Source organism: Nocardia sp. NBC_01499 (assembly GCF_045040275.1).
In the GTDB taxonomy this organism is placed as follows: Bacteria; Actinomycetota; Actinomycetes; order Mycobacteriales; family Mycobacteriaceae; genus Nocardia.
The window spans coordinates 5,628,920-6,551,665 of record NZ_CP109426.1 but is presented as its reverse complement, the minus strand read 5'-3'; the positions used below and the strand labels follow the sequence as shown (position 1 = coordinate 6,551,665).

851 protein-coding genes, 5 tRNA genes, 6 pseudogenes and 3 riboswitches (1 of these 865 running past the window's edge) are annotated in these 922,746 nt (G+C 66.7%); of the genes and pseudogenes, 407 read left to right on the top strand and 455 right to left on the bottom strand.

Annotation, left to right across the window (positions count from 1 at the left end; all coding sequences use genetic code 11):
- The first annotated feature begins 100 nt into the window (after positions 1 to 100).
- Positions 101 to 1,240, top strand: coding sequence for a GDSL-type esterase/lipase family protein (locus OG203_RS29910; RefSeq protein WP_405160579.1), 1,140 nt, complete (start codon positions 101 to 103; stop codon positions 1,238 to 1,240).
- Positions 1,241 to 1,323: 83 nt separating this feature from the next.
- On the opposite strand, the gene OG203_RS29905 is transcribed toward OG203_RS29910, so the two are convergent.
- The 6 genes from OG203_RS29905 to OG203_RS29880 form a co-directional block, all read right to left on the bottom strand.
- Complete coding sequence (locus OG203_RS29905; RefSeq protein WP_405160578.1) at positions 1,324 to 1,899, bottom strand: Uma2 family endonuclease; 576 nt, start codon at positions 1,897 to 1,899, stop codon at positions 1,324 to 1,326.
- 135 nt (positions 1,900 to 2,034) lie between these two features.
- Positions 2,035 to 45,696, bottom strand: a complete 43,662-nt coding sequence (locus OG203_RS29900) for a non-ribosomal peptide synthase/polyketide synthase (protein WP_405160577.1) — start codon at positions 45,694 to 45,696, stop codon at positions 2,035 to 2,037.
- Positions 45,697 to 46,072: 376 nt separating this feature from the next.
- Positions 46,073 to 46,822, bottom strand: a complete 750-nt coding sequence (gene cobM / locus OG203_RS29895) for a precorrin-4 C(11)-methyltransferase (protein WP_405160576.1) — start codon at positions 46,820 to 46,822, stop codon at positions 46,073 to 46,075.
- A 27-nt stretch (positions 46,823 to 46,849) separates the two neighbouring features.
- A complete protein-coding gene (locus OG203_RS29890) occupies positions 46,850 to 47,275 on the bottom strand; it encodes a PPOX class F420-dependent oxidoreductase (protein ID WP_405160575.1) in 426 nt (141 codons plus the stop codon).
- A 113-nt stretch (positions 47,276 to 47,388) separates the two neighbouring features.
- Complete coding sequence (locus OG203_RS29885; RefSeq protein WP_405160574.1) at positions 47,389 to 48,006, bottom strand: response regulator; 618 nt, start codon at positions 48,004 to 48,006, stop codon at positions 47,389 to 47,391.
- Entirely contained in the window at positions 48,003 to 49,199 is a 1,197-nt protein-coding gene (locus OG203_RS29880) for a sensor histidine kinase (RefSeq protein ID WP_405160573.1), read from the bottom strand. Before OG203_RS29880 ends, OG203_RS29885 begins: the two co-directional genes overlap by 4 nt.
- Positions 49,200 to 49,329: 130 nt before the next feature.
- Between OG203_RS29880 and OG203_RS29875 the strand changes: the two genes are divergently transcribed.
- The 3 genes from OG203_RS29875 to OG203_RS29865 all read left to right on the top strand — a co-directional run bounded on the left by OG203_RS29875 (position 49,330) and on the right by OG203_RS29865 (position 52,134).
- On the top strand, positions 49,330 to 50,388 hold the full coding sequence (locus tag OG203_RS29875; RefSeq protein ID WP_405160572.1) for an ABC transporter permease: 1,059 nt from the start codon (positions 49,330 to 49,332) through the stop codon (positions 50,386 to 50,388).
- A gap of 35 nt (positions 50,389 to 50,423) precedes the next feature.
- Entirely contained in the window at positions 50,424 to 51,164 is a 741-nt protein-coding gene (locus OG203_RS29870) for an ABC transporter ATP-binding protein (protein ID WP_405160571.1), read from the top strand.
- A 109-nt stretch (positions 51,165 to 51,273) separates the two neighbouring features.
- Positions 51,274 to 52,134: a hypothetical protein gene (locus tag OG203_RS29865; protein WP_405160570.1), complete on the top strand. Its 861-nt coding sequence runs from the start codon at positions 51,274 to 51,276 to the stop codon at positions 52,132 to 52,134.
- A gap of 21 nt (positions 52,135 to 52,155) precedes the next feature.
- Here the strand turns inward: OG203_RS29865 and OG203_RS29860 are convergent, their stop codons facing one another.
- Positions 52,156 to 53,079: a LysR family transcriptional regulator gene (locus OG203_RS29860; protein ID WP_405160569.1), complete on the bottom strand. Its 924-nt coding sequence runs from the start codon at positions 53,077 to 53,079 to the stop codon at positions 52,156 to 52,158.
- A gap of 141 nt (positions 53,080 to 53,220) precedes the next feature.
- Between OG203_RS29860 and OG203_RS29855 the strand changes: the two genes are divergently transcribed.
- Both OG203_RS29855 and OG203_RS29850 read left to right on the top strand, forming a co-directional pair.
- Positions 53,221 to 54,603, top strand: a complete 1,383-nt coding sequence (locus tag OG203_RS29855; protein WP_405160568.1) for an MFS transporter — start codon at positions 53,221 to 53,223, stop codon at positions 54,601 to 54,603.
- The gene (locus OG203_RS29850) at positions 54,600 to 55,346 is read left to right on the top strand and encodes a 3-hydroxybutyrate dehydrogenase (RefSeq protein ID WP_405160567.1); all 747 of its coding nucleotides are present in this window, start codon (positions 54,600 to 54,602) and stop codon (positions 55,344 to 55,346) included. The genes OG203_RS29855 and OG203_RS29850 overlap by 4 nt, the downstream gene beginning before the upstream one ends.
- Positions 55,347 to 55,354: 8 nt before the next feature.
- Here OG203_RS29850 and OG203_RS29845 read toward each other — a convergent pair whose 3' ends face one another.
- Complete coding sequence (locus tag OG203_RS29845; RefSeq protein WP_405160566.1) at positions 55,355 to 55,948, bottom strand: TetR/AcrR family transcriptional regulator; 594 nt, start codon at positions 55,946 to 55,948, stop codon at positions 55,355 to 55,357.
- A gap of 144 nt (positions 55,949 to 56,092) precedes the next feature.
- Between OG203_RS29845 and OG203_RS29840 the strand changes: the two genes are divergently transcribed.
- The 6 genes from OG203_RS29840 to OG203_RS29815 are packed head-to-tail and all read left to right on the top strand — an operon-like array spanning position 56,093 to position 64,227.
- Positions 56,093 to 57,691, top strand: a complete 1,599-nt coding sequence (locus tag OG203_RS29840) for a carboxyl transferase domain-containing protein (protein WP_405160565.1) — start codon at positions 56,093 to 56,095, stop codon at positions 57,689 to 57,691.
- Positions 57,692 to 57,696: 5 nt separating this feature from the next.
- On the top strand, positions 57,697 to 59,784 hold the full coding sequence (locus OG203_RS29835; protein ID WP_405160564.1) for an acetyl/propionyl/methylcrotonyl-CoA carboxylase subunit alpha: 2,088 nt from the start codon (positions 57,697 to 57,699) through the stop codon (positions 59,782 to 59,784).
- Positions 59,781 to 60,941, top strand: a complete 1,161-nt coding sequence (locus OG203_RS29830; RefSeq protein WP_405160563.1) for an acyl-CoA dehydrogenase family protein — start codon at positions 59,781 to 59,783, stop codon at positions 60,939 to 60,941. The genes OG203_RS29835 and OG203_RS29830 overlap by 4 nt, the downstream gene beginning before the upstream one ends.
- A gap of 38 nt (positions 60,942 to 60,979) precedes the next feature.
- On the top strand, positions 60,980 to 61,438 hold the full coding sequence (locus OG203_RS29825) for a MaoC family dehydratase (protein ID WP_405168051.1): 459 nt from the start codon (positions 60,980 to 60,982) through the stop codon (positions 61,436 to 61,438).
- The gene (locus tag OG203_RS29820; RefSeq protein ID WP_405160562.1) at positions 61,435 to 62,247 is read left to right on the top strand and encodes an HpcH/HpaI aldolase/citrate lyase family protein; all 813 of its coding nucleotides are present in this window, start codon (positions 61,435 to 61,437) and stop codon (positions 62,245 to 62,247) included. The genes OG203_RS29825 and OG203_RS29820 overlap by 4 nt, the downstream gene beginning before the upstream one ends.
- A 30-nt stretch (positions 62,248 to 62,277) precedes the next feature.
- Complete coding sequence (locus OG203_RS29815; protein WP_405160561.1) at positions 62,278 to 64,227, top strand: acetoacetate--CoA ligase; 1,950 nt, start codon at positions 62,278 to 62,280, stop codon at positions 64,225 to 64,227.
- A gap of 35 nt (positions 64,228 to 64,262) precedes the next feature.
- On the opposite strand, the gene OG203_RS29810 is transcribed toward OG203_RS29815, so the two are convergent.
- On the bottom strand, positions 64,263 to 64,439 hold the full coding sequence (locus OG203_RS29810; protein ID WP_405160560.1) for a hypothetical protein: 177 nt from the start codon (positions 64,437 to 64,439) through the stop codon (positions 64,263 to 64,265).
- Between the two features lie 293 nt (positions 64,440 to 64,732).
- Positions 64,733 to 64,902: riboswitch (M-box (ykoK) riboswitch) on the bottom strand.
- Positions 64,903 to 65,037: 135 nt separating this feature from the next.
- On the opposite strand from OG203_RS29810, the gene OG203_RS29805 reads away from it, so the two are divergent.
- The 3 genes from OG203_RS29805 to OG203_RS29795 all read left to right on the top strand — a co-directional run bounded on the left by OG203_RS29805 (position 65,038) and on the right by OG203_RS29795 (position 69,244).
- Positions 65,038 to 66,378 carry a cytochrome P450 gene (locus OG203_RS29805; protein ID WP_405160559.1) on the top strand — a complete coding sequence of 447 codons (1,341 nt, stop codon included), beginning with the start codon at positions 65,038 to 65,040 and terminating at the stop codon, positions 66,376 to 66,378.
- Positions 66,379 to 66,575: 197 nt separating this feature from the next.
- Complete coding sequence (locus OG203_RS29800) at positions 66,576 to 67,820, top strand: TetR/AcrR family transcriptional regulator (RefSeq protein WP_405160558.1); 1,245 nt, start codon at positions 66,576 to 66,578, stop codon at positions 67,818 to 67,820.
- Positions 67,821 to 67,999: 179 nt separating this feature from the next.
- The gene (locus OG203_RS29795) at positions 68,000 to 69,244 is read left to right on the top strand and encodes a TetR/AcrR family transcriptional regulator (protein WP_405160557.1); all 1,245 of its coding nucleotides are present in this window, start codon (positions 68,000 to 68,002) and stop codon (positions 69,242 to 69,244) included.
- Here the strand turns inward: OG203_RS29795 and OG203_RS29790 are convergent, their stop codons facing one another.
- From OG203_RS29790 to OG203_RS29740, 11 genes are all read right to left on the bottom strand, one after another.
- Complete coding sequence (locus OG203_RS29790; RefSeq protein ID WP_405160556.1) at positions 69,245 to 69,820, bottom strand: hypothetical protein; 576 nt, start codon at positions 69,818 to 69,820, stop codon at positions 69,245 to 69,247.
- 68 nt (positions 69,821 to 69,888) lie between these two features.
- Positions 69,889 to 71,067, bottom strand: a complete 1,179-nt coding sequence (locus OG203_RS29785) for an MCE family protein (protein ID WP_405160555.1) — start codon at positions 71,065 to 71,067, stop codon at positions 69,889 to 69,891.
- Entirely contained in the window at positions 71,064 to 72,191 is a 1,128-nt protein-coding gene (locus OG203_RS29780; RefSeq protein WP_405160554.1) for an MCE family protein, read from the bottom strand. Before OG203_RS29780 ends, OG203_RS29785 begins: the two co-directional genes overlap by 4 nt.
- A complete protein-coding gene (locus OG203_RS29775) occupies positions 72,188 to 73,288 on the bottom strand; it encodes an MCE family protein (protein ID WP_405160553.1) in 1,101 nt (366 codons plus the stop codon). The genes OG203_RS29780 and OG203_RS29775 overlap by 4 nt, the downstream gene beginning before the upstream one ends.
- Positions 73,288 to 74,313 carry an MCE family protein gene (locus OG203_RS29770; protein ID WP_405160552.1) on the bottom strand — a complete coding sequence of 342 codons (1,026 nt, stop codon included), beginning with the start codon at positions 74,311 to 74,313 and terminating at the stop codon, positions 73,288 to 73,290. Before OG203_RS29770 ends, OG203_RS29775 begins: the two co-directional genes overlap by 1 nt.
- A complete protein-coding gene (locus OG203_RS29765) occupies positions 74,310 to 75,332 on the bottom strand; it encodes an MCE family protein (protein WP_405160551.1) in 1,023 nt (340 codons plus the stop codon). Before OG203_RS29765 ends, OG203_RS29770 begins: the two co-directional genes overlap by 4 nt.
- 2 nt (positions 75,333 to 75,334) lie before the next feature.
- Positions 75,335 to 76,708, bottom strand: coding sequence for an MlaD family protein (locus OG203_RS29760; protein ID WP_405160550.1), 1,374 nt, complete (start codon positions 76,706 to 76,708; stop codon positions 75,335 to 75,337).
- A gap of 8 nt (positions 76,709 to 76,716) precedes the next feature.
- On the bottom strand, positions 76,717 to 77,580 hold the full coding sequence (locus tag OG203_RS29755; RefSeq protein WP_405160549.1) for an ABC transporter permease: 864 nt from the start codon (positions 77,578 to 77,580) through the stop codon (positions 76,717 to 76,719).
- Position 77,581: 1 nt separating this feature from the next.
- Entirely contained in the window at positions 77,582 to 78,436 is an 855-nt protein-coding gene (locus OG203_RS29750) for an MlaE family ABC transporter permease (protein ID WP_405160548.1), read from the bottom strand.
- A 19-nt stretch (positions 78,437 to 78,455) separates the two neighbouring features.
- Positions 78,456 to 78,656 (bottom strand): hypothetical protein, encoded by a 201-nt coding sequence (locus tag OG203_RS29745; protein ID WP_405160547.1) that lies wholly within the window; start codon positions 78,654 to 78,656, stop codon positions 78,456 to 78,458.
- Positions 78,644 to 78,868, bottom strand: a complete 225-nt coding sequence (locus OG203_RS29740) for a hypothetical protein (RefSeq protein WP_405160546.1) — start codon at positions 78,866 to 78,868, stop codon at positions 78,644 to 78,646. The genes OG203_RS29745 and OG203_RS29740 overlap by 13 nt, the downstream gene beginning before the upstream one ends.
- 279 nt (positions 78,869 to 79,147) lie before the next feature.
- Between OG203_RS29740 and OG203_RS29735 the strand changes: the two genes are divergently transcribed.
- The 4 genes from OG203_RS29735 to OG203_RS29720 all read left to right on the top strand — a co-directional run bounded on the left by OG203_RS29735 (position 79,148) and on the right by OG203_RS29720 (position 82,686).
- Positions 79,148 to 80,050 (top strand): oxygenase MpaB family protein, encoded by a 903-nt coding sequence (locus OG203_RS29735; RefSeq protein WP_405160545.1) that lies wholly within the window; start codon positions 79,148 to 79,150, stop codon positions 80,048 to 80,050.
- Between the two features lie 54 nt (positions 80,051 to 80,104).
- Complete coding sequence (locus OG203_RS29730) at positions 80,105 to 80,926, top strand: carboxymuconolactone decarboxylase family protein (protein ID WP_405160544.1); 822 nt, start codon at positions 80,105 to 80,107, stop codon at positions 80,924 to 80,926.
- Positions 80,927 to 80,977: 51 nt separating this feature from the next.
- A complete protein-coding gene (locus tag OG203_RS29725) occupies positions 80,978 to 81,673 on the top strand; it encodes a type 1 glutamine amidotransferase domain-containing protein (protein WP_405160543.1) in 696 nt (231 codons plus the stop codon).
- 140 nt (positions 81,674 to 81,813) lie between these two features.
- Positions 81,814 to 82,686 carry an aldo/keto reductase gene (locus tag OG203_RS29720; RefSeq protein WP_405160542.1) on the top strand — a complete coding sequence of 291 codons (873 nt, stop codon included), beginning with the start codon at positions 81,814 to 81,816 and terminating at the stop codon, positions 82,684 to 82,686.
- 49 nt (positions 82,687 to 82,735) lie between these two features.
- On the opposite strand, the gene OG203_RS29715 is transcribed toward OG203_RS29720, so the two are convergent.
- On the bottom strand, positions 82,736 to 82,924 hold the full coding sequence (locus OG203_RS29715) for a hypothetical protein (RefSeq protein WP_405160541.1): 189 nt from the start codon (positions 82,922 to 82,924) through the stop codon (positions 82,736 to 82,738).
- Between the two features lie 259 nt (positions 82,925 to 83,183).
- Between OG203_RS29715 and OG203_RS29710 the strand changes: the two genes are divergently transcribed.
- On the top strand, positions 83,184 to 84,530 hold the full coding sequence (locus OG203_RS29710) for a helix-turn-helix domain-containing protein (protein ID WP_405160540.1): 1,347 nt from the start codon (positions 83,184 to 83,186) through the stop codon (positions 84,528 to 84,530).
- A gap of 87 nt (positions 84,531 to 84,617) precedes the next feature.
- On the opposite strand, the gene OG203_RS29705 is transcribed toward OG203_RS29710, so the two are convergent.
- From OG203_RS29705 to mftA, 8 genes and pseudogenes are all read right to left on the bottom strand, one after another.
- The gene (locus OG203_RS29705; RefSeq protein WP_405160539.1) at positions 84,618 to 84,779 is read right to left on the bottom strand and encodes a hypothetical protein; all 162 of its coding nucleotides are present in this window, start codon (positions 84,777 to 84,779) and stop codon (positions 84,618 to 84,620) included.
- Between the two features lie 122 nt (positions 84,780 to 84,901).
- Complete coding sequence (locus OG203_RS29700; protein WP_405160538.1) at positions 84,902 to 85,120, bottom strand: MbtH family protein; 219 nt, start codon at positions 85,118 to 85,120, stop codon at positions 84,902 to 84,904.
- A gap of 42 nt (positions 85,121 to 85,162) precedes the next feature.
- Positions 85,163 to 85,828, bottom strand: coding sequence for a hypothetical protein (locus tag OG203_RS29695; RefSeq protein WP_405160537.1), 666 nt, complete (start codon positions 85,826 to 85,828; stop codon positions 85,163 to 85,165).
- A gap of 231 nt (positions 85,829 to 86,059) precedes the next feature.
- On the bottom strand, positions 86,060 to 87,526 hold the full coding sequence (mftG, locus tag OG203_RS29690) for a mycofactocin system GMC family oxidoreductase MftG (protein ID WP_405160536.1): 1,467 nt from the start codon (positions 87,524 to 87,526) through the stop codon (positions 86,060 to 86,062).
- 33 nt (positions 87,527 to 87,559) lie between these two features.
- Positions 87,560 to 88,960, bottom strand: a complete 1,401-nt coding sequence (mftF, locus tag OG203_RS29685; protein ID WP_405160535.1) for a mycofactocin biosynthesis glycosyltransferase MftF — start codon at positions 88,958 to 88,960, stop codon at positions 87,560 to 87,562.
- 230 nt (positions 88,961 to 89,190) lie between these two features.
- Entirely contained in the window at positions 89,191 to 90,498 is a 1,308-nt protein-coding gene (mftC, locus tag OG203_RS29680) for a mycofactocin radical SAM maturase (RefSeq protein ID WP_405168050.1), read from the bottom strand.
- 51 nt (positions 90,499 to 90,549) lie between these two features.
- Positions 90,550 to 90,744, bottom strand: a pseudogene (mftB, locus tag OG203_RS29675) (mycofactocin biosynthesis chaperone MftB); the annotation flags it as partial.
- A 15-nt stretch (positions 90,745 to 90,759) separates the two neighbouring features.
- Positions 90,760 to 90,906, bottom strand: a complete 147-nt coding sequence (gene mftA, locus OG203_RS29670; RefSeq protein WP_405160534.1) for a mycofactocin precursor MftA — start codon at positions 90,904 to 90,906, stop codon at positions 90,760 to 90,762.
- Between the two features lie 266 nt (positions 90,907 to 91,172).
- Here mftA and mftR2 point away from each other — a divergent pair, with 266 nt between their 5' ends.
- Positions 91,173 to 91,796, top strand: coding sequence for a mycofactocin system transcriptional regulator MftR2 (gene mftR2 / locus OG203_RS29665; RefSeq protein ID WP_405160533.1), 624 nt, complete (start codon positions 91,173 to 91,175; stop codon positions 91,794 to 91,796).
- Between the two features lie 88 nt (positions 91,797 to 91,884).
- Complete coding sequence (locus OG203_RS29660) at positions 91,885 to 92,949, top strand: 2Fe-2S iron-sulfur cluster-binding protein (RefSeq protein ID WP_405160532.1); 1,065 nt, start codon at positions 91,885 to 91,887, stop codon at positions 92,947 to 92,949.
- Between the two features lie 81 nt (positions 92,950 to 93,030).
- Here the strand turns inward: OG203_RS29660 and OG203_RS29655 are convergent, their stop codons facing one another.
- From OG203_RS29655 to OG203_RS29645, 3 genes are all read right to left on the bottom strand, one after another.
- Complete coding sequence (locus OG203_RS29655) at positions 93,031 to 93,771, bottom strand: DNA alkylation repair protein (RefSeq protein ID WP_405160531.1); 741 nt, start codon at positions 93,769 to 93,771, stop codon at positions 93,031 to 93,033.
- A gap of 28 nt (positions 93,772 to 93,799) precedes the next feature.
- Positions 93,800 to 94,561, bottom strand: a complete 762-nt coding sequence (locus tag OG203_RS29650; RefSeq protein WP_405160530.1) for a glutamate racemase — start codon at positions 94,559 to 94,561, stop codon at positions 93,800 to 93,802.
- A 117-nt stretch (positions 94,562 to 94,678) separates the two neighbouring features.
- Positions 94,679 to 95,857, bottom strand: coding sequence for an NAD(P)/FAD-dependent oxidoreductase (locus OG203_RS29645; RefSeq protein WP_405168049.1), 1,179 nt, complete (start codon positions 95,855 to 95,857; stop codon positions 94,679 to 94,681).
- 186 nt (positions 95,858 to 96,043) lie between these two features.
- Here OG203_RS29645 and OG203_RS29640 point away from each other — a divergent pair, with 186 nt between their 5' ends.
- The 3 genes from OG203_RS29640 (at position 96,044) to OG203_RS29630 (ending at position 98,193) form a co-directional block, all read left to right on the top strand.
- Entirely contained in the window at positions 96,044 to 96,403 is a 360-nt protein-coding gene (locus OG203_RS29640; protein WP_405160529.1) for an SPW repeat protein, read from the top strand.
- A gap of 5 nt (positions 96,404 to 96,408) precedes the next feature.
- Positions 96,409 to 97,068 carry a TetR/AcrR family transcriptional regulator gene (locus OG203_RS29635; protein WP_405160528.1) on the top strand — a complete coding sequence of 220 codons (660 nt, stop codon included), beginning with the start codon at positions 96,409 to 96,411 and terminating at the stop codon, positions 97,066 to 97,068.
- Positions 97,069 to 97,236: 168 nt separating this feature from the next.
- On the top strand, positions 97,237 to 98,193 hold the full coding sequence (locus tag OG203_RS29630; RefSeq protein WP_405160527.1) for a hypothetical protein: 957 nt from the start codon (positions 97,237 to 97,239) through the stop codon (positions 98,191 to 98,193).
- A 117-nt stretch (positions 98,194 to 98,310) separates the two neighbouring features.
- Here OG203_RS29630 and OG203_RS29625 read toward each other — a convergent pair whose 3' ends face one another.
- A complete protein-coding gene (locus tag OG203_RS29625) occupies positions 98,311 to 99,123 on the bottom strand; it encodes an alpha/beta fold hydrolase (protein WP_405160526.1) in 813 nt (270 codons plus the stop codon).
- 141 nt (positions 99,124 to 99,264) lie between these two features.
- Here OG203_RS29625 and OG203_RS29620 point away from each other — a divergent pair, with 141 nt between their 5' ends.
- Together OG203_RS29620 and OG203_RS29615 are read left to right on the top strand one after the other, a co-directional pair.
- Positions 99,265 to 99,933 (top strand): hypothetical protein, encoded by a 669-nt coding sequence (locus OG203_RS29620; protein ID WP_405160525.1) that lies wholly within the window; start codon positions 99,265 to 99,267, stop codon positions 99,931 to 99,933.
- A gap of 70 nt (positions 99,934 to 100,003) precedes the next feature.
- On the top strand, positions 100,004 to 100,615 hold the full coding sequence (locus tag OG203_RS29615; RefSeq protein ID WP_405160524.1) for a DUF4232 domain-containing protein: 612 nt from the start codon (positions 100,004 to 100,006) through the stop codon (positions 100,613 to 100,615).
- 144 nt (positions 100,616 to 100,759) lie between these two features.
- Here the strand turns inward: OG203_RS29615 and OG203_RS29610 are convergent, their stop codons facing one another.
- The 10 genes from OG203_RS29610 to hppD form a co-directional block, all read right to left on the bottom strand.
- Positions 100,760 to 101,113 carry a hypothetical protein gene (locus OG203_RS29610; protein ID WP_405160523.1) on the bottom strand — a complete coding sequence of 118 codons (354 nt, stop codon included), beginning with the start codon at positions 101,111 to 101,113 and terminating at the stop codon, positions 100,760 to 100,762.
- Positions 101,110 to 101,592, bottom strand: a complete 483-nt coding sequence (locus OG203_RS29605; protein ID WP_405160522.1) for a hypothetical protein — start codon at positions 101,590 to 101,592, stop codon at positions 101,110 to 101,112. Before OG203_RS29605 ends, OG203_RS29610 begins: the two co-directional genes overlap by 4 nt.
- Positions 101,593 to 101,711: 119 nt before the next feature.
- Complete coding sequence (gene tuf, locus OG203_RS29600; protein WP_107659457.1) at positions 101,712 to 102,902, bottom strand: elongation factor Tu; 1,191 nt, start codon at positions 102,900 to 102,902, stop codon at positions 101,712 to 101,714.
- A 116-nt stretch (positions 102,903 to 103,018) separates the two neighbouring features.
- A complete protein-coding gene (gene fusA / locus OG203_RS29595) occupies positions 103,019 to 105,121 on the bottom strand; it encodes an elongation factor G (protein ID WP_405160521.1) in 2,103 nt (700 codons plus the stop codon).
- Between the two features lie 136 nt (positions 105,122 to 105,257).
- Positions 105,258 to 105,728 carry a 30S ribosomal protein S7 gene (rpsG, locus tag OG203_RS29590; protein WP_150399709.1) on the bottom strand — a complete coding sequence of 157 codons (471 nt, stop codon included), beginning with the start codon at positions 105,726 to 105,728 and terminating at the stop codon, positions 105,258 to 105,260.
- A gap of 1 nt (position 105,729) precedes the next feature.
- Positions 105,730 to 106,104 carry a 30S ribosomal protein S12 gene (rpsL, locus tag OG203_RS29585; RefSeq protein WP_019049359.1) on the bottom strand — a complete coding sequence of 125 codons (375 nt, stop codon included), beginning with the start codon at positions 106,102 to 106,104 and terminating at the stop codon, positions 105,730 to 105,732.
- Between the two features lie 269 nt (positions 106,105 to 106,373).
- Positions 106,374 to 106,916, bottom strand: coding sequence for a DUF3558 domain-containing protein (locus OG203_RS29580; RefSeq protein ID WP_405160520.1), 543 nt, complete (start codon positions 106,914 to 106,916; stop codon positions 106,374 to 106,376).
- A gap of 14 nt (positions 106,917 to 106,930) precedes the next feature.
- Positions 106,931 to 107,461: a DUF3558 domain-containing protein gene (locus OG203_RS29575; RefSeq protein WP_405160519.1), complete on the bottom strand. Its 531-nt coding sequence runs from the start codon at positions 107,459 to 107,461 to the stop codon at positions 106,931 to 106,933.
- A 41-nt stretch (positions 107,462 to 107,502) separates the two neighbouring features.
- A complete protein-coding gene (locus tag OG203_RS29570; protein ID WP_405160518.1) occupies positions 107,503 to 107,709 on the bottom strand; it encodes a hypothetical protein in 207 nt (68 codons plus the stop codon).
- Positions 107,710 to 107,777: 68 nt separating this feature from the next.
- Entirely contained in the window at positions 107,778 to 108,986 is a 1,209-nt protein-coding gene (gene hppD, locus OG203_RS29565; protein WP_405168048.1) for a 4-hydroxyphenylpyruvate dioxygenase, read from the bottom strand.
- 186 nt (positions 108,987 to 109,172) lie between these two features.
- Here hppD and OG203_RS29560 point away from each other — a divergent pair, with 186 nt between their 5' ends.
- Together OG203_RS29560 and OG203_RS29555 are read left to right on the top strand one after the other, a co-directional pair.
- Entirely contained in the window at positions 109,173 to 109,697 is a 525-nt protein-coding gene (locus tag OG203_RS29560) for an Lrp/AsnC family transcriptional regulator (RefSeq protein ID WP_405160517.1), read from the top strand.
- Between the two features lie 65 nt (positions 109,698 to 109,762).
- Positions 109,763 to 110,926 (top strand): low temperature requirement protein A, encoded by a 1,164-nt coding sequence (locus tag OG203_RS29555; protein WP_405160516.1) that lies wholly within the window; start codon positions 109,763 to 109,765, stop codon positions 110,924 to 110,926.
- On the opposite strand, the gene OG203_RS29550 is transcribed toward OG203_RS29555, so the two are convergent.
- Positions 110,923 to 112,254: an amidohydrolase family protein gene (locus OG203_RS29550; protein WP_405160515.1), complete on the bottom strand. Its 1,332-nt coding sequence runs from the start codon at positions 112,252 to 112,254 to the stop codon at positions 110,923 to 110,925. The two genes, OG203_RS29555 and OG203_RS29550, sit on opposite strands and share 4 nt — an antisense overlap.
- A gap of 161 nt (positions 112,255 to 112,415) precedes the next feature.
- Complete coding sequence (locus tag OG203_RS29545; RefSeq protein WP_405160514.1) at positions 112,416 to 113,390, bottom strand: NADPH:quinone oxidoreductase family protein; 975 nt, start codon at positions 113,388 to 113,390, stop codon at positions 112,416 to 112,418.
- A gap of 234 nt (positions 113,391 to 113,624) precedes the next feature.
- Between OG203_RS29545 and OG203_RS29540 the strand changes: the two genes are divergently transcribed.
- A complete protein-coding gene (locus OG203_RS29540; protein WP_405160513.1) occupies positions 113,625 to 113,915 on the top strand; it encodes a type VII secretion target in 291 nt (96 codons plus the stop codon).
- Positions 113,912 to 115,051, top strand: coding sequence for a transglycosylase SLT domain-containing protein (locus OG203_RS29535; protein WP_405160512.1), 1,140 nt, complete (start codon positions 113,912 to 113,914; stop codon positions 115,049 to 115,051). Before OG203_RS29540 ends, OG203_RS29535 begins: the two co-directional genes overlap by 4 nt.
- Before the next feature lie 16 nt (positions 115,052 to 115,067).
- Here OG203_RS29535 and OG203_RS29530 read toward each other — a convergent pair whose 3' ends face one another.
- The 4 genes from OG203_RS29530 to OG203_RS29515 form a co-directional block, all read right to left on the bottom strand.
- Positions 115,068 to 116,282: a hypothetical protein gene (locus OG203_RS29530; RefSeq protein WP_405160511.1), complete on the bottom strand. Its 1,215-nt coding sequence runs from the start codon at positions 116,280 to 116,282 to the stop codon at positions 115,068 to 115,070.
- A complete protein-coding gene (locus OG203_RS29525) occupies positions 116,279 to 118,225 on the bottom strand; it encodes a serine/threonine-protein kinase (RefSeq protein WP_405160510.1) in 1,947 nt (648 codons plus the stop codon). The genes OG203_RS29530 and OG203_RS29525 overlap by 4 nt, the downstream gene beginning before the upstream one ends.
- Positions 118,225 to 120,078, bottom strand: coding sequence for a serine/threonine-protein kinase (locus OG203_RS29520; RefSeq protein ID WP_405160509.1), 1,854 nt, complete (start codon positions 120,076 to 120,078; stop codon positions 118,225 to 118,227). The genes OG203_RS29525 and OG203_RS29520 overlap by 1 nt, the downstream gene beginning before the upstream one ends.
- An 83-nt stretch (positions 120,079 to 120,161) precedes the next feature.
- Positions 120,162 to 120,353: a hypothetical protein gene (locus OG203_RS29515; protein WP_405160508.1), complete on the bottom strand. Its 192-nt coding sequence runs from the start codon at positions 120,351 to 120,353 to the stop codon at positions 120,162 to 120,164.
- Between the two features lie 152 nt (positions 120,354 to 120,505).
- Here OG203_RS29515 and OG203_RS29510 point away from each other — a divergent pair, with 152 nt between their 5' ends.
- Positions 120,506 to 121,285 (top strand): acyl-[acyl-carrier-protein] thioesterase, encoded by a 780-nt coding sequence (locus OG203_RS29510; protein ID WP_405160507.1) that lies wholly within the window; start codon positions 120,506 to 120,508, stop codon positions 121,283 to 121,285.
- A gap of 38 nt (positions 121,286 to 121,323) precedes the next feature.
- Here the strand turns inward: OG203_RS29510 and OG203_RS29505 are convergent, their stop codons facing one another.
- Positions 121,324 to 122,994 (bottom strand): FAD-dependent oxidoreductase, encoded by a 1,671-nt coding sequence (locus tag OG203_RS29505; RefSeq protein ID WP_405160506.1) that lies wholly within the window; start codon positions 122,992 to 122,994, stop codon positions 121,324 to 121,326.
- A 158-nt stretch (positions 122,995 to 123,152) separates the two neighbouring features.
- Here OG203_RS29505 and OG203_RS29500 point away from each other — a divergent pair, with 158 nt between their 5' ends.
- The gene (locus OG203_RS29500) at positions 123,153 to 123,644 is read left to right on the top strand and encodes a SixA phosphatase family protein (RefSeq protein ID WP_405160505.1); all 492 of its coding nucleotides are present in this window, start codon (positions 123,153 to 123,155) and stop codon (positions 123,642 to 123,644) included.
- Between the two features lie 8 nt (positions 123,645 to 123,652).
- Here the strand turns inward: OG203_RS29500 and OG203_RS29495 are convergent, their stop codons facing one another.
- Positions 123,653 to 123,856 carry a hypothetical protein gene (locus tag OG203_RS29495; RefSeq protein WP_405160504.1) on the bottom strand — a complete coding sequence of 68 codons (204 nt, stop codon included), beginning with the start codon at positions 123,854 to 123,856 and terminating at the stop codon, positions 123,653 to 123,655.
- 59 nt (positions 123,857 to 123,915) lie between these two features.
- Between OG203_RS29495 and OG203_RS29490 the strand changes: the two genes are divergently transcribed.
- The gene (locus OG203_RS29490; protein WP_405160503.1) at positions 123,916 to 124,284 is read left to right on the top strand and encodes a glyoxalase superfamily protein; all 369 of its coding nucleotides are present in this window, start codon (positions 123,916 to 123,918) and stop codon (positions 124,282 to 124,284) included.
- A gap of 75 nt (positions 124,285 to 124,359) precedes the next feature.
- On the opposite strand, the gene OG203_RS29485 is transcribed toward OG203_RS29490, so the two are convergent.
- On the bottom strand, positions 124,360 to 124,938 hold the full coding sequence (locus tag OG203_RS29485) for a Uma2 family endonuclease (RefSeq protein WP_405160502.1): 579 nt from the start codon (positions 124,936 to 124,938) through the stop codon (positions 124,360 to 124,362).
- Positions 124,939 to 125,099: 161 nt separating this feature from the next.
- Between OG203_RS29485 and OG203_RS29480 the strand changes: the two genes are divergently transcribed.
- Genes OG203_RS29480 through OG203_RS29470 form a run of 3 tightly spaced genes read left to right on the top strand, consistent with a single transcriptional unit; the run spans position 125,100 to position 126,879 of the window.
- Complete coding sequence (locus OG203_RS29480) at positions 125,100 to 125,555, top strand: MerR family transcriptional regulator (protein ID WP_405160501.1); 456 nt, start codon at positions 125,100 to 125,102, stop codon at positions 125,553 to 125,555.
- On the top strand, positions 125,552 to 126,559 hold the full coding sequence (locus OG203_RS29475; RefSeq protein ID WP_405160500.1) for an aldo/keto reductase: 1,008 nt from the start codon (positions 125,552 to 125,554) through the stop codon (positions 126,557 to 126,559). The genes OG203_RS29480 and OG203_RS29475 overlap by 4 nt, the downstream gene beginning before the upstream one ends.
- A gap of 29 nt (positions 126,560 to 126,588) precedes the next feature.
- On the top strand, positions 126,589 to 126,879 hold the full coding sequence (locus OG203_RS29470; RefSeq protein WP_405160499.1) for a putative quinol monooxygenase: 291 nt from the start codon (positions 126,589 to 126,591) through the stop codon (positions 126,877 to 126,879).
- A gap of 91 nt (positions 126,880 to 126,970) precedes the next feature.
- On the opposite strand, the gene OG203_RS29465 is transcribed toward OG203_RS29470, so the two are convergent.
- Positions 126,971 to 127,141, bottom strand: a complete 171-nt coding sequence (locus OG203_RS29465; RefSeq protein ID WP_375912535.1) for a hypothetical protein — start codon at positions 127,139 to 127,141, stop codon at positions 126,971 to 126,973.
- A 173-nt stretch (positions 127,142 to 127,314) separates the two neighbouring features.
- Here OG203_RS29465 and OG203_RS29460 point away from each other — a divergent pair.
- The 5 genes and pseudogenes from OG203_RS29460 to OG203_RS29440 all read left to right on the top strand — a co-directional run.
- Positions 127,315 to 127,776 (top strand): annotated as a pseudogene (locus OG203_RS29460) (carboxymuconolactone decarboxylase family protein); the annotation flags it as partial.
- Positions 127,777 to 127,797: 21 nt separating this feature from the next.
- Positions 127,798 to 128,109 (top strand): GNAT family N-acetyltransferase, encoded by a 312-nt coding sequence (locus OG203_RS29455; protein ID WP_405168047.1) that lies wholly within the window; start codon positions 127,798 to 127,800, stop codon positions 128,107 to 128,109.
- Positions 128,110 to 128,182: 73 nt separating this feature from the next.
- The gene (locus OG203_RS29450; RefSeq protein ID WP_405160498.1) at positions 128,183 to 129,169 is read left to right on the top strand and encodes a pirin family protein; all 987 of its coding nucleotides are present in this window, start codon (positions 128,183 to 128,185) and stop codon (positions 129,167 to 129,169) included.
- Between the two features lie 13 nt (positions 129,170 to 129,182).
- Positions 129,183 to 129,653 carry a MarR family winged helix-turn-helix transcriptional regulator gene (locus OG203_RS29445; RefSeq protein ID WP_405160497.1) on the top strand — a complete coding sequence of 157 codons (471 nt, stop codon included), beginning with the start codon at positions 129,183 to 129,185 and terminating at the stop codon, positions 129,651 to 129,653.
- A 155-nt stretch (positions 129,654 to 129,808) separates the two neighbouring features.
- Positions 129,809 to 130,441 (top strand): hypothetical protein, encoded by a 633-nt coding sequence (locus OG203_RS29440; protein ID WP_405160496.1) that lies wholly within the window; start codon positions 129,809 to 129,811, stop codon positions 130,439 to 130,441.
- A 47-nt stretch (positions 130,442 to 130,488) separates the two neighbouring features.
- Here OG203_RS29440 and OG203_RS29435 read toward each other — a convergent pair whose 3' ends face one another.
- Positions 130,489 to 131,355 carry a helix-turn-helix transcriptional regulator gene (locus tag OG203_RS29435; RefSeq protein ID WP_405160495.1) on the bottom strand — a complete coding sequence of 289 codons (867 nt, stop codon included), beginning with the start codon at positions 131,353 to 131,355 and terminating at the stop codon, positions 130,489 to 130,491.
- Positions 131,356 to 131,455: 100 nt separating this feature from the next.
- Between OG203_RS29435 and OG203_RS29430 the strand changes: the two genes are divergently transcribed.
- Positions 131,456 to 132,466 carry an aldo/keto reductase gene (locus OG203_RS29430; RefSeq protein ID WP_405160494.1) on the top strand — a complete coding sequence of 337 codons (1,011 nt, stop codon included), beginning with the start codon at positions 131,456 to 131,458 and terminating at the stop codon, positions 132,464 to 132,466.
- 43 nt (positions 132,467 to 132,509) lie between these two features.
- Here OG203_RS29430 and OG203_RS29425 read toward each other — a convergent pair whose 3' ends face one another.
- The 4 genes from OG203_RS29425 to OG203_RS29410 all read right to left on the bottom strand — a co-directional run bounded on the left by OG203_RS29425 (position 132,510) and on the right by OG203_RS29410 (position 135,369).
- Positions 132,510 to 132,989, bottom strand: a complete 480-nt coding sequence (locus OG203_RS29425; protein ID WP_405160493.1) for a PaaI family thioesterase — start codon at positions 132,987 to 132,989, stop codon at positions 132,510 to 132,512.
- An 89-nt stretch (positions 132,990 to 133,078) separates the two neighbouring features.
- Positions 133,079 to 134,086 carry a glycerophosphodiester phosphodiesterase family protein gene (locus OG203_RS29420; protein WP_405168046.1) on the bottom strand — a complete coding sequence of 336 codons (1,008 nt, stop codon included), beginning with the start codon at positions 134,084 to 134,086 and terminating at the stop codon, positions 133,079 to 133,081.
- Positions 134,087 to 134,191: 105 nt separating this feature from the next.
- A complete protein-coding gene (locus tag OG203_RS29415) occupies positions 134,192 to 134,326 on the bottom strand; it encodes a hypothetical protein (protein ID WP_405160492.1) in 135 nt (44 codons plus the stop codon).
- An 8-nt stretch (positions 134,327 to 134,334) separates the two neighbouring features.
- Positions 134,335 to 135,369, bottom strand: a complete 1,035-nt coding sequence (locus OG203_RS29410) for an alpha/beta fold hydrolase (RefSeq protein ID WP_405160491.1) — start codon at positions 135,367 to 135,369, stop codon at positions 134,335 to 134,337.
- Positions 135,370 to 135,539: 170 nt separating this feature from the next.
- On the opposite strand from OG203_RS29410, the gene OG203_RS29405 reads away from it, so the two are divergent.
- The 4 genes from OG203_RS29405 to OG203_RS29390 all read left to right on the top strand — a co-directional run bounded on the left by OG203_RS29405 (position 135,540) and on the right by OG203_RS29390 (position 137,420).
- Complete coding sequence (locus tag OG203_RS29405) at positions 135,540 to 135,914, top strand: type II toxin-antitoxin system RelE/ParE family toxin (protein WP_405160490.1); 375 nt, start codon at positions 135,540 to 135,542, stop codon at positions 135,912 to 135,914.
- The gene (locus OG203_RS29400; protein WP_405160489.1) at positions 135,911 to 136,240 is read left to right on the top strand and encodes a helix-turn-helix domain-containing protein; all 330 of its coding nucleotides are present in this window, start codon (positions 135,911 to 135,913) and stop codon (positions 136,238 to 136,240) included. Before OG203_RS29405 ends, OG203_RS29400 begins: the two co-directional genes overlap by 4 nt.
- A 197-nt stretch (positions 136,241 to 136,437) precedes the next feature.
- Positions 136,438 to 136,911: an NUDIX domain-containing protein gene (locus tag OG203_RS29395; protein ID WP_405160488.1), complete on the top strand. Its 474-nt coding sequence runs from the start codon at positions 136,438 to 136,440 to the stop codon at positions 136,909 to 136,911.
- 92 nt (positions 136,912 to 137,003) lie between these two features.
- Positions 137,004 to 137,420, top strand: coding sequence for a hypothetical protein (locus tag OG203_RS29390; protein WP_405160487.1), 417 nt, complete (start codon positions 137,004 to 137,006; stop codon positions 137,418 to 137,420).
- Between the two features lie 71 nt (positions 137,421 to 137,491).
- On the opposite strand, the gene OG203_RS29385 is transcribed toward OG203_RS29390, so the two are convergent.
- The 15 genes from OG203_RS29385 to rplJ all read right to left on the bottom strand — a co-directional run bounded on the left by OG203_RS29385 (position 137,492) and on the right by rplJ (position 158,129).
- Positions 137,492 to 141,445: a DNA-directed RNA polymerase subunit beta' gene (locus OG203_RS29385; RefSeq protein ID WP_405160486.1), complete on the bottom strand. Its 3,954-nt coding sequence runs from the start codon at positions 141,443 to 141,445 to the stop codon at positions 137,492 to 137,494.
- A gap of 105 nt (positions 141,446 to 141,550) precedes the next feature.
- The gene (locus tag OG203_RS29380; RefSeq protein WP_405160485.1) at positions 141,551 to 145,057 is read right to left on the bottom strand and encodes a DNA-directed RNA polymerase subunit beta; all 3,507 of its coding nucleotides are present in this window, start codon (positions 145,055 to 145,057) and stop codon (positions 141,551 to 141,553) included.
- A gap of 399 nt (positions 145,058 to 145,456) precedes the next feature.
- A complete protein-coding gene (locus OG203_RS29375; RefSeq protein WP_405160484.1) occupies positions 145,457 to 146,176 on the bottom strand; it encodes a hypothetical protein in 720 nt (239 codons plus the stop codon).
- Between the two features lie 11 nt (positions 146,177 to 146,187).
- Complete coding sequence (locus tag OG203_RS29370; protein ID WP_405160483.1) at positions 146,188 to 146,907, bottom strand: hypothetical protein; 720 nt, start codon at positions 146,905 to 146,907, stop codon at positions 146,188 to 146,190.
- Positions 146,908 to 146,936: 29 nt separating this feature from the next.
- Positions 146,937 to 148,178 (bottom strand): MCE family protein, encoded by a 1,242-nt coding sequence (locus tag OG203_RS29365; RefSeq protein WP_405160482.1) that lies wholly within the window; start codon positions 148,176 to 148,178, stop codon positions 146,937 to 146,939.
- On the bottom strand, positions 148,175 to 149,344 hold the full coding sequence (locus OG203_RS29360; protein ID WP_405168045.1) for an MCE family protein: 1,170 nt from the start codon (positions 149,342 to 149,344) through the stop codon (positions 148,175 to 148,177). The genes OG203_RS29365 and OG203_RS29360 overlap by 4 nt, the downstream gene beginning before the upstream one ends.
- Positions 149,345 to 149,409: 65 nt before the next feature.
- Positions 149,410 to 150,663 carry an MCE family protein gene (locus OG203_RS29355; protein WP_405160481.1) on the bottom strand — a complete coding sequence of 418 codons (1,254 nt, stop codon included), beginning with the start codon at positions 150,661 to 150,663 and terminating at the stop codon, positions 149,410 to 149,412.
- Between the two features lies 1 nt (position 150,664).
- Positions 150,665 to 151,675: an MCE family protein gene (locus OG203_RS29350; RefSeq protein ID WP_405160480.1), complete on the bottom strand. Its 1,011-nt coding sequence runs from the start codon at positions 151,673 to 151,675 to the stop codon at positions 150,665 to 150,667.
- On the bottom strand, positions 151,675 to 152,751 hold the full coding sequence (locus OG203_RS29345) for an MCE family protein (RefSeq protein ID WP_405160479.1): 1,077 nt from the start codon (positions 152,749 to 152,751) through the stop codon (positions 151,675 to 151,677). Before OG203_RS29345 ends, OG203_RS29350 begins: the two co-directional genes overlap by 1 nt.
- Positions 152,748 to 154,100: an MCE family protein gene (locus OG203_RS29340; RefSeq protein ID WP_405160478.1), complete on the bottom strand. Its 1,353-nt coding sequence runs from the start codon at positions 154,098 to 154,100 to the stop codon at positions 152,748 to 152,750. Before OG203_RS29340 ends, OG203_RS29345 begins: the two co-directional genes overlap by 4 nt.
- Before the next feature lie 40 nt (positions 154,101 to 154,140).
- On the bottom strand, positions 154,141 to 155,007 hold the full coding sequence (locus OG203_RS29335; protein WP_405160477.1) for an MlaE family ABC transporter permease: 867 nt from the start codon (positions 155,005 to 155,007) through the stop codon (positions 154,141 to 154,143).
- A gap of 3 nt (positions 155,008 to 155,010) precedes the next feature.
- The gene (locus OG203_RS29330; RefSeq protein ID WP_405160476.1) at positions 155,011 to 155,805 is read right to left on the bottom strand and encodes an MlaE family ABC transporter permease; all 795 of its coding nucleotides are present in this window, start codon (positions 155,803 to 155,805) and stop codon (positions 155,011 to 155,013) included.
- Between the two features lie 11 nt (positions 155,806 to 155,816).
- Positions 155,817 to 156,893, bottom strand: coding sequence for an ABC transporter ATP-binding protein (locus OG203_RS29325; protein ID WP_405160475.1), 1,077 nt, complete (start codon positions 156,891 to 156,893; stop codon positions 155,817 to 155,819).
- A 241-nt stretch (positions 156,894 to 157,134) separates the two neighbouring features.
- Entirely contained in the window at positions 157,135 to 157,515 is a 381-nt protein-coding gene (rplL, locus tag OG203_RS29320) for a 50S ribosomal protein L7/L12 (protein ID WP_357385573.1), read from the bottom strand.
- A 65-nt stretch (positions 157,516 to 157,580) separates the two neighbouring features.
- Complete coding sequence (gene rplJ, locus OG203_RS29315) at positions 157,581 to 158,129, bottom strand: 50S ribosomal protein L10 (RefSeq protein WP_405160474.1); 549 nt, start codon at positions 158,127 to 158,129, stop codon at positions 157,581 to 157,583.
- A 411-nt stretch (positions 158,130 to 158,540) separates the two neighbouring features.
- Here rplJ and OG203_RS29310 point away from each other — a divergent pair, with 411 nt between their 5' ends.
- On the top strand, positions 158,541 to 160,163 hold the full coding sequence (locus OG203_RS29310; RefSeq protein WP_405160473.1) for an MFS transporter: 1,623 nt from the start codon (positions 158,541 to 158,543) through the stop codon (positions 160,161 to 160,163).
- Positions 160,164 to 160,225: 62 nt separating this feature from the next.
- Here OG203_RS29310 and OG203_RS29305 read toward each other — a convergent pair whose 3' ends face one another.
- The 11 genes from OG203_RS29305 to OG203_RS29255 form a co-directional block, all read right to left on the bottom strand.
- Complete coding sequence (locus tag OG203_RS29305; protein WP_405160472.1) at positions 160,226 to 160,756, bottom strand: NADPH-dependent FMN reductase; 531 nt, start codon at positions 160,754 to 160,756, stop codon at positions 160,226 to 160,228.
- 187 nt (positions 160,757 to 160,943) lie between these two features.
- The gene (rplA, locus tag OG203_RS29300; RefSeq protein WP_405160471.1) at positions 160,944 to 161,657 is read right to left on the bottom strand and encodes a 50S ribosomal protein L1; all 714 of its coding nucleotides are present in this window, start codon (positions 161,655 to 161,657) and stop codon (positions 160,944 to 160,946) included.
- A gap of 112 nt (positions 161,658 to 161,769) precedes the next feature.
- Entirely contained in the window at positions 161,770 to 162,204 is a 435-nt protein-coding gene (rplK, locus tag OG203_RS29295; protein ID WP_150399757.1) for a 50S ribosomal protein L11, read from the bottom strand.
- Between the two features lie 96 nt (positions 162,205 to 162,300).
- Entirely contained in the window at positions 162,301 to 163,020 is a 720-nt protein-coding gene (gene nusG, locus OG203_RS29290; protein ID WP_405168044.1) for a transcription termination/antitermination protein NusG, read from the bottom strand.
- A gap of 253 nt (positions 163,021 to 163,273) precedes the next feature.
- Positions 163,274 to 163,711 (bottom strand): preprotein translocase subunit SecE, encoded by a 438-nt coding sequence (gene secE, locus OG203_RS29285; RefSeq protein WP_405160470.1) that lies wholly within the window; start codon positions 163,709 to 163,711, stop codon positions 163,274 to 163,276.
- 17 nt (positions 163,712 to 163,728) lie between these two features.
- Positions 163,729 to 163,801 (bottom strand) — tRNA-Trp (locus OG203_RS29280).
- A gap of 246 nt (positions 163,802 to 164,047) precedes the next feature.
- Positions 164,048 to 165,106, bottom strand: a complete 1,059-nt coding sequence (locus tag OG203_RS29275; protein WP_405168043.1) for a fused (3R)-hydroxyacyl-ACP dehydratase subunits HadA/HadB — start codon at positions 165,104 to 165,106, stop codon at positions 164,048 to 164,050.
- A gap of 267 nt (positions 165,107 to 165,373) precedes the next feature.
- Entirely contained in the window at positions 165,374 to 165,544 is a 171-nt protein-coding gene (rpmG, locus tag OG203_RS29270; protein ID WP_014988500.1) for a 50S ribosomal protein L33, read from the bottom strand.
- 41 nt (positions 165,545 to 165,585) lie between these two features.
- Positions 165,586 to 165,661, bottom strand: a tRNA-Met gene (locus tag OG203_RS29265).
- 89 nt (positions 165,662 to 165,750) lie between these two features.
- Positions 165,751 to 165,823, bottom strand: a tRNA-Thr gene (locus OG203_RS29260).
- 212 nt (positions 165,824 to 166,035) lie between these two features.
- Positions 166,036 to 166,118, bottom strand: a tRNA-Tyr gene (locus OG203_RS29255).
- Between the two features lie 164 nt (positions 166,119 to 166,282).
- Here OG203_RS29255 and OG203_RS29250 point away from each other — a divergent pair.
- Positions 166,283 to 166,774, top strand: a complete 492-nt coding sequence (locus OG203_RS29250; protein WP_357385561.1) for a YajQ family cyclic di-GMP-binding protein — start codon at positions 166,283 to 166,285, stop codon at positions 166,772 to 166,774.
- A gap of 104 nt (positions 166,775 to 166,878) precedes the next feature.
- On the opposite strand, the gene htpX is transcribed toward OG203_RS29250, so the two are convergent.
- Positions 166,879 to 167,754, bottom strand: coding sequence for a zinc metalloprotease HtpX (htpX, locus tag OG203_RS29245; RefSeq protein WP_405160469.1), 876 nt, complete (start codon positions 167,752 to 167,754; stop codon positions 166,879 to 166,881).
- Between the two features lie 241 nt (positions 167,755 to 167,995).
- Entirely contained in the window at positions 167,996 to 169,018 is a 1,023-nt protein-coding gene (locus OG203_RS29240) for a polyprenyl synthetase family protein (RefSeq protein ID WP_405160468.1), read from the bottom strand.
- Between the two features lie 183 nt (positions 169,019 to 169,201).
- Between OG203_RS29240 and OG203_RS29235 the strand changes: the two genes are divergently transcribed.
- Complete coding sequence (locus OG203_RS29235; RefSeq protein WP_405160467.1) at positions 169,202 to 170,467, top strand: geranylgeranyl reductase family protein; 1,266 nt, start codon at positions 169,202 to 169,204, stop codon at positions 170,465 to 170,467.
- Between the two features lie 77 nt (positions 170,468 to 170,544).
- On the opposite strand, the gene OG203_RS29230 is transcribed toward OG203_RS29235, so the two are convergent.
- On the bottom strand, positions 170,545 to 171,051 hold the full coding sequence (locus tag OG203_RS29230) for a DUF2505 domain-containing protein (protein WP_405160466.1): 507 nt from the start codon (positions 171,049 to 171,051) through the stop codon (positions 170,545 to 170,547).
- A gap of 39 nt (positions 171,052 to 171,090) precedes the next feature.
- Here OG203_RS29230 and OG203_RS29225 point away from each other — a divergent pair, with 39 nt between their 5' ends.
- Positions 171,091 to 171,543, top strand: a complete 453-nt coding sequence (locus OG203_RS29225; protein ID WP_405160465.1) for a DUF3592 domain-containing protein — start codon at positions 171,091 to 171,093, stop codon at positions 171,541 to 171,543.
- A 1-nt stretch (position 171,544) separates the two neighbouring features.
- Here OG203_RS29225 and OG203_RS29220 read toward each other — a convergent pair whose 3' ends face one another.
- Positions 171,545 to 171,910, bottom strand: a complete 366-nt coding sequence (locus tag OG203_RS29220) for a cupin domain-containing protein (RefSeq protein ID WP_405160464.1) — start codon at positions 171,908 to 171,910, stop codon at positions 171,545 to 171,547.
- Positions 171,911 to 171,966: 56 nt separating this feature from the next.
- Here OG203_RS29220 and OG203_RS29215 point away from each other — a divergent pair, with 56 nt between their 5' ends.
- The 4 genes from OG203_RS29215 to OG203_RS29200 all read left to right on the top strand — a co-directional run bounded on the left by OG203_RS29215 (position 171,967) and on the right by OG203_RS29200 (position 178,737).
- Positions 171,967 to 172,434, top strand: coding sequence for a MarR family winged helix-turn-helix transcriptional regulator (locus OG203_RS29215; protein WP_405160463.1), 468 nt, complete (start codon positions 171,967 to 171,969; stop codon positions 172,432 to 172,434).
- A gap of 87 nt (positions 172,435 to 172,521) precedes the next feature.
- A complete protein-coding gene (locus OG203_RS29210) occupies positions 172,522 to 173,661 on the top strand; it encodes a glycosyltransferase family 4 protein (RefSeq protein WP_405160462.1) in 1,140 nt (379 codons plus the stop codon).
- A gap of 85 nt (positions 173,662 to 173,746) precedes the next feature.
- Complete coding sequence (locus tag OG203_RS29205) at positions 173,747 to 174,451, top strand: demethylmenaquinone methyltransferase (protein WP_405160461.1); 705 nt, start codon at positions 173,747 to 173,749, stop codon at positions 174,449 to 174,451.
- A gap of 113 nt (positions 174,452 to 174,564) precedes the next feature.
- Positions 174,565 to 178,737: a molybdopterin-dependent oxidoreductase gene (locus tag OG203_RS29200; RefSeq protein WP_405160460.1), complete on the top strand. Its 4,173-nt coding sequence runs from the start codon at positions 174,565 to 174,567 to the stop codon at positions 178,735 to 178,737.
- 13 nt (positions 178,738 to 178,750) lie between these two features.
- Here the strand turns inward: OG203_RS29200 and OG203_RS29195 are convergent, their stop codons facing one another.
- Positions 178,751 to 179,785, bottom strand: a complete 1,035-nt coding sequence (locus OG203_RS29195) for an aldo/keto reductase (protein ID WP_405160459.1) — start codon at positions 179,783 to 179,785, stop codon at positions 178,751 to 178,753.
- 81 nt (positions 179,786 to 179,866) lie between these two features.
- Here OG203_RS29195 and OG203_RS29190 point away from each other — a divergent pair, with 81 nt between their 5' ends.
- Positions 179,867 to 180,505: a TetR-like C-terminal domain-containing protein gene (locus tag OG203_RS29190; RefSeq protein ID WP_405160458.1), complete on the top strand. Its 639-nt coding sequence runs from the start codon at positions 179,867 to 179,869 to the stop codon at positions 180,503 to 180,505.
- A 68-nt stretch (positions 180,506 to 180,573) separates the two neighbouring features.
- Here the strand turns inward: OG203_RS29190 and OG203_RS29185 are convergent, their stop codons facing one another.
- A complete protein-coding gene (locus OG203_RS29185; RefSeq protein WP_405160457.1) occupies positions 180,574 to 181,152 on the bottom strand; it encodes a TIGR03086 family metal-binding protein in 579 nt (192 codons plus the stop codon).
- Positions 181,153 to 181,362: 210 nt separating this feature from the next.
- On the opposite strand from OG203_RS29185, the gene OG203_RS29180 reads away from it, so the two are divergent.
- A complete protein-coding gene (locus OG203_RS29180) occupies positions 181,363 to 181,599 on the top strand; it encodes a hypothetical protein (RefSeq protein WP_405160456.1) in 237 nt (78 codons plus the stop codon).
- A gap of 121 nt (positions 181,600 to 181,720) precedes the next feature.
- Positions 181,721 to 181,927: a hypothetical protein gene (locus OG203_RS29175; RefSeq protein ID WP_405160455.1), complete on the top strand. Its 207-nt coding sequence runs from the start codon at positions 181,721 to 181,723 to the stop codon at positions 181,925 to 181,927.
- Positions 181,928 to 181,963: 36 nt separating this feature from the next.
- On the opposite strand, the gene menD is transcribed toward OG203_RS29175, so the two are convergent.
- The 3 genes from menD to OG203_RS29160 form a co-directional block, all read right to left on the bottom strand.
- Entirely contained in the window at positions 181,964 to 183,607 is a 1,644-nt protein-coding gene (gene menD, locus OG203_RS29170; RefSeq protein ID WP_405160454.1) for a 2-succinyl-5-enolpyruvyl-6-hydroxy-3-cyclohexene-1-carboxylic-acid synthase, read from the bottom strand.
- A 161-nt stretch (positions 183,608 to 183,768) separates the two neighbouring features.
- Positions 183,769 to 184,215 (bottom strand): DUF6918 family protein, encoded by a 447-nt coding sequence (locus tag OG203_RS29165; RefSeq protein ID WP_405160453.1) that lies wholly within the window; start codon positions 184,213 to 184,215, stop codon positions 183,769 to 183,771.
- An 85-nt stretch (positions 184,216 to 184,300) separates the two neighbouring features.
- Positions 184,301 to 184,957 (bottom strand): PaaI family thioesterase, encoded by a 657-nt coding sequence (locus OG203_RS29160; protein ID WP_405160452.1) that lies wholly within the window; start codon positions 184,955 to 184,957, stop codon positions 184,301 to 184,303.
- Positions 184,958 to 185,051: 94 nt separating this feature from the next.
- Between OG203_RS29160 and OG203_RS29155 the strand changes: the two genes are divergently transcribed.
- The 5 genes from OG203_RS29155 (at position 185,052) to OG203_RS29135 (ending at position 189,925) form a co-directional block, all read left to right on the top strand.
- Positions 185,052 to 185,945: a 1,4-dihydroxy-2-naphthoyl-CoA synthase gene (locus OG203_RS29155; RefSeq protein ID WP_405160451.1), complete on the top strand. Its 894-nt coding sequence runs from the start codon at positions 185,052 to 185,054 to the stop codon at positions 185,943 to 185,945.
- Between the two features lies 1 nt (position 185,946).
- On the top strand, positions 185,947 to 186,339 hold the full coding sequence (locus tag OG203_RS29150; protein WP_405160450.1) for a VOC family protein: 393 nt from the start codon (positions 185,947 to 185,949) through the stop codon (positions 186,337 to 186,339).
- Positions 186,340 to 186,814: 475 nt separating this feature from the next.
- On the top strand, positions 186,815 to 187,948 hold the full coding sequence (gene menE, locus OG203_RS29145; RefSeq protein WP_405168042.1) for an o-succinylbenzoate--CoA ligase: 1,134 nt from the start codon (positions 186,815 to 186,817) through the stop codon (positions 187,946 to 187,948).
- A gap of 160 nt (positions 187,949 to 188,108) precedes the next feature.
- Positions 188,109 to 189,092, top strand: coding sequence for an ATP-binding cassette domain-containing protein (locus OG203_RS29140; protein WP_405160449.1), 984 nt, complete (start codon positions 188,109 to 188,111; stop codon positions 189,090 to 189,092).
- Complete coding sequence (locus tag OG203_RS29135; protein WP_405160448.1) at positions 189,089 to 189,925, top strand: ABC transporter permease; 837 nt, start codon at positions 189,089 to 189,091, stop codon at positions 189,923 to 189,925. Before OG203_RS29140 ends, OG203_RS29135 begins: the two co-directional genes overlap by 4 nt.
- A gap of 94 nt (positions 189,926 to 190,019) precedes the next feature.
- Here OG203_RS29135 and OG203_RS29130 read toward each other — a convergent pair whose 3' ends face one another.
- Positions 190,020 to 193,349 carry an AfsR/SARP family transcriptional regulator gene (locus OG203_RS29130; RefSeq protein ID WP_405160447.1) on the bottom strand — a complete coding sequence of 1,110 codons (3,330 nt, stop codon included), beginning with the start codon at positions 193,347 to 193,349 and terminating at the stop codon, positions 190,020 to 190,022.
- Positions 193,350 to 193,504: 155 nt separating this feature from the next.
- Between OG203_RS29130 and OG203_RS29125 the strand changes: the two genes are divergently transcribed.
- Together OG203_RS29125 and OG203_RS29120 are read left to right on the top strand one after the other, a co-directional pair.
- Positions 193,505 to 193,972 (top strand): SRPBCC family protein, encoded by a 468-nt coding sequence (locus tag OG203_RS29125; RefSeq protein WP_405160446.1) that lies wholly within the window; start codon positions 193,505 to 193,507, stop codon positions 193,970 to 193,972.
- 81 nt (positions 193,973 to 194,053) lie between these two features.
- Positions 194,054 to 194,923 carry a 1,4-dihydroxy-2-naphthoate polyprenyltransferase gene (locus OG203_RS29120; RefSeq protein WP_405160445.1) on the top strand — a complete coding sequence of 290 codons (870 nt, stop codon included), beginning with the start codon at positions 194,054 to 194,056 and terminating at the stop codon, positions 194,921 to 194,923.
- Between the two features lie 158 nt (positions 194,924 to 195,081).
- Here the strand turns inward: OG203_RS29120 and OG203_RS29115 are convergent, their stop codons facing one another.
- The 5 genes from OG203_RS29115 to OG203_RS29095 all read right to left on the bottom strand — a co-directional run bounded on the left by OG203_RS29115 (position 195,082) and on the right by OG203_RS29095 (position 197,985).
- Positions 195,082 to 195,468: a phage holin family protein gene (locus OG203_RS29115; RefSeq protein WP_405160444.1), complete on the bottom strand. Its 387-nt coding sequence runs from the start codon at positions 195,466 to 195,468 to the stop codon at positions 195,082 to 195,084.
- A gap of 104 nt (positions 195,469 to 195,572) precedes the next feature.
- Positions 195,573 to 196,160 (bottom strand): Clp protease N-terminal domain-containing protein, encoded by a 588-nt coding sequence (locus OG203_RS29110; RefSeq protein ID WP_405160443.1) that lies wholly within the window; start codon positions 196,158 to 196,160, stop codon positions 195,573 to 195,575.
- The gene (locus OG203_RS29105; protein ID WP_405160442.1) at positions 196,160 to 196,381 is read right to left on the bottom strand and encodes a helix-turn-helix domain-containing protein; all 222 of its coding nucleotides are present in this window, start codon (positions 196,379 to 196,381) and stop codon (positions 196,160 to 196,162) included. The genes OG203_RS29110 and OG203_RS29105 overlap by 1 nt, the downstream gene beginning before the upstream one ends.
- Before the next feature lie 165 nt (positions 196,382 to 196,546).
- Positions 196,547 to 197,632 (bottom strand): PLP-dependent cysteine synthase family protein, encoded by a 1,086-nt coding sequence (locus OG203_RS29100; protein ID WP_405160441.1) that lies wholly within the window; start codon positions 197,630 to 197,632, stop codon positions 196,547 to 196,549.
- Positions 197,629 to 197,985: a DUF4229 domain-containing protein gene (locus OG203_RS29095; RefSeq protein WP_405160440.1), complete on the bottom strand. Its 357-nt coding sequence runs from the start codon at positions 197,983 to 197,985 to the stop codon at positions 197,629 to 197,631. The genes OG203_RS29100 and OG203_RS29095 overlap by 4 nt, the downstream gene beginning before the upstream one ends.
- Before the next feature lie 183 nt (positions 197,986 to 198,168).
- Between OG203_RS29095 and OG203_RS29090 the strand changes: the two genes are divergently transcribed.
- Both OG203_RS29090 and OG203_RS29085 read left to right on the top strand, forming a co-directional pair.
- The gene (locus tag OG203_RS29090; RefSeq protein ID WP_040739417.1) at positions 198,169 to 198,378 is read left to right on the top strand and encodes a BldC family transcriptional regulator; all 210 of its coding nucleotides are present in this window, start codon (positions 198,169 to 198,171) and stop codon (positions 198,376 to 198,378) included.
- Positions 198,379 to 198,496: 118 nt separating this feature from the next.
- Entirely contained in the window at positions 198,497 to 198,706 is a 210-nt protein-coding gene (locus OG203_RS29085; RefSeq protein ID WP_405160439.1) for a hypothetical protein, read from the top strand.
- 28 nt (positions 198,707 to 198,734) lie between these two features.
- Here OG203_RS29085 and OG203_RS29080 read toward each other — a convergent pair whose 3' ends face one another.
- The 9 genes from OG203_RS29080 to hemL form a co-directional block, all read right to left on the bottom strand.
- Positions 198,735 to 198,947, bottom strand: a complete 213-nt coding sequence (locus OG203_RS29080) for a hypothetical protein (protein WP_405160438.1) — start codon at positions 198,945 to 198,947, stop codon at positions 198,735 to 198,737.
- Positions 198,948 to 199,527: 580 nt separating this feature from the next.
- Positions 199,528 to 200,034, bottom strand: coding sequence for a hypothetical protein (locus OG203_RS29075; protein ID WP_405160437.1), 507 nt, complete (start codon positions 200,032 to 200,034; stop codon positions 199,528 to 199,530).
- A gap of 138 nt (positions 200,035 to 200,172) precedes the next feature.
- Complete coding sequence (ccsB, locus tag OG203_RS29070) at positions 200,173 to 201,141, bottom strand: c-type cytochrome biogenesis protein CcsB (RefSeq protein ID WP_405160436.1); 969 nt, start codon at positions 201,139 to 201,141, stop codon at positions 200,173 to 200,175.
- A 3-nt stretch (positions 201,142 to 201,144) separates the two neighbouring features.
- Complete coding sequence (locus OG203_RS29065) at positions 201,145 to 202,806, bottom strand: cytochrome c biogenesis protein ResB (protein WP_405160435.1); 1,662 nt, start codon at positions 202,804 to 202,806, stop codon at positions 201,145 to 201,147.
- Positions 202,803 to 203,645, bottom strand: coding sequence for a cytochrome c biogenesis CcdA family protein (locus tag OG203_RS29060; protein WP_405168041.1), 843 nt, complete (start codon positions 203,643 to 203,645; stop codon positions 202,803 to 202,805). Before OG203_RS29060 ends, OG203_RS29065 begins: the two co-directional genes overlap by 4 nt.
- Before the next feature lie 28 nt (positions 203,646 to 203,673).
- On the bottom strand, positions 203,674 to 203,922 hold the full coding sequence (locus OG203_RS29055) for a hypothetical protein (RefSeq protein WP_405160434.1): 249 nt from the start codon (positions 203,920 to 203,922) through the stop codon (positions 203,674 to 203,676).
- Positions 203,919 to 204,560: a TlpA disulfide reductase family protein gene (locus OG203_RS29050; RefSeq protein WP_405160433.1), complete on the bottom strand. Its 642-nt coding sequence runs from the start codon at positions 204,558 to 204,560 to the stop codon at positions 203,919 to 203,921. The genes OG203_RS29055 and OG203_RS29050 overlap by 4 nt, the downstream gene beginning before the upstream one ends.
- Positions 204,557 to 205,207: a histidine phosphatase family protein gene (locus tag OG203_RS29045; protein ID WP_405168040.1), complete on the bottom strand. Its 651-nt coding sequence runs from the start codon at positions 205,205 to 205,207 to the stop codon at positions 204,557 to 204,559. The genes OG203_RS29050 and OG203_RS29045 overlap by 4 nt, the downstream gene beginning before the upstream one ends.
- 194 nt (positions 205,208 to 205,401) lie before the next feature.
- Positions 205,402 to 206,739, bottom strand: a complete 1,338-nt coding sequence (gene hemL / locus OG203_RS29040; RefSeq protein WP_405160432.1) for a glutamate-1-semialdehyde 2,1-aminomutase — start codon at positions 206,737 to 206,739, stop codon at positions 205,402 to 205,404.
- 210 nt (positions 206,740 to 206,949) lie between these two features.
- Between hemL and OG203_RS29035 the strand changes: the two genes are divergently transcribed.
- Positions 206,950 to 207,321: a hypothetical protein gene (locus tag OG203_RS29035; protein WP_405160431.1), complete on the top strand. Its 372-nt coding sequence runs from the start codon at positions 206,950 to 206,952 to the stop codon at positions 207,319 to 207,321.
- A gap of 7 nt (positions 207,322 to 207,328) precedes the next feature.
- Here OG203_RS29035 and OG203_RS29030 read toward each other — a convergent pair whose 3' ends face one another.
- The 6 genes from OG203_RS29030 to hemB form a co-directional block, all read right to left on the bottom strand.
- A complete protein-coding gene (locus OG203_RS29030) occupies positions 207,329 to 207,571 on the bottom strand; it encodes a hypothetical protein (RefSeq protein ID WP_405160430.1) in 243 nt (80 codons plus the stop codon).
- Between the two features lie 164 nt (positions 207,572 to 207,735).
- Positions 207,736 to 207,975: a hypothetical protein gene (locus OG203_RS29025; protein ID WP_405160429.1), complete on the bottom strand. Its 240-nt coding sequence runs from the start codon at positions 207,973 to 207,975 to the stop codon at positions 207,736 to 207,738.
- Positions 207,976 to 208,024: 49 nt separating this feature from the next.
- On the bottom strand, positions 208,025 to 208,270 hold the full coding sequence (locus tag OG203_RS29020) for a hypothetical protein (protein ID WP_405160428.1): 246 nt from the start codon (positions 208,268 to 208,270) through the stop codon (positions 208,025 to 208,027).
- Positions 208,267 to 208,815: a hypothetical protein gene (locus OG203_RS29015; protein ID WP_405160427.1), complete on the bottom strand. Its 549-nt coding sequence runs from the start codon at positions 208,813 to 208,815 to the stop codon at positions 208,267 to 208,269. The genes OG203_RS29020 and OG203_RS29015 overlap by 4 nt, the downstream gene beginning before the upstream one ends.
- Before the next feature lie 312 nt (positions 208,816 to 209,127).
- Positions 209,128 to 209,652, bottom strand: coding sequence for a hypothetical protein (locus OG203_RS29010; protein WP_405160426.1), 525 nt, complete (start codon positions 209,650 to 209,652; stop codon positions 209,128 to 209,130).
- Positions 209,649 to 210,626 carry a porphobilinogen synthase gene (gene hemB / locus OG203_RS29005; protein WP_405160425.1) on the bottom strand — a complete coding sequence of 326 codons (978 nt, stop codon included), beginning with the start codon at positions 210,624 to 210,626 and terminating at the stop codon, positions 209,649 to 209,651. Before hemB ends, OG203_RS29010 begins: the two co-directional genes overlap by 4 nt.
- 244 nt (positions 210,627 to 210,870) lie before the next feature.
- Between hemB and OG203_RS29000 the strand changes: the two genes are divergently transcribed.
- From OG203_RS29000 to OG203_RS28990, 3 genes are all read left to right on the top strand, one after another.
- The gene (locus OG203_RS29000; RefSeq protein ID WP_405160424.1) at positions 210,871 to 211,650 is read left to right on the top strand and encodes a hypothetical protein; all 780 of its coding nucleotides are present in this window, start codon (positions 210,871 to 210,873) and stop codon (positions 211,648 to 211,650) included.
- 10 nt (positions 211,651 to 211,660) lie between these two features.
- Positions 211,661 to 212,743 (top strand): tetratricopeptide repeat protein, encoded by a 1,083-nt coding sequence (locus OG203_RS28995; protein ID WP_405160423.1) that lies wholly within the window; start codon positions 211,661 to 211,663, stop codon positions 212,741 to 212,743.
- A 116-nt stretch (positions 212,744 to 212,859) separates the two neighbouring features.
- Positions 212,860 to 213,132: a hypothetical protein gene (locus tag OG203_RS28990; RefSeq protein WP_405160422.1), complete on the top strand. Its 273-nt coding sequence runs from the start codon at positions 212,860 to 212,862 to the stop codon at positions 213,130 to 213,132.
- Between the two features lie 94 nt (positions 213,133 to 213,226).
- Here the strand turns inward: OG203_RS28990 and OG203_RS28985 are convergent, their stop codons facing one another.
- From OG203_RS28985 to OG203_RS28965, 5 genes are all read right to left on the bottom strand, one after another.
- Positions 213,227 to 214,792, bottom strand: a complete 1,566-nt coding sequence (locus tag OG203_RS28985) for a uroporphyrinogen-III synthase (RefSeq protein WP_405160421.1) — start codon at positions 214,790 to 214,792, stop codon at positions 213,227 to 213,229.
- A 153-nt stretch (positions 214,793 to 214,945) separates the two neighbouring features.
- A complete protein-coding gene (gene hemC, locus OG203_RS28980) occupies positions 214,946 to 216,025 on the bottom strand; it encodes a hydroxymethylbilane synthase (protein WP_405160420.1) in 1,080 nt (359 codons plus the stop codon).
- Positions 216,026 to 216,074: 49 nt separating this feature from the next.
- Positions 216,075 to 217,514 (bottom strand): glutamyl-tRNA reductase, encoded by a 1,440-nt coding sequence (locus tag OG203_RS28975; protein WP_405160419.1) that lies wholly within the window; start codon positions 217,512 to 217,514, stop codon positions 216,075 to 216,077.
- On the bottom strand, positions 217,511 to 218,368 hold the full coding sequence (locus OG203_RS28970) for a redox-sensing transcriptional repressor Rex (protein WP_405160418.1): 858 nt from the start codon (positions 218,366 to 218,368) through the stop codon (positions 217,511 to 217,513). Before OG203_RS28970 ends, OG203_RS28975 begins: the two co-directional genes overlap by 4 nt.
- A gap of 252 nt (positions 218,369 to 218,620) precedes the next feature.
- Entirely contained in the window at positions 218,621 to 218,881 is a 261-nt protein-coding gene (locus tag OG203_RS28965; protein WP_405160417.1) for a glutaredoxin family protein, read from the bottom strand.
- Positions 218,882 to 219,067: 186 nt separating this feature from the next.
- Here OG203_RS28965 and OG203_RS28960 point away from each other — a divergent pair, with 186 nt between their 5' ends.
- Positions 219,068 to 220,021 carry an HAD family hydrolase gene (locus tag OG203_RS28960; protein ID WP_405168039.1) on the top strand — a complete coding sequence of 318 codons (954 nt, stop codon included), beginning with the start codon at positions 219,068 to 219,070 and terminating at the stop codon, positions 220,019 to 220,021.
- 213 nt (positions 220,022 to 220,234) lie between these two features.
- Here the strand turns inward: OG203_RS28960 and OG203_RS28955 are convergent, their stop codons facing one another.
- The 9 genes from OG203_RS28955 to OG203_RS28915 form a co-directional block, all read right to left on the bottom strand.
- Complete coding sequence (locus tag OG203_RS28955; protein WP_405160416.1) at positions 220,235 to 221,260, bottom strand: lysophospholipid acyltransferase family protein; 1,026 nt, start codon at positions 221,258 to 221,260, stop codon at positions 220,235 to 220,237.
- Positions 221,257 to 222,291, bottom strand: a complete 1,035-nt coding sequence (locus OG203_RS28950) for an NAD-dependent epimerase/dehydratase family protein (protein WP_405168038.1) — start codon at positions 222,289 to 222,291, stop codon at positions 221,257 to 221,259. Before OG203_RS28950 ends, OG203_RS28955 begins: the two co-directional genes overlap by 4 nt.
- Before the next feature lie 247 nt (positions 222,292 to 222,538).
- Positions 222,539 to 222,640, bottom strand: a complete 102-nt coding sequence (locus OG203_RS28945) for a 30S ribosomal protein bS22 (RefSeq protein ID WP_003402602.1) — start codon at positions 222,638 to 222,640, stop codon at positions 222,539 to 222,541.
- A gap of 263 nt (positions 222,641 to 222,903) precedes the next feature.
- A complete protein-coding gene (locus OG203_RS28940) occupies positions 222,904 to 223,188 on the bottom strand; it encodes a helix-turn-helix domain-containing protein (RefSeq protein ID WP_370465384.1) in 285 nt (94 codons plus the stop codon).
- Positions 223,189 to 223,424: 236 nt separating this feature from the next.
- The gene (gene proC, locus OG203_RS28935; protein WP_405160415.1) at positions 223,425 to 224,282 is read right to left on the bottom strand and encodes a pyrroline-5-carboxylate reductase; all 858 of its coding nucleotides are present in this window, start codon (positions 224,280 to 224,282) and stop codon (positions 223,425 to 223,427) included.
- 183 nt (positions 224,283 to 224,465) lie between these two features.
- The gene (locus OG203_RS28930) at positions 224,466 to 225,347 is read right to left on the bottom strand and encodes a thioesterase family protein (RefSeq protein ID WP_405160414.1); all 882 of its coding nucleotides are present in this window, start codon (positions 225,345 to 225,347) and stop codon (positions 224,466 to 224,468) included.
- Between the two features lie 263 nt (positions 225,348 to 225,610).
- Entirely contained in the window at positions 225,611 to 226,531 is a 921-nt protein-coding gene (locus OG203_RS28925) for a sugar phosphate isomerase/epimerase family protein (protein WP_405160413.1), read from the bottom strand.
- A gap of 14 nt (positions 226,532 to 226,545) precedes the next feature.
- Entirely contained in the window at positions 226,546 to 228,093 is a 1,548-nt protein-coding gene (locus tag OG203_RS28920) for a hypothetical protein (RefSeq protein WP_405160412.1), read from the bottom strand.
- Between the two features lie 54 nt (positions 228,094 to 228,147).
- Positions 228,148 to 229,182 (bottom strand): hypothetical protein, encoded by a 1,035-nt coding sequence (locus tag OG203_RS28915; RefSeq protein ID WP_405160411.1) that lies wholly within the window; start codon positions 229,180 to 229,182, stop codon positions 228,148 to 228,150.
- Between the two features lie 143 nt (positions 229,183 to 229,325).
- Between OG203_RS28915 and OG203_RS28910 the strand changes: the two genes are divergently transcribed.
- Both OG203_RS28910 and OG203_RS28905 read left to right on the top strand, forming a co-directional pair.
- Positions 229,326 to 230,123, top strand: a complete 798-nt coding sequence (locus OG203_RS28910; protein WP_405168037.1) for a hypothetical protein — start codon at positions 229,326 to 229,328, stop codon at positions 230,121 to 230,123.
- Between the two features lie 79 nt (positions 230,124 to 230,202).
- Positions 230,203 to 230,535, top strand: coding sequence for a hypothetical protein (locus tag OG203_RS28905; protein ID WP_405160410.1), 333 nt, complete (start codon positions 230,203 to 230,205; stop codon positions 230,533 to 230,535).
- Positions 230,536 to 230,663: 128 nt separating this feature from the next.
- Here OG203_RS28905 and OG203_RS28900 read toward each other — a convergent pair whose 3' ends face one another.
- The 9 genes from OG203_RS28900 to OG203_RS28860 form a co-directional block, all read right to left on the bottom strand.
- Positions 230,664 to 231,353 carry a response regulator transcription factor gene (locus OG203_RS28900; RefSeq protein ID WP_069160635.1) on the bottom strand — a complete coding sequence of 230 codons (690 nt, stop codon included), beginning with the start codon at positions 231,351 to 231,353 and terminating at the stop codon, positions 230,664 to 230,666.
- The gene (locus OG203_RS28895) at positions 231,350 to 232,585 is read right to left on the bottom strand and encodes a sensor histidine kinase (protein ID WP_397140703.1); all 1,236 of its coding nucleotides are present in this window, start codon (positions 232,583 to 232,585) and stop codon (positions 231,350 to 231,352) included. The genes OG203_RS28900 and OG203_RS28895 overlap by 4 nt, the downstream gene beginning before the upstream one ends.
- 549 nt (positions 232,586 to 233,134) lie before the next feature.
- Positions 233,135 to 235,165, bottom strand: a complete 2,031-nt coding sequence (locus tag OG203_RS28890; protein WP_405160409.1) for a CocE/NonD family hydrolase — start codon at positions 235,163 to 235,165, stop codon at positions 233,135 to 233,137.
- 203 nt (positions 235,166 to 235,368) lie between these two features.
- The gene (locus OG203_RS28885) at positions 235,369 to 237,426 is read right to left on the bottom strand and encodes a CocE/NonD family hydrolase (RefSeq protein WP_405160408.1); all 2,058 of its coding nucleotides are present in this window, start codon (positions 237,424 to 237,426) and stop codon (positions 235,369 to 235,371) included.
- 655 nt (positions 237,427 to 238,081) lie between these two features.
- Complete coding sequence (locus tag OG203_RS28880; RefSeq protein ID WP_405160407.1) at positions 238,082 to 238,819, bottom strand: phosphoglyceromutase; 738 nt, start codon at positions 238,817 to 238,819, stop codon at positions 238,082 to 238,084.
- A gap of 71 nt (positions 238,820 to 238,890) precedes the next feature.
- On the bottom strand, positions 238,891 to 239,796 hold the full coding sequence (locus OG203_RS28875; protein ID WP_405160406.1) for an ROK family protein: 906 nt from the start codon (positions 239,794 to 239,796) through the stop codon (positions 238,891 to 238,893).
- 10 nt (positions 239,797 to 239,806) lie between these two features.
- Positions 239,807 to 240,310, bottom strand: coding sequence for a YbjN domain-containing protein (locus tag OG203_RS28870; RefSeq protein WP_405160405.1), 504 nt, complete (start codon positions 240,308 to 240,310; stop codon positions 239,807 to 239,809).
- Positions 240,307 to 241,737: a D-inositol-3-phosphate glycosyltransferase gene (gene mshA / locus OG203_RS28865; RefSeq protein WP_405160404.1), complete on the bottom strand. Its 1,431-nt coding sequence runs from the start codon at positions 241,735 to 241,737 to the stop codon at positions 240,307 to 240,309. The genes OG203_RS28870 and mshA overlap by 4 nt, the downstream gene beginning before the upstream one ends.
- A 223-nt stretch (positions 241,738 to 241,960) precedes the next feature.
- Positions 241,961 to 242,782, bottom strand: a complete 822-nt coding sequence (locus OG203_RS28860) for an alpha/beta fold hydrolase (RefSeq protein ID WP_405160403.1) — start codon at positions 242,780 to 242,782, stop codon at positions 241,961 to 241,963.
- A gap of 71 nt (positions 242,783 to 242,853) precedes the next feature.
- Between OG203_RS28860 and OG203_RS28855 the strand changes: the two genes are divergently transcribed.
- Positions 242,854 to 243,588 carry an SDR family NAD(P)-dependent oxidoreductase gene (locus OG203_RS28855; RefSeq protein ID WP_405160402.1) on the top strand — a complete coding sequence of 245 codons (735 nt, stop codon included), beginning with the start codon at positions 242,854 to 242,856 and terminating at the stop codon, positions 243,586 to 243,588.
- A gap of 136 nt (positions 243,589 to 243,724) precedes the next feature.
- A complete protein-coding gene (mscL, locus tag OG203_RS28850) occupies positions 243,725 to 244,180 on the top strand; it encodes a large conductance mechanosensitive channel protein MscL (RefSeq protein ID WP_405160401.1) in 456 nt (151 codons plus the stop codon).
- A 79-nt stretch (positions 244,181 to 244,259) separates the two neighbouring features.
- On the opposite strand, the gene OG203_RS28845 is transcribed toward mscL, so the two are convergent.
- Positions 244,260 to 245,492 (bottom strand): Ig-like domain-containing protein, encoded by a 1,233-nt coding sequence (locus OG203_RS28845; RefSeq protein WP_405160400.1) that lies wholly within the window; start codon positions 245,490 to 245,492, stop codon positions 244,260 to 244,262.
- Positions 245,493 to 245,560: 68 nt separating this feature from the next.
- On the bottom strand, positions 245,561 to 246,640 hold the full coding sequence (locus OG203_RS28840) for a UDP-N-acetylmuramate dehydrogenase (RefSeq protein ID WP_405168036.1): 1,080 nt from the start codon (positions 246,638 to 246,640) through the stop codon (positions 245,561 to 245,563).
- A gap of 39 nt (positions 246,641 to 246,679) precedes the next feature.
- On the opposite strand from OG203_RS28840, the gene OG203_RS28835 reads away from it, so the two are divergent.
- The 3 genes from OG203_RS28835 (at position 246,680) to OG203_RS28825 (ending at position 248,693) form a co-directional block, all read left to right on the top strand.
- Positions 246,680 to 247,165: a DUF2505 domain-containing protein gene (locus OG203_RS28835; protein ID WP_405160399.1), complete on the top strand. Its 486-nt coding sequence runs from the start codon at positions 246,680 to 246,682 to the stop codon at positions 247,163 to 247,165.
- Between the two features lie 218 nt (positions 247,166 to 247,383).
- Positions 247,384 to 247,905 (top strand): DUF2505 domain-containing protein, encoded by a 522-nt coding sequence (locus tag OG203_RS28830; RefSeq protein WP_405160398.1) that lies wholly within the window; start codon positions 247,384 to 247,386, stop codon positions 247,903 to 247,905.
- A complete protein-coding gene (locus OG203_RS28825) occupies positions 247,875 to 248,693 on the top strand; it encodes a class I SAM-dependent methyltransferase (RefSeq protein WP_405160397.1) in 819 nt (272 codons plus the stop codon). The genes OG203_RS28830 and OG203_RS28825 overlap by 31 nt, the downstream gene beginning before the upstream one ends.
- Before the next feature lie 51 nt (positions 248,694 to 248,744).
- Here OG203_RS28825 and OG203_RS28820 read toward each other — a convergent pair whose 3' ends face one another.
- Positions 248,745 to 249,353, bottom strand: a complete 609-nt coding sequence (locus OG203_RS28820) for a hypothetical protein (protein ID WP_405160396.1) — start codon at positions 249,351 to 249,353, stop codon at positions 248,745 to 248,747.
- A gap of 99 nt (positions 249,354 to 249,452) precedes the next feature.
- Here OG203_RS28820 and OG203_RS28815 point away from each other — a divergent pair, with 99 nt between their 5' ends.
- Positions 249,453 to 250,184 (top strand): DUF2993 domain-containing protein, encoded by a 732-nt coding sequence (locus OG203_RS28815; RefSeq protein WP_405160395.1) that lies wholly within the window; start codon positions 249,453 to 249,455, stop codon positions 250,182 to 250,184.
- 40 nt (positions 250,185 to 250,224) lie between these two features.
- Here the strand turns inward: OG203_RS28815 and deoC are convergent, their stop codons facing one another.
- A complete protein-coding gene (deoC, locus tag OG203_RS28810; protein ID WP_405160394.1) occupies positions 250,225 to 250,893 on the bottom strand; it encodes a deoxyribose-phosphate aldolase in 669 nt (222 codons plus the stop codon).
- A gap of 158 nt (positions 250,894 to 251,051) precedes the next feature.
- Between deoC and OG203_RS28805 the strand changes: the two genes are divergently transcribed.
- Positions 251,052 to 251,612: a GNAT family N-acetyltransferase gene (locus OG203_RS28805; RefSeq protein WP_405160393.1), complete on the top strand. Its 561-nt coding sequence runs from the start codon at positions 251,052 to 251,054 to the stop codon at positions 251,610 to 251,612.
- Positions 251,613 to 251,786: 174 nt separating this feature from the next.
- A complete protein-coding gene (gene purU / locus OG203_RS28800) occupies positions 251,787 to 252,677 on the top strand; it encodes a formyltetrahydrofolate deformylase (RefSeq protein ID WP_405160392.1) in 891 nt (296 codons plus the stop codon).
- Between the two features lie 97 nt (positions 252,678 to 252,774).
- Here purU and OG203_RS28795 read toward each other — a convergent pair whose 3' ends face one another.
- The 5 genes from OG203_RS28795 to OG203_RS28775 form a co-directional block, all read right to left on the bottom strand.
- Entirely contained in the window at positions 252,775 to 253,812 is a 1,038-nt protein-coding gene (locus tag OG203_RS28795; protein WP_405160391.1) for an alpha/beta fold hydrolase, read from the bottom strand.
- Positions 253,813 to 253,951: 139 nt separating this feature from the next.
- A complete protein-coding gene (locus tag OG203_RS28790) occupies positions 253,952 to 254,242 on the bottom strand; it encodes a DUF2516 family protein (protein WP_405168035.1) in 291 nt (96 codons plus the stop codon).
- A 128-nt stretch (positions 254,243 to 254,370) separates the two neighbouring features.
- Entirely contained in the window at positions 254,371 to 255,036 is a 666-nt protein-coding gene (locus tag OG203_RS28785) for a heparin-binding hemagglutinin (protein WP_405160390.1), read from the bottom strand.
- Positions 255,033 to 255,536, bottom strand: a complete 504-nt coding sequence (locus OG203_RS28780; RefSeq protein ID WP_405160389.1) for a helix-turn-helix domain-containing protein — start codon at positions 255,534 to 255,536, stop codon at positions 255,033 to 255,035. Before OG203_RS28780 ends, OG203_RS28785 begins: the two co-directional genes overlap by 4 nt.
- A gap of 104 nt (positions 255,537 to 255,640) precedes the next feature.
- A complete protein-coding gene (locus OG203_RS28775) occupies positions 255,641 to 256,978 on the bottom strand; it encodes a DUF445 domain-containing protein (RefSeq protein ID WP_405160388.1) in 1,338 nt (445 codons plus the stop codon).
- A gap of 202 nt (positions 256,979 to 257,180) precedes the next feature.
- On the opposite strand from OG203_RS28775, the gene OG203_RS28770 reads away from it, so the two are divergent.
- From OG203_RS28770 to OG203_RS28755, 4 genes are all read left to right on the top strand, one after another.
- Positions 257,181 to 257,864 carry a TetR/AcrR family transcriptional regulator gene (locus tag OG203_RS28770; RefSeq protein ID WP_405160387.1) on the top strand — a complete coding sequence of 228 codons (684 nt, stop codon included), beginning with the start codon at positions 257,181 to 257,183 and terminating at the stop codon, positions 257,862 to 257,864.
- Positions 257,865 to 258,017: 153 nt separating this feature from the next.
- Positions 258,018 to 259,454 carry an ABC1 kinase family protein gene (locus OG203_RS28765; RefSeq protein WP_405160386.1) on the top strand — a complete coding sequence of 479 codons (1,437 nt, stop codon included), beginning with the start codon at positions 258,018 to 258,020 and terminating at the stop codon, positions 259,452 to 259,454.
- Between the two features lie 19 nt (positions 259,455 to 259,473).
- Entirely contained in the window at positions 259,474 to 260,724 is a 1,251-nt protein-coding gene (locus tag OG203_RS28760; protein ID WP_405160385.1) for a saccharopine dehydrogenase family protein, read from the top strand.
- A gap of 197 nt (positions 260,725 to 260,921) precedes the next feature.
- On the top strand, positions 260,922 to 261,554 hold the full coding sequence (locus OG203_RS28755) for a class I SAM-dependent methyltransferase (protein ID WP_405160384.1): 633 nt from the start codon (positions 260,922 to 260,924) through the stop codon (positions 261,552 to 261,554).
- Positions 261,555 to 261,674: 120 nt separating this feature from the next.
- On the opposite strand, the gene OG203_RS28750 is transcribed toward OG203_RS28755, so the two are convergent.
- The 4 genes from OG203_RS28750 to OG203_RS28735 form a co-directional block, all read right to left on the bottom strand.
- Positions 261,675 to 262,259: a hypothetical protein gene (locus tag OG203_RS28750; protein WP_405160383.1), complete on the bottom strand. Its 585-nt coding sequence runs from the start codon at positions 262,257 to 262,259 to the stop codon at positions 261,675 to 261,677.
- 171 nt (positions 262,260 to 262,430) lie between these two features.
- Positions 262,431 to 263,684 (bottom strand): serine hydrolase, encoded by a 1,254-nt coding sequence (locus tag OG203_RS28745; RefSeq protein ID WP_405160382.1) that lies wholly within the window; start codon positions 263,682 to 263,684, stop codon positions 262,431 to 262,433.
- A 93-nt stretch (positions 263,685 to 263,777) separates the two neighbouring features.
- Positions 263,778 to 263,981 carry a hypothetical protein gene (locus OG203_RS28740; protein ID WP_405160381.1) on the bottom strand — a complete coding sequence of 68 codons (204 nt, stop codon included), beginning with the start codon at positions 263,979 to 263,981 and terminating at the stop codon, positions 263,778 to 263,780.
- Between the two features lie 86 nt (positions 263,982 to 264,067).
- Complete coding sequence (locus tag OG203_RS28735) at positions 264,068 to 264,802, bottom strand: GntR family transcriptional regulator (RefSeq protein ID WP_405160380.1); 735 nt, start codon at positions 264,800 to 264,802, stop codon at positions 264,068 to 264,070.
- 178 nt (positions 264,803 to 264,980) lie between these two features.
- On the opposite strand from OG203_RS28735, the gene OG203_RS28730 reads away from it, so the two are divergent.
- Genes OG203_RS28730 through OG203_RS28715 form a run of 4 tightly spaced genes read left to right on the top strand, consistent with a single transcriptional unit; the run spans position 264,981 to position 267,646 of the window.
- Positions 264,981 to 265,373 carry a hypothetical protein gene (locus OG203_RS28730; protein ID WP_405160379.1) on the top strand — a complete coding sequence of 131 codons (393 nt, stop codon included), beginning with the start codon at positions 264,981 to 264,983 and terminating at the stop codon, positions 265,371 to 265,373.
- Between the two features lie 30 nt (positions 265,374 to 265,403).
- Entirely contained in the window at positions 265,404 to 266,042 is a 639-nt protein-coding gene (locus OG203_RS28725) for a hypothetical protein (RefSeq protein WP_405160378.1), read from the top strand.
- A 5-nt stretch (positions 266,043 to 266,047) separates the two neighbouring features.
- Positions 266,048 to 266,767 carry an ESX secretion-associated protein EspG gene (locus OG203_RS28720; RefSeq protein WP_405160377.1) on the top strand — a complete coding sequence of 240 codons (720 nt, stop codon included), beginning with the start codon at positions 266,048 to 266,050 and terminating at the stop codon, positions 266,765 to 266,767.
- 30 nt (positions 266,768 to 266,797) lie between these two features.
- On the top strand, positions 266,798 to 267,646 hold the full coding sequence (locus OG203_RS28715; protein ID WP_405160376.1) for a polyphosphate kinase 2 family protein: 849 nt from the start codon (positions 266,798 to 266,800) through the stop codon (positions 267,644 to 267,646).
- A 54-nt stretch (positions 267,647 to 267,700) separates the two neighbouring features.
- On the opposite strand, the gene OG203_RS28710 is transcribed toward OG203_RS28715, so the two are convergent.
- Positions 267,701 to 268,561 (bottom strand): LLM class flavin-dependent oxidoreductase, encoded by an 861-nt coding sequence (locus OG203_RS28710; protein WP_405160375.1) that lies wholly within the window; start codon positions 268,559 to 268,561, stop codon positions 267,701 to 267,703.
- Positions 268,562 to 268,742: 181 nt separating this feature from the next.
- Here OG203_RS28710 and OG203_RS28705 point away from each other — a divergent pair, with 181 nt between their 5' ends.
- Positions 268,743 to 269,519: a DsbA family protein gene (locus OG203_RS28705; protein ID WP_405160374.1), complete on the top strand. Its 777-nt coding sequence runs from the start codon at positions 268,743 to 268,745 to the stop codon at positions 269,517 to 269,519.
- Positions 269,519 to 270,085: a vitamin K epoxide reductase family protein gene (locus OG203_RS28700; protein WP_405168034.1), complete on the top strand. Its 567-nt coding sequence runs from the start codon at positions 269,519 to 269,521 to the stop codon at positions 270,083 to 270,085. The genes OG203_RS28705 and OG203_RS28700 overlap by 1 nt, the downstream gene beginning before the upstream one ends.
- Before the next feature lie 3 nt (positions 270,086 to 270,088).
- Here the strand turns inward: OG203_RS28700 and OG203_RS28695 are convergent, their stop codons facing one another.
- Entirely contained in the window at positions 270,089 to 271,177 is a 1,089-nt protein-coding gene (locus tag OG203_RS28695; RefSeq protein ID WP_405160373.1) for a S1C family serine protease, read from the bottom strand.
- 166 nt (positions 271,178 to 271,343) lie between these two features.
- On the opposite strand from OG203_RS28695, the gene OG203_RS28690 reads away from it, so the two are divergent.
- Positions 271,344 to 272,396: an NAD(P)-dependent alcohol dehydrogenase gene (locus OG203_RS28690; RefSeq protein ID WP_405160372.1), complete on the top strand. Its 1,053-nt coding sequence runs from the start codon at positions 271,344 to 271,346 to the stop codon at positions 272,394 to 272,396.
- Positions 272,397 to 272,450: 54 nt separating this feature from the next.
- Entirely contained in the window at positions 272,451 to 273,671 is a 1,221-nt protein-coding gene (locus OG203_RS28685; RefSeq protein ID WP_405160371.1) for an AI-2E family transporter, read from the top strand.
- Here OG203_RS28685 and OG203_RS28680 read toward each other — a convergent pair.
- The gene (locus tag OG203_RS28680; protein ID WP_405160370.1) at positions 273,637 to 274,965 is read right to left on the bottom strand and encodes a phthiocerol/phthiodiolone dimycocerosyl transferase family protein; all 1,329 of its coding nucleotides are present in this window, start codon (positions 274,963 to 274,965) and stop codon (positions 273,637 to 273,639) included. The two genes, OG203_RS28685 and OG203_RS28680, sit on opposite strands and share 35 nt — an antisense overlap.
- A gap of 95 nt (positions 274,966 to 275,060) precedes the next feature.
- Here OG203_RS28680 and OG203_RS28675 point away from each other — a divergent pair, with 95 nt between their 5' ends.
- The gene (locus OG203_RS28675; protein WP_405160369.1) at positions 275,061 to 275,618 is read left to right on the top strand and encodes a TetR/AcrR family transcriptional regulator; all 558 of its coding nucleotides are present in this window, start codon (positions 275,061 to 275,063) and stop codon (positions 275,616 to 275,618) included.
- A gap of 79 nt (positions 275,619 to 275,697) precedes the next feature.
- Entirely contained in the window at positions 275,698 to 276,429 is a 732-nt protein-coding gene (locus tag OG203_RS28670; protein ID WP_405160368.1) for a ZIP family metal transporter, read from the top strand.
- Between the two features lie 62 nt (positions 276,430 to 276,491).
- Here OG203_RS28670 and OG203_RS28665 read toward each other — a convergent pair whose 3' ends face one another.
- The 4 genes from OG203_RS28665 to aceA all read right to left on the bottom strand — a co-directional run bounded on the left by OG203_RS28665 (position 276,492) and on the right by aceA (position 283,273).
- On the bottom strand, positions 276,492 to 278,099 hold the full coding sequence (locus OG203_RS28665) for a DEAD/DEAH box helicase (protein ID WP_405160367.1): 1,608 nt from the start codon (positions 278,097 to 278,099) through the stop codon (positions 276,492 to 276,494).
- 402 nt (positions 278,100 to 278,501) lie between these two features.
- Positions 278,502 to 280,805, bottom strand: coding sequence for a 5-methyltetrahydropteroyltriglutamate--homocysteine S-methyltransferase (metE, locus tag OG203_RS28660; protein WP_405160366.1), 2,304 nt, complete (start codon positions 280,803 to 280,805; stop codon positions 278,502 to 278,504).
- A gap of 90 nt (positions 280,806 to 280,895) precedes the next feature.
- A complete protein-coding gene (locus OG203_RS28655; RefSeq protein WP_405160365.1) occupies positions 280,896 to 281,768 on the bottom strand; it encodes a 3-hydroxybutyryl-CoA dehydrogenase in 873 nt (290 codons plus the stop codon).
- Between the two features lie 215 nt (positions 281,769 to 281,983).
- Positions 281,984 to 283,273 (bottom strand): isocitrate lyase, encoded by a 1,290-nt coding sequence (gene aceA, locus OG203_RS28650; RefSeq protein ID WP_405160364.1) that lies wholly within the window; start codon positions 283,271 to 283,273, stop codon positions 281,984 to 281,986.
- Between the two features lie 484 nt (positions 283,274 to 283,757).
- Between aceA and OG203_RS28645 the strand changes: the two genes are divergently transcribed.
- On the top strand, positions 283,758 to 284,891 hold the full coding sequence (locus tag OG203_RS28645; protein WP_405160363.1) for a lipase family protein: 1,134 nt from the start codon (positions 283,758 to 283,760) through the stop codon (positions 284,889 to 284,891).
- Between the two features lie 48 nt (positions 284,892 to 284,939).
- Here the strand turns inward: OG203_RS28645 and OG203_RS28640 are convergent, their stop codons facing one another.
- The 6 genes from OG203_RS28640 to OG203_RS28615 form a co-directional block, all read right to left on the bottom strand.
- Entirely contained in the window at positions 284,940 to 285,140 is a 201-nt protein-coding gene (locus OG203_RS28640; RefSeq protein WP_405160362.1) for a hypothetical protein, read from the bottom strand.
- A gap of 95 nt (positions 285,141 to 285,235) precedes the next feature.
- Positions 285,236 to 286,144, bottom strand: a complete 909-nt coding sequence (gene puuE / locus OG203_RS28635) for an allantoinase PuuE (RefSeq protein WP_405160361.1) — start codon at positions 286,142 to 286,144, stop codon at positions 285,236 to 285,238.
- Complete coding sequence (alc, locus tag OG203_RS28630; RefSeq protein ID WP_405160360.1) at positions 286,141 to 287,109, bottom strand: allantoicase; 969 nt, start codon at positions 287,107 to 287,109, stop codon at positions 286,141 to 286,143. The genes puuE and alc overlap by 4 nt, the downstream gene beginning before the upstream one ends.
- Entirely contained in the window at positions 287,106 to 288,296 is a 1,191-nt protein-coding gene (locus OG203_RS28625) for a DUF6986 family protein (RefSeq protein ID WP_405160359.1), read from the bottom strand. The genes alc and OG203_RS28625 overlap by 4 nt, the downstream gene beginning before the upstream one ends.
- A gap of 38 nt (positions 288,297 to 288,334) precedes the next feature.
- Positions 288,335 to 291,268: a molybdopterin-dependent oxidoreductase gene (locus OG203_RS28620; protein ID WP_405160358.1), complete on the bottom strand. Its 2,934-nt coding sequence runs from the start codon at positions 291,266 to 291,268 to the stop codon at positions 288,335 to 288,337.
- On the bottom strand, positions 291,265 to 292,122 hold the full coding sequence (locus OG203_RS28615) for an FAD binding domain-containing protein (RefSeq protein ID WP_405160357.1): 858 nt from the start codon (positions 292,120 to 292,122) through the stop codon (positions 291,265 to 291,267). Before OG203_RS28615 ends, OG203_RS28620 begins: the two co-directional genes overlap by 4 nt.
- A 639-nt stretch (positions 292,123 to 292,761) precedes the next feature.
- On the opposite strand from OG203_RS28615, the gene OG203_RS28610 reads away from it, so the two are divergent.
- The gene (locus tag OG203_RS28610; RefSeq protein ID WP_405160356.1) at positions 292,762 to 293,448 is read left to right on the top strand and encodes a 2OG-Fe dioxygenase family protein; all 687 of its coding nucleotides are present in this window, start codon (positions 292,762 to 292,764) and stop codon (positions 293,446 to 293,448) included.
- The gene (locus tag OG203_RS28605) at positions 293,441 to 294,673 is read left to right on the top strand and encodes a M20 family metallopeptidase (RefSeq protein ID WP_405160355.1); all 1,233 of its coding nucleotides are present in this window, start codon (positions 293,441 to 293,443) and stop codon (positions 294,671 to 294,673) included. The genes OG203_RS28610 and OG203_RS28605 overlap by 8 nt, the downstream gene beginning before the upstream one ends.
- A gap of 6 nt (positions 294,674 to 294,679) precedes the next feature.
- On the opposite strand, the gene OG203_RS28600 is transcribed toward OG203_RS28605, so the two are convergent.
- Positions 294,680 to 297,565, bottom strand: a complete 2,886-nt coding sequence (locus tag OG203_RS28600) for a tetratricopeptide repeat protein (RefSeq protein ID WP_405160354.1) — start codon at positions 297,563 to 297,565, stop codon at positions 294,680 to 294,682.
- Positions 297,566 to 297,803: 238 nt separating this feature from the next.
- Between OG203_RS28600 and OG203_RS28595 the strand changes: the two genes are divergently transcribed.
- On the top strand, positions 297,804 to 298,190 hold the full coding sequence (locus OG203_RS28595) for a hypothetical protein (protein ID WP_405160353.1): 387 nt from the start codon (positions 297,804 to 297,806) through the stop codon (positions 298,188 to 298,190).
- Between the two features lie 49 nt (positions 298,191 to 298,239).
- Here the strand turns inward: OG203_RS28595 and OG203_RS28590 are convergent, their stop codons facing one another.
- Genes OG203_RS28590 through uraD form a run of 4 tightly spaced genes read right to left on the bottom strand, consistent with a single transcriptional unit; the run spans position 298,240 to position 301,319 of the window.
- Positions 298,240 to 299,601, bottom strand: a complete 1,362-nt coding sequence (locus tag OG203_RS28590) for an 8-oxoguanine deaminase (RefSeq protein WP_405160352.1) — start codon at positions 299,599 to 299,601, stop codon at positions 298,240 to 298,242.
- Entirely contained in the window at positions 299,589 to 300,494 is a 906-nt protein-coding gene (pucL, locus tag OG203_RS28585) for a factor-independent urate hydroxylase (RefSeq protein WP_405160351.1), read from the bottom strand. Before pucL ends, OG203_RS28590 begins: the two co-directional genes overlap by 13 nt.
- 7 nt (positions 300,495 to 300,501) lie before the next feature.
- The gene (uraH, locus tag OG203_RS28580) at positions 300,502 to 300,819 is read right to left on the bottom strand and encodes a hydroxyisourate hydrolase (protein WP_405160350.1); all 318 of its coding nucleotides are present in this window, start codon (positions 300,817 to 300,819) and stop codon (positions 300,502 to 300,504) included.
- Positions 300,816 to 301,319 (bottom strand): 2-oxo-4-hydroxy-4-carboxy-5-ureidoimidazoline decarboxylase, encoded by a 504-nt coding sequence (uraD, locus tag OG203_RS28575; protein WP_405160349.1) that lies wholly within the window; start codon positions 301,317 to 301,319, stop codon positions 300,816 to 300,818. Before uraD ends, uraH begins: the two co-directional genes overlap by 4 nt.
- A gap of 150 nt (positions 301,320 to 301,469) precedes the next feature.
- On the opposite strand from uraD, the gene OG203_RS28570 reads away from it, so the two are divergent.
- Positions 301,470 to 302,069 (top strand): NTP transferase domain-containing protein, encoded by a 600-nt coding sequence (locus tag OG203_RS28570; protein WP_405160348.1) that lies wholly within the window; start codon positions 301,470 to 301,472, stop codon positions 302,067 to 302,069.
- A gap of 13 nt (positions 302,070 to 302,082) precedes the next feature.
- A complete protein-coding gene (locus OG203_RS28565; RefSeq protein ID WP_405160347.1) occupies positions 302,083 to 303,111 on the top strand; it encodes an XdhC family protein in 1,029 nt (342 codons plus the stop codon).
- Here OG203_RS28565 and OG203_RS28560 read toward each other — a convergent pair.
- From OG203_RS28560 to OG203_RS28545, 4 genes are all read right to left on the bottom strand, one after another.
- Positions 303,108 to 304,202, bottom strand: coding sequence for an ABC transporter substrate-binding protein (locus OG203_RS28560; protein ID WP_405160346.1), 1,095 nt, complete (start codon positions 304,200 to 304,202; stop codon positions 303,108 to 303,110). The genes OG203_RS28565 and OG203_RS28560 overlap by 4 nt on opposite strands.
- A 70-nt stretch (positions 304,203 to 304,272) precedes the next feature.
- Positions 304,273 to 305,070: an ABC transporter permease gene (locus OG203_RS28555; protein ID WP_405160345.1), complete on the bottom strand. Its 798-nt coding sequence runs from the start codon at positions 305,068 to 305,070 to the stop codon at positions 304,273 to 304,275.
- Positions 305,071 to 305,119: 49 nt separating this feature from the next.
- Positions 305,120 to 305,866, bottom strand: a complete 747-nt coding sequence (locus tag OG203_RS28550) for an ABC transporter permease (RefSeq protein ID WP_405160344.1) — start codon at positions 305,864 to 305,866, stop codon at positions 305,120 to 305,122.
- 121 nt (positions 305,867 to 305,987) lie between these two features.
- Complete coding sequence (locus OG203_RS28545) at positions 305,988 to 306,830, bottom strand: ABC transporter ATP-binding protein (RefSeq protein ID WP_405160343.1); 843 nt, start codon at positions 306,828 to 306,830, stop codon at positions 305,988 to 305,990.
- A gap of 127 nt (positions 306,831 to 306,957) precedes the next feature.
- On the opposite strand from OG203_RS28545, the gene pnuC reads away from it, so the two are divergent.
- Entirely contained in the window at positions 306,958 to 307,674 is a 717-nt protein-coding gene (pnuC, locus tag OG203_RS28540) for a nicotinamide riboside transporter PnuC (RefSeq protein WP_405160342.1), read from the top strand.
- A gap of 74 nt (positions 307,675 to 307,748) precedes the next feature.
- On the opposite strand, the gene OG203_RS28535 is transcribed toward pnuC, so the two are convergent.
- The 11 genes from OG203_RS28535 to OG203_RS28485 form a co-directional block, all read right to left on the bottom strand.
- Positions 307,749 to 308,492 carry a TetR/AcrR family transcriptional regulator gene (locus OG203_RS28535; protein WP_405160341.1) on the bottom strand — a complete coding sequence of 248 codons (744 nt, stop codon included), beginning with the start codon at positions 308,490 to 308,492 and terminating at the stop codon, positions 307,749 to 307,751.
- Between the two features lie 8 nt (positions 308,493 to 308,500).
- Complete coding sequence (locus OG203_RS28530; RefSeq protein WP_405160340.1) at positions 308,501 to 310,042, bottom strand: cytochrome P450; 1,542 nt, start codon at positions 310,040 to 310,042, stop codon at positions 308,501 to 308,503.
- Positions 310,043 to 310,208: 166 nt separating this feature from the next.
- Positions 310,209 to 310,343 (bottom strand): hypothetical protein, encoded by a 135-nt coding sequence (locus tag OG203_RS28525; protein ID WP_405160339.1) that lies wholly within the window; start codon positions 310,341 to 310,343, stop codon positions 310,209 to 310,211.
- Between the two features lie 56 nt (positions 310,344 to 310,399).
- Entirely contained in the window at positions 310,400 to 311,191 is a 792-nt protein-coding gene (locus tag OG203_RS28520; RefSeq protein ID WP_405160338.1) for a DeoR/GlpR family DNA-binding transcription regulator, read from the bottom strand.
- 114 nt (positions 311,192 to 311,305) lie between these two features.
- A complete protein-coding gene (locus OG203_RS28515; RefSeq protein WP_405160337.1) occupies positions 311,306 to 313,435 on the bottom strand; it encodes a CocE/NonD family hydrolase in 2,130 nt (709 codons plus the stop codon).
- Positions 313,436 to 313,603: 168 nt separating this feature from the next.
- On the bottom strand, positions 313,604 to 315,226 hold the full coding sequence (locus tag OG203_RS28510; protein WP_405160336.1) for an AMP-binding protein: 1,623 nt from the start codon (positions 315,224 to 315,226) through the stop codon (positions 313,604 to 313,606).
- 139 nt (positions 315,227 to 315,365) lie between these two features.
- Positions 315,366 to 316,019, bottom strand: a complete 654-nt coding sequence (locus tag OG203_RS28505) for a TetR/AcrR family transcriptional regulator (protein ID WP_405160335.1) — start codon at positions 316,017 to 316,019, stop codon at positions 315,366 to 315,368.
- 67 nt (positions 316,020 to 316,086) lie between these two features.
- On the bottom strand, positions 316,087 to 317,484 hold the full coding sequence (locus OG203_RS28500; RefSeq protein WP_405160334.1) for a lipase family protein: 1,398 nt from the start codon (positions 317,482 to 317,484) through the stop codon (positions 316,087 to 316,089).
- Between the two features lie 144 nt (positions 317,485 to 317,628).
- The gene (locus OG203_RS28495) at positions 317,629 to 318,537 is read right to left on the bottom strand and encodes a carbohydrate ABC transporter permease (protein ID WP_405160333.1); all 909 of its coding nucleotides are present in this window, start codon (positions 318,535 to 318,537) and stop codon (positions 317,629 to 317,631) included.
- The gene (locus OG203_RS28490) at positions 318,534 to 319,415 is read right to left on the bottom strand and encodes a carbohydrate ABC transporter permease (protein ID WP_405160332.1); all 882 of its coding nucleotides are present in this window, start codon (positions 319,413 to 319,415) and stop codon (positions 318,534 to 318,536) included. The genes OG203_RS28495 and OG203_RS28490 overlap by 4 nt, the downstream gene beginning before the upstream one ends.
- A gap of 1 nt (position 319,416) precedes the next feature.
- A complete protein-coding gene (locus OG203_RS28485) occupies positions 319,417 to 320,667 on the bottom strand; it encodes an extracellular solute-binding protein (protein ID WP_405160331.1) in 1,251 nt (416 codons plus the stop codon).
- 128 nt (positions 320,668 to 320,795) lie between these two features.
- Between OG203_RS28485 and OG203_RS28480 the strand changes: the two genes are divergently transcribed.
- The 6 genes from OG203_RS28480 to OG203_RS28455 all read left to right on the top strand — a co-directional run bounded on the left by OG203_RS28480 (position 320,796) and on the right by OG203_RS28455 (position 326,624).
- Entirely contained in the window at positions 320,796 to 321,740 is a 945-nt protein-coding gene (locus tag OG203_RS28480) for an SIS domain-containing protein (protein WP_405160330.1), read from the top strand.
- Positions 321,741 to 321,825: 85 nt separating this feature from the next.
- Positions 321,826 to 322,872 (top strand): ROK family protein, encoded by a 1,047-nt coding sequence (locus tag OG203_RS28475; protein ID WP_405160329.1) that lies wholly within the window; start codon positions 321,826 to 321,828, stop codon positions 322,870 to 322,872.
- A 76-nt stretch (positions 322,873 to 322,948) separates the two neighbouring features.
- Positions 322,949 to 324,103, top strand: a complete 1,155-nt coding sequence (gene nagA, locus OG203_RS28470) for an N-acetylglucosamine-6-phosphate deacetylase (protein WP_405160328.1) — start codon at positions 322,949 to 322,951, stop codon at positions 324,101 to 324,103.
- A complete protein-coding gene (locus OG203_RS28465; RefSeq protein ID WP_405160327.1) occupies positions 324,100 to 325,053 on the top strand; it encodes a 1-phosphofructokinase in 954 nt (317 codons plus the stop codon). Before nagA ends, OG203_RS28465 begins: the two co-directional genes overlap by 4 nt.
- A gap of 197 nt (positions 325,054 to 325,250) precedes the next feature.
- Positions 325,251 to 326,078, top strand: coding sequence for a class II fructose-bisphosphate aldolase (locus OG203_RS28460; RefSeq protein WP_405168033.1), 828 nt, complete (start codon positions 325,251 to 325,253; stop codon positions 326,076 to 326,078).
- A 366-nt stretch (positions 326,079 to 326,444) separates the two neighbouring features.
- On the top strand, positions 326,445 to 326,624 hold the full coding sequence (locus OG203_RS28455; RefSeq protein WP_405160326.1) for a hypothetical protein: 180 nt from the start codon (positions 326,445 to 326,447) through the stop codon (positions 326,622 to 326,624).
- Positions 326,625 to 326,770: 146 nt separating this feature from the next.
- On the opposite strand, the gene OG203_RS28450 is transcribed toward OG203_RS28455, so the two are convergent.
- A complete protein-coding gene (locus OG203_RS28450) occupies positions 326,771 to 326,971 on the bottom strand; it encodes a DUF397 domain-containing protein (RefSeq protein WP_405160325.1) in 201 nt (66 codons plus the stop codon).
- On the bottom strand, positions 326,968 to 327,849 hold the full coding sequence (locus OG203_RS28445; RefSeq protein ID WP_405160324.1) for a DUF5753 domain-containing protein: 882 nt from the start codon (positions 327,847 to 327,849) through the stop codon (positions 326,968 to 326,970). Before OG203_RS28445 ends, OG203_RS28450 begins: the two co-directional genes overlap by 4 nt.
- A gap of 142 nt (positions 327,850 to 327,991) precedes the next feature.
- Here OG203_RS28445 and OG203_RS28440 point away from each other — a divergent pair, with 142 nt between their 5' ends.
- Both OG203_RS28440 and OG203_RS28435 read left to right on the top strand, forming a co-directional pair.
- Positions 327,992 to 328,294 carry a hypothetical protein gene (locus OG203_RS28440; RefSeq protein WP_405160323.1) on the top strand — a complete coding sequence of 101 codons (303 nt, stop codon included), beginning with the start codon at positions 327,992 to 327,994 and terminating at the stop codon, positions 328,292 to 328,294.
- 63 nt (positions 328,295 to 328,357) lie between these two features.
- Positions 328,358 to 328,807 (top strand): DUF4254 domain-containing protein, encoded by a 450-nt coding sequence (locus tag OG203_RS28435; RefSeq protein ID WP_405160322.1) that lies wholly within the window; start codon positions 328,358 to 328,360, stop codon positions 328,805 to 328,807.
- Positions 328,808 to 329,415: 608 nt separating this feature from the next.
- Here the strand turns inward: OG203_RS28435 and OG203_RS28430 are convergent.
- From OG203_RS28430 to OG203_RS28405, 6 genes are all read right to left on the bottom strand, one after another.
- Positions 329,416 to 329,730: a DUF3349 domain-containing protein gene (locus tag OG203_RS28430; RefSeq protein WP_405160321.1), complete on the bottom strand. Its 315-nt coding sequence runs from the start codon at positions 329,728 to 329,730 to the stop codon at positions 329,416 to 329,418.
- 15 nt (positions 329,731 to 329,745) lie between these two features.
- Positions 329,746 to 330,081: a DUF3349 domain-containing protein gene (locus OG203_RS28425; protein WP_405160320.1), complete on the bottom strand. Its 336-nt coding sequence runs from the start codon at positions 330,079 to 330,081 to the stop codon at positions 329,746 to 329,748.
- 10 nt (positions 330,082 to 330,091) lie between these two features.
- Positions 330,092 to 330,376: a hypothetical protein gene (locus tag OG203_RS28420; RefSeq protein ID WP_405160319.1), complete on the bottom strand. Its 285-nt coding sequence runs from the start codon at positions 330,374 to 330,376 to the stop codon at positions 330,092 to 330,094.
- Positions 330,377 to 330,387: 11 nt separating this feature from the next.
- Positions 330,388 to 331,653, bottom strand: a complete 1,266-nt coding sequence (locus OG203_RS28415) for an anion permease (RefSeq protein WP_405160318.1) — start codon at positions 331,651 to 331,653, stop codon at positions 330,388 to 330,390.
- Between the two features lie 113 nt (positions 331,654 to 331,766).
- The gene (locus tag OG203_RS28410) at positions 331,767 to 333,011 is read right to left on the bottom strand and encodes a lipase family protein (RefSeq protein WP_405160317.1); all 1,245 of its coding nucleotides are present in this window, start codon (positions 333,009 to 333,011) and stop codon (positions 331,767 to 331,769) included.
- Positions 333,012 to 333,265: 254 nt separating this feature from the next.
- Complete coding sequence (locus OG203_RS28405) at positions 333,266 to 334,777, bottom strand: ATP-dependent DNA ligase (RefSeq protein ID WP_405160316.1); 1,512 nt, start codon at positions 334,775 to 334,777, stop codon at positions 333,266 to 333,268.
- A gap of 93 nt (positions 334,778 to 334,870) precedes the next feature.
- Between OG203_RS28405 and ramB the strand changes: the two genes are divergently transcribed.
- The gene (ramB, locus tag OG203_RS28400; RefSeq protein WP_357385222.1) at positions 334,871 to 336,277 is read left to right on the top strand and encodes an acetate metabolism transcriptional regulator RamB; all 1,407 of its coding nucleotides are present in this window, start codon (positions 334,871 to 334,873) and stop codon (positions 336,275 to 336,277) included.
- 10 nt (positions 336,278 to 336,287) lie between these two features.
- On the opposite strand, the gene OG203_RS28395 is transcribed toward ramB, so the two are convergent.
- Positions 336,288 to 336,812: a hypothetical protein gene (locus OG203_RS28395; protein ID WP_405160315.1), complete on the bottom strand. Its 525-nt coding sequence runs from the start codon at positions 336,810 to 336,812 to the stop codon at positions 336,288 to 336,290.
- Between the two features lie 165 nt (positions 336,813 to 336,977).
- Positions 336,978 to 338,210: an MFS transporter gene (locus OG203_RS28390; protein ID WP_405160314.1), complete on the bottom strand. Its 1,233-nt coding sequence runs from the start codon at positions 338,208 to 338,210 to the stop codon at positions 336,978 to 336,980.
- 75 nt (positions 338,211 to 338,285) lie between these two features.
- Here OG203_RS28390 and OG203_RS28385 point away from each other — a divergent pair, with 75 nt between their 5' ends.
- Positions 338,286 to 339,128: a TetR/AcrR family transcriptional regulator gene (locus tag OG203_RS28385; RefSeq protein ID WP_405160313.1), complete on the top strand. Its 843-nt coding sequence runs from the start codon at positions 338,286 to 338,288 to the stop codon at positions 339,126 to 339,128.
- Positions 339,129 to 339,202: 74 nt separating this feature from the next.
- Here the strand turns inward: OG203_RS28385 and OG203_RS28380 are convergent, their stop codons facing one another.
- Entirely contained in the window at positions 339,203 to 341,029 is a 1,827-nt protein-coding gene (locus OG203_RS28380; RefSeq protein ID WP_405160312.1) for an acyl-CoA dehydrogenase, read from the bottom strand.
- A 369-nt stretch (positions 341,030 to 341,398) separates the two neighbouring features.
- Here OG203_RS28380 and urtA point away from each other — a divergent pair, with 369 nt between their 5' ends.
- Genes urtA through OG203_RS28350 form a run of 6 tightly spaced genes read left to right on the top strand, consistent with a single transcriptional unit; the run spans position 341,399 to position 346,938 of the window.
- Positions 341,399 to 342,637, top strand: coding sequence for an urea ABC transporter substrate-binding protein (urtA, locus tag OG203_RS28375; RefSeq protein ID WP_405168032.1), 1,239 nt, complete (start codon positions 341,399 to 341,401; stop codon positions 342,635 to 342,637).
- A gap of 49 nt (positions 342,638 to 342,686) precedes the next feature.
- Complete coding sequence (gene urtB / locus OG203_RS28370; protein WP_405160311.1) at positions 342,687 to 343,571, top strand: urea ABC transporter permease subunit UrtB; 885 nt, start codon at positions 342,687 to 342,689, stop codon at positions 343,569 to 343,571.
- Positions 343,568 to 344,716: an urea ABC transporter permease subunit UrtC gene (gene urtC / locus OG203_RS28365; RefSeq protein ID WP_405160310.1), complete on the top strand. Its 1,149-nt coding sequence runs from the start codon at positions 343,568 to 343,570 to the stop codon at positions 344,714 to 344,716. Before urtB ends, urtC begins: the two co-directional genes overlap by 4 nt.
- Complete coding sequence (gene urtD / locus OG203_RS28360) at positions 344,713 to 345,540, top strand: urea ABC transporter ATP-binding protein UrtD (RefSeq protein WP_405160309.1); 828 nt, start codon at positions 344,713 to 344,715, stop codon at positions 345,538 to 345,540. Before urtC ends, urtD begins: the two co-directional genes overlap by 4 nt.
- Positions 345,540 to 346,232: an urea ABC transporter ATP-binding subunit UrtE gene (gene urtE / locus OG203_RS28355; protein ID WP_405160308.1), complete on the top strand. Its 693-nt coding sequence runs from the start codon at positions 345,540 to 345,542 to the stop codon at positions 346,230 to 346,232. The genes urtD and urtE overlap by 1 nt, the downstream gene beginning before the upstream one ends.
- Before the next feature lie 10 nt (positions 346,233 to 346,242).
- Entirely contained in the window at positions 346,243 to 346,938 is a 696-nt protein-coding gene (locus tag OG203_RS28350) for a GntR family transcriptional regulator (RefSeq protein ID WP_405160307.1), read from the top strand.
- A gap of 122 nt (positions 346,939 to 347,060) precedes the next feature.
- On the opposite strand, the gene OG203_RS28345 is transcribed toward OG203_RS28350, so the two are convergent.
- Positions 347,061 to 347,933 (bottom strand): nuclease-related domain-containing protein, encoded by an 873-nt coding sequence (locus OG203_RS28345; protein ID WP_405160306.1) that lies wholly within the window; start codon positions 347,931 to 347,933, stop codon positions 347,061 to 347,063.
- A 317-nt stretch (positions 347,934 to 348,250) separates the two neighbouring features.
- On the opposite strand from OG203_RS28345, the gene OG203_RS28340 reads away from it, so the two are divergent.
- Complete coding sequence (locus tag OG203_RS28340) at positions 348,251 to 348,784, top strand: carboxymuconolactone decarboxylase family protein (protein ID WP_405168031.1); 534 nt, start codon at positions 348,251 to 348,253, stop codon at positions 348,782 to 348,784.
- Positions 348,785 to 348,874: 90 nt separating this feature from the next.
- On the opposite strand, the gene OG203_RS28335 is transcribed toward OG203_RS28340, so the two are convergent.
- Both OG203_RS28335 and OG203_RS28330 read right to left on the bottom strand, forming a co-directional pair.
- Positions 348,875 to 349,669: a TetR/AcrR family transcriptional regulator gene (locus OG203_RS28335; protein WP_405160305.1), complete on the bottom strand. Its 795-nt coding sequence runs from the start codon at positions 349,667 to 349,669 to the stop codon at positions 348,875 to 348,877.
- Between the two features lie 184 nt (positions 349,670 to 349,853).
- Positions 349,854 to 350,702 carry an SDR family oxidoreductase gene (locus OG203_RS28330; RefSeq protein WP_405160304.1) on the bottom strand — a complete coding sequence of 283 codons (849 nt, stop codon included), beginning with the start codon at positions 350,700 to 350,702 and terminating at the stop codon, positions 349,854 to 349,856.
- A 99-nt stretch (positions 350,703 to 350,801) separates the two neighbouring features.
- Here OG203_RS28330 and OG203_RS28325 point away from each other — a divergent pair, with 99 nt between their 5' ends.
- On the top strand, positions 350,802 to 351,200 hold the full coding sequence (locus OG203_RS28325; protein ID WP_379284354.1) for a winged helix-turn-helix transcriptional regulator: 399 nt from the start codon (positions 350,802 to 350,804) through the stop codon (positions 351,198 to 351,200).
- Between the two features lie 46 nt (positions 351,201 to 351,246).
- A complete protein-coding gene (locus OG203_RS28320) occupies positions 351,247 to 351,663 on the top strand; it encodes a PPOX class F420-dependent oxidoreductase (protein WP_405160303.1) in 417 nt (138 codons plus the stop codon).
- Between the two features lie 103 nt (positions 351,664 to 351,766).
- Here the strand turns inward: OG203_RS28320 and lpdA are convergent, their stop codons facing one another.
- Both lpdA and OG203_RS28310 read right to left on the bottom strand, forming a co-directional pair.
- Positions 351,767 to 353,170 (bottom strand): dihydrolipoyl dehydrogenase, encoded by a 1,404-nt coding sequence (lpdA, locus tag OG203_RS28315; protein WP_405160302.1) that lies wholly within the window; start codon positions 353,168 to 353,170, stop codon positions 351,767 to 351,769.
- 171 nt (positions 353,171 to 353,341) lie between these two features.
- Positions 353,342 to 354,316 carry a dipeptidase gene (locus OG203_RS28310; RefSeq protein ID WP_405160301.1) on the bottom strand — a complete coding sequence of 325 codons (975 nt, stop codon included), beginning with the start codon at positions 354,314 to 354,316 and terminating at the stop codon, positions 353,342 to 353,344.
- A gap of 139 nt (positions 354,317 to 354,455) precedes the next feature.
- Here OG203_RS28310 and OG203_RS28305 point away from each other — a divergent pair, with 139 nt between their 5' ends.
- Positions 354,456 to 356,513: a prolyl oligopeptidase family protein gene (locus OG203_RS28305; RefSeq protein ID WP_405160300.1), complete on the top strand. Its 2,058-nt coding sequence runs from the start codon at positions 354,456 to 354,458 to the stop codon at positions 356,511 to 356,513.
- Positions 356,514 to 356,590: 77 nt separating this feature from the next.
- Positions 356,591 to 357,247, top strand: coding sequence for a TetR/AcrR family transcriptional regulator C-terminal domain-containing protein (locus OG203_RS28300; protein WP_405160299.1), 657 nt, complete (start codon positions 356,591 to 356,593; stop codon positions 357,245 to 357,247).
- On the opposite strand, the gene OG203_RS28295 is transcribed toward OG203_RS28300, so the two are convergent.
- The 3 genes from OG203_RS28295 to OG203_RS28285 all read right to left on the bottom strand — a co-directional run bounded on the left by OG203_RS28295 (position 357,244) and on the right by OG203_RS28285 (position 359,823).
- A complete protein-coding gene (locus OG203_RS28295) occupies positions 357,244 to 358,104 on the bottom strand; it encodes an alpha/beta fold hydrolase (RefSeq protein ID WP_405160298.1) in 861 nt (286 codons plus the stop codon). The genes OG203_RS28300 and OG203_RS28295 overlap by 4 nt on opposite strands.
- A gap of 30 nt (positions 358,105 to 358,134) precedes the next feature.
- Entirely contained in the window at positions 358,135 to 358,767 is a 633-nt protein-coding gene (locus OG203_RS28290; protein WP_357385177.1) for a TetR/AcrR family transcriptional regulator, read from the bottom strand.
- Positions 358,768 to 359,358: 591 nt separating this feature from the next.
- Positions 359,359 to 359,823, bottom strand: a complete 465-nt coding sequence (locus OG203_RS28285) for a MarR family winged helix-turn-helix transcriptional regulator (RefSeq protein ID WP_405160297.1) — start codon at positions 359,821 to 359,823, stop codon at positions 359,359 to 359,361.
- A 118-nt stretch (positions 359,824 to 359,941) separates the two neighbouring features.
- On the opposite strand from OG203_RS28285, the gene OG203_RS28280 reads away from it, so the two are divergent.
- A complete protein-coding gene (locus OG203_RS28280) occupies positions 359,942 to 360,964 on the top strand; it encodes an SMP-30/gluconolactonase/LRE family protein (RefSeq protein WP_405160296.1) in 1,023 nt (340 codons plus the stop codon).
- A 150-nt stretch (positions 360,965 to 361,114) separates the two neighbouring features.
- Here the strand turns inward: OG203_RS28280 and groL are convergent, their stop codons facing one another.
- A complete protein-coding gene (gene groL / locus OG203_RS28275; protein ID WP_357385171.1) occupies positions 361,115 to 362,740 on the bottom strand; it encodes a chaperonin GroEL in 1,626 nt (541 codons plus the stop codon).
- A 211-nt stretch (positions 362,741 to 362,951) separates the two neighbouring features.
- Complete coding sequence (locus tag OG203_RS28270) at positions 362,952 to 363,245, bottom strand: hypothetical protein (protein ID WP_107659693.1); 294 nt, start codon at positions 363,243 to 363,245, stop codon at positions 362,952 to 362,954.
- Positions 363,246 to 363,334: 89 nt separating this feature from the next.
- On the opposite strand from OG203_RS28270, the gene OG203_RS28265 reads away from it, so the two are divergent.
- Together OG203_RS28265 and OG203_RS28260 are read left to right on the top strand one after the other, a co-directional pair.
- On the top strand, positions 363,335 to 365,386 hold the full coding sequence (locus OG203_RS28265) for an NAD(+) synthase (protein WP_405160295.1): 2,052 nt from the start codon (positions 363,335 to 363,337) through the stop codon (positions 365,384 to 365,386).
- A gap of 67 nt (positions 365,387 to 365,453) precedes the next feature.
- The gene (locus OG203_RS28260) at positions 365,454 to 366,128 is read left to right on the top strand and encodes a suppressor of fused domain protein (protein WP_405160294.1); all 675 of its coding nucleotides are present in this window, start codon (positions 365,454 to 365,456) and stop codon (positions 366,126 to 366,128) included.
- Between the two features lie 164 nt (positions 366,129 to 366,292).
- Here OG203_RS28260 and OG203_RS28255 read toward each other — a convergent pair whose 3' ends face one another.
- From OG203_RS28255 to OG203_RS28220, 8 genes are all read right to left on the bottom strand, one after another.
- Entirely contained in the window at positions 366,293 to 367,021 is a 729-nt protein-coding gene (locus OG203_RS28255) for a Clp protease N-terminal domain-containing protein (protein WP_405160293.1), read from the bottom strand.
- A 122-nt stretch (positions 367,022 to 367,143) separates the two neighbouring features.
- Positions 367,144 to 368,232, bottom strand: coding sequence for an NAD(P)/FAD-dependent oxidoreductase (locus tag OG203_RS28250; protein WP_405160292.1), 1,089 nt, complete (start codon positions 368,230 to 368,232; stop codon positions 367,144 to 367,146).
- A gap of 98 nt (positions 368,233 to 368,330) precedes the next feature.
- Positions 368,331 to 369,221 carry an RNA polymerase sigma-70 factor gene (locus OG203_RS28245; RefSeq protein ID WP_405168030.1) on the bottom strand — a complete coding sequence of 297 codons (891 nt, stop codon included), beginning with the start codon at positions 369,219 to 369,221 and terminating at the stop codon, positions 368,331 to 368,333.
- A 257-nt stretch (positions 369,222 to 369,478) separates the two neighbouring features.
- Entirely contained in the window at positions 369,479 to 370,819 is a 1,341-nt protein-coding gene (locus OG203_RS28240) for a phytoene desaturase family protein (protein WP_405160291.1), read from the bottom strand.
- On the bottom strand, positions 370,803 to 373,178 hold the full coding sequence (locus OG203_RS28235; RefSeq protein WP_405160290.1) for an MMPL family transporter: 2,376 nt from the start codon (positions 373,176 to 373,178) through the stop codon (positions 370,803 to 370,805). The genes OG203_RS28240 and OG203_RS28235 overlap by 17 nt, the downstream gene beginning before the upstream one ends.
- Complete coding sequence (locus tag OG203_RS28230) at positions 373,175 to 373,453, bottom strand: acyl carrier protein (RefSeq protein ID WP_405160289.1); 279 nt, start codon at positions 373,451 to 373,453, stop codon at positions 373,175 to 373,177. The genes OG203_RS28235 and OG203_RS28230 overlap by 4 nt, the downstream gene beginning before the upstream one ends.
- 52 nt (positions 373,454 to 373,505) lie before the next feature.
- On the bottom strand, positions 373,506 to 375,974 hold the full coding sequence (locus OG203_RS28225) for an aminotransferase class III-fold pyridoxal phosphate-dependent enzyme (protein WP_405160288.1): 2,469 nt from the start codon (positions 375,972 to 375,974) through the stop codon (positions 373,506 to 373,508).
- Positions 375,974 to 378,352, bottom strand: a complete 2,379-nt coding sequence (locus tag OG203_RS28220; protein ID WP_405160287.1) for a hypothetical protein — start codon at positions 378,350 to 378,352, stop codon at positions 375,974 to 375,976. The genes OG203_RS28225 and OG203_RS28220 overlap by 1 nt, the downstream gene beginning before the upstream one ends.
- 946 nt (positions 378,353 to 379,298) lie before the next feature.
- Between OG203_RS28220 and OG203_RS28215 the strand changes: the two genes are divergently transcribed.
- The 11 genes from OG203_RS28215 to OG203_RS28165 all read left to right on the top strand — a co-directional run bounded on the left by OG203_RS28215 (position 379,299) and on the right by OG203_RS28165 (position 397,838).
- Complete coding sequence (locus OG203_RS28215) at positions 379,299 to 379,571, top strand: acyl carrier protein (protein ID WP_405160286.1); 273 nt, start codon at positions 379,299 to 379,301, stop codon at positions 379,569 to 379,571.
- A complete protein-coding gene (locus OG203_RS28210; protein WP_405160285.1) occupies positions 379,568 to 380,569 on the top strand; it encodes an acyl-CoA desaturase in 1,002 nt (333 codons plus the stop codon). Before OG203_RS28215 ends, OG203_RS28210 begins: the two co-directional genes overlap by 4 nt.
- Positions 380,566 to 382,260, top strand: a complete 1,695-nt coding sequence (locus tag OG203_RS28205; RefSeq protein WP_405160284.1) for an AMP-binding protein — start codon at positions 380,566 to 380,568, stop codon at positions 382,258 to 382,260. The genes OG203_RS28210 and OG203_RS28205 overlap by 4 nt, the downstream gene beginning before the upstream one ends.
- Positions 382,257 to 383,303: an SDR family oxidoreductase gene (locus OG203_RS28200; RefSeq protein WP_405160283.1), complete on the top strand. Its 1,047-nt coding sequence runs from the start codon at positions 382,257 to 382,259 to the stop codon at positions 383,301 to 383,303. Before OG203_RS28205 ends, OG203_RS28200 begins: the two co-directional genes overlap by 4 nt.
- 1 nt (position 383,304) lies before the next feature.
- A complete protein-coding gene (locus tag OG203_RS28195) occupies positions 383,305 to 384,246 on the top strand; it encodes an SDR family NAD(P)-dependent oxidoreductase (RefSeq protein ID WP_405160282.1) in 942 nt (313 codons plus the stop codon).
- Complete coding sequence (locus OG203_RS28190) at positions 384,243 to 385,115, top strand: class I SAM-dependent methyltransferase (RefSeq protein ID WP_405160281.1); 873 nt, start codon at positions 384,243 to 384,245, stop codon at positions 385,113 to 385,115. Before OG203_RS28195 ends, OG203_RS28190 begins: the two co-directional genes overlap by 4 nt.
- Positions 385,116 to 385,136: 21 nt before the next feature.
- Positions 385,137 to 386,150, top strand: a complete 1,014-nt coding sequence (locus tag OG203_RS28185) for a 3-oxoacyl-ACP synthase III family protein (RefSeq protein ID WP_405160280.1) — start codon at positions 385,137 to 385,139, stop codon at positions 386,148 to 386,150.
- 43 nt (positions 386,151 to 386,193) lie between these two features.
- Positions 386,194 to 387,390, top strand: coding sequence for an acyl-CoA dehydrogenase family protein (locus OG203_RS28180; protein WP_405160279.1), 1,197 nt, complete (start codon positions 386,194 to 386,196; stop codon positions 387,388 to 387,390).
- A 119-nt stretch (positions 387,391 to 387,509) separates the two neighbouring features.
- The gene (locus OG203_RS28175) at positions 387,510 to 388,805 is read left to right on the top strand and encodes an NAD(P)/FAD-dependent oxidoreductase (RefSeq protein WP_405160278.1); all 1,296 of its coding nucleotides are present in this window, start codon (positions 387,510 to 387,512) and stop codon (positions 388,803 to 388,805) included.
- Between the two features lie 38 nt (positions 388,806 to 388,843).
- Positions 388,844 to 394,543: a type I polyketide synthase gene (locus OG203_RS28170; RefSeq protein WP_405160277.1), complete on the top strand. Its 5,700-nt coding sequence runs from the start codon at positions 388,844 to 388,846 to the stop codon at positions 394,541 to 394,543.
- Positions 394,544 to 394,562: 19 nt separating this feature from the next.
- The gene (locus tag OG203_RS28165; RefSeq protein WP_405160276.1) at positions 394,563 to 397,838 is read left to right on the top strand and encodes a type I polyketide synthase; all 3,276 of its coding nucleotides are present in this window, start codon (positions 394,563 to 394,565) and stop codon (positions 397,836 to 397,838) included.
- On the opposite strand, the gene OG203_RS28160 is transcribed toward OG203_RS28165, so the two are convergent.
- The 3 genes from OG203_RS28160 to OG203_RS28150 all read right to left on the bottom strand — a co-directional run bounded on the left by OG203_RS28160 (position 397,827) and on the right by OG203_RS28150 (position 399,826).
- Positions 397,827 to 398,717, bottom strand: a complete 891-nt coding sequence (locus tag OG203_RS28160; RefSeq protein WP_405168029.1) for a CDP-alcohol phosphatidyltransferase family protein — start codon at positions 398,715 to 398,717, stop codon at positions 397,827 to 397,829. The genes OG203_RS28165 and OG203_RS28160 overlap by 12 nt on opposite strands.
- On the bottom strand, positions 398,717 to 399,451 hold the full coding sequence (locus tag OG203_RS28155; RefSeq protein ID WP_405160275.1) for a phosphatidylserine decarboxylase: 735 nt from the start codon (positions 399,449 to 399,451) through the stop codon (positions 398,717 to 398,719). Before OG203_RS28155 ends, OG203_RS28160 begins: the two co-directional genes overlap by 1 nt.
- 102 nt (positions 399,452 to 399,553) lie before the next feature.
- A complete protein-coding gene (locus OG203_RS28150) occupies positions 399,554 to 399,826 on the bottom strand; it encodes a GlsB/YeaQ/YmgE family stress response membrane protein (protein ID WP_405160274.1) in 273 nt (90 codons plus the stop codon).
- A 260-nt stretch (positions 399,827 to 400,086) separates the two neighbouring features.
- Here OG203_RS28150 and OG203_RS28145 point away from each other — a divergent pair, with 260 nt between their 5' ends.
- The 16 genes from OG203_RS28145 (at position 400,087) to OG203_RS28070 (ending at position 416,213) form a co-directional block, all read left to right on the top strand.
- On the top strand, positions 400,087 to 401,124 hold the full coding sequence (locus OG203_RS28145) for a beta-ketoacyl-ACP synthase III (RefSeq protein ID WP_405160273.1): 1,038 nt from the start codon (positions 400,087 to 400,089) through the stop codon (positions 401,122 to 401,124).
- Positions 401,125 to 401,266: 142 nt separating this feature from the next.
- Complete coding sequence (locus OG203_RS28140) at positions 401,267 to 401,431, top strand: hypothetical protein (protein WP_405160272.1); 165 nt, start codon at positions 401,267 to 401,269, stop codon at positions 401,429 to 401,431.
- Positions 401,432 to 401,499: 68 nt separating this feature from the next.
- A complete protein-coding gene (locus tag OG203_RS28135) occupies positions 401,500 to 403,167 on the top strand; it encodes an FAD-dependent oxidoreductase (protein ID WP_405160271.1) in 1,668 nt (555 codons plus the stop codon).
- Between the two features lie 15 nt (positions 403,168 to 403,182).
- Positions 403,183 to 404,694 (top strand): ATP-binding protein, encoded by a 1,512-nt coding sequence (locus tag OG203_RS28130; protein ID WP_405160270.1) that lies wholly within the window; start codon positions 403,183 to 403,185, stop codon positions 404,692 to 404,694.
- Positions 404,691 to 405,044 (top strand): UBP-type zinc finger domain-containing protein, encoded by a 354-nt coding sequence (locus OG203_RS28125; protein WP_405160269.1) that lies wholly within the window; start codon positions 404,691 to 404,693, stop codon positions 405,042 to 405,044. The genes OG203_RS28130 and OG203_RS28125 overlap by 4 nt, the downstream gene beginning before the upstream one ends.
- A gap of 85 nt (positions 405,045 to 405,129) precedes the next feature.
- Positions 405,130 to 405,570, top strand: a complete 441-nt coding sequence (locus OG203_RS28120; protein ID WP_405160268.1) for a hypothetical protein — start codon at positions 405,130 to 405,132, stop codon at positions 405,568 to 405,570.
- A gap of 38 nt (positions 405,571 to 405,608) precedes the next feature.
- Entirely contained in the window at positions 405,609 to 407,909 is a 2,301-nt protein-coding gene (locus OG203_RS28115) for an AAA family ATPase (RefSeq protein WP_405160267.1), read from the top strand.
- Positions 407,910 to 407,990: 81 nt separating this feature from the next.
- A complete protein-coding gene (locus OG203_RS28110) occupies positions 407,991 to 409,343 on the top strand; it encodes a hypothetical protein (RefSeq protein ID WP_405160266.1) in 1,353 nt (450 codons plus the stop codon).
- Between the two features lie 113 nt (positions 409,344 to 409,456).
- On the top strand, positions 409,457 to 412,390 hold the full coding sequence (locus OG203_RS28105) for a Na+/H+ antiporter subunit A (RefSeq protein WP_405160265.1): 2,934 nt from the start codon (positions 409,457 to 409,459) through the stop codon (positions 412,388 to 412,390).
- Positions 412,387 to 412,770, top strand: coding sequence for a Na(+)/H(+) antiporter subunit C (locus tag OG203_RS28100; protein WP_405160264.1), 384 nt, complete (start codon positions 412,387 to 412,389; stop codon positions 412,768 to 412,770). Before OG203_RS28105 ends, OG203_RS28100 begins: the two co-directional genes overlap by 4 nt.
- Positions 412,767 to 414,380, top strand: a complete 1,614-nt coding sequence (locus OG203_RS28095) for a Na+/H+ antiporter subunit D (protein ID WP_405160263.1) — start codon at positions 412,767 to 412,769, stop codon at positions 414,378 to 414,380. The genes OG203_RS28100 and OG203_RS28095 overlap by 4 nt, the downstream gene beginning before the upstream one ends.
- A gap of 55 nt (positions 414,381 to 414,435) precedes the next feature.
- Positions 414,436 to 414,981 carry a Na+/H+ antiporter subunit E gene (locus OG203_RS28090; RefSeq protein ID WP_405168028.1) on the top strand — a complete coding sequence of 182 codons (546 nt, stop codon included), beginning with the start codon at positions 414,436 to 414,438 and terminating at the stop codon, positions 414,979 to 414,981.
- Complete coding sequence (locus OG203_RS28085) at positions 414,978 to 415,265, top strand: monovalent cation/H+ antiporter complex subunit F (RefSeq protein WP_405160262.1); 288 nt, start codon at positions 414,978 to 414,980, stop codon at positions 415,263 to 415,265. Before OG203_RS28090 ends, OG203_RS28085 begins: the two co-directional genes overlap by 4 nt.
- A complete protein-coding gene (gene mnhG / locus OG203_RS28080) occupies positions 415,262 to 415,594 on the top strand; it encodes a monovalent cation/H(+) antiporter subunit G (protein ID WP_405160261.1) in 333 nt (110 codons plus the stop codon). The genes OG203_RS28085 and mnhG overlap by 4 nt, the downstream gene beginning before the upstream one ends.
- A gap of 89 nt (positions 415,595 to 415,683) precedes the next feature.
- A complete protein-coding gene (locus tag OG203_RS28075; protein ID WP_405160260.1) occupies positions 415,684 to 415,959 on the top strand; it encodes a type II toxin-antitoxin system Phd/YefM family antitoxin in 276 nt (91 codons plus the stop codon).
- Positions 415,956 to 416,213 carry a Txe/YoeB family addiction module toxin gene (locus tag OG203_RS28070; protein ID WP_405160259.1) on the top strand — a complete coding sequence of 86 codons (258 nt, stop codon included), beginning with the start codon at positions 415,956 to 415,958 and terminating at the stop codon, positions 416,211 to 416,213. Before OG203_RS28075 ends, OG203_RS28070 begins: the two co-directional genes overlap by 4 nt.
- An 18-nt stretch (positions 416,214 to 416,231) precedes the next feature.
- On the opposite strand, the gene OG203_RS28065 is transcribed toward OG203_RS28070, so the two are convergent.
- The 5 genes from OG203_RS28065 to OG203_RS28045 all read right to left on the bottom strand — a co-directional run bounded on the left by OG203_RS28065 (position 416,232) and on the right by OG203_RS28045 (position 420,664).
- Positions 416,232 to 417,599 carry a DUF5933 domain-containing protein gene (locus OG203_RS28065; protein ID WP_405160258.1) on the bottom strand — a complete coding sequence of 456 codons (1,368 nt, stop codon included), beginning with the start codon at positions 417,597 to 417,599 and terminating at the stop codon, positions 416,232 to 416,234.
- Between the two features lie 100 nt (positions 417,600 to 417,699).
- Complete coding sequence (locus OG203_RS28060) at positions 417,700 to 418,845, bottom strand: glutamate--cysteine ligase (protein WP_405160257.1); 1,146 nt, start codon at positions 418,843 to 418,845, stop codon at positions 417,700 to 417,702.
- Between the two features lie 13 nt (positions 418,846 to 418,858).
- On the bottom strand, positions 418,859 to 419,545 hold the full coding sequence (gene sodC, locus OG203_RS28055; protein ID WP_405160256.1) for a superoxide dismutase[Cu-Zn]: 687 nt from the start codon (positions 419,543 to 419,545) through the stop codon (positions 418,859 to 418,861).
- Between the two features lie 152 nt (positions 419,546 to 419,697).
- Positions 419,698 to 420,300 carry a LytR C-terminal domain-containing protein gene (locus tag OG203_RS28050; RefSeq protein ID WP_405160255.1) on the bottom strand — a complete coding sequence of 201 codons (603 nt, stop codon included), beginning with the start codon at positions 420,298 to 420,300 and terminating at the stop codon, positions 419,698 to 419,700.
- A gap of 19 nt (positions 420,301 to 420,319) precedes the next feature.
- On the bottom strand, positions 420,320 to 420,664 hold the full coding sequence (locus tag OG203_RS28045; protein WP_150399990.1) for a DUF3263 domain-containing protein: 345 nt from the start codon (positions 420,662 to 420,664) through the stop codon (positions 420,320 to 420,322).
- Positions 420,665 to 420,852: 188 nt separating this feature from the next.
- Between OG203_RS28045 and OG203_RS28040 the strand changes: the two genes are divergently transcribed.
- From OG203_RS28040 to OG203_RS28030, 3 genes are read left to right on the top strand one after another with little or no spacing between them, the layout of a single operon-like run.
- Positions 420,853 to 421,443, top strand: a complete 591-nt coding sequence (locus OG203_RS28040; protein ID WP_405160254.1) for a peptide deformylase — start codon at positions 420,853 to 420,855, stop codon at positions 421,441 to 421,443.
- Positions 421,433 to 422,443 (top strand): GNAT family N-acetyltransferase, encoded by a 1,011-nt coding sequence (locus tag OG203_RS28035; RefSeq protein WP_405160253.1) that lies wholly within the window; start codon positions 421,433 to 421,435, stop codon positions 422,441 to 422,443. The genes OG203_RS28040 and OG203_RS28035 overlap by 11 nt, the downstream gene beginning before the upstream one ends.
- Positions 422,444 to 422,476: 33 nt before the next feature.
- The gene (locus tag OG203_RS28030) at positions 422,477 to 423,292 is read left to right on the top strand and encodes an exodeoxyribonuclease III (RefSeq protein WP_405160252.1); all 816 of its coding nucleotides are present in this window, start codon (positions 422,477 to 422,479) and stop codon (positions 423,290 to 423,292) included.
- Between the two features lie 13 nt (positions 423,293 to 423,305).
- On the opposite strand, the gene OG203_RS28025 is transcribed toward OG203_RS28030, so the two are convergent.
- Positions 423,306 to 423,863 (bottom strand): Uma2 family endonuclease, encoded by a 558-nt coding sequence (locus OG203_RS28025; RefSeq protein WP_405160251.1) that lies wholly within the window; start codon positions 423,861 to 423,863, stop codon positions 423,306 to 423,308.
- Positions 423,864 to 423,964: 101 nt separating this feature from the next.
- A complete protein-coding gene (locus tag OG203_RS28020) occupies positions 423,965 to 425,887 on the bottom strand; it encodes an acyl-CoA dehydrogenase family protein (protein ID WP_405160250.1) in 1,923 nt (640 codons plus the stop codon).
- Between the two features lie 183 nt (positions 425,888 to 426,070).
- Between OG203_RS28020 and OG203_RS28015 the strand changes: the two genes are divergently transcribed.
- The 3 genes from OG203_RS28015 to fahA all read left to right on the top strand — a co-directional run bounded on the left by OG203_RS28015 (position 426,071) and on the right by fahA (position 429,265).
- Positions 426,071 to 426,697 carry a TetR/AcrR family transcriptional regulator gene (locus OG203_RS28015; RefSeq protein WP_405160249.1) on the top strand — a complete coding sequence of 209 codons (627 nt, stop codon included), beginning with the start codon at positions 426,071 to 426,073 and terminating at the stop codon, positions 426,695 to 426,697.
- 193 nt (positions 426,698 to 426,890) lie between these two features.
- On the top strand, positions 426,891 to 428,087 hold the full coding sequence (locus tag OG203_RS28010) for a homogentisate 1,2-dioxygenase (RefSeq protein WP_405160248.1): 1,197 nt from the start codon (positions 426,891 to 426,893) through the stop codon (positions 428,085 to 428,087).
- The gene (gene fahA / locus OG203_RS28005; protein WP_405160247.1) at positions 428,084 to 429,265 is read left to right on the top strand and encodes a fumarylacetoacetase; all 1,182 of its coding nucleotides are present in this window, start codon (positions 428,084 to 428,086) and stop codon (positions 429,263 to 429,265) included. Before OG203_RS28010 ends, fahA begins: the two co-directional genes overlap by 4 nt.
- A 58-nt stretch (positions 429,266 to 429,323) precedes the next feature.
- Here fahA and OG203_RS28000 read toward each other — a convergent pair whose 3' ends face one another.
- Positions 429,324 to 430,013, bottom strand: a complete 690-nt coding sequence (locus tag OG203_RS28000; RefSeq protein ID WP_405160246.1) for a TetR/AcrR family transcriptional regulator — start codon at positions 430,011 to 430,013, stop codon at positions 429,324 to 429,326.
- 97 nt (positions 430,014 to 430,110) lie between these two features.
- Here OG203_RS28000 and OG203_RS27995 point away from each other — a divergent pair, with 97 nt between their 5' ends.
- Together OG203_RS27995 and thiC are read left to right on the top strand one after the other, a co-directional pair.
- On the top strand, positions 430,111 to 431,523 hold the full coding sequence (locus OG203_RS27995; protein WP_405160245.1) for a lipase family protein: 1,413 nt from the start codon (positions 430,111 to 430,113) through the stop codon (positions 431,521 to 431,523).
- A 124-nt stretch (positions 431,524 to 431,647) separates the two neighbouring features.
- Positions 431,648 to 431,755: riboswitch (TPP riboswitch) on the top strand.
- Complete coding sequence (gene thiC / locus OG203_RS27990; protein ID WP_405160244.1) at positions 431,749 to 433,398, top strand: phosphomethylpyrimidine synthase ThiC; 1,650 nt, start codon at positions 431,749 to 431,751, stop codon at positions 433,396 to 433,398. It overlaps the preceding riboswitch by 7 nt.
- A 66-nt stretch (positions 433,399 to 433,464) precedes the next feature.
- Here the strand turns inward: thiC and OG203_RS27985 are convergent, their stop codons facing one another.
- Together OG203_RS27985 and OG203_RS27980 are read right to left on the bottom strand one after the other, a co-directional pair.
- Positions 433,465 to 434,331 (bottom strand): hypothetical protein, encoded by an 867-nt coding sequence (locus OG203_RS27985; RefSeq protein WP_405160243.1) that lies wholly within the window; start codon positions 434,329 to 434,331, stop codon positions 433,465 to 433,467.
- 148 nt (positions 434,332 to 434,479) lie between these two features.
- The gene (locus OG203_RS27980; RefSeq protein ID WP_405160242.1) at positions 434,480 to 435,250 is read right to left on the bottom strand and encodes an SDR family oxidoreductase; all 771 of its coding nucleotides are present in this window, start codon (positions 435,248 to 435,250) and stop codon (positions 434,480 to 434,482) included.
- Positions 435,251 to 435,329: 79 nt separating this feature from the next.
- Here OG203_RS27980 and OG203_RS27975 point away from each other — a divergent pair, with 79 nt between their 5' ends.
- Positions 435,330 to 436,208: a LysR family transcriptional regulator gene (locus tag OG203_RS27975; protein WP_405168027.1), complete on the top strand. Its 879-nt coding sequence runs from the start codon at positions 435,330 to 435,332 to the stop codon at positions 436,206 to 436,208.
- Positions 436,209 to 436,277: 69 nt separating this feature from the next.
- Here the strand turns inward: OG203_RS27975 and OG203_RS27970 are convergent, their stop codons facing one another.
- Both OG203_RS27970 and OG203_RS27965 read right to left on the bottom strand, forming a co-directional pair.
- A complete protein-coding gene (locus OG203_RS27970) occupies positions 436,278 to 436,778 on the bottom strand; it encodes a tetratricopeptide repeat protein (protein WP_405160241.1) in 501 nt (166 codons plus the stop codon).
- 51 nt (positions 436,779 to 436,829) lie between these two features.
- On the bottom strand, positions 436,830 to 437,237 hold the full coding sequence (locus tag OG203_RS27965) for a VOC family protein (protein ID WP_405160240.1): 408 nt from the start codon (positions 437,235 to 437,237) through the stop codon (positions 436,830 to 436,832).
- A 58-nt stretch (positions 437,238 to 437,295) separates the two neighbouring features.
- Here OG203_RS27965 and OG203_RS27960 point away from each other — a divergent pair, with 58 nt between their 5' ends.
- On the top strand, positions 437,296 to 437,751 hold the full coding sequence (locus OG203_RS27960; protein ID WP_405160239.1) for a MarR family winged helix-turn-helix transcriptional regulator: 456 nt from the start codon (positions 437,296 to 437,298) through the stop codon (positions 437,749 to 437,751).
- A gap of 43 nt (positions 437,752 to 437,794) precedes the next feature.
- Here the strand turns inward: OG203_RS27960 and OG203_RS27955 are convergent, their stop codons facing one another.
- Both OG203_RS27955 and OG203_RS27950 read right to left on the bottom strand, forming a co-directional pair.
- Entirely contained in the window at positions 437,795 to 439,333 is a 1,539-nt protein-coding gene (locus OG203_RS27955; protein WP_405160238.1) for an MFS transporter, read from the bottom strand.
- A 116-nt stretch (positions 439,334 to 439,449) separates the two neighbouring features.
- The gene (locus tag OG203_RS27950; protein ID WP_405160237.1) at positions 439,450 to 440,007 is read right to left on the bottom strand and encodes a TetR/AcrR family transcriptional regulator; all 558 of its coding nucleotides are present in this window, start codon (positions 440,005 to 440,007) and stop codon (positions 439,450 to 439,452) included.
- Positions 440,008 to 440,046: 39 nt separating this feature from the next.
- Here OG203_RS27950 and OG203_RS27945 point away from each other — a divergent pair, with 39 nt between their 5' ends.
- Positions 440,047 to 441,291, top strand: a complete 1,245-nt coding sequence (locus OG203_RS27945; protein ID WP_405160236.1) for a KasA/KasB family beta-ketoacyl-ACP synthase — start codon at positions 440,047 to 440,049, stop codon at positions 441,289 to 441,291.
- 60 nt (positions 441,292 to 441,351) lie between these two features.
- On the opposite strand, the gene OG203_RS27940 is transcribed toward OG203_RS27945, so the two are convergent.
- Positions 441,352 to 441,999, bottom strand: a complete 648-nt coding sequence (locus OG203_RS27940) for a TetR/AcrR family transcriptional regulator (RefSeq protein ID WP_405160235.1) — start codon at positions 441,997 to 441,999, stop codon at positions 441,352 to 441,354.
- Between the two features lie 86 nt (positions 442,000 to 442,085).
- Between OG203_RS27940 and OG203_RS27935 the strand changes: the two genes are divergently transcribed.
- A complete protein-coding gene (locus OG203_RS27935; RefSeq protein WP_405160234.1) occupies positions 442,086 to 443,222 on the top strand; it encodes an epoxide hydrolase family protein in 1,137 nt (378 codons plus the stop codon).
- Between the two features lie 101 nt (positions 443,223 to 443,323).
- Here OG203_RS27935 and OG203_RS27930 read toward each other — a convergent pair whose 3' ends face one another.
- Complete coding sequence (locus OG203_RS27930) at positions 443,324 to 444,472, bottom strand: GTP-binding protein (RefSeq protein ID WP_405160233.1); 1,149 nt, start codon at positions 444,470 to 444,472, stop codon at positions 443,324 to 443,326.
- Between the two features lie 91 nt (positions 444,473 to 444,563).
- On the opposite strand from OG203_RS27930, the gene thiD reads away from it, so the two are divergent.
- Positions 444,564 to 445,409: a bifunctional hydroxymethylpyrimidine kinase/phosphomethylpyrimidine kinase gene (gene thiD / locus OG203_RS27925; RefSeq protein ID WP_405160232.1), complete on the top strand. Its 846-nt coding sequence runs from the start codon at positions 444,564 to 444,566 to the stop codon at positions 445,407 to 445,409.
- A 197-nt stretch (positions 445,410 to 445,606) separates the two neighbouring features.
- On the opposite strand, the gene OG203_RS27920 is transcribed toward thiD, so the two are convergent.
- Positions 445,607 to 446,329 (bottom strand): TetR/AcrR family transcriptional regulator, encoded by a 723-nt coding sequence (locus OG203_RS27920; RefSeq protein WP_405160231.1) that lies wholly within the window; start codon positions 446,327 to 446,329, stop codon positions 445,607 to 445,609.
- A gap of 141 nt (positions 446,330 to 446,470) precedes the next feature.
- Here OG203_RS27920 and OG203_RS27915 point away from each other — a divergent pair, with 141 nt between their 5' ends.
- Positions 446,471 to 448,045 carry a flavin-containing monooxygenase gene (locus OG203_RS27915; RefSeq protein ID WP_405160230.1) on the top strand — a complete coding sequence of 525 codons (1,575 nt, stop codon included), beginning with the start codon at positions 446,471 to 446,473 and terminating at the stop codon, positions 448,043 to 448,045.
- 16 nt (positions 448,046 to 448,061) lie between these two features.
- A complete protein-coding gene (locus OG203_RS27910; protein ID WP_405160229.1) occupies positions 448,062 to 448,910 on the top strand; it encodes an SDR family NAD(P)-dependent oxidoreductase in 849 nt (282 codons plus the stop codon).
- A 4-nt stretch (positions 448,911 to 448,914) separates the two neighbouring features.
- Here the strand turns inward: OG203_RS27910 and OG203_RS27905 are convergent, their stop codons facing one another.
- Entirely contained in the window at positions 448,915 to 449,952 is a 1,038-nt protein-coding gene (locus OG203_RS27905; protein WP_405160228.1) for an Lrp/AsnC family transcriptional regulator, read from the bottom strand.
- A gap of 106 nt (positions 449,953 to 450,058) precedes the next feature.
- Between OG203_RS27905 and OG203_RS27900 the strand changes: the two genes are divergently transcribed.
- Positions 450,059 to 451,576, top strand: a complete 1,518-nt coding sequence (locus OG203_RS27900; RefSeq protein WP_405160227.1) for an MFS transporter — start codon at positions 450,059 to 450,061, stop codon at positions 451,574 to 451,576.
- Positions 451,577 to 451,661: 85 nt separating this feature from the next.
- Here the strand turns inward: OG203_RS27900 and OG203_RS27895 are convergent, their stop codons facing one another.
- Positions 451,662 to 451,787: a hypothetical protein gene (locus tag OG203_RS27895; RefSeq protein ID WP_405160226.1), complete on the bottom strand. Its 126-nt coding sequence runs from the start codon at positions 451,785 to 451,787 to the stop codon at positions 451,662 to 451,664.
- Between the two features lie 159 nt (positions 451,788 to 451,946).
- Here OG203_RS27895 and OG203_RS27890 point away from each other — a divergent pair, with 159 nt between their 5' ends.
- Together OG203_RS27890 and OG203_RS27885 are read left to right on the top strand one after the other, a co-directional pair.
- Positions 451,947 to 453,269 (top strand): glycosyltransferase, encoded by a 1,323-nt coding sequence (locus tag OG203_RS27890; protein WP_405160225.1) that lies wholly within the window; start codon positions 451,947 to 451,949, stop codon positions 453,267 to 453,269.
- Positions 453,266 to 455,323 carry a glycosyltransferase family 39 protein gene (locus tag OG203_RS27885; protein WP_405160224.1) on the top strand — a complete coding sequence of 686 codons (2,058 nt, stop codon included), beginning with the start codon at positions 453,266 to 453,268 and terminating at the stop codon, positions 455,321 to 455,323. The genes OG203_RS27890 and OG203_RS27885 overlap by 4 nt, the downstream gene beginning before the upstream one ends.
- 55 nt (positions 455,324 to 455,378) lie before the next feature.
- On the opposite strand, the gene OG203_RS27880 is transcribed toward OG203_RS27885, so the two are convergent.
- The 9 genes from OG203_RS27880 to OG203_RS27840 all read right to left on the bottom strand — a co-directional run bounded on the left by OG203_RS27880 (position 455,379) and on the right by OG203_RS27840 (position 466,584).
- Complete coding sequence (locus OG203_RS27880; RefSeq protein WP_405160223.1) at positions 455,379 to 456,161, bottom strand: SDR family oxidoreductase; 783 nt, start codon at positions 456,159 to 456,161, stop codon at positions 455,379 to 455,381.
- Positions 456,162 to 456,263: 102 nt separating this feature from the next.
- Complete coding sequence (locus tag OG203_RS27875) at positions 456,264 to 457,142, bottom strand: phosphotransferase family protein (RefSeq protein ID WP_405160222.1); 879 nt, start codon at positions 457,140 to 457,142, stop codon at positions 456,264 to 456,266.
- Positions 457,143 to 457,426: 284 nt separating this feature from the next.
- Complete coding sequence (locus tag OG203_RS27870; RefSeq protein WP_405160221.1) at positions 457,427 to 458,071, bottom strand: TetR/AcrR family transcriptional regulator; 645 nt, start codon at positions 458,069 to 458,071, stop codon at positions 457,427 to 457,429.
- A 4-nt stretch (positions 458,072 to 458,075) separates the two neighbouring features.
- On the bottom strand, positions 458,076 to 458,858 hold the full coding sequence (locus tag OG203_RS27865; RefSeq protein WP_405160220.1) for an enoyl-CoA hydratase family protein: 783 nt from the start codon (positions 458,856 to 458,858) through the stop codon (positions 458,076 to 458,078).
- Positions 458,859 to 458,870: 12 nt separating this feature from the next.
- Positions 458,871 to 460,031, bottom strand: a complete 1,161-nt coding sequence (locus OG203_RS27860) for an acyl-CoA dehydrogenase family protein (protein WP_405160219.1) — start codon at positions 460,029 to 460,031, stop codon at positions 458,871 to 458,873.
- Positions 460,032 to 460,104: 73 nt separating this feature from the next.
- Complete coding sequence (locus tag OG203_RS27855) at positions 460,105 to 462,111, bottom strand: acetyl/propionyl/methylcrotonyl-CoA carboxylase subunit alpha (protein WP_405160218.1); 2,007 nt, start codon at positions 462,109 to 462,111, stop codon at positions 460,105 to 460,107.
- Between the two features lie 8 nt (positions 462,112 to 462,119).
- Positions 462,120 to 463,718, bottom strand: coding sequence for an acyl-CoA carboxylase subunit beta (locus OG203_RS27850; RefSeq protein WP_405160217.1), 1,599 nt, complete (start codon positions 463,716 to 463,718; stop codon positions 462,120 to 462,122).
- Complete coding sequence (locus tag OG203_RS27845) at positions 463,715 to 464,872, bottom strand: acyl-CoA dehydrogenase family protein (RefSeq protein WP_405160216.1); 1,158 nt, start codon at positions 464,870 to 464,872, stop codon at positions 463,715 to 463,717. The genes OG203_RS27850 and OG203_RS27845 overlap by 4 nt, the downstream gene beginning before the upstream one ends.
- A complete protein-coding gene (locus OG203_RS27840; RefSeq protein WP_405160215.1) occupies positions 464,869 to 466,584 on the bottom strand; it encodes an acyclic terpene utilization AtuA family protein in 1,716 nt (571 codons plus the stop codon). The genes OG203_RS27845 and OG203_RS27840 overlap by 4 nt, the downstream gene beginning before the upstream one ends.
- Positions 466,585 to 466,782: 198 nt before the next feature.
- On the opposite strand from OG203_RS27840, the gene OG203_RS27835 reads away from it, so the two are divergent.
- Positions 466,783 to 466,941 carry a hypothetical protein gene (locus OG203_RS27835; RefSeq protein ID WP_405160214.1) on the top strand — a complete coding sequence of 53 codons (159 nt, stop codon included), beginning with the start codon at positions 466,783 to 466,785 and terminating at the stop codon, positions 466,939 to 466,941.
- 1 nt (position 466,942) lies between these two features.
- On the opposite strand, the gene OG203_RS27830 is transcribed toward OG203_RS27835, so the two are convergent.
- From OG203_RS27830 to thiO, 6 genes are all read right to left on the bottom strand, one after another.
- Positions 466,943 to 467,866: an adenylate/guanylate cyclase domain-containing protein gene (locus OG203_RS27830; protein ID WP_405160213.1), complete on the bottom strand. Its 924-nt coding sequence runs from the start codon at positions 467,864 to 467,866 to the stop codon at positions 466,943 to 466,945.
- 398 nt (positions 467,867 to 468,264) lie between these two features.
- Entirely contained in the window at positions 468,265 to 469,026 is a 762-nt protein-coding gene (locus OG203_RS27825) for an ABC transporter permease (RefSeq protein ID WP_405160212.1), read from the bottom strand.
- Positions 469,026 to 469,970, bottom strand: coding sequence for an ABC transporter ATP-binding protein (locus tag OG203_RS27820; RefSeq protein WP_405160211.1), 945 nt, complete (start codon positions 469,968 to 469,970; stop codon positions 469,026 to 469,028). Before OG203_RS27820 ends, OG203_RS27825 begins: the two co-directional genes overlap by 1 nt.
- Before the next feature lie 147 nt (positions 469,971 to 470,117).
- The gene (locus tag OG203_RS27815; protein WP_405160210.1) at positions 470,118 to 470,903 is read right to left on the bottom strand and encodes a thiazole synthase; all 786 of its coding nucleotides are present in this window, start codon (positions 470,901 to 470,903) and stop codon (positions 470,118 to 470,120) included.
- Positions 470,896 to 471,114 carry a sulfur carrier protein ThiS gene (gene thiS / locus OG203_RS27810; RefSeq protein ID WP_405160209.1) on the bottom strand — a complete coding sequence of 73 codons (219 nt, stop codon included), beginning with the start codon at positions 471,112 to 471,114 and terminating at the stop codon, positions 470,896 to 470,898. The genes OG203_RS27815 and thiS overlap by 8 nt, the downstream gene beginning before the upstream one ends.
- The gene (thiO, locus tag OG203_RS27805; protein ID WP_405160208.1) at positions 471,111 to 472,208 is read right to left on the bottom strand and encodes a glycine oxidase ThiO; all 1,098 of its coding nucleotides are present in this window, start codon (positions 472,206 to 472,208) and stop codon (positions 471,111 to 471,113) included. The genes thiS and thiO overlap by 4 nt, the downstream gene beginning before the upstream one ends.
- Positions 472,209 to 472,412: 204 nt before the next feature.
- On the opposite strand from thiO, the gene thiE reads away from it, so the two are divergent.
- Positions 472,413 to 473,111 carry a thiamine phosphate synthase gene (thiE, locus tag OG203_RS27800; RefSeq protein ID WP_405160207.1) on the top strand — a complete coding sequence of 233 codons (699 nt, stop codon included), beginning with the start codon at positions 472,413 to 472,415 and terminating at the stop codon, positions 473,109 to 473,111.
- A 24-nt stretch (positions 473,112 to 473,135) separates the two neighbouring features.
- On the opposite strand, the gene OG203_RS27795 is transcribed toward thiE, so the two are convergent.
- Complete coding sequence (locus OG203_RS27795; protein ID WP_405160206.1) at positions 473,136 to 473,831, bottom strand: NUDIX hydrolase; 696 nt, start codon at positions 473,829 to 473,831, stop codon at positions 473,136 to 473,138.
- A 180-nt stretch (positions 473,832 to 474,011) separates the two neighbouring features.
- Here OG203_RS27795 and OG203_RS27790 point away from each other — a divergent pair, with 180 nt between their 5' ends.
- The 3 genes from OG203_RS27790 to OG203_RS27780 are packed head-to-tail and all read left to right on the top strand — an operon-like array spanning position 474,012 to position 478,729.
- Positions 474,012 to 475,400 (top strand): hypothetical protein, encoded by a 1,389-nt coding sequence (locus OG203_RS27790; protein ID WP_405160205.1) that lies wholly within the window; start codon positions 474,012 to 474,014, stop codon positions 475,398 to 475,400.
- On the top strand, positions 475,397 to 476,377 hold the full coding sequence (locus OG203_RS27785; RefSeq protein ID WP_405160204.1) for a glutamate ABC transporter substrate-binding protein: 981 nt from the start codon (positions 475,397 to 475,399) through the stop codon (positions 476,375 to 476,377). Before OG203_RS27790 ends, OG203_RS27785 begins: the two co-directional genes overlap by 4 nt.
- A gap of 6 nt (positions 476,378 to 476,383) precedes the next feature.
- A complete protein-coding gene (locus tag OG203_RS27780; RefSeq protein WP_405160203.1) occupies positions 476,384 to 478,729 on the top strand; it encodes a serine/threonine-protein kinase PknG in 2,346 nt (781 codons plus the stop codon).
- 361 nt (positions 478,730 to 479,090) lie between these two features.
- Here the strand turns inward: OG203_RS27780 and OG203_RS27775 are convergent, their stop codons facing one another.
- Entirely contained in the window at positions 479,091 to 480,299 is a 1,209-nt protein-coding gene (locus tag OG203_RS27775; RefSeq protein ID WP_405160202.1) for an acetate kinase, read from the bottom strand.
- A 101-nt stretch (positions 480,300 to 480,400) separates the two neighbouring features.
- Positions 480,401 to 482,473, bottom strand: coding sequence for a phosphate acetyltransferase (gene pta / locus OG203_RS27770; protein ID WP_405160201.1), 2,073 nt, complete (start codon positions 482,471 to 482,473; stop codon positions 480,401 to 480,403).
- Positions 482,474 to 482,689: 216 nt separating this feature from the next.
- Here pta and OG203_RS27765 point away from each other — a divergent pair, with 216 nt between their 5' ends.
- Entirely contained in the window at positions 482,690 to 483,196 is a 507-nt protein-coding gene (locus OG203_RS27765; RefSeq protein ID WP_405160200.1) for a nitroreductase family deazaflavin-dependent oxidoreductase, read from the top strand.
- A 1-nt stretch (position 483,197) separates the two neighbouring features.
- Here the strand turns inward: OG203_RS27765 and OG203_RS27760 are convergent, their stop codons facing one another.
- Entirely contained in the window at positions 483,198 to 483,647 is a 450-nt protein-coding gene (locus OG203_RS27760) for an RpiB/LacA/LacB family sugar-phosphate isomerase (protein ID WP_405160199.1), read from the bottom strand.
- Between the two features lie 67 nt (positions 483,648 to 483,714).
- Here OG203_RS27760 and OG203_RS27755 point away from each other — a divergent pair, with 67 nt between their 5' ends.
- Both OG203_RS27755 and OG203_RS27750 read left to right on the top strand, forming a co-directional pair.
- Positions 483,715 to 484,359, top strand: a complete 645-nt coding sequence (locus tag OG203_RS27755; protein ID WP_405160198.1) for a DJ-1/PfpI family protein — start codon at positions 483,715 to 483,717, stop codon at positions 484,357 to 484,359.
- Positions 484,360 to 484,411: 52 nt separating this feature from the next.
- Positions 484,412 to 484,873, top strand: a complete 462-nt coding sequence (locus OG203_RS27750) for a MarR family winged helix-turn-helix transcriptional regulator (RefSeq protein WP_405160197.1) — start codon at positions 484,412 to 484,414, stop codon at positions 484,871 to 484,873.
- A gap of 77 nt (positions 484,874 to 484,950) precedes the next feature.
- Here the strand turns inward: OG203_RS27750 and OG203_RS27745 are convergent, their stop codons facing one another.
- Positions 484,951 to 485,709: an HAD-IIA family hydrolase gene (locus OG203_RS27745; protein ID WP_405168026.1), complete on the bottom strand. Its 759-nt coding sequence runs from the start codon at positions 485,707 to 485,709 to the stop codon at positions 484,951 to 484,953.
- A 381-nt stretch (positions 485,710 to 486,090) separates the two neighbouring features.
- On the opposite strand from OG203_RS27745, the gene fgd reads away from it, so the two are divergent.
- Entirely contained in the window at positions 486,091 to 487,101 is a 1,011-nt protein-coding gene (gene fgd, locus OG203_RS27740) for a glucose-6-phosphate dehydrogenase (coenzyme-F420) (RefSeq protein ID WP_405160196.1), read from the top strand.
- Between the two features lie 51 nt (positions 487,102 to 487,152).
- Here the strand turns inward: fgd and OG203_RS27735 are convergent, their stop codons facing one another.
- The 3 genes from OG203_RS27735 to OG203_RS27725 all read right to left on the bottom strand — a co-directional run bounded on the left by OG203_RS27735 (position 487,153) and on the right by OG203_RS27725 (position 489,477).
- Positions 487,153 to 488,367, bottom strand: a complete 1,215-nt coding sequence (locus OG203_RS27735; protein ID WP_405160195.1) for an O-succinylhomoserine sulfhydrylase — start codon at positions 488,365 to 488,367, stop codon at positions 487,153 to 487,155.
- A gap of 52 nt (positions 488,368 to 488,419) precedes the next feature.
- Entirely contained in the window at positions 488,420 to 488,836 is a 417-nt protein-coding gene (locus OG203_RS27730; RefSeq protein ID WP_405160194.1) for a rhodanese-like domain-containing protein, read from the bottom strand.
- A 14-nt stretch (positions 488,837 to 488,850) separates the two neighbouring features.
- A riboswitch (SAM riboswitch) is annotated at positions 488,851 to 488,967 on the bottom strand.
- A gap of 63 nt (positions 488,968 to 489,030) precedes the next feature.
- Entirely contained in the window at positions 489,031 to 489,477 is a 447-nt protein-coding gene (locus OG203_RS27725; RefSeq protein ID WP_405160193.1) for a hypothetical protein, read from the bottom strand.
- A 338-nt stretch (positions 489,478 to 489,815) separates the two neighbouring features.
- Here OG203_RS27725 and OG203_RS27720 point away from each other — a divergent pair, with 338 nt between their 5' ends.
- Entirely contained in the window at positions 489,816 to 491,204 is a 1,389-nt protein-coding gene (locus OG203_RS27720; RefSeq protein WP_405160192.1) for an FAD-dependent oxidoreductase, read from the top strand.
- A 59-nt stretch (positions 491,205 to 491,263) separates the two neighbouring features.
- The gene (locus tag OG203_RS27715) at positions 491,264 to 492,136 is read left to right on the top strand and encodes an amidohydrolase family protein (RefSeq protein ID WP_405160191.1); all 873 of its coding nucleotides are present in this window, start codon (positions 491,264 to 491,266) and stop codon (positions 492,134 to 492,136) included.
- A 12-nt stretch (positions 492,137 to 492,148) separates the two neighbouring features.
- Here OG203_RS27715 and OG203_RS27710 read toward each other — a convergent pair whose 3' ends face one another.
- Positions 492,149 to 492,631, bottom strand: a complete 483-nt coding sequence (locus OG203_RS27710) for a DUF456 domain-containing protein (RefSeq protein ID WP_405160190.1) — start codon at positions 492,629 to 492,631, stop codon at positions 492,149 to 492,151.
- Between the two features lie 285 nt (positions 492,632 to 492,916).
- Here OG203_RS27710 and OG203_RS27705 point away from each other — a divergent pair, with 285 nt between their 5' ends.
- Positions 492,917 to 493,300: a hypothetical protein gene (locus OG203_RS27705; protein WP_405160189.1), complete on the top strand. Its 384-nt coding sequence runs from the start codon at positions 492,917 to 492,919 to the stop codon at positions 493,298 to 493,300.
- 3 nt (positions 493,301 to 493,303) lie between these two features.
- Here OG203_RS27705 and OG203_RS27700 read toward each other — a convergent pair whose 3' ends face one another.
- Complete coding sequence (locus OG203_RS27700) at positions 493,304 to 493,666, bottom strand: hypothetical protein (protein ID WP_405160188.1); 363 nt, start codon at positions 493,664 to 493,666, stop codon at positions 493,304 to 493,306.
- A gap of 8 nt (positions 493,667 to 493,674) precedes the next feature.
- A complete protein-coding gene (locus tag OG203_RS27695; protein ID WP_405160187.1) occupies positions 493,675 to 494,667 on the bottom strand; it encodes a WXG100 family type VII secretion target in 993 nt (330 codons plus the stop codon).
- A 450-nt stretch (positions 494,668 to 495,117) separates the two neighbouring features.
- Between OG203_RS27695 and OG203_RS27690 the strand changes: the two genes are divergently transcribed.
- Positions 495,118 to 496,215, top strand: a complete 1,098-nt coding sequence (locus OG203_RS27690) for a CaiB/BaiF CoA transferase family protein (protein WP_405160186.1) — start codon at positions 495,118 to 495,120, stop codon at positions 496,213 to 496,215.
- Between the two features lie 61 nt (positions 496,216 to 496,276).
- Here the strand turns inward: OG203_RS27690 and OG203_RS27685 are convergent, their stop codons facing one another.
- Positions 496,277 to 496,486, bottom strand: a complete 210-nt coding sequence (locus tag OG203_RS27685; protein WP_405160185.1) for a hypothetical protein — start codon at positions 496,484 to 496,486, stop codon at positions 496,277 to 496,279.
- A gap of 27 nt (positions 496,487 to 496,513) precedes the next feature.
- The gene (locus OG203_RS27680) at positions 496,514 to 496,756 is read right to left on the bottom strand and encodes an SDR family NAD(P)-dependent oxidoreductase (protein WP_405160184.1); all 243 of its coding nucleotides are present in this window, start codon (positions 496,754 to 496,756) and stop codon (positions 496,514 to 496,516) included.
- A 131-nt stretch (positions 496,757 to 496,887) separates the two neighbouring features.
- Here OG203_RS27680 and OG203_RS27675 point away from each other — a divergent pair, with 131 nt between their 5' ends.
- Positions 496,888 to 497,478, top strand: coding sequence for a TetR/AcrR family transcriptional regulator (locus tag OG203_RS27675; RefSeq protein WP_405160183.1), 591 nt, complete (start codon positions 496,888 to 496,890; stop codon positions 497,476 to 497,478).
- A 34-nt stretch (positions 497,479 to 497,512) separates the two neighbouring features.
- Here OG203_RS27675 and OG203_RS27670 read toward each other — a convergent pair whose 3' ends face one another.
- On the bottom strand, positions 497,513 to 499,015 hold the full coding sequence (locus OG203_RS27670) for a PLP-dependent aminotransferase family protein (RefSeq protein ID WP_405160182.1): 1,503 nt from the start codon (positions 499,013 to 499,015) through the stop codon (positions 497,513 to 497,515).
- A gap of 62 nt (positions 499,016 to 499,077) precedes the next feature.
- Here OG203_RS27670 and OG203_RS27665 point away from each other — a divergent pair, with 62 nt between their 5' ends.
- From OG203_RS27665 to OG203_RS27655, 3 genes are all read left to right on the top strand, one after another.
- Positions 499,078 to 499,539 (top strand): hypothetical protein, encoded by a 462-nt coding sequence (locus OG203_RS27665; RefSeq protein WP_405160181.1) that lies wholly within the window; start codon positions 499,078 to 499,080, stop codon positions 499,537 to 499,539.
- 55 nt (positions 499,540 to 499,594) lie between these two features.
- Positions 499,595 to 500,164 carry a methylated-DNA--[protein]-cysteine S-methyltransferase gene (locus OG203_RS27660; protein WP_405160180.1) on the top strand — a complete coding sequence of 190 codons (570 nt, stop codon included), beginning with the start codon at positions 499,595 to 499,597 and terminating at the stop codon, positions 500,162 to 500,164.
- A gap of 235 nt (positions 500,165 to 500,399) precedes the next feature.
- A complete protein-coding gene (locus tag OG203_RS27655) occupies positions 500,400 to 501,224 on the top strand; it encodes an alpha/beta fold hydrolase (protein ID WP_405160179.1) in 825 nt (274 codons plus the stop codon).
- Between the two features lie 371 nt (positions 501,225 to 501,595).
- Here the strand turns inward: OG203_RS27655 and OG203_RS27650 are convergent, their stop codons facing one another.
- Entirely contained in the window at positions 501,596 to 502,561 is a 966-nt protein-coding gene (locus OG203_RS27650; RefSeq protein ID WP_405160178.1) for a helix-turn-helix transcriptional regulator, read from the bottom strand.
- Between the two features lie 95 nt (positions 502,562 to 502,656).
- Here OG203_RS27650 and OG203_RS27645 point away from each other — a divergent pair, with 95 nt between their 5' ends.
- Positions 502,657 to 503,022, top strand: a complete 366-nt coding sequence (locus OG203_RS27645; RefSeq protein WP_405160177.1) for a VOC family protein — start codon at positions 502,657 to 502,659, stop codon at positions 503,020 to 503,022.
- 139 nt (positions 503,023 to 503,161) lie between these two features.
- Positions 503,162 to 503,635 (top strand): annotated as a pseudogene (locus tag OG203_RS27640) (integrase core domain-containing protein); the annotation flags it as partial.
- Between the two features lie 18 nt (positions 503,636 to 503,653).
- On the opposite strand, the gene OG203_RS27635 reads toward OG203_RS27640, so the two are convergent.
- Positions 503,654 to 504,604 (bottom strand): hypothetical protein, encoded by a 951-nt coding sequence (locus tag OG203_RS27635; RefSeq protein WP_405160176.1) that lies wholly within the window; start codon positions 504,602 to 504,604, stop codon positions 503,654 to 503,656.
- 465 nt (positions 504,605 to 505,069) lie between these two features.
- On the opposite strand from OG203_RS27635, the gene OG203_RS27630 reads away from it, so the two are divergent.
- Positions 505,070 to 506,581, top strand: coding sequence for a glycosyltransferase family 39 protein (locus OG203_RS27630; RefSeq protein WP_405160175.1), 1,512 nt, complete (start codon positions 505,070 to 505,072; stop codon positions 506,579 to 506,581).
- 75 nt (positions 506,582 to 506,656) lie between these two features.
- Here OG203_RS27630 and OG203_RS27625 read toward each other — a convergent pair whose 3' ends face one another.
- Both OG203_RS27625 and OG203_RS27620 read right to left on the bottom strand, forming a co-directional pair.
- Positions 506,657 to 509,257, bottom strand: a complete 2,601-nt coding sequence (locus OG203_RS27625; RefSeq protein ID WP_405160174.1) for a LuxR C-terminal-related transcriptional regulator — start codon at positions 509,255 to 509,257, stop codon at positions 506,657 to 506,659.
- A 156-nt stretch (positions 509,258 to 509,413) separates the two neighbouring features.
- Positions 509,414 to 510,703 carry an adenylosuccinate synthase gene (locus tag OG203_RS27620; RefSeq protein ID WP_405160173.1) on the bottom strand — a complete coding sequence of 430 codons (1,290 nt, stop codon included), beginning with the start codon at positions 510,701 to 510,703 and terminating at the stop codon, positions 509,414 to 509,416.
- Positions 510,704 to 511,073: 370 nt separating this feature from the next.
- Here OG203_RS27620 and OG203_RS27615 point away from each other — a divergent pair, with 370 nt between their 5' ends.
- From OG203_RS27615 to OG203_RS27605, 3 genes are all read left to right on the top strand, one after another.
- Positions 511,074 to 511,733, top strand: a complete 660-nt coding sequence (locus OG203_RS27615) for a hypothetical protein (protein ID WP_405160172.1) — start codon at positions 511,074 to 511,076, stop codon at positions 511,731 to 511,733.
- On the top strand, positions 511,730 to 512,512 hold the full coding sequence (locus OG203_RS27610; RefSeq protein ID WP_405160171.1) for a site-2 protease family protein: 783 nt from the start codon (positions 511,730 to 511,732) through the stop codon (positions 512,510 to 512,512). The genes OG203_RS27615 and OG203_RS27610 overlap by 4 nt, the downstream gene beginning before the upstream one ends.
- A 442-nt stretch (positions 512,513 to 512,954) precedes the next feature.
- Complete coding sequence (locus OG203_RS27605; RefSeq protein WP_405160170.1) at positions 512,955 to 513,821, top strand: glycosyltransferase; 867 nt, start codon at positions 512,955 to 512,957, stop codon at positions 513,819 to 513,821.
- A 297-nt stretch (positions 513,822 to 514,118) separates the two neighbouring features.
- Here the strand turns inward: OG203_RS27605 and OG203_RS27600 are convergent, their stop codons facing one another.
- The 3 genes from OG203_RS27600 to OG203_RS27590 all read right to left on the bottom strand — a co-directional run bounded on the left by OG203_RS27600 (position 514,119) and on the right by OG203_RS27590 (position 516,456).
- A complete protein-coding gene (locus OG203_RS27600; protein ID WP_405168025.1) occupies positions 514,119 to 515,222 on the bottom strand; it encodes an FUSC family protein in 1,104 nt (367 codons plus the stop codon).
- Between the two features lie 111 nt (positions 515,223 to 515,333).
- On the bottom strand, positions 515,334 to 515,786 hold the full coding sequence (locus OG203_RS27595; protein WP_405160169.1) for a DUF3151 domain-containing protein: 453 nt from the start codon (positions 515,784 to 515,786) through the stop codon (positions 515,334 to 515,336).
- Positions 515,787 to 515,931: 145 nt separating this feature from the next.
- Positions 515,932 to 516,456 carry a hypothetical protein gene (locus tag OG203_RS27590; RefSeq protein ID WP_405160168.1) on the bottom strand — a complete coding sequence of 175 codons (525 nt, stop codon included), beginning with the start codon at positions 516,454 to 516,456 and terminating at the stop codon, positions 515,932 to 515,934.
- Between the two features lie 265 nt (positions 516,457 to 516,721).
- Between OG203_RS27590 and OG203_RS27585 the strand changes: the two genes are divergently transcribed.
- The 3 genes from OG203_RS27585 (at position 516,722) to OG203_RS27575 (ending at position 520,131) form a co-directional block, all read left to right on the top strand.
- Positions 516,722 to 518,410 carry a hypothetical protein gene (locus OG203_RS27585; protein WP_405160167.1) on the top strand — a complete coding sequence of 563 codons (1,689 nt, stop codon included), beginning with the start codon at positions 516,722 to 516,724 and terminating at the stop codon, positions 518,408 to 518,410.
- Between the two features lie 255 nt (positions 518,411 to 518,665).
- Complete coding sequence (locus OG203_RS27580; RefSeq protein WP_405160166.1) at positions 518,666 to 519,721, top strand: fused (3R)-hydroxyacyl-ACP dehydratase subunits HadA/HadB; 1,056 nt, start codon at positions 518,666 to 518,668, stop codon at positions 519,719 to 519,721.
- A gap of 89 nt (positions 519,722 to 519,810) precedes the next feature.
- Complete coding sequence (locus tag OG203_RS27575) at positions 519,811 to 520,131, top strand: excalibur calcium-binding domain-containing protein (RefSeq protein WP_405160165.1); 321 nt, start codon at positions 519,811 to 519,813, stop codon at positions 520,129 to 520,131.
- Positions 520,132 to 520,134: 3 nt separating this feature from the next.
- Here the strand turns inward: OG203_RS27575 and OG203_RS27570 are convergent, their stop codons facing one another.
- Together OG203_RS27570 and fbaA are read right to left on the bottom strand one after the other, a co-directional pair.
- Positions 520,135 to 521,253, bottom strand: a complete 1,119-nt coding sequence (locus tag OG203_RS27570) for a BTAD domain-containing putative transcriptional regulator (protein ID WP_405160164.1) — start codon at positions 521,251 to 521,253, stop codon at positions 520,135 to 520,137.
- A gap of 34 nt (positions 521,254 to 521,287) precedes the next feature.
- The gene (fbaA, locus tag OG203_RS27565) at positions 521,288 to 522,322 is read right to left on the bottom strand and encodes a class II fructose-bisphosphate aldolase (RefSeq protein ID WP_405160163.1); all 1,035 of its coding nucleotides are present in this window, start codon (positions 522,320 to 522,322) and stop codon (positions 521,288 to 521,290) included.
- Positions 522,323 to 522,663: 341 nt separating this feature from the next.
- Between fbaA and OG203_RS27560 the strand changes: the two genes are divergently transcribed.
- On the top strand, positions 522,664 to 523,320 hold the full coding sequence (locus tag OG203_RS27560) for a DedA family protein (RefSeq protein WP_405168024.1): 657 nt from the start codon (positions 522,664 to 522,666) through the stop codon (positions 523,318 to 523,320).
- Between the two features lie 52 nt (positions 523,321 to 523,372).
- The gene (locus OG203_RS27555; protein WP_405160162.1) at positions 523,373 to 524,023 is read left to right on the top strand and encodes a DedA family protein; all 651 of its coding nucleotides are present in this window, start codon (positions 523,373 to 523,375) and stop codon (positions 524,021 to 524,023) included.
- 27 nt (positions 524,024 to 524,050) lie between these two features.
- Here the strand turns inward: OG203_RS27555 and OG203_RS27550 are convergent, their stop codons facing one another.
- The 3 genes from OG203_RS27550 to OG203_RS27540 form a co-directional block, all read right to left on the bottom strand.
- Complete coding sequence (locus OG203_RS27550) at positions 524,051 to 525,139, bottom strand: glycoside hydrolase family 76 protein (RefSeq protein ID WP_405168023.1); 1,089 nt, start codon at positions 525,137 to 525,139, stop codon at positions 524,051 to 524,053.
- Between the two features lie 409 nt (positions 525,140 to 525,548).
- Entirely contained in the window at positions 525,549 to 526,235 is a 687-nt protein-coding gene (locus OG203_RS27545; RefSeq protein ID WP_405160161.1) for a TrmH family RNA methyltransferase, read from the bottom strand.
- A gap of 47 nt (positions 526,236 to 526,282) precedes the next feature.
- A complete protein-coding gene (locus OG203_RS27540; RefSeq protein ID WP_405160160.1) occupies positions 526,283 to 526,615 on the bottom strand; it encodes a DUF4190 domain-containing protein in 333 nt (110 codons plus the stop codon).
- Between the two features lie 92 nt (positions 526,616 to 526,707).
- Between OG203_RS27540 and OG203_RS27535 the strand changes: the two genes are divergently transcribed.
- The 3 genes from OG203_RS27535 (at position 526,708) to OG203_RS27525 (ending at position 529,267) form a co-directional block, all read left to right on the top strand.
- Positions 526,708 to 528,081, top strand: a complete 1,374-nt coding sequence (locus tag OG203_RS27535) for a sensor histidine kinase (RefSeq protein WP_405160159.1) — start codon at positions 526,708 to 526,710, stop codon at positions 528,079 to 528,081.
- Positions 528,082 to 528,089: 8 nt separating this feature from the next.
- Entirely contained in the window at positions 528,090 to 528,731 is a 642-nt protein-coding gene (locus OG203_RS27530) for a LuxR C-terminal-related transcriptional regulator (RefSeq protein WP_405168022.1), read from the top strand.
- An 89-nt stretch (positions 528,732 to 528,820) separates the two neighbouring features.
- Positions 528,821 to 529,267, top strand: a complete 447-nt coding sequence (locus OG203_RS27525; protein WP_405160158.1) for a hypothetical protein — start codon at positions 528,821 to 528,823, stop codon at positions 529,265 to 529,267.
- Here the strand turns inward: OG203_RS27525 and OG203_RS27520 are convergent.
- Positions 529,251 to 530,261, bottom strand: coding sequence for a helix-turn-helix transcriptional regulator (locus OG203_RS27520; protein ID WP_405160157.1), 1,011 nt, complete (start codon positions 530,259 to 530,261; stop codon positions 529,251 to 529,253). The two genes, OG203_RS27525 and OG203_RS27520, sit on opposite strands and share 17 nt — an antisense overlap.
- A 77-nt stretch (positions 530,262 to 530,338) precedes the next feature.
- On the opposite strand from OG203_RS27520, the gene OG203_RS27515 reads away from it, so the two are divergent.
- Entirely contained in the window at positions 530,339 to 531,295 is a 957-nt protein-coding gene (locus OG203_RS27515) for an alpha/beta fold hydrolase (protein ID WP_405160156.1), read from the top strand.
- On the opposite strand, the gene OG203_RS27510 is transcribed toward OG203_RS27515, so the two are convergent.
- The 6 genes and pseudogenes from OG203_RS27510 to OG203_RS27485 form a co-directional block, all read right to left on the bottom strand.
- Positions 531,282 to 531,998 (bottom strand): lysoplasmalogenase, encoded by a 717-nt coding sequence (locus OG203_RS27510; protein ID WP_405160155.1) that lies wholly within the window; start codon positions 531,996 to 531,998, stop codon positions 531,282 to 531,284. The genes OG203_RS27515 and OG203_RS27510 overlap by 14 nt on opposite strands.
- A 4-nt stretch (positions 531,999 to 532,002) precedes the next feature.
- On the bottom strand, positions 532,003 to 533,061 hold the full coding sequence (locus OG203_RS27505) for a beta-ketoacyl-ACP synthase 3 (RefSeq protein ID WP_405160154.1): 1,059 nt from the start codon (positions 533,059 to 533,061) through the stop codon (positions 532,003 to 532,005).
- A 44-nt stretch (positions 533,062 to 533,105) separates the two neighbouring features.
- A complete protein-coding gene (gene pyrE, locus OG203_RS27500) occupies positions 533,106 to 533,687 on the bottom strand; it encodes an orotate phosphoribosyltransferase (RefSeq protein WP_405160153.1) in 582 nt (193 codons plus the stop codon).
- A 2-nt stretch (positions 533,688 to 533,689) separates the two neighbouring features.
- Positions 533,690 to 533,946: pseudogene (locus OG203_RS27495) on the bottom strand (SDR family NAD(P)-dependent oxidoreductase); the annotation flags it as partial.
- A gap of 49 nt (positions 533,947 to 533,995) precedes the next feature.
- A complete protein-coding gene (locus tag OG203_RS27490) occupies positions 533,996 to 535,282 on the bottom strand; it encodes a hypothetical protein (protein ID WP_405160152.1) in 1,287 nt (428 codons plus the stop codon).
- Positions 535,283 to 535,370: 88 nt separating this feature from the next.
- Positions 535,371 to 536,165 (bottom strand): DUF5666 domain-containing protein, encoded by a 795-nt coding sequence (locus OG203_RS27485; RefSeq protein ID WP_405160151.1) that lies wholly within the window; start codon positions 536,163 to 536,165, stop codon positions 535,371 to 535,373.
- A gap of 181 nt (positions 536,166 to 536,346) precedes the next feature.
- On the opposite strand from OG203_RS27485, the gene OG203_RS27480 reads away from it, so the two are divergent.
- From OG203_RS27480 to OG203_RS27465, 4 genes are all read left to right on the top strand, one after another.
- Positions 536,347 to 539,055 carry an AAA family ATPase gene (locus tag OG203_RS27480; protein WP_405160150.1) on the top strand — a complete coding sequence of 903 codons (2,709 nt, stop codon included), beginning with the start codon at positions 536,347 to 536,349 and terminating at the stop codon, positions 539,053 to 539,055.
- A 179-nt stretch (positions 539,056 to 539,234) separates the two neighbouring features.
- Positions 539,235 to 539,408 (top strand): hypothetical protein, encoded by a 174-nt coding sequence (locus tag OG203_RS27475; protein ID WP_405160149.1) that lies wholly within the window; start codon positions 539,235 to 539,237, stop codon positions 539,406 to 539,408.
- Positions 539,409 to 539,497: 89 nt separating this feature from the next.
- Positions 539,498 to 540,715, top strand: coding sequence for an FxsB family cyclophane-forming radical SAM/SPASM peptide maturase (locus OG203_RS27470; protein WP_405160148.1), 1,218 nt, complete (start codon positions 539,498 to 539,500; stop codon positions 540,713 to 540,715).
- Between the two features lie 2 nt (positions 540,716 to 540,717).
- A complete protein-coding gene (locus tag OG203_RS27465; RefSeq protein ID WP_405160147.1) occupies positions 540,718 to 541,977 on the top strand; it encodes an MFS transporter in 1,260 nt (419 codons plus the stop codon).
- Between the two features lie 4 nt (positions 541,978 to 541,981).
- Here the strand turns inward: OG203_RS27465 and clpB are convergent, their stop codons facing one another.
- Positions 541,982 to 544,537 carry an ATP-dependent chaperone ClpB gene (clpB, locus tag OG203_RS27460; protein ID WP_405160146.1) on the bottom strand — a complete coding sequence of 852 codons (2,556 nt, stop codon included), beginning with the start codon at positions 544,535 to 544,537 and terminating at the stop codon, positions 541,982 to 541,984.
- A gap of 301 nt (positions 544,538 to 544,838) precedes the next feature.
- Here clpB and OG203_RS27455 point away from each other — a divergent pair, with 301 nt between their 5' ends.
- The 3 genes from OG203_RS27455 (at position 544,839) to OG203_RS27445 (ending at position 548,007) form a co-directional block, all read left to right on the top strand.
- On the top strand, positions 544,839 to 545,774 hold the full coding sequence (locus OG203_RS27455; RefSeq protein WP_405160145.1) for an NADP-dependent oxidoreductase: 936 nt from the start codon (positions 544,839 to 544,841) through the stop codon (positions 545,772 to 545,774).
- Positions 545,775 to 546,012: 238 nt separating this feature from the next.
- Positions 546,013 to 547,170 carry an FAD-binding oxidoreductase gene (locus tag OG203_RS27450; protein WP_405160144.1) on the top strand — a complete coding sequence of 386 codons (1,158 nt, stop codon included), beginning with the start codon at positions 546,013 to 546,015 and terminating at the stop codon, positions 547,168 to 547,170.
- Positions 547,171 to 547,191: 21 nt separating this feature from the next.
- Positions 547,192 to 548,007, top strand: coding sequence for an FAD-binding oxidoreductase (locus OG203_RS27445; RefSeq protein ID WP_405160143.1), 816 nt, complete (start codon positions 547,192 to 547,194; stop codon positions 548,005 to 548,007).
- 91 nt (positions 548,008 to 548,098) lie between these two features.
- Here OG203_RS27445 and OG203_RS27440 read toward each other — a convergent pair whose 3' ends face one another.
- From OG203_RS27440 to dnaK, 5 genes are all read right to left on the bottom strand, one after another.
- Positions 548,099 to 549,268 carry a globin domain-containing protein gene (locus OG203_RS27440; RefSeq protein WP_405160142.1) on the bottom strand — a complete coding sequence of 390 codons (1,170 nt, stop codon included), beginning with the start codon at positions 549,266 to 549,268 and terminating at the stop codon, positions 548,099 to 548,101.
- A gap of 569 nt (positions 549,269 to 549,837) precedes the next feature.
- Positions 549,838 to 550,245: a heat shock protein transcriptional repressor HspR gene (locus tag OG203_RS27435; RefSeq protein ID WP_405160141.1), complete on the bottom strand. Its 408-nt coding sequence runs from the start codon at positions 550,243 to 550,245 to the stop codon at positions 549,838 to 549,840.
- Positions 550,245 to 551,405, bottom strand: a complete 1,161-nt coding sequence (dnaJ, locus tag OG203_RS27430; protein ID WP_405160140.1) for a molecular chaperone DnaJ — start codon at positions 551,403 to 551,405, stop codon at positions 550,245 to 550,247. The genes OG203_RS27435 and dnaJ overlap by 1 nt, the downstream gene beginning before the upstream one ends.
- Before the next feature lie 24 nt (positions 551,406 to 551,429).
- A complete protein-coding gene (grpE, locus tag OG203_RS27425; protein WP_405160139.1) occupies positions 551,430 to 552,110 on the bottom strand; it encodes a nucleotide exchange factor GrpE in 681 nt (226 codons plus the stop codon).
- Positions 552,107 to 553,954, bottom strand: coding sequence for a molecular chaperone DnaK (dnaK, locus tag OG203_RS27420; RefSeq protein WP_405160138.1), 1,848 nt, complete (start codon positions 553,952 to 553,954; stop codon positions 552,107 to 552,109). Before dnaK ends, grpE begins: the two co-directional genes overlap by 4 nt.
- Positions 553,955 to 554,297: 343 nt before the next feature.
- Here dnaK and OG203_RS27415 point away from each other — a divergent pair, with 343 nt between their 5' ends.
- Together OG203_RS27415 and OG203_RS27410 are read left to right on the top strand one after the other, a co-directional pair.
- Positions 554,298 to 555,899, top strand: a complete 1,602-nt coding sequence (locus OG203_RS27415; protein ID WP_405160137.1) for an FAD-binding oxidoreductase — start codon at positions 554,298 to 554,300, stop codon at positions 555,897 to 555,899.
- A gap of 68 nt (positions 555,900 to 555,967) precedes the next feature.
- Positions 555,968 to 557,125 carry a zinc-binding dehydrogenase gene (locus tag OG203_RS27410; protein ID WP_405160136.1) on the top strand — a complete coding sequence of 386 codons (1,158 nt, stop codon included), beginning with the start codon at positions 555,968 to 555,970 and terminating at the stop codon, positions 557,123 to 557,125.
- Positions 557,126 to 557,129: 4 nt separating this feature from the next.
- Here OG203_RS27410 and OG203_RS27405 read toward each other — a convergent pair whose 3' ends face one another.
- The 3 genes from OG203_RS27405 to OG203_RS27395 all read right to left on the bottom strand — a co-directional run bounded on the left by OG203_RS27405 (position 557,130) and on the right by OG203_RS27395 (position 563,122).
- Positions 557,130 to 558,668 carry a dynamin family protein gene (locus OG203_RS27405; RefSeq protein ID WP_405160135.1) on the bottom strand — a complete coding sequence of 513 codons (1,539 nt, stop codon included), beginning with the start codon at positions 558,666 to 558,668 and terminating at the stop codon, positions 557,130 to 557,132.
- A gap of 76 nt (positions 558,669 to 558,744) precedes the next feature.
- Positions 558,745 to 560,610, bottom strand: a complete 1,866-nt coding sequence (locus tag OG203_RS27400) for a dynamin family protein (protein ID WP_405168021.1) — start codon at positions 560,608 to 560,610, stop codon at positions 558,745 to 558,747.
- A 55-nt stretch (positions 560,611 to 560,665) separates the two neighbouring features.
- Positions 560,666 to 563,122 carry an IniB N-terminal domain-containing protein gene (locus OG203_RS27395; protein WP_405160134.1) on the bottom strand — a complete coding sequence of 819 codons (2,457 nt, stop codon included), beginning with the start codon at positions 563,120 to 563,122 and terminating at the stop codon, positions 560,666 to 560,668.
- 293 nt (positions 563,123 to 563,415) lie between these two features.
- Here OG203_RS27395 and OG203_RS27390 point away from each other — a divergent pair, with 293 nt between their 5' ends.
- The 6 genes from OG203_RS27390 to OG203_RS27365 all read left to right on the top strand — a co-directional run bounded on the left by OG203_RS27390 (position 563,416) and on the right by OG203_RS27365 (position 572,873).
- Positions 563,416 to 565,110, top strand: a complete 1,695-nt coding sequence (locus tag OG203_RS27390; protein WP_405160133.1) for an Hsp70 family protein — start codon at positions 563,416 to 563,418, stop codon at positions 565,108 to 565,110.
- Positions 565,103 to 567,727: a LuxR C-terminal-related transcriptional regulator gene (locus tag OG203_RS27385; RefSeq protein ID WP_405160132.1), complete on the top strand. Its 2,625-nt coding sequence runs from the start codon at positions 565,103 to 565,105 to the stop codon at positions 567,725 to 567,727. The genes OG203_RS27390 and OG203_RS27385 overlap by 8 nt, the downstream gene beginning before the upstream one ends.
- Before the next feature lie 48 nt (positions 567,728 to 567,775).
- Entirely contained in the window at positions 567,776 to 568,885 is a 1,110-nt protein-coding gene (locus OG203_RS27380) for a hypothetical protein (protein ID WP_405160131.1), read from the top strand.
- Positions 568,886 to 569,051: 166 nt separating this feature from the next.
- Positions 569,052 to 570,410 carry a S1 family peptidase gene (locus tag OG203_RS27375; protein WP_405160130.1) on the top strand — a complete coding sequence of 453 codons (1,359 nt, stop codon included), beginning with the start codon at positions 569,052 to 569,054 and terminating at the stop codon, positions 570,408 to 570,410.
- A 109-nt stretch (positions 570,411 to 570,519) separates the two neighbouring features.
- Positions 570,520 to 571,845, top strand: coding sequence for a S1 family peptidase (locus OG203_RS27370; RefSeq protein ID WP_405160129.1), 1,326 nt, complete (start codon positions 570,520 to 570,522; stop codon positions 571,843 to 571,845).
- 140 nt (positions 571,846 to 571,985) lie between these two features.
- Positions 571,986 to 572,873 carry an NRDE family protein gene (locus OG203_RS27365; protein WP_405160128.1) on the top strand — a complete coding sequence of 296 codons (888 nt, stop codon included), beginning with the start codon at positions 571,986 to 571,988 and terminating at the stop codon, positions 572,871 to 572,873.
- Between the two features lie 52 nt (positions 572,874 to 572,925).
- Here OG203_RS27365 and OG203_RS27360 read toward each other — a convergent pair whose 3' ends face one another.
- Positions 572,926 to 573,639: a hypothetical protein gene (locus OG203_RS27360; RefSeq protein WP_405160127.1), complete on the bottom strand. Its 714-nt coding sequence runs from the start codon at positions 573,637 to 573,639 to the stop codon at positions 572,926 to 572,928.
- A gap of 454 nt (positions 573,640 to 574,093) precedes the next feature.
- On the opposite strand from OG203_RS27360, the gene OG203_RS27355 reads away from it, so the two are divergent.
- Positions 574,094 to 577,348 (top strand): (Fe-S)-binding protein, encoded by a 3,255-nt coding sequence (locus tag OG203_RS27355; RefSeq protein WP_405160126.1) that lies wholly within the window; start codon positions 574,094 to 574,096, stop codon positions 577,346 to 577,348.
- Between the two features lie 453 nt (positions 577,349 to 577,801).
- Positions 577,802 to 578,569 carry a lytic polysaccharide monooxygenase gene (locus tag OG203_RS27350; protein WP_405160125.1) on the top strand — a complete coding sequence of 256 codons (768 nt, stop codon included), beginning with the start codon at positions 577,802 to 577,804 and terminating at the stop codon, positions 578,567 to 578,569.
- Positions 578,570 to 578,640: 71 nt separating this feature from the next.
- Here the strand turns inward: OG203_RS27350 and OG203_RS27345 are convergent, their stop codons facing one another.
- The 4 genes from OG203_RS27345 to OG203_RS27330 all read right to left on the bottom strand — a co-directional run bounded on the left by OG203_RS27345 (position 578,641) and on the right by OG203_RS27330 (position 582,091).
- Positions 578,641 to 578,898, bottom strand: coding sequence for a hypothetical protein (locus tag OG203_RS27345; protein ID WP_405160124.1), 258 nt, complete (start codon positions 578,896 to 578,898; stop codon positions 578,641 to 578,643).
- Positions 578,899 to 579,023: 125 nt separating this feature from the next.
- Positions 579,024 to 580,184: an acyl-CoA dehydrogenase family protein gene (locus tag OG203_RS27340; RefSeq protein ID WP_405160123.1), complete on the bottom strand. Its 1,161-nt coding sequence runs from the start codon at positions 580,182 to 580,184 to the stop codon at positions 579,024 to 579,026.
- A complete protein-coding gene (locus tag OG203_RS27335; RefSeq protein ID WP_405160122.1) occupies positions 580,184 to 581,413 on the bottom strand; it encodes an acyl-CoA dehydrogenase family protein in 1,230 nt (409 codons plus the stop codon). Before OG203_RS27335 ends, OG203_RS27340 begins: the two co-directional genes overlap by 1 nt.
- A 141-nt stretch (positions 581,414 to 581,554) precedes the next feature.
- Positions 581,555 to 582,091: a YdcF family protein gene (locus tag OG203_RS27330; protein ID WP_405160121.1), complete on the bottom strand. Its 537-nt coding sequence runs from the start codon at positions 582,089 to 582,091 to the stop codon at positions 581,555 to 581,557.
- 134 nt (positions 582,092 to 582,225) lie between these two features.
- Here OG203_RS27330 and OG203_RS27325 point away from each other — a divergent pair, with 134 nt between their 5' ends.
- The gene (locus tag OG203_RS27325; protein WP_405160120.1) at positions 582,226 to 583,548 is read left to right on the top strand and encodes a UDP-glucose dehydrogenase family protein; all 1,323 of its coding nucleotides are present in this window, start codon (positions 582,226 to 582,228) and stop codon (positions 583,546 to 583,548) included.
- A 128-nt stretch (positions 583,549 to 583,676) separates the two neighbouring features.
- Complete coding sequence (locus OG203_RS27320; protein WP_405160119.1) at positions 583,677 to 584,990, top strand: Hsp70 family protein; 1,314 nt, start codon at positions 583,677 to 583,679, stop codon at positions 584,988 to 584,990.
- Positions 584,991 to 585,023: 33 nt separating this feature from the next.
- Here OG203_RS27320 and OG203_RS27315 read toward each other — a convergent pair whose 3' ends face one another.
- The 3 genes from OG203_RS27315 to OG203_RS27305 all read right to left on the bottom strand — a co-directional run bounded on the left by OG203_RS27315 (position 585,024) and on the right by OG203_RS27305 (position 589,113).
- Positions 585,024 to 586,295, bottom strand: coding sequence for a YibE/F family protein (locus OG203_RS27315; RefSeq protein WP_405160118.1), 1,272 nt, complete (start codon positions 586,293 to 586,295; stop codon positions 585,024 to 585,026).
- Between the two features lie 441 nt (positions 586,296 to 586,736).
- The gene (locus OG203_RS27310) at positions 586,737 to 587,993 is read right to left on the bottom strand and encodes a pyridoxal phosphate-dependent aminotransferase (protein ID WP_405160117.1); all 1,257 of its coding nucleotides are present in this window, start codon (positions 587,991 to 587,993) and stop codon (positions 586,737 to 586,739) included.
- Between the two features lie 109 nt (positions 587,994 to 588,102).
- Positions 588,103 to 589,113, bottom strand: a complete 1,011-nt coding sequence (locus OG203_RS27305; RefSeq protein WP_405160116.1) for an XRE family transcriptional regulator — start codon at positions 589,111 to 589,113, stop codon at positions 588,103 to 588,105.
- A 590-nt stretch (positions 589,114 to 589,703) separates the two neighbouring features.
- On the opposite strand from OG203_RS27305, the gene OG203_RS27300 reads away from it, so the two are divergent.
- From OG203_RS27300 to OG203_RS27290, 3 genes are all read left to right on the top strand, one after another.
- Complete coding sequence (locus OG203_RS27300) at positions 589,704 to 590,153, top strand: hypothetical protein (RefSeq protein WP_357384834.1); 450 nt, start codon at positions 589,704 to 589,706, stop codon at positions 590,151 to 590,153.
- Positions 590,154 to 590,268: 115 nt separating this feature from the next.
- Entirely contained in the window at positions 590,269 to 590,883 is a 615-nt protein-coding gene (locus OG203_RS27295; RefSeq protein WP_405160115.1) for a TetR/AcrR family transcriptional regulator, read from the top strand.
- A 41-nt stretch (positions 590,884 to 590,924) separates the two neighbouring features.
- Positions 590,925 to 591,113 carry a hypothetical protein gene (locus tag OG203_RS27290; protein WP_405160114.1) on the top strand — a complete coding sequence of 63 codons (189 nt, stop codon included), beginning with the start codon at positions 590,925 to 590,927 and terminating at the stop codon, positions 591,111 to 591,113.
- 22 nt (positions 591,114 to 591,135) lie between these two features.
- Here the strand turns inward: OG203_RS27290 and dcd are convergent, their stop codons facing one another.
- Positions 591,136 to 591,735 carry a dCTP deaminase gene (gene dcd, locus OG203_RS27285; RefSeq protein ID WP_405160113.1) on the bottom strand — a complete coding sequence of 200 codons (600 nt, stop codon included), beginning with the start codon at positions 591,733 to 591,735 and terminating at the stop codon, positions 591,136 to 591,138.
- A 151-nt stretch (positions 591,736 to 591,886) separates the two neighbouring features.
- Here dcd and OG203_RS27280 point away from each other — a divergent pair, with 151 nt between their 5' ends.
- The 4 genes from OG203_RS27280 (at position 591,887) to OG203_RS27265 (ending at position 596,591) form a co-directional block, all read left to right on the top strand.
- Positions 591,887 to 592,660: an SDR family NAD(P)-dependent oxidoreductase gene (locus tag OG203_RS27280; protein WP_405160112.1), complete on the top strand. Its 774-nt coding sequence runs from the start codon at positions 591,887 to 591,889 to the stop codon at positions 592,658 to 592,660.
- Positions 592,661 to 592,717: 57 nt separating this feature from the next.
- Positions 592,718 to 593,398 (top strand): phosphatase PAP2 family protein, encoded by a 681-nt coding sequence (locus OG203_RS27275; RefSeq protein ID WP_405160111.1) that lies wholly within the window; start codon positions 592,718 to 592,720, stop codon positions 593,396 to 593,398.
- Between the two features lie 189 nt (positions 593,399 to 593,587).
- Positions 593,588 to 595,189: a hypothetical protein gene (locus tag OG203_RS27270; protein WP_405160110.1), complete on the top strand. Its 1,602-nt coding sequence runs from the start codon at positions 593,588 to 593,590 to the stop codon at positions 595,187 to 595,189.
- Positions 595,140 to 596,591, top strand: a complete 1,452-nt coding sequence (locus tag OG203_RS27265; RefSeq protein ID WP_405160109.1) for a GNAT family N-acetyltransferase — start codon at positions 595,140 to 595,142, stop codon at positions 596,589 to 596,591. The genes OG203_RS27270 and OG203_RS27265 overlap by 50 nt, the downstream gene beginning before the upstream one ends.
- On the opposite strand, the gene OG203_RS27260 is transcribed toward OG203_RS27265, so the two are convergent.
- Together OG203_RS27260 and OG203_RS27255 are read right to left on the bottom strand one after the other, a co-directional pair.
- A complete protein-coding gene (locus OG203_RS27260) occupies positions 596,569 to 596,937 on the bottom strand; it encodes a PAS domain-containing protein (protein ID WP_405160108.1) in 369 nt (122 codons plus the stop codon). The genes OG203_RS27265 and OG203_RS27260 overlap by 23 nt on opposite strands.
- Positions 596,938 to 597,309: 372 nt before the next feature.
- On the bottom strand, positions 597,310 to 597,921 hold the full coding sequence (locus OG203_RS27255; protein ID WP_405160107.1) for a 2'-5' RNA ligase family protein: 612 nt from the start codon (positions 597,919 to 597,921) through the stop codon (positions 597,310 to 597,312).
- A 525-nt stretch (positions 597,922 to 598,446) separates the two neighbouring features.
- Between OG203_RS27255 and OG203_RS27250 the strand changes: the two genes are divergently transcribed.
- On the top strand, positions 598,447 to 599,406 hold the full coding sequence (locus OG203_RS27250) for a hypothetical protein (RefSeq protein WP_405160106.1): 960 nt from the start codon (positions 598,447 to 598,449) through the stop codon (positions 599,404 to 599,406).
- 4 nt (positions 599,407 to 599,410) lie between these two features.
- Here OG203_RS27250 and OG203_RS27245 read toward each other — a convergent pair whose 3' ends face one another.
- Positions 599,411 to 600,121, bottom strand: a complete 711-nt coding sequence (locus OG203_RS27245) for a class I SAM-dependent methyltransferase (RefSeq protein ID WP_405160105.1) — start codon at positions 600,119 to 600,121, stop codon at positions 599,411 to 599,413.
- A gap of 228 nt (positions 600,122 to 600,349) precedes the next feature.
- Between OG203_RS27245 and OG203_RS27240 the strand changes: the two genes are divergently transcribed.
- The 3 genes from OG203_RS27240 (at position 600,350) to OG203_RS27230 (ending at position 602,563) form a co-directional block, all read left to right on the top strand.
- Complete coding sequence (locus OG203_RS27240; protein WP_405160104.1) at positions 600,350 to 600,754, top strand: VOC family protein; 405 nt, start codon at positions 600,350 to 600,352, stop codon at positions 600,752 to 600,754.
- A gap of 173 nt (positions 600,755 to 600,927) precedes the next feature.
- Positions 600,928 to 600,998 (top strand) — tRNA-Gly (locus OG203_RS27235).
- A gap of 131 nt (positions 600,999 to 601,129) precedes the next feature.
- Positions 601,130 to 602,563, top strand: a complete 1,434-nt coding sequence (locus OG203_RS27230; RefSeq protein WP_405160103.1) for an alpha/beta hydrolase — start codon at positions 601,130 to 601,132, stop codon at positions 602,561 to 602,563.
- Between the two features lie 19 nt (positions 602,564 to 602,582).
- On the opposite strand, the gene OG203_RS27225 is transcribed toward OG203_RS27230, so the two are convergent.
- The 6 genes from OG203_RS27225 to OG203_RS27200 form a co-directional block, all read right to left on the bottom strand.
- Positions 602,583 to 603,710, bottom strand: coding sequence for a methyltransferase (locus OG203_RS27225; RefSeq protein WP_405160102.1), 1,128 nt, complete (start codon positions 603,708 to 603,710; stop codon positions 602,583 to 602,585).
- A gap of 232 nt (positions 603,711 to 603,942) precedes the next feature.
- Positions 603,943 to 604,467 (bottom strand): flavin reductase family protein, encoded by a 525-nt coding sequence (locus OG203_RS27220; protein ID WP_405160101.1) that lies wholly within the window; start codon positions 604,465 to 604,467, stop codon positions 603,943 to 603,945.
- The gene (locus tag OG203_RS27215; RefSeq protein ID WP_405160100.1) at positions 604,460 to 604,975 is read right to left on the bottom strand and encodes an NADPH-dependent FMN reductase; all 516 of its coding nucleotides are present in this window, start codon (positions 604,973 to 604,975) and stop codon (positions 604,460 to 604,462) included. The genes OG203_RS27220 and OG203_RS27215 overlap by 8 nt, the downstream gene beginning before the upstream one ends.
- Before the next feature lie 47 nt (positions 604,976 to 605,022).
- Positions 605,023 to 606,246 carry an SfnB family sulfur acquisition oxidoreductase gene (locus tag OG203_RS27210; RefSeq protein WP_405160099.1) on the bottom strand — a complete coding sequence of 408 codons (1,224 nt, stop codon included), beginning with the start codon at positions 606,244 to 606,246 and terminating at the stop codon, positions 605,023 to 605,025.
- The gene (gene sfnG, locus OG203_RS27205; RefSeq protein ID WP_405160098.1) at positions 606,246 to 607,361 is read right to left on the bottom strand and encodes a dimethylsulfone monooxygenase SfnG; all 1,116 of its coding nucleotides are present in this window, start codon (positions 607,359 to 607,361) and stop codon (positions 606,246 to 606,248) included. Before sfnG ends, OG203_RS27210 begins: the two co-directional genes overlap by 1 nt.
- Before the next feature lie 120 nt (positions 607,362 to 607,481).
- Complete coding sequence (locus OG203_RS27200; RefSeq protein ID WP_405160097.1) at positions 607,482 to 608,867, bottom strand: styrene monooxygenase/indole monooxygenase family protein; 1,386 nt, start codon at positions 608,865 to 608,867, stop codon at positions 607,482 to 607,484.
- Positions 608,868 to 608,965: 98 nt separating this feature from the next.
- Here OG203_RS27200 and OG203_RS27195 point away from each other — a divergent pair, with 98 nt between their 5' ends.
- Positions 608,966 to 609,454, top strand: coding sequence for a GAF domain-containing protein (locus OG203_RS27195; protein ID WP_405160096.1), 489 nt, complete (start codon positions 608,966 to 608,968; stop codon positions 609,452 to 609,454).
- Between the two features lie 55 nt (positions 609,455 to 609,509).
- Here OG203_RS27195 and OG203_RS27190 read toward each other — a convergent pair whose 3' ends face one another.
- The 5 genes from OG203_RS27190 to OG203_RS27170 all read right to left on the bottom strand — a co-directional run bounded on the left by OG203_RS27190 (position 609,510) and on the right by OG203_RS27170 (position 613,188).
- Complete coding sequence (locus OG203_RS27190) at positions 609,510 to 610,946, bottom strand: LLM class flavin-dependent oxidoreductase (protein WP_405160095.1); 1,437 nt, start codon at positions 610,944 to 610,946, stop codon at positions 609,510 to 609,512.
- Entirely contained in the window at positions 610,943 to 612,163 is a 1,221-nt protein-coding gene (locus OG203_RS27185) for an acyl-CoA dehydrogenase family protein (RefSeq protein ID WP_405168020.1), read from the bottom strand. The genes OG203_RS27190 and OG203_RS27185 overlap by 4 nt, the downstream gene beginning before the upstream one ends.
- Positions 612,164 to 612,238: 75 nt before the next feature.
- Positions 612,239 to 612,574 carry a hypothetical protein gene (locus OG203_RS27180; RefSeq protein ID WP_405160094.1) on the bottom strand — a complete coding sequence of 112 codons (336 nt, stop codon included), beginning with the start codon at positions 612,572 to 612,574 and terminating at the stop codon, positions 612,239 to 612,241.
- A gap of 106 nt (positions 612,575 to 612,680) precedes the next feature.
- On the bottom strand, positions 612,681 to 612,977 hold the full coding sequence (locus OG203_RS27175; RefSeq protein ID WP_405160093.1) for a hypothetical protein: 297 nt from the start codon (positions 612,975 to 612,977) through the stop codon (positions 612,681 to 612,683).
- Positions 612,964 to 613,188 (bottom strand): hypothetical protein, encoded by a 225-nt coding sequence (locus OG203_RS27170; protein WP_405160092.1) that lies wholly within the window; start codon positions 613,186 to 613,188, stop codon positions 612,964 to 612,966. Before OG203_RS27170 ends, OG203_RS27175 begins: the two co-directional genes overlap by 14 nt.
- Positions 613,189 to 613,321: 133 nt before the next feature.
- Here OG203_RS27170 and OG203_RS27165 point away from each other — a divergent pair, with 133 nt between their 5' ends.
- The gene (locus OG203_RS27165) at positions 613,322 to 614,104 is read left to right on the top strand and encodes an alpha/beta fold hydrolase (protein ID WP_405160091.1); all 783 of its coding nucleotides are present in this window, start codon (positions 613,322 to 613,324) and stop codon (positions 614,102 to 614,104) included.
- Here the strand turns inward: OG203_RS27165 and OG203_RS27160 are convergent, their stop codons facing one another.
- Genes OG203_RS27160 through OG203_RS27150 form a run of 3 tightly spaced genes read right to left on the bottom strand, consistent with a single transcriptional unit; the run spans position 614,105 to position 617,162 of the window.
- Positions 614,105 to 614,704, bottom strand: coding sequence for a TetR/AcrR family transcriptional regulator (locus OG203_RS27160; protein WP_405160090.1), 600 nt, complete (start codon positions 614,702 to 614,704; stop codon positions 614,105 to 614,107).
- 50 nt (positions 614,705 to 614,754) lie between these two features.
- On the bottom strand, positions 614,755 to 615,546 hold the full coding sequence (locus OG203_RS27155) for a crotonase/enoyl-CoA hydratase family protein (RefSeq protein WP_405168019.1): 792 nt from the start codon (positions 615,544 to 615,546) through the stop codon (positions 614,755 to 614,757).
- 23 nt (positions 615,547 to 615,569) lie between these two features.
- Positions 615,570 to 617,162, bottom strand: coding sequence for a thiolase C-terminal domain-containing protein (locus OG203_RS27150; protein WP_405160089.1), 1,593 nt, complete (start codon positions 617,160 to 617,162; stop codon positions 615,570 to 615,572).
- Positions 617,163 to 617,251: 89 nt separating this feature from the next.
- Here OG203_RS27150 and OG203_RS27145 point away from each other — a divergent pair, with 89 nt between their 5' ends.
- The 4 genes from OG203_RS27145 to OG203_RS27130 all read left to right on the top strand — a co-directional run bounded on the left by OG203_RS27145 (position 617,252) and on the right by OG203_RS27130 (position 621,338).
- Complete coding sequence (locus OG203_RS27145; protein ID WP_405160088.1) at positions 617,252 to 618,013, top strand: crotonase/enoyl-CoA hydratase family protein; 762 nt, start codon at positions 617,252 to 617,254, stop codon at positions 618,011 to 618,013.
- Between the two features lie 178 nt (positions 618,014 to 618,191).
- Positions 618,192 to 619,298 carry a DUF4185 domain-containing protein gene (locus tag OG203_RS27140; protein WP_405160087.1) on the top strand — a complete coding sequence of 369 codons (1,107 nt, stop codon included), beginning with the start codon at positions 618,192 to 618,194 and terminating at the stop codon, positions 619,296 to 619,298.
- A 107-nt stretch (positions 619,299 to 619,405) separates the two neighbouring features.
- Entirely contained in the window at positions 619,406 to 620,626 is a 1,221-nt protein-coding gene (locus OG203_RS27135) for an erythromycin esterase family protein (protein WP_405160086.1), read from the top strand.
- Positions 620,627 to 620,636: 10 nt separating this feature from the next.
- Positions 620,637 to 621,338, top strand: coding sequence for a class I SAM-dependent methyltransferase (locus OG203_RS27130; RefSeq protein WP_405160085.1), 702 nt, complete (start codon positions 620,637 to 620,639; stop codon positions 621,336 to 621,338).
- Positions 621,339 to 621,368: 30 nt separating this feature from the next.
- On the opposite strand, the gene OG203_RS27125 is transcribed toward OG203_RS27130, so the two are convergent.
- A complete protein-coding gene (locus OG203_RS27125; RefSeq protein ID WP_405160084.1) occupies positions 621,369 to 621,965 on the bottom strand; it encodes an alpha/beta family hydrolase in 597 nt (198 codons plus the stop codon).
- A gap of 262 nt (positions 621,966 to 622,227) precedes the next feature.
- Between OG203_RS27125 and OG203_RS27120 the strand changes: the two genes are divergently transcribed.
- Positions 622,228 to 624,063, top strand: a complete 1,836-nt coding sequence (locus tag OG203_RS27120; RefSeq protein WP_405168018.1) for an acyl-CoA dehydrogenase — start codon at positions 622,228 to 622,230, stop codon at positions 624,061 to 624,063.
- 61 nt (positions 624,064 to 624,124) lie between these two features.
- On the opposite strand, the gene OG203_RS27115 is transcribed toward OG203_RS27120, so the two are convergent.
- The 31 genes from OG203_RS27115 to OG203_RS26965 form a co-directional block, all read right to left on the bottom strand.
- Positions 624,125 to 625,219 carry a diguanylate cyclase gene (locus OG203_RS27115; RefSeq protein ID WP_405160083.1) on the bottom strand — a complete coding sequence of 365 codons (1,095 nt, stop codon included), beginning with the start codon at positions 625,217 to 625,219 and terminating at the stop codon, positions 624,125 to 624,127.
- A 372-nt stretch (positions 625,220 to 625,591) separates the two neighbouring features.
- Complete coding sequence (locus OG203_RS27110; protein WP_405160082.1) at positions 625,592 to 625,828, bottom strand: hypothetical protein; 237 nt, start codon at positions 625,826 to 625,828, stop codon at positions 625,592 to 625,594.
- A gap of 570 nt (positions 625,829 to 626,398) precedes the next feature.
- Complete coding sequence (locus OG203_RS27105; RefSeq protein ID WP_405160081.1) at positions 626,399 to 626,752, bottom strand: hypothetical protein; 354 nt, start codon at positions 626,750 to 626,752, stop codon at positions 626,399 to 626,401.
- A 117-nt stretch (positions 626,753 to 626,869) separates the two neighbouring features.
- A complete protein-coding gene (locus OG203_RS27100) occupies positions 626,870 to 627,166 on the bottom strand; it encodes a hypothetical protein (RefSeq protein WP_405160080.1) in 297 nt (98 codons plus the stop codon).
- A 2-nt stretch (positions 627,167 to 627,168) separates the two neighbouring features.
- Positions 627,169 to 627,378: a hypothetical protein gene (locus OG203_RS27095; RefSeq protein WP_405160079.1), complete on the bottom strand. Its 210-nt coding sequence runs from the start codon at positions 627,376 to 627,378 to the stop codon at positions 627,169 to 627,171.
- On the bottom strand, positions 627,378 to 628,151 hold the full coding sequence (locus OG203_RS27090) for an N-acetylmuramoyl-L-alanine amidase (RefSeq protein WP_405160078.1): 774 nt from the start codon (positions 628,149 to 628,151) through the stop codon (positions 627,378 to 627,380). Before OG203_RS27090 ends, OG203_RS27095 begins: the two co-directional genes overlap by 1 nt.
- A 1,076-nt stretch (positions 628,152 to 629,227) precedes the next feature.
- On the bottom strand, positions 629,228 to 629,830 hold the full coding sequence (locus OG203_RS27085) for a hypothetical protein (RefSeq protein WP_405160077.1): 603 nt from the start codon (positions 629,828 to 629,830) through the stop codon (positions 629,228 to 629,230).
- Positions 629,831 to 629,917: 87 nt separating this feature from the next.
- The gene (locus tag OG203_RS27080; RefSeq protein WP_405160076.1) at positions 629,918 to 631,123 is read right to left on the bottom strand and encodes a hypothetical protein; all 1,206 of its coding nucleotides are present in this window, start codon (positions 631,121 to 631,123) and stop codon (positions 629,918 to 629,920) included.
- A 14-nt stretch (positions 631,124 to 631,137) separates the two neighbouring features.
- Positions 631,138 to 631,500 carry a hypothetical protein gene (locus tag OG203_RS27075; protein WP_405160075.1) on the bottom strand — a complete coding sequence of 121 codons (363 nt, stop codon included), beginning with the start codon at positions 631,498 to 631,500 and terminating at the stop codon, positions 631,138 to 631,140.
- A gap of 51 nt (positions 631,501 to 631,551) precedes the next feature.
- The gene (locus OG203_RS27070) at positions 631,552 to 631,881 is read right to left on the bottom strand and encodes a hypothetical protein (protein ID WP_405160074.1); all 330 of its coding nucleotides are present in this window, start codon (positions 631,879 to 631,881) and stop codon (positions 631,552 to 631,554) included.
- On the bottom strand, positions 631,878 to 632,096 hold the full coding sequence (locus OG203_RS27065) for a hypothetical protein (RefSeq protein ID WP_405160073.1): 219 nt from the start codon (positions 632,094 to 632,096) through the stop codon (positions 631,878 to 631,880). The genes OG203_RS27070 and OG203_RS27065 overlap by 4 nt, the downstream gene beginning before the upstream one ends.
- Positions 632,093 to 633,709 (bottom strand): hypothetical protein, encoded by a 1,617-nt coding sequence (locus OG203_RS27060; RefSeq protein WP_405160072.1) that lies wholly within the window; start codon positions 633,707 to 633,709, stop codon positions 632,093 to 632,095. The genes OG203_RS27065 and OG203_RS27060 overlap by 4 nt, the downstream gene beginning before the upstream one ends.
- Positions 633,706 to 634,128 carry a DUF2744 domain-containing protein gene (locus tag OG203_RS27055; RefSeq protein WP_405160071.1) on the bottom strand — a complete coding sequence of 141 codons (423 nt, stop codon included), beginning with the start codon at positions 634,126 to 634,128 and terminating at the stop codon, positions 633,706 to 633,708. Before OG203_RS27055 ends, OG203_RS27060 begins: the two co-directional genes overlap by 4 nt.
- 36 nt (positions 634,129 to 634,164) lie before the next feature.
- The gene (locus OG203_RS27050; protein WP_405160070.1) at positions 634,165 to 635,823 is read right to left on the bottom strand and encodes a phage tail protein; all 1,659 of its coding nucleotides are present in this window, start codon (positions 635,821 to 635,823) and stop codon (positions 634,165 to 634,167) included.
- Positions 635,820 to 636,698 (bottom strand): phage tail protein, encoded by an 879-nt coding sequence (locus tag OG203_RS27045; RefSeq protein WP_405160069.1) that lies wholly within the window; start codon positions 636,696 to 636,698, stop codon positions 635,820 to 635,822. Before OG203_RS27045 ends, OG203_RS27050 begins: the two co-directional genes overlap by 4 nt.
- Before the next feature lie 30 nt (positions 636,699 to 636,728).
- Positions 636,729 to 638,219: a hypothetical protein gene (locus OG203_RS27040; protein ID WP_405160068.1), complete on the bottom strand. Its 1,491-nt coding sequence runs from the start codon at positions 638,217 to 638,219 to the stop codon at positions 636,729 to 636,731.
- A gap of 1,460 nt (positions 638,220 to 639,679) precedes the next feature.
- Positions 639,680 to 640,171, bottom strand: a complete 492-nt coding sequence (locus tag OG203_RS27035; protein ID WP_405160067.1) for a hypothetical protein — start codon at positions 640,169 to 640,171, stop codon at positions 639,680 to 639,682.
- Between the two features lie 773 nt (positions 640,172 to 640,944).
- Positions 640,945 to 641,436, bottom strand: a complete 492-nt coding sequence (locus tag OG203_RS27030; RefSeq protein WP_405160066.1) for a hypothetical protein — start codon at positions 641,434 to 641,436, stop codon at positions 640,945 to 640,947.
- Positions 641,437 to 641,953: 517 nt separating this feature from the next.
- Positions 641,954 to 642,445 carry a hypothetical protein gene (locus OG203_RS27025; protein ID WP_405160065.1) on the bottom strand — a complete coding sequence of 164 codons (492 nt, stop codon included), beginning with the start codon at positions 642,443 to 642,445 and terminating at the stop codon, positions 641,954 to 641,956.
- A gap of 136 nt (positions 642,446 to 642,581) precedes the next feature.
- The gene (locus OG203_RS27020; protein ID WP_405160064.1) at positions 642,582 to 645,263 is read right to left on the bottom strand and encodes a zeta toxin family protein; all 2,682 of its coding nucleotides are present in this window, start codon (positions 645,261 to 645,263) and stop codon (positions 642,582 to 642,584) included.
- Complete coding sequence (locus OG203_RS27015) at positions 645,256 to 645,558, bottom strand: hypothetical protein (RefSeq protein ID WP_405160063.1); 303 nt, start codon at positions 645,556 to 645,558, stop codon at positions 645,256 to 645,258. The genes OG203_RS27020 and OG203_RS27015 overlap by 8 nt, the downstream gene beginning before the upstream one ends.
- A gap of 52 nt (positions 645,559 to 645,610) precedes the next feature.
- Positions 645,611 to 645,922, bottom strand: coding sequence for a hypothetical protein (locus tag OG203_RS27010; protein WP_405160062.1), 312 nt, complete (start codon positions 645,920 to 645,922; stop codon positions 645,611 to 645,613).
- Positions 645,923 to 646,089: 167 nt separating this feature from the next.
- Positions 646,090 to 646,479: a hypothetical protein gene (locus tag OG203_RS27005; RefSeq protein WP_405160061.1), complete on the bottom strand. Its 390-nt coding sequence runs from the start codon at positions 646,477 to 646,479 to the stop codon at positions 646,090 to 646,092.
- Positions 646,480 to 646,569: 90 nt separating this feature from the next.
- Positions 646,570 to 646,719 carry a hypothetical protein gene (locus OG203_RS27000; RefSeq protein WP_405160060.1) on the bottom strand — a complete coding sequence of 50 codons (150 nt, stop codon included), beginning with the start codon at positions 646,717 to 646,719 and terminating at the stop codon, positions 646,570 to 646,572.
- Between the two features lie 98 nt (positions 646,720 to 646,817).
- The gene (locus OG203_RS26995) at positions 646,818 to 647,483 is read right to left on the bottom strand and encodes a hypothetical protein (protein WP_405160059.1); all 666 of its coding nucleotides are present in this window, start codon (positions 647,481 to 647,483) and stop codon (positions 646,818 to 646,820) included.
- A gap of 38 nt (positions 647,484 to 647,521) precedes the next feature.
- The gene (locus OG203_RS26990; protein WP_405160058.1) at positions 647,522 to 647,974 is read right to left on the bottom strand and encodes a hypothetical protein; all 453 of its coding nucleotides are present in this window, start codon (positions 647,972 to 647,974) and stop codon (positions 647,522 to 647,524) included.
- A 247-nt stretch (positions 647,975 to 648,221) separates the two neighbouring features.
- Positions 648,222 to 648,419 carry a hypothetical protein gene (locus tag OG203_RS26985; RefSeq protein WP_405160057.1) on the bottom strand — a complete coding sequence of 66 codons (198 nt, stop codon included), beginning with the start codon at positions 648,417 to 648,419 and terminating at the stop codon, positions 648,222 to 648,224.
- Between the two features lie 601 nt (positions 648,420 to 649,020).
- Positions 649,021 to 649,365, bottom strand: coding sequence for a hypothetical protein (locus OG203_RS26980; protein WP_405160056.1), 345 nt, complete (start codon positions 649,363 to 649,365; stop codon positions 649,021 to 649,023).
- A 458-nt stretch (positions 649,366 to 649,823) separates the two neighbouring features.
- The gene (locus OG203_RS26975) at positions 649,824 to 650,519 is read right to left on the bottom strand and encodes a hypothetical protein (RefSeq protein WP_405160055.1); all 696 of its coding nucleotides are present in this window, start codon (positions 650,517 to 650,519) and stop codon (positions 649,824 to 649,826) included.
- Between the two features lie 40 nt (positions 650,520 to 650,559).
- A complete protein-coding gene (locus OG203_RS26970; RefSeq protein ID WP_405160054.1) occupies positions 650,560 to 651,354 on the bottom strand; it encodes a hypothetical protein in 795 nt (264 codons plus the stop codon).
- A gap of 227 nt (positions 651,355 to 651,581) precedes the next feature.
- The gene (locus tag OG203_RS26965) at positions 651,582 to 651,761 is read right to left on the bottom strand and encodes a hypothetical protein (protein ID WP_405160053.1); all 180 of its coding nucleotides are present in this window, start codon (positions 651,759 to 651,761) and stop codon (positions 651,582 to 651,584) included.
- Positions 651,762 to 651,949: 188 nt separating this feature from the next.
- On the opposite strand from OG203_RS26965, the gene OG203_RS26960 reads away from it, so the two are divergent.
- On the top strand, positions 651,950 to 652,207 hold the full coding sequence (locus OG203_RS26960; protein WP_191093744.1) for a helix-turn-helix domain-containing protein: 258 nt from the start codon (positions 651,950 to 651,952) through the stop codon (positions 652,205 to 652,207).
- A gap of 222 nt (positions 652,208 to 652,429) precedes the next feature.
- Here the strand turns inward: OG203_RS26960 and OG203_RS26955 are convergent, their stop codons facing one another.
- Both OG203_RS26955 and OG203_RS26950 read right to left on the bottom strand, forming a co-directional pair.
- Positions 652,430 to 652,690 (bottom strand): hypothetical protein, encoded by a 261-nt coding sequence (locus tag OG203_RS26955; RefSeq protein ID WP_405160052.1) that lies wholly within the window; start codon positions 652,688 to 652,690, stop codon positions 652,430 to 652,432.
- Positions 652,691 to 652,960: 270 nt separating this feature from the next.
- Complete coding sequence (locus OG203_RS26950) at positions 652,961 to 654,874, bottom strand: VanW family protein (protein ID WP_405160051.1); 1,914 nt, start codon at positions 654,872 to 654,874, stop codon at positions 652,961 to 652,963.
- A gap of 304 nt (positions 654,875 to 655,178) precedes the next feature.
- Between OG203_RS26950 and gnd the strand changes: the two genes are divergently transcribed.
- Positions 655,179 to 656,207: a phosphogluconate dehydrogenase (NAD(+)-dependent, decarboxylating) gene (gene gnd, locus OG203_RS26945; RefSeq protein ID WP_405160050.1), complete on the top strand. Its 1,029-nt coding sequence runs from the start codon at positions 655,179 to 655,181 to the stop codon at positions 656,205 to 656,207.
- Between the two features lie 151 nt (positions 656,208 to 656,358).
- On the opposite strand, the gene OG203_RS26940 is transcribed toward gnd, so the two are convergent.
- Positions 656,359 to 657,681 carry a lipase family protein gene (locus OG203_RS26940; protein WP_405160049.1) on the bottom strand — a complete coding sequence of 441 codons (1,323 nt, stop codon included), beginning with the start codon at positions 657,679 to 657,681 and terminating at the stop codon, positions 656,359 to 656,361.
- A complete protein-coding gene (locus OG203_RS26935; RefSeq protein ID WP_405160048.1) occupies positions 657,682 to 658,953 on the bottom strand; it encodes a hypothetical protein in 1,272 nt (423 codons plus the stop codon).
- A gap of 434 nt (positions 658,954 to 659,387) precedes the next feature.
- Here OG203_RS26935 and OG203_RS26930 point away from each other — a divergent pair, with 434 nt between their 5' ends.
- Positions 659,388 to 661,142, top strand: coding sequence for an SDR family oxidoreductase (locus OG203_RS26930; RefSeq protein ID WP_405160047.1), 1,755 nt, complete (start codon positions 659,388 to 659,390; stop codon positions 661,140 to 661,142).
- 52 nt (positions 661,143 to 661,194) lie between these two features.
- On the opposite strand, the gene OG203_RS26925 is transcribed toward OG203_RS26930, so the two are convergent.
- Positions 661,195 to 662,517 carry an acetyl-CoA C-acetyltransferase gene (locus tag OG203_RS26925; RefSeq protein WP_405160046.1) on the bottom strand — a complete coding sequence of 441 codons (1,323 nt, stop codon included), beginning with the start codon at positions 662,515 to 662,517 and terminating at the stop codon, positions 661,195 to 661,197.
- A 286-nt stretch (positions 662,518 to 662,803) separates the two neighbouring features.
- Here OG203_RS26925 and OG203_RS26920 point away from each other — a divergent pair, with 286 nt between their 5' ends.
- On the top strand, positions 662,804 to 664,162 hold the full coding sequence (locus tag OG203_RS26920; protein WP_405160045.1) for a 3-oxoacyl-ACP reductase: 1,359 nt from the start codon (positions 662,804 to 662,806) through the stop codon (positions 664,160 to 664,162).
- Complete coding sequence (locus OG203_RS26915) at positions 664,162 to 665,028, top strand: MaoC family dehydratase (RefSeq protein ID WP_405168017.1); 867 nt, start codon at positions 664,162 to 664,164, stop codon at positions 665,026 to 665,028. The genes OG203_RS26920 and OG203_RS26915 overlap by 1 nt, the downstream gene beginning before the upstream one ends.
- Positions 665,029 to 665,145: 117 nt before the next feature.
- Here the strand turns inward: OG203_RS26915 and OG203_RS26910 are convergent, their stop codons facing one another.
- From OG203_RS26910 to OG203_RS26900, 3 genes are all read right to left on the bottom strand, one after another.
- The gene (locus OG203_RS26910) at positions 665,146 to 666,273 is read right to left on the bottom strand and encodes a DUF5685 family protein (protein ID WP_405168016.1); all 1,128 of its coding nucleotides are present in this window, start codon (positions 666,271 to 666,273) and stop codon (positions 665,146 to 665,148) included.
- 117 nt (positions 666,274 to 666,390) lie between these two features.
- A complete protein-coding gene (locus OG203_RS26905; RefSeq protein WP_405160044.1) occupies positions 666,391 to 666,990 on the bottom strand; it encodes a TetR/AcrR family transcriptional regulator in 600 nt (199 codons plus the stop codon).
- An 89-nt stretch (positions 666,991 to 667,079) separates the two neighbouring features.
- Positions 667,080 to 668,243: a glycoside hydrolase family 3 N-terminal domain-containing protein gene (locus OG203_RS26900; protein ID WP_405160043.1), complete on the bottom strand. Its 1,164-nt coding sequence runs from the start codon at positions 668,241 to 668,243 to the stop codon at positions 667,080 to 667,082.
- Positions 668,244 to 668,410: 167 nt separating this feature from the next.
- On the opposite strand from OG203_RS26900, the gene OG203_RS26895 reads away from it, so the two are divergent.
- The 5 genes from OG203_RS26895 to OG203_RS26875 all read left to right on the top strand — a co-directional run bounded on the left by OG203_RS26895 (position 668,411) and on the right by OG203_RS26875 (position 675,366).
- A complete protein-coding gene (locus OG203_RS26895; protein WP_405160042.1) occupies positions 668,411 to 668,899 on the top strand; it encodes a universal stress protein in 489 nt (162 codons plus the stop codon).
- 60 nt (positions 668,900 to 668,959) lie between these two features.
- The gene (locus OG203_RS26890; RefSeq protein WP_405160041.1) at positions 668,960 to 670,054 is read left to right on the top strand and encodes an isochorismate synthase MenF; all 1,095 of its coding nucleotides are present in this window, start codon (positions 668,960 to 668,962) and stop codon (positions 670,052 to 670,054) included.
- Between the two features lie 159 nt (positions 670,055 to 670,213).
- Positions 670,214 to 670,384 carry a DUF2613 domain-containing protein gene (locus tag OG203_RS26885; RefSeq protein ID WP_405160040.1) on the top strand — a complete coding sequence of 57 codons (171 nt, stop codon included), beginning with the start codon at positions 670,214 to 670,216 and terminating at the stop codon, positions 670,382 to 670,384.
- Between the two features lie 55 nt (positions 670,385 to 670,439).
- Positions 670,440 to 674,771 (top strand): alpha-(1->3)-arabinofuranosyltransferase, encoded by a 4,332-nt coding sequence (locus OG203_RS26880; protein ID WP_405160039.1) that lies wholly within the window; start codon positions 670,440 to 670,442, stop codon positions 674,769 to 674,771.
- A gap of 175 nt (positions 674,772 to 674,946) precedes the next feature.
- Positions 674,947 to 675,366: a DinB family protein gene (locus OG203_RS26875; RefSeq protein ID WP_405168015.1), complete on the top strand. Its 420-nt coding sequence runs from the start codon at positions 674,947 to 674,949 to the stop codon at positions 675,364 to 675,366.
- A 9-nt stretch (positions 675,367 to 675,375) separates the two neighbouring features.
- On the opposite strand, the gene OG203_RS26870 is transcribed toward OG203_RS26875, so the two are convergent.
- Positions 675,376 to 676,584, bottom strand: coding sequence for an acyltransferase family protein (locus OG203_RS26870; RefSeq protein WP_405160038.1), 1,209 nt, complete (start codon positions 676,582 to 676,584; stop codon positions 675,376 to 675,378).
- Positions 676,585 to 676,786: 202 nt separating this feature from the next.
- Here OG203_RS26870 and OG203_RS26865 point away from each other — a divergent pair, with 202 nt between their 5' ends.
- Entirely contained in the window at positions 676,787 to 677,935 is a 1,149-nt protein-coding gene (locus tag OG203_RS26865; protein ID WP_405160037.1) for a DUF3068 domain-containing protein, read from the top strand.
- Between the two features lie 58 nt (positions 677,936 to 677,993).
- Here the strand turns inward: OG203_RS26865 and OG203_RS26860 are convergent, their stop codons facing one another.
- Both OG203_RS26860 and OG203_RS26855 read right to left on the bottom strand, forming a co-directional pair.
- Positions 677,994 to 678,353, bottom strand: a complete 360-nt coding sequence (locus OG203_RS26860) for a VOC family protein (RefSeq protein WP_405160036.1) — start codon at positions 678,351 to 678,353, stop codon at positions 677,994 to 677,996.
- A gap of 192 nt (positions 678,354 to 678,545) precedes the next feature.
- Complete coding sequence (locus OG203_RS26855) at positions 678,546 to 679,796, bottom strand: polysaccharide biosynthesis protein (protein ID WP_405160035.1); 1,251 nt, start codon at positions 679,794 to 679,796, stop codon at positions 678,546 to 678,548.
- Positions 679,797 to 680,036: 240 nt separating this feature from the next.
- Here OG203_RS26855 and OG203_RS26850 point away from each other — a divergent pair, with 240 nt between their 5' ends.
- Positions 680,037 to 681,839 carry a hypothetical protein gene (locus OG203_RS26850; protein ID WP_405160034.1) on the top strand — a complete coding sequence of 601 codons (1,803 nt, stop codon included), beginning with the start codon at positions 680,037 to 680,039 and terminating at the stop codon, positions 681,837 to 681,839.
- 21 nt (positions 681,840 to 681,860) lie between these two features.
- Here the strand turns inward: OG203_RS26850 and OG203_RS26845 are convergent, their stop codons facing one another.
- Positions 681,861 to 683,033: a glycosyltransferase family 4 protein gene (locus OG203_RS26845; protein WP_405160033.1), complete on the bottom strand. Its 1,173-nt coding sequence runs from the start codon at positions 683,031 to 683,033 to the stop codon at positions 681,861 to 681,863.
- A 147-nt stretch (positions 683,034 to 683,180) separates the two neighbouring features.
- Between OG203_RS26845 and OG203_RS26840 the strand changes: the two genes are divergently transcribed.
- Positions 683,181 to 683,975, top strand: a complete 795-nt coding sequence (locus tag OG203_RS26840) for a class I SAM-dependent methyltransferase (protein ID WP_405160032.1) — start codon at positions 683,181 to 683,183, stop codon at positions 683,973 to 683,975.
- A gap of 2 nt (positions 683,976 to 683,977) precedes the next feature.
- Here OG203_RS26840 and OG203_RS26835 read toward each other — a convergent pair whose 3' ends face one another.
- Positions 683,978 to 684,280 (bottom strand): hypothetical protein, encoded by a 303-nt coding sequence (locus OG203_RS26835; RefSeq protein WP_405160031.1) that lies wholly within the window; start codon positions 684,278 to 684,280, stop codon positions 683,978 to 683,980.
- A gap of 209 nt (positions 684,281 to 684,489) precedes the next feature.
- On the opposite strand from OG203_RS26835, the gene OG203_RS26830 reads away from it, so the two are divergent.
- Positions 684,490 to 685,932, top strand: coding sequence for an aldehyde dehydrogenase (locus tag OG203_RS26830; RefSeq protein ID WP_405160030.1), 1,443 nt, complete (start codon positions 684,490 to 684,492; stop codon positions 685,930 to 685,932).
- Here OG203_RS26830 and OG203_RS26825 read toward each other — a convergent pair whose 3' ends face one another.
- Together OG203_RS26825 and OG203_RS26820 are read right to left on the bottom strand one after the other, a co-directional pair.
- A complete protein-coding gene (locus OG203_RS26825) occupies positions 685,933 to 686,136 on the bottom strand; it encodes a hypothetical protein (RefSeq protein WP_107653296.1) in 204 nt (67 codons plus the stop codon).
- A 352-nt stretch (positions 686,137 to 686,488) separates the two neighbouring features.
- Positions 686,489 to 686,614: a hypothetical protein gene (locus OG203_RS26820; RefSeq protein WP_405160029.1), complete on the bottom strand. Its 126-nt coding sequence runs from the start codon at positions 686,612 to 686,614 to the stop codon at positions 686,489 to 686,491.
- Positions 686,615 to 686,838: 224 nt separating this feature from the next.
- On the opposite strand from OG203_RS26820, the gene OG203_RS26815 reads away from it, so the two are divergent.
- Genes OG203_RS26815 through OG203_RS26805 form a run of 3 tightly spaced genes read left to right on the top strand, consistent with a single transcriptional unit; the run spans position 686,839 to position 689,962 of the window.
- On the top strand, positions 686,839 to 687,135 hold the full coding sequence (locus tag OG203_RS26815) for a hypothetical protein (RefSeq protein WP_405160028.1): 297 nt from the start codon (positions 686,839 to 686,841) through the stop codon (positions 687,133 to 687,135).
- On the top strand, positions 687,132 to 689,048 hold the full coding sequence (locus OG203_RS26810) for a hypothetical protein (RefSeq protein WP_405160027.1): 1,917 nt from the start codon (positions 687,132 to 687,134) through the stop codon (positions 689,046 to 689,048). Before OG203_RS26815 ends, OG203_RS26810 begins: the two co-directional genes overlap by 4 nt.
- 29 nt (positions 689,049 to 689,077) lie before the next feature.
- Positions 689,078 to 689,962: a hypothetical protein gene (locus tag OG203_RS26805; RefSeq protein ID WP_405160026.1), complete on the top strand. Its 885-nt coding sequence runs from the start codon at positions 689,078 to 689,080 to the stop codon at positions 689,960 to 689,962.
- Positions 689,963 to 690,310: 348 nt separating this feature from the next.
- Here OG203_RS26805 and OG203_RS26800 read toward each other — a convergent pair whose 3' ends face one another.
- The 4 genes from OG203_RS26800 to OG203_RS26785 all read right to left on the bottom strand — a co-directional run bounded on the left by OG203_RS26800 (position 690,311) and on the right by OG203_RS26785 (position 696,295).
- Complete coding sequence (locus OG203_RS26800; RefSeq protein WP_405160025.1) at positions 690,311 to 692,143, bottom strand: phosphoenolpyruvate carboxykinase (GTP); 1,833 nt, start codon at positions 692,141 to 692,143, stop codon at positions 690,311 to 690,313.
- 285 nt (positions 692,144 to 692,428) lie between these two features.
- Positions 692,429 to 694,330 carry a hypothetical protein gene (locus OG203_RS26795; protein ID WP_405160024.1) on the bottom strand — a complete coding sequence of 634 codons (1,902 nt, stop codon included), beginning with the start codon at positions 694,328 to 694,330 and terminating at the stop codon, positions 692,429 to 692,431.
- A complete protein-coding gene (locus tag OG203_RS26790) occupies positions 694,317 to 695,450 on the bottom strand; it encodes a hypothetical protein (RefSeq protein ID WP_405160023.1) in 1,134 nt (377 codons plus the stop codon). The genes OG203_RS26795 and OG203_RS26790 overlap by 14 nt, the downstream gene beginning before the upstream one ends.
- A 62-nt stretch (positions 695,451 to 695,512) precedes the next feature.
- Entirely contained in the window at positions 695,513 to 696,295 is a 783-nt protein-coding gene (locus tag OG203_RS26785) for an SDR family oxidoreductase (RefSeq protein ID WP_405160022.1), read from the bottom strand.
- A 188-nt stretch (positions 696,296 to 696,483) separates the two neighbouring features.
- On the opposite strand from OG203_RS26785, the gene OG203_RS26780 reads away from it, so the two are divergent.
- Genes OG203_RS26780 through OG203_RS26765 form a run of 4 tightly spaced genes read left to right on the top strand, consistent with a single transcriptional unit; the run spans position 696,484 to position 702,543 of the window.
- Positions 696,484 to 697,827, top strand: a complete 1,344-nt coding sequence (locus OG203_RS26780) for a lipase family protein (RefSeq protein ID WP_405160021.1) — start codon at positions 696,484 to 696,486, stop codon at positions 697,825 to 697,827.
- 58 nt (positions 697,828 to 697,885) lie between these two features.
- Entirely contained in the window at positions 697,886 to 698,782 is an 897-nt protein-coding gene (trmB, locus tag OG203_RS26775) for a tRNA (guanosine(46)-N7)-methyltransferase TrmB (protein ID WP_405160020.1), read from the top strand.
- On the top strand, positions 698,779 to 699,507 hold the full coding sequence (locus tag OG203_RS26770) for an NYN domain-containing protein (protein WP_405160019.1): 729 nt from the start codon (positions 698,779 to 698,781) through the stop codon (positions 699,505 to 699,507). The genes trmB and OG203_RS26770 overlap by 4 nt, the downstream gene beginning before the upstream one ends.
- Positions 699,508 to 702,543 carry an MMPL family transporter gene (locus OG203_RS26765; RefSeq protein WP_405160018.1) on the top strand — a complete coding sequence of 1,012 codons (3,036 nt, stop codon included), beginning with the start codon at positions 699,508 to 699,510 and terminating at the stop codon, positions 702,541 to 702,543. It abuts the gene before it with no gap.
- A gap of 48 nt (positions 702,544 to 702,591) precedes the next feature.
- Here OG203_RS26765 and OG203_RS26760 read toward each other — a convergent pair whose 3' ends face one another.
- The 3 genes from OG203_RS26760 to OG203_RS26750 form a co-directional block, all read right to left on the bottom strand.
- A complete protein-coding gene (locus OG203_RS26760; RefSeq protein WP_405160017.1) occupies positions 702,592 to 704,667 on the bottom strand; it encodes a DUF2339 domain-containing protein in 2,076 nt (691 codons plus the stop codon).
- A gap of 114 nt (positions 704,668 to 704,781) precedes the next feature.
- Positions 704,782 to 705,231, bottom strand: coding sequence for a type II toxin-antitoxin system VapC family toxin (locus OG203_RS26755; protein ID WP_405160016.1), 450 nt, complete (start codon positions 705,229 to 705,231; stop codon positions 704,782 to 704,784).
- Positions 705,221 to 705,490 (bottom strand): type II toxin-antitoxin system Phd/YefM family antitoxin, encoded by a 270-nt coding sequence (locus OG203_RS26750; protein ID WP_405160015.1) that lies wholly within the window; start codon positions 705,488 to 705,490, stop codon positions 705,221 to 705,223. Before OG203_RS26750 ends, OG203_RS26755 begins: the two co-directional genes overlap by 11 nt.
- 67 nt (positions 705,491 to 705,557) lie before the next feature.
- Between OG203_RS26750 and OG203_RS26745 the strand changes: the two genes are divergently transcribed.
- Positions 705,558 to 705,686 carry a hypothetical protein gene (locus OG203_RS26745; protein ID WP_405160014.1) on the top strand — a complete coding sequence of 43 codons (129 nt, stop codon included), beginning with the start codon at positions 705,558 to 705,560 and terminating at the stop codon, positions 705,684 to 705,686.
- Positions 705,687 to 705,769: 83 nt separating this feature from the next.
- On the opposite strand, the gene OG203_RS26740 is transcribed toward OG203_RS26745, so the two are convergent.
- Positions 705,770 to 706,228, bottom strand: a complete 459-nt coding sequence (locus OG203_RS26740; protein WP_405160013.1) for a hypothetical protein — start codon at positions 706,226 to 706,228, stop codon at positions 705,770 to 705,772.
- Positions 706,229 to 706,621: 393 nt separating this feature from the next.
- On the opposite strand from OG203_RS26740, the gene OG203_RS26735 reads away from it, so the two are divergent.
- Positions 706,622 to 707,812, top strand: coding sequence for a helix-turn-helix domain-containing protein (locus OG203_RS26735; RefSeq protein ID WP_405160012.1), 1,191 nt, complete (start codon positions 706,622 to 706,624; stop codon positions 707,810 to 707,812).
- A 16-nt stretch (positions 707,813 to 707,828) separates the two neighbouring features.
- Here the strand turns inward: OG203_RS26735 and OG203_RS26730 are convergent, their stop codons facing one another.
- From OG203_RS26730 to OG203_RS26715, 4 genes are all read right to left on the bottom strand, one after another.
- Positions 707,829 to 708,485 carry a DUF1707 domain-containing protein gene (locus OG203_RS26730; protein ID WP_405168014.1) on the bottom strand — a complete coding sequence of 219 codons (657 nt, stop codon included), beginning with the start codon at positions 708,483 to 708,485 and terminating at the stop codon, positions 707,829 to 707,831.
- A gap of 115 nt (positions 708,486 to 708,600) precedes the next feature.
- On the bottom strand, positions 708,601 to 709,236 hold the full coding sequence (locus OG203_RS26725; RefSeq protein WP_405168013.1) for a response regulator: 636 nt from the start codon (positions 709,234 to 709,236) through the stop codon (positions 708,601 to 708,603).
- A gap of 63 nt (positions 709,237 to 709,299) precedes the next feature.
- A complete protein-coding gene (gene macS, locus OG203_RS26720) occupies positions 709,300 to 710,469 on the bottom strand; it encodes a MacS family sensor histidine kinase (protein ID WP_405160011.1) in 1,170 nt (389 codons plus the stop codon).
- A gap of 21 nt (positions 710,470 to 710,490) precedes the next feature.
- A complete protein-coding gene (locus OG203_RS26715; protein ID WP_405160010.1) occupies positions 710,491 to 711,735 on the bottom strand; it encodes an AI-2E family transporter in 1,245 nt (414 codons plus the stop codon).
- Positions 711,736 to 712,096: 361 nt separating this feature from the next.
- Between OG203_RS26715 and OG203_RS26710 the strand changes: the two genes are divergently transcribed.
- Positions 712,097 to 712,582, top strand: a complete 486-nt coding sequence (locus OG203_RS26710; RefSeq protein ID WP_405160009.1) for a cupin domain-containing protein — start codon at positions 712,097 to 712,099, stop codon at positions 712,580 to 712,582.
- A 13-nt stretch (positions 712,583 to 712,595) separates the two neighbouring features.
- Here OG203_RS26710 and OG203_RS26705 read toward each other — a convergent pair.
- Positions 712,596 to 712,718, bottom strand: a pseudogene (locus OG203_RS26705) (cold shock domain-containing protein); the annotation flags it as partial.
- On the opposite strand from OG203_RS26705, the gene OG203_RS26700 reads away from it, so the two are divergent.
- The 4 genes from OG203_RS26700 to OG203_RS26685 all read left to right on the top strand — a co-directional run bounded on the left by OG203_RS26700 (position 712,680) and on the right by OG203_RS26685 (position 716,048).
- On the top strand, positions 712,680 to 712,808 hold the full coding sequence (locus OG203_RS26700) for a hypothetical protein (RefSeq protein ID WP_405160008.1): 129 nt from the start codon (positions 712,680 to 712,682) through the stop codon (positions 712,806 to 712,808). The pseudogene OG203_RS26705 and the gene OG203_RS26700 sit on opposite strands and share 39 nt — an antisense overlap.
- 109 nt (positions 712,809 to 712,917) lie before the next feature.
- Positions 712,918 to 714,510 carry an adenylate/guanylate cyclase domain-containing protein gene (locus OG203_RS26695; RefSeq protein ID WP_405160007.1) on the top strand — a complete coding sequence of 531 codons (1,593 nt, stop codon included), beginning with the start codon at positions 712,918 to 712,920 and terminating at the stop codon, positions 714,508 to 714,510.
- 4 nt (positions 714,511 to 714,514) lie between these two features.
- Positions 714,515 to 715,603, top strand: a complete 1,089-nt coding sequence (locus tag OG203_RS26690; protein ID WP_405160006.1) for a YbhN family protein — start codon at positions 714,515 to 714,517, stop codon at positions 715,601 to 715,603.
- Between the two features lie 64 nt (positions 715,604 to 715,667).
- Positions 715,668 to 716,048, top strand: a complete 381-nt coding sequence (locus OG203_RS26685) for a DUF3054 domain-containing protein (protein ID WP_405160005.1) — start codon at positions 715,668 to 715,670, stop codon at positions 716,046 to 716,048.
- Between the two features lie 12 nt (positions 716,049 to 716,060).
- Here the strand turns inward: OG203_RS26685 and OG203_RS26680 are convergent, their stop codons facing one another.
- Entirely contained in the window at positions 716,061 to 717,740 is a 1,680-nt protein-coding gene (locus tag OG203_RS26680) for an NTF2-like N-terminal transpeptidase domain-containing protein (protein ID WP_405160004.1), read from the bottom strand.
- 397 nt (positions 717,741 to 718,137) lie between these two features.
- Between OG203_RS26680 and OG203_RS26675 the strand changes: the two genes are divergently transcribed.
- Both OG203_RS26675 and aroQ read left to right on the top strand, forming a co-directional pair.
- Positions 718,138 to 718,749 carry a hypothetical protein gene (locus OG203_RS26675; protein ID WP_405160003.1) on the top strand — a complete coding sequence of 204 codons (612 nt, stop codon included), beginning with the start codon at positions 718,138 to 718,140 and terminating at the stop codon, positions 718,747 to 718,749.
- Between the two features lie 16 nt (positions 718,750 to 718,765).
- Positions 718,766 to 719,206, top strand: a complete 441-nt coding sequence (aroQ, locus tag OG203_RS26670; RefSeq protein WP_107653312.1) for a type II 3-dehydroquinate dehydratase — start codon at positions 718,766 to 718,768, stop codon at positions 719,204 to 719,206.
- Between the two features lie 21 nt (positions 719,207 to 719,227).
- On the opposite strand, the gene OG203_RS26665 is transcribed toward aroQ, so the two are convergent.
- A complete protein-coding gene (locus OG203_RS26665; protein WP_405160002.1) occupies positions 719,228 to 719,674 on the bottom strand; it encodes a nitroreductase/quinone reductase family protein in 447 nt (148 codons plus the stop codon).
- A gap of 216 nt (positions 719,675 to 719,890) precedes the next feature.
- Between OG203_RS26665 and OG203_RS26660 the strand changes: the two genes are divergently transcribed.
- Positions 719,891 to 721,015 carry a glycerate kinase gene (locus tag OG203_RS26660; RefSeq protein ID WP_405160001.1) on the top strand — a complete coding sequence of 375 codons (1,125 nt, stop codon included), beginning with the start codon at positions 719,891 to 719,893 and terminating at the stop codon, positions 721,013 to 721,015.
- On the opposite strand, the gene OG203_RS26655 is transcribed toward OG203_RS26660, so the two are convergent.
- Positions 721,012 to 721,362 carry a winged helix-turn-helix transcriptional regulator gene (locus tag OG203_RS26655; RefSeq protein ID WP_405160000.1) on the bottom strand — a complete coding sequence of 117 codons (351 nt, stop codon included), beginning with the start codon at positions 721,360 to 721,362 and terminating at the stop codon, positions 721,012 to 721,014. The genes OG203_RS26660 and OG203_RS26655 overlap by 4 nt on opposite strands.
- Before the next feature lie 143 nt (positions 721,363 to 721,505).
- Between OG203_RS26655 and OG203_RS26650 the strand changes: the two genes are divergently transcribed.
- Positions 721,506 to 722,387 (top strand): NAD(P)-dependent oxidoreductase, encoded by an 882-nt coding sequence (locus OG203_RS26650; RefSeq protein WP_405159999.1) that lies wholly within the window; start codon positions 721,506 to 721,508, stop codon positions 722,385 to 722,387.
- On the opposite strand, the gene OG203_RS26645 is transcribed toward OG203_RS26650, so the two are convergent.
- Genes OG203_RS26645 through OG203_RS26635 form a run of 3 tightly spaced genes read right to left on the bottom strand, consistent with a single transcriptional unit; the run spans position 722,388 to position 724,397 of the window.
- On the bottom strand, positions 722,388 to 722,630 hold the full coding sequence (locus OG203_RS26645; protein ID WP_405159998.1) for a helix-turn-helix transcriptional regulator: 243 nt from the start codon (positions 722,628 to 722,630) through the stop codon (positions 722,388 to 722,390).
- Complete coding sequence (locus OG203_RS26640; protein WP_405159997.1) at positions 722,620 to 723,471, bottom strand: ABC transporter permease; 852 nt, start codon at positions 723,469 to 723,471, stop codon at positions 722,620 to 722,622. Before OG203_RS26640 ends, OG203_RS26645 begins: the two co-directional genes overlap by 11 nt.
- Positions 723,468 to 724,397: an ABC transporter ATP-binding protein gene (locus OG203_RS26635; RefSeq protein WP_405159996.1), complete on the bottom strand. Its 930-nt coding sequence runs from the start codon at positions 724,395 to 724,397 to the stop codon at positions 723,468 to 723,470. Before OG203_RS26635 ends, OG203_RS26640 begins: the two co-directional genes overlap by 4 nt.
- Before the next feature lie 159 nt (positions 724,398 to 724,556).
- On the opposite strand from OG203_RS26635, the gene OG203_RS26630 reads away from it, so the two are divergent.
- The 4 genes from OG203_RS26630 (at position 724,557) to OG203_RS26615 (ending at position 726,791) form a co-directional block, all read left to right on the top strand.
- Positions 724,557 to 725,354, top strand: a complete 798-nt coding sequence (locus OG203_RS26630; RefSeq protein ID WP_405159995.1) for an ArsR/SmtB family transcription factor — start codon at positions 724,557 to 724,559, stop codon at positions 725,352 to 725,354.
- 123 nt (positions 725,355 to 725,477) lie between these two features.
- The gene (locus tag OG203_RS26625; protein ID WP_405159994.1) at positions 725,478 to 725,960 is read left to right on the top strand and encodes a peptidylprolyl isomerase; all 483 of its coding nucleotides are present in this window, start codon (positions 725,478 to 725,480) and stop codon (positions 725,958 to 725,960) included.
- A gap of 64 nt (positions 725,961 to 726,024) precedes the next feature.
- Positions 726,025 to 726,390, top strand: coding sequence for an MmcQ/YjbR family DNA-binding protein (locus OG203_RS26620; RefSeq protein ID WP_405159993.1), 366 nt, complete (start codon positions 726,025 to 726,027; stop codon positions 726,388 to 726,390).
- A gap of 65 nt (positions 726,391 to 726,455) precedes the next feature.
- Entirely contained in the window at positions 726,456 to 726,791 is a 336-nt protein-coding gene (locus tag OG203_RS26615) for a hypothetical protein (protein ID WP_405159992.1), read from the top strand.
- A 180-nt stretch (positions 726,792 to 726,971) separates the two neighbouring features.
- Here OG203_RS26615 and OG203_RS26610 read toward each other — a convergent pair whose 3' ends face one another.
- The gene (locus OG203_RS26610; RefSeq protein ID WP_405159991.1) at positions 726,972 to 727,334 is read right to left on the bottom strand and encodes a hypothetical protein; all 363 of its coding nucleotides are present in this window, start codon (positions 727,332 to 727,334) and stop codon (positions 726,972 to 726,974) included.
- Positions 727,335 to 727,453: 119 nt separating this feature from the next.
- Positions 727,454 to 728,143 (bottom strand): nitroreductase family protein, encoded by a 690-nt coding sequence (locus OG203_RS26605; protein ID WP_405159990.1) that lies wholly within the window; start codon positions 728,141 to 728,143, stop codon positions 727,454 to 727,456.
- Positions 728,144 to 728,538: 395 nt separating this feature from the next.
- Between OG203_RS26605 and OG203_RS26600 the strand changes: the two genes are divergently transcribed.
- The 3 genes from OG203_RS26600 to OG203_RS26590 all read left to right on the top strand — a co-directional run bounded on the left by OG203_RS26600 (position 728,539) and on the right by OG203_RS26590 (position 730,641).
- Positions 728,539 to 728,877: a hypothetical protein gene (locus OG203_RS26600; RefSeq protein ID WP_405159989.1), complete on the top strand. Its 339-nt coding sequence runs from the start codon at positions 728,539 to 728,541 to the stop codon at positions 728,875 to 728,877.
- Between the two features lie 116 nt (positions 728,878 to 728,993).
- Positions 728,994 to 730,451, top strand: coding sequence for a hypothetical protein (locus tag OG203_RS26595; RefSeq protein ID WP_405159988.1), 1,458 nt, complete (start codon positions 728,994 to 728,996; stop codon positions 730,449 to 730,451).
- A 61-nt stretch (positions 730,452 to 730,512) separates the two neighbouring features.
- Positions 730,513 to 730,641: a hypothetical protein gene (locus OG203_RS26590; RefSeq protein WP_405159987.1), complete on the top strand. Its 129-nt coding sequence runs from the start codon at positions 730,513 to 730,515 to the stop codon at positions 730,639 to 730,641.
- A gap of 97 nt (positions 730,642 to 730,738) precedes the next feature.
- Here OG203_RS26590 and OG203_RS26585 read toward each other — a convergent pair whose 3' ends face one another.
- The gene (locus tag OG203_RS26585) at positions 730,739 to 732,307 is read right to left on the bottom strand and encodes an alpha/beta hydrolase (protein ID WP_405159986.1); all 1,569 of its coding nucleotides are present in this window, start codon (positions 732,305 to 732,307) and stop codon (positions 730,739 to 730,741) included.
- A gap of 194 nt (positions 732,308 to 732,501) precedes the next feature.
- On the opposite strand from OG203_RS26585, the gene OG203_RS26580 reads away from it, so the two are divergent.
- Positions 732,502 to 732,813, top strand: coding sequence for a GNAT family N-acetyltransferase (locus tag OG203_RS26580; RefSeq protein ID WP_150400259.1), 312 nt, complete (start codon positions 732,502 to 732,504; stop codon positions 732,811 to 732,813).
- Here the strand turns inward: OG203_RS26580 and OG203_RS26575 are convergent.
- Positions 732,807 to 733,568, bottom strand: coding sequence for a lysophospholipid acyltransferase family protein (locus tag OG203_RS26575; protein ID WP_405159985.1), 762 nt, complete (start codon positions 733,566 to 733,568; stop codon positions 732,807 to 732,809). The two genes, OG203_RS26580 and OG203_RS26575, sit on opposite strands and share 7 nt — an antisense overlap.
- A 114-nt stretch (positions 733,569 to 733,682) precedes the next feature.
- On the opposite strand from OG203_RS26575, the gene OG203_RS26570 reads away from it, so the two are divergent.
- From OG203_RS26570 to OG203_RS26560, 3 genes are all read left to right on the top strand, one after another.
- Positions 733,683 to 734,327, top strand: a complete 645-nt coding sequence (locus OG203_RS26570) for a YqgE/AlgH family protein (RefSeq protein ID WP_405159984.1) — start codon at positions 733,683 to 733,685, stop codon at positions 734,325 to 734,327.
- A 62-nt stretch (positions 734,328 to 734,389) separates the two neighbouring features.
- The gene (locus OG203_RS26565; protein WP_405159983.1) at positions 734,390 to 734,899 is read left to right on the top strand and encodes a sigma-70 family RNA polymerase sigma factor; all 510 of its coding nucleotides are present in this window, start codon (positions 734,390 to 734,392) and stop codon (positions 734,897 to 734,899) included.
- Positions 734,896 to 735,627, top strand: coding sequence for a zf-HC2 domain-containing protein (locus tag OG203_RS26560; protein ID WP_405159982.1), 732 nt, complete (start codon positions 734,896 to 734,898; stop codon positions 735,625 to 735,627). The genes OG203_RS26565 and OG203_RS26560 overlap by 4 nt, the downstream gene beginning before the upstream one ends.
- A 63-nt stretch (positions 735,628 to 735,690) precedes the next feature.
- Here OG203_RS26560 and OG203_RS26555 read toward each other — a convergent pair whose 3' ends face one another.
- The 3 genes from OG203_RS26555 to OG203_RS26545 form a co-directional block, all read right to left on the bottom strand.
- Positions 735,691 to 736,461 carry an ABC transporter permease gene (locus tag OG203_RS26555; RefSeq protein WP_405159981.1) on the bottom strand — a complete coding sequence of 257 codons (771 nt, stop codon included), beginning with the start codon at positions 736,459 to 736,461 and terminating at the stop codon, positions 735,691 to 735,693.
- Positions 736,461 to 737,438 (bottom strand): ATP-binding cassette domain-containing protein, encoded by a 978-nt coding sequence (locus tag OG203_RS26550; RefSeq protein WP_405159980.1) that lies wholly within the window; start codon positions 737,436 to 737,438, stop codon positions 736,461 to 736,463. Before OG203_RS26550 ends, OG203_RS26555 begins: the two co-directional genes overlap by 1 nt.
- A gap of 131 nt (positions 737,439 to 737,569) precedes the next feature.
- Positions 737,570 to 738,085 carry an EXLDI protein gene (locus OG203_RS26545; protein ID WP_405159979.1) on the bottom strand — a complete coding sequence of 172 codons (516 nt, stop codon included), beginning with the start codon at positions 738,083 to 738,085 and terminating at the stop codon, positions 737,570 to 737,572.
- A 179-nt stretch (positions 738,086 to 738,264) separates the two neighbouring features.
- On the opposite strand from OG203_RS26545, the gene OG203_RS26540 reads away from it, so the two are divergent.
- From OG203_RS26540 to OG203_RS26520, 5 genes are all read left to right on the top strand, one after another.
- Complete coding sequence (locus tag OG203_RS26540; protein ID WP_405159978.1) at positions 738,265 to 739,062, top strand: MspA family porin; 798 nt, start codon at positions 738,265 to 738,267, stop codon at positions 739,060 to 739,062.
- Between the two features lie 144 nt (positions 739,063 to 739,206).
- The gene (locus OG203_RS26535) at positions 739,207 to 740,892 is read left to right on the top strand and encodes a thiamine pyrophosphate-binding protein (protein WP_405159977.1); all 1,686 of its coding nucleotides are present in this window, start codon (positions 739,207 to 739,209) and stop codon (positions 740,890 to 740,892) included.
- A complete protein-coding gene (locus OG203_RS26530) occupies positions 740,889 to 741,602 on the top strand; it encodes an SRPBCC family protein (RefSeq protein ID WP_405159976.1) in 714 nt (237 codons plus the stop codon). The genes OG203_RS26535 and OG203_RS26530 overlap by 4 nt, the downstream gene beginning before the upstream one ends.
- Positions 741,603 to 741,609: 7 nt before the next feature.
- On the top strand, positions 741,610 to 742,653 hold the full coding sequence (locus OG203_RS26525) for a 3-oxoacyl-ACP synthase III family protein (RefSeq protein WP_405159975.1): 1,044 nt from the start codon (positions 741,610 to 741,612) through the stop codon (positions 742,651 to 742,653).
- Positions 742,650 to 743,684 (top strand): aminotransferase class I/II-fold pyridoxal phosphate-dependent enzyme, encoded by a 1,035-nt coding sequence (locus OG203_RS26520; RefSeq protein ID WP_405159974.1) that lies wholly within the window; start codon positions 742,650 to 742,652, stop codon positions 743,682 to 743,684. The genes OG203_RS26525 and OG203_RS26520 overlap by 4 nt, the downstream gene beginning before the upstream one ends.
- Before the next feature lie 18 nt (positions 743,685 to 743,702).
- Here the strand turns inward: OG203_RS26520 and OG203_RS26515 are convergent, their stop codons facing one another.
- From OG203_RS26515 to OG203_RS26500, 4 genes are all read right to left on the bottom strand, one after another.
- Entirely contained in the window at positions 743,703 to 744,707 is a 1,005-nt protein-coding gene (locus OG203_RS26515; RefSeq protein WP_405159973.1) for a bile acid:sodium symporter family protein, read from the bottom strand.
- Positions 744,708 to 744,830: 123 nt separating this feature from the next.
- The gene (locus tag OG203_RS26510) at positions 744,831 to 745,178 is read right to left on the bottom strand and encodes a hypothetical protein (protein WP_405159972.1); all 348 of its coding nucleotides are present in this window, start codon (positions 745,176 to 745,178) and stop codon (positions 744,831 to 744,833) included.
- Complete coding sequence (locus OG203_RS26505) at positions 745,175 to 746,047, bottom strand: DUF692 domain-containing protein (RefSeq protein ID WP_405159971.1); 873 nt, start codon at positions 746,045 to 746,047, stop codon at positions 745,175 to 745,177. Before OG203_RS26505 ends, OG203_RS26510 begins: the two co-directional genes overlap by 4 nt.
- Before the next feature lie 18 nt (positions 746,048 to 746,065).
- Positions 746,066 to 746,962: a TIGR04222 domain-containing membrane protein gene (locus OG203_RS26500; protein WP_405159970.1), complete on the bottom strand. Its 897-nt coding sequence runs from the start codon at positions 746,960 to 746,962 to the stop codon at positions 746,066 to 746,068.
- A gap of 171 nt (positions 746,963 to 747,133) precedes the next feature.
- On the opposite strand from OG203_RS26500, the gene OG203_RS26495 reads away from it, so the two are divergent.
- Positions 747,134 to 747,508, top strand: coding sequence for a cupin domain-containing protein (locus OG203_RS26495; protein ID WP_405159969.1), 375 nt, complete (start codon positions 747,134 to 747,136; stop codon positions 747,506 to 747,508).
- Between the two features lie 13 nt (positions 747,509 to 747,521).
- Here OG203_RS26495 and OG203_RS26490 read toward each other — a convergent pair whose 3' ends face one another.
- Positions 747,522 to 747,929, bottom strand: coding sequence for an SdpI family protein (locus tag OG203_RS26490; protein ID WP_405159968.1), 408 nt, complete (start codon positions 747,927 to 747,929; stop codon positions 747,522 to 747,524).
- A 353-nt stretch (positions 747,930 to 748,282) separates the two neighbouring features.
- Here OG203_RS26490 and leuS point away from each other — a divergent pair, with 353 nt between their 5' ends.
- Positions 748,283 to 751,129, top strand: coding sequence for a leucine--tRNA ligase (gene leuS, locus OG203_RS26485; protein WP_405159967.1), 2,847 nt, complete (start codon positions 748,283 to 748,285; stop codon positions 751,127 to 751,129).
- A 104-nt stretch (positions 751,130 to 751,233) separates the two neighbouring features.
- Here the strand turns inward: leuS and OG203_RS26480 are convergent, their stop codons facing one another.
- The gene (locus tag OG203_RS26480; protein WP_405159966.1) at positions 751,234 to 752,016 is read right to left on the bottom strand and encodes a polysaccharide deacetylase family protein; all 783 of its coding nucleotides are present in this window, start codon (positions 752,014 to 752,016) and stop codon (positions 751,234 to 751,236) included.
- Between the two features lie 143 nt (positions 752,017 to 752,159).
- On the bottom strand, positions 752,160 to 752,861 hold the full coding sequence (locus OG203_RS26475) for an SDR family oxidoreductase (protein ID WP_405159965.1): 702 nt from the start codon (positions 752,859 to 752,861) through the stop codon (positions 752,160 to 752,162).
- Positions 752,862 to 753,057: 196 nt separating this feature from the next.
- Here OG203_RS26475 and OG203_RS26470 point away from each other — a divergent pair, with 196 nt between their 5' ends.
- On the top strand, positions 753,058 to 754,395 hold the full coding sequence (locus OG203_RS26470; protein ID WP_405159964.1) for an MGH1-like glycoside hydrolase domain-containing protein: 1,338 nt from the start codon (positions 753,058 to 753,060) through the stop codon (positions 754,393 to 754,395).
- A gap of 92 nt (positions 754,396 to 754,487) precedes the next feature.
- Positions 754,488 to 755,222, top strand: coding sequence for a glycoside hydrolase family 25 protein (locus tag OG203_RS26465; protein WP_405159963.1), 735 nt, complete (start codon positions 754,488 to 754,490; stop codon positions 755,220 to 755,222).
- A 61-nt stretch (positions 755,223 to 755,283) separates the two neighbouring features.
- On the opposite strand, the gene OG203_RS26460 is transcribed toward OG203_RS26465, so the two are convergent.
- Entirely contained in the window at positions 755,284 to 756,087 is an 804-nt protein-coding gene (locus tag OG203_RS26460; RefSeq protein WP_405168012.1) for a hypothetical protein, read from the bottom strand.
- 69 nt (positions 756,088 to 756,156) lie between these two features.
- Complete coding sequence (locus OG203_RS26455) at positions 756,157 to 756,687, bottom strand: lipoprotein LpqH (RefSeq protein WP_405159962.1); 531 nt, start codon at positions 756,685 to 756,687, stop codon at positions 756,157 to 756,159.
- Between the two features lie 145 nt (positions 756,688 to 756,832).
- Between OG203_RS26455 and OG203_RS26450 the strand changes: the two genes are divergently transcribed.
- Genes OG203_RS26450 through OG203_RS26435 form a run of 4 tightly spaced genes read left to right on the top strand, consistent with a single transcriptional unit; the run spans position 756,833 to position 761,976 of the window.
- Positions 756,833 to 758,182, top strand: a complete 1,350-nt coding sequence (locus OG203_RS26450) for a hypothetical protein (protein WP_405168011.1) — start codon at positions 756,833 to 756,835, stop codon at positions 758,180 to 758,182.
- A complete protein-coding gene (locus OG203_RS26445; RefSeq protein WP_405159961.1) occupies positions 758,182 to 759,210 on the top strand; it encodes a hypothetical protein in 1,029 nt (342 codons plus the stop codon). The genes OG203_RS26450 and OG203_RS26445 overlap by 1 nt, the downstream gene beginning before the upstream one ends.
- 1 nt (position 759,211) lies before the next feature.
- Entirely contained in the window at positions 759,212 to 760,720 is a 1,509-nt protein-coding gene (locus tag OG203_RS26440) for a tetratricopeptide repeat protein (RefSeq protein WP_405159960.1), read from the top strand.
- Positions 760,717 to 761,976 carry a CHAT domain-containing protein gene (locus tag OG203_RS26435; protein WP_405159959.1) on the top strand — a complete coding sequence of 420 codons (1,260 nt, stop codon included), beginning with the start codon at positions 760,717 to 760,719 and terminating at the stop codon, positions 761,974 to 761,976. The genes OG203_RS26440 and OG203_RS26435 overlap by 4 nt, the downstream gene beginning before the upstream one ends.
- Before the next feature lies 1 nt (position 761,977).
- Here OG203_RS26435 and OG203_RS26430 read toward each other — a convergent pair whose 3' ends face one another.
- The 7 genes from OG203_RS26430 to OG203_RS26400 form a co-directional block, all read right to left on the bottom strand.
- Positions 761,978 to 762,265: a type II toxin-antitoxin system Phd/YefM family antitoxin gene (locus tag OG203_RS26430; RefSeq protein ID WP_405159958.1), complete on the bottom strand. Its 288-nt coding sequence runs from the start codon at positions 762,263 to 762,265 to the stop codon at positions 761,978 to 761,980.
- A 40-nt stretch (positions 762,266 to 762,305) separates the two neighbouring features.
- Positions 762,306 to 762,710, bottom strand: coding sequence for a nitroreductase/quinone reductase family protein (locus tag OG203_RS26425; protein WP_405159957.1), 405 nt, complete (start codon positions 762,708 to 762,710; stop codon positions 762,306 to 762,308).
- Between the two features lie 85 nt (positions 762,711 to 762,795).
- Positions 762,796 to 763,635: an alpha/beta fold hydrolase gene (locus OG203_RS26420; protein ID WP_405159956.1), complete on the bottom strand. Its 840-nt coding sequence runs from the start codon at positions 763,633 to 763,635 to the stop codon at positions 762,796 to 762,798.
- Positions 763,636 to 763,664: 29 nt separating this feature from the next.
- A complete protein-coding gene (locus OG203_RS26415) occupies positions 763,665 to 763,961 on the bottom strand; it encodes a hypothetical protein (RefSeq protein WP_405159955.1) in 297 nt (98 codons plus the stop codon).
- Positions 763,962 to 764,051: 90 nt separating this feature from the next.
- Positions 764,052 to 764,777: an amino acid ABC transporter ATP-binding protein gene (locus OG203_RS26410; RefSeq protein WP_405159954.1), complete on the bottom strand. Its 726-nt coding sequence runs from the start codon at positions 764,775 to 764,777 to the stop codon at positions 764,052 to 764,054.
- Positions 764,778 to 766,574, bottom strand: a complete 1,797-nt coding sequence (locus tag OG203_RS26405; RefSeq protein WP_405159953.1) for an ABC transporter substrate-binding protein/permease — start codon at positions 766,572 to 766,574, stop codon at positions 764,778 to 764,780.
- A gap of 252 nt (positions 766,575 to 766,826) precedes the next feature.
- Positions 766,827 to 767,621, bottom strand: a complete 795-nt coding sequence (locus tag OG203_RS26400) for an LLM class F420-dependent oxidoreductase (protein WP_405159952.1) — start codon at positions 767,619 to 767,621, stop codon at positions 766,827 to 766,829.
- Positions 767,622 to 767,817: 196 nt separating this feature from the next.
- Between OG203_RS26400 and OG203_RS26395 the strand changes: the two genes are divergently transcribed.
- Together OG203_RS26395 and OG203_RS26390 are read left to right on the top strand one after the other, a co-directional pair.
- Positions 767,818 to 768,903: an ABC transporter ATP-binding protein gene (locus OG203_RS26395; RefSeq protein WP_405159951.1), complete on the top strand. Its 1,086-nt coding sequence runs from the start codon at positions 767,818 to 767,820 to the stop codon at positions 768,901 to 768,903.
- Between the two features lie 339 nt (positions 768,904 to 769,242).
- Positions 769,243 to 769,986: a hypothetical protein gene (locus tag OG203_RS26390; RefSeq protein ID WP_405159950.1), complete on the top strand. Its 744-nt coding sequence runs from the start codon at positions 769,243 to 769,245 to the stop codon at positions 769,984 to 769,986.
- A 46-nt stretch (positions 769,987 to 770,032) separates the two neighbouring features.
- Here OG203_RS26390 and OG203_RS26385 read toward each other — a convergent pair whose 3' ends face one another.
- Complete coding sequence (locus OG203_RS26385; protein WP_405168010.1) at positions 770,033 to 770,554, bottom strand: winged helix-turn-helix transcriptional regulator; 522 nt, start codon at positions 770,552 to 770,554, stop codon at positions 770,033 to 770,035.
- Positions 770,555 to 770,653: 99 nt separating this feature from the next.
- Here OG203_RS26385 and OG203_RS26380 point away from each other — a divergent pair, with 99 nt between their 5' ends.
- Positions 770,654 to 771,823 (top strand): thiolase family protein, encoded by a 1,170-nt coding sequence (locus OG203_RS26380; RefSeq protein ID WP_405159949.1) that lies wholly within the window; start codon positions 770,654 to 770,656, stop codon positions 771,821 to 771,823.
- A gap of 40 nt (positions 771,824 to 771,863) precedes the next feature.
- Here the strand turns inward: OG203_RS26380 and OG203_RS26375 are convergent, their stop codons facing one another.
- Both OG203_RS26375 and OG203_RS26370 read right to left on the bottom strand, forming a co-directional pair.
- On the bottom strand, positions 771,864 to 772,196 hold the full coding sequence (locus OG203_RS26375; protein ID WP_405159948.1) for a hypothetical protein: 333 nt from the start codon (positions 772,194 to 772,196) through the stop codon (positions 771,864 to 771,866).
- Positions 772,197 to 772,828: 632 nt separating this feature from the next.
- A complete protein-coding gene (locus OG203_RS26370; protein WP_405159947.1) occupies positions 772,829 to 773,218 on the bottom strand; it encodes a hypothetical protein in 390 nt (129 codons plus the stop codon).
- 154 nt (positions 773,219 to 773,372) lie between these two features.
- Between OG203_RS26370 and OG203_RS26365 the strand changes: the two genes are divergently transcribed.
- Complete coding sequence (locus tag OG203_RS26365) at positions 773,373 to 774,359, top strand: o-succinylbenzoate synthase (protein ID WP_405159946.1); 987 nt, start codon at positions 773,373 to 773,375, stop codon at positions 774,357 to 774,359.
- 81 nt (positions 774,360 to 774,440) lie between these two features.
- Here the strand turns inward: OG203_RS26365 and OG203_RS26360 are convergent, their stop codons facing one another.
- The gene (locus OG203_RS26360) at positions 774,441 to 774,953 is read right to left on the bottom strand and encodes a TIGR04338 family metallohydrolase (protein ID WP_405159945.1); all 513 of its coding nucleotides are present in this window, start codon (positions 774,951 to 774,953) and stop codon (positions 774,441 to 774,443) included.
- 251 nt (positions 774,954 to 775,204) lie between these two features.
- Complete coding sequence (locus OG203_RS26355) at positions 775,205 to 776,068, bottom strand: DUF2786 domain-containing protein (protein WP_405159944.1); 864 nt, start codon at positions 776,066 to 776,068, stop codon at positions 775,205 to 775,207.
- Between the two features lie 121 nt (positions 776,069 to 776,189).
- Between OG203_RS26355 and OG203_RS26350 the strand changes: the two genes are divergently transcribed.
- The 6 genes from OG203_RS26350 to OG203_RS26325 all read left to right on the top strand — a co-directional run bounded on the left by OG203_RS26350 (position 776,190) and on the right by OG203_RS26325 (position 783,000).
- A complete protein-coding gene (locus OG203_RS26350; RefSeq protein ID WP_405159943.1) occupies positions 776,190 to 777,491 on the top strand; it encodes an ABC transporter substrate-binding protein in 1,302 nt (433 codons plus the stop codon).
- A 136-nt stretch (positions 777,492 to 777,627) separates the two neighbouring features.
- Positions 777,628 to 778,560 carry a carbohydrate ABC transporter permease gene (locus tag OG203_RS26345; protein WP_405168009.1) on the top strand — a complete coding sequence of 311 codons (933 nt, stop codon included), beginning with the start codon at positions 777,628 to 777,630 and terminating at the stop codon, positions 778,558 to 778,560.
- Positions 778,560 to 779,438, top strand: coding sequence for a carbohydrate ABC transporter permease (locus OG203_RS26340; protein ID WP_405159942.1), 879 nt, complete (start codon positions 778,560 to 778,562; stop codon positions 779,436 to 779,438). The genes OG203_RS26345 and OG203_RS26340 overlap by 1 nt, the downstream gene beginning before the upstream one ends.
- 313 nt (positions 779,439 to 779,751) lie before the next feature.
- Complete coding sequence (locus OG203_RS26335; protein WP_405168008.1) at positions 779,752 to 781,917, top strand: transglycosylase domain-containing protein; 2,166 nt, start codon at positions 779,752 to 779,754, stop codon at positions 781,915 to 781,917.
- Positions 781,918 to 782,105: 188 nt separating this feature from the next.
- Positions 782,106 to 782,564 carry a GyrI-like domain-containing protein gene (locus OG203_RS26330; protein WP_405159941.1) on the top strand — a complete coding sequence of 153 codons (459 nt, stop codon included), beginning with the start codon at positions 782,106 to 782,108 and terminating at the stop codon, positions 782,562 to 782,564.
- 10 nt (positions 782,565 to 782,574) lie between these two features.
- Positions 782,575 to 783,000 (top strand): GyrI-like domain-containing protein, encoded by a 426-nt coding sequence (locus tag OG203_RS26325; protein WP_218472361.1) that lies wholly within the window; start codon positions 782,575 to 782,577, stop codon positions 782,998 to 783,000.
- A gap of 89 nt (positions 783,001 to 783,089) precedes the next feature.
- On the opposite strand, the gene OG203_RS26320 is transcribed toward OG203_RS26325, so the two are convergent.
- Both OG203_RS26320 and OG203_RS26315 read right to left on the bottom strand, forming a co-directional pair.
- Positions 783,090 to 784,190, bottom strand: a complete 1,101-nt coding sequence (locus OG203_RS26320; protein ID WP_405159940.1) for an inositol-3-phosphate synthase — start codon at positions 784,188 to 784,190, stop codon at positions 783,090 to 783,092.
- Positions 784,183 to 784,740, bottom strand: coding sequence for a PadR family transcriptional regulator (locus OG203_RS26315; protein WP_107653374.1), 558 nt, complete (start codon positions 784,738 to 784,740; stop codon positions 784,183 to 784,185). The genes OG203_RS26320 and OG203_RS26315 overlap by 8 nt, the downstream gene beginning before the upstream one ends.
- 170 nt (positions 784,741 to 784,910) lie before the next feature.
- On the opposite strand from OG203_RS26315, the gene OG203_RS26310 reads away from it, so the two are divergent.
- From OG203_RS26310 to OG203_RS26300, 3 genes are all read left to right on the top strand, one after another.
- Positions 784,911 to 785,321, top strand: a complete 411-nt coding sequence (locus OG203_RS26310) for a DUF5318 domain-containing protein (RefSeq protein WP_191093751.1) — start codon at positions 784,911 to 784,913, stop codon at positions 785,319 to 785,321.
- Between the two features lie 97 nt (positions 785,322 to 785,418).
- On the top strand, positions 785,419 to 788,163 hold the full coding sequence (locus tag OG203_RS26305) for a transglycosylase domain-containing protein (RefSeq protein WP_405159939.1): 2,745 nt from the start codon (positions 785,419 to 785,421) through the stop codon (positions 788,161 to 788,163).
- 176 nt (positions 788,164 to 788,339) lie between these two features.
- Positions 788,340 to 790,112, top strand: a complete 1,773-nt coding sequence (locus OG203_RS26300) for a glycosyltransferase family 87 protein (protein ID WP_405159938.1) — start codon at positions 788,340 to 788,342, stop codon at positions 790,110 to 790,112.
- Here OG203_RS26300 and OG203_RS26295 read toward each other — a convergent pair.
- Together OG203_RS26295 and OG203_RS26290 are read right to left on the bottom strand one after the other, a co-directional pair.
- Positions 790,094 to 791,722, bottom strand: a complete 1,629-nt coding sequence (locus tag OG203_RS26295) for a TerD family protein (RefSeq protein ID WP_405159937.1) — start codon at positions 791,720 to 791,722, stop codon at positions 790,094 to 790,096. The two genes, OG203_RS26300 and OG203_RS26295, sit on opposite strands and share 19 nt — an antisense overlap.
- A gap of 31 nt (positions 791,723 to 791,753) precedes the next feature.
- On the bottom strand, positions 791,754 to 793,193 hold the full coding sequence (locus tag OG203_RS26290; protein ID WP_405159936.1) for a TerD family protein: 1,440 nt from the start codon (positions 793,191 to 793,193) through the stop codon (positions 791,754 to 791,756).
- Positions 793,194 to 793,376: 183 nt separating this feature from the next.
- On the opposite strand from OG203_RS26290, the gene OG203_RS26285 reads away from it, so the two are divergent.
- The 4 genes from OG203_RS26285 to OG203_RS26270 all read left to right on the top strand — a co-directional run bounded on the left by OG203_RS26285 (position 793,377) and on the right by OG203_RS26270 (position 796,314).
- On the top strand, positions 793,377 to 794,000 hold the full coding sequence (locus OG203_RS26285; protein ID WP_405168007.1) for an AIM24 family protein: 624 nt from the start codon (positions 793,377 to 793,379) through the stop codon (positions 793,998 to 794,000).
- 10 nt (positions 794,001 to 794,010) lie between these two features.
- Positions 794,011 to 794,706, top strand: a complete 696-nt coding sequence (locus OG203_RS26280) for an AIM24 family protein (RefSeq protein WP_405159935.1) — start codon at positions 794,011 to 794,013, stop codon at positions 794,704 to 794,706.
- A 3-nt stretch (positions 794,707 to 794,709) separates the two neighbouring features.
- Positions 794,710 to 795,474 (top strand): AIM24 family protein, encoded by a 765-nt coding sequence (locus OG203_RS26275; protein WP_405159934.1) that lies wholly within the window; start codon positions 794,710 to 794,712, stop codon positions 795,472 to 795,474.
- Positions 795,475 to 795,582: 108 nt separating this feature from the next.
- Positions 795,583 to 796,314 carry a hypothetical protein gene (locus tag OG203_RS26270; protein ID WP_405159933.1) on the top strand — a complete coding sequence of 244 codons (732 nt, stop codon included), beginning with the start codon at positions 795,583 to 795,585 and terminating at the stop codon, positions 796,312 to 796,314.
- Between the two features lie 97 nt (positions 796,315 to 796,411).
- On the opposite strand, the gene OG203_RS26265 is transcribed toward OG203_RS26270, so the two are convergent.
- From OG203_RS26265 to OG203_RS26245, 5 genes are all read right to left on the bottom strand, one after another.
- Positions 796,412 to 796,693: an NAD-dependent epimerase/dehydratase family protein gene (locus OG203_RS26265; protein WP_405159932.1), complete on the bottom strand. Its 282-nt coding sequence runs from the start codon at positions 796,691 to 796,693 to the stop codon at positions 796,412 to 796,414.
- Positions 796,694 to 796,770: 77 nt separating this feature from the next.
- Entirely contained in the window at positions 796,771 to 797,619 is an 849-nt protein-coding gene (locus OG203_RS26260; RefSeq protein ID WP_405159931.1) for an HAD family hydrolase, read from the bottom strand.
- Positions 797,616 to 800,117 (bottom strand): phosphoribosyltransferase, encoded by a 2,502-nt coding sequence (locus OG203_RS26255; RefSeq protein WP_405159930.1) that lies wholly within the window; start codon positions 800,115 to 800,117, stop codon positions 797,616 to 797,618. Before OG203_RS26255 ends, OG203_RS26260 begins: the two co-directional genes overlap by 4 nt.
- Positions 800,114 to 801,328 (bottom strand): HpcH/HpaI aldolase/citrate lyase family protein, encoded by a 1,215-nt coding sequence (locus OG203_RS26250; RefSeq protein ID WP_405159929.1) that lies wholly within the window; start codon positions 801,326 to 801,328, stop codon positions 800,114 to 800,116. Before OG203_RS26250 ends, OG203_RS26255 begins: the two co-directional genes overlap by 4 nt.
- A 13-nt stretch (positions 801,329 to 801,341) precedes the next feature.
- Positions 801,342 to 802,559 carry a hypothetical protein gene (locus tag OG203_RS26245; RefSeq protein ID WP_405159928.1) on the bottom strand — a complete coding sequence of 406 codons (1,218 nt, stop codon included), beginning with the start codon at positions 802,557 to 802,559 and terminating at the stop codon, positions 801,342 to 801,344.
- 145 nt (positions 802,560 to 802,704) lie between these two features.
- On the opposite strand from OG203_RS26245, the gene OG203_RS26240 reads away from it, so the two are divergent.
- The 3 genes from OG203_RS26240 (at position 802,705) to OG203_RS26230 (ending at position 805,333) form a co-directional block, all read left to right on the top strand.
- On the top strand, positions 802,705 to 803,280 hold the full coding sequence (locus OG203_RS26240) for a TerD family protein (RefSeq protein ID WP_379283348.1): 576 nt from the start codon (positions 802,705 to 802,707) through the stop codon (positions 803,278 to 803,280).
- Positions 803,281 to 803,501: 221 nt separating this feature from the next.
- Positions 803,502 to 804,602, top strand: a complete 1,101-nt coding sequence (locus tag OG203_RS26235) for a DUF475 domain-containing protein (RefSeq protein ID WP_405159927.1) — start codon at positions 803,502 to 803,504, stop codon at positions 804,600 to 804,602.
- 107 nt (positions 804,603 to 804,709) lie between these two features.
- On the top strand, positions 804,710 to 805,333 hold the full coding sequence (locus tag OG203_RS26230; protein ID WP_405159926.1) for a Tellurium resistance: 624 nt from the start codon (positions 804,710 to 804,712) through the stop codon (positions 805,331 to 805,333).
- A gap of 57 nt (positions 805,334 to 805,390) precedes the next feature.
- Here the strand turns inward: OG203_RS26230 and OG203_RS26225 are convergent, their stop codons facing one another.
- Positions 805,391 to 806,290, bottom strand: a complete 900-nt coding sequence (locus OG203_RS26225) for a DMT family transporter (protein WP_405159925.1) — start codon at positions 806,288 to 806,290, stop codon at positions 805,391 to 805,393.
- A gap of 83 nt (positions 806,291 to 806,373) precedes the next feature.
- Between OG203_RS26225 and OG203_RS26220 the strand changes: the two genes are divergently transcribed.
- Positions 806,374 to 806,907: a CGNR zinc finger domain-containing protein gene (locus tag OG203_RS26220; RefSeq protein ID WP_405159924.1), complete on the top strand. Its 534-nt coding sequence runs from the start codon at positions 806,374 to 806,376 to the stop codon at positions 806,905 to 806,907.
- A 114-nt stretch (positions 806,908 to 807,021) separates the two neighbouring features.
- Positions 807,022 to 807,741: an alpha/beta fold hydrolase gene (locus tag OG203_RS26215; RefSeq protein ID WP_405159923.1), complete on the top strand. Its 720-nt coding sequence runs from the start codon at positions 807,022 to 807,024 to the stop codon at positions 807,739 to 807,741.
- Between the two features lie 8 nt (positions 807,742 to 807,749).
- On the opposite strand, the gene OG203_RS26210 is transcribed toward OG203_RS26215, so the two are convergent.
- The 5 genes from OG203_RS26210 to OG203_RS26190 all read right to left on the bottom strand — a co-directional run bounded on the left by OG203_RS26210 (position 807,750) and on the right by OG203_RS26190 (position 815,304).
- Positions 807,750 to 811,205: a BTAD domain-containing putative transcriptional regulator gene (locus OG203_RS26210; RefSeq protein WP_405159922.1), complete on the bottom strand. Its 3,456-nt coding sequence runs from the start codon at positions 811,203 to 811,205 to the stop codon at positions 807,750 to 807,752.
- A 372-nt stretch (positions 811,206 to 811,577) separates the two neighbouring features.
- Entirely contained in the window at positions 811,578 to 812,246 is a 669-nt protein-coding gene (locus OG203_RS26205; RefSeq protein WP_405159921.1) for a response regulator, read from the bottom strand.
- Complete coding sequence (locus tag OG203_RS26200; protein ID WP_405159920.1) at positions 812,213 to 813,343, bottom strand: sensor histidine kinase; 1,131 nt, start codon at positions 813,341 to 813,343, stop codon at positions 812,213 to 812,215. Before OG203_RS26200 ends, OG203_RS26205 begins: the two co-directional genes overlap by 34 nt.
- 4 nt (positions 813,344 to 813,347) lie before the next feature.
- Entirely contained in the window at positions 813,348 to 813,845 is a 498-nt protein-coding gene (locus OG203_RS26195) for a hypothetical protein (protein ID WP_405159919.1), read from the bottom strand.
- A gap of 73 nt (positions 813,846 to 813,918) precedes the next feature.
- Entirely contained in the window at positions 813,919 to 815,304 is a 1,386-nt protein-coding gene (locus OG203_RS26190; RefSeq protein WP_405159918.1) for a hypothetical protein, read from the bottom strand.
- 170 nt (positions 815,305 to 815,474) lie between these two features.
- On the opposite strand from OG203_RS26190, the gene rpsF reads away from it, so the two are divergent.
- From rpsF to OG203_RS26165, 5 genes are all read left to right on the top strand, one after another.
- The gene (rpsF, locus tag OG203_RS26185; protein WP_150400327.1) at positions 815,475 to 815,762 is read left to right on the top strand and encodes a 30S ribosomal protein S6; all 288 of its coding nucleotides are present in this window, start codon (positions 815,475 to 815,477) and stop codon (positions 815,760 to 815,762) included.
- A gap of 88 nt (positions 815,763 to 815,850) precedes the next feature.
- The gene (locus OG203_RS26180; protein WP_405159917.1) at positions 815,851 to 816,405 is read left to right on the top strand and encodes a single-stranded DNA-binding protein; all 555 of its coding nucleotides are present in this window, start codon (positions 815,851 to 815,853) and stop codon (positions 816,403 to 816,405) included.
- Positions 816,406 to 816,464: 59 nt separating this feature from the next.
- Positions 816,465 to 816,716 (top strand): 30S ribosomal protein S18, encoded by a 252-nt coding sequence (gene rpsR / locus OG203_RS26175; protein ID WP_014989074.1) that lies wholly within the window; start codon positions 816,465 to 816,467, stop codon positions 816,714 to 816,716.
- Between the two features lie 17 nt (positions 816,717 to 816,733).
- On the top strand, positions 816,734 to 817,186 hold the full coding sequence (gene rplI / locus OG203_RS26170) for a 50S ribosomal protein L9 (RefSeq protein WP_405159916.1): 453 nt from the start codon (positions 816,734 to 816,736) through the stop codon (positions 817,184 to 817,186).
- A 655-nt stretch (positions 817,187 to 817,841) separates the two neighbouring features.
- Positions 817,842 to 820,937: a replicative DNA helicase gene (locus tag OG203_RS26165; protein ID WP_405159915.1), complete on the top strand. Its 3,096-nt coding sequence runs from the start codon at positions 817,842 to 817,844 to the stop codon at positions 820,935 to 820,937.
- On the opposite strand, the gene OG203_RS26160 is transcribed toward OG203_RS26165, so the two are convergent.
- Positions 820,934 to 821,299, bottom strand: a complete 366-nt coding sequence (locus OG203_RS26160) for a MerR family transcriptional regulator (protein WP_405159914.1) — start codon at positions 821,297 to 821,299, stop codon at positions 820,934 to 820,936. The genes OG203_RS26165 and OG203_RS26160 overlap by 4 nt on opposite strands.
- Before the next feature lie 69 nt (positions 821,300 to 821,368).
- Here OG203_RS26160 and OG203_RS26155 point away from each other — a divergent pair, with 69 nt between their 5' ends.
- The 4 genes from OG203_RS26155 (at position 821,369) to OG203_RS26140 (ending at position 824,310) form a co-directional block, all read left to right on the top strand.
- Positions 821,369 to 822,097 carry an SDR family oxidoreductase gene (locus OG203_RS26155; RefSeq protein ID WP_405168006.1) on the top strand — a complete coding sequence of 243 codons (729 nt, stop codon included), beginning with the start codon at positions 821,369 to 821,371 and terminating at the stop codon, positions 822,095 to 822,097.
- A 69-nt stretch (positions 822,098 to 822,166) separates the two neighbouring features.
- Positions 822,167 to 823,111 (top strand): ArsR/SmtB family transcription factor, encoded by a 945-nt coding sequence (locus OG203_RS26150; RefSeq protein ID WP_405159913.1) that lies wholly within the window; start codon positions 822,167 to 822,169, stop codon positions 823,109 to 823,111.
- A 114-nt stretch (positions 823,112 to 823,225) separates the two neighbouring features.
- Positions 823,226 to 823,681: a hypothetical protein gene (locus OG203_RS26145; RefSeq protein ID WP_405159912.1), complete on the top strand. Its 456-nt coding sequence runs from the start codon at positions 823,226 to 823,228 to the stop codon at positions 823,679 to 823,681.
- Positions 823,678 to 824,310: a hypothetical protein gene (locus OG203_RS26140; protein ID WP_405159911.1), complete on the top strand. Its 633-nt coding sequence runs from the start codon at positions 823,678 to 823,680 to the stop codon at positions 824,308 to 824,310. The genes OG203_RS26145 and OG203_RS26140 overlap by 4 nt, the downstream gene beginning before the upstream one ends.
- A gap of 32 nt (positions 824,311 to 824,342) precedes the next feature.
- Here OG203_RS26140 and OG203_RS26135 read toward each other — a convergent pair whose 3' ends face one another.
- On the bottom strand, positions 824,343 to 824,771 hold the full coding sequence (locus tag OG203_RS26135; protein WP_405159910.1) for a hypothetical protein: 429 nt from the start codon (positions 824,769 to 824,771) through the stop codon (positions 824,343 to 824,345).
- A gap of 49 nt (positions 824,772 to 824,820) precedes the next feature.
- Here OG203_RS26135 and OG203_RS26130 point away from each other — a divergent pair, with 49 nt between their 5' ends.
- The 4 genes from OG203_RS26130 to OG203_RS26115 are packed head-to-tail and all read left to right on the top strand — an operon-like array spanning position 824,821 to position 827,492.
- Positions 824,821 to 825,150, top strand: a complete 330-nt coding sequence (locus OG203_RS26130) for a WXG100 family type VII secretion target (protein ID WP_405159909.1) — start codon at positions 824,821 to 824,823, stop codon at positions 825,148 to 825,150.
- Positions 825,147 to 825,434, top strand: a complete 288-nt coding sequence (locus OG203_RS26125; protein WP_405159908.1) for a WXG100 family type VII secretion target — start codon at positions 825,147 to 825,149, stop codon at positions 825,432 to 825,434. Before OG203_RS26130 ends, OG203_RS26125 begins: the two co-directional genes overlap by 4 nt.
- 16 nt (positions 825,435 to 825,450) lie before the next feature.
- Complete coding sequence (locus OG203_RS26120; RefSeq protein ID WP_405159907.1) at positions 825,451 to 826,797, top strand: putative toxin; 1,347 nt, start codon at positions 825,451 to 825,453, stop codon at positions 826,795 to 826,797.
- Entirely contained in the window at positions 826,794 to 827,492 is a 699-nt protein-coding gene (locus OG203_RS26115) for a HEAT repeat domain-containing protein (RefSeq protein ID WP_405159906.1), read from the top strand. Before OG203_RS26120 ends, OG203_RS26115 begins: the two co-directional genes overlap by 4 nt.
- Before the next feature lie 6 nt (positions 827,493 to 827,498).
- On the opposite strand, the gene OG203_RS26110 is transcribed toward OG203_RS26115, so the two are convergent.
- A complete protein-coding gene (locus OG203_RS26110) occupies positions 827,499 to 828,368 on the bottom strand; it encodes a DUF2268 domain-containing protein (RefSeq protein WP_405159905.1) in 870 nt (289 codons plus the stop codon).
- A 375-nt stretch (positions 828,369 to 828,743) separates the two neighbouring features.
- Here OG203_RS26110 and OG203_RS26105 point away from each other — a divergent pair, with 375 nt between their 5' ends.
- Positions 828,744 to 830,438 (top strand): cutinase family protein, encoded by a 1,695-nt coding sequence (locus tag OG203_RS26105; protein WP_405159904.1) that lies wholly within the window; start codon positions 828,744 to 828,746, stop codon positions 830,436 to 830,438.
- Between the two features lie 64 nt (positions 830,439 to 830,502).
- On the opposite strand, the gene OG203_RS26100 is transcribed toward OG203_RS26105, so the two are convergent.
- The gene (locus tag OG203_RS26100) at positions 830,503 to 831,645 is read right to left on the bottom strand and encodes a N(5)-(carboxyethyl)ornithine synthase (RefSeq protein WP_405159903.1); all 1,143 of its coding nucleotides are present in this window, start codon (positions 831,643 to 831,645) and stop codon (positions 830,503 to 830,505) included.
- Between the two features lie 326 nt (positions 831,646 to 831,971).
- On the opposite strand from OG203_RS26100, the gene OG203_RS26095 reads away from it, so the two are divergent.
- From OG203_RS26095 to OG203_RS26075, 5 genes are all read left to right on the top strand, one after another.
- The gene (locus OG203_RS26095; protein ID WP_405159902.1) at positions 831,972 to 833,012 is read left to right on the top strand and encodes a DMT family transporter; all 1,041 of its coding nucleotides are present in this window, start codon (positions 831,972 to 831,974) and stop codon (positions 833,010 to 833,012) included.
- Positions 832,969 to 833,409 (top strand): nuclear transport factor 2 family protein, encoded by a 441-nt coding sequence (locus OG203_RS26090; RefSeq protein ID WP_405159901.1) that lies wholly within the window; start codon positions 832,969 to 832,971, stop codon positions 833,407 to 833,409. The genes OG203_RS26095 and OG203_RS26090 overlap by 44 nt, the downstream gene beginning before the upstream one ends.
- A gap of 29 nt (positions 833,410 to 833,438) precedes the next feature.
- The gene (locus OG203_RS26085; protein ID WP_405159900.1) at positions 833,439 to 834,092 is read left to right on the top strand and encodes a class I SAM-dependent DNA methyltransferase; all 654 of its coding nucleotides are present in this window, start codon (positions 833,439 to 833,441) and stop codon (positions 834,090 to 834,092) included.
- A 133-nt stretch (positions 834,093 to 834,225) separates the two neighbouring features.
- Positions 834,226 to 835,581 (top strand): WS/DGAT/MGAT family O-acyltransferase, encoded by a 1,356-nt coding sequence (locus OG203_RS26080; RefSeq protein ID WP_405159899.1) that lies wholly within the window; start codon positions 834,226 to 834,228, stop codon positions 835,579 to 835,581.
- A 230-nt stretch (positions 835,582 to 835,811) separates the two neighbouring features.
- A complete protein-coding gene (locus OG203_RS26075; RefSeq protein WP_405159898.1) occupies positions 835,812 to 836,936 on the top strand; it encodes an NAD(P)H-dependent flavin oxidoreductase in 1,125 nt (374 codons plus the stop codon).
- On the opposite strand, the gene OG203_RS26070 is transcribed toward OG203_RS26075, so the two are convergent.
- The 3 genes from OG203_RS26070 to OG203_RS26060 form a co-directional block, all read right to left on the bottom strand.
- On the bottom strand, positions 836,937 to 837,908 hold the full coding sequence (locus OG203_RS26070; protein ID WP_405159897.1) for a DUF5996 family protein: 972 nt from the start codon (positions 837,906 to 837,908) through the stop codon (positions 836,937 to 836,939).
- Between the two features lie 23 nt (positions 837,909 to 837,931).
- Positions 837,932 to 839,269 carry an ABC1 kinase family protein gene (locus OG203_RS26065; RefSeq protein WP_405159896.1) on the bottom strand — a complete coding sequence of 446 codons (1,338 nt, stop codon included), beginning with the start codon at positions 839,267 to 839,269 and terminating at the stop codon, positions 837,932 to 837,934.
- Positions 839,270 to 839,408: 139 nt separating this feature from the next.
- The gene (locus OG203_RS26060) at positions 839,409 to 840,185 is read right to left on the bottom strand and encodes a GntR family transcriptional regulator (protein WP_405159895.1); all 777 of its coding nucleotides are present in this window, start codon (positions 840,183 to 840,185) and stop codon (positions 839,409 to 839,411) included.
- A gap of 205 nt (positions 840,186 to 840,390) precedes the next feature.
- On the opposite strand from OG203_RS26060, the gene OG203_RS26055 reads away from it, so the two are divergent.
- From OG203_RS26055 to OG203_RS26035, 5 genes are all read left to right on the top strand, one after another.
- Positions 840,391 to 841,782 (top strand): ABC1 kinase family protein, encoded by a 1,392-nt coding sequence (locus OG203_RS26055; protein WP_405159894.1) that lies wholly within the window; start codon positions 840,391 to 840,393, stop codon positions 841,780 to 841,782.
- Between the two features lie 121 nt (positions 841,783 to 841,903).
- Positions 841,904 to 843,553, top strand: a complete 1,650-nt coding sequence (locus OG203_RS26050; protein ID WP_405159893.1) for a flavin-containing monooxygenase — start codon at positions 841,904 to 841,906, stop codon at positions 843,551 to 843,553.
- Between the two features lie 18 nt (positions 843,554 to 843,571).
- Entirely contained in the window at positions 843,572 to 843,949 is a 378-nt protein-coding gene (locus OG203_RS26045) for a hypothetical protein (RefSeq protein ID WP_405159892.1), read from the top strand.
- A 103-nt stretch (positions 843,950 to 844,052) separates the two neighbouring features.
- A complete protein-coding gene (locus tag OG203_RS26040; protein ID WP_405159891.1) occupies positions 844,053 to 844,850 on the top strand; it encodes a 2OG-Fe(II) oxygenase family protein in 798 nt (265 codons plus the stop codon).
- Positions 844,837 to 845,601: an SDR family NAD(P)-dependent oxidoreductase gene (locus tag OG203_RS26035; RefSeq protein ID WP_405159890.1), complete on the top strand. Its 765-nt coding sequence runs from the start codon at positions 844,837 to 844,839 to the stop codon at positions 845,599 to 845,601. The genes OG203_RS26040 and OG203_RS26035 overlap by 14 nt, the downstream gene beginning before the upstream one ends.
- A gap of 3 nt (positions 845,602 to 845,604) precedes the next feature.
- On the opposite strand, the gene OG203_RS26030 is transcribed toward OG203_RS26035, so the two are convergent.
- Positions 845,605 to 846,441, bottom strand: a complete 837-nt coding sequence (locus tag OG203_RS26030) for an SDR family NAD(P)-dependent oxidoreductase (protein ID WP_405159889.1) — start codon at positions 846,439 to 846,441, stop codon at positions 845,605 to 845,607.
- Between the two features lie 456 nt (positions 846,442 to 846,897).
- Between OG203_RS26030 and OG203_RS26025 the strand changes: the two genes are divergently transcribed.
- Together OG203_RS26025 and OG203_RS26020 are read left to right on the top strand one after the other, a co-directional pair.
- Positions 846,898 to 849,270, top strand: a complete 2,373-nt coding sequence (locus OG203_RS26025) for a lysylphosphatidylglycerol synthase domain-containing protein (RefSeq protein WP_405159888.1) — start codon at positions 846,898 to 846,900, stop codon at positions 849,268 to 849,270.
- Between the two features lie 75 nt (positions 849,271 to 849,345).
- The gene (locus OG203_RS26020; protein WP_405159887.1) at positions 849,346 to 849,936 is read left to right on the top strand and encodes a TetR/AcrR family transcriptional regulator; all 591 of its coding nucleotides are present in this window, start codon (positions 849,346 to 849,348) and stop codon (positions 849,934 to 849,936) included.
- A 21-nt stretch (positions 849,937 to 849,957) separates the two neighbouring features.
- On the opposite strand, the gene OG203_RS26015 is transcribed toward OG203_RS26020, so the two are convergent.
- Entirely contained in the window at positions 849,958 to 850,932 is a 975-nt protein-coding gene (locus tag OG203_RS26015) for an NAD(P)H-dependent flavin oxidoreductase (protein WP_405159886.1), read from the bottom strand.
- 343 nt (positions 850,933 to 851,275) lie between these two features.
- Between OG203_RS26015 and fadD5 the strand changes: the two genes are divergently transcribed.
- From fadD5 to OG203_RS26000, 3 genes are read left to right on the top strand one after another with little or no spacing between them, the layout of a single operon-like run.
- On the top strand, positions 851,276 to 852,847 hold the full coding sequence (gene fadD5 / locus OG203_RS26010; protein ID WP_405159885.1) for a fatty-acid--CoA ligase FadD5: 1,572 nt from the start codon (positions 851,276 to 851,278) through the stop codon (positions 852,845 to 852,847).
- A gap of 29 nt (positions 852,848 to 852,876) precedes the next feature.
- Positions 852,877 to 853,482 (top strand): cysteine hydrolase, encoded by a 606-nt coding sequence (locus OG203_RS26005; RefSeq protein ID WP_405159884.1) that lies wholly within the window; start codon positions 852,877 to 852,879, stop codon positions 853,480 to 853,482.
- Positions 853,483 to 853,526: 44 nt separating this feature from the next.
- The gene (locus tag OG203_RS26000) at positions 853,527 to 854,084 is read left to right on the top strand and encodes a hypothetical protein (protein ID WP_405159883.1); all 558 of its coding nucleotides are present in this window, start codon (positions 853,527 to 853,529) and stop codon (positions 854,082 to 854,084) included.
- Between the two features lie 85 nt (positions 854,085 to 854,169).
- Here the strand turns inward: OG203_RS26000 and OG203_RS25995 are convergent, their stop codons facing one another.
- On the bottom strand, positions 854,170 to 855,141 hold the full coding sequence (locus OG203_RS25995) for an MBL fold metallo-hydrolase (protein ID WP_405159882.1): 972 nt from the start codon (positions 855,139 to 855,141) through the stop codon (positions 854,170 to 854,172).
- A gap of 155 nt (positions 855,142 to 855,296) precedes the next feature.
- Here OG203_RS25995 and OG203_RS25990 point away from each other — a divergent pair, with 155 nt between their 5' ends.
- From OG203_RS25990 to OG203_RS25970, 5 genes are all read left to right on the top strand, one after another.
- Entirely contained in the window at positions 855,297 to 855,536 is a 240-nt protein-coding gene (locus OG203_RS25990) for an acyl carrier protein (RefSeq protein ID WP_405159881.1), read from the top strand.
- Entirely contained in the window at positions 855,533 to 860,230 is a 4,698-nt protein-coding gene (locus OG203_RS25985; RefSeq protein ID WP_405159880.1) for a type I polyketide synthase, read from the top strand. The genes OG203_RS25990 and OG203_RS25985 overlap by 4 nt, the downstream gene beginning before the upstream one ends.
- Complete coding sequence (locus OG203_RS25980; RefSeq protein ID WP_405159879.1) at positions 860,227 to 861,936, top strand: fatty acyl-AMP ligase; 1,710 nt, start codon at positions 860,227 to 860,229, stop codon at positions 861,934 to 861,936. The genes OG203_RS25985 and OG203_RS25980 overlap by 4 nt, the downstream gene beginning before the upstream one ends.
- A gap of 61 nt (positions 861,937 to 861,997) precedes the next feature.
- Positions 861,998 to 862,387 (top strand): hypothetical protein, encoded by a 390-nt coding sequence (locus OG203_RS25975; RefSeq protein ID WP_405159878.1) that lies wholly within the window; start codon positions 861,998 to 862,000, stop codon positions 862,385 to 862,387.
- Positions 862,384 to 863,532 (top strand): cation:proton antiporter, encoded by a 1,149-nt coding sequence (locus tag OG203_RS25970; RefSeq protein ID WP_405159877.1) that lies wholly within the window; start codon positions 862,384 to 862,386, stop codon positions 863,530 to 863,532. The genes OG203_RS25975 and OG203_RS25970 overlap by 4 nt, the downstream gene beginning before the upstream one ends.
- Positions 863,533 to 863,535: 3 nt before the next feature.
- Here OG203_RS25970 and OG203_RS25965 read toward each other — a convergent pair whose 3' ends face one another.
- From OG203_RS25965 to OG203_RS25955, 3 genes are all read right to left on the bottom strand, one after another.
- Positions 863,536 to 863,955, bottom strand: coding sequence for an RNA-binding S4 domain-containing protein (locus OG203_RS25965; RefSeq protein WP_405159876.1), 420 nt, complete (start codon positions 863,953 to 863,955; stop codon positions 863,536 to 863,538).
- Between the two features lie 3 nt (positions 863,956 to 863,958).
- Complete coding sequence (locus tag OG203_RS25960; protein WP_405168005.1) at positions 863,959 to 864,570, bottom strand: C40 family peptidase; 612 nt, start codon at positions 864,568 to 864,570, stop codon at positions 863,959 to 863,961.
- A gap of 436 nt (positions 864,571 to 865,006) precedes the next feature.
- Positions 865,007 to 865,285: a hypothetical protein gene (locus OG203_RS25955; protein WP_405159875.1), complete on the bottom strand. Its 279-nt coding sequence runs from the start codon at positions 865,283 to 865,285 to the stop codon at positions 865,007 to 865,009.
- Between the two features lie 159 nt (positions 865,286 to 865,444).
- Between OG203_RS25955 and OG203_RS25950 the strand changes: the two genes are divergently transcribed.
- The 4 genes from OG203_RS25950 to OG203_RS25935 all read left to right on the top strand — a co-directional run bounded on the left by OG203_RS25950 (position 865,445) and on the right by OG203_RS25935 (position 870,801).
- Entirely contained in the window at positions 865,445 to 866,626 is a 1,182-nt protein-coding gene (locus OG203_RS25950; protein WP_405159874.1) for an AAA family ATPase, read from the top strand.
- A 164-nt stretch (positions 866,627 to 866,790) separates the two neighbouring features.
- The gene (locus OG203_RS25945) at positions 866,791 to 868,746 is read left to right on the top strand and encodes an acyl-CoA dehydrogenase family protein (protein WP_405159873.1); all 1,956 of its coding nucleotides are present in this window, start codon (positions 866,791 to 866,793) and stop codon (positions 868,744 to 868,746) included.
- Positions 868,747 to 869,164: 418 nt separating this feature from the next.
- Positions 869,165 to 870,256 (top strand): alpha/beta fold hydrolase, encoded by a 1,092-nt coding sequence (locus OG203_RS25940; protein ID WP_405159872.1) that lies wholly within the window; start codon positions 869,165 to 869,167, stop codon positions 870,254 to 870,256.
- A 257-nt stretch (positions 870,257 to 870,513) separates the two neighbouring features.
- Positions 870,514 to 870,801, top strand: a complete 288-nt coding sequence (locus OG203_RS25935; RefSeq protein WP_379283254.1) for a hypothetical protein — start codon at positions 870,514 to 870,516, stop codon at positions 870,799 to 870,801.
- Between the two features lie 134 nt (positions 870,802 to 870,935).
- Here the strand turns inward: OG203_RS25935 and OG203_RS25930 are convergent, their stop codons facing one another.
- A complete protein-coding gene (locus OG203_RS25930) occupies positions 870,936 to 872,159 on the bottom strand; it encodes an acetyl-CoA C-acyltransferase (protein ID WP_405159871.1) in 1,224 nt (407 codons plus the stop codon).
- Positions 872,160 to 872,703: 544 nt separating this feature from the next.
- Here OG203_RS25930 and OG203_RS25925 point away from each other — a divergent pair.
- Genes OG203_RS25925 through OG203_RS25915 form a run of 3 tightly spaced genes read left to right on the top strand, consistent with a single transcriptional unit; the run spans position 872,704 to position 876,254 of the window.
- Positions 872,704 to 873,534 carry a hypothetical protein gene (locus tag OG203_RS25925; RefSeq protein WP_405159870.1) on the top strand — a complete coding sequence of 277 codons (831 nt, stop codon included), beginning with the start codon at positions 872,704 to 872,706 and terminating at the stop codon, positions 873,532 to 873,534.
- A gap of 30 nt (positions 873,535 to 873,564) precedes the next feature.
- Positions 873,565 to 875,505, top strand: coding sequence for a fumarate reductase/succinate dehydrogenase flavoprotein subunit (locus OG203_RS25920; protein WP_405159869.1), 1,941 nt, complete (start codon positions 873,565 to 873,567; stop codon positions 875,503 to 875,505).
- Between the two features lie 2 nt (positions 875,506 to 875,507).
- Entirely contained in the window at positions 875,508 to 876,254 is a 747-nt protein-coding gene (locus OG203_RS25915) for a succinate dehydrogenase/fumarate reductase iron-sulfur subunit (RefSeq protein ID WP_405159868.1), read from the top strand.
- Between the two features lie 41 nt (positions 876,255 to 876,295).
- Here OG203_RS25915 and OG203_RS25910 read toward each other — a convergent pair whose 3' ends face one another.
- From OG203_RS25910 to OG203_RS25900, 3 genes are all read right to left on the bottom strand, one after another.
- Positions 876,296 to 876,493: a hypothetical protein gene (locus OG203_RS25910; protein ID WP_405159867.1), complete on the bottom strand. Its 198-nt coding sequence runs from the start codon at positions 876,491 to 876,493 to the stop codon at positions 876,296 to 876,298.
- A 257-nt stretch (positions 876,494 to 876,750) separates the two neighbouring features.
- A complete protein-coding gene (locus OG203_RS25905) occupies positions 876,751 to 876,978 on the bottom strand; it encodes a DUF397 domain-containing protein (RefSeq protein WP_405159866.1) in 228 nt (75 codons plus the stop codon).
- A 54-nt stretch (positions 876,979 to 877,032) separates the two neighbouring features.
- Positions 877,033 to 877,986: a helix-turn-helix domain-containing protein gene (locus tag OG203_RS25900; protein ID WP_405159865.1), complete on the bottom strand. Its 954-nt coding sequence runs from the start codon at positions 877,984 to 877,986 to the stop codon at positions 877,033 to 877,035.
- 304 nt (positions 877,987 to 878,290) lie between these two features.
- On the opposite strand from OG203_RS25900, the gene OG203_RS25895 reads away from it, so the two are divergent.
- From OG203_RS25895 to OG203_RS25885, 3 genes are read left to right on the top strand one after another with little or no spacing between them, the layout of a single operon-like run.
- A complete protein-coding gene (locus OG203_RS25895) occupies positions 878,291 to 878,611 on the top strand; it encodes a hypothetical protein (RefSeq protein WP_405159864.1) in 321 nt (106 codons plus the stop codon).
- Positions 878,608 to 878,817: a hypothetical protein gene (locus OG203_RS25890; protein WP_405159863.1), complete on the top strand. Its 210-nt coding sequence runs from the start codon at positions 878,608 to 878,610 to the stop codon at positions 878,815 to 878,817. Before OG203_RS25895 ends, OG203_RS25890 begins: the two co-directional genes overlap by 4 nt.
- Positions 878,784 to 879,050: an alpha/beta hydrolase gene (locus tag OG203_RS25885; protein WP_405159862.1), complete on the top strand. Its 267-nt coding sequence runs from the start codon at positions 878,784 to 878,786 to the stop codon at positions 879,048 to 879,050. The genes OG203_RS25890 and OG203_RS25885 overlap by 34 nt, the downstream gene beginning before the upstream one ends.
- Positions 879,051 to 879,054: 4 nt before the next feature.
- Here the strand turns inward: OG203_RS25885 and OG203_RS25880 are convergent, their stop codons facing one another.
- From OG203_RS25880 to OG203_RS25870, 3 genes and pseudogenes are all read right to left on the bottom strand, one after another.
- Entirely contained in the window at positions 879,055 to 879,246 is a 192-nt protein-coding gene (locus OG203_RS25880; protein WP_405159861.1) for a hypothetical protein, read from the bottom strand.
- 76 nt (positions 879,247 to 879,322) lie between these two features.
- Complete coding sequence (locus OG203_RS25875) at positions 879,323 to 880,531, bottom strand: NAD(P)/FAD-dependent oxidoreductase (RefSeq protein WP_405159860.1); 1,209 nt, start codon at positions 880,529 to 880,531, stop codon at positions 879,323 to 879,325.
- Positions 880,532 to 880,622: 91 nt separating this feature from the next.
- A pseudogene (locus tag OG203_RS25870) lies at positions 880,623 to 881,114 on the bottom strand (ATP-binding cassette domain-containing protein); the annotation flags it as partial.
- 1,173 nt (positions 881,115 to 882,287) lie between these two features.
- Here OG203_RS25870 and OG203_RS25865 point away from each other — a divergent pair.
- From OG203_RS25865 to OG203_RS25815, 11 genes are all read left to right on the top strand, one after another.
- Positions 882,288 to 882,722, top strand: a complete 435-nt coding sequence (locus OG203_RS25865; protein ID WP_405159859.1) for a hypothetical protein — start codon at positions 882,288 to 882,290, stop codon at positions 882,720 to 882,722.
- Between the two features lie 451 nt (positions 882,723 to 883,173).
- Entirely contained in the window at positions 883,174 to 883,362 is a 189-nt protein-coding gene (locus OG203_RS25860; protein ID WP_405159858.1) for a hypothetical protein, read from the top strand.
- Positions 883,322 to 884,053 carry a WhiB family transcriptional regulator gene (locus OG203_RS25855; RefSeq protein WP_405159857.1) on the top strand — a complete coding sequence of 244 codons (732 nt, stop codon included), beginning with the start codon at positions 883,322 to 883,324 and terminating at the stop codon, positions 884,051 to 884,053. Before OG203_RS25860 ends, OG203_RS25855 begins: the two co-directional genes overlap by 41 nt.
- Positions 884,054 to 884,780: 727 nt before the next feature.
- Complete coding sequence (locus tag OG203_RS25850; protein ID WP_405159856.1) at positions 884,781 to 885,530, top strand: hypothetical protein; 750 nt, start codon at positions 884,781 to 884,783, stop codon at positions 885,528 to 885,530.
- Positions 885,527 to 886,177, top strand: a complete 651-nt coding sequence (locus OG203_RS25845; RefSeq protein ID WP_405159855.1) for a hypothetical protein — start codon at positions 885,527 to 885,529, stop codon at positions 886,175 to 886,177. Before OG203_RS25850 ends, OG203_RS25845 begins: the two co-directional genes overlap by 4 nt.
- Before the next feature lie 383 nt (positions 886,178 to 886,560).
- A complete protein-coding gene (locus OG203_RS25840; protein WP_405159854.1) occupies positions 886,561 to 886,767 on the top strand; it encodes a hypothetical protein in 207 nt (68 codons plus the stop codon).
- Positions 886,764 to 887,192: a hypothetical protein gene (locus OG203_RS25835; RefSeq protein WP_405168202.1), complete on the top strand. Its 429-nt coding sequence runs from the start codon at positions 886,764 to 886,766 to the stop codon at positions 887,190 to 887,192. The genes OG203_RS25840 and OG203_RS25835 overlap by 4 nt, the downstream gene beginning before the upstream one ends.
- The gene (locus OG203_RS25830; protein ID WP_405159853.1) at positions 887,092 to 887,376 is read left to right on the top strand and encodes an HNH endonuclease; all 285 of its coding nucleotides are present in this window, start codon (positions 887,092 to 887,094) and stop codon (positions 887,374 to 887,376) included. Before OG203_RS25835 ends, OG203_RS25830 begins: the two co-directional genes overlap by 101 nt.
- Before the next feature lie 46 nt (positions 887,377 to 887,422).
- Entirely contained in the window at positions 887,423 to 888,034 is a 612-nt protein-coding gene (locus OG203_RS25825; protein ID WP_405159852.1) for a DNA cytosine methyltransferase, read from the top strand.
- 521 nt (positions 888,035 to 888,555) lie between these two features.
- A complete protein-coding gene (locus OG203_RS25820) occupies positions 888,556 to 889,071 on the top strand; it encodes a hypothetical protein (RefSeq protein WP_405159851.1) in 516 nt (171 codons plus the stop codon).
- Positions 889,072 to 889,115: 44 nt separating this feature from the next.
- On the top strand, positions 889,116 to 890,237 hold the full coding sequence (locus tag OG203_RS25815) for a hypothetical protein (RefSeq protein ID WP_405159850.1): 1,122 nt from the start codon (positions 889,116 to 889,118) through the stop codon (positions 890,235 to 890,237).
- 157 nt (positions 890,238 to 890,394) lie between these two features.
- Here the strand turns inward: OG203_RS25815 and OG203_RS25810 are convergent, their stop codons facing one another.
- Positions 890,395 to 890,544: a hypothetical protein gene (locus tag OG203_RS25810; RefSeq protein WP_405159849.1), complete on the bottom strand. Its 150-nt coding sequence runs from the start codon at positions 890,542 to 890,544 to the stop codon at positions 890,395 to 890,397.
- Between the two features lie 345 nt (positions 890,545 to 890,889).
- Here OG203_RS25810 and OG203_RS25805 point away from each other — a divergent pair, with 345 nt between their 5' ends.
- From OG203_RS25805 to OG203_RS25695, 23 genes are all read left to right on the top strand, one after another.
- On the top strand, positions 890,890 to 891,291 hold the full coding sequence (locus OG203_RS25805) for a hypothetical protein (protein WP_405159848.1): 402 nt from the start codon (positions 890,890 to 890,892) through the stop codon (positions 891,289 to 891,291).
- A 298-nt stretch (positions 891,292 to 891,589) separates the two neighbouring features.
- A complete protein-coding gene (locus OG203_RS25800) occupies positions 891,590 to 892,915 on the top strand; it encodes a hypothetical protein (protein WP_405159847.1) in 1,326 nt (441 codons plus the stop codon).
- Positions 892,912 to 894,174: a phage portal protein gene (locus OG203_RS25795; RefSeq protein WP_405159846.1), complete on the top strand. Its 1,263-nt coding sequence runs from the start codon at positions 892,912 to 892,914 to the stop codon at positions 894,172 to 894,174. The genes OG203_RS25800 and OG203_RS25795 overlap by 4 nt, the downstream gene beginning before the upstream one ends.
- Complete coding sequence (locus OG203_RS25790; protein ID WP_405159845.1) at positions 894,171 to 895,088, top strand: hypothetical protein; 918 nt, start codon at positions 894,171 to 894,173, stop codon at positions 895,086 to 895,088. The genes OG203_RS25795 and OG203_RS25790 overlap by 4 nt, the downstream gene beginning before the upstream one ends.
- A 40-nt stretch (positions 895,089 to 895,128) precedes the next feature.
- The gene (locus tag OG203_RS25785) at positions 895,129 to 895,602 is read left to right on the top strand and encodes a hypothetical protein (protein WP_405159844.1); all 474 of its coding nucleotides are present in this window, start codon (positions 895,129 to 895,131) and stop codon (positions 895,600 to 895,602) included.
- A 126-nt stretch (positions 895,603 to 895,728) separates the two neighbouring features.
- The gene (locus OG203_RS25780; protein WP_405159843.1) at positions 895,729 to 896,667 is read left to right on the top strand and encodes a phage major capsid protein; all 939 of its coding nucleotides are present in this window, start codon (positions 895,729 to 895,731) and stop codon (positions 896,665 to 896,667) included.
- 97 nt (positions 896,668 to 896,764) lie between these two features.
- Complete coding sequence (locus OG203_RS25775) at positions 896,765 to 897,241, top strand: Gp19/Gp15/Gp42 family protein (protein ID WP_405159842.1); 477 nt, start codon at positions 896,765 to 896,767, stop codon at positions 897,239 to 897,241.
- A gap of 14 nt (positions 897,242 to 897,255) precedes the next feature.
- Positions 897,256 to 897,582, top strand: a complete 327-nt coding sequence (locus OG203_RS25770) for a hypothetical protein (RefSeq protein ID WP_405159841.1) — start codon at positions 897,256 to 897,258, stop codon at positions 897,580 to 897,582.
- The gene (locus OG203_RS25765) at positions 897,579 to 897,884 is read left to right on the top strand and encodes a hypothetical protein (RefSeq protein WP_405159840.1); all 306 of its coding nucleotides are present in this window, start codon (positions 897,579 to 897,581) and stop codon (positions 897,882 to 897,884) included. Before OG203_RS25770 ends, OG203_RS25765 begins: the two co-directional genes overlap by 4 nt.
- Positions 897,881 to 898,243 carry a hypothetical protein gene (locus OG203_RS25760; protein ID WP_405159839.1) on the top strand — a complete coding sequence of 121 codons (363 nt, stop codon included), beginning with the start codon at positions 897,881 to 897,883 and terminating at the stop codon, positions 898,241 to 898,243. The genes OG203_RS25765 and OG203_RS25760 overlap by 4 nt, the downstream gene beginning before the upstream one ends.
- Before the next feature lie 15 nt (positions 898,244 to 898,258).
- Positions 898,259 to 898,915, top strand: coding sequence for a hypothetical protein (locus OG203_RS25755; RefSeq protein ID WP_405159838.1), 657 nt, complete (start codon positions 898,259 to 898,261; stop codon positions 898,913 to 898,915).
- 154 nt (positions 898,916 to 899,069) lie between these two features.
- Positions 899,070 to 899,462, top strand: coding sequence for a hypothetical protein (locus OG203_RS25750; protein WP_405159837.1), 393 nt, complete (start codon positions 899,070 to 899,072; stop codon positions 899,460 to 899,462).
- Positions 899,463 to 899,614: 152 nt separating this feature from the next.
- On the top strand, positions 899,615 to 899,902 hold the full coding sequence (locus OG203_RS25745; RefSeq protein ID WP_405159836.1) for a hypothetical protein: 288 nt from the start codon (positions 899,615 to 899,617) through the stop codon (positions 899,900 to 899,902).
- Between the two features lie 24 nt (positions 899,903 to 899,926).
- Positions 899,927 to 904,051 carry a hypothetical protein gene (locus tag OG203_RS25740; protein ID WP_405159835.1) on the top strand — a complete coding sequence of 1,375 codons (4,125 nt, stop codon included), beginning with the start codon at positions 899,927 to 899,929 and terminating at the stop codon, positions 904,049 to 904,051.
- A 996-nt stretch (positions 904,052 to 905,047) separates the two neighbouring features.
- Positions 905,048 to 905,788, top strand: coding sequence for a hypothetical protein (locus OG203_RS25735; protein WP_405159834.1), 741 nt, complete (start codon positions 905,048 to 905,050; stop codon positions 905,786 to 905,788).
- The gene (locus OG203_RS25730) at positions 905,785 to 907,368 is read left to right on the top strand and encodes a hypothetical protein (protein ID WP_405159833.1); all 1,584 of its coding nucleotides are present in this window, start codon (positions 905,785 to 905,787) and stop codon (positions 907,366 to 907,368) included. The genes OG203_RS25735 and OG203_RS25730 overlap by 4 nt, the downstream gene beginning before the upstream one ends.
- A gap of 37 nt (positions 907,369 to 907,405) precedes the next feature.
- Positions 907,406 to 908,176: an N-acetylmuramoyl-L-alanine amidase gene (locus OG203_RS25725; protein ID WP_405159832.1), complete on the top strand. Its 771-nt coding sequence runs from the start codon at positions 907,406 to 907,408 to the stop codon at positions 908,174 to 908,176.
- A 21-nt stretch (positions 908,177 to 908,197) separates the two neighbouring features.
- On the top strand, positions 908,198 to 908,443 hold the full coding sequence (locus OG203_RS25720) for a hypothetical protein (protein WP_405159831.1): 246 nt from the start codon (positions 908,198 to 908,200) through the stop codon (positions 908,441 to 908,443).
- Positions 908,444 to 908,544: 101 nt separating this feature from the next.
- Positions 908,545 to 909,651, top strand: coding sequence for a hypothetical protein (locus tag OG203_RS25715; protein WP_405159830.1), 1,107 nt, complete (start codon positions 908,545 to 908,547; stop codon positions 909,649 to 909,651).
- A 19-nt stretch (positions 909,652 to 909,670) separates the two neighbouring features.
- Positions 909,671 to 910,036, top strand: a complete 366-nt coding sequence (locus OG203_RS25710) for a hypothetical protein (protein WP_405159829.1) — start codon at positions 909,671 to 909,673, stop codon at positions 910,034 to 910,036.
- Positions 910,026 to 910,655 carry a hypothetical protein gene (locus OG203_RS25705; protein WP_405159828.1) on the top strand — a complete coding sequence of 210 codons (630 nt, stop codon included), beginning with the start codon at positions 910,026 to 910,028 and terminating at the stop codon, positions 910,653 to 910,655. Before OG203_RS25710 ends, OG203_RS25705 begins: the two co-directional genes overlap by 11 nt.
- Positions 910,656 to 910,658: 3 nt before the next feature.
- A complete protein-coding gene (locus tag OG203_RS25700) occupies positions 910,659 to 911,906 on the top strand; it encodes a hypothetical protein (RefSeq protein WP_405159827.1) in 1,248 nt (415 codons plus the stop codon).
- A gap of 3 nt (positions 911,907 to 911,909) precedes the next feature.
- Positions 911,910 to 912,419 carry a hypothetical protein gene (locus OG203_RS25695; protein ID WP_405159826.1) on the top strand — a complete coding sequence of 170 codons (510 nt, stop codon included), beginning with the start codon at positions 911,910 to 911,912 and terminating at the stop codon, positions 912,417 to 912,419.
- A 96-nt stretch (positions 912,420 to 912,515) separates the two neighbouring features.
- Here OG203_RS25695 and OG203_RS25690 read toward each other — a convergent pair whose 3' ends face one another.
- The 4 genes from OG203_RS25690 to OG203_RS25675 all read right to left on the bottom strand — a co-directional run bounded on the left by OG203_RS25690 (position 912,516) and on the right by OG203_RS25675 (position 914,038).
- The gene (locus tag OG203_RS25690) at positions 912,516 to 912,845 is read right to left on the bottom strand and encodes a DUF2510 domain-containing protein (RefSeq protein ID WP_405159825.1); all 330 of its coding nucleotides are present in this window, start codon (positions 912,843 to 912,845) and stop codon (positions 912,516 to 912,518) included.
- Positions 912,846 to 912,970: 125 nt separating this feature from the next.
- Entirely contained in the window at positions 912,971 to 913,333 is a 363-nt protein-coding gene (locus OG203_RS25685; protein WP_405159824.1) for a hypothetical protein, read from the bottom strand.
- Positions 913,334 to 913,433: 100 nt separating this feature from the next.
- Positions 913,434 to 913,670 carry a hypothetical protein gene (locus OG203_RS25680; protein WP_405159823.1) on the bottom strand — a complete coding sequence of 79 codons (237 nt, stop codon included), beginning with the start codon at positions 913,668 to 913,670 and terminating at the stop codon, positions 913,434 to 913,436.
- Positions 913,671 to 913,798: 128 nt separating this feature from the next.
- Complete coding sequence (locus tag OG203_RS25675) at positions 913,799 to 914,038, bottom strand: hypothetical protein (protein WP_405159822.1); 240 nt, start codon at positions 914,036 to 914,038, stop codon at positions 913,799 to 913,801.
- A gap of 206 nt (positions 914,039 to 914,244) precedes the next feature.
- Between OG203_RS25675 and OG203_RS25670 the strand changes: the two genes are divergently transcribed.
- Together OG203_RS25670 and OG203_RS25665 are read left to right on the top strand one after the other, a co-directional pair.
- Positions 914,245 to 914,559, top strand: a complete 315-nt coding sequence (locus tag OG203_RS25670) for a hypothetical protein (protein WP_405159821.1) — start codon at positions 914,245 to 914,247, stop codon at positions 914,557 to 914,559.
- 100 nt (positions 914,560 to 914,659) lie between these two features.
- On the top strand, positions 914,660 to 915,352 hold the full coding sequence (locus OG203_RS25665; protein ID WP_405159820.1) for a hypothetical protein: 693 nt from the start codon (positions 914,660 to 914,662) through the stop codon (positions 915,350 to 915,352).
- Between the two features lie 58 nt (positions 915,353 to 915,410).
- Here the strand turns inward: OG203_RS25665 and OG203_RS25660 are convergent, their stop codons facing one another.
- The 3 genes from OG203_RS25660 to OG203_RS25650 form a co-directional block, all read right to left on the bottom strand.
- A complete protein-coding gene (locus tag OG203_RS25660; protein ID WP_405159819.1) occupies positions 915,411 to 915,800 on the bottom strand; it encodes a hypothetical protein in 390 nt (129 codons plus the stop codon).
- A gap of 116 nt (positions 915,801 to 915,916) precedes the next feature.
- On the bottom strand, positions 915,917 to 916,123 hold the full coding sequence (locus tag OG203_RS25655) for a DUF397 domain-containing protein (protein ID WP_405159818.1): 207 nt from the start codon (positions 916,121 to 916,123) through the stop codon (positions 915,917 to 915,919).
- Positions 916,120 to 917,001: a helix-turn-helix domain-containing protein gene (locus tag OG203_RS25650; protein ID WP_405159817.1), complete on the bottom strand. Its 882-nt coding sequence runs from the start codon at positions 916,999 to 917,001 to the stop codon at positions 916,120 to 916,122. Before OG203_RS25650 ends, OG203_RS25655 begins: the two co-directional genes overlap by 4 nt.
- Before the next feature lie 358 nt (positions 917,002 to 917,359).
- On the opposite strand from OG203_RS25650, the gene OG203_RS25645 reads away from it, so the two are divergent.
- From OG203_RS25645 to OG203_RS25620, 6 genes are all read left to right on the top strand, one after another.
- Positions 917,360 to 917,845: a DNA-directed RNA polymerase subunit beta gene (locus tag OG203_RS25645; RefSeq protein ID WP_405159816.1), complete on the top strand. Its 486-nt coding sequence runs from the start codon at positions 917,360 to 917,362 to the stop codon at positions 917,843 to 917,845.
- Positions 917,838 to 918,092, top strand: coding sequence for a hypothetical protein (locus tag OG203_RS25640; RefSeq protein ID WP_405159815.1), 255 nt, complete (start codon positions 917,838 to 917,840; stop codon positions 918,090 to 918,092). The genes OG203_RS25645 and OG203_RS25640 overlap by 8 nt, the downstream gene beginning before the upstream one ends.
- A gap of 3 nt (positions 918,093 to 918,095) precedes the next feature.
- Positions 918,096 to 918,332 (top strand): hypothetical protein, encoded by a 237-nt coding sequence (locus OG203_RS25635; RefSeq protein WP_405159814.1) that lies wholly within the window; start codon positions 918,096 to 918,098, stop codon positions 918,330 to 918,332.
- On the top strand, positions 918,329 to 918,559 hold the full coding sequence (locus OG203_RS25630) for a hypothetical protein (protein ID WP_405159813.1): 231 nt from the start codon (positions 918,329 to 918,331) through the stop codon (positions 918,557 to 918,559). Before OG203_RS25635 ends, OG203_RS25630 begins: the two co-directional genes overlap by 4 nt.
- A complete protein-coding gene (locus tag OG203_RS25625; RefSeq protein WP_405159812.1) occupies positions 918,556 to 919,401 on the top strand; it encodes an SAM-dependent methyltransferase in 846 nt (281 codons plus the stop codon). The genes OG203_RS25630 and OG203_RS25625 overlap by 4 nt, the downstream gene beginning before the upstream one ends.
- Before the next feature lie 388 nt (positions 919,402 to 919,789).
- Complete coding sequence (locus tag OG203_RS25620) at positions 919,790 to 920,236, top strand: hypothetical protein (protein ID WP_405159811.1); 447 nt, start codon at positions 919,790 to 919,792, stop codon at positions 920,234 to 920,236.
- On the opposite strand, the gene OG203_RS25615 is transcribed toward OG203_RS25620, so the two are convergent.
- Positions 920,223 to 921,581, bottom strand: coding sequence for a helix-turn-helix domain-containing protein (locus OG203_RS25615; protein WP_405159810.1), 1,359 nt, complete (start codon positions 921,579 to 921,581; stop codon positions 920,223 to 920,225). The two genes, OG203_RS25620 and OG203_RS25615, sit on opposite strands and share 14 nt — an antisense overlap.
- A 242-nt stretch (positions 921,582 to 921,823) precedes the next feature.
- On the opposite strand from OG203_RS25615, the gene OG203_RS25610 reads away from it, so the two are divergent.
- Together OG203_RS25610 and OG203_RS25605 are read left to right on the top strand one after the other, a co-directional pair.
- Positions 921,824 to 922,450: a phytanoyl-CoA dioxygenase family protein gene (locus OG203_RS25610; RefSeq protein WP_405159809.1), complete on the top strand. Its 627-nt coding sequence runs from the start codon at positions 921,824 to 921,826 to the stop codon at positions 922,448 to 922,450.
- A 25-nt stretch (positions 922,451 to 922,475) separates the two neighbouring features.
- Positions 922,476 to 922,746, top strand: the 5' portion of a protein-coding gene (locus OG203_RS25605) for a hypothetical protein (protein ID WP_405159808.1). 164 nt of this gene lie beyond the right edge of the window; the window shows 271 of its 435 coding nt (coding positions 1-271); its start codon is at positions 922,476 to 922,478; its stop codon lies beyond the right edge, outside the window.

Here is a 922,746-nt window from a genome sequence, read left to right as displayed (position 1 = left end):
CTACCCGAAGTAGTTGCCACGGGGATAGTTGACACGAGGAATAACCCATTGTAGAAATATGCCTACACATTATTCCGCACGACAACTAATGGAGTTCCCGATGTCTGACACCACCGCCTGGGTCGCCGGTTTCCGTTCCGCGGTAATCAGCCCTTATGAGCAGGTCAAGCTGGTCGAATCACGGGGTTTCGCCGACGAGACCGTGCGTCAGGTGCTGCACCTGGCCGGTGGCGGCGCCCAGTTCCGGGTCCACCTGACGAACCTCTACGGACGCACCCCACTGGTGATCGGCGCCGCACGCGTCGCGCTGGCGAAGACCGGCAGCGAGATCATCGCGGAAACCGACACCGTGCTGCGGTTCGACGGCGCGGACCAGATCACCATCCCGGCGGGCGGTGCGGCGATCAGCGACCCGGTCGAACTGGCCGTGGCCGCAGGCACCGATCTTTCCCTGAGCCTCTACCTCCCCGAACCGACCGAACTCGCGACCCTCTCCCACCAGCCGAGCGAAATCGCCTACGTAGCACCGGGAAAAGTCGCCGCGGTACCGACTCTTGCTGCCGTCGAGGAAGTTCCCGTGCGCTTCTTCGTCACCGGCGTCGATGTGCTCGCTCCCGCCGATACTCCGATCGCCGTCGCACTCGGCGACTCATGGTTCGAAGGCGTCGGCTCGACCACGAGCGCCAACCTCCGATCGGTTGACGCCCTCAACAGCCGACTCGTCCGCGGCTGGGCCGTCAACCAGGGCATCGGCGGAAACCGCCTGCTGACCAACGAAATCGGCGTCCCCGGCCTCGATCGCTTCACCCGAGACGTCCGCAGCGTCCCCGGCGCCACCACCGTCCTGATCAACTTCGGCATCAACGACCTCATCCTCGGCGGCATGTCCGGCGAACCCCCCGCCACCACCGACCAACTGATCGCCGGTTTCACCGAAATCGCCCGCCGCGCCCACGAAGCAGGCCTCACCATCCACGCCGCCACCATCGGCCCATACGCGGCCTGCGTCTACCCAGGCATGCCTATCGAAGAAACCCTGCCAACCCGCCGCCAAGTCAACGAATGGCTCCGCACCACAACCCTTTTCGACACCGTCTTCGACGTAGCCCGCGCAGTAGAAGACCCCACCCGCCCCGACTTCATCGCCCCCACCTACGACTGCGGCGACGGCATGCACCTCAACGACGCAGGCCACCGCGCCATGGCCGAAACCATCGACATCAACGCCCTCTTCGCCTGAAATCCGAGCCGAGAGCCATTGCACGTTGTGCCGCAACGACTCTCGTCGACATCTCGCCAGGCCCTGGGTATCTCGTCCGGCCGTTAAGGCAGCAGCGTCCCGGGGTCGATGGTGAATTCGAATGGACTGCGCAGGGTGACTGTGTCCCCGGCCGCCACCCGGTGGGTCAGCTCGTAGGTTTGGTCCTCACCGAGCTCGTGGGCGAAGAGGACCGGCAAGGATTCGCCGGCCAGCTGGCCGCTGAACGGGTTGATCTCGAATCGCCAGTAATTCGGGATTCCAGCCTCGCCGTAGACGACCGGCTTCATCATCCGGTCCTGCAGAGTCGTCGACCTGGAGACCACCTCGACCGCCAGCTTTACCTGCTCGGCCGGGATCCCGCGTTCGTCCAAATCAAACGGGACCGTCACCACCATGAGATCCGGGATCGGCTCGTCATCGCCGATCAACACACCGAGACCCTCGACAACGAGGTGACCAGACGGCACGACTGCGTCGAGGGCACGTTCCAACCCCTTGATCAGCAGTTGGTGCCGCGGCTTGGGTGCGGCATTCTCGACGAGCTGGCCATTCAACACCTCGTAACGCAGTCCGTCATCAGGAATGTTGTCGAGGTCCGCAGCCGTCCAATGGCCGGCGCGGGGCATCGGCATCGCCATCGGGCACCTCCAACCTCGTTGAACGGGAGCGACTGAAGCCTTGCTGATTCCTTCCGAGTCTGGCTGAATGCACTGGCCAATCCGTCTGTGAAGAACAGAGTATGTGCTCTTCACAGACGGATTGCCGTATCGGCACTACTCCGCGATCACGATCTTGACCTCGGGGGCCGCCGCGTCGGTTGCGTCGGTGGGGGTGACGAACCAGTGGGTGACTTCGCCGTCGGCTTGGTCGTCGGCTATCTCGCCGGTCGGGAGGACCGAGAGGGCGCCCGCGGTGGCGGAGGCCAGGAATTCGAGCATGGCCGCGCGGCCGGAGGGGGCCGTGGTGTACGTGGTCGACTCGTAGTCGATGCCGTACTCCTCGCGGACGTGTTCGGCTTGGGCGAGGGCCTCGGTTTGGCTGATCGCGAGGACGCCGTCGCCGGTCGGGACGACGAAGGCCGGGTCGTCTTCGCCGAGCGGGCGGACCCGGTCGGCGTAGGAGACCGGGTGCGACGGTGCCGCGGCCAGGTCGGCCTGCGTCCGCGGCTCGGACGGGACCAACCAGCGAATCGGGCTGTCCGGCACCGCGTTCGGGGTGATCCCGAATGTGGCTCCGGCGGTGACCATGGCGTCGGCGGCGAGATCACCGGCGAACAGCAGTGCCGCACCGGCCTTCTGCACCGCCCAGGCCGCGATGACCGCGTCCACCGAGCGCGGCAGCGCCACCGCGACGATGTCGCCCGGCCCCGCACCCCGATCGATGAGCACCCGCGCCAACTGCGAGGAGCGTCGATCAAGGACGTGGTAAGCGATTTCGTCGCCGCCGACGAGCAGCGCTGGCGCCTCCGGATCCTCCTCGACCACCTCGGCGAGCACCTTGGCTACCGTGTGCGCACCAACCCGGCCGGTCGGTTCCGGCGCGGAAACGGTTGCCGTGATACCGGATTCGACGAGCAGGCGGGCCCGCTCACCGGCATCGAGGATGTCGATATCGCCGACGAGTCCGTCCGGATCGCCGAGCAACGCCTCCAGCACCCGAACCAATCGCGCGGACATGATCTCGACCTCGTCGCCGGTGAACCGGCTGCCCAGGTACTTGAGCGTCAACTCGATCGTCGATTCGGCGGTCACCAGCAGCGTCAACGGGTAGTGCGTCGCGTCATTGACGCCGACACCGGTCACCGACATGCCGTCGATGGAGCTGGCGGCCGAAATGGCCTCCTTGTCCATCGGATACGACTCGAATACCAGCAGCGTGTCGAACAGTGACCCGGTGCCTGCCACCCGCTGGATGTCGGTGAGCCCGACGTAGTGGTGCTCGAGCAGATCCGCCTGATCGTGCTGCAACCGCTCCAGCAGCTTGCCGATGGTCTGGCGGTCGTCGATCCGCAACCGCACCGGCAGCGTGTTGATGAACAGACCGACCATCGATTCCACGCCGGGCAGCTCGGCGGGCCGTCCGGAGACGGTGGCGCCGAACACCACATCGCCGCGTCCGGTGAGTCGTCCGAGCAGGATGCCCCAGGCCGCCTGCACCAGTGTGTTCACCGTGACGCCCAATTCGGCGGCGTGCTTGGTGAGTTGGCGCGTCCGGTCGGCGTCGAGTTCGGTGACCTGCTTGCCGATCTCGTACTGCTCGACCGAACGCGGTTGCGGCGCAAGCTGAGTCGGCTCGTTGACCCCGTCGAGCGCGGTCGCCCACGCCCGCAGCGAGGCCTCGCGGTCCCGCCCAGCCAGCCAGCCGAGGAAGTTGCGGTAGGAGGCCACCCTCGGCAGCGCGGACTGCGCGCCGCGAACCGCGTACAGCACCAGCAGATCCCGCATGAGCAGCGGCATCGACCAACCATCCAACAGGATGTGATGGGTGGTGATCGCCAGGTGCCATTGGCTCTCGTCGGTGCGGAACAACGTGAACCGCAGCAACGGCGGCGCCGCCATGTCGAAGTGCGTCGCCTGATCGGCCGCGACCTGCCTGCGCAGTTCCGCGGTCCGCTCATCGGCGGGCAGCTCGGTGAGATCCACCTCGCGCCACGGCGCCTCGATCCGATCGAGCACGACCTGCACGGCCTGCCCGTCGGAATCGGTGACGAACGCGGTGCGCAGGTTCGGGTAGCGGTCGATGATGCCCTGCGCGGCCGCGTGCAGCCGCTCGACATCCAGCGCGCCGCCGAGATCGACCACGGCCTGCATGGTGTACACGTCGACGGTCGCCTGGGTCATCATCGCGTGGAACAGCAGACCGGACTGCAGCGGCGAGAGCGGCCACACCTCGGCCAGCGCCGGGTAGTTCCGTTCCCACAGCTCGATATCGGTCTGCGCGACCCGCACCAGCGACATGTCCGACGGCGTGAAGCCGCCGGCGTCCGGCCGCCGCGCGTGCGTGGCGAGCGCGGTGAGCGCGGCGACCCAGTGGTCGGCGAACTCCTGCACCTGTTCCCGCGTCAGCAGCCCGGTCGGGAAGGCGAACGCCGCGCCGAGCTCGGGCCCGTCCGCGCCATCGGTGACAATCGCGTTGATGTCGATCGTCGCGTTGGCGGGCATGTCGAGATCCATGTCGCCGTCGAGCTGACCGAGGTCGGCCACCGGCACCCAGCCGATTTCGGCGAGCTGCTCGGGGATCTCCCCTGCCGACATCCGGCCCAGGTAGTTGAAGCTGATCTGGCCCGAGGCACCGAGTCGCTGACCGGTCGCCGAATTCAAGTGGCGCAGCAGGCCGTAACCGAGGCCCTTGTCCGGCACCGCGAGCAGCTGCTCCTTGATCGACTTCACGATCTCGCCGAGCGCGGCACCACCGGCGAAGGCGTCGGTCAGGTCGGCGCCGCCCAGATCGAGCCGGACCGGGTAGGCCGTGGTGAACCAGCCGACGGTGCGCGAAAGATCCGCGCCGGCAACGACTTCCTCTTCACGGCCGTGACCCTCGAGTTTGACCAGCGCCGCCGCACCGGCACCACGCCAGCGCGCGACCGCCATGGCCAGCGCGGAGAGCAGCCCGTCGTTCACGCCGCCGCGGTAGAGGCCGGGGATCGCGGTGAGCACCGCGTCGGTGACCTCGGCGGGCAACGTGACCTCGACCCGTTCGACCGTGGCGAAGGTGTCGATCGCCGGGTCGAACGGCCGCGCGCCGAGCAGCGGATCCGGAGTCGTCGAAACCTGCTGCCAGAACGGCAGTTCCGCGATCCGATCGGGCGAGGTGGCCGCCTCGACCAGGCTGTGCGCCCAGCGCCGCATCGAGGTTCCGTTGGCGGGCAACGCGACCTGCTGACCGGCGGCCAGCTGTGACCACGCGACCGCGAAGTCCGGAATCAGGATGCGCCAGGACACACCGTCGACCACGAAGTGGTGCGCGACGATGAGCAGCACGTCACGACGCTCGCCCTCGAACGCGAACCAAATGAACTGCGCCATCACGGCATTCGCCGGATCCAACCGGCCGAGCGCGGCGTCGAACGCCTCGCTGCCGACCCGCTTGAGCTCGGCGTCGTCGACGTCGGCGGCCAGCTCGACCCGATGCACCATGGCATCCACGTCGACCGCACCGGTCGCCAGCGCCTCGAACGCCCACTGATCGTCGGTGCGGCGCAACCGAGTCCGCAGCACGTCGTGATGGTCGAACACCGCCGCGATGGTCCCGACCAGGGTCGCCCGATCGATACCGTCCGGCAGCCGCAGCGCCATCGTCTGCGAGAAGCGGTCGTAGGACGAGCCGCTCGCGAGGATCTGCGTCATGATCGGCGTCAGCGGTATCTCGCCGACACCGCCGCCGGGCAGCTCTTCCAGCTTCACCTGTGCCGAACCCGCACCGAGCGTGGCGATTTCGGCGAGCGAGGCGACACTGCGGCGCTCGAACACCTCACGCGGGGAGAACACGACGCCGCGTGCCTTGGCCCGCGACACCAGCTGGATGGACAGGATGCTGTCGCCGCCGAGCGCGAAGAACGAGTCGTCCAAACCGATCTGCTCGACCCCGAGCACCTCGGCGAACACCTCGGCGATGATCGCCTCGATCTCGCTGGCCGGCGCGCGGAACTCGCGCGGCGCGAGCACCGGCTCGGGCAGCGCCTTGCGGTCGAGCTTGCCGACCGGGGTCAGCGGGATCTCGTCGAGCACCACGATCGCCGACGGCACCATGTGCGGCGGCAGACTCCGCGCGGCGTGCTCGCTGAGCCGGACCGTGTCGATCTCGTGGCCGGGCACCGCGAGCACATAGGACACCAGAATCGTGGCGCCCGCCGCGGTTTCCTTGCCGAGCGTGATCGCGAACTCGACATCGTGATGGGCCGCGAGGACCGTGTCGATCTCGCCGAGCTCGATGCGGAAGCCGCGGATCTTCACCTGGAAGTCCGAGCGCCCGACGTAATCCAGCTCCCAGCGCACCTCGGGCACCGCGGCATTACCCGCGCGCTCGCCCGGTTCGGCGAACCAGCGCACCACGTCGCCGGTGCGGTACATCCGCGCGCCCTCGTTGCTCCACGGGTTGGCGACGAACCGTTCCGCGGTGAGGTCGGGGCGGTTGTGGTAGCCACGGGCCACCGCGCCACCGGCGAGGTAGAGCTCGCCGGCGACGCCGGGCGGCACCGGGTTGAGCCGCGCGTCGAGCACCAGCGCCGACATGCCGCGCACCGGAAGACCGATGGTGACGTGCCGTCCCGGGGTCAGGCTCGCGTAGGACGAGATGATCGTCGTCTCGGTCGGACCGTAGGCATTGAAGTACTTGCGGCCCGGGTACCACTTGGCCAGCAGCTCCGGCGTGGTGACATCGCCACCGACGGAAGCGACCTCGAGTGCCTCCATGCCCGCCGGATCGACCGTGCCGAGCACGGCCGGGGTGATGATCGTGTGCGTGACCCGCTCGGTGCGCAGCAGTTCGGCCAGGTCAGGGCCGCCGATGATGGTGGACGGCACGATCACCAGCGTCGCGCCGGTGTAAGCGGCACACAGCCATTCGAGCACCGACGGGTCGAAACTCGGCGAGCAGATGTGCAGGAACCGGTGGTGCGATTCGAGCTGGTACAGGTCGGTGGCGACACCGACAAGGCCGCCCATGCCCGCGTGGGTCACGGTGACGCCCTTGGGCATACCCGTCGAACCCGAGGTGTAGATGACATACACCGGGTGCCGCATGGCAAGCGACGAGAGCCGATCCGCGTCCGTCACCGATTCCGGCGACTTGGCCTCGATCAGCTCATCCAGTGCGGGATCGTCCAGCCGCAGCCATTCGACATCGCGCGGCAGCCGATCCACGTGCTCGCTCGCGGTGATACCGATGACCGCGCCGGAGTCGTTGATCATGTGCCGCATGCGGTCTTCGGGGTAGGTCGGGTCGACCGGCACATGCGCGCCACCTGCCTTTGCCACCGCCCAGAATGCCGCGACCATCTCGTAGGAGCGCGGGAAGGACAGCGCCACAATGCGTTCCGGACCGACACCGCGATCGATCAGCACCCGCGCCAGCCGCGACGAGTACTCGTCGAGCTCGCGGTAGGTGATCGAACGACCCTGGTAGCGGACCGCGATCTGGTCCGGGTTCAGCTTCGCGCCGCGCTGCAGCAGATCAGGCAGCAGCCCGGTGGCCATCACGTCTTCGCCGTGCACGTGCGTGAGCAGCTCGTACTCGGCCGCGTCGAGCAGCGGCAGGTCGCCGATCGGCAGATCGCGGTCGGTGACGATCGCGTCGAGCAGTCTGGTGAACCGCTGCGCGAAGATCTCGACCGTGGCGTCGTCGAAAAGGTCACGGGCGAAGGAGAACTCGGCGTACATGCCGGCGTCGTCCCCGGCCGCGGCCTCCCGAATCGTCAGCGACAGATCGAATTTCGCCGTCTCGACATCGAAATCGACCGCGCCGACATGCAATCCGGGCAGTTCGAAGCTGGTCTCCGGCAGGTTCTCGAACGACAGCGCCACCTGGAACAGCGGGTGCCGCGCGGTCGAACGCTCCGGGCTGAGCAGCTCGACGAGCCGCTCGAACGGCAGATCGGCGTGCGCGAACGCCTGCAGGTCCGAATCCTTCGTCCTGGCGAGCAGCTCGCCGAAGGTGAGATCGCCTTCGACGTGCGAGCGAAGCACAAGCGTGTTGACGAACATGCCGATCACGTCGTCGAGTTCGGCCTCGCCGCGACCAGCGATCGGGGTGCCGATGGCGATGTCGTCGGTGCCCGACATCCGCGCGAGGAACAGCGCGAGCGCGGCGTGCACCAGCATGAACATGGTCGCGTTCTGTTCCCGCGCGATCTCGGTGAGCTTGCGGTGCAGCTCACCCTCGATCGGGAACACCACGCGTCCACCGGCGAACGACTGCGTTGTCGGCCTCGACCGGTCGGCGGGCAGGTTGAGTTCGTCCGGCAGCCCGGCCAGCGCGGCACGCCAGTACTCGGCCTGCTGCGAGATCAGGCTGGCCGGATCGGCCTCCGAGCCGAGCACGTCGCGCTGCCACAGGCTGAAGTCCGCGTACTGCACCGGCAGCGGCGCCCAGCCGGGCGGCACGCCGTTCGAGCGGGCCGCGTAGGCGAGCATCACATCGCGGGTCAGCGGGCCCATCGACCAGCCGTCGGCGCTGATGTGGTGCACAACGAACACGAGCACGTATTCGCCGTCGGAGACCCGGAACAGCTTGGCCCGCAACGGAACTTCCGCGGTGACATCGAACCCGGCCGTGATCACGTCGAAGATCCGCAGCTGAATGTCTTCGACGGCAACGGTTTCCGGCGTCAGATCCGGCACCGACTGCTCGGCGGGCAGAATCACCTGGCTCGCGGCGCGACCCTGCTCCGGGTACACCGTGCGCAGCGTCTCGTGCCTGGCGATGACATCCGCGACGGCGTCCTGCAGCGCGACGACATCGAGGTCGCCGGTGAGCCGCACGGCGACCGGGATGTTGTTGACGGCCGAGGCGGTGTCGAACTGGTTGAGGAACCACATGCGCTGCTGAGCGAGCGACAGCGGAACCTGTTCCGGGCGCGGGCCCGCCACCAGGGCGCGACGGCCACCGGCACCGGCGTGCTGTTCGACCTTGACGGCCAAACCTGCGACGGTCGACGCCTCGAACAGCGCACGCACCGGCACCCTGGCATCGAGTGCGGCACCGATACGCGCGGCGACCTGCGTAGCCAGCAGCGAGTTACCACCCAGACCGAAGAAGTCGTCATCCGCGCCGACCTGATCGACACCGAGCACCTCGGCAAACACCGACGCCACGATCTCCTCGATCGGCGTCGACGGCGCACGGAACGCCTGAGTCTCGAACTCCGGCTCCGGCAACGCCTTACGATCCAACTTACCGTTCACATTCAACGGCAGCGCATCGAGCACCACGAACGCCGACGGCACCATGTACGACGGCAAACCAGCGGTCAACGCCGACTTCACCTGCGCGACATCGACATCACCATTCGAAGCCACCAGGTAAGCGACCAAACGATCGCCGGTCTTCGGATCGGACTTGGCGACCACCGCGGTCTGCGCGATCTCCGGCAGCGCAAGCAGCGCGGCCTCGATCTCACCGAGTTCGATACGGAAACCACGGATCTTCACCTGGAAGTCGGTGCGGCCCCGGTATTCCAGCTCACCGGCGGCGTTCCACGCCACCAGGTCACCGGTGCGGTACATCCGGGCACCGGTCTGGAACGGGTTGGCCACGAACCGATCCGCGGTCAGATCCGCACGACCGAAGTAACCGCGGGCAAGCTGGGCACCAGCGAGGTACAGCTCACCGGCGACACCGTCCGGCACCGGCCGCAGCCGCGAATCCAGCACGTAGACCTGGCTGTTCCATTCGGGAAGACCGATGGACACGGAGGTCTCGTCCGCCCTGGTCACCCGATGGCTGGTGATCGACACCGCGGCCTCGGTGGGGCCGTAGAGGTTGAACAGCTCGGTACGGGAGTGTTCGCGCACGAACCGCTGCGCCAGCGCACCCGGCAGCGCCTCACCGATCGCAAGCACCCGCCACAGCGAGTTCGGGAAATCGCCGGCGGTGAGCGCGTCGAGCATCGACGGCACCATATGCAGCGTGGTCACCCACTCACGAGCCATCAACTCGTTGAGGTACGCCGGGTCCTGGTGTCCGTCGGGCGCGGCGATGACAAGTCGGCCACCACATACCGCCGCGGACCAGAACTCCCACACCGAAAGGTCGAACGTCGCAGCGGTCTTCAGCAGAATCGCATCAGCGGCATCAAGACCGAACTCGGTAACCTTCCACTGCAACTGATTCGCGATCGCCGCATGCGAAACCGCCACACCCTTCGGACGACCCGTCGAACCCGACGTAAAGATCACATACGCCGTGTTCGCCGGACGCAACGGCGCGACACGATCAGCGTCCGTAATCGAGGTCTTGTCCACCTCGGCCAGATCCAGCTGATCGATCCGCACCAAAGGCGCGACATCAGTATCGAACTCGGCATCCGCGTTCGTCAGCACGCACACCGGCGCCGCGGTGTCGAGGATGTAGTTCGTGCGCTCAGCGGCCTGCGCCGGATCCACCGGCACATACGCACCACCGGATTTCGCGACCGCGTACATGGCCACGATCAGATCCACCGACCGCCGGAACGCCAACGCGACGCGCGCCTCCGGACCGACCCCGATCGAGATCAGATGCCGGGCAAGACGATTCACCCGAGCATCGAGACCGCCGTAGGTGATCGACGCACCGTCCTCGGTGACCAGCGCGACTTCCTTCGGCCCGGCCGCCACCGAGGCGTCGAGCAGCGAAACCAGCGTCGCCGCCGAATCCACCGCGTAGTCGGTCGCGTTGCGACCGGTCACGAGCTGAGCGCGCTCCGCGACATCGAGCAGTTCGATATCGCCGACCGAGGTGCGCGGCGCGGCGATGATCGCACCGATCAGGCGCGCGAACCGATCGACGAAGCCCTGCACCGTGCCCTGATCGAACATATCGGTGGCGTAGGTGAAGAACCCGGTGATGCCCTCGGGCTCGCCCGCGTCGCTGTAGCGGTCGGTCGCGATCAGGTGCAGATCGAACTGCGAGAGCGCGGTGTCGATATCGAGCCCGGACACCGCGAGACCCGGCAGCTCCAGCCCGGCCTGCGCCAGGTTCTGGAACGAAAGACCCACCTGGAACAGCGGATGCCGCGCGGTGGACCGGACCGGGTTGAGCACCTCGACCAGGCGCTCGAACGGCACATCGGCGTTGGCGAAGGCCTGGATATCGGTCTCACGTTGGCGGGCGAGCAGTTCGGTGAACGCCTCACCGGCATCGATCCTGGTGCGGAACACCAGCGTGTTGACGAACATGCCGATCAGGTCGTCGAGCACGGCCTCGCCACGACCGGCCATCGGCGTGCCGATCGCGATGTCGTCGGTGCCGGACAGGCGGCCGAGCAGCACCGCGAGCGCGGTGTGCACGACCATGAACAGCGTCGCGCCCTCGGTGCGCGCCAGCTCGATCAGCGCCTGATGCGTGTCGGCGTCGATGCGCAGCTCGACCTTGCCACCGGCGAAGGACTGCACCGCGGGACGCGGCCGATCCGAGGGCAGATCCAGCTGATCAGGCAGGTCGGCCAGCGCCTGGCGCCAGTACGCGACCTGCTTGGACGCCAGCGAGTCCCGGTCGTCTTCGCTGCCGAGCAGCTCACGCTGCCAGATGCTGTAGTCGGCGTACTGCACCTCGAGCGGCGCCCAGTTCGGCGCCTCCCCCGCCGAGCGCGCGGCGTAGGCGATCATCAGGTCGCGGGTCAGCGGGCCGACCGACGAGCCGTCGCCGGAGATGTGGTGCACGACCATGGCGAGGACGTATTCGACGTCCGGCGTGGCATCGGCGCTCTCCCCGGCGATCTGGAACAGCGCGACCTGCATCGGCACCTCGGTGGTGACGTCGAACATCGTCGACGTCAGTGCCACCACGGCGGATTCGATCTGCGCCGGCGCGACAACGCGCACTTCCAGGCGCGGCACGGCCTGCGCGGGCGGCAGGATCACCTGCACCGGACCGCTGTCGGTCTGCGGGTAGATGGTGCGCAGGATCTCGTGCCTGCTGACCAGGTCCGCGATCGCGGCACGCAGCGCGGCCACGTCGAGCGCACCGGTGAGCCGCACCGCGATCGGCACGTTGTAGGCCGCCGACTGGGTGTCGAATCGGTTGAGGAACCACATGCGCTGCTGCGCGAGCGACAGCGGAATGTGATCCGGGCGCGGCGCGGCGGTCAGTGCCTTGCGGCCACCGGCGTCGGCGTGCTGCTCGACCCGGACGGCCAGCGCGGCGACGGTCGAGGCCTCGAACATCAACCGGACCGGCACCCGCGTGTTCAGCGCCTCACCGAGGCGGGCCGCGACCTGCGTGGCCAGCAGCGAGTTACCGCCCCAGGCGAAGAAGTCGTCATCGAGGCCGAGGCGCTTCGACTCCGCCCCTTCCCGATCCGAGATCCGCAGCACATCGGCGAAGGTGTTGGCCACGATCTGCTCGATCGGCGTGACCGGCGCGCGGAACACCGCCTTCTCGAAGGTGGGCTCCGGCAACGCCTTTCGGTCGAGCTTGCCATTGGCGTTGAGCGGCAACGCATCCAGCTGGATGAGCACCGACGGCACCATGTACGACGGCAGCTCCGCGGCAAGCGCGGCCTGCAGCCCGCGCTTGTCGAGCTGACCCGCCCGTGGCACGACGTAGGCGACGAGCCGGTCGCCGATGCTCGGATCGGTGTGCGCGAGTACGGCGGCCGCGGTGATCGCGGGCTGGCGCAGCAGCGCGGCCTCGATCTCGCCGAGTTCGATGCGGAAGCCACGGATCTTCACCTGGAAGTCGGTGCGGCCCCGGTAATCCAGTTCTCCGGCGGCATTCCAGGCCACCAGGTCACCGGTGCGGTACATGCGCTCGCCCGCCGCACCGAACGGATCGGCGATGAACCGGTCGGCGGTCAGCTCGGCCTTGCCGAAGTATCCGCGCGCCAATTGCGCACCGGCCAAGTACAACTCGCCGGAGACCCCGACCGGAACCGGCCGCAGCCTGGTGTCGAGCACGTAGACGCGGCTGTTCCACTCCGGCGTACCGATCGACACCGAGCCCTGGTCGGCGTCGGTGACCCGGTGGCTGGTGATCGACACCGCCGCCTCGGTCGGGCCGTACAGGTTGAACAGCTCGGCCGCGTTGTTCCTGCGGAACCGCTGCGCGGTCGCGGCGGGCAGCGCCTCACCGATGGCGAGCACCTGACGCAGCGAATGCGTCAGGTGGCCAGCGGATTCGGTGAGCAGCGAGTCGAGCATCGACGGCACCACGTGCAGGGTGGTGACCCCGGTGCCGCGCATCAGCTCGTTGAGGTAGGCCGGGTCGCGGTGACCGTCGGCCGCCGAGATCACCAGACGGCCACCCGACGCGGCGGCGGTCCAGAATTCCCAGACCGACAGGTCGAACGTCGCCGCGGTCTTCAGCAGGATCGCGTCGTCCGCGCCGAGGCCGAAGGTCGTGATCTCCCACTGCAATTGGTTGACGATCGCGGCGTGCGAAACGGCGACGCCCTTGGGCTGGCCGGTCGAGCCGGACGTGAAGATCACGTACGCGGTGTTCGCCGGAACCAGCGCGCCACGGCGTTCGCCCTCGGTCACCGGGCTCGCCGCGAACGCGGTCAGGTCGAGGGTGTCGATCTGCACGATATCGGTTGCGGCGGTACGGAATCCGTCGCGACCGGTGGTCAGCACGCAGACCGGTGCCGCGGTGTCGAGGATGTAGTCGGTCCGCTCGGCAGGCTGGTCCGGATCGATGGGCACATAGGCCGCACCGGATTTCGCGACCGCGTACATGGCGACCACGAGATCGGTGGACCGGCGGATGGCGAGTGCCACCCGGTCCTCTGGGCCGACGCCACGCTGAATCAGGTAGCGGGCCAGGCGATTCACCCGGCTGTCCAGGTCTGCGTAGGACAGCTCCTGCTGGCCGGTCGGCTCGTCGGCGACGAGTGCGACCGCGTCCGGTGTCGCCGCGACCGAGGCGTCGAGCAGTGACACCAGCGTCGCGGTCGTGTCGACCTCGTGCGCGGTGTCGTTCCAGCTGGTGAGGATGCGGGTGTGCTCGTCCGCCGCGAGCAGGTCGATCTCGCCCACCGGCATGGTGGCATCGTCGAGGACGGCGTCGAGCACGCGCACGAAGCGGTCCGCGAAGCCCTGGACCGTGCCCTCGTCGAACAGGTCGATGGCGTAACCGAATTCGGTGATGATCTCGGCGGGCGTGCCGTCCTCGGTGTACCGGTCGTACAGCGTGACGTGCAGGTCGGTCTTGGCGAGCTGGGAGTCGAAGTTGACCGCGCTCACTGAGAGGCCGGGCAGTTCGAAGGTGGTCTCGGCCAGGTTCTGGAACGAAAGGCCAACCTGGAACAGCGGATTGCGCGCGGTGGAGCGCACCGGGTTGAGCACCTCGACGAGGCGCTCGAACGGCACGTCGGCGTTGGCGAATGCCTCGAGGTCGCGTTCCTTGACGTCGGCGAGCAGGTCGGCGAAACGGTCGCCGGGCGCCACCTTGGTCCGGAAGACCAGCGTGTTGACGAACATGCCGATCAGGTCGTCGAGTTCGCGTTCGCCGCGGCCCGCGATCGGTGTGCCGACCGCGATGTCGTCGGTGCCGGACAGCCGCGACAGCAGCACGGCAAGCGCCGCGTGCACGACCATGAACAGCGACGCGTTGTTGGCGCGGGCCAGTTCGTGCAGGCGGGCGTGCCGCTCCGGGGAGATCTCGAAGCGAATCGCCTTGCCGTGGAACGACTGCGCGGGCGGGCGCGGCCGGTCGGCGGGCAGCTCGAGCTGATCGGGCAGCCCGGCCAGCGCGCTCTGCCAGTAGCCGACCTGTTGGGCGGCAAGGGATTCCGGATCGTCCTCGGAACCGAGCACCGTGCGCTGCCAGAGCGCGTAGTCGGCGTACTGCACCGACAGCGGAAGCCACTGCGGCACATCGCCTTGCACGCGGGCGACGTAGGCGGCCATCACGTCGCGGGCCAGCGGGCCCATCGAGGAGCCGTCGGCGGCCACGTGGTGCACGGTGAACGCGAGCACGTGCTCGTCCGGCGCGATCCGGAACAGCGCCACGGCTAGGGGCACCTCGACGGTGACGTCGAAGGTGGTCAGCGCGAACGCGATAACGGCGCCGAGCAGATCGGCCTCGGTGACGTCGACCGGGGTGAGCGCCGCCGCGGACTGTGCGGCGGGCTGGATCACCTGGTGCGGGCCCTCGGCGGAGCGCGGGTAGGTGGTGCGCAGCACTTCGTGGCGGGCGAACACGTCGCCGATCGCCTGTTCCAGCGCGGCGACATCGAGGGTGCCCGACAGGCGCACTGCGAGCGGGATGTTGTCGACCGCCGAAGTGGTCGTGTCGAATTGGTTGAGGAACCAGTAGCGCTGCTGTGCGGGCGAGAGCGGGATCCGCGCGGGACGCTCCCCCGTCTCCAGTTTGGGCCGCTGTCTGCCGGATCCCGCGTTGCGCTCGACCTGGGTGGCCAGCGCGGACACGGTGGACGCCTCGAACAGGTCGCGCACGGCGAGCTGGGTGTCCAGTGCGGCGCCGAGGCGCGCGGTGACCTGGGTGGCGAGCAGCGAGTTGCCGCCGAGTTCGAAGAAGTCGTCGTCGAGGCCGACCCTGGCGACGCCGAGCACGTCGCCGAAGGTGCCGGCGACGATCTCCTCGATCGGGGTGGACGGTGCCCGGAATACCTTGGCCTCGAACACCGGCGCTGGCAGCGCCTTGCGGTCGAGCTTGCCGGAGGCGTTGAGCGGGAACTCATCGAGCACCACGAACGCCGACGGCACCATGTACGCGGGCAGCTCGCCGCCGAGTTCGGCGCGCACGCCGTCGATGTCGATCGAGTGACCCGTGGTCGGCACGACGTACCCGACGAGCTGGTCGCCGAGGCGGTCGTCGGAGCGCACAACCACCACGGCCTGCGCGATGGAATCCAGTGCGGTGAGCGCGGATTCGATCTCGCCGAGCTCGATCCGCAGACCACGCAGCTTCACCTGGAAGTCGGTGCGGCCCAAGTACTCCAGTTCGCCACCCGCGGTCCAGGTGACGAGGTCACCGGTGCGGTACATGCGCTCGCCGTCCGCGCCGAACGGGTTGGCCACGAACCGATCCGCGGTCAGCTCCGGTCGCGCGACGTAGCCGCGAGCCAACTGCAGACCCGCGAGGTACAGCTCACCCGCGACGCCGACCGGCACCGGATGCATGCGCGAATCCAGCACGTACACCTGGGTGTTGAACACCGGGGCGCCGATCGGCACGGACACGGTGTCGGCCTCGTCCACCTCGTGGAAGGTGACGTCGACGGCGGCCTCGGTCGGGCCGTACAGGTTGTGCAGGCGCGCGCCGGTGAGTTCCTGCATCCGCTGCGCGGTGGCGGCGGGCAGCGCCTCACCGGAGGCGAAAACATTGACCAGGCTGGTGCATTCGTCCGCGCGCTGTTCGGCGACGAACACCGAGAGCATCGACGGCACGAAGTGCGCGGTGGTGACCTCTTGCTCGAGGATCACCTTGATCAGGTAGCCGGGATCGCGATGTCCGTCCGGCTTAGCGACGACCAGGCGCGCGCCGATCTGCAAGGGCCAGAAGAACTCCCACACCGACACGTCGAAGGTGGCCGGGGTCTTCTGCAGCACCACGTCCGTTGGCTCGAGGCCGTACTCGGCCTGCATCCACACCAGGCGGTTGACGATCGCGCCGTGGCTGACGGCGACACCCTTCGGCCGACCGGTGGAACCGGAGGTGAAGATGACGTACGCGGTGTTCGACGGGCGCAGCGGCGCAAGGCGATCCGCGTCAAGTACCGGCGCATCGGAGTAGTCCGACAGCTCCAGGCGGTCGATCTCGATGGCAGGCGTCTTCCCCGCGTCGAACTCGTCCCGTGCGGTCGTCAGCACGCACACCGGCTGCGCGGTATCGAGCACATAGCGGGTGCGATCGGCCGGATGATCGGGATCCAATGGCACGTAAGCACCACCGGCGACGGTGACCGCGTACATGCCGACAACCAGATCGATCGACCGGCGCATACCGAGCGCGACCATCGAGTCCGGGCCGACGCCCAGCGAGATGAGGTGGCGGGCAAGACGATTCACCCTGGCGCCGAACTCGGCGTAGGACAGACTCGTCCCCTCGAAGGTCACTGCGGTCGCCTCAGGTGTCCGAGCCGCCTGCGCCTCGAACATCGAGACCAGCGTCGCCGAATCATCCACCGCGTGCGCGGTGTCGTTCCAGCGCGCGACCACCTGTGCGTGCTCGGCCGAGTCGAGCAGTTCGACATCGCCGATCGTCACGGACGGATCCGCGACAACGGCGGTCAACAACCGGACGAGCCGGTCAGCGACGCCCGCGATCGTGCCCGCGTCGAACATGTCGGTCGCGTAAGCGAATTCCGCGGTCATGCCGTCGGCGGCGCCTTCGCCGTCGAACCGGTCGGACAGGCTCAGGTGCAGATCGAACTTGGCGGTCACCACGTCCAGTGGGACACCGGCGACCTCGAGACCTGGCAGCTCGAACGAGGCTTCCCCGGTGTTCTGGAACGACAGCATCACCTGGAACAGCGGATGCCGCGCCTGCGAACGGGCCGGGTTGAGGATCTCGACCAGCCGCTCGAACGGCAGGTCGGCGTGCCCGAAGGCGGCGAGGTCGCGATCCTTGGTGTGCGCGACCAGATCCGCGAACGGCGCCGCGGGATCGACCGCGCTGCGCAGCACGAGCGTGTTGACGAACATGCCGATGGCGTCGTCGAGCACGGCCTCACCGCGCCCGGCCACCGCGGTACCGATGGCGATGTCGTCGCTGCCGGACAACCGCGCGAGCAGCGCGGCGAACGCGGCGTGCACCACCATGAACAGGCTCGCGCCGTGCTCCCTGGCGAGCGCGTTCAGGTCACGCAGCAGCCGCGCGTCGAGCGAGAACTCGTACACCCCACCGCGATTGGACGCGACGGCGGGCCGCGAGCGATCCGACGGCAGGTCGAGCTGGTCGGGCAGCCCGGCCAGGCTGCCGGACCAGTAGGCGACCTGCTGCGCGATCAGCGAATCCGGATCGTCTTCGGAGCCAAGGGTTTCGCGCTGCCACAGCGCGTAGTCGGCGTACTGCACCGGCAGCGGCGGCCAGGCCGGGGCGTCGCCGCGCGAGCGGGCCGCGTAGGCGATCATCACGTCGCGGGCCAGCGGCCGCACCGACCAGCCGTCGCCGGAGATGTGGTGCACCACGAAGACAAGCACGTGCGTGTCCGGCAGCGAGCCGTCCATCGAGCCGACCACCCGGAACAGCTTGGCCCGCACCGGCACCTCGGTGGTGACGTCGAAGCCGGTCAGCACCAATTCACTGACCCGGTCCTGGATCTCGGTCTCGGACACCTCGATCGGGGTCAGCTCGATCTCCTGCCCGGCGGGCAGTACGACCTGGACACCTTGACCGTCGGCGGTCTCCGGATAGACGGTGCGCAGCACCTCGTGCCGGTCGACCACGTCGGCGACGGCCTGGCGCAGCGCGTCGGTGTCGAGCGAGCCGGTGAGCCGGACCGCAAGGGGGATGTTGTTGACCGCGGTCTGGTTGTCGAACCGGTTGAGGAACCACATCCGCTGCTGGGCCAGCGACAACGGGATTCGGGCCGGACGCTGCCCTGCCACGAGTTCGCGGCGGCGCCCGCTGCCCTGGTGCGCTTCCATCCGCGCGGCCAGGGTGGCCACGGTCGGCGCCTCGAACAGCATCCGCACCGGGACGCGGGTGTCCAGCGCGGCACCGAGGCGGGCGACCACCTGGGTGGCGATGAGCGAGTTGCCGCCGAGGTCGAAGAAGTCGTCGTCGATACCGACGGCGCGTTCGCCGTCGACGCTGGTGAGTCCGAGCACCTCGGCGAAGGTGTTGGCCACGATCTCTTCGATCGGGGTGGACGGCGCGCGGAATTCCCGTGCCTCGAAGGCGGGTTCGGGCAGCGCGCGCCGATCAAGCTTGCCGTTCGGGTTGAGCGGCATGGCGTCGAGCACCACGAGCGCGGCGGGCACCATGTACGACGGCAGGCGCATGGACAGCTGCGTCCTGAGCTCGTCGACGTCGACTGTCGCACCGCTGACCGGAACGACATAGCCGACGAGCTGATCGCCGGTGTGCGCGTCCGAGCGCACCATGGCGACGGATTGGGCCACCGAATCGTGTGCGGTGAGCGCGGTTTCGATCTCGCCGAGCTCGATCCGCAAGCCGCGCAGCTTGACCTGGAAGTCGGTGCGGCCGATGTACTCGATGGCGCCGGACTCGTCGCGAGTGACGAGGTCACCGGTGCGGTACATCCTGGCGCCCTCGGCACCGAACGGGTTGGCCACGAAGCGATCCGAGGTCAGGTCGGTGCGGCCGAAGTAGCCGCGCGCCAGCTGCGCGCCCGCGAGATAGAGCTCGCCCGCGACACCCGATGGCACCGGCTTGAGCCGTGCGTCGAGCACGTAGGCCTGGGCGTTCCACACCGGAAGACCGATGGGGACCGCGCCGGTCACGTCGTCGGCGACCGGGCCGTGTGTGGCGTGCACGGTGAATTCCGTTGGGCCATAAAGGTTGTAGAGCTCGGCCGAGCTGACCCGGCGGATGGCGTCGACCGCGTCGGCGGTGAAGGCCTCACCGGCGATGAACAGCGTCCGCAGCGAGGCGAGCGCGTCGCTGGCGCCGGTGATGTCGACGTTCCCGGCGAAGACGGTGAGCATCGACGGCACGAACGAGGTCATGGTGACGCGTTCCGCGGCGATCACATCGGCGAGGTACTGCGGGTCGCGATGCCCGTCCGCGCTGGCCACCACGATGCGGCCGCCGGTGGTCATCGGGCCGAACAGCTCCCACACCGACACGTCGAAGGTGGCCGGCGTCTTGAACAGCACGATGTCGTCAGCGCCGATGCCGTATTCGCCGGTGATCCACCGGATCTGGTTGACGACGGCGGCGTGCGGCACCGCGACGCCCTTCGGGCGACCGGTCGAGCCGGACGTGAAGATCACGTACGCCGGGTGTTCCGTGCGCAGCGGCGCGAGCCGTTCGGCGTCGGTGACCGGCTCGGCCGAGTAACCGGACAGATCCAGCTCATCGATGGACAGCGTGGTCCGACCATCCGCGTCGAACGCGTCGCGGGAGGTGGTCAGCACGCACACCGGATCGGCCGAGTCGAGCACGTAGTTCACCCGGTCGGCGGGCTGGTCGAGGTCGAGCGGCACGTAGCCGCCACCGGCCTCGTGCACCGCGTACGCGGCGACCACCAGGTCAACCGAGCGCCGCAGACCAAGGGCGACCAAGGCCTCCGGGCCGACACCGGCCTCGATCAGCTTGCGCGCCAGCCGGTGCACGCGGGCACCGAATTCGGCGTAGGTCAAGGAGGTTCCGGTGGCCGGGTCGACGACAGCGACCGCGTCCGGGGTAGCCAGCGCCTGCGCGGCGAACTCGGCGACCATGGTGGTCGGCGCACCGAGATCGCGCTCGGTGTCGTTCCACCCGCGCAGTGCCTGCTCGGTCTCCCGCTCGTCCAGCAGCGCGATATCGCCGATGGGCCGATCCGGTTCGGCCGCGAGCGCGCCGAGTAGACGGTTGAACCGCTGCCCGAGCCGCGCCATCGTGTCCGCGTCGAAAAGATCTGTGGCGTAAATGAATTCGGCAACGATCCCAGCCGGGGCAGCACCCGCGCCGTTTACCGCCGGGATGGCGCTCTTCTCCGACAGCGTCAGCTGCAGGTCGAACTTCGCCGTGTCGATCGGCAGCTCGACGCCGCTGACCGTCAGGCCCGGCAGTTCGAGACTGTTCTGGCCGAGGTTCTGGAACGACAGCAGCACCTGGAACAGCGGATGCCGCGCCTGCGAGCGCGCCGGGTTCAGGATCTCGACCAGCCGCTCGAACGGCAGGTCGGCGTGTCCGAACGCGGCGATATCGGTGGCGCGCACCGTGCGAAGCAGGTCGGTGAAGGTCGCGCCGCTGTCGATCGGGGTACGCAGTACAAGCGTGTTGACGAACATGCCGATCAGGTCGTCGAGGGCGCGCTCGCCACGACCGGCGACCGGGGTGCCGATGGCGATGTCGTCCTCGCCGGACAGGCGGGCAAGCAGCACCGCGAGGGCGGTGTGGGTGACCATGAACAGCGTCGCGCCCCTGGTGCGGGCGAGTTCGGTGAGCCTGCCGTGGGTTTCGGCGTCGATCTCGAAGGCGTGTGTGGCGCCGCGACCGGAGGCGACCGCGGGCCGGGGCCGGTCGGTGGGCAGGTCGAGCTGATCGGGCAGCCCGGCCAGCGAGTTCGACCAGTACGCGATCTGTTGCGCGATCACCGATTCCGGATCGTCCTCGTCGCCGAGGACCGCGCGCTGCCACAGCGCGAAGTCGGCGTACTGGACTTCCAGTGGCCGCCAAGCGGGTTCGCCGCCCTCGACGCGAGCGCCGTAGGCCGTCATCACGTCCCTGGTCAGCGGGCCCATCGAGAAACCGTCGGCCGAGATGTGGTGCACCACCAGGGCGAGCACATGTTCGGTCGGGCTGACCTCGAACAGCCTTGCCCGGAACGGCACCTCGACGGTGACGTCGAAGGCGGTCAGTACCAGTTCGGAAAGTCGTTGCGGCAGTTCGGCTTCGGTGACCTCGAAGGGCGCGAGGTCCGGAATCACCTTGGCGGTGGGCACGGTCTGCTGATGCGCGGCGCCATCGACCTCGGGGTAGAAGGTGCGCAGCGACTCGTGCCTGGCCAGCACGTCGGCCACCGCGATCTGCAGCGCCTGCCGGTCGAGCAGACCGGACAGCCGCACCGCGGCCGGGATGTTGTCGACGGCCGAGTCCGGATCGAAGCGGTTGAGGAACCACATCCGCTGCTGGGCCAGCGACAGCGGCACCAACTCGGGTCGATGCTGCGGCACCAGAGCGGCCCGCGCACCGGCACCGGCGTGCGTCTCCGCGCGGGCCGCGAGCGCGACCACCGAGGAGGCCTCGAACAGCTCGCGGACGCCGAGATCGGTGTCAAGCGCGGCGGACAGCCGCGCGGCGACCTGGGTCGCGGTCAGCGAGTTGCCGCCGAGCGCGAAGAAGTCGTCGTCCAGGCCGACCCGCTCCAGGCCGAGCACCTCGGCGAAGGTCGCCGCGACGATCTCCTCCACCGGCGTCGTCGGCGCGCGGAACACCGCGGCCTCGAAGACCGGCGCGGGCAGCGCCTTGCGATCGAGCTTGCCGGAGGCGTTCAGCGGGAACTCGTCGAGCACGAGCACGACGGCCGGAACCATGTACGCGGGCAACCGCTCCGCAAGGTCCTCGCGCAGCAGCTCGGTGTCGACCCGAACATTCGGCGCGGGAATGACATAGGCGACGAGCTGATCGCCGGTGTGCTGGTCCCCACGGACCACGACGACCGACTGGGCGACCTCGTCCAGCGCGGTCAGCGCGGTCTCGATCTCGCCGAGCTCGATCCGCAGACCACGCAGCTTCACCTGGAAGTCGGTGCGGCCCAAGTACTCCAGCTCACCGGTCGACGTCCACGCCACCAGATCGCCGGTGCGGTACATGCGCTCGCCGGTGGCACCGTAGGGGTTGGCGACAAACCGGTCGCTGGTCAGATCCGGACGCGCGACGTATCCGCGAGCCAGCTGAGTGCCCGCCAGATACAGCTCACCCGCGACACCAACCGGAACCGGGCGCAAACGCGAATCCAGCACGTACACCTGGGTGTTGAACACCGGGGCACCGATCGGCACGGTGTCGGTGTCGGCATCGATGACCTCGTGGAAGGTGACGTCGACCGCGGCCTCGGTCGGGCCGTACAGGTTGTGCAGCGCCGCACCGGTCAGCTCACGCAGACGATGGGCGGGCTTGGGCGGCAACGCTTCACCGGAGGCGAACACCAAGCGCAGCGAATCGCACTGGGCCGCGGCCGCATCGGCGACGAACACCGCGAGCATCGACGGCACGAAGTGCGTGACGGTGATCCGCTCGGCACTGATGATCTCGGCCAGGTACGCCGGATCGCGATGCCCGTCCGGCTTCGCGACGACCAGCCGCGCGCCGATCTGCAAGGGCCAGAAGAACTCCCACACCGACACGTCGAAGGTGGCCGGCGTCTTCTGCAAGACCGCGTCCGTGGCGTCCAGCCCGTAGGCGGACTGCATCCACACCAGGCGGTTCACGATCGCCGCGTGCGAAACGCCGACGCCCTTGGGACGACCGGTGGAACCGGACGTGAAGATCACGTACGCGGTGTTCGACGGACGCAACGGCGCCCAGCGATCCGCGTCGGCGATCGGCGCCTCGGACAGTCCGCTCAGATCGAGCAGATCGATGCGCACCTGCGCGGTATCGATGTCGAGATCGCTGCCCGAGGTCAGCACACACACCGGATCGGCCGTGGCCAGAATGTATTCCGTGCGCTCGGCCGGGTGATCCGGATCGAGCGGCACGTACGCGCCACCGGCCACCGTCACCGCGTACATGCCGACGACGAGGTCGATCGAGCGCCGCATGCCAAGCGCCACATACGATTCCGCGCCGACACCGCGGGCGATCAGCCAGCGGGCCAGCTGGTTTACCCGACTCGCGAACTCGTCGTAGGACAGAGTTGTCCCCTCGAAGCTGAGCGCGATCGCGTCGGGCGTGCTCACCACCTGCTCGTAGAACTTCGAGACGAGCGTCGCGGCCGAATCCACCTCGTGCGCGGTGTCGTTCCAGCCGGACACCACGAGTTCGCGCTCCGCGATGTCGAGCAGTTCGATATCGCCAACCGGCAGCGTCGGTTCGGTGGTGATCGCGGTCAGCACGCGGATCAGGCGATCGGCGATGCGCCGCACGGTCTGCTCGTCGAACAGGTCGCGCAGGTATCCGGCGCGAACCCGCAGCCGCGAATCCAACTGGGCGATCAGGGTCAACGGGTAGTGCGTGGCATCGGCCGCGTCGAGGCCGACGACCGCCATGCCGTCGATATCGGAGGCCTGTTCCTGGAGGCCCTCGGCATCGACCGGGTAGGACTCGAACACCACCAGCGTGTCGAACAGGCCACCGATGCCAGCGGCGGACTGGATGTCCGCGAGGCCGACGTAGTGGTGATCGAGCAGATCCGCCTGCTCGCCCTGGGTCCTGGCCAGCAGCTGCTGCGCGGACTCCGCCGGGTCGAAGCGCACCCGCACCGGCACGGTGTTGATGAACAGGCCGACCATCGACTCCACGCCGGACAGGTCGGCGGGCCGCCCGGACACCGTGGTGCCGAACAGCACGTCGTCGCGGCCGGTCATGCGGCCGACCAGGATGCCCCACGCGGTCTGCAGCACGGTGTTCGGCGTGACGCCGAGCGAACCGGCCAGCGCGGTGAGCCGCGCGGTGGCCGTCTCGTCGAGCTCGAAGAAGTACTCACCGGAGAGCGAGGTGATCTCGCGTCCGGCGTCGGGACGGGCAAGCAGTGTCGGCTCGGAGACACCGCGCAGCGCGGTGGCCCACGCGGCGACCGAGGCCGAATGATCCTGCTGCGCGGTCCATTCCAGGAAGTGCCGGTAGGACCGCACGGCGGGCAGCACGCTGGTGTCCGCGTGTGCCGCGTAGAGCACGAGCAGGTCCTTCATGAGCAGCGGCATCGACCAGCCGTCGAGCAGGATGTGGTGGTTGGCCACCACGAACTGCCAGCGGTCGCGCGCCACCTGGATCAGCGTGAAGCGGATCAGCGGCGGCTCGGTCAGATCGAAGCGCTTGGTCCGGTCCGCGGCGATGAGGTCGTCGCCGTCGCCCTGCTCGATCCGGTCGTGCTCGGACCAGGCGACCCGGACGCTGTCCAGCACAACCTGCACCGGGCTGCCGTCGCGATCGGTGACGAACGCGGTGCGCAGGTTCTCGTAGCGGTCCACCAAAGCCTGTGCGGCCGAACGCAACCGGGCCGCGTCCACCCGTCCGGTGAGCGTCAGCACGGCCTGCGCGGTGTACACGTCCACCGAGGTGGCGGCGAGCCTGGCGTGGAACAGCAGACCGGCCTGCAGCGCGGACAGCGGCCAGATATCGGCCAGGTTCGGGAAGCGGCGCTCCCAGCCGTCGATATCACCCTGGGTGCTGCGCACCAGCGCGAAGTCGGACGGCGTGTGCCCACCGGCGCCGGTCGAATTGGCGTGCCGGGCAACCGCTTCCAGCGCGGTCGTCCACAGCTCGCCGAATTCGCGGACGGCCGCGGCGTCGAGCAGCGTCGACGGGTAGCCGATGTTCGCGGTCAGCTTGTCACCGACCACGATCGCGTTGACGTCCAGCGGTGCCATCGCGGGCATGTCCGCGTCGTAGGCCCCGCCGAGCGCGCCGAGTTCGGCGGCCGGGATCCAGCCGAAGCCGCGCAGCGACTCGGGCACATCGCCCTCGGCGACGCGGCCGAGGTAGTTGAAGCTCACCTGGCCCGGCAGCTCGACGGGCAGCTCGGCGGCGGTTTCCGGGTTCAGGTAGCGCAGCAGGCCGTAGCCGACGCCCTTGTCCGGCACCGCGAGCAGCTGCTCCTTGATCGCCTTGACGGCCTGGCCGAGCGCGGGCCCACCGGCCAGCGCGGCATCGATGTCGATGCCGGACAGGTCGAAGCGGACCGGGAAGATCGCGGTGAACCAGCCGACGGTGCGGGACAGGTCCGCGCCGGGCACGATGTCCTCTTCGCGGCCGTGGCCCTCCAGGCGGATCAGCAGCGACTCGTCGCCGCGGGCACCAGCCCTGCGCGCCCGCCATTTCGCGGTCGCCAGGGCAAGCGCGGTGAGCAGGCCGTCGTTCACGCCGCCGTGGAACAGCGCGGGCACCTTGGTCAGCAGCGCCTTGGTGACCTCGGCGGACACCTCGACCTGCAGCTTCTCGATGACGCCCGAGGTGTCGACCGCCGGGTCCATCGGCCGCTCGGTGAGCAGCGGATCGGCCGCGTCGACCACCGAACGCCAGTGGTCGAGTTCCGCGACCCGCTCGGCGCTGCGTGCCTCGCGTTCGAGTGCGTGCGCCCAGGCCCGCATCGAGGTGGCCGGTGCGACCAGCTCGGGCGGCTGGCCCGCGGTGCGCTGGCCCCAGGCCGCCACGAAGTCCGGCACCAGGATGCGCCAGGAGACACCGTCGACCACCAGGTGATGACCGACGACGATCAGGCGTCCGGCGCGTCCGCTGTTCGACGGCTCCAGCCAGACGAACCGAATGACAACGCCCGCAGCGGGATCCAGTCGATCGAGCGAGGAATCCAGTGCGGCGGCGGCGATCTCGATCAGCTCGGCGTCATCGACGGCGGCGTCGAAGGTGCTGTGGTCGACCAGCGCGTCCACGTCGATCGTTGCGGGAGCTGCGGTTTCGAGCAGCCACTCGCCGTCGACCTCGCGCAGGCTGGCCCGCAGCATGTCGTGGCGGTCGATGACCGCGCCGACCGTCGCGACGATGCCGGCCCGGTCGATGCCGACCGGCAGCTCGAGTGCGAGGGTCTGGTTGAACCGGCCGAACGAACCGCGCCGCTCCGCCATGAACCGCACGACCGGGGTCAGCGGCATCGAGCCGACGCCCCCACCGGGCAGCTCGGCGAGTACAACGGCCGAAGCCGCCGCGGCGTCGGCGGTGCCGGCGACCGAGGCCAGCCCGGCGACGGTGCGCTGCTCGAACACGTTGCGCGGCGTGAACACCACGCCGCGCGCCTTGGCCCGCGACACCAACTGAATGGAGACGATGCTGTCGCCACCGAGTGCGAAGAACGAATCGTCGACGCCGACCCGCTCCAGGCCGAGCACCTCGGCGAAGACCTCGGCGATGGCCTGCTCGACCGGCGTGCGCGGCGCCCGGAACACGACCTCGGTCGCGAACACCGGCTCCGGCAACGCCTTTCGGTCAAGCTTGCCGACCGGGGTGAGCGGAACACGGTCGATCACCATGATCGACGACGGCACCATGTACGCGGGCAGCCGATCCTCGACGTGCCCGGTCAGCGCCGCCACATCGATCGATTTACCCTGCGCCGCAACGACATAGGCCACCAGCGAGGTGGCACCGGCGGAACCCTTGTGGCCGACGGTGACCGCGAAGTCGACGGTCTCGTGCGCGGCGAGGGCCGCGTCGATCTCGCCCAGCTCGATGCGGAAACCGCGCACCTTGACCTGGAAGTCGGACCGGCCGACGTATTCGACCTCACCGGTACGCGTCCAGCGGACCACGTCACCGGTGCGGTACATCCGCGCACCGGCGACATACGGATTCGCCACGAACCGGTCGGCGGACAGCCCGGCGCGCGCGTGGTAGCCGCGGGCCAGCTGGATACCCGACAGATAGAGGTCACCCGCGACACCCACCGGAACGGGCCGGAGCTGGGCGTCCAGGATCAGCGACTGCATGCCGCGGGTCGGGCCACCGATGGTGACCAGATCGCCCGGCGTCAACGCGTCGCTGATGTTGGTCATGATCGTGGTCTCGGTCGGACCGTAACCGTTGTGGAAGCGCCGCCCCGAACCGTCCGGCGCGCCACCCCACTTGGTGACCAGGTCGGCCGGGACCGCCTCGCCGCCGGCCACGATCACCCGCATATCGGCCAGCGCGGCCGGGTCGAGCGAGGCGAGCACGGACGGGGTGATGAACGCGTGCGTGACCCGCTCGGCGCGGATCAGCTCGGCCAGCTCGTCGCCGCCGTACACACCGGGCGGGCAGACAACCAGGGTGCCGCCGCAGCCGATCGCCAGCAGGAACTCGAGGATCGACGCGTCGAAGCTCGGCGACGCGAAATGCAGTGCGCGCGTGCTCGAGTCGACGTCGTAGCGGGCGTTCTGCTCGTCCCGGAAGTTGGCGAGTCCGGCATGGGTGACCACGACGCCCTTGGGGACGCCGGTGGAACCGGAGGTGTAGATGACGTAGGCCGGGTGTTCCGGACGCACCGGCCGTACGCGCTCGGCGTCGGTGATCGCGGCCGCGTCGACAGCGGTCAGCTCCAGCTCGTCGAGGACGAGCCATTCGACCGAGTCCGGCAGGTCGGCCCGCACGGAGGTCACGGTCAGGCCGACCGGGGAGCCTGAGTCGGTGACCATGTGCGCGATGCGGTCGGCCGGATAGGTCGGGTCGATCGGCACGAAGGCCGCACCCGACTTGGCGACCGCCCACTCGGCGAAGTAGGAGTCGTCCGAGCGCGGCACGGCGACCGCGACCAGATCCTCGGTGCCGAGGCCACGCTCGATCAGCAAGCGGGCCAAGCGGTTCGAGCGTTCGTCCAGCTCGCCGTAGGACAGACTGCGCCCCTGGAACACGACCGCGGGTGCGGTCGGGTCGATGGCGGCGGCCTCGGCGATCAGGTCCGGCAGCGTCCGCGCGACCGTGGCCTGCGGGCCGGTGCGGGCGGTCAGGTCGGCCCGCTCCGCGGCGTCGAGGACGTCGATCTGACCGACCGCGATGGCCGGGTTCGCGGCAATGGCTTCGAGCACCCGTTGCCAGCGCTGCGCGATCTCCGCGGCGGTCGACTCGTCGAACAGCTCGGTGGCGTAGGTGAGCGCCAAAGCCATTCCGGCGGTGCCTGGTTCGCCCTGCTCCGACAGCGTGAACTGCAGGTCGAAGCGCGCGACGTTCTCCTCGAGATCGAGCGCCGACACCGAGAGCCCTGGCAGTTCGAGGGTGGTGCGGTCCAGGTTCTGGAACGCGAGCATCACCTGGAACAGCGGGTTGCGCGCCTGTGAGCGTTCCGGTGCGAGCAGTTCCACCAGTCGCTCGAACGGCACGTCGGCATTGCCGTAGGCGTCGAGGTCGGTGCGCCGCACCCGGTCGACCAGTTCGGTGAACGATTCGGCGGCGTCGATGCCGGTGCGCAGCACCAGCGTGTTGACGAACATGCCGACCAGGTCGTCGAGGGCCTGCTCGCCGCGACCTGCGATCGGCGTGCCGACCGCGATATCGTCCGCGCCGGACAGCCGCGACAGCAGCACCGTCAGTGCGCCGTGCAGCACCATGAACAGCGACGCACCGCGTTGCCGCGCAATGTCTTCCAGCGCGGCGATCAGGTCTGCGGGCAGCTCGCGGTGCAGCGTCGCGCCGCGGAACGAGGCGATCGCCGGACGCGGCCGGTCGGCGGGCAGGGTCAGCTCGTCCGGTACGCCGTCGAGGGCGTGCTGCCAGTGCGCCACCTGGCGCGCCATCAGCGAGTCCGGATCGTCTTCGGTACCAAGGACTTCGCGCTGCCAGACCGCGAAGTCGGCGTACTGCACGGCCAGCGGCGCCCAGCCGGGCGCGCTGTCCTGGGTGCGCGCCGAGTAGGCGAGCATCACGTCGCGGGTCAGCGGTCCCATCGAGAAGCCGTCGGCCGCGATGTGGTGCACGACGACGACGAGCACATGCTCGTTCGGACCCGCGCTGTAGAGCCTGGTGCGCAACGGAACCTGTTCGGCCACATCGAATCCGGTGGTGACGAAGTCGGTCACCACGGCGGTCAGTTCGGCCGGATCCACCTGCACCGGGTGCAGGTCGAGCGCGATCTGCTCGGCCGGCACGATCACCTGGACCGGGGTGCCACCGTGCTCCGGGTAGCGGGTGCGCAGCGATTCGTGCCTGCGCACCACGTCGGATACCGCGAGCCGCAGCGCGGCCACATCGAGCGCGCCGGTCAGGCGGATGGCGATCGGCAGGTTGTACGCGGCCGAGGAGGTGTCGTACTTGTTGAGGAACCACATGCGCTGCTGTGCGAACGACAGCGGCACCAGTTCGTCGGCCTTGCGCGGCCTGGCGACCAGCCTGGCCCGCGCGGCACCGTCGGCGTGCGATTCCACCCGCGCGGCAAGGGCGGCGACGGTGGGCGCCTCGAACAGCGCGCGCACCGCGACCGTGGTGCCGAGCGCGGCACCGATGCGGGAGACGACCCTGGTGGCGACGAGCGAGTTGCCGCCGAGGTCGAAGAAGTCGTCGTCGACGCCGACCCGTGGCAGGTCGAGCACCTCGGCGAACACCGCGGCCACGGTCTCCTGCACCGGGGTGACCGGTGCGCGGAAGGCGCGGGACTGCACGGCGGGCGCGGGCAGCGCGCGCCGATCGAGCTTTCCGTTGACCGTCAACGGAATCCATTCGAGCCGCACCAGCGCCGAGGGCACCATGAACGACGGCAGCCGCTCGGCGGCCCCGTCGCGGACGCGGTCGAGCACCGGGATGACGTCGGGCTCGGCGACCACGTAGGCCACGATCCGCTGATCGCCGGGCTGGTCCTCGCGCACGATGACCGCCGCCTGGGCGATGCCGGGCTGGGCCAGGATCGCGGACTCGATCTCGCCGAGTTCGATACGGAAGCCGCGGACCTTCACCTGATCGTCGGCGCGGCCGAGGTATTCGAGCTCGCCGAAGCGGTTCCAGCGCGCGAGGTCGCCGGAGCGGTACAGGCGCGAGCCCGCCGCATCGGAGCCGCCGAGCGGGTTGGCCACGAATCGGGTGGCGGACAGGTCGGGACGGCCGAGGTAGCCGCGGGCCAATTGTGGTCCGGCGACATACATTTCGCCCGCGACACCGACCGGCACCGGCCGCAGCCGGTCGTCGAGCACGTACACCCGCAGGCCCGCGATGGCCCGGCCGACCACGCTGCCGGAGGCGGCGGCGATGGTCGCGGCATCCAGCGCGCGGTAGGACACGTGCACCGTGGTCTCGGTGATGCCGTACATGTTGACCAGCAGTGGCGCCGAATCACCGTGGCGGGCAACCCAATCCGAGAGCCTGCGCAGTTCCAGGGCCTCACCGCCGAACACGACGTAGCGCAGGGCAAGCGGTGCGGCGTCGGGTGCGGCGTTGCGATCCGCTTCCGCCAGTTGGTAGAACGCGGACGGGGTCTGATTCAGGACCGTAACCCGTTCGGCACGCAGCAGTTCCAGGAACTGCTCGGGCGAACGCGAGGTGTAGTAGTCGACCACGACGAGGGTGCCGCCGAACAGCAGCGGGCCCCACAGCTCCCACACCGAGAAGTCGAAGGCGTAGGAGTGGAACAGCGTCCACACGTCGTCGGGGCCGAAGGTGAAGTCGCGATCGGTATTGGCGAACAGCCGCACCACATTCCGGTGCGCGACCGCGACACCCTTCGGGCGGCCGGTCGAACCGGAGGTGTAGATCACGTACGCGACGTGATCGGGCGAGAGCGCCGCGTTCCGGTCCGCGTCGGTGATCGGGGCGTCGTCGGCGTCCTCGATATTGCCGGTTTCCACGGCGAAGCCGTCCAGCACCACGCTCGGCAGGTCCACCGGCACCGTCACCTGGACCGTCGAATCCAGGATCACGCTGGTCGGCTGGGAATCCGCGAGCACGTAGGCGATGCGATCGGCCGGATAGGTCGGGTCGACCGGCACGTAGCCCGCACCGGTCTTCACCACCGCGACCAGCGCGACCACCAGGTCGAGCGAGCGCGGCAGGATCACCGCGACCAGCGACTCGGGCCCGGCACCGTCCGCGATCAGCCTGCGCGCCAGCACATTCGCGCGCCGGTCCAGCTCGGCGTAGGTCAGTGTTTCGACGCCGAAGCGGGCCGCGACGCGGTTCGGGTGCTCGGCGACGGCCGCGTCGAACACGGTGCCGAGGGTGGCGTCGGGCTCGCCGAAAACGCCGGCGCCGCCGTCCATTCCGGAGGACACCCAGCGCTGCGAGACATCGAGACGCTCGGACTCGCCGAGCAGGTCGATGTCGCCGACCGCGATCTCGGGATCCTCGGCGATGGTGTGCAGCACGCGCACCAGCCGGTCGGCGAACGAGGCCACCGTCTCCGGATCGAACAGCTCAGTGGCGTAGTTCCACGACATGGCCAGCGCGCCGTCGGCGGTCTCGCCGACGGTCAGCTGCACGTCGAACTTGGCGGTGCCCGGGTCGAATTCGACGACGTCGAGGTCGAGGCCGGGCAGCGCGACGGTGCCCATGTCGGCGGCCGAGGCCGCCTCGAAGGTCAGCGCGACCTGGAACAGCGGGTGATGTGCCTGCGAGCGGGCTGGGCTGAGCCTACCCACCCCGGCGGCTCCGCCACCTTGCCGCCCCCACAGGACATCGACGAGCCGCTCGAACGGCACGTCGGCATTGCCGAAGGCGGCCAGGTCGGTCCGGCGCACCTGCTCGAGCAGTTCGCTGAACCGCGCGGCGGGATCGACCTCGCTGCGCAGCACCAGCGTGTTGACGAACATGCCGACCAGGTCGTCGAGCGCGCGTTCGCCGCGTCCGGCGATCGGCGTTCCGATGGCGATATCGGTGCTGTTGGACAGCCTGCCCGCCCACGCGGCCAGCGCGGCGTGCACGACCATGAACAGCGTGACCCCGCGGCGGCGGGCCAGCTCGGCCAGCGCGGTGTGCAGTTCGGCATCGATCGAGAAGCCGTGCGTGCCACCGGCATTGGAAGCGATCTCCGGGCGCGGCCGGTCGGCGGGCAGTTCGATCTGATCGGGCAGATCGCGCAGTTGCTCGACCCAGTAGTCGAGCTGCTGAGCCGCGACCGATTCCGGATCGTGTTCGACGCCGAGCACGTCACGCTGCCACAGCGCGTAGTCGGCGTACTGCACCTCGAGCGGTGCCCAAGAAGGTGTCTCGCCGCGCGTGCGCTCGCTGTAGGCGACCACCACATCGCGCAGCAGCGGCCGCAGCGAGAAGCCGTCGGCGCTGATGTGGTGCATGACCAGCACCACGACGTGGTTGTGCTCGTCGAGGCTCAGCAGGCTGGCGCGGAACGCGATCTCGCGGGTCACGTCGAAGTGGAAGCTCGCCAATTCGACGATGCGCGCTGGCAATTCGGCCGCGGTCACCGGCTCGGCGGCTACCGCGAACGACAGCTCCGAGACGGGCAGGATGCGCTGGTAGCCGGTGCCTTCCACCTCGGGGTACACGGTGCGCAGCGCCTCGTGGCGGGCCAGCACGTCCGCGATCGCGACGTTGAGCGCCTCGATATCGAGATCGCCGGTGAGCCGGATGGCGACCGGGATGTTGTTGACCGCGGTGCGGTTGTCGAACCGGTTGAGGAACCACATCCGCTGCTGTGCCAGCGACAGCGGCACCAGGCCGGTGCGCTCCTGCGGCACCAGCGGTGCCCGGCCGCCTTGTCCGGCAGCCGATTCCACGCGCGCGGCGAGCGAGCCGACACTCGACGCCTCGAACAGCGCGCGCACCGGGATCTGCGTGTCGAGCGCCTCGCCGAGTCGGGCCGCCACCTGGGTGGCGACCAGGGAGTTACCGCCGAGTTCGAAGAAGTCGTCGTCCAGGCCGACCCGCTCGACACCGAGCACCTCGGCGAAGGTGTCGGCGACGATCTCCTGCACGGGGGTGCTCGGTGCGCGGAATGTCTTGGCCGCGAACGTCGGTTCGGGCAGCGCCCTGCGGTCGAGCTTGCCGGAGGGGTTCAGCGGGAACTCGTCGAGCTCCACGTAGGCCGAGGGCACCATGTACGCGGGCAGCTGCTCGCCGAGCGCGGCCTTGACCGACTCGACATCCAATGCCCGGTCCGGGTTTCCGACCACGTAGGCGACGAGTTGATCGCCGGTGCGCTCGTCGGTGCGCACCAGCACGACCGCCTGTGCCACGGATTCCAGTGCGGTGAGCGCGTTCTCGATCTCGCCGAGCTCGATGCGCAGACCGCGCAGCTTCACCTGGAAGTCGGTGCGGCCCAGGTATTCCAGCTCGCCGTCTTCGGTCCAGGAGACCAGGTCGCCGGTGCGGTACATGCGCTGGGCATCGCCGAACGGGTTAGCGATGAAGCGTTCGGTGGTCAGGTCAGGGCGCGCCACATACCCGTGCGCCAGCTGCGCGCCTGCCAGGTACAGCTCGCCGGGCACGCCGACCGGAACCGGCCGCAGCCGCGAATCCAGCACGTACACCTGGGTGTTGAACACCGGTGCGCCGATCGGCACCGAGCTGGTGTCGGCCTCGGTCACCTCGTGGAAGGTGACGTCGACGGCGGCCTCGGTCGGTCCGTACAGGTTGTGCAGCCTCGCTCCGGTCAGCGCGCGCAGGCGCTGCGCGGTGACGGCGGGCAGCGCCTCACCCGAGGCGAAAACATTGCGGAGACTGACGCATTCGCCCGCGCGCTCCTCGGCGACGAAGACCGAGAGCATCGACGGCACGAAATGCACTGTGCTGACGCGTTCTTCGATGATCAGTCGAGCCAGGTAGGCGGGATCGCGGTGGCCGTCCGGCTTGGCGACCACGAGACGGGCGCCGACCTGCAAGGGCCAGAAGAACTCCCACACCGACACGTCGAAGGTGGCGGGCGTCTTCTGCAGCACCACGTCGTAGGCGGCGAGGCCGTACTCCGCGTGCATCCAGACCAGGCGGTTGACGATGGCCGCGTGCGAGACCGCGACCCCCTTCGGGCGACCGGTCGAGCCGGACGTGAAGATCACGTAGGCGGTGTTGGCCGGGCGCAGCGGCTTGTGCCGGTCCGCGTCGGTCAGCGGCGCGTCCGAGAGCTCGGAGAGGTCGAGCTCGTCGATGCGCACCTGCCGTGAGGCCGTGGACGCCAGGTCGGTGCCGGAGGTCAGCACACACACCGGGCGCGCGGTCTCCAGGATGTAGTCGGTGCGCTCGGCCGGGTGATCCGGATCGAGCGGCACGTACGCGCCACCGGCGGCGTTCACCGCGTACATGCCGATGACGAGATCGATCGAGCGCCGCATACCAAGGGCGACATACGATTCCGGGCCGACGCCGTTCTTCTTCAGCCAGCGCGCCAGCCGGTGCACCCGCCCGGCGAACTCGGCGTAGGACAGACTTGTCCCCTCGAACGTCACCGCGTGCGCCTCTGGCGTCCGCGCGACCTGCGCCTCGAACAGCGACACCAGCGTCGCGGCGGCATCGCCGACCGGTGAGGTCAGCGCCGCGTCCACCGGGAATTCCGTGTCGTTCCACCGTTCGACGACCAGCTCGCGCTCGGCCACGTCCAGCAGCTCGATATCGCCGACCGCGGCGGTCGGTGCGGCGGCGACGCCACCGAGCACGCGAAGGAAGCGCTCGGCGAAGGTGTTCGCGAAGGCATTGTCGAAAAGGTCGGTGGCGTAGAGGAGTTCGGCGTCCATCGCCGCCTCGGTGCCCTGCACCTCGCTCAGCGTCAGCTGTAGGTCGAACTTCGCGGTCGGCTGGTCGATGCCGAGCTCGGACACCAGCAGACCGGGCAGCTCCAGCGACGCGCGGCCCAGGTTCTGGAACGACAGCATCACCTGGAACAGCGGATGCCGCGCCTGCGAACGGGCTGGGTTGAGCACCTCGACGAGGCGCTCGAACGGCACGTCGGCGTGCGCGAACGCCTGCAGGTCGCGCTCACGGACCTGCGCGAGCAGCTCGGTGAACGACGCGTCGGTGTCGACCTGCGCGCGCAACACCAAGGTGTTGACGAACATGCCGACCAGGTCGTCGAGGGCCTGCTCGCCACGACCCGCCACCGGGATGCCGATGGCGATGTCGTCGGAGCCGCTCAGCCGGGCAAGCAGTGCCGCGAAGGCGCTGTGCACCACCATGAACAGTGTGGTGCCGTGCTCGTGCGCGACCCGGTTCAGCGCGTCGATCAGCTCGGCGGGCACCCGGAACCGGTGTGTCCCCGCCTGATACGACGCGACGGCGGGCCGGGGACGCCCGGCCAGGCGCAGTTCGTCGGGTAGGCCGTTGAGCGCGTTGCGCCAGTAGTCGAGCTGCTCGGAGATCAGCGAGGTCGGATCGTCCTCGGAGCCGAGCGTTTTCCGCTGCCACAGCGCGAAATCCACGTACTGGACCGCGAGCGGCGGCCAGCCAGGCTCGGACGCCGAGGTGCGCGCCACGTAGGCGGTCATCAGGTCGCGGACCAGTGGCCGCATCGAGAAGCCGTCCGCCGCGATGTGATGCACCACGACAACCAGCACGTAATCCGCTGTGTTGCTCCCCGGGTCGCTGCGCTCCTGCCCGCCGGAACCGAGCTGGTAGGCGCGCAGCCGCACCGGCGGCTCGGCCGTCACGTCGAAGCCGCGCTCCACGAATTCGTAGAGGGCGCCGAGCAATTGGCCCTCGGCGACCGGGAAGACCTCCAGGTCCGGGATCGCCCTGGTCGCGGGCAGCACCCGCTGGTAGGCGACGCCGCCCTGCGACGGGTAGACGGTGCGCAGCGATTCGTGCCGCGCGACCACGTCGGCGACCGCGCCGCGCAGCGCGTCCAGGTCCAGCGCGCCCTCCAGCCGCACTGCGGCCGGAATGTTGTTGGCGGCCGAGTCGGCGTCGAAGCGGTTGAGGAACCACATCCGCTGCTGTGCCAGCGACAGCGGCGGGTGCTCGGGCCGCACCTGTGCCGTAAGCGCCTGGCGCGCACCGGTTCCCGCCCGCGACTCGACGCGGGCGGCCAGCGCGGCGACGGTCGGCGCCTCGAACAGCGCGCGCACGCCGACCTCGGTGTCCAGCGCGGCGCTGAGCCGCGCCACCACCTGGGTGGCCACCAGGGAGTTGCCGCCGAGCTCGAAGAAGTCGTCGTCGACGCCGACGCGCGGGAGCCCGAGCAGGTCGGCGAAGACCTCCGCCACGATCTCCTCGATCGGGGTGGCCGGCGCACGGAAACGCTTGGCCTCGAACACCGGAGCGGGCAGCGCCCTGCGATCGAGCTTGCCGCTGGCATTCACCGGGAAGGAGTCGAGCACGACCAGCGCGGCCGGAATCATGTAGGTGGGCAGCAGGTCGGCGAGCGCGGCCTTGACCGCGTCGGTGTCGACGACCGAATCCGATTCGGCGACAACGTAACCCACCAGCTGATCACCGGCGTGCGCGTCGGTCCGCACCACGACGACCGACTGCGCGACACCCGGCTGGGTCAGCAGCGCGGCCTCGATCTCGCCGAGCTCGATGCGCAGACCGCGCAGCTTCACCTGGAAGTCGGTGCGGCCCAAGTACTCCAGCTCACCATCGGCCGTCCAGGTGACGAGGTCACCGGTGCGGTACATCCGCGCGCCAGCGGCGTCGTACGGATTGGCGACGAATCGATCCGAGGTCAGATCCGCGCGACCGAGATAGCCGAGCGCGAGCTGATCGCCCGCGAGATAGAGCTCACCCGCGACACCCGGTGCGACGGGATGCAGCCTGGCGTCGAGCACGAAGACCCGGGTGTTCCACACCGGCCTGCCGATCGGCACCGAGACCGTATCCGCGTCCGTCACCGCGTGATACGTGACGTCGACCGCGGCCTCGGTCGGGCCGTACAGGTTGTGCAGGCTCGCGCCGGTCAGCTCACGCAGCCTGGTCGCGGTCTGTGCGGGCAACGCCTCACCGGAGGCGAACACCTGCCGCAACCGCGACGACGGGTACCCGTCCGCGTCACCGTTCTCGTTGCCGAGGGTCGACACGAACACCGACATCATCGACGGCACGAAATGCGCCGTGGTGATGCCCTGTTCGGCGATGAGCTGCGCCAGGTACACCGGGTCACGATGTCCGTCCGGCTTCGCGACGACCAGTCGCGCGCCGGTCTGCAAGGGCCAGAAGAACTCCCACACCGACACGTCGAAGGTGGCCGGTGTCTTCTGCAGCACGGCGTCGCCGGGCCCGATCGGGTACTCGTGCTGCATCCACAGCAGCCGGTTGACGATCGCGGCATGGCTGACCGCAACACCCTTCGGGCGGCCGGTCGACCCCGAGGTGAAGATGACGTAGGCGGTGTTGCCCGGCCGAAGCGGTTGCGTGCGTTCGGCATCCGTGATCGGCGCACCGCTCGAGGTGGCCATGCCTGGCACACCCTCGATACCCTCGATCGCGATGACCGAGACCTCACGCTGCAGGTCGATGCCGAACCCGTCCGCGGACCGGTACAGGATCATCCTCGGGCGCGCGGTGTCGACGATGTGGTTGATCCGGTCGGCAGGCTGATCCGGGTCGAGCGGCACGTACGCCGCACCCGTCTGCAGCACCGCGTACATCGCGATGACCAGCTCGTTGGAGCGGCGGATCGACAGTGCGACAAGCGATTCCGGTCCGACACCGGCCTTGATCAGCTGCCTGGCGATCCGGTTGGCCCGCACCTGCAGTTCACGGTAGGTGAGCCGCTCCTCGTCGAAGAGCAGCGCCACCGCGTCCGGCGTTGCCGCGGCCTGCGCGTCGAACAGCGAGACCAGCGTTTCGCCGGGCACCTGATGCCCGGTGTCGTTCCAGTCGACGAGCACCTGCGCGTGTTCTTCGGGCGCGAGCAGGTCGATATCGCCGATCGGCACGGTCGGGTCGGCGGTGACCGCCGCGAGCACGCGGTCGAATCGGCGCGCGAACGCCGCAACCGTGTCCTCGTCGAAAAGGTCCTCGGCGTAGGAGAATTCGGCCGACATACCGGCCGCGTCGCCCAGCTCGTCCTGCGTCTCCTGCAGGGTCAGCTGCAGGTCGAACTTGGCGAGGCGGGCGTCGTAGTCGACGCCGTTCACCGAGAGTCCTGGCAGCTCCAGGCTGGCCTGCCTGGTGTTCTGGAAGGTCAGCATCACCTGGAACAGCGGATGCCGCGCCTGCGAGCGGGCCGGGTTGAGCACCTCGACGAGCCGCTCGAACGGCACGTCCGCGTGCGCGAACGCGTGCAGGTCCGTCTCCCTGGCCTGCGCGAGCAGGTCCGCGAAGCTTGCCGCGCCGTCCACCTCGGTGCGCAGCACGAGCGTGTTGACGAACATGCCGATCAGGTCGTCCAGCGCGGCCTCACCGCGACCGGCCACCGGCGTGCCGATGGCGATGTCGCCGGTGCCACTGGCGCGGGCGAGCAGCACGGCCAGCGCGCTGTGCATGACCATGAACAGCGAGGCATTGTGCCTGCGGCCCAGATCGACCAGCGCGCGCTGGGTCTCGCCGGAGATCACGAACGGGTAGGTGCCGCCGCGATAGGACGCCGCCGCGGGCCGCGGCCGATCCGAGGGCAGCACCAATTCGTCGGGCAGATCGGCGAGTGCGCGGGTCCAGTACCGAATCTGGTTGGCGATCAACGAACTCGGGTCGTCCTCGGAGCCGAGTACCTCGCGCTGCCACAGCGCGTAGTCCGCGTACTGGACGGGAAGCGCCGACCAGGCCGGCGCCTCCCACGAGGTGCGGGCGGCGTAGGCCACCATCACGTCGCGGGCGAGCGGGCCCATCGACCAGCCGTCGGCGGAGATGTGGTGCACCACCATGCCGAGCACGTACTCGGTCTCGCTGATCTCGAAAAGCCTTGCGTGCAAGGGCACTTCGTTGGTCACGTCGAACGCCATCGAGGCGAGCTGGACCAGGTGGTCGATCAGGTTGTGCTCGGTCACCGGAATCGGCGTCAGGTCGGGCACGATCTGCGCCGCGTCCAGCACCACCTGCACGGGCCCGGTCTTGGTCTCCGGGAACACGGTGCGCAGCGACTCGTGCCGGTCGATCACGTCGATGACCGCGACCTGCAGCGCGGCCACGTCGAGGTCGCCGGACAGCCGGATGGCGACCGGGATGTTGTTGACCGCCGACGCGGTATCGAACCGGTTGAGGAACCACATCCGTTGCTGCGCAAGCGAAAGCGGCACTTCCTCGGGACGGACGCGAGCCACCAGCGCCTTGCGGGCACCGTCACCGGCGTGCGACTCCACCCTGGCCGCGAGCGCGGCGACGGTAGAGGCCTCGAACAGCATGCGCACCGGAACCCTGGTATCGAGCGCGATACCGAGGCGCGAGGCGACCTGGGTCGCGATCAGCGAGTTGCCGCCGAGTTCGAAGAAGTCGTCGTCGACGCCGACCCGGTTGACCCCGAGCACCTCGCCGAAGATCTGCGCGACGATCTCCTCGATCGGCGTTGTCGGCGCACGGAATTCGCGCACCTCGAACACCGGCGCGGGCAGCGCCTTGCGGTCCAGCTTGCCGGACGGGTTGAGCGGGAACGCCTCGAGCACCACGACCGCCGACGGCACCATGTAGGCGGGCAGCGTGCGATGCAGGGCGTTCTTGATGTTGTCGATGTCGACCGGGCCCGCCGGGGTCACCACATAGGAGACGAGCTGATCGCCCGCGACGGTGTCGAGGACGAGCACGACCGCCTGGGTGACGGCCGGGTGGTCGAGCAGCGCGGCCTCGATCTCGCCGAGCTCGATGCGCTGGCCACGGAACTTCACCTGGAAGTCGGTGCGGCCGATGTACTCCAGCACGCCGGCGGCGCCGACCTCGGGGTCGTGCGGCTCGACCCAGCGGACCAGGTCGCCGGTGCGGTAGAGGCGGGTGCCCGGCGCGCCGAACGGGTTGGCGACGAAACGTTCCGCGCTCAGGTCCGGGCGGCCGTGGTAACCGCGGGCGGTCTGCACGCCGCCCATGTACAGCTCGCCGGGAACGCCGACGGGGACCGGGTCGAGACCCTCGTCGAGCACGTAGGCCTGCGCGTTCCACACCGGGCGCCCGATCGGCACCGAGGTGGGTGCGACCTCGTTGAGGTGCCAGGCGGTGGCGTGCACGGTGAATTCGGTTGGCCCGTACAGGTTGTGCATCGCGGCGGTCGAGAACTGCCGGAACGCGGCGACGGTGGCCGGCGGCAGTGCCTCACCGGCGACGAGAACCGCACGCAGCGAAGCACATTCGGCGGTAGACGCGGCTCCGGCGAATACCGAGAGCATCGACGGCACGAACGAGGTCATGGTGACCTGGTGCCGTCCGATGATCTCCGAGAGGTACATCGGATCGCGGTGCCCGTCGGGCGCGGCGATGAGCATCCTGGCACCAACGGTCAAGGTGCCGAACAACTCCCACACCGACACGTCGAAGGTGACCGGCGTCTTCTGCAGCACCACATCGGCCGGGCCGATGCGGTATTCGCCGGTGATCCAGGCGACCTGGTTGAGCACGCTGGCGTGACTGACCGCCACGCCCTTCGGCCGTCCGGTGGAGCCGGAGGTGTAGAGCACGTACGCGGTGTTCGCCGGGCGCAGCGGTGCGCGGCGTTCGGCGTCGGTGACCGGCTCGTCGCCGAATTCGCTCAAATCCAGTGTGTCGACGGCGATCACGGGGCAGTCGTCGGACTTGACGTCGTCGGACAGGGTGGTCAGCACGCACACCGGCGCCGAGTTCGCCAGCACGTAATCGGTGCGTTCGGCCGGATGGTCGGGGTCGATCGGCACGTAGCCGCCGCCAGCGGTCATGGTGGCGTAGATGGCGATCAGCATGTCCACCGAGCGGCGGATGCCGACGGCGACCAACGATTCCGGGCCGACGCCCTCGGCGATCAGCTTGCGCGCCAAGCGATTCACGCGTGCCGAGAATTCGGCATAGCTCAGCTGTACCTGCGGGCCGAATTCGCCCGCGCTGCGGGTGCCGCCGTCGAACAGGACGGCGATGTCGTCGGGCCGCAGCCGCACCTGTTCCTGGAACAGGTCGAGGATGGTCGCGGCGGGCAGCTCGTGGGTGGTTTGGTTCCAGCCGGTGAGGACGAGTGTGCGTTCGTCGTCATCGAGGATGTCGATGTCGCGGATCGCGGTCTGTGGTGTGGTGACCGCGGTTTCGAGGACGCGCAGGTAGCGGCGGCCGAATTCGGCGACGGTCGCGGCGTCGAACAGATCGGTGGCGAAGGAGACCACCGCGGCCATGCCCGCTGGTTCGCCTTGGGCGCCACGCTCTTCGGTGACGGTCCACTGCAGGTCGAACTTGGCGATGTCGACGTCGAGTTCGTCGGCGGTGACCGACAGGCCCGGCAATTCCAGTGTCGCGTGCGACATTTCCTGGAACGACAGCATCACCTGGAACAGCGGGTGGCGTGCTTGGGAGCGGGTCGGGTTGAGCACCTCGACGAGACGTTCGAACGGCACGTCGGCGAAGGCGAACGCGGCCAGGTCGGTTTCCCTGGTGCGGGTGAGGAACTCGGTGAACGGCTCGCTGCCGTCGACCTCCGAGCGCAGCACCAGGGTGTTGACGAACATGCCGATCAGGTCGTCGAGTGCCTGTTCGCCACGCCCGGCGACCGGGGTGCCGATGGCGATGTCGTTGGTGCCGGACAGGCGGGCGAGCAGCACGGCCAGCGAGGCGTGCATGACCATGAACAGGCTGACGCCCTGGGCCCGCGCCAACGCCGAAAGCCGCTGGTGCAGTTCGGCATCGATGTCGAAGCTGACCCGGCCGCCGGTGAAGCTCTGCACCGGCGGGCGCGGGCGATCCGCGGGCAGGTCGAGCTGATCGGGCAGCCCGGCCAATGCCCTACGCCAGTAGGCGATTTCGCGGGCCGCCATCGAACCGGGGTCGGCTTCGGCGCCGAGCAGCTCGCGCTGCCAGACGCTGAAGTCCTGGTACTGCACCGGCAGCGGCGCCCAGCTGGGTGCCTGCCCCGCGGCACGCGCGAGGTAGGCGGCGGCGACGTCGCGGGCCAGCGGACCGAACGAGAAGCCGTCCGCGGCGATGTGATGCACGACGAACGCGACCGCGTAATCGGCGGTGCCGTTGTCGTTGCCGCCGGTCACCGCGTAGACCCGGACCCGGATCGGCAGCTCGCGCGAGACATCGAACCCGGTGGACGCGAACGCGGTCAACACAGCGTGCAGTTCGGCTTCGTCGATCGGCTCGATCGCGATACCGAGATCGACCTGGTCGACCGGGAGCACCTGCTGGTAGCCGCCGTCGCCGGACTCGGGGAAGATCGTGCGCAGCGATTGCTGGCGCGCGACCACATCGGTAAGCGCGTCCTGCAACGCGTCGAGGTCGACCTGTCCGCGCAACCGCACCACGAACGGAAGGTTGTAGGCGGGCACGGTCGAGTCGAACTGGTTGATGAACCACATCCGCTGCTGCGACAGCGACAGCGGCACCCGTTCGGGCAGCTGCTGGGCCACCAGCGGCGGCCTGGCCCCCTCGGCCGGGCTCGCGTTCTCCGCGCGCGCGGCGATTCCGGCCACGGTCGGGGACTCGAACAGCGCGCGCACCCCGATCTGGGTGCCGAACGCCACGCCGATCCGCGCGACCACCTGGGTCGCTACCAGGGAGTTACCGCCGAGGTCGAAGAAGTTGTCGTCGATACCGATGCGGTCCTGGCTCAGTACATCGGCGAAGATCCCGGCCACGATCTGCTCGGCCTGGGTACGCGGGGCACGGAAGCTCGTCGCGTCCACGCTGAACACCGGCTCCGGCAAGGCCTTTCGGTCCAGCTTGCCGGAGGTGTTGAGCGGGAAGGCGTCCAGCACCATGATCGAGGCGGGCACCATGTAGTTCGGCAGCTTCTCGGCCGCGAACCTGGTCAACTCGGTCGGATCGACCGAATGGCCCGGCGCGGGAACCACATACGCCACCAGCTGCTGACCGGTGGCGGTGTCCATCACCAGCACCACAGCCTGGCTGACCGCGGGGTGGGCGAGCAGATCGGTCTCGATCTCGCCGAGCTCGATGCGCTGACCGCGGAACTTCACCTGGAAGTCGGTGCGGCCGATGTATTCCAGCGTGCCCGCGTCGTTCCAGCGCACCAGGTCACCGGTGCGGTACATGCGTTCGCCGTTGTCCGACAACGGGTTCGCGACGAAACGATCCGCGCTCAGATCCGGGCGGCCGCGATAGCCGCGGGCCAGCTGACGGCCACCGAGGTAGAGCTCACCCGGTGCGCCGATCGCGGCCGGTCGCAGCCGCGAATCCAGCACGTAGACCGCGACATTCCACTCCGGGATACCGATCGGCACAGTCACCGTGTCGGCGGCGGTCGCCTCCCAATAGGTCACCGAGACCGCGGCCTCGGTGGGGCCGTACAGGTTGTGCAGACCGGCGGTGGTGATCGCGCGGAAACCGGCGGCGGTCTCCGGCGGCAGCGCCTCACCGATCACGAAAACGGCACGCAGCGTGGCACATTGGGCCTGGGTCGCATGCGAGACGAACACCGTCAGCATGGACGGCACGAAGTCGGTCACGGTGACCCCGTGCCGCTCGATCATGTCCGCGACATACAACGGATCACGGTGCCCGTCGGGCGCGGCGATGACCAGCTTCGCGCCGACCAGCAGCGGCAGGAAATAACCCCACAGCGACACATCGAACGTGGTCGCGGTCTTCTGCAGATACACGTCGTCCGCGGTGAGCCGGTACTCGTCGAGCATCCACAGCTGCTGGTTGACGATCGCGTGATGAGTGACCGCGACACCCTTGGGGCGTCCGGTCGAACCCGAGGTGTAGATGACGTAGGCGGTGTTGTCCGGCCGCAGCGGCGCGACCCGATCCGCGTCGGTCACCGGATCGGCGGAGTACGCCGACACGTCCAGGGTGTCGATACGCACCTGCCGCACCGACTCCGGCAGTTCCAGCTCATCGGCCGACAACGTCAACACACAGACCGGTGCCGCGCTGTCGAGGATGTAGGCGGTGCGATCGGCCGGATGATCCGGATCGATCGGCACATACGCGCCACCGGCCTTCAGCACCGCGTGCATGCCGATGACCAGCTCCAACGACCGCCGCATACCCAGCGCGACAAGCGATTCCGGGCCGACACCGTCCGCGATCAAGTACCGGGCCAGCCGGTTGACCCGCGCGTCGAACTCCGCGTAGGTAAGAGTCGCACCCTCGAAATCGAGCGCGATATTGTTCGGCGACAACGACATCTGCGCATCGAGCAGCGCCGACAGGGTGGTGTCTGGCACGTCCTGGTCGGAGTCGTTCCACTCCAGCAGCGTGCGCTCACGCTCGGCTGCCGTCGTGACGTCGAGCGCCCAGATCGCGGCGTCGTCCTCGGCCGCGAGGAACCGGTCGAAGAACTCGAGGAAGCGCGAATGATGGCGCTGCGCTTCGTCCTCGGTGTAGAGGTTCGGGTTGGTCTCGAAGTCGATGTGCGAGCGGGTGCCGGCGACCGACTGGTAGAAGTTGACGCCGAGATCCTCGATGCTGCCGGTGGACAGCACGTGCAGCTGGCCGACCATCGGGCCCATCACCAGCTCGTCGTGGAACAGCATGATGTTGACCCACGGGCCGAAGAACTCGGTGGTCACCACGCCGTCACCGGCCGCGTCGCGGCGGATGTCCTCGTGCCGGTACCGCTGGTGCCGCAGCGCGCCGGACACCTCGACCGTCACCTGCTTGAGCAGTTCGCTGACGGTCGTGCCGTGGCCGACGTGCAGCCGCAGCGGCACGATGTTCGACGAGACACCGCCCGAGCGACGCATCGCCGCGGTGGTGCGCGCGGTCACCGGCAGGCTCAGGATGACGTCCTCGACGCCGTTCCACTGCGCCAGATAACCCGCGAACGCGGCGAGCAGCAACCCGGCGGGCGACGAATCATGGCGCCGCACAGCCGTATCCAGCAGCGTGTTCTGATCGTCGGACAGTGCCGCGCTCGCGATCCCATTGATCGCGGCCGGCGGGGCGGACCGGCCGGTCAGGCTGGTGCCCTCCTCCAGCCCGGCGACCCGCTCGGCCCAGTACTCCTTGTCGGTGCCGAAGCGCTTGCTCTCGCGGTAGGAGATTTCCTGCTCGTAGAGCGTGTGCAGGTCGGTGGCCTTGGACACGGCGGGTTCGGTGCCGGTGGCGTACGAGGTGTACAGCTCGGCGATCCGGTTCAGGTTGGTCATCGCGCCGAAGCCGTCGAGCGCGATGTGGTGTGCCCGCGAGTACCAGTACCAGTGGTCGTCGGCCAGTTGCAGCGCGGCGATCGTGATCAGGCGGTCGGTCGTCAGATCGATCGGGCGGCTGTACTCGGCGCGCATCCACGCCATCGCGGCCGCGGCCGGATCGGCCTCGGCGCGCAGGTCTACATAGGTGACCTTGTCGTAGTCGGCGATGCTGTGATCGATGAACTGCAACGGCTCGCCGTCGCGTTCGATGATGCGCAGGAAGCCCGAACCGAGCTCGTGCGAGGCGTCGATGCTCGCCTGTTCCAGTACCTCGACATCGAGCTCACCGTGCAGGTCGACGTACTGCGCGATGTTGACCGGCACCTGCGGGTCGACATGCTGCGCGTACCAGATGCCCAGCTGCGCAGGAGACAGCGGGAAGTAGTCCGAACCAGCGTGCGCCCGTTCGCCACCAGCTTCGCCGTTTCCGCCGAAATCCAGCCGGTCCAACCGTAACCTCGCTTCCGGAACACCACGCAAGCGCTCCCCGACGACACCCGGACAGGACGCTCACCTATACCAGCGTGGCGCCCGCGTCTCGGGGTTCAGTTCTCTAATCAATCAGGCAAAAAAGCTCATTGGCATTATCTGTTCGCCAGGGTGACCTTGTTACATAGGCGCGACCGCGCCCACTACCCACCGACCGGCAATGCCGGGAATCTCGCTGCAGATCACCGAACCAATCTACCGTCGTCGCCCGCACCGAACCAACCACCCTCGATAGCCGACCGACATCAGCACAGGCAGTTGGGTTGCCAGCACTTTGCGGTCCTCATGTTGCAGACCTCACATCCTGCGGGATGCGCTGTGCGGGACGCGCGGCGGGTCACCGATGCCGGGCGCGAGCCGGGTCGTAGAGGTGCGATTGGGCACAGGACACCGTGCCGGACAGCGCCCGGCCGACCAGGATGATCGCGGCCTGCCGCAGCCCGGCGGCCTCGACCTGATCGGCGATATCGGCGAGGGTGCCGCGCAGGATCAGCTGGTCGGGCTGGCTTGCGCGGTACACCACGGCGGCCGGGCAGTCGTCGCCGTAGTCGTCGACGAGTTCGGTGGCGAGGGTGCGGATGCGGGTGATGGCCAGGTGCAGTACAAGTGTGGCGCCGGTGCTCGCGAAGTTGGCCAGCGACTCGGCGCTCGGCATCGCGGTCGAGCGGGCCTGGGTGCGGGTCAGCACGACCGACTGCACCACCTCCGGGACGGTGAGTTCGGTGCCGAGCAGGGCGGCCGCGGCGGCGTAGGCCGGAACGCCGGGGGTGACGTCCCACGCAATGCCGTGTGCGTCGAGCCTGCGGGTCTGTTCGGTGAGGGCCGAGTAGAGCGACGGGTCACCCGAGCACAGCCGGGCCACGTCCTTGCCGGATTCGTCGGCGCGCACCAGGTGTTCGACGATCTGGTCGAGGTCAAGGTGCTGGGTGTCGATCAGTTCGGCGTCGGGCGCGCAGTGGCCGAGCACGTCGGGATCGAGATAGGTGCCCGCGTACAGGCACACCGGCGAGGTGCCGAGCAGGGTGACCGCGCGAACGGTGAGCAGGTCGGCCGCGCCCGGCCCGGCGCCGATGAAGTGCACGGTCATGCGGGTGAGTGTAAAACGCGGTTCGGATCAGGCCGTCGCGTCGAAGTGGGCGAGCACCTTGGTCGGCCGCAGGCGAACGACGAGTTCGCCGGGCACCCCGTTGCGCTTGCCGAACTCCTCGGCCCGGTCGGCGCCCATGTAGCGGCCGCCGATCTCGGTGGCCGTGCGGACCAGTTCCTCCGGATCCTCGGACAGGGTGACGGTGCCCTGCAACTGCACCGACGGGTACGGCGCCGCCTCGACGTCAACGATCACCGCGATGCGGCCGTCCCGCGCGAACGCCTTGCCCTTGGCGGTGGTCTTGCCGGTGTTGAAAACCAGTTCGTCACCCTCGAGGACGAACCAGACCGGGGTGACCACCGGTCGGCCGTCGGCGGCGACGAAGGCCACCTTGCCTGTCCGCGTGCCTTCGGAGAGGAACTCGCGCACCTGAGGATCCGAGAGAGAGGCCATTGCCTCACCCTAGAGCCACGCAGGCGGCCGGGCGGGGCACCGACGGGCGCATGTCGCGAGATCGGGCGGCGTTGGCTTCAACCACGCACGGGCGCGGTAGCCGCCCGCCCATCTCAGATCGCACCCTGCTCGCGTGCCCTGGCGACCGCCGAAGTGCGGGATCGGACACCGAGTTTCGCGTAGATGTGCACCAGGTGGGACTTGACGGTGGTTTCGCTGAGGAACAGCACCTTGGCGATCTCGCGATTGGATCGTCCGTCGGCGACCAGCCGCAGCACCTCGATTTCGCGTGCGCTCAGGGTGGTGTCGGCGCGGCGCACGCGGGTCATCAGCTTCGAGGCCACCGCGGGCGACAGCACGCTCTCCCCCTCGGCGGCCGAGCGGACGGCGGCGAGCAGTTCGGTGGGCGGGGTGTCCTTCAAGATGTAGCCGCAGGCGCCCGCCTCGATGGCGCCGAGGATGTCGGCGTCGGTGTCGTAGTTGGTGACCACCAAGACATTCGGCGGCTGCGGGAGGGCGCGCAGCTCGGCGGTGGCGTCGGCGCCGGAGCGGCCCGGACCGAAGCTCAGGTCCATCAGCACCAGGTCCACCGGGGTGGTCGCGCAGAACGCGACGGCCGCCTCGCCGGTGGGCACGTCGCCGACGACGGTGATGTCGTCGCCGCCGTCGAGCAGCGCGCGCAGGCCCGCGCGGACGATGGCGTGGTCGTCGGCAAGCAGCAGGCGGATCATCCACGCTCCCCCGGTTGGGCCGAATCCGGTTCGGGGGCAGCGGATTCGAGCGGGAAGGAGACGGTGACCGCGGTGTGGCCCCGCTCCGATTCCACCGCCATGGTGCCGCCTTGCTGCTCCACGCGCGACCGCATGGCGGCGAGGCCGAACGAGCCGGACGGCGAGTGGTCGAGGACGTCGGGCTCGATGCCGATCCCGTCGTCCACCACGTCGAGCAGGACCTCGGCGTCGGCGTAGGTCAGTGTCAGGCGCATCCGGTCAGCTTTCGCATGTCGCACCACATTCGAGACCGCGCCCTGCGCGATCCGCACCAGCGCCGCCTCCACCGGCATCGGCAGTCGCTCGGGGGTGCCTTCGACTACCAATTGGGTAGCGAGTCCGGGAGTCTTGGCGCGCAAGCAGATTCGCTCCAGTGCCTGAGCAAGCGACTGACCGTCGAGTGCGGCCGGGGTCAATTCTGCGATGAGCCTTCGCGTTTCGGCGAGGTTCTCCGCAGCCGTCTCCCTGGCCAGCCGAATCTGTTGCAGCGCGGAATGATCCGGGGCCGACTGCTCCGCGGCGTGCAGTAGCAGTTGGATGCTGCTCAACCCTTGCGCGACGGTGTCGTGGATCTCCTGCGCCAGACGCTCACGCTCGGACAGCTTGCCCGCCGTGCGTTCCTGATCCGCGAGTATCGCTCGGGTACTGATCAATTCGTCGATCAGCCGCTGTCTTTCGGCGGACTCGCGGAACAGCGCCTGGTAGCCGAGACCGATGCCGACGGCGACGGCCGCGCCGAACATCGGTCCGATCGCGCCCGCCACCGACCAACCCCGGTGCGCCCCGAAACCAAGCACCGCGATCGCCGTGGCCGCCGCCACCGCGACCAAGTTCCAGGGGCGCGGGAGCAGATGCAGGTAGAGGAAGAAGAGGCCGAAGGCCAGGTAACCGGCGTCGGGGGCGAGCAGGACCAGGCCGAGCCACCACACCGTCAGTGCGATCAACCAGATCGCGATCCCACCGCGCCGCCCGCTCAGTACGTGACCGCCGAAGTAGGTCGCCAGGAAGGCCACCGTCAACGCCACCACCGGAATCGGATGCGGTGCGCCGGGCAGCAGCGCCCGCACCGCGATCACCACCGCCAACGCCGTCACCAGCACATGCAGGCCGAGCCGCAGCGCGGTGAAGACGGGCGTGAGCGGTGACGAGTGCACCTTGCCAGCTTATGTGCGGCTACCCGCGCGGCATCCATCGAAAGGTGTAAAACGCCACCCACCCTTCGATGGTGCGCCTTTCCTTCCCGCGCGCGATGGCCGCCGGCGCTTCGCGCGGAACAGTGAAGGCATGTTCGTCGCACTCCGAGATCTGCGCGCCGCCCGCGGCCGCTTCCTGCTCATCACCCTGGTCGTCACCCTGGTGGCGCTGCTGGTGAGTTTCCTGAGCGGGCTCACGGCCGGGCTCGCGCATCAGAACATCTCGGCTGTCGAATCGTTCCCCGGCGACACGGTCGTCTTCGCCGACACCGGCGCGGCGCCGTCGTTCGACGCCTCGACGCTGACCGCCGAACAGGTCGCGGCCTGGCAGGCCGCCGCGGGCCCGAGCGGCACCGTCGACCCGATCGGCATCAGCCACGGCAAGGTCGATCCCAGCGGCAGGGCCTCGGTGCAGGTCGCGTTCTTCGGCACCACCGGAACAGCTTTCGGCAATCGCTCCGCAACCGAGAACGGCAGCGTGGTGCTCAGCACCGGCGCGGCCAAGGACCTCGGCGCCGCCACGGGCGACTCGGTCAGCATCGGCGGTCGCGCGTTCGCCGTTGCCGCGGTGCGCGGCGACGACTGGTACAGCCACACACCGGTGGTCTGGACGACCCTGGCCGACTGGCAGGCGATGAGCCCGCGCTCGGGCGCAGCCACCGTGCTCGCGGTGTCCGGCGTCGCCGATCAGGCAGCGGTGAACGCCACCGCGCACACGCAGACCACCGATCCCGCCGGCGCGCTGTCGGCACTCAGCGCGTACCAGGCCGAGAACGGCTCACTCACCCTGATGACGGTGCTGCTGTTCGCCATCTCCGCGCTGGTGATCGGCGCTTTCTTCACCGTGTGGACCGTGCAGCGCATGCCCGACATCGCCACCCTCAAAGCCCTCGGCGCCACCTCCGGCTCCTTGGTCCGCGACGCCCTCGCCCAGGCCGCCGTCGTGCTCACCGCCGGTGTCGCGGTCGGACTCGGAATCACCGTCGCCGCAGCCGCTTTCATGGGCGAAGCCCTCCCCTTCGTCCTGAGCCCGACCACCACACTGCTACCCGCGCTAGCACTGATCGTTCTCGGCCTACTCGGCGCCGCCTTCGCCCTGCGCTTCCTGTTCACCACCGACCCGCTGACCGCACTCGGCGCGGGCCGCTGATCCATCAGCTTTGAGCCACTGGAGTTTTCGAGATCATGACCACCGCGATCCGCACCACCACCGCCCTCGACATCACCGACGTGACCCTCACCTACCCCGACGGTGCCGGCAGACTCACCGCGCTCGATAACGTGAGCCTGCGCGTCACCGGCGGCAGCATCGCCGCCATCACCGGCCCGTCCGGCTCAGGCAAATCCAGCCTCCTCGCCGTCGCCGCCACCCTCATCCACCCCGACTCCGGTCACGTCACCCTCGAAACCCCCAGCGGCAAAACCGATCTCGCCACCGTCGGCCGCCGCGAAGCAGCCACCCTCCGCCGCTCCGCCATCGGCATCGTCTTCCAACAACCCAACCTGATCCCCGCCCTCACCGCCCTCGAACAACTAGAGGTGATGACCCACCTCGGCCAACACCTGCACACCTCAGCCCACCAGCGCCGCGAAACCCGCACCAGGGCAATGGAACTCCTCGACGCCGTCGGCCTGGCCGACCAACACGCCAAACGCCCCGCTCAACTCTCCGGCGGCCAACGCCAACGCATCAACATCGCCCGAGCCCTGATGAACAACCCCGCCCTACTCGTCATCGACGAACCAACCAGCGCCCTCGACACCGAACGAGGTTCCGCCATCATCGATCTCATCCTCACCATCGTCCACGACCACGGCGCCGCCACCCTCCTCGTCACCCACGACCGCACCCACCTCCACCGCATGAACGCCGTCTACACCATGACCGACGGCCACCTCACCCAAGCCACCCCCGCAACTCCCTAGCGCTCAAGCCACAGATCACCGAAAAGTGGAACGTTCCAACATGATTCGTTCCAATACCACCGCAGATATGAGCTTGTTTTCCGTCGTTGGCAACTGATAGCTTCCCCGCATGCCCAGCAGACTGCATGAGCTACTCGTCGACCTGTTCCGGCAACGCCCGCAGCTGGCCGCCGAGCTACTAACCACCGTGCTGGACACCCAACTACCTGAATTCGACCACGCCCGTTTGGAATGCGGAGATTTCCCCGACATCAACCCCACTGAGTACCGCGCCGACGCAGTCGTTGTGCTTGCGCAGGGAACCAAACCCGCCGTAGCGGTGGTGGTCGAGGTTCAGCTGCGGCCCGACAAAGACAAGACGTGGAGCTGGCCGGTCTACCTGACGACGCTCCGTGCTCGACTGAAGTGCCCAACCATCCTGCTGGTGCTGTGCCCGGACAAACCCACCGCCGCCTATTGCCGCAGACCAATCACAATCGCCCCCGAGTTCACACTGAAACCCTTGGTGCTGAGCCCGACCGATATCCCCGTGGTCACCGATTCAGAGACCGCGGAAGCCAACCCCGAGCTTGCGGTCCTCTCCGCCATCGCGCACGGCGACGATCCCGAAAGCGAAACCATCCTGACCGTTCTGGCCACTCGCGTGCTCGCCGCGCCACACGGCAAGATGTACATTGACCAGGTAACGGGCCTCTTGCCCGAGGCCGCCCGACACTTCTTGGAGAGCCTCATGACCGCTGGCTACGAGTACCAAAATGAGCTCATCCGGACCTACTTCTTCGAAGGAAAGGCCGAGGGAGAAGTCGAAGGAGAAGCCAAGTCGCTCCTGAGAGTCCTCCGCAAACGCGGATTCGAAGTCTCCGACGCCCTCGCTGCCCGAGTTGCAGGACACACCGACACTGAACAGCTCGACGTCTGGCTCGACCGCGCCGTAGATGCGGACTCCCTCGACGAGGTATTCGGCGAATAAGTGGAAGTCTCGTCGCAGAACTCACTCGATATTGTGCTGATTGCCGAGTAGGGCGTTTCGTTCGTGGTGGACCTTTGCGCGGAGGGCGTCTACGAAGGCGGCTACTTCGGGGCGGCGGAGGGTTTCGGAGCGGGCGACCAGCCAGTAGGCGAGTTGGACGGAGACCTGGTTAGGGAGGACCCGGGTCAGGTCCGGGTGGCGGTCGGCCATGAAGCAAGGAAGCAGGCCGATGCCCGCAGCGGCTCGGGTTGCCTCCACATGCACGAAAACGTTTGTGGAGGTTACGGATTCGCGCATGGTGGGGGCGAAGCTGGAGGCTAGGTCGAGGTCGTCGACTTGGAGCATGGAGTCGATGAAGTAGACCAGGGGGTGGGCGGCAAGGTCATCGATCGTGGTCGGGGTTCCGTGTTCGCGGAGATAGTCTCGGGCGCCGTAGAGACCTAGGCAGTAGTCGGAGAGGCGGATTGCGGTGGCGCGGTGGACTTGTGGTTCGCCGACGACGACCTCGAGGTCAAGGCCTGAGCGTTGGGTGGAGGCTCGCCTTGTTGTTGCGACGATTTCGACGGTGATCTTGGGGTGTTGGCGTTGGACCTCGGCGGCGGCGGGGGCGGCCAGGTAGGCGCTGAAGCCGTCAGTTGCCGAAATGCGCACTACGCCTTCCAGGACCCGACTGCCGCCCGCGTCGGCGGCGAGTGATTTGACGGCCGATTCGACGATCTCGGCGGCGGCTAGTGCTTCGCGGCCGAGTTCGGTGAGTTCCCAGCCGCCCGCGGCGCGGGTCAGTACTCGGCCGCCGAGGGTGTGCTCCAACGCGGCGATGCGGCGGGAAATGGTGGTGTGGTTGATGCCGAGTTCTTCGGCGGCGGATACGAAGCGTCCGGATCGGCCGACTGCCAGCAGCACCAGAAGGTCGTCCGCGCTCGGCCGCCGCGCCACGCCACTCATGATCTGCATCCTCGCAGATACGTACTGCACAAATAACCATTGCGGACGAACTCATCTGCACTAATACTTCGTTGCAGCCGAGATTTGTGGGGGCCATCACATCTAGATCCTGATGTGACCCCAGGCACGAAGGAGGGTTCGATGAGCGTGCGCAGTGCTTTGTGGCCGAGTGACCCGGATGGGGTGCCCACCGGCTTGAGACGGGTGGTAGCCGCGTCGATGGCGGGCACGGTCGTCGAATGGTACGAATTCTTCCTCTACGGCACCGCCGCGACGCTGGTGTTCAGCAAGGTGTTCTTCGCCAAGGACACCAGTGATCTGGACGCGATTCTCGCCGCCTTCGTCACCTACGCGGTCGGCTTCGCGGCCCGCCCGCTCGGCGGTGTCGTTTTCGGGCATTTCGGCGACAAGTACGGGCGCAAGAAGTTGCTGCAATTCAGCCTGATCCTGGTCGGCGCCTCGACCTTCCTGATGGGCTGCCTGCCGACGTTCGGTCAGGTCGGTTACTGGGCACCCGCACTGCTGGTCGTCCTTCGCTTCATTCAGGGCTTCGCGGTCGGCGGTGAATGGGGTGGCGCGGTTCTGCTTGTGGCCGAACACAGTCCAAGTCGCAGCCGCGGTTTCTGGGCGAGTTGGCCACAGGCCGGGGTACCGATGGGGAACCTGCTTGCCACCGTGGTGCTGCTGGCGCTGACCTCGTGGCTCTCGGACGCGGCCTTCCTCAGTTGGGGTTGGCGCGTTGCCTTCTGGCTGTCCGCGGTGGTCGTGCTCATCGGCTACTACATTCGAACCAAGGTCACCGACGCGCCCATTTTCGTTGCCGCGCAACAGGAAGTGGAGCAGATCAAGGCGACCTCGCTGAGCGTCGTCGAGGTGCTCAAGCGCTACCCGCGCGGCGTGATCACCGCCATGGGCCTGCGCTTCGGCGAGAACATCCTGTACTACCTGGTTGTCACCTTCACCATCACCTATCTCAAGGTGCAGGTGCACGTCGACACCCAGGTCATCCTCTGGTGGCTGCTCGCCGCGCACGCTGTGCATTTCGTGACGATCCCGCTGGTCGGGCAGCTGTCCGACCGCTTCGGCAGGCGACCGGTGTACCTGGTCGGCGCGCTCACGGCGGGCACCTGGGGTTTCTTCGCCTTCCCGATGATGGACAGCGGGCACAACGCGATCATCCTGTTCGCCATCATCATCGGCCTGGTCTTCCACGCGTTCATGTACGCGGGCCAGCCCGCGATCATGGCGGAGATGTTCCCGACGCGGATGCGGTATTCCGGTGTGTCCCTTGGCTATCAGGTCACCTCGATCGTGGCCGGATCGCTGGCCCCGATCATCGCCGTCCGCCTGCTCAACAGCTACCACTCCGCGGTGCCCATCGCGATCTACCTGGCCATCGCCGCGGCGATCACCGCGGTCGCCGTCCTGTTCGCCCGCGAAACGAAAGGCTTGACCTTGGAAAGCGTCGACCTCGCCGATGCCGAGGGCCTGGCGGCCAAGCCCGCACCGGTGATCGTCAAATGAGTGACCTGACCGGACGTTCCGCCCTGATCACCGGTGGCGCCAGCGGCATCGGCGCGGCCTGCGCGCGGGAACTCGCCGCGCGCGGTGCGCTGGTCACCATCGCCGATATCGACGATGTGGGCGCGAAGGCGCTGGCTCGCGAACTGGGCGGAAAGTCTTGGGCGGTAGACTTTCTCGAGGTCGAGCCGCTGGAGACGCTCGACCTCGCGGTGGACATCCTGGTGAACAACGCGGGGGTGCAAAGCATCAGCCCGATCGAGGAGTTCCCGCCGCAGCAGTTCCGGACCCTGCTCACCCTGATGGTCGAGGCACCGTTCCTGCTCATCCGCGCCGCCCTGCCGCACATGTACCGAGAGGGCTTCGGCCGGATCATCAATATCTCGTCGGTGCACGGGATCCGGGCATCGGAGTACAAGGCCGCCTACGTGACGGCCAAGCACGGGCTGGAAGGCTTGTCCAAGGTTACCGCGCTGGAAGGCGGCCGCCACGGCGTCACCAGCAACTGCGTCAGCCCCGGCTATGTCCGTACCCCGTTGGTGGACAAGCAGATCGCCGACCAGGCCAAGGCGCACAACATCCCCGAGCAGGAGGTGCTGGAGAAGATCCTGCTCACCGAGAGCGCGATCAAACGCCTGGTCGAGCCGGAAGAGGTTGCCGCGCTGGTTGGTTGGCTCGCCTCGGCGGACGCGGGCATGGTGACCGGCGCCTCCTACACCATGGACGGTGGCTGGAGCGCTCGATGACCGCGCCCTCATCCCAAGGCGGACAGCGCCATTCGTCGCAGGATGGGCCTGGCCCGCGCGGCGGTCGCCGTCGGCGCGCTGTGCGGGGTGGAGTTGATCAGCCCGAAGGCGGCGTGGGCCTGCACCCGCGCCGTCTCCTCCGGTAGCCCGGGATGCAGCTCGCGCAGCACCGTGACCCAGATTTCCACGTACTGGCGCTGGGTACGGCGCAGCTCCCGCCGGGCGGTGGTCGGCACATTCTCGAGATCGCGGTCCTGGATCCGGATCAGCTCCGGATCGCCGAGCGCGAAGTCGAGGTGGAAGTCGACGAGTCCGTCCAGCGCCTCGGCCGCCGTACCGGTGCACGCGACCACCGCCTTGCCGCCGTCGAGCAGTCGCTGGCTGACGCCGACGAGCAGTTCAACCAGCAACGCTTCCTTGTTCGGGAAATGTCGATACACGGCGGGCCCGCTGATGCCGACGGCCGCGCCGAGGTCGTCCAGGCGCATGCCGAGGAAGCCACGGTCGGCGATGAGCCGGGCTCCGGCGTCGAGGAGCTGTTCGCGCCGCTGCGCCTTCAGCTGTTCACGGCGGGTGAGCGTGCTCGGGTCAGTACTGGTCACACGCGCTCCTTTCGCCCTACCTGGACATCTCGGTTAACCAAGATTAACCTGGATTCCAGTTATCGGCGACTAACTGATCTGCCCGTCGCCCGACCACCACCCTCATCGAGTCGCCGCGCGACACTGACCCCACAGGATCACGTCATGACCGTTACCGAAGAGGCCGTCGACAACCGGGTCGCCCACAAGGCGCTGGTAGACGACCTGAGCGCCCGGCTTTCCGCCGCCGCGCTCGGCGGACCCGTGAAGGCACGGGACCGTCATGTGGCGCGCGGCAAGCTGCTGCCGCGCCAGCGGGTGGACCAGCTGCTCGACCCGGGCAGCCCATTCCTCGAACTCTCCCCCCTCGCCGCGACCGGCATGTACGGCGACGAATCCCCCGGCGCCGGGATCATCACCGGCATCGGCCGGGTGTCCGGCCGCGAGTGCGTGATCGTGGCCAACGACGCCACCGTCAAGGGCGGCACCTACTACCCGATGACGGTGAAGAAGCATCTGCGCGCCCAGGAGATCGCGCTGCAGAATCAGCTGCCGTGTGTGTATCTCGTCGATTCCGGCGGCGCCTACCTGCCCGAGCAGGACGAGGTATTCCCCGACCGGGAACACTTCGGCCGCATCTTCTTCAACCAGGCGACCATGAGCGCCAAGGGAATTCCGCAGATCGCCGCAGTACTCGGCTCCTGCACCGCGGGCGGCGCGTACGTGCCAGCGATGAGCGACGAGGCCGTGATCGTGCGCAATCAGGGCACCATCTTCCTCGGCGGCCCGCCGCTGGTGAAGGCGGCGACCGGCGAGGTGGTCACCGCGGAGGAGCTCGGCGGCGGCGAACTGCATTCGCGCACTTCGGGTGTCACCGATCATCTGGCCGAGGACGACCAGGACGCGTTGCGCATCGTGCGCCGCATCGTCGCCACCCTCGGCCCGCGTCCGGCGAGTCCGTGGGCGGTGCTGCCGACGGTGGCACCGGCTGTACCGGAGTCGGAGTTGTACGACGTGGTGCCGGTCGACCTGCGCACCCCGTATGACGTCCGCGAGGTGATCCACCGCCTCGTCGATGGTGATCCGCAGGGGGACAACGCCTTCCACGAGTTCAAGGCCGAATACGGCAAGACACTGGTCACCGGTTTCGCGCATATCTACGGCCACCCGGTCGGCATCGTCGCCAACAATGGCGTGCTGTTCAGCGAATCCGCCATGAAGGGCGCGCATTTCATCGAACTGTGCGACAAGCGCAAGATTCCGCTGCTGTTCCTGCAGAACATCACCGGGTTCATGGTCGGCCGCGATTACGAGGCGGGCGGCATCGCCAAGCACGGCGCCAAGATGGTCACCGCGGTGGCCTGCGCGCGAGTGCCGAAGCTGACCGTGGTGATCGGCGGTTCGTATGGCGCGGGTAACTATTCGATGTGCGGGCGGGCGTATTCGCCGCGCTTCCTGTGGATGTGGCCCAACGCGAGAATCTCGGTGATGGGCGGCGAGCAGGCCGCCTCCGTCTTGTCGACGGTGCGCGGCGATCAGCTCGACAGCACGGGGCAGCCGTGGTCGGCCGAGGACGAGGAAGCATTCAAGGCGCCGATCCGCGACCAATACGAAAGCCAGGGCAATCCCTACTATTCGACGGCCCGGCTCTGGGACGACGGCGTGATCGACCCCGCGGACACGAGAACTGTCCTCGGGCTTGCCCTTTCGGTGTGCGCACAGGCGCCGCTCGAACCCGTTTCCTACGGCGTCTTCCGGATGTGAGCGTGATGCTGAACAAGTCTCATCCCGTCGGTTTCGACACCGTGCTTGTCGCCAATCGTGGCGAGATCGCGGTACGGGTCATTCGTACCTTGCGCGCCATGGGAATTCGCTCGGTCGCGGTCTACAGCGACGCCGACGCCGACGCCAGGCATGTGCACGAGGCCGACACCGCGGTCCGGCTCGGTCCGGCCGCCGCGCGCGAAAGTTACCTCGCCATCGACAAAGTGGTGGCGGCGGCCGTGCGGACGGGCGCGCAGGCCGTGCATCCAGGCTACGGATTCCTTTCCGAGAACGCCGCTTTCGCCGCGGCACTCGCGGACGCCGGCGTCGTCTTCCTCGGCCCGCCCGCCCGTGCGATCGAGGTCATGGGCGACAAGATCGCGGCGAAGAACACCGTCTCCGCCTTCAATGTCCCGGTCGTGCCCGGCATCGCCAGGCCGGGCCTGACCGACGCCGACCTGATCGACGCGGCGCGCGAGGTCGGCTACCCGGTGCTGGTCAAGCCCTCCGCCGGTGGTGGCGGCAAGGGCATGCGGCTGGTCGAGGATCCCGCGCGACTACCGGACGCGCTGCTCAGCGCGCGCCGCGAGGCCGCGTCCGCGTTCGGTGACGACACCCTGTTCCTGGAACGCTTCGTCACCCGTCCACGCCACATCGAGGTGCAAATCCTCGCCGACCAGTTCGGCAACGTGCTGCACCTCGGCGAACGCGAATGCAGCCTGCAACGCAGGCACCAGAAGGTGATCGAGGAGGCGCCGTCCCCGCTGCTCGACGCGGCGACCAGGGCCAGGATCGGCGCGGCCGCCTGCAATACCGCGCGCAGTGTCGACTACGTCGGCGCCGGCACCGTCGAATTCATCGTCTCCGCCGACCGGCCGGACGAATTCTTCTTCATGGAGATGAATACCCGGCTACAGGTGGAACATCCGGTCACCGAGCTGGTCACCGGCATCGACCTGGTCGAGTGCCAGGTTCGGGTGGCGGCCGGGCAGAAGCTCGCGGTGGAGCAGGCCGAGATCCGGATGATCGGGCATGCCATCGAGGCAAGGGTGTACGCCGAGGATCCCGGTCGCGGATTCCTGCCAACGGGTGGCACGGTGCTCGAGCTGTCCGAGCCGGAAGGCACCGGGGTCCGGGTGGATTCGGGCCTGCGCGTCGGGACCGTGGTCGGCAGCGACTACGACCCGATGCTGTCGAAGGTCATCGCGCACGGCGCCGACCGTACCGCCGCGATCGCGAAACTCGATCGGGCACTGGGCAATACGGTGTTACTCGGTGTGACCACCAATATCGAGTTCCTGCGTTTCCTGCTCGCCGACCCGAATGTCGCTGCGGGACACCTGGATACCGGCCTACTCGATCGCCGGGTCGCCGACTTCGACCCCGCCCCGGTCAGCGATGAGATGTTCGTGGTTGCCGCCACCTACCGCTGGCTGCGGCGCTGGCCGACAACGCGAACCGATCCCTGGTACGTCCCCTCCGGCTGGCGCATCGGCGACGCCGCGCCGACCTCGATCCGACTGGCCGGTGGCGATCGGATCGAGCACGTGTACCTGACCGGCACCCCCGCCGACGCGACGGCACGCATCGACGAGGGCGAATCGACCTCGGTCACAGCGGCTTTCGAGAACAACGTGCTGACGCTGACCCTGGACGGCATCCGCCGCGAATACCGGGTGGCCGAATACGACGGGCAACTGTGGCTGGCCGGTCCCACCGGCATCGCGATGCTGCGCGAGGTCGCCGAGGCCGGCGCGCGCGGCGCGACCGAACACGTCGGCGACGCCGAAATCACCAGCCCCATGCCGGGTTCGGTGATCGCGGTGCAGGCCGACACCGGCAGCACCGTCGCCGCTGGCGCCCCGGTCGTCATCGTTGAGGCGATGAAGATGGAGCACTCGCTCACCGCGCCGATCGCCGGAACCGTCGAAATACTGGTGACACCAGGCACTCAGGTGCGCCTCGACCAAGTCCTTGCCCGCATTATCGCGACGCCAGCCGCCGAAGCGCCGCCGTCACCACCCGATTCCGGTGTCCACCGGAACGCGGAAGAAGACTCGAATACCGCCGAGCGAGAAGGAAACCAAGCATGACCGACTTCCTGTCCACCGGCGCACTGCCGCAGGAGTACCGCGATCTCGCCATGACGGTGCGCGATTTCGCGCGGTCGGTGGTCGCCCCGGTGGCCGCCGAGCACGACGCGAAGCACACCTTCCCGTACGAGGTGGTCGCCGGCATGGCCGAGATGGGCCTGTTCGGCCTGCCGTTCCCCGAGGAGTACGGCGGCATGGGCGGCGACTACTTCGCGCTGTGCCTCGCCCTCGAGGAACTCGGCAAGATCGACCAGAGCGTGGCCATCACCCTGGAAGCCGGTGTCTCCCTCGGCGCGATGCCCATCTACCGCTACGGCAACGACAAGCAGAAGCAGGAATGGTTGCCGCAGTTGACAAGTGGGCGTTCCCTCGCCGCGTTCGGGCTCACCGAACCCGGCGCCGGCAGTGACGCGGGCGGGACCAAGACCACCGCGATCGTCGACAGCGGCGACTGGGTCATCAACGGCAGCAAGCAGTTCATCACCAACTCCGGCACCGATATCACCACGCTGGTCACGGTGACGGCGGTGACCGGCCAGCACGGCGGCAAGAAGGAGATCTCCACCATCCTCGTGCCCACCGACACCCCCGGCTTCGTCGCCGAACCGGCCTACAACAAGGTCGGCTGGAACGCCTCGGACACCCACCCGCTCAGCTTCACCGACGTCCGCGTGCCTGCGGAGAACCTGCTCGGCGAGCGCGGCCGCGGCTACGCGAACTTCCTGCGCATCCTGGACGAGGGCCGCATCGCCATCGCCGCGCTCGCGGTCGGCGCCGCGCAGGGCTGCGTCGACGAGAGCGTGCGCTACGCCAAGGAGCGCGAGGCGTTCGGCCAGGCCATCGGCCGCAATCAGGCCATCGCCTTCAAGATCGGCCGGATGGAAGCGCGGGCGCACACGGCACGCACCGCCTACTATGACGCCGCGGCACTGATGCTGGCCGGCAAGCCGTTCAAGAAGCAGGCGTCCATCGCCAAACTGGTGGCCAGCGAGGCGGCCATGGACAATTCCCGCGACGCAACCCAGATCTTCGGCGGCTACGGATTCATGAACGAATACCCGGTGGCCCGGCACTACCGGGACAGCAAGATCCTCGAAATCGGCGAGGGCACAACGGAGGTGCAGTTGATGCTGATCGGACGGGAGCTCGGGCTGTGAGCGATACCAATAGCCTGCGCCGGGTCGTGCAGACCGGCATGTGGTTCGAGGAACTCGAGACCGACGTGCTGTATGAGCACCGGCCGGGCCGCACCATGACCGAGACCGATAACGTGCTGTTCAGCACGTTGACCATGAATCCGCAAGGGCTGCATATCGATGCGGCTTACAGCGAGGCCCAGGAGCCTTTCCATCAGCGCCTGGTCAATTCGCTGTTCACCCTCGGCACCATGGTCGGCCTCGCGGTGGCGCACCTGACTCAGGGCACCACCGTTGCCAATCTCGGCTTCACCGAGGTGAAGTTCCCCGCGCCGCTGTTCCACGGCGACACTGTCTACGCCGAAACCGTCGTGCTGGACAAGCGGGTGTCGAAGAGCAGGCCGGGCGAGGGCATCGTCACCTTCCGGCACACCGCACGCAACCAGCACGGCACCGTCGTCGCGGTCGCGGTGCGCAACGCCATGATTCGCCTACGGCCCGAGTCCGAGCAGCCATGACGTGGGAGATGCCGGGGCCGGGGTGGTTGTTCTGCCCGGCGGACCGCCCGGAACGCTACGAAAAGGCCGCCGCGGCAGCGGATGTGGTGATCCTCGACCTGGAGGACGGTGTCGCCGCCGGGGACAAAGCGGCGGCGCGCAAGGCGCTGGTCGAGACGCCGCTGAATCCCGAGACCACGGTGGTCCGGGTCAATGCCGTCGGCACCGACGAGCACGCCCTCGATCTGGCCGCACTGGCCGACACCCGATATCGGCGCGTCATGCTGCCGAAAACCGAAGCGGCCGAACAGATCACCGGGCTTTCCGAGTACGAGGTGATCGCGCTGATCGAATCGCCACTCGGCGCGCTCACCGTCGGCCAAGCGATGACGGCGGACAACGCGATCGGCGTGATGTGGGGTGCCGAGGACCTCGTCGCCGGGCTCGGCGGCAAGTCGAGCAGGCACGCCGACGGCGGCTATCGCGATGTGGCGCGCCACGTTCGGTCCACCGCGCTGCTCGCGGCCAAGGCGTACGGGAAGTTCGCGCTTGACTCGGTCTATCTCGACATCCGCGATATCGACGGCCTGCGCGTCGAGGCAATGGACGCGGTCGCCGTCGGCTTCGACGCGAAGGTCGCCATCCATCCGAGCCAGGTGGCGGTCATTCGCGCGGCCTATGCGCCGTCCGCAGACGAGATCGACTGGGCCCGAAGGTTACTCGATGAAGTGCCGAAGCATCGTGGCGTGTTCGCCTTCGAGGGCCGCATGGTCGACGCCCCCGTCTTGCGGCACGCCGAGCAGATCGTGCGGCGCGCCGAGCGCGCCTGACCACCAGTTCGAACAGCCAGGAGGAACGCGGTGCAACCACAGTGGGTGCCGACCGAGCAGGATATCGCCGACGCCAGGATCACCGACTTCGCGAAGTTCGTCGAGAAGCGAACCGGCGTTGCCGCACCGGACTACCACACGCTGTGGCAGTGGTCCGTCGATGAGCTCGCCGACTTCTGGCACGCGGTGTGGGACTACTTCGAGCTCGGCGACATCGCGGGCGAGGTGCTTGCCAGTGCCGAAATGCCGGGCGCGCAATGGTTTCCCGGTACCAGACTCAACTACGTCGATCAGGTCGTTCGCCAGTTCCGCACCGACCGGCCCGCGATCATCGCGGTCGCCGAGGACGCACCGCGTCGCGAGGTGTCCTGGGTCGAATTGATCGACAATACCGCCGCATTGGCGCAGACCCTGCGGTCCATGGGGGTACAGGCGGGCGATCGGGTCGCGGGCTATCTGCCCAACATTCCGGAGGCGATCGTCGCGTTCCTGGCGACCGCGAGCATCGGCGCGGTCTGGAGTGCGTGCGGCCAGGACTACTCGCCCAAGGCCGCGCTCGATCGGCTCGGTCAGCTCGAACCCACCGTGCTGATCACCGTGGACGGCTATCGGTTCGGCGGCAAGGCGCACGACAAGCGCGACGACATCGCGGCGCTGCAAGCGGGTCTCGGCACGTTGCGCGGGACGATCGCCGTCTCCCAGCTCGGCCTCGAAGTTCCGGACGCGACACCGTGGCACGACGCGATCGCTTACGACGAGGCCGCTCCCGCCGTGATCGCCACGGAGACAGTAGATTTCGATCATCCGCTGTGGATCGTGTTCTCCTCCGGCACCACCGGGCTGCCGAAGGGCATCGTGCACGGTCACGGTGGCGTGCTGCTGGAACACCTCAAAGCCGTTGCCCTGCAATCCGATATCGGCATCGACGACACCTTCTTCTGGTACACCAGCCCGAGCTGGATGATGTGGAACTTCCAGATCTCCGGTCTGCTGGTCGGCGCGACCGTCGTCTGTTACGACGGCAGCCCCACCTACCCGGCACCGGATGGGTTGTGGCGCATCGCCGCCGAGACGCGGACGACCGTGCTCGGCACCAGTCCCGGCTACGTGCTCGCCTGTATCAAGGCCGGTGCCGTGCCGCGCGCCGAACACGACCTGTCCGCGCTGCGCACGGTCGGCATCACCGGCGCGTCGCTGCCGACCTCGTCGGCGATCTGGTTGGGCGAGAACACCGGTGACCACGTCCAGGTCAACTCGATCAGCGGCGGCACCGACGTGGTGTCGGCCTTCATGGGCGGCGCGCGCACCGTCGCGGCCTGGCCTGGCGAGCTGTCGACCCGCTTCCTCGGCGCCGCACTCGAGGCCTTCGACGGCACCGGTCAGCCGGTCCGGGACGAGGTCGGCGAGCTCGTGATCACCAAGCCGATGCCGTCGATGCCGGTCCGTTTCTGGCACGACCCCGACGGAAAGCGTTATCACGACGCCTATTTCGACATGTACCCCGGTGTGTGGCGACATGGCGACTGGATCACCATCACCGACCGCAACACGGTCGTCGTGCACGGCCGCTCCGATTCCACCCTCAATCGGCACGGCATCCGGATGGGCAGCGCCGACATCTACCAGTCCGTCGAGCGACTCCCCGAGATCGCCGAGGCGCTGGTCATCGGTGCCGAACAACCGGACGGCGGCTACTGGATGCCGCTGTTCGTCGTCCTCGCGCCTGGCACCGAACTCACCGACGACCTGAAAACCCGCATCAACAGCACCATCCGCGCGGAGGTCTCGCCGCGCCATGTCCCCGACGAGATCATCGTCGCCCCCGGTATCCCGCACACCCGCACGGGCAAGAAGCTCGAGGTCCCGATCAAGAAGCTGTTCCAGGGTGCCGAGGCGGCCCGTGTCGTCGAACGCAGCGCCGTCGACAACCCGGACCTGCTCGACTGGTACGCCGCCCGGCGTCCGAGCACCGGAAGCTAGCGGCCCGCAGAGCACGGGCCGCTAGGTACCTCGGGTCACCGGTAGTAGGGATGCCCGCCCATGGAGGCCGTGAAAATGGCCGCCTGGGCGGCACGCGCCGCGGCCAGATTGCGCTGCTCTTCGGGGGTGAGGCGGTACCGGGCCAGTACTCGGCGGGCCGAGTGGATCAGCGCGGGCCACACCGGTAGCTCACGCGGGAATGCGAACGTCATGATGGACTCCTTCGGCTGGAAAGGCCCACCACCACAACCGATTTCGGGCATAACCGGATGCCCGAGGCGAACGACATCCTGGCATGGAAATGCCCGGTGCGTCGAAAAGGCTTCGGGTTCAGTCGGTCACGCGGCAGCAGTGGGCCGGGAACGAGTGGGATGTCGGATCCGTACTCGGATACGGACTATCGCCAGACTCCATGTCCCCTCACCTCCTTACCGCCGAGACGCACGCGCGTCGCCATACCGTGTCGGACCACGCGAGGCAGGGGACACCGGCCGAAACGGCTCGGCGGGCACCCCTCTCGTCAGAGCTTCGGCACTGCACGACGTATCCCGTACCGGGAAGCCACCTGGGATCGCCCCTTAATCCGAAGCGATCTGTCCTGATCCTGGGCGTCTCTCGACGTCGTCGGATCAGTGGCCTGTGTTCGCGCAGGAGCCTCGCCTAGCGAGGTGCTGACCGACTCAGGATGGCCGCTCGGCGGCGGTCCGTCAAGAGCGGTTGATTACCGGCCACGTCATAGACCCTGCCGCCGATATCTCATAACGTTGAGTGAAACAGGTTCTTCCATAAAACCCCAGTGGAGGTGGCATCGTGGCCGCACCCGACGTCCAAGAGCGCGACGAGACAACCGCCTATCCGCCGGGGTCCCGACTGCCCGCCCTCGTGCAGAGCATCCTCTTCCAGGTCGACAGGCAGCGGTTCGTGCCAGCGCTCGCGCGCCGGTACGGTGACGTCTTCACGCTGCGCATCCCGCCGTTCGCCGACCATGTCGTGATCTTCTCCCGTCCGGAGCACATCAAGGAGATCTTCGCGAGCAACCCGCACGACCTGCACGCGGGCGAAGGCAATCAGATCCTCGGCCATGTGCTGGGCCAGCACTCCCTGCTACTCACCGACGAGGACGAACACGCGCGGGCAAGGCGGCTGCTGATGCCCGCGTTCAACGGCTCGGCGCTGCGCGCCTATCGCGATCTGGTCGCCGAGCTCGCCGTCGCCGAAATCGACCGCTGGACACCGGGTTCCACGCTGGTCACGCTCGACCGGATGAACGCGCTGACGCTTTCGGTGATCATCCGGGTGGTGTTCGGGGTCACCGACGAGCAGACCCGCGCCGAGCTCGCGCCGCGACTCAGGCAGATCGTGCACATGAATCCGCTGGTGTTCCTCGGCTTCCAGTCGAACCTGCTCGGCCGCGTCGGCCCGTGGAAGCGGTTCGCGGCGAATCTGCACGCGGTCGATGCCCTGCTCTACGCCGAGATCGCCGGTCGGCGGCGCGCGCCGGATCTGGCCGAACGCACCGATGTGCTGTCCCGGCTGCTGCACGCGGGCACCGGCGACGACGCCGACCCGCCGCTCACCGACGCCGAACTGCGCGATCAGCTCATCACGCTGCTGCTCGCTGGTCATGAGACGACCGCGTCGGCGCTGTCCTGGGCGCTGTACGAGATCGCGGCGCACCCCGATATTCAGGAAGCGGCCTTCGACGCGGCACGCGGCGGTGACGACAAGTATCTCGAAGCCGCCATGAAGGAGGCGATGCGGCTGCACGTCGTCATCAACGGCACCAATCGAAAACTGACCAGGGACATGACAATCGGCGGCCGACGACTGCCCGCCGGCACGGTGGTGAACACCTCGATCCTGCTCGCGCACCACAGCCAGGACAACTACCCGGATATCGCCGTCTTCCGGCCGGACCGTTTCCTCGCTGGCGAGGTGGCGCCGAATACCTGGCTGCCCTTCGGCGGTGGGGTCCGGCGCTGCATCGGTGCGGGTTTCTCGCTCATGGAGGGTACCGCGATACTGCGGGAAATCCTTGTGCGGCATTCCCTTTCACTGCCCGAGGGCGCGGAGCCGGAACGCGGTAAGACCCGCAACATCACGACGGTCCCCCGGGGCAAGGCACGACTGGTCATCACCCCGCGCGGCTGATCGGGCACCGCGGCCGCGGCGGATCGACTGTGGCGTCCCTCACTCACCGCGACCCGCGCTACGGGTCGAGCCGCCGCCTGCCATTTTCGGCCAGGTACTGCGGCGATTCCGCGTGACCTGCGGCACCCGGAGCCGAAGCAGGCGGACAGCGCCGAGCCGTGGACCGTCTCATCAGCCCTGATCAGTACGATGTCCGCATGAGTGTCGACAATCGCCGTACGGCGCGGAAGGCGAGCACCGGCGACTCGGCACCCCGGGAAGTCCGGCGCAGGCCGAAGAATCGACGGGCGCAGATCGCCGCGGCCTCGGCCGCCGCGTTCGGCGCACTCGGCTATCACGGCGTGAGCATGGAGGACATCGCCTCCGGCCTCGGCATCAGTTCGGCCGCGCTGTATCGCCACTACCCGAGCAAATACGCGCTGTTCCGCGAGGAATTGCTGCGGGTGGGCCGGGCGATGACCGAGTCGGTCGAGCTGCCTGCCGAAGCCGCCGCATGGTCGCCCGAGCAGCGGCTGCGGCACGTGCTCGACGCCCTCATCGCCGTCACGATCGAGAATCGGCCGACCATCACCCTGGTGCGCTGGGAGGGCCGCTACCTCGAGCCCGACGATCTCACCACGCTGAACGACCAGCAGCTCACCGTGCTCGGCGCGCTCGGCAGCCAGGTCGCCGAGCTGCGGCCGGAGCTGACCGAGGACGACACCAGGGTACTGCGCGCCGCGCTGCTGAGCACGATCACCAGCATCGCCGACCACCACGCCACCCTCCCGGCGAAATCCCTTGCCCGGCTGTTGAGTTCGGCATGCCAGCCGATCGTCGCCGCGAAACTGCCCGCGGAGCAGCCCGCCGAGCCGCTGCAGGTGGTGGAGATCCCGGACTCGTTCAAACACGAACTGCTGCTGCGCAAAGCGGTGGAGCTGTTCCATGAACGCGGGTATCCGAATGTCAGCGTGGAAGACATCGCCACCGCCGCAGGGCTTTCCGCCGCGTCGGCGGTGTACCGGTTCTATCGCGGCAAGAGCGATCTACTGGCCGCGGCCTTTCGCCGTGCGGCGGAACGGGTTTCGGGTGCGGTCGGCCCGGCGGTCGCGACCGCGGCCAGCCCGGAGGTCGCACTGACGACGCTGATCGACCAGTACGTCGCCGGGTCGTTCGCCGAGCGCGCGCTGACCTACGTGTATTTCACCGAGTTCCAGCATGTTCCGGCCGAGGAACGCACGGTGCTGCGAAACATCCAGCGGCTCAGCGTCGAAGAGTGGGCGCGGCTGCTGCGCGAAGTCCGGCCGGAGCTGTCGCCCGCCGAGGCGCGGTTCCTCATCCACGCGGCGTTCGCGTTGGTTGTCGATCTTGGCCGCGCGTTCGACAACCAGCCGATGGCTGCTCAGGGGCGGGTGCGTCTGCTGATGCAGCTGGTCCTTTTCGGCCGTCCCGCTACGGCGTAGACATCAGCGCAACCCGAGGTACCGACCGGTCGCTTATGTTACTCAGAATTCCAAATTGGTGAACCAAAAGAACTAAAGGTAGCGGGCCAAATCCTCCTCGCATTGTGATCTTCGATTCAGTTTGATTCCAGGCGAGCAAGGCCCCGATCCCGAGCGTCCGGTTCGGCTACCATCGCGGCATGGGTGCCCGGGAACGCCGTGCTGCGGACAAGGCGTCCGACGCGACATCGCCGCGCGTGGTCCGGCGGCGGCCGCGTGATCGGCGGGCCCAGATCGCGGCGGCCTCCGCGGAGGCGTTCGGGTCACTCGGCTACCACGGCGTGAGCATGGAGGACATCGCGTCCAGGCTCGACATCAGCTCGGCCGCGCTGTACCGCCACTACCCGAGCAAGTACGCGCTGTTCCGCGAGGAAGCCCTGCGGCTCGGCGCGCTCAGCGAGGCGGCGGTGCGCCTGCCGGACTCGGCGCGCAAGCTGCCGGCCGACGTACGGCTCGGACAGGTGATCGACGCACTCATCGCGTCCTCGATCGCCAATCGCCGCAGCGCCGCGCTCTTGCGTTGGCAGCGACGCTATCTCGAAAACGCCGATGCCGCGCTCCTCGGCGGCCAACTGGCGACCGTGAATTCGGTGCTCATGTCGCTGCTCGCCGAGTCGCGCTCCGAGCTGGACAAGGCGGACCGGGCCGTGCTGTCGGCCGCGGTGCTGAGTGTGCTCAGCAGCATCGGCGATCACCACGTGTCGATTCCGGTGCGCGCGTTGACCGCACTGCTCGGCGACGCCTGCCGTTCGGTCGCCGGCTGCACACTGCCTGCCGCCGCCGCGCACGCCGAAACCCTTGCGGCAACCGAGATTCCGCTGACCTTCAAGCATGAGCTGCTGCTCGCGCGCGCGATCGAACTGTTCCACGAGCGCGGCTACCCGAATGTCAGCGTCGAGGACATCGCCATCGCGGCCGGACTGCCCGCCTCGTCGGCGGTGTACCGCTTCTACCGAGGCAAGGGCGATATCCTCGCGGCCGCGTTCCGCCGTGCCGCGGACCGGGTTTCGGCCGCGATCGGCCCGGCCGTAGCGGCGGCGGACGGGCCAGCGCAGGCGCTGACCACGCTGATCGAGCTGTACGTTGCCGGTTCGTTCGCCGAACGCGAGCTGACCTTCGTCTACTACGCCGAGATCAGCAATGTGCCCGCGGACGATCGGACGGTGCTGCGCAACATCCAGCGGCTCAGCGTCGAGGAGTGGGCGAAGCTGCTCGTCGGCGTCCGGCCCGAGCTGTCCGCCGCCGACGCCAGGCTGCTGGTGCACGCGGCCCTCGCCCTGGTCGTCGACCTGGGTCAGCGCTTCGGCTCCGACGACCCGGTGTGCTCGCGGCAGCGGGTGCGCCACCTGATGCGGGTCGTCCTGTTCGGTCGCGACGGCGGGTGACTACTGCTGCGGCGGCGGGGCGAGCGGCGAGTTCACCTTGTTCACCAGCCAGTGGCCGTCGACCTTCTCGAGGCGCATCACCATCGACAGCTGGCCTGGCGCCGGCTTGCCCTGGGTGCCCATGCTGGTGATGGTCTGGCCGATCACCACGATGGCCTCGGCGGAATTCTCGTCGCCGGATTTGATCGCGCACTGGACGTCGTTCACCTTCGACACCACCTCGCCCTGGGTGAGCACGTCGCGCAATTCCTTACTGGTGCTGTCGAATTGCTTCTTCCAGTCGCCGGTCGCGCCGCCGAGGACGGCGGCGAAGTAGTCGTCCAGCTTCTTGGCGTCGTAGTCGGCCAGGATCGGGGCGTACTTACAGGCGGCGGTGCGCGCGTCCGCGTTGGCGTCGATGATGGCCCTGTTGCCCTTGTTCTGGAGGTAGAACACGACGCTCGAAGCGATTGCGGCACACAGTAGTACGGCCGCCACGAGGCGCAGCGCGATCCGTCCGGCCCGGCCGGGTACCAGTCGCCGTCGCTTGTCTGCGGTCGCCTCAGGATCCGCATCGACTGACGATTGTTCTGCCACAGCGTCACTCGATGTGTCGGACGTCGAATCCTCAGGCACTGCGTCGTTTTCGCTCATCAGATGTGCTCCTATCTACCAGGTGCCGGTCGGGACAGCTCATTGCCGGTGACGCCGGGCGGCGGGCCGGATCCGTTGTCCGGCACGTTCGGTCGCGGCGCGTTCGCCGAGCCACGAACCTGCAGCGCCGGATTGTCGGTGACGCAGTAGTTGTAGAGCCGCACCCTGGTGTCGACGGTCTTCGTGGTCGGCACCACGGGGATCGTGTCGTAGTCACAGCTCGGCCGCGGCCACGGGTCGACCAGGGTGTGGTAGGCGTTGTCATGCGCCGGAACACCGATCGCCTCCGAACCGGTACGCAGCGCGGGAAACAGCGCGGCGATGGCCGGTGCGCGCAGCTTCGCCGCCTTGGTGATCGCGACGAAGTTGGTGACCAGGTTGGTCATCGGATCCTCGGTGTCGCGCACGATGCCGCCGAGGGTGGCCAGCTGACGGGGCCCGAGGTCGAGGAACTTGCGCACCTCCTGATCCGCGGCGGTCAACTGCTGGAACAGCGCGCTGGAGCCGGTGGTCAGCGTGGTCAGGTCGGGCTGCGCGTGCGAGGTCGTCTCGGAGATCACCTGGAGGTTCTCGATGAGCTGCCTGGTCTGCGGCAGTAGGTCGGTGAGCCCGGCCATCGCCCTGCTGATGCCGGAAATCATGTTGCGCAACCGATCCGGGCCACCGGCGAGGGCCTTGTCGAGTTCGTCGACGATCACATTGAGCCGTCCCGGATTCATCCCGCCGATCAGACCGCCCATGCTGCCGAGCACCGACTGCACCGTCACCGGTGCCGTCGTCCTTGCGCGCTCGACCACCGAGCCGTCGGCGAGGAACGGGCCGCTGTCGGTGTCCGGGCGGAAGTCGAGATACTGCTCCCCGGCCGCGGAGAGTCGGCCGACGGCGACGGTACCGCCCACCGGAATCCTTGCGGTCTTGTCGATTTCGGCGATCGCCGCGACGCCGTCGCCGGATATCCGTACGTCGTCGACCTTGCCGACGCGGGTGCCGCGGAAGGTGACGTCGTTGTTCGCCGCGAGGCCCCCAGAGTTCGGTAGCTCCACCCGCACGGTGTACGTGCTCGGCAGCGGGTTGATCCGCAGCACATAGACGCCCAGGTAGGACACCCCGAGCACGAGCACAACGATCAGGCCGATATTGGCCACCGCGATCCGGCGCCGGACCAGCCAGTGCCACAGCGGAACATTCATCGCCCACCGCCCTGCAGTCGGCCGATGACCTTCTCGATGACCTGCGCCAGACTGCCGACAAAAGCTGGCACGTCACCGATTTCGGGCGGCCTGCTGCCCTTCGGGTCGGTCAGCGCGCCGACGCTCAGATAGGACACGGTGGCCGCGACCGCGAGCACCGGGCCGTCCAGGCTGGCCGAGATCGACGGGTAGATCGCGTGCAGTCCGTCCAATGTGCCCGCGAGATCGTCACCCATCTGCGCGAATCCGGACATGAGCCGCTGGATGCTGTCGAACAGGCTGAGGAAATCGGGGCCGGTGGTGTCGGTGAAGTCGCCGAGCGCGGCCATGGTCACCGAGACCTTGGTGATGAGATCGGCGATGGCCCTGTTGTTTTCGGCGACGAGTCCGATCAGCGGCGGGAAGGTGTCCGCGGCAGCGCCCAATTCGGCTTTGCGCCTGGCCAATTCACCGGTGAGCGTGTTCAGTCCGGACAGCACCCCGTCGACATCGGCGGTGCGCCGGTTCAGCGCGGCGAGCACGTCGGTCATCTCGGTGATCAGATGCGACAGCTCCGGTGCGCGCCCGGTGAACATGGAGTTCATCTCGGAGGTGATCCGCGCCGCCTGATTGAGTCCACCGCCGTTGAGCAACAGGGAGACCGACATCATCAGCTGTTCGACCGAGGCGCCGGTCGAGGTGTGGTCGGGTGCGATGGTGTCGCCCGGTCGCAGCAGTTCGGCGCTGCCCTGTTTGGCGGGCAGGGTCATCGCGACGAACATGTCGCCGAGCGGGGTCGCCTGGCGCAGTTCGGCGGTGGTGCCGCGGGGCAGCTGAATGTCTTGGCGGATAAGCATTTCCACGTCGGCAAGGAAGTTGGTGGTATCGATCGCGGAGACCGTGCCGACATCGGTGCCACCGATCTTGACGTGCGCGTTCGCTGGCAGATTGAGGGCATCCTTGAACACCGCGTGCAGCGTGTAGCCAGGGCCGCCGATGCCGGGCTTCGGCAGCGGCACGTTGTCCACCGTCACCGCGCAACCGCTCGTCGCGCCGATGGCCGCCGCGACGGCCAGCGCGAACAGCATCGCGCCGCGACTCCGTAAGGGGTGGCGGTCGGGCGACAGGTGGGCCAACGTCCTCATTTGGTCAGTCCGAGCAGCGCCGCGGTCAGCCCGAAATCCGGTCCGAAGTCCTGGATCTTGCCGGTACGGCAGCCGTCGAGGCGCATCTGCACCCGTTCGCAGAACACCGAGAGCGCCTCGCCGTCGAGGGCCGACTTGTCCAGCAGGCCGTGCAGGCGCAGCGCCTGATGTTCGCGGCTGGTCGCGTTGGCCAGGTTCTGGAAGAACAGCGGTGTGACGTCGGCGATTTCGGTGACCGCTCGCGCGTTGGCCCGCATCTGCCCGGTGAGCGCGGTGAATCGCGTCAACGCGCCGAGCAGTTGCTCCCGGTTGGTGCCGACCACGGTGGCGGTGTTGGTGACGAAGTCGTTGAGCTGGGTCAGCACGGCCTGCAACCCCGGCGCCTGATCACCCATCAGCCGCACCATGTCGGTGAGCCTGCCGCTGAAATCGCGCACCGTCTGGTCGTTATCGGCGATGATCTGGGTGATCTCGTTGAGTTTCACGATGGTGTTGGATATCTGGTCGCCGTTGGCCAGGCTCACCTCGAACGCCGAGGACATCGCGTCGAGCGTCTCGCGCAGCTTGTCGCCGTTGCCGTCCAGCAGCGGGAAAAGCACCCGGCTCGCCATCGGCCCGGTCTCGTTGCCGCCCTTCAGCGCTTTGCCGAGCTGATCGAAATTGTCCAGGATGCGGTCGAGTTCGACCGGGGTGCGGGTGTGTTCGAGCGGGATATGCGCGCCGTCGGCGAGCACCGGTCCGTTGCCCTCGTAGGCGGGCGCGAGCTCGACGTGGCGGTTGGTGATCAGTTGCGGCGAGACGAGTGCCGCGATCGCGTCCGCGGGCACCTTGACGTTCTTGTCGATGGACATGGTCACCTCGACATAGCTGCCCTTGGCCGTCACCGTGTCGACCTGACCCACCGGGACGCCGAGGATCGCGACGTCATTGCCCGCGTACAGGCCGGCGACGTTCTCGAAATCGGCGCTGATCCGCAGATGTTCGCCGAGATACTGCTCAGGCAGCCCGCTCAAGCTCGCAGGCAGCAGCGAGCAGCCGGACGCCACCGCGGCGGCCAGGCACAACACGGCGGTTTTCAGAAAAGTACCTATCTGCATCAGTTGCACCCCTGTACCGCACCGGCGAAACACAACCAGTTGTCCGGGAAGATCCACGGCGCCCACACGTCGCCGTAGGGACCGTTGCCGAGCGCATTGTTGAACTGCCGCAAGGCAACCGGCATGATCTCGTAGAGCGAATCCAGGTTGTCCTTGTTCTTCTCCAGCCCCTCGGACATGGTGTTCAGGCTCTGGATCATCGGCCCGAGCTGATCGTTGTTCTCCAGACCCATCTGCTGCAGCAGCCGGGACAGCTCGGCGACGTTGTCCAGCAACGACTTCAGCATCGTCTGGCGCTGCGCGACGGCATTCCCGATCGCCTCGCCCCTGGTCAGCAGCAGCAACACGCTGTTGCGATTGTCCGAAACCAGCTGCGAGACCTGATCCATGCTCTTCAACAGCACGTCGACCTCGTCGCGGCGATCATTGATCACCTTGGCCAGCGCGCCGACGCTGTTCAGCGCCTCGACGGTGAGCTGCGGCGAATCGCCCATCTGCGTGCTGAGCAGGTCCAACGACTGGCGCAGCTTGACCGGGTCGATCCGCTCGATCCGCTCGAACGACGACTTGTACACCGGATCCCGAATGACCTTGCCGAGGTTGTACGGCACCGACGTATTCGCCAGCACAATCCTGTTGCCCGGCAACCCTTTTCCGTCGCCGGGCACCAGCTCGACGTGCAGCTTGCCGAGGATGGTCGTCATCTTGATGGCCGCGTGCGCGTCCGGCCCGAGGCGCAGATCCTGGCGCACCCGCAGGTCGACAACGACCTTCGCCCCGTCGAGCCGCACCGCGCGCACCGAACCGACCTCGATGCCGGACACATCCACCGACGCGCCCGCCCGCAGCCCCGCCGCCTGGGCGAACTCCGCCTCGATCGTCTTGTCCCCCAGCCCGGCCTGGGACAGCACACTGGATCCGACCAGCAGCAGCACCACCGAACCCGCCGCGAGCAGGCCGAGCCACAGCACCCGATTCCGCGGCAGTCGGACGCGTCCGACCAGGGACCGCGCTCGTGTCATCATCGGCACACCTCCGATTGCGAATCGCCGCCGACCTGCGAGAACAGCCCCGGTGGCAGCAGCACACCCCACAGCGAGACATCGAGGCGGCAGATGTAGGCATTGCCGTAGGCGCCATAGCTGGTGAACCTGGCGATGCCATTGAGCAGCGTCGGCAGCTCGACGGCGGCCTGATCCAGGGATGCGCCGTTGAGCAGCAGCAGCGCCACTCCACTTGTCGCATCGTTTTGCGCCCGAGCGATATTCGGCTTCACCTGACCGATCAGCCGAGCCAGCGAGTCGGTCGAGGTCGCCACCTGATCGACCGAACCCTTCAGCGACTCGCCCTGCGCGTAGAGCGACTCGACCAGCGAACGTGCCTGAGTGATCAGCGTTTCCAGGTCGCCGCTGCGATGCGCGAGCCCGGCGATGACACTGCTCAGGTTGCTGATCACATCGCCGAGGATCTTGTCGCGCTGCCCGAAGGTGCCTGCGAGCTCGGCCGCCTGGGTGATCAGCGCACTGAGCGAGACATTGTTGCCCTGCAGTGCTTGGATCAGCGTCTCCGACAGCGAATTGATCTGATCCGGTTGCAGCACACTGAACAACGGCTCGAACCCGGACAGCAGCGCGGACACATCGAACGAGGGCTCGGTGCGCTCGAGCGGTATCGCCGAACCCGCCGCGAGCACCTGTCCGTCGCCCGCGCCCGGCACCAGCGCGATATAGCGTTGTCCGATCAGATTCTGGTAGCGCACCAGGGCTTTCGTCGTCGTGGTCAGCCGCTGCCTGCTTTGGATGCGGAAGTCGATGCGCGCGCGGTAGTCGCCGTCGAAGTCGATACCGTCCACCCGGCCGACCCGCACGCCGGCCATCCGGATGTCATCGCCGACGCGCAGGCCGAGGACGTCGGAGAATGTCGCGGAGTAGGAATCGGTGTCGCCGGTCACCGACCGTTGCAGCGTGGACCAGATCGTGTACGTCAGCACGATCGCGACGAGGGCGAAGAGGCTGAAGCCCGCCAGTGCCTTACCTGATTTCATGGTCAACGACCGCCCTTGTCCGCCGGGGTGACCGAACCGCCCGCCAGCAGCGGCGAGAGCAGCAGATACTGCGCGGCGGTCGGCTTACCGCCGACGATCGCCGCCACCGCGTCCTTTCCGCGTAAACCGTTGTCGCCTGGCACATTCGGTGCGGGATCCTGCGCGGCCGCCGGTGCGGTGATGCCGGGAATCATCGGAATACCGGGAATGGTGGGCAGGCCCGGCAGTGTCGGCGCCACGGGCGCGGGTCCGGCCGCGTCCAACCACTTCGGCGTCATCTGCTCCGGATATTCTTGCGGCGGAGCGACTTCCGGCACCGAGGCACCGCCGCAACGCGGCCCGGCCATGCTGCCGTAATGCGGGCAGTCCTTGGCCGTGTACTGCTGGAACGGTGTGAAGGACACGTCCATCTTCCAGATCATCTGGCGGCTCGGCCCGAAACCGAACACTGAGCGCAACTTCCGCAGGGACACATTGAGATTGGCCGCCGTCTGCTGCAGCGCCTGCGGATCCTCAGCCAAGCTGCCGAACAGTTCGCCGACCCCGGACACCACTTCCTTGCCCGCGTCGGGATTGCGCGCGAACAGCGAATTCACCGAGTCGACCGCCCCACCCGCGTTGGTCAGCAGCGCGACGAACTGATCGCGCCGTTCGGTGAGCGTCCTGGCGGTGGTCACCGAATCAGACAGCACACCGACCAGATCGGGTGCCGACGCGCTCAATGCCGTTGTGGCACGGCCGAGATCGCCGAGCAGGTTGCCGATCCCCGGAATGGCGTGCATCTGGGTGAGCCAGCGGTCAAGGCGTTCGATGGTGGAGCCTGGCACGCGCGCGGACGGGTCGAGCGCGTCGGCGAGCGTCGCGAGCACCCGGCCGAGCTTCTCCGGCTGGATGTGGTCGAGCACATCGCGCAGCACGCTGAGCGTGGTCTGCAGCTGGACGGTGCCCTCGCTGGTGTCCTCCGGAATCTCGGCACCGGCGCGCAGGGTCTCGCTGGTCCGCCCGTTGTCGACGAGCTCGATCGCGGTCACGCCGAAGATGTTGTTGGGGATGACCCGCGCCGTCACCGCCGCCGGAATCATCGACGCGACAGCGGGTTTCAGCACTAGCTCGGCGCGCTGGCGCTCCCCCTTGGCGACGACCTGCACCCCGGCGACCGAACCGACGATCATGCCGCGGAACTTCACGTCGGCATGTTCGGGTAGCCCGTCGCCGGTGCTGGTCAGCACCGCGACCACGCCGACGTTGTCCTCGAAACGACCGGTGTAGCGCAAACCGAGCAGGTACAACAGCAGCAGTGCCACCGTGGTGAGCGCGATGCCCGCGAGCGAGAGCTGTCGCGCGCTCGGCCCTCGGCCGCTGGGATCGATGATCATCGCCGCGCCTATCCCGAGATCCGGAAGCCGGGATCGATGCCCCAGATCGCCAGCGTGAGAAACAGATTCACGAACACCATCACGACGATCACCATCTTGATCGCGCGCCCCGCCGCCTGCCCGACCCCTTCCGGACCGCCGGTCGCGACGTAGCCGTAGTAACACTGCAGAAACGTCGAAATCAGCACGAAGACCACCACTTTGAGCACCGAGAAGAACACGTCGGTGCCGTTGAGGAACTGGAAGAAGTAGTGGTCGTAGGTGCCAGCGGAGGTACCGCCGAGGAACAGCACCGACAGCTTGGTCATCAGGTACGCGACCGCGAGACCCACGCTGTACAGCGGCACGATGGTCAGCGTTGCCGCGATCATCCTGGTGGTGATCAGGTACGGAAGTGGGCGGATGGCAATGGATTCCAGCGCGTCGATCTCCTCGGAGATCCGCATCGCGCCGAGCTGCGCGGTGAAGCGGCAGCCGGCCTGGATCGCGAAGGCCAAGGTCGCCAGGATCGGCCCGATTTCCCTTGTGGTGGCGAACCCGGAGATGGCGCCGGTCAGCGGGTTCATCGTGAGCAGGTTGAGCGCGGTGTAGGACTCCATGCCGACGGTGATGCCGCCGAATCCGCAGAGGATCACGATCACGCCGACAGTGCCGCCGCCGACGATCAGCGACCCGTTACCCCACCCGACATCCGCCGTGAGCCGCAGCACTTCCTTGCGATAGTGCTTGAGCGCGAACGGAATTGCCGCGATCGCCGCGACGAAGGTGATGGCCTGATGGCCGAGCCGCTGATTGGCCCGCACCGGTGCACGGACGACGCCGCCGACGGCACGGAAGGGCTGCAACGCCGGTGGCGTATAGCGCGAACCCATCTCAGAGCACCTTCGCCGGGAACAGTGTGTTGTACACCTGGGTGATGATGATGTTGGTGGCGAACAACATCAGCGCCGAGTTGACCACCGCCGCGTTCACCGAATTCGCGACACCGCCGGGCCCGCCCCTGGTGTGCAGGCCGATATCGCAGGCGATGATCGCGGTGAGCGCGCCGAAGATGGCGGCCTTCAGCAGCGCGACGATCAGGTCGTTCGCGACGGCGAAGGAGGCGAACGTGCTGATGAACGTGCCCGAAGTGCCGCCCTGCGCATAGACATTGAACAGATAGCCGGTGGCGAAGCCGACGAACACCACGAATCCGCACAGCAGCATGCTCACCAGCACCGCGGCCGCCAGCCGTGGCGCGACCAGCCTGCGGATCGGATCGACGCCCATCACCATCATGGCGTCGATCTCCTCCCTGATCGTGCGGGAACCGAGGTCGGCGCAGATGGCCGAACCGACCGCGCCCGCGATCATCAGCGAGGTGACCAGCGGCGCGCCTTGGCGGATGATGCCGAGGCCGCTGACCGCACCGATGAAGGTGGTCGCGCCGACCTGACTCACCAACGCGCCCAACTGGATCGAGACCACCACCGCCACCGGTATCGCGACGAACACCGTCGGCGCTGCGGACACACTGGCCATGAACGCGCACTGTTTGACGAATTCCTGGAACGGGAACCGGCGGGTGATGACCGCGCGCAACATCTCCAGCACGGCGTTGCGGCCGAGCGTCACCTGCCTGCCAAGCGTCTCGAGCGACCGCTGCGGATGCCGCCGCCACAGACCCCTCAGGTCGTCGATGGCCTGTTCCAGATCGGTCCGCCGCGGCGGTCGTTCGGTGATGGTCACTGGTTACTGCCTCTCCGAGTCACGCGGTGCCGCTCAACTGCCGCTGCAGCACGACGAGGAGGTAGCCGACGACGGCGATGGCCGCCGCGACGGTGCTGAGCACGGCAAGCCACAGCCCGAACCGCAGCACCGGATTGACCCGCGTACGCCCACCGAGGACTTTCCCGCCGATCACCAGGACGTCGATGAGCCAGACCACGATCATCATCAGGTCATGCACACATTCGAGAAGGTGAGCACGGGCCAGCACACGATGGATCCGAGGAACGAGATGATCACGTCGATGCCGTGCATGCCGCGGAGGTGACCGGTGTGTGTCAGCGACCAGACCACGCCGATCAACCCGTACGGGATGCCGAGAATGATCAGCGTCCCGAGGAACTCCGAGACCTTCATCTCGTAGCTGAATATCCGATCCAGCTTCTTGAGCATGCGCGTCCTTTCGCGTGCCGGTCGACCACGACCGGCCACCCACGGCAGGACCCGAAAGGGATCCGCCGTTGGATCCTCCCCGGACATCGCTTTGGTCCGGTATGGGCCCGTATGTTACGCACGATTCCGCACTTTGCGGAAGCCTTTCGAGTAGATTCATCGCCAGACAGCCAGCAACCTGACCCGTTGACGCACGAGGCCCGCCGGACTTAAGTTATCAATAGTTCACAGGTTGTTCACGCCCTGCGGGGCCGATTCCGGACCCGAGAGGACTCCCTCATGACCGCCGCCGCCCATTCCCCGGAGCACGCCGCCCCGCTGTCGAAGGAGCACACCCGGATCCACATTGACACCGCCCACCGACCGACCACGAAGCGGGCGATCAAGCTGACCGACGCCCTGGATTTCTGGTCCTTCGCGGGCGCGGCGGCCAATGTCGCGATGCAGATGGCTCGGCCCGGCGTCGGGTACGGCGTCGCGGAGAGCAAGGTCGCGTCCGGATCGTTGATGCGGCACCCGTGGAAGCGGGCACGCACCACGACGCAGTATCTGGCCGTCGCCATTCTGGGCACCGAGCAGGAGCGCCTCGCCTATCGGGAGGCGGTGAATGTCGCGCACCGGCAAGTACATTCGGCGCCCGAGGCACCGGTGAAGTACAACGCGTTCGACCGCGACCTCCAATTGTGGGTCGCCGCTTGCCTTTACATCGGCTTCGAGGACACTTATCAACTGCTGCAAGGCCGGATGAGCGACGAGCAGGCCGAGGCGTTCTACGTGTCATCCTCGACGCTCGGCACCACGCTGCAGGTGACCGAGCAGATGTGGCCTGCCACGCGTGCGGAATTCGACCAATACTGGAACGAAGCCTGCCAGCAGGTCGCGATCGACGACTACGTGCGCGGCTACTTGAACGACCTGCTGAACCTGCGGATGATCCACTGGTATCTGCGACTACCGTTCCGAAACCTGTTGAAATTCCTCACGATCGGCTTCCTGGCGCCGATCTTCCGCGAACAACTCCAGGTCGAATGGACCGCGACCGACCAGCGCCGCTTCGAGCACCTCTTCGTCTTCGTCGCCTTCGTCAACCGATTCATCCCGCGCTTCCTCCGGCACGCCGGAACGCACAGTCTGATGGCCGATGTGCGACGCCGAATCCGCAAGCAGAAGAACCTCATCTGAGCCATAGCCGCCAGCACTTGCGCTGGAGCGCACTCCAACTTCTACAGTCGTGCCATGACCAGCACTGAGCACACCAACGCCGACAACGATCGTTACGAGCGGGGACTCGCGCTGCTGCGGCAGATCGGTGGGCAGGAAAATCCGGCCGTGCTGGACAGCCTCGCCGATATCGCGCCCGGCCTGGGGCGGATCACCGTGGAGTTCGGTTACGGCGACATCCTGTCGCGCCCGGGGCTGACGCTGCGGGAGCGGCAGTTGGCCACGGTGGGCGCGCTGGCCGCGCTCGGCAATGCGGCGCCGCAGCTGCGGTTCCACATCGACGGCGCGCTCAATGTCGGCTGCACCCGCACCGAGATCGTCGAGGTGCTGATCCACGCGAGCGTCTACGCGGGCTTCCCGGCGGCGCTGAACGGCCTGAACGCCGCCAAGGAGGTGTTCGCGACACGGACCGACCTGCCGGTCGAGCCCGCCGCGCCCGGAACACCGGACGGCGACCGATTCGAGCGTGGTTCGGCCGCCCTGGCCGAGGTCGACGGGCAGGCGGGCGAGCAGGTCATCGCCGCGCTGCGGGACATCGCCCCTGACTTCGCCCGCCTGCTCGTCGAGTTCTCCTTCGGCGATATCTACTCCCGCCCCGGGCTCGACCTGAAGACCCGCGAGCTGGTGTCGGTGGCCATGTGCACCGCGCTCGGTGTCGCGCCGCAGCTCGGCGTGCACATCCATGGCCTGCTCAATGTCGGCGGCACCGAGACCGAGGCCGTCGAGGTGCTGATCCAGATGGCAGGGTACGCCGGATTCCCCGCCGCCCTCAACGGAATCGCGGTGGCGCGCACGGTCTTCGCCGAGCGCAAGAGCCATCAGAATTCTGATGTCTGATATCGGCGATCCCATTGGCTACTCTACGGCGACGGTCCTAGTGTCGGATTCATGGCGAAACTACTTTTTGTACTGACCGGTGCCGACACCTGGACACTTGCCGACGGAACCCCGCATCCGACCGGATTCTGGGCCGAGGAATTCGCCGTGCCGTATGAGGCGGCCAAGGCAGCGGGCCACGAGGTGGTCATCGCCACCCCCGGTGGGGTCGTGCCGCCGGTCGACCAGGGCAGCCTGTCCCCCGACTTCAACGGCGGCCAAGAGGGTGCCGACCAGCGGGCCGCGGTGCTGGCCGCCAGCACCGAATTGCAGCACCCCATCAAACTGTCCGAAGTCGACCTCGACGACTATGCGGCGGTCTTCTACCCCGGCGGCCACGGGCCGATGGAAGATCTCGCGGTGAACGCCGAGTCCGGCGAACTCCTCACCGCCGCACTGCAATCCGGCAAGCCGCTGGCCATCGTGTGCCACGGCCCCGCCGCGCTGCTCGCCGCCGTCGGCCCCGACGGGACCAACGCCTTCGCGGGCTACGCGCTCACCGGCTTCACCAACGAGGAGGAGCGGCAGGGTGGTCTGGCCGACAAGGCCAAGTGGCTGCTGCAGGATCGGCTCGTCGAGCTCGGCGCCGACTTCCGCGAGGGCGAGCCGTGGGCGCCGAAGGTCGTCGTCGACCGCAACCTGATCACCGGGCAGAACCCGGCCTCGTCCGCGCCGGTGGCCGAAGAATTGCTGCGGGCGATCGGCTGACGTTTCGCTCGTCGCGAACACAACCCTCGTGCGGGGAATCGACGGCGCGGTAGAGACGTTGCTTGCGGAAGCAACGTCGCCACGCGACGTCACCGGCTCGTCCGCTTTCGCGTAATTCCACTTCGGAAGGAACCGAACCTATGAGCACCAACCTCCACGCACGGCCCGCCGAAGCGTCCGGCACCTTCGCGCTCGGCGGTGACCTCCCCGTCCACCGGCTCGGCTACGGGGCCATGCAGCTGACCGGCCCCGGCGTCTGGGGTGAGCCGAAGGATCCCGACGAGGCCGTCCGGGTGCTGCGCCGGGCCGTCGAACTCGGCATCAACTTCATCGACACCGCCGACTCCTACGGTCCGTTCGTCAGCGAACAGCTCATTCGAAAGGCCCTGCATCCCTACGCCGATGACCTGGTGATCGCCACCAAGGCCGGGCTTACCCGCAGCGGCCCCGGCGATTGGCGGCCGGTCGGCAGGCCCGAATACCTGCGCCAGCAGGCCGAACTCAGCCTGCGCCACCTGGGCGTCGAACAGATCAGCCTCTACCAGCTGCACCGCATCGACGAGCAGGTGCCGCTGGCCGACCAGCTCGGCGAGCTGGTACTGCTGCAGCAGGAGGGCAAGATCCGTCACATCGGCGTGTCCCAGGTGAGCGTCGAGCAGCTGAAGCAGGCCCGCGAGATCGCCACCATCGTCTCGGTGCAGAACCTCTACAACCTGGCCAACCGCACCGACGAGGACGTGCTCGACTACGCCGAGCGGGAGAACATCGCGTTCATCCCGTGGTTCCCCATCGCCACCGGCGAACTCGCCAAGCCCGGCGGCCCGCTGGACGCGATCGCCAAGGAACACGGCGCGTCTCCCGCACAGCTCGCCCTGGCCTGGCTGCTGCGCCGCTCGCCGGTGGTGCTGCCCATTCCGGGTACCTCCAGCGTCGCGCATCTCGAGGAGAACACCGACGGCGCGCGGATCACGTTGACCGACAAGGAGTTCGAGGCGCTGTCCGCGGCCGCCTGAACCAACCCCCGCGACAAGGCGGGTCCGGCTTCGGCCGGGCCCGCCTTTGTCACGCGTCGGTGGCCAGGCGGAAGCAGTAGGCCGAGGCGGCCAGGTACTGGTGGCAGCGGGCGCCGTGGCCGCCGTGCACGGTGAGGATGAACCGCGCTCGGTCGTAGCTGAGGCCTACCGGATCCTGCGTGCAATCGCGGCTCTGTACCAGCCACAATTCTCGTACATCCGAGTGCAATACGTCCATTGTTCACCTCCGGGTAAAGGCCAGTGCACCCGGCGCCGAAAGGCGCCATCGGAATCCCGCTCGACACGGATGGATCGGGCCGTGTCGGGACCGTGCGTCGGATTCCGGAATGCCGGCGCCCTGGTAAGGGTTTGGGCAGAACCCCCGGCGCCGGGTGCTGATTCAGCGTGCACGTTGCGATTCGATAGATAACAGACCCGAAGGCGGTAATTGCGAGTAGTTTCCGTTTGTATCAGCCTGGTGCGAGGAGTAAGGACCTATGGTTGAGATCGACTGGACGGGCGAGGATGTCCGTGCGCTTCGCGCCGCGATGCGGCGAAGTCGGTACGAATTCGCGCGTCTGGTGGGCGTCACCCCGCGCACCGTGGTCTTGTGGGAAAACGGCCGGACAACCCGGATGCATGCCGCAAGCCAACGTCTGCTCGACCGGGTTGTCTCGGAAGCCGATCCAGTCGTCGTCGCACGATTCGAGCGGGCCGTCACCGCGGGCCGGGGACCCGGCTTCGACCCCGAAGCCACCGACTCGGCGCTCGACACGGAAACCCAGCTCGGTAGGGACATCGGGCTCGACAAGGAAGTCGAGGATGACGACGTGAGAAGGCGAGAGTTATTGGCCTGCATCGGGGTTGGCCTGACCGGAACGGCCGCGGACCTGGTCGCGGGCGAACCGGAGAAGATGCTGGCCACCCTGGATGCCGGATCGATCAGCGAGCGGCGGCTCGGGCTGCTCGAGCAATCGGTCGAGGCACTCGGCAAGCGGGTGGTGCAGGTGCCACCGCATGAGCTGCTGCACACCACACTCGAGCAATTCCGCACGGTCCGTGGCACTCTCGCGCAGCGACAGGCCACCCACCATCAGGTCCGGCTGGTGCGCACGGCGGGCAGGCTGGCCAACGTGGTCGGCGAAATCCTGTTCAACGAAGGACATTTGGGACAGGCCAGGATGTGGTACGGCACCGCGATCCATGCCGCGCAAGACATCGGTGATCGTTATTCCGAGGATATCGCGCTTGCCGGTCTCGCATATTTACCGACGTATAGTGACAAACCGAAGGAAGTCTTGAACTTGCTCGGCGGTCGGCTCGAAGAAAATCCGGCACACGGTCCCGCCGCAGCGTGGCTGTGGGGAATGGCGGCCAGGGCACATGCCAGCCTCGGAAATGCCGTCCAGTTTGCCAGGTGTATCGAAAAGTCCGGCCGTGCATTGGAAAATGTTGGCCAAGAAGAGCTTACGGTCGGCATCTTTTCCTATCGTCCGGAAAAGCTCGCCTTCTATCAGGCGATAGGCTACTCCAATCTAGGCCGCGCCGCCGAAACCGCGAAGGCCGCGGCCCGCGCGCTCACCCTGTACGACCCACAGGAAACAATGGAGCCCGCCCTCGTCCGCCTCGAACACGCCACCGCGTTGCTGAGCGCTGGCGAGATCGACGAAGCGTGTTCTGTTGCGACACAAGCGATCACAAGTGACAACACCTACATCGGGCTGACCGTCACCAAGCGCGCCGGGCAGTTCGACACCGCGCTCACCGGATTTCGCGGCCGAGCGGTCGCCGAGTGGCGCCAGCATGCCCGTCCGGTGATCGAGTCGGCGCGAACGAAGGCATAGCGGACCGTCATTCGGCGCCCGGCGCCGCGGGGTGCTCACCATTCGAATCGCTTATCGGTGAGTTCCGCGCTGGGCGCCGCTGCGGCGCTACGACTTCGCGGCGTCGGGTGCGTGCCGACGGTGCATGATCACGTCTAGCCAGCCGCTGATCTGTTGTGTTTGTGCGGGTGTCGGGCGTCCGGCGGCCCAGCGGCGGGCGGCTTCGATCAACGTCTCCGGCGGCTTTGGGGTGATCCGTTGATTCGTCATACGTCCATGATGCACTGGGGCGCAGCGAAGTACGAGTAGGGGGCGGGGCGCGCCGGTCAGCAGGGGGGATGTGGACCGACGCGCCCCGCGTATACGGGTGGTTTCAGCGGTTCTCCGGAACCTCAGGGACTTTCGTTGGACATGGCCTCGATGAGTGATTTGGGGCGCATATCGAGCCAATGGGTTTCGACGTAGCGCAGGCAGGCTTTACGGGCGGCGGCACCGTAGGCGATCGTCCAGCCGCCGGGTACGGCGGCGAAGATCGGCCAGAGGGAGTGCTCACCCTCCTCGTTGATCAACACATAGAACTGTGCGCCGTCGTCGTCGAAAGGGTTGTTCATCCGGTTTTCCTTCTTCCTGGTTGGGTCAGGTATGAGGGGGTCTCAGGTGCGGTCAGCGGGCTCCAAGAAGTGGTGTGGACGTGGCCGATCCTGGCCGGCGCGGGGTTCATGGTCAGGCACCCGCGCTCCGATCAACTCACACACGCGCGGCGCGGCCAGCGCGGGCACTGCCGCTCGAGGGGCGAATGCATTGCGGAGCGTAATGCAGCGATCAGCGCCCCGCTCGGCAATCAGCACCGCCACCGTGGAAACCACGAAATGTGCGGCGACAGCGCATTCTTCGGTGCTGATTCGAGCGATACCGGCATGGCCGCGAGGGGCGGCGGTCGAGGCGAGGCCGAGGCGGTCGGCATCGGAGCGCTCGAATAGGGCCGGGGCGTCCGGGAATTCCGGGTGAATCCCCGCCGGTGCCGGACCTTCCCTGAGTCCGGCACCGGCGAAGCTTTGCGTGCCCGCCGAGCTCGTGGTCGCCGAGGACTCGATGACCGCCAACTGAAGCTCGAACGTGGCCCCGCTGATACCCAGGGTACTGGTGAGCACCGACAAGCCGGGCCGTTCGACGACGATTGCCTCGACTTCGTCGCAGGCAAGCATTACCTGAGCAGCCGCGGCGGCGAGCTGTACCCCCGACAGATACAGCTCACCCAGCGCCCCGCTGGGCCTCGTGAGGGTATCGGTTTCGGTCGTTTCGTGACGGCTGACGTGCACCAGAGCCTCCTCGATGGCCGAAACTCCGGCCGACCGAACACCTTCGGGCAGGCCGACACCGCCCTACCGGACTGTTGAGCCCGGCGGCAGCGCACCGACCAGCACTGGCGATTCAGCGAGAGCGGGTGTGGGAGGCGAGCCGAGCACTGCGAACATTAAGCCCTCGACTAATAAAGCGGAACGCTTTCCACTAAACACTTTCGGACAGGTGCTACAGCCATCGGCAGGCCCTCAGCCGCGAGCTCGCAACTCAGCGGCGTACTCCGCGATCATCACCGTCGTAGCCTGCGGACCGCGACTCAACGGCACCGGGACGACGGCCAGATCGACCACCGACAAACCGGCGACACCGTGCACTCGGCACAACTCGTCCACCACCGCCCGCTCGTCGTCGGCGGGCCCCATTCGGCAGGTTCCGGAGAGGTGTTGCGAGGTAGCCAGATTCGCGTGCAGCCAGGCATCGGCGGTTTTCGGCTGCTGCGGCATGGGGTCGGTGTGCCATCGCGCGGACATCCGGTGCAGCACCTCCGATGCCGTCGCGACCGCGCCGCGCAGCCGGGTCCGATCGTGCTCGGCCGAGAGGTATCGGTGCTCGATCACCGGCGGCAGCGCGGGATCGGCCGAGCGCAGCCGCAGCACGCCCGCGGACTGCGGCCGCATCAGGGCGACGCCGAGGCGCCGCACGCCCGGCGTGAAAGCGACCGTGTACGGCCGGATTTCGATGTCGTCCAGTTCCAGCACGTATTCCAGGGAGACCGTCGGCCGTTCGGACGCACCGAGGTGGTACTCGATACCGATTTCGGGGTGGTCGGTGAACCAGGTGCCAACCGGCGCATGCTGTACGACCGGGATATCGAGTGCCCGAAGATGTTCGGCGTCGCCGATGCCGGAACGCAGGAGCAGCGAGGCGGATTCGATCGCGCCCGCGCTGAGCACGATACGGTCCGCCCAGATGGTCTCGGCGCGGCCATCGTGCACTACGTCAACACCGACGGCGCTGGCGCCGTGAAAACGTATACGCACCACCGCCGTAGCGCCTTGCACAGTGAGGTTCGGTCTGGACAGCGCGGGCAGCAGATAACCGGACGCGGCACTGACCCGCTTGCCGTCCTCGGTGTTACACGGCACCTGGCCCACACCGTCGGCGGAACCGGTAGCCGCGTTCAGATCGGGGATCGCCGGAAAACCCACTGCCGCACAGGCGGTGGCGAACCGCTCACTCAGCGGAACCGGATTTGTACTGCGGCGCACTGGAATCGGACCGTACCGGCCATGCCACGGATCCTCGCCGAAGTCGAGGTCACGTTCCGAACGGCAGTACGCGGGAAGTACCGAATCGAACGACCATTCCTTCGACGAACCGAGCTCGCGGTTCCATGCCGCGAAGTCCGCCGCGGTTGCCCGCACGAAGTAACTGCCATTGATCGCGCCCGATCCGCCGATCACCTTGCCGCGCACTATGTTTCCGGCGACCGCGACACCGTCGTCGGCGAGGGTTACCGGATAGTGCCACAGCCATGGCGCGTCCGCGCCGACCGGCAGCCTGGTGGCATCGAGCAGTTCCGCCGGAAATCCGTCCGGCGTGTGCCACATCGGCCCGGCTTCCAGCAGTCGGACAGTGTGGTCCGGATTCGCACTCAGCCGCGCCGCGAGCACACAGCCCGCGGTACCGCCGCCGACGATGAGCGTGTCGGTCATCCGAACCCTGTCCGATCAGTGTGACCGCGCCGATCAGTGCGACGGTGCGGTAGGTTTCAGCGATTCCGGGCTGCGCGCACGGATCGCGCCGACCCAGAGACCGGTGCCGTAGGCGATGTCGTCGAGCCGCTTGTACGCCACGTAGCGCACCGGATCGAGGCCACCGGCATCGCGATGGGTGAACCAGTCGGCAAGGCCGTCCGCGACGGCCATGGTGATCGCGATGCGCCGAATGCGCCGCGAGGCAAGCATTGCCAGCAGCGTCACCGGCCAGTAGTGCCTGCACATCGCCGAGGCCAGCCGCCACAGACCGGCGAAGAAACCGCGGGACAGGTAGATCGCGGCGATCCGCGTCGGGTTGTCCAGCTCCGCGAAGACCCGGCGTAGTCGGACCAGCGCGGTGACCAAGGTGATCACCCCGCCGATCAGCCCCCACTTCGACAGCGTGGCGAACAGGAACGCGGCGAGCATCGTCCACGAGGGCAGCGACAGTGGCGAGACCATCCCGGGATGACGTTCGCCCAGTGGCGCTGCGCCGGTGCCGTAGAACATCTTTCGACCGAACCAGGCGCGGAACGACACCCGGTGGTCGTGCGCGACATGGGCGGCGGGCTCGTAGCGCAGCCGCCAGCCCGCCTGCTCGAGCCGCCAGCACAGATCGACGTCCTCGGCGACCAGCATCGACTCGTCGAAGCCGTCCTGAGCGAGCAAGGCCCGGCGGCGCACGAGCAGCGCGGCGCTCGGCACGTACGACACCAGTCCGTGCGACTGCACGGCGGCCTCGCGCCTGCCCAGATCCAACGAGGAGCGGGTGTGCTCGTAGCGGGCGAGGGCATTGGACTCCTGGTCGAGCGCGACGATCCTCGGGGCGACCAGGGCCACCTCCGGATCGCTGAAGTGCCCGAGCATCACCTCGAGCCAGCCGCTGCGCGGCACAACATCGGAATCGAGGAACGCGACGAAGTCGGTTGTCGCGGCCTTCAATCCGGCGTTGCGCGCGGCGGCGGGGCCCTGCTTCTCGTCGTGCCGCAGCACGGTCACCCGGCAGCGGGTGCCGCGGTCGCGCGGGATCTGCACCGGCTGGTCGGAGCCGTCGTCGACCACGATGACGTTGTGCCCGCGCAGCGCCGCGAGCAACCGGACGAGTCCGTCGGCGTTGTTGTGCAGCGGCACGATGACGGTGACGTCCTCGGGGGACGGAAGCAGGCGGGGACGCGGGTTGGCGACTCCGGAGTCGAGCAGCCGTCTGGCAACGGTCGCGGACTTCGGGCCGGTCACCTCGAGGTACCCGTCGCCGATCATCTCGGCGGCCTCCGGGGCAAGTCGCAGCAACCGTGCGGGCGAGCCGCCGATCAGCACCCGCCCTCCGGAGTATGCGCGTACCCGTGGATCAATCCGCACCCCGAATCCGTCGGGCAGGCGATCATGGCGCATTCCTGGCATGCTAGGCGGAGATTCGCGCACAAGCATCATCCGTCCGGTTAAAAGGACAGAATTCCGCACGAAACCGCGTCGCTCGACCCTCTGACACGTGTTGCGGCAGACGATGAAGCGCCGAGTTTTGCTCGAATCCAGCATCCGGCAACGCGAGGGCAACCGGCCGGTCGTGACCGGGAGGCGGCCGCCGCGCGGCTGGCAGCATCCGACTGGCTACTCCCATGACATCAGGCGAGCGGGTTCTCGTCGCAGGCCCGAGCCGGGGGTCGAACAGGCGGAAATACACTCGGGCGCGTCACGGACAGCGTCAGTGGCACCGGCGCCGGTTTGCGCGCACTCGTCCGCGGCGTCACCCGCCGGGAGTGATCGACCGACGAGCGCGGGATCAACCGCGCGGTGTCGGCCAGCGCCGCCTCGCCGTAGCCCTGGACGCACTCCGGGTCCGGTCCGTCGGCGGGCAGGCCGGTGAAGAACTTGGCCGCCATGCAGCCGCCGCGGCACGAGTCGTAGTGGCTACACGACGCGCACGCGCCGCCGCCGCTCGGCTCACGCAGTTCCGCGAACAGCGCCGACTCGTGCCACACCGTGCGAAAACCACCGTCGGACACCACATTTCCGGCATGGAACCGGTCATGGATGGCGAACGGGCAGGCGTACACGTCGCCGAGCGGATCGACGAGGCAGACCACCCGGCCCGCACCGCACATGTTCAAACCGGGCAGCGCCTCGCCGAACGCGGACAGGTGGAAGAACGAGTCGCCGGTGAGCACGCCCTCGCCGTTACGCACCAGCCAGTCGTAGAGCACCCGCTGCTGTTCCTGCGTCGGATGCAGCTCGTCCCAGACGTCCGCGCCGCGACCGGACGGCCGCAGCCTGGTCAATCGCAAGGTGGCGCCGTACTTTTCGGCGATGGCCCGGAACTCGTCGAGCTGGCCGATATTGTGCCTTGTCGCCACGACGGACAGCTTCGCGTCCCGGAACCCGGCTGCCGCAAGGTTTTCCAGCGCGCGGATGGCCATGTCGTAGGAGCCGGGACCGCGCACCGCGTCGTTCACCGCCGCGTCGGCGCCGTCCAGCGAAATCTGTACGTCGACATAGTCACTCGCGGCCAACCGCGCGGCGACCTCGGGGGTGATCCGAACTCCGTTGGTGGAGAACTTCACTCCGACATGGTGTGCCGTCGCGTAATCGACCAATTCCCAGAAGTCGGGCCGCACCGTCGGTTCGCCGCCGCCGATGTTCACATAGAAGATCTGCATGCGCTCGAACTCATCGATCAGCGCCTTGCACTGTTCGGTGCTCAGCTCCCGCGGATCGCGGCGGCCGGACGAGGACAGGCAGTGCACGCAGGACAGGTTGCAGGCGTAGGTGAGTTCCCAGGTGAGGCAAATCGGTGCGGCCAAACCGGTTTCGAACCGATCGACCAGGCGCACGGCCGCGTCGGACGGCGGGACCACCCCCGCCGCCGACGGTGCCGCGGCAGCGCGCACGGCGGCGGGCGCCAGCGGCGCGTCGGCGGGCGCACCGACGATCATGTCGGAATCGACAAGCTGCGTCAGGGCTTTCACGTACTGCGCGGTATTCGCCTCGGTGACGCCCGCCGCCCGCATGGCCGTGCGGGCCGAGGCGTGCTCGGGCAACGACCGTACGATCTCGACGATCCTCGGGCTCTTCAGGAAGGAGAGCTTGCGGGTGCCGAAGTGGTAGAGCAGTGCGCCGAACGGTTCCGGCCGCAGGGCCACCCTCGGGTGCAGCTGCCATCGGGTATCGAGATCGAGCATGGTCACCACCGCCTGTCAGTAGACGCCGCACATGCCATCGATGGACACCTCTTCGATGAGGGTCTCCTCGACAAGCGGCGCGTTGTCCTCGTGTGCTTCGACCGTGCCGACCGGTCCCGAGTGGTCGGTGTCGGCGTGTCCGTTGGCTCCGTATTCCGGCATCTGTACCTCCGAGCGAGCGATCCGTGGCCGCGGCCACGGATGGTGGCCACGATCACACGATAACGTCATCCGCTGACAAAATGGAACACGTTCCACCGACCGGGACACCATCTGGACAGATCTTGCTGGTCCCCGCATCGCCCCAGTCGTACGCACACCGAACCGGCGGCAGCGGCGCCCTCTAGACTTCGGTTGGAAAGCAGCTGAACAGAACGTGACGGGCGACACGCGCCCGCGGTGGTAGAGGTGGCATGGGAGTCGGACGAATGCAGGCGAGCGGAGGCGGCAACACCCTGTCGGAGTCCGAGATCGTCGAGGCGGCGTTGCGGGTGGTCCGCGAGGACGGTGTGGAGAAGTTGTCGATGCGGCGACTCTCCCGCGAACTCGGCGTCTCGCCGATGGCGCCGTACTACTACGTCGCCGACAAGCGCGAGCTGCTCGACCTGGTCGCCACCGCCGCGCTGACCGGAGTGCGCACGCCGGCACCGGAATCCGGCCCGTGGCAGCACCGGCTGCGCGATCTGATCGACCAGATCGACGACAAGCTCCGCAAGCATCCCGGCCTCGGCGACGTGCTGATCGAGCAGATGCTCGGCAAACAGCTGGACCTGATCGCCGCGATCATGGAGATCCTGTTCGAAGCCGGCTTCTCCGATCGCAACGTGCTCGCCGCGTACGCGACGATCCACACCTACCTGTTCGGCCGCAGCCGGGTGAACCCGCGCGATCGCGCGCCGCTGTCCGACGTCGCGCTGCCCGAGGCGGTCGAGCGCGCCACCAAGTACATGGCGGACCTGCGTGGAAAGTACGCCTACGACTTCGGCATGGAGGTGTTGATCTCCGGTCTGGAGGCTCAGCTTGTCCGGCAGCCGGAGTCCGACGTACGATGAAACTGCAACACGTTCTAGTTTTGGCGGCGCGCAGCGTCCGTGCCAGGTTCGAGAGGACGAAATGGACCAAGCATCGCGTAGCGATTCGATGAGCGGTGGGCCCACAGTCGAGGTTCCGCACGGCTCGCGTTCGGTCGTGCTGCGGGTAGCCGCGGTCATTACCGAGACGACCGATACCTGTTCGCTGGTCTTCGACGTTCCCGACGAGATGACCGAACGCTTCCGCTACCAGCCTGGCCAGTTTCTCACGCTGCGCATCCCCAGCGAGCGGACCGGCTCGGTGGCGCGCTGCTATTCGCTGGCCAGTTCGCCGTACACCGACGATCGGCCGAAGGTCACCATCAAGCGGACCGAGGCGGGCTACGGCTCGAACTGGGTGTGCGACAACGTGAAAGCGGGCGACTCACTCGAAGTACTGCCGCCCTCCGGCGTTTTCACACCCAAGGATCTCGACGCGGATCTGCTGCTGTTCGGCGCGGGCAGCGGCATCACCCCGGTGATGTCGATCCTGAAGTCGGCGCTCGCGCGTGGCAACGGCCGAATCGTGTTGGTGTACGCCAATCGTGACCACGAATCGGTGATCTTCGCCGCCGAGCTCCGCGAGCTCGCGGACAAGCATCCGCAGCGGCTGACCGTGATCCACTGGCTCGAATACCTGCAGGGGCTGCCGACCGCCGACGCGCTGGCCACCCTGGTCGCCCCGTACCAGGGCTACGACGCGTTCATGTGCGGACCGAAGCCGTTCATGGATCGGGTGCACGACGCGCTCGGACAGCTCGGCGTGCCGCGCTCACGCACGCATGCCGAGGTGTTCAATTCCCTTGCGGGAGACCCGTTCGCGGATCAGGCACCGGTCGAGGTGTCGGACGAAGAAGCGGCCGGGGCGGCGACGGTCGAGGTGGAACTCGACGGCGAGGTGCACGAGCTGAAGTGGCCGCGCAAGCAGACGCTGGTCGACATCATGCTGGCCAAAGGCCTGGATGTGCCGTACTCCTGCCAGGAAGGCGAATGCGGTTCGTGCGCGTGCACGGTGCTCGAGGGCAAAGTCGAAATGGACAGTGCCGAGATCCTCGACCCGGAGGACATCGAGAACGGCTACATCCTCGGCTGCCAGGCACATCCGGTGACCGATCACGTCAAGATCCAGTTCTGATCCGCGCGCACCGAATCGCCTGCCGCGCATGACATTGCCGGCTGAACCGGGCGCGGGAACAGAGTTCGTGCGCGGGATGGGCTACTGCGCGCGGTAGTTGGCGCGGACGGCGGGGTCGAGGTGTTCGGTGGCGTAGCTGAGGGCGGTGCGACCGAGATGGGCCGCGTGCTTGTCGAGGAAGCCGGTCAGCAGTTGCTGATCGATGCGCTTGCCGACTTCGCGCAGCATCCAGCCGAGTGCCTTCTGGATGAGGTCGCGGCGGTCGTCGAGCAGGCGCTCGGACAACTCGAAAGTGGTTGTCGCGTCGCCGGATTTGATGAACGCGAAGGTGGACAGCAGCGCAACGCGGCGCTCCCACAACGATTCCGCGGCGGCCAGGTCGAAGAGCAGGTCGCGGGGTTTGTCCAATAGCCATGGGCCGATGATGTTTTCGGCGGACGCGTCGACCAGGTCCCAGTTGTTCACCCGGCCACGGCGCACGGCGGCCACGTAACGATCCACCATCGCCGCACGGGCCACGTCATCGACGCTGCCCGGCTTGGACGCCTTTGCGAACCTGGCGTTGAGGATGATCAACCCGGCGAACCGATCCTCGTGCACGGCACTGTCCAGCAGCACGTCGATCTCGTCGAGCGACAGTGCCGCAAAGCGTTTCGCGATGCCGCGCGAGGTCGGCACGCGCACGCCGATGAAGACGTCACCCTCGCCGTACTCCCCCGGCCCGGTCTTGAAGAACCGCTGCAGATGAATCGCGTCCGCCGGATTCGCGACGGCGACCAGGGCCGCCTGCACGTCCGCGGCGGTCGGCGCGACCTCGGTCATCGAACGAACTCCGTTCGGGCGCTGCACTTCACCCTTGGGCACCGAGGATGCGACCGGATTCGAAGCTGGCGGCACTGGCGGGCAGCGCGCCCGGTCGTCCGCTGTTGCGCACGATCACCGCGCCGTTGCCCGGCGTCGCGCGGCCGAGCGCGTCCATCCGCCGGATGGTCTGTGCGGCAACGGCTTGCGCGCTGTCGAAGAGGCGGACACCGTCGGGCAGCGCGGCGACGATGGAGTCGATCACCAGGGGGTAGTGGGTACAGCCGAGGACTACGCCTTCGACGTTGTCCGGCGTCTGCTCGACGGCGCGGGCGATGGATTCGCGGGCCGCGACCAGGTCACCGCGATCGATCGAGTCGGCCAGACCGTGGCAGGCGACGCCGACCACGTCCGCGTCGCCGCCGAACTTGGCGATCAGGTCCGCCTGATACCGGCTCGCGGTGGTCGCGGCGGTCGCCCAGACCGCCACCGAGCGGCAGACGGCAGCCGCGGGTTTGATCGCGGGGACGGTGCCGATGACCGGCACATCCGGCCCGACCTCGACGCGCACATGCTCCAGGGCGGTGACGCTCGCGGTGTTGCACGGAATCACGATCACCTCGGCGCCCAACTCGATCGATGTCCGGGCGGTCTCGACCACGCGGTTGATCGTCCACTGATCGGGCTTCGGTCCCCATGGCGCGCCGTCGGGGTCCAATTGCAGCAGCAGATCCACATCCGGCCGCAGCTTGCGCAGCCACGCGGATGTGGGCAGCAACCCGAGACCCGAATCGATGAGCGCGACGATCACAGAGACAACCGTATTACAGTGCCCCGACGCGACTTGCGCGGCAGCGGTTCGACCGGCTGTCGCGCGCACCGCGGCGCTGGCCGACCAGGCACGTTCCGACCGGCCTTCGCGCCGAACTCAGCTGGGCGTGAGCAGTTCCGACACCGGGGCGCCTGCGGCGATCTTGGCTCTGGCCTTCATCACCTGGGCCGTCAACCCCGCGCCGACGACGCCGGTGAGCTTGCCGTCCTGCGCGTAGTAGGCGAGGAATTTGCGGCCGTCGTCGACGACGAGGTGCACGTCGTCGGTGGCGGTCGGCGTGCCGAGGGCCTGGATCTTCACGTCGTACTGGTCGCTCCAGAAGTACGGGACCCTGGCCGCGGTCGGCGGGGCGGCGCCGAGCAGGGCGCAGGCAACCAGGCGCGCCTGTTCGCCCGCGCTGGTCCAGTGTTCGACCCGCTTGCGGTGGCCGGTCTGGTGCAGCCAGGCGGCGACGTCGCCGACCGCCCAGATATGTTCGGCCGAGGTGCGACCCACCTCGTCGGCGACTATCCCGCCGCCCGCCGCCGGGTCGGCGAGGGCGATGCCGGAATCGGTGAGCCACTCGGTCACGGGGCGCGATCCGATGCCGATCACCACCAGGTCGGCGGCGACCTCGGCGCCGTCGGAGAGCAGGGCGCCGCGCACCCGGCCGTCGGCGGCGAGCAGCGTGTCGAGGCCGGTGCCGCAGCGCAGGTCGACGCCTTCGTCGCGGTGCAGCCTGGCCACCAGCGCGCCGACCTCTTGGCCGAGGACCGAGGCGAGCGGGGTCGGCTGCGGCTCGACCAGCACCACCGCGACGCCGCGGGTGCGGAAGCTGGCCGCGAGCTCACAGCCGATGAAACCGGCGCCGACCACGAGTGCCGTTGTGGTCTCGGCCAATTCGGCGCGCAGGGCGGTGGCGTCGGTGTGGCCGCGCAGCACGTGCACGCCCTTCAGGTCGGGCAGGCCGGGCAGGCGGCGCGGGCGCAGGCCCGTCGCGATGATCAGCTGGTCGTAGTCGAGGGTCGAGTCGTCGGCCAGGCGTAGCTGCCGCGCGTCGGTGTCGACACCGACCGCCTCGATGCCGAGCCGCAGTTCGATCTGCTTCTCGGCGAAGAACTCGGCGGGACGCAATGTGGTGTCGTCGGTTTCGCCGCGCACGAACTGCTTGGACAGCGGCGGCCGGTCGTACGGCAAACGGGGCTCGTCGCCGAGCAGGATCAGCGCACCCTCGTAGCCGGCGCGGCGCAATTCCTCGGCGGTACGCAGACCGGCGAGCCCGGCGCCGACGATCACGATCGGCGCGGAATCTGTTGCTGAAGGCGACACGCAACTCACCCTAACGTCCGCTTGGTTCGGTGCCGAAGTGAGCCCGATCACTCGGCAATCGCCGTGCAATCGTAGCCGTTCCGATATTGATCGGGCGGTCAATCAGGTCTATACCGAAGAAAGGTCATATTCCTGAGCCCTAGGAGGCACACCATGTTCACCGAAAGTCGCGCACAGGACTTCCTGGCAGTCGTGCTCGGAATCTTCGCCGCGCTCTCACCCCTGTGGGTGGAGACCACCGACAAAGCGATGTGGTCGCTGGTCGTGCTCGGCGTGCTCGTCGCGCTCACCGGCCTCGCGCAGATGTATCGGCCCGCGCTCGGGGCGAACGCCGATTACGCGATGGGCCTTTTCGGCGTACTGCTGTTCATTTCCCCGTGGGTCATGGACTTCACCGATTACCGCGGCGCATCCTGGACCGCATGGGTAGTCGGGGTAGTGACGGCGGTGGTCGCGGTAGCGGCGCTGCCGACGGTGTCGGGACGTCTGCACGGCGCGGCGACACACCACTGATGCAGATGCCGAAACCCGGTCGCCGGGCCGTGGCCCAGCGACCGGGGAAGGAGCCGAGGGCAGGGCGGCGGCGGAGCGCGAAGGTGGACGGCGATGCCAGGCAACTCATTCTGGACGCCGCCGAAAACCTTTTCGCGGCACAGGGATTCGACGCCACCGCGACGGCCGCGATCGCGGGCGCTGCCGAGGTCCCGAAAGGTCTTGTCTTCTACTATTTCCCGACCAAGGATTCGATTCTTTCGGCGCTGATGGCCGAACGGGTGCCCGCGCACCCGATCGATGACATCGAGACCGTTGTCGCCCCCGGCGATCCGGCCGCCAGCCTGGTCGCGCTCGATGCCGCGCTCAATCTGCGCGATCACCATTCCTCGGTACTGCGCGTGATCATGTGGCGCGAGGCCGACACCCATCCCGACGTACGTCGCCAATTGCGCCACCTGCGTGATCAACTGCTTGATGTCACCGCGCGGGTATTGCAGGCGAGCGCGACGGTACCCGTCCGCCCCGGCACCTTGCGCGCCTGCGCCGCCGCCTGGGTCTCCGCCATGTTCGCCATCGCGAGCACCGACCGGCTGCACGCCCTAGACGGCATGCCGATACCCACCGCCGAAGACCTTCTCAATGTCGCGCAGGTGGTCGCCGCGGGCATGACCCAGCTCGGCTGACCTCGCATAGCGCAGTGTTTCGTCTCATAGCTTTTCGACAGCTAAGGCGTGTGTGAAGAACAGCTGCGGCGTGCGAAGCCGAGGCTGAAGTTATCCACAAGCTGCGTGTTATCCACAATCGGCGGGTTGGGGGTGTTGGCGGGGGTGGGGCTCGGCCACGATCGGGGGATGGAAGGAACGCAACTGATTTCGCGCCAACAGGCTCTGGCCTTCGGGATGTCGGATATGGATCTGCGTCGGTTGTGCCACGCTGGCACATGGCAACGGGTGCGGGCTGGACGTTATTTGCGAACGCCACAACCTGAGCTCACTCCGGCGGGCCACCATCTGGTGCTTGCCCTCGCGACGAGCGAGGCAATGTCCGACGCGGCGGTGGCGAGCCATTGTTCGGCGGTGGTGATCTATGGCGGGCCGACGTGGGCTCTTCCGCTCGACCGTGTGCACATGACGCGCGACAGGATCAATGGTGGACGCAAAAGCAAGCAGCTCGTCGTCCACTCGTCGCGTATAGAACCGGACGAGATCACCATCGTGAACGGAATTCGGGTCACCACCCCGGCGCGTACGGTCATCGATATCGCACGCTCGGAAAGCTTCGAGCAGTCCGTCGTCATCGCCGATGCATTCCTACGTCAAGGACTGACCACCACCGATGAACTGCGTTCGCACCTGCTAAGGGCACGGTATCGGCCGGGCTGCCGGAAGGCTGCCCAGGTTGTTGCCTTCGCGGACGGCCGCAGCGAAAGCGTTGGCGAATCCCGCAGCCGGGTAGCCCTTTACCGCGGCGGGTTACCCACAGCGGAGCTACAGGCCCGCGTGTTCACCGACGACGAAATCTGCGTCGGACGCGTCGATTTTCTGTTCGCCGACCTCGGGGTGGTCGGTGAATTCGAGGGGAAAGTCGAGTACCAGAGCGAGTTACGAGGTGCCAGCATGCCTGAACAGGTAGTGGCCGCTGAGAAAATCCGTGAGGACCGACTGCGCGCACTCGGCTGGATGGTGGTCCGCTGGACCTGGAACAACCTCGACCACCCAGACCATTTGATCCGAAGCATCCACTCGGCCACTGCGATAGCCGCACACGCCCGCCGCACCGGCCACTGGACCCCGACGCCAACCATCTGACCTCCGCGCGTCTACCGGCGGTCCGCGTGGACTTCGCATAGCTGGTTCGCTCTTCACACATCAGATATCCGTCCGATGGATGTGCGAAAGGCTAAGCGGGTCTGCGAAGTAACCGGATCAGCGGAGGAATTCGGTGACGTCGGGGGCGAAGCGGGGGTGGTGGAGGACGCCGACGTGGCTGGTGCGGGGGTAGATGAGTAGGCGGGCGTCGGGGATGCCGTTGGCGGTGTGGTGGAAGTTCTCGGGGCTGTAGCCGGCGTCGCGTTCGCCGCCTATGACGAGGGTGGGCGCGGTGATCGCATCGAGGCGGTCGGACAGGTCGAAGGCGTCTTCGGCGCGGAGGAAGGCGAGGGTGTCGGCGGGGTTCTTCGGGCGGGCCAGCGGGTCGATCAACCACATGGCGGCAGCGGCAACGCGGGCGAGTAGCGGCGACGAGATGGTGGTGGAGGCCATGTGATGCAGTGCGCGGCGACCGGCGAAGGCCGCTTCGCCGTAGCGGATCTGGCTCTCCTTGGCGAGCGGATCCAACCGGTAGCCGGACGAGGCGATGATCAAGCGGCGGACGTCGGCCGGGTGGTCGGCGGCGAGCTGCAATGCGATCGATCCGCCTGACGAGGCGCCGATGACGTCGACCGGTGCACCGAACTCGGCCCGCAACGCGTCCGCGTGCTCGGTGGCGATATCGGCCATCGTGGTGCCCTCGGCCATCCCCGGCGCCCGGCTCACCGCGTAGACACGGAAGTTCCTGGCCAACGGCGCCAGCATTTTGATCTCGGACTGCCGCATCCATCCGCGCGGATTCGCGTGGTCCGGGGTGAACCACCGCAGGAACACCAGCGGCCGCCCGGCGCCCATCGCCAAGTAGGGCATCCCGTGCCGCAGCGTGCCAGCGGTCACGTCGAGTTCGGTGGCCAAGGCGGACTTGCTCATGTGTTCTCCGAATCGTCGGGGCGGCGTCTCGTTCTCGACGCTAACGGAAAGTAGTGACGATCCGCGATAACCGCGCAGGTGATCGCGCTCCGCACGATCGGCCACCGAATACGTTGCTGGACAACGACTAGTGTTGTGATCATGCGAATCGCGGCACTCGCTGCCTTAATCCTGGCGCTGAGCGCCTGCTCCCAATCCACCTCCGGTAAGCCACAGGCCTCCCCGGACCAACCACCGACGACCTCGGTCAAACCGACGCCGACCGCGACAACGACCAGTCCGGAAAGCCAGCTGAAGGAACGCATCGCCTGGGCACAGGCGGGCAGCCCGGCCGACGCGAGCCACTATCACTCCGCGAACACGGGCACCGGGGCCGCCAGCGACCTGAAGAGCGATATCGCCTTCATCAGTCCCTCCGGAAAGATCAGCTGCATCACCGGAACCGAGTACCAGATCGACGGATTCAACTGCGTCGTCAAGCTGAAGAACCCGATCCCGAAACCGAACGAAGGCTTCGGAAACTGGGACGGCGGCTACGTCAACTATTCCGGCCAGCACCTATCGGTCGGCCAATTCCGCGGCGACCCTGGCCTTTTCATCCACGGCGACGGGCAGACGCTGCCGTACGACAGCAAGCTGACCTTCGGCAACTACATCTGCCGCATCGCGTCCAGCGGCCTCACCTGCGTCAACCCGTCCACGCGCACCGGAATGCAAGTGAGTGACGACGGCGTCGTCCCCTTCGGCTGCCTCAAAGAAGTCTCGGCGGCCGAGCGCGACACCTCCGTCGGCCGAGCCTTCAGCTGCTGAGCGACAGCGCACCGCGGAACACCCCGAGAGAAAGGCATTCACCCCCCGCCGGACGGGGCTAGGGTTGGGCATGCGCGGCACAGCATTGCTCCTCCTCGCTACGGCGCTACCCCTGACCGCATGCGGAGGTTCCTCGCCGGAACCATCGGCCACGGCCACCGCCACCCCGGCCACCACGGTGTCCGCGGCATCCCCCGGTCAACAAACGCCAACGGCCACGAGCAAGCCGACAACCCAAACCACCCCCTCCGACGGCGTACCAGCCTGCGCTGCCAGCGATCTCACCATCACCCTCGGCCAACCAGACGGCGCCGCAGGCTCGGTCTACGTACCCATCGTCTTCACCAACACCGGCACCACCCCCTGCTCCCTCTCCGGCTACCCAGGCGTCTCCCTGGCCACCGGCTCCCCACCAACCCCCCTCGGCCCGGAAGCCGAACCGGACTCCACCTCCGCCACCCCCCAGCCGGTCACCCTCGCCTCAGCCGACGCCTCCCACGCCACCCTCCGCTACTCCCAGGCCGGCAACTACGAATGCGACCGCACCCCAGCCCAATACCTACTGATCCACCCCCCGAACCAATCAACCTCGGTCACCATGCCTTTCACCGCCGAGGCCTGCGTAAAACCCGCCTACCTCCTACTCCACGTCGACTACATCAAGCCAGGCAAACAGAACTGACCCCATAACCAAGCTGGAGCAGCTCCGAGCAAGCGGGCACACCCAGCCCGCAGCCGTCCGCAAACAGCCTGCACCCGAACCCGATCCAAGGACACGAACTGATCGACGAGCAACGCGGATGGACCCCGTCGCGAGTTGTCCTGATCAGTCGGTCGCTTTGGGATGCCCGGTGCCCGCGTAGACGATCCAGACCGTGCGCTGATCGTCGTCTATGAGATACCAGATTCGGCCGCTGCCGGTCACCTCGTATTGCCAACGCTCCAGGACGATGCCCTTCCAGGTAGCCGAACTGAGCGAGCCCTTGAGCCGATGCTGCCGGTCGGGGTTCGTCTTCGCTCTCGGGTCGACTCTGATCGCCTCGAACGCACGGCGCAGATTCGTCGGTGCCTGTGCGGCCAGTTGTTCCCAGCCAACACAGGATTCGCTGGTCGCCAAGCGGATTTCGTATTCGCCGACGACTGCGGGCGGCGCGGCACGGTCGCCGCGCTTCGGGCTCACCGGTCGTACTCGGCGGGATCGGGCATCGGGGCTGGTCCGAAATCGCCCTCCGGCTCATTCGTGACCAGTTCCAGCAATACCGGGTCGGCGTACACCTCTGCGGTATGCCGCCATTGAGTGAGCAAGCCCGCCAGTGGGGCCAGATTCTCCAGCGCGGCCGCACCTTGCGCCACTGCGACGAGCTCGGTCAGGAACTTATCGACGTCCGCTGCGGGGAGGAACGTGACCCAGGGAACCGCATCGGGCAGCACCTCGCGCACGGCTTCCGAACCGATACGACGGACCAGCCCGGCAAGCAGACGCGCGGTGAAATCGACCACCGCGCCTTCGGCATCCAGCTGCTCGATCCGCATCAATGCCAGATCGCCCGCATCCCGACGACGCAGGCGGACGGCGCGCACCTGGTCGAGGAGCCCAGCGGTGACGGCAGGCCGGTGTAGCAGATCGCTGAACGGAACTACGTCATATGCTGCACTCATGACATCCACACTACCTTGGATGTCTCGGAGGGGCCGACTTTTTCTGCGGTTAGCACCCGAAATGCCAAACGGCGCCGCTCCTTTCGGAGCGACGCCGTTTGGTTCAGTGATTCAGAGAATCACTTGATGATCTTCGTGACGCGACCGGCGCCGACGGTGCGGCCACCTTCACGGATCGCGAAACGCAGGCCCTCTTCCATGGCGATCGGCTGGATCAGCACGACCGACATTTCGGTGTTGTCGCCCGGCATGACCATCTCGGTGCCCTCGGGGAGGGTCACAACGCCCGTCACGTCAGTCGTACGGAAGTAGAACTGGGGACGGTAGTTGTTGAAGAACGGCGTGTGCCGGCCGCCCTCGTCCTTGGACAGGATGTAGGCCTGGCCCTCGAACTCGGTGTGCGGGGTGGTGGTGCCCGGCTTCACGATGACCTGGCCACGCTCGACATCTTCGCGCTTGATGCCACGAACGAGCAGACCGACGTTGTCGCCGGCCTGGCCCTGGTCGAGCAGCTTGCGGAACATCTCGATACCGGTGACCGTGGTCTTGGTCGAGGTCGGCTTGATGCCGACGATCTCGACTTCCTCGTTCACGTTGACGATGCCGCGCTCGACGCGACCGGTGACGACGGTGCCACGACCGGTGATCGTGAACACGTCCTCGACCGGCATCAGGAACGGCTTCTCGGTGTCGCGGACCGGGTCCGGGATCGACTCGTCGACAGCGTTCATCAGCTCAACGATCGACTCGGTCCACTTCGGGTCGCCCTCGAGCGCCTTCAGACCGGAAACACGCACGACCGGCGCGTCCTCGTCGAACTCCTGGGCGGCCAGCAGTTCGCGGACCTCCATCTCGACGAGCTCGAGGATTTCCTCGTCGTCGACCATGTCCGACTTGTTCAGCGCGACCAGGATGTAGGGCACGCCGACCTGACGGGCGAGCAGCACGTGCTCGCGGGTCTGCGGCATCGGGCCGTCGGTCGCGGCGACCACGAGGATGGCACCGTCCATCTGCGCCGCACCGGTGATCATGTTCTTGATGTAGTCAGCGTGACCCGGAGCGTCGACGTGCGCGTAGTGGCGCTTCTCCGTCTGGTACTCGACGTGGGAGATGTTGATCGTGATACCACGAGCCTTCTCCTCCGGCGCCTTGTCGATCTGATCGAACGCGAACGCCGCGTTCAGATCCGGGTACTTGTCAGCCAGCACCTTGGTGATCGCTGCAGTCAGCGTGGTCTTGCCGTGGTCGACGTGACCGATGGTGCCGATGTTGACGTGCGGCTTCGTCCGCTCGAACTTCGCCTTCGCCACTGTGGTGTCCTCCTGGACTTGTTGGTGCGTGCAGTTGCAGCAGTGCGGTTATTACTGGGGTCGTGCTGACTCCCGGCAGATGTGGGGCAAGTCTTACACTTGCCCCGACATCGGTATTACTCGCCGGTCGCCTTGGCGATGATCTCCTTCGACACGTTGGCCGGAACCTCCGCGTACGAGTTGAACACCATGGAGTAGTTCGCCCGGCCCTGGGTCTTCGACCGCAGGTCACCGATGTAGCCGAACATCTCCGAGAGCGGAACCAGCGCCTTGACGACACGGGCACCACTGCGTTCCTCCATGGCCTGAATCTGGCCACGGCGGGAGTTCAGGTCGCCGATCACTTCGCCCATGTAGTCCTCGGGCGTGATGACCTCGACCGCCATCAGCGGCTCGAGGATCACCGGACCGGCCTTGCGAGCCGCTTCCTTCAGTGCCTGGGAGCCGGCGATCTTGAACGCCATTTCCGAGGAGTCGACGTCGTGGTAAGCACCGTCGAGCAGGATCATCTTCAGGTTCACCAGCGGGTAGCCCGCGAGCACACCGTACTGCATGGCATCCTGCGCACCGGCGTCCACCGAAGGGATGTACTCGCGCGGAACGCGACCACCCGAGACCTTGTTCTCGAACTCGTAGGTCGCGCCGTCTTCGCCGACGAACGGCTCGATGGCGATGATGACCTTCGCGAACTGGCCGGAGCCACCCGTCTGCTTCTTGTGGGTGAACTCGAGCTTCTCGACCTTCTTGGTGATCGTCTCGCGGTAGGCCACCTGCGGCTTGCCGACGTTTGCCTCGACCTTGAACTCGCGACGCATGCGGTCGACGAGGATGTCGAGGTGGAGCTCGCCCATGCCGCCGATGACGGTCTGGCCGGTCTCCTGGTCGAGCTTGACCGAGAACGTCGGGTCTTCGCGCGCCAGCTTCTGGATCGCGGTGCCGAGCTTCTCCTGGTCGGACTTGGTCTTCGGCTCGATCGAGACCTCGATGACCGGGTCAGGGAAGGTCATGGACTCGAGCACGACCTGGTTCTGCGCATCGCTGAGGGTGTCACCGGTGGTGGTGTCCTTCAGACCGATCACGGCGTAGATGTGACCGGCAGACGCGGTCGTGACCGGCATCTCCTTGTTGGAGTGCATCTGGAAGAGCTTGCCGAGACGCTCCTTCTTGCCCTTGGTCGAGTTGACGACCTGGGCGCCGGAGGCGACCTGACCCGAGTACACGCGCACGTAGGTGAGCTCACCGAAGAACGGGTGCACCGCGATCTTGAACGCCAGCGCCGAGAACGGCTCGTCGACGCTCGGCTTGCGGGTCAGCAGCTCGTCTTCCTTGCCGGGAACGTGGCCGGTGGTGGCCTCCACGTCCAGCGGCGAGGGCAGGTAGTCGATGACCGCGTCGAGCATGGGCTGAACGCCCTTGTTCTTGAACGCGGAACCACACAGCACCGGGTAGAGCTCGGAGGCGACGGTCATCTTGCGGATGGCGGCCTTGATCTCGTCGATCGTGAGCTCTTCGCCGCTGAAGTGCTTCTCCAGCAGCGCCTCGTCGGACTCCGCGACCGTCTCCAGCAGCTCCTGGCGGTAGATCTCCGCCTGGTCGGCCAGGTCGGCCGGGATCTCGACGACCTCGTACTCTTCGCCGAGCTTGGTCTCGCCCTTCCAGACCTTGGCGTTCATCTCGACCAGGTCGACGATGCCCTCGAAGTCGTTCTCGGCGCCGATCGGCAGCTGAATGACCAGCGGCTTGGCACCGAGGCGGTCCTTGATGGTCTGCACGGTGAAGTAGAAGTCCGCGCCGAGCTTGTCCATCTTGTTGACGAAGCAGATTCGCGGCACGTCGTACTTGTCGGCCTGACGCCACACCTGCTCGGACTGCGGCTCGACGCCTTCCTTGCCGTCGAACACCGCAACGGCGCCGTCGAGCACGCGCAACGACCGCTCCACCTCAACGGTGAAGTCGACGTGCCCGGGGGTGTCGATGATGTTGATCTGGTTGTCTTTCCAGAAGCACGTGGTAGCCGCGGAGGTGATGGTGATACCACGCTCCTGCTCCTGCTCCATCCAGTCCATGGTGGCCGCGCCATCGTGGACTTCACCGATCTTGTAGGTGATGCCGGTGTAGAAGAGGATGCGTTCAGTTGTGGTCGTCTTGCCCGCATCAATGTGGGCCATGATGCCGATGTTGCGGACCTTGTTCAGGTCGGTGAGCACGTCCTGTGCCACGGAAATCTTCCCCGCTCGTAGCTAGATGGGATTTTCGGGGACGACCCTGTGGTCGTCTCTGTTCAACGCCGACCGCGGCAGGTTGGTGCCGCGTTCGACTGTGCCTCCCGACCCGAAACAATGGGCCGGGCAGACGTCACCAGCGGTAGTGCGCGAAGGCCCGGTTCGACTCGGCCATCTTGTGGGTGTCCTCACGACGCTTCACCGAGGCACCGAGACCATTGCTGGCATCGAGCAGCTCGTTGGCGAGACGCTCGACCATGGTCTTCTCGCGGCGAGCGCGGGAGTAGTTGACCAGCCAGCGCAGGGCCAGCGTGTTGGAACGGCCGGGCCGAACCTCGACGGGCACCTGGTAGGTGGCGCCACCGACGCGGCGGGGCTTCACCTCGAGGGCGGGCTTGACGTTGTCCAGCGCGCGCTTGAGGGTGACAACCGGATCGGTGCCGGTCTTGTCGCGCGCCTGCTCCAGCGCGCCGTAGACGATGCGCTCGGCGGTGGACTTCTTGCCGTCCAGCAGGATCTTGTTGACCAGCTGAGTGACCAGCGGGGACCCGTAAACCGGGTCGTTGATCAGCGGACGCTTGGGTGCGGGGCCCTTGCGTGGCATATCAGCTCTTCTCCTTCTTGGCGCCGTAACGGCTGCGGGCCTGCTTGCGGTTCTTCACACCCTGGGTGTCGAGCGAGCCACGGATGATCTTGTAACGGACACCGGGAAGGTCCTTCACACGGCCGCCACGAACGAGCACCATCGAGTGCTCCTGCAGGTTGTGGCCCTCGCCGGGGATGTACGCCGTGACCTCGACCGCGCTGGTCAGGCGAACGCGCGCGACCTTACGCAGCGCGGAGTTCGGCTTCTTCGGGGTCGTGGTGTACACGCGAGTGCACACGCCACGACGCTGCGGGCTGCCCTTGAGCGCCGCGGTCTTCGTCTTGGAGACCTTGTCGCGGCGACCCTTGCGGACCAGCTGGTTGATGGTTGGCATAGACCGGCTTTCCTTATTAGTTACGCGGTGTCTGGAACTTCATGTCTTTGTCATCGAGCTTTCACTCGCACGTCCGGCCACGTTTTACGTGCCCCGAGGTCGGGCGTGTCGCGCGTGGTGTAGGGCCCGAATTGCGGGCACGCTGGAGGTGTCAGCCGCTTTCGCTGGCCTACGGTCACGCACGAACTTGCCCGTATGCTTCCGGGCACAGCGATCCACGATACTCGTGATCGCGACACAGGGTCAAAGCGGGGTGGCTGCAGACCCCGCTACCTGGCCAGGTTCAACGTCAACTCTACGAGTTTCTTCGCCCCCGCGCACGGATCCGCGTGGGCCGAGCCTGGCCGATAGTTGATCCAGAACCCGATGACGCCTTGGTCCGCCGCGCCGGCGCTGACGCCGCAGGAGTCCGGATCGTTCGGCCGATGTGTCTCCAACCCGCGTCGTCCCTGCACGGTGATGTTGTTGGTGGTGTAGCCGAGCCGGTCGTTGTTGGTCTTCTCGTTGTTCAGTCCGCCGATCTCATACCAGTTCAGCGTGACCATGGCGCCTTGCACATCCCACATGCAGACCGCACCGTAGAAGGACTGCACGGCGAGAGCGCCTTGCGCTACCGCGTCGGCGACCTCGTCGGTCGTGACGATCTCGCATTCGCGCAACAGCTTGTCGAAGTTGGTGTTCACGGTGTCCCCGGTCCCCGAACCCGCGGGATGCGCCGAGCCGCTGATGGTCTGACCGCAGCCTGCGGCGGTAGCCGCGATTATCAACACGGCGGCGGCCGTGAGTATTCCGCGAGCGCGACGAAGGTTCATTACCGTCCTGCCCCTCACTTCAGCCGCTGCACGGTCAGGTCGGCCAGCTTGTGCATCAGGTCGCACGGGTTGGCGCTCGGCTGCGCGAAGAGCCCGAAGGACATGGACCATTCGAAGAAGTCGTCGCCGAGTTGCACGGCGAGGTCGCAGATCCGGCCGTCCGGCTCGAGCGCCTGCCACCCGGCGTGCCCGCCGACGTCTATCGTCTGCGGGTTGCGTCCCTGGGTGGACACCCAGGCCTTCTCGCGGGCGATCGGGCTGCCGCGGTACGAGGCGAAAGTGACGCCGGTCGAACCGCTTCCGGCAGAGAGCCAATTGCAGCCGACCGAATTCTTCAGCACCTGGGAGATCTGACCGAGGCCGACGAGGTTACGCACCTCGTCGTCGGTGACGTTGCCGCACTCGCCGATGAAAGGGCCGAGCGCGGCGACCTTCGGCGGCGGGCGCAACGGGGTGCTCGTGTTGTCCGAACCACCGCCGGAACCGCACGCCGTCAGCAACAACGACAGCACTGCCGCGCAGCCGGCCAACGCCCCTATCCGCATGCCTGCACTCTACCCACGCGCGCCCGGTCCGCCCGTGCTCGCTAACCGTTGGGGACGCGCAGTTCGTAGGCGTGCCTCGCGTCGATGTAGGTGCACTGGGCCGGGCCGGACTTGTATTTCGACATGGCGCCAAGGCAGTCGTCGAGGGTGGGGTAATAGGTCGGGTCGGGATCGGCATCGGCCGCCGCGCTCGCACCGTAGGCGAGGGCGACGGCCAGTGCGAGGACGGCGGCAGATCTCTCTAGCACTGCGGCAGTCCCCCAAGCATCCGGCGAATCCTCGCAGCGTACTGCCAGATGCTCAGGGCCACAACCGATCACAGGTTGCCGCGGGCCTCCTGCTCGCGCTCGATCGCCTCGAAGAGCGCCTTGAAGTTGCCCTTGCCGAAGCCGAGTGAGCCGTGCCGCTCGATCAGCTCGAAGAAGACGGTAGGCCGGTCGGTGATCGGCTTGGTGAAGATCTGCAACAGGTAGCCGTCCTCGTCACGGTCGACCAGGATGCCTCGGCTCTGCAATTCCTCGACCGGGACGCGGACCTGACCGATCCGCGCGCGCAGTTCCGGGTCCTCGTAATAGGAATCGGGTGCGTCGAGGAATTCGACGCCTTCGCGGACGAGCGCGTCGACACAGGACAGGATGTCGCCGGTGGCGAGCGCGATGTGCTGCACGCCAGGACCACGATAGAACTCGAGGTACTCGTCGATCTGCGACTTCTTCTTGCTGACCGCGGGCTCGTTGAGCGGGAACTTCACCCGGTGGTTGCCGTTGGCGACGACCTTGCTCATCAGGGCGGAGTACTCGGTGGCGATATCGTCGCCGACGAACTCGGCCATGTTCGTGAAACCCATTACGCGGCGGTAGAACTCGACCCACTCGTCCATCTGACCGAGCTCGACGTTGCCGACCACGTGGTCGATCGCCTGGAACAGCCGGACGGGCGCGCCCTCGCGCGGCTGGTAGCCGGCACGACGAGTGATGTAGCCGGGCAGGTACGGGCCGTCGTAGCGGGAGCGTTCGACCAGGGTGTGCCGTGTCTCGCCGTAGGTGGCGATGGCGGCCGACCGGACGGTGCCGAATTCGTCTGTCTCGTCATGTGGTTCGACGAGGACGGTCGCGCCGTGCGTGCGCGCCCACTCGATGCAGCGGTCGACATCGGGCACCTCGAGCGCGATGTCGACGACGCCGTCGCCGTGCCGGTCGTGGTGCGCGACCAGGGGGCTTTCCGGGTCGACCGCGCCCTTGATCACGAAGCGGGCGCCGCCGCTGCGCAGCACGTACGCCTTGTGATCGCGGTTGCCGGTCTCGGGACCCGAATAGGCCTCGAGGCGCATGCCGAAGGCGGATTCCAGGAAATGGGCGGTCTGCGTCGCGTTGCCGACAACCCAGACGAGGGCGTCCCAACCGATCACAGGGAAGTTGTCGACGCTGGTGTCATGGTCGACGAGGCCGACGAGCTTGCGCAGCTCACCGTCGGTGGGGGCGGTACTGGACGGGCTGGGCGCCGTGCTGGACCGGGCATTCGGCATCTGCTCGATGGTCATGCACCAAGTAATCGTCAGGGTCGGCCGATAGGCAACAGCGGCGATTTTCGATAGACACTCTGGCGAATTCGGCTAGGAAGTGCCCCTAAATGCTGGACAATTTGAATAGCATCAGCTGGCTGGTGCTATCCACGGCTGGAAGCCCAGCCTGTGCTCGGAACGGAGGCCGCCATGTCACGAACGCCGGCGAAACTGGACGAACTCGATCTCGCGATTCTGACCGCGATGCATGAATACCAGAAAGCGGGCATCCTCGAGCTGTCTCGCCGGACACGGGTGGCCAGGGCAACGGTGCAGTCCAGGATCGGGCGGATGGAGGAATCCGGGGTCATCGCCTCCTACGACCCGCAGATCGACGTCACCGCGGCCGGTTTCGACGTGCAGGCCTTCGTCACGCTGGAGATCGCGCAGGGCGCGCTGGACGCGGTCGCGGCCGAATTGGAGGCGATCCCAGGGGTTTTGGAGGCATACGCGACCACCGGCACCGGTGATGTGTGGTGCCGGATCGGCGCGGACTCGCACGCCGGGCTGCAGTCGGTACTGCTCAGCATCGACCGGACCACATCGGTGGTGCGGTCGCACAGCGTCATCGTCTTGTCGACCGTGGTGCCGTTTCGCACGCTGCCGCTGCTGCGCACCCTCGATCCGGCGGGGACCACGAAGGCGCCCGCCTACCGCGCGGCGCACGAACGGTAGGCCGTCTACGCTCGCTGAGCGGCGGCGCGAAGGCTCGTCGCGTGTGATCGAGTGCGAGACCTGTGATGAGCGAGACGACAACCGAATCCACCACACCCCATGCCAGGGCCACCTGGGCGGAGCTGTTCTTCGACCTGGTGCTCGTCTTCGCGGTCACGCAGACCGCGCACGTGCTCGGCCAGCACACCTCGCTCGGCACGCTCGGCCACGCGCTGGTGCTGCTCGCGCCGCTGTGGTGGGGCTGGGTCGGGGTGACCATCCTGGTCAACAATGTCGAGGAGACGCACGCGCAGCGGCTCGTGCTGTTCGCCAGCGGCCTGTGCATCTTCCTGATGGCGGTGGCGGCGCCCGCTGCGCTGGACCAACCACGCGGGGCGGCACTGGTATTCGCGGGGGCGCACCTGGTGCTGCGGATCGTGTTGCTGGTCGCGGCCGCCCGTGCGCATTCGTTCGCGACGGCGATCAACCCGTTCAGCATCGGATTGGTGACCGGCATCGCGATCTTCGCGAGCGCGCCACTGCCGGAGCATATTCGGCTCTGGGTGTGGACCGGCGCGCTCATCGCGCAGCTCGGCGCACCGCTGTTCTACGCAAGAGCGCTACGCGGCAGGACAATCGGCGTCTCGCACCTGTCCGAGCGATTCGGTTTGGTCATCATCATCGCGCTGGGTGAGTCGGTGGTCGACGCGGGTGCGCAGGCCGCGGCGACCGGGTTGACGGTGGCGGTGCTGACGGCGCTGGTGCTCAGCTTCGTGATCGGCGTCGGATTGTGGTGGCTGTATTTCCAATTCACCTCGAAGGTGATCGAGCACGCGCTCGCCACACGTTCCTCGCCCGGGCTGATCGTGCGAGATGTGTTGAGCTACGGGCATTTCGCGCTGGTTGCCGCGTTGGTGGCGGTGGCGGTCGGGCTCGGGCATACGGTGGCCGATCCCGGCCACAACGCGCACGGGGTGGCGGCGGCGCTGGCGCCGGGTGGCGCGGCGCTGTTCGTCGGGACGTTCGTGTTCACCCGCTGGCGGACGGTGGGGGCGCCCGCGCTGCTGCGGGTGTACACCGCCGCGGCGCTCATCGCGGTCGCCGCGGTGTCGTCGTTGCTGCCCGCGATCGGCGTTGTCGCGTTGACCGCGGGGGTGCTCGTCGCGATCAATGTGTACGAGCACGTGTGGATGAATTCCGGACGGCCCGCGCTCGAATTGCGCTTTCGACGCGATGTGCGGGTGGACTAGTGGATGCCGCTCAGCCGCCGCGCGAGCAGTTCGGCGTCGACGCGGGTGCTGTGGCCGTCTCGGATAACGACTTCACCATCGACCCACACGGTGTCGACCACCCGGGGCGAGGCCGCGGTCAGCAACGTCGCGCCCGGGTCGAGGACCGGCAGGCAGGCGAAATCACGGTCGAAGCGCAGCAGCGTGAGGTCGCCGCGATCCCCGATCGCGACACCGGGTGCGGCGGTGCGGCGACCGAGGACGCGATCGGCGCCGCGGGTCGCCATGTGCAACATCTCGTCGAATCCCAAGAGGTCGGCGCGTTTTCGGGTGGCCCGCTGTAGATAGGAGCCAATCCGCATGGCCAGCAGCATGTCCTGGGTGTCGTTGCTCGCGGCGCCGTCCACGCCAAGACTCACGTCGATGCCCGCCGCCAGCATTTCGAGCACCGGTGCGACACCGCTGCCCAAGCGCATATTGCTGAGCGGGTTGTAGGAGACGGACACGCCGCGGTCGACGAAGACCTGGCGGCCGGGGCGGTCGAGTTGGCAGCAGTGCACCGCCAGGGTGCGATCCCAGAGGAATCCGCCCGCGTCGAGATAATCGACCGCGCCACGGCCTGCGTGCAATCGGCACATTTCCTCGTCGGTCGATGTCTCCAGTACATGTATCGACACGGTCTTGTCGGTGCGTTCGGCGTACTCCCGGACCGCGGCCATGCCGTCCGGGGTGAGGCAGCGTGGATTCGGCACGGCGAGCGCGGTGCTGATCCGCGAACCGGCCAGCCGTGCGTCGAGGTCATCGATGTGCGCGAAAACCTCTGGCAGCGGCTGCATCAGCCGAGGATCGAGACCCCAGCGGCGGGTGCGATCGGCCCGGTCGGCGACGCCGCGGCCGAGTACGACGCGGATGCCGAGTTCGTCAAGCGCGCGAATCATGGCGTCGTGCACGGCATCCGAGCGGTTCGGCCACATGTGCTCGATCACGGTGGTCACGCCGCTGCGCAACAGTTCGAGCCCGCCGGACAAGGCGGACAGATACGTCTGTTCCTGGGTGGCGGCGACGGCGCGCTCCCCCACGCAGCGCAGCCATTCCAGCAGGGGCAAGCCCTCGCCGATACCGCGCAGCACCGCCTGCTGCAGGTGGGTATGGGTGTTGACGAAGCCGGGGAGCAGATAGCCGCCGCTGCCGTCGACGAACGGGAGCCCTCGATATTCCGCGCGCGCCGCCGGGCCGAGCGCAGTGACGACGCCGTCTCGGACGACCACGTCAAGGCCGGAATGCCAGGCGCCCCTGGTGAAGACGGTGACGTCGCCGATGACGGTGGAGTGGGGTCGGTTGTCGAACACGCGGCATTCCTCCTGGGAAATGCGGCTGGTTCGCCCGCTCGATCCGGCGGTTCACGTCGTCCGTTGCAGCCGTGAGCGACGTGCCGGACAGCTTACCGAACCCGTATTTCGACTCGGCTGAACCGCGCGTACCCGAAGCCGACCATCGCGCCTCCGGCGTGTCAGCGCAGCGTGACCACGACTTTGCCGGTCGCCGTGCGGTTCTCCAGCGACGCGACGGCCTCGGCCGCGCGTTCCAGCGGGTACAGCACCGGCTTCGGCGCCTCGATCTTGCCCTCGGCCAGCAGCGGTGCCACCTCGGCCCACTGCTCGGTCAGGTAGCCGGGATGCGTCATCACCCATTCGCCCCAGGCCGCGCCGATCACCTCGACGTTCTTCAACAGCAGCCGGTTCACCTTCACGGTGGGGATCTCCCCCGCGGTGAAGCCGACCACCAGCAGGCGGCCCGCCGAAGCAAGCGAACGGACGCTGTCGGTGAATCGGTCACCGCCCACCGGATCGAGCACGATATCGACGCCACGACCGCCGGTCAGTTCCTTGACCGCCGCGAGCCAGCCGTCGGCAAGCACCACATCGGTGGCACCGTTCGCGCGGGCCACCTCGGCCTTCGCCTCGGTGCTCACCACCGCGATCACCCGGCCGGCGCCGAGCGCGACCGCCATCCGCAGCGTCGAGGTGCCGATGCCGCCCGCGGCGCCGTGCACGAGCACCGTCTCGCCCTCGGCGAGCCTGCCGCGCTTGCGCAGGCAGAAATGCACGGTCAGGTCGTTGAACAGGATGCCTGCCCCGGCCTCGAGGGAGACGTTGTCCGGCAGCAGGAACACCATCTGCGCGGGCGCGACGGCCACCTCGGCCATGGCATTGCCGAGCAGCGTCAGCGCGACCACCCGGTCGCCCGCCTTGACGTGCGCACCCTCCGGCGCTTCGCGCACAATGCCGGCCGCCTCGCCGCCGACGACGAACGGCAGCTCCGGCTTCATCTGATACAGCCCGCGCGTCATCAGTACGTCCGGGAACGCGACACCGGCCGCGTGCACGTCGATCACCACACTCCCCGGATACGACTTGGGCTCCGGAATGTCGACGACCTCGATCGACTCCGGTCCCTCCAGTTTGCTGACCTGGGCTACGCGCATCTGCCGACCTCTCTGTCGTGGCACCGGCCTGTCTGCGCGCCGGTACCGCCGTGATCAACGTAACCCGCGCCGACTCGCGGTGCTCAACCTGTCCGCGCTGTCCCGCCCACGCCCGACTTCGGCGTGCACCGAGGCCCCTGTTCAGCTGCCCCGATTTTGCTATGCTGACCGCGACCTATGGTCGGGCGTGAAGGGGGACTCATGGTCGAGCGCAATCAACCATCGTCAACAAACGTGCAAGTCGATGCGGGCGCACTGCGCTCGTTCGCGCAAACTCTCGGGACCGAGGCCGGGGAGGTGACCGGACTCAACGCGGGGGGAGCGTTATCCGCCGCGGCCACCGCGCTACCCGGTACCGAATTCGGCACCGCGGCACAGCAGGCGAACGACGTCGTCAATCGCTGCCTACAGCGGATCGGCAATCGACTCACCACCATCGCCGACAACATGCACAACGCCGCGGGCAAATACGAACTGGCCGAAGACGACTTCGCCGCGAAACTCCGCGCGATCGGACTGCCATGACCCTCAGCATCCCCGACGTAGAAAACTGGAAGCCCGAACAGCTCACCGCCGCAGGCGAACAGGCGGGAACCATCTCGCAGGGCCTCGACACCGCCGTCGGCAAGGGATCCACCGACACGAAGGCGCTGGACGACGGCAAGAAATGGTCCGGAACGGCAGGGGCTGCCGCGAACGCGCGGATGGACACCGAGAAGACCCGCTCCTCCGCGGTCAGCGCCGCACTGCTCGAGCTGAAGACGGCCTTCGCCAGCCAGACCCAGAACCTGGTCGAGGCGAAAACCAAAGTGCTGCAACTGCGCGACGACGCACTCAACCAATCCCCGCCGTTCGACGTGGAGCCCAACGGCACCGTCAACGCCACCACCCGGATCGCGGCTCTGCGTGAACATTCGGACAAGGCGAACGTCGAGGGACTCGTTTTCCAGGAGTCACTGCAGGCGGCCTCGCGCACCTGGGAGCTGACCAATGCGCTGAAGTCCGCGGAAACCGTTGCGACACAGGCGAAAACGCAGGTCGACGCGGCGGTGGGGAAGTTGGAGCAGGCGTTCAGCGGGCTCGGTGAGCCGAGCGCCAACGTCGCACCGCCCGCGAGCACGGTAGCGGCCAGCGTCAGCTCACCTGCTCCGGTGAGCAACAGCAACTCTTCGTCGTACAAGCCCAATTACGCGATGGGGAACCATCACAACAACTCCGGATCCTCTTCCGGCAGTTCGTATAGCGGGAGCTATAGCGGTTCGGGTACGCCGAGTTCATCCGCGCCGACGGGGCCGATGCCGAGCGGCGATATGGCGAAGTGGATCGCCGAGGCCAAACAAAAGCTCATCGAAATGGGTTATGACCCCAAGGATATCGATGAGAGCGCCATCGCCACGATCATCGAACACGAGTCCAGCGGAAATCCTTACGCGGAAAATGACAAGGACATCAACTGGATCAATGGGCATCCATCCAGGGGGCTGATGCAGACCATCGACAGCACCTTCAACGCCTACAAGGCACCCGGCCATGACGACATTTGGAACCCGGTGGACAACATCATTGCGGGCGTTCGCTATTCGATCGACACATATGGATCGGTCAAGAATGTCCCCGGCGTGGTGGCAGTCGCTAATGGGAACGCATACCAGGGCTACTGACTTCAGCCATGCACGATCATCCTTGACTATTGGCAAGCAAGGCGTATTGTGCGGCTGCCCGTTGCTGAGTTTCCCACAGTTGGCCGCCGAGCACTAGGGCCGCGTACCTCCGGTAGGAGACGAAGCACCTGAATTGCGCCGCCTTTGGCGCGATATAGTCCTGCACGCACGATGCGCCGGGCACATCCGCTGGCGGATCCACCGCACGGCGGTCCACCGCATCGCCGAGTTCCGCGGACTCGTTGACAAATCGTGTCGCAGCGGCGTCGTCGCGGGCACGGAAGCCGAAAGCGTTGGGCGTCACCGCAACCCGATCGACTCCCGCCCGCTGCATTACCGGTAACCGGCCCGGCTGATCCTGCACATAGTTCAGGTACCCGCGCAATGTCAGTACCACCTCACCCTGCCCATCGGGCGCCGGGACAACACCACCGTCGTGCAGAACTCGGACGAGCAGACCGTCCGGATCCTGGCGCAGCGTGCTGAACTTTCCGGTTGGTGTCGGCGTGAACTTGTCGAGTTCGCCTACTTCGGCATCGAGATACTTCTGGGTCGCCTCGACCAGCCGATTGATGTCTGTCGTCCGCGAGTCCGCCAGCACATTGATCACATAGATTCCGTGTGCGGTCGTGCTACCCAACGTCGGCACCGACGGACGCCAATGTGCCCGCGAGTCAGCGTATTTGGGCAGCTGCACGGCAACGTTTTCGGGGTTGATTGCGAAGTCTACGGCGTCGATTTCGGCTGCCGCCGACTTCGCCGCCGCCGCGTCCGGAAAGCGCAACACCGTGACGGTCAAGCCCTCACGCTGGCGACTGCCGGAATACGCTGTCCTGAGTGGCCAGACGTCGTCGGCTGAGCCGGTTGAAAACCCAAGTACAAAGCCATATTTCAGCAACACGGGGACCACCGGATCGGCCAGATACTGCGTCACCGACTGCACGTCCGTGTGCACCAGAGCCGATGCCCCAGCGGTGTACCTCGCGTCCACCTCGGATGGACTCAGGACCGCGTCGGCCATTCTCGCGGCCTCGAGCCGCGCATAACCGAGATCGTCCAGATGGGCCGAAATCTTGGGCTGCTCGGTGGGGAACACGCCCGTGTCCAGCGTTCGCACGTCGACCTCGGCAGCAAGACCGGTACCGTCCACCGTCGACCCGCATCCCCCCACCCCGACTACGACGGCGAGGGTTACACAGACGGCCATGGCCGCTCGTGGATTCCAGTTCATCGACTCACCCGTGGAAGGTTGTCCAACACATTCTGCAGTACCGTTTGTGCTGCGAGGCATCTGAATTCAGGATGCTCTGTCATCGTCGGATTATCGACCTGCACTGTCACCACCTCTGCATCACTGTTATCGATCTGGCGATACTGACCGCGACGTACGCATGTCGGCGAACTCAATTCCGCCTCATCCAAGAAGGCGATATTTCCGCCACCGAGGTCGAACGGTATGGGCTTTTCGGTCGGTACCAGGATCTTCGAGCGCTCGAGCGAAACGGTAACGGTGCCTGTCGAGATCCATTTGCAGGTGTGCAGCAGATCTGGCGTGCCTCGGACTCGATCCCCGATGTTCAGCTTGACGACAATCGAATCGACCAGCGCACAAGGGTCGTGCCGAGCAAGTGAGCTGCGGATGTCCGCGAGCAGCGGCGGCTGTTCCGTCATCCGATGCGCGAGCTGAGCGGCAGCATCGTCTGCCACGGTGCACGCTTTATCGGACTGTTCACCCTTCACTCGTATCGATATACCGAACTGCGGATCCGTCTTTGCCGGAAGCAGGGCTCGCCCGCAGCCGTCGGTTCCGCCGGTCACGTCCTCCAGTACCGGAACCCCGGTCGCACGCTTGCCGTTGTCGCGATACCCCTCTACCCGCTTGATATCGAAGTCGAACTGATAACCGCCCGCCTCGGCCGCGCAGGTGCCCCATTGCGTAGAACTCGGCGCCTTCGTCCACTCCCCCAGCGACGGGACCAGTGGATCTTTCACCGCGGCACACAGGTCGATCGATCGGAGTTTTGTAAGATTCAGGGCCGCAAGCGGATTCACCGTCGGTTCGGTTGGGTGATCGTCACTACCACCGAACAGGGCGGTGCCCGCCAGAACGCCGGCGATCAGGACAAGCACGGTCGAGACAGCGATCAGGGCGCGTTTTCGACGCCCGCGCAACGTGTTTGCGCGTTGGATCTCGACGAGCGCCTGCAATCGCCGCTCGAAGTCATCGACGCTCTGCGACCCCGCGGCGGATGACGAGTCGGCTCCGACGATGTGAGTGGCTTCCGGGTCTGCCAGCAATGCCGACATCTCCGCTTCCTGTTCGTTGATCGCCTTGTGCACCTGAGCCGACCATGGGCGATGCTGTGGCGGTAGTGGTCCGAGGAAGTCGAGGAGTTGGGCGGGTGTGGGGCGCTCCTGCGGATCTTTGCTGAGGCACGGTGACACCAATTCCCTTACCTCGGGCGGTAATCCGCTCAGGTCGGGTTCGGTGTGCACGATGTTGTAGAGCGTGTGCGGCAGTGACGAGCCGGCGAAAGGACTCGCACCGCCTGCCGCCATCGCTAGAACGGCACCGAGGGAAAACATGTCGCTGGCGGGGGTCAGCGGCAGTGATTGCGCCTGTTCCGGCGACATGAACGCGGGCGAACCGATGATCGAGCCGGTGTGGGTGAGCTCGGATTTCCCCTCGACCGCACGAGCTATACCGAAGTCGATGACCCTCGGCCCATCCTCGGCCAGAATTACGTTGGCGGGCTTGAGATCCCGATGAATCAGGCCGACACCATGGATGGCTTGCAGTGCCGAAGCGAGTCCGATCGCCAGCTTGTGCACTTCGTCCGAGGTGAGCGGCCCGTAGTCCTTGACCGCCTTGTCCAAGGGCACTCCTGGCACGAAAACTGAAGCGAGCCAAGGATACTCCGACTCGACATCGAAGTCGATCACCGCGGCGGTAAAGGCACCGGAGACCTGCGCGGAGGTCTGCACCTCGCGGCGGAACCGAGGCAGGAAGTCCTCCTCGGCCACCAGGTGCTGATGCACCTGTTTGATCGCGACCAGGCGGCCGTCGGGACCGACGCCGAGCAGCACCCGCCCCATTCCGCCGGAGCCGAGCTCGCCGAGCAGCCGATACCGGCCGATGTGTTGGGGTTCATCGCGCTCGAGGGGTGTCACCATCACAAGCTCCTCAGTCGGGCAACGACACCGTCGAGTATCGATTCAGTAGTAGCACAGGCTGTTTCGGCAGCGCCGGGTCCGTTCGGCTGTACGGTCACGGCGATCTGGTCTCCTCGATCTTCGATGGTCGGCCGCACTAGATGGTAGGTCGCGCACGTGCCGTCGGGGTCTATCCGGCGGGCCGAAGGCAAGTCACCGAGCATGCCACCATTCACCAGCAGCCTGGCGTACTTCTGGTCGAGATCGACCCGTTTGCCCTCGGCGGTGTGCACGGTGATGGTGACGGGACCGCCCGTCCAGGTGCAGGTGTGCGCGTCGACCGGGGTAGGTCCCGCGCCAGGTCCGGCATGTGCGGCGATGACCGCCTGATCTACCGACTCACACGGAATCAGCCGGACGACAGACTGTTTCGGCGGACTCACACTCGGTGGATTCGTCACCAGCCGAGTGACGACGGTCTTCAAGGTGTCGTCCGCCAGCTTGCAGGCGTCACCTTCGGCCTCGCCGATTTTCACCTCGACACCGAGTGCCGGTTGGTCACGAACCGCAACGGCCCGCCCACACGAACGCGCGGCCGCCGTGGTGTCCAGCACGGATTTCCCCGCGACCTGCTCGGTCAGCTGCTTCCCGGCAGCCACCGATATGCCAACCCCAACGGTCATCTGGGTCTGTCGCCCACCGGGCTCGATGAATTTCGTCCCACAGAGCGACGAATCCGCCAGCTCCGGTTTGACCGGCTGCCCCAGCTTTCCGACGACATCGTTGCCGAGTAGCGCGCAGGTGTCGGTGAGGCGCAACTGGTCATCTGTCAGTGCCAATGTGCGGTTGGCCAGCGGGTCAGCGGGTGCCGGAGTGTTGCGGCCGACCGCGAAGGCGGTAACCGCACCCACCACCAGCAGCGCCAGAACAGCCGCTGCGGCAACCCATCTCACGGTCCGGCGCGGCGATCGTTCCTCCGGCAGCACGCCGCCGGTGTCGACCCAGCGCTTGGCATCCGCCCGATCTCGGGTGATCTGTTGCTTGACGCCGGTGGGCCACCCGGAGCGGGCCGTAATCGCCGCCACCGAATCGATCAGCTGGCGCGGGTCCGGGCGATACGCGGGGTTCTTGTCCAGGCAGGCGTCCACGATGGGACGCAACGGCGCGGGCACTCGGCTCGTGTCCGGGCGATCGTGCACCACGTTGTACAACGTCTGTGGTGCCGATGCGCCGAGGAACGGGCTCTGCCCCGTCGCCGCCATGACCAGCATCGCGCCGACCGAGAAAACATCACTGGCGGTGGTGAGTTCGTGCCCGGACGCCTGCTCCGGCGACATGAAGGCCGGGGAGCCGACGAGGGTGCCGGTGCTGGTGAGCTGCAGATCGGCTGCCAACGCACGGGCGATGCCGAAGTCGATGACGCGCGGACCGTCCTCCGCGAGAAGGACATTCGTGGGTTTGAGGTCGCGGTGGATCATGCCAGCGCGATGGATTTCCACGAGGGCGGAACCGAGTCCAGCGGTCAGCAACCGAAGCCCGCCGATAGGCATGGGGCCGTGCTGATCGATGGCTTCGCGCAGGGAGGGACCAGGCACGAAAACCGAGGCCAGCCAGGGTTCCTGGGCTTCCGGATCGGCGTCCATGACGGCGGCGGTGTAGGCACCGGTGACGCGTTGGGAGGCTTGGACTTCCAAGCGGAACCGCGCGCGGAACTCGGGGTTCTTGGCGAGGTGACGGTGAATCATCTTGACCGCGACCAGACGGCCGTCGGGTGAACGGCCGAGCAGCACGCGCCCCATCGCGCCCTGGCCGATGACCGCGATCAACTGATGGCGTCCGGCCGTGCGCGGGTCGTGGCGGCCGAGCGGCTTCACCGTTGTCCTCCCCCTGTAGTGCCTGGCTCCGGATCGTACCGGCGCGGCACTGACACGTCTCGGCGTCTACGGCCGACGGGACTTCAGGCGAAGGTTTGATCGCGGGCGGCGAGGGCGGTGCGCAGTTTGGTGACGGCGGTCGGACCTACGCCGTGCAGTGCGGCAAGATCACGTTCGGTCCAGGAGGTGAGGTCGTCGAGCTGGCGGATTCCGGCCGCGGCCAGCGCTCGTTCGGCGGGTTTGCCGAGTTTCTCGGGCAGATCAGAGTCGCTCATGGCGCCCATGATGCCTGGTAGCGGCGTTGTTCGCGGGCATACCGTCGGTTACGGTCGCACTCGACGCGATGGTGTGACGTACGCCCCGTAAAGTCGTCTCACAACAGCACCACACGAAGAACGCGGCACACCGTGCAGCGCGAGGAGCACCAGTGTCACTCGATCAGCCACTCGCCCCGCTTCCCCAGGAGGGCATGGGCTTTGCTTCGGCGTGGCCCATCCGGGCAGGCGACGTGGACCCCTACGATCGGCTGCGGTTCGACGCCGTCGCCCGCTATCTGCAGGACATCGCCTGGGAGAATTTGCATAAGACGTTCTTTCATCGAACCGATCCGAATTGGATCGTCCGTCGCACGGTGATCGACGTCATTCGGCCGATCCTGTGGCCGGACGAGGTGCAGCTGCTGCGCTGGTGCTCGGCGCTCTCGACCCGCTGGACGAATATGCGAGTGCGGGTGACGAGCACGAACGGTGGGCTGATCGAAACAGAGGGCTTCTGGATCAATATCAGCGAGGCGACCCAGATGCCAGCGCGGATCAGCGACGAGGGCCTTGCCTATCTGGCGCAGACCACCCAGGAGCACCGGCTGCGCTGGCGGCCGTACCTGACCGATACCGCGCCGTCGGAGTCGGACACCGACATGCCATTTCCGGTGCGCGCGACCGACATCGACCAGTACAACCACGTCAACAACGCCTGCTACTGGCAGGCGGTGGAACAGTTCATGGTCGAGTACCCCAAGCTGCTCGGCGGCCCGCATCGCGCGGTCATCGAGTACGTGGCGCCGGTGCTTGCCCGCCAGCACGTTGCCGTGCGCAGCCGCTACGAGCCGGGCGATCGCACCGGGCGTCCGGTGCTCCGGCTGTGGTTCGTGGTCGGCGGGACGACAACGACCATCGTCCGCATCATGCCGCTGCCGCCCGAAAACTAGCCGACCGGAACCCTTTCGGCTCCGGTCGGCCTTCGGCGTCAGCCGCGTGCGGCCTTCAGCAGATCCTCACGCGTGGTGAACTTGACCCGCGGTCGTCCCGCGGACTTGCCGGCGGCCCGCTCGGCCTGATCGATCGCCCGCCAGCCGTCCCGATCCACCAGATCGCCCTGCCGCTGACCGAGCAACGCCTTCAGCGCCGCTCGATCCGCCTCGGGCGCGGCGAGTTTGCCGCTGGTGAAGTCGGAGATCAGGTTCTCCACAGTTTCCTCGGCATCGATCCGGTTCGAGCCGATGACGCCGCGCGCGCCGCGCTTGATCCAGCCGCTCGCGTACACACCGGACAGCGGGGTGCCGTCCGTGTCGAGCACCCGGCCGTGCTCGTTCGGCATGACCCCGCGCCGCTCGTCGAAGGGCACGTCGGCGACGGCCGCGCCGCGGTAACCGATGGAACGCAGCACCAGCGAGGCCTCGATACGCTCGGTGCGCTCGGTCGACCTGGCCACCAATTGGCCGTTCTCCTCGAACAATTCGTTGTGCACGAACTCGATCGCCTCGACGTGCTCGGTGCCGGTGAGCGCGGTCGGCGAGGCCAGGTAGCGGAAGATGATCCGCTTGTGGTTCGGGTCGCGCCGTCCGCCCGCGTACTCCTCGGCGAGGGTGTACTTGAGCTTCAGCGACGGCTCGACCTCCGGGTCGTCCAGCAGTGACTGGCTGGCGTGATCGAGCGCGAGGTCGGACTCGTCGACGATGACGTCGATGCCCTTCAGGTGAGCGAGCGCGAGGAACTCCGACGAGGTGTACGCCGCCTGCAGCGGGCCGCGACGGCCGAGCACGACCACCTCGCGAATATTGCTGTGCCGCAAGGCGTCCAGCGCGTGGTCGGCGATGTCGGTCTTGGCCAGCTCGTCCGGGTCGACGGTCAGCACGCGCGCGACATCGAGTGCGACATTGCCGTTGCCGACGATCACGGCCCGCTCGCCGGACAGGTCGAACTGCCGGTCCGCGAAGTCGGGATGGCCGTTGTACCAGGCGACGAACTCGGTGGCGGAATGACTGCCTGGCAAGTCTTCGCCCGGCACATCGAGGCGGCGATCGGTCGACGCGCCGACCGCGTAAATGACCGCGTGGTGATGCTTCAGCAACTCCTCGTGCGAGATGTGCGTGCCGATCTCGACATTGAGGTAGTACTGCAGCGTCTCGCGCCGGAACGCGGACTCGAACAAACCCGAGACCGTCTTGGTGCCTGGATGATCGGGGGCGACGCCCGCCCGGACCAGACCCCACGGGGTCGGCACCCGGTCGAACATCTCGACCTCCACGTCCGCCCTGCGCAACAGCTCGTCGGCCGCATAGCAGGCCGCGGGACCGGCACCGACGATCGCTACCCGCAGGGTGCCGAGTTCCTTCGGCGGCCGTGGCGGGGTCACGATCGGGTCGAAGTTGGATTCGAGCGGATGCCGTTCGAAGTAGGCGGCATTGATGTCGCGGTATCTGGCCAGCGATGCGGTCAGGTCGTCCTCGGAGAAGATGGCCTCCACCGGGCACGCATCGACGCACGCACCGCAGTCGATACAGGTGTCGGGGTCGATGTAGAGCATCTCGGTCGTCGCGAACTCCGGTTGGTCCGGGGTCGGACGGATGCAATCGACAGGGCACTCGGAAACGCAGCTGGCGTCGTTGCAACAACGCTGCGTGATTACGTAGGCCATATTGTGCAGATCCTCGAAGATGTACGTGGGCTGTAGGCCACCCGGTGGGCAGAGGTGGACAAAAACGGCACGCCGCGGAACCACCGCGATGTGACGCCGCTTTCAGTTTGCCTCGAGTGTGGTCGAGGCCATGCGTCCGGAGGCCTTACGGTATCTCCATGGTGCGGACTCTGATCCTCATGCGACACGGCAAGTCGGCCTATCCCGACGGTGTCGGCGACCACGAGCGCCCGCTGGCGCCGCGCGGACAGCGCGAAGCGGGTCTGGCGGGCGAGTGGTTGCGCCAGACCCAACCCGCGATCGACGCGGTGCGATGTTCCACCGCGACGCGCACCAGGGAAACGCTGGCCGCCACCGGTGTTTCGGCGCCGGTGGTCTATGAGGCGGGAATCTACGAGGCCTCCCCGCAAAGCCTCATCGAGCTGGTCCAGCTCAGCGACGACGAGGTGTCGACGCTGCTGGTGATCGGGCACGCGCCCGGAATGCCGTGGACGGCATGGGAGTTGGCGGGCAATCGGAATTCGACGCCCGCCATCGAGCTCAGCCGCAAGTTCCCGACCTCGGCGCTGGCCGTGCTCGAGTTCGACCGGCCCTGGGCGCAGGTCGATCCGGGAACCGGCGAGCTTGTGCGTTTCCACATCCCCCGCTGAGCTGGCCGTCAGCGCAGCAACTTGCCGCCGACCACCACGACAACGCCGAGGACGACCAGCAGCACGAACGCGGCGAATCCGCCGAGCAGCCACCACACAACGGCGAGCGCGAGCACGACCGGTGCCACCGCGACGGCGGTGATCATCGGGCTTTCCTTGACCGTTTCGAGGGCCGAACGGGCCCTGATCCGGTTGACGTCCTTACCAGGCATGCTCCCCAGGGTAGGCCGGAAGGGGGAACTTTGTCGGTGGCCGGTGAGATGCTCGGGCGATGGATTGGAAAATCGAGCTCATCGCGATTCCGGTGACCGACGTGGATCGCGCGAAGGACTTCTATACCAAGATCGGATTCAATGCCGATCACGATCACCGGGTTGACGAGAAGCTGCGGTTCGTCCAGCTCACGCCGCCCGGGTCGGGGTGCTCGATTTGCATCGGCGAGGGGCTCACCGAGGCGGCACCGGGGAGTGTGCGCGGGATGCAGATGGTGGTTGCCAGCGCTGAGGATGCGTACCAGCAGTTGGTGGCCGCCGGGGTGGAGGCGAAGCCGGTGGAGACTCTGGATTGGGGGAAGTTCACGTTCTTCGCTGACCCGGATGGGAATCAGTGGGCGATTCAGGAATTGCCGAAGTACAACTGAGCGCGGGCTTTTGGGCCGACGCGAGTCCGCGATCGTACTGCGGAGCTCTAACCGCGTCGGCCTACGCCGCACAGTTCAGCCCAGCTGGTCCAACCGGATAGTCAGCGGGCACGGCGAGGTGGTTGTGAAGACATCGGTCACCTCACCGTTATCGACGTAGCCGAGTTCTTCGGTCAGCCGGAAAGCCACCAAGCTGAGCGGCGGACTCATGTCGATGATCCAGTAGTGCGATATTCCGGCGTCCTCGTACTCGCTGCGCTTCATGACGTAATCCGTTCGCCGGGAGCCCGGCGATACGATTTCGACGACGAGGTGGGCGGCGGATGCGCGGAGGATCCCCTCCTCTTCACCGACTCGGTCGAATTCGGCCCGTTCGACCACAACCAGGTCCGGCCGCCGGACCGTGGCGGGCCCATCCTCGGGAACAAGTTGCAGGTCAAGGTCGACATCAGGGACCGCGACCAAGCCTGCAGGAAGCTGCGCGTCTATTTGGACGTAGAGCTTGGCACCCGCGACGTTATGTCGTGGCTTCGGCGACGGCGAAATACTGAGTACCCCCTCTTGCAGCTCCCTACGGCAGCGCTCGTCGTCTTCTCCGAGCGCCATGTAGTCGGCAATCGTCAGCAGCTGCCCCGAATCCGGAAGTGCCGTCACCCTCGCTCCTCAGCTCGTCCCGCCCCTGGTCAGCTACCAGTGTCCCACGCAAGGTACACAGCCGGCCGGAACCCGACCACTGTTTTTACGTACATTGGACTTGCTTGGAGTGCACTCCAGGTGACTAGCGTCGACGGGGTTCTACGAGAAGGGCGGGTGTCATGGGTGAAGCCGCATTGCACGAGCGAGGCAGCGACTGGGAACTTCCTCGGTTTTCGATCGGCGAGGTCGCCGAACGGTCGGGCCTCAGCCGGGACACGTTGCGCTGGTACGAGCGGATCGGGCTGATGGATTACATCGGCCGGGATCACGCCGGGAAGCGGCGGTTCAGCAATCGCGACCTGGAGTGGCTTGCGCTGATCGGCCGCTTGCGCACCACGGGGATGTCGGTGGCCGACATGGTCCGCTACGCCGAGTTGGTGCGTGCGGGCGAATCGACGTTTCCCGAGCGGCTGGCGATGTTCCGCAATACCCGCGCCGAGGTGCTCGCCAAGATCGATGAACTTCAGCAGACCGTGGCCGTACTGGACTACAAGATCGACGTCTACGAGGGCAAGGCCCAGTTCGCCCGCCCGGCCGCGATCACAGTGCAGGACACTGAAGGGATGAAGGTATGACCACCGCAGGAATGCTCCCGAAGACCACGTTGGGTGCCAGTGGCATCGAGGTGAGCGTGCAGGGGCTCGGTTGCATGGGGATCAGCGAGTTCTACGGGTCCTCCGACTTCACCGAATCGCGAGCGACGCTGGACCGGGCGCTGGAACTGGGCGTCACGTTCTTCGACACCGCGGACGTTTACGGTGCGGGCCACAACGAGGAATTCCTCAGCGAGTTCGTGCGGGTAAACCGCGACCGGGTGGTGCTCGCCACCAAGTTCGGCATCGTCCGCAAGGCCGACGACCCGACCTATCGCGGCATCGATAACTCACCCGACTACATTCGCAACGCGGTGGAGGCCAGCCTGCGCAGGCTGGGCATCGACACCATCGATCTGTACTACATGCACCGGCGCAGCCCGCAGGTGCCGATCGAAGAGACCGTCGGCGTGCTGGCGGAGCTGTTGCGGCAGGGCAAGATTCGGTCGATCGGCCTGTCCGAGGTGACCGGACCCGAGCTGCGCGCGGCGCAGGCGGTGCATCCGATCGCGGCCGTGCAGTCCGAATGGTCGATCTTCTCCAGGGATGTCGAGCGCACGGTGGTGCCCGCCGCCGCCGAGCTCGGCGTCGCCTTCGTGCCGTATTCGCCGCTCGGTCGCGGCTTCCTGACCGGCGCGGTGCGAGAACTCGCGGAAGGCGATGTGCGGCGGTCATTTCCGCGCTTCGCCGAGGACAACGCGGCCCGCAATGCCGAGCTGCTCGCTCCGCTGCGGACCATCGCCGAGGCGCGCGGCGGTACCCTGGCACAGGTCGCACTGGCCTGGCTGCACGCGCAGGCCGGGGTGCACAACCTGTCGGTGGCTCCGATTCCCGGTACCCGCAGCAGAACTCGGCTCGCCGAGAACGTTGCGGCCGCGACCATCGAGCTGACCGCCGACGAGCTGGCGACGCTGGAGCCGATCGCGGGCCAGGTGGCCGGAAACCGTTCCGGGGATCTGTCTTTCGTCTCCGCGGGCAGGGAATAGCAAGCACCACAACAGATCAGGAGTTCACCGTGTCCACGCTGACGCTCAATGTCCGCTTCACCGCCAAGCCGGGCCACGAGGCCGAGCTGCGCGAGGTGTTGCAGAACATGATCGAGCCGACCCTCGCCGAAGACGGCTGCCTCGGCTACGAGCTGTATCTGCACCCCACCGATGCGAGCCGGGTCGTGCTGCTCGAGGAATGGGTCGACGCGGAGGCCTTGGCGGCACACTTCGAGACCCCGCATTTGAAGCAGTGCGCGGCCGCCTTGGACCAGGTCCTGGTCGAGCCGTTCAACCTGCGGCGATTCGCCGAAATCTAGGAACAACAGGCGGCCCCGGCGACCCGAATTCGGATCGCCGGGGCCACACTGTCTCTACCGAGGGCGCGGTCTCTGCCGGAGTGGCGCTGCCTCAGTGGAAGGTTCGCCCGCCGAGCGAGGCGCTGATGATCGCGGGCGGGGTCCACCCGACCATCAAGTTCGCTCGCTCTTGCGGGGTGAGATCCTGCCTGGCCCAGATTCGGTGCGCGCTGCGGCGGCAGGCGGCGACCAAGGTGGGGGCGGTGCGGTTGCGGAACCTCATGACGTTTCTCCTTTGATGAACCCTCAATGTTTGTCCGGTTCACCGGCCCGCGCGAGGGCTGGCGAACGATCTCTACGAGTTCTGTACGCCGGTGTAAATGAAGCCGGACCTCGGTCCGTTTGAATGCGACCCCACCGAGTGCCCGGCCGCGCGGGCCACTAATATCCAGTGGAGTGAAGCCCGATGTATCGCATGACCGCGTCTGGATCGACAAGCAGACGCCCGCCGCGTTCCGTGCACTGAGCAAGGTCGCGAGCGAAGTACGCGCCGCGGGCGCCGAAGTCGGCTTGGACCGCAAGCTCATCGAGCTGATCAACGTGCGGGTTTCCCAGATCAACGGCTGCGCCTACTGCCTGGACACGCACCAGCGCGCCGCGCTCGCCGCCGGGAACACCGATCAGGAACTGGCCGTGCTGCCCGCGTGGCGGCGCACGGCGCTGTACTCGCCGAAGGAACAGGCCGCGCTCGCGCTGGCCGAGATCACCGCCACGCTGCCGGACGAGCATACCATCGAGCGTGAGTACGCTTTCGCTCGCGAACATTTGACCGACGACCAGCTGTCCGTCGTCGTCTGGGCAGCCACCACGATCGGCGCGTTCAATCGCGTGTCGATCCTCAGCAGACATCCGGTCCGCGCATCGAAGGAGAACTCGACCATGACCGCAGCCGCCTCGGAATCCAAGGTTGTCCGCAACGACGAGAAGCACCGGTACGAGGTGTTCTACGGCGGGGAGCTCGCCGGGTTCGCCGAGTACGAGGAGCGCGACGACGAAACGGTGTTCACGCACACCGAGATCGACGGCGCGTTCTCCGGCAAGGGACTCGGCAGCACGCTGGCCAAGCACGCCATCGAGGATGTGGTCGAGCGCGGGCGCGTGATCCGGCCGCTGTGCCCGTTCATCAAGGCTTACCTGGAGAAGCACCCGCAGTATGACGCGCATGTCATCGGTAAGGGAATCAGTCGGTGAGGGAGCGCAGCGAGCGAACCAACGACACAGCGTCCCCGCGAATGGCGGAGCCGAGCGCCAGCGAGGCGCAGCCATGAGTGACCTTGATCCGCATCCCGCGGAGGCGTTGTGCGAGCCCGCGCCCGGCCCTGGCCCGGTAGCCGAGCTGTACCCGTCGCGCGAGGTGCCACTCGGCGGCGTGCGCGGCGTCTTCGTGGAACGCGTTCTGCCGCAACGTGATCTGCCAACCGTCGGCGCGTGGTGCTTCCTGGATCACTTCGGCTCGCCGACGGTCACCGACACCGGGGCGTCGCCGGATATCGACCCGCATCCGCACATCGGCCTGCAGACGGTGACCTGGCCGTTCGACGGCCGGATCCGGCACCGCGACTCGGTCGGCTCCGATGTGCAGATCGAGCCGGGTCAGCTGAACCTGATGACCTCGGGTCGCGGCATCGCGCATTCCGAATACGGTGTCGCTGGCGCGCACGCCGGGCACGGCCTGCAGCTGTGGATCGCCTTGCCCGGCAACAAGACCGGGATCGATCCACACTTCGAGCAGCATCGCGAGCTGCCGGTCTACCAGGCACCCGGAATCCGTGCCGTCGTGCTGATCGGCGCACTGGCCGGAATCACTTCTCCCGCAACCGCGTACACGCCGATCGTCGGCGCGGACGTGCGGCTGGAACCGGGCAAGGTGACCCTCCCGCTGGAACGCGGTTTCGAGCACGCGCTGATGGTCATCGAGGGCGAGGTGACGGTCGACGGCACACCGCTGGCCGCCGGACCGCTGCTCTACCTCGGCACCGATCGCGACGAGATTTCGCTGACCAGCAGTGCCGGAGCGCATTTCGCGCTGATCGGCGGCGAGCCGTTCGGTGAGGAACTGGTGATGTGGTGGAACTTCGTGGCCCGCAGCCATGAAGACATCGTGGCGGCCCGAAACGATTGGGAGAACCGCGATCTCAGCCGCTTCGCCGATATCGCCGGCCATCCGCCGGAGCAGCGCATCCCGGCCCCACCTCTGCCCGGCCTGCACCTCAAGCCGCGCAAGCGCCGGATCGGCCCGGCCAGAACCTGATTAGGCTGACAGGATGAGCAGACGGGCGACCGCCAGGCCTGGGACCGCCGCCGACGGCGGACCCGCACTGTTTCGGCTGGTTCGATTCTGGTCACGACGCTGGATAAACCGGACGTCGGAGGATCTACCCGACGAACTGCGCCACGCCCAGCACGTCCAGGTGGTCGAGGCGGTAGCCGCCACCGTCGAGCAGGGTGGCGAGGCCACGATCACCTCGGTGGCACATCAGCTCGGACTTGACCATTCGGGGGCAAGCCGGATGGTGCGCGACGCCACGGCGGCGGGCCATCTCTCGCGCGCGGAGTCCGAGCGCGACCGGCGCCGGACCTCGCTGGCGCTGACCACCAGCGGCGAGCGCCTGCTCGCCGACGCACGCGACTGGCAGCGCCACGTCTTCACCGACCTCACCGCCGACTGGGACGAGCTCGATCGGCAGCGGTTCGCCGGATACCTGCGACGGTTGAGCAGCGAATTACAGCTCTAAGCCGACTTACGTTGCGCCGGAACCCTTCTGATGGCGCAAAGTGGCGAGGCGGCCATTCCGGCCATGCCCGGTCGAAAGACCGGTTCGGCCCGGTCGCGCCTGTTACTGTCGCCGACGAACACACTGCGCAGGGGCAGCGCTACCGAAAGAGCACGATGAGAGTTTCCAGAATCACCGCAACGGCACTGCTGGCCCTGGTGGCCACCGTGATCAGCACGGGTGCCACGCACGCGGAACCCGCAACCACCACCCCCGACGGCGCGCTCGACGTGCACGGGTCCTTCGCCGAAATCGCTTACCAGGTCGCGGCATCCGAGGATCGGCGCGCCGCGGTGACGACGATCCAGGACGGCCGCTTCGACCTGATCCATGACGGCAGGGTCGTCACGCTGACCGATCACGACGGAAGTGTGGTCGCCGCATTGCCGATGGCGCTGCGCGTCGGCGACAAACGGGTGGCGTTGAATCCGGTCATCGAGGAGGCCGGGCATCGGCTCACCCTCGTTCCGGACAATATGTCGCAGACGCCGCTGCGCGATGTGAGCAGCCAGGAAAACTTCTTCGCCGAGGTCAAGAAGGCCATGCCGATTGTGTTGGCGGGCGCGGGAATCGGCGCCGGAATCGGCTTCGTCCTCGGCTTTCCGCTTGGACTCTTCGTCATCGACTTCATCACGGTGCCGATCACCACGGTGCTCGGTGCGGCACTCGGCGCGGCGGCCGGGCTCGCGATGGCCGGCGGTCAGCCCGCGATCGACGCGGCGCTCGAATACGTGTCCGGCGCGCCCTGATCCGGCACGGGCGGCGACGCCGCAAGCACTAGGCGGCCCTCGTCGGATCAGGGCCGGTGTGCGTCGATATCGTCGGCGGAGTCCAAGGTCTGAGTTCCGATGACGCGCAACAGGTCCAGCTTCTCGGCGGCATCCGTGCCGGGGCGCGGTAAGTAGACAAGCAGGCGTTGGGCGGCGTTCGGGGTGAGCAGTGTCTCGCAGATCGTGTCGATCAGGCCGACCTGTGGGTGCTGGATACTCTTGGTGTCCGAAAGTCGCACCGCCACTTCGTGTTCGTCCCAGAGGCGGACGAATTCCGTGCTCACGGAACGCAACTTGTCGATGAATTCGGCGACGTCGGCGTCGCCGGCTCGGCGGGCGGCGGTCGCACGGAGATCCGCGACGTGCTTGCGGCCCAAACGATCCCAGTCCGCTTCGGGGAAGTTCGCGCGTCCTTCGATATCGGTGAACCAGCGGTAGGCGTAGAAGCGGTCCCAGCCGTTGCGGTTGCCGTGATCGCCGAGCAGCAGGGTGTGCATGCGGTTCTGCACGAGCACCTCGCCGAGGTCGGTGATCACGGTGGCTGCGGTGTCGTCCAGCTTGGCGAGCAGGTGCATCAGTCCTGGACCGACGTGCTTGTCGGTGAGTTCGCGTCCCGGCGCCGCGTGGTCGCACAGATGGTAAAGGTGGTCACGCTCGTCGCTGCTGAAGCGCAATGCGCGGGCCAGCGAGGCGAGCACCTGGGTGGACGGCCGCGGCCCGCGCGACTGCTCCAGCCGGGTGTAGTAGTCCGTCGACATGCCGGCCAACAGCGCCACCTCGTCCCGGCGCAGGCCGGGAGTGCGACGCCGAACACCGGGCGGCAAACCCACATCCGCGGGCGTGAGCGTCTCGCGACGGCGGCGCAGGAAGTCGGCCAGCTCGGTTCTGTCCATACCTCTACTTTCCCCCGGAACGCGCCGCTCAGCCAGGGATCGGGAATCCCCCGATCAGCGATCTCTGCCGCAATCCGTGCCGGAGGGTCAGGCTTATCTCATGACGACTTCGAAGATCCCCACTGCTCAGCTCGGCAAGACCGGGCCGACCGTCGGCCGTATCGGGCTCGGCGCGATGGGCATGTCCGGCGTGTACGGTGCCGCCGACGACGCCGAATCCACCGCTACGATCCACGCCGCGCTCGATTCCGGCGCGAACCTCATCGACACCGGCGATTTCTACGGCGCCGGGCACAACGAGCTACTGGTCGGCAAAGCGATCGCGGAACGGCCCCGCGAGGACGTGGTGCTCAGCGTGAAGTTCGGCGCGCTGCGCGGGCCCGGCGGCACCTGGGGCGGCGTGGACAACCGGCCCGAGGCCCTGCGCAACTTCCTCGTTTACAGCATGCAGCGGCTCGGCGTCGAGTACGTCGACATCTACCGTCCGGCCAGGCTCGACCCGAATGTCCCGATCGAGGACACCGTCGGCGCGATCGCCGAGCTCATCGAGGCGGGCTATGTGCGACACATCGGGTTGTCCGAGGTGGGCGCCGACACCATCCGGCGCGCTGCGGCGGTGCATCCGATCGCCGACCTGCAGATCGAGTACTCGCTGATCTCGCGCGGCATCGAGGCCGAGATCCTGCCACTGTGCCGCGAACTCGGCATCGACATCACCGCCTACGGTGTGCTGTCGCGTGGGTTGCTCAGCAGCTCGGTGCAGGCCGGAACCACGTTCGCCGCCAACGATTTCCGTGCGCACAGCCCGCGCTTCCAGGGCGAGAACCTCAGCCAGAATCTGAAGCTGGTGGACGCACTCGCCGAAATCGCCGCGGGCAAGGATGTTTCGGTCGCCCAGCTGGCCATCGCCTGGGTATTGGCCCGCGGCACGGATATCGTGCCGATCATCGGCACCCGGCGGCGCGAACGCTGGACCGAAGCCGTTGGCGCGCTGGATATCTCGCTGACCAAGGACGAGTTGGCCACCATCGAGGCCGCGGTGCCCGCCGATCAGATCGCCGGTGAACGCTACGCCACCGCGCAGATGGCGCTGCTCGACAGCGAGCGCTGAGGCGGTGGGTGCGCTCGGTCACCAAGCGCACCCACGCCGGTTACTACCTACGCGGCCGGATGACCGCGGTGAATGTCGCTGCGGCAACGGACTTTCCGGTGTTATCGGTGATATTCACCGGCACTTCCAGTTCGATCGATGTCCGCGCCGCGATATCCGCGCGCACCCGCTGCAAGACCTCGCCGGACACCTCCGATGTCGCAAGATACGGTCCCGCATCACCTTTCGCGCGCGCCCGATATTCGATCCGGCCATCCCTTGCCACGATGAAGGTCTCCCCCATCAGGTCGACGATGCCCGATACCGACGCACCCATCGCCGCGGTCTCGGCCAGCCCGAACAGCACCGCCGCATGCAGATCGCCGTTGTGGTTCAGATGCTCGGCGCGCGGCGCCATCCGCACGACGTTGCGCCCCGCATCGAACTCCACCCCTTCGATCCCGGCGAACTGGATGAACCCCAACTTCTGGAACCCCGCCATCACCAACTCGCCCATGGCCGCGCTGTCCATCGCATCTCCCACCGCAAAACTGAAACGTGTTCTATTTTCATACCGTGCGGGGTGGGCGTTGTCCACTTTCCGTGCGACCGCGATCATTTCCAGACTGCGGGTCAGGGACGGGGGTATGCCTTCGGTAGCTGGTAGCCGCGCTCGGCGAGGATGGTGCGCAACAGGTCTGGGCGGTTGGTGATGAGGCCGTCTACGCCGAGGTCTATCAGCGCGGTCATGGTGGCTCGGTCATCGACCGTCCACGGCACCACTCGCATGCCGCGCCGGTGGGCGGCCTGCACCAGAGCGGCGGTCGTGAAGGGTTGATAGCCGGGGTCGTCGACGGTACCGTCCTGCGGGCTGCCGTGCACCGGCGATACTGCTGCAGCGCCGAAAGACGCTGCGGCGCCGACGAACTTCTCCTGAAGCGAGCCGGGGAAGTCATCGATATCGATGCCGCCCAACCACGGCGACGCACCGGGCTGACCTTGCTGCAAGAAATCCTGCCCGCTGGTCAGCGCGACGAGCGGCAATTCCGGCGCAACCTCGCGCATGCGCATGAGGGAACCCCAGTCGAAACTTTGGATGGTTACCTGGTTTTCGAGATGCGCTCGCCGCACTTCGGCCGCGATCACCTGCACGAACTGCTCGCGGGGTGCGGTTTGTTCCGGTGCGCCCGCTTCGACTTTGGACTCGACGTTCAGCATTACCTCATCGGCGCGATAGGCGTGCACGAGGTCGAAAACCTCTGACAGCAGCGGCATTCGAGCGCCGGGGGCCGTTCGCTGCTCCGGGAAGTCGGCCAATCGCTTTGAGCCGCAATCGATGGTGCGGACCTGGGCCAACGTCAAGTCTCGAATGAACCTGGTACCAGGCACATACGGAAACTTCGGATCGCCGAGGAAGGCGGGGACGGTGTCGACGCACTTGTCCGGACTCGGATCACGGTCATGGGTGACCACCGCGTACCCGTCCTCGGTGATCTGCACGTCCAGCTCGAGCGTGTGCACGCCGAGTTCCAGCGCATTCGCGAACGCGGGCAGCGTGTTCTCCACCACAAGGGCCGCCCCACCACGATGCGCCTGCAGATCGAACAGCGCGGGCGGCCCGTCCGCAGCCGCGGTATCCATGTTCAGGACACCGGCCAGCAGAACCATCGCGACACCCACCGACGTTCGACGCATGGACCCAGTGTGACGGCCGCCGCCGACGCCGCGGTGACGTCCGAATGAACCTCAATGGTTGTTTATATCGATGCGCTTCTCCTCGGTTCGATCCTCGCCCCGATCACGCACGTCGTCCCAGACCGCGAGCACGACGATGCCGATGAGCAGCAGTGCGCCGAGCGCGACCACGCATATGTAGCTCACGGCCCGAATCAGGCCAGGCCACCGGGCTTGCCTAGGAGATCGGTTAGGGCGGTGTCGATGAATCGGGTGTCTTCGGGATGTTTGCCGTGACCGGCGAAGTGGCCCCAGATGCCGGGGATCACGCGGAGTTCGGCGTTGGGGATGCGGGAGACGGCCCAGGCCTCGTCCTCCGGCGGGAAGTAGAGGTCCTTCTGCGCAGGCAGGACCAGGGCGGTGGCCTTGATCGAGGCGAGCGCGGCCTCGGTGTCACCGTCGAAGCCGGGCGTCTGGCCGACGTCCGCGTTCTGCCAGGTCCAGAGCATGGTGAGCAGGTTGTTCGGGTCGCGGCCGTCGAGGAAGAAGCCCTCCCAGAAGCCGATGAGGAAGTCCTCGAGTGAGGTGTAGCCGAGCTTCTCGTACTCCTTCTCCCAGTAGAAGGCTTGCGAGTAACCCCAGCCCGCGTAAACCCTTGCCAGGGCGCGTAATCCGGTGGTCGGCCAGTTTTCGCCGTACCAGCCGCCCGCGAAGGTCGAGTCGGCGGTCAGCGCCGCCTTGACGCCCTCCAGAAAGACCTTGTTGTGCAGGCTCGTTCGCGCGGAACCGCAGAACGGGGCGATCCGCTCGACCATCTCCGGATAGCTCACCGCCCACTGGTAGGTCTGGCCGGCTCCCATGGACCAGCCGGTTACCAAGGCGAGGCGCTCGATGCCGAATTTCTCTGTCACCAAACGATATTGGGCGGCCACCTGGTCGTAGACGGTGATGTCGGGGAAGCGCGCGCGGTCGTACGGCTGCAGGGTGTTGCTCGGCGAGCTGGACAGGCCGTTGCCGATCATGTTCGGCACAATGATGAAGTACTCGGCCGGGTCCAGGGCCATCCCCGGCCCGATCAACCACTCGTTGTCCCAATGTCGCCCGGAGTACCACGTCGGATAGACGATGGCGTTGCTCTTCTCGGCATTGAGCTCGCCATAGGTGGCATACGCCAGAAAGGCGCCGCGCAACGTGGCACCATGCTGCGTGGTGAAGTCACCGAGATCGAAGATCTGGTGGTACTCGGTCATGAAGCGACTCGCTTTCGCAACGGGCGGACCAGGATTCGGCAGGTCCCAGCCGCGCTCACGCACCACCCACCAAACCCCTTCAATTGAAAATATTCTTACAGAAAATATCCCTCCAAAAAGTAAATTTCCCATCACGCTTCCTGACATAAGGCCTATGTTATATTTTCTAGGTGACCTGGGAACTCGTGCTTCTCGAACCGGTCGACCACTGGTTCATGAAGCTGTGCGAATCAGACCCTGCGACAGCCGCCCTAGTTGAACAAGCACTCGACCGACTAGCAGCGGTAGGTCCAACCCTCGGGCGGCCATTGGTCGACACACTCGAGCACAGCCGCCTACGCAACCTCAAGGAACTGAGGCCTGGCTCGCGCGGACATTCGGAGATCCGCATGCTGTTCGTCTTCGATCCCGACCGCGAGGCCATCGTCCTCGTCGCAGGCGACAAGGCCGGACGCTGGTCCCATTGGTACGACGACGCGATCCCGTTGGCCGAGCAACGCTATGCCGACTACCGCGCCGAGAAGAACGAGGAGATGAAGCAATGAGTCCTGCACGAAACTGGCGCGAAGTTAAGGCGGAAGCCCACCGTCTACACCCGGAACTGGCCGACCCCGAAACCCAGGCTGCCGCTGCCGCACAATTGGACGCTCACATCGCTGGCCACCATCTGAAGGAACTACGCAAAGCCGTAGGAAAGACCCAGGCCGAGATCGCCGCCATCCTCGGCGTTTCGCAGGCGCGTGTCTCTCAGATCGAAAATGGCGACCTTGCCGCGATGGAACTCGATACGCTCCGCGCCTATGCTCAAGCATTGGGAGGCAGCGTCAACATCACTGTCAGCGTCGGCCCGCACACCGTAAAGGTCGCCTAGCACTCAAAACGGTTATGCAACAATCGATCTGAGGCCGTCGCCGGGCGAGTTGCGCTATGCCTCGTCCGAGCCCGTGGCTACCAGCATCCCGCGCTGCACCTACGACAGCTCTCGCCACACGGGATCTTCTCTTCGTACGCCGACCAGTTCGAACAAATCTGGGAGTCCGCAACTCCGTACCCAGGTCAGGGGCAGGTATGAGCGACAGGCGCGACTACTACCGAGATCCCAACGCCCCCAGGGCAAACAGCCTGGTACCCGGCGGATCCGCGCTCATCGTCGACGAGCATGGTGCGATCCTGATGCAGCGCCGGTCCGACTCGGGTAACTGGTCGCTGCCCGGCGGGACGATGGAGATCGGCGAGACGCTGGAGCAGTGCGTGGTCCGGGAGACGAAGGAAGAAACTGGGCTCGACATCGAAATCACTGGGCTGCTCGGCATTTACACCGATCCGGACCACGTCATCGCATACACAGACGGCGAGGTGCGGCAGGAATTCAACATCACCTACTACGGGCAGGTGGTCGGTGGTGAGTTGGCGGTCAGCGACGAGTCCACGGCAGTCCGCTACCTCAATCTCGGCGAACTCGACAGGCTCCCGGTCCACGACACTGTCCGACTCCGGCTGCAACATCACGCTGAAGGCCGGGCACGGCCCTTTCTCGGCTGAGAACGCACTTGGACGCCTACATCGCTGGGGTGGCGGGTGGATTGGCTACGGTAGCTGTGCCCAATTCGACCGGCTGTGCGAAGGAGTGACCCATGAGTGGGCCGATGCTTTCTAGTGCGACTGTGCAGGAGATTCAGCTGGAGTTGGTTCGGCGGCGGCGGTTCAACGACTTCGATGGTGGTCGCGTTGTCGCGAGCCTGGAGCGGCATCGAGATCTGTGGGTTGCGGTGTGCATGGATCGGCTCGGGGTGGCCTTGGCAGCGCATCCTGACTGGCTTGCGCCGATGTCGTTGATCAAGCTGCGCGATCTGCCGGACAACACCTGGAACGTGGACACGTTGTTCGTGCTGACCGAGAGTCTGGACAAGGCGCGGGAGTTGGCTCGGGTGGCGGAGGAAGAGCGTTGGGGGGCAAGCGAAGTGATCGTGCAGGAGAACCAGGAGGAGATGGGGGATGCGCTCGGGAGCTGGCCGTATACCGAAGGTGTGTTGACGGCCTGGTGGGATTGACGACCGGCAGATAACGCAAACGGCCCCCGCTCCGAAGGGAGCGGGGGCCGGATGTGTTGCGCGGTACCGGGTTAGCGGTAGTCGCTGAAACCGTAGTCGTCGAGCGGGACTGCGGCGCCGGTGGTTTGGCCGAAGCTGTCCGGGCTGTAGTAGGTGTCGTCGTAGGACGGCACCGCGTACGCGGCGGCACGGGCTTCTTCGGTCGGCTGCACCGTGATGTTGCGGTAGCGGTTGATACCGGTACCGGCCGGGATCAGCTTGCCGATGATCACGTTCTCCTTGAGGCCGATGAGCTTGTCGGAGCGGCAGTTGATCGCCGCGTCCGTCAGGACTCGAGTGGTCTCCTGGAAGGACGCCGCCGACAGCCACGAATCCGTCGCGAGCGACGCCTTCGTGATACCCATCAGCACCGGGCGACCCGCCGCGGGCTCATTGCCCTCGGCGACGACGCGACGGTTGGAGGCCTCGAACTCGGAACGCTCGGTGAGCGAACCGGGCAGGAACTCCGTGGCACCCGAGTCGATGATCGTCACGCGACGCAGCATCTGGCGCACGATGACCTCGATGTGCTTGTCGTGGATCGACACACCCTGCGAGCGGTAGACCTCCTGGACCTCGTGGACCAGGTGGATCTGCACCTGACGGGGACCCATGATGCGCAGCACCTCGTGCGGATCCGCCGCGCCTTCCAGCAGCTGCTGGCCGACCTCGACGTGGTCACCGTCGGAGAGCAGACGCTCGGTGCCGTCGTCGTGCTTGAAGACACGCAGACGCTGACGCTTCGAGAGCTTGTCGTAGACAACCTCTTCACCACCGTCATCCGGGATGATGGTGATCTTGTAGAAGCGATCGTCGTCTTCCATCCGCACGCGACCACTGACCTCGGCGATCGGAGCCTTGCCCTTCGGCACGCGTGCCTCGAACAGCTCCTGCACCCGCGGCAGACCGCCGGTGATGTCATCGCCCGCGACACCACCCTGGTGGAAGGTACGCATGGTCAGCTGGGTACCGGGCTCACCGATGGACTGCGCGGCGACAATACCGACAGCCTCACCGATATCGACCAGCTTGCCGGTGGCCATCGAGCGGCCGTAGCAGGTGGCACAGACACCGGTACCGGTGGTGCAGGTCAGCACGGAGCGGACCCTAACCTCGGTGATGCCCGCCCCGAGCAGCGCGTCGATGGCCGGGTCGCCGAGGTCGGCGCCCTTACCGATGACGAGGTTGCCCTTGGCGTCCACCGCGTCCGAGGCGAGCGTGCGAGCGTACGCGGAGGTTTCCACGTGCGCGTCCCGGATCAGCGCGCCATCGGCCTGCTTGTCGGCGATGTGCACGATGATGCCGCGCTCGGTGGCGCAATCGTGCTCGCGCACGATCACGTCCTGCGAGACGTCCACCAGACGACGGGTCAGGTAACCCGAGTCGGCGGTACGAAGCGCGGTGTCGGCCAGACCCTTACGAGCACCGTGGGTGTTGATGAAGTACTCGAGCACGGTCAGGCCCTCACGGAACGAGGACTTGATCGGGCGCGGGATGAACTCACCCTTCGGGTTCGTCACCAGACCCTTCATACCGGCGAGGGTACGAGTCTGGGTGAAGTTACCCGTGGCGCCCGACTCGACGATCGTGATGATCGGGTTGTCCGGCGGGTAGTGCGCACGCAGTGCCGTACCGACCTCTTCGGTCGCTTCCTGCCAGATCTTGACCAGGGCGTTGTTGCGCTCCTGGTGATCGAGCGCACCACGCTGGTACTTCTTCTCGATCTGATCGGCAAGCGCCTCGTAGCGCTCCATGATCTCGGTCTTCTCCGGCGGCACGAGCACGTCGGACATGGAGACCGTCACGCCGGAACGGGTGGCCCAGTAGAAGCCAGCGTCCTTGAGCTTGTCGACGGTCTGCGCGACCACGATCATCGGGTAGCGCTCGGCCAGATCGTTGATGATCGTCGCCTGACGCTTCTTCGGCATCTGCTCGTTGATGAACGCGTAGTCCGCCGGGAGCAGCTCGTTGAACAGCACGCGACCAAGGGTGGTCTCGGCAAGCCACGCGTCGCCTCGGTTCCAGCCCTCCGGGAACAGCTTCGCCTCGATCTCCTTCGGCGGACGCTGGTGGATGAGCCGGACCTTGATCAGCGAACGCACGGTGAGCTCACCGCGGTCCACCGCCATCTGCGCCTCGGCGGGCGAGGAGTAGACGGCGAACTCGGCCTTGTCCTTGCCTGCGGCCTTGTACTCGCCCTTCGCGCCCTCTTCGAGGCGGGTCAGGTAGTACAGGCCGGTCACCATGTCCAGACGCGGCATGGCGAGCGGTCGGCCGGAGGCGGGCGACAGGATGTTGTTCGAGGACAGCATCAGGATGCGGGCCTCGGCCTGCGCCTCCGCGGACAGCGGAAGGTGCACGGCCATCTGGTCACCGTCGAAGTCGGCGTTGAACGCTTCACAGACGAGCGGGTGCAGCTGGATCGCCTTACCCTCGACGAGCTGCGGCTCGAAGGCCTGGATGCCGAGGCGGTGCAGGGTGGGCGCGCGGTTGAGCAGCACCGGGTGCTCGGCGATGACCTCTTCGAGGACATCCCACACCTGGGGACGCTGACGCTCGACCATCCGCTTGGCGGACTTGATGTTCTGCGCGTGGTTCAGGTCGACCAGACGCTTCATCACGAACGGCTTGAACAGCTCGAGCGCCATCAGCTTGGGCAGACCACACTGGTGCAGCTTGAGCTGCGGGCCGACCACGATGACCGAACGGCCCGAGTAGTCGACGCGCTTGCCGAGCAGGTTCTGACGGAACCGACCCTGCTTGCCCTTGAGCAGATCGCTCAGCGACTTCAGCGGGCGGTTACCCGGTCCGGTGACCGGACGGCCGCGACGGCCGTTGTCGAACAGTGCGTCGACGGACTCCTGCAGCATCCGCTTCTCGTTGTTGACGATGATCTCGGGCGCGCCGAGGTCGATCAGTCGCTTGAGGCGGTTGTTGCGGTTGATCACGCGGCGGTACAGGTCGTTCAGGTCGGAGGTGGCGAACCGGCCACCGTCGAGCTGAACCATCGGGCGCAGCTCCGGCGGGATCACCGGAACGGCGTCGAGCACCATGCCCATCGGCGAGTTGCCGTTGGTCTGGAAGGCCGCGACGACCTTGAGCCGCTTGAGCGCGCGCAGCTTCTTCTGGCCCTTACCGCTGCGGATGGTCTCCCGCAGGTTCTCGGCCTCGGCGTCGATGTCGAAGTTCTCCATCAGCTTCTGGATGGACTCCGCACCCATGGCGCCGGTGAAGTACTCGCCGTAGCGGTCGATCAGCTCGCGGTAGAGGATCTCGTCCACGATGAGCTGCTTGGTGGCCAGCTTGGTGAAGGTGGTCCAGATCTCGTCGAGCCGGTCCAGCTCACGCTGGGACCGGTCGCGGAGCTGACGCATCTCGCGCTCGCCGCCGTCCTTGACCTTGCGGCGGACGTCGGACTTGGCACCCTCGGCCTCGAGCTCGGCCAGGTCGGCCTCGAGCTTCTGGGCACGGGCCTCGAGGTCGGCGTCGCGCTGGTCGGCGACCGCCTTCTTCTCGACCTCCATCTCGGCTTCGAGGGTGCTGAGCTCGTTGTGGCGCAGCTCATCGTCGACCCCGACGATGACGTAGGCGGCGAAGTAGATGATCTTTTCCAGATCCTTCGGCGCCAGGTCGAGCAGGTACCCGAGGCGCGAAGGCACGCCCTTGAAGTACCAGATGTGGGTGACCGGGGCGGCCAGCTCGATGTGGCCCATCCGCTCACGACGCACCTTGGCGCGAGTCACCTCGACGCCACAGCGCTCACAGATGATGCCCTTGAAGCGGACACGCTTGTACTTGCCGCAGTAGCACTCCCAGTCCCGGGTGGGACCGAAGATCTTCTCGCAGAAGAGTCCGTCCTTCTCCGGCTTGAGGGTGCGGTAGTTGATGGTCTCCGGCTTCTTCACCTCGCCGAAGGACCACTGGCGGATGTCATCCGCGGTGGCAAGGCCGATCCGGAGTTCATCGAAGAAGTTGACGTCTAGCACGTAACTTCCTTTCCCCTATTCGGGTCGAATTCGAGCAAAAAGTTCACTAGTTGGTGGAACGCGGGGCCGGATGTCGTTGGAAATAAACGACATCCGGCCGACCGCCTAGTTCGCCAGATCGTCGACGGTGGCCGCTTCGTTCCTGGACAGGTTGATGCCCAGGTTCGCAGCGGCGCGCTCCAGATCCTCGTCATCGCCGTCGCGCATCTCGATCGCGGCGCCGTCCGAAGACAGCACCTCGACGTTGAGGCACAGCGACTGGAGTTCCTTGAGGAGCACCTTGAACGACTCCGGAATGCCCGGCTCCGGAATGTTCTCGCCCTTGACGATCGCCTCGTAAACCTTGACGCGACCGACGACATCGTCGGACTTGATCGTCAGCAGCTCCTGCAGCGTGTACGCCGCGCCGTAGGCCTGCATGGCCCAGCACTCCATTTCACCGAAGCGCTGGCCACCGAACTGGGCCTTACCGCCGAGCGGCTGCTGGGTGATCATCGAGTACGGACCGGTCGAACGGGCGTGGATCTTGTCGTCGACCAAGTGGTGCAGCTTCAGGATGTACATGTAGCCGACCGCCACCGGGTACGGGAACGGCTCGCCGGAGCGGCCGTCGAGCAGGGTGGCCTTGCCGTTGTCGTCGACCATGCGCTCACCATCGCGGTTCGGCAGGGTCGAGGCGAGCAGACCGGTCAGCTCCTCCTCGCGGGCACCGTCGAACACCGGGGTGGCGATGTTGGAGTCGGACGGTGCCGCCAGCATCTCCTCCGGCAGCGCCTTGGCCCAGTCGGGTCGGGACCCGTCCGCGCCTACGCCGACATCCCAGCCCGCCTTGCCGATCCACCCGAGGTGGGTCTCCAAGATCTGGCCGATGTTCATACGACGCGGCACACCGTGGGTGTTCAGGATGATGTCGACCGGGGTGCCGTCCGGCATGAACGGCATGTCCTCGGTCGGCAGGATCTTGCCGATAACACCCTTGTTGCCGTGCCGACCGGCGAGCTTGTCGCCGTCCTGGATCTTGCGCTTCTGCGCCACGTACACGCGCACCAGCTCGTTGACACCGGGAGGCAGATCGTCGTCGTCCTCACGCGAGAACACGCGGATGCCGATGACCTTGCCGGACTCACCGTGCGGCACCTTGAGCGAGGTGTCGCGCACTTCGCGCGCCTTCTCACCGAAGATCGCGCGCAGCAAGCGCTCTTCCGGGGTCAGCTCGGTCTCGCCCTTCGGGGTGACCTTGCCGACCAGGATGTCGCCGTCACGAACCTCGGCACCGATGCGAACGATGCCGCGCTCATCGAGGTCGGCGAGGACCTCGTCGGAGACGTTCGGGATGTCCCGGGTGATCTCCTCGGCACCGAGCTTGGTGTCGCGGGCGTCGATCTCGTGCTCTTCGATGTGGATCGAGGTGAGAACGTCCTCTTCCACGAGGCGCTGCGACAGGATGATCGCGTCCTCGTAGTTGTGGCCTTCCCACGGCATGATCGCGACCAGCAGGTTCTTGCCGAGCGCCATCTCACCGTTCTCGGTGCACGGACCGTCGGCCAGCACCTGGCCGACCTCGACCCGCTGGCTCTCGTCGACGATCGGCCGCTGGTTCGCGCAGGTGCCCTGGTTGGAGCGGGCGAACTTGCGCATCCGGTAACTCTTGCGAGTTCCGTCGTCGGCCATCACGGTGACGTAGTCGGCGGAGACCTCCTCGACCACACCCGCCTTCTCGTTCACCACGACGTCACCGGCGTCGACGGCGGCACGCAGTTCCATGCCGGTGCCGACAACAGGCGCCTCGGAACGGATCAGCGGAACCGCCTGACGCTGCATGTTCGCACCCATCAGGGCGCGGTTGGCGTCGTCGTGCTCGAGGAACGGGATCATGGCGGTCGCGACCGACACCATCTGGCGCGGCGAGACATCCATGTAGTCGACCTCGTCGGCGGCGACGAGTTCGTTCTCCTCGTTACCGCGGCGGCAGAGCACGCGATCCTCGAGGAAACGACCGTCGACGTCGACCGGCGAGTTGGCCTGGGCACGAACGTGCCTGTCCTCCTCGTCGGCGGTGAGGTACTTGACCTCGTCGGTCACCCGACCGTCGACCACCTTGCGGTACGGCGTCTCGATGAAGCCGAACGGGTTGACCCGCGCGTACACCGACAGCGAACCGATCAGGCCGATGTTCGGGCCTTCCGGGGTCTCGATCGGGCACATGCGGCCGTAGTGCGAGGTGTGCACGTCGCGGACTTCCAGACCGGCACGCTCACGGGACAGACCACCCGGGCCGAGCGCCGAAAGGCGGCGCTTGTGGGTAAGACCCGACAGCGGGTTGTTCTGGTCCATGAACTGCGACAGCTGCGAAGTTCCGAAGAACTCCTTGATCGCGGCGACGACCGGGCGGATGTTGATCAGGGTCTGCGGCGTGATCGCCTCGACGTCCTGAGTCGTCATCCGCTCGCGGACCACGCGCTCCATGCGGGACAGGCCGACCCGGATCTGGTTCTGGATCAGCTCGCCGACGGTGCGCAGGCGACGGTTACCGAAGTGGTCGATGTCGTCGACGTCGACCGGGACCTCTTCGCCGCCGGGCGCGGTCATCACGCGGTCACCCGCGTGCAGCCGGACCAGGTACTCGATCGTGCTGACGATGTCTTCCTTCGTCAGCACCGACCCGGTGACCTGCTCGCCGAGGTGGATGCCCAGCTTCTTGTTGATCTTGTAGCGACCAACGCGCGCCAGGTCGTAGCGCTTCTCCTTGAAGAACAGGTTCTCCAGCAGGGTCTGCGCGGACTCCTTGGTCGGCGGCTCGCCCGGACGCAACTTGCGGTAGATGTCCAGCAGCGCCTCGTCTTGACCGGCGGTGTTGTCCTTCTCCAGCGTCGACATCATGATCTCGGAGAAGCCGAAACGCTCGACGATCTCGTCGTTCGTCCAGCCGAGCGCCTTCAGCAGCACGGTGACCGGCTGGCGACGCTTGCGATCGATGCGGACACCAACGGTGTCGCGCTTATCGATGTCGAACTCCAGCCACGCACCACGCGACGGAATGACGCGCACGCTGTGCAGGTCCTTCTCGGTGGTCTTGTCGACGGAGTGGTCGAAGTAGACACCCGGCGAACGAACCAGCTGCGAGACGACGACGCGCTCGGTGCCGTTGATGATGAACGTGCCCTTGTCGGTCATCATCGGGAAATCTCCCATGAAGACCGTCTGGCTCTTGATCTCACCGGTGTTGTTATTGATGAACTCCGCGGTGACGAACAACGGCGCCGCGTAGGTCATGTCCTTGTCTTTACACTCGTCGATGGAGGCCTTGACCTCCTCGAACCGAGGGTCAGAGAAAGACAGGGACATCGAGCCGGAGAAGTCCTCGATCGGCGAAAGCTCCTCGAGCACCTCCTCGAGTCCCCCGACTAGCCCGACATCGCCGCGAAGGGCGACCTTTTCACGCCATGACGGCGAACCGATCAACCATGCAAATGAGTCCGTCTGTAGATCGAGAAGTCCGGGCACCTCCAAGGGTTCACGGATCTTCGCGAAAGACACCCGCAATGGGGCTCCGGGGATTCCGGCAACTGCCTTGGTCTGGGTGGAGACTGCCAAGATGCGTCCTTCCAGCACCTCACGCGCGCCGCGTGGTGGTCCGCGACCGTCGCTTGTCTGCTACGAATTCCGCTGGTTACAACCCAAACAAAACCCGAACAGGCAACAACGGAAGTAACACCGGAAGGGTGGAACTTACGTGTGCAAATCGAGGTATGGACAGGAGGCAGCCAGCGCAACGTCCAACCGTACACCAACCGTCACGGGGGTGTCAACCTACCACCCGTGCGCACATTCACGTGGCTGGCGCGCCGTGTCCGAATCGCTGGCTGCGTCGGGGACGACGGGGCGTAATGGAGCCACTGTGACAGCTGCCGCTGTTGTGAATAGCGTGACGGCTCCAGCGAAACTCGTCAAGTAGGCGGGCCCGCGCATACGCCTACCAGCGGAACTGAGATCCCCTGGGCCGCTGGACGATCACTGGTCGACGATGTCGCTGGCCAGCCAGCGATCGCCCACCTTCTGCATGTGCAACACGATCGGTCCCGCCACACTTTGCTGCGCGGCGCCGTTCTTCGTCGCGCTGACCACCAGGTTGACAAGCAGCTCGGCCCGATCATCGGTGAGCAATGTCACAGCGATGGGGTCGGCCTTGGCATCGGCGCTGGTCTGGGCCTGTTTTACGGCCGAGATGGTGGTGTCGGCGTACTTGTCCAGATCGGCCAACATCTTGCCGGTGAGCACCTGCTTGGCGGTGTCGCGGTAATGGTCGATGTCCTTCACGTCGTAGGCGTAGACGGTCTTCAACGCGTGATCGGCGGCCGCGCGCACCTCCTCGGTGGCCTTGTTGTCGACGAACGCCTTGTTCGAGTCGTCGACGCCAGGACGCGACGCGGCGACGGCCGCGAAGCCGCCGAGCAGCACCGCCGCGACGAGCATGGCGACGACGAGCGACCAGAACGAACGACCCGACTTCGAGCGGCCCGCACCGCGGGCGAGCTTCTTCCGGCCGCCCACCCTCTTCTTCTGCTCGGGACGCGTGTCTTCCCGAGCGGGACGCGTCGCCGCGGGCCGGGTTGTGCCCGTCACCCGCGGCTTACGGGCCGGGCTGGTGCGCGGCGCGGCGGCGCGGGCCTGCTGCTCACCGGACGGGCGGCGCTTGGAGGTGACCCGGTTGATCGGCTTACGAGAGGTCATGACTGGTTCTCCTACGATCCCGGCTTGGGCGCGGCGGGCGGCTGGTCGGCGGGCGGCGCCTGCGGGGGCTGACCCTGGCCACCGCTCAGCAGCACCGGCTGGCTCAGCGAGGAGATCTGCTCGGCCTTCCAGACATCCCCGGCCTTGGTCACGTCGACGTTCCAGGTGTAGCGGTAATCGGCGGGCGGCTTGTCCTTGCCCAGCTCGGTCACCTGCAGCACGACCAGGGCGGTTGCCTTGTCCTTCTCACTGTTCAGCGTGGTGAGCGCGGAGCCGAGCACCTTGGACTTCATGCCGACATTGGCCTGCTTGGCCAGCGTCTCGGCCTGGTCCTTGTTCTTATCGGCCGAATCGAGCAGCGCGCCGGTCATCGAGGAACGGGCGAGGGCGAGCGAGCCGGGCACGTCGTCGAGGTTCATCGAGGTCATATTGATCGCGGCCTGGCGGGCGGCGTCGAGCGCGGAGTCGCGGGCATCGCCGCGCGGGGCGTCGCTGACCGCCGAGCGCACCCAGCCTGCGCCGAACCAGACGGCGGCGACGAGGGCGACGACCAGTGCGGCCGCGGAAATGATCAGCGCGAACGCGCGGACGATCCCGGTGCGGCCGGCGGCGTCCTCGCGCGTCTCGGCCGTGGCCGCGGTAACCACGTCGGACTGATCCACGCCGTCGGCGGGGTCCGGTGATTCCTGCGGCTCGATCGAATCGAGCTGCTTTTTCAAATCAGCACTCACGCGAGACACCCTAACGTCGTCGGTCCTGGTCACCGCTTCGGTGTAACTCCCATCAGGGTTGCCATCTGCACGGCGATCGGATTCAGGTTCAGCCGTTCCGGATCGGTCTTGGGGGTGGAATCCCAAGGCTGCACGACATTCGGATCGGCGAGGTCGGCCCGCTCACCGCCGCGCACTGCGGTCGGATTACCTTGCGGCACAAGGCACTTCGCATCCTTGTTGAACGGGAACTCGTCGCGGGTGTCGTCGAAATCCGGATTCTGCGCCTTCATCTGCTCGAGGATCCGCTGCGTTCCCTCGTAGCCGACGGTACAGGCCGGCGGATTGTTGGCTTCCAGCACGAGACCGAAGTGCGTGGTGCCGTCGCCGGGCGCGGTGGCCGAGCCACCCACCGACAACTCCGGCAGGAACTGCAGCAGCGGGCGGATCGCGTAGAACTTGGGCGAGATGGTCAGCAGCAGTTGCCGCAGGTTGCCGAGGTCCTGGGTGAGCGCGCCACCGCTCTCGTGCAGCAGCGCGTCGATCTGGGTGCCCGCGTCGGCGCCGGTGCCGATCAGCCTGCGGATGTCCGGATCGCTGGAACGCAGCTGGGCGGTGAGCTTGTCGAGGCCGTCGCTGAACTCGCGGATGGCGCCGGACTGGTCGGCCTGGGTGCCGAGCACGACCTTGCTGTCGCGGATCAGCTGAATGGTCTGCGGCAGCGTCTCGTTGAACGTGGTGGTGAACTTGTTCAGCGAGTCGACGAAGACCTGCAGATCGTCACCCTTGCCGTCGAAGGCCTTGCCGAGCTCGCGCACGGTGGTGTTCAACGCCGTCAGGTCGACCGAGCGGGTGAAGGTGTCCACGCTGGCGACCAGCTGTTCCACCGGCACCGGTGTGGTCGCCGAGCTGATCACCGAGTTGTCGTGCAGGTAGGGCCCGGTGTTGGTGTCGGGCTGCAGATCGACGAACTGCTCGCCGATCGCGGAACGGTTGGCCACCACGGCTTTCGCGGACGCGGGAATCTTCGGCGAGTTCGAATCGACAATGAGGTGCAGCACAACGCCGTCGCCGGTGAGTTCCAGCTCGCCGACCCGGCCGACCGGCACACCGCGGTAGGTCACCTCGGCACCCTTGTAAAGGCCGCCGGTCTGCGCCGCCTGCACCTTCACCTCGTACTGATCCAAGCCGATCATGTGGTCGAGCCGAATGTATTTGGCACCGACGAAGACAACGCCGACCACCGCGATGACGACGAACGCGATCAGCTGCCAGCGGACCAACTTGCTCATCGGGTACCACCCACTCCGAGTTGCTCCAAAATCGCGCCAACCGGATTCGGCGGCACACCCGGCGCGGGCGGCTGCGCCATGTTCGGCGGCAGCGGCAGGATCGACACCGTCGGCCAGCCAGGCCGGGGGCCGTTGCCGTTGTAGTACGGGTTGGTCGGATTCACCGGCACCCCGGGACCCATCGGCGGGATGTACACCGGATCCGGTTTGCCGACACCGAGATTGCCCAGCGTGACACCGATCTGCTGGTCCACCGACAGCCAGGTGTTGACCGAGCCGCCGAAGGTGGACTCCAGCGTGGAGTCGGGGAACGGATAGGTCGGGATCAGCGGTGCCGCGGTGATCAGATCCGGCGCGGCCTTGCCGAGCTCCTGCAGCGTCGGGCGCAGCGAGGTCAGGTCGCGGATGAGGTCGTCCTTCGAGTGATCGAGCACGTCGAAACCGGCCTGCCCGACCCGATCAAGCTGGCTGAGCAGCCCGACCAACTGCGGACGCTGCTGCTCCAGGATCTTGACGCCTTGCGGCAGCTCATCGAGGATCTTGCCGATCTGATCGGTCTGCTGGCTCACCCTGGTGCTCAGCGTGTCGAGACCGTCGAGGGCCCTTGTGATGTCGTCGACCTGATCGTCGAGTCCCTTGATCAGGATGTTCGCCTGATCGAGCAGCGAGCGCACCCGATCCTCGCGCCCGCCGATGGTCTTGTTCAGCTCGGTGACGATCGGCTGCAGCTGCGCGACGCCACCGCCGTTGAGCAGCAACGACATCGCGCCGAGCACCTGCTCGATCTCGGTGGCGTGCCTGGTGTGGTCGACCGGGATCACCGAACCATCGGTCAGCTTCTTCGCGTCCGGATCGGTGGGCGGCTTGGACAGCTCGATGAACTTCTCGCCGAGCAGATTCGACTGGCGCACCTCGGCCCGCGCGTTGGTCGGCAGGTCGACCGAGGAGTTCACCACGGCCCGCACGGTCGCGGTCCACTGGTCTTTGCCGATCTTGATCTCCTCGACCCGGCCCACCGGCAGACCGTCGACCTTCACCGCGGACTGCGGCACCAGGTCGAGCACGTCGTCGAACTGGATGTCGAGGTGTATCGGGTGCTCGCCGACATCGGCGCCACCGGGCAGCGGGACGCTGTAGATGCCATCGGACGCGCACGAGGTGACCATGGCCGTGGCAAGACCGACAACCACCGCGGCACCGAAACCTCGTGTGACAGAACGGATTCGACTACTCACCGCTCACCTCCCTGCGACGGCGGAGTCCTATCCGACGGCGTACCAGGCACGGTGCCAGGCACCGGCGCGCGCTGCTCGTTCTCGCCGCTGAGCACGCCGAACGGCAGCACAAGCGTCGGCGTCTTCACCCCGGCGGTGATCTGGTCGGAGATCTCCTTGCAGTGATCGAGGATCGGGCGCATCTGCCTGCCGAGCGCATCGAACTGCGGATCACCCGGCCGCAACTTCGACACGTCGATCAGCTTGCACATGACACCGAGCGGGTCCTGTAGGTCGGTGAAGTTGGCGCGCATGTCGAGGGTGCCGGATTCGGCGTTGTGCACGTTGATCAGGTTGCTGAGCGCCAGCGGCAGCACCGGCAGCGCCGCGGCCAGATCGTCGCGCTGATCGGAGAGCGTCTTGGTGAGCGTGACCAGGCCCTCGGCATTGCTGGCGACCAGGTCGCGGTTGTTGTCGATGAACCGGGCGACGTCGCCGAGCGCGACCGAAAGCAGGTTCAGCGCGGCGCCGAGGTCGTTGCGTTCACCGGCAAGGAAGCTGGAGAGATCGGCGAGCTGGGTGTTGAACTGGCGCACCTGCGCGTCGTTCTTGGCCAGCATGGCGACGAAGCTCTGCAGGTTCTTCACGGTGTCGAAGATGTCGCCGCGCGCGTCGGACAGATACTTGGCGGCCTTGGACAGCTGAGTGAGGCTGTTGGCCAGCGCCTCGCCGTTGCCGTCCAGGTTCGCCGCGCCCGTGCGGACCAGGTCGTTGACCGCGCCGTCTTTGTTGGCGCCGTTGGGCCCGAGCGCGTCGGACAGTTCGGTGATGCTCTTGTACAGCTGGTCCACCTCGACCGGGGTGACCGTGCGGTCGCGCGGAATGGTCGCGGTGCGCGGCATTTTCGGGCCGCCGGTGTAGACCGGGGTCAGCTGGATGTAGCGGTCGGACACGATCGAGGGCGTGATCTGCGCGGCGCGCGCGTCGGCGGGCACATCGAAGGAGCGGTCGACGCTCATCACGATCTTGACCTGATCGCCTTGCGGCTCAACGGAATCCACCCTGCCGACCGGAACGCCGAGCACCCGGACGTCGGAGCCCTGGTAGATGCCGACCGAACGATCGAAGTACGCGGTGATCTTGGTGGTGGTCAGCCGATCGAACGTCCACCACAGCACCCCGGCGGCGACCAACGCCAGCACGACGACGAGCGCGATGGTGATCTTGGTGCCGCGCCCCGAATTCCGCAGCGCCTGCAGCCGGTCCGCCATGTCAGTTACCTCCCATGTTGCGGATCGGCGGACGAGCACCGGGGATATCCGGCAGCGCGGGCGGGATCAGGTTGACGATCACCGCGTCGAACCAGCGGCCGGTGCCGAGCACGTTGGCGTAGAGCCCGTAGAACGGCGCCGCCAGTTCCAATGTCTTGGAGATGTTCTGCTGGTTGGCATTCAGCAGATCGATCGAGCCGCGCAGGTTCTTCAGCGCAGGGCCGATCTGCTCCTCGTTGTCGTGCACCAGCGCGGTGAGCTCCGCGGACACCGTCTTGGCTCCGGTGAGCAGCTGCGCGATCGACTGCTGGCGAATGTTGAGTTCGGCGAGCAGCTGTCCGCCATTGGCGAGCAACCGCTCGAACTCCGCGTTGCGGTCGGCGAGCACCTGGGTGGTCTGCCTGGTCGCGGCGAACAGCTTCTTCAGCTCCTCGTCGCGCTTGGCCAGCGTCTCCGACAACCGGGCGACGCCGTCGATGGAGCCGCGCAGCTCCGGTGGCGTCGTGGCGAACGCGTCGGAGAGCACCCGCATGCTGGTGGCCAGCTGCGCGGTGTCGATCTGGTCGATGTTCTTCGCCGCGTCGGTGAACGCGTCCACCACGTCATACGGGGAAACGGTGCGCGACAACGGAATCCGGCTCGACGGGTCGGCCGCCTTGGAGCCCTTCGGGTCAAGCGCCAGGTACTTCTGGCCGAGCACGGTCTTGATCTGGATCGAGGCGGTGGTCTCGCTGCCGATCCAGGCGTCCTGGGTGCGGAAGTCGACGAGCACCTTGGGCCCGTCGAGGCGCACATCGGACACCGAACCGACCTTCACGCCCGCGATGCGGACCTCGTTGCCCTTCTTCAGGCCCGCGGCCTCGGAGAATTCGGCGGTGTACTTGGTGCCGGCGCCGATGATCGGCAACCGGTCAAGGAAGAACGCCGATACCGTCACCAGCAACACCATCGCCAGGCCGAGCACACCCATGAAGACGGGGCTGCGGCGTCCGAGCAGAATCCGGTCGTCCATCAGCGGGCCTTCCCGGAGCAGCGCGGCGCCGCGTTGGTGTACAGCGGCTGGTTGATTGTCGGCAGTCCAGCGGGCAGGTTCAGGTTCGGTGCGTCCGCCGTGCCCGGCCCGACGACGATGTCGATACCGCACAGATAGAACTGGAACCAGGAGCCGTAACTGCCGACCCTGCCGAGCTTTTCCATTTTGATCGGCAGGTTGCGCAGTACTTCGTTCACATCGGACTGGCGGTCGTTGATGGTGCCGGTGAGCTGGCTCAGTCCCGCGATCGAGCCCTGCAGCGTCGGGCGCACCGGGACGAGCAGGTCGGCGGTGGCCGAGGCCAGGTTGCCGAGCGAGGTCACCGAACGGCCGATCGTGTCTCGCTCTGCGGACAGCCCGCTGACCAGCGCCTCGGTATTGACGATGAGCTGGTTGAACTGGTCGTCACGCTGGTTGACCGTGTCGAGCACCGCGGTCAGGTTGTGCACGAGCTCACCGATCACCGCGTCCTTGTCCGCGATCTTGTTGGTCAGGCTCGCGGTGGTGGCGACCAGGTCGTGGATCGTGCCCTGCTCACCCTGGAACACCTGGATGATCTCGAAGGAAAGCTTGTTCACGTCGTCGGCGGTCAGCGTGCGGAACAGCGGACGGAAGCCGTTGAACAGGGTGGTCAGGTTGAGCGCGGGATTGGTGCGCTCGAGCGGAATGGTGCCGCCCGCGTTGAGCTTTCGACCCTGCTCGCCCGTGCCCTGCTCGAGCGAGATGTAGCGCTGGCCGACCAGGTTGCGGTAGCGGATGCTCGCGGTGGTCGAGGCGGGCAGCCAATTCCGGTCGGTGAGTTCGAATTTCACCTCGGCAAGGCGCTTGTCGACGATCGAGATGTTGGTGACCTTGCCGATCCGCACACCGGCGACGCGCACCTCGTCACCCTTGTTCAGCGAGGTGACGTCGGTGAAACGAGCCTTGAACTCGGTGCCGTTGCCGCTGTAGTTGGCGATGGACAGGCCGAGCACGGTGGTCGCGAAGATGGTCACGAGCACGAAGATGATCAGCTTGGCGAGCGGGCCGCCAAGGCCGCGCAGTTTCTGCTTCATCGAAGGCTCACCTCGCTGCCACGGAACGCGGGCGCGCCGACCCTGGTCACCCAGCTCGGCACCTGATCAGGCGAAACACCCTGGGCCGCACCGTAGATCGCGCCGAGCGACTGCTGCTCCATCGGCGAGCCTGCGATGGTCGCGACATTGCTCGCCGGGTAGACGCCGAACTGCGGCGGCGACAGCTTGCCCGACTCCAAATCGCCGGGGTTGCGGCTCGGTACGGGGTAGGAGCCGTCGTTGTTCACGCCACCGATGTACTGGCCGGAGTCGACACCGAGCGGCTTTTCCGGAACACACCATGGCCCACGGTCATCCAGCCACCGCGGCTCGTCCTGGTTCGGCAGGTACTTGCCGCGCGGGTTGGTCAACTCGATGGTCACCCGGGAACCGGGATGGTCGCTTCCCTTGCCGAGAATCTGGTCGATGCGCGGCTTGAGCTGGGCGAAGTTGGCCATCACGCACGGGAAGGTCGGCGAGTAGGTGGCCAGCTGCTCGAGCAGCGGGCGCGAATCGGCGGCAAGGTCGATGATGTTGTCGCGGTTGGCGACCAGGAAATCGGCGCTGTCCGAGGAGGCGGGGGTCAGCACGGCATACAGCGAGTCGATGTCGAAACGCCGTTGCACGATGGTCGCGTTGGTGGTCCGCAGATTGTCCAGCGCGTTGACCAGCTGCGGCGCGGCGTCGGAGTAGGTGGCGGCCACCTCGGCGAAGCTGCGCAGATCCTGCTGCAGGTCCGGCATGACGCCGTTGACCTGACGGAAGATGTTGTCCAGCTTGTCAACACTCTCGCCGAGCGCGACACCCTGCCCGGACAGCGCCTGGGACAGCGCGCCGAGGGTGGCGGCGAGATCCTGCGGCGGAATCGCCTGCAGCAGCGGCATCAGGTCGTCGAGCAGCTTGCTCAGTTCGATCGCGTTGCCGCTCTTATCCTGTTGCAGCGTCACGCCGTTGGTCAGGTGCGACGCGCTGCGGTCGGCGGGGATCATCAGATCGACGTACCGCTCGCCGAACAGCGTCTTCGGCAGCAGCCGCGCGGTCGCGTTGGCCGGGATCTGGTCGGCCTTGTCCGGCTGGATGGCCAGATGCAGTGTCACCTTGCCGTTGTCGGAGTTGCTCGACCGCACATCGCCGACGGTGATGCCGCGCACCTTCACGTCCGCGTTCTTGGTCAGCGCGTTGCCGACGCTGTCGGTGATCAGGTCGACATCGACCGTCTTCACGAACTGCTTGTTGTAGATCGCGATGGTCGTCGCGAGAAACAGCGCGACCACCACGAAGAACGCGATGCCGAGAACTCGGATGCGCAGTTTCTCGGTCGACCGCCACACCTGCACGCCGCGACTCATGACCGGACCTCGCTGGCGCTCGACTCAGTGACCCGCGCGCTCATCCCGCCACTCGCACAGTGGTCGTGGTTCCCCAAATGGCAAGGCTGAGGAAGAAATCGAGCACGTTCACCAGCACGATCGCGGCACGCACCGCGCGGCCGACCGCGACGCCGACACCGGCCGGTCCGCCGGTGGCATGGAAGCCGTAGTAGCAGTGCACCATGATGATCACGAACGCGAACACCAGCACCTTGACGAACGAATAGAGCACGTCTTCCGGTGGTAGGAACAGGCTGAAGTAGTGGTCGTAGGAACCGCTGGATTGCCCGTTGAACCAGATGCTGATCATCCGCGACGCCAGGAACGTGCCGAGCAGGCCGACGATGTAGAGCGGGATCACCGCGAGGAATCCGGCGATGACGCGGGTGGTGACCAGGAACGGCACGCCGGGCACCGCCATCACCTCGAGCGCGTCGATCTCCTCGGAGATCCGCATGGCGCCGAGCTGCGCGGTGAAACCACAGCCCACCGTCGCCGACAGCGCCAAAGCCGCGACCAGCGGCGCGATTTCGCGGGTATTGATATAGGCGGTGAGGAAGCCGGTGAGCACGGAGCTGCCGAGCGCGTCAAGCGCCTTGAAGCCCTGCAGGCCGACGACGACGCCGACCGAGCCGGACATGAACACGATGACGCCGATGGTGCCGCCGATCACCGCGAGCGCGCCGCTGCCGAAGGTCACCTCGGCGAGCAGCCGCATGACCTCCTTGCGGTAATGCACCGCGGTGCGCGGGATCCAGGCGATGGCGCGCGAGTAGAACGACATCTGCTCGCCCGCCCGGTCGATCACCTTCAGCGGTGCGCGAACGACATTGCGCGCCTGGCGCAGCGACTTGGCGAGAGCAGGGTTGCGGTACTGGGTAGCCACCGGTCAGGCGCCCTTGGCCGGGACGACCTGCAGGTACACCAGGGTGAGGATGAGGTTCACGAAAAACAGCACCAAGAACGTGATCACCACGGATTGGTTCACCGCTTCACCTACTCCCTTCGGGCCACCCTTGGGATGCAATCCCTTGTACGCGGCGATCACACCGGCTATCAAACCGAATACCAGCGCCTTGAATTCACCGATCCACAGGTCCGGCAGCTGCGCCAGCGCCGAGAACGAGGCGAGGTAGGCGCCCGGCGTTCCGCCCTGCAACAGCACGTTGAAGAAGTAGCCGCCCGCGATACCGACCACCGAGACAAGGCCGTTGAGCAGCAGCGCGACCAGCGTCATGCCCAGCACCCTCGGCACAACCAGCTTGTGCACCGGATCGACGCCGAGCACCTCCAGCGCGTCGATCTCCTCACGGATGGTGCGCGAGCCGAGGTCGGCGGCGACCGCCGAACCGGCCGCCCCCGCGATGATCAGCGCCGTGACGATCGGTGCCGCCTGCTGCACGGTGGCGAGCACACTTGTTGCGCCGGTGAAGGATTCGGCACCGAGCTGTTTGATCAACGAGCCGGTCTGCAGCGCGACGACCGCGCCGAAGGGGATAGCGACGAGTGCGCTGGGCAGAATCGAGACACTCGCGATGAACCACGACTGCTCGATGAACTCCCGCCACTCGAACGGCCGGCGAAACGTCTTGCGCAAAACATCGACGAACAGCGCAAAGATGTTGCCGGCCTGGCCAAACCCCGACTCCAGTGGAGTCCGCAATCGCGCCAGGGAGGAATTCACGATCGCAGATGTTACCCGTTAGTTGTGTTGTGTCGAGTAGTGGTCTCGTACGCGCCGCCCTGGTAACCACCCTGGTCGCTGTTGTTGTACGCGAGCACCTGCGTCTCGTCGTTCTGATCAAGTGACTCGCGAATCGCGGTCTGGGCCGCGTGCGGCAGCGTATGCATGATCTCGCGGACCCGCTCCTTGCGGCGGTTTACCGCCTGGCGCACCGGCATGCCCGGGGTCGCCTGCATCTGCGGGATGATGCCCTCGACCTCTTCGGCACCGCCGTGGTGATGGCCACCGTCGAACATCGCTTGCTCGCGCGCCATCTGGGCCTCGTCCTTCTCCTCGGACATGCCGATCGGGCCCTGCATGCGTCCGTTGAGGAACTGCTTGACCACCGGCTCGTCGGAGGTCAGCAGCACCTCGCGCGGGCCGAACATGACCAGCTGGCGACGGAACATCATGCCGATGTTGTCCGGCACGGTGCGGGCCAGGTTGATGTTGTGCGTGACGATCAGAATGGTGGCGTCGATCTGCGCGTTGATGTCGATCAGCAGCTGGCTGATGTAGGCGGTGCGCACCGGGTCGAGGCCGGAGTCCGGCTCGTCGACGAGGATGATCTGCGGGTCGAGCACGAGGGCACGGGCCAGGCCAGCGCGCTTGCGCATACCGCCGGAGATCTCACCGGGCAGCTTGCCTTCGGCCCCGAGCAGACCGGTCAGCTCCAGCTTCTCCATGACGATCTTGCGGATATCGGATTCCGACTTCTTCGTGTGTTCACGAAGCGGGAATGCGACGTTGTCGAACAGGTTCATCGAGCCGAACAGCGCGCCGTCCTGGAACAGCACACCGAAGAGCTTGCGGATCTCGTAGAGATCCTTGTTGGAGCAGGTGGTGATGTCGGTATCGCCGATGAAGATCGAGCCGCGCTCCGGGCGCAGCAGGCCGATCAGCGACTTCAGAAAGACTGACTTGCCGGTACCCGACGGGCCGAGCAAAGCGCTGACCTCGCCGGTCGGCAAGGTCAGGGAGACATCCTGCCAAATTCGCTGGGATCCGAAGGACTTGGTAATGCCTTCGGTTCTGACCTCGACGCCCACGCCTACCTCCACAATTTCTCAGCGAGCTGCCCACCAGCTAACCGCGTGCTCGGTCTCGCGGTGTGTCACGTCACAGTGGGTCGGGCCACTGTATCCCAAGAGCGAGACGGCGCACACCCCAACCTGACTGAAGAGTAACCCCGTTTCATTCTCTATTTCCGGATTGTTGGCGCAGGTCGCCACAAATAGCAAACGGGCGGCCCCCAAAGTGGGGACCGCCCGTCGGCGATTCGGTCGGGAATTACTTGACCGAGACCTTGGCGCCGGCTTCTTCCAGCTTCGCCTTGGCGGCCTCGGCGGCATCCTTGGCAACCTTCTCCAGGATGGCCTTCGGCGCGCCCTCGACGAGGTCCTTGGCTTCCTTCAGGCCCAGGCCGGAGACGATCTCGCGGACCACCTTGATGACCTGGATCTTCTTGTCGCCCGCACCCTCGAGGATGACGTCGAACTCGTCCTGCTCTTCGACGGCCTCGGCGGCCGCACCCGGGCCGGCCGGACCGGCGACGGCGACGGGAGCGGCGGCGGTGACCTCGAACTTCTCTTCGAACTTCTTGACGAAGTCCGACAGCTCGAGCAGGGTCATGTTGCCGAAGGTCTCCAGCAGTTCGTCAACGTTGGCCATGATGTTGTTCCTTTCGGTAGTTGTTGTCTATGAGGGCGAGCCGCGCGCGAATCACCCGCATGGGGTTATTCAGCGGCAGCGGCGGGTTCGCCACCGGCTTCGGCCTGCTTCTTCTCCACGAGCGCGGCGGCAAGGCGAGCCACCTGCGACGCGGGAGCGTTGAACAGACCGGCGGCCTTCGCCATGTTGCCCTTCATCGCACCGGCCAGCTTGGCCAGCAGGACCTCGCGGGACTCCAGGTCGGCGATCTTCTCGACCTCGGACACGGACAGCGGTGCGCCGTCCATGTAGCCGCCCTTGATGATGAGCGCCTTGTTGTCCTTCGCGAAGGTCTTGAGGGCCTTCGCCGCGGTGACAGGCTCGCCACTGATGAAGGTGATCGCGGTCGGTCCGACGAACAGGTCGTCGAGGCCTTCCACGCCAGCTTCGGCAGCAGCGCGCTTGACCAGGGTGTTCTTGGCGACGGAGTACGTGGCTTCGGCGCCAAGCGCACGTCGCAGTTCGGTGAGCTTGCCGACCGACAGACCACGGTATTCCGTGACCACGGTGGCAGTGGAGCTCTTGAACTGCTCCGCGATCTCCTCGACCGCAGTGACCTTCTCGGGTTTTGCCATACTTCGCCTCCTCTCTGATGGTCGGTATGAAACGGACTACCGATCATGGGGACGGCGACAAAACAAACGCCCCGGACGCAAGGCGTTCCGGGGCGCACACATAACTGACGGCCTCGGTTCTCCCTGCGTGGGCCGCCGGCAATGTCGCCGGACCTTCGACCGAACCCATGCGGGCTCGACGACCAACGGTCTTCGGTAGAACGGATTGGGTAGGAATCGAACTAGTCGATAACTGTTGTCCAATGTACCTGGACCTACCCCCATCTGCCAAAACGGGGTAGGCCCGCACGGAATAGGGACTATTCAGCAACCAATTTCATGTGCGGTGCGTCACATCAATCTCACTATGTGGCCGAGATCGCTGCTTGAAGGTGTTACCAACAGTGACAGTTACTGTTTGACTGCTGAACTATGGCAACCTCCATAGTCGATCCACCGGTGCTGCTGGAACGACGTAACCAGCGCTTTCTCGCCTTGGCCGTGATCTGCCTCGCCGAACTGCTTGTCGTCCTCGACAACACCATCGTGAACGTGGCACTGCCCTCGATCGGGGTGCAGCTGCAAACCGGTATCAGCGGCCTGCAGTGGGTCGTCGATGCGTACACCCTCACCTTCGCCGGGCTGTTGCTCGCGTTCGGCAACCTCGGCGACCGGCTCGGCCGTCGGCGGGTCATGGTCGTCGGGCTCGCCGGGGTCGGCATCATGTCGATCGCTGGCGCGCTGTCCGGTTCGATGGGCGGCGTGATCACCGCGCGTGCCGCGATGGGCGTGTTCGCCGCTGCCGTCTTCCCCGCGACGCTGGCCCTGATCATCAACATCTTCCACGACAAAGGCGAACGGGCCCTTGCCATTGCCGCGTGGACCGCCATGGCCGGCTTCGCCATCGCGATCGGCCCGATCTCGGGCGGCTGGCTGCTGGAGCACTTCACCTGGCATTCGGTCTTCTGGATCAACGTGCCGCTGGCCGTCGTCGCGATCGCCGCCACCCTGCTCTTGGTGCCCGAATCGCGCTCCTCGCAGGTCGGCCGGCTCGATGTACCCGGCATCGGGTTGTCCATCGCCGGCATCACGCTGGTGGTCTGGTCCATCATCGAGGCGCCGCGCTTCGGCTGGCTCTCCACCACGACACTGAGCACCGGTACGCTCGGCATAATCCTGGTCGTCGCGTTCGTCGTCTGGGAATTACGCACTGCGGCACCGATTCTCGATATGACACTGTTCCGCAATCGGCGATTCTCGATGCCCGCCTTGTCCATTGCGATCTGCTACTTCTCGATGTTCGGCTTCCTTTTCTTGATCACTCAGTATTTCCAAGGGGTGCGTGAATACACGCCGCTCGAATTCGGTATCGCCTCACTACCTTTCGCGTTTTCGGTGGCGATCGGCGCACCGATCGCGACACTGCTCGCGCAGCGATTCGGGCCGACACCGGTGATCGTCACCGGCCTGTTGAGCACCGGGCTCGGGTTATATCTTGGCGGTCAGGTGACGGTGGACAGTCCGTATGTCACCGACGTGCTACCCGCGATGGTGTTCATGGCGCTTGGTGTCGGCATCGTGCAGGGACCGGCCACCGAATCGATCATGGGGTCGCTACCGCTCAACGAGGCGGGCGCCGGGTCCGCGGTCAACGACACCACCCGTGAGATCGGCGGCACCCTCGGTGTCGCGGTGCTCGGCTCGATCGTCGCGTCGTACTACACGACCAGGATCTCCCCGCGGATCGACGCGGTGCCAGCCAATTTGATGAACGCGAACGAGAAGGGCTTGGTGAAGTCCAGCCCGCTCAGCGTGCTCGAGCTCCGCAAGCGCCCGCTCCCCCAGTTCTTCGAGAGCCAGCGCGAAAACCTCATCATCGCAATGAAAACGGCCGCACTCGAGGGCTCGCATACGGCATCGCTGGTCGCGGCGGCGGCGGTCGTGGTGTGCGCGATCGTCGTTGCCGTGTTCCTGCCGTGGGGTGCGCCGGAGGGCGAGTCGGTGCTGCTCGCCTGGCGCAAAGGCGCGCAACCGCAGGAGGATTCGACCAGCTGACCGACCTCGGTCGGTGCGCAGACGAAGGCCGGGACTCGGACGCGTTCCGGCCTTCGGCGTGGTCAGGCCTTCGATCGCGCTATCAGTTTGTTCAGCGTTTCGAGTGCGCCACTGCGGAATTCGGCGGTGGCCACCAGGCCGTCCGGTCCGAGGTCGTCGCGGCCGACCGGCAGCCGGGCACAGCCGTCGGGGTCTACGTCGGCGCCGACGTAACCGAGGACAAGCGCCAGGGTCGCGGCGGCTCCTTCGCCGCGGCCGGGTGCGGCCGCGTTGATCCACGCGGTCGGCTTCTCGTATAGGTCGGCGTTGCCGACGGTCCAGTCCAGCAGGTTCTTCAGGCTGCCCGGCAATGTGCCCGCGTATTCGGGGGTACAGAACAGGACCGCGTTCGCTTGCGAAAGCTGTTCGCGCAGTGCGAGAACCGATGGGTGCCCGGTGCCGTCGTCGTCCGGGTTGAAGGCGGGTAGCTCGGCGAGGCCGTCGAACCAGCGCACGTCGACGCCGTCGGGAGCGATCGCCTTGACCGTGCGCAATGCGGCGGAATTGGTCGAGGCACCACGGGTGCTCCCGGAGATGAGCAGGACAACCGTCATCTCAGGGCCAACGACGACGGGCCCGAAATTAGTTCCCGGCCAGACCCTGCCCGGGAATGCGCTAAGGGCGGGAACGCGAATCGCGTTCCCGCCCTTAGCGGATAACTCAGGTGCTACTTGCTGGCCGTTTCGAGCGACCTGCAAGCAGTCGCTACGCTGGCCGTTTCGAGCGACCTGCAAGCAGTCGCTACGCGTCCTCGTCGAGGAGGTTGCGGGTGCGGTTCGGGTCCACCGGGATGCCCGGTCCGGTGTTCGTCGAGACCGTCACCTTTTTGACGTAGCGGCCCTTGGCGGTCGACGGCTTGACACGCAGGATCTCCTCCAGCGCGGCGCCGTAGTTCTCCACGAGCGCGGCATCGGCGAAGGAGGCCTTGCCGATGACGAAGTGCAGGTTGGCCTGCTTGTCGACGCGGAAGTTGATCTTTCCGCCCTTGATCTCGTTGACGGCCTTGGTCACGTCGTTGGTGACCGTGCCCGTCTTCGGGTTCGGCATCAGGCCACGCGGTCCGAGGACGCGCGCGATCCGGCCGACCTTGGCCATCTGGTCCGGGGTGGCGATCGCGGCGTCGAAGTCGAGCCAGCCGCCCTGGATCCGCTCGATCAGGTCTTCGGCGCCGACGGCGTCCGCACCGGCGGCTTCGGCCTCAGCGGCCTTCTCGCCGGCCGCGAACACGATGACGCGGGCGGTCTTACCGGTGCCGTGCGGCAGGTTGACCGTGCCACGAACCATCTGGTCCGCCTTGCGGGGATCGACGCCGAGACGGACGGCGACCTCAACGGTCGCGTCGGTCTTGGTGGTCGCGGTCTCCTTGGCCAGCCGCGCCGCGGCGAGCGGGGAGTACAGCGCGTCGCGATCGACCTTCTCGGCCGCGGCGAGATACGCCTTGCTTCGTTTTGCCATGATTCTCTGTCCTTAGTTTCTGGTTTCAGCCGTGGTTATCGGGCCTGGCCGGCCCTCCCACCTGGAGCGGTTGGCTGGTCGTTTCGAGCGACCTGCAAGCAATCGCTACGGACTAGCCTTCGACGGTGATACCCATCGAGCGAGCGGTACCCGCGATGATCTTCGCCGCCTGGTCGATGTCCTTGGCGTTCAGATCTTCGGCCTTGGTCTTGGCGATCTCCCGGACCTGGTCCATGGTGATCTTCGCGACCTTGGTCTTGTGCGGCTCAGCCGAACCCTTCTGCACACCGGCGGCCTTGAGCAGCAGCCGAGCGGCGGGCGGGGTCTTCAGCTTGAAGTCGAACGAGCGATCTTCGTAGACCGAGATCTCGACCGGGATGACGTTGCCACGCTGCGACTCGGTCGCGGCGTTGTACGCCTTGCAGAACTCCATGATGTTCACGCCGTGCTGACCGAGCGCAGGACCCACCGGAGGGGCGGGGTTCGCCTGGCCGGCCTGGATCTGAAGCTTGATGATCCCGGCGAGCTTCTTCTTCTTGGGGGGCATCTTTCTTTCCTAGGTGTCTGTTTTCCTTGCTCTTTGCAAGTCCTGGTGAATCAACCCGTGGTCCGGGCCGATTCATTCCGTCGAGGACGGAACGTCTTAGATCTTCGCGACCTGGGTGAAGCCGAGCTCCACCGGGGTCTCGCGGCCGAAGATCGACACGAGCACCTTGAGCTTCTGCTGCTCGGCGTTGACCTCGGAGATGCTGGCGGGCAGCGTCGCGAACGGGCCGTCCATCACGGTCACCGACTCGCCGACCTCGAAGTCGACCTCGATGGTCGGCTTGGAGACCGACTCGGTGGCGGACTCGCCCGAACCCGAGGCACCAGCGGCGGCCGGAGCCTTCTTCTGCTGGGCGGCCGGGACGAGGAACTTCACCACGTCGTCGAGGGTCAGCGGCGACGGACGCGAGGTGGCACCGACGAAACCGGTGACACCGGGGGTGTTGCGCACCGCGCCCCACGACTCGTCGTTGAGTTCCATCCGGACCAGGATGTAGCCGGGCAGCACCTTGCGGTTGACGTTCTTGCGCTGGCCGTTCTTGATCTCGGTGACCTCTTCGGTCGGCACCTCGACCTGGAAGATGTACTCCTCGAGGTCGAGGTTCTGCACGCGGGTCTCGAGGTTGGCCTTCACCTTGTTCTCGTAACCGGCGTAGGAGTGGATGACGTACCAGTCACCGGGGGCGCGACGCAGCGCGGCCTTCATTTCGGCGACGGGGTCGGCAGGCTCTTCGTCGATGGGAGCGGCCTCGGCAGCGGCTTCCTCTTCGGTCTCCGTCTCGGAGTCCGAAGAGTCGGCGGAACCCTCGGAGTCCACGTCCTCGGAGTCTTCGACGGTCGTGGCGTCTTCGGTCGTGGGATCCACCACCGCGTCCTCGACCGGGAACTCTTCGTTTGTGTCGTTCTCCGGGGTGCTCACTGGGGCACTCGCTTCCTGTGTCGTCACGTACATCCTCTGCGTGCCGGGGCCGGGCGCGCGGCGGAACTAGGTCCGCCCGGGTCTGCCCCGGGATCGGCGGGCATCGGCTGACCCGTTCGAGCGACCTGCAAGCAGTCGCAAGCGCCGGTTTCTAGCCGAACAGCCAGTTGACACCCTTGATGAACGCCAGATCCAATCCGCTGATGAACGCGACCATGAAGATCACGAACACCAGAACAACGCTCGTATAGGTGACCATCTGCTTCCGGTTGGGCCAGATCACCTTTTTCAGTTCCGCGACTACTTCACGCAGGAACTTGATCAAACGCTTGAACGGGTTGAAGCTCCGTTTGCGTTCGGCCCGATCGGTCTTGTCTGCCTTGCGCGACGCAGGACGATCCAGTGTGGCGATCGAACCAGTGTCGGACGACGCGTTGCGGGTCCGCCGGGCGGAACGCTTGCCGCTCGGCCGAGCTACCCCGGCGGTGTCATCGCCGTCGTCGGCCGCATGTGCGCCCAGGCGATCTTCCCGCTCGCTCACGTCGATCCTTTCGTCGCTGGCTTGCTGGTTCTTTCGAGCGACCTGCAAGCAGTCGCTACGGAAGGCAGGGGCGACAGGACTTGAACCTGCAACCTGCGGTTTTGGAGACCGCTGCTCTGCCAGTTGAGCTACGCCCCTTCGGTTGGATCCGTGTTGGCCGTCCAACCACTGTTCGGTATTCAGTTGTTCAGTTCCGGTGTCACACAACACGCGCGCTACTCCGGCAGTTGCCGGCCCCATCGGCGAATTCTCGCGAACTCGCTTGGAACCAGCCCTACAGAGCAGCGCGCAGCGGCTGGTGACCCCAGAAACCTGAGTGTACGTTACCGTCCGCGTCGTTTGCCAATCAGGGTCAGTCGACCAGGTCAGGACCCCGGCGGGCCGTCAAGCGAGTTGAACGGTGGCCGTCGCGCGCCCGAAGATCTTGCGCCCCGCCGACTTCGCCACGATGGCGACGACCGCGGTCCGCGTCTCCGGATCCACGGACTTCACCTTACCGGTGTACTCGATCTCGGCGGCCTCGTCCGTCCCCACATAGACCGGGCTGGTGAAGCGGACGTTGTACTCCTTGACCGCGCCGGGATCGCCGAGCCAGGAGGTGACGAAGCCGCCGCCGAGGCCCATGGTGAGCATGCCGTGCGCGACAACGTCTTCCAGGTCGACGAGCTTGACGACCTCGTCGCTCCAGTGGATCGGGTTGGCGTCGCCGGAGACTCCGGCGTAGTTCACCAGGTCGCCTCGGGTCAGCCGGACGATGCGCGCGGGCAGTTCGTCGCCCGCCGCGATGTCGTCGAAGCTGATCGCGTGCTTGCTCGGCGCGACCTCGGGCACCTTGGCGATGGCAAGGGGCGCGGGCGGGTTGGCGCGCGGGCGATGATCCGGTGCGTCTTCGCCGATGCCGTGCATCAGCACGTTGCGCACCACCTCGTTGAGGTTCGGGTCGATATCGCCGCCGCTGCGGCCGATCAGCGTGGTGTAGGTGGTGAGCACCAGCTCGTCGTTCTGCGCGGTGACGATGTTCTTGGTGACGATGATGTCGCCGCCGAAGGCCTGCCGGAACGAGTGCAGGTAGACGTCGCAGACCAGCTGGTCGCCGACCTTGATCGGCCGGTGGAATTCCAGGATCTGGTCGGTCTGCAGGATCTGGCTCAGGTCGTAGCCGGTGACAATCTGCTCGAAGAGCTTGCGCTGGGCCAGAATGCCGACCAGGGAGATGAAGGTCAGCGGCGCGAGCAGGCCGTCGTGGCCGTACTCCTGCGCCAGGTCCTCGTCCCAGTGCACCGGGTGGTAGTCCTGCACGGCGCGCGCGTATTCGCGCACCTTCTCGCGGCCGACCTCGTAGTAGTCGTCGACGCGGTAGTGGTGACCAACCATCGAGGCCGCGTGTGCCGCGGGGTCGAAGGTCTCGACCGCCTGAACCGCTTCATCTGTACCGGTGTTGATTGTCACGGGTGGACTGTACCTATCTGACCCCGAAATCCGGAGTCGGCGGAGCGTCTACGGCTGCGCCTCGCTGACGCTCGGCTCCGCCGTAACCGCTGAGGCGGCTGTCTTGGTGGTTCGCTCGCTACGCTCCCTCACTACCGCACTCGACCGAGAAATGCGTCAGGGCCGGACAAACGTCCGGCCCTCGCACTGGCACGATCCGAGATTGTCCAGAGCATTCAGGCTCTGGACACCGATCCACGCGGCAGCATCACGCGTGGCGGACTAGCGGGATTCTTTATGTCCCCGGTGCGTGCCGCAGTTCGGGCAGAACTTCTTGAGTTCCAGCCGATCCGGGTCGTTGCGCCGGTTCTTCTTGGTGATGTAGTTGCGGTGCTTGCACTGCTCGCAGGCCAAGGTGATCTTTGGCCGGACATCGGTGGACTTCGCGGCCACGATATTCCTTCTTTCGGGTCAACCAGTTGGTCTGATCGGTTTGGTAGCGATGGCCGGACTTGAACCGGCGACACAACGATTATGAGTCGTTTGCTCTACCGACTGAGCTACACCGCCACGGGGTCGCATTGCTGTAGTGCCGCGCCCGGCCCCACCGGAGTGGAACTATATGCGATGCCGAGTCGGTCACCACCGGCAATCCGGCGAGCCCCCTAACGGAATCGAACCGTTGACCTTTTCCTTACCATGGAAACGCTCTACCGACTGAGCTAAGGGGGCATGACTACTTTCGCACCAGGCTCCAAATACCCGACCCCGGCGCGGCGAAGTCTTGAACGAGGTTACACACCCAACGGTCAGAGCTCCAAACCGGGTGGTCAGAAGCCTTTTTCGGCGGCCTCCGCGGCACGTCGGGGTGCGGGGAGCCGCTGACAGACCCGTACCAACGAAAAACCCCCGTAGATCAAAGTTCGATCCACGGGGGTTTCCGGTGGCAGATGTAGGATTCGAACCTACGTAGGTTTTCACCGACGGATTTACAGTCCGCTCCCATTGGCCGCTCGGGCAATCTGCCGTGCACTGAGTGCGGAGAGCAGAATACATCGCAACCGCACCCCGAATGCAAACCGGCTGGCCATCGGCCATGCGGCGGGACTACGGTCGCGCTCCGGGGTACAACTAACGGTGACCGATCAACCGGTCGAGCGAGCAGTTGGACCGCCAGGACAGGAGCGAAGTGTGGCCGATTCGTCATTCGATGTCGTCAGCAAGGTCGAACGTCAGGAGGTCGACAACGCGCTGCATCAGGCGGAGAAGGAGCTGACCACCCGCTACGACTTCCGCAACACCGGCGCGGCCATCGAGTGGTCCGGCGAGGACAAGATCGTGCTGACGGCCGAGGCCGAGGAGCGGGTCAAGGCGGCGCTTGATGTGTTCAAGGAGAAGCTGATTCGCCGCGACATCTCGCTCAAGGCGTTCGACGCGGGCGAGCCGGTCGCCTCCGGCAAGACCTACAAGATCACCGGAACGCTGGTGCAGGGCATCGACACCGAGCATGCGAAGAAGATCACCAAGAAGATCCGCGACGAGGGCCCCAAGGGCGTCAAGGCGCAGATCCAGGGCGAGGAACTGCGGGTGAGCAGCAAGAAGCGCGACGATCTGCAGGCCGTCATCTCGCTGCTGAAGGGCGAGGATTTCGGCATCGCACTGCAGTTCGTCAACTACCGATAGCTGGCTCGCGAGCCGCTCATGACACGAGTGGTGGGGCGCGCCAAGCGATTACGGCTTCCGGAATTCGCGCTCGCGCCCCGGCCACCTGTCGCTGAAGTGCTGGCTCAGTAGCGCCGCGGACCGCCCGCCATTTCCTCCAGGCGAGCAATGCGCTCAGCCATCGGCGGGTGCGTGGAGAACCAGCGCGCCGCGCGCTCACCCGTGCGAAATGGGTTGGCGATCATCAGGTGTGACTGAGCGGTCAATTGCGGCTCAGGGGGCAAGGGGGCGGCTTGCACGCCGCGCTCCAGCTTGCGCAGGGCCGAGGCGAGGGCGAGCGGGTCGCCGGTGAGTTCGGCGCCGGACTGGTCCGCCTGGAATTCGCGGGAGCGGGAGACGGCCAGTTTGATCAGGCTCGCGGCGATCGGGCCGAGCAGCGAGACGAGTAGCACGCCGAGCATATTGGGGCCATCGCCGTTGCGATTACCGCCGAACGCCGAGGCGAAGAAGGCCAGGTTGGCCAGGCCGGAGATGACCGCGGCCAGCGCGCCGGCGACCGACGAGATGAGAATGTCGCGGTTGTAAACGTGCGATAGCTCGTGACCGAGCACCGCGCGCAGCTCCCGCTCGTCGAGGATCTGCAGGATGCCGCTGGTACAGCAGACCGCGGCGTGCCGTGGGCTGCGACCGGTGGCGAAGGCGTTGGGGGCGTTGGTCGGACTGATGTAGAGCCGCGGCATCGGCTGGCGCGCGGTGGTCGCCAGCTCACGCACGATCCGGTAGATCACCGGCGCTTCCAGCTCGCTGACCGGCTGCGCGTGCATGGCCTTCAACGCGAGCTTGTCGCTGTTGAAGTACGCGTAGGCGTTCATGCCGACGGCAAGCAGGATGGCGATGATCAGGATCGTCGGGCTGCGGAACAGCGCACCCGCGACCACGATCAACGCCGACAGGCCGACCATCAATCCGAACGTCTTGAACCCGTTCGCATACCCGTGCATGTCCGCCTCTCCGCGTCTCTAGGCCAGACTCGACTGCCGCGAGATCGGCGTCGGCGCCCGGCGGTAGAAGCTCGTGTCAGTAAGCCCGTACCCGGCGAGTTACCCATGTGCTCACGAGATCAGTTGTCACTTCGAGCTCCGAAATCGCACGGGCTCTCTGACCAAGAGCATCACATGAGGTCAACGATGAGGGCCGAGCAAAGGTTCCTGATCGAAACGTAGCGAGGCTGCGTCGCCTGCCTCAGCCGACACGCTCGATCGTGTAGCGAACGAGGTGTTCGAGGGCGTCGTTGGCCGGTCCGGCGGGCAGGTTGGCGAGTTCGGCGTGCGCGATGTCGGCGTAGCCCTGCAGCTTCTCCTTGGCGAGCATCATGCCGCGCGAGCGGGAGAGCAGGTCGAGGGCCTCTGCCACCTCGGCGTCGGTCTCCAGCGGCCGGGCGAGCAGTTTGCGCAGGCGGTCGCCCTCGGTGCCCTCGTCGCGCAGCGCGTACAGCACCGGCAGCGTGTGCACGCCCTCGCGCAGGTCGGTGCCCGGGGTCTTGCCGGACTGCTCGGCGGCCGAGGAGATATCGATGATGTCGTCGGAGATCTGGAAGGCGGTGCCGACCGCGTCGCCGAGGCGGGCCAGCCGCTCGACGTGCTCGGTACCCGCACCGGAGAAGGTGCCGCCGAATCGACCGGAGGCCGCGATCAGCGAACCGGTCTTCTCCCAGACGACACGCAGGTAGTGCTCGACCGGGTCCTGTGACTCGCGGGCGCCCATGGTCTCGCGCATCTGGCCGGTGACCAGTTCGGCGAAGGTTTCGGCGATGATCCGCACGGCGTCAGGGCCGAGAGTCGAGGTAAGCCGGGACGCGTGCGCGAACAGGTAGTCGCCCGCCAGGATCGCGATGTTGTTGCCCCAGCGGGAATTCACGCTCGGGGCGCCGCGGCGCATGGTCGCCTCGTCCATCACGTCGTCGTGGTAGAGCGTCGCGAGGTGCACGAGTTCCACGACGGTGCCCGCGGTGATCAACGCGGGATCGGTCGGGCGCGGGCCGAGCTGGCCGGTGAGGATGGTGAACAGCGGACGGAACCGCTTGCCGCCCGCCCTTGCCAGGTGCAGCGCCGCCTCCTGCAAGAAGTCCGCACCGTCGGACAGCTCGGTGACCAGGAGCTTCTCGACCTCTTCCAGGCCGTTGCGCACGGTCGCCGCGAGCTCGACGTCGACGAGGTCGACCCCGGCAACCACCGTGCTCTCGTCCTTCACAGCCGATGTGCTCATTTCTTCTCCCACCGATCCGTCCGACCCCACGATAGAGAACCTAGCGTGTCCCCAGCCGATGGCCCATGAACACCATCACTATGCGGTGTATCAGACACATTCGCACACCGTTGTCGGCGGGCGCGCCGCCGGTGACGCGCCCGCCGTCGACACGAACAAGATTGCCCTGCAAGTATTGAGGTCATGGGTTCACCGGAAGTCACCCCCGCGGGCGGGGACGCGCTGCCCGCCAGGGCCGAGGTGCTTGTCGTCGGGGCAGGCCCGGCCGGCTCGGCGTCGGCTGCGTGGGCCGCGCGCGCCGGCCGGGACGTGGTGCTGCTCGACTCCGCCGTCTTTCCCAGGGACAAGACCTGCGGCGACGGGCTGACCCCGCGCGCGACGGCCGAGCTGGAACACCTCGGCCTCGGCGACTGGCTGCGCGCGCACACCGTCAACCACGGCCTCCGGATGACCGGCTTCGGCAAGGAAGCACTGCTGCCGTGGCCAGCCGGTTCCTTCCCGACGTACGGAAGTGCCGTTCCCCGAACCGAACTCGACGACAAGCTGCGCGAGACCGCGATGAAGTCCGGCGCGCGGATGATCGACGGCACCAAGGTGGTCGATGTCACGCGCGCGGGCGACCTGGTCACCGGTGTGACCGTGCGGACAGCGGCGGGCACGCACACCATCGACTGCGCGACGCTCATCGTGGCCGACGGCGTGCGCTCGCCGATCGGACGGCTGCTCGGGCGCACCTGGCATCGGCAGTACGCGTACGGCACGGCGGCCCGGGCCTACATCAAGTCCGGCCGCAGCGACGACCAGTGGATCACCTCGCATCTGGAATTGCGCGACGCCGACGATGCGCTGGTCCCCGGCTACGGCTGGGTGTTCCCGCTCGGCAACGGTGAGGTCAATATCGGGGTCGGCTCGCTGGCCACCGAGAAACGGCCCTCGCACATCGCGCTGAAGCCATTGCTCGAGCACTACACGAAGCTGCGTTTCGACGAGTGGCAGTTCGAGGGTTCGCTGCGCGCGGTTGCCTCGGCGCTGTTGCCGATGGGCGGCGCGGTGTCGAATGTGGCCGGGCGCAACTGGGTGCTGGTCGGCGACGCGGCGGGCTGTGTGAATCCGTTGAACGGCGAGGGCATCGACTACGGCCTGGAGGGCGGGCACATGCTGGCCAAGCTGCTCGATGAGCCGGACCTCACCCGCATCTGGCCCGAATTGCTGCGCGCGAAATACGGCCGCACCTTCTCGGTGGCGCGGCGGATCGCCGGGCTTGCCACCCATCCTCGGATGGTTCCGATCGGCGGGCCGCCGGTAATGCGGTCGAAGTACTTGCAGCGCACGGCGGTTCGGGTGATGGGAAATCTGGTCACCGACGAGGACGTCGACCTGACCGCGCGGGCGTGGCGGGCCGCGGGCCGGATGTCCATGCGCACCGACGAGCTTCCCCCCTTCTCCTGACAGGTTCTCGGGGATTCCCAGTAACCGAGCGGCCCGCCGTTCCGGCGAAAACCGGAACGGCGGGGGCTGGTCCTGAATCAGGCAGGCGCCTGGGCCGCGACCCACTCCTCGATGAACTTGCGCTCGCTGTTGAGCACGCGGTGGTGCAGCTGCTCGGCGAGGGGTTCGATGGCGCCGCCGACCAGCGGCACCTTCACCTGCACGGTGCCGACCACCTCGATCTCGGAACCCTCTGCGGTAGAACGCATTTCGTAGGTGCCCGACATCTCGGTGTTGATGCCGCCGGTGGCGCCCTCGAAGGTGCCCTTGGCGACCTCACCGGTGAGCGCCTGCCAGTTGTCGGTGCGCGAGAGCATGAGCTCGCTCTTGAGCACCTTGCTCACCACGCTGGGAATCTTGTCCTGCGCGGCCTTCTCGGTCATGTGGATGCGGATGGTGCCCGAACCCTCGGGGTGCGAGAGGTCCAGTGTGGCGGTCTCGGCGTCGGCGAAACGCGCCTGCCAGACCTTGTCGTCGGTAAGTGCCCGGTGAAGATCTTCGACCGGGACGGCATAAGGCACGGTGAAGCTGAATTTTCGGGACATGCGCGACACCGTATCCGAGTCGGTCGGTAGCCTGTTGCAGTGTTGGAAACCACCCAGTCTGATCGGCGCTCGATCCGCCTGCGGCGGGCCAGAATCGGCGTGCTCACGGCTGCCACGGTGGTCAGCGTGCTCGTGGTGCTTCTGGTGTTCGCCGCCTGGCGTAACGACTACCTGATCAGCTCGGACAAGGGTGTGGCCAGCGCCGAGGTGCTCTCCGCCGGTCGGCTGCGCTCGGCGGTCATGTTCGTGACACCGGACGGGGAGACACACAATCCGAAGGTCGGCGTGCTGTATCCGACCAACCTCACCGCGGGCGAGCGCATCAGGGTCGAGTACAACCGCGCGGATCCCGATCTGGTGCGGGTGGAGGGACGCGATGTGCGCGTTGCCATTCCACCCGCGTTGTCGGTGATCGTCGTGGTGTGGCTGGTCGCCTTGCCGACGCTGTGGCTGCTGCGGCGGCTCGGCAGGCGACGGCCGAAATCGAGCTGACCTACTGAGCCCACGGCGGCGCCAGCCTGCTGCCGTCGGGCATGGTGGCCGCGAAGCCCGCCGCGATCGCGACGAACGCCTCGGCCGGTTCGTCGCCAGGATTACTCACCGCGATCGGGCTGCCCGCTGGCACGACGATCGCATCCCCCGCCTCGACCAGCTGCCCGCTGACGTCGAGTTGGCCGCCGACGACCATGAAGATCTCGTCGCGATCGAGCACGTGCGACCCGTCGGCCCGGTGTTGCGGCGCGATGGTGAGCCGCCAGGTACAGACCTCGGCCGAGCCGCGACTCGGCGATGCCATGGCGGTGAATTCGGCGCCTGGCATCTCGAAGCGCGGGGCCTCTGCGGCTTTGATGACGAGCATGTCACTCCTAAATAGACAAGTAAGCTTGTTCAAGTTGGCTTGTCTATCATGACGATATGACGGCACCTTCGCAAGACCTGGATCTCGGCATCGTGCTCGGCCTCGGCTATCAGGAGTTCGTGCGCGAGCTCCGAGAAACCGTGGCGGCACAGGGTTTCGAGGACAGCGGACGCTCCGACGGATACGTGCTTCGCTCACTGGCGCGCAAGCCGATGAACATCAGCGAACTGGCCGAACGGCTAGAGATCACCAAGCAGGGCGCGGCCCAGATCGTCGACGACATGCAGCGGCGCGGCTACCTCGAGCGGCGCGACGACCCGAACGACCGACGGGCCAAACTGCTGTACCCGACCGAGCGCGGCAACGATCTGCTCAGCGCCGCGCGGAAGTTCCATCGCCGCTTCGAGCAGCGCCTGGTCCGCGCGCACGGCGCCGAAGCCGTTGCCGTGCTGCGCACCATGCTCGGCGCGATCGCCACCGAGGAGAACATGGCCGATCCACGATTCCACGCCTTCGGCATGTGAACTCCGGCCCGAGGAGTTCGCTCGATCTTTAGGTGTCCTTCACGCTTGTGTGGCGACACGGCGCGCTGCGGCGGTCACCCTGAGGTGGTGCGTGTAGCGATCGTTGCGGAGTCGTTTCTGCCGAATATGAACGGCGTCGTCAACTCCGTGCTGCGGGTGGTCGATCACCTGGACCGGCACGGCCACGACGCGTTGATCATCGCGCCGGACACCCCGCGCGGGTTGCCACCGGCCGCCCGATGGCACGAGCGGTTCCGGGTGCACCGGGTGCCTGCGGTGATGGTGCCGAAGATCAGTTCGCTGCCGGTGGGGCTGCCGCAGCCTGGCATCGTCTCGGCGATCGAGGACTTCGACGCGGACGTGGTGCATCTGGCCTCGCCGTTCCTGCTCGGCGCCGGCGGGCTCGGGGCGGCGATGCGGTTGGATCTGCCGACGGTCGCGGTGTATCAGACCGATGTCGCCGGTTTCGCCAAGAGCTACGGGCTCGCGCTGGCCAGCCGGGCGGCCTGGGCCTGGACGCGGCGCATCCACGAGGGCGCGACCAGGACGCTCGCCCCGTCCCGCGCGGCGGCCGAGGACCTGGCACAGCACGGCATTCCGCGCGTGCACCGATGGGGACGTGGCGTTGACATCGCCCGGTTCAATCCGGCCGCGCGCCGCACCGAACTGCGCGACTCCTGGCTCGACGGCGACAAGCTGGTGGTCGGCTTCGTCGGACGACTCGCGCCGGAGAAGCACGTCGAGCGGCTCGCGGTGCTCGGGAAGGACCCCGACATCCAGTTGGTGATCGTCGGGGACGGGCCGGAGCGGGACCGGCTCGCGCGGATGATGCCGACCGCGGTGTTCACCGGCGAGCTCGGCGGCGATGCCCTGGCTCAGGCGTACGCGAGCCTGGACGTGATGGTGCACGCCGGCGAGCACGAAACCTTCTGCCAGGGCGTGCAGGAGGCCCTGGCCTGCGGCATCCCGGTGATCGGTCCCGACGCGGGCGGCCCGCGCGATCTGATCGCGCACTGCCGCAACGGTTATCTGCTGCCGGTCGACCGCTTCGCCGAACTACTGCCGAGTGCGGTTGCGGCGCTGCATGATCCGGTGCTGCGGGCCCGATTCGCCGGTGCCGCACGCAAATCGGTGCTGCACCGCACCTGGCCCGCGATCTGCACCGAACTGATGGGGCACTACGCGGACGTCACCGGCACCCGAATGCGGCTTCCGCATACGGCATAACGGACGCGGGTCGCGCGGCTTCGATGTGACCGAGCAATCTCCGTACCTGCCTCGGCATGCCGCGTCGTGGACGTTAGGGTCAGGCGTGGCGAAAACAGAACCGAGTCGGGCCTCGTTGGACAAGCAGCCGCACGAGGTTGCGTCGATGTTCGATGGTGTCGCGCGACGCTACGACCTGACCAACACGGTGATCTCCGGTGGCCAGGATCGCTATTGGCGCTGGGCGGTGCGCAAGGCGCTCGCGCCACGGCCGGGCGAGCGGGTGCTCGACCTCGCCGCCGGCACCGGGGTGTCCACGCTCGATCTGGCGAAATCCGGCGCCTGGTGCCTGGCCGCCGACTTCTCCCAGGGCATGCTCGCCGCGGGTAAGCACCGCAAGGTGCCGATGGTGGCGGCCGACGCGATGGCGCTGCCGTTCGCCGACGACTCGTTCGACGCGGTGACCATTTCCTACGGGCTCCGCAACGTCGCCGATCCGGACGTCGCGCTGCGCGAGATGCTGCGGGTAACCAAGCCGGGCGGTCGGCTGGTCATCGCCGAGTTCTCCACGCCGATCGTGCCGGGTTTCCGCACGGTGTACATGGAATACCTGATGAAGGCGCTGCCGAAGGTGGCCCGCGCGGTCAGCAGCAACCCGGACGCGTATGTCTATCTCGCGGAATCGATTCGGGCCTGGCCGAACCAGCGGCAACTGGCGCTGCGGATCGCCGAGACCGGATGGTCGTCGGTGAAGTGGCGTAATCTGACCGGGGGGATCGTCGCGTTGCATCGGGCGTACAAGCTCGGCTGACCAGCGATCTACATCACACCTCACCGAGAGCTTTTCCGCTGGTGAGGGTCATTGTCACACGTCGATAACGCGCGGTAAACCGGCCGCAATCGACGATGGCCATGATCGGGAGCATGGTGGACGCAGGCACGAGAACCGCGGACGGCACCGCGCGGACGGCATGCTCATACTGTGGCGTCGGCTGCGGCATCACGGTGCGGACCCGTGCGGGCGCCGACGGGGTGCCGGTCATCACCAAGGTCAGCGGCGACAAACTGCACCCGGCCAACGCGGGCAGGCTGTGCACCAAGGGCGCCACCCATCTGGAACTCATGCGCACGCCCGGCCGGATGGAGACCGCGTACCGACGGCCGGAGCGCGGTCAGCAACCGGTGCCGGTGCCGGTCGACGACGCCGTGCGCGAGGCGGCCGACCGGCTGCGCGCGATCCTGGACGAGCACGGACCCGACGCGATCGCGTTATACGTCTCCGGGCAGATGTCGCTGGAGGCGCAGTACCTGGCGACCAAGCTGGCCAAGGGCTATCTGCGGACCGTGCACATCGAGGCCAACTCGCGGTTGTGCATGGCGAGTGCTGGCACCGGATACAAGCAGTCGCTCGGCGCGGACGGCCCGCCCGGCTCTTACGACGACTTCGAGCACGCCGACCTGTTCTTCGTGATCGGCGCGAACATGGCCGACTGCCACCCGATCCTCTACCTGCGCATGGCCGATCGGCTCAAGGCCGGCGCGAAGCTGATCGTCGTCGATCCGCGGCGCACCGACACGGCGGCCAAAGCCGATCTGTTCCTGCAGATCGCGCCGGGCACCGATCTGGCGCTGCTGAACGGTCTGCTGCATCTGCTGGTCGAAAACGGTGACATAGACCAGGATTTCATCGCCGAGCACACCGAGGGCTGGGCCGGGATGGGCGAGTTCCTCGGCGACTATCCGCCCGCGCGGGTCGCCGAGATCACCGGGCTCGCCGAGGCCGATATCCGCACGGCCGCACGATTGATCGGCGAAGCGGGCGAGTGGATGTCGCTGTGGACGATGGGGCTCAACCAGTCCACCCACGGCACCTGGAACACCAACGCGATCTGCAATCTGCACCTGGCCACCGGCGCCATCAGCCGCCCTGGCAGCGGGCCGTTCTCGCTGACCGGACAGCCGAATGCCATGGGCGGGCGGGAAATGGGGTACATGGGCCCCGGGCTACCCGGCCAGCGCAGCGTGCTCTCCCCCGCCGACCGCGCCTTCGTCGAAACCGCGTGGGGGCTGGAGTCCGGCACCGTGCGCGGGGAGGTAGGGCCGGGGACCATCGAGATGTTTCGCGAACTGGCCGCCGGAAAGATCAAGGCCGCCTGGATCATCTGCACGAATCCCGTTGCCACCGTGGCCAACCGGAAGACGGTGCTCGACGGTCTGGAGACCGCCGAGTTGGTGATCGCCCAGGACGCCTACACCGAGACCGCCACCAACGCCTATGCCGACCTGCTGCTGCCCGCCACGCTGTGGGCCGAAGCCGATGCGGTGATGGTGAATTCGGAACGCAACGTCACCCTGCTGCAGCGTTCCGTCGATCCGATCTGCGACGCAAGACCGGACTGGCTGCTGATCGCCCAGGTTGCCACCGCGATGGGTTTCGGCGGATTCGAGTTCGCCTCCAGCGCCGAGGTTTTCGCCGAGATCAAGCGGTTCGCCAATCCGGTCACCGGATATGACCTGCGCGGCATGGATTTCGAGCGGCTCAGGCAAGGGCCGATGCAGTGGCCGTGTCCCGACGGCGCCCGCTCGCGCAACCCGATCCGCTACGTCAATGATGGGGTCAGTCAGCACCTGTACGTCGACGCGGACGGTCATCAGCCGAGGCTGGCGTTCGCCACGCCGAGCCGTCGCGCCGTGTTCTGGCCGCGTCCGCACCTGCCGCCGGCGGAGATGCCCGACGACGACTTCCCGTTCCTGCTCAATACCGGTCGGCTGCAGCATCAATGGCACACCATGACCAAGACCGGCAAGATCGGCAAGCTGACCAAGTTGACCGGGCAGCCGTTCGTCGAGGTGCATCCGGCCGACGCCGAACGGCTCGGGCTGCGGGCCGACGACCAGCTCGAAATCGCGTCGCGGCGTGGGCGGGCCGTGCTGCCGGTGCAGCTCAGCGACCGGGTGCGACCGGGCGATTGCTTCGTGCCGTTCCACTGGAACGACGAGCACGGTGAGTATCTGACGATCAACGCGGTGACCAATGACGCCGTCGATCCGGCCTCGCTGCAGCCGGAGTTCAAGGCGTGCGCGGTGTCGCTGCGCCGGGTGGCCGTGCCGGCGGCGGACAAGCCGGAATCGCCTGCGGTACCGACGCCTTCGACGGCCACCGCGCATCCGTTGGCCGCCGTGTTCGGGCTGGACGCGGCCGCGACCCCGATGCTCAGCGAGACCGAGCGGCTCTATCTCAGCGGGTATCTGGCCGCGCTACAGGCGGTTCCGGTGACCGGGCTGCCCGTGCTGCCCGCCGCCGCGCCGATGTCCGCACAGAGCAGGCTGTGGATCGATGGCGTGCTGGCGGGCATGTACTCCCGCGCATCGACTGCCGCGCCCGACGCGGCGCCCGCGCACCCGGTGACCGTGCTGTGGGCATCGCAGACCGGGACGGCGGAGGAACTCGCCGCGACGGTGGCCGCGCGGCTGACCGAATGTGGTTTTGCGCCAAGGCTGCTCGACATGGACTCGTGCGCGGTGGCCGAGCTGGCCGGTGACGTGCTGGTGATCAGCAGCACCTTCGGCGACGGCGGGCCACCGGACAACGGCGCCGACTTCTGGAGCCGGCTCGACGGCAGCGCGATTCAGCTCGCCGCCGTGCGCTATGCGGTGTTCGCGCTCGGCGACTCCTCCTATGACGACTTCTGCGGGCACGGGCGCAAATTGGACGAGAAGTTCGCCGAATACGGTGCGATGCGGCTACTTACGCGGGTCGACAGCGAGCCGGACTTCCAGGAGCCCGCCGAGCGCTGGCTCGATTCGATCGTCGGCATACTCGGCGAGGCGATGGAAGGCGCTGTGCCGGAAGATGTTCCGTCGAAACCCCGCAGCCGACCGACCGACAACAGAACCATGACGACGGTGCTCGCCCGAGCCGCCGCCCCCGCACCGGGACGCACCCGACGACAGATCGCCTCGTTCACTCGTCAGGCGCCGGTGCCCGCACCCTTGGTGCGCAACGAATCACTGACCCGCGACGGCTCTTCGAAAGAGGTGCGGCAGTTCGGCTTCGATCTGCGCGGACTCGAAGCCGACTACGAGGTCGGCGATTCGCTCGGCGTCTGGCCGACCAACGACGCGGCACTGGTGAACGAGTGGCTCGCCAGCACGGGGCTCGACGGCCGCCGGATCATCGAGCTCGACGATCGGGAACTGTCGCTGGCCGAGGCATTGCGCACGCACTACGACATCAGCAAGGTGAGCAACGACCTGCTCACCTTTATCGCCGAACGCAATTCGAACGTCCGGCTGGCGAAGCTGCTACGGCGCGACAACCGCAACGAGCTCGACAACTATCTGTGGGACCGCCAGGCCGTTGACGTGCTGCGCGACTTTCCGGTGCGGGCCGATCTGGTCGACTGGCTCGGCACGCTGAAAAAGCTGCAGCCGCGCCAGTATTCGATCTCGTCGAGCCCGCTGGTGAGTCCCGACGAGGTGCAACTGACCGTCGGCATCGTGCGCTACGGCGATCCCGCAACCACCGGATCGTCGGCCCGGCGCGGCGGGGTCTGCTCGACCTTCCTCGCCGATCGGGCGGGCACCGACCCCACCGCCGTGCCGATCTTCCTGCAGCGCGCACCGCATTTCCGCCCGCCCGCCGACCCGACGGCACCGATGATCATGGTGGGCCCCGGCACCGGCATCGCGCCGTTCCGCGGCTTCCTGCACGAGCGTAGAGAACTCGGCTGCACCGGCCGCAACTGGCTGTTCTTCGGCGAACAGCACGCCGCGCGAAACTTCTACTACCGCACCGAACTCGAAGACATGTTCCGCTCCGGCTTCCTCACCCGCCTCGACCTGGCCTTCTCCCGCGACCAGCGCGAGCGAATCTACGTGCAGCACCGCATGATCGAACACGGCGCCGAACTATGGTCCTGGCTGTCCGACGGGGCCCACCTCTACGTTTGCGGCGACGCGACAAGGATGGCGAAGGACGTGGACGACGCGCTGCTACGTATCGCCCGCGTGCACGGCAACCTCGACGAGGCCGGTGCCCTCGCCTTTCGTAAACAACTGGTCGCCAAGAAGCGCTACGTCCGCGACGTCTACTGAGGTGCTACTTCGCTTACACCGCAGGCGGATTGAGGCGGGCGAAGTCGGGGAGGCGGTAGTACGGGTAGTAGGGGTACGGCGGGGTGGTGGCGCTGGTTTTGTCCAGGCGAGCGATCTGCTCGGTGGTGAGTTCCCAGCCGACCGCGCCGAGGTTCTGGCGCAGTTGATCCTCGTTGCGGGCACCGATGATGACGGTGGCGACGGTCGGACGGCGCAGGAGCCAGTTGAGGGCGATCTGGGGCACAGTCTTGCCGGTTTCGGCGGCGAGTTCGTCCAGGACGTCGACCACGTCGAAGAGTTTCTCGTCGTCGACCGGCGGGCCCGCCTCGGCGGTTCGGTGCAGGCGGCTGCCTGCCGGAAGGGGTTGGCCGCGACGGATTTTGCCGGTGAGCCTGCCCCAGCCGAGGGGACTCCAGACGACCGCGCCGACGCCCTGGTCTCGGCCGAGTGGCATGAGTTCCCACTCGTAGTCACGGCCGACAAGTGAGTAGTAAACCTGGTGCGCGACGTACCGGGTCAGGCCGTGTTCGTCCGCTGCGGCAAGGGATTTCATGAGTTGCCAACCGGCGAAGTTGGACGCGCCGAGATAGCGGATCTTGCCCGCGCGGACCAGATCGTCCAGTGCGGCAACGACTTCCTCGACCGGGGTGCCCGCGTCGAAGGCGTGCAGCTGGAACAGGTCGAGGTAATCGGTGCCGAGCCTGCGCAGCGCGGCCTCTACGGCGCCGATCAGCCTGGCGCGGCCGGAACCGGCCTGTGTCGGGCTCGGTCCGGTGGGCAGCGATGCCTTGGTGGAGATGAGCAGTTGATCGCGCCTGCCCTTGATGGCCGCGCCGAGCACCTCCTCCGAGGCGCCGTCGGAGTAGACGTCCGCGGTGTCGAACATCGTGACGCCCGCGTCCAGGCTGATGTCGATCAATCGCCGTGCCTGCGCGGCATCGGTGTCACCCCAGGCGCTGAACAATTCTCCCCGTCCGCCGAAGGTGCCCGCGCCGAAGCTGAGGGCCGGGACGAGCAGACCTGACGCGCCGAGCCGCCGATACTCCATCTCGACTCCTAAAGGGTCTATAGTTCCGTTAACACATCGAACGTACACCCGTTCGACGGCAAATGAAACTGGAGTCCCATTATGATCGACGACGATGCGGCCCCCGGCTCCGTTCGCCCTGGTGGCCGCACAGCGCGCGTCCGCGAGGCCGTGCTGCACGTCGCCGGTGACCTGCTGGCCGAGCGCGGCTTCGCCCACCTTGACCTCGCCGAGGTCGCCGCGGCGGCCGAGGTCGGCAAGACCACCGTCTATCGGCGCTGGCGCAATCCGACGGGGCTGGTCACCGACCTCCTGGTCGACATGGCTGAGCAGTCCGTGCCGCACGCTGACACCGGATCACTGCTCGGCGACCTGACCGCCAACGCCCGCCTCGTCGCCAAGACGCTGACAGATCCGCGCCAGGGCAAGCTCTTTCAGGCCGTCATCGCCGCGGCGACCTGTGACGAGTCCGCCGCCACCGCCCTGCGTCACTTCTACGACGTCCGCCTCACCGAATGGTCACCCTGTGTCGAACGGGCCATCGAACGCGGCGAGGCGCCCGAGGGCACCGATGCGCGCGCCGTGCTGTCGGCAGTGTCCGCCCCGCTGTACTACCGCCTACTGGCCAGCGGCGATCCGATCGATGACCACGCCGCGACCGCCGCGGCCCGCGCCGCCGTAAACGCCGTCACCGCAGGCATATTCGTCGCGGACGCCCCAGAAACCACGCACGCCTTCTGATTTCCCGCACCGAATTCGCATGCGATGCCAGGTGCGGGAAACCAGAAGGCGTGCGGGGCCCGGTTCGGCTACGCGGGCCAAGCGGCGCTGCGGCCGGTGAGGGCGAGCACACGGTCGAGCGCGCAGGCCTCGGCGGGGACCGGGAGCACCGGCCCGAAGAGACCGGGGGTGCCCTCGGGCGGGGTCGCGCGGAGCAGGTCGAGCAGGACGGCGAGGTCGCCCGCGGTGGCGGTGAACGGCTGGCCGGTGGCCTTGGCCAGATCCCAGCCGTGGATGACCAATTCGTCGAGGGCGATCATGGCCATCACCGCGGCCTGCTCGCTGACGCCGCCCGCCTCGGTCATGCCATCCCAGGCGTCGGGCTCGCGCCAGGCACCGACGAGCGCCTTCAGCTGCGCGGGAATGCGGCTGCGCCAATCGCCGGGCAGCGCGCGCTCACCACCCACGGTGGGCGCGATCGACCCGCCGACGGCCTCCTTCGTCGCGGCCTGCCGAAACGCCTCGGTCAGGTCGACGACGTGGACGAGCAGCTCGCGCACGGTGGTCTCGGCGCACGGTGAGTCGGCGCCGAGCTGGTCATCGGTGATCTGGCCGACCACGGTCTCGAGTGCGGTGGCGGCGGGTTCGAAATCGAATTCCGGGTTCATCGGGTTCTCCTGGGCAAGCGGGACGTCTCTGGTTGTGCAGACGATGCGGCGCCACGGGATTCATCGGTGCCCGCCCGGCGCGAGTTCCGGGGGGGCGAAGTCGCGCGGCGCCCCGCGGCCGAATTCACCCGGCTACCAAGGCCGCCCGACGCCACCCGCCGCGACCAAGTCGTGACAGCGAAAAGTGCTGGAAAAGCGGACAATTGGTAGATGAAGGGTGATCGAGTGGAGATCGTTGTCGACTTCGGTGACGGGTCTCGCAGTTATGAAGTGGTCGCCACCCGTGCGGGTCGGCGAGTCGAGGTGCGCATCGCGCGCGGCGTCGTGGAAGTGAGCGAGGTGACGCGGACCGGGACACCGGTGCGGACCGCGCGGTTCATGGCGGGCCGCACGCTGGCGCTTGTCGAATTTCCCGCCAACGGAACCGGGGCGCTCGACGGCGAATAACCGGACGCCACGGGGTTGCTAGTGACCCGAACGGGAGGCATGCTCGACAGTGTCCGCCTCGATTGTGGCGTGCCACGACGGGTACGCCCGCCGACGAGGCCACTGCGGAGAGGAGCGCACCATGACCGATCGCAGCACATCCGCCGACATCTACGCCGTTCCGGAGGCCGACCTCGCCGAGCAGTCGATCCCCGCGAATCCGAATGACCTCGATGACGCGCCCGATGGCGTCGCCCCTGACCTCGCCGACACTTGGAACGCCGACCCGGCCGACGTGATCGACCAGTCGATCACCGTCCCCTTCGACGACGAACCGGAACCCGCCTGACCGTTCCGAAAAGGAGTGCGGCACACGGGCTTGCGCTCAGGGCGCGATCTTGGCACGCACCGTCGCGTGCAGCTCGCGCAAGCTGGAACGCTCGGTCGCGACTTCGAGCACCCGGGTGCCGTGCGCGTTGCCGGCCAGTTCGACGGCCAACTGCTGGGGATCGACCTGCCGATGCGGGATGCGATAGGCCGCACACAGCGCGGCGAGATCCATCCCGTGCGGCGTGCCGAAGACGCGCTCGAAGACACCCGCGTACTGCGGATCGCCCTGCTCGAGCAGCTCGAAGATGCCGCCACCGTCGTCGTTGGCCACCACGATGGTCAGATCGGCGGGCCGTGGCTCACCGGGACCGATCAGCAGGCCGGACGCGTCGTGCAGGAAGGTCAGGTCGCCGATCAGCGCGACGGTTCGACCCTCGTGCCGCAGCGCCGCACCGACGGCCGTTGACACGGTTCCGTCGATGCCGGCGACACCGCGGTTCGACAGCACCCTGATGCCGGGCCTCGGATGCGACACCAACGCCGCGTCGCGCACCGGATTGGAGGCGCCGAGCAGTAGCTGATCGCCGTCGCGCAGCGCGTTCATCACCACGGCGGCCACGTGCAGGCCGGTCGGCTTCGGGTGGCGGTCGAGTTCCTCGCGCACCACCTGATTCGCCTTCGCGTCGAGTTCGCGGCAGTACGCGAGCCACTCCGGCCGGGGCGCGCCGGTGGTGACCGCCCTGGTTCCGGTGCCGAGCACATTGCCGGAGACATCGGGCCAGCGCGGGCCAGTGGTGAGCGCGTAGACCCGAACAGCCGGGTCGGCAAGGACTTTGGACACCTGACGATGCAGGGTCGGCCGCCCGGTGATGATGGCCTGGCGCGGCTTCAGCAGCGGCAGCGCGAGCGGATGCAGGGCGGGACCGTGCATCGGGGCGGTGGGTTCCGCGACGGTGGGCAGGTCGGCCAGTTCCGGCCGCAGCCCGGCGCCGTGCCCGGAGATGACGACGGTGTCGGGGGTGAGATCGAGATCGATCGGCACGTCGAGGGTGGCGTACTGGGTCTTGGTCCACGCCTGGTCGTCCGCGCGCCCGTCCGGCGCGAGCTCGCCCGGCGCGAGGTCGGGTACCAGCGGCTCGCGCAGCGGGATGTCGAAATGCACCGGGCCCGCGTTGCCGGAACGGGTGCCACGGGCCGCCGCGAGCACCCGGCAGACGGCCGAGCGCCACTGGCTGTTCTGATGCCCGTACTCCGCGCAGTCGGCGGTCAAGGCCTCTTTCTCGGCGAGGCCGAGGCTGATGGTGGCGCGGACCTGGCTACCGAACAGCCCGAGCTGCTCCACCGTTTGATTCGCGCCGGAACCGAGCATCTCGTACGGCCGGTTGGCGCTGAGCACGACCAGCGGAATGCGGGCGTAATTGGCCTCGAGCACGGCAGGGCCGAGATTGGCCACCGCGGTCCCCGACGTCATCACGACGGGCACCGGCAGCCGACTGGCCACCGATAAACCGATGGCGAGGAAGCCCGCGGTCCGCTCGTCGATGCGCATGTGCAGCCGCAGCCGCCCGGCGGCGTCGGCGGCCTGCAGTGCGAAGGCCAGCGGTGCGTTGCGTGAGCCGGGGCACAGGACTACATCTCGCACACCCCCGCGCGCGAGTTCGTCCACCACGACCTGCGCTTGTGCTGTAGACGGGTTCACGTCTCCAGCCTCTCAGACAGTGGGCGTCCCGTCTGCGTCGCCCTGCTCACACCAGGCCTGTCGGCCGGGCCACGCCGGACAGCAGAACGCGCCGCACATCGGAAAGCACGGCCGCGGGCGGCCGGTCGATGTGCGACGCGTTCGACGTGCACGGTGTTAATTCAGTTGGCGTGCTTCTGAATCAGGTCGCCGACACGCGGCAGCGCCTCGATGACGTTCTTCTTCGCCGACGAACGCATCGACGAGTAGACCTTCTTCAGCGCGGGCCGGGTGGACGCGTCAGCGCGGGCGTCGGTGACCGAGAGCAACGCCTCGGCGACCTGATCGGACTTGGCGACCAGCAGATCGCCGAACGTGCCCGACCCCGTAGCGGCGTATTCCTGCCAGAACGGGTCAAGCTGCGCAACGAGTTTGGGCGCCAACGACGCCAGTGCGTCAGGCACGATCGACGGGCTGATCTTCTTGACCGCCGCGTAGCCACCCTTCACAGCCAGGCCGGACGCACCACCCTTGTCCGAGACCTCGGCATCAAGAACCTCGACGGCATCGGCAAGAAAAGCCGGGCGCTTGGCGTCGTCGAGCAGGGATTCAGACAGTGCTGCAACCACTTTCAGGTCCTCCGGAATAGGTTTCGATGAACGAGCAGGCGCAACTATACGCATCATCGCGCAACTGGTCGCGGCACTCACCGGCTCAAGGCTGCCACGGCAGCAACTGCACCATCAATCCTTCGCAGTCGGCGAGCACATTGCCCTGCTCATCGAGCAATTCGGCGGTGATGAAGGTCTTGCGCCCCTCGGTGCGATCGACACGACCGCGCACCGTCAGCGGCGTCTCCAGCGGAGTGATCTTGCGATAGTTCACATGCAGATACGCGGTGCGGCTGATCGGTCGTCCGGCGTAGTGCACGATCATGCCGAGCAGATCGTCGAACAGCAGCGGCAGCACGCCGCCGTGCGCCGCGCCGTTGCCGCCGAGATGGAAACGGCGGAACTCACCGGTCATCCGGATGCCGTCCGGGCCCGCCTCGACCACACGCCACGGCAGCAGCAGAAGGCTGCCACGCCCGGGCAATTCGACGGCGCGGCCCGCGGGTCCCTGGAGTTCGGGTGCGCGGTACGGCTCGAGCAGCGCGATGAGTTGTTGGGCCTGATCGAGCGCGGCACCGAAGACCTCGTCGGGCGCGTCCACCGAAACCGCGAGATCCTGCAGCGTCCGCATCGCGTCGACGAACGGGCCGAAGTTGGGCCCGATCTTCGCGCGGGACACCTTCGGGAATCCCCCGTGCTTCTCGTACCGGGACTCGTCCACCGCACTGCGGTCGATAACCGGTTTCACTCGATCACTCATATATGCACGGTAACGCGTTGTTTTACACCGTCAAGTCGTGACTGTTTCGCATACCAGGTCAACCGACTCAGAGCCGACGGCCATAATCACTGACGTGACGTTCAATCCGAAGTTGTGGCGACCCGTCCCAGGGTTCGAGAATCTGACCGACATCACCTACCACCGGCACATCGAACAGGGCACGGTCCGTGTCGCTTTCGATCGTCCCGAGGTGCGCAATGCGTTTCGCCCGCATACGGTCGACGAACTCTATCGGGCGCTCGATCACGCTCGGATGACCTCGGATGTCGGGGCGGTGCTGCTCACCGGCAACGGACCGAGCGAGAAGGACGGCGGCTGGGCCTTCTGCTCCGGCGGCGACCAGCGCATCCGCGGCCGCAACGGCTACCAGTACGCCAGCGGCGACACCGCGGACACCGTCGACCAGGCCCGCGCTGGCCGGTTGCACATCCTCGAGGTGCAGCGGCTGATCCGGTTCATGCCGAAGGTGGTCATCGCGCTGGTGAACGGCTGGGCCGCGGGCGGCGGGCACAGCCTGCACGTGGTCTGCGACCTCACCCTGGCCAGCCGCGAGCACGCCCGCTTCAAGCAGACCGACGCCGACGTCGGCAGCTTCGACGGCGGTTACGGCAGCGCCTATCTCGCGAAGATGGTCGGCCAGAAGTTCGCCCGCGAGATCTTCTTCCTCGGCCGCCCGTACACCGCCGAGGAGATGCACCAGATGGGCGCGGTGAACAAGGTCGTCGATCACGCCGAACTGGAAGACGTCGCGCTGGAATGGACCGCCGATATCAACGGCAAATCCCCACAGGCGCAACGCATGCTGAAGTACGCGTTCAACCTGCTCGATGACGGACTGGTCGGCCAGCAGCTGTTCGCGGGCGAGGCGACGCGCATGGCCTACATGACCGACGAGGCCGTCGAGGGGCGCGACGCGTTCCTGGAGAAGCGCGCGCCCGACTGGACCCCCTACCCCTGGTATTTCTGACATGGACATTCTCAGCAGCCGGATCATTCTGCGCCCGGCCGATTACGCGCGGACGCTCGAGTTCTATCGCGACGGGCTCGGGCTTGCCATCGCGCGGGAGTATCCCGGCGGCACCGTCTTCTTCGCTGGACAGTCGCTGGTCGAGGTGGCCGCGCACGGCGGATCGGGTCGGCCGTCCTCGTTCGACGGCGCCATCTGGCTGCAGGTCCGCGACGCCTCGGGCGCGGCGGCCGAGCTCGCGTTGCGGGGCATCGCCATCGACCGGCCACCCGTTCAGGAACCGTGGGGACTGATCGAAATGTGGGTGCGCGACCCGGACGGGGTGCCGATCGTGTTCGTCGAGGTGCCGCCGGAGCATCCGATACGGAGAGATTCACGCTGGTCAGACGGCTGATATCGCATTCGTACGTTCGACAGGCCCGCCGACCGAGTTGCCAAGGCCCGTCCCGACGAGGACGATAGCGCTCGGATGGCCCCCGACCGCCGATGTCCGGCCCGGCCACCGTGCGTAACCCGTCCGACGAGTGAATCGCAGTCTCGATGCCTGGCGTACCTGAGCCCCATTTCCCGGGGGTGGCTGCGCATGTCTCGCGCCACCCCAGCAAACCGACCACCCGTTCCGCGTTCGGCGACGCGGCCATGACACGATCGCTACCGTGAGCGAGCGCAGTGGGCGAGCCGTAGGCACAGCGCCTCTGGGGACGATGGAGCCGAGTGCCGGCGAGGTGGGGTCGTGAGTGAGCCCGGTGGGTGTCAGACCGTCGAGGTCGAGTCGTGAGTGAGCGAATCATCGGCACAGCGTTCCGGCGAATGACAGAACCGAGCGCCAGCGAGGTGGAGTCGTGAGTCGTACCCTCCGCACGTTGCCGATGCCGACCGGATCCGGTGCGGGCGAGGTACTTCCCCATCTGCGAGAAGCGTTGGAGGGCAGCGGGCCCGCGTGGCTGCCGATCCCGACCAGCGACCGCCGCGAGGCCAGGCGCCTCAGCGACGCGCTCGCGCCCGGCGAGACGATCGATGACGAGGTCGCCCTCGTGGTGACCACCTCCGGCACCACCGGCGTGCCGAAGGGCGCCATGCTCAGCGCCGCCGCGCTGCGGGCCAGCGGCACCGCGACGCACGACCGGCTCGGCGGACCGGGCAGCTGGCTGCTCGCCCTGCCGACACATCACATCGCGGGCATTCAGGTCCTGCTGCGCAGCATCCTCGCCGGCACCAAGCCCACCATCCTCGACGTGTCCGGCGGGTTCCTGCCCGAGGCACTCGCCGGTGCCGTTTCCAGCATGCGCGGCGAGCGCCGCTACACCGCGCTGGTGCCGACACAGCTGATCAAGGCGCTCGACGCACCCGTCGCCGCGGCGGCGCTCGCCCAACTCGACGGCGTTCTGGTCGGCGGCGCGGCCACTCCGCTACCGGTGTACGAGCGCGCGAAAGCGGCCGGTATCAACGTCGTTCGCACCTACGGCATGAGCGAAACCTGCGGCGGCTGCGTGTACGACGGCATCCCCCTAGATGGCACGCAGGTGCGCATCGAGGACGGCCGCGTGCTGCTCGGCGGCGCGATGATCGCCTCGGGCTACCGCGGCCAACCGGACAGCCCGGCCTTCGCCGAGCCCGGCTGGTTCCGCACCGAGGACGCAGGCACCTTCGACAACGGCAGGCTGAGCATCACCGGCCGGCTCGACGAGGCCATCATGACCGGCGGGCTCCTGGTGATCCCGCAGGTCGTCGAGGCCGTGCTGATGAACCACCCGGCCATCCGCGAATGCGTCGTGCTCGGCCTCCCGGACGAGCGCCTCGGCCAACGAGTCGCCGTCGTGGTGGTACCCGCCCCCGGCGCCGTACCGACCCTCGACGAACTACGCGAACACGTAGTGGCCGAACTGGATTCGATCGCCGCCCCCCGCGAACTCACCCTGGTCGACGAAATCCCCATGCGCGGCCCCGGCAAACCCGACCGCACCAGCCTCCGCGAAAACCTGCTCGCCGACTCGGCCCGCTGACGCCGGATTCGGCCTCAGGCGCCCGCTCCGGTCCCGCCACACCCCTGTTCGCCTCGCACAATCGGTGCACAGGGCCACGACAGCGCGCGGACGGCGGACGCAAGCGATCACGTCATCGTCGTGCAAGGGCCATGCAAGAAGCCGGTCGCAGTGTTTACCCATGACTTCTTTCACACCCACTTCAGCACTCGCCGTCGAGGCGGACGGGCTGGTCAAGGTGTTCGGGGAACAGCGCGCCGTCGATGGTGTGAGCCTGGCGGTGCCGCAAGGCTCGGTGTACGGCGTGCTCGGACCGAACGGTGCTGGTAAGACCACGACCATCAAGATGCTCGCCACGCTGCTTCGCCTCGACGGCGGCAGCGCCCGCATCTTCGGCCACGACGTGGTCGCCGAACAGACGGCCGTGCGGTCGCTGGTCGGCGTCACCGGGCAGTACGCCTCGGTCGACGAGGACCTGTCCGCCACCGAAAACCTGATCCTGTTCTCCCGCCTGCTCGGCCTCAGCCGGACCGACGCCCGCCACAAGGCGGCCGACCTACTCGAGGAGTTCGACCTCGTCGAGGCGGCGACCAAGCCGCTCAAGAACTTCTCCGGCGGTATGCGGCGCAGGCTCGACCTGGCCGCAAGCCTGATCGCGACCCCGCCGCTGCTGTTCCTCGATGAGCCGACCACCGGCCTCGACCCGCGCACTCGCGCCCAGATGTGGGAGACCATCCGCAGACTGGTCCGCGAGGGCGCAACGGTGCTGCTCACCACGCAGTACCTGGACGAGGCCGATCAGCTGGCCGACCGCATCGCGGTGATCGACCACGGCAGGGTGATCGCCGACGGCACCGCCGACGAGCTCAAGGCCTCGGTCGGCGGCTCCTCGCTGCACCTGACCCTGGTCGACCGGGCTCAGCTCGGCGAGGCACGCCGCATCGTCGGCGAATTCCTCGGCGTCGACGTCGTGATCACGCCGGAGGCCGGTCGGCTCACCGCACCGCTGCAGGATGCCGGGCTGACCGCCGATCTGCTGATTCGCCTGCGCGAGTGGGAGATCGGCATCGATGAGATCACCGTCAGCAAGCCGAGCCTCGACGAGGTCTTCCTCACCATCACCGGCCGCCCGGCCGACGACGACACCGAACGGAGCGCGGCATGACAACGATCACCGCACCAGTTACGCCGCGCCGCGCGGCACCTGTCAACATTCCCGAGGTCAGCAACCACATCAGCCTGCGCCAAGCCGTGGCCACCTCGTTAACGATGGCCTATCGCGGTCTGCTGAAGATCAAGCACAACCCGGAACAGCTGTTCGACGTGACAGTCCAGCCGATCCTGTTCACCGTGTTGTTCGCCTTTATCTTCGGTGGCGCGATCGGTGGGTCCGTTGACAACTACCTGACCACCCTCGTTCCCGGCATCCTGGTGCAGACGGTGGTCATGACCTCGATCGTCACCGGAACCCAGCTGCGTGAGGACATGGACAAAGGCGTCTTCGACCGGTTCAAATCCCTGCCGATCGCGCGCATTTCGGCGCTGGCCGGCGCGTTGATCGCCGACATGGTCCGCTACACCATCGCGACGGTGCTCACCGTTGTAGTCGGCCTGTGCCTCGGCTACCGCCCCGGCGGCGGTTTCTCCGGCGTGGTTGCCGCCGGCCTGGTGATCATCGCGTGCTCGTTCGCGGTCAGCTGGATCTGGGCGCTCGTCGGCGTGACCGGCAAGAGTGCCTCCAGCGTGCAGGGCATCTCGATGATGATCATGCTTCCGCTGACCTTCATGTCCGGTGCCCTGGCGCCGGTGCGGACGATGCCGGGCTGGCTGCAAGGTCTCAACCACGCGAACCCCATCTATTACATGGTCAACGCGTGCCAGGACCTGATGACCGGCAATATCTACGGCGCCAACCTGGCCTGGTCGTTGATCGGCGCGGTCGTGGTGATCGCGATCTTCGCCCCGCTGGGTGTCAAGGCGTACATGCGCCGGGCGTGATAGCCGAAACCTGATGAGGGACAACGCAACGCCGGTCGACCATTGGTCGGTCGGCGTTGCGTTGTGCCAAGACATCATCCAACGCGGTGGTCACTCACCGCGCGTCCGACAACTCGCGCAGAATCTGCATGATCCGGTCGACCGAACCCCTCCGGCGCGTGCGCACCACCTTCGCCCTGGCGGCCGCCAACGGCTCGGCACCGAGCAGCCGGTCGATCAACTCGGCGTGCGTGGACCAGCGCATCGACGGAAAGTCCTGACGGCAGAAGATATTCGGCGCCAACGCGACCAGCTCCAGCCCGCGGAGCTGATCGCGCTCGGTGACGATCAGATACGACCCGATCGCGCAGGCGACCGCACCGACCTGCGGCAGATCCGGAAACTGCGCCGCCATCGCCGTCACGAGTTCGATCAGGTGCGGGACGAATTCGCCCCCGGTATCCGCCGCGCCATGCAGCACCCGCGCGTCCAACGCGGCAGCACCGAGCATGAGCCCGCCCGGCCCCGGACTCATCTCGTTGGGCGGCCAACCGGTCAGCTCCAAAACGCGTTGATAGCGTTCCAGACCCCCCTCGATATCGCCCTCGGCGAGCGCCAGCTCGGCCGAGCACTGCATCACCGTGCCGAGCAGATGGTTCTGCCTGCCCACCACGGTGTCGAGATCCGACGATCCGAGCGCGAGCTCCAATTCCTGCCGGGCTGCCCGCAACTGCCCACTGCCGAGCAGGGACGCGATCAACATGGCCCGGGTCTCGACGGTGTCCTCGTGGGCCCCCAACCGCTGCAGTATGTCGAGCGCGCGGCGGTAGCGCACCACCGCCTCGTCGTACTCGGCGATCTGGCCGTACACCTGGCCGAGGTGCCTGCACACCATGGCCACGCTCCAGACATTGTCCTGACCGTGGATGTCGAGCGCGCGAACCGCGTCCACCGTCGAACCGCGCACATCACCGAGGTTTTCCCTGATGTTCGCGCGCAAAAGCAAAGCGCTGGCACGAGTTTCGGGATCCGCCGACCGGATGGCGTGCGCGATCATCCTTGGCAGCCCTCGACCGTCGGACCGGATCAGCACGATGGATCCGGCGAAGCGGTTGGCCACACTGAGATCGGCTCGGCCGCGCAGCAATCGGCGGATCCGCGTGCGCAGCCGCGCGAGTGCGCGCCGGTCGCCCTGACCGAAGGCCATGTGCATGAACATCGTCTGATAGCTCATCAACACCAGGTCGCCGGGCGGCGCATCCGGTCCGGTATCGGCGGGCCGCAGTTCGGCGAGCCGGGGCGCCCAGGCGATCACCTCCATGTGCGAACCGCGCAGCACCCACAGCATGGAGACGACCGGGAACACCGTGTACGCGATACCGGCTTCCCGGCGTTCGACCGCATAACGCAGTACCGCGAGCAGATTGTCCAGTTCGGTAGCCACCGACATCGCCAGTTCCACCTGGTCGCCGATGAGGTAGCGATTCGCGGCCATGAGGCAATAGTCCTTGGCCCACACCATCATTCGATTGGTGACCAGGTCGGCTTCGCCCTGGCAGCCGGCGAGTTGTTCCTCGCCGTATTCGCGCACCGTCTCCAGCATGCGGTAGCGGGTGCCGAGGACCTCGTCGTCGAGCATGGTGAGTAGCGACTGGTTCACCAGTGCGTCGATCGCCGACGCGACATCGTCGACCGCCGGACCCTCGGCGACCGTCTCCGCGGCGGACAGCGTGAAACCCGCTGGGAAACGGCACAATCGGCGCAACGCCACCTGCTGCTGGACGTCGAGCAGGTTCCAGCTCCAGTCGATCACCGCGTGCAGGGTGCGGTGCCGCTGCGGCGAACTGCGATCGCCGTGGCGCAGCAGCGCGAACCGATCGTTGAGCCGCAGGTTGATCTCCTCGACGCTCATCACCCGCACCCTGGCCGCGGCGAGTTCGATGGCCAAGGGCAGCCCGTCCAGGGTGCGGCACAGCTGGGCGACGATCTCGGGATCGAGGCGGACACCGGGCCGCACCGATCTGGCCCGCGCCGCGAACAACTCGGTCGCGGGCGATCCGGCCGCGTCGATGGTCAAGGGCGGCAACGGATATACGGTTTCGGCGGTGGTCATCAGCGGGGCCCGGCTTGTGGTCAGCACGGTCAGCCGATCGGCGACACCGATCAGGTCGGCGACCACCACCGCGACGGCGTCGATCAGATGCTCACAGTTGTCCAGGATCAGCAGCATCGGGCGGGCCGCTACCGCTTCGCGCAGGCGCTGGCGTATGTCCATCCGAGTGCGCAGCGCCGTCATGCTGTAGGTCACGTCACTCAAGCCGAGCGCCGCGCTGATCACGCCCTCGATCTCGAGCTTGGCGTCGACCTCGTCGGCGCGGACCGACGCCAGTTCCACCAGCACGACCTGCCGGGTGTGTGCCACGCGGGCACCGACTTCGTTGGCGATGCGGGTTTTTCCGGAACCGCCGGGGCCGAGCACGGTGGTCACCCGCGAAACGTGCAGCAGCGCATCGATCGCGGCCAAATCATCCTCGCGGCCGAGCAATACGTTGGGTGCCGCCCGCAGGCCGATCGCGGCGGGCAAACCGAACTCGACGGTTGCGTCGAGTGCGGACTCACCGTTGCCGGAATGTGCTGCCGGACTGCGGATCCGCGACACGGCGTGCGAGTTCGCCGCCGCCGGTGTTCCGGATGAAACGCCAGAGCTGTTGGCGCCCACCGGTTCTCCACGCAAGATCGCTGTATTCAACTCGACGAGCGCCCGCCCCGGATCCGCGCCGAGCTGCTCGACCAGCCGGATCCGGAAGGCGGCGAACGATTCCAGCGCCTCGTTGGGGCGGCCCGCCACCGCGAGCAGCCGCATCAGGGTGAGCTGAGCGGGTTCGTCGAGCGGGTTGAGACCGGCCCGGAACCGGGCGATCCGCAGCGCGCCGTCGAGGTCGCCGGTCGACTCGCGTGCGGCAAGCTCGAGCGCGTCCAGTTCGGTCAGTCGGCTGGTCACGGCGGCGTGCAGCGCGTCGGCCACCTCGCCGGGCGGCAGATCCGCGCCGGGCTCGCCGCGCCACAACGCGCGTGCCTGCGCGATCGTGTCGAGGCAGCCCGCGTCGTCACCGCCGGTCCGGTATTCGCGGGCCTGGCGGACCAGCCCGGCGACGCGGGTCAGATCCACCTGGTCCGCACGCAACGTCAGGCGGTATCCGGCCGGGCCGATCTCCAGCGCGCCGTCCGGCAGCGCGGACCGCAGCCGGGACACCTGGGTGTGCAGCGCGTTCATCGGCGCGCGCGGCGGCTGCTCGCCCCACACGTCGTCGATCAGCGACTGTGCGCTGCGGCTGCGGCCGGGGTGCAACGCCAACGCGGCGAGCAGCAGGCGGGAACGGGCACCGGCGAGTGCGGTCAGCGCGCCGTCTCGGCGCAGCGCGATCTCGCCCAGCAGGGCAACCACGACTGGTTCGCCTGCGGGCGCCCGCAACACTTGACCGCGGCCATTCGGGCCGCTCCGATCCGACAACATCCCGCGGTAATCGTATGCGAGTTGAGCCGACTGAGCCGACATGGTTTTTACCCCATTCCCAGTGGTCGGTCGCCTACGCTGTCCGCATGGCTGAGTTCGAAGTGGTCCGGCAGGCCGTGATCTCGGCTGAGCCGTCGCGTATACATGGATTGATCGACGATCTGCACGAGTGGACCAAGTGGTCGCCGTGGGAGGACATCGATCCGCAGTTGCAGCGCACGTACTCCGGGCCGGACTCCGGCATCGGCGCCAAATACGCCTGGATCGGCGATCGTAAGGTCGGCAGCGGCAGCATGGAGATCGTCGCGAGCGCCGACCGCGAGATCGGCATCCGGCTGACCTTCGAGAAACCGTGGAAGGCCACCAACGCGGTCCTGTTCGAGCTGAATCCGACCGAGTCCGGTGCCACCGAGGTGGTCTGGCGGATGAGCGGTGAGCAGCGCGGATTGATGCGCGTGCTGTCGAAGGTGGTCCCGATGGATCGGATCGTCGGCAAGGACTTCGCGAAGGGGCTTGCCCGGTTGAAAGCGGTCGCCGAGTCCAACGGGGGCTGAGCGGGCGCGGTCACGCGGGCCGTCAGGGCCGAGTGCGGACGCTGGGCGGCTTTTGTCCGACTGCGACACTATGCTGCGGGGATGGCTACAGCAGCGCAATGGATCGAGGGCGCGCGTCCACGCACCCTGCCGAACGCAATCGCCCCTGTGCTGGCAGGCACCGGTGCCGCCGCCTCGCTCGACGGCGCGGTGTGGTGGAAAGCCGTTCTCGCGCTGCTGGTTTCGCTGGCCCTGATCATCGGTGTGAACTTCGCCAATGATTACTCCGACGGCATTCGCGGCACCGACGACGTTCGGGTCGGCCCGGTGCGGCTGGTCGGGCAGCAGCTGGCCTCGGCCGCCGCGGTGCGCAATGCGGCGATCCTGAGCCTCGGCATCGCCGCGGTGATCGGCCTGATCCTCGCCGCGACGACGGCATGGTGGCTGCTGCTCGTCGGCGTGGCCTGCCTGGCGGGCGCCTGGTTCTACACCGGCGGCAGTAAGCCCTACGGCTACAGCGGATTCGGCGAGATCGCGGTGTTCGTGTTCTTCGGCTTGGTCGGCGTGCTCGGCACCGAGTTCGTCCAGGCGGAAAAGGTCGACTGGGCTGGCGTGGTGCTCGCGGTCTCGGTGGGCGCGTTCTCCAGCGCGGTGCTCGTCGCGAACAACCTGCGCGATATCCCGACCGATTCGCAATCCGGAAAGGTCACCCTCGCGGTCAAACTCGGCGACCCGCGCACCAGGACGCTGCAGCTCGCGCTGCTCGCCGTGCCGTTCATCGGCACGCTGCTGCTGGTGGCGCGCACGCCGTTCGCGTTGGTCGGCCTGCTTGCCATTCCGCTCGCGATTCGTGCGAATGCACCGGTGCGGTCCGGTAAGGGTGGCCTGGAACTCATTCCGGCCCTGCGTGATTCCGGCCTCGCGATGCTCGCCTGGTCGGCGCTTACTGCCTTGGCGATCAGCTTTGTCTGAGGCACTCGCGAAACCGACCCGGTGAATCGGTCGGCCGAGTCGCTCGAGCGAGCATGTGGTGGCGGCTTCAGATCGCGAGATCCAACCGCCGACGACGCGACCACCGAGCCGCTGTCCGGCGTCCTGCTGTGGGACGGCCGGGCAGCGACGGTTCCGCGCTAGTCGTCGCCGTCGGGCACCAAGATGCCGAGCACCCAGTTGACGATCGAGACGATCAAGCCGCCGACGACCGCGGCCCAGAAGCCCTCGACGCGCAGGCCGTAGTCGGTGGTCTCGGTGATCTTCGCGGTCAGCCACAGCATGAGCGCGTTGATCACCAGCAGGAACAGGCCGAGCGTGACGATCACCAGCGGCAGCGACAGCAGCTTGACGATCGGCTTGACCAGCGCGTTCACCACCGTGAACACCGCTGCGACGGCAAGCACGACGAGCGCCTTGCCGACGTTGCCGTTGTCCGCCGGACTGATGATGTCGATCTTGTCGACCCAGGCGGCGGCCAGCCAGATGGCCACCCCGTTGATGATCAACCGAATCAGTAGCTGCATGCGCCCATGCTAAAGCGGAGAGGCGGACATGTGTCGTCTCAAAGCGCAATTCGCGGCGGGCGACGGGACCCGCGAACGCCGCATAACGGCACATGTCCAGCACCTCAGGCGGCGCGGTCGAGCAGGGCGAGCACCTTGGGCCGGAGGTCGTGGATCGGCCCCGAGCCGCCGAACAGGCGCACAGTGGTCTGATTGGGTGCGCGCAGGATGCCGAGCAGCACGTGCGCGGATTCGATGGTCTTGTCCTTACGGGCGACCGCTTCGCGCAGCGACAGCTCCAGCACCTTCTTCGCGTCCCTGGTGAACGGGATGTGGCCGAAGTTGCCGCCACCGCCGCGGCCCCAGCCGAACGGGCCGCGCCGCTCCTCGGGTATCGCGCGGTCGAGTGCGTCCTCGCCGAAGTTGGCTTCCAGGGTCTCGCGCACGGCGTCGAGATCGATGCCGATCGAGCGCAACGCTTCGGCGTCCTCCTCCCCCAGTGGTTCGCTCTTGCCCTGCACGTCCAGCGTGCTCATCACACCGGCGTGGGTGAGGCCGACGTCGGCAAGCAGCGCTTTCAGGTCGTCCTCGCTCTGTGACAGCAGGCCGAGCAGCACGTGCTCGACTTCGATGGTCGGCGAACGCAACTCGCGCGCGTCTTCCTGGGCCATCACGATGGCCGTCCTCGCCGATTTGGTGAACCGTTCGAACATCAGCGGTTCCTGCCTCTCCGATTGTGCTTCTGGTGGGCTGCCTGCTTGCTGACCTCGAGCGCCTCCGCGATCGCCTGCCAGGACCAGCCCTGTTCGCGGGCATTGGCCACCTGGATCGCCTCGAGACGTTCGAGCAGCCGCCGCAGTGCGAGCACCGCGCGCAGCCCGACCTTGGGGTCGGGGCTGCCCGCGGCGGCCGCCAGAGTGGTTGCTTCAGTCATGGCGTCAATTTTGATTGACACCTCGGGTGGATGTCAACAGAAATTGACGATACGGTTGTGCGCGTTCGGCGAAACACCGACTCGTCGCAGCACAAAGGCCACCTTCGACCGGGGGCTATGTCCCGGATGAAGGTGGCCTTCGGTTGGTCAGGATGACCGGCGCGGTCAGCCCGCCCAGTCGCCGGTGGCGGTGAACTTGTCGAGGATCGCGGTCGGTTCGACGAGGCTCATGCCCTGCGATTCGACCCAGGCGTCGTCGAAATACGTTCCGGCATAACGATCTCCGCCGTCACACAGCAGCGTGACCACGCTGCCGCCGCGACCGGCGGCGAGCATCTCGGCGATGATCGCGAAGACGCCCCACAGGTTGGTGCCGGTGGAACCGCCGACGCGGCGGCCGAGCACCCGGCTGGCGTAGCGCGCCGCCGCGATGGAACCCGCGTCCGGCACCTCGATCATCCGATCGACCACCTGGCCGACGAACGACGGCTCAACGCGCGGGCGACCGATTCCCTCGATGCGCGAAGACATTCCGGTCTCATAGCCCGAGTCCGCGGTTTCGTAGCCGCCGTAGAACGCGGAGTTCTCCGGGTCGACAACAGCCAATTTCGTTGCGTGCCTTCGGTATCGGATGTAGCGGCCGATGGTTGCGCTGGTGCCGCCGGTGCCAGCGCCGACCACAACCCACTCCGGCACCGGGTGCGACTCCAAAGCCATTTGCTGGAAAATGGATTCGGCGATGTTGTTGTTGCCGCGCCAGTCGGTGGCGCGCTCGGCATGGGTGAACTGGTCCATGTAGTGGCCGCCACATTCGGCGGCTAGGCGGGCCGCCTCGGTGTACATATCGGGCGGGCGCCGCACGAAATGGCAACGGCCGCCTTGCGCTTCGATCAGCGCGATCTTCTGCGGCGAGGTGCTCGCCGGCATCACCGCGACGAAATCCAGGCCGAGCAGCTTCGCGAAATACGCCTCGCTGACCGCGGTCGAGCCCGACGACGCCTCGACCACCGTGGTGCCCTCGGTAACCCAGCCGTTGCAAATCGCGTACAGGAACAGGGATCTGGCCAGCCGATGCTTGAGACTGCCGGTGATATGGGTGGATTCGTCCTTCAGGTACAGCTGGACATTCCACGCGGCGGGCAGCGGATAGCGCAGCAGGTGAGTGTCGGCGCTGCGCTGGGCGTCGGCATCGATCAGCCGCACCGCGTTGTCGACCCAGTCGCGCGGCGTGCTGCGATCGCAGGCCTTCACGAGGACGCCCCCTGATTGTCCTCGGGCGTCTCGCCGCGCAACCTGGCCCGCAGCTGGGCCTTGTCGTGGCGGCGGCGCTCGTCGACCACCGCGATGTCCTCGTTGACCCGCACACGCAGCCGTTTGAACAGCGTCAGCGACAGCGGCATCGCGATGATCAGCGCGAAGAGAGCCGCGACCACCAGCGGGATGTCCACCTTGACCAACCGGGCCAGCAGCACGATCAGCACGGTGATCACCACGACCAGGACCAGCCTGGCGGCGGTGTAGAGGCCGAGGTTGCGGGCGAGCCTGCGGCCCGCGCCAGCGGTTTGCTGTCCTGGAACACCATCTGGTGGAGTTGCGTCACTCACGTCGCTCAGCCTATGCGAAGCTGTTGCCCGCCCTCAGCGCGCGCCCGTTGCCGAGGTCGGGAGCATATCCGATTTGTCTATTACTTCCCCTTTACCAACAGTAGGTGGTTCGAGTACCTAGGGGTTTCAGTGCAACGATGACGCCATCTGATGAGGGAACTGTCGAGAACGGAGAGGTTTGCTATGAGTGCGATCACCGTCGGCGGCCAGGACACCCTGCTGACACCAGGGCAGGTTGCTGCCATGTTCCACGTCGACCCGAAGACGGTCACCCGTTGGGCCCACGCCGGGCGTCTCGGGTCGTTGCGCACACCGGGCGGACATCGCCGGTTCCGCGAATCAGAGGTAATGCAGCTGCTCAAGTCCCTCACTACCGAGGCGACCGCACGCTGACTGCGGGCCGCGCGGGCCCATCGTGCCGGGGCCCGCGCCCACCCACCGGACTGATTTCACGTCTGCGGTGTGCTGGAGCTACGCACGGGACTACCCTCGTAACCAGGAGGTGAGCGACGTGACGTACCTGTTGGCACTCATCGCGGTCGTGGCAGTCGCGGTGTTGTGCTGGAAGGCGTTCGGCCCCGAGAAGACTGCCGGACCGACCGCCACCCACTCGCGTTCACCGCAACGCAAGCGCATCGTCGGACCAGACGACGACCCCGAGTTTCTCTGGCGGCTATCCCGCCAGCACCGCAACGGAGACTCCGACTCCACCGAACGCTGAGCGCTCGGCCCGGATGCTCTCCCGCGCATCACATCTCACCATCGGCGTAGTTGCGCGCGTGCAATCCTTCGCTCGCGCGTAGTCGGTTCGCGAGCATCGCCAGGTAATGCTGCGCCTCCACGGACAGCCCCGCCGCCGTCTGCACCAGCTTGCGCAACGCGCCGTCGTTCAACTGCTCGACCAAACTCCCGTCCGCGTCGACAACCGCAGCCGGGAGATAGGTGAAGTAATCGGAATCCAAGAGCCCGTCTCCTCAACCGTCTGTGCGCCGGATCAGCGCATCGCCTGTAGACAGGACACGGCGTTTCGCGGAACGGCACGCCGAGTGTCACGTGATCTGCGCCACTCTTCACCCCCTGGCTATCACCCGAGAAGCCCAGTGACCCCCATCACTTTCCGAACCCGAACCTCCCACGGCCGCACGAATTCCGGCCGCCACGCCCCTCGCCAGCCGACCCCAGCTACGCACCCGCCGAGGGGGACATGGTGGCGGCATTTCGCGAGAAACCCTCGCCACCACGTCCCCCTCGCCGAATGCCCACCGGCAGACCACGGCGCGGACCGTACTTTTTCCGGCACCCGTCTGACACCAGCCGACTAGCCCCTACGAAGGGCACCGAAGACCTGCCCGCTACGGAACGACGGCACCAAGCTCCACCGTGCCCGCCCGGCAATCCGTTGGCGCGCCAGCCCGAACCTGTTGCAGTTCAATAGCTCCCGCCCCTGCGGTGGATCGCTGGAGCGGCGGCAACGACGGCGCCCCGCTCAGCTGGGTCGAGCGCAGCGGGACGACTACCAACGTGCGGCTGACATTTCGGATGTCACAATCCGCCCAGCAATCCCCCGCCGCTGCTGGACGAGTCGTCGTCGCTCGAGGAATCGTCGCCGTCGGCTGAGTCGCCATGGTCCGAGTCGCTGTCGTCCGAATCGGCCGAACTGCTATCCGAGTCGCTGTCGGCCTTGTCGCTGTCAGACGAGTCGCTATCAGCCGTGTCGTCGTCAGCCGTGTCGCCGTCAGCTTTGTCGGTCTTGCCAGGCTTGCCCGTCGGCTTGCCTTTGCCCCCGTCGGACTTGCCCTTCGTCGGGGGCACGACCGGCTTCTTATCCGGGTGCTGCGGCTGTGACTGTCCTCCGGCATCGTCGTCCGACTCGTCCAAGGCACCGGTTGGCCGCTGTGGCCCACTTCCGCCGTCTCCCGCGCCGTCTTGCACGAAAGACGGCGTACCGCTGATCAACGTCGGGCGAGCCGTGGCATTGCCAGCGGTCAGCGCGATAGCCGTCGCGGCAAACAGGCCGATGACAACGGCCGACGTGGTTTTCCGAATCATGCGTGACCCCTTCTCGATCGAGAGTGGTACGGCCCGGCATCACCCGGGCAGCGGTTCGACCAGTCGGCCGACCCACGCTGTATTCGATGCTGTGAACATTCCAGATGGGATAGAACAGGGCTGCGGAACTTCGTCGGGTCAGTTGAGTCCTGCGTAGGAGTGCAGGCCGCTGATCACCATGTTGATGATGAAGAGGTTGAAAAGCATTGCTATGAAGCCGGCGATGTTGATCCAGGCGGCCTTGGTGTCGCGCCAGCCGGAGGTGGCGCGGGCGTGGAGGTAGGCGGCGTAGAGGACCCAGGCGATGAAGGAGCAGGTTTCTTTGGGGTCCCAGCCCCAGAAGCGGCCCCAGGCGGCTTCGGCCCAGATGGCGCCGAGGATTACGCCCGCGCCGAAGAGGGGGAAGCCGATGATGGTGGTTTTGTAGGCGAGACGGTCCAGGGTCTGGGCGTCGGGGAGGCGGCGGGCGATGGTGCCGAGGATGTTGTTCGACTCTTGACCTTCGGGCTGGCGGAGGCGGTAGAGGAACAACATGCTGGACACGCCCGCGAACAGGAAGACGCCGCTGCCGATGCTGACGATGGTGACGTGGATGGGCAGCCAGTAGGACTTCAGCGCGGGGACGACGGGGGCGGCGTCGGCGTAGAGGATGGTGCCAGCGAGGAACAGCAGGATGAGGACCGGTATGAGCAGGAAGACCCACATCGAGCGGTACCGCTGTTCGCGCAGGAACACCGCACCCATGACGACCGCGGCGGCGGTGGCCATGGTGACGAACTCGTACATGTTGCCGAGCGGGAAACGGTGGGTCGCGAAGCCGCGCAGCACGATCGCGCCGATGTGCAGTGCGATGGCGACGACCAGAACCGAGAACGCCATGTTGCCGAGCCGCTCGGACAGCGACCGCTCCGGTGGCCCGACGACCCGGCCAGGCACCGAGGGATCGCTGGCGGGCCCGCCGACGGACACGAGTTCGCGCTCCATGACCTGACGGCTGCGCGCGGTGGCGTACTGCCAGATCAGCAGCACGAGCACCAGCGCGTAGACCACGATCGCGGTCTTGAACGAGAAATCGCTGTAGCGCGCGATGGTCTCGTTGATCGGCATCTTTTACTCTCCCGTGGTCTTCGCGTCGGCCGCCGACTCGGGCTGCGCGTCGAGCAGGCGCGTGCGTAGCCGGTCGAACTCACTGCCCCAGCCCGCCTGATCGGTCCGGGCAAGCCCGCCCATTTCTACTACGGTGCGTCGTTTGCCCAAGGTACCGGCTTCGCCCTCGGCGGGGTAGACCCGGACCCAGATACGACGCCGCTTCACCACCAGCGACACCAGTAGGCCGAGCATCATGGTCACCGCGCTCACCAGCACCCACTGCTGCGCCGGATCGTGCGACACCTGCAGGTTCGCGAATTCCTGTGCGCCGTCGAAGGTCACCTTGGTGCCGTTGGGCAGGCTGGTCGACTCGCCGGGGCGCAGGTTCACCCTGGCCTCCTTGGTCAGTCGCCCCTGCTTGACCTGCTCGGGGTCGAGCGCGAACAGCGACTGCGGCTTTCCGGTGTCGAGCCCGGTGTCGCCGCGATAGATATCGACGGCAACGGCCGGATCGTTCATCTTGGGGAACGACGAACTCATCAGGCTGCCGTGGAACAGCGCGGTCGGCGCGAACAGGCCCTCGATGGCGATCTGGTTCTTGCGCCGCTCCTCGTCGGTGGCGTACGTGCCGCCGGGCGGGTCGATGCGCAGTACACCGCTGGACAGGAAGGTCTGCATGTCGTCGGGCCGCCACTGCAGCGACTCGGTGCGGGTCTGCCCGTTCGGGAAGGTGACGGTGAAGGTCGGCGCGTAGCCGTGGCCCTGCAGATAGATTCGGTCGCCCGCGACCCGCAGCGGGTGGTTCACCTGGATCTGGGTCGAGCGCCAGGTGTTGCTCTGCAGATCCGCGCCGGACTGGTATTCGATGTCCGAGGTGAACATCTCGGCCTGACCGTTGGTCAGGTAGTCGGCCTTGAAGTCCTTGACCCGCACACAGATCGGCGTCATGCCGGTGCCGTCGTTGACGTTGCCCGCCTTGAACGAGTCGAAGATGGCGGGCGAGGTAGTGCAGAACCCGGGGCCGTTGTTCGCGATGACGATGACATTGCCCTCGTACCCGAACAGCTTGCCGACCGCGATGGCGATCAACAAGCAGACCAGGGCGAGGTGGAAGACGAGGTTGCCGAGTTCGCGGGTATATCCCTTCTCCGCGGACAGGGTGATCTCCCCGTCGCGGGTGCCGGGCCTGACCTCGGTTCGCCAGCCGCGCAACTCTTTTCGAATCCGCGCGACCACGTCATCGGGCGCCTGCTCGGCGCTGCCGGAGTAGTGGTGCGGCAATCGGCTGAGGTTGCGCGGGGCCCGCACGGGCGGGGTGCGCAGCGCGCGGTAGTGATCGAGGCAGCGCGGCAGGATGCAGCCGACCAGCGAAATGAACAGCAGCACATAGATGGCCGTGAACCAGAAGCTGCTGAACACGTCGAACAGCTCGACCCGGTCCATCCACGGACCGAGCGTCGGCCGGTTAGCGATGTACTGATCGACCTTCTGCTCGTTGAGACTTCGCTGCGGCAGCAGCGCGCCGGGAATCGCACCCAAGGCGAGCAGGAACAGCAGCACCAGCGCGGTGCGCATGCTGGTCAGCCCGCGCCAAGTGTTGCGGACGAAGGCCAAGGCGCGGCCGAGCATGGACTGCCGAGGCACCGCGACCGGTTCGGTCACTTGCTTTTCCGTCATGGTCATATCGGCAGCGTCACCTCGGAAACGAACGCGTCGCGCACCCAGCCGACGAACTGGTCCCACACCCCGGTGACCAGCGCGGCGCCGACCGCGACGAGCAGCATGCCGCCGATGACCTGGATGGTGCGCGAGTTGCGGCGCAGCCAGCCGACGCCGCGCAGCGCGCTGGCCGACCCGAACGCGAGGATCACGAACGGCAGGCCGAGGCCGAGGCAGTAGGCGACGATGAGCGCGACCCCACGCACGGCGGTGGTCCCGTCGGTGCCGGCGGCCACCGCCATCACCCCGGACAGCGTCGGGCCGAGGCACGGCGTCCAGCCGAGCGCGAAGACGCCGCCGAGCAGCGGCGCGCCCGCGATGCTTGTCAGCCTGCGCGGTTCCATCCTGGTGTCGCGCTGTAGCGCGGGGACCAGGCCGATGAAGACAAGTCCCATCAGGATCGTGACCACGCCGCCGATGCGTTGCAGCAGTTCACGATTCACGTTGAGGGTCTGGATGACGCCGAAAACCGTTGCGGTGGCGAGCACGAACACGACGGTGAACCCGGCGACGAACAGTCCCGCCGCACCGGCCACCCGCATCCGACCGGCGCGCGCGGCCTGCGCGGCCGACTGGACGGTCACCGAACTCGGTTGCGCGCCGGTGGCTTGCGCGACGGTGGCGGGCGGCGCCTCGGCGCCGACAAGCCCGGCGAGGTAGGACAGATAGCCGGGCACCAATGGCACAACACACGGCGAGGCGAAGGACACCAGCCCCGCGAGCAGGCAGGCCCCCAACGCCAGCAGCAACGGACCGGTCGCGGCCGTCTGCTGGAACGAATCCCCTACGGCGGCAAGCACCATCACGCGGCCACCGACGTCATGCGGGGATTCACACGCCCTCCCCCTCCGGCTCCTCGGCCGGTTCGGTGTCGCCGCGCAGCACAACGCGCTGCTCGGCGGTTTCCTCCGTCGCGTCGAACAGCACGCCGAAGTCGAGCAGCGAGGCGGCCGCTACGCTGCGCGGCACGGTGGCGATGCCCTTCCATCGGTCGTCCACGGCCCAGGCACCACCGATGCGGCGGGCGCCCTGCCGGTGGCGACAGGCACGCAGGGTACGGGTACGACGATCGCGATTCACTGTGCTTCCTCCGAGGCGATGTTTCGAACAATCGGTTCCAGATCGTCGGCCAACAGGGGGCGCAGGAACACCGCGGCGACGCGATGCTGACGATCCAAGATCAGGGTGGTTGGAATGACACTGGTCGGGAAATTCCCACCGAGGGCGAGCAGGGTGCGCATGGACGGGTCGTAGATGGACGGATAACCGACCTTGTTGTCGACGACGAAGTCCTGGGCCTTGTCCTGCTGCGGGTCACGGACGTTGATGCCGAGAAAGGCGACGCCGTTGTCTTTTGTTGCCGCATAGACCTTTTCGAGCGCGGGCGACTCCGCGCGGCAGGGTCCGCACCACTGGCCCCACAGGTTGAGTACCACGACCTTGCCCGCGTAATCCTCGATCGAGGTGGTTTTGCCCGCGGTCATCAGATCGGGTCCGGCCAGCTTGCCGATGGTGCCGCGCGAGCTAGGCGGGTTGTAGAGGATCTCGGTTTTGCCGCCGGGCGAGACGAATTCGAAGGTGCCGCCGGTGGCCACCGCGTCTTTGCCGCTCGAGCAACCGGCGAGCGCGGCGATCAACGCCACGCACGCGAGCAGGACCGGAACGACCCGCCGCGCCGATGCGGCGGGCGGTCGTACAAACGCGGTGCGAACGATCATGCGCCGTGTACCGAGGGATCCGAACCACCGGCGGGCTCGGAGTAAACGATGTCGACGAGCGTGTCGCCGTGATAGACCAGCGAGGTCAGCGACGCGAGCGAGCACTGCCGCTGCCTCGGGTCGTGCCAGAGCCGCTGGCCCTGCAGGAACCGGCGCAGCGTCCAGACCGGCAGCTGATGCGACACCAGCACCACCTCGCGCCCGGCCGCCTCGACCCGCGCCTTGTTCACCGCGGCCAGCATGCGGTGCGCGATCTGCAGGTACGGCTCGCCCCAGGACGGGGTGAACGGATCGCGCAGCTTCCACCAGTGCCTCGGCTTGCGCAGCGCACCGTCGCCGACGGAGACCCGAAGGCCCTCGAAGGTATTGCCGGCCTCGATCAGGTTCTCGTCGGTCCGCACGATCAGATGATGTTGCGCCGCAATGGGTTCCGCGGTTTCCTGAGCGCGCTGCAGCGGCGACGCGATGACGACCGCGATATCGTGATCGGCCAGCGACCGCGCGACGGCACCGGCTTGCGACCGACCCGTCACCGACAGGCTGAACCCGGGCAGCCTGCCGTAGAGGATCCCGTTCGGGTTGTGCACCTCGCCGTGGCGCAGCACGTGCACGATCGTCTCCACGTCCGCGGTGCCGCCGTCATGGATCCGCTGCTCCTTCGCGGCAGCAGTCGGCTTCTGCTCGGAATCCGTTGCGGCGCTGGCGTTTTCCTCGACCGAGGGGATCTGCTCGGCCGGACCCGATGCGGCGGCGAAGTGCGCGCCCGCATCGATAACGGCGGAATCGGTGGCGGAGTCGGCTAGCTCGCGCTTGTCGGCATCGGGCTGATCGTGATCGGAGCTCACGCGCGGGATCCTTCGGGAGTGGCGGCCGCGGCCGCGTGTGCGGCGGCGGGCAGGGCGGCGGCGATTCGGTCGAACGCGTCCTCGTCGAGTGCCGCGGAGACGAACCACGTCTCGAACGCGCTCGGCGGCGCGTACACGCCACCGTCGAGCAGTGCGTGGAAGAAGGCGGGGTAGCGCCAGGTCTGGCTCGCCTTGGCGGCGGCGTAGTCGGTGACCGGGCGTTCGGCGAAGAACACGCTCACCATATTGCCCGCGAACTGCACCTGATGCTCGACGCCCGCAGCGCTTAGCGATTCGCCGAACAGCGCGCCGAGCCGCTGCGCGTTGCGGTCCAGCGCGGCGTACACCGCGTCGTCGGCCGCACGCAGCGTGGCGAGGCCGGCGGCGACGGCGACGGGGTTACCGGAGAGCGTCCCGGCCTGGTAGACCGGGCCGAGCGGGGCCAGGTGGTTCATGATCTCGGTGCGGCCACCGAACGCGGCGGCGGGCAGGCCACCGCTCATCACCTTGCCGAAGGTGTAGAGGTCGGCGGCGACGCCCTCGCGGCCGAACCAGCCCGCCGGGCTCACCCGGAACCCGGTCATCACCTCGTCCATGATGAGCAGCGCGCCATTGTCGGCGGTGAGCTTGCGCAGCCCAGCGTTGAAGCCTGGCAGCGGCGCCACCGTGCCCATATTGCCCGCGGCGGCCTCGGTGATCACGCAGGCGATCGCGCCGGGGTGTGCGGCGAACGCGGCGGTGACGGCGTCGAGGTCGTTGTAGGGCAGCACGATGGTGTCGGCCGCCTGCGCGCCGGTGACGCCGGGCGAGGTCGGCAGGCCGAGGGTCGCGACGCCGGAGCCTGCGTCGGCGAGCAGCGCGTCGACGTGGCCGTGATAGCAGCCGGAGAACTTGATGATCTTGGCGCGACCGGTGTAGCCGCGGGCCAGCCGGACCGCGCTCATGGTCGCCTCGGTGCCCGAGTTCACCAGGCGCACCCGTTCGACCGGGGCGACGCGTTCGATGATGGCCTCGGCCAGCTCGATCTCGGCCTCGGTGGGCGCGCCGAAGGACAGGCCGCCGACCGCGGCTCGCCGCACCGCGTCGACGACGGCGGGGTGCGCGTGCCCGAGAATCATCGGACCCCACGAGCACACCAGGTCGACGTATTCGTTGCCGTCCGCGTCGACAAGGGTGTAGCCGTGCGCGGACGCGATGAATCGCGGTGTGCCGCCGACGGAGTTGAAGGCACGCACCGGGGAGTTGACACCCCCAGGAATCACTGAACACGCCCGGTCGAAGAGCTGAGCGGAAACCGGCACCGATGCGCTGGTCACGCGCGGAGAAGAACTCACGACCTCCAGTGTCTCAGCCCGTTCGAAACCGGTCGACGACAGGGTGTGGCCTCGCGCATTCGCGGCTCGCAAGCGCTCTGTAGTGGGCGTGACGCAGACCGCAACACGCCGGGGCACTGTTTACGCCGTATTTGATCGCGCCGAGATCGCTGATGCGTAATCTCGAGCATCACCATTCATCTGCCCCGGAGGATTTCTATGCGGTTTGCCATGTTCAGTGCTGCTGTGTCCACCGCGCTCGTCGGCGCGGCCGTCGTGTTCGGCGCCGGACCCGCCGCTGCGGTGGAACCGGTCGCGCAGCCCGACCGGATCGGCCTGCAACTGAGTCATGAGGAGACCAAGTCGATCGCCGACGGCCCCATCCCTGCCATCGTCACCATGTTCGTGCCGCTGAACCGGATCGGTGTCGGCCTGAAGGCCGACACCGGGATCTACAAGGACGAGAACGGCGGCGTGCACGCGTCGCTGCGGCAGGCGATCATGGAGGTGGCCGATCATCCCGACGGGACGATCACCCTCTTCGTCAATGCCCCTGGCACCCGCAACGGCCGCGTGCTCGACATGTACCAGAACTGGAACTGAGCGCCGCTCAGCTGTACATGCACGGCGCCTGGGCCGAAATGGTGTGCAGATAGCACATGAACGCGTTGTACGGGCCCGCGGAACCGGAATCCGGCACCAGCACCGGCGCGTCGACGGTGCCGACCGAGGTGTCGGCCGCGCCCGCGGGCTCGAGCGGAAGTCCGGGGTTCGCACCCGCTGGCGCGGCACCGATCCCGATCGCGGCGGATATCGCCAGTGCGGCACAGACTTTCACAGCAAGCCGGTTCATCAATCCCAATCCTAGGTAGTTACCGATTCGACGGCCGAAATACTAACGGCCACAGAAGTATTCCTGGCAACGCCGGAGCAGCCGCCGTCGGCCGCTCGGCGTCTCATGCACGCTAGTCGACGGCGGCGCTGACGTGCTCCGCAACAACTGATTTCGCAGTGGCGCTAGGTGATACCGATGCACCACAGGGCGAAGCCGGTGGTTACCAGGCAGGCCAGCGGGGCCGGTAGCACGTGCAGCAGAGGCGAGGGCGGGGTCTCGATGAGCACGGGCACCACCGCGGCAGGTGGGACCGGGGAAACCGCAGCGGGCGCCGCAGCCGCCGGGGCCACCGTTGCCGCGCCGATCATGCCGACCGCTGCGGCACCGAGCAGCGTCCGCCTGAGGGTGACTGTTGGCTTCATTGGCTCGATATTCCCGCGATCGACGGGCCGAAACGGTTGCGCGGAATGATCAGTGAGCGCGAGCGCGCACCACACGACTGACCGCATCGATGGCGAGCAGACCGGCGATCGCGACCAAGACCGCGGCGAGCAGCAACCACGGGGTGACATAGCGGGTCGCGACGAATTCCGGCGCCTGGCCCATGGCGGCGAACGTGGTGGTCCGGATGCTGTGATGCCAGCTGAGTACCGCGGCGACCAGCCCGAGCACCACCAAGCCGAGTTCGACGGCGGCCACCGTGCTCGATCCCCTCAACGGTCAACTCCGTTCTCGCTGTGCTCGTCATCGGTGTCGGGTGCTGAATCGTCCGACGGCTGATCGGGTTCGGGCGCCTGGCCGATGGCCGCGGTCAATTCGGTGCGCAGCGTCCGATGATCTTTCGCCCACGCTTGCACGAGGCTACCGTCGGCCAGGCGTAACCCGATACCGGTGCGGCGCCGTGGCACGCCGCTCAATTCGCCGAGGGCCCGCGCGGCCTCCCAGTCCTCGTCGTCCCATGCGTCGTCGTCGCGTTCGGGCAGCACGGCATCGATCGAGGTGAGCGGCAGCGTCTCGGTGCCGTCGCGCAGGGTGGTGCCGGTGAGTTCGACGCTGACGTGGCGCTGCCCCGCGATGACCTGCAGCACAACGAACATCGCGATCAGCGAGCCGCAGAAGACAAGGGCGAACCAGTGCACGGAACTACTGGTCGCCATTTCGATCGCGAGAATGATCAGGCACAGAATGGGCCCGTACGCCACGGTGCGCCACCGGGCACCTGGCTCGGCGAACAGTGCGGAGTGGGCGCGTTCGTCGGTCACGCGGCACCTACAGCACCGCGAATCGACAAGGCAGAACGCGGAATCAGCGAGTGAGACCGGGCAACAGCAGCACGGCGAGGGTGAGCAAACCGAACAGGATCAGCAGGCTCAACACGGCCAATTCCCGCCGAATGCTGTGCGGCTGTTGGATCACCACTCGCATTGATGCCTCCGATTCCCCGGAGCCATCTGCCGATTACCCGCATGCAATGCAAGACAACGTCTGACAAACAACTACCGGTTCCCATGTCCACTGTGACAACCCTCACGATACATGCCGACGTTGCCCCCACAAACTCGGGCGTCAACCGTTCACCGTCGGCTCATCTGGAAATAAGCCGTTGCTTCCGGGCGGTGCGACAAGTAGATCGACGCGCCGGCGAGCACCCCTTGCACGATCGCGGCGCCGCCGGCCACCAGCGAGGCCGGTCCGGTCACCGAGCTGAACGCGAACAGCGCGCCGACCCCGATCACCACGAGCCACGCGCCGACCACGGTCATGATCGTGCGCGCCCAGAGCTTGCCGCGCGCGAACTGATGCACGATCAGCAGCGCGAGCACGGCGACGCCGAGCCCGATGAACACCACGACGACATAGACCAGCGCGACCATGAGTTCGGCGCTGGCCAGGGTGACCTGCGGGTCCTTTTCCCTGGCCTGATCGAAGATCTGCTTGGCGAAGGTGTGCCGCTGCGACAGCGCGGCGACCACCGACGCGATCAGCTGGACAACGCCGAATCCGATGACGCCCCACCACAATTGCCGGGCGGTACCGACATCCACCGGCATCGGCGCTGGCGAGGGCGCCGCGCCGGCCGGTCCCGGCAGGTTCGTCACGACAACCAGTGCGCGGCCTCGGTGGCCCAGTAGGTGAGCACGATGTCCGCGCCGGCCCGCCGGATGCCCATGAGCGACTCGAGGATGGCACCGCGACGGTCGATCCAGCCGCGCTCGGCGGCGGCGGTGATCATCGCGTACTCGCCGGAGATCTGGTAGGCCGCGACCGGGACCGTCGAGTGGTCGGCGACGTCGCGCAGGATGTCGAGGTAGGACATGGCCGGTTTCACCATCACGATGTCCGCGCCCTCGGCCAGATCCAGCTCCAGTTCGCGGATCGCCTCGCGGCGGTTCGCCGGGTCCTGCTGGTAGCTGCGCCGGTCGCCCTCAAGCGAGGAGTCGACGGCCTCGCGGAACGGACCGTAGAACGCCGAGGCGTACTTGACCGCGTAGGCGAGGATGCCGGTGTCGGTGCGGCCGACCGCGTCGAGGCCGCGCCGGATCGCGCCGACCTGGCCGTCCATCATGCCGCTCGTCCCGAGCAGGTCGGCGCCGGAGGCAGCTTGGGCGAGCGCCATCTCGACGTAGCGGTGCAGGGTGGCGTCGTTGTCGACGGAGCCGTCCGCGGCGAGGACCCCGCAGTGCCCGTGATCGGTGAATTCGTCGAGACAGGTGTCGGCCATGATCACGGTCGACCCGCCCACCTCGTCGGCCAGCGCGCGCAGGCCGCGGTTGAGGATGCCGTCCGGGTCGCTGCCCTGGCTGCCGGTGGCGTCCTTGTCCTCGTGGCGCGGCACGCCGAACAGCATCAGCCCGCCGACACCCGCATTGACCGCCTCGACGGCCGCCTTGCGTAGCGAGTCCATCGAATGCTGGTAAACGCCGGGCATCGAGCTGATCTCCCGCGCCTCCTCCAGGCCGTCCGCGACGAACATCGGCAATACCAATTGCCGTGGCTCCAGCGTGGTTTCGGCCACGAGACGACGCATTGCGGGGGTACGGCGCAACCGCCGCGGGCGGTCCAATCCGGTCATAACCGCACCATACGCCCGGCGCCGGGAGCTGTCGCGAGCACCCGGCGGCTCGCACGGAGGGTGCCTCGGCACCGCCGCGTCGGAGCTGGGCGTTTCGCCACGACAGTAACTGAACGCCTTGGACAGCATGCACAAACCGACCCGACAGACCCTGGATCGAAGGTAACGGTGCGCGAAATCACACCTGTCGCGCAGGCCGATGGCGCATACTCCGACAGGAGGGCGAGACCCCCTGGGGGACAGCATGACCGAACCGCACACCGAAATCTCGCTGGCCCGAGCCGCCGACTTCGAGTCGTGGGTGGCGGTACTACTTTCGGACTGGTGGCCGGTGCTCACCGGTGGACTCACACCACCGGAGACGACACTGCGTGCGTGGCGCGCCGCCGACGGCAGTCGGCAGACTTTCCGCGTCGAGTTCATCGCACGGCAGCTGGCCGAGCCCGAGCTGATGACGGTGGCCAGGCGCGCCTTCGACGACCTGGGCATGGCACCGGACGAGCACGAGATGGCGCAGAGCCTCGGCAGGCACCTGGTCGGCCACACCGAGGACGCCACCGTGCAGCTGCGCTTCTCCGACACCGCGCACACCATTTTCCTGCGGCTGCAGAGCAGGCCGTGCCAGGTCACGGCGGCGGCAGGACGGCAGCTGAGCGCGATGCCCGACGCGACGCTGCCGTTCCCGAATACCTCGACGGGCCCGTGGGATATCCGGGTCGCGCGCAACAGCGCCCGGCATCTGCTCGCGCAGCACAGTGACCGTTTCGCCATTCCGGTCGACCCGTTCCAGCTCGGACCGCAGGGGCACGTCTCCGATGTCGGCTGGGCGTTCGTGTTCCCCTGGTCGACCACGTCCTGGTACGCCGACGGCGCCTCGCCGGTACTCGCGCCGGGCACCAAGGGGCCGATCGTGGTGGTGAAGGACACTGGAGACACCTGGTTGCTCGACAGCCTGAGCAGCTACGAATCCCAGCTCGCCGATTACGCCGATTCGCACGGCTATGACACGTCCGACACTGCCTGAAAGGTCCGTGATGACAGACCCTGCGTCGGGTGCCCGTCGGCTGGCCGACGGGCGGCTGTTGATTCCGTGGCAGGGCAAGCAGCCGGACGGGACCATCGCCAACGGGATGGTCGAGATCGGACCCGACGACGACCGGTTCGCGGAATGGAACGAATCCATCGCCAGCCGGGAGCGCGGCGAGTTACCTGACGACGATCATCCGGTGGATCCGTTCGGCCTGCAGTTGTTCCGCGATCCGCGACCCGATCCGGCGCCGACCGCACACGACCGCAGGGTCGCCACGCTGCGGACCATCGCCGAGCGCGGCGACCTCGGTGCCATGGAACAGCTCGCGCACCTGTTGCGCGACGCGAACGATCTGGCCGGAACCGAGCAGTGGTTCCGCAGGGCCGCCGAGCGCGGCAGTGCGACCGCGATGGCCGATCTCGGCCTGTTGTTCGGCACGCACGGCCGGATCGCCGAGGCGGTCCGCTGGCTGGAGTCGGCGATCGCGGCCGGCTGTGCTGGCGCGGATCTACAACTCGGCCTGCTGCATTTGGAGCGCGGCAATATCGACGAGGCCGAACGCTGGCTGCGACCCGCGGCCGAGGCGGGGTCGCCGGAGGCGTTGTGCAATATGGGCGTCGTGGCCAATCGGCGGGGAAGCAACGACGAGGCCGAGCAGTGGTACGAGCGCGCGGCCAGCGCCGGAAACCCAACGGCCATGCGGACTTTGGGCCTCTATGTGGCCAGACGCGGCGATCTCCAACGGGCCGTCGAACTGCTCACCGAGGCGGTCCGCCGTGGGCGCGCCGACGCCATGGCGATTCTCGGCTCGCTGCATCTCGATCACGGTGACACCGCGGCGGGCGAGCACTGGCTGCGCCGCGGGGCCGAGGCGGGCGATCCCGATTCGATGTTCCATCTGGCGCTGTTCCTGCGCGAACAGGATGTCTATCCGTTCACCGGCGAGCTGACCGAGCCGGGCGTGCTTCGGGCGGCCGCGGCGATCGCCACCGGGCGGACACCGGCCCAGCAGGAGGCCAGGCGCTTGCTGGAACGCGCCGCCGCGCTCGGCCACGCGCAGTCGTTGCAACTGCTGCACGACATCTGAGGATCGCGTTCGTCAAAACCCTTGCGGCCAGCGGTTTTTGTCGGTGCCCTCCGATATAATCGAAACAGTGTTCGAGGGGGCTCGCCGAGTCCCCGATCGCAACGGGAGGAAAGCCTGTGCCCGCGACGAAGACCGTCCTCATCGATCGTCCCTACACACCGCTGGAGAAGCAGCGGCTGCCCGCTGGGCGCCCGCGGTCGTGGTACGTCCGCCACAACCGCAAGCTCAAGGCGATGCGCCTGACCATCGCGCTGCTCGATTCGGGTGTCTACACCCCGAGCAACGCCAACAACAAGCGCATCCGGCACACCGCCGAGGTCGTCGGCATTCGCCCGCCGTCCGACCTCACCTGCAATATGGTGCGCGTGCTGATGCGTAAGCGGTACTAGGGCTTTCGCGCAGCGGCCGCTGAGCCGAAGCATCCACCTGACGACGGGCTTACGCGACGACCACAAGCGGCCGACGGTGTCATCGATGCTCGGTTCAGCGGCTGCGGCGGCTCTTCTTGCGCGGCGGGGGCAGCAGCCCCTCGGCGCGCAGCCGGGCCGCGTGCTCCGCGAGCGCCTCGACCAGCGGGCCGACCTGGGCGACCTCGGGCTGCACGTCGACGCGCAGACCGAATTCGATGGCCGTTTCGGCGGTCTTGGGGCCGATGCACGCGACGATGGTGCGCGCGTGCGGCTTGCCCGCGATGCCGACCAGGTTGCGGACCGTGGAGGACGAGGTGAACAGGACCGCGTCGAAACCGCCGGTCTTGATCATCTCGCGGGTCTCCGCTGGCGGCGGCGAGGCGCGCACCGTGCGGTAGGCGGTGACATCGTCGATCTCCCAACCGCGGTCGCGCAGACCCTCGGCCAGCGTCTCGGTGGCAATGTCGGCGCGCGGCAACAGGACTCGGTTCACCGGGTCGAAAACGTCGTCGTAGGGCGGGAAGTCGGCGAGCAGGCCCTCGGAGGACTGTTCACCGCTCGGCACCAGCTCGGGGTTGATGCCGAACGAGCGCACCTTGTCCGCGGTGGCCTCGCCGACGCAGGCGATCTTCACGCCGGAGAAAGCCCTTGCGTCCAAACCGAATTCGGCGAACTTCTCCCACACCGCGCGCACCGCGTTGGTGGAGGTGAACACCACCCACTGGTAGCGGCCGTCGACCAGACCCTTGACCGCGCGCTCCATCTGGGCGGGGCTGCGCGGCGGCTCGACCGCGATCGTCGGCACCTCCATCGGAATGGCGCCGTGGGTGACCAGCCGCTCGCTCATCTCGCCGGCCTGATCCTTGGTGCGCGGCACGAGCACGGTCCAGCCGTACAGCGCGCGCGACTCCCACCAGGACATCTTCGAGCGCGACGCGACCACCTTGCCGATGGTCACCACCAGCGGGCCGACCAGCTCGGAGGCGGCGCTGTTCAACGTGGCCAGGGTGGCCTCGATGGTGCGCTGCTGCCTGGTGGTGCCGCGCACGGTCACCGCGACCGGGGTCTGCGGTGCCAGGCCGTGTTCGACAAGGGCGCTCGCGGTTTCGGCCAGGTGGCCCGAGGTCGCGTGCAGCACAAGAGGTCCTGGGGCGGCGGCAAGCGCGGCCCAGTCGACCTCGCCGCGCACGTCGGCCTCGGTGTGCCCGGAGCCGAGCGCGATGCCCGCGTAGCTCGGCACGGCCGAACCGTTAGGCAGGCCGGGCAGCACCTCGAACACCATGTGCGAGCGGGTGACCGCGTTGACCTCGGCGATCACCGAGTCGGTCGTCAACGGGTCACCGGCGACGACGCGGACCACGTCGTGGCCGTTGCGCGCCTCGGCGATCAGCGTCTTGGCCACCTCGGCGGGCTCGCCGAGCGCGGGGCGCACGTCCACCGGACGCTCACCGTCCTCGCCGGGCTCGACCGCGGTGCCGATCAGGGCGAGCACGCCCTTGTCGACGTCGGGATCGGTGAACGCCAGTGTCGCGCGGCCGATCACCTCGCGGGCGCGCACGGTGAGCAACGCCGGGTCGCCGGGACCTGACCCGACGAAAAGGATCCGACCTGGCTGCTTCTTAGTAGTTCGTCCGCTCATGACTGCACCTCGCTAACGCTCGGCTCCGTCATGCGCGGAGGCGCGCTGTGTTGATGATTCGCTCGCTGTCGCTCGCTCATGCCTCCACCTCGCTGGCGCTCGGTTCCGTCATGCGCGGTGCGCACTGTGTCATGAATCGCTCGCTGCGCTCGCTCATTGGTTGTTCTCCATTGGGCTGGGTTGGGTGAAGTCTGAGGCGGGCGCATTCACCGCCTGTGTATTCGAACCGGATTCCGGTTCGGGGGCGCTTGGCCCGGGTTCGGCAACGCTGAGTAGTTCGCGCGCGCCCATGTCGAGGAGTTCGCGGGCCAGTGCCCGGCCGAGTTCGTCCGCGTTGGCGGGCGAGCCGACTACCGAGGCACGGACCGTGTCGGAACCGTCGACGGCCGCCGCGCAACCGCGCAGCGAGAGCTCGTCGAAGATCCGTCCGTCCTCATCGATGGACTCGACCACCTCGGCGAGCGCGCCGATCGGCGCGGTGCAGCCTGCCTCGAGTTCAGCGAGCAATGCCCGCTCGGCGATGATCGACGCACGGGTCGCGGCGTCGTCGAGCGCGGTGAGCACCTCGATGAGTTCGCTGTCGTCACTGCGACATTCGACAGCCAACGCACCCTGGCCCGGCGCCGGGAGCATCTGCACCGGCTCCAATGCCTCGGTCACCGCGTCGAGTCTGCCGATTCTGGCCAGGCCGGCTCTGGCGACAACGACCGCGTCGAGCTCGCCCTCGCTGACCTTGCGCAGGCGGGTGTCCAGGTTGCCGCGCAACGCGACGATGTCGAGACCGAGGCCGAGTGCACGCAGCTGCGAGGCCCGCCGCGGCGCGGAGGTGCCGACCCGCGAGCCGGCGGGCAGTTCGCCGAGCACCAGCCCGTCGCGGGCGACGAGCGCGTCGCGCGGATCCGCGCGGGGCGGGATGGCGGCGATGGTGAAGCGCGGGTCCTGCGCGGTCGGCAGGTCCTTGTAGGAGTGCACCGCGATGTCGATGTTCCCGGCGGCCAGCTCGTCGCGCAGCGCGGAGGTGAACACCCCGACACCGATCTGCTGCACCGGCTCGGACGACAGGTCACCGGCGGTCTTGACGACGATCAGCTCGGCCTCGTGGCCCGCGGCGACCAGCGCGTCGCGGATGGTGCCGGCCTGGGTGAGCGCGAGCAAGCTGCCGCGCGTGCCGATCCGCCACGGCGCGCCGATGCTGCCTGCCGTCACGTTGTCCTCTTCCTGCACCAGTGTCATGCCCGCACCGCACAGGTGCTCGGCGCGGTCATGCCGACCCTTCGTTTCGTCATGCGGGTTGCCCCTGTTCGTCGCCGCGATGGCTCGCGGTGAAGTCGTCGGCGAGGGCGATATCGGCGTCGGTGAGCAACATGCCGGCGTGGTCACCGATCGCGGAGATCTCCATCGGCGTGGCAACCGCCTGCGCCGCACCCGGTTTCAGCTCGAACAGCTCGCGCAGCGCCTCGGCGTAGCTGTCGCCGCCCGGGGTGGAGGCCAGCTGCTTGACCCGCACCGTCGGCGCGTGCAGCAGCTTGTCGACCACCCGGCGCACCGTGCGGGCCACCTCGTCGCGCTCCGGGTCGGCCAGGCTCGGCAGCCGCGAATCCAGCCGCAGCAGTTCGGCTTCGACCACCTCGGCGGCGCGCTGGCGCAGCGCGGCGACGGTCGGGGTGACCTCGGCCATCCGCTGGCCGGTCAGGTACTTGGCGAGCTCGTCGGCCACGATCGCGCGGGCCGCGGCGGTGTCGTCGGCGGCCGCGCCAGCGGCGGGGTCGCGCTGCAACGTCTCGATGTCGATGACCGTCACGCCGGGCAGCCCGGCGACGGTGTGCTCGACGTCGCGGGGCAGGCCGAGGTCGCAGAACACCAACGGCCGTTCCGTGGTGGCGAATTCGGTGCCGCGCTCACGCTCGGTCAGTGCCCGGTGCGTGTCGGCCAGCGTCACCACGTTGCCGACCGCGCCGGTACAGGTGATGACCACGTCAGCCGCGGCCATCGCCTCGGTGAGCCGGGAAAGTTCCATCGCCTCGGCGGCGACCCCGTACGTGCCAGCGGTCTCGGCCAGCCGCGCGGCCCGCGCGATGGTCCGGTTCACCACGATGATCCGGCCGATGCCTGCACGCGAAAGATGCGCCACCGCAAGGCTGCCCATCGCGCCGGCGCCGACAACGACGGCAGTCCGGCCGGCCAGCGAGCCGACGACCTGCTGCGCCCGATCCAGCGCCACCGACACGACCGACGCTCCGGCCCGGTCGATTCCGGTCTCCGAGTGCACCCGCTTGCCGACCCGCAGCGCGTGCTGGGCCAGCTCGTGCAGGGTGCGCCCGACCGCCTGCTGCGCGTCGGCGGAGGCGTAGGCGCCGCGGATCTGGCTGAGCACCTGCTGCTCGCCGATCACCATCGAGTCGAGCCCGCTGGCCACCGCGAACAGGTGCTCGGCGGCGGCCTCGCTGTAGCGAACGTAGGCGTGCTTGGTCAGGTCGGGCAGCGGCAGCCCGGAATGCTTGGTGAGTAGGTCGCCGACCTCGGCGAGACCGCCGTGGAAGGCGTCGACTACGGCGTAGACCTCGACCCGATTGCAGGTCGAGACGATCATCGCCTCGGAGACATGGCTCGAGGTGAGCATGCGGTCGATCAGCTTGGGACGGTCGGCGTCGGCGATGGCGACCTTCTCCAGCACCGAGACGGGCGCACTCCTGTGCGAAATCCCGACCAGAAGAACACTCATGGACTGACCACCGATCCCTTGCTGCTTGGCTCCGTTGCCGTGTGCGAGGACGCCGTATGCGCGGCTGCCGAATGCTTGAGGGCCTGATGTACGGCCGAGGTGTGCGCGGTGGGCGCGCGGTGGCTGATCCGGCTGGCGGGGCGCGGGGGTCCGGTGGTCGTCGCGACGGCCTCGGAGGCGTTGTCCGCGTTGCGCACTCGCTCGAACGACAGCATCTGCAGTTCGACCGCGAGATCCACCCGGCGCAGTTCGACCGTGGCGGGCGCGACCAGTTCACAGGGCGCGAAGCTGAGAATGGATTGCAGCCCGGCGGCGACCAGTCGGTCGCAGGCGTCCTGGGCCGCGTCGTCGGGCACGGTGATGACCGCGATGGTCGGCTCGAGCGCGGCGACCGCCTCGGCCAGCCCGGCGACATCGCACACCACCAAACCGGCGACCGGAAGGCCGATCACGTCGGGGTGATTGTCGAAGATGCCGACCACGGTGAAGCCACGCCGCTGGAATCCGCCGTAGCCGACCAGGGCCCGGCCGAGATTCCCGGCGCCGACGAGTACCACGCGGTGTCCCTGCGACAGGCCGAGCACATCCTCGATCCTTGTCCTCAGCCTGGCTACGTCATAGCCGACACCCCGTACGCCATTGGGTCCGAGGAAGGAAAGGTCCTTGCGCAACTTCGCCGAATTGACACCCGCCGCGACAGCGAGTTCCTCACTCGATACGATGGCAACACCCTCGTCGGCCAACGTGGCGAGGACCCGGAGATAGGTCGCCAGACGCGCGACGGTGGCCTGCGGGATGTCCTTCTGCAGAGCCCTGCCGGAGACGCCGCCCGGCGCCTCATGCTGCTCTGTCACGTCGTCGGCTCCTCGTTCCGGCCCGATCGGGGTTCCGGTTCGTCGCTGGACCTCTGGCCCGGGACGGTCCGGTGCCATGGTCGAAGTGTCGGAATGCTGGGTGTCTTTACGCGGTGGGCCCGCAGCCTCGGCAAGCGGGTCCGCGTGCCACCACCGTAACTGCTTGTGCAGCCCTTCACAAAGTCGGTGAAATTGGCCTCATTTTCCGCCGCGACCAGCGCTGCGGCGGAAACGGACAGTCATCGCTACCCCTCAGCGGCTCAGGTCGGCCCGCAATCGGGCCTCGTCCACGTCGAAATAGCTGTGCTCACGACCGTTGAGCAGCACCACCGGCAACCGGTCGCCGAACTCCGCGCGCAGGCCAGGATCGGTGGCGGCGGCCTCGTCGACATCCAGCGTGTCCGGCTCGATGCCGAAATCGGCGCAGATCACCCGCAGCTGGTCCAGCGCGGTCGCGCACATGCCACAGCCGGATCTGGTCAACAGGGTCACCGAATGTGTGGGATTGGTCATGACGGATATTAAATCCCCTCGCCACGCCCGAATCGGTCTGCCAGGTACTGCGATGACTGTCGGCCGTCCCGGTTACTGTGGACGTGGTTCGCGCGACGGGCGGAGGTATCGGTGCCGGAACGATCGAAGGTGGCAAGGGCCGGATTCATCGCGGGACGATTCGGCGAGTTTCCGGCGCGGTGGAATCTGGGCGCGATCGGTGAGGGCCTGCAGGATCAGCTCGCCCGCATCCCGCGCAGCCCCTTCGGCCCCAGCGAGGAAGAGCTGCGGGCCAATCTGGCGGGCGAGGCAAGCGCGAATGCCGCATTGTCCTTGCACGACGCGGAATTGGCACTCGCGGAGCGCGATCTCACCGGTCCCGAGGTGCCGCGCGATCTGACCGCGGCGGCCTTCTTCGACGTGGACAACACGATGGTGCAGGGCGCGTCGATCGTGCACTTCGCCCGAGGTCTGGCCGCGCGCAAGTACTTCAAGACCTCCGACCTGGTCGACGTGGCCTGGAAGCAGGTCAAGTTCCGGGTTACCGGGCGGGAGAACAGCTCCGACATGGCCAGCGGCAAGGAGAAGGCCCTGGAGTTCATCGCCGGGCGCCCCACCGCCGAGCTGGCCGCGCTCGGCGAAGAGATCTACGACGAGATCATCGCCGACAAGATCTGGCCGGGCACAAGGGCTCTCGCGCAGATGCACCTCGACGCGGGCCAGCAGGTCTGGCTGGTCACCGCGACGCCGGTCGAGCTGGCCCAGGTGATCGCCAAGCGACTCGGGCTCACCGGCGCGCTCGGCACGGTGGCCGAAAGCGTGGACGGCAAGTTCACCGGGCGACTGGTCGGCGACATCCTGCACGGGCTGGGCAAGGCGCACGCGGTGCGCACGCTGGCGATCCGAGAAGGGTTGAACCTCAAGCGTTGTACCGCGTACTCGGACAGTCACAACGATGTGCCGATGCTGTCGCTGGTCGGCACCGCGGTCGCGATCAACCCGGATTCGGATCTGCGCGAGGTGGCCAAGAATCGGGGCTGGGAGATTCGCGACTTCCGCACCGGACGCAAGGCCGCGAAGATCGGCGTGCCAACGGCTTTGGCGCTCGGCGCGGCGGGCGGTGCGGTGGCCGCGGCGGTTACCCGGCGCCGAGATCACTGAGCAGCGCACGCCGATCGCAGCCCGCTCCCCCGTTGGTTCGGCCGCTTTCCGGTCACCGACAGCGGTGATGGTCACGGCGCCCGTCGGTCCGGCGAACGCCGGAAACCAGTGCGGCCGAGGGGTTTACCGACTGGTGCCCGGCGCTCGCCGGGACGACGGATTGACTGTAGGCGCGGGCTGCTCGACTCCGTTCACTCGAATCTCAGGGGCTGGTCAGCCCGTAAAAGGATTGCGGCGCTTGGTGAGCAGCTTGTAGAGCGTCGACTGGATGGTCTCGCGGACCTGGTCGGTGACCTCGAACATGGTCATCGGATCGTCGGCCGCCTCCGGCTCGTAGCCGGTGGTCGGGATCGGGGTGCCGAATTCGATGTACCACTTCGACGGCAGCGGCAGCGCGCCGAGCGGGCCGAGCAGCGGGAACAGCGGCGTCACCGGGAAGTACGGCAGGCCGAGCAGCCGCGCGAGCGGTTGCAGGTCGGCCAGCTTCGGATAGATCTCCTCGGAGCCGACGATGGAGCACGGGATGATCGGCACGCCGGTGCGCACCGCGGCGGCCACGAAACCGCCGCGGCCGAACCGCTGCAGCTTGTAGCGGTCGGCGAACTGCTTACCGACGCCCTTGAAGCCTTCGGGGAAGACCCCGGTGAGTTCGCCGGAGCGCAGCAACCGTTCGGCGTCCTCGCGGCAGGCGAGGGTGTGTCCGGCCTTACGGGCCAGCGCGCCGAGCACTGGCGTTTCGAAGATCAGGTCGGCGGCAAGCAGGCGTAGCGCCCGCTGCTTGGGGTGCCGGTCGTGGATGGCCAGCTGCAGCATCAGCCCGTCCAGCGGAATGGTGCCCGCGTGGTTGGCCACGATCAGCGCGCCACCCACCTCCGGAATGTTCTCCATGCCGCTGACCTGCACCCGGAACCACAGCTCCGACATCGGGCGCAGCGCGGGCAGGATGACCGACTCGAGCAGGTGCTCGTCGAATCCGAACTCATCGACCTGGTAGTCGCCGGTGATCCGGCGCCGGGCGAAATCGGCGGTCTTGCCGATCTGCTTGCCGAGCGCGCCGCGCACCAGCTCCGAGAGCGACTGCGCCGCAGGCGGTTCGGTGGCCGCCAACCGATCGGTCAGCGAGGTCACCGGGCTGGGCGCTTCGCCATGCGCCTGCTCCGGCCAGCGCCGGGCGGTCGGCCGCGGACGCGCCTCGTCCTGCATGTCGTGGAGTTGAATGACCTTCGCTACATCGTTCATTGCTGTGCTCCCGTACCGGCCCCGAGCAGGCCGAGCAGTTTGTTTTCTGCGGCATCGATCCACGCGGGATCGACTACGGGCCGCAACGCTGCGCCCCCGATGAAGTCGTCGAAGGCCTGCACCGTCGTCCAGCGCGGCACGAACCCGAGTTCGGCGCGCATCCGGGTGGTGTCGAGGCCACAGCCGAAATGGAAGTAGTCGAGCTGTTCACCGGTGAATTCGCGCATCACCGGACCCATCAGCACCCGGCCCGCGGTCCGGAACAGCGCGAACGGCACCGGAAGTTCGATACGGCCGGCCCGCCGCACCGCCTGGGACAGGGCGAGCGCGCCGTCACCGGCGATGTTGTAGGTGCCTGCGCGGCCGGTGAGCGCGGCGTGCGCCAGCGCCGCGACCGCGTCCTGCTCGTGCAGCAATTGCATGCGCGCGTCGCGGCCGAACACCGTCGGGGTGATCGGCGAGCGGAGGTATTGCACGCCGCGGCTCGCCAGCCGCGGTCCGACGATCGGCGCGAAACGCAGGATGGCGGTGGCGATATCGGGACGCCGCCGCGCGAGCCCGCGCACGAAACCCTCGATGTCGATCATGTCGCGCGCGAACTCACCACGTGGCGGCGTGCGCGCGCTCATTTCCTCGGTGAATTTCGCGGGGTCCTTCGCGCTGCAGCCGTACACGGCCGAGGAGGAACGCACGACGACCCGGCGCACCGTCGGCGCCTTCTGGCAGACCGCGAACAACTGCATCGCGCCGAGCACGTTGAGATCCTTCATCACCGCGCGCCCGGCCCCGGCCGGCGGCCTGGCCAGCACCGCGGCGTGCACAACGGTGTCCACCGCGCCACCATCGATCACCTTGCGGATCAACGGATTTCGGATGTCAGCCCGGACGAATTCGGCACGGCCCATGCGCCGCTGCAACTCTCGGCTCGGGGTCATCGTGTCGACGGCGATGATGCGGTCGATGTCGGGGTCCTGTGCGAGACGCGCCACCACGTTGCCGCCGAAGAAGCGACTCGCACCGGTCACCAACACGACTTTCGGCGTGTGTCCGTCTCGAGCGTCAGAACCCACCGGCACCGCATCCCACCTTGGCAAGCCCCCATTTCACTTATTCCCCGACTCTTAGGGTAGCCGCTGCGTTCACGGGTTCTGTTGGTATTTACCAGGTTCTAACGATGACTTCAGTCACCCGAAACACGCCGTGGTTTCAAAATTCGGTATTTCAAACAAAAAGGCCCGCCACCTGACAGTGACGGGCCTTCGAGCTAACGCGCAGCGCTTACTTGCCGAGTTTGCGCCGCTGCACGCGTGTGCGGCGAAGCAGCTTGCGGTGCTTCTTCTTCGACATGCGCTTGCGGCGCTTCTTGATCACAGAACCCATAGGGTTGTTCCTCGCGTTCTCTCTACTCGGCGCGCACGCTACACACGTACGCCAACTGACCGGTCGTTCGGCAAGCCTCACGTCCACTGTCCGCGCCGCCGGGTACCACCGGGCACCACAAAGCGATGCCACCGGCGGGCGAACACGAACCGAGGGTCCATCGTACCGGCACGTCCGGCTAGCTTCGAAACCGCCTGATCCAACGCCGCCGGACCAGGTCCGTCGGCGTCCCGCGGCCCGTGGGCCTCGGCTGGATCAGGCGTTCATCCGGCGTCGAAGTAGGACGTCTCCAGATAGTCGTGCACCGCCTTGGCGTGCACCCGGAACGAACGACCCACCCGCACCGCGGGCAACTCACCGGAATGCACTAGCCGGTACACCGTCATCTTGGACACTCGCATCAGGCTCGCCACCTCGGCGACCGTGAGGAACTGAGTGCCGCCGAGCATGGGTTGACCCTGCGACCCGGAACCACCTTGCGTCCGGGAACCAGCCCGGGCGCCTGAGGGACCTGAGCCACTCGAACTTCCTGAGCTACTTGCAGACATCTTGTTAGACATCATTGCACCATTGACCTCCGGCACGTCCGCGCCGCCGGCTTCCCCACCGGCGGAACAGACACGCACGTGCTGCTTGAAGCTTAGCGGGACCAGTGGTGTTACTGCGACGGGAGTGAGAAATCAGCTTTTCCCATTGGGAACCGACCGGTTGCGTGCTTCCGAACGAGTGATGTCCGGCAGGCGCATCGGCGCCCCCGATCGACCGATCTTCGCGGCCGCGGTGGTCACATCACGCTGCCGACGCCGGGGCCCTCGCTCGTGCCGCCTTGTTCGGCGGAGCGCTGCTTCGCGGCGTACAGGGCCTCGAGGAAGGCCGAACGGACGCCGCCACGCTCGAGTTCGCGCATCGCGGCGGCCGTGGTGCCCGCGGGCGAGGTGACCGCCGCGCGCAACTCCACGGCACTCTGGTCGGACTCGTTGAGCAGTGCCGCCGAGCCGACCATGGTCTGCACCACGAGCTGGGTGGCGACCTCGCGGGTCAGGCCGAGGCCGACGCCGGCGTCAACCATGGCCTCGACGACCAGGAAGAAGTAGGCGGGCCCTGAGCCCGATACGGCGGTCACCGCGTCCATCTGCGCCTCCGCGACGGTCACCACCTTGCCGACCGCGCCGAGCACCTCGGTCACCAGCTCGAGCTGTGGCGGCCGCGCGTGCCGGCCCGGCGCGATAACGCTCATGCCCTGGCCGACCAGCATCGGGGTGTTCGGCATCACCCGGACCACCGGGAAACCGGCGGGCAACTTGGCCTCCAAACGCGCGGTCGGCACACCGGCGGCCAGCGAGACCAGGATCTGGTCGCGGTCGTTGCCGACGCTCGCGTTGTCGGCGAGCGCGGCCTTGCCGAGTGCGGTCATCACCGCGTCCACGTCAGCGGGCTTGACCGCGACGACCAACAGATCGGCCCCGACCGCGGCATCGGCCACCGAATCGGTCACCCGCACCCCGAAACGCTCGGCGATCTGCGCGCCCCGCTCCGGAAACGTCTCGACGACAACCAGGTCCTTTGCCAGCCGCCCCGAATCGAGCAAACCGACAATCAACGCCTCCCCAATGCGTCCGCCACCAATAACCGCAATCCGCATATCCGCCTCTCCGCGCCTCTTGCCGGTCGTTAGGTACCGCTCTAGTTACATCGCGGGCCGGCGGTCAGGTACTTGGCCAAGCTCCGGGGGTACCCGGTGAGTTACCCATGTACTGGCCAAATCAGATGTTACGTTCCATGAAACCGAGCCAGCGCCGCCAGTCGGTCGGGCTGTGCGAATGCCTCAGCGAACCGGAATCAGCGCCAGCTGGCGGCTCTGCGCGACGACGGCACCGGTGGAGTCGAGGACGAGTTGGTCCTCGTCGAACATGCGGCCGCCGACCTCGTGGGTGGTCGCGATGATGCGCAGCCAGCCTGGGGCGGGTTTACGGCGCAGGTAGGTGGCCATTTGGACGGTGGGGGCCCAGCCGAAGTGGCCGAGGTTGTACGGGACCGGCGGGCTCATGTCGGCGCTCATCATCGCGAAGAACATGGCGATCTCCGGGTGCTGCTGATCGGCGGCGCGCGGGCGCATCCACAGTCGAAGGCGCGGCTCGGCGGTTTCGCCGTCGATGAAGCGGGCCCACTCCCGATCGAGGTAGAGCTCGGTGGCCTGGCCGACGTGCACGACCCGGCCCATCGGGGAGTCCGGCTCGTAGCCGATCGCGTCGGCGGGTGGTTCGACGGGCATGTCGCCGTGCTCGCGCGCGAACCGGGGCTCGGCGTCGTCGAGGTGGCCGAAGGTCAGTGCGGTGCGCACCAGGGTGCGGCCGTGCTGAATCAGGTTCGCGTCGGCTAGGCAGATCTGGCGGCCGATCTTGCGGATGTGCACCTCGTATTCGACCTCGCCTGGGTCGGGCGCGCCGAGGAAGTCGGAGCTGGCGGCGATCGGCGCCATGTCGGCCAGTGCCGGATCGGCCGCGCGCAGCCACTTCAGGCCCGCCGCGGCGCTGGTCGCGACCATGGTGCCGCCGTGCACCTTCTTGCCGATCGTCCAGGTTTTGCCGATGGTGCCGAGGTAGCGACCGGTGCCGGGGGTCGTGGCCGGCAGCTCGGTCAAGTCGAGCAGGCGGGTGAAGGGGGCATCGGTCGCGGTGACCTCGGCTAGCTCCAGCTCCGTCGTCATCGTCACTCCTGTCGTCCACCGGCCGCGCGTCGGCGATCAGGGTTACTGGTACGCGGCGTTCGTACAGCGTAGAACGAAGTGGTTCCGCAGGCCCATTCCCGTCGCGGGGACGCGATAAGCGTCACATAATTCGCGGTGATGGAAGTGCGCGACAAAGTCGTCGATATTACGTCGACGACCGGTTGTGCATTTGCGAAATAATTACGGTGCGCGGCTTTTCGTGTCTCGGGTCACCAATGTGCTTGCGAGACGGGAAATTCGCGTCAGGCGTGATTGACCGAAGTAGGCGCCGGCGCGGTCTGGCCGTTGAGGTGCAGCCGGGCGAAGGCGAGGGTGCGGTGCAGCATGGCCGCGCGGTCCTGGGTGGTGCGGGCGTTCTGGGTGTTGATCTCGGCGACGGCCTGACCGGCAAAGCCGTTGCGGACCAAGGTGTCACACACCTCGACGCACGGCTGGGTGCCTTCGCCGGGCACGAGGTGCTCGTCGTGCGCTGCGCCGCGGCCGTCGGCCAGGTGCAGATGGGCAAGGCCCTTGCCCATGCGCGCGGCCAGCGCCAACGGGTCGGCACCCGCGGTCGCGGTGTGCGACAGGTCGAGGGTGTAGTGCTCGAAACCGGTGTCGGTCGGGTCGTAGGACGGGCTGAACGCGGTGACCCCGATACCGGGCCCGCCGCGACGCTCGAGCCGCTTCACCGAGCGGGCACCGCGCCCGAACAGGGTGTCGGCGCGCATCGGGAACATGTTTTCCACCGCGACGATGACCGGGCTGTGTTCCTCGAGCTCGGCGACCTGGGCCGCGAAGTTCTCCGCGTACCGGCGCTGCCAGCGGAACGGGGGATGCACGACGACGGTGCGGGCGCCGAGCGCCTCGGCGGTGCGCACGCTGCGCTCGAGTTTGGCGACCGGATCCGATCCCCAGACCCGTTGCGAGATCAGCAGACACGGCGCGTGGATCGCGATCACCGGCACGTCGTACTTGCGGACGTAGGACTGCACGGCGGCGATGCTCTGACTGGCCGGTTCGGCCCAGACCATCAATTCGATGCCGTCGTAACCGAGTTCGGCCGCGTACCGGAAGGCGGCCTCGGTGTTCTGCGGATACACCGACGCCGTGGAGAGTCCGACGAGGATCTGGCGCCGATCCGACGCACCCTCGGCCTCGTCCGCCTGCCCGATTTTCCTCACTGCCGCTCCCTGCCTCAGTTCGTACTGAGAAGAAAGGCTAGCGGCCCCAGCGTCACGAAGACGCCGACGACCACCGCGATCACCGTGCTGAGCACGTCGTCGGTCCGACGCAGAATCCGGACAAGCGCCACCAAGCCGAGAATCACGATCATCGCCAGGGCCAGCGCCACCCAGGGGAGCATCTCCCACATTCGCTCGAAACCCTTGAACAGCAACATGCCCGCGATGGCGGCGCCGGTGCTCTGACCACCGAGGATCATCCACTGGCGGCGGTTGGCGTCCTCCTCGGCCTTCTTGGCCGCGCGCGCGGAGCGACGCGGCGATACCGCGCGATCGGACTGCTCGTCCTCGTCGAGGTCATCGAAGTCGTCGTGCTCGGCGTCCAGGTCGACCGGCTCGAAGAAATCGGTCTTGCCGTCATACATTTCGAGCTCGTCGACCGCGCCGCGGCCCGAGTCGCGTTTCGAACGACCACGCTTGCCACGTCCGGCGCGGTCCGCGCGTTCGGCGTCCGCGCGTTCAGCCCGCTCGACGCCGTCTCGGAGCAGATCGCCCGCCACCGTCTGGCCGGAGACGAGTTGCTGGTCCTGGCTGGCCAGCGACCACGCGGCGGTCGAGATGCCCTCGGGTTCGGGCGGTGGGTCGTTGCGTTGTGGCGCATCGGGTTTGCGTCTTCGGGCCGACCAGGCGGGCAGGCCGCCCTCGGGGGCGCCATTACGCTGCGGGGCTCTCGTCGGCGGCTCCGGCGTCGGCGACCACGGCGCCGCGGCTGTCGACTCCGGTAGCGGTGCTGGATCGTCGTAGTCCGCGGGGGACGGCGACCATGCCGCGGTCGAGGGTGCGATCTCGTCGGCCTCCGCTTCGGCCGCGCGACGTCGGGCGGCCCGGCCGCCGGTGCCGCCGTTGCGCTCGCCCCGGCCATTCGACCCGTTGCGTCCGCCGGGCTCCGGCATCTCGCGCAGCGGCGGCCGCACCTCGGTGGTGGCGTCGTCGTGCTCGTCGTGCCTGCGTCGCCGTCCGGAACGCGGCGGGGCCTCGTCGGGTACCGGGTCGCTGGCGTACGGATTCGGCGACGGCGCGTAGGGATTGGGCGACGGCGCGTACGGGTTGGGCGAGGGGGCATACAGGTCGGCGGCGGGGGTTGGCCGCGAGCCCGGCATCTCCCGGCCCGGCATCACCCGGTTCGATCGGCCCGGCATCGGGTCGGCCTCGGGCTGGGCGTACGCGGCGAGCGGGTCGTACATCGAGATCGGGCCGGACATCGGTGAATACGACGCGGGGTCCGGCGCGGGTGGCGTGTATGCGACAGGTTCCGGTGCGGGCGGTTCGTAAGCCGGTGGTTCGTAGGCCGGTGTCTCGTAGACCGGCTCGTCGGGCACCGCATCGGGTGCGGCATGCGAGGACTGACCGCTGCCTATGGCGGGCATGTCGCCGGTGAGCTCGGCCACCGAGATGCCGCGACCGCCGCGGCGGCGTCTGCCACCACCCGCGGACGACCCGCCCTGCTGCCCGTTACGGGCCAGCAGCTCGGCTACGGACAACTGTTTGGAATCATCACTCATCACTGCACCTCGGTTCGTCCCGCGCAAGGCACGCTGGTGACACGATTCGCTCACTCATGACGACACCGTTCCCATCGGCCCCGGTAGCGCGGCAGCATCACTCGGCGCCTGGCGGCCGGTCTTGGCCGCCGGGCCCGGTAATGATGTCGCTCGGGGTCCGCCATTCATGTCGGTATCCAGTTTGCGCAGGATCAAGCCTTCCCGCAGCGCCCACGGACAAATCTCCAGGGATTCCAGCGATAGTGCCCGCATACTCGCCTCCGCGACCAATGCGCCAGCCACCAATTGCTGTGACCGATCGGAACTTACGCCTTCCAATTCTGCACGGTCTGCCGCCGTCATCCGCGAGATGAACGCAATCAGTTGGCGCAGACCTGAGCTGGTGAGTGTACGACGCACCCGGGGGCCCGCCGCCGAGGGTGCCGCTCCGGTCAGCCTGGCCAGCGAGCGGAAGGTCTTCGACGTGGCGACGGCAAGATCCGGTTTACCCGCCTCCAGCAGCTGTTTCGCGGGCAGCGTCAGCTCCGCGTCGAGCCAGTCGCGCAGCACGTTGACGCGGCGCTTGCCCGGCGGATCCTCACGCAGCCACTCGCGTGTCAACCGGCCTGCACCGAGCTGTAGCGACAGCGCGACATCGGGTTCCTCGTCGCCGCCGTTGGTCATTTCCAGCGAGCCGCCGCCGATGTCGAGGTTGAGGATGCGGCCGGCGCTCCAGCCGAACCAGCGGCGCACCGCGAGGAAGGTCAGCCTCGCCTCGTCGACACCGGACAGCACCTGCAGGTCGACGCCGGTCTGCGCGCGAACACGCCCGAGCACGTCCTCGGAATTGGTCGCCTCGCGCAGCGCAGAGGTGGCGAACGGCATCAGCTCGACGCACTTGGAAGTCTCGGCGATGCTGGCGAATTCGGCGACGGTGGCGATCAGGCGCTGCGCGCCCGACTCGGTGATCCTGCCCTCGTCATCGATGTTTTCCGACAGCCGTAAAGTGGCCTTGGTCGAGCTCATCGGCATGGGGTGACCACCCCGATGCGCGTCCACCACCAGCAGGTGGACGGTATTGCTTCCGACATCGAGTACCCCAAGCCGCACATGAACACGGTACTGGGTGATCCCGTCCAATAGGTTAAGCGACTGAACTGTTAGCGTTCCGAGGTGTGACGGTAGGCGCATCGAGCAGCGGCCAGACCCGGCCCCGACCAGCGGGGAAGATCGATCCGAGTCCCGAGGTCGATATGGATTTTCCCCGCGAATGGATCGAGTTCGTCGATCCAGCAAACGACGAGCATCTAATCGTCGCCGATCTGACCTGGCTACTGTCGAGCTGGACGTGCGTCTTCGGCACCCCGGCGTGCCAGGGCATCATCGCCGAACGCCCCGATGACGGCTGTTGCTCGCACGGCGCGTTCCTCTCCGACAAGGACGATCGCAAGCGGCTGCAGAACGCTGTGAAAATGCTCACACCCGAGGACTGGCAACTCATGGGTGAGGCGAAAGACGCGGCGGGCAAGGTCACCAAGAAGGGCTATCTCGAGCTCGACGAGCTCGAGGACGAGCAAGCGCTGCGCACCCGCCGCTTCGACGGCGCCTGCATCTTCCTCAACCGACCCGGCTTCGAAGGCGGCGTCGGCTGCTCGCTGCACTCGATGGCGTTGCGCAAGGGCATCGAGCCGCTCGAGGTGAAGCCGGATGTGTGCTGGCAGTTGCCGATCCGGCGCACCCAGGAGTGGGTGGACCGGCCCGATGGCGTGCCGATCCTGCGCACCACGGTCACCGAATACGACCGCCGCGGTTGGGGTCCCGGCGGCGAGGACCTCGACTGGTACTGCTCCGGCTCGCCGGACGCCCATGTCGGCACGCGTCCGGTGTGGCAGTCCTACGGTCCGGAACTGAAGGAACTGCTCGGCGCTCCCGCCTACGAGGAACTGGCCAGGCACTGCAAGCGCCGACAAGGGCTCGGGCTCATCGCGATTCACCCGGCGACGGTGCACGCGGACCGGATGCGCGACAGCGCGGACAGCGCAAGCGCGTGAGGCCCTCGGAATGCGAGCTTGCACCCCGTTCACCTCGAAGGCATGCGATCTTCACCCGTTTGCGGTTTGATGTGCGGTCATGTCCAAGAAAGTTCTGACCCTGGCAGCCGTCGCTCTCGGTGCCGCACTCTGTCTCCCCGCCGTCGCCAACGCCGAACCCAACGGTGATCCCGCCAAGTACGCCGACTTCACCGCGGACTTCCTGCCCGCCAACACTCCTGACGCGCTCGGCGCCGTCGCGGCGGGCAAGAACCTGATCATGAGCCCGTACGGCACCTCGCGCACCATCGCGTGCCGAGGCACCAGCGCGGCGGACGTCTACGACTGCATGCAGGAAGACGACCTCGGCTGGATCACGTTGCGCAAGATGGACGTTCCTGGCGTCGGCCCGACGTGGACCTACCTGCCCTGACAGGTAGCTCCACCAACCACGGCCGAGGGCATCGCAGCGCCCTCGGCCGTTGTTATTCCCCGACAACGGAATTCGGACGCAGACAGCACTCGACCGCCGACCAGGTCGGCAGTTTTGAAAGCGCTAGCTCACGCCTCTAGTTTGTAGCCGAGCCCGCGGACCGTGACGAGATGTTCCGGCTTGGCCGGGTCCGCCTCGATCTTGGACCGCAGCCGCTTCACGTGCACGTCAAGGGTTTTGGTGTCACCGACGTAGTCGGCGCCCCAGACGCGATCGATCAGCTGCCCGCGGGTGAGTACCCGCCCGGAGTTGCGCAGCAGGTATTCGAGCAGGTCGAATTCCTTGAGCGGCAACGTCACCGGCTTGCCGTTCACCAAAACGGTGTGGCGGTCCACGTCCATCCGGACGGGGCCCGCTTCCAGCACGCCACTCTCATTGGTGCCGTCCAACTCGTCGCCCGCGCCGCGGCGCAGCACGGCCCGAATGCGCGCGATCAGCTCGCGCGCCGAGTATGGCTTCGTCACGTAGTCGTCGGCGCCGAGCTCGAGCCCGACCACCTTGTCGATCTCGCTGTCCCTTGCCGTCACCATGATCACCGGTACGCCGCTGCGGGTGCGCAACTGCTTGCACACATCCGTGCCGCTCATGCCTGGCAGCATGAGATCGAGCAGCACGATGTCCGCACCTGACCGATCGAACTCGGCGAGCGCGGATGGCCCGTCACCGACAACGGTGACTTCGAAACCCTCCTTGCGCAGCAGGAACGCGAGCGGATCGGCCAGCGACTCCTCATCCTCGACGATCAACACACTCGTCATCTGCGTGCCTCCACACCATTGGGTCGGCCCGGCCCCGAGGGGCGCGGGCTTGTTTCTCTCATGCTCACCGTCGGGCCGGCGGAATCCTCTTCTCCGTCGGCCTCGTGGTGGGCAGGTATTCGCAGGGTGAACGTCGAACCGGTGCCCAGCTTGCTCCACAGCGTGATCTCACCGTTGTGGTTGGCAGCCACGTGCTTGACGATAGCCAGGCCGAGCCCGGTACCGCCGGTGGCGCGCGAGCGGGCCTTATCTGACCGGAAGAAACGTTCGAACACCCGCTCTTGGTCTTCCTTGGCGATGCCGATGCCTCGGTCGGTCACGGCCATCGCGACATGGTCGCCACGTAATGACCGGCTGACCGACACATGGGAGCCGGCCGGTGAGTACGCTATCGCGTTCTCCACCAGATTTGACAGGGCTGTGACCAGCAAGGTTTCGTCGCCGAGCACTTCGAGGCCGCTGGGCCGGTCGGTACTGACGGTGATTCCGGCGGCCTCGGCGGCGGTGCGCGAACGGTCCACCGCCTGCATGACGACGGTGTCGACGTCGACCACCTCGAGCTCGGGCAGCTTCTCCGCGCCCTGCAGCCGCGACAGCGCAATGAGTTCGGTCACCATTTTGCCGAGCCGCCGGGATTCGCCCAATACGCGCTGCCCGAAATGCCGGACCGCCTCGGGATCCTCCGCGGATTCGAGCATCGCCTCGGCCAGCAGGCTCATCGCGCCGACCGGAGTTTTGAGCTCGTGGCTGACGTTGGCGACGAAGTCGCGCCGGGTGGCCTCCATGCGCGCCTGCTCGGAATCGTCGTCGGCGAAGAGCACGGTGAAGTTGGTGTCCTCGCGCGATAGCTGGCGGGCTACCCCGCGCACGGCGATACGGCCGCGGCCGGGCACCGGGTTCTTGGCAGTCAGGTCGAACTCGGCCGACTCGCCGGTGGCCAACACCTTCTCCACCGCGACCCAGGCGCGCTCATCGAGCAGCCGGTTGCGGACCAGGCCGAGTTCCTCGGCGCGCGGGTTGACCAGCACCACGTCGCGGTATTCGTCGACCACCGCGATGCCGCTCTCGGAGGCGAGCACGATCAGGTCGAGCACCTGCGACATCGTCAGGCCGGAATCCGCCTGCCTGCGGGCCTGCTGCCTGGCGTTCATATAGGGGATAAGTAGCCCGCCGACTGCCAGACCTACGACAGCCGCAAGGACTGCCAGTAGGACGGCTTGCGGAACACTCACACATGAATCGTACGGTCGCGTAGGACGTATCCGACTCCGGGTACACGATGTTTCACGCAGGTCATAGCCGCTTCTGACGCTGTTAGCCGTACGTTTACGTGCCGTTGGGTATGTCTAAGCCACTTCGTTGTGTGTGCTGGTCGGGGCAAGATTTCGGTCCGCTTCGGCGGCCGGGGCCAGCTAGCCGCCGTTCGATCCGCGTCATCCGTTCGATCCGGCGCAACGCCTGCGTCGGAGGCTTCTGACCGACGCAGGCGATCGCGGCACGCGGGTCGCCGGGGCTTCGCGCGGCAGGTGGACGACAACCGGTAGCCAGGAGTTTCCGGTGGCATTGCGCGTCGGGGTGCACCGGCGAATCGGCGCCGGAGCGCCGGACGGCGACCGGATACCAGAGCCGCGCCGGCACCGGATCGGCTATCGCACAACGGGATTGGTCAGAGGCGGCCGATCGGCTGCCGGAGCACCCGGCCTGAGCATGCACTATTCGCTCATACCCCGCGAGTTCGAGCTTTGATGCGCGATAAGTGCACGCTCAGACCGGGTTACGGTTTACCAGCCCGGGTTACCTCGTAGCGGGAGATTCACGAAACTTGGCTGGTTCGGGTCAAGCAACAGGTGCTGGGGACGCAGGCCGCTGTCGACGAGTAGCGGCATCGGCGGCAGGCCCCTCGGGAAGTTGCCCGCGTACACATCGACACGCAGCCGGTGCCCCGGTTGCAGCACCGCTTCGATGCCTGGCACCGAAATGTCCAGTGCCGTCGGCTGTCCCGGCACGGTGGGCTGCCTGCTGTCCAGCGACAGGTCGGGCACCGGCTCGGTGTAGTCGCCGTTCGGCAGGCGGGTGCTTCGTGCCTCGTCGATGGCGCGCAGCGAGGAGACCAGCTGGCCGGAGGACAGCACCGACGACTGCCCATCCGGGGCAACATCATTCACCGTGACGGTCCAGTAGCCGTCGGTCGCGTCGTGAACTGTGTTGAGCCGAACCGCGATCGGGCCGGAGATGGTGGTCGGCTCGGGGACGGGTGCGCTGGTGAAGGTCAGCCCGCCGAGTTCCTGGATCCGCGAATCCTTGCTGCAGCCGTCGATGATCGAGGTCGCGCCCGCCGATTCCTGTGCCATGTCCCGCGAGCACACCCCGGTCAGGCCGGGTGCGACGGTGAGCTGATCGACGGTCGGACTCGGCGCGCTGAACAGCGAACCGTCGTGCACGCTGATCGCGGTACCGCTCGGCGCCGCGGAAAAGTACATCCGCCGGTAGTCGATGCCTGGCTGCGGGAAGGAGGGTGTGGTGATCCAGCCGCCGCCCTGCTGGCGCACCGTCACCGGGCCGTACTGATCGATGCCGTTGTCGATTCCCTTGAGCCACTTGTCGAACCAGGCGCGCTGCAGCACATCCATCCGCGGCGGCAGGCCGGGTCGGCCGGATTCATTGCCATTGCTGATGTGGTAGCCGTCGCCGACGAAAAGCTGTTTCCGCCCGGGCGGCAACGGAATCTGGCGATACACGTCGGCCTGCGAGTTGACGAACACGTCGTGCCAGCCGCCGGTGACGAAGGTGGGCACGGTGATTCGGCTCGGGTCGTTCTCCCATGACTGCCGGAACGGGCTGTTCGCCTGGAGTAGCGATTGCACCTTGGGATCGAGCTGGTCGATCTGCGGAGTGACGAGCACGTTCAGCAGGGCATCGACAAAGGTGAACGGATCGGCGAGCCGATCCTTGAGCCACTGCATGTCGAATCGACCGGCGGCCAGCGACGCGAGATCCGGCACCAGCTTGGCGCCGTTGACCGCGAGCAACCAGGCGGGCATGAAGGTGACGCCGATGGCGCCGCCCGGTGCGACCAAGTCCCGGAACGGATTACGGCTCGGCACCACGGGGAAGATCGCCTTCAGCGCCGACGGATTCTTCGCGGCGACCTGTAGCTGATTCAGTCCCGAATAGGAGACGCCGTTCATCCCGATATTCCCGGTCGACCACGACTGATGCGCGGCCCAGTCGATCACCTCGACGGTGTCCTGCTGTTCCCGTTCGCGCAGCAAGTCCCAATCACCCTGGGAGAAACCGGTTCCCCGAACATCGACGACGACCTGGGTGTACCCGCTCTTGATCAGCTGACGGTCCACCGTGAAGTTGCGCAGCAGCCCACCGCCGAGCGCCTTGGTCAGGTCGGTGATGCCGGAGAACGGCGTGCCAGACAGGTCGACATCGCGCGCCACCTGCATCACCGCGTCCGACAGCCACGGGATCGAGATCATGCTGTCCGCGATCATCGAGCCGAGTTTGGTGTAGGGCGTCATATTGACGATGGTCGGCGTCGGCGTCGAAATCGGTTGTCCCGCAGCATCGGCCGGGTGGTAGACGTTCCCCTTGAGCACGGTGCCGTCGCTCATGGTGATCGGCACGTCCCATTCGATGAAGACGTTCGGATACTGCTGCGGGCCGTCCTCGGTGGCGGCCCACGCAGCACCGCTCGCGCCGCCGTCCGGGCCGACCGGGGTCGCGGCGGCCGAGGGTGAAAGGAAAGGGGAAACGGCAACCGCCGCGACGAGCAATGCCGCGGTTCGGAGCGCATACCTCATTGGATCCACTCTCTTCGGTAACAGATGTTCTCTAACCGTAAGGAGGGAAGCATTTGCTGTACTCGAATCGCCCGAGAACAGCGAAAAGTCGTGCAGGTTCACAAGTATTCACCCGCGAAACTGACACAACGCCCGAAATGCGAAAGGGCGCCTCCGCTCGAATCTATCGAAACGAAGGCGCCCTTTCGGGTTTCACACCGAAATCACCAACCGGGATTACCCCGCACCGGCACATTCACGAAGCTCGGCCGGTTCGGATCCAGCTGAATGTGCTGTGGCTTCAATCCGGTATCGAGCAGCATCGGCAGGATCGGCAGGCCCTTCGGGAAGTTGCCCGCGTAGACATCGACGCGCAGGCGGTGGCCGGGCTGCAGGATGGCCTCGGTGGCGGGCAGCGCGATATCCAGGGTTGTCGCCTCGCCGGGGACCGTCGGCTGCCGGTGGTCCAGCGAGGTGAACGCCCGCGGGTCGGTGTAGTCGCCGTTGGCGGACTTGCTGCTGTTGGCCTCATCGATCTCGCGCAGCGACGCCATCAGCTGCCCGGAGGACAGCACCGTCGACTGCCCGTCCGGCGCGACATCGTTGACGGTGGCCACCCAGTAGCCGTCCGCGGCATCCTGAACGGTGTTGAGCCGCACCGCGATCCGACCGGAGACGGTGGTCGGCTCGGCGACCGGGTTACTGGTGAAGGTCAACCCGTTCGACTCCTCGATCCTGGAATCCTTCGCACAGCCGTCGATGATCGACAGGATGCCCGCGCTGCCCTGTGCCGCGTCGTTGGAGCACAGGCTGGTCAGGCCGGGCGCGACGGTCAACCGCGCGGTGTCGTCGTTGGCGGCCGCGGTGAGCGATCCGTCGTACACGCTGTTCGCGGTGCCACTGCGGTTGGCGGACAAGTACATTCGCCGATGCGTCGGCTCCTGCGCGCCGGAGTTCTCGGTCGGCTCGGCGAACGAGTCGGTGGTGATCCAGCCACCGCCCTGCTGCCGCAACGTGATCGGGCCGTACTGGTCGATGCCGTTGTCGATGCCCTTGAGCCACTTGTCGAACCACGCGCGCTGCAGCACATCCAGCCGCGGCGGCAGGCCGGGCTTGGCGTACTCGTTGCCGGAATTGACGTGGTAGGTGTTGCCCATCAGCAGCTGCTTCTGCCCGCTCGGCAGCGGAATCTCGTTGTAGATCTTCGATTCCGAGTAGGTGAACAGGTCGTGCCAGCCGCCGGTGACGAAGGTCGGCACGTCGATCTTGGAAGGGTCGCCAAGCCAGTCCGCGCGCGGCTTGGAGCTGCCGGTCAGCAGTTCCTTGGCGCGCGGATCGAGGTCATCGATGTGGGCGGTGGTGTAGACGTTGAGCAGAACGTCCATGAACGTCAACGGATCTCGCACGCGGTCGGCCAGCCACTTGGTGTCGAACTGCCCGTTGAGCACCGACGCCAGGTCGGGCACCAGCTTGAGCCCGTTGATGGCGGTCAGCCAGAGCGGGATGAAGTTGAAGCCGAAGCCGCCGCCGGGGGCGAGCACGTCGTTCATCAGGTCGCTGCCCGGCACCACGGGGAAGATCGCCTGCAGCGCGGCCGGATGCTTCTCGGCGGCCTGCACCTGGTTGATGCCGGAGTACGAGATGCCGTTCATGCCGATGCGGCCATTGGACCACGGTTGGGCGGCGGCCCAGTCGATCACCTCGACGGTGTCCTGCTGCTCGCGCTCGCGCAGCATGTCCCAGGTGCCCTGGGAGAAGCCGGTGCCGCGCACGTCGACGACCACCTGCGAGTAGCCGCTCTTGATGAGCTGGCGGTCGACGGTGAAGTTACGCAGCTCGCCACCCGCGAAACCCTTGGTCAGGTCGGTGATGCCGGACAGCGGGGTTCCGCTCATGTCGATCTCGCGGAGCAGGCCGAACAGCGCGTCGGACAGGCCGGGAATGGCCTGCGCGTGGTCGGCCAGGTTCGACACCAGCTTGGTGTACGGCGTGAGGTTGACGACCGTTGGCGTCGGCGCGTCGATCGGCCTGCCCGAGGCGTCCGCGGGGCGATAGACGTTGCCCTTCAAGACAGTTCCGTCGCTCATCGTGATGGGGACGTCCCACTGGATATTGATGTTCGGATACTGCTGCGGAGCGTCCTGGGTCGCTTGCCAGGCCGCGCCGGCGGCTCCGCCATCGGGACCGGTCGGCGCGGGAGCGGCGGAAGCGCCGCTGGTGAGGAAGGGGACGAGCATCGCGGCGGCAACTGCCGCGACTGTGGCCCGCAACGCGTGCTTCATCAGACGTGATCTACCTCTCGGACTGGTCGAACGCCCAAAGTGTACATACCTACTTGTCGGTAATGACAAGGGGTAACACGTACTTATTTCGAATAAAGGTTCACATACAGCAACCGCGGCCATGCTGCCACGCCCAAAGCCCTGGTAACGCGCATTTCGCTAGGAGCGTCGCACGAGAACCAACACTCACTGTGCACTCACACCAACTCGCCATCCACCACTGGCACTCAGCTCATCGGTGTGGCGAAGAACACCTCTGACCAGCGCGGATCAGCCCACAGCCCGCGCAGCTTCAGCAACCGGCCAGCGAGAACGCCCGGACTCCCGCTTCTCGCTGCGAGTGGCACAGGCGGCGAATCGCGAGAAAGGCCCGCCATCACGCGCCGCGCGCCGGGCACGGCGGGACGGCCGCATAGCGAATCACGCGACCGAACAGCGCTAGCGCTGAAATAGCAACGCGCCGCACGCAATTCAGGGCGCAGCGCGTTGTTAGTGGTCCGGGGTTACTTGCCGCCCTGGTTGGCGGTACCAGCGGCACAGGCCACACAGCGGCACAGCGAATCATGCGACCCGCTCGCGCCCCGAACTGCGCCAGCGCTGAAATACCAACGCGCCGCAGCCAATTCAGGGCGCGACGCGTTGTAGTCGTCCGGGGTTACTTGCCGCCCTGGTTGGCGACGGCGGCGGCACCAGCGGCGGCCGCCTCCGGGTCCAGGTACTCGCGGGGACGAACCGGCCGGAGGTTCTCGTCCAGCTCGTAGCGCAGCGGAATGCCGGTGGGGATGTTCAATCCGGCGATGTCCTCGTCGGAGATCTGATCGAGGTGTTTGACCAACGCGCGCAACGAGTTACCGTGCGCGGCGACCAGCACGGTCTTGCCGGTGCGTAGGTCCTTGGAGATGGTGTCCTCCCAGTACGGCACCATCCGCTGCACCACGTCGAGCAGGCATTCGGTCTTCGGCACGTCGATGCCCGCGTAGCGCGGGTCGCCCTCCTGGCTGTACTCGTCGGCCGGGTCGATCGGCGGCGGCGGGGTGTCGTAGCTGCGGCGCCACCGCATGAACTGCTCGTCGCCGTACTCGTCGCGAACCTGCGCCTTGTTCTTGCCCTGCAGCGCGCCGTAGTGGCGCTCGTTGAGCCGCCAGTCCCGGATCACCGGGATCCAGTGCCGGTCGGCGGCGTCGAGCGCGAGGTTGGCGGTGCTGATCGCGCGGCGAAGCAGCGAGGTGTAGACGACGTCGGGCGCGATGCCGTGCTCGGCCAGCAGCTCCCCCGCGCGCTTGCCCTCGGCGATGCCCTTGTCGGTCAGGTGCACGTCCACCCAGCCGGTGAACAGATTCAGGGCATTCCATTCGCTCTCGCCGTGGCGCAGCAGCACGAGGGTGTAGGTCATGCGGGTCATCCTTCCATGTGCCGAAAATGGGGTCGCACTGTTCCCCGGGAGGTCAGGGCCTTGGGTCGATCTCAGACGATGTCGCCGGCGGTGCCGTGGCCCGCGGCGAGCACGCCGGCGCCGACCAGGGTGGCGCCGTTGCTGATCCGGGACGGGATGACGCGCAGTTCACGGGTGAACTCGAGGCGAGCATGCTTTTCCAGCGCCGCCTGCATCGGCTTCCACAGTGGCTCACCGGATTGCGCGAAACCGCCGCCGATGACGCAGATGTCGACATCGAGCAGCGCCGCGGCCGAGGCGATCGCCTGACCGAGTGCGGTGCCCGCCCGGTGCAGCGCCGCGAGGGCGATCTCGTCGCCGGTCCACGCGGCCTCGGACAGCTGTATTCCGGTCGTGCCTTGCCAGCCCTGCTTGACCGCCCAGCGCACCGAGGACATGCCGCTGGCCACCGCCTCGACACAGCCGACGCCACCGCACAGACAGGGCACGTCCCAGCCGGGCACCACGATATGACCGATGTGCCCGGCATTGCCGGTGCGGCCCATGACGACCCGGCCGTCCGCGATGATCCCGCCGCCGATGCCAGAGGAGACGGTCATCGCCAACCCGTTCGGTATCCCGCGCAGCGCGCCGACGTGATGCTCTGCCAGGGCCAGGCAGGCGCCGTCGATGGCGAATCGGATTGCCGCCGTGGGAAACAGCTCCTGCACCGCGGCGACGATCGCGAAGCCGGACTTCCATTCGGGGATGTTCAGCGGGGCGGTGATGCCGGTGCGCACGTCGACCGGTCCGGCCGAGCCGATGCCGATGGCGGTGATCGCGGTGTCCCCCGCCACCTCGAGCAGGAGCCCACGGCAGGCCTCCCACACCTTCTCGGGCGGCACATCGACCCGGCGCACGTCAGGCACCTCTAGACCGTTGTGGACCAGGCCGGCCGCGAACTTTGTCGCGCCGATATCCAACGCAAGAATGGTCATCGCAGTGAACTTACGGCTTGTCGGCAGCGTCTACCAGGTGTTCGAAGGCACGCAGGTTCTTCAGCGATTCACCGCGCGAGACGCGCCACTTCCATTCCTTGCGAATGGATTCGGCGAACCCGAGTTCGAGCAGCACGTTGAAATCGGCGTCGACGGCCTCGAGGATCTGGCCGAAGACCCGGTCGAGTTCGTCGGGGGTGACGGCGTGCGTGGCGGTCTGGCCGACCAGGTAGATGTCGCCGACCCGGTCCAGCGTGTAGGCGACGCTGTAGAGCCTGCGATTGCGGCGAAGCAGGAACTTGTAGACGCCCTCGAAGTTCTCGTCCGGCTTGCGGCAGACGAACGACTCGGTGCGGACCCCGTGCTTGCCGACGGTGAGCATCACCGTGGTCTTCAGCTTGCGCTCACCGGGCAGGATGACGACGAAGGTCTCCGCGCCGGAGCGGGTGTATTCGATCTCCCGGTCGCGCAGCGTCTCATCGATCAGCTGAGCAGTAGCCTGCACTTGCGTCACCGACGTGCTCCCATCCGGCGCCGCCACAGCGCCCGCGACCTGGCCTGACTGGATTCCAGGTTAATGCGTTCACCGGGTACCCAATCGCGCACGTCGTCACGCAACGCGCCGCGGGCATCGCCGCTCGCGGAGACCCGCCCGGCGCCGATCTCGGCACGCTCGGCGCGGAAATCGGCCAGTGCGGCGGAGTAGCTGGCGAGCAATCCGTCGGCGGTGTGCTCCCAGGAGAAGTTGGCGGCGTGCTCGACCGCGCGGCCGCTCATCCGGCGCAGGCGGGCGGGGTCGTCGAGCAGATAGCCGAGGGCGCTCGCCCAATCCGGCGTCCGGTGGCCGGGTACCAGCAGCCCGGTTTCGCCGTGCCGGACGGCGGTGCCGAGCCCGCCGACATCGGCCGCGAGCACCGGGGTGCCGCTGGCCTGGGCCTCGATCGCGACCAGCCCGAAGGATTCGTTGTAACTCGGCACCGCGACCAGGTCGGCGGCGCGATAGACCAGAACAAGCCGATCCGGCGGCTGCGGCGGCAGGAAGGTGACGCGGTCGGCGATGCCGAGCGCGGCGGCCAGCTCGATCAGCGCGTCCGGCCGGTCAAGGCCGGAGCCGGACGGGCCGCCGACGATCAGGACGCGCAGCTTGTGCGCGGGGTCGGCGTGCAGTACCTCGGCGGCGGCACGGACGAGCACGTCCGGCGCCTTCAACGGTTGGATCCGCCCGACGAACGCGACAACCTGCTCGTCCGCCGCCAAGCCGAGCGCCGCGCGGGCCGCGGCCTTGTCGCCCGGCTGATACCGGGTCAGGTCCGCGCCCGGCGGCACCACGTCGATGCGCTCGGGCTCGGCGCTGTACAGCTCGACGAGCTGACGTGCTTCTTCCGCGGTGTTGGCGACCAATCGATCCGCTTCGCCGATGACCTGTTTCTCGCCGATCTCGCGGGTCATCGGCTCCGGACAGTCACCGTCGGCGAGCGCGGCGTTCTTGACGGCGGCCAGGGTGTGCGCGGTGTGCACCAGCGGCACCCGCCAGCGGTCCCTGGCCAGCCAGCCGACCTGGCCGGACAGCCAGTAGTGCGAGTGCACGAGGTCGTAGTAGCCGGGCTGGTTGCGTGCCTCTTGGCGCAGCACTTCCGCGGTGAACGGGCAGAGCTGGGTCGGCAGGTCGTGTTTGTCGAGTCCCTCGAACGGGCCGGCGACCACGTTGCGCACCAGCACGCCGGGGCCCGCTTCTTGCACGGGCGGCAGATTGGAGGCGGTGGCCCTGGTGAAGATCTCCACCTCGGTGCCGCGTCGGGCCAGCTGCAGCGCGGTTTGCAGCACATAGACGTTCATGCCGCCCGCGTCGCCGGTGCCCGGTTGAGCCAGTGGTGAGGTGTGCACCGATAGCACGGCGACACGGTTCGGCCGTAGGTCCGGGCGTTGACTCACACTATCCATAGTGCACGTTGGATTCCCGGCCTCCATACCGTCACGCCCCCAAGTGAGAGCTATCACAGGGGTTCAGTGAACTCCCTCACAGGCTGTTCGGCACCCTGTTATGGCGGCTACCACGCTATTCTCCGGAATTCTCGGGAGAATCGACGACTTTGCGCCGCCCGCGAAAGCGAACAAAGTGCCGCGCAAACGAATCCCGCCGCATGGCGATTCGGCGAACACGCGACTACAAGCTGTCGGCGAACGCACCGATCTCGCCGACAAAGCGGTCGGGATCCTCGATGAACAGCCCGTGCTGCGAGCCCTCCCAGAATGACGCGCGCGCGTCGGGGGTGGCCTCGAAGATGTAACGCCCGTTCTCGATCGGGACGACCGCATCCTCGGTGCCGTGCAGGACGAGCACCGGAATATCCAGCATGCGAAGGGTTTCCGTGTTGTCGACGGTCCGATAGAACAGCGCCTTGCGCACCGCGGGCAAGGTCGCGAGGCTGGTGCCGAACAGGCGCTGGGCATCGGCGCCCTTGTCCGCGCCTGGGCCGGTGTTGGCGTTGTCGAAGGCGCCGAACGCGCGCACCGCACGGCCCGCGCCCTCCTCGAACACGCCGGGCATCGCGGCCTGCATGGCCGAGCCGGTCGCCGCGCCGGGCACATCGCGGCCGATATTGGCCTGCGAGCCGGTGAAGACGACGCCGGCGATCGCGCCGGTGCCGTAGGCGGTCAGGTAGTCGCTGAGCACGATGCCGCCGTAGGACCAGCCGAGCAGGATCGCGTCGGTCTCGATGCCCTCCCCCGCCAGCACGGCCGCGATGTCGGCGGCCCAGTTCTTCGGATCGTCATAGCCCGCGAGGGGCGCATCGGAATAGCCGTGGCCGCGCAGATCGACGGCGATCACCCGGAAACGCGCGGCGAGGTCGTCGGCCGCCCGGCCCCAGCAGCGCAGATTCCCCGCCCAGCCGTGCAACAGCACCAGCGGGCGCGCGTCGGCCGGGCCGCTCACTCGGTAGACGATGGTCGTGCCGTCCGCGCTCGTCGCGTCCCGAATAGCCATACCGATCAGGCTAACGGTGATCCCGGCAACAGCGCTCCTGCCCGCAAACGGCAGGCACTTAGGATCGGTGCATGAGCACTCGTACCGCTGTTGTCACCGGAGCCAGCTCCGGCATCGGGGAGGCCACCGCCAGGGAGCTGGCCAAACAGGGCTATCACGTCTACGTCGGCGCCCGCAGGCTCGATCGCCTGCAGCGCGTCGCCGACGAAATCAGCGGCACCGCACTGGAACTCGACGTCACCTCGGACGACTCGGTGCGCGCCTTCGCCGACGCGATCGAGCGCGCCGACATTCTGGTCAACAACGCGGGCGGCGCCAAGGGCCTCGCCTCGGTCGCCGACGCCGACCTGGACGACTGGCGCTGGATGTGGGAGACCAACGTGCTCGGCACGCTGCGCCTCACAAAGGCGTTGCTGCCCAAGCTGATCGCCTCCGGCGACGGCCTCATCGTCACCATCACCTCGGTCGCGGCCTTCGTCGCCTACGACAACGGCGCGGGCTACACCTCGGCCAAGCACGCCCAGGCTGTGCTGCACCGCACCCTGCGCGGCGAGCTGCTCGGCCAACCCGTGCGACTCACCGAAATCGCCCCCGGCGCAGTGGAAACCGAATTCTCGCTGGTCCGCTTCGACGGCGACGAGGAGCGTGCCGCCAAGGTCTACGAGGGCATCGACCCTTTGGTCGCGCAGGACATCGCGGAGATCATCGGCTTCGTCGCGTCGCGGCCCTCGCATGTGAACCTCGACCAGATCATCGTCAAGCCGCGTGATCAGGCCGACGCCGGTCGCTTCGCACGCCGTAGCTGATCGGCCATAGCCGAAACGGATAACTCGCCAACGGCGGGTCGTTTGCTGATCGATTGCTGAGTCTTCGTCAGTTAACCGCTGCCGTTAGCATCTGATGCTTTGACGTCGTCTACATCAGATCGGAGTTGTTCAGCTCATGTTCAAGGGCTTCAAAGAGTTCCTGATGCGCGGGAACGTCATCGACCTTGCTGTTGCGGTGGTGATGGGCACCGCGTTCACCGCGGTGGTCACCTCGGTGACCAAGGGCGTCGTCAACCCCTTGCTCGCGGTTTTCGGCAACCAGAATGAGCTTGGCCTCGGTATCCAGTTGATCGCCGACAAACCGGCCACCTTCATCCAGATCGGCCCGATCGTCACCGCGTTCATCAACTTCTTCGTGGTCGCCGCGGTGCTGTACTTCGTGCTGATGCTGCCGATGAAGACGATCAAGAACCGCTTCGGCACCACCAAGGCCGCCGAGCCCACCGAGACCGAACTGCTCATCGAGATCCGCGACCTGCTCGCCGAGCGGCACGACGCGGTCCGCCACGAGCGCGCCGCGGACCGCGCCGTCGAAAACGACCCCGAACTCGATTCCTCGCTGCGCCGCTGAGGTCCAATTCGAGGCGAGTCAAATGGTTGCTGTGGAAGATCAATTAGCGACCATATGACTCGCCTCAACCAACCGCCGGCTAGCGGGGCGGGCCCGGGGCGACCGGGGTCGCGGAGATGACCGAGGTGGATCCGTCCTCTGCGGACATGGTTTTCCAGGTGGCCCAGTCGATGGTCCAGTCGTAGAGGTCGCCGTCGGCGGCGGACATCTGGATCGAGGTGCCGGTGACTTCTACCGGATCTCCGTACAACGCGGTCGGGAAGTACGCCTGGGCGTCACCGGGTGACAGGTTGATGCAGCCGTTGGTGACGTTCGAAGACCCTTGGGCGGACACCGATTCCGGGTTGGCGTGGATGAATTCGCCGTTGTTGGAGATGCGTACGGCCCAGCGTTCGCGCACGTTGGTGTAGAACGGCGGGTTCGTCATCATGAAGTCTTCGTACTTCTCGGTGACCACGTGCAGGCCGGAGCGCGTGACGTTGCGCGGTTCGTTGCCCTCGCCGTAGCTGACCGCGAAATCGAAGACGGTCTTACCGTCCCTGACCACCTGCATGCGGTGGCTCGGCGCGTTGGCCTTCACGATCTGGCTGCGGCCGATGCGGAAATCCGTTGTCAGATCGGTATATCCGTAGTTGCCACCGCCGAGGTCGAGCCCGTAGAGCTTGGCCGAGACGTGCACGGTGGTGCCCGGCACCCAGTAATCCTTGGGGCGCCAATGCAATCGGGAGCCGTTGTCGTCGGGGAACCACGCCCACGCGCCCTCGGTGGGCGGGTCGGTCGTGATGGTCAGCGCCTTCTCCACGTCGGCCTTGTTCTGCACAGAAGCCTTGAACTGCAGGATGATCGGCGCGGCGATGCCGACCTCCTGGTTGTCGGCGATATTGATGGTCGCCGGGACGGTGCTCTTCGGCGCGAGCGTGCTGAACTTGCCTTCGATCGGCACCGGCTTGCGATCGGTACCGATCGCGGTGCCGGACCAGGTGTAGGTGGCGTCGTAGCCGAGCGGCTCGGTGATCTTGTAACTTCGCTTGTCCTGGGCGAATTCGCCCGCGACCTGCTTGCCGTTGGCGTTGGTCAGCGCGACCTGATCGATGGTTCCGTCGGCGACGGTGACCGAGGCGGCGCTGGTCGGATTGACCTTCTTCGCATCGTTGTCCGGTGCCAAGGTGACCTTGGCGACGGGCCCCGGTTCGCGGGGAGGAGTGTTGTTGCCGCCGCTGCCGGTGCTACATCCGGCCACCAAGGCGACCACGACGATCAGCACGGCCGACACGGCGGCGACCGGTCTACGGATCCCTGGACGGTTGCTCACTTCATCGAATTTACGCGGGCAAACTCGTTCGGTCGGCTGTCTAAAGGTGTGGTGTCCGTTTCACCCGGTTAGAGCGTGACATCAACGGTGACGGGTTCCGGCTCCAACCGGACGCCGAATCGCTCGGCAACGCCATCGCGCACCGTCCTGGCCAGATCCACCAGATCCGCCGCCGTCGCGGTGCCGCGATTCGTCAGCGCGAGCGTGTGTTTCGTTGACAGCCGGGCCGGGGCAGCCGGCCCGGGGAAACCCTTGGCGAAACCGGCCCGCTCGATGAGCCAGCCCGCGGAGAATTTGACGCCGTCCGGCGCCGGATAGGTCGGCACCGTGACATCACCCACATGGGCCGAGATCGCGGCGCGCACCGCGGCCACCCGATCCTCGGGCACCACCGGATTGGTGAAAAACGACCCGGCACTCCAGGTGTCGTGATCGGCGGCATCGAGGACCATGCCCTTACCCGCGCGCAGCCGCAGCACAGCCTCGCGTACCTCGGCCGCCGGGCGGGATTCGCCGTCGGCGGCGCCGAGCATGGTCGCGAGCTCGCCGAAGCGCAGCGGCGCGCTCGCACCGTCGGGGTCGAGGGCGAAATCGACGGCGAGCACCAGGGCGTCGTCGCGGTGCTTGAGCACGCTGGTGCGGTAACCGAAACCGAGCTCGCCGGGCTCGACCCAGCGGAGCGCACCGCTGCGGCGATCGAACAACCGCACCCGGCGCAACAGGTTCGCCACTTCCGCGCCGTACGCGCCGACGTTCTGCACCGGCGTCGCCCCGGCCGAACCCGGAATTCCGGACAGGCATTCGAGGCCGCCGAGGCCCGCCGCGACCGTCGCCGCGACGACCGCGTCCCAGTTCGCGCCCGCCTCGGCAAGCACACCGTCCGCACTCAGCTCGACGCCATCGGTCATCACCCGAACGACCACGCCGTCGAAACCATCGTCGCTGATCAGCAGGTTGGAACCGCCCGCGATGAGCAGCACCGGAATGCCAGCGGCATCGAGCGCGCGCACCGTGTCCACCAACGTTTCGGTGGTATCGCATTCGGCGACCGTCGCGGGCCCGCCGACCCGCAGCGTGGTCAGCTCGGCCAGCGGCACCGATTCGCGGATCCGGGCGCCGGTGGCGGCCAGCACATCCGACGGCACCACACGTGAAGTTCGCACAGGCAGACGGTAGCGTGTCCGACCATGGCTACACCGCTGGCGTACACGGCCCGCTACTCGCATCCCGCTGCCGCCGTGCGCGCGGCGTTCGCGAACGACCAGTACTGGAAAGACCGCGTTGCCGAGGTCGGCGGGCCCAATGCCCGGCTCGACTCGGTAAGCGTGACCGGCGATCAGATCCGGGTCCAGCTGGTGCAGGCCATCGCCGCCGAACTGCTGCCCGCCGCGATCACCGCGGTGCGCCCCGGCGACCTGATCATCCCCCGCGTGGAGAACTGGACCGGCGACTCGGCCACCTTCCAGGCGACCGTCGAGGGCGCGCCCGCCGAGGTGCGCGGCACCATCACGCTGACCGACGAGGGCGCAGGCTCGACCGGCGCCGCCAACGGCACCATCGAGGTGAAGATCCCGCTGTTCGGCGGCAAGATCGAATCCGCGATCGCCGAGCACCTGACCGAGGTGCTGAAGAACGAGGAAGAGTTCACCAACACCTGGCTCGACACGCACTGACACGCGGAAGCCGGTATCGATTCGACCTGATCGATACCAACAGCGGCACCCACAACGCGCGAGTCTTACGAGCGCCGTTCGCGGCCCGTCTCGCGTCCGAGTGGCCGAAGCGCATGCGCCGCAGGCGCGAGACTCGGCCGCTCGGACGCGAGACTCCGGGGGCCGCGAACACGCCGCGGCCACGCGGCCCAAAACACAGCCCAGTAATCTCTCGATGCATGGCCCGTCGATTGGATTACTCCGCGCGCTACCCGCTGCATACCACTAAAGAGCTGTACGCGGCGCTGTCGAACCGCGACTACTGGGACGCGCGGATGGCCGAGATGCGGAAGTACTCACCGGGGAACGAAGTCGCCAACTTAGAGGCTGGTGACGGCGGCATCGAGGTCGAAGTGCACCACGTCCTGCCGCGCGAGATGCTGCCGGAGATCGCGCAGGCCGTGATGCGCAAGGACATGATCATCACCCGCAAGGAGAGCTACGGGCCGTTCGACGCCGAGGAGGTCACCGGCAAGTACTCGGCCGCGATCCCGGCCGGGCCTGGCAGCCTCGGCGGCACCATCCGCCTGTTCCCCACCGATACCGGTTGCACCATGCGCTTCTCCTCGGAGGCGAAGGTGTTCATCCCGATGGTCGGCCCCCGGCTGGAGCAGCTGATGCTGGTGAACCTGATCGATCTGTTCCGCGCCGAAGCGGAATTCACGGTGCAGTGGCTCGACGACCATCACCCAACCAGCTGACCAAACCGGTCGGCACCATCACCCGCGGTACCACCGGCGTCAATCGGCTACGACGCAGTGACCGCTGGTTGACGCACGACGAGTTGGTCGCCGCGCGGCTGCGGGCGGCGGCCGATCCGCTGGTCGTCGATCTCGGGTACGGGGCGAGCCCGTGGACGACGCTGGAATTGGCGGCGCGGCTGCGTACTGTGCGCCCGGATGTACGCGTTGTCGGCTTGGAGATCGATCCGGAACGGGTTGTGCCGGGCCGTGATGGGGTCACCTTCGCCCGTGGCGGGTTCGAATTGGCCGGTCTGCGACCGGTTTTGGTGCGTGCGTTCAATGTCCTGCGCCAATACCCGGAATCGACTGTGCCAGAGGCGTGGTCGACCATCCTGTCCGGTCTAGCGCCGGGCGGTGTGCTGATCGACGGCACCTGCGACGAGCTGGGCCGCCGCTGTGCCTGGGTCCTGCTTGATCGCTCCGGCCCTCGGTCGCTCACCCTGGCCTGGGATCCGTTCACGGTCGACCAGCCCTCCGATATCGCCGAGCGACTACCAAAGGCCTTGATTCACCGCAACATTCCGGGCGAGCCGATCCATGCTCTGCTCACCGCCGCCGACCGGGCATGGGCTCGTGCCGCTCCGCTTGCCCCGTTCGGCCCCCGCGTCCGCTGGCGCGCTGCCGCCGAATCCCTACGGCAAGAAGGCTTCCCGCTCCGCGCCTATCGTCGGCGGATGCGCGATTGCGTGCTGTCGGTTCCCTGGGACACCGTCGCCCCGAATCTCGTTCCAGCCCTGGCAGATTGAGCCGATTCTACGGCTTTCCCTGCGGCGCTGTGACTTTGCTGCGTCGCACCGCTATGCGCCGGTCAGTGCGCGATAGACCCTCGACGCCGCGTGCGGCGTCAGACCCGCACCGGCGGAGCGGATTTCGTCGCTCGTGCAGCGGTTGATGGCGATCGCGTCGGCGACCACCTCGTCCAGCGCGGATTGCCCGATGTCCGCCTCGGCGAGATCGAGCACCGTGCGCAGCGGCGTGGTCACCAGGAAGGGTCCGGCCGACTCGATCTCGGTGCCGATCAGCGAGCGCCGCAGCACCACCAGCCGCGGCGTGACCGGCGGACGGCCCGAACCCACCGATAGGTGCAGGAATCGGGGCCGCAACCGCCCGATGCCGTGTAGTTCCGCCGCGCTGTGATGGGAGACCGCGGCGGCGCCGTCGAACCAGGCGGCCCACATGGCGTATTCGTCGAGCGGACCGGCCGGCCACTCGGCCAATCGCAGCAGGCCGACCCCGGCCCTGGTCACCGAGCCGTCGCCGAGCGCGACGCGGACCCGTGCCTCACATCGGGTGCGCAGGACCTGCCTGGTGGTGAAGAAACCCGCGTGCCGACCGGCCAATCGCCGCAGCACCCGCCATCCGTGGTCCGCGGAACCGAGGGCGCGGCCCGCCACATCGCCAGCCATGTGCATCAGGCTACGCTCGAATCTTGTGTCACATGTCACATTCGAACCCCTCAATGGCCCCTCAGAGACGGCACAGAAAGATCGGGAAGAATCAGCCGCATGAGTACGAAGCCTCCGTCCACCATGACGATCAACCGGCGGGCCCTGCTGATCGCCCTGATCGTGGTAGCGATCCTGCTTGCCACGGCCCTGGTCGGCGGCGAGGCGTATGCCAGGCACTCCGTGTCCCGCTGCATCAGTACCCAATTCGAGAAGGAAATGGGTTCGAAGATCGACGTGAGCTTCGGCGCCAAACCGATGCTGATCACCTGGTTCGACGGCAAGGTGCCGACGGTGAAGGTGGACAGCGACGACACCAAGTTCGGCCCCGCGGTCGGCATGGTTGTGCACGCCGAGTTCCACGATGTGCAGGTCATCGACCACGGGCGCGGCGGCGGGGACATCGGCAGTTCCTCGGCCGATGTCACCTGGAACAACGACGGCATCCGGCAGACGCTCGGCGGCCTGGTCAGCGGCGTGAAGTCGGCCGCGAGCTCGAACATGCTGACGCTGAACGTGCTCGGCGGGCTGGCCCAGCTGCAGGTGCAGCCGGTCATCAAGGGCGGCGCCATCGAGGTGGAGACGATGTCGGCGCAGGCGTTCGGCATCGGCCTGCCCACCGATCTGGTGCAGGGCATCGTCGAGGTGTTCACCAAGAGCCTGCAGAGCTACCCGTACAACATGCGGCCGACCGATGTGAAGGTCACCGACGACGGCATCGCCGTCAAGCTCGCGGGTAGTCGCTCGGACCTGCCCGCCGCCGAAGGCAACGCCAGCGCCACCTGCTCGTGACCGGACGCACCGAAACGCACTGAGCCAAGGCGGCATTCGATCAGGCGGGGAACCCGTCGAGCACCTCGCGCGACTTCGACAACCCGAGCCGTGTCGCGCCCGCCGCGATCAGTTCCGCCGCGGCCTCGGCGGTGCGAATACCGCCGCTCGCCTTGACCCCGAGCCGACCGCCGACGGTCGCGGCCATCAGCTCGACCGCGTGCACGCTCGCGCCGCCAGCGGGGTGAAATCCCGTGGAGGTCTTCACAAAGTTCGCGCCTGCGCGTTCCGCGGCCCGGCAGACCTCGACGATCGCGGCGTCCGGCAGCGCGGCCGCCTCGATGATCACCTTGAGCACCGCCCGATCGCCGATCGCCTCGCGCACCGTCACGATGTCGGCGAGCACCGCGTTGTAATCGCCCGCCAACGCCGCGCCGACATCGATGACCATGTCGACCTCGGCCGCGCCCTGGTCGACCGCGAGCCGCGCTTCGGCGCCCTTGACGAGCGAATGATGTTTGCCGGACGGGAATCCGGCGACCGTCGCCACCACGAGCCCCGGCGCCCGCACGGGCAGCATCGACGGTGACACGCAGATCGCCAGCACCCCCAGTTCGCGAGCTTCGTAGATCAACGCGGCGACGTCGTCGGGGGTCGCCCCCGGCGCCAGCAGTGTGTGATCGATCATGGCGGCCACTTCGGCCCTGGTCGGTGACGCGGAACTTGCCATGAGCTGAGAGTCTGGCATACCTGTGGCGAATTCCGTTGCGCGCCTGGCAACCCTTCCCGCACACTCGTACCTGGTGACAGATCGCCGGTAGAGACGCAGCGGTCGACTGGTTAACGTGTGCGGATGTGCCCCTACTTGGTTCGGGAGGAGACGACACCGTGCTGATCCGTCGCGAACGCGCCGACGACATCGCCGCGATCGCGGCCGTGCACCGCAGCGCGTTCGGTGCGCACCAGCCCGACAGCGACCTCGCCGAGCTCACCGGCGAACCGCCCGACGACGAGGGTGCCGATCCACCCGAGGTCGATCTGGTCGCCCGGCTGCGCAGCGACCCCGGCTGGATCCCGACCCTGTCGATGGTGGCGGTGGAGTATCAGACGGTGATCGGGCACGTGTGCCTGACCAGGGCCATCATCGGCCCGTTCCCGGTGCTGGCGCTCGGCCCGATCGGTGTTCTCGGCGAACACCAGCGCACCGGCGTCGGCTCGGCGCTCATGCACGCCGTCCTCGGCGCCGCCGACGCCCTCGACGAACCCCTCGTCTGCCTGCTCGGCCACCTCGACTACTACCCGCAATTCGGCTTCGTCCCCGCTGCCCGCCTCGGCATCACCCCCGACGATCCGTCCTGGGTATCGCATTTCCAGGTCCGCCCGCTCAGCGCCTACGACTCCCGCATCACCGGCGAATTCCACTACCCCGAGCCGTTTTACGACTTGTGAATGCGCACCCGCAGACCGCTGATTTCGCAAGCACATGGGTAACTCGCCGGGGACCGGCTAACTCATGCCGCAGCGGCGCCGTCGGCCGCCAACGCTGACTATCGCGCCACACGAGTCCGGCCTGAAGGCCCGGGGAGGCGGAGGAGCCCAGCGCGACCTGGAAGTATGAGCCCCATGAGTTCCGCTCTACCCGCCCTGGACGACCGACGCTTCGTACTGACGCTCGGCTGTCCCGACCGTCCTGGCATCATCGCCAAGATCACCTCGTTCATCGCCGACTTCGGCGGATCGATCGTTGAGGCGGGTTACCACTCCGATGCCGACAGCGGCTGGTTCTTCACCCGCCAGGCGATCAAGGCGTCGACGGTCCCGTTCGGGCTGACGGAACTGCGCGACCGATTCGCGGAGGTCGCCGCCGCGTTCGGTCCGGAGACCGAATGGCAGTTGCTCGATTCCGGCGAACGCCGCAAAGCCGTGCTGCTGGTCAGCAAGGACGGACATTGCCTGCACGATCTGCTCGGACGCGCCGTCAGCGGCGAGCTGCCCGCGACCATCGAGGCGGTGATCGGCAATCATTCCGATCTGGCCGAGATGACCGAGGCGCACGGGGTGAAGTTCCATCACGTGCGGTTCCCGAAGGACCCCGCCGAGCGCGGGCCTGCCTTCGCGGAGGTCCGCGCGCTGGTCGACTCCTACCAACCGGACGCGGTGGTGCTCGCCCGGTTCATGCAGGTGCTGCCGCCAGAACTGTGCGCGCACTGGACCGGCCGGGCGATCAACATCCACCACAGCTTCCTGCCGTCGTTCGTCGGCGCCCGCCCGTATCACCAGGCGTTCGCCCGCGGCGTAAAACTGATCGGCGCCACCTGCCACTACGTCACGGCCGAACTCGACGCCGGCCCGATCATCGAACAGGACGTCAGCCGCATCGACCACGCCGACGACGTGCGCGACATGGTCCGGCAGGGCCGCGACATCGAACGCGTGGTCCTGGCCCGCGGCCTACGCTGGCACCTCGAGGGCCGAGTCCTCGTCCACGGCCGCCGCACCGTCGTCTTCTCCTGACCCCAAATCCGCACCCGGACTCGGGATCCGCACTCGGAATCAGGGCCCTAGAGCCAGTGCGGATTCGGAGTCCGGGTGCGGATTTCGCGGTCCTGGGTCAGCCTGCGATTTCGGCGCGGAGGCGGACGGATTCGAGGACGTGGCCTAGTTCCTCGTTGAACTGTTCGTGGGCCTCGGTGTTGCCTAGGTGGCCGGTTGGGAGTTTTGCGAAGCGGGCCAGACTGCCTGTCTCCCTGAGCATCTCGGCGATTCGCTCGGAATGGACGACGGGGGTCATGTCATCGAACGAGCCGGCGATCACGGTGGTCGGTACCACCAGGTTTCGCGCGGATTCGCCGACGTTCATGTCGGCGAGCAGGCGGCCGAACCTGGCTCGCACCAGCGCCGGACACGAGCGGACGATGGCCATGCTGAAGTCGAGCAGGTCGCCCGTGGCCTTGGTGGTCATGATCGAGCGTGCGAACAGCCAGCGCATCGGCGCGACGGGCGGGAAGACGAGCGGCGCGCCGAGGCCGAGGCGTCCGAACAGGAACGGCAGCGGCACCTTCAGCTCCAACAACCGCATCGGCCGATTCAGCAGCGGCACCACGGTGGTCTCGAAGACCAGCCGATCGGGCGCGGTATTGGTCAGCAGCACCGCTTGGGCCTGCTTGGTGACCCGGTCGGGATAGCGTCCGGCCCACGCCTGCAGCGTCATGCCGCCGAGGCTGTGGCCGACGAGGACGGCCCGCTGGCCCGGACGCAGGGTCGCGTCGAGCACCGCGGCCAGGTCGTCGGCGAGCAGATCCATGCTGAGCGGACTCGCGCCGGACTCACTCTCGCCGTGGCCGCGCTGGTCGTAGGCGACCACACGGTACTCACCGGCGAAGGCGTTGATCTGGGCGTTCCAGTATTCGATGCAGCAGGACCAGCCGTGCACGAGCACGATCACCGGCCGGCCGGCGGGTCCGTAGGCGTGTACGCGGAGCCTGGCACCGTCGCGGGTGGTCACCGGGATCACCTGGGGGGCGATGGCGGGCGGGTTGAACGCCGCGGTCGCATAGGTACGGGACCGCAGGTTCGCGCGGTGTGCGTCGAGCATTCCCCGAACCTGTCCGGGGATGTTCACCAACGCAGTCGGCAGCATGGCACGCATCGGACACTCCTTTGTGTTACTGCTCGATACAGTAACTCCGATACGCGTCGCTAGCTAGTGCTAGCACTCGAAAAGTTATCGAGTATTCGTCATCCGATGCCTAGCACCGGACGGCACCCTCCGATGACCGGCGCGACCTCTACCAGCGCGGACCCCGCTGAATCTCGTCCACCTTCGGCCGAACGTCGGCCAAATAGATACCGGTCGCGATGATGGCGGCGAACGAGAGCAGCCCGAGACCAGCGGGCGAGAGCAGCAGCAGGACCACCGCGACCCCGAGGATCGCCAGCCAGATCTGCTTGGTCAGCTTGTCCACCGCGGTGAACGCGTCCGAACGCTGCCGGATGGCATGGATCAGCGCGAAGATCGTCGCGCCGAGCGCCGCCAGCCACAGCACGAGCAGGATCATCCCGGTCAATCCGTGCACCATATTCACCTGTCCCATCATACGAGCAACGCCCCCGCACACCAGTGTGTGCGGGGGCGTTACCTGGTCGAACTCCAATAACCGTGTGGCCCTTAGGAGTCAGCGCTCAGGACCGGCGGAAATCGGTCGGTTCACACCTTCTTCGGGGCGGCCTTCTTGGCGGGCGCCTTCTTGGCCGGAGCCTTCTTGGCGGCGGGTGCGACGGCCTCGGCGGGCGCGCCGTTCGCCTCGGGGGCGGGGGTGGTCTCGGTGGTCACCGTGACGACCTCGGCGTCGACGACCGGCGCGGCCGACTCGTCCTCGACCTTGGCCGGACGGCCGAGCAGGCCGTTGACCCGGCCGAGCACGTCTTCGGCGCGGGTCGCCGCGTCCTTGTACAGCGTCTCGACGCGCTCGATCTGCTCCTCGACCAGGTGGTTGGCGCGCAGCCGCTCCACGGTCTCCTCGCCGCGAACGGCGAGATCGGCGTAGATGTCGAGCACCTGGTGGTAGTACTTGTCGGCCAGCGTGCGCAGTTCCTCGGGGGTGAACTTCTCGCGCAGCTCGGCGAGGTCCTCCGGCAGTTCCGAGGGCAGTCCGGCCAGCCGCTCGCGCAGCGTCTCGAACTGGGCCTGCACGTCGGCGGGGACGTTGGCGAAGCGCTCGCGGGCCTCTTCGACCCTGGCGGAGACGTCGGTCGAGGCGGCGCGCTCACGCACCTGGGTGACCACATCGGTCACGGCGGCGTAGATGGCGTCGCCCGCACCGACGGTCGCGAGGATCGGCTTGGTCACGGTCGGGGTGGTCTTCTCGGTCATGGTATTTCGTTCTCCTGGCGTGGCGGAGTTTCGGTTGTTGTGCGCGGAACGACGCTGTCCCCATCCCCCCCTGGCTCGTTCCCTCCGTTTTCCCGGCGAAACGATTCATAGATTTCGAGCAGCACCTGCTTCTGCCGTTCACTGACAGACGTATCGGCAAGCAGGGCATCCCGGACCGGGCTGTGTGGCCGCTGTTCGAGATAACCGGCCCGGACGTACAACACCTCCGACGACACCCGCAGTGCCTTGGCGATCTGCGCGAGTACCTCGGCGGATGGATTACGCAATCCGCGCTCGATCTGGCTGAGGTACGGATTACTCACTCCCGCAAGGGTGGCGAGCTGACGTAGCGAGACTTGCGCGGCCTCTCGCTGCGACCTGATGAAGCCTCCGATGTCGTGCGCCGCGTTCACCACGCGGGCCGCTTTTTCTCCGACGCCGGTCGATTGCTCGGCCGAACTATCGGTGTACTCGGCGGAAACCTCGGGTTGGTCTGCCATCACTCACCTTCTGGCGGTTGTACGAGTTCAATTCTAGGACAGGGTGCTAACTATTGCAAGCAGTCTGCTAGCACCCTCTCGGCAAACATTCGGCGGGCTATGTCTCAGCCACCGAACATCAGCTGCGAGATCGTGTAAATCACCAGGCCCGCAAGCGAACCGACGACCGTTCCATTGATGCGGATGAATTGCAGATCACGCCCAACCTGCAATTCGATCTTCTTGCTTGCCTCGTCCGCATCCCACCTGGCAACCGTATCGGTCACCAGGGTGCTGATCTCCCCGGCATAGTTCTCCACGAGATACCTTGCCCCCCGGTCGATCCAACCATCCACCTTCGCCCGCATATCGGCGTCGTCGCGCAACCGCTCACCTAGTTGCTGCACGTTCTCGCCGACCTTACGCCGCAATGTGCTGTTGGGATCGTCGGCCGATTCCAAGATCAATCGCTTGGCCGCCCGCCAGGTCGCCTCGGCCATCCCGGTGATTTCGTCACGGCCCATGATCTGCGCCTTGATCCGCTCGGCCTTCTTGATCATCGCTTCGTCGTGCTGCAGATCGTCGGCGAATTCCTCGAGAAAGCGATTCGCCGCCAGCCGCACCTCGTGCTCTGGGTTGGACCTGACCTTCCAGGTGAACTCGACCAGCTCCCGATAGATCCTTTCGGAAAGCAAAATGTTGACGAATTTCGGAGCCCATTGCGGTGCATCGCGCAAGACGATTCGGTCGATCGTCTCCTGCGAACCGAGCGCCCACTGATGCGCGCGCTCGGCGAGCAGGTCCAACAGCACGAGCTGCCGGTTGTCGGCGAGCAGCTCGGCGAGCACCCGCCCGATCGGCGGACCCCACAGCGGTTCGGCGATCCGTTTGACGATCGTCTGGTCGATGATCTGCTCGACGTCCTCGTCGCGCAGCACCCCGACCACCGCGCGCAGCAGCGTCGAACTCTCCTGCGCCACCCGCGCGGCATGACCGGGGTCGGCCATCCACCGGCCGACCCGCCAGGACACCTGCGCCGACGTCACCTTCGCCGAAACCACCTCGGGCGCAAGGAAATTCGTGCCGACGAAGGTGCCGAGACTCTCGCCGAGCTGGTCTTTCTTCTTGCGGATGATCGCGGTGTGCGGAATGGGCAGGCCGAGCGGATGCCGGAACAGCGCGGTGACGGCGAACCAGTCGGCCAACGCGCCGACCATGCCCGCCTCGGACGCCGCCCGCACATAGTCCACCCAGCCACCACCGCTGCCACGCGATTCCATCCAGCGACAGAACAGATAGATCGCCGTCGCCACCGCGAGCAGCCCGGTGGCCAGCGCCTTCATCCGCCAGAGGTCGCGGCGTTTGCTTTCCTCGTCGAGCACGGCGGCGAAACCGAAGGGCGCGGCCGCCGCGGCCGCCGGGGGCGTTTCCAGGACCGCGATGTTGCCGGGAGCTTTCTCCATGCCTCCATTCTGCTGTGCCGGGCGCTCGGCCTGCCTGAGGCGCGGAAGATGTGCAACCTGTCGCATCCCGACCCAAACGCGCATATCACCAGCGACCGGGACATAAGCTGGAGGCCCGAGGAGAAACCGACTAACAAGGGAGCCCACGCTGTCCACCGATGACCTTGTCGACGTCGGCGAGCTCGCCGACCGACCGGCGGCGGTGCGCACCGGCCGACAGGATGGCCGCAAACGCCGTTGGCGCCAGCACAAGATAGACCGCCGCGAGGAACTCGTCGACGGCACTCTTGCCGCTGTCCGAGCACGCGGCTCCAATGCCGGGATGGACGAGATCGCCGCCGAGATCGGCGTCTCCAAAACCGTCCTCTACCGGTACTTCTCCGATAAGAACGACCTGGTCCACGCGACCATGCAGCGGTTCATCGAGACCACCCTGATGCCACGGGTCTACGGCGCGATCAGCCTCGACGCCGACGAGTATCAGCTGGTCCGTTCGGCGCTCGCCGAGTACGTGGGCACCGTCGACGAGGACCCCGAGGTCTATCGCTTCATCATGGGCAACGGCTCGGCCGATCAGTCCTCGCTCGCCGAATTCGAGAAGCTGTTCGCCGAGGTCGTCGCCGCGGTCATCATCGACCGCGCGACGGAAAAGGGCATCCAGACCGACGGGGCGATGCTGTGGTCCTATGTGCTGGTCGGCGGCATTCAGCTGGCCACGCACTGGTGGACCACCAACAAGACGATGTCGCGCGAAGCGGTGATCGACTACCTGACCATGATGGCCTGGAGCGCGATCGACGGGATGGCGCGTGCTAACGGCTCCGCCGAGGTCTTCAACGCGCAGCCGCATGTGCTGCCCGCACCCGGCGCGAACTCGGCGAACTGATCATTCGCCCGACTTCCGGGTGCTAGCTGGGGTGCTAGCAAAAGTGTGACGAGGGGCTCGACTTTGCCGCGAGGTTGGCTACTCTGAACCCGAGCGGTGCGCCAAGTGGGCTGCGTCACCGCCCCGCGCACTGGCACCAATGGAGGTACCTCGATGGCGAAGCAAGTACCGACCTCCCGGCTTGCTCGTGGCACCAAGCTCGGTGCCGTCGCAGCCGGCTCCGTGATCCGCACCCAACGCGTCAGGCTGTCGATGCGCGGCCGATCCGAGGCCGTGCGCGCGAAAATGGCCGAGGAGTCCATGATTCGCACCACCGAGCAGGTGGTCATGGTGCTCGGCACCATGAAGGGCGTTGCCATGAAGCTCGGGCAGATGATGTCCGTGCTCGATATGGACCTGGTGCCGGAGGCGCATCGGGAGCGGTTCCAGAAGCGACTCGCCGTGCTGCGCAACGCGGCCCCGTCGGTGTCGTTCGAGTCGATGCGCCAGGTGATCGAGGACGATTTCGGCCAGCCGCTCGGCGCGATCTTCGCCGAGTTCGAGGCAGAGCCGATCGCGGCCGCCTCCATCGGACAGGTCTATCGGGGCACGCTGCACGACGGCAGGCAGGTCGCGGTCAAGGTGCAGTACCCGGGCATCGACGCCGCGGTGCGCGCGGATCTGAAGAACCTGGCCATGTTCCGCCGGGTGCTGCAATCAGCGATGCCGTGGGTGACCCCCGCCGTGCTCGACGAGCTGCGGCTCAATATGGAAAGCGAACTCGACTACCAGGCCGAGGCCAACACCCAGCTGCAGATCGCCGAGCTGTACGCCGGGCATCCGTTCATCGTGGTGCCACGGTCGATGCCGGAGCTCAGCACCACCCGCGTGCTGGTCAGTGAATACGTGGCAGGCAAGGGATTCGACGAGATCCGTCAGCTGCCCGACGCCGAGCGCGATCGGATCGGCGAGATCATCTACCGCTTCTACGTCGGTTCGCTGTTCACCTTCAACGAGTTCTGCGGCGACCCGCATCCGGGAAATGTGTTGCTCGCCAACGACGGCAAGGTCGGCTTCCTCGACTTCGGGCTGTTCAATCGGATGGATCCCGAGCACGTGCAGTTCGAGCTGACCTGCCTGCGCGCGGCCGCCGAGGACCGAGCAGAAGACCTGCGCGAGTTGATGATCCAGCGCGGCGTGATCGATTCGCCGGAGGAGATCGGCGCCGAGGAATGCCTGGAGTATGTGCTCGCCGCGTCCGAATGGTGTTTGATCGACGAGGATTTGACGATCACCCCGGAGCTGGCCAGCGGCGCGTTCCTACTCGCGGTGGACCCGAGGGCCAGCGAGTTCGCCGGGATGAAGCAGCAGAATCTGCCGCCCGAGCATCTGTTCTCCCGCCGCGCCGATTTCCTCACCTTCGGCATGCTCGGCCAACTCGGCTGCACCGCGAACTGGCATCAGATCTCCCGTGAATGGCTCTACGGCGATCCCCCTGTCACCGAGCTCGGCAAAACACACCACGCGTGGCTGGCCGAGCACCCGCCCGTCGCGCCGAAGAAGCCGCGCACCAGGGCAAAAAAGGCCCCGAAGCCAAGCACCGACGCATAACCGCAGAAACGGAAAGACCATGGCAGACAATCGAGAGTTCGACCTCGTCCTTTTCGGCGCAACAGGTTTCGTAGGGAAGCTCACCGCGGAGTACTTGCTCACCGCCGCACCGGAATCCGCGCGCATCGCGCTCGCGGGGCGCTCGCTGGACAAGCTCACCAAGGTTCGCGCCGAGCTCGGCCCGGCCGCCGCGGACTGGGGGCTGGTGGTGGCCGATTCCACCGACGAGGCCGCACTCGCCGCGCTGGCCGCGCGGACCAAGGTCGTGGTCACCACGGTCGGCCCGTACCTGCGCTACGGGTTGCCGCTGGTCGCCGCCTGTGCGCGGGCCGGCACGCACTATGCCGATCTCACCGGTGAGCCGCTGTTCATCCGTGACGCGATCGATCAGTATCACGAGCAGGCCGTCGCGACGGGCGCGAAGATCGTGAATTCCGCTGGGTACGACTCGATTCCGTCGGATCTGAGCGTGTACCAGCTGTACAAGCGCTCGCTCGAAGACAACACCGGCGAGCTGGAGGAGACCACGCTGATCGCCTCGCTGAAGGGTGGCGTCAGCGGCGGCACCATCGACTCGGGCCGGGCGATGATGGAGGCGATCGCCGCCGATCCGAAGAAGGGATCGGTGCTGTCGCACCCGTATTCGCTGAGCCCGGACAAGTCGATGGACCCGGACGTCGGCCGTCAGTCCGATCAGGCGTTGTCGCGCGCGAGCACCATCGACCCCAGCCTCGACGGCTGGGTGAGCACGTTCGTCATGGCGGCGCACAACACCAAGGTGGTGCGGCGGACCAACGGACTGCTCGGCTGGGTGTACGGCAAGAACTTCCGCTACCGCGAGGTGATGAGCGCGGGCAAGTCGCCCGCCGCACCGCTGGTGGCCGCGAGTATCTCGGGCGGGATCGTGGCCGGTCTCGCCGCGGGCGCGGTGCTGTCCAGGGTGGCGGTCGGGCGCAAGCTGCTCGACCGGATGCTGCCGAAGCCGGGCACCGGGCCGAGCGAAAAGGCCCGCGACAGTGGGTGGTTCACCATGAAGACGTTCACCCGCACCTCGTCGGGCGCGAAGTACGTGGCGACCTTCTCGGGCACCGGCGACCCCGGCTACAAGGCGACCGCGGTACTGCTCGGCGAGAGCGGGCTCTCACTGGCCTTCGACTCCGACAAGCAGCCCGAGCTGGCGGGCATCCTCACCCCCGGTGCGGCGATGGGTGACGCACTCACCGAGCGGTTGCGGACAGCCGGAATGACCATCGAGGTCGCGCGAGTCTGAAAGACGTTGTGGCGGGCGGGGTTCGGTGGACATCACCGAATCCGCCCGCGCATGAATTGTGAACAACGAGGAGCCCCAATGGATTTGCGCGCTGGTTCGAGTTATCGCGAGCCAACGTCGGTCCGGCGGGGCTCGGCGATGAACCCGAGAGGGTCGAAGATGAGCTCACCGAAGAGCGCGGACACCGGAGCGACCCGATGAACCTGGCGCGACGCACCATGAACCATCCGGCGCTGGCCGCGGTGTACGAGCGAGCTTGGCGGCCCGCGCTTTTCTATCTGGCCAGCGGGCGCACCACGGAGTCGGATCGCCGCGACGCGGTCACCACGCTGCGCCTCGGCGGGGCCGAGAAGGTGCTCGATATCGCTTGCGGGCCCGGCAATTTCACCCACTACCTGAGCACCGCGCTGACCGGTGACGGCTTCGCCATCGGCCTCGACTACTCCGAACCGATGCTCGCCAGAGCCGTCGCCGACAATGCGGGCCCGCGCGTCGGGTACCTGCGCGGCGACGCCCGCAAACTCCCGTTCGCGGACGGCACATTCGACGCGGTGTGCTGCTTCGGCGCGCTCTACCTGATCCCCGACCCGATCGCCGCCACCCGTGAAATGCTGCGGGTACTCGCCCCCGGCGGGCGCATCGCCATCACCACCAGCTACCGCGCGGACAATCCGTTCGGCGACGTCAGCCGGGTAGTCGGCGGGTGGAGCGGCCTACGCGTCTTCGACACCAGAACCTTCCCCGACCTCTTCGCCGCGGCAGGCCTGGTCGACATCGAACAGCACGTGCACCGCCTGCTCCAGTACGTCAGCGCCACCCGCCCCGAATAGCTCCGGCTTCCTTAGCAGACTTCTTCGCACACCTGCTTCTTCCTTCCCATATCTGGCAGTCAGCTGAGGGGTATGCGAGGGAACAGGCAGGTGTGCAGAGTTGACCTATCTGTCGCTTGGTCAGCTGCCGCTGCCGGTGGAGGGGCGGGCTCGGCGCAGGGCGCAGGCGGCGTGGTCGGCGTCGGGGCGGTCGTCACCGGTGCGGGCGCAGCCTTGGGAGGTGTAGCCCTGGGCGTCGTAGCCCCAGCGGTCGAAACCCCATTTGTTGAATCCCGAGTGGTCATAGCCAGAACGGTCGTAACCCCAGCGGTCGTAGCCCCAACGGTCGAAACCGAAGCGGTCGTAGCCGAATTGGTCGAAGCCGTCGGAGCCGTAGCCGTCATCGGGCTCTTGTGGTTTCGGGGAATCGGGGGTCGTTACGGGCGGTGGGGTGGTTACGGGTGGGGTGGTGACAGGTGGAGTTGTCACCGGCGGAGTGGTTACCGGTGGCGCCGTGGTGATCGGTGGCGCCGTGGTGATCGGTGCGGCCGTGGTGATCGGTGGAGCCGTGGTCACCGGCGCGATGGTGGCGGGCGCGGTGGGGCTCTGGTCGGGGGTGGCGAATGCCGGTATGACAATCGCGGCGGGAGCAAGCGTCAACGTCGCGGCAACGGCGGCGAGTAACACCGACTGCCGCACCGTGCGCGTTCTTCTCCACTGCGACATATTCGACCTCCATCTCGAAATGAGCGCGCTGAACCGCCCTCGAGTCCCCTATCGGTCAAATGTCCCCCATCGATACTTTTCCGACCCGCCCTACTTTCGTGGGCTTGAAAAGGACGCAGGACACGACTATTAGCGCTGCGCTCGGCAATATCCCGCAGCTGGAGATCCGGGTTATAGCCAGCTCGGCTGGTCACGGGGACCGAGCTGGTCGACGGTGTCGGAGATCTGTGCGACGAGTTGCCATGGCCGCTGCGTGTCGGTGGTCGCTTTTCCGCTGGTGAGGATCGCCCCGGACAGGCCACGGGCCGGGTCGGCCCAGCCGTACTGTGTCGTCAATCCGCTGCGGCCGAAGTGTGATTGGGTGTTGCGGCCGAATTTCGACCTGCGCCCACCCAGTTCGAACCCTGCTCGGCTGACGCGTCCGGCCAGGCCGGGTAGGCGGTTCGCCGGTTGTATCGCCTCGCGCAGCGTGCTGGCCCGGATGATCCGTACACCATCCAGTTCGCCTCCACGCGTGAGGATTTCGTAGAAGCGGGATAGTTCGGCTGCCGTGGTGACGAGGTTGCCCGACGGGAGTTCGGCGGTGAGGAAGGTGCGCGTCGCGGATTCGGAGACGGCGCCGCCCATCCCGCCGCCAAGCGCCTTGCGCGCCAGATACTTCGAGATGCGCGACGGCCCAGGCCCGGTCTTCACCCCGGCCACGACCTTGTCGACATCCTCGGGTCGAACCCCGAAGTTGTTCCAGCGGAACCCCAATGGCTCGAGCACCTGCTCGGCGAGGTGCTCGCGCATCCGTTTTCCGGTCGCCCGCTGCACCAGCAGCCGTTGTATCAGCCCACTCGTCAGCGCGTGGTAAATCCGGAACCGTCCCGGCGGCCAACTGGGCACGAGATCGGCCAACCCCTGTGCCGCCAATTCCTCGTCGACCACCAGCTCGAATCCTTTATAGGGCGGCGTGACAAAGGGCACACCCGCCGAATGCGATAGCACGTGTCCGATGGTGATCCGTTCCTTGCCATGGGCGGCGAATTCCGGAATGTATGTGCACACAGGATCATCGAGCCGAAACGCACCCTGCTCGATCAACATGAACATCAGCGTCGCCGAAATCCCTTTCGCCGTCGAGAACCCGCAGAACGGCGTCTCGGGCGTAGCGAGCACCCGCACCGCATCCGCCCCGTCTCCCGGCGCGTTCCCCCACCCGTGCCCGATGGTCCGGTTCAGCACGATCTTCCCGTTGCGCCGCAGGCACACCTGGATCGCGGGCGTCGTCCCCATCCGATACCACCCCCGCACCGACTCCCACAGCCCCTCGACGTCCGCGGCGGCCAGCCCGGCCGCCGCCGGATCGTCTTCGCTCCCGACCGTGGTCACCGAGTCCACATCCTCGGCAACGGTCACCAACATGTCAGGAGTTGTGTTCATTTGCCCAGCATATCGACCTGAATCTGAGATCGCGGTGAGAGAAAGGCCGGCCGCCGCGGTCATCCGGCGGCACCGGCATTTCGCCGCGCGGGGTCAGTCCGGTTCGTCCGGACCGGGCGCGGCGGCGCCGAGTTCGACCATGCGACGCAGCATTGCCGGCGCCAGGGCGAATTCGAATTCGTTTCCGCCGCTTTCGAAGACGAAGGTCAGGTAGTCGTCTCGTTGGAGGGGAGCGCGTCGGACCGAGCAGTGCTCGCCGACGATCACCCAGCTACCGATGGTCAACTGATCGAACATCGCACCTCCCACCCTTTGGTCTATGCCACTGTCGATAGGTGGACTATGCCACCCGTCTCACGCGGGTGTCAATGCCGAAAAAGTAGCTATGAGCTGCTGGAATGTTCCTGTTGGAACATCCATCGGTCCGGCGGGTGGACGATCTCGTCGAGCTGGATCACGGCACCGTCGGCGGCGTGCAGCGTGAGCTGATAGACCAGCACGGCGGCGGGCCTGGCCAGTGCGAGATGGCGGCGCTCGTCGGCGGTGGCGAGGCGGGCGCTGACCCGATCGCGGAGGTAGGACACTCGGCGGTCGGTCACCGATTCGAGGTAGCGCAGCGTGCCGCCGGACAGCCGTTCGGCGCGCAGCAGCCGCGGCGCGACCTCGGCGAGATCGCCCGCGAACCACGACGTCACGATCTCGGTGACGCCGGATCCGTTGCCGGTCAACCGCTTTCGCATGATCACCGCACTTCCCCGCGGCAGGCCGAGCACCTCGGCGATCTGGGCGGGACCGACGACGACCGCGGCCTCGAGCACGGTCACCGCCGCACCCTCGGCATAGCCCGAACCGTACTGCGGGACCCGCTCACCCATGACCGGACCGCCGGGCTGGTCGACCACATAGGTGCCCGAGCCGCGCCGTGACTCCACGATTCCCTGCTGGCGCAACGTATTCAGCGCCTTGGCCGCGGTCGGCCGCGCGACTTTCCATTGCGCGGCGAGCTCCCGCTCGGAGGGAACCTCGGCGCCCGGCGCGAGTTCACCGCGCTCGATCCGATCGCGGATGTGCCCCGATATCCGCAGATATTTCGGCAGCACTTCGTCGATTTCGGACACCGGCCGCCTCTCTGCGCACACCGCCTCCGACCAGCTCAGGCCACCGGCCAGTGTAACAATCGTGCCCCACATCACAGGAAAAGGGCGGGACCAAGCAGGTCCCCGCTTGCGTTACCGCCCGGTAGAGTGCCCATCCAGTACGGCGCTACGGAGTGGACCAACGGAGGGGGTTTCCCAGATGGCGGTACCGGACACCGGGCAGGGGACGGCAAGGCAACTGTACGCGGCGGCCACCGGCGCCGGGCATGGCCAGCCGTTCGAGCTGGCGCCCGACGTCGCCGAAAACCTCGCCGCCGCTTGCGACAAGCTGGTCGAGGACCTGCACCGGGCAATGGCCACCGGACATCTCGTGACCGACGTGACGGGGTTCCCGAATCTGCCGAGCGGACAAGGCCTTACCCGCGGCTTCAGCGACAAGGGCAGGCAATACCTTGACACCCTCGCCGCCTTCCAGGAGACCGCGCTGTTGTTCAAGGCCGCATATCTGGCGGCGGGCAAGATGTTCGCCGACGCCGAAGCCGCGAACAAGGCGGCCATGGATCTGGTCACCGATCACCTAGAGGCTCGATGAGCCACCGGCTAGCCGGCTGAGGGGGCGGCCATGGCAGATTCCGCGGCCCGCGCGGCCGCCGACAACATTCGTCGGCAACTGGCCGGATTACGCACCGGCGCAACCGATCCCGCCTACGCACCGGATCGGGAACGCTTCGGTTTCTATAGCCACCAGGAAATCTGGGACCTCGTCCACGAAGCGCTCGACCCGGCCGCGCTCGGCCAGGCGTCGGCCGCCTGGCAGGCGAACGCGGACGCGCTTGCCGAAGCGTTCCAAGCCTTTTCCGACGCGGCCAACCGGGAATTCGCCCGCTGGTCGGGCCGCGCCGCCGACGCCGCGTCGGGTGCCACCAGGGAGTTCGTCCTCGCCGGTGCCGAGGCACACGAGGTATGCCGCGCCATCGCGCGCTTGATGGAGTTGAATTGCGATGCCGCGCAGACGATCCGGGCCGCCATCCCGCCGCAACTACCCTATCGGCCGCTCGATGACCCGGCCGCCGAGGCGGTCTACGGCGGCAAGCGGAAGATGGCGCACGACAGTGCCGCGGCCGATATCGAAGCCGATGTCAGGGACACGATGACCTACGTCTACGTCCCGACCATGCCCGCCTCCGGCAACCATGTGCCTCGCTTCCTTCCACCTCCTGACGGACCACGGCCCGCGGGTGACGGGGGCGCCGCACAGTGAAATGGGTGCTCACTCCCGACGAGTTCTCGCACGTCTGGGAAAACGAAACCAGCCTCGACCGAAGGCCATACCCGGTCAACATGGTGCCTGCGGCCACCGTGCGCACCGAATCCGAGTACGCCGCACTGCGTTTGCCGCAGCGCTTCGCCCGCCAGGCCGACCCAGACCTGGCCGCCGCGCTCATGCTGTGCGGGCGCACCGACGCGACAACCATCACCGTCTCCGGCGACCGAGGCACGCCCCCGCGCAACGGCACCGGCGCCGATACCGAGCGCATCCTCGCCTTCGCCGCGGTGGTGCACAATCACGCGGGCATCCTGGTCGCCACCCCGGACAAGGTGACCGTGCTGATGTGCCACGCCAGGCAGGTCGGCGAGCGGCTGGTGCAGATCATCGGCCCGGCCCAGCCCGGCAAGCTCGGCACGATGCGCGAGCCACAGGACGCGGTGCTGAGCCAGGACCACGCCGAACCGTACGCCACCAACGGGCATCGCGGCGCCGCCCGGTTCCGGCAGACGCTGCGCAAGCCGGTCGACGGCCGCGGTTTCCTGACGGTCACCGTCGAACCCGACAACCCGATGTCACCGCCGACCAGGCACCGCACCTGGCTCGATTTCACCGGCGACGGGCGCTACCTGTTGACGACCTCCCAGGACCTGATCCTCACGCCGGTCTCCGACGAAGACTTCGCGGCCCAGCTGATCAGTCTGGCGCACATCCGCTGAGCGGAGTGCCCGCTGTGGTAGTTGTGGGAGATGGCGAAGAAGCGCTGGTCTGTTCCGGCCACCGAGGCCCTGAAAGCCGATGGATTGCGGATCGCTGACCTGGACACCTCCGGCACGCCCGGCTTCAAGGGCGACAAGGCGGCCGGCCAGGAACTGCTCGCCGAGCGCACCGAGGTGCTTTCGGCGCTGCAGGAACGGCTCTATGCCAATGGGCGCTCCGGTGATTCGCGCAGCGTGCTGCTGGTGTTGCAGGGCATGGATACGGCGGGCAAGGGCGGCATCGTCCGGCACGTGATCGGCTCGGTCGATCCGCAGGGTGTCGACCACCACGCGTTCGGGGTGCCGACCGAGGAGGAGAAGCGCCACCACTACCTGTGGCGCATCCGCAACGCGCTGCCACGCGGCGGCCAGCTCGGCGTCTTCGACCGTTCGCACTACGAGGACGTGCTGGTGGTGCGGGTGCACAATCTGGTGCCGAAGGACGAATGGGAACCGCGCTACGGCGAGATCAACGCGTTCGAGAAGGAACTCGTCGACGAGGGCACCACGGTGGTGAAGGCTGCCATGTTCGTCTCGCTGGAGGAGCAGAAGAAGCGGCTGATGGAGCGCCTGGAACGGCCGGACAAGTACTGGAAGTTCAACCCGGCCGACATCGATGAGCGCGCCTACTGGCCCGACTATCAAGACGCCTACCAGGCCATGCTCGACCGCACCGATACCGATCACGCTCCATGGCATGTGATTCCGACCGACCGCAAGTGGTTCTCCCGCCTCGCGATCACCGAACTCCTCATCGACGCCTTGGAGCGACTCGACCTCGATTGGCCCGCAGCGCAATTCGACGTCGAGGAACAGAAACGCCGCCTCGCCAAGGCCTGACGCGGTGGTGGCGGCTTACCCGAGCCGCCACCAATTCCCCTACGGCGCAAGCATTTACACCAGCGGGCGAACTTCCTCCGCCACGAAGCGGACAAAGGCTTCCGGGTCCGGCTCATCCCCGGTCGGCTGAATGATGACGCTGTCCGCGCCGGCCTCGGCCAATTCGAGGACCGCGGCGGCCACGGCGTGCGCGTCACCGGCGACTCCGGCACCCGGCGCATGCTTCGGTGTCCGCGCGGCGGCAAGCCGCGCCTTGGCATCCGGGCCCGTGACCGCGAGCAGATTCGCGACGACCGGGTGCGCGCCGGTGCGCCCCGCAGCGGCACGTCCCTCATCGATCAACTTCCGCGCGGCACGCACACCGTCCGCGTCGGTAATCGAATCAAGCAGCGTCCCATCGGCATGCGAACCACACAGGCGAATCGAGCGCGGCCCCCTGGCACCGGCGTAGATCTTCGGCGGCGCGAACGGCGGCCAGTCGAGTGCCACGTCATCGAGTTGCACATAGCGCCCGGAGGTGGTGACGCGCTCGCCCGCGAGCAACGCGCGCAACGCGTCCAGATACTCACCGAGCAACGTCACTGGGGATTCGACCCGCGCGCCGACCTGACCCATCCACTCCTGCACGCCGTGACCGACACCGAGCACGAGCCGATCGGGGAACAACCGGTCGAGAGTGGCGACTTCCATCGCGGTCAGCGCCACGTTCCGCAGCGGTACCGGCAGCAGCCCGATGCCGACTCGCAGCCGCTCTGTCCATGCCAAAGCCGCTGCGGCACTGGCGATTCCACTCTCCAGGAAGCAGTCCTCCCAGAGCCACAATTGCTCGAGCCCGGACTCCTCGGCAACACGAGCTACGGCACGCAGCCGCTCGGGAGGATTCTGCGGACGAAATACGGCACCGAGACCAGTCATCCGACCATTTCTACCCCCTCGGTATGACAACCGCGTACGCGTCTGTGCCCGATATTTCGGAATCTCTCAGGTTCAGCCAGGATGATGTGGCCGTGGCCCGACCACGCGGGGATGAGTTTCCGGATCTACCATCGTGGCGGCAGGTACCGGCAAGTCGAGCGAAAGGCGTGGTGAACGCACGGTGAGCAAGAAACCGGGTGGGAAGAAGAACCCGTTGCTGGCGGCGGATCGCAGCGACCGCAACCGCAAGATCTTCATCCAAGTGGCCGTGGCCGCCGTGCTGGTCGCGCTTATCGCGGCCATCGGCATCGGTGTCGCGGTGAAGAAGGCCCGCAGGGACGATCCAGGACCGAGCCCGGCCATTCCGGCGGCCGCGAACCCGGACCCGGCTGGCATCACCGGCACGATCACCGACAACGGCGCGATCCGCATCGGCAAGCCCGGCGCGAAGGTCACCGTCCGGGTGGTCGCCGACCTGCAGTGCCCCGCGTGCAAGGCGTTCGAGGCCGCGAACTCCCAGGTGCTCGACGACAACGTGAAGAACGGCACCGTCGCGGTCGAATACAACGTGATCGCGTTCCTGGACAAGTCATCGACCACGCGCTATTCGACTCGCGCGTCGGATGCCTCGTACTGCGTCGCCGAGGCCGATCCGACGAAGTACATGGCCTGGCTGACCTCGATGTTCGCCCAGCAGCCCCCCGAGGGTGGCGCCGGCCTGCCCAACGACAAGCTGGTCCAGATCGCGAAGGACGCTGGCTTCCCGGATTCGGTGGCGAGCTGCATCACGGATGTGAAGTACGACAAGTACATCCAGGCCCGCACCGATGAGGTGCTCAACAGCGGCATCAAGTCGACCCCGTCGGTCTTCGTCAACGGCAAGCAGATCCAGACGAGCCAGGAGCTGATGGGCCCCGGCGGCCTCGCACCGGTGATCGCCGCCGCCGCGGCGCAGTGATCAAGGCCGCCCCACCCCGGGCCGCTTGGATACTGCTGATCGGCGGGCTACTCGGCTGGTTGGCCGCGGTGGCGCTGACCATCGAACGGTTCAAGCTGTTCACCGATCCGGGCTACACCCCGTCGTGCAGCATCAATCCGATCCTGTCCTGCGGATCGGTGATGGTGACCAAGCAGGCCTCGGTGTTCGGGTTCCCCAACCCGATCATCGGCATCGTCGGCTTCTCCGTGCTGGTCACCCTCGCGGTGCTGTCGGTGGCCGGAGTGGGGTTCCCGCAGTGGATCTGGGGTGGGCTGTGGCTCGGGCTGCTGCTCGGTGTCGGGTTCATCGGCTGGCTGATCTTCCAGAGCCTGTACCGGATCAACGCGCTGTGCCCGTACTGCATGGTGGTGTGGGCGATCATCACCCCGCTGCTCGCGGTGGTCACCGATCAGCTCTGGGGCGACTCACGCGGCCCGCTGCGGATCCTCGCCGAGTGGCGGTGGACGATCGTAGCGCTGTTCTACGCGGTGGTGCTTGTGCTGATCTTCCTGCGGTTCCAGGATTACTGGCTGTCGCTGTTCTGAGTTCTAATTCGGCGTGCCGAGCGCGAGCACCAGGGTGACCGCGCGATGCGCGCCGCTGGCGTCGACGATGTCGAGTTGGATGGTGTCGTTGGGCTTGTGCACGTTGATGGCACCGTGCAGCGCCCGCGCCGAGGTGATCGCGTGCCCGTCGATGGACGTGATCACCTCGCCGTTGGTCAGCCCCGCCGCGTAGGCGGGTAGGCCGTAGATCGCCATATCTATCCGTGCCCCACTGGGTTTCGCGTCGGTGGTCAGCACGCCGAGCGTCGCGGTCGGCCCGATGTGCACCGTTTCGGTCGGCGTACCGGAGCGGATCTGGCTGACCACCCGCATCGCGGTGTCGATCGGCACCGCGTAGCCGTTCGGCGGTCTGTTCACCACGTGTGCCGGATCGCCGGACGCGGCGGCGATCACCCCGATCACCGCACCGGCGCGGTCGGCGAGCGCGCCGCCGGACTGCCCGGCGGTGACCGCGGCCGCGACCTCGAACATCCCGGTGAGCGATTTGCGGGACAGGTCGGCGGAGTTGAGCGCGACGATGGTGCTGTCCAGATCGGTGAGGGTGCCCTGGATCGCGGTTGGCGTGCCGCCGACCCCGCCCGCGTTGCCGATCGCAAGCACCTCGTCGCGCACCCGCGCATCGGCCGAACTGCCGACGCGGGCGGTCGGCAGACCGGCCGCACCGGACAACCCGAGCAGCGCGATATCGGCATCGGAGTCGTAGCCGAGCACCACCGCGTCGTAGTCACGCCCGTTGCCGACGTCGGTGACCGTCACGGTGTCCGCGCCCTTCACCACGTGATGGCTGGTCAGCACCTGGCCGTCCGCGGTGAGCACGATGCCGGACCCGGCCGCGCCGAGCCCGAACGGCTTGGTCGACGCGTTGATATCCACCAGCGCCGGATCCACGGCCGCGGCGACGGCCAGCGGATCGAGTGGCGGCGGCGGCGCCTCGACGATCGGCGCGGCGATCTCACTCGCCCCGCTCTGCCAGCCGGGCAACTCGCCCCGATAACCGAGAAATCCGGCCACAGCGAGCAGCGCGGCGACGATCATCGCCAGCGCGCGACCCCCGTGCCGTTGTTCGTTCATCGTTCTCCGCCTCGATGCCTGCGAATTCCATTGTGGCCGGAGATCTTCACCGTAGATCAGAAAACGGTCCGGATGGCGGCCGATCACCGCCGATGCGCGAAGTCCGGCCATGTCCGTTATGTGTCGCGTTTGGCATCTGCAGCCATGCGGCGGTAGGCATGTATGCATGACTACTGCTGCCGCGTACGCCCTATCCGCACCCGATGGCGCATTCGAGAAGGTGACGATCGAGCGCAGGGACCTCGGTCCGCGCGACGTGCTGATCGACATCAAGTACGCGGGCATCTGCCACTCCGACATCCACACCGCCCGCGACGAGTGGGGCGGCACCAAGTACCCGCTCGTGCCTGGTCACGAGATCGCGGGCCTGGTCGCCGCGGTCGGTTCCGAGGTGAGCAAGTATCAGGTCGGCGACCGCGTCGGCGTCGGCTGCATGGTCAATTCCTGCGGCAAATGCGGGCCGTGCCTGGCCAACGAGGAGCAGTACTGCACCCGAGGCGCCACCATGACCTACAACACGCCCGTCGACCCGGCCGTCCAGGCCAACGGGTACACGATCGGCGGCTACTCCACCCAGATCGTGGTGACCGAGGGCTTCGTCGTCGGCATCCCCGAGGGGATCGGGCTCGACCAGGCCGCGCCGCTGCTGTGCGCGGGCGTCACCCTGTTCTCGCCGCTGCGGCACTGGAACGCCGGGCCCGGCAAGAAGGTCGCCATCATCGGTATGGGCGGGATCGGGCACGTCGGGGTGAAGATCGCGGCCGCGCTCGGCGCCGAGGTCACCGTGCTCAGCCACTCGCTGAGCAAGCAGGAGGACGGCAAGCTCTTCGGCGCGAGCCACTACTACGCGACCAGCGACCGGCAGACCTTCCGCGAACTGCGCGGCCGGTTCGATCTCATCCTCAACACCGTCTCGGCCGACCTGCCGATCGACGACTACATGAAGATGCTGAACCTCGACGGCACCCTGGTGATCCTCGGCCTCCCGGAAAACCCGATGAGCATCAAGCCGTTCACCATCGCGGGCTACCGGCGCTCGCTGGCCGGATCGATGATCGGCGGCATCGCGCAGACCCAGGAGATGCTGAACTTCTGCGCCGAACACGGCATCGGCGCGGAGATCGAGGTCATCTCGGCCGACGAGATCGACGGCGCGTACGACCGCGTGGTGGCAAGCGACGTCCGCTACCGCTTCGTCATCGACGTCTCCACGATGTAGCGCGCGTGGCGGGTTGACCGGTTGACCCGCCCCGACCTGGGTACGTTTGGCGATGTGGCCTCCGATGATGACGACAATGCGACACGGCCCACCGCCGCACCGGCACCCACCGGCGACGCCGTGGTCACCGCGGAGGTGACGACCGGTCCGCCACCATGGCTGCTGCGGGCGTTCCTGCTCGCCGCGGCGACGGTGGCCGGGCTGTTCGCTGGCTTCTGGGCGCTGACCCGGTTGCAGGGCTTGCTCACGATTCTGTTGGTTTCACTGTTCCTTGCGTTCGCCATCGAACCCGCGGTGAACGCACTCGCGCGTCGTGGGATGAAGCGTGGACTCGCCACCGGGGTGGTCTTTCTCGTCCTGGCCGTCGTCGTCGTCGGCTTCTTCTGGGCGCTTGGGTCGTTGCTGATCGATCAGGTCACGACTCTGGTCAACAACGCGCCGCAGTACGCGGATCAGGGCATCGACTGGGTCAACCGCACGTTCAAGACGAACCTGTCCGGTACCGATATCGAGAAATACACCAGCAACTGGAGCAAGTATCTCGAGGGTGCGGCCGGAAACGCCTGGGACATCGGCACGCGGACGGTCGGTGTCGTCTTCCAGTCCCTCGGCGTGCTGCTGTTCACCTACTACTTCGCCGCCGACGGCCCGCGTTTCCGTAACGCGGTGTGCTCGCTGCTGCCGCCGCGCAAGCAGCGACATGTGTTGCGCGCCTGGGATATCGCGGTGGAGAAGACCGGCGGCTACATCTACTCGCGCGGGTTGCTCGCGCTCGCTTCGACAGTGGCGCACTATGTCGCGTTGCGCGTGCTCGATGTGCCGTCGGCCTTCGCGCTCGCACTGTGGGTCGGGGTCGTCTCGCAGTTCATCCCGACGGTCGGCACCTACCTGGCCGGCGCGCTGCCGGTCATCGTCGCGCTGGTGCAGAGCCCCTCCGACGCGCTGTGGATCCTCGGTTTCATCGTGGTCTACCAGCAGTTCGAAAACTATGTGCTGCAACCGAGAATCACCGCGACCACCCTGGACATGCACCCCGCTGTCGCGTTCGGCGCGGTGCTGGCGGGCGCGGCGCTGCTCGGCGCGACCGGTGCGCTGCTTGCCATTCCGGTCACCGCGACCGTGCAGGCCTTCAGCGGCGCCTACATCCGACGCTACGAGGTCGAGACCGATATCGACACGTCCGAGCCGGAACCGCCGCCGAAGAAGCCACGAAAGTGGTCCCGCGAGTTGACAGTTCGTTTCACCGGATCGAGGAAGCAGCCACCGGCGGAGTAGTCGTCGCCACCCGGATCTGCTCGATCAGCGCCTGCGCGACCTTGCCCATCCGCGCGCGGCTGTGTTGCGCGGTGTCGTGCTCGACCTGGATGGTGAGCCGGTCGCCGATGGTGAAGACGGTCAACTTCGGCGGCATGCCCGGCCCCATGGCGAAGACGTCGTCGCGGACGTGCCGAACACCGGTCGGCATCGAATGTGCGGGCAGGCGGCCGATATTGGAGAGGGCGAGGGTGGGCGGGGCGGCGAACGCGGCGGCCGTCACCGGATCGTCCACCCGCTGCGCAGCCAGCAGGAATCGGGCCGCCTCCTGGCGTTCCCGCGCGTCGTGCAGGCTCGCCGCCACCAGCAGTCCGAGGCCGATGGGGCTGTGGTCGTGCGCGACGAGCAACGTAGCTCCCGAGCCGGACGCGCAATTCACCATCGTGCTCGCGGGCAGTCGCGGAACCAACTCCCCGCGCACATCGACCGCGTGCCCGCACATCAGCGGCAGCGGCCCGGTGGCCGGCGCGAGGTTGGCGCGGACCGCGACCATGGCGGCGCCGCTGAGCAAGCTGTGCACCGAGATTCCATGCAGGCGCGCGGCAGTGACGAGCGCTTCGGTTTCCTTGGTGTCCAACTCGATTCGGTGCACCGCATACCGGCCGAGCGGATCGTCGCCGATACCGTCCCCGTCCACCGGCAGTGTGCGCGGCGCCGACTCCGGTCCCATCATCGCCACGTTCGCGCGGACGAGCTCCAAGAACTCGGCCACCTCGGCATCGGAAAACATCTCGGCGAGAAGGGTATCCATCGCCTCGGGCAACGATGTGTCCGAACCATCCACCGGCAGTGGACTTCCCGCGATGTGCGCGGTATAGCGCTGCCACAGCTCCGCAAGCAGCGCGAAAGCCGATCGCCCATCGGAGATTCCGTGATGGATGACAAGCACGATCCGCTGACGCTCGCCCGCGCGCAGCAGGTGGGCGCGGAACAACCCGTCGGTCCAGTCGCGCGGACCGTTCACCAGTCGCAGATAGTCGGCCTCGTCGCCGTCGGCGAGGTCGAGGCGCGGGCGATAGTCGTCGACGCGGTGGAAGTGCATGGTGCCGTCGGCCTCGGTCACCACCTTGCTGCGCAGCAAGGGATGGACGGCGGCCAGCTCGCCGAGTACCCGGCGCAGGATCTCGGGGTCGATCGCACCGTGCACGGTCGAGCCGATGTACAGCGGCATGCCACCGGTCGGCACGCTGCCGAGCTTGGTACCCGTGCCGAAGAACGTGGTTTCGAAGGGGGAAATGGGGCGCGTTGCGGTCATGTCCCGACCATACGCACGTTTCAAACAACTGTCACAAACAATTGTTTGAAACAGTCGTCACAAACACACGTATGCCCTGCTGCTATCGTGCGGAGGTGGGAACCCGAGACGACCTCCTCGCCGCGGCCAAGCAGTGCCTGGCCGAACGCGGCTACGCGCGTACCACCGTGCGCGATATCGTGGCCGCCTCCGGCACCAACCTGGCCGCGATCAACTACCACTTCGGCACCCGCGACAAGCTGCTGAGCCAGGCCATGATGGAGTCGAGCGCCACCGCGGTGCAGGCGATCCTCGACTCGCTGCCCGCCGACGACACCGCCGATCCGGCCGCTCGCCTTCGCGCGTTCCTCCAGCAACTGATCGTCTCGTTCACCGAGGAGCAGCTGCTCTGGTCGGCCAATATCGAAAGTTTCGTGCAGGCCCTGCACGCCCCCGCGTTGCGCGCCGAACTCGGCACCGCGCAGGGCCAAGCGCGCGAAGCGCTTTCGCACGTGTTCGACAGCGCGACGCCCGATCCCGCCGTCGGCGCGGTGTTGCAGACCATGATCGGCGGACTGCTCATCCAATGGCTGATAGACCCCGCCAACGCACCGTCCGCCGAGACCATTGCCGCGGGCCTGCGCGCACTGGCCGAGGGGCTCGCCGCGGCCTGACCGGCGCCGGGCGACCGCCTGGCGAACTCGCCGACCCGTGCTAACGTTCCCGCCCGTGCCGATCACCCATGCTGGAACGATGGCGATTCTGCTGGCGCTGGTCTCCATGTGCGCCACGCTGGTCGGCGGTCTCGTCGCGGTGCGCATCGGCGACCGCAAACACCTGGTACTCGGCCTGGCCGCCGGTGTGATGCTCGGCGTGGTCTTCTTCGATCTGCTGCCCGAGGCGCTGGAACAGTCCAGTCAGCGTCTGCTCGGGGTGCCTGCCGCATTGATCGCCGCGGTGGTCGGGTTTCTCACCATCCACATCATCGAGCGCGCGGTCGCCATCCACACCGGTCACGAGCAGGAATTCGGCACGCACACACACGGTTTCGAATCCGTCGGCCTGATTGCCGCGGCGGGCTTGATCTTTCACAGCGTCTTGGACGGCTTCGGCATCGGCCTCGGCTATCAGGCGGGCGCGACTGTCGGCGCCGCGGTGGCGATCGCGGTCATCTCGCACGACTTCGCCGACGGCTTCAACACTTTCACCATCTCGACCCTCTACGGCAACGCGCGCAAGCGGGCACTGACGCTGCTCGCCTTCGACGCGATCGCCCCGGTGCTCGGCGCGGTACTCGGCACCCTGATCCACGTTCCAGCGGGCGTGGTCGGCCTCTACCTCGGCTACTTCGCGGGCTTCTTGCTCTACCTGGCCACCGCCGACATCCTGCCCGAAGCGCACGCCGTACACCCGTCCCGCCTAACCCTCGCCTGCACCGTGGCGGGCGCGGCCCTCATGCTCGGCGTTGCGGCGCTGAACCACTGAGCGATCGACAAAGGCCGCCTCCCCGTAAAGGGAAGACGGCCTTGGTCTTTCAGCTACTGAACTCAGCCGCGCGCGGCAGGAGCCTGCTCGCGGGTCGCGCGAGTACGCGGTGCACCACCACGGGCGGAACGGGTCGCGGGACGGCCCGCGCCCTCGAAACCGTGTGCGGCGGCGCCGTTTCCGCTGCGACCGTTCCGGTTCCGCGACTGCCCACCGGCGGCGTGCGGCGCGGCGTCACCGGCGCCACGGCCACCGCGACCACGCGACTGCCCACCGGCACCACCGCGCGACGCGGTATCCGTGCCAGCCGCATTGCGGCTACGCGGTTGACCACCGGCAGCGGCGCCATCGCGCGGGCCACGACTGCGTGCCTGCCCGGCAGGCGCGCTGTAGCGACGGTCGCCGCCGCCACCACGACGGTTCCGGTTGCCCTGGGTATCGGCGTTCGAGGACACCGGCGCCGCGCTCGGCGCGACCCTTGGTGCGACGGTGCCGACCAGCGCCGTGACCGGTGCCGAATCAGCGGTCACCCGCTGCGGCGAAACGTTGATATTGGCCTTGCGCAGCAGTGCCGCGACGTCACGGCGCTGCTCGGGCAGCACGACGGTGACGACGTCACCGGAGCTGCCAGCGCGGGCGGTCCGCCCGGAGCGGTGCAGGTAGGCCTTGTGCTCGGCGGGCGGATCGACGTGCACGACCAGCTCGACATCGTCGACGTGCACACCACGCGCCGCGATATCGGTCGCGACGAGCACCCTGGCCGAGCCGTTGGTGAAGGCGGCCAGGTTGCGGTCGCGGGCGACCTGCGACAGGTTGCCGTGCAGGTCCGTCGCGGGAATGCCAACGGTGCTCAGCTGCTTGGCGAGCTTGCGTGCCTGATGCTTGGTGCGCATGAACAGGATCCGGCGCCCGGATCCGGCGGCCAGGGTCTCCACCAGAACGCGCTTGGCTTCGACGCCACCGACCTCGAACACGTGGTGGGTCATCGCGGGCACCGGCGAGTCGGCCGTGTCGACCGAGTGGTTGGCCGGGTTGCGCATGAACTGCTTGACCAGCTTGTTGACGCCGTTGTCCAGCGTCGCGGAGAACAGCAGCCGCTGTCCGCCGTTCGGCGTCGCGGCGAGAATGCGGGTCACCGCGGGCAGGAAGCCGAGGTCGGCCATGTGGTCGGCCTCGTCGAGCACGGTGATCTGCACGTCCTGCAGCGAAACCACGCGCTGACGCATCAGGTCTTCGAGGCGACCTGGGCAGGCGACGACGATATCGACACCGGTCGAGAAGGCCTTGGCCTGCCGGTGCTGGGAAACGCCACCCATGATGGTGGTCACCTTCAGGCCGGCGGCGGTGGCCATCGGCTCGAGTGCGGCGGCGATCTGGGTCGCCAGCTCACGCGTCGGCGCGAGGATCAGGCCGCGCGGACGACGGCCTGGCTTGCGGTCGCCACCGGCGAGGCGGTCGACCATGGGAATGGAGAAGGCGAGCGTCTTGCCGCTACCCGTCTTGCCGCGGGCGAGCACGTCGCGACCGGCCAGGGTGTCGGGCAGCGTGGCCGCCTGAATGGGGAAGGGAGCCGTGATGCCGCTCGTGGTGAGGGCGCCGACCAGCTTCGCGCCGACTCCGAGAGCGGCGAACGACGTGGTGGGGGCAGGGCTCGAAGCAGGGGTTGTCATATGTGGTGGGTGTGCCTTCCAGGCATCGGGGTGTACCCCAGCGCTGCGCAGGACGGTGGTCCGTGCGTTCGGTGTTATGACACCCAGCTGAGGCGCCGACGCGAAAGGTAAGACATCCACGACGGATCGAGAGGGAGCGTGAAGATCAACGCTTGCCTTTGGTAACTCTACCGCAACCTCGAGTATTCCTCGCCTTCGGATCGAAGCGCCCGCTAGTGGGTTACGTCACGAAGCATCGAGCAAGAAACGACCACCGTGTCACGTCGGCCACAGTCGGGACGGTCCTCGACCACAGCGCCGCCAGAAACCACCGCGCCGCCAGAAATCACAGCGCCGCCCCGAAGCCGTGGCCGGAACGAAAACCGCCCCCTGCGAAAACAGGGGGCGGCCAACGTAGTTCGCCTACTCGCCGTCGAGCGCGCGCCTGCGCACCCGGCGCGCCGCCGCGACCATATTGCGCAACGACGGCTCCAGCTGCCAGTAGTGCCGCGTCTTCAACCCACCGTCCGGATTCGCCCATAGTCGTTCCGGGGTGATGGCTTCGGCTGCGGCGGTGAGCAATTCGTCCATCTCATCGATGTCGGGGATGCGCGCCGAGCGGCTTTCGTACACGCCGGGACCGACGCCGTGGCTCAGCCCGTGATCGGTGCCGCTGTCCGCCTTGAGCGCCTTGACCACCCACTCGATCGAGCGGGTCGCCACGATCGCGGTGACGTCGCAGTCGAGTTCCTCGATCGCCTCGACCACCTCGGCGCGGCCGGAATACCCGATGTGCGTGTGGATCTGGGTTTCCGGACTGACCCCCGAGGTGGCGAGCCGGAACGCGCCGACCGCCCAGCGCAGGTACTCCGCCCTGCCCTCGGGCCGCAGCGGCAGCATCTCCCGCAGCGCGGGCTCGTCCACCTGGATGATCGAGATGCCCGCCTTCTCCAGGTCGGCCAGCTCGTCCCGGATGGCGAGAGCCACCTGGTCGGCGGTCTCGTGCAGCGGCAGATCCTGCCGGACGAACGAGCGGGCGAGCATGGTGACCGGCCCGGTGACCATGCCCTTGACCGGCTTGTCGGTCAACGACTGGGCGTAGCTGATCCACTCCACCGACATCGGCGCCGGCCTGGACACGTCGCCGTAGATGATCGGCGGTCGCACGCACCGTGATCCGTACACCTGCACCCAACCGAAGTGCGTTGTCGCGAAGCCGTCGAGCAGCTCGGCGAAGTACTGGATCATGTCGTTGCGCTCGTGCTCGCCGTGCACGAGCACGTCGAGGCCGATGTCCTCCTGCAGCCGGATGGTCGCCTCGATCTCGGCTTCGATCCGCTTCTTGTAGTCGTCGAAGGACAGCCGCCCCTGGCCGAGCTCGTAGCGCGCCTGCCGAATCTTGTTGGTCTGCGGGAAGGAACCGAGCGTGGTCGCCGGCACCGGCGGCAGATTCAGCTTGGCCTGCTGGGCCACCCGGCGCACCTCGTAGGGTTCGCGCGTACGCATGTCCGGCGTGACGGCGTAAACCCGTTGCCGCACAGCGTGCTTCTGCTTGAAGTGCACCTCCGTCGGCCGCTTGCGCCAGCTGTCGGACGGACCGTCGGTGAGCGCCTTGGCCAGCGAAACCACCTCGCCGACCTTCTGTTTCGCGAAGGCGAGCCGGTCGGCGACATTACCGAGGATGTCGTACTCGATGAGCAGGTCGTACGGCACGTGCAGCAGCGTTGTCCCGGTCGAGACGACCAGGTCCGGGCACACCTGCGCGAGCCGGTTCAGGTACTCCAGCGTGACGTGCCGGTCGGCCCGCCAGACGTTCTGACCGCTGATCACACCGGCGTACAAGCGCTTACGGCGAATGCCGGGGATCTCTGCGAGGTCCTCCGGGGCGATGCGGTAGCTGGACAGGTCGAGGCCGATCGCCTCCACATTGCTGGCCGCCAGGATCCGCAGCGCCTCACCGAAATCGCCGTACTGCCCGGTGACGAGCATCCTCGGCCGCAGCGGCGCCTTCGAAAGTCGTTGGTAGGCAGCCTCGAACGCGGCCAGCTCGGCGGGCGTGCGCTCGCTGGTGAACGCTGGCTCGTCCAGCTGCACGCAGGTCGAGCCGCGCTTGGCGAGGATCTCGAATAGCTGCTCGTACGCCGGGAGCAGTTTGTCGAGCAGCTTCAGCGTGTCGAACTCGTCCTGACCTGGGATTTGCCCCGCCTTGGAGAGCAAAAGCAGCGACAGCGGGCCGAGCACCACCGGGCGAAGCTCGATGCCGCGCTCCTTGGCCCGGTCGAATTCGTCGAGGAGCGCATCGGGATGCAGCGAGAATTCGGTGTCGGCATCCAATTCCGGCTGCCGGTAGTGATAGTTGGTGCCGAAGAACCGGACCAATTCAAGCGGCGGCACATCCGGATTGCCGCGCGCCATCAGGAAATAGAAGTCGAGCGGGTCGAGCTCGGCCCGATACGGCTCGAACCGCTTCGGCACCGCGCCGAACAGCAACGCGTTGTCGAGCACGTGGTCGTAGAACGAGAAGGTATTGCCGGGGACCTGGGTCAACCCGGTGGCGGCGAGTTCGTTGAACTGCCGTTCCTGAATGTCACGGCCCACCGCGAGCAATTCGTCGCGGGGAATCGCACCGCGCCAATAGGCCTCGAGTGCCCGCTTGAGTTCTCGATGCGGCCCGATCCGCGGATAGCCGAGGATGCTCGACCCGTAGCCGTCGGTCACGTTCACCATGAGCGCGCTGCTCCCTTCGATGGCTGTGCGGCGCCCACGAGGAACAATGGACGCCGCACGCTCTTGCGCCTGGGTTGAATCGAAACGAGCTCAGGCCCGGTTGTACTGGTAGAAACCGGCGCCGGTCTTCTTGCCGAGCAACCCAGCTTCGACCATACGCATGAGCAGCGGCGGAGCGGAGTACAGCGGCTCCTTGAATTCCTGGTACATCGAGTCGGCGATCGACTTGACGGTGTCGAGGCCGACCAGGTCGGTCAGCGCCAGCGGACCCATCGGGTGCGCGCAGCCGAGCACCATCGCCTTGTCGACGTCGTCCTTGGTGGCGAAGCCGGACTCGACCATCCGAATGGCCGAGAGCAGGTACGGCACCAGCAGCGCGTTGACCACGAAACCGGAGCGGTCGGCCGAGCGGACGACCTGCTTGTCGAGCACCTCACCGGCGAACGCCTCGGCGCGCTTGGACACCGACTCGCTGGTCTTCAGCGTGGTGACCAGCTCGACCAGCGGCAGCACCGGCACCGGGTTGAAGAAGTGCATGCCGACAACGCGCTCGGGCTGGGTGGTGGCGACCGCGATCTTCATGATCGGGATCGAGGAGGTGTTGGAGGCGAGCACGGCCGCCGGATCGGTGACGACCTTGTCCAGCGCGGCGAAGATGGCGGTCTTCACCTTCTCGTCCTCGAGCACCGCCTCGACCACCAGCTGGCGGTCGGCGAAGTCATCGAGATCGGAGGTGAATCGCAGTCGCCACGCGGCCTGTTCGCGCTCACGCTCGGTGATCTTGCCGCTGCTCACGCCGCGGTCGAGCGAACGAAGGATGCGCGAGCGGCCCGCAGCGGCCAATTCCCTGGTCTGTTCGAAGACGAGCACGTCGACGTGCGCCCTCGCACACACCTCCGCGATTCCGGCACCCATCTGTCCGGCGCCGATGACACCGACGCGTTGAATCTTCTCGCTGCTCACGTCCCGCTCCTGCTGTTGGTCTGGCTAGTCGGTGGCTGGAAGGGGTGTGCTCTGGTGTGAGCGGCCCTTCGATTGATCAAGGTATAGGGACGCCCTCCCCGCTGGGGCTGTTCAGCGGGAAGGGCTCTGCCTTACTACGGCGCTCGTAAAAACGCGCGCGTGGGTGGTGGATTGTGGTCGACGCGGTGGCCACCTCAATCAACTCCCTGGTCGGCTCAGTGGAACTGGCCCTCTTCGGTGGAGCCCTTCAGCGCCGCGGTGGAGGTGTTCGGGTCAACGGTGGTGGCGATGGTGTCGAAGTAACCGGCACCGACCTCACGCTGGTGCTTGATGGCGGTGAAGCCACGCTCGGTGGCGGCCTTGAACTCGCGCTCCTGCAGGTCGACGAAGGCGGTCATGCCCTCGCGGGCGTAGCCGTAGGCCAGGTCGAACATGCCGTAGTTGAGCGAGTGGAAGCCGGCCAGGGTGATGAACTGGAACTTGAAGCCCATCGCGCCGAGCTCACGCTGGAACTTCGCGATGGTCGCGTCGTCGAGGTGGGCCTTCCAGTTGAAGGAAGGCGAGCAGTTGTAGGCGAGCAGCTGGTCGGGGAACTCGCTGCGGACCGACTCGGCGAACTTGCGCGCGACCTCGAGGTCCGGCACGCCGGTCTCCATCCAGATGAGATCGGCGTAGGGCGCGTAGGCCTTGGCACGCGCGATGCAGGGCTCGATGCCGTTCTTCACACCGAAGAAGCCCTCGGCGGTGCGGGTGCCGTCCAGGAACTCACGGTCGCGCTCGTCCACGTCCGAGGTGATCAGCGTGGCGGCCTCGGCGTCGGTGCGGGCGATGATCACCGACGGCACGTCGGCGACGTCGGAGGCGAGACGCGCGGAGGTCAGCGTGCGGATGTGCTGCTGGGTCGGGATCAGCACCTTGCCACCGAGGTGGCCGCACTTCTTCTCCGAGGCGAGCTGGTCTTCCCAGTGCACGCCGGCGGCGCCGGCCTGGATCATGGCCTTCTGCAGCTCGTAGGCGTTCAGCGCGCCACCGAAGCCGGCCTCGGCGTCGGCGACGATCGGGGCGAGCCAGTTCTTGACGGTGTCGTCGCCTTCGACCTTGGCGATCTCGTCGGCGCGAAGCAGCGCGTTGTTGATGCGACGCACGACGGCCGGGACCGAGTTGGCCGGGTAGAGGCTCTGGTCCGGGTAGGTGTGGCCGGACAGGTTCGCGTCACCGGCGACCTGCCAACCGGACAGGTAGATGGCCTTCAGACCGGCGCGGACCTGCTGGACCGCCTGGTTGCCGGTGAGGGCGCCGAGGGAGTTGATGTAGTCCTCGTTGTTCACGAGATCCCAGAGGATCTCCGAACCGCGGCGAGCAAGAGTGGCCTCTTCGACGACGGTGCCCTGGAGCTTCGACACCTGCTCGGCGGTGTAGTTACGGGTGACGCCCTTCCAGCGGGGGTTGGTGTCCCAGTCCTGCTGGATTTCCGCAGCGGTCTTCGGGGTGCCGGCGTTCGACATCTCTGACTCCACTTCCTCGTTTTAAGTCGATTGCCCCACGGCCGAGCACTGAAACAACTCGAACTGCTGGAGCGGCAATTTGCAGGCTTGCTAGGCCCATGGGGTGTACTTCCACACGATTGCACAATGCGAAATAGCCGTCTACCTGTTGCTAATGTGAATCTAAGCTAGGTTTCGATCCCCGTTTGCTAACTCTGCGAAATTTGCGGGCAAATTGCAAAGATGGAACCTACCGGCTGGTAGCCCTGACGTGCGGTTTTAGCGTAACGCCCGTACTGTTTGAGATCAGCTCGACATCGGCCACCAAGTCGGCCATCCATTCCGGGTTGTGAGGACGTTCACAAGTCCGGGCAGGTGCCGCCCGTGTGGCCTACGCCACCCGCGCGTGGGCGGCGCGCACCGCATCGGGCACACTGGGTCGAAATCCGAACTTGGACATGCGTCCGGCTTGCCACGAGCCCTGCGCACCCGAACAGGAGATCCCATGCGGAAATCGGTCATCGCCGCGGCGTTCACCCTCGCCTGCACCGCCGGCCTGCTGCAGCTGCCCGCCGCGACGGCCGCGCCCGCAGGCACGATCGAATCGGTCGCGCCGCTTGCCCCGGTCGCGACGCCGCCGGGCTCGGTGAATTCGTCCCGCATTCTGTACAGCTCGACCACGGCCAACGACGTGCCGACCACCGCGAGCGCGGCGGTCTACTTCCCGCCGGGTGCGCCGCCGCCGGGCGGCTGGCCGGTCATCGCCTGGGCGCACGGCACCGTCGGCCTCGGCGACGACTGCGCGTACAGCATCGCCGGGCCCGGCGCGGTCGACCGGGACTGGGCCTACCTCGGCACCTGGCTACAGCAGGGTTATGCGATCGTGGCCGCCGATTACGCCGGGCTCGGCACGCCGGGTGAACATCCCTATCTCAATGGCATCGTCGAGGCGCACAATGTCGTCGACGCGGTGCGGGCGGCGACCGAGCAGTATTCGTCACTCGCCAAGAAATGGGTGGTGGTCGGCCAGTCGCAGGGTGGCGGCGCTGCCGTCTATACGGCGCGCTACGCCACCGAATTCGGCGGTCCCGGACTCGACTACCGCGGCGCGGTCGGCACCGGCGTACCGGCCTATATCGAAGACATCCTGACCCCGCTCGGCCCGAACATGCCGCCGATGAAACTCAGTCCGCACACCACGGGTTATCTGCTCTACATCCTCAACGGGCTGCGCACCACGTACCCGGAGCTGAATATCGAGTCGTTCCTCACCGACGCGGGCCGCTCGTGGCTGGCCGAGGCGCGCGAGGCCTGCCTCGTTCCGCTCGGCGACGAGCTCGCCGCGAACGGCGTCGTGGTCGGCAACCTGTTCAGCAAGCCGCTGGCGCAGATCCCCGACCTGCACGGACTGCTCACCCGCTACCTCGGCCTGCCCGAATCCGGCTACGACAAGCCGATATTCATGGGCCAGGGGCTGCGCGACACCGACGTCATCACCCCGGAGACGCTGCGGTTCGCGGCGGTGCTGCAGGCGAACGGGCAGCCGGTCCAGCTGCATACCTACGCCGAGGATCACAGCGGGACGGTCAACGCGTCGCTGCCGGACTCGGTGCCCTTCGTGCGTGGCCTGTTCGGCTGATCCCGCGAGCGTGCGCGGCCGGTCCTCGTGACCGGCCGCGCGTCGCGACTAGCCGGACAGGCTGCTGATGGTGCAGACCAGTTGGCCGATGGGGTGGATGACGCCCGCGCAGTTGTTGGCGATCGAATCCGCCGGTGCCGCAGTGCTCGGCTCGAGCGGCAGCGGAGCGGCGGCCATCGCCGCGCCGCCACCGACCAGGGTTGCGCCGCCGATCAGGGCGGCGACGACGAATCCACGTACTGCGAACATTCAACACTCCTCATGCATCGGGTAGACGGCCGAAGATAACCGGCGAATCCTCGCGTTGCATGCCCCGAATTGTGTTGTCTCCGAACCGGGGTCGATCAGCCCCTCGCCGGATGGACCCTGCGCCAATGTTCGGCGATATCGATGCGGCGGGTGATCCACACCTGGTCGTGGGACTGGACATGGTCCAGGAAACGTTCCAGCGCCGCGATTCTGGCCGGACGGCCGACGATGCGGCAGTGCAGGCCGATCGACAGCATCTTCGGGTTGCCCTCCGTGCCTTCGCGATACAGCACGTCGAAGGCGTCGCGCAGGTGGGCGAAGAACTGCTCGCCGGAGGGGAAACCCGCGGCCGAGGCAAACCGCATGTCGTTGGTGTCCAGGGTGTAGGGCACCACCAGGTGGTCGTGGCCGCGCACGGTGACCCAGTAGGGCAGGTCGTCGGCGTAGGAGTCGGAGTCGTAGACGAAGCCGCCGTGCTCGACCACCAGCTCGCGGGTGTTCGGGGAGTCGCGTCCGGTGTACCAGCCAAGCGGCGCGGCGCCGGTGAGTTCGGTGAGGATGCGCACCGCCTCGGCCATATCCGCGCGCTCGGTGTCGCGGTCGGTCAGCTGGTAGGACTTCCAGCGCAGACCGTGGCTGGCGATCTCGTGACCGAGTTCGCGAAAAGCGGCCACCGCCTCGGGGTTTCGTTGCATGGCGTGCGCGACGGCGAAGATGGTCAGCGGCAGGCCGCGACGTTCGAAGGCGCGAAGGACGCGCCACAGCCCGGCGCGCGAACCGTATTCGTAGAGCGACTCCATGCTCATGTGCCGGTTCGGAAAGGCTTGCGCCGGAGTCATTTCCGAGAGGAAGGTCTCCGAGTGCTCGTCGCCGTCGAGGACGTTGTTCTCGCCACCCTCCTCGTAGTTCAGCACGAATTGCACGGCGATCCGCGCGCCGCCCGGCCACTGCGGGTCGGGCGGCGTCCGGCCGTAGCCGATGAATTCTCGAATGGACTCGCTCATCCGCCGAGTTCTCCGTAGAGGCGCAGCCGGGCGAGGCCGCCGTCGGGGTAGATATCCAAGCGGACCTCCTCGACCGAGGCCGCCATCGGCGCGATCGCGAACTGGTGCCTGGTGTCGGGCAAAAGCTCGGTGCGCGGCAGCAATTCGAGCTCCGTGCCGTCGTTGGTGCGACCGGTGAGCCGGGCCGCGCCCGGGCTGTTACCGAGGAAGTACGAGGTATCGATCTCGGCGAGCCGGATCAGGCCGGGTCCGGCCAGGCGGACGCGGACCCAGTCGTTGCCGTCGTCGCGGCGGCGGGCGGTCTCCCAGCCATCGCCCATCCGGCGGGCCAGCCCGGGATACAGCAGCTGATTCGGTGAGCTGTAGAAGCGATTGGAGCAATCCAGCACCAGCGCACCGTTTTCCAGCGCGGCCAGGTCGAGCGGTCCGAGGCCGAGCAGGCGCGGATCGGGGCTGCCCTCGCCGTGCACCCGAAGCCGAGCTACTCCCCCATCGGGATGCATGGTGAGTTTTACGTGGGTCCACCGCCGTTCGCTCGCGACGGCGAACGGGTTACGGCTGTCACCGGTGACCGGTGCGCGATCGACCAGGGTCTCCCAATCATCGCGTGCGGCAATGCTTTCCGCGGTCGGATAGTCCGTGACCTCCAGCGCGGCCAGCGAGACCGCCGGCGGGTAGTTGCCCTTGAACCAGGCGGTATCGACCACGATGCCGCGGATCACGCCAGGCACGCCGAGCCGAACGATGACGGAGTCGTCGCCGGGGCGGCCGCGATGCCTGCGGGTTTCCCAGCCGTCATAGACCTGGCCCTTGTGCCCGAAGGTCGAGGGCTGATACTCGGCCGGGCCCGGGTTGATCAAATTCTCCTTCTCCGCGAAGAATTCGTCGTCGGCCCAGATCACCGAGCCGCCGAGCGGGCGAACGGCAAGGTCGGGCAGCAGGGTGAACTCTTCGGGGGTCGTCACGACCGCACCTCCTGGGGAATCGGCGAACGCGTAACCAGCGCGCGCAATACGGCCGGTGACAGTTCGGGCGCTCGGGCGGCGAGGTCTTCGGTGGTGCGCGCGCCGCACTCCACGCCGCGTAACACGGTGGCCGCCAAGGCTTCCGCGGTGGCGGGCTCGTCCATGACGCCGCCCGATCGACGGTCGAGATAGGCCTGCAGTCGCGGCACGGCCACGTCGATCGCCTGCCGGAAGAAGTCGTAGGTCGCCAGCCAGCGGGTGATCAGGTGGCCCGGGTGCATATCCCAGCCCTGGTAGTAGCCCCGCTGCAGGGACCGGCTGACCAGTCGGTGGTGATTGCGCAGCGGCCCTTCCGGTTCGGTGTCGGGCACGACCTGTGTGGAGCCGTCGCACACCCATACGCCGGTCTGTGCCGCGGCGACCTGCATGACCGCCTTCGCGTAATCCGCGGCGGGGTGATCGAGGGCCTGGTCCGGCGCGGCGACACCGCACGCGGCGGTGTAGTCGTAGGTGCCGAAATGCAATGCGCTGCAGCGTCCGTCGGCCAGCCCGATCATCCGCGCGATCGGCGCGGTGCCGTCGGCGGCGATGATCGCCTGCGGGCTCTCGATCTGCAGCTCGAAGCGCAGCGTGCCCGCGGCAAGGCCGTAGCCGCCCTCCAGCCCTTCGCACAGCGCGACCAACGGTGGAATCTGCTCCGCCGCACGGATTTTCGGGACGGTGAAGACGAATCCGTCGGGCACGTCGACCATCGCGGCCAACACCAATTCGAGTGTGCGCAGGGTGCGGTTTCGCTCGCCGACCGCAAGACCCTTCGTCCGGATGCCGTAGCTCTGCGGGCGGTACGGCGTGTACGCCCAGGTGGCCAGCACGGCACCCGCCGCGGTCGCCGCCGCGTCCTCTTCGGAGTCGGCGCGGAACCCATAGCCGTCCTCGAAGTCGATGCGCAGGTCCTGAATCGGGTCCTGCGACAACCGCTTGCGCACATCCGGCAGCGAGTCGGTGGAATCCAGCTCGGCGAGCAGGTCGTAGTGGCGATCGAGCAGCTCGATCGCCGCGGCGCCCCAGACCTGCGGCGTGTCCTCGACAATGCGGTCGGCAGGCACATACGCGGTATGAATCGGCTGTGCTCGCCCGTTCGGCCCCGGGTAGCGCGTGCGCAATTCCGCGTCAACGGTATCGAGCATGGCGTCGATCCTCGCCCGGACAGTCTCCGGCAACCGTGTCACCGCTGGTCTCCTTCCTGCATGGCCCGCCAGATTCGGTCGGCGGTCATCGGCAGCCGATCCGGCCGCACCCCGACAGCATCCCGTATCGCGTTCGCCAGCGCTGGGGCGACCGGGTTGTACGGGGATTCACTCATCGACTTGGCGCCGAGCGGGCCGAATTCGTCGGCGGTGTCGGCGAAGTACACCTCGGTGCGCGGCACGTCGGCGAACTGCGGAATGTGATAGTGCCGCAGCGACTGCGTGGTGACGACGCCGAGTTCGCTGCGCATGTCCTCATACAGCGCCGTGCCGATGGCCTGCGCGACACCACCCTCCACCTGCCCTCGGCACTGCACCGGGTTGAGCACGGTCCCGGCGTCGGCGGCCTGGATCGACTGGAGGATACGCAGCGAGCCGGTGTCCAGGTGGACGGCAACGCGGAAGGCGTGCACGTTGAAGCTGACCGATCGCGGGGTGCCCGAGTGTTCGCCGTGCGCGGTCAGGTCGCCGTCGGCCAGCAATTCCGCGACACCGAATACCTGGTCGCCGCAACGGACTCCGTCGGATTCCAGCACACAGTCGCGCTCGGGCAGTCCGGCCAGCTTCGCCGCCCTGGCCAGCAGCAGCCTGCGCAATTCGAGCGCCGCCGCGTAGGTTGCCTTGCCCGCCACCACGATTCCGGTGGAGCCGAACGCGCCCGTGTCGTGCCCGATCAGGTCGGTGTCGGATTGCCGGACCACGATGCGGGCCGCGTCGGTCTCCAGTGCGGTCGCCGCGAGCTGGGCGTGCACGGTGGTGGTGCCGTTGCCGAATTCCGCGGTGCCGACCCGGAGTTCGTAGCGACCGTCGGGCAGCAGGGTGACCGTGGCATCCGCCGCGTGCCCGCGCGGCGGGATGGTCGCGATCATCGCCACCGCCATGCCCGTACCGACCCGCCATTCCGGGCCGGGGGCCGGTATCCCGTTGCCCCGCACCAGCGCCCGTTCGGCCAGGTCGATGCACTGGTCGAGGCCGTAACTGCCGAAGCTCAAGTCGCTCTCGTCCACCTCGGCCCCGACGAACTCGTCGCCGGGCACCACCACATTGCGGCGCCGGAATTCGAACGGGTCGATGCCGAGCTCGCGCGCGAGATCGTCCAGCGCGGACTCGATGCCGAAGATGACCTGCCCGAGTCCGTAGCCGCGGAAGGCGCCGGAGGGAATGTTGTTGGTGTACACCGCTTGCGCGTCGACCCGCTTGTTGGCGCAGCGGTAGACGCCGACCGATTCACCGACACCGTGGAACATCACGCCGACGCTGTGATTGCCGTACGCGCCCGCGTCGGCGAGCACGTCGATCACCAGGGCGGTCAGCACGCCGTCCGCGTCGGCACCGGCGGTCACGGCGACGCGCATCGGATGACGGCAAGTGGCGGAGGCGAATTCGTCGGACCTGGTGAATTCGTACTGCACCGGCCGCCCGGTGCGCAGCACCGCCAACGCGATCAGATCCTCGGCCAGCATCTCCTGCTTGGCGCCGAACCCGCCGCCGACGCGAGTGGCGAACACCCGCACCTGCTCACGTCGCAGCCCGAACACCTGGCACAGCTCGTCGCGCACCAGGAACGGCACCTGGGTGCTGCATCGAATGACCAGTCTGCCGTCCGCGTCGAGCCATCCGATGCCGCCGTGGGTTTCCAGATGCACGTGCTGTCCGCGTGGCGAATGCCACACGCCGCGCACCACTTTCGCCGCCGCGGACAAACCGGACGCCACGTCGCCGATCTCGCCGTGCACCTCGGCGACCAGATTGCGCTCGACATCGAGGATCCGCGCCGAATCCGGCTTCTCCCCATGCAGTTTCGGTGCTTCCGGCGCCAACGCCTCGGCCGGATCGAAGACGGCGGGCAGCACCTCGTACTCGACCCGCAGCGCGCGGCAGCCCGCTCGCGCGGCCGCCGAACTCTCCGCGACCACTGCCGCGACCCGCTGCCCGACGAAACGCATCGTCCGATCGAGCACGTAGGTGTCGTCCGGATCGTCGGCCCGCAATTCGTGCCGCGCTGTCGAAAACGCCACCTCGGGCGCATCCGCGTAGGTGAGCACCGCGTGCACTCCTGGCAGTGCCTCGGCAGCTGTCGTATCGATGGATACGATGCGCGCGTGCGCATGTGGACTCGGTAGCACCGCGATGTGCAGCGGTGCGGTGGGCGGCGAAATCTCCGGCTCCCCAGTCGAACTCGCGGGCATCGGGGCGATCGGATTCGTTCGTTCCGCGCCCGGTCGGACATCGAAGGTGAACGGCTCCATGCCGCGCACGATCCGCGGCCCGGCGGGCGCACCGACGCCGCTGCCTGCTCGTCCGGCGACCACTGAACCCGATCCGCCACTGCCTGAACATGTTCCGGCCGACGCGGCCCCCGCTTGCGCACCGTCCTGAGCGGCGGCGTCGGCACGCCCACCGGCCAGTGCCTCGGCGATCGATCGATAACCCGTGCAGCGGCACAGGTTTCCCTTCATCAGTTCGGCCCACTCAGCGTCGGAATGGTCAGCGGCGGCGCTCGACGCCTCGCCCGGCAGATCCACGCCGTTGGCAGCGTCGCCGCATGGTGCGGCAGCTGTTCCATGCGCGGAGGTACCGCAGCCGAGGCCCGCCGCGGTCACGACCATTCCCGCGGTACAGAACCCGCATTGGAAGGCGGCGTTCTCGACGAATCGGCGCTGCACCGGGTGCGGCTCGTCGGCGGTACCGAGCCCCGCCGCCGTGGTGATCGTGCGATCGGCGGCACGGTAGGCCGGAATGAGGCAGGAGTGCACGGGCATTCCGTCGACCTGCACCGAACATGCGCCGCAATCTCCTGCGTCGCAGCCCTTTTTGACCGACAAAGTGCCTTGCTCGCGGAGCAGGGTGCGCAGGCATTGGCCGGGGCGCGGTTCGGCCTCGACGGGCCTGCCGTCGACTTCGAATCTCATGACAGCGTCCGATCCGGGGCACGTAGCTCGGCGGCCACCTCGCGAGCGAGTACGCCCGAGACGTGCCGACGCCAGTCCGGTGCGCCGTGCGGGTCGTCGAACCACAGCGACGGATCTATCCCGGCGAGCACGGCATCGATCTCGGTATCACTCGGCGCCACAGCGAAATCCAGCACCACGGGCCTCGCGGTGGCGGCGGTAATGGTGACCGCGCACCGGCCGTCCGGCGCACGCCGCCCCATCACCACCGATCCGGAACGGCCGAGTGGCGCGAGTGCGACCTTCCGGAAACTGGTGCGCGCCAACAGGCTCGAGGTCGGCACGGTGATCGAGCGCACCACCTCACCTGGCCGCAACACATTGCGGCCGGCTCCGAGCACGAACTCCCGCAACGGAATCCGACGATCTACGCCGTCGGTCCCCCACACCAGCGCGACACCGTCGAGCGCGGTCAACGCCGCGAGCACCGCACCCGCTGGCAGAGACAAACAGATGTTGCCGCCGATCGTCGCGGTGCGCCAGATCTTGTGTGAGGCAAGCAATGCCCGGCACCCCTGCGCGAACAACCGTGTTCCAGGCCACTCTTCGCGCAGCACCGGCGCACCGAGCTCACGACCGGGCACCGCACCGGCGAATTCGGCCAGCGTGCAGGTGGCCGCGATCTCCAGCCCGTCCGGCACCACGGTGAACGCGGGCCAGCCGAGCGCGGTGATGTCGACCAGCCGTTCCAGCTGGTTCTGCGGCTCGGAGAAGAGGAAGGTCCCGCCCGCGAGCACCGCGCACGAGCCACCGATCGCGCCGAGGTCGGCCCGTTCCCGCGCCACCAGCACCTCTCGGATCGTGTCCAGGTCCACGTCTTCACCTCACTCCACTGCCTGCGCGTGCACGCTCGCAAGCGCCGTAGCGGCCACCCTAGGAGCGGGGAATTGCCGCAATGTTGCACAAGTCCCGCGCCAGATTGCGCGGCCGTTACCTGGCCGGCGTCCGACCGGCCTAGTCCGCTCCCTCGGATCGCCCGCGCGCCCCGCGACACTCGACGTCCGTTCCTGCCGACTCCATACGGTCAGAGGCGGCACCATTCCAGTATCCCGCATGGCCTCTGAACAGGAACAATGCCAATTCAATACCTGCCGGTCTATTTCTGCTTCCGCCACGCAACCCGTCACGAAAGCAGCGCGACAACGGAGCGCGATCGCCCGCGTGGCGCAACACGCCGACCACCCGGTACGCGGCACGGTCTCGACACGAGTTGTCGAGCACGTCACACACTCGACAACCCGGCGTCGGCCGGATTAATGTCCATCGCGGCCCGCTCTGTGTGACATTTCCCACGCATGCGCGGGCCATCCCTTACTGATATGTGCCACCGACGGCCCTGCCGCAGGCGGCCATGTCCTGACGCGGAAGGGCCACCGATAAACGCCAACCAGCGGGCGGCGACTGCCGGCCACGAGTTGCTCGAGCCCCGCTCCGAGGACGAACCGTCCTCCTGGATGATGACGGCGGACGACTTCCCCCTTTCCGACCGCGACCTGCATGTCCTGCGTCGCACCTTCCGGGATCACACCGAACTGGACCGCTGGCTGCCCGGCGGTGAGCAGTACCGGCGCCGGGCCTACCAGTGCTTCGACCTGGCGACGGCGCGCCTGGCCGAGCACGGGCCCGCCGCACTCACCGCCATCGGCCAGCCACCCCCCTACCTGCAGTCCAAGCAGATCAACCCGGTGGCGGGCGATATCGAACGCACCTTCAAGCTGATCGCGCCTGACCACCCGGTGACCGAGCCGACCAGGCACATCGCCACCGCCGTCGCCCGCCTGCTCATGACCAACGGGGTGCTGTCGGCGGACACCACCCCGCACTGCCTGGTCGACGCCCACTACATGCGGCTCATCGCGCCGGGCCACCCCGCACCGGAGGGCAAGCACCGCGACGGCCTCATCGCGGGCTCCGCGCACCTGATCCAGCGGACCAACATCACCGGTGGCATCTCCGCCCTCTACGATCGCTACCATCCGGACCGTGAGCTGCGCAGCTTCGTCCTGGAAAACCCACTCGACTCCTACGTGTTCGACGACGAGCGGGTACTGCACTACACGACCACAATCACGGTGACCGATCCCGCCGAGGGCGCCGGGTTACGCGATGTCCTGCTGATCGGATTCAGAGAGCGTGAATAGTTCCACAACAACCTTCGCCGACCAGTTGCCCCGGCTGCTGCCCGACGACGAGCTGGTGCAGCTGGCTGCCGGGCTCACCGCGATACCCTCGTTCACCGGACAGGAGACGCAGCTCGCCTTTCATGTCCGCAACACCCTTGCCCGCAACGACATTCACGCCTACCACCAAGAGGTACAGCCCGGTCGACTACAGACGATCGCGCGGCTCGGCCCGGAGCGCGGCACCCCGGCGCTGCTGCTGAACGGCCACCTCGACATGGATCCGCTCGGCCTCGATCATCCCGGCGAGCCGTTCACCGCCCGGCACGAGGGCGACCGGCTCTACGGCGCGGGCCTGCACAACATGAAGGGCGGTCTCGCGGCCATCCTCGGCGCGGCGATCGCGGTGCGCCGCAGTGGTATCGCGCTGCATCGGCCGCTACTGCTCGAGTTCGTCGTCGGCGAGCTGCAAGGCGGGGTCGGCACCAGGCACGCGCTGCGCAGCGGCCTCACCGCGGACGCCGCCGTTGTCCCCGAACCGTATTCGGTGCGCCGGGTGATCACCCGTACCGCCGGGGTGCACAAGTTCGCCATCGTCGTGCGCGGCGCCACCGCGCACACCAGCAGGCACCACGAAGGCGTCGACGCGGTCGCGATCCTGCGCCGGGTGCTCGACCTGCTCGACACCGCCGATCTCGGCCTGCACAATCCCGAATTCCCGCCGCTACCAAGGCTTCAGGTGGCGAGCCTGATCGCGGGACGCGGCGAGGAACATGATCTCTCCGGGGTGAGCTACTGCTCGGACAAGGCCACCGCACTCATCGATCTGCGCTATCCACCGCCCTACGAGCCGCACCACGTCAGCAAGGCCATCGACACGCTATTGGACCAGGCTCGCGACGCCTTCCCGCAGGCGCGGATCAGCTTGGAGCATCCCGTCGATCCGCAGTTCCGGGTCGGTGGCACCGATATGCCGCCGATGGACATGCCCGCCGATTGCGCGATCGTCGGCGACATCGCCGAATTGCTGCCGAGGGTCTCCGATTTCCAGGTCGAGGAGACCGGACTCGCGCTGCCCTACTCCTATTGCGGCAACGACACCACCCACCTGAGCCGGGCGGGCATCGAATGCTGTCTGTTCGGACCTCGCGGCGGCACACCCGGCACCGAGCACCACGTGCTGATCAGCGAAATGCGTGCCTGCACAGACACTCTCGCGCTGCTAGCGGCACGTCGCTGCGGGTGAACCCGCTCACCGGCCGCGCGTGCGCAGTTCCGCACGCACCTGGGCCGCGAGCTGCAACCCGATGCCGTCGTAGAGCGCGAGTGCCTGCGTGAGCAGCGCATCGGCCTGCGCCGCGGCGCCCGTCGCCGTCTCGACGCCCGCCAGGCTGCGCAACGCGTCCGCCTGCCCCAGCGGGTCGCAGATTCGCTGCGCCACCGCCATCGACTCGGTGTAATACCTTCGCGCGTCGTCGAATCGGCCGAACTGCCGGTCGATATGGCCTAATCCGCGCAGCGCGTCGACCTGCCCGAGCGGGTCGTTGATCTCGACCGCGATGCCGTAGGCCAGCTGGAACATGCCGAGCGCCTCGGCATGATCGCCGGCCTTGCGCGCGAGATTGCCGAGCCCCCACAGCGTCCAGCCCTCGCCGTAGCGGTCGTGAATGCGACGGGCGATCGCGAGCGCGTCGGCGAAATAGCGGCGCGCCGTACTGTGATCGCCGACCAGCCGTTCGATGTGCCCGAGCCCGCGCAGCGCGTCACCCTCCAGCTTCTGATGATTCAAGCCCCTCGCGATGTCGAGCGCCTCGGCGTACCGGCGCTCGGCGCCCTCGGGATCGCCGAGCCGCCGGATCACCTCCGCGAATCCCCACTGCGCGGTGGCGACCCGCACCGGATCGTCGATGTCCTCCGCGATGGCCAGCGCCTGCGCCGAGCAATTCCAGGCGGCGCGATAGGACGAGGAGGCGCGCTCGACGTGCGCGAGCCCGTCCAGGGCATCGCATTCGGTCGGCCGATCGTCGATATCGCGCGCGATGCCGAGCGCTTCGCTGAAGTAGCGCCGCGCCGCCTGATGGTCGCCGGTGACCCGTGCCGTCTGCCCGAGCTCGCACAGCACGGCCGCGTGGCACTGCCGGTCGCCCAACTCGACGGCCATCTTGCGCGCCACCCGAAAACCGGTGCACGCCTGCTCGTGCTGCCCGATCAGTCGATCGACCCGCCCCTTGCCGACCAGCGCCCAGGCTTGTGCGTGCCGGTCGCCGATCTTCGTGGCGATCTCCAATGCCCTTGCGTACAGGCGCAATGCGAGCGACCAGTGACCGGTTCCGGACAGGTGCGAGGCCAGCCGGGTCGCCAATTCCGCTGCGGCCGCAGTGGGTTCGGCGTCCCGCAGGCAGCCGACCAGCATCTCACGTTCCCTGGTCAACCAGGCCCTTGCCCACGCGGCATCGGCGGATGGATTCGAAAGGTGTTCGCTGCCAGCGGGATCGAACAGCTGGTGTGCGCTGGCGCGACGAGCCACGGCAAGGCTGTCGTCGATGAGGCGGTCGATCACCGCCGCGTACTCCACCGGTGAGTCCTCCCGCTCGGCGTGCAGGCGCGCACACAACCGGGTCAGGTCGTGCATCCGATAGCGCGGTCCACCGGGCCCGCCCGGTGACGGATCGAGAAAGCCTGCCTCGAACAGCCTGCGCACCAACGTCTTTCCGTCGCGTAGCGGCACCGAGGCCATGGTCGCCATCGCCTCGGCGGTGATCTCCGGCCCAGGAAACCAGCCGAGCAGCCGAACGGCGCGCTGCTGCCCGGCATCCGGCAATCGCTGATACGACATCTCGAACGCGGCCCGCAGCGATTCGTCCTCGGCCGCGAACCGATCGAGCAGGTGTTCGGCCGCCGAACCGTTCGTTTGGTCCGCGGGCGCGCGCCTGATCTGTTCGGTCAGCTGCGCGATATCGGCCGCGCTGTCGGCGAGCATCGCCTCGCCGTGATGCGCGATCTGACCGCCGATCAGCCTGATGGCCAAGGGCAGCCGCCCGGCGGTCTGCAGGATCTGGCGCACCGCGTTCCGGTCGTAGCCGGGCCGCAGATTGCCGAGCTTGACGAGCAGTTCCTCGGCCTCGGCCCACTCCATCACGTCCAGCCGCAGCGGCGACGCTTCGGCCAGCCCGGTGAGCTTGCTCCGGCTGGTGATCAGCACGAAGCAGCCCGGCGCTTGCGGCAGTAGGTGTTTCACCTGGGCGCTGTCGAGCGCGTTGTCGAACACGATCAGCATCCGGCGCTGGCGGGTCGCGGTGCGCCAGCGGTCGGCCCGCCCGGCCAGGTCGGTGTCGATCGTCTCGCGGGCCACCCCGATCTGCAGCAGTAGTTGCTCGAGCACCTCGACCGGTTCGCGCGGCTCGCGTCCGAGTGTGTAGCCGTGCAGGTCGATCCAGAGGGTGCCGTCGGGATAGTGCTTGCCGAACACCGCGACCGCGTACCTGGCCAGCGCGGTCTTGCCGATACCGGTCAGCCCGACGATGACGTGCACGGCCACCGTCGCGCTGTCCAGATGCGCGGTAACCCGTTCGCGCAGTTGCGCTTTCGGGCCTTCGCGGCCGGTGAAGTGCGGCACCTCCGCAGGGAGGTCGCGACCGGCCCGCACGGGCTGGCGGCCGAGAGATCGCCTTGCCACCGCCTCGTGATATTCCATCCGCTCGGTGTGCGGCATGTACGCCAGATCCGCGACGTCGACCAGCTGGTCCCAGGCCGTACCGTAAATGGCGGCAAGGTTTTTCAGCACCCGAATGGTCGGCCTGGCACCGCTTGGCCGAGCGTGCTCGTCGTCGGGGTCCGCGCCGTCCCTGGCGAAGGGCCACGCCTCGTATTCGGAGATCCGGCTTGCCTTCATCACCGCCCGCGCGCTGTCGGTCACCTCGTTGTAGCGTTGCGCGACCGCGGCCTGGGTCAGTCCGTTGGCGTAGCGCCAGGCCGCTCGCGGCCGGTAGCCGCGCTGGCGCAGTTCCGCCGCCAGCGGCTCGAGCAGCTGCAACTCGGTTAAACCCAAGTCGGCCAGCCGATCACGCAGCCGCCGCCGTTGCTCAGCGGTGAGATTGCCGCCCGGACGCCAGCGCTCGGTTCGGCCGGATCGCTCCATCCCGCCACCCTCCCGCGCGCGATATGCCCGGCACGGATGCGTGCCCGAGCCGGAGAATCGAGGCGCTGATTGTGATTAATTCCTTGGTATCAGTAGCGTTTTCCCAGGTCAAGTAATTGGGCCGACCCGATAAAACGCCGCGTCCGCTGGGATCGCGCCGCGCCGAACAGAACTGACACCATGAAAGGTGTCACCTGAACAATGTGACAAGTCGCGGCGGACGAAAGGGGGTCGCGCGATGGCGATTACGGCCACCGACTGGCTGATCACAAGTGACGTTGCGCACGAGGCCGCGTTCCGGGTCGATCTGCCCGAGAACGACCGGGGCAAGTGGGTGCTGTCCTACCTGCCGACCAACCGGCGACTCACCAGGGATCAGGCGATGACCGGCATGGTGCTCGCCGAGATGATCGTGCTCGACTACCTGCACCCGGTCGGGCTCGATCAGGAGGTCGCGCACCTGCACGCGACGGAACTCGGCCTCACCCTGCACGATGTGATGAGCCTGCTCGCCATGCGAGCGCCCGCCGAATCGGCCGAGCCTGACACGCCGGGCGAACCGGCCGACGATCGACTGAGATCCGCGTCCGCGCTGGTACACGGCGCGACGTTGTTCGCCGCTTAGGGCTGATCACAGTGGCCGAGAGCGCTTTTCGATCAGCCCCGCCGTTGCCTCACCCCGCCTTGGCCACCAAAGCCGTTTGTGCCCTGGCCACCTGCGTTCCGACCGTCTCCTCGTCGACGGTGCGCAGCCGACCGTCGCGAACGACCGCACGCCCGTTCACGATCAGCGCCGCGAGGGGTGGCGCCGAGCCGAGTACGAGCGCGGTCACCGGATCGTCGATGCCAGCGTGCGCCGGGGTGTCCAGGCGCCACAGCGCCAGGTCGGCGAGCTTGCCAGGCTCGATCGAGCCGATCTCGGCGGCGCGACCGAGTACTCGCGCGCCGCCGATCGTGGCCAGCGCCAACGACGTTCGCACGGTCATCGCGCGTGGACCGCCTTTGTTGCGCGCGAAGAACAGCGCGTTGCGTGGTTCCTCGATCATCGAGCTCGACTCGTTGCTCGCCGCGCCGTCCACCCCGAGACCGACCGGCACCCCGGCGCGCACCAGGTCGGCGGTGCGGGCGATACCCGCGCCGATGCGCGCGTTCGAAGTGGGGCAATGTGCCACTCCGGTACCGGTTTTCGCCATCGTCTCGATCGCTGAGTCGTCCAGGTGGATCGCGTGCGCCCACCAGACGTCGGGGCCGACCCAGCCGAGCCGCTCCATGTACTGCGCCGGGGTGCAGCCGAATGTTTCTGCGCAATAGTCTTGTTCATCGATCGTCTCGGCGACATGGGTGTGCAGCCGCACCCCCGACTCACGCGCCAACACGGCCGATTCCCGCAGCAGTTCGGGCGTCACCGAGAACGGCGAGCACGGGGCGAGCGCGATGCGCAGCATCGAGTCGAACGACGAATCATGGTGGCGGGCAATGGCCGCCGCGCTATCGGCCAGGATGTCGTCCAGCGTCTGCACCACATGATCGGGTGGCAGGCCGCCCGAGCTCGCGCCAAGATCCATCGACCCTCGACACGGGTGAAAACGCAATCCCACCTCGGCGGCCGCGGCGATCTCGGCGCCGAGCAGGTCGCCGCCCTCGCGCGGGAACACGTAGTGATGATCCGTCGTGGTGGTGCAGCCGGTACGGGCCAGCGCGGCGAGACCGCCGGTCGCCGCGATCCGCACCGCTTCCTCGTCGATGCCTGCCCAGATCGGATAGAGCGTGGTGAGCCACTCGAACAGCGTGTTGTCCGCGGCGAGACCCCGGGTGATCCACTGGTAGAGGTGGTGGTGGGTGTTCACCAGGCCCGGTGTCAGCAGACAGCCGCTGCCGTCGATGCGCTCGACCTCGCCGTCGAGGGCGGGTGCGTCGCCCTCGCCGACGGACTCGATCCGGTTGCCGCGCAACACCACATGGCCGCTGCGGTACTCGGTGCCGACCGCGTCGACGGTCGCGACAGCGCAGCCATCGATGACCGTCACTGAGTCCATGCGGGCCCTGCCTCCGGTGCGTCGGCCCGCTGCACGGTCGCGTGGATCAGGCCGTACGGGCGGTCGGCGGCGTGGTATACCTCGCCGTTGTTCTCGATACCGAAACGGCCGAGGTCGTAGTCGAAGTGGTGCTTGTTCGGCGCGGCAAGCCGGATCTCGGCGAGCACCGGGTACGCCTCGAGCGCGGCCTTGCCCATCTCGAACAGCGTCTGCTGCAACGCCTTCGAATGCTGCGTCGCGAATGTCTCGACCAGTCGCGCCCGGATACCGGCGTACACCTCGTCCCAGGCGACGCCGGTGGTGGCCGCGAAACGCCATGCCACGACAAGCGAAGTCGCCAGCATCCGGTCGTCCGTCGGGGCGAGCACGGTGAATTCGTCGCTGAGGAAGTCGGCGAATTCCGAGCCGGTGGACTTGAGAATGGTCAGGTCCTTCACCCCGCCGATCACCCAGGCCTGCCGGTCGGCGCCCTTGCCTGCCACGGTGACCGCCGCGGTGCGCACCTCGGGGCCCTGCCGGACCCAGGTGTAGTCGTGTTCGTGGCCGCCGACCGAAACCCGCTGCCAGGCATACTCATCGACCTCGACCCGCGCGCTGGTCACCGGCTCGACATCATCGACGAAATGACCCGCCAGCGCCAGCGCGTAGTCCTCGATCGTTTGTAGCCCAGGCTGTTTCGCGTAGGCGTACGCCGTCTGCTTCTGGGTGTCGGTGGGTAGCACCTTGCGCTGATCACCGGCGACGTAGGCATCGGCGAAATCGCCACGCAGCACGGTGGATACGTTCACGTCGCGGATCTCGTGGCGCGCATGCTGCCGCCAGATCCGGACGATCCGGTTCTCGGCCTTGCCGTAACGGTTGTCGGACAGCACGATCGGCCCGGTCAGTTCCATGCTCGGCTCAGCTCCCTCGATAGGTGGAAAAGGCAAACGGCGACAGCAACAACGGGACGTGGTAGTGCCGCTCCTCGGTGACGGCGAACGCCACGGAGACTTCGGGATAGAACGTGTCGACCTGTTGTCCAGCGAAGTAGGCGCCGGTGGCGAACACCAGGCGATAGGTGCCGGCCGCGAGCGCGCCGCCCAGCGCGCCGATCCGGCCGTCCGCGTCGGTCGTTCCCGAATCCAACTGTTCGGCACCGCGATACAACGTCACCGCGACGTCCCGCGCAGGCGCGCCGCGCACCGCGTCGAGCACGTGCGTGCTCAAGGTGCTCATCGCGGGTCCGCCAGCAGTGCGGTCAACCGGATTCGATTGATCTTCGCCAGTTCCGTTCGCATGACCCGCCTTTCGGTCTCGGCATCGTTGCCGAGTCGGTCCTCGAGGATCGCGAGCAACTCGCTGCCCGATCTGCCGCTCGCACAAACCAGATAGATGTGCCCGAACCGCGCCTCGTAGGCCCGGTTTCCGTCCGCGAGCGCCGACCGTACCGCGTCCTCGGCGGTGGCGACCCCGGCTTGCTCGCGCGCCGAGGCCGCCGTGTCCGGTCGCTCGCCGATCCGGGGATGCCCGGCCAGCGCAAGATCAATCTCGGACTCCGATAGCTCGGCCAGCGCGGCAGCGGCGGCATCGAGCAGAGCGTCGACGCTGGCATACGGACGTCCCGCAACCAGTACCCGCGCCCATTCGGGTGAGGAGCAACACCCAAGCAATGCCTCGATCGCCGCGCTGTCGGGCAGCGCGTCGAACCCGGCGAGGCCGGCCCCGTCGTCTGTCATCGGAACAGCATCGAATACGACCCGCCCGGACGCCACCCGAAAGAGATAGATCACCCCCGGCGTGTCGCCGCGACGAAAGAGGCCGGGCGGGTCCACGAGCAGCACACTTCCGGCACGCGCGCGCACCGGTTCCGGGCTACCGTCGTAACCATGGCTGTACCCGATCGCCCGGCCGCCCCGCCCAGCTGCGCGGGCATCGTGCTCGCCGCGGGCGCCGGAACACGCTACGGACGGCCGAAAGCGCTGGCCGAGGGCGGTGCCTGGCTGCGCGGCGCGATGGCCGCGCTGCGCGAGGGCGGGTGCGATCCGGTGATCGTGGTGCTCGGCGCCACCGGCCCCGATCCGAGCCTGCTCGACCTCCCCGCCGACGTGCAACACATCTGGGCGGCGGACTGGGCCACCGGGGTCAGCGCGTCGGTCCGGGCCGGGCTGATCGCCGCCGCGCGCACCCCGGCGCGCTACGCCGCGATCATGCCGGTGGACACCCCCGACGTCGGCGCCGATGTGGTCGCCAGGGTCACCGCAGCCGCGTTCGCCTCATCGAGCGGCCTCGCTCGCGCTGTGTTCCACAACACACCCGGCCATCCCGTCGTGCTCGCCCACACCCACTGGACCTCGATATGTCAGGAGGCCGTAGGAGATTCAGGCGCGCGCACCTATTTGTCCCGCAGGGCAGATATGGTGTGCGTCACGTGCGACGATTTGGCGACGGGCGTCGATCGTGATTACCCGGCCTCGTCCGCACGCTGATCGGAGCGAGCTGATGCGGGACATCGTCGATGACCTACTGCGAGTGTGGCATTCCGGGCGCACCGGAGGCCTGGCCACCATCGTGCGCACGATGGGCTCCGCGTCCTTACCGATCGGCTCGGCGATGCTGGTAGACCCCGATGGCGGGGTCTACGGCGCGGTCACCGACGGCGGGCTCGAGGAGATCGCGTACGAGGCCGTGCTCCAGGCCGCGCGCACGGGTCGGCGCGCGCTGCACCGTTACGGCGTAGCTAACGCGGCGGAAGGCGGCTCGGACGGCGACGGCACGCTGGACGTGTTCACCGAACCGTTCTCGCGCAGGGACTTTCCCGAGTTTCCCCTCGTCGCCGCGGAGATCGCGGCGCACCGGCGGATCACCGTGTTCACCGTCGTGTGGAATTCCGACGCGGACCTGATCGGCCAGCACCTGGTCACCGACAAGAAGCACGGCACCGAGCTGCTCGCACTGCCGGATTCGGATGTATTCGTCGCGTCGTTCGCCCCGCCTGCGCGGCTGATCATCTTCGGCGCCAACTCTTTTGCCGCGGCGCTGACCGTGCAGGCCAAACTGCTCGGCTACCGGGTCACCATCTGCGACTCCCGCGAGAACTTCGCCAAACCCGAGAAGTTCCCCGGCGCCGAGGTGGTCGTCGACTGGCCGCACCGGTACCTGAACACGCTGTCCTCGGCGGGCGAAATCGACAGCGGCACCGGCATTGTCGTCACCTCGCACGACCCGAAGTTCGAGATCCCGCTGCTCACCGTCGCGCTTCGACTACCCGAGCTCGGATACCTCGGCGCCATGGGTGCGCGCACCGTGCATACCCAGCGCATGGAAGACCTACGGGCGGGTGGTTTCACCGAAGCCACCCTCGCCCGCCTGCATTCACCCGCCGGACTCGATCTCGGCGCACGCACCGCCACCGAGATGGCCGTCGCGATCGCCGCCGAGCTGATTGCCGCCAGGACCGAACAGTCCGGGCGGCACTCGCTGAACAACACCAGATCGCCGTTGAAAACCGTTGTCGGACTGAGCAGTTAGGTCTTCAGTCCCGGGTTCTCGGCGTACACCTCGCGCAGCACCGACAGGTCGAACAGCTGCTCCGCCTTGATATCGAGATCGGCGGCACGCAGCGCGGTGATGTTCTGCTCGATCAGCTTGTCGGTCATGGTCAGTAGCCCGTTGGCGGTCGCGTCCGCGGAGGTGATCAGATCGTTTTGCGCCGTAGCCTCTTTCGTCTGCTCGTCGAGGTCGAGCTTCTGATCCTTGCCGTACACCTCGACCGCGAGCCTGGCGGATTCGGCCGGGTTGGCCACCGCGTCCTTCCAGCCCTTGATCTCCGCGACGAGGAACGCCTTCAGTTTCTCCCGCTCCTTGTCGATGGTCGACTGCTTGACGGTGAGCGTCTCGGCCGTCAGCGGCAGGTTGTAGTCGGCGAACAGGAAGTGGGTGTTGGCGAATCCCTTGGCGGTCAAGGTGATCGGCTCGTTGGTCACGTAGCTGACCCAGCCGTCGACCTCGCCGTTGGCCAGCGGGGACGGATCGAACTGCGCGGGCACGATGGTGACATCGTTGGGCTTGAGGCCGTTGGCGGTGAGCAGGGCCTTGAAGATCAGCTGGTTGGTGTCCTGCACGCCGATCTTCTTGCCCTTCATGTCCTCGGGCGTCTTGATCGGCTTCGCGGCCGAGCTGACGATCGCGAAGGGGTTCTTCTGATAGGTGGTTGCGATGATCTTGCCGGGCAGGCCCTCCAGCACCGCCTTGGCGGTGGTCTGCGGGGCGGACAGGCCGAGCCAGATCTTTCCGGTGTCGAGCCCGGCCTCCACCGAGGTGCTCGCCGCACCGCCCGCGATGAGATTGACCGAGCCGAAACCGGCGTCCTTATAATAGCCCTTGCTGTCCGCGAAGTACTCACCGGCGAATTCGATGTTTTTCAGCCAGGACAGCTGCACCGCGACGGTGCCGAATTTGGAGCCGTCCGCGGTGGAACCGCCCGAGGAGTCGCTGGCATTGTCGCCGCAGGCGGCGAGCAGGCCGGTGCCGCCGAGTGCGGCGCCGGCCAGCGCGGAGTAACGAAGGAGAGACCGTCGGTTCAGTGTCGGCCCGAACGAAGAGCGTTGCACGGGTGTCATGCGCCGAATCTAGGTCGATTGCGTTTCATTTTCTTTACTTTGACGTTCCGGATATTGATTTGCTTGAATTTCACGACCTACCCGCCTCGGCGCCGAACCTGGCCAACACCAGATTCTCGATCACGCCGACGATCGCGTAGAGCAATACCGACACGATCGTGACGATGACGATCGATGACCACAGCTGGTTGTACTGGAACGTCGGGATGGCCCGAATCAGGCTGGCGCCCAACCCCGTTCCGCTGCCGAGCCATTCGCCGAGCAGCGCACCGATCAGCGCGCCGGGCACCGAGATCCGGGCCGCCGCGAAGACCGAGGGCAGCGCGGCGGGCACCGCGACCATCCGCAGCCCGGTCCAGGTGGACCCGCCGTACGCGGCGACCAGGTCGAGCGCCTCCCGTGGCGCGTTGCGCAACCCCGCCATGACCATCACCAGCGCCGGGAAGAACACCACGATCCCGGCGAGCACCGCGACACCGCCGAGCCCGCGACCGAACACCAGCACGATGATCGGGGCGAGCACGACAAGCGGCACCGAGCGCAGCAGCATCGCCACCGGCAGGAAGGTCTGTTCCACCGCGGCGAACGACACGAACAACGCGGCGACCACCAGCGCGGCCAGCATGCCGAGCCCGAACCCGATTGCCGCGTCCCGCAACGTGATCTGCAGATCGTCGATGATCCCCGCACGCGCGGCACTGGCGCCGGGCGAGGTCACCAGATAGCGCCAGATGTCTTCCGGCGACTTCCCCACCCGCGGCCCGACCTGTGGAAACGCCTTCAGGAAGACGTACCAGATCAACAGCATCAGCAGCAGCGAGGTGAACAACGGGAACAAGAACTTCCCGATCCGCAACACAACCTTCATCGCCCCTCCTCCGCGCCGCCCATAAAACCTTGCACACCAGGCTGTTTCGTCATCGCGCCGCCTGCGTAGTCCAGGGGGCGACGAGGCGGGCGGCCAGCGCGACGACCGCGTAGCCGAGACCGGCCAGTGCCGCGGCGGCCAGCGCCATCCCCCACGTGCGCGGCACGTTGTAGGCCGTCTGGGCGGCGGTCAGTGCGACACCGATGCCGCTGTCGACGCCGCCGAGGTACTCGCCGATGATCGCACCGAGCACCGCCGAGGGTGCCGCGATCTTCAACGCCGCGAACGTATTCGGCAGCGCCGAGATCAACTGCACCCGGTACAGCTGTTGCCAGCGCCCGCCGCCGTAGGCACGCACCAGATCCAGGCTTGTGCTATCCGCCGAGCGCAATCCGGTCACGGTGCCGACCATGGTGGTGAAGAAGCAGTACATCGCGGCAAGGAACACCGTCGGGGTGCGCCCGCCGAACACGACCAGGATGATCGGCCCGAGCGCGAGCAGCGGCGTGCAGTAACTCAGGATCGCCAGCTGCGTGGCGAGCGATTCGATCTGCGGAATCAGCATGATCAGGATCGCCAACGCGATGGCCATCCCGTTGCCCCACAGGAACCCCTTCAGCGCGCCGAGCGCGGTGATCCGGAAGTTGGGGCCGTAGAGCCCCCACCCGTCGGTGTACATGGTGTGCAGCACGGTCCACGGACTCGGCACGGTGCCGCCAGCGACACCGAGCGCGGCGAGCAGCCACCACACCCCGATCAGCCCGGCGACGCCGAGCAATCCGCCGATCCGCTTCATGCCCGGCCTCCCTGACCACGCCGGACGCAGATCGCGACCGACCGCATCGGCCGCCCGTAGGGACGCACCCGCTGCCAACCCGGCCTGGCCTGCCACTGGCAGCGGGCCGGTCGCTGTCCACTCATGCCTGCACCGCGCTGCCGGTCGACTTCCCGGCGTCGGCGCTGAGTGCGCCGCCGGTGCCGGACTTCCCGAACAGCAGCTCCGACAGGTAGTCGTGCAACTTGTGGAATTCGGGGGTGCGCATCATCTCCGGGGTGCGCGGGCGCGGCAGATCGATCTCGACCAGTTCCAGCACCCGGCCCGGTCGCGGACTCATCACCGCGACCACATCGGAGAGGAATACCGCCTCGGCGATGCCGTGCGTGACCATCAGCGTTGTCGCGGGTTTCTCCGTCCAGATCCGCAGCAGTTCCAGGTTGAGCCGCTGCCTGGTCATGTCGTCCAGCGCGCCGAACGGCTCGTCGAGCAGCAGCACGGTCGGCTTCACCACCAGCGCCCTCGCGATCGAGACGCGCTGGCGCATGCCACCCGACAGCTGGGCGGGCTTGGCCTTCTCGAAGCCCTCCAGCCCGACCAGCTGGATCAGGTCCTCGATCAGCGCCGGGTCCGGCGTGAGGCCCGCCACCTGCAACGGCAGCTTGATATTCGACTCCACCGAGCGCCACGGCAGCAGCGCCGAGTCCTGGAACGCGATGCCGAGTTCGTGACGGCGGACCAGCTCGGCGGGCGTCTGGCCGTCGATGAGCGTCTTGCCCGCGCTCGGCGTCTCCAGTCCGGCGAGGATGCGCAGGACGGTCGACTTGCCGCAGCCGGACGGGCCGAGTAACGACAGGAAGGTGCCCTGTTCGGTGTGCAGGTCGACGGAGTCGAGTGCCTCCACTGTCTTCCGGCCGACCCGGAAGGTTTTCGTCAACCCGCCGATGTGAATTCCGGTCCCCCCGGTACTGCTCTCCGTGCTCATGACCGTCACCCTAGAAGGGCTCCGTTGCACAGATATTGCGAATCGCGACCCCAGATTTCGCAATCGTTACGCGAACCCGCGTGCACACCGGATTTTCGATCGCCCCGAGCCGAAATCGCCTCGATGGATGACATCGGCAGGCGCGCTGGTTGCACAACAGGTGAACCCGATCGTCTCGCTGCTCGACGCCAAGCTGCACATCGCAGGCTCGGAGATCCTCTGGCGCGAGGTGATCGGCAACGGTTTCGGCCTCGCCTCCGCGCTTGGCGGCATGCGACGGCGGGTCTGGGCGTGGCCGATCGGCATCGCCGGGAACGCCCTGCTGTTCACCGTGTTCGTCGGCGGCGTCTTCAACACCCCGCAACACCTGAACATGGCCGGTCAAGCCGGACGCCAGCTGATGTTCATCGCGGTCAGCGTCTACGGCTGGTGGAGCTGGCATCGCCACGCCAACGAGACCGGCCTGGAACACCGCGGTGTCGAGCCGCGCTGGGCGAGCAATCGCGAACGCCTCATCCTCGTCGCGGCCATGCTCGTCGGCACGGCCGCCTTCGCCCAGCTCTTCGCGCTCATCGGCTCCTACGGCCCGTGGGCCGAGGCCTGGATCTTCACCGGCTCCGTACTGGCCACCTACGGCATGGCCCGCGGCCTAGCCGAGTTCTGGCTCATCTGGATCGCCGTCGACATCGTCGGCATCCCCCTACTGGTAAAAGCCGGCTATTACCCTTCGGCAACTTTGTATTTCGTCTACGCGGGCTTCGTAGCCTGGGGCTTCGTAGTCTGGATGCGAAGCATTCGCCCGGCGGTCACACCCGACGCCGTACCGGTGTCTGCAACGCCCTGACGCGTAGTCCGTCGAGCAGGACGACGACTCGATCAACCGCCTAGGTGCGGGATTCGCCTGGGCGAGTGGCGCTTTCAGTCTTGCTGGGCGGCGGCGTCGGCGAAGAGCTTGGCGAGGGTTTCGGCGATGTTGGCGGATCGGTCGAAGTGGTAGCCGCGGTCGGCGGCGTGGCCCGCGAAGAGGTGCCAGGCGGAGGAGGTGAGCATGCGGGCGATGGTTTCCTGGTCGGGGCGTTGGGCTTCGGGGGTGCCGATGTACTGCGTGACAATGCCTTCCACCAGGCCGACGAGTCCGTAGACGAGCGGGCGATACGGTTCTACGTCGATGGCGAGCATGCCGGTCCATGACGAAAACTGTTGCCACAGCGTCTCCGCGACCCGGTGCCTGCCGATGCTGAGGCTGGTTTCCTCGGTCGAATGCCCGTGTACCGGCCCGTGCTGTCCGAACCGGTAGAGATGGGGATGTTCCGACGCCCAGCTCACCACCCGGCGCATCACCTCGTGGAACAGCTCTTCGGCGGTCTTGGCCGGATCGAGCACGAGCAGCGACTCCACCTCGGCCACATAGTGATCCAGGATGTACTCGCGAACCTTGGCGTCCAGGTCTTCCCGATTGTCGAACTGCCGGTAGACCACCGAGCGGGCCAGTCCGGCTCGCTCGGCGATCTGCTGGATCGATATCTCGGCGGTGGGGCCGTTCTCCTCGATCAGCGCGACGGCCGCCTCGAGGATCTGCGCCTGCCTGGTCGAATTGTGTTCATCCCACCGCTGTCCGCCCGAGCGCCTGCGATGGCTGCGCATGTGGGCGGGCGGTTTCACGGATCCGACTATACGGCGGTGTCCGCGCGCTCCAGTTCCGGCAGGAACCGAGGCCGCATCGGCAGCGGCCCGTCCGGACCACCGGTGAACGAGATCTGCCGTCGCACCCGCTGATCCGACACCGCGTCGAATTGCAGCTGCTGAGCGAAGGTGGCGACCACGAGCGCGGCCTCCATGTTCGCGAATCCCGAAGCGACACACATTCTTTTGCCGGCACCGAACGGCATGGTGGCCCGCTTGTGTTCGCGCTCAACGTTTTCCGGCAGGTATCGACTCGGATCGAACTCGTCCGGGCGATCCCAGACCCGCTGATTGTGGTGCGAACCATGGATCAGCGTGATCACCGTGGTACCCGGCTTGATCAGGTAACCGCCAAGCGCGTCCGCTTCTTTCGCCGTCCTGGCCAGCCCGACCACCGGCGGCAACACCCGCATGGTCTCGGCGACAACGGCCTGCGTCCACGGCAGCCGATCGAGGTCGGCGGCGGTGGCCGGACGCGAGCCGAGCACCGAGCGCACCTCGTCGCGCAGTCGCTCGCGGGCCTCGGGATGCTCGGACAGCATCTGCCACACCCAGGCAAGCGCGGTCGCGGTGGTTTCCATACCAGCGCCGATGAACGTCATCAGCTCGTCGTGGATCTCCTGATCGGTGTATTTGTAACCGGTTTCGGGATCGGAGGCATCGATCAGCGCGGCGAGCAGATTGTCCTTGCGAGTGATCCGCCCCGCGCGATGATCGGCGATCAGCCCGTCCACCACGCCCTCGGCGTGCCGCAGATCCCGCATGCTGCGCGGCTCGATCACCCACCCCGCGGCCCGCATGACCCGCATCGGCAGCCGCGAATTCCCGGCATCGTCGCGATGACGCCCGCGTTTGTGCAGCCAGGTCGCGACGTGATGCAGCGGATGGCTGAGGTTCGTCATGAAGCCGCGTCCGAAGAACCGCAACAACCGGTAGAGCACCACCTCCGACATCGGCCCGGTGATATCGGTGCCGAACATCGTCCGCGACGTGACATCCAAAGTGAGCCGGTTCATTTCGGCGTTGACATCGACAACACCACCATCGGCCGACAGCTCCCGAATCCGCGCGACGGCATCCCTGGCGGCCTCGACCATCACCGGCGCGAACCCATCCACGTTGCGCTTGGCGAAGATCGGCTGCACCAACCGCCGATTACGCTGCCACAGTTCATCATTCAGATCGGTCACCAGCCCGCGCCCGAAGGCCACCGCGAGCATGTCGTAATCCGGACTCTTCGTGTAGTTGTTCTGATTGGTCACCAGCACGTGCCGGGCCAACTCCGGGCTACGCACGATGACGAACTTCGCGAACGGCACCCTGGCGACGAGCACGTCGTCCTGGCCGGGGAAGTTGGTCACATAGTCGAGCACGGTGTGATCACGCACCCTTGGCAGGATTCCCAGCGACAACCGCACCGACTGCCACCAGGTCACGGGCGTGCTGTGCCAGCGGATGAACGTCGGCGCCCAACGGGGCGGGTGCAGCTTCGAATCAACGGCGGGATCAGCGGAATCGACATCGGCCATAGCGGGCTCACCTTGCCTACACACTTACATGGGACGTGCTGTCCCACTCAGAGTAGTGAGACACCGTGACCCGGTCAATGGGTGAACACCGCCGATCGACCTACCCGAGAAACAGCACAGCCCGGCAGGCCACCGACGACCTACCGGGCTGCGGGAGTCACGACTACTAGTTGGGCGTATCGCCCTCGTAGTCCATATCCGACGCCTGATCTTCGGTGGAAGACGAGTCGTCCTGCTGGTCAGCGTCGTCACGGTCCACTTCGGCGTCATCGGATGAGGTCGTACCGGGTTCAGTGGTCATGGCCTCGAACATGCCCGGCGCGGCCGCCTTCAAACAGGGCGACGGCATCAATCGCGCTACACCACGTCGACCCGGACCCCGGTCGCGCGAATCGCGGCGACCGCCGCCGGGTCCGCGTCGGTATCGGTGACGAGCACGTGCACCTGCTCGATGCTGCAGATGCGGGCCAGTGCGGTGCGCTCCAGCTTGTCGGCCGTGGCGACGACCAGCACGTGCCCGGAACGCCGCACCATCTCGGTGGTGACCCCGGCCTCATCGATATGCCTGCACTGCGCGCCGCCCTCGGCGGAGATCGCGTTCACGCCGAGGATCAGCTCGTCAAGGCGCAGTTCGGCAAGCGCGCGTTCAGCGAGGGGGCCGTGCAGTTCGTAGGATTCGCGGCGCGCGACGCCGCCGAGCACGACGGTGCGCATATGCGGGCGCAGCACCATCTCCCCCGCGATATTGAGCGCGTTGGTGACGATGGTCAGCTGCTCGTCGCCGGTCATCCCGAGATCGGTCCGCCCGGCCAGCGCCCGCGCCACCGCGGTGGTGGTCGTGCCGCCGTTCATCGCGATGACCGCGCGCGGATCCACCAGGGACGCAGCATGTTCCGCGATGCGGGTCTTCGCCTCACCGCCGGTCTGCCGGTAGCGGGCGGGCAGGTCGTAGGCGACCGAGGTCGCGACCACGCCGCCGTGTGTTCTGGTCGCCAGCTGTTGTTCGGCGAGCGCGGTGAAGTCGCGACGCACGGTCGCCGAGGACACGCCGAGCCGCTCGGCGGCCTCCTCCACCGAGAGCCTGCCGGATTCGGCGAGCAGTTCGAGCAGCCGGTTCCACCGCTGCGGTCGGTCGGTCGGTCCGGTCATCGCACACCCGCCCGGACCCGACCTGCTGTTATACGTGGCACGCCAACCATCTGATCACAGGCACGCTGCCGAACGTAGAGATTCCGGTACGGCAATGCCAAGCCGGGCACCGCCTCAGCGGTGCGTGGCGGACGCCGCGGCCAGCGGAATCGTGAGGAACGAGGCCGCCGCTTCGGTGCGCTGGATGTCGTAGACGCCACCGAGCAGCACCGGATAGTCCTTCGGGTTGAAGATGTGGGTCGGCGCGTCACCGGAGCCGATCGTGACCTGCAACCGGTGGCCGGGCTGGAAGACGTGGAAGGCCGGGCGGACCTTGACGTTGTACTCGGTCACCTGCCCGGGGACCACCGGCAGCATCGACTCCCTCGTGCCGGGATGGAACGCGCCGAGCACACTGCCGTCCTTGGACCGCCACGTCCGGTCCTCGTCCAGCGCGCGGAAGTTTCCGGCGAGCTGGCCGTCGGTCAACGCGATGGCCGTGCCGTCCGGCGCGATGTCCTGCACAGTCACGCTGAACGCCGAGGCGGGCGTGCTCGAAGTGGCGAACAGGGTGGCGCCGATCGGACCGCCGAGCACGGTCGGCTCGGTGAAGGCATCGGTGGTGTACTGCGGATTGTCCAGCAGCCCAGGCACATCCGGATGGGCGGGGAACTGTGCGCAGGGGTCGTCGACGCCGGCCATGGTGGTGAGCAGCTCGTACACCCCGGAGAAGTTGCGGGAGAACGAGGAGTTGCAGATGGTGCCGCCATTGACCGGGCTGAACGTCACCCGATCCGAACCCGACTGCGCCACCGGATGATCCGGCGTCAGTCGGCCACCGGCCTCCAGATACAGGTTCTGCGTGCGAGTTTCGCGCATCGGATAGGTGGCGCTCTCGATCACGTTGCCATTCACGTCGATCGCGTGCAGCGGCGTCTTCGTCTCGTCGATGCCGTTGCGGTCGTCCTTCAACCACCGATCGAACCAGGCCAACTCGATGGCGTGCATATCGATATCGGTATTGCGCTGCACGCCGGGCTGCACGTGAAACCAAGGGCCGGTGAGCATTTGGAAGCGGCCGCTGGACGGCGCGTCCGCGGGCATCGGCCCATTGTGCGAGCGTCCGGCGAAGGCGTTCTGCAATCCGGCGAAGGTGCGCGGGGTGCCGTCCTGCAGCAGGTCGTACTGGCCGCCGATCAGGTAGGTCGGAATGCCGTTCGCCGCAATCTGTTCCACCACATTGTCGATCGCGCGCGACTCCCAGTACGGGCCGTTGTACGCCTTGTCGCCGTCGAGCAGCGCGTTGAATACCGAGTTCCAGGTGCCGTCCGCGCGGAAGTGTGAGATCAGGTGGTCGACGAACACGCTGGCCATCTTGTCCGGCTCCCGAAACAACCCGAGGATCGGATCGAGCTGTGGCAGCAGGGTGATCGGGAATTGCAGCATGGAGGCAAGGAAGGCGGTGTTGTAGAACCCGTCGTGGTCGAGCAGATCCTGGAACGCGTGGTTGCCTGGCATCAGCGGGAACAGCGCCTTGACCGGCGAATTCGGTTCCAGCACACCGGCGGTGAAGAGTTCGCTCATCCCGAGGTACGACAAACCCCACAGGCCGATCTCGCCGGTCGAGTTCGGCAGCCCGGCGGCCCAGTGGATCACCCGCTTGGAGTCCTCCCGTTCCTGCGGTTGCAAGATGCTCCACTGGCCGCCCGACGATCCGGTGCCGCGAATGTCGACGATCACGCTGATGTAGCCGCGCTTGACGAAGTAGTCGCCATAGCCCGCCGCGTCGCTGATCTGCTTGGCCACGTCGATGACGCTCGGCAGTGCGTTCTGCAGCATGGGGCCGAGTCCGTCGTAGGACAGCAGCCGCACGAAACCGGCGCTGTCCTTGCCGTATGCCGTCTGGGTCAACATGATCGGGAACGGGCCGGTTGCCGGTGCACCGGAGGCGGCGGTCGGATACCGAACGTCCGCGCGCAGCACCACGCCGTCCGCCATCGGCAGTTCGACGTTCTTCTGTTCGCCGACGCCGTAGCGCTCGGGCCCCGGATTCCACCCCTCGGGTAATCCGGTACGGGCGTCGGCCTTCGGAAACTCGCTGGTGGACAACGGATCCGCGAGCGCGAACGGGGTGGCCATCGGCAGCACCGAGGACACCGCGAGCACGCCGAGGGCGACCACGACTCGGGCCACGGTCGAGGCCACGGCTAGTCCGTGCCGCTTGCGGTGCGCGACATGCCCTTTCGGCCAACTATCGATCATCATTGATCACCCATCGATCCCGTGAGCGACGGTTGCACCTGCTCACGATCGTTTTCCGGTTCGACGTCGGCGTCGACCGCCGAGGTATCGACGGTTACGACCGGCCATATTGGTCAGTTATATTTTCAGATGAATCGAAGGATGTCTACACCGTGTCCCAGACGATTTCGATCAGTTCGCGGTGAGGTCTCGCCGCAACAGTTTTCCGGTGCTGGTGCGCGGGAGCTCATCGACGAAGGTGACATCGCGCGGCACCTTGAACCGGGCCAGATTCGCCTTCACGTGGGCGCGGACCGCGTCGGCGTCCAACTCTTGATCGGGATGCCGCACCACGAAAGCCGCGAGCCGCTGGCCGAATTCGTCGTCGGGCACCGCGACGATCGCCGCCTCGGCGATGGCCGGATGGGCGTACAGCAACTCCTCGACCTCGCCGGGAAAGACGTTCTCGCCGCCGGAGACGATCATGTCGTCGTCGCGTCCGTCGATGAACAGCCGTCCGCCCGAATCCCAGTGCCCCACATCGCCGGTGGACAGCAAGCCGTCGATGCTGTCCTTGTTGCCGCCGCCGGAGTACCCGGCGAACGACAGCAGGCTGCGCACGTAAATGGTGCCGCGCCCGCCCGGTTCGGTGACCACCGCGCCGTCCGCGTCGTAGAGCCGGACCGTACACACCGTCGGTGGCCTGCCGACCGTCCCGGACGCCGCCCGCCAATCCTCGGGCGTGGCAATGGCGGCGACGCCAACCTCGGTCGAGCCGTAGAAGTTGTAGAGCACGTCGCCGAACACCTCGGTGGCCGAATCACCCAGTGCGGCAGGCAGTGCCGAGCCAGCACTGAAAACGATACGCAGACTGTCGGTGTTGTACTCGGCCACGACCCCTGGGCCGAGGTCGAGTATTCGACGCAGCATCGTCGGTACGAGGACGAGCACCTGCGCCTGATGATCGGCGACGTCGGCCAGGGTCGCCTCGGCGTCGAATCGCCTGCGCAGCACCACCGTCGAGGCCAGCGACAGCGCCAGGATGAACTGGTTCAGCGCGGTGCCGTGAAACAGCGGGGCGGCCAGCACCAGGGTCTGATTGCGGCGCAACGGAATCCGCTCCAGTAGCGCGGCCGCCGCGAGCGGTGACTTGACCTCGCGCGGTACACCTTTCGGCGTCCCGGTGGTCCCGCCGGTCAGCAGCACGAAGCCGCCCTGCCGCGGTGGCGGCGCCAGCTCGGCCGTGTCGTTGGCCGCGATCAGTTCGGCGACGGTCGCGATGCCGTCGACCCCGATGCCGTCGTGCACGGCGAGCACCCGTCGGACCTCCGACGGCAACACCTGCAGCAGGTCGGTGAATTCCTGGTCGTACACCACGACATGCACGCCTTCGCGCGCCGCCACATCGGCCAGCTGCGGTCCGGCGAACCCGGTATTGAGCAACACCAGCCGCGCACCGATCTTCGCGGCGGCGAGCATGGTGTCCACCAATTCGCGCCGGTCCCGGATAAGCGCGGCGACGGTGTCGCCCGGCCCGATGCCGAGCGCGGTGAAGCCGCGGGCCAGCGCGTTACCGCGCGCCTCTAGCTCTCGGTAGGTGAGCGGCCCGAGCTCATCGATCACCGCCACCCGGTCGGGCTCCCGCCGTGCCGACATCCGCACCGGCCCGGCGATGCCGCCGAACTGACGGACCGCACGCGAAGCCCGGACCAGGTCGGCCGGTGCGAGCAGGTTGAGCACACCGGCGCGTTGCAGCACGCCCACCGAATGCAGATTGACCACCAGCGCGCGAACGGCACTTCCGATGGAGGACATGAACACTCCGTCCAGAGAATCGTCGACGCCCTCGAACAAGGGCGTCGACTCGACTGTAGGAGATTCACTCCAATTCGGCAAGATATCTTTTCAGATGATTGATCTAGCCGAACCTTCAGCCAGTTACCTGAGTTTCAGATCAGGTGAGGGCGAGCCCGGAATTCACGAAATACGCGATCTCTTCGCATATTTCGTCCACGCTGATCACCGAATCGGGCAGCGTGCTCTGCACCAATTCCTGGGCGAGCGAGTTCACCGCGCCGATCACCGCGAGCGCGAAAAGATCGAAACGCCGCGGCTTTGCCTCGCCACGCTCGACACCGCGTTCGGCTTCGCTGATGATCAATGAGGAGAGCAGGCGCCGCTGATCTCTGCGCCACTCTTCGACCGCCTGGCTCACACCGACCACTTCGACATAACAGACCCTGGCCGATCGATGATCCGCACAGGTCACCGAGAGATAAGCGCGGAAGCCCTCGACCACTCTCGTGGACAGCGGATCGTTCTCGGTTTTCGCCAATGCCTCCAATGCCCGCTCGACCGCGTGCGAGGTGGTCCGGTTGACCAGCGCGATCAGCAAAGCCTCACGGCTGCCCATATCTTCGTAGAAACTGCGCGTGGAAACATTAGCGACCGCGCACAGGCGCTCGATGGAAGTGGCCGCGTACCCCTGGGTCCCGAACAATTCGAGGGCGGCATCGATCAATCGGGTCCGCCGCTGCGCCACCCGTTGTTCCCGCGACAGCCCGCCGTAGCTGCGACCATCCTTCGATTCTTCTTCCCGCCGTGCCACCGTTCGATGCTACCCGCTGACCCGCCGCGACCCCGGCACGGACATCGGTCCGCGCCGGGAACGACGACTACTGGTGCTGGCCGATGGCATAGCCGACGAGGGCCTGCGCCATGGGCGGCAGAATCTCCGACAAGGCCTGTCCGAACTGCGGTTCCCCGACCGTGCTCACCGGACTGGTAATCGAGCAACCAGCGGGTGCGGCGACACCGTTGAGCCGATCCTTCAGCCAATAGAACGCGCCGGGCAGATGCGAGAGGACACCGGAGATATGTTCGGCGGCGAATTCCCGAACATAGGTCACGCTCGGCGCGCCCTCGCCGCAATACTTCCGCACTGTCGCGTCGGTGCCCGCGATCGGAATGAGCTCATCATTCTGCGCGTGATAGAAGTAGATCGGCACGGTCGGCTTCTGCTGTCCGAGTGAGTTATCCGCGATCGCTTCCCGAATCTCCGGCAGCGATAACGGATCACCGCCCTGGAAAGTGCCGAAGTAGTTGAATCCGGGGAACAGGATGGCGCCCTGCGGATGGCACAGCACCTTCTTCGACGCCATGACGAATTGCCCGAGGGGATCGACCCGTTCGCGCATCACCCGTTGCATTTCCGGGTATTCGGTCGAGATACCGACGATCGCGGCCGAGATGAGCCCGGCATAGACGCCGCCATTGTTGTGCCGCACCACCCCGGCGTAGTCGCCCGCCGCGACACCGCCCGCCGCGATGCCGACGATACTCAGTTCGGGCGCGTAGCTCTGCTTGATCTCCGGGACGAAGGCCGACGGAATCGTCCCGCCCGAATAACCCCACAGCGCCGCCGGTGTCTGCGGCCCACTCAGCTGCGCGGGCGCGAAGTTCTCCGCGGCACGAATACCGTCGAGGGTCGCCTGCGCGTTCATCCGCGAGGCGCCGTACGCCGAATTCGGGCCCTGATAGTCGGGCATCGCGACCGTCCAGCCCTGTCCGAGCCCCGCCGCGATCGGGATCAGCGTCTCCGCCGCGTTCACGTAATCGACTGGGATGGCGCCGGATTGGGCCACATACGACGGGGCACAGTATTGCGCGACGCTGTCCTCGGCGATCTGATACGACAGCAGCTTCGACCCGCCCGCTGGCGCGGGGCCACGCGGCTTCAGGATCGTGGTGACCGTCGAGATCGGCTCACCGTGACTGTTGGTGGTGCGGTAAAGCAATTGCCACGCATCGACATTCAGCTGCAGGATGCCCATGAACGCCGGATAGATCGCCCGCGCGCGCAGGATCTCGCCTGGCTGTGCCGCGGCGACCACCCCCGCCGCCGGTTTGTAGAAGTCATCGAGTTCAGGTGGCAGGGTGAGCGCGGGTGCCGGTTCGATCCGAACACCCTGCTGCTCTTCCGGCGCCGCCTGCCCCGAACCAAGTGCCGTCCACGCCGCCATCAGCGCGATGACGCCGAGGACGACGACGCGCCCACCATTGCGCACGCTCATCGAAGTGCCTTCCCGTTACCGCTCGTTACCGATACTGGTAAGGGATATTTTCAGATAACCGGTGAGATGTCCAGACTCAGACCGTGTGTCGGTTCACAACGCGCCAAACGGCGGGTGGTGTGGCACACCACCCGCCGGGGCGACTTACTTGACGCTGCCCGCGGTAAGACCCGCGACGAGGCGCTTTTCGATGAAGGCGAACAGGATCACGACCGGGATGATGCCGACCGTGGATATAGCGAACACGTATTGCCACGAGGTGTCGTACTGACCGATGAACTTGGTCAGCGCCACCGACAGCGGCTGATTCTCGGGGGTGGTCAGCACCACCAGGCTGGCGGCGAACTCGTTCCAGCAGGAGACAATGACGAAGATCGTCGCGGTGACGATGCCGGGCCACACCAGCGGCAGGCTCACCCTGACCAGGATCTGCCAGCGACTCAGCCCGTCCAGCATCGCGGCCTCCTCGATCTCCACCGGAATGGAGGCGAAGAAGCTGTGCAGAATCCACACCGCGAACGACAGGTTGAACGCCGCGTTCACCAGGATCATCGCCAGCCAGGTGTCGTTGATGCCGAGCGCGAAGAACTCCCGGATCAGACCGGTCACCAGCACGGTCGGCTGCAACATCTGGGTGATCAGCACCAGGCCGAGGAACACCGCGCGACCCGGAAACTTGTGCCGCGCCGTGTAATACGCGGCCGGAATGGCGACGAGCAGCACGAGCACCGTGGCGCACACCGAAATGATCACCGTGCTCGCCAGATTGAACGGCAGCGGCGTTTCCGGTGTGCTCCACATGGTGGCGTAGTTGTCCGGATGCCACGTCTCAGGGAGGTATGTCGGTGGGATGCGCAGGATTTCGGCACGGCTCTTCAGCGATCCGAGCACCATCACGATGAACGGCAGCAGGAAAAGCACGGCCAGCACGACGCCGACCGCGGTCAGTTCCCAGCGACGCCGCTTCGTTCGAGTACCGGAACGCTCAGCCGAGTCACCGGCTTTCACCGCACCGGTGACCTTCTCGAGGTGCGCGATATCCGCCGCGGTCATCCGTCGACCTCCTGAGTCGGCCGGATCACCTTCACGTAGATCGCGATGATGACGATGATCAGCACGAAGTTCAGCACGCTCATCGCCGCGGCCGTGTCGACCTGCTGATTCTGCCGAATCAGCTTGAACATCAACGTGGTTGTGGTGTCGGCCTGGAAACCCGCGATGCTGCCGGTGATCACCTGCAGAATCGGCAACGAGTTGAACGAGTTGATGATGTTGATGATCGTCGCCACCGCGATGGCCGGACGCAGCTGCGGCAGCGTGAGAAAGCGGTAGCGCTGCCACGAACTCGCGCCGTCGACCCGGCCCGCCTCACTGATCTCAGCCGGAATCGATTGCAGCCCAGCCAGAATCGTGTAGGTGGTGAACGGGATCGAGACGAACACCGCGACACCGATCGCCACAAGGAACGCGGGCGTCGGCTGCTTGGTGAAGCCGTAACCCCGGTCGAGCAGGCCGATATCGACCAGGAAGCGGTTGGCGATGCCGACGTCGGGATCGAGCATGTAGTAGAAGATCGTCGTCGTCATCACGACCGAGGCCGCCCACGGCACCAGGATCGCCATCCGCACCGCGGTGCGGCCTGGGAAATCCTTGTTGAGGAATTGGGCGAGTGCCGCCGAGAGCACCAGGGTGATCAGCACAACGGCGACAACCCAGATCACCGTATGTGCCAGAACGGATCCCAGCTCGGAGATCCCGAACAGGGTGCGGAAGTTCGCCAGGCCCGCCGCGCCTCGGTCTTGACCGTAGGCGTTCAGATCCCTGGTGCTCGTCCACACCATGTAGCAGGCGGGAAAGGCGACGATAGCCGCGATCAAGACCAGCGCGGGCCCGATCCACGGTATCGCCGCCAGAGTTCCTTTCCGTCGCACGCTATTTCGCGGCTTCCTGAATGCGCTGCAAGACCTGGGCCGGGTCGGTGCCCTGGGCGATGGTGCCGATCTGCTGGCGGATGGCGCCTTGCGCCGCAGCCCATTTCGGGTTGTTGCTCGGGTAGAACTTGGCCACCGCGAGGGTCGAACCGAAGGCCTTGGTCACCGGGTCCGAGGCCAGCTTGGCGGCCGCGGTGTTGGTGATCGGGATGAAGCCCTCGGTCGAGACGAACTTCGAGTAGACGTCGGCGCCGTAGAAGAAGTCGAGGAACTTCTTGATCGAGTCCGTCTTCTTGCCGTCTTTCTTGAACGCCATCAGGTGATCGGCCACGCCGAGCGTCACCGGGGTGCCTGACTTGGTCGGCGTCGGCGCGGTCGAGTACTTCAGACCGGGGTTCTTCGCGGTGATCTGGCTGATGTTCGGGGGCAGGCCCTCGATCATGCCGATCTTGCCCTGGATGAACGCGTTGATGACGTCCTTGCGGTCGGTCGCGCCCGGATTCGGCTGGGTGACACCGGCATCGGCGATCTCACGCATCGCGCGCACGCCGTCGAGGTTCGCCGGGGTGTCGATGGTGAGCTTGTCACCGTCGGCCCACTGGCCGCCCGCACCGAAGGTCCAGATGGACGTCTCGCCCTGCGCTTCCTCGCTGCCGAGCGGCAGACCGTAGCCGGAGACGCCACCGCCGAGCGCCTGGATCTTCTTGGCCGTGTCGGTGAGCTCGGCCCAGGTCTTCGGCGGCGCGGTGACGCCAGCCTTGGCGAACAGGTCGGTGTTGTAGAACAAGGTGCGCGTCGAGGCGAACAGCGGCAGCGCGAACTGGGTGCCGTTCAGCGACGCGTTCTTCGCGAAACCGGGCTGAATGTCCGAAAGCACCTGCGGGGAGACGACTTCGGAGGCAGGGTAGAGCTGTCCGTCGCTGGCGAAGCTGGCGTAAGCATCGATATTGAGGATGTCCGGCGTGGTCGATTTCGACTGGAGCTTGGTACGCACCACGTCGTTGATCGAGTTCCAGGACTCGATCTGCAGGTTCACCTTGATATCGGGGTTCTGCTTCTGGAAGTCCGCGATGATCCCGTCCCACAGCGCCTTCGTACCGTTGGCCCCGTCACTGTAGGCCGGGGCTAAGAAGTTGATCGTGGTGTCGGAGTCGGCGTTATCTTTCGAGCCGAACCCACAGGACGAGATCGCCAGCGCAAGGCCGGTGACCATCGCGACCCCCGCAAGCACGCCGTGGAGTGGTCTTTTCACGAGTAGAACCTTTCAAATTTGCACACCGGGCGCCACTGGACAGCCGATGATGGGATCGAACTGATCGACCGACTATCAACATAGACCCAAGTTTGATCATATGTGACCGATTCGCTCGTAAATTTGACATGAACGATCACCGGGCGGATTCTGTTGTTGTGCCGATCTCCGCCGAAACCACGCCCGTCACCCATCTGGCCAACGAGGTCGCCACCCAGCCTGATGACTGGGCGCGCGCCGAAACGATCGCTGCCGAACATCGCGACATCCTCCCCCACAAGGGCGAGCGAGTCGCCGTGATCGGTTGCGGCACTTCCCTGTTCATGTCCAAAGCGATCGCGGCATTGCGCGAGGGCGCTGGCCACGGTCTGACCGACGCCTGGCCGGCCAGCGAGGTCCGCTCCGGTCGCGAATACGACCGCTACCTGGTGATCTGCCGGTCAGGCACGACCACCGAGGTGGTCAATGCCATGCGGGACATCCCAGCACACATTCCACGCACCGTCATCTGCTCCAGTCCAGGCACCCCTGTGCTCGAGCTCGGCGACCCGATCCTGATCGACGAGGTCGACGAGCAGTCGGTGGTGCAGACCCGCTTCGCCACCACCGCCCTGGCGATCCTGCGCTGGCACCTCGGCGAAGACCTCGCCCCGGTCATCGAACAGGGCCGCAAGGTGCTCGCCGAGGATCCGGCCGTATCGCTGGCCGAGGTCCGCAACGCCGAGCAGATCAGCTTCGTCGGCATGGGCTTCGCCGCCGCCATCGCCGAGGAATCCGGCCTCAAGCTGCGCGAATCCTGCCAGTCCTGGACCGAGTCCTACCTGGCCACCGAGTACCGGCACGGTCCGATCGCCATCTCCGCGCCGGGTCGCACGGTGTGGGCCTTCGGTCCGCTCGTCCCGAACTTCGCCACCGATATCGCGAGCACCGGTGCCAACTTCGAGCACCGCGACATCGACCCGATGGCCGATCTGCTGCGCGTCCACCAGCTCTGTGTGCTGCGCGCGGCCGACCTCGGACTCGACCCCGACCACCCGCGTGGGCTCAATCGCTCGGTCGTCCTCGACCAGTGATCGGACCGGCCCGGTGAAACTCGACCCAGCCGCAGCTTTACCTGGAACCGCGCTGCTCAACGCATCGGGAACTACTGTGCGAAGTATGGGAGTGGCGAACGAGGTGTCCTCGACCAGTGCCGCCCGGCCCGCGGCCGGGACTGCCGGGTCGGCCGCGGCGGCTCACCGCGGCGGCACAGCGACGCGTTCGGCTGCGGTATTGCCGCAGCCGGACGCGTTGGCCGAGGACGCACTCGTGCTCGGGCTCGATGTCGGCGGCACCACCATCAAAGGTGAGATCACCGATGCCGCGGGCACGGTGCTCGCCGTCGGCACCGTCGTGACGCCGCAGGGCGACGCGGCGTTCGAGGTGATGGGGGCACTCGGTGATCAACTGCTCGCCGAGCTGACCGAGGAGCAGCGCGCCCGGGTAGGCCGGGCCGCCGTTGTGCTGCCCGGCATCGTGGACGCCGTTCGTTCGATCGCCGTGTTCAGTAGCAATATCGGCTGGCGCGACTTCAAGATCGGCGACCGGTTCCTCGATCGCTGGGGTGTGCCGGTACTGATCGAACACGATGTCGCCGTGGCGGGTTGGGCCGAATGGCGCTTCGGCGCCGGACGCGGTTACGACAACGTCTGCGTGGTCATCCTCGGCACCGGCATCTCCGGCACCCTGTCCGTCGGCGGGCGTTTGGTGCGCAGCAGCTACGGCCAGGTCGGCGAATACGGTCACATCCCGGTCCGCGCGAACGGCCTGCCCTGCCCGTGCGGCAACATCGGCTGCGTCGAAACCGTCGCGTCCGGTGCGTCGATCGCCCGCGCGTACACCCGCCGCACCGGCCACGAAATCGACGGCGCCGCAGAAGTATTCGCCCGTGTCGAGACCGACCCCGACGCGGCGGCCGTGCTCGACGACGCGGTCGAAGCCCTCGCCGACGGCCTCATCGGCATCGTGCACGCCGCCTGCCCCGAACTGATCATCCTCGGCGGCGGACTCGCGGGCGCTGGCGCCGCACTGACCGAGCCACTGCACCAAGCCATCGCCAAGCGGCTTCGGCTGGTTCCCGCTCCGCACGTGGTGCTCGGCGAATTCGGCGCACGCGCCGGTTTGACGGGGGCCGCGCTCTTCGCCAGGCAAGGAGCGCTCGCGTGATCGGGGTCTTATGCGCTGACGCGGTGTCGGCCGGACGGGTGGCCATGCCCGAACTCGGTCGAGAGGAGTTGCTCGTATGGTGACCGAATTGGTCGTTCGCGGGCGCGTCGTCTCGGCGACCGCTCAGCTGGACGACGGTGTTGTCACGGTCGTGGGTGATCGGATCAGTGCTGTGCTGCCGTTCGCGGAATGGGTTGCGGCGCATCCGAATTCGCCGGAACCCCCCTTCGCGGGCACGCTGCTGCCCGGGCTGGTCGACATTCATAATCACGGCGGGTTCGGGCATCGGTTCGATACCGTCGATGCGGCGGAAGCGCGGGCCGCCGCGGAGTTTCATCATGCGAGCGGGACCACGACGGTCGTCGCGAGCATTGTTACCGCGGCCGCGGCGGACATGGTCGGGCAGACCGCCGTGTTGCGGGAGCTGGCGACGGAAGGGCTGATCGGCGGCATTCATGCCGAGGGGCCGTTTCTGTCGGAGGCGCGGTGCGGGGCGCAGGATCCACGGTTCTTGCGCGATCCCGATCTCGAGCTGACCGACCAGCTGCTCGCCGCCGGAGGTGGACACCTGCGGGTGATGACACTGGCTCCGGAGCGAGCCGGTTATGACGCCGTCGCGCAACGACTTACCGAACACGGCGTGGTTGTTTCGCTGGGGCACAGTAACGCCGACTACTCCGCGTTCCTGAAAGCGTTGCGGCCCACCGGGTTCGGTAGTTTGGTCACCCATCTGGCGAATGGCATGGCGCCGCTGCATCATCGTGATCCCGGTCCGGTCGGGGCGGGTCTGGTCGCCGCGGCGGCCGGGCACGCGACGGTCGAGCTGATCGGGGACGGTGTGCATGTCGACCCCGGTTTCGCGGCGCTGGTTTTCGCGGCCGCGTCCGGTCGGGTCGCGCTGATCACCGATGCCATGCAGGCGGCGGGGCTGTCGGACGGCGAATATCAGCTCGGTCCGCAGTCCGTCACGGTGCGGCAGGGGGTCGCCAGGATCGCGAACGGTTCGATCGCGGGCGGCGTGAGCACGCTGCTCGATGGCGTGGCACGAGCGGTCCGCGAGTCCGGCGTTTCGCTGGCCGACGCGGTGCTGGCGGCGACGTCGACCCCGGCGGCGGCCCTCGGGCTGGCCGAGGTGGGTGACCTGCGCACGGGATATTTCGCCGACCTACTGATCGTCGGGGAGAATGTCCAGTTGCGCCGGGTGCTCAGGCGAGGACAGTGGTTGTCGTGATCCTCACCGTGACGATGAACCCCGCCTACGACATGACCTATCGCGTCGAGCACTTCGAACGCGGTCAGGCACATCGGGTCCGCTCGGTCGAACAGCGCATCGGCGGCAAGGGCATCAACGTCACCAGGGTGTTGAATCAGCTCGGAAAGTACGCCAGGGCAACGGGTTTCTCCGACCACGCCTTCGCGGCCGCCGCCGAGCTGGAGATGCCGGTCGACTTCGTGCACGCGCTGCCCTGGGTCCGGCGCACGGTGGTGATCAGCGAATCCGAGGACGGCACCGCGACCGCCCTGTGGGAGCCGGGCGCCCGCGTCTCCAACCCGCACGCCGCCGAACAGCTTGCCGTGCGCGTCGCAGGCATGCTGCCTGATATCGACGGCCTCGTCATCTCTGGATCACTGCCAGGCGGTATCGCGTCGACCCTGCCCGCCGAGATCGCCCGCACCGCCATCGCCGCCGACGTGCCGACCATCTGCGATGTCGACGGCGAGGCGCTGCGCCTGGCCGCCCAGATCCCCGGCATCATCCTCATGCCCAACGGCGATGAGCTGCACCGGCTCACCGGCATCAAGCCCGCCACCGCCGACGAGGTCGTCACCGCCGCCTACCCCCTGATCGAGAGCGGTGTCCGCGCCGTCATCGCCACCCGCGGCGCCGACGGCATGGTCGCCGTTACCGCCGATGGCGCCTGGTTCGCCACCATGCCCGAGCCACTGGCCGGAAACCCCACCGGTGCAGGCGATTCCGCCACCGCCGCGGTAATCGCCGCGCTCACCGAGGACGCGGTCCCCGACTGGCCCGCCATCCTCACCGACGCCGTCGCCACCTCGGCCGCCGCCGTGGTTATCCCCGTCGCGGGCGAGATCGATCGCTGCCTGCGCTCCCGCATCGCCCCCACCGTCCGCGTCATCCGACTAGACCTACCCACCCGCCAAGAATCCGCCCCGTGAACCGGACGCCAACGCTCCGCCGCACCACCCTGACCCGCCGCACCGGCGTCGCAGGCACGATCGGCTCCGAGGAAGCGCTGGCGTCCGAATTCGCGGGCGCACCATCGCCGACGCCCATGACGAATTCGTACCCGTTCGTTGCCCCGACCGTGCCTGTCGAGCAGGCGGGCATGTTTGAACTCTCAGGAGATGTACCTATGCCGTTGACGCCCGTTTCCGACTTGATCACTGCCGCGAGACCGGGTGGGCTCGGTGCGTTCAATGTGATCACCTTGGAGCATGCCGAGGCCATCGCGGCGGCTGCGGAGTCGGCGAAACGGCCTGTCGTACTACAGCTTTCGGAGAATACCGCGAGTTACCACGGCAATCTGGCCCCGCTTGCGCTTGCCTGCCTGCGGATCGCGGCGGACAGCACCGCCGACATCGCCGTCCACCTAGACCACGCGACCAGCCCCGAATTGGTCCGCGCCGCAGTCGATCTCGGCATCCGCTCGGTCATGTACGACGGCTCAACCCTCGACTATGCCGCCAACGTCGCCACCACCGCCGACATCACCCGCTGGTGCCACGATCGCGACGTGCACGTCGAAGCCGAACTCGGCGAGGTCGGCGGCAAAGACGGCGCCCACGCGCCCGGCGTCCGAACCGACCCCGACGAAGCCGTCGAGTTCGTCGCAAGCACCGGCGTCGACGCCCTGGCCGTAGCCGTCGGCTCCTCGCACGCCATGCACACCCGCACCGCCACCCTCGACAACGACCTCATCGCCCACCTCGCCGCCAAGGTCCCCGTCCCGCTGGTCCTGCACGGCTCCTCCGGCGTCCCCGACGACGGCCTGCGCGCCGCGGTCGAACACGGCATCACCAAGGTCAACATCGCCACCCGCCTCAACGTCCTGATGACCGAGGCCATCCGCACCACCCTCGCCACCACCCACACCCTCTCCGACCCCCGCAAATACCTGACCCCCGCCCGAGCCGCCATCCAAGCCGAGGTAACCCACTTCCTCCACCTGCTGGCCGGCTAGCCAGAAGTATGCGGCCGGCGGCGCCAGGAGTAACGCCGCCGACCGCGGGGAAGGGTGGACCGGGGCAGCCGATCCACCAAGGCTCGACACCCCCACCCTCCCTTCCCCACCTGAACACTTCCCCCCACCGCACCTGAGAGTCCCCTAGGAACCCCCGCCCGCACCACGCCCAACGGGACATGATGACGGCCCCACTCACACTTTTCGACCACTTATGTCCCGCTCAGCGCAGGCCCGGACGGCGAGCGGCACATGATGGCGGAGAGACTTGGAGTTCGGCGCCGCCATGTCCCGCTCGGCGACCCGAACGGGCCCTCCACGCACGCCCACGAAGCCCAGATCTGAACCTCTCACCAACGGGACATAGTGGCGGAGTTACTCGCACTTTCCCGCCACTATGTCCCGCTCGGCGCAGACCCAGACGGCGAGTGGGACATGGTGGCGGAGGGTCCCGTTGGTGAGAAGTGGACGGTCGGCGGCGCGGGCGAGGGACCAGCGCCGCCGACCGGCGGGGTGGTGGGCCGGGGCAGTGGGCCCACCAGGTGAGTTGTCGGGAGAAAGGCTAGGAATTCCGACGAGTTCAGCTTGCTCGGCCGACCTCGAGGGTCGCCCCAGTTCAGCTGGGAATCAGCTGGGAACGAGACCTCAGCCCCGCGTGTCCGCTGCCGCTAGGTATTGCTCAGCGTGGGCCGTCAGAGGGTGGCGATGAACGCGGACCAGTCGGAGGTGTTGAACGCGAGGGTAGGTCGGGAAGCGACTGCCCCTTGGTACTTGCTGTCCCGCACCAGAACTCGATCGCGGTCGAATCGCACCTCGACGCAAGTCTGGGAGTCGCCGGAATGCGAGGACTTGAACCAGCCCGTGCTGGTGGAGACATAATCGGCAGAACTCACAACGACGACTTTAGCCGAGCTGCCGAACTCTCGATCAAGTCCAACGACTGTTCCCGACCCAGGGCTAGCGACCTTGCACGGTCGTACAGGAACCGAAGGTCGCGGACATGCGTCTCTTTCCTGTCCATGTCGTCAACATAGAGTTCGCCGAACACAGCCGATTCATGCCATGCGAGCGTTGGGAGTCGGGGACTCGCGAAGTCGAGCAAATGAAATGTGGAGCCAGCCAAGATAGTTCCGGTGGAAACGAACGGAATCACCCGAAGGTCAACGTTGTCCGGATGTGTTCGGATGACTTCGGTCAAGTGGCACAGCTGCCGATAGAGAACCTCTGGACCCCCGATCTGCTGGGCAAGCGCCGCCTCGCCGATCACTACGGTCAGTTGGACGCGACCATCGCCATCCAGACGCTGTTGCCTGCGCAACCGAACCTCGACGCGCTGGTCGACCTCCACCGCCGGAACCGTCGCCACCTGGGACACCATCAGCGCTCGGATGTATTCCTCGCCCTGCAAAAGACCTGGCATCAGCACACTTTCGTATGTGCGGATTGTCTGCGCCCCGGATTCCAGACCGTAATAGCGGAGCAGGAGGTCGCCGAACAGCGCCGTGTACTTCGTCCACCACCCACGCCCTCTGGCCGCCTCTCGCAGCTCCATCAGCTCGTTCTGCTCACTGTCGTCGATCTCCAGGATGTCCAACAGCTGCTCGAGCTTGCCCTTGGGCAGCAAGTTGCGTTCGTTCTCGATGTGCGACCAGTACGCAGGCGATACATCCAGGGCTTTGGTAATCGAGGCGGCGCCGAAACCTAACTCCAACCGCCGCTGCCGCAGACGAAGTGCCAGCTCCCAGCGTGCAACCGCAGGTGACAGGGCCATGCGCGAATAGTACAGCCAGCACTCTCGGCGACTGGATATCGTAAGTTGACTTGTATAGTTTACAAATCTAGAGTGACTGTGTCACACATCACAGGCGGGACCTCGCTGGTCGGGCTCGCACGGTGGGAACTAGGGGGTTCGGGTGTCTGTGCATGTCATTGGTAAGACCTGGATGGTCAGTAATCGGACGGCGCATCAGGCTCGGCGGGTCAGCGAGGATGCGTGGGTGGTGTCGTATCTGCGGGGTCGGATGTTGACGACAGAGCAGGCGACGGCGGCTCTTCAAGCGGCGGAAGTGGTTTCGCTGATGGATGAGTTGGCGCAGCGGATGGGGCTGACCGCGTTGGAGGCGGTCGGGCTGGCCGTGATGGAAAAGCCCTGGGAGACACCGTCACCCAAGCGGCTCCGACTAGTACCTCGCCCGGGAGGGCGGCACCAACGCTGAATCTCGCAGCGGCGCTTCATATCTCTTGTCCAGTAGCAGCATTCACAGCAGGGGGTTATCGTCATGGAACCGCTTCCTTCGAAGGGTCGAATCCTCGAAGCCTGCCGGGCCGCACCGCGCACGGGGCATCCGGTGTTGGAATCCACTTATCTACTCGCCGGATTGCACGAGCGGCGCGCACGCACCGAACCCGGCGCGGCCGGTGATATCGACGCGCACCGCGCCCGCCTGGTCCTCGCCATCGACCGGTGGGTCGCCACCGAACTCCCACCACCGCACGGCGGCGCGCACATGCACACCGAAACCGTCGGCATGGTGGTCGACCGCCTCGCCCAGTTCTCCGTCAGCGCCAACGAAACCCTGTCCAGCGCACCGGAATGGACAGTCCACGGCGCCTGGGAACGCCTCGCCGAACTCGCCCTCGGCTACCACGACCTGGCCTTTGAAGTCTCCGCAGGCTTCCGCCGCCTCCCCTACCTCAGCGGCCCCCGAACCTCCAACCCACCCACGTAACCCCAAACCCTTGCGCCGAACGGGACATCACGGAGGCCCCACTCACACTTCACCGCAACCATGTCCCATTCGCCGCGCCCCTCCGGCCGACCGGGCCGCCAGCGGCCACCGAACGGGACGCCACGGAGCGACCATCGACCTTGCGCCGCAGCCAAATCCTGTGCGCCGCAACCCACCAGCCGACCAAGCCACCAGCGGCCATCGAACAAGACGCCACAGCGCAACTATCGGCCTTGCGCCACAACCACGTCCCGTTCACTGCGGCTTACCGGCGACTAGCCCTCCGGTGTTCAGCGAACGGGACATCACGGAGGCCCCACTCACACTGCGCCGCAACCATGCCCCATTCGCCGCGCCCCTCCGGCCGACCAGGCCGCCAGCGGCCACCGAACGGGACGCCACGGAGCGACCATCGACCTTGCGCCGCAGCCAAATCCTGTGCGCCGCAACCCACCAGCCGACCAAGCCACCAGCGGCCATCGAACGAGACACCACAGCGCAACTATCGGCCTTGCGCCACAACCACGTCCCGTTCGTCATCGGTCCGACCGTCACAGGTCGGCCTGCCGCCACCACGTCCCGATCGGCGATGAACCATCGACAACCCATCAGACCGGCGGGGTCGAACCTCCGGCCGAGGAACCGTCTTGCGGCCAGGCATGCGCCTCCAGGCGCGTCTGGACGCGCAAAACATCCGCCTCCGAAGGCATCTCGTTGGTGATCTTGGTGATCATCACCTGGATGTCGGTCCTGTCGGCTGGCAGGTCACCGGAACCTGCCAGCTCGGCGGCGATTTGGCGGACCTCGTCATCGGAGAGGCGGCGGCGCAGCAGGGCGAGCAGCGGGATGTAGTCGGATTCCGGGACACCGTCCGGATATCCGGCCCGCAGCCAGTCGATAATGGCACTCAGAAAGGGTGGCATCGGCGAACGCGTGCGTCAGTCGACGTCGGGCGGTGGGGTGGCCAGCGGCCAGCCGCCGGCCGCCAGGTGTGAGGCCACCCTGACGACGTCGACCTCGGCTGGCTGCTCCTTCGCGACCCGCGCGATGGCGTCCTCGATCTCGGCGCGGGTGATCTCGCTGTCCGGATTCGACGCCGCCAATTCCTCGGCGATCGCGACCACCTCGAAATCGGTGAGGTGCCGGTGCAATACCGCGAACAGCGCCACGTAATCCGAGGTCGGGATGCCCTGCGGATAACCGGCACGCAGCCAGCCGATGATCCGGCCGAGCACCTTCGGCCTGAGCTCCGTGGATTTCGCTTGATCGGTCACATTTCGCCCTTCAGGACTCTCCGAACAGGTGAATGCCGAACTTCGCGGCAATGAAAGACTTTGCGGTATAGAGGATCCCGACGACGATCGCGGCGAGGATCAGCCCGAAGCACACCAGCGCGACGGCAAGTGCCGGGTAATTGCGTTGTCCGACACGGCCATCCGGAGTCACCGTCTCGGCAGTCGACCAGAAACGCACCCCGACCGCGAAGACCAGCGGCAGCCCGGCTCCGAGGATCAGACCGGCGAGCATGACCTTCCAGAGCGCGTTCAGATTCGTGATGAGCGTATGCACGTCTACTCCTCCTAAACCTGCGCCGACCGGGTCGACTTGCCCGGCTCCGCGGTCATATCCGGTGTGCCGGATTCTGCACCACTTTCCCGTGCCGCGCCGCTCGGCTGCACAACATCGACCGGATCTGTCGGTCCGCCCGGCGTGTCATCCGGCCATTCGTTGACGTTCCCGGTGTCCACCGGATCCCGGCGCGACCGCGCGTACATCAGCCCCGACAGCCCGAGCAGGATCGCGAACACCACGAGCACGCCGGGCAGTCCGCCGATATAGTGCGCGATCGCCCAGCACGCCGCACCGGCCAGACCGGCGAGCGGCAGCGTGAGCAGCCACGCGACCACCATGCGTCCCATCACGCCCCAGCGCACCTCGGCGCCCTTACCGATCCCGGTGCCGAGGATCGAACCGGTCGCGGTCTGCGTGGTCGACAGCGGCAGCCCGAAGTGGGCCGAGCTGAGAATGATTGCCGCCGAAGCGGTTTCGGCGGCGAGGCCCTGCGGCGACTCGATCTCGACGAGACCCTTGCCGAGCGTCCGGATGATGCGCCAGCCGCCGAGGTAGGTGCCCGCCGCGATGGCGAGCGCACACGCGCCCATCACCCACACCGGCATGTCGGCGTTCTTGGTGAGCGTGCCGTGCGCGACCAGCGCCAGGAAGATGACGCCCATGGTCTTCTGCGCGTCGTTGGTGCCGTGTGCCAACGAGACCAGCGAGGCCGAACCGATCTGACCCCAGCGGAAGCCTTTTTCCACCTTGTCGGGATCGGACTTCTTGGTGATCCGATAGACCAGCCAGGTGCCGAGGGCCGAAACCAGCGCCGCGACGATCGGCGCGAGCACGGCGGGCAGAATGATCTTGGTCAGCACCCCGTCCGAGCCAGCGGCCCAGATCACGCCGCTCCAGCCGAGCGCGGCGAGGGTGGCGCCGATCAGGCCGCCGAACAGTGCGTGCGAGGAACTCGACGGCAGGCCGAACAGCCAGGTCAGCAAGTTCCAGAGAATGCCGCCGACCAAACCGGCGAACACGATGATCAATAGGTCGTGGCCCTGCACAGCGTCTAGTCGGACGATGCCCTTGGCCACGGTGGCGGCGACCGCCACGGAGAGAAATGCGCCGACCAGATTCAGTACCGCCGACAGCGCCACCGCGACACGTGGCTGCAACGCCCCGGTGGCGATGGAGGTCGCCATGGCGTTCGCGGTGTCGTGGAAGCCGTTGGTGAAATCGAATGCGAGTGCGGTGACGATGACGATCAGAAGAACCAGTAATTCGACGGTCACGCATCTAGTGTGCGGTACCGGTCAATAGGATTGCCAGGTGGTTGCGGTTAACCGCGCGTCGCCCATGCGTTAAGTTAGATCTTGTCCTCTATCGGCCCGGATACCGTCGCCGATCAGCCGAATCGAGTGCAGCCGGCATTCACCGGCTTGCCAGCAAATCGATCTTCGATCCAGGCGTACGCGCCCGGAATACCACTCGTGCTGACGATGAAGTGTTCACCGAGATATACCTGAAAATCCACCTGGGTTCCGCCCCGGCACCAGTCCTGATAGAGGTTCTCCGCACCGGCCAACGGCACCCACCATTCGTTCAGGCCGTGATACATGAACACCGGGATGGTCGGCGGCATGGCACCCAGCCGATTCTCGGTCAGAATGTCGCGAATGAACGGCAGCTCGGTCGGTGCCGGCGCATCGGTGAGCGCCTGTACCGGAATGGGCGCGACGATCCCGACGGTCTCCTCGGCGGACATGCAGAAGTCCTTGCCGATCCGCGCGAGGCGCCAGCCGTTGTCGTTCATCAGGCCGAGCATCTCCGGATACTCGCGCGCCAGACCCAAGGTTGCGGCCAGGAAGATCCCGGACGCGACATCCTTGCCGTTCATGGTGTGCATCAGCATCTCGAAGTCGGCGGGCACGCCGCCGAACGCGACGCCGACGAGATTGAGCTCCGGCGCGTACTTCGGTGCCAGCTGCGCGGCCCAAGCCGAGGCGATGGCACCGCCGGAATAGCCGGTGATCGCGGTCGGCGATTCGGGCCGCAGACCTAGTTCGGGAGTGCGCACCGCGGCCCGGATCGAATCGAGCACCGCATGCCCGGCCATCAGACCCGCCGCGTACGCCTGCCGCGGCCCCTCGTGATCGGGCACCAGCACCGCGAAACCCTTGGACAGCGGGATCTGCGCCATCCACAGCTTGCTCGACACCATGCGCAGCTCATAGGACGGCGCGCACTGGTTCCCGAGCGAGTCGATCGCCGGATTCAGGGTCACCAGCGGACGCGGTCCCTGGCCGGTCCACGGCGTCGCCGGGGACAGCAGGGTGGCGACCACCGGGACCGGCTTGCCCTTCGCGTCGGTCGACCGGATCAGCAGCTCGGTCGAGATCAGCGGAACTCCCGTGACGCCGGTGCCACCGGGACGGGACGCGAGAACTGTTCCCGGCGAACGGGTTTCGAAGCCGATCGGTGGCGTGTAGAACGGATCGCCCAGCGGCGTCGGCATGGCGTCGGCGATGTCGCGGGTCGGAAAGAGCAGATCATCGATCGGATTAGCGTGCGCGCACGTGCCGAGCACCGCGCTGACCGCGACGACCGAGGCCAGCGCCATCGCGCGAAGGCGCCACACTGTAGAACCCAACTGTCTTCCCCGATCCCGAAGCAGAACCCTGCCGAACCCACTGCATTCTGGCCCGCCCCTTCACCCCTGAGGAGCCCTCACTTGCAGTGGCACAACAATCCTCGCACCACCCCGCCCCCAACCGCTCGACATCGCCCAGACTCCCGCGAGTCGACCGCGAACGGGACATGCCTCATGTCACCTCCCGGCAGGCTGATGCCTAACGGGACCTAGCTGCGGCGAATCGCGAGGGGCGCTCTCGCTCGGCGGATAGCTCAGGGTAGGAGGGCGCGGACGGTGTCGATGGTGTCGGCTTCGGTGGGGTCCTTGTCGGGGCGGTAGCGGACAACGCGGGCGAAGCGGAGCGCGACGCCGCCGGGATAGCGGGGGCTGACCTGCACTCCGTCGAGAGCGATCTCGACGACGAGTTCGGGCAACAGGTAGACGGTGTGTTCGTCGCGCGCGCGTTCGTGGCGCGGGAATTCGGCTGTCTGCCATTGCAATAGGACGTCGGTGAGGCCCTTGAAGGTTTTGCCGACCATGACCGGATCGCCGGTTTCCGGGTCGCGGGCGCCGAGGTGCAGGTTGGACAGGTAGCCGGTGCGGCGGCCATAACCCCATTCGGCGCCGAGGACAAGCAGGTCGAGGGTGTGCGTCGGCTTGATCTTCTGCCAGGCCCGGCCGCGCCGGCCCGCCGCGTAGGGCGCGGACAGCGACTTGACCATCACGCCTTCGTGGCCTGCGGCGAGCGCACCGTCGAAGTACTCGGCGGCCGCTTCCTCGTCCGGCCGGATCAGCGCGGGGATGCTCTGCGCGGCAGCCACTTTCGTGAGCGCGGCGCGGCGTTCGGACAGCGGCGCGTCGAGCAGATCCGTGCCGTCCAGGTGCAGGCAGTCGAAGAAGTACGGGTGCAGCAGCAATTCCCGGGTTGAGCTCACCTCGGCGAAGCGGCTCATCGTCTCCTGAAACGGGCGCGGGCGCCCGGCATCGGTGAGCGCCAGGGTTTCACCGTCGAGCACCGCGCTGGTGCAGTCGAGCCCGGCGACCAGCTCGACCAGTTCCGGCACGCCCGCGGTGATATCGCGCAGCGTCCTGGTGAATACCCACACCCGCGAACCGTCGCGATGCACCTGGATCCGCGCGCCGTCCATCTTGATCTCGACGCTCACGTCGCCGTCGAACTCGGCGAGCGCCTCATCCAGCGTCGCACCGGGCGAGGCGAGCATCGGCTGGATGGGCCTGCCGACCTCGAGCCTGAACTCGCCGAGCGCCTCGATACCGCCGGTCAACGCGGCGATCGCGGTCACCGGCAGCTGACCGGACAGCATGTAGGCCCGGCGCACCAGCTCGACCGGCACCTCGGCGGCCACGGCGACGGCCTCGCTGACGATCGCGGTGAGCGCCCCCTGGCGCAGCTCGCCGGTGAGCAGGCGTAACAGGAACGCCTGCTCGTCGGCGGTCGCGGCGGTCCACAGCGCGGTGAGCAAGGCTTTGCGCCGCGCGGCCGAGCCGGTGCCTGAGGTCTCGGCCAGGTCGGTCAGTGCGGCATCGACCGCCGAAACCGTCAGCGTCGCAACGATTGCCGGGGTAGTGTCCACCGCGGTGAGGGTGCGCCACCCCGTGCCGATCCGCCCCTGTCGTAGCTCGCCGGATGCCCAGGCGACCACCGGCGCGAGTTCGTCCGGCCCGGCGGCGGTCAACAGCTCGGCGAAGGTTGCGATCTTCGTCTTGCGTGACCTGGTCGCGCGGACCGTCTCCGAAGCCTGGACGACATGCGAGAACAACACCCGTCGACGGTAACGCCTGCCTGTGACATATAGCTCAGCACTACTGCTAATTCCCCCTTGGCACGGTTGCGAAAACGCCCATAAACTGGACACATGGCCAAGACTTACGTCGGGGCGCGGCTTCGTCAGCTGCGGACCGAACGGGGGCTGAGCCAGGTCTCACTCGCCCAGAAGCTGGAGATCTCGGCGAGCTACCTCAATCAGATCGAACACGACGTGCGCCCGCTCACCGTCCCGGTGCTGTTGCGGATCAGCGAGGTGTTCGGGGTCGACGCGACCTTCTTCTCCTCCCAGGACGACACCAGGCTCATCGCGGAACTCCAAGAGGTCGTGATGGACCAGGAGTTGGGCATCGAGGCCGACACCCAGGAGATCGCGGACATGGTGTCCGCGCATCCGAGCATGGCGCGCGCGCTGGTCAACATGCACAACCGCTACCGCAACACCTCCGCCCAGCTGGCCGCCGCCACCGAGGACCGGTTCGCCGACGGTTCCGGCAGCGCGGCGATCAGCAAGCCGCACGAGGAGGTGCGCGACTTCTTCTATCAGCGGCAGAACTACATCCACGAATTGGACACCGCGGCAGAGGAACTCACCGCGCGCATCCGATTCCACGGCGGCGACGTGAACAGCGAGGTCGCGCGGATACTTCGCGCGCACGATGTGCGGATCGTCGAGCGCATCGATCTCGGCGAGGGTGTACTGCATCGCTACGACGAGGACACCCAGCGGCTGGAGATCGCGCCGCATCTGTCCGGCGGTCAGCGCACCTTCAAACTCGCCGCCGAGCTCGCCTACTTCGAGTGCGGCGATCTGCTCGAAAAGCTGGTCGAGGAGGGCAATTTCGCCTCCGAGGACACCCGCAAGCTGGCGATGCTCGGCCTGGCCAACTACTTCGCCGCGGCAACGGTGTTGCCCTACACGCACTTTCACGAGGTCGCCGAGGACTTCCGCTACGACATCGAGCGACTCTCGGCGTTCTTCACGCAGAGCTATGAGACCATCTGCCACCGGCTTTCGACGCTGCAGCGGCCCAAACTGCGCGGCGTCCCGTTCTCCTTCGTCCGGGTGGACCGGGCCGGAAACATGTCGAAACGCCAGTCCGCCACCGGTTTCCACTTCTCCGCCAGCGGCGGCACCTGCCCGCTGTGGAATGTCTACGAGACCTTCGCCTACCCGGGCAAGATCATGACGCAGATCGCCCAGATGCCCGACGGCCGCAAATACCTGTGGGTCGCCCGCACCGTGGAACGCCGCGCCACCCGTTACGGCCAGCCGAGCAAGACCTTCGCCATCGGCCTCGGCTGCGAACTGCGGCACGCGGGCCGGGTGATCTACGCCGACGGCATCGACCTGGACGAAGTACAGCCAACCCCTATCGGCGCGGGTTGCCGTGTCTGCGAACGTCTCAACTGCCCGCAGCGCGCCTTCCCGCCCCTCGGCAAGGTCCTCGACATCAGTGAGCACCGCAGCTCGGTCTCCCCCTATGTACTGAAGTAATCCCGGCGAGTCAGCGCGGCAAGGGCTCCGCGCAATCCTCGGAGAAGATCGCGACTACGCAATCGGTCGCCTGCGCTGGATCGATGTGCAGCCGACGATCAGGCCCCAGCGCGCAGAAGGTCATGGTGCCGGTGTGGTGGTCGGTGTCGAACCGGAGCGGATCAATATCCACCAGCATCGGTGACACCGAAATGTATGCGGCCAAACGGACTTCGGGCAGCTCGTGGTGTGCCTTGTGCAATGCGGACCAGGCGAATGCCGCGCCGCGTCGTAGCAACAGCGGCACGCACGCCTCTCCGCTGTCGGCGATGTCGAAATCCGGCACACCACGGCCGTTTACGGCGATCTCGTAGTCGATTGCATTGCGGTGCCCGCGATCTCCGTGATAGCTCGCATACCAGCGCCGCAGGAGCACCGTGTCATCGAGGATCAGCCAGCCGCCCTCGGCGACGGCACGCAGATCGGACAGCAGATCGGCTTCGGTGATGGTGTCGAGCAGATCGGGCCCGGCGATCCGGATAGCTTCCGAGCTCATCCACGCCACGACGTACCCGCCTGTCGTCCGAGCGGGCTCGTCCTGGCCTGAGCTACTGAGCGCGTCACGAGAGGCATCGTATGTTCGGCTTTCGGTCCGACGGCGAAGGCCGACATCGCGTTTCCGCGATGTCGGCCTCAACCGTTTGTTTGACGCAGCGTCATCTCACGCGGCGGCCAGTGCCCTCCGTTGGATGCGCAGGCCGACCATGGTCATGGCCAGTGCGATGACCAACAGCGTGGCCAGGGTCCAGGCCAGGGCCGAAAAACCATGCGGGGCAGCGGCTGCCGCGACGATCGGGCCCACCGTGGCACCGACGTAGAAGCTGAACATCGCGACCGACATTGCGGCGGCACGGGATTCGCCGCCTAGTTCGCCCGCGCTCTGCAGCACGGCGGGGCCGATGACGCCGAGGCCGCCGACGAGGACGGCGAGCAGGATGGTCAGGACTGCCAGGTGTGAGCCCTCGAAGGTGGCCGCCACCATCGCGGCGGCCGCGACCAGGACGCCGAGCATGATCTGGTAGTGCTTGGTCAACCTGGCCAGCGGGATGGCAAGCAGCGGCAGCGCAACCATCACCGGGAGGGCGCCCGCACGCAGGGCGAGCAGTTCGCCGGAACCCTTGACCACGCCGGTGAGTTCGAGACCGGTGTAGACGCCGACCATCACCGCCATGCTCATCGAACCCGCGACCAGCATCGGCAGCAACGGGCGGATGCGCAGCACCGCGGGGATCGCGGCGTAGCTGTGCCGCAGCGGACGATCGCGCCCGGTCGGGGCGTCATCGAGCATCACCCGGCGCAGCACGACCGCGAGCACAACGAAGACGACGGCCGAACCGATGAACATGGTGCGCCACGGGAACGAGGCGACCACGGCCTGCGAGACGATCTGCGCGATCACCGTCGCGGCCAGGAACGAGGTGGCCACCGACATGGTCGCCACGGCGCGATGCGCTGGCGTGATGCGAGTGGCGACGTAAGCCATGATCGCGGGCGGAATGGATCCGACGACCAGGCCCTGGACGATCCGCAGGGCGACCGCGACCGGCGCGCTGAACGCCAGGCCGGTCAACAGGGTTACCGCTGCGGCGACGACCATGCCGGTCATCAGGACCCGGCGGTGTCCGTAGCGATCCGACAGTGGGCCGAAGAGCACGAAGCCGCCCGCATAACCGAAGGCGAACGCGCTGATGATCCAGGTCATCACGCCCGAGCCGACATTCCAGTCCGCTTTCATGGCCGTGAACAGGGGAATAGGGATGTACATCTGGCCGGTCGCGAGCAGCGCGGACAGCACGAAAACGGGCACGGTGCGCGCGGTGTGTGCACGCGGGGATGCGCTCTGAGTGGGCGCGGCGGCCGGAGTACCGGTCAGCGGAAGGGTCGGCGTTGCCATGGGGATGACACTAGAACTGCGACAGATCGGTTGTCAACCAAATAGTTGGTTTAATGCGATGGTAAACTCGCGGTCATGACCGCCACGATGAAGCGCAGCGACGCGACGAAACAGGCGCTATTGCGAGCCGCGCGTGCCGAATTCGCCGAATACGGCCTGGCCGGGGCTCGGGTCGATCGCATCGCCGAGGCGGCTGGTGTGAACAAGGAACGCATCTACGGCCTGTTCGGCAGCAAGGACAAGCTGTTCGACGTCATCCTGATCGACACCATGCGCGAGTTCATGGACGTGGTCCAACCCTTGACCGAGACCGACCCGGGCAGGTACGTCGGCAAGCTGTTCGACTACCACAACAACCACCCGCAACTGCTGCGGCTACTGCTGTGGGAGGGCCTGCATCGCGGCGTCGACGCACACGACATCGACGGCTGGCGCGCGCAACACTATGAGCAGAAATTCGACAGGGCCATCGAACAATTCGGCGTCGACGCGCAGTACGCCGGACGGTTGCTGCTCGCCCTGTGCGGCATGTCCAACTGGAGCCTCGCCGTGCCGCAGACCACCAGGCTGCTGCTCGGCAACGCCGCCGAGGACAAGGACGCGACCCGCGAGTTCATGCAGGAATTCGCCAAGGCGGCGATGCGCAATTTCCCGCCAACGATGAAGACGAACGCGTCGGTATCGCCACCGGAAACCACACCGGTCAACGACTTGACCACCTCGGATGATCCGTCCACCAGGGTCGACCGAGCCGCGCAGCGTCTGCGCGAGGCCCAGGCAGCGGCCGACGCGGCCCGCGATGAACTGGCCGCCGCCCTGCGCGACGCGCACACCGAGGGCGCCAGCGCCAACCAGCTTGCCCGCGAGGTCTCTGGCACGCTGTCGCGCCCGGTGGTGCTGAAGCTGCTCGCCGACTGAACACCCCCGAAACCGAAGGCGTCCCGCACCCGGTCGAGCCGAGTGCGGGACGCCGTCGTCATGGCCGCGCGGTGTCAGAACGCCGCTTCGTCCAACTTCATGATGTCGTTGTCGATCGCGGCGATGATCGCCACGTTGGCGGTCAACTGCGGCAGCACGTTCTTCGCGAAGAAGCTTGCGGCAGCGACCTTTCCGGTATAGAAAGCCCGATCCTTCTCCGGCGCTTCGGCAGCAAGCGCGGCGGCCGCGATCTCGGCCTGTACCAGCAATCGCCAGCCGATCAGCAGGTCGCCGACCGAGAGCAGGAAGCGCACCGAACCGAGGCCGACCTTGTACAGCTCGGCCGGTTCCTGCTGGCCCGCCATCAGGAAGCCGGTCAGCGTGGTGGCCATCGCCTGCACGTCGCCCAAAGCCGTACGCAGCAGCTCGCGTTCGGTCTCGAACCGGCCGCTCTTCGTGTCGAGGAACGCGGCGATCTGCCCGGTGACGTGCCCGATCGCCACCCCCTTGTCCCGAATGATCTTGCGGAAGAAGAAGTCCTGCGCCTGAATGGCGGTGGTGCCCTCGTACAGCGAGTCGATCTTGGCGTCCCGGATGTACTGCTCGATCGGGTAGTCCTGCAGATAACCCGAACCGCCAAGTGTCTGCAGCGATTCCGTCAGGTACTGGTAGGCCCGCTCGGAACCGACACCCTTGACGATCGGAAGCAGCAAATCGTCGACCCGGTGCGCCAATTCGGCGTCAGCGCCCGAAACCAGCTGCGCCACATCGGGATTCTGATGTGCGGCGGTGTACAGATACACCGCACGCATGCCCTCGGCGTACGACTTCTGCAACGCCAGGCTGCGGCGCACGTCCGGATGCCGGGTGATCGGCACACGCGGTGCGGCCTTGTCGGTCATCTGCGTCAGATCGGCGCCCTGCACGCGCTCTTTGGCGTACTCGAGCGCGTTCAGATACCCGGTGGACAGCGTGCCGGTGGACTTGATGCCGACCACCATGCGCGCGTTCTCGATCACCTGGAACATCTGCGCGATGCCGTTGTGCACGTCGCCGACCAGCCAGCCGACCGCGGGCACGTCGCCACCGAAGGTCAGCTCACAGGTGGGTGAGGACTTCAGGCCCATCTTGTGCTCGAGATTGGTCGCGTACACGCCATTGCGGGCGCCGAGCGCCAGCGTCTCGGCATCGAACAGGAACTTCGGCACGTAGAACAGCGAAAGACCCTTGGTGCCTGGCCCTGCGCCCTCGGGGCGGGCGAGCACCAGGTGGAACATGTTCTCCGCGGTGTCACCGACATCGCCGCCGGAGATGAAGCGCTTGATGCCCTCGATGTGCCAGGTGCCGTCGGGCTGTTCGATCGCCTTGGTGCGGCCCGCGCCGACGTCGGAGCCAGCGTCCGGCTCGGTCAGCACCATGGTGCCCTGCCAGCCGCGTTCGTAACCGTCGGTGGCCCAATGCTTTTGCTGGTCGTTGCCGACGTTGTAGAGCACCGAGGCCATCACCGGGCCCATATTGAAGAAGGTCGCCGCCGGGTTGGCACACATGATCATCTCCTGGACGGCCCACACCACCGCGGCGGGCGCGGGCGAGCCGCCCATCCCCTCCGGCAGCCCGAGCCTGCTCCAGTCGGCCTCGCGCACGGCCGTGATGGTCTTGCGCAGCACGTCCGGCACCGTGACGGAGTAGTTGGCCGGATCGAACGCCACCGGATCGCGGTCGGCGGGCGCGAAGGACTCCGCGATCGGCCCCTCGGCCAGCCGCTTCACCTCGGCCAGGATCTCGCGCACGGTATCGGAGTCCAGATCGCCGTAGGCGCCCGTGTCGAGCAGCTTGTCCAGCCCGAATACCTCGAACAGATTGAACTCGATATCCCGCACGTTCGCCTTGTAGTGACCCACGACGGTCCTCCCAAGTTTCGGCCGTTTTGACGATGTACAAACGCAGCCTGCCGTACGGACACGACGCTACGCAACCGTAGGCTGCGCGCCGTCTCACCGGCGTTCACCAGACGGTAACCGCAAACGTTCACACGCTCGAAACACAGGCAACGGACTCGTCACCGAGAGATATTCCGGCGCAACAACTTCTGTCTAACGTTCGCACCACGAATACACCGCATGTATACAGCCCGGTCGACAGCTTTGACCGGGGCAAAGGCGGAGGTATTCGCCGCGGTGCACGTCGCGCCGCCGAACTACCTGATGAAGTGAGAAGGGTCCCGCCCCATGTCAGATTCCCGTGCCATCCATCGACACCGCTCCGTGCGCATGGTCAAGGTGATGGCGGTACCTACCGCAGTGGCGCTCGCCAGTTTGTTGCTGACCGCCTGTGGCGCCAAGGACGACGCGTCAACTACCGGCTCGAACGCCGCCTCCTGCGTTGACACGTCGAAGGACTCGATCAAGATCGGCTCGTTGCACTCGCTGTCCGGCACGATGGCGATTTCCGAGGTCACCGTCGCCAACTCGACCAAGCTGGCGGTCGACCAGATCAACGCCGCGGGCGGGGTCCTCGGCAAGAAGATCGAGCTGGTGCTCGAAGACGGCGCGTCGGACCCGAAGACCTTCTCCGAAAAGGCCGAGAAGCTCATCAGCTCCGACTGCGTTGCGGCGGTGTTCGGCGGCTGGACCTCGTCGAGCCGCAAGGCGATGAAGCCGAAGTTCGAGAGCCTGAACTCGCTGCTCTACTACCCGGTGCAGTACGAGGGCCTGGAGGACAGCAAGAACATCTTCTACACCGGCGCGACCACCAATCAGCAGATCATTCCGGCACTGGACTACCTGAAGCAGAAGGGCATCACGTCGCTCTACCTGGTCGGCTCCGACTACGTCTTCCCGCAGACCGCCAACCGCGAGATCAAGGCGTACGCCAAGGCCAACGGCATCGAGATCAAGGGCGAGGACTACACCCCGCTCGGCTCGACCGACTTCTCCACCATCGTGAACAAGGTGCGTAATGCCAAGGCGGGCGCGGTATTCAACACTCTCAACGGCGACTCGAACGTGGCGTTCTTCCGTGAGTACACCAACGCGGGGCTGAAAGCCGCTGAGATGCCGGTGGTTTCGGTGTCCATCGCCGAGGAGGAGGTCGCTGGTATCGGCGCGCAGAATGTCGCGGGACAGCTGACCGCGTGGAACTACTACCAGACCGTCGACTCGCCGGTGAACAAGAAGTTCGTCGCGGACTACAAGGCGGCGTTCGGCGCGGACAAGCCGACCTCGGACCCGATGGAGGCCGCGTACACCTCGGTCTATCTGTGGAAGAACACCGTGGAGAAGGCGAAGTCGTTCAAGGTGGCCGACATTCAGGCCGCGGCCGATGGCGTGACCTTCGAGGCGCCCGAGGGTCTCGTCACCGTCGACGGCTCGAACCATCACATCACCAAGACCGCCCGGATCGGTGAGATCCGGCCGGACGGGCTCATCTACACCGTGTGGGACTCGGGCAAGGCCGTGACGCCGGACCCGTACCTGAAGTCCTATGACTGGGCCGCGGGCCTCAAGTAGTAATCCTTGAACACGCCGCGCCCGCGCGGCCAATAACACAGGAGTCCTTGTGGACGTCGTGATCGGCCAGCTCTTCACGGGGCTGAGTCTGGGATCAATTCTGTTGCTCGCCGCGCTCGGGCTGTCGCTGACCTTCGGTCAGATGGGCGTGATCAATATGGCGCACGGCGAGTTCATCATGGCCGGGTGTTACACGACTTATGTTGTGCAGAAGGTCATTTCGTCGGCCGGTATATCGCTGGTGGTTTCGCTGCTTGTCGGCTTCCTTGTCGGTGGTCTGCTCGGCGCGGCGCTGGAGATGGGCCTGATCCGCTGGATGTACGACCGGCCGCTTGACACCCTGCTTGTCACCTTCGGTGTCGGGTTGGTGCTGCAACAGCTCGCCCGTGACATTTTCGGCGCGCCCGCCAAGAATGTCGTTGCGCCGCAATGGCTCAGCGGTGGTGTCACCATCCTCGGCGCGGTGGTGCCGAAGAGTCGTATCTTCATTCTCGTGCTCGCGGTGGCCGCGGTGATCATCCTGGCGACGGTGATGAAGACGACGCCGATGGGTCGTCGCATCCGGGCCGTCGTGCAGAACCGAGGGCTAGCCGAAACCAGTGGTGTATCAAGTCGTTTCACCGATATCAGCACGTTCTTCATCGGCTCCGGGCTGGCCGGGGTCGCCGGGGTGGCGCTCACGTTGATCGGGTCGACCAGCCCGACCATCGGGCAGAGCTATCTGATCGACGCCTTCCTCGTGGTGGTGATCGGCGGGCTCGGCCAGATCAAGGGCACGGTGATCGCGGCATTCGCGCTCGGCCTGCTCAACTCCTACATCGAATACTCGACCACCGCGTCGATCGCGAAGGTCATCGTGTTCGTCGTCATCGTCATCTTTCTCCAGGTCCGTCCGCAGGGTCTGTTCACTGTCCGCACAAGGAGTTTGGCATGACCACGCTGGTAGAACGGTGGCGCGCACACTCGACATTAACCGCGGTGGGCGGCTTCGGTATCGCCGCGATCCTGTTGTTCGCGGTCGCACCGGCCGCGCTCAGCGACTTCCGGCTGAATCTGCTTGCCAAGTTCCTGTGCTTCGCCATCGTCGCGGTGGGGATCGGATTGGCTTGGGGCCGAGGGGGAATGCTCACGCTGGGTCAGGGGGTGTTCTTCGGCATCGGCGCCTACATCATGGCGATGCATCTGCAGATGGCGGACGCGTCGCGGCTCGGCAACGATGTGCCGGAGTTCATGGAGATCTCCGGTATTCGCGAATTGCCGTCGTTCTGGCGGCCTTTCGCGTCCGGTCCGGTGGCGCTGATCGGCATCCTCGTGCTGCCTGCGCTGGTGGCGGCGGTGCTCGGCTACGGCGTGTTCAAACGCCGGGTCAAGGGCGCCTACTTCGCCATCCTGAGCCAGGCGCTGGCGGCGGCGCTTGCGATCATGCTGACCGGGCAGCAGGCGATCGGTGGATTCACGGGGTTGTCCGACTTCCGCGCCTTCTTCGGGTTCAAGCTGTCCGATCCGGCGAACCGGAAGATGCTGTTCTTCATCGCGGCGGGCACGCTGCTCGTTGTTGTCGCGCTGGTGCGGCAGCTGATGCGCAGCCGGTACGGCGAATTGCTTGTCGCGGTGCGTGATCAGGAGGAGCGGGTGCGCTTCCTCGGGTACGACCCTGCCAACGTGAAGATCGTCGCGTATGTGGTCGCGGCGTTCTTCGCGGGGATCGCCGGTGCGCTGTTCACGCCGATCGTCGGCATCATCTCGCCCGCCGATATCGGCGTGGTGCCGTCCATCGCGTTCCTCGTCGGTGTCGCGATCGGCGGCCGTAACACGCTGCTCGGCCCGGTGCTCGGCGCGATCGGGGTGGCCTGGGCGCAGACCGCGTTCTCCGAGGAGTTCCCGTCCGGCTGGACGTATCTGCAAGGCGTGCTGTTCATCGTGGTGATCGGCTTTATCCCGGCCGGGCTGGCCGGTGTTTGGCCGATGCTGAAAGGGTTGCTGGACAGCAGGTTCCGTCACCCCGCGCCGATCACGCCCGCAGCGATCGCTCTCGAATCGCAGCCCGAGATCGAGCCGGAGAAGGTGGAATCGCGATGACCACAACCGCATCCGAGCCGAGGCTCGGCGGCAATGCCGGAATGTCGAGCGAGTACCTCGAAATCCGTGGCCTCTCGGTGAGTTTCGACGGATTCAAGGCGGTGACCGATGTCGATATCACTGTGCTGCAAGGCGATCTGCGTTTTCTGATCGGCCCCAATGGCGCTGGCAAGACGACGCTCATCGACGCGATCACCGGCTTGGTCTCGGCGACCGGATCGGCACAGAAGACCGGCGTCGAACTGCTCGGCAAGAAGGTGCACCAGATCGCCAGGCTCGGCGTCGGCCGCACCTTCCAGACGGCGAGTGTGTTCGAGCAGCTCAGCGTGCTACAGAATCTCGACATCGCCGCGGGTGCCGGCCGTTCGGCGCGCACCATGCTGCGCCGTCGAAAGTCGGTGCTGCCCGCGATCGAGGAGGCGCTGGAGATCACCGGGCTCGGCGACCTGCGGGACCGGCAGGCCGGTGTGCTGGCGCACGGTCAGAAACAGTGGCTGGAGATCGGCATGCTGCTTGTACAGAACGCGTCGGTACTGCTGCTCGACGAGCCGGTCGCGGGCATGAGCGCCGAGGAGCGCGAGGAGACCGGAAACCTGTTGCGCCGCATCGGTGGTGAACGCATCGTCGTGGTGGTCGAGCACGATATGGACTTCATGCGCGCGTTCGCCAGCTCGGTGACCGTGCTGGCCGGGGGCAAGGTGCTCAGCGAGGGCACCGTCGAACAGGTGCAGGCGGATCCGAAGGTGCAGGAGGTCTATCTCGGTACCGCCGCCGCGATCGGAACGGCCCTCGAAGACGAAACAACCGTGCAGGAGTCCGTCTGATGCTTGAGCTCATCGATATCCACTCCGGCTACGGCCGGACGGAGGTGATTCACGGTGTGTCGGTGACTGTTCCGGACGACAGCGTTGTCGCCATCATGGGACACAACGGGGCGGGCAAGACCACGCTGTTGCGTACTGCGGTCGGGCTGATCGGCACCAAGTCGGGGCAGATCAGGTTCGACGGCGAGGCGATCGCCAAGCTGTCCCCGTCTCGGCGGGTACGCCGCGGCCTCGCGTATGTGCCGCAGGGCCAGCAGAGTTTCCCGCAGTTGACCACCGCGGAGAACCTGCAGGTGGTCGCCGACGGTCGCAAGCGCGGCAAGGCCTTGATCGACGAATCGCTCGATCTGTTTCCCGCGCTGCGGGAACTGTTGGGCCGCAAGGCCGGTCTGCTCTCCGGCGGGCAGCGCCAGCAGCTGGCCATCGCTCGCGCGCTGATCACCGAGCCGAAGCTGCTCATCCTCGACGAACCCACCGAGGGCATCCAGCCGTCGGTTGTCGCCGAAATCGAGCGCACCATCATCGAGGTGACGCGGCGCGGTGGGTTGAGCGTGCTGCTGGTCGAGCAGCACATCGGCTTCGCGCTGCAGGCCGCGCAACGCTATTACATCCTGGCCTCCGGTCGGGTCACCTCGACGGGCGAGGGCGGCGCGGGCGCGGAGGCCGCGGTCCGCTCGGCGATGGCGATCTGAGCTGGCCGCCATGCCGCACGGCGGGCGGATTCCGTTGCGCGAGCGGGTGTATCACTCGCTGCGCCGGGATCTGGCCGCCGGGGTCTTCGTGCCGACCGAACGGCTCGGCGAGGAACGTCTCGCGGACATCTACGGGGTGTCACGCACCCCGGTACGCGAGGCGCTCGCCCGGTTGCAGGCCGACGGGCTGGTCGAGCGGCGCTCCGACGGGCTGCACCCGTACCGGCCGCGGCTCGACGAACTCGGCCACCTGTATGAATTGCGAATCGTGCTAGAGGCAAGAGGAATTCAACGCGTTGGCACCGAAGATGCCAGTCCCGCACACGATCTCGACCTGATTCGGGCCGAGCTCGAGACCTGGCACGCGCTGCGCGCCAACCCACCCGAGCCTGGCCCCGCGCTGGTCGCCGACGAGCATTTCCACACCACCCTGTTGGCCGCCGCGGGCAATACCGCACTGGCAGAGGCACTCGCCGCGGTGCACACGAGGGTGCGCCCGGTCCGCACCCTGGATGTGCCGACCCCGGAGCGCATCGCCACCATGACCACCGAACACATCGCGATCGCCGAACAACTCCTGTCCGGCAACGCGAAAGGGGCCATGCACACCCTCATCACCCACATCGACATCTCCCGCGCCCACGTCCTGGCCCGCACCCAGCGCGCCCTCGAACTGACGAAACTCGCTCGGGCCGTGCGTGATTGAAGGTGGCCCGGCTGAAGTGCCGCCGTCATTCCGGCGGCGGTCGGAATCGCGTGGCGACTCGTGGACATATGCCGCGATCCGTTGCCCGCCGAACAGGCTGGGGCCGTGGGTAATTGGACCGCTCAGCAACTCTGCTGGAACGGCCAGCAGGTGGTCGGGTGATACGGCGGTGGGGTGGGGGTCGGGCTCGGCGTGCTGGTTTCCTGCGGCTTGGGATGGGAGGAGTCGTGCACGAGGGAGTTGGCGATCATCCCGATGACCGCGATCATCCCGATGACCGCCAGGGCGACGACGGTCCACCCGGCGTATGAATGCCGTTTCGTCGCGACACCTGGCGTCGGCTCGACCCGCGGCTTGGGTGGGCGCGCGATGACGCTCGGGGTCTCCTGCGCGACCTGCTCGAACCCGGCGGCGACCAGGTCGGCGCGCGATGGTGCGAGGTCGGCAAGGCCGAGCGCGGTGCAGTCACCGATCACCCGGTCGGCGGTCCACTTCCGTGGTCCGGCCGAGAAACCTTCGAGGTAGATGCGCAACTCGGTGGCGTCGGCGACATTGCCGACAACGACATCGAGGCCGGGCCGCAGGTTGGTGCGCGACGGCCGCACCACCGCGCCGCGGAACGGGATGAGCACGACGGCGCCGCACACATGCCCCGGGTCGAGCAGTGCCCGCTCGAGCGTTGTCTTCACCGTGGCGATGCCGTGTTCCAGTCGATCGGACGGGCTGCCGGACGGTTCGTCCAGGTCCGCGTCGGCATCGCTGATCTTCCACGGGCCGTCGGCGGCGATGCTGAGAATGCCGCTCTGCCTGCGCCGGAAGCCTTTGACCTCGAGCACCGTCAGTCCGCGCGGCGTCCAGATCACCGCGTCGATCTGCCGGTCGCCGACCTGTAGGTCGATCATGGCGAGGGCGGCCGACGGGTAGGAGCGCAGGCATTCGACGAATTCTTGTTCGGCACCGGAGAGCTGTGCCCCGGGCTTGACCCTCACCAGCATGTCGAGCTCGTCCGCCTCTCCACGTCCGTCAGGCCGTACTAGCTGCGCGCCGCGTACGCCGCGCTGCCTGCCTGCGATCGAGTGCATGGCGAGCTCTGGGTGCCCCCACGAGTTACCCATCTCCGCACGAAATCGATCGTAACGGTGTAATCGCCAGCGTGCGCAGGCAATTCGGCACCGCACCGGCCGGTGGACCATTTAGTGTCGGTCACGCCCTCGATTCGGCGCGTACTCGCCGGTAGGCTGACGGCTCGGCCCGGCACCGCCTGGCCGCTCGCCCATCAACGCGGAGGAGCCGACCGAGCATGGTTTCAGCGCTGCGACCACGCATTTCACCCGGACGCCTGCGCGAGCTGGGTCCGATCAACTGGGTTGTCTGGCAGGTCCTTTCCAAGGCCGCGGGCACCGATGACGCACATCTGTTCAGCACCCTCGGCCGCACCAAGGGACTGTTCCGCGGCTGGCTGCACTATTCGGGCAAACTCATGCCCGGCGGTCGGCTGCCGCGGCACGAGTCGGAGCTGGTCATCATTCGCGTCGCACACCTGAGTGGTTGCGAATACGAGATGGACCACCACATTCGGCTCGGCAGGCGGGCCGGAGTGACCTCGGAGATCCTCGACCGCCTGCGCACCGGACCCGACGCTCCGGGCTGGTCGGACAAACACCGTGCACTACTCGCCGCCGTCGACCAGCTGGTGCGGACCCGCGACCTCGACGACGCGCACTGGACGGCGCTGGCCGAGCACTACGACGAGCGCAGCCTCATCGAAATCGTGCTGTTGGCGAACCAGTACGAGGGGTTGGCCTCCACCATCACCGCCCTACGCATCCAGCGGGACGGGGTCTAGCGGGCGCACGCCTCTTGATTTCCCGCACCGGGATTCGCATGCGATTTCAGGTGCGGGGAATCATAAGGCGTGCGCGAGACAGGTTGACGCTCAGCGGTTTTCGATGAGCTGAGCCAGACCGTCGAGTACTCGGGCGAGACCGAATTCGTAGGCGTGGTCGGCGTTGTAGGCGGCGCCGTGGGCTTGCCCTGCGGTCGATCCAACGCGGGCACCCACCGGGTACTGCTGCGGGTCGAAGACCTGTGCGAGCAGCGGCGCCGCACGCTCCCACCACTGGTGATCGGTCATCGCGCTGTCCGCGGCCGCACGCGCGGTATCGATGGCGATGCGGGCCACCGAGGTGACGAAGCCGAGGACGTAGGTGAGCGACGCGTCCATGGTGACGTCGTCCAGGCCGAGGCCGTCGAAGGCGCGGAGCTCGTGGTCGTATTTGGCGGCCATGCCCGGCCCGAGCGGCGGGCGGGTGGTCGGCAGGTAGGCGACCCACGGGTGGCGGGTCAGCATGGCGCGGTTCGTCATCGCGATGGTGTTGACCCGATCGCGCCATGGCAGATCCGACAGGTCCGGGCGGTCCATCTCGCGGTAGACCTTGTCGACCATCAGATCGAGCAGTTCGGCTTTGCCAGGCACGTAGGTGTAGGTGGCCATGGGCGTGAGCCCGAGTTTGGTCGCAACCGCACGCATGGTGAGCGCGCCGATACCCTCCGCGTCGGCGAGCTCGATGGCCGCCGCAACCACGGCATCCACGCTGCTGCGCTGCTTCGGTCCGCGCGCAGGGCCGCTGGAAATCCGCCACAACAATTCCAGCGTGCGCACGGGGTCGCCCGCGCTGCTGCGGTCCTGTTTGCCGCGACGCTGCGGTTGCTGCGCCGAACCGTCGTCCACCCTGCCTCCTCGCCTGGTCGTCCCGATCGTATCGGCGTGATCCAGGTCGTAGTGCGGCCGCCCGGGAATTCTTCTACAAAGTACAGCGTATCGGCCGGACGCCGGGCTGAACGTGATCTACCTGCCTTGATTTCCCGCACCGGAGGGGGCGCGGGAAATCAAACAGGTTGCGGCGGTGCGACTCTCAGGCGAGCGCCGCGCGGAACACCTCGACCGCGGGAGTCGCCGGTCGCCCGAGCAGCTTCTGCAAGTCGCCGCTGGTCACATCGAGGAGGCCCTTCGTGATGCCCGCGTCGGCGTCGGCGAGCACCTTCGCATAACCGGCCTCGAGTCCGGACTGCTGGAGGGCGGCGGCATAGTCGGCTTCGGGCAGGTTCTCGTAGCGGACCGGCTTGCCGGCTGCCGTCGAAATCGACTGCGCCAGTTCGGCATAGGTGAGGCGTTCGTCGCCACCCAGCTCGTACACCTGCCCCGCGTGCCCGTCGGTGGTGAGCACCTTGGCGGCCGCGTCGGCGTAGTCGGCACGCGCCGCGCCGGCCACCCGCCCCTCGCCTGCCGCGCCGTGCAGGACGCCGGATTCGACGGCGTGCGCGAGGCCGCCGAGGTAGTTCTCCCAGTACCAGCCGTTGCGCAGAATCGCGTGCGGCACAGTCGACGCCGCGAGTGCCGCCTCGCTGCCGATGTGCTCCTGCGCCAGGATCATCGAGTTCTGCGCGCCCTGCGGGATGCTGGTGTAGACGAGCAGTTCGACGCCCGCGCGCTCGGCGGCGCGAATGACGTTGGTGTGCTGAGCTACTCGGGCACCGAATTCATTGCCGGAGACCAGCAGCACCCGGTCGACACCGGCGAGCGCGCGATCCAGCGAATCGGCGTCGTCGTAGCTCGCCTGACGCACGTCGACACCCTGCTCGGCCAGATCGGCGATCTTCTGCGGGTCACGCACGATCGCGACTGGAGTGACACCCTCGCGCAGCAGCGCCTGGACGACGAGACGGCCCAGTTGTCCACTGGCACCGGTCACGGCAACGGTCATATCTACCTCCACGGGTATGCACGGTTCGTTAAGCACTAACTATTAGTAAGTACTATGCATTCATACACCACTTTGGTCAAGTTGGGTACTATCGGTTGCATGAGCACACAGCCGACATCGTCGCCAGACCTGGACGATCCGACGCTGGAACCCGACGTGTTCGCCAAGAACTGCACGTCACGGCCGGTTTTGCAGAATGTCGCTAGTCGCTGGGGCATCCTCGCCCTTGTCGCGCTGCGCGAGGGTTCGTACCGGTTCAGCGCACTGCGCAGGCGGGTCGACGGCGTCAGCGAGCGGATGTTGTCGCAAACCCTGCAGGCCCTGGAACGTGACGGCATGGTGCATCGCGAGGTACACGAGACCATCCCGCCGCGTGTCGAGTACACGTTGACCGAACTAGGCGCGCAGGTCGCCGATCAATTGCATGCGCTGGTTCTGGTGGTAGAGACGAACATGCCGCAGGTGCGCGACGCCCAGGCGGCCTACCACCGCGAGTGAGGCGACCGGGGGAAGAGACCTCGATCACGACCGGTTGAATACCGGCATGGAACTCGCCCGAGCAGTCGACTTCGCCCGCGACCACCGCAGGTCCGTGCTGACCACCATCCGCCGCAACGGCCGACCGCAGCTGTCCAATGTGTTGCACGTGATCGGCGGCGACGGCATCATCCGCGTCTCCATCACCGCGGACCGCGCGAAGTACCACAACCTCGTGCGCGAACCGTGGGCCGCCATCCACGTCACCCGCGAGGACTTCTTCGCCTACGCCGTCATCGAGGCCATCGCCTCGGTCACCCCGGTGGCCGCCGATCCGCACGACGAGACCGTGGAAGCCCTCGTCGACTACTACCGCACCGCAAACGGCGAACACCCCGACTGGGACGACTACCGCCGAGCAATGGTCGCCGACCGCCGCGCCCTCGCCCTGCTCACCCCGACGCACGCGTACGGCATGCTCTGATCGGTGCTCCGGCGGGCGCTTGGCAGCACTCGCTCAGCACACGAAAAACGGTGGCGCCCAGACCCTTTGGTCTGGACGCCACCGTTCGGCTACGCGGCGTGGATCAGAAGTTGATCATGTGCCCGGCGAGGCCGTGGAAGGCTTCCTGCAGTGCCTCGCTGAGCGTCGGGTGGGTGTGCACGTTGCGGGTCAGCTCGTTGACCGTGAGGTCCCACTTCTGCGCCAGGGTGAGCTCGGGCAGCAGTTCCGAGACGTCCGGGCCGATGAGGTGGCCGCCGAGCAGTTCGCCGTACTTGCTGTCGGCGACCAGCTTGACGAAACCGGTCGGATCGCCGAGGCCGTGCGCCTTGCCGTTGGCGGTGAACGGGAAGGTCGCGACCTTGACGTCGTAGCCCTCGTCGCGGGCCTGCTGCTCGGTCAGGCCGAAGCTGGCGACCTGCGGCTGGCAGAAGGTGGCGCGCGGCATCATCCGGTAGTCACCGAGGGTGACGGTGTCCGCGCCGGCGATGGTCTCGGCGGCGACAACGCCCTGCGCCTCCGCGACGTGAGCGAGTTGCAGCTTCGCGGTGACGTCACCGATGGCGTAGATGTGCGCCACGTTGGTGCGCATGTAGTCGTCGATCGCGATGGCGCCGCGGTCGGTCAGCTGGACACCGGCCGCCTCGAGGCCGTAGCCCTCGACGCGGGGCGCGAAGCCGACGGCCTGCAGCACCTTGTCGACGGTGACCGTCTCCACGTTGCCGGACTTGTTGTCCTTGATCGCGACGGTGACCTTCGAGCCGTCGTCGTCGATGGACTGCACCGCGGCACCGGTGGTGATGGTGATACCGAGCTTCTTGTACTGCTTGGTGATCTCTTTGGAGACGTCGGCGTCCTCGTTCGGCAGCGCGCGGTCGAGGAACTCGACGATGCGCACGTCGACGCCGTAGTTCTTGAGGACGTAGCCGAACTCCATGCCGATCGCGCCAGCGCCGACGATCAGGATCGAGCCGGGCAGGTCGCGGGTGAGGATCTGCTCCTCGTAGGTGACCACGTTCGCGCTGAGCTGGGTGCCGGGCAGCAGCTTCGTGACGGTGCCAGCGGCGATGATCGCGTTGTCGAACGTGATCGTCTCGGTGCCGCCCTTGGACAGCTCGACCGAGAGGGTGTTCGCGTCGGTGAAGGTGCCCTTACCGTCGAACTCGTCGATCTTGTTCTTCTTCATCAGGAAGTGGACGCCCTTGACCCGGCCGTCCGCCACCTTGCGGCTGCGATCGAACGCGACACCGAAGTCGAAGTTCACCTCGCCCGAGATCCCGAAGGTCTTGGCTTCCTTGGTGAAGATGTGCGCCAGTTCAGCGTTACGCAGCAACGCCTTGGAAGGGATGCAGCCGACGTTCAGGCACACACCGCCCCAGTACTTTTGCTCGACGATCGCGGTACGGAGGCCTAACTGTGCCGCACGGATGGCGGCGACGTAACCGCCAGGACCGGCACCGAGAACGACAACGTCGTAATGGGAAGTCACGACAACGAGCCTAACTCTGCCACTAGGAGTTGGCCCACCGGTCCCCCACAACAATGAGCCGCAGGCCACACCTGGCCGCACGATCGGCGCTGTCGAGACCGATCGAGTGAGGAATCAGACATTTCGACTAGCTGGTGTCGGGCCGTGGTGTCGGGTCGCCGAACACCTCGGCTAGTCGCGCCACACCTGCGCGGCGACGCGGGAGAAGTTGCCGCCGAATATGGCCGCTCGGTCCGGTTCGCTGAATCCGCGCCGCGCCAATACCTCGTCGAGGCCGGGCACCCGGCCGACGCCGAGCAGGTCTTCCGGCGGAACCCATTGCAGTGGGCCCCATTGGGTGTAGGACTCGGGGAACAGTTCCGGGTGGTCGGCGAGCATGCCGTTGAAGTCCTCGGAGTCGAACGAGTAGTCCGAGCCGATGCCGATGTGTTCGATGCCGACCAACTCGATGCCGTATTCGACGTGCTCGGCCATTGCCTCGATTCGTGCGGCGCCGTCGTCGATTCCGTTGTGGCCCAAGAAGATACCGACGCCGTTGAGTCCGACCACGCCGCCGGTGGCGGCACAGGCCTTCGCCTGCTCGTCGGTGATGTTGCGCGGGTGCTCCCACAGCGCGGCGAAATTGGAATGGCTGTAGATCATCGGCACCTGGGTGTGCGTGGCCATATCGAGCCCGGTGCGCCGGGAACAGTGCGATCCGTCGACGAACATGCCGACCTCGTTGAGTTTGCGCACCAGGTCCTTACCGAAGCCGGTAAGCCCGGTGTCCTCGGTATCGAGGCAGCCGCAACCGGCCTTGTTCGCGCTGTTGTAGGTCGGCAGCATCGAGCGAACGCCCAGGTCGTAGAACAGTTCCACATTGTCCAGGTCGCCGCCGAGCGGGCCGGAGTCCTCCAGGTCGAAGGCAAGGGCGATGGTGTCCGGATCGCCGATGTCGGCGTGGCTGTGCACCAGGCGGAATCGTCCGTCGGCGAGCGCGTCCGCCCGATACTGCCTGGTCAGCTTCACCGAATCCTCCGTCGAATGCGGCGAGTACCCGACATTCACCGACAAATACGACCCGAGTGGATATCGCGCGAGGTCCGCGATCCGCGCCGAGGGCACCAACGGTAAGCAGCAGTGCTGCTCCCACAGAAAGGGCGGCAAGGAAACCTCCTGGTCGGATCGGCCTCGAAACCGCGATCCTACTGAGCCTGGCCGCACTGAACCCGCCGCCGCGCACGGTGTCGAACCAGTATCTCCCCCGCTTACGGCCCGATTTGCGCTGGTCGGCAACAATGTGGGGATGAGTGGCGTTGAGCAGGATGTGACCGACCCATACCTCTGGCTCGAAGAAGTGACCGATGAGCGGGCCCTCGACTGGGCGCGTGCGCACAACAGCGTGGTCGTCGAGCGATTCGCCTCCTCCGACCGCTTCAGCGCGCTCGAACATCGCATTCTGGACATGCTCGACACCGACACCAAGATCGCCTACCCGGGACGGCGCGGCAGCTGGCTCTACAACTTCTGGCGCGATGCCGAGCATCCGCGCGGGCTGTGGCGACGCACCACGTTCGCCGAGTACGCCAAGAAGTCGCCCGACTGGGACGTGCTGATCGACCTGGACGCGCTGGCCGCCGCCGAGGACGAGAACTGGGTGTGGGGCGGCGCCGCGGTGCTGCGACCGGCGCAGTCGCGCACGCTGATCAGCCTGTCGCGCGGCGGTGCCGACGCCAAGGTGGTGCGCGAGTTCGACATGGCGACAAGGGAATTCATCGATCCGGCGGACGGCGGCTTCTTCCTGCCCGAGGCGAAATCCGAGATGCGCTGGATCGACATCGATTCCGTGTACATCGGCACGGATTTCGGCCCTGGCTCGCTGACCGAATCCGGCTATCCGCGCATCGCCAAGCGCTGGCAGCGCGGCACCGAGTTGACCGAGGCGGTAACCGTCTTCGAAGGTGAACCCGGCGACGTCGCGGTCTCGGCGGGTTACGACCGAACCCCCGGCTACGAACGCCATTTCATCGGCCGCGCCACCGACTTCTTCAACGAGGATGTCTATCTGCTCGAAAACGACGGCACGCTGCGGCATCTGGACGTGCCGACCGATGCCAGCGAATCCTGGTACAAGGATTGGCTGCTCGTCCGGCTGAAGTCGCCGTGGGAGGTCGGCGGCAACGCCTACCCCGCCGGCGCCCTGCTGGCCATGAACTTCGACAAGTTCCTTTCCGGCGCACGTGATTTCGAGGTGATCTTCACCCCTGACGCACACACCTCGCTGCACGGTTACGGCTGGACCGAGAACCATCTGCTGCTCATCACCCTGGAGGACGTGCAGACCAAGCTCTACGTGTTGACACCGGGCGCGGACGGCTGGCGCAGGGAGTCGCTTGCCGATACCCCGCCGATGGCGACCACCAGCGTGATGAACCTGGACCCGCTCGAGGGTGGTGACGAATTCATGCTCACCACAAGCGGTTTCACCACACCTGCGACGTTGCTGGCCAGTTCGGTCGGCGGCGACACCGAGCAACTCAAGCAGGAGCCAGGGTTCTTCGACGCCGACGGCATCGAGACCGAGCAGTTCTTCGCGACCTCCGACGACGGAACACAGGTGCCGTACTTCGTGATTCGCCACCGCGACCGCAGGGGCGCACCGGGCCCGACGGTGATGTCCGGCTACGGCGGCTTCGAGGTCTCGCGCACCCCCGCCTACAGCGGCGCTTCCGGGATGGGCTGGCTCGAACGCGGCGGCACCTGGGTGATGACCAATATCCGCGGCGGCGGCGAATACGGCCCGCAGTGGCACACCTCGGTGCAGAAGGCCAACCGGCACAAGGTGTACGAGGACTTCGCCGCGATCGCGAAAGACCTTGTCGCACGGGGCATCACCACCGCCGATCAGCTCGGCGCGGTGGGCGGCAGCAACGGTGGCCTGCTCATGGGCGTGATGCTGACCCGGTACCCGGAACTGTTCGGCGCCATCGTCTGCCAGGTGCCGCTGCTCGACATGAAGCGCTACCACCTGCTGCTCGCCGGCGCCTCGTGGGTCGCCGAGTACGGCGATCCGGACAAGCCGGAAGAGTGGGAGTACATCAGCAAGTACTCGCCGTATCAGAACGCCAGGGCCGACGTGGCCTACCCGCCGATCCTGCTCACCACCTCCACCCGCGACGACCGCGTGCACCCCGGCCACGCCCGCAAGATGGCCGCGCTGCTGGCGGAGCAGGGGCACGAGTTCTGGTATCACGAGAACATCGAGGGCGGCCACGGCGGCGCGGCGGACAACAAGCAGTCGGCCTTCCAGGCGGGGCTGATCTACGAGTTCTTCACTCAGATGTTGCTCGAACGGCGCGGATAACCGCTGGTTACGGGGCCCGGGGCCTACGGTGTAGAGGTCATCTACGTCGTAGACCTTGGGCCGGGAGGAAAGCAGTCGTGGATTCCGAAAACGCCGTCGAAGTGTCCCGTGTGCGGCGCGCTCGTGCGCGGCGCCCGAGTCCGGCGCCCACGACGCGCACCACGTTGAACCGCGACTATATCGCCGCGGTCGCGTTGACCCTCATCGATCAGACGGGTGTCGACGGATTTTCGATGCGCAAACTCGGCACCGCGCTCGGCGCCGACCCGATGGCCGCCTACCGGCACTTCACCGATCAGCAGGAGCTGTTCGACGGCATCGCCGCCGCGATGTTCGCCGAACTGGATATGGAATCCCTACCGTGGCAGGAACCTTGGCGCGACCTGATGCGCGCCTACGCGCACCGGCTGCGTTCCACGCTGCGGCGACACCCGAATGCGGTGCCGGTCTTCGCGACTCGTCCGGTGCGCAGCGAGCTGGCCATCGAAACCGGTAGCTGGATGGTGGAACACCTTCAGGGCGCGGGGTTTTCGGCGACGGTCGCCGACCAGCTGACCCGCTGCCTGCGCGAGTACACGATCGGGCACATCCTCAGCCACGCCATCGCCACGGTCACCGCCCAGCGGACCGAGCAACCCGAACAGGCCACCGCCACCGATCATTTCGATGTGGGGCTGGACGCCATGCTCGACGGCTTCGGCCACCATCTCGACGTGGGCCGCAGGCACATCTAGCGGTCGCGCAACCACTTCTCCAGCCGATCGACGGTACTGGTTGAGTCGCGGATCCAGCCGTTGTGCCCCAACGGTTCCGGCTCATGCCAGGTGGTCACCTCGGCCTTCGGCAGCTTCTCCAGGAGGTGTTCGGCCGAGCCGGGCGGTGTCAGGTCGTCACCGGTCATGGTGATGGACAGCACCGGCAGCTTCAGCCGGGCGATCCGCTCCTCGTAGTCGATATCCGCACCGACCGGCTGGAACCGGCCGGTGCGGGCCAACCGCGCCCAATCCGAGATCAGCACCTTGGACTGCCTGCCGAAGCCGCCGGCGGGGATCCGGTCGCCCGGCCAGAACCCGGCCAGGCTCGCGGTCAGCGAGGCCGCCGCCGTGCCGACCAGCATGCCGGGACTCGAAAGTCCCGGGTAGCCACGGTAATACGGCGTTCCGGAGGCGATCAGGATCAGCCCGCCGAGCCTGCCGCGGATCCGCGCGGCGTACATGACGGCCAACTGGCCGCCCATGCTGTGCCCGAGCAGGTACGGCGTGCTTGCCGGGAAACGGTCGCGCACCACCTGGAAGATCGCCGGGAAATCGACCGAAACCAGTTCGTGGTAGCCGTAGGTGCTGGCGGCGCTCGGCTTCGGCGTGCTGTCACCGTTGCCGCGCAGCTCCCCGATGGCCACGTCGAACCCGCGCGCCGACAGTCCGCGGGCGAAGCCCTCGTAGTACCCGGCGGGAACGCCGAGCCCTGGCACGAGCACCAGCACCGGCCGCGGCGCGTCCGGCGTGATCGGATGCCGGTGCGTGCCAGCGGCCGGGATCAGCAGCACCGGAACCGTGCTGCCGTCCGGCATTTGGATCGGGACCGTCTCCATGCCGGGCACGCTACCGTGCCCGATCGGCGGTTATGCGCCGACCGCCCCCATGATCACCCTGCTCAACACCCTGATCACGTCGTCGAGCGGCGGCCGGGGATCCGAACCGCTCCAGGAATCCACCACGTAGTTGACCGCGCCGATGATCGCGAGCACCCGCATCTCGTAGTCGCCGGTCGGGATCTCGCCGTGCATGGCCGCGTCCTCCGCGGCGCCGGCCAGCAGCGAACCCCAGACCCGGCGCAGTTCGAGCCGGAACTTCTCCACCTTCGGCCCAGCGCCGACCACCTCGACCAGTGCGACGCGCGCCTTGCGCGGATCCGATCCGATGGACTCGACGTAGGCACGGGTGGACGCGTCGATGATCTCGAGCGCGCTCGCGTCGGCCTTGCTTTCCAATGACTTGGCGACCGCGTCGCGTGACTCGCGATCGATCTGCTCGTAGAGCTCTAGTAGTAGGGACTCGCGGCCGGTGAACTCCTCGTAGAACTGTCGTGAGGAGAGTCCGGCGTCCTTACAGATGGCGCCGACCGAACTATTGGCGTAACCGTCGCGCGCGAAGACCGTCAGGCCCGATTCCAGAAAACGCGCACGCCGCTGACGTTGCCGGTCCTCGACGGGTTGCCCGGCATACATTCGACCCGTATTCGCATCCTGTGACATTGGGCCAGACAATACAGAAGCCCAAGAAGCGCTCGACATGGATCGGGCCCTTGGTATCAACCCGCAACTGACCAGGCGTTAGCCGAAAGTTGGCAGAGTTGTTGCCAACTCATCGCGCACTATAGGCGCAATGCCAACAGTAGGTTCTCAATCATGCTCGACGGAAGGTCAGATCGTTGATATCAGCGATATGGACCCGAAAAAGCCATTGTCACTGGTTGTTTGCCGAAACGGACGATACCGGCGGTCACAGATGACCGTGCGTGAATTTGACGGGAATTAATAGAATTATTTTCAACCGAACTGGACCGCTGGTTATGCCTGATTCGTCCTGTCCCCCAGGGGACTTCATGCCACAAGGGAAGTTCGGCGAATAGGACGCCGAATAGAGAACAGAGCGTATCTTCCAGCGGCACTCCAGGTCTCGCCACAGACGTCGCCCAGTTGCGTAATGGAGCGAGTCGCATGCTGGTCGCGTTGCGCTGTGGCGACACAGCGAACACCACGCCGAGCGGTGGCGCAGGACCAGAACTGACGCGCACCTGGACCTGCTATTGCATTGGGCAGCAACAGGTTTGCACCCAGAGCGTCCTACTTCTTTGGGGCAGTAGGGGTTTCGGGCCGGATGGAGTCGAAGAGGTCCGCGCAGCGGGTGAGGAGTTCCCGCAGCGTCGCGCGTTCGGCGTCGGTGAATCCGGCCGCCACCGCTCGTTCCACCCGGACCGCGCGGACGTCGGCGTCTTTCATGACGGCCGCGCCCGCTTCGGTGAGGCGGGTTTCGAGGATGTTCTTGTGCCAGGCGTGCGGGGTGCGCTCGATGAGGCCTCGGTCCTGCAGGTTGGTCAGCACCGTGTTCATCGTCGGCGGGGTCACGCCGCAGAGGCGGGCGAGGGCGGCGGCCGAGATGCCGGGGTTCTCGTCGAGGAACAGCAGGGCGGAGTACTGCGGGACAGTGACGCCCGCGGGCTTCAGCGCGGCGTGCTTCGCCGTTTGCAGCGCCTGCTCAGCGCGCTTCACGTACGAGCCGAGGCGCTCGGAGGAGTGCAGGGACGTCATGACCGCATGGTATCTGCCCAACCTTTCATAAGACTCTTGACGAATGTTAGAACTCTAATCTATCTTCGTGTTCACACTTAGATATGAATACATCTAAGAGGTAGACCTGATGAGAGGCATGACCATGTCCCACGCAACGCGCCGCCGCATGGCGACCTTCGCCATCGCGGCGGCCTGCACCGCCGTCGCGGCCTGTGGAACCACCGAAGACACCGCACAGCCCGCCCCTTCCGCACAGTCCGTGCGCATCACCACCGCCTACGACCTGCCCGACCGTGCCTATCCCGAGGGCATCGCCGCCGATCCGCGCAACGGCGACACCTACGTCGGCTCGTTCAGCACCGGGGCCGTCTACCGGGCCGCACCGGGGGCCAAGAAGGCCGAGATCTTCTTGCCCGAGGGCGCCGACGGACGCAAGACCGCGAACGGCGTGAAGGTCGATCAGGCCGGGCGGCTATGGGTGACCGATTCGACCGCCGGGGTCGACGTGTACGACATCGCGACCCGCGCCCTGATCGCTCGATTCGACGTGCCCGGCGCGGCCGGGCGCTTCGTCAACGACCTGACCATCACCCCCGACGGCACCGCCTACCTGACCGACACCACCCGCAGCGTCGTCTACCGCGTCACGGCCGCGCAGGTGACGGAGGCCGCGGCGCGCGGCGGACGTGCCGACATGACAACACAATTCGATCTGAGCGCGATCGTCGCGCCGCACGCCCCCGACGTCTTCACCCTGAACGGCATCGTCGCCGACGCCAGCGGCCGCTACCTGCTCGTCGTCGACATGAACGTCGGCGAGCTGTACCGCATCGACCTCACCCCGAACGCCGCGGACCCGATCCGCAAGGTCGCCCTGCACGGCGGCGACCTGATCCACGGCGACGGACTCGAACTGCGCGACAACACCCTGTGGGTGGTACAGAACACCGACAACGCCATCGCCCGCTGGACCGTCACCGACGACGGCGCAACGGCAACCATGGACCAGCGCATCACCGACGAATCCCTTGGCCTGCCAACCACATTGGTCCACGCCGACAACCAAACCCTGGTCGTCTCTTCACAATTCGACAAGGGCGGCCCGATGGGCCAAGGCACCCCGAAGCCGTTCACCATCGTCGCCGTCGACGGGATCTGAGCCATTCCCCAACTCGACTTGAAGATAGGTTAGCCTAACCTGTATGGTCGGTCCCGAGATAAGCGGAAGGGACGCCGCAGACGCCGAAAGCCGGTCCACCCGAGGGTGGACCGGCTTTCGGTTTCTACAGGTATTGCCTGGTGGCTGGACTCAGAAGTCCATGCCGCCCATGCCACCGGTCGGGTCGCCAGCCGGGGCGGCGGACTTTTCCGGCTTGTCGGCGACGACGGCCTCGGTGGTGAGGAACAGAGCCGCAATCGACGCCGCGTTCTGCAGCGCGGAGCGGGTGACCTTCACCGGGTCGGCGACACCGGCGGCAAGCAGGTCCTCGTACACGCCGGAATCGGCGTTGAGGCCGTGGCCTGCGGGCAGGTTGGAAACCTTCTCGGCGACAACGCCCGGCTCGAGGCCTGCGTTGAAGGCGATCTGCTTCAGCGGCGCGGACAGCGCGACGCGCACGATGTTCGCGCCCGTCGCCTCGTCACCGGTGAGCTTCAGGTCGTCAAGGGCAGGCGCCGACTGCAGCAGGGCCACGCCGCCACCGGCGACGATGCCCTCTTCGACGGCGGCCTTGGCGTTGCGCACGGCATCTTCGATGCGGTGCTTGCGCTCCTTGAGCTCGACCTCGGTCGCGGCACCGGCCTTGATGACCGCAACACCGCCGGCCAGCTTGGCCAGACGCTCCTGCAGCTTCTCACGGTCGTAGTCCGAGTCCGAGTTCTCGATCTCGGCACGGATCTGCTGCACCCGGCCCTTGATGGCCTCCGGGTCGCCAGCGCCCTCGACGATGGTGGTCTCGTCCTTGGTGATGACGACCTTGCGCGCCTGGCCGAGCAGCTCGACACCGGCAGTCTCCAGGGAGAGGCCGACCTCTTCGCTGATGACCTCGCCACCGGTGAGGATGGCGATGTCGGCGAGCTGCGCCTTGCGGCGGTCACCGAAGCCCGGCGCCTTGACGGCAACGGACTTGAAGGTGCCACGGATCTTGTTGACCACCAGGGTCGACAGGGCTTCGCCCTCGACGTCCTCGGCGATGATCAGCAGCGGCTTGCCGGCCTGGATGACCTTCTCCAGCAGCGGCAGCAGGTCCTTGACGGTCGAGATCTTCGAGCCGACGAGCAGGATGTACGGATCCTCGAGGACCGCTTCCTGACGCTCGGGGTCGGTGACGAAGTAGCCCGAGATGTAGCCCTTGTCGAAGCGCATGCCCTCGGTGAGCTCCAGCTGGAGCCCGAAGGTGTTGCTCTCCTCGACGGTGATGACACCTTCCTTGCCGACCTTGTCCATGGCCTCGGCGATGAGCTCGCCGATGGACGAGTCGCCCGCGGAGATACCAGCGGTAGCAGCGATCTGCTCCTTGGTGTCGATCTCCTTGGCGGACTCCAGCAGGCGAGCCGTGACGGCCTCGACAGCCTTCTCGATGCCGCGCTTCAGGCCGAGGGGGTTGGCGCCGGCCGCGACGTTGCGCAGGCCCTCACGCACGAGCGCCTGGGCGAGCACGGTGGCGGTGGTGGTGCCGTCGCCAGCGACGTCGTCCGTCTTCTTGGCAACTTCCTTGACCAGCTCGGCGCCGATCTTCTCGTACGGGTCCTCCAGCTCGATCTCCTTGGCGATGGAAACACCATCGTTGGTGATCGTGGGGGCGCCCCACTTCTTCTCCAGGACAACGTTGCGACCCTTCGGCCCCAGCGTCACCTTGACCGCGTCGGCGAGGGCGTTCAGACCCCGCTCGAGACCGCGACGGGCCTCTTCGTCGTACGCAATTGTCTTGGCCATTGCGTTGAGATCCTCCACATGTATATGGGGCTGACACACAGGAACGACCGCAGGTTGGGTCGCCCTATTTACGCTGGCCAGGTGCGGTGCCCGCGACGGACGACCGAGGGTGTCGATGGAACCCGATCTCACCGTCCCGACCTGGCACTCACAGGTCGAGAGTGCCAAAGCCATTTCTAGCACTCGACAGTGCCGAGTGCAAGGTTAGGTCCTATGCCCGATCGTCGACGCGCAATACCAATGCGACGAACGCGTCGGTCCGGCGTTCCTCCGGGGAGCGGGGCTCGCCGCCCTCCACGGTGACCAGCTCGGCATCGTGCAACAACAACTCCGCTTCGACCCGCATGATCGCCCTGATGAATGGGGGCGCCACCTCGGGGGGAAGATCGCCGTTGACGACATAACTGCCGTCCGGTTGTGACTCTGTGGACACATACGAAAGCGCACGCAGCAGATCGGCGCGTCGTTCCCCCGCGATTAGGTCGGAATCCGTTTCATCCGCCATTGCTATAGCTTAGCGGGCCAGCATCGAGGGTAGGTTCCGGAGGGGAAATCATGATCATCTCCGCCCATCCTCGTCGAAGGGGGACGGCAGTGCGTGAACTGCCCTTCGAATCGCTCTATCGGCATGACTTCGCGCGGGTGGCGGTGGCCGTGCCCCGGCTGCGGGTGGCCGACCCCGCGTACAACGTCGAGCAGACGCTGCTGCTCGCGCGGCAGGCGGCGGCCGACGGAGTAGTACTGACCGTTTTCCCGGAACTCGGGCTGTCCAGCTACACCGCCGACGACCTGTTCCACCAGGACGCCATGGACGACGCGGTGCGGGCCGCATTGGCGCAGGTAGTCGCCGAGAGCGTCGACATCGATACGGTGCTTGTGGTCGGCGCTCCGGTGCGGACGCAGGGACGGCTGTTCAACTGCGCCGTCGCGGTGTGCCACGGCGTCGTGCTCGGCGCCGTGCCGAAGAGCTACCTGCCGAACTATCGCGAGTTCTACGAGAAGCGGCAGTTCGCGGCGGCGCGGGAGAACCTCGAAACGCACATCACGATCGCGGGACAGCGGGTGCCATTCGGCGCCGATCTGCTGTTCACGGCGAGCAATCTCGACGGGTTCGTGTGCCATCTTGAGATCTGCGAGGACGGCTGGGTTCCGTTGCCGCCCAGCGGTTATGCGGCGCTGGCCGGGGCAACGGTGCTGGTCAACCTGTCGGCGAGCAATATCGTCATCGGCAAGGCCGACTACCGAAGGGCGCTGTGCACGTCGCATTCGGCGCGCTATCTGGCCGCGTACCTGTATTCGGCTGCGGGGCATGGGGAATCGACGACCGACCTGGCCTGGGACGGGCAGGCGCTGGTGTGCGAGAACGGTGATCTGCTCGCCGAGGGTGCGCGGTTCGCCGATCATCCGCAACTGGTCACCGCCGATCTCGACCTGCGCCGACTGGCCGCGGATCGGCTGCGCGCCACCAGCTTTGCTGACAATGTGCACGACCATCGGGAGCGGCTGTCCAAGCTACGTCGCGTCGAGGTGGAATTACCGATTCCCGCGGGCACTGTCGATCTTCGGCGCGAAATCGAGCGCTTCCCTTACGTTCCGGCCGATCCGGCCGTGCGCAACGAACGCTGCGCCGAAGTGCAGCACATCCAAGTGGAGGGCCTGAGCACCCGGCTGCGTGCCACCGGGTTGCAGCGGGTGGTCATCGGTGTTTCCGGCGGGCTCGACTCCACCCAGGCCCTGATCGTGGCCGCCAAGACGATGGACCGGCTCGGGCTGCCGCGGGCAAATGTGTTGGCCTACACCATGCCAGGGTTCGCGACGAGCACCCGAACCAGGACCGACGCGCATCGGCTGATGGACGCGCTCGGTGTGACGGCGCGGGAAATCGACATTCGCCCGTCGGCAACCCAGATGCTGCGCGACCTCGGCCACCCGGCCGCCGACGGAACGCCGCAGTACGACATCACCTACGAGAACGTGCAGGCTGGCGAGCGGACCTCGCACCTGTTCCGGCTGGCGAACCAGCACGGCGCGCTCGTCATCGGCACCGGCGATCTCAGCGAACTCGCCTTGGGCTGGTGCACTTTCGGCGTCGGCGACCATATGGCGCACTACAGCGTGAACGCGTCGGTGCCCAAGACGCTGATCAAGTATCTGATCGCCTGGTCGGTCGACACCGCGCAGTTCGGGCCCGCGGCGGACGAGGTGCTCGGGTCGATTCTGCGGACCGAGATCTCACCGGAGTTGGTGCCGGACACCGATTCCGCCGCGCCGAGTCAGAGTTCCGAAGCCACGGTCGGCCCGTACGAGCTGCAGGACTTCCACCTCTACTATCTGCTGCGCTTCGGTTACCGCCCGAGCCGTATCGCCTATCTGGCCAGGCACGCCTGGTCGGATACGAACCGAGGACACTGGCCCGACCTGGTAGACCAGCACAACGCCTACGACCTCGCCACGATCAAACGGTGGCTTGCGGAGTTCCTGCGCCGATTCATCCAGACCAGCCAGTTCAAACGCTCGACGCTGCCCAACGCGCCGAAAGTCGGTTCCGGCGGCTCACTCTCGCCGCGCGGTGACTGGCGCGCGCCGAGCGACGCGTCGGCCGCGGCCTGGCTCGACGAACTCGCCCGCAACGTGCCCGACGCCTGACCGGCTGTCCAGCAACGCGATCCGACTCGCGCGGCGCGGGCGGCGGCGATCTGCTTATGGTGGCTCAGTGAGTGAAGCACCCGGCTGGAATGCCATCGACGGCGCGCTGCGGCCGTTGTACGGCGATAGCGAACCCTTCCATTGGGCGACCGATCACCGCTGGTCGCTCGGCGGACCCGATCCGCTCGACGGGATCAGCGCGTACTCACGCACCGAGCCGGTGCCGCACTGGCACTACATCAGCTACGGCATGACCGAGCTGTACGAGAAGGAGTGGGACAACCTCGACGAGTCCGGCTGGGGCTTCGAATTCACCTTCCGGCTGGTTCGCAGGCCCACCGACACCGAGCCGCCGGTGTGGCCGGCGAACTTCCTGCAGAACCTCGCCCGCTATGTCTTCCAGTCCGGCAAGTGGTTCGAGCCGGGACACACCATCAAGGCGAACGGCCCGATCGCCGCGGACCAACCGAACTCCGGAATTCACGCCGTCGGATTCACGGTCGACCCGGAGCTCGGCACCATCGAAACACCGCACGGCAGTGTGCGATTCCTGCAGATCGTCGGGCTGACCATGACCGAGTATCGGGCCGCGCAGGGCGGAAAGACCCTCGCGTTACTCGAGCAGCTGGCGCCCCACCTACCCCTGTACGTCACCGATACCGAGCGCGCACCACTGGTTTCCGAGCCGAAACCCCAAGCGCAGTGGCCACGTTGGGGTGGCGGGCTGCGCGGGCGAGCCTAGGGTTCAGGCGGCGCGCGGCATGCCGACCGGGCGCTGCTCGACCGATGGCGAGCGCCGATCGGTCGACGCGCCCCGCGAGTGAACCAATCGCCGCCGACGCACCCGTGCGGTGTTGACCGCACGAAATCCGAGGCGGGCGCGGCGAATCCGGGCCCACCCTCGCCTCATGACTTGTCGGAGTAGTACACGGACAGCAGCTCGACGATATGGGCTTCGGTCTTCGTCTTGTCCATGCCGAGCCCGGTGAGCAGGCCGGTGCCGTTCTCCTGCTCGAGCAGGGCGAGCAGGATGTGTTCGGTGCCGACGTAGTTGTGGCCGAGGCGAAGTGCCTCGCGGAAGGTCAGTTCGAGGACCTTCTTGGCCTCCGGGTCGAACGGGATGAGCGCGGGAATGTTGTCGGAGCGGGCGGGCAGCGCGGCGGTCGCGGCGTCACGAACCGCTTCCAGGGTGATGCCGCTGGTGAGGATCTCTTTCACACCGATGCCGTTGGGTTCGGCCAGCAGACCGAGCACAAGGTGCGGAGTACCGATCGCCGCGTTCTCGCAGGCACGGGCGGCTTCTTGCGCCGCGACGATGACCGAACGGGCCCGGTCGGTGTACCTGGCGAAACCCGCGCTTGGGTCCATCTGGGCGGCTTGGCTCACATCGCCGGGCCCCTTCGGCACGAAACGCTTCTGCGCGGCCTGTTTGGTGACGCCCATGCTGACGCCGATATCGGTCCACGATGCGCCAGCACGGCGGGCCTGGTCGACGAAGTGGCCGATCAGATGGTCGGCCAGTTCACCGAGGTGATTGCCGGTGACCACGGCGTCGGACAGTTGGTCGAGCACGTTGTCGGGGCGGGCTTTCTTGATGCCGTCGATCAGATCGTCGAGGCGGTATGGAGAGGTCATGCGTCAACGATAGGTTGACGATCCGGCTTCGTCAACCCCGAGTTGACGAAGCCGGATCCGTTATCGGACTCCGGTGCCGGATAAGCGCACCAGCACCGGAAACAGCTCGGCGACAAGCGAATTCAGCGCCGGGCTACCCACCCTGCGCCACGCACGATCAGCTCTTTCACCCAGGCCGCCGTCCGGCCGGTCAGCACGATGCGTCCCGGCGAATCGTCGGCGTGCAGGAACTGGATGAGACCGTCCCGGCGGCCGAGGCTCAGGCACTGCAGCACGAACCGGTACCGCAGCCGCCCCGGCTCCGCTCCGCGCAACCGCGCGGCAACGGCGTCGGCCGCGTACGTGCCGGTGGGCAGCGCGGTCGCGCAAGCCATCCGCAGTTCCCGGCCGCCTGGACCCGCGATCACGGCACTGTCGCCCGCCGCGTACACGTCCGGATGCGAGACGGACCGCAGCGACGCGTCGGTCAGTACCCGGCCTGCGCCGTCGACCGAAAGGCCCGCTCGCGCCGCCAGATCCGGCACGGCGAAGCCGGCGGTCCACACGGTCGCGGCGGACCCGATCAACGACCCGTCGGCCAGCCGCACCCCGCCCTCGGTCACCTCGATCACCTTGGCATCCGAGCGGATCTCGACGCCGAGCCGCTCGAGCACCCGGCGAATATGCGCCTGCGCCCGCGGCGACAGCCACGCACCCGGTTCCTCCGGGCTGAGCAACGACACGCGCGAATCCGGTTGTGACTCAGCGAGTTCTGCGGCCAGTTCGATCCCGGTGGCGCCGGCACCGACCACGACGACGGCCCCACCGGGCGCCGTGAAGCGGTCCGCGTCCTCGGGTGTCGAGACCGAGTGGGCGTGCTCCGCCACACCCGGGACACCGTTCTGATCGGCGATGCTGCCCAGTGCGTACACGAGGGTGTCGTAGTCGAGAACCGTTGCGGTGTCAAGCAATACCCGCTTGTCCTCGGTATCGATCTCGCTCGCACGCGCGTTGACGAAGCGAATCTTCTTGCTTTCCAATATTTCTCGCAGATCCCATGCCGAAATCTGTTGTCCGGCCGCCTGTTGATGCAGCCGTACCCGCTCGACGAAGCGGGCGCGTGCGTCGACGACGGTGATCTCGGCCCCGCGCGCCGTGCGCACGAGGCGCCCGGCTGCCGCCAGGCCCGCGTACCCCGCGCCGAGGACGACGATCCGATGCTGTCCGGTCATGATGTGGCTCCTTTTCGATCGGCCGACACCCTTCAGACCGGACAGCGCAACCATCCCTGACAACTACGCGCCGTGAAGCACGTCACTCTCGCCGAAAACTACTTCGAAGCCCCCGCAGACCTGGCGAAATAGGCCAGCTTCTCGGGATTCACGACCAGCCGCAGCGTGGCGACCGCGCCATCGACCAGCTCAACCCCGGCGACGAGCAGCGGCACGCCGTCCACCCTGGCCACCGCGGCGGGCGCGCCGTTGACCTCCTCGATGAACAGCTCCAACCCGGGCACCTCCCACCGGAACAGGCCGCACAGGTATCGCGCGACCTTCTTCGCACCGACGACCGGGACCTTGGCCGCGTTGATCTGACCACCGCCGTCCGCGATCGAGACGACATCGGCGGTCAGCATCTGCTCCAGCGATTCGACATCCCCGGTACGCGCCGCCTTCAGGAACCGCTTGATCAACTCGCCCGCGTACTCGCTCGGAATGTCGAAGCGCGCCCGGCCTTCCCGCACCCGCACCCCGGCCCGCCGGTAGATCTGCTGCGAGTTGGCCTCGGTGATGGTGAGCATGTCGGCGATCTCGCGATGGGCGTAGCCGAACGCCTCGCGCAGCACGAACACCGCCCGCTCCACCGGACTCAACCGCTCCATCGTGGTCAGCAGCGCGAACGAAACCAGCTCGCGCTCTTCGACGGTCTCCAGCGGACCGAGCTCACCGCGCGCGGTGGACACCGGCTCGGGCAGCCACGGCCCGACGTAGGTCTCCCTGCGCGCCCGCGCCGAAACCAGCCAGGTGCGGCACAGATTCACCAGCACGGTGGTCAACCAGGCCTCGGCGGAACGGATTCGGTCACGATCGGCGCCATCCCAGCGCAGATAGGTCTCCTGCACGGCGTCTTCGGCCTCACCGGCCGACCCGAGCATCCGGTACGCGAGTGCGAACAGCCGGGGACGATGCGCCACGAATACGCCCAACCCGTCCGGCTCCATCGCTACCTTCTTCCGCGCCCACCCGCCGGTGACGACCGTACCGCTCGCTCGCGCGGGTAACCGCAGGTGCTCGCCGCGCGCGGCATCCGAGAAACCGAACAGCCGCTTCAGACCGAACCGCGCGACACCGAAGCCGCCGCCGCCCAACCCCGCGACGCCGAAGCCGCCAACCGCCGCAACAGTGCTCATAGTGCAGCAGCATCCCCGCCACCGCTTTTCAAGTCCTTAAGACTTCCCAAAACCGGCAATAGCGCCGTTCAGCTCCGCGATCCGACGGCCTTGCTCGCCACGATCTCCTCGACCACCGCGCACGACGTCTTGGCGACCGACTCCATGCCGCCGTCCCCGAAGTCCTTCACCCCATCGCCGACGTTCCACAGATTGGCGATGGGTGTGCCGCGCGCGATATCGGTCCCTGGCGCCGCGTGCTGGCCCGGCCAGGCATCGCGGTTGACCGCGACCGACAACACCCGCGCCTCACCGAACGCGGGAAACATGGCCCGCAGATCCTCGATGAGCAGCTCGGACTCGCGCGCACTGTCGAAATCACCGGCCACCGTGGCCGGTAATCCCCAGCCGACGTAGAGATGCCAGCCCTCGGGAGCCATCTCCGGGCAGGTGGCGGTGAAGTTGATGACCTCGAGCAACCTGCCGTGCTTGGTCCGGCCGAAGGTCATCGCACCGAAGCGCCCCAACGGTTTTCGGGTGGCGAAGTTGACCGCCATCAGCGCCGCGGCCCTTGTCTCCTGTACCGCCTTCAGGTACTCCGGCGTAAAGTGTTGCGCCCCAACCAATTCGACGGTGTTGCGCGGGCCGGTATCGCTGATCGCGATGGCACAGTCGATGTCGACCTCGGCCCCGTCCTTGACCAGCACCGCCCCGGTGACCAGGCCGTCCTCGACCCGAAGGCCGCGCACCTCGGTGGCGGTCGACAGTTGGCCGCCCAGCTCGAGGAATCGGTCGGTCAACGCCCGAGCGACCCCGATGCTGCCCGCCGGATGGAAGCCGAACTTGCGCAGTCCGGTCTTCTCCGAGAAGAAGGTGAACACGGCCGCGGCGGGCAACTCGTGCTCGTCGGTGACGAAGAACGAGGCAAGCGGATTGCGCAGCATCGCGTGGAGCTGTTTGTTCTTGGTGAATCGGCTCAGCCACGCCTCGAAGGTCAGCTCGTCGGTGCGCAGGCCACGCTTCGCCGATGCCCGAGGCAGCCGGGCCAAGCTCACCTTGCAGATCCAGCGCAACATACCGTTGGCCCAGCCGCCGATGACCGGGGTGAGGTTCACCGTCACGGGCCCCAACCGCAGCACAACGCTGCGCTTGGGTACCCGCACAGCCTGGTCGGTCGGCGCGGTGGCGCCGTACGTCACGCCGACCGTGCCGCACAGCTCCTCCAGTGCGCCACCGAATTCGAAGGCGGCCGCACCGGTATTGACCAGGAATCCGTCGATCTCCTCGGTCGAGGCGCGGCCGCCGATCCGGTCGAGTCGTTCCACGAGCAAGGTCCGGTATCCGCGCTCGGCGAGCAACACCGCGGCGCAGATCCCGCCCATGCCCGCGCCGACAACGAGGACGTCATAACTGTCATTGGTTGGTGGCACGTGCGCTCCCCTTTTCGGTGCCGACGCCGGACACTCGTGCGCCCGACGGCCACCAGTTCCACCGGCCCATCAACTTCATCGCCGCCGGCACGATGACGATCCGCACCAGCGTCGCGTCCAGTGCGACGGCGACAGCAAGGCCGATGCCCATCTGTTGCATCAGCATGTTCCCCGCGATACCGAAGGCCGCGAAGACGACGATCATCAACGTCGCGGCACCGGTGATGAGCGGCGCAGTGCGCGCCATGCCGCGAGCAACGGCGAGTTCGTTGTCACTACCGGCGCGGTACTCCTCCCTGACCCGGCTCAACAGGAACACCTCGTAGTCGGTACTCAGGCCGACGATCATGGCAAGTACCAGCGGCGGGACGAACGCGACCAGATAGCCGGACTGATCGAAGACCGGCCCGGCGCCCCACCCGTACTGGAAGATCATGACCAGCACCCCGAACGTCGCGCCGACCGAAAGCGCGTTCATCGCAATGGCTTTCAGCGGCAGGAACACCGAACGGAACGACAGCAGCAGCACGGTGTAGACCGCGATCAGCATCAGGCCGATCACCAGCGGCAACGCGTCCGAGATCACCCGGTTCACGTCCTCGGCGCGCTGCGTCGCGCCACCGACCTCGGCCGTCAGCGGGGCGGGCAACTGCCCCATCCGTTGGGTGACCAGTTCCAAGATCCGATGGGTGTCCCGATCCGCCGCATCGTGCTTTCCGGAAATCTCGACGACGAAGTGGTGATCGTCGTCGGAGATGAAGTAGCGCACGCCCTGCTTCGCGTCCGCGGGCAGTCGATCGAACGCCGCCGGTGCCAGCGCCGCGAGCGGATCGGTCGCGGAGACCTGGCGCAGCACGGTCAACGCCGAATTCACCCTTGCCACATCGGGTATCGCCGTGACGTCGTCGACGAAGCTGGTCAGCGCGCCCGCGACAGCCGGGTCGGTCAGCGGCGCCTGGCTGCTGATCACGACCTGGATCGGCAAGGCGACACCAGGACCGAACTGGTCGGACATGTGATCGAAGCCGAGCCGGATCGACGAACTCGACGACAGAATCCGCGGGTCGGGCAGCGACAGCGTCATGCTTGCCGCCGGGATCGCGAGCGCGAGCAGCACCGCCGCCCCCGCGATCAGCGAAACCACCGGCCGCCGCATCACTGCCAATGCCATGCGGTACCAGCGGTGGGTGGCCAACTCCTCGTTGGTCGCGGACTCGACGCCGCCGACCCCGCCTGGCAGTCGCACCCGGCCCGCGTTGATCCGGTGGCCGAGCAGATGCAGCAGCACCGGCGTGAGCATGATCGAGATCAGCACCGAGAGGGCGACGACGAGCGCGGCACCGGCGGCGAGTGACACGATCGCGTTCAACCGAACCACGAACAGCGCCGCGGCCGCGACGATGATCGTCACGCCGGACGCGATCACGGTGTGCCCGGACGTGCCGAGCGTGGTGGCGACCGCCGAGCGCACGTCACGCCCGATCGCCAACTCCTCTTTGAAGCGTTTGATCATGATCAGCGAGTAGTCCACCCCGACACCGAGGCCGAACATGAGCACGATGTTCTGCACGAAGATGGACAGCTCGACGTGCGGGGCGATGAACCCGAGGACGCCGAGCGCGAAAACCACGCTGGTCAATGTCGTTGCCATCGCGGCGAGCGCGGCGACCACGCTGCGGAACAGCAACAGCAGGACGAGAGCGACCAGCGGCAGCGCGATCGCCTCGGCGCGCACCAGGCTGATCACCACCTCCTCGTTGATCGCGCCCTGGAAGATCTGCACATTCACCAGGGCTACGTCGAGCCCTTGCGAGTCGAAGCGTTTGACCAGATCCTTCTGCACGTTCGGCAGGTCTTTGGTCGCCTCGTCATCGTTGAGGCCGGATCCGATGGAGGTCACCACCGTCGCGCGGTCCGCGCCGAGGAAGGTGCCCCGGTTCAACGGTGACAGCGTGCTCCAGCCGAAGCTGCTCTCGGCCCGAAGCCGGGAATCGGCGAGCACGGTATCGAAGACTTCGCGGGTGCGCTGGTCGAAAGCCGGTGCGGCCGCGGTGTTCTCGCGATCGTGCACCACCAGCGCCGCCGTTGTCGTCCCGCGCCCCTGCAGGCCCTCGGACAGCAGTTCGCGCACCGCGACGGTGCCGGAGCCCGCGACATCCCAGCCGCCACTCTGCAGCGATCCGAACAGCGTCAGCCCGCTGACCGCGCCGATGCCGAGCAGTACCACCCAGACCGCGACGATCCGCCATCTGTTGCGGGCGGCGAAGTCCGAGACAACCGTCGGCCAGCCACTGGCGAGCGGCCCGAGGCCGTCGTCCGGTTCTGGATCGGCGGACAAGACGTTTGGTTCTCCGGTCACTGGGCGGTACCGGGGGTCGCTACATCACGCTTGGACATCAGATCGCCGACCAGATCCACTACATCGCTGATGGTGCGCACGTCCGTCAACTGCTCACGTTCGACGGTCTGGCCGAGTTGACCTTCGAGCAGCTCGATGAGATCGACGAAGTCGATGGAATCCATACCCAGATCATCGCGCAGATCGATCTGCTGATCGCTCACTTCGTCTTCCGACATGTCCAAAGTTTCGCTGAGCATCTTGGTGACACGCTGTTGGATGAGTTCGCGGTCCATGATTGTCCTCCGTGTTCGGGTGTGGCGGGTGCTCGCGGCAGTCGGCGGGAGATCAACTGCCGAGCTTGTGCTGCATGGACGCACACACCTCGCCGGTGGCCGTGATGAACTTGTCGATATCGTCTTCGGTCAGCACCAGCGGTGGCTGAATTCGCATGACCTGGTTGCTGTTCGCGGTGATGAAGGTCAGTATCTGGTGCTCGGAACCCAGCGCGGAGACGAATCGCATACACAGCAGATCACTCAACGCCTGTTCGACGGCGGTGCCCGCCTGCTGCAGGCTGTCGCGCACCGAATCCGGCAGCGTCGCAGCGAATTCCCGCATGCCGCCGGGCAGCCTGGTCAGCGCTTCGGCGACCGCCGCCTGGGTCGCGCCGGCGAGGAAGGCTGGATCGAACGCGATCGCGTTCATCAGGCCGACGCCGCGCACCTCGGCGATGAAGTCGAACGGAGCGCAGACCTGCGCGAGTCCCTCGCGCAGTCGCTTGCCGAGCCGATCGGCGCGGGCGGGCAGCTGTTCGGCGATCAGCACGTCCAATGTCGCGAGACCCACTGCGGAGGCGAAGTTTCCGCCACCGAAGGTCGAGGTGTGTGCGATCGCCCGCGTCGGCGAATCGTAGGCGGCATCCCAGACCTCGGCGGTGGCCAGCGTCGCACCGATCGGCACCAGACCGCCGGACAGCGACTTCGCGATGCAGAGCACGTCCGGCTCGACCAGATGGGACTCACAGGCGAACATGGTGCCGGTGCGGCCGAGTCCGGTCTGGATCTCGTCGACGATGAACAGCGCGTTCGCCTCCCGGCAGATGCGCGCCGCGGCGGCGAGATAGCCCTGCGGAGCGGGGATTACGCCGCCCTCGCCCTGCACCGGTTCGATGATGAAGGCCGCGGCGCCCTCGATCGCCGCGCGCAACGCCGCCTCGTCGCCGTAGGCGACGCCGACGCAGTCCGGCAGCAACGGCTGGAACTGTGCCCGGTGCGCCTCCCGGCCGGTCACCGAGAGCGCGCCGAGGGTCTTGCCGTGATAACTGTTCTCGGCGTACACAATTCGGGTCCGGCCGGTCGCCGCCCGCGCCATCTTCAACGCGGCTTCGACCGCCTCGGTGCCGGAGTTGCTGAAGTAGACCCGCGCCATATCGCCGGGCGCGAGGTGGCACAGCCGTTCGGCGAGTTCACTTGTCCGTGCCGGCACCGACGTGTACTGGACGAAAGTGGGCTCACCGCTACTGAGGAACGTCCTGGCCGCCTTGGTTATCACCGGATGGTTGTGCCCGGTGTTCAAACAGCCGTAGCCCGCGACGAAGTCGAGATAGTCGGTGCCGTCGGCGGTGGTCAGCGTGGCACCGAGGCCGGAGGTGAACACCCTGTCGATGTTGTGGACCGCGTACATCGCGCTGACCGGAGGATTCACGTATTTCGCGAAACGCCTTTTGGCGAGGGCGGTTTCGTCGACCGTCGGCCGCGAACCGGTGCCACGGACACCGGCGAAGTCGAGGATGCGATCCGGCTCGATCGGTCGGCCGAGGCTCGCCGGCCGGGCCACCAGGAAGCCGTGTCCCGCCGCGAGCGCACCGATCTCGGCGACCCGTGCCGCGCTGAGATCCTTTCCTAGCGAATAAGATTCGGCTCGCCCCGACAGGGCGAGCACGATCGTCTCGGCGAGACAACCATTCAGCTGTTCGGAGAGGCCGAAGCCGCCGCCCAGCACCGCGCTCGACGTCGACATCAGGCCGCCATCGAGGATCAGCACATCGGCACGCGGGCGCTCGGCCCTGACCACATCTCGGGGCAGCGCGACATCGAGCACGATCGTGCCCGGCCGCAACGCCGACTCATCGATGATCGAGCCCGTCGACGAGGCCGCGACCACGATATCGCTGCTGGCAAGGCACACGGCGAGATCATCGGTGATCCGCACCCGATCTCGATGCTCCTGCGGGAATCCGGCGAGCAGCCGCTTCGGATCGACGCGGCCCTTGCGGCAGCTCAGCAGCACGGTGGCGCCGTCATCGAGCAGCATCCTCGCCAGCACCGACGCGATCGAACCCGGCGCGCCGACGACGCCGATGGCCGCGTCCTCGATCCGCTCACCGAGGGTGTCGAGCACCTGGTGCAGCATCGTGTGCGCGGCGTACGCGGTGAGCGAATTGCCGCTTGTCACACGGACATTGACCTGGTCGGCGATGCGAAGACCGCGGTTGCCGATGATCGACGTCGCGCCGCCGAGCCCGACGAGGTCGGCACCGCCGGCCCGGAGTTGACGCACCTGGTCGACGACGTAAGAGACCGAGTCCGACACGTTGCCGAGCAGGTCTTCGGCGGTGTACGGGATATACCGCACCTCGCCCGTGCAGGTCGCGCCCGTCGCCGAAACGACACGGCCGAACGACGGCACCGGAAGGAACCGCGGATTCCAGCTCCGGCCGGTGCGGCCCGCCATCGTCGAACCGAGCAGCGTCGCCGCCCGCACCATGTTCTGCTGCTGACCCGATACGGGATGGACAAGGAAACCGAACTTCATCACTGCCTCCGATCCGGCAGCACACCAGCCAAAGACAGTGTCCTGCTAGACAGTTCGTCGCGCTGCCAACCGAAGGCCGACAGCACACTCAGCCCGTCGCCCTCATTGCTGTGGCCGACGAGCACGCTGTATAGATCAATGCTTCCCCGGTGCGAGAACCGGGCGATATCGATGTCGCCGAAGGACGCCACCCGCCGATGGCGCACGGACAACGGACCGACCGAGCGGTCCCAGTCACCGTCGGCGAAGCTCAGCACACCGGTCTGCGTGCTCACCGCCGACAGCTCGTTGCTCTCCCGATAGGTGCGGATGACCGAATGGCCGCCGTTGACGAAACGAAAGATGCTCAGGTTCCGCTGAAACCGCGAGCCGTCCACCGCGATCTGCTGCACCAGGGACGGGAGGATATCCGGCGTCAGCGCGGCGGCACCGTCGCCGATGAAGGCGAGGACGTTCTCGTCGCGCCGGGTCAGCACGCCGGGCAGCGCCTGCAGGGCGTCGCCCATCAGCGCGCGGCCGAACCAGCCCGAATAGCCGACGCCGGTCCTCGGCAGGTTGCAGGTGGCGGAGAGCCCGGCGCGGCCGACGTCGTAGACCCCGGCGTAGCGGTAGCCGTCTTCTTCGATGAGGCGGGTGAGCTCGCCGCGCAGTCTGCGGCAGAAGTAGTTGATCGTCATCGGCCGAATCGGTAGCAGGCCAACAACATCCGAGGGCGAGTCGACGGTCGCGTCGATGGCGGCCCGGCGCAGCGCGAGGACCGTCGGGTCGACGTCGAGGCGATCGGCGATGGCCCGCAGCACCTTCTCGGTCTCACCGTGTACGACGAGGTCGGCGAACGGCGCGCGGTCACGCTCGTCGGCGATGATCTGGGCCGGGGCGATCCGGCGCAGCACCGACTCGGAGAACGGTGTGTCGATCTCAGCGATCGGCGTGTCGATGAACAGCAGCGCCTGTTCGCGCGCGGGGCGCACGCGGCCGTCGGCGTGCAGGTACTCGTAGACCCGCGACGAATAGCCGTAAAGGCTCATGGTGCCGAGGAATTCGGGCACCCGCCTGCCCCGGTGATACGCGCCGACGGCACCGGGTTTCGCGAGCGAATCGGCCAGCGCGATGCCCGCTTTCGACGCGAGCTCGTAGACCAGTGCGCGTCCGTCGTCGCTCAATTGGGCTGGCTGCCACAGCAACCGCTTGGGCGCCGAGTTCACCAGGCTCACCAATTGGTCCACCGCGGAGGGGCGAATCGCCTCGACCAGCGGTGCCTGGTCGGGCAGGGGTGCCGCGGCCTCGATCTCGACCGGGCCGATATCGCCGCTGACCCGCAACACATCTCGCGACGCGATGATCATCACCGGGCCGCGACCACTGCGATAGAGCGCGAACGCCTCGGCGAGGCCGCGGGCGATATCGGCGGCCACCCCGATATGGACCATGGCGAGCCCCTTGGCCCGCAGCGCCGCGCGCGAGTCCTCGTGGTGGTGGATGGTGCCCTGGAACGGATACCACTGTCCCGGTCGCGAATCCGCGCAGACGATGAATCCCGCCGATCGCGCGCGCAGGTGATTGGCCAGGGTGCCGCGGAACTCGTCGTGCATGCCGCTGGTCACCACAATGAGGTAGGGCGCGCGATCCAGTGTCCAGCGCGCCAGCGCCGAGCAGGCGAGACTGTGCTCGCTCGGGCCACGGACCACCGGATTGCCGTGCCCGCGTGCGTGTTGTTCCAGTCCGTCGATGAACGACGCCACGATCGAGCCGGTGTAGTAGTGCAGCCCCCACTCGGCGCCCGCCTCGTTGTCGAGGAACTGCGCCAGCGCCGCGCCGAGCGCGCTCGGACCGGGGTCGACCCTGAGTCTGCTGGTGAGATCGGCGTGCAGGGAATCGACGAAGGCGCAGGCGATGTCGGCGACCAGCACCCACTGCTCGTCGGGCGGCCAGCGGGGCGTAAAACACTCCATCGAGACGAACGGGTCGATGTCCGGCTCGGTGTATACCTGCACGGTGGCCGGTGCCACGGTGAACGCGACGGAGCGGGGCAGCGCGGCGGACAGCGCGGCCAACTGGTCCTGCAGCACCGCGGGATCGGTGACACGGTATCGGTGCTCGCGGTGGTCAACGATCAGCAACGTCAATACGGCGGGCTCGGTACCGACGGCGGCGGCGACCGCGGCGGGGGCAAGCGCCAGCGACGGTGCCTCGATCAAGACGTAGGAATCGGCAGGCGCCACCTGATCGAGGAATCGGTGTGCCCGGGCAAGTACGCACTGGTACTCGTCGTTTTCCGGTGCGGCCGCAGGCTCGGCGGCGATCCGAACATCCCGCGCACCCGCAAGATCGATAAGCACCCGGGCCGCGGCGGGCGCAACCCTATTCTCGTCGCTCACAACGACGATTAGTCGGCTTTGTGGTCTTGACGGCGCGGACAATGGCAACCTCCCCGCGAATTGAAGTGCACACGAATATATTCGCAGCACCGCTATTGGTGAAGTGAACCAGTCGGGCATACGTCAAGTCAATAGTTGATCTCTGCTATCCCGAATCGGATCACTTTAGTACCACACAATAGCCGGCACAGTCTCGCAATCAGACTGAATTGTGATCGAGTACCGACCGGTCGGCAACTGCGGCAGACTCGGCGCGGATTATCCACATACCCAGGGTGGATTGCCACAAAGTCTCGGCCTTGGCGCGGTACCCAGCTTCGGCCGGAATTAACAGTGACTTGCCCCAGTCTGCCGTCGGCCGAGCTTTCCGTACGTGCCCCTGATAAGTGGGCTAGACAGACCATTTATGCAGGTCAAACCCGTAACCGGCAGATACGCCAAAGGTCGTCGAATTCATGGGACGTATCAAGTTCGATACGCGACCTACCCCAGCGAACATTCCGGAAAGATAGCCCGATATTCGCAAGCGTGCATATCGAATGATCATCAACCACGACCGCACCGCCTCCAGCTTGCTATCTACAGCTTATTCGCCCAGTGGTAGCGCCAACCTGCACCGGAGCGTTGCGCAGCACGCACAGCTTATCTGGCAATTATCTGGAGAACATTACATTCGCTGAGGCGTAACAGGACTGATCAATGATCGAAAGCAGACCCATTGACACGTTCTCCGCAGCCGCCGTATCGTGATTTACGCGACATCAAACAGTCGATAGTCGTCAGCAACTAGTAACACGTTGAGCGCGATTCAGTGCAGGCCTTACTGGGGGGTCTCTCTGACTTAATTTCCGACTTCCGCTTTGCTGTTATTTCTGGTGCGCAATGTGGATATTCCAATGTCGGAAAATTTTTTATGCGCGCCTCGATACCGATAAGGGGCCAATCCGTGATCACTCTGGAAGAGATCGAGTCGAAGATCAAGCAGAAGCTCAAGGGCCACTTTCCAGCCGGCCTTGTGCTTACCGAAGACACTCCACTCGAAGACCTCGGCATGTCAAGCCTCCAAACGGCCGAAGTCGTCTTCGAAATCGAAGAGGACTACGAGATCGAATTCGATCCGGCCCGCGCGGCTGACGTGAAGACACTCGGGTCGCTGGTGGCGCTGGCCAACGACATCCTCGCGGAGAAGTACCCGTCCGAAGAAGAGGTCCCCCAATGAACGGACGGGAACACTACTTCTACATCATCGCGGCATCGATCCTTCCGTTCGTCGGCGTCATAGCGGCGATGATCCTGCTCTGGAATTCCCTGGTCGGCCCCGCTGACCTGGTGGTATTCGTGATCATGAGCGTGATCGGCGGCCTCGGCGTCTCGATCGGATACCACCGGCTGCTCGCGCACCGCGCGTTCAAGACCAACCGGCCGCTCAAGATATTCTTCGTCACCGCGGGCGCGATGGCGGGCCAGGGTCCGCCGCTGATCTGGGTCGCCCATCACCGGCGCCATCACCGCGTCGCCGATAAGGCTGGCGATCCGCACTCCCCGTATTACAACGGCGAGGTCGGCTTCGTCGGGATGATGAAGGGACTGTGGCATTCCCATCTCGGCTGGCTCTTCGACAAGGACCTCACCTCCGATCCGGTCCGTTACTGTCCTGACCTCTGCCGCGATTCCGATATCCGGTTCCTGTCGATCAACTTCCTGCCGGTGGTGCTCGCCGGGCTGCTGCTGCCCGGCCTGCTCGGTCTGGCATTGACCGGAACGCTGGCCGGGTTCCTCACCGGCATTCTGTGGGGTGGCCTGGTGCGGATGTTCATCGGCAACCATGTGACCTACGCCGTGAATTCCATCGGCCATGTCTTCGGCAGGCGCCGCTTCGACACCGCCGACGAGTCACGCAACGTTGCCTGGCTGGCGATCCCGTCGTTCGGCGAGTCGTGGCACAACAACCATCACGCGTTCCCACGCTCGGCGCGCCACGGATTCCGTTGGTGGGAGGTGGATCTGAGCGCGATGACCATCTTCTCGCTGGAGAAGCTGCACCTCGCCTCTGACGTCATCCGGATCGACCCGGTCAAGCTGCAGCAACGGGCCGACGGACTCACCAGGGTCGGCACCGGGCGCAGTGCGCCGCACCAACCGTCCCGTCCACTGGCCGAGCGCGGGCAGGCGAGCACCAAAGACAAGGCCCCGGTCGACGTGGCGGACGTGGAATGACAGCCTCCTCCTCCGTCGATGGCCTACCGGATCTCTGGCAACACCTGGTTGGCGACGCGCGATCATTCGAGTCGTGCGCTCGGTTCTGGGTCGACGGTTCCTACTCCTCGGTGACCTGGGCAGACCTGGTCGCCGAGGCGCAGGGAACCACCGCCGAGCTGCGGCGCCTCGGCGTCGCACCGGGGACCAGGGTGGCCATCGTGCTGTCCAACGGCCCCGGCGCCGCCAGGGCGTTGCTCGCGAGCTGGATGTGCGGGGCCGCCGTCGGGTCGCTGCCGGTCCGCGTGGCCGGCACCGACCCGCTCGGCTATGCCGAACAGCTGCGCGCCATCTGCGATCAACTCGAACCCGTTGTACTGCTTGCCGATTCAGAGATATTGGCGAGCATGCCCGACCCGTTGCACGCCACCGTTGGCACCCGCTCGTTCCAGTCGCTCGCCATCGATCGAGGCGGCCCAGAACCACGGCTGCCAGGCAACGACGACGTGGCGTTCATCCAATACTCCTCGGGCAGCACCGGCACGCCGAAGGGCTGCATGCTGACGCCGAGGGCGATCGCGGCGCAGCTCGACATGCTGGCGAAACTGACCGTCGCCGAACCAGGCGAGATCGGCGTCTCCTGGCTGCCGTGGTCGCACGATATGGGACTGTTCGGCGGCCTGCTGAGCGGTTGGTGGAACGACGTCACGACGTATTACTCGACGCCGCAACGGTTTTTGATGTCCCCGCGCACCTGGTTCGAGGACATCGCCCGCTACGGCGCGCACTACACGGCGGGCAGTCCGACCGCCTTGCAGGTGGCCGCGCGGGTCACCGTGCTGCGCGCCAAGACCCTGCCCGGTTCACTCGAGCAGCTGAAAGCGGCGATCATCGGCGCGGAACGGGTGCACTGGGAGGTACTCGAGGACGCGGTCGAGAGCCTCGGCCGCTTCGGCCTGCGCCGGGAGGCGTTGATGCCGGCCTACGGGTTGGCCGAGGGCACGCTCGCGGTCACCGCGACGCCACTCAACGACAAGCCGAGCTACGTCACCGTCGACTCCATCGCGCTGGCCGCGGGCGAGCTGTCGCTGGTCGAGCCGGACCATCCCGCGGCGACCAAGGTGGTCTCCGCCGGGCCGGTGTGCCCCGGCATGGAGCTGATCGAACCGCGACCGGGCCAACAGCGGCTCGCGCCGATCCGGTTCAGGTCGGTATCCCTGGCCTCCGGATATTACGGCGACAAGGCACGCACCGACGAGCACTTCCGCGACGGTGTCCTCGACACCGGCGATCTGGGTTTCGTCATCGACGATCACCTGTATCCGGTCGGACGCAGCGACGACATGATCTCGGTCGGTGGCCGCAATGTCTATCTGCGAGAAGTCGAATCGGCGATCGAGACGGCGAACGGGCTGCGGTTCGGCTGTACCACCCTGGTCGATTCCAGCCGGTCCGGGCAGCCCTGGCTGACCCTGCTGCTCGAGACGGGCGGTGCGCGCATCGATCACCGCGCGGTGGCGGAGTGTTCGGCGGGCGCGGCAATGTCCACCGGCGCACTGGAATTGGATGAGTGTGTGTTCCTGCGCCGCAACGCGCTGCCGCGTACGCCGAGCGGAAAGATCCAGCGCCACCGCTGCAAGCAGCAGCTTGCCGAAGGGCGGTTCACGCCGGTCGCAGTCGTGCAACTCGATGAACAGACGGAGTCCGCATGAATCAAGCTCCACCACACAAGAAACGACACATCCTGGTGACCGGCCCGTCCGGGGTGATCGGCCGGGCGCTGGTCGACCAATTGCGCGGGCATCACATCACCGGGCTCGTGCACGCCGATACCGAACTGCCCGATGTGACCGAGGTTGTGCACGGTGATCTCGCGCAGCCACGGCTCGGCCTTACCGAAGCCGAGTGGCACGAGCTCGCTGAGCGCACCGACGTCATCGTCCACTCGGGCGCGCTGACCACCTGGGGCCAACCTCGGGACCGGTATCAGAATATCAATATCGACGGCACCGAGCGCGTGCTGGAGTTCGCGCACCGGGCCGGCGCCCCCGTGCACTACCTCAGCACCTGCTTCGTGCACGCGATCGAACGAACCGACCTGCGAGATGTCGCGCAGGACAACGTAGTTCGCCCCTATATCTGGTCGAAGTTGGAATCGGAGCGGATGATCGCCGCGAGCGGCGTGCCCTACTCGATCTTCCGGCCGACCAACCTGGTCGGCGACTCGATGACCGGTGCAAGCAGCCGAAGGCAGATCGTGCAGGTCATGTCGGAATTCATCTGCCGGGGCAAGGCGCCGTACCTGCCGGCGCACCCGACCAACCGGCTCGATTTCATTCCCCTCGATGTCACCGTCGACGCGGTGGCCCGCGCCGTGGAGGCCGACGATCTGTGCGGACAGGTCTACTGGCTCACCTACGGCGAGGACGCCATGACGGTGCCCGAGGGCAGGGACATCCTGATCGAGCACGCGGCCTCCAGCGGCCGCGATATCAGCGACATTCCCATCGTTGATCCGAGATCACCACTGCCGGTGCCACTTTCGGAACTGCACCCGATGTCGAAGTCCTTCATCAAGGTGCTCATCGACGTCAGCGAGATGACCTTCGCCGCGGGCGGGATATTGCCCTCGTCGAAGACCGAACTCCAAGACCGCCTCGGCGTCGGCTTTCCGTCCGACCGCGACGCCTACCGCAACAGCCTGAAGTACTGGGCGAGTGAATCCGCCGATTCGGCTGCGACACAGAGGAGCTGAATTGACCGACAGCGACGCGACACACAGCAGCTGGCGCTCCCCCGACCTCTCCGATCGGGTCGCCTTGGTGACCGGCGCGAGCCGCGGTGTCGGACTCGGCATCGCGCTCGCCCTCGGCGACAGCGGGGCGACCGTCTACCTCACCGGCCGCAGTACCAGGGCCGGTGGCACCACCGAGGGCGTGCCAGGCACCATCGAGGACGCCGCCGAGCAGGTGACCGCGCGCGGCGGCAAGGGGATCGCGGTCCGCTGCGATCACACCGACGACGCCGACAATGCCGCGCTGATCACCCGCATCTCCGAATCCGAAGAGTGCCTTGACCTTCTGGTGAACAACGCCTGGGCGGGCTACGAACGCTTCAGCGAGGAGGCGCCCTTCCACGCGCCGTTCTGGAAGCAGCCGATGTGGCGCTACGACCTGTTCGCCGGATCGCTGCGCGGTCAATTCGCGGTGAGCAGACTGGCGGCGCCCTTGCTGATGAAGGCGGAGGCCGGCCTCATCGTGAACATCTCGTTCACCGACGGCGATGTCTATCTCGGCCAGACGCCGTACGACGTCGCCAAGACCGCGTCCGACCGGATGGTCGTCGGCATGGCCTACGACCTGCGCAAGACCCCGGTCACCGCGGTGGCCGTGCATCCGGGTTTCGTCCGCACCGAACGGGTCGCCGCCGCATGGGCATTGGTCGGCGAGGGTCCGGCCCAGATCGCGCACTCACCGGAGTATGTCGGCCGCGCCATCGCCGCGCTGAGCACCGACGCCGACCTCGCCTCCTACTCCGGCTCGCGGCTCTCGGTCGGCGATCTGGCCGCCAAGTTCGGATTCAACGATGTCGACGGCCGCCAGCCGCCGCCGTTCCGGCTGGAGGGCACCATCACGCTTGCCGCGCGCATGGAACGGCTCGGCCGCATCGCCCGCGCCGATCAGGGAGCTACGAAATGACCACGGAGACGGGCTATCTCGGTGCTTCGGCGGAGGCCATCCAGAGTCACTACGACGTCGGCAACGAGTTCTACCGACTGTGGCTCGACCCGAGCCGGACCTATTCCTGCGCCATGTGGGACGAGGCCGACGATTCGCTGGAGGTCGCCCAGCAACGCAAACACGACTACCTGGCGACGGGAGCCAACGCCACCGGTGCGAAACACGTGCTCGATGTCGGGTTCGGCTGGGGCGCGATGGTGCGGCGGCTGCTGGAAACGCATCACGTCGGACACGTCACCGGCTTGACCCTGAGCGCGGCGCAGCTGGCCTCCGCCGCCGAATGGGCCGACGAGCGTTGTGATCTGCGGTTGCAGAACTGGATCGAGCATCGGCCCGAGCAGCCCTATGACGCCATCGTCTCCATCGGCGCGATGGAGCATTTCGCCAATCTCGGGATGAGCAAGGCGGAGAAGGTCGAGGCGTATCGACAGTTCTTCGCCAGCTGCCGCGACTGGCTCGTCGAGGGTGGGCGGCTCGGGCTGCAAACCATTGTGCGCGGGCACAATACCGACGCCGAATGGCCGGTCCAGCGGGAGATGATCCGCGTCAACAAGTGGATCTTCCCGGAATCGGAGGTGCCGTGGCTTGCCGAGGTGTTCGAGGCGAGCCAGGGCCTGCTCTCGCCGATCTCGGTCCGCAACGACGCCGAGCACTACGCGCGGACCTGCCAGATATGGCTCGATCAACTGCGGGCGAACCGGGCCGAGGCGGTCGAGCTCGTCGGCGAGGAGACCACCGAACGGTACGAGCGCTATCTCCAGGTCTCGGTCACGGTGTTTCGCCGCAAGCACGCGGGTTTGGCCCGAATCATCTTCGAACGCTGGTAGATCGAGAACGGACGGAGTGTTATGTCCACCGGAATCCCGTTGAGTATCACTGATTTCGGGAGTTACCTTCCCGGCCCTCCCGTGCCAGCGACGTTCTTTTTCAGCGAGGAAGAACTGGCGAGCCCGCTTGGCAGCAATCCGATGTTCAAGGTGCCGTCCACCCGACATCACGTCAGCGACGAGCGCGCCGCCGAGATGATCGCGGCGGCGGCGCGGCCGATGTTCGAACGAATCGGCCTCGAACCCGAGGGCAACGTCGACCTGCTGATCACCAATGTGATGCTGCCCGACCATCCGATCACCGGATCGGGGGCCGAGGCGGCCGAGCTGCTCGGCTGCCGACCGGAATGGATCATCGACCTGCACAACGGCGGCTGCGCGTCCTTCGGCTACATGCTGAAGCTGGCGGAGAAGTTGATCGGCAGCGGAGCGGCGCGCAGCGCACTGCTGTGCAACGTGCAAAACGGTGCTGGACAGTTCTTTTCGCAACCCGGCATGCGCAAGAGTCCCTACGCGGCGGTGGCGGGCGACGGCTGCGGCGTCGCCTACGTCACGGCGGGTGGTGCCTCGCCGCTGCTCGGTGCCATCGTCAACCACGCGCCGGAGTTCGCGCGCGATCTGAAGCTGTCCGGAACCAGCCGGAAATACTGGGAACCGGGCACCGAGGAACTGATGGTGAGCTTCGATCAGGACAAGATCGGCGAACTCATCACCCGCGGTAACCGTTTGGTGCCCGAGGCGGTCACCGATCTGTGCAAACAGATCGGTGTCTCCACCGAGGACATCGACGTGCTGATCACCAATCAGCCGAACAAGCTGTTTCTGCAGAACTGGCGCCAAGCCCTCGGCGTTCCCGCCGAGCGGCACTTCGACAACTACGACGAGCTCGGGAACCTGTACACCGCCGGCGTGCCGGTGACGATGGAACGCGCGATCCGGGCCGATGCGATCGCCGACGGCGCTCTTGTCGTCTTCGCCGGGTTCGCGCACGCGGGGGATATGGCATCCGCAGCGGCCGTCCGCTGGCACGGATAGCTCTCGGAGAGGGGGGAATTATCCTGTCTGACAAGGAGATACAGTGACTTCCACACTCGAGACCAACGGTGCGAAGACCGAGATCGATACCGTGCTCGACGCGGTACGAGCGGCCATCCCGACGCTGCGCGCGAACGGGCCGCAAGCCGAGGCCGATCGATGGATTCCCGACCAGAACCTGGAGCTGCTTGCGAAGCCCGGTGTCTTCCGGATGGTGGTCCCGAAGAAATACGGCGGCCTAGATCTGCCGCTGCCCGATATCGCCCGCGTGCTCTCCGAGATCGGCCGTGGGTGCGGGTCGACCAGCTGGGTGACCTCCGCGTACACCAACGGCGGCTTCCTCGCGACCTTCCTGCCTGACAAGGCGCAGGCGGAGGCCTTCGACGGCGGTGAGGCCCGAATCTCGTTGAGCGTCACGCCATCCGGTGCGTTCACCGACGCCGACGGCGGCTACCGACTCAACGGCGGGTGGGCCTTCGCCTCCGGCTGCCGAGGGGCGAACTGGAGTCTCGTTCCCGGCGGCTATCAACGCGCCGACGAGACCTGGGATCAGTTGCTCGCCCTCGTGCCGACCAGGGAACTGGGCATCATGGACGACTGGCAGGTCAGTGCCGCGGCCGGAACCGGAAGCAGCACGATAACCGCCGCCGACGTCTTCGTGCCCGCGCACCGCGTGATCACCATCGACGAGATGCTGCACGGCGGCTCCGGCGACCGTGCGGACGGGCCGTATCCGGGACGGAGCTACTCGCTCATCAGTCTGGTCCTCGTCGAATCGGCGTCGGCGATCATCGGCATGGCCCGCGGCACCTACGACCTGTTCCTCGAGCGGATTCCCGGTCGGCCGATCTCGTACACGACCTGGTACGACCAGACTCAGCATCCGCTCACTCAGATCCAAGTCGGCACTGCCGCAAGCAAAATCGCGGCGGCGGAGGCCCTCGTCGAGCGTTGGGGCGCGTTGCTGCAAGAGCGCGCCGATGCCGGCGCGGAGCCGACGACCGAGGAGAAGATCGCCGTGCGAGGGCAGTGCTCCTACGCCATCCAGCTCGCCAAGGAGGCTGTCGAGGTATTGCACAGCGCCAGTGGCGGTTCGATGATCCGTAGCAGCTCGCACCTGCAGCGGTTCCATCGCGATGTGCTGGCGTTCTCGCTGCACGCGCTGCTGCATCCCAATGTCGGGCTCGAGGGCTACGGCCGCAGCCTGCTCGGCCTGGAGCCGAGCACGCCATTCCTCTGAGCGAGCAAGCACCCTGACCGAAAGAGACGTCAATGACCGAACTCGCCCCTTCCGTGTCCGCAAGCTCGGCGACGGGCCAGGTTAAGCACGAAATATACTGGCGTGAAACAGAATCCGTTGTGCCAGGGCCGCCGCTGCGCGAGGACATCACCTGCGATGTCTGCATCATCGGTGGCGGTTACACCGCCCTGTGGACCGCGAATTTCCTCAAAGCGGCCGACCGGGGACTGAACATCCACATCCTGGAGGCCGACTACGCGGGAGCGGGCGCGTCCGGCCATAACGACGGCTTCGTCACGCCGACGATCGGGCACAGCCTCGGCGCGCTCGTCACCAGATTCGGCGTCGACCGTGCGAAGCTCGGCTACGCGGCGGTCGGCAAGTCGATGCTCGAACTGGCCCGCTTCTGCACCAAGAACGGCATCGACGCGGAGCTGGAACCCGCCGGCTACTACCAGGTTGCCGCGGACACCGATCAGATCCGGCTACTGGAACGCGACCTCGAGATAGCGGCGCGGCTCGGCGCGCAGTCCGGGCTCGACCTGCTCGACAGCAGGGCGGCCCGCGACAAGATCGACTCACCAGGCATCAAGGCGGCCGTCAAAGTGGGTGGGGCGCTGATCAATCCGCATCGTCTCGCGCGCGGTCTGTTCCGCACCGTCACGGCGGCTGGCGTGCATGTGCACGAGCAGACCCGCGCGACCAACGTCGAAGCCGTGCCGGGCGGGCACCGGGTCACCACCCCGCACGGACGGGTCACGGCGACCAAGGTGCTTTATGCGACCAACGCCTATCAGCACCAATTCTCGGAGTTCCGCCGGAAGGTGGTTCCGGTATGGAGCTATGCGGCGGTGACGCAGCCGTTGACGGATGAGCAACTGAGGCAGGTGCACTGGCCGGATCGGGAAGGGTTTGTCGAGGCGGGAAACTTCATCGTCTTCGGCCGCCTCACGGCGCAGAACCGCTTGCTGTTCGGTGGCGGCCGGGCGAATTACCACTTCCGGCGCGATATGGACGAGGGCCGCCACATCGATAACCAGCAGGCGACGGCCGCCCTGCGCGGCGTGCTCGCCCGTTACTTCCCGGCGTGGCGGGACGTGCCGTTCAGTCACACCTACGGCGGTTGTGTGGCGATCACCCGCGAGGTGGTTCCGCACGTCGGTTCGCTCGGCGACGGACGGTTCTATGCCCATGGCTACTGCGGCAACGGCATCGCCCTCACGCACACCGCAGGCAAGTCGCTGCGCGATCTGATCCTCGAACGCGACACCTCCTACAGCAATCTGCTTTTCGTGAAGGGCAAGGAGAAGCAGTTCCCGCCGGAGCCGCTGTCCTTCCTCGGTGCGAAGGCGGTGACGTCGGTGCTTGCCGCGCAGGACCGGCATCCGCGGTTGATCAAGCGACAGCTGATCTGATCCGCAACCCCGAGTTCGACCGAGAGGAAGACATCACAATGACTGGTTCGGCCACCGCACCGGGATCGGAGTTCCCGGGGCGGGTCGCAGCGGCGGCTCCGGCGGATCGGTACGCGATCTGTTTGGATCTCGTGCTCGCCGAGACGGCCGCTCTGCTCGGCTGCGCGCCCAATGAGGTGGTACCGGATCGGGCATATCGTGATTACGGGTACAACTCGTTGGCGGGTCTCGCGCTGACCGAACAGCTTTCCAGGGCCTCCGGTATCGAGCTCCCGCTCACGATGCTCTTCGACCAGCCGAGCCCGGCGGCCGTCGCCGAATATCTGCTCAGCCTGGCCCAACCCGAGTCGGCGGCGACCGAACCCGCCCCGGTCTCGGCGCGCACCCAGGAGTTGGACCCTGCCGACGCCATCGCGGTGGTCGGCATGGCGTGCCGTTTCCCGGGTGGGGTTTCCTCGCCGGAACAGTTGTGGCAGTTGGTCGCCGAGGGTCGCGATGCCATCGGCGAGTTCCCCGACGACCGCGGCTGGGATCTGGAGAACCTCTATCATCCTGACCCGGCGCATCTCGGGACCAGTTACTCGCGGGCCGGTGGATTCCTGCCTGAGGTAACACAATTCGACCCGCAGTTCTTCGGCATCAGCCCGCACGACGCGGTGGCGATGGATCCGCAGCAGCGGCTGTTGCTCGAAGGGTCGTGGGAGCTGTTCGAACACGCGGGGATCGACCCGGCTACGTTGCGCGGCAGTGCGACCGGAGTGTTCCTCGGGGTCTGCGGCAGCGACTACAGCTATCTCACCCGGCCACCGGCCGCCGGGCTCGAGGGGCGCTGGGGTCTCGGCATGATGGGCAGTGTCGCCTCGGGCCGGGTGGCGTACACATTCGGATTCGTCGGTCCCGCACTGACTTTGGATACGGCCTGCTCTTCCTCGCTTGTCTCGATCCACCTCGCCATGCAATCACTGCGGCGCGGCGAGACCACCCTCGCGATAGCGGGCGGCGCGCAGGTGCTCGCGACACCGAGTCTGTTCATCGAGTTCAGCAGGCAACGGGGGCTCGCGCCGGACGGACGCTGCAAATCGTTCGCGGAAGGGGCCGATGGCACTGGCTTCTCGGAGGGTATGGGTTTGGTGCTGCTGGAACGACTCTCCGACGCCCAACACAACAACCACCACATCCACGCCATCCTCCCCGGCTCCGCCATCAACTCCGACGGCGCAAGCAACGGACTCACCGCACCCAACGGACCCTCCCAAGAACGCGTCATCCACGCCGCACTCACCAACGCCAACCTCACCACCACCGACATCGACGCCATCGAAGCCCACGGCACCGGAACCACCCTCGGCGACCCCATCGAAGCCAACGCCCTACACAACACCTACGGCACAAACCGCCCCACCCACCAACCACTCTGGCTCGGCTCCATCAAATCCAACATCGGCCACACCCAAGCCGCCGCCGGCGCCAGCGGCCTCATCAAAACCATCATGGCCCTCCACCACAACACCCTCCCCCAAACCCTCCACATCGACACCCCCACCACCAAAATCAACTGGACCACCAGCCCCCTCCAACTCCTCACCCAACCCCAACCCTGGCCACCCCACCCCAACGGCACCCCACGCCGCGCCGCCATCTCCGCCTTCGGCGTCAGCGGCACCAACGCCCACCTCATCATCCAAGAACCACCACCCACCCAAAACACCCCCACCACACCACCCGACAACACCCCCACCACCTGGACCCTCTCCGCACGCACCCCCCACGCACTCACCACCAAAGCCCACCAACTCCACACCTGGCTCACCAACAACCCCCACCACCACCCCACCCACCTCGCCCACACCCTCGCCACCACCCGCACACACCACGAACACCGCGCCGCCATCACCGCAACCACCACCACCCAACTCCACACCGCACTCACCACACTCGCGCAGGGCGAGACCAGTGGCTCGGTGGTCACCGGCCGCATCCGACTCGACGGCCGCACCTCGCTCGCGGTGATGTTCCCAGGCCAGGGCAGCCAATACGCTGGAATGGGAACCGAATTGGCGCGCCAGTACCCGGTTTTCGCCGCGGCCTGGCAGGAGGTCTGTGCCGAACTGGACCGGCACCTCGACCGGCCGCTCGACGAAATCATCGCGGGTTCAGCCGATTCGGCGGACGCGCAGGGACTGCTCGACCAGACCGGGTATACGCAGGCGGCGCTGTTCGCCATTGAGGTCGCGCTGTACCGGCTGCTCGAATCGTTCGGGGTGCGACCGGCCTATCTCATCGGCCACTCGGTCGGGGAACTGACCGCCGCGCACGTGTCCGGGGCACTCGACCTGCCCGACGCGTGTCTGCTCGTGGCCTCGCGCGCCCGGTTGATGCAGGCGCTGCCCCCGGGCGGGGCGATGGTCGCGGTGCAGGCCACCGAGGACGAGCTCGCCGCGGATCTGGCTGGTGTCGAGGAACGAGTGTCGATCGCGGCCGTGAACGGGCCTTCGTCGGTGGTGATTTCGGGTGTGCAGGACGAGGTTGTTGCCATCGCCGAGCGGTGGTCAGCGCGCGGCAGGCGCACCAAACGACTGACCGTCAGCCACGCGTTCCACTCACCGTTGATGGAGCCGATGCTCGCCGACTTCGCCGATCTCGCCGCGAAGATCACCCTGGGCACACCGCGCATTCCGATCGTGTCGAACGCCACCGGTCGGCCCGTCGAGGACTTCGGCACGCCGGAGTACTGGGTCCGCCACGCGCGCGGCGCCGTTCGGTTCGGCGCTGGCATCGGCTGGCTTGCCGACGCCGGGGTCGACACGTTCCTCGAGGTCGGACCAGGTGGCGCGCTGTCGGTGCTTGCTCGTGAAAGCCTTTCCGACTCCGGGCAATCCGCCGTCATCGCGCCGACCATGCGGCCGCGCAGGTCGGAAGGTCTCGTGCTGCAGACCGCGTTGGCGCGCGCGTACGTCAGCGGGCTGTTCGTCGACTGGGGCGCGGTGTCCGGCGACAGCGCGCCGGAGCGCATCGACCTGCCGACCTATCCGTTCGAACGCCAAAGGTATTGGGTCGACACCGAATCCAGTGCCGCGGCCTCGGTGAGCGGTGGCATCACCACCGTCCGGCATCCCCTGTTCGACGGATCGATAGAGCTGGCGGGCGGCGGCGGGCGGCTGTACCTCGGCAACTGGTCGGCGGCGACGCGGCCGTGGTTGACCGACCACACGGTGTTCGGTACGACCGTGGTCGCCGGCGCGGCGATCGTCGAGTTCGCGGCCGATCTCGGCGGGCAATCGGGCCTGCCGGTCGTCGCCGAGCTGACCCTGGAGGCGCCGCTGCTGGTGCCGAGCGATCGGGCCGTCGCGGTTCAGGTGCACATCGATGCGCCCGATGCCAGTCGGCGATCGACGTTTACCGTGCACTCGAGCGTCGGTGACGAATGGATCCGCAATGCTTCGGGCACGCTGGCCGCGGCGGCCGCACCCGAGGGGCAGCGGCCCGCCACATCGAAAGCACAATCGCCCGCCGCACCGAAGACGCAGTGGCCGCCCGACGACGCGGTTGCCGTCGACATCGCAGATCTTTATCCGCGATTGGCCGAGCAAGGCCTCGGCTACGGACCGCAATTCCAGCGTTTGCAGGCGGTCTGGCGGCACAACGACGACATCTACGCCACGATCGAACGCGATACCGATGCCGACGACTTCGCTCTTCATCCCGGCATGCTCGACGCGGCCTTCCACGCCGCGTTCCTCGAACAACCGGAGGCCGAGCCCGGCACGGTGTGGTTACCGTTCGCCTGGTCCGGAGTTCGCGTCCAGCCCGCGGCGCGAGCCGCGAAGACGCTGCGGATCCGGTTGACAACGGCCGGCGCGAATTCGGTGCGGATGACCGCGATCGATGAGGCGGGCGAGCTCGCCGTTTCGGTCGATTCGGTGGTCGCGCGGCCGGTATCGCTGACTCAGCTGAGCGCGGCGCGCAGCCGGATGTCGGACTCGCTGTTCCGATGGAACTGGACCGGCATCGATGTGCCATCGGATGCCGCCGAGCGGCCCGCGATCACGATGCTCGGCGACGCCGAGGCTGGCCACCGGTACGCCGACCTCGCGGTCCTGCTCGCGGATATCGATGCGGGCGCGCCGACACCGACCGTGGTTGTCGTCGATCCGGCCACCGACATCGGGACGACGGTCGATATCGATACCGCCGAGGATGTACCGGCCGAGACCGCGAATATCACCAACCATGTTCGCCAGCTGATCCAGAAGTGGCTGTCCGACACCAGGTTCGGGACGGCGCGCTTGGCGATCACCACTCGCAACGCGGTAGCCGTTCGAGACGGCGAGATACCCGATCCACGACTCGCCGCGGTGTGGGGGCTGGTCCGCAGCGCCCAGACCGAGCATCCGGATCGGTTCGCCCTGTTCGACTTCGACGCGGAGGTCACCGTGGACGCGGTCGCGCGCGCCGCGAGCACGGGAGCGCCGCAGCTCGCCGTCCGCGGTGACGAGCTGCTCGTGCCGCGACTGCAACCGATGCGGGTGCCGAGCGGGCCCTCGCTGTGGCGTGAATTGGCTGGTTCGGTGTTGATCACCGGCGGAACGAGCGGACTCGGCGCGCTGGTCGCCAGGCATCTCGTCGCCGAGCACGGGGTCCGCCGACTGATCCTGGTCAGCCGGCGCGGTAGCACCACCGAAGGGGCGAGCGAACTGCTCGCCGAACTCACCGAGCAGGGGGCGGACGTCGAGATCGCGGCCTGCGACGTGGCCGATCGCGACCAAGTGGCCGGGCTGCTCGCCAAGGTCCGCGCGGACCATCGCCTGCGCGCGGTGGTGCACGCGGCGGGCGTCACCGCCGACGGTGTCATCGATGCGCTCACCGCTGGCCAGCTCCATCGCGTGCTGCGTCCGAAGGTCGACGCGGCGTGGCATCTGCACGAGTTGACGGCGGATCTCGAACTGGCGGCCTTCGTCCTGTTCTCGTCGGCGGCGGGTGCCATCGGCGCACCGGGACAGGCGAACTACGCCGCCGCGAATACGTTCTTGGACGCACTCGCGACCTGGCGGCGCGCTCGCGGCCTCGCCGCGGTGTCGATGGCGTGGGGTCTGTGGGAGCAACCGAGCGCGATGACCGAGGCGCTGACCGATCTCGACAAGGCGCGGCTCGGCGGCGGCGGTGTGCTCGAATTGACCGAACACGACGGGCTCCGGCTCTTCGACGCGGCGACGAATTCGGTTGACCCGGTGGTGTTTCCGGTACGGCTCGATCCGGCCGCGCTGCGGACCGCGGCAACGGCTGGCCTGTTACCCGCGGTGCTGTCGGACCTGGCGCCCGCGCCGCAGGCCGCCACCGCGGCGACCGGAGTCTCCCTCGCCGATCGGCTGGCCGGGCTGCCGGAGCCGGAACGGGAACAGGAAGTGCTGCAGCTGGTATGCGTCGAAGTGGCCAACGTGCTGCACTATCCCTCCCCCGACGCGGTCGACCCGGAACGCGCCTTCACCGATATAGGCTTCGACTCGCTCGGCGCCCTTGAACTGCGCAACCGGCTGAGTTTCGAGTCGGGCCTGACCATCCCGATCACCGTCGTATTCGACCATCCCAATGCCGAGGCGATCGCGCGGTACGTGAACGAGCAACTGTTCGGGTCTGCCGCGCCGACGCAGGACCCGGCATCCAGCGAGGCAGCCCCCACCGATGCGCTCGACACCATGGACGCCGAGTCGCTGATTCGCCTTGCGCTGTCCGAGGATTGACCGATAGGGGCTTTGCACCATGGCTGTCGACAATGACGAGCTGGTCCGCGCGCTGCGGATGAAGATGAAGGAGAACGCGAGCCTGCGCGAGTATCACGATCGCGGGCACGAGCCGATCGCGGTGGTCGGCATGGCATGTCGTTATCCGGGTGGGGTTTCCTCGCCGGAACAGTTGTGGCAGTTGGTCGCCGAGGGCCGCGACGCCATCGGCGACTTCCCCGACGACCGCGGCTGGGACCTGGAGAACCTTTACAACCCCGACCCCACCCACAAGGGCACCTCGTATACCCGATCCGGTGGATTCGTCTCGGGTGTCACCGATTTCGACCCGCAGTTCTTCGGCATCAGCCCACGCGAGGCACCCGCCATGGACCCGCAGCAACGGCTACTACTGGAGGGCACCTGGGAGGTGCTCGAACACGCGGGTATCGACCCGGCTACGTTGCGCGGCAGCACAACCGGAGTGTTCGCCGGTGTCATGTACCAGGACTACACCTGGTTGACCCACCGGCACGCGGACAAGCTCGGTGGTCGCTGGGGCATGGGAATGATGGGCAGTGTCGCCTCAGGACGGGTGGCCTACACATTCGGATTCGTCGGTCCCGCAATAACTCTGGACACAGCCTGCTCCTCCTCGCTTGTCTCGATCCACCTCGCCATGCAATCACTACGCCGCGGCGAAACCACCCTCGCCGTCGCGGGCGGGGTCACCGTGATGTCGACCCCGACCGTGTATGTGGAGTTCAGCAGGCAGCGTGGACTCGCCGCCGATGGGCGCTGTAAGTCCTTCGCCGAGAACGCGGACGGCACCGGATGGTCGGAGGGTATGGGTTTGGTGTTACTGGAGCGACTCTCCGACGCCCAACACAACAACCACCACATCCACGCCATCCTCCCCGGCTCCGCCATCAACTCCGACGGCGCAAGCAACGGACTCACCGCACCCAACGGACCCTCCCAAGAACGCGTCATCCACGCCGCACTCACCAACGCCAACCTCACCACCACCGACATCGACGCCATCGAAGCCCACGGCACCGGAACCACCCTCGGCGACCCCATCGAAGCCAACGCCCTACACAACACCTACGGCACAAACCGCCCCACCCACCAACCACTCTGGCTCGGCTCCATCAAATCCAACATCGGCCACACCCAAGCCGCCGCCGGCGCCAGCGGCCTCATCAAAACCATCATGGCCCTCCACCACAACACCCTCCCCCAAACCCTCCACATCGACACCCCCACCACCAAAATCAACTGGACCACCAGCCCCCTCCAACTCCTCACCCAACCCCAACCCTGGCCACCCCACCCCAACGGCACCCCACGCCGCGCCGCCATCTCCGCCTTCGGCGTCAGCGGCACCAACGCCCACCTCATCATCCAAGAACCACCACCCACCCAAAACACCCCCACCACACCACCCGACAACACCCCCACCACCTGGACCCTCTCCGCACGCACCCCCCACGCACTCACCACCAAAGCCCACCAACTCCACACCTGGCTCACCAACAACCCCCACCACCACCCCACCCACCTCGCCCACACCCTCGCCACCACCCGCACACACCACGAACACCGCGCCGCCATCACCGCAACCACCACCACCCAACTCCACACCGCACTCACCACACTCGCCGCGCAGCCGGCACCGTCCCGGATGGAGTACCGCGACGGCATCGCCCGCGGCGCCGGGACCAGGGGCGGTCACAAGGTGGCCTTCGTCCTCGGGGACGATCCCGCCGGTTGGCAGCGCGCAGCGGCCGATCTGCTCAGTGCCGCACCGCTATTCGCGCAACGGTTCCGCGAATGCGCCGCGGCGATCACCGCGCAGGGTGGTGCCGATCTGCTCGGCGTTGTCGCCGGTACGCCGGGCGCTCAGGCACCCGATCATGCGGACGTCGCCAGGCAGGGACTGTTCGCCGTCGCTGTCGCGACGGCGGCGGTATGGCGCGCGTATCTGCCAGGAGCACACCCGATCGTCGGTGCCGGGCCCGCCGCGCGGCTGATCAGTGGGACTTCGACATTGGCGCAGGCCGCACGCGAGATCGTCGCCGAGGGCACGGCTGATACGCCGGACGCAATCGCCGAACGCATTGCCGCACTGTTGACTTCGGGATATCGCACGTTCATAGACATCGGCCCGCGCTCGGCCAGGCCCACCGCGATAACCAGCGCCGTAGCCACGGCGGACACCGCGGAAACGGCGACCGTGCTCGACGGCCTCGCCCCGTTCGACACCGATGGTCGGCAAGAACTCATGGCGGCGGTCGGCAAGGCCTACGCGTGCGGCGCACGGGTGGATTGGCAGCAGATATTCCCTGGCGAACCACCGGATCGCTATATCGGCCTGCCGACCTATCCCTTCCAGCGCCGCCGGTTCTGGATGGGCGACGGCGAATCCACCACGCGGGCAAAAGAATCCGCACCGCAGGCACCGCCGGAGCGAACGGCCGAACCCGCAGGCCGAGCGGGCACCATGACCGCGCTGATCCGGCAAGCCGATGCCGCAGACGATCTGGTCGCGGCCGCGACCATGCTTGCCGCGGCGGCGCGCTACCGCCCGTCGTTCGACTCGGTCAGCGATGCCGGGGATACCTCGACCGCCATGCTCGTCTGCGACGGAACGACGCCGGTCATGGTGTGCCTTCCCTCGTTCCTCGCCGGTTCGGGCCCGCACCAGTTCATCCGGCTGGCGACGGAATTCGAGGAACGAGCCAAGACCGTCACACTGACCCTGCCCGGCTTCGGCCGCGCGACGGCACTACCCGCTTCTTGGGAGGTGGCGCTCGAGGCACTCGGCAAAACCGTCGTCACCGCCTGTGGCAGTACGCCTTTCGTCTTGGTCGGGCATTCGATCGGCGGCGTGCTCGCGCACTCGCTCACCGAACACCTCGAGCGCATCGGTGCCGCCCCCGCCGGGCTGGTCCTGATCGACACCTTCGATCCGGAATCCGGCCAGAACCACGAAGCCTTCGCCTGGGCGATGCATCAGATATTGCGACGCGACGCCGAGGACGCCTTCGTCACCGACGCCAATCTGCTGGCCATGGGCTGTTATCTGCGCCTGTTCGAGGCGTGGAAGCCGAGTTCGATCACGACGCCAGTACTCGCGGTGCGGGCGACCAGGCTCACCGGTCCGGGTCGATCACACTGGCAGCCCGCAGGCATCGAGACGACGGTCGAGGTCGACGCCGACCACTTCTCGATTCTCGAGGATGACGCGGGCAAGGCCGCCCGCGTCATCGAGCCGTGGCTGCGAAAACACCGGGCCGGCTCAGCGCCGTAGGTCGTCGCGCTTACCGCCCGGCCTGCGCAAACGCAGGCGGGCGGTGGAGCCGCGGATCGCCGGACGACGAATCACCGGACGACGCTGGGCCCGGCGTTGCGCGCGGCGCTCGGCGGGCTTGTGCGTCCAGGTTTCCGGGCGCGCGGCGACCCAGCGCTGCGAGTGCCAGGCGAACGGGATGTGGCCGAGGTACAGCGCGACCAGGATCAGCAGCAGCACCGTCGGATACGTGACGAGCAGCGCCGCGGCCAGCGCGACGAGCACGAGCAGTCCGGCGGCGGCCTGCGGTGCCACCGACACCGATTTCATGGCAAGCGTCGGCACGGTACTGACGGCCAATGCCGCAGCCAGCACGGTCCACGCGGCGACCGCGTAGAAGCCGACCCACCAGCCGTCGCCGAACAGCACGGACAACGCGACGGGCACCATCGCGATGAGCGCCGCCGCCGGAGCCGGCACCCCGACGAAGTATTCGCGCGACCATTCCGGCCTGGTGTCGTCGTCGAGCAGGGTGTTGAACCTGGCCAGCCGCAGCACGATGCTCACCGCGAACAGCAGGGCGATGATCCAGCCCGCGGTCTCGGTGTGCAGCAACGTCACGTAGAGCACGAGCGCGGGCGCGACGCCGAAGGAGATGGCATCGGAGAGCGAATCGAGCTCCGCGCCGATCTTGGTGGTGGCGTCGAGCATTCGGGCAAGCCGACCGTCGAGGGTGTCGAACACGGCCGCCGCGCCGATCATCGCGAGCGCGATGTCGAGCCGGTTGTCCAAGCCGAACTTCACCGCGGACAATCCGGAGCACAGCGCGAGAATGGTCACCACGCTCGGCAGCAGCCGGATCGTGCGGCGCCGCTGTTTGGCCGGAACTGCCGCCTCCATCATGAAGCGGCGATTGATGCCGACCCGAGCACCGCCAGGACGGTCTCGCCGCCGATGGTGCGCTGCCCCGGCTCGACAAGTAGCTCGGTGCCCGCCGGGAAGTAGGTGTCCACCCTGGAGCCGAAGCGGATCAGCCCGTAGGTGTCACCGATCGTCAGCACGTCGCCGACCTTGGCATCGCAGACGATGCGGCGGGCGAGCAGGCCGGCGATCTGCACAACGATCACCTGATGCCCGGCCGGGGTGTCGAGCACCATGGTGTTGCGCTCGTTCACCGAGCTGGCCTCTGGCAGATCCGCCGAGCGGAACTGGCCGGGCTGATGCAGCACGGTGCGCACGATGCCGGACACCGGCGTGCGCTGGACATGCACGTCGAGCACCGAAAGGAAGATGCTCACCCGTGGCACTGGCTGGTCGCCGAGGCCCAATTCCGCGGGCGGGGCAGCGGTGTCGACGAGGGCGATCTCGCCGTCGGCCGGTGCGACAACGGCACCGGGCCGGTTCGGCGGCACCCGGTTCGGGTGGCGGAAAAAGGTCGCGCACGCGGCGGCGGCCAGCAGGCCCGTCCGGCGCACCCACTTGCGCTTGCCGCCGAGCACGGCGACCGCGAGGGGCGCGGCGACGAACGGCAGCCCGGCGGGATGCAGCGGGGGGATCGCATTGCGAACCAGATCGGCGACGTGGCCGACTCCGGTGCGGTCAGGCGTGCCGGGCGGCGTGGGACGGCGGGCCACAGGCTCCTCTTTCGTGCTAGATGCAGTCGGATCGCGCCGTCAACGAGAGGACAGGCGCAAGCGTTCACACCTTACGGGAAAGGAGCCTGTGGCACGGTGTCGTCAGCTTCGGACTCGACGTCCCGTCACGAGACCGACAAGGAACAGCAGAATCACCGCACCGGCGAGACAGGTGAAGAAGCTGAACCAGAGGCCGCCGCCATCGACGTCGACGCCGAACAGCTTCAGCAGGAAACCGCCGAGCAGACCGCCTACGATGCCGACGACGATGTTCATCAGGATGCCCTGCTGTGCGTCCGTCTTCATGATCTTGCTGGCAATCCACCCGGCAAGACCGCCGATGATGATCCACCCGATAATCCCGAGACTGAGCATGGTGTCCTCCGCAATCCGCGTCCACCGCCGGAGCGCAGCAGGGCGGCAAACGCATAGTTGGGCACGCTGTACTGAGCATTCAGCATGCTAATCGGCGTATACCCGGGGTTTGTGGGAATACGCGCGGCGAAACGCCGGTCTTCGGGCTAATATGAGGGGGCCTCATGTCTACGGCTCCGTAGGTGGTGGCCGATGAGGGATCCAGATCGAGGCTTCGGGGACAACCCGGCGGCGGTGCCGCAGGTACATAGGAGACGCACATGGCTGCTCGAATCGCCCAGACCACCGGGGCAGAGCACACGGCGATCCTCGGACTCGGCGTATATCGCCCAGTTCGAGTCGTCACCAACGACGAGGTGGCGGGTCCGATCAACTCGAGCGACGAGTGGATCCAGACCAGGTCCGGGATCAAGACCCGGCGGTTCGCGGGGGAATCCGAAACCGTCCAGAGCATGAGCGTCGCCGCGGCACAGGGTGCGCTCGAATCGTCGGGCATCGCCGTCGATCAGGTCGACTGCGTGATCGTCGCGACGTCGACCCACCTGTTGCTCACCCCGGCGGCCGCACCGCGGATCGCCACGGAACTCGGCATGAACGGTTCGGCCGCGTTCGATGTCTCCGCCGGTTGCGCAGGCTTCTGCCACGCGCTCGCGCTGGCGTCGGACCTGGTCCGCTGCGGCACCGCCGCGCACGTGCTGGTGATCGGCGTGGAGAAGCTGACCGACACCATCAATCCGAAGGACCGCTCGACCGCGTTCCTGTTCGCCGACGGCGCGGGCGCGGTGATCGTCGGCCCGTCCGACGAGCCTGGCATCGGCCCGACGGTGTGGGGTTCGGACGGCACCCAGCATCACGCGATCCGGCAGGACAAGGACTGGGTCGAGTTCTTCCGCGAGATCGAGGAGAAGGGCACCGACGCGGTGCGCCCCTACCTGGCGATGGAGGGCACCGCGGTATTCCGTTGGGCCGCACACTCGCTGGAGAAGGTCTGCCGCGACGCCATCGACCGGGCCGGGCTGACCACCGAAGACCTGGACGCGATGATTCCGCACCAGGCCAACGGCCGGATCATCGAGATCATGGCGCGGGTGCTGAAGCTGCCGGAGAACTGCGCGCTGGCCAACGATATCGAGGAGACCGGCAATACGTCGGCCGCGTCGATCCCGCTGGCCATGGAGGCGATGCTGCGCAAGGGTCAGTCCACGCCTGGCGATACCGCGCTGCTCATCGCGTTCGGCGCGGGGCTGTCCTATGCGGCGCAGGTAGTTACGCTGCCGAAATTCGCGATCACGGAGTAATGCGCGTTTAAATCGGGAAGACAGTTGGGTCACATTCCGCATGTTGTCCATCGATCTCGGTAATGGCCAGCGCACAATGCCGGATAGAAGAAGCAAAGACACTGCCTCCAGATATCTTCCGTCCAACGTGAGGTGATCGGCCGTGAACCTGCGCTCCCTCTTACACCGTCGGCACGCGGAACATGTTCCGCTGCTTCCCGCCAACGACTCCGACGAAGGCCCGCCCGCGCGCGGACCCGCCGCCGAGCGACTCGAGCGGCTGCTCACCCCCAATGAACTCGACCTGATCCGGCACGACATGCTGTGACACCCGACTTATACGCCACGAGTGAAACGCCCGCGACACGGTTTGCACCGAGGATTCATACTCGTTAGGTGACTTCACCCGCTGCCACGAAACCGGCCATCCTGAGCGTCGACGACGATCCGGGTGTTTCCCGGGCGGTCGTTCGCGACCTGCGACGCCGCTATGGCGCCGATTACCGGATTCTGCGCGCGGAATCGGGCGCCCAGGCGCTCGAAGCGCTTCGTGAGATGAAATTGCGCGGCCAGCCGGTCGCCGTCTTGATCGCCGACTACCGGATGCCAGGCATGGACGGCATCGAATTCCTCGAGCAGGCGATGGACCTGCACCCGTACGCGCGCCGCGTGCTGCTGACCGCCTACGCCGACACCAACGCGGCGATCAACGCGATCAACGTGGTCGACCTCGATCACTACCTGCTCAAGCCGTGGGACCCGCCGGAGGAGAAGCTGTACCCGGTGCTCGACGGCCTGCTCGACGCCTGGCGCGGCAGCGAACACCGGCCGGTCACCGAGACCAAGGTGGTCGGCAACCGCTGGTCGCCGCGCTCCTCGGAGGTGCGCGAGTTCCTGGCCCGCAACCAACTGCCCTACCGCTGGTACCTGGCCGACGAGCCGGAGGGCGCTCGCCTGCTCGAGGCGGCGGGCGCCGATCCCGAACGCTGCCCGGTGATCATCACGGCTGCCGGTGACACGCTGGTGCAGCCGTCGGACAACGAGCTCGCGCAGAACGTCGGGCTCACCGTCAACGCGACGGGCGACTTCTACGACCTCATCGTGGTCGGCGGCGGACCGGCCGGGCTCGGCGCCGCGGTGTACGGCGCCTCGGAGGGCCTGCGCACGGTGCTGGTCGAGCGCACCGCGACCGGCGGACAGGCCGGGCAGAGCTCGCGCATCGAGAACTACCTCGGCTTCCCGGACGGGGTATCCGGGGGCCAGCTGGCGGATCGGGCGCGGCGGCAGGCCGCGAAGTTCGGCGCCGAGGTGATCACCACCCGCGAGGTGATCGGGCTCGAGGTGAACGGTTCCGCGCGCACGGTGCGCTTCGCCGACGGCGGCAAGCTCTGCGCGCACACGGTGATCATCGCGACCGGCGTCGACTATCGCAGGCACCCGGCACGCGGCGTCGACGACTTCACCGGGCGCGGTGTGTATTACGGCTCGGCGATGACGGAAGCCTCCGAATGCGCCGACCGTGATGTCTATATCGTCGGCGGCGCCAATTCGGCGGGCCAGGCGGCGGTGTTCTTGTCGCGCAACGCCAAGACGGTTCATCTGGTCGTGCGGTCCGGCTCGCTGGACAACTCGATGTCGCACTACCTGATCCAGCAGATCGCGCAATTGCCGAATATCAAGGTGCACACCAATACCGAGGTGATCGCCGCCGACGGCGACGAGCACCTGCAGCAGATCGTGTTGCGCGACAACGAGACAGGCAACGAGGAGAAGGCGGAGGCCGAGCGGCTGTTCCTGTTCATCGGCGCCGCACCGCAAACCGACTGGCTCGACGGCCTGATCAAGCGCGATCAGGCCGGTTACGTGCTGGCCGGTCCCGACCTGATGGTCGACGGCGCGCGACCGGCCGGCTGGGAATTACCGCGCCCGCCACACCATTTGGAAACAAACGTGCCCGGCGTTTTCGTGGCGGGCGACGTACACGCCGATTCGGCCAAGCGCGTCGCGTCGGCGGTGGGCGAGGGTGCGATGGCGGTCATGCTCGTGCACCGGTATCTGGCCTAATCAGGAGGCTGACAGATGAATTCAACGGAAAACGCGGACCGCAGCAGCCGCGATGTCTGCGACCCAGCGGAATTGCGCACCCTGTTCCTGTTCGAGAAGTTGAACGACGAACAGCTGGACTGGCTGTGCCGGGACGGGCGGATCGAAACCATCGAGCCAGGGCTGGTTTTCCGCGAGGGCGAACCGGCCACCTGTTTTTATGTGCTGATGGAAGGCGAGGTCGTGCTGACCAAGCTGTCCGGCGGCACCGAGATCGAGCTGGTCCGCACCCAGCACCACGGCGCCTACTCGGGCGCCTGGATGGCCTACATCGGCGACAAGGTCGACCAGACCTACAACGGATCGCTCAAGGTGACGATGCCGTCGCGGTTCTTCGTGCTCGACGCCGCGATCTTCGCCCAGATGATGAACGAATGGTTCCCGATGGCGGTGCACCTGCTCGAGGGTGTGTTCTTCGGCAACCGGAACAGCAACGCGCGGATCGGCCAGCGCGAGCGGCTGCTCGCCCTCGGCTCGCTGTCGGCGGGCCTGACGCACGAGCTGAACAACCCCGCCGCCGCCGCGGTGCGGGCCACCTCCGGCCTGCGCGAACGGATCGCAGGCATGCGGCACAAGCTGGCCATGATGGCCGACGGCCGGTTCGACACCGCGTCCCTCGGCGCGCTCGTTCGGCTCCAGGAGGAAGCCGCGGCGCAGGTGGCCAAGGCACCCGAGCTGACGCCGATGGAGGCCGCCGATCGCGAGGACGTGCTCGGCGACTGGCTCGACGAGCACGGCATCACCGACGGCTGGAGCCTCGCGCCGAACTTCGTGCAGGCCGGGTTCGACGTCGACTGGCTGGAGCGGGTGTCGGCCACCCTCGAAGGCTGCACGGAACAGGTATTCCAGGGCGCGATCCGGTGGCTGAACTACACCATCGAGACCGAGCTGATGATGAACGAGATCGCCGATTCGACCACGCGCATCTCGTCACTTGTCAACGCGGCCAAGCAGTATTCGCAGATGGACCGGGCGCCGTTCCAGGTGGTCGACATCCACGACCTGCTCGACAGCACGCTGGTGATGCTCAGCCGCAAGATCGGCGACGGGGTCAAGGTGGTCAAGGACTACGACCGCGCGCTGCCCCAGGTGCCTTGCTACGCAGCGGAATTGAACCAGGTGTGGACCAACCTGATCGACAACGCGGTGTACGCGATGCACGGACAGGGCACCCTGACCATCCGCACCAGGCACGAAAACGACTGTGCCGTCATCGAAATCGGCGACACCGGCCCCGGCATTCCGGACGACGTGCGCAGCCGGATCTTCGAGCCGTTCTTCACCACCAAGCCGATGGGCGAGGGCACCGGGCTCGGCCTCGACATCTCGTTCCGGATCGTGGTGAACAAGCACGACGGCGACATCCAGGTCGACTCCGAGCCCGGCAACACCAGATTCACCGTCTGGCTGCCACTGAACCGTGCGCCCGAAGATCCGGCGGAGGAGAATCAGGCCGAACCCGAACCCACTTCAGGAGGTCGACGATGACGCAAGAGCTCGATGGCATCGATACCGCCGTGCCGCCAAGCGGCACCGGCTGCGTGGAATGCGAAGCCGCGCAAGGCTGGTGGGTGCACCTGCGCCGCTGCGCGCAGTGCGGGCACATCGGTTGTTGCGACACCTCGCCCGCCCAGCACGCGAGCAAGCACGCGAAAGACACCGGCCACCCGTTCATTCAGAGCTTCGAGCCTGGTGAGGACTGGTACTTCAACTTCCTGACCGAGGAAATGTACGGCGACGGACCGGAACTCGCCCCGCCGAACAGCCACCCGGCCGACCAGGGCGCGCCAGGCCCGCGCAGCAGGGTGCCCGCGGACTGGCAGGCACACATCCACTGAAATCCCGCGCACCCGGTACGCTGCACCCCGAACGTGCCGGGAGTTCCGGCGCCCATCGACACAGATCCACCGGGGAAAGCACGGTATGAAGCGAACTTCCGCCATCGTCCTGGCCACCGGGACGGTGGCTTTGCTGCTGGCAGGCTGCGGCCAGTCCTCGAACGATTCCGCCGACGCAAACGGACTGCGCAAGGGCGGCACGACCACGAACTCGACGTCGGTGGCGCACACGCCGGCCCCGGCCGCCGCGTCGAGCACCGGCACGCAGGCGAGCGCGCCGACCGCCGATCAGCCGAGCACCCCGGCGACCAGCGATCCGTCGAAGGCCACCTGCGGCGAGTTCAAGAAGCTGGACACCGACGCGGAGAAGGCGCTGATCGAGCAGATCCTGGCGGCGCACCCGGACAGCTCGTTCGCGGGCAGCCCGAATGTGGCGCTCGGCACGGCCAAGCTGGTCTGTCTGTCGGGCAGCGTGGCCGATACGCCGGTCGCGGTGGCCGCCGGGATCGTGCCGAAGAACAAGTAGCAGGCCACGACCGCGCTCCGGCGCGGCAGAATGGCACAGTGGCAGAACTGGCGCTCACCGCTCGATTGAATCCGTCCGCGGCCGACGCACGCCGCGGCGTGGTGCGGCTGCACCCGGAGGCGCTGACCGCGCTCGGGTTGCGCGAGTGGGACGGTATCGCGCTGGTCGGCGCGCGCCGCACCGCCGCGGTGGTCGGGATGGCACCGGCGGACACCCCGGCCGGGGTCGCGCTGCTCGATGACGTGACGCTGTCCAATGCGGGCCTGCGCGAGGACGCGACCGTTGTCGTCGCGCCGGTCACCGTGTACGGCGCCAAGCAGATCTCGGTGAGCGGCTCGGTGCACGCCACCCGCACCATCCCGGCGGCGACGCTGCGCCAGGCGCTGCTCGGCAAGGTGGTGACCGTCGGCGACACGGTCTCGCTGCTGCCGCGCGACCTCGGCCCTGACATCAGCTCCGCCGCTGCCTCCCAAGCACTTTCACGCACCTTCGGCATCGCGTGGACCACGGAGTTGCTCACCGTCACCGCCACCGATCTGCGTGGCCCGGTCAGCGTGCAGCCGAACACCGCGGTCGTCTGGGGCGCCGGGGTGGTCGCGGCCATGGACGCCGCCGACCGGGCACTGGCCGGGACACCGATCCCGCCGGGCGAGGCGTCCCGTGGCGTGACCGAGGCGGCTTCGTTCGACGGCGCGGCGGGCACGCTCGGCGCATCGGACGGAAGGAGCACGGCCACCCGGGACACCGATCCGCTGATCACCGTCAAGGATCTGGCCGGTGCGCACAGTCAGGCAACCAAGCTCAGCGAGTGGCTGAGCCTGGCCCTCGACGAACCCGAACTGCTCAAAACCCTCGGTGCCACACCACGTCTCGGCGTCTTGATCACCGGCCCGGCCGGGGTCGGCAAGGCCACCCTGGCCCGCGCGGTCACCGCACCGCGGCGCATCGTCGAGCTGGACGGCCCGACGGTCGGGGCCGCGGAGAGCGGCACCCGGCTGCGCGCGGTGGCCGAGGCGGTGGCCGACGTCTGTTCCGGGCAGGGCGGCATCCTGCTGATCACCGATATCGACGCGCTGCTGCCCGCGCAGGCCGAACCGGTCGCCACGCTCATCCTCGATCAGCTGCGGGCCGCGGTCGCCGAGCCGTGCGTCGCCTTCCTCGCCACCACCGCGCACCCCGCCGGGATCGATCCCCGGCTGCGCGCACCCGACCTCTGCGACCGTGAACTCGCCCTCGCGTTACCCACCGCGACCGTGCGCAAGTCGCTGCTAGAGCATTTACTGCGCCGGGTGCCGACGGCAGAGCTGAAACTCGACGAGATCGCCGCGCGCACACCCGGATTCGTGGTCTCCGACCTGGCCGCGCTGTGCCGGGAGGCGGCGCTGCGGGCCGCGTCGCGGGCGAGCAAAGAGCACGCCGATCCGCAACTGACCCAACCGGATCTGCTCGGCGCGCTGAAAGTGATTCGGCCGCTGTCGCGTTCGGGCATGGACGAGCTCGCCATCGGCAGCCTCACCCTGGACGAGGTCGGCGACATGGTGGCGACCAAGCAGGCGCTGACCGAGACGGTGTTATGGCCACTGCGCCACCCGGATTCGTTCGCCCGCCTCGGCATCGACCCGCCGCGCGGCGTGCTGCTCTACGGCCCGCCCGGCTGCGGCAAGACCTTCCTGGTGCGGGCGCTGGCCAGTACCGGTCAGCTCAGCGTGCACACGGTGAAGGGCGCCGAGCTGATGGACAAGTGGGTCGGCTCCTCCGAACGCGCGGTGCGCGAATTGTTCCAGCGCGCACGCGATTCCGCGCCGTCGCTGATCTTCCTCGACGAGGTGGACGCGCTGGCGCCGCGGCGCGGCCAGTCCGGCGATTCCGGCGTCGGCGACCGCGTGGTCGCCGCGCTGCTCACCGAGCTCGACGGGGTGGAACCGCTGCGCGATGTGGTTGTCCTCGGCGCGACGAACCGGCCGGAGCTGATCGACCCCGCGCTGCTGCGGCCGGGGCGACTGGAGCGGCTGGTCTTCGTGCCGCCGCCGGACGGTGCGGCCCGGCTGGAGATCCTGCGCACCGCGGGACGCTCGGTCCCGCTAGCCGCCGATGTCGACCTCGCCGCGCTGGCCCGCAAGCTCGACGGATACTCCGCGGCGGACTGCGCCGCGCTGCTGCGCGAGGCCGCGCTCACCGCGATGCGCCGCGATCTCGACGCCGCCGATGTCACCGCGGCGGATGTGGCGGCGGCGCGGATGGCGGTCCGGCCCTCGCTGGACGCGCTGCAGGTCGAATCGCTGCGCGGGTACGCGGAGACGCGGGGCCAGCCCATGGGCAGCGAAGGGCGCTATCTCTAACAATGACCGGCAGTACGGCAAACTCACCGTAAACGGCAGCTTTCTGGCATTTCACCCATTTCGACATGCCACCGCGAAGTGATGGCAATCACAGAATCGCAGGTCGAGCGCAGGTATGTTCGGCACGTGCGGCGGATGGGTGATGCGTTCGACGCGGTCACGGCCTTCTTCGGAGCCGCGGTCGCGGGTGTGACGCTGTTCCTGCCGGTCACCTTCTCGTCGATCCGGGAAAGCACGCCATACCAGATCACCAACCTGTGGGACAGCGTGCCGCGCGGCGCGGCCATCGGCGTGATCGTCGCCGTCGCGGTCGCGGTGCTGGTCGGCACCGCGTCCCGCCCGGCGACCGCGTGGCTGGTCGCGCTGGCGGGCACCGTCGCGCAGCTGGCCAATCACATTGCCGGACGCCATGTTTCGTCCGCCGACATGCTCACCACACAGAACTACGCCGACGCGGTGTGCGCCGGAATCCTGCTCGGCGGGCTCGGTGTCGCTGCACTGCGCAAGCCGCCGCTCGCCGCCGGCTTCGCGCTCGGCTGCGCGGGATTCTTCGTGTTCAGCGACCTCGCGGATTTCCTCGACATCGAAGACGATCCGTTCGACGTGCTGGAAACACCCCCGAGCTGGCTGATCGGCGTGGCGATGGTGCTGCTTGTCCTCAGCGCACTGCGGAATCGGTCCAAAACCGGTGCGCCCGACCCGCCGCCCCGACTATCGATCGAGCTGCCGGTGGCGCCGATCCTCGCGGCCATGGTGCTCGCCCTGGTGATCCTCGCCGTCACCGAATGGCTGCAGAAGCAGTACAACAACGCGCCGGCCATCGACCACGCGGTCGATATCGGGCTCACCGCCGCCGCAACGGTGTTCGCGGCGACCGCGGCGGCCATGCTGCTGCCCGGCCGCGACGGATACGGCGTCTATCTCGCGGTCAGTCTGACCGCGGTCGCCGATGCCTTCGGGTATGCCGCCAGGCCCGGTTGGAGCGTGTGGGTGCTGCTCGCGCTGACCACGGTCGGCCTGCTCGCCGGTGCAAGAAGGCCCTCGGTGCCGCTGGCCGTCACGCTGCTCGCCGGTATCGCGGTCTTCGCCATCCTGACGTCACCGGAGACGAACTGGATCCTCTTCTCGGCCGGTAGCGCGGTGCTCGCACTCACCGCAGGCTACTGCTGTGCCGCCGCCCGGCCGCGGTACGCGCCGAGCGGCGTGCTCGCCCTCGCCGCCCTCTACCTGCCGACCGCCATCTCCGTGCTGCCGGACGACAGCAAGAGCTGGCACGTGCCAGACAGCGCGGCACACGACACCACGCCGGGGCGCGCCGCGCTGGCGATCGTGCTCGGCAGCGCGGTCGGCCTCGCCGTATTGCACCACTTCCGGCCGCGCGGGCGGGCGCAACCGACCGACCCCTCGGCGGACGAAGCGTTAGCGGATATATAGCCCTCACGGCACCATGTACCCGACGCCATAGTCGACGAGGACGCGGAAATCCCCAGGCTCCACGTAGGATTGTTCCCGCACCACCCCGCCGCCCCTACCCGACGGAGTGCAGTTTGCTCGCAATCCTGCTCGCCCTCGCCGCAGCCGCGCTCGTCGCACCGCTGTGGGTAAGGGCGCTGGGACGCAACGCTTTCTACGTGCTTGCGCTGGTCCCGCTCGGCAGCCTCGGCTGGGTCATCGCGAATTGGGGTAGCACACAGCGGGTTCGGCTGGAGTGGGCGCCGAGCATCGAGATGAACATCGATCTGCGGTTCGATTCGCTCGCCGCGATCATGTCCGCGCTTGTGCTCGGCGTCGGCGCGCTTGTCCTGTGCTACTGCGCCCGCTACTTCGAGGACGACGAGCCGCGCCTCGGCGTATTCGCGGCCGAGATGGTCGGCTTCGCCGGTGCCATGTTCGGACTTGTCACCAGCGACAACATGCTGTTGCTCTTTGTTTTCTGGGAAGTGACGACGGTGCTGTCGTTCCTGCTCGTCGGCCACAATGCCGAGCAGGCGAACAGCCGCCGCGCGGCCATCCAGGCGCTGCTGGTGACCGGCGCGGGCGGGCTGGCCATGCTGGTCGGGCTGATCATCCTCGGCGAGGCGAACCACAGCTACCTGCTCTCCGATCTGCTGGCGCGGGCGCAGCCGCCGGGCGGGCTCGCGGTGAACGTCGCGGTGGTGCTGATCCTGATCGGCGCGCTGAGCAAGTCCGCCGTGGTCCCGCTGCACTTCTGGCTGCCCGGCGCGATGGCGGCGCCGACGCCGGTCAGCGCGTATCTGCATGCCGCGGCCATGGTGAAGGCCGGTGTGTACCTGGTGGCGCGGCTCGCGCCGGTGTTCGCGGCGAACCCGGTGTGGCATCCGCTGGTGCTCACCCTCGGGGTTGCCTCGATGCTGCTCGCCGGGCTGCGGTCGCTAGAAGTGGTCGATCTGAAGCTGGTGCTCGCGTTCGGCACGGTGAGCCAGCTCGGTTTCCTGATCGTGCTTGTCGGCATCGGCACTCCCGAGGCGGCGCTGGCCGGGGTCGCGATGATCGTGGCGCACGCGTTGTTCAAAGCGTGCCTGTTCATGGTCGTCGGGATCATCGATCACGGGGCGGGCACCCGGGATCTGCGCAGGCTGTCCGGTCTCGGCCGGCGCGCACCAGTGTTGTGCGGCATCGCGATACTCGCCGCGCTGAGCATGGCCGGGATTCCGCCGCTGATCGGCTTCGTCGGCAAGGAAAGCGCGCTCGCCGCGATCCTGGACGCGGACACCCTCGCCGGGCCGGCCCGGGTGGCGCTCGCGGTCGGCGTCGTGCTCGGGTCCATGCTGACCGTCGGCTACAGCATCCGCTTCGTCTGGGGCGCCTTCGCGGACAAGCAAGGGGTCGCGCGGCCGACCGCGCACGGCGCGCACCGGGTGCGCCGAGTCTCCGACTACGCCACCGAAAGCCGTACGGCCCCAGCGGCTTCCAGTGGCGATGAACGGCACGTTATCGAAGACGGTGGCTGGCACGCGCCGGGGGCGCTGTTCCTGGCCGCGCCCGCGGTGCTCGCGGTGGCGAGCCTGGCCGCGGGTCTCGCGGCGCCGGGAACGGACCGCCTACTGAGTCCCTACGCGGAGACGTTCGCCGAGGACCTGCTGTCCTATCTATCGCTGTGGCATGGCTTTACGGTCCCGTTGGCGCTGACGGTCGTGGTCATCGCGGGCGGTGTCACGCTGTTCCAGCTGCGCGACCGGCTCAGGGATCCCGCCCGGCCTCGGCTCGGCAACGCCGACCGGGCCTACGACGCGACGCTGCGCGGCATGGATCGGCTGTCGCTGCGGATGACCGGTGCGGTGCAGCGCGGATCGCTGCCGCTGAGTCAGGCGACGATCCTGAGCACGCTGATCATCCTGCCGAGCGTGCTGCTCGCCATCGGCACCCGCACCGGAGTCGAACTGCGCCTGTGGGATTCGCCGCTGCAGGCGGTCATCGGCGCGATCATGGTCGCGATGGCGCTCGGCGCGACGGTGCTGCGCAACCGGCTGGCCAGCGTGCTCGTCGTCGGCGTCACCGGTTACGGCTGCGGCGTGATCTTCGCACTGCACGGTGCGCCCGATCTTGCGCTGACCCAATTCCTGGTCGAGACACTGACCCTGGTGATCTTCGTGCTGGTGCTGCGCGCGTTCCCCGCGGAAATCGAAGCGGGCCGGGCGACTCCGTTCAAGGCACGACGGGCGGTGCTTGCCGCGCTGGTCGGCGCGGCCGTCACGGTGCTCGGCGCGTTCGCCACCGCCGCCCGCACCGCCGAACCGATCTGGCACCGAATCCCGGACGCCGCCTACCAATTCGGCGGCGGCAAGAACGCCGTCAACGTGCTGCTCGTCGACATCCGCGGCTGGGACACCCTCGGCGAGATCTCGGTGCTCGTCGTCGCCGCGACCGGCGTCGCCTCGCTGGTATTCCGCAGCCGCCGTTTCGGCAGCGCACCGCGCGCCGCCGATTCACCGCTCTACGACCCGGATCTGGTGAGCTGGCTGCCCGCCGGCCGACTGGTCGATCGCGCGGACCGCTCGATGGTCATGCAGATCACCACCCGGCTGGTGTTCCCGACCATCATGGTGCTTTCGGTGTACTTCTTCTTCTCCGGCCACAACGCGCCCGGCGGCGGTTTCGCGGGCGGGCTCACCGCCGGGCTCGCGCTGACGCTGCGCTATTTGGCCGGTGGCCGTTACGAACTCGGCGAGGCGCTGCCGGTCGACGCGGGACATCTGCTCGGCGCCGGGCTGACCCTGTCCGCCGGAACCGCGGTCAGCTCACTGTTTTTCGGCGCGCCCCCGCTGTCCTCGGCCATCTTCGAGGTGACGCTGCCGCTGCTCGGCCATGTCAAGGTGGTGACGGCGCTGTTCTTCGATCTCGGCGTCTACCTCATCGTCGTCGGCCTGGTGCTCGATGTGCTGCGCAGCCTCGGCGCGCGCTTGGACAGCGAGCTCGGCACGAGCGAAACCGCTTCGGCGACAGGGGGTTCCGCCAAATGACCGCCAATCTGACGCTGCTGATCGTGATCGGCATCCTGGTCGCCTGCGGGGTGTATCTGATCCTCGAGCGCGCGGTGTCGAAGATGCTGCTCGGCCTGATCCTGTTCGGCAACGCGGTGAACCTGTTGATCATCACCCTCGCCGGTCGGGACGGCCGCGCGCCGATCCAGGGCCAGACCGACACCACCCATCGCGACACCGCCGACCCACTTGCCCAGGCGATGGTGCTCACCGCGATCGTGATCACCATGGGCCTCGCGGCCTTCGTGCTCGCCCTCGCCTACCGCTCGTTCACCATGACCACCACCGATGATGTCGAGAACGACCAGGAAGACGTCGATGTCGCCCGCAGGCGCGAGCGAGAGGACCCGGAAGATTGACCCTCTCCCCCGGCCTGCTGCCGATCCTCATGCCGCTGCCAGTGCTTGTTCCGCTGCTCGCGGCGGCAGGCACCCTGGTCTTCGGGCGCAGGCCACGAACCCAGCGCACCTTCATGCTCGGCGCGCTCACCGCCGTGGTCGTCATCTGCGGACTGCTGCTGTACCTGGCCGATCGCGACGGCACCACCGCGCTGCAGGTCGGCAACTGGGAGACCCCGATCGGCGTCACACTGGTGGTCGACCGGCTATCCGCGGGGATGCTGCTCGTGTCGTCGATCGTGCTGCTGGCCGTCGCGCTCTACGGTTCGGGACAGAACATTAGAGACGGGGACGAACGGCAACCCACCTCGATCTACCGGCCCACCTATCTGGTGCTGACCGGGGGCGTTTCGGCCGCGTTCCTAGCCGGTGACCTGTTCAACCTGTTCGTCGGCTTCGAGATCCTGCTCGCCGCGTCGTTCGTGCTGCTGACCGTCGGCGGCACCGAGGAACGGATCCGCGCCGGTGTGTCGTATGTGATGGTCTCGATGCTGTCGTCGCTGATCTTCCTGACCGGCATCGGCATGACCTACGCGGCCACCGGCACGTTGAACTTCGCCCAGCTGGCCCAGCGATTCGGCGCGATACCGGAGGGCACCCGCACGGCCATCTACGCGGTGCTGCTCGTGGCGTTCGGCATCAAGGCGGCGGTGTTCCCGCTGTCGAACTGGCTGCCCGACTCCTACCCCACCGCGCCGGCGCCGGTGACCGCGGTGTTCGCCGGGCTGCTCACCAAAGTCGGTGTGTACGCGATCATCCGGACGCATTCACTGCTGTTCCCCGGCGGCGAGTTCGACTCGATTCTGCTGGTGTGCGGGTTACTCACCATGCTGGTCGGCATCTTCGGCGCGATCGCGCAGAGCGATATCCGGCGACTGCTGTCGTTCACCCTGGTCAGCCACATCGGGTACATGATCTTCGGGGTCGGGCTCGCCAGCACGGCCGGACTGTCCGGCGCGGTTTTCTATGTGGCGCACCACATTCTGGTGCAGACCGCCCTGTTCCTGGTGGTCGGCTTGATCGAGCGGCAGGCGGGCTCGACCTCGCTGCGCAGGCTCGGCGGCCTGGCAACGGCGAGTCCGCTACTGGCCGTGCTGTTCCTGATACCCGCGCTGAATCTCGGTGGTATACCGCCGTTCTCGGGATTCATCGGCAAGGTCGCGCTGTTGCAGGCCGGCGCCGAGAACGGCAGCGTGCTGGCCTGGACGCTGGTGGCCGGCTCGGTGCTTACCAGCCTGCTCACGCTGTACGCCATCGCGCGGGTGTGGAGCAAGGCCTTCTGGCGGCCGCGCGCGGAGGCGCCCGAGGGGCATCTCACCGCCGCGAAAACACCGTCGCTGATCGAGGATTCGACGGACGTGCTCTACGACGAACGCACGCACCCCGGCCGGATGCCGTTGCTGATGGTCGGATCGACGGCGGCGTTGGTCGCGGTCGGGCTCAGTCTGACGGTGCTCGCCGGGCCGATCCTCGGCATCGCCGACCGGGCGGCCGAGGATCTGCGCGATCCCGGCGTGTATATCACTGCGGTACTTGGCAATTCGCCCGCCGAGCCGGGAGCGGCCCGATGAACGAGCGAATCATGCGCGCATCGCCGAGCGCGAGCGAGGGGCAGGCATGCGCGGGGTGAGCCGAGAGACCGTCGTCAGGGTCGGCGTACTGAGCTGGCTCACCGTCGTCTGGATCGCGCTGTGGGGCGATCTCAGCATCGCCAATCTGCTGGCCGGGGTCGCGGTCGGCGCGCTGATCATGGTGGCGCTGCCGCTGCCTCGGGTGCCGGTGAACGGGCGGCTGCATCCGCTGTCCATGGTCGAATTGATCGTGGTTGCGTCGTATTACGCGATCGAGTCCAGCCTGCAGGTGGCCTGGTTCGCGATCCGGCCAGCGCCGCCGCCGGTGTCCGGGGTGCTGCGCGTCTACCTGAGCACCAAATCCGATCTGGTGCTCGTACTGTGCACGGACCTGTTGAACCTGATCCCTGGCACCATGGTGCTGGAGATCGATCGGCGGCGCTGCGTCGTCTACGTGCATGTGCTCGATGTGAGCAGCGACGCGGCGGTGGACAAGTTCTACCGGACGACCAGGCGCCTGGAGAAGCTGCTCATCTCCTCGTTCGAGCGCCATTCCGAATGGCGTTCCACACCGGCCAGACCACCGGAGGTATCCCCGTGAAGGTTGTCGCCATCATCGCGGGCGTGCTGCTGACGGCCGCCGCCGTGATCACCAGCTACCGCATCCTCGCCGGGCCGGACACTTTGGACCGGATCGTCGGCATCGACTCACTGATGGCGATCGCCGCGTCCGGGCTGGCAGTCTGGGCCGCCTACAGCGAGGACACCACGATCATCCCGGCGATCATCGCGCTGGCCCTGGTCGGCTTCCTCGGCTCGGCCGCCGTCACCCGCTTCCGCGTGCAGGACGAACAAACGATATCCAGGCCCGGAGGCGACCAATGACCGTGTGGCAGTGGATCTCCGGCGCCCTCATCCTCTTCGGCGCGACCCTGGCACTGACCGCCTCGATCGCGATCGTCCGCTTCCCCGACACCCTCACCCGCATGCACGCCGCTACCAAACCCCAAGTGATCGGCCTGATCCTGGTGCTGGCAGGCGCTGGCATCGAACTCTTCGGCCACGGCAACGTCTGGGCCCTAGTCCTCGTAGGCCTCTTCACCCTCCTCACCGCCCCCGTAGTAGCCCACCTCATCAGCCGCACCGCCTACCGCGAACAAAGCCACCGCGACGGCCTACTAACCGTCAACGAACTCGGCGACACCATCGACTGAACCCCGCCCGCGCACTCGATTCCAAAACCTTTGGTCACTGTACGTAATCACGTACAGTGAAGGGCACGACCGCCATGAGAGGAACTGCGATGCGACCCATTTCCATCACCGAGGCACGCGCCAACCTAGCCGCAGTCCTGGATTCGGCTACCGAAGACTTCGAGGAGGTCGTCATCACTCGCGCCGGGCACGAGCCCGCGGTAGTCATCTCCCTTCGCGAGTATGAGTCACTGAAGGAAACCGCATACCTCCTGGGCAATCCCGCCAATGCCCGGCACTTGGAGCGGTCGATAGCGCAACTGCGAGCCGGAGAAGTCGAACCCCACGATCTGATCGACACTGACGACGAGGAAATCGTCGAGTGAAGATACTTTTCACCCCCAATGCCTGGGCCGACTACCTGTGGTGGCAGGCCAATGATCGGGCGACCCTGAAACGGGTGCACAAACTCATCGACGACATCACCCGCAACGGCTACGAAGGCATCGGCAAACCAGAAGCGCTGCGCCAAAACCTCGCTGGGCTCTGGTCCCGCCGCATCAGCCAAGAACACCGCATCGTGTATGTCATCGAGGACGACACAGCCAAGATCGTCGCCTGCCGCCACCACTACGAATAGCTCAGAGCCACGGCGGATTCAGCGCGAGGCGGTTTCTACTTCACGTTGCGAGGCTGCGGTTTGGCGTTGGCCTGCGAACCAGGTGGCGTGGAAGGCGGCGGCGAGGGCGGCGAGTAGGGCGAGGACCACGGTGCCTGCGAGGACTGGGTATTCGGCCATTGAGACCGGTAGGTAGCGGTAGGACAGCAGCAGTATGGCGAGTACTGACGCGCCGCCCGCGACGAGGCGGATGCGGAACCAGCCCCAGCCGCGTTCGGGGGCGCGCAGTGCCGACTCGACGGTCAGACACAGTACCGCGCCCGCGACGAGGTCGACGCCGTAGTGGTAGCCGAAGCCGAGGGTCGCGGTCACCGTGGCGAGCAGCCAGAACGCGCCGCCCCAGCGCACCACGCTCGGCGCGGGGCCGCCGTCGGTGTCGCGGCGGGTGTGCAGGAACACCGAGAGCGCCCAGGCCGTGTGCATGGACGGCATGCAGTTGCGCGGGGTCGCGGAGTCGAACGCCATCGGCATGGGACTGCGGTCGAGCGGCGGCACCACCCCCGGCCAGTAGTTGCCAAGTTGCAGCCCGTGCCCGTCCGAGCCGAACGCGAACATCGGCCCGACCACCGGGAAGATCACATAGACGATCGGGCCGACCAGCCCGAGCACCAGAAACGTGCGCACCAGATAGTGGGTCGGCCAACGCCCGCTCGACACCACCCGGCGCAGCTGCCACACCGCGACCACGATCGCCGCGACCGGCAACTCGATGTAGACCCAGTGCAGCACCCCGTAGACGACCGGCCCGAGCACGTCGAGCGCCCGGCCCATCACCCAGGACGGATCGCCGAGCGCGTGATCGGCGAGCAGCACGTACTCGTCGAGCACCGTCGGCCTGCTCATGACCGTGACGTGCAACCACACATCGCCGACCTTGGTGGCGAGGATGAGCAGCGCGCCGAGCGCGGCGGCGTGCAGCGCGTTGCGCCGTTCGGTGCCGTCCCAGCGCAGCCAGGCGAACACCGCGAGCCCGGTGAGCACGAGCACCGGACCGTTCCCGATCGCGAACGACGCACCGGCCAGCAGCCGAATGCCGGCCCACACCACGTCGATGGCGACGGCCGCGCTCAGCGCGATGATCCGGCGCCGCGTCGAAATGCCAACCAGCGCAAGGACCAAGCCCGCCCACGGCACCGACATCGACTTGGGCGTGCCGACATAGTCCTGCCACAGACTGCCGAGCGGACCCTGGAACCCTTCGCGCATCGCCACGATTTGCAGCGCGATCAACAGCACCGGCACCGCGGCAACGCCCGCCGCGACCCATACCCGGGTCGGCGGCACACGCAACCGAGGAGCGGCACTTCCTACTCTGGGTCCCGGATCTTCGACAAGCACGTCGACCATAGTAAACGGGGGGTGAACGCCATCCCACTTGCCGACTGAACACTTGGGAACGGCAGCCGGCGTGGCGGGTGAATACTGGCAACTCAACCCACCGGGTCAACTACTGCTCGAGCTCCTTGACCAGCGCGTCTACCACCGCGACCAGGTCACCCTGCGCCGCGGCGGCGACCTTACGCTGTCGCTGATATGACGCACCTCGCTCCGGAATGTCCGCGACGAACGCCAATTCGTCCGCGCAGCCGAGCCGTTTCGCGGTCGGCTCCAACCGGTTCAGCAGGTCGGTCACGTCGTCGGTGACCAGTCGCTCGTTGCTCTTGTCATCAACGATGATGATCGCGTCGAGCCCGTACCTGGCGGCCCGCCACTTGTTCTCCTGCACATGCCACGGCGGCAGCGACGGCAACGTCTCGCCCTCTTCGAGCCTGCGGTCCAGATCGACGATCAGGCAGTGGATCAGCGCGGCCATGGCCGCCAGCTCGGCGCGCGTCGATACGCCGTCGCACACCCGCACTTCGATGGTGCCCCATTTCGGCGCTGGCCTGATGTCCCAGTGCATGCCGCCGAGCTGCTCGAACACCCCGGTCTTGAACTGGTCGTGCACGAAATGCTCGAAGCCGCGCCAGTTTTCGAACTGGAACGGCAAACCGGCCGTCGGCAGCTGCTGGAACATCAGCGTCCGGTTGCTCGCGTAGCCGGTGTCGGAACCCGCCCACATCGGCGAGGACGCGGACAGCGATAGTAGGTGCGGATACTGCATCAGCAGCGCGTTGAGGATCGGAAAGACCTTGTCCCGGTGCGAAACTCCGACGTGCACGTGCACGCCCCAGATCATCATCTGGCGGCCCCACCACTGGGTGCGCTCGATCAGCTCGTCGTAATGCTCCGAGCGGGTCAGCTGCTGGGCCGACCACTGGGCGAACGGATGGGTGCCAGCGCAGAACAGGTCGACGCCGAGCGGGTCGGCGGCGCGCCGGACCGCGGTCATGGTCCCGTGCAAATCCTCGACCGCGTCGCCGACGGTTTCGTGCACCCCCGTGACGAGCTCGACGGTATTGCGCAACAGCTCCTTGGTCACCTGCGGGGTGCCGTCGTGCGCGTGCAGGTCGCCCAGCGAATCGAACACCGCCGCAGCGGTATTCGATAGATCGCGGCTCACCTTGTCGACGAGTGCGATCTCCCACTCGATGCCTATGGTGGGCCGGGGCGAACCATGGAAGGGAACGTGTTCTCTGCCTGCCCCGGCCATATCGGCTCCTGCGCTACTGGATCACACCGCAGGCAACGCGGCCGCCCGCGTCGCCTGTCGCTAGCGTCGTATCATCCGGGCCGGCAACGCCGTCGGCTCGGAGGTACCGGTTCGGGATGTTGCCGAAGTTGTCGGCATCGGCGTGGATCATCAGCGCCTTGTTCTTCAGGTCGTCGAGCGTCACCGCGTCGGTGGTGGTGACCAGCTTGGCCGTGCCGTCCGAGCGCACCTCGAGCGAGGTGAGGTCGCCGCTGGCCGGGTGCGTGTTGGCGCTACCGACCTGCAGATGTCCACCGGCGGAAAGGAAGTCGCCGGACGGGCCGCCGGTCGGCGCGACCGAGTTGGCTTCGCACTTGCCGATCGAGTGCACGTGCAGGCCGTGGAAGCCGGGCCGAAGGCCGTGCGCCTCGATGGTGAACTGCAGGTGGTTGCCGTCCTTGACGATGTTCGCGGTGGCGACCGAGGCGCCGGCGGCGTCCTTCAGGTCGACCTTCACACCCGTGTTCGCCTCGGCGGTGCCGGTTTCCTTGCCGGAGTCGCTCGACGCCGGGGCGGCCGAACCGCTCCATACCGGCGGGGTCGTTCCCTTGACATCACTCGATTCCTGGCTGTTGGAGCAGCCTGCGAGGCCGAGGACCGCGACCGCGAGCACCGGGGTCACAGTCCGCCAGGACGGGCGACGAGTTGTGGACGGGGCCATCGGGGAACTCCTTTACGAGTACCGAAAGTTTACGAGTAGAGCTCGGTGGACAGGTTCGTTACCGGACAAGATGATGCCACGTCCGCCGTGTCGCGCCGTGACAGCCCCGTTCAGCGGCAGGTCGCCAGTTGTCGCTCGCGGGTCGCCAGTTGTCAGTTACCCGTCACGATGACGGTTACACCGGGCGAAGACTCGCCCAATCCACTCGACTTCGGTTCCGCGGTGATGCCGAGCTGTTGGGCGATGGCCTGGCCCGCTTCCCGGTCGCCCGGCGAATTGCCGTAGTACGCGGTCGTTTTCGGGATATTGGCGCCGGGGTAGTTGCCGGTCTCGACGACATTCCAGCCTTCGGCGGTGAGTTCGCCCGCGGTCTTTCCGGCGAGGCCGGCGACCATGCTGTTGTTCAGCACGCGCACCGGAACGGACTTGGCGGCGGCCGAGCCGGTGGTGGTCGCGGCCGGGGTGGTGGTCGACGTCGTGGTGGCCGACGTTGTGGTGGTCGACGAGGACGGCACGGCGGCCGGGGAGGACGCGGCGTCCGGCGTCTTCGGAGCCGTGCTGCCCGCTGGCACCTGCGGTACCGGGTTCGAGGTGCTCGAGGTCGCCGACTCGGACGGTCCGGATCCTGAGCTGTCGGCATCGGACTTGGACAGCGACATCGCACCCAGGCCACCGAACACGATGGCCAGTGCGATCAACACCATCGCCAACGCTCGCAATGGCGGCCCACCGGAGGTGGGATTCGGGTAGCTCACCTAGTCGAGCCTAGCCCGGTCATACCTGGAATCCGAGCCGTCGCGCGGCCCTGGCCTTTTGCCTGCTCGCCCGCAGCCTGCGCAGCCGCTTGACGAGCATGGGGTCGGCGGCGAGCGCCTCCTGCCGGTCGACCACGGCGTTGAGCACCTGGTAGTACCGGGTCGGCGACATGCCGAACAGCTCTCGGATGGCTTCTTCCTTGGCCCCCGCGTACTTCCACCACTGGCGCTCGAAGGCCAGGATGTCGTGTTCGCGACGGCTCAGACCGTCGCCGTCGCCGGTCGATTCCGCTGCCGTGACATCGTCGCTCGCGGAAGGGTCGCCCTGGATCGCGGAAAGATTCCGTGCCGCTGCGCCGTCCATCTTGCTCCCTCGCCGAGTTACCACCAGACGAAAAATGGTGCTTGTACGTCGCGGATCATTCAACCACGAGAGCGTGGGATCGCCAGGTGTACGGCGCGGCGTGTTCACTACCCGCAGGTAGGCGTGTCGCGGGAAGGTTGCCGCCCCCGAACGGTCGGTGACCGGGCGGCGCGGCAATAATTGGTCCCATGGCTATCCTCCCGATCGTGATCGTCGGCGACCCGGTTCTGCACAACCCGACCGAACGGGTCACCCATTCACCGGAGGAACTGGCCGAGCTGATCGCGGATATGTACGACACGCTCGACGCCGCGCACGGTGTCGGTCTCGCGGCGAACCAGGTTGGCGTGCCGCTGCGGCTGTTCGTCTACGACTGCCCCGATGTCACGCCCGACGGCACCGCGACCCGACGCCGCGGCGCGGTGATCAACCCGGTGCTGGAGACCTCGGCCATCCCGGAGACCATGCCGGACCCGGACGACGACGAAGAGGGCTGCCTCTCGGTGCCCGGCGAGCAGTACCCGACCGGTCGTGCCGAATGGGCGAAGGTCACCGGCACCGACGAGCACGGCGAGCCGGTCGAGATCGAGGGCAAGGATTTCTTCGCCCGCATGCTGCAGCACGAGGTCGGGCACCTGGACGGCTTCCTCTACGTCGACGTGCTGATCGGGCGCAATGCCCGCGCGGCGAAGAAGGCGATCAAGCGAAACGGTTGGGGCACACCGGGACTCAGCTGGATCCCCGGTACCGTCGCGGATCCGTTCGGTCATGACGACTAACGGAGACAGCACCGCCGGGCAGATCCCGCTCGGCCGTCGTGTGGTCTTGCGTTATCGGCTGCCCGCCGGTTATCCACAACCACTCACCGATGTGATCGGCGAACTGATCTCGCTGGATCCGCCGACCGTACGCGGGGCCGACGGGCAAGTCGTTTCGGTGACGCCGGATCGAGTGGTCGCGCTGAAAGCGGTGGGGCCGAGGCCGATTCGCACTCGCGAGATCAGGTCGCTGGAAGCCGCGGCGGCGGACGCCTGGCCAGGCATCGAGCACACCTGGATCGACGGGTGGCTGGCGCGCGCCGGGCACGGGTACACCGGACGCGCCAATTCCGCTGTGCCGCTTGGCAGTACAGACGGGCCAGCGGCGGTGACGGCCGAGACGATCCAGCGCATCGGCGAGTGGTACACCGCGCACGGCTTGCCGCTGCTCTTCGCGATGCCCGATCGCCTCGCCGCTATCCCGCCGGGCTGGGACAGTTGGCGCGAGACCGTCATGTTGGCCATCGATATCGAGAATTTCGTGCTCCCGCAGGGGCCTTCGATGGTGCGCGTCGTCGCCGCGCCCGACGACGCCTGGCTGGAGCTGCACCGCTTCGAGGGCGAAATACCGACGCAGCAGCGACTTTCAACGGCGGAACCGGACGTCGAGGTGCTGACCGCCGTGCGCGACGGCGAGCTCGGGTTCGCCTCGCTCGGTGTGCCGACGCCGATCGCGATCGGGCGCGGGGCGGTCACCACCGCGCCGGACGGGCGCCGATGGGTCGGTCTCACCTGCGTGGCGGTGGGCGCGGAACACCGCAGGAAAGGTCTCGGTTCGCTGGTGTGCGCCGAGCTGATCCGGTGGGGCAACGGTCGCGGCGCGACGCACGCGTATCTTCAGGTCGAGGCCGGAAACAGTGGCGCCCTCGCGCTGTATCGCGAGCTGGGTTTCGTCGAACACCACATGTACCGGTACGCGTCCCCGACGAACCACCCACACAGGTCCGCCGGCCTCCGGTAAAACGGACTCATACCCCTACGAAGGAAGGCCGCTGTGCGCCTCGCCACCTGGAACGTCAATTCGATCCGCTCCCGGCTCGACCGGGTGGCCGAGTTTCTGGACCGCCAGGACATCGACGTGCTCGCCATCCAAGAGACGAAGTGCCGCGACGACCAGTTCCCGTTCGAGCGTTTCGACGAACTCGGCTACGAGGTCGCCCACCTCGGGATCAACCAGTGGAACGGTGTCGCCATCGTGTCCAGGGTCGGCCTGACCGACGTCGAGCCCGCCTTCCCGAACCAGCCCGGCTTCGACAAGGAGGCCGGTGAGTCGCTGATCAGCGCACCGGTCGTCGAGTCGCGCGCGCTCGGCGCCACCTGCGGCGGTGTCCGGGTCTGGAGCCTGTACGTCCCCAACGGTCGCGCCCTCGACGACCCGCACTACACCTACAAGCTGGAATGGCTTGCCGCCCTTAGGGAAAACGGCGCCCGCTGGCTCGCCGAAGACCCGGCGGCGAAAATCGCCCTCGTCGGCGACTGGAACATCGCCCCCACCGACGACGACGTCTGGTCCCCCGAGTTCTTCGCCAACAAAACCCACACCTCCCAGCCCGAACGCGACGCCTTCCAATCCTTCCTCGACACCGGCTTCACCGACGTCATGCGCCCCTTCGCCCCCGGCCCCGGCATCTACACCTACTGGGACTACACCCAACTCCGCTTCCCCCGCAAAGAGGGCATGCGCATCGATTTCATCCTCGCCTCCCCCACCCTCGCCACCACCGCAACCGACGCCGTCGTCGACCGCGAGGAACGAAAAGGCAAGGGCGCCAGCGACCACGCCCCGGTAATAGCCGAATTCACCGACTGACCAGCGGCGAGGGTCACGACGCCCACTGCTCGAGCGGCTTGGTATCGAGAGTGATACCGACCGGCTCGGGGAGCAGCGCCGCGACACCGAACGGTACCGTCACGACCTGCTGATACCGACCTAGGCTTGGACAGCTGTACACAGCGACCACACGGGCATCTCGGTCGATCAGCAGGTAGATAGGAATGCCCGTTGCGGCGTAGGACCGGGGCTTCTCTGTTCGGCACCGCAGGTCGGTGGCCTCGTCGTGCGAGGTGACTTCGACAACCATGAGTACCGGATCTGAATTCGCCCATTTGCCTTGACCTACAAAAGCTTCGGCGTCAGCCAGCACGCCGTCCGGCCGCGCCCGTCCAGTTCGATCGTCACCGACGACAAGTCCCTGGACGGACGACAACCACAACTCCGGCCGTTCCAGTAGGCACAGGCGGATCAACCACGCGACGACGCAGCTATGGTTCCCATTCGGCGGGGGCTTGGCACTCAATGTCCCCTCGACGAACTCCAGCCGCAACCCCTCCGCGATGCGGTGGGCTGCCTGAGCGAGTTCCTCGAACTCTTCGATGCTCATCAGGGCTCTCGGACTGCCATGACACGACCGTACTGACGCCGTCCGACTATTCGGCAGGCTTTCGTTCGCCGCTGTTGCGCAGATGACGGTAACCCGGCTCCCTACGGGTTCATCTCGTAGGTCCCGGCCAGTGACCTGGCTTGGGTGAGGACCTGTTCGAAGCGGGCGCGGTCGGGGATGGGGCGGCGGATGAGGTCTAGGGCTCGGGTTTGCTGGGGTTTGGTTGCGGCGGGTTTGGTGTGCAGGGTCAGGGCGTTTTTGGCGAATTCGCGGACGAAGTTGTCGAAGATCTGGTCGAGGAGGGCGGGGTTGGTTGCTTCGATTTCGGCTTGTTCGAGGATTAGCTGGGCGTAGGGGAGGGCGGTGAAGAGTTCGCCGAGGGCGAAGAGGAAGTCGACGTCGCGTTGCTGGGCCGCGGTGGGGGGTGCGGCGGCGAGCAGGGTTTGGAAGGCGAGGGCCTGTTCCAGGAATAGCGCGACATTCGGTATGTGGGTGAACTTTTCGAAGACGGGGCGCCAGTCGCTGAAGCGGATGCGGCCGAGGCCGCTGCTCGGGCCCTGCCGGAACAGGAACTCATCGTCGGCCGCGTCCCGCCGGGTCGGCACGGGAGCGTATGCGGCACCGGCGAGTTCGGCGCGCAGCTTCGGCACCGCGGCACCGGCGCGCGGCGCGAGCCGACGACTCGACCAGCTCAGCGCACCGGAGACGGCGCGCACCGTGCTCTTCGGCGCGGAACCCGCGCCGGGCAGGAAGCGAAGTGCGGCAAGGCCCGCGTCGGCGGGATGGAACATGTAGTTGGCCATGAACTTCAGCGACAGCGCCATGTTCACGTGCACCGTGCCCTCGAGCCGAGGCAGCCCGAACAGGCCGAGCATCGCCATCGGGAAGTACATGTCCTTCTCGAAGCCGCGCGCGGCGATCACGTCGGCGAGGTCCTCGATGATCCGCTGCCCCTGCCGGGTGACGGTCATCTTCTCGATCGCGTTGAACAACAGGTAGCGCCGGTCTTGCGGGGAGGCCGAACGCATGTAGTCGATGGCCCGCTCGCTGTAGAGCTTCATCGCCATCAGCCGCGCGTAGCAGTCGGTCATCAGCGACTGCACCTGCGGGAACTCGGTCACCCTGTGCCCGAACAGGATTCGGTTCTCCGCGTGCGTAATCGCCTCGTAGTAGGCGTGTTCGCAGGCGCCGACGGCACCGAAGCCGAGGTTGAACTTGCCGACGTTGACGGTGTTCATCGCCGCGTGGAAGGCCGCCTCACCGCGGTGCAGGATGTCTTCCTCAGCGACCGGATATCCGTCGAGATCGAAGGCGGCCACGTACATCTGGCTGTCGACCACATTGCCGCGCAGGTGGTAGTTCTCGTGCTTGCTGTCCGCGACGAAGAACAGGTAGCCCTCGTAATCCTGCTGTGTCGGTTTACTTTCCAGTGCCTTGGAGCTGTCGATGATCGGCTTGTCCGAGCGCCGCCCGAACACCGAGACCAGCGCCGCCTGGTTGCCGTTGCCGATGTAGTGCTTGCCGCCGGTGGCCCGATACCCGCCGCCTGGCTGCGGCTCGACCATCATGTCGGTCGAGTAGACGTCGGCGCCGTGGTCCTTCTCGGACAGACCGAAGGCGAAGATCTCGCCGGAGTCAAGCAGCGCGGCGGCCCGCTGCTTGGCCGCCGCGTTGTCGCTCTGCCAGATCGGGCCGAGCCCGAGGATGCTGACCTGCCAGACGTACCAGTACTGCATGGAGTAGAAGCCGAGGATCTTGCTCATCATCGCGATCCGGGCGGTGTCCCAGCGCTTGTTCGGGTCGCCGTTGGCCTCGGCGGCCGGTGTGAGGAAGGTCGCGAAGACCCCCTCGCGCTTCACGAAGTCGAGGAACTCGGCGTACCAGATCCGATCCCGATCCTCCTGCTTGAGCACCGCCTTGCCGCGCGCTTCGAACCAGTCGATGGTCGCGCGCAGCAGTCGCCTGGTCTCCGCGTCGAACTCGGTGAACTCGCAGGTCTTCGGGTTGAACAGGGTTTCGGTCATGGCTGACTCCTCGGCCGTGGCTTCGCGCTCGCGCCTGCTGGCAGGTCGCTCGACAAGGACAGTCGGCACGATCAAGCCGACTTCATGCACGACTGTAGCATTAACATTCACGATCGTAGGAAGTTGATCTACGGGCGCTGGACCAGCGAGAACCGCGCAACCTCCGCTGCTATGTTGGTGCCCATGGGTAGCGATTCGGCCGTGCGGCCGCGACAGCGGGCGCCGCACCTCGGCCCCGAGCGCCGCCGCCCGCAGGTGCTCGATACCGCGCTGGCGATCGCCGTCGAGCACGGCATCGCGGCGATCACCATGGCCGCCATCGCCGAGCGGATGAACGTGACCCGCCCGGTCGTCTACGCCTGCTTCGGCGATCGCGTCGAACTGATCGAGGCCCTCATCCAGCGCGAGGAAAGCTATCTGGTCGACGACCTGCTCGGGGTGATGCGCCGCCGCGACGTCGACGCGGGCGAGACCGTGTTCATCGAGGGCTTCCGCGCGCTGCTGGAGAAGGCGGCCGCCAGGCCCGACGCCTGGCGCCTGCTCTACGGCAATCCCGATCCGGCCGTTGCGGATTCGTTCGGCCGCGGCCGCGCACTCGCCATCGAACGCTGCAGCGCGCTGCTGCGACCGACGCTGCGCGCCTGGGGCACCGAGGACGCCGAGCGGAAGCTGCCGGTGCTGGTGGAGCTGTGGGTGTCGGCCGGTGAAGGCGCGGTGCGCAACCTGCTCGCGGATGAAGGCGAGTGGACGCCACAGGATCTCGGCGCTTTCGTTGGCGCGGCGGTATTCCGCGCGCTCCGCCACGCTTGAGACTGTCCCGCCTCGGCCTGTTGGACAAAAAGTCGGCAATGATCTGAACAGCTAGGCGAAATGCCTCCTGATGCTCAGATGTTCCGGCAGAATTCGCACTGTCGGGGGTGGATTCCGCCACGTCACCCGAGCGGCCATCACTACGATGGTGATGAGTTGAACCAGGCCACAAGCCAGGCAAGGAGGTGCGGCCATGGCGTTCTATCGACAAGTAGGAGCGGTGCCGCAGAAACGGCATACGCAACATCGAGACGAGCAGGGACAGCTCTATTACGAGGAGCTGATGGGCGAGGAGGGGTTCTCCGGAGATTCCTCGCTGCTGTACCACCGTGGGCTGCCGCCCGCGATCGTCGACTCGACGGTGTGGGAGCTGCCCGATCAGTCCACTACGCCGAATCATCCACTGCGGCACCGGCATCTGCGGTTGCACGAGCTGTTCCCCGACGACACTCCCGCCAGGACCGACGTGGTGACCGGACGGCGTCTTGTGCTCGGCAATGCCGATGTGCGCATCTCCTACGTCGTCGCCAAGGGCGCGTCACCGCTGTACCGCAACGCGATCGGCGACGAGCTGGTCTACGTGGAATCCGGTGCCGCCGTGCTCGAAACGGTCTTCGGCCCGGTGCCTGCGCGCCAAGGCGATCAGGTACTCATTCCACGCGCGACCACGCACCGCTGGCTGCCGACGGGCCCGGAACCCTTGCGCGCGTACGTGATCGAGGCGTCGAGCCACATCGCCCCGCCGAAGCGGTACCTGTCGAAGTACGGCCAACTGCTCGAGCACGCGCCCTACTGCGAGCGCGACCTGCACGGACCGGCCGAGATCCTGACCGCGACCGGCACCGACGTCGAGGTGCTCGTCAAGCACCGGCCGGGCGGCAAGGTCGTCGGCACCCGGCTGGTGTACGCAACCCACCCGTTCGACGTGGTCGGCTGGGACGGTTGCCTGTACCCGGTCACCTTCAATATCAGCGACTTCGAGCCGATCACCGGCCGCATTCACCAGCCGCCGCCCGCCCATCAAGCCTTCGAGGGGATCAACTTCGTGGTGTGCAATTTCGTGCCGCGCAAGGTCGACTATCACCCGCTGTCCGTCCCGGTGCCGTACTACCACTCCAACGTCGACTCCGACGAGATCATGTTCTACTGCGGCGGAAACTACGAGGCGCGCAAGGGATCCGGGATCGCGCAGGGCTCGGTGTCGGTGCACCCCGGCGGCTACGCGCACGGCCCGCAGCCCGGCGCCTACGAGCGCAGCATCGGGCTCGACTACTTCGACGAACTCGCCGTCATGGTCGACACCTTCCGGCCGCTTGAACTCGGCGAGGGCGCCCTCGCCTGCGAGGACCCGGCCTACGCGTGGACCTGGTCGGGCCGGGGGCCAGCGTGAAAACTCGTGTCGAGGTAGCCAACGATTCCCTGTTCGGGGTAGACAACCTGCCCTACGGCGTGTTCGCCCCGGACGGCCAGAACTACCGTGTCGGAACACGATTGGGCGATACGGTCATCGATCTCGCGACCGCGCTCGGCGATCCGGAGTTCGCCGAACCGAGCCTGGCCGCGCTGATGGCGCAGGGCCCGCGGCGCTGGCGCGAGGTGCGTGCCCGCGTCCGCGAACTGGTCGACAACGAAATCGACAGTGCCGCAATATATGCGCTGTCCGAGGTGCGACTCGGCCTGCCGGTGCCGATCGGCGACTACGTCGACTTCTACGCGAGCATCGACCACGCGACGAACCTCGGCCGCCTGTTCCGGCCGGACAGCGAACCGCTGCTGCCCAATTGGCGGCACCTGCCGGTCGGATACCACGGCAGGGCAGGCACCGTCGTGGTGTCGGGCACCGAGGTGATCCGCCCCAACGGGCAGCGCCGAACCGATGCGGGCACACCGGATTTCGGCCCTTCTCGGCGATTGGACATCGAGGCCGAGCTCGGCTTCCTGGTCGGGGTCGGCTCCGAACTCGGCGATCCCGTCGAGACCGGCGAGTTCGCCGAGCGCGTCTTCGGTGTCGCGCTGGTCAACGACTGGTCCGCCCGCGACATCCAGGCCTGGGAGTACCAGCCACTCGGCCCCTTCCTCGGCAAGTCCTTCGCGACATCGATCGCGCCCTGGGTCACGCCATTGGCCGCACTGGAATCCGCGCGGGTGCCGACACCCGAGCAGTCCCCCGAACCCCTGCCCTACCTGCGGGAAAAGGAACCGTGGAGCCTCGACATCGATCTGACGGTGTCCTGGAACGGCGAAGTGGTTTCGCACCCGCCCTTCTCCCGCATGTACTGGTCACCCGCGCAGATGCTGGCCCACCTCACCGCGAACGGCGCGGCGACCCGCACCGGCGACCTGTACGCCTCCGGCACCATCTCCGGTCCGGAACCAGACCAGCGCGGGTCGTTCATCGAAATGTCTTGGGGCGGTAGCGAACCCATCCTGGTGAACGGCCAGAAACGCACCTTCCTGGAGGACGGCGACGAGGTGGTCATCACCGCGTCCGCGCCGGGTCCTGACATGCGACGTATCGGCCTCGGCGAGGTCAGGGGCCGCATCCGGCCCGCCAACCCGCTCGGATAACAAGCACGACGCGAGCCGGGTCGATAATCACCGACCCGGCTCGCGTCGTATCTATAATCTACTGTCCCGCAACATCTTTCCGGCCGGTGTAGACCACCGTGATGAACCGGGTCAGATCCTCGACGAGCAGGCCGACCCCGTCCGGGGTGCCGCCGTCGTCGTGATGGTGCAGCCAGTCCGCGACGAGTTCGAACATGCCGCCGATGGTGGCCAGCGCCAACGCGAGCCTGCCGCGTTGCACGGCCGCGTCACCGTCGGGTTCGCCCGCCCATTCCCGGTCGAGGAAGGCACCGGCCCAGCGCCGGTTGCTGCGGCGAATTCGCTCCACCGTCGGCGAAATACCGCCCGCCTCACCGAAAGTCACCTTGGCCAAGCGCGGGTCGTCGGCGATGGCATGCACGAATGCCTGGATCACCGGCGCGGCGCGCTCCGGCCAGGCCAGCTCGGCGGCAGCGACGGAACCGGTGATCACTCGTTGCTGAATCTGCGCGGTGAGCTGCTGGAGCAGCGCGACATAGCACGCTTCCTTGCTCTCGAAATGGTCGTAGAACCCCTTGGTTCCGACATAGGCGCGCTGGCAGATCTGCTCGATCGATGTCCCCGAATAGCTGTGCTCGGCAAACAGTTCGGTGGCCGCGTCGAGCAGCTGATTGCGCCGCTGTGCGCTGCGCTGTTCGGCGTCGAGTCCACGGATCCGGCGGCGAGCCGGCCCCTCGGCAGGCCGCGCGGCGGATTTGCTGCGGGTCATACCTCGACCATAGCTTGATGACGTTTAGAAAGAGATCTTGTTGATAACACGTTCCCGTGTTGTAATTTCTGTCACGTTGATGAGGAAGGACGCATACGTGTCAGTGATCAATGGTGATCCGACCGGCCGCCCGCGGACCGGAATACCCGGCATACGCGGGGTGGCGGTGCTCGTGACGATGGCGATCGCCGTGGCAACCGTGCTGCTGTCCGGCGCGGTCGCGCCCGCACCGGCCGCCGCGATGCCGCTCCCGCATGATGACTCGTTCTACCAACCCCCCGAAGGTTTCGAGGCCCAAGCGCAAGGCGCGATTCTCCGCTCGCGAGAGGTGCACCTTGCGGCGCTGACCGTGCTGCCGTTGAACGTGCGTTCCTGGCAGTTGCTCTACCGCACCACCGATCTCAACGAACAGCCCACCGTCGCCGTCACCACGGTCATCCTGCCCGCGGGCGCGGATCCGAACCGGTCCCGGCCGCTGGTTTCGCTGCAGTTCTACTACGACAGCGCAAGTAACGACTGCTCGCCGTCGTATGTGCTGCAACAGGGTTCGGGCCTGGCCGGGCTCGAGGGCATCCACTCGCAAAGCGAACTGATCGGGATCGCGGCGCTGATCAGCCAGGGCTGGGCGATCTCGGTGCCGGACTACGAGGGTCTCGACGGTCACCTCACGGTGCCGAAGGAACCCGGCTACATGACCCTCGACGGCATTCGTGCCGCCGAAGGTTTCCAGCCGCTCGGCCTGGACGGCGCGAATACCCCGGTCGCGATGTGGGGTTTCTCCGGCGGCGGCATGAGCTCCGGCTGGGCGGCCGAGATGCAGCCGAGCTACGCACCCGAGCTGAACGTCAAGGGCGTCGCCCTCGGCGCGCCGACCTCGGATGTGGTGTCGTTGCTGCACGTCAACGGGTCGATGTTCTCCTCGCTGGTCGGCATCGGCATTTCCTCCTTGCGCAAGGCCTATCCGAAGTTCAAGGAAGCGGCCGATCGGTACCTGACGCCCGAGGGACAGGCGCTGATGGACCGGACCGAGCAGCAATGCCTGCCGCGCAATGCGGTCAGTCAGATGTTCGTCGACTACGGACGACTGTTCACCATCCCGATTGCCGACTTCCTCAAGGTCCCCGAGGTCAAGGAAGTCTTCGACTCGACGGTGCTCGGCCGCAACATCCCCACCGCGCCGATCTTCCTTTACCAGGGCGTCTTCGACGAGGCGGTGCCGGTGTGGAGCAATGACCGGCTCGACCAGTGGTGGTGTGCGGGCGGCGCGTCCGTCAGCTACAAACGCGATCATCTCAGCGAGCATCTGACCCTGCCGACGCTCGGCATGCCCGACGCCCTCAACTGGATGAAATCGCGGCTCGCACCGAACCCACCCGATCAGGTCGGCTGCCACACCGACGATGTGGTGTCCATGCTGGCCGATAACAACGCCCTGCTGACGCAGATCGAGATCAACCTGAACGCCACCTTCGGCGCACTCGGGTTCCCGATCGGCCCCCGCGAGCGTTAGTTCCGCGCCAGTGCCTGGCCCTCGACCGGAAACCTTCGGTCGAGGGCCCTTTCTTAGCCAAGCCAGCTCGTCCGATCATGGGGCGATCCGCCGGGGAGCCGGGTACTGTCGGGCCGGAAAACTTCACATCACCAACGGGGGCTCGCACCAGCGGGCTGAGAGGACGGCTAGGGCCGTCGACCGTATGAACCTGACCGGGTAATGCCGGCGTAGGGAGGAAACATCATGGCGACTGCTACGTCCAAAGACGGATCCGAGATCATCGATACCGTCACCACCGGACCCATCGAAGGCAGTGTCAAGCACTACACCGAGGTGGACGGACTGCGCATTCCGGTCCGTCGGGTCAACCTGACGAACGGCGAGCATTTCGACGTCTACGACACCTCGGGCCCGTACACCGACGACACAGCCCAGATCGATCTGGAGTCGGGCCTACCGAAATTGCGTGATACCTGGGCCAAGCCCGAGGTCGACGGGCCGCCGACCCAGCTCGCCTGGGCGCGGCAGGGCATCATCACGCCGGAGATGCGTTTCATCGCCGCCCGCGAGGGGGTGACACCGGAGTTGGTGCGCGACGAGGTCGCCCTCGGGCGCGCGGTGATTCCCGCCAACCACAGGCATCCGGAGCTGGAGCCGACCATTATCGGCAAGAAGTTCCTGGTGAAGATCAACGCGAACATCGGCAACTCGGCCGTCTCGTCCTCGATCGCCGAGGAGGTGGAGAAGATGGTGTGGGCCACCCGTTGGGGTGCCGACACCATCATGGACCTGTCCACCGGCAAGAACATCCACGAGACCCGCGAGTGGATCCTGCGCAACTCCCCCGTCCCGGTCGGCACCGTGCCGATCTATCAGGCGCTGGAGAAGGTGAACGGCGATCCGACCCAGCTCACCTGGGAGATCTACCGCGACACCGTGATCGAGCAGTGCGAGCAGGGCGTGGACTACATGACCGTGCACGCGGGCGTGCTGCTGCGCTATGTGCCGTTGACCGCCAAGCGGGTCACCGGCATCGTCTCGCGTGGCGGATCCATCATGGCCGCTTGGTGTTTGGCGCATCATCAGGAATCGTTCCTGTACACCAACTTCGCGGAGCTGTGCGAGATCCTGGCGAAGTACGACGTGACGTTCTCCCTCGGCGACGGCCTTCGGCCCGGTTCCATCGCCGACGCCAACGACGAGGCGCAGTTCGCCGAGCTGCGCACCCTCGGCGAGTTGACGAAGATCGCGAAATCCCTTGGCGTGCAGGTGATGATCGAGGGCCCGGGGCACGTGCCGATGCACAAGATCGTGGAGAACGTCCGGCTCGAAGAGGAGCTGTGCGAGGAGGCGCCGTTCTACACCCTCGGTCCGCTCGCCACCGATATCGCGCCCGCCTACGACCACATCACCTCGGCCATCGGCGCGGCGATCATCGCGCAGGCCGGAACCGCGATGCTCTGCTACGTCACCCCGAAGGAACACCTCGGGCTGCCCAATCGGGACGACGTCAAGGTCGGCGTGATCACCTACAAGATCGCCGCGCACGCCGCCGACCTGGCCAAGGGGCATCCGCACGCGCAGGACCGGGACAACGAATTGTCCAAGGCGCGTTTCGAATTCCGCTGGCGCGACCAGTTCGCGCTGTCGCTGGATCCGGACACGGCCAGGGAGTACCACGACGAAACGCTGCCCGCCGAGCCCGCCAAGACCGCGCACTTCTGCTCCATGTGCGGCCCGAAGTTCTGCTCGATGCGCATCTCCGCGGACGTCCGCGAGTACGCCGCGCGCAACCAGCTCACCGATGTCGAGGCGATCGAGGCCGGGATGGCGGAGAAGTCCGCCGAGTTCGTCGACAGTGGTAACGCGGTGTACTTGCCGATCGTCACGTAGTTCGATTTCGACTGTCCGACAACGTATCCGGTTCCCGCACCCCCTGGCGTGCGGGAACCGGTCGTTTCAGTCCCTGCGCATGATCTCGAGCAGCGACTCGAGGTGGTCGGCGGGGACGACTTCCATCCGGTCGCCGTTGCCGCGGATGGTGGCGGCGATATCGACGGTGATTCGGTTGCGCCACCAGTAGATCGCGCGGCTGACCGGCCTCGACTCGGCTTCGCCCGCGACGAGTAGTTGGGCGAGCAGGCTGGTGCCAGCGAAAACAGTTGGGCCGGTGATCGGATGGACGAGCAGGTGGGTGTGACCCGGGATGACAAGCAGCGCACCCCAGGGACCGACGACCGGATAATCGTCGAGCCAGCGCACGTGCGCGGTGACGAAATCTGAAGCACCGTAGAGCATTTGGATATCGACATCGTCCATGCCATCGATCTCCGCTGCCATCAGATCGAGCCCGCCATCCGCGCGGGTGTTGCGCTCGGCGATCCCGAACAGGTCGGATTCCTTTGCGCCCCAACGTTGCGCACTGGTGTAGGTCACCGGCGTCATGACGTCGCCGAAGTCGATCAATACCCGCTGCAGCAGGCCTGGCGCGACCAATCGCCGCACATCGTTGATCAGCCCCTTCGTCCGCGCCGAGCACAGCCGGGTGCGCAGCAACGTCCGTACGGACTCCAGTCGGGACAGGTCGAGATGACCGGCGGCCAGGTCGGCGATCTGCATATCCAGCCGATCGCCGACAAGCGTCGCCCACAGTTGCCGCGGCGCGCGGGCAACCCGGCGCTCCAGCCGAGTACACGGAACAACAAGCCGACCGGCCCCCCGCCCGCCGAGCACGAACTCCCCGTCCGACTCCGCACACCCATACCCGTGCCGCACCGCAACCTCATTGACCAGCAATTTCAACAGCCCCGAGGACGACTCCCGCATGACCCCTCGCTCTCGGCCGATACCACTACCCACAGTGTATCGAACATACGTTCGAGAGTGAAGAATTCGAGCCGCCGGCCAGGCCGGGACGAGCTGATCGCTTACGGGCCGCTGCTGTCCGCGGACGGCAGTAGTACGCCGTCCCGCCTTACAACTGGGTGCCGCCACCGTCCACCGCGAGTTCGGCGCCGGTGGTGTAGGTCGCGTCGAAGGCCAGGAAGAGGGCGGCGCGCGCGACCTCCTCCGGAATTCCTATGCGCAGCATCGGATTCTGGGCGGCGAAACCCGCCGACATCTCATCCGCCACCTCGGCGGGTAGGCTCCTGTACAGAATGCCGGTGTCGATCGGCCCCGGGCTCACCGCATTGACACGCACGCCGCGCGGCAGCAGTTCGCGCGCCCAACTTCGCGCCATCGACCGCAGGGCCGCCTTGCTCGCCGAGTAGACACTGTGGTCCGACATCCCTAGCTCGTTCGAGACCGAGGTGGTCAGCACCACGCCGCTGCCCTCGGCGAGCAGCGGAAGTAGCCGCTGCAAGGTGAAGAAGGGCCCTTTGGTGTTGGTCGCGAAGAGGGCGTCGTACATCTGCTCGGTCGTCGCCGCCAACGACGCATGGTCGGTGATGCCCGCATTCAGGAACACCGCGTCCAGTTGACCGAACGTCTCCTCGACCTGCCCCGCCAGGGCGTCGATGTCGGCCTGTAAGGTGGCGTCGCTGCGAAGCGCGATCAGACCCTCTTTACTCGCCGTTTCGAGCGCGGCTTCCGTGCGCCCCGTGACCATCACCCGAGCACCCTCGGCGGCGAGCAGACGTGCGATCGACAGGCCGATCCCGCTGCTGCCGCCGGTGACGAGAGCGCGCTTTCCGTTGTATTTTCCCATGTCTCGATTCAAATCCGGGCCGGCGACGGCGTCCAAGACCTGATCCGCAACCCGTCATGCACGCACCGCATGTCGGTACGCTCGAAGCGTGCGCGTTCCCGGATCGGATCTCGATATGCGGCTTGTCGGCTACTTCACGGTCGTCGCGGAGCACGCCAACTTCGGCCGCGCCGCCGCGGTGCTGCACGTCGCGCAGCCGTCCCTGAGCCGCCAAATCCAGCGCCTCGAGCAACATCTGGGCGTGCGTCTGTTCGACCGCACCCCGCAGGGCAGCCAGCTCACCGAAGCCGGTCGCGCTTTTCTGCCGCAGGCTCAGGCGCTGCTCCAAGCCGCCGATCAAGCCGAGCGCACCGCCCGCGATGCCGCCACCCCGCGCGAGTTCACCATCGGGTATGTCGAGGACCTGGTGATCACGCACGCCGTACGCCAGCTGCGGCATCGAAACCCCAAGGCCCGCATCCGCACTCGCCACCTGGAGTGGAACGATGCCAATGCCCTCGCCGACCGCCGCGTTGACGCGATGGTCGCCCGCGCCCCGCTGCCCTTCCCCACCGACCGCCTGCGCCTCACCGAGCTGTGGACCGAGTCGCGGGTCCTGGTCGTCCCCACCGACCATCGCCTGGCCGGAAAAGAGTCGGTGACCGTCGACGACCTCGGCGACGAAGCTCTCCCGCAATGCCCGAACGCGGTCCCGCAGTGGAACGACTTCGCCCGCATGGAGCCACGCCCGGATGGGGTTGCGGCACGCAGCGCGCCGATCGACTACGAATCGTTCGAGGACAAACTCGACCTCGTCGCCGAACAGCGGACGGTGCTGATTCTGGCCACCGGCGACCGGCGCCCCCACCTGCGCCCCGACCTGACCACCGTGCCCATCGAGGGCATCGACCCGGTCCGCATCGTCCTGGCAACCCGCACGGCCGACACCAACCCGCTGATCACCGATTTCCTGAACGCCTGGCCAGCCGACGCGCCCGCTCCGCCGGGTCGTTGAGCAGAAGCCCGTGTGACGACTACACCCTGAACCAGGTGACAACCATCGACTGGATCTTCACATGGACATTTACACCTCGGGTTCGACCAGCTGGCTGGCGTAGTTCGCCGTGGAGCGTTGGTACTGAGGCAGATGCGGGGCTAGGGCACCGAGTACCAACGCGAGACCCTCGCGGTCGCGGCCGAGGGTAGACAGGCACAGCGCTAGGAACGCGCGTACGGCATCGTCCAATTCATCGGAGCGGGCGGCAAGTTCGTCGGTCAGGAGCTTGACGCCCTCCTCGGCTCGACCGATGTTCCGTAGCGAACTCGCCAGCTGGATCGTGGCCTGCCGCCGCTGGCTACCGTCGAGCCCGAGTGCCAACGCCTCCCGGTAGAGCGGAATTGCCTTGTCGGAGTGGCCCGTTGAGTCCCACGCGCCAGCCTGCTCGAAGGGGCCGAGTGGGTTGTCGCTCGGCAACTCGGCGACCAGCGCGTCGATCACCGCACGAAACTCACCTGCCCGAGCCTCGTCGTAGTCGTCGAACGTGGCCCATGCCGCGGCTACCCGCTCTTCCCAATCTTGTGTCACCCTACCCACTTTCGCACAGGTGACAGCACAACCCGTCGCTACCGAGAACCGTCAGTAGGACTGCAGTTCGATGAGGGTGCCGTCGGGGTCGCGGAGGTGGGCGGTGCGCAGGTTGGGGCCCCATTGTTCGCGGTTGGTTGGGGCGGTCACTGTGGTTGCGCCGTGTTGGACGCAGAGGTTCAGGGCTGCGTCCACGTCTTTGACGCGGCAGACGAACATGACGGCGTCTTGGGACGGGGCGGGTTGTGGTGGGAGGGCGGTGGTTCCCGCTACTTCGGCCATGGCCGCGCGGTCGAAAAGGACTAGGACGGCCTGGTTGTCGACGTCCCAGTTGGCGTAGGGGCCCGCGGGGGTGCCCTTGATCAGGTTGGCGCCGATCAGGTCGGGTAGGACGGCGGCGTAGAAGGTGAAGCATTCGGCGAAGCGGGTGACGAGCAGTCTTGGGTGTAGGGCGTCCACGAGTGGCCTCCATTTAGTAGGTGCCTACCTATTATAGGTCTGGCCCTACAATAGATCGATGGACTCTGGACACGCACTGCCGCCGAGCTTGCTCGGGCTGGATATCTACCTGTTGTCGCGGGTCGGCAAGGTGGCGCGTGGCCGGTTCGCTGATCGGCTCGGTGCGCGTGGACTTCGGCTGTGGCACATGGCGATACTCGCGGCGCTCGCCGATTTCGGGGCGCACGCGCAGCGTGATCTGGCCGAGCGTCTCGGCATTCATCCCAGTGATGTGGCCAAGGTCGTCGATGAGCTTGCCGCGGCGGGGCAGGTCGAGCGTGCGCGTGACGACGCCGACCGGCGTCGGATGACCGTGCGGATCACTCGTACCGGTCGGGCCGCACTGACCGCACTCGACAAGGACGCACGCCAGGTCGGCGACGACATCCTGGCCCCGCTGAACTCGCAGGAGCGCGCCCAGTTATCCGACCTGATGCGCCGCCTCTTCGATCACGCGTACCCACCGACCGACTGACCGCAGTTCGACATGACTGCGGCGAATCGCGGTCCCCATCCTGTTAGTGCGTGCCGGTAACTCGGAAGCCCTTGGGGACCAACCAGACTGCGAGGACAGCAACGGTGGTGACGATCGCCGTTGACACGTAGGCGGTGGTGGTCAGCGCTGTGTCGAAGGCGTGGCGGGCGGTGTCGAGGACTTGATCGCGGGTCGCATCATCCAGGCGGCCAGCCACTTCCACGGCGCCGCCGATCGATTCCCTTGCCTCATCGAGGTTTCCGCCGCTCAGCGGGAGGCCGACCATATTGTCGGTGAAGACGCGGCCGTGGATGCTGCCGAGCAGGGCGACGCCGAGCCCGATGCCGAGTTCGTAATTGGTTTCCGAGACGGCACCGGCCTGCCCGGCCCGTTCGGGCGGGACGGCGGAAACCAGGACGGCGGCGGCCGCGGTAATCGCCAGGCCGTCGCCGAGGCCGAAGGACGCGAGCACCAGTGCGACAACGGGATACGTGGTCGGTTCAGGACTCAGGGCCAGTCCGAGGAAGCCGACGGCCAGCGCGCCGAGCCCGATGGCGAGCACGGCACGAACGCCGATGTGCTGCATCAACCACGGGGTCGCCAGCGACGCGACCAGCAGGGTCAATGCCGACGGCAGGGTGCGCAGGCCCGCCTCGGACGGCGAGTAGCCGTGTACATATTGCAGCCACAGCGAGATCAGGAACAGCGCGGCACCGATCGCGAGCATGGCGAGCAGCGTGGCCAATGCCGCGGCGGAGAACGCGCCGTTGCGGAACAACCGCACATCGAGCAGCGGATCGGTGGCGGCGAGTTGGCGGCGGCCGAACCAGACGAGCAGCAGCACGCCGACCACCAGGATGACCCAGTCGACCGGTTGCGGCGTGCCCTTGGCGACATGCTTGATGCCCCATGCCAATCCGACGATGCCGGCGATGGACGACCCGGCGGCCAGCCAGTCGAGCGAACCTGATTGCGGCGCACGATATTCGGGCAGCAGCCAGCGCCCGACTGCCACGGTGAGCACGACGACCGGCACGTTCAACCAGAACGCCGACGCCCAGCCGAACTGCTCGACAACCACACCGCCGATGATCGGGCCGATGGTCGCCCCCGCACCCGCCACGGCGGCCCAGATGCCGATGGCGAGGGTGCGCTCCCGCACATCGATGAAGATGTTCCTGATCAGCGACAATGTCGACGGCATCACCATCGCGCCGCCGATGGCGAGCAGCACCCGACCGACAATCAACTGCCCTGCGCTCTGCGAGGTCGCCGCCACCACCGAGGCAACGCCGAACAGCACGAAACCCATGAGGAACAACAGCTTTCGGCCGACCCGGTCACCGACCGCGCCGGTGGTGATCAACAGACCGCCGAGCACAAGCCCGTAAACGTCGATGATCCACAGTTGCTCGAGCTGACCCACCCGCAGATCGGCGATCAGCGACGGCAGCGCGACATTCAGAATCGTGGCGTCCATCGCCACCAACAACAGGCTGGCGCACAGCACGGCGAGCATCACCCACCGCACGCCACCGAACGTCGATACGTCGTCATCGGTCCCAGGCCCGCTCGCAGCCATCCCGCCTCCTCGCTCGCCCCGGACCCAGCATCCACCGCTCTCCAGCAAACACCAAGTAACCGCGCCGCCGCCGGATTCTTCACACATCGGCTCAGCGCTTCGCCCCAGCACAACGACTACCGGAGGGCCTGGTCGATCAACAGGCGGGCGGCACGGTCGGTGCGGTCGACATCACCGGTGATCAAGCGATCCTGCAGAATGCCACGCAGACCCGAAACCAGCAGTGTCGCTACGAGTTCCGGATCATCGATCGACGACAAACCACGCAGGCCGTCGACGAGCGAGTCGATGAAGGTCGCGATGGCCGTCTTGGCGTAATCGGTGTACGGGCTGTGCGAGGCACAAGCCGCACCCAGGACCTGCAGCATCACCCGCACGCTTGTCCGACCGTCGCCGGAGGTATTGGCCCGCCAGAACTCCCACAGCCGCGCGCGCAGCTCGGCGGCATCGGAGACCTCCGAGAACAGTGCCGCGAGGTCGGGCCGCTGCGTTGCCAACGCCTGGACCAGCAGCTCTTCCTTGGTGGTGAAGTAGTAGATCAGCATGCGCGAGCTGGTGCCGAGCTCGGCGGCGAGCGGGCGCAGGGATAGGTCCGCGAGGCCGTGGTCGGCGATGTAGCGCACGACGGCGGCGAGCAGTTCGGCGCGTTTGACGTGGTCGAGGGGACGGGCCATGAATTGACTGTAGCGATTGGTACAGGTATCCATGACATCATGACTGTAACGATCGCTTCAGAAACTCGGGATTCCGTCGTCGTCACCGGCTACGCGGCCACCACATCGCTGGCCGAGGACATGGATACGACCTGGTCGGAGCTGCTGCTCGGGCACAGCGGCATCGGCGTGCTCGACGCGGAGTTCGTCGCCGAGTACGACCTGCCGGTGCGCATCGGCGGGCAGCTGAAGTCGCATCCCGGCGAGCGGTTGACCAGGGTCGAGCAGCGGCGGCTGTCCTATGTCGAACAGTTGGCGCTTGTGCTCGGCCGCGCGGTCTGGCGTCAGGCTGGCGCACCCGAGATGGACGGCGAGCGGCTCGCGGTCGCCATCGGCACCGGACTCGGCGGCGGGGACGCGCTGATCAACGCGGTCGACGCGATGCGCGCCGGTGGCTACCGGAAGGTATCGCCGATGTCGGTGCCGATGGTGATGCCGAACGGACCGGCCGCCACCGTCGGGCTCGAAATCGGTGCCAAGGCAGGCGTTTTCGCGCCGGTGTCGGCGTGCTCGTCCGGATCCGAGGCGATCGCGCAGGCCTGGCGGCTGATCAGCACCGGCGAGGCCGATGTCGTGGTGACCGGCGGCGTCGAGGGTCACATCCACGCGGTGCCCATCGCGAGTTTCGCGATGATGCGGGCGATGAGCACCCGCAACGACGAACCGGCGCGGGCGTCACGGCCGTTCGATCGGGACCGGGACGGATTCGTCTTCGGCGAGGCCGGCGCGCTGCTCGTGCTCGAATCGGAGCGGCACGCGCGGGCCCGCGGCGCCGAGATCCACGGCAGGGTGCTCGGCGCGGGCATCACCTCCGACGCCTATCACATCGTCGCATCGGAACCGGCGGGCGTCGGCGCGGCACGGGCCATGCGCAAGGCGATACAGACTGCGGGGCTACAGGTTCCGGACATTCATCACATCAACGCGCACGCGACCGCCACCTCGATCGGTGACGCGTCGGAGGCCAACGCGATCGCCGCCGTAGCACCGGACGCATCGGTCTACGCCCCGAAATCCGCACTTGGCCACTCGATCGGCGCGGTAGGCGCGCTCGAATCACTCGTCACCCTCCTGACCCTGCGCGACCAAATCGTCCCGCCCACACTGAATCTCGACAACCGTGATCCAGAGATCGATCTGGATATCGTCAGCGGCGTGCCGCGCAAGCAGCGCATCGACTATGCCCTGAGCAACTCGTTCGGCTTCGGCGGCCACAATGTCGCGCTGGCATTCGGCCGCGCCTGAAACCGCCGGGCCTGCCGGACTACCTCAGATCACGCGAGGCGGGCGGATTCGCACGACGGCTCACTGCCGCCGCTCCCAGCGCCAGGCGAACTCACCCGCCTTGGGCGGGGGGCCGGGCAGATCACCGTCCGCGGCAAGACCGGCCACCAGCATGGCGAGGACGCGGCGGCGCAGCTGGGCGGTGCGGGTGGGATCGGGCATCGAGATGGCCGCGCACGATTCCAGGATCAGGCCGAGGTCTTCGGAGGTGACCCCGGGGCGTAGCCGACCGGTGGCCTGCGCGCGGCGCACGATCTCGTCGTTCGCCTCGGCCGAGTGCGTGACGTCGGGCAGGATCGAATCGTCGGGGGTGAAGGTTCCGGCGAGGTGCACCGTCAGCGAGTGCACGTCGGCGTCGACGACCCGCTCCAGGAATCCGACCAACCCCTGCCAGCCATCCGAATCCTCCAGCGCCGCATCGGCTTCCGCGTTGTAGCGGCGCAGCCCTTCGTAGCAGAGGGTGCGAAGCAGTACCTCTTTGCTCGGGTAACGGCGATACAGCGCGCTGATCCCCACCCCCGCCCGTTCGGCGACGGCGGCGATCGGGGCAGTGGCATCGGCGAGGAACACGGCGCGCGCGGCTTCCAGGATGAGGCCGTCGTTGCGGGCCGCCTGCGCTTTCCGGCCGGGCAAGGCCTTCTGAGCTGGCGCATCGAGTGGTTTCGGCATGACTTCAGATTAGCACTTGAAACGGAATGATCCGTTCTGTTACGGTTCAAACAGAACGAAGCATTCCGTTTCACAAGGAGATCGCGATGAGCACCATCAAGCCCTTCCAGGTCAACGTCCCGCAGGCGCAACTCGACGATCTGGCCGACCGGCTGCGCCGCGCACTGTGGCCAAGCGAGCTGCCCGGCGTCGGCGACTCCTACGGCGTGCCCGGCGATCGGGTGCGTGGCCTCGCGCAGTACTGGCTGGAGAGCTTCGATTGGCGGGCGCTCGAGGCGAAGCTGAACGCCTACCCGCAGTTCACCACCGAGATCGACGGCGAGAACATCTACTTCCTGCACATCCGCTCCGCCCGCGAGGACGCGCTGCCGGTGGTGCTCACTCACGGCTGGCCCGGCTCGGTGCTGGAGTTCCTCGACATCATCGAATCGCTGACCGCGCCGGAGTCGGCCGAGGAGCCCGCGTTCCACGTGGTGATTCCCGCACTGCCCGGCATGGGCTTCTCCGGACCGACGCACAGCACCGGGTGGACCATGCGCCGCGTCGCGAAGGCCTGGATCGAGCTGATGGATCGGCTCGGCTACGAGCGTTTCGGCGCGATCGGCAACGACGGTGGCTCGATGGTGTCGCCGGAGATCGGCCGCCTTGCGCCGGACCGGGTGGTGGGTGTCCATGTGACGCAGCTGTTTTCGTTCCCGTCCGGCGATCCAGCCGAGTTCGCCGACCTCTCGCAGGAGGACCTGGCAGCGCTGGCACACCTGAAGTGGTTCCAGGACAACAAGATGGCCTTCAACATCCTGTGCAGCCAGCAGCCGCAAACGCTGGCCTACGCGCTGTCCGACTCGCCGATCGGCCTACTCGGCTGGAACGCACAGCTTTTCGGCGAGAGCCTGGACGCGGAGTTCGTCATCGGCAACGTCGCCCTCTACTGGCTGACCGGCACCGCGTCCTCGTCGGTCCGGTTCTACTACGAGGAAGCGCACAGCACCGACCGCCCGACCGGGCCGACCACCGCCCCGACCGCGCTTGCCATGTTCAAGGGTGACTTCCAGTCGATCCGGCGGTTCGCCGAACGCGACCACAGCAACATCGTCAGCTGGAACTCCTACGACGCCAGCTCGGTGATCGGCGGTCCGAACGACGCCGCTGGCCACTTCGCCGCGCACGAGGCGCCCGAACTTCTGGTCGGCGACATCCGGCAGTTCTTCGCCAAGATCAGCTGAGATCCGAGCGCACGGCCCGCACCCGCACGTCGGGTGCGGGCCGTCGCACGTGCCGATCAATCCTGTGCCGGAATCGAATTAGCGCCCGTGACGTCCACCGATCACGGATGTTCGTGCAATTCACCCCAAGCCGGAAACGGGTCCGGATAGTCGGCCCATTCCGCTGGGCCCGCCGCGAACTCCGCGTCGGTGAGCAAGGCAGCATCGAGTAATGCGCGCACCTTGTCCCGATCGAGTTGGATGCCGATGAAGACGATCTCTTGTCCCGCAGGCACTTCCAGCGCCGACCACCACGCTGCGGGCTCGAAGACGAGATTGGGCCCGGCCTGGGACCAGACGGCCGCCAACGTCGCACGGCTGGCGATCCAGCAGAAACCCTTGCTGCGCAACAGCCCTCGTAGTTCGCCGAGCGCCTCGGACAGTCGCTGCGGATGGAACGGGCGGTCGGCGGTGTAGGTGAGGCTGCGAATGCCGTACTCCTCGGTCTCCGGTGTGTGCCCACCCGCGAGTTCCTCGTCCCAGCCCTCGGCCTCGGCGGCGACCACCGGGTTGTAGCGACCGGTACCGAGCACGTCGGCCAGTTCGACAACGCCATTGGTCGTGCGCAATACGTGAGCACGCGGATTGAGCTTGCGCACCGTCGCTTCCACCGCACCGGCGGCCGCCGCGCCAACCAGATCGGTCTTGTTCACCAGCAGCACGTCGGCGAATTCCACCTGATCGACAAGCAAGTCGGCGATGGTGCGCGTATCCCCTTCGCCCGCTTGCAGATTCCGCTCGGCCAGCGCCTCCCCGCGCGCCACCTCGGTCAGGAAGGTGGACGCGTCGACCACCGTCACCATGGTGTCGAGCCGCGCGATATCGCCGAGCTTGAACCCGTCCTCGAACTCCCAGTCGAAGGTCGCCGCCACCGGCATCGGCTCGGAGATACCGGTCGACTCGATGACCAGCTGATCGAACCGCCCCTCCCGCGCGAGCTTGCCGACCGCCTCGATGAGGTCCTCGCGCAGCGTGCAGCAGATGCAGCCGTTGGTCAGCTCGACCAGCTTCTCCTCGGTGCGGTCGAGATACCCCTGGCCCGCGACGAGCGCGGCATCGATATTGACCTCGCTCATGTCATTGACGATGACCGCGACCCGGCGGCCCTCCCGGTTGGCGAGGATGTGGTTGAGCAGCGTCGTCTTGCCCGCACCGAGGAAGCCGGACAGCACGGTGACGGGAAGCAGGTCGGAGGGCGGTGACATCGTCATTCGTTAATGATAATGGTTTTCATTTGCCAATGGCGAGCGGGGTCGCCGGTTGCGCGTGGCGGCGCGGGCCGACGGTCGTAGGGTTTGTCTCGTGAAGCTGCTGCCATTGACCCCCGACGGGCAGACTCCTGTCCGGGTGCTCACCATTGCCGGGACCGACTCAGGTGGAGGCGCCGGAATCCAAGCCGATACGCGCACCATGGCCCTGTGCGGGGTGCACGCCTGCGTGGCGGTCGCGGCGGTGACCGTGCAGAACTCGAAGGGGGTCAGCGACTTCCACGAGATCCCGCCGCACATCGTGTCCGGTCAGGTGCGCGCCGTGGTGACCGATATCGGCGTCGGCGCGGTCAAGACCGGCATGCTCGCCTCGACCGCCATCATCGAGGCCGTTGCGGAGGTCTGCCAGGAGGTCGGCATCGGCCGTAAGGGGCGGATTCCGCTGGTCGTCGATCCGGTCGCCGCCTCCATGCACGGCGACCCGCTGCTGCACGAGGAAGCCCTCGATGCGGTGCGGCACACGCTGTTCCCGCTGGCGACGGTGGTGACGCCGAACCTCGACGAGGTCAGGCTGATCACCGGCATCGACGTCACCGACGACGCCTCGGCCCGCCTGGCCGCGCAGGCACTGCACAAACTCGGCCCGCAGTGGGCGATCGTGAAGGGCGGGCATCTTCGGTCCTCGGAGTACAGCACCGACCTGCTTTTCGACGGCGAGAAGTTCCTGGAGTTCACCGCGCCCCGAATCAGCACCACCAACGACCACGGCGGTGGGGACACCCTGGCCGCGGCGATCGCGTGCGCGCTGGCCAACGATTACTCGGTACCCGAGGCGGTGGAGTTCGCCAAGGACTGGACCTACCGCTGCCTCGCCGCCTCCTACGATCTCGGCGCGGGCCACGGGCCGGTGTCCCCGCTCTGGCGTCTGCACCGGGACTGACCGTCGGGGGCACCCCTGAATCCGATGATTCCCCACATCAAATGCCCCTTAGGGGGCCGATTCTTGTCGGTGGGTGCTGAGACAATAGAGGTGTCGCAAACGCGGTTGGCCTCGATGAGGCGGCTCAGCCAGAACAGCGTCGTTCGAGTGGATGCGACCAGATCTTCAGCGCCGACCCCGGTCGGCGAGACAAGGCGCTACTCGCCGGAAAAGGCAAGGTGCAGTGGCAGATCAGTGTCGATGACGATGCCGTTGAGCCTGGCGTTGGCCGCCGTCAGCGCCGCGATGGTTTCGGCGAGGTAGGCGACGAACTTCTCGATCGGCATCGGCTGTGGCTTCAGCCTGTTCGCGCCGAGCCACCAGTCGGTGGCCGAGCCGACCGCGCCGAAGATCGAGTAGATGACGAGTTCGACACTGTCGACGTCTACCGACGTGTCGGCGGCCAGCTCGGCGAACAGGTCGGCGGCTCGCTTCGCCGACTGCCGAGCGGATTGCAGCGCGCGTTCGGAATCGTCGGACTGCTGCGCGAAATGGCTGTGCAGCATGAAACGGAAAACGTTGGGGTGCTCCGACACCACGAGCGCGTACTCCGCGGCACCGCGACGGACCAACTCGCGGGCCGAGTCGTTGGTCAGGTCGATGCCGGAGATCAGCTGCTCCCACAGCATGTCGCGGACCCGGTCCACGATGGCGTTGTAGAGGTCGGTTTTGTCCTCGAAGTGCCGGTACAGCTTGGGTTTTGCCGCACCGGCCTCCTTGGCGATATCGCCCATGCTGACTTCCGGCCCGAACTTGTCCAGCGCGCGGAATGCCGCGTCGACGAACTCCTCGCGGACCTTCAGCCGGTGCTCACGCCAGCGCTCCGTGCGTGCGTCGACGCGCTTGCGTGGCACCTCGTCTGCTTTCCGCCCGCTGCGCATCACAATTCCGGATGCTACCTGCTACCAGCGGTACCGATGACCGGGTCGGGGCGTTGACATCGGATGAGGCGTGGGACACACTCGGAAAAGTACATGGAACCGGTGGTATTGGATACTTAGCACAGAGAGCCGGTGGGGACGATGAAGTCCGCGATCCACACCCGAGTCCTGATCGTCGGCAGCGGCTTCTCCGGCCTCGGCATGGGCATCGCGCTCGACGCGGCGGGTATCGATGACTACCTCATCGTGGAGAAGGCCGACGAGATCGGCGGAACCTGGCGGGACAACACCTATCCCGGCTGCGCCTGCGATGTGCCGACCCACCTGTATTCGTATTCCTTTGAGCCACGCACGAATTGGCGGCGACTGTTCTCCGGGCAGCAGGAGATCTTCGACTATCTGAAGGAAGTCGCCGAGAAGTATCGGCTGCGCCCGCACCTCCGCTTCCACCAGCACATGGGTCATGGATACTGGGACGAGGCCGAGCGGCGCTGGCACGCGTTCAGTGCCGACGGTCAGGAGTACGTCGCACAGTTCCTCGTGTCCGCGGTGGGGGCACTGCATATTCCGAGCGTTCCGAAGTTTCCCGGCAGCGCGGACTTCACCGGGCCGGCGTTTCACTCGGCGCAGTGGGAGCACGGGGTCGAGCTGGCCGGCAAACGGGTCGCCGTGATCGGAACCGGCGCCAGCGCAATCCAATTCGTGCCCGAGATCGTCGGCGAGGTGGCTCAGCTGACGGTGTTCCAGCGCACCGCGCCGTGGGTGCTGCCGCGCGCGAATGTGGAGTTCTCCAGCGGGTTTCGGCGCGCGCTTGGACGGGTGCCCGGCCTGCGCCGCGCGCTGCGCAACGGAATCTATTGGGGCGCCGAGGTCGGCGGGTACGCGATGAACTGGCGGCCCGCGCTGCTGAAGGTGCTGGAGCGGGTCGGCAGGCGGCACATCGAGCGACAGATCGCCGATCCGGTACTGCGGGAACGGGTTACGCCCGACTACCGGGCGGGCTGCAAGCGGCTGCTCGGTTCCGACACCTACTATCCCGCGCTCGCCGATCCCAAGACCGAGCTCGTCACCGAGCACATCGATCACTTCACCGCCGACGGCGTCGTCACGGCCGACGGCATCGAGCGCAAGGCCGATGTGATCATCTACGGCACCGGCTTTCACGTCATCGATTCGTACAAGAATCTGCCGATGGTCGGTCTGCGCGGTATCGACCTGACCGAACGCTGGGACCGGGAAGGGGTGCAGGCGCATCGCGGGATCACCGTCGCCGACATGCCCAACGCCTTCTTCCTGGTCGGCCCGAACACCGGCCTCGGCCACAACTCGATGATCTTCATGATCGAGGCGCAGATTCATTATGTGCTGCAAGCGATTCGGCAGGTAAGCGCGCAAGGTGCGGTCGCGTTGGCACCGCGGCGGGCGGCGCAGGATCGATTCAATGCCAGGCTGCAGGACGGTCTGGCGCGCTCGGTGTGGAATACCGGCGGCTGCCAGAGCTGGTATCTGGACGCGCACGGGAAGAACCGCACGCTGTGGTCCGGGTTCACCTGGCAGTACTGGCTGCAGACCCGGCGGCTCGACCCGGCGGAATACGAATTCTTCGGCCCCGCACCGAGTTCACCGACGCGCAGCATCGCCGCACCGGAAGACCTACCGGCCCAAACGTTTCCCACGGCCCGAACCAAGGGCCGGTCGACCAACGCCAGCCCGTAACCCCCGAGGACGTTCAATGAAGAACTTCAAAGACAAAGTCGCCGTGATCACGGGCGCCGGCTCCGGCATCGGCCGCGCGCTCGCGCTTGACCTCGCCCGGCGCGGTGCCAAGCTGGCACTGTCCGACATCAATACCGAGTCGGTCGCCGATACCGCTGGCCGCTGCGAAAAGCTCGGCGCCACAGCGATTCCGTATGAACTCGATGTCGCGCAGCGGGCGGCGGTGTACGCGCACGCCGCAGACGTGCGCGGCGAATTCGGGCGGGTGAACCTGGTCATCAACAACGCGGGCGTCGCGCTCGGCGCCGATGTCGAGGACATGGAGTGGGACGACTTCGACTGGCTGATGAATATCAATTTCTGGGGTGTCGCGCACGGCACCAAGGCCTTCCTGCCCGACCTCATCGCCTCCGGCGACGGCCACGTCGTTAACGTGTCCTCGGTATTCGGCCTTATCGGCGTGCCCTCCCAAAGCGCCTACAACGCGGCTAAATTCGCGGTGCGCGGGTTCACCGAGGCGCTGCGGCAGGAGATGCGGATCGCCGGGCATCCGGTCGGCGTCACCTGCGTGCACCCCGGCGGGGTGTCGACGGATATCGCGGTGAACGCGCGCGGCATCCCCGACGACGTCGACCGCGAGACGGTGCGCCGCGGCTGGGACGCCATCACCCTGACCAGTCCCGGCGCCGCGGCGAAGATCATCCTGCACGGCGTGGAGAAGAACAGGGCCCGGGTACTGATCGGGGCCGACGCGAGAGCCTTCGATCTGATCCCGCGCCTGCTCGGACCGGCCTACGAGGACCTCGGCGTCCCGCTATATCGGGCGGGCAGGCGGACGGCCGCGCGTTTCGGTATCGCGCTGTAAGCCGTCAGCGTCGACGCGCCGCCCGTGGTGGCACCGGTGGTGGCGGGATCAGTCGGCCCGCGGTGGTGCGCGAGCCCGCCTGCTTGAGGCGCTCGAGCACCGGTGTGAGCTCGAAGCTGTGCACGCCGTCCAGTGTCGCCATCTTGGTGGTCACGTAGTGGTACAGGTCGTCGGCGGTGTCCGCGGTCAGCACGGCGAAGATGTTGAACGGTCCGGTAACCGCTGCGGCATAGGTTGTTTCGTCGTGTTCGGCGATGGCACGGCCGACCGAATCGAGCTGTGCCGGGGCGACACGAAGCCACAGGAAGGCCGAGAGGCTGGATCCCAGTGCGGCAGGGGCGATGTCGAGATCGAAGTAGAGGATGCTCGCCGCTTGCAGGGCGGCGATCCTGCGCGCCACCCGGCCGATGCTCACGCCGGTGGCGCGGGCAAGCACCGAGTAGCTGGCGCGCCCGTCGCGGGCAAGCAGCTCGAGCAACGTGGCGTCCTCGTCGCGCAGCTGTAGGTCCGCTTCGACGTAATCCGTTGCCGCCGTGGATTTCTCGCTGTCGGTCCGGGCGGCCTGCCTGCCGCGCCAGTCGACGACGCCTGGTCCGACGAACCGGTGCAGGATCATCGCCGCGGCGATGTCGTGCACCGGCGCCGTGCGCTGCAGCCGCTGCACCAGCAGGTCGTCACGATCCTGCGGGGTGCGCGGGTGCAGCGAGAAGTTCACCTCGGCACCCGCCGCCGCGATGCTGACCCACGCGGCATCGTCACGGCGGGCCAGCGCCTCGGCCACCTGCCGCGCGCCATCCGGACGGCAATGCACCCGGATGATCCAGTCGTTCTCGCCGACCGCGCGGGAATCGACCGCGCCGATCACCCTGACCACGCCGTCGCGGCGTAACCGCCGGTAGCGGCGGGCGACGGTCTGCTCCGCGACGCCCAACTCGGCGGCAACCCGATTGAACGAGATACGCGGATCGAGCTGCAGCGCCTGCACGATCCGCGTATCGACGCCGTCCAAGATGGAGTTTTTGCCTATTCCAGCGGCGCTCATACGGAGGAAATCTACGCCCGACCCGAAACAAGGCGACCATCCGTGTCGCCGCTCCGGATACTCGACGCCGTCTCACACCAACGAATCTTCAGAGAGGACAACGGTTTTGCGTAAATGGCTGCCGCTGCTGACGGTGTGTCTGGGCACCTTCATGCTGCTGATCGACGTCACCATCGTGAACGTCGCACTACCCGATATGCGCAACGACTTGAACGCGTCGTTCGGCTCGCTGCAATGGGTCGTCGACGGGTACGCCCTGGCGATGGCCGCGCTCATGCTCGGGGCTGGCTCGATCGCCGACCTGGCCGGGCATCGACGGACCTATCTCGCCGGCTTGGTCCTGTTCGCGGTTTCCTCGCTGATCTGCGGGATCGCGCCGAATCCCACCGTGCTCATCGTGGCAAGGGTGGTGCAGGGTGTCGGCGCGACCACCATGGCGTGCACCACCTTCGCCCTGTTGAACAACTCCTACTCCGGACGGGACCAGGGCGTGGCGTACGGCGTCTGGGGTGCCGTCGCGGGCGCGTCAAGTGCCGTCGGACCGATCATCGGCGGCGTGCTCACCGATCTCGCGTCGTGGCGCTGGATCTTCTTCGTCAACCTGCCGGTCAGTGCGGTGGCCGTGGCGCTGTGCGTCGTGGTACTCGCCGACGCGGAGCGGCCACACCGCGGCCGGGTCGACGTGGCGGGCATGGCGACGTTCACCGTCAGCGCCGCGGCGGCGACCTACGCGCTGATCCGGGCGAACGAACACGGCTGGTCGAATGCGCTCACCTGGTGGTTGCTGTTGGTCGCCGCGGTGTCGCTTGCCCTGTTCATCGCGGTCGAACGGGCCTCGGCGCAACCGATGCTCGATCTGGCGCTGCTGCGTGACCGTTCGTTCGTCGGGGTGCTTGTCGCCGCCGGTGCGTTGTTCTTCGCCGCGTTCGGTGCGCTGATGTACACCCAGATCTGGTTGCAGTCGGTGCTCGGACTGAGTGCGATCCAGGCCGGTGCGGTGGGACTTCCGTTGTCCGTCATGGCGTTTCTGGTGTCCGGCAGCATCGGCCGGTATCTGCACGGCGAACACCGGGGGCGGATCATCGCGGGCGGACTCTTCGCCACCGGCATCGGCGGTGTGGTCGGTGCGCTGCTCGTGCACGGCGAATCAGGTTGGGTGGCACTGGTTCCCGGCTTCCTTGCCGTCGGTCTCGGCGTCGGCCTTGCCACCGCGACGCTGAGTTCGGCTGCGATGGCGGCGGTTCCGTGGCAGCGGGCCGGCATGGCAACGGGGGCGGTCAATACCGCGCAGCAGTTGTGCTTCGCGCTCGGGATCGCCACGCTGGGCAGCGTATTCACCGCGCGGGCCGCCGATGTGCTCGCCGATCGCGCGGTGCCGGATGCGCAGGCCACGGCGCGGGCCGTCGGCGGCGGTCAGTCCGCGGTGTTGTTGCGGCAGGTTCCGGTGGAGGCACAGGCCGGGCTCGCAGCGGCGATGCGCAGTGCGGCCGCGGCTGGTGTCCAGGGCACCCTGGCGGTCAGCGGCGTCGTCGGGCTGCTCGGCGGCGCGCTCGTATTGCTGCTGATGCGGCGGCGGGGCAAGCCGATGGTGCGGGTGGCCGAAGAGGCGGAAGTGCACGCCTGATTCGCCGGAATTCCGGGTCGGCCGCCTGACCCGCCGCGGCACAATCCGCTGAGCGAGGGGGACCATACGCCTCGCTCAGCGGTGGTCAGCGCTTCTTCGGATCGAGGACGGTCTGATCGGGAGCGGACTTCATCTTCTTGTCCGATCGCTTCTCCTTGAGCGACTTCCCAGATTTCTTCGACATCGAGCTGCGCGGAGACTTGTCGGACAAACGTGGTCCTTTGCTCGGAGGACCTGAACGGTCCCGCTACCGCTGACGCTACGCTACGCCCGCGTACACCGGGACCAATCCGCGCTGGTCGCCACGCCCCCAGGAACCTCACAGCTCAGGCCCAGCTCCGTGACAACGTGGCCAACGAGGGTGGTCCTCATGACCGAGACTGTGACCGTCGCGGCGGCGGAATTAGCCGAGACACCGGGTACGCCGGTGCTGGACGTGGTGATACCCGTCTACAACGAAGAGACCGACCTCGGCGTGTGTGTGCGCAGGTTGCACGCATATCTGCGTCAGGGGTTCCCTTTTCCGGCGAGGATCACGGTAGCCGACAATGCCAGCACCGACGCTACCCTCCAGGTGGCCGAGCTGCTGGCGGACGAACTGGACGGCGTGCGGGTGGTGCACCTGGACGCCAAGGGCCGGGGGCGGGCGCTGCGTGCGGCGTGGGAGGGCTCCGACGCGCAGGTGGTCGCCTATATGGATGTCGACCTGTCCACCGATCTGAACGCACTGCTGCCGCTGGTGGCACCGCTGATCACCGGGCATTCGGATCTGGCGATCGGGACCAGGCTCAGTGCGTCGTCGCGCGTGGTGCGCGGGCCTAAGCGCGAGATCATCTCCCGCTGCTACAACCTCCTGCTGAAGGCCTCATTGCAGGCTCGTTTTTCGGACGCGCAGTGCGGGTTCAAGGCGATGCGCACCGAGGTGGCGCGGGAGCTGCTTCCGCTGGTGCGCGACGGGGAGTGGTTCTTCGACACCGAGCTGCTCGTGCTCGCCGAGCGGGCCGGGCTTCGCATCCACGAGGTGCCGGTGGACTGGATCGACGATCCGGACAGTCGCGTCGACATCATCGACACCGCGCGCAAGGACCTGCGCGGCATCGGGCGGTTGACGCGGGCGCTGGCCACCGGGGCATTGCCGCTGGAGGAGTTGCGCCGTGCTGTGGGGCGTGAGCCGTTGGTGGCTGGGGTGCCGCTTGGGATGGTCGGTCAGCTGGTTCGGTTCGCCATCGTCGGCGTGTTGAGCACGCTGGCTTATCTGTTGCTTTACGTTGTGCTGCAATCGTTTACCGATGCGCAGGTGGCGAACTTCCTGGCACTGCTCGTCACCGCGGTGGCCAATACGGCGGCCAACCGGGCGTTCACGTTCGGGGTGCGCGGGGCGACCGGCGCGGTGTCGCATCAGTTCCAGGGACTGGTGATCTTCGGCATCGGGTTGGCGTTGACCAGCGGTTCGCTGTTCACGCTGCATCACTGGGCGCCGGACGCGCCGGTGCATCTGGAGTTGTTCGTGCTGGTGCTCGCCAATCTGCTCGCCACGATTCTGCGGTTTGTCGGTTTGCGCTGGGTTTTCCGGAATACCCCGAATCCGGCACGGCGGACGGCGCTGTCCGTGCAGGCCGACTCGACCGAGCCCGGCCATGACGCACCCGCGGTGGCCCTCGATGCGCTTGGCAGCGAGGGCGGTACTCGATGACCGCGACACTGGCGCCGCCCACCGCGGCACCGGCGGCACCGGCATCCGAGCACACAACCCGTTGGGAATACCCGGCGTTGGCGGTGCTGCTGATCGGCACCGGCATCGCCTACCTATGCAATCTGAGCTCGAGCGGTTGGGCCAATCCGTTCTATTCCGCTGCGGTACAGGCGGGTTCGGTGTCGTGGAAGGCGTTCTTCTTCGGTTCGTCGGACGCGGCGAACTCGATCACCGTCGACAAGCCGCCCGCCTCGCTGTGGTTGATGGAGTTGTCGGTACGGGTGTTCGGGCTGAACAGCTGGAGCATCCTGGTGCCGGAGGTGCTGCTCGGCATCGCAAGCGTTGCCCTGCTGTGGGCGACGGTGCGCAGGCCGTTCGGGCCCGCCGCCGGGCTGCTCGCCGGGCTTGTCCTAGCGGTGACTCCCGTTGCGGCGCTGATGTTTCGGTTCAACAATCCGGACGCGCTGCTTGTGCTCCTGATGATCGCCGCGGCATGGGCGATGACACGGGCGGTCGAGGACGGGCGCTGGCGGTGGCTGGTGCTCACCGGTGCGTTCATGGGATTCGGCTTCCTCACCAAGCAACTGCAGGTGCTGCTCGTTGTTCCGCCGCTGGCCCTGACCTACTTGATCGCGGGACCGCCGAAGCTCGGTAAACGGCTGCTGCAATTGGTCGCCGCCGCCGTCACCATGGTGGTGGCGGCGGGCTGGTGGCTGCTCGCCGTTGAACTCTGGCCGACCTCGTCACGGCCGTGGATCGGTGGGTCACAAAACAATTCGATCCTCGAACTGACCCTCGGCTACAACGGGCTCGGCCGTCTCACCGGCGACGAGAACGGCAGTGTCGGTCCAGGCGGTGGTGATCTACCGGCCGGCGGCAACGGCATGTGGGGTAGCACCGGCATCACCCGCATGTTCGAGCCGGCGCAGGGTGGTCAGATCGCCTGGCTGATCCCGGCCGCACTCGTCGCGCTGGTCGCCGGAATTCTGTTGCGCGGCAAGGCTGCCCGCACCGACCGGCGGCGGGCCGCGCTGATCCTGTGGGGCGGTTGGCTGTTGGTGACCGGACTGACCTTCAGCTTCATGGCGGGGATCTTCCACCAGTACTACACGGTGGCGCTGGCCCCGGCCGTCAGCGCGCTCGTCGGGATGGGTGCGGTATCGATGTGGCGGGAAAGGCACCGGCTGTGGGTACGGTTGATGCTGGCGCTCGCCGTCGGACTCACCACCGCGACGGCGTGGATGTTGTTGTCCCGCAGTGCTCATTGGGTACCGTGGTTGCGATGGGCCGTGCTGGTTGTCGGCATCGTCGCGACGATCGCCGCGCTCGTCCCCGCGCCGAAGAAGTTGGCCGTCGTCTCCGCGCTGGCCATCGCGTTCACCGGTCTGGCCGGACCCACCGCGTACGCCATCGACACCATCGCGACCTCTCACGCGGGTGCGATTCCTTCAGCTGGTCCGAATGTCGGACGGTTCGGCATGTTCGGTCAGCGGCCACCGTGGGCCGAGGGAATGAACGGCATGCCCGGTGGACCGCAGGCGGGTGGCCACGCACCCAACGGCGGCGGCCGCGTACCCAACGGCGGACGACCCGGAAACGGACAGCCACCCGGCATGGGTCCGCAAGGTGGCATGCCCGGCGCGCCGACCGCCGGCCGCGGCGGCGAGGGAATGGGCGGAATGGGTGGCCTGCTCGGCGCCAGCAAGCCGAGCGACAAAGTGGTTGCCCTACTCGAACAAAACGGCACCACCTACACCTGGGCAGCGGCCGCCATCGGCTCCAACAGCGCGGCGGGCTTCCAACTGGCCACCGAACTCCCGGTAATGCCGGTCGGCGGCTTCAACGGCAGCGACCCCTCCCCCACCCTCGACCAATTCAAAGACTATGTCGCCCAAGGGAAGATCCACTACTTCATCGGTAGCGGACGAGGCGGTGGCGACCGAGGCGGCCCAGGCTCCGCCGGCACCAGCTCGCAAATCTCCCAGTGGGTCCAGGAAAACTTCACCGCAACCGAGGTAGACGGAGTAACCCTCTACGACCTCACCACCCACTGACCCGAAAGACCCGCGCTACCTTCGGTTTCGAAGGTAGCGCGGGTCTTTTCATGAGCTACTTCGCGGTCGGGTAGGTGGCTTCGAGCCATTCGGCGTAGGTCGGGCCCGCGAGGGTGGCGTGCGGGCTGGGGAGAAGAGTGCCGTCTTCGAAGGCTTCGCGGTCGGAGTTCTCGGGGTCGCTGGATTCGATGATGTGGATCGGAGCGCCTACGTGGGCTGTGTAGAGGGTCGCGGCGCCTGCCATGGTTTCTGGTCGGGGGCCAGCGATTTCGGGGTAGGGGGCGTCGGTGGATTCGGGGGCCGGGTTGACGGCCAAGTCGACGAGGGCCTCGGCGACGGCGCGGGCGGCGACCAGCTGGGTGCGCATGGTGGCGACGTAGGCGACGTCGCCCTGGGTGCCCCACTGGGTCATTACCTCGACCAGTTCATGGAACTGGGCGGCACGCAGGATCTGAACGGGCAGTGGACCTTTGCGGAGTTCCCGCTCGTGTGCCAGTTTGGCGGCGTTGTAACCGGCGGTGGCGTTGTCGATGCCGATGATGGAGACGACGACGAGTCGTTCGACCCCGGCCTTGTGTCCTGCCTCGTGCAGATTTCGGGCGGCGGCGGTGAAGAATTCGGTCGCGATCTCCTTGTCGGCGGTGGCGTTGTTGGAGGCGTCGATGACGACCTGGACGCCGTCGAGCGCTTCGACCAGACCCGCGCCGGTTTCGAGGTCGACGCCGTTCTTGCGGGAGAACGCCACCACCTGGTGGCCCCGCTCGGTCAGCACATCGACCACGTGCTTGCCGAGCCGTCCGGTCGCCCCGGCCACCGCGATCTTCTTGGTCGTCGTCATGGTTCCCGCTCCTCTGTGTCGCTGCGTTGTTCCGCGTTCACAGAGAGGACGACACGGCGGGAGCGAGTGTGACATCGCCGAGAAAGGCCAGGTAGTGGCTGTTCAGCGGAGTGTGGTCAGCAGGCGCTCGTGCACGACATCGCGGATGGTGGCGCTGAGATCGGGCTTCTCGGCGAGCAATTCGAGCATGCGGAGGATCTGCAGGGATTCGACGCGCTGTGCGAGGTCGGGGTCGGTGGCGTCGAAGCCCGCGCCGTCGAGGAAGTCGGGCCAGGCAGGGGTGTCGGGGTCGGTGAAGCTGACCGACCAGGCCCACCAGGCGGGGTCGAAGAGGGGGTCGGCGAGGCGGACGGATTCGAAATCGAGCAGCCCGGTGATGGTTTCGCCGTCGGTGAGGATGTTGACCGGAGCGAAGTCGCCGTGGGCGAGGACGGTGGGGCGGTCAGCGAAGAGGGTGGGCAGCGATTTCAGGGTTCGGTCCAAGGTGCCACGTTGCGCGGTGCTGAGTGCCAGCTGGGCTGCCCAGGCGGTCGCGCTTTCTACCAGGCGGGTCGGGCTGGCCCAGAGGTCGTCGAGTTGCAGGCCCGCGGTGGGCAGGCGCCGGAAAGCGGCGAGCAGAATGCCCATCTCCCTGGCGATGGTGGGGAATCGTGGGCTGGCCAAACCGATTTCGGCGCTGGCGGGGATGGGCACACCGGGCAAGGCGTCGAACACGATCCAGGCCGGGTCGGCATCGAGATCGAAACGGCGGATGCGCGGAATGGCGATGCCGCGCTTGGCGGCGGGCTCCAGCAGGGTGTGCATGACCCGCAGGCGGCGTTCGGCGTCGTCGGGATTGCGGTAGCGCTGCAAGACCATCCGGTCGCCGTCGGCGAGGGTGAGCAGGTCGGTGCGGTTCTGGAAGCCCCATTCGGCGGGGGCGCTACCGGCAATCGGCTGGCCGAGGGTCTGCTCGAGCCCGCCGTGCTCCGCATGGTCCATACGGCAGACCCTAAGGCACATACGGACAGTTGCGCGCCGATCCGCTCCGGTGCGCTTGCCCTGGATCGACGTTCGCACCGCGGGCGCGCTCATCCGCCCAGGTCGGCGGCCTGATCGGGTGCGTCAACATGGCATCATCGGCGGCTTTTCCCGAGGCAAAGTCGGCAAAATCACCGGTTGGCCGCACGCCGAATCGCGCACTGGGAACGGCTCAGCTCAGAGCGCACGCGAGTGCGGATCCGCGAGGCCGCTCAGAGCGCTGCGAGCGCGAATGCGTGAGCCGCTCAGAGCGCTTGTGAGCGCGAATGCGCGACGCCGCGTGGTGCGTTCAGTGCGGTGTGCAGGGTGGCCGCCCACTGCTGGACGATCTGCTTGCGGCGGGCCGAGTCGTCGGTGAGCACGTCGGCGAGGCCGAGACCGCGGGCCAGGTCGAGGGTGGCCTGCACCAGGTGATGGGTGACCGGGTCGGCGTCGTCAACGCCGAGCGCCTCCACCGCGCGCCGGTGTGAGATCCGCCCGAACTTGGCTTCCAGCGGGACAATTCGTTCCCGCAGCGCCGGATCGGCGGCCGCGTGCGTCCACACCTGCAGCGCCGCCTTGAACAGCGGGCTGGTGTAGGACTCGACCAGGCCTGCCACCACGGCCTCGGTGCGGCCGACCCCGTCGGCCATGGCGGCGACCGCGATCGCCTCGTCCTTGGCCTGCTGGGTCCGGCTGTCGAACATGTACTCGAGCGCGGCGGTGATCAGGTCCTCCCTGGTCGGGAAGTGATGCTGCGCCGCGCCCCTGGACACCCCGGCCCGTTCGGCGACGACCGCGACCGTCGCTGCCGCCCAGCCGGTTTCGGCCAGGCAGTCGATGGTCGCCTCCAGCAGGCGCTGCCGGGTGGCTCGGCTGCGGTCCTGCTTGGGTTCGTTGGGTGTCGCCATGGGGCTATTCTGCCCAGCTCGGCGGGCGACGCTGCAGGAAGGCCGCCATGCCCTCATGCACCTCGGCGGTGCCGAAGAAGCCCGCCGAACGCTTGGCGAGTTCCTCGGCCGAGACGTCGAACTCGGCGAGCATGGCCGCGTTGACCAGCCGCTTGCTCTCGGCCAGCCCCTGCGGGGAGCCCTTACGCAGCTCGCCGCGCAGCCGCGCCACCTCGGCCACCGGGTCGGCCGCGCTGGTGCTGATCAGCCCGATCTGCTCGGCGATGTCCGCGCCGAACTTCTCGCCGGTCAGGTAGTACCGACTGGCCGCCCGCGAGGTGAGCCGAGGCAACAGGGTCAGCGAAATCATGAACGGCGCCAACCCGATTCGCACCTCGGTGAGGGCGAAGCTGCTCGTCGGCCCGGCCACCGCGATATCGCACGCGGCGACGATGCCCATGCCGCCGGCCCGCACGTTGCCGTCGATCTGCGCGATCACCGGCTTCGGGGTGCCGATGAGTCGGCGCAGCACGCCGATCATGGTGCGGGTGCGGTCGTCGGCGGCCACCGCGGGGTCGGCATTGCTCGCCTCGGTGAGGTCGGCGCCCGCGCAGAAGGTGTTGCCGGTGTGCGCGAGCACGATTCCCCGCACGGCGTCGTCGGCGGCCGCGTCGTCGAGCCCGCGCAGGAGTTCGGCAACGAGCTTGGACGACAACGCGTTTCGGTTGTGCGGTGAGTCGAGCGTGAGCGTCGCGAAACCGTCCGCGACCGCATAGCGGACGAACGGACCCGTCACCGTTTCGGTCATCGACAGCCTCTCTCAGTAGGACTTCGGCAGGCCAAGCGAATACTGGGCGACGAAGTTGAGCACCATTTCGCGGCTGACCGGGGCGACGCGGCCGATGCGCGCGGCGGCCAGCATGGCGGCGAGGCCGTATTCCTTGGTGAGGCCGGCTCCGCCGTGCGTCTGGATCGCCTGGTCGAGTGCCTTGATACTCGCCTCGGCCGCAGCGTATTTCGCCATGTTGGCGGCCTCGGCGGCACCCATCTCGTCGCCGGTGTCGTAGAGCGTGGCGGCCTTGCGCATCATCAGCTTGGCCAGCTCCAGTTCGATCTTCACCTGGGCCAACGGATGCGAAATCCCTTGGTGCGCACCGATCGGCGTCTTCCACACGGTGCGTTCCTTGGCGTATTCCACGGCGCGGTCGATGGCGTAGCGGCCGAGGCCGATGGCCATCGCGGCACCCATCACGCGCTCGGGGTTGAGGCCGGCGAACAGCTGCATGAGTGCCGCGTCCTCCTTACCGACCAGGGCGTTCGCGGGCAGGCGTACGTCATCGAGGAACAGCGTGAACTGGTGGTCCGGCTCGATGATGTCCATTTCCTGGGGCGTCTTGTGGAAGCCCTCGGCGTCGGTCGGCACGATGAACAAGGCGGGCTTGAGCTTGCCGGTCTTGTGATCCTCGGTGCGCGACACGATGAGCACGGCCTCGGCCTGGTCCACGCCGGAGATGAAGATCTTGCGCCCGTTGAGGATCCAGTCGTCGCCGTCGCGGCGCGCGGTGGTGGTGATCTGGTGCGAGTTGGAGCCCGCGTCCGGCTCGGTGATGCCGAAGACCATCTTGGCGGAGCCGTCGCCGAGCTTGGGCAGCCACTGCTGCTTCTGCTCGTCGGTGCCGTACTTGGTGATGATGGTGCCGCAGATGGCCGGGGAGACGACCATGAGCAGCAGGCCTGCGCCCTGGGCGGACAGTTCCTCCATCACCAGCGCCAGCTCGTACAGGCCGGCACCGCCGCCGCCGTACTCCTCGGGCAGGTTGACGCCGAGGAAGCCGAGTTTGCCTGCCTCGTCCCACAATTCGGTGAGCGGCTCGTTGGCGCGTGCCTTCGGCAGCACGTAGTCGCGGTAGTTGTACTTCGCGGCGAGCGCGGCGACCGCGGCCCGCAGCGCGGTCTGCTCTTCGGTTTCGATAAAACTCATGCCTGCACCTCGCTGACGCTCGGCTCCGGCATGCGTTCCGCACGCTGGCACATGATTCGTTCGCTGCGCTCTCTCATTTGCTCTCCTGGGTTTCCGTGCCCTCTGCGGGGTCGACTACGGCGAGTACGGCACCGACTTCGACCTGCTGGCCGACGGTGACATTGACGGCGCTGAGCACACCGGCGGCGGGTGCGGCGATGGTGTGCTCCATCTTCATCGCCTCCAACCACAGAATGGGTTGGCCCTGTTCGACGTGGCTGCCGACCTCGGCGCCGAGCCGGATCACGCTGCCGGGCATGGGCGCGAGCAGTGAGCCGGTGGCCACCTGATCGGCGGGATCACTGAAGCGCGGCAGTTTGCGCAGGGTGACCGGACCGAGTGGCGAGTCGACGCACACCAGATCGGCATAGCGGGCGATAGCGAAATGCCTGCGGACCGAACCTCTTTCGCCGGGTACGGCGAGAACCACGCGATCCGGCGTCGCCTCGATGAGTTCGAGTCCGGGGTGTCCGTCCACCGAGACGACGCCGCGGGTGTAGCGGTAGCCGATGTCGTGTGTGCCGCTGGTACGGCTCTCGAACAGCTTGTGCGTCGACTGGGACGGCAGGTTTCGCCAACCGCTCGGCAGGCCGCCGCCGACCCGGGCGGTGCCGCGGTTGGCGGCCGCGTCGGCCAGTGCGGCGGCAACGATGGACAACGCTTCGTCGGTCTCGGACACCAAAGGCGCTGCCAGCGTGTCCAATCCGTGCGTAGCGAAGAAAGCGGTGTCGGTATCGCCCGCCAGGAATGCGGGGTGCCGCAGCACTCGGACCAGCAGGTCGCGATTGGTCACCAGGCCGTGGATCTTCGCCCGGTGCAGCGCGTTGGCGAGCAATCGTGCTGCCTCGGCACGGGTTTCGGCGTAGGAGATGACCTTGGCCAACATCGGGTCGTAGTGCACGCCGACGACCGAACCGTCCACCACGCCGGTATCCAGACGCACACCGGGCCGGTCGAGCAGATCGAATTCGGTGAGCACCGAGGGGATGTCGATGCGGTGGACGGTGCCGCTCTGTGGCTGCCAGTCGTGCGCCGGGTCTTCGGCGTAGAGCCGGACCTCGATCGAATGTCCGTGCAGCGCCGGAGTTTCGGTGGGCAACGAGGCGCCGGACGCCACCTCGAGTTGCAGGCGAACCAGATCAAGGCCGGTGGTGCATTCGGTGACCGGATGTTCCACCTGGAGACGGGTATTCATCTCCAGGAAAAAGAAGTCGCCGCGCTCGTCGGCGAGGAACTCCACCGTGCCAGCGCCGGTGTAGCCGATCGCACCTGATGCGAGCCTTGCGGCCTCGAACAGCCGCTCGCGCATCCCTTCGGTGCGCTCGACCAGCGGCGACGGCGCCTCCTCGATGACCTTCTGATGCCTGCGCTGGATGGAACACTCGCGCTCGCCGACCGCCCAGATGGTGCCGTGCGTATCGGCCATGACCTGCACCTCGATGTGGCGGCCGGTCTCCAGGTACCGCTCGCAGAACACCGTCGGATCGCCGAAGGCGGATTCGGCCTCGCGGCGCGCCGCCTCGATCTGCGGCTCGAGCTCGCCGAGGGCGCGCACCACCCGCATGCCGCGGCCACCACCGCCGGCGGACGCCTTGATCAACACCGGCAGGTGCGCCTCGGTGACCTCGGCCGGATCCAGCTCGGCGAGCACGGGGACACCGGCGGCGTCCATCATCTTCTTCGAGGCGACCTTGGAGCCCATCTGCTCGATGGCCTCGACCGGTGGGCCGATCCACACCAGCCCGGCGGCGAGCACCGCCTTGGCGAAATCGGCGTTCTCGGAAAGGAATCCGTAGCCGGGGTGGATCGCGTCCGCACCGGCGGCCAGCGCGGCCGCGATGATCAGTTCGCCGCGCAGGTAGGTCTCCGCGGGCGTATTGCCCGGAAGGGGAACCGCCGCATCGGCTTCCGCGACGTGCGGGGCGGCGGCATCCGCGTCGGAGTAGACGGCGACAGTGCCGATACCCATTCGGCGGCAGGTGGCGAAGACGCGGCGAGCGATCTCGCCACGGTTCGCGACTAAAACATTCGTAATGGTCATCCCCGGCCTCACATTCGGAAGACGCCGAAGCCATCGGCGCCCTTGATCGGGGCATTGTGAATGGCCGACAAGGACATTCCCAATACGGTGCGGGTATCGCGCGGATCGATGACGCCGTCGTCGAACAGGCGCCCTGACATGAACATCGCCAGCGACTCGGCCTCGATCTGCGCCTCGATCATGGCGCGCATCCCGGCATCGGCTTCCTCGTTGAACGGCATGCCCTTGGCCTCGGCAGCCGCGCGACCGACGATCGAGATGACGCCGGCGAGCTGCGCGCCACCCATGACGGCGGATTTCGCACTGGGCCAGGCGTATACGAAGCGCGGGTCGAAGGCGCGCCCGCACATGCCGTAATGCCCGGCGCCGTAGGACGCGCCCATCAGCACCGAAATGTGCGGCACCTTCGAGTTGGACACCGCGTTGATCATCATCGCGCCGTGCTTGATGATGCCGCGCTGCTCGTACTCCTTGCCGACCATGTAGCCAGTAGTGTTGTGCAGGAACAGCAATGGGGTGTCGGACTTGTTGGCCAGCTGGATGAACTGGGTCGCCTTCTGCGATTCCTCGGAGAACAGCACGCCGCGCGCGTTGGCGAGGATGCCGATCGGATAGCCGTGCAGCTCAGCCCATCCGGTGACCAGGCTGCCACCGTAGAGCGGCTTGAACTCGTCGAAGTCGGAGCCGTCGACGATGCGCGCGATCACCTCGCGCGGGTCGAACGGGATCTTCAGATCGGTGGGAACGATGCCGAGCAGGTCCTCGGGATCGTACAGCGGTTCGATCACCTCGGCGCGCGGCGTGGGGCCCTGCTTGCGCCAGTTGAGCCGCCGGATGATGGAGCGGCCGATGCGGATCGCGTCCTGCTCGTCGACCGCGTAGTAGTCGGCCAGGCCGGAGACGCGGGCGTGCATGTCGGCGCCGCCGAGCGATTCGTCGTCGGACTCCTCGCCGGTGGCCATCTTGACCAGCGGCGGGCCGCCGAGGAACACCTTGGAGCGTTCCTTGATCATCACCACGTGGTCGGACATGCCCGGGATGTAGGCGCCGCCCGCGGTCGAGTTGCCGAAGACGAGCGCGATGGTCGGAATGCCAGCGGCCGAGGCCTGGGTGAGGTCGCGGAACATGCGTCCGCCGGGGACGAAGACTTCCTTCTGCGTCGGCAGATCCGCGCCGCCGGACTCGACAAGGGAGATCACCGGCAGCCGGTTCTCCCGGACGATATCGTTGATGCGCAACGTCTTTCGCAGCGTCCACGGGTTCGAGGTGCCGCCGCGCACGGTCGGGTCTGGCGCGACGATCATGCATTCGACGCCCTCAACGATGCCGATCCCCGCGATAGTGCTTGCGCCGACGTGGAATTCGCTGCCCCAGCCCGCCAGCGGGCACAGCTCGAGGAACGGCGAGTCCTCGTCGATGAGCAGTTCGACCCGCTCCCGCGCGGTCATCTTGCCGCGCTTGCGATGCCTGGCCAGCTTGTCCGGCCCGCCACCGGCGATCGCCTTGGCGAACTCGCCCTCGACCTCGGTGAGCTTGGCCGTCATGGCCTCGGCCGCGGCGGCGTACTCCGGCGAGGCGGTGTCGAGCGTGCTGCGCAATGTTGTCAAGACTGGTACCCCAATCGTTTGGCGGCGAGGCCGGTGAGGATCTCGGTGGTGCCACCGCCGATGCCGAGGATGCGCATGTCACGGTACTGGCGCTCGATCTCGGATTCGCGCATGTAGCCGAGACCACCGAACAGTTGGACGGCCTGGTTGGCCACCCACTCGCCCGCTTCGACGGCGGTGTTCTTGGCGAAGCACACCTCGGCGATCAGGTCGGTCTCGCCGTTCGCGCTGCGCTGCGCCACATCTCGGGTGTAGACGCGGGCGACGTCGATGCGCCTTGCCATCTCGGTGACCGTATTCTGCACGGCCTGCCTGCTGATCAGCGGGCGGCCGAAGGTTTCCCGGCCGCGCACCCAGTCCAGGGTGAGGTCGAGGCAGCGCTGCGCGCTCGAATACGCCTGCACCGCAAGGCCGACGCGTTCGCTGACGAACGCGCCCGCGATCTGGAAGAAGCCGGAGTTCTCCTGGCCGACCAGGTTTTCCGCCGGTACCCGCACGTCGACGTAGGACAGTTCGGCGGTGTCGGAGGCGCGCCAACCCATCTTGTCCAGCTTGCGGCTGACCGTGAAGCCCGGCGTGCCCTTCTCCACCACGAGCAGCGAAATCCCGTTGGAGCCAGGGCCGCCCGTGCGTACCGCGGTGACCACGTAGTCGGCGCGGACAGCGGAGGTGATGTAGGTCTTCGCGCCATTGACGATGTAGTGGTCGCCGTCTCGGCGCGCGGTGGTGGTGAGATGGCCGACGTCGGAGCCGCCGCCTGGTTCGGTGATGGCGAGCGAGCCGATCTTCTCGCCGGCCAAAGTCGGTCGCACCCAACGCTCGATCTGCTCGGCGTTGCCGGCGGCGATCATGTGCGGCACCGCGATACCGCAGGTGAACAGCGACGCGAACACGCCGCCGGAGGCGCCGGACTGATGCATTTCCTCGCAGACGATCATCGCGTCGATGCCGTCGCCGCCGGAACCGCCTACGGGCTCAGGGAATTGGATGCCGAGCAGGCCGAGCGCACCGGCCTTCTTGTGTAGCTCGCGCGGCAGCTCGCCGTCGCGCTCCCACTCGTCCAGGTAGGGCAGGACTTCCCGCTCGGCGAAACCCCTTACCGTGGCGCGCAATTCGCGACGCTCAGGGGTGTTCCACGGACTTACGAGACTCATGACAACAGCTCCAATGGGATGTCGAGATGACGGGACCGCAGCCATTCGCCGAGTCCCTTGGCCTGGGGGTCGAATCGAGCCTGATAGGCGACGCCCTGACCGAGTAGGCCTTCGATGATGAAGTTCACCGCCCGCAGGTTGGGCAGCAGGTGCCTGGTGACCGTCAGCGAAGCGGTCTCGGGCAGTAGCTCTTTGACGCGCTCGACGGTCAGTGTGTGCGCGAGCCAGCGCCACTGGTCGTCGGTACGCACCCAGACACCGATATTGGCGTTGCCGCCCTTGTCGCCGCTGCGCGCCAAGGCGATGGTGCCGAGCGGCGCGCGGCGGGTTGCACCGGCGGGCAACGGTTCCGGCAGTTCGGGCTCGGCGACCTCGGCCAGCGACAGGGTGTCCGAGGACGGCGCGATATCGACGCGGGAGCCGTCCGGCAGCACCGCGACGTGCGGCACCTCGGTGGCATCGACGAACCCTGGCGTGTACACGCCGTACGGAGAACCGTTGCCCGGCAACGTGGTAAAGCTGCATCCCGGGTAGCTGGCCAGGGCCAGTTCGACGGCGACGCTGGAGAACGCGCGCCCGACCTTGTTCGGGTCTTGGTCGCGCACCACGCAGCGCAGCAGCGCGCTGGCCTGCTCCTCGGTGTCGGCGTCCGGGCGGTCAAGGCGCGCGAGCGTCCAGTCCAGCTCGGCGGGCCGCACCGATAACCATGACTCCAATTGTCGTTGCGCCAGTGCGGCTTTCGCTTCAATGTCGAGGCCGGTGAGGATGAACTCCATCTCGTTGCGGAAGCCGCCGATGGTGTTCAGCGACACCTTCAGCTGCTCCGGCGGCGCCTCGCCGACGACACCGCTGATCAGCACCCGATCGGGGCCGTCCGCGCTGAGTTCGATGGAGTCGAGCCGGGAGGTCACGTCGGGTCCGGCGTACCTCGCACTCTGAATCTCGTACATGAGCTGCGCTTCGACGGTGTCCACCGTAACGACACCGCCGGTGCCTTCGTGCTTGGTGATGACACTGCTTCCGTCCCTGCGGATTTCGGCGATCGGGAAGCCGGGCCTGCCCAGGTCCGGGAGTTCGGTGAAGAACGCGTAGTTGCCGCCGGTGGCCTGGGTGCTGCACTCGATAACATGCCCGGCCACTACCGCGCCCGCCAGCGCGTCGTAATCGGTACGGCCCCAACCGAAGTGGGCGGCCGCCGGGCCGACGATCACCGACGCGTCGGTGACCCGGCCGGTGACAACGATGTCCGCGCCCGCGTTCAGGCATTCGACGATGCCCCACGCGCCGAGGTAGGCGTTGGCGGTGAGCGGCGCGCCGAGGCCGAGTTCGCTTGCGCGCGCGACCAAGTCGTCGCCTTCGACGTGCGCGATCTTCGCGTCGAGCCCTAGGTCGGCGGCCACCTTGCGCAGGCGCTCGGCCAGCCCCGCCGGGTTGAGACCGCCCGCATTGGTGACGATCTGCACGTTGCGCTCCAGCGCGAGGCCGAGACAGTCCTCGATCTGTTTCACGAAGGTCTTGGCATAGCCGAGGCTCGGATCCTTCATCCGGTCGCGGCCGAGGATCAGCATGGTGAGCTCGGCGAGGTAGTCGCCGGTGAGCACGTCGAGCTGCCCGCCTTCGAGCATCTCGCGCATAGCGCTCTGCCGATCACCGTAGAAGCCGGAACAGTTGCCGATCCGGAGCACGTCCGGGTTGGCGGCCAGCACACTCATCAGCGGGAATGCCTCCTGTAACGGCGAACCGTCAGGGCACAGCCGCGTGCCGCACCCGTGAAGTCCGCGTTCCGATGACCAGCATCACACCCCCGCCAGAAAAAAGCAAGCACGCGTGCTTGTTAATTACGAATGGGTCAGATCACCGCGGGCAGCGCCGGTAAAGCGGGTTAAAAGGGACAGAGCAGAATGGGCACAATGTCCACCGACGTCACTGTGATCATCCTGCTCGCGCTTGCCGGGTTCCTGCTCGGCGGCGTCTACTCGACGTGGAAAACCGCACGCACCTTCGCGATCGTGCTTGCCGTGTTGGCCGTGCTCGCCATCGCGGGTGCTATCGCCTGGTGGGTCGGCTGACTCAGAGCTCGGAGAGCTTGAAGATGCGCAGGTCCTCGGGGACGCCGCTCAGGGGGGCGGCGAAGAAGCTGCGGCGGTAGGGCTTGACCGCGTGGCCGAGTTCGGCGAGGGTCTCCGGCCTGAGCGACTGCAGCGTCGCCTCGGACAGCATGGTGTTGCCGTTGCCGCCCGCCTCCATCACCCTGGCCGCGATCGTGACGTCGACGCCGAGCCAGTCGCCGCCGATCTCGCGCGGGGAGCCGGTGTGCAGGCCGATCCGCATCTGCGGGCGGTAGTCGCGCACCTTCACCTCGGCCAGGTTGCGCTTGGCGTTGATCGCGGCGCGCACGGCCCGTTCGGCCGACGGGAACACGGCCATCACGCCGTCGCCCATCCGCTTGACCACCTGACCGCCGCGCTCGGCGATCGGCGGCTCGATGGCCTTCGCGACCCGGCGCAGCAGCTCGAGGGTCGCCTCGTCACCCGCGGACAGCGACCAGCTGGAGAAGGCCACCAGGTCGGTGAACATGACAGTTACTTCAGCGTTACCTTTGCCGCGGCCGACTCGTTCTAGCATCGCCTGCCAGACCTGGAGTGCGCCGAAGCCGATTTCCCTGGCCGCGCTCGGAGTGTCGCCGACCAGTTTGTCCGCCGCGCGGGCCACCGCACGCGCGCCGCCTGGCCCGGTCACCGAGAGCGGGTCGCCGAAGGAAGGGTCACCTGGCAGCTGCTCACGCGCCTTGCGGAGCACACCGATGAAGTCCGTTCGATTGTTCGCCGCGTTCATCAACGCGGAAAGCTGGCCCTTGCGCAGCCCTGTCCCCGGACGGCGGATCGGACCACCCTCGTCCGCGGGCACCAGCGGGATGACGACCTCGGGTTGAAGGCCGTTTTCGTCCTCCGGCTCCGACCCGGGCGCAGCACCGCCGGAAGGTGTTTCGCTCACGCCCAGAGGGTATCTCAGCCGACCTGTCGTCGGCGGATCACTGATCATCGCCACCTGCTACCTCCCGACGGACGGAGCGGGCACAACATTGGGGCCGCCGATGGATAACGAGCTGGTTGCTGAGCCGAACTCTACCCGCGGATTCGGCGCCGATGAAGCGACGTGATTCACAGTTTCCGTGATGTTCACATGGGCCATTGACCCGCAATAATGCGGCCTCGCACAGCCGTGCTCGAGCCAACAACGCCATCGGCCCGGCGTGAAGGAATCACGCCGGGCCGATGGTCACACCGTCCGCCGGGCAGTGGCGGGGCGGTGACGGGGCGCGCGGACCTCCCGACAAGGTCGGCGCCCCAGACCCGAGTGGCGAGGGAAGGCAACTCGGGTGGCTTGGTTCGCTATGCGTCGCGCTGATTGATCATGATCAGCGCGCCGCCGTAGACGATCGCGGTGAAGGCGATGAAGTAGAGCAGGCTGCCCCACGGCCCCCAGTGCCAGTTGGCGCCGGACGACGAGACGCTGAGGAAGTGGCTCGCGTTCTGGAAGGGCAGGAACGGTGTCACGTTGCGGCCGAAGCTGCCGAAGGCGCCGAGCAGCGGCTCGATCAGCAAGGACCACAACACGATCAGCGAGATCGCGGCCGCGGACTGCCGGACGAGGACGCCGACACCGATGGCCACCGCGATCATCAGGAAGGCATAGATCGGGATGCCGTAGACGGCACGCCATTGCCCGTCCAGCGTCAGGTTCGCCGCGGGGGCGGACCCGCCGATGGCCTTGGCAACCCCGATGGCGAGGAAGGCGAGGATGGTGGTGAGCACGGCGCTGAAGACACCGACCAGCAGCGTCTTGGTGATCAGCACCTTGCTGCGATTGGGCACCGCCTGGAACGTCGTCCGGATGACCCCGAATCGGTATTCGCTGGTCACCGTCAACGCCGCCATGATCATCAGCACCATCACGCCGAAGCCGACGACACCCGCCGTCGCGGTGCTCACGTCGAGGGTCGGCGTCCCGTCGGCGGGCTTGTCGCCCGCGGACTTGGTGACCACCGCGAACAGCGCGGCGAGCCCGAGGGCGAGCACGACAACGATGGCCGAGCACCACCAGGGCGACCTGGTCGAGGTGAGCTTGATTCGTTCTGCTGCCAGCACGCCCATCAGAGCGCACCTCCCATCGCCTGTTCGAGGCCTTCACCGTGGTACTGCACGGCGCCGCCGGTCATCCGCATGAACGCCTCTTCCAGCGAAGCACGTTGTGGCGCAAGCTCGAACAGCGTGATGTCGTTCGCGCCGGCCAGCTTGCCGACCGCGTCACTCGCCACTCCGGCCACGACGAGCGCGGGGCCGTCCGTGCCGGTGCCGTCCTCGCGGACGGTCATGCCGTTCGAGGTGAGCACGCTGCGCAACTGGTCGAGCTGCGGGCTGCGCACGCGCACCGACTGTTCGGAGGCACGCTCGATGAATTCCTGTGTGGTGGTATCGGAGATGAGCTTGCCGCGACCGATCACCACGAGGTGTTCGGCGGTCTGTGCCATCTCGGAGAGCAGGTGGCTGGAGACCAGGACGGTGCGGCCCTCGGTGGCAAGTCGCTGCATGAACCGGCGGATCCACAGGATGCCCTCCGGGTCGAGGCCGTTGACCGGCTCGTCGAACAGCAGCACCTGCGGGTCGCCGAGCAGCGCACCGGCCAGGCCGAGGCGCTGGGACATGCCGAGGGAGAAGCCGCCGGCGGTCTTGCCTGCCACCTCGGACAGGCCGACCAGCCGCAGCACCTCCTCCACCCTTGACTTGGCGATGTCGTTGGAGGCGGCCATCCACTCGAGGTGGGCGCGCGCCGAACGATTCGGATGCACCCACTTGGCGTCGAGCAGCGCACCGACCGTGCGCAGCGGATGGTCCAATTCGCGGTATGGCTTGCCCTGGATGAGCGCGGTGCCCGAGGTCGGCTTGTCCAACCCAAGGATCATGCGCATCGTCGTCGACTTACCGGCTCCGTTCGGGCCCAGGAACCCCGTCACCTGTCCGGGACGAACGGTGAAGGAAAGATCCTGAACAGCGACGGTCTGCCCGTAGTGCTTGGTCAGCCCTTTCAGCTCGATCATGGTGACCAGCATTCACGAAAAAGCCGCGATGCGCGTCACTACAAAGTGTCGTGTCCGATCATCCTCAGGGATGACGGGCACCCTGACTACCCGGTGCCCGCACCCTGACCCCTCCCCTGAGCGGGGGATCTTCGGTGGACTACCTGGTCAGAGCGCGGGCGAGGACGCCTGCGCCCAGAACCGCTTCGGGATGCGGCCCGCCTGGCGCGCCAGATAACCGGCGCGCACCGCGGCCGCCATCGCCTCGGCCATCAACTCCGGTTGACGCGCCCTGGTCACCGCGGTGGCAAGCAGCACGGCCGAGCAGCCGAGTTCCATGGCGAGTGCGGCGTCGCTGGCAGTGCCGATGCCGGCGTCAAGGATGACCGGAACCTTCGCCTCCGAGACGATCATCTCGATGTTGTGCGGGTTGCCGATGCCGAGACCGGTGCCGATGGGCGAACCGAGCGGCATCACCGCGACGCAGCCCGCGTCCTCCAGCCTGCGCGCGAGGATCGGGTCGTCGGTGGTGTAGGGCAGCACCACGAAACCGTCGTCGACGAGTTGCTCTGCGGCGGTGACCAATTCGATCGGGTCGGGCAGCAAGGTTCGCTCGTCGGCGACCACCTCGAGCTTGACCCAGTTGGTGTCGAGTGCCTCGCGAGCCAGCTGCGCGGTGAGTACCGCTTCGGCCGCGGTGCGACAGCCAGCGGTGTTGGGCAGTGGCGCGATGTTCAAGCGCTTCAACAGATCGAGCACGCCGGTGCCGCCCGCCGAATCCACTCGGCGCATGGCGACGGTGGTGAGTTCGGTGCCCGAGGCGATGAGCGCCTCCTCGAGCACGGCGAGGTTGTCCGCGCCGCCGGTGCCCATGATGAGGCGAGAACCGAACTCGCGGTCCGCGATTCGCAGCGGCGCGTTCGCGGCCTCGCGTGTGCTCGCTGCGTCAGCCACCTTGCACCGCCGTCAGTACCTCGATCTGCCAGCCGCGACCGACCGGCTCGCCCCAGCGCGACTTGGGGAACACCGCGCCGTCCACCGCAAGCGCGATGCCCTGCGTCGGCAGCTCGAGGCGGCTGAGCAGCTCTCGGACAGTAAGGGTTTCGGCGAACTCGTGATCTGTGCCGTTCACGGTGACGCCGATGGGTACGGATGTCGAAGTCATCGAACTCCTCCTGCGGATGACAAAGGGGACGGCCGGTCAGCCGTCGAAAAACGTTGCGGGTCGGCGGATTCCGCTTCGGGCAGTGGTGTTCCGGCGAGCTGGGCGAGCACCGCGTCGACGGTGAGCGGCATGGTCAGCATGCCGTTGCGGCCGTTGCCGGTGGCCGCGATGACACGGTCGCTCAGCCTACCGAGCAAGGGCAGGTTGTCCGGGGTGCCCGGGCGCGAGCCCGCGTTCGCCTCGGCCAGCTCGTATTCGCCGATGCCGGGGAAGATCGCCTCGGCGTCGGCGATCAGGTCACGGACACCGGCGACGGTCACCGCGGTGTCGAAACCCGCCTCGTATTGTGTTGCGCCGACCACGATTCCGTCGGCGCGCGGGACCAGGTACATGGACCGGCCGTGCACCCGCGCCCGGACGACGCGCTGTGGCGCGGGGGCCACGCCTGGACGGTGGCGCAGGCGCAGGATCTCACCCTTGATCGGGCGAACCGGCAACCCTGGCCACAGCCGGGCGGACGCGGCGCCCGCGGCGAGGACGATCTGATCGTGCGGGAGCGCGTCGAGCGCGTCGACGGATTCGGCGCGGATCTGCACTCCCGCCGCCGTCGCGGCCTTGCGGAGGGCGGCGAGCAGCCGCCGATTGTCGATCGCGGGCTCGGCGGGCGCGTGCAGCCCGGCCCGTACGGTGCGCGCGAGGTTCGGTTCCAGCGCGCGCACGCCCGCGCGATCAAGAACGTGTAGCTCGTGGCCGCGGCCGCCGACCCATTCGGCGATCGTGCGCAGGTCGGCCGCGTCGGCGGCGTCCAGTGCGACCGTCAGCGTCGCATCGGCCACGAAGACCGATACTCCGGTGGCGTCGTCGATGCGTGCGGCGAACTCCGGCCAGCGGGCCAATGACGCGGCGCCGAACTCGAGGACCCGGTCCTCCCCCGGCCAGCCCTCGGATAGCGGGGCGAGCATGCCACCGGCCACCCACGACGCACCGGATCCGACGGCGGGGTCGAACAGGGTGACCGACCAGCCCGCCTCGGCGGCCCGCCAGGCCACGCCGAGCCCGATGACGCCGCCACCGACGACGGCCAGCGTCCGCATCCGTTTCCACCTGCCTCTATATCCCATGGGCGGCGTTCGCGGGCGCCCTCCTGGTTACCCGTCTGCGGGCCCGTCGCGCACACCGCTGTGGTCGACATGCGGCGCTCGGAGGTCCCTTCGCAGTGACACTCCACGACCGCCTCGTTGGCCCGGCGCTCGTGCCGCCGTTCGCTTCCCCACGGTAGCGCGGCTACGGTCGAAGGCGTGCAACCCTCCCATCCCGCTCGACCCGCATCGCCCAGGGAGCGCTTGGCAACCGCTCGGCTCTATCTCTGTACCGACGCCAGACGCGACAAGGGGGATCTGGCGAAGTTCGCCGAAGCGGCCTTCGCGGGTGGGGTCGACATCATCCAGCTCAGGGACAAGGGATCGCCCGGTGAAGCGAAGTTCGGCCCGCTCGAGGCGCGTGCCGAACTCGGCGCCCTCGCCGAGCTGAAAGCGGCCGCACGCAGGCACGGCGGGCTGGTCGCGGTGAACGACCGCGCCGATATCGCGCTTGCCGCCGGCGCCGACGTGCTGCACCTCGGGCAGGGCGATCTGCCGCCCTGGTACGCGCGACGCATCCTCGGCCAGGACGTGGTGATCGGGCGATCGACACACAACCGCGCGCAGGCCGGGCTCGCCGCGATCGACGAACACATCGATTACTTCTGCACCGGACCGGTGTACGCGACCCCGACCAAGCCTGGGCGCCAAGCGGCGGGCATCGAACTGGTGCGCTCCACCTCCGACGCGCATCCGACCAGGGCGTGGTTCGCGATCGGCGGGATCGACGCGGACAATCTGCCCGATGTGCTCGCGGCGGGCGCGAGCCGCATCGTCGTCGTCCGGGCGATCACCGAGGCGCGTGACCCGGAAGCCGCTGCGCGGCAACTCAAGACGGCGCTGCTCGCCAACGCGTAGCGCCCGATCGTGTGGGTGCGGACGTCAGGAGAGGACTTGACCGCGGGTGAGCGAGACCACGGCGTCGACAGCCGCGGTGTTGTCCGGTGCCGGGTCGGTGTGCGGCGTGGTGTCGACCGGATCGACGATCCGCGCGTAGCCACCGGGACCATCGGGATCGGCATGCAGCCAGAAGAAGCCTTGGTCGGCGAGATCGACGGTGCGCGGGAGGGCGGCGGCGACGGCGCGATCCGCCGCGAGTTCGTCGAGGCAGACCCGGGCGGGCGCGGCGCGCAAGGCGGGCCAGGAGGCGGCGAAACCGGGATGCAGCAGCCGGGCGTCGACCTCGGCCTCCGGAATCCAGGCGAGTTCGGAACTCTCCCGGTTGCGACTGGTCGGCAGCGTCATCACGGCATCGGCGACCACGGTGGTGTAGGTCCAGCCGCTCGACGCGGACGCGGTCACCCGCTCGCCGCGCACCCGGACGTCGGCGGGATTGATACCGGCCTCCTCCCACGCCTCGCGCACCGCGGCGTGCACCGGGGTCTCGTGGCTGTCGCGGGCGCCGCCGGGCAGCGCCCAGGTGCCGCCCTGATGACTCCACGGCGCGCGATGCTGCATCAGCACCGCCGAGCCGCCGTCGGCGAGCGGCGCGCGCAGCAGCAGCCCGGCGGCGCCGAAGCGACCCCAATGCCGCATGCCGCCGGGGTCGCGCGACCACCCGTCACCGTCACCACGCATCTCGTACCCATCCTCGATCCGCCGTCACCCGATCTCGCCCTGCTGCCAAGCAGGGGTATTTCACACGCAACGGCACCGCTACGACCACAATAAACTCCGCAACAGCAGAAACGGGGTGACCGATTGTCCGGTCGGTCCGTCGAGAAATCCGCGAACGCGGCCCAGACTGGGGAGGTGGACATGGCTCGGCTCGAGCAGGCGACGGCGGTACTTCGGCCGTCGTCCACCGCCGAACTCGCCGCGCGCGACAGTCCTGGCGCGCTGCGGAGCGCCTTCCTGCGCGAGCAGTTCGACCCGGCCCGGCTGCGCCTGTTCGCCAGTTCCTCGCCGGGACGCCTGATCGCGATCGGACTGCTCCTCATCACGGTGTGCGTCGCCGCGGGCTGGGTGACCGGCGCGACGGTGGGCGACCGGCAGCAGACCCTGAACGTGCTGCTCGACGACACCGAGCCGGACGCGTACTCCGCGCATCGGCTCTACACGTCGCTGTCCATCGCGGACGCCGCGGCGAGCACCGCGTTCATCGCGGGCGGCCTCGAGCCGCAGACGGTGCGCGATCGCTACAGCCAGGCGATCGGCGAGGCCGCCGCGGAGTTGGTTGCCGAGACAGGGAAGGCCTCGGGCACCGCGCCGAGCGGGGCCGACAACACCGACACCCAATTGCGCACCGGGATCGCCACCAACCTGCCGGTGTACACCGGCGTGGTGGAGACCGCCCGCGCGAACAACCGCAGCGGCTACCCGGTGGGCGCCGCGTATCTGAGCGAAGCGTCCAACCAGATGCAGACGACCGTGCTGCCGATGGCCGAGGAACTGCAGAACCGTCGCCAGGCGGCGGTGACCGGGGCGCAGCGCAATCACGTCCGGCCGCCGTGGACCGCCATCGTGCTGGTGATTCTCGCGCTGGTGGCGTTGGTGTGGGCACAGGTCGACTTGGCGAAACGATGGCGCAGGGTGCTCAATCCCGGGCTGCTGCTCGCCTCGGCGGCGGTACTGATTCTGTTGGCGTGGACCGTGATAGCGGGCGCGGTATCGGCCACCGCGATGATCCACGGACGCGACGACGGCGCGGTACCTGCCTCGCGGCTGACCGAGAGCCGGATCTTGGCGCAGCAGGCGCGTTCGGCGGAAACACTGAAGCTGGTCCGCCGGGACGCCACCGGCGACTACGACCGGACCTTCGACGCGAACATCGCCCGCCTCGCCGATCTGCTCGGCGGCTATCCGAGTTCCGCGCCCGCCGCCGCGGACGTGCGCAATGCCATTCCGGCACTTGCCCGTTGGCGGGTGGCGCATCAACGGATGAACGACACGCTGGCCCGCGGCGACTTCAACGGCGCCGCGACGGTGGCGACGGGCCCCGGCGCGGCCGATGTCGCCGCCCAGGTGGACGCGCTGGACAAGGCACTGGAGCAAGGTATCGACAAAACACGGAATACATTGCGTGACAACATTTCCCAGGCAGCACGCGTGCTCGACTTCATCGGCCCCGGCGCGCTGGTGCTGGGTATCGTCGCGGCGGGCTGTGTCGGACTCGGTCTGTGGCCACGATTGCGGGAGTACCGGTGAGGCCCTGGCACGGCATCCTCGCCGTCGCGCTGGCCACCGTGGCACTGGTCGGTGGCTGCACCACCGAATCGGCGCCGACGCTGCCGACCAGCACCGCCAAGTACACCGAACCGCCGTTGCCCGCGAAAGTCATTCCCGTGCTGACGGATTCGCCGACCACGACCGCGAACCCCCCGCAATGCGGCGATCCGACGGCGAGCCTGCGCCCGACCGGCGCCGGCACCGCGGCACACGGGCCGACCATCGATGCGATCCGGGCCCGCGGCCGCCTTGTGGTCGGGCTCGACGCCGGGAGCAACCTGTTCAGCTTCCGCGATCCGACCTCCGGCGCCATCGTCGGCTTCGACGCCGATATCGCCAGGGAGATCGCCCGCGATCTGCTCGGCAGCCCGGACCTGATCGAATACCGCACCCTCGGCTCGGCCGACCGGGAGCAGGCGCTGCAGGACCGCGATGTCGACATCGTCGCGAAGACCATGACGATCAACTGTGATCGCCGCCAGCGGGTTACGTTCTCCACCGTGTACCTGCGCTCCTACCAGCGGGTGCTCGCGATGAAGAGCTCGGGGATCAACGGCATCGCCGATCTCGCAGGCAAGCGGGTGTGCATCGTGCGCGGCACCACCTCGCTGGACCACATCCGCCAGGACCAGCCCGCCGCGACCATTCTCACCGTGCCCACCTGGGCCGACTGCCTGGTGGTGCTGCAGCAGCGCCAGGTCGACGCGGCGAGCACCGACGACTCCATCCTGGCCGGGCTTGCCGCGCAGGATCCCTACACGCAGGTGGTCGGCGACGCCATCAGCGTCGAGCCCTACGGCATCGGCATCCCCAAGGGCGACGACGATCTGGTGCGCTTCGTGAACGGCACCCTGGAACGCATTCGCAACGACGGCACCTGGGATCGCATCTATCGGCACTGGTTGTCCGTTCTCGGTCCGTCGCCCGGTCCGCCAGCACCGAACTATGCGGACTGACGGCCGATGAACACAGCGGACGACGCCACCCCCGACGCGGACGAAGCCACCGTCGCCGCCCCGCCGGCAGGCGACGGCGCGGCGGCGGAGCTGGTGCATACGGAGTTGGCCAGGGGTAGTCGGCCGACGCCGAACGAGGCGGCCTCGGCCGAAACCATCATCGGCGCTTGGCGAACCGACTCCGAACCGGACTCCGCGGCCACCATGCGCACCTCGGGTCGCAGCGTGCGCACGGCGCGCTCGCGGCCAGGGGTGCGCAGGCTCGGCGGCGGGCTGGTGCCGATCCCGACGGTCGAGCCCGCCGATCCGCGGGCCGCCGTGCTGACCGATCCCGCGGTCTCCGAAGGCAAACGCTTCTGCTGGCGGTGCGGTAACCCGGTCGGCCGGGCGAGCGCCATCCGGCCGGCGGTGACCACGGGCACCTGCGATACCTGCGGCGCCCCTTACGATTTCCGGCCGTCGCTGCACGAGGGCGACATCGTGTCCGGCCAGTACGAGGTCCAGGGTTGCATCGCGCACGGCGGACTCGGCTGGATCTATCTGGCGATCGACCGCAACGTCAGCGATCGCTGGGTGGTGCTCAAGGGCCTGCTACACACCGGTGACGCCGAGGCGCAGGCCGTCGCGGTCGCCGAGCGCCAATTCCTCGCCGAGGTGGCGCATGCCAGCATCGTCAAGATCCACAACTTCGTCGAGCACACCGACCAGGACGGTGCGCCGATCGGCTACATCGTCATGGAGTACGTCGGCGGCCGGTCGCTGCGCGAGATCCTCAACTCCTACGAGCGCCCGCACCGGATGCCGGTCGCCGAGGCCATCGCCTACCTGCTGGAGATCCTGCCCGCGCTGGAATACCTGCACTCGATCGGGCTGACCTACAACGATCTCAAGCCGGACAACATCATGGTCACCGAGGATCAGGTGAAGCTGATCGATCTCGGCGCCGTCGCCACCATCGAGTCGTACGGAAACCTGTACGGCACCAGGGGCTTTCAGGCGCCGGAGATCGCGAAGACCGGGCCGACCGTCGCCTCGGACATCTACACCGTCGGGCGCACCCTGGCCGTGCTCACCCTCGAGATGCCGATGGAGCAGGGCCGCTATCTCGACGGCATCCCCGATCCCGCGGAGCATTCCGTGCTCGCGCGTTACGAGTTCTTCCACCGCCTGCTGCTGTGCGCGACCGACCCGGACCCGGAGCGCCGATTCCCCTCCGCCCGAGCCATGTCCGCTCAGATGTCGGGGGTGCTGCGGGAGATTCTCGCGCTGGAGACCGCCACCGAGCATCCGCAGCTGTCCACGGTGTTCAGCCCGCCGCGGGCCAGCTTCGGCACCGAGGAACTGATCAGGCAGACCGACGCGTACGCCGACGGCCGGGCCCGCAGCAAGCTGCTCGACGCGCGCGATGTGGTTGCGGCACTGCCGGTTCCACTGATCGACTCGGCGGACCCTTCGGCGCCGCTGCTGGCAACGACGGTGCACCCCGAGCCCGAGGAGTCGCTGGAGGCACTGCGGGCCGCCAAGGAACGGGCCGAGAACGACCCCGGAAATGCCCCGGAGACACTGGATCTGGAGCTCAGGCTGGCCGAGGCGCGGGTACGGCTCGACCTTGGCGAGTCGGCCGCGGTGCTGCATCTGCTCACCCGGCTGCCCGAAAGTGACTGGCGGGTCAGCTGGTATCGCGGTTTGGCGCAGCTGCTCGACGTGGAATACGAACAGGCCTTCGCCAGTTTCGACGGCGTGCTGCAGGTGCTGCCCGGCGAGATCGGGCCAAAGCTCGCGCTGGCCGCGACCGCGGAACTCGTACTGCAGCAATGGGATTCGGCCGACCCGGAGCAGTGGCGGGCCTACGCCGAGAAGTTCTACGACACCGTGTGGCGTACCGATCGGGCGGTGGTGAGCGCCGCGTTCGGCCTGGCCAGGCAGCTGGCCGCAGTGGATCGCGTGGTGGACGCGGTGCACGCGCTCGACGAAGTACCCGCCGCGTCAAGGCATTACACCACCGCGCGGATGACCGCGGTGCTGCTGTTGCTCACCGCCGCACCGGTGGCCGAGCTCGACGAATCCACCCTGCATATCTCCGCGTCCAGGGTGATGAGCCTGCCGACCGGTGAGGGCAGGTCGGTCCAGATGCGCGTCCTCGTCCTCGGCGCCGCCCTGGCCTGGCTGCAGGCGGGCAACAAGCCGAAACGCGCCGATGCCACGCTGTTCGGCGCGCAGTTCAACGAACGCTGTCTGCGCGAGGGGACCGAAGCGGGTCTGCGCGCGCTGGCCCGCAGCGCTCCCGGTCGCACCCATCGCTATGCGTTGGTCGACCTCGCCAATTCGATCCGCGCCAAGACCTGGGTATAAAGCCGCTCACGAAATCCTCATGATCGGTTCGGCAGGATCGGCATCGGATCAGGTTCGCGGGGCACATCGGGGCACCGGACCGACCGTATACCAGGGACAAGGCCCTCGCCCGTCCCGGGAACGTCACCCGAACTGCCCTTTGGGTGCGAAACATGCGGCGGCCGGAAGCATTTCGGCGTGCCCGCTGATCCAGCCCGGCCGGCCGTCCCTCCCGGCCGGGCCCTCCCGCCTCTCCGCGTATTCAGGCCAGACTTGGGTGCCGCGAAGGTGGCGTTGGCGGCCGAGTGTTGCGTCGTGATGAAGTTAGCCCGTACCCGGTGAGTTACCCATGTTCGTGCGAAATCTGTTGGCGGTAAGGGATTTAGGTCGCTTCGGCGATGCGGTGGGCGGCGCGGGCGATTGCGAGTTCCTCGTTTGTCGGCACGACCAGTACAGCTACCGGTGCCTTGGGCGGGGAAATGCGGCGGGCGGTGCGGTCTTTGGCGGTGTTGGCGGTGGGGTCTACCTCGATGCCGAAGCGGGACAGGTCGGCGAGGGCGTCGGCCCTGACCTTGGGGCTGTTCTCGCCGACGCCCGCGGTGAAGGTGATGGCGTCGACGCGGCCGAGGTCGATCAGGTAGGCGCCGAGGTAGCGGCGGAGGCGGTGGATGTAGACGTCGTAGGCCAATGTGGCTGCGGCGTAACCGTTTTCGATGAGACGCTGCAGTTCGCGGAAGTCGTTGACGCCGGACAGGCCCTTGATGCCGGAGTCCCGGTTCAACAGCGTGTCGATCTGGTCGATGTCCAGGTGTGCCGAGCGCATCAGGTGCGCGATGATTCCGGGGTCGAGATCGCCGGACCTGGTGCCCATCACCAAGCCTTCCAGCGGGGTAAGGCCCATCGTGGTGTCGGTCGGGTGCCCGCCGCGGATCGCCGAGGCCGAGGCGCCGTTACCCAGGTGGAAGACAATCTGATTCAGCTCCGCCGGGTCGCGGCCGAGCAGCTCGGCGACCTGCCCCGACACGTACTCGTGTGAGGTGCCGTGGAAGCCGTACTTCCGAATGCCGTGTGCGGCAGCAACCTTCGCGTCGATGGCGTAGGTCTTGGCGGCGTCGGGCAGGCCGTGGAAGAACGCGGTGTCGAACACGGCCACCTGCGGCACCTCGGGCAGCAGCTTGCGCGCGCTTTCGATGCCCGCGACATTCGCCGGATTGTGCAGTGGGGCAAGCGAAGACAGCTCGGAGATGGCCGCGACCACATCGTCATCGATCAGCGTCGGCTGGTAGAACACCTCACCGCCGTGCACTACTCGATGCCCGACCGCGCGGACTCCGGCGCGGGCCAGGTCGTGCCCGGTCTCGGCGAACATGTCGAAGATCAGCCGCAACCCGGCCGTGTGATCGGCGATGGCACTGCGGCGCTCGGTAGTCTCGCCGTCGGCGTGATGCTCGATCCCGGCATTGTGCTCGCCGATCCGGTCGACCATGCCCGACGCGCTCACCGCGCCCGATTCCGGGTCGAGGAGTTGGTATTTGATGGACGACGAGCCGGAATTGATCACCAGCACCAGATCGTCGGCAGCCTCAGCCATCACGCCTCCCGTGTTCGGCGGTGTACCCGCACTCCCTCAGCAACCACGCCCGCCGACCACCTGTTCCGCATCACGAGCCAGCTGTGTCCCGACAGACACCCTCACTCGCCCTGCGCCTGGATCGCCGTGATCGCCACGGTATTGACGATATCGGCGACCAGCGCACCGCGGGACAGGTCGTTGACCGGTTTACGCAGGCCCTGCAGCACCGGGCCGATCGCGATCGCGCCCGCACTGCGCTGCACCGCCTTGTAGGTGTTGTTGCCGGTATTGAGATCGGGAAACACGAAAACCGTCGCCTTGCCAGCCACCTTGGAATCCGGCAGCTTGGTGGTGGCGACGGTCGGCTCGATCGCCGCGTCGTACTGAATCGGGCCCTCCACCGGCAGTTCCGGCGCCCGATCGCGGACCAGCTTGGTCGCCACCCGCACCTTGTCCACGTCGGCGCCGCTGCCGGATTCGCCGGTCGAATAGGACAGCATCGCGATCCGCGGCTCGATGCCGAACCGGGACGCCGTCGCCGCCGAGGAGATCGCGATATCGGCAAGCTGCTCCGACGTCGGATCGGGGACCACCGCGCAGTCACCGTAGGCGAGCACCCGGTCGGCCAGGCACATGAGGAACACGCTGGACACCGTGGACACGCCCGGCACCGTCTTGATGATCTCGAACGAGGGCCGGATGGTGTGCGCGGTGGTGTGCGCGGCGCCGGAGACCATGCCGTCGGCGATGCCCTTATAGACCATCATGGTGCCGAAATACGAGATGTCGGCCATGGTTTCGCGGGCGCGCTCGACGGTCATACCCTTGTGCTTGCGCATCTCGGTGTATTCCTTGGCGAAATCGTCGAGGTGGCCGGAGGTTCGGGGATCGAGCACCCGCGCGGCGGAGATGTCGACGCCGAGTTCGGCGGCGCGGGCACGCACCGACTGCTCGTCACCGAGGATCACCAGGTCGGCGATCTTGCGCTGCAGCACCCGGCCCGCCGCGCGCAAGATGCGGTCGTCGTCGCCCTCGGGCAGCACGATGCGCTTGCGGTCGGCCCGCGCGCGCTCGATGAGCTGGTACTCGAACATCTGCGGCGTCACGACGGTGGTGAGCGGAACTTCGATGCGCCGCAACAACTCTCCGGCGTCGACGTGCTCCTCCATCAGCGCGAGGGCGGTGTCGACCTTGCGCGGGCTACCGGCCGACATGCGGCCCCGGGTGCGGTAGGCGGCGCTCGCGGTGTCGTAGGTGCCGAGCTCGGTGGTGAGGATCGGCAGCTTCGGCTTCAAGCCGGACATCAGCCGCGCCACCGCGGGATGGGGCAGCATGCCGCCGTTCATGATGATGCCGGACAGTGACGGAAAGCCTTCCGCCTCATGGGCGTTCACGACGCTCAGCAACACGTCGGAGCGATCGCCTGGCGCGATCACCACGACGCCGTCGACCAGTCGCTCCAGAATGTGTTCGGCCGTCATGCCGCCGACCATGATCTTCAGCGCCTCGCGCTGCAGCAATTCCTGGTCGCCGCTGTACATTTCGCCGTCGATGGCGCTACACAGCTCGGCCATCGTCGGCGAGATCAGCAGCGGCACCTCCGGCAGCGTCCAGGTCGGCACGGCGGAGGTTTGCAGGACGGCGGCGACATCGTCGAGGTGGGCCGGGTCGCAGCGGTTGGCGATGATGGCGACCAGCTGTGCGTGTTCGAGGACCAGCTCGCTCTGGCACAGCTCGGCCAGGTGCTTCACCTCGGCGGGAGAACGGCCCGAGCCGCGCACCACCAGCAGCACGGGGGCGCCGAGATTCACCGCGATCCTGGCGTTGAAGCGGAGCTCGCTCGGGCTGGCGACGTCGGTGTAGTCGCTGCCGACCACCACCACCGCGTCGCACACCTTCGCGACCTCGTGGAAACGCATCACGATCTCGCTGATCGCGGCATCCGGGTCGGCGTGCACCTGCTCGTAGGTGACGCCGGTGGCCTGCGCGTAGTCGATATCGGCGGTGCTGTGCTCGAGCAGCAGCTCGAGGATGTAGTCGGGTTCGGTGGTCGACCTGGTGATCGGCCTGAACACCCCGACCCGTGCGGTGGTCGCGCACAGCATCTGCAGCACGCCGAGTGCCACCGTCGACTTCCCGGTGTCGCCTTCGGGCGAGGCGATGTAGACGGTGGATGGAGCGTGATCGGCCATATCGAGAGCTTAGTGAACGAGCGGCAATCAAGGCCGCTATGCGAGGCTCATCCGCCTCTGCGCGTATCCAAGCCAGACCTGGGCGCGGCCACAGTAGCGTTGACGACCGGCGGTGACCAGGGTGAATGAGCCAGCCGGCGCCCGGCGAGTTACCCATGTGCGCAAGCTATGAGTTCGCCAGCGACAAGCCGATCTCACCACCGATATAGTCCGAGCATGGCTGAGCAATTTCCGAACCGGCAGTGGGGTTCGCGCACCACCGTGTTCTCCCGACTAGCAAACAGATTCGCCGCGACCAAGCCCGGTTCCTGGCTCATCCGCAAGATCACCCCGCTCGATCGCGCCCTGCTCGAGCGCACCAACGCCAAATACACCGTGCTCGGTCCGATCGGTGCCCCGGTGATCCTGCTGACCACCATCGGCCGCAAATCCGGCCAGCCGCGCACCCAGCCCCTGCTCTACGTGCACGACGGCGACGTCCTCTACGTCATCGGCAGCAACTTCGGCCAAGAACGCCACCCAGCCTGGACCGCCAACCTCCTGGCCACCCCCGCCGCGACCGTCGCCATCGCAGGCCACCGCCTCCCCGTCCAAGCAACCCTGGTCGACCCCGAGGCCAAAGACGCCATCTTCGCCCGCTTCGTAGAAATCACCGGCGCCTACGCCGCCTACAAAGACCGCACCACCCGCGACCTGCGTATCTTCGCCCTGCACCGGGCATAGCTCACTGCGCGGCGCGCTCGATCTCCGACAGATGTGCGACGTTCGCCTGGTCGTCGGGGTCGGGGCTTGGGTCGGTGGTGAACCAGGCGTCGAGGATTTCTTGGAGTTCGGGGGCGGAGGTCGAACGTAGGCTCAGGGCAAGGACATTGGCGTTGTTCCATTGGCGGGCGCCCTTGGCTGTCGCGGCGTCGGCGCAGAGGGCGGCGCGGATGCCGGTGACCTTGTTGGCGGCGATCGAGGCGCCGGTTCCGGTCCAGCAGCAGACGATTGCCTGGTCGGCGTGGCCCTGCGCGACGTCGCGGGCGGCCGCTTCGGTTGCCCAGGCCCAGTCGTTTCGTTCGGACGTGGCGAGCGCTCCGTGCAGGACGGTCTCGTGTCCGCGGCGAGCCAGCTCCTCGATCAGTTCCTGTGCTACTCCGACGCGTTCGTCCGCAGCAACCGAGATCCGCATATACCCAGCTTAATGCCGCATCGCCAATCCATTGACAGTATGCTGTCAAATATGACAGCATACTGTCATGACTAAGAGAACAGTTCATGTGGCCGTCTACGACACCTTCGCCGACTGGGAGATCGGTGCCACCACGGCGCACGTCAACCGGCCAACCTGGCAGCGGGAGCCGGGGACGTGGCAGACGAAAACCGTTGGGCTGACCGGTGATCCGATCACCACGCTCGGCGGGATGCGGATCGTGCCGGAGATGGCGCTCGCCGATCTCACGCCTACCGAGAGCGCGATGCTGATCCTGGCCGGTGCCGACACGTGGGAGGGCGCGGAGTTGATGCCGTTCGCGCGTAAGGCGCGCGAGTTCCTCGACGCGGGGGTTCCGGTCGCGGCGATCTGCGGCGCGACACTCGGGCTGGCCAAGGAGGGTCTGCTCGACACTCGCAAGCACACGAGCAATGTCCGGGAGTTCTTGCTCTACAGCGGATACGCGGGTGCCGACGGTTACCTGGAGGAGGCCGCGGTGACCGACGGCGATCTGATCACGGCGGGCGGCACCTCGCCGTTCGAATTCGCTCGCGCGGCGCTCGGACGGCTCGGCGTGTACGAGCCGCACGTGCTCGACGGGTGGTACCGGTTGTACGGACACTCCGATCCGGCGGGCTGGGCCGTTCTCGCCGAGTACGAAGCGCAGCGGTCGGCGGCGCACGCCGGATGAGGAAGAATCGCACGGCGATCCGATCGAATGGCCGGATCGCCAGGAGGTGCACGTGACTCGGAACGAACAGGAGCTGTTCGCTACGGCCGCCATCACATCATTCCGATTGAACGGGCAGTTCCTCGCGATCGCCGAAGAACTGGCCCGCCCCGCCGGGCTCACCGCGGCCTGGTGGCAGGTGCTCGGCGCGGTGCTGTCCGAACCGCTGCCGGTGGCTGGCATCGCCAGGGATATGGGCATCACCCGGCAAAGCGTGCAACGGATCGCGGATCTGTTGGTGGACAAGGGTCTTGCCGAGTATCGCCCGAATCCGGCGCACCGCCGCGCGAAGCTCGTCGCGGTCACCGACGCGGGCCTCGCGGCGGTGCGCCGCATCAATCCACAGCACGCCGTGGTCGCCAAGCGGCTGGTCGACGAACTCGGCTACGACCAACTCGCCGCGACCGTCGACGCCTTGACCGAACTATCCGCCGCACTCGACGCCATCACCGACGGCCAGAGCAACGAGACCTGAGCCGCTCGGCCATATCCCGTCGTCACGCGAGCTAGTCGGCAGAGTTCCTTGGTGCGTCTGACTAGCAATCACGCGATCTAGTCGGAGAAGGGCTCTTTCGTACGCCCGACCAGATCGGCGACGGAATCGATCACCATCGTCGGCCGATAGGGGTACGCCTCGACCGACGCACGGGTCGAAATGCCGGTGGTCACCAGAATCGTGCGCATCCCCGCCTCCAGCCCGGAGATGACATCGGTATCCATCCGATCGCCGATCATCACCGTCGACTGCGAATGCGCCCCGATCCGGCGCAACGCCGAACGCATCATCAGCGGATTGGGCTTGCCGATGTAATACGGGTCGCGGCCGGTGGCCCGGGTGATCAGCGCGGCGACCGAGCCGGTCGCCGGCAGCGAGCCGTCGCGGGACGGGCCGGTCGGGTCGGGATTGGTCGCGATGAAGCTCGCGCCGCGCTCGATCAGGCGGATCGCGGTGGTGATCGCCTCGAAGGAGTAGTTGCGGGTCTCGCCGAGCACCACGTAGTCGGGGTTGCTGTCGGTGAGCACGTAGCCGATCTCGTGCAATGCCGTGGTGAGCCCGGATTCGCCGACCACGTAGGCGGTTCCGTTGGGCCGCTGCTCGTCCAGGAAGGTGGCGGTGGCCAGCGCGGAGGTCCAGATCGCCTCCTCCGGGATGTCGAGCCCGGTGTGGCGCAGCCTGGCCTGCAGGTCGCGCGGGGTGCGGATGGAGTTGTTGGTCAGCACCAGGAACGGCGTCTCGTTGGTGCGCAGCTCGGCGAGGAACTCGTCGGCGCCCGGCACCAGTTGGTCCTCGTGCACCAGCACACCGTCCATGTCGGTCAGATAGGACAGGATCGGTTCATCAGTCACCAGACAATTGTCCCACTAGAGACACAGCCGGACGGAGTCCGTCCGCAAACCGCGCATGGCCGGAGCGAATGCGGAGGTACGCCTACCGGACACCTCCGTGGGGGGAAGTCCGACTCGATGCGACCCTTCGCACACCCTCGGGTGCCGCTGACTATGGTCGAAGACGGCCGTATGACGTATATGCGAAAAGCGCGGGACAGTGCTCGAATGATCGCCGAGGCGCGGGAACGTTCGCGATCCCGCGCCGGTTGAAGCGAGACATGACCGCAGCGTGTCTGCGGCCGACAACGGTGTGCGGGAACGCCCGCACCGCAGGTGTGCAGCGAAGCGACAGGAGTGGCGCACATGGGTGAGCTCAAGCTCGGATACAAGGCGTCGGCGGAACAGTTCGGGCCGCGCGAACTGGTGGAGATCGCGGTGCTCGCCGAGGAACACGGCCTCGACAGTGCCACGGTGAGCGACCACTTCCAGCCGTGGCGGCACAAGGGCGGGCACGCGCCGTTCTCGCTGGCCTGGATGGCCGCGGTCGGCGAGCGCACCAAGCGGATCCAGCTCGGTACCTCGGTGCTCACGCCGACCTTCCGATACAACCCGGCGGTGATCGCGCAGGCCTTCGCCACCATGGGTTGTCTGTACCCCGACCGGATCATGCTCGGTGTCGGCTCCGGTGAGGCGCTCAACGAGATCGCCACCGGGTACAAGGGCGAATGGCCGGAGTTCAAGGAGCGTTTCGCGCGGCTGCGCGAGTCGGTCGAGCTGATGCGCGCGCTGTGGACCGGCGACCGGGTGGACTTCGCAGGCGAGTACTACAACACCGTCGGCGCGTCCATCTACGACGTGCCCAAGGGTGGTATCCCGATCTACGTCGCCGCGGGCGGGCCGCTGGTCGCGCGCTACGCGGGCCGCGCGGGTGACGGCTTCATCTGCACCTCGGGCAAGGGCATGGACCTCTACACCGAGAAGCTGATGCCCGCCGTCGCCGAGGGCGCCGCCAAGGCAGGACGCACCGTCGATGACATCGACCGGATGATCGAGATCAAGATCTCCTACGACACCGATCCCGAACTGGCACTGGAGAACACCCGCTTCTGGGCTCCCCTGAGCCTCACCCCGGAACAGAAGCACAGCATCACCGACCCGATCGAAATGGAGGCCGCCGCCGACGCCCTCCCGATCGAGCAGATCGCCAAGCGCTGGATCGTCGCCAGCGACCCCGACCAGACCGTCGACCTCATCAAGCCTTACCTCGACGCAGGCCTCAACCACCTCGTCTTCCACGCCCCCGGCCACGACCAACGCCGCTTCCTCGACCTCTTCCAGCGCGACCTGGCCCCCCGCCTCCGCGCGCTGGCCTGATCCAACGACAAAGGCTCCACACGTGTGCACCGTGTGGAGCCTTTGTCGTTGCTAGCTCAGAGCGTGGTCGAGGTCGGCGAGGAGGTCCGCTACGTCCTCCAGCCCGACGGAGATGCGGACTACGCCGTCGGAGAGGCCGATGGTGGCTCGGCCTTCGGGGCCCATCGCGCGGTGTGTTGTGGTGGCGGGGTGGGTGATCAGGGATTTGGCGTCGCCGAGGTTGTTGGAGATGTCGACGATGCGTAGGCGGTTGAGGACTTCGAAGGCGCGCTTCTTGGCCTCGTGCGCGGGAGCGTTCAGCTCGAAGGTGACGACGGTGCCGCCCGCGCTCATCTGGCTGGTGGCAAGGTCGTGTTGCGGATGTGATTCCAGGAAGGGGTATTTCACCCAGCTGACGGCCTTGTTGGTCTCCAGGAAGCGGGCGATGCGCAGTGCGGATTCGGTCGAATGTCGCACGCGCAGCGGCATTGTCTCCAAACCCTTGAGCAGCGTCCACGCGTTGAACGGGCTCAGCGCCGGACCGGTATGGCGCATCAGCGTTTTCACCGGACCGTCGATGTAGTCCTTCGCGCCGAGGATGGCGCCGCCGAGCACCCGGCCCTGGCCGTCGATGTGCTTGGTGCCCGAGTAGACGACAACGTCGGCGCCAAGGTCGAAACCACGCTGCAGCAGCGGAGTGGCAAAGACGTTGTCCAGCACCACCTTCGCGCCCGCGGCATGTGCGAGCTCGGTAACCCGGCGCACGTCGACGAGGGTCTGCATGGGGTTCGCCGGTGTCTCGAAGAACACCGCCTGAGTGGGCACCGACAGCGCCGCTTCCCACTGGTCCAGATCCTCGCCGTCGACGAAGACTGTCTCGATGCCCCAGCGCGGCAGGATCTCGTTGCACACCACGAAGCAGGACCCGAACAGGCTGCGCGCGGCCACAAGTCGATCACCGGCGCCGAGCAGCGCGCCCAAAGCGGTGAATACCGCGGACATTCCGCTCGCGGTCGCGAAACACGCCTCGGCGCCGTCGAGCAGCCGCATCCGCTCCTCGAACATGGCGACCGTCGGGTTGCCGTAGCGGGAGTAGACGAAATGCTCGACGTCGCCGGTGAACGCGGCCTCGGCGGCCTCGGCGCTCTCGTAGACGAAGCCCGAGGTCAGGTACAGCGCCTCGGAGGTTTCCTCGAAACCGGAGCGGCGCAACCCACCTCGCACACCCAGGGTCGCGGGGCCGACGCCCTCGGGCAGCGGCTTGTCGAACGCACCACCGGTGATCACGACTGCCTCCCGACAGAGCTCCGCGACAACGCGTCGACCGAACAGCAGCTACTCATGACTGCCGCCAAGGCAATCCGAGGGCACGCCAGCCGCTGCCGCCGCGATGTCCGTCCGCGTCGACCGGGCCTTCGAAGCCCTCCAGCACGTTGTACGAGGTGCCGAACCCGGCCTGCGTCGAGGCGATCGCCGCGCCGATGGAGCGCTGCCCCGAGCGGCACAGGAAGATCACCGGGGCCGCCGGATCGTGTCCGTCGAGCGCCGTGACCAGCTGTTCGGTGAACTCGCCATTGCGCGTCCCGGTCGAATCGACCCACTCGATCAGCACCGTCGGGCGCTCGATCGAACTGGTGTCCGGCACGCCGACGAACTTCCATTCGGCCTCGGTGCGCACGTCGACCAGGACGGCTTCGGGATTGTCCCGCAACAGTTCCCAGGCCTGCTGCGGGGTGATGTCACCGGCATAACTCATCTGGACCCTCCTAGAATCCGCACTTGCCGCGCACAGGTTTGACGCGCGGCCAGGTCGTCACCCGGAGCACCCCACCGCGGAGGAGGGTTGCCGACCAGTATTGCCGGGGCTTGACACTGGTTCTCATGACCTTCTGCTGAGATTGCCTTGATCAGGGTCACCCTGTCAAACGGCTGCTCACGGTATGAGAATGCTCAATTACAGACCAGCCATTTGTCCCCGGATCGGGTCAAATTCCAGGTCGCGGTCGCCTCGTCGCCGTCGACCTTGGTGGTGACCGTCGCCTTCGCGCGGTCGCCATCGACGCTCGGATCGACGAGTTTGGTGATTTCCACGGTCTTTCCGCCGCCGGACCGCCCGGCCAGCGGTGACCGTTTCGGGTCGAAGCCGGGGCAGCCCGCGCCTGGTGGGGGCACCGAATCGGTCTTGTTGGACCCCTCGACGAAGTCGCGTACCGCGGCGGCGATCTTGTCCGCTTCTGTGACATTTTTCTCAGCGGGCGACATCAGCCCGCCGATGATGATCCCGGCGAGCACGAGCACCGCGACGACGGCGGCCGCGATGAACGGTGCCACGGAGCGCTTGTCGGTCTGATCGACCTGGATGACTTCGTCTTCCGCGGCTGACTGCTGCTCACTCATAGGACGATGATCCCTGGTCGGCGGCGGTATCCGGCGCCCGCCCCCGCGCGGTGAGCGAAGTCGACTGCGCCACGCCGGGATTAACGACACCCGTTCCGGTGAACCCAGCGAACGGGTCGCGTGGCATCCATTCAGTTCACGCACCGCACCGGGGCCTACCGTCCCCGTCACCGATAGAATCGCAAGACTGCGGCCTGCTGTCATAGCCGCGGCTGGGGTGGCCACGAGCCGACAACTCCAGTGTCCGCATCGTCAGGTGCAACCAGTCAGCGCGTAACTTAGCCTAGGCTAAGGAGTACGCCGTATTTGTTTCTCGACCAAAAGGGTGCGCGTAAAAGATGACCGAACAGAGTGCAGCTAACCGCCCGCTCCGCATCGCCATCGTGGGCGCCGGACCGGCCGGGATCTACGCCGCCGACGCGTTGATGAAATCCGACGCCGAGGTGAGCATCGACCTGTTCGAGCGCATGCCCGCGCCGTTCGGGCTGATCCGCTACGGCGTCGCGCCGGACCATCCGCGCATCAAGGGCATCATCACCGCCCTGCACAAGGTCCTTGACAAGCCGCAGGTGCGCCTGCTGGGCAACATCGACTACGGCACCGACATCACCCTCGATGATCTGCGCACGTTCTACGACGCGGTCATCTTCTCCACCGGCGCCAACGCCGACCGCGCGCTCGGCATCCCCGGCATCGGCCTCGACGGTTCCTACGGCGCCGCGGACTTCGTGTCCTGGTACGACGGCCACCCGGACGTGCCGCGCACCTGGCCGCTCGACGCGGAGAAGGTCGCCGTGCTCGGCGTCGGCAATGTCGCGCTCGACGTGGCCCGCGTGCTCGCCAAGACCGGCGACGAGCTGCTGCCGACCGAGATCCCGCCGAACGTCTACGCGGGCCTCAAGGCCAACAAGGCGCTCGAGGTGCACGTGTTCGGCCGCCGCGGCCCGGCGCAGGCCAAGTTCACCCCGCTGGAGCTGCGCGAACTGGATCATTCGCCGACCATCGAGGTCATCGTCGATCCCGAGGACATCGACTACGACGAGGGCTCCGAGGCCGCGCGCCGCCACTCCAAGCAGGTCGACATGATCGCGAACACGCTGGAGCAGTGGGCGATTCGCGACGTCGGCAACCGCCCGCACAAGCTGTTCCTGCACTTCTTCGAGTCGCCCGCCGAGATCATCGGCGACGACGGCAAGGTCGTCGGCCTGCGCACCGAGCGCACCCAGCTCGACGGCACCGGCAACGTCAAGGGCACCGGCACCTTCAAGGAATGGGACGTGCAGGCGGTCTACCGCGCCGTCGGCTACCTGTCGCAGAACCTGACCAACCTGCCGTTCGACGACCAGGCCGGCACCGTGCCCAACGAGGCGGGCCGGGTGATCGGCGACGAGAACGCCGACGGCGCCGACCGCTACGTCCCGGCCACCTACGTCACCGGCTGGATCAAGCGCGGCCCGGTCGGCCTCATCGGCCACACCAAGGGCGACGCCAACGAGACCGTCGCCTGCCTGCTCGACGACAGCGCGAACTTCACCCCGGCCGCGCAGCCGGAGCTGGACGCCGTCACCGAGTTCCTGGAGAGCAAGGGCATCCCGTTCACCACCTGGCAGGGCTGGTACCGCCTCGACGCGCACGAGCGCTCGCTGGGCGAGCCGGAGGGCCGTGAGCGCGTCAAGGTCGTCGAGCGCGAAGACATGCTGCGGGCCAGCGAGCCGCACAAGGTCTAGGCCGACTCGCTGTTAGGTCCGCGACAGCGGAAAGACTCGCACTGAGGCATTCTGTACAGGTGTTCGATGCCCATCTCCACATCTTCGATCCGCGGTTCCCGCGGTTCGAGAACGAGGGCTACCTGCCCGGCTCATTCACCATCGCCGACTATCGAAAGCGCATGTCGCGCTTCGATGTCGGCGGCGGAGCCGTGGTCAGCGGGTCCTTCCAGAGCACCGACCAGACGTATCTGAAGGCGGCCCTCGCCGAGCTGGGCGAGGGCTGGGTCGGGGTCACCCGGCTCGACCTTGACGCCACCGACGACGAGATCATCGAACTGGACCGGATCGGCGTGCGCGGCCTGCGGTTCAACCTCAAACGCGCCGCCGCCGACATCACCGGCATGACACTGCAGGCCCTGCGCGCCCATGAACTCGTCGGTTGGCATGTCGAGGTGTACATCGACGGTCAGATGCTCGCCTCGCTGCAACCGGTCATCTCCAAGCTTCCGGTCTTCGCGATCGATCACCTCGGCATGTCCGACGAGGGCCTGCCGTACCTGCTCGACCTGGTCGATCGGGGGGCGAAGGTGAAGGCGACGGGTTTCGGGCGGGTCGCGTTGAACGTTCCCGACACCCTGCGACGCATCCACGCGGTCAACCCGGAAGCCCTGATGTTCGGCACCGACCTACCCGGCACCCGCGCGGGCCGCCCCTTCCAGGATTCCGATGTCGACCTCCTCTGCGACGTGGTCGGCACCGATATGTTCGCCGTCCTGGAGGACAACGCCCGCGCGTTCTATCGGCTCCCCGCCCGGGTCCGCCCGCTGCCCGCCGACCCGGCCCCCACACTCCCCCTGTACACCACCGAACAACCAACCCTGCCCATCCGCCGCGACAGTCTCCCCAAACTCGAAGCGGCGGATACCATCCCGCTGCCGATCATCGAATAGCGGTCGAGTGGGCTAGGTGGCGATCGCGCCGATCAGCCAGACGCCGGTGGCGAGTAGGGCGCCGAGGAGTTCGATGAGCATGGACAGGCCTACGCCTTTGAGGGCGTGGACGGTCGATTGCCAGGCTTGGCGGCCGATGCGGAGGCGGTGGAGTTCGGCGAGGTAGACGCCGAGGACGAAGCCTACGAGCAGGCCTACCACGGGGATGACGAAGAAGCCGATGATGCCGAGGACCGCGCCGAGGATGAGGGAGCGGTTGGCGACGCCCGCGTCCTTCATCTTCCGGCCGGGCCAGGTGTATTTGATGACGCCGGAGATGACGAGCAGGGCGGTGCTGATGGCGAAGACGATCCAGGCGGTGCTGCCGCCGGTCATGAAGGCCCAGACCGCGATTGCGCCGAAGATCAGGATGACGCCGGGCAGGATCGGGACGATGATGCCGAGCAGGCCGACGAGGATAACCAGGCCGACGACTACCTCACCCGCACCACTCATGACCAGGCCTCGTTGGGTTCTCGCATGACTTCCACCTCACCGCACTGCCGCACCGGACGCTCGCCCGAATGTCGCGCTGCTGGGATTGTGTCGTATCGAGTGAGTCGGTGCACGACGGAGGGTGTTCGGAAACGACTGGCAGGTAGCCGGTTTCGTTCGCGCGAAGATTCATTCGCGTGACGCCGGTGCGGAAGATGCTGTTTCACAAGGTATTCCATGATCAACTGGAACATTCCAGCTTTCCATTCAAGAGTGCGTGTAGGCGATGAGGGCTACCATCGGACCATGAGTGGTGACGCCGAGGACGGGCCGTTGTTTCGTGCGGCGTACCGCCAGGCCGACACGTTCGACAATACGGCGAAGCCGGAAAGGTCCAAGGGCGCGCTCGCCCGCCTCGTCGGCTGGGTATCGATCGCCTTTGCTGAAGGGTTCCTGCGTGATCAGTTGTTTGTCGGAACCGTATTCTTCTCGATCATCGTTATCGTAATCGGTGCGACGTCGGGCAGCCCGGCATGGATGGTCGGCTATATCGTTGCCGGAGTAATCGGAATTGCCCTTGTCGCCGTAGCGTTGAAACGTCGCTGGTCACTTGGTCGGCAATGGCTTGTCATTATCGGGGTGATCATCGCCGATGTCCTGCTGATGGCAGCTTTCTGGGGAATCCGCTGACCGCTACTTGTAGAGATCATCGGGGAGCGGATGAAAACTCCCATCACCTGCTATCGATGCCTGTATCGCACCGCTATGTTCCGCGACCATTCGGTTTACATGACTCTCCAGCAAATGTGAATACGCCGACACACCGGAGAAGAGGCCCATCCACGTCTCCGCGCCACTCGATACTAAACCGGCCGCCGCCTGCATATCCGCACCCAATTCCCCACTCGACGCTTTCTCCGTGAGCTGTTGCAGCTCCGCCGCCGTCGGTTGATTCCGCTGCTTGTAGCTGGCGAGATCCTGTTCGGCTTGGTCGATGGCCGCATCGAGCCGGGAAATAGCGGCCCGTATATCGGAGCCGGGAGAACTTATCGGCATGGCTGTCCTCAACCAACATTCGGTGCCACAGGCAGCGACGTCCGACTGAACGTCGCAACGGTTGCGATGATGAACACTTTGATAGTATTCAGTAATTGCCAGAAGACAACGATTACCTTGCGTGCACTGTTTATCATGGTAATCGCTTCTTTTGCGCTCTTGATCAGCTTGATCTGCCCGAACAGCGGTATCGCCGCATTGGCGAGCGCCGCAGTAGCGAGCGACACCACGGTCATCACGATGTCGACCACGACCTGCGCGAGCTTGACCGCCTCGTCAACGGCGTCACTCAAATTGTTGGCCATCTGCTGCATGGCCGCCTTCTGATTACCGAACGCGGTGTTCCATTTACTGAAGTACGCCGCCTCGGCCGTCGACGCTTTCCCGACCCAGGTTTTGGAAACCGAGGCTTGTCCGTGCTCGAGATTTGCTCGCACCGCCTCGGCACACTCGGCGACATGCCGCCAAGCCGATACCTGGGTACCCGCCTTCTTGATATCGCCGGTTATCCATTTGGTGATGTATTCACGAGGGTCCGGCCCGCCAACCAATGTCAGCAGCTTACATACCGGATCAAGAAAGATGCCGAAGGAGACCTCGTGCAACGCCCGGCCGTCGACGGTCGGGGCGACCAGGCTGGCCGCACCGGGCGCGATATCGTCGAATCCATCCGCGACGCCGTCATCGACGACTATCAGCGGGGAATCGTCGAGCTTCGCGATTTCGCTGGCGAAGTTCCGATCGGTCCTTCGATACTCGTCAGCGGCATAAAGAAGTGCCCGGCGAGTTTTATCCATACCCTCACTGTCGGCGAGTAGGACGTCACCGAGTGCCGGCAACAGCTTGGCGTAGTCCTCCGTTATCAATTCCAGAATCTTACCGAAATCGGCATCCACGATATTGCGCTGCGCGTAGTTATGCCCCTCGAAGGTGTCCGTGCCCGCGCGACCGACCTGCTCCGCCCAGCCCCGCAGATCGGCGACCTCGACTGATAGGTTCACACGCCCCCTCCAGACTGCCGGGACCATTCATAGCGGTCGCGTATTTTCAGTGAACCACCGCGGCGTTTGGCAATCAACAGGCGTCTGCGCGCGACTGGTAATAGCGAGCGACCGCACGATCCCTCAGCACCGAAAGCACACGTGCCTTCGCAATCCGGCTACTGCCCAGTACGCTTGCGAATCCAGCTGATTCGCGGAATCGACCGAGTACCAAGGGCTCTCAGCGCCCGGCTTGCCGCCGATAGCCGAGCGGCAGCGGTGAAACTGTAAGCCGGGTTGACCACAGTACGAATTCGCGGCCGACGCACCGACGGGACGGCAGGGTGCCCCGGCGAAGGCCGCGGTGGTTGCGGCAACGTTATTGTCATACTGTCAATACACCCTCCGGGCCGCTCCCGGAGGAGCGCCGGGCCGCCGGCGCGCTGGATCAACGACGAACCGAGGTAGCGCGTGAGCACTCCATCCACCGCCGTCAAGGGCCCGCTCGCGGGCATCAAGGTCATCGAGCTCGCCGGTATCGGCCCTGGCCCGCACGCCGCGCTGCTGCTGGCCGACCTTGGCGCCGACGTGGTGCGGATCCAGCGCGCCGGGCAGCTGCCCGGCGGGTTCGACCGGCCGCAGCAGCGCGGGCGGACCATCGTCGAGGCCAACCTCAAGGACCCAGCCGACATCGAGAAGGTGCTCGGGCTCGTCGAGAAGGCGGACGTGCTCATCGAGGGCTTCCGGCCCGGCGTGACCGAACGGATGGGGCTCGGCCCGGACGACGCGCTCGCCCGCAACCCGCGACTGGTCTACGGGCGGATGACCGGCTGGGGCCAGGAGGGTCCGCTCGCCGATCGCGCCGGACACGACATCAACTACATCTCCATCACCGGCGTGCTGCACGCCATCGGCCGCAAGGGTGAGCGCCCGGTGCCGCCGTTGAACATGGTCGGCGACTTCGGCGGCGGCTCGATGTTCCTGGTGTTCGGCCTGCTCGCCGCGCTCGTCGAGCGGCAGACCTCCGGTAAGGGGCAGGTCGTCGATGCCGCGATGGTCGATGGCGCACTTGCCCTTTCGCACATGATCTGGGGTATGCGCGGGTACGGCGCGTGGTCCGACGAGCGCGGCGTGAACCTGCTCGACACCGGAATGTCGTTCTACGACACCTATGAAACCGCCGACGGCAAGTACATGGCGGTCGGCGCGATCGAGCCGCAGTTCTACGCACAGCTGCTCGCGGGTCTGGAAATCGATCCGGAGGGTCTGCCCTACCAGATCGATCCGGCGGGTCAGGAAACGCTGAAAAAGCTGTTCACGGAACGCTTCCGGGCCAAGACCCGCGACGAGTGGGCGGCGATCTTCGTCGGCACCGACGCCTGCGTCTCCCCCGTCCTCACCTTCGAGGAAGCAACGAAGAACGAGCACATCGCGGCCCGTGGCTCGTTGATCGAGGTCGACAACATCACCCAGCACGCCCCGGCGCCGCGCTTCTCCCGCACGCCCAACGGCATCCCGACCCCGCCGCCCAACGAGGCGACACCGATCGAATCCGTTTGGGCGAACTGACCTTTCGATACGAAGGCCCTGGGTTTACCCGGGGCCTTTCAGGTATCCGCGAGAGGCAGGATCAGGCGGTGGTCGCGGCAGGCTCCGCGTTGATCGGGCGACCACCGTCGGCCAACCCACGGGTGCCGACGATCTCGCCGCTGCCGCGCTCGCGCATGCCGGGGATCAGGCGGCGGGTAAGCCCAGCCAGCGCAACGACATTGATCATCAGCTGATCCTGTTCGCGATCAGCGCCGAGATCCTCGAAGCGGCCCGCGTTGCCGAATCCCACGTTGCTAACTGGGATGTCGACCAAAAGTTACTGTGCGACAAGCTCATTCGCTACCCGCACGGCGGCGTTAGGCATGGTGAGGTCCTGCCCGATGACATCCACTCGGACGTCGTGGCGCTGACACAGTTGTGCGGCAAGGGATTTCAGACGCGGCAGCGAGCGGACGACCAGGACGAGGTCGCCGCCGCGGGCTGCCAACGTGGCGGCAAACTCGGCGCCGATGCCGGACGAGGCGCCGGCGACGAGAGCGGTCTTTCCAGTGCGGGTCATTTCCAGCTTCCTTGATGTCATGCAACATAACGTAGCTAGTTTCTCATTAACTGCAACATAAATGTCGCGCATAAATGGCGAGCGGACGCGTGCATGTACTATCTAGAGCAGATCTCACTGAACGGAGCCCCATGTCGACCACTTCCGCACGTCCGCTGCGCGCCGATGCCGAGCGCACCGTCCGCGCCATCCTGGACGCCGCGGAACGGGTACTGAGCGAGAACCCCAACGCGACGCTCGAGCAGATCGCCGAGGCCGCCGGAGTCGCCCGCACGACCGTGCACCGGCGCTTCGCCAATCGCGAGGATCTGGTGCGCACCATGGCGGTCGCCGCCTGGCGAAGCATCACGGCCGCGGTCGACGCCGCACGGCCGAGGACCGCGCCGCCACTGGTCGCGCTGCATCAGGCCACCGCGAACGTCATCGAGATCAAGTACGGGGCTTCCTACGCACTCGATCGGGTCGACAACACCGACCCCGAGGTCGCCGAACTGCAGTCGGACGTCTTCGCGAAATGCGACGCGGTGCTCGGCAGAGCGCGCGCCGACGGGTTCATCGCGGCCGACGCCGACCTGACCTGGGTCCGGCGGGTCTATCTCGCGCTGATCAACGAGACCGTGCACGGCAATACCGAACTGGACGGCACCGCCGACCCGGATACCCTCGCGAGTCGCGTCATCGACACGCTGCTCGGCGGCGTCGGTACCGGTCGACGCCAGTAGACGCCGACCCGTTAACCCTTGCGGCGCAATAACATCAGTAGCAGGTGAGCGGCTGGAGCGCGTCGGCGGCGCGCGGGGTCAGCGCCTCGTAGGCGGCAGCCATCGCCTTGACCGCCAAGCGGAGTTCGGGTTCCTGGTGGGTGAAGGGCAACCGGATGAAGCGTTCGAAAGCGCCTTGCACGCCAAATCTCGGTCCGGCGGCAAGCAATACGCCGTGATTGGGCGCGGTGGCGGCCAGTGCGGTGGAGACGGGCGCCGGCAGCTGCGCCCACACCGACATGCCGCCCGTGCCGTAGCCGAGCCGCCACTCCGGCAGCTCTTCGGCGACCGCCTCCACCAGCGCGGCCCGTTGCGCGCGCAGCTGATCGCGGCGGCGATGCAGGATCGGGCCCTCGTTGGCGAGCAGGTGGACGGTGGCCAGCTGGTCCATCACCGGGGTGCCGAGGTCGACGGTGGAGCGGATGCCGAGCAGCTTGGTGATCAGCGGTTGGTTCGTGCGGATCCAGCCGACCCGCAGGCCACCCCAGAACGACTTCGAGGCCGAGCCGATGGTGACGATCTCGTTGCCCTTGGCGAAGGCGGCCACCGGCGGCTGCGGCTCGCCAGACAGGTGCAGGTCACCCATCGACTCGTCGATCACCACGGTCATCCTGGTTTCCCTGGCGATGGCGGCCAGTTCCGCGCGACCCTCCGCGTCGAGCACCAGGCCGGTCGGGTTGTTGAAGTCGGGCACCAGGTAGGCCAGGGTCGCGGCGGTTTGCCTTGCGGCACTGCGGATTCCGTCGAGATCCCAGCCCTTGTCCGGTGATTCGGGACGCAGCGGCACCGGCACCGGCCTTGCGCCGACATCGCGGATCGCCTCGATGGCGTTGGGATAGGTGGGGTGGTCGATGAGCACCCTGGCCGCGGGTGCGGTGAGCACATTCAGCAGCAGGCGCAGGCCGTGCTGGGCGCCGAGGGTGACCAGGATCTGGTCCGGTTCCGTGGGCAGGCCACGCTGGGTGAAGCGGCGGGCGATCGCCTCGCGCAGCGCGAGCACGCCGACCGGGTCCATGCCGTGGGTGCCGAGGTAGGCCGGAAGGCCTTCCAGCGCAACCGAATACGCCTCCTGCATTTCCAGCGGTGCGGCCATCGCGGCATAGGTCATGTCGATGGTCGGCAGCTCGGAGGCCGCCATCATCGCCAGGATGCTCCTTGCCGGTTTGCTGCCGTCGTGCTGCACGTCGCGCGGCAGGGCGACGGTGCTGCGCGAGCCCTGGCGGCTGATCAGGTAGCCGTTCTCGCGCAGCAGGGAGTAGGTGGACGTGATCGTCGTGCGACTGACCCCGAGGGTGGTGGCGAGGTCGCGTTCGCTCGGCAGCGCGACGCCGAGCGGGGCGCGTCCGTCGTGGATCAGCAACCGAATGCCTTCGGCGAGTGCGAGATACGCCGGGCGGGTGGATCGCCGAGTCGACTCGATCTCGCCGTCCGCATCAAGATTCCGCCACCGGCCAAGGTCGCGAGCCAAGGTGCCCGCGCCGATTACTCTCGTCGCCATAAGGTCCAGTATTAGGGGAGTGGATATTTAAAGCAAGGCCAGTCGGGGCGCAGGCTTGCACAATGACCACTTTCCTCACGTTGCTAGTCGTCGCCGTGTTCGGCTATCTGATCTATCACTACCTGCCGAGCGGCACCGAACGGGCGTTCCGGCTGGAACGGTTCCGCCCGCGCGGCCCGATGTCGGACTGGACCGCCTCGTACTACGACGAGCAGCGGCGCCACTCGGATCTTTCCGCGATCTACGGGCGCGGCGATCTGCCGGAGCCGAAACTGCCAGTTGCCAAGGAAATCAGCCACATCGAGCAGGAGGCGGTTCCAGCCGAGCAGAGCGAACAACCGAAGCTGACCCCGCTCGTCCGACAGCCCCAACTGGCCCGGCGACCAGGCGAAACAGAGGTTGCGCAGTACGCATGGCGGTCGCGGCGAACCGTCGCGCACAGTGCCGGTGAGACGCGGAGGCCGGAGAAGGGCGTCCGACGGCTGGTCACAGATCCGAGCACGCTCGACAGCAAGGCCAGTTGAGCAAAACTGGACTGGTTATTCGAAACTTGTCAGACCTTCCGTGCACACTGACAGCATGAGTGACGCCAGTTGCCTGTCCGCCGAGGCAACACTCTTCGACACCGCGATCGGCATCTGCGCGATCGCGTGGAGCGGTACGGCCGTGATCCGGTTCCAGCTCCCCGAGGCAAGCCCGGCCGCGACCCGAGCGCGCATCACGCGCCGCCGCACCGGCCTGCCGGACGACGAGGTCCGCGATGAGGCGCCCACCGGCGTGATCGCCGAGGCCATCACCGGCATCCGCGCGCACCTGGCCGGTGCACTCGACGACCTGCGCTGGATTCCGCTGGACACCAGCGCGATTCCGGAATTCCACCGCGCGGTCTTCGAGGTGACCCGCGCCATCGATCCCGGCCACACCCTCACCTACGGTCAGGTGGCCGATCGGATCGGCGCCCCCGGCGCCGCCCAGGCGGTCGGACAAGCCTTGGGCCGCAACCCGATTCCCCTCATCATCCCGTGCCACCGGGTGCTCGCCGCGGACAACGCGCTGACCGGTTTCTCCGCTCCCGGCGGCGTCACCACCAAGCAGAATCTCCTAGAGATCGAACGCACACCGGGATTCGGCGAACCGACCCTGTTCTGATCCCGTGCTCCGACTCGGGTCCCGTCGGAGCGCTGCTCCTTAACGGTTTTCCGTAAATAACGTTCACGGGCTTACCAGACGCGAGAGCGGCATAGTGAGCATCATCACAGACTTCGTGGGTTCTGATTGATGGTTACCGCCGTCGATGAATCTGCGGACCCGGCACCGTCTGAATAGGCGAAGGCACCGATGAAGCGTTGGCACCCTCTTCGAAAGTGAGACCGCTGTGGAGACCGTGACCTCCGCCGATGGAACCCTGATCGCGTACGACCGCCACGACGGCCATGCCGGAACCGTGATCCTCATCGGTGGCGCGTTCAGCTACCGGAAGTTCCCCAAGATGGTCGCGCTGGCCGAGACGCTCAACGAGCAATACGGTCTCACCGTGCTCAACTACGACCGGCGCGGCCGCGGCGACAGCACGGACTCCGCCGGGGACTACGACATCGCGCGCGAGATCGACGACATCGCCGCCCTGGTCGAGGCGGTTGGCGGATCGGCGATGCTGTTCGGCTGGTCGTCCGGCGCTGCGCTCGCGCTGCGGGCCGCCGGTTCCGGGCGCATCCCCGGGATCACCAAGGTGGTCGCCTTCGAGCCACCGTTCGTCGTTGACCACGAAGGCTTCGTCCCGGCCGCCGACCTGGAGACGACGCTGCGCGACCTGGTCGCCGCCGACCGCCGCGCCGACACCGTCCGCTTCTACCTGACCAAGGCGATGGGCATACCCCGCGCGATGGTCTCCGTCATGCGCTTCACCCCGTTCTGGAAGAACCTCCTCGCCACCGCGAACTCGACCCCGCACGACTGGGTCGTCATGCGCGACTTCATGCGCGGCGACCCCCTACGCGCCGAGGACTGGACCACCGTCAAGGCCCAAACCCTGGTCATCGCGGGCGCCAAGAGCGACACCTTGCTCCGCAAGGGTGCCCAGGCAATCGCCGCCGTCCTCCCCGACGCCGAACTCCAGGAAATCCCCAACCTAAACCACAACCCCAACATCACCCTACTAGCCCCCGCCGCAGGCGAATTCCTCACCGGCACAGCGGAAAACACCAACTAGCAAGCGACACAATCCCTCCCGCCACACCCACCACCGCTCAGGCCGCGGCAGACAAAGTCGGGAACCCATCCGACGAACCCCCGGACCAAGAACGCATCCGTTACACGAAGACCAGCGTGGCAATTGGCCACTCGCGGCGGAGGCCGCCCTGTCGCGACAAACGCAGGCAAAGGTCGATCGGCCGTCAACCGGTAGCACCGAAACCCGCGCTCGCGCTACCGCCGAGGACGCCACCAGCGACGCCGCCGACAACCGTGGCAGGGATGCCGAGGGCTGCGGCACCGGCCACCGCGCCGACACCCGCACGGAAATCACCGACTAGCTGTACTGACCGGAGACGTTGATTGAGAGCAGGGCGTTCCGGTCGGCAGTCACGAGGCTGGGGGTGAGTGTCTTTCAGCCAGGACTGTGGCGAGCTGACTGATCCGTTCGCGGGCTGTCTCTGGGGTGAGTATCTCGATGTGGTCGCCGAACTGGAGGAGCTGACGCACAGACTCGATGTCGGGGTAGCGGACGACGACGGTGCACCAGCCGTTTTCCGCGTCGGAGACATCGTGGATGCGGTTGCCGAGGATACGGCGTGCCAGGTCGAGGCCTTTTTCTGGCAGGCGGACGGTTACGCTCACGCGACCTGGCCTCTCGGTGCGTTCCTTCAACGCGGCCCATCTGGTGCGGAGGGTTTCGTCTGGTCGGAGAGCAGCTGGTGCGTCGAGTTGTTCGTAGGCCGAGAGTCGTTCCAGAGCGAACAGCCGACCGTCCCCCTGATCGTCGGCGATGAGATACCAGCGGCCTGATTTCGCCACGATCCCGTACGGGTCGACCACCCGCGTCGAGGCCTGATTCTCGGCGCTGCGCCGGTATTGGATTCGCAGCCGCCGTCGGTGTCGCAGGGCCGAGGCCAGATCCGATACGTCGACCGCTGCCTCTGAGCCAGCAAACCACGCGGTGCTGTCCACCAGCACCAGGTCCGCCAGTCGCGGCAGGCTCGGCGACTCAGGTGCTGCAGCCTGGCGGGCGGCGATCTTGCGCGCGGCCGACTCCCACACCGCAGACAGGCCCATACGCTCGAGTTGCGCGCTGTCCAAACCGGCTACGGAGAGGGCCTCCAGCTCTGGTGGTTCCAGATGGGATGCGTTGAGCCGTGCACTGGGGAGCAAGACGATCCCGCCGTTGCGCCCGCGTTCGGCATAGACAGGCACACCTGCTGTCGAGAGCGCCTCGACATCCCGCAGCACAGTCCGCCGAGACACTTCCAGACGCTCGGCGAGCTCGGTGGTTGTGATGCGCTGACGGGTCTGCAGAAGCAGCAAGAGGTGCAACAGCCTTGAAGCCTTCATGCTGACCAATGTTCACAGAAAAGGTGACAGGTTCTGTCGCGATGAGGCGATCAGATGGAGCGGTACCGAGAAATCATCTAGTTGAGGAGCGCTCTATGCCCGCACCGAACCTGTTCCTGATCGGCGTCCGCGATACCCAGGCCGCTACCGCCTTTTACAGCGACCTGTTCGAGATCGAACCGACCTTCATCAGTCCCCACTACGTTGCTTTTGAGGTTGCCCCCGGTGTCCTGTTCGCGCTGTGGACGGGCTACAGCGAGCATGCGGTCCCGAGCACCTCTCGCACGAGCGAGGTTGGACTGATGGTGCCGGGACCACCATCCGCAGTTGACGAGATCTTCACGAGTTGGGCCTCGAAGGGAGTCCATGTCGTGGAGGAACCGCACGACGCTGTCTTCGGCCGCACGTTCGTGATCGCGGACCCCGACGGCAACCTCATCCGGGTCTCCCCGGTGGACTGAGCTGCACGACCCCTACCCACACTTCTAGTTGTCGAAGGGCCGGCCACACACGATGGTCGACCCTTCGGCCTGTCCAGGAGCTCAGAAATGTCACATCCGAACGCCGTCCTCACCCCGCGCCACCGAATGAAAGTCGTCACGCAACGCCTACGGCGGCCCGAAGCTCGGATACGCGTTTGTGCACACCGTCATCGACGACCACTCTCGCGTCGCCTACACCGAGGTCCACGATGACGAGACGGGTGTGACCACAGTCGGCGTGCTGCATCGCGCGGTGGAGTGGTTCGCCGAGCGCGGCGTCACCATCGAGAGGGTGCTCTCGGACAATGGAGGCGCCTACCGGTCCTACTTGTGGCGCGACAGGTGCGACGCCCTCTCGATTACGCCGAAGTTCACGCGCCCTTACCGTCCGCAGACCAACGGCAAGGTCGAGCGCTTCCACCGCACCATGGCCGATGGCTGGGCCTACGCCCGCTGCTACACCAGCGAGCAACAACGCCGAGACGTTCTGCCACCGTGGCTGCACCAGTACAACCAGCACCGGCCGCACACCGCTTGCGGCAACCAGCCCCCGTTCTCACGATTGATCAACGTCCCCGACCAGTACAACTAGTGGAGGGCAGGCGCACCGTTAAGCAGTAGCGCCGAAACCCGCGCCCGCGCTGCCGCCGAGGATGCCGCCAGCGACGCCGCCGATGGCTGCGGCGGGGATGCCGAGGATCGCGGCTCCGGCTACGGCGCCGACACCCGCGCCGATCGCAGCGCCCGCGCCGGTGCTTGCCGCGGCGATCGGCCAGGCGGCGACGAAGGCGGCGCCGATGGCGGGGAGGGCACCGGCACCAGCGGTCGGCACGCCTGCGGCGGCTGCCGCGATCGCGCCGCCGGCGGCGGTTCCCGCTACGCCGACGCCGAAGCCGATGCCCGCACCTACGCCCGCGCCGATGGCGGCGCCGGCGACTCCGCCGACCACGGCGGCGGGGATGCCTGCGAGGGCGGCGCCAGCGACTGCGCCACCGACCGCGCCCGCGGCGGTGGCGGCGGCGATCTTGTCGGAGCGGGTCGGGTTGATGCCGATGGAGCGGCCGCCGGTCGAGATGGCGGCCTCGACGTCGGCGGCGCGGCCGTTGACGCCGTCGAGCAGGTCGTTGGGGACCTCGTTCGGGACCGGGGTGCTGAGGTCACCGATGCGGAGGGTGCGCGGGGGCGGGGCGATCGGAGCGACGGGTTCGACCGGCTGCGGCGTGTGCAGTTGCTGGGGCTGGATCGGCGGGGCCGGTTCCGGGGTGGGGACCGGGCGCGCGTAGTTGAGGCTTTGCGAGTCGGCGGGGTCGGCCGGGGCTGGCTTCGGGCCGGTGACACCCTGCTGGTTCGGCGTAGTGACGCCGGGCTGGCTCGGCGGCCGCTCGGGCGTGGCCGGGGCGGTGGGGGCGCTCGGGGTGGTCACGCCAGGCTGGGTCGGGGTGGGATCGGCGACCGCCACACCCGCGCAGGCGACCGCGATGGCCAGCGGGAGGGCGCCGACGATCGGGCGCATGCCGCGTCGGGTCGTCGGATTGTTCAGTTCTCGATACCGACGAGCCACGTCGAAGCACCACCATCAGGTTGGGTCAGCCAGCACGTCCCCGCGTACTGCGCGCTCGCACCCTATCCGTAGCTGATCGGATGCTGTCAAGTTGAGTCGGCGACTTCACATTCCTCGAGAACGCCGGTAAATGGCAACGAAATGTCCGAATTGCAGCAAATACTTTCGATCGCCGCCACCTAGTGCTTCATTAGCTGAAAGGTGACTATTCGTGCAGTAGAGCACCATGGCGTGCCCGACCATCGCCCCTAACCACCTCAGCCGGAACCGGATTCAGCCATCCCACGCTTTCGACGAGTGGCACACGCCTGCGCACGAATGTGGTCCCTGCGGCGTGCGGATGTAGTCCTTTGGCGGGACTCCTGGCGATACCTGCGGCGGATTCGGCGAGGTGGGGGCCGGTTGCAGAATCGGTCTGCACGCGCTCGCGGTCGACATCGGTAAGCAATAACGGAGGGTGGACACATGGCCACTGCAGCGGCTCGTTCGTCGGCTCGAGCGGATCGGGTTGCCGTGGCACCCGAATCGCCGCTGCCCAGGATGGCGTGGGGACCGGTGCTCGCGGTGGCGGGCGTGGTCGGGCTGGCCTTGTTGATCGCAAGCCGGAACTACGGATACTTCTTCGACGAGGCCTATTTCGTGGTGGCCGGCCGAGATCACCTGGCGTGGGGGTATTTTGATCAGCCCGCGCTGGTGCCCGCCCTGGCGGCGGCGATGAATCACCTCGCGCCCGGCTCGCTGATCGTGTTGCGGCTGCCCGCGACGCTCGCGGCCATCGCCGGGACAATCCTCACCGCGCTGATCGCGCGGGAGCTTGGTGGCGGCCGCGGCGCACAGGTGCTGGCGGCGATCGGGTACGCGCTGTCCGCCGCGGTGATCCTGTGCCATTGGCTCGCAACGTATTCGCTGGATCCGATGTGGTGGACGGCGATCGTCTGGCTGGTCGTCCGCTGGGCGCGCTTGAACGCGGCGCAACGGCCCGATGATCGGCTGTTGCTGTTCGCGGGCCTGGTGACGGTGTTTTCGTTGCAGACGAAGTTCCTGGTGCCCGCACTGTGGGTGGCACTCGTGCTGTGCGCGTTGGTGTTCGGGCCTCGGCGACTGGTCGGGCGACCCGCGTTGTGGCTCGGTGGCGCGGTTGCCGCGCTGGCTACGATTCCGAATCTTGTTTGGCAGCAACATAATCAGTGGCCGTACATGCACATGTCCGAGGTCGTCGCCGCGGAGTTTCCCGGGGTTGGCCGGTTCCTGTGGGACAGCGGTTCCGGGGCGGGCCTGGCGGTCGGATTGCCACTGCTGGTGATCGGTCTGCCCGCGCTGTTGATCAGCGCGAGATTCCGAACGTATCGATTCGCCGGTGCCGCGCTCATCCTGGTTTTCCTTGCCTACCTGGCGACTTCGGGTCGCGCCTACTATGCGTGCGGCCTGTACGCGCTGCCGATCGCCGCGGGCGCGGTGGTGGTGGCGTCGCTGGCCAAGCACGTTGTCGTTCGCGTGCTGGTCGCGGTTGCGCTCGTGCTCGGCCTCGCGCTGGGCGCGGCGGCTGTTCCGGTATATCCGCGCTCCTGGGCGGAACGTCTCCCGGACACCACCCTCCTGCTGACCGCGAAGGCTTTCACCCAGTCCGACACCACGATCGGCGACCTCTCGGAGGCCTTCACCGCCGCCTACAACGGACTACCCGCCGACCAGCGAGCCCGGACGGCCATTGTCGCCGAAAGCTATCCGTTCGCCGCCGCGGTCGACCTGCACCGCGATAAGACCGGCCTGCCGCGGGCCTATAGCGCGCACCGCGCCTACTACTACTTCGGCGCCCCACCCGAATCCGCCACCGCCATCCTGTATCTCGGCACCCCGACCCCGGAGCTGACCGCCGCGTTCACCAGCTCCCAGCCCGTAATCCCTGATCTGGCAACCCTTTTGGTCGACCGAACCGTCCCATGGGACACCCTCTGGCCCCAACTACGAGCCCAATAACGAACGCCTGCTCGATGTCCCGCACCTGGAATCGCATTCTCGGTGCGGGACATCGAAATACGTGCGGCGCCGAGTTCAGGCGGAGGATTCGCCGCGCATCAGCGCGCCGAGGGACTCGCGATCGGTGACGTCCATCTTGATGCAGGCGCGGTAGAGGTGCCCCTCGACGGTGCGGACCGAAACGGTGAGCCGATCGGCGATCTGCCGGTTGGACAGCCCCGCCGCGACGAGATTGGCGATCTCGCGTTCGCGGGCGGTCAACGGCAGCGGTTGGGCGGCCTGCCGGAGGGCGGGCGTGCTGGCACCGCCGCAGGCCGCGGCCAGGCGGTTGGCCGCGGCGGCGGACTCGAGCAGGCGGCGGCGATCACCCGCGCGCTCATGCGCGGAAGCCGCCTGGGCGGCCGCGTCCGCCGCGGACAGCAACGCACCGATCTGCTCGAATTCGACTGCGGCGGCGTCGAGTCCTGGTCCGTCATGGGCGGCGAGCGCGACGGCGTGCTTGGCCTGGGCTTGCACCAGCTTGCCGTCCACTCTGGCCGCGAGGTCGGCGAGCCGGCCCGCCGCGGAATGGTCGCCGAATCGGGCGGCGGCGTGCAGCGCCATGGCCTCGATCGCGTGCTGGTTCGAGCGGGCGGCCGCGTCCGCGGCGCTCATCGCGAGACGGATGGCCGGGGTGACGGTGCCCTCCGCGGCGGCGTGCCAGGCGCGGGCGATCTCGAGCTGCGGCTCGTAGACGGCACTGTGCCTGCCGCCGCGCGCGGTCGCCTCCCCGATAGCCTCGGCGGCTTCGGTGGCCCGCCCCAGCGCCGCATATGCCTCGGCCAGACGGATTCTCGCGGGGAACATCCAGGCGGCGGCACCCTCGGCGGCGAGCGCGGCCAAGGCCTGCTCCAGGTTCTCGATACCGTCCGGGAAGTGTCCCTGCGCCACGTCGACGGTGCCCTGCAGGATCTTCGACATGCCCCACGCCAGATACTGACCGGGCGCCGAATAGCCGAAATAGGCTCCGGCACAACGTCTCGCGGATTCGAGGTCGCCGGTCAAGGTCAGTGCGAGCACCTCGGCGTGGGTCGACATGAATCGATTGAGCCCGTCGATCTCACTCTCCACCTCGTGCCCGCGCTCCGCGTACTGCCGCGCGGCCTCACCCTTGCCCATCAGCGCCAGCGCGAGCCCGCCGCCGAACGACGCCCACCAAATCGCCCACGGCGGTGCGCCTTTCACCCCCATCGCCTGCTCGGCCTCGGTGATCGCGGTGTCGATCCGGTTCTCGTTGACCGCGCACGCGGAGGCGAGCCCGTCCAGGATGGCCGCGATCTTCGGATGCTTGACCTTGCTCCTGACCAGCTTCAGCACCTCGTCGGCCTGATCGGCGTCGCCCATGGCCCACAACAGATTCGCCACCCTGGTACTGCCCCAGCGGGCCAGCTGCACCTCGGTGAGCTGATCGGGATCGAAGCTGGCCAGTGTGCGCTCGGCCTCGATGCGATGGCCCTGCCACAGCAGCGCCCGCGCGAGCAGGTCGGCGGATTCCACGCCGCCGCGGCGTTCCACCGCGGCCCTGGCGAAGCGTTCGCCGAGCGGCAGATTCGCCAGTCCGATGGCATCGGCGGCGGCCGCCTCGAACAGCTCGAGATCGGCGGATTTGTCACTGTCCAAAGCCAATTCGGCCAGCCGGATCCGGTCGGCGGCGGAGTTGATCGGCCGTTCCTTCAGCGACGAGTACAGCCGACCGCGTAACCGGCGGGCCGAGGCGATGCCGAGCCTGCGCCGGATCACCTCGCCGAACAGCGGATGGTTGTAGCGCACGCTCAGCTGATGCGCACTCTCGACAACCCGGATGACGCCACGGGTTTCGGCGGACTCCACCGCTTCCTCGCCCGCCAGTTCGGAAAGCACGTCGAGGTCGATCGGCTCGCAGAAGGTAAGCAGCTCGAGTACGTGCAGCACCTCCTCGGGCAGCTGCTCGACCCGATCCTCCAGCAGCGCGGCAAGTTCCGAGGTCACTGCCGCGCGCCCGCGCAGCTGCCACACGCCGTTCACCTGACGCAGCGAGCCAGCCTCCAGCGCGCCCTCCACCAAATGCCTTAGGAACAGCGCGTTTCCGCCGGAGGACTCCCACATCAGATTGGCGGTGAACCCCTCGAGCTGCCCGCCGAGCATCGACTCCACCAGGTCGACGCTCTGCCGCTGGCTGAACGGGTTCAGGTCGATGCGCAGCAGGTGGCCGTCTTTCCACAGCGAGGTCACCGCGTCGGGCACCGGCACCCCGCTGCGCACGGTGGCCACGATGTGCGCGGCCTTGTCGATGGCAAGCTGCAGCAGCAGCGTCGCGGACAGCTGGTCGAGCAGGTGCGCGTCGTCGACGCCGATGATGGTGTGCCCGTCGGCGAGCAGCGCCTCGCGCGCCGCGGACATGAACGTCACCGGATCGTGCGCCGTATAAACGCCGACCATGTGCGCGAAGACCCCGAGCGGGATGCTGCGCGCCGATTCCGTGCCCGCTACCCAGCGGATATTGCCGCCGACGGCCGCCGTCGCCTGTCTGGCCAGTGTTGTCTTGCCGACACCGGCATCGCCGGTGAGGACCGCGCCGACGTGTTCTTTGCCGGTGAGGGCCGCGCGAATCGCCTCGAACTCGGTCACGCGCTCGACCATCGGCCAGTTCCGAGCCATGACACTTACTCTAGTTCTATCCGATCATGGAACGAAGGTATCCGCGTATACCTTCAGCCCCCTGGGCACCGCGCACTTACCTAGGCTGCCAATCCAATACGGCAGCCCAGGCAGGATGTCTACCAACAGTGCGTGACGCTCGACGGAACCCTGTCGCTAGCCGAGAACGTCGTGCCGGACGATGGTCTGATCGCGACCCGGCCCGACGCCGATGCAGGAGATCCTGGCCCCGGACAGCTCCTCCAGCCGCAGCACGTACGCCTGCGCGTTCGCGGGCAGCTCCTCGAAGGTTCGGGCCCCGGAAATGTCCTCCCACCAGCCCGGCATCTCCTCGTAGATCGGCTTCGCGTGATGGAAACCGGTCTGCGTGGTCGGCATCTGCTCGACCCGCTCGCCGTCTACGTCGTAGGCGACGCAGATCGGCACCGTCTCCAGGCTGGACAGCACGTCGAGCTTGGTGAGGAAGTAGTCGGTGATGCCGTTGACGCGGGTCGCGTAGCGGGCGATGACCGCGTCGAACCAGCCGCAGCGCCGGGCCCGGCCGGTGGTGACGCCGACCTCACCGCCGGTCTTGGCCAGGTAGGTGCCGAATTCGTCGAACAGCTCGGTCGGGAACGGACCGGAGCCGACGCGGGTGGTGTAGCACTTCAGGATGCCGAGCACCGCATTGATCTTGTTCGGCCCGACGCCCGCGCCGACCGCCGCGCCACCCGAGGTCGGGTTGGACGATGTCACGTACGGGTAGGTGCCGTGGTCGACGTCGAGCAGCGTGCCCTGCGAACCCTCGAGCAGCACGGTCTCGCCGTTTTCCAGCGCGACGTTCAGCTTGAGCCTGGTGTCGGCGATGCGGTGCTTGAAGCCCTCCGCCTTCTCCAGCACCTCGTCGACCACCTGCTGCGGGTCGAGCGCGCGGCGGTTGTAGATCTTCACAAGCACCTGGTTCTTGAACTCCAGGGCGGCCTCGACCTTCTGGGTGAGGATCTTCTCGTCGAGCACGTCGGCGACGCGCACCCCGACGCGGGCGACCTTGTCCTGGTAGCAGGGGCCGATGCCGCGACCGGTGGTACCGATCTTGTTGTTGCCGAGGAAGCGTTCGGTGACCTTATCGATGGCCACGTGGTACGGCATGATCAGGTGCGCGTCGGCGGAGAGCAGCAGGCCCGAGGTATCGACACCGCGCTCCTCGAGCCCGGCCAGCTCATCGAGCAGCACACCGGGGTCGACGACGACACCATTGCCGATGACGTTCGTCACGCCGGGGGTGAGGATGCCGGAGGGGATGAGGTGCAGCGCGAAGTTGTCGCCGTTGGGCAGCACCACGGTGTGGCCCGCGTTGTTGCCACCCTGGTATCGGACCACCCATTGCACCCGACCACCGAGCAGATCGGTCGCTTTGCCCTTACCCTCGTCGCCCCACTGGGCGCCGATCAGGACGATTGCCGGCATGGTTGTGTCTCCTACGATTCGACGTGCAACACCCGGGGGATGGCAGCCGACGGAGCCGGCGGGGCGGTAAACACCAGTGTTGCAGCTACTGCCGTGTCGAGGCGGTGGCCGGGAGCACAGTCTAGTAGACGCGTCGGCGGCGGCATCGGACCGGATCTCGTCGTAGGCTGATTAGCGGCGTTCGCGAGCCCATCGTGGTTACGCCGCGCTGCCGCCGCTTGGCCTCAGGCGCATGCCTCGGGGCTCGACAACCAGGTGACCGGAGCCGGGCAGGGCTATGGTTGCAGCCGTCGGGACCGGGCTCGGTTCGGCGGAATTCGCGAAGGGTCCGACGGGGTGTCGGCTCGAACCGAGGAGGGTGTACGGCAGTTTGAGTACCCACGTTCTCCGTTGCGACGGCGCACCGGTACCTATCGCCCTCGCGGCGCTGCCGACCAGTTCGACGGCCGCTATTCCCGATACCACCGAGATCGACGAACTTCTTCCCGTGCTGGCCGCCGACAGCCTGCCTCGGCTCATCGTGCTCGGTGACGACGCCGCGCTCGCCACCGTGCTGACCCACCTGATGCGCACCGAACGGCTGCACGTGGAGATCGGTTACGTACCGGTCGACAAGACATACGGCTCCCGCGCCTATCAGACGGGCACCGGCAATGCCGCCGCCAAGCGCGCCATCGACGGCCGCGCCACCCAGGTACCGCTGATCCGGGACGACACCGGCCAGGTACTCGTCGGCCGCGCCAAGATCACCGGGGTCGACGAGGAGAAACTGGAGGGCGAGGCCTACGTGGACGACGTGCAACTGTTCTCCGGCAAGATCACCGCGATGCTTGTCTCACCGATGCTGCACCAACCAGGCGTGCGGGCCACCGCGCAGCGCGGCATGCGCAAGCGGCGCTGGGTCGAGGGACGCGCCGCCCAGCTCGGCACACCGGGCGCGGTGGTGACGCGCGACGGCATCCGCGGCGAGCGGACGGTGCCTCGGTCGAGCTTCTACCGGCATCACGAGCCATGGCTGTTGGTCCGATGACCGCCCAGTTCCCGAACGAACGACGCTCGCGCGCGGTCCGGCCGAGCCCGATCTTTCTGCTCGTCGTCCTCCTCACCGTTGTCGGCGGCGTGCTGGCCTGGGACGCCGAGCTCGACTCCACCCGCGCCAAGGTCGGCGTGTTCGTGCTTGTGGTCTTCGGCTGGATCATCACGCTGTGCCTGCACGAATTCGCGCACGCGTTCATGGCGTGGCGGGCCGGTGACCACGAGGTCGAATTGCGCGGGTACCTCACGCTGAATCCGTTGAAGTACAGCCATCCGCTGTTATCGATCGTGCTGCCGATGGTGTTCATCGCGCTGGGCGGCATCGGCCTGCCCGGCGGCGCGGTATACGTGCACACGCACAACTTCTCGGCACGCATACAGCGCATCATCAGCGGCGCGGGCCCGGGGGTGAACGCGCTGTGCGCGGTGCTGCTATTGGTGATCGTGCGGATATTCGGCAGTGCCAGTTCGCATCCCGCGCTCTGGTTCGGGCTGAGCTTCCTTGCGTTCCTGCAGATCACCGCGACCCTGCTGAACCTGATACCGCTGCCGGGACTTGACGGCTACGGCATTCTCGAGCCGTCGCTCAGCTACCAGACGCGGCGCTCGCTCGATCAGTTCAAGCCGTTCGGCATGCTGATCTTGTTCGCGCTGCTGTTCACCCCCGCCATCAATCAGGTCTTCTTCAACGCGGTGTACGCGCTGTTCGAAGTGTCCGGGGTGCCGTCGAATTGGTCCCGCTACGGCAGTTATCTGACGCGCTTCTGGACTTAAGGTATGCCGCCGACGGTGCGACAGTGCTTTCCGTCGCGATTCCCGTACTCAACCAAATGAAGCGGGGCTTCATAGTGCCCCTGATATTTATTGCCCCCAAGCATTGGGGATTCTGCCTGTGCGCCAAGACATCTAGAGTCGAACCAGTGATTGTCGCCGACGGGGAGGTCGGCGTCGATTTGCTCGAGTAGGCACGAACTCTATGATCATTTTGGGGGGAATGGGTATTCACGCATGCAAGATCGGTAGCGACCACGATCGTCGTGCGATGAATTGGCACACAGCACGATGGTGGCCGACTGCCGTCTTCGGACGGGCGTCAGCGTCGATGACCACGTCCGGCCGAACCGCAACCCCGCGCCCACCCGCGCGCCCGCAGCAGCGAAAACCGGCCGACCGCCGGTGCTTTCGCTGCCGAAAAGCTAGACGTTGGAGCAGCACCATGACCGACACACAAGCAACGACGGTGCTATCCGTTGTGATTCCCGCGCTGAACGAAGCGAAGTCCATTGTGCGAACCCTGGACCGCCTCGTCGTCCAAGACACGATCGACGAGATCATCGTCGTCGACAACGGCAGCCAGGACGACACCCGCCAAATCGTGCGCGACTACGCGGCATCCCACCCGGCGGTCATCCTCATCGAGGAACCCGAACGCGGCATCCCCGCAGCCCGCAACGCCGGATTCGACCGGGCACGAGGCGATTTCCTCGCGCGGACCGACGCCGACACCCTGGTCGGGCCGGATTGGGGCGCGGTCATCAGGCACCGGCTGACCGAGCATCCGGACACCGCCGCCGTCACCGGCATCACCACCTACCACGACTCGCCGATCGGCTTCTTCCTGAAATTCGGCCTGTACCTGCAGGATCGGCGCGGCAAGCTCGGCGGCCCCGTCGGCAACATGCACGGCCCCAATATGGCCATCCGCCGCTCCGCGTGGCGGACGGTGCGGGCGGAGACCACCACGAAGCCGGACGTCGCCGAGGATCTGGACCTGGCGTTGTGCCTGACCAAACGCGGGCTACGCATCGATCAGCTGACGAACATGCGCGCCGAGACCTCCGCCCGGCGCCGCCGGACCGGTCCGCGCGATTGGTGGCACTTCCAATTGACGGGGCTGCGCACCATCACCGAACAGGGCTACCAGGTGCGGCCGTTTCACCGGGCCGTCATTGTCGGCGCGTGGTTGACCCACACCGTGCAGTGGCCGATCTACCGGCTCTGGGACTTCGAACGTCGCCGCTTCACGCTGCGGCCAGGCCAGGCCAGGGTGTCCCCGCTCAACACAGCGGAAAACGGCAACTGACGAAACGCGCAGCCGCCCGGTCGGACCCCGGAACGGGCGGCTGCGCTCCTCGCAGCGGGCGATCTGCCCTGACCCAGCCGGCCACCACACCATATGGCCGGTCGGGCAGTTCGCTTGTGTGCGAAGTGGTCGACCGCGACACCCCTCGTTCGATCGCGGTCACCTGTTCAAGTTATGGCGCCAGGACCGCTCGGACACGAGTAGCGGACTACTCCAAAGACCAGCACGGACGGCCGCACAGCGGCGGCCGACCACCGAATCCGGTACGAGTGCCGCGGAATCCACTGAGTAGTCGGATCAGTCCTCGGGGGTAACGAACGGCTTGGGCACCGTCGGCGGCAGCAGCGCGATCGCGGAGATGCGCTTCACGCCGCACACCTGCATCAGGTCGACCACGATCGAGCGCACCTGCGCGAACACGACGTGCGCCGAAAGTCCGGCGCCCTCAACGAGTTCCGGACGCGCCTCCTTGGCGACGGTGCGCAGTACCCTGGCCGCCTCGGCCTGGTCGGGCTGCTCGCCGGGATCGGCGAGCATCATCTGGCGCACCACATCGCTTGCCTGGCCGAGCCGTTCGACCTCATCGATCAGGCGGGGATCGAGTATCTCGTCGTCCTGGACCAGAGTGAGCGAGCGGCGCAGCAGCACCCTGGTGTTACGCACCGCGTTGTCGAGCGGGTCGGCGGTGGCCTTGATGCGTTCGAGGCGGGCGCGAGAGTTCCAGTACAGCGGGGAGATTCGGCTGATCTCCTTGCCACCCTCCAGCGTGGCACGCAGCGAATCAAGCTGCGGTTGCGTCGCGCGGACCGCGGTGAGCGCGGACCGGAGCTTGTCGGGGTCCTGCTCGAGCAGGCCGTCGCCGCACTCGGTGAGCGACTTGCTCATCACCGCAAGGATTTCCGCGGCCTGCTCGCGGGCGCGCCGCACCGGATGCAGTGGAATCGACGCCACCACAACAACTCCCACCAGTCCGCCGACCAGCGCGTCGATCATCCTGGAGAAGCCGCCACCCGCCGAGGGCGGCAGCAGCGTCGCGACGAGTACGGCCGAACCGGCCGCCTGCATGGTGATGATCGACCCGCCGTCGAGGAACACCGCCGCGGCCATGGCGACCACGACCACCAGCGCGATCTGCCACACGCCGGTGCCTACCCTGGTGATGAACAAATCGCCGATGCCGATGCCGACCGCGACACCGACCACCAATTCGACCGAGCGCCGCAGCCTGGCGCCGAACGAGATGCCGATCGACACCACGGCGGCGGTCGGCGCGAAGAACGGCTGCGGGTGGCCGACGAGCTCACGTGCGATGAACCAGGCAAGCGCCGCGCCGACCGCGCACTGCAGGATCGGCAATGCGGACAGGCGCAAGCGCGCCCAGGAGGCACGCAGCCGATCCATGCTGCTCGCCCGAGCGACGCCGACACGGGAGTTGAAATTGAGATCGAGCCCGCCCGTCACCCGACCGCCACCCCTCATGGAATCGCTTCGCGATCCTGCTATCACTACGGCTCAGTCGAGGCCGAGCTCAGCCGCAGCACGCGGGTCGCAATCTTCCAACAGATCCAAGCAACGCGCGTACTCCTCGGTCTCGCCGATCACCTTCGCCGCACGAGCCAGCGCGCCGACACTGCGCAGGAAACCGCGGTTGGGCTCGTGGCTCCACGGCACCGGGCCGAAGCCCTTCCACCCGTTGCGACGCAACAGGTCGAGGCCGCGGTGGTAGCCGGTGCGGGCGAACGCGTACGCCGCGACGATGTCGTGATTGATCGGTTCGTCCTGGGCTTCGCCCCTGGTCAGCGCGGCCTCGGCCAGCGAGGCCCAGGCGATCGATGCGGCCGGATGGTCGGCCGCGACACGCACCGGATCGATCTTGTCGAGCAACGCTTCTTCCGCGTCGGAGATTTCGGGGAGGAGTACCGGTTGGGGGCCGAGCAGATCACCGAACGAGGTCATGCGGTTCATTGTGCACCGATGACCGATTACCTCCGCATTCGCTCCGGCCGTTGGCCGGACCGCGCCCATTCCGTAGATCCGCGCATTCGCCGCGGCCATGCGCGGTCTGAAGTCGGACTACGTCTGGCCATGCCCGTTAAGCTGGCCGTCGAGTTCAACTGTTCCGCCTGAGCGAGGGGTAGTGCGTGTCCGACCCGAACGACGACAAGAACCCGGCGCGGGAGAGCGCCGACCCGGCGACCCCGGCCGGTGCTGACGCACGCCCTGACGCCACCACGGAACGCAACCCCGCCGCAGCGCAGCAGCCCTCGCCCGCAGCGCCAACGCGCCCAATCCCCGCCCCCGGCAGTGCGAGCACCGCGGCCGCCTCCCGCGCTGGCGGCTCGGCAAACCCGAGCCCGGCCGCACCGAGCGCGCCGAGCTCCGGCTCGACTCCCGGCGGCTCCGGCTCGACTCCGGGCAGCTCCGCCGCGGCCGGAAGCACCGGAACCGCCGCGAATGCTCCGGCCGGTTCCCCCGCCAAAGGTCCGGCAAATCCTGGCGTTGCGAACTCAGGCGCGACTCCGGGCAAGCCCGCTGCGGCAAGAAGCACGTCGGCGGCGACCGGGTCGTCCTCAGCCTCTGCGGAATCCGCCGAATCGGGGAGCGCGGACTCCGCCGCACCGAAGGGCCAGAACACCGGCCAGCCTTCCGGCAGGGCTGCAAGTGCACCAGGTGCTCCCGCAGCGCAGGGCAAAGACGGTGGCCCGAACCCCGGTGGAACGTCCGGTAAGGCCGCAGCGGCAACCCCTTCCGCGCAGCCAACCGCCGCATCGGCGGGCGCGACGCCGAGCAAGGCGACCCCCTCGACACCGGCAGACTCGCCTTCCGGTCAGGCCACAGGACAACAGCCGGGCTCGGCAGATCCCGGGGCCCTTCCCAAGATCAGCGCACCGACACAGCCCGTGAACCCGCCCGGTCAGAGCAAGGCCGATGCCGCTAAGACCGGGTCTGCGTCCTCGACCCCGCCGGACTCGAAAACCGCTGCGCCCAAACAAGGTAAGCCTGTTTCCGGCAACGTGCTGTCCGATATCGCCAAGGGCGGCGCAGTCGGCCAGACGGCGGAAAACGCCGCGATCAAGCGCGACGATCAGCCCGCGCCCGGCTCGTCTTCGGCCGCCACGAACCAGCCGCGAGTTCCGGGAACCCCCACTCCGACGGGCCAGCCGAGTTCGAAAACCGCAGCGGCACAGCAGAAAACCCCCACTGCCGCACCGGAGACGGCAGCTGGCAAGACCGGCGACACTCCGGACACCGGCGAAACTCCCAGCGGCCCAACCGCATCCGAGGCAAAGACCGAGGTGATCAAGCGGGGCGCTCAGGATCAGCCGGGCGCCGCGGCATCCGGCAAAGTCGCGCCGGGCCAGTCGACGAAGGCAGACGCGCCAGCGACCCCGCAAGACAGCCCCGCCGCCGGAGCACCTGGCAAGGGTGCCGCCGCAACCACACCGGGCAGCCCGGCTCCGACGAAATCCAGCCCCGTGCTCGGCGGCGCGAAAACCGGTGCGGCCCAAGCCAGCACACCCGACAAGCCCGTCGCACCCGAGCAGACTGCGCCGAAGGACGACGTCGCGGACGGGGACGCGCCGACCACGGTGATGCGGGTGCAACGCCCCGCGCCACCGGTCGCGGACGCCGGCGCCGAGGCCGACACCGTCAAGATGCAGACGACGGCCAAGGACGCGGGCCAGCAGGCTCCCCCAGGGTCCGAAGACGTGACGATGGCCATGCCGGTGATCAAGCCGGACGACGCGCAGACCGTCGCGCTGCCGATCCAGCGACCCGCCGACGCACCGAAGCCCGCCGGAACCGACCGGGTCACTCCGCCCGCGGGTCGGGTGCCGATCACCAAGCCCCCGGCCACGCCGCGCTCTGCCCCGGGACCGAAACAGCCTGGCCCGCAAGGACCTTCGGGCCCACCGCAGAGCGGTCCCGGTCCGGTCGATGACACTCGTTCCGCGCCGCCGCATCCCGGCGTGCAGCGCCAGCACGGGTCGGCACCCTCCCCCGCGGATGTACAGCCGACGATGCCGGCCCAGCAGCTCGGCGGTCCGCGCCCACCGCAGCCGAGGCCGATCGCGCAGCCGCAGCGGATCACCCCCGCCGCGCAGGCACCGCCGGTCGACGCGGGCGCACCCGCGGCCGCGCCGGGCCGCTCCAAGCGGTGGCTGCTCGCGGTGGCCGGCGCCGCCGCGCTGGTGGTCGTGCTGGTCGGCGTGATCGTCGCGGTATTCGTGAACTCGACGGACAACTCGCCGGAGAAACAGGTCCGCGCCGCCATCACCGATTACACCCAGGCGCTCAAGACCGGTGATCTGACCACGCTGCGCGGCGCCACCTGTGGTCCGCTGCACGATTTCTATCAGGGCATTCCCGCGGATCAGTTCGCCAGCGTGCATCAGCTCTCGATGGACCGGCGCACCATTCCGGTGGTAGACGGCGTCGACGCCGTGAAGATCACCGACAAGACCGCGGTCGCCCAGGCCTCGGTCTACACCGAGGCCGATCCGGACAAGCGGTCTGCGCGCACCTTCGACCTCCAGCAGACCGACAACGGCTGGAAGGTCTGCGACCCGCCGACCAGCACCCCATAACCGCGCGCGGCAGAACCACCGCCGCGCATTCGAACGTGAAATAGGCTGCCAACACACCGGGCAGCCTATTTTCGTTTAATAGCTGAAGCGCATTACCGAAATTCGGTGCGGCACACATGTCACCCGGCCCGCAAATGAAGAACTGGCAAACTCGATAGCAATTCCACATCGATCGGTGGTAGTGCTGCTCACACTCAGCTGGTCAACGGTCCTGTTCATTAGTAGCGTGGCCGCATCATGGGCAGGGAACAGACGATGGCGCTCGAAACCGATGACGTACAGCAGACGGCGACACTGGCCGGGCAGCGGTTCCGCGTTCGGGACCACTACGAGGTCGGCCGGGAGAAGATCCGCGAGTTCGCGCGGGCGGTGCAGAACCACCACGGCGCGCATCATCAGGAAACCGACGCGCACAAGCTCGGCCACGAGGGTGTCCTCGCGCCACCGACCTTCGCCTCGGTCATCGGCTCGTCCGGCACCCGCTCGCTGCTCGAATCGGTACTCACCGAATACGACCTGTCGCAGATCCTGCAGACCGATCAGGTCTTCCAGGCCTACCGGCCCATTCTGGCCGGTGACCGGCTCACCAGCGAAATCCTGATCGAGTCGATCCGCCAGTTCGGCGACAACGATTTCGTCGTCGTCCGCTCCGCCCTGGTCAACCAGCACGGCGAGCTCGCGCTGATCGGCTCGACCACGATCGTGGCGCGCCGCGGCGTCGAGGTCGACCCGAGCCTCGCCGACGTGGTCGAGAACATCATGATGCACGGTCAAGTGGTCGAATTCCCCACGGCCGAAGACGGATTGGACGACAGCTCCGCGCTGATCCCGCTCGGCCTCGGCGAGCTGCCCGCCCCGGCGCCGGATCGCGAGATCGCGCCGGTGCACACGCTGCCCGACTTCGACCGGCTCGCCGTCGGCGACCAGCTCCCGGCCGGTTCGTTCCGGCTGGCCCGCGGTGACCTTGCCAATTACGCGGGTGTGTCCGGCGACGCCAACCCGATCCACTTCAGCGATCACGCCGCCCAGCTGGTCGGCCTGCCGACGGTGGTCGCGCACGGCATGCTGACCATGGGCCTGGCCGGTGGCTACCTGACCTCCTGGCTCGGCGATCCGACCGCCATCGAGAAGTTCAGCGTGCGGTTCTCCGGCTTCGTGCCGGTGACGGCGAACGCGGCGAGCACGGTGGACTTCACCGGCCGGATCAAGTCGCTCGATCCGAGCACCCGCACCGCGACCGTCCTACTCGGCGGCACCTCGGAGGGCCGAAAGCTGTTCGGGCGGGCCATTGCCGAGGTCCGACTAGCCTAGGAAGCTACTCGCCGCAGGTCAGATCGGTGCGCCCGGCTCACAGGTAATCCACACCCCACGGCAGTGTTGTTCGGCGCACGATGGATAGCGTGAGCAACCCAATTACGCGTCGTTTGGCACCCGCGATCGGTGCCGCGTGTCTCGTGGTCGGCGCCATCGCACTGGTGCCGTCGACCGCCGCCGCCGCTACCCCCACCGGCGATACCCCCACCGCCACCTTCATCAGCCACGAAGACTCGTATCCGGTGCCGGACCGCAGCGGTCACGGCGACCAGAAGAAGCGATCGACAAAGATCTACACCGATTGCGACCAGGTGCGCGCCGAGGGCGCCGGGCCGATCTATCGCGGCGACCCACGCTTCAACGCGAACCTCGACCAGGACGGCGACGGCATCGCCTGCGACAACTGACCGTCACTGCACCGCCTGGAAGATCAATAACGTTGCGCCGATGCGGATCTCGTCACCGTCGGCGAGCAACGCACCGTTCTCGATCGGGTCGTCGTTGACGTAGACGCCGTTGGCCGAGTGCAGATCCTTGATCAGCAGACCGGCCCGGCTCGGCATGATGTGCGCGTGGTACCTGCTGGCCTTCGGGTCGTCGAGCACCAGGTCGTTATCGGTCATCCGGCCGATCCGCAGGCCGCCCTGCGCGATCGCCACCACCCTGCCGTCCGGCATCCGCAGCTGCCCGCTGCGCACCGTACTCGGCGCCTCGGTGACGGTCTCGGTCATCGCCGCGGCCATCCGCTCGACCTGCCGCAGTTCGCCGGCGCCGAGCGGCTCCTGACGCAGCACCCGATGTTCGAGTTCGACCAGCGCCGGACCGGGGTCGATGCCGAGTTCGTCGGCGAGCACGGTACGCACCCTGCGGCACGCGTCGAGCGCGTCGGCCTGCCGACCGGAGAGATAGAGCGCGGTGATCAACTGTCCCCACAGCGGCTCGCGCAGCGGATGCTCGCCGGTCATCGCGACCAACTCGCCGATCACCGATGAGGCACGGCCAAGGGCGATTTCGGCGTCGATCCTGGCGGAGGCGACGGCGAGGCGCTCCTCGTCCATCGCGGTGGCGAACCCGTCGGCGAACTGCAGGCCGGTCAGGTCGGCGAGCGCGCGGCCGCTCCATTCGCGCAGCGCGGCACCGAAAAGCTGTGCGGCACCGGCATGGTCGCCGAGCGCGGCGGCCCGGCTACCCGCCTCCCTTGTCGCCTCGAAACGGCCGAGATCGCAGGCGGTCTCGGCCACTTCGAGGCGATAACCGGAGGATTCGGTGCGCAACACCGTCGCCGGATCCACTCCCGAATTGCGCAGCGCCTTACGGATATTCGAGACGAACACCTGCAGGCTCGCGGCGTAGGAGTCGGGTGGGTCCTCGTTCCACACCATGTCGGCCAGCGCGGCCGACGACACGGCGCGCCGCCGATTCACGGTGAGTGCGGCTAACAGAGCCCGCGGCTTGGGCCCGCCGACCGCCACCGGCTCACCGCCGACGAGCAACCGGACGGGCCCGAGCACGCGCACATCCAGACACATGAGCTGTCGAGCCCCCGGTGGGTTGATGAGTGGGTCAGGCGCTGATCGACCTTCCCGCGGACTTCAGATCATTGCACGCCTCGGTGACACGTGCCGCCATCGAGGTTTCGGCCTTCTTGAGGTAGCTGCGCGGGTCGTAGACCTTCTTGTTGCCGACCTCGCCGTCGATCTTCAGCACACCGTCGTAGTTGCTGAACATGTGGCCGGTGATCGGCCGGGTGAACGCGTACTGGGTGTCGGTGTCGACGTTCATCTTCACCACGCCGAAGCGGAGCGAGTCCTCGATCTCCGACTTCAGCGAGCCGGAACCACCGTGGAAGACGAAGTCGAACGGCTGCGCGTCCTGGCCGAGGCCGAGCTTGGCTGCGGCCACCTTCTGGCCCTCGGCCAGCACCTCGGGCTTGAGCTTGACGTTGCCCGGCTTGTACACGCCGTGCACGTTGCCGAACGTCGCGGCGAGCAGGTACTTGCCGTTCTCACCGGCGCCGAGCGCGTCGATGGTCTTCTGGAAGTCCTCGGGCGAGGTGTAGAGCTTGTCGTTGATCTCGGCCTCGACGCCGTCCTCTTCACCGCCGACGACGCCGATCTCGACCTCGAGGATGATGTTGGCCTGCGCACACGCCTTCAGCAGTTCCTTGGCGATCTCGAGGTTCTCATCGATCGGGATCGCGGAACCGTCCCACATGTGCGACTGGAACAGCGGGGGCTGCCCGTTCTTCACCCGCTCCTGGGAGATGGCGATCAGCGGCCGCACGAATCCGTCCAGCTTGTCCTTGGGGCAGTGGTCGGTGTGCAACGCGATGGTGATGTCGTACTTCGCGGCGACGACGTGCGCGAATTCGGCAAGCGCGACCGCACCGGTCACCATGTCCTTCACGCCGAGGCCGGAACCGAATTCCGCGCCGCCGGTGGAGAACTGGATGATGCCGTCGCTGCCCGCGTCCGCGAAACCCTTGATGGCCGCGTTGATCGTCTCCGACGACGTGCAGTTGATGGCGGGAAAGGCAAAGGAGTTCGCTTTGGCCCGACCGAGCATCTCGGCGTAGACCTCCGGAGTCGCGATGGGCACAGTAAGACCTCCGTGATTGTTGCGGCAAGACCTATTTTGTCAGCCACCACACTAGGTCAGCGGTGTTTCGCCTGGTATCCAGGGAGGCAGGAGCAGTGCCAGCACCAGTGACCAGCGGGTAGTCCACACGGAACCATCAGGTGACCAGTCGGTAGTTTCGCGCACAGCGCGGGGTTTCTCAGTCGAACCCGGTACTGTGGGCCCGGTAATTACGCTGGCAGCTTCCGATGCGATGGCAAGCGATCAGGCCAGCCGTATCCAGAACAGGAGACCGCGTGATTCTGCTGGCAGCGACAGAATCGGTGACGAGCAACCTCGCAATCAAAGAGTTGCTCGACCCGATGCACCTGCTCACGGAGACGTGGCTCAAGAACGCGGTGCTCCCGGCGATCCTGGTGATCGTCTTCATCGAGACCGGCCTGCTGTTCCCGATCCTGCCCGGTGATTCGCTGCTGTTCACCGGTGGCCTGCTCGCGGCGTCGGCGCATCCGCCGGTGTCGATCTGGCTGCTGGTGCCCGCCGTGGTGCTTGTCGCCTTCGCGGGCGACCAGAGCGGGTATTGGATAGGCAGGGGGATCGGGCCCGCGCTGTTCCACAAGGAAGACACCCGCTTCTTCAAGAAGCACTACGTCACCGAGACGCACGAGTTCTTCGAGAAGCACGGTCCCAAGACCATCATCCTGGCCAGGTTCGTGCCGATCGTGCGCACCTTCATGCCGGTGCTCGCCGGTGTGTCCAAGATGGACTACCGCAAGTTCGTCGCGTTCGACATCGTCGGCGCGGTGCTCTGGGGCGGCGGCGTCACGGTGCTCGGGTACTTCCTCGGCAATGTCGCGTTCATCAGGGACCACGTCGAGGCGATCTTCCTGCTCATCGTGCTCATCTCGGTGCTGCCAGGCATCATCGCGGTGGCGAAGAAGCTGCTCAGCCGTGGCGCGGAGCCGGCGGCCCGGCAAGAAGCCGAGCTGACCGTCTCGACGAACGAGCCGACCCGCTGAGCTCGTGATCGCGGCGTCCTCGCCCCTAGCAGTGGGCAATTTCGATCCGCTGATGTCAGCGGGGCCCGCGCTTGTCTGGACAGTGGTACTTGCCTTTGTCTTTATCGAGTGCGCGGTCATTCTCGGGCTCTTCCTCCCCGGCGACTCCATGTTGATCACCGCGGGCATCGTGATGGCGTCGAATGCCTCCGGCGAGGCTCAGGTGTGGGCCTTGTCGGTCGGGACCATGCTCGCGGCCATCGCGGGCAATCAGGTCGGCTACGTCATCGGGGCGCGAACCGGGCATCGCCTGGTCGCGCGCAAGAACGGCCGCTATATCAACACCCGAAACCTGCAACGGGTCACGGAACTGTTGGAGCGACACGGGTTCGTCGCGGTGCTCGTCGCCCGCTGGATTCCCTGGGTGCGCACGCTGTGCCCGACGGTCGCCGGTGCGGCGGGGATGGACCACCGCAAGTTCACCGTGGCCAGCACGGTCGGCGCGATCGTCTGGGCGCCGGTGCTGCTGCTCATCGGGTACTACGCGGGCGGTTTCCTGGACCGGGTGCCGTGGCTGATGCCGATCGTGATCGGCACGCTGGTGGTCGGCCTGATCGTCGGGACGGTGCTCGGTATCCGGCACTACCGGCAGGAGATGGCCAAGCCCGCGGAGGAGTACGAGCTGGAGAGCTCGCCGAGCGGGATCGTCGACGCGGAGAACTGACCGCGAAAAGCGAAGGCGCGGTTCGGCTTACAGCCCGGCCGCGCTGACCAGGTACGCGGCCTCCATCAGCATCCAGCCGGACAGCTGCACCGACAGGTCGCGTTCGGGCACCCTGGACGAGGTCACCGAGCCACCGGCGGTGAACCGGCCCGCGCCCGCGATGCCGCCGGGCAGCGTCGCCGGTTTGCTCCAGTCGTGCCCGAACAGCGGCTCGCCCTCCACCTCGAGCCGGTTCGCCCAGGCGGCCGTCGCGGAGGCGCGCACGATCGCGGCCGCGCAGCGTCGATCCTCCTCATATGTTTTGTCGTCGCCGGGCAGCATCAGCGCGACCACCGCGAGGTAGCGGGCCAGGATGCCGTTGAAGAGTCCGCCGTCACCACCGCCGCCACCGTTGACGATGCCCCGGGTGGTCATGTGTTCCTCGACGGCGCCGAGTAATCGATGGACGCGCTCGGCGTGCCGCTGCTCACCGGTGTGCATCGCCAGTTCGGTTTCCACGCCGAGCACAACGCCCTGGCAGTAGCTGAATACCGGCCGCTCGATCTCACCGGGCGGCAGGTGGATGCCGTCGAGGATCAGGCCGGTATCCGGATCGCGCAGCGTCGCGTCCAGCCAGTCCGCCATCTCCTGAGCGCGCGCGTGCCGTCCGAGCCGCAGCAGCGCGATGGCGGCCGGGCCGTTGGCGGGCGCGTTGTAGTAGTCGGAGCCGATGCGCCACGGCAGGCCGCCGCCGATCGTGGGGTTCCAGCCGTCGTACAGCGGCTTCTCCAACGCGATCAGCCCGCTGCGCGCCTCGGTGACGCCAGCGGTACGCTCCGCGCGTTCCAGCGCGATGGCCAGCCAGGCCATGTCGTCGTAGTACTTGTTGGTCCAGCCGGCGATGTTGCGAATGCGGTGCGAGCGCGCGATCGCGGCGATCCGCTTGCGCCGCACCGGGGTCGGCATCCGGTTGGCCGCGTCGACCGCGCAGTCGATCAGATGGGCCTGCCACCAGTAGTGCCACGACCCGAACCCACGCTCCCGCTTGGTCGCCGGCCACCCGACGACCCCTAACTCCGTCCCCGGCAACGCCCACAATGCCCGCAGATGCCGGGACACGATCGCGGATTCGGCCATGTCCGCGCGTTCGGACCACAGTGCGGGGGTCACGGCGGCGTCGCGCCCGGCCTGCGAGCGTTCACCCAGCGACCGCGGCGTCGCGCGCCCCGGATCCTGTGCCCTCCGCGTGGTCATGCGTCAATGGTGCCAGCCCCGCCCGGATTTCCGCGCCCGATTTGTTACACAAGCGATGTGTATTTGTTCTCGGACCCATGTCCTACGGGTATCTGATGCGCCGCGGGGCCAAGAAACCGAGCGTTTCTCGCCCTGGAACAAGCCGGGCTCGTGGTGTTGTCCCCTGTCGTGCTCGCCGAACTGGACCATGTCGGACGGCGCGCCCTCGGACAGGCGCAGGCGATCACCATGATCGACCCCACTTACCGCGCACCAGGTATTCCCGGTACTCCCCGACGATCTGTAAGCGTTCCTACCAGGCGTTGGTGAGGTCGGCGTGTTGGCGGACCCAGGCGTGCATGGCGATTCCGGCGGCGACGCCCGCGTTGATGCTGCGGGTCGAGCCGAATTGGGCGATCGAAACGGTCATGGCTGCCGCGTCTTTCGCGTGTTCGGTTACGCCGGGGCCCTCCTGGCCGAACAGCAGCAGGCAGTTGCGGGGCAGGTCGGCGGTTTCGAGTGGGACCGAGCCGGGGACGTTGTCGACCGCGACGACGGTGAGTCCTTCGCGTGCGGCGAAGCCGAGTAGTTCGGTGATGCTCGCGTGGTGCTCGATGTGCTGGTAGCGGTCGGTCACCATGGCACCGCGGCGGTTCCAACGCTTGCGGCCGACGATGTGGACGGCGGCCGCGGCGAAGGCGTTGGCGGTGCGTACCACCGTGCCGATATTGGCGTCGTGGCCGAAGTTCTCGATGGCGACGTGGAACGGGTGCCTGCGCCGGTCGATGTCGGCGACGATCGATGCGCGAGTCCAGTACCGGTAGGCGTCGACCACGTTGCGGCGGTCGCCGTCGGCAAGTAGTTCGGGGTCGAGCCTGGGATCCGCAGGCGGCGGCTCGGCGTGCTCGGCGGCCCACGGTCCGACACCGTGCGGGTGCTCGCCCCACTCGGTGGGCCCGGGTGGGTCCTGCTCCGCCGTGTCAGGCACTGGGTGATTCACTCCGACGATGCTAATTCCGCCCGCCGCCGCGTTGTCATGCGGCCGGATCAGTAGCTGCTGCTGCTCCAGACTCCGGCGATCCCGAGCACGAGGAACAGCGCGATGAACAGGAGGCTGATGATGATCAGCACCGAGGCGATGATCCCGCAGATGTAGCCGACCATGACATTCGACCGTCCGCCGAGCGCACCGCCGGACGCGTCGATCTCGTTGAGCGCACGCTTGCCCATCACCCACGCCACCGGACCGATGATCTGACAGAACACCAGGCTGAGGATGCCGAGGATCAGAATGATGGTGGCCTGTGGGTGTTCTTGCGGCGGTCCGTAGGCCCCGTAGGCTGGATAGCCGTACGGCGGTTGCTGCGGCGGATAGCTCATCCGCTGGATGGTAGTTGGTGTAGCTGGCTACACCACATACTCGGCGGACAGCTCCATCGAATACCGCCGTCCCGCCGACAACCATGGAAGCCATGACCGAGACACACGTCGAACCCACCCTCGTGCTCGACCCGGCGCCCGGAAAAGCCGGGCGCTCCGCCGAGCGGGTGGTCCGTGCCGTGCTGCGCGCCCCGTTCCAGGCCCGCGCCTGGAAAGAACTCGTCTACGTGTTCACCGTGTTCGTCCTCGGCTGCTTCGCGCTCGCGTACATGTACGTCGGATGGGGCGGCGGCCTGGCGATCTCGCTCACCATCATCGGCGTGCCGATCCTCGCGGTCATCCTGCTCGGCGGCCGGACCTGGGGTCGGATCTATCGGGCGCTGGCCAAGGACCTGCTCGATGCGCAGCTGCCGCCGCCCCCGCCGTTTCGGCCGGAACCGGGATTGATCGGCTTCATCAAGAGCGCGTTCACCGATCGGACCAGCTGGCGGGCCGCGCTGTTCTTGCTCGCGCAGTCCGTGCTCGGTGTCGCGGTCGGCTGGCTGGTGCTGATCGTGATCGCGACGACGGTGTTCGTCGCGCTCTCGCCGATCCCGTGGTGGCTTTACGATCCGATCAATATCGATGATCAAGGCGTGGAACATCATTCGCTGGCCCAGTTCGGTAGCTACTACATCGAAACCTGGCCGAGGGCGCTCGGCTTGGCCGCGATCGGCGTCATCGGTTGCTTCGCCCTGCCGTGGCTGCTGCGCGGGGTCTGCTGGATTCACCGGTTGCTGTCCATCGCATTGCTGACCGCGACCGCGGGCGATCGGCGGATCGCCGAACTGCAGCAGGGCAGGCAGGCGGCGGTCGACGACTCGACGGCAACGCTGCGGCGGCTGGAGCGAGATCTGCACGACGGCACCCAGGCCAGATTGGTCACCATCGCGATGGCATTGGGCCGGGCCGAAGATCGGCTGTCCGAGGGTGGCGACCCGCGTGACCTGATCGCGAACGCGCACGCCAGCTCCAAGGAGGCGTTGACCGAACTGCGCGAGCTTGTCCGCGGAATCCACCCGCCCGCACTGGAACTCGGACTCGGCCCGGCCTTGGAAACACTGGCGGCGCGCAGCTCGGTCCCGGTGGAGCTGCGGGTGCACCTGCCCGAACGCCCGAATCCGGCGGTCGAGGCGATCGCCTACTTCTCCGTCGCCGAACTGCTCACCAATGTGGTGAAACACGCCAACGCCACCCGGGCGTGGATCTCGGTGGTGCCGACGGACTCACGGACCATCGCGGTCACCGTGCGGGACAACGGAATCGGCGGCGTACTGCAACCCGCCCCCGGCGAACTCGCCGCGGGCAGCGGACTTTCGGGCCTGGCCGCGCGAGCACGCACCGTCGACGGCGCCCTCACCGTGCAGAGCCCGACCGGTGGCCCCACCGTGGTGACCATCCTGCTGCCGAAGGACGGCTCGCGGTGAGTGAGTCGCTGCGGATCGTGATCGCCGAGGACAGCGCGATCCTGCGCGACGGGCTCGCCGGCCTGCTCGTCGAGCGCGGCCACGAGGTGGTCGCCATGATCGGCGACGCGACAACGCTGAGCGACGTGGTCGGCCTGCACAATCCCGATGTCGCCGTGGTGGACGTGCGCATGCCGCCGAGCTTCACCGACGAGGGTCTGCTCGCCGCGATCGAACTGCGCCGCAAATACCCGATGACCGGCGTGCTCGTCTTCTCTCAATGGGTCGAAACCCGTTACGCCACCGAACTTCTCGCGGGCGGCGCCAGCGGCGTCGGCTACCTGCTGAAGGACCGGGTTGCCGACGTCCGCGATTTCGTCGACGCACTCCACCGTGTCGCCACCGGCGGCACCGCACTAGACCCTGAGGTGGTGAGCCAATTGATGGGCGCCTCCCGCCAGCAAGATTCCCTCACCCGCCTCACCCCGCGCGAACGCGAAGTACTCGAACTGATGGCGCAGGGCCTGTCCAACAACGCCATCGCCACCTCCCTCACCGTCACCGAACGCGCCGTCGAAAAACACATCGGCAACATCTTCACCAAACTCGACCTGCCGCCCTCCGACACCCACCACCGCCGCGTCCTCGCGGTACTGCGCCTCAAGGGGTGACCAGGCCTGACTGGTACGCCCTCGATTTACGCACGTCAGTGATGTAGCGGGCTTATCCTGAAGATCCGACAGTCGGGGTGGAGGCTGGGATGGATCACGGGCGAATCTTGCGTACGGTGCTCGCGGTGACCGCCGGGTACCTGGTTGTGCTCGGGCTGTGGCTGGGCTGGGTGGTTCAGCACACGCCGTCGGGGACCCTGCCGTATCAGATCGTGGCGTTGGTCGGGTTGTTCGGGACGTGCGTGGGGATCGGGATGATGTTGGCGTCGCGGCCGTCGAAGGCGGACCGGCGGTTGTGGCGGGAGGGGTTGGAGGGCTGGGCGACGGTGCACGGGGTGCATCCGCTTGAGCGGACCGATCATCACACCGAGTTGACCGAGCTGGATTTGGAGTTGACCATCCCGGGCTCCGAAAGTTACCGGGGCACAATCGTTTTCGATGTCACTCCGGCGGACAAACCGCGGCTCGCGGTCGGCGAGACCATCTCGATCCGAGTCGACCCCGCGAACCGCGATCGCATCATTGTGGTTCTGTGACAGCGCCTTTCGCATCATTCGTGCGGTAGATCCTTGCCAGGCCGGTGGCGATCTCGGCCATCCGGCCGCGCAGCTCGGCCGGTGCCAGTACTTCCGCGTCCGCGCCGAGCCGTAGCAACAGACCCGCGGTGTGTTCGACGGTCTCCATCGGCATCGTCACGATGATCCTTCCGTCGCGATCGGCCGGTTCGGCGCTATCCCTGGCCGCACGGACCAACGCCGGTTCGAGCAGGTGCGGCAGCCGCTCGAGCGCGCGCGTCGACAGCCGAATTCGCGCGTCGCCGTGATAGCGGCGGGCGTCGAAATCATCGAGGTATTCGGCCCAGCGAGCCGCAAGATCGAATCCGGCTGGACGTTCGAATATGTTGTCCAGCACCTGGATTCGGAGGATCTGCGACACCCGGTAGGTACGAATCCCGTCGGACTCGGCGACCAGGTACCACCGGCCGGATTTGAGCACTAGACCGTAGGGCGCGACCTCGCGTTCCACCTCCCGTGGCTGCGCCCACCGCCGATAGCGCATCCGGATGCGGCGCTGGCTCCAGGTCGCATCGACCACCGCCGCCAACTGCGCGGTGCTGTCCGGATCGACGTACCAGTCGGAGGTGTCCAAGTGGAACCGCTCCTTGACCCGGCCGACGCCCTCGCTCAGTTCGTCCGGCAGCGCCGCCTTCAGCTTGAGCTGCGCCGTGGCCAGCACGGCGCCGAGCCCGAGGTCGGCGGCCGGGCCTGGCAGGCCGGCCAGGAACAACGCCTCCGCTTCGTCGGCGGTCAAACCGGTCAAGCGCGTGCGATAACCATCGACCAGCCGGTAACCGCCGTCGTGACCCGCTTCGCCGTAGAGCGGAATACCCGCCAGACTCAGCGATTCGACGTCTCGATAGATCGTGCGCACCGAGACCTCCAGCTCCCGCGCCAGCTGCTCCGCCGTCATCCGGCCCCTGGCCTGCAGCAACAACACGATCGACAACAGCCTGCTCGCCCGCATAACCATCAGCTTTCCACTGACAGAAGATGACAGTGGACCCCGGTTAGCCTCGCCGAGCCCGATCCGAACGAGAGAGGCAGCACATGATCCGCAGTGATGAAACCTTCGACGGCACTTGGCCTTACCGCGCCCGGTATACCGAGGCGGCCGGTTTCCGTCAGCACTACGTCGACGAGGGCCCGCCCGAGGCACGAGAAACCCTCGTCCTGCTACACGGCGAACCGACCTGGGGCTATCTGTGGCGGCACCTGATCGACCCGCTGGCCCGAAGCCACCGCGTCGTCGTGCCCGACCATATGGGCTTCGGGAAGAGCGCGACCCCGCCCGACTCCGACTACCTCGCGCTCAACCACGTCGACAACCTGGAAACCCTGCTCATCGACGTGCTCGACCTGAACCGGATCACGCTGGTGCTGCACGACTGGGGCGGGCCGATCGGCACCGGCTTCGCCTTGCGTCACCCCGACCGGGTCGATCGCATCGTCGCGATCAACACGGTGCTGCCGCTCGGCATGCCGGGATACCAGGACCTGATGAACGCGAACCACGCCGACAGCGCCTGGTTCCGCTGGGCGGGCGCGGCGCAGGCGGACGGCACGCTCGACGAAATCCTCGGCAACGCGGGAAGTTCGGTGACCCATCTGATGCTCGCGTTGCAGACCATCGCCCGCCCCGAGGTCGTCACGCCTACCTGGATTCGCGCTTACGCGGGTCATTTCACCGACCGCGCTGCCTGCCGCGGTGTCCTTCGTTTTCCACAGCAGTTGGTCACGCCTGGCGCGAAACCGCCACTGCCCCAGCCTGATCCAGCGGCTGCGGCGGCACTGCTTGCCAAACCGGCGGTGCTGCTGGAGGGCATGCGCGATACCGCGCTGCTACCCCGCTACATCATTCCGGCGTTTCGCGAAGCCTTCCCGAACGCACCGGTGATCGAGCTCCCGAACGCGGGCCACTTTCCGCAAGAGGACGCGCCGGACGCGTTGCTCGCGGCACTGGAGCTGTTCCTGCGGACGACCGATTCGCTCGTCACCCGCGGCTGAGCGACTGCGGCCGTTCGGCTTTCGCGTGGGCGGCGGGGTCGGCGAGTAGGAACTGGGCCGCGGCGTAGGTGGTCAGGATGACGCCCTCGGCTATCCGGCGGGCGCGCTCGCCGCGCGCGAACAGGCGGCGGAGCACGATGAGTCCGTCGGAGATGGTGAACAGCAGCGCGCCGAGACCGAGCCGGCTGTGCGGGTCGGCGTTGGGGATGTTAACGCCCGCAATGTTTTTCGCGCCGGGTGCCAGCGCCGGATCTGACGCGAGCACACCGGCGGTGCCCAATGTCGCCCCGTACACGGTGAGCGGCAACGCGACGGTCGGTGCCTTCGCGCGGAGCAACGTGGCCGCGCCGAGCCAGGCCGCCAGCCGCGGCAGCGCCACCTCGGCGCGTGGGCGCGCGCCCTTGCGCAACCACAGCGCCGAGTATCCGGCCTGCATCACCGCGAACGACGACGCACCGGCGATCAGGCGGCGGTCGTTGTCCGGGTCGATGAGCAGGATGTCACCGAGCGTCGCGGCTCCGAGTGAGCCGAGCAGAACCGTGCGATCCGTGGGATCAATATCGGTCCCCTCGGTCACCACATCGGCGGCAAGCAGCGGCATCATCAGCGGTTTCGCGAACCACTGCACCTTCTCCCGCCCGGTGACGGCGGCGTAGACGGTGACAGTGGCCGCGACGAGAAACCCGGCCCGGAACACCCGCATCGGGTCAGAAGCTCGGCTCGATCGGCTTCGGCGGCAGCGTGACGACCTGACCGGCATAACTCAGTCCGGCACCGAAGCCGAGCAGCAGCGCCAGCTGACCACCCTTGGCCTTGCCGGTCACCAGCATCTCCTCCATCGCAAGCGGGATGGACGCGGCGGAGGTGTTGCCGGTCTGTTCGATGTCGTTGGCCATCGGGATGTCCTCGGCCAGGCCGAGGTTCTTCTTCATCAGCTCGTTGATGCGGGCGTTGGCCTGGTGCGGGACGAACACCTCGATGTCCTCCTTGGCCACCCCGGACATCTCCAGCGCGGTGGACAGCGCGCGCGGCAAAGTGACCGCGGCCCAACGGAAGACGCGCGGGCCCTCCATCCGCAGCGACATCCGGCCGATCGGCTCGACGGCCGGGTCGGTGCCCTGCATCGCCTGCGCCTTCTCCATGTAGTCGAGGAAGTTGACGTCCTGCGCGATCGCGGCCGCGTTCTCGCCGTCGCTGCCCCACACCGTCGGCGAGATGCCGTTCTCCTCGCTCGGCCCGACCACCACCGCACCGGCTCCGTCGCCGAAGATCATCGCGGTGCCGCGATCGGTCGGGTCGAGCCCGACCGTCATCGTCTCGGCACCGATCAACAGCACGTACTCGGCCGAGCCAGCCCGGATGAGGTCGGCGGCCACGCCGAGGCCGTAGCCGAAACCGCCGCAGCCGGAGGTCAGGTCGAACGCCGGGATCCCGTTGATGCCGAGGTCGTTGGCGACCGACGGTGCGCCGTGCGGGGTCAGCATCAGCCAACTCGACGTGGCAAGGATCAGCGCGCCGATCTTGGACCGATCGATGCCGCTGTTGACGATCGCGCGTTCACCGGCGGCGGCCGCGATCGACTGCAGCGTCTCGTCCCCGCTGATCCAACGCCGGTTCTGGATGCCGGTGCGTTCGTAGATCCACTGGGGAGTGGAGTCGAGAACCTCGCACACATCGGCGTTGCTGACGATTCGCTGCGGTCGATAGGCACCGATACCGAGCATCGCAACGTTGTCGCGATTTTTGTTGATTGCAATGCTCACCACTGGAGATGACCCTTCACCTTTGAAGAACTAGACCACTGTCCAGGCTAGCTGAGGGCCAAATCCTTCAGTCCGAGGATGGAACGATACTGCAATCCCTCGGCGGCGATCACCTGGTCGGCCCCGGTCTCCCGATCGACGACGGTGGCGACGCCGACCACCGTCGCACCCGCGTCACGCAACGCGCGCACGGCCGTGAGCGGCGAGTTTCCGGTGGTCGTCGTGTCCTCGACGACGAGCACCCGCTTGCCGACGATGTCGGGACCCTCGATCTGGCGCTGCATCCCGTGCGCCTTCGCGGCCTTGCGCACCACGAAGGCGTCGATCGGGCGGCCCGGCGCGTGCATGACGGCGAACGCGACCGGATCGGCACCCATGGTGAGCCCGCCGACGGCGTCGAAATCCCAGTCCGCGACCAGTTCGCGCAGCAGCTTGCCGATCAGCGGTCCGGCGCTGTGGTGCAGGGTCGCGCGGCGCAGATCGACGTAGTAGTCGGCCTCCTTGCCCGAGGACAGGGTGACTCTGCCGTGCACGACCGCCAGTTCGCGCACCAGGGCCGCCAATCTGTCTCGGTCCGAACCCGCAACAGTGCCGAGCGACGACTCTTTGGTGGTTGCCTCGTCGATCATTCCTAAGTCCTTCCGCGTGTGTTGAACAGGCCGCGATTCAGTCGGGCCGCCAGGGCTCGCGGGATCATCCCGGCGACGGTAGTAAGCGTTTGTACTGCAAGGCTTTCGGCAGCGACGACGTATCGATACCGGCTCGCTCATGGAATTCGGTGTGCACGAATCCCGGGCACAGGGCCTGGACCCGGACACCTGTTCCGGCCAGTCCACCTGCCAACCCTTCCGTGAAGGATACGACGTAGGCCTTGGGCGCCGAATACGTCACCTGTGCTCGATCGGCCGCGGAACTGCGAGGGTGCAGGCCGAGCCGATCACTGCGGCACAGGTCCCTGATACGGACGGAAGCCGGGATGGAATGGGCCGCCGGGAGGCTCGGCCGCGGGGTCGTCCTCGCGCGCCTGGCGACGGTCGGGCTCGTCGGCCCAGTCGTCGGCCGGGAGTTCGTCCCGCTGCGCCGGTGACCACTTGTCGCGCTCGGTGGGCCGCTTGTCGCGCGGTTCTGGCGACCATTCATCGCGCGGATCGGCAGGGCGCTTATCGCGCTGATCAGGCGACCACTCGTCACGCGGTTCGGACGAACGCTTGTCACGCTGCTCGGGCGACCACTCGTCGCGCGGTTCGGACGAACGCTTGTCACGCTCTTCCGGCGACCACTCGTCGCGTCGTTCCGGCGACCATTCGTCGGCGGCCCTGCGTTCCTCGCGAACTCTGGCTCGCGCGTCCGGCACCACGGCGAGCGACGGGCGGCGCGGCGGTTCCGGTTCGTCCGGTGCCGACAGCGGCGCGCGGTCGTCGGCGAAGTCCTCGTCGTAGCCCTGCTCGACGAACGGCGCCTCGTCGAATTCCTCGTCCTTGCGCAGCCGCGGCGGCTGGACCCGGGCGGCGCCGAGCGGCTCGTCGAGCTCTTCCTCGTCGGCGTCCTCCGGACGCTGCCGGCCACGCGGGCGCGGCCGGCCAGGATCGTGCCCGCCGCTGTCGAAGCGCGGCTCGCTCACCGGCGGCAGCACGTGCAGCAGCCCGGACAGGCGAAGCACCGCGTCGATCGAGGTCTCCCACTCGCGCGACGAGGTACCGACGGACAACATGCCCAGCGTCCAGTTGCCCTCACTCCAGAGCATCTGCACGGTGTCGGGCAGCGTCTCGATGAACGCAACCATCCGCTGATCGACGGCGTGCCTGGCGATTTCCGGGTTGGTCGCGAACACCACCCGATCGCCGATGGCGCCGAGCAGCTCGAGGTCGGCGTCCTTGGGCGGTGACGCGGTCTTGAGCCGCATGTCGACATCGATGTCCGAGCCGATCTGGCGGCGCACCGCGATCAGCGTCGCGGAGTCCTCCAGATCGAAGAGCACGAACTTCTCGCCCTTGCGGATGCCGGACACCACATCGACCGCGGAGAGGTAGCCGAGCTTGGCCAGCGCGCCGCGACGCCAGGTCGACGGCAGCGCTGGCTCCACCGACACATACGTGTAGCCCTGGGATTTCGCCCAGACCTGCCGCGCGTGACCGGTCCGCTGTCGCTGGATCCGATCGAAATACAGCAGCACGATCGCACCCACGAGTGCGATCGCCGCAAGGCCGAACCACATTGCCGTCATCGTTGTCCAGCTTAATGGGCGCGGCCGGACAACGTCCGTCGACAGCCCGCACGGGGCCGAGCGAAGGCGCGGCGATGGTTCGGGTCGTTCACTTTCCGCCGCCGGGCAGCGCGGTGCTGATGATGACCTTGGCCTGAATCGATCCGTCCGCGGCCTTGTCACCCTGGATCAACACGATGTCGCCGGTGGGCAGATCGGAGACCTTGGTGCCCGACATCGAGATCACCTGGGTGTTGGCGTCGGTGTGCACGGTGACCGCGGAACCGAGCAGGCTGCTGATGCTGAGGGTGGTGCCGTCGTTGGTGGTGATGGTGCCCATGGTCGCGCCGAGATTGTCGATGCCGCCGAGGCCTGGCACGCTCGGAACTCCGCTCGGCGTGCCGCGCGGTGTCCCGGGAAGGGGACGACTCGCGGTCGGGAACGCGGAGGTACTCGCGGCACTCGTCGACGACGAATCCTTTCCGGCGAGTAGCACTCCCCCGACGATGCCGATCACCGCGACCAGCGCGAGGGTCCCGAGGCCGAGCGCGATCCACAAACCGGTGTTGCGCCGCGGCGGCGGTTCCGGCGGCAGCATGCCGGCGCCGGGAGGGACGGCATCGCTCGGCGGCGGCGCGACGCCCGCCCACTGACCGCCACCGTAGGTGCTTTCGTAGGCACCCCACTGGTTGTCGTGCGGCGGGAGCTCGCGGGTGGCGTTCGGCGGGGGCGGCGACCACTGGTCGAACTGCTCGGTGGCCGGATAGGCCGAGGGCGCGCCGGATCCGTATGCGTCGGCGTACTCCGTGGTGTGCAGCGGCTGCTCGAATCCTGACTTGCCCGCCAGATGCTCGGTCGGCGCGTCCTGCGGCCGCTGCCCCCACGGATCGTTCGGGTTGGTCATGGACTCCAGGTTAGGCGGCGCGGGCGTTTCGGTCAGGTAGACGACACTCACGCGCCGAACCGGCCGCGTGGCCGAAGCAGGGCACGGTGCGGTCGGCGGCGAGCGCGAAGATGTGCCTCGCTGTTCGGCGGATGTCCCGCGAACGGCCCGAACACGTTGCGTACCAGTTACTTTTGAATTCGTGCTATACGGTCGAAGCGAGGAGCAGCGGCGGATCCTGGCACTGCTCGATGCCGCCGCGGCGGGCCACGGTAGCGCCCTGTTCCTGGTCGCCGAGCCGGGAGCGGGCAAATCGGCCCTGCTCGAGCTGGCGGCGGAGCTGGCCGGTGACGCGTGGCGGGTGCTGCGCTGTACCGGCATCCAGAGCGAAGCCGAACTGCCGTTCGCGGGTCTGCAACTGCTGCTCTCCCCCGTCCTCGGCGGCCTCGGCACGCTGCCGGGACGGCAGCGGATAGCACTGCTCGCCGCGTTCGGTGCGTCGCCTGCGCGCCTGGCCGAGAACCGTTTCCTGGTCGGTGTCGGCACGATATCGCTGCTGACCACGTTGTCGAACGCGCAACCGGTGCTCTGCCTGATCGATGACGCGCAGTGGCTCGACCGCCCCTCGGCCGAGGCGTTGGTGTTCGCCGCGCGCCGACTCGGCGCGCAGCGGGTCGTGATCCTGTTCGCCGGACGACCCGAGTTCACCGTGTCCGGCGTGGCCGAGCTGCGCTTGCCCCCGCTCGATGCCGAGGCGGCCAGGGGGCTGCTCGCCGAACACGCGGGCGAGCTGCCCGGCGAGATACGCGAGTGCGTGCTCGCGACCGCGGCGGGCAATCCGCTCGCCCTGCTCGAGCTGCCGAAGATGAATATCGACACGCTGCCGCTCGGCCCGCTGCCGCTGCCGGATCGGTTGCAGTGCGGATACCAGGGCCGCATCGCCGACCAGACCGCGCACGCCAGGCTCGCCCTGCTGGTGGCGGCCGCCGAGGAAACCGGCGACCTGGCGCTGGTGCTGCGGGTCCTGACCGCTCTCGGCGCGACGGTCGATGCGCTCTCGGCCGCCGAACGCTCCGGCATGATTTCCGTCGTCGGGTCGTCGATCGGCTTCGCGCATCCGCTGCAACGCGCGGCCGCCTATCGCAGCGCGCCGTTCCCGCAGCGGCTTGCCGTGCACGCGGCGCTCGCGGCGGCACTCGTCGACCAGCCGGACCGTCGCGCCTGGCATCTGGCCGCCGCCGCGACCGGACCGGACGAGGCCGCGGCCGCCGCACTGGAGGCGGCCGCGGACCGGGCTTATCATCGCGCCGGATATGCAACGGCGGCAACGGCTTTGGAGCGAGCCGCGCTGCTGACCGCGGACCGGATCGCCCGGCTGCGCCGTCTCGTTCGCGCGGTCGAGGCCGCCGCCGACGCCGGGCAGTCCGACCGCGCGCTGCGCCTTGCCGACGAGACCGAGCGTTCGTCCGGCCCTGGACCGGACGAACGGGCCAGGCTGGCAGATGTGCGGGCCCGCATCGAATTCGAGCGTGGCTCGGTCCGCACGGCGCATCGGCTGCTTGTCGACGCGGCCGCCGATATCGCGACGACGCAGCCGGATCGGGCGGCCGCGATGCTGATCGGCGCCGCGGCCGCGGCATGGGCGGCGGGCGATCTCGGCGAGGTGGCCGCCGCGCGGGTGCGGATGGCCGAACTGGATCTCGGGCAGCGGCGCGCCGCGCTGCTCGCGGTGCTCGACGGCCCGCTCGCGGTGCACTCCGCCGATCGGCAAGCCGGCGTTCGGCTGATTCGGTCGACCGTGCGAACCGGCAGAACGCTGCTCGACGATGGCCCCGCGCCGCAGCTCACGCTGGCACAGCAGGCGATGATCATCGGCGATGTCGATGACGCAAGGGACATCCTGGCCGAGCTGGCCACGCAGTGCCGTGAGCGCGGCATGGTCGGCTGGCTGCCCGCGGTATGCGGCACCCTCGGCACCGCCGAGGTACTGCTCGGCCACTTCCACGAGGCGGACGCGGCGCTGGCCGAAGGCCTGCGGGTCGCGCAGGAGGTGGATCAGCCCAATCGGAGCTGCCAGGCGCAGGCCATGCTCGCGGTCCTCGCGGCGATCCGCGGCGAGGAGCAACGCTGCCACGAGCTGGCCGAGCGGTGTCTGCGCAGGCAAAGCACCGATTTCAACGCCGTCGATCTCGCGCAGGCCGAGTGGGCGCTCGGCCTGCTCGATCTGGCATACGGCCGATATGAGGCCGCCGTCGATCGCCTCGAGAGCCTCTATGACAGCCCCTATCGCGCACTCGGCCAGTGGGTGCATCTGATGGGCGACCGTGTCGAGGCCGCGGTGCGGCTACGCCGTCCCGACCGCGCGCGCGGGCCGCTGCTCGCACTCGAAAGCTGGTCGGCGGCAACGCGTTCGCCGTGGATCGAAGCCTGCCTGCTTCGCTGTCGCGGCATGCTCGACAGCGATGGCGACGCGTACGCGCGAGCACTGGTCATGCACGCCGCCGAGCAACGGTGGTTCGACCATGCCAGGACGGGCCTGCTCTACGGCGAATGGCTGCGGCGCGAACGCTATAAGACCGAGGCCCGAACCGTGCTGCGTGGCGCGTTACGCACCTTCGAGCGACTCGACGCCAGGCCGTGGGCCGACCGGGCCCGTACCGAACTACGCGCGGCGGGCGAGGCGGTGGCGCAGTCCCGGTCGGATCTGGCCGCGTTGCTCACTCCGCAGGAGTTCCAGGTGGTGCGGCTTGCCGCCTCAGGAGCGACGAACAAGGAGATCGGCAGCAGACTGCTGCTCAGCCCCAAAACTGTTGCGCACCATCTCTATCGAGCTTTTCCCAAGCTTGGCGTCACCAGCCGGCACGGGCTCGCCGGGGTCGATCTGGACGACACCGTTGTCCCGGATCCCTGATCACCCGCCCCGCCGGTGTCCCATAACACCGGCGGCGATATCAGAAACTTGCCCGATACCGCAGGCCGGTTCCCGCCCGTAGCGTCGAATTCGGGGTTCGCGCCGATCACCGGCTCGAATCCGATACCGGCCGTCGAGGATTCGCTGACGGCCGATCATTCGCACGGTAAGGAACCGTCATGACGACAACCATCGCCACACCGACAACCGGAATCAGCTTCGCCGAGCTCGCCGCGCTGCGGCCGGCGCTGCGGCAGCATCTCGTGCCACGCGGCGCCGCCGACCGCGGCGGCTTCAGCTCGTTCATCGCCGACGACGGCAACTTCAGCTCCTTCATCAGCCCGGCCAGATAGTCGCGATCACCACCACGAAAGCCGTTCCGGCGCAGCCGATCAGGATGCGTCGGAGCGCCAGGCAGCAGGCACGCGCCGAGGAGGCGGAGATGAGGGGTTCCCCGGAGGCAGCGCAGTGGCCCGCTGCCGGGTTGGACATCGCGCGATTGCGCAGGATCGGCTGGCAGCCACTGCCTTTCGTCGAATTCGTGGTGAAGATCAACAGTCGCTGCAATCTCGCCTGTGACTACTGCTACGTCTACGAGATGGCCGATCAGAGTTGGCGCGATCAACCGAAGTCGATGAGCGCGCGGGTATTCGCCGAGTCCTGCCGAACCATCGCCGAGCACGCGCGCCACTTCGCCCCGCCCGCGGTGAATCTCGTGTTCCACGGCGGCGAGCCGCTGCTGGTCGGGCATCGCGCCCTTGACGAGTTCGCCAGACAGGCACGCGAGACGCTGGAACCGGTCACCGAGGTGCGGCTCGGCATGCAGACCAACGGCGTGCTCATCGACGACGCGTTCCTGCGGATCTGCGCCCGCTGGGGCATCCGGATCGGGGTCAGCATCGACGGCGACGAGGCAGCCCACGACCGGCACCGCAAGTACCGCAGGGGCACTGGCAGTTACACCGATGTCGCGCGGGGGCTCGATCGACTCGTCCGCGGTCCGTACAGCGACCTGTACTCAGGTCTACTCTGCACGATCGATATCGACAACGATCCGATCGACACCTACGAGGGGCTCCTCCACTTCGACCCGCCCGCCATGGATTTCCTACTGCCACACGGCAATTGGACGACTCCGCCGCCGAACAAGGTCGGCCGTGCCAGCCAGACACCGTATGCCGACTGGCTGATCGCGATCTTCGACCGCTGGTACGACGCACCGAGGCTGGAGACACGGGTTCGGCTGTTCGACGAGGTGATCCAACTGCTACTCGGCGGCCCGAGCCACTCGGAATCGGTGGGGCTCGCGCCGATTCGGCTCGCAGTGATCGAGACCGACGGCAGCTTGGAACAGGTCGACGCGTTGAAATCGGCCTTCGCCGGCGCGGCGCGGATCGATGCGGCGGCGGCGGGCAACCCACTCGACGAGGCGCTGTGGAATCCCTCCGTGGTGGCGCGACAGCTCGGCGTCGAAGCGCTGAGCGACATCTGCCGGTGCTGCCCCATCCACAATGTCTGCGGCGGTGGGCATTACGCGCACCGGTACCGCGAAGGCGCCGGTTTCCGCAATCCGTCGGTGTACTGCGCCGATCTCATGAAGCTGATCCGTCACGTCGAGGCGAGGGTGCGCGCCGACATCCCGGCCAGCGCGGCCGGATAACGGTGTCCAGCAGGCGAAGTCAGGGCGTCTTCGGCAACCGCGACTTCGTGCTGCTGTGGTTCGGCAACGCGACCTCACTCGTCGGCCTCTTCGGCGCGCGGATCGCCTACCCACTGCTCGTCCTCGCGAGCACCGGCTCGCCCGCGCTCGCCGGGTGGGTCGGATTCGCGATCGGCCTGCCGAGCCTGCTCTTTCAGATACCGGCGGGCATTGTGGCGGACTACGTCGATCGGCGCCGGACCCTGGTCGGCTGCCAGCTCGCCGGGGTGACCGCGGCGGGCGTCGCGGCGCTCGTCGTCGTCCGCGACGTGCCGAATCCCGCACTGCTGCTGACGATCACCGCGTTCGTCGAGGGCACCGCGTATGTCTTCTTCAGCCTCAGCGAGCTCGGCGCGGTCCGCGATGTGGTCGCCGTCGAGCAGCGGCCCGCCGCCTTCGCGTTGTTCGAGGCGGAACAGCCCATCGCCACCGTGGTCGGCCGCGCGACGGGCGCCGCCATGTTCGGTGCGCTGCGCTGGCTGCCGTTCGCCGCCGATGCCGCGTCGTATGCCGTCTGTCTGGCAACGCTTTCGGCGGTCCGCGGCGACTTCGCGGCTCGGGGCGACCGCGCTGCGAACTCGCGACGCGCCCTGCTCCTCGATGGCGTGCGCGCGGTGTGGGCCGAACCGTTCCTGCGCGTCTCCACGCTGATCAGCGGGCTGTCCAACATGATCATCCAGGTCGTCATCCTGCTGCTGATCCTGCGGCTCGACAGCACGGGCAAACCGACGTGGATCATCGGCATCGTGCTCGGCGCGGCCGGTGTCGGCGGCGTGCTCGGCTCGTTCGCCGCCGCGCGGCTGACCGCGCGATACAGCGCACGCACGGTCTATCGCGGCTCGCTGTTCGGCTGGTCCGCGCTACTCGTCCCGATCGTGCTGAGCACGAATCCCGTTGTGCTCGCGGCCTGTTGGTGTGGCGTCGGCGCGGTCGGCACGGTGGTCAACGTCGCGCTGACGCTCTTCCGGGTGCGGGTGCTCCCCGAGCAGACCCTCGGTCGCGCGGTCGGCGCGGCCAATCTGGTGACCGACGGCGCCGTCGCGCTCGGCGCGCTGCTCGCCGGATATCTACTGAGCGCGTTCGGCACCATCACGACCGGCTCCGCGCTGGTGTGCGCGATGCTCGTGCTCGCGCTCGGCGCGCATTATCTCGGCGCTCCGCTACGGCAAGTCGGCGAGTCGATACCCGAGGCATCGACCGCCGACTCACCGGATCGGAGCTGAATCCTTACTTGCCGACGATGAGGCCGTCCCCGTCCGGGGTGACCGTCACCTTGACGGTGTCGCCGTCGGTAACCTCGCCCGCCAGTAGCTCTTTGGCGAGGGTGTCCCCGATCGACTGCTGGATCAGCCTGCGCAGCGGGCGCGCACCGTAGACCGGGTCGTAGCCGCGCACGGCAAGCCAGAACCGGGCCGAGTCGCTGACGTCGAGCTTCAGCCTGCGCTGCGACAGCCGCTTCTGCAGCTGGTCGAGCTGGATGTCGACGATGTGTTCCAGCTGTTCCTCGTCGAGTCCGTGGAACATCACCACGTCGTCGAGTCGGTTGAGGAACTCGGGCTTGAACGCCGAACGCACCGCGTTCATGACGAGTTCGCGCTCGCCACCCGCACCGAGGTTGGAGGTCAGGATGAGGATGGTGTTGCGGAAGTCCACCGTGCGGCCCTGGCCGTCGGTGAGCCGTCCCTCGTCGAGCACGGCGAGCAGGATGTCGAACACATCAGGATGCGCCTTCTCGATCTCGTCGAACAGCACCACCGTGTACGGCCTGCGTCGCACCGCCTCGGTCAGCTGACCACCCTGGTCGTAGCCGACGTAGCCGGGAGGCGCACCGACCAGGCGCGCGACCGAGTGCTTCTCGCTGTACTCGCTCATATCGATCCGCACCATGGCGCGTTCGTCGTCGAACAGGAAGTCCGCCAACGCCTTTGCCAGCTCCGTCTTACCGACACCGGTCGGGCCGACGAACATGAACGAGCCGGTCGGCCGGTTCGGGTCCGCGACGCCGGCGCGCGCCCGGCGCACCGCGTCGGACACCGCCTGCACCGCCTCGGTCTGGCCGACCACCCGTCGGCCGAGCTCCTGCTCCATCCGCAGCAGCTTCTGGCTCTCGCCCTCGAGCAGCCTGCCGACCTGGATGCCGGTCCACGCCGACACCACCTCGGCGATATCGTCGGGCCCGACCTCCTCCTTGAGCATCACCTCGCCGTCCGACGCCGCGCCGGACACCTTTTCGGCCTCGACGAGTTGCTTCTCCAGCGTGGGAATCTTGCCGTAGCGCAGCTCGGCGGCCTTACCGAGATCGCCGTCACGCTCGGCACGTTCGGACTCACCGCGCAGCGATTCCAACTCCTCCTTGAGGACTCGGACCTGATCGATGGCGCCCTTCTCGTTCTGCCAGCGGGTCATCAGCTGGTTCAGCTTCTCGCGGTCGTCCGCGAGTTCGGAGCGCAGCTTCTCCAGCCGTTGTTTGGAGGCCTCGTCGGTCTCCTTGCTCAGCGCGACCTCTTCGATCTCCAGTCGCCGCACCGCGCGCTCGACCTCGTCGATTTCCACTGGGCGCGAGTCGATTTCCATCCGCAGCCGCGACGCCGACTCGTCGACCAGGTCGATCGCCTTGTCCGGCAGGAACCGGGAGGTGATGTAGCGGTCGCTGAGCGTGGCGGCGGCCACCAGCGCGGAGTCGGTGATGCGCACGCCGTGGTGCACCTCGTAGCGCTCCTTGATACCACGCAGGATGCCGATGGTGTCCTGCACCGACGGCTCGCCGACCAGCACCTGCTGGAAGCGGCGCTCCAGGGCGGCGTCCTTCTCGATGTGCTTGCGGTACTCGTCCAGCGTGGTCGCGCCGACCAGGCGCAGCTCACCGCGGGCGAGCATGGGCTTGATCATGTTGCCCGCGTCCATCGCGGATTCGCCGGTGGCACCGGCGCCGACGATGGTGTGCAGCTCATCGATGAACGTGATGATCTGTCCCGCACTGTTTTTGATGTCTTCGAGCACGGCCTTGAGCCGCTCCTCGAATTCGCCGCGATACTTCGCGCCCGCCACCATCGCGCCGAGGTCGAGCGAGACAACGGACTTGCCGCGCAACGACTCCGGCACGTCACCGGCCACGATGCGCTGGGCGAGGCCCTCGACGATCGCGGTCTTACCGACGCCTGGCTCGCCGATCAGCACCGGGTTGTTCTTGGTGCGACGGCTCAAAACCTGTACTACGCGCCGGATTTCGGTGTCCCGCCCGATCACCGGATCGAGCTTGCCCGCGCGAGCGGCCTCGGTGAGGTTGGTGGAGTACTTCTCCAGCGCCTGATAGGTGCCCTCGGGATCGGCGCTGGTCACCCGCGCGCTGCCGCGTACGGCGGTGAACGCCTCACGCAGCGCGTCGGCGCTCGCGCCGTACTTGACGAGCAGCATCGTCACATCCGAGTCGCCGCCGGCCAGGCCGACCATGACGTGCTCGGTGGAGACGAACTCGTCGCCGAGCTCGGTGGCCAGGCGCTGGGCGGCGGTGATCGCGGCAAGCGCCTCGCGGCCGAGTTGCGGGGTGGTGGTCGCACCGGTCGCCCTCGGCAGCTTGTCCACGATGTCCTGCGCCTCGCGCCGCACCGTCGCCGGGTCGACGCCGACGGCCTTGAGCAGCGGGGCGGCGATGCCGTCGGTCTGATCGAGCAACGCCACCAGCAAGTGGGCCGGGCGGATCTCCGGATTGCCCGCGGCGGAGGCCGCCTGCAGTGCGGCGGTCAGGGCCGCCTGGGTCTTGGTGGTGGGATTGAACGAGTCCACAAGTCACCTTCCTACTGGTCGATTGTCTCGGCACCGGAGCCTGATCCGCACGAGCTGTCGCGCGGCTGCGTGCCGTCCTTTACATCCAACGTGGGAAAGGTTGAGTCTGTTCCACTCAAGTTTAGTTATTTCGGCCGTGTCTGAACGGTACGCCGCGACACCCGCGCCAATGCGATGAATCACATCGTCCATGGGGTATGGATGCATACGATGACCCTGGCCGTTAGTTGATGCATCAAAGAGCGCTTGCTAGCACGCGTGTGCGAGGCCGCACTCTTCAGCCCGATCAAGGAGCGAATGGATGCGCGCGATTGTCGTACGGAAGTTCGGAGCCTCGCCCGAGTTGACCGACATGCCGGTCCCGGAGCCCGGGCCCGGGGCGGTCCGGGTGCAACTGGAGGCGGCAGGCGTCAACCCGTTCGACGCGAAAATGGCCGACGGAATACTGGACGGCAAACTGCCGCACGACTTTCCGATGATCCTCGGGGTGGACGGCGCGGGCACCGTCGCGACGGTCGGGCCCGGCGTCAGCCAGTTCGCCGTCGGCGACCGGGTGGTCGGCAAGTTCCTCAACCCGCCGGCCGGCCACGGCAGCTTCGCCGAATACGCGGTCATCCCGGAGGCGGGCATCCTGGTGCGCGTGCCCGAAGGCGTGCCGACCGTCGCGGCCGCGGCGCTGCCAACCGCCGGCGTCACCGCGCAGGACATGGTGGACGGCACCAAGATCGAGCCGGGCCAGACCGTGCTGATCGTCGGCGCCACGGGCGGCGTCGGCTCGTTCCTCGTCCAACTGGCGAACATGGCGGGCGCCGACGTCATCGCCACCGCCCGCGGCGAAGTCGCCGACCAGATGACCAGGCTCGGCGCGGCCGAGACCGTCGACTACACCGCGGGCCCGGTGCGCGAACAGGTCGGCGCCGCGCATCCCGACGGCATCGATGTCCTCTACGACCTGGTGAGCCCGCCGGAAGTACTCGCCGAACTGACCACCCTGGTCCGCGACGGCGGCACCGTCTACTCCACCATCTGGTCCGCCGACGAGGACGCCCTACGCGCCAGGGGCATCCGCGGCGGCAACATCGAATCCACCGGCGGCGCACCCGAATTGGCGCGCCTACTGGACCGGGTCGCCGAGGGCGACGTGGTGGTCCCGATCGACGCCACCATCCCGCTGGCCGACGGCACCACCGCCATCGGCGCGGCGGGCGCCCGCGGCAAAACGGTCCTCACCATCTAGAACGGCAGCTACCCGGTAACTGGACCGGCGGCGTCCCCCGGTGCACACCCTGCTGAAACCAGCCGGGCAATCCGGCAGATAACCTGTCGACAGGCCCGAAGCGCCAGCGAGGCCGTATCCCACCCGCAGGTTGTGCATACCAACACGTCCGCGACGATTTCGGGGATACTGATCAGCGGAGGACCGCCGGTTACGGATATGTCCCCTGGCAGAACTGAGGGAAAGGAAGCTTCGCGTCGTGGATGCGCGTTCGGCTGCGCTGGTCCGCGCCAACTTCCGTTCGGTGATCGAGTCACCGCACGGACCCGAACGGTTGGTCAGTGCGTTCTACGGTCATTTGTTCGCCGAGAACCCGCGATTACGTGAACTCTTCCCGCCTGCCATGGATATGCAGGCCAAACGGATCGCCACGGCCATCCAGTACGTGCTCGACCACCTCGAGGACTGGGGGCGGGCGCAGAAGTTCCTGGAGCAACTGGCCCGCGACCATCGCAAATACGGTGTAGACGCGGCGCACTACGACGCCGCGGGCCGGGCACTGTTGTCGGCTTTCCGCGCGTACAACGGCGCGGCTTGGCATCGCGGCCTCGAAGAGGGCTGGCGCGACATCACCATCCTGATCTCCGCGTCCATGGCCATCGGCGCGAACTCCGACAAGTCCCAGCCGTACTGGGAGGCGACCGTGGTCGGCCACCGCAGGGTACTCGAGGACCTGGCCATCGTCCGGCTGCAATCCGAGAGCCCGATCCCCTATCAGGCCGGACAGTATGTGCCGCTCACCGTGCCGCAGCGGCCGAAGATGTGGCGCTACTTCTCCCCGGCGATCCCGGCGAACCCGTACGGCGAGATCGAGTTCCACATCCGCAAGATCCGCGGCGGCTGGGTCAGCCCGGCCATCGTGAACGAGACGAGGGTCGGCGACCGCTGGCAGATCGCCGGACCGCTCGGCGGGCTGCACGTCGACCGGGACAGCGGCCGCGACGTGCTGCTGATCGGCGCCGGCACCGGCATCGCCCCGCTGCGCGCCCAGCTGATCGAGATGGGCCAGCGCGGCATCAACCCTCGGGTGCACTTCTTCATCGGCGGCCGCTACCCCTGCGATCTCTACGACGTGGAGAACATGTGGCAGCTCTCGCAGAGCAATCCGTGGCTCACCATCGTCCCGGTCTGTGAACAGAAGACCAATCCGTGGTGGTATCCGCATCCGCCGCAGGAAGAGCCGTACGGCATGCACCGGCGGCTGATCGGTAACCTTGGCGCGGTGGTCGCGAGCTTCGGCGCGTGGGCGGACCGGCAGATCCAGATCGCCGGGTCGGCGAAGATGATCGCGGACACCCGGCGTGCGTTGATCGCGGTCGGTACTCCGGAGCACATCATCAGCTCCGACCCTGTGTGATGAAGGAGGTCCCCATGGGGGATGGCAGCGGACGGAGTCCGCGGGGTGGGTAGGACACCGGGGGACCCCAGTGCGCTAGGCAATGGCGCACCCAACCCGGCCGAGTGGACAGCTACGGTCGTCGGACACCATCGAATCCGGCACGATCTCGCGGTGATTCGCCTGATCGGCGAATTCGTCCCGTTCCTCGCTGGCCAGTCCGTCGAGGTCACGGTGCCGCAGCAGCCGAGCATGCGGCGCAGACTGTCGCCTGCCCTGCCGCCTTCACTGGACGGCAAGCTGGAGTTCCATGTACGCACCGTGCCCGGCGGCTGGTGCAGCGGCTCCATCGTGGCCGACACCAAGCCCGGCGACGAATGGCAGATCCGCGCGCCCTTCGGCCGCTTCGCGATCGACCCGGCGGGCGACGAGGTGGTGATGATCGCCGGTGGCACCGGCCTTGCCCCGATGCGGGCGCAGATCCTGGACCTGGCGCGCGAACCGGAACCGCCGCACACCTACCTCTTCTTCGGCGGCCATACCCCGCGCGACCTGTACGCCTCGGACATGCTGTACCTGCTGGCCGGTGAATTGCCTTGGCTCACGGTCATTCCCGTGGTCGAGAGCCCCGACGATCCCGGCTGGGAAGACGAATGGTTCGAGCGCAGCCGCGTCAATATCGGCTTCCCGCCGGACGAGATGCTCTTCGGCACCCTCGCCGAGGTGGTCGCCTCGCACGGCGCGTTCGAGAACCATCAGGTGCTGGTGTGCGGCTCCCCCGCCATGGTCAATGCCACGGTCGACCGGCTGCTCACCACCGGAACTCCGGCGGAGCGGATTCAGTTCGAAGGGGTGTAGCGCCTCGCCGGAATCCGGCCGCGATAGTCAGCGCGACCGGACTCCGACTGAGCCCGGGATGACGGGAGGGGTCGAAATCCCGGACGGCCGGTCAGAACAGGGGGTCGTGGCGGATGTTCTTGGTGAGCGTCCCCGCGGCCATCATGCGAAACTTGGTGGTCTGCACCATCGACGGCGAGCCGACGATCTGCACGTCACGATCGGCCCAGGCGCCGAAGCTGGCGACCACCCTGCCGATCTGGCCGGTCACCAGTGGCTCCAGGCCGGGGTAGGCCGGTGCCAGTTCACCGGAATCGGTGTACCACCAAGGGTTTTCGTCGTGTTCGGTGACCGGCGTTACGGTCAGCCAGCGGTTGCTGACGGCCAGGCTGTTCAGCGTGTCCAGATCGTAGAGGTCGCACGGATGGTGGCCACCGACGAACAGGTGCACCTTCGGGTTGGTCCGCCGCTGCGCCATCGCCATCAGCTGGGCGCGTAGCGGCGCGATGCCGGTGCCGCAGCCGACCATCAGCATCTTGCGCTTGGTGTTGCGCGGGATGCCGAGGCCGCCGAGCGGCGAGCCGAGCAGCCACTGGTCACCGACCGCGGTCTGGCCGACGATGGCGGAACTGACCCAGCCGCCGAGCACGCCGCGGACATGAAACTCGATCTCCCCGTTGGCATTCGCGGGCACGGCGGGCGACATGTAGCGCCACATCCTCGGCCGGGACGGGATCTGCACGCTCAGGTATTGCCCGGCCGCGTATTGCATCGGCTGGTCCAGTTGCAGCCGCAGGACGGTCAGGTTGCGCAGCACCTCGCGGCGTTCAACCACGGTGCCGGTCCAGACCGGCGGCGTGGTTTCCTTCTCCGCCGCGCCGATCATGGTGTCGGCGATGATCTTCAGGCCTTCATCCCACGCCCGGTCGACCTCGTCGGTCCACATCTCGGTGCCCGCGTACACCTGCATCGCGGACTTCAGCGAGACGGCGACCGCCGTGTAATGCGCTGGCTGCACACCGTATTTGCGATGGTCCCGCCCGAGCTGGGCCAGGAACGGCAGGAGCTTGTTCGGCTCCTCGAGCCGGTCCAACGCGTAGGAGATGGCCTTGACGAGGCGATCTCGCTGAGCGTCCATGGCTGCTGGAAAGAAATCGCGGACTTGGGGGTAGTCGGTGAATAGGATCGCGTAGAACGATCTCGCTAATTTCTCCGGCCCCCCTTCCTCCGCAGCAACCGCCTTGAACGTCGTTCTGATCAAAGCGACAGTCCGCGAATCCATTTGTGTCACAACCCCATTTCGCACTCGAACACAAACTGTGCCGGCGAGTGAGGTGCTGCGGGACACTCGTCAGCAGCCGTTGCCAAGGAGTGTAGGCGAGGTTTGCCAGGAGCGGAATCCTCCGTTTAAACAACAAGCGTGTAATTCCCCGAAAACGAGGAAGCGCGGCGCAAAACCCTTATGAAACAGACTGGTGGACCGCAAAAATCGGGTGAAATCAGTCATGGATACACTGAATTTGCAAGACTCGTTCTGCAGTCTTCGCTTCGAAGGCGCTCTCAGAGCGACTGTGTGGCAACACCACTGGACAACTGACCGACTGAGTCGGCCCGCGCCGCACGCCACGCCACCGGGGCCCGCGATGAAACTGACCAGTCGGCTATCAGCCGGAAACGTGGGCCCCGATGTGCTGTCACACACCGACTCTCGGCTTATCATTGGCTAACCTGAAAAGTGCCGAGTCCGAACCGACTTCGGGCCGCTGACCTCGGCGCACAATCAATATGCCGAGGCCGGCGGCCCGATAGTTAGCTAGCCGTATTCAGTATTGTTGCGCCGGTGTTGATCGCTCAAATACCACGGCGATTACGCGGTTGCCACACCACCAGTGCGGTACTGCGTTGCGGCGGCGAAAGATCGGGCCGATAACCCGATCGCAGCCGGTCCAGCTCGGCCGATAGTTCGGCGACGCGCTGTTGCAATTCCTCGACCTGGTTGGTGAGTTCGATGATGCGCTTGACGCCAGCCAGGTTGACGCCCTCGTCCTGAGACAGCCGCTGCACCTCGCGCAACAGCTCGACGTCCCTGGCCGAGTAGCGTCGCCCGCCGCCCGAAGTCCGTTGTGGCGTAACCAGTCCAAGACGGTCATAGGTGCGCAAGGTCTGCGCGTGCATGCCCGCCAGCTGGGCCGCCACCGAGATCATGAAGAACTCGACGCGCGACGAACCGCCGCCCGCCTGCTTCGGATCATTGGACATCAAGCACCTGCCCATCCTGCCCGTGGGTCGAATCCGCTGGCCTTCTCCGCCTCCGCAAAGCGCCGCAGCGCCTCGGCCGCGTTGTCGTCCAGTTTCTGTGGCACCGCGACCTTGACGGTGACCAGCAGGTCACCGGCGCCGCCGCCGCGCTTGGGCACGCCGCGACCGCGTACCCGAAGGATGCGGCCGTCCGCGGTGCCAGGTGGCACCTTGACGCCGACGCGCCCCTCCAGGGTAGGCACGGAAACCGTTGTGCCGAGAACCAATTCGCTGTAGCTGACCGGCAACACCAGGGTCAGATCGTCGCCGTTGCGGCCGAAGACCTTGTCCTGGCTGACGTGCACGCTGACGAACAGGTCGCCAGACGGCGCGCCACGCAGGCCCGCCTCGCCCTGTCCGGCCAGCCGAATCCGTTGTCCGTCACTGACTCCCGGGGGAATCCGCACCGTGATGGTGCGCGTGCGGTTCTGGATGCCGCTGCCGTGGCAGTCGACGCACGGGTCATCGATGATCGAGCCGGTGCCCCGGCAGTCATCGCACGGCTCGCTGAAGCCGAACGCGCCCTGGTTGCGGCTGATGATGCCGGTGCCATTGCAGTTCGGGCAGACTCGCGGGCTGGTACCCGGCTTGGCGCCGCTGCCGTGACAGGTGGTGCACGGCGACGGGCTCGTCATCCGCAGCGGGACGGTGACGCCCTGCGCGGCCTCGCGGAAGCCGAGGGTCGTCTCGGTCTCCACATCGGCCCCGCGGCGCGGGCGGCTTGTCGTGCGCTGCCCGCCCCGGTTGAACAGGCCGCCGAGCAGGTCACCGAGGCCACCGTCGCCGGCGTTCGCGCCGCCGAAGATGTCGCCGATGTTGAAGTCCTGCGAAAAGCCGCCCGGCGCACCGGGGGTGAACCCGCCACCCCGTGGATAGCCGCCGCCGGCGAACAGCTTGCGGGTCTCGTCGTATTCCTTGCGCTTGGCCGGATCCGACAGCACCGCGTGCGCTTCGCTGACGGTCTTGAACCGCTCCTCGGCCTTGGTATCACCGGGATTGGCGTCCGGGTGTAAGTCGCGAGCGAGCTTGCGGTACGCCTTCTTGATCTCGTCCTGCGAGGCGCCGGAGGAGACACCCAGTTCCTTGTAGAAGTCCTTTTCGATCCACTCCCGTTGACTCACCGGATATCTCCTCCTCTCGCGTTTCTATTGTTTGTTCGCGCCGGCATCAGCGTCCGATGCCTCGGTCGGATCAGTGGTGGCCACATCGGCCACGCCATCGGTTACCCCGACAAGCGCGTGCCGAAGCACCCGGTCGCCGAACCGATAGCCCTTGCGCATAACGATGCCGATCACCGGATCGAGTCCGGAGCCCTCGTGCTGCACGGCCTCGTGCAGGGTCGGGTCGAAAGGCTCACCCGCCGAACCGAATTCCTCTAGCCCCTGCTTGTGCAGCGCGGTGGCCAGCTTGTCGGCCACCGACTTGAGCGGTCCGGTGTCCAGGTCGCCGTGTGCCCGCGCCCGATCGAGATCGTCGAGCACACCGAGCAATTCGGTGACAACGGCGGACTTGGCGGTGTCGATCGCGCTCTTGCGGTCGCGTTCGACGCGGCGCCGGTAGTTGGCGTACTCCGCGGTCAGCCGCTGCAGGTCGGCGGTGCGCTCGGCGAGCTCCTTGCCGATGGCGTCGGCAAGCGGCTCGGCACCCTGCGCGGCGCCGATGCCGGACTCGGTGCCGTTCCCGGCGTCCTGGCCGGACCCGGCGGCGGTTTCAGCCGCCGCCGGTTCCCTGATCTCACCCGTCTCCGGATCAATCTTGCGATTGTCGACGAAGGTGATCGGCTCTTGCTCGGAGTTGCGCTGCTCCGAATTGTTGCCGTGGGTCACTTCTTCTCCGTGTCCACCGGCTCGTCGACAACCTCGGCGTCAACGACCTCGTCATCGGCGCCGGAGGCCGAGGATCCGTTGCTGGACGCGGCCGATTCGTTGGCCGACGATTCGTAGATCGCCTGGCCGAGCGCCTGCGACTCGGTCGCCAGCTTCTCGACGGCCGCCTTGACCGCGGCGATGTCGGTGCCCTTGAGCGCCTCGTTCGCCTCGGCGATGGCCGCCTCCACCTTGGACTTGATGTCCGCGGGGACCTTGTCCTCGTTTTCCTTGATGAACTTCTCGGTCTGGTGCACCAGCGACTCGGCCTGGTTGCGGGTCTCGGCCTCCTCGCGGCGGGCCTTGTCCTCGGACGCGTGCTGTTCGGCGTCCTTGACCATCCGGTCGATCTCCTCCTTGGACAGGCCGGAGCCGTCCTGGATCTTGATCGTGTTCTCCTTGCCGGTGCCCTTGTCCTTCGCGGTCACGTGCACGATGCCGTTGGCGTCGATGTCGAAGGTGACCTCGATCTGCGGCACGCCGCGCGGGGCCGGCGGGATGCCGGTCAGCTCGAACGAGCCGAGCAGCTTGTTGTGCGAGGCGATCTCGCGCTCACCCTGGAACACCTGGATCTGCACCGAGGGCTGGTTGTCGTCGGCCGTGGTGAAGGTCTCCGAGCGCTTGGTCGGGATGGTGGTGTTGCGCTCGATGAGCTTGGTCATCACGCCACCCTTGGTCTCGATGCCAAGCGACAGCGGGGTCACATCGAGCAGCAGGACGTCCTTGACCTCGCCCTTGAGCACACCGGCCTGCAGCGCGGCGCCGACGGCGACGACCTCGTCCGGGTTGACGCCCTTGTTCGGCTCACGGCCGCCGGTCAGTTCCTTGACCAGCTCGGAGACGGCGGGCATGCGGGTGGAGCCACCGACGAGCACAACGTGGTCGATGTCGGCCACGTTGATGCCTGCGTCCTTGATCACGGACTGGAACGGCGCACGGGTGCGGTCGAGCAGGTCCGAGGTGATCTTCTGGAACTCGGCGCGGGTCAGCTGCTCGTCGAGGAACAGCGGGTTCTTGTCCGCGTCGACGGTGATGTAGGGCAGGTTGATCGAGGTGCTCTGCGAGGAGCTGAGCTCGATCTTCGCCTTCTCGGCGGCCTCACGCAGCCGCTGCAGCGCCATCTTGTCCTTGGTCAGGTCGATGCCGGCACTGGCCTTGAACTTGTCGACCAGCCAGGTCACCACGCGCTCGTCCCAGTCGTCACCACCGAGGTGGTTGTCACCGGAGGTGGCACGGACCTCGACGACGCCCTCGCCGATTTCCAGCAGCGAGACGTCGAAGGTGCCGCCACCGAGGTCGAAGACCAGGATGGTCTGTTCCTTGTCGCCCTTGTCCAGGCCGTACGCCAGCGCGGCCGCGGTGGGCTCGTTGACGATGCGCAGCACGTTCAGGCCAGCGATCTGGCCCGCTTCCTTGGTGGCCTGCCGCTGGGCGTCCTCGAAGTACGCGGGAACGGTGATGACCGCGTCGGTGATCTCCTCACCGAGGTAGGCCTCCGCGTCGCGCTTCAGCTTCATGAGCGTGCGCGCGCTGATTTCCTGCGGGGTGTACTTCTTGCCATCGATCTCGACGGTCCAGTCGGTACCGATGTGGCGCTTGACCGAGCGAATGGTGCGGTCGACGTTGGTGACGGCCTGGTTCTTGGCCGGCTGGCCGACCAGCACCTCGCCGTTCTTCGCGAAGGCGACGATCGACGGGGTGGTGCGCGATCCTTCCGAGTTGGCGACGACGACCGGTTCTCCGCCTTCGAGTACGGCGACGACCGAGTTCGTGGTCCCGAGGTCGATTCCGACCGCACGAGCCATTGTTGTTCCTCCTATTTGACGTACTTACTGGTGTCGGTGCTGGGCAAGTGTCGCCCTACGGCCAGGTGTCACCCCGGCCGCGAGACCTCGCCCCAAGCACCTGACGGAGCACGGTCCCAGCAACGCTGAGCGTGGTCGGCTCAATCCTGCCCCCAATTATCACCGGGAGTCAACTCAAACTTGAGTCCGACACACTCAACACTGTCGAATAGCTCAACGGCCGACCGCCGAGGATCATTCCCGAACGCCGACCCCAATTTCGTCGTTTCCGATTCTCGTCCCCCGGACCGGCCCCGGCTACCCCGTGGTGCAATAGCTCCGCAGCGGGTGGAGAGGAGTCACGGTGTCGACGAAGACGCGGTCATGGTGGGGCTGGGGCAATGTCGAGGACGCGGTCGACGGCGCGGAGCGGGCGGCGCTGACGGCGCGCGTCGCCGCGATCCTGCCCGGTGCCGAGCTGACCCCGCACGAGCCGCCGACGATCGAGTCGCTGGCGCTGCCCGAACCACGCATCAGCGCGCCCGACGCACTTGCCGAGTTGGTTTCCGTCGACCCCGCCGATCGCGCGGCGCACGCGCATGGGCAGGCGTTCCGCGATGTGGTGCGAAATCTGTTGGGCGAGGTGCGAACTCCGCCCGATCTCATTGTCCGGCCGCGTACCGAGGCCGACATCGTCGACGTGCTCGACTGGGCGAGCCGGGCGAATGTCGCCGTAATCCCGTTCGGCGGTGGCACTTCCGTGGTCGGCGGGGTGGAGCCGCGGCTCGACGGCGATTTCGCCGGTGCGGTGAGCCTTGATCTCGGGGCACTCGATCGGGTGCTCGAGATCGATCGCACCAGTCGCGCGGCCCGGATTCAGGCCGGTGTGTTCGGGCCCGCGCTGGAAGACCAACTGCGCGAGGCGAAGCTGACGCTGCGGCACTTTCCGCAGTCGTTCGAGTTCTCCACGCTCGGCGGCTGGCTGGCCACCCGGGCCGGTGGGCACTTCGCGACGCTGTACACCCACATCGATGACCTCGTGGAGTCGATGCGGGTGGTGACGCCCGCCGGTGTCAGCGAATCCCGGAGGTTGCCAGGTTCCGGCGCCGGGCCCGCACCGGACCGGATGTTCCTCGGTTCCGAGGGAACGCTCGGCGTGATCACCGAGGCGTGGGTGCGCTTGCAGGACCGGCCGCGGTGGCGCGCAACGGCTTCCGTGCATTTCGACGACTACGGCCAAGCGGTCGCGGCCACCCGCGTCATCGCACAGTCGGGCCTGTATCCGACCAACTGCCGACTGCTCGATCCCGCCGAGGCATTCCTCAATGCCGGTGCGGCGACCGAGGGCGGGGTGCTGGTGCTCGGCTTCGAATCCGCCGATCACCCGACGCGGCCGTGGATGGAACGCGCCGTCGAGATCGCCGTCGAACACGGCGGCACGCTGCCCGAACCCGTGCGCTATTCGGATACCGACGCCAACACCCACGGCGGCGGCACCGTCGACACCTGGCGCTCGTCCTTCCTGCGCATGCCCTACCAGCGTGACGCGCTCGCGGCGCAGTCGATGATCACCGAGACCTTTGAAACCGCCTGCACCTGGGACACATTCGAGGCGCTGAAGATCGCCGTGACCACCGCGGCGAACGACGCGATCCGCGCGGTAGGCGCGACCGGTGTGGTCACCTGCCGGTTCACCCACGTCTATCCGGACGGGCCCGCACCGTACTTCGGCATCTACGCCGCTGGCCGCTGGGGTAGCACGGTCGCGCAGTGGGATGAAATCAAAGCTGCTGTTTCCGAAGCACTCTCGGCCGAAGGCGGCACGATCACACACCACCATGCGGTGGGCAGGGATCACCGGCCCTGGTACGACAAGCAGCGCCCGGACCCGTTCGCGCTCGCCCTGCGCGCAGCCAAGTCCGCCCTGGACCCGGCGGGCATCCTGAATCCGGGTGTACTGCTGTGAACGTACTACGCGCCAGGCAGTGACCCGACCAGTAGCGTGGGTGGCGCTGCCGAGTCGAGGAGTTCACTATGCGAGCCGCCGTCGTCACCAACTCGAAATTCGAGGTCACCGACCTGCCGACGCCGATACCGGGGCGCGGGCAGCTGCTGATCAACGTGTCGCGCTGCGGCATCTGCGGTTCCGACCTGCATGCCCGCGGCCACGCCGACGAGATGGCCGAATTGGGCGTGGCCACCGGGTACGACTCGTTCATGCGGTCGGACCAGAGTGTGGTGCTCGGCCACGAATTCAGCGGTGCGGTAGTCGATTACGGGCCAGGGTGCCGCAAGCGGTGGGCGGCGGGCACGCCGGTGGTGTCGTTGCCGATCGTGCGGCACGGGTCGAAGCCGCAGCTGACCGGTCTGTCGGTCGAGGCGCCCGGTGCTTACGCCGAGCAGGTGGTGGTCCAGGAGTCCATGACCATGCCGGTGCCGAACGGGTTGTCCGCCGAACACGCCGCACTCACCGAGCCCATGGCGGTGGCCTGGCACGCGGTGCGCAGGGGACGAGTCGGCAAGGGGCAGAACGCATTCGTGATCGGCTGCGGACCCATCGGCCTCGCGGTGATCAGCATGCTGAAGGCTGCGGGCGTGCGCACCGTCGTGGCAAGCGACTTCTCCCCGCGCCGCAGGGAACTCGCGACCGCGTGCGGCGCCGACATCGTCGTCGACCCCGCCACCGACTCCCCATGGACCGCCCCCAAACGCGGCCGGATCAACGGCGTCACCGACATTCTCAGCCTCGGTTTCGACACCATGGATCGCCTGCGCCGCGTCCCGAACCTGCCCTGGTGGTACGTCTTCCGCCTCGCGCACACCCTCAACGCCGGCCCGTCCGGCCCGGTCATCTTCGAATGTGTCGGCGTCCCAGGAATCCTCGACCAAATCCTCACCGCGGCACCCCCACTATCCCGCGTGGTCGTCGTCGGCGTCTGCATGGAAACCGACCGCATCCGCCCCGCCATGGCCATCAACAAAGAAATCGAACTCCGCTTCGTCCTCGGCTACGACCCCGGCGAATTCCGCGACACCCTCCACCTCCTCGCCGAAGGCAAGGTAGACCCTTCCCCCTTGATCACCGGCACAGTAGGCCTCGACGGCATAGAAACCGCCTTCACCACCCTCGCCAACCCCGAACACCACGCCAAAATCCTGATAGACCCAACAAGCCCCGCCGTCACCCCCTGACGACCTACTCGGGCAGCTGGGTGAGGGTGCCTTCGGCGCTGCGGGCGGCGGTGAGGCAGGCGGTGGTGGTGAATTGGTCGGCGAGGGGGTGGCGGGCGCGGGTTCGCCATTTGCGGACGGCGGCGACGGCTTGGTCTCGTTGTATCGAGGGTGTGGCGTCGATCGGGAGGCCGAGGCGCAGGTGGGGTGCTATGCCGGAGCCGCCGATCAGGCGGTGCAGTTCGGCGAGATCGGCCGGGGGTAAGGCTAATTCGTCGGTACGCAGGCGGCCGAGCAGGCGGAGTTCGGCGAAGCCGTGCACGTCGGCGAGGAGGGTGCGCACGCGGGGCAGGAGTGCGTCGGCCTCGCTGCCGGGGTAGGCGGTCAGCACACGGGCGAGGGCGGTGAGGGCGGAGTGCGCCTTGAGTTGGTCGGCGCGCTGGCCGAATTGGACGTCGAGCACCGAGCGCAGTTCGTCAACGCCGCTGCGGTTGGTCAATTCCGCTGCCAACGTGGCGGAATCGCGCACGCCGAGCCGAATCAGGGTGACCGCCATCCGAATACCGAACAGGCCGAAGCGTTCCGCGAGCTGAGCCCTGAGCTCAGGCGCCACCGGCAACGCGACATCGGGGCGCGCGAAACGATCCGCGGACAGCAGTGCGGTGCTCAGCTCGTCGACCGGGACACCGGCCAGCGCCTCGAACGCCGCGTACTCCTGCTGACGCAGCGTCGCCGCGGCGAACGCGAGCAGCCCCGCGACCGGAATCACGGCCTGGCACAGGCCCGTTCGCTCCAACTCCCCGGCGAAGCGGGTCGCGACGTCGCGCGCGGAATGCAGGGCATCGATCCGGCCCGCGCCGATCTCGTCCGCCCTGGAGACCACGCCGACGACACCGAGCGGACCGGAAACACCCTGCGCCGCACCGGTTCCGGCACCAACCCGCTCGAGGAATCGGACGTCGGAGGCATCAAGCCTGCGCAGCAGATACACCACCGCGTCGGCACCGGGAACGGCGACGCTCTGCTCCGCGTCCGGCGTGAGCAACCGGGCCGTGCGCCGCGACACCTCCCGCGACAGCGACGAGGTACCCGGCGTATCGATGATCGTCGTGTTGGCCAGCGCCGCCGCTGGCCATTCGACCTCGAGGTGATCGACCTCGCGCGGCGCCGCCGCGTTCCAGTTCAACCGGTCCAGGTCGAAGGTCAGCCCGTGGGTTCCGCCGCCGCGACGCACCACCACATTCGCGCGGGCACCGTCGCCCGCGTGTGCCGTCACGCTCGGAGTCGAACCGTAGCGATACCAGGTGACGACCCTGGTGCACTCGGTCGCATCGGTAGGCGCAATGTCCTGTCCAACAAGGGAATTGAGCAGTGTCGACTTGCCTGCCTTCAATGAACCGGCCAGCGCGATGCGCAACGGTTGATCCAGCCGACCGGCACAGTCGGCAAGCAGCGCCCTCGGCCTCGGCTCGCTCGCCAACGCCGCCCGCGCCGCGCCAACCAGCCGATGCGCCTCGGCAACAATCCCCGGCGCCGCGCCGGTCACTCGCTGACGCTCGCTCACGACTGCGCCTCGCTGACGCTCGGCTCCGTCGTTCGCGAAGGCGCGCTGTGTCTTCGGTTCACTCGCTGACGCTCGCTCACGAGGCAACCGTACCCACGGGCGCGCTCGGCAGCGCGGCCTGCATGGCGTCGGCGTAGCGGCCGAGCTGGGCGACCACGTGTAGCTGCCGCTCGAGCATCGTGGCGCGCTCGGCCCTGCGGGCGTTCGCCATCGTCGCCGCCTCCTGCGCGGCCCGCAGCGAATCGTCGATCGAGCGCAGGCTCCGCTCGGCCACCCCGGCATAGTGGTCGCGCAGCGCCCGATGGATGCGATGCAACCGGTCCTTGGATTCCTTGCCCGTCTGGAACGCCACATCGTCGACGAACCGGCGGACGGCGACCTTCGCCTCGTTGCGGCGACGGGCCAGCCTGGCCTGCTTGTCGTCACGGAAAGCCTTGCCGCCCACCACGAGTCCGGCGCCGATCGAGATCGGGTTGAGCAGCGCGAGCCCGGCGAAGGTGCTGGCGAGACCGATCATCAACACACCACCGTAGGAGCCGCGCATGCCTACGAGCAGTTTGCTGCCGAAGCCGATATCGGGCTCCAGGTCGGCGAGGGTGCCAGCGCCGACATGACTGCCCTCGACGGCCGCGTCCGGGCGGACGTCCGGCAGATCGGCGGTGCCGACCTCGGTGAAATGCTCGGCGACCCGCTGCGCGAGTTGCAGTGCGCGCGCGTGAGTCCACAGCAGGTTGTCGCCGATCGCCGTATCGATGGTGCCGGTGAGGTATTCGGCGATGCTGTCCCAATGCCGTCCAGGGTCGTGCTCGTCGATCCACTCCTCGGTGGTTCTGGTGATGCCGCGCAACCGATCTCGCAGATCATGGTCGACATCACCGGCCAGGTCGGTGATGCCGTCGGCCAGGGTCTGCTGCCACGCGGCGGTGCGGCGGTGCAGTTCCTCGGCCGAGGTCCGCGCGGTCTGCAGTTCGCGGACCGCCGCCGCGCCGCGGGCCGGATCGCGCACCGCCACCAGCTCGCTGCCAAGCGCCAGCGCCAAATGCTCGGCGGCGGAACGGATATCGCGGGCCACCGCGGCACGGGTGGCGAGCTGGTCGCGGGCGACCACCTGATCACGCAGGAATTGGTAGAGCACACCGAAGCCCGATTCGATGCCGAGCTGCTTGTCCTGCAAGCGCAGCGCATGGCTGCGCAGCAACGAGGACACCGCGATCATCGGCACGTCAAGGCCGGCCTTGGCGAGATGGCCCTGGTCGGCCTCGTACACCTGACGCCAGTGCGGGTACAGGTCGGTCTTGCTCACCAGTAGCGCGACGGTCGGGCACAGTTCGCGCACCTGGCGCAGGAACGCGAGTTCCGGCTCGGTGAGTTCGGTGGACGCGTCGGAGAGCACCAGCACCGCGTCGGCGGCGGGCACCATGCCGAGCACGCTTGCGGCGTAAGAACTTCCGTGCCCGCCGACGCCGGGGGTATCGACGAGCACGATGCCGTCGGCGAGCAGGGCGTTGGGCACCTGGATCTCCAGCCGCAGGATCCGCCGCCCTTGCGCCTGCGGGGAGCGCGCGGTGATCGTGCCGATCTCGTTGATCGGCACCGGAACTCGGGTCTCCTGGCCGCCGGAGTCGCCGCCGGGACCGGCGAGCACCAGCTCCGCCTTCGGCTCGGGGCCATACGCGAGCAACGTGGTGATCGTGGTGGTCACGTCGTCGCCGACCGGGCAGATCTCCAGATTGAGCAGCGCGTTGACGAACCTGCTCTTGCCCTGATCCAGTTGCCCCGCAATGACGATGCGACGCCGCGGGTCCCGGACCCGATCGGCGGCCACCTCTAGGCGGCCGACCAGATCGTTGCGACCCGCGGCGCGTGCGGCCGCGATGGTTTCGCCGAGTACCGACAGCAGCGGTACCGCCGGTGGCGTGGCGTTCGGTGCGGGCGTCCCCATCGCGGTATCGACCTCTTCCAGTGCAGCGGGCATTGTCAGTGCGGTGGCGTCGCGGTCAGTGCAGCATCGCGTCGCCGGTCAGATCGGCACCGGCAGCGCCGGTCAGATCCGCGCCCGCGTGCGTATCGCCGAACAATCCCGAGTCATGCGCACCGGCAGTACTGTCAAGCCCCGACCCGAACGCACTCGAAACATCAAGCGAAGACCAGGCGTTCGAAACCGACCCGATACCGCCAACCAACCCGGCCCCGGTATCCACCGCGCCATGCGTAGCGCCACCGAACGAACCATCAAGTCCCGCACCGGTATCCACTCCGCCGTGGGTCGCACCGTCGAGCGAACCACCCAGGGATGCGCCGGTATCCACAGCCCCTTGCGCAGCGCCGCCGAGCCCGGCACCGGTATCGACTGCGCCATGCGTGGTACCACCGAACGAACCACCGAGGCCCGCGCCGGTATCCACAGCCCCATGCGTTGTGCCATCGAGCGAGCCACCGAGAGACGCGCCGGTATCCACTCCGCCGTGGGTCGCACCGTCGAACGAACCACCAAGGGTCGCACCCGTATCCACAGCCCCATGAGTAGCACCACCGACCGAACTACCCAGCCCCGCAGCAGTATCCACCGCACCGTGGGTCGCGGCACCAAGTGAACCGCCCAGGCCCGCGCCGGTATCCACTGCGCCAGCGACACCTGTGGACAAACCCGCACCGAGGCCCGCGGCCGAACTGAGCCCGGTCGACAGGCCGGTTTCGAGACCGGTCGCCGCATGTCCGCCAGCCTCGATGCCGCCGCCGAGACCGGTCTCCAGACCTGTCCCCACCTGCGCACCAGCGCCAGCCGCACCGTCGAGACCTGCGGAAAGACCGGCGTCCATCGCGGTCCCGAGTCCCGTGGACAATCCGGTCACCGCGTGCGTGCCCGCGTCAACCGCGCCACCGACCTGGGCACCGGAGTTGAGGGCACCGTCGAGACCTGTGGACAACCCCGAACCCACGTGTGCGCCAGCGTTGATCGAACTATCCACACTCGTCCCCAACCCGGCACCGAGATCGGCACCCAGCTGCGTGCCCGCGCCGAGCACCGCGCCCGCACTGCCGGAAAGCCCGGTCTCCAGACCCGAACCGACCTGCGCGCCCGCGTCCACCGCCGAGGACAACCCGCCACCGACCTGGGCTCCGGCGCCGACCGCCGCGCCGAGTCCGGTAGCCAGGCCGGTTTCCAGGCCCGCCGTGGCCTGCGCGGCCGAATTCGCCACGCCACCAACGGTTGTGGACAATCCACCACCGAGCCCGGTGGATACATCGGCATTCAGATCGGCCGCACCGTGCGTGACAGCATCGAGTCCGGTCGACAATCCGGCCGCCGCCTGGCCGGTCGCGTCGAGCGCACCGCCGACACCGGCCGACAAGCCCGTCGTCCCGCCGAGGTTCGCCGCCGCGTCGGCCGTCGCACCCAGCCCGGTGGACAGGCCACCCGCCAGCTGAGTCCCGGCATCCACAGCGCCCTGCAGACCAGTGGTCACACCGGCACCCGCACCGATCGCCGCGTCGAGACCGGTCGCCGCACCCTGCAAACCAGCACCAAGATCGGCGCCAACCTGGCCGCCCGCGCCAAGAGCGGCATCGAGGCCGGTGGAAAGTCCGGCCGTGGCCTGTCCCACCGCGCCGAGGGCACCGCCGACACCTGTGGACAGACTCGTTTCGAGCCCTGTCCCCGCGTGCAGCCCGGCATCAACCACACCCTGCGCGCCCGCGCCGATACCGGTCACCGCCTGCCCCGCCGCTCCGAGAGCGCCGCCGACCGCGGCCGACAGATCCGCACCGATACCCGCGGCGGTCCCGATCCCCGTGGAAAGACCGGCACCGATGCCCGCAACAGTGCCGACTCCTGCGGAAAGACCCGCACCAAGATCAGCACCGATGTCAGCAACCGCCCCGACTCCCGCAGACAGACCCGCACCAAGATCAGCACCGATGTCAGCAACCGCCCCGACTCCCGCAGACAAGCCCGCTCCGAGACCGGCGCCGATGCCCGCAACAGTGCCGACTCCCGCGGACAGATCCGCACCGATGTCAGCGACGGTGCCGAGTCCCGCGGACAGGCCCGCACCGAGATCGGCTCCGACCTGCAGTCCGGCGCCGATCGCCGAGTTCAGCCCCGCGTTGAGGTCGAGGCCCGTGCCGACCTGTCCGCCCAGGTCGATGCCGAGGTCGGCACCAAGGTTCAGCCCGGCATCGGTCGCCGCGGCCGCGCCGACGGTGCCAGCGGCACCGAGCAGGGCGGCGGCACCGGTCTGAGCGCCAGCGGCGACGATCGCCGACAGCTGGGAGCCACCCGCGACCAGCGCCGACTCGGCGACCATCGGGGCGACGGCGGCGATATCCTCCGGCGTGACGGCGGGCAAACCCGCCGCCACCAGCGCCTGCGTCGGGTTGGCGCAGTAGCCGACCGCCGCCTCGTGATCGCGCAGCAGGTTGAGGATGAACTCGAGAATCGCGTTGGGTGTCATCAGAAAATCTCCTGAGAGCCGGCGGACCTCCGCGATCCGCATCGTTGGAATGAATTTCACGCTAGGGGCGCGACTCGTTACGCGAAACGGGGGCGACCCCCACAACTCACCCGCGCCCGCCCTTAGGGGCATCCACGGCATTAGGGGAATTTCCCCGCAACTTCCCCCGAAGCGGTAACGGCGGACGCCCAGCAACCGAAACAACGGTTGCGTCGGCGAGCTAGTACCGCCTTCCGCACTCGGACTAGACAGCAGCGACACCGGACCACAGAGTTTTCGAACGGGGTTCACGAATGACACAGCGTCTGGCGCTCGGCATCACTGTCGGGTCGTCGAATTCGGTCGCCGTGGCGGCAGCGCAGGATGACGGCGGCGACGTGGTCAGCCATCCCAGCGTGCTGCGACTGGCCGCCGACACGCCGCCCGCCTTGGGCACCGCCCCGCGAACCACCGCACGGCACGCCGACGACGTGCTGCTCGAGGGTTTCCTCGCCAGGGTCGGCGATCCGGTGGACATGCTCGCCGAGGACGGCACCGCGCATTCCGCCGCCGACCTCGTCGCCGCGGCCGTTGCCTGCCTGATGGACGAGATCAGCACGGATGCCCGCGAATACGGCACGACGGTGGCCTGCCACCCGGCGTGGTGGTCGCGGCACACCGTCGAGATCCAGCGCGCCGCCCTCGATCGGGAGGGCCTGCGCGAGGTGACCCTGGTGCCAGAACCGGCCGCCGCGGTCCGCTGGCTGGAATCCGCGCACGGCCAGCTCGGCGACGGCGCGGTGATCGTGTACGACCTCGGCGCCTCCGGCCTTACCGTCTCGGTGGTGCGCACCGGCGACCACGCGAGCCTGCTCGGCACACCGCTGCGTACCACGGACATCGCCGGTGCCGAATTCGATCTGCTGACCATGCGCTACGTGCTGGCAAACGCTGTGCTCGCAAATGATTTCGATCCGTTCGACCCGGCGGTCGAACGGGAATTGTCGGCATTGCGGGAGCGCTGCAGAACAGCGAAAGAAGAGCTCTCGATAAATACCGCGACGGTCGTGCTCGCGCGGTTGAATCCGGCGGACACACACAGCGGCAACGTCCGTTTGGTTCGCGGCGAACTGGAGGATCTGCTCCGCGGGCCGCTGCAGACCTCGATCGACCTGGTCCGCGACGCGGTGCACCGGGCAGGGCTCGACATCGGCGATATCAGCCAGGTCCTGCTCACCGGTGGCGGCGGCGCGATCCCGTTGGTCGCCGAGCTGATCTCGACCGAATTCGGACTTCCGGTGGTCGCGGCCCCCGAACCGGCGCACACCAGTGCCCTCGGTGCCGCCGCGCTCGCCGCGGATCTGGCGACCGCCAGTGTGCCGGTCGCACCGCCGGTGTCGACCGCGCCGACCACCAAAGAGCTTCCCTCAGTGGCGATCTCGGCCCTGCCGAAGGACGCGGCACCGCGCAAGCCGCGGTTCAGCGGCAGGCAGCGCGCCGCCATTGTCGGTGCCGCCGCGGTCCTCATCGGGTTGCTCGCCACCGGTACCGTCGCGATCGGCACGGGCGCCCAGCCCGGCCCGAATCCGGCCTCGACCGAACTCTCATCCCCGGCACACGCGGCGGAGATCGCCGCGACCACCGGTCCGCGAGATCCGGCCGATCCCAACTCGCCGGTCGTCGCGACGGATCCGACCACCTCTGCGGCGAACCGCCCGAAAGCCGATGCGGGGCAACCCGGTTCCCCCGCCGCGACGACGGTGACCGTGGTGAACAGCCAGCCCGCCGACCCCGCCGCACCACCCGCGGCACCCGGCGCGCCACAACCGCAGCCCGCACCAGTGCCAGTCCCGGTGCCCGCACCGGGTAACTACCCCGCACCACCGTCTCCACCGCAGGCGCCGACCCTGCCGACCGGCGTACTGAAGGACCCGATCGACACCGTCGGCAGCACCGTCGGCACCGTGCTGCGCGCCCCCGGCCAGATCCTCGGAGCAAACGGTGGCTGACATCGCGTTCGACACCCTGCCGTCCGCGCGCGAGATCCTTCGGGAACTGGAGTCCGCCGACCACGAGCCGGTCGTCTACCTCATCCGCGGCCGCTCGCAAACCGGTAAATCGACGCTGCTCAACGAGATTCGCTCCCGCCTGCGCGCACGCGGCATCGCACTCCAGGACGCCCCGACAGTCGAGACCGGGCACGCCGGCGCCGATCCGATCAGCGGCTCCGCCAACGGTGCCGGCACCCACGCGGCCCCGAACACGGACCCGCGCCCGGCGCTGATCGTCGACAACGCCCACACACTGAGCCATAACGACCTCGAATACCTTTGCAGCACAGTCGAATCCGGACAGCGTACGGTAGTCATCGCGGCCCAGCCGCGCCCGCACGACCTCCGACTGCGCGCGCTGGCCGACACCGTCGCCCGGCGCGGCCGGGTGGTGGATCTGCGCGCCCTCGGCGTCGCCGACATCGCCCCGTTCGCCAGGGAACTCGGCATGATGGTGCCGCGCCAGGTGTCCCAGCACATCCACCGGCAGACCGACGGCATCCGCGGCGGCGTGGTCGCCGCGCTGACCGCCGCCTGCTCGGCCCGGCTCGACGCGGGCATCGGCGCGGTCGACGCGGCCGTCGCCGCCTGGGCGCGCTCACTGCTGGACAACCTCGCACCGGACCTGCTGGAGACCCTCGTCGTCGCCACCACCGGCGCTGGCCTGGACGCCAGCGAACTCACCGAAGTACTCGGCGTGGACCCCCTTGCCGCACAACATCTTATTGATCGGGCACGCGCTAGCGCGCTGGTCACCGATGCCGACCTGCTGCTCACCCCGGCCGTCGGCCCGCTGCGCACACTGCTCGGCGACCGCCGCTTCGTCGCGGTCCAGCGCAAACTGCTCGGCGCGCGACTGGACGCGGGCCTGCTGCGCGACCACACCGCGCTACTGCTCGCCGAATCCGGCGTCCGCGACCCGCGCCTGGCCGAATTCCTCTCCGCCGCAGCGGAAAAGGCGGGCCATGAGGCGGTGCGCTACTACGCGGCCGCCGCGGCGACCGGTGCCGACCCCGACCTCATCGCGCTGCGCTGGGCCGAGGCGGCCGGTCGCAACGGCGACGGCGAGACTGCCATGCGACTGGCCGAGCCGGTACTGGCGCGCTCCGGTGTGTCCAGCGCGGACCTCGCCGACGCGGTGCGGATCTGCGCCGCGGCACTGACCCGGCGCGGGCTGGTCGCCCGTGCGGCCCAACTGTATTCGTGGCTCGGCGCGCAACGCGTCGGCGCGGACTGGGCTATCGGGGCGACGGTCCTCGCGCTCGCGGGTGACGTGTCCGGCGCCGCGGCGATGTCCGGCTCGGCGACGCAGTGGCCGCCGACCGAGGCCAACGCCCACGCCAGGCTGATCGCCACCGCACTGACCGGCTCTCTTGGCGGACCCGGCGGCGATCGCGGAATCCACGCCACCCCAACGCTATCCGCGAGTGGCACGGCCACCGCGGTCTCCGCGCTCGTGCAAGCCGCGCACGCCGATTCCGGCGTCGACCGATTCCTGCCATGCACGGCGGTGTCCATCGCGACACTGCTCTGCCTCGGCACCGGCGAGCCACGCCGGGCAGGCGACGCGTTGCGCAAGGCCACGGCCAGCGGCCTGCGCTGTCACCAACTCCAGGTGCTCGCGGCCTGGTCGGCCATGCTCGGCGGGGACGAGCGCGCCGCCGCCGCGACGGTCGCCGCGCTCGACCACGATTCGCTCGACGTGCGCGACCGCCTGCTCGCGCACGGCGTCGCGGTCGGCCTGGCCAGGCGCACCGGCGATCATGCCGCGCTGTCGCGGGCCTGGCAGGCGGCCTACCTGATGTTCGACGACGTGGAGGCCGACCTGCTCGCGCTGCTCCCGATCGGCGAATTGTGGCTGGCCGCAATCCGATTGCGCGACGAGGGCCGTATCGCGCCACTGGTCGACTCCGCGCTTGCCCTGCTTCGCCGACTGGATGAACCGCCCGCCTGGTCGAACGCCTTCCACTGGTACGGCGTGCAGGCCGCGATCCTGCACGAGAGCCCGCAGGAGCTGCTACCGCACGCCAAACCGCTGAAGGCCGCGGCCGAAGCGGGCGACCGGCACGCCGCCGTACTGGCCGACGCGGGCCGCACCTGGGTGCTCGTGCTGCGCGGCGAGGTATCGGTGGCGCCGGTCGAGGCGGCCGTCGCCGGATTGAGCGAGATCGGCATGACCTGGGACGCCGCCAGGCTGGCCAGCGAGGCCGCCCTCGCCGCGGCCGATTCGGCGAGCGCGACCGCGCTGCTCAAGCTGGCCCGCACGGTCCGCGCCGACGCCAAACCGCAGGACCCGATCCTGCCGTCGAGCGCGACGCCACCGCAGCTCGGCGCAAGACCCGCCCCAGATCCGGCGGTCGGCGAGCCAACCGCGATCCTCAGCGAACGCGAACGCGAAGTCGCCGAGCTGGTACTGCTCGGGCTGACGTATCGTGAGATCGGGGCTCGCCTGTACATTTCCGCCAAGACGGTCGAGCATCATGTCGCCCGTATTCGGCGTCGGATCGGTGCCCGGTCCCGATCGGAGTTATTGTCGATGCTCCGCGCCATGGGACACGGCTCCCTGCTGGTGTGACAGAGCGTGCGGATTCGTCAGCCGGAAAGCCGAAGCGAGGTATCGAGGATGGCCACAGGGGTGGGCCTACGCATCGCCGAGGACGAGTGCACGGCGGCGATCGTCACCGACGGCGGCGAAGAACCGTTGTTCATCGTTCGCGAGTCGCTGCTGTACATGTCCGACGACGGTGACGCCACACTAGGCGGACCGCCACCGGACGAGAACGCCCATGCGATCACAGGCTTCGCGCTCGCCGTCGGCGACCCCGCTGGCATCTCCGTCGACGACGGCGAGGCCTACCGGGCCGAAGACCTGGTGGCGACCGCGCTGTTCTGTCTGATCAACCTGACCGCCGACCACCTCAACGGTCCGGCCGAGTTCTACGCGACCCATCCTGGCGACTGGCCGCGCGAATACGTGCAGGCACTGCGCGACGCGCTGGACTACCTGGGCCTGCGGTCCGTGCTGCTGGTCAGCGAGGCCGACCTGCCGAGCATCGAGGCGGGCGCGCCGGGCAGCACGTACGCCTACGACGCCGCCCGCGCGGCATTGGCCGCGGTGCTCTCCACCCCCGCGGGCAGTACGCCGCCCGACCCGACCCATGCCGAGAATTCGACGGTGGACACCGTCATCATCCCGGCCGTGCCCGCGTCCGAATCGCAGCCGCAGGCGTACTCGGCGGCCATCCCGATGGCCGAACCCGTAGCGACAGCGGAAACCGCCGCGCCGCAACCACCACCGGCCAAGAAAACCGGTGCGGCGAAGGACCGTAAACAGCTCCCGCTGTTGATCGGCGCCGCGGCGCTCATCGGACTCGTGCTCGGCGGCTTCGTGGTGGCCGTGCTGTTCCGCGACGACGGCAATACGCCGGTGCCGCCGATGCGTGACGCCAAGTCCGATCAGGTGTCGGTGAGCCCGACGCCGCCGCCCGCACCGCCGATCAACTTCCCGACCGTGCCGGTGCCGCCGCCGACCACCGAGCCGCCGGTCACCATCACGACAACCACGCCGCCGCCGGAGACGACGACCCCGCCACCGACGACGACAACAACAGAGCCACCGACGACGACGCCGAGCACGACAACACGCCAACGGCCGACCACCACCACGCCGCCTTACCAGCCGCTGCCGCAGATTCCGACGATCCCTGGCCTGCTCATACCGGGCAGTCGGTGATTAGTAGAGACCTTCCCCGGTTTGTGCCCTAAAGTGATGCGCTGACCGGTGTTGTCGGATGAATTGCAGGCGCCCGGTCTGTTGCTGGAGGACGACTGTGAGCCAACGGATTCCAGGCCCGTTGCCGCGGATTGAGCTGGCACGTGCGTGCCAACGAAGGGATTTCATGCGCAAGTTGGTGGCGCGCCGCGCCACGGTCAAAGCTGTCGCCCTCGCTTCGACCGTTTTTCTCGCACCCTTGCTCTGCACGACGACGGCCGCGGCGGCCCCGGCGACACCCGCGCAGTTGAATGCCGACGCCCTGCCGCCGGAACTGGTGCAGGCAATCGGGCGCGACCTGAAGATGACCCCGACGGAGTACCTGGACCGTGCGGCCCGCGCCCAGCAACTGCGCGACTACGCCCACGATTTCCGCTCGGAACGCCCTGAGTCCTTCGCGGGCGCCTGGATCGGCACCGACGGCAAGCCCGTCGTCGCGGTCACCTCGCTCGACGCCGCCAAGATCGCCTCGGCCGACGGGTACCAGACCCGCCTCGCCCCGGTCTCCGCGGACGGATTGGAAGGCTCGCTGATGCAACTGAATCAGTGGATCACCAGCCTGCCGCGCGATATCTCCACGGCGATCAACTCGGTCGCCGTCGACTTCCTCAACAGCCAGCTGGTGCTCAACGTCGCCAACACCCCCGCGGGTCATCTGCTGAACCTGCCGACCCTGATCGCCAACATCAAGGTCATCCTGTCGCCCGGTAGCGGCGGCGCGGTCGAGCGGCGGCCGATGGGCGGCGACACCTACATCAGCGCGCCGGTCTCGCTGCACGACGCCTCGCTCAAGGGCGTCGACGTCTGCTCCTTCGGCTTCAACAGCGTCGACGCCGCGGGCAACGCGCTCAACATCAGCGCGGGCCACTGCGATCCGAACGTCGACAAGGACAGCCAGGACGCGACCGTCTACTACCCCAACGTCAAGGACATCCCGAACAGCCTGGAGCTCGGCAGCTTCGTCCAGGCGAAGCTAGGCGGGCAGAGCGCGCTGGACTACTCGGTGATCAAGCTGAACGACCGTGCGGTGCGCGCTGGCATGGACCAGCCGACGGTGCGCGGCGCCAACGGCACCACCATCGCCATCACCGGCACCGCCGAGCCGATCACCGGTGCGCCGGTGTGCAAGTCGGGGCAGTCGTCCACCTTCACATGTGGCTTCGTGGTGGCCGATCGGGTCGAGACCCAGCTGTACACCTCGGAGGGCCAGAGCAAGATCGTGCGCGGCTTCGCGAGCTCGGCCTGCACGCTCGGCGGCGACAGCGGCGGCGCGATCGTGTCCGGCACCCTCGCCCTCGGCATCACCAGCGGTTCCAACGCGGCCGAGGCACCGGACTGCAACGAGGCCAATGTCGCGTTGGCCCAGTACGGCGGCACCGCGAGCCTCGGCATTCCGATCCGTCCGATCCTCGCCGATATCGACGCGTCCTCGGGCGGCGGAGTCGGCGGCGGCATCTCGGTGCGCACCCGGCCCAACGCCGGATAAGGCGCGCCGGGCGCTGTTGGCATCGGCGCGGCGAAAAAAAGTGACTACCAAACGAACCAGAGCGTCGTTATAAGTAGGCATACCGCGCTGGAGCCCATATAGTCTGGGCATGCTCCTGCCACGTATAGGTCATCTCCGATCAGCTGCGCGACAGACCCGGGTCCGAAAATCAGTTATCGCCGCCTCGGCGGCGATACTGCTGTTCGGGCCGACGGCGGCAGTGGCGACGGCACAACCCGATCCGGCGCCGAGTCTGCCCGCCGAACTGGTTGCCGCCGTCGCACGAGATCTGAAGATCTCCCCGGAGGAGTACCTGCACCGCGCGGACGTGGCGCAGCAGGTCGCCGGGTTCGCCACCAACGCGCAGCGGCAGTACCCGGCGGTCTTCGCCGGTTCGTGGCTCGACGACGGCGGTAAGGGTGTCGTCGCGCTTGCCCAGGGTCCCGGTACCGATGAGGCTCGAAAGGCCGCGCAGTCAGCGGGTTTCGAGGTCCGCAACGTGGCGAAGAGCGAGTCGACGCTGCGCGGTGAGAAGACCGCGTTCCAGCGTTGGCTCGACGGCCAGCCGGAGGCGGTGTCGGCCCTCGTGCGTGGCGTGGTGATCGATACGGTCAACAACAGCATCGCGGTGCGCGTCGACAAGCCCGGCCTGCCGATGCCGAACTTCGTCGACCCGGCCAGGGTCATCGTGATGGCGCCGCCGGTGGCCGGTGAGCAGGGCACGCTGCAGGCCAGCGATATCGCCGGCGCCGCGAACGGCACGCTCGCGGGCGGCGACGGCTACGCCTCGGTCGCCGGCCGCCTCTCGCTGCGCTGCTCGCTCGGCTTCAACGGCATCGACCGCAACGACAACATCGTGAATATCACCGCGGGCCACTGCAATCCGGACATCCCGTCCGCGGGCACTGACAACGCCGCCCGGGTGCACGAGCTGAACGGTGACCGGCTCGGCAACGAGCTCGGCCGGTTCGACAAGTCGATTCTCGGTGCGCAGGACTACTCGATCATCCGGATCGCGGATCAGGCCCGTGGCCGCTTCAGCAACAACGAGGTCCGGGTGCCCGGTGCCCCGTCGCTGCTGATCAACGGCGTCGCTACCCCCGTCGTCGGTGCGCCGGTCTGCAAGTCCGGTTCGCGAACCGGCTACAGCTGCGGTGTGGTCAACGCGGTCGACCAGACCGTGCAGGTCGGCGATCGTGAGCTCACCCAGGCCTTCTCGGCCAACATCTGCGCCCTGCCCGGCGACAGCGGCGGCCCGATCGTGTCCGGCACGCAGGCGCTCGGCATCTCCAGTGCCTCGTCGGTGGCCGACTACCCGATCTGCGAGATCCCCAACCTGATCGGCGCACTGACCGGTAACGCGCCGCAGCTGTTCGCGCAGCCGGTGAGCGTGGTGCTCTCCGACAACCCGGGGCTGCGGATTCGCACCAACTAGTCCCAGACCGTCGAAAAGGCCGACAGCGTTGCGCTGTCGGCCTTTTCGCTGTTTCGAGGGCACGTCCTACCGGCCTTGCGCGTCCCATCGCGTCGCCAATGCGCCGCTGCGCCCGGCAATGTTCCGGCATCCTGGACTACATGTGTTTGGTGTTGATCGGCTGGCGGGCGCACCCGGAGTATCGGCTGATCGTCGCGGCCAACCGCGACGAGTTCTACTCCCGGCCGACCGAGTCCATGCGGTGGTGGCCCGAGGTGCCAGGCCTGCTCGCTGGGCGCGATCAGGGGGCAAAGAACAAGGCCGAGGGCGACCCGCCGGGCACCTGGCTCGGGCTTACCCGAGAGGACAAGGGCCGCAACCGATTCGCGACGGTGACCAATGTGCGTAACCCGAAGGATGACCGCGGCGACGCCCGTTCCCGCGGTGCGCTGCTGATGGACTTCCTGCGCGGCGCCTCGGCGCGCAATCCGGGGGTCGAGTTCCCCGGCCCGGAGAAGTACGTGCTCGACGTCGCGGCCGCACCCGACGACTACAACGGCTACAACCTGGTGGTGTCCGACCTGGAATCGCTGTGGTGGCACTCCAATCGCAGCGCCGCGCCGCCGAAGGAGCTAGCTCCCGGCTTCCACGGCCTCTCCAACGGCACATTCGTGAGCTCGGCAGGGCTGAACCCCGGAAATACGGATTTGACCGCCCCACAGCCCATCTGGCCCAAAGTACGGTGCGGTGTGACGGAGCTGCGTGCGGTGGTGGAGTCCGAGCCCGGTGCCATCGACCGCTATTTCGCGGTATTGGCCGATCGCACCAAGGCAACGGAAGCGGAGTTGCCGAACACCGGGGTCGCGCGGCGGACGGAGCGGATGCTGTCGTCCCGGTTCATCGCCGACGCCGCACACGGCACCCGGGCGAGCACGGTGCTGCTGGTGCGCGAGGACGGCTCGTTCGAGATGGCGGAGCGGTCGTTCGGGCGGTTCGGGCGGCGTAAGGGCGCGGTGTCGTTCAGCGGCACCCTCGATCTTCCTGCCTGACAAACGACACCGGCCCGTCTCCGAAGAGAGACGGGCCGGTGGTCGTCAGTTTTTACTTGGCCGGAGCCGGCTTGTCGGCCCACTTGGTGGTGCCGTCCGCAGCCTGGAAGGTGTTGACCAGTTCGACGCCCGCGGCGATCAGGGCCGGGCCACCGACCGCGATGGTGCCGAGGATGCCGCCGATGCCGGCACCGGCCACCAGGCCGGGGAAGCAGAACGCGGCAATGGTCAGGACGCAGCCGATGACGGCGCCGATGGCCGTGCCGACGAAGCCGCCGATCGCGGTCGCGATGCCGAAGTTGCTCGCGAATTCGTTCTGCGCGCGCTGGTTCTCCATCGGCGACGCGATGTCCTGCGCGACGGACGGCTTGGCGATCACCGGCTTGTCGGTGATGACCAGATCAGCGGGCTTCTGCGGGGTGACCTCGAGAACCGCGCCGTCCTTCTTGACCTCGGTCTTGACCGGGACGAGCTTGCCGTCCACGTCAACGTCGAGCGGGAACGAGACGAGGGTGTTGCCCTGGCCGTCCTTGACGTTGGCGATGCTGATCTTCGGATCGGTAGCGGTGGCGCCGTCCTTCTCGGTGACCGAGAAGGTTCCCCCCTTGAGCGACGCGACAACCGTCTTGTCGACCAGCTTGACGGAGTAGTTGATGCCGGGGTCGGCCGGGGCGGCGACAGTCTCGTCGGCATGCGCGGTCCCAAGACCGATGGTCATCGCGCCGATGACCAACGCGGCACCCGCGGTGGTTCTGCGGAGGTTCATTCAGTTTCCAATCCATCATCAGGTTGCCGGCCGGTCGATCTCCGCACGCGAGAACGCTCTTCATCAAATCCGGGCGGTCGCCCCGGATCCTCCCCGAGCAGTGTGGAGATAGGCACAGCAGACAGAACGTCGTGAGCGTAATCCAACGTCTCGCCAGAAGCGAGATGCATTACGAGGCTTGCGGACTAAGCCTGTCCTTACCGATTAGGCCGGAAGCCTCGGCGTTTACGGTGATGATCACCTGAACACGCACCTAGATCGCTAAACCGGCTGTGACGTTCATCACAGCCCAAATCTGAGTCAAGCCCCAGCAAGAGGGGGCATAGCTCAGGTGCAAATGGTACGACGGATAGCATATGTTACCGGTGGGTAACTTACTGCCGGTTAGGATACGAGCCAATCGGGCGGTGCCGAACTGCCCTCGCTCGTGTTGCCTCTAGAGAAAGGTCGCGACATGAATGCCCTGACAGTGACGCTGGGCACGATTGGGGCGACGCTCAGCCTCCTGTGTTGGGCGTCGTTCATCGGCGGCGTCCGCAATATCGTCCGCGCCATCATGCTCGGACAGCCCGCACCGGACCGCTGGCGACCGTTCTTCCCGCGTTTGAAGACAATGCTCGTGGAATTCATCGCGCACACGCGCATGGCCAAATTCCGCACCGTCGGCTGGGCCCACTGGCTCGTGATGGTCGGCTTCATCGGCGGCATGATGCTGTGGTTCGAGGCATATGGGCAGACCTTCGATCCCGAATTCCACTGGCCCATCATCGGCAACTGGCCGATCTATCACCTGTGGGACGAGATCCTCGGTATCGGCACCGTGCTCGGCATCGGCACGCTGATCATCATTCGCCAGCTGAACCACCCGCGACTGCCCGAGCGGCTGTCCCGGTTCAGCGGCTCGAAGTTCGGTCCCGCGTACGTGATCGAGGGCATCGTGCTGATCGAGGGCCTCGGCATGGTCCTGGTGAAGGCGGGCAAGATCGCCGCCTACGGCCACTCCGACCCGTGGACCGACTTCTTCACCATGCAGGTGGCCAAGCTGCTGCCCGCGAGCACCACCATGGTCGCGCTGTTCGCCTTCGTGAAGCTGATGTCGGGCATGGCCTTCCTTTACCTGGTCGGCCGCAACATCACCTGGGGTGTGGCGTGGCACCGGTTCTCGGCGTTCCCGAACATCTACTTCAAGCGTGAAGATGATGGTGGGGTGGCGTTGGGTGCTGCCAAGCCGATGATGTCGAAGGGTCTGCCGGTTGATATGGAGACCGCTGATCCGGACAACGACACTTTTGGTGCGGGGCGGATCGAGGACTTCTCGTGGAAGGGTTGGCTGGACTTCACGACGTGTACTGAGTGTGGTCGTTGTCAGTCGCAGTGCCCGGCGTGGAATACCGGTAAGCCGTTGTCGCCCAAGCTGTTGATCATGTCGTTGCGCGACCACGGCAACGCGAAAGCGCCGTATCTGCTGGCTGGTGGCCGCAAGGATATGGGTGGCGACGAGGTGGGTTTGGTCGACGCCGAGGGCAAGCCGGATGAGGCGGCGTTGGCGAAGATTTCCGAGGCGGCCAAGGCCGAGGCCGAGCGTCCGCTGGTCGGTGGCGTGGATGTCAGTGGGATCATCGATCCTGAGGTGTTGTGGTCGTGCACGACCTGTGGTGCGTGTGTTGAGCAGTGCCCGGTCGATATCGAGCATGTCGATCACATCATCGATATGCGCCGCTACCAGGTGTTGATCGAGTCGGATTTCCCGTCGGAGTTGGCGGGGTTGTTCAAGAATCTGGAGAACAAGGGCAATCCGTGGGGGCAGAACGCCAAGGATCGGCTCAACTGGATCAACGAGGTCGAGTTCACGGTTCCGGTGTTCGGGCGCGACGCCGATAGTTTCGACGGTTATGACTACCTGTTCTGGGTGGGTTGTGCCGGTGCCTATGAGGACCGTGCCAAGAAGACCACCAAGGCGGTCGCTGAGCTGCTCGCCACCGCGGGGGTGAAGTTCATGGTGCTCGGCCAAGAGGAGACCTGCACCGGTGACTCGGCTCGGCGTGCGGGCAACGAGTTCCTGTTCCAGCAGCTCGCGGCGCAGAACATCGAGACGTTGAACTCGGTGTTCGCCGGGGTTGAGGAGAAGAAAAAGAAGATCGTCGTCACCTGTGCGCATTGCTTCAACGCGCTCAACAACGAGTATCCGCAGGTGGGTGGCAACTATGAGGTGGTGCACCATACGCAGTTGCTCAATCGTCTGGTGCGTCAGAAGCAGTTGATCCCGGTCGCGTCGGTGTCGCAGAACGTCACCTACCACGATCCGTGTTATCTGGGTCGGCATAACAAGGTCTACAACGCCCCGCGTGAGTTGATGGAGGCCTCGGGGTCGACGTTGATCGAGATGCCGCGTCATGGTGAGCGTTCCATGTGTTGTGGTGCTGGTGGTGCGCGTATGTGGATGGAAGAGCAGCTCGGTAAGCGCATCAATGTGGATCGGGTCGATGAGGGGTTGAATACCCTGGCGGCGAATCCGGGGTCGACGCCGGGCAAGATCGCGACTGGTTGCCCGTTCTGTCGGGTGATGCTCAACGATGGTGTGACCGCCCGGCAGGAGAAGGGTGAGGGTGCAGGGGTCGAGGTTGTTGATGTCGCGCAGTTGATGCTCGATGCCATCGATCGGGTGGATGCGTCCACGCTGACTGAGAACCTGGTTGTTGTTCAGGCGCCGAAAGCTGCTGTGGTCGAAGAAGTCCCCGAGCCCGAGCCTGAGCCTGCGGTCGAGACCTCGGCGGCTGCGAAGGCGGCACCGTCCGGTGGTGGGCTCGCGATGAAGGGTCCGGCCAAGAAGCCCGGTGGGCTCGGTATGAAAGGCCCGGCGAAGGCACCCGGTGGTGGTGGGCTCGGTATGAAGGGTGCCGCTAAGGCACCCGGTGCCAAGGCCGACACCGAAACCACTGCGGGTGAAGCGGAATCGACTCCCGAAGCACCGCCGGTCAAGGGTCTGGCTATGAAGGGCCCGGCGAAGAAGCCCGGCGGGCTCGGTATGAAGGGTGCGGCTAAGGCACCCGGGGCCAAGACCGACGCGGAAGCCACTGCGTCCGAAGCGGAATCGGCTCCCGAGGCACCGGCCGCACCGGTCAAGGGTCTGGCTATGAAGGGTCCGGGGAAGAAGCCGGGTGGGCTCGGTATGAAGGGCGCGGCTAAGGCGCCCGGTGCCAAGGCGACACCCGCCCCGGCCGCCGAATCCACGGCTGAGTCCACGCCCGAGGCCGCGGCTGCGCCCAAGCCCGTCAAGGGTCTGGGCATGAAGGGCGCCGCCAAGGCACCAGGCGCTAAAGCGCCAGGCGCAAAGGCACCGGCAGCACCCGCCGAGAACGCCCCCGCATCGGAACCGGGCACCCCGGAACCGGCTGCCGCCGAACCGGTTTCGGAATCCACCGAGACCAAGCCGACGGTCCCCGCCAAGGGCTTGGCCATGAAGTCCGGCTTCAAGCGCCCCGGCCCGAAGGCACCCGGCACCGCGGCACCCGCCCCGGCGACACCGGCTGAGCCGACCTCGGCCGAGCCGTCCGAGGAACCTGCCACGGAATCCGCTGCGGCGGAAGCGACTCCGGCGCCGGAGCAGCCCGCCAACGGCAACGGCGCCGCCGAAGCCACTCCCCCGGCCGCCAAGCCGGGCGGCCTCGGTTTCAAGTCCGGCGCCAAGGCTCCCGGCCGCAAGAACTGATCTCCACAACCGCATAGCAATACAGATCGACCCGGGTCCGCATGACGGAACCGGGTCGATCTGCGTCCGGCGCATCGATCAACTAATCAGGCGGCATAATCCAGTCATTCCGTTGACGCGCGATCGGGATTATGAATAGTCCACGCCCATGTCTGGATTCGCGCCTGCGCCGGCATCGCATTGCTACAGATAACCGACGTGTGGGGAGGCACTGGGGAGTGTCGCCCCATGCGGCGCAACAATCACCAGTTCCCTTACGGCACTACTGATCCCGGCCGCGGTCAGCCGCAATGCGTAACGCGCTCGTCAACGCCGATACTTCGATCCCTTGCCCCTGTTCCGGTCGGCGACTTATCGTCTTTGGCACATTAGAGCTCGAAATTTTTTCTCTGACATCACCTTTGATTACTGATCAGTACGCCGGCCCCTGCTGCTCAGGCTATTAGGAGCGCAATGATCAACAAACGAAAGCTGACAGTACTCGGGGCCGCCATAGGAATCGCACCTTTCCTGGCGGTCTTGTTCCCGGCGGGCTTGGCGAACGCCCACGGTTACGTTTCATCGCCCCCGAGCAGACAGGCCCAATGCGCGGCAGGCACCGTGTCTTGCGGCTCGATCAAATACGAGCCGCAGAGCGTCGAGGGGCCGAAGGGCTTGCGCAACTGCAACGGCAATCTTCCCCAATTCGCCGAACTCAACGACGACAGCAAGGGATGGCAAGTGAGCTCGGTCGGCCAGTCCGCCACCTTCACTTGGACGAACACCGCCCGCCACAGCACCTCCAATTGGGAGTACTACATCGGCGACACACGAGTCGGCGTAGTCCCCGGCAATAACCAGCAGCCCGGCCAAACCGTCACGCACACCGTGAATTTCGGATCCTTCACCGGCCGCCAAAAGCTCCTGGCCATCTGGAACATCGCCGACACCGCCAACGCCTTCTACTCCTGCGTCGACCTGAACATCGGCGGCACACCCCCCACCACAACCCCGGCACCAACCACGACAACCACCCCACCCACAACTACGACGGCGCCCCCGACCACCACGACGCCGCCAACAACCACCCCACCCAGCTCCCGCCCATGGACCGCAGGCACCAGCTACGAGGCAGGCAACGAGGTCACCTACGACGGCCTCCGCTACCTCTGCCTCCAATCCCACACCGCCATCTCCGGCTGGGAACCCCCGAACACCCCCGCCCTATGGCAAAAGCTCTGAGCCACCCCCATCCCGGACCTCGACCACAGCGTCGAGGTCCGGGACGTGCATCGGCCGATGATGCCGCTTGCTCACTCACCGCCCCTTGGGTCGCGCACCACCACCGGCTTGTCGAGGTAGTTGAGGTCGGTGCCGTCGACGCGGATCCTTGGGTCCGCATGTGCCGCAGCGGTATCCCGCCACGCCGCCAACGTGGCGGTCAGCCCGGCAAGCCTTCCGACGGCGAGCCCACCTCGCGCATGGTTGAGGAAGTCGGCGACGAACTCGGGCCGTTCCGACTCTGGTAGCAGTTCGATCCAGGGGAATGTGATCGTCAGCCGCCCGACCAATCGTTCGAGGATCTCGTCATCGAGCGCGATCGCCAGCAGCTGCGTCAGCGCGCCGAGCGTCTCCTCCGTTGCCGCGGACTCGGCCGCGTCGGAGTGATGTCGAGGGATGGCGGCTCCGTCCGAGGTCAGCGGGCGGAACTAGGCCTCGTCATGGCCGCGTAGCGGGTTAGGTGGTGGTCGGGGGAGCCGAATTCTTGGTCGATGGCGGTGAGGCGTTTGAAGTAGTGGCCGATGGCCAGTTCTTCGGTCATGCCCATGGCGCCGTGGAGTTGGACGGCGTTCTGGCCGATGAAGCGGGCCGCGCGGGTGATGGTGACCTTGGCGGCGGAGGCCGCGCGGGCGCGGGTCGGGGTGTCGGCGTCGAGGGAGTAGATCGCGAGATAGACGGCGGCGATGGCTTGTTCGAGTTCTATGTACATGTCCACCATGCGGTGTTGCAGGACCTGGAAGCTGCCGATGGGCTGGCCGAATTGCTTGCGCTGCTTGACGTATTCGAGGGTGTCGGCGAGCACCTTGCGCATGCACCCCACGGCTTCGGCGGCGACGGCCGCGATCGCCTCGTCGATGGTGGGTTCGATGGCGACCCAGGCGGTTCCCTCGACACCGAGCAATGCGTCGGCGGGCAGGCGGAAGCCGGTAAAGACGATGTCGGCCGCGACGCGGTCATCGATGGTCCGGTACGGGTGCACCTCGACCCCGGTCGGCGGGTTGTCGGCGTCGAATTCGGTGCAGAACAACGAGATACCGCGCTGGTCGCGGCGGCTGCCGGAGGTGCGTGCGGTGATCAGCAGGTGCGTGGCCAGCGGCGCACTGGTCACCACGGTCTTCGCGCCGTCGAGAAGCCACGAATCACCTTCGCGCCGCGCGGTACTCGACACATCGTGCAGCGTCTGGCCCGAAGTCGGTTCCAGCGCCGCGAAAGCGGTGCGCACGTCGCCGGACACGATCTGCCGCAACAGCGCGTCGGCCCGCTCGCCACCGGACCGGTTCAACAGCCCGGCGCCGACGACGACCGTGTCCACGAACGGCTCGACAACAAGCGCCCGCCCGAATTCCTCGGCGATCACCATCAATTCGACCGGACCGCCGCCCATCCCGTCGACCCGTTCGGGCAGGGTCGCGCCGAGAATGCCGAGTTCGTCGGCGAATGCGCGCCACACCGCGGGCTGCCAACCGGCGCCGACCTTGGCCGCGGTGCGGCTCTTCGCCAATTCATAACGGGCGCCGAGGAATCCGGCGATCGCGGTGCGGAGCAGTTCCTGCTCATCGGTAAGGGTGAAGTCCATCAGAGCCCCAATGCTGCTTTGGCGAGGATGTTTCGCTGAATCTCGTTGCTGCCCGCGTAGATCGAGCCCGCTCTGTCGTTGAAGTAGCGCAGCGGTGCGACGGCTTGCCATGCCTCGCCGCTGCGGTAGTCGTCGGCGGGTGGCGTGAATTCCGCGATCGGACCACCGGGTTTCGTGGCATGCGGCTGATAGACGCGTCCGCGCGGACCCGCGGCCGACAAGGCCAGTTCGGTCAGTTTCTGGCTCAGCTCGGTCGCCAGGATCTTCAGCATCGACGAGGCCGGTCCCGGATTCTGGCCACGCGACATCGCCGAAATCGTGCGGTACTCCAGGATTTCGAGCACCTCGGTACGAATCCGCGCCTCGGCCAACCGCGCCGCGAACGCCGGATCATCGATCAGCGAATTGCCGTCCGGCCCAGTCTGTTCCGCCGCTTCGACGGCAATCTCCCGCGCCATCGCCTGCAGGAACGGTGCCATCGCCCCGCCGCGCTCGTGCACGAGCAGATACTTCGCGACGGTCCACCCGTCGTCGATCCGGCCGAGCACGTTGCTCTTCGGCACCCGGACATTGTCGAAGAAGACCTGGTTCTGCACTTGCTCACCCGAGGTCATCACCAACGGCCGAATCTCGATGCCAGGCGTGGTCATGTCGATCAGCAGGAACGTGATGCCCTGCTGCTTCTTCCCCGCCCGCGAGGTACGCACCAGGCAGAAGATCCAATTCGCTTCTGTCGCATGGGTTGTCCAGATCTTGCTGCCGGTGCAGACCAGGTCATCGCCGTCCTCGACGGCGGCCATCGTCAGCGACGCCAGATCCGACCCCGCCTCCGGTTCCGAATACCCTTGGCAGAAGAAGACTTCCCCGGTCAGGATCCGCGGCAGATAGAACGCCTGCTGCTCCGCCGTCCCGTACGCGATGATCGCATGCGCCACCATCTTGATCCCCATCGGCGACAACGCGGGCGCCCCCGCCAACGTCGACTCCCGATTGAAGATGTAATGCTGCGTCAAACTCCACTCGCACCCCCCGAACTCCACCGGCCAAGCAGGTGCCGCCCACCCCCGCTCATGCAGAATCCGCTGCCACTGCATGCTCGCCGCATGGTCCGGATACACACTCGTAGCCAGCCGCCCCGCCCGCCGCAACTCCGGCGTCAGCTTCGCCTCGAGAAACTCCCGCACCTCATCCCGAAACGCCGAATCCACCGCTGACCAGTCGTAATCCATCTGCCCTCCCAGAGGGTGCGCACCATTGCCTCGCATCCGACAGTCGCCAGAAGCGAGACAGCACAAAGTCGTGTCCCCCGCACTGTATCAAAACTGATGTCAGGTGCCAGCACTTTGTTGAGAGATGCCGACTGCACGCAGCTAGCAGCCCTCGAAGGCGGCCTTGAGGTAACCGGCGGATTGGTAGAGGTAGTTGTAGGACCAGCGGGCTATGGATAGGGGTGGGGCGGGGTCGGTGAAGAGAAGTTCTCCGGGCCAACACTTTTCGAGGATGTAGCGGGCTCGGGAGATGTGCGGGGTGAAGGTGACGACGATGACGCGGTGCCAGCCGTTGGCGCGGGCCAGGCGGGCGAGTTCGCGGCCTTCGCCGCGGGTGGTGCGTGGTGATGGGTCGAAACAGAGAACCTCGAAGCTGTAGCCGCCGTGGCAGATTCGGTTGATCAGGGCGCTGTGCTCGTACGGGTCGGAGATGAGGACGCGCGGGGCAAGACCGTCGTTGGCCATTCGCAGGGCTAGTCGTTCGCGGCCGTCGTGGGCGCCGCCGAGCACGAGGATGGCGTCGGCGCGCGCGGGGGTGTCGGTGCGCGGGCGGACGTAGACGGGCCAGAGGGCGGTCACAGCGACGGCAAGGACGACGATCAAGGCCAACCAGGCCCAGGCCCATCGGCGACGTCGCATCCGATCTATGCTAGCGGCATCCGCGCAGGTCAGGGCATCCAGCCCGATATATGTCGCCACATGTACACCTACCGTTGCCGTGACCCTTGCCTCGGTGACGCGGTGCGGCCACCGGCAGGGCTTATCAATCGATCATGCGATGCACAGTCTTCGGAACCGGGTACCTCGGGGCCACGCACGCAGCGTGCATGGCCGAACTCGGACATGACGTCATCGGGGTGGATGTCGACCCAGGCAAGGTCGCGAAGCTGTCCGATGGTGTGGTGCCGTTCTACGAACCGGGTCTCGAGGACGTGCTCAGGCGCAACCTCGACACCGGCAGGCTGCGATTCACCACCTCCTACGCCGAGGCGGCTGCGCACGCCGACGTGCATTTCCTCGGGGTCGGAACGCCGCAGAAGAAGGGCGAATACGCCGCCGATCTGAAGTACGTGCACGCCGTGGTCGACACGCTGGTGCCGCTGCTCGATCGTCCGTCGGTGATCATCGGCAAGTCGACGGTGCCGGTCGGCACGGCCGCGGCGCTCGGCGTCAGGGCACGGCAGCTGACCTCGACCGATGTCGAGGTGGCCTGGAACCCGGAGTTCCTGCGCGAGGGCTTCGCGGTGAAGGACACGCTGCGCCCGGATCGCCTTGTGCTCGGGGTTGATCGGGAGCGCGACGCCGCGGGCTGGGTGGAGAACATGGTGCGCGAGATCTACGCGGACCTGATCGCCGACGAGGTGCCATTCCTGCTTACCGATTTGGCCACCGCGGAATTGGTGAAGGTTTCCGCGAATGCCTTTCTGGCAACGAAGATTTCGTTCATCAACGCGGTATCGGAAGTGTGCGAGGCGACCGGCGCCGATGTGACGATGCTCGCCGACGCCCTCGGCTACGACGCCCGCATCGGCCGCCGATTCCTCAATGCCGGACTAGGTTTCGGCGGCGGTTGCCTGCCGAAGGATATTCGCGCGTTCATGGCCCGCTCCGGTGAACTCGGCGCCGACCACGCGGTGGCATTCCTGCGCGAGGTCGACAACATCAATATGCGCCGCCGCACCAAGGTGGTGGACATGGCGGCGCGCGCGTGCGGTGGTTCGCTGCTCGGCGCGAATGTCGCGGTGCTCGGCGCGGCGTTCAAACCGGAATCCGACGATGTTCGCGATTCGCCCGCGCTGAATGTCGCTGGCATGATCCAACTGCACGGCGCGGTGGTGACGGTGTATGACCCTAAGGCGCTGGAGAATTCACGGCGGGTGTTCCCGACCCTGAACTACGCGACCTCGGTGGCGGAGGCATGTGAGCGAGCCGACGTTGTGTTGGTGCTCACCGAATGGGACGAGTTCACCGCACTGCGGCCGGAGGATTTGAATCGGGTAGTTCGGACAAAGTCGATCATCGACGGGAGGAATTGTCTCAATCGTGCCAACTGGCGGGCGGCCGGATGGGTGTACGCGGGACTCGGTACACCGTAGAGTTGCGGGGTCTCCGGCTCGACGATCAAGTCCTGCCGTATGCACAGACGCTCGTCGACGGTATGGTCCGGGGAGCGGGCCTTCGCGCTGGCTCGCATGTCGTGAAGTGTGAACGAGATGGGCAGCTGATGAGTTCGGTACTGGGAGTTTCGGTGGGGGCCGGCGCTGTCCGTATGGCGCGACCACACACCGCGAACCCCCACGGCCACATCGAGGCGCACTCGTTCGATCTGCAGACCATTCCGGTCGGCGAGCAGACCGTGGAGGAACTGGCCGCCGAGGCCATCGGCGTCACGCTGGAAACCACGCCCGACATCAGCGCCACCGCCATCGCGTACCGCGGTGAGCAGCACGCGCGCGCGGTCCGCGCGGCCATGGCACGCCAGCAGCTGACCAATTACGAACTCGTCCCCGAAGTCGTCGCCGCGCTCGAATTCGCCCAGTCCACCGGCGATATCCGCGGCATCTCCTCGCTGGTCGTCTACGACCTCGGCAGCTCCGGTCTCACGGTGAGCGTTGTCGATACCCAGTCGCGCGAGGTGCGCTACAGCGAGCGCACCAGCGATATCAGCGGCGACTACCTGGACTCGCTGATCCGCGAACAGCAGATCGCGTCGGGCCGGATCGCGCATCCGCCGGACGAGGAAGGTCTCGCCACGCTCGACGGGCTGTGTCGCGAGGCCAAGGAACAGCTGTCAACGAACACCGCCGTCGCGCTGCCGAGCGAACAGGGCCTGGTGCTGCTTGCGCAGGAGAACTTCGAATCGCTGATCATGTTGGCGATCGAATCGTCGGCGCGGATGGCACGCGACGTGATCACCCGCTCCGACCGCCCGGTGCACGGCGTGCTCGCCATCGGCGGCTGCGCCCGGATTCCGCTGGTGGCCAGGGTGCTCGAACGCTGGATGGGTGTTCCGGTGATCGTGCCGGACAGCCCGGAGACGGTGGTCTCCCGCGGTGCGGCGCTGCTGGCCAGGCCGGTCCGGCCGGCCCAGCCGGAGGTCGTTGCCGCCACCGGTGCGCTCGACCCCGAGCTGTCCCCCGCGTGGTTATCGACCCCGCCCAAACGCCGCAAGCGCGAGATCAGCGGCGCGGTACTGACCGTAAGCGCCCTCGCGGTGGTCGCCGCGATCGGGCTCGGACTCGGTTACGGTCCGCAAGTGCTGCAACGCGATTCACACAGCGAGGGCTCGCCATCGGCGCCGACGACCACCCCGGCGCGCACCACCACCCTCAGCCCGCAGATCGCGGTCGCACCCGCCACACCGACCGAAACGCCCGCGGAGTCGGTCGCCGCGCCGCCGCCGCGCCGTGTCACCACTACCGACCCGCCGCCACCCGCGCCCGGACCGAACACCATTGTCGTGCCCGGCCTTCCGCCGATCGTGGTGCCGACCATCCCGCCCGAGGTGTTCCCCTTCCCGCCGCCTCCTCCGCGCTGAGCGTTCGAGGAGGCGTGCGTCGAGCACGCGAAATCAGTTGCGCGCGTGCCTGGCCCGACGCGGCGGTGCCACCTGTTCCCGCCTACCGAACGGCTTGGCGAGGACAACCGCGATGGCCGTGGTCAACGGAACCGACAGCGCGAGCGCGATACCACCCACGGACGAGCGGGCGATCTCGATGGCGACCGCGTCGCCGGTCAGCACGTCGCGAATGGATCGGCCCGCCACGCTGAACAACATCAGCAGCGGCAGCGCACCACCGGCGTAGGCGAGCACCAGGGTGTACACGGTGCTGGCGATGTGGTCGCGCCCGACGCGCATGGCCGCCGTGAAAACCTCTCGCCGCGTGGCCGACTCGTCGATCGCGGCCAGCTCGAACGCGGCCGAGGCCTGCGTGATGGTGACGTCGTTGAGCACGCCCAGCGAGCCGATGATGAACCCGGCGAGCAGCAACCCGGTGATGCTGACGTGTCCGATGTAGGTCGCGACGTTGGTGTTCTGTTCCTCGGAGAGCCCCGTGAGATGGGTCATCTCGATGGCAAGCCAGGACAGCAGCGCCGCGACGAGCATCGAGGTCAGCGTGCCGAGCAGCGCCGAGCTGGTGCGCAGGTTCAGCCCGTGCGCCAGATACAGCACGGCATACAGGATCAGTGCGCCGGCGACCAGCGCGACCGGTATCGCGGGTTTGCCATCCAACAGCGCGGGCAGCAGGAACATCACCAGCACACCGAAGGCGAACACCAGCCCGATCAGTGCGCGCAGCCCGCGCCAGCGCGCCACCACCACGATCACCACGACGAAGGCCGCCACGATCAGCGTCAACGGCGTCCCGCGCGAGTAATCCTCGAACGAATACATCGGGGTGCCGCTCGGATCCGCCTGCCGGACCACCCTGATCTTGTCCCCGGCGTGCAGGTCGGGTTGGCCAGGGCCTGGCGGGAGTTCGAACAGTGTCTTGTTGCCCTTGTGCGGCCCCGACTCGATATCGACAATGCTGCGCTGACAGGTGTAGGGGCTGTTGCGCGGCACGTCCGGCTTCTCGACGAACACCTTGCCGTTCGAGGTGCTGCCGCACGGACCGACGTCCTGCATGACCACGGTGCCCGCCTCGGTCTGCACCGCGCCACCACCGGAGTTCTGCATCGGCAGCGGAATGTCGATGTGCTGATTGCTCGGCCACAGCAGGACGGCGCCGAGCAGCACGAAAACGCCTATGACGGTGAGCAATCCGACGACAACGCGGGCAGCCGTGTCACCGATCGCGATCGGACCGGAGTGGTCGTGGTGATGGTGGTGGTCACTCATGACTGCGCGGGCTCCTACCCTGTCCGGTGGTATTCGCTGGGTGGTTCCCAGCGGGCAGGAAACGGCTGTTCAGCCCGAGTCGGCTGCCCGCAGCAGAGCTTAAAGGATTTCATTTTCAAAAGCGGCGTGGCGACCGGAAAGGTCGGGCGGGAGTCGGCGACTTGGCCGGCGAGCGGGGTTTGGAGGGGGCGGCGGAGAGCAGGGGGATGTCTCCGCCGCCCACAGGCCGGCGGCCCAGGGGGGTAGGCGGCCGAACCAGAGACCGGGTTAACCCAGGGGGGTAGGCAACCCGGTCGGGCACTCGAAAGTGCCGAGTCCTACTGTACACAAAAGTACTTCTAATGCGCTAGCTAGTCTCCAAACTTCGCGTATATCCATACATTCGGTCGGTTTAAGAGCTAGAAGCGGGGCGGAGCAGCTGTCAGGACAGGTCCGCGCAACCTATTGCCGATAGCTCGACAAGAAGTTGCCGAAGCGTTCGATGGCCACCGCGAGATCCCTTGCCCACGGCAGCGTCACGATCCGCAGGTGATCATGGTCGGGCCAGTTGAAGCCGGTGCCCTGCACCATCAAGATCTTCTCTTGCAGTAGCAGATCCAGGATCAGCTTCGAATCATCATGGATCTCATGCACATTCGGATCCAGCCTGGGGAACGCGTACAGCGCGCCCTTCGGCTTCACGCATGACACACCGGGAATCATGTTCAGCCGCTCCCACGCGACATCGCGCTGCTCGAGCAGTCGCCCGCCGGGCAGGATCAGATCCTCGATGCTCTGATGCCCGCCGAGCGCGACCTGAATCGCATGCTGCGCAGGCACATTCGGGCACAGCCGGGACGAGGCGAGCAGATCGATGCCCTCCAGCAGTCCGGACGCGTGCTCCTTCGGGCCGGTGATGGCGAGCCAGCCCGCGCGGTAGCCCGCCACCCGATACGCCTTGGACAGCCCGTTGAATGTCAGGCACAGCAGATCGGGCGCGACCGAGGCCAGTGAAATGTGCTTGGCGTCGTCGTAGAGGATCTTGTCGTAAATCTCGTCGGCGAGCAGCAACAGCTGATGCTTGCGCGCAATATCGACGAGTTGCTGGAGAATTTCCGCAGAATATACGGCGCCGGTCGGGTTATTCGGATTGATCACCAAAAGAGCCTTGGTTTTGTCGGTGATCTTCGATTCGATATCGGCGATATCGGGCTGCCAGCCGCTGGACTCGTCGCACAGGTAGTGCACCGGCGTGCCACCGGCCAGACTGGTCATCGCGGTCCACAGCGGATAGTCGGGCGCGGGGATCAGCACCTCGTCGCCATTGTCGAGCAGCGCCTGCATGGTGATGGTGATCAGCTCGGAGACACCGTTGCCGAGGTACACGCTGTCGACCTCGAGTTCCGGGAATCCGGGCACCAGCTCGTAGCGGGTGACGATGGCGCGCCTGGCCGACAGGATGCCCTTCGATTCCGAGTAGCCCTGGGCATAGGGCAGCGCGGCGATGATGTCGCGCATGATCACATCGGGGGCCTCGAAGCCGAACGGGGCCGGGTTGCCGATATTGAGCTTGAGGATCCGATGACCCTCGGCCTCCAGCCGTGCCGCCTGCGCGTGTACCGGTCCACGAATCTCGTAGACGACGTTCTGCAGCTTCGTGGACTGCTCCAGAACGCGCGGCGGGCGATGCGGTAGATGACTTGGGCTCACCCGTCCCATGGTGCCATCCATCGCAAGCGGATATCGCTCCGCTCGGCCTCAATTGCCGGTATTTCACTGGGACGACGCGAGCGGGTCCGGCGTGGAATACCGCGATGTGACGAGTACCTCAGGAAGCGGGGTTGCCAGGCGGTATCCCTTTCGCGGCCGTCGCGCCGCAGAATTCCTCGATTCGCTCGTCCAGGAAACGCGCCTCGACCGCGTCCCGGAAGTCCGGGCCCGCGATCCGCCTGCGCACACCGGTCAGCCGTTCCTCCAGCTGCGCGATGCGCTTGTCCTCGGCGAGACCGAGCACCGGCCGCAGCGCCTCGGCGGCACCGTCGAGGCTGCCGTTGATCAGATGCGCGGCGGCGCAGTCGACCCGAGCCAGCGACTCGGCACCATAGGACCGCTGCTCCGAGGGTCCGCTCGCGTACAGCTCGATGGCGCGCTGGGTGGCGGCCAGCGCCGGCCCGGCCTGACCGAGATGGATATAGGTCGCGCCCGCGTAGTACTGAGCCTTCGCGTCGTTGAACCCGAACACCCCGCCGACGTCGTCGTGCAGCGTGTCGGTCTCGGACACCTCGCGCGCGTCGTCGGCGGCCCGGATGCAGCGGTCGGTATCGGACGGGCTACCGAGCCGGGACCAGATCCGCGCCTCGATATTGAACAGCCGCACCTTCGCCGTCGCCGACTCCGCGTACTGCTGCCCGCTCTGCGCGAGCAGCACCCCGCGCCGCGGCCGCTCCGCCTTGTATTCGATGAGCGCGTGCATGCCACGGGTCCAGGCCCGTAAACCGTTGTGCCCGCACAGTTCGGCGTAGGCCCACGCCGCTCTGGCCTGTTCGCCCGCCGCGTCGTAATAGCCGAGATCGGTACTCGCGTTGGACAGCAGCCCGGACAGGGTGCCTGCCAGCAAGTACAGGTGGCTGGTGTCGACGGGTCGCTGATGGCCCTCGAGCAGCCGATATACCCGGCGCCGCACCCGAAGCATCTCGACCATCATCGGCACCGGGGGCACGTGCACATAGTCGTTCGCAATGCGGGTGACATCGGCGTCGAGCTGTTCCAAGGTGGTCGCACCCACATTCGTGCTCACCGCCTGGCCGGCGTGCTCGCTGGCCTCATGGGCAGCCGCCATGATCAGATCCCTCTCCGAAATCGCTGCTAACGCATCGCCTCTCATCGCACCGGCGTCTATGAGAGCCAAAAGGTCCGCGTCGCTCGAATATTGGACGCGCGCCGAGTCGTCGGCGGGCGCATCGATTCCAGGCGGGGTCGGTCGGTCGGTCAACGATTGATCGATCATTGCCGCAAACCGTGCCCGCACAACGTCGTCCGACCTGGCCAGGGAGGTATCAAGAGCGGCTTGATTGATCGGACGTGGATGGACCCGGACGCCGCCGGCCTCCCACTTCGACACCAGGCGTTCGTGCACCCCGAGGTGCGCCGCGAACTGCCTGATGCTCATGCGCTTGGCATCGCGAAGGGCACGGGCCTCTTTACCTGACCATTGCCGGACCACGATGTCATCCCTTCCGAACGAACTCTTTCCCAGGGTACGAGGGGTTTGTGAGCACGGCCACATACGAAATAGAGCTGGTATCAGAGTCATCCGAAACGGAGCCGCTTCCCAGGGGCAGCGGAAGGGCAGCGGAAGGCGGGCGTGCGGGCATAACCCAATCCGGCGTCTGACCGGGACCCTTGAGGGCGGGAGGCAAGGAGTTCGCCGTGAATGTGGAGAAACTCAGGACTGTTGACGATTGGGTGGCGTTCTATCGGCACGAGTTCGGCCTACCGGTGACCGAGCGTGGCGGCTTCGTCATGCTGCCGATCACCGGCCGCGTTTGCGTTGTGCACTTGCCTACCGCGCGCGCCGAAAAGGTGCGCGCCGCACTGGATCAGCAGGGGACCAGGGGGCCCATGCTGGCCAGGCAGATCCGGTGGAGTTTTCTCGCCGAGCCGGACAGTAGGCCGGGAACGCAGGTATTGGAGGTACTCAATCGTCTCGATATCGGCATTCCCGCCATCGGCAGTGCCGTGATGTTGCCGACCGGACTCGGACGGTGGACCCGGGAAGGGTGCTTCTGGGTATCCCCGCCGAGACGCGGCGACACGCTGCCACCGCTATCCGTCATCATCACGACGGCACTTGCGGTGGGAGCGGGCGGCGGGGACTGATCACGCGCCGCGATCGGTTCCCGTTGCCGCTCGGCACCGGACCGGGCCGAGTCCGCCCCTTTTCTTGGCAGTCGACGGGGCGGACTCGGGCCGGTGCTTTGCGATGGTGCGCGTCGTGACCACGCAGTCACGGCGCCAGCAGGCCGAACGCCGGTCCGAGACCGAGGCGAAACTGATCGACGCGACGATTCAGTGCATCATCGACATCGGCTATCAACGCGTCTCGGTGCGCGAGATCTGTCAGCGCGCCGGTGTGTCACACGGTGGGCTCTTCGGCCGATTCAACACGTTGTTCGCCCTGATCGCGGCGGCCGCGGTGACGGCGGGGCAGCGGTTGACCGCCGAGTTCACGGCCGCGCTCGCCGCGCTGCCGGCCGGTGCCGACCTCGACGCGACACTCGAACTCCTCCGCGACAATGCGCGCGTGCCGACCAACAAGGTGTGGATCGAACTGAACATCGCCGCGCGCACCGATCCGGCGTTGCGCGAACACATGGCCGTCGCCAGGGCCGAGTACGGGGCCGCCATCGTGGCGCACACGGTCACCCTGCCGGTAGCGGCGGGCGTGCCGCCCGAGGCGTTGGTCACGGTGGGATCGATTGTGCTGCAGTACTTCGACGCCAGCGCCATCACCGCCGCCGCGTTCCCGACGCCCGAGCAGGATCGCGCCGAGTTGGCGGCGTTCACCACGATGGTGCATGCCTATCTCGACTCGGTTCGTACCGGTTGATCATCGCGGCGTCGCCGTCGGTGCGGCATTGTGACCCTGCCATGTTCGCCGGTCTCGACGTGGTGCGCTGCTTCGGGTTCGATGTGCTGGAGCCGAATCCGTTGCGGCGCAGGAAGATTCCGGGTGGCACGGTCAAGATCGTGCTGTGGGTGCCTGGATCGACTCGTCGATACTTCCGGCGCACGCACGTGGTGCCGCAGACTCGGTCGGTCGCGGAATTGACCGAGTGACAGTCGCTTTCGGCGGGGTCGGCTACCGCGATTCCGCGGCGTCAACCACGGTGGCGGGCAGCGGGAAGTTCAGGTAGGACTTCGACGGCGTCGGACCGCGCTGCCCCTGATACTTCGAGCCCGTGGTGGCACTGCCGTACGGATGCTCGGCCGGGCTGGTCAGCCGGAGCAGGCACAGCTGACCGATCTTCATACCCGGCCACAGGGTGATCGGCAGGTTCGCCACATTCGAGAGCTCGAGGGTGATGTGGCCGCTGAAGCCAGGATCGATGAAGCCAGCGGTCGAATGCGTCAGCAGGCCGAGCCTGCCGAGACTCGACTTGCCCTCCAGCCGACCGGCCAGATCGTCCGGCAGCGTGCACACCTCGAGCGTGGAGCCGAGCACGAACTCACCGGGGTGCAGCACGAACGGCTCGCCGGCGGTCGGCGCGACCAGGCTGGTCAGCTCGTCCTGGCGTTGCGCGGGATCGATGTGGGTGTAGCGGGAGTTGTCGAACACCCGGAACATCCCGTCCAACCGCACGTCGATACTCGACGGCTGGATCAGGCTCTCCAGGAGCGGCTCGACGCCGAGACGCCCAGCGGCGATCTCCGCACGGATGTCACGATCGGAAAGCAGCACGCCGAGCAGCGTAGCGCCTGCTCGTCCGCGCTCGTCAGCCGCACAGCGGCAGCGCCGCTGCCGGCGTGGCTTTCGCCGCGCGACGAGACAGCGAGACCGTTATCCTCGCATTCGTTCGGGCGCTGCCGCCCGCGACCGAAGGGATGAGCGCATGACCGAGGCCCCGCTGTTCGACCTGACCGGGCACGTGTCCGTCGTCACCGGTGGCAATTCCGGCATCGGCCTCGGGTTCGCCCGCGGCCTCGCGCGGGCGGGCGCCGACGTGTGCATTGTCGGCCGCAACGCCGAGCGCAATGCCGATGCCGCCGACATCCTGCGGGCCTATGGCGGTCGGGTGCTCGCGCTGTCCTGCGATGTCGGGGACGAGCAGCAGGTGGTCGACACCATCGCCAGGACGGCCGACGAGCTCGGCCGCATCGATTCGTGCTTCGTCAACGCCGGTGTGCCAGCAGGTCTCACGACGTTCCTGGAGACCGATCTCGCCGAGTTCCGCCGGGTCACCTCGATCAATCTCGACGCCGCGTTCGTCACGCTACGCGAGGCCGCGAAGGTGATGGTGGCGCAGGGGAATGGCGGCAGCCTGGTTGGAACCGCCAGTCTCGCTGCCCGCCAAGGTGTTCCGCGTGGGCAGTCCTACGCGGCGAGCAAGGCCGGGCTGATCGCCATCCTGAACTCCATCGCGGTCGAGCTCGGCAAGCACGGCATTCGTGCCAACGCGGTGCTACCCGGGTGGGTCGAAACACCCATGACCGACGGTGTTTTCGCGTGGGACCGGTTCCGTGACCGGGTGCAGCCACGCATTCCCGCCAAGCGCTGGGGGCGGCCGACCGATTTCGAGGCGGTCGCGGTGTACCTGGCCAGCCCGGCCAGCGCGTATCACACCGGGGACACGCTGCTGATCGATGGCGGCTACAGCATGTTCTGAGCGCGCCACGCCCCACGCTCCCTCAGCCAATCCTCAGCGCCAAGGTGGGATCGTGGCATGGTGACCACGAATTCCCCGCCGAACCGTGCCTGGCAGCGAGCCGACGCGCTCGTCGTACCAGCTGCGGTTTTGGCCGTTTTCGTCGTCGGATTGACGAGCAATGTCCTCCGGAAGGACGGGCTCACCGCGATCGACTCCCCCATCTCTAACTGGGCTATCGCACATCGCAACGGCACGCTGACCCCGCTCGCGATAACGATCAGCAACCTCGGCGGCACCCTCGCGATGACGATTCTGGCGTCGCTGGCCTTCGTCACCTTCGGCACGCGCGGGCATCGCAGCGAGGCCGTGCTGGTCGCGGCCACCGGCCTCGGCGCCTGGATTCTGGTCGACGGCGGCAAGCAGCTCATCGGTCGGCCGCGCCCACCCGCCGCCGACCAGATCGTCCTCAAAACAAACCTGGCCTACCCCTCCGGCCACAGCCTCGGCTCGATCGCCGTAATCGGCATCCTCGCCCTCTTACTCATCCCCCGGCTACACCACCTTGTCGCCCGCTGGATCGCGGCCATCGCCGCCACCGTTTTCGTTGCTGCAGTTGGCCTTTCCCGCATCTACCTCGGCGTCCACTGGCCAACCGACGTACTCGGCGGCTGGTCCCTCGGCGCCCTCTGGGTCATCCTCTGCCTCATTGGCTACTACCTCACCAGCGACAGGTTCGGCCGCGCAATCGCACCCTGACAAATCCCGACCACACCCTTCCCTGCTGATATCCAGGCCCCGCAACTCGAGTTAATGGCCCTTGACAGATTTATGAATTCGGGACGCGCCTATCGGGCGTAGAGTTATGCGCGGTATTCGAACTTTTCGGCGGCATGCCGATCAGCTTGAACACCGGGTTTTCAGATTATGCTTTCGGAGGATCATCCCATGTCCTTTCGGCCAACTATGGCCATCTTCGATTCCTTCTGGACTACAGTCGCGTACCTCAGTGGCGGCGTGCTTACGCTGCTCGGCTTCATCACGGTCATGTCGTTAGTGCTGTATCAGTTCTCGCCTTCGATCCAACTCCTTGTTCGGAGTCGGCCATCTGCCACGCGGTACTACAGTGCAGCACGTGCCTATATAACGGCTATATTGACATTATTCAGACTACTGTTGCGAGGATTTCAAGCCGGATCGCTACGCAAGGCCGTCAGGCTACGCATCGAGTTAGAGGTCCTTAATCCCCCACCAGACCGGCCATTACGACTGGATTACGACACTGGGGGCGGCCGCAAAGCCAGCAATGAGAAGTACCAGATCGCATTGCGGAAATACCACAAAGCGAGGAAACAATGGGCCGGCGAAGTGTGGGCAGACTTGCGGACACTTGCGCGCGCGGAAGATCTCGCAAGGCCGATCGAAATAGATCATCTCACCCCATTAATCGATTCCGACAGGATAAAAAGCTATTTCAACGCGCTGTATACGGAGAACCCATCTACCAGTGAAGATCCGTGCTTCATTTCAAGAGTAACCGTCCGATCCGGCTTCATAGCGCCACTACATCTACTTACCGGAGTCCTCAAGCGCTACGATGAGGATTGGCAGCGAGCTCTTGAAGACTACGGCAGGGCTATGGCCATCGACGACGACCTTCGAGGAAACGCGGCCCGTAAGGTTCAACTGTTCATTTTCGATTGCTGGCTGTTATGGGGTCCCAGCATTGCCTTGTGCACCTGCCCACCGTGGAGTGGTAAAAAGGCGCTACAGTTCGGGAGCGGCGACGAGGACAACTCCCTGTCAGTCAGGTGCTCCGCAACAGATTTAAGCAACACGCTTAGGGCCACTATGCCGCCTGAGGCTTTCGCATGGCAAGCACGAGTGACCGGCCGATTGCGTTGGGGCGCTTCATTGCACCGAGATGGCATCTGCCCAGCCCAGGAAGCTGTTTGGCGCGATAGACGCCTCGTTCTCGACACGGTGGGCGATGCGACAGGAATCGAGATCGGCATTGGCGACGACCGCGCGCAAGTGAGTGCGACATACTACTCGGCATATATTTGGATAATGTTCGCGATGTGCACGAACCACCATGGCAGGCTCCGTGCGTACCATCCGGAAGAGAAGTGGCTTGACCTCGTGCCATTCTTTGCGCACGCCAATATTGCCGACCGGGACAGCTACGACTTCCAGATCAATAATCTCGCCCAAAGCGCCGTCCACGGGGCGTTACAAATGCTGGAGATGAACACTGAACTGCACCTCATTTTCGTTGGCGCGATAGATGAGACAGGATGCGGACATGATCTAGTCCACAAGGATCCCAAAAACGCTGAAACTATTCGCAGCAGAATGGAGACCATCCGACAGCGGATTGTCGGCCCTTCGGCGGAAAGCTCGACACTGGAACGCCTTGCGCTCACCCATCAACGCGATAATATCTTCATGAAGGGCGACTATTCGACATGCAATCTTCCGAAGATAATAAAGAAGTACTATGAGGCAGCCGACAAGCGCGCAGAAGATCACGGAGCTTGGTCCGAGTGATACCGCGCTACTCAGACGCTTCTATGACGATTGCTACGTGTCGGAGTTTCCCGACGCCGATGAACGAGAGTCCTTGCGGAACATCGAGGAGTACCTAGCGCTCAAGGTCGACGGCTGGTATGGGAAGAACAATTATCATGTTGTAGTAGCGACGGACGAAAACGGCGCTCCGGTCGGTGGTTCCATCTCCGACTACCTCGATAAGCCCAACGCAGGCGTGCTCGAGTACATCCTGGTGCGCCCTGGACTGCGCGGCTCCGGACTCGGGCACCGTCTATTGCGGCACACCGAACAACTGCTCCACGCCGACGGGGTAAGTAACCACGGTCAACTCGACTGGATCGTCGGCGAGATGGACGACCCCTACCGCACACCGGTCACCGCGGGCAGTTTCGATCCCTTTGCCCGAGCGCGCATCTGGCATCGCTGGAAATATCGCAGGCTGGACTTCCGCTACATCCAGCCGGCATTGTCACCGACCCAGTCGCCGGTCGAGAACCTCCTGTTGATGGCTAATACCTGTTCAACCCGCTACGGCACCACCGTTCCAGCAAAAGACGTGCAACTCCTGGTGGCGGAGTATCTCCGATGGGCGATGCGCATCCCCGACGCGATGGAAAATCACGAGTATCGCGAGATGGCGTCTGCGCTCGAACTGAGCGGCACGGTCGCGCTCATCCCGTTCGATGAATATATTTCCGGAATCAAGCAGGAAGAGCTTTATATCCGCGACGTCGTCACCGACCACGACCCGGAAATGGCAGAGGCAGTCCGGGTGTATGAGGAGATATTCACCGATCCTTCGACGGCGGTGCCGAGCGCATATCTTGCCGAGGCGCTCACGCCGGGCGGACCGGTCGATAGGCAGGGCTACCATTATCATCTGTGTACTATTCGTGGCACGGCACAGGAGAAGGCCGAGGGGATGGCCTCTTTTTTGACGATGCCGCATGCCGGTTTCGGTGGATATATCGGCTTCGAACCCAGCCTTAGGGGTTCCGGAAAACTTCGGTCGATCATTATGCGGATCGAGGAAAGAATGGTGCGCGACATCGGGGAGGAAGGTATGCGCATCGAAGATGCTCCGGGCTGGTACATCGAGTGCGACGGCGACACCAATCGCGCGATATTTTCTAGGCTCGGCTTTCAGGAGCTAGACGTCGATTACCGGCAGCCGGCTATCGCGCCTGGTCCCTGCCACATCTTGCACCTGATGTACAAGCCATTCGGCCGCGTATATCAGCAGGCCGTTATCGACAGTGCAGCATTTCTAGACACTATGCGAGAGATCTATCACGTCGTTTATAAATCAGATCCGGATAAGAGTGAAAGCTTCAACCTTCTGCAAGCATCCGTGGCAGCTCGTCGCACGGTCACCACTAAAGCGGCGCCACCGGCGTGAACGGTTCTTCATCGCCACGTCGCCGCGTCCAGGTTCCCACCCCGCCGACCGCTGCACCACGCCCGTCCCACAGTACGGAAAAAGTCCCAGGAAAGCTTCTTACCTTGTCATCCGAGCAGCGCACGGGGATATTGAACCTACCGCCGGATTCCTCCGAAACCCCTGTCTCCATAGCCAGTCGGAAGCCGGACCAATGCTGCTCACGAAATTCTTCCGGAACTATGACGTCCAGCGTCTGCCCGACCGAGTTCGCATGGCCGAACAGCAGTGTCGCACCCGTACTCCAATATTGGATGGTGCCCGAAATATCCACGAGCACAACAGCAACCGATTCGTGCGACTCCATATCTCAATGGTCCCACAATTCGCGCTTCGCCTAGGCGAATCCATAGGACCTGGGCCTCCCACAGACCCGGTCGGGCTCTCGGAACGAACGGGCGCTCACCGCGATCCGCTCCCGGTCCCGGGCTGGGGCTCGTTGCGCATCGCGACGGCACGCTGACGCCAGGTGCGCTTTGTATACGCCGACGTCCTCGAGCTCGGATGATCGCCTGCACAACACCATCGAGCGATCTGGACTCCGCCGCAGTCGCTATCGCAAAAACGCGATCAACTGCGGCCGCTATGACTCGGCTGTCGCTCATGCCGACGTAAAACCATGAAATGCGTTCCAGTCAAACCGATCCGAACCAGCGGACGCCACGACTATCGAGCGTCTCTACGGCCGCGTCACGGGATGGGATGAGATCGCGTTCCAGGTGAAGCTGCCCTGGTCTAGATCTACGTCGACTGCCAGGAAATGGAGGGTGTCGATGATGAGTGTGGCGGGGGTTTTGATGGTGGCGAGGGCGTGTTGCAGTGGGGCGGAGTCGCGTTCGGCGGTGCCGTAGCCGAGGGATACGTGGGGCATCGGGGGTGGGGCGGGGAGTGCACGGTCTGTTCCGAAGACCTGCACTGCCGCGTCGCGGGTCGCGGTGTGGAGTTGTTTCCATTGTGCGTCTTCGGGGGCGGCAACGCCGACGCCGAAGTCGTGCAGCCATGGGCCCTGCATCGGGATCTCGAACGGGGTGGTGGCCGCGGCGACGGCGGCGAGGGCTTCAGTGAATCGATCGAGTGCGGTCTGATCGACTTCGTTGCGCCACCATGGGATTCGGGTGACTGTCGCGTGTTGCCAGCGCGGTTGTACGGCGGCGCAGCCCTCGAACGCTTCGACAGCGTCTACCGCGGGCTGTACCGACGCGATGAACTCAGGGTTGGGTAGCACGTAAACGTGCAGTGAACCGTGTAATTGGGGCCAGTCGAGATGTGATGAGTTGAAATAGTTCCGCACGGGATGATCTTATGGGCACGGACGATGCGCCCGCATCAGTCGGTCATCCCGAGCAGGACAGCCCGTCATCGGCGGGTCGGGGCCAGCCGGTGACCTTAATCTGTGGGTGCGGGCGAGTGCCGTGACCCGGCCTCGGACACCGGCAGTGCTGCGGGTCGTTCTGTCATGGCAGCGAACCCAACTCGCGCGCAATGCAATCCGCCGCTATGTGGTCGCCGCGAGCGCGCAGTTGCGTAATCCGTGTGCGGACGGCGTCGACGCCGTACGACGCAACGATTTCACGAAGGCCGTGCAGCGACACCGAGTGAACAGCGCTACCCGCAGCCTGCTCCGCCGACGCGCGATGCCCTAGATACTGATGCATACTGGGACCCCTCCCATGACAGCCGAAAGCTTCATCTACACAAGAGAATTGGCTTCCGGCACGGGAGTCGCTCGCCAGCCGGGTACAGGCGACAGTTTAACACCCGCCAATCGCGGCGAACACGTCGAAATACGATCGACGCCGAACTAGGCTGCCCGGTCATGGACCTACCGAGACTGTGGGTTGGCATCGACCTCATCGGCACCCGACTCCACGGCGAACTCGTTGTCCATTCCGCCGACGGTCAACGAGTGGCTCGCCGGCTACGCCGCGTCGCGCCGAAGCTGGGCTACGACCACAGCGGGGAGGCCTTGTTTCGCGGTGTCGTCGCGGACGTCATGAACGGACCGCAGATCGACCACGCGCGCACCGAGGCCGGGATCGAATGCCGGACGCACTGGATCACCGCCGCCGACGGCACCGCGGTCGCGCTGCTCGTGTGGCTGGCACCGCCGCCGGTGACGTCGCGCCCGATATACAACAGCTGGATCATGGACCTCCGCAAGCTCGCCACCTCGCCCGACGGCGACGACCTCGAGCTCTACGGCGTCAAACGCGCTGTGGGTGAGTACAAACCGATCATGGGGGTATTCCGCAACCTGAACCCCGACGACGCCCCAGGCTGGACCGCCTTGGTGCACGACGCGGGACACAAGCGTGAGGGCGTCACCGTCGACGCGGTGTGGTCGATCCGCCCGGATAACGACTGGGTGCACTTCTGGTCGTCGACAACGAATCTCGGCGCACCGCAGCCGGGACGCTCCGTCTACGGGCTCACCGTGCAACTGCCCCATCGTGATCTCGACACCCGGCTCGGCACCCTCGTCCGGTACACCAACGCCAGCCTGATCATGGTCGACGTGCACAGCCGCTATGTCGTGGCCGGGTCCGGCGATCTCGCCGACGCGCTGCTCACCGACGAACCACGCCTGGCCCGCGTGCTCACCCAGATCGACCTGAACCGCCTGATCGCGGCGCCGACCAACGATGTTGTCGAGCAGACGATTTCGATCGAGGGATCGCTGTTTCAGGCCGCGCTGTTCGCGATGCCCGCCGGCCCCGTTCAGCCCGGCTCGCTGATCGCGATCCTGCTCGTCCCGGCGCCGGGACGCGCACAGTGACCGGTCAGTGCGGTTCACCGGTGCCCTCCTCCGGTGCGCGGCGCGGCCCGCGCGCCGTCCACACTGCGGCCGAACCACGCGTGCCGACCTGCACCGACTCGAACGCGCGCTCGAGCGCCGCCACCAGACCCGTCAGGTCATCGGCTTCGTTGTGGAAGACGCCGGTACGCCAGAACCGGCGCATCGTGGCACGGCTGAGCGCCGTATGCCGGACACCCCGCTCCAGCACGGTCGCCCCGAAGAACACGCCGTCATCGGCCATGACATCGGCAATGTGGCCGAATGCCTTGCCTTTGCTGTCCCACCCGCCCGGCACGCAATGCAGGACCCAGGTCGCCGAGACCGACCCGAACCTGCGGCGGTCGACCGCTAACGGCTGCAACACGCTCCCGACCCTGGTCACCGGATCGATACCGCGTTGGCGCAGCCGCCTGCTCGTCTCATCGAGCGAATGATGATTCAAATCGACCAGGGTGACTGTTGGCTGGGTCGTCGGGTAGGTCGCCTGACACAAATGCCACCCGGTACCGGTGCCGATATCCAGATGATCGCTGGACATGTTGGCGTTGTACAGGGCCAGCGTGTGCCGGATGGGGCAGCGCCATACGAAACGACAGTTGAACCAGACCCAAAGGTCATAGATGGACAGGATTTTCGGTGAGTACAGCGCCGACCCGTCGCGCTCAGCCTGACTGATACCGGCCGTTGAATCCATTCCCGACTCCCTTGCCCACCAGGCAGGGCAACCCGAAAACGGATACCCGCCAAGGCATCTGAACCCGGACGGGAATCACTCACCGACCCGCTATACACCCCTAACCCTACCGCTTCGGCATCGGTGCGGGTACTTCTCGCCCGTTCTGCCCTACTCGGGGCCGACGATCGCGCTATGGTATTGGCGGACAATCGATTTAGGCTCCTCGAGCGAGACGGGGTCAGTATCATGTCAGAAGGCATCCACGAGGGACCGACGGCCAGCGCGAAGGTGCTCGCGCTCCATCACGTCTCGATCAACGTGCGCGATATCGATCGAGCCCTGCGCTTCTATGTCGACGTGCTCGGCTTGACCCAGCGGACCGACCGCCCCGACAACCTCGGGGTCGCGGGTGCCTGGCTGGACGTCGGTGACCGACAGGTCCACCTCATCGAGCAACCCGACGTCCCGCCCGCCTTGGGTCAGCATTTCGCCCTTCTCGTCGACCGGCTCGACATCGAGGTGCCCGCGTTGCGAGCGCAGGGGCTCACGGTGTCCGATCCCGTTCAGGTAGGTCGAGGCCTCCAGTCGTTCCTGTCCGATCCCGACGGGAACGTCGTAGAGCTGCATCAAGCGTCTCGGACAAGTGCGTGACGGCCACGTTTCGTTGACACCAGCAGGGGCGTATCGGTCGCTCGTGACCGGCGGTGGCGGTGGCCCCGCAGCACCACGATGCCCTGTTCGGCCAGGTCAGAGGCATCTACCAGGACTTTTCCCGGCTCGTGGGCGGTTCTGCTAAAGTCTCGGGAGGACCCTGTGGGGTTCGCGCCGATGTAGTTCAGTGGCAGAACTTCTGCTTCCCAAGCAGACAGCGCGGGTTCGATTCCCGTCATCGGCTCTGTAGTAAAAGCCCTGGCCAGACGTTCTGGTGCGGGGCTTTTTCGTTGTCCCGCGCAGTACCGGGGAGTGAGTCGGGATGGCTCGGTGGGGGGATGTGGGCGCGGGATCGGCGGGCCGACGATCTGGGGCATGTTGTTGCGTCGCACTGTGTTGGTGGTTGGCCTGGCCGTCGGGCTCTGCTCGGGGGCGGTGGCCTGCACATCGGAGGCGAAGCCGAGCGCTTCGTTGAAATGGCAGCCCTGCTCGGAGAACGCCGAGTTCGACTGTGGCACAGTCACTGTGCCGGTGGACTGGGCTGCGCCGGACGGGGAGAAGATCGATATCGCGGTGGTGCGGGAGCGGGCCGACGAGCCGTCGAAGAAGGTGGGGACGCTGGTTTCGTTGCCAGGCGGACCTGGATCGTCGGGGGTGGACGAAATCATCAAGGGCGGAAAGTTTTCCGCGGAGCTGCGCGGGCGGTTCGATATCGTCAGCCTTGATCCGCGTGGGGTGAAGCGGAGTCACCCGGTGCGATGCGATGCGGGGCTGGTTGGGTATCGACCGAACCTGATACCGGATCTTGGTGGTCGGATCGATGAAGTCCAGTCGTATGCAAGAGATCTCGCGGCGAGCTGTCGGCAGTACACCGGGGCGCTGATGGATCACCTCGATGCGGCCAGTGTCGCGCGGGATGTCGAGGCGTTGCGGGTGGCGCTCGGGGTGGACCAAATCAGCACCTACAGCCGGTCTTACGGGACAATGCCCGCGCAGGCGTACGCGGAGCTGTTCCCGAAACGCTTGCGGGCCATGCTGATCGACAGCGTGGACGACCACAGCCTGGATGGCCGGGCGTTCATGGCCAGCGAAGCACGCGCGGGCAAGGACACCTTCGGCGAGTTCGCGTCGTGGTGTGCGCGAGATGAGCAGTGCGCGCTGCACGGGGCGGACGTCGGCCAGACCCTCGGTGCCGCGTACGCCAAGGCCGCGCGTGGCGAACTGCGCGACCTCACCGACGCGACCAAGCCGCTGGGACCGTTCGACCTGAACGCACGGGTCGTCCAGCGGCTCTATCAGCCCGAATGGTCGCGCCTGGCAATGGATCTGCGGGCGTTGACCGACCAGCCAGCCGGTAACCCACTGCCACCCGCAACGCCGAGGCAGCAGGGTAAGCCCGCGCCGATGCCGGAGATCATCGTCTGCTCCGACTGGCGTTTCGACATCGCGGGCCAAGACCAGTGGACCCAGCTGTGGCGCGAACAGAACGCCAACGCCGCCCCGCTGAGCGCCCACTTCGCTTGGGGCGCGGGATCGATGTGTTCCGGCTGGCCGATCACACCGCCCAACCCCGCACACCGCCCGCAGATCGTGGACGGGCCACCGATTCTCGTTATGAATTCACTGCACGACCCGGCGACACCGTACGAGTGGGCGCTTGGCGTCACGAAGAACACGCCACGCGCCACCCTGCTGACCTACGAAGGCTGGGGCCACGGCGTCTACGACCGCTCCCCCTGCACCACGACCGCCGCCGACCAATACCTCCTCAACCTCGCCATCCCCCAAAACCGCTGCCCCGCACCCTGATCGAGGGCAGCACGCGCCGCTACTGTGCGACGGCCAGGCGCCAGAGCGAGGTGACCTCCGCGGCACGGGCGGTGTGCAGCGGATCGGTGGCGTCCTGCGCGCGTGGGTGACGCGGACTGGTGTCGGCTTTATCGATGACGCGCAATCCAGCCGAGTCGAACATGGCGAGCAGGTCGGCACGGCTGCGCAGCCCTAGATGTTCGGCAAGGTCGGACAGCACGAGCCACCCTTCACCGCCGGGCTCGAGATGCGCGGCCAGACCAGCCAGGAAACCGCGGAGCATGCCGCTGTCCTGGTCGTACACGCCGTGCTCGATCGCCGAGGTCGGGCGGGCCGGTAGCCACGGCGGGTTGCAGACGATGAGGTCGGCACGGCCTTCCGGGAACAAGGCAGGGCCGACGATATCGACGGAACCGCTGAGACCGAGCCGGTCGATGTTCTCGCGGGCACAGGCCAGCGCGCGCGGACTGTCGTCGGTGGCGACGATGTGCCCGACACCGCGCCTGGCGAGTACCGCGGCCAGCACGCCGGTGCCGGTGCCGAGGTCGAAGGCGGTGTGCGAGCCGCGACCACTCGTCGGGAACGGGGTGCGCGCGACCAGATCGATGTATTCGCCGCGGATCGGGGAGAACACCCCGTAGTGCGGGTAGATGCTGGCGTCGAGCGACGGGATCCGCACGCCTTTCTCCCGCCACTGGGCCGCGCCGAGTACGCCAAGCAGCTCGGTGAGGGCGATGAGCATGGGCTCGTGCGACGGCCCGTACACATCGTCACAGGCCTTGCGCACATCGGGAGCGCGCCGCAGCGCGAGCGCGTGATCGTCCTCGAGCTGGACGAGCAGCTTGCCGAGCACGCGCGCGCGATGGTTGCGGGCCCTGCGCTGCAGCCGGAACGCCTCGGCCAGGCTATTGCCTGGTCCAGGCGCTTTCCGGTCGACGCGGCGGCTCATCGCCTTGAGCAGCTGACGGCCGTTGTGATAATCGCCGCGCCACAGCAGCGCCGTCCCCTCGCAGGCCAGGCGATACGCGGTCTCGGCGGTCATCCGGTCGTCGGCGACCATGATCCGGGTCGGCACCGGCGTCGCGCTCTCGGAATGCCACGGGGCGGATCGGACGGTATCGGCTTCGGTCCAGGTCATCGTGGACATCGGGGACTCCTCGTTGTCGAGCATGCGGGGACACGGAGCGCACCGCGACGAGGAGTTGTTGAGGTTGGGTGTTCCTACCGCGTCGAAGTGCGCGAGGAAACGTCACCGAGAACCATGCCCATTGTCATGACCGACCCTTCCGAATAGATGCGATCCAGTTTCCCACACGCGCCGGTGGCCGCCACGACCAGGGCAGATCGGGCGGCACCGAGGGTGATCGACGCGCCTGGCATCACCCTGCAATATCGCTGCGCTGCCTGGCGTCGGCGTCCAATCGACGGAATCGACTGCCGTGGAAGACAAGTGGGTCGACATCGGTCCGGGTGGCGATGCGGTGGATCCGCAGAATGACCACCTCGTGGTCGCCCGCGGGCACGGTGGCCTCCGGCACGCCTTCGATCCAGGCGGACGCGCCGTCGATGAAGATCGCCTCGCCCGTCCCCCTGTGCAATTCGGTGCCGCGGAACCGGTCACCATTGCGGGCCCCGAGGGTGCGGGCGGCGTCCTGCTGATCGGTGCCGAGCAGGCTCAGGCCGAGATGTCCGGCGGCGGCGAGCTTGGGCCAGGTCGATGAGGAATTCTGCACACAGAACGACACCAGCGGCGGGTCGAGCGAGACCGGAACGAAGGTGCTCACCGCGAGACCGTGTGGGGTGCCGTCGATTTCGGCGCACACCGCGACAACGCCGCTGGGGAAATTGGCGAAGGCGCCGCGCAATGCGCTGCCGTCGGCGGGAAACTCGAAGAGCTCATGCATGATTCGTCACCTCCGCGGAGTCGGCGATGGCCCGGACGACGGGGCGCCATCTGTCGCTGTAGCGATCGATCACGCCGTCCTCCTGGAAGGTCCGATCCGACAGATACAGACCGGGCAGCGCCGCGGTGGCGCCGAGTTCGACGAGTACCGGCTTGAGCAGCAGATCCGGTGCGAGCGCGTGGACGGGACCCGCGCCGAGCATGACCGGAACACCGAGGACGCCCGCGAGTCCGGTGCCGCCGTCGAACTGCTCGAGGAACAGTTTCAACAGGCCGGTATAGGTGGCTTTGAAGGTCGGGCTCGCGAAAACGACGAGCTCCGAATCGGATACGGTACGGACCGCCGCCGCGACGGCGGGATCACCCCAGCCGAGCAGCGCGGCACCGAAATCGACCAGGTCGATCACGGTGGGCTCCACCTCGGGGCGCAGTCCCTTCGCGACCAGTGTGGCCGCCGTCAAGGTGCGGGAGGCCGGCTTCGGATTGCCTACTACGACCGTCACTGTCACTTTTCGAATCCTTTTCAATCACATGCTGTTTCGACCGGTAGCCCCGGTCAGATCACGCCGTGCAACGGTGGCGCGGTGCCGTGCAACAGCGCACGGCCGAGATGTTGATACTTCCATCGGATCGGGTCGTGCAAGGTATGCGTCCGTGCGTTGCGCCAGAAGTGGTGCAGATTGAGATCTGCTGCGGCACTGCGTGTTCCGCTCACTTCGAACAGCGCGCTTGACACCTCGTTGGCAGCGTTATCGGCGAGCACCTTCGCCGCGGCCACCGCCAACGACGCCCGGCCCGCGAGTCCCTCGGCATGCTCCGACGCGGCGCCGGTGGCCGCGTCCACCGCGACGCCCGCCGCGGTGAGGGTCGCCTCGGCGGCGGTGACCGTGACGGACAGCTCGCCGAAACGCTGAATCAGCAGGGGATCATCGACGGCGTTCGCGACGCCGGATTCGAACCAGGGGCGACTGGTGGTGCGCACGAATTCCGTTGCGGCTGTGAGCGCGCCGCGCGCGATGCCCGCATCGATGGCCGCGTGCAGAAGTTGCGCGAACGCACCGTATCCGGTGGGCGCGTGCACGGCGGCGGATCGATGAATCAGCTGGTCCCGCTCGACAAGCACCTCGTCGAACGTGACGGTACCGCTGCCGGTGGTGCGCTGGCCGACACCGTTCCAGTCGTCGATGATCCGCACGCCCGGCGAATCGGCGGGCAGGTAAGCGATGTACTCCCCAGCCGCCAGCCCGCCGCGACCCTGCGGATCGTCGAGCTTGGTCAGCACGGCGAGCAGGTTCGCGAACAGCGAACCGGTGCAATAGAACTTGCGTCCGTCAATGCGGAATTGATTCCCGACGGGCCGCACTGTGGTGGCGATGTCGGCGACGGTCGCGCCGCCACGTTCGGACTGGGCGTTGGCGATCCGGCCACCGTCGAGCACCTGGGCGAAGTAGCGCTGCCGCTGCTGCTCGGAACCGGCAAGCCGCACCAGATTCAGGTACACGAAGTGACTGTGCGGGATCTGCGCGATATTCGGATCGGCGGTCGCGAGGATCCGCACCACCTCCGCCACGGCGCTCGGCGGCAGGTCCGCGCCGCCGTACTCGGCTGGCACAGTGATGGCGAGCAGCCCGCTGGCCGCGAGCCGCTCCACCTCCTGATGCGGCAGTATCCGGCCGCGGTCCCTGGCGGCCGCCCCCTGCGCGAAGTCAGCGGCGAGCTGTTCCGCCGCCGAAAAGGCTTGGGCGGCAGCGGTGATCCGGTCGGCCGCGACCGCGGTCATCAGCTGACCGCCGCGACAGGCCGCCGCGCGGCCTCCAGTTCCCGAACCAGCGGAAGCACTTTCGCGCCGAAGTACTCGACCTCTTCCTGAAAGTGCAGGAAGCCACCGAGGATCAGGTCGACGCCGAGCTCGCGGTAGGCGACGATGCGCTCGGCAACCTGCTCCGGCGTGCCGATCAGCTTGGTGCGGAAACCGTCGTTGTACTGCACGAGATCCTCGAACGAGGAGTCGGCCCACATGCCCTTGTGATCCTTGGTCGACGCGCCCGCCTGCTGCACCGCGTCCCGGAATCCTTCCACCGCAGGCTTGTTCGCCTTCTCAATGATCTCGCGCAGGGTGTCCTTGGCTTCCTTCTCGGTGTCGCGCGCGATGATGAAGCCGTTCAGCCCGAACTTCACTTCCCGGTCGTTGGCCCGCGCGATGCCGCGCAGATCGTCGAGCTGTTCGGTGACGCCGTCGAAGTCCTTACCGTTGGAGAAGTACCAGTCGGCGTAGCGGCCGCCGTTGCGCCGGGCCGCGGTCGAGTTACCGCCCTGGAACAGTTCGGGATTCGGGCGCTCGGGAGTGTTGAGCGGCTTCGGCTTCAGCGTGAAGTCACGGATCCGGTAGAAGTCGCCGCCGTAGTTCACGTTGTCCTCGGTCCAGATCTTGCGGATCACCTCGAGGAATTCCGCACTGCGGCGGTACCTTTCGTCGTGTTCGAGCCACGGCTCGCCGAGCGCGGTGAATTCGCCGGCGAACCAACCGGATACGACATTGATGGCGAAGCGGCCGTTCGAGAGGTGGTCGGCGGTGGCGCCGAACTTCGCGAGCACCGCGGGGTGCCAGAGGCCGGGGTGAATGGCCGCGATCACCTTCAGCCGTTCGGTCGCGCCGAGCAGCGCGAGGCTGAACGAGGTCGACTCGTGCTGGAACTCGGCACCGTAGGAGGCGGTGTAGCGCACCTGGGACAACGCGTAGTCGAAGCCGTTGTTCTCGGCGGTCTGCGCCAGCTTCTTGTTGTACTCGAAATCCCAGCCGGTGCGCTGTTCGATCTCGCTGGTGACCAATCCCCCGCTGACATTGGGCACCCAGTAGGCGAATTTGATCTCATCGGCGATCTGCTCCGTGGTCATAGCTTGCTCCATGGGGTCGGGGGGTAGCCGTCGATCTCCTCCACTCCAGCACCGCGACCCGATCGGCACGAGGGTTTGAATCTGTGCGATCGGATCGCGGTGCTTATGGTGTTCGGGTTCTCAGGCGTTGGTGAGGGTGTCGGCGAAGGTGGATCTGGCGAACTTTCCGGCCGGTGCGAAGCGGCCGAGCAGTGCTTCCGCGTCTTCGCCGGTGACGCGGGTGATGAAGGCGTTGGCGGCCTCGACCGAGTCGACCGCGAGGAACGGCTGCGGGTGATGCAGCAGACCGACGAGGGCGGCGGCGAACTTCGGGTCGACGCTGGCGGCCGCGAACAGCGTGTTGCCGATATCGGCAAGCTCCGGATCGCCGAGGAACAGCCGGGTGACCTTGTTGGCGGCGTCGCCGCGCACCGCGAGGAATCCCGCGTACTGCTCGGTGAACCAGGCCTCGTCGAACGCGCCGTCGTGCACCGCGGCGGCCGCGACGAGCCGCTGCGCCTGGATGAGCCCGCTCTGCGCGCCCTGGCCCGCGATCGGGTCGTACGCCGCCGAGGTGTCGCCGAGCGAGGCCACCACATGACCGCCCGCGGTGTGCCCGACGCCGGCCCTGACCACCGGCCGCACCGCGCCCTTCAGCCAGGAATGCGGGTCGTCGGCGATCACCTGGGTGGCGAGCACCTCGGGCAGATCCCAATCGATGAAGTCCCGGTACAGGTCCTGCACGATCCGGTGCGCGGACTCGGCGGAATCCGCTGCGGCGAAACGGGTTTCCCATTCGCTGCCGGGCCGGGCCCAGCCGAGGAAGGCCCAGCTCGGGCCCGCATCCTTGTGCAGGTACGGACCCCACCATGCCTCGCCATGCTCGGCGAGGATGGAGAAGCCGCTGTGCGCGCCACCCGCCGGGCTGCGGTGCGCGAAAACATCCTTGTCGTAACCGATTCCGGTCACCGTGACGGTGAGCAGCGAACGTTGCGGTGCGTCGTAGGGGGTGCGTGCCTGGTCGATCGGGAACAGGTCGGACAGTCCGCCGCGGCCGGTGGCGACCAGGGTGAGGGCGTTGGCCGTGGCGATCGTGTCGAGGGTTTCCGGGGTCACCTGCTCGACGACGAAATGGCCGCCGCGTTCCTGGAAGGCGGTGAGTCGTTCGTCGGCCTTGAGGCGGGTGTCGACGGCGACACCGACGTAGCCGTCGAAATTGCCGTCGAATTGGATCAATTCGGCGCGGTCCGGCCCGGCGATGCGGACGCTGAGCCCGGTATGCCGCGGCGCACGCGCGGTGTAGGTGTCCAGCCCGAGCGCGGACTCGGCCTGCTGGGTGATGCCGAATTCGAGCGCGGTGCCGGTGGCGGGGACGTCGTCGCGCAGGCCGCGTTGATCGCGGTCGCTGTAGAGGGTGACGTCGAATCCGGCGTCGAGCAAACCTAGTGCCGCAGTGACGCCGGTTTGCCCGGCACCGATTACCGCGGCCGAACGGGTGGAACGGGGAACGGAATTCTGCGTTGTCATGTTCGGATCATCCGGGGTGTGACGTGGCCCTCGTGAGTGTTGCGATCAGCGAGAATCAATGAGCAGACAGGAGTTTTCCCTGGCGTACCATTCGGGCCATGTCGTTCACCGCCGCCGACCTGACCGGAGACCGGACCGAGCAGTACCAGCAGCTCGCCGCGCAGGCCGAAGCGCTGGTCGCGGGCGAGCCGGACCGGGTCGCCAACGCCGCCAATCTCGCGTCGCTGGTATTCCACGCGCTGCCCGAACTGAATTGGGTCGGGTTCTATTTCTACGATGGAAACGAGCTCGTGGTCGGCCCATTCCAGGGCAAGCCTGCGTGCGTCCGCATCCCCATCGGGAAGGGCGTGTGCGGGACCGCGGCACACACCGGGGAAACGCAGTTGGTGCCCGATGTGCACGCGTTCCCTGGACATATCGCCTGCGATGCCGAGACGCGTTCGGAAGTCGTTATTCCGTTGGTGCGCAATGGCACCCTTGTCGGCGTGTTCGACCTCGACAGTCCGAAGCCGGACCGGTTCGACGACATCGACAAGGACGGACTGGAATCCGTCGCGCGGGCTTTCCTCGATTCTCTGCCCGCTTAGCCTGCCGATCGTTCCGGCGGCACCGAAGCGCGCGCCGGAACGACCAGGCCGATGGTTATGAACTCGGTGTAGTGACCGCCGCACCTGGGCGCGAGACCTCGTCGGGTAGCGCGGTGGATCCGGGTGCGCCGAGGCGATAGCGCGCACCACGATGCTCGTCCGGCAGTCGGTCGCCCGCGCCGAACAGGGCGTTGCGCAGGGTGCCAGGAACGTAGTCGGTGGCGTAGGCACCGCGTTCGGCCAAGACTGGAACAACATGGCGCACAACGTCTTCGAAGGATCCCGGCGTGATGGCGTAGGCCAGGTTGAAGCCGTCGAGGTCGGTGTCGTCGACCCAATCCTGCAGCCGATCGGCGACCGTGGCGCCGGAGCCGACGAACACCGGGCCCATGCCGCCGATACCCGCCCACCGTCCGATATCGCGCACCGTCCACTCGCGGCCGTCGTCGTCGAACTCCTGGAAGGCGGCGACGGCGGATTGGATGGCGTTGCTCTGCACCTGACCGATCGGATCGTCCAGGTCATAGCCGGACAGGTCGATTCCCATCCAGCCGGACATGAAGACCAGGCCGCCCTCGATGCTGGCGTAGGACAGGTACTCCTCGTGTTTCTGTTGCGCCGCCTCGTCGGTGGCGTCGGTGATGATGGTGGCCAGCGCGTAGATCCGGGCGGAGTACGGATCGCGGCCAGCGTCCCGCAGTGCCGCGCGGATTCGGGAAACAGTTTGGGCGAGCAGCCTTTTCGAGGGTGCGGCGATGAAGATCGCCTCGGCGTTCTCGGCGGCGAACCGCACGCCGCGGGTCGAGGCGCCCGCCTGGTAGATCACCGGCGTGCGCTGCGGCGACGGCTCAGAGAGGTGGATGCCCGGCACCGTGAAGTGCTTGCCCTGATGGCCGATGTGGTGCACCTTCGCCGGGTCGATGTAGACGCCCTGCGCGGCGTCGCGGACCACCGCGTCGTCCTCCCACGAGCCTTCCCACAGCTTGTACAGGACCTCGAGGTATTCGTCGGCCTGGTTGTAGCGCTCGTCGTGGTCGAGCTGGTCGTCGGCGCCGAAATTCCTTGCCGCAGAGGGCAGGTAGCCGGTCACCACGTTCCAGCCGATGCGGCCGTTGGTCAGGTGGTCGAGAGTGGAGAGGCGGCGCGCGAACGGAAAGGGATGCTCGAAACCGGTGCCGGTGGTGATGCCGAACCCGAGGTGCTCGGTGACCGCGGCCATGGCCGAGACGAGCAGCAGCGGATCGGCCACCGGGATCTGCGCGCCCTGGCGCAGTGCCGCGATATCGCTGCCGCCGTAGACGTCGTAAGTGCCGAGCACGTCGGCGATGAAGATGCCGTCGAAACGCCCCTGCTCCAACAGTTTCGCCAGCTCGGTCCAGTAGCTCAGTTCCTTGTACCGGTGCGACTGGTCGTCCGGATGCCGCCACAGGCCCGGCGATTGGTGGGCGACGCAGTTCATGTCGAAGGCGTTGAACCGAATTCGGCGGGTCACTGGGCCGCCTCCGTCGCGGTCTTGCGTTCGCCGGCGCTCCAGGCGAACGGCAGCTCAGCGCCGTTCAACAGGTGATCGCCTATCGCCCTTGCCTTTTGGATAGCCGGGTTGTGCACCGAGATGGTGCGCGCGTTGCGCCAGTGCCGGTCGAGCCGCTGGCGCTCCGAAACGACCGAGGCGCCACCGACCTCGAAGAGCAGCGTGGTGGCGGGCAGGACCAGGTCGATCACCGCGAGCTGCGCCCGCGCGGCGGCGAGTTCGGCTGCCACCAAGGACTTTTCGTCCTTCGCGCCACTGGCAAGCACCTCGTCGAGGATATCGGCGACGGCGAGCACGCTCGACTTGGCCGCGAACGCGGCGGCCGACAGGCGCCCGATCACCTGCTGCACCAGCGGATCCTGGCGCGGCAGGCCTGCGGCGGAGTGTGAGTAGCTGCGGGTACGTCCGGCCACCCAGTCGCGCGCGTCCAGCTCCGCGCGCTGTGCGATACCGGCGAGCACCGCGAGCTGGACCAATTGGAGATAGGAGGTCGCGTAAGTGGGGCCGGGCGCGCCGTAGCCGGGGCCGAGGATGCGCTCCTCGGTCACCACCACATCGGTGAATTCCGTTGTACCGCTGGCGGTCAGCCGTTGACCGAAGCCGTCCCAGTCGTCGTGCTGGCGCACGCCTTCGGCATTCGCGTCGACGAGCACGCCCACCCGCTCACCGTCGCGGTCCGCGGCGGCCAGGATGTAATCCGCGTACAGGGAACCGGTGCTGTAGTACTTCACGCCGTTGAGCAGCCAGCGGCCGCCGTCTTTGGTGAGCCGGGTCCGGTAGCGGTCGACCGCGCCGACGCCCGGCTCGGTGATCGCATTGCCGACCAGCGTGCTCGTCGTCGTGCGCAGCCACTGTTCGCGGCTCGGCCCAGGCTCGGCGAGCAGCTGATCCTCGACGAACGAGAAGTGCACGCGCAGCGCCTGCGGCAGGTTCGATTCGGCGGCCGCCAGCTCGATCAGCAGCCGGAACAGCTGCCGCACGGTGACGCCGTACCCGCCGAACTCGACCGGCACCCGGAGCGCGCCGAATTTCGCCTCGCGCAGCCATCCCACCTCCTCGAACGGCAGCCGTCGATCGATCTCGCGCGCCACCGCGCCCTGCGCGATGCGGTCGAAGATCGGTCCGAAGACCGCATCCAGTTCGGAGTCTGTGGCGGATTCGGCCTCGATGGATGTCATCACCCCACGATCGCGCAGCACCGTGTTCGGCTCACGGGTTGTGCGCACCGCGATCGAAATGATGGTCCGGAAGGGTCAGTGCGGGGTGGCCATGCATTCGGTGGCGATGCGGGCGCTCGCGGTGCGCGCCTTCTCGGCGTCGTCCTTGCTCATGCCGAGGGTCTGCTGGTCGGCGGCCTTGGTGTCGTACTCGTTGCTGACCATCACCCGCAGGCCGTCCTGCGAGATGCCCTGGTCGACAAAGAGCTTCGCGGCACAGTCGGCGAGTTGCTCGTTCTTGAGGCCTTTGTCCTGGAGGGACTTGGCGAGGTCGGCCTGCGTCACCGTCGGCGCTGCCGCCGCTTTGTCGTTGCCGCATGCCGCGAGCACCGGCAGCGCGATGAGCGCCGCGGCGATCAGGGAGATCCGCACCTGAATCCCTATCTGTCGAAATGGACACTGTCATCGAACCGACGCTGTGGTGACGTCGGCCACGATGGTACCGATCAGGACGGAAACCTACGTGCCGACCACATTTTCACAAATCCATCGCGGCGCGCAGCGCGGTATCGAGGCGTTCGAGCGTCTCGGATTCCATTTCATCGACTCGTTCCGCGAGCCACCCCCGGAAGATGCGGCCGATATTCCCGGCGTGCACCCAGCCGTAATGTTGCACCGGTACCGCGAGGATGTCCTGGGGATCGTCCTCGACCACCTCGGCGGCGATCAGCCACGGCCTCGGCGATTCGTTGATGCCGTCACTGCTGATGAGCACTACTGTGCGGCGTCGCGGCGAACCATGCGGGTTGTAGATCCACAGTTCACCCCGCCGCACGCATCGTCTCCTCGGCGGCGGCCATTTCGGCCGCGTCGGCGGCGGCTTGCGCCGTCACATCCGGTGCGGGACCACACCCGGTGCGCACGGCCTCCCGCCGGGCGGCCTTCGATATCCACGCCGACGGAGACATACCCGCGCGGGCCGCGGCCTGCTCGGCGAAGGACCAGGCGGCCTCGTCCAGCGAAAGGGTGACCTTACGCGTTGCCATACCTTTTATCTTACCGACTTTTCGTGGCACTGCCAGTGGAAGTTCTACGGTTTCCGCCAGCAGACCGGCAACTGATGGCGAGTGACTGCTGTTACTGTGGGCGCACGACTGGCGACGAGTTGGGATGGCTGTAATGACTGTGTTGAACCATCATCGGGTTGGCGCGGGCGAGCCGTTGGTGCTGGTGCACGGCATCGGCAGCCGGTGGCAGGTGTGGGAGCCGATCATCGACGCTCTTGCCGAGTCTTATGACGTGATCGCCGTCGATCTTCCTGGCTTCGCCGATTCGGCGCCGCTCGCTACCACGACCGTCGACACGCTGACCGATGCGCTCGCCGAATTCCTTGCCGCGCAAGGGATCGAGCGGCCGCACCTGGTGGGGAACTCGATGGGCGGTTTGATCGTGCTGAACCTCGGCGCCCGTGGGCTGGCCCGCTCGGTCACCGCGTTTTCGCCGATCGCGTTCTGGGACAACGCGGGTCGGGTCTGGTGCCAGCGGTCACTCGGCATATCGCGGATGCTCGCGCGGCGGCTGAAGCCCGCGCTGCCGACGATCCTCGGCACGGCCGCGGGCCGAACGGTGTTCCTGAGCTTGGTCTTCGGCAAGGCCTGGTCCGTCAGCACCGAGGTGGCGGTGGACACCGCGCACGGCGCGGCCGATGCACCGGGATTCGCCGCGGCCCTCGCCTCGTTCACCGAGGCGAAGCTGCCCGAAGTCGGCGGTCTCGCAGGCATTCCCGTCACCATCGCCTGGGGCGATCGCGACATCCTGCTGACTTATCGCACGCAGAGCCGTCGTGCTCGCGCGCAACTGCCGAACGCCGAGCACGTCACGCTGCACGGCAGCGGTCATACGCCGTTCTACGATGACCCCGCCGCGTGCGCGCGGGTGGTTCTGGACACCGTAGGTAAGTAGCTATCGCGTCGGGCGCGGTTCGGTCAGCGTGTCCGGGTGCGCCGTCCCCAGCAGGATGCGCACCGCATTTCGCCAGCGGTGCTGGATGATTCGGTTCCGATCCACCTCGCCGGTCAACAGCACCCGCATGGCGAGGCCGGTCATGATCTCGATGGTGAATTCGGTGATCGTCGGCACCCGAGGGTCATCCGGGAACTCCGCGCGGAACGCGTCCCGAATGCTGTTGTGCATCAACTCGAACAACCGATGCTCCAGCGGCAGGAACGCGGCGAGCAGCTCAGGGTCGGTGCGCGCGCCGACCCACATCTCCAGTGCCGCCCAGAACGACGGCCCGCTGAGCATCCGCATGGTCAACTCGACGGCGGCCTCGAGCCGATCCGCGGCCTCCGGAAGTTCCGCGAATTCCGTTGTCAGTTGGTCGTATCGGCGTGCGGCGAGATGCTCGACCGCACCGGCGAGCAGATCCGCCTTCGTCGGAAAATGATGCTGCAGCGTGCCACGCGGCACCCCGGCCCGCTTCTGCACCTCGAGCGTGGTTGTGCCCGCATAGCCGACCTCGATCAGGCTCTGCACCGCCGCGTCGAGGAGTCGCGTGCGCATGCGCGCTCGGCGCTGTGCCTGCGTCTCCCTGACGCGTTCTCCGGCGGTGGTCAGCGTCCCTGCCACTGGGGTTCGCGCTTCTGTGCGAAGGCGAGCGCACCCTCGGCCGCATCCTTGGAAAACAGTGCGGGCAAGGCGATCTCGCCCTGCTTGGCGAATGCCTCGGCCACCGACCAGTCGGGCGATTCGTCGATGATCCGCTTGCTCGCGGCGACGGCGAGCGGTGCGGCGGCGGCGATCTCGGCGGCCAGTTCGAGCGCGACGTCCAGTGCGGCACCGGGTTCGGCGATCCGATTGACCAGGCCGAGCTGGTAGAGCCGCTCGGCGCCGACGCGGCCGCCGGTGAGCGCGAGTTCGGCGGCCATGCTGCGCGGCAGCCGCTGGGTCAGGCGAAGCACGCCGCCGCCCGCGGCAACCAAGCCGCGCTTCACTTCTGGGATACCGAACTGGGCGTTGCTGGCGGCGACGATGAGGTCACCGGACAGCGCCAATTCGAAACCACCGGCAAGCGCGAAACCCTCGACCGCCGAAATCATCGGCTTCACCGGAGGTTTCGCGGCGATCCCCAGCGGGCCGCGCCGCTGCGTCATCGGCATCTCGCCCTTCGACGCGGCGACGAGATCCATTCCCGCGCTGAAGGTTCCACCTGCTCCGGTGAGGACGAGCACCCTGGCGGTGTCGTCGGCCTCGAACTCGTCGATGGCGGTCTCGATGGCCAGCGCGGTCGCCAGATTGATGGCGTTGCGGGCCTCCGGGCGGTTGACGGTCAGCACGGTGATGGCGTCGCGCCGTTCGACCACAATCAGGTCAGGCCCACCCGCCTCCCGACCGCCACCCCGCATTGGGTCGCTCTGCGACGCTGAATTCATTTGACGGTCCTCTCGGTGAGCAAGGTGAGCTTGTCAGCGGCGGCGATGTCGGCGGTAGCGCCGAGCGGATCGCCTTCGTCGAACGCCGCGACGGTTTCCGCGTCGGACGCCCGAACCAGTATGCGGGCACCGGCCGGGGTCAGGGCGCTGATCACGACCGCCTCGGGTTCATCGGCGTGGTCGGGCGCGGGGCCCTTGCGGTAGGCGACGGTGTAGGACTCGACGGTGGCCTGGCCGGTGTAGCCGGGGGCGGCGTCTCGCCTAGCGGCGGGCACCTGCGCCTCGATCGAATGAAACAGTCGCGCAGGCGGTTTCGCCGAGTACACGCCGACGCCGTGCTTGGTGATGTACCAGCCCAGCGCGGTCGCCAGGCCATAGGCGCCAGGGTCCTCGCGCAACAAGCCGACCAGTGTCGCGATCGAATGGGTGCTGTAGTTGTTGCCGGGACCACCGCCGAAGGTAAGGCCGCCGGTGACCGACAGCGGCCGCGCCGGATCGTCGATCGGCAACCCGAGTGCCTCGGCCCCGACCTGCACCGCGACCGGGAAGCAGGAGTACAGGTCGATGTGCGCGACATCATCGATACCGATACCGGCGGCGCCGAGTGCGGCCCGCCCGGCGGCCGCGATGGCGGGCGAGACGGCCAGGTCCGCGCGTTCGGAAACGAACCATTCGTCGGTCGCGGTGGCGCCGCCGTGCGGGAACACCCACCGATCCCTCGGCACCCCGGCGGCGGCCGCCGCGGCCGCGCTGCACACGATCAACCCGGCGCCCTGATTCACCGAAAGATTCGCGATGAGCAGCTTCGGATACGGCGTAGACACCATCCGATTCGCGGGCGTCGGCGTCACCAGATCGGCGGCTGTCTGCGCCGCGGGCTGCCACGCATAGGGATTGCTCGCGGCCACCGCGGACAGCCGCGACCACAGGCCGCCGATCCGCGCCCGATGCTCGTCCTCGCTCAGCCCGAGTCGACCGCGCAGCGCGGTCTCCATCAGGGCGTAGAAGTAGATCGGACCCCACAGTCCGGCCGCGGTTTCCATATCGGAGTTGGGCGCGCGGTCCGAGCCGATGAGTTCGGTCGGCCGCACGTCGTCGGGTTGCTCCGGCCAATCCAGCGCGGCACCGGTGCGGGTTGCGGTGTTCCACGCGGCCACCGCCTCGGCGCCGGTGATCAGCGCGACGTCGGACTGCCCGTCGGCGATCGCCTGCGCGACGGTGTTGAGCAGGCGCTGTGGCGCGTCGCCGCCGAAACGCACGGACTGCAGCGTCCGCTTCGGAGTGGCACCGAGTTCGGCGGCGACCAGCGCGCCGAGATCCGGGTACGGCCTGCTGACCGGAGCAGCGGCCGCGATCAGGTCGGCGGATCGCAGCAGCCGATCGCCGGTGCCGCTGTCGGCGCCAGCGCGGCGCAGGGCTTCGGCGGCGAGTTCGACCGGACCGGGCAGGCCAGGCTCGCCGCTCCGGTGCACGACCTGCCCTGCCCCGACCAGCACGGGCGTCCGTGGATCCATTCCCGCTGGCAGCATTGTTCCTCCGATGATCTCGCGGGCCGTCGGCGCACAGGCCGACGCAGTTACCGTCAGCATTGACGGTAACTTGAGTTCGATTAGAACAGAGTCGGAATGGCCGGGCAATGGCCATCCACCCTTAACTGACTCACGGGTAAGATCCGAGAATGGGCACCAACATCGCGCTGCGGTTCGACGGCGACCGCGCCTACGTCACCCTCGATCGGCCGGACAAGCACAACGGCCTCACCATCGACATGCTCGGCGACCTGGTCGACACCGCGCACACCATCGCGGGCCGCGACGACGTGCGCGCGGTCATCCTGTCCGGCAACGGCCCGAGTTTCAGCAGCGGCCTCGATATCGCCAAGGCGACCGGCGACCCGCTATCCATCGTGCGCAGCTTCATCCCGCTGCCGTGGCGCGGCACCAACACCTTCCAGGAAGCCTGCTGGGCCTGGCGCAGGCTGCGGGTTCCGGTGATCGCCGCGGTGCACGGCCGCTGCTACGGCGGTGGGCTGCAGCTCGCGCTGGCCGCCGACTTCCGCTTCGCCACCCCGGACGCGGAGTTCTCGGTGATGGAGGGCAAGCACGGCCTGGTACCCGACATGACCGGCGCGGCCACTTTGTCCCGGCTGATCGGCATCGATAAGGCGCTGCTGCTGACGATGACCGCGGACACGGTCGACGCCGCCTATGCCGAGCGGATCGGGCTGGTCACCGAGGTCACCGCGGATCCGATCGCCGCCGCAGCGAAGCTGGCCGAGCGCATCGCAACCCGCTCGCCGCATGCCGTCGCCGGCGCCAAGCGGCTGTTCGACAAGGCATGGGAGGCCTCGACACGCCGCACGTTCGCAGTGGAACGCGCGACGCAGCTGCCGCTGATCATTCGGCTGGCCACGACGCGGGGCAAGCCGACCAAGCGTTAGCGCTCAACGAGCCCTTTTGAGATACGCACCACATTTTCGACGACGGCACTGCTAGCATTTCCTAGAGATTTGCCAGCCAGTCGAATTGTGGTGCGTTACACACCGCGAGAGGTCTGTGTATCGCGGGGAGTCTGTGTTTCGCATTGCTCTCGGCGAGGACACGGAGGGCCCACGGACTTTGACCAAGACGGCAGCCATCTTGCTTTCCGCGTTGACGGGCGCATCGGCCTTGCTCATCAGTTCAACTACCCCCGCCAGCGCTGACCCAAACACCATCAATCCGATTCCGGTCCTCAATGGAAGCAACGGCCTGCCCAATCTCACCGGGCGCACCAAGGCCGTGTTCCAGTTGACCGGTATGGCCAGCCCCAACAACACCCAGGCCTACAACGTGCTCGGCACCGACCTCGGCATCATGTGGGACAACGGAAACGGCGAGCTGCTCACCGCATTCGGCGACACAGCGGGTGTCGGCTTTCCGAACCTTTTGGCGGGCAGTATGTGGTCGTGGCGGTCCAACATTCTGACGCGCAGCCACACGCAGAACCCGTCAGGCGGCATCTACTTCGACAGCGTTGTCCGCGATGTATTCGGTCAGGCGCGCGATCTGATTCCGAGCCCGAAAATCCCGTTTCTGGAGATTAGCCGCATTCCCACCGCGGGGATATCGGTGGGCGGAGTGCAATTCATGAGCCTCATGTCGGTGCGGAGCTGGGACGAGGTCGGACAGTGGACAACCAACTACTCCGGGCTCGCCGCCTCCGGCGACAACGGGGAGACCTGGGGCGAGCTGCCCGCCACCCGGCGCCCGGATGACGGCGGCAACAGCAACTTCCAGATGAACGCCTTCCTCAAGGACGGCGGTTTCGTCTACGAGTACGGCACCCCGTCCGGACGCAACCAGGAGGCGTTCGTCGCGCGGGTCCCGGAAGCCCAGATCGCCGACCTCGGCGCGTACGAATACTGGGATGGCAGGACGTGGAAACGCGGCGACGTCAATGCCGCGGCACCGATCATGTGGGGCGTCGGCGAACTGTCGGTGATGTACAACTCCTATCTCGGCCAGTACATCTCGCTCACCACGGACCCGTTCAACTCCGTGGTGCTGCGTCGCGCCTCGGCGCCGACCGGTCCGTGGAGTGATCCCGAGGTGCTGATCGATACGAGGGAACTGCCGAGCGCGTACGCGCCGTCGATCTTCCCGTACCAGACCGGGCGTGATCTGTACTACCTCACCACCGTGCACAGCCAGTACAACGTGGTGCTCATGCGCACACCGCTGTAACGGTTCACACCCACCGGGTTCCGCGCGATCCAACACGGCCCTTGACCTCAACAAGACTTCACGTATGAGGCTTGGCCGTGTTGGATCGTCGTCTTTCAGGAGGAACCATGGGAACCGTCGCACCCGAGATCGCCACCGTGCGTGCATGGCTCAGCGCCAATGCCCGTCCGGTCATCGATACCGATCCCGGCTACACCGGGCCCGACCTCGATCCGCTGATCGATCGGCTCGGGTCAGCGACGGTGGTCGGACTCGGCGAGTCGACGCGGTTCTCCCGGCAGATCTACGGGGTGCAGGAGCGCGTCTTCCGCGCGCTGGTCGAGCGATATGGCTTCCGCGGGTTGGCAATTCAGGACAGCGCCCGTTCCGGCGAGCGGTGGGATCAGTACGTGCGCACCGGGACCGGTGATCCCGAATCGGTGCTCGCCGGATCGTGGCGGCCGTGGCGGACGACGGAAACCATTGCGGCACTGGAGTGGATCCGCGCGTTCAATCAGGCGCATCCCGACGACCAGGTCCGGGTGTTCGGTGTCCAGCCGCCGAGCGCCGAGCCCGCGGACTACGACGCGGTGCTCGACTATGTGCGCCGGGTCGCGCCGGATCGGTTGGCCGCCATCGAGTCTCACCTCACGCCGATTCGTACCGCGCATCAGGTGGACGAACATGTCCAGCGCCATCAGGGCATCCATCCGGGGCGTCCGTTCGCCGAGGACGCGCGCGACGCCTTCGCGTTGCTCGAAAACCTGCCGGTCACAACGGAATACGATGAGGTCCGGGCACATGCGCGGCTGATCGTCGACTTCCACGAGAACAGCGTCGCCGGGCAGGGCGGGTTCGCCCGCGATGAGCGGCCCGCCGGCCAGCGGGTCATCGATTGGCAGCGCGATACCGGCGCGAAGATCGTCTACTGGGACGGCATCACACACACCACGAATCTCCGATTGGGTATGGGTACAGCGCAATTCGACGGTGTTGGCAGCTACCTGCACGAAGAGTTCGGCACCGGCTATGCCTCGGTCGCACTCGGCTTCCACCACGGCGATCTCGGCATGACCACCGCCCCCGACCCGCTGCCCGATCTGGTGGACGCGCTCCTCGGCTCGGTCGATCTGCCCGCCTACTACGTTGACCTGCGCGACGATGCACCGGACGCGGTGCGGGCATGGCGGCGCGGTCCGGCCAAAGCGCGCGTCATCAGCGGCGTCTACGACCCGGCCAAGGATGCCGACGCCACTATCGCCGTGGCATCGCTGGCCGACGCCTTCGATGTGCTTGTGCACATTCGCGAAACCTCGCCGGTGCATTGGCTGCCGGTCAACGATCAATAGACTCGCTGGCATGGATGCGACCGATTGGGACGAGCGCTACGCGCAAACTGAATTGGTCTGGGGCGCACCGCCGAACAACACCGTGGTTGAGCACGTCTTCGGGCTGGAGCGACGGACGCCGCTGCAGCCCGACGGCCCCGACGGCGACCCGCCCGAGCTGCCCCGCGCCCTCGACCTGGCCTGCGGCGAAGGCCGCAACTCGCTGTGGCTTGCCACCCACGGCTGGCAGGTGCACGCCGTCGACTATTCACAGGTCGGCGTCGACAAGGGCCGCACCATCGCCACCCGCCTGTCCCGCTCGGTACGCAGCCGCATCAGCTGGCAGTGCGCCGACGTCACCGATCTCGATGCCGCCGAGATCACCGGTCCGTTCGAGTTGGTCCTGCTGGTCTTCCTGCATCTGCCCGCCGACCAGCGCGGCAAGGTTGTTCGGCAAGCCGCGGAGCTGCTGGCTCCCGAAGGCACCCTGCTCGTGCTCGGCCATGACACCACCAACTTCACCGACGGTTACGGCGGTCCCAAGGATCCGTCCGTCCTGTTCACCCCGGACGACATCGTCGCCGACCTGGGCGAGGCCATCGCCGGCAACCGCATCCGCATCCAGCTCGCCGACCGCGTCTTCCGCCCCACCGAGGGCCGCGACGCCATCGATGCCCTGGTCATCGCCACTCGCCCGGCGACAGGATCGGACGAGCTCGAACCAGCCTCGTGACCGACGCCGAAGCTGCGGCCGACATCACGGCTAGGTACTCCACCGCCGCAACCACGGCGTGACCGTGTCGGCGATGACGTCGAACCCCGTGCGGAACGAGTGCGGCTGACCGGGGATCACCCGCACCGCCGCGGCGTCGGCGGCGTCCGGGATGCCGAACGGATCGCTGCCACCATTGATGACGACCACCTCGATGTCGCCCGGCTCGAGCAGCTCCGCGCGCCGGGTCTTCTCCGGCTTCCCCGGCGGATGCAGCGGAAACGACAGCGCGATCACCCCGCGCGCCTCGACCGCGATCGCCGTTCGGCAGGCCACCCGAGCCCCGTTGCTCCGCCCACCTTGGATCAGCGGAACCTTCTTGATCCGAGCCCGCAGGGCGGCGACGATCTCCAGCCACGCCTCGTCCTGCTTCACCGCCGACCCCGGCGCGCGCCGACCGGCGACCCGGTAGGGCTGCACCACCCTGGCCACCGCGCCGCCGAGGTCCACCGCGGCGTCGCGCACGGTCAGGATGTCCTTCGCCTCGACCCCGCCGCCGGAGCCGTGCGTGAGCACGAGCAGGAAGGCGGGCTTACGGGGCTGGTCGAGCTCGATTTCGGCCGGTCCGGCACTCGTCTCGATGCGCACACCCCACGGTAACCGCGTCGGCGTGTCAACACGCGACACCGCGCGCGGCGCTGTTTTTCGCGTCACATTCACGCTCGAGCCTTTGCCAGTCCATTACCGACCGGTAATATAGGTCGTAAGTTACCGGCCAGTAGCATGTGGTCGATCGTTTCGAGCGACCTGCAAGCAGTCGCTACGCGAGTCGGCTAACCAGTAGAGCGAGAAACGGGCGGGAACGGCCAACCAACCGACCGCACCAACTCAACGGAGAGTGAGTACTGACATGGGTCACTACAAGAGCAACGTCCGCGACCTGGAGTTCAACCTCTTCGAGGTCCTTGGCCTTGGTTCCCTGCTTGACGGCGGCGCCTACGGCGACCTCGACACGGACACCGTCAAGGAGATGCTCAACGAGGTGCGTCGCCTGGCCGAGGGTCCGCTCGCGGAGTCCTTCGCCGACGCCGACCGCAACCCGCCGGTCTTCGATCCGCAGACGCACACCGTCGCGATCCCCGAGTCGTTCAAGAAGTCCTTCCGCGCGCTGCAGGAAGGCGGCTGGGAGAAGCTCGGCATCCCCGAGGAGCTCGGCGGACTCGGCGTCCCGCGCACCGTGCACTGGGCCATCAGCGAGCTGATCCTCGGCGCACAGCCCGCCGCGTACATGTACGCCGCAGGCCCGGGCTTCAACACCATCTTCCACAACAACGGCACCGATGAGCAGAAGAAGTGGGCCAAGATCGCGATCGATCGCGACTGGGGCGCCACCATGGTGCTCACCGAGCCCGACGCTGGCTCCGACGTCGGCGCGGGCCGCACCAAGGCCATCAAGCAGGAAGACGGCACCTGGCACATCGAGGGTGTGAAGCGATTCATCACCTCCGCCGACGCCGACGACATGTTCGAGAACACCGTCCACCTGGTGCTTGCCCGCCCCGAGGGCGCCGGCCCCGGCACCAAGGGCCTGTCGCTGTTCTTCGTGCCGAAGTTCCACTTCGACCACGAGACCGGCGAGCTCGGTGATCGCAACGGCGTGTTCGTCACCGGCGTCGAGCACAAGATGGGCCTGAAGGTCTCGGCCACCTGTGAGGTCACCTTCGGCGGCAACGGAACTCCGGCCAAGGGCTGGCTCGTCGGCGAGGTGCACAACGGCATCGCGCAGATGTTCGACGTCATCGAGAACGCGCGCATGATGGTCGGCACCAAGGCCATCGCCACCCTGTCGACCGGTTACCTGAACGCCCTCGACTACGCCAAGGAGCGCGTCCAGGGTGCCGACCTGACCAAGATGACCGACAAGGCCGCGCCCCGCGTGACCATCACTCATCACCCCGACGTCCGGCGCTCGCTGGCCAGCCAGAAGGCATACGCCGAGGGCCTGCGCGCGATCTACCTCTACACCGCCGCGCACCAGGATCCCGATGTGGCGCAGCTGGTTTCGGGTGCCGACGCCGACCTCGCCGACCGGGTCAACGACCTGCTGCTTCCGATCGTCAAGGGTGTCGGTTCCGAGCGGGCCTACCAGTACCTGACCGAATCGCTGCAGACCCTCGGTGGCTCCGGCTTCCTGCAGGACTACCCGATCGAGCAGTACATCCGCGACGCGAAGATCGACTCGCTGTACGAGGGCACCACCGCGATCCAGGCGCAGGACTTCTTCTTCCGCAAGATCGCCCGTGACCGCGGCGTCGCACTGGCGCACGTGGCCGGCCAGATCCAGAAGTTCATCGAGACCGAGGCGGGCAACGGCCGCCTCAAGGGTGAGCGCAAGCTGCTCGCCACCGCGCTCGAGGACGTGCAGGGCATGGCGGCCACCCTCACGGGGCACCTGATGGGCGCCCAGGAGAACCCGTCCGAGCTGTACAAGGTCGGCCTCGGTTCAGTGCGCTTCCTGCTCGCCGTCGGCGACCTGCTCATCGGCTGGCAGCTGCTGCGTCAGGCCGAGGTCGCCATCAAGGCGCTCGACACCGGCGCCACCGGTGCCGAGGAGGCGTTCTACCAGGGCAAGGTCGCGGTCGCGCAGTTCTTCGCGCGCAACATGCTGCCGGAGCTGACCGCGGTGCGCACCATCCTGTCGAACCTGGACAACGACATCATGGAGCTCGACGAAGCGGCGTTCTGATCCTGCCGCGATAACCGAATACGACGAAAACGGCCCGGATCGCTCCGGGCCGTCTTCGTGTTCAGGCAGCGTTGGATTCGACGAACTCGTCGACGACAACCAGATTGCCGCCCAGTTGTTTTGCTCGGTACATGACGGTGTCGGCGCGCTGGATCAAAGTGGCGGGCGTCATCGAGTCGCAGCTGCCGTCGAAGACCACGACGCCGATGCTCGCGGTCACCGCGACCGATGCCACCGGCTCGGCGGCGTCTCGTCGCACCGGCTCCGGCTCGGCGACGATGCGCCGCATCAACTCCGCCTGCACCCTGGCCGACTCAGCGCCGAGCTGGCCGAAGATCACGAACTCCTCCCCACCCGTGCGCGCGACCACCATCCGCGGGCCGACCGCGGCGCGCAGCCGCCGCGCCGTCCGAACCAGCACCTGGTCGCCGACCCCGTGCCCGAAGCGGTCGTTGACGTCCTTGAACCGATCGAGGTCGAGCGCGATCGCGCAGGTCGGCACCCGGCAACCGAGCGGGCCTAGCTTCGCGAGATGCAGCTCGAGACCACGACGATTCAACAGTGCGGTCAACGGATCGGTGATCGCGTCCTGGCGCAGCACCCAATAGCAGAACTGCATCGAGGGCAGCAGCACAACGCCAGCGGCCACCGAGATCAGCACGATCGCCAGGGCGACCAAAGGGTCGCCGCCCACCGCGACCATCCGCCCCGTCAACGCCACCACCGAAAGCACCGTCCAGGCCGCGTGTACCGCGAGCACCTTCGCGTTGTGCATAACCGCCAGATAGCCGCCGGTGACGACGAGCAGGATGACGCCGAGCGCCCCGTACACCCGGTTCGCCTCCTGCAGACAGGCCAGCGTGATCGCGACATCCGCTGCGGCGAAAAGCAGGAGGGATTCGGTCCGGCTCGGCCAGGCAAGCAACCACCAGCGCAGGGCCCAGAACAGCGCGAACGCGGCGATACTCCAGTCGAGCGCCTGGCCTGGCCTGCTTGGCGGGCCCGTGTCGGACGACAGCACCAGCAGGGTGATGCCAGCCAGAACCACACCGCCCGCGCCGACGATCGCCTTTGTCCAGTGCGCCGCCGCGTGCGAGTCGAGGGCGCGCGCCAGCCAGTTGTAGTCGGCCCGATCGTGCCACCAGGCCTTACACATCACGCGAGCATTGGCCACACAGACCACCACCAAGCGCAGAGGGACGATTCCATCGCATACGCCGAGCGCGAGATTTCACCGTTGGAACCTCACCAGCTAACTGGTCAAGTGTATGACTCGCGCGGCGCGGGTGCATGTGTTGACACGACACTGCGCGATGGAAATGTCCTGACCAGGACTTATTACTCGAGAGGCTGTGCAACGGCCAGCTAAGCGCACCGACGTGTTCATCCAGCAGCTACCGCGCGGCTTCCTCGCCGCCGACTGCGGATACGACAAAGCGGCCCGGATCAGATCCGGGCCGCTTCGTGAAAATCTGGACGCCCCGCCGTCCATCCCCAGCACGATGCGGGGCTGTATCTCGTCGGCGAGTTACTTGCCGCCCGCCGAGCCGGTCGTCAGCGCCTTGATCAGGTCGGTCAACGCCGAGCTGGATCCGGTTCCGGTCCCGTTCGGATCGTGCTCACCAACGCCGATCACCGGCTGCACAGTGATACCAGGCTGCACAGTGATGCCCGGTGCCGCACCAGCGGTAGCCATACCCGATCCGGCGAGGACAACCCCGGCCGCCGCCGCCAGCACGACTCCGAACACACGCATTTTGCTCATTCAGCTGTTTCCTTTACAGAATCTTCCCTGGCCGAATACCCCATTGGCATCGACCGAGGCCAGTTCTATCACGCAGATTCAGCATCCAGCGACCATTCAGCCATCGCGGATTTCCGCCATTGATTGCTCTACGGTTGCAGGCCTGAGTCCGCGCAACTTGCAAAGTGTAAGCTGACATATAGCCAGGCCCTGCCCCGATTTCTACCGGCAATCCACCTGGGGGCACGGCCTATCGCCGCTGGCAACCGGTCGAATTTCGGCGCAATAGACATACGACATCGATCGACCTGCACATCAACTCAATCCATACAGCAAATCATGAGCACACACGCGAATGCTTGACGTTTAAACAACCGCCCTAAACGCATGCAACCAGCAATCCAACGGCTATGTTGTGATTCATTGCATACGGAATATATGTAACGCCAGCGACCGATTCGCCGAATGCTGCCCGGCAATGGGAACCGATAGCAGCTGCCAGCAGGATTAACGTGCCAGCTTCTGGAGACCATACTCGTCGGCCACCAGGATTTCACTCCCAGCAACCGCGATGGCTCGAACAGCCAGCGACTAGGGTCGATTCGGCGGATAGCCGCCGCCATTCCCGAACATGTCGATCTTCCACCACAGGAAGAGCTCATTGTTGATAAAAGCGACAGCATCGGAAATACCCGAGGTTCCGGCGTTCGGGTCCGGATTCTGGCTACCCGGCGACTGTTCCGTGCCGACTCGAATCAGACATGTCTGCATGCCGAGCGGCTGATCCGCACTACTGAATGACAATTTGATGTAATCAAGTGGGACAGGACCGGGAGATCCGGCGCTACCCCAGCGCCTCGCCCAGACCAATTTGCTGCCGTATGGGACTTGGATGGTCGTCCACTCTTCCTTCGGCAGGATCACATTACTGGTGACTCTCGTCATTGTCATACTTCTTTCTCTGCGGAGCCCGTCGACTTCGTTAGACGACGCTCGATTGTTGAACGCGTATTCACGCCGTAGCGAAATTCTTATCCCGATGTAGCGGTTGACGCCTGCGGCTCAGATCTCTTTCTGAAGCGAAACGGGGATTTCGTAGCGAGCCGCCGGCGGTTCTTGTCCTGGAACATGCAGGCGGAGGAAGGCACGCAATTCGTCGATGTGCACCCGTAGCGCACGAATCAGCCGGATGGCCTCGCGGAATCGCATCTTGTCCTCGGCCGCCTGGCTCTCCAGCACCTCGACGCGGGTGCGGAGTTTGTTGACCTCCCTGGCCTGCCACGCGGTGACCGCACCGATCACCGAGGCGAGGGCCATGCCCGCGGCCTGGACCAGCTCAGGGTCTAGCACTGTGCCCACAGTCAGCTCCCGTCCGCCGTTCCGGCGACCGGAGTGACGGCCCGACGAATGACAATGCCCGCGATCAGCGGGGTGAGTAGGCCGTACAGGGTCAACGCGGACTCGATCCAGGCGGTATCGATCTGGTGGCCGAGAACGTAGGCGAGCACGCCGGTGATCGCGACGAGCACCGACCGCACGAGCGCCGGTTCGGGAAACCTGGTGAAAGGCATCAGCGTTTGTCCTCGGTCGCGGCAAGCACCCGATCGAGTTTCAGTTCCAGTGCCTTCAAACGCTGTTCGGTGCGGTAGTCGGCGGCGTCGGAGTTGAGCACGAAGCCGGTGAGGGTGTCGTGGTATTCGGAGTCCGCGACACGGGACTGGAAACCGTAGGTGAGCTCGAAGTGCACCCGGCGCAGCTTGTCCAACAGCTCACGCTGTTCCATATCCGAAAGTGCCATCAGTGCACTGCCTTTCATTCGGTCCGCGACATCAGCGCGGAATTGGTCCATGTCCATGGCACCGGGATCCCACTTACCTTGTTTGGGCCCGGCCCATTCCTTGTGGCCGATCACGCGGTCGGCACCGTGGCCGAGTTTGCGTAGAATCGCCGCGCAGCAGCCGACGTAGGCGTCGTATTGCGCGGTCGACCAGCCCTCGGTGCCGTTGTTCGCGGCCTCGATGCCGATCGTGTGGAAATTGGCGTTGTCCTCGGGCAGGCCCGGCCACGAGCCCATCCCGGCATGCCACGCGACACCGGCCGCGACCACCGTGACCGTGCCGTCCTTGGCCAGATGTAGTTGCGACAGCGGGCCTTCCAGTGAGGGCAGCCCATAGGCGATCTCCGACGGCGGAGTGTTCGAGCCGCCGGTGTGATGGGCGACGATGCCCCAGATATCGCCGAAATCGCCGTGGCCGCGATCGCACCAGCCGGGAAATTCGAGCACTCGCAGGCCCTCGTCACGGAGCACATCGGCGAGCCACACCGGATCACCGGTCCAAGACATAGGTGTCCTGCCTTTCGTTGAATGGAAGAGATCAGGCCGGGTCGAAGCACACGAATGTGCCAGGCCCAGCGGACACAAGCGCGATGGCGCCGTCATCAGTGCACTCGAGACGTCGGGATCGCGAGCCAGTTGGCCACTCGGCGTTGATGTTCCGGGTATGTCCACCCGGACTGCTGACTCGATGTTCCGAATAGAGTTGGCCGACAAGCTCTTTGCGCGATGATCGCCAGGCACAGGTCGCCACACCGTTGCGGGAACCTCGGATACGTCCACGAGGAGGCGATTCAGTGCGGCACGAATGGCGCGGAAAAGGGGTGGATAGTAGGAAGGCCCGAGGCTCCCCCCTTCGGAGCCTCGGGCTCGACCGCGGCCATGGCTCGATACGAGCCACGAGGTTGCGGTCTGTTATCCCCTTCGTGTCGATCGCCGTGCCGTCACTGGCGGATGGCGATCTCCCCCTTGCTACTTCCGTGTCGTGTCACTCGTTTCGGTGCGTGCACGAGCGGAAGCGCGGCAGCTGGACCTGCCGGTACATAGTGGTATCACGTAGTGGGATCCGTGAACGAAAGCCGTTTCGGCGCAAGGAGCACGTAGCGTTAGCTGAAATGTAACGGATACTCATTCAATCTGCGGCGGAGCCACAGTGCCGACGACCGCTCCAAGAAGCGGGCCGCGCAGCACCTACCACTTCGAGATGTCTCGCCGGTTTACGCCCGACCGATGTGGAGCAACCGAAATCGGACGACTCGATGAAGGTGCGCGCCGCGCTGACGAAGCCGATCGAACGCGGTCGCGCCAGCCGTAAGAACGGAAGCCATCGGCACCGATCAATATGCGGCCCAACAGCTATCGGCGAGTAACTCGCGAGATAAGAATCACAGAAATGTTTAGTAACATTGGATCCAGAACTACGATGCTGGATCGCGTTCCGCCGATTCTGTTTGCTCAACCAGAAATCAGCGTACACCTTTGTGCCTATTGCACGAGTGACGCACTTATTGTAAATGAAAACGCTTTTCGGTGCAGGCCTAGGCGAGGCACTCGGAAGGGACTGTCGCACAGGGTTTCGGCAGCCGTCAGTTTCCCGTGCCTGTCGAAGTGACCGGTACAACGACCGCGCCCGCGACACCGGTAGTGAGGGACAACGCCCCTTCGCCCGTGCCGTAGGTGGTCTGTGGCGTCAGACCCGAATACCAACCCTCGGCGCCGAATACCGCCTCGACGCTGGTTATCACCGAGAACATCGCGGCTGCAACACCTTCGGCACCTGCCGAGATAGCTTGGGCACGACTGAACGGGCCGTCCGCTGACCCGACACCGGCCAAAGCTGCTGGCACCAAGACCTTCCCGGACATTACGGCGATCTTGGCCGACCCACTGCCAACGCCACCAGCCGCGGGCACTGCCGCAGTCAAGGACGTTTGGTTGATGGACAACGCACCCAAGCCCCCCGCGCCGACCGCGGGCGTACTGCGAATCGACTCGGGGGCCGCGGCAATCTCGGCGGACCCATGGAATCCCGCCACCAGATACGGCCGAATCACCGGCACCCGCACATCCATGACCGTCCTGGGTGGAGCGGCCGACGGCACCAACAACACCGACGGCCCTGGTAACCGTCCCACCGCGACCGGCACCGACGGCCGCGTCGCGAGAACTGCCACTAGTTGGGTGACCATATGGGCGCTCCAGTCAGGGCTCGGTGCAGGTCGTCGTGCCGAACGTGGTGACGGCGACAGCCGTGACGAACTGCGGGGAAGGGCTGGTCAGGCGATCCGCACGTAGGACGCGGAGTTGGTGTTCACGGTCGGCGGATACAACGTGCTGTCCGCTCTGGCCTGCACGGTGATGAGGTCACCGACCGCGATATCCCGGGTCTTGGACACGGAAAGGGTCGCGGTACCTTCGCCGCCGACGTTTTTAGGCCCACTCGTCGCAACGGACACACCGTTCACCATCAACTGAAGGGTGACCGTCGAAGACGTGAACTGGCCGCCGCCGGTGAACACTATCGAAGCGGACAGTGCCGCAGCGGTTTTCGGCCACTGCGCCACCAACGCGTCGTTCGACACCCTCGACCCGGGATACCCCGTCGCGGCGGGGATCCAGCCGGTAATAGTCCGGAACGTGGTGTCCAGCGAATCCCACAGGCCGTTCTTCGTCATCGACGTCGGACTGAACGGCGTCTTGGCGTTGACGGACAAAGTGCCCGAACCCGTGGATCCCGCTGCGGCAGTGGCCTTTGCGGTGTTGATCGCCGCCAGTTCGCCGCTACCCGTGTGGTCGGCCAGGGAGGCGACGACCATCGATTGTGCGAGGGTCCCCTCGCCCGATGTCGGTACATTCGCGCCGACCGGCGCGGCCGCGAGCAAGGTTCCGGAACTCGCGTGCGCGACGGGCATGACGACGGCACCGACGAGACCGGCCGCTGCCGTCAATTCGCCTCGGCCGGTGCCGTCGCTGGTCAGCGGCGACAGCGCCGAGTAACGACCCTCGGAATCGAAGAGCGCCACTGCCGAGGAAATGATCGACATCGTCACTGCCGCAGTACCTTCGGAGCCGCCGCTGACGCCCGTACCCACATCGGCTGTGGCAGTTGACGTACCGGTGCCGGACAAGGCCGCGGGGAGCAGCACCTTGCCCGACTTGATGCCGATCCGTGCCCCGGCGGTGCCGACACCGCCCGCGCCGGCAGGCAGCGAAAGCTGCCACCAGTCGGCGCTCGACAAGACACCGACCCCGGCGGCCTGAGCGGCGGGAAACGACCGGACAGCATCGAAGGTGGCCGCGACGGCCGCGGCGCCGTGGAACGCGGCGATCAGGTAGGGCCGGATCACCGGAACTGCGGTGTCGAGCACCGTCCGTGGCCCGGACGGCGAGTCGGTTCGAGATACCGACGGCGCCGGGGCAGGCGCTACCGCGATCGATGCCGTCGGCGGCGCGACATGCCCCTGCGTTGCGTGCGTGGCCATGCGGCGCCCGCCGATCAGCTCTGGGTGAAGGTCGGGGTGATCAGCAGCTGGCTCTGCGCGCCGAGTGTGGTCGGGCTGATCGCGACCTTGTCGATGAAGTCGGCGGCACCGCCGGTGGCCGTCTTCCACAGGCCCACAAAGGTATACGTGCCCGGGGCGAGATCGATGGTCACCTGGGTGCCGTTGATGACGCCGCCGGTGCCCGAGGTCCAGGTGGTCTGCTTCCTGGCGTAGGCGGGTGCGCCATCCTTCGCCTCGTTGGCGCCGGTGGTGCTCGGATCGCCGGTGTGCACGCTCACGTAAGCGCCTGCGGCACCGGCGATCATCTTGTAGGCGTCGGCAAGCACCTGGCGGGTGGCGGGAACAACAATAGCCATGGCAAATTCTCCTCGAGAGTGGTGAAAGGGATTGAGCGGTAGTCGATTCGACTACTGCTTGCGCCGGACGGCGCCGTAGAACCAGAGGTAGTCGGTGCTCGGAGTCGTCGGATACGCCACGTACAGGCGGTATTTCGTGCCAGCGGGGATCACATCGGCGAGCTCGGCTTGGATGACGAACTTCGCCTCGGTGGTGGTGACCACCGCACTCCAGGTGTCAAGCACCTTTTCGGTGGCGTCGAGCAGCACGATGCGTGCCGTGGTGCCGGTCGGGAATACCGCGCCGTCGGCGAGGGCCACCGTGTGCAGGAAGTCCGCGCCCTTCGACAACAGCAGCGTGCGGTTGCTCGGGTCGTAGCCGAGCTGTTTCTGATCAGTCATGATGCTCCAGTCATCTGCCGCACTCCGATCACGTCGTCCTCGTGCTCGACCGGATCGGGTTCGATGTAGGTGGGTTCGGCCACCGGCGCCAGCTCGCCGAGCAGCAGGCTGCCGCGCGGAATCGGACCGGCGGCGCTGACCGAGGACACGGTCAGCAGGCCGTCGGTCACGGTCAGCGACAGCTCGTAGCCGTCGATCGTTACCAGGGTGGTCATAGATCCTCTGCTCTCCATTCATCCCAGCCGCCGCCGTTGACCCAGCCCGATCGGTACGTTCCGAGGCCGACGTAGCGGTTGGCGGGTCCCTTCGGCAAAACGTTGGTGGTGTCGGTGTAGGACAGCACCTGCACCCACACCCCGTCGGTCTTCCGCTCGGCGGTGAAGATGTTGCCCACCACCTTGATTCGCACCTCGGTGTTGTCGGCGACGGTGACTCCATTGGTCGTCACCAAGGGGGTGAAGACGTTCTGGTCGGTCACCCGGTAGAGGCCGAAGCCATTGCTCGCGACACCCATCGCCACGTAGGCGGTGTTGCCGACGTCGGAGCGCACGACCAACCACGAGAGCCTGGCCGTCGGATTGCGAATGCGCCCGGACACCATCTGGTCGTCGTAGTTGAGGTTGCGTCCGTAGATGTAGCGGCGGTACCCGTCGTCACCACCCCAGGCGACGAACACACCGTTTTCGACCGTGGCGTAGAGCGACGACATCCGGACGAGGGACTCGGGCATGCCGCCCGCGAAGTCCTCGAAGAAGATCAACTTCATCGGATCACCGGTGATCAACGCCTTACCGAGCGACAGATACGGTAGGTAGGTCGAGGTGAAGCGCAGGCCGTTTCTGGCGATGACGGAGCCGACGGTCAGCGGTGCCGAACTGGCGAAGTTGCCCTTGATCTGCGGCGGCCAGACCTCCGGCGATCGCGGGATGTCCACGCCCGCCACCCCGAGCAAGGGGCGCGGATTGCCGCTGCCGCGCTGATGGATACCGATGAAGGCGGTCTCACCGGTCGCGAACACGATCTCGTTCGGCAGTTGTACCGACCGCTCGAACCGGGAATTGGTGATCTTCGGGGTCTGGTCGTCCGATACCCATTCGATCTTGACGTCGCCGGTATCCAGCATTCTGCCGACCACCACGTACAACTCACACGGGCTGCGCACATCGTCGGGGATATAGGTGACGATCTGACGCCCGCCGTCGTACAGACAGCGAATGAACGCGCCCTCCAAGGAGTTCGCCGGCGGCGGGTACTTGGGCGTGAGGTTCCACCACAGGGTCGCGGTCCCGTTGCCCGCGGGAAAGGTGAGCGGACTCCACCCGTCGATCGCCCCGCTCGAAACGCTCCACAGGGTGGTCTGCAGTAGCGTGCGCGGAAACGACGATTCCTCGGTCAGATTCATCGTTTCCCAGTACGGCCGCAATGGCAGACCATCGACGACCACCTGCACACGCGAATTCGTCGCCTTGATGACCGGGGTTTGGCCGTCGGCCGTCTGCTGCGCGGTATCCGCGGTTTGCTGGGCCTTTCCGGCGTCTTCCATCGCGCGCTTCGCATCGGCCCGCAGTTTCCGCGCCCAGCCGGACAGATCGATCAGGCCGCCGGTCAACCCGGTGATCGCGTCACACAGGTTGGCCGCGAAGTTGTCGAAGCCCGCCTCCATCACCTTGCCCATGTTGAGCTGAATGGGGTTGTAAGACTTGAGCACATCGGCGCGCATCGACGCCTTCGCCGACGCCTCGGTGACTTTGGCGACGCCGCGGATGTTCTGCTCGCCGGGCTTGCCGGTGTAGGCGCCGGCGGGCAGGGCGCGGTTCGGTGCGGTCATTCCTCGGCCTCGTACGTACCCTCTTGCGCCACATCGGGTTTCAGCTCGCGCAGGTCGACAAGGTTGGCGAGTTCGCCCGACTCCTGCAATTGCCGGACCAGGTGACGACGCTCGTCCACGGACATATCGACCACCGAGGGAACGGTCATGTCCAGTGGCGGCGGTGTGCCGACGGGAACCCAGCTGCCCGACTGAGCGAGCCAATGCTCGCCATCGCGGGACGCGGTCTGGTATTCGAGGGTCTGTAGTTCCGGATCGTGTCGAAAGCCCAAGTCCCACAAATGTTTCGACCACTGGCCGAGCACCTGCGGTGGCACGAGCAGTGGGCCGTTTCGCGGACCTGGCAACCCGACGAGGGCCCAGACAAAGGCCTCCGTGGGATCGTCGGGATCGCATTCGTACTGCAACGGAAGCGGCATCAAGAATCTCCGTATATCGAATTGAGTTGCGCTAGTTCACATAACGCCGAGTTCGTGCAGGTCGCCCATGATCCCCTGGATATGGCGGAGCGAGCGCGCCACCGGATCCTCGAGGGCTTTCTCGTCACCGATGGTGATCTGCCATGCGGGCGTGACGCCGCGCTTCCAGGACAGCTCCAGCGCGGTGACCTGGTCGACGAAGACCTGACCGGGGGGCATCCCCGCGACGGTCGAGCCGATCCGATCGCCGAGGAAGTAATGCCCCTGGCCGTTCTCCCCGATCAGGTACGGCGCACCGTCGGCGACCGTGAGTTTGTGGCTGGTGAAGGATCGGGTCGACCACAGGCCTTTGCGCAACGCGACCAGTGCGGACAGGGTGTACCCCTTGTCCGCGCCGGGCTGGAAGAATTCGAAGTAGTGTGACCAGCCCATTTTCGGAGCACGCAGCGGTGACTTGTAGGACATCCAGGCCAGGATCGTGTCCTTGTACAGCGGATGCAGGAACGCATCGATCGCGCCGCCGAGCGGCACGCCGGTGATACCCGCGATCGCGTTGGCGGCCAGATCGCCCGCCAGGTTCACCGCGGCCGACATGGCCTCGTTCACGCCGTAGGGGCTGTTGCCGCCGCAGTTGATCTGCACCGCGGTAGCCGGCGAAATCGTGAACTCGGAGGTCTGGATGCCGGTGTACTCGGACTCCCGGTACACCACCCACGGGCTACTCGGGCGCGTGCCGAGCCAGTCGGGCCTTCGGTACTCGTCGGGCGCGTTGGGATCGGGTACCTCTTTCGACTCCTGCTCCCGGAAGTCGTCGGTGAACTTCTGGACGGTGTGCTTCAAGCCGTCCAGCACCGAACCGCCCTGCGAGGTGCCGTTGTAGAAGCCCGACTTGTCCACGATGTCGAAGACCAGGCAGCCGTGCCGCAGCTTCGCGCCCGGCCACGCGGGCGGATCCCCCTCCAGCCACCTGCGGCAGGTGACCATCAGCTGAGCGTCCTCCAAAGTGCCCGCCGCCATCTCGTGCCACGTCTTCCAGCGTGCGGACAGGACGGTCCACACCGACGTATCGGAGAAGAAGTCGTTCGGCGCCACCACCATCGACCAGCTTTCCTGGTTCAGGTTGAACCACTGCGCCGGATCGAGCGGGTCGTCCGGCAGGGCCCAGAGGTTGGCTTCCTTACGCAGAATGTTCAGGAACAGTGCGAGTTTCAGACACCACGCCGACGGTCCCGCCAGCATGAAGACGCGGGGGAACTGCACAGCGGCGGGCAGGAAAGGATTACTCCAGACCTGGATCCACTTCAGCTCCTCGTAGTCGTGCATGAACTGCAAGACCACGGTCTGCAAACCGGTTTCGGTCTTCTTGAGCGTCGCCGTCTTCATCCGGCCGCTCCACCGCGTCCCGTCCTTGTCGACGGTGATGTGCACGTTCTCGGTGGACCGGCGCCGCGCGTCCATGACCCATGTGGCCAGGTAGTGATCCGCGGGGATCTCGATCTGGCCGGTGCCGGATTCGTTGAGCAGCCACTTGAAGTCGGCGGAGTACTCCGCCCGGCAGATGCCGCGCAGGTTCCAGTCGCCGTCCCACAGCCGCACCAGCGGTGGCTGAATACGCGCGTCCTTACGCTGATTTCGCGTCGCCATCGCGTCGCGATGGATGGCCTCCACCTGATCGATCGGCTCGAGACTCGTCATTGCAGCCCCCACGGTCGCGACCAGTTACGCGGGCAACGCACCTGAACTGTCGCACCGGCCGGCGCACCCGCGACGGTCACCGGGAGCTTCGTCTCCGGCGTCCACGGCGGCACCGAATGCGTGAACATCTTGCCGTTCATCCGGGCCCACACCGAGGTGTGGTCGGCCGCGACGATCATCTCTTGCATCGGATCGGTGTCGACGGTGATGTGCTGACCGGTCGTCAACGACGGCAGCGTGATAGTACGAGCCTTTTGCTGGTCGTCGGCCCAGGAGTAGTCGGGCAGCGTCCAGGTGCCCGGTGCGGTCGCCACCCAGCGCAGCCAGAGCGGCTGATCCGTCGGATTCGACACTGGCAGCCATAGGGTTTCGGACTTGCCGTCCGGGCGGGTGTCGGTGTTCGAGACCGCTGTCGCGGTCACATCGTCTTCCACCCACCATGGCACGCCGGCGGTGCACGTCATCGTGACCTGCGACCATTGTTTCAGGTGCGGGTCGCGCATCGGTTTGAATTCCGGCTGCTGCGCCATCCGCAGAGGCAAAGTGCGAGCACCGTATTCGGTGGTGATCGTCAGCTTGGCATCGCGGTCGTATGCCCAGGCTTTGCGCCAGGCGGAGTCGACCAGTTCCCAACTCGCGGAGCCTGTTTCGGAGACGTTGACGCCGAAGACCACGTCGCGCTTCTGCCAGTTGGCGCCGCCGTAGGTTGCGCCGATCTGGAAGGCTGTCGAGTTCCAGATCGTGGTGACCGGCGCGTCGTAGAGCCCGGTCGGTGCCGTGCCCAGTTCGACGCCCTCGGCGCCCTGTCCGGGTCCGGCCAGCGTCCACAACGACCCGTCGACGCCTTCCACTTCAATCAAAGCGGCCTCGGCCACGATTGATTCACCTCAGTTCGATCGAGTTGGTTATGACCAGCGTCCGACATAGGTCAGTGCGCGCTGCGATTCCCAGGTCTTGGCCTTCTGGAATGCGGTATCGACATCGGGTGTCGAGATATTGATGGTCAATGACTGATCCACAGTGCCGTTGCACGCGCAGTTACCAGTGCCCGTGCCGAGCTGGGTGGATTGGTCCGTCAGTGGGGAATCGCCGAGCGAGGACAGCGCATCCGCGTCCGTCGTGGCGGCGTCGACCACCGAGCTGTCCTTCTGCGCCTGCAACAGGGCACTGCCCTTGGATAGGGCCTGCACGAAACCTGGTGCGGTGTCCTGGATTCCGAACACATCGAGCGTGTCGCTCAGGTAGCCGGCGGCGAATTGATTCGCCGCGTTACCGAAGTTCTCCTGAGCTCGACCCCAGATGGCGGCCGTGCCGGTCTTTTCCTCGGCGGAATCCTTGTCCGGGCCGAACAGCCCGCGCGCCGCCTTCTGTGCCGCGTCACCGGTGAAACTCGACCAGGATGCGATACCACCATCAGCGAAACGTGGTGCGCCGTAATTGATCATGTCGAGTAGCGGCTTGAACCGCGCCGTCGACTCCGCATTGATCACATACTCACCATCGGACAACCACGCCGCAATAGCATCACCCCGCGGCCCACCAGGACCACGAATCACACCACCATCAGCCCTCTTCTCACCACCAGAAAAACCACGCAACTTATCAATGATCCCACTGAGATCCGGCGTACGAAAAGGACCGACACCAACATTCGAAATCAAGCCCAAACCATCAGCGATCTTACCGACCACCCACTTGATCCCCGACATCACACCATCCCACACCCCCTTGATACTGTCCCCCAACCCGGTAAACAAACCCGAGATCATATCCGTCGCAGCCCTGAACGCAGGCACCACCGACTCGGTCCAAATATCCTTGAACCAATTACCCACCGGCAGAAGAACATTCTTATACACCCAGTCAAACGCCAGCTTGACCTTGTCCCAGTTCTTCACCAACAACACAATCGCAGCAACCGCAGCAGTAATACCGATCACAATCGCACCAATCGGATTAGCACTCATCACCACATTCAACAACGTCTGCGCAACCGCCCACGCCTTCGAACCCGCAGTAACAGCCTTCTGCGCAGCACCAAACTTCTGCACACCCGACACATGAGACTTCATCGCATCCGACGACTTCTTCACCGCATCAGCCTGCGCCTTCACCGCATCCGTCTGCGCCTTCACCGCAGCAGTAGCCACCTTCGAATCAGCCGCCAACTTCGACGCCTCACCCGAACCGGCCTTAACACCCGCCGCAGGCTTAACCACCGACGACTTAGCGGCAGCACCAGGCCTATTCGAAGGCCCACCACCCGCACCGGCCAGCATCTCAGCCGCCATCATCGGGCCTTCGCCTACCGCGTCCATCAGAGCGGCCGGGGCATCAGCCACCGCCGACATCACCGAAGAAGGAAGGAACTCCGACGCCGCCGCGGAAGCCGCCATCGCGGCGACCGGCGAGAGGTTTCCGGGAGAAAGTCGAGGTCCACCGCGCGGACCTTTCGGCGGTCCGCCCCTGGGTATACGGGGTCCGCCGTCATCTTGCGGTCCGCGCCCAGGGCGACCGCCTGGTCGGCCGGGACCTGTTGGCCGAGGGCCATTTTGGTTACCGGGGCCACGAGGAGGGGCTCTGGATCCGCCCTGCGCCCGCGACGTCTGCCCGCCCTTGACGACATCATTCTTAGCGGGAGCGGCGTCGCCTTTGCTGTCTTTCAGCTTTGCTTCTTCACGCCGAACATTCCGCATGATCTCCGGGTCTATATCGGGTCTGACGGTCCTTGCAGTTTCTCTTGTACCCAATACTTCCCGACCGGGAGGAAGTGGCATATCGTCATATACTCGACTCTGCAGCGTGTCGACCGCATTTCTATGCTCCCGCTTTTGGCCATATTTACTCAAAGCCCCACTTCGATAAAGTTCGTATAGTTCGTGGGTCTTTTGCTTGGCTTCGAAGCTCTCCGGAGTGTGGAACTGTAGCTCGAACTCTTCTCCAGTTCTACCATGCTGCCACGCAGTATTGTAACCTTTATAAATTGGGTCATCCCATTTATTTGAGTCCTTTATCTGCGTGTAGCCCTTCGCCCGAAGTCCCGCCTCCGCTGCCTGAGTGCCACTTACATATCTCTCATTGTCAAAGGTTAGCGTGTATCTATTAAGGTCTTTGATCTCATCTAGCTTCTCAGCGAAATTCGAGTCGCCATGGCCAGCTTTCCCCTCGAGTTTACTTTGAAGTCTGTCCAGGCCTTTCAGGGAATATTGCTTACCCTGCAGCTGAGCGCCGTGCGAAGCCGTGCTTTCCCGAACCCCTTCCATTAATTCATCCAAACGCGGCTGAGCTTCCGCGGCGGCACGCCACCGCTCGGTCATCAGCCGCATCTGCACTGGCGTCAATCGCTGTTCGTATCCTCCTTTGGGAGGGCGACTCCGCGGTTCACCTCCTGGCGCAACAATGCGCTCATTTGATCCGTCGCCATTCACAAAAGTCTCTCCTGAAGTTTAATCGTCACATTTGAATGCGACTCACTCCTGATCATTTGAAATCGCATGCATCGGAATGCTGATCATGAATGCATGCACCGCCATATCGCCTATCTAAATAGCGAGGGCACAGCATAAATCGCCGTACACTTAGTGCGGTAAATTCACGCACAGCACACGGAGTGATGTAATAAATTCTGTGATTGCCACAACGACAATAAACTCGAGCACTGTCCGGATGAACTTCCGAATGCGCAATCGTGAGCTGTTACCGAGCGCGTTTAGGCAATAGGATTACACTGACACAATCTGCTCAAGTAAGAGATAAGTAGCGCCAGTTAATTTACTTTCGAAGCGAGTTGAAATCTCCGAATTAAACGCACCCAAGATCTGGATACGCCAGCAGCGGATCATTTCTCTATTAGATGCTATAGATTAATTGCGCCCGAGATGCCACGCCGCTCACGAATTATAACCTCTGCCTCGTCGGCATTAATCTCTATCAAATGCGGCGGATTCGATGTATGAGGATCCCAAAAGTCATCTATCGCACTGTCTTCGTGCCACTTGTTGTCACGCATAAAACCCTCGTCAAGCTGGCATTCTGGACTATTCCGTCGGCGGATTACCGTTGTCGGCGGATCGCCGGCACGCCATCTGTACACACTGCTGTAGTACGCCCAATAGCGCACCCATACCTGGTGATCGGCGGCCAGTTCCGCCGCACGCTCGGCCGTCACCGGGTACAACACCTCAGACCTAGGTGGTTTGATGAACTTCGTTCGGTCAGGCCTGTGCCAGCGCCAATCGAACAGCGACAGATACTCCCAGTGGTCCCCGAGCCGACGCCATAGACTCTCCGGCCTGTCCGCTGTATATGGCGGCGCGGCCTCAACAAAATACTCGAGCCGGTCGTTCATCGTTAACCCCTCCTCCGCAAGGCACTCGCGAAGCCGCCGAACCACTCGCAGTGTCCGCGATACCTGCCAAGCCTCAGCGCATGTCGTTCGTATAAGACTAATCTGCCCGGCCGAAGACACCTCTGCTGGATGACCGTACCGGGAATGCGTCGACCAGGTCTTCCTTGACCGGAGTCGACAGCGATCCAACCGACGAGTGGTCAGCGCCAGTGACGCGAAGACTCCGGCCGGACCTCACAGGGCCGACAAGCCCTCGAGATCGGTTGCGCCCACAGCACCACGTAGTTGCCGAAGTTGCTGTTCCGCCTCATCAGCGCCTATCTAGACCAAATACTGCGGATCGGACGTCTGGGGGTCGGAGGACTGATCTATCACCCGTGTAGTCCGCCAGGAGTTGTTGCGCGAGAAGGCCTCATCCAGTTCCTGCTCCGGACTGGTCCGTCGACGGACCACCGTTATAGGCGGTTCGCCAGCGTCACAAGCTATCTCGCCGATGTAGTACAACCAGTACTCCACCCATCCTTGCCGATCGGCGACAAGATTCGCCGCTCGATCGGATGACACCGGGTGCGGTAGCTCCGACCTGGGTGGTTCGGTGACGCGGCCTGGTCAGCCTTGTGCCACCGCCAGTCGGTCAGCGACAAGTACTCCCCACAATCCATCCAGTCGACGCCCAAGACTATGCGGGCGCTCTTGGGTGTCGGGCGGTATGACCTTCACGAATTACTCGTACACTTCGCCCATCACTGGCCATCCTCCGCAAAACATCGGCGCTACAGGTCGATCGCATGAACTATGCCGCGCTGCTCACGAATGAATTGCTCGGCTTCATCAGCTGTGATCTCGATCAAATGTGGCGGGCTCGAAGTGCGACGATCCCAGAATTCGTTGATCGTGCCGTTCTCGTGCCACCGATTGTCATTCAAGAATGCCTCGTCGAGCTGCCACTCCGGGCTATTTCGTCGCCGTACCACAGCGTAAGGCTCGTCACCATCTTGCCAGCTATAGAGACTGGAGTAGTACTTCCAATAGCGCACCCATATCTGGTGATCGGCAGCCAGTTCCGCCGCGCGCTCAGCCGTCACCGGATGCAACACCGCAGACTGCGGTGCATTGATGTACTTCGTCCTATCGGTCCTGTGCCAGCGCCAATCGATCAACGACAGGTACTCCCAGTGGTCCCCGAGCCGACGCCACAGACTCTCCGGCTTCTCGGGCTCGTACGGCAGTAGAGCCTTCACAAAATACTCGAGCCCGTCGCTCATGGTTGCCCCTCCTCGCAAGACCTCGGCGACACCCGCGAACACACATAATGTTCGCGACACCTGCCGAGCCTCAGCGCATGTCGTTCGTATAAGACTAATCTGCCAGGCCGAAAACATCTCTGCCGGATGGCTGTACCCGGGTTGCATCAACCAGGTCAGGTCTTCTTGGACCGGAGTCGACATCGATCCAACCGAAGAGTGGTCAGCGCCAGTGGCACGAAGACTCCAGCCGGACCTCACAGGGCCGACAAGCCCTAGAGATCGGTTGCGCCCGCAGCACTACTTAGTTGCCGAATTTGCTGTTCCGCCTCGTCGGCACCTATCTCGACCAGATACGGTGGATCGGACGTCTGAGGGTCGGAGGACTGATCTATCACCTGGGTCGTCCGCCAGGACTTGTTGCGCGGGTCGACGCCATGAGCTCTGCGGGCGCGCTTGGGTTGTAGTGCGGTCTGACCTTCACGAAGTACTCGTACCGGGCGCTCATCACTGGGCCCTCCTCCGCACGACTTCGGCCCTACAGATCGGTTGCGCGAGCTACGCCGTGCTTGCCCCTAATGAATAGGTCAGCCTCTTCAACACTGATCTCGATCAAATGCGGCGGACTCGAAGTGCGATAATCCCAGAATTCATCGAACGAACTGTCCTCGTGCCATCGTTTGTCATTCCTGAATGCCTCATCGAGCTGCCACTCCGGACTATTTCGACGCCGGACCACCGATGAAGGCTCGTCACCATCTTGCCATCTATAAAAACTGGAGTAATACTTCCAATAGCGCACCCATACTTGGTGATCGGCAGCCAGTTCCGCCGCACGCTCAGCCGTCACCGGATGCAACACCGCAGACTGTGGCGCATTGATGTACTTCGTCCTATCGGTCCTGTGCCAGCGCCAATCGATCAACGACAGATACTCCCAGTGATCCCCCAGCCGACGCCATAGGCACTCCGGACGATCTGCGGTGTATGGCTTCCGGGCTTCGACGAAGTAGTCGAGTTGGTTGTCCATCGTTGGCCCCTCCCTGGCGAGGCCTCCGAGTCGCTAGCGAACGACGGATCGTGTTGGCGGCGTTGGCGGGCCTCAACGCATGCTGTTGATATAAGGGTAGCGGCGCGGGCGGGATGGTGGGCGGGCGTGGTCGGTGTCACCAGCGGGCCGTATAGGTCAGGGCGCGTTGGGATTCCCAGGTTTTGGCCTTTTGGAATTCTGTGTTCGGATCGGGTCGCCGGACGTTGATGGTCGTTGACCGCTTGACTTTTGGGGTGCCGGTGCAGGTGTGGGTGATCTGGGTCGTGAGGGGGGAATCGCTCAGGGAGGACAGGGAGTCCGCGTCTGTCACGGCGGCGTCTATCACTGAGTTGTCGTTCTGCGCCTGCAGCAGGGTGCTGCCCTGGGACAGGCCCTGCACGAAACCTGGTGCGGTGTCTTGGGTTCCGAACGCACCGAGGGTGTCGGTCGTGTAGCCGGAGGCGAATTGGCTTGCGGCACTGCCGAAGTTGTCCTGGGCTCGGCTCCAGATGCTGGCCGTGCCAGCCTTGTCGCCGGTGACGACCTTCTCCTGGCCGAGTAGTCCGCGCATCGCTTGTTGCGCTTCATCTTCCGCGGTGCGTGGTGTGCCGAAGTTGATCATGTCGAGTAGGGGCTTGAACCGCGCCGTCGACTCCGCATTGATCACATACTCACCATCGGACAACCACGCCGCAATAGCATCACCCCGCGGCCCACCAGGACCACGAATCACACCACCATCAGCCCTCTTCTCACCACCAGAAAAACCACGCAACTTATCAATGATCCCACTGAGATCCGGCGTACGAAAAGGACCGACACCAACATTCGAAATCAAGCCCAAACCATCAGCGATCTTACCGACCACCCACTTGATCCCCGACATCACACCATCCCACACCCCCTTGATACTGTCCCCCAACCCGGTAAACAAACCCGAGATCATATCCGTCGCAGCCCTGAACGCAGGCACCACCGACTCGGTCCAAATATCCTTGAACCAATTACCCACCGGCAGAAGAACATTCTTATACACCCAGTCAAACGCCAGCTTGACCTTGTCCCAGTTCTTCACCAACAACACAATCGCAGCAACCGCAGCAGTAATACCGATCACAATCGCACCAATCGGATTAGCACTCATCACCACATTCAACAACGTCTGCGCAACCGCCCACGCCTTCGAACCCGCAGTAACAGCCTTCTGCGCAGCACCAAACTTCTGCACACCCGACACATGAGACTTCATCGCATCCGACGACTTCTTCACCGCATCAGCCTGCGCCTTCACCGCATCCGTCTGCGCCTTCACCGCAGCAGTAGCCACCTTCGAATCAGCCGCCAACTTCGACGCCTCACCCGAACCCGCCTTAGCACCAACCGCCGGTTTAAACACCGACGACTTCGCCGCAGCACCAGGCCTATTCGAAGGTCCAGCAGCATTTCCGAGCAGGCTCATCGTCGCATCCGGCGCCTGCCCGATCATCTGCTGCGCCGCCGCAGTTGGATCATTCACCACTGCCGACAACTCGGGAATCATCCCGGTCGCGCTGCCGACACCAGCCAACAACACACCCGCCGCGCTGGCGGCTCCAGCGATCCGCCCCTTCAACCCAGCGCCGGGGCGACGCTTACTTCTGGGACGAGGACTAGGCCCTTTCGGGCCATCATCCCGAGGACGCGGTATGCCGCCGCCGCTCGGTCCGCTGCTGCCGCTCGACCCGCCGCGATCGGGCGACGACCCAGGACTAGGTATTCGTCCATTGCCGGTGGAAGCACTGCCCTGAGCAGGTTGCTGCCGGTGGGCCGGCGGACCCGGTTCTCCCGGCCGATTCTGGGCTGCGGCCTGACGACGCTCACGGAACGCCTGATCGACAGTTCTGCGCTGCCCGCTCGGTGTTGCTCTCGCGTCGGTCCCACTCCGTAGCAACGCCGTGCGATCTGCTTCGGCGTAGTCGACAGCACTCAAAACACGGGGATCAACCGGCTCCTGCCGGACAGATCGGTCGGTACTACGCAGGTACGCGACCTGGTCGTTGAAGCGTTTGGTCTGGTCCGGCGTCGGCTTCCGGTTTCGCTCGGTCCGCATTGCTTGGGCAGCCGCAGGTGTCCGCTCCAGCGAACCATCCGCGTTGCGATGATTCTCATGTAAGACTTCGCCGTTACGGTCGACAATGTAGATATTGTCGACTTTGCCAGCAGCCTCCAGATAGTGCGCTACAGCCGGATTGTTCTCATAGGTTTCATAATGCAGCTTAGGGTCAACCCAGCGCCCGTAGCCGAGACCGGGGTTGTCACGATCCCGTTGATAGCGTTGCGCAATACCCAGCATGCTGTCGGACTCGTGAGTGGCCACGAATACCGCAGTGGTCTCATAGCCTCTGTCCCGGAACCCATCAATCCACGCGTCGGCCCAGTCCTTACGCCCGAAAGGATGGCTGGCGATCACATCGTATTTCGGCAATCCGGTGTCACCACGCAGATTGGCCAGGTATTCCTGGTGATGCCCTTTCGGCATCTCCCTGCCGACCGCGTCGACGCCGGAGATGCCGTTCGCCCGCATAATGTCCGCGTATCGCGGATGTATTTTTGCGTTATCGTCGCCATCATAGGCAGCAACCGAGCGATCGCCAAGTGCGGCGACAAGCCTTTCTTGCGTTGTCGTCTTACCGGCGCCCTGCTGACCTGCAATGACTATGAACTGCGGCCGTTCACCTTCCGCACGAACAGGCGCCTCGGGCGGGATAAGATTTCGAATCCGCTCGTTCTTGGCCTGCTCGATAAGAGCAGCTTCTCGACGCGCATGATTCTCATTCACGCGCTCCCCATCGATCCTTCTCACGAAGTCGACGAATCAGCTCTGGATAGTCCGCTACAATACGTCGTGCTTCATCAATATGCATGAACGGCATTTCACGCAGAATGTCCGATTGCCTATCACGCTCCGCTTCGAGCTTCGCCTTCTCCTCTTGGTCTTCCTCATCGAATGCGATCGATCGGTAGAGAGAAATCACTGCCTCGACATACGACTTGGCATCCTCGCGAATATGCAGGATCTCGACCGGCGGGATCGGGATACCAGCTCGAATAGTCCGCTTGATCTTGTCGCTCATGCTTTCGTGGTCCATAATGAGAGCCTCCTCGAGTCCGTTGAGACCCGTTATTCTATGGGTTAGGCCCATCCTCATCCTGTGGTGCGGTGAATTCGTCGATGAGTTTCTGCATCGATTGCAGGCGGCGCTCGTCGCGGATCAGGTCCAATGCGGTGACCGGTCTCGGCATCGGCTTGACGGTGGGTGGGGTGGCGCCTGCGGCGGCGATGACCGCGGCCTGCACTCCCTGTAGGCCGTCGATGATCGACAGCAGTAGGTAGGTGTGCAGGGTGTAGCCCTCTGGTGTCGGACCCGTTGGGCTGGAGGCATTTTCGCCGTCGTGCTCCTCTAGTGCGAGGATTTGGCCGGCGATCGTCGGGTCCATCGCGACGGCCGCCTTGTAGTGCGAGCCGTGCGGGAGGCGGTCCTTGAAACGCCAGATGGTGCGCCAGTCGCGCGTCCGGAGTTCGGTGGGCCCGAAGCAGTCTCGGATGTCGATGCCGCACTCCAGCAGGTCGTAGTCGAGCGCGGCACCGAAACGATCCCAGAACTCTACGAGCCCGAGGATCCCCCCGGCAGGGCCGCGGCGCCTTCTCCGTAGAAGTGGGCGTAGAGGTCGTTCTGGAAGGCGACCCACTCGTCCAACGGCCGGTCGGCGTAGAGGTCTTCGACGGCTTCGTACTGGTCGCCGAGCAGGATCGCCAGCTGCTCGTCCTCGTCATCGGTTTCGCGAAGCGCCCTCGCCTGCTTTCGGGTGAGCGGCTGGATGGCGATGTCCGCGGTCAATTGGTAAGGGCCCCTGCGCTTTCCGGACAGTTCCTGTTGGATCTCGAAGAAGCGACCTTCATCGCTTAGCCCGGTGCTCGCGGCCGAGGATTTCGTGCGTTGCGTTGCCAATGTAATTCTCCGGTTGTGGTGGATGCCGGTGGTAGTGGTCGGCATCGCGTCGAGTTTCGGGTGGTCCGTCCGATCGCCCCATGCGTGGCGTTACGTCAGTTCTGTGCTGGCGCAACGACACACAGGGCGAGCGAGCTACTTTTGCCGAGCCTTGGCGGCAGGCGCGACGACCTGCTGATGGCCGAGCGAGAAGACAGCGTTCACGTAGGAGGTGGCGTCGTACACCTGGTACTCGGCCGCACCGTCGGTCATGGTGACGGGGAATTCGGTGGGGATTGCGGACATGATTGACCTGTTCTTCTCTCCGGTGCAGGTTCAGGAAAGAGTGGGTGCGTGCCGCGACCGGAGACGCACGGCACGCACCCACGTTCAGCGGCCGCGGGTTACGCGGACGCGGTCGCGATGCCGGTCTTGGCGAGCAGCTTCTTCCAGCCGGTGCCACCGAAGCCGTGCGCGACCGCGTAGCCGGCGGTGTCGTCCTTGAAGGCGCTCAGCGTGAGCTTCTGCGACATGATGTTGGTCGCGGTCCACTGCTCACCGGCGTACTTGGTGACGGCGACCTTCGGCAGCACCTTGAACACGTAGATCGGCGCGGCGTCGTTGCCGTCCTTGGCGATGATGATCGCGGAGTAGTAGGTGATCTGCTCCGAGGACGGCTGCGCGAAGAACACCTCACCGGAGGCGGCCTTGGCCTTGACCTGATCCAGGTTTGCGCTGGTGGTAAGGGCGAGGGTGAGCGCGTTGATCTGCTGCGGCTCGAACTCGATCGTGGTGCTGTCACCGGTGATGTCGTTACGAGACGGTTCCAGCTCACCGTAGGACTCGATCGGGGCCGCGGTCACGTTGCGCGCGAACGCGACACCGGCCTTCTTATCGATCAGGCCGACCGACTTGTAGGCCGGCGGCAGGGTCTGCAGGGCGCCGGTCGGGTCGGTGAAATCGGCGGGCACCGGGGTGTACCAGGGCGCAAGGAAAACCGCGGCGTCGAGCGGCTTGAGCAGCAGCTCGCGCTGCGCGTCCTTGAGCAGCATCAAATTAGTGGCGGGCATTGTTTCTCCATTCGTTGGATAAGTTCTCCGCTGGCGGACTACTGCCTGCGGGCGTGCAGCGTGAAACCGATCTCGACCAGCTGACTGACCGGATCCAGATTCGGCAGGTCCGTCACCCCCTGGCTGCGCTGCAGGGTGGGCGGGAAGTACTTCACCTCGGCGGTGGTCGATTCCTCCGCCCAATCCACCAGGACTCCGTTGACACGGGCGCCTGGGGAATTGAGCATGGCTTCCCTGACCCGACCAACCAGCTTTTGGGCTGCGTCGCGGGTTTGACCGACGACGGTGACGCGCACCTTCGCGATGTAGGTGATCGCGTTGATATCCGAAGTGCCGCTGATGAATCGGACCCAGATGAACGGCAGCTTCGCCTGAATCTGGTCGCCGCTGGCCGGCAGCGTCGTGAGGGTGGTGCCGATCGGGGTGAGCAGGTCGACCATGAATTGCTCGAAGTCCGGGAACTCGCCCGGCGTCGGGTAGGGAGCGGTCATGGTTTCACCTGCACGTCGACGGCGAGAGTGCCGGTGTTGCCTGCGATTTCGGATTCGAGGTCGATGTCGTCGTGTGCGGTCAAGGTCTTCTCCGGGAAGTCGAGGTTGGGCAGAGTGGCCGCGCCGACGGCGGTTTACAGGCCGAGCAGCGGCAGGAGCAGGGGTAGTACCAGGGGTGCCAGGTCGTAGGCCAGCTTGAGCAGGTCGAGGGCGATGGTGAGCACGGGTTCACCTCCTCTCGGTCAGGTCAGTGACGCCGGGATGAGTCCGGCACGATGCGGCCCGCGGCGATCAATGTGTTGAAGGCCAAAGCTTTTCGGCGGCAGTGGTCGGTGGCGCAGGCGCGGTGAACGCGCATCGACTGGTGGGCCTGGTCGATGGTGAGTGAGGCTGCGGGGGTGGCGTGGTCGGCCAGCTCGAGCAGTTCCAGGACGGTGTTGTCCATGTCAGACCTCGGTTAGTCGAAAGATCAGGGCACCAACGGATTTGCGATGCTGCCGGAAGGTTTGAGCCCCACCCCCGGCCAAGGGGTGTACCGGGGGTGGGGCGAAACGCCCCGGTCGCTTCTTCCGTCTACGACCGCGAGCGAGAGGTCGGCGGGAGACGGGTGCGGAAACCGGGGCGGGTATGTGGCAGGCTCTTGCCCGCTTGTCATCGATCTCGAGGAGGTTTCGGGGGCATGCCACACGTAGCGGGCAGAGCGGAATGTGCTCTGCTGCTTCATCATTCGCGGCCCCGGCCACAGGAGTGGACGGGGCCGCGAAGGACGGAAGTATGAAAGTGATTGAGACTAAGGAAGTTTCCCGGTAAGTTCGGGAAGAGGGCGCAGCTCTGGCGCTGCACATAGCTTCACCTAAAGCTCGCGAGATGTCAACCCCCGAATACAAACTTTGGTGAAAATCGCAGGTAGATGGCTACTTTCGAGCAGCCTCGACGGGCCGGAAACGACGATTGCCCCACCTCTTACGAGGTAGGGCAATCATGTCTGTCCTCCGAGCGGATATGTCCCCTGATGATGAGTCAGAACATATCGTCGTCTTCGATGATTACGAGGTCTTGGCCTCCGACGAGCCTGTGCCGAGCAGCTTGATGAGGTCGACGAGGGCCGAGGCCGAACCGGTCTCCGTCTCCTTCGTGTCGGCCTTGGCGGAGCCGGTGCCCGAGCCCGACCCGGCGGCGGTGTCGGCCTTGGCAGAGCCAGTACCCGAGCCCGACCCGGCGGCGGTGTCGGCCTTGGCAGAACCGGTACCCGAGCCGGACCCGGCGGCGGTGTCGGCCTTGGCGGAGCCGGTACCCGAGCCCGAGTCGACGGCCGAGGCCAGGCCCGAACCGGCCAGGACGATGCCCGCGGTGGCCGCGAACACGACGCCGAACACGCGAATCTTGCTCATATAGAGATCTTCCCCTTGAAGAATCGGTCCCTCCATCGGCTGCCTGCTGGTAACCGATCGAGATTTTTCTATCACAGGGATTAGTCGGCTAGCGACCCTTCAGCCACACCACTCGCGTGGCCGCAATTGCCCATCGATAACGGGTCACTCATCGCGAGCATTTCGTAACAATGCCTGCAAACCTGGTGTCCGGCTGTGACTTCTACGGTATCCCCGGTATTCGAGGGACTTCGTCCGCATATCGGCATCTTGACGCCCTGCCAGCAGTACTCGATCGAGATGACGACCGAAGCTGAACCCGCGCGTCCAGCAACCGTGGAGCATGGGTCGTGCGAGATCAGCACTCGATCACAGGTACCCAGCAATTCAGGAGTTATGTCGTGATTCATTTCATACGGAATCACTGTAACGTTCGGCCGCGACCGCCGAATGCACGACGAATCACGTTTTGAAATACATCAATTCGAGCCTTTCGCGTCGGCTCGCACCCGGCGCCGCGTCGGATACACCAGATGTTCGTCCAATACCGCACCGACGGTGTACAACTCCGGCCAACCCGGTGCCCATGGTCCAGGCTGTGGCGCGATTTTCCCCGCGCTCCTGAGTGTTTGGATCCTGCGCACCGTAAGTCCGTGATACTCCGCGCCGAGTTCCTTTGCCAGCGAGGCGATCCCGGATGCGTTGAGGCGATGTCGCCGCGCCTGCTCCACCATCCCTTCGTCCAGCGCGATGGACGCGGCGGGCGGGCAGACGATGCACAGCGCGGCCTGCACTACCGTACGGATCTCCTCGGGCGCGCCCTCGGCACCCTCGGTCATGGCCAGTGCGATGAGGTTTCGGTCGAGCCAGCGAGCCAGGCCTGGCGTGGACGGGGATCCCGCGTATTCGAGACCGCGCTGCTCGCACACGAGCCGCACCCAGGACACGAGCACCGCGTGCAGCTCGTCGGCGGCACGGGAGGCGGCGGGGTTGTAGGGCAGGGGCTGCTCGCTCGGGCGGCGGTTCATCCGGTAGTCACCGCGGGTGCCGAGCCTGGACTGCCTGGTGAGTGAGATGGCGAGATCCTCGGCGAGGTCGGGGATCTCGCGAAGCGACTCGGCGAGCGCCCGGAGTTCCACGCGATCGAGGTAGAGATGATTCGGGTGCTCGGTCACCGGGAACCCGCCTTGGCAGACCATTGCGCGGTGGTGGTCGTCATGGTGTCGTTTCCTCTTCTGTGGAATGCCAGTGGTCGAGCGAGGTCACCGTGCGGTGGTCGCAGCGGAGCACGGGCGGATCGGGATTGACGGCGAGCAGGTCGGCGGGTGGATGGCGCCAACCGGCGTCGTCGCACATCACGCAGTGGCGGGCGGCTTCGCGGCGCTGCACCGCGTCGGCACGAAGGTCGTTGCCGTGCGCGGCATCCCACCGCTGCCTGGTTCGCCGCGCATCGGCGCAGGCACCGCAGGGTGGCGGCGCGGGATGGTTGCGGTGGATCGAGCATTGCCGGGCGGGCGGTGCGGATCGTGCTCCCCCGGAAGGATTTCCAGGGTCATGGACAGGGATAGGGGTTGCGATCTGCTGGGGCACTTGGTCGACGATGAGGCGAGCATCGGCCGAAGCCATTGCCAGAGTGGATGTTCGAGCATTTGACGCAGCACTTGCTTGCGCTCGGAGCTGTCGCGCCTGCCCGGAAACCTGCCCGCCTTTGCGCCCCGCGTCGGCCCGCTTGCGGCGGCGATCCTCGATTTCGGCCTTGGACATCTGCCGTTCGGTCCAGTCGTGGAACCGATAGCCGCCGTCGACAACTGTCCACAACCCAACCTCCACCAGCTTCTTCGCCTGTGCCGCCGAGCCGAGACCGCGCACGATCGCGGCGGGGACGAAGCCCTCGGTGAGCTGTTGCATCGACCACGAACCCGCCCGCACCCACAGGCCCATCGCGGCATTGCCTGCCGCGACGGCCTTGGGATGAAATCCGAGCTGGTCGTCGACCTGAAACCAGGGCATCAGCGGGCTCCCACGACCACCGGGGCAACGAGTGTCGCGCTGAATCCGGCGAGCGGCGGCACGCCGTGCGCGGCTTGATCGAGCGCCATCGCCGCGGTAGCTGATCGATCGCTCAGCATCGCTTATCCACCTTCCAGCACAAGGTGATTCGCGTCACAGAATGTTTGGTGTGACACGCCGTATCTCCCGTCGAGACTCGCCGGACGACCGTCGGATGTCGGCGACGGTCATCGCATATCCCGCTCGTCGGGCAAGAGGTCGACGACGCGGCGAGCAACCGCCGCGGCGATCCGAACGAGCTCGTCCACCGTGAACGAGCCGTGCGCGGCGAGCAGACCGCGCAGGTCGGATGCCGGTAGCCCGGAACGCGCGGCCAAGTCCTCGAGACAAAGTCCCGCATCGGACATGGCTTGCCGCACCCTCCGGGCAACCATGTGGTCTAGGTGTTCCATACGGAGCACATTAAGGTCCGTTCGGACCTGTCGCAACTCACGGATGACCTTTATGGGCGAAATGCCCGGTAGCTGCGGAGATCCTCGGCGTTTTTACGGCATGTCGTTTGCCAGGTAGCCATTCGGACCTCAGAATGGTCCGTATGGGTGTGGAAAAGGTACCTTCGGACATCAATCGCGCGGTCGGAGCAGAGCTCAGGGCGGCCAGGGCTCGGCGAGCGCTGACGCGCCCGCAACTCGCCGCGCTCACCGGGCTCGGCGTCAGCACGATCCAGCGCTTCGAGAACGGCGATCGGTCGCCGGACATGCAGCAGCTGCACGCACTGTGCACGGCGCTGGACATTCCGATGCGGGAGTTCGTTGCCGCGGCGCTGCGCGACGTCGAACGTCCCGAGGAGTAGCGCGACACAACCGAACATCGCACACTGCCGTCACCGCCAGGTCTCGGCGGCGCGAAAGCTATTGCGCGGGACAGTGAGTCGGGACGACTACCGGCGAACCGTTGCGGCGCAACACTTCACGCCCTGATATCGGCGCCGGTCGCCGTGTGATGAGCCGTGCTGGCATCTCGCTGCCGCAAGGCGCGCTTGCGAGCGCGAATGCGCGCGGCCTATAGGAACGCGTCAGGCGCAGCGTGGATCGGCACCGCCGTCGACCACCACCAGGTCGTCCACGATCACTCCGGTGGCCGCCTCGGCGTACTGCACAACCGCTTCGATCGGATCAACACCCATCACCCACGCGGCGAGTACGACGTCGCACAGCGTGCCATTGCCCTGCACAACGCGCAGGGCGACCTCGTCCCCGATAGCCGTACCCAGTGTGACTGCGGCGTTGGTGCCCCGCCCCGCCGCAAACGGTCTGACTGAGTCGATCTGGTCCACGACTGTAATCCCCTTCACTTCCGCTCTACCTTGAGCCCCACTCCGAGACAGAACCGGACTGGCGTCCCGGAATCTGGCGTAGTTATATCCCATCCGCCGGGGGGTCGACCACCAAAGTCGGCCTGCCGCAGAATGATTCGTTGCGCCCCACGCTAACCAGCGGCGCGCTACGGGATAGCCAGAAGTTGGCTCGAGCCGCACGGCGCGGCCGAGCGGCGGCCGTCCGCCGCTCGTCGGCAGGTACCGGGCGCTACCCGGGAATCGTTGCGGTCACTCACATTTCACGACGGGGATGGGGTCGTATTTGACCGTCCGGGTCGTCCGGGAGACCTCGCGACCGGAGCGCCGGTCGGTGATGATGCGGGTGTCGGAAGTGGTGAAGCCGGGCGCGCCCTCGGAGGCGATGCAGTCCTTGCCCTTCGGGAGTTTGACGGTGGTCGGCTCGGTCGGCTTGCTCCGGTCGCCGGTCACCGATTCGACCTCGACGGTCTTGGTGCCCCAGAGTCGCACGGTCACTTCGGAATCCGTGGTGACGGCCTCGATGAAGACACCATTCGTGGTGTTGTTGCGGAAGCGCAGATCGATCGCGCCGTCGAAGACGGTCGCCTCGCGCGCGGCCGGGTAGCGGGAGATGTAGTAGCTGTGCTCGGTGTGGCCCGCGTCCTCCATACCGGCGAAGTACGCGGCGTTGTAGAGGGTGGTGGCGAATTGGCTGATGCCGCCGCCGACGGCGGTGCCAGGCCTGCCGTGGTCGATGATGCCGGATTCCACGTAGCCCTCTGCGGTGCCGCGCGTGCCGGTGAAGTCGTTGAGCGAGAACGTATCCCCGGGCTTCACCACCGCGCCGTTCACCTTCTTGGCGACCACCTTGATGTTCACGCCGGACGGTCCGCTGAATCCGTTGGTGGTGAACGAGCCCATGGTCTCGACGACGCCGAGCCCCTGCGCCGCCTCGGTGGTCAGCTTCGGCTCGACCTTTTCGTAGACCGCCTGACCGGTCCGCTCCTGCGGCGCGGCCAGCAGCGCGGTGAGCTGTTCGAACGTCTTCGGCCAGTTGATTTTGTCGCCGACGACCGCGGGGACCACGGTCGGTTTGCCGCCGGTCACGGCGAAGGTCGCGTCCTTCGGCTCGACCTCCGAGGCGGCAAGCTGCGGCGCAAGCAAACCGACCGCAACGTTTTGATCGATGGAGAGTCCGAGCCCGCCTTGACCATCGGGCGCGAAGGAAACGACGCTGGCGATCTGCTCAGGATCGAGCTTGGCCGATGCGCCCTTGCCCGCGAACGTGATCGGCGCGCGCACCGCCGGCTCGGCCATCCCGCGCAACGCCTGATCGACCGCTTCCGGCCGCACGGTGAGCGGCGCGGGATGTACCGGGAGGTCGACGGTGATGCCGGTGATCCAGTTGTCGATCAGCTCGTCGCGCGCGGCGGAAAGATCGAGAACCCGGCCAGGAACCGGGGCGACGGCCACCGGTCTTGCCTTGTCGAAGGCGATGGTGCCCTCGACCGACGGCCGGTCGTGCACGCGCAGCGCGGTCAGCTGACGATCCAGCGCGGCATCGTCGACGGCGCTGGCCACCCGGACGTCGCGGGTGGTGAAGAACGAGGCGAGCCGGGTGAGCGGATTGAGCGGCTGCGGGCCGATGCGCGCCCAGGTGCCGTCCCAGTCCACCGCGAGCCCCGAGGCGGCCGGCACGAGCCGAGTCTGCACGTCACCGATGCGTAGCGGCAGCTCACGGTCGGATCTCGGGCCGAGTTCGGCGCGCAACCGCGCGTCCGCCGCGGCGGTGTCGAGGCCGCCGACCTCGATGCCCGCGACGACCGTCCCGCGCGGCACCTGTCCCGAGGACAGCGCCAAGTCGACCGCGTAGCCGATGCCGGCCACCACGAGTACGGCGCCGACCGCGATGCCGGCCCGCTTCGCCACGGTGCGATTCAGCCGCTGCGGCGGCGGCCCGGAGATCGGGCGCCGCGACGGCGCCGACGGACGCTCGCCCGGCTTGGCCCGATGGGTGGCGCGCCTGGGGACGGTGACCTGTATCGGTTCGGTCGGCGCCGAGTCGGCGTCCCACTCCCTGGTCTGGTTCGCCGCGTTTGCCTTGGCCGATTCGAGCAGCTGACGTAAACCGACCTCGCCTGCCGGTTGCTGGCCACGGCGTCCGGTGCTCGACTGGCTCGTCACGAACCGTCCTCCCCGTTCGGTTGAGTTGGGACCCACGTGATGCGAGTCTCCGCCAACGATAGTGCGCGACGCCGACGACGTCCGGTGCACACCGAACTACAGCAAATTCCACGCAAAGCCCACGGTGGAACACGCAAAGGGCCCCGCGCAGTTGCCGGGTCGGGGGTCTGGCAACTACGCGGAGCCGATCTGATTATCGGTGCGGCGCACCGTGCGTTACACAGCCGGACAGACCAGGATCGGAGCCACGCGGGACAATCCAGGACGAACTCCGGTTATCGCACACACGAGGGAGATGGATGGCATGCAGCTGGGAATGATCGGCCTCGGGCGGATGGGCGCCAATATCGTGCGTCGCATCGTCAAGGACGGGCACACCGCCGTCGGCTATGAACGTCGCCCCCATCAGATCGACATACTGCGCCAAGAGCTCGGCGACGACTTCAAGGGCAGCACCGACCTCGCGGATTTCGTGCGCACGCTGCAGACGCCGCGGGTGGTGTGGGTGATGATCCCGGCGGGCGCGACCGGCGCCGTCATCGACCAGGTGGCCGAGCTGCTCGAGCCGGGCGACATCATCATCGACGGCGGTAACAGTCGCTACCACGAGGACATCAAACGCGCCGAGCAGCTGCGCCCCAAGGGCATCCACTACGTGGACATCGGCACCTCGGGCGGCGTCTTCGGCCTCGACCGCGGCTTCTGTCTGATGATCGGTGGCGAGGACGAGCAGGTGAAGTATCTTGATCCGCTGCTGAAGTCCATCGCACCCGGCGTCGAGGCGGCCGAGCGGACGCCGGGACGCACCGGCGAGCCGTCGGCGGCCGAGCAGGGGTACCTGCACTGCGGGCCCGCTGGTGCGGGACACTTCGTCAAAATGGTGCACAACGGCATCGAGTACGGCGCGATGGCCGCCTACGCCGAGGGATTGAACATCCTGCACAAGGCCAACTTCGGCGCCGAACACGACGGCGAGTTCTCCGCCGAGGAGACCCCGCTCGAGCATCCCGAGTACTACCAGTACGCCATCGACGTGCCCGAGGTGACCGAGGTGTGGCGCCGAGGCTCGGTGGTCGCCTCCTGGTTGCTGGACCTCACCGCGAGCGCGCTGTACGCCGACCCGAATCTCGATTCGTACAGCGGGCGGGTCTCGGATTCCGGCGAGGGCCGGTGGACGATCGATGCCGCGATCGACACCGGCGTTCCGGTGCCGGTGCTGGCTTCGGCGCTGTTCCAACGGTTTTCGTCGCGCGGTGAGTCGCTCTACGCGGACAAGATGCTCTCGGCGATGCGCAAGGCGTTCGGCGGGCACAACGAGCTACCAGGGGCGTGACCGTGCGCGGCTCCCGCGGTGTGCGGGAGCCGCGGCGGTCAGCGACCGATCAGAAGCCGGCGGCCTGGGCCATCAGCTTCGCGACGGCCAGCGGGCCGTACCAGAACAGGTAGTTGATTCCGTAGAGAAATGCCATGGCGGGTAATCCTTTTCATTCGAAGTTTCGATCTATCCAGTCGATCGTCTGCATGCCGAACAGGTCGGTGCCCCAGCCGTAGATATCGGTGAGCATGCGGACCATGCCGCAATCGGTGGGCTGGTAGGTCACGTCGGTGCCGCCCGCCCGATAGGTGTCGGCGAGTTCTCGCGAGTCCTTCGCGGGCACCAGCGACATCGGTGAGTCGTCGGCGGCGCAGGAGGTGATGGCCACCTTGGCCTTCGGCGTGCCGGACCGCCCGAGGGTGTTCTCCTCGAACGCGCGCTGGAACGCCGGTTCATCGGCGGGACTGAGCCCCGAATTGAACAGGGTGTTGAGCGGCAGGAACGGCAGGCCGAAGTAGGCCGGTGTCTGACACTGGGTGCGGAAGGCGTTCGCCAACCCGACCCCCGCCGGGTTCAGCTTCGCGTTCACGTCCATCTCCGGGTACGCGGGCTCCAACCCGAGCAGCGTTGCCAGGGCGAAACCGGAGCCGACCGAACCGTCGGCGACCCGCATGAAGTTGCGCGGGTTGACGACCATCCCTTCCAGCACAGCGGATTTCACGTCGAGTTCCGGCGCGTAGGTCGGCTGCAGCTCGGCGGAGAAGGCCGCGCCGACCCCGCCACCGGCGATGCCGAACAACGCCACCGGCGCGTTCGGATCGAGTCCGGCGTCGCGATGGCCCAAAGCCGCACGGACACCGTCGAGTTGGGCGTGCGCGGCGAACTTGCCAGCGAACACACCGTGCGGCTTGTGATCACCGTCGTTGCCGACGTCGGAGATCATCACCGCGTAGCCCTTGTCGAACATCAGCGCCAGCGGGCCGAGCGCCGACCACGACGAACCGTCAAGCGGGTCGCCGCCGGTCCACTGCGTGCTCGGGTGGCAGGACCAGCCGACGCTGTCGTTGGCCTCCTGATAGGAGATCAGCTTCTTCTCGCCGACTGGCGCACCGTGATTGGGGATCATCAGGATGCCGGTGCTGATCGCGGGCGTGACACCGTCATTGGCGGTGGTCACGTACATCAGCTTGTACGCCTCGACGTCGGGCGGCGTGATGCCGAGGAACATCACGTCGACCTTCTTGGCCTTCAGCAGCGTCCCCGGCTGCTCGGCACCGGTCAGCGGCGGCTCCTGATAGAACGGGTCGTTGGCGAGTAACGCCTGGAACGCCTGATCCGGCGGAACCGGTTGCGCGCCTTGGATCTGCCCGACGACGAAGCCGTTGAAGACCTTGTCGAGTCCGGGCGTCGGCATATCCGATTCCGCCGCGGCGGTTCCCGCGCACAGCACCATGGCAGCGGCCGTCGCGACGGCCACGGTCAAGCGTTTCATCTAGCGCACCGCCATCGTGTCGATCGGAGTCACCTGGATTTGCGTTGCGGCCGACTCGAGCAGCTGGGGGATGTTGAACAGCGGGCGATGCGATTCCATCTGCACCTCGTAGGGCGTGCGCATCACGGCTTCCAGTGCTGGCCAGTTGTTTTCGACCTGGAACTTGTACTTCGGCAGCAGCTCGGTCGTGATGTAGTCCCAGCGGGAGTCGAACTCCGACCAATTCCATTCCGGCAGTGGCAGTGTCACCAGCGCGGGCTGTCCGTTGGCCATGGTGACCCGCATGCGCACCGGATTGAATTCGCGCGGCGGTGCGACGCCGGCGACCGATGGTGATCCCGCAGCACCGCTGACGTAGGTGATCGCTTCGCCGACGCTGCCCTTGTAGCCGCGCACCGTGTCCCACTGGTCGCGAATCACCCACTCTTGTTCCCTGCGAAGCAAAGTCGCGTTGCCCGCGGCGATCCGGTCGTGGTCGCCGGAGCCAACTCCGCGCCAGGCTGCCATCAGGTCATCGCCGAACAACCCCGCCGCCTGGAACTCTTGCAGCGCGGGCAGACCTTCGGTGACGTAGGCGTCGTGCATCGGCATCAGGTCCGAGAAGATGTTCTTCTGCATCACCAGGATCATCCCGATGATGTAGCGCAGGTCTTCCGGCGAAATCTGCGAACCCGCCTCGGCCAGCGCCATCAGCCCGCGCGGAAGTTGTGCCACCGCTTGCGGTCCGGCGGCCTGGTCCACCGCCGCGATGACGCCGCGCGCGGATTCGGAGAGACCTGGCAGGCCGTAGATGTTGCCCATCAGCTCGAAATCGATCAGCCCGCCACCGAAGTCGGCGCCGACCTGTCCACCCATGCCCGCCCACTGCAGCTCGCGGTGGTTCAGTTGCAGGTCTTCGTAGTAGCGGTAGGAGTTGATCAGGTTGGCGCGGTTGGCCTCGACACCGGCGCGCGGATCCCAGGATCGCAGGTCGATGCCGGCCTTGTTGGTCGCGTCGACCAACCAGTACTGATAGAGCAGGGCCGCGTACCGGGTTGGCGCCACCCCCTTGGCACGCGCCTCGTCCAACAGCCCGCGCAGCTCGGCCGCGTCGTAGGGCAGTTCGGGGTTGACGCCGCCGGGGCTGGTCGCGGCGTCCCGGTTCACCAGTGGCAGATCCAGGTAGCGGTCCACCTCGCCCGCCGCTCCCGCCGGGGCCGTGGACGCGAGTCCGAGACCGACCGCGGCCGCCAGGGCCAGTGCGGTGGCGCGCAGCGCTATACCGATTCGCATCAGCTGTTCAGCCTTCCTCTCTGCTAGCTCGATTCGAGTAATTCGTTAAGCCGAAGAGATGTCCTGCCGGTAGCTGCATGTCGATAAGGCGGCGATAAAGCGCCCATCAGATTGCCGAGCTCCGGTAGCACACTAGGTGAAGTGCAGGTAAACACACAGATCAGCCCTGCAGCAAGGTGGGACATAACAGGCGTTCGGCGACCGAAGAAAATCTGTACCACATAAGTTGCCTGCTAGTAGCTGCTAAATCAGTCTGCAGACGTGGCGAAATGCACGGTAAATGTGAGTCGACATTCATGAGATAGCTCACAGCGGCCGCGAGCGGGCCATCATCGCGACGAGGGCTACCCGAATCCCACCGTCTCAGACAGAATGAGTCGGAGAGCTACGTCCACGGACCGCGACCGCCGCGGCCCGAATAGTGGGGTGAATCCATGGCCGACAAGCATGTGGTCCGCAACGGCGAGGTCGATATCGCCGTCTACGAGCAAGGCAATCCGGACGGACCGACGGTCCTGCTGCTGCACGGATGGCCGGACTCGCATCACCTGTGGGACAACGTCGTTCCGGAGCTCACCGAGCGGTTCCGGGTATTGAGCGTGGACAACCGCGGGCACGGCGAGTCATCGAATCCGCCCGGTACGTCGGCCATTTCGACAACGACGCTGGCCGCCGACTACGTCGCGGTGATCGAGGCGCTCGGCAACGGCGAACCCGTGCACGTGCTCGCGCACGACTGGGGCAGCGTCGCCACCTGGGAAATCGTCTGCGGGCCTGACGCGCGACGGTTGATCGCGTCGTTCACCTCGGTCTCCGGGCCGAGCATCGCGCACGTGAGCAAGTGGGCGCGCAGTCGGCTGGCCCGGCCGACCCCGCGCAATATCGCGCTGCCGCTGGCTCAGCTCGGTTCCTTCGCCTACTCGACCTTCCTCGCGCTGCCCGCACTGCCGAAGGCCGCAATCAGCCTGGCGATGAGCGAACAACGGTGGCGCTCCGGCCTTTCCGCCGCCGAAGGCGCACCGCCGGAGCAGATCCACCTCGCGCCGACGTTCAAGCAGGATATGGCTAACGGGCTGCGCATCTACCGGTCGACCTTGGCCGCGAATCCGCTACGCGCGCGCGACCAATTCACCGCGGTACCAACACAAATCATCATCGGTACCCGCGATCCCGCAGTGCGGCAGTCGAGTTACGCCGATGAGGACCAGTGGGCTGAGCAGGTCTGGCTGCGGGTGGTGAAAGGCGGGCACTGGCTGCCGTTCTCACATCCTCGGCTGCTCGCCTCAGCCACCGTGGAATTGATCGACTCCGTGACGGGCACGCCACCGGCGCGGGGCTTGCGCCGTGCGCGAATGGGTGTGCCGCGCAAGCCGTTCGAGGATCAACTCGTCGTGATCACCGGCGGCGGCAGCGGGATCGGCCGGGCGACCGCGCTTGCCTTCGCACGGGAAGGGGCCGAAGTCGTGGTCTCCGATGTCAACGGCGTCGCGGCCGAGGCGACCGTGGCCCTGATCGCGCAGGCGGGCGGTAACGGCCACGCCTACGAGTTGGATGTGTCGGACGAATCGGCCGTGCGCAAACATGCCGAGGGCGTGATCCGCGAACACGGCGTGCCCGACGTCCTGATCAACAACGCGGGCATCGGCCAGGCCGGGCGGTTCCTCGACACCTCGGCCGAGGACTTCGACCGGGTGCTCGCCGTCAACCTGCATGGCGTCGTCAACGGCTGTCGGGCGTTCGCCGGTGTGATGGCCGAGCGCGGGCTCGGCGGGCACATCGTCAACCTGTCCAGCATGGCGGCCTACACGCCGCAGCAGGCGTTCACCGCGTACTCGACGAGCAAGGCCGCGGTGTTCATGTTCTCCGACTGCCTGCGCGCCGAATTGTCCAGTAGCGGAATCGGTGTCAGCACCATCTGCCCCGGCATCGTGCACACCAATATCGTGGCGAACACGAGGATGTCCGGCGTCTCCGCCGAGGAGGAGCAGCGCAGACAGCAGCGCTACGACCGGCTGTACCGGCTGCGCGGATACGGACCGGACAAGGTCGCCACGCAGATCGTGCGGGCCGTGCGGAAGAACAAGGACGTCGTCCCGGTGACGCCGGAAGCCAGGCTGCAGTACGTCTTCGGTCGATTCGCACCGAGCGTGGTCCGATTCGCCGCTGCCCGAGGCAGTTTGGTGCGCTGACAGACGAAAGGGTGCCATCCGGAAGAACCGGATGGCACCCTTCAGTCAGCTGTTAACGCTCGACGATCGCGACGACGCCCTGGCCGCCGGCGGCACAGATGGAGATCAGCGCACGGCCGGATCCCTTCTCCGCCAGCAACTTCGCGGTCGAGGCGACGATGCGGCCGCCGGTCGCGGCGAACGGGTGACCCGCCGCCAGCGAAGAACCGTTGACATTGAGCTTGCTGCGGTCGATCGAGCCGAGCGCGCCGTCCAGGCCGAGGCGCTCCTTGCAGTACGCGTCGGACTCCCACGCGGACAGCGTCGCGAGCACCACCGAGGCGAACGCCTCGTGGATCTCGTAGTAGTCGAAGTCCTGCAGGGTCAGGCCGTTTCGGGCGAGCAGGCGCGGCACCGCGTAGGTCGGCGCCATCAGCAGGCCGTCCGGGCCGTGGATGTAGTCGACCGCCGCGACCTCGCTGTCGACCAGGGTGGCCAGCACCGGCAGGTTGCGCTCGGCGGCCCATTCCTCGCTGGACAGCAGCACCGCGGAGGCGCCGTCGGTCAGCGGGGTGGAGTTGCCTGCGGTCATGGTCGCGTCGCCAGCCTTGACGCCGAACACCGGCTTGAGGGTGGCCAGCTTCTCAACGGTGGAGCCGGGACGCAGGTTGTCGTCGCGGGTCAGGCCGAGGAAAGGGGTGATCAGGTCATCGAAGAAGCCACGGTCGTAGGCGGCGGCCATGTTCTTGTGCGACAGGTAGGCCAGCTCGTCCTGCGCCTCGCGCGGGACGCCGAACTCCTTGGCGGTGATGGCGGCGTGCTCACCCATGGACAACCCGGTGCGCGGCTCGGCGTTGCGCGGGATCTCGATGCCGAGCATGCTCGGGCGCAGCTGGCCGACCAGCTTGAGCCGGTCCTTGTTGGACTTGGCGCGGTTCGCGTCGAGCATCCATTCGCGCATGCCCTCGCTGACGCCGATCGGGGCGTCCGAGGTGGTGTCGGTGCCGCCGCCGATACCGGCTTCGAAGCGGCCCTGGGCAATTCCGTCGCCGACGGTGACGATGGCCTGGAGACCGGTGCCGCAGGCGAGCTGCAGATCGTGGGCCGGGGTGTAGGGGCTGAGCTTGCTGCCGAGCACGCTCTCCCGAATCATGCCGTGCTCGCCGACCCGCTTGAGGACGGCGCCGCCGACCACCATGCCGAGCCGCTCGCCCTGCAGGCCGAAGCGGCTGACAAGGCCGTCCAGCGCGGCGGTGAACATGTCCTGGTTGGAGGCGTGCGCGTACGCCTTGTCGGAGCGAGCGAACGGAATCCGGTTGCCGCCCACGATCGCGACCGGGCGGGTGGTCTTACCGGTCTTGGCGGTGCTCTTCGCCGAACGGGATTTGGTTGTCACTCGAGTCTCCAGGTCTCGTTGGGGATGTCCGGCGCTCCGGAGTCCGCGTGGAAATCTCCACTGATCGGCGCCCCGTCGCGGTTGGTTTACATTAAACTTACTCTGGAGTAAGTTTGTTGTCGACAGCGTACCCCCGCAAATGTGCTCGAGCAGACCGAATGCTGGGGGAACCAGCAGACCCGAGAACAGCATCGCGGCGTGAGCGACAGTCCCGGAGGCGGTAGCTTGCGTAACTACACGGCAGGGACCCGTGCACGCCGCCGACCACACAGAAAAGGCAGGAACAGTGGCAGCCAGCAAGAGCAAGGGTGCGCCCAACCTCTACGGATCGTTCGTACACTCCTCCCCCGGTCAGTTCTTGGCGAGCAAGCTCGGACTGCCGCAGCCGGAGAACCTGCGCCGCTACCAGGAAGGCGAGCCGCCGCTGCCCGGGCCGGTGCTGCTCGGTGGCAAGGGTCGGGTCGCCGAGCCGCTGCGCACCCTGCTGCCGGACTACACCTTCGCCGATTCGGCAAGCTCGGGAACGAAGTTCGGCGCGCTGGTGTTCGACGCGACCGGCATCGGTGCGATCGAGGATCTCTCCCAGCTCTACGAATTCTTCCAGCCCGCCATGCGCAATATCGCCGCGTCCGGCCGCATCGTGGTGATCGGCACGACACCCGAGCTGACCGCGACGGTGGACGAGCAGATCGCGCAGCGCGCGCTCGAGGGCTTCACCCGCTCGGTCGCCAAGGAGCTGCTGCGCGGCGCCACCGCACAGCTTGTCTACCTGCACCCCGAGGCCTCGACCGGCGCGACCGGCCTGCAGTCGACGCTGCGCTTCCTGCTCTCGGCCAAGTCGGCGTTCGTCGACGGCCAGGTCATCCGGGTCGGCAAGGACGACGCCACCGCACCGGCCAGCTGGGACCGCCCGCTGGAAGGCAAGATCGCCGTGGTCACCGGTGCCGCGCGCGGCATCGGCGCGACCATCGCCGAGGTGTTCGCCCGCGACGGTGCCACGGTGATCGTCGCCGACATCCCGGCCGCCGGTGAGGCGCTGTCGCAGACCGCGAACAAGGTCGGCGGCACCGCGCTCGCGCTGGACGTGACCGCGCCCGACGCGGCGGAGAAGCTGGCCGAGTTCGCCACCGAGCGCTTCGGCGGCATCGACATCGTCGTGCACAACGCGGGCATCACCCGCGACAAGCTGCTCGCCAACATGGACGACGGCCGCTGGAACTCGGTGCTCAGCGTGAATCTCGCCGCGCCGCACCGGATCACCGAGGGCCTGGTGGCCCGTGGCGCGCTGAAGGAGGGCGGTCGGGTGGTCGACGTGTCCTCCATCGCCGGCATCGCTGGCAACCGCGGTCAGACCAACTACGGCACGTCCAAGGCCGGTGTCATCGGCATGGTCAACGCCGAGGCGCCGAAGCTGGCGGAGAAGGGCATCACCATCAACGCGGTGGCGCCCGGCTTCATCGAGACCGCGATGACGGCCGCCATCCCGCTGCCGACCCGCGAGGCCGGTCGGCTGATGAGCTCACTGCTGCAGGGTGGGCAGACCGTCGACGTCGCCGAGACCATCGCCTACTTCGCGAGCCCGGCGTCGAACGCGGTGACCGGCAACATCGTTCGCGTCTGCGGGCAGAGCCTGATCGGAGCATGATGACGCAAGTGATCTCGCTGACCGAGGCACCCAAGAACGGCCCGCTGTACCTGAAGGCCGCGCTCGGCGCGGTTCCGCTGCCGCTGGTTTCGGGGCGCAAGTCGACGCTGCCTGATCGGGCGATTCAGCTCGACGGCCTGAAGGTGGATCCGGATCATCTGGCCGCCTACTGCCGGGCGACCGGCCTGCGGTTCAGCGATTCGCTGCCGCTGACCTACCCGTTCGTGCTCACCATGCCGCTCGTGATGCAACTGCTTGTGCAGCGCGACTTTCCGTTCATCGCGGTCGGCGCGGTGCACGCGGAGAACCTGATCGAGCGGACCCGCGACATCTCGGTGAGCGAGCCGCTGGACAGCAGGGCGCACATCGAGAATCTGCGCGAGCACCCGAAGGGGCTGCTTGTCGACGCGATCACCGAGATCAGCGTCGGCCGGGAGCTGGTCTGGCGACAGGTCACCACCTTCCTGCACCAGCAGCGCACCTCGCTCTCGGGTGGGCCGAAGCCGGAACCCAAGCCGGAAGCGGCCGCGCCGCCGCCGCTGCGCACCTGGCGGGTCGATCAGAAGACGATCACCCAGTACGCCGCCGCCTCCGGTGACCACAACCCGATCCACACCTCGGCGTTGGGCGCCAAGGCTTTCGGATTCCCGAAGGCGATCGCGCACGGCATGTGGTCGTGCGCGCATATCCTCGGCACGATCGAGGGCCGGGTGCCAGGCAAGGCCACCTATGCGGTGAAGTTCGGCAAGCCGATCTTGCTGCCGTCGACGGTGAACGTGTACGCGGACCAGGTGGCGGGCGGCTGGGATCTGGCCGTGCTGAACCCGAAGAAGGGGTACCCGCACCTCACCGCGACCCTGCGCTGACGCACTGAACGACAGCAGCCGCACCTCGTCGGGGTGCGGCTGCTGTCGTTTCAGCTGGCCGATGCCGCGCGTCCGCTCGCGGTCCCGTGCCGTGGGAAACGGTGCGCTACAAGCGGTTCAGCAGCTGCAGTCGCAGCAATCGCAGCAGCCGCAACCGCAGTCGCAGCAATCAGCGCAGCCGCCGCAGTCACAGTTGTTGATCCAGGGGTCCTTGCGTTCACCGGTGCACGGCTGGGTGTGTTCGGCGCAGCAGGCATAGCCGGTGCAGTACGAACCGAGGATGAGGGTGAGTGATTCACCGAGGCCGGGGCGGCGACCGGTGCGCCGCGAGTGCATCTGCACGTCGGCGCGGTCGTTGGCTACCCCGCAGGCGTGGCCGACGACGCCGCCGATGCCGTGGCCGAGTCGGCGCAGTACCGAGGACAGCGGGTCGAGCAGCATCCAGCGGACGGTGGGTATCGCGTCAAGCTCGGCCGCCGCGACCGCCTCGCGCAGTCGCGAATCCGATTCGCGCAGTAGGTCGTACGCCTGCGGCATGGTGGTTCCGGTGGCGGCGAGCGGGTTGAACCGGCCGCGGGCCAGGTCCTTCTCGTAGTCCTGCACGGCATCGGCGAGATGCGCGATTCGGCCGAATTGCCAACCCGCCGTGCGCAATGCGTCGATGTTGTCCGGACGGTCGGCCAAAACCGCTGTGTGCGCGAAGAATTCCGAGGCGCAGAGCTGGGTCGGCGCGGTCAATCGCGTCAGCGAATCCGGATCGTCGAGATCTCGTGCGGCCCGCTCCAGTTGGGTCTGTGTGTTCAGCGCGGCGACCAGGGGTTCCACGTCGAGCCCGATCCGCTGTGCGCTCACCCGCGCCTGCCCGGCCCACCGGCTCGCGGCCTTCGCCATTGGTGTTCGCGCAAGGACGGAGGCGTCTCCGTCGTCGACATGGTCGCGAATCTTGGCCGACGCCAACAACAGTGACGCCGTCGCGGCCAGCCGCACGCCGGGCGAATTCGCGGACGCGACCGACGCGCGTTGCATCCCCCGCAGTGCGCACCGCCCCGCCGTGCTGCGCTCGACCGCGCCCTCGGCCTGCACTTCCGTCAGCATGCTCAATACGATCGCGTCGACATTCGTTGTCGCACGAGCCAATTGACCGTGCCCGTCCCGTAATCCCAGACACAGCCCGCACATATGCGTGCGCCATTCTGCCGCATCGATGCCGTATTTCGCCGCGCCGTGCGCGCACGGCCTTAGCAACCCGAACAAGTTCCGCCCCGTTTTCCCCGGCCCGTTCCGAATAGAGCCGGTCTGTGCTTGGTGATCTTCGCACTCTGGCAGGCCGTCAGCGGCGGGGCAACCGCTGACCGCCCGTCGCTACTCCGCTTTCTTACGCCCCGCCAGACCACGCCACGCGAGATCATCGAGCAGATCAACGGCCTCGGACACCTCGATGCGGCCGCTGGCCACCCGGTCCGCGATGGCCTCCCCGGCACCGATCACAGCGACCGCGACGACATCGAAGTTGGTACCGGGTTCTGGATGCTTGGCGCTGGATTCCAGCAGCTTGGCGGTCAATTCGATGACGCGCTCGCGGGCGTTCTCGATCTCCGAGGCGAACGCTTGCTGACCGATGGCCTGGCGGTAGAGCACCTGCCAGGAGCGGCGATTGTGGTCGACGAACCCGAGGAAACCCTCCAGCGCGACCCGCACCTGCTCGTGCGGCGACAGCTGCGGATTGCCCGCGGGCACCACCGATTCGATGAAGCGCAGGCCCTCGCGCTGGATGCAGGCGCGGAACAGTTCGTCCTTGGAGCCGTAGTACAGGTACAGCATCGGCTTCGATATCTTCGCCTCGGCGGCAATGGCATCCATCGACGTATCGTGGAAGCCTTTCCGCGAGAACACCTCGACGGCGGCATCGAGCATCTGCTGCTCACGAACCGCCCGAGGAAGTCGCTTCGTTCCGCCCGCCATCCACTCTCCTACCGCATGGTGAATCTCTTATATTACTCCAAGGTAAGTTCCGCGGGACGTATTTGCCCACCAGTCGCGGGAACAGTGCCTCAGCAGCGCGGAAGAGCGCCCTTGAAGGTGGCCATCCGCAGCACCGACGCGTCGACCCGCGCGGCGGGCAAGCGGCCCGCCGCCACGGCCTGCTCGAGCTGATCGAGCACGCTCGGTACCGCGTCGGTGCTGATCCACAGGGCGTTGTCGGCACCGGCGACCAGCGCTGCCTCGACGGCGTCGCCGATGGAAAGGCGGTTGGTGATCGCGGCCATGCCGAGCAGGTCATCGGTGAAGATCGGGCCCTGGAACGGCGCGGCACCGTAGCCTTTGCCCTCGCGCAGCAGCGCCATCGCCTGCGGGCTGATGCTGGCAGGCACGTCGGGGGTGGTGAGGCCGGGGACGTCGAGGTGGCCGACCATCACGCCCGCGCCGGAATTGACCAGGCCGCGGAACGGGACGAGATCGACGGTCTGCAAACTGTCCAGCGGCGGGGTGCGCACCGCGCCGCGATGCGAATCGCCCGAGCCGGAGCCGTGGCCGGGGAAGTGCTTCATGACGGTGCCGACACCGGCCTCGCGCATGGCGCGGATGTAGGCGCCGGCGTACCTGGTGACCACGGCTGGATCGTCGGAGAAGGAACGGTCGCCGATGACGGAATCGTCGGGCTGGCTGCTCACATCGACATCCGGCGCGAAGTCGACCGTCACGCCGAGGTCCTTCAGCGCGCGCCCCCTGGTCAGCGTGGCGTCGTGGAACTGGTCGGCGGTCATGGTCTGCGCGGTCACCCTGGCCGTCGGCACCGCGCCGATCAGACTCTTCGCACGGGAGACGCGGCCGCCCTCCTCGTCGATGGTCACCATGAGCGGCACCTTGGCCAACTGCTTGACCTGCTCGAGTTGCCCCGCGCTCAGCAGCGAAAGGTCGGTCCAGCTGCCGACAAAGATCCCGCCGACCTGTTCGGTACGCACCACATTCATGGCGTCGTCCTCGCCCGTGATGCCGACGGTCAACAGCTGCGCCAGCTTCTGCCGCAGCGTGAACTGCGCGAGGTAGCCTGCCGTGCAGTCCGGTTTCGCGGAAGTTGTTGCCTGCGTTGGTGATCCGGTCGCCGACTCGGCAGCCGCCGACCGCGACGGCGCGGCGCCTCCGCCACCGCCGCTCGAGCAGGCGGTCGCGACGGCGGCCAGCACGGCGAGCATGAGCAGGGGCGTCTTTCGCATGGAGGTCAACCGTACTGATCGCGCCACGCCGCGACACGGGTGGGTATCCGGCTTCGCTGGATATCCGAACTGGGTGTCAGGAGATCGATCCCGCGCGGCAGCGGGTGGGCCGAGCTCGGCCAAGGTAGCCTTGGTCAATAGCCGTGAGTCTCCCACCAGGAGGTCCCGTGCCCTGCGATCTGATGCTCATTGCCTACGACGGGTCCGAGAACGCCAAGCGGGCCATTGAATACGCCGGGCGGTTCCTCAGCGCCGACCGAGCCATCGTGCTGACCGCGTGGGAGCCGATGGTGCGCCAAGCCGCTCGCCTGTCCGGGTTGTCCGGGGTGATGCAGCCGGAATGGGTGCCAGAAGAGGAAATCGAGGACGTCGCCTACGTCGACGCTCGCACCATCAACACCGAGGGCGTCCGGCTGGCCAAGCTCGCCGGGCTCAATGCCGAGGCGCGCACCGCCGAATGCACGACGACCATCTGGAACGCCATCGTCGAATGCGCCGACGACCTCGACGTCGACATCATCGTCGCGGGCACCCGAGGCGCCACCGGCATCCGCGCCCTGATGCACAGCAGCGTCGCCGACGCGGTCCTCAAACACTGCCACCGCCCCGTGCTCATGGTCCCGCCCGGCAAGGAACCCGCCGCCAAAACGGGATAGTCGTGAGGGCGCTCACGGACGGGCGCGATGGGGCTGGGGCGGGGATAAGGTCGGGGGACTATGGATGGATTCCTGCTTGCACAGCCGGACGGGGTGGTCCGGGCGTTCGGTAGCCGGGCCGCGTTCGACGAGGCTGATCGGGCGGTGGCCGCGCTGCGGGACGGCGGCACGGAGATGATCGTCGGCGCGCTGCCGTTCGATCCGCGCAAACCGGCCGCGTTGAGTGTGCCGGAACGGGTGCGGCACACCGCGGGACCGTGGCGGCCAGCGGCGCTTCCCGACCTGCCCGCCGTGCAGTTCGTCACCGAAATACCCAGTGCCGCTGAACATATCGCGCGGGTGACCAAGCTCGTCGAGCAGCTGAACGACCCGGCGCAGCCGCTGCGCAAGGTGGTCGCGGCGCGATCGGTGGTCGCGGCGGCGGCCGACGTGCTCGACCCCGAACTCGTCGCGGCGCACCTGCTGACGCGCCATCCCCATGCGAATGTGTTCGCGGTCGATCTGACACCGGCCGGGCGCACCGGCGCGACACTGGTCGGCGCCACACCCGAGGTGCTCATCGCCCGCAACGGCGACACGGTCACGCTGCGCCCGCTGGCAGGCACCGCGCCCCGCCGAGCCGAGCCGGACGCCGATGCGGCCACAGCCCGGGAACTGTTGGCCAGCACCAAGAATCGCGACGAGCACGCGTTCGTCATCGAATGGATTCGGGACAAACTCGCCCCGGTCTGCGCCGAGCTGTCTATCCCCGACGGTCCGGAACTGATCAACACGCACGAGGTCTGGCACCTCGCCACCCCGATCACCGGGCGGCTGCGCGACCCGGCGACCACCGCACTCGATCTCGCGCTGCTGCTACACCCGACGCCCGCCGTGTGCGGCACCCCGACCGATCTCGCGCTGGACGCGATCGCCGATCTGGAGGAAGACCGAGGCTTCTACGGCGGCGCCGTCGGCTGGTGCGACGCCAGCGGCGACGGCGCGTGGGTGGTCGCCATCCGCTGCGCGGAGTTGTCGGCCGACGGACGCACCGTGCACGCCTTCGCGGGCGGCGGCATCGTCGCCGCCTCGGACCCCAAGGCCGAGCTCGACGAAACCACCGCCAAGCTGCGCACCCTGCTCGGCAGCCTGCACTGCGCCATCCCCGCGCACTGATCGTTGCGGCCCGAGCGGCTGATAGCGCCGTACCCGCGCTGTGACCGCCGCCCCAGCCGCGATACCGGCGGAGATTCGGCGGGCTGAACGCACCGGATACCGGAGCGGGCTGCTAGGTTGACCGGGAATGTGCCTGCATCGATGTATTGGAGTGCCGCAATGAAGTTTGCTGTTCCTGGTGTTGCGAGTGCTGTCGGCGGCGCCGTGCTCGGCGTGATCGCGGTGTTCCTCGTCACGGTGGCGGTGCAGCAGAACTCGCGGCCCGACATCGACCGCAGCGGCGACAAGGACTCCTCGTTGCTGAACAACGTCGAGTACGGCAGTCGCTGAGCTGACCCCCGCTTCACCTGCCGACTCGCTCGAACCGGCGGCGCGGCGGCAGAGCGTGGCGCCGCTTGGTAGACGCTGGTTCGCCGGGACGGTACTCGCGGCATTCCTGCTGACCTTCCTGCAGACGCCGGGGCGCACCGTCGCCGACACCAAATACGACCTGACGCAGAATCCGCTCGGTTTCCTCGAACGCGCCAGCCACCTGTGGAGCAGCCAGGCCACGATGGGCCAGGTGCAGAACCAGGCCTACGGATACTTCTTCCCGCACGGCGCCTTCTTCTCCCTCGGCCATGTACTCGGCCTGCCCCCCTGGGCCACCCAGCGCATCTGGTGGGCGCTGTTGCTGCTCGCCGGATTCTGGGGCATCATCCGGCTCTGCGAGACCCTCGGCATCGGCACCCGAGGCTCCCGCGTCATCGCGGCGGCCGCGTTCGCGCTCTCGCCCCGCGTGCTCACCACGCTCGGCTCGATTTCCTCGGAAACACTGCCGATGATGCTGGCGCCGTGGGTATTGCTGGCACCCGCGGCGCTCGGCATCGGCTACCGGAATCGGCGGCGAACTCCGGGAAACACGCGGACCGAAGCCGACTCCGGCCAGGCGCCTTCGAAACGTACGCGGCGTGGCGGAGCCGAATCGGCCGCAGGAAGCGCGCTGGCACTCGCGCTGATGGGGTCGGTCAATGCCGTGGCGACGGTCGCGGCGTTCCTGCCCGCGCTGCTGTGGTGGGCGTCGTATCGACCGAATCGGGAGTGGTGGCGGTTCACCAGGGCCTGGGTGCCGTTGCTCGTGCTCGCCACGTTCTGGTGGGCGGTGCCGCTGCTGCTGCTCGGCAAGGTGAGCCCGCCGTTCCTTGACTACATCGAATCGTCCGGGGTGACAACGCAATGGGCGTCGCTCGCCGAGGTGTTGCGCGGCACCGACAGCTGGACGCCGTTCGTCTCGCCGGAACGCATCGCGGGCGCGGTGCTGGTGACCCAGCCCGCCGCGGTGCTTGCCACCGGGTTGCTCGCGGCGGCGGGCCTGGCGGGTTTGGCGATGCGGTCCATGCCGTATCGGGGGCGGCTGACGCTGATCCTGTGCGTCGGGCTGGTCGGCATCTGCGCCGGATACGTCGGTGAGCTGGGCGGACCGTTCGCGGAGTCGGTGCGGCTCTTCCTGGATTCCGGCGGCGCGCCGCTGCGCAATGTGCACAAGCTCGAGCCGCTGATCCGAATCCCGTTGGTGCTCGGTCTCGCTCAGCTGCTCGCCAGGGTGCCGCTGCCCGCCTCGGTGCCGATGCCGGTGTGGCGCAGCGCGTTCGCGCATCCGGAGCGGGATCGTCGCGTCGCGGTGGCCGCGCTGATCCTGACCGCGCTCGCGCTGTCCACCTCGCTGGCCTGGACCGGCAAGCTTGCCCCGCGCGGCGCCTATGACACGGTGCCCGCGTACTGGCAGCAGACCGCGGACTGGTTGCACCACAACGCCTCCGACACGCGCGCGCTGGTCGTGCCAGGCGCGCCGTTCGGCAGTCAGGTGTGGGGACTGACGCGCGACGAGCCGTTGCAGGCGTTGGCGAGCACGCCGTGGGCGATCCGCGACGCCGTGCCGCTGAACCCGCCGGGCACCATCCGCGCGATGGATTCGGTGCAGCGACTGATCGCCGACGGTCGGCCGTCGGCCGGACTCGCGGCGACACTGGCCGGGCAGGGCATCGGGATTCTGGTGTTGCGCAACGATCTCGATCCGGATACCTCCCGATCGGCTCGGCCGATGTTGGCGCACAGCGCGATCGAGGGTTCGCCGGGACTGACGAAGGTGGCGGAGTTCGGTGATCCGATCGAATCACCCGTCATCGCCGAGGATTTGGTCGCGGACGGCGATCTGCGGCCCGCCTATCCGGCGGTCGAGATCTATCGGGTGCAAACGCCGACGCCGGGAACACCGACCGAGGTGCGCAGCGGAACCGGTGCGCCGCAGTCTTTCCCGGGCGCGTACACGGTTCCGCTCGGCGCGGTACCCGTCGTCCAAGGCGGGCCTGAGGTACTCGAACGACTGCACCGCGATCCGGGAACCACCGACACCCCTGCGATGCTCGCCGCCGATGCCAAGCGGGCCGGTCTACCGCTCGGACCGCTGACCGTCACCGACACCCCGATGGATCGGGAGTCCGACTTCGGTCGCGTCGACAACCACAATTCCGCCGTCCGCGCCCCCGACGACGCGCGCCGCACCCACAACCTGGTGCCCGACTATCCGGTGCCAGGCGCCGACCTGGTGCGCGCGGAATGGTCGGGCGCGACCATCACCGCGTCCAGCTCGGCGGCCGACGCCACCCAGCTCGGCGGTGCCGCGCCCGGCAGCTCGACCGCGGCCGTCGTCGACGGCGACCCGGCCACGGCGTGGATCAGCAACGGCTCCGAACACGCACTCGGCCAATGGCTTCGGCTCGACCTGGCGAAACCGATCCAGGTCGGGCAACTGACCTTCAGCACCAGCGCGGCCGCCATCGGCGACCCGGTGAAGTGGGTCGAGGTGCGCACCGCCAACGGCACCGTGGCGACCCGGATCACCGAACCCGGTAAACCGGTGTCGGTTTCGCTGCCCGCGGGACAGACACAGTGGGTCACCATCACCGCGATCCGCACCGAAACCGGCACGAGCGGTGGACAGTTCGGCATCAGCGAGCTCACCCTGGACGACTACGCCGACCGTGATCAGCCGGTCCGCGTCGACATCCGGCACCGGACGGTCCTACCGCCGACACCGGCAGGCGCGCAGATCGGCGCGTGGGACCTCGGCCAGGAATTCCCCGGGCGCAGTGCGTGTTTCGATTCGCCGAACCGGGTGCGCTGCAGCAAGGCGCTGGCCTTGGCGCCCGAGGAGCCCGGCGCCTTCGAACGCACGCTCTCGGTGCCCGAACCTATGTCCGTCACGCCCGAGCTGACCGTCCGGACCAGGCAGGGTCCCGCGCTGGAGGCGCTGCTCACCGACCACGACCGCCCGGTCGCCAGGGGCAAGGGCGACGTCGGCGACCTGCGCGGAGCCGCGTTCGCCGCCACCGACGGCGATCCGCGCACCAGCTGGACCGCACCGGAGGACTCGGTGCGGGTGCTGACCGGCGCCAAGCCGACCCTCACCATCGAACTGCCCGCGCCCGCGCTGGTGACCGGACTGGAGTTGACCCCGTCGCTCGGCGGCCTGCCCGCCGCACCCACCTCGGTGGCGGTCAATCTCGGTGCTGGCCCGCAGGTGCGCGAGCTGAACAAGAGCGATCCAGGCGCGCCGACTCGAATCTCCTTGCACCCGCACGTGACCGATCGCATCGAACTCAGCATCCAGAGCTGGCGGCCGGTGCTGGACAAGACGGCGCTCGGCTTCGTGCAGTCACAGCCGCCGGGCCTGGCCGAGGTGTCGGTGCTCGGCCCGGACTACCCTGCCCCGGCGCCGCTCGACCGGGCGATCACCGTTCCGTGCGAGATCGGCCCCACCATCAATATCGACGGTCAGCTCCGGCACACCACCGTCACCGGGACCGTGGCCGAACTGCGCTCCGGCGCGCCGGTTCCCGCGCGCCTCTGCCCGGATAACGCGTCGTCCCAGCCGGATTCAGGCGGGCTCGCGCTGCCGAAGGGCCGAGCCGATGTCTCCGTCGGGCCGACCGACCTGTTCTTCGTCGACCGGCTCCGCCTCGACCGCACCGGGCCCGCCGCACCGGCCGAGTCGGCGTCCGGGCCTCGCGTGCTGGTGCTGCCGCTGAGCACGAATGTCGGCTGGCGCGCAACAACTTCCGACGGACGCACCCTCGATCCGGTTGTCATCGACGGCTGGCAACAGGCCTGGCTGCTTCCGTCCGACGCCACCGGCCCCGTCACCGTCTCCTTCCCCATCGACCGCTGGTATCGCCTCAGCATCTTCGGCGGCCTCCTGCTACTGCTCCCGCTGCTCGCCCTGGCCATTCCACGTCGCGCGAAACCGGTTGCCGCAGCGGCGAATACCACGCCCGACCCGGTCACCGAAGACGCTCCAGCGGCCGCTGAGGCGAATCTCGTTGGTGGCGTGCCGGATTCCACACCTCGAACCTGGGGTCCCCGCTGGCTCGGCGCGATCGGCCTCGCGGCGGCCGCGACCCTGATCGCCGGACCGGTCGGAACCGTCATCGCCGCAGGCACACTCGCCGCCGTCCGCTTCTTCCCGCAGGTGATGCAGAGAGCGCTGGTCATCATCGCTGGCGTCGGCACGGCACTATCGGCGGCGGCACTGTCGACCGGCCCGTGGCGGGCCGCGGGCGGATACATGGGCGGTTCCCTGTTGGCGCAACTACCAGCCGTGCTCGCCGTCATCGCGGTAGGCGTCGCCGCGCTGCCACCACCTCGGGCATTCGGGCTGCGGCGCAACGGACCTCGTTGATAATGTCAGGCAGCGTGAGCGAGCGCCAGCGAGAGAACCGAAAATACAGCGCCCTCGGGGGCACGACGGAACCGAGCGCTAGCGAGGTGGCGTCGTGAGCCCCTGTGCTGAATGCGGTTTCGTTTACGACCTGGCCCGCGCGACCGATGTCGCGCCGTTGGCCAGAGAGCACGCGGTGGAATACGCGGACCTACTCCTCACCGACTCGCCGAAGCTGCGGCAGCGACCGGAACCCGAGACCTGGTCACCGCTCGAATACGCGTGCCACATGCGGGATGTGCTTCTCGTGCAACGGGAACGCGCGCTGGCCGCCCGGCGCACGAAGCTGCCCGACGCCACCCCGATGGGTCGGGACGAGCGCGTCGAGCACGACGGCTACGCGGATCAGCGGCCCTCGGATGTCGGCCGCCAGCTCAGGGACGCGGCGCAACTGTTCGCCAATGTGCTCGAACGGCTGAACGACGACGACTGGGAACGAACCCTGATGTACAGCTATCCCGAGCCGCAGGAACGTTCGCTGCGCTGGCTCGCGCTGCACACCCTGCACGAACTCCGCCACCATCTGCTCGACATGCATCGGCAACTGGACACCTGAGACGGCCGATCAAGGAGCCGCGAGGCGGTCCTCCTCCTCGACTTCCCGCACCGGCTTCGCCCGGTCCCTGCCGCGCGCCCACTGCCGCATCGGCTCCTCGATCAACGCGTAACTGGCCGCCGCGACCGGCAGGGTCAGCGCGATCGTGAGGATGACGACGTAGCCGAAGTGGCCGTTGAACGGCACGATCCCGAACACCGGGAACACCACCCACAGCACCGCCAGGTGCCAGATGAAGATGCCGTAGGACCACCGCCCGATGGTCGCGGCCACCCGCGAGGTCAGCCAGCGATGCGGTCGGGTCGGGTCGCCGAGCACCAGCGGAGCGAGCAGCGCGAAGCCGATGATCGCGCCGAGCCCCATCTTCGACGCGTACTGCCACGGCTCGGCGTGCGTCAGTCCGGCGGGTCCGCCGATATCGGTGGCCGAAACCAGGAAGGCGATCAGCGCGATGGTCCACATCAACCATTGCTTCCCCACCAGCCGACGCCAGCGTGATAGCCGTTCGCTACCAAAAGAGAGTTCGGCGAGCACCATTCCCATCGCGAACCACGGCAGATATCCGGGCAGCCAATTGTCGGAATGTATGGCGTCCGGCGTCGGCACCGGAATGAAGTTCCAACTCAGGCACACCGCCGCAAGTCCGAGTAGCACCGGTACTCGCCACCGAGCGGCGCTCCCGCGCAACCACATCGCCGCGAACGCCAGCAGCGGCAGCACCAGATAGAAGGCCACCTCGACCGAAAGGCTCCACATCTGCGTCAGCCCGTCGGTCAGCGTCAATGGCACGAACACTTGCAGCAGCGCCAGATTCGATACCCATACCCGCAATCCCGCGGTTCCGGCCGCACTCGGCAACAGCACCAGAACCACGCACACCACAAACCAATACGCGGGCAGAATGCGCGCGGCGCGATGCCGCAGGTAGTAGCCGAGCGACGGCGCACGACCCAGCCCGCGCGCCGCGGCCGCGTGCGGGCGCCAGAGCAGAAACCCGGACAGCGCGAAGAACACCGCGACCGCCATGTCGAACCGGCCGAGCACCCGCCCGAACACCGGTGTGCCCGCGGCTCCGGTCTGGAACGCGACGTGGGTCAACAGCACACCGAGCGCGGCCATTCCGCGCATACCTTCGAGCGCGGGCAAGAAGGCGCGCGGCGGCACCGATTCGGTCGCCGGGGCGACGGCAGCGGGGGTGGTCGGCAGGGTCGCGGTCATCGGGCTCCAGTCTGCCTTGCCAATTCTCAGGTGATAACTCGACGTTTCACATTCCGCGCTAACTCGGGCGATTTCTCGGCCGTTTCCGGCCTCGGCACCGCATGGTACGACACCGGACTGTTAGTGTCGGGGCTCACGAGTGCCGCGGGCGGCCCGCCGTACTCGCCTGAACGACCCCTGTTCTACGACGAGGAGAGTTTGCATGGCACTGAGTGCCGGAACCAGAAGGACGGTGGCCTGCCTGCTCGTGGGTCTCGGCGCGTTGCTGATTGTCGCCGCGCTGCTGATCCCGACCTACACCGTCAGCAAACTGGCGAAGACTCCCCTCGATCTCGAGATCACCACCATCGCGACCAACGCGCCAGGTGAGGACAGCCTGGTGCTCGACTCCAAGTCGCTCACCGCGCCGGAGGGTGCCGCGAAGATCGACTCGAACGTGCCGCTGGTCTCGCAGCGCTTCCTCACCGTTGAGGAGCCCTCCGACGCCGACGAGATGACGGTGCAGGCGGGGCAGACGCTGCGGCGCATCGACAAGCAGGGCGACACCGGCCTGCTCACCGCGACCATCGACCGCGTAACCATCGACCGCAAGTCCGGTGAGCCGGTCGCGAAGAATCCGAACGGCTCCATCGCGGTCACCGTGGACAAGGAACTGAAGTCGGTCGCCGATCCGGTGCAGCACACCGGCCTGCAGTACCGGTTCCCGATCGGGACCGAGAAGAAGACCTACCCGTACTTCGATCTCAACGCGCGCAAGACCTTCGACGTCAACTTCGTCGAGGAGTCCGAGATCAACAACATGAAGGTCTATCACTTCCAGCAGACCATCCCGGCGACCAACCTGTACGACGTGGTGAAGGCGCCGACCAACAAGCTGACCTTCCCCGCCGCGAAGTGGGGTGTGCCCGGCGACGGCGACGTCACCATGTCGCGCTGGTACACCAACACCCGTGACCTGTGGGTCGAGCCGAAGACCGGCACCGTGATCAAGGGTGGCGAGCAGATCCACCTGTACTACGGCCGGGATTCGAAGCCCGAGGTCACCGCGCTGAAGTCGCACATCGTGTTCGACGAGAACACCATCGAGTCGCAGATCTCGGTCGCCAAGGAGAACATCGACAAGCTGTCGCTGTACGGGCGGATCCTGCCGATCGTGCTCGGCGTGCTCGGTGTGATCGCGCTGATCGTCGGCGCCGTCCTCGGACTTCGCGGCGGCGGGTCGACGCCGGCTCCGGCGCGCAGCGGTGGACCGCTGAGCCAGGGGCGCGGTGGATCCACACCGTCCGGCGGTGCGCGTCGCGCGGACAATGATCCGCCGACCGAGCAGATCAAGATAACGAAGCAGCCTTGAGTTAGCTGATGAGTTCGGCCCCCGGTCACCGACCGGGGGCCGAATTCGTTGTCGGCCTTTATGTTTCGGACAGTGGATAGGCGAGCGGGTGCCGCGCCTGATAGAGCAGCATCGTGCCAGCACCGGGGACGCGCATATCGATGCACCGTCCGAAGGAACGATCGGCGATCGGACCGGCGAATTCCACTCCCCGCCCGCCTAATTCGGCCACCGTCTGCTCGATGTCGTCACACATCAGCGAAATCTCGTGGCGCGGTGATCCTTCCGCCGGATGTACCCCGAGCTCGCTCGGGCCGGTACCGAAGATGAGCCACCCCTCGTGCGCGTCGACATTCGGCCAATGCAGCACGTCCCGGAAGAACCCCCGAGCCGCCTCTGCATCCTCCGCATAAACCAAGGTATGCACAGCAGTAATCATGATCTCCCCCGCCTCTCTGAGTATTCAGGCCAGACAGAGTGCGACGATAGTACGTTGGCGGCCGGAAGTCGGGTAATTGGTTAGGTTTGCCGGTACCCGCTGAGTTACCCATGTGCTCACGAAATCAGTTGGTGCGTTGAGTCAGCGGTGGGCCGCTAGGAGAATCGGTGCGGGGGAGAGCCTCGCGATCCGCTAGTGCTTTGGTGCGGGTTGGTGGATTCGCGCGTCGCTGTCGCGATCGGCGGTGCGCAGGACGATCACCGCGACGACGAGGGTGGTGACGGCCGCAACGGAGGCGACGGTGGTGATGAGCGCCGGGATCGAGCGGGCGAACGAAACCATCAGTGTCACTTCGACGGCGAGGCCGAGCCAGGTCAGCGCGGCGAGGGCGGTGCGGTCCACCGCGATAGCCGAAAGCATCGCGCCCTGCAGCACCGCGAGAATGGCGCCGTGCAAGGCGAACAGCCAGAGCAAGCCCTGAATCGGTGCGTAATCCTGGCCCGCCAGCAGCGGCGCCAGCGGCGCGGCGAGGGCGGCGCAGAGCACCGCGACAATGCCGATGCCCGACAACACCGCAAGCGCCGACCTGATCGCCCGCGCCGAATGCGTCGGCTGGGCCATCCGTGGATACAGCACGACGCCGACCGCCTGCGGCAGCCAGAATGCGATCTTCGCGGCGATGGTGCCGAGCGCGTAGCGGCTGGCATCCGCGTCGTCGAGGACCATGCGGACCACGATCAGATCCGTCGATGACAACGCCATCAATGCCGCCTGCACCTGCGCGGCCCGCAGCACCGGCAGCACCCCGATGCCATGGACGATCTCGTCCTCGTCGGTTCCGGTGCGCGTCCGCGAGTCCGGCGACCCCGCGACGAACCGGGCGAATACCGCGGCAACCGCGATACCAAGCGCCGCCGCACACAGCGCAAGCGCCGCACCGCCACCCACAGCGAGCACCACGAGCGCGGGCGCGACACGGAGCATCCCGGCGGCACCGAGCACAACGCCCAACGCCCGAAATCGCCTGCCGCCCTGCAGAACTCCCTGCTCCCCGGATAACAGCACCAAGGCGGGCGCCGCACCGAGCGCCGCCGCACACGCGGCGACCCCCACGTTCAACGCACTGGTTACCACCGGCACCAGCACCGCGACAACCACCGCGACGATCACCGCGCACCGCCACTGCAGCCCGCGCAGCGCCGCGACGCTCGCTCCCCGCACCAGCTCCCTGGCCACCACGTTCTGCAATGCGAGCGCGGGCACCGCACACAACAGCTGCACCGCGAGCAGACTCGCGAACTCGCTGTACCCGGAAACCCCGAGCCACCGCCCCGCCAGCAACTGCAGCAGATATCCCGCCACATTGGCGGTCATCGCACCCGCCGTCACCAACGTCAGATCCGCCACCACAGGAAACCGACGGACAGCAGACACGCCCGCCATCGTCCCACCCGCGCGCCACCACCGGCGTCCCGCCCCGCCGCACGGTAAATCGGCCGGTCGAGCCACGACCCCGCAGGCCCGACCCGATCCGGCTCGCGACCTCCCGGACCAGGTCCACAGAGCGTCGACACGTCTCACAAGGTCTGCACTGCCTATGGGGTCTGTGGATCTTGGTGAAGGGAACGGACCGTAGGGTGCACAGGCGTGAGTGCGAGCGGGCGGGAGCGACGCGGGCGGTGGGTGAGGTTTGTCCCTGCCGGGTACAGCGCGGTACTTGCGCTGCTCATTGTTGGTCCGCTGGTCGGGTCCGGGTACCTGTTGCTGCGGGATGCGGTGAGTACGCCGCGGTCCTATCTCACCGATTCGGCGCTGGGGCTTGGTGACGCCGCGCCTCGGGCCGTGCCGCAGGACGCGCTGCTCGCGGTGCTGTCGCCGGTCATCGATGGCGGGCTGATCGTCAAGGCGATTCTGCTCGTCGCGCTGTGGGCGGCGGGGTATGGGGCGGCGGTGCTGGCGCGCGAGCTGGTGGGGGCGTCGGTCGGTGCACAGCTGGTTGCCACCACGGTGGCGCTGTGGAATCCGTATGTCGCCGAACGTCTGTTGCAGGGTCACTGGAGTCTTCTCGCCGGATATGCCGCGCTGCCCTGGGTTGCCTTGGCCGCGTATCGGATTCGGACCGCAGCTCGCGATGCCGGATGGCGTGATACCGCGAGCGCCTGGGCGGGTTCGGCGGGATGCCTTGCCGCGGCGGGGCTTACGCCGACCGGTGCGCTGCTCGCCGGTGTCACCGCGTTGTCGCTGGCGGGGCGGCGGCGTTTCCTCGGCGTGCTCGCGCTGCTGATCGCCGCGTCGGCGCCGTGGTTGACCGCCACGGCTTTGTCCGGGGTGGCCAGCGAACCGTCCGATCCGGTGGGCATCGCGGCGTTCGCCGCGCGGGCCGAGCCCGGTCTCGGCACGCTGGGCAGTCTGGCCGGGCTCGGTGGTATCTGGAATGGCGACGCGGTACCGGATTCGCGCACAACACTTCTCGCGTTGATCGGGACGGGGCTGCTGCTCGTGATCGTCGCGACGGGTCTGCGCGCGGTCGTCATCGGCGGCGACCGGGACAGTCGATATGCCCGCCGCGCGCTCGTCGTGCTCGCGGCACTCGCCGTTCTGCTGCCCGCACTCGGCGCTACGCCGTGGGGCATGCACGTGCTGGAGTGGCTCGTCGCCCATGTGCCCGGCGCGGGCTTGCTGCGGGACACGCAGAAGTATGTGGCGCTGGCGATGCCCGCGTACGCGCTGTGTGCCGCCGCGGGTTGCGGGGTTCTCGCCAGGCGATTCTCGACAACGGTCGACGATCCACAGCGCGCGGGACAAGGGAATGGTTCCGATACACACCACACGTCGCTCGCCAGTGCCCCCTTGGCGAATCTATCCCCAGCTGTGTCGCGTTCGGTCGCAACGATTTTCATCGCTCTGCTGATATTGCCGCTGCTCGATCTCGCGTGGGGTGTCAGCGGCGCCATGCGGCCTGTGCACTACCCCGCAGGCTGGCAGCAGATCGCCGAGCGGGTGGACGGCCCCGGCGATGTCGCGGTATTGCCGGGCGGGATGTTCCGAAAGTTCCGATACAGCGGCAAGTCCCCCGTCCTCGACCCCGCACCACGCATGCTGCCGAGCGACGTGCTGCAAACCGGCGAACTCCCGGTGCGCGGCCGCACCGTATCCGGCGAAGGCACCCGCGCCCGCGAGGTGGAAACCCTACTGCTGCACGGTGGTTCGGCTCAGGAATTGGCCGCGCACGGTGTCGGCTTGGTGCTCGTCGAGCGCAGCACGCCCGGACCGCTCGGCGAATCGAAAACCACTCTCGCACAACTCGATCAAGTGTTCAGCGACGATGACCTGGCGCTGTACCGAGTTCCCGGCGCCATCCACCTGCGCGACAGGTCATCGATCAATCGGACCTTTGTTGTTGCGGCCCATGCACTCTGGGCAATCCTGCTCGTCGGCGGCCTGCTCATCGCAGCCATAACGCCCCGGGCAGGCCGCAAGCAGTGACGTTCAGCGAGACGGCGTTATTCAGCGGTCGGCGCGCGGAGCGATCAGCCCGGAGGTGTGCTCACCGCGGGCGACAGCGGCCAACACGTCGTACACGCCGTTTCCGGTTTGCTCCCAAGAGAATTCCCGCGCCCGGGAACGCGCTTTCTCCCCCATGACGGCACGCGCGGCGCGATCGTCGAGCAGTTCGCCTACCGCGTCGGCCAATTGGGCGACGTCATCGACAAGCAGGCCGGTGACGCCGTCGACGATGGAGTCGGTGAGCCCGCGCGAGCTGCGGTAGCCGATGGTCGGCACGCCGTGCTGCGCGGCCTCGATGACCGCGAGGCCCCAGCCCTCCTTGCGTGAGGGCAGCACGTGCACCCAAGCGCGGGAAAGCAATTCGTGTTTGCGGCGTTCGTCGACGTGGCCGTGGAAGGTGACGGCGTCGGCGATGTCGAGGGTCTGCGCGTCGGCCTTCAGGTTGTCGGCCCACCAGCCGTCGCCGATCACGTCGAGGTGCAGTCCGGGGATTCGGGTGCGCAGTCGCGCCACCACCGCGAGCGCGTCCTCGATCTGCTTGTGCGGCACCAGGCGCGACAGCACCACGATGCGGGGGTTCGGGCTGCGCGTTTCGGCGGCGCCGGTCGGCGCGTCGGCGGGAACCGGTTCGGCGCCATTGCGCACCACCGCGATCCGGGACTGTTCGACGCCGAGGGTGGCCAGTTCTTCGGCCGAGGGCAGCGAGACCGTCAAGTATTGGTTGCGTCGATGCACCCGTGGCGAGAGCCGCGATTCGATCCACCAGCCGATCCGGCCGACCAGCCGTCCGGCGACCGGCCACTGTTCCCGATGCCCGTGGTGCACCAGCACGACGGCGGGCGCTGCGGTGGCGGTCGTCGCGAAGAACGGGATGCCGTTTTGAGTGTCGATCACCGCGTCTGGTCGCAGACCGCGCAACGGTCCGAGGCCGAGCCTGCCTAATGCCAGCGCGGCCAGTGCCCGCGGATATACGGAGAAGCGCCCGCCCGCCCGGCTGATGTCGATGCCGTCGAGGTGTTCGCGTTTCGGCGCCCCCGGGTAGCGGGCCGTGCGCAGGGTGACCTTGACCCCGCGTGCGGCGAGCTGCGCGCCGACCTGTTCGAGGTATCGTTCGCTGCCGCCGCCCTGCGGGTGCCCGGTGTCACGCCAGCACAGCAGGAGGACTTCGCGCACGGTCGAGCTTCTCTCGGTCAGGTGGTCCCGGTCAGGACATCGGATATCGCGCTACACCCTAACCCGAGCCCCGCGGGGGAAGCTGGGTACCGACCCGCCCGCAGGCGCATTGTCCCGGCTCCCCGCCGTTATGCGAGACTCGGCGCCGTGTTGAAAGCCGAAAAGTCGCCCGCTGATGGTGTGCGATCGCGCGCGCCCCGGTTCGCGCGCCGGGCGACGTTGCGCCGGTCGCTGCGATTGCTCGGCAGCTTCCGGTTCGAGCAGTCCGATCCCGCGGTGTTCTATGGCGGTCTGGCCGAGGACAGTGCGGCGATGATCGGTGATTTCTACACAGATGTCACGGGCGCTGACTTGGCGGGGGCGACGATCCTGGATGTCGGGGGCGGCCCGGGTTATTTCGCCGACGAGTTCGTCAAAACGGGTGCGCGGTATATCCCGGTCGAGCCGGATCCGTCGGAGATGCACGCGGCCGGGCTTTCGGTGGCGGGTGCGGTGCGCGGGTCGGGGATGGCGTTGCCGTTCCGCGATGACGCGGTGGATATCTGCTTCTCGTCGAATGTCGCCGAGCACGTGGCCAAGCCGTGGCTGATGGCGGACGAGATGGTGCGGGTGACCAGGCCGGGCGGGCTGATCGTGTTGTCGTACACGGTGTGGCACGGTCCGTTCGGCGGGCACGAGACCGGGCCGTGGCATTACCTCGGTGGCGAGTACGCCGCGCGCCGGTATCGCCGCAAGCTCGGTAAGGAACCGAAGAACAGGTTCGGCGAGTCCTTGTTCGCGGTACGCGCGTCGGACGGGTTGCGTTGGGCGGCGGGCACTTCCGCCGATGTGCGGACGGTCTTTCCGCGGTATCACCCGCGCTGGGCATGGTGGCTGGTTCGCATCCCGATGGTGCGAGAGTTACTGGTGAGCAATCTCGTCGTGGTGGCTACCAAGAAGTAGCTCTAGCGCTCGAGCCAGCCGCGACGCCAGGTGCGCCTGCCGCACGGCTCGTGTAGCGGCCGCGTCCACGGCGACTCCTGGATGGCAAGTCCGACGGTTTCCAACGTGGTCAATCCGACCTGATCGGCCAGCATCCCGACCACGGCGACGGCCTCGGCTGCCTGCATGGCGGCGGTGGCTTGCTCGATGGTCAACGTCCGGCCGGGCAGGAAGGAGACAACCCAGCCACCGGCACCAACACTCTTCGCTTGATGCTCGGTCTGATCGCTTGTCATCAACGATCGATCGACCACTTGCACCGCCATGACTCAGGCTCCCCAAATGTGGTATCGGTTCAGGAATCGAGCGAGCTGATCAGTAGCTACAGCATCCTCTTTCCAGCAACAGAACGCAATAGTGCGTTCTACGAAAAGCGAACCGACAGGTTGGGATTGGTCCTGCTCAGCGGGACTGCCCGGACCTAAAACTGAAACATGTTACAGACAACTCGGTGGCAAAACTGTAACGTGTTCTCATGCATTACGACAGCTTGTTCATCGGCGGCCGCTGGACCGCGCCAGCCACCGCCGAGCGTGTCCAGGTCATCTCGCCGGCCACGGTCGAGTCGGTGGGCAGCGTCCCCGCGGTGGCTCGCGCCGACGTCGACGCCGCGGTCGCCGCGGCAAGACACGCCTTCGATCACGGCCCGTGGCCGTCGACCCCGCCGGAAGAGCGGGCTCAGGTACTCACCCGCGCCGCGCGGCTCATCGAGGAGCGCTCGGCCGATCTGCTCGCCGCGCTCACCGCGGAAATGGGCGCACCGCAGATGATCGCGATGACGCTCAACCAGATTCCCGCGGTCGCCGCGCTCGACGCGTACGCCGGGCTCGCGAAGTCGTTCCCCTGGAACGAAACTCGCACCGGCCTGTTCGGCACCTCGCGCGTCAGCAGGGAACCGCGCGGCGTCGTCGCGGCCGTCACCGCGTGGAACGTGCCGCTGTTCCTCGCCGCCAACAAGCTCGCACCCTCGTTGCTCGCCGGCTGCACCGTTGTGCTCAAACCCGCTCCGCTGACACCGATTACGGCGAACATGCTCGCCGATATCTTCACCGAGGCCGGCCTGCCCGATGGCGTGCTCTCGGTGCTGCCTGCCGAGGCCGAGGCCGCCGAATACCTCGTCTCGCACCCCGGCGTCGACAAGGTCACCTTCACCGGCAGCACCGCCGTCGGCAAGAAGATCGGCGCGATCGCCACCGGGCAGCTCAAGAGTGTCTCGCTCGAGCTCGGCGGCAAGTCGGCGGCAATCCTGTTGCCGGACATGGACATCGCGGGAATTCCGGTGCTCGCGTTCTCCGGTTTGATGAACAGCGGGCAGGGCTGTGTCGCGCAGACCCGAATCCTCGCGCCGCGCGGCCGATACGACGAAATCCTCGACGCGCTGGTCGAACACGTGAAGACGATGAAGGTCGGCGACCCCAACGACCCGACAGTGCAACTGGGCCCGCTGATTTCGGAGCGCCAGCGCGAGCGGGTCGAGGGCTATATCGCCAAGGGCAAGGAAGAGGGTGCGCGCGTCGTGCTCGGCGGCGGCCGCCCCGAGGGCCTGGATCGCGGCTGGTTCGTCGAGCCGACGATCTTCGCCGACGTGGACAACAAGTCGACCATCGCCCAGGAGGAGATCTTCGGCCCGGTGCTGTCGGTGATCCCGTACGAGACCGAGGACGAGGCCGTTGCCATCGCCAACGACTCGGTGTACGGCCTGGCCGGGTCGGTGTGGACCGCGGATGTGGAGCACGGCGCCGAGATCGCCGGCCGGGTGCGGACCGGGACATACGCGATCAACTGGTACGCGTTCGATCCAAGCTCGCCGTTCGGCGGCTACAAGAACTCCGGACTCGGGCGCGAAAACGGCCCGGAGGGTCTCGACTCGTTCTGCGAACAGAAGTCGCTGCTCATGCCCATGGGCTGGGCAGGCTGATCAGTCGGTCGGCATAACCACCCGCAGCACGGGCTCACTGTGTCGGCCCGTGAGGCTCGGCGCGTCGACGATCTCGACGCGCCAGCCCGGGGGCAGGACGGCCTGCAAACGCCCGGCGGCGCGGCGCAGCGGGGTGCTAGCGGTCGCCAGTTCGAAACCGGCAACCAGGGGCGCGATGGACGCCCCGGTCTCCAGATCGGTCATGCTCTAACCACCTCTCGCGCGTCGATCTCATCGGTCGCCGCGAGCGCCGCGGAGACCCGATGTCGATAGGGAAGTAGTTCAGTCGATCAGTTAACGGTTAGCAATCGGACCGGTAGGTCATGAGACCAAGAACACGGCAAGCATAAGCCACTTGTGCGCAAACCTCGCACACCGGGCAACTACCCCATACCGAGTCTCGGCAAACATTGGGTGTTCGCGACCTGAACACACCGTCCATTACTAATAGCACCACAACTTCAGGCCCTGACGGCGGGAAACACGCCATAAGCCCGAATGATGATCCGTCATGGACGAAGCGCTGTCTCGCCGCATCGCCCAGCCGGATTCCGCCTCAGGGGCTGCCCATGCTGTTGCTGATGTGGTGCCTGGCCTGTGCGGGTTCGAGTGTGACGCGGCGGTTGTATTCGCGCAGATACGCGCCTCCGAGAAATACAGAACCCTCTGCGAGACCTGCCATTCTGGGAAGCCTCAGCTGTCTTCGAAGTCGAAAGCCAAGTCGCATTCACCTTCATCGTATTCTTCCGATGTCGGCTATTCATGGTTCGTGGCTCCGAACAAACCGTCCGCACCCAGGGTCACCAACCCTCGAGTTCGGTCGATGGTGGCGGCCGGTGTGTACGATCGGGGCAGTTTCTCAGGCGCCCGAGCGCACCGGGCGGTGTTGTGAACAGGGGGATCGCCATGTCGTTCAAAGTTGCCCCGGACGCGCTGCGAGCGTGGGCGAAGTGGCTGGATGGGTTGTCGGGGGACATCAAGCAGATGGCCGATGACGTCACCCTCGGACACGGTGCCGAGTTTCCCGGCACCCAGTTGGCGGAAACGCTCAACGACACGCGGGACGCGATCAAGACGGCGCTGAACAGCCTGTCGGCACGCCAAGCCGAAATGTCGGAGATAGCTCATGGGATCGGTGACAAGTACGAGATCACCGATGACGACTTCGCGGCGCGGTTGCAAGCGATGAGAGGCCTGCAGTGACCGAGCCTGGGCTGCGGATTTCCGAGGTCGACGGATGGAAGCCCGAGGATCTTGGTCTCGACACAGCGGCGCTGGGCAGGCTGGTCACCAAGCTGGACGGCCTCATGCAGTCGATGCTGATCGAGCAGGACGACCTAGCCGAGTCGTGGAACGGTGCCGGTGCCGACGCCGCCGCGAGACGGGTAGTGAACGAGAAGACCGCAGGCAGCCACGTCTCGGGCAAAATCGACAGCATCAAGGAAGTGCTCACCGCCGGCCAGACCCAACTCCAGGACGCGAAGAACTTCGTGCTGACCAAGCGAAACAACTTTGTCGACGCGGGTTTCGAGGTCGATGATCGTGGCATCGTGACCGCGAACGAGAAAGTGAAGCAGATCAGTGCGGCGGGTGGTGACCGTAGCGAGGCAATGGCCGCTGGCTTCTCGGTCATGGCCGAAGCGGGGCGCGACACGCTCGAAATGCTGGAGGCATTGCAGCACGCGAAGGGCGTCGCGAGCGGTCTACAGGCGAAGCTCACAGCCGCTAAGTCCGACTTGAGCAACCTGGTACTGCATGAAGCACCGTCGAAGGCGCTCCGAACCATCGGGCTCGTACCGGGACAAACATTAGGCACCACGGCTGGTCTGGACGGTAACGGGAACCCGCTCACGACCGCGCTTCTCATCGAAAACGGGATTCCGTCGACAACTACGACCCCGGACGGAAAGACCACAACGATCACACCCAACCCGGACCGCACCGTCACGGTCGCCCAGTCGGTGCAGGGGCCGGACGGTTCGACCGTCACCACCTCGACGACCGGTGACGGCCCGCCGACTACGACGGTGACCAAGACGCGGCCAGATGGTTCCGGGATTATCGACACCACGGTCACGGGACCAGATGGCAGGCAACAGCAATTTCAGAAGGTGCCGGAGGGAAATGGCAGGATGGCTACCTATGCTGCCAACGCGGACGGTTCGCGTGGTGCCAAGATATCGGATTCTTACCCGCAGAACGGCGGGACAACAACGGACATGTATGGCCAGAATGGTGTCATCGACCGCCAATGGCAGCGACCGGACGGATTCCGGTCCTTCGAGCAGTATGTTCCGGGACCGGACGGCCAGCCACATCTTGCTGGTACGTCGAATTCTGCTGGAATGCGCTCGGTTATGACCCAGGACGGCACTATCAGCACCACATATCCGGATGGTCGGACAGCGCAGACAGCGCAACTTGCCGATGGTCGCGTGGTGACCAAATTTCAGGATGGCTCAATACTCCAATACGATCCGAACCAGGCGACACCGGGAGCACCAAAAGAATCGATATGGGATAATGTCAAATCCTGGTCGGGAACACAGTGGAATGGCTTTGCTGATTCCACTCAGAGCACTTTTCAAGACCACCCGATAGCCACCCAGATAGGTGCCGGAGCCAGCGCCGTCGGCGAATGGGGTTCGCGCGGTGGCGAATCGATGGCACAGCAGGCGGCCAAAGCGACCGGGGATTCAACCGTAAACCAAATTCGAGCACTTCAGACGCTCGACTCAGGAGCGCCTGGCGCGGGAAGGGCATTCGTCGATGCGATCGATTCCGCCACGATCGCAAAGAGTGACTACGCTCTAGCCAATGTCATGAAGTCTGATGCAAAGCTTGCCGGTTGGCCCGCATTGGTAGGTGTCAATGCGTATGTTAACTGGGATGACTGGGCGCACCACGGCAAACCCGGAGACGAAGCGATCGCAAACGCTGCCGGAGGTATTGCCGGCGGCTGGGCCGGAGCAGCCGCGGGTGCCTACGGTGGCGCGTTGGCCTGTGCGCCGACCGGCCCGATCGGGGCCGCCTTCTGCGCCGGAGTTGGCGCGGCTCTCGGTGGGCTCTTACTTGGCTCAGCAGGAGCGTACGGCGCCGAGCAACCATTCAAGTAGTTTCTCAGGCATAGGCAGGAGACGTTCAGTTGTCCGGAAACAACACCAGGGTCGAATCTCCACTACTTGCCTGGCCGAATGAGTGGGGCAAGCAGAGGCCAGCCAATAAGCTGATATTCGCCCTGATTGTTTTCTGCATTGGCGCCGCAATTTCCGTGCCGTACACCATAGATTTCGCTACGAGTGGTAACTGGCTCAGAGCTACTTATGGCGTTGCAGGCGGGTTAGCAGCCCTGACCTTTATTGCGATACTCGCACCCCATCTACGGGTACGACGAAAGAGCCTCCCTCGGGATATTTCTGCAGCTTATTCGGATAGGAACCGAACTGGTCTCCGTATACCGTACCTATCTTCTTGGAAACCCGTTCTTCTGATTTGGCTGATAGTTGGCATAGGGTTCCTTGTCCTCCGCGGAATTATTTTCGTCACACAATCGTCGGAGGGAAATGACTCGGGACGTTTCAGTATAGATGTAGGCGGTATCGCACTCATAGTTGTTGCCATTATCCTGGCCGCGTCGATAATCTGGTATCTCTCATCAGGAAAGAGCCGCCGCGGCTTTGTCGTTCTAAGCGAACAGGGCGTCTCTCAGTCCCTTGGCTCCACCGTAAGGTTTATTCCGTGGAATGATGTGGGTGTAGTTTCGCCGTGCATAATTAACAACTCGCTTGCTGTTCGAATAAATCCAGCGCGGGATGCACGGATCAGCGTCGACATCGGCAAGAGCGTGATCGACCGCATGCAGCACGGCTACTTCGAGCAAAATATGGATCTTCACGCATGGGTACTCGGTATCGATCCTGCACTATTGCTGTATGCCGTTCGGTTCTACTGGCAGCATCCCGAAGCCAGGCACGAGCTCGGCACCGACGCTGTCGTGGATCGTATGCGGCGAGGCGACCTATCAGGCTGATCGGCAGAGTGCCGCCCTCAGCGCACCGCTCAGCGAGCGTGCTCAACCGCAGATATGGAAATGGTTGCCGGACAAGCGAAACCGCTTATACAGCGAGTGGCACATGTTGCGGCTGATGCCGGGAGCCCTCTCCATCATGTGCCACTCGCCAGTGCCCGAGGTTGTGTAGGCACACGGCTCGTATAGCCGGTGGGTGGCTGGTCAAACAGGGGGGGTGGGAAAGGTTGGGTGGCATCGTTATTCGGGCGGGTGTGGTTCGGCGGAGTGTGGGGGCGAAAAGGGTTGTGGCGCAAAGGAAACCGCCCGCATCGTCGGTGACGGTGCGGGCGGTTGGCGTTTGGCGGGGGATCAGCCGAGGCGTTCTTTCAGTGCCTCGAACTCGTCGCGGACGCCCGAAGGGAGCTTGTCGCCGACGAATTCGAACCATTCCTCGATCAGCGGGATCTCCTTGCGCCACTCGGCGGCATCGACCTTGAGGGCCTCGTCGACGTCGTCGGGGTCGACCTTGAGACCGTCGAGGTCGAGGTTGGCGGCGACGGGGACGTTGCCGACCGCGGTGGCGGTGGCCTCGGCCGAACCCTCGACGCGGCCGACGATCCACTCCAGCACGCGGGAGTTCTCACCGAAACCGGGCCACAGGAAGCGGCCGTCGGCGCCGCGACGGAACCAGTTGACGTAGAAGATCTTCGGCAGCTTGGTGGCGTCGGCGTTCTTGCCGAGGTTGATCCAGTGGTTCAGGTAGTCACCGACGTGGTAGCCCATGAACGGGATCATCGCCATCGGGTCGCGCCGCACGGTGCCGACCTTGCCCTCGGCCGCGGCGGTCTGCTCCGAGGACAGGGTGGCGCCCATGAAAACGCCGTGCTGCCAGTCGAAGGACTCGGTGACCAGCGGGATGGTGGTCTTGCGGCGGCCACCGAACAGGATCGCCGAAATCGGCACGCCCTGCGGGTCGTCCCACTCCGGAGCCAGCGTTGGGCACTGCGACATCGGCGTGCAGTAACGCGAATTCGGGTGGGCGGCAAGGGTTTCGGTCTCCCGCAGGAACCAGTCGTTGCCCTTCCAATCGATCAGATGATCGGGCTCGCCTTCCAGCCCCTCCCACCACACGTCGTTGTTGTCGGTCAGCGCGACGTTGGTGTAGACGGTGTTGCCCGCCTCCATGGTGGCCATGGCGTTGGGGTTGGAGCTGTGGTTGGTGCCCGGCGCGACGCCGAAGAAGCCGTACTCCGGGTTCACGGCGTAGAGCTGGCCGTCCTTGCCGAAGCGCATCCAGGCGATGTCGTCACCGAGGGTTTCGGCGCGCCAGCCTGGCACGGTCGGCTGGATCATCGCGAGGTTGGTCTTGCCGCAGGCGCTCGGGAACGCGGCGGCGATGTAGTAGGCCTTGTCCTCGGGGGAGATCAGCTTGAGGATCAGCATGTGCTCGGCCAGCCAGCCCTCGTCGTGGGCCATGGCAGAGGCGATGCGCAGCGAGTAGCACTTCTTACCGAGCAGCGCGTTGCCGCCGTAGCCGGAGCCGTAGCTCCAGATCTCGCGGTCCTCCGGGAAGTGGGTGATGTACTTGGTGTCGTTGCACGGCCACGGCACGTCGGCCTGGCCGTCGGCCAGCGGCGCGCCGACCGAGTGCAGCGCCTTCACGAACGGGCGGTCGGTGCCGAGCTTCTCCAGCGCGGCCTTGCCCATCCTGGTCATCACACGCATCGAGACGACGACGTATTCGGAGTCGGTGATCTCCACGCCGAGCTTGGGGTCCTCGGCACCGAGCGGGCCCATGCAGAACGGCACCACGTACAGGGTGCGGCCCTTCATCGAGCCGCGGTACAGCTCGGTCATGGTGGCGCGCATCTCGGCGGGGTCGACCCAGTTGTTGGTCGGGCCTGCGTCGGCTTCGCTCTTGGAACAGATGTAGGTGCGCGACTCCACCCGGGCCACGTCGGACGGATCGGAGAGCGCGAGGAACGAATTCGGCTTCTTCCTCGGATCGAGCTGCTTGAACGTACCCGCCTCGACGAGCTGAGCGGTCAGGCGGTCCCATTCTTCATCGGAACCGTCGGCCCAGACCACGCGCTCTGGCTGAGTGAGTTCGGCGACTTCCTGTACCCAGGCGAGTAGTTCGCTGTGCTCGGTCGGCGGTTTACCGTCGGATCCACGAAGACCAGGAATGGTCGCTGAGGTCATGAAAACTCTCCTGAGATGGGCGGTCCCTGCGGTGCGTCGCCGCCTGGTCTGGCCCTTTCGAGCGACCTGCAAGCAGTCGCTAGCGTACGGCCCTTTTGACCAGCGCGAACACACCGAGCGCCACCATTGGCGGGAAGGCACCCGCTACGACCAGTCGAAAGCGCGCCCCGGCTGGACGGCGGACGAGGACTTAGCGGACGCCCAAGTTCCTGTTTAGAGGTTAACGCTCTGTGACGACCGGTACGGAATCGGGTTCGTCACTATGTACCCATTCTTAAGAGTTGATCAACCCGTGATCCAACGATCGAGGATCGCGATATCCCGTTCGCACGCCGCGAGCTGGCCGGGTTGTTCGGCAACCATGCGTCGTAAACGGGACTCGAGTTCGGCAACACGGCGATCGGTCTCCACCATACGGGTCGCGCTCACCTGCACGACCCGATCGGCCAACGCGGTCTCGGTTTCCACGAGCGCGGTTGCGACCCGCTGCTCGAGCTGGGCTTTTACATTGATCAGCGCGTCGGAGACCCACTGGCGCACGTGCGCGCGGTCGGCGAGCTGGCCGCGGGCCCGCACCACCCAGCCCGCCGCGCCGGCACCGAGCAGCAGGGTCACCGGAACGCTCGCGAAATCCAGCGCCGGTACCAGCGAAAGTGGCGAAACCAACAGCCTGCCGAGGCCGACACCGGCCGACGCGCCGAGCGCGATCATGAGGTGATCTTCGACACCACGGTGCCGAGGATCGGGGTCGGGGCCGACCCGGGGCGCGGGGTCGCGGCGGCGCGCCGGCATGGCATGTCCCGGCGCGGCGGCGCCGTCGATGTGTGCGGTCAGTTCAGCGAGTCGCTGGTCGATGGCGAGGTCGACCGCGCCGGTCAGTTCGGTGGCGGCGTGCTGCAACCGCTCGGGGTAGCCGCCGAGCTCGCTGCGGCGCATGCGGTCGAGGTCGGCGCGGGTCGCGGTGTGCAGCGCCCTGATCCGGGCGCCGACCTCGGTCATCAGGTCGACCCTCGCCAGGTGCAGCTGGCCGCGCAGGGTGGACATGGCGGTGGCCCGGCCGCCGTCGCGCCCGGCGAGCAGCACGGCGCGCTCCTCGCGCAGTCTCGCCGTCTCGGCGCCGGAATGCAGCGCGGTCACCTGCTCGACGACCCGCTGCCTGGTATCGGCGAGCACGCGCGCGGTCACCGACGCGAGCCTGCCGCCGCCCTCGGCCTCCGCGCCGACCGCGGCTGCGGTCAATGCCGCGTGCAGCCCGCCGAGACCGGACCGGTCCATCAGGCCCGCGTCGCCAGCGGTGCGCGCCGCCGCCGCGAGCCGCGCCGAGACCGGCACGATGTCCAGTTCGGCCGCGCCCTGTGCGGCAAGCAGTTCCAGGTCGCGCGCCCGCACCGAGCGCCAATCCTGGTAGGCGTGAATGCCGTTCATGGCGAGCAGGATGCGGGTGCCGTCCGAGCGGAGGCGGTGCACGATGCGCAAGGTGTCGGCGCCGATCGTGGTGCCAGCGTCCAACAGGATCAGCGCGACCGGCGACGGTGCGGTGGCCGACGGCGACGTGGTCTCCACCGCCGCGTTCGCATCGGCCACCGGGTCGGCGAGGGTGATGCGCGGTTCGAACCGGGCCAGTTCGGTGCGCAACAACGTGGTGTTGGCATCGGCGGGGCCGATCAATGTCACCGCACCGGCGACGCCCGTGCCCTGCACCGCGCGCAGCAACGCTATTCCCTGCGGATTCCACCGCGCCACAACGGCTTCCACCTCTGGCGGTGGTGCGTCGGGGCGAAAGGCGTCGTCAGGCGCCTCAGTCGAGTCGACGGGCAAATCGAGCGGTCGGTCGTCGCGCGGCTGCTCGGTGTTGCCTGCCGAATCGGCGCCCGGCGCAACAGTGCCCCGCGCCGAGCCCGCCGAATCAGCACCCGGTCCGGCAATGCCCCGCGCCGTGGCGGCCGATCGGTCGTCGAGCGGTCGGTCGGCGTTATCCGAAGAATCAGCGCCCGGCACGGCGCTGATCGCCGCGCTTCCTGCCGAGTTGGTGTCCGGTGCGCCAGCGTCCCGCGCCGTCGTGGCCGGGTCGACGTCCGGGGTGGTGGCCGAGGGCATTGGTTGATCGGGAGCGGCGGCCGGGCCGGTGGCGGTGGCTTGTCCGTCGGCGCCAAGTGGCGGGACGGGCGGGGGCTCAGAGCCCGGCACTGCTCATCCGTTCCCATAGTCGGATGTAGCCGTTGTGCACGCGCAGCGCGGCACGGCGCGCGGTGGGTGGCATATCGCTGGAGACGACGGCGCGCCAGCGGGCGGCACGGGCCATGGCGTCGTCGGCGTCGGCCGGAGCGGGGGCCGGATAGCCCGCCGCGAGGTGCGCGACCGAGGGGTGGGCAAGGCCAGCGCACAGGCCGAGCCAGCGGGCGTCGTCGCCGAAGAGGTACGTCTCCAAGATGTCTCGGGCCGTGCTGCCTTCCTTGGGCACCGCCCTCGCGGCGAGCCGGGTCAGTTCGTCGAGGAGTTCGCCGCCGCGCAGCGCGGAGACCTGCTCGTAGCGGCGGTGCAGCAGGCGGTGCAGAGCGTCGATTCCGCTTGCGGCGTGCAGGATTTGCAGCAAGGTCTGCGGGGCGAGCTCCGGATCGTGCCGCAGCGCGGCGAGCGCGCAGGTGACGCCGTAGAGGTCCCAGCGCTGCAGCAGTTGTTCCCGATCGGCCAGGTCCGGGCCGGGCGCGACGAACAGGTCCGGCGAAAGCGTCAGCGCGGCATCGGCATTCGCGGCCAGCCTGCGCAACGCGGCCAGGTCGACGTCGGTCATCGCGCCCGCCCTTGTCCGCATGGCGAGCGAGGCGACCACCGGAAGCACGGCGACGCCGACCTCCCTGCCGTACTGGTCGGCGGCGGCGACCGCGTCGCCCCAGCGCGCGCCGATCGCGTCGGCCTTGTTCAACACCACGATGGTGCGCTCCGGTGGCAACGTGGCGAGCACGCGGCGGTCCGCGGGCGACGGCGCGGCGGACAACACATATATGACGATGTCGGCGTCGAGTTCCGGATCGGGCATGTCCGGCTCATCGACCGGCCCCGTCTCCACGGCGGACATCAGCGCGAGCGCGTGCAGCACCGTCGTCCGGCCCGCGTGCGCGCGGCCCATCACCTGGATGCGCGGCGGCGTGCGCCAGGCACTGACGGCGGCGATCGCCGCATAGCCGACCTGCTTGTCCCGCCCCGTGCCGAACCGCAGGTCGGCGAGAAGCCGGTCGAGCTGGTCGTGCTCGTGCGCTGGCACCCCGCGTTCGCGCATCGGCCCGTCGGGCTCGGTGGCTGTCGGCATGTTGCACCCCCTTTACGGTGCGCAATTCTTGCAGAAGACGCGGAAAAGGAGGCGGCGACCACTCACGTACCACTGAAGTATTTGTTCACGGTGCGCACAGCCCAGTTCGGCGCGTATTTGGCGGCGGCCGCCAGGACCTTTGCCTGCGCGCCGATCTCGTAGTGCACCTTGGGTAGCCTGCCGCGCTTGCGGGTGGCGTCCCAGATGCCCGCCGCGACGTCCTCGGCGGTGAGCCGCACACCGAGCGACTTCGTCGTACCGGTTTCCACACCCTCGACCATCGCGGTGTCCACGAACAGCGGCCAGATCGCGATCACCCGAATGTCGTGCCGCTCCCATTCGAGATCCAATGCCTCGGTGAGGCTTTTGACCGCGGCCTTGCTCGCGCCGTAGCTGGCGAGTTCGGGCTGGCCGTAGATCGCCGAGGCCGAGCACAGGTTCACCACCTGGGCGCCAGGGGTGTCGCGCAGGTAGCTGAACGCGGTGTGCGTTCCGGTGAGCACGCCGCCGAGGTTGACGTCGATGATCGTCTGATGGGCGGACAGGTCGATGGCTTCGAACGGGCCGGCGCGCAGAATGCCAGCGTTGTTGATCAGAATGTCGAGCTGCCCGGCGTCCGCGTGGAATTCGGCGAGCCGCTCGGCCCACTGGGTGGCGTTCCTCACATCGAGCACGCCGGTGTGCACGCTGCCACCCTGGCCGGTGACATCGGCCGCGAGCCTGGTCAGCCCGACTTCATCGATGTCGTAGGCACCGACGTGGTACCCCTGGGCAGCGAAAAGCAGGGCCGTCGCCCGGCCGATTCCGGCCGCGGCACCGGTGATGAACACTGACGGTCTGCCCATGCCGCGCAGTCTAGTGCGGCGGGCCATGGCCGACCGGGCTTCCCAGACCCGGCGCTGGTCATTTACCCTGCAATCAAGTGGTCGGCGCCATAGTTGGTGCGCAACTTCGGTTTTCGAAGGCGGCGCACCGACCTCGATAAGCGCTTGCGAGCGCGAACGCGCGAGGCCGCACCGACGAGGAGGTCGCGATGACAGCCGATGTCATCGGCACTGCCGATACGGAGCCCGTTTTAGCGGACGGGAAACCGCTGCTGCCGAGTAACGACCCGTTCCACCGGCCGCCCACGGGCTTCGCGGCCAAGCCGCCTGGCACCATCCTGCGCAGCCGCAAGATCGAGCTCGCGCTGTTCGGTGTTGTGCCGCAGCAGGTCTCGGCCTGGCAACTGCTCTATCGCAGCTGCGATATGCACGGCACGCCGGAGGCGGCGATCACCACGGTGCTGCTGCCGCTCGACGCCGACCCGCGAGAAGACCGGCCGCTATTGGCCTTTCAAACCGCGATGGACGCGGTCACCGAGAAATGCTCGCCTTCGTACGCATTGCGCTACGGTGCCCGCGCGCTCGGCTCGGTCACCCAGTTCGAATGGCTGCTCGTCGCGAACGCGCTGCGCCGCGGCTGGGCCGTGAGCATCGCCGATCACGAGGGGCCGCGCGGAAACTTCGGCGCGCCACGCGAACCCGGCTATCGCGCGCTCGACGGTGTGCGCGCGGCGCAGCGGTTCGCCCCGCTCGGCCTCGGCCCGCACACGCCGATCGCGGTGTGGGGCTACTCCGGTGGCGGCATGGCCAGTGCCTGGATGGTCGAGATGGCGCCGACCTACGCGCCGGAACTCGACATCGTCGGCGCGGTGCTCGGCGCGCCGGTCGGCGATCCAGGCCAGGTCTTCGCCCGTTTGAACGGCACCAGCTACGCGGGCCTGCCCGCCATCGTGATCGCGGCCCTGCGCAGGCTGTATCCGGTGCTCGGCGCCATGCTGCAGAACGAACTCACCCTCGACGGCCGCCGTTTCGTTGCCCGCGCGGAGACCGCGACACCGTTCGGCGCCATCTTCGGCCTGGCCAACAAGCGAATGGACGACTATCTGAGCCGTCCGCTCGACGAGGTGATCGCGACGCCGGAGTTCCAGGCCATGTTCGACGATCTGCGCCTTGGCAATTCGACGCCGACCTGCCCGCTGCTTGTGGTGCAGCCGATCCACGACCAGGTCATCCATCTGGACGGCATCGACGGCCAGGTCGAGCGCTACCGGCGCGGCGGCGCGCACGTCACCTATGTGCGCGACCGGCTCAGCGAGCACTTCTCGCTGCTGCCGCTTGCCACGCCGATCAGCCTCGAATGGCTCGCCGACCGGCTGGCCGGGCAACCGGTGAGCGACGCGGGCGACCGCACCGTGTGGTCGGTCGCCGCATCGCTGACCGGAGCACGCGGCCTGTACGAGATGATGGTGACCGCCGCCAAGGTCGCGCTCGGCCGCCCGCTGCGGCAGGAGCGCGCGCCGGAGCCGACGATGGCCCGCGCACGCGCCGCCTGACCTCCCCCTGGACGACAAGACACAGTCGATTGCCGCACCACTCCTCCGATGCTGGACAATGGACGCCGTGAACGACGCCGCGAACCATACTGCCGAGTCAGTTCCGGGCTCGCCGTCTACAGGTGCGGCCCCGACTGAGCCAACCCACCCCGTCGGCTCCGCTGCCGACTGTCCCCCTGAGCTCACCCACCCCGTCGGCTCCGCCGCCGACCATCCCCGTGCGCGCGAGCCAAGGAACAACACCGGCTCGCGCCTGTACCCGCGCGTAACCAGCTTCCGGTCCCGCCGTGGCGCGCTGACCGCGACACAACAGCAATCGTGGGCAAGGATGTGGCCGGTGATCGGCGGCGAGGCCACCGACGAACCGCTGGACGCCGCCGCCTGGTTCGGCCGCGACGCGCCGCTCGTCGTCGAAATCGGCTGCGGCACCGGCACCGCCACCGCGGCGATGGCACAGGCCGAACCACACCTGAACCTGATCGGCATCGAGGTCTACCGGCCCGGCCTCGCACAACTGGTGCAGCGCATCGAACGCGAACGGATCGACAACATCCGGCTGCTGCGCGGCGACGCCGTCGACGTGCTGGAAAATATGATTGCTGCTGAGTCGCTAACCGGCGTCCGGGTTTTCTTTCCCGACCCGTGGCCGAAGGCGCGTCATCACAAACGACGCCTGCTGCAGCCAGCGACATTCGCTTTGATCGCCAATCGACTAAAACCGGGCGGTGTGTTGCATGTCGCCACGGACCACGCGGACTATGCGGAACACATTGCCGCGGTAGGCGCGGAAGAACCGCTGCTCACAGGCCTTAACGAAGCCGCGGGCGGAGTCAGCGCGGAGCACAGGGACAGTGCCCCGATCGGTTTCGAAAGGCCCGTCACGAAATTCGAAGGCAAGGCACATCGTGCCGGTAGCGCCATTACAGAGCTCATATGGGGGAAGATTCAATTATGAGTGTCTCTGAGATGGCGCACGAGGTGGTCGATGTTGCCGGGGAGGTGCAGGGAACCGGATCGGAAGGTCTGGGTGGCGCAACGCCGGACGTGCGCCGGGTCCTGCTTGTGTGGGACGCCCCGAACCTCGACATGGGTCTCGGCGCCATCCTCGGCGGACGACCGACCGCGGCCTACCGACCCCGGTTCGACGCGCTCGGCCGCTGGCTGCTTGCCCGCACGGCCGAGCTGTCGGTCGGCAACGTGCACCGGGTCGAACCGGAAGCGACCGTCTTCACCAATATCGCGCCAGGCACCGCGGATGTGGTGCGGCCGTGGGTCGAGGCGCTGCGCAACGTCGGTTACGCGGTGTTCGCCAAGCCCAAGATCGACGAAGACTCCGATGTCGACGCCGACATGCTCGCGCACATCGAACTGCGCAGCCGCGGTGCCGGATTAGCGGGCATCATGGTCGCCTCGGCCGACGGCCAGGCGTTTCGTGAACCGCTCGAGGAACTCGCCGCCAGCGGAATACCGTGTCAGGTACTCGGCTTCCGCGAGCACGCGAGTTGGGCCGTCACATCCGATACTCTCGAATTCATCGATCTCGAGGATATCCCGGGCGTGTTCCGTGAACCGCTGCCCAGGGTCAGCCTCGACTCGCTGCCCGACGAGGGCGCCTGGCTGCAGCCGTTCCGGCCGCTCACGGCGCTGCTCACCTCTCGCCCAGCGCAAGGAGTCGCTTAAGTGTTCACACGCTGGGGCGATCTGGTCTACAAGCTGCGCTTCGGCGTCATCGGTATCGTCGCGGCCGCGCTGTTGGCGCTCGGCGGATACGGCCTCGGTTTGGGAGACCACCTCAGCTCCAGCGGGTGGGACGATCCGACGTCGGAATCCTCACAGGGTGCGCGGATCGCCGACGCCTCCTTCGGGCGCGACCACAACAGCGACGTCATCGTGCTGTACACCGCGCCCGACGGTAAGACGATCGATGATCCGGACTTCAAGCAGAAGGTCGTCGACAGTCTCAACAGCCTGCCGCGCGACTACCCGCAGATCAGCAAGATCAACGGCGCCTACTGGCCGACCGACACCGGCCAGGCGTCACCGCTGACCTTCGGTTCGAAGGACAAGAAGTACACCTTCGCGTCGATCGCCATCAAGGGCGACAACGACACCGAGATGTTGAACAACTTCCGGAAGGTGAAGGACGTCTTCACCATTCCGGGGGTCGACGTGCAGGTCGCCGGGTTGCAGGCGGTGGCTGGCACGCTGAACGACACCATGGCCGAGGACCAGCATCGGATGGAGATCCTGGCCATCCCCGCCGTCGCGGTGTTGCTGTTCTTCATCTTCGGCGGTCTGGTCGCGGCCGGGCTGCCGCTGATCGTCGGTGGCCTCACCGTGATCGGCGCGCAGGGCATCGTGCTGTTCATCACCAGATTCACCGAGGTCAATTCGTTCGTCGCGCCGGTTGTCTCGATGATCGGTCTCGGTCTTGCGATCGACTACGGCCTGTTCATCGTGAGCCGATTCCGTGAGGAACTCGCCGAGGGCTACAGCACGCCCGCCGCGGTACGCCGGTCGGTGATGACTGCGGGCCGCACCGTCGTGTTCTCCGCGACGATGATCATCGCCAGCCTCGGCGGCATGCTGCTGTTCCCGCAGGGCTTCCTGAAATCGATCGCCTACGGGTCCATCGCCACGGTCTCGCTGGCGGCGCTCACCTCGATCACCATCCTGCCCGCGATGCTCGGCGTGCTCGGGCCTCGGGTGGATATGTTCGGGCTCAAGCGGTTCCGCAAGACCAAGACCGCCGACGAGGTCGAGAACGGTTTCTGGGGCAAATCCACCCGCTGGGTGATGCAGCATCCGCTCAAGATCGCGATCCCGATCTGCATCCTGCTGCTGCTGTTGATCATTCCGGTCAAGAACCTGGCGTTCGGCGGCATCAACGAGCGATATCTGCCGCCGGACAACACGACCCGGCTCGCGCAGGCGAAGTTCGACTCGATCTTCCCGTTGCGTAAATCCGATCCGATCCAGCTGGTGTTCGTCTCGAACAACAGCAACGACGTCGGCAAGGCATGGGCCGAGGCCAAGCAGGCGCCCGGACTCAACGGCACCTTCGACGTGCCATCCCGCTCCACCACCAACAACCAGGTCTATCGCACCAGTGCGACCCTCGCCGACTCCGAGGACGCCGACCCGACCATCGACTATCTGCGCTCGATCGACGTGCCCGACGGCGTGACCATGTACGTCGGCGGACAGCCGGTCATCCAGAAGGACAGCATCGACGCGCTGCTGCACCGGATGCCGTGGATGATCGGGCTTGTCCTGCTCGTCACCACGCTGCTGATGTTCCTTACCTTCGGCTCGCTGGTGCTGCCGATCAAGGCCGCGCTGATGAGCGCGCTCGGATTGGGTTCCACGCTCGGCATTTTGACGTGGATCTTCGTCGACGGGCACGGTGCCGGGCTGCTGAACTTCACACCGCAGCCGATCATGTCGCCGGTGCTGGTGTTGATCATCGCGGTGATCTACGGTCTGTCGACCGACTACGAGGTCTTCCTGCTGTCCCGGATGGTGGAGGCGCGCACGCAGGGCGCCTCGACGACCGAGGCGGTCCGCATCGGCACCGCGCAGACCGGCCGCATCATCACCGCGGCCGCGCTCATCCTGCTCGTGGTCACCGGTGCGTTCGCGTTCTCGGATCTGGTGATGATGCAGTACCTCGCCTACGGCATGATCGCCGCGCTGTTCATCGACGCGACCATTCTGCGCATGCTGCTCGTCCCCGCGACGATGAAGCTGCTCGGCGACGACTGCTGGTGGGCACCGGCCTGGATGAAGAAGATCCAGCAGAAGATCGGGCTCGGCGAGCCCATCCTCGACGACGAACGTCCCGGCGGCGGTGAGGTCGTCGACCTGGTCAAGACGACCCCCATCACCGACCCGGTCACCATGCAGATTCCCGCCATCAACGACGGCAATCGCCCGCGCAAGCCGCGCCGCCCGCGCACGGTGGAGGAGATCGAAGCCGAGGCGCCTACCCGGCATCTCGACAAGATTCCGCCCGCCGCACCCAAGCCGCCGCCGACTCCAGCACCGGCGCCGCTCGATCCGACTCGGCAGCGGCCGACACCTCCGTCGGGGTTCGTGTCCGACCCGAATATGCCGCGCCCGGCAGGTCCTTTCGTGTCCGACCCGAACATGCCGCGCCCGGCAGGTCCTTTCGTATCGGACCCGAACATGCCGCGCCCGGCAGGTCCCTCGGTCACCTGGGCGGGCCCGAACGCGCAGCCGCCCATACCTTTCCCGACGATCCCGCACGATCCCACCGGGCCGCGCCCCGGTCCGCCCGCGACGAATACCGGTGCCGCTCGGCCCGAAGCGGCTCCGGGGTCCGCGTTCTCGGCGTTCGAGTCGCCCGCGCCGCCGGCGGACGGCAGACGTCCCGAGGCCAAGTTCGAGCCGACGCAGCCGACACCGTCATTGGCACCGTTGGATCCACCCGCGTACACGGAATTCATCGCGCCGCGACAGGATCCGCCCGCCCCGGCCGAGCCGCCCACTCATCACGCCGCCCCCGAACCGACGGCCGCGGCGCCGACCGACTCGACCGATGCCGGTGACCCGAACCGCAACAGCATCGAGGACTGGATGGCCGGGCTCCGTTCCTCCCGCCGCTCCGGCAAGCCGGACGAGGGTCGCCATCACGGCGGGGATGGGCGCACCGTCAGCGTCAACGAACTGCTTCGGCGGCGCGATCGGGAGTAGCTCGGCGCGTCCGGTTTCCGGGTGGCACACCATCGCCGCGCGCCGGAGTCAATGGGTCGGTGCCTCGCCGGGTTCACGGGAGTTCGTGCCCGCCTCGGCGAACGCTCGTGCGTACCTGGTGCCGACGACGAGCAGTAGCACGCCGACGGCCAGGAAGGCGGCGACGCGGACCAGGCCATCGAGGGTGGCCAGGTCGAACAGGAACAGCTTGACCAAAGCCGCCGCGGTGACCAGCAATCCGGAGCCGAGCGCGAGTTTGGCGACCGCGGTGGCCTTGCCGATTTTGCGCAGTCCGTAGAACAGCGCGGCGGTGGCGCCCGCCATCCACAGGATGGTCGCGGCGCTGTGGCCGATGACGAAGCCGTCGGCCGCGCCGGTCGCCACGCCGATCGAGACCGTCGCTGCGGTAACCGAATACAGCCCGGCGATGCTCGCGGCGATCCACTGCAGTTCGGCGGTGTCGCGCAGGCCCAGTCGGCGCGCGCACCACACCGCAATGGCAACGACGGCTAGTGCGAGCACCGCACCCAGCACCGTCGAGAGGCTCAGGCTTTCCGCCGAACGCTGCTGGGAAGCAAGGACTTCCGGCCCGGCGACATTCAAGAACGCGAAAGCGCCGAGGGTCGCGAAGGTCGCGCCGATTCCGGCGGCGACGCGGGACCGTCGTTGGCCTGCCACGCCGAGATAGCCGAGGGCCACCAAGAACCACGCGGTCGGCAAGGTTCGCGGATCGGTCACCGCGACGCAGACCTCGAGCAGCGCGATCGAACCAGCGACGGCGGCGACCACTGCGGTGTGACCCGGAATCTTCGTTATCGCAGTCACTTTCGGCACCAGCGCGGTTGCCGCAACAGCGAGCAGCACGATTGCGAAGATCCCCGCGATCGTTGTCGCGACGGGTCGATCGATCTCATACATTCCCGGCGCGGCCAGCATCGGCACCGTTGCCAGCGCGAGCATCAGTGAAGCCGTGAGATCGGTGGGCCTGCGGCGGACCACCAACACGGTCCCGACCAGGCCGACCACTGCCACCGCCACCGCGGCGAGCAGCAGCAGCGGTCGCTGCGATTGCGCATCACCGCCGAGGACCGCACTCGCGATCAGCTGGAACGTGGCCAGCACCGCGGGCAGTGTCCGCACCACATGCAGGTACGGCCAATCCCGCACCAATTGCACTGGCACACAAGCCAACTGCAACACGATCAGAAACGCGAGCAGCACCAGCTCCGTCGTCAACACCGGCGAGAGCACCGCCGCACCGACCACAACCAACACCGCCAACGGCTGCGACTGCCACCGCATCGCCAGCGCGACACCAACCGCCGCGACACCCAACGCCACCGCAAACCCGAGCACCGGAACCAACCAGTGGTAAATCGCGGTAACCGCAACAACATCGAGATACGCCCCCGCAATCCCGGTGGCCGCCAATGCGATCCCGCCGACCCGACCACCGACCCGCCCGAACACCCGCATCCCCGCCGCCACCAGCCCCACCGAAAACACCGCGCCCGCGACAACTCTCGGCACCGGCCCGAACATCCCCGCCTGCGCGGCAAGCACCAACAGCATCACCACCCCGATCAACGTCACCCCCACCCCCGCCACCGCGAGCAACCGACTGATCACCCCATCCCGCTGCCACCACGGCGTATGCGGAACCGGCGGACCGCTCCGCGGCGGAGGTCGCATCCCCGGCGGCAACATCGGCGCACCCACCGGCGGCACCGGACCGCGCGACGGCACCGGCGCAGCATTCGGCGCCACCGGCGCACCCTGCACCCCCGCACCCCAACCGGGCACCGTCTGAGCCGGAGCAAACCGCGGAACATACGTCGGAGCCGCAGGCACCGCCGAACTCGGCGGAACCACGCCGCCCGGAGCTTGCCACCCCTGCCACGGCATCTGCCCGGACGGACCCGTCAGCGGCGCCCCGGGCCCCCGAGCGCCCTCAGCCGCCGCGGCACCTCCCGACACCGAACCCCCTTGCACCCCAGCCGAACCCGCCACAAGCTGATTCCGCAACAACTCCAAATCCCGCCCCATCGCCCCCATCTGCGCCCCCAACGCAGAAAACTCCCCCGAAATGCGCGAAATCAACGCCGGATCGATAGATGTGTTCATAACCCCATGCTGTCGTCCCCACCCACCCACCAGCATGAGTAATTCCCCCTGGCAGACGCCCAATATCTACCCGACTTCGACCGGGAAGCCGTCGCAATCGCGCGATCTGTGTGGCTACCCCAGCGGTCGCGCTACTGGAACGACCCGCAGTAGCTTCTCCAAACCCCGGTAATCGTCGGGGTTGGTCGTGAACAAAGGCAAGTCTTCAACAACCGCGGTGGACGCGATCATCAGGTCCGCGAGGCGCCTCCGAGGCTTACGTCCGATGGCGACGACTGCCGCCGAAATCCGCCCGTACACTCGCGCAGCCTCTACGTCGAACGGGAGCGGATCGAACTCACTTTCCGCCCGCTGCAGGACATCGAGCCGTCGCGCACGTTCCTCGTGCTCGTCATAGTCGCCCTGCTCGTCATTGCGACGCACCTCATGCGGCCCTGACGACAGCTCCGCCAGCGTGATGGCGCTGATAGCCATGCTCGCCGGAAGCAGAGCGGGATCGATGTGTCGACGCAGGATCAGGATGTTGGTATCGAGCAGTCCGAACTCGGGAACCTCATCGGTCATACGGACTACTCGCCTCGGTCTCCACCGCAGCCTCCTGGTCCGCTCGGAATGCTTCGAGATCGATGTCTGGAGCATTCCGTGACATCGCCGCGAAGTCCTCTCGACTGACGAACCTTCGCTTGCGACGCAATGGAATCAACTCACCGATCCGGTGACCATCTCGCGTGACCGTGAATGACCGGCCGTGCTCGACGGCATCCATGATCTCTTTGGACTTGTTTCGCAGGTCCCGCTGCGTAATCTCGGGCTGAAGGGACATGTCTACAGGCTATACCGCCCATAGCACCTTGTGCTACCACGTGACACCACTACCCTCGGAGGCCCCGATGACCTGCACCGTCCACGGCGTCGATCCTGATCTCCTCCAACAAGCCGCTGACGTTCTGAGGATGTCGGCGAACACGCTGACCGTCAACGCGGCGCTGGCCGCCATCGTGCGGCGCCACCACCGCTAGCAGTTCGCCGATTGGGCGAAGGCGGGTGGGCTCGCTGACTGACCCCCACCCGAGTTAGGCGGGTGGGGGTCGGGGTGACGGGGTCAGGGGGTGGTGGTTTGGCGGGTGGTTACCTGGTGGATGGCGTTGATTACGGCTAGGCGCGGGGGCATGCGGAGGACGCCGGGGGCCGGTTCGCCTGCCCAGTGCCAGCCGAGGGGGGAGTCGGTGGTCGGGAGGAGGATGTGGTGGCCGCCGGGGACGACGGTGACCTGATGGCCCGCGAGGCAGCGGCGGACGGGGACCTCGACGGGGCGGGCGGGGCTCGGTGGGGCGACCAGGAAGGTCCAGGTGCGTTCGCCGGGGTCGGCGATCACGGGGGCGGTGTGCGTGCGGTCAAGTGTGGCAAGGACTTTGCGGCCGAGGTCGGGCGGCATCACGATGGCGCTGAGAATGGAGCCGGTGGTGACCATCGGGCGACCGGCGAGCAGTCGCACCGGCAGGCCGTACAGGTCGCGGAGCAGGTGTGCGGTATCGAGAGGCGAATGACAGCGCTCGAACATGGATTTACCCTTCGGCGAGAACAGCGGACCGGATCGCGGAGGTCGTCGTTGGGCGAAGCGGGCCGTGCTGTTCGCGCACGCGCTGCAGGTGGCGTGCGGTGACACCGCGATAGGTCGGTAATGCTATGCGCTGGCGGGAGAGTCGCGGGGAGCTGGAGTGTGCGAGTCGCGTGCTGGATGCAGCGGGCCTCGGAGCGCGATGAGCGCCCCCGGCCTGCACGGAGGTGTTCGGCATCGTATTCATTTGCCGCCGCCCTTTGCTATGAAAGTTGCAGAAAGGCAACGGTATTCCATCCAGCAGTGAACAAGTCGTACGTAATGTCCCACTTTGCTCGATCGCAATGACTTAGCGTCGTACCCTGAAACACAGCTGTAACAAAAGGAATTGGGTACATGGACGATTCGTCGATCGGCGTTCGCATTCGAATGTTCCGTGGCAAGGCGCTCACCCAGCGTCAGCTCGCGGATCAGGCGGGGGTCAGCGTCGACCTGGTGCGCAAGCTGGAGCAGGGCGGGCGGCAGACCGCCTCGATCGCCAGCCTGCAGAAGCTGGCCCGCGCACTGGATGTGGATATCGCCGACCTGATCGGTAAACGCGCGGGTGTGCCGTCCACCGATCCCGATTCGGGCATCGTCGCCATCCGCCGCGCGCTGACACCGGTCGACGACCTGCTCGGCGAGACGAACGAGGAGGCGGCGGTCAGCCTCGACGACGGCCGTCGCGCCGTCGATTACGCGTGGGGCGCCTACTGGGTCGGCCGCTACGAGCTGCTCACCTCGATCCTGCCGTCGGGTCTCACCCAGCTGCGGGCCACCGTCCACGCCGCGCGCAACGGCTCGGTCGCGCTCGCGAATGAGCTACTTGCACGGATGTATTGGGTCACCGGCTGCACGCTGGTGCACCTCGGCCAGACCGATCCGGCGTTCCTGGCGATCCGGCAGGCACTCACGGCGGCGGAGGACGGCAACGACCCGCTGCTGCTCGGTACCATCCGCGGCTCGGTCGCCTGGCAGTTGCTCGTGCAGGGCCGCTACGACGAATCGCGCCGGGTTGCGCTGCGTGCGGCGGCGAGCTTGGAGCCGGCCGGCGAAGTCACTCCGGCGCACCTGTCCGCCTACGGCTCGCTGGTCTTGCAGGGCGCGACCGCCGCGGGCCGGGCGCAGAACGTACCCGACGCGCTGTCACTGGTCGATGCCGCGAGCGAAGTCGCGCTGCGCATCGGCGGCGATCGCCGCGACTACGAAACCTATTTCGGCCCTTCCCAAGTCGTCATGCAGACGGTCGACGTCAATGTGTCCTCCGAGCGATACCCCGAGGCCTTGACCGCCGCCAAGGCCATGCCCGCCAACGGCGGCCTCCCGCAATCCTCCCGCGCCCGCCACCTCACCGACACCGCGGTCGCGCTGACCCGCACCGGTCAGCATCAGCGTGCCCTCGACACCCTGCTCACCGCCGAACGAGTCGGCGGCCCCGACTGGCTCAAGTACCAGTCCCTGCCCCGCCACATCGTCTCCGAACTACTCGACCACGACCGCCGAGTCCCCTTGCGCGCCTTCGCCCGCCGCATCGGCGTCAACACCTGACACCAGGTCAGCGCCCTCAGTTGCCGCCCATCATGCGACGCCAGTGGGCCATGAAGGTGTGTTTGGCGGTGATGGAGCCGAAGCGGACGCGGCCGCGGACCACCAGGTGGAGCGGGCCGAATGGGGGGCCGGTGCGGACCTTGTTGTTCACGCTGGAGCCGATCAGGTCGACCTCGTTGAGGTCGACGGTCGCCTCGGCGGGCACGATCAGGGTGAGTGAGCTGCAGTAGTCGTCGACGATCAGCTCGACCACCTGGGTCGACATGATCGCCTCGGTGAAGTCGAGGGTGATGCCGGAGAGCCAGCTGTTGAGTTGCAGCGACGGCGCGACATGCCATGGCCCGCGCCTGCTCACCCCGGACAGGCGGGAGCGGATCACACCGCCCGCCGTATTGGGCACGCCGAGCGGGGACGGCGTCGGACGGTGCTTGACGAACGAGGGCGCGGTGTTCACGAAGGTCGTCGGCGGCGCGGCGGGCTGACCGACCAGGCGGACGCCGGGCAGATCGATCAGCACGGCATTCAGCTCGCCACGGGTCTTCGCGGCCAGCGCCGTGTCCATCCGCTCGGTGAACTCACCGAGTGAGAGCATGCCGAGGCCGACGGCGCGCTGTAGCAGCTGGCCGACGTGCTCGCGCTCGACATCGGACACGCGTAGATCCCGGTCGCCTATCGCGTCTCCGGAGCCGACGCCATTGGATACCGATTCGGGTCCGCCCATGATTCGAGATTACCGATCCGACGGCCTTCGTGTATCAGGGCAATCCCGGATACCGGGGTACTACTTTCTACTCGTCGAGGCCCTGCTCGATCGCGTAACGGGTGAGCTCGACGCGGTTGGCCAGCTGAAGCTTGCGCAGCGTCGCCTGCACATGGTTTTCCACGGTCCGATGGCTCAGCCCGAGCCGCGACGCGATCTGCTTGGCGGACAACCCTTTCGCGACCATCCGCAGCACCTCGGTCTCCCGATCAGTCAGTGCCGGACGGTGCGGCTCGTCGGGCTCGGCCGGGGTCGTGGCCATGCGCCGGTATTCACCGAGGACAAGGCCCGCCAGACCTGGGGTGAACACCGGCTGTCCGGCCGCAGTCGCGTGCACCGCCTCGATCAGCTCCGCCACCGACGCGCTTTTCACCAGATAACCCGAGGCCCCCGCCTTGATCGCGTCGAGAACGTCGTCGCGTTCGGCCGACGCCGAGAGCACGAGCACCCGGCTGTCCGGCGAGACGCGCAGCACCGCCGCGGTGGCCTGCGCGCCGTTCCCGTCGGGCAGCTGCATGTCCATCAGCACCACCGAGGGCCGGACCGCCGCCGCCCGTCTGGTCGCCGCGCCGACCCCGTCCGCGGTGGCGGCGACCTGGAAGCCCGCCTCGGTGAGGTCGCGCGAGACGCCGTCGCGCCACATCGGATGGTCGTCCACCACCATCACCGAAATGGCCTCGGCCACAGCCTTATCCGTCACGCCACAGCTCCTTGATCTTCGGTCGAGTCATGTTCGCGGCACCCGGAACTCCCATTCGGTGCCGAAGCCGACTCCGCCTTCGTTCTCCGTCAGTAGCTCAGCCGTCCCGCCGAGCGCCTCGATCCGTCCGACCATCGATCGTGAAACACCGAGCCGCCCTTCGGCTTCCGCCTCCGCCAGCCGACCTGGCGGTATCCCCACTCCGTCGTCACGCACGCTGATCACCAGCTCATCGCCTGTATCCTCCAGCAGCACATAGGCTTTCGCGTCCGGACCGGCGTGCAATGCGACATTGGACAGCGCGTTCGCCACGGCCGCCGCGATCTCCGCGCCCGCCCAGCGTCCGATCGACACCGGATTGCCCGGCGTAGACACGAACACCGACGGCGTCGCGTGCACGGTGAGCAGCGGACGCAGATCGACCTCGGCACCACCGGAATCCCCGCGATCGGCGGTCTCGGTGATCAGCACCCGCAGCGCCACTTCCTGTTCCGCGGCGCGCTGCGCCAATTCCTCGGTGGGCCCGCCGATCTCGATGCCACGCCGCTTGATGTAGCTGAGTACTTGCAGCACCCCGTCGTGCACCTCGCGCGAAAGCCGTTCCCGCTCTTCGGTAGCAGCGGTCAGCCGGACCGCGCGTTCCAGCTGATCTTGCGCGCGGCGCGCGGTGTTGGCCGCTAAACCGAGGGCAAGGCCGACGGAGACGAGCACCGGCACCGTCGCATCGGTCCACACGTCCTGCCCCCACTGATCGCGCACGGTCAGCGCGACCGCCGCGATCAGCGCGCCGGACAGCACCCCGGCGAACGGCCCGCGCAAGATCGCCGCCCCGATCACCGCGTTGGTGGCCCACAGCGTCGTCGGCAACGTCTGATGTCCGTGATACCAGTCGTAGTCGGCGACCAGCCTGGTCGCGGCCATCAGCCCGATCACCACGACGTGATCACCGAACACCACCCAGACCCGCACCCGCCGCACATCGGGAAACCGCCACTGCGACAACATGATCGCCGACGCACCGGACCAGACCGCCATCAACGCGATGAGCACCCAGCTCAACCGCTGATTCTGGTAGTTGGGCGCCGACGCGACCTGCTGCAGCACCGCGTATAGCAGCGTCACCAGCCGCAACGCCTGCGCGGCCCGCCACAGCGGCGTCGTCGCCACATCGGCCGAGCGCGGCTCAGCCCCTCGCATCAAGCCAAGCCCCCCTGAGACTCAGCCCTTCGGCGCGCCATCATCGGATTCCGGCTCGGCGATCCGGGTCTCGCGCGTGCTTTCCTTCGCCACGGTCGCCTCCACATCGAACCGTCCAGGCTCCGGATCGTCCGGCTCGACCTCGCCGGTCTGTAGTTCCTCGAACATCTCCTCCGGACTGTCCGCGAGCAGCGATCGAATGGCCGTATTCAGCACCGCGACAAGCGGAACCGCGAGCAGACCACCCGCGATCCCGCCGAGCACCACGCCCGAGGTGATCGCGAGCACCACCGCAAGCGGATGGATGCTCACCGCGCGCCCGAGCAGCAGTGGTTGCAGCACATGCCCTTCCAGCTGCATCACGGCGATGATGATGCCGAGCACGATCAGCGACGTGATCAGTCCCTTGGTCACCAGCGCGATGAACACCGCGACGAACCCGGCGACGAACGCGCCGATGATCGGGATGAACGCGCCGATGAACACCAGCGAGGCAAGCGGAAGCGCAAGCGGCACACCGAGAATGCCGAGCCCGGTCCCTATGCCGATGGCGTCCACCGCCGCCACGGCAACGGTGGCGCGCACGAACCCGACCAGCGTGCCGAATCCGAGCTGCCCGGCGGTGCGCACCCGCTCGCGCTGCTCGGTCGGGATGATCCTGGTGACGAACTGCCAGATCTGATCGCCGCCGTAGAGCAGGAAGATAAGGATGAACAGGGTAAGGAAGGTGCCGGTGAGCAGCTCGGCGATGACCGTCGCGGTGGTCAGCGCGCCGCTGGTGAGCCGGTCCTGATTGGACTGGATCGTCTTGATGATCTGATCACCGACATTGCGGATCTGATCGTTGCTCAGATGCGGCGGGCCGGTGATCAGCCAATCCTGGATCTTGTGAATGCTATTGGTGAATTCGTCGGACAGCTGCGGCACACCGGCGATGAACTGCTCGACGACGAAGGTCATGATCCCAGCGACCAACCCGAGCGAGCCGACCAACGCGACGAACACGCCGACCGAACGCGGCACCCCTAGTCGTTGCAGCCAGTCGACCAGCGGCGCGAGCAACGCGGCCGCGAGCAGCGCGATGGCGAGCGGAATGACCACCGTCGCCAGCTTCTGCACGATCGCGGCGAGCGCGAGCGCGACCGCGAACAGGATCAGCAGGCGCCAGCCCCACTCCGCCGACACCCGGACAATCGGGTGTACCGAGTCAGCGGCAGGCCGAGTCAGGGAGGCTTTCCGCTTCGAGCTTGGCTTGGGGTCCGTCACCTGGCCGAGCATAACGAGCGCGGCGCTACATTGTCCGACCTCAGCCTGCGCCGAGCCGGACGAATGCCAGGGGGCTGGACAACGCTGCCGGGAAGCGGAGCGCGAGGACTTGACCTTGCCGGAAAGACGCACGGTTCGGACCTAGCGGCGTTGGCCGCCTCGAGGTCGTGGTTCTGGATGTGGGTAACTGCCAGCGCGGCATGAGAGTACTGGCGCAGTGTGCCTTTGGCGTCCCGCTGCTGCCGGGTCGCAAGAAGGCGACGGGTGACGAGTCTTCCCATTGCGTATGCGGACCACGGTCCGTTAACCTGATGACCGTAATCGGACCGCAGTCCGATTACGGTCACCCCGAGGAGAACTCGTGATCACACATCACCTTGCGCGCCCGCTGCGCTATGTCGCACTGACCGTCCTGACCCTGGCCGCCGCCTGCTCGACCACGCCCCGGCAAGCACCAACCACCGCGGCCACTGCCCCCGGTCCGGCAGCCGACTCCATCGTGTTCCGCGCCGCGAGCACCGGCCCTTGGTCACCTTGCGAGGGGTTGCCCGGCTGCACCGTCCTCCCGGTCCGCGGCGACGCGAAAACCGGTCCCTCCGAAGCGCTTTTCACTCTGACGGCAGGCACCGAGTTCGGCAAGCATTGGCACACCAGCCCCGAGCACGTGGTCGGCGTCTCGGGCACCATCGAGTGGAACGTCGAGGGCAGCGGCGCGCATCAGGTAGGCGCGGGCGACTATCTCTACTACCCCGGCCACGCCGTGCACTGGGGAAAGTGCGCCTCCACCACCGATTGCGTCTACTACGTTCTGGACGACCAGCCGTACGACATCCATCAGGGCGAGTAATCCAGCGCTCCACACCGCGCGACTCCGCGCCGATCTCGAACTCCACTCGCTGGCCCTCGTCGAGGGACTTGAAGCCGGAGCCGGAAATCTCGGAGTAGTGGACGAAAACGTCGGGACCGTGCTCACCGGCAAACACGACACCGCGGTAGGCCCGCCGGTGTTCAGCAGCGCCGTTGCGCGGGGCGCCACCCGGTCCGACGGTGCCGCCACCGGCGCCGACCGGTAAACGTATCTATCGGCGCCCCGCTCTACCGCAAGTGCTGCTGCGGGGGAGGCACAGCTAAATTGGTGGTCATGTCGGCGCCCCTGGAAGCAAGTTCAACCACAGTACCTACATGGTTGAACACGATCCCGGGGGAAACATGACTGCTGCCGGACGCGCGCCCTTGGAAGCGGTCAAACAGACCATGCGAACGCGCTGGCCGCTGTACCTGACATCGATGTTGCTCGCCAACGCCTTCGGTGCGGTGCTGGTGTGGGCCTTCATCCAGTACGGCCTGCCGGTTCCCGAGGGAGCGAACGACGGCGCAAGGAGCACCGGCCTGTTCGTGCCCGCCCTGGTCTTCCTGACCGGTGGCCTGCTCAGCATGGGCGCGTCGGCACTGATGTTGCGTCCGGTGATGCGCTGGCAGATGCGCGGCGGACCACCGAGCCGCCAAGAGCAGATGGCCGCGCTGCATGCCCCGCTGCGCCAGGCCATCCTGCATCTGGCGCTGTGGCTTATCGGCGGCGCGATCCTGGCGTTGCTGATCATCTCCGAAGAGCCCAAGCTGGCGGGCGCGGTCATCGTCACCCTGTGTATGGCCGCGACCATCGTCTTCGGCTTCACCTACATGCTCGGCGAACGCATCCTTCGCCCGGTCGCCGCGGCGGCGCTGACCGCTGGCACGTTCGACCACACCTTGACCCCGGGTGTCGGCACCAGGATGGCAATGACCTGGGGCATGGGCACTTTCGCCCCGACCATCGCCATCGTGCTGCTGTGTATCACCCAGATCTCCTCGGATGTGAAGTTCTCCGCCCAATCGCTGGCCATCTCGATTCTGCTGCTCTGCGGCGTGGTGATCCTGCAGGCACTGGCACTGTCCATGCTCACCGGCTCCAGCATCTCCGACCCTGTGCGCCAGCTCAGCCAGGCCATCGACCGGGTGCAGGAGGGCGCGCGCGACGTCCAGGTCGAGGTGTTCGACGGCAGCGAGATCGGGCTGCTGCAGGTCGGCTTCAACCGGATGATGGAAGAGGCAGCCAAGCGCCGCCAGCTGCAGGAACTGTTCGGTCAGCACGTCGGCGAGGAGGTCGCGCAGCGCGCACTCGACTACGGCACCGAACTCGGCGGTGAAACCCGGTTCGTCGCCGTGCTGTTCGTCGACATGGTCGGTTCCACCGCGACCGCCGCCGAGCGCCCGCCCACCGAGGTGGTGAGCCTGCTCAACGAGTTCTTCCGGATCGTGGTCGACGTGATCGACCGGCACAACGGCTTCGTCAACAAGTTCGTCGGCGATGCCGCGCTCGCCATCTTCGGCGCGCCGCTCGACCGGCCGGACGCGCCGACCGCCGCGCTTGCCGCAGCCCGTGAACTGCGCGAGGTGCTGCGCGAAGTGCCAGGACTCGATATCGGTATCGGCGTGTCGGCGGGTCTTGCCGTCGCCGGAAACATCGGTGCCGCGAACCGATTCGAATACACGGTGATCGGCGATCCGGTCAACGAGGCATCCCGGCTGACCGAGCTGGCCAAAGACCAGCCGGGCCGCACCTTGGCCTCCGGCAGCGCACTGTATTTCGCCGATGAAAGCGAGCAGCACAAGTGGGAAACCGGCGACGAGGTACAGCTGCGCGGACGGCGCCGAAAAACGCTGCTCGCCTATCCGAAAGAGGGCGTCGACGCGCCGGACACCACAGACAGCGAAACGGTGCGTTCGTTAGGCTGACCGGGTGACGGCCAATGGGGAACCGGCAGGAGAACCCGCACCGCCGCCCACACCCCATGGCCGCCGCGGCAAATTCTGGTGGGTCAAATGGGTGCTCGGCGTCGCCCTGCTGGCATTGCTGATCGCCGAGGGCATCTATCTGTGGCCACGACTACACGAGTCGTGGCGCAAACTCAGCGACATTCACTGGGGGTGGGTCGCCGCCTGTATCTGGTTGCAGGCGTTGTCGATGAGCGGTTTCGGGCGGGTGCAGAAACAACTGCTGAACGCCGGGGGTGTCGCGGTAAGTCAGCGCAAATCCGTCGCGGTGGTCTACGGTGCCACCGCCATGTCCGTCACTTTGCCCGCGGGCCAGGTGTTTTCCACCGCCTTCACCTATCGGCAGACCAGGCGCTTCGGCGCGAGCCCGATCGTCGCGTCCTGGCAGCTGGTGTTCTCCGGGGTGGTCGCCGCGGCGGGTCTCGCGCTGCTCGGTGTCGGCGGCACGCTGCTGTCCGGCGGAACCATCGGCCCGTTCAAATTGATCCTGTCGCTGGCCGCGGTGGTCGCGGTGGTGTGGGGCGGCAATTACGTCTCGCGCAATCCAGGATCGCTGGAGGCGCTGCTGCGCCGGACGCTCGGCCTGGTCAACCGGCTGCGCAAGCGCCCGGCCGACCAGGGCGCCAACAAGATCGGCGACGTACTCGCGCAATTGGAGTCGGTGGATCTCGGCAAGCGCGACGGCGCGTTGGTCGCGGTGTGGGCGGTGCTGCACCGGTTCGCCGACGTGGCCTGCCTCGGCGCCGCCTGCTACGCCGTCGGCGCGGACCCTCGGCTGGCTGGACTGCTGCTCGCGTTCGCCGTCGGCAAGGCGGTCGGCTCGATTCCGTTCGCGCCAGGCGGGATCGTCTACGTCGACGCGACGCTCATCTACGGCCTCACCGCCGCCGCCGGGCTGCCCGCCGCGCAGGCGGTCGCGGCGGCGTTCGTCTACCGCCTGGTGAGCTTCATCCTGGTCGCGATCGTCGGCTGGATCGTGTTCCTGTTCCTGTTCCGCACACCGCAGGACGACGACGCCGAGTTCGAGAAGGAATTCTCCCAGCGCCGCTTCTGAGCCGGAACACGCAGCGCGCTGGCACTTCACATCTCGCACAGCCCGGCCAACTACGCTTGCCCGCGTGAAGAAACTGGTGCCGTTGGTGGTAGATGCGCTGCTGGTGATCCTGTTCTGTGCGATCGGCAGGCGCAGTCACGACGAGGCGGTGCTCACCGGACTACTTCGCACGCTGTGGCCGTTCGCGATCGGCCTTGCGATCGGCTGGGCCGTCGCGGTGGCCGCGGCGAGCCGGATGTTCGGCGACGCGGGGCGCGACGCGCGGTTCCACGGAACCGCCCTGTGGCCCACCGGGATCCTGGTCTGGCTCGGCACCCTCTGCGGCGGCATGCTGCTGCGCGCGGTCAGCGGCCAGGGCACCGCGTTGAGCTTCGTCATCGTCGCGGCCGTGGTGCTCGCGCTGTTCCTGCTCGGCTGGCGCGCGGCCATCACCGCGTTGAAATAGGTATGTGCTGAATTAGGTTTCCGGCGCGGCCAACGACTGGAGCATCCGCACGGCCATCCGCGCGGTGGCGTCCCCGCTGTCCACGTCGTTGATGTGGATGGCGAAGGCCAGGTCGCCCATGATCGCGATCAGCCAGCCGTCCTGTCCCGCGGTCGCGCTGAAACCGTTGACGTCACGGTACATTCGCAGGCTCGCGAGCTCGGGGGCGTTGGTCGAATCACGCAGCATGCCGTGCAGCCGGTCGGCGATCTGCGGCGACAGCGGGCCAAGCTGCGCGTCGGTGGTGCTCGGCCTGGCGACCTCGATCATCGGCGGCGCCACCTCGCCGCGGGCGATCGCGGCGGCGGCGATCGCCATCCCGAACGGGCTGGCAAGCACCGCGTCCGAGCCGCCGCCCTGCTTGACCTGCTCGGCACTGCGGCCCGCGACGGCGAGCCGACCGGTCACCTCGTCGAGACCAGGCACCTTGAAATCGATACCGACGCCGAGCGTTGTCGCGGCCTCCGCCGCATCCTGCACCGAAATATCTTGCGGTGCCTTGCCTTTCGCGACGGCCGCGATATTGCGGAACAGCTCGATATTGCCGCCGACCGGATAGAGTCCGGTGAAGGCCACCGACCCGTGCTCACTGGCCTGGGTGTTCTGCGCGACCGCGACCACCGCACCGCTGGACGGCTGGATCGCCACGATCGAGGCGGGCGTCGCCGCACTGACGACCGCGTCCTCGGCGGCGCGCTGCAGGCGCTGATCCATGGTGCCCGCGATGTCCGGTCCCGGCGGGCCCTGTACACCGGCGAGCTGGCCGACGAAGCGACCGTCCTGTTCGAAAATCTGCACGCCCCAGCCGGAGTGCTGGTCCTGGCTCTCCTGCTGCACCTTGCTCAGCGCGTCGAGCATGGGCGACCAGACCCGGCGGTCGGCGGAGACGAGCCGGGGCTGCTTCTCCATAACAACGCCGGGGATCGGCGCCATGTCCTTCTCCAGGATCGCGAAGTCGGGCTCGCGCAGGTTCACCGCGATCACCGGCTTGCCCTGCGAGGTGGCCACCTGCTGCATCAGCGACGGCCCGGTGATCAGCGGCGCGACCGGCTCGATGGCCTTGGCCAGCGCGTTGGTCGAGCCGACCGGGTCCGGCATCTTCGCGGGATCGAGCTTGATCACGTTGATGGTCTGCTCGGTCATCAGCGGCTGGCCCGCGATGTCGTTGACCCTGGGGGCCGGGGACGGCTGGGTGCGCACCAGGCGCGCGGTGCGGTTGTGGTCGAGCTGCGGCATGACGATCGCCGGATCCCAGGAGATGCGCCAGCCGATGGCGAGCTTGCGCACGTTGCCCTGCAGACTGTAGTTCCAGTTTTTGCCGTCGCCGAAGTTCCAGTCGGCGTCCATGCTGAAGATCGCCGCCTCGGAATCGAGCCCGATGTATTGCGTCTTCTTGTAGTCCACCTTGCCCGGCTGCAGCCCAGCAAACATTTGCTTCAGCGTTGCCGAAGCCGCGGAAGGGTACGACGTGAGCTCCGAAGCGTTGGTGTAGTCCTGCTTGTCGAGCAGCTCGGTGAAGCGGTCTACGACAGCCTCGGCCTCATTCTTACCCTCGTGTACGCCGCACGATCCCATCGCGATCGCGAGCGCCGCCACCCCCGCGAGTGCCATAGCGCCCCGGACGCGAAAGCGGCGGGATCCCCAGACATCCATGTCGCCCACTCTTCACTCTTGTCACTCCAGTAACAAGACCACCGTACCTGAAAAAGACCTGTCTGCGGTGCCTACGCCGCAAGGACGTTACCCATGCTCAGCATCTCAATTGTGCCCGAAATCTCCCGTCGCGGGGGACCGATCATGATCGTTGTCCAGTGCTACGGCGACAACCGGCGCCGCTACCGTACCGGGGCCCCACGCAAAGTTGTGCGCTTACTGCCTTACTCGGCGTTTCGGATCAATGAGTACCCAGAGCGAGCGTCCACGAACCGCAAATCACCCCCGTTAACCTGCGGCGAACTCTGTTCGCACAGAGCGGAACCATTGGCATGGATTGCGATGTAATCTTGTAATCACTGTAAGCAACGCTGATGAGTAAGTAGGTGATCCCCTCATGAGACATGAACATCGGGGTCGAGGATTCGGACGACCGGGCGGCTGGCAGCAGGCCGACCTACCGGACCCGGCGGACGCGCCAGACTGGTTCGCGGGCAGGTTGCCCGAGGATTGGTTCGCCGGTTCGCCCGTCATCGAGATCGACCGGGACGAGATCGTCGTGATCGGCGAACTGCCGATCACTCAGCTCGAGAAGACCACCGCCGAGGCGCCAGCGGAAGGCGACGCGGACGCGTCGGTCGAGGAAGTTCCGCAGGCGACCAAGGAGGGTGCCATCTCGCGTTTCCGCGAGTCCACCCGCGGGGCCCGCATGCAGATCGCCGACGAGGCACAGCGTCGCTACGGGCGCAGCGTCGCGTGGGGCGTGTCGGTGGGTGGCGAGCGAGTGCTGTTCACTCACCTCGCGGTTCCGGTGATGACCCGGCTGCGGCAACCCGAACGCAAAGTTCTCGACACCCTTGTCGACTCGGGCGTGGCGCGCTCGCGGGCCGACGCGCTGGCCTGGACCGTGAAACTGGCAGGCAAGCACGCGGAATCCTGGCTGGAGGAACTGCGCGGCGCCATGCGCAAGGTAGACGACCTGCGCTCGGAAGGCCCGCAGGGACTCTAGGACTACTGTTGCTGGCATGTCCGCACCCGGTCCGATCCTGGTTCTCAACGGCCCGAACCTGAACATGCTCGGCACTCGTCAGCCGGAGGTCTACGGGTCGGCGACGCTCGACGATGTCGTCGAACTCTGCAGGCAGACCGCGCAACGCTACGGCCGCGAGATCGCCGCCTTCCAATCCAATTCCGAAGGCGCGCTGATCGACCGGATCCACCGGGCGCGCGGCGTCGAATCCGGCATCGTGATCAATCCCGGCGGGCTCACCCACACCTCGGTGGCCCTGCGGGACGCGCTGGTGATCCCGGAACTCCCCATCGTCGAGGTGCACATCAGCAATGTGCACGCGCGTGAGGAGTTCCGGCATCACTCCTACATCTCCCCCATCGCGACCGCGGTGGTCGCCGGGATGGGCATCCAGGGCTACGCCGCCGCGATCGAATTCCTGGTGCGCTCTGCTTGATTGCGCGCGGACCGGCCCGGGTCAATTGATCTGGAAGACCGGGAATCCCGGTGCGATGGCCGCCAATTCGGCGTCGGTCGCGTCCTTGGTGACGCCCTCGAAGAACTTGCCGACCTCCCAGCCCCACTTCCGCAGGTAGCGCCGCAGCAGCGGAACCTTGTCGGCGTCGGCGATTTCGGTGGCGGTGAATTCCTCGACCTTGCGGCCGAGGCGCAGCTCGCCGCCGCCGGCCACGCGCAGGTTGCGCACCCACTGGGTGTGTCCACGCGGGGCGACCAGGAAGCGGGCGCCGTCCTCGCGGACAAGCGGGTTCACCATCGTGGTCCGCCACTCCCCGCTCGTGCGGCCGCGGACGGCGAGCAGTCGCGAACCCATGACGCTGATACCGATCCTCGGCAGCCAGTTGAAGATCCGGTTCATGATCGGATCCAGTCCGGCCGGGCCGATGTAGCGGGTGCTGTGATCCATGATCGAACTCCTCTTAGTGAGCACTGCTCTCTGTTGCGATAAGTGTTCCATTTCCGCGAACACAAAGTCAAGAGCAGTGCTCTCTTTTTATGTTTACGCCGCTCAACAGGGATGTTCGCGGTTCATCCACAGACCGCACAGGTAACGACAACCCTGTGGATCGAACGGAAGTCGGGCCGACGCGCGGTAGATCGGAACGCACCCGACAATGTGGGGATGACGCGCGAGGCCGTTCGCCGGGTGGTGCTCGCCCCGGACAAGTTCAAGGGGTCGCTGACCGCACCGCGGGTGGCGGCGGCCCTTGCCGCGGGCATCGCGCGGGTCGCGCCGGAGGTGCAGATCCGGCAGGTGCCGGTCGCCGACGGCGGAGACGGAACCGTCGACGCGTTCGTCGCAGCAGGATGGAACCGGGTCGAGGTGACCGCACCCGGTCCGACGGGCGTTGCTGGCCGCACGTCGTACGCGGTGCGGGGAGCGACGGCGGTCATCGAATTGGCCACGATCGTCGGACTGGAGAAACTCCCTGGGGGACAACCGGATCCGCGCAACGCGAGCACGGCCGGCCTCGGTGTCGTCATCGCGCACGCCCTCGACCACGGCGCCACCGACATCGTCGTCGGCCTCGGCGGCAGCGCCTCCACCGACGGCGGCGCTGGCATGGTGCAGGCGCTCGGCGCCCGCATTCTCGATGCCGATAGCGACGAATTGCCCTATGGCGGTGTGGCTTTGACCCGCGCCGCGCACCTGGATCTGTCCGCCCTGCATCCTGGAATCGCCGCCGCCACTTTCACATTGGCCTGCGATGTCGACAACCCGCTGTTCGGCCCATCAGGGGCAGTCGCGGTCTACGCACCCCAGAAGGGTGCTGACACAACAGATCTCACCATTCTGGAAACCGCGCTCACCAACTGGTCGCGACTCGCGGGACCCGACTTCGCGAACCGGCCTGGCGCCGGTGCCGCGGGCGGAACCGGTTTCGGCGCCCTCGCCATCCTCGGTGCGCGAATGCGCAGCGGCATCGAGGTAATCCTCGAACTCCTCGATTTCCCCGCACTACTAGACGGCACCGACCTCGTCATCACCGGCGAAGGCTCACTCGATACCCAAAGCCTGCACGGCAAGGCGCCGATCGGCGTCTGCGAGTCCGCGCGCGCGTCCGGCATCCCCGTCCTCGCGGTCGTCGGCCGCACACTCCTTACCGCCCAAGAGATTCGAGCAGCAGGCTTCACCGCCTACTACGCCCTCACCGACCTAGAGCCCGACCCGGCCCGCTCGATCACCAACGCGAGCCCGCTTTTACAACAGGTCGGCGCACAGATCGCAGAACAGCACCTGCGCTAGCTCACCGCGGCGAGCAGGTTCGCGACGAGTTCGTAGCGGTGCTTCTCGCCCCACTCTTCGAGCGGCCGCAGGGCGACGGCCAGTTCTTCGCCGAGCGGGGTGAGGGAGTATTCGACGCGGGGCGGGACCTCGGGGTAGACCTCGCGGTGCACGACGCCGCTCGACTCGAGCTGGCGCAGGTTTTCCGTGAGCACCTTTTCGCTGACGCCGGTCAGCAGGCGGCGGATCTCACCGAAACGTTGCGGGCTGGCGCTCAGCGCCCACATCAGGTGCATTTTCCACTTGCCGCCGACGACATCGATCGCTACGGACATGCCACACACGTCGTGATCCGCGTCACCGTTCATGTCCACCGCACTCCTTCTGAGCTTATTTCGAACCTCTAGGTAAGCAACCCCACCTGAACGTTCGGTCTTCCCGACTCTATCTGCGACAACGCAGTATCGATTCCGGCGCCGACCCCATCCATCGAGAACCGAAGGGACACACAATGTCCGAACAGACCACCCCCCGCTCCGTCTCCGTCGTCGGCCTCGGGCCGATGGGTCAGGCGATGGTCCGGGCCTTCCTGGACGCGGGCGTCGAGGTGACCGTGTGGAATCGCAGCACCGAAAAGGTCGACGCGATGGTCGAACTCGGCGCCAAGCGCGCCGCGACGGTCGCCGACGCATTGGACGCCAACGAGGTAACCGTGCTGAGCCTCACCCACTACGCCGCCATGTACGACGTGCTCGGCCAGGCAACCGAGCAGCTGGCCGGCAAGGTGATCGCCAATCTGTCCTCCGATTCCCCGGCGAAGACGCGCAAGGGTGCGCAATGGGTCCGTTCGCATGGCGCGCAGTTCATTTCGGGTGGCGTCATGTCGGCGGGTGACAACATCGTCCATCCCGCGTCGTACATCTTCTACAGCGGACCGCGCGAGGTCTTCGACGCGCACGCCGAGCTGCTGCGGCCGCTGAGCCCGCAGGAGTACCTCGGCGCGGACGACGGTCTCGCGCAGGTCTTCTACCAGGCGCTACTGACCATTTTCCATCCGTGGTTGCTCGCGTTCGATCAGGCGACCGCGGTGATCGACCGCTCCGGTCACAGCATCGCCCAGTTCGTGCCGTTCGCCATCCGCTCCGCCGCCGCGTTCCCCTATTTCATGGAGGAGTTCTCGGTCGCCAACCAGAGCGGCGGCTGGGCCAGCCTGGCGAGCCTCAAGATGATGGACGCCGGCGCGCAGCACATCATCGACGCCAGCGAGGAGGTCGGCGTCGACGCGACGTTCTCGCGCACCGCACAGTCGTTCTGGCGCAAGGCCGTTGCCGCCAGCGAGGAGCAGGGCGAACCGGTCTCGACCTACGCGCTGCTGCGCGGGAACCAGGAGTAGTCAAGCGGTTTCGACGCTGGAACCGAGGCGCGGGAAGGGGTCGGTGGAGAAGATGACCTCCACCGCCACCTCGAAGTAAGACGAAATCCGCAGTGCAAGATGCAAGCTCGGGCTGTACTCGCCGCGCTCGAGATAGCCGACCGTCTGATAGTGCACACCGAGCGCCTCCGCCAACTCGCGCCGCGAGATGCCGCGCTCGGCGCGCAGCATCGCGATGCGGTTGTAGATGACCTCAGAAGCCACGCTGCATCGCCTTCTCGCGGCGCACGGCGACGGTGGAACCGGATTCGCGTCGCGCCATCCTGCGCAGCACCACCGGCGCGACGAGTATCCCCACCACCGCCCAAACACCGAGCACCCCAACGGTTTCCAGGTGCCGCCAGGACTGCCTCAGTTCGACGGCCACCGCCTGGTCCGGCAGCATCGCCGAGCGCATGCCGAGCCCGAGCCAATACATCGGAAACACCTGGGCCACACCCTGTACCACGCCGGGCATCGACGTGATCGGGTAGAAGATGCCGGACACCGCGACAAGTCCCATGATCGGCAACGTCACGAAGCCGAAGTTGCGCGGGGTAGCGAAGATCGATCCGAAAATGGCGCCGAACGGCAGGGTGGCGAGCAGTCCGAGCACGACAACCCCGATCAATGTAGCCCAGGCCCCGACGGTATTCAGCGCGAGCCCATCGACGATGAACATCCCGGGGACCAGAATGATGGCGCAGGGGATGATCACCGAACCGGACACCTGGATGATTTTGCCGACCAGGTAACCAACCATGCCGTTCGGGGTTGCCTTGGCACGCAACAGCGTCCCGTCCTCGCGGTCGAGGCTGAGGTGCGTGCCCATGTTGATCATCCCGTTCACCGCGACCAGCATGCCGATGACGCTCGGCAACGCGAGGGAGCCGAGCAGCAGTCCGCTCGACTGGAACGACGCGTGCCGCATGAAAAACAGCGTGACCAACATGATGACCGGCCAGAACAGCAACCCGAACAGGTCCTGACTGTTGGTCAGTTGCTGGCGAAACTCGATCATGCCCCTGGTCCACCCCTGGCGAACGGCGACCGCGACCGGGTTCATCGCCCTACCTCCTCGAGCGTGTGTACGTCAGACTCGAGCTGACCGGATTCGAACCGGCGCACCAGCGTCATGTACGTCTCCTCCAGTGAGACGCGCCGGACCTCGAGATCGCCGATCGCGTCGCCGTGTTGTTTGAACAGTTCGTGCACGAACTTGGTCGATTCGGCGGTCGCGTGCACGAACCGCTGTCCGTCGTTGGTCCAGCTCACCTCGGCCTCCCCGGCGATCCGGCGGGAGAGTTGATCGGCCGACCCGTCGGCGATGATCCGCCCGCCGGCCAGGATCAGGATCCGATCGGCAAGTTTCTCGGCTTCGTCGAGGTCATGGGTGGTGAGCAGGATGGTGGTCCGCTGATCGTCGGCGAGCCGGTGCACCAGATCGTGGAATTCCCGCCTGGCGTGCGGGTCGAAGCCCGCGGTCGGCTCGTCCAGGAAAAGCACCTCCGGGCGGCCGACGATGCCGATCGCCACGTCCATCCTGCGGCGTTGCCCGCCGGACAGGTCCTTGATCTTGGCGCCCGCCCGTTCGGTGAGGCCGACCGCTTTTATGAGTTCTTCGGTGTCCCAAGGCCGTTGGATACCGTCGGTGCGGTACGGCGCGTAGAACGCGCCAAGATAGTCGAGCAGTTCCCTGACCCGCCACCTGCCGTGATCGCGCCACGATTGCAGCACGACGCCGATGCGCGCTCGCCACGCCTCGTCGCCCTGCGCCGGATCGACACCGAGCACCTCGACGCGGCCCGCCGACCGCATACGAAAGCCCTCCAGGATCTCGATGGTGGTCGACTTGCCCGCACCGTTGGGCCCGAGCAGCACCAGCACTTCGCCGTGCCGCGCTTGGAACGTCACATCGTGCAGGACGTCGGTGCTGCCGTATCGCATTCGCAATTTCTCGACGTCGAGCGCGACGTCCTGACCCAGTGTCATGCTTCCCTCCCCCGTTGCGGGTTTCTATCAGTTCGTAGCATATCTACTACATTTCGCCGCGACAATGCTTTACCTAGATCGATTCACTCTTGACATGCAGCCATCCGGCTGCCTAACCTCTGACATGCAGCCAAACGGCTGCATAAATCGGAAGGTGGCATGGACGAGGTCTTCAAGGCGCTGGCCGACCCCAACCGGCGGCGGCTACTCGACAGTCTCAACGCGCGCAACGGGCAGACCCTGCGCGAGCTGTGCGCGGGGCTCGAGATGGCGCGCCAGTCGGTCAGCAAACACCTCGCCGTGCTGGAGGGGGCCAATCTGATCACCACTCGCCGCAGCGGCCGCGAAAAGCTGCATTACCTCAACGCCGAGCCCATCAACGCCATCGCCGAACGCTGGATCACCCGCTACGACCGTGCCCGAGTTCACGCACTGGCCGATCTCAAGAAAGCACTGGAGGCAAACCCCATGAGCGACAACGCATTCGTCTACACGACCTTCATCAAGACCACGCCGGAAAAGCTGTGGCAGGCACTCACCGACCCGGCCTTCACCGCCCGCTATTGGGGCGCGAGCTTCGATTCCGACTGGCAGCCTGGCTCCGAAATGGTGTGGCATCAACGGGATTGGTCAAGCAAGGACCCGGAACAGGTGGTGCTGGAGGCGGATCCGTACAACAAACTCTCCTACACCTGGCACACCTTCGATCCCGCTTTCGCCGAAACCTTCGAGATGAAGGCCGACGACGTCGCGCACTGGGCTCGTGAGCCGCGCTCCAAGGTGACCTTCGAACTCGAACCCTCGGGCGACGAGGTCGTGAAATTGACTGTGGTACACGACGGTTTCCCGGCGGGAAGCACTGTCCTCGAGGCAATCAGCGGCGGTTGGCCTGGCATCCTGTCCAACCTCAAGACCTTGCTGGAGACGGGCGCGATTCTGCCGGAATCGACAATGTAGAACAGAACGCGATTCCGCGCGGCCACGCACCGGTAAGCTGCACAGGTCCGTGTCCAGCTCGGTTGGAGCACGAGTCCGTCAGGGCGACTGCGGGACTGAGCCTGTCGCACAAATTGGGGAACCATGATCAAGGTCCTGCTCCGAACCAACATGGGTGACATCGAGCTCGAACTCGACGAAACAAAGGCACCCAAGACCGTGCGCAACTTCCTGACCTACGTCAACAGCGGTCACTACGACGGCACGATCTTCCACCGCGTTATCGATGGCTTCATGATCCAGGGTGGTGGCATCGACACGAAGATGAACGAGAAGCCGGCGCCGAACAGGGTCGAGAACGAGGCCAAGAACGGGCTGAAGAACGTCAGGTACAGCGTCGCGATGGCCCGCACGTCCGATCCGCAATCGGCCTCCGCGCAGTTCTTCATCAATACCAACGACAACGCGTTTCTCGACTACCCGGGGCAAGACGGTTGGGGCTACGCGGTATTCGGCAAGGTCGCGCGCGGCCATGATGTCGTCGACCAGATCGGCAAGGTCAAGACGGGCGGCCAGGACGTGCCGGTTCAGCAGGTCGTGCTCAGCTCGGCCACCGTCACCCGCTGAGCTGGCACGTTCCGGTCGGTCGGCACAGGTATATTGCGGACTCTGACATTTGAGGGGTTCCGCGGTGGCTGTGCATGGTGACGAGTTCTTTCGGGTGGTCGGCGGGCTCGCCGACGTACAAAGCAGCAAGGGTGAGAAGTACACCTCGTTCAAAGTGCGCGGCAAGCTGTTCGGCTACTACTGGCCACGCACCGAGACCGTCGGCTTGAAGCAGATGCTGTCCGAGCAGAAGGCGCTGGTCGCCGAGCGGCCCGACGTCTTCGAAGAACAGTTCACCGCAGGCGGTTTCGGCTGGGTGGTCGTCCAGCTGGCTGGTATCGATGCGGACGAACTGGCCGAGTTGGTCTTCGAGGCATGGCGGTTGTCCGCGCCGGAGGATCTGGTCGCCGCCGCCGGCGGACCTATCCCAAACCTGCTTGGCTCCGAATAGCAAGGGTTGATCTATTCATCGGAACCACTGGCCGTGACGGCCAGTCCAATGATTGGGAGATATCCGTGCGCAAGATCTCTGCCGTCCTCGGCACATTCGTGACAACGAGCATCGCCGCTGTCGCGTTGGCCGGACCCGCTTTCGCTATTGATAACGATGTTGCCATGTGCGCCGAGAAGTCAGCTAAATATTCCGATTTCCAGAAATGCGTGAAAGTGGCTGCGCAGAAACAGCAGGGCCAGGGCTCGAACACGCAGGGGCAAAGCCATGCCGGGCAGGGACAGTCAACTGTGCAGCAGGGGACCGGGCAGGGTCAACAAGCGACGCAATCGCAGCAAGGCGCGCAAAGCCAGAAAGGGCAGACAACACAGAACGGGGCGAGCGCAGGAGCGCAAGACTAGGGGCCAAGCACAGCCTCCAACGAGTAGTGCCAGTAAGAAGCTACGGAGCTGTCGAAGAGCTGACCGACTGCGCGTGGCGATGACAGAACGCCGCTGGGTCGGCCGTTCGCCCTGGTGCACGTTCGGCCGACCCTGCGGAATATCGTTAGGGCATCAAAGATTTCAGCCCTGCCGAGGCGACTAGCCGCGGTAGATCTCCACGTAGGCGTTGGTAGCTATGGCGATGAGACCGGGGCCCGCGCCGGTGCAGCCTGCCGTGACGGGCTGGCCGTTCGGGGTAAACGGGTAGCTGAGTATCTTGTAGGAACCGACGCCCATCAATGGGAACGGGCCGGTGCCGTGCAACCCGAAGCAGTCGAGGTGCAGGACGTAATTGCTGCCGCCATCTGGTTGACACGTCGCTGTCGCACCGAAAATGTCGCGCTGCACGGCGCAGTCCTGCGGAGCTGCCTGAGCAGTGCCGGAGCCGATAATCGCGACGAAGGCAAGCCCCGATACACCTGCGGCCGCGAGACGTGCGGCGGCGGTAATTGTCTTTCGCATTGATCTCCTCCTGTTGCCTGTGTTTTCGGTATACAGCGTCGAAACGTTACGTGTGGGGCAGCCGAATTACTGCCCCCAAATTCAGGGGCACCGGCAGAGTCGAAAGGCGTTCGGGCCGATCAGATTCGGATGAGGACCTGGTCCATTGTCTTGCGGACCAGGTCGGGGACAACGGCATCGTCGGTGGGGTAACCGATCGGGATTACGGCGAAGGCCTTTTCGTTGCGTGGGCGATCGAGCACCTCGGACAGGAACTTCATCGGGCTCGGCGTGTGGGTGAGCGCGGCAAGGCCGGAGATGTGCAGCGCGGCAAGGAGCATGCCGACGGCGATGCCCACCGATTCGTCGCCGTAGTAGTGCTTGTAGGTGGTGCCGTCCTGGCGCAGGCCGAAGCGCTGCTGGAAGACGACAAGCAGGTAAGGGGCGTCGGTGAGGTGCGGCTTGTGCTCGTCGGTGCCGAGCGGGCGCAGCGCGGACAACCACTCCTCGCCGAGGCGGCCGTTATAGGAGATCTGCTCCTCCGCCTCGGCGGCCTCGCGAATCCTGCTGCGCACCTTGGGATCCTCGACGAGGACAAAGGTCCACGGCTGCTGATGCGCTCCCGACGGCGCGGTGTTCGCCACCGCGATCGCGTCGAGAACCAGTTGCTCCGGCACCGGATCGGTCGAGAACATCCGCACCGTGCGGCGCTCATCCATCCGCGCACGGAACGCGGCCGACTTGGCGAGCGCGTCCTCGACGGGAATCCGATTCGGGTGGTACGGAATTGGGTGATAAGGCTGGCCATGCAGCGGCATCCAGGTCGTCATGGTTTGCAGTGTGATCCGCGCCAACTGGGCAGGCAATGCCGCGAAGAAGTTACCGTCCACCCTGCCAGACAAGAGGACAGGTGTTCAACGGTTGAACTCGCCCTCAACCACATCCGACGCGACTCGCCGAGATCGCACCCATCTCTGATGCGGTCCGCCACGAATACAGGTGGTGTTTCCAGTTGGATGTATGAGCTGTCGGAGGGCGCGCGTTGTCCCGCGTTCCACTGTGGGGGACGCCTGCGTTGAGGTCCGCCGCTTGCTGCTCGACACCAATTCAACACCGTAATACCACGATGCGGGGTAAGCGCCCCCAATAAGCGCGCATTCGTGCGGGTTCCGTGACGGGCTTTGCACACGAGGATGATTCGACCGAGAAATAGGGGATCTTTGGTATGCGCGTTTCGAAGTACGCAGCTGTCCGATGGTTGTATGTGCCCGCGTTGGCCGTGTTCGCGTTGACGGCGATACCGGCAGCGCAGGCCGCGGCATTGCCCGCGGTATGTGTCACCGATTCCTGTGCGGATGTACCGCAGGGCGGAGTCGCACCCGGCACGGTCGCCGACAAGGAGGGTGCGCCGACCGAAGACGGTGCGCCAGCAGACGATGCGACCGCAGACGATATGCCCGAGGATATGTCACCCGACCAGGCGCCCTTGGACGCGACGTCCGACGCCGAGGCGAACGCAGGGGATGTTGCCGACGAAGATTCCAATCTCCCATCCGGCGAATGACTTTCGCGCACAGGGCGCGCTCGATGACCAGGTTGTTTCACGAGAACGATTCGACCGAGAAATAGGGGCTCTCCGGTATGCGCGTTTCAAGATACGCATCTCTGCGATGGGCATATGTGCCTGCGCTTGCTGTGCTCACGTTGGCGGCAGGACCGGTTCCGGCACAGGCTGATCCGGCCCTGCCCGCGGGATGCGAGCACAAGGGAAACACCATCACCTGCGGCAGCTTGAAAGATGGTGATGTCGTCATGGGCACAGATGGCGACGACACGATCGTGATCAAGGGCGACGTGCCGAAGGGCGCGGCCGTCCGCGGTGGCGCGGGAAACGACAACATCAGCGTCTACGACGTCGGTGTGTTCGTTTGTACGGGCGATGTCGGCGCGACTTCCGAGAAAGGTGGTGAGGTGGATGGCGGTGCCGGCGACGACACCATCCTCATCGGCGGAGGTGCTCGGGATCAAGCGTGCCAGAACAAGATCGGGAACGATATCCCGCTTGGCAACGTGAGCGAGCAGGGCAAGGTCATCGGCGGGCCCGGCAACGACAAGATCACGGTCGGCACCCTCGGCTATGTCAAGAACGATCCGGAACATGCGGACAAGAGTCTGGAGGTTATCGCCGGTCGAGTCGACGGCGGGGACGGCGACGACATCATCGACGTCGGTTCGGTCGCGACCGGCGCCAGCTTCGACAATCTGGAGACCGCCGATGGCGTCTACGGCGGCGCGGGCAACGACACCATCCATGTGGGCAATGTCGACGGGTTCGGCCTGGTGTCCGGCGGCCCCGGACCGGACACCCTGACTATCGACGGCATGAACGGCGGATATGTCGAAGGCAACGATGGCGACGACACGTTCGTAGCGACCAAGGGCCCCATCAAGAGTCTTGCGAAATTCCGTGGCGGCCCCGGAAATGACACGATGACTGCCAGGTCACTCTGGGGTGCAACGGCTTTGGAGGGCGAAGAGGGTGACGACGTTATCAAGGTCACCAATATCAACGGACCGGACGACATGTCCGCCGCGCCCGGTTTCGCCGTCGCTTCCGCCGACGGTGGACCAGGTAACGACACCATCACCGTAGAGCTGATCGGCAATATGGGCAGTGCGTCCGGCGACGAAGGTAACGACACGATCGACGTCAAGAGCCTGAACGGCCCGGAGGACGTCGTGCACGGTGCGCCCGACGAGCTGAAGTGGCATGCGGGCAGGGCCATTGGCGGGGACGGCGACGACAAGATCACCGTCGGGACCGTCGGCAAGATGGGCGAAGTGTGGGGCGACGGCTACCCGGGCGCCCCGGTCAAGGGCCGGGACGTCATCAAGGTCGGCGATGTCAATGGGCAGGCCAAGGTTCGCGGCGGACCACTGGCCGACGTGATCACCGTGACCAACATCAACAGTAAACAGGCCTCGGTCAACGGTGAAGGCGGCAACGACAAGATCACCGTCACCGGGGTGAACAAGGGCACGGTTATCGGCGGCGTTGGCAAGAAAGACATCTGCAACGCCAAGGGCACGAAGAAGACCTGCGAGATCCCGGCGAAGAAGGCGAAGCAGAAGAAGTAGGACGAGCTGCGCACGTCAGCGCGAGACATCCCTTTCACGACCAACATATGGAGGAAATGCTATGGGCTCGTTGAATTTCGACTGGATTCTGAGCGGTCAGCGCAACGGCGATCCGCTGGCGACCGCACTGTACGGTCCGCTGTACCTGGTACTCAACGCGCTCGAAGCGCTCCAGGCCGGCGGCCTGTAATCAGGATGACGTCCTGTCATGAACTCTCGCACTGCCTGCTTCGCAAGCCTGAATCACGCAGTGCGAGAGCCATTTCAGAACACCTTGCACGGGCGCATCAACGCACCGGCAGCGGCGCCTCCGCAGCCTGCGTGATGGTGACCTGCCCGGTGCCGAGGTAGGTCATCACCGCATCATCGACCACCCGATTGCCACGACCGAAGTTCCCGTGATCTCCACCTTCGACGGTGATCAGAGAACCGTTCAGCGCATGCGCCATCGCCAGTCCCCCTTCATATTTGGTGAGCGCATCGTGACGACTCTGCAAAATCAGTGGCGGCGTACCGAGCCCGACACCGGAGATCCGAACCGGTGTCGTAACGGGTTTCCATGTCCCACAAGCCATTCCGGACCGAACAAGGTCAGCACGCGCGTCCATGGCATTACCACCCGAGGCGATGGTCGCGACCGCGGAACCGATCACGTCGAGCCGACCGGGAATAGCGTTCTCGTTGCAGGTGATCGCGGCGAAGACGAACTGACCGGTGAGGTTGGTGGAGGTGGCGCCCTCGATGGTGCGCAGGCGTTGCACATTCGCCGGATTGGCGACAGCGTCGGCCATCGCACGCGCGAAGATCGGCCAGTAGGTGCGGGTATAGCTGGCGACCGAGGTGGCGCCGAGCAGCGGCCCCTGCGCGGTGGCACCGCCGGAAATCAAGGTACGCAACAGATTCTGAAGTTTGCCGGTCTGCTCGACACCACCGCTGTAACCGTCGCGAGCGATCTCGGCGAGCGGCTCCGGCAACGATCCGGGCAGGTCGGCGAGGCTGGCGGGCGGCGGCGTCAGATTGGCGTACCAGCCGCCACCCTGATCGACCGCCAAGCGCACCCAGTTCTGATAGACCTGCAAAGCCGTATCGCCGAGGTGGTAGTCGTCGCTGTGCTCGGCGATCCAGGCGAACAGGTCGTCGAGCCGCTGCTTGCCCGCGAGCTGCTGCTGGGCGAACTCCTCGGTCCACACCCAGTCCGGATTGACGTTGGAGTCCAACACCATTCGCTCGACCCGGTCGGGAAACAGCGAGGCGTACACCGCGCCGAGATAGGTGCCGTACGAGGTGCCGAGGTAGCTGATCCGCTCCAGCCCGAGTGCGGCGCGTACCGCGTCCATATCGCGGGCGGTGGTCTCGGTGGTGATGGTGTCGAGGTAGCCGGGCTGGGTGGCGTCGCACGCCTTCTTGATGGCGGTGCGGTCGCCGCCGCCGAGCGATACCTGCGTGCTGTCCTCGGTTCCGCAGGTCAACGGGGTGGCCCAGCGCAATCCGCGCGGCTGCACCGCGATCCGGTCGTAGTGCGCGTTCAGTTCGGCGGGCAGCACATCGGTCCGCAGGCCCCAGAAGTCGAGCCCGTCCGCGCCGGGCCCGCCCGGGTTGGCGAAGATGACGCCGCGCCGCTGCCCGGTCGCCGCGATCCGGCTGACGGTCACCTGGATCTTCGGCCCGTCCGGATCGGCGTAATTCCTCGGCACCTCGACGACAGCACACTGCACGCCATGCCCCGCGACCACCGAGCCGTCGGGGCAGGCACCGAACGACGGCGCCGCGTCGGCAAGGCCGGACACGATCGATCCCCCGAGCAGGCAGACGGCCATGGCAGCCGCGGCCCGCGAAAATAGCCGTACCTTCATCATGTTTCGAACCTCCACGGGCCGCCGCCACGCGTGCGGGCGCGACCCCGATCATGAGCATTCTGCGCACGCGTGCGACGACAGACAAGTCGAGCGCCGGATTCCGCCGGTCAGGCGCCCGTCCCCAGCCCGAACACGACCCCTCGGTAGGTGTCGCGGAATGCGCGGATGACGTCGCACGGGAGTAGCGTCGAGCCATGTCGACGGAGGTCCGTATCAACACCGCTCTGGAACGCTTCGAGCTCTATGTCGACGGTGACAACGCCGGGTACGTCGAATATCAGGACACCCAGTCCGAACGCGCGTTCGTGCACACCGAGATCTACCCCCGCTACGAGGGCCAGGGCTACGGCCGGGTACTGGTCGAGGCGGCATTGAACAGCACCGCCGAGGACAAGCTCGGCGCGCTGCCGATGTGCCGGATGGTGCACCATTTCATCGAGACCAGACCCGAATACCTGGTGATGGTCCCGCACTGGGCGCGCGACAGTCTGAACCTGCCTCAGTAGGCGGCGATCGCCCCGTCCAGTGCCTGCTGCAGATCGGTGCGTACCAGCCGCGCGATATCGCCGGGCTTTGGCGGCAATTCGGTGATCGGCACGCCGAAGTAGAAGCTGGCCGACTTGGCCTCCTCCTTGTTCGGCTGCACCGCCGGATCGCACCGCGGCCCATAACTCAGGCCCATCGACACCAGCACCGGCTCGACGCCGAGCTTCATCGCGCGAAACGCGATGTGCCCGATGCCGCTACCGACCGGCTGCACCTGGGCCGGGTCGACCTCGTTGCAGGTGCCCTCGGGAAACACCGCGACACCGTCACCGCGCGCTATCCGCTGCGCGCAAATGTCCATCATGCGCTGACCAGCCGCGTTGACGGCCCGAATGCCGTGGTCCTTGCCGCGGAACACCGGGATCCCGCCCATCATGTCGATCTTGCGCCGCTGGTCGGGCTCCTCGAACAGCTCGTCCTTGGCCAGCACCCGCACCCGGCCGATCACCGGACGCAACGCGCTGCGCCACGCCGCGGCCGCGACCGTGTACGGATCGTTCTCGGAAAGATGATTGATCGAGATCAACAGCGGTCGACCCTGCCGAATAGCCGTACGCAAACCGGCCTGCGCACCCTCGGCGTAGGAGACGCGGGGATAGTAACGACGACCCAGAATGGCGTACGCGCCCCAGGCCTTCGGCCGATTCTGACGATGGTCGAGATAGAAGTCGTACACGGTGTCGCTGTTCTCGAGGCGCACCTCGGGAGGTTCCATGACACGGACTCTACGACGCCCGCAAGCGCCGAGCAGCGGGCCCCGACGCAAATTCACGACACCGAACTGGCCAGCAGAAGCGCATATCGCCGAAACAACTGCGATGATGTCCGAGTGGCACGCGCAGACGACCCGGATGATCGGAAAACTCGCGGCGGGCACGGCGACCGCAAGCGGCGCGATTACCGGCACGGCGAGCAGGTGGTGCGCGCCGGCACCCTGCTGGTGTCGGCGACCGAACTGGCCGAACCTACCTTCCGGCGCACCGTTGTCTACATCATCGAGCACAACGAGGCGGGCAGCCTCGGCGTGGTGCTGAACCGGCCGAGCGATACGGCCGTGCACGACGTGCTGCCCCGTTGGACCGAGGTGGCGGCCGCGCCGCGCACCCTGTTCATCGGCGGCCCGGTCAAGCGGGACGCGGCGCTATGCCTCGGCACCGTCCGCGTCGGCGCGAGCATCGACGGCATCCCCGGCCTACGCCGGATCGACGGCCGCGTGGTGCTCGTCGACCTGGACGCCGACCCGGACGAGATCGGGCAGCTGGTCGAGGGCATCCGCATTTTCGCCGGTTACGCGGGCTGGACCTTCGGGCAACTGGAGGGCGAGCTGGAGAACGACGACTGGATCGTGCTGTCCGCGTTGCCGTCCGACCCGATCAGCACCGGCCGCGCCGATCTGTGGGCGCACGTGCTTCGCCGCCAGCCGCTGCCACTGTCGCTGCTTGCCACTCACCCGATCGAACTCGAACGAAATTGAGATGCGCGCTCTTATTGAACCGTTCACCCCTGCTGGACCGTGGGATGAGCGGGAGGTGAGCAATGCCCGACAACCGAACCGAGTTGTTGCGGGTCCTGTACGACGAACACGCCGCCGCGTTGTGGCGGTACACGCTCGGCTTGGTTCGCGATCCCGGCCGGGCCGAGGACATCGTGCAGGAAACGTTGCTACGGGCTTGGCAACGCCCGAACGTATTGGACCAGTCCGATACGTCGGCGCGGGCGTGGCTGTTCACCGTCGCACGCAATCTCGCCGTGGATGAGCACCGCAGCGCCCGCAACCGGCGCGAGTTCCGTACCGACAGCCCGCCCGAGCAGGCCACGCCCGACCAGGCCGACCGGGCGTTGGACGGCTGGGTGGTCGCGGACGCGTTGGGCAGGCTCAGTCCCGATCACCGCGAGGTGATCGTGCGGGCCTACTATCGGGGCCTTTCCACCCACCAGATCGCTGCGGAACTCGACATTCCGGCGGGAACGGTGAAATCCCGGATGCACTACGGCATGCGGGCACTACGGCTGGCACTACAGGAGATGGGGGTGACGAACCAATGACCGATATCGCTGACGACTACACCACGTGGGATGCGCCGTATGTACTCGGCGCCCTGACCAGGACCGAACGCCGGGAATACGAAGAGCATTTGGCCGGCTGCCCCGCCTGTCAGGCCGCCGTTGCCGAGATGGCCGGGATGCCTGGCATGCTCGCCATGGTCGAACCCGCGACCGCGCTCGCGATGATCGAACTGCCCGAAGCCGTTGCGGCGGAGCTCGGCTCGGCGACGGTCGAGGCAGGCCCGCCGGTGCCGCGGTTGCTGCCGAGGCTCGCCGACGCGGCCGAGAAGCGCAGGCGTCGGAGCCGATGGGTGTCGGTCGGTGTCGCGGTCGCGGCGGCCGCCGCCGCGGTGGCCATCGCGGTTCCGGTGGTCGCCACCGTCACCTCGTCGAACAACACCAGCCCCGAACAGGTTGTCGCGGAACGCAGTATGCAGCCGCTCAAGCCGAATCCCGTGACGGCCAGCTTCAAGATCACGCAGGACAGCGGCACGACGCGGCTCGTGATGACCTGCAGCTACGGACCGAGTGACCAGCAGTACACCTGGAATCTGAAGCTGTTCGTCCTCGGCACCGACGGCAGCCAGACCGAACTCGATCAATGGCCCGCCGGACCGGGCGGGGAGCTGACGATCAATCGGACCATCGACAAGACGCCGGACCAGATCCGGGCGGTCGAGATCCGGTTGGCCTCGACCGGCGAGACGCTGCTGTCCGGAACGATCTGACGACACACCGATCCCCCGCCGGGATTCGGCGGGGGATCGGTACCCCTCATTGTGCGCGCGTGCTCAGTCGGTCTGGCGACGGAAAATCGAGTTCGCCCAGCAGAATCCGACGATCGTGAGGCCAGCGCACCAGGCGAGCGAGAGGATGCCGTTGTTACCGATCTCGGTGCCCATCAGCAGACCGCGGACGGTCTCGGTGATCGGGGTGAACGGCTGGTACTCGGCGAACTGGCGCAGGCCGACGGGCATGGTGTCGGTGCTGACCAGACCGCTGCCGAGGAAGGGCAACATGATGATCGGGAAGACAATGTTGCTCGCGCCCTCCGGATTCGGCGACAGCAGGCCGAGGGCGACCGCGAGCCAGTTCAGCCCGAAGATCGTGAAGCTGAGCAGCGCGAACGCGGCGACCCATTCGACAATGTCGGCATCTGGACGCCACCCGATGAGCAGCGAGACCGCGGCCATCAGCACGATGCCGCCCATCGCCTGCAGCAGCGCGCCGACCACGTGACCGGTCAGCATCGACGACTGCGTGATGCCCATGGTGCGGAACCGATTCACGATGCCCTTGGACGTGTCGGTCGCGATGGACACCGCCACCGACGCCGTGATGTAGGCCGGAACCATCAGCAGCATGCCGGGCGCGAGATAGTCGATATAGTTTCCGCCGGAAGACTTTTCGAGCGCGCCACCGAAAACGAACTTGAAGATCAGCAGCAGAATCGTCGGCATCACGATGACGCCGACGCTCATGCTCGGATATCGCCTCGCGTGAGTCAGGTTGCGCCGCAACATCGTTGCCGAATCGGCAAGGGCGTAGGACATGGCACTCATCAGACGGTTTCCTTTTCGAAGGTCGGCTGGCCGGTGAGGGTGAGGAAGACATCGTCGAGGTTGGGCGTGTGCACGGCGAGCCCCTCGACCTCGATCTGCTCGTAGTCGAGCCGATCAAGCAGGGCCCGTAGCGATGTCACGCTGCCGTCGCTCGGCACGGCGAGGGTCAGGTCCTCGTCGGCTTCGGCATCGTCGACCACCTGTGCCGCGACTCCCAACGCGGCGGAGGCGGCGAACAACGCGGTACGGTCGGCGAACTGCAACCGGATATGCCCACCGGGAACCAGGCGTTTCAGTTCCGCCGCGGTGCCTTCCGCGACGATCCTGCCGTGGTCGAGCACCGCGATGTGGTCGGCCAGGTAATCGGCCTCCTCCAGGTACTGGGTGGTGAGGAAGGCCGTGACGTTGTAATCGTTGACAAGGCCGCGGATGAGCTCCCAGATGACCCGCCTGCTGCGCGGGTCGAGGCCGGTGGTCGGCTCGTCGAGGAAGATGATGCGCGGATCGCCGACCAGCGTCATCGCCAGGTCCAGGCGCCGGGTCATGCCGCCGGAGTAGGTCGAGGCGGGTTTGTCGGCGGCCTCGATCAGGTCGAAGCGTTCCAGCAGATCCGCTGCCAGCCTTCGGGTTTCGCGCCGCGACAGGTGCTGCAGGTCGCCCATCAGCTGCAGGTTCTCCCGGCCGGTGAGCAGCTCGTCGACCGCGGCGAACTGACCGGTGACCCCGATCGCCTTGCGTACCGCGTCGCGCTCGGCCTCGACATCGTGGCCGCCTACTCGGTTTTCACCGGCATCGGCGTGGATGAGGGTGCTCAGGATCTGCACGGTGGTGGTCTTGCCCGCGCCGTTCGGGCCGAGCAGCGAGTAGATCGTGCCCTCGGGGACGGTGATGTCGATGCCGTCGAGCACCACCTGCTCGCCGAATGATTTGCGCAGGCCGAGTACCGAAATGGCGGGTGCGCGATGGCCGTTGACCATGATGGTCCTTTCAGGGAAGTTCATTAGTGAATGCGCATGAATGCATGACTGATCTACACCGCTCCCGGTGTTCCCGGTGCGGCTTCGCGTGTCGAACAGTTGCTGTTCAGTTGTGCGGAAACGTGATTCGGCTAGATGTCGAGATCCTCGATCTGCGGACGCTTCGCGATGTCGGCAACCCGCTCGTACACCTTGTCCGGCAGTTTGCCTTTCAATTCCTCGATCGAGTCGACGATCTCCAGGATGAAATCACCCCAGTCCTGCTCGCCGACACCGAGCATGCGCCGCCAGTTCTTCAAATCCTTGATCCAGTTGGCGGATTGGGGATATTCGTCCCAGTTGGCGTAGTGCGCGTGCAACACGAACTTGCCTTTGCGACTGCGGAACACCCGGACATGTTCCATCCGATGGTCGTTGACGTCGTTCGTTTCGAAGAGCAGCGCGCCGGAGAACCGGACCTGCCGTACCCCGTTATGACCGACCCGGACAACGACCTCGTCGTACCCTTCTTGCCGACCCTCTTCCAATTCGATGAACCGGCGCAGCGCCGTGGTCACCGCCCCGGAGAGATTGCCGCCAACCAGCTCCTGGGCCCGCTGGAACAGCGGCAGATCGTCATCGGCAACATAGATCGTCTTGTTGGGCATAACACGACTATACGTAGATGTATACGTACACGCAAGCCTGGCGACACCGCCCGGCGAAATGCGGCATTTCGGAATCCAGCTCTTGTAGGTTGCTGGATAGTCACCACTATCCACCCGACCGGTTCCGCGCGGACGGTTCGGTACCGACTGCTGGATGCGGATTGCGAGAAGGTGCGGCTGTGAAGCCTCTGAACGCCCAGCGAAAGCACAGCATCAGAATGGTGCTGGGTAGTTGCCTGCTGTCGCTGGCCTTGCCGATAGCCGTCGCGACGCCCGCGTCGGCCAGGTTCGTCGATCCCGCGACCTTGCCGGTCCACATCGGCCACCAGCTGGTCAAACGCACCCTGGACGGCTACGCGTTCATGATCATCGAGGCGAATACCGCCGCCAACGTCACCCCGCCGCTGGACAACAATCCGTTCAGCAAGGAAGCGTTCCTGTCCGGGATCGGCATCGGCCAGGTCGACGGGCCAAAGAACGGCAAGATAGTCAGCGCGGTGCTGGAGGTCGGCTACGAAATCGGCTACCCGGTGGCGCTGGCGCCCAATGGCATCACCGCCACGCTCAACTCGCCGTCGGTGGCGGTCACCGGAAACGCCAAGCCGAAGATCGCTGGCACCACCTCCTCCGGACAGTCCCAGTCGCAGGGCGAATCCCAGGGCGAATCCCAAAACGGCGGCGGTGCGTCGGAAACCCCGTTGAACTACGAACTCGGCGGCGAGTTCGGCGCGCTGGCCACCGTGCTGCCGTCCCAGCAGACGTCGTTTCAGGTCGGGCACGGCGGCATCGTCGCGACGACCTTGGCGACGGTCGCGCTGACCCAGCCCATGGCCTATGCCGATCTGTCCAACACGCATCTGACCGTCACCGGCGCGTTCGGGACGGTCACCGTGCGGACCTTCGTGAAATTCACCCTGGTAACCCCCGCCGGGCAGACCAGCGAGGTCGTCTACAGCGACCCCATCGAATTGCGGTGAGCGGCGGCTCGCCGACACGCCAGATCGCCGCGCTCTTTGTTCGACGTTGAACCGTCGGTCGCTCCGACCCGTATCACTCCTGTACGCAGAAAGTGATCTCGCGTGTGCCCCGTGCACAGGTGGACACCGCGGGAAGGAGTGCCCATGCAGACCCGGGTCGTTGACTATTTGGTGCAGGCGGTTTCGGCCCTGGGTGTCCGGCACATCTTCGGCGTGGACGGTGCGAACATCGAGGACCTGTACGACGCCATCTTCGACGCGCCGTCCGACGTCACCGGGGTGATCGCCAAGCACGAATTCGGCGCCGCGACCATGGCCGACGGCTACGCGAGATCGACCGGCGGACTCGGCGTCGTCGCCGCGACCTCGGGCGGCGGCGCGATGAATCTCGTTGCCGGACTTGCTGAATCGTATGCTTCGCGAGTACCGGTGCTCGCACTGGTCGGCCAGCCGCCGACTTCCATGGAGGGCAACGGCGCCTTCCAGGACACCAGCGGACATGCGGGCACCATCGACGCTGCCCGCATGTTCGGCGCGATCACCCGGTACTGCGCGCGCGTCGAGCGCGCCGCCGACCTGCCCGATCAGGTGGCGAGGGCGGTCGGCGCCGCCCGGCGCGGCGGACCAGCGGTGCTGCTGCTACCCAAGGATGTGCAGCAGTCGAGCATGGCCGATGCACGCCCGATTCGGTTGCCGACCAAGGTATATCGGCGCGACGAGGCAGGCCTGGTCCGGCTGCGCGCCGCGCTGACCACGGCGCGGCGGACCGGGAAGGTCGTGATCATCGCCGGTGACCAGGTCGCCCGCGACGACGCGCGGGCGGAGTTGGCTCGGCTGGCCGCCGTCCTTGATGCCGCGGTGGGTGTCGCGCCGGACGCCAAGGACACCTACGACAACACTGACACCAGCTTCTGCGGGGTCGCGGGCAGCATGGGGCATCCCGAACTGAGCGCGGCCGTCCGGTCGGCGGCGTTGTGCCTGTTCATCGGCACCCCGATGCCGATCACCGCGAGCACCGGGCTGGCCGAACTGCTCGCGGGCACCGCGGTGGCGAGCATCGGGGTGACACCGCCCTATCTGCCCGCGATTCACGCAACCAGCACCGATCTGGCGCGCACGCTCGGCGAGCTTGCGGACGAATTCGCCGCTGCGACAACGACATCAGAGCGACGCACCGTTACTCCGCTCACCGCCATGCATGTTCCGGAGTCCGCCGGTCCCGGCCTGCGCTACCGGCAACTGGTGGAGACCATCGACGCGGCGCTGCCCGACGGCACCGATGTCTTCGCCGACGCGGGCAATACCGGTGCGGCCGTGGTGCATCACCTGCGGGTGCCGCGCGGCGGCCGGTTCGTCGTCGCGCTGGGGATGGGCGGCATGGGTTACGCGTTCGGCGCTGGCATCGGCTCCGCGTTCGCCCGAGGACATGGACCCGACGGTGTGCGGCGTACCGTCGTGGTGGCAGGTGACGGCGCGTTCTTCATGCACGGCATGGAGATACACACCGCGCTCGAGCACCAGTTGCCGATCACCTTCATCGTGCTCAACAACAACGCCCACGCCATGTGCGTGACCAGGGAACAGTTGTACTACCGGGATCGATACAGCTTCAACCGATTCCGGCCCGCGCACCTCGGCGATGGCATCGGCGCCATGTTCCCCGAGTTGCCCGCCTTCTCGGTGCGCGCACCGGCCGAGCTGGCCGCGACGCTGCGGCACTGCATGGAAACCCAAGGGCCGTCGTTCATTTCGATCGATGTCGACCCGGACGAGGTGCCGCCGTTTCTTCCGTTCTTGACGACCATCGAACAATCCAGGAGTACGAAATGACCGTATTGCGTAGCGATTCCATCAGGGGTGATGGTCGGGCGACGGGCGGAACAACTAGCGCTCTGCCAGCACTCAGCGATATCCCGGCGGAGGCAATGCCGCCCGGCCTGCTGCGTATCGAGAACTCCGACAAGGACGCGACCACCCCGGTCATCATGGACATGCTGCGGTCGGTGTACCCGCACGACCAGATCTTCGGCGAATACTGTCCGGTGCAGGCCTATATCGCCGCGCCGCCGCACGAGGTGTACGAGTACCTGGCCGACACCCGCTCGCTGGAGGAGTGGACCTACAGCCTGCGCGGGTTCGTGCCGACCGAGGAGCCTGGCCTGTGGCTGGCCTACGACCGGCTCGGCGACGAGACCAAGATCTTCACCCGCACCGTCGCGCATCCGGACGGGATGACCGTCGACTACCACTGCGCCTGGGATCAGTCGCAGCATCTGTGGATGATCTATCTGCTGCGCGTCATCGACGCGCAGACGGTGTTCAACAAGCCGGGTTCGGTGGTGCTGTGGGTCAATTGCAAGCACCCGTTCTACGACGAGAACCCCTATCCCGAGACCGCGCCCGCGAACCGCCCGGTGTGGGTCGGCGACTTCTGGGAGATGTTCTCCGCGGGCCACCAGTTGGAGATGGACAACCTCAAGGCGATCTGCGAGTACCGGGCGGCGAACGGCCTGCCCATCAAGCCCGACTGGATGAAATGAGACCCGCATGACCCCCACCAACCCTGACGCCCCCGCATTGCCCTCGGTCAGCCTGGTCGATGTGGCCAGCTACCTGCCTGGGGAGCCGGTCGGCACCGAATACTTCACCCAGTACTCCCGCTCGGACCGGATGGCGAAGAACGTGATGTTCCGGTCGCCCAAGGCTCGACATCACGTCGACCGGGACGAGACCGCGGTGGACATGGTCGAGCGCGCGGTCGCGCCGCTGATCGAACGCCATGGCGCGCAGTTCATTTCGGATATCGACGTACTGATCACGCACACTCAGCTGCCGGACAATCCGGTGATGGGCTGCGGACCCGAGGTGGCCAAGCGGCTCGGCGCGCACCCGGCGTTCGTCTACGACGTGCACAACGGCGGCTGCGCGGCCTTCGTGCACATGATGTCGATCGCCCGAATGGTGTTGCAGACCACCAGCGCGCGCACCGCGCTGATCGTGGCGACGCAGAACTGCGCAGGCCCGGTGTTCACCCAACCCGATATCCGCAAGCTGGCGCAGGCGCCGGTGCCGGGCGACGGCTGCGGAGTGGGGCTGCTCGTCAAGGACGACAGCGCGCCGATCCTCGACATCGAGTGCCGCACCTATCCCGAATTCGCCGGGGACATGGAGTTTTCCACCAACGGCGAGCGCAAGTACTGGGAGCCGGGCGAGGGCCAGGGCTGCGTCAGCTTCACCGAATCGAAGATCACCAAGGTGTTCGCGCGCGGCAACCGGTTGGTGCCGGAGGTCGCGCTCGCGGTCTGCGATCGGATCGGGGTGAAGGGCAGCGATATCGACACCTTCGTCACCAATCAGCCGAACCGGCTGTTCCTGCGCAACTGGCACGACGCGCTCGAGCTGCCCGCCGAACGGCATCCGGACACCTTCGACAGCTGCGGAAACCTGTTCGCCGCTGGCATTCCGGTGACCCTGGATGTGGAGAACCGGGCGGGCAGGCTGCGCAACGGCTCGGTGGTGCTGATGTCGGCGTTCGCGCACGCGGGTGACTTCGCCGGCGCCGCGGCCATCCGGTGGGGCGCGGCGCGATGAGCATCCGCCTCGTCGAGGAGACCACGCCGTCGCAGCGGCGTGGTAGTTCGCCGGTGCAGCCGAGGTTCGATCTGACCCTGAGCGAAAATCCGTTCCCGCCACTGCCTTCGGTGCTTCGTGCGGTGAACAGTGTGCTGGCACAGGCCAATCGCTATCCGGAGTTTCTGCCGCGTCGGCTGCCGAAGTTGATCGCGCACCACCTCGGCCTGCATTCGGATCAGGTGGTGGTCGGCTCCGGCGCGACGGGGGTGGCGATGCAGATCATCCAGTCGCTGATGCGCCCAGGCGCCGGAATGGTCTATGCGACACCGACGTTCGACGGATATCCGATCATGGCCGAGATGGCCGGTGTCGAGGTGGTTCCGGTGCCGCTCGACTCGGCGGGCAACCAGGATCTATGGGCGATGACCAGGGCCATCGACAAGCGGACCGGGCTGGTGGTGGTGTGCCGCCCGCACAATCCGACGGGCACGGTGGTATCGGCCAGCGAGTTGAAGGCGTTTCTCGGCGCTGTGCCAGCACGGGTGCCGGTGATTCTGGACGAGGCCTATGTCGAATTCCTCGGGGCCGCCGAGTACATCGACCCGCTCGCCCTGCTGAGCAAGCATCCGAATCTGCTTGTGCTGCGTACCTTTTCGAAGGCCTACGGGCTGGCCGGGCTACGCATCGGGTACGCCTTCGGCAGGCCGGAGATGATGGCAAGGGTGCGCCGACTGCAATTGCCGTTCGGGGTGAGTTCGGCGGCGGTGGCCGCGGTCTCCGCGTCCTACGCCGCCGAACCCGAACTGGCCATGCGCACCATGCGGATCACCGCCGCGCGGGAGTCGCTGCGCAACGCGTTGCGGCGCTGCGGGATCGCGGTGCCGCTCAGCCACGCCAACTTCCTGTACCTGCCCGGACCGGGAGTGGCTACCGCGCTGCGGCGGGCAGGCATCGCCGCCAAGGCGTATCCCGATGGGAGCGCGCGCATTTCGGTCGGCGACCCGGAGGCCGACCATGCGGTTCTGCAAGCATTGGAGACGCTGCGCTAGGGAACGGATGACCGGTCGCTAAGCGGCGGGCCGCAGTTCGCCCGTTTCGTCCGGCTCCTCCGCCGACTTGGCCCACCGCTGGGCGAGCGCGGCACAGGTGATCAGCTGGATCTGGTGGAACATCATCAGCGGCAGCACGATCAGGCCCACCGGCTGACTCGCGAACAGCACGGTCGCCATGGGCAGGCCGGTGGCCAGACTCTTCTTGGATCCGCAGAACACGATCACGATCCGGTCCGCCCTGGAGAACCCGGCGAACCGGCCGATCAGCATGGTCGCGATGATGACCAACGCGAGGAGCACGCAGCACACGCCGGCCAGCGCGAGGATCCGCCACGGCGAGAGCATGTGCCAGATGCCCTCCACCATGCCCGCGCTGAACGCGCTGTAGACGACGAGCAGGATCGAGCCGCGGTCGACCAGTTTCGTCGGCTCGGCGTAGCGGCTGAGCCAGCCGATGACCTTCGGCCGGATCAGCTGGCCGATGGCGAAGGGCACAAGCAGCTGCAGCACGATATCGCCGATCGAGGAGAAGTCGACGCTGGCCTGGCCGGTGGTGTTCATCAACAGGATGACAAGCAGCGGGGTCACGAAGACACCGAGCAGGTTCGACGCCGTCGCGCTCACGATCGCGCCGGGCACATTGCCCTTCGCGATCGAGGTGAACGCGATCGAGGACTGCACGGTGGACGGCACCAAGCACAGGAACAGCAACCCGGTGTACAGATCGTCGGTGAGCACGCCGGGCACCAGCAACCGCGCCGCCAGCCCGAGCAGCGGAAAGAGCACAAAGGTGCTTGCCAGCACGACGATGTGCAGCCGCCAGTGGGTGAGCCCTGCCAGGGCCTCCTTCGGCGAGAGGCGGGTGCCGTACAGCAGGAATAGCAATGCGATGGCAATCTTCGTCAGCACACCGACTACATCGGCAGCGGTGCCGCGGGCAGGAAAGACGCTGGCCAGGGCAACCGTACCGAGGATCGACAGGATGAAACCGTCGATGTAGAACTTGCTGAGGAATCGCACACCACACGCTAACGCCGAGTGTCTTCCCTTATGGAACCGAAAAGTACGTATTTCGTCACACCATGGGATGTCTAGGCATATCAGATCAAGACGAACGTTCGTCCGGTGATGCGAATAGCCCGGCTATCGGCGTCGGCGTAGAAACGCCATTCGAACTCTAGATGGGGTGCCGCTTGCATATTGCGCAATGCCTGCGTATTCGGCGAAAGCCCTTGCGTCCGAGGCGGTGGACGTCTTCGGCTTGTCCGCGGCCCAAACGATGAAGCGGGCGATGAAGTCGTCACAGGCGTGTGCCAGCAGCGGGCAGCGGCGGGCGACTTCACCGGCGCGCTTGTGGAGCAATGCGCGGGCCGCCGCGGTGACGGCGTCGGTATCGAAGCCGTCCGGGATCTGGCTTCCGGTCACCAAGGCGCGGACCAGCGCCGCCTGACGGTCGGCGAGCGCGTCGGTAGCTCGCTCGGGCGAGTTCATGTGCGGGCCAGTCGTGCGCGTTCGGTGACGGACGGGCGGTGCGCGGCGGCCGCGATGGCATCGAGTTCGTCGAGGAGTTCGGCGGCGGGTGGGTAGTTACCGTCGCGTTCCAGCATGAGCGGGACCGGGTGGCGGTCGGTGAATTCGGTGACGAGGGCAAGGATTTCGGCGGGGACGGGGTCGGTGTGAGTGTCGTGGTAGCGGCCGTCGGATTCGTGGCCGCCCGCGACGTGGCAGTAGGCGACGCGGTCGGTGGGCAGACGCAGGAGTTCGTCGAGGGGGTCGCGGGAGCGGTTGCGGGCGTTGGCGTAGCCGTTGGCTATGTCGAGTAGCAGGTAGACGCCGGTGCGGTCGATGAGTTCGGCCAGAAACTCGGATTCGGTGTATTCATCGTCTGGCCAGTCGAACAGTGCCGCAATGTTTTCCACGGCCAGTGGTACGTCGAGCGCGGCCTGGGTACGGGTGATGTTGCGGGACAAGGCATCCAAGGCGGCTTTGCAGCGGGGCACCGGAAGCAGGTGTCCCGCTTCGATACCCGCTGCCCGGACGAAGGCGATGTGTTCGCTCACCAGTGGCGCTCTCAGCGCTTGGGCGCACGCTGCCAGATGCTCGATCCGGTGCGCATCCACCGGTTCCGCACCGCCCAGCGATAGCGAAACACCATGCGGCACAATGGATATACCGCGCTCTATCAATGCGGCCAGCTCGGCGGGGATGACAACTTCCGGTCGACCGAGCAGTCGCCGACGCACCGGCAGCGACTCCGCGATCACCTCACCGAACCCGAGCCCATCCAGCTCCGCGATCACGCCGCAGATCTCCGGGCGCCAGCCGATGCCGAGCGCCCCATCCGCCAATGGTCCGCTCATCCGCGGTATCCGCCGTGGTCAGCCACCACAGCCACCGCCGCCGCAGCCCCCACCACCGCAGCCACCGCCCCCGCTGTCGCCACCACCGCCACTGTCGCCACCCGAAGCACTGGGCGGTTCAACGGCACTCGCGAGCCCTGGGTCGAGGGACATCAGTGCGGCACCGCCGAATATCGCGGCGGCGAGCGCGGCGCTCTCGGCGCCATAGGTGGCGTAGGCGGGCGAATTGGACGGCCGCAGGTGTGCGTTGCCGCTTGTCGCGTTCGTGCGGGCCAGCCGACCGAGCGGCGTCAGCCGGGGTTTGGCCACCACCAGCCAGTAGCAGAAGCCCTGCACCACGAGGGCAAGGACCAGGAAGGCGACTGGGTTCTGGTTCAGCGTCCCCGCGACGAACCGCACCACACCGACCAGACCGACGATCAGCAGCGGCATCCCGGCATCCCACAGCCGCCGCCGGAAAGTCGCGTCCGGAAAGTAGCCACGCCGGATCATCGAGTCGCGCAGCGGGCCGAGCGCCGCCGCCGACCCCGCGGTCAGCGAGACGACCGTCGGCTTGGCCCCGGCGACGATCCGGTCGTAGATCGACCGCGTGAACGGGTCGAGTCGCCGCGTGTCCTCGGGTTCGAGCGGACGCGCCGGTGCCGCCGCCGAGTCGATCAGGTCCGCGCTGCGCAGTCGGGCCAGCGCGGCAAGCACCGCACGGCGATCGTCGAACAGCATGGCGACCTCTGGCAGCGACAATTCCAGGCCCGGTCGCTCGATCCCACGGGTATCGACGCCGCCACGAGTCACCCGTAACCGCATCCACAATCCGAATAGCACGGCGAGTCCGACGAATGGCCAATACAGCGCCATGAAATCGGGCCCGGATATCCCCCACGTATTGCCTGCGGCGAAAAGGTCGAACGAGTTCATTTCCACCCCGAAAATCAAGCGGTACCGCAACGCCCCAAGTATGTACTGCCGGTACCGAACCCGACAGGGTTCGACCCGAAACGTAACTCGGCCGATTCAATCGACTCGCCATACGAAAGAGCCGGTCGTCAGAGTGCTACGGGTACCGAATCGGAATGGTTCGATGGTCTGGTGACGCGACGTGAGTATCGAGCGAACGCGGCGCCCGCGCGGGGCACGGCGAGCCGCGTGCTGTTGCGCTTCGCGATCGGCCGCCGCGAATTCGTGCTGCGCCAGACGATCATCGAGCCCGGCGGCAGCAGCGGCTGGCACTATCACGACGGCACGCTGCTTGTCGCGGTCACGCGCGGCACTCTCGATCACCCCGGCGCGGACTGCGCACCCGTGACGTATCGCCGCGGTCGTGTCTTCCGCGAGCCGAGCGGCCCGCAGTATCCGCATGTCGCGCGTAACCGCAGTGCGGTACCGGTGCACCTTTGTGTGCTCTACCTCAATCCGCTCGGGAGTCCGCTGTCCCGCGGCGTGCCCGCGCCGAATAACGGCTAGGTCGCAATAGCGGCTAGGTCGCGGGCTGGCAGGCGTCGCGCAGCGAGCAGGCGCCGCAGGCACTGCCGCAGCCGCCGACCTCGGCGGGCGGTGCGATGGCCTCGGCCTTCGCGGCCGCGGCGTTGGCTCCGGCGCCGAGGGTGAACAGGGCGACGATGGCCGCGCCAGCCCCGACGAGCAGCGCGACGATGCCGCTCGCGGCGAGAGCGACGAGACCACCGGCGAACAGCAGCGCCCCGGCCGCCACCGAGGTGGGGGCGGCGATGCGATTCGCGATGCGGAAGGTCTCGTCATCGGAAAGGGCGGCCTCGGTGTGCACCCCGACGAAGCGGTTGCGCGGCAGCTTGCCGATCAGCCCGAGTGCGCCGGTTGCGATGGCCACCAGGGCCAGCACGAACAGGACGAGAGCGACGACGAACACTCACGCAGGCTAGCGCATCGGTGCTGTCCGCCCGCCGGGTGCTCCCCCGCAACTGCTCAGCACCCAGCGTGTCACCATCCCCGGACAGGCGCGTTCCACACCGGGCGGCACCGTGCCGCGGGTGTAGCAACCAAACGCACTGTTGGGACCGCTCAACTGGGAACGACAACCCGCGAGTAACGCGAAGGCGGTGCGGCACAGCCCCATACCGACGGGCGGGTAACTTCGACCGAGGCGCGGACGCGGACGCGCCGACGCAGTCAGCACAGCCCGATTTTCAGTACTGCGGTCCGCACGTTCTACCCTGATAGACGAAGTTTGTCGGGGATCGGCGATCACAAGAAGGCAGGACCGTGCAGGACACTCGTGCAACCGAAAGCGATGTACCGGAGCATCGGTACAACGCGGAGCTCGCGGGCCGCATCGAACGCCGGTGGCAGCAGACGTGGGGCGAGCGCGGGACCTTCCACGCGCCGAATCCGGTCGGTCCACTGGCCGGTGCCACCCCGGCGGACAAGCTGTTCGTGCAGGACATGTTCCCGTACCCGTCCGGTGCCGGTCTGCACGTCGGGCATCCGCTCGGCTACATCGCCACCGATGTTTTCGCCCGCTACCACCGGATGCACGGCCGCAACGTGCTGCACGCGCTCGGCTACGACGCGTTCGGCCTGCCCGCCGAGCAGTACGCGGTGCAGACCGGCGCGCACCCGCGCGACACCACCGAGTCGAACATCGCCACGATGCAGCGCCAGCTCGATCGCCTCGGGTTGGGCCACGACCGGCGGCGTTCGTTCGCGACCACCGATCCGGAGTACTACCGCTGGACCCAGTGGATCTTCCTGCGCATCTACAACGCCTGGTACGACCAGGAGCTGGATCGGGCCCGCCCGATCAACGAACTGGAAGACCAATTCGCCACCGGCGCACGGCCCGCCCCCGACGGCAAGGACTGGGCGAGCATGACCGCCGCCGAGCGCTCGGCGGTGCTCGACTCGTATCGCCTGGTGTACCAGACCGATTCGATGGTCAACTGGTGCCCAGGCCTCGGCACGGTGCTGTCCAACGAAGAGGTCACCGCCGACGGTCGCAGCGAGCGCGGCAACTTCCCGGTGTTCCGTAAGCGGTTGTGGCAGTGGATGATGCGCATCACCGCCTACTCGGACCGACTGGTCGACGATCTCGATCGGCTCGACTGGCCGGAGAACGTGAAGTCCATGCAGCGCAACTGGATCGGGCGCTCGCGTGGCGCGCAGGTCCAGTTCGACGCGAACGGTGCACAGATCGAGGTCTTCACCACCCGTCCCGACACATTGTTCGGCGCGACGTATGTCGTGCTGGCACCCGAGCACGAGCTGGTCGACACGCTGGCCGCGGCCGCGTGGCCCGAGGGCACGGATGCCCGCTGGACCAACGAGGGCGCCGCCACTCCCGCGGATGCCGTTGCGGCCTACCGCAAGTCGATCGCGGCCAAGTCCGATCTCGAGCGCCAGGAGAACAAGGAGAAGTCCGGCGTCTTCCTCGGCAGCTACGCCACCAACCCGGCGAACGGCGAACCGATGCCGATCTTCATCGCCGACTACGTGCTGAGCGGCTATGGCACCGGCGCGATCATGGCGGTGCCAGGTCACGACCAGCGCGACTGGGATTTCGCGACCGCGTTCGGGCTGCCCATCAAGGAGGTCGTCGCTGGCGGCGACCTCAGCGCGGCGGCCTACACCGGCGACGGCGCCGTCGTGAATTCCGGTTACCTGGACGGACTTTCGATCGACGAGGCCAAGGCGACGGTGATCGCCCGGTTGGAGACCGACGGGCACGGCAAGGGCACCATCCAGTACAAGCTGCGCGACTGGCTGTTCGCCAGGCAGCGCTACTGGGGCGAGCCGTTCCCGATCGTCTACGACGAGGACGGCGCGCCGCACGCGCTGCCGGAATCCATGCTGCCGGTGCTGCTTCCGGAGATGGACGACTTCGCGCCGGTGACCTTCGATCCGAACGACGCGAACTCCGAGCCGTCGCCGCCGCTGGCGAAGGCGACCGACTGGGTCAATGTCGAACTGGATCTCGGCGACGGGCCGAAGCGGTACCGGCGCGACACCAACGTCATGCCCAACTGGGCGGGTAGCTCCTGGTACCAGCTGCGCTACGCCGATCCGACCAACTCGGAAGCGTTCTGCGCCAAGGAGAACGAGCAGTACTGGCTCGGCCCGCGCACGGGTGAGCACGGCCCGAACGATCCCGGCGGCGTCGACCTGTACGTCGGCGGTGTCGAACACGCGGTGCTGCACCTGCTGTACGCGCGGTTCTGGCAGAAGGTGCTGTTCGACCTGGGTGACGTGTCCGGGTACGAGCCGTACCGACGGCTGTTCAACCAGGGCTACATCCAGGACTACGCCTACACCGACGAGCGCGACACCTACGTCCCCGCCGCCGAGGTGGTCGAGCGCGACGGCAAGTTCTTCTGGACCGACGCGACCGGCACCGAGATCCGGGTGAACCAGGAGTACGGCAAGATCGGCAAGTCGCTGAAGAACGCCATCTCGCCCGATGAGATGTGCGATCAGTACGGTGCCGACACCTTCCGTTTCTACGAGATGTCGATGGGCCCGCTGGACACCTCACGGCCGTGGGCGACCAAGGACGTTGTCGGCGCACACCGCTTCCTGCAACGGATCTGGCGTCTGGTGGTGGACGAGGGCACCGGCGAACTGCGGGTCACCGAGGCCGCGCCCGCGGCCGAGACGCTGCGCCTGCTGCACAAGACGATCGCGGGTGTCGACGAGGATCTGGCCGCGCTGCGCGACAACACGGCGGGCGCGAAGCTCATCGAGCTGACCAACCACCTCACCAAGACCTACCCCGACGGCGCACCGCGCGCGGTGGTCGAGCCGCTGGTGCTGATGCTTGCGCCGCTGTCCCCGCACATCGCCGAGGAGCTGTGGGAACGCTTGGGCCACACCGCGTCTCTGGCGCACGGCCCGTTCCCGGTTGCCGATCCTGCGCTGCTCGTCGACGAGTCGGTCGAGTACCCGATTCAGGTGAACGGCAAGGTGCGCAGCCGAATTCAGGTTCCGGCGGAGGCCGACAACGCGGCCATCGAGGCGGCCGCGCTTGCCGACGAGAAGATCGCCGCCCTGTTGAACGGTGCCGCACCGCGCAAGCTGATCGTCGTCCCCGGCCGCCTGATCAACATCGTCGCCTGATCCCATCGACGCGAGTCAAATGGTCGCTACTCGAGATCAACTAGCAACCATTTGACTCGCCTCAACCAACTGCTGGCCCAGCGCGGGCGTCGGGGGGAGGTGTGTCAGCGCGGGGGGAGTAGGACGTCGTTGAGGGTGACCATGGAGAGGTTGCGCTCCTTGATGATGTCGACCAGCTGGCCGTAGCAGTGGGTGACGGCGGGGGCGTTGGCGTGGCCGATGATGATGGTCTGCGGGTGGAAGTACTTGTGCGCGCACTCGATCAGGTACTCCTCGGTGATCACACCGGAGTCCGACAGCGAGCCGTACCACATCACCGGCACCGTGTAGCCGAGGTCGGCGGCGATCTTGTCGACCGTCGCGTTGTGCCTGCCGAACGGCGGCCGGTAGTACGGTCCGCCGTCCACGCCGAAGTTGTTCTGCAGGTAGGTCTTCGCGCGCTGCAGCTGAGAGGTGACCTCGCCGGTGGACAGCTTGGTCAGGTCGGGGTGATCCCAGGTGTGGTTGCCGAGCTGGATCTGGCCCGAATCGACCAAGGGCCGCAACGCGTCTCGGTGGATCGCCCACGAGTCGTAGTAGGCGGTCACGAAGAAGGTGAACCGCGCGCCGGTGTCCTTGGCGAACTTGATGTAGGCGCCGACGACCTCGGCGCTGGCGCCGTCATCGACGGTCAACGCCATGCTGGTGCCAGGACCGGGCAGCGCGGTGATGGTCGCGGCGGGAATCGGTGTCTTCGGGCCACCGGGCGGCGGCGGGAGCAGCGGCGGCTTCGGCGGCGCCGGCGGCGCGAGCGGTCCGTCACCGGCCGACCCGCTGTTGATCGGATCCCCCTCCGCGACCGCGCAACCGGCCAGCACGGCAGCCGTACCCGCTGCGAGCATTAACATCCGACGTCTATCCACTGCTTGAACCCTTGCTCTGGTCGAACCAACCGCCGCCCGCTCCCCGGCGGACGGCACAAACAGCGCCAGGCTACCGGCCGAATCTGTCCACCACCTGAACCGCTGATCACACCGGAACGACGGGGCCCCTAGCTCGACGCGGGACGAAGCACGATTTCCGTCGGATGCCCGTCACGCGGCGTCTCGACCGCGTTGCGCACCGCACCGGCGACCGTCTCCGCGCGCAGGAACTGCTCCGGCCGGTATTCGCGCCCCTCGTGCGCGATGATCTCGCGCTGCATGTCGGTGTCGATGCGGCCGGGATGAATCGAGGTCACCCGCAGCGACGGCTCCTCGAGTCGCAGCGCGTCGGCGAAGGCACGCAGCCCGAACTTGCTCGCGGCATACGAGGCCCAGCCCGCGTTCGCGCGCAGCCCGGCACCCGAATTGATCAGCACCACATGGCCGTCCGCCGCGCGCAGCGCGGGCAGCAGCAGCCTGGTCAGCTCGACGACGGCGATCAGGTTGGCCTCCAACGTGTTTCGCCACTGGTCGACCGTCGATTCGGCGATCGAGGCCAGATCCGCGGTTCCGGCGTTGTGCACGAGCACGTCCAGCCGCCGGATCGGCTCGGTCGCGGCGGCCACCGCCGGATAGTCGGTCAGCTCGACCGGCCAGGCGGTCGCGTCGGGCAGTTCCTTGCGGATATCGTGCAGCGCGTCGGCGGATCTGGCGCCGAGCAGCAGATCGTGCGTCGGCGCGAGCTCACGGGCGATGGCGGCGCCGAGGCCGCGGCTGGCGCCGGTGATCAGTGCGGTCGGCTTCGGGGAGCTGGTCACGGCATTGGTCATGCGCCCCACCGTAATAGCCCGCGAAAAACCCGCGATGCACGCGTACATCGATGCGAAAATCTCGAGCAGCGTATTACGGACGGGGCATTCGACAGTGAGAACCGACGAGCACCAGCGGCCCACCGGCAGGTGGGACGATGCCGAGTCGGACACCGCTGAGCGGGCGTACTTACCGGTGGCATCGCAGAATAGGGGGATGGCACACCCGGGTTTCACCCCAACACAGCTCGCGGCCCGCGCCGCCTACCTGCTGCGTGGCAACGACCTGGGCACGATGACCAGTGCCGCGCCAAGGCTGTATCCGCACATGTGGAGCTGGGATGCCGCGTTCGTCGCGGTCGGGCTCGCCCCGCTGAGCGTGGAACGCGCCGTGATCGAGCTGGACACGCTGCTCTCCGCGCAGTGGAAGAACGGCATGATCCCGCACATCGTCTTCGCCAACGGGGTCGACGGCTACTTTCCCGGTCCGTCCCGCTGGGAGTGCCGCAAGCTGGCCGCCAACGCGCCCGACGGCCCGGACACCTCGGGCATCACCCAGCCGCCCGTGCACGCCATCGCCGTGCAGCGCATTCTCGATCACTCCCGGCGGCACGGCCGCAGCACCCGCGCGGTCGCCGAGGAATTCCTGAACCGCCGCTGGCCGGACCTGGTGCGCTGGCATCGCTGGCTCGCACACGCCCGCGACCCCAAGGAAACCGGCCGGATCACGCTGTATCACGGCTGGGAATCCGGCATGGACAACTCGCCGCGCTGGGACCGCGCCTACGACAATGTGATCCCCGGCGACCTGCCGCCCTACCACCGCGAGGACGTGCGGGTGGTCGCCGATCCGACGCAACGGCCGAGCGATCGCGAGTACGACCGCTATCTGTGGCTGGTCGAGCAGATGCGCCGGGCCGGCTATGACGACTACCAGCTGGCCTCGACGATGAGCTTCGCCGTCGAGGACGTGTTCGTCACCGGGATCTTCGCGCTGGCCTGCGAGGTGCTGGCGAATATCGGCGAGGAGTACAAGCAGCCGCTCGCCGATGTCCGCGATCTGTACGCGTGGGCCGACCGCTTCCGTGCTGGCGTTGTCGCGACCACCGATGCCCGTACCGGCGCGGCCAGGGACTTCGATGTGCGCTTGCAGCGCTGGATCGGCACCGAGACGCTGTCGATGTTCGCGCCGCTGCTGTGCGGCGGGCTGCCGCGCGACGCCGAACGCAGCCTGCTGCGCACGTTCGAGGGTCCGCGCTTCTGCGGGCATCCCGATCTGCGCTACGCGTTGCCGCCGTCGACCTCGCCGGTCTCGCGGGACTTCCGTTCGCGTGAGTATTGGCGCGGCCCGGTGTGGCCGGTGATGAGCTGGCTGTTCTCCTGGGTGTTCGCCAGGCGCGGGTGGGCCGAGCGCTCGTTCATGCTGCGTGCCGAGGGCCTGCGCCAGGCCAGCGACGGCAGTTTCGCCGAGTACTACGAGCCGTTCACTGGGGAACCGCTCGGCAGCATGCAGCAGTCGTGGACGGCGGCTTCGGTGCTCGATTGGCTCGGCTGACTGCGGTCAGCACGACGTTTCGGTAAACATTGCGCAACTGCACCTTCTGCAACATTGGTCACAGCTAGATCAAATAGCTATCGTCGAACACCATGGACACCTCTCGATGGAGCTCGACCATCCGTCGCCGCGGCACGGCGCTATCTCTGATCGCCCTCTCAGGCATCCTCACGGCTACCATTTCCGCGAGCGCGGGGGCCACGCCGACGGGCCCGGACGTCTCGTCCTGGCAGCACATCGACGGCCGACTGATCGACTGGTTCGCGGTGAAACGCTCCGGTCACAGCTTCGCCATGGTCAAGGCCACCGAGGGCGTGAGCTATATCAACCCGTACTTCGTCGCGGACAGCCTGCTGATGCGGGCCGCTGGCGTCGCGCGCGGGACCTATCACTACGCAAGGCCGAATCTGGCGCCGGAACCGCAGGCCGCGATGTACGCCGCGGTGGTGCTCGGCCAGAACGGCGCGCTGGATCTGCCGCCGGTGCTCGATCTGGAGACCACGGGCGGGCTGCCGCCCGCCGCGCTGATCGATTGGACGCGGCGGTATCTGAACTCGGTGCAGGCGCTGACCGGGCGGACCCCGGTCGTCTACACATATCCGAACTTCTGGCGCACGGCGATGGCCGACACCAACGAGTTCACCCGATACCCGCTGTGGATCGCCGACTATCGCGGCAACGACGCACCCGAGGTGCCAGGCGGCTGGTCGACCTGGACGTTCTGGCAGACCACCGACAGCGGTGGCATCGACGGCATCGCGGGAAACACCGATTTGAACGTATACAGCGGCGCCCAAGGCGATTTCGCGCGGTTCGCCAATATGTAGTGCGCACAGCCGAATGCCGCGTTGTTCGAGAATCTCGAATCAACGCGGCACTCGTTGGGGGCTAAGCATTCACCGCAAGCGCGATAACGACCTCTTGCTCGTTCTCGGGCAGGTAGTGCACCCGCAGGATGCGGCCGACCTGCACCTGTCCGACCGTGCTCGGCGCGAGGAACTTCTCCACGCGGGTGCTGAAGGAGGACCCGTCCGGCCGGGTGACGACCAGGCCGAGTTCGATCTTGGAGTGCCCGTCACGGATCTCGCCGGGCACCGAAAGTGACTGCACCACAGCCTGAGTGGCAATGCCGCGTTCGGCGATGTCGAGCTTGTGCCTGGTCGTGATGCCCTTGCGGATCATCGACTCGTTCATGGCCCGCTGCGCCATGGCCTGGTCGCCGGACATGTCGACCTCGACCTTGTCGGTCCGGTCGGGCAGGTAGCGCACCGGGAGCACGACGCCCGGCCGCAACAGCGCCAATTCGGTAAGTGGCACAATCATTTTCGCGATGGCGGTGAAGTTCTTTCCGTCCGCGCCTTCGACACTGAATTCGACGCGCACCTGCGGTTGGTCGTTGACGGTCAATCCGGTTTGCGTGAACGATTCGATGGTGCCGAGCCCGACCAGGCCCTCCCGGAAAGCGGCGCTGTTGCGGCCGGTGAAGGCCGCGACAATGCCTTCGCCGGTGAACGCGAAGACAATGGGGACAACGGTTATCGCGACGATCGGCAGTGCCATCTGCCAGCCGAGCCAGCCAAGTCCGGCGGGCTCGAATTCGTCGGTGCTGACGTAGGTGAGGCCGTGAAAGACGTAGTAGCCGATGGCCAATGCGGCTGATACGGCGGTGATCCAGCGGATGGATTTCATGATGTTCCTCGATGATTCGAAGTCGGGCGTTGTCGGCCCGCTCGAGCGGAACTCGAGCGGGCCGCGGACGGTTCAGCCGCCGACGACGGTCGAGCAGGCGAAGGTGACGTCGAACTTGGACGTCTTCGGACCGGCCAGCGGGTTGGTCAGGTCGGCGCTGACGCCCTCGCCGGTGACCTTGTAGGTGTTGCCGTCCTTGCTGAGCGTGGCCGAGCCGCCGGGCATTCCGTTGCCGAAGCCGATCGCGTACGGCTGGCCCGCGTCGCCGCCCTTGGTGCCCGCGATGCCGACCGCCTGCACGGTGTCGGTGCCGGTGACGGTGGCGCTCACCGAGAGGTTGCCGTAGCCGGCGTTGGCGGTGTCGGTCAGCGCGAGGGCCAGGGTGCCGCCCTGCTTGGCGCAGGTGGTGGTGAACTTCGCGTCGAACGCCTTGCCGTCGACCGATGCGGTCGACTTGCCGGACGGCGCCGGGCCGGCCTGGGTGGCGGGGGCGGCCGAGGACTTGGCCGGGGTGCTGCTCGCGTTGTCGCTGCAACCGGTGACGAAGAACGCGGCAGCGGCGGCGGAAGCGACGAGGGCCGCGGTGACGGACTTGGTGTTCATGGTTTCTCCTGAGTTCGTGCAGCCCAAGCTGTTCGGGCCGATACGAGAAACCTAGGAACGGTTCGTGTCCTACCGATCCCAGGTTTTGCCGGGGTCGAATCGGACAAAAGTCCGTTAACCTGGTCGAATGCGACGACCGCGCGCCATGGTGCTCGACGAGGTGTGGCGCAAGCTCGACGGCGTCGAACCGCTCAGCGGGCCGCACGGCGGGCCGTTGCGCCGCACGGTGAAGCTGATTCTCGATCCGCTGGTGATCCGGCCGGTGCAGCATCCGGCGTGCGCGGGGCCGATCGTGACGGCCGACGGCGCGGTACTGCTCGCCGCGCGGGTGCATGCCGCGGCGGATGTGCTGCGCGCGACGGCGGCGTGGTTCACCGTGCTCAAGCAGGTGCGGCGGGCGCTGCGGATCACCGAGGGGCATCCGCAGGATCTGTACTTCCAGCGCTGTTTCGAGCTGGCGACGACGTCGGGTATGCCGGATCCGTTGCGGGACAGGGCGATAGCCGAGGCGACGTTGCGTGATGTGCACGAGTACGCGGCGGGCCGTACTACCCAGGCGTTGAAGGAGTATGTCGCCGAACGGACGCCGGAGCTTGCGGGGCTGGTTGAAGTCGCGTGGCGACGACGGCCATTGACCGGTCCGGCGGGTGGCGACCATACCGGCGCGTTCGCCGAACTGCTCGACGCCTGTGCCGCGGCCCGGCTCGAGCAGAGTCGGGACAACGGGCAGGCGACACTGGACGCGCTGGTCGGTACTCATGCGGGGACGCATGTCGGGATACGACTCTGGCAGGCCGAATCCGGTTATTCCGCGCAGGAACTCGGGCTCACGGCGCAACCCCTGCCGGAGCCGCCCGCCGTCGGCGCGTCGGCCTCGAAGTCAACGCTGGGGCTGCCGTTCGACCGCACCGTGTACGAGCGGGTGTTCACGGCGTTGCAGGCGTCGAGCGAACGTGCTGAGCTGCCGCTGATTCCGGAGTTGGTAACCATCGAGATCGCCCGAAGTTGTTCGCCATGGTCACTTTTGGACGAGACGCTGCGGGTGACGGCGACGGCGGGCGTCGCACTCGCCACCGGACTCGCGCCGATCGGGACGGCGGTTCGGCGGCAACGCGCAGGCGTCGATGTGGCACATTTGGGCGCTGACGCGCAGACTACCGCGCATCGAGTTATCAACGGCCGCTGGCAGCGTGAGGCCTACGTGTTGCAGGCACGGCGGCTGGTGGTGCGCGCCGACACCGAGACGCCGCCGATCGGACCGCTTGCCGTTATCGCCGCGGAGTTGTGCACACCGTGGCGGCCGTACCTGCGGCGGCTGTGGGTTCGCCTGCACGGGCGCGATGTTCGTGAGTTCGCGGTGGACCACCCTGATGAACTGTGGGATCTGCTCGACGGTGTGGCGCGCTCGGTCATCCTCGATCACCGGACGCGGGTCAAACAGGCGCTGAGTGTGGGTGCGGCCGAATCGGATTCGACGGAATCGAGGGCGAGCTGATGAACGGCACGGTGCGGATTCGGCGGGCGGCCGACGGGCTCTTGGTCATCGCGCCCGACGGTGCGCCGACCGTCCTCGACGGCGCGGCGGAGATCGACGTGCTTGTGCTCGAGGCAGCGGGCGGGCATCTGACATGGAGTCTGCTTGCCGGACAATCGCTTCCGGCCGCCGTGATCGATGACATGCGGGTTGCACAGGACTGGCTGTGGGCCGTCTTCGGCGAGGAGGTCGCGTTGGCGGTCGACGCGGGCGAGACCGGCGAGCTGACCGCCGCGCCCGGCTTGCCGGAGCTGGTCACGAGCGCACGGCGACTCGGGTACGCGCACTGGGCCGCGCGCTGGTGGCCCGCATCGACCATCGATGGCATCGCGCCGCTGGACGAACGCCTGCTGCTCGACGACATCGCGACGCTGTCCGAGGCGTGCGAGATGATCGTCGACGGCGCGGACGAGCCGTTCGAGGTGGCGGAATCGCCAACCGGCCGGGTACCGGAAGCGCGCGGCCGCGCGGAGGAATACGCCCTCGCGGCAGGTCCGGCCGCCGCCGCCGCACCCGGCGCCTTGGTGCTGGCCAGGGGCACCGGTGGCTGGGACTGGCGCCGCTGCCCACCCAAGCTGCTCGATGCGTCGGAGCAGGCTGTGTCATGGGAAGTGGTGCGCCAGGGCGGAACTACGACAGTCTCGGTGCGTGCGGTCGCCGCGCCGCAGAGCCACTTTCCGTCGTACCTGCATCCCCACGTGCTGGTCCGCACGACCGCAGGCACCGCCGACGCGGCACTGACACTGGCCGGTGACATGTGGACTACCGAGGTGCCCGCTCCCGAGGGCGCGGAATCCACAGTGACCGTTGCGATCTACGTGCCTGGTGTCGGCCCGGACAGCTCGGAGCACGGCGGCCCCTCGGTTCGTCAACGGGTGCGCGACCTCGCGGTCCGGCGACTGCGCCGTGCGGCCGACCCGTCCGACGAGGCCGGTGACGCACCGCTGCTCGCCGAAATCGACGCCGCCGCTTCGGATTCGGACTTCTGAGATGACCGACGAAACACCCGACGACGGTCGCGCCCTGCTCGCCGCGGGCGCCGACGCGTACACCCGCGGCGACACCGCCGAAGCGCTGCGCATCTTCGAGGACGCCGCGCGCAGCACCACCGGCGACGTCCGCATCGGTGCCATCGTCAACGCGGCGAGCATGTCCGACGAACTCGGCGATCACGCCAGATCACTGCGCCTGTACCGCGAGGCGCTCGCCGCCATGCCCGAGAACGCCCCGCGGCTGCGCCCCAACGCACTGGTCAACATGTCGCAGGCGTTACAGCACCTCGGCGAACTCGATGCGGCCCAAGCAGCATTGGAGCAGGCGCGGGAATTACTCGCCGATGCCAGCGATCAGGGCGTACTCCGGGTGGCCTGCCTGCTGTCGTTGACCGCCGTCGCCCTGCATCGCCAGCACTGGGCCTACGCCGCCGAACTTGCCACCGAATCCCTCGACGCCGCACGGCGTTTCGCGCCGCAACTGGCCGGTCATCCGCTGATGAACCTGGCCGCAACGTATTTCGAGACCGGACGCCGCGACCTCGCCGTCGACTTCGTCCAGCAGGCGCTCGCCGCGTTCGAGGCGGCGGACGACCACAATGCCGTCGCGGAGACCAAGCAGAACCTGGCCACCATGCTGGTCCGCGTCGAGCGCTTCGACGAGGCCGAGGCGCCGCTGCGCGCCAGCCAGCGGTACTTCGAGCAGGCCGGGCTCGGCTACCGCGCCGGAATCGGGCTCAAGACAATGGCTTTCCTGGCCGAGGGTCGCGAGGATCTCGTACAAGCGCAGGAGCTATACGGCCGGAGCCTGGCCTACTTCGTCGAGTCCGGCGCGGTGCTGGACGCCGCCGACCTGCGCATGCGCCTGGCCACGGTGGCATTCAAGGGCGGCCGGTTCGAGGAGTGCGAGACACTGCTCGCCGAGGCGTTCGGTGCATATGCCGAGCACGGTCTCGGCTTGCACTGTGCCCAGCTCGATTTCTGGCATGCGACGCTGCTCGAAGGTGCCGTCGCGAACTCGCCCGAACTGCTCGGCCCTGCGATCGAGCTCGCCGTTCCTGCCGCGCTGGCCATCGACGCCGTGCGCTACACGCTCCCCAACGGTAATCAGCGCGACCAGTGGAACCGCCAGATCGCCGACCCCGCCATGCGATTGGCGTTCCGCTTCGCCTACCTGTCCGGCAACGGACTGCTCCTCGCCGACCTGATCGAAACACAGTGCGCAGGTACCACATTGAACATCGATAGGTCCGAGGACGGCCGCGCCGACCGATTGCCGCTCGAACTCCTCGATCCCCCAGCCGATCTCGCCGAACACCCCGGGGCCACCGCGCTCCAACTGGGTGCCGCGCTAGCCGAGGTCGCGGCCAGCGCGGGTCTTCCGGTTTCCCCGCCGCCACGGCTCGCACTGGCCGCAGAGGGCCGGATCGCGTTGGCGCCCTACATCGCCGCCGCCGAACAACGCTACGGCCGAGTGATCCGCGACAGCCGGGTGCTGACCGTATGACGCGACAGCCGACCGTCGTGGTGCGCATGGCCGACGCGGGAGACGTGTACATGTCCTGGCGCTGGGCCGAGGACACCGCGCCGCGGGGGGCGGCCATGCTGCCGGGAGCACCGGTACTCGAAGCGGTACGGCGCCTGGCCGACGCGCTGCCGCACCCGGCCGAGCCCGGTGGACTCGAACGCGCCATGACCACCGGCGCTTTCGCCGATCACGACACCGAGTACCTTGTCGCCCAGTCTCTTTCCCGTGCGCTGCTGCCCCAGGGTCTGGCCGCCCAACTGTACGAGTTGTCTCAGCGCGGGATCCGCCCGCACGTTCGACTGCAGCCGTCGCCGCGGGTGGCGCAGGTTCCGTGGGAGATCATCGCCCCTGGTCCGGAAGTTCGCCTGATCGATATCGCCGACGTCAGCCTGCTGGCACCGGCCAGCATCGTGCACGCGCCGGGACGCACCGCACGCACCTGGGCCGCGACGCACCGCGCACCCGTTGTCGCCGTGCTGGATCCACGCATTCCCGGCTTCCGCGCCGACTCGATTCTCGGCTCGGTACTCGGCCGCATGCCCGCGAATGCTCCACTCGCCCAACGGATCGCCGAGTACGCGGCACAGGACCGCCTGCTCCCCTCGGTACTCGACCCGACGGAAGCCTTCCGCCGGACCGATATCGACCGCACCTGGCTGAGCACGGCATTACGCGACGGCGCCAGCCGCCTGATCTACGTCGGCCACGTCACCGCCGCGCCCCCTGAATCCGGCCAGAGTGAGGACGCCGAACTCCACCTGGCTTGCACCGCGGACACACTCGGCTTCGCCGTCCCGACCCGCACCCATCGTCCGTTGTCCGCCAAGGACTTCCTGCTCGGCACACACACCCTCGCCACGGAACCGGTTGACGGCCACGACCTTTGGCCTATTCCGAGCCGAGTGGCCTTGATCGCCTGCGAGAGCGGCGGCGATCTGCGCTTCACCGAGGCGCTCGGGCTGACCGCTGCCATGATCAACGGCGGTGCCGAGCTGGTGACGGCCAGCCGCTGGCCGCTGCCCACCGACCTCGCCTTCCACCGCATCGCGGGCGCGCCGCCGGCGGCCAACCCGCTCCAGCAGGCCATCTGCGCCATCGACGCGGCGCACGAACAGCCGGACCCGGTGGCCGCGCTCGCCGCATGGCAGCGCGAGCGACTGCGCGCCTGGCGCACCGAACGCACCATCGAGCATTCGCCGCTGCTGTGGTCGGCGTTCGCCACCCTGCGCGCCTGAGTCAGCCACGGAGCCCGCGGTCCACCGTGGGATGGACGCCGAGCACATCGAGCATCTCCGAGATGGACATTGCCCGGAATTCGGTCGCGCCCGCATAGCCGGGCCGGGCCGCGTCCGCCAGTTCGGCGTAGAGGTGCAGGCGGTCGTAGTCGGCCATCGACATGATGACGGCCACCTCGGTGCCGTCGTCGGTGATGACCGCGTCCTCGCCGGTCGCTATTACCTCGCGGACGACGGCGGTGATATCGGCGGACAGCTCGTGCAGATTGCGTGTGTTCGTGTTGGGCATGCTCCGCATTCGGAGCGGTGCGCCCTTTTGGATCGGCGTTTTATCGTCTCGTTAGCGAGACGACCGGAATTGTGCGGTCGGTTTTGGTTTCGTGGTCGGCGAAAAACGGATAGAGCTGCTTCAACATCGTCCACATGTGGTCGCGTTCGGCGCCAGCGAGCGGGGTCGCGACGGCATCGTAGGTTTCGTCGCCAACTTCGACGGTCACCTCGGGGTCGCGCACCAGGTTCTGGTACCAGTCCGGGTGCGTGGGTGCGCCGATGTTCGAGGCGATGACCAGCAGTCGGTCGCCGTCGCGATGGAACATCATCGGCGTGGTGTGCGCGGCGCCCGTGCTGCGGCCGGTGGTGGTGAGCAGCACGAGCTTGTCGCGGTGCATGCCATCGATCTCGCCGCCGGCGCGGAATTGGGTGATGGTTTTGCGGTTGATTTCTTTGACGTCCATGGGCTCGCCTCCGGTGGGTAGACGTTGTTGTCCACAATTCACCCCGGCGGGTGCCGTGTCAGCCCATTGCGGAATACCGGTCCCGTCAGGTGCGATGCGCCAGCAGGTGCTGCATGATCAGCCTGGTCAATTCCTCGGGTGCCTGCTCAGGGATCCAATGCGACACTTCCTCGAGCATTTCGAACCGATAGGGTCCGGTCACGTGCTTTTCGGTGGCCAGGGCCGCGGTGGAGCCGATGGAGCTGTCCTCGGTGCTCCACACATACAGCGTCGGCACCGATACCGGCCCGGTCGGGCCGGCCAGGTGCATTGCCCGATACCAATTCAGTGCCGCGGTGAGCGCTTCCGGCTGCGAAAAGCGCTGGACGTATTCGTCGATGCGCTCCTCCGGGATCTTCCATTCGAAGATCTTGCGGAGCCCGGCCCCGTCGTCCATGAGCAGCGCCCGCTCGGCCACCCTCGGCTTGCGCAGTAGCGAAAAGTATTGCGACCGCTGCGCTTGGTCCTCGTCCTCGGTGATCGCACGCAGGAAGGCGGCGGGATGCGGCAGCGACACCGCAGTGAAACTGCGGATCCGTTCCGGCAGGTCCGCCGCTGCCGCCCACCCGACATAGGCGCCGAAGTCGTGCCCGACCAGATCGAAGCGCTGCCAACCCAATTGGTCGGCGATCGCGACCACATCGCCGACCAATTCGTCGAGCCGATAGTCGGCGACCTTATCCGGCCGCACACCGGGCGAATACCCCCGCTGATCAGGCGCGACGACGTGGCACCCACCGCCGCCGAGCGCATGGAGCTGGAACTCCCACTCGATGGCCGCCTCCGGAAACCCGTGCAGCAGCATGACTTCCCGTCCCCCGGCGTCCCCGCTGGCCAGCGCGTCGAACGTGCCGGCAGCGGTGGGAATCTCTATTGCCTCGATCACGCAGTCGACTCTAGAACCTCACACCGACCTCAGTGCTCGTCGTAGTGTCCGTCGTGTGCGGCGTGGCGGTGGCCGTCGTGCACGTAGTCGACGTGATCGCCGTGCTGGACGGTGTCGTGGCCGCAGCCGGGGCCGTGCTCGTGCTTGTGCTCGGTGTGTGCGGTGTGGCCCTGCGGCTCGCACTCGTCGTAGTGGCCGTCGTGCTCGCGGTGCAGGTGGCCGTCGTGCGCGTAATCGACGTGATCACCGTGCTCGATCACCGCGTGCCCGCAGCCGGGGCCGTGCGCGTGATCGTGCTCGGTGTGCTGCATATGTGCCGTTGTCATCAGATCTCCCTCTTTCCAAGCGTGGACAGATGGATATGTGAGCGCAGACACATTAGCAGATGCGCATCAATGGAGTTAGCTAAGGGTGCGCTACAGCACCTGGGAAAGGAAGCGCTGTAGGCGCGGAGTCTCGGCGTTGTCGAACAACGCGTCGGGCGTGCCGGTCTCGACGACCTGTCCCGCGTCCATGAAGACGACGCTGTCGGAAACCGTTCGGGCGAAGCCCATCTCGTGGGTCACCACGATCATCGACATGCCGCCCGAGGCCAGGTCGGCCATCAGCGCGAGCACGCCCTTGACCAGCTCAGGGTCCAGCGCCGAGGTGGCCTCGTCGAAGAACATGACCTCCGGCTTCATGGCAAGCGCGCGGGCGATCGCGACCCGCTGCTGCTGCCCGCCGGACAGATTCCCGGGCCGCGTGTCGAGCTTGTCGGAGAGCCCGACGATCTCGAGCTGCTCCACCGCGACGGCGCGCGCCTCGTCCTTGGACAGCCCGCGCAGCTTGCGCGGGCCGAGCGAGACATTGTCGGCGACGCTCTTGTGCGGGAACAGATTGAAATGCTGGAACACCATGCCGATGCGCTGGCGCAGCTTGTCCGGGTCCTCGGTGAGCACCGACTTGCCGTCGAGCAGCACATCGCCCTGGTCCGGCTCGTGCAGCCGGTTGAGCACGCGAAGCAGCGTCGACTTGCCCGAGCCGGACGGGCCGATGACCGTGGTGGTCTTACCCGCGGCGACGTGAATGTCGATGCCACGAAGTATGTGATTGTGCCCGAGCTTCAGGTGCAAGCCGGTTCCAGTGAGAGAGGCACTCATCTATCCGCGCCCTTCCGTGATCGTGGCGGTCTCGACCGGGTCGATCGGCCGGTCCGGCCTGCCGGTGCGCATGCGGCGGTCGATGTAGTTCACCAGGTGGGTGAGCGGGATGGTCAACAGCAGGTAGACCAGGCCCGCGGCGACCAGCGGGGACAGGTTGCCGGTCTGTGCGTTCAGGTCGCGACCGACCGCGAACAGCTCACGCTGGGTAGCGAGCAGGCCGAGGAAGTAGATCAGCGACGAGTCCTTGATCAGCGCGATGAACTGGTTCATCAGCGCGGGCAGCACGCGCCGCACACCCTGGGGGATCACCACCAGCGTCATTGCCTGCCGGTAGCCGAAGCCGATAGCGCGGGACGCTTCCAGCTGACCGGGTTCGACGGACTGGATGCCAGATCGGAAGATCTCGCCGATATAGGCCGAAGCCAGCAATGCCAGCGCTACCGCACCGAGCCAGTACGGGTTGCTACCGGTTATGTTGCGGACCACCGGGCCGATACCGAGGCCGATCAGCAGAATGATCACCACCGCGGGCAGGCCGCGGAAGATGTCGGTGTATACCCGGGCAGGCCAGCGCAGCCAGCGGGTCCGCGCGATACCGGCCACCGCGAGCAGCATGCCGAGGATGGTGCCGAGGACTCCCGAAACCACCGCGAGGATAAGGGTATTCGGCAGGCCGGTCTTGAACAGGTCGGGAAAAGCCTTGCGGTACAACGACCAGTCGAAGAACGTATCCTTCAGCTGTTGCAGTGTGGATTTCGGCGCGACCGCCGCGGTGTCGTCCGGCTTGTGTTGCGCGGCAAGGGCGGCGAAGTCCGGCAACTGCGGCAGCGGCGCCGCCTTGGAGCCCGGCTTCCAGCCCGGCGGCAGCTCCCTCGGCACCCAGTCGCTGTAGAGCTTGGCGTAGGTGCCGTCCGCGATGACCGCGTCGAGGCCGCTGTTGAGCGCGTCGGTCAGCGGCTGGTTGTTCTTCGAGACCGCCCAGCCGACGAAGTTGTCCAGGCTGAAGGTGTTCTGCGCCACCGCGGTTCCGTCACCAGGCTTGATCGCGCCCTCCGCCTGCGCCGACGGCGCCACCCAGGCGTCGACCTGGCCGGACTTCAGGTTGGCGTAGGCGGTGTTGTAGTCCGGGAACTTCACCGGATCAAGGTGCAGCGTGTTGACCACGTACTCGTCCTGCACCGTGCCCTGCACGACCGCGATGCGGGTGCTGCGGCTCAGGTCCGAAAAGCCCTTGATGCCACTGGTTTTCGGGGCGACGAGGGAGAAGTAGCCGAAGTCGTAGCCATTGGTGAAGCCGACCAGCTGGCGGCGCGCGTCGGTGGTAGTGATGCTCGACGACCCGACGTCGAAGCGGTTACCAGCCACCTGGGCGAGCAGCCCGGCGAACTCGGTGCCCGAGAACTCCACCTGCAGGCCGAGTTTCGCGCCGATCGCGCGAAGCAGTTCGTTGTCGAAGCCGGTGAAGGTGCCCTTGCCGTTCACGCAGATGCTCGGCGGCGCGTCCGAGAGCGTGCCGACGCTGAGCTTGCCCGGTGTGATCAGGCCGAGCTTCGAGGTGTCGATCGAGGACACCGGCGCGGTGTTCGCCGTCGTGTACTTGTCCGTGCCCGCGGACTGCGCGGACGCCAGGTTCGTCGGCGCGGCCGAGGCCGCGCTCACCCCTGGCGGGGAACACAGGTTGCGTTCCGAGGACGCATCATCGGAGCCGGAACCACACGCCGTGGCCGCGAGACCGACAGCAAGCAATATCACGGCGATCAACGCACGAGACCGCACAGCGGGCAGACCAGCCATGATGAGAAACCCTAGCCGCGACCAAGTGTTAACTCGCAGCTACCCCGCCGTCGGAGCCGCGTCACCTCGAATGCGACAAGTCGGACCAGCGGCGACAGAGTTCGGATCAGCGTGATCCGAATTGGGCGTCGTCGGGGCACGCCCCGGTCGGCAATCCGGGTCGGACCGGATCAGCGGTGTTCGGCCGCACGACGTCGCCTGCTCGCCGCGAGCCCGGTCCGACCAGCTCGACACCCCGCGTGTGCGGGTGGTTCAGGCAAGCCCGCTGACCGGCTCGGGGTTCACCTCGTCGCGCCAGCGGATCGCTCGCTCGACCTCGCTCAGGTCGTATCCGGGGCCGCTGACGCCGACGGTGAACAGCGATACACCGGCGTCGACGAGGGCCGACGCCTGCTCCGCTCCCGGCCACTGCACCGAACGCTCGATCCGCGACTCGTCCGTGCCGACGGCGGCGCAGTGCTCGGCGAGCACTTTGTTCTTGTGTGCCAGCGAGTCGAGGTCGGCGAAGGTGTGCCACATGTCGGCGTACTCGGCGACCAGGCGCAGCGTCTTCTTCTCGCCACCGCCGCCGATCAGGATCGGGATATCGCGGGTCGGCTGCGGGTTCAGCTTCTTCAGGCGGGCGCTGAGCCGGGCCATGTTGTCCTTCAGCAGCGCGAGCCTGGTGCCCGGCGTGCCGAACTCGTAGCCGTATTCGTCGTAGTCCTTCTCGAACCAGCCTGCACCGAGGCCGAGGATGAGGCGGCCGTCGCTGATGTGGTCGACGGTGCGCGCCATATCGGCGAGCAGGTCCGGGTTGCGGTAGCCGCCGCCGGTGACCAGCGCGCCGATCTGCACCCGCTCGGTCTGCTCGGCGAAAGCGCCGAGCATGGTCCAGCATTCGAAGTGGGCGCCGTCGGGGTCGCCGTTGAGCGGGTAGAAGTGATCCCAGTTGAAGACGACGTCGACGCCCGCGTCCTCGGACCGCAGGACGGCGTCGCGGATGAGCCGGTACTCGGGCGCGTGCTGCGGCTGAATCTGAACTCCGATACGAACCGATCGCGTCATGAAATCACTCCTCGTCGTTCGGATTTAAGTCCCCGATCGAGGCTACCGGCGCTACCGATCGCCAGCCCAGCGATTGCCACATCCGCGCGAACTCGAGCATTTCGAGCACGAATCGAGCAGACACGGTAATGTCGCCGGTCAACCCTTACTCGGATCGTCCGGCACGTTCCTGCCGGTGATGGGATGTGATTTTGTCATGGCCACAGTGACCTTCGACGGGGCTACCCGGCTCTATCCTGGATCCACCAAACCCGCTGTCGACCAGTTGAATCTGGAAATCGAAGACGGCGAATTCCTTGTCCTCGTCGGCCCGTCGGGCTGCGGCAAATCGACCTCGCTGCGCATGCTGGCCGGCCTGGAGGACGTCAGCGACGGGCGCATCCTGATCGGCGCCAACGACGTGACGCACGCCGAGCCCAAGGAACGCGATATCGCGATGGTGTTCCAGAACTACGCGCTCTACCCGCACATGACCGTCGCCGAGAACATGGGCTTCGCACTGAAACTCGCGAAGGTCGCCAAGGCGGAGACGCAGAAGCGGGTGCTCGAGGCGGCGCAGCTGCTCGACCTGGAGCCGTATCTCGATCGAAAGCCGAAGGCGCTGTCCGGCGGTCAGCGCCAGCGCGTCGCGATGGGCCGGGCGATCGTGCGCCAGCCGCAGGTGTTCCTGATGGACGAGCCGCTGTCCAACCTGGACGCGAAGCTACGCGTGCAGACCCGCACCCAGATCGCGCAGCTGCAGCGCAGGCTCGGCACCACCACCGTGTACGTCACGCACGACCAGGTCGAGGCGATGACCATGGGCGATCGCGTCGCGGTACTCAAAGATGGTCTGCTGCAACAGTGTGCGACGCCGCGCGACCTGTACCAGGATCCGGTCAACGTGTTCGTCGCCGGTTTCATGGGCTCGCCCGCGATGAACCTCTTCACGCTGCCGGTGTCCGACGGATCCGTCTCCCTCGGCGGCCACGTGCTGCCGCTGCCGCGCTCGGTCACCGACGCGGCCGAGGGTTCGGTCTCCGTCGGCATCCGCCCCGAGCACTTCGAACTCGGCAACGGTTCCGGCACCGGCATCGAGATGGAGGTCGACGTCGTCGAGGAACTCGGCTCCGACGCCTACATCTACGGCCGCACCACCTCCGAAGGCAACGCCATCGGCGAAACCATTGTCGCGCGCGCGGATTGGCGCAACCCACCCGCCAAGGGCACCCGAGTCCGCCTCTCCACCGACCCCCAACACACCTACTTCTTCTCCGCCAAAGACGGCCGCCGCCTCAACTGAGCAACCCCGTCACTCCGAGCCCGGTCCCCAACGGACCGGGCTCGGTCGTTTCTGGACCTCCCAAGCTCCTCCGGCGAAGAATGAAGTGAGCGGCTCGGTGCTGCCGAGGCTCGCCAGGCGCCAGCATCGCAGCGTCGACGACGGTCAATTCACGACACCAGACACACGCGAGCGGCGTCCAGGAACCACGCCGAGGTCGATTTCATGGGTACGGCTGAGGCGTCTACTGTCCTCGAAACGAAGAACCCCCGCGACCTAGCTGCCGCGGGGGAAACTCCATGTGTTTACGAGGGACCTTGTCCTCGTATCTATGGTCAATGATAGCGGGGGGAACCGGGTATGCCAAAGCACGCGACCATCGTCGCCGTCAACAAACACCTGCATCCCGTTCGGCTGGCTACCTACTCCAAACGCTGCGGAAATGATCCCTTCCAGGCACTCGAGCTCTACAAATGGAATCTCCAGCTGTCCGCTGCCTTCCAGCAGGTTCTCGCCATCACCGAAGTCGCGCTACGCAACGCGATCGATGATCAGCTGCGGACTTGGAATGCCGCTCAGCCACACCACACCCAACCCGGTATTACCCATAGCAAGGACTGGCTTCTCGACCCCGCACGTCCTCTCAACTCCTTGACCAGGGACTCACGCAGAACCGCCGGGAAACACGCCCACGAAGCCGACGGTGGTCGTCAGGTCGGCCACCCACGCAAAGGTGCCGCAGTCACCCACGACGACGTGCTTGCTCAGATCACCTTCGGCGTGTGGCCGAAACTACTACCGACACAAGACGCCAGCGACGCCAACTACCGCGCACGTCAGGTCCTGTGGCACCAGGCATTGCGGCACGGTTTCTCCCACAACACGAACGATCCAGATGGCTTCATCCTGGCTGCCCGCGCTGGTCGGCTGCACGGACTTCGCAATCGTGTTTCACACATGGAGCCACTGCTCAACGTCAACATCGTCGCTCGTCACAACGACGCCCTCCGCCTGCTCGGCGCGATCAGCCCAGAGGTTCGTGACTGGTGTTCAGGGCTCAGCCGAGTTGTCGAACTTCGACGGCAATGCCCGATCGAACTGTGACCAGCGACCGGCCGATCGCCATCTGACGCTTCGAGAGACGGGCTGTTCAGCGCTTGTTTTTGCGGGTGCGGACGGTGTCGAGGTAGTCGTCGTTGAGGCGGACGGCCAGTTGTTCGAGGGCGACTTCGTGGCCGGAGTCGCTGCGGACTTGGACGCGGACGGGGGCGCCGGTGGATTCTTCGACGAGCAGGAGTGGGGGTGGGCCGGGTTGGAGGTAGGTGTCGCCCCATTGCATGAGGGCGAGGACTACGGGGAGTAGGTCGCGGCCCATGGGGGTCAGGATGTATTCGTGGCGGGTGCGTTTGCCCTGCTCCTGGTAGGGCTGCTTGGTGAGCAGGCCCGCTTCGGTGAGTTTGCGGAGTTGGGTGGCGGCCGCGGCGTCGGTGATGCCGACTCGTTGGGCGAAGCCGTCGAAGCGGGTGGTGCCGTAGTACGCCTCGCGCAGGATGAGCACGACCGAGCGGGTGCCGACGAGTTCGATCGCCTTGGCGATCGAGCAATCCGTGGGCTTCCACGAGCTCAGATCGGCCAACGGTCCTTCCATCACTGCTGCCATGACCAACATCATAGCCATGCTGACTTGTCTCGGCTATTGCCAGGTGTAACCTGACTATGTGTTGATAGAGCCAGGCAAGGCCGCCCGGCTCTCGGTCCGAAAGGAAGCACGATGAGAGACGCGGTAATTGTCGAAGCGGTACGCACCCCGATCGGCAAGGGCAAGCCGAACGGCGCACTGCATGACGTGAACGCGGTGGATCTGCTCGCGCACAGCCTGCGCGAAGTGGTCGACCGCAGCGGTATCGATCCGGTGCTCATCGACGACGTGATCGGTGGCATCGTCACCCAGGTCGGCGAGCAGGGCGCCAATATGACCCGGCGCGCGGCATTGGCCGCTGGATATCCCGAATCCGTCCCCGCGACCACGGTGGACCGGCAGTGCGGCAGCAGCCAGCAGGCGATCCACTTCGCCGCGCAGGGCGTGATCTCCGGCGCCTACGACATCGTGGTCGCCGCCGGTGTCGAGTCGATGGGGCGAATTCCCATGGGCGCCAACCTGATCGGTTCCGAGGATCCTTCCGGCGTCGGCTTCGCCGCGCGTTACCCGGAAGGCCTTGTACCGCAAGGGATCAGCGCCGAACTGATCGCCGCCAAGTGGGGTCTGACCCGCACCCAGCTCGACGAGTTCGCGCTCGGCAGCCACGAAAAGGCCGCGCTGGCAACGAAAAACGGCCTGTTCGCCGACGAACTCGCGCCGATCAACGGACTGACCACCGACGAGGGCATCCGGGTCGGCAGCACCCTCGACTCCCTCGCCAAGCTGCGCCCCGCCTTCTACGACGAGGCGATGGCCGCCCGCTTCCCGCAGATCGGCTGGGAAGTCACCGCGGCGACCGCGAGCCAGGTCAGCGACGGCAGCGCGGCGGTGCTGATCATGACGAGCGAGCGCGCGAAGGAGCTCGGACTGAAGCCGCTGGCCCGGCTGCACAGCTTCGCCGTTGTCGGCGACGACCCGCTGCTGATGCTCACCGCGGTGATCCCCGCGACCCGAAAGGTGTTGCAGCGCGCCGGACTCCAGCTATCCGACATCGACCTGTTCGAGGTCAACGAGGCGTTCTCGCCGGTGGTGCTCGCTTGGGCCCAAGAGACCGGCGCCGACCTCGGCAAGGTGAACGTCAACGGCGGCGCCATCGCCATCGGTCACCCGCTCGGCGCCTCGGGCGCACGCCTGGCGACCACCCTGGTACACGCGATGCAGGACCGTGGCGCGCGCTACGGCCTGCAAACCATGTGTGAGGCAGGCGGTTTGTCGAACGCGATGATCCTCGAGCGCCTCTGACCCGACCCGACGCGGTACCCATCGCAGGATGGGTACCGCGTCAGATCGACGCGAGCACCAGCGCGATCAGAAATCCGGCCACCCACGATTCAACGATCAACGGCACCGCGATCAACGGCGTCCACCCGATCGGCCTGCCCGCACGCACCTTCCGCACCATCAGCGCAACCGCCCAGACCACCGACGCCCCAATGCCCACCCAACCGACGACCTCCGCCACCGCCAGATATCGCCACACCCGCCCACCATCGCGCGCAACCACCTCATACATGGGCACGAAAGACGCGACAAACCAGGCGAACCCGACCGTGATCAACGAACCGACCCCCGCCCGCACAAGATCCGGCCCCCACCCCGGTCGTTCCCACGCCATACCCCAGAATGACCCGCCCGAACCCACCCCGCAGCACGCAGACAAAGTCTCGCGCCGCACACGAGTTCGCTGACGAATCCAAGCGCAGCGACATAATTCGGGCGCGACAGCATCATCGACGGCAGGCGCACAGTCTCGCGCCGCGCGCATGCCTGCTGGCGAGTCCCACCCGTGCTGGCGCAACTCATATGCGACCGATGCGAGCGCGCACATGAAGTCGCTCACCACTCCATGCGTAGCGGCACAACTCGTGCGCAGCAGGCATGATCGACGGCACGCGCATGCTCGCTGGCGGTCCCACGCGTGGCGGCACAACTCATGCGCGACTGGTCCGAGCGCGCACATGAAATCGCTCACCGCACACGAAGCCGCTGACCATTCCGTGCGCAGCAGGCTTGATCGGCAGCACGCGCACAGTCTCGCGCCGCGCGCATGCTTGCTAGCGGTCCCACACATAGCGGCACTATTCGTGAGCGACTGGTATGAGCGTGCGCACGAATTTGCAGACCGGGCACGAATCGCTGATGAACCATGCGCGGCAGCATTATTCGGGCTGCAGGGGTGCGTGCGAACTCGCGCGGTGCGCAGGTGTTTGCTGATGATGCCGTGGGCGGCTGGGCGGTCGGCAGAGGTTAGGGGCCGGTGTAGACCTGGGAGGCTAGGGAGACGCCTGTGGCGAACGAGATGACGATTAGGACACCTGCCAGGACTGGCCAGTACCACATGTACCAGCGTTTGATTGCGGCCAGGATGATCATGGTCAGTGAGCCGAGTAAGGCGAGGGCGGTGCCGCACCAGGAGACGATGAAGGCGGCGGTTAGGTAGCCGTCGCGGCAGTTGGTTGCGCTGCAGGGGTCGGCGGCGAAGGCGAAGAAGCAGGTGGCGTAGGCGGCGAGCAGGCCGAGCAGTGCGGCGGCGCAGTACAGCGCGATGGCGAGCAGCAGGTCCCAGGTCCGCTGCTGTGGTTGCTGCGGCTGCGGCGGCTGCCACTGCTGCTGCGGCACTGTCGGGTAGTAGGTCATGCACTCAGCATCGCGACCGCTTGGTGCGCGCAGGACCGCAAAACTACTCAGTCCGCATGAGGGGAATACGCAGCGGACAACCGGGAAAGGCTCGTCATGCGGGCTTCGGTTACGCACGGTCGGCACCCGGCAGCGCCGGTTAAGCTGGGCGACGATGACCGATCACGTTGTTGAGAGCATCGTCTACGCGATCCCGATGCGCACCAGGTTCCGTGGCATCACCGTGCGCGAGGGGATGCTGGTCCGGGGTCCGCTCGGGTGGGGCGAATTCTGCCCGTTCACCGAATACGACGACCGGGAGGCGGCCGGGTGGCTGGCCACCGCGCTGGAGCAGGTGACGGTTGGCTGGCCGGAGCCGGTGCGCGATCGGATTCCGATCAACTGCACGGTCCCCGCGGTCGATCCGGAACGGGCGCACGCGATTGTCGCGGGATCGGGCTGTGGCACCGCGAAGGTGAAGATCGCCGATCATCCCGATTCGCTGGCCGAGGACCTCGCGCGGGTCGAGGCGGTGCGCGACGCATTGGGTCCGAGCGGCGCCATCCGGGTGGACGCGAACGCGGTATGGGATGTCGAGACGGCCGTCACGCACATCACCCGAATCGACAAGGCCGCAGGCGGTTTGGAGTATGTCGAACAGCCGTGCCGGACCATCGAGGAGCTGGCCGCGGTCCGCCGCCGCGTCGACGTCCGGATCGCCGCGGACGAGTCCATCCGGCGCGCGGAGGACCCGCTCCGGGTCGCGGTGGCGGGAGCCGCCGACATCGCGGTCCTGAAATGCACTCCGCTCGGCGGAGTCCGCCGCGCGCTGCGGGTAGCCGAAGCCGCCGGCCTTCCCTGTGTTGTCTCTTCAGCTCTGGAAACCAGCGTCGGCCTGGCCGCCCAACTCGCTCTCGCCGGAACGCTCCCCGAACTCGAATTCGCCTGCGGACTAGGCACATTGTCGCTGCTCACCGGCGATGTGGTGACTGACTCACTACGTCCCGTAGACGGGCATCTGCCGGTGCCGAGAACTCCGCCGCAACCCGATCCTGCCCTCGTCGAGCAGTATCAGCAGCGTGACTCCGAGCGGGCCGCGTGGTGGCGGGAACGGCTGGAGCGAGTTCTGCGGCTGGTCGAGTCATCACCAGAGTCGGCCTGAACGGACACTTTTCGCGGCCAACGTGCGGAAAACAGCGCTCGAGCTCCGACAATGTCCACACAGACCGGCGCCAACGGATAACTACCCGAGCCGAACGCCACAACCCAGCATCGTCGCCCGAAGGACAAGTGCCGCTTCCGGACCGATAATGCCGTCGACCAATTCCAGGTAACGCGTACAGAATTCGGGTCCGTGCGGGGCGACCGAGCCGGGATTCAGCTCGAGGTGATGCGCTAGTTCATGCAGCACCACGAGTTCGCGCAACGCCCATGCGGTGCCGCCGGTGTGCAAGGGTACGGCGAGGACGGCGTCGACGGCCTCGTAATGCGCAGCGGTCGCTCCGGCGCGAGACCTGACGCGCACCGACGTTCCCGCGCGATCCCATTGGCCCCGAACCCAATTGAGGGCAAGCACCTTGTCGGCATAACTCTGCACGGAATCGACCGAGGCGAAGCGCCGCTCGATCGGCAGCGTGATGTGCGAGCCGTACAGCTCGACGGTGCGGCTGCCGTGTTCATCGGCGCGGTCGAACATCCCACGCACCAACTGCTCGGCGTCGTATACCTTGGCGCGCTGCGTATCTCGCACGCTCACGACTCCACCTCGCGGGCACTCGGCCGTGTCGCACACGAGTGCGCGGGGTGACTTCGGTTCGCGCTCACGACTCCACCTCGCCAGCGCTCGACTCCGTCGTGCGCGTACACGCACGATGACTTCGGTTCACCCGCTGACGCACGCTCACGAGCATCGTCCACGAACGACGCGTACGCGACCGTAGTCAGCGCTCTCCCGCGCGCCCGAACAGAGACGCGCCGTAGCCCGGCTGCCACCGGCCCGGCATGCACTCACGCCGACCCGTTGTTCGAGCCGCGCGACTTGCGCGTCGTCAATTGCCCACGCGCGGCACCGAGTTCGGGCGAGGTGCCGAGCCGAGCCGCCTTACCCGCGCGGTCCCCCGCCCGCCGCGCCGCCGCCGAATGTCCGGCCGAGGCTTGCGGCCCGCGCCACGTCCCGCGCGCCTCGGAGGTGCTTGTGTAGAAGTCGGTGAGCTCGATCTCCTTGTTGCGCAGCGCGAGCGCGGTGCCCGCCGCCGTACTTTCGGGCACCACCTCCGCCTCGACCTCGGCCTTCACCGCGGCGAGCCGCTGCCCGATCCGCGCGGCGAACGCCATCTGAAAGTTCAGCCGCGCCGTCACACCCGCGACAGGGGCCTGCACGTGACGTCGCACCTTGCGCCCCCAGCGCTTTTCGGTGACCACCTTCTCCACCGTCGCCGAGCGGTACTGCCCGGACTTGATGTACTGATCCGACGCACGGACCATCTGCACGAGCAAGCTCGCGTACAACGCCTCGCAGGTATCGATGTCGGAGTCGAAACCGTAGGCATACACCTGTGTCGAGGTGCGAGCGACATCACAGCGCACATCGTTGGCGTGCGCGATCGCGACGAACAACTGGACGTAGGTGCGCAACCCGCGTTTGCCCGGCTCGCCGATCGGAATGATCCGCTGAATCGGCGTCGGCCTGCGCTCACGTCCCGCGATATGCGCGCGCGCCACCGTCAGGTCGATGGACGACCTGGTCGCCAGGCGTTGTGCCGCGGCGAGAAACGCCTCGGCCTCGTGCTCGTTGTCGGTGGATTCGGCCTGGCGCAGCAGCCCACCAATGCGTGTCAGCATCCGCTCGGGAACCGGGTTCGGCGATGTCATCACACGCCAGAGTAGCGAGGACTTCCTGCCACAATCCCGCGAGTCACTCCCACACCATGTATCTTGCGTTGTGCAACCGGCAGGGTGTGCTAATGCTCACGATCGATCTGGAGTGTCCGCGATGGCTGTGAATAAGGTGTCGTCCCTACGTTCGTCGCTCGTACCGAAGGCCGTGCTCGCGGCCGTCTCGGTCGCGCTGCTGACGGCGACGTTCACCAGCTCCTGCTCCAGTGACAACGGCGGGAGCGCGACGAGCCAGAACCTCACCGGGCGCGGGCCGATCACCTACGTCGAGGGCAAGGACACCACCGAGACCGGTGCGGTCAAGCAGCTCATCGAGCGCTGGAACGCCTCGCACCCGGACGAGCAGGTGACGTTCAAGGAACAGTCCAACGACGCCTCGCAGCAGTACGACGACCTGGTCGAGCACATGCGGTCCAAGCAGTCCACCTACGACGTCGTCGCCCTCGACGTGCCGTGGACCGCCGAGTTCGCCGCGAAGGGCTGGATCCAGCCGCTGAAGGATTCCTTCGCCATCGACACCTCCGCGCTGCTCTCCCCGCCGGTCGCCAGCGCCACCTACAACAACACCCTGTACGCGGCGCCCCGAAACACCAACGGCGGCTTGCTGTTCTACCGCAAGGACCTGGTGCCCAACCCGCCGAAGACGTGGAACGAGTTGCTCTCTCAGTGCCCGATCGCCAAGGCACAGGGCATCGGCTGCTACGCTGGGCAGTTCGCGCCGTACGAGGGCCTGACGGTGAACGCCGCCGAGGTGATCAACGCCTACGGCGGCAGCTTCGTCGGCGCCGACGGCAAGACCCCGACCGTGAACAGCCCGCAGGCCCGTGCCGGACTGAAGGTCCTGGTCGACGCCTACAAGAACGGTGACATCCCGCAGGAAGCGATCACCTTCAAGGAGCCGGAGAGCACCAACGCGTTCGCGCAGGGCAAGCTCATGTTCCTGCGGCAGTGGCCGTCCACCTACGGTGACGTCGGCGGCGATTCCTCCACGGTGAAGGACAAGTTCGGCGTCGCCCCGTTGCCCGGCGAGAACGGCGTCGGCGCGTCGACGCTCGGCGGCTACAACGCGGCGATCAGCTCGTACTCCAAGAACAAGGCCACCGCGCTCGACTTCCTTCGCTTCCTGATCAGCGAGGACGCCCAGCACATCGTCGCCTCGGGCGCGCTGCCCTCGGTACGCGCCTCGATGTACGACGACCCGGCGCTGATCGCGAAGATGCCGTACCTGCCCGCGCTCAAGGATTCCATCGCAAGCGCGGTGCCGCGTCCGGTCACGCCGTTCTACCCCGCGGTGTCGAAAGCCATCCAGGACAACGCTTATGCTGCGATGAAGCAGAGCAAGTCCGTCGACGACGCGATCATCGGGATGCAGAAGGGCATCGAGACCGCGGGATCGTAGGCGGAAAGCGCAACGGACCCGACGAGACCCGTAGGAGAGAGAAACGGTGTCGGATCCTTCGGGAGCGGCCAGCACTGTGCCGAGCGATGAGTTCCTGCCACGCAAGCGTGGCCTCGGCGAGACCCTGGCATTGGAAATGCGGCGCTCCGGCAAAGCCTGGCTGTTCGTCGCGCCGGTGCTGCTCGCGCTGGCCATAGTCATCGGCTACCCGGTGATCCGGGCGCTATGGATGTCGTTCCAGAAGGATTCGGGTCTCGACCCGGCGACGGGCATGTTCGTCGAGGGCGGCAGCGCCGGCTTCTCGAACTACACGCACTGGCTGCTGCAGCAGTGCCAGGCGGGCGGCGAGACGGTCAGCTGCCCGACCGGCACCCTCGGTTCGCAGTTCTGGCTGGCGATCGGCGTCACGCTGTTCTTCACCGTGATCACGGTGACCCTGGAGGCCACCCTCGGCCTCGGCTTCGCCATGGTGATGGGCAAGACGTTCAAGGGGCGTGCGCTGCTGCGCGCCGCGGTGCTGATCCCGTGGGCGATTCCCACGGCGGTCACCGCGCGGTTGTGGGAGTTCATGTTCCAGTACGACGGGGTGGTGAACCGGGTACTCGGCACACACATCCTGTGGACCTCCGACGCGTGGCCGGCGCGGTTCGCGGTGATCGCGGCCGACGTGTGGAAGACGACGCCGTTCATGGCGCTGCTGCTGCTCGCCGGTCTGCAGGTGATCCCGGCCGATGTGTACGAGGCGGCCAGGGTCGACGGCGCCTCGGCCTGGCAGCGGTTCACCCAGATCACGCTGCCGCTGCTCAAGCCGGCGCTGCTGGTCGCGGTGCTGTTCCGGACGATGGACGCGCTGCGCATGTACGACCTGCCCGCGATCATGACGCTGAGCAACCCGGCAACCCGGGTGGTGTCGATCCTGGTGGTCGATCAGGTCAGGCAAGGCCCCAACAGCGCGGCCGCACTGTCGACCATCACTTTCTTGATGATCTTCGCGGTGGCCTTCGTGCTGGTGAAGGTGTTGGGCGCCAACGCGGTCCGCACCCAGGAAGAACAGCGGGAGGCGCACTGATGTCGGTACAGACTGCCGAAAAGCGTGTCGCGCCATCGGTTCCGTGGTCACAGCGGCTCAAGTCGGTGCGGCTGTACGCGGGCGTGGCCATCGTGCTGGTGTGGGGGCTCGGGCCGTTCTACTGGATGGCCGTCACCGCGTTCCGCGACCCCGACTACACCTTCGACAACACGCCGTGGCCGACCCATCTCACGCTGGAGAACTTCCGCAACGCCTTCGATACCAGCCGGGGCAACAACTTCGGCAGGGCGCTGGTGAACAGCGTCATCATCGGCTCGGTCACCACCGTCGTCGCGCTGCTGATCGGCGTGCTCGCCGCGTACGCGTTGGCGCGACTCACCTTCCGCGCCAAGTACCTGGTGTCGGGGCTGATCCTGAGCGCGTCGATGTTCCCGGTGGTCGTGCTGGTCACCCCGCTGTTCCAGCTGTTCACCAATATCGGCTGGATCGGGCACTACCAGGCGATGATCATCCCGAACATCTCGTTCGTGCTGCCGATGACCGTCTACATCCTCGCCTCGTTCTTCACCGAACTGCCGTGGGAACTCGAGGAGGCGGCGCGGATCGACGGCGCGACCAAGCTGCAGGCGTTCCGGCTGGTGATGCTGCCGCTGGCCGCGCCAGCGGTATTCACCACCGCGATCCTCGCGTTCATCGCCGCGGTGAACGAATACCTGTTGGCCCGACTGCTTTCCGCCGATAAGACCGAACCGGTGACCGTCGCGGTCGCCCGATTCTCCGGAAACGACCCGCTGGTCGAGCCGTATGCCGCGATCATGGCCGCGGGCACCATGGTGTCGATCCCGCTGGTCATCATGGTTCTGCTGTTCCAGCGTCGCATCATCTCCGGTCTCACCGCGGGTGGCGTCAAGAGCTAGAACACCCGCTCAGCGCATGTATTTCCGGTAATCGCCGGAATTACGGTGTGCCATCTCGGCCCGGTGATAGCATCGCGGGTCACCCACGGCGCGAGTAAAGTCGGGCCCGTGGGGGCCCATTTCCGATCGTTGTTCGTGCAGGTGAGTTTCGGCCGACGCTCCGGGAGGAGATGATCGTGAACCGACGATGCGGTGCGCCCGCGCGCACGACGGAGCCGCGCGCCAGTGCGGCGCGGTCGTGAGGTCGTTGCGCAAGGGGCGCCGAGCCAAGCCGGAGACCGCGCCCTACGCCTCGATCGCCGGCTTCAACGAGCTGGACACCACGCCGACACGCGGCAAGCGACACACCCGCTCGACGAAGACGCCGCGCCCGACTCCCGATCCGAATCGCCCGCCGCGCACCCGGGGAGAACGCTTCCGGCGTCTGGTGCTCGCCCTGTTCATCATTTTCGGCGCGGTGCCGACACTGCTGTTCGTGCTCGTCTACTGGAGCGCCGAGATCCCGGATCCGGACTCGGTACAGACCAATCAGATCGCCACCGTCCTCGCCTCCGACGGCAGCACGGTCATCGCCAAAGTCGTGCCGCCGAACGGCAATCGGACCCCGGTCCCGCTGGCCGAGGTGCCCCAGCCGGTCCGCGACGCGATGCTCTCCGCCGAGGACCGCAACTTCTACACCAACCCCGGCTACTCCGCCTCCGGCTTCCTGCGCGCCGCCCGCGACAACGTGCTCGGGCGCGACAACGCGGGCGGCGGCTCCACCATCACCCAGCAGTACGTGAAGAACGCCTTCCTCGGCTCCGAGCGCACGCTCACCAGGAAGATGCGCGAGCTGGTCATCGCGGCCAAGATGGCGCGGCAGTGGAGCAAGGACGACATCCTCGCCGCCTACCTCAACACCATCTACTACGGCCGCGGCTCCTACGGCATCGCCGCCGCGACCAAGGCCTACTTCAACAAGCCGGTGAATCAGCTGACCCTCGCCGAGGGCGCGGTGCTCGCCGCGCTGGTGCGCACTCCGTCGATCCTTGACCCGGAAACGCACCTGCCCGACCTGACCGCGCGCTGGAAGTACGTGCTCGAAGGCATGGTCGAGATGGGTATCCTCGCGCCGGGCAACCGGGACGCCACGGTTTTCCCGCGGATCATCCCGCTCAACGAGATCCCCGACGACAACGTGGCGCGCGGCCCCGAGGGCCTGATCCGCGCGCAGGTGGTGCGCGAACTGCGCTCCTCCGGCATCAGCGACCACGAGCTCGACACCGGCGCCCTGCAGATCACCACGACCATCGACGCGAAGGCACAGCAGTCCGTGCTCACCGCGGTGCACGACCGGCTCAGCGGCCAGCCGCCGGAACTGCGCGCCGCCATCGTGTCGATCGACCCGCGCTCCGGCGCGGTGCGCGCCTACTTCGGCGGCAACGACGGCATCGGCTACGACTTCGCCCAGGCGCCGCTGCAGACCGGGTCGGCGTTCAAGCCGTTCGCGGTGGTCGCCGCGCAGCAGCAGAGCATTCCGTTGAATCGCATGCTGGACAGTTCGCCGGTCACCGACCGCGGCACCAAGATCACCAATGTCGACGGTGAGTCGTGCGGCCGGTGCACCATGGCCGAGGCGCTGAAACGCTCGCTCAACACCAGCTTCTACCGGCTGACCATGTCGATGTTCGACGGACCGAAGGCCATTGCCGACGCCGCGCACTCGGCGGGCATTCCGGCGGAGATCCCCGGGGTCGCCGGCAAGACGCTCACCGAGGACGGCGGGCGACCGCTGAACGGAATCGTGTTGGGGCAGTACCTCGTTCGACCCATCGACATGGCGTCGGCGTACGGCACGATCGGCGCGTCCGGCGTCTATCACCAGCCGTACTTCGTGCAGCGCGTGGTGACCGGTGACGGCCGGGTGTTGCTCGACCGTGGCGCGCCCGAACAGCAGACCGGTAAGCAGCTGCCAGAGGGGCAGCAGCGCATCCCGCGCGCGATCGCCGACAACACCACGCAGGCGATGACGCCGATCGCCGCCTACTCCAACGGACACGCCCTCGCCGGTGGCCGACCGTCCGCGGCGAAGACCGGCACCACCCAGCTCGGCGAGTCCAAGCTGAACAAGGACGCCTGGATGATCGGCTTCACCCCGTCGCTGTCGACGGCGGTCTGGATCGGCACCGAACAGTCGCAGCCGATCCATACCTCGCGCGGCGCCGACATCTACGGGTCCGGCCTGCCCGCCGATATCTGGAAGCAGGTGATGGACGGCGCGCTCGACGGCACCCCGGTCGAACAGTTCCCCGGCACGCCCGCCCCGGCGGCCGCGGTGGTCGCGCCGCCGCCCGCGAACAAGCCGTCCGGTGGTCCGTTCGACATCCTGAATCCGCCGCCGAGTCCGACGAAGGAGCCGATCGTGATCATCCCGCCGCCACCGCAGCAGCCTAAGGAAGTGGAAATTTTTCCCGGGCTGACCATCCCGGTGCCTGGATAGCGATGATGCTGTGACCTTCCCGCACCCGGGGGAACGGATGACATGGCAGCATCGTTTGCCAGAGTGAGAGCGAACAGCGAGTGTGTCGGACAAGGCCGACGCCGACGCCGCGGGATCGATGCGGAAGGATATGCGCTCGAGCGACGACGCCGCCAATTGGAGACAGACGAGACATAGGGGCTACGCCGGTGGATTTCAATGTCGTTGACCAACCCGAGACGCTGGTGGCGGGAACAGTACTTCGCAGCCCAGCGCTCGCGGTCGAAGGACCGCGCCGCGCGAAAGTCGAAGAGGCGTGGAAGCGCAACCTGGCCCGCCAGCTGCCCGGGGCGCCGACGACCGCGTACGTCGATCACGCGCCGGAAATCAATTCGTACCTGACCCACATCGTCGGCTACCGCTGCCGCGGCGTCGACGACTTACTGCCCGGTGACGTGCTTGCCAGGGTGCCGGCCGGCCGCTTCGCCCGCTTCACCGCGAGCGGTGACAACCTCGGCGACACCATCGTGCACATCTGGCGCTCGGTGTGGGACGCCGAGGCCGCAGGCCGGTTCGTGCGCGCCTACACCGGCGATTGGGAGCATTATCCCGACGCGCGAACGGCCGAAGTCTTCGTAGCGCTGGCAGACGATCAAGTCGACGGGTAGGAACAACACTGTGGACTTCGAGATTGTCACGTTGGACGAGAGCCTGGTCGCCGGACTGACCGTCCCGCTCGCCGGACGCGAGGTGACCGCGCGCGACCTCGACCTGGTGAACTTCACCTGGGACCGCTACCTGGCGCGGGAGAAGAGCGTGCCGCGCGTCGCCGCCTACATCGGCCAGAACGACCACGCCGTCGCCGTGCTCGGCTACGAGGTGGCGTCGATGGACGAGATGGACTCCGGCGACGTGCTCACCCGCGTCCCGCAGGGCCGCTACGCCAAGTTCGTCGTCTCCGACAAGCCCTACGACCTATTGCGCACCGCGTGGGCCCAGGTCCGTAAGGCGGAGAGCGCGGGAACCATCACCCGCTCGCACACCGCGGAGATAGAGCGTTACACGGGGCCGACCTCGGTCGAGGTCTACGTCTCGCTGGACTGATCGGCATCGCAACGCCAAATGAGCCGGGCCCCACGAACTTTCGTGGGGCCCGGCTCATTTCACTGCCAGAATTACTCAGCGCTACCGAACTAGTCGGCGCCGATGATGAACGCTTCCAGCTGCGTACGCGCGATGTCGTCGGCGAGCTGCTTGGGCGGGGACTTCATCAGGTACGCCGAGGCCGGGATGACCGGTCCGCCGATGCCGCGGTCCTTGGCGATCTTCGCCGCGCGCACCGCATCGATGATGATGCCCGCCGAGTTCGGCGAGTCCCACACCTCGAGCTTGTACTCCAGGCTCAGCGGCACGTCACCGAAGGCGCGGCCTTCCAGGCGGACGTAGGCCCACTTGCGGTCGTCGAGCCAGCCGACGTGGTCGGACGGGCCGATGTGCACGTCCTTGGCGCCCATCTCCTTCTTCAGGTTGCTGGTGACAGCCTGGGTCTTGGAGATCTTCTTCGACTCGAGCCGCTCGCGCTCAAGCATGTTCTTGAAGTCCATGTTGCCGCCGACGTTCAGCTGCATGGTGCGGTCCAGCTGCACACCGCGGTCCTCGAACAGCTTGGCCATGACGCGGTGCGTGATGGTCGCGCCGACCTGGCTCTTGATGTCGTCACCGACGATGGGAACGCCCGCCTTGGTGAACTTCTCGGCCCACACCGGGTCGGAGGCGATGAACACCGGCAGCGCGTTGACGAAAGCGACATTGGCGTCGATGGCGCACTGTGCGTAGAACTTGTCGGCCTCCTCCGAACCCACCGGCAGGTAGGAGACGAGCACGTCGACGTTGTTGTCCTTCAGCACCTTGACCACGTCGACCGGCTCGGCCTCGGACAGGTCGATCGTCTCGGCGTAGTACTTGCCGATGCCGTCGAGGGTCGGACCACGTTGCACGACAACGTCGCTCGGCGGCACGTCGGAGATCTTGATGGTGTTGTTCTCGCTAGCGAAGATCGCCTCGGCGAGGTCGAACCCGACCTTCTTCGCGTCGACGTCGAACGCGGCGACGAACTTCACGTCCCGGACGTGGTACTTGCCGAATTTGACGTGCATGAGCCCGGGCACGGTCGCGGTCTCGTCCGCGTCCTTGTAGTACTGCACACCCTGGACCAGCGAGGAAGCGCAGTTACCCACACCTACGATGGCGACGCGAACTTCTGTGGCGTTGTCAGCCTTCTTGTCATCACTCATGGCCGATATTTCCCTCTTTCTGTGGTGCCGCCTTCGTCGATTGCTCCGCCGCAATCAACTCGTTGAGCCAGCGCACTTCGCGCTCGCTTGATTCGAGTCCGAGCTGGTGGAGCTGCCGGGTATAGCGATCGAGTGACCCGCTGGCCTTCTTGATCGCCTCCCGGAGCCCTTCTCGGCGCTCCTCGACTTGACGCCGCCTGCCCTCCAGAATCCGCATCCGCGCTGTCGCGGGGGTGCGGCTGAAGAAGGCGAGGTGCACGCCGAAGCCGTCGTCGGTGTAGTTCTGCGGTCCGGTATCGGCGAGCAGTTCACTGAACCGCTCGCGGCCCGCCGGAGTCAGTTGGTAAACGCGGCGGGCACGGCGAGTGACCACGCCCGCAGGGATCTCCTCGGCGATCAACCCGTCCGACTGCATGCGGCGCAGCGTGGGATAGAGCGACCCGTAGGAGAAGGCCCGAAACGCGCCGAGCAGGCCGGTCAGCCGCTTGCGCAGCTCGTAGCCGTGCATGGGCGATTCGAGGAGCAGCCCGAGAATTGCCAGCTCGAGCACCGGGCTTCACCTCCCTGACTATGTACAGACCTAACCGATGGATGCGACTCCAAACTATATCGGACCGATATAACCGTGCACAGTCCTGGTCGATATAAACGTGGATCTACCGGGTATCTCATACCCCTGAGCCAGGGCGGCCCCTCGGCAACACCGCTACTCTGGTTCTCGTGCGAATCCAGCGGCAAGTGGTCGACTACGCCCTCCGGCGCCGGTCATTGCTGGCCGACGTGTATGCGGGCCGCGTCGATGTCGCCTCGGTATGTGATGCGAATCCCTACCTGCTGCGTGCGGCCAAGTTCCACGGGCGGGGGAGCGAGGTCACATGCCCGATCTGCCGGAAAGAACAGCTCACGCTTGTATCTTGGGTCTACGGCGACGGTCTCGGACCCGTGGCGGGATCTGCTCGCACACCAGAGGAGCTGACGCGCCTCGCCGAGACTCGTGAGGAGTTCTCGGTGCATGTCGTCGAGGTATGCCGGAGCTGCAGCTGGAATCATCTGGTGCAGTCCTACGTCCTCGGTACCACGCCGGCGCCAACGCGCCGTCGCACCGGGACCCGGCGCACCGCAGCCGAATGAAATGCCTGGTCATCTGCCCGTCGGGTGACTCGCGGAGCCATTATGTGTCCGCCGCGGTCGACGCGACCGCTCCGAGCCACCCGCACCGTTACGAGTTATGGAGATCTTGTCAGTGAATTCGCCCTACGAGACTTCCCCTTACGGCGATGAACCGCACGGCGGCCGTCCTCCACGGAGTTCACAGCCAGGTCCCAATCCGTATCAAGCCCCGCGCCCCGGCCCGCCGCCGCCCGGCGCGCGGCCTGGCCCGCCGCCCGCGCAGCGTCCCGCCCCCTACCCCGGCGAACTGCGCGGCCCGCAACCGCAGCGTCGGCCAGGGCCGCCCCCGCCGCCGCAGCAGCGGCCGCCACAGGGACGGCCGAACCCGGCCCCGCCGCCCGGCGCGCAGTCGACCCAGAAGATCGAGCGCAACGCGCTGACCGATGCGGCCAGGCGTGCTGGCCCGCCCACCGGACCGCGCCCGACCGCCGAGCGCGCCCGTCGCGTCGGCGACCCTGGCAACGGCACCGGCGAACGCAGGCAGACCGCGGGCGGCCCGCCGTCCGGCCCACCTCCGCGGCGCAACGGCGGTAGCGGCGGCGACTCCGGCGGACCTGGCAAGCGCAAACCCGGTGCGAAGAAGAAGTCGCCGTGGCGGATCGTGCGCCGGGTCATCTACGTGATGATGGCGATGGCCATCCTGATCCCAAGCGGCGTGTTCCTCATCGCGTACACGACTGTTTCGGTACCCAAGCCCGGCGACCTCAAAACCAATCAGGTCGCGACCATCCTCGCCTCCGACGGCGAGACGGTGGTCAGCAAAGTCGTTCCGCCGGAAGGCAACCGGAGCGACGTCACGATCGAGCAGATCCCGGCGCACGTCCGCAACGCGGTGATCGCCGCCGAGGACCGGGACTTCTACTCCAACCCTGGCTTCTCCATCTCCGGCTTCGCGCGCGCCGCCAGGGACAACGTCCTCGGCAAGGAAAGCGCAGGTGGTGGTTCGACGATCACCCAGCAGTACGTGAAGAACGCCCTGGTCGGTGACGAACGCTCGCTCACCCGCAAGATGCATGAGCTGGTCATCTCGGCCAAGATGGCGCGGCAGTGGAGCAAGGACGAGATCCTCGCCGCGTACCTGAACACCATCTACTTCGGTCGCGGCGCCTACGGTATCGACGCGGCCGCCAAGGCCTACTTCGAAAAGCCGGTGACGGAACTGACCCCCGCCGAGGGCGCGGTGCTCGCCGCCACCATCCAGCAGCCCTCCGGCCTCGACCCGGAGAAGAATCCCGAGGGCGCGAAGACCCGCTGGAACTATGTGCTCGACGGCATGGTGGCTGGCGGCAACCTACCCGCGGCCGAACGGCAAGGCCTGCAGTACCCGCGCGTTGCCCCGGTGTCGACCACCAAGGACAAGACCCTGGACAACGGCCCGGAGGGCTTGATCAAGACCCAGGTGCTCAAGGAGTTGTCCGCCGAGGGCATCAGCGAGCAGCAGATGAACACCGCCGGCCTGTCGATCACCACGACGATCGATCCGAAGGCGCAGAAGGCGGCCGTCGACGCGGCGCAGAAGAAGATGCAGGGCGAGCCGGAGAAGCTGCGTGCCGCGGTCGTCTCGGTGGATCCGAAGACCGGTGGGGTGCGCGCCTACTACGGCGGCGAGGACGGCCAGGGCTGGGACTACGCCAACGCCGGTCTGCAGCCTGGCTCGTCGTTCAAGGTGTTCGGTCTCGCGGCGAATCTCGAGCAGGGCGTTCCGCTCTCGCAGCTGTACGACAGCTCACCGGTCACCGTCAACGGCATCAAGGTCACCAACGTCGAGGGTGAAGGGTGCGGCACCTGCACCATCGCCGAGGCTTTGAAGCGCTCGCTGAACACCAGCTTTTACCGGATGGAGGTCGACATGGGCAACGGTCCCAAGAAGATCGCCGACATGGCACACAAACTCGGCATTCCGGAGAACATTCCCGGCGTCGGCCCGTCGCTCACCGAGACGGACGGCAGCGGCCCGAACAACGGCATCGTGCTCGGCCAGTACCAATCCCGCCCACTCGACATGGCTTCCGCCTACGCCACTTTGGCGGCCTCGGGCACCTACCACAAACCGCATTTCGTGCAGAAGGTGGTCGCCGCCGACGGCTCGGTGCTGCTGGATCGCGGTGAGGTGGCGGGCGAGTCGCGCGTCTCGGCCGCGGTGGCCGACAACGTCACCGACGCGATGAAACCCATCGCGGCGTGGTCGCGCAACCACAATCTGGCCGGCGGCCGCGAGTCGGCCACCAAGACCGGCACCGCCCAGCTCGGCGATACCCTCGACAACAAGGACGCCTGGATGGTCGGCTACACGCCGTCCCTCTCGACCGCCGTGTGGGTCGGTGCGGTCGACAGCACGGCGCTGCGTAACTACCAGGGCACCATGATCTACGGTTCCGGTCTGCCGTCCGACATCTGGAAGGCCACCATGGACGGTGCGCTGGACGGCACGAAGAACGAGACCTTCCCGAAGCCGGCGCCGATCAAGGGTCAGGCCGGTGTGCCAGCGTGGTCGGCGCCGTACACCCCGCCGTCCACCACCGAGGCGGCACCGCTGATCCCGCCGATCATGCTGCCGCCGCAGATCGATACCCCGTTCGGTCCGATCCAGATCCCCGGTGCCCAGCCACGGCCGCAGGCACAACAGCAACAACAGCAGCAGCAACAACACGAAGATGGCGGCCCGGGGCCGCTGCCAGGCCAGCCGGTTGCGCCCACCGACGGGTCGTCGCCGAGCGCGACGGGTACGCCGCGGCCCGGCACCAACGGATACGGCGGGCAGGGTGAGAGCACCGGGGCTCCGCCAACCACTCGCAGCAGGTAGTCCGAGCCTGCGGCACCTGGCCGAACACGCTATGGTGCCGCAGGTTCCGCCCGCGAATTCGGCACAGCAAGCAATGCTTACGGAAGCGTAATCCGCACTGCGCGTAGCGCCTCCACACCGCGAGTGGGGATGACTCGATCGAACCGATATCAGAACCCAAGGTAGCGTCGGGTGCCGTGACCGATCAGGAACTGGTGAACCAGCGAACGAACGGGAGCGTGCCGCACACGGGCGCGCCTTCCGGTGGCGCGCACTACGTCGCCCCCGGCCCGCTCGCGCCGGATCTGCGGTCGGCCGACGCCAGGGATCGGCCGAGTCGCAATGATTCGCTGACCGCCCAGTTGTGCACGGTCATCGGGGGGCCGGTCGGTGAGCACGCGCTGATCGGGCGGGTCCGATTCTGGACGCCGATGCGGGTGCTGCTCGCCTTCACCGTGGTTTTCCTCGCGTTCGGCTGGTTCGGCAAGGCGGGCTGCATTCAGCAGACCGGCGCCGCGGACGGATCGCTCACCCTCGACTGGAACAACGGTCGCCAGTACATCGCGATGTGCTATTCGGACACGGTGCCGCTCTACGGCGCGGAGCGGTTGAACGAGGGCGCCTTCCCGTACAAGAAGGACTGGACCGAACAGACCTCCGACGGTGACCGGGAAACCCGGTACATGGAATATCCGGTGTTATCCGGTCTGTACCAATACCTTTCGATGCGGATCGCCAAAGCCTGGGATGCCTCGCCGCTGCCCGGCGCGCTGCAGGTGGTGATCTACTTCAACGTCGTCGCGTTCGGCCTCGCGCTCGCCTGGCTGGTCACCGTGTGGGCGTCCGCGCAGCTGGCCGGGCGCCGGGTGTGGGACGCGGCGCTGGTCGCCTGCTCGCCGCTGGTGCTCGTACATATCTTCACCAATTTCGACGCGCTGGCAACGGCTTTGGCCGCGACCGGCCTGCTGGCCTGGGCGCGAAGACGGCCCACGCTCGCCGGTCTGCTGCTCGGACTCGGCGGCGCCGCCAAGCTGTATCCGCTGCTGCTGCTCGGCCCGATCGTGGTGCTGTGCCTGCGTGCCGACCCGATGCAGCGGCTGCCGAGCACCCAGCTCGGGCTGCGCCTGCGCGACATCAACAGCTGGTCGATGGCACGGGACTGGATCCGCGAAACCCCGTATCGCGTCCACCTGCTCAGCACCCGACCGCTCGGTGCCGCGGCCGTCACGGTGCTGGCCGCGCTCGGCACCTGGGTCGTGGTGAACCTGCCCATCGCCGCGCTGTATCCGAACGGCTGGCGAGAATTCTTCCGGCTCAACACCTCTCGGCATGCCGACCCGGATTCCATCTACAACGTGATCACCTCGTTCACCGGCTGGGCCGGTTTCGACGGGGACCTCAGTCACGCGCAACAACCGGTCATCCTGAACGCGGTATCGCTGCTGGTGTTCGTCGCCGCGTGCGCGGTGATCGGCTACATCGCGCTCACCGCACCACAGCGGCCCCGGCTCGCGCAGCTGTGCTTCCTGGTGGTCGCCGCGTTCCTGCTGACCAACAAGGTGTGGAGCCCGCAGTACTCGCTGTGGCTGGTGCCGATCGCCGTGCTCGCGCTGCCGCACCGGCGAATCCTGTTGACCTGGATGACGATCGACGCGCTGGTCTGGGCGCCGCGCATGTTCTACTACCTCGGCCTTGACAAGAAGGGCCTGCCCGAGCAGTGGTTCACCGGCACCGTTGTGCTACGCGACCTCGCGGTGATCGCCTTGTGCGCCTTGATCGTTCGGCAGATCTATCGTCCCGAGGAGGATCTGGTGCGCCGCGACTACGTCGACGATCCGATCGGCGGCATCGTCGACCGTGCCCCGGATCCGTTGCTGCCGTGGCTACCCGAGGTGTTGCGGCCGAGGGTCGCGCCGACCCGCGAGTGGAACCCGCAGGTCGGCGACCAGACTCAGTGGGTGCGCAGATAGCGCGCGAGTAGGCCCGGTTCCTGCGGCAGCATGTCCAGGTCCAGCTGCCACGGGCTGCCGGTCCACGGATCGAACAGCGGTGTCCCGTCGATGGTCGGCAGGTGCCTGCACGACTGCGACAGCATCGCGACGGTGGCGTCGTCGGCGTTGGATTCGTCGCTGCCGATGATCACCGTGGACAGCCCGATCAGATCGCCACGCATGATCAGCGACCCGATCCGTTGTGCGTCCGAACTCTGGTAACCGTGCGGGAAATCGGCAGCGACCAGAATCCGGTGCTCCTTCGGCGGACTGCCCATTCCGCTGGTGAAGGCCAGCTCGGCCAGTTCGGCGGCCTGGACAAGGGCCTGCAGCCGCTCCGAGATATCGGTGTGGTCGGTGACCGGCGGCCCGTTCAGCACCGGCGCGAGCAGCCCGGTGAAGCCGCTGAACGCCCCGGTCAGATCGATGATGTCGACCAGCGTGCGCCGACCGGGCGCCGAGGTGAGCAGCCGCGCGAGCAGCGCACTGAGCACCGGCGCAACCGCCCGGGTGGAATCGGTATCGATCCACAGCGGCCGATTCAACGGCACCGGAACGCAATACGGCACCCGCAGCGTGCCACGGTCGAGCGCGTACAGCTCGCCGAGCCGGATGCCGTCGCTCGGCGTGATCGGCTTGTCCCAGACCGGTGAGTCCCAGGACGCCAGGGCGGGCGGCAGCATCAGGTCGGCGTCGGCGAGTTCGCGCACCAGCTGCGCGCTGTCGCGCTGATGGTTGCTCTCGGCGGTGGCGATCAAATCGTCGTTGCGTTGTTGCGCGGTGCGGCGCGCCACGTCGGCGGCCGGGGTGTTCCTGGTCGCGGGATCCGAGACGGCGGCGGACAATTCGTGGTCGAGCCGCTTTGCCGCGTAGTCGCGGGCGGAGACCAGCGCGGCGGCCGAGCGGGCGGCGTCCTCGAAGATCATCCACAGGCGTTCAAGGCCGTGCCCGACCTCGAGCGGCGCCCCGACAACCGAGCGGGCCTCGCTGGCCATCGGCCCGGCCATGGTGTGCACACCGGGGCCCGGCTGTTGGATCGCGCTCGGCTGCGGCACGTCGCCGGTCTGCGCCGCCGAACCGGTTTGCGCCGCCGGGTCCGCCGGATCGTCCTCGACCTCGACGCCGTGCGCGGTCAGCAGCACCCCGAGGCCGCCGGAGTAGCCCTGCCCGACGGCGCGCAGCCGCCAATCGGTGCCGCGGCGATACACCTCCAGACAGATGAGCGCCGCCTCCCCCGACGACGGCGTGATCACGAATTCCGCTGTCACGTCGCCGTTTTCGGACAGTATCGCGGTGATCGAGCCGAGACCGCCCTGCCTGGCGGGCACGGCCGGATCGGCGCTGACCACCAGCAGCACCGCCTTGGCGTCACCGCGCACCTGAGGCAGCGTGATCGTCACCTCGTCCCCGGTCAGCCGCACCCCCGCGGCGCTCGGCTGGTTGTAGAAGACGAAGTCTTCCGCGGCGAACACCTTGAGGTTCTCCGCCACCACCAGTGCCGAAACATCCAGCGCGGCATCGGCTTTCGCACCGAACCGGAGAACATCGCCGCTCAGTGCGATGTTCTGCCCGGCCTTGAGTTGAATCACGTTGTCTGCCTTGCTGTCCGCGCCGCCTCGATCAGTGCTTCAGGAACCGGCCGAGGTGCGGCACCGCCTCACCGGGGTGCTTGGCCGCGAAGCCTTCGCCGATCGCCTGCAGCTTCCAGTCGTTGCCGACGCGGAAGACCTTGGCCATCGCCATCGCGGTGAACGGCATGCCACCGGCCAGGGTGTACCTGGCCAATTCGGCACTGTTGGTGCCATCGACCAAGCGGCAGAACGCATTCTGGATCTGCTCGAAGGTGTGCCCCTTGTAGGAGGTGACGATGAACATCAGCGTGCTCACGTGCGCCGGGATGCGGGTCAGGTCGACCAGGATCACCTCGTCGTCACCCTCGCCCTCGCCGGTGAGGTTGTCGCCCTGGTGCCGGATCGAGCCGTCCTTGGAGGTCAGCTGGCCGTAGTAGGCGACGTCCACCGGGTTCGTGTCGGCGAACATGACCACCGACGCGTCGAGATCCACATCGACGGTGCGGTTGCCGAACATGCCGCGGTTCTTCACCGGATCCCAGCCGAGGCCCATCTTGACGAAGGTCAGCGCGGCGCCGCCCTCCTTGCGCAGGGTGACCCGCTGGCCCTTGGTCAGGCTGACCGGACGGTCCTTGCTCAGACTGATCTCGGCGGGCGGCTGCTGCTGAACCGGCTGCCCCGGCGGCGGATACCCGCCCTGCGCGGGCGGCGGGTATTGCGCGCCTGGTCCTGGTGGCGGCGGGTAGCCGCCCGGGCCCTGCGGCGGGTAGCCGGGGCCGGGCGGGGGGTAACCCGGTCCGGGCGGCGGGTAGCCACCGGTCGGCGCGTACTGCGGATCCTGCTGCGCCGGGTACGCGGGCGTAGTCGGCGGCGGGTAGTTCGGGGCGGGCTGCGTCGGGTAGGCCGGAGGCTGCTGGGCCGGATAGGCGGGCGGCGGCGCGGCCTGCGGTACAGGCTGGGCCTGTTGAGTGGGCTGGGCTGGCGAATCATCGACCGTCACACCGTGGTCGGTGACCAGAGCCGCGAAACCACCCGCGTAACCCTGCCCGACCGCGCGCACCTTCCAGCTGCCCTGGCGGCGGTACAGCTCGAGCGCGATGACGATCGACTCGCTGCTCAAACCCTCGATCTGGTACTCGTACAACCGATTACCGGTCGGGTCCGACACGATCGCGGTGGGCGCGGGGAACCGGCCGAAGTTACTGTTCGCGTCGTCCAGGGTGATCACCGCGCGGATCTGCGCGATATCGGACGGCACCGCGTTCAACGACACCGCAAGCGAGGCGGGCTGCCCGGCAGGCGCGGGCTGCAAGGTGACCCCAGGTCCGCTCGGCTGGTTGAAGAAGACGAAGTCCGCGTCGGTGCGAACCCTGCCCTGTTCGGTGACCAGTAGTGCGGACAGATCCGCGGGCGCCGTGAGCTGGATGGAGACCACCACGTCGTTCGTGGCCAGCGGACCGTTTTGGCCCTTGGCGAGTGTTGCGGACAAGTTAGACCCTTCGCTTGTCGGTGCGTTCGAAAGCCACTCTACGAGAAACGCGCGGGTGACGGTTCAGGTAAACGAGTCGATGACCCCCGACAGTTCCCGGGGCATCGGTTAATGTGTCGACACATAGTTGGAACGTGGTGGTTTTCCATGTTCGGAGATCGAGACAGCAGGCAGAACACCCGCATGGCGCAACTGTTCGAACAATCCAAGAAGGTGATCGAGGCGCATCTCGCCGGGACAACTCTCCGCGCGATTTCCGGCTCGATGGTCGCTTACGAAGGCAATGTGCAGTTCAAAGCGGCCGGTTTCGGCGGCGGCGACGGCGTGCTCGCCGGGCTCAAGCGCCGCGCGACCGGCGAGAAGCTCGCGCTGATGGAATGCTCCGGCAACGGCCGAGTTTTCTTCGCGGTGAACGGCCAGCACGTGACCGTCGTCGACCTGAACAACGAGACGCTGCAGGTGGAATCGCAGCAGCTGCTCGCGTTCGCCGGAAACCTCCGCACCGACGTCCGGTTCGCCGGTCTGCGCGGCGCGTCGACCGGCGCGGGGCTGTTCACCACCACGGTCACCGGCCAGGGGCAGGTCGCGCTGCTGTCGGCGGGCGGGCCGCTGATCCACCTCGAGGTGTCGCCGCAGTACCCACTCGTCGTCGACCCGGACGCGTTCGTCGCGGCGCGCGGCAACCTCAATCAGTCGTTCGTCACCGACGTCTCCTGGCGCACGCTCGTCGGCCAGGACGCGGGCGAGGCGTTCTCGCTGCGCTGGGACGGCCAGGGCGTAGTGCTGATCCAGCCGGCGGAACGGTAAGGGCGAGCGGATGTTCGAGAAGGTCAACGGCAAGGTCGTCAAGGTCAACGTCGGGATGGCGGGTGGGGTTGCGGCCCGCACCGGCGCGATGCTGTTCTATACCGGGGATGTTTCCTTTGCGCCGCACCAGATTCCGGGCGGCCAGGCCATGGGTGGCGGCGGCGGGCTGATGCGGGTGGCCGGTCGCATGATGGCGGGTGAGCACGAGCGCACCATGCTCGCGCACGGCACCGGCGAAGTGCATTACGGATTCGCGGGACTGGAGGTGCACGTCGTCCAGATGCAGCCGGGTGCGACGTTGCGCGTCGAGGCGTCGCGGCTGCTGGCCAATACCGCGGGATTGCAGAGTTCCATTGTCTCGGTGATGAGTTCGGGTGGCAGCGGCGGCGGCGGGCTGATGGGCGCGTTGCGCGGTGCCGCGACCGGCGCACTCACCGGTCAGGGCATGTTCACCACCCAACTGTCCGGGCAGGGCTCGGCGGTGCTGCTCGCGCACGGCGGCTTCCTGGAATTGCCAGTGGGCGGGCCGAATCCGATCGTCGTCGATCCGCAGGCGTTCGTCGCCGCGTACGGCAATGTGCAGACCGAACTGAAAACGGCGCTCAGCTGGCGTGACGCGGTAGGCCGCGGCTCCGGTGAGGCCATGCAATTGCATTGTGTCGGACAGGGTGTCGTGTACGTGCAGGCCTCGGAAGAGAAGTTGTGATCCATGAGTGACATCTTGAATCCGATGAAACTCGGTGAGAGCGACAATCTTCCGGGAAACAGCTACGCCTACTGCATCGACCTGAACAAGCCGTGGTTCATGCGCAAGGGCGCGATGATCGCCTACTACGGCGATATGCGATTCCAGATGCTCACCCACGGTCTGCAAGGCGGGCTGTTACACATGGTGGCGCAACAATTCTCGGCCCCGCTGTTCACCGGCGACTATGTGGTCGCCGAGGGGCACGGAAAGCTGATCATCGGCGACCGCGGCTACGGCATCAATTCCTATGACCTGGAAGACAACGGCAATCTCACCATCCGCGCCGCCAACCTGCTCGCGTTCGAGCCAGGCCTGTCGCTGAACCAGTCCATCGTGCCCGGCTTCCTCACCCTGATCGGCACCGGCAAGTTCCTCGCCTCCTCCAACGGCCCGGTCATGTTCGCCGAGCCGCCGCTGCGGGTCGACCCGGAAGCCCTTGTCGGATGGGCCGATTGCCCCTCCCCCAGCCATCACTACGACCAGCGCTGGATCTCCAGTTTCCTCGCCGCCGGCGCCGCCCGCTTCGGCGTCAACTCCGGTGAGGAACGCCAATTCGATTTCACCGGCGCCGGCACCGTGCTCATCCAATCCAGCGAGAAGGTGCTCAGCGACGCCATGCTGGTGCGCACCATCGAGGGCCAGATCCAAAGCGGCATCTCACCGAGCGGACTGCAACGCCTCCAGGCCATCATCACCCAGCAGTTGGGCGGCCAGCAGAACTACTGAGCCGCCGCGGCTGACGCGGGAATCCTCCTTCGGGTCGTACCTTCGGCGGACTCGAGCTGGCTCGGGGCGGAGTTAGTTTTCCGGCAGGACTTCTTGCTGGGAGGCATCATGATGGTGTTCGTCATCATCGTCGGGGCGATCGTGTTGATCGTGAAACGGTTCCTCGGGGAGCCGGTGGACGCGCGGGACACGTTTCTTACGCCGTTGATCCTGGTGGGGATCGGTGTTTACAGCGTAACCAAGGTCGCCGACCTCAGTGGGACCGACATCGTCTGGTTGGTGATCGGCGGTGTGGTCGGTATCGCCTTCGGTGCCGTGCGCGGCACCACCACCGTGTTGTTCGCCCGCGACGGGCATCTCTGGCAGCGCTACACCGTGAAAACCCTTGTCGTGTGGACGACCTCGATAGCAACGGGTTTCGGTATCAGCCTGCTCGGCAGCACCATGGGGATGCATCATGACGCCAAACCCATCACCCTGTCCATCGGCATCGGCATGCTCGGCGAGATGCTCACGCTCGGACTGCGCGCCCTCTCCACCGGCATCCCGTTCGCGCCGGACAAGAAGTCCGCCGCCCGATCGGGCACGGATAGCCAACGCGGACAAGAGCGTTCGACGCTCGACCGCTTCTTCGAGAACCTCGGCCACCCGGGGACCGCACAGCCACGCGACGTCGGCCACGCCAACCCGACCCCGCCGCGCGCGGACTTGGCCGCTCGAAACGAGTACCTGCACAAGTCCGCGCCGCCCGACGCACGGTACCAGCCGAGAGCCGATCGCTCGCCGACCCTGCGTGACGGCCTCGACTGGCTCAGCCGGATCCGCGACCGCAGGCCGTGATCACCGCGAACCGGTCAGCGCCGTCCATCCATCGCCGAGGATCCTCGGAATATCGGAGAACATTGGCTCCCAATGCAATTCATGTCGAGCACGAGCACTATCGCTGACCACCCACATTGACCTCGAAGTAGCGCAGCGGATCGGCGAAGGATTCACGAACCCGGGTCAGCCCCGCCAGATGACACACCACATCAACATCGCAGACAGCCGCGGTCAACGCCTCGGCATCCAGCAGGTCAGCGACCCGAACCGACACCCCATCCGGCACCAGTCCCCGCCCAACCCGCACCAGCCCGACCACCTCATGACCGCGAGACCGCAGCACCTCGGCAACAACACTCCCGAGATACCCGTTCACCCCCGTCACCAGTACCCGCACCCCAGCATTGTGCCGGTCACCGATAGCGGTCGAGCCCCCACCTGACTTCAGGACCCCAGGCCACACCCAGGTAGCGCCTAATCAGCCGACTGTGGTGATCCCTTGATGAACCAGTTGATGATTTCCTCGCCAGCGAGGATGCCGGTGGCGCGGGTGATGGTGAGGTTCGGGTGGGTCCAGTTGAGGTGTTCCAGTTCGCCGTGCCGTGGGCGAATGGCGTAGTCGGCGGCGCGCAGCATCTCGGCGTCGAGCGCGCCGTCGCCTGCGGCGAAAGTCCTTGCCTCGGTGTCGAGTTCGCCGGAGTCGAGCAGGCGACGGCGGACCTCCGCCACGGCGTGGCTCTTGCAGACGACGTCGGGCATCGAGTAGATCTTGCGGCCCTGCTGTGAGGCGGACCAGCCGCGGGCCCGGCACCAGGCGTCCCACTCGGCCAGGAAGCCGGCGGGAACTTCCTTGGGGCGCACCACCAGGTAGCAGAAGAGGTCGTCGGCTTCGCGGAACTTGGTGACCCACGAATCATCGATGCGGGCGCGGAGTTCGGCGGTGATCTCGGCGAGGGTCGCACCGCCCGCGCGGACCTTGGCGTCGATGTCGATGCGCCAGCGCAGGTCGGGCACACCGTCGACGAGGATGTTGCCGCCATTGCTGGTGATGGCGTAACGCCATGGGGCGCCGGGTAATTGGATGCGTGCGAACTGCTTGATGGTCCGCGTGGTTGTCGGAATGACGGCCGCTGGCTCGGTGAGCGTCTGCATGCGCAGCGCGGCGGCGGTCGTCATGAACGACAGTGGCGCGCCCTCGAGATGTTCCACGCAGACGGTCGGCACGTCGGTGTGCGCGCTGAAAGCGTTGCGCGAGTAGATCATTGTTCGGTCCAGGTCGGTGGCGACCAGCGTTTGTCTTCGTAGCCTGCGTAGCTCCATCATGTCTGCTGCACATCCTTGATCAGTCCCATACACGAATAGGCCAGGTCGGGCACGACCTCGACCGGCACGCCGCGGGCCGCGGCGAGCAGGCGAATGTGCGCGTGCTCGGGCGCCTCGGCGTCGCGAACCAGCACCAGCCACGGCATCCGCCGCAACAGCACCCTGGTGGTCTCACCGACACCGGGCTTCACGAAATTCACACTGGCAATGCCATATTCGGCACGCACCTGCTCGACCGAGGCCCACCCCGTCCAGGTCGGCGTGCGATCGCTGTCGCGAACGGCTGCCACCTCGGCGGGCACTCGATCGCGCACGGTATCGAACGCGGCACTCACTGCGTCGAGCAGCCGCAGCGAGACATCGTCGCCCGCCAGCTCTCGGTAGTACTTGGCGCCATGGAACTCGCCGGGCCCGATCAACGTGTCGTTCAGCACCGTGCGGGAAACCAGGCCGGACACGGTGGAATTCAGACAGGCCGAGGCGATGAGGAAGTCATCGCGCGTGCCATAGGTACGGACACAATGGCCGGGATCGGCCAGCACGGCCAGCTCGCCATTGAACCGGGCACCGCCCGCCGCGTGATACGCGTCGAGTGCCTCGCCGAGCTCCCGCGTGATGGCGCCCTTGCCGGTCCAGCCGTCCACGAACACGATCGACGCCGGATCATGATGCCGCGCAAGATAATCCAGTGCGACGGCATCGATGCCTCGGTCACGCACGATCGATACCGCGTAGTGCGGCACGTCCAGACTCGGCAGTCCGGCACCGCGCCCGGACCGCAACCAACGCCGCATCAGGATGCCGATCGGCGTTCCAGCCCGCGCCAGCGACACCAACACGACGTCGTCACCGCGTTCGGCCACAACGAGTTCCGCGACAGTCGCCACGGCGAGCGCGAGCCGCTCGGCACTGTCGGCGAGCACCTCGTCGAACAGCGAACGGTAAGCGGCATCCGGCTGATACTCGATCGGCAGCGACTCCGCGTAGTGCGCGGCACCGGATTGGATGCGCCGTTCCCGTTCCGCCACATCGGCTTCGAGGTCGATATCGGACAGGTCCTTCAGCAGCCAGGACACTTCTTCGGCCGCATACGAACCGAACGCGGGACCGTGCAGCGGCTCGGGCAGTGCCGTCGCACGTCGCTCGGCACGCAGCTTGCGCGGATCGGCGCCGGGGAGCACCGCGACCAGCACATCCGCTCCGGAGTTGGTCAGCACATCGACGAGCCCGCCGTGCGCGACGAGTTCCTCGGTATCGGCCGGTGGATCGATGACGACGACCAGCACCGGATCACCCGTCGAATCCGCACGCTGAGCAGCGTCGTCCGATTGGCCGGAGAATTCCGCCGCCCACTGCGCGTTGTACAGATAGCGTGGCTGTTCCTGACCGGATTCCGGTGCGGTGAAACGGAATCCGCGACGCAGCGGATACCCGGGTTCGTCCAGCACATACGCCGGTGATCGCGTGGTGGTTTGGTACCGAGTTGGCGTACCGGAATCGGCAAGTTCCGCCGCCAACCGCAGTGGCAGATACATCAACTCCTCGTGCGCGAGCACGATTACCGGCCGACCGGCGAACTCCGCCGCGAGCCGCGACCGCAGCGCGTCGTTCGCGGCACCGACGGCCGCGTCGAACGCGGTGACATCCGAACGCAGGATCCCGTGCCTGCCGCCTTCCGGCACCGAAGCAGGCCAGGGCAATTCGATACGAGTAAACGAACCACGCTGTGCGGCAACAGGATTCATGTCCGGCTCGGGCAGATCAGCGACCGCGTCCACCAGCCCCTCCGGCAGCACCGTGTGCCCCGACGCCAAGCAGACGGTATCGATCCGCACTCCGAGTTCCGCCGCCGCCTTGTCGAAAGCGGTGCGATCCACCTCTAGCCGCATATCTACCAGCGATGCCAGCACGTAATGCGCGCGGGGCGAAAATGCGTGGAGGGCGCGGATCGCGTCGAGAGCGGTTGCGCCGGTGGAGATTTCGTCGTCGACGAGCACCAGCGGGAGGTCGTTGACGAAGATATCGGCGGGCATGGGTTGCAGCTGGTGGGAGGTGGCGTGGGAGTGGCCCTCTTCGAATCCGGTGAGGGTTTCGGCCTCGGCTACGTCGCGCCGCGTCGAATGGAGGTAGCCGACGGCGCCGAGGCGTGCGGCGACGCAATGGCCGAGACCCGTTGCGGTTTCGGCGAAGCCGAGGACGAGTGCGTCGCGGTCGCCGAGGGTCTCGCGGACGAGGTCGCCGAGTCGATTTCCGCCGTCGAGCACGACACGCGGGTCGGTCGGCAGGTGTTTTCCGAGCACGGTGGATACGAGTAGGTGGGCACGGCGCGGATTGCGGCGCAGACCGGGTTGGATCAGCTCCGCGATGGCCAGTTCGGCGGGCAGCGCGCTGGCGGGCCTGGCGGCGGCCGCGCCGTATGACTCCTCGTGGTGCAGTCGCAGGCCGAGAGTTTTTGTTGCCCAGGGAATTCCAACAATGTCTAGAGCGGCGCCGGTCATACCGTCACCAAGGCCGTCAGCAAATCCACGAACGAAACTCCCTTATTCGCCACACCGAAAACCCGCGCCCGCAGCAGCGTCTGCCGCGCCCAACTGCGGTGTGGGCGCATCTCATTCATCTTGTTCCGATATCCCGACGCCGCGACACCGCCGACGTCGACCTGCAGGATGTCCAGCGCGTCCGAGTACTCCTCGTGCGTCACCACCGACAGCGCGTGCACCGCCGCGACATGCGACGGATGGATCACCGTTTTGCCCTGGATCCCGTTGGCCCGGTCCAGGGTGATCTCCCGCAGCAACCCGTCCAGGTCCCGGCTCACCAGGTACTGCCGGAACGGCACCGCGTCGGACTCCTCGAACGGCGCGGTGCGCAGCAGCGGCCGGAACATCCGTTCGTGATCGGCGAAGTACTCCCAGACCGGCCCGGTGATCACGAAACCGGTCCCGTCCGCGCGCCCGAGGTAGTTCACGATGTCGGCGATGACATCGGCGACCACCCGCACGTCGTAGATGGTCAGGTCGCGGTCACGCCGAATACCGAACGTCGAACACATATCGGTCGCGCCGACCCGCACCGCGAGCACCCGCTCCCGATGCTCGGCCAGCAATTCCGCGATCTGCGTCAGCTCCTGATCCCGCGTCTGCCGGTGCACCAGTCCCGCCGATTCGAGCACCGGCATTCCGTAGATGGGCCGGTGCAGCCGGTCCACCGCCGCACTCAACGCGTCCAAATACTTCGGGCCCGTCGTGCTGTCGAACTTCGGGAAAACGAACCCGGTCAATACCGAGGCGCCAGCACCCAATTGCTCGACGATCTCGGTAATGGTGTCCGCGTCGCGCACCCGGACGAACAGCAATGGATTCGAATCCCCATTGGCCGCAAGAAGATTCAATGTATCGATGGTCTGCCGCTTGGCCAGTTCCACCTCGTGATCGGCGACCGCGTCCTCGAGATCGATCACCATCGAGCACACACCGCGCTCGGCGCGTTTGCTGATGGTCAATGCCAGATCCGGCCGGGTGGCCGGTGCGTACAACGTCGCGCCGAGGCCGATGGCCAGTAATTCTCGATCGGTGTAATCGTCGCCGAACGGCTCCGGTTCGCGGAAAAACAGATTTCGTGCCTCGGGGCCGTGCAGCTGCCGGAAGTGGCGCAGCGGCATTCGCTTCCGCAGGGAAACCTCCCGCTGGACGGCGATGCCTGCGGTCATCGTTATCGCACCCTCATTCTCGTCGTGGTCCTGCTTGTTTTCTCATTCGATCCACTACCCCGGCTATGAAATCGGTGATGGTATCCAGCTCCGCCACATAGGCCCAGTAGTCGGGGTGCCGACCCGTCAGCGTTTCGCTGATTCGGTCGATCCGTGCGGCCTGCGCGTCCAGCACAGAGCCCCATTCGGTGACGAGCCCGCGACTCACCGCGAGCATTTGGGCATCCCGCAGCCGAAATCGTACGGCCTTGGCTTTCTCGTGCGGGTCGGACCGGACTTCACGCAACGTTGCCAGCCGTTTGGTGACGGCGTCGACCTTGTGCTCGGCCTCCGTGAGATACCCGCGGGCGGATGTGGTCAGATCAAGTGCAATCTCCGGGTTGTGCTCTGCCGCTGCCGCACGCGCCCGGCCGAGGGCAGCATCCGCGGCGTCGATGGCTCGCTGGCTTTCCCGCTCATTGTCGGCCAGATCCGCCGAACTCGCAGCGTTGAATTCGCGCAGCAACCCCGAGTAGGCCGGGCCGAGCCCTTCGGCCCTGGTCCGCGCCGCGGCGAGCCTGGTGGTCACCGAGGAGATCGCGGTCTTCGCGGCGGCGGCCCTGGAAGGGGCCTGCGCCAACGCGTCCGCCAGCCGCTTCGTCTCCGCCTCCAGCCGGTTCGCGGCCTCGCGCACCGCGGCCACCGGCGCGCCCGAACCGGCGGCTTCCAATGTGATGAGAGCCTCATCCACCGCGGCGGCATGTTCGCGCACCGAGGGGTAGTTCGCGTACTCGGAGTCGGCCGCCTGCCCGCGCACCCCCGCCGCGGCGATCTTCACCTGCTGTGCCAGCTGCGGCACGGTGCCAAGGACGGCGACCGCGTGCTCGAGCTGCGCCTGATTGCCGCGATAGAACTCGTCGACGGCGCGGGCCGCGTCGGTCAGCTGCCTGGTCACCGCGTCGGACTGCTGCGGGCCCTGCGCCACCGGGGTTCCGTCGCGTTCGGCCTGCTCGAGCTGCTCGGTCAGCGCGACATACGCGCCAGCAGCGTCGTAGCAACGGCTGCGCACCGGCTCCCAGGCAACGGCCATTCTGCGGTCGGGGAACACTTGCTCGGACGCGTGCACCGCCGCCTCGGCCGCGCTCTGGCGCTTGTCCATGTCGAGGAACGCCGAAGCCAGCGCCTGTCGCGCCTGCCCGATCCATTCGTTGCTCCCGGATGACCGGAACCAGCCACGCCTACGACCTACCACGCCCCGATCTTAGAGATCTCCGGTGTTCACCGGGGGTTCTGCGGGTTCCTACGCAAGTTCGCGGAAACCTACTACTGTCGTAAGGCGTACCCGGCGATTCGGACATGCTGGGGACCAATGACGGACTATTGAAAGGGAATCCCGCATGGGTGTCAGTTTGTCCAAGGGCGGCAATGTCTCGCTGACCAAGGCGGCGCCTAACCTGACCGCCGTCGCCGTCGGCCTAGGGTGGGATGTGCGGACGACCACCGGTACCGACTTCGACCTCGACGCCAGCGCGATCGCGACCGGCGCGGACAAGAAGGTGCTTTCCGACCAGCACTTCGTGTTCTTCAACAACCTGAAGTCGCCCGACGGCGCCATCGAGCACGCGGGTGACAACACCACCGGCGAGGGCGAGGGCGACGACGAGATCATCAACGTCGACCTGGCAAACACCCCGCCGACCATCGAGAGCATCTTCTTCCCTGTCTCGATCTACGACGCCGAGACCAGGCAGCAGTCGTTCGGTCAGGTGCGCAACGCCTACATCCGCGTTGTCGACCGCAGCAACAACAACGAGCTCGCCCGCTACGACCTCACCGAGGACGCCTCGACCGAAACCGCCATGGTGTTCGGCGAGCTGTACCGCAATGGGGCCGAGTGGAAGTTCCGCGCGATCGGCCAGGGCTACGCCTCCGGGCTCGCCGGCATCGCCCGCGACTACGGCGTGAACGTCTAAGGAACACTTCGCGATTCGTAGGGGGCCCGGCAACGGGCCCCCTCGTCATGCGCCCGGGCCACCCGGGATGACGCTAGCTCGCCCGCCACAGCGGTGGGCGCGACACCGTTGGACATCCGGCGGTTCTGCGGCCACGCTGGTATGAGCGGCGCCAGATCGGTTACATCAGACAAGCGCTCGGACGGACGGATGTCCGGCCGACGCCAACGAAAGGTCCCCGCGTGGTCCTGCGCATTTTCGGCATGTCAATCATCGTGACGGTGCTGTCGCTCGCCGCCGCGCTGCTCTACGGAGGACCGACCGCGCTGGCGCTGGCCGCGATCCTCGGCATCCTCGAGGTCTCGCTCTCCTTCGACAACGCCGTCATCAACGCGACGGTGCTCGAGCGGATGAATGAGTTCTGGCAGAAGATCTTCCTCACCGTCGGCGTGCTGATCGCCGTGTTCGGCATGCGGCTGGTCTTCCCGCTGGCGATCGTGTGGGTCACCGCGGGGCTGGACCCGATCAAGGCGTTCGACCTGGCGCTCAACCCGCCCGCCGACGGCGCCGCGCACTTCGCCAATGGCGACCCGAGCTACGAAACGTTGCTCACCGACGCGCATCCGCAGATCGCCGCGTTCGGCGGCATGTTCCTGCTGTTGCTGTTCCTCAACTTCATCTTCGAAGAGCGCGAGATCACCTGGCTGTCCTGGCTGGAGCGCCCGCTCGCCCGGCTCGGCAAGCTCGACATGCTCTCGGTGGTCGTCGGGGCCATCGGGCTGGTGCTCACGGCGGAACTGATCGCGGCCGACGACGAGCGCGCGACCGTCCTCGTCGCGGGCCTGCTCGGCATGGTCACCTACATCGTGGTGGACGGTCTCGGTTCGATGTTCCACACCGACGAGGAAGGTAGTGGCGGTCCGTCGGAGCTGGTCAAGGCGACCGGCAAGGCCGGGTTCTTCCTGTTCCTCTATCTCGAGGTGCTCGACGCGTCGTTCTCCTTCGACGGCGTGATCGGCGCGTTCGCCATCACCTCCGACCCGATCATCATCGCGCTCGGCCTCGGTTTGATCGGCGCCATGTTCGTCCGCTCGATCACCGTGTACCTGGTGCGCAAGGGCACGCTGTCGGAGTACGTCTATCTCGAGCACGGCGCGCACTGGGCGATCGGCGCGCTGGCCGTCATCCTGTTCGTCTCGATCGGCGTGCACATCAACGAGATCATCACCGGCCTGGTCGGCGTCGCGTTCATCGGCGCGGCGTTCATTACCAGCGTCATTCGCAATCGGCGGGCAGACGACGAAAATGTGGACAGCGAACGAGAGCCGACCCCGGTAGGCTGATTTTCGGTACGTAAGCCGAAGGCTTGTGCGGCAGCGGCCACTCCCTCCGGAGGACCGCTGCCGCTGCCATTTCTGGTCATGCACACAGCTCGAGGGGGATCACGCCGATGGCGATCGACAGCAACGCCGGTGGGGTCAATCTGTCCAAGGTGACCCTGTCGAAGGCGACACCGAGCATCAACCTCACCAAACCCGGTGAGCAGCAGGGCAACATGCGGGTCAACCTGAACTGGTCCACTGGTTCGAAGGGCTTCTTCCGCAAGGCCAAGCCGATCGATCTCGACCTCGGTTGCCTCTACGAGCTGGCCAACGGCACCAAGGGTGTCGTGCAGGCGATCGGCAACAACTTCGGCTCGCTCGACGCCGAGCCGTACATCACCCTCGACGGTGACGACCGCAGCGGCACCGCGGCCGGTGGTGAGAATATGCACATCAATCTCGCTCGGCCCGAACTGTTCCGGCGCATTCTGATCTTCGCCTTCATCTACGAGGGCGTGCCGAACTGGGCCGCCGCCGACGGTGTCGTCACCCTGTTTCCCACCGCTGGCCCGCAGATCGAGGTGCGCCTCGACTCCCCCGTCGACGGCGCCCGCTCCTGCGCCATCGCGCTGCTGCAGAACCAGGGCAACGGGATCACCGTGCACCGGGAAGTCCACTACATCAACGGTGCGCAGAAGGAGATCGACGAGGCGTACCGGTGGGGCATGAATTGGCACAGCGCTCGTAAGTAAGCCCACCGCTCGTCAATAGGCCCGCGCTCGTCAATAGCCCAGCGCTCGTAAGTTGGTTCAGCGCACCGCAACCGCGGGTCGTAGCGTGGCAGCCGGTACCGCGGCGGGTTTGCGCGAGGCGAAGACCAAGCCGATCAGGCCGACCGCGAGTCCGGCAATGGTCAACGGCCGCAACGGCTGATCGATCAGCACCCAGGCGAGCAGTGCGGTCACCGCGGGAGTCGCGAAGAACAGCCTGCCGACCCTGGTCGCATCCCAACGCCGCAGCATCGCGTTCAGCAACAGGAACGCGGCCATCGAGTTCACCAACACCATCCAGGTGAGCGATCCGGCGAACCTGGTCACATCCGCCACGTGCAACTGACCGGTCAACCAGGCGAGCACGCCCGCGATGGGCGCGCTGACGAGCACGTGCACCGCCGTGGACGCCCGGGAATCGACCTCGGGCACGAACCGCTTCTGATAGACCGTGCCGATGCTCAACCCGAGCAACCCGATCACGCACAGCAGCAAACCGATCAGCGAAAACTTCGACTGATCCATGACCGCCATCGCGACACCGACACCACCGATGCCGAAGCCGAACCACTGTCGCGCCGTAACGGTTTCGCCGAGCACCCCGGCGAACAGCGCGATGACCACCGGATTCAAACCCTGCACCAGGGCGATGACGGCCGCGGGCACATGCTCGCCCATCGCCGTGTAGAAGGCGCCGAACTGCACCATCTGCATCAGCAGTCCGGCGACGGCGACGTGACGCAGTTGCCGCCCGCGCGGCCAGGTGGCGCGCACCGCGAACGCGTAGGCGACCAGCAGGACGCCCGCGACCGCATAGCGCGCGAACAGCACCATCATCGGCGGCGCCGCACCGACACCGACGACACCGGCGATGAACGCGCTGCTCCACAGCACCACGAACACCGGCTGCGCGGCCGCCGACATGAACTGAGCCTTCACGTGCCCTCCTGAGCCAACCGCCTTAGATGGTTACTACCGTGGCAGCTCGATACGTAACCTGTCAAGGTGGTTACTATGGGAGGGTGTTCACCTTCGTCAGCGGCAACCTCGCCCTGGATTTCGCGGGCACGGTCAAGGCCCGCACCACAACGTTCGACGACGCCCTGGCCACCCCCGCCGATCTCGCCGACTGGCTGGTCGCCGCCGAGTTGCTCGACCACGCCCCCGACTGCGACGCGACGACCCTCGACCGTGCCGTGCGCCTGCGCGAGGCCGCATACCGCATGGCCGTCGCCGTGTCCGGTAGCGAACCACTCGCCGACGCCGACCGCCGCCTCGTCAACGACTGCGCCAAGGGCGAACTCCCCGCGATCGGCCTACGACCCGACGGCACCATCACCCGCGCGGGCACCCCCGCCGCCGCGCTCACCGCGATCGCCCGCTCCGCCATCGAACTGCTCGGCAGCTCGGCCACGATCAAGGAATGCGGCCGCCCCGAATGCACCCGCCTCTACGTCGACGCCTCCCGCGGCGGCACCCGCCGCTGGTGCGATATGACCGTGTGCGGCAACCGCGTCAAGAGCGCGGCCTTCCGCGCGCGGCACGCCACCGAATAGGGCACTGAACAGCGCGTTCGGTAGACATTCAGACCACGTTCAGTCGGCTCCCGATGCTGTAGGGGAGCGATCGCCCACCGGCTCCGGCGATCCGACGTGAACTGGAGGAAACCGATGACCATTACCCCGAATGTGCTGCTCGTGCACGGCGCCTGGGCCGACGGGTCCTGCTGGAACAAGGTGATCGAGCGGCTGTTCGACAAGGGCGTCGGCACCGTGGTCGCCAGCCAGCTACCGCTACGTGGGTTCGCCGACGACGTTGCCGCGGTCACCCGCGATCTGGACGCGCTGGCCGGGCCGACGATCCTGGTCGGCCACTCCTACGGTGGCGCGGTGATCAGCCAGGCCGGCTCGGGTCGTGCCGATGTCACCGGGCTGGTTTTCGTCGCCGCCTACGCGCCCGCCGCTGGCCAGTCCGCCTTCCAGATCAACCAGGAATTCGGGCAGGAACTGCCCAGCGGTGCGGACCTGGTGAATATCGGCGCCGAGGACGCCCCGGACCTGATCATCGCCCGCGATCGCTACCACGTCGACTTCGCCGCCGACGCCGACCCGCGCGAGGCCGCACTGCTCGCCGCCACGCAGAAGCCGACTTCCGTTCTCTCCCTTGCTGGTTCAGGCTCCGCGACGCCCGCCTGGGTGACGCTGCGGGACAACACCTGGTACCAGATCTCCGAGCTGGACGCGATGATCCACCCAGACCTGGAGACCAAGATGGCCTACCAGGTAGCCACCGAGGATCACATCGTGTCGCTGGCCACCGGGCACGCCTCGATGATCACCGAGCCGGACGCGATCGCCGACCTCATCGCGCGGGCAGCCGCCGGTCAGTGAAGATTTCGTCAGCCGGTGGGCACGCCACCGGCTGACGGGATGACCGCCGGCGCGCCGAGCAGGTCGCCGATAAGGTCGAGATACCTTGTGGCACCGATTGTTTCGGCGTGCGAGCGCGCTTCCCAGCGCAGCTCAGCGGCGCGCTCGATGTCGCCACCGTCGTAGCGGACCGCGGCAAGTTCCAACAGCGCCGGGATCAGTTCGACCGGGGAGTCGTAGCGGCGCAGCAGGCCGACCGCTTCGGCGAGCAGTTCCGCGTCCACCCCGCCGGGCGCGGCCGAAGCCATTGCGCGCAAAGCCCTTCCGATGGTGCCGGGGGTATCCCACTGCCGGGCCAGTTCGAGTTCCGCAGCGGCCAGTTCGCGCGCCTGTTCGCGCTCGCCGAGGCGCACGAGTTCCATTGCCGCGCAGCTGCGCCACGGAATGTGGGCCGGGTTGGCGATGCCGACCGCAGCAACCCGGCGCCCGCAGTCCAGGAAGTGGGCGATCGCCTGGCGGGAGTCTCCGCGAGCGGCGCAGAGCATGCCCTTGACGTGGATAACCACTGTCCACTCCCAGGTTTCGGGGTTGGCATGGTCGCTCACGCTGTCGAGCCATTGCTCGGCTTCGGTCAGTCGGCCGAGCCCGAGCAGGCCATGCGCGTACTGGGCGACCAGCGCGAGTGGCGGCCGGATGGACTCCTCGCCCAGCATGCCGACGATCGGCGCGACCTCGCGCAGCACCCGCCGGTAGTCGCCGCAGCGCAGTAGCACTTCCGAGCGCAGGATGAGGCGGTAGACGTCGATAGTGCCGAAGTGATGATCCTTGCGCTGCTCGCTGAGCTGCCTGGCCAGCGCGAGATCGCCGGACCACATGGACAGATGCGCGAGCAGCCCGATCAGCTGCTGCGGCAGCACATCCCAGCCGCGTGCCGGATCAGGTCCGGCAGGGAAGCGGGCGAGTGTCTCGCGCGCGGCGTGCTTGACGCGGAAGGCATCGTCCCAGGTGAGGATCGCCGTGGTGATCTGGTCGGTCGCTCCAGCGGTGCGCAACGCCGTGACGAAGCCGTGCCAAGTCGTCGAGGTCAGGCCGGCGACCGCCCAGGATGCGGCCCGAATATCCTTGGCCGCCAATGGGTCTCGCATCTCGGTCTCAGCAAGCACCGCTTCGAGCAGCGCTGTCGCCGCACCGGCCTGCCCCCGCGTCGACATCGTCCAGGCCAGCGGAATGAGCGCGGTCGGCGCGACGCGGCGTTCGCGCTGACTGTGCAGCGCTTCCTCCAGATGCGCACGGGCCGCGGCCGGGTTCGTCCACAACTCCAGCTGGCCGAGGCGAACGAGGATGTCGTCGCGCCCCTGCGGTGTGGTGATCCGCAAAGCCGCCGCCAGCTGCCGCACGGCGTCGGCGATCAGGCCGTGACGCAGGCACTCCTCAGCCGCGTCCAGCAACACAACCGTCCACCGCGAGTACCGCACACCGACCAGGTCGCGCAGGTAGGCCGCAACCTGTCTGGCCGAATATCCGGCGCTGCGAGCCTGCTCGGCGGCGGCGAGCCGGATCCGGTCGGTGCCGTCAAGGCCGCCGAGCCAGCGAATCGTGTTGCCGATCAACGGATGACGGAACACCGGCGGTGTCACCGACACCAAAATGCCTGTGGCGGCGAGCATTTCACAGCGTTGACGCACCGCGTCCACCGATTCGGCGCAGGCGGCGGCGAGCACCTCGAGGGTCGGCGCGACATCCTGCAGCACGGCGAGCGCACACAGCATCGCGGCCCCGGGCGGCGAGTATCGGCCGAGCAATCGGCTGATCGAGCGCGAGTAGCAGCCCTCCGGTAGGTAATCCGGAATACGGTCGTGGTCGCGGAGTGCGGCCAGGTCGGTGATCAACGCGCCTGCCAGCAGCGGGATGCCGGCCGTCGCCCGCTGAATGTCCGCGGCCAGACCCGGCGGGCACACGGCCCCGGTGCGCCGTTCGTATAGTCCCTCGATCGCGGCGACGCTGAGCCCACTCGGCCGCAATACCGCGACAGCGAGTGGCTCCAGCCGCTCGTGCAGGTCGAGAATCGCTGGCTCCCAGGAGCGTTCGTCCAGCGCCAACACGACAAGCACTCGCATTCGACGCAGTCGCGGCACCAATGTGGTCAACACTCGCGCGCAACGCTCGTCCAACTGTTCCGCGCCGTCCACCAATATGACAAGCAGTCCCGCCGCCGAATCCTGAATTAGCCTGGCGGACAAGCCTTCTACTATCTGCGCGTCGGTTTCCTCGGTCGAAATCACGGAGCCGACCAGTTCCGAGACCAGGCCGAACGCCGCCGCACCATCCCACAACGGTGGCAGGTCCACCCGTCGCGCACCTGGCACTCGCCGGGCCACCTCATCGAGCAATTGCGTCTTACCGAAACCGGGCCGTCCCGAGATCACCACCAGCCCACCGCTGCCCGCGGCCGCGCGCTCTGTCCACGCCGCGATTCTGGTCAGCTCCTTATCCCGCTCGAATACGATCGGCGCCGCCGAATCCGGCACCGGCCACAGCGCGGCCACCATGCCGAGGCGCTGTTCGGCGGCATCTTCTAGTGGATGCGCGGATCGGTCCGACTCAACGCCTGGGACAATCTGCCGCGCACCGCTATCGTCCAAGTCGGCAGCGGTCTCGGCGGTCAGGGTTTGCCGCGATCGAGGCTGTCGCAGCACGCTTTCACCGGCCAAGATCTGGTTGTGCAGCAAGCGAAGTTCCTCGCCCGGCTCAACGCCGAGCTGATCTACGAGCAGCCTGCGGGTTTCGCGGTAAACGTCCAGCGCTTCGGACTGGCGACCATGGGAGTACAGCGCCCGCATCAGCACCGCGCGCGGGCGTTCGCGCAGTGGATGTTCCGCGGTGAGCATGCGCAGGCGGTCGATCACCTCGGCGGAACGGCCGAGTGCGACAACGACATCGAGGCTGTCCTCGACAACGGCGAGCCGTCGCTCGGCCAGCCCGGCACGCAGGCGCTGCGCGAAAGGCCCCGGCAGCCCGGCGAGCGGTTCGCCGGAATACAGGGCGAGTGCCTGGGCATACCGACCTTCGGCACGCGCCCAATCACCGAGCTCACGCGCACGGGCCGCCTCGCTGACCAGCCGGTCGAACAGGCCGAGATCGGTCTGTTCATCCTCGATCCGCAGCTGATATCCGCCATGTCCGGACAGCAGTACCGCGGGCGGTGTCCGTGGTTTGCGGTCCGGCTCGAGCACTCGGCGCAGCGCCGAGACGTAGGTCTGGATCACGCCGACGCCGCTGGCCGGTGGCACACCGTCGTACAACGCGGCGAGCAGACTCGCCGCCGACATCCATTGCCGACGCCGCAACGCCAGCGCGCACAGCACCGCACGCCGCTGCGGCGGACCCAACGCGAGAACCTGCTCGTCGCGATGCGCTTCCACCCCGTTGAGCAGCGTCAATCGCAGCACAGGAGGCGAGGGCGCGCCCGCGTCCGCGTTATCCATCCGTGCTCCACCGCCTTGATGTGTCCGTCCAGCCCGAACAGAGTAAGCGGACCAGCGTCCAGTGAGCATGACGCATCGTTACCGCGTAAGCCGACGAACACCGGGGCCGCACTGGCCCCGATGCGGCCGGATCAGTTCCTGAGCTGGACATTCGGCAAGCTTTTAGCAACCAGAGCGGACACTCGCCGCGCCGAGCGTCATATCCGCCAGTGACGCACCTCGCAGTGCCAACACCGGATGACTGGACAGCCGTGCGATCGGCGGTCGACGGCACGATCATCTACTACTTGGCAACCCTGAGGCGGGACCACGGCGGCCGAGCAGTCCGGTGCGGGGAACGGATGTGCAAGCGGCGCGCGCCAGCGAGCGGCGCTAGCTCAACCCCAACCGGTGGGCTTGGGCGATCGCCTGCGGGCGGTCACGAACATGGAGCTTCGCGAACAACGAGTTGATGTGACTCTTCACCGTGCTGATCCCGATGAACAGTTCCTTGGCTATCTCGGAATTGTTGTGGCCCTTGGCCATCAACGTCAGTACATCGAGTTCTCTTGCGCTGAGCCCTAATTCGGCAATGCCGGCGGGAGCCGCGATGGGCGAGGACAGCGAAGCGACGAGCCGCTGGCCCACCTCGGCGGCGAAGGTGGCCTGTCCACCGGCGACCGAGCGGATGGCCGTGGCGATCTCACGCCGTCCCGCGTCCTTCGTCAAATACCCACGCGCACCGGCACGCAACGCGCCCGCGATCGATTCGTCGTCGGCGTAGGTGGTCAGCACGAGCACCGCGGTGCCAGGATGGTCGGCGGTGATCGCGGCGGTGGCGGCGACACCGTCGAGGACCGGCATCCGCAAATCCATCAGCACGACATCGGGCGCGAGACGCTGCACCAACTCGACCGCTTGCGCCCCGTCGCGGGCCTCACCGACCACCTCGATATCCGGCAGCAGCGAAAGCACGGTGGTCAGCCCCTCCCGCACGATGGTCTGATCGTCGGCGACCACCACCGTGATCACCGCCGCGGCACCGTCATTCGCACTCGCCACCGGTCACCCGTCTTTCCCGCCTCGACCGTTCCGCCAAGCGCGCCGATCCGCTCGCGGATACCGAGCAGGCCCGCGCCCATCCCCGAGGCCGACAGTAGCCCGATCCGGTCGGACAGCGCGTTCGATGCGAGCAACTCCACCTGCTCCGCGTCGACCCGCAGCCACAACTCGACCTCCGCGCCCGGCGCGTGCTTACGCGCGTTGGTCAGCGACTCCTGCGCGGCACGGAGCAACGCGACACTCACCTGCGCACCGAGGTGTTGCGTGTCGCCATCCAACCGCAGGCGCACCCGGCCGCCCGCGTTGCGATGTTCGAGCACCAGCCGGTCGAATTCGGTTGGTATATCGACTCTTTCGGCCCGCAACGCACCGACGACCTGCCGTGCGTCGGCGAGCCCCGACACGGCGAGCTCGCGCGAGGCGCGAACCTTGTCGGCGGCTCGTTCGGTCTCACCCGCCTCGAGCAGCGCGTCGGCGGCGTCGAGTTGCAGCACCAGTCCGCCGAGGGTGTGCGCGAGCACGTCGTGCACTTCGCGGGCGATCCGGCCGCGTTCGGCAAGCGTCGCGGCGCGGTCACGTTCCGCACGAATCTCCCGGCTCTGCTCCACCAGCAGCCGGTTCTGCTCGGCGGTGACCCGAAACTGCCTGCGGCTCAATCCGAGTAGCGCGACCAACAGCACACCGGCCAGCATCCCGAGATAGGCGCTCGGGCTGCGATGCGCCGCCACCGACGACACCCCCACCGCGATCACCTCGACACCAATGATCAACGCCCCGAACAGGATCGAGTGCTGCACCAGTGCGAAACACGCGGTCGCGGCGACCAGCAGCGGGACCAGCGAGCCGCTCGACTGCGCGACCGTCAGCCCGCCGAACACCGCCATCACGGCGATGGCGGCCCTGCTCACCCACGGCCGTCCGCCCGGATCCACCGCAAAGATCAGCAGCGCGAGCCCGGCGAGACCGATCATGACCAAGACCGCGATCCCCTGCCGCGCGAGCCCGTCGTCGCGCAGGATGACGCCCATGGCGATGACCCCGGTCAGGCGAAGCAGCCTGCTCGGGGTCGTCGGTGCGGTGTCCGCGCGGGGCGGCATCGACTCAGTCTGCCCGAACCATCGCATGCGGGCCGGTCAGCCGCTCCGCTCGCGTCGCGATCACCAGCATCCGGCCGAGCCGGTTGACCGCGAGCAGCGCGAGGATCGCGCCGACCGAGACAACGGCTTTCGCGCCGAGGCCGACCGCGACCACGTCGACCCCGATGCGCACCGCGATCAGCAGCACCCACAGCGCGGAGGCGAAGGCGCCGGTGCGCACCATCAGTTGCCCATCCTGGCGGCTGAACTTCGACAACACGCCCATCAGCGCGCCGACCGCGAGCCCGAGCACACCCTCGAAGACCAGCAGCGCGATATCCACGGTGTGCACCGCGGGGGCGTTGTCCGAGGACGCGAAGAACGCCACTCCGGCGATGCCGAGAACCAGCGGCCCGCGCCACATCCGGGCCGGATCGAAGGGCCGCCACTGATTCTGGCGGTAGATGATCCAGCCGAGTATCGCGATTACCAGCAGGGCGGTGAGCAAGTTGTTCGAGGTCATGCCCATAACACTCGGGGAATCGCCGGTTATCCGGCACCACCCGGGGGTGGAACGGCGGGTGGAATCCGCCGGACTACCCGACCGGGATCAACTCACCCGGCGCGAACCGGGGCACCGGCGGCGGCACCGGCCGAAAGCCGCGCGGCAAGGCCCGCAGGAACAGGAAGAACAGCGCGACCAACAGCACCGCCCTGCCCCACACCCCGAACTGCACGACCTTTTCCATCTGCTCCGCCGGTCTCCCCGAGCCGAGCGCGTAGAAGTACCTGAACACGCCGATGCCGAGGGCCGCGTCGGCGACGAAGTACGCGACGATCGCCGCCCACGGCACCTCGAGCAGCACCAGGAACGGCACCAGCCACAACGTGTACTGCGGCGAATGCACCTTGTGGAACAACAGGAATCCGCACAGCATCGCGCCGCTCACGCCGACCCACGGGAACACACCCGTCGCGAGGTATCGCCGCCAGCCGAGCCACATGGCGAGCGCGAACGCGGCGAGCACCAGCGCCGGCGAGGCGACCGACACCACCTCCTGGAACAACGCCTCGCTCTGCGCGTCCGCACCGAACAGCGGCCGAAGTCCCCAGTACCAAATGGAATTCGTGGTGATGTCGGCCTGGCGCAACTGCTGGAAGGTGATCGACGCACGCCAGCCCTCGTACCCGGCCAGCGCGAACGGCAGATTCACCGCGATCACCGTGCCGATCGCCGCACCGGCCGTCATGAGCGCGCCGCGCACATCGAGACCCTGGTCGTCGCGATCGCGTTCGACGCCGCCGGTGAGCACGTACGCCAGCAGCGGCAGCACGAAAATCCCTGGATAAAGCTTGAGGCAGAACCCGAGCCCGAGCAGCACCGCGGCCAGAATTCCCCTGGTGCGCAACGAGTATCGGGTCAATGTGGCGACCACGTACACCGCGGCGACCGCCGTGCACACCACGGGAAGTTCCCAATTGTGGAAGGCGTAGAGCACCAGCGGCGGCCCCGCCGCCCACAGCAGCGCCGCGCGGCCGGCGAGCCTGGCCAGCATCCACGCGGTCAGCAACGCGAACGGCGCGAGCAGCAGCGCGGAGTGCAGTAGGAACTCGGCGTCGTTGTCCGCGCCGAGCGCGCCGAGCCACATCAAAGTGCCGCTGAGCACCGGATATTCGACCGCGCCGCCGACCAGTGTCCCGTCCTCGGTGATGCCACCCTGCACATAAGGAAAGACGTGCTCGTTGATGTCGCGGCCGAGCCAGAGGAACTGGATATCGGAGTAACAGACATCCGAATCCTTGGCGACATCGAATACCGTGCTTCGCCCGTCCGCCGTGAACGGTCCGCCCGCACACCGCGCCTTGTTCGCATACCCGAGCATCAACGTGAGCCCGCACAACACCAGCACAACCGCCACCAGCGCCGCGCGACGGGCCACGCGGGGCGCGGTCAGGTCGCTGCTGGCGAGTCCGGTCGGCATGGGGACCACATTAAGCGGCGAGATACGTCAATGCCCGTGTTCCCTCGCCGATGGGATCGATTTCAGTGGTCAGGGGGCGTTCAGGTAGCCTAGTCGGGTTGCTGACGCAACGACCCTCCTGCCACGGAGAGCCCGTGGCCGTTTCCTAGTCCACAGGAGGTGATTGGTCCGTGCGTCATTACGAAGTGATGGTTATCCTCGATCCCAGTCTGGACGAGCGCACCGTAGCCCCGTCTCTCGAGACGATGCTCACCGTGGTTCGTACCGAAGGCGGCAAGGTCGACAAGGTCGATATCTGGGGCCGCCGCAGGCTTGCCTACGAGATCGCCAAGCAGGCCGAGGGCATCTACGCGGTGGTCGATCTGACCGCGGAGCCCGCGACCGTGAGCGAACTCGACCGCCAGCTCGGCCTGAACGAGTCGGTGCTGCGCACCAAGGTTCTGCGCCACGACAAGTAGTCCAGCAACCCTCGATTGCGTCAGTGTCTATCTCTAGGCTCTAGCGCAACAGCGAGACGCGGACTGCACCCCGAGCAGGAGGAACCACATGGCAGGCGACACGGTCATCACCGTCATCGGAAACTTGACGGCCGACCCCGAGCTTCGATTCACGCCCGCGGGAGCGGCGGTGGCTAATTTCACCGTCGCGTCGACACCCCGTGTGTTCGATCGCAATTCGAACGAATGGAAAGACGGCGAAGCGCTGTTCCTGCGCTGCAACATCTGGCGCGAAGCCGCGGAAAATGTCGCCGAAAGTCTGACCCGGGGTTCCCGAGTCATTGTGAGCGGACGGCTCAAGCAGCGCTCCTACGAAACCCGCGAGGGTGAGAAGCGCACGGTCGTCGAGCTCGAGGTCGATGAGGTCGGTCCCTCGCTGCGCTACGCCACCGCGAAGGTCAACAAGACCAGTCGCGGCGGCGGCGGTGGTGGCGGAGGCTTCGGCTCCGGCGGCAGCGGTGGCTCCGGCGGCGGCAGCGCCCCGGCCGGCTCCGGTGGTGGCGGCGGGCGTTCCGGCGGTGCCGAGGACGACCCCTGGGGCAGTGCGCCCGCGGCCGGCTCCTTCGGGGGCGGCGGCCGCGTAGATGACGAACCGCCGTTCTGATAACGGCAACTCATAGGTCTGCCTTGCGTGGACCATCACTGATTACGGAGTAAAAGACCATGCCTAAAGCGCCAGCGCGCGAAAAGGTGCTCAAGAAGAAGGCCTGCGCATTCTGCAAGGAAGCCAAGTCCGGAATCGTCAACATCGATTACAAGGACACGGCACTGCTGCGTAAGTACGTCAGCGATCGCGGCAAGATCCGCGCCCGCCGCGTCACCGGCAACTGCGTGCAGCACCAGCGTGACATCGCGGTTGCCGTCAAGAACTCGCGTGAGGTGGCCCTGCTTCCTTACGTGTCGACGGCTCGCTGAGTAAGGGAGACACGCAAATGAAGTTGATTCTGACTGCAGACGTGGACAACCTCGGTGCGCCCGGCGACACCGTCGAGGTCAAGGACGGCTACGGCCGTAATTTCCTGCTGCCGCGCGGACTGGCGATCGTTGCCAGCCGTGGCGCCGAGAAGCAGGTCGCTGGCATCCGCCGGGCGCAGGACGCGCGCAAGGTGCGCGACCTGGATCACGCCAACGAACTGAAGCAGGCCATCGAGAACCTCGACGCGGTCTCGCTCTCGGTGAAGACGGCGGGCACCGGCAAGCTGTTCGGCTCGGTGACCCAGGCGGACGTCGCCTCGGCCATCAAGTCGGCCGGTGGGCCCGTGGTCGACAAGCGCAGCATCGAGCTGCCGAAGTCGCACATCAAGTCGACCGGCAAGCACGGCGTCGTGGTGCACCTGCACCCGGACGTCGCGGCGAAGTTCGACCTCACGGTCGCTGCCAGCTGATATAGCACTACCGCGAAGGCCACTCCCGTGTTCGGCACGGGGGTGGTCTTCGGCTGTGCGATGCTGCCCACTCTTCTGAGTAACTAATTATTTGCCCGTTGTGCAGCCGTGCCATACGGAACGTTCTCGGCAAATCATCGCTGGTCACCGGGGTTCCCGGTGACGGGCCTGTGGATTACTCAGGAAACCGACCGGTGGCAATGTGATTCAGCTCATACCCGTCACACGTGCTGTTAACCCAACACGCCCGGCTGTTCAACTTGGTCGACACGCCCGACTTTGTTCATCCACACGTGGATAGCTCGGGAAATCGATATCTATCTGCGGGTTTTCGCGGAACGACCTGGGTTTTCCCCAAGTAGTACACAGGGGGTGCACACGGTTAGGTGAACAGTCCCCAAGTTATCCACAGCTGTGTGCACATTAGGGTTTGGCGACCGCTCCTCGGTCGCCTAGGTTCGACGCTACGTCGTGACGAGCGGCCCCGAACGTCCGGATTTCCTGGATATCGCAGCGGTAGCTGGAACTCGCAGGTGGCACCAACCATCGCGCGGGTGGCAACTGCCGCCGCTGCGCCAGACGTGTCGGAGCCCGAGAGTGGGACCAATCATCAATAGGGTGAGCCCGGTAGGTGGAGAGAGGACGGTCGAGTCTCATGGCAGTCGTCGATGACCGAGGGCACGCGAACTATCCGCCCGAACCGCCCGGTGAGGACTTCGGGCGCCAGCCACCGCACGACATGGCGGCCGAGCAGTCCGTGCTCGGCGGCATGCTGCTGAGCAAGGACGCGATCGCCGACGTCATCGAGGTGACGCGCCCCGGCGACTTCTATCGGCCCGCGCACCAGCTCATCTACGACACCATCCTCGACCTGTACGGTCGCGGCGAACCCGCCGACCCGGTGACCGTCTCGGCCGGCCTCGACCGGCGCGGTGAACTGAAACGTATCGGCGGCCCGCCGTACCTCGTCACGCTCACCCAGACCGTCCCCACCGCCGCCAACGCCGGTTTCTACGCCGAGATCGTCGCCGAGAAGGCCATCCTGCGCCGCCTGGTCGAAGCAGGCACCCGCATCGTGCAATTCGGCTACGCGGGTGCCGACGGCCAGGACGTCGCCGAGGTGGTCGACCGCGCCCAGGCCGAGATCTACGAGGTCACCGAACGCCGCACCACCGAAGACTTTCTCCCCCTCGAAGAACTCCTGCAGCCAACGATGGACGAAATCGACTCCATCGCCAGCCGCGGCGGCATCTCGCTCGGCGTCCCCACCGGCTTCACCGAACTAGACGAACTCACCAACGGCCTCCACCCAGGCCAGATGATCATCGTCGCGGCCCGACCCGGCGTCGGTAAGGCCCTCGCCCTCGACACCCCCCTGCCGACTCCCACCGGCTGGACCACCATGGGCGAGGTCCGCGTCGGCGACAAACTCCTCGACGCCAACGGACACCCAACCCGCGTCGTCGCAGCCACCGACATCCTCACCGACCGCCCGTGCTACGAGGTCGAATTCTCCGACGGCACAGTGCTCGTCGCGGACGAGGAACACCAGTGGCTCACCGTCGCCCGCTCCCCAGGGTCTCGGGCGGCAGTACGGACAACTGGCGACATCGTCCACACCCTTCGCTCGGCGGACGACAACCTGAACCACGCTGTGCCCGGCACCGCGCGTTCGGAGTCGCGGCAGATCGTGGACGTCCGCAAAATCGACACGGTCCCCGTGCGGTGCGTCCAGGTCGACAACGGCGACCATCTCTACCTCGCCGGGCAGACCATGGTGCCGACACACAACTCCACCCTCGGTATGGACTTCATGCGGAGCTGCTCGATCAAGCATGGGCTGCCAAGCGTTATTTTCTCACTGGAGATGAGTAAAACCGAAATTGTCATGCGCCTGCTTTCGGCTGAGGCGAAAATCAAGCTCGCCGATATGCGTGCTGGGCGGATGAGTGACGACGACTGGACCAAACTCGCGCGGCGGATGAGTGAAATCAGCGAGGCGCCACTGTTTGTCGACGACTCACCGAACTTGACCATGATGGAGATTCGGGCGAAGGCGCGGCGGCTCAAGCAGCGGCATGATCTGAAACTTGTTGTGGTTGACTACCTCCAGCTGATGTCCTCTGGCAAGAAGGTCGAATCCCGGCAGCAAGAAGTCTCGGAGTTCTCGCGACACCTGAAGCTGCTCGCCAAGGAGCTCGAGGTTCCGGTGATCGCGATCAGCCAGCTGAACCGTGGTCCCGAACAGCGAACAGACAAGCGCCCCATGGTGTCCGACCTTCGCGAGTCGGGTTGCCTGCCTGCGGCTACCCGCATCCTTCGTGCCGACACCGGTGGCGAGACTACCCTCGGCGAGCTCCTCGACAGCGGGGAACAGCCGCTCGTGTGGTCGCTGGATGAGCGCATGCGGATGGTCGCTCGCCCGATGGTCAAGGTGTTCCCCAGCGGGCGCAAGGAAGTGTTCCGGCTGCGCCTCGCCTCCGGACGTGAGGTCGAAGCCACCGGCAACCACCCCTTCCTGACCGTCGACGGCTGGATTCCGCTGGAGAAGCTGGCCATTGACGATCGCCTGGCTACTCCGCGGTTCGTCCCCGAGCCGGTGCAGACGACCAGGATGGCGGAATCCGAAATCATCCTGTTGGCGCACATGATCGGTGATGGTTCCTGCGTCAAGCGCCAGCCGATCCGCTACGCCAGCATCGATGAGGAGAACCTCGCGGCCGTCACCGACGCGGCCACCCATTTCGGCGTCACCGTCGCACGTGACGACTACGCCGCGGCGCGCGTGACAACGCTGCGCTTGCGCGCCCCCGAACGCCTCACCAACGGTAAGCGCAACCCGATCGCCGCATGGCTCGATGAACTGGGCTTGTTCGGCTTGCGCAGCTACGAAAAGTTCGTCCCACAGCCGGTTTTCGCACTCCCCAACGACCAGGTCGCACTGTTCCTCCGGCACCTCTGGGCGACCGACGGCTCGGTGCGCTGGGACGCAAAAGGCAATCAAGCTCGCGTCTACTACGCATCGACAAGCCGCCGCCTCGTCGACGACGTAGCGCAACTGCTGCTTCGCCTCGGTGTACACGGACGAATCAAGCGGGTCCGCAAGTCCGGCTACCGACCCTGCTGGCACCTGCAGATCGATGGCTCGGACAACCAGACCATCTTCCTGCGCGATATCGGGGTGCACGGCGCCCGTGGCAAGGCGGCGGAAGCGGCGCTGATCGAACTGGAGCCGATGGTGCGCAACACCAACGTCGACACCGTGCCCAAGGAAGTCTGGACCAGTGTCCGAGGCTTGCTGTCCACGAAACACATGACGCACCGCGATTTCTCGGCGGCAATGGGTTCGCGCTTCTGTGGCTCGACCATGTGGAAGTGTTCCCCCAGCCGGTCGCGTCTCGCCCGTGTCGCTGCGGTCCTCGATGATGCCGAAATCGAAATGTTGGCCACCAACGACGTCTTTTGGGACAAGGTTGTTGACATCACCAGCCTTGGCGAACAGGACGTTTACGACGGCACCGTCCCAGGCACACATAACTTTGTGGCCCAGGGCATTTCAGTTCACAACAGCCTCGAGCAGGACGCGGACATGGTCATCCTGTTGCATCGCCCGGACGCGATCGAACGAGACGACCCGCGCGGCGGCGAAGCCGACCTGATCGTCGGCAAGCACCGTAATGGCCCGACCGCCACCATTACCGTCGCACACCAGCTGCATTTGAGCCGGTTCGTGGATATGGCGCGCGGCTAGGGGCCGGCAGCCGGTGCTTCTGCACGTTGGTCGGCGGCTGTGACCAGGTTGTCGAGGCGGTGCAGGGCGTTGGTCATGGTGACGATATGGCCGGCGAGGCGGCCGCGTTCGGCGAGTAGTTCGTCGCGTTGGGTGGGGGTGGTGTGGCCGGTGTCGATGCAGGGCAACAGCTTTGCGATGGTGCGGCTGCTGAGGCCGGCCGCGTAGAACAGCTGGAAGATACGTACCCGCTCGACCGCGTCCTCGGTGTAGACGCGCTGGCCGGAGGGGGTGCGCTCGGGGATGAGTAGTTCCTGTTCCTCGTAGTACCGCAGGGCGCGCACGCTGACACCGGCGCGGTGGGCGAGTTCGCCGATTCGCATGAGATGTGCCGTCCTTCACACTGGATCGGCTTGCCTCTCACGCCGACGTCAGGTTTTAGCGTAGCGGTCATGGAACTCGAGAACTCGATCGCACTGGTAACCGGCGCCAATCGCGGCATCGGCCGACGCTTCGTCACCGAACTGCAGAGCCTTGGTGCGGCGAAAATCTATGCGGCAGCCCGCAATCCGGCGGATATCGATCTGCCCGGGGTGGTGCCGATCCAGCTGGATGTCACCGATGATGCGTCCGTCACGGCCGCGGCGGCAGCGGCCGGTGACGTGACGCTGTTGATCAACAACGCCGGTATGTCGACGTACGCGAAACTAGTGGACGGCGCGATGCCCGATATCCGGCAGGAGATGGAGACCAACTACTTCGGCACCTTGCGCATGGTCCGCGCGTTCGCGCCGGTGCTGGCCGCGAACGGCGGTGGCGCGGTGCTCAATGTGCTGTCGGTGATGGCCTGGATGGCCTACGAACATTCCAACAGCTATTCCGCCTCCAAGGCCGCGGCCTGGGCGCTGACCAACGGCATCCGCCTCGAACTCGCGGACCAGGGCACCCAGGTCACCGGACTGGCCATGGCCAGCGTCGATACCGACATGATGGCCGGGATCGACGTCGACAAGACCGACCCGGCCCTGATCGCGCGCCGCGCACTCGACGGTGTGCGAGCAGGCGCCCTGGAGGTGCTGGCCGATGCGCAGACCGTGGCATGGAAGGCGCGCCTCGGCGAGGATCCGGCGCAGCTCTATCCGCAACTCGTCCGCCGAGACAGCGCTCGAGCTCCGCGGTAACGGATCTCAGGAAAAGATCGGGGATTGTCCCGATGGTGGAATTGTCGATGGCTCAATAGGTTCGATGTTGTGAACCGACGAGTTCTGCTGCTCATTACCGCCGGTGGTGCGGCGTTCTTGGTGCCCTGGATCCTGTTCCTCGCGGTAGATCTCCAGGATGGTTACACCACCGGCGAGTGGCGGCTCGCGTGGGTCGGCCTCGATGTGCTGCTGCTCGCCGGTCTTGGTTCCAGCGCCTGGTTGGGGTTCAGGCGTCGGCGCGCCGCGGTGCCGGTGTTGATCGCCACCGCGACAGTACTGTTCTGCGACGCCTGGTTCGATGTTGTCCTCGATTGGTCGAGCGGTGCTCGCTGGAGCAGTCTGCTGATGGCGGTCGGTCTGGAGATCCCGCTCGGACTGTTCCTTTCGCTGCGCGCCCGGCATCTGCTCGGCGCGGACCAGCCGCCGCGCGTGGTCACCGTGCATGACGTCCGCGACATCTTCAACGATCCCGCTCGACAGCGGATCATCGGTGCGCTCGCGCAGGCACCGGCCACGGTGCAGACCGTCGCGGCAAGGCTGCATGCGGATCCGGCCGATGTCGCCGCCGAACTACACACATTGCGTGAGGCAGGATTCGTCCGCTGCGACAACAGTGGCCGGTGGCGCAAGCGTCCACTCGATCTGCGGATGCCGGAGCCGGATCAGATCAGCACGCAGGACTGGGCGGATCTCGGGGCGTGGCAGGACCGGAAGCTGGCCGAGGACTTGCAACTGCTCGCCAACGTCGCTCGACATCCCGAACGCTACGGTCACTGGACCATGGGATCCCGCGGTGGATTACTGCTCACGCGGGAGGAGCTCACGCGATTCTTCGACGAGTACATCGAACTACTCACCCGCTACGGTGCACTCCGCGAGCAGGCGATCGACGTGGCGTCCGATCGGTTCGGCAAACAAGGGGAACTCCGGACGATGGCGGTGCGGTTCTATTTGTTCCCGCAGCGCCTCGGTGAGCCTGCCACGAATTTGTGACTCCACCGCCGCGGTGATGTAATCCACGGACGAGGGGGTGTCCGGATGGGTGATAAGCGCAGGTTTATCGGTCCTGCGAGCATTGTGTGGGCCCTTGTCGCCAGTGTGAGCGCAGTGCTCTTTGTTCTTGGGGTCGTCGATCTCGCGATTCTGCTCGGAATGCGGTTCGGGAATGATGCCGCGGTGGCATTGACGTTGCCGGTCGGCATTGTCGTCGGGATGGTGCTGTGGACGCAGGTGCTCGGCGTCGTGTGGCGTTTTCGGCGTTCGTACCTGCGGCGGTCTGGCGCGCCGATATCCGGGGCGGTGATCGAGTCCGACTATCGGAAGTTGCACAGGGTCAATGGATTCGACCAGCATCGAGTGCGGATAGAGGTGACGTTCACGCATCCCGAAACCGGCGCGGAACATCGCCTGCGAAAGCAGTACCTGTTCATGGAGTTCCGTCAGGGACGGGCAAAGTCGTTGCAGGCCGAGTTCCCGGTGGGCGCCTCGGTTCCGATGCTGGTGCGCAGGCAGTCCGCGGCATTCGATCTCCCGGCACGTCCGGCCTGGATCGATATCTGGTGAGCCTGCTCCGATCGGTCCCGATGGTCGTCGTCGCGCTGACGGTACTTGCCGCATGCGGCACCCCCGAATCCGCGGCACCGCCGAGCTCGACTGCGGCGAAACCCACACCGGCCGTGCACTATTCGTGCGACGCCAACGCCGTTACCGGCCGCGTCTTCACCAGCGATCGCGCACCCGAGCAGCTGTTCGGGGTGTTGATTCCCGAACTGCCGGGCTGGCAGCGCACCGATGTTCCGAGAGTCGGCACCAGCGGATTGGCTATCCAACGTAGAGATCAGCTCCCTGCGGATTTCCACAGTCCCACCGCGATGATCACCGTCAACCAGCTCCCGCCCACCGCGACGGTGCAGGATGCGGTGGACATGATGCGCCGGACGGCACAGGCGACACCTGGCTGGCAGACGCGAGAAGACAGCACGATCAACGTCTGTGGACAGGACGGCGGAAGAGTCACCGGCGTCTTTCCGGCTCCCCAGGTCGAATGGTGGGAAGACCACCGACTCATCGTGTGCGAATGCGGCGGCGCGATCTACCCTGTCTCGCTGGTCGGCCGCGCGAAGGTGCCCGACTTGGACAGCCTTGGGCCGGACCTCGCCACCATCCTCGACAACGTGCAGATCGTGCCGTGAGATCGAGACCTAGTCGGAATCGGGGCGCCCGCTCAGGCCCATAGTTGGGGAGTGCCGACCGCACCGTCGGCCGCGTTGAAGTCGATCCGCAGGTCATCGGGCGTTGCCGTGTAGGGCACCAGCACGTCGACGGCGGGCCCATCCCGGTGTTCGAGAACGGCTTTGATGGCGCTGCCGGTGAACGGCGCGGATACAGTGACGTCGAACACAGTCGCCCTGGCGCGCAAGATGCCCCGGTCGGTTCCGATTTCCAGTGCGCCGGTAACTGTTTGCTCGCTACCGTTCGCGCGCGCTTGGGCGAGTTCGCGGAAAGATTTCCGGCCGGTGCGCTCGATAACCAGCATGAACGGCGCGAAAGAGTCTGACTCCGCGAGGATCTTGGCCGCGGCGTCGACCCCGTCGCGCAGGAGCATGTCGTAGTCGTCCCGCACCTGCGGCGGGGCTTGGGTTCGCCAATCCATTCGGACACACCTTGCTCGAGCGAACTACGCGTCGTTACGCTTTTCCCGGTTGTACGGGGGTTTGCGCATGAGTTTACAAGTCGATCCGGCGGTTCTTCGTCAGGGCGCAACCGAGCTGCGGGTCCAGCGCGGACTTCTCGATGATGTCTTGGCTGGCATCCGTTTCGAGCATTCCCGCCTGCGGGAAGTGTGGTCGGGCCGGGCGGCGGAATATGTGACGGCACTGCTGGATGAACTGGCCCCGCGTATCGGTACCCATATCGATGAGCTGAACCGGCAGGCCACGAGCTTGACCACGGCCGCGGAGAGCTTCGCCGCCAAGGACGAACAGTTCGCAGGCCACATCACCGCGACCACATCGAGTCTGGATCTTCCTTGACCGCTCGGCGTTACGACCTCGATGCCATGCAGGCCTACCTCGATGTACTCGACAAGGCGATCACCGCCGTCGGTGATCACGGTGCGAGGACGAAGAACATCGCCGACGGTGTGCTCGCCCAATTCAGTGGTGCTGCCGCCCAAGCCTTCTCCGACAGCCAGCACGAATGGCTTTCCACCACAACCACACTCGTTGACGAACTGCGCGCGATACGGGACAGGATCGCGCTCGCGCACAGCAACTACCTGCAGGCCGAGCAAGACAACAGGGGCATGCGCTCGTGAAACACCGGGACTTTCGATGACCACAGTTGATGCCGACACCTACTTCCGAGTCGGCGAGGGATTGATCAAGGTGAGCACCGTCCTGGAAGGTGTCCTCCGCTCGCTCGACAAGGGTCTCGACGTCTCGCGATCGGCCGGACTGTATCCGTACGGCGGCCCGGCGTGGGGACGCAGTTTCGACCAATCGGCCACCGACGTGTTCGAGGCCGGTTCGACCGCCGCGATGGCATGCAACGCGCTCGGCATCCAGATCCACACCGCGGGACAGAATCTCGTGCACAGCGAGAACGGCTCGCATCCCGGCACACCCGACCCGGTTCCCGCCACACCGGCGGGGACAACGCTGACCATCAACCTGCACCCCACCCAGCTGTCGGTCGGCGGAACCGAAGGCAATCCCGATCATTGGGAGTTGGTCGAGTCGGAGGTGACCCGGGCATGGGCCGACTGCGACGAGAAGCGAATCGGCGCGGCGGGCACGCTGATGACCTGGTACAGCACCACCACAAAGGATTTCGCGACCCAGCTGTATACCAGCATCACCACCCTCTTCCCCGCCGACGCCCAGCGCGACGACCCGATCCTGGCCACCTACGTCGACGACGCCGGTGCCGTGGCCAGGGCCATCCAGGCCAACTCGGATGGCGCCTCCTACCTCGGCATCGCGTGCACGCAGGTCGCGGCGACGGCTAAATCGGCCAAAGACGATTGCCGCACCTCGCTGAACCTCCTGTCGGGCATCCTTATCACCTACGAGGCGGACAAGCTCGCCGCGGAACGGTTGCCCGCCAGCGACGGAGCACAGGCCGCGATCGATGCCCTGATCACCTCGAACAAGACCGAGTACGCGAAAGCCATCGCCGGCCGTCTCGGCGATATCGAGACCAAGGTCGCCGACGCGGTGAAGTCGAACACCGGGATCTACACGATGGTCAGCAGTGAGACCGCCGATCTCGAGTCGATCCTCGGCCGAACCCCGCGCAGCACCAAATACATCGGCGGTCGCGACGTCCGGCAGAACAGCGCGGCGGGCGACGAGGGGGAAAGGCGCGCGGGCATCGACCCGAACGCGCCGAAACGCAAGATCACGATCGTCGACCGCGACGGCGACGCGCATTCGTCGATCCCCGACCGGATCGACGATGAGAATCACCAGGTCACCGAGGTCAAGAACACCAACGATATCGCCGGTGTGAAGGAACAGCTGCTCATCCAGGAGCAGTGGGCCAGGGACAACGGCTACACGATGACCCTGATCGTCGATCACCGGACCCAGATCAATGATCCCGATATCCAGGGCATGATCGATACCGGACAGATCGAATTGATTCGGATGGAACTGGACGACGGACCACCCAAATGACCATCAGCTATGCACGAATGCCGCACGGGAGCGAGAACGGCGGCACCGAGTGGATGAACGACCTCCCCGCTCGATACAAGGACGGCGAGCGCGGATTCGACCGGCGGATCATGACCGATCTCGCCGCGGTCGGGGTGCCCTGCTACACGCTGGGGGATCTGTCCAACGGTCCGCGCACGATTCCGCCCGGCATCCCGATCTTCGTCGATTGGCTGGCCAATCTCGAGACGCGGATTCCAGGACCGGAGACCGAGCACCGCTCCGCGATCCGGTCCGGACTCATCCGCAACCTCATCGACCCCGCCGCGCGCGGCAATCAAGAGGCCATCGATCTGCTGATCGCGCAGGTGCGCCGCACTCCGCCGATCCCGGAGCGGATGCAGACCTGGGCCTGCGAGGCCTTGCGGCTGATCGCCGGGCCGAAGAACTTCGCCCCCATCGCCGAACTGCTCACGGAATTGCCGGCGGGGACCGCGATGCTCCCGCTGGTCGAGTACCTCGGCAAGGTCAAGACACCTGAATCCCGAGATATCGCGGTGCGCTATCTCGACGGCATTGCCCGCGGCTACGCGATCAAGGCACTGGTCCAGATGAAGGCCACCGGTGTGCGGCACCTGATCGAGCCGCTCGTCGATGACCGAGCTGCCGCGGTGCGCAAGCAGGCCGAGCGGGCTATGCAGAAACTGCCCGCGTGACCGAAACTACTTGGTCGCTAATTCGATAACCTCTGCGGAATCGACTAGAAGAGCGTCGGGTGCCTGCTTTCCGGTGATCGCCAAATATGCGTCTACTAGGCGGTTTCCGACGGCATACCCCGCGCCGGTCGGGAGTCCGACAGGGGTGCCGCCGAAACGCGCGGCGATCGCGTCGCCGTGGACGTATGCGGCGAAGTTCTGCATGCCTCGGATGCCGAGGCCGTCGATGACCTTGTTGTACACGGCGTCGTCGTGCAGCGACGGGACGCCGATGCGGGTGTAGCCGAGGTCGCCGTATTGGTGTCTGGCGAAGGCGTCGGCGAGGCCCTCGCTGACCACCTGCTCGCCGACCGTCACGGTTTCCGGGTCCCAGCGCACGTTGCTGTAGCGCAGGTTGTGGTTCAGCTCGTGGACGGCGACCGATTCCAGGCGCGCGAGATTCTCCGGGCTCGGCCAGAACGCGAGCCAGATGTATCCGGAGATGCCGCCGTTGCCGTTCATGCCGAGCGCGACGTCCATGAAATGCGGGTCGGCGTTGTCGCCGAGGACGATCATCACCTGGATGTCGGGGACCTGGATATCCGGTGTCGCGTTCAGCTGAACCGAAAGCGCGGAGTTGAGGGCGGCCTCGATCCGGTCCCACGCCTGCGCGTCATGCAATGCCGCTAGCCCGGCCAGCGCTCCATCGACCTCGCGATCCACCCGGAATCCGCTGCTCATGTGATGCAGCTCCACCAGGTCCGGTGTGCCGGGGAAGTAGCGGTACATGTCCGCTGTCGGTTCGAGCATCCGGCGCAGCGCCTCGGGTCGTTCGGCGAGCGGCGCGGTCAGTATCGAGCGCGTCGCGGTGTAGCTGTCCAGCACGGTGATGGTCACGGTCGACCACGATAGTGATCGACACAACGTCAAGGACAACGGTTTTCCGGCGAGACCGCGCCGCCTTCGTCGGCAATGTCACTTTTCCGCCATATGCGCTATTCGGGCACCGCCGAGATCAAAAGTCGCCGATCGCATCAGCGCGGAATTCACCAGGTATAGCCGAGCTCAACACCCTGGTGACCGGGAATGGTCAATGCCCCTATTAGTGGGGGCAAATGCCGTTGTCACAGGGTGACTCGGCGGCGTCGGTCATCGCCGTACGGACTCGATGCCGTAACGCTCACCTCCCCTTTTCCGACGTTCCTGGTGACGCATGGCCTCGGGGGGCCTGCCCGTCCAACATGCCGGTAATTTGGAATGGGGAATCAGGACATGGATTTTCGCGGGTTCTTCGCCCGACATCGTATTGCTTCGGCGGTCGCCGGGCCCGCGGTGCTCGGCGTCGCGGCGATCGTCGCGACCACGTTCGCGCTGACATCGTCGCCGACGACCAGGGATACGCAGCTCACGTCGTCGGTCACCGAATGCCACGACATGGTCAGCATCTCGGTGGCGGGCCGCAACGACACTCCGAAGCAGGGCACGACGAAGCTGCTTGTCGACGCCAACGGCAACGAATTGCCCGCCGCGCTCTCGGGTGACTACAACAGCGAATGGGTCGATCCGGTGGTCAACCCGGCCGCCGGTGCCGTCGATCCCGGCTCCTACGCCGCCGTCTACATCGCGTATCCGGCGAACTTGGCGACCTATGAGGACGCCGTCAACACCGGTGCCGCGAATACCGAACAGGTGATGCGGGACATCGCGCAGGCGTGCCCGAACACCAAGTTCTCCATCGTCGGCTACAGCGAGGGCGCCGATGTCGTGCGCCGCGTCGCGATGAAGGTCGGGCATCAGGAGGCGGGCACGGACGGCGCATACGGGATCGTCGATCCCGCCAAGGTCGTCGGTGTGGTCATCCTCGCCGACGCCGGTCGCTCGGCAGGCGACGGGCCGTTCCCCGGTGCGAAGGATCCGAGCCATCCCGACGGCTTCGACCAGAATTACCAGAACGGTAAGAACCCGACGCCTGGCCAGGGCGCCCTGCCGGGTACCAGCGGTGACTTCGGCGCGCTGAACGGCAAGATCGCGTCGTTCTGCTCCGACGGTGACCTCACCTGCTCTGCGCCGCAGAACATTTCGCTGCTGCAGTTGGTGGTGAACGTCGGGCGGCAGCTCAATGGCGACGCGCTCCAAAACGACGGACTCACCCCCGCGACCGGACAGGACGTCGCCGTGGTGCTCGGCCGGATCGCGCTTGCCGCGTTCGCCGACATCTCCTCGCAGCCGAACTGGCTCAAGAGTGACGAGACCTTCCTCCAGGTGCTGCTGAAGGTGTCGGATCCGGCCTACAAGCCGGGCCAGGCGCCCAAGGAACCGGTGGCGAAGGCGGACGCGATCGCGGCCGACAACATGTCGCCGCTGGCCTACCTGCCGCAGAAGATCCTGAACGAGATCATCGGTCTCATCGTGACCAACCAGAACACCATCCCGGTGATCATGAGCGATCCGTACAAGCAAACCCTCGGCCCGGACCACACCGGTCACCACTTCGACTACTGGAAGGACGCCGACCCTGCCAACGGTAAGCCGCTGACCTCCGCCGAGTACGCGGCCGCCTGGATCACCCATCTGGCGCAGCAGGCACAGGCGGGCAAGAAGGTCGACACGAACGCCCAGCCGACCCAGGCCGACCTCGCCGCCGCGTACAAGGCGGCAGCGCCGACCTCGACGGCTACGCCGACCACGAGCGCGACGCCGACCACCACTACCAGTGCCGCCCCGACCACGAGCAGCACATCGACGACCCCGGCGCCGACTACCACGGCGACGCCGACCACCACCTCGAGTACAACGGTCGCGCCATCGACGACGACCGCACCCGCGACGACAACCGCACCGGCGACGACTTCGGGCACGCCTGCCGAGATCGCCAAGCCGACCTCCATCGCACCGACCACAACCGAATCCGCGGTACCGACGACCACCACCAGTGCCGCCCCGACGACGACCAGCTCTGTCGGTTAACTGAATCCGAAGACCCTGCCCCGCGCACCACGCGCCGGGCAGGGTCTTTTGTTGTCCCTCGAGCTCAGACGACCGCGTAAGGGTAAGCGGCGGCGCGGTTTTGGAAGGAGAGGATGCGCAGGTTCTGCACTCGGCCGTCGCGGATTTCGATGGCGCGGCGGACGGTTTCGTTGCCGTCCCACGCGTCGGGCCCGGCCATCACGATGGGCAGGTATTCGAGCAGAGCCTCGGAGTTTTCCCAGGTGGCGGAGTTCCACAGGAAAGAGGGGCTGTGGTCGACGCCGTAGTAGTGCAGGTCGTCGCCGATGGTGAACATGGGGTCGGCGAACGAGGTGGGGCGCGACCATTCGAAGCCCATGCCTTCGTCGCAGGAGACATCGACGAACAGGGTGCCGCGGGCGAACAGCGGTAGGTCCTCGTTCAGCACGAACATCAGCGGCTCCTCGGTGTCCTGGAGGATGCAGTTGACGACAACGTCGTATTGGGCGAGCACCTCGGCGAGCGGTCCGGGTTCCGGCGCCTTCAGGGCGAGGGTCCGGCTCGGGTTCGCGGGGTCGCGCTCGAAATGCTGCATCCGCACCGACGCGAACGGCGAGGCGACGGCCGAGACGCTGCGCTGGGTCAGCACCGTGACATCACTGATCCCGAGCGCGTTGAGCGCGCGAACCGCGCCGCGGGCGGTGGCGCCGAAGCTGATCACGGCCGCGCGCATCCGGCGCCCGTAATCGCCGCTCGACCCGCGCAGTTGGAGTGCGTGCAGAACCGAGCAGTAGCCGGCCAGCTCGTTGTTCTTGTGGAAGACGTGGACGCTGAAGTTACCTTCCTTGGTCCAGTGATTCATCGCCTCCCAGGCGATCAGGGTCAGGCCGCGGTCGACGGCCAACTGGGTCATCCGCTCGTCCTGCACGCAGTGCGGCCACCCCCACACGATCTGTCCAGGACGCAGATTCTCCAGGTCCTCGTGCAGTGGCTTGGGCAACAACAGCACGTCGCACTCGGCGAACAGCTGCTCGCGCGTGCGATGTCCGGCGACCAGCGGGGCAAGGTGAGCATCGGTATAGCCGAATCGATCGCCGTAGCCGTGCTCGAGGAAGACGCGGTCGCGAAGCCCAGGATCGATCCGGTCGAGGTGCGCCGGATGGATCGCCAACCGGTGCTCGTCCTCCTTGCGGGAGGTCGCGACTACACCGATCGTTAGTTGCTTCACCAAATGAGCCTACGCGCATCTAGGCGGCCTGACCTGCCGAGTCTTGCCCGGTCAGCGCCACGATCAGTCCCGCAGCGGACGAAAGTCGCTCGACCACATGCCGCGGACCGCATGCGCGCGCTGATCGATTCCGGCTGAGCCGTTCTCGAGGCGGCCGAAAAGCGCTGACGCCCCGAGCAATAGGGGCAAGTGGCCTGGTCCGACCCCCGAGAAGTGGATCTGTCGGATGATCGGATCTCCTGTATAAGCTCCCGTTTGATCGAAAGCGAGTGGAGCATGCCAGTTACTACCTTCCCCAATGTTCTGTGCCTACGGGCGGTCGCGCGATGACGCGGCGCGGGTGGGCACTGTTCCTCGCGATGGGCGTGATCTGGGGCGTGCCCTACGCGATGATCCGGATCGCGGTGCAGGACTTCGACCCGGTGGTTGTCGCGTTCGCAAGGACGTTGATCGGCGCGCTGGTGCTGTTGCCGATCGCGTTGTACACCAAGGCATTAGGACCGGTATTCCGGCGCTGGCGGCCGCTGCTGCTGTACACGGTGGTCGAGATCGTCGGGCCGTGGTTGTTCATCGGGTTCGCCGAGACCACGCTGAACAGTTCGACGGTGGGTCTGTTGATCGCGGCGGTTCCCTTGATCGCGGTGGTCATCGTGACCAGGCTCGGCCAGGACCGCTTCGACCGGCGCAGGCTTACCGGGCTGCTGGTCGGCTTCGCCGGGGTGGCCACACTGGTCGGCCTCGATATCGACCTGTCCAACCCCGCCGCCCTCGGCGCGATCGCGTTGAGCACCATCGGGTACGCGGTCGGGCCGATCGTGATCAACCGGTCGCTGGCCGACCTGCCGCCGCTCGGTGTGGTGACCGCGTCGCTGATCGTCGCCGCCGTGGTCTATTCGCCGTTCGCGGTCATGCGCAGACCGGACAGCTATCCCACCGACGCCACACTTTCCGTACTCGGCCTCGCGCTGATCTGCACGGCCGCCGCGTTCATGCTGTTCTTCGCGCTCATCTCCGAGGTCGGCCCGGCCCGCGCGACGGTCATCACCTACATCAATCCCGCGGTGGCCATCGTGCTCGGCGTCGCGGCCCTCGGCGAACCGCTCACCGCTGGCATGGCGATCGGCTTCCCGCTGGTGATCCTCGGCTCGATCCTCGGCACCGCCCGCAGCCGCGAGGTGCCCGAAGAGGCGCTGTGCACCACACCGGCGGCCCCCGAGGCGGCCACCATTACCCGAGAGGTAATCGACCGCGTCGACGGCCGCGGCCACAATGATGATCGCGCCGCCTCGACCGGAGACGACGTCGAGATCGGAAGGATCGGCCTTGTCCTCGACGACCCCGACAACCACCCACTCCGTGGTCGCTGAACTGTTGCGCCGCATCGGTTCCGGCGATGCCGACGCGATCGCCGAGCTGTACGCCGACGAGGTGGACTGGAAGCTGGATTGGCCGGAGTCCGAGCACGGCCGGGCCGCGACGCCGTGGATTCGGCACCGCTCGACGGGCGCCGAAGCCGCCGCCCACTTTCGCGCGATCGCCGAACATCATGTGCCGGAACAGGTGGCGACCGAGATCGAACGCGTCCTCGTCGACGGCGACGACGCGGTGGTCCTCGGCGAGATCCGGCAGACCGCGCGCAGCACCGGCCGCGCCTATCGCGCGCGGTTCGCGCTGCACCTGACCATCGAGGCGGGCCTGGTCACCAGACATCACGTCTACGAGGACAGCCTCGCCGTCGCGCGAGCCTTCGAGGCCGAGGCCTGACGCGCTCCTCCGGGGTGGATGATGTTGGGGTGGTTGGAAATCGGAACGTCCCCACCGACGTCGACATCACCCGCAACGCCTACGACGACATCGCCGGTGTCTACACCGAATTCGTCAAGGGTCATCTCGACCGGGCGCCGCACGACCGCGCGATGCTGGCCGTGTTCGCGGAACTGGTGCGGGCCAACGGCTCCGGTGCGGTAGCCGACATCGGTTGCGGCCCAGGACGAATGACCGCGCACCTGCATTCCCTTGGCGTGCCGACGTTCGGCATCGATCTGTCGCCGGAAATGATTGCCATTGCGCGGCAACAGTATCCGGAGCTGTCCTTCGAGGAGGGCTCGATGGAGCAGCTCGCGCTCGGCGATGCCAGCGTGCGCGGGCTCGTCGCGTGGTATTCGCTCATCCATCTGCCGCCCGAACGCGTGCCAGACGTGTTGAACGAGTTCTATCGGGTACTCGAGGTGGAAGGGCACGCGCTGCTCGCCTTCTTCGCGACCCACGCACCGGACACGGTAGAACCGTTCGACCACAAGGTCACTCGCGCCTATCGGTGGTCCGTAGAGCGGCTAGCCGCACTGTTGCGGGACGCCGGGTTCACCGTGCACACGCGGATGATCCGGGAGCCTGCCCCCGACGAGCGATTCCAGCAGGCCTACTTACTGGTATCAAAGCTTCGCTAAAGACAGCGCGGCGACCGTCCGGACCAGGTAGCTTAGTTGTGTCGCACAGGATTCATGGCTGTGCGCGGGCCCGCCCGACAACGTGGTCGATTCGATTGCAACCACCACACTGTCGTCAGGGGGCGACCACACCATGGATCTCATCGCACCGATCGATGCCGTCTTCCTTCTCGCCGAATCCCGCGAACACCCGATGCATGTCGGCTCACTGCAACTGTTCGAGGCGCCCGAAGACGCCGGACCCGACTTCGCCGGGCAGACCTACGACAGGCTGATGGCGTGCAAGGACATCGACCCGACCTTCCGTAAACGCCCGGCCACGCTGTTCGGCGCGCCGCAGATGGCATGGACCCGCGAGGACGACGTGGAACTGGAGTACCACGTCCGCCGCCTCGCGCTACCGCGCCCGGGCCGGATGGACCAGCTGGTCGAGCTCGCGTCCCGGCTGCACAGCAACCTGCTCGATCGGCACCGCCCGCTGTGGGAGATCTACCTCATCGAGGGCCTCGCCGATGGTCGCTATGCCCTCTACTCGAAGATCCACCACGCCCTGATCGACGGCGTCTCCGCGCAGCGATTGATGCAGCGAACGCTGACGAGCGAACCGAGCGGCGGCGAGACCAAGGTCGCGTGGAATCTGCCGAGGACGCCGCGCAAACCGGCGGCCGAGTCCCCGTCCGGACTGCGCGGCGCGGCCCGAAACCTGTTGTCGGCGGCCGCATCCGGGCCGACCTTGCTGCGCACCGCGCGCTCCGTGCTGCTTCAGCAGCAGCTGACGATGCCGTTCGAGGCGCCACGCACCATGTTCAACGTGCCCATCGGCGGGGCCCGCCGCACCGTGGTCAGGTCCTGGCCGCTGGAGCGGATCAATCAGGTGAAGAAGGCGACCGGCTCGACCGTCAACGACGTGGTGCTCACCATGTCGGCCGGTGCGCTGCGCTCCTACCTGATGGAACGAAATGCCTTGCCGGACAAGCCATTGATCGCCATGGTGCCGATGTCGCTTCGCTCGGCCGACGACGTCGAGACCAATGGCGTGAAGGTCGGCGCGGTGCTGTGCAACCTCGGCACCGACATCGCCGATCCGCTGGACCGACTGCGCGTCGTCAGCGAATCCATGCGCAAGAGCAAGGACGTCTACAGCTCGCTGTCGAACCTCCAGACGATGGCGCTGTCCGCGCTCATGGTCAGCCCGATCGCCCTCAGCCTGCTGCCCGGCCTGATCCCACTGACCAATCCGGCGTTCAACATCGTTATCTCCAACGTGCCAGGCCCGCGTGACCCGATGTACTGGAACGGCGCCCGCCTCGACGCCGCCTACCCGATGTCGATCCCCTTCGACGGCCAGGCCGTGAACATCACGCTGACCACCAACGCGGGCAACCTCGACTTCGGCGTGGTCGGCTGCCGACGCAGTGTCCCCGAACTCCCCCGCCTGCTCGACCACCTCGAAAACGCGCTGAGCGAGCTGGAGGAAGCCGCCGACTGAAAGACGGTCTGCCGAGCAAAACTAGAACGTGTTACTGTCGAGTGATGGTGCATCGACCAGTCGAGGACGCCGCGGCCGTGTCATGGCGATATTCGCGGCCCGCGGCCGATTCGACGAGTCGCGGTCCGTACGTGGACCGGCAGGCACCGCGGACAACTATGTAACTCGTTCTAGAACAAGCTGCTGCTCGTCGTTCGCGGCGGCGCAGCGGTGAGGGAGACCAGCACGCCATGCGTACCGAAATCTGCGAACGGCTCGGGATCGAATTCCCCATCTTCGCGTTCACCCACTGCCGCGACGTGGCGGCCGCGGTCAGCAATGCCGGTGGGCTCGGCGTGCTCGGTGCGGTCGGCTTCACCGCCGAGGAGCTCGAGGTCGAGCTGAGCTGGCTCGACGAGCATGTGCACGGCGTGTACGGCGTCGACCTGGTGATCCCGAGCAAGTACGAGGGCAAGGGCATCGACGGCCTCACCCCGGACGAACTGGAAAGCAAACTGGCGGAACTGGTTCCGCACGGCCACCGCGATTTCGCCGAGAAGATCCTCGCCGACCACGGCGTGCCGGCTCTGCCCGACGGCGAGCGGCACAACCAGCTGCTCGGCTGGACCGCGACGACCGCGGCTCCGCAGGTCGAGGTGATCCTGCGGCACCCGAAGGCCAAGCTGGTCGCCAACGCTCTCGGCACCCCGCCCGACGACGTGATCAAGCAGGTGCAGGACTCCGGCAGGCTCATCGGCGCGCTGTGCGGCTCGGTGAAACACGCGCTCAACCACAAGAACGCTGGCCTCGACTTCGTGGTCTGCCAGGGCACCGAGGGCGGCGGGCACTGCGGCGAGATCTCGTCGCTGGTGCTGTGGCCGCAGGTGATCGACGCCGTCGGCGACCTGCCGGTGCTCGCGGCGGGCGGCATCGGCAACGGCCGCCAGGTCGCCGCCGCCATGGCGATGGGCGCGGCGGGCGCGTGGACCGGGTCGCTGTGGCTGACCGTCGAGGAGGCCAACGTGCCGCCCGCGCAGATGCAGACCTACATCGACGCGTCCAGCCACGACACCGTGCGCTCGCGCTCGTGGACCGGCAAGCCGTGTCGCATGCTGCGCAACGACTGGACCGACGCCTGGGAGCAGGCCGACACCCCCGACCCACTGCCAATGCCGCTGCAGATGATGGTGGCATTGGACGGCGTCAAACGCGGACACCGCTATCCCGAGGCCGCCAAGGACGTGAACTTCAACCCGGTCGGCCAGGTGGTCGGCATGATGACCAAGGTCGAGCGTTCCGCGGACGTGGTGAATCGACTGATCCAGGAGTACGTGGAATCCTGCGACCGGCTCAACAAACTCAACGGCGGCCTGTAGTCATTCCGGCCATTCCGGCCAGCCCTTTTCGCGCAGCACCGGGTCGGTGACGCCGCCCCAGCAGGTCAGCTGGTCGGTGTCCCACCCGGCCAGCTCGGCGCCGTTCGCGTAGACGGACTGGAAGAACTCGAGCGCGGCGCCGACCGGATCGGCGGCCTGACGTGCGGCGTCATACGGGTAGTACGCCGAGTGGCCCGCACCGGCGGCGACCCAGTGGGCGCCCGCCGGGGTGAGCGGACGTTCGGCCAGTCCGGCGGGTTCGGGTGCGGTGTAGGAGTAGAAGGTCGGCTCGGGCACCTTGTCGTCGCCGAACCAGAATCCGGAACTGATCACCTCGCGCGAGTACGCCTCACGGGTCACCGAATCCACCGTGTCGGGCAGTTCGATATGCCGCGGCGAGAACCGCTGCACCGCGATATCGAAAGTGTGCCAGAACAATTGAACCGGACTGATCTTGCCGGAGTAGGTCGCGCTGAACTCCTCCAGCACTCGCCCGACCTGGCTCTGCACCCGAAAAGCGTGCTGCGCCTTGTCCGGGTCGTAGTCGCGGTGCTCGTCATCGTCCTCGAACGGGCGCCGCACGTCGGGCAGATCGAACGGATGTGGGTGCGCGAGAACGACATCCACGCCTAGGTCGCGCAGGCCGTTCAGCACGTCACCGTAGAAGGTCGCCACCGACTGGTCTACGAGATCGATCTCGACCTGGGTCCCGCGATCCGTCGCGATGCGCAGCACATGATCGAAGAAGTCGAACGCGCAGGTGAACACCGGACCGGTGCGCGCGGAGCCGAGCGGAACGGTGGTCCAGCCGCGCGCGGTGAGCCGGTAGGTCATATGCCACCAGTGGTTGCGCCGGATGCCCTTGGTCAGCGCCACCTTGCCCACGATCTGGGCGAAGCGGTGCAGTGTCTCCTTGGTCGGCCGCCAGGTTTCCAGCGGGATCGCGGGCAACGGCTCGAATGAGACGGTCATGGGAAAACGGTACGCCAAGGGCGCTAGGCGGCGGCGCCGTCTTCGCCGAAGCCGGGCAGCCAGCGGGAGACCAGCTCGACGAACGGGCCCTCGGCGTCGAGCTGGGCGCACACGCCGACGACACCGGCGAACACCCGGCCGAGCATGGCCAGCTCCGGTATCTCGGTGGGCGCCTTCACCGCTCTGGTGTTGGTCAGCGACACATTCTTCATGTCGAGCGCGCGAGCGGTGTGCCCCTGCAACAGTTCTCGGCTGATGTGCACGCTGTCGCCATTGAGCTGCGCCACGATCGGCGCGACCAGCCGCTCGATCGGGCCGAGCTCGAGCGCGTGCCCGGGACGCACGAACCCGTTGTCCCGCAGCACAATCGCCAACCGCTCGTAGTCCTCCTGCACCGCGCACCGGGCCAGCTCACCGATCACCGAGGGAATGCCATCGGGCAACGCGATCGACGCACCGAAGTCGATGATGCCGAGGCGTCCGTCGTCGAGCAGTTGGAAGTTGCCTGGATGCGGGTCGCAGTGCAGGTAGCCGACCCGAACCGGTGCGGACAGCGAGAATTCGATGAGCAGCCGGCCCGCTCGATCGCGCTGTGCCTTGGTGCCGTCCACGATGATCGTGGCCAGCGGGGTGGCCTGCATCCATTCCGAGACAAGCACTTTCGGCGCGCTGGCGATCACCTTGGGCACCTGGAAGGCCGGGTCACCCGCGAAGACCTTGGCGAAGCGCCGCTGGTGATCCGCCTCGATCCGATAGTCGAGCTCGTCGGCGGTGCGGTCGATGAACTCCGCGATCAGGGACTTGGCGTCCGCGCCGGGCAGCATGAGACCGAAAGCGCCGGAAAACATTTGGAGCATCTTCAGATCCGACATGAGCGCCGTGTCGGCACCGGGATACTGCACCTTCACCGCGACCGTTCGACCGTCGCGCCACACCGCGCGGTGCACCTGCCCGATGCTGGCCGCGGCGACCGGCTTGTCATCGAACTCGGTGAACCGCTCGCGCCAGCGGGTGCCGAGCTGTTCGGCGAGCATGCGGTGCACGGAACCGGTCGGCATCGGCGGCGCCTGCGACTGCAGCCGGGTGAGCGCGTCACGGTAGCGGTCGGCGAAGCGCGGCGGGATGCTGGCCTCGGCAACGCTCAGCGCCTGGCCCAGTTTCATCGCGCCGCCCTTGAGCTCGCCGAGCACCGCGAACATCTGGTCGGCGGCCTTGTCGATGAGCTCGTCGTCGAGTTCGCCGCGCGGTACGCCGGTCATGATCGCGCGCCCGGTCGCGGTGAACCGGCGGGCCATGATGCCCATCGGCAGCCCGGCCAGTTTCGCCGACCGCGCCAATCCCTTACGCCTACTGCCTGCCATGGTTTACCTCGCTTCGGTGCGTACCACCCACCCTATTCTGTCTGAGACAGAGGAGCAATGGGGCAATACGCTCAGCGCAGGCCGAATTCAGCGCACGACACAGCGGCACATGCCGGACGTGGATGTGCGAGGGGCACGGTCAGGCGGTGGCCGCGTGCTCGTCCTCGGTTTGCTCGTCGGATGCGCCGACCAGCTCGTCGAAGCGAATGATCACCCGTTCGTGGTACATCCCGAACAGATCCTCGAACAGCGCGACCTGCGCCTCGGACGGCCCGGAACCGGAGTCCCACACCGCGGCGAGCGCCCGCCAGACGAGCACGTGCAGGTCCGGCGCGCCAGCGAAGAACGCCTCGACCGCCTCCGGCACCTCGAGCACCATCTCGCCGACCGAGTTCATGATCGCCCGCTGCATGGTGAGTCCGAGCGCGGTGAGCAGCCTGCGCACCAGGCCGACCTCGATGCTCAGAATCTGGCGCAGGTCCGGATCATCCTGGCGGGCAATGGCTTCCAGCTTGTCGATCTCGGCCTTGAGTTCTGCCTGATCGATCGCCTGGTCGCTGCCCGTGTAGGCGAGCAGCGTCTCCATCACGATGCCGCGCTCGACATCGACGATGTCGCGGAACATCTCTATCGCGATGTCCGGCATCGGAATCGAGAAGCGGAACAGCTGCCGGTACACATCGACGCCACCCGCCTCGCGGACGTCACGAATGGTGAAACCCTTGCCACGGCGCGCCTCGACGAACCCGTTTGTCTCCAGCCGCCCCAGCGTCAGCTGCGCGGTCGCCCGGTTCATATCGAACTCTTCGGCTACCTGGCGCACGGACGGCATGAGGTCCCCCGGCTGATACTCCCCCGCGGCAACCCGGCGTGCCAACTCATCGGCAACGTCGGCGACTACCGTCTGGGATCCCATCGAAGTCACCTTTCGACTACGTTCGAATACGTCCCAGACAGTCTAAGCCCTACTGTGCCAGACTGCACGTGTGCAACACTGGTCCGCGCACAGTGTGAGGTGAGTCATGGCTATCCGGCGCAGCGGCGACAGTTCTGACGAGGGTTCAACGGGCAGGCGCTCGCGCCTGTTCGCGTCGAGGTCCGACGGCAAACCCCCAGTTCGCGTGTCTGTTCGCAATGCCAAGCTCGCCGCGCTGCCGCTGGCCTTCGCCGGACGGCAGGCCGCGGGCGTCGGCAAGCGGGCGCTCGGCAGATCGTCCGAAGAAGTCAATCGAGACATCCAGATGCGCACCGCCCAGCACATGTTCGAGGTACTCGGCGAGCTGAAGGGCTGTGCCGCGAAACTCGGTCAGCTGCTTGCGATTTACGAGCTGGCGCTGCCGCCGGAGATCGCCGAGCCCTACCGGATCGCACTGAGCCAGCTACAGGATTCGGCACCGATCATGCTGCCGAAAACCGTGCACGAGGCGATCGCGGCCAGCATGGGCGAGGATTGGCGCTGGCATTTCCGGGAGTTCGACGATCGGCGCGCGGCCGCGGCCTCACTCGGCCAGGTGCACCGCGCGGTCTGGCACGACGGCAGGCAGGTCGCGGTCAAGGTGATGTATCCCGGCGGCCGCCAAGCCGTCGAGGGCGACCTCGAGCAGTTGCGCCGGATCTCGCACCTGGCCACCGTGTTCCTGCCCGGCGCTGACGTCAAGGCGGTCACCGAGGCGATCTGCGACTGCGTGCGCGAGGAACTGGACTACGCGGCCGAGGCCGAGCACCAGCGCACGTTCGCCGCGGCCTACGCTGATGATCCGGAATTCTATGTGCCACAGGTGATCGCGCAGCGCGGTGACGTGTTGATCACCGAGTGGGTCGATGGCACCCCGCTCACCCGCATCGTGGCCGCCGGCGCGCAGGCCGAGCGCGATCGCGTCGGCATGCTGATGGTCCGGTTCGTCACCTCGGGCTGGGGACGGCACGGGCTGCTCTACGCCGACCCGCACCCAGGCAACTTCCGGGTGCTGCCGGACGGGCGGCTCGGAGTGGTCGACTTCGGCGCCTGCTGTGCCTGGCCGCCAGAGGGTTTCGAGGAACTCGCACTCGACTATTGCAAGGCGTTCTTCAACGGCGGCGGGCCGGAGAAGCTGGAGTTGGCGACCCGGCGGCACGGCTTCGTCACCTCCGGGCGCGCTTTCGATATCGAGGAGCTCTACGCCATCGTCGAACCGTGCAGTGAGCCGTTCAAGCACGCGACGTATCGGATGACGACGCCCTGGCTGCGCAAGCAGGTGCTGCGCACCACCAATCCCCGGCTGTCGAACGTGGTGCGCGAGATGACCATGCCCGCCTACTTCACGCCGTTCGCGCGGGCCGCGCTCACACTGATCGGCGTGCTGAGCCAGCTGGAGACCGAGGGCCCGTACCGCGAGGAGATCCTGCGCTGGATGCCAGGGCTCGCCGAGGCGCTCGGCACCATCGACGATCCCGACCCGCACCGGCCGGTGGACTTGGCCGCGGTGCGTAAGCGGCGCGACGAGACCGAGAACCGGCAGATGTCGGTCGGCTGACCCGATAGCTCTACGACTTCCCGAACCCCGCCCGGACTCCCGGGCGGGGGTCGTTGCATGCCTGGCCAATCTGTCCCAGACAGTGTTATCGTCGCTGTAGCACTACCAACGGAGGTAAACCGTGTCGATAGCACCTGCGCAGACGGCGCACTCGCGTTCGGTCGAGCAACCCGATTTCGAAGTCGTCGTGATCGGCGCGGGCTTCGGCGGTATCGGGATGGGAGTCGAGCTGCGCAAGGCGGGAATTCACAACTTTCTGATCGTCGACAAGAACAGCGATATCGGCGGCACCTGGCAGGCGAACACCTATCCCGGTGTAGCGGTGGACATTCCGTCGGTCTACTACAGCTTCTCCTATGAGCCGCCGAAGGTGTGGTCGCGGATGTTCGCGCCGGGCGCCGAGGTGAAGGCGTACGCGGATCAGGTGGTCGACAAGTACGGACTGCGGCCGCGAATCCTGTTGAACACCAAGGTTGTCGGCGGCGAATGGGACGAAAGCAACCACCTCTGGCGCGGCAAGCTAGACACCGGCCAGGAGGTGACCTCACGGTTCGTCGTCGGCGCCGTCGGCGGCCTCGAGGTGCCGAAGATGCCCGATATCGAGGGCATCGACAAGTTCGGCGGCAAGATCGTGCACACCGCGCAGTGGGATCACGACTACGACTACGCGGGCAAGCGGATCGCGGTCATCGGCACGGGTGCCACCGCGCTGCAACTGATTCCGGAGATGGCCGATATCGCATCGAATCTCACGGTGTTCCAGCGGCGGCCGATCTGGGTCGCCCCGAAACCGGACTTCCCGATTCCGGCGTTCGCGAAGAACATCATGGTCAATGTCGGCCCGTTGCGCCGGATGTTGCGCGCGGCGGTGACGCTCGGCATCGACTTCGGCATCTCCGGTGTCGGCGTGTTCCACAGTCGGATTCCGGGTGTGGTCAAGCTGGCCCAGCGCGGCGGCGGTGCGCTGTACCGGGCGCAGTTGCCGGGGAATGCCGAACTGGCCCAACGGTTGACACCGGATTACGCGCCGGGCTGCAAGCGGCCGTCGGTGTCGAATCGGTACCTGCGGACCTTCACCAGGGACCATGTCGATCTGGTGACCGATCCGATCAAGAAGGTCACCAAGACCGGCGTCGTCACCGAGGACGGGGTGCTTCGCAAGGCCGATGTGCTGGTATGCGCCACCGGATTCCGGGTGATGGACAAGGGCTGCACGCCGCCGTATCCGTTGGCGGGCCGCGGCGGCCTCGATCTCGGTGAGTTCTGGGATAGCAATCACTACCAGGCGTATCAGGGCGTGACCGTGCCGAAGTTCCCGAATCTGTTCCTGATCACCGGGCCGTACGGGTTCGCGGCGGGCTCCTATCTCGCGATGATCGAATGCACCACCAGGCATGCGGCCCGGGCGATCAAGGAGGCGCGTAAGCGCGGCGCCACCGCGGTGGAGATCAAGCAGGAGCCGCACGACGCCTACTTCCGGCAGTGCGTGCGGCGCGGGTCGCAGACGATGTGGCTGTCCGACGCGTGTGCCGACTCCAATACCTACTACGTCAACTATCAGGGTGACCCGGCGGCCATCCGGCCGAGCACTCACCTTGAAATGTGGTGGGGGAACAAGCATTTCCCGTTCAACCACTACGCGTTCAGTACGGTGCTCGGTCAGTCGGACGCCTCGTACACCGGCGATATCGAGGACATCCGACCGGATTCGTTCACCAACGAAGACCGCACCGAGTTCTTCCGCGGTCGCAGGCTGAGCGTCCGCACCTAGCGCCCACCGAGGAGACACATGCGCAGCAGAATCATCGGCCGTCGCAGGCGGCGCAAGGCGAGCCGGGCGCTCGCGGCGGGCAAGGCACCGCGGCATCCCGTCGTGATCACGGCGCGGGCCCCGGACAGCCTGCGCGCGCGGGCATTCGGACTCGGACTGGCCGGTTACGGTGCGGCACACTTCACCGCGCCGGGTGCCCTCGATCCGCTGACCGCGCTGGCCTTTCCGCGAGCCACCCGCCGCTGGACCTACCGCAACGGATGCACCGAAGTGGCGCTGGGACTGGCGATCACCTTCCGGCGGAGCAGGCCGATCGGGTCGGTCGGCCTCATCGCCTACCTCGCCTTCCTCGGCGCGCGTTTCTCCGGCACCCGATCGTCTCGCCTCCCGGCCTGACCACCCGCAGCCCGGCCGTCCCGCGTACAAAACGAACACCACCTGCGCGGGGCGCCAACCGGGCAATATGATCGCGAGTGGTTCGACCGGGAGGGAGTGTGATGTGACAACCGAGTCGGTACTGGAGGCACAGGCGCAGGCGCGGCCGGAGCGGTTCGCGGATCTGTTCGCCCATCGGCGCTGGATACGCCGCAGTCAGCCGTTCCAGCACGTGTATGCCAGGGACGTGTTCGTGCCGGAGTTCTATCAGCGGCTGACCGACGATCTGGCGCTGATCCAGCGCGAGCGCCCCGAACTGTTCGGACAGGTCGCGTCGAACTACAGCGCCGCCGGGGCGCGCCTTGCCGATCTGCGCGACACCTCGCTCGCCGTGTTCTCCTCGCGGGAGTGGCACGACCTGGTCGCGGGGATCGCCGGCGTCACCGCGACCGGCGACGTCGAGGGATCGGTGCATCACCACACGCCGGGCGCCCCGTATGGGTGGCCGCACAACGACCTCAATCCCGCCTGGTTCCCCGGCGAGCCACCGGGGCCCGACGAGGTGCGGCTGCCGGGCGGCGGCGTGGACACCAAGTCCGGTGCGCGCGCGTCCGGCGTGGTCGCCCGCGAGTCGATCCGCGCGGTAGCGGTGCTGTTCTATTTCGGCAACCCTGGCTGGCAGCCAGGCGATGGCGGCGAGACCGCGCTCTACGATCACATCGCCGAGGGCGAGAAGCTGCCGGAACTGACTCTGGTTCCGCCGCTGGACAATTCGCTGATCCTGTTCGAGGTGACGCCGCGCACCTGGCATACCTTCGCCGGCGGCAACACCAAGGACCGCAACAGCGTGGTCATGTGGGTGCACCGGACCAAGGACGAGACGATCGAACGCTGGGGAGGGGACCGCATTGTCTACTGGTGAACGCCGGGTCTGCCTGATCACGGGCGCGGGCGGCACGCTCGGCAATGTGTTCTGCCGTTCCTACTACACCGAGTACGACATCGTCGCGGTGTGTCGCACCCGCACGCCCGCCGTGCCGTCGCAGCTGGAGTGGTTCGTCGATCCGCTGGAGCCGGAAAAGGCGGTGCCGGAGAACGATTCGCGCGTCTTCGTGGTCCGCGCCGATCTCACCGCGCCCGGCGAGGTGGAGCGAGTGGTCGATCTCGCGCTCGCCCGGTTCGGCAAGGTCGACCTGCTGGTCAACAATGCCGCGCACGTGCAGCTGCAGCCGCGCGGCATCGTCGACGGCGATGCCGCGATGGAGCAGTTCGATCCGCATTTCGCATTGAATGTCAGTGTGCCGCTGCGCTTTTCGGCGCGGCTGGCGCAACGATTCTGGCTGCACGCCGGTGTGCAGAATCGCGCGGCGAACCGGAACATCGTCAATGTCTCCAGTATCTCCGGCTCCGAGGTGTACCGGGGGCAGACGTTGTATTCCGCGTCGAAGGCCGCGCTCAATCAGCTGACCCGGAATATCGCCGAGGAGTTCGCGGAATTCGGGGTGCGCGCCAATGCCATCGCGCCGACCACTTTTCCGGCGCTGGTGTCCACCGAGCAGGTCGCGCAGGCGATCGTCGAGCTCGACCGGAACAACTACAACGGCGGCGTGTTCGGCGTCGGCGAGCAGCACGACGGTGGTCGCCACGACCAGCTCGCCGAGGCCGAACAGTAGCGATTACCCGGTGATCCGCTCGGACATCTCCCATAACTGTTGCGCGAGAGCGGGATCCACCGCCTGCCTGGTGCTCGGTGGTTCCAGCTTGAACCGGTGGAAGTACTGTCCGTCGATATCGTCCGACGTTGTTGCCAAGTGCACCAACGGTTCCGAGCCCTTATCCGGTCGGATGAAGAACGGCTTGGACAACGGGGACCGGACGAGCCAGCCGAGACCGAACGGCGCGTGGTCGTACACGTGGGTGGCGACCGCGCCGGGGTGGAAGGCGGCGGTGACCAGGCCGGTGCCCGCGGTGCGGCGGGCCAGTTCCCTGGTGAACAGGATGTTCGCCAGCTTCGACGCGGCGTAGGCGCCCATCTGATTGAACGAACCCGTTGTCGCGTTGGCGGTGTCGAGGTCGAGCTTCGCGATCCGGTAGGTCGTGCTTGCCGTATTGATCACCCTGGCCCGCGACTGCGTGAGACGGTCGAGCAGCAGGGTGGTGAGCAGGAACGGGGACAGGTGGTTGACCTGGAAGGTCAGCTCGTTGCCGTCGTCGGTGGCGGTGCGCTTGGCCCAGGCGCCGCCCGCGTTATTGGCGAGCACGTCGATGCGTGGGTAGCGGTCGAGCAGTTGGTCGGCGAGCTCGCGCACCTCGGCGAAGCGGGCGAAATCGGCGACGAACGGCTGGGCGCCCGCCTTGGCCGCCACCTGCGCCGTTCGCTCCGGCGATCGGCCGACCACCGCGACGGTGGCGCCACGCGCGGCAAGCGTCGCCGCCGCCACGGCGCCGATGCCGGAGCTCGCGCCGGTCACCACCACTGTCTTACCTGTCAGATCCTGGTCCTGCACAGCCATTCCCGCCTCCTGAACGTCGGTCTAACTGTGCTGATCGTCTTCGGCGCGGCCTGATTCGGCAAGTGCGGCCTCGCGCATCCGCGCTCGCAAGCGCTCCAAGCGGCCTCGCGCATCCGCACTCGCAAGCGCGCTGAGCCGCGTCGCCCGCGAAGTGCGCGGCGATCTCGTCGGTCGTGGTCAACCACACTCCCGAATGGTTCGCCACATACTCGAGCGCCCGGTCCAGGTACTCGAAGAGTTCGTTGTCCATGCCGTCCATTGGCGAATCTGACACTGATGTCAGGTTCGACCTTCGACGGCGTGAGAAACCGCACACGACACCGGACCAGCCGACATTTGGCCAGCGCATGCGCGGCGTGTTGGTGTGTATCGTCCACGCCGGTCTCCTGCATACTCACCAAAAGGGTGAGCGAGGGTAGCCGACGCAGCTCCAACTCGATCCGAAAGTTCCCACACATGCGAGTCGACGGGCGGGAAATCCCGGTAACGGGCAACCTGCTACAGCCGCTGATCCGGCGGACGAGTGACATCATCCGCGTCGTGCTCGCGGCGTTGTGGGTGGCGATCGTCATCGCGGCATCGGTGATCACCCGGCCGGAATGGCTTGCGCTGGAACGCTCGGTGTCCAACATCGTCGGATTCTTGAATCCCGACCAGTCGAACCTGGTGTATCTCGTCTACGGCATGGCGATTCTGGCGCTGCCGTTCGCCATCCTGATCGAGCTGGTCATCGGCAGGCAGTGGAAGCTACTCGCGGGCTACGCGGCGGCGGGACTGACCGCGGGGCTGTTGCTCTCGATCACCGGAACGGGCCTTTCCGCACCGAAATGGCATCTGCAGGTGCCGGATCGACTCGATACCTTCCTGTCGCAGTTCCTGGACGATCCGCGCTGGATCGCGATGCTGGCGGCCGTGCTGACCGTGTCGAGCCCGTGGCTGCCCAACCGGCCTCGGCGGTACCTGTGGTTCCTGCTGCTCGCGTTCGCGCCGATACACCTGGTGGTCAGCACCGTGGTGCCCGCGCGGGCGATGTTCGGGCTCGCCGTCGGCTGGCTGGTCGGCGCGGTCATCGTGCTCGTCGTCGGCACGCCCGCGCTCGAGGTGCCACTGGACGCCGCGGTGCGGGTGCTTGCCAAACGCGGGCACACGATCACCAGATTCACCGTTGTCCATCCGGCTGGGCGCGGCCCCCTGGTGCTCGCCGCCGCCGTCGAGGGGCCTGAACGCGGACTCGTCGTCGAGATGTACGGCAAGAACCAGCGCAGCTTCGGCGCGCTGCGCCAGCTGTGGCGCTGGTTCACCTTCCGCGCCAGCGAGACCGCGGCGCTGCACGGGTCCATGCACCGCGCGGTCGAGCATCGCGCGCTGATGGCGCTCGCGGTCGGCGAGCTCGGCCTGGCGAGCAGCACACCGGTCGCCGTCGCGGCGCTCGACCGCGGCTGGATGCTGCACGCGCACACCATGCCGAAGGGCAGCCGGATCAGCGACGCGCCCGTGGAACAGCTGCCCGGGGTGTGGAAATCGCTCGGCGAGCTGCACCACGGCCAGATCTCGCACGGCGACCTTCGCCCGACCGAGATCCGAATCGACAATGGCACCACGCTGTTCGGCGGATTCGCCAGCGCCGAATACGGCGCCTCGGCCAAGCAACAGCAGTCCGATATCGCGCAGCTGCTTGTCTCGACGACCGCGATCTTCGGCAAGGAACCCGCGGTCAGCGCGGCCATCGAATCGCTGGGCGAGCAGCCGGTGCTCGCCGCGGCGAGCCGATTGACCAAGTCCGCCATGCCCGCCGGGCTGCGCAAGTCGGTACCCGACTGGAAGGACGCGCTGTCCACCGCGCGCGACGAGGTGCGCAAGCAGACCGGACAGGATCGGATCGAGGCCGAGCAGATCACCCGGTTCACCCGCAACCAGATCATCCAGCTGGTGCTGCTGATCGGGCTCGTCTACGTCGCCTACCCGTTCATCAGCGCGGTGCCGACCTTCTTCACCCAGCTGAAGACGGCCAACTGGTGGTGGGCGATGCTCGGGCTCGCCGTGTCCAGCCTGACGTATATCGGTGCGGCGGCGGCACTGTGGGCCTGCGCGTCCGGCGCGGTGAGCTTCAAGAACCTGGTGATCATGCAGATCGCCAACACCTTCGCCGCGACAACCACCCCGGCCAGGGTCGGCGGCCTCGCGCTCAGCGTGCGCTTCCTGCAGAAGGGTGGCGTCGGAACGGTACGCGCGACCGCGGCGGTGGCGCTGCAGCAGGCGGTTCAGGTGATCACGCACCTGTGCCTGCTCGCCGTGTTCAGCGTCGCGGCGGGCACCTCGGCGGACCTCTCGCACTTCGTGCCCGATGCCACGGTGTTGTATCTGATCGCCGGTGTCGGCGTCGGCATCATCGGCACCTTCATGTTCGTGCCGAAATTGCGGCGCTGGCTGAATAATTCGGTGCGCCCGCAATTGCAGGAGGTGCTCGGCGAGCTCGCCGAGCTCGCGCGCGATCCCAAGCGTTTCTCGGTGATCATTCTCGGCTGCGCCGCGCTCACCCTCGGCATGGCCGGGGCGTTGTGGGCCAGCGTGGAAGCCTTCGGCGGCGGCACCACCTTCATCACCGTCACCGTCGTCACGATGATCGGCGGCACGCTGGCCTCGGCGGCGCCGACCCCCGGCGGCGTCGGCGCCGTCGAGGCCGCGCTGATCGGTGGTCTCGGTGCCTTCAACGTGCCGCTCGGTATCGCGGTACCGTCGGTGCTGCTCTATCGCGTGCTCACCTGTTGGCTTCCGGTGCTGTGCGGCTGGTTCACGATGCGCTGGATGGCATCGAAGGACATGATCTAGTCCACGGATTTCTTCGGTGGAGCACGGAAACCGTTCCATTCGGGACGGATTCGCGACATTTGTACGGGAGGCACATTGTCGTCGGAAGTAAAAAGGCTGACGGGCAGCACGGATCGCCGGGTACGGCGGACGAAAAGCCTGCTGCATCAGGCGTTGATCGAACTCATGCTCGAGCGCGGCTACGACCGAATCTCGGTGCGGGACATACTGCACCGGGCCGATGTCGGACGGTCGACGTTCTACGCGCACTTCCGCGACAAGGACGACCTGCTGCTGCTGAGTAGCACCGACTACCTGCGGGCCGCGGTGACCGCGCCCGGCACCGACACCGATGTCACGACGCCACTCGCACCGGTACACACGCTGTTTCAGCTGGCCGCGGCGAATCCCGAGGTATACCAGGCGTTAGTCGGCCGCAAGAGCGGCGCGCTGTTGCTGCGGACGACGCGGGAGATGGTCGCCGAGATCCTCGCCGAGCGCCTTGCCGAGCTGCTCGACATGGACGAGGCCGAATTCGACTCGACCGTGACGTTCCTGTCCTGGGGGGTGGTCGGCGTGCTCGGCGCGATCGCCGATGCCGACCCGCCGGTGGCGCCGACCGAGGCGTATCAGCGGCTGGAACAGCTGATCGGACCCGGCCTGTCCGGGCGGGTCCGATCCGGCTGAGTCCGGTACGTCGAGTCAGCCTCAGGCGACGACGGTGTCGGCGAGGCGGGCGGTGATGAGGGCTTCGGCCTCGTCGACCATGCGGGTGATGAGTTCGGCGCAGGTGGGGATGTCGTGGATGAGGCCCTGGACCTGGCCCGCGCTCCAGATGCCTGCGTCGAGGTCACCCTCCTCGAAGACGCGGCGGCCGCGGGCACCGGCGACGAGGTCCCTGACGTCGTCGAAAGTGCCGCCTGCCCTTTCGATTTCGACGACCTTGCGGCTGATCTCGTTGTCCGCGACGCGGGCGGTGTTGTGCATGGTGCGGAAGATCAACTGGGTGTCGCGCTCGGTGTGCGCGACGATCTGCTCCTTGACCTTCTGGTGCACCGCGGACTCCTGGGTGCACAGGAAGCGGGTGCCCATGTTGACGCCGTCGGCGCCGAGGGCGAGGGCGGCGACCAGGCCGCTGGCATCGGCGAAACCGCCGGAGGCGATCATCGGAATGTCCAAAACCCGTGCGGCGGCGGGGATCAGGATCAGACCGGGCACGTCGTCCTCGCCGGGGTGGCCCGCGCATTCGAAGCCGTCGATGCTGACGCCGTCGACGCCGATCCGCTGCGCCTTGAGCGCGTGCCGGACGCTGGTGCACTTGTGCAACACCTTGATGCCGGCGTCCTGGTAGTACGGCAGGAACGGCTCCGGATTGCTGCCCGCAGTCTCCACGATCTTGATGCCGCTGTCGATGATCGCCCGCACGTACTCGGCGTAGGGCGGCGGGTTGATCGACGGCAGGATGGTGACGTTCACGCCGAACGGCTTATCGGTCAGCTCCCTGGTGCGGGCGATCTCGCGGCGCAGGTCGTCCGGCGTCGGCTGGGTCAGGGCGGTGATGAAGCCGAGCCCGCCCGCGTTGGCGACGGCCGCGACGAGTTCGGCACGGCCGACCCACATCATGCCGCCCTGCACGATCGGGTGTTGCACGCCGAAGGTCTCGGTGAACCTGGTCCGCAGCATTGCGCTCTCCTCTGCCTGACGCGGGCGTGCCAGTTCGCCCGCCAGACCTGAATGGTGACACGAGGATCCCCTCGGGTTCAACTGGTAAGTAAGCCGCCATTCGCATGACCGTGCGGCATTATGCCGCTTGCCACCCGACCCAAGGGATCGAATTCATCAGCAAATGGGCAGCTGAAGTGGGTATCGTCGGATCGAGCGCCGGTTCATGTCGATTAACGACGGTTCATCTCCCGATCCCTTGCCGGTGCGTTAAGTTAATTGCTATTCTGCTCGCAGTTCAGCCCGTCGCAGTTGTCGGCCACCCCCGGCGGACGCAGGTGACGGTCCGAGAGGAGTTCGTGGCATGACCACCGGTGCGCAGGCGCTCGACGAGCCGCTCAGGTCGCGGCGCAACCACTGGAACAACCAGCTCGCCACCCACGCGCAGACCCGCCCGGACGCGGTCGCGCTGCGGTTCCGCGGCGCGGACACCACCTGGCGGCAGCTGCACGAGCGCTCGCTGAAGTTCGCCGACGCGCTCGTTCGCCGCGGCGTCGGCTTCGGCGATCGGGTGCTGATCCTCGCGCTGAACTATCCCGAATACCTCGAGGCGGTGTTCGGCATCAACGCGCTCGGCGCCATCGCGGTCCCGGTGAACTTCCGCCTCACCCCGCCCGAGGTCGCCTACATCGTGAGCGACAGCGGCGCGAAGGCGATCGTCACCGACACCGTGCTGCAGCCGCTCGCCACCGCCGTGCTGGCGCAATCGGCCACGCTGGCAACATGTTTCGTGATCGGCGGGACGAGCACCGACGGCGTACTCGGCTTCGACGACGTGCTCGCCGAGGGCGGTGCGCCGCACACCCCGCTCGACATCCCCGAGGACACCCCGTCGCTGATCATGTACACCTCGGGCACCACGGGCAGCCCGAAGGGCGCGATCCTGTCGCACGCGAACATGAATGCCCAAGCGCTGACCTGCGTTCGGGCCCTGTCCATCGAACCGAGCTCGATCGGCTTCTGCACCTCACCGCTGTTCCACATCGCCGGGCTCGGCAGCCTCGCACCGAGTTTCCTGCTCGGCGCGAAGACGGTGCTGCATCCGCTCGGCGCGTTCGACGCCACCGAATTCCTGGACGCGGTCGAGCGGGAGCAGGCGACCTCCGCGTTCTGCGTGCCCGCGCAGTGGCAGGCCATCTGCGCCGAACCGACGGTGCGCGAACGGAAGCTGGCGCTGACAGGACTCAGCTGGGGCGCCGCGCCCGCCTCCGACACGGTGCTGCGGGCCATGGCGGACTGCTTCCCGAACGCGTTCAATGTCGCGGTGTTCGGGCAGACCGAGATGTCGCCGATCACCTGTGTGCTCGAGGGTAAGGACGCGCTGCGCAAGCTCGGCTCGGTCGGCAAGCCCATCCCGACGATTCAGACCAGGATCGTCGACGACGAGATGAACGATGTCGCGCCCGGCGAGATCGGCGAAATCGTCTATCGCGGACCGACTCTCATGCAGGGCTACTGGAACAAGCCCGAGGCGACGGCGGAGGCGTTCGCCGGTGGCTGGTTCCACTCCGGCGACCTGGTCAGCCAGGACGAGGAGGGCTTCATCTGGGTGGTCGACCGCAAGAAGGACATGATCATCTCCGGCGGTGAGAACATCTACTGCGCCGAGGTGGAGAACGTGCTCTTCGCGCACCCGAAGATCCGCGAGGCCGCGGTGATCGGCCGGGCGCACGAGAAGTGGGGCGAGGTGCCGGTCGCGGTCGTCGCGCTCAACAGCGCCGGGGACGAGCTGACCCTGGATGAGCTGACGGTGTTCCTCAACGAGAACCTGGCTCGCTACAAGCATCCCAAGGATCTGGTGCTCGTCGCGGAGCTGCCGCGCAACGCCAGCGGCAAAGTGGTGAAAGTCCAACTGCGCAAGGACTATTCATCCTGAGCCAGGATGGCCGCGGGTAAGGTCGGTGGATGGCGATCCCTCGTATTCGCGCGGCCGTGCTCGCGCTGCACTGGCAGGTGAATGTGATCAGGCCCGAAGGTTTCTTCGGGCCCATGCTCGCGGCGCCGGTCGCGACCAGCGGCGTCGTCGCGCGCGCGGTGGAGTTCCACCGGGCGGCCGCCGCGCGCGACGTTCCGGTGCTCTTCACCCGGTTCACCATTCCGGTCGGCGAGGGCCAGCTGGTGCGCAATACCGGCTTCATGCGGTCGGTCGGCGCGGCGCAGACGGAGTTCCGGCCGAATTCGCCAGGCAGCCAGCTCATTCCGGAGATGGCCGCGCAGGCGAGCGAGGTGTTCGACAATCAGAAGCTGTCCGGAGTCGCTGGCAACGAACTGGCGGGCTGGTGCACCGACCAGGGCATCGACACCCTGTTCATCACGGGCGTCGCGACCAACCTGACCGTGGAGCAGACCGCGCGGCAGGCGACCGACCTCGGCTTCACCGTGCATCCGGTGGCCGACTGCGTCACCGCGGCCAGCGCGCAGGCGCACGAGGCTGCCCTGGCCACGCTCGAGCTCGTCACCGCTGGTTCGCTGACCGCGGCGCAGGCGCTGGAGCTGGTCGCCCGCCGCTGAACCTCTCTCGGTGCGCAGCACCGTGTTTGAATGATCTCGGCAACATGACCGCTACGGGTCGAATCCCGGTGGACCTCCGCCGATTCGGCCGCTTCGCCAAGAGATCAGGAGCCAACTCGGTGAAACTCACCCATCTCGCGGTAACCGCCGCGACCGCCCTCGCCGTAGTGGCCGGTGCGACCGGCTGCGGCAAGGACGACACGGACCACTCGGCGCACGCCACCCCATCCGCCGCGGCGACCTCCGCCACCGCTGCCTCGGCCGGCCAGCCCGCGGCCCCCATACGCACCGCCGATCCGAACAGACAACCGGCACCGATACAGGTCACCCCGACCGCGGACCCGACCAACCCCGTGGCAGACGTCAACTGTGGTCCGGTCACCGACGCGGGCGGCGGCACCCGCACCGTCATCGCCGTCGGCAGCGCGACGGGCCGCGTCGGCTGCACCGAAGCGATCAATGTCGCGACGACGTACGCGACCACGGTGAGCAACACCGACACCCAAACCGTCGAGGGCTGGCAATGCCACGCCCAACCCGACGCCACCACACCGTCCATCTGCACCAAAGACGGCTTGGTAATCGGCCTGCGCGCCAACTGATGTACTGATCGACGCCGGACCCGAGCAGCATCGGGTCCGGCGTGCGCGGCGCGGATCAGGCCGCCACCGCGCTCGCCGACTCGCTTCAGTTCGCCTGACGCGCCCTCGCCAGGACGGCGTCGTAGTCGTGGCTGGCGATGACCTCGATATCGGCCGGGAGTGCGTGCAGGCGCTGGATGGTGCGGAACGCGGCGTCGCGGTCGGCGTCGAAGAGGTTGCCCGGCATCGGGGCCTTTTCACGGATCAGCTTGACCTGCAAGGTGTTCCAGACCGCGTCACCGGCCAGTAGCACCCTGGTGCCGTCGTCCACCGCGAGCAGGACGCCGATGCTGCCCGGGGTGTGACCAGCCAGGTCGACGAGGACGACGGCACCGTCGCCGAAAACATCGTGGCTGTGCGGAAAGGTGAGCACGGGCGGGCCGTCGAGTACCACCGGCGCGACGGACTGGCCGCGCAACGGTTCGCGGATCACGCCGATCGGCGCTTTCTCGCCGCTCATCGCCCAGTCGTACTCCACCGAGGGAACCCGGAGCTCGATCGAGTCGGGCAGCTCGAGCAGGCCAGCGACATGATCCCAGTGCAGGTGGGTGGCCAGCGTGAAGTCGATGTCGGCGGGGGCGAGATCGCGGGCCGCGAGCGCGTTGCTCAGCCCGAGGACGGGCTTGTCGGGGGACACCAGCCTGGCGATCGGGAACGGGTGTCCAGGCAGGACGCGGGTGTGCACGTCGGAGCAGATGGCGGGGTCGACGAGAAACCTGGCCTGCGGATGCTCGACCAGGAAGGCGCCCATCGACATCGGCAACTCGCGCAGGCTGCGCACCCCCTCGGCGACGATGATGGTCGGCGCGGCCATGGTGGCCTGCGGTAGCGAGGTCAGCCGGACCGTCGCGGTCGCCTTCGGGGCGGGCGCGGCGACCAGACTCGCCAGAAATGCCTGGTCGGGTCGGCGCGGCCGGAGCAATCGGCCGGGCGTCGCGGCCAGCGCGGCGCAACACCGCGCCAGTGTGCCGAGGTGTCCGGGGCGTCCATCGGCCAAGCGTGCGGAGTTATCGCTCACCTCGTCACGGTAAGGGATGGGTCTCATCAGCGCATGCCACGCAAAAGACTCTTCTCCATAGTGCGATATCTCGGCATAATCGCGGGGGGTACCTGGGCGGTCGAGACGAGCCGCCGATTCGGGGGTCAGTGCGTCTTGGGATGGATCGGAGCTCGATGGCACGCAGTCGTGCGGCGCTGACGACCACGGCGGTGACCGCCGTGGCCGAGCTGCTCGACGTCGACGCGGCCGCCGTCCGCACCGACACGCCGTTTTCCGATCTGGGCCTGAACTCCACCCTGCTCGCCCGCCTGACGGCGCGGCTAGAGGATGCCATGGGTGTCGAGGTTTCGCTGACCGCGATGTACGACTACCCCGACATAGACCAATTGGTCGAGTATCTCGCGATGCGATGACCGGGGTATCCATCGTCGGAATCGGCTGCCGGGTGCCGGGAGCCGAGGGCGGCGACGAATTCTGGCGGCTGTTGCTCGCCGGGGACGAGGCCACCGAGCCACCACCGGCCGGACGCCTCGGCGGCTATCTGGACGGCATCGACTCGTTCGACAACGAGTGGTTCGCCCTCGCCGACCGGGAAACCGCGCTGCTGGACCCGCGGCAGCGGCTTGCCATGGAGGTCGCGGTCGAGGCCATCGATGACGCCGGAATCGGTTATCGCACGCGCGGTTCGGGTGCCGCGGTGCTCATCGGCGCGTGCGGCTGCGGCCATGGCAGCGCCGCCCTCGGCCGCGACGGACTCGACGCGCCCAACGCCGTCACCGGATCAGCGCTCAGCATCATCGCCAACCGCCTGTCGTATGTGCTCGATCTGCGTGGGCCGAGCCTGGTGCTCGACAGCGCGTGTTCGTCGTCGCTGGTCGCGGTGGACTATGCGGTGCGGCTGCTCGCCGACGGCACGGTGCCCTTCGCGATCGTCGGTGGGGTGAATCTCGCGCTGCCGCCGCATGCCTCGAACTATCTCGCGGAGGGCGGAGTCCTGTCGCCCGGCGGACGCGTCAAACCGTTCGACGCGACCGACGGGTACGCGCGCGGCGACGGGTGTGCCGTGGTGATCCTGCAGCGCACCGAAGACGCGGTGCGCGAGGGCAATCGGGTGTACGCGGAGATCGCCGGGACGGCCGTCGGCTCGGATGGACGCTCCGACGGGCTCGCCGCCCCGAACGGTCGTGCACAGCAGGAGACGGTGCGTGCCGCCTGGTCGCGTGCCGAACTCGATCCACGGACCGCCGGATATATCGAATGTCATGGCAGCGGAACGGCATTGGGTGATGCGGGCGTCATCGGCCTGATCAAAGCGGCGTTGTCCATCCACCACGGCGTCATCGCCCCCACGCTCGGTTTCCACGCCGAGAATCCGCTGCTGAAGCTCGCCGAGCGCGGGCTGCGGGTGCCGACCGCACCCGTCGACTGGAGCACGGTGCCGCTTGGCGAACGCCGCGCGGGTGTCAGCGCGTTCGGCTTCGGCGGCACCAACGCGCACGCGGTGCTGCGCGGTGTCCAGACAACACGGGTGCACCGTGGGGACGAGCCTCCGGTGCTGATCCCGGTCACCGGCCGCGACGACGCGGAGCTGAACGCACAGGCACTTCGGTTCGCCGACCAACTCGAACTCGACGCCGAGCCATTGCGCGAATTCGCCTCTGCCGCCGCCCGTTTGATGCCAGCTCGGAACCGGTCCTGCGTGCTGGTGCGTGATCGCGACGACGCGGTGCGGCAGCTTCGGGTTGTTGCGCACGGTGATTCGAGCACGGCGGTGATCGGTCCGTCCGCGACGCGGCGGCGCGGCGCCCTGCTGTTCCTGTTCTCCGGGCAAGGCGGACAGCATCTCGCGATGGGGCGGGCGCTCGCGGCGCGGCACAGCGACTTCGCCGGTGCGCTGGCCGGCGCCGCCGACGCGATCGTCGCGGCCGGCGGTCCGCGCGTCTGGACGCCGAGGCATGGGTTCGCGACCACTGCTTCGGGTAACGGGAACGGCTCGCGCGCACTGGCGCTCGTCCAACCGGCCCTCTTCGCGTTCCAGGTGGCGATGGCGGAATTGCTGGCGGCGTGGGGCATTCGGCCGGACGCGGTGGCGGGGCATGGTCTCGGCGAGATCGCCGCTGCGGCCGTCTGCGGCGCGCTTGCGCTGTCCGACGCGGCGCTGATCGTGGTGCGGCGCAGCAGGATCCCGGCCGTACCGGACGGCAAGGAGGCGATGGCGCTGCTGGCGGCGGCGCCGTACGAGGCGGCGAAGCTGGTGGAGCCGATGCGTACGCAGGTGGGTATCGCGGCGGTCAATGGTCCGCGGTCAGTGGTTGTCGCCGGGGCCCCGCGCTATATCGATACGCTGGTCCGGCGGGCCAAGCGCCGGGATATGGTCGCGCTGCGGATCACCGACTCCGCCGAGTACGGCCCGCGGGTCGCCACGGTACCGCCGGAATTCGCCGAGGCGCTCGCTGACCTGAAGCCGATGACACCGCGCATCCCCATGTATTCCAGCACCCGCCGTGCCGAATTGATCACCACGGCAGCTTTGGACGGCGAATACTGGTCCGAGAATGCCTCGGGCACAGTGGAACTCGCGGCCGCGCTGGAGCGCGCCGCTACCGACGGGATATCGACCGTGCTGGAGATCGGGCCGCACCCCACGCTTGCCCCGGCTGTTCGGGAGTTTCCCGAGTTCCGCGATGCCACCCATCCGGTGGCGACTCGCGACGACGAGGCAGCCGAGTTCCTCAGCTGCCTGGCCCGGCTGCATCTCGAAGGGCGGCCGATCGACTGGTCCGTACAGGGACCGTTCCGTACTCCGCCACGGCGCGCGTGGCGCAAGCGCAGGTTCCCGCTGGCCACGGCCGCGCCGGATGCAGCCGAATCCGTCCTTCCCCCTGACGATCTCACCGAGCATGTGATCAATGGCGTGCCGACCGTGCCCGCCGCGTTCTGGCTACAGCGGCTGGCACACCTGGCGCGCACCGGCGCCGGCGCGGCGACGGTGCTCACCGATTTCCTGGTGCACGAGCGGACCGAGCTGTCGGCACTGCCGGAGGTCAGCTATCGCAGGCACGGCGACGGAAGTGTGCGGGCGGAGGTCACGCAGGCCGCGGCGCTGGCTTCGGCCCGGCCCGACGGTGACCCCACCCCCGCGGATATCGTCGCGTGGATGCGAGTGGTGGATGCCAACCGGGCTGGGCGACACCGCATGCGGATCATCGCGCCCGCCGCGTTCTACACCGAACTGCATCGGCTGCGGCTGGAGTACGGGCCCGGCTTGCGGGTGCTGCGCGGTATCGCGACCGGTCCGGACAGTGCGATCGGGCTGTTCGACGTCGCCGAATTGCGCCGCACCGCAACGCTGAGCGGCTGTCTGCACCTGCTGGCCGCGACCGTCTACGACGATCTGCCCGCCGAGGTGGTCCCGTTGCCGATCGGCATCGATTCGGTGTGGCTTTCCGCGGAGCCGAATCGGACTGTCCTCGAGGCGCACGCGTTCCTCCGGGAGCGCACGAGCACCGGACTCACCGGCGATGTCATCGGTACCGACCAGCACGGTGTGCCGTGTCTCGCCCTGTCCGGTGTGCGAATTCGGTTCGCCGGACTGAATTCTCCCGCGCGCGGTTCCGCGGCATCGCGCGGTGTCGAGCGTCCCGCTCCCTTCCGCCAGGAGACTTGGCAGGGCACCGAGTTCTTCGACGATTCCGACCCGATTGCCGAGCGCGCCTTGGTGATCGGCGAATCGGAGCTGGCCGTCCGGCTGGCCGAGACGCTCGCCGCCACCCTGCCCACCGACCGGCTCGCCCGCCAGCCGGATGCCGCCAGCCCCCTCATCACCGCCTTGCCGATGGGGCACACCGGCACTGCGGTAGTCCTCGTGTGGCCCACCGAAAACGACTTGTCGGCAACCGAATCCGATCCCATCGGGCCGGGCAGGAGTGCCGCAGCGACGACCTGTCGCGTGCTGGAGCTGCTCCAGCGTGTGCACGCCGACGACAGCACCGCGTCCTTGACCGTCGTGCTGCCGGAACCCGCCGCGCGAACCGCGACGACCGAACCACGCCGCGGCGATCCGGATGTCCTGGCGGCCCCGCAGGCGATCGCCGGTCTGGTGCGCTCACTGCAGCTCGAATCCAGCCGCCCGGTGCGCCTGATCTGGGTGGACGCGGACCCACGGAACGCAGCACTACTCGGTCGGCTCGTCGCGGCGGGACCGAGCGCCTCAACCCGGATCCCCGACGAATTACGACTCACCGCAGGAGAACTCGCCACCCGTCGGTTCACCCCCGCGCGGCTCCGGCCGACCCCGACCGCCACCATCGATGCCACCGGCACCTACGTGGTCACCGGCGGATTGGGCACGGTCGGCGCGGTCGCGGTGCGCTGGCTGCTCGATGCCGGGGCACGCGACGTTGTGGTGCTCACCCGCGCGCCCCGCCCGGTGCCGCCGCTGCTCGACGGACTGGAAGACCGCATCGTCGTCGTCCGCTGCGATGCCGCCGACCGGCGCGAGCTGGCCAACGCGCTCAACGACATTCGCGAATGCGGCTCGACCATTCGCGGCCTGGTACACGCGGCGGGCACGGCGTCGGAGGCCGACTTCGACGCCACCACCGCGGCGCAGCTGACCACGATGTTCTCGCCCAAACTCACCGCGGCGAACAACCTGATCGACCTCACGGCCGCCGACCCGACCGACTTTATTCTGCTGTTCTCCGCCGCCACCGGCGCGCTCGGCGGTCCGGGCCGGGCCGCCGATGCCGCCGCCAATGCCGCGATGGATTCCCTCGCGCTGACGCATCCGGGACGGGGTGTGCTCAGCATCGGCTGGGGCGGGTGGGCTACGGGTTCGCCTGCGCCTCTCCGGCAGGCGGGTATCGCCGCCTTCGACACTCGCCGCGGTGCCGCGCTGCTGTCCGAGGCGCTTCGGTATGCCGGAACATATCTGTCCGCCGTGGACTACACCCCGACCGCCGGCACCTCGCCCATGTCCATGCGGTTGTCGAATCTCCTTGCCCCCATGGATGGTTCGTTCGACGCGACGCGCCTGGCCGAACGTCGTCCACCACCGAGCACCGACCAGCCCCGCGCGCTCGCACACACCAGCGAGGCTCCGTGACACCCTGCAACAGCCTCGCCGCGCGAATGGCCGAATGGGCCGCGTCCCGGCCGGACGCGGTCGCATACACCGAGCTGCGGTACCGGATGCACGAGCGGCTGCCCGTCCCGGTGACCTACGGCCGCTTGCATTGCGCCGCAGGCGAACTCGCCGAGCGGCTCCGGGCAGGGAGCGCTCCCGGTGACCGGGTCGCCATCCTCTGCGCGCACGGACTCGACTATGCCGTCGCGTTTCTCGCCTGCCTGTACAGCAATCGCATTGCGGTGCCATTGTTTCCGGCCGCGGGCACCCGCAACAAGGAGCGGCTACTAGCGGTGCTCGCCGACGCTAGACCTACCCTCGCGCTGCTGTCACATGGTGACTCGACGAGTGCGTCCGTGCTCGGTCCCGTGCTCGGCCAGGTTGTCGAACTCGCACCGGATATCACTGCGCAGCCAGAAGTTTCGACCGCACCGGTCATCGATCCGATCCGCGCCGAACTCGCCTACCTGCAGTACACGTCCGGATCGACCCAGGCGCCCGCCGGGGTCCGGGTCACCCACGCGAACATGAAAACGGCGCTGGAACAACTGCGTCAGGCACTGGAGCCAGCACCGGACAAACCCATCCTGACCTGGCTCCCGTTCTTCCACGACATGGGCCTCATCCTCGGCATGGCGCTGCCGCTCTACTGCGGCGTGCACGGCTTGACGATGTCGCCCGCGGAGTTCGCGAAGCGGCCGATCCGGTGGCTGCGCGCGGTCAGCGACTATCGCGCTGGCATCACCGGCGGACCCAATTTCGGCTTGTCCCTTGCTGTTTCCGCGACGACACCGCAGGAGCGGGCCGGGCTCGACCTATCCGGGCTCGACATGCTGCTCAACGGCTCCGAGCCGGTCCGCGCCGACGCGCTCGCGGAATTCACCGAGGCCTTCGCCGAATACGGCTTCCGGCATCGGGCGCACACACCGGGTTACGGGCTGGCCGAGGCGACGCTGACCGTCACCGTCAGCGACTGGCGAGCCGAGCCGGTGGCGAAGCACTTCGACCGCGGTGCGCTCGCCGAGGGGCGGGCGGTGCCCGTCGACACGCGACCGCTCGCCGGTACGCCACTCGTCGGCTGCGGCGCGCCGGTCGGACAGGACGTGCGCATCGTCCACCCGGTGTCCTGCGCCGAGCTGCCCACCGGTCGGGTCGGCGAGATCTGGGTCGCGGGCGCCAACGTGTGCGACGGCTACTACGGCAGGCCCGATGCCACCGCCGAGGCCTTCGACGCCACCCTGCGCGGCAGCGACGCCCGCTGGCTGCGCACCGGCGACCTCGGCTTCTGGTTCGACGACCAGCTCTACATCGCGGGACGGCGCAAGGACGTCGTTGTTGTCGACGGCCGCAATCACTTTCCGGCCGACATCGAGGCGACGGTCGAGTCCTGCGCCCCGGAGATCCGGCCCGGACACGTGACCGCGTTCGGGCACGACGACGGACGCCGCGAAGACCTGGTGATCGTCGCCGAACTGAGCACCGTCAATGCCATCGAACCCGCCGAACTCTCGGTGCTCGCCCGCCGGATCCGCGCCGCGATCGCGCACGCGCACGAGGTGATGCCCGGTGCCGTCATGCTGGTCTCGCCGGGCCGAATCCCCAAGACCACCAGCGGCAAGCTGCGCCGCGGTGAATGCAGGGCGCGCTATATCGCCGGTCAGCTCGACCCGGTGGCGATGATCTGAGCCAGGCCGAAACACCGCCGATATCCCGCTGATCCGGCCCGTCGGCCGCGATGATGAGGCGATGGCGACCGACATCATCACCGTGAAGTGGAAAGACGAGCCCGAGGATCACGACTATCCGGCAGCCGCCGACTATCTGGAGCTGCTGGCCGGGCCGAAGATCGTCAGCGCCGTGGTGGACGACCTGAAGGCCTCCCCCATCGTGCACAAGAAGGCCAAAGACATTCTGCGTGCCGCCGGGCTGGAGTTATTGCCACCGGAGAATCCGCACGTCCGGCAGGACCTTATCAAGATCAACAATGGTAAGGCGCTGTCGCCGATCCTTTTGGTGCGCGGCGATTTTCGCACCGGGACGCCGATGGTGATCGCCGACGGCTACCACCGGGTCTGCGCGATCCACTGGGCCGACGAGAACATCGCGATTCCGGCGAAGATAGCCGCCATGCCGTGACCTTCTCCACCCTCGCGCTTGTCCTCGCGCTCGGGCTGTGCGGCCCGCTGCTCGCGCTGCGCACCTCGTGGCACGTGCCGGTGATTCTCGGCGAGGTGATCGCCGGAATCGTCTTCGGTGCCACCGGGTTCGGCGTGCTGCACAGCGCGGATCCGCTCTTCACGTTTCTCGCCGATATGGGTTTCGCGCTGGTCATGTTCGTCGCGGGGACGCATGTGCCGGTGCGGGATCCGGCGGTGCGCTCCGCGCTCGGCGTCGGCGCGCTGCGTGCGGTGCTGGTCGGATTGCTCGCTGCCGCAGCGGGATTCGGGATCGCGGACTGGTTCGATACCGGGCATGGCGCCATGTACGCGGTGCTGCTCGCCTCCTCGTCGGCGGCGCTGGTACTGCCGATCATCGACTCGCTCGGTCTGCAGGGTAAGCCGGTGCTTGCGTTGACGGCGCAGGTCGCGATCGCGGATACCGCGTGTGTGGTGGCGCTGCCGTTGGCCATCGATCCGGGTAATGCCGGGCGCGCGGCGCTCGGCGCGGTCGCGGTCGCCGCCTGCGGGGTGGTGCTTTTCGTGCTGCTGCGGTGGCTGGAGCGGTCGGGTGCGCGGCGGCGGGCGCATCGGTTGTCCGAGGATCGCAAGCTCGCCCTGGAGCTGCGGGTGAGCCTTGCCGTGTTGTTCGCGCTGTGTGCGGTGGCGACGCAGACGCGGGTGTCGATCATGCTGGCAGGTTTCGCGGCCGGGCTCGCGGTGGCCGCGGTGGGCGAACCGCGCCGGGTGGCTCGTCAGCTGTTCGCGATCAATGACGGCTTTCTCGGGCCACTGTTCTTCGTCTGGCTCGGCGCTCGGCTCAATCTGCGCGATTTCGGCGAACATCCCCGCCTCATCGCGCTCGGTCTTGCGCTCGGTGCGGGTGCGTTGCTGGTGCATCTGGTACCACGACTGATCGGTCAGCCGGTTCGCTATGGCGCGCTCGCGGCGGCGCAGATCGGTGTCCCGGTCGCGGCGGTGACCGTCGGCACCGAGTTGCATGTGCTGGTGCCGGGCGAGGCGGCGGCCCTGATGCTCGGCGCGCTGTGCACTATCGCGGCGGCCGCGGTGGCGGCGAATCGATTGGCCGCGCGGGCTCCGGCGACGACGTCCGCCGAGGCGTAGCGCTCACTCTTCGGCTCGGCCGAGGAGCCGATCCGTTTCGCGCCGTTCGCGTTTGGTGGGTCGACCGGATCCGCGGTCGCGGCGCGGCATGGTGGCGAGGATCTCGCGGGAGGGCGGCGGCGGGCTGCGGTCGATCAGGCATTGCGCGGCGAGGGGCGCGCTGACGCGCTTGGTGACGATCTGCTCCACGATCACGATGCGTTCGACACCGCTGATCCGGATGCGCACCTCGTCGCCGGGCTTGACCGACTGGGCAGGCTTGGCCGCAGCACCATTGACGCGGACGTGTCCACCTCGACAGGCCTCGGCGGCAGCGGATCTCGTTTTGAACAGGCGCACGGCCCAAGTCCATGAATCGACTCGGGCCTGCGTCGCGGTGCTCTTGTTTCCGTGTGTACGGATGCCGTTGTCGGCGGGGGTCACTCGTTAGACGATACGGCGCGCGGTGACGATATCGCCCGCGCGCAGCGGGGTGTACGAGACGGGCGAGCCGGTCTGCACGGCGTTGAGCAGCTTGCCGTCACCCGCGTAGATGCCGACGTGGCCGCCACCGTTGGTCACGACGATGTCGCCGGGCTGCAGGTTCTGGAAGGCCACCGGAGCGCCGACGTGCGACTGCTCGAAGCTGGTGCGGGGGAGTTCGACTCCGGCCTGACGGTAGGCCCACTGGACCAGACCCGAGCAGTCGAAGTTGGAGGGCCCTGCGGCACCCCAGGAGTACATCGCGCCGACCTTGGTCTTGGCGGCGTCGAGCGCGATATCGCTGGCACTGGGAGCCGGGTTCGGGTTGAACATGCCCTGCATGTTCGGCGCGAAGTTGGGGATGCCTGGCGCCGTCTGCTGCTGGGGTGCGCCCGGCAGCTGCGCGTTCGGCATGGCCGAGACGGCCTGCTGAATCTGCTGGTTGAGTTGCTGGACCGGCGCTTCGTATTCCTGTGGCACAGGAACATCGAAGTTACCGAGTCCGGGGAGGTTGATGGTTGCCGCCATCGCGGGGATCGCGGGCATCGCGCCGGTTGTCGCGGCCACCGCGCCCATGACGAGGGCACCCTTGACGGAATTCGGCAAGCGCGAATCCCGCTGCATGCTGTGTTTACCCACCGAGCTACGTCTCCGATCTTCGTACTCTCCCGCCGACCGGTGAGCGACCAGTAAATGGCCGCAAGGAATCACCCAGACGAACACTGTGGGTGTTCCCGGCACGGCAGGCGGGAAGATGGCCCCGACGGCCGCTAAGGCGGTAACTGTGTGGCGCCGCTTCTCTTTCGAAACGACAGGACTCCACTAAGTCACGAAGAGATTACGATGCCAGCGCGGTGTTGTCCAGCGCAACGACCTGGTAGTTTTCCGGTCCCGACAAACTCCCTGGACGATCGCCCGGAATCACGACACGCCCGTCGGGTCACGACACGATATCGACGTTTAAGTGTCTGTTACCGATAGGCCGCAAATGTCCGAATAGCCCGCTGGGAATTCAGGATTCGCTGCCGTTCGGGGATTTGCCGTCGCGTTCGGCGAGCGCCTGCTCGAGTTCGGCGATCCGGCGCAGCGCATCGGCGAGCCCGACTTCCAGCTGGCCAAGCGCCATCACCAACGGCCCGACCGCGAGGTCGGCGACGAGCTGCGGATCGTCATAGCCGCGCTCTATCGCGACCAGGATGTTGGCGCGAATGCGCCGCGCGACGGTGGCGCCGGCTGGGACGTTCCAGGATTCGACCACCTGCGCGGTGGTCGGGGTGGGTTCGTCGGACATGACCCTCCGATACTCGCTGGAAACGCCACCAGCGTAGTGACTTCCATGCGCATAGCAACTGTGCGAGAGCCATCGTGCAATACCGTCCGCTAGCAATATCTAGGACACGCCGTAGATACGGGCAGATTCCCGCGACATAACGCGCTACGGTGTTAGGGCATGGACCCCGTGCGGAATCCGTATGCTCCCGGAGCCGGACAGCGCCCACCCGAATTAGCCGGGCGCGACAAGCAACTCACCGCTTTCGACATCGTGCTGGAGCGCATCGCGCGCGGCCGACCCGAACGCAGCGTCATGCTCACCGGCCTGCGCGGTGTCGGAAAAACGGTGCTACTCAATCAACTTCGCTCCGCCGCCATCTCGCGCGGCTGGGGCACCGGCAAGATCGAGGCGCGACCGGACCAGGAGTTGCGCCGCCCGCTGTCCTCCGCGCTGCACATGGCGGTGCGCGCGATCGCGATGGCACACCGCAATCCGGAGCGGGTCGACGACTTCCTCGGCATCCTCAAGGCTTTCGCGTTGCGCGCCACCGCGGACAAGGGCATGCGGGAACGCTGGCAGCCAGGCATCGACGTGCCTGCGGTAACCGGCCGCGCGGATTCCGGCGATATCGAGATCGATCTGGTCGAGCTTCTGGTCGAGGCGGCCGCGCTGGCCAGCGAAATCGGCGTCGGCATCGCGATTTTCATCGACGAGATGCAGGACCTCGGCCCGGCCGACATCTCCGCGATCTGCGGCGCCTGCCACGAATTGAGCCAGGACGCGGCGCCGCTCATCGTGGTCGGCGCTGGCCTGCCGCATCTGCCCGCGGTGTTGTCCGCGTCGAAGAGTTACTCCGAGCGACTGTTCAGTTATCACCGTATCGATCGACTCGACCGTGAATCCGCGGACCTCGCGCTGATTGCACCCGCCGAGCGCGAGGAGGTGAAATTCACCGACGAGGCGCTGGATGCGCTGTACCACAAGGCCGATGGTTATCCGTACTTTGTGCAGGCCTACGGCAAGGCGGCATGGGACCAGGCGCCGGAGAGCCCCATCTCGGCCGAGGATGTCGAGGTGGCCGCGCCGACCGCGGAGGAGGAACTAGCCGTCGGCTTCTTCGGCTCCCGCTACGAACGAGCAACGCCCGCCGAGCGAGAGTACATGCGCGCCATGGCCGATCTGGCCGGTGACGACGGTCCGGTGCCGACCTCGGCGGTGGCCAGCGAACTCGGCCGCAAGCCCGCCTCGCTCTCGCCCGCCCGCGACGGACTGATCAAGAAGGGCCTGATCTACTCGGCCGAGCGCGGCACGATCGGATTCACGGTGCCGCACTTCGGCCGCTACCTACGCAGCGTTTGAGTGCCGGAATCGCGCCGAACGACCGGGCCTGGGATAGCCCTGAATTAACCTGTCTAGCAAGATCATTAGAGATCGATAGAAATCAATCGACCTGCAGCCCTACCGGCCGGTAACTAAAGTTCCTACACTCGAATGTGATCCTGATCACGTCCGAGGAGGACATCATGGCGACAGCCGCGAAAGTCGACGCCACCGAAGAACAGGCCCGCGCACTGGTCGAGGAATCCCGCGAAACCAGCTGGGCCAAACCATCGTTCGCGAAGGAGATGTTTCTCGGACGGTTCCGGCTAGATCTGATCCACCCCTACCCCCAGCCGGGAACGGAGGACGCCGCCCGCACCGCGGCCTACCTGGCCAAGCTGCGGCCGTTCTGCGAATCCATCGACGGCCGCGTGATCGAGGCCGAGGGCCGGATTCCGGACGAGTACGTCAAGGGGCTCGCCGAACTCGGCTGCTTCGGCCTGAAGATCCCGGAATCCTATGGCGGCCAGGGGCTTTCCCAGTTCGGCTACAACCGGGCACTGATGCTGGTCGGCTCGGCGCACCCGAGCCTCGGCGTGCTGCTCTCGGCGCACCAGTCCATCGGTGTGCCCGAGCCGCTGAAGCTGGCCGGCACCGAGGAGCAGAAGGCCGAGTTCCTGCCGCGCTGCGCCGCGGGCGCGGTAAGCGCCTTCCTGCTCACCGAGCCCGATGTCGGCTCCGACCCGGCACGGATGGCGAGCACCGCGACCCCGATCGAGGACGGAACGGCCTACGAGCTCAACGGCGTCAAGCTGTGGACGACCAATGGCGTGGTCGCCGAGTTGCTGGTGGTGATGGCAAGGGTGCCCAAGAGCGAGGGGCATCGCGGCGGCATCTCCGCGTTCGTGGTCGAGGCCGATTCGCCGGGCATCACGGTGGAGCGGCGCAACGCGTTCATGGGTCTGCGCGGCATCGAGAACGGTGTCACCCGGATGTACAACGTGCGGGTGCCGAGGGCCAATCTGATCGGCCGCGAGGGCGACGGCCTGAAGATCGCGCTCACCACCCTCAACGCGGGCAGGCTCGCCATCCCGGCGCTGTGCACCGCGTCGGCGAAGTGGTCGCTCAAGATCGCCAGGGAGTGGAGCACCGAGCGAGTGCAGTGGGGCAGGCCGGTCGGCGAGCACGAGGCCGTCGGGCAGAAGATCTCCTTCATCGCCGCGACCACCTACGCGCTGGAGGCGGCGCTCGACCTGTCCGCCGCCATGTGCGACGAGGCGCGCAACGACATTCGGATCGAGGCGGCGCTTGCCAAACTCTGGGCCAGCGAAATGAGCTGCACCATCGCCGATGAGCTTGTGCAGATCCGCGGCGGGCGTGGCTACGAGACGGCGGCCTCGCTTGCGGCCCGTGGCGAACGCGCGGTCGGCGCCGAACAGCTGGTCCGCGATCTGCGCATCAATCGCATCTTCGAAGGTTCCAGCGAGATCATGCGGCTGCTGATCGCCAGGGAGATGGCCGACGCGCACATGTCCGCGGCGGGCGCGCTGGTCGACCGCAATGCCGAGTTCAAGGACAAGGCGAAGGCGGCGGTCGGCGCGACCGGCTTCTACGCCAAGTGGTTCCCGCAGCTCGCGGTCGGCTCGGGCACCGTGCCCGCGGCCTATACCGAATTCGGTTCGCTGGCAAAGCATCTGCGGTTCGTCGAGCGCAGTTCGCGCAAGCAGGCACGGTCGCTGATGTACGCGATGGGCCGCTGGCAGGCAGGCCTGGAGTACCGGCAGAACTTCCTCGGTCGGATCGTCGACATCGGCGCCGAGCTGTTCGCGATGTCGGCGTCCTGTGTGCGGGCCCAGTCGCTGCGCGCGTCCGGCGCACCGGAGGCCACCGCCGCCGCGGAACTCGCGGACGCCTTCTGCAAGCAGTCCCGTGTTCGAGTCCGCAGGCTGTTCGACGCCCTCTGGGACAACACCGACGACGACGACCGCACGTTGTCCCGCGGCGTACTCACCGGCCGCTACACCTGGCTGGAAGAGGGCGTCTTCGATCCGAGCGAGGGCACCGGTCCATGGATCGCAGAATGGCAACTCGGCCCCTCGACCGAGGAAAACCTGCTGCGCCCGTTCCTGCCGTCCACGCGGGGTCACTCCGCACCCTGATCGGAGACGGTCGGCCGCTCACGGGGGTCACATTCGAGCTCGGACGTGACCCCCGTGAGTACCATCGTCCGGTTTATATCCGCCAGTATCGTCAAATCACTAGATATCCATAGATTTCTAGTACAAACGGGAGGCGGGCACTCCGTAGCCAAATCTAGGGGACTCTAGAAGATCTGGATGACGACCCAATACTTGGCAAGGGACGGCCGAACATGGGTCTCTAACTAAATCTAGTGTTTTGCCTAGCGATTCGTAGAGTTGCCGGTCGAACAGCGCTCGAGGATCCTTGAATACATCCCATGCGTCGGTTGGACAACTTGTCCGTAACGGCGGGTATGGGCAGGTAACGCAGGGGAAATGTATATCGACAACCGGGCAAGAACGCTCCGCGAGGATGCACCCTCCACAGGAGGACCTCATGTCCATGACGATCGCCCGCTGCGCCGCCGATTACGACGGTCACCGTCTCACGGTGTCGGCCGAGGACGGTGTTCCGCTCTCGGTCCGCGCCTTCGGTACCGAGACCGCTTCCGTCACCGTGGTGTTCGTGCACGGCCACTGCCTGCGCACCGAATCCTGGTCGTTCCTGCGTGATCAGCTGCTGCGCCAGTGGGGGATGGCAGGAGGCGGAGCCGACGGGGTGGGTGAATACAGGGGGATGGCAGGAGGCGGAGCCGACGGGGCGGGTGAATACAGGGGGATGGCAGGAGGCGGAGCCGACGGGGCGGGTAAATACAGGGGGATGGAGACCAGGATGGTCTTCTACGACCATCGGGGGCACGGCGAATCCGGCCAAGCGCATCCGTCGACGTACACCATCGACCAGCTCGGCCGCGATCTCGACTCGGTGCTGCGGGCGGTCGCGCCGACCGGCCCCGTAATCCTGGTCGGGCATTCGATGGGCGCGATGGCCGTGCTCGCCTACTCCCGGCAGTTCCCGGAGACGATCGGCACCCGCGTCGTCGGCGTCGGCCTGATCGCGGGCGCCGCCAACGGCCTCACCGAGGTGGGGCTCGGCCGGTTCCTCAAGCGCCGCGCGGTGAACTCGCTGCAGGTCGCCGTGGTGCGCGCGCCGCGGGTCATGCAGGGCTCGAAGCGGATGTCGCGCCGGATCTTCGAACCGATCATGCGCGCGGCGAATTCCGGTACCAGGCGGGTGAATCCGCGAATGGTCGCGGTCGCGACGGCCATGCTGAACGACACACCGCTGCTGACCATGTCGAGCTTCCTCGCCTCGCTGATCACCTTCGACGAGACCGCGACGCTGCACCGGCTCGGCACCATCCCGGCGCTGGTGCTGGCTGGCACCGCGGACATCGTGGTGCCGTTCACGCACTCGGTGGTGCTCGCCTCGCAGCTGGCGGGTTCGCGGCTGGTTCCGCTCGAGGGGGCCGGGCACAGCGTGATCTTCGAGCGGGCCGAGGAGGTCGCGCTGTCCATCGTCGGTCTGGTCGATCAGGTTGTCGCCGGGATGCGCGGGCAGGGTCCGGAGTACGCCGTCGCCGGATGAGTGCTGGGCGGCTCGGGACGACCGAAATTGACCGATCGGTGGTTCACACCAAGCGCGATCGCCGATCGCGAGCAACACTTGGGCGAACTGCCGAACATTGGCAGGTGACGAGCCAGATCGGGATTCTTTCTGTACTGTGTTAAAGATCACGTTGTGTGGTGAGTCACACGGCTTGGTGCAGCGCGCTTCCAGGCAGACCATGGAAGTAACCGTTACCCACCGAGTTCGCATGTCTGCCAGGAACACAGGAGGTATCGATGACACGCAGCGAAATCGCGGAACTCCGCTACACGGTCGGCCAGCTCCGGCAATCCATCGGCGCACTCCGGGCGCACTACGGTGACGCCAATATGGTGCGGCGCCTGGAGAACGACCTCGAGCGGCTCGTCATCGACGCCGACGAGCTCGAGCAGTCACCGCCGCCGGAGGTGCACCGCCGCCCGCAGGACACCATCTACGTCCCGGACAGCAAGTCCGACGAGGCGGCCTGGATGGGCGCACAGGACGAGGGCTTGGGCTTCCACTCCCGCCCGAGGACCAAATAGCGCGAGACTGAGCTTCGCGGGCCCGATCCGTGCCGACGGGCCCGCGAAGTGCTGTCTTTGCCTGTGTCGTCCACGAGCGACGCGTGATCGCCACGCAGCGGAAGACTCGCCAGCGTGGCGGACCAGCTGACCTGTCAGGCGCGGTGTCGACCGAAGCGCCGGGCCGGGCGAGCACCATGAAACCGGGCGCCGCGCGGCGTCTCGACCATCGGAGCGGACCCCGCCGATTCGAACAGCGCCGCGATGCCGTGATCATGGCCGAGGGCAATCGCCTCCAAGCCGTAGTTACCGCCGGTGCGCGCGAGCTCGTGCAGCATCGTGGTCATGATCCGCAGGCCGGTGGCGCCGACGGGATGACCGAGGGCGATGGCCGAGCCGTTCACATTGAGCCGATCGCGCGGATCGAAATCCCATTCCCTGGCCAGCGCGAGCACTTCCACCGCGAACCCCTCGTTCACCTCGACCAGATCGATCTCGTCCAAGGCGATCCCGGTGCGGCCGAGCAACTTGGCGACGGCGGGCGCCGCACCGAGAGTCGCTGTGTCCGAATCACATCCGGCCGCGGCCCAGCCGACCAGATACGCCATCGGGGTCAGGCCGAGATCGACGAGCCGGTCCTCGGCGACGACGAGACAGGCCGACGCGCCGTGCCGGTGCGCACTCATATTGCCCGCGGTGACCACACCGTTCGACAGCAGCGGGCGCAACGCCGCCAGGGTGTAGGTGGAGACATCGTCGCGCACGCCCTCGTCGCGCAGAATGCGGTGTCCGCCGGTCCCTTCGAGCCCTGGGTCGGCCCACCCCGGCTCGTCGACCACGCCGACGGGGATCACCTCGGCCGCGAAAGTGCCCTGCCGCCAGGCGCGCGCGGCCTTGCGATGGCTGGCCACCGCGAACTCGTCGGCCTCGGTTCGGCTGATGCCGTAGTGCCGGGCCAGGTCCTCGGCGTTCATGAGATCCGAGGTGTTCGCCGATTCGCCATGGCAGGCAGCGGCATCCGCGGCGCACTCGACGCCGCCGGCCACCACGACATCGGCCGCACCGGTCTGCACCATCATGGCCGCGGTGATCACCGCCTGCAGGCCGCTGCCGCAACGTCGATCGGTCAAAAACCCGGGAACGGCGAACGGTAGACCCGCACCGCGCGCGGCAAGCCTGCTCAATTCCGGACCGGTAGCCAGACCCCCGTCGATGCACGCCATCGCGACGTCCTCGATGCGCATCGGGTCGATCCCGGAGCGTTCGATCACCGCGGACAGCACCGTGGAAGCCATCCATTCCGGCGGCATTCCGGACAGCGCACCCCCCTCGACCCCACTCGGTGTACGCACCGGCGCAACGATCGCGGCTCTTCTCATCTTGGGCTCCTTCCCCCGGCCAAGTGCTGCGCCTGGTCAGCGGCGTTCGCGGGCCCTACGTGGATACGCAGGCTGCCGCCTCCGGGCCTGACGCTCACGCCGCGGGCGACGTGGACATCAGCGCACGTCAGCGGGTACATCTCGAGGAAAGAGGACCACAAATATGTTGCCTCCGTGTGACAACCGGCGCGTCGGTATTTCGACTTCAGGTTTTGTTTAGCCGCGCAGCCCTCGAATCCTGTTCTGTTTTAGTCGAGTTCGAAGAGTTTGCGGTTCGTTCACCACTGGACCGCCGCTATTGAAGCGACATCGGATGTGTCGCAAATCACGGGCATCCAGGCAGGGTCGGTATGCCGGGACCCCGCTCGAGCGATAGCGGGGGTGTCGTATGGTGCTGGGCATCACATTCGATTTGCGGAGGTATCGATGACGACCCGCACAGCAGATCAGCGAGGCATCCACCCGTGAGTGAGCGCAGCGATCGAACCAAAAACACAGCGCCCTCGGCATTCACGACGGTGCCGAGCGGCAGCGAGGCGCGGTCGTGAGTACCGCACCGACCACCACCCCGGAAACGGGGACCGGCGTCTTCAGCAAGACAAGGGCCCGAATTTCCGACCGCACGCTGCGCACCGATCGATGGTGGGTTCCGCCGCTGGTCACGGTGCTCGGACTCGGCGCGTTCGTTATCTACGCGACGATCAGATCCTATGTGCGCACGGCATATTGGGTTCCGGACTACCACTACCTGACGCCGTTCTACTCACCGTGCCTGAGCACGTCGTGTGTCGAGGGCGCCAGCCACTTCGGCACGCCGTTCGGCGAGCTGCCCGCGATCCTGCCGCTCGGCTTCGTGGTGCTGCCGTTCCTGCTCGGCTTCCGGCTGACCTGCTACTACTACCGCAAGGCCTACTACCGGGCGGTGTGGTTCTCCCCGCCCGCCTGCGCGGTCGCCGAGCCGCACGCCAAGTACACCGGCGAGACCAGGCTGCCGCTGATCATCCAGAACGCGCACCGCTACTTCTTCTATGTGGCCATTGTGGTTTCGGTGATCAACACCTATGACGCGATCGCCGCGTTCCACGGTAAGGACGGCGGATTCGGCCTCGGCCTCGGCAATCTCGTGCTGTGGCTCAACGTGATCCTGCTGTGGGCGTACACGCTGTCGTGCCATTCGTGCAGGCACATCGCGGGCGGGCGGCTCAAGCACTTCTCGGCGCATCCGGTGCGCTACTGGTTCTGGACCCAGGTCTCCAAGTTGAACACCCGGCATATGGCGCTGGCCTGGACCACCCTCGGCACCCTCGTGCTGACCGACTTCTACGTCATGTTGGTTGCCAGCAAGACGATTTCGGACTTGCGGTTCATCAACTGATCCGTCCCAACCCCAGGAGTATTCGCGGCCATGCCAGAAGTAGAACGGCACAAGTACGACGTCGTCGTCATCGGGGCCGGTGGCGCAGGATTGCGCGCGGTGATCGAGGCCAGAGAACACGGCCACTCCGTCGCGGTGGTGTGCAAATCCTTGTTCGGCAAGGCGCACACCGTGATGGCCGAAGGCGGCTGCGCGGCGTCGATGGGCAATGCCAACGAAAAGGACAACTGGCAAACGCATTTCAAGGACACGATGCGTGGCGGCAAGTTCCTGAACAACTGGCGCATGGCCGAACTGCATGCCCAGGAGGCACCCGACCGGGTGTGGGAGCTGGAAACCTATGGGGCACTGTTCGATCGGACCGCCGACGGCCGGATCAGCCAGCGCAACTTCGGCGGCCACACCTATCCGAGGCTCGCGCATGTCGGTGACCGCACCGGTCTGGAAATCATCCGAACCATGCAGCAGAAGATCGTCTCGCTGCAGCAGGAGGATTTCGCGGCGACCGGCGATTACGAGTCGCGCATCAAGGTCTTCTCCGAATGCACCATCACCGAACTGCTGAAGGACGGCGACCGGATTTCCGGCGCGTTCGGCTACTGGCGCGAATCCGGCCGGTTCATCCTGTTCGAAACGCCCGCCGTGGTTTTGGCGACCGGCGGCATCGGCAAGTCGTACAAGGTGACCTCGAATTCGTGGGAGTACACCGGCGACGGCCACGCGCTCGCGCTGCGGGCCGGGGCGACGCTGATCAACATGGAGTTCCTGCAGTTCCATCCGACCGGCATGGTCTGGCCGCCGAGCGTCAAGGGCATCCTGGTCACCGAGGGTGTGCGCGGCGACGGCGGGGTGCTGAAGAACACCGACGGCAAGCGGTTCATGTTCGACTACATTCCACCGGTCTTCAAGGGGCAGTACGCCGAAACCGAGGAGGAGGCCGATCAGTGGTTGCGCGACAACGATTCCGCGCGCCGAACCCCTGACCTGCTGCCTCGCGACGAGGTCGCGCGCGCGATCAACGAGGAGGTCAAGGCAGGTCGCGGCACACCGCACGGCGGCGTCTTCCTCGATATCGCCTCGCGGATGCCCGCCGACGAGATCAAGCGCCGCCTGCCGTCGATGCACCATCAGTTCAAAGAACTTGCGGACGTTGACATTACGGCGGAACCGATGGAGGTCGGCCCGACCTGTCACTACGTGATGGGCGGGGTCGAGGTCGATCCCGATACCGGGGCGGCGACGGTGCCCGGCTTGTTCGCCGCCGGTGAGTGTTCCGGCGGCATGCACGGTTCCAACCGGCTCGGCGGCAACTCGCTGTCGGACCTGCTGGTGTTCGGTCGCCGGGCCGGGCTCGGTGCCGCCGCCTACGTCGAGCAGCTCCAAGAGCGTCCGTCGATTACCGACGCGGACATCACCGCGGCCGCGAAAGTCGCACTCGCACCGTTCGATCCGCCGTCCGATGGCAGCGGCGAGAACCCGTACACCCTGCACACCGACCTGCAGCAGACGATGAACGACCTGGTCGGCATCATCCGCAAGGAGCACGAGGTGCAGGAGGCGCTGACCAAGCTCGACCAGCTTCGGGCCCGGTTCAAGCAGGTCACCGTCGAGGGCCACCGTCAGTTCAATCCTGGCTGGCACCTCGCGCTCGATATGGAGAACATGCTGCTGGTCAGCGAGTGCGTGGCGAAGGCCGCGCTGCTGCGCACCGAGAGCCGTGGCGGGCACACGCGCGACGATCACCCGGCGATGGATCCCGACTGGCGCAACAAGCTGCTGGTCTGCTCGGTGGATCCGAGCACGGCGGGGGAGACGATCCCCGATGTCACTGTGACGGCCAAGGATCAGACCCCGATGCGGCCGGAGCTGCTCGCCCTCTTCGATCTCGGCGAGCTCGAGAAGTACTACACCCCGGCCGAAACCGCCGGGCATCCGGCCGCGGCCGGGAAATCGACAGAGGGAAAGGCGTAGCGATGGGTTACGACGCCAAATTCCGCGTGTGGCGCGGCGACCTCGAGGGCGGCGAACTGCACGACTTCACCGTCGCGGTGAACGAGGGCGAGGTGGTGCTCGACATCATCCACCGGCTGCAGGCCACGCAGGCACCCGATCTGGCGGTGCGCTGGAACTGTAAGGCAGGCAAGTGCGGTTCCTGTTCGGCCGAGGTGAACGGGCGCCCGCGCCTGCTCTGCATGACGCGGATGTCAACCTTCACCGAGGCCGAGGTCATCACGGTGACCCCGATGCGCACCTTCCCGGTGATCAAGGACTTGGTCACCGACGTGTCCTTCAACTACCAGAAGGCAAGGGAGATACCGTCGTTCACGCCACCGGCGGATCTCAAGCCGGGCGACTACCGGATGAAGCAGATCGACGTGGAGCGCTCGCAGGAGTTCCGCAAGTGCATCGAATGCTTCCTGTGCCAGAACACCTGCCACGTGGTGCGTGACCACGAGGAGAACAAGACCTCGTTCGCCGGGCCGCGATTTCTGATGCGGATCGCGGAGCTGGAAATGCACCCGCTCGATGTCGGCGATCGGCGCGACCTGGCGCAGGACGAGCAGGGGCTCGGACTGTGCAATATCACCAAGTGCTGCACCGAGGTCTGCCCCGAGCACATCAAGATCACCGACAACGCGCTGATCCCGATGAAGGAGCGCGTGGCGGATCATAAATACGATCCGCTGGTCTGGTTGGGCAACAAGCTGTTTCGTCGTTGACGAGGTGACCTCCGGCCGGGACTACTCGGCCGGGGGTCGCTTTACAACATCGCAACCACACCGACGGCGACGACTCCCACGAGCACGCCGATGAACACCGATGACACCAGTGAACCGGTGAGGATGAACAGGCCGACCGTCGTCACCGCAAACAGCAACGTGACGATCAGCCATTCGACCCAATCCCCAGGTCGCAATTTCTTGTACCGGGAGTGGGAACCTTTGAGCCCACGGTCCACAAATACTTAACTACCCAAATGAATTATCCGCGAAACCTGTTTCGTTGCCCGATCTGCCCCGTTTCGTGACCTTGCTCCGCCGCCTCTCCGCGTATTCAGCAGACTCGAGTGCCGCTAACAGTAACGTTGGCGACCGGCGGTCGTGTGCGCGACAAGTCTTGGGCATTCCCGGTGAGTTACCCGCACGAAATCAGTTGTCCTGCCGCGTAATGCCCCGTCAGCCCGGCGCGCGTTCGTACGCGCGCCGGGCTTCGTGACTACTTCTCCGGGCGGTCGAATTCCCCGTCGTGCACGCCTGCGGTGAACGCGGACCACTCGGCTGGTGTGAAGACCAGCACCGGTCCGTCCGGGTTCTTGCCGTCGCGCAGGCCGATGTGGCCCTCGGCCAGCAGCGCGACCTCCACGCTGTCGTTGCCGGCGCCCTCGCCCGCCTTGCGCCAGGCGGCTCCGGACAGGTCGACATTCGCATTGCCATTGATACTCACAACAAGTACTCCTTCGCTGTTCGTAAATCATTGCGTACCAATAAGTTCGATAACTTATGCCGCGAACTCCTTCGCCACCTGCCGAAGCAGCTGCCTACTGTTCTGGATATCGAGCGCGGCGCGCTGAAGGCACTCGTGTGCCCGATGGTACCGCCGCACATCGACCGGTCGCTCCAGATAGAGATCGCCGGTGAAACCCTCCACATACACCACCGGCGGCTCCACCGGCAGGCCCTTTCCGTCGGTACCGAACTCCAGCACGGTGAACGGGCCCGTCGCATCCCCCAGCGGAATGCCCGCCGTGAACGGCAGAATGCGCACCGAGACATTGTCGCTGGTACTCAAATCAGCGAGATGTCGTAGCTGTGCCGCCATCACTTTCACGCCGCCGACCACGCGGCGCAGCACCGACTCGTGCAACACCACGGCAACCGTCGCGGGGGAGGTCTTCCTGGTGATCAACGCCTGCCGCTGCAACCGCAACTGCACGCGCCGCTCCAACTCAGACTCGGAATCGTCCGGATAGCCGAGACGATGCAGGGCCCTGGCGTAATCCGCCGTCTGCAGCAGACCCAGCACCAGTTCCGAGTGGTAGGAACTCAGTTGCTGGGCCGATGCCTCCAAACCGACGTAGACATCGAAGTTTTCGGGGATCAGGTCGCCGTAGGCATGCCACCAGCTCTTGACCGCGGCCTGCTGGGCCAGACCCTTGAGGCCGTCGGCCAGCTCGTCGGGGATGCCGTAGATGCGACATAGCTCCTGGATGTCGATGGTGCGGATGCGATCGGCCTGCCCCTTCTCCAGACGCTGCAAAGTGCTTGCGCCCCATTCCATCAGCCGCGAGGCCTCGGCAATGGTCAGCCCAGCCTGGGTGCGCCAATCACGGAGATACCGGCCTAGCTGTCTGCGCGGTAGGGTGGACGCGGCGCTCTCGGGACCGGTCGGTTTGTCGGACCATCCCGGCGCTCGCTCCGAACTCGCTGACGCTCCTGCCGAACTCGCTGACACAGCACGCTCCGTTCTGTGTTCGGCTGCACACGGTGATTTTCCGGGGGCAACCAGCAAGCTCGGTTCCCCGTCACTTCGCTTGGGCAGCGGACTCTTTCGTCCACTATGGAGAATCCTCCCCTCCCGGCTGGTTTTCGTGCTGGGAATTCGCGCGAAATCTTTGGATATCCATCGCGGGCGTTGTTTCGTGCACGCGTCAATGGTGTGCTGGAAGTATGCCCGGACGGATCGGACGCCCTCCTCGGCGTCGGCGTCGCGAAACCTCCGTGCACTCAGCAAGAGTCGTCCGCAGGAACGAGGAGTCATGGCTGTACATGTCATTGCGTCGTCCTTGATGACCAGCGATCTCACCGCGCATCGAGCGCGCAGCGTCGGACACGGGAGCTGGGTGGTTTCCTACCTGCCCGGCCGCACCCTGACGTGCGCGCAGGCCGTTGCCGCGCTGCGGGTTGCCGAGGTGGTGCCGTCGCTGCTCGATCTGGTCGGCGAGCTTGCCGACGAAGTCGGGCTGACCGCGCTGGAGGCGGTCGGGATGGCCGTGCGGAAGTCCGACTGGGACGAGGAGCGCCCCGCCCCGACCCGACCTCGCTTGGCCGTCGGCGCGCACCCGGTCGGGGCCGCATGATGCAGCTCACCAACCTGAACATGCATGTGGCAGCCATGCTGGCCTGCGGCGCCGATCCCGGCGTACTGAACGTCGAACAGGCCCATGCGGCAATGCAATTGCACATCGACTGCACCGTCGACCGGTGCCGGGTGCGGCGGCGAGCACGGGCGACGCTGGTCGAGGCGGGCAGATGCGTGCTCGACCAACGCGCGCTGCCGTACTGAGGAAATCTCGCCACCTGACCGAAACCCGGCCGATCCGTTACCGTTCTCTGCGCGATGAGGTGCGGGAGAGGCGAAGTTCTGATGCGCGGCTGGTCACCCTCCAGGATGTGCGTATTCACATGACATTTCGGCCGAAGCTCAGCACCTGCGTGAATGCCGCGATCAACACCTATTTCGGCGAGGGGACGCTGCCTGCCGAGGACACGACCTACGCCGATCAGGCGGCCGAATAGGCGATCAGCGTTGGGAGCCTGGCGGATCCATTGCCGCGATGTCTCGAGCGACATGGACCGCGGCGTCATCGGTCGCCGCGGCATTGTCGGCGATGTCCTGTAGCAGGTCGGCGATCAGCGATCCGTTGATCCAGCCGCGCCAGATATCGGCGGGATGCCACGGTTCGGTTGATTTCGCACGGTCGTCGGCGTCCATCGACGAGCACACCCCTCCAAGACGTAGGCAACGCGAATACCGCGGAGTCACACCGGATTACGGATCGGCGTGTCGGTTAGCGCGAGACGGTTAGATCGGCGGCGTCGGTGTAGGGGTTGTCGTCGATCCAGAATTGGTCGTCGAGGATTCGGGCGGACCGGAACGGCGTGAGATCGACCAGTTTCGGCGCACCGTCGGTGATCCATTCGGCCAGGCAGACGCCGATCGCGGGCGCGGTCTTGAACGAGGTGCCGCTGTCGCCGGTCATCACCCAGAGGCCCGGCACCGAGGGGACCTGATCGATGATGGGGTGGCCGTCCGGGCTGCGCATATAGGTGCCAGCCCAGCCGCCGCGCATCGTGGCCGCGGCGAAGCCGGGAAAGCGGTGTGCCATCGCGCCTCGTGCGCGAGCGATGGCCGACGGCTCGATGGTTTCGTCGACCTCTTCCGGGTTGGTCGGGCGGGCCGCCGAGCCGAGGCCGACCAGCGTCCCGGCGCTTCCCTCTGGCCGAAACCAGGAGCCCCGTGTCGAGTCGACGACTACCCGATGCTTGCGTCCCTGGTCGACGGTCGCAGGCCAGCGGAAGATGACCACCTGGGTGCGCACCGGGACCAGGCCGAAGTCGAGGCCGAGCGGGCGAAGCAGCTGATCGGACCAGGCACCGGCCGCGAGGACGACGGTCCCCGTCGAGATCACGCCCGCCGGGGTGGCCACGCCGGTGACGCGGTCGCCGCGGGTCACGATCTCGGTTGCGGGCGTCTCGGTCAGGATCGTCACACCGAGTGCGGTCGCGGCCTCGGCGAGACCGTAGAGCGCGCCGTTGGGGTCGGCGACACCGGAATTCGGCTCGAACGCCGCGACGGTCAGGTCGTCGGATTGGATGAGCGGTTCGATCGCGCGCAGCTCATCGGCGGTGACGACGCCGGTTTCGATCCCGATCGCCTGCTGCGCCGCGACATTGGCGCGCAACGACGGTTCGTCGCGCGGTGGCACGAGGCGAAGGAAGCCGACCGGATCGAAGCCAGGTGAGCCCGCGCCGATCTCGTTGTCCCAGTCGCGGAAGATGCGCAAGCTCTCGAAGGCGAGGCGGGCCTCCGGCACATTCGCGTAGTGGCAGCGAACGAGGGCGCCCGATTTCCCGGTCGCGCCGGCGCCGAGTTGCTTGCGCTCGACCACGACGACGTCGCGGATCCCCCGCTTCGCCAATTGCAGGGCGGTCGATACGCCGACGATGCCGCCGCCGATCACCACGACCTCGGCCGTTCTTGGCTGCTCGACCGCCATTACCTACCTTTCGCTCATCGCACGTGTACTTCGACCGCAGGAAGAACATACGCGTGGCTACCTCGGCAACGCCGCTGGCCGAGGCGGTGTGTCACGCGGCGGCGGTGGCCGGTTCGTCCGCGAACTGGGTGCGGTACAGCTCGGCGTAACGGCCTTCGGCGGCCAATAGCTGAGTGTGTGTGCCGCGCTCGATGATTCGGCCGTCCTCCATCACCAGGATCAGGTCGGCCGCCCGAATGGTGGACAGCCGGTGTGCGATCACCAGTGCGGTCCGCCCTTCCAGTGCCTCCGAGAGTGCTTCCTGAACCGCGGCTTCCGAGGTGGAGTCGAGCGAGGCGGTGGCTTCGTCGAGGATGACCACGCGCGGCTGCTTGAGCAGCAGACGGGCGATGGTGAGCCGCTGGCGTTCGCCGCCGGAGAGGCGATAGCCGCGTTCGCCGACCACGGTGTCCAGGCCGTCGGACAGCGATTCGACCAGCTCACGCAACCGGGCCCGGTGCAACGCGTCCCACAGTTCCGCCTCCTGCGCCTCCGGCCTGGCGAGCAGCAGGTTCGCGCGGATGGTGTCGTGGAACAGGTGCCCGAAAGCGTACTTATGACATCTCTGCCTGCCAAGGCCCGGACCAGGCCGCAGGGCCGCACGCGAGCCTTAGACGTGACCACACTCACATTCCAGGCTACTACCATCGGCCATGACCGACTGCACGTGCATCCGTGTTTGCAATCGTCACAACTTGGACCGATAGTTTCCGCAGGTCGTAGTCATGCATTACGCATGACATGTTACTAATCGGCAACGATTCCATGTGGAAGTCAAAGCGATAATCCCCGTATGCAAGGTCACGGAACCAAGGCCTCGATTTGAACGTCTCGGCGAGAGATCAGACCGCAGCCCCGAAAATGATATTCGAACCAGACCGAAACTCCGGTACCAGAGTTTCGATCCGTGAATCTAGCTCCTGCGCAGGTCGTACGACCCGCCGGTCATGCGAGGTACTGACCGAGTGGTGACAGCAGGCCCAAACTGACTAATGTCAGTTGGAAGGTTTACGATGGAATGTTCGCGGGTAGGCGTGTCGCCACTCGCGACTGTTGCGTCTACGTTTGAAGGGGAGGGTATGCCATGTTTCTGCCACATCTTTGCAACAGCTGTCGCAAAGATGTGGACGCACAGACGCAGATTGATTGCCAACTATTAGCCATGCGCGGGTGGGGGTTCGATCCGACGGAACCTCACAAAGTGCGCATATCTGCACACTCATACCGGCGCTGACCTGGCTGTTTCCGTATTCCCACCCAGATGGGCACTTGACCAGTCAAGTTGATCATGGAAGAAATCAATCACCGAATCGGAGAGGGAGGGAATGAAGTACCACGTTCTCGAAAGAGAGCTGCTGATGCCACTACTAAAAAGAGTAGGGATTAACTCCGCAACAGAGTTGGCCGAACGCTCGCAGCTAGATTTCTCGACTGTTCGAAGATCCTTTGCGGGGACCCCCTCGGCGCAATTGCTGGTGTTTCTCTCGGCTGATCTAAAGATCGACGTACGAAAGGTTCTAGTCGAGAAAGAAAAGCCTGGACGATCACAGTCCGCCCTACTCAGGGCAGCCCCATGCGGCAGTTGCCGCCATGCCGAGTGCAGTGGAGGGAAAAGTAATGCAAAGGTAAAAGGCTTGGCAGGTGCTGGAACACCCGCCAAGCCAGCGACAACGCGATCCTCGACGAAGACGATTACCCAATCGGACGAAAGAAAGCTATGCCAGCGGTAGACAGTACCATCACCATTCCCTTAAAGCAGTACGCGCAGATAAATGCCAGGATCACAGAGCTGACGATTACGTCGTTGGTGCTGGTTGAACTACTTTGCTCGACCCTCGCGCAGGACTGCGGCGGTGCCGGGGAGGAGGGCCGGGTCTGCGATTCCGAGTCGTCCAGGCAGTCCGGTCGAGAGCCGGAGACGTACACGCTTCGGGAGGCCGCGGAGCTGTTGCAGCGCAACGGGCTCGACATCGGCCAGCATCGCCTCAAGTCGCGGTTGTACCAGCTCGGTTGGGTGGACGAACGCAACGTTCCGACGGCGGCCCCTCTGGGCGCTCTTGTCCTGGCCAGCCCGGTTCGCGACAACAGGGACGCGGTTGTCCGGGTGACCCCGGAGGGGCTGAACCGCCTACGTGATGCCCTGATGCGGTGAGCAGCCCAGCGACCGACATCCTGCCGGACACAGCTACCGAGCGGATACGTCGGCACGTTCGCCAACTCGTTGCCTCGGCTCCGCCACTGAGCGAGGAGCAGCGCCAGCGCATCGCCGGGATTATTCAGTCGGGCCGTTAGCGGCATCGAGGCCAATTCTCTGAAATCGACTGTGGGACAGCTATGCCCGAAACAGGAGACCTGACATTAACGCAAGTTCATCAGAAGCGGCACCCACACCCGATCTGGGCAAGATCGTGCGGGCAGTCCGCGACTTAGTTGCTGAACAACCCGATTACTGCTATCGACCGCCTCTCGAGCCACCGCTATTGCCTCCGTGGTTCGAGTTCTCGGAAGAGTGTTGCTTATACATCGAAGTCGGACCAGACGGGCCGCGCCCGTCGTGCCTGATCGGGTGCGCCGCAGTTAGAAGCGGCGTTCCAATTTCGGAGGTGGCGACTTGGGATTACCGAGCCGAAGCCGGAATCCATTTGGTGATGCGGGGTTACGGCCTGCGCGGCAAAGAGGTGTTGTGGTTACGCGAAATCCAATTCTGGCAGGACAAACGCGTCACCTGGTCCACGGCGACCAAGAACGCTGATGCCTACCTGGAGATCGTGTACGGCGGGGTGGAGTGGTAAGGCTCCGGGCCAGGTCCGAAGGCTGGGCAGGCGCGGTGTACGCCGAGCCAAAGAAGAGTCAGTCGTGAGCTGGCGAGCATTCGCCAAGTGCGCAGGCGATGACCCCGCCAAGTATTTGGTAGCGAACCTTCCTCGTGGCCGAAAACACGAGGCGGCTCAGGCGTTGTGTGAAGGATGCCCGGTCAGGTCCGAGTGTTTGCGCGACGCGCTGATTCCGATCGAGGTATCGCGGATACTGGGGGTTCTGGAGGGCGAGAACAAGTCGCCCGATGTCATCGGGCAGTCGCACGTCGTTCGTGGTGGGGTCCCCCTGGGCATTGGCCGACAGCGCTATTGGCGGCCCCATCGCGGCGTCGTTTCTGGCCCGGAAGCACATACCGATTCCAGTACCGCTCGACGGTGCATCGACTGCCATCGGCCGATGCTGCACCGCGACGAACCGCCAAAGCCGGGCTGGGTACGCGAAGGTCCTGGAGGCCGGTGCGGATACCACTATCGCGCTCACCGGCGGCGCCACGGCGAGACACCGAAGACCGAGCACACGCATTGCACCAAGTGTCGACGCGAGTTCGGAGCCAAAGGCCGGCTCGGCGGCGTAGTACGTGTCGGCCGAGCATCAACCGGAACGTGTCGGTCCTGCCTCTGGGTGGAGCGTGACGCACGACGGCGCGGCCGCTCTCGCGAATCCTGATCGCCGAACACCCCACATCTGCGGCGCGGCCTGCCTTGCGGTCCGCGCCGCAGCCGGATGTCGTACGGCATCAATGCTGCTGCCCTCGCCGAGATCGACCTATCCATTCGATCGGACACTAGTACTACCGTCCGCCGCGTGTATTCCACGGAATCGACGCTACGACAGGGCAATTCAGCGCGGGCTCATCCCGGGCCGCATTGCCCGTCGTGCCGTCGCCCATTTCACCCTCGAGCCCGCGTTCCGCGAATGCCAACGGGAGAAGTGTGGCGATGCGCCGAATGTCGCTCTGATCGCGGAGCCGTGCACCTGCCATCCGGTGCCGGATGGGCACCGCTTACGCGATGGGGTGACGCCTACATCGAATGAGCGAACGTAACCAGTGCGCCCGAGGTTCATTCGGGTGATCCGCCTAGCCCGCGGAGTCGTCGCCCGTTAGAGGGGCCACAGCAACCCATCCGATGCGAGCGTCCGACCCGGTAAAGGCGGACTCGGACGGGAACGCCGTGGCAGGCGTACCGGACGCCCGCAGGTTCCCAGTCCCGGCGGCCTCACGAGTAATGCCCGTGGCCGCGTGCACACCAACTGATCCGACCGAAACGACTGACGTGGTGGACACCCGTACCTCATGCGGTACGGGGTACGCCCTGCCCTCACGCTCCCTTCCGCTCCCTCCGTGGTAGCCCGATCGCCCCTGCGGCATCCTTCATCGAACGGAACGAAATTCATGCGCGAAGTACTCATGGTCGAAGGCACCTGGGCGAGTTCCGAACATGCCTCCCCCGATCAATACGGCCTCCTCGGCGACGTGGCCCGCCGACTTGACACCAGCAGACTGCGCCCCCAGAACATCGCCTATCCAGCCGACTACGGCCGCCACCGCAGCTACGCCGAATCCAAGGCCGCAGGCGTGCAGGCCACCCGGACGGCGATCGAGCGGGCCGAACGTCCGGTGTACCTGGTCGGCTATTCCCAGGGCGCAGCCGTGGCTGGCGCATTCACCCACCACCCCAACGTGGCCCGCACGTACCTTCTCGCTGATCCGCACCGGCCCGCTGGCCGCTATATCGGCCTGCTCGACCCAGGCGGCAGCGGACTGGCCGGAGCCATCGACCGCGCCGGACTCGTCCACTGGCTTTCCGCACCCGGCGATGTAATCACCTGCGCCCCAACGGACTCCCTGCTGCGCGATATCGCCGACTTCACCCCGGCGATGTCGCCGCACCTGGCTCCCTGGCTCGACAACGCCATTGCGACTCTTCGTAGCCAGACGTGGCAGAACGCGGCCCGCCGACCGTGGAACGCATTCGAGGAATTCCGGCGCCTGCGCGAGGCGCTACGCGATGCCCACGGCTATCTCAAGGGCGGCCGCCACACCTGCTACGCGGACGAGAACGTAGCCGGTCTGCACATCACCCACACGCAATGGATCGCGGCATCAATGAATTACCTTGCCCGCCAGGAGAACACGGCGTGACCAGCCTTCCAATCACTCAATGCCGTAAGGAGTCCAACATCGTGGACCACTGCGTCTTGCCGCATCTACGCCATCGAGCAGCAGGAGAACAGTACTCACTCAATGGCCGGCTGCTGGTCGCACACGGCACCGAGACAACCATCGACCTGCACGACCGGCACGCCACCCACCAGCCAAACAGCCATCTGTGCGGCGACCACTCGGCCCTGTTCGCCTCGATCATCGACCAGACACCCGATGTTGTGGCGTGGTTGCGCCTGTGCGCGAATTCGGCGACCGCAACAGAATTCGACAACCCGACAAGCCGAGCACCACTCGGTTCCCGCCCGCCCTGCGATGTCGTAGCCATCGACGCCGCGGACCTCGAACTCGAAGCACTGGCGTACTGGGCCGCCGTCGCCGGACTCGACCCAATCCCGGGACCTGTCCACCGCGTACGCGGCAGAGTCCGCGGACTTGCCAGCGGCGGCAACCTCGAACCAGTCGTGAAGACCTCGGCGTGGATCGCCGCGCGGCTCGACCGCATCGAAGAACACGACTGGGTAGGCGAAATGCTGACCGACCTAATGGACGTACGCGCCCGGCACCTCAATCGCTGGCCGCTGTCAGCACCCGAATGCCCCGACGAACAAGGCGGTGAACCATGACCCTCGCATATCGAACCGCGTTCCCAACCCTGTACGGCGGCCCGGCCTGGCTACCAGAACCGGCAGCCTGCCGACGCATCGACCGACAAGCGCGGACCTTGAAGCGCTGGCGACTTGAAGGCGGCCTGATGTGGACCTGGCAGGACGGACAACGCGTTTACCGCACTGACTCCCTTGATCGAACACTTCGGGATAAGAACGAAAAACAGCAGATCACGCGGTTTGGACCACCCACCCGATAGCGTTAATTGTGTGCGGATCCCCCTCCGCCACCCACAACTGAATAGCGTTCCCTGCCCGTAACTTTCGGACGGCAACGGGTTCGAGACCCGACAGGGAAGCCACCGCAACCGAACACACAACTGAATAAGGAACCCGTGTCGATGACGCTGACCGATCCGCGACTGGACGCGCTCAAACACTCGCTGACCGAACCCGGCCAAAAGGGCTGGGCCGCAATCGACCGGAACGGCGTCCCGCCACTGCACGAGTTCACCACTCGCGAGGACGCCGAAACCCACATCAGCGATCACGGCGGACGGCTGTATCGGCGACTCGGTCACGGCCTGGCCTGGGAAGCGGTCGCGTGAACCCCCAAGAGTTCGCCCAAGCCGCCCAAGCCCCGCAGTCCACGCCGGAAGTCCAAGCCCTGGCCGATGCGCTGCGCATCATCGACGTTCCCTCCAAGAACGCGATGCCACCGATTCGCTTCGAATTCCCCGAACCGCTACGCGTCGCACAATCCCTCTACGACAAAGGGATTCGCGCGACAGATCCGAACGGACTCGACCCGACAGGTCGCATCACCGAAATCCTCGCAGCGCTCGCTCACGAGAGATTCGAAGACGCCCGCGAAGTCGTGGCGCTCATCCTGCGCGGGCACACCGGAGCCGACGCCGCGAAGCAGGTGACCAATGCACCGCTGGCACACCAGGAACCCACGCCCGAACCTCCCGTCGACCGTGCGCCGGGCGATCCTGAACAGGGACGCCCACCTGTGCCAGATCCGCGCTGACGGCTGCCTGACCCGCGCTGGCGAGGTCGACCACATCATTCCCGTATCACGCGGCGGCACAAACAATCCGGCCAATCTGCGCGCAGCCTGCCCACCTTGCAACGCCTGGTGGAACTACCAGTGCCGCACACCTCCGCCGACCAAACACCGCCCACGTGAGAAGCACCCCGGCGCGCTCGGTTGACATCTACGTGTCAAAGATGCACCCCCACAACTGAATACAGGTGACAATGCTCCGAATCGGAAGCCTCTGTTCGGGCTACCTCGGCCTCGACATCGCCCTGGAATCCGAACTCGCCGATACCGAACTCGCCTGGGTTGCCGACATCGACCGCAACGCTATCCGGCTACTCGAACACCGAGTGCCCGAGGTTCCGAATCTCGGCAATATCAAAAAGATCGACTGGCATTCAGTCCCGCCGATCGACATTCTGACCGCCGGATACCCGTGCCAGCCGTTCTCGACCTCGGGCCGACGAAAGGGAGAAGATGACCCCCGACACCTCTGGCCCTTCGTCTACGAAGCCATTCGCGTTCTACGACCACGCCTCACTCTGCTGGAGAACGTCGCCGGACACCGAAGCAAAGGGTTCGACACGGTACTCGGCGACCTTGCCCAGATCGGGCTATCTGCGCAATGGGTGTCTGTACGAGCATCCGACATCGGCGCACCCCATCGACGAGACCGACTCTTCATCGCTGTTACCGACCCCGATGGCAGCGAACTCCCGAACTGGCGACGGCCCAGCCCAACACAGGCGCGAGCATCCACAGCTCACGGTGATCAGCTCCCATTTGCCTTGGGCCATCCCTTCGCCGACGACAGGAGCCAGCAAGCATGACGAAGGAACTGCGTCTACTCCCGACACCAGCAGCGAGCGAAGCGGTGGGCGGGGGCCGACCGGTGGCGCTCCGTATCCACCAGAAACACCAGGTGAGATTGATCGACGTAGCGAAGACGATTGGGGTGAGTTCCTGCCCGCTGTGCAGCGCTGGGAACGTCTCACACGTCCGGCACCCTGGATCGGAGAACCCAACCGACTCGGAAGGCCCCGCCTGTCCGCTCGGTGCGTTGAGTGGATGATGGGCCTCCCCGACGGATGGGTGACCGACTCGGCAATCGGCTTGCCGTACTACGGCAAGTTGCACCTACTCGGGAACGGCGTAGTGCCCCAGCAGGCAGCAAAGGCAATTCGATGGCTGCGCACGATGATTGCGTGCGATCCGACCAGCTAGGCCCTGGCTGAGTGGTTCCGCCTGGCCCCAGCGTCGAAGCGGACCGGACGGACCTTGTCGTAACCAGCTTGTATGTTGACCTCGCACGCGGGACACTATCCTGTTCTGACCTACGCGAGGGGTGCTCATGGGTGGAGATAGGCCGTACACGAAAGTAGAACTCCAGCAATTGGAGCGGGACCAGCAAGACCCCCGCTGGCTGGCGTGGCTTGGCGACATGGACAGGCAGATCGACCGATTCTTGAACGAGACTGTGCCCGATATGCCGAATAATCCATGGTCGGCCGAAGGGTTGCGGCTGGCCGAGAAAGCCGCACTTGAATTGTTTCCCACTCCCGCATCAGTCGATCAGCCGGAGAATCGCGACTTGGCCGACCAATTCCACAGGTTTGTGGGCGAAGTATTTCGGCGCAACTTCGAGGGTGTTTGGCGCAACGTGCCGTCATTTGATGACGCGAAGCGAAGCAGGGGATTCGGTCCGGTTATTCAAAGGCCATTCGCAGTATTCTATCTTGGAGTGATACAGACGCTGACGACGGCGATTGATCGCCGTGCTGGCAATATCTGGTCACAGAGCTTCGGATACAGCGAAGAGGATTACCAAGCTTGGGTCGAATCAGGCCGTCCCGCCGTAGTCGAGTGACCTACGGACTGATCATCTGAGCTTCACCGGCACTGGGGAAGCCAATGGCTTACGAATGGAACGACCGGCTAGAAGAAGACTACCGCAAGTATGTCGACGGGAAATGGTTCCAGGGGCTTAACGCCAGAGACCGTGAGGGCTACCGCAGGGCGCGCGATCAGTGGCAGCGCTCCCGCGATATGGGCAACCGGTTCCGCGACGGCATGGCGTTATTTCGCGGTCAAACACCGGAACGCGGCTACGAAAAAGAAGTTCGTTTAGAGACCTCGCTCGGTCCACGTATCAGCGATGTCGCCAATGTCAGCATTGCCAGATCATCAGAATACAAAGCTGGCGGGTCGGACAAGCAGAAAACGCTTCGGCAGCTTGACAAAGACGAACGGTATATACGCGAGGTACCGGGCGCTTCCGTCGACTGGACAATTGTAGAGGGTGCCCGATTCGACAAAGAAGTCCAGGCGCGGTTCAAGCAACTCCAGGAAAAGTATCGGGGCCAGTTCATAGTTAATGAGGTGACCCGCGAGCAGCGGCGCCTCGCGCTCACGATCGGTAAGCATGTCGAGAGGCAGCGACAGGCCCAGGAGAAAAAAGCCCGAGCGCTGGAGCGGGCAGAGAAAGAGCGGCAGCGTAAAGCGCAGCAGCAAACCGTCGAGCATGCGAAAGTGCGCGCCGAGCAGAACCGCAAGATACAGCTGTTTCGCGATGCCGCCGCGCGCGGGCGAGTGGACGCCCCTGAACGGGTCGAGCAGGAACGGAAGACGCTCGACGTAGTCAGACAGGTAGCGCATGAACGGGCAGCGTCGGAAGCCGAACGGGACAGGGTCGCAAGGGAATCCGCCGAACGAGTACTGAAGGAATTCCCGTTCCCCGCGCCGAGCCAGTCCCAGGAGTTGGCCGATGCGGCCAGCGCGGAACGTGAGGATAAGGCGCGCGAGGAGCGCGAGCGCGCAGCCGCCGTATCTCTGGAAGCACTGAACAAGGCACGAGACGACAAGATCAAGGAGCGAGAGGCACAAGGGCTCTTAACGGAGGCGGAGAGACTGCACTGGTTGGGGCAGGCGCACGATCCACACGCCGCAGTCCGAGAGCGCCCCGGACACGCGCCTCCGGTCCAAGGACACGGCCGGGACCAAGGGCAGAGCCTCGACCGAGGGCGCACCCGATAACCCGATCGCCGTTCGTAGGCCCTGGGGGAGGTACCCCCACCCCCTACCAGGTCAAGCGTCCCGTATAGCAGTTCAGGCTCTGTACGGGTTCCAGGGTCGCCAATGGCCGGCTGCGGGCAGCGCCCGGGATCCCCGGGCGCTGCCCTTGCCCAGTTGGTTAGTCGTCATCCTCGTTCCGGTCGGCCGCCGCGTCCGCCCTGTCAGCGAAACCGCTGGAAGCGGTCGCGCCGTCCGGATCACGCTCGGCCGCTTCGCCGATTCGGTCCGCGGCTTCGCGGTCCATCGGTGTACTACTCCCCTTGCTCATGTCGTGCCTTTCTGGTCGCGGCGTCCGGGTACCAGCCCACGGCCGGACTCGGCCGCCGTAGTAGGCATAGATGGGTTGTCGTCGGCCACGCGGGCAAAGCCTCGCGTTCCAACTCCCGGCGTCGGCCAAGCCTGACGCGGGCGCGGAACAGTAGCGGCGCGTTGTGCCGAGGCTCGCCCAAGGCTGAGCCATCCCAAAGGGAGGAAGAACTAACTGGCGTCCGGCCGCTACTACGCCTTCGCCAGTTCCCGGCATACGTTGCGCAACACATCCATGGTCGCACTGTGATCCGTGCCGATGTGCCAAATCGACCAATCGCGACGAGAGGACGCCATGCCTGGGCCAGTGCCGAAACGCAGCGACCAACGCAGGCGCCGCAACAAGACCGAGATCACCAAGGGCGCGGCCGGAATGAGCGCGGATGTACCCCAAGCTGATGAGCAATGGCACCCGATCGCACGGCGTATCTGGGATGCCCTCACAAGGTCGGGCCAATCGGTCTATTACGAGGCATCCGATTGGGCGTTCGCATATTCGCTCATGGACGACTTGTCCGCCTACAAGGCCAACAGCAAGCGATCCGCCCAGATGCTGCAAACCATCTATTCCGCGTTTGAGCGGCTGCTGATCACCGAAGGCGATCGACGCCGTGCACGGCTGGAACTCGAACGTGACAACAGCGATCACGAGGAAGCCTCGGCACAGATCGCGATCATGGAGCGCTACCGGAAGGCAGCCGCGGACTAACCACATGCCGAGAGGGGGTGATGATTGTGACTAGCCCTCAACCAGTCCGCTCTATCAACGATTACGTCCCGGCCGAAAACCGGACGCTCGGCTGGATCGCTGCCGCGTGGATGACTGAAAATCTGGTACAGCCAGACGGCCCCAACGCGGGCGAACCGTTCGAACTCACTCGTGAACAGCTGCGAATTCTACTGCGCTGGTACGAAATCAACGATTCCGGACGATTCCGTTACCGTCGTGGAATCTTGCGAAGGATGAAGGGCTGGGGTTAGGAAAAGACCCTTTCGTTGCCGCGCTGGTGTGGTTCGAGGCGCTCGGCCCCTGTCGATTCTCGCACTGGAATGCGCTGGGGCTACCCATTTCTCGGCGTCACCCCGCCGCATGGATTCAAGTTGCGGCAGTTTCGCAGGATCAGACACGTAACACGATGACTTTGCTCGGCCCGATGCTGCGCAAAGATTCACGCCTGAGTTACGGCGTCGACCTCGGCAAGGAAATCATTCACGTCGCCGGAGGCGGCCGCGTGGAAGCGGTGACAAGCTCACCTCTGGCGCTCGAGGGCGGACGGCCGAGTTTCGTTGCGCTGAACGAGACTCAAGGGTGGTTGCCGACGAATTCGGGCAGCGCGATGGCGGCGGTCATTCGTCGTAACCTCGGCAAGTCGCGTGACGGCTCGGCGCGGGCACTGGCAATCCAGAACGCGCACGTTCCCGGCCTGGGCTCGGTGGCCGAAGACGACTACGACGCGTTCCAGCGTGTTCGCGACGGCCTGGCGGTCGACACCGGCGTCTACTACGACGCAACCGAAGCACCTGGCGATACGCAATTACGCGACGGGGATTCGCTTCGGGCGGGGTTGCAGGCCGCGCGTGGCGATTCTGTCTGGCTCGACATAGATCGTCTCGTACAAGAGATCCTGGACGGTGTTACGACCGTCGAGGAATCACGGCGGTTCTATTTGAATCAGGTTGTCGCCGCGTCGGATTCACTCGTTGCGCCGCACGAATGGGACGGGTGCGAAGTCGGGGACCGGCTCGCCCCTGGCGATGACATCACCCTTGGGTTCGACGGCGGCCGAAGTGATGACGCGACCGTGCTGATTGCCTGCCGAGTCTCGGATCGACTGTTCGAACCGATCCGGATATGGGAGAAGGGCGCTGGATTTACCGATGAGATCGACCGAGCCGAAGTCGACGGGGTTGTCCGCTGGGCGATGGAAACCTACAGGGTCGCAGCATTTTTCGCGGATGTATCACTGTGGGAGTCGTATGTCGATCAATGGTCGATCGACTATCGCTCGCGGTTGCTTGTGCGTGCTTCGGCGGCGTCATGGGTCGGCTGGGATATGCGCGGCGGGCTGAAAGACCTCACACGCGGCAATGAGCGGCTGACCGCTGCGATTGCCGACGGCGTGGTCCGGCACACCGGTCACAAGGTGTTGCGTCGCCATGTGCTCAATGCCCGGCGTCGGTTGAACCAGTACGGGGTGAGTTTCGGGAAAGAGCATCGCGAGAGTGGCCGGAAGGTCGATGGCTACGCCGGAATGCTGCTCGCGGATATGGCGCGGACTCGCGTTCTGGAATCCGGGCGCATGCGTGAACAGACGAAGGTGTTGGTGCTGTGAGTTTCGATCAATTGATGCGAGGGATTCCCGCGCTCACGCGGGACCGAGAGCGGTACGAAGCGTACTTCGAGGGGTCGAAACGTCTTGACGCACTGGGTGTTACGTTGCCGCCTGAAGTCCGGGTTCTGGAAATCGTGGCGAACTGGCCGCGCCTGGTAGTCGAGTCGGTGGAAGAACGCCTTGATGTCGAAGGTTTCCGCCTCGCTGGAGCGGATTCGACCGACCAACGGCTGTGGGATTGGTGGCAGCGCTGCGATTTGGACAACAAGTCCTCGCTGGCGCACCTCGAGTCGTTGGTGCAGCGCGTGTCGTTTTCGATCGTGGGTCCGGGGACCGGTGACGCTCCGGCGATCACCGTGCACAGCGCTAAAGGGATGGCTATCCATCTCGACCCGGTGACCAGTGAACCGGTGGAGGTGTTGCGCCTGTACCGCGACCTGGACAGCGTCGACGCGGCCGCGCACTACCTGACCGATCGGACCGTCTACTACAAGAAAGGCCGGTTCGGGTGGAAGGTCGATAAGACTGTCGTTCACGGGTTGGGCATGGTCCCGGTCACGCCGTTCGTGAACCGGGGCAGGATCGACGGCCCGTTCGGTCGTACCGAGATGGCTGACGTGATGAGCCTGACCGATGCATGTGCCCGCTCGCTGACCAACGTGCAGATCACCCAGGAAATGGTGTCGATCCCGCAGAAGTGGGTGATGGGCGCGACGGCGGCCGATTTCGTCGACCGCAACGGCAACGTCGTGCCGAAGTGGCAAGCCTATATCGGTCACGTCCTGGCGATCAGCAACCCCGACGCCAAGGCCGGTGTCTTCCCGGGCGCGGACTTGCGCGGGTTCACCGAGGTCGTGAATCTCTATGCGCGGCTTGTGTCTTCGCTGTCGGGGCTTCCCTCGCATTACCTCGGGTTCAGCAGTGACAATCCAGCCAGTGCCGAAGCGATCCAGTCGGATGAGGGAAGGCTGGTCAAGCGTGCCGAGCGCAAACAGCGCTCGTTCGGCGCGAGCTGGGAACGCACGATGCGAATCGCGTTGCGGCTCTACGGCTCTGGTGGTGGTGAGCGGTTGGAAACGGTGTGGCGCGACCCGTCCACGCCGACGCTGGCGGCCAAAACCGATGCGGCCGTGAAGTTGTTCGAGTCCGGGTTGCTGCCCGCTGACATGGTCCTGGAGCTGATCGGGTTCTCTGCCGAGCAGCGCAAGCGCGCGGCTGAACTCCGGATTGATCCGGTGCTTTCGGCGGTGGGGCTGTGACGCCGGGCGGGTACCGCTTGGCGCTGGACGCGATCGTGGTGGAGCTGAACGCGATTGCCCGCCCGCTGGTGCGGCTGTTCCTGGCCGATCCGACACCAGCTGCTCGCGCGAGTTTGGTCGAGCTGCTGTTACCGCACCTGATGTTCGCGCGTGAACAGGCGTACCGGGTCGGGATTCAATTCCTCGAGGCACAACGACTCTGGCAAGGATTCCCGCAGGCCGCTGTGGTTCCCGACCTTCGGGACTACGAGCCACGTTTCCTGGACAGGGCGATCGTCAACGCGTTGCAGAACTACCCGAACGCGGCGGAACGGGCGCTGGTCGGCACGGTGATCAAACATGCCGAGCACGCGGCCCGTTCGGTCCCGCGCGACTCCGCGCGGCTCTACAACAGCGGTGCCCGCCGCCCGGTCGGCCCGGCGCTGACGATCGTTCACGACGACTCGGCCGATGACCTCACCGCGGACGGGTTCGGCGAGTTCGGCACCGACGACGATACCGACGACCAGGCCGACGAAGACGACGACGAAGACGAGCTGCAGGACGACGAGCCCGACGAGGACGACGCAGACGAGGACGAGGACGACGAGGCCCAGGGATGGGCGCGCATGCTCTCCGGTGCCGAATCGTGCGCGTTCTGCGTCACTATGGCCGGCCGCGGGGCGGTGTACTCGACTCGCGAAGACGCGATCGAAGACGCCAAGGGTGAGGCCTACCACCTCGATTGCGATTGCATCGCGGTACCGGTATTCGATCGTGACGCCTGGCCGGGCTGGACGGCGGCCCGCGAACTCGAAGCGATCTACACCGAGGCCACCAAGCGCTACCCCGGTACTCACCAGATCAACGCCGTCCGGCGGTTGCTTGTCGAGCGCGGCGGCCTGGTCGTCGCCGATCTGCGCGCTGCGGCGTGAGCGCTAGCCCATCCAATCATCAAGCCGGGGAGGCTCATTCATGGACACAGACCCAACGACTACCGGTGACCCGTCACAGCTCGACCAGCTGCCGGACTGGGCACAGCAGGAACTGCGCACGCTGCATCGGCGCGTGGCCGAGCTGGAAGCCGAAGGCCAGAGCGCCGCGACGGCCGCCGAGCAGACCGAGCGCGGGCTACGCGAACAGCTAAGCGCGAGTGAGACAGCGCGGGCCGCAGTCGAGTCCGACCATGCGCGTACACAGCTCGCGGTCGCGCGAGGGTTGCCGCTGACGGTCGCGACCAAGGACGGCGGCGAGGTCCCCGTGGTGTCGCTGATCGTGGGCGATACCGACGAAGCGCGCGCCGCGAGCGCTGACGCGCTGGCCGCTCTCGTCGGTTCGGGCGGGCCGGTGCTGACACCAGATCCGGCGCAGACAGCGACCCCGGCCACCAACGATGACCGGACTGAGCTGGCACGGGCGTTCTACGAAGCGGCCGGGGCTGACACGTAAGTGTCAAAACCCGCTGACACGTACGTGTCAGAAACCATTGACACCTACGTATCAATGCCCGCTGGCACGTAGGTGTCAACAACTGAATAGTTCTACAACTGAATAAAAACTGAATAGAGAATCACTATGCCTGCTGTAGGTGCAACAACCCTCGCTGGTGTCGATAGCAAGGGTTTGGTTCCTAAGCCACTCGCTACCGAAATCATTGCCCGCGTACAGGACGCGTCGGTAGTCCGGAGACTTTCCGGACAGACCGCTATTCCGCTGACCGGCACAGCGATTGCTGTGCAGACCGGTCACGTTCAGGCCGGTGTCGTCGGCGAAGGCCAGAAGAAGCCAGTTAGCAAGACCGACTACGCGACGAAGAGTATCAAGCCGATCAAAGTTGCGGCTCTGACCTATTTTTCGAAAGAACTACGGCTCAAGAACCCGCTGGGAATTCTGGAGAACATCGCCGACGACATGGTCGGTGCTATCACGCGGGCGTTCGACCTCGCGGTGCTGCACGGCACGAATCCGCTGACCGGTCCGATTGCTGGTGTCGAGTTCGTGAACCAGACCGCCCAGCGTGTCGAGCTGGGCACCACAGCCAAGGCTGATGGTGGTTTGTCGACGGACTTCGCCAACGGTCACGCGCTGGTCGAAGACCACTACGAATTCGGTGAATTCAGCGGCTTCGCCGCTGATCCCAGACTCAAGCAGAAGCTGCGCACCGCAACCGATATCCAGGGTCGACCGATTTACCAGGACGCGGTGAACCTCCGAAATGGATTCGCCACTCTGCTCGGTTATGACGCCGCGTACTCGAAGACCATTTCGGGTCGCTATATCGGCGGCGGCACTGACAACAAGGTGCGCGCGTTCGGCGGTGACTGGGGCGCGCTGAAATACGGTTTCGCCGAGGAGCTGACAATCTCGCGATCGGATCAGGCGACGATTGACGATGGCGGCACCACCGTGCATCTGTGGCAGCAGAACATGGAGGCGTATCTGGTCGAAGCAATTTTCGGCTGGATCATCACCGATTCGACCGCGTTCGTTGCCTACGACGACGCGGTCGCGTGATCGGAGAATCACGTGCCTCGATACCGGAATACCGAAACCGGGGGCGTCGTGTCGTGCCCGGGTGCGCTGGATTGGACCGGGTGGGAGCTGATCAGCGATGGCGATGATTCCACCCGGTCTAGCGACACCGGAGGACGTGGCGCGGTGGCTGGGCCGGACACTGAGCGAGCCGGAACGAAACCTCGCGGGCGTGCTGGTGGACGGCGCGGCCCGCAAGATCATGGCTAGGGTGCCTGACCTGGCTGCCAAGCTCGCTACCGGTGTCCTCGACATCGAAACCGTGATCATGGTGCAGGCCAACGCCGTATGCCGCGTGCTGCGCAACCCCGAGGGCTTCCGCAGCGAAGCTGCGGGCAGCTTCTCCTACCAGGTCGACAGTCGCGTTGCGGCGGGCTTCTTGGCGATCCTGCCCGAGGAATGGCGAGACCTCGGGGTGGAGGTTTCCACACAGCTGGCCCCGGCCACCGATGCCTACGCCATCGCTCGCCGGGCCGCGGACCCGTCTCTGTGGTTTCAGTCCTGCTGGCCGGCTCGCGATCAGGTGGCCGACCAATACGGGGGGTGGGGCTGGTGAGGATCAGCCACGGAGTGATGGTCACAGTGTGGCGGCGCGGCGCGGGCGGGAAGTTCGGCGACGGCGCCGCACTGGTCGACCACGAAATCGGCCCGTGCGTCATGCAATGGGGCACAACCGGTGATGTCGACGGCGGCACCACGGCCGGGGATGACTTCCGCGAAGGCGACTACGTCGAGTGTGAGTTGTTCGGTCCGGCCGGGGCCGATGTGCTCGCCTCGGACATCCTCGAGGTAGACGGGGTGCGCTATCGCGTGCAGGGCCGCCCGATCACCCAGGCGTTCGCCCGATCCGGCCGCCTGACGAACACAGTGGTCCGGCTACGCGAGGTGAGCGCGTGAAGTTCCGGTCAGACCAGCCGGGGCTCGCGGCGTACCTTAAGACCTCCCCCGAGCTGCGCGCCGTGCTGGTCGAACAGGCCGAAATCACTGTCGCTCTCTACCGGGCCGGAGTCGAGCACCAGACCGGACGCAACGCCCGCGAAGTGCGCATCGAAACCCGCGTCGGCGGTGCGCTCGGTGACCGGTGGACGGTCACAGTGCACGCCTATTCGCGTTACGCCGCGTATCGGGAGTGGGGCACACGCCGCAACCGCTCAGAACGCGGCCTGCGTGACGCCCTGGCGCAGTTGGGCACCCTGTGAGCTGGCCCGATGCCGAGGCCGTCATGGTCGCGCTGCTGGACCCGATCGCCCAGACCGACACGGTGATGACCCCGGCCACGAAAGTTCCGTTCATCCAAGTTAATCGGGTCGGCGGTACCGATGACGGAATCACCGATCGCCCAGTGGTCCAGGTAGCGGTGTTCGGTGCGACCCGTGCCCAGGCGTGGGCACTGGCCGAGGAGGTCCGGCATGCGGTTCGCGCGGCGGCCGGGTCGATGGTCGGCGGCGTTCTCGTCGATGACACGCGAACCGCGTTGGGGCATCAGCAGATACCCGAGATCGACCCCGACGACCGACGCGTGATCAGCACATATCAGCTCTCGTTCCGAGAGTCCTAACCAAGGGATGAACCTATGCCAGCAACGAGCTTCGACACGCTCGCCGACTTCAAGAACGAGCTGATCCGCAAGCACCTCAAGGGCGCATGCTTCTTGGCCGACGACACCGTTGCGGTACCTACCGCGTTCACCGCAGGTGCGACTGCCGAACTCCAGAGCTTGCCCGAGGGGTACGCCTCGCTGGGCAAGCTCGCGGTCGATGGAGCTCCGTCGTATACCCCGGAGATCGAAACTAGCGCTATCGACTCGTTCGGTGATCTGGAGTCTTCGCGTGAGGACATCATCAGCCGCAACACCACGATCGAGCTGACCCCGCACGAGACGCGACGCAAGGTCCTCGAGCTCTACATCGGCGCGGACCTGTCCGCGGTCACGCCGGACGCGACCACCGGTGAGCTGTGGATCAAGGAGCCGACGACCCCGGCGACGAAGTTCTACCGGTACCTGCACCTCGGTATCGACGGCGCGGGCCCGACCGCCATCTACATCTGGCGTATCGCACCGAAGTTCCAGATCACCAGTGTTGGCGCGCAGCAGGCGACACGCGATGGCGCGATGGCTTACCCGCTGACCGGCAAGGCAAAGGTCGATTCGACCCTTGGCTACGCGATTGCGTGGGCCTTCGGCGGGCCGGGCTGGAAACCACTGCTGACCAAGATGGGCTGGTCGTGAGCCGTGCCCATTCTGATCAGCGCCGAAGGGCGCGAATTCGCCACTGATTCCGCGACCGAGGTCGTGAATCTCCAGGCGCGCGGTTGGCGCGTCAAACCCGAACCGGCTCCGGCCCCGGCTATACGAACCCAGAACAAGAGCGAGGGTAAGAACGTTGAGCACTGAGAAGATCACCCCGGCCGTTGACCCGTGGGCCCAGTACTGCCGCGAAGCACTCGGCGAGGACTACGCGCCGCCTGCGCCGTTCGTGATCCCGCTCAATCCTCCGATCAGCGTGCCGATTCCCGAAAGTGTGGAGGAACGCACTCGTCTGTTCGATCAACTGGCCGCGATCGAAGACGGCGCCAGCGAAACCGAGCTGGCCGCGAAGTTCTTCCAGGTGTTCATGTCCGAAGCCGATTTCGAACGGTTCTGGCCCGCAGTGACTTCCAAGCCTCCGGCCGTGCTGACCAAGCTGTTCGCGGACTTGCAGGCGGCCATCAATCCGAGCATCACCGGCCGCGGAGCCGATGATGTGGCGGGGGGTTCCGTGGGCTCGTCGCGCTGATCAATCGGTGGGGCGAGTCCATAGAAGCTGACCTGCACACCTATTACCGGCTCGATCTTCTTGACTGGTTTCGCGGAGTGCACGCCTGGCCGAAGCTGGTTCGCCTGCTGGCAAGGTTGCCGCCTGAATCGCAGTTCCGAGCCGATCAGGCGATGGACGAAGATTTGGCGCGGCAGTGGGCCGACCAATACGACCCCGACGCACCGCGCCAAGCCCCGCCGATCACTCCGCACGGCTATTCACTGAGCGTGAAATTGCTTGTGCTGCTGTGCAATCGAATCGAACACCTCGAAGCGGTGCTGCTGACGGTGCACGGCAACAAGCCCGGCAAGCTCACTCCAATTCCGTTGCCTACCAACGCATTGGAAATCGAACTGTTCCGCCGGGACGATGCCGCCGTCGATGACGCGCTGATCAGGCTGGGCGCGAGTGACAACTAACTGAATATCGGAAGGGCGGCGGCGATGGCTGAATATCACGCGGGCAGCGCCGAAGTCACCATCGTCCCCGGTATGCGCGGGTTCCTGCGTCAGCTGCGGCGAGACCTGCGCGACATCCGGCAGGACCTCGGCGTCGAGATCAAACCGCAGCTTGCCGCGTTCCGGGCAACGGTCCGCGAGTCATTGAAGAACACCACGGTCCGGGTAGGTGTCGACGCTGATCTGAGCGCGGCACGTGAACGGCTGCGGGTGTTCGCCGAGACTGTGCGCCCGCGCGTGACTGTCGATGTTCGCTTCGACCGCGACCAGCTCGGCGAGCTGCGCAACGGTCGCTATCTCGATGTCGAACTGAACATCGACCGGACGCACGCGCACCTGGTCATGCGTGAGTTCATGCTCATGTACCGGGTCTTGCCGATCCGGGTGGATGTCGATCTGACGGCCGCGCTCGCACAGCTGGCATTGTTGCAAGGGCTGGCCGGCTCGCTGGGCAACCTCAACACCTCGGTCGGCAATCTCGGCGCCGGGCTGGCCGGACTGGTGAACCCCGCAGGGCTGGCCGTGGCCGCGATAGGCGCGCTGGCCGCGTTGTCGCTGCTGCCGCTCATCGGTCAAATAGCGCATGCGGCAACAGCATTGGTCGCGCTCGGCCCGGCTGCCGGTGCGGCCCTGGCCGCTGTGGGTGCTGCTGCGGTAATCGGTTCGTCCGGCGTGATCAAGGCGTTCCAGGCCGCGAGCAAGGCATCCGATGACGCCGCGAGCGCGGGCGAGCAGTCCGCCAAGGCACAGGCCAGCGCGCAACGCCAGCTCGCGAGCGCGGTCGACTCGGCCGCACGCACCCACGAGCAGGGCGAAAAGCGGATCACCGCCGCCAAGCAGTCCGCCCGCGACGCCGAAGAAGCGCTCACCCGTGCACGCAAGCAGGCCACCGAGCAAATCGAGGACCTGAACCTTGCGGTGACCGGTGGCGCACTGGACGAGGAAGCCGCGAGCCTTGCCGTCGACCGAGCAGCCGAAAAGCTCGCCGAGGTCAACGCATTCGGCTCCGGAGCCTCGCGCAACGATCGCCGCGACGCCGATATCGCCTACCGCCAAGCCATCCAACGCCTGCACGAGATCCAGGAACGCAACAGCGACTTACGCGACGAGTTGGCTACCTCGGACCGCGAAGGGGTCGAGGGGTCGCAGGCGGTCACCGAGGCCAAGAAGCGCCAGGCCGACGCCGAAACCGCGGTAACCGACGCGATCGAAGAAGCTGCCCGCGCGAATGCCGATGCGGCCCAGCAGATCAGCGACGCGCAAGCCCAGCTGGCCGAGGCATTCGACGCCGGATCGGAATCAGCCGACGCCTACGCCGAAGCACTAGCGAACCTGTCCCCGCACGCGGCGGAGTTCGTGACCAAGATCCGCACCCTCGGCGACGACTGGACCGAGTTGCGAAAGACAGTGCAGGACAGTCTTTTCGACGGCCTAGGCGATGACGTGGTGCGCCTGGCCGAAGTGCAGCTACCCACCGTGAAAACCGGGCTGTCAGACATTGCCGATGTGATCAACAACGGCGTCCGGCGAGCGTTGGCGTTCCTGTCGACCGACGCCGCGAAGATCGACCTGACGGCCATTTTCGACAACAGCCGCAAGGCGGTGGAATTCCTGGTCGATGGCCTGGGTGACCTCGGCGCGATCCTGTGGGACGTCGCGGCGGTGGGCTCGAAGTTCCTGCCAGGACTGGGCAAGGGCTTCGCCGACGCCACCGGTTCGTGGCGGGATCGCATCCACGAGATGCGCGAAGACGGAAGCCTCGAGAAGTTCATCGGCGATGGCATCGACAAGGCCAAGCAACTGCTCGATATCCTCGCCAACCTGGGCGGGATGATCAAGAACGTCTTCGTCGGCTCGAACGAGACAGGCGAATCGTTCCTCGACAGCATCCAGAACACCGTGCGGGAGTGGAACGCCTGGCTGGGCTCGGAAGAGGGCCAACGCAAGGTCCGCGAGTTCTTCTCAGATGTCAAGGACACCGTCTACGCCATCGCTGACGGCATCAAGACCGCCGCGGACTGGTGGGAAAAGATTGTCGGCCTCGCGGACAAGCTCGGTGGCAACCCCATCGTGCAGGGACTGAGCAAGCTATTCAGTGACGACAGCTCGATCGGTGAGCGGGTGGTTGGCGCGTTCCAGATCACCGGCCCCGGCATGGCGGCGACCTTCGGCTGGAACGCGATCAAAGACAACGTCGGTGAGGCCAAGGACGCGGTCGTCGACTTCGCCGACAGCGCAGCGGACAAGCTATCCGGGTTCGGTGACTGGGTGGCCGGCTGGGGGACCTCGGTCGGTGAGAATTGGCGTGGGCTCACCGATGCCGTGTCGGGCGGCTGGTCGGACCGGGTGCGGCCCGCGCTCGATGAATTCCGTTCCGGACTCGGATCTTTGGGTGAGTCGATGCTGTCGAAGGTCGCGGGCGGGGCGGTCACGGATTGGACGACGCTGCCGGACTCGATCCGCTCGGGAGTGTCCGACATGATCGACACCGCGTTCCCCAAGCTGACCGAGGCTCTGGGCAAGGTACGCGATTTCTTCCGCGAGGTGGTCGACGCCGCCAAAGGATACTGGTCAGAGCTGAAAGACGCTGTGCGGGAACCGATCAACTACGTGATCACCACCGTGATCAACGGCGGGATCGGGCGCGCTTGGACGGCTGTGGACAACTTCCTGGCCGGGAAGCTACCCGACTGGACAGATGTGCCCGGCCTGGCTCGCGGTGGCCTTGTGCCGCTCGAGGAAGGCGCGCAACGCGGCAAAGACAGCGTGCTGCGCAACCTCATGCCCGGCGAGTTCGTACTCTCGGTGCCCGCCGTGCAAGCCGCGGGCCTGGGGAACCTCGCGGCGTTCAACTCCGCCGCGCTCTCCGGTGGAAACCCGGCACCCGAAGGCTTGTTCAACATGGCCTCCGGTGGCCGCGTCACGCGTGATGATCCGGCCTGGGATGCCATCTCCAAGGCACACGAGTTCGCGGCCGCGCAGGACGGCAAGCCGTATCAGTGGGCGGGTCCGTCGTTTCCCGGCGACAGTTTCGATTGCTCGGGCCTGATGGGTTCGCTCGCAGCTGTGCTGCTGGGCAAAAACCCGTGGCAGCGGTATTTCGGTACCTCGTCGTTCACGGCTGCTGGTGGGCCGCTGGGCTTCGTGCCCGGCGTGGGTTCGGGGCTCAGTATCGGCGTCAACGACGACCCGGGCGGCCCCGGTGGCGGGCATATGGCCGGAACACTGTCCGGCGCCGAAGGGCTACCGGACATCAACGTCGAATCCTCCTCGGCGGGTGTGCGATACGGGCGCGGGGCGACCGGTGCTACCGATAGCCAGTTCCCTTGGCGGTTCCATCTGCCGATCACCGAGGCGGGTTCGTTCATCGACCCCGGCCCCGGCGACGGTGCGGGCGGAGGCGATCAGCGCGGTTGGATCGCCACCCAGGCGCAACGGTTGTTCGACAAGATCACCGAACCACTCGCGGGCCTCATCCGTGACGGGGTGGGCGCGCTGGTCGGGGACGCCAAGCTCGGCGAGCTGCCCGGCACAGTGTTCGAGTCGATGCGTGGCGCGGTGCGTGAGGAAATCGGCTCGCGTATCGACTCGCTGACCGATGGCATCTCCGGGTTGTACGACAAGGTCAAAGACGCAGCCCAAGCGGCGAACCCGCTGAACTGGATACCGGGAATCGTGCGCGATCAAGGCGGAGTGCTCAAACCGGGCGCGAGCATGGTCTACAACGGCACCGGCCGTGACGAGTGGATCTTGTCGCCAGAATGGGCCGCGCGTATCGACCAGCTCGTCCGCGCGCTCACCAGCCCGGCCGCCCCGCTGCCGGGACCGGTGCCCGACTACAACCCGGCCGATCAGGCGGCGGCCGCGCACAACGTCGTGACCGCTCCGCCGCCCCCAGCGCCGGACAAGTGGGCCGAGCTGGGCCAGCAGTCGCTCAACAAGGTCGAAGCCTTTGCCCGAGACAACTGGCAAGGCATGGCCGAGTCGTTGCTGTCCGGGGTGATCGGTGCCGCGCCGACCACCATCAACGCCGTCGATGTCGAAGGCGCGTACCGGGAAATGCGCCGCTACGACAACATGCGCCGCAACCGCTACCGAGTTCGGCCCTGAGCTGACACGTACGTGACAACGGGCGGGACTGTGGCAACTACCGTCGCCACAGCACCCCGCTCGCTGCTATTTGTCGGAACCTCGGTGCGGGTGGCTGAACAACGCCAAGATTGCCAGCAACACGTCTGCGGCGGCTGTCCAACCAGCCAGCAGCCCGACCGCCGTCGCCACGCTTACCGCGAAGGCGACGACGACCAGCGGGTGGACAGGCGGGTCCTCCGGGGATGAGAGATGAGGGTCGGGTGAGTTGTCAATTCGCGTTACGCTCATTGAGCTTGTCGTCCTTCTTGCTCGAGGGTGCGATGGGTTCTCTCTGCGGCCCTCGCCTGGTGCAAACAGGTGAGGGCCGCGCCTTACCCAGACATGCACGCCGTCCTTCCGCAGCGTGCTTGGTCCGGTGAGCCGAACCATAAGGGATCGCGGCGAAGTTGATCGCCGGGCTCAATCTCTTCCCGGAACCCGCGGGGGTACCGAGGGCTTTCGTGCTGGGCAAGAGCAAGTGAACAGTGATATCCGCCGGTCAACAAACCGTACTGTGCACACACCTGTGGATAACTTGGGGATATTCAGCAAAAATCCGGTGGCAAGCCGGGGATAACTCAGGCCGCCATATATCGGCGATGACGCTGACCTGGACCAATGTGGGCGTCCACGCGGTCGAAACCTGGGAGTGGATTTAAAGCACACCCTTTCGGCGTGTTCCAATTTTTCGGCGTGTTGCCGCGTCGCCCGCCGCGAGGGCGACGATCCACCTTGCATACCGATTGGTTTTAAATTCGCGACACCTAGTTCGGGTGCTGTGCGCAACAAACATGAACACGTTGTTCGATCGAATGAACCGAGGGGCTGCGATCCCGAGGCGCTGACACGTACGTGTCAACACAACTGAAGAGAGATGCCATGAGTCAGCTGTTCCGTGACGGTCGCGCGCAGGTCGTGCTGTGCGGGCCGGGACCGCAAGGGCCGGTGTGGAATCTGACCGATGGTGAAGAAGGTGTGCTGCTGCTCGAGGGGTGGAGCAACATCTACGACCCACCCACCCGGCATATCTTCAACCAGGGCGCACGCCAAGACGGCGCTACCTGGCTCGGCGCGGTGGTCGAGCCCCGTAAGTTCGAACTTCCGGTGCACGTGTCACAGACCAGGATGCGGGACTGGCGCAGCGTCAACGATGCTTTCTTCGAATCCGTTGTGTTCGAGGAGCTTTCACGTGTCTACGTACTGACAGAGTTCTCCGGGTACTGGTGGCTGGACTTCCGCAAGGACGACACCGAGGAAGCCATCTACACCAAAGACCCGGGACTGCGCGGGTTCCAGAGCTATCGCATTCCGGTGGTCGCGGAAAATCCTTGGTGGCGCGGCATGGAAGAGGAAGTCGCCTGGCGTAACGGGCAACCGGCACCGAAGGTTTGGAACCGCGGGAACCGCCCTGCCTGGTATCAGATGATCGTGAAAGGCCCTGGCGTGCTCCAGATTCCAGACGGCGACGGCCGCATCCTCACGCTGCCGAAACTCAAACCCGGACAAGTGCTCCGGGTCGATACCGACCCGGACAAGCGAACGATCGTTGCGGTGAATCCGGAAGAGAATCTGTTCCGGGCCATGGGCGCGAACAGGTTTCGTGCGCCGATTCCGAAACGCACGCTGTTCGACCTGGCCGGAATCCGGTTCATCGACGGCAATGCAGATAGCTCAGTTGTGATCCGAGTCGAACCGAAGAACAGGGGGCCATGGTGAGTACTGCGACCATTGATCGTCCCGATATCAATGAACATCTGGGCATTGTGTTCGACCCTGGCCGGCTCCGGCCGGGCCCGCTCGACATCGACGCGGCCGCAGAGCTTTTCGAACTGCTGACTCCGAATCCGCCGATCGGCGACCGTGCCGAATTCGAGATCATCATCTACGACAAGTTCCTGAACCCGCTCGGTGAACTCAACAACTACAGCACCGCGAAATGCGAATTCGTTTGGAACGAAGTCGGAACCGGTGAACTCGACATTCCGGGCGATCATCCGTTCGCAAAACTATGTATGACCGCCGACCGCACCGTTGTGCCGATCAGCATTACCTACAACGGGAAACGTTGGTCTGGTCGTGTCGACATGGCGACCCGCAAGGGCATCAAGGGCCGCAAGCGGATCATGCTGCAACTGGTCGATGACTACGCGTGGTTTCACGCGATCATTGCGTGGCCGCAGCCTCTGAGCATTCCCGAGGTCCAGTTCCCGCCCCAGGACATCATGGTCGCGCCGCTGCGCACGCTGATCTACTGGTATGCCGCACGCAACGCCTGGCGGCTCGGACTGCCGTTTACGTTCCTGCCGTACAACATCTTTGCCGACACCACGCCGTGGAAAATTGGCATGGTCCGCATGGTTCCGCTCGATGAACTGTTCGCGCCGTGGCTGGCCGAAGAGGACTGCAAACTCGATATCTCTCTGTGGGTGCCCGGTGACCCGCAGCCACACCCAGATCTGTTCTTGACCCGCCCGCAATACATCGTGCAGGTCATCGACCGCCCCAAGACCGGCGGCATCATCAACACCGGGACGTTCCTGGACGGTTTGGCCGACATGCTCGGCGAGATGTTCGCCGGGTTCATCGACGCCGTAGGCGGGTTCCTAATCCCCGGCCTGGCCGAAGCTCTCGACGGGATACTCCGCCGTAAAGAAGTCCCGTGGGTGATCTGGTCGGAGTCCTCCTCAGGAGTGGTCGATGCGGAATTGACCGTGAAACACCCCATGTATTACAGCGTGGTGGTCGGCGGTAAATCTCCGACCTGGGTCAATAAATTGGTCGACCTTATTGCCGAGGTGGCGGTTAACGCGATCTTTGCGATTCTGTCACTGATGGTGATACCGGGTCTTGGGACACTATTGGCGTCGATATTCCATGACGTGTTCCTGGCGTTTCAGAAGGTCGCGGACTGGGCAGCCCGTGAATCGCTTGGCCCGCTGGCGTTCCCTGAGGGCTTCGTCAGCGCCGGTACCGCCTATAGCTTCGCATCGAGCCAAGCAGCCAGTAAGGGCTTGTGGGAAGGGCGCGGGCAGCGCTGCGCGAAAGTCGAAGTGCTCGACGGCTATCCGTTCCTAGCGTTTGTCGACTATGAGGTCGGCGTGATCGCCGGATGGGAGGACGAAGGCGAAATCTATTTCGACCGAATCCAGTCCATCGCGATCGAGGACACCCGCTCGGATCGGGTGAAGGTCTCCACCTTCATCGGTGATGACAAGGCCGACGAAGAACCCGGAGCCAAGGGAATGCGGTTGATCAAATCGGTAAACGAGGCTGTGAACTTCCTTGCCGTGAACTAACGGCCCCGCGCATTCACAGATAGAAAGCAGGACGAATATGGCATGGACCGGTGACCCGGTATGGCTGGCGGACGTTCTACGTGATGAAGGCGTGCGGGTGGTCGAATTCCCCGGCTGGCGTGATCGCGGGCATGGCGACTTCGGCAACATCTGGGGGATAGTAGCCCATCACACTGGGGCGTCGCGAACTCCTCCGACCGAAATCGCTTACGGCATACCGTCTTTGGATGGCCCGCTGTCACAACTGCATTTGGCCCAGGACGGCACGGTAACTGTTGTCGCGGCCGGTGTCGCCTGGCATGCGGGCGCGGGCTCGTGGCCCGGCTTGCCGGAGGACAACGCCAACTTCCACACGATCGGAATCGAAGCCGCCAACAACGGCACTGAGGGATGGTCCTCGGTGCAGTACGACGCCTACGTGCGCTGCTGCGCTGCGATTCTGCGCCGACTCGGCTACGGCGCTGATCGGGTGATCGGGCACAAGGAATGGGCCGGTCCCAAGCAAGGCAAGTGGGATCCGGGCGCGATGGATATGGACCGGTTCCGCGCAGATGTCGCGGGCCGACTGAAAGGTGGTGAACTGATGGCACTTTCGGATCAGGAACAGCGCGAGCTGCTTGACAAGCTGCGGCAGGTGCACTTCGAACTGACCTACGGGTTTCAGTCACGGGTGGCAGATTCCGAATACCGCGACACGATCGCTGGCTACGTACTGAATTCCGACGCGGCGGACTACCGCAACGAACAGCGCCTTAAGGCGCTGGAAATCAAACTCGATCGAATCCTTGCCGCCGAGGCCGGGAAGTAAACCAGTACAAGGAGATTCACCATGGCCGATTTCACCACACCTACCCAAGTCACCCACCCGTGGCAGGCCACCGCCCGCACGGTCTTCGCCGTGCTGATCGCGCTCGCCTCGCTGATTCCCGTTATCGCAGTCGCGGGCGGTCTCGATGCCGTGCCCGCCGTCGCGCAGCTGATCGCGGTGTGCGGCGCGGTGACTCGCGTCCTGGCGCTGCCCGGCGTCGATGATTTCCTGTCGCGGTTCCTGCCGTTCCTCGCGGCCAGCCGCTAAGAACTGGGCGGGGCATCACGGGGCCGTAGTTCCCGTGATGCCCCTCGTATCCAAGCTGGCGCGCACCTGGGCAGGGGCGCGCCTCTGTGTATTCGAGGCCCGTGCCCAAGCGGATGGGTATCGACATCAGCATCGAGTCAAGGACATTCATGTACAACCTGGAGCGCACCGCCCGAGTCATCTTCCAGTTCAAAGACATCTGGAATGTGCGCGACTCCCATCGAGCGATCCTGGAATACCTCGATGACGCGGTCGCGGTGAACATTCCCGCCTACAAGGGCGACAAGGGCGAGCGCGGCGAGCCTGGCCCGTCGCCGCTCTACCGGGGCACCGTCGCTACCGAAGCCGACCTGGTGCCCATCGCGGAGAAGCTGACCGCGGCCGAGATCGGGCATTGGTGGGCGGTGGCCGGCTCGGCAGCCGGGTGGATCTGGAACGGCAAAAGCTTGCTCAAGCGGGACAACTGGGTTGGCATCGAAGGTCCGGTCGGGCCGATGCCAACCCTTGTCGGTGGGACCTTCACCAGTGGCGAGCAGCCCGGCGGTTCCATCGAGCAGGTAAGCCCAGGTGCGTATCGGCTCAATGTCGTATCCCAGCGCGGACCCAAGGGCGACAAGGGCGAACGGGGAGCGACCGGCCCTGCCGCCGCGATCGGCGCCGCCTCCGACTTCACCCCAGCGGCCAACGTCCAGCCCGGCGACGCGATCATCCGCACCGCGGACGGCCGCTACACCACCGGCCCGAACCTGGGCTTGCCGATGTACACCATTCAGCCCGCGCAGTTCGCCGCCGCCAACGTCACCACCGGTTCCACCACCACCCGCGTACAGCTGGCCCAAATCACCATCCCGGCACAGACATTCGCTTGGCGACCCAGCCTGTCCGGACGCGTCCGGGTCCGCGGTGGCGCATCCACCCGAGTGGATATCGAAGTCCGCCACGGCAACCCCGACACCGGCCTCCAGGTCGGCTACGGGATGGGTTCGTTGCTGACCTCCGGGCTCAACGGCGTCGCGCACCCGGTGAGCATCTGCACCGAGTTCGCCGGGTCCGAACCGATCGACCCGACCAAGAACATCGCACGTGTCCCCGCGGGCACCGAAGCCACGTACTACGTGCACGCGGTCAAGGCCGAAGGGTTCTGGGATGCGTGGGTCACCTATGCCGAGCACGCCACCCTCGAACTGACCTGCATCCCCACCGCGTAACCGAAAGGGTGGTCCGGCCATGAGCGTGATCACCGACAATCTGCCCGCGATCCTGGCCGGACTAAGCGCGGTGATAGCCGGACTCTACGCGCGGCGCTCGCAACGCGAATCGAACCGTTCGGCGGACTGGCAGGCGTTCGTGAAATCGCAAGCCGAGCTGTTGATCAAGCCGCTACGCGAAGAACTCGACAAGGCCAAGGCCGATATCGCCGAGCTGAAAACCAAACTCGCCCGCCGTGAGGACGACCTAGCCCGCACCCAGTTCCAGCTACGCGAAGCCGTGGCCTACATCCGGGTTCTGCTCGCTGTGCTGGCAGACCGCAAAGGCGCGCGTATCCCGCGCGTGCCCGAGAGCATCGAAAAGCAGGTGGAAGATGGAATTTAGCCCCTACGTTCTCGAAGCCGCAGGCCAAGTCCGATCCAGCCTGTTCGGTGGGCTCGAAGGCACCTGGACATCAACCGGTGGCACCACCGAGGCGACGTTCCCGCGCTACGCGGTGTCTCTGGCACCGTTTCAGCGCGGCACGTTCGAAGTGTGTCTGATCCGGGCGCGACGTAACGAGTCGTTCGACTCAGTGACGTCCATCTTCGGAAAGATGGACGTGACAATGCTTTTCGCGATGGCCGCCTACACCGTGGATCTGTCCGTGCCGGGCGGGCGGCTCAAACTGGCCGGGAAGACACAGAATCTCGTCGACCGCGTCTCGCGCAACCCGACCGAGTTCCGCGCGCACATCGGCAATCAGCTCCAGGTCGAAACCGGCAAGTACTACGCGCTCGCGTCGCTACTGGTGAACTACGCGGCCACCGGCGACTACCCGATCCTGGGCACTGCCGCCATCTCCGGGCTGCTGCCCGCGTCGGTCGACTCCGATTTCCCGATCATGTATGGCTGGACCTGGGCGGACAACATCCGGGACTTCCCCGACACCGTCGACATGTCCTCACTCGGGCGGTCCACTCGCGCTCCCTGGCTGGCGTTTTCGAACATGCCGAAAGGCTGACCCATGACTCAACCCGTGCAATACGTCAAGGTGCTCGGCAACCTCGGCGGGTTCATCATCGACGGCCTCGACGCCGACGACCGCCCCGACGAGATCGGACTACGCGGCACCATCCGGTTCTCTCTGCTGCTCAACGACCGCGACGCCGTGCTGATGCCACATCACCCCGGCGGGTCGACCTTGCGCGTGGTCGACACCTTCGAAGTCGACATCGACGCGGACGGCGACCTGTCGCACCGGGGCCGCAAGTACGTGCTGCTGCCCGCGCTGGACGAATGGACCAACCCGCCGCGTGGTGTGTACCGCGTCGACTTCATCAACATGTCGATCGGCGGGCAGCGAATCAATCTGCGGCCCATCGAGATTCCGGCGACACCGGGAACGGTCGATCTGGCGCGCGCCTTCCCGGTGCCCGGCACCCCGGCGCCCGGGATCACGCGAGGGGAGAAGGGCGACAGCGTGACCGCAGTCCGCCGTGACGGCGCCGCACTGATCTTCACCCTCGACACCACCCCGCCGCGTGACCTCGTGCCCGTTCCACTGCCAGAGGTCTCCGCACTGGCCAGTTGGCGCGACCAGGCGCAATCGGCAGCGAGCACGGCGACCAGCTCGGCGACGGCAGCGGCCGGCTCGGCCGAGCAGGCCCGCGCCTGGGCACAGGCCGCCGAGAACGCGACGCTGCCCGACGACAGCGTGAACGCCGCCAAACTCGCTGCACCCGTGCGTGCTTCCCTGACTCGCGCTGACACCGCCACCCAACCCGGCCACAACCACACCGTTGCCGAGGTGGCCCAGCTGCAGGGCGCGCTGGATGCCAAGGAGAACGCCGGAGCCGCCGCCACGGCGGCCGCCGCGTTGCGCGGTAGCGCTCCCGCCACACTCGACACCTTGGGCAAGCTATCGGCCGCGCTGGGCAACAACCCCAGCTATGCCAGTGACACCGCCGCCGCGCTCGCGGGCAAGTACAGCAAGCCTACTGCGGGCATCCCAGCCGCGGACCTGGCAGACGGCTCGATCGCCACCGCCAAACTCGCGCCTGGGGCGGTCGACTCGTCCAAGATCGCGGACGGCTCGATCACCGATACCGACATCAGCACGGCTGCGGGCATCGCGGTGTCCAAGCTCGGTATCGGGCGCGTGGTCGGTGCTTCTGCGGCGGGCGCGAGGACAGTCACGTTGTGGTTCGGTACCGAAGCCGAATTCGGCGCGATTGCAACCAAAGACCCGAACACTCTGTACCACAGGACGTGAATCATGGCCGGTAGTTCGTTGGGCGGCAACGCGATTCGGCGGATGTCGATCGGAGCTACGCCGATCAAGCGTGTATCGCTGGGCTCGGTACTGGTGTGGAGTAACGCCGCCGACCCGGCCGGGATCAACAAGAACGCCCAGCAGCAGGCACTCGATGTCAACGGCGGATGGATCGCGATCACCGGATACGTTGCACGGTCAGGCTTTCCGCTGACCAGCGTCGCTACAGGTGGTTTCGTCGCCAGCTCCGACGGGACGCTGAGCGTGACGGCCCAGATCACTTGGGGTTCCGGTGGCAATCTCGGAACACACCGGACCGGCGTCGGAGTCAACGGGGCAAACCTGGTGCTGACGGGCGATGTGACCGACCAAGCCGTGTCGACGGTGTCAGGCACTATCGAAGTCCGCGCCGGGGATGTCGTCGGTCTGGTAGGGATGTTCACGAACGGGTCGTTCGGCGCGAACACTGTCCAGGCCGGGGCCGGTACGTACCTGGCCGCTACGCCGATCTGAGAACGCGAAAGAGCCCCCGGACGGATCGCACGTCAATGTCCGAGGGCTCTAAGCTTTGTCGACGTTTGGGTAATCGAACGACTCTTCGATTCTGCCCTATCGCGTGAACTCGGTGAACTGCTGGCCGTCGAACCACCGTTGCACCCCGGCCTGGTCGGGATACCAGCCAGGCGGCGGACCCTGCCGAACGGGCATCGGTGGTACCGCCGGAACCGGTACGGCGCGTTTGGAACTGGCCGCGCGCACCAGGACGACGACGAGCAGAACAACCAGTGCGATCGGTACGACAACGAACAGCATCACGATTGCCGTCGCGCCCGCGTTGCCGTTGACGAGGTACCCGACGACCAGTAGCGGGCCGAGCGTGCAGGCTATCCAGGTGAGCGTGCGCGTCCAGGTCTGGCGCGGAGTTTCAAAGCGGTTCAAGCGAATTCCCCTCCAAGCGTGTCGAGCCGCAATCAACTCGAAGCATAAGAGGGGATCGACGCAAAGCGAAGCGTCCGGTGGTCACACCCGATTCGGGGAGACCACCGGACGCCTAGGAGATTCGGTTAGCCGACGATGATGATCTGAGGCGGCAACAGCATCGCTTCGGGGGCCCCCTCGATCAGCAGGCGCGCCTGCTCGGCGGTAAGTCCCGCCGCGATTGTCATCTGATCGTTCAGCGACCCGGCGACCAGGTAGGCCAACTGCTGGCCGTGGAAGTACAGGCCGACAGACCAGGTGCACTTATGATCGCCCCAGCCCTCCATTTCGCCATTGGACGCGCCGACGCGCAGACCGCACGCGAGCAACCCGAAGATCGCATAGCTGCCGCCTCCTCCGTTGGAAAGGACCTCGGCACCGTCGACGGTGTAGGTGGAGATCAAGAGAATCTCGTCGTTGTAGATGTTTGTGAAACGGTCGATAAGCATCGAATGCGCCCCTTGGGTCTTGAGTCCTTGCGTGACCGCTGGACTCCTGTTGAATCGAAAGACAATTGCGGGGCACCCGATCGGGTGCCCCGCATTCGTGTTATTGGTCGGTGTCGATAGTGTTCAGGTGCTCATGAACAAACGACTCGCGGAGGTTCTTTACCAGCTTCGGCGGAAGCGTCATCCACAGAATTGGTGTGACCCGTTCAAACAGCTCGTTAACTTCGTGCGCCATCTCGTCCTCGGACAGAATTTCGTCCTGATGTGCGTAGCGCGCGATTGAAATGCACAGCTCAACGATGTTGTCGTAAACATCCATGGCCGGAGTGATAGACATATTGCCTCTTTCGGGTCTTGAGCCTATGCGTGTCCGCTGGGCTCCTCGGTTATTGAATCTAAATGGCTGACACGTACGTGTCAAACCCTGCGGGGCACCTTTCATCAGGTGCCCCGCGTTCTGCATTTCTAGCTTTGACCAGCCTCGATGTCGTAACCGTGCGCCTGGAGGAATTCCGCCAGAGCGAGCTTGACGATGTGCGCAGGCATCACCTGTTCCAGCACGGAAACCAATTCCAGGAACTTCTCTCTGACCGCATCGCGGACTTCGCTTGCCGAAAGTCCCTGATTCTTCGGGTCGTCCGCAACCAGGGCCATCGCGCGGATGTAGACACGATCAATGAACGTATTTCCTGCGGTGTTCGACATAGGAATTTGCCTTTCGTGAGGACTTGAGTCTGTGCGTGTCCGCTGGACTCCTTACGAGAACGAATCTAAGTGGTTGACGCCTACGTGTCAACTCCAGATATACCCAGGTCAACGCCTTGACACGTACGTGTCAGCCCGGTAATTTCGTTCCTGTCAGGAGCCCAGCGGACACGCACAGGCTCAAGCCTTCGAATATCGGAGCAACAATGGCTGAATATGAAGCATGGCACGTCACCTACAAGCGTCTGTGTGAATACGCCTATGAGGATTGGGATAACGAATTCACCGCAGACGAGGCCCGCATTGTCGGCCAAGCATGGGGGAACTCGGAAACGCCCGAGTTCGAGGCATGGGCCGATCGCGGAGAGGTGGCGATCACCGCATCCGTCCTAGCTCAAGCCGAGGAAATCCTCGATGGCCTGCGCATGTGTGCTGAGAACCACTGGCCTCACGAAGGCGAACCATGGTCCCAGGTAGCGGGCATGGATCGCGTCGTAATGTTCCTGCGCTCTCAGCTCTGACCCTATGCCCCGGCCGGACCACACCGGCCGGGGCGCACCGCCCATCCATCGGAGCCCAGCGGACACGCACAGGCTCAAGACTCCACCGGAGCAGCCCCTCATGAAGATCAGCCCTCTCGTCGTCGCCGTCGAAAAGACCTGGAAGCGCATCCAAGAACGCCACCCCGACGTGCCCGACGTGATCGTGACCATCGGCCCCGGCTCCATCAACGGCAAGTTCCAGACCCTCGGACACTTCGCGGCGAACCGCTGGATTGCCAAGGCGGACGGCACCACCGTGCACGAACTCTTCGTCGGTGGCGAGGGATTACAGCGCGGAGCTCACGAACTCCTGACGACGCTGCTGCACGAAGCCGCGCACGGCCTCGCGGCGGCTCGTGGCATCAAAGACACCAGCCGCCAGGGCCGCTATCACAATACGAAGTTCAAAGAGCTTGCCGAAGAACTCCGGCTCGAGGTCAGTCACACCAAGGAAATCGGATGGTCCGGTAGCAAGCTGGACGAGGTCCAGCAATGGGACTGGCGTAACGAGATCGCCGCCCTGGAACGGGCCATGACCACCCATCGCCGCCACGAGGGGAGTCCCGGCGACACCGAGAACGGGACGGAAGGCGAAGACGGGGAAGGCGACAGCGAGGACAACGGGGGGCGCAAGTCCAACAACAACGGTGTCTCGATGTCGTGCGCGTGCGGGCGCAAGCTCCGCGTATCGAACAAGGAACGCGACCGCGGCCCGATCATCTGCGGGCTGTGCATGGAGCCCTACGAAGCTCCCGAGGCCGACGAAGACTGACCAACTCGACCAACGCCTCCGGGCCTGCCACTTGGCCGGCCCGGAGGCTTCCGGTCTTTTACGCCTGCGGTGTGTGCCAGCGCAGTTCGACGCCGGGACGCTCCGCGACTACACGGGCGGTCCATGCCTCATGCCATGCGGCCGGGTAGATGCTGTCCGGTTCGGCCAAGTGGTAGTCGTGGTTCGTGCGGTAGGTGTAGAGGACCTGCTCCGCGCCGTCGAGATCGAGCGCGGCTATCGTCTCCTCGATCAAGTCCAGGGTCTTTTCGGAGATCGCTGCCAGTTCGGCGACGCGGTGTTCTGGTATCGCCTGCTTATCGCGTTCCCATTGATCGACGGTGCTACCTGAAACGCCGATGAACTCTGACCACCATTGGCGGTCGTTGAGTCCGAGCAGCTTACGGGTAGCCCGGTACCACGCTGCACCCCTTGGTGCCGTGTGCTCCATCGTTCGCGTTCTCCCTCCGACCAGACCGGCACCCACCGTAGCCCGACCTGCCCGGAAACAGCTCAGGCCCGCCACTGTCGCGCATTCGGACGGGCGGGCCTGAATTGCGGAGAGGCCTACTTAGGATCGAACTCGCCGACACGCGCGCCCGCGACGAACGCAGACCACTCGCCCCGAGTGAAGACCAAAGCAGGCCCGCCTGGGTTCTTCGAGTCACGGACACCGACCTGACCGCCGTCGAGGAAAGCGACCTCCACGCATTCCGAGCCCCCCTGGCTGCGGCTGCTCTTGAACCACTTTGCACCAGCAAGGTTCACGTTCACTCTTGATACTCCTTCGCAATCTTCCTCAATAGTGCTCTGCTGTCCACAGCGCCCAGCGATGCACCGTGTAGAGCCGCCGATACTGAACGGTAGCGGTCGACATCGTGTGGCTTCTCCAGGTAGATGTTCGCGGTGACCACGCTTTCGACGTAGACCACGGGGGGTTCGACCGGTCGCCCCTTGGCGTCGAACCCGAAATCCAGGATGACGAACGGTCCCGGTAGCAGGCCCATCGGCATTCCCGCCGAAAACGGTAGTATCCGCACGCTGACGTTGGGCCACGTGCTGGCGTCGGCCAAGTGACGGAGTTGGGCGGCCATGATGCGAGGGCTGCCGACCGCGCGGCGAAGCGCGGATTCGTGCAGCACTACATCGAGGGTAACCGGCTCGGTCTTCCGCTTGACGATCGTCTGTCGCGTCATTCGCAGTTCGACGCGTCGGTCGATGTCGGTGTCGCCCTCTTCTGCGAAGTAGTTGCGGATCATCGTTCGGGCGTACTCGTCGGTCTGGAGCAAACCAGGGACCAACTCCTGATACGAGATGAGCTGGCGTGCTGCGGCTTCCAACCCAACGTAGTTGTCGAAGTTGTCCGGCAGCAGATCGTTGTACTCGGCATGCCAGCTCTTGACCGCCGCCTGCTGGGCAAGGTGCTTCATCGCCGCAATCTCGTCATCGGGACGTTCGTAGACCTCGCACAAGTGCTGCACGGTCCGCACTCGTACCTTGCCGACGCCTCCTTTCTCCAAGCTATGCAACGTCGTCGTGCCAATCTCCACGAGCCTGGCCGCCTGGGACAGGGTCATGCCTGCTTGCTCGCGGTATTCGCGTAATTGCCGCCCCAGCTGTCGGCGGGGCAGGGTGCTGTCTTCGTCGGCCATCGTGTTGATGAGCTCCTTGGTGGACGGAACGGTGGACAGCGGGGAGCGACCACGAGTCTGACACGGTTTCCGGAACGAGCCGACACCGTTTGCGGAACAGGCCGAACCAGATTCCGGAATCAGTCTCACATGATCAACGGAAATCATCCTGGCGAAACGGAAATTCTTAGATGGAATTTCGTGTCTGCGTTGTCCCAGGTCACCTGGGGTGCTGTCGTTGGAACTGCGCGGTATCCGGCGTGGCGGGGAGCAACCACAACCCGCAGCCGCTGTATGGCGACCAGTGCGGCTACGCGTTGCGGCCGAATCGCCGGATACCGCGCTCCTGGAACTTCTTGATGCGAGCAGAGGTCGACAGATGGACGACACAGGTATGGGACAAACACTGCGGGCCCGTTGTGAGTTCTATCGGCAGGTGTGCGACCTGCCCGCGGTGGTCGATCCTCCACAGTTGCGGAGGATTTCGATGCGCGCCGGACGTACCTGGGCGTTGGTGACGCCTGCTCCGCTCGGCGCGGCGGTCCGGATTCGGCTGGATCGCGAAGGCACAGAGATTGGGCCGATTCTGTCGGACCCGCGGTCGCACCTGTGGTCATTCCTGGTCGTGCCCGACCTTCCAGCCGACGCGGCGGTGTACGCGTCGTTGTTCCGTCTCGATGTGAAGGTGGTGCGCAATGGTGGGACCATCGCGTTGCCGTCGCCAGATGACAGCTGCTCGGTGTTCCGTCAATGGATCGAAGTGCCACGCGGGCCGTTCCGGCCATCTGGCCGCGTCGTTGTCGACGCAATCGAGGCGTGCACCAGCGGTATACGTCGGCCCCTGCGGAGGCTGAGTCATGTATGAGCTACCCGATTCCGAGCCCAACGTAACGGAAAATGCTCTACCGCAGCGTATTCCGCAGCTGCTCAACCTAGCTCCGTGGCCGCCACATCCGGCCGAGATATACGAAGTGTTCTCCGAAGCACTTCGGAACCTTGACTCAAAACCTGACTCGGCCACCGACGAGCAAGTCAGCCTGACCGAGGTACGCGCGGCGTTCGCCGAGCAACCAAGCGTGGCCATCATGGACGCCCAGCAGGCGGAGCGGTGAGAGATGAGCGCCCCGGACGTGCACCTACAGATCGCCCTGAGCGGGGTGATTTTGCACTACGCAGCCAGCGCCGAGGCCGCCGATGCACTGATCGCCGACGAGCAGATCCATCACTACCTGGACGACATCACGGTAATCCCCGGTCCACCAACCGGTTTGAATCGCCTGCCGTGTGAGTGCCTGTTCAGCCCTACCACCTGCCCAGCCAAACAGGCTTTGCCGCAAAGGAATTCGCTATGACAGGAATACAGCAGTCCGCCACCGACAACGAATCGGCACGATGGTTCGTGCGCGAGACCACCGGAGCCGTGCACCTGCTCAGCATCAAACGCGACGGCGCGGTGACGACTCTCCCTCACCAGCCCACCCTTGAGGAATACCCCGACCTGTCCGCACCACTGCGCGACCAGATCGTCCGCCGCGTGCACGATGCCGCACAGGTGCGCGGGGCGTCACGCACCTCATGAGCGGTTCGAACGTCCACACGGACGAGAACGGCGTTCTCGTGGACAGCGAGACCGGCATCCGATTCACCACCGCAGAGGTGAGTCTGGCCCGCGCACATAACTTCTGGCACCACGGCAAGGACCATTACGAGGCTGACCGGGTTTTCGCGGAACGTGTCAGCGAATACCCTGGCCTGGCGTCAGCGGCATACGCCGCACGCAAATTCCAGTTCGACACCACCAAACACCTGATCACCAAGAGCAAAATTACACAGTTCCTCGACCTCGGAGTCGGGTTGCCGGTGGACCCGTACCTGCACAACGTCGCCGCCGCGCTCAATCGTGAGGCGAAGGTTGTCTACGCGGACTATGACCCGCTGGTTGCGGCTCATGCTCGCGCCCTCCTCGACATTCCGCCCGGCGCCGCGTACCTGCACGGCGACTTCACCGACCCCGCGCACATCTTCACCAAAAGCCAACTGCCGTTGGACTTCTCGCAACCGATAGCCGTTTCGCTAGTATCGGTCCTGGAGTACATGCCCGTCGACCCGCACACAATGCTGGCCTCTCTGTACAACGGTCTTGCCCCCGGCTCATACCTGCTGCTGGCGAGCTTCACCGATCACGCTGCCGGGCGCGATGGTCTCGAAGCCAGTTTCAAGGCCAACGGGGTCGCCTTCCGCAATCGAAGCCTGATCGAGTTCAGCGCGTTGTTCGATGGATTCGACCTTCTCAGTCCCGGCGTCGTGCCCGTCGATAAATGGACGGTCACCCCGGCTGAGGGGCCGCGCCGACTCCGCCCCGGCGAAGTGCCTGACCCTACGGATTTGCCGTGCTACGTCGGACTTGGGCGCAAGCCCTGACCATCAAGCAGCGCCCACGCGATTGACGCCTACGTGTCAATCCGCACCGACGAGACCTGTTCCGCTGGAGCGGGTTCGAGGAAAGGAACCATGTCGAGCACCGGCACTGAACGCACTGTGAATCTGTCCGAATGCCGTGCTGCGGTCATCCGAGCAATCCCTATGACACCCGTGCTGATCGTCTGCCCAGGCCCGGCCTGCGGTAAGAGCGTCAGCCTCGTTGACGCTGTCGTCCCCGACCATCCCAACCGCGACGGAACACCATGCCCGGTGGCCGGCTCGCGCGTTCTCAACGACCACCTCAGCCGAGAACCGGTGTAACCGAATCGAAGACGAGCACCACCAACAGCAACCGAAAGCGCGACAACCCGATATGGAGGCCACCGCTATGAGCAGCCCAACCAAGTCCGCGACCTTTGAACTCGACGGACGCCCCGGCGTCGAGTACCAAACCACGATCACTGAAACATTTTCCGGTGATTGGAAACTGACTGAGGTTCGGATCGTTTCCGCTCGCGGCATAGAGCAGTGGGACCTACAGCCCAGCATCCCAAGGCTGGTGTACAACACCCTGTACGGACGCGACATGATGGTTTCCGTGGACGGTACAACAGCGCCCGTCCACGAGTTCGATTGGATGCGCGTGGTGTCCAGAAACATTCTGTGTCGCAACGGTATTCGCACCATGGCGGACCTTGCAGAGAAGACTGACGCCCAGTTGCTGGAGATCGCGGAACTGGGAACGATCAGGGTCAATGAACTGCGCCAGGGCATCGTGGCATGGAAAACGAAAATGGGGCAGCTGGTTCCGCCCCAGGACCTCACATCGACGTAGGTTCAGCGATAAGGCCGTGCTCGGTGAGCTTGCCGTCCAGCTCGCGCAAGCTCATCGAGCCTGGCGCTACACGCGCCACCGCTGCCCGCGCGTCCACCACCTCGCTCGCGAGCCGGGTCGATCCGTAGCCGATGGCGAGATCGGCTGTGCGGCTGATGATCCGGGCGGCCTCGTCGGTTTCCCCGATCAGGCAGTAAGCCTGGCCCAGGCCGATTTCGGCGAACCCGCGCGAGAGCACGAACGCCGGGTCAAACAACTCCACACATTCCGCTGCCGCTGGTACCGCTGCCTCGGCGACACCGAGTTTGATCAGGCATTCGGAGCGGAACCCGGCGTTCAGCGCGGCGTCGTAGACGTGGCTGGGTGTGGGGCTGTAGCGAGTGGAGGTGACGAGGTTGTGCGCGTCCTCGATCGCGGAAAGGCACAACCGGCGTTCACCCTGGCGGGTGTATGCCTCGGCGGCCATGTCGGTGCTGTAGGCCATCAGCATCGGGTCTCCGGCTCGCTGGCCCCAATACCGCCCGGCGGCAGCATGATCCAAGCCCAGCCCCGGCTTGCCGTCGCGGGTTTCGAGCAGGCTCCAGTTACACAGCACCAGTGCGCACAGGGCGGGGTCGCCAGCTTCCTCGGCAACGTCGCGCGCTTGCTTGTACTCGGTGCGGGCTTCGTCGTAATGGCCTGCGTCGTAGGCCATCCAGCCCAGCGTGCGCGCCAGCTTTGCCCGAATCGCCAGCAGGCGCGGCTTCAAATGGTCGGGGCAGTTGGTCAGCAACGCGTCGACGAGATCGGCTTGCCCGCGCCGCACGGTCAGCACGGCGCGCGGTCCGAACGCCTCGTACTGCTGATAGGTCGATTCGAGGACAGTTTCGATTCGGTCGATCGCGGCGGCGTCCACACGCACGGTCAGCGCATAGGCCAGTTCCTCCCGCGCGGGCTGCTCCAGCCCTGCCAGCAGAGCCGCCGCAGGCAGCGAGTAACCAACCGCGGACAGGAATCGCAGAACGTCACGTCTGTTCATATCCAGCCACACCCTCACATCCAAGTCGAGTATGGATACGTCGATCCCTGGCACCGTAGACCCGCCACCGACCAATCCGGTAGCAGTTGGCGCGTGGCGGCGAATGTGTTCGTCGTAGGCAGCGACAAGCGCACCTTCGGCGCGCACAGCGATGTCAGCGGCGACCCAGAACGGCCGTTCCGGCACACGCCTGCCCGCTTCGATGTGGGTGACGTGAGTGCGGTCGACCAGGCAGTGCCGAGCGACGGCGTCTTGACTCAACCCCGCATCGTTGCGGGCACGACGAAGCACCGCGCCTAGTTCGGCGGCATCCTGTGTTCCACCCATCCGGCCACCCCCGCATGAGTTGGTGGTGAGTCAACGGTAGCGCGGACCTTCGCACGAATGTGCGGAGTTGTGACGACTCATGGTGCGCACATGGTGCACATCGGCTGTCACCCCGTCCACTCGATACAGACACCCGAGCGGACCGAGGGGATGCGCACATGACTCAGCAGGCAGCGACGGGTCTGGACTTGCGAGGATACGAAGACCCTTGCCAGTGGAGCGAACCCGACCACGCACGGTCCTTGGCGGCCCGACTCGTGCACACCTATCGCGGCGATCATCGCGAGATCGTGCGCAACCCACACCGCACCCACGCCTGGGCCTGGGCGCTGGTGAACTCCCCACAGCAGACCGCCCGCGTGGGCGCACTCCTGGGCCCCGACGCGGCCGTGGAAAACACCTTCCTCGTCATCAAGTGGCCCGGCAAAGCCTTCGAGGTCCCGGCCCATCAGGACGGCATCAACGAGCACATCGAGCTGGACCCGGCCCGCGCCGTGTCCTGCTGGGCCGCGCTCACCGACGCCACTGCCCGCGCTGGCTGCCTCGAAGTCGTGCCCGGTTCACAGCTGGGCGGTTATCTCCCGTTCGACACCGAACCGGCCGCAGGCGCGGCGCGAGGGCGTGCGCTCACCGTGCCGAGTCCGTACGCCGCCCGCCATGCCTTCACCGCGGTTGAACTCGCAGCCGGCCAAGCCCTGATCTTCGATACCCGCCTGATCCACCGCAGCGCCAGCAACACCACCAATGCACCGCGCATCGGGTTGAACATCCGTTACGCGACCGCCGACGCGTTCCGCCGAGGCGACCACACTGAGCGCCCCGGCTGGGCGCCGCTGAATCTTCCGCCAACTGCGGGAGCCCTTAGTTAACAACCGAATTCACGGGAGGAACCCCATGTCGACACCTTTGCTCGACCTCATCTCCGACACCGCTGTGACCCGCGTCCGGGTGCTCGAAGGCGAGGGCGAACCAGGCAGTGAACGACGCGGCGACAAAAAGCTGATCGCCACGTCCCAATGCTCCTACTACTGCCCGGACGCAACCGTCGCCGCCAAGTGCCTTGAAGCGCTGCGCGACTCGGACGAACGGCTGCGCAACCGCCCCGAGGAACTGATGTTGTGGGACTGGACGGCCACCTGGTGGCAAGCCGACCCCGACAACGAGA

Coding starts and splice junctions, on each gene's coding strand:
- OG203_RS26075 (WP_405159898.1), top strand. CDS start 835,812: ATGCGTACCGAAATCTGCGAACGGCTCGGGATCGAATTCCCCATCTTC.
- OG203_RS25825 (WP_405159852.1), top strand. CDS start 887,423: ATGCTCCGAATCGGAAGCCTCTGTTCGGGCTACCTCGGCCTCGACATC.
- OG203_RS27410 (WP_405160136.1), top strand. CDS start 555,968: ATGCGAGCCGCCGTCGTCACCAACTCGAAATTCGAGGTCACCGACCTG.
- OG203_RS26365 (WP_405159946.1), top strand. CDS start 773,373: ATGACCGATCACGTTGTTGAGAGCATCGTCTACGCGATCCCGATGCGC.
- OG203_RS29430 (WP_405160494.1), top strand. CDS start 131,456: ATGACGACTTCGAAGATCCCCACTGCTCAGCTCGGCAAGACCGGGCCG.
- OG203_RS26105 (WP_405159904.1), top strand. CDS start 828,744: ATGGATTTTCGCGGGTTCTTCGCCCGACATCGTATTGCTTCGGCGGTC.
- OG203_RS26260 (WP_405159931.1), bottom strand. CDS start 797,619: ATGATGGAGCTACGCAGGCTACGAAGACAAACGCTGGTCGCCACCGAC.
- OG203_RS27525 (WP_405160158.1), top strand. CDS start 528,821: ATGGATCACGGGCGAATCTTGCGTACGGTGCTCGCGGTGACCGCCGGG.
- OG203_RS29455 (WP_405168047.1), top strand. CDS start 127,798: ATGACCGCAGCCGCCTCGGAATCCAAGGTTGTCCGCAACGACGAGAAG.
- OG203_RS26740 (WP_405160013.1), bottom strand. CDS start 706,228: ATGTTCGAGCGCTGTCATTCGCCTCTCGATACCGCACACCTGCTCCGC.
- OG203_RS28715 (WP_405160376.1), top strand. CDS start 266,798: ATGGCGAAGAAGCGCTGGTCTGTTCCGGCCACCGAGGCCCTGAAAGCC.
- OG203_RS26545 (WP_405159979.1), bottom strand. CDS start 738,085: ATGCCCAACAAGACGATCTATGTTGCCGATGACGATCTGCCGCTGTTC.
- OG203_RS27310 (WP_405160117.1), bottom strand. CDS start 587,993: ATGGGACGGGTGAGCCCAAGTCATCTACCGCATCGCCCGCCGCGCGTT.
- OG203_RS28555 (WP_405160345.1), bottom strand. CDS start 305,070: ATGAAGGTTGTGTTGCGGATCGGGAAGTTCTTGTTCCCGTTGTTCACC.
- OG203_RS27820 (WP_405160211.1), bottom strand. CDS start 469,970: ATGATCGAGCTGAAAGGGCTGACCAAGCACTACGGGCAGACCGTCGCT.
- OG203_RS28435 (WP_405160322.1), top strand. CDS start 328,358: ATGGAACCGCTTCCTTCGAAGGGTCGAATCCTCGAAGCCTGCCGGGCC.
- OG203_RS27620 (WP_405160173.1), bottom strand. CDS start 510,703: ATGCCGGCAATCGTCCTGATCGGCGCCCAGTGGGGCGACGAGGGTAAG.
- OG203_RS28920 (WP_405160412.1), bottom strand. CDS start 228,093: ATGAGTGATGATTCCAAACAGTTGTCCGTAGCCGAGCTGCTGGCCCGT.
- OG203_RS29800 (WP_405160558.1), top strand. CDS start 66,576: ATGAGTGTCGACAATCGCCGTACGGCGCGGAAGGCGAGCACCGGCGAC.
- OG203_RS27315 (WP_405160118.1), bottom strand. CDS start 586,295: ATGAGTGACCACCACCATCACCACGACCACTCCGGTCCGATCGCGATC.
- OG203_RS25705 (WP_405159828.1), top strand. CDS start 910,026: ATGGAATTTAGCCCCTACGTTCTCGAAGCCGCAGGCCAAGTCCGATCC.
- OG203_RS27380 (WP_405160131.1), top strand. CDS start 567,776: ATGGCCACAGGGGTGGGCCTACGCATCGCCGAGGACGAGTGCACGGCG.
- OG203_RS28245 (WP_405168030.1), bottom strand. CDS start 369,221: ATGGAGCCGGACGGGTTGGGCGTATTCGTGGCGCATCGTCCCCGGCTG.
- OG203_RS28760 (WP_405160385.1), top strand. CDS start 259,474: ATGGCAGACAATCGAGAGTTCGACCTCGTCCTTTTCGGCGCAACAGGT.
- OG203_RS27280 (WP_405160112.1), top strand. CDS start 591,887: ATGACCGAGGCCCCGCTGTTCGACCTGACCGGGCACGTGTCCGTCGTC.
- OG203_RS27005 (WP_405160061.1), bottom strand. CDS start 646,479: ATGCCGACCACTACCACCGGCATCCACCACAACCGGAGAATTACATTG.
- OG203_RS28510 (WP_405160336.1), bottom strand. CDS start 315,226: ATGTCCTCCATCGGAAGTGCCGTTCGCGCGCTGGTGGTCAATCTGCAT.
- OG203_RS28610 (WP_405160356.1), top strand. CDS start 292,762: ATGATGACGGCGGACGACTTCCCCCTTTCCGACCGCGACCTGCATGTC.
- OG203_RS27490 (WP_405160152.1), bottom strand. CDS start 535,282: ATGACGGCAATGTGGTTCGGCCTTGCGGCGATCGCACTCGTGGGTGCG.
- OG203_RS27390 (WP_405160133.1), top strand. CDS start 563,416: ATGACACAGCGTCTGGCGCTCGGCATCACTGTCGGGTCGTCGAATTCG.
- OG203_RS26165 (WP_405159915.1), top strand. CDS start 817,842: ATGGCAGTCGTCGATGACCGAGGGCACGCGAACTATCCGCCCGAACCG.
- OG203_RS25955 (WP_405159875.1), bottom strand. CDS start 865,285: ATGTCCGACGAACCCACCCCGACCACCGCGCAGGTGGTCGAATCCTGG.
- OG203_RS26930 (WP_405160047.1), top strand. CDS start 659,388: ATGGCCGACAAGCATGTGGTCCGCAACGGCGAGGTCGATATCGCCGTC.
- OG203_RS28880 (WP_405160407.1), bottom strand. CDS start 238,819: ATGACCTACACCCTCGTGCTGCTGCGCCACGGCGAGAGCGAATGGAAT.
- OG203_RS28015 (WP_405160249.1), top strand. CDS start 426,071: ATGGGTAGCGATTCGGCCGTGCGGCCGCGACAGCGGGCGCCGCACCTC.
- OG203_RS29575 (WP_405160519.1), bottom strand. CDS start 107,461: ATGCGGATAGGGGCGTTGGCCGGCTGCGCGGCAGTGCTGTCGTTGTTG.
- OG203_RS27030 (WP_405160066.1), bottom strand. CDS start 641,436: ATGAGCGACGGGCTCGAGTATTTTGTGAAGGCTCTACTGCCGTACGAG.
- OG203_RS26550 (WP_405159980.1), bottom strand. CDS start 737,438: ATGGTCAACGGCCATCGCGCACCCGCCATTTCGGTACTCGGCCTGCGC.
- OG203_RS27025 (WP_405160065.1), bottom strand. CDS start 642,445: ATGGACAACCAACTCGACTACTTCGTCGAAGCCCGGAAGCCATACACC.
- OG203_RS27095 (WP_405160079.1), bottom strand. CDS start 627,378: ATGCCTTTCACCAGGTTTCCCGAACCGGCGCTCGTGCGGTCGGTGCTC.
- OG203_RS29090 (WP_040739417.1), top strand. CDS start 198,169: ATGAGTGCGATCACCGTCGGCGGCCAGGACACCCTGCTGACACCAGGG.
- OG203_RS28280 (WP_405160296.1), top strand. CDS start 359,942: ATGACCATGTCCCACGCAACGCGCCGCCGCATGGCGACCTTCGCCATC.
- OG203_RS28165 (WP_405160276.1), top strand. CDS start 394,563: ATGGCTGTCGACAATGACGAGCTGGTCCGCGCGCTGCGGATGAAGATG.
- OG203_RS26370 (WP_405159947.1), bottom strand. CDS start 773,218: ATGACCTACTACCCGACAGTGCCGCAGCAGCAGTGGCAGCCGCCGCAG.
- OG203_RS29555 (WP_405160516.1), top strand. CDS start 109,763: ATGAGCGAGACGACAACCGAATCCACCACACCCCATGCCAGGGCCACC.
- OG203_RS26760 (WP_405160017.1), bottom strand. CDS start 704,667: ATGAACACATCTATCGATCCGGCGTTGATTTCGCGCATTTCGGGGGAG.
- OG203_RS27120 (WP_405168018.1), top strand. CDS start 622,228: ATGGGTCACTACAAGAGCAACGTCCGCGACCTGGAGTTCAACCTCTTC.
- OG203_RS27260 (WP_405160108.1), bottom strand. CDS start 596,937: ATGGAGTCGCACGAATCGGTTGCTGTTGTGCTCGTGGATATTTCGGGC.
- mftR2 (WP_405160533.1), top strand. CDS start 91,173: ATGCAGGCGAGCGGAGGCGGCAACACCCTGTCGGAGTCCGAGATCGTC.
- OG203_RS26965 (WP_405160053.1), bottom strand. CDS start 651,761: ATGTCCGATGCGGGACTTTGTCTCGAGGACTTGGCCGCGCGTTCCGGG.
- OG203_RS29615 (WP_405160524.1), top strand. CDS start 100,004: ATGCGCGGCACAGCATTGCTCCTCCTCGCTACGGCGCTACCCCTGACC.
- OG203_RS28200 (WP_405160283.1), top strand. CDS start 382,257: ATGAATCAAGCTCCACCACACAAGAAACGACACATCCTGGTGACCGGC.
- OG203_RS26835 (WP_405160031.1), bottom strand. CDS start 684,280: ATGGCGGTGCAAGTGGTCGATCGATCGTTGATGACAAGCGATCAGACC.
- hemC (WP_405160420.1), bottom strand. CDS start 216,025: ATGACACTGGTGCAGGAAGAGGACAACGTGACGGCAGGCAGCATCGGC.
- OG203_RS28790 (WP_405168035.1), bottom strand. CDS start 254,242: ATGGTGCACGGATTGACCGGGATGATCCTGCTCGTGCTGTGGCTGGCG.
- OG203_RS27165 (WP_405160091.1), top strand. CDS start 613,322: ATGACTGTGTTGAACCATCATCGGGTTGGCGCGGGCGAGCCGTTGGTG.
- OG203_RS26475 (WP_405159965.1), bottom strand. CDS start 752,861: ATGACCAATGCCGTGACCAGCTCCCCGAAGCCGACCGCACTGATCACC.
- OG203_RS28710 (WP_405160375.1), bottom strand. CDS start 268,561: ATGACTGGTCTCGGTGCCGTATTTCGTCCGCAGAATCCTCCCGAGCGG.
- pucL (WP_405160351.1), bottom strand. CDS start 300,494: ATGGAACTGACCGGGCCGATCGTGCTGTCCGACAACCGTTACGGCAAG.
- OG203_RS27885 (WP_405160224.1), top strand. CDS start 453,266: ATGACCGCGACACTGGCGCCGCCCACCGCGGCACCGGCGGCACCGGCA.
- OG203_RS29700 (WP_405160538.1), bottom strand. CDS start 85,120: ATGAACAACCCTTTCGACGACGACGGCGCACAGTTCTATGTGTTGATC.
- OG203_RS26800 (WP_405160025.1), bottom strand. CDS start 692,143: ATGACCTCAGCGACCATTCCTGGTCTTCGTGGATCCGACGGTAAACCG.
- OG203_RS26665 (WP_405160002.1), bottom strand. CDS start 719,674: ATGGATCACAGCACCCGCTACATCGGCCCGGCCGGACTGGATCCGATC.
- OG203_RS25950 (WP_405159874.1), top strand. CDS start 865,445: ATGGACCCCGTGCGGAATCCGTATGCTCCCGGAGCCGGACAGCGCCCA.
- OG203_RS27105 (WP_405160081.1), bottom strand. CDS start 626,752: ATGACGAGAGTCACCAGTAATGTGATCCTGCCGAAGGAAGAGTGGACG.
- OG203_RS28550 (WP_405160344.1), bottom strand. CDS start 305,866: ATGAAGCGGATCGGCGGATTGCTCGGCGTCGCCGGGCTGATCGGGGTG.
- OG203_RS29185 (WP_405160457.1), bottom strand. CDS start 181,152: ATGAACCCGGAATTCGATTTCGAACCCGCCGCCACCGCACTCGAGACC.
- OG203_RS27510 (WP_405160155.1), bottom strand. CDS start 531,998: ATGCGGGTGTTCCGGGCCGGGTTTCTCGTCGCGGCCACTGTCACCGTC.
- OG203_RS26440 (WP_405159960.1), top strand. CDS start 759,212: ATGACCGACGAAACACCCGACGACGGTCGCGCCCTGCTCGCCGCGGGC.
- OG203_RS26825 (WP_107653296.1), bottom strand. CDS start 686,136: ATGACCGATCTGGAGACCGGGGCGTCCATCGCGCCCCTGGTTGCCGGT.
- ccsB (WP_405160436.1), bottom strand. CDS start 201,141: ATGCCGATCAACGAGACCATCGCGCGCTACAGCGATTTCTCGTTCAAG.
- OG203_RS28100 (WP_405160264.1), top strand. CDS start 412,387: ATGACCGCCAATCTGACGCTGCTGATCGTGATCGGCATCCTGGTCGCC.
- thiO (WP_405160208.1), bottom strand. CDS start 472,208: ATGCGGACGCTGGCCGTCGTCGGTGGCGGCGTCATCGGGCTCGGCGTG.
- OG203_RS26280 (WP_405159935.1), top strand. CDS start 794,011: ATGTTCGAGAAGGTCAACGGCAAGGTCGTCAAGGTCAACGTCGGGATG.
- OG203_RS25685 (WP_405159824.1), bottom strand. CDS start 913,333: ATGCTTATCGACCGTTTCACAAACATCTACAACGACGAGATTCTCTTG.
- OG203_RS27355 (WP_405160126.1), top strand. CDS start 574,094: ATGAATGCCCTGACAGTGACGCTGGGCACGATTGGGGCGACGCTCAGC.
- OG203_RS26415 (WP_405159955.1), bottom strand. CDS start 763,961: ATGACAACGGCACATATGCAGCACACCGAGCACGATCACGCGCACGGC.
- OG203_RS26065 (WP_405159896.1), bottom strand. CDS start 839,269: ATGGCAGGCAGTAGGCGTAAGGGATTGGCGCGGTCGGCGAAACTGGCC.
- OG203_RS27305 (WP_405160116.1), bottom strand. CDS start 589,113: ATGGCGGCTGCCCATGAGGCCAGCGAGCACGCCGGCCAGGCGGTGAGC.
- OG203_RS29215 (WP_405160463.1), top strand. CDS start 171,967: ATGACGGCACCTTCGCAAGACCTGGATCTCGGCATCGTGCTCGGCCTC.
- fadD5 (WP_405159885.1), top strand. CDS start 851,276: ATGACCACCGGTGCGCAGGCGCTCGACGAGCCGCTCAGGTCGCGGCGC.
- OG203_RS27455 (WP_405160145.1), top strand. CDS start 544,839: ATGCGCGCGATTGTCGTACGGAAGTTCGGAGCCTCGCCCGAGTTGACC.
- OG203_RS29200 (WP_405160460.1), top strand. CDS start 174,565: ATGGTGGACGCAGGCACGAGAACCGCGGACGGCACCGCGCGGACGGCA.
- OG203_RS28875 (WP_405160406.1), bottom strand. CDS start 239,796: ATGACCATTCTTGCGTTGGATATCGGCGCGACAAAGTTCGCGGCCGGC.
- OG203_RS28040 (WP_405160254.1), top strand. CDS start 420,853: ATGGCTATCCTCCCGATCGTGATCGTCGGCGACCCGGTTCTGCACAAC.
- OG203_RS27950 (WP_405160237.1), bottom strand. CDS start 440,007: ATGGCCCGTCCCCTCGACCACGTCAAACGCGCCGAACTGCTCGCCGCC.
- OG203_RS27290 (WP_405160114.1), top strand. CDS start 590,925: ATGTTCGCCGGTCTCGACGTGGTGCGCTGCTTCGGGTTCGATGTGCTG.
- OG203_RS29725 (WP_405160543.1), top strand. CDS start 80,978: ATGGCGAAACTACTTTTTGTACTGACCGGTGCCGACACCTGGACACTT.
- OG203_RS25875 (WP_405159860.1), bottom strand. CDS start 880,531: ATGGCGGTCGAGCAGCCAAGAACGGCCGAGGTCGTGGTGATCGGCGGC.
- OG203_RS29195 (WP_405160459.1), bottom strand. CDS start 179,785: ATGGAGTATCGGCGGCTCGGCGCGTCAGGTCTGCTCGTCCCGGCCCTC.
- OG203_RS29525 (WP_405160510.1), bottom strand. CDS start 118,225: ATGGTGACACCCCTCGAGCGCGATGAACCCCAACACATCGGCCGGTAT.
- OG203_RS26445 (WP_405159961.1), top strand. CDS start 758,182: ATGAACGGCACGGTGCGGATTCGGCGGGCGGCCGACGGGCTCTTGGTC.
- OG203_RS26590 (WP_405159987.1), top strand. CDS start 730,513: ATGGGCTCGTTGAATTTCGACTGGATTCTGAGCGGTCAGCGCAACGGC.
- OG203_RS28730 (WP_405160379.1), top strand. CDS start 264,981: ATGGCGGTACCGGACACCGGGCAGGGGACGGCAAGGCAACTGTACGCG.
- OG203_RS28940 (WP_370465384.1), bottom strand. CDS start 223,188: ATGTCTGCAAGTAGCTCAGGAAGTTCGAGTGGCTCAGGTCCCTCAGGC.
- OG203_RS29340 (WP_405160478.1), bottom strand. CDS start 154,100: ATGAGTCGCGGCGTGCAGGTGTGGCGGTCGACCGAGAAACTGCGCATC.
- OG203_RS28225 (WP_405160288.1), bottom strand. CDS start 375,974: ATGAAGTTCGGTTTCCTTGTCCATCCCGTATCGGGTCAGCAGCAGAAC.
- sfnG (WP_405160098.1), bottom strand. CDS start 607,361: ATGACCACGGAGCAGATCGCCGATGAGATCAAATTCGCCTACTGGGTG.
- OG203_RS27795 (WP_405160206.1), bottom strand. CDS start 473,831: ATGCGTGGTGACGGTGACGGGTGGTCGCGCGACCCCGGCGGCATGCGG.
- OG203_RS26510 (WP_405159972.1), bottom strand. CDS start 745,178: ATGAACTCGCCCGAGCGAGCTACCGACGCGCTCGCCGACCGTCAGGCG.
- OG203_RS29355 (WP_405160481.1), bottom strand. CDS start 150,663: ATGGCGGACCGGCTGCAGGCGCTGCGGAATTCGGGGCGCGGCACCAAG.
- OG203_RS28045 (WP_150399990.1), bottom strand. CDS start 420,664: ATGGACGGCGCAGCGGCACGGAATCTTTCCGCGATCCAGGGCGACCCT.
- OG203_RS27700 (WP_405160188.1), bottom strand. CDS start 493,666: ATGCCGATAAGTTCTCCCGGCTCCGATATACGGGCCGCTATTTCCCGG.
- OG203_RS27765 (WP_405160200.1), top strand. CDS start 482,690: ATGGCTGAGCAATTTCCGAACCGGCAGTGGGGTTCGCGCACCACCGTG.
- htpX (WP_405160469.1), bottom strand. CDS start 167,754: ATGCACGGGTATGCGAACGGGTTCAAGACGTTCGGATTGATGGTCGGC.
- OG203_RS27910 (WP_405160229.1), top strand. CDS start 448,062: ATGAAGAACTTCAAAGACAAAGTCGCCGTGATCACGGGCGCCGGCTCC.
- OG203_RS29825 (WP_405168051.1), top strand. CDS start 60,980: ATGTGGTTCGAGGAACTCGAGACCGACGTGCTGTATGAGCACCGGCCG.
- OG203_RS28565 (WP_405160347.1), top strand. CDS start 302,083: ATGCGGGACATCGTCGATGACCTACTGCGAGTGTGGCATTCCGGGCGC.
- OG203_RS27780 (WP_405160203.1), top strand. CDS start 476,384: ATGAACACAGCGGACGACGCCACCCCCGACGCGGACGAAGCCACCGTC.
- OG203_RS26940 (WP_405160049.1), bottom strand. CDS start 657,681: ATGAAACGCTTGACCGTGGCCGTCGCGACGGCCGCTGCCATGGTGCTG.
- rpsL (WP_019049359.1), bottom strand. CDS start 106,104: ATGCCAACCATCAACCAGCTGGTCCGCAAGGGTCGCCGCGACAAGGTC.
- rplL (WP_357385573.1), bottom strand. CDS start 157,515: ATGGCCAACGTTGACGAACTGCTGGAGACCTTCGGCAACATGACCCTG.
- OG203_RS28395 (WP_405160315.1), bottom strand. CDS start 336,812: ATGAGCTCGGAAGCTATCCGGATCGCCGGGCCCGATCTGCTCGACACC.
- OG203_RS26115 (WP_405159906.1), top strand. CDS start 826,794: ATGACCATCAGCTATGCACGAATGCCGCACGGGAGCGAGAACGGCGGC.
- OG203_RS27630 (WP_405160175.1), top strand. CDS start 505,070: ATGGCCACTGCAGCGGCTCGTTCGTCGGCTCGAGCGGATCGGGTTGCC.
- OG203_RS28755 (WP_405160384.1), top strand. CDS start 260,922: ATGAACCTGGCGCGACGCACCATGAACCATCCGGCGCTGGCCGCGGTG.
- OG203_RS26885 (WP_405160040.1), top strand. CDS start 670,214: ATGAAGTTTGCTGTTCCTGGTGTTGCGAGTGCTGTCGGCGGCGCCGTG.
- OG203_RS26450 (WP_405168011.1), top strand. CDS start 756,833: ATGGTGCTCGACGAGGTGTGGCGCAAGCTCGACGGCGTCGAACCGCTC.
- OG203_RS27340 (WP_405160123.1), bottom strand. CDS start 580,184: ATGGACTTCACCCTTACCGATGAGCAGGAACTGCTCCGCACCGCGATC.
- OG203_RS28595 (WP_405160353.1), top strand. CDS start 297,804: ATGGCGATTACGGCCACCGACTGGCTGATCACAAGTGACGTTGCGCAC.
- OG203_RS29905 (WP_405160578.1), bottom strand. CDS start 1,899: ATGGCGATGCCGATGCCCCGCGCCGGCCATTGGACGGCTGCGGACCTC.
- OG203_RS27195 (WP_405160096.1), top strand. CDS start 608,966: ATGTCGTTCACCGCCGCCGACCTGACCGGAGACCGGACCGAGCAGTAC.
- thiS (WP_405160209.1), bottom strand. CDS start 471,114: ATGACTTCGACATCCGTACCCATCGGCGTCACCGTGAACGGCACAGAT.
- OG203_RS26770 (WP_405160019.1), top strand. CDS start 698,779: ATGAGTGTCTCTGAGATGGCGCACGAGGTGGTCGATGTTGCCGGGGAG.
- OG203_RS27855 (WP_405160218.1), bottom strand. CDS start 462,111: ATGACCATTACGAATGTTTTAGTCGCGAACCGTGGCGAGATCGCTCGC.
- OG203_RS28110 (WP_405160266.1), top strand. CDS start 407,991: ATGGCAATCACAGAATCGCAGGTCGAGCGCAGGTATGTTCGGCACGTG.
- OG203_RS29775 (WP_405160553.1), bottom strand. CDS start 73,288: ATGCAGATAGGTACTTTTCTGAAAACCGCCGTGTTGTGCCTGGCCGCC.
- OG203_RS26970 (WP_405160054.1), bottom strand. CDS start 651,354: ATGCCCTGGTTTCAGGTCGACGACCAGCTCGGATTTCATCCCAAGGCC.
- OG203_RS25815 (WP_405159850.1), top strand. CDS start 889,116: ATGGCTTACGAATGGAACGACCGGCTAGAAGAAGACTACCGCAAGTAT.
- OG203_RS26500 (WP_405159970.1), bottom strand. CDS start 746,962: ATGAACTCGTTCGACCTTTTCGCCGCAGGCAATACGTGGGGGATATCC.
- OG203_RS26555 (WP_405159981.1), bottom strand. CDS start 736,461: ATGAGTGCCATGTCCTACGCCCTTGCCGATTCGGCAACGATGTTGCGG.
- OG203_RS25700 (WP_405159827.1), top strand. CDS start 910,659: ATGACTCAACCCGTGCAATACGTCAAGGTGCTCGGCAACCTCGGCGGG.
- OG203_RS28160 (WP_405168029.1), bottom strand. CDS start 398,717: ATGGAGGCGGCAGTTCCGGCCAAACAGCGGCGCCGCACGATCCGGCTG.
- OG203_RS25695 (WP_405159826.1), top strand. CDS start 911,910: ATGGCCGGTAGTTCGTTGGGCGGCAACGCGATTCGGCGGATGTCGATC.
- OG203_RS26160 (WP_405159914.1), bottom strand. CDS start 821,299: ATGCGAATCGGCGAACTCGCCCACCGCGCCGGTGTCAGCGTGCGCGCC.
- OG203_RS26815 (WP_405160028.1), top strand. CDS start 686,839: ATGTCGTTCAAAGTTGCCCCGGACGCGCTGCGAGCGTGGGCGAAGTGG.
- OG203_RS27065 (WP_405160073.1), bottom strand. CDS start 632,096: ATGACCACCCTGGTAACGATCGACGGCTACGAGCTGTCGCTGACCGTG.
- OG203_RS27225 (WP_405160102.1), bottom strand. CDS start 603,710: ATGTCCACGATGACCTGGACCGAAGCCGATACCGTCCGATCCGCCCCG.
- OG203_RS26215 (WP_405159923.1), top strand. CDS start 807,022: ATGACCATTACCCCGAATGTGCTGCTCGTGCACGGCGCCTGGGCCGAC.
- OG203_RS29760 (WP_405160550.1), bottom strand. CDS start 76,708: ATGATCATCGATCCCAGCGGCCGAGGGCCGAGCGCGCGACAGCTCTCG.
- OG203_RS28205 (WP_405160284.1), top strand. CDS start 380,566: ATGACAGCCTCCTCCTCCGTCGATGGCCTACCGGATCTCTGGCAACAC.
- OG203_RS25885 (WP_405159862.1), top strand. CDS start 878,784: ATGCGTGCTCGACCAACGCGCGCTGCCGTACTGAGGAAATCTCGCCAC.
- OG203_RS28855 (WP_405160402.1), top strand. CDS start 242,854: ATGAGCACTCGTACCGCTGTTGTCACCGGAGCCAGCTCCGGCATCGGG.
- OG203_RS29625 (WP_405160526.1), bottom strand. CDS start 99,123: ATGAGCAAGTCCGCCTTGGCCACCGAACTCGACGTGACCGCTGGCACG.
- OG203_RS29390 (WP_405160487.1), top strand. CDS start 137,004: ATGAGTGGGCCGATGCTTTCTAGTGCGACTGTGCAGGAGATTCAGCTG.
- OG203_RS27845 (WP_405160216.1), bottom strand. CDS start 464,872: ATGAGTCTCGTAAGTCCGTGGAACACCCCTGAGCGTCGCGAATTGCGC.
- OG203_RS28620 (WP_405160358.1), bottom strand. CDS start 291,268: ATGAGATTCGAAGTCGACGGCAGGCCCGTCGAGGCCGAACCGCGCCCC.
- OG203_RS27035 (WP_405160067.1), bottom strand. CDS start 640,171: ATGAACGACCGGCTCGAGTATTTTGTTGAGGCCGCGCCGCCATATACA.
- OG203_RS28325 (WP_379284354.1), top strand. CDS start 350,802: ATGAGCACACAGCCGACATCGTCGCCAGACCTGGACGATCCGACGCTG.
- OG203_RS25625 (WP_405159812.1), top strand. CDS start 918,556: ATGAGCGGTTCGAACGTCCACACGGACGAGAACGGCGTTCTCGTGGAC.
- OG203_RS25740 (WP_405159835.1), top strand. CDS start 899,927: ATGGCTGAATATCACGCGGGCAGCGCCGAAGTCACCATCGTCCCCGGT.
- OG203_RS26080 (WP_405159899.1), top strand. CDS start 834,226: ATGGATCTCATCGCACCGATCGATGCCGTCTTCCTTCTCGCCGAATCC.
- OG203_RS28560 (WP_405160346.1), bottom strand. CDS start 304,202: ATGACACCCGTGCAACGCTCTTCGTTCGGGCCGACACTGAACCGACGG.
- OG203_RS29860 (WP_405160569.1), bottom strand. CDS start 53,079: ATGAGTGGCGTGGCGCGGCGGCCGAGCGCGGACGACCTTCTGGTGCTG.
- OG203_RS26240 (WP_379283348.1), top strand. CDS start 802,705: ATGGGTGTCAGTTTGTCCAAGGGCGGCAATGTCTCGCTGACCAAGGCG.
- OG203_RS28190 (WP_405160281.1), top strand. CDS start 384,243: ATGACCACGGAGACGGGCTATCTCGGTGCTTCGGCGGAGGCCATCCAG.
- OG203_RS29075 (WP_405160437.1), bottom strand. CDS start 200,034: ATGATTCGGAAAACCACGTCGGCCGTTGTCATCGGCCTGTTTGCCGCG.
- OG203_RS26565 (WP_405159983.1), top strand. CDS start 734,390: ATGCCCGACAACCGAACCGAGTTGTTGCGGGTCCTGTACGACGAACAC.
- OG203_RS28320 (WP_405160303.1), top strand. CDS start 351,247: ATGGAACTCGCCCGAGCAGTCGACTTCGCCCGCGACCACCGCAGGTCC.
- OG203_RS28150 (WP_405160274.1), bottom strand. CDS start 399,826: ATGCTCAGTCTCGGGATTATCGGGTGGATCATCATCGGCGGTCTTGCC.
- OG203_RS25880 (WP_405159861.1), bottom strand. CDS start 879,246: ATGGACGCCGACGACCGTGCGAAATCAACCGAACCGTGGCATCCCGCC.
- OG203_RS29835 (WP_405160564.1), top strand. CDS start 57,697: ATGCTGAACAAGTCTCATCCCGTCGGTTTCGACACCGTGCTTGTCGCC.
- OG203_RS28545 (WP_405160343.1), bottom strand. CDS start 306,830: ATGAGCACGGAGAGCAGTACCGGGGGGACCGGAATTCACATCGGCGGG.
- OG203_RS26660 (WP_405160001.1), top strand. CDS start 719,891: ATGACGCGCGAGGCCGTTCGCCGGGTGGTGCTCGCCCCGGACAAGTTC.
- OG203_RS27605 (WP_405160170.1), top strand. CDS start 512,955: ATGACCGACACACAAGCAACGACGGTGCTATCCGTTGTGATTCCCGCG.
- deoC (WP_405160394.1), bottom strand. CDS start 250,893: ATGGCAAGTTCCGCGTCACCGACCAGGGCCGAAGTGGCCGCCATGATC.
- puuE (WP_405160361.1), bottom strand. CDS start 286,144: ATGAGCGAGTCCATTCGAGAATTCATCGGCTACGGCCGGACGCCGCCC.
- fgd (WP_405160196.1), top strand. CDS start 486,091: ATGGGTGAGCTCAAGCTCGGATACAAGGCGTCGGCGGAACAGTTCGGG.
- OG203_RS27475 (WP_405160149.1), top strand. CDS start 539,235: ATGACGACAACCATCGCCACACCGACAACCGGAATCAGCTTCGCCGAG.
- OG203_RS26455 (WP_405159962.1), bottom strand. CDS start 756,687: ATGAACACCAAGTCCGTCACCGCGGCCCTCGTCGCTTCCGCCGCCGCT.
- OG203_RS25620 (WP_405159811.1), top strand. CDS start 919,790: ATGAGCAGCCCAACCAAGTCCGCGACCTTTGAACTCGACGGACGCCCC.
- OG203_RS27000 (WP_405160060.1), bottom strand. CDS start 646,719: ATGTCCGCAATCCCCACCGAATTCCCCGTCACCATGACCGACGGTGCG.
- OG203_RS28765 (WP_405160386.1), top strand. CDS start 258,018: ATGGCGAAGCAAGTACCGACCTCCCGGCTTGCTCGTGGCACCAAGCTC.
- uraH (WP_405160350.1), bottom strand. CDS start 300,819: ATGAGCACCTTGAGCACGCACGTGCTCGACGCGGTGCGCGGCGCGCCT.
- OG203_RS26935 (WP_405160048.1), bottom strand. CDS start 658,953: ATGCGAATCGGTATAGCGCTGCGCGCCACCGCACTGGCCCTGGCGGCC.
- OG203_RS29620 (WP_405160525.1), top strand. CDS start 99,265: ATGCGAATCGCGGCACTCGCTGCCTTAATCCTGGCGCTGAGCGCCTGC.
- OG203_RS27595 (WP_405160169.1), bottom strand. CDS start 515,786: ATGAACCGCATGACCTCGTTCGGTGATCTGCTCGGCCCCCAACCGGTA.
- OG203_RS29060 (WP_405168041.1), bottom strand. CDS start 203,645: ATGGTGCTTGCCGCCGTAGGGGATTCGTTCCAGCAGACGGCCGCGACC.
- OG203_RS27080 (WP_405160076.1), bottom strand. CDS start 631,123: ATGGCCACGCACGCAACGCAGGGGCATGTCGCGCCGCCGACGGCATCG.
- OG203_RS27555 (WP_405160162.1), top strand. CDS start 523,373: ATGTCAGCGGGGCCCGCGCTTGTCTGGACAGTGGTACTTGCCTTTGTC.
- OG203_RS28515 (WP_405160337.1), bottom strand. CDS start 313,435: ATGATGATCGATAGTTGGCCGAAAGGGCATGTCGCGCACCGCAAGCGG.
- OG203_RS25755 (WP_405159838.1), top strand. CDS start 898,259: ATGCCAGCAACGAGCTTCGACACGCTCGCCGACTTCAAGAACGAGCTG.
- OG203_RS27010 (WP_405160062.1), bottom strand. CDS start 645,922: ATGGACCCGACGATCGCCGGCCAAATCCTCGCACTAGAGGAGCACGAC.
- OG203_RS27435 (WP_405160141.1), bottom strand. CDS start 550,245: ATGTCCAATGATCCGAAGCAGGCGGGCGGCGGTTCGTCGCGCGTCGAG.
- OG203_RS27540 (WP_405160160.1), bottom strand. CDS start 526,615: ATGAGCTATCCGCCGCAGCAACCGCCGTACGGCTATCCAGCCTACGGG.
- OG203_RS27145 (WP_405160088.1), top strand. CDS start 617,252: ATGGGCACCAACATCGCGCTGCGGTTCGACGGCGACCGCGCCTACGTC.
- OG203_RS26395 (WP_405159951.1), top strand. CDS start 767,818: ATGGCCACAGTGACCTTCGACGGGGCTACCCGGCTCTATCCTGGATCC.
- OG203_RS25785 (WP_405159844.1), top strand. CDS start 895,129: ATGGACACAGACCCAACGACTACCGGTGACCCGTCACAGCTCGACCAG.
- OG203_RS27400 (WP_405168021.1), bottom strand. CDS start 560,610: ATGGGGACGCCCGCACCGAACGCCACGCCACCGGCGGTACCGCTGCTG.
- OG203_RS27535 (WP_405160159.1), top strand. CDS start 526,708: ATGACCGAGACACACGTCGAACCCACCCTCGTGCTCGACCCGGCGCCC.
- OG203_RS28480 (WP_405160330.1), top strand. CDS start 320,796: ATGAACGATCACCGGGCGGATTCTGTTGTTGTGCCGATCTCCGCCGAA.
- OG203_RS27880 (WP_405160223.1), bottom strand. CDS start 456,161: ATGACGACGACCAAGAAGATCGCGGTGGCCGGGGCGACCGGACGGCTC.
- OG203_RS27775 (WP_405160202.1), bottom strand. CDS start 480,299: ATGGCTGAGGCTGCCGACGATCTGGTGCTGGTGATCAATTCCGGCTCG.
- OG203_RS28500 (WP_405160334.1), bottom strand. CDS start 317,484: ATGAGCGTGCGCAATGGTGGGCGCGTCGTCGTCCTCGGCGTCATCGCG.
- OG203_RS28780 (WP_405160389.1), bottom strand. CDS start 255,536: ATGGCAGACCAACCCGAGGTTTCCGCCGAGTACACCGATAGTTCGGCC.
- OG203_RS29140 (WP_405160449.1), top strand. CDS start 188,109: ATGACTTCTTTCACACCCACTTCAGCACTCGCCGTCGAGGCGGACGGG.
- OG203_RS26000 (WP_405159883.1), top strand. CDS start 853,527: ATGACCGCTACGGGTCGAATCCCGGTGGACCTCCGCCGATTCGGCCGC.
- OG203_RS27960 (WP_405160239.1), top strand. CDS start 437,296: ATGGACTCTGGACACGCACTGCCGCCGAGCTTGCTCGGGCTGGATATC.
- cobM (WP_405160576.1), bottom strand. CDS start 46,822: ATGACCGTGCACTTCATCGGCGCCGGGCCGGGCGCGGCCGACCTGCTC.
- rpsG (WP_150399709.1), bottom strand. CDS start 105,728: ATGCCACGCAAGGGCCCCGCACCCAAGCGTCCGCTGATCAACGACCCG.
- OG203_RS27790 (WP_405160205.1), top strand. CDS start 474,012: ATGGCTCGGCTCGAGCAGGCGACGGCGGTACTTCGGCCGTCGTCCACC.
- OG203_RS27090 (WP_405160078.1), bottom strand. CDS start 628,151: ATGTCTTGGACCGGTGATCCGGTGTGGCTCGCCGATGTGCTCCGTGAC.
- OG203_RS29655 (WP_405160531.1), bottom strand. CDS start 93,771: ATGACCGAGGTCGCGCCGACCGCCGCGGACGTGCAGGCGGCCCTGGTC.
- OG203_RS29730 (WP_405160544.1), top strand. CDS start 80,105: ATGACCAGCACTGAGCACACCAACGCCGACAACGATCGTTACGAGCGG.
- OG203_RS27040 (WP_405160068.1), bottom strand. CDS start 638,219: ATGGCGGCTTCCGCGGCGGCGTCGGAGTTCCTTCCTTCTTCGGTGATG.
- OG203_RS28000 (WP_405160246.1), bottom strand. CDS start 430,013: ATGACCCGCAGCAAATCCGCCGCGCGGCCTGCCGAGGGGCCGGCTCGC.
- OG203_RS27660 (WP_405160180.1), top strand. CDS start 499,595: ATGAGTGACGCCAGTTGCCTGTCCGCCGAGGCAACACTCTTCGACACC.
- OG203_RS27745 (WP_405168026.1), bottom strand. CDS start 485,709: ATGGACGGTGTGCTGGTGCACGAGGACCAACTGGTGCCGGGCGCCGAC.
- OG203_RS28430 (WP_405160321.1), bottom strand. CDS start 329,730: ATGCCACCCTTTCTGAGTGCCATTATCGACTGGCTGCGGGCCGGATAT.
- rpsR (WP_014989074.1), top strand. CDS start 816,465: ATGCCTAAAGCGCCAGCGCGCGAAAAGGTGCTCAAGAAGAAGGCCTGC.
- OG203_RS28230 (WP_405160289.1), bottom strand. CDS start 373,453: ATGGACCGCGAACTCATCCAACAGCGTGTCACCAAGATGCTCAGCGAA.
- OG203_RS25930 (WP_405159871.1), bottom strand. CDS start 872,159: ATGAGAAGAGCCGCGATCGTTGCGCCGGTGCGTACACCGAGTGGGGTC.
- OG203_RS26995 (WP_405160059.1), bottom strand. CDS start 647,483: ATGCCCGCCACTAATTTGATGCTGCTCAAGGACGCGCAGCGCGAGCTG.
- OG203_RS25990 (WP_405159881.1), top strand. CDS start 855,297: ATGGCACGCAGTCGTGCGGCGCTGACGACCACGGCGGTGACCGCCGTG.
- OG203_RS29400 (WP_405160489.1), top strand. CDS start 135,911: ATGAGTCCTGCACGAAACTGGCGCGAAGTTAAGGCGGAAGCCCACCGT.
- mftA (WP_405160534.1), bottom strand. CDS start 90,906: ATGCCGGAATACGGAGCCAACGGACACGCCGACACCGACCACTCGGGA.
- OG203_RS29885 (WP_405160574.1), bottom strand. CDS start 48,006: ATGATCCGCCTGCTGCTTGCCGACGACCACGCCATCGTCCGCGCGGGC.
- OG203_RS27200 (WP_405160097.1), bottom strand. CDS start 608,867: ATGACAACGCAGAATTCCGTTCCCCGTTCCACCCGTTCGGCCGCGGTA.
- OG203_RS25725 (WP_405159832.1), top strand. CDS start 907,406: ATGGCATGGACCGGTGACCCGGTATGGCTGGCGGACGTTCTACGTGAT.
- OG203_RS26860 (WP_405160036.1), bottom strand. CDS start 678,353: ATGATTACTGCTGTGCATACCTTGGTTTATGCGGAGGATGCAGAGGCG.
- OG203_RS26400 (WP_405159952.1), bottom strand. CDS start 767,621: ATGACGCGATCGGTTCGTATCGGAGTTCAGATTCAGCCGCAGCACGCG.
- OG203_RS25665 (WP_405159820.1), top strand. CDS start 914,660: ATGAAGATCAGCCCTCTCGTCGTCGCCGTCGAAAAGACCTGGAAGCGC.
- OG203_RS27875 (WP_405160222.1), bottom strand. CDS start 457,142: ATGGACCATGCGGAGCACGGCGGGCTCGAGCAGACCCTCGGCCAGCCG.
- OG203_RS27865 (WP_405160220.1), bottom strand. CDS start 458,858: ATGACCGAAACGGTGACGGGTCCGTTCGTCCGCTATGCGGTCGCGGAC.
- OG203_RS29850 (WP_405160567.1), top strand. CDS start 54,600: ATGAGTGACCTGACCGGACGTTCCGCCCTGATCACCGGTGGCGCCAGC.
- OG203_RS26275 (WP_405159934.1), top strand. CDS start 794,710: ATGAGTGACATCTTGAATCCGATGAAACTCGGTGAGAGCGACAATCTT.
- OG203_RS27985 (WP_405160243.1), bottom strand. CDS start 434,331: ATGCGGGAGTCGTCCTCGGGGCTGTTGAAATTGCTGGTCAATGAGGTT.
- OG203_RS27335 (WP_405160122.1), bottom strand. CDS start 581,413: ATGGATTACGACTGGTCAGCGGTGGATTCGGCGTTTCGGGATGAGGTG.
- OG203_RS28120 (WP_405160268.1), top strand. CDS start 405,130: ATGAAGCGAACTTCCGCCATCGTCCTGGCCACCGGGACGGTGGCTTTG.
- OG203_RS26030 (WP_405159889.1), bottom strand. CDS start 846,441: ATGGCTGTGCAGGACCAGGATCTGACAGGTAAGACAGTGGTGGTGACC.
- OG203_RS26405 (WP_405159953.1), bottom strand. CDS start 766,574: ATGGCTGGTCTGCCCGCTGTGCGGTCTCGTGCGTTGATCGCCGTGATA.
- OG203_RS27600 (WP_405168025.1), bottom strand. CDS start 515,222: ATGGATCGGCTGCGTGCCTCCTGGGCGCGCTTGCGCCTGTCCGCATTG.
- OG203_RS27265 (WP_405160109.1), top strand. CDS start 595,140: ATGAGGCAGCCGACAAGCGCGCAGAAGATCACGGAGCTTGGTCCGAGT.
- OG203_RS25855 (WP_405159857.1), top strand. CDS start 883,322: ATGCCTACCTGGAGATCGTGTACGGCGGGGTGGAGTGGTAAGGCTCCG.
- OG203_RS28860 (WP_405160403.1), bottom strand. CDS start 242,782: ATGGCTATTCGGGACGCGACGAGCGCGGACGGCACGACCATCGTCTAC.
- OG203_RS29605 (WP_405160522.1), bottom strand. CDS start 101,592: ATGAGTGCAGCATATGACGTAGTTCCGTTCAGCGATCTGCTACACCGG.
- OG203_RS26350 (WP_405159943.1), top strand. CDS start 776,190: ATGGCTGTGAATAAGGTGTCGTCCCTACGTTCGTCGCTCGTACCGAAG.
- ramB (WP_357385222.1), top strand. CDS start 334,871: ATGGCCAAGACTTACGTCGGGGCGCGGCTTCGTCAGCTGCGGACCGAA.
- OG203_RS27570 (WP_405160164.1), bottom strand. CDS start 521,253: ATGTGTCTGGATGTGCGCGTGCTCGGGCCCGTCCGGTTGCTCGTCGGC.
- OG203_RS26060 (WP_405159895.1), bottom strand. CDS start 840,185: ATGGGATCCCAGACGGTAGTCGCCGACGTTGCCGATGAGTTGGCACGC.
- OG203_RS28955 (WP_405160416.1), bottom strand. CDS start 221,260: ATGAACGATGTAGCGAAGGTCATTCAACTCCACGACATGCAGGACGAG.
- OG203_RS26905 (WP_405160044.1), bottom strand. CDS start 666,990: ATGGCGGGCGGAACGAAGCGACTTCCTCGGGCGGTTCGTGAGCAGCAG.
- OG203_RS26725 (WP_405168013.1), bottom strand. CDS start 709,236: ATGGTGGTGGACGACCATCCGATGTGGCGCGACGGCGTCTCGCGCGAC.
- OG203_RS27625 (WP_405160174.1), bottom strand. CDS start 509,257: ATGGCTCGGAACTGGCCGATGGTCGAGCGCGTGACCGAGTTCGAGGCG.
- OG203_RS29220 (WP_405160464.1), bottom strand. CDS start 171,910: ATGCTCGTCATCAAAGCCGCAGAGGCCCCGCGCTTCGAGATGCCAGGC.
- OG203_RS29535 (WP_405160512.1), top strand. CDS start 113,912: ATGACCCTCAGCATCCCCGACGTAGAAAACTGGAAGCCCGAACAGCTC.
- OG203_RS28795 (WP_405160391.1), bottom strand. CDS start 253,812: ATGCGTGCCATGCTGCCGACTGCGTTGGTGAACATCCCCGGACAGGTT.
- OG203_RS28835 (WP_405160399.1), top strand. CDS start 246,680: ATGGCTACACCGCTGGCGTACACGGCCCGCTACTCGCATCCCGCTGCC.
- OG203_RS28345 (WP_405160306.1), bottom strand. CDS start 347,933: ATGCTGGTGAGGGTCAAGCCCGGGGCACAGCTCTCCGGTGCCGAACAA.
- OG203_RS27840 (WP_405160215.1), bottom strand. CDS start 466,584: ATGAGTGTGCTGGCCGCCAACCCGGACGTGCTCCGGATCGGCAACTGT.
- aroQ (WP_107653312.1), top strand. CDS start 718,766: ATGTCCGCACCCGGTCCGATCCTGGTTCTCAACGGCCCGAACCTGAAC.
- OG203_RS25840 (WP_405159854.1), top strand. CDS start 886,561: ATGACGCTGACCGATCCGCGACTGGACGCGCTCAAACACTCGCTGACC.
- OG203_RS29305 (WP_405160472.1), bottom strand. CDS start 160,756: ATGACGGTTGTCCTGCTCATCTCCGGGAGCACCCGTGGTGCCTCGACC.
- OG203_RS28905 (WP_405160410.1), top strand. CDS start 230,203: ATGTCCAAGAAAGTTCTGACCCTGGCAGCCGTCGCTCTCGGTGCCGCA.
- OG203_RS26385 (WP_405168010.1), bottom strand. CDS start 770,554: ATGATGTTGGTCATGGCAGCAGTGATGGAAGGACCGTTGGCCGATCTG.
- OG203_RS26870 (WP_405160038.1), bottom strand. CDS start 676,584: ATGACCGCGACCCTGCCGACCACCCCCGCTGCCGTCGCCCCGGCGACC.
- OG203_RS26135 (WP_405159910.1), bottom strand. CDS start 824,771: ATGGATTGGCGAACCCAAGCCCCGCCGCAGGTGCGGGACGACTACGAC.
- OG203_RS28170 (WP_405160277.1), top strand. CDS start 388,844: ATGACTGGTTCGGCCACCGCACCGGGATCGGAGTTCCCGGGGCGGGTC.
- OG203_RS29580 (WP_405160520.1), bottom strand. CDS start 106,916: ATGAACCTTCGTCGCGCTCGCGGAATACTCACGGCCGCCGCCGTGTTG.
- OG203_RS27250 (WP_405160106.1), top strand. CDS start 598,447: ATGGACCTACCGAGACTGTGGGTTGGCATCGACCTCATCGGCACCCGA.
- OG203_RS28185 (WP_405160280.1), top strand. CDS start 385,137: ATGTCCACCGGAATCCCGTTGAGTATCACTGATTTCGGGAGTTACCTT.
- OG203_RS29465 (WP_375912535.1), bottom strand. CDS start 127,141: ATGAGGTTCCGCAACCGCACCGCCCCCACCTTGGTCGCCGCCTGCCGC.
- OG203_RS29785 (WP_405160555.1), bottom strand. CDS start 71,067: ATGAATGTTCCGCTGTGGCACTGGCTGGTCCGGCGCCGGATCGCGGTG.
- OG203_RS27905 (WP_405160228.1), bottom strand. CDS start 449,952: ATGAGCGCCGCTGGAATAGGCAAAAACTCCATCTTGGACGGCGTCGAT.
- OG203_RS28065 (WP_405160258.1), bottom strand. CDS start 417,599: ATGGTCGACGTGCTTGTCGAAGATCCGGGACCCAGAGTAGGAAGTGCC.
- OG203_RS26425 (WP_405159957.1), bottom strand. CDS start 762,710: ATGGACGTCAAAGAAATCAACCGCAAAACCATCACCCAATTCCGCGCC.
- OG203_RS26695 (WP_405160007.1), top strand. CDS start 712,918: ATGGTTGAACACGATCCCGGGGGAAACATGACTGCTGCCGGACGCGCG.
- OG203_RS26470 (WP_405159964.1), top strand. CDS start 753,058: ATGGCACACCCGGGTTTCACCCCAACACAGCTCGCGGCCCGCGCCGCC.
- OG203_RS29175 (WP_405160455.1), top strand. CDS start 181,721: ATGACCGATCGCAGCACATCCGCCGACATCTACGCCGTTCCGGAGGCC.
- OG203_RS25780 (WP_405159843.1), top strand. CDS start 895,729: ATGCCTGCTGTAGGTGCAACAACCCTCGCTGGTGTCGATAGCAAGGGT.
- OG203_RS29475 (WP_405160500.1), top strand. CDS start 125,552: ATGACCACCGCAGGAATGCTCCCGAAGACCACGTTGGGTGCCAGTGGC.
- OG203_RS29640 (WP_405160529.1), top strand. CDS start 96,044: ATGTTCACCGAAAGTCGCGCACAGGACTTCCTGGCAGTCGTGCTCGGA.
- OG203_RS26780 (WP_405160021.1), top strand. CDS start 696,484: ATGACAGCCGATGTCATCGGCACTGCCGATACGGAGCCCGTTTTAGCG.
- OG203_RS25985 (WP_405159880.1), top strand. CDS start 855,533: ATGACCGGGGTATCCATCGTCGGAATCGGCTGCCGGGTGCCGGGAGCC.
- OG203_RS26270 (WP_405159933.1), top strand. CDS start 795,583: ATGATGGTGTTCGTCATCATCGTCGGGGCGATCGTGTTGATCGTGAAA.
- hemB (WP_405160425.1), bottom strand. CDS start 210,626: ATGACCGGATTGGACCGCCCGCGGCGGTTGCGCCGTACCCCCGCAATG.
- OG203_RS28785 (WP_405160390.1), bottom strand. CDS start 255,036: ATGACCGAGAAGACCACCCCGACCGTGACCAAGCCGATCCTCGCGACC.
- OG203_RS28690 (WP_405160372.1), top strand. CDS start 271,344: ATGACTACTGCTGCCGCGTACGCCCTATCCGCACCCGATGGCGCATTC.
- OG203_RS27365 (WP_405160128.1), top strand. CDS start 571,986: ATGTGTTTGGTGTTGATCGGCTGGCGGGCGCACCCGGAGTATCGGCTG.
- OG203_RS27560 (WP_405168024.1), top strand. CDS start 522,664: ATGCACCTGCTCACGGAGACGTGGCTCAAGAACGCGGTGCTCCCGGCG.
- OG203_RS28945 (WP_003402602.1), bottom strand. CDS start 222,640: ATGGGTTCTGTGATCAAGAAGCGCCGCAAGCGCATGTCGAAGAAGAAG.
- OG203_RS27445 (WP_405160143.1), top strand. CDS start 547,192: ATGGCAGCGGACGGAGTCCGCGGGGTGGGTAGGACACCGGGGGACCCC.
- OG203_RS29740 (WP_405160546.1), bottom strand. CDS start 78,868: ATGCTCAAGAAGCTGGATCGGATATTCAGCTACGAGATGAAGGTCTCG.
- OG203_RS28385 (WP_405160313.1), top strand. CDS start 338,286: ATGACCGCCACGATGAAGCGCAGCGACGCGACGAAACAGGCGCTATTG.
- OG203_RS29865 (WP_405160570.1), top strand. CDS start 51,274: ATGCCCAGCAGACTGCATGAGCTACTCGTCGACCTGTTCCGGCAACGC.
- OG203_RS28665 (WP_405160367.1), bottom strand. CDS start 278,099: ATGACAACCCCTGCTTCGAGCCCTGCCCCCACCACGTCGTTCGCCGCT.
- OG203_RS28125 (WP_405160269.1), top strand. CDS start 404,691: ATGACGCAAGAGCTCGATGGCATCGATACCGCCGTGCCGCCAAGCGGC.
- OG203_RS29855 (WP_405160568.1), top strand. CDS start 53,221: ATGAGCGTGCGCAGTGCTTTGTGGCCGAGTGACCCGGATGGGGTGCCC.
- OG203_RS26625 (WP_405159994.1), top strand. CDS start 725,478: ATGATCAAGGTCCTGCTCCGAACCAACATGGGTGACATCGAGCTCGAA.
- OG203_RS28060 (WP_405160257.1), bottom strand. CDS start 418,845: ATGGCCGGGGCAGGCAGAGAACACGTTCCCTTCCATGGTTCGCCCCGG.
- OG203_RS26900 (WP_405160043.1), bottom strand. CDS start 668,243: ATGCGAAAGACGCCCCTGCTCATGCTCGCCGTGCTGGCCGCCGTCGCG.
- OG203_RS26820 (WP_405160029.1), bottom strand. CDS start 686,614: ATGGCAGGTCTCGCAGAGGGTTCTGTATTTCTCGGAGGCGCGTATCTG.
- OG203_RS27085 (WP_405160077.1), bottom strand. CDS start 629,830: ATGGTCACCCAACTAGTGGCAGTTCTCGCGACGCGGCCGTCGGTGCCG.
- OG203_RS29530 (WP_405160511.1), bottom strand. CDS start 116,282: ATGAACTGGAATCCACGAGCGGCCATGGCCGTCTGTGTAACCCTCGCC.
- OG203_RS29720 (WP_405160542.1), top strand. CDS start 81,814: ATGAGCACCAACCTCCACGCACGGCCCGCCGAAGCGTCCGGCACCTTC.
- OG203_RS26630 (WP_405159995.1), top strand. CDS start 724,557: ATGGACGAGGTCTTCAAGGCGCTGGCCGACCCCAACCGGCGGCGGCTA.
- OG203_RS26745 (WP_405160014.1), top strand. CDS start 705,558: ATGACCTGCACCGTCCACGGCGTCGATCCTGATCTCCTCCAACAAGCC.
- OG203_RS27550 (WP_405168023.1), bottom strand. CDS start 525,139: ATGGCCGAATCCGCGATCGTGTCCCGGCATCTGCGGGCATTGTGGGCG.
- OG203_RS27675 (WP_405160183.1), top strand. CDS start 496,888: ATGTCGACCACTTCCGCACGTCCGCTGCGCGCCGATGCCGAGCGCACC.
- rplA (WP_405160471.1), bottom strand. CDS start 161,657: ATGGCAAAACGAAGCAAGGCGTATCTCGCCGCGGCCGAGAAGGTCGAT.
- OG203_RS26005 (WP_405159884.1), top strand. CDS start 852,877: ATGGCGATCCCTCGTATTCGCGCGGCCGTGCTCGCGCTGCACTGGCAG.
- OG203_RS26120 (WP_405159907.1), top strand. CDS start 825,451: ATGACCACAGTTGATGCCGACACCTACTTCCGAGTCGGCGAGGGATTG.
- OG203_RS28210 (WP_405160285.1), top strand. CDS start 379,568: ATGAACGGACGGGAACACTACTTCTACATCATCGCGGCATCGATCCTT.
- OG203_RS27245 (WP_405160105.1), bottom strand. CDS start 600,121: ATGGATTCAACGGCCGGTATCAGTCAGGCTGAGCGCGACGGGTCGGCG.
- urtE (WP_405160308.1), top strand. CDS start 345,540: ATGCTTGAGCTCATCGATATCCACTCCGGCTACGGCCGGACGGAGGTG.
- metE (WP_405160366.1), bottom strand. CDS start 280,805: ATGGTGAACGTGACCGACGGCTACGGGTCGAGCATCCTCGGCTATCCG.
- OG203_RS29445 (WP_405160497.1), top strand. CDS start 129,183: ATGAGCAGACGGGCGACCGCCAGGCCTGGGACCGCCGCCGACGGCGGA.
- OG203_RS25895 (WP_405159864.1), top strand. CDS start 878,291: ATGGCTGTACATGTCATTGCGTCGTCCTTGATGACCAGCGATCTCACC.
- urtA (WP_405168032.1), top strand. CDS start 341,399: ATGGTCAAGGTGATGGCGGTACCTACCGCAGTGGCGCTCGCCAGTTTG.
- OG203_RS25920 (WP_405159869.1), top strand. CDS start 873,565: ATGCCAGAAGTAGAACGGCACAAGTACGACGTCGTCGTCATCGGGGCC.
- OG203_RS27075 (WP_405160075.1), bottom strand. CDS start 631,500: ATGGCTATTGTTGTTCCCGCCACCCGCCAGGTGCTTGCCGACGCCTAC.
- OG203_RS25670 (WP_405159821.1), top strand. CDS start 914,245: ATGGCTGAATATGAAGCATGGCACGTCACCTACAAGCGTCTGTGTGAA.
- OG203_RS29025 (WP_405160429.1), bottom strand. CDS start 207,975: ATGAAGCCAACAGTCACCCTCAGGCGGACGCTGCTCGGTGCCGCAGCG.
- OG203_RS25680 (WP_405159823.1), bottom strand. CDS start 913,670: ATGTCTATCACTCCGGCCATGGATGTTTACGACAACATCGTTGAGCTG.
- OG203_RS28815 (WP_405160395.1), top strand. CDS start 249,453: ATGAGTACGAAGCCTCCGTCCACCATGACGATCAACCGGCGGGCCCTG.
- OG203_RS28590 (WP_405160352.1), bottom strand. CDS start 299,601: ATGGACTCAGTGACGGTCATCGATGGCTGCGCTGTCGCGACCGTCGAC.
- OG203_RS26200 (WP_405159920.1), bottom strand. CDS start 813,343: ATGCCGCCCCGCGCGGACACCGCACCGACGACCCCGAGCAGGCTGCTT.
- OG203_RS26790 (WP_405160023.1), bottom strand. CDS start 695,450: ATGCCGACAGCCACCGAGCCCGACGGGCCGATGCGCGAACGCGGGGTG.
- trmB (WP_405160020.1), top strand. CDS start 697,886: ATGGACGCCGTGAACGACGCCGCGAACCATACTGCCGAGTCAGTTCCG.
- OG203_RS27835 (WP_405160214.1), top strand. CDS start 466,783: ATGTCCACCGACGTCACTGTGATCATCCTGCTCGCGCTTGCCGGGTTC.
- OG203_RS27955 (WP_405160238.1), bottom strand. CDS start 439,333: ATGGCTGCGAGCGGGCCTGGGACCGATGACGACGTATCGACGTTCGGT.
- OG203_RS25810 (WP_405159849.1), bottom strand. CDS start 890,544: ATGAGCAAGGGGAGTAGTACACCGATGGACCGCGAAGCCGCGGACCGA.
- OG203_RS28520 (WP_405160338.1), bottom strand. CDS start 311,191: ATGACCGGACCGACCGACCGACCGCAGCGGTGGAACCGGCTGCTCGAA.
- OG203_RS28740 (WP_405160381.1), bottom strand. CDS start 263,981: ATGTTCGATCAGTTGACCATCGGTAGCTGGGTGATCGTCGGCGAGCAC.
- OG203_RS28910 (WP_405168037.1), top strand. CDS start 229,326: ATGGATTTTCCCCGCGAATGGATCGAGTTCGTCGATCCAGCAAACGAC.
- mshA (WP_405160404.1), bottom strand. CDS start 241,737: ATGGATAGTGTGAGTCAACGCCCGGACCTACGGCCGAACCGTGTCGCC.
- OG203_RS28330 (WP_405160304.1), bottom strand. CDS start 350,702: ATGACCGTTGCCGTGACCGGTGCCAGTGGACAACTGGGCCGTCTCGTC.
- OG203_RS27520 (WP_405160157.1), bottom strand. CDS start 530,261: ATGGTTATGCGGGCGAGCAGGCTGTTGTCGATCGTGTTGTTGCTGCAG.
- OG203_RS28930 (WP_405160414.1), bottom strand. CDS start 225,347: ATGACGACGGAGCTGGAGCTAGCCGAGGTCACCGCGACCGATGCCCCC.
- OG203_RS29630 (WP_405160527.1), top strand. CDS start 97,237: ATGGAAGGAACGCAACTGATTTCGCGCCAACAGGCTCTGGCCTTCGGG.
- OG203_RS28390 (WP_405160314.1), bottom strand. CDS start 338,210: ATGGCAACGCCGACCCTTCCGCTGACCGGTACTCCGGCCGCCGCGCCC.
- OG203_RS29505 (WP_405160506.1), bottom strand. CDS start 122,994: ATGGCCTACGTAATCACGCAGCGTTGTTGCAACGACGCCAGCTGCGTT.
- OG203_RS26575 (WP_405159985.1), bottom strand. CDS start 733,568: ATGGAACCTCCCGAGGTGCGCCTCGAGAACAGCGACACCGTGTACGAC.
- OG203_RS29230 (WP_405160466.1), bottom strand. CDS start 171,051: ATGTCCCGAAAATTCAGCTTCACCGTGCCTTATGCCGTCCCGGTCGAA.
- OG203_RS26025 (WP_405159888.1), top strand. CDS start 846,898: ATGCGAGTCGACGGGCGGGAAATCCCGGTAACGGGCAACCTGCTACAG.
- OG203_RS27395 (WP_405160134.1), bottom strand. CDS start 563,122: ATGACACCCAACGCGATTCTCGAGTTCATCCTCAACCTGCTGCGCGAT.
- OG203_RS26465 (WP_405159963.1), top strand. CDS start 754,488: ATGGACACCTCTCGATGGAGCTCGACCATCCGTCGCCGCGGCACGGCG.
- OG203_RS28145 (WP_405160273.1), top strand. CDS start 400,087: ATGGCTGCTCGAATCGCCCAGACCACCGGGGCAGAGCACACGGCGATC.
- OG203_RS29890 (WP_405160575.1), bottom strand. CDS start 47,275: ATGGCCTCTCTCTCGGATCCTCAGGTGCGCGAGTTCCTCTCCGAAGGC.
- OG203_RS26650 (WP_405159999.1), top strand. CDS start 721,506: ATGTCCGAACAGACCACCCCCCGCTCCGTCTCCGTCGTCGGCCTCGGG.
- OG203_RS26340 (WP_405159942.1), top strand. CDS start 778,560: ATGTCGGTACAGACTGCCGAAAAGCGTGTCGCGCCATCGGTTCCGTGG.
- OG203_RS28255 (WP_405160293.1), bottom strand. CDS start 367,021: ATGACCTCTCCATACCGCCTCGACGATCTGATCGACGGCATCAAGAAA.
- OG203_RS26380 (WP_405159949.1), top strand. CDS start 770,654: ATGAGAGACGCGGTAATTGTCGAAGCGGTACGCACCCCGATCGGCAAG.
- OG203_RS29480 (WP_405160501.1), top strand. CDS start 125,100: ATGGGTGAAGCCGCATTGCACGAGCGAGGCAGCGACTGGGAACTTCCT.
- OG203_RS28885 (WP_405160408.1), bottom strand. CDS start 237,426: ATGAAGCACGCGTTGCGGGCCACAGTCGCGGCAGTTGCCGCCGCGATG.
- OG203_RS26530 (WP_405159976.1), top strand. CDS start 740,889: ATGACCGTATTGCGTAGCGATTCCATCAGGGGTGATGGTCGGGCGACG.
- OG203_RS29150 (WP_405160450.1), top strand. CDS start 185,947: ATGGACATTCTCAGCAGCCGGATCATTCTGCGCCCGGCCGATTACGCG.
- OG203_RS26190 (WP_405159918.1), bottom strand. CDS start 815,304: ATGCCGACCGGACTCGCCAGCAGCGACCTGACCGCGCCCCGCGTGGCC.
- OG203_RS27945 (WP_405160236.1), top strand. CDS start 440,047: ATGACTGTAACGATCGCTTCAGAAACTCGGGATTCCGTCGTCGTCACC.
- OG203_RS25640 (WP_405159815.1), top strand. CDS start 917,838: ATGTATGAGCTACCCGATTCCGAGCCCAACGTAACGGAAAATGCTCTA.
- OG203_RS25675 (WP_405159822.1), bottom strand. CDS start 914,038: ATGTCGAACACCGCAGGAAATACGTTCATTGATCGTGTCTACATCCGC.
- OG203_RS28670 (WP_405160368.1), top strand. CDS start 275,698: ATGGCGATTCTGCTGGCGCTGGTCTCCATGTGCGCCACGCTGGTCGGC.
- OG203_RS27015 (WP_405160063.1), bottom strand. CDS start 645,558: ATGAGCGACAAGATCAAGCGGACTATTCGAGCTGGTATCCCGATCCCG.
- OG203_RS26375 (WP_405159948.1), bottom strand. CDS start 772,196: ATGGCGTGGGAACGACCGGGGTGGGGGCCGGATCTTGTGCGGGCGGGG.
- OG203_RS29435 (WP_405160495.1), bottom strand. CDS start 131,355: ATGGACAGAACCGAGCTGGCCGACTTCCTGCGCCGCCGTCGCGAGACG.
- OG203_RS26045 (WP_405159892.1), top strand. CDS start 843,572: ATGCGCAGCAGAATCATCGGCCGTCGCAGGCGGCGCAAGGCGAGCCGG.
- OG203_RS25865 (WP_405159859.1), top strand. CDS start 882,288: ATGCCAGCGGTAGACAGTACCATCACCATTCCCTTAAAGCAGTACGCG.
- OG203_RS29500 (WP_405160505.1), top strand. CDS start 123,153: ATGGTGCGGACTCTGATCCTCATGCGACACGGCAAGTCGGCCTATCCC.
- OG203_RS25830 (WP_405159853.1), top strand. CDS start 887,092: ATGCACCGCTGGCACACCAGGAACCCACGCCCGAACCTCCCGTCGACC.
- OG203_RS26635 (WP_405159996.1), bottom strand. CDS start 724,397: ATGACACTGGGTCAGGACGTCGCGCTCGACGTCGAGAAATTGCGAATG.
- OG203_RS29105 (WP_405160442.1), bottom strand. CDS start 196,381: ATGACTGAAGCAACCACTCTGGCGGCCGCCGCGGGCAGCCCCGACCCC.
- pnuC (WP_405160342.1), top strand. CDS start 306,958: ATGACATCGGCAGGCGCGCTGGTTGCACAACAGGTGAACCCGATCGTC.
- OG203_RS28750 (WP_405160383.1), bottom strand. CDS start 262,259: ATGTCGCAGTGGAGAAGAACGCGCACGGTGCGGCAGTCGGTGTTACTC.
- OG203_RS26255 (WP_405159930.1), bottom strand. CDS start 800,117: ATGACCGGCGCCGCTCTAGACATTGTTGGAATTCCCTGGGCAACAAAA.
- OG203_RS28820 (WP_405160396.1), bottom strand. CDS start 249,353: ATGGCTGGCGATGTGGCGGGCCGCGCCCTCGGTTCCGCGGACCACGGA.
- OG203_RS26605 (WP_405159990.1), bottom strand. CDS start 728,143: ATGACGACCTGGATGCCGCTGCATGGCCAGCCTTATCACCCAATTCCG.
- OG203_RS27680 (WP_405160184.1), bottom strand. CDS start 496,756: ATGACCCGCACTGGAAAGACCGCTCTCGTCGCCGGCGCCTCGTCCGGC.
- OG203_RS27650 (WP_405160178.1), bottom strand. CDS start 502,561: ATGAAGGCTTCAAGGCTGTTGCACCTCTTGCTGCTTCTGCAGACCCGT.
- OG203_RS28965 (WP_405160417.1), bottom strand. CDS start 218,881: ATGACCAATCCCACACATTCGGTGACCCTGTTGACCAGATCCGGCTGT.
- OG203_RS25630 (WP_405159813.1), top strand. CDS start 918,329: ATGACAGGAATACAGCAGTCCGCCACCGACAACGAATCGGCACGATGG.
- OG203_RS25615 (WP_405159810.1), bottom strand. CDS start 921,581: ATGGGTGGAACACAGGATGCCGCCGAACTAGGCGCGGTGCTTCGTCGT.
- OG203_RS25660 (WP_405159819.1), bottom strand. CDS start 915,800: ATGGAGCACACGGCACCAAGGGGTGCAGCGTGGTACCGGGCTACCCGT.
- OG203_RS29050 (WP_405160433.1), bottom strand. CDS start 204,560: ATGATCGTTCGCACCGCGTTTGTACGACCGCCCGCCGCATCGGCGCGG.
- OG203_RS27375 (WP_405160130.1), top strand. CDS start 569,052: ATGCGCAAGTTGGTGGCGCGCCGCGCCACGGTCAAAGCTGTCGCCCTC.
- OG203_RS26070 (WP_405159897.1), bottom strand. CDS start 837,908: ATGACCGTCTCATTCGAGCCGTTGCCCGCGATCCCGCTGGAAACCTGG.
- rplK (WP_150399757.1), bottom strand. CDS start 162,204: ATGCCCCCCAAGAAGAAGAAGCTCGCCGGGATCATCAAGCTTCAGATC.
- OG203_RS27230 (WP_405160103.1), top strand. CDS start 601,130: ATGTTGTTGCGTCGCACTGTGTTGGTGGTTGGCCTGGCCGTCGGGCTC.
- OG203_RS26435 (WP_405159959.1), top strand. CDS start 760,717: ATGACGCGACAGCCGACCGTCGTGGTGCGCATGGCCGACGCGGGAGAC.
- OG203_RS28995 (WP_405160423.1), top strand. CDS start 211,661: ATGACAGACCCTGCGTCGGGTGCCCGTCGGCTGGCCGACGGGCGGCTG.
- OG203_RS28640 (WP_405160362.1), bottom strand. CDS start 285,140: ATGTTCGCAGTACGTGGATTCGTCGTCGCCGCCCTGATCGGCGGCGCA.
- OG203_RS29490 (WP_405160503.1), top strand. CDS start 123,916: ATGGATTGGAAAATCGAGCTCATCGCGATTCCGGTGACCGACGTGGAT.
- sodC (WP_405160256.1), bottom strand. CDS start 419,545: ATGGCCCCGTCCACAACTCGTCGCCCGTCCTGGCGGACTGTGACCCCG.
- OG203_RS26320 (WP_405159940.1), bottom strand. CDS start 784,190: ATGAGTGATGACAAGAAGGCTGACAACGCCACAGAAGTTCGCGTCGCC.
- OG203_RS27470 (WP_405160148.1), top strand. CDS start 539,498: ATGAGGGGTTCCCCGGAGGCAGCGCAGTGGCCCGCTGCCGGGTTGGAC.
- rplJ (WP_405160474.1), bottom strand. CDS start 158,129: ATGGCAAAACCCGAGAAGGTCACTGCGGTCGAGGAGATCGCGGAGCAG.
- OG203_RS29820 (WP_405160562.1), top strand. CDS start 61,435: ATGACGTGGGAGATGCCGGGGCCGGGGTGGTTGTTCTGCCCGGCGGAC.
- hppD (WP_405168048.1), bottom strand. CDS start 108,986: ATGCCGAATGCCCGGTCCAGCACGGCGCCCAGCCCGTCCAGTACCGCC.
- OG203_RS26230 (WP_405159926.1), top strand. CDS start 804,710: ATGGCGATCGACAGCAACGCCGGTGGGGTCAATCTGTCCAAGGTGACC.
- OG203_RS25710 (WP_405159829.1), top strand. CDS start 909,671: ATGAGCGTGATCACCGACAATCTGCCCGCGATCCTGGCCGGACTAAGC.
- OG203_RS27110 (WP_405160082.1), bottom strand. CDS start 625,828: ATGAGCAAAATGCGTGTGTTCGGAGTCGTGCTGGCGGCGGCGGCCGGG.
- OG203_RS27160 (WP_405160090.1), bottom strand. CDS start 614,704: ATGCGCACGCGACTCCTCGACGCGGCGGTGCAGAGCCTGATCGAGGTC.
- pyrE (WP_405160153.1), bottom strand. CDS start 533,687: ATGATCGACGAGGCAACCACCAAAGAGTCGTCGCTCGGCACTGTTGCG.
- OG203_RS27755 (WP_405160198.1), top strand. CDS start 483,715: ATGACTAAGAGAACAGTTCATGTGGCCGTCTACGACACCTTCGCCGAC.
- OG203_RS27330 (WP_405160121.1), bottom strand. CDS start 582,091: ATGCGACGTCGCCGATGGGCCTGGGCCTGGTTGGCCTTGATCGTCGTC.
- OG203_RS29830 (WP_405160563.1), top strand. CDS start 59,781: ATGACCGACTTCCTGTCCACCGGCGCACTGCCGCAGGAGTACCGCGAT.
- OG203_RS29115 (WP_405160444.1), bottom strand. CDS start 195,468: ATGCAGCTACTGATTCGGTTGATCATCAACGGGGTGGCCATCTGGCTG.
- OG203_RS27155 (WP_405168019.1), bottom strand. CDS start 615,546: ATGCGGGGTGGCGGTCGGGAGGCGGGTGGGCCTGACCTGATTGTGGTC.
- OG203_RS29710 (WP_405160540.1), top strand. CDS start 83,184: ATGGTTGAGATCGACTGGACGGGCGAGGATGTCCGTGCGCTTCGCGCC.
- OG203_RS26430 (WP_405159958.1), bottom strand. CDS start 762,265: ATGCCCAACACGAACACACGCAATCTGCACGAGCTGTCCGCCGATATC.
- OG203_RS27725 (WP_405160193.1), bottom strand. CDS start 489,477: ATGAGTGAGCAGCAGTCAGCCGCGGAAGACGAAGTCATCCAGGTCGAT.
- OG203_RS26675 (WP_405160003.1), top strand. CDS start 718,138: ATGAGACATGAACATCGGGGTCGAGGATTCGGACGACCGGGCGGCTGG.
- OG203_RS29705 (WP_405160539.1), bottom strand. CDS start 84,779: ATGACGAATCAACGGATCACCCCAAAGCCGCCGGAGACGTTGATCGAA.
- OG203_RS26655 (WP_405160000.1), bottom strand. CDS start 721,362: ATGAACGGTGACGCGGATCACGACGTGTGTGGCATGTCCGTAGCGATC.
- OG203_RS29875 (WP_405160572.1), top strand. CDS start 49,330: ATGTTCGTCGCACTCCGAGATCTGCGCGCCGCCCGCGGCCGCTTCCTG.
- OG203_RS27240 (WP_405160104.1), top strand. CDS start 600,350: ATGTCAGAAGGCATCCACGAGGGACCGACGGCCAGCGCGAAGGTGCTC.
- mftF (WP_405160535.1), bottom strand. CDS start 88,960: ATGCGCCATGATCGCCTGCCCGACGGATTCGGGGTGCGGATTGATCCA.
- OG203_RS28900 (WP_069160635.1), bottom strand. CDS start 231,353: ATGACGAGTGTGTTGATCGTCGAGGATGAGGAGTCGCTGGCCGATCCG.
- OG203_RS29795 (WP_405160557.1), top strand. CDS start 68,000: ATGGGTGCCCGGGAACGCCGTGCTGCGGACAAGGCGTCCGACGCGACA.
- OG203_RS28475 (WP_405160329.1), top strand. CDS start 321,826: ATGGGAGTGGCGAACGAGGTGTCCTCGACCAGTGCCGCCCGGCCCGCG.
- OG203_RS26960 (WP_191093744.1), top strand. CDS start 651,950: ATGGGTGTGGAAAAGGTACCTTCGGACATCAATCGCGCGGTCGGAGCA.
- mscL (WP_405160401.1), top strand. CDS start 243,725: ATGTTCAAGGGCTTCAAAGAGTTCCTGATGCGCGGGAACGTCATCGAC.
- OG203_RS26640 (WP_405159997.1), bottom strand. CDS start 723,471: ATGAACCCGGTCGCGGTCGCCGTTCGCCAGGGGTGGACCAGGGGCATG.
- OG203_RS27940 (WP_405160235.1), bottom strand. CDS start 441,999: ATGCCGAAACCACTCGATGCGCCAGCTCAGAAGGCCTTGCCCGGCCGG.
- OG203_RS27915 (WP_405160230.1), top strand. CDS start 446,471: ATGAAGTCCGCGATCCACACCCGAGTCCTGATCGTCGGCAGCGGCTTC.
- OG203_RS28775 (WP_405160388.1), bottom strand. CDS start 256,978: ATGGAGAAAGCTCCCGGCAACATCGCGGTCCTGGAAACGCCCCCGGCG.
- OG203_RS26560 (WP_405159982.1), top strand. CDS start 734,896: ATGACCGATATCGCTGACGACTACACCACGTGGGATGCGCCGTATGTA.
- OG203_RS26580 (WP_150400259.1), top strand. CDS start 732,502: ATGTCGACGGAGGTCCGTATCAACACCGCTCTGGAACGCTTCGAGCTC.
- OG203_RS27920 (WP_405160231.1), bottom strand. CDS start 446,329: ATGCGCAGCGGGCGGAAAGCAGACGAGGTGCCACGCAAGCGCGTCGAC.
- OG203_RS25775 (WP_405159842.1), top strand. CDS start 896,765: ATGGCGATGATTCCACCCGGTCTAGCGACACCGGAGGACGTGGCGCGG.
- OG203_RS26600 (WP_405159989.1), top strand. CDS start 728,539: ATGCGCGTTTCGAAGTACGCAGCTGTCCGATGGTTGTATGTGCCCGCG.
- OG203_RS29755 (WP_405160549.1), bottom strand. CDS start 77,580: ATGGGTTCGCGCTATACGCCACCGGCGTTGCAGCCCTTCCGTGCCGTC.
- OG203_RS27935 (WP_405160234.1), top strand. CDS start 442,086: ATGAGCACCATCAAGCCCTTCCAGGTCAACGTCCCGCAGGCGCAACTC.
- rplI (WP_405159916.1), top strand. CDS start 816,734: ATGAAGTTGATTCTGACTGCAGACGTGGACAACCTCGGTGCGCCCGGC.
- OG203_RS28625 (WP_405160359.1), bottom strand. CDS start 288,296: ATGCTCGATACCGTTGACGCGGAATTGCGCACGCGCTACCCGGGGCCG.
- OG203_RS28250 (WP_405160292.1), bottom strand. CDS start 368,232: ATGACCGGACAGCATCGGATCGTCGTCCTCGGCGCGGGGTACGCGGGC.
- OG203_RS29770 (WP_405160552.1), bottom strand. CDS start 74,313: ATGATGACACGAGCGCGGTCCCTGGTCGGACGCGTCCGACTGCCGCGG.
- OG203_RS26890 (WP_405160041.1), top strand. CDS start 668,960: ATGGATGGATTCCTGCTTGCACAGCCGGACGGGGTGGTCCGGGCGTTC.
- OG203_RS26285 (WP_405168007.1), top strand. CDS start 793,377: ATGGCGCAACTGTTCGAACAATCCAAGAAGGTGATCGAGGCGCATCTC.
- OG203_RS26480 (WP_405159966.1), bottom strand. CDS start 752,016: ATGTTAATGCTCGCAGCGGGTACGGCTGCCGTGCTGGCCGGTTGCGCG.
- OG203_RS28645 (WP_405160363.1), top strand. CDS start 283,758: ATGCGGAAATCGGTCATCGCCGCGGCGTTCACCCTCGCCTGCACCGCC.
- OG203_RS25645 (WP_405159816.1), top strand. CDS start 917,360: ATGGACGACACAGGTATGGGACAAACACTGCGGGCCCGTTGTGAGTTC.
- OG203_RS29410 (WP_405160491.1), bottom strand. CDS start 135,369: ATGACCGAGTACCACCAGATCTTCGATCTCGGTGACTTCACCACGCAG.
- urtD (WP_405160309.1), top strand. CDS start 344,713: ATGACCACAACCGCATCCGAGCCGAGGCTCGGCGGCAATGCCGGAATG.
- OG203_RS29125 (WP_405160446.1), top strand. CDS start 193,505: ATGGCTGAGTTCGAAGTGGTCCGGCAGGCCGTGATCTCGGCTGAGCCG.
- OG203_RS27720 (WP_405160192.1), top strand. CDS start 489,816: ATGACCGAACAGAGTGCAGCTAACCGCCCGCTCCGCATCGCCATCGTG.
- OG203_RS25635 (WP_405159814.1), top strand. CDS start 918,096: ATGAGCGCCCCGGACGTGCACCTACAGATCGCCCTGAGCGGGGTGATT.
- OG203_RS29240 (WP_405160468.1), bottom strand. CDS start 169,018: ATGAGCACATCGGCTGTGAAGGACGAGAGCACGGTGGTTGCCGGGGTC.
- OG203_RS26195 (WP_405159919.1), bottom strand. CDS start 813,845: ATGACCTCGAACAACTTGCTCACCGCCCTGCTGGTAATCGCGATACTC.
- OG203_RS28975 (WP_405160419.1), bottom strand. CDS start 217,514: ATGAGTGTTCTTCTGGTCGGGATTTCGCACAGGAGTGCGCCCGTCTCG.
- menE (WP_405168042.1), top strand. CDS start 186,815: ATGCCGACCGGATCCGGTGCGGGCGAGGTACTTCCCCATCTGCGAGAA.
- OG203_RS27730 (WP_405160194.1), bottom strand. CDS start 488,836: ATGAGTTATGCCGGTGACATCACCCCGCAGCAGGCCTGGGAACTGTTG.
- OG203_RS28495 (WP_405160333.1), bottom strand. CDS start 318,537: ATGACCGCGGCGGATATCGCGCACCTCGAGAAGGTCACCGGTGCGGTG.
- OG203_RS28010 (WP_405160248.1), top strand. CDS start 426,891: ATGGCGTTCTATCGACAAGTAGGAGCGGTGCCGCAGAAACGGCATACG.
- OG203_RS26155 (WP_405168006.1), top strand. CDS start 821,369: ATGGAACTCGAGAACTCGATCGCACTGGTAACCGGCGCCAATCGCGGC.
- OG203_RS25945 (WP_405159873.1), top strand. CDS start 866,791: ATGGCGACAGCCGCGAAAGTCGACGCCACCGAAGAACAGGCCCGCGCA.
- OG203_RS28130 (WP_405160270.1), top strand. CDS start 403,183: ATGAATTCAACGGAAAACGCGGACCGCAGCAGCCGCGATGTCTGCGAC.
- OG203_RS27665 (WP_405160181.1), top strand. CDS start 499,078: ATGACCACTTTCCTCACGTTGCTAGTCGTCGCCGTGTTCGGCTATCTG.
- OG203_RS28525 (WP_405160339.1), bottom strand. CDS start 310,343: ATGACCACTGAACCCGGTACGACCTCATCCGATGACGCCGAAGTGGAC.
- thiC (WP_405160244.1), top strand. CDS start 431,749: ATGGCGACTGCTACGTCCAAAGACGGATCCGAGATCATCGATACCGTC.
- OG203_RS27185 (WP_405168020.1), bottom strand. CDS start 612,163: ATGACATCCATCGAGGCCGAATCCGCCACAGACTCCGAACTGGATGCG.
- OG203_RS29375 (WP_405160484.1), bottom strand. CDS start 146,176: ATGACCTCTCGTAAGCCGATCAACCGGGTCACCTCCAAGCGCCGCCCG.
- OG203_RS28290 (WP_357385177.1), bottom strand. CDS start 358,767: ATGTCACAGGATGCGAATACGGGTCGAATGTATGCCGGGCAACCCGTC.
- OG203_RS25745 (WP_405159836.1), top strand. CDS start 899,615: ATGGACGAAGATTTGGCGCGGCAGTGGGCCGACCAATACGACCCCGAC.
- OG203_RS26865 (WP_405160037.1), top strand. CDS start 676,787: ATGGCACTGAGTGCCGGAACCAGAAGGACGGTGGCCTGCCTGCTCGTG.
- OG203_RS28985 (WP_405160421.1), bottom strand. CDS start 214,792: ATGAGCGGACGAACTACTAAGAAGCAGCCAGGTCGGATCCTTTTCGTC.
- OG203_RS28570 (WP_405160348.1), top strand. CDS start 301,470: ATGGCTGTACCCGATCGCCCGGCCGCCCCGCCCAGCTGCGCGGGCATC.
- OG203_RS26980 (WP_405160056.1), bottom strand. CDS start 649,365: ATGAGCAAGATTCGCGTGTTCGGCGTCGTGTTCGCGGCCACCGCGGGC.
- OG203_RS29440 (WP_405160496.1), top strand. CDS start 129,809: ATGAGAGTTTCCAGAATCACCGCAACGGCACTGCTGGCCCTGGTGGCC.
- OG203_RS26785 (WP_405160022.1), bottom strand. CDS start 696,295: ATGGGCAGACCGTCAGTGTTCATCACCGGTGCCGCGGCCGGAATCGGC.
- OG203_RS26505 (WP_405159971.1), bottom strand. CDS start 746,047: ATGAGCGGACCATTGGCGGATGGGGCGCTCGGCATCGGCTGGCGCCCG.
- OG203_RS26830 (WP_405160030.1), top strand. CDS start 684,490: ATGCATTACGACAGCTTGTTCATCGGCGGCCGCTGGACCGCGCCAGCC.
- OG203_RS27055 (WP_405160071.1), bottom strand. CDS start 634,128: ATGCCGCTTCCGTTGCAGTACGAATGCGATCCCGACGATCCCACGGAG.
- macS (WP_405160011.1), bottom strand. CDS start 710,469: ATGCGAGGGGCTGAGCCGCGCTCGGCCGATGTGGCGACGACGCCGCTG.
- OG203_RS28020 (WP_405160250.1), bottom strand. CDS start 425,887: ATGACCGAAACCCTGTTCAACCCGAAGACCTGCGAGTTCACCGAGTTC.
- OG203_RS26535 (WP_405159977.1), top strand. CDS start 739,207: ATGCAGACCCGGGTCGTTGACTATTTGGTGCAGGCGGTTTCGGCCCTG.
- OG203_RS27870 (WP_405160221.1), bottom strand. CDS start 458,071: ATGGCGACACCCAACGAACCCAAGCAGGACCGCAGCCGAGCCACCCGG.
- OG203_RS27170 (WP_405160092.1), bottom strand. CDS start 613,188: ATGGCAACGCGTAAGGTCACCCTTTCGCTGGACGAGGCCGCCTGGTCC.
- OG203_RS27930 (WP_405160233.1), bottom strand. CDS start 444,472: ATGACGATGTCACCGCCCTCCGACCTGCTTCCCGTCACCGTGCTGTCC.
- OG203_RS28725 (WP_405160378.1), top strand. CDS start 265,404: ATGGCAGATTCCGCGGCCCGCGCGGCCGCCGACAACATTCGTCGGCAA.
- OG203_RS29345 (WP_405160479.1), bottom strand. CDS start 152,751: ATGAAGCAGAAACTGCGCGGCCTTGGCGGCCCGCTCGCCAAGCTGATC.
- OG203_RS29660 (WP_405160532.1), top strand. CDS start 91,885: ATGAGCGGTGGGCCCACAGTCGAGGTTCCGCACGGCTCGCGTTCGGTC.
- OG203_RS27270 (WP_405160110.1), top strand. CDS start 593,588: ATGTCCTTTCGGCCAACTATGGCCATCTTCGATTCCTTCTGGACTACA.
- OG203_RS26985 (WP_405160057.1), bottom strand. CDS start 648,419: ATGGACAACACCGTCCTGGAACTGCTCGAGCTGGCCGACCACGCCACC.
- OG203_RS27150 (WP_405160089.1), bottom strand. CDS start 617,162: ATGCTGACGGTAACTGCGTCGGCCTGTGCGCCGACGGCCCGCGAGATC.
- OG203_RS28445 (WP_405160324.1), bottom strand. CDS start 327,849: ATGGCCCTGTCACCTGCGGTTGCACGCTGGGAGCTGGCACTTCGTCTG.
- OG203_RS25850 (WP_405159856.1), top strand. CDS start 884,781: ATGCGCGAAGTACTCATGGTCGAAGGCACCTGGGCGAGTTCCGAACAT.
- OG203_RS27060 (WP_405160072.1), bottom strand. CDS start 633,709: ATGACCGCACCGAACCGCGCCCTGCCCGCCGGCGCCTACACCGGCAAG.
- mftG (WP_405160536.1), bottom strand. CDS start 87,526: ATGACCGACACGCTCATCGTCGGCGGCGGTACCGCGGGCTGTGTGCTC.
- OG203_RS25960 (WP_405168005.1), bottom strand. CDS start 864,570: ATGGGCGCGGTGGCCGCGACAACCGGCGCGATGCCCGCGATCCCCGCG.
- purU (WP_405160392.1), top strand. CDS start 251,787: ATGAGTTCCGCTCTACCCGCCCTGGACGACCGACGCTTCGTACTGACG.
- OG203_RS27050 (WP_405160070.1), bottom strand. CDS start 635,823: ATGACGAGTCTCGAGCCGATCGATCAGGTGGAGGCCATCCATCGCGAC.
- OG203_RS29395 (WP_405160488.1), top strand. CDS start 136,438: ATGAGCGACAGGCGCGACTACTACCGAGATCCCAACGCCCCCAGGGCA.
- OG203_RS27485 (WP_405160151.1), bottom strand. CDS start 536,165: ATGACCAACCCGAACGATCCGTGGGGGCAGCGGCCGCAGGACGCGCCG.
- OG203_RS27440 (WP_405160142.1), bottom strand. CDS start 549,268: ATGGATTCGCGGACTGTCGCTTTGATCAGAACGACGTTCAAGGCGGTT.
- groL (WP_357385171.1), bottom strand. CDS start 362,740: ATGGCCAAGACAATTGCGTACGACGAAGAGGCCCGTCGCGGTCTCGAG.
- OG203_RS27135 (WP_405160086.1), top strand. CDS start 619,406: ATGGGAACCGTCGCACCCGAGATCGCCACCGTGCGTGCATGGCTCAGC.
- OG203_RS27325 (WP_405160120.1), top strand. CDS start 582,226: ATGCGATGCACAGTCTTCGGAACCGGGTACCTCGGGGCCACGCACGCA.
- OG203_RS29765 (WP_405160551.1), bottom strand. CDS start 75,332: ATGAAATCAGGTAAGGCACTGGCGGGCTTCAGCCTCTTCGCCCTCGTC.
- OG203_RS29495 (WP_405160504.1), bottom strand. CDS start 123,856: ATGCCTGGTAAGGACGTCAACCGGATCAGGGCCCGTTCGGCCCTCGAA.
- OG203_RS29560 (WP_405160517.1), top strand. CDS start 109,173: ATGTCACGAACGCCGGCGAAACTGGACGAACTCGATCTCGCGATTCTG.
- nagA (WP_405160328.1), top strand. CDS start 322,949: ATGGTGACCGAATTGGTCGTTCGCGGGCGCGTCGTCTCGGCGACCGCT.
- OG203_RS27705 (WP_405160189.1), top strand. CDS start 492,917: ATGAGTGGTGACGCCGAGGACGGGCCGTTGTTTCGTGCGGCGTACCGC.
- OG203_RS25975 (WP_405159878.1), top strand. CDS start 861,998: ATGGCGACCGACATCATCACCGTGAAGTGGAAAGACGAGCCCGAGGAT.
- OG203_RS27670 (WP_405160182.1), bottom strand. CDS start 499,015: ATGGCGACGAGAGTAATCGGCGCGGGCACCTTGGCTCGCGACCTTGGC.
- OG203_RS29910 (WP_405160579.1), top strand. CDS start 101: ATGTCTGACACCACCGCCTGGGTCGCCGGTTTCCGTTCCGCGGTAATC.
- aceA (WP_405160364.1), bottom strand. CDS start 283,273: ATGTCGAACGCCGGCACCCCGAAGACCGCTGCGGAAATCCAGCAGGAC.
- OG203_RS25935 (WP_379283254.1), top strand. CDS start 870,514: ATGACACGCAGCGAAATCGCGGAACTCCGCTACACGGTCGGCCAGCTC.
- OG203_RS26345 (WP_405168009.1), top strand. CDS start 777,628: ATGCGGCGCTCCGGCAAAGCCTGGCTGTTCGTCGCGCCGGTGCTGCTC.
- OG203_RS26410 (WP_405159954.1), bottom strand. CDS start 764,777: ATGAGTGCCTCTCTCACTGGAACCGGCTTGCACCTGAAGCTCGGGCAC.
- OG203_RS28680 (WP_405160370.1), bottom strand. CDS start 274,965: ATGACCGCAACGCGCCCCATTTCCCCCTTCGAAACCACGTTCTTCGGC.
- OG203_RS28890 (WP_405160409.1), bottom strand. CDS start 235,165: ATGAGGTATGCGCTCCGAACCGCGGCATTGCTCGTCGCGGCGGTTGCC.
- mftC (WP_405168050.1), bottom strand. CDS start 90,498: ATGATCGTCGGTGCGCCCGCCGACGCGCCGCTGGCGCCCGCCGCCGTG.
- OG203_RS28075 (WP_405160260.1), top strand. CDS start 415,684: ATGCGACCCATTTCCATCACCGAGGCACGCGCCAACCTAGCCGCAGTC.
- OG203_RS29160 (WP_405160452.1), bottom strand. CDS start 184,957: ATGAGTGATCGAGTGAAACCGGTTATCGACCGCAGTGCGGTGGACGAG.
- OG203_RS27890 (WP_405160225.1), top strand. CDS start 451,947: ATGACCGAGACTGTGACCGTCGCGGCGGCGGAATTAGCCGAGACACCG.
- OG203_RS26250 (WP_405159929.1), bottom strand. CDS start 801,328: ATGACCGCAGGCATCGCCGTCCAGCGGGAGGTTTCCCTGCGGAAGCGA.
- OG203_RS26390 (WP_405159950.1), top strand. CDS start 769,243: ATGCCAAAGCACGCGACCATCGTCGCCGTCAACAAACACCTGCATCCC.
- proC (WP_405160415.1), bottom strand. CDS start 224,282: ATGCGGATTGCGGTTATTGGTGGCGGACGCATTGGGGAGGCGTTGATT.
- OG203_RS29110 (WP_405160443.1), bottom strand. CDS start 196,160: ATGTTCGAACGGTTCACCAAATCGGCGAGGACGGCCATCGTGATGGCC.
- OG203_RS29065 (WP_405160435.1), bottom strand. CDS start 202,806: ATGACCATGACGGAAAAGCAAGTGACCGAACCGGTCGCGGTGCCTCGG.
- OG203_RS26355 (WP_405159944.1), bottom strand. CDS start 776,068: ATGACATCGCCGAACCCGGTTCCCGAGCGGATGCTGACACGCATTGGT.
- OG203_RS27275 (WP_405160111.1), top strand. CDS start 592,718: ATGGTGACCACGAATTCCCCGCCGAACCGTGCCTGGCAGCGAGCCGAC.
- OG203_RS27760 (WP_405160199.1), bottom strand. CDS start 483,647: ATGCGGATCTCGGTTGCTGCGGACGAACGCGTCGGAGTAGCACAGGAA.
- OG203_RS25940 (WP_405159872.1), top strand. CDS start 869,165: ATGTCCATGACGATCGCCCGCTGCGCCGCCGATTACGACGGTCACCGT.
- OG203_RS29365 (WP_405160482.1), bottom strand. CDS start 148,178: ATGAGCAAGTTGGTCCGCTGGCAGCTGATCGCGTTCGTCGTCATCGCG.
- OG203_RS26855 (WP_405160035.1), bottom strand. CDS start 679,796: ATGGCGGGCGTGTCTGCTGTCCGTCGGTTTCCTGTGGTGGCGGATCTG.
- OG203_RS29635 (WP_405160528.1), top strand. CDS start 96,409: ATGCCGAAACCCGGTCGCCGGGCCGTGGCCCAGCGACCGGGGAAGGAG.
- OG203_RS29190 (WP_405160458.1), top strand. CDS start 179,867: ATGATCGACGACGATGCGGCCCCCGGCTCCGTTCGCCCTGGTGGCCGC.
- OG203_RS28285 (WP_405160297.1), bottom strand. CDS start 359,823: ATGACGTCCCTGCACTCCTCCGAGCGCCTCGGCTCGTACGTGAAGCGC.
- OG203_RS28270 (WP_107659693.1), bottom strand. CDS start 363,245: ATGGCGGATGAAACGGATTCCGACCTAATCGCGGGGGAACGACGCGCC.
- OG203_RS25720 (WP_405159831.1), top strand. CDS start 908,198: ATGGCCGATTTCACCACACCTACCCAAGTCACCCACCCGTGGCAGGCC.
- OG203_RS26990 (WP_405160058.1), bottom strand. CDS start 647,974: ATGACCGCTCCCTACCCGACGCCGGGCGAGTTCCCGGACTTCGAGCAA.
- OG203_RS28695 (WP_405160373.1), bottom strand. CDS start 271,177: ATGAACGAACAACGGCACGGGGGTCGCGCGCTGGCGATGATCGTCGCC.
- OG203_RS28600 (WP_405160354.1), bottom strand. CDS start 297,565: ATGGAGCGATCCGGCCGAACCGAGCGCTGGCGTCCGGGCGGCAATCTC.
- OG203_RS26095 (WP_405159902.1), top strand. CDS start 831,972: ATGACGCGGCGCGGGTGGGCACTGTTCCTCGCGATGGGCGTGATCTGG.
- OG203_RS29870 (WP_405160571.1), top strand. CDS start 50,424: ATGACCACCGCGATCCGCACCACCACCGCCCTCGACATCACCGACGTG.
- OG203_RS29810 (WP_405160560.1), bottom strand. CDS start 64,439: ATGACGTTCGCATTCCCGCGTGAGCTACCGGTGTGGCCCGCGCTGATC.
- OG203_RS26520 (WP_405159974.1), top strand. CDS start 742,650: ATGAGCATCCGCCTCGTCGAGGAGACCACGCCGTCGCAGCGGCGTGGT.
- OG203_RS26755 (WP_405160016.1), bottom strand. CDS start 705,231: ATGACCGATGAGGTTCCCGAGTTCGGACTGCTCGATACCAACATCCTG.
- OG203_RS27610 (WP_405160171.1), top strand. CDS start 511,730: ATGACCGCCCAGTTCCCGAACGAACGACGCTCGCGCGCGGTCCGGCCG.
- OG203_RS26015 (WP_405159886.1), bottom strand. CDS start 850,932: ATGCTGCGGACCAGGTTCACCGAGACCTTCGGCGTGCAACACCCGATC.
- OG203_RS27350 (WP_405160125.1), top strand. CDS start 577,802: ATGATCAACAAACGAAAGCTGACAGTACTCGGGGCCGCCATAGGAATC.
- OG203_RS27370 (WP_405160129.1), top strand. CDS start 570,520: ATGCTCCTGCCACGTATAGGTCATCTCCGATCAGCTGCGCGACAGACC.
- OG203_RS27710 (WP_405160190.1), bottom strand. CDS start 492,631: ATGAGTGGTGCGGGTGAGGTAGTCGTCGGCCTGGTTATCCTCGTCGGC.
- OG203_RS25915 (WP_405159868.1), top strand. CDS start 875,508: ATGGGTTACGACGCCAAATTCCGCGTGTGGCGCGGCGACCTCGAGGGC.
- OG203_RS29545 (WP_405160514.1), bottom strand. CDS start 113,390: ATGCGCGTAGCCCAGGTCAGCAAACTGGAGGGACCGGAGTCGATCGAG.
- OG203_RS26610 (WP_405159991.1), bottom strand. CDS start 727,334: ATGCGAAAGACAATTACCGCCGCCGCACGTCTCGCGGCCGCAGGTGTA.
- OG203_RS26210 (WP_405159922.1), bottom strand. CDS start 811,205: ATGGATAACGCGGACGCGGGCGCGCCCTCGCCTCCTGTGCTGCGATTG.
- OG203_RS28035 (WP_405160253.1), top strand. CDS start 421,433: ATGACGACTAACGGAGACAGCACCGCCGGGCAGATCCCGCTCGGCCGT.
- OG203_RS25820 (WP_405159851.1), top strand. CDS start 888,556: ATGGGTGGAGATAGGCCGTACACGAAAGTAGAACTCCAGCAATTGGAG.
- OG203_RS26305 (WP_405159939.1), top strand. CDS start 785,419: ATGGAGATCTTGTCAGTGAATTCGCCCTACGAGACTTCCCCTTACGGC.
- OG203_RS29035 (WP_405160431.1), top strand. CDS start 206,950: ATGTTCAGTGCTGCTGTGTCCACCGCGCTCGTCGGCGCGGCCGTCGTG.
- OG203_RS26525 (WP_405159975.1), top strand. CDS start 741,610: ATGACCCCCACCAACCCTGACGCCCCCGCATTGCCCTCGGTCAGCCTG.
- OG203_RS29515 (WP_405160508.1), bottom strand. CDS start 120,353: ATGAGCGACTCTGATCTGCCCGAGAAACTCGGCAAACCCGCCGAACGA.
- mnhG (WP_405160261.1), top strand. CDS start 415,262: ATGACCGTGTGGCAGTGGATCTCCGGCGCCCTCATCCTCTTCGGCGCG.
- OG203_RS29350 (WP_405160480.1), bottom strand. CDS start 151,675: ATGGACGACCGGATTCTGCTCGGACGCCGCAGCCCCGTCTTCATGGGT.
- OG203_RS29840 (WP_405160565.1), top strand. CDS start 56,093: ATGACCGTTACCGAAGAGGCCGTCGACAACCGGGTCGCCCACAAGGCG.
- OG203_RS27320 (WP_405160119.1), top strand. CDS start 583,677: ATGAGTTCGGTACTGGGAGTTTCGGTGGGGGCCGGCGCTGTCCGTATG.
- OG203_RS26180 (WP_405159917.1), top strand. CDS start 815,851: ATGGCAGGCGACACGGTCATCACCGTCATCGGAAACTTGACGGCCGAC.
- OG203_RS27130 (WP_405160085.1), top strand. CDS start 620,637: ATGGATGCGACCGATTGGGACGAGCGCTACGCGCAAACTGAATTGGTC.
- OG203_RS27360 (WP_405160127.1), bottom strand. CDS start 573,639: ATGAACCTCCGCAGAACCACCGCGGGTGCCGCGTTGGTCATCGGCGCG.
- OG203_RS29235 (WP_405160467.1), top strand. CDS start 169,202: ATGGGTTCACCGGAAGTCACCCCCGCGGGCGGGGACGCGCTGCCCGCC.
- OG203_RS29735 (WP_405160545.1), top strand. CDS start 79,148: ATGACCGCCGCCGCCCATTCCCCGGAGCACGCCGCCCCGCTGTCGAAG.
- OG203_RS27220 (WP_405160101.1), bottom strand. CDS start 604,467: ATGCATGAGCTCTTCGAGTTTCCCGCCGACGGCAGCGCATTGCGCGGC.
- uraD (WP_405160349.1), bottom strand. CDS start 301,319: ATGACAGACGACGGGGCCGGCCTCGCCGGGTTCGACGCGCTGCCCGAC.
- OG203_RS26735 (WP_405160012.1), top strand. CDS start 706,622: ATGGACGATTCGTCGATCGGCGTTCGCATTCGAATGTTCCGTGGCAAG.
- OG203_RS27210 (WP_405160099.1), bottom strand. CDS start 606,246: ATGACCGCGGTCGCGGCCGACCGGATCACCGCTGCCGCCCAAGCCTTT.
- OG203_RS27515 (WP_405160156.1), top strand. CDS start 530,339: ATGATCCGCAGTGATGAAACCTTCGACGGCACTTGGCCTTACCGCGCC.
- OG203_RS29715 (WP_405160541.1), bottom strand. CDS start 82,924: ATGGACGTATTGCACTCGGATGTACGAGAATTGTGGCTGGTACAGAGC.
- OG203_RS29360 (WP_405168045.1), bottom strand. CDS start 149,344: ATGGTCACCTCGTGCGCGTCCGATGGCATCTACAGCGTCCCGCTGCCC.
- OG203_RS29180 (WP_405160456.1), top strand. CDS start 181,363: ATGAAGGGTGATCGAGTGGAGATCGTTGTCGACTTCGGTGACGGGTCT.
- OG203_RS29120 (WP_405160445.1), top strand. CDS start 194,054: ATGGCTACAGCAGCGCAATGGATCGAGGGCGCGCGTCCACGCACCCTG.
- OG203_RS28745 (WP_405160382.1), bottom strand. CDS start 263,684: ATGAACACAACTCCTGACATGTTGGTGACCGTTGCCGAGGATGTGGAC.
- OG203_RS29030 (WP_405160430.1), bottom strand. CDS start 207,571: ATGAACCGGCTTGCTGTGAAAGTCTGTGCCGCACTGGCGATATCCGCC.
- OG203_RS28460 (WP_405168033.1), top strand. CDS start 325,251: ATGCCGTTGACGCCCGTTTCCGACTTGATCACTGCCGCGAGACCGGGT.
- urtC (WP_405160310.1), top strand. CDS start 343,568: ATGACCACGCTGGTAGAACGGTGGCGCGCACACTCGACATTAACCGCG.
- OG203_RS29135 (WP_405160448.1), top strand. CDS start 189,089: ATGACAACGATCACCGCACCAGTTACGCCGCGCCGCGCGGCACCTGTC.
- pta (WP_405160201.1), bottom strand. CDS start 482,473: ATGGCCGATCACGCTCCATCCACCGTCTACATCGCCTCGCCCGAAGGC.
- OG203_RS26585 (WP_405159986.1), bottom strand. CDS start 732,307: ATGATGAAGGTACGGCTATTTTCGCGGGCCGCGGCTGCCATGGCCGTC.
- OG203_RS28025 (WP_405160251.1), bottom strand. CDS start 423,863: ATGAGCATCGAAGAGTTCGAGGAACTCGCTCAGGCAGCCCACCGCATC.
- OG203_RS28530 (WP_405160340.1), bottom strand. CDS start 310,042: ATGGCCGATGTCGATTCCGCTGATCCCGCCGTTGATTCGAAGCTGCAC.
- OG203_RS29000 (WP_405160424.1), top strand. CDS start 210,871: ATGACCGAACCGCACACCGAAATCTCGCTGGCCCGAGCCGCCGACTTC.
- OG203_RS29310 (WP_405160473.1), top strand. CDS start 158,541: ATGGCAACCTCCATAGTCGATCCACCGGTGCTGCTGGAACGACGTAAC.
- OG203_RS27580 (WP_405160166.1), top strand. CDS start 518,666: ATGGCGCTCGAAACCGATGACGTACAGCAGACGGCGACACTGGCCGGG.
- OG203_RS27115 (WP_405160083.1), bottom strand. CDS start 625,219: ATGTGTAAGGCCTGGTGGCACGATCGGGCCGACTACAACTGGCTGGCG.
- OG203_RS27975 (WP_405168027.1), top strand. CDS start 435,330: ATGCGGCTTGTCGGCTACTTCACGGTCGTCGCGGAGCACGCCAACTTC.
- OG203_RS26680 (WP_405160004.1), bottom strand. CDS start 717,740: ATGGATGTCTGGGGATCCCGCCGCTTTCGCGTCCGGGGCGCTATGGCA.
- OG203_RS28350 (WP_405160307.1), top strand. CDS start 346,243: ATGCCGCACGGCGGGCGGATTCCGTTGCGCGAGCGGGTGTATCACTCG.
- OG203_RS28295 (WP_405160298.1), bottom strand. CDS start 358,104: ATGGAGACGGTCCCGATCCAAATGCCGGACGGCAGCACGGTTCCGGTG.
- OG203_RS29780 (WP_405160554.1), bottom strand. CDS start 72,191: ATGAGGACGTTGGCCCACCTGTCGCCCGACCGCCACCCCTTACGGAGT.
- OG203_RS25890 (WP_405159863.1), top strand. CDS start 878,608: ATGATGCAGCTCACCAACCTGAACATGCATGTGGCAGCCATGCTGGCC.
- OG203_RS26750 (WP_405160015.1), bottom strand. CDS start 705,490: ATGTCCCTTCAGCCCGAGATTACGCAGCGGGACCTGCGAAACAAGTCC.
- OG203_RS28305 (WP_405160300.1), top strand. CDS start 354,456: ATGAGTGGCGTTGAGCAGGATGTGACCGACCCATACCTCTGGCTCGAA.
- gnd (WP_405160050.1), top strand. CDS start 655,179: ATGCAGCTGGGAATGATCGGCCTCGGGCGGATGGGCGCCAATATCGTG.
- dnaK (WP_405160138.1), bottom strand. CDS start 553,954: ATGGCTCGTGCGGTCGGAATCGACCTCGGGACCACGAACTCGGTCGTC.
- OG203_RS27860 (WP_405160219.1), bottom strand. CDS start 460,031: ATGAGTTTTATCGAAACCGAAGAGCAGACCGCGCTGCGGGCCGCGGTC.
- OG203_RS25650 (WP_405159817.1), bottom strand. CDS start 917,001: ATGGCCGACGAAGACAGCACCCTGCCCCGCCGACAGCTGGGGCGGCAA.
- OG203_RS29450 (WP_405160498.1), top strand. CDS start 128,183: ATGAGTGACCTTGATCCGCATCCCGCGGAGGCGTTGTGCGAGCCCGCG.
- OG203_RS27825 (WP_405160212.1), bottom strand. CDS start 469,026: ATGGGCGTGCTGGCAGCAGAACGAATCAAGCTCACCTCGACCAGGTCG.
- OG203_RS27070 (WP_405160074.1), bottom strand. CDS start 631,881: ATGACTGATCAGAAACAGCTCGGCTACGACCCGAGCAACCGCACGCTG.
- OG203_RS28830 (WP_405160398.1), top strand. CDS start 247,384: ATGGCCCGTCGATTGGATTACTCCGCGCGCTACCCGCTGCATACCACT.
- OG203_RS27645 (WP_405160177.1), top strand. CDS start 502,657: ATGCCCGCACCGAACCTGTTCCTGATCGGCGTCCGCGATACCCAGGCC.
- OG203_RS26915 (WP_405168017.1), top strand. CDS start 664,162: ATGACGCAAGTGATCTCGCTGACCGAGGCACCCAAGAACGGCCCGCTG.
- OG203_RS29420 (WP_405168046.1), bottom strand. CDS start 134,086: ATGGATACCGCGGCTGCGGACGGGCCGCCCGCGCTGTTCGATCTGCAG.